Consider the following 922,746-nt stretch of genomic DNA (forward strand, 5'->3'; position numbering starts at 1 on the left):
AAAATACTTAATTTTCTTTCTAGATACTGTTTCTATTTTAATTATTGTTTGGGGTGTTTTACTGGCATTTTATGACTTTTTAAAATCTGAAATTAGTACTAAAAACCGAACTGACACCATTCAGCGAAATAATATTATTAAAAATCACTTAGGCTCTTATATTTTATTTGGACTTGAAGTCTTAATTGCGGCGGATATTATTGAATCTATTTTGAATCCTTCTATTCAAGACTTACTGATTTTGGCATCCATCGTCATTATTCGTACAGTGATTTCTTACTTCTTAACAAAAGAAATTGAGGTGATGAAAGAATAAAAACTGTGCTAAACCAAGAATAAACTTGAGTTTAGCACAGTTTTTCTATTTATTATCTGCACTGACTACTTTTATCTCTTCAACCGTTTTTGCTTATCTCTGCAGGTATCAAGAGAAACTTCTATCTAATCCCCACCATTATCTGCAACAACTTTATTCCAGATCGGCTGACGGTCGACCAATCCGGCTAAATCACCCACTTTTACACCTTTAGAATAGTAGCCATCCAGTAAATCTAATTTCTGGAATAACGTTTGTTTATAAGCAATCTCGGCATTCCATTCTACCGTATCCAAAATCGATAACGCTTTATGAATCGCCATCATTCCCGTATCACCCGTTGTATTAATCAACACTCCATGGCTATTCAATAACAATTCATGAGGGACTTTTAAGTTATTATCCTTAATATGGTTACTGACCAGCTCTGCTAATTCTTCCGAGCAATTTGGCTCAAAGGGCAAAACTTCAATGTATTCAACTTTTTGCGTTGCTTCAGTTAAATTCGGCATATCCAAGCCACTAGTCGCCCAGAACATACTATTAGGTGCATGAGCATGTAAAACTGCTTTGATTTCAGGGTTAGCATCATACACCGCTTCATGCAAATTAATTTCCCGCGTCAACTTCCCTTCGCCAGCAATCACTTTACGCGTATGCGGCTCCACTACTAAAACTTGCGAAGGTGTCACTCTACCTAGATAAGCCTCCGACATCATCGTTGGCGTCATAATAATGTATTCCTTACCCACATCATCGACTACTTTAAATGAGAAATTCCCCCCAGCAACATTGGTGTTCTTCCGATCAAAAATTAATTGAATAATCTTGGCCATATCTTCTCTTTCTCGCTCAAATATAATTCTGCCATCTGACATTATTAAACATCCCCATTCTCTCTATTTTTTAAAGATAGATCCTTGACGTAGGCTCTCCTGTGCTGCTTTTTGAACAGTTTGATACTGTTGATACTGCACTTTACGTTTAGCATCGTACTCTTTAAATAAAACTGGATTCCCATATTTATAGATGTACACCGCCAAAACAATCACAATCAAATTCAATACATATAATTGAGTCAGTAATGCGACAATAAATAACAAGATTGCAATCATTAAAAGACTAAACCATTTTGTTTTTTCCCGATTCTCCATTAAACCGCACCATCTTCACTGTAACGTTTGCTAGGAACCTCAGCTTTAGTCATATAACGATACAAACCAACAAATAAACCAATAAAGACTACTACCCCAGCTAGCGCAAAGAAATTCCCCTTAAACATCTCTGCAAATAAAATCCGAAACTCTGGCCCCTCAATCGAAGACCATGTAATTTGTTGACCTTTAGCAATCTCAACAGCTTTCGTTTTTTCGGCTAACCCTGTTAAAACTGGCGCTAAATAAGTAGCACTATACAAGTAAAGCGGCATTGAAATAACACCTAACGTCAGCATTCGATAAAGATTTCCACCCGTCAATAACAAGCCACCAACTGCAATCGAGTAGTTAATAATTCCCGCCAGTGGCAAAACTGCATTTCCTGGAAGAATCATGGCATAGCCAATAAAAACAGGAACTAATAGAATCGCTGTTACCCAAATTTCTGAACGGCCAGCTAAAATCGGCCAATCTAAACCAATATAAACTTCACGATCTTTAAAGCGCCTCTTCATCATTTCTGACATGGCATCTGCCAAAGGTGATAACGACTGCATAAACATCTTAGAAATCATTGGGAATAACGCCATCGCTGTCGCAATTTGAATCGCCAAATTTAGCGAACCTGAAATGCCATATGCCGCCGCTAACCCTAGCAACAATCCGATGATAAAGCCCATTACTGAATTCTCAGAAAAAACACCAATTTTCTTTTTCAATGCATTTGTATCTGCCCGTTTATTAAAGAAAGGAATGCGATCCATCACTAAATTAAACGGCAATAACAAGACTGCGGAAATATTCATTAAATGAGTTACCGTTACCAAAGGAATCCCAGTCAAATCTTGAATATGTCGTTGGAACATATCCCCCATTTTCAATTCCAAAATAATCTGGACAATCGCTGTAGCAAATCCTGCAATTAAGCTTCCGCTAACAAAATAAACAAGGTAGGCAGTTAGCGCCTTGCCCCAAACATTCCACATGTCCACATTTAACGTTTTCGTCAAATTAAACACTAACATTAAAAAATTAACCCCAATAACTACAATAAAAAATACAAAAGCATAGGACCATGACCACGTAATACTTGCTGCACCCGTCCAACCTAAATCCAATGCTGGCAAACGAATTCCAGTATTTTTTGCTAAAGCCTCCGAAGCTGGACCAACAGCATCCGACATAAAACCAATAACCATGCTCATTCCTGTGAACGCAATCCCTAATGTAATAGCGGACATAAAAGCTTTCTTAAATTTCATTCCAGCAACCAAACCTAATAGTAAAATAATTAAAGGTACAAAAATCGCCGAACCTAGATTTAGAATATAATTAATAATCGACTGAAAAATCGCCATCTTTTCCACCTAACTTTTCATTTATTTGACCAAGCTTTCACTTCTCTGTTTCCTTCACAATCTCCTCATAAATAGCATCCATTCCCATACCTGTTAAAAATGGAATTCCCGCAAAAACCGGAATTGTCAGCTCTGCTGCTCGCTCAAGAACTTCAACATCTGGTTGCGCAATATATACATAGATACTAGCACTTGGCAATTCATTCATAATGGATTTATAATCAACCGCTTCCACCGGATAATCAATTCCATCATTCTCAAATTTCGTTTTAATCTTTTCAGCAATAGTTGTACTGGTTGCAACTCCACTTCCGCAAGCTACGATTAATTTTTTTGACATAATTCTTCCTCCTCTAGTTCAGCTACTTTTTCTACAAATAACGTATAGACTTCTTCACATCTCTCTTCATTTTTTAAAGCCCTTACAAATTCTTCTGATTGAAATAATGTCATTAATAATTGCAATAGACCAACTTGTTTAGTAGGTTCTTTAATGCCCAAAAAGAATATATCCTTAACCAGCATTTCCTGATTGTCACCCATCTGTCTTACTAAAACCGGTTCCTGCAAACGTACAATGTAAATAAATGGCTTTTTGACATATTGTGTATCTGAATGTGGCAAAGCGATAGTCAAATACTGCGTGATCAACCCCGTTGGAAATTCTTGCTCTCGCGTTGTGATTCCAGCGACGTAATCGGGATACACATAATCTAGCTCCAACAGTCTTGCTGCAACGATTTTAAATAATTCTTCCTCAGAGTTTGCCTGTACTTGCAAATCAATTAACTCTTGCTGAAACATTTCTTTTATGGTCATTAACCTACCTCCCAAATCTAAAATATAGTTTTATTTTGCAAATCAAAATTGTTCAACATTTATAATATATTGTTCAACTTTGTTCTACATCACTATAATAAACGCTACATTTATTTTTGTCAACGCTTTCTTTTAAAGAGTAATTTAAACTTTTTGGTTGTTTTTTCATTTAAAGCACTATATACTAGATATAGAATGAACAAAGTTGAACATAATTTCACAACAATGATAGAACTAGGAGAGAACGCTATGTTAAAAGCTGAAAGACGCGCAGAAATACTACGATTACTTGATGAACGTAACTTTATGACGGTTGCCGATGTTGCAGAAGCAATGAATGTTTCTAGCATGACCATCCGCAGAGATGTGAATGAATTAGGAGAAGAAAATCAATTAATTCGGTTGTATGGTGGGATTCAAAAAATCGATATTAAAGATAAAGAATTAACAACTAGTGAAAAAATCAATTTACACAAAGATCGCAAGGAATTTATTGGAAAAGTCATGAATACACTGATTAAAGATGGCGATGTTGTCTATGTAGGAGCTGGAACTACAATTCTTTATGCCCTACCTTTTATCGATAAAAAAGATTTGTTTGTAGTCACTAATAGCTTGATCGCCTTTAACTATTTAGTTCAAAATACAGACTATAAATTACTGTTAACTGGTGGTGATTATGCTCCTGCTACTGAAGAATTTATCGGGGAGCATGCAGAACGTGCATTTGATACATTGAATCTAGATATTGCATTTGCTGCAACAAACGGAATCTATAATAATAACTTGACTACTTCCAATCATCTACAAGGAAGTGTTCAAAAAGCAGCCTTTGCCCACGCAAAAGTCAAAATTGCAGTATCCGATAGCACAAAATTCAATGTTTCCGATGTTTATACACTCTATCATCTAAGTGATCTGGATTACGTGATTACGGATGACCAGATTGATTCTGAAACATTTAATTACTACAATCAATATGTACCGTTACTGAACAAAAAATAATTTCCCAATAGAAATGGAGCTTATCACATGATTTTAACGATCACTTTGAACCCGTCCATGGATTATATTTATACAACATCCCACTTTGAATTAGGTCACTTAAATCGGTTTGAAAATCCTAAGCGGGTTGTTGGTGGAAAAGGGATTAATTCAGGACGAACCTCCGCTATCTTAGGATCAGAGGTAATTGTAACTGGTGTTTTAGCTGGCATGAATGGAGAAAATGTCGCAAAATTACTGGAATCTGAAAAATTTACAACTCAATTCAAAAAGATTCCAGGTGAAACACGAAATGCTGTCACGATTATGCATGATGACAACTGTCACACAGAAATGGTGGAAGAAGGACCACCAATCTCACCTTTAATAGAAAACGAAATTATCCAGGATATTTTAGATATTTGTACAGCGAATCCAACTATTCAAACTATTTGCTTGTCTGGTTCTGCTAATACTGAAAACGAATTTTTTTACAAAGAAATCATTGACGTTTTACGTGTTCAGTTAAGTCCAACTATTAAAATCTTAGCGGACATCTCACGTCAACAATTGGCAAATGTTTTACATTCTACTGAAAAACCCTACTTTATTAAACCCAACATTCACGAATTAGCAGAATTAATCTCTAAAGATATCAAAAACAAAACTGACGTTATCAAAAATTTAGATTACCCTGGATTAAACGATATTCCTTTATTGATGGTGTCTTGTGGCGGAGAAGGCGGAATTGTTCGTCATCAAAATACTCTTTATGATTTGAAAATCCCCAAGATTCAGCTGATCAATCCAACAGGTTCTGGTGATGCCACGGTTGGTGGGATTTCATATGGATTAGATCAAGGCTTGCCAATCGAAGAAACTTTAAAATACGGCATGGCTTGTGGAATTGCTAATGCAATGGAAACTGCGGTTGGCTTCATTCAGATAGAAAATGTTCGAGCGTTACTGCCACAAATCAAAATCACAAAAATAAACTAAAAAAATTCAATAATCAAGTGACCTCATTCATAATACCAAATGAGAAACAATTGATTATTGAATTTCTTTACGTGCTTACTTATTATTGTGCAGAATCATCCTGAATCACATTTGCACCCCAACCGTCATAACGACCTTGGTAGAAGGAAACAACATCATATAACATATAGTCGATATCACTCATGACATCATACGTAGGCATATCTACTCGTTGAATGCTCACTAAATAGTTGTCCTTACCTTCAGGTTCTCCTACTTTATCCTCTGAAATAATCGTGAAACCATCCGCCTCTACAACTAGAGCAAAACTTGCTGCATCCTCTTTTGTTTCAAAATAGGCAAAATAATCGATTGGTCTAGGTATTTCTAATACATCTCCTGATTTTTCACGATGAGCTACTAAATTTCGTCCTTTAATATACGTTAAAATACGTTCAGTCGGATATACAAAATCGTACCATGCCCACGCATCATCTGAGTTGCTAGGTGAGCCTAGTTGATACATCTCAGCCGTCATCTCTAATTTTTCAAGTCGATTGCTAATTCTAGTCGATAAAAATGAAGGCTGATTGGTAAACATAATCAAATCTCTAGTTCCATCTTGGCTAGTTAGACTGACTGGCAAAATTCCTTCCTCACCTATCACATCACTCACTGCTTGCTCTACTTCTTGTAATCTTGTTAGTTCTTGTGGACTTGGAAAACCATTTTCCACTTGCTCTAAGACAGTTAACGTTAAAATCATACATTCTGGGAATCGCTCTGGAAACCCTGTCTTTTTCGCATCCATATTAATCCGAATGACAGTTGGAATATCATCGATTTTTGAAATATAAACTTCCCAATTATCAGATAACATAATCTTCACTCCTCTTACTTAATTTATAGTATTTATCTATCATAGCATATCTTTTGTTGCTTCTAATGAACTATTTTGTATTTTATTCTAGTACTTTTTGATTAACAACTATACCAATTTTAATAAAATAACGTTTATATGTTGATTATTTAAAGAAAGTACTCTATAATTCTCCTTAACTATTTTGATCCTTTAAATCAATAATAGTTAGTACTTTATTTAAAGGAGAGAGATGGGATGATTTTCCACACCATTCACGATTTAATCGGTAACACACCCTTACTTAATATCCAAGGGTTTGATTTGCCAACGGGAACGAAGATTTTCGCTAAGCTGGAATTTTATAATCCTGGCGGGAGCGTTAAGGATCGGTTAGGAATGAAATTGTTAGATACTGCTTTTGCTGATGGACTCATAAATAATGAGTCTACTATCATTGAACCTACTGCTGGCAATACAGGTATTGGCCTAGCTTTAGCTGCACAGAAATACAATCTGAAGACTATCTTCGTAGTACCTGAAAAATTCAGCGTGGAAAAACAAGTATTAATGCAAGCTCTAGGTGCAACACTTGTTCATACTCCTACAGCAGATGGAATTCAAGGAGCGATTTCAAAGGCACAAGAATTGGCGAAATCTATTCCAAACAGTTTTGTACCGATGCAATTTGAGAATCCAAACAATCCACTAACCTATTATGAAACATTGGGACCTGAATTACTTCAGGATCATCCAGAACCTTTCACTTCTTTTGTAGCTGGTTCTGGTAGTGGCGGAACATTCGCTGGTACAGCTAGCTATTTAAAAGAAAAAATGCCAGAAATTCGCACATGTATTGTTGAACCTGAAGGCTCGATCTTAAATGGTGGACCCCTTCATGGACATGATACAGAAGGCATTGGAATGGAATTTATCCCAGAATTTTTAAATCCACAATTATTTGATGAAATTTACACCATCTCTGATGAAGATGCGTTTTATTATGTAAAAGAACTTGCTAAACAAACAGGTCTTTTTATCGGTAGCTCTAGCGGAGCTGCGTTTGCAGCCTGTCTGAAAGAGGCGGCTTTATTGCCTGCCGGAAGTCACATTGTGACGGTCTTTCCAGATAGTAGCGAACGTTATATGAGTCAAAAAATATACCGATAGGAGGGTTTTCTCATGAAAATGAAAACCAAATTAATTCACGGCGGCATTAGTCGCGATAACTATACAGGAGCGTTAAGTGTACCCATTTATCAAGTATCCACGTATGCACAGGAAAAAGTAGGCAAACATAAAGGCTATGAATATTCACGTTCTGGCAATCCTACTCGATTTTCACTAGAAGAATTGATTGCTGATTTAGAAGAAGGCATACAAGGTTTTGCCTTTGGATCAGGATTGGCTGCGATTCATGCGGTATTTTCTTTATTTGAACAAGGAGATCATGTTGTTCTGGGTGATGATGTTTATGGTGGAACATACCGGCTTTTAAATTCAGTATTAAAGAAACAAGGTTTAGCCTTTACCATTGTTGATACCAGCAAACCAGAGGAAATTTTAGCAGCGATTCAACCTGCTACTAAAGCTGTTTATTTGGAATCTCCAAGTAATCCACTTTTAAAAATTTCTGATATTGGTTTAATTGCGAAATTAGCCAAGGAAAATGACTTATTAACAATTGTTGATAACACTTTTGCAACACCTTACTTCCAACAACCTTTAACGTTAGGCGCTGATATTGTTGTTCATAGTGGAACGAAGTATTTAGGTGGACACAGTGATGTTGTTGCTGGATTAGCGACAACTAATAAACCTGAATTAGCAGAACAAATCGGCTTTTTACAAAATGCAATTGGCGGTGTTTTGGGACCACAAGATAGTTGGTTATTACAAAGAGGCATTAAAACGTTAGGCATTCGTATGGAAGAATTGTCTACTAATGCGATGGCCGTTGCCAACTTATTAAGTACACATCCAAGTGTAGCAACGGTGTACTATCACGGTTTGCCAACTCACCAAGGACACGAAATTGCAAAAAAACAAATGACTGGCTATAGCGGAATTGTTTCATTTGAATTGAATGAAGGACTATCACCAGCAACATTTGTTGAGAGCTTAAAGATATTTACTTTAGCCGAAAGCCTTGGCGCTGTTGAAAGTCTAGCTGAAATTCCTTCTGTAATGACACATGCCTCTATTCCTAAAGAATTACGTCTTAAAGCTGGAATTAAAGATGAATTAATTCGCCTATCTGTTGGCTTAGAAGATATTGAAGATTTGACGGAAGATTTACTGCAAGCCTTGACGCTTGCAAGTATGTAGGGTTGACGTTATGGGTAGAGAATTTTTAGAAGTTTTTTCTGATTGGGCTGAAGAATACGATACTTTTGTGCAAGGACAAGATCCCGCTTATCAACCAGTTTTTAAAGATTATTCCGTTATTTTAAAAACAATTGTTGAAAAAAGCGGTAATTCTGTGATTGAATTTGGGATTGGTACTGGGAATTTAACCTTATTATTACTTGAATCAGGTAGAAAAGTTTTCCCAATTGAGCCATCCCCTGAGATGCGCCAGTTAGCTAGCTTGAAGCTCCCACATTCTGTTACAATTTATGATGGTGATTTGCAACATTACCCGTTACCAACTGAACCTGTTGATACCATTGTCAGTTCTTATGTATTTCATCATCTGACTGATGCGGAAAAATTAGTTGCTTTAAAAGATTATGCCACTCTCTTACCAAAAAGTGGTAAACTTATATTTGCTGATACAATGTTTCAGACACAAGAAAGTTATGATGAAAAAATCCAACAAGCTTACACAGCAAACTTTATTGACTTGGCAGAGGATCTTGAACGGGAGTATTATCCTTTAATTACTACAATGGAGAATTCCTTTAAAGAAGCTGGATTTTCAGCTATTTTCACACCGATGAATGACTACGTCTGGCTTGTTGAAGCAACCAAACTCTAATTACAGGAGGCTGTATTCAAATGGAAAAAATGAACGTTGAAAGTTTTAATTTAGATCACACAAAGGTGAAGGCTCCCTATGTTCGTTTAGCTGGTCGCAAAGATGGTGAAAAAGGCGACGTTATTTTCAAATATGATGTCCGTTTTAAACAACCAAACAAAGAACATATGGAAATGAAAAGCTTACACTCACTAGAACATTTGACGGCAGAATTGATTCGTAATCACGCAGACTACATTGTAGACTGGAGTCCGATGGGATGCCAAACTGGTTTTTATCTGACTGTATTAAATAACGATAACTATGAAGATATCTTAACAGTTTTAGAATCAACTATGAAAGATGTTTTGGTAGCAACTGAAGTTCCTGCTAGCAACGAAGTCCAATGCGGTTGGGCTGCTAGTCATACATTAGAAGGCGCGCAAGAGTTAGCACAAGAATTCTTAGATAAACGTGATGAATGGTCGACTGTTTTTGCATAGATAGACTCATAATAGCTAGAAACATAACTGTTTTTCAGTTATGTTTCTAGCTATTTTTTATCTATTTAAATAACGTATTTCCCCTAATAGTATAGACTGCTCTGAAGTTTCATTAATTGAATTAAAAAAATCGTTATTTAAATTTATTGGATTTTTATCGACTTTTATCAAATCAATTGAACATTCTATTTATTTTTCATACATTTCTGGTTTTAAAACGGCTACATAAGGCAAGTTACGATAACGTTCCGCAAAGTCAATTCCATAACCAACAACAAATTCATTAGGAACTAAAAATCCGACATAATCTGCTTTAATATCAACTAGGCGACCTTCTGGCTTATCTAATAATGTCACCAATTTCACTGATTTTGCCCCACGACGCATTAACAAATTCACTAAATAATCTAATGTTCGTCCACTATCAATGATATCCTCAACAATTAGAATGTCACGATCTACAGCACTCGTACTTAAATCTTTGATAATCTTGACTTTTCCTGAAGAAATCGTTGAATTTCCATAACTTGAAACATCCATAAAATCCAGTTCCAATTGAATATCCATCGCTTTTGCTAAATCTGTTGTGAAAAATAAACTCCCTTTTAAGACACCTACCAACAAAGGTTTAGAATCTTTATATTCCTTCGCCAAGTCTTGTCCTAATTCGCTTACACGCTGAGCTATTTCCTCTTCAGAAAATAAAGTTTTCAGAATATCATTTTGCATTAATTCGCCCGCTCCTTTAAATTAAACTGAGTACTTACAGTCTAACAGCTTCTTGCTTAATACACAATTTGAATTTATTTATTCTCGTAAATCCAGTTGATAATAGTCTAAATCTAACAATTCACCAAATTTATAACCAACTGCTTTTAGACTGCCACAGAATACAAACCCCAATTTCTGATGCAAATGAATACTTCCAGGATTCACATGGTCAATTCCACCTATCATCATCCAATATCCTTGATTTTTAGCCTGTTGAATCAGCTCACGCATTAATTGCTCACCGATTCCTTGTCCTTGAAAATCAGGTCCAATATAAATTGAATGTTCAACGGTATAACGAAAAGCACTTTTTTCACGAAAGAGTCCATATGTCCCATAACCTGCTACTTCACCATTTTTTTCCATCACTAATAAAGGCAAATCCTGCGCTTGTTTTTCCTGATACCACATGAGTTGTTCAGCCAACGTATGCGGTTCTTCATCATACGTTGCCGTCGTCGTTAAAATTGCTTGATTGTAAATTGCTAATATCGCCGGAATATCCGCCTCTGTCCCCACTCGAATCATCAAAATCCCCCTGACTAGAAATTAAAAATTATGCTAATCATACTAAAAAATATAGGAAGATTCAATGATTTTAGAGGGGATTTTTCCTTCCAATCTAAAAACAGCCATACACTCTATGCCTAAACTAGAATGCACCGCTATTTTTATTTATTCATTTACTCTTTTGCCAATGCCTCTAAAACAGTTGAATTATTTTTAATCACTAATGGCTCCTTCTCACTAGAAACTCCTCGAGCCTGCATCTCTTCAACCACAATCTCTTCCGTTTTCGGACTAATAAATTCAGTCTGATCTTCATTCAAAATAAATCGTCCTTGACTACCAGCAATAGTTGAATAATAAAGTTCATTTAGATTTAGTTGATAAAAATCATCGATAATCGGTACTGCAAAAAAGACCACTTCAGCACCCGTTTGAGTATTAGCAACACCATCAAATAAAACCCGTACCTGTGTACTAGGATCTACAAGATTTCCCGTTTTTTCAAAAGTTTTTTTGGGTATATCCAGCTCTCCGGCAGATACTACACCACCTGGTTCGATAAAATAAACCTCTTGTCCAACAGCAAAATCACCCTTTAAATTTTCTACTATTTCGACCTTTAACAATGTAATCGCTTGTGGTTCACCATCATTTAAATCAATTGTCTGACTCGTCTCACTAATAACTTTGCCTTTGATCATCACATCCGTAGCTTCTGAAATTTCATGAACCGTCTCAAAATCATAAATTGAATCTGTTTCAACGAATACATTTAAATCAAAATCATCAACCATAGAATGATTTAACTTTTTATCATTAACTTTACTTTGCTGCCTATTTTCAACTTGAGCTACTTCAGTTGGGCGAAATGACTGATAAATAACCAAACTCAATAGACTTACCAAAAATAATAGCGAAAAAATAGTGTATTTCTTCATGATAACCCTCATTTCTTATTATTTATATTTTTGATTAATATCACTAAAATCAATACTTTGCGGTCCATTTGTTTTTCGTCCTTGCCCTATCTGTAACATAACTGAATAAGGATAAGGATGACCAGTTGGATGTGCCAAACCAAAAATATGGCCTATCTCATGTGCGATAGTTCCATGTTTATTAAACTCTGTTAATCTATCAAAAGTGGGCGTATTTAACTTTACGATTCCCCAATACCAATTTTGATTTGTGGAAACTAAACTTCCACCAATGTAATGTTCTGCGTATCCAGCAATCCCTTGTGATGCAGACCACCAACTCCCTTTATGAAAATCTACTACACTTGCAGATTGTGTTCCAGTTTCTCTAAACGAAATTGGTGTGTAAGCTCCTGTTCCATTACTGTTTGTCCACGCACTCATTCGGCTATTAATCTGCCCTTTCATAGAGTTCGCGGATGGAGTAACGTAATAATATTGAGTATTTCGTCCATAATTTCCAATACCATTACTCAGTCTGCCAGGAAAACGAACTGCCTCTACCGAAGAAAATGTAAAAAAAATACTACTGATAAATAGAACAAATATTGCTGCCTTAGATAAAATCCTAATTTTTTTCATATCATTTCTCCTTTAAAATTAATTATGAAATCATTTTTTATAATTATATCATTATTATATTTTTATTTTTTTATTTTTTTACAAAAAAAAAAGAAAAACAAAAAAAGCAGCTAAAATCCACACTAATAAAACGGTGAACTCTAACTACTTCTAATAATCAATCAATTACGCTTCTTTCACACGATTTGAAATCAATACAAATGGTGTATAAATAACTACTCCGATAATGATAATCACAATTTGCAATAACGAAGCTCTAAAGTCACCAGCTGTTGCTAGATAGCCCGATAAAATTGGTGGAGTTACCCACGGAACAAGAATATACGTTGGCGGTACCCATTGTAATGAAGTTGCCACATAGGCAATAATCGTTGAAACCATTGGCACAATTACAAATGGAACGGCATAAATCGGATTGAAAACAATTGGCAAACCAAACATAATCGGCTCACTAATATTGAACAAACTTGGTACCGTTCCCAATTTAGCAATTAAACGTTGTTCATCTTTTTTAGAAAAGATCAGCAAGGCAATTACTAAACAGATCATTGTTCCGCCGCCACCCATGTAAACATACGCATCTAAAAACGGTTGTGTCACAATATTTGGAGCTGTCACTCCAGCTTTAATAGCGTCAATATTCTGTTGCAAAGAAGCTAGTAAAATGGGACCTGAAATTGCACCAAAAACAAAGGCTCCATGAATCCCGAAGATAAATACAAATGTCGCTAAGAAAACATACAATAAAATTCCTGGTAACGTTTGGAAACCACCAACTAATGGCGTTTGTAGAACTTTAACAACTAAATCTGGTACGGTCATTCCCGAAAGTCCCTTAATTGCTTCTTCTGCAATCGCAAAGATTGAAATTGTTAAAAATGATGGAATTAATAAGTTAAATGATTTTGCAATTGCTGGTGGAACACTGTCTGGCATGTTGATTCTTAATTTTTTGCTCTTTGATAATTTGCCTAATAAACTTACACTTAACAATGATGCAATAATTCCTAAAAACATACCTGATGCGCTTGTATAATTTTGTGTTAAAGCGCCCATTGTCGTCACATCACCATCTGCCGTCCAAACAGAAACTGCATTTGGAACTAAACTAACATAACAAGCGACAGCAATAATCGCCTCTAACGAACCTTCCATATCGTAGGATTTTGCTAAACGATATCCAATGAGAAAGGTTACCAACAAACCTAAAATTCCCAACGTTCCATTATATGCTTGAACCCCAACTGCCGAGATAAAATCAACGCCCGGCATCGATCGTAACAAACCAGTATCTTGATTTAACAAGACATTATTCACTAACAAGAAGAATGCAGCCACAATAGTAATTGGAATCGTTGTAGCAAAAGCATCCCGAATGGCCATAATGTGTTTCTGAGAGGCAATTTTTGTTGAATAAATCGATAATTTTTCAATTAATTTTGAGTTCATTTCGTCGTTCTCCCCTTTTCTAATTCATAAAATTCAGCTAAAATTGCTAACCATTTACCTGCTGTTCCAACCCAAACTTCTTTATATGTCGCGTTATTTAACTGTGGCCAATACGGAGCATCTTCATTGCCAAACGTCTGCACTCCAACAGGCATCTCTCCAACCATTTCTCCAGTTAAAACAGAGTATTGTTGCGCATAACGGTAACCTTCACCGTACATCAGCGATTGATTAAACGGATTCTTTCCAACAACCCACTGCAATTGATTTTCAGCAATCGTCAATAAGTCTTCGTCTGACAAATATGCTCCTAACGTCGCCGCAACCTTACCCATAGATAACAAGATTGCGTTGTTTCCTCTAAACGAGAACCATACAGGGAATCGTTTTACATAAAGATTCACTCCGACTTCTTCGCCTTGCTCTAACTGTTTTAAATAATCTTCCTGCGCTTCATCCCCCACTAAAAGATGCTGTTTATGGAAACTTTCTAACTCCAAAGCTTCATCTTTCAAATAAACCCCACTGGCAATCATAGGATACGGTGCCGTAAAATCCATTAAATAAATGAGATAGTCACCATACTCGCGAATACTTTGTTGCCATTTTTGATAATCTGGATGCTCGGATTGTGTTTTTGCTAATGTAACCAATGCATCACTGTATAAATGCTCTCTTGCTTGATGATTAAAATGTTGTACAACTTGATGACCTTCATCACGATAGAAGAAACCTTTTAATAACTCACCATTATGCAACTGTAGTCCCTTGTTTTCCTGACATTCTAACATTTCATCCATATAATTACGGGCTTTTTCAGCATAGTACTCTTCACCAGTTAATTTGAATAATAACGAACTCGACCATGACATCGTCGCTAAGAAGAGACTTTTTGAAGTACTATACGTATGCTCCCAGAAAACAGGTTCATGAACAAAACCAACCGTTGCAAACTCTTCTTCAGCAAATCGATAATCTGCAACAGCAACAGCAATCGCTTGACTTTTCAGACGATTTTCATTTGGCAATAATAGCGCAATTTTTGCTTCAATTCCTGAACACAAGTAATTTTCATACGCATTATTGTGCACCCGAGCAATCATATCGTCCATGTTGCCAATTAATCCATCTGACCAAATCGTAATTCCAACACTCGTAGCACGATACCCGTCACCAAAACGCGTTTTCAAAATAAAATCAAAGCCCCATTCAGCTTCTTCCATTAAACGTAGATACAACTGTTGATCTAGATGTTCTACGACCGCAGCCATTTCAAATAAACTCTGAGTCACCTCTGCCGTTTGGATCATTTGTTGCGAAACATCGCCGGCATCATGCCATCCACCATTGAATACAAGGCTTTCGCCGTTATGCGTTGCTAAAATATCTCCATGACAACTTCCGTGTTTATCAGGAACTGGACAGCCACAACGTTCACAGAAGATAAAATTCAGACTCTTCCAAATAGAATCCTGCCAAACTTGGCTGACATTCCCAATAGTAAAGGTTTCTGTTTTAACCTTACCCACTCGTAAATAGTACTCGCCATCTGTAGCAAATTGGCTAAAATCTAAAATCAAGAATGAGCCAATCGATGTTGTTTTTTCTTGAATTTTTCCAATAAACACAACTTCTTGATCCTTCGCCGAAACTAATTCAAAGTTGGTTACTGGAACATTTTTGGTTTGCATTAAAGCGGTTTTTACAAGATTTTTCTGATAGCCTGTATGAGAATAAATAATGCTTTCAGACTTTGGCATCCAGCCTTTAGAAACATTGCTACTAGCCGTTTTTTCTAAGGTAATTTTTCGGATTAAATAACTTTGTTCAAGTCCCGTTCCACGATCACGACCATTCATCAAATACGTAAAACTTAATTCACTAATAGCATCCCTTGGCAAATCTGTGATTTCTAATGAACACGAATTCCATGAATTATTTTCGAGATTTGCTACATGATAGCCTTCACGGTCATAAATATCAGGAACTTTAATGACACCATCATTTTTTAATCCAACAATAATATGCGGATTCACAGCTCCTGGACAATTTGGATAAATTTCAAATGAAACCTGATTGTAATCTTGCCAATCCTCTAATTGAACCTCACGATAAACTGAAACTTGACCAAAATTACTATAATCTCCATCTTCTGGTGCATCTGGTGGCCATTGGGGCAACCGAGTTGGAGAAGATAATTGAATCTCACCTGAAACAAGAAGTTCACTAGCCCCTTGATGACGATGTTGCCAGCTCACATTCTTAGTCACTTCTTCTTCCGAATTTATTGGAAATAACTGTTTTTGCTTTAAGATTTCTACTTGTTCATTGCTTGTTTCAAAAGAATCTTTAGTATTAATTTGCAACGGACGGTGAATATACCCTGATTGTTGAATTTGAGTAAGAAGTTCTGATTTCATTAACGCATCTGCACCTTTCCTGATTTAAGTTGATTGAATGCCAAAATACTACACCCTTTTATTCCGATTGTTTTTGCTTCAAGACTTGTTAAAACGACCCCATATGTCACAAAACGAAGCGTTTTTTCATTTAAATAAGGAGTTAACTGTTTTAAGAACCAGCCATCCTGAACAACTCCGCCACCCAACACGACTACCTCAGGATCAGAGACACGTACCAAATTCATAATCAAATTAGCCACGCCTACTAAGGCTTCACCGACAACTGCTCGGGCTAATGCATCGCCTTGATCGTATGCTTGAAATAAAGTTTCTCCAGAAATTCGAGTGTTGATTTCCACAGGCTTCTTAACAATGGATTCTGGATAGTCTTTCATAACAGCCATTGCCCGGTTGTGCAACCCTAATCCAGATGCTAGCACTTCTACGCAGCCTTTTCGACCACAAGGACATAACACCTCACTATGCATATCAACTACCATATGACCAATTTCTCCAGCATTAAAATGTCCGCCTTCAATAATTTGGTTTTCAACTACCACACAAGCTGCAATTCCTGTACCAATATTTAAATAAACCGAATTTTTGGTAAGGTTACCATTTCCGAGTGTTATTTCTGCTAAAGTTGCACAATAAACATCATTTGCAATAAAACATGGTAGTTTAAATTCATCTTCTATCTCCTTAACTAAGTAAACAGGCTGGCTAACTGATGGATTAATCTCAATCCAAAGGCCATGTTCACGATCAACTCGTCCAACTACTCCAATCCCAATGCCGATTGGATTTCCAATAAAACCAATACTCTCTTGATAATCATTTAGTGCTGCTTTTATTTTTAACACTGCATTTATTTGTGAAGAAACATCTGATGGATAGCGTTTACTAGCTAAAACTTCACCCAGCTCATTTACTTCGCCTATTAATATTTTTGTTCCGCCTAAATCAATTGATAGAATTGTTTGTTCCTTCGTTTCCAAAAAATCAAACCTCCTTTTTATTTTTGGTAAGGTTACCTAAAATGCTTGAATTTTTATTTTTATTAGCATACACTAGGTTCATAGCTATTATTCAAACCAAAGGAGCTTCCTTATGAAAAAACCAGTAACAATCATTGAAATCGCTGAAAAAAGTGGCGTTTCAGTCTCAACTGTTTCACGCGTACTCAATAATAGTCCCTCTGTTTCAGATAAAAAAAGAAAAAAAATTCAAGCAGTTATTGATGAACTTGGCTATCAACCTAGTGTTTTTGCCAGAGGAATGATTTCTAAAAAAACGAATACCTTAGCCGTCGTCGTTCCAGATATTACCAATCCTTACTTCACCTCATTAATTGTTAAAATTGAACAATACAGCAAAGAAATCGGCTACTCACTATTACTTTTCAATACAATGACAGCGGGTTCAAATAAATTTGCTGATACAGGTTTTAAAGAGGCGACGGCCTTCAAGTCAATTATCGAAAAACAAGTAGATGGCGTTTTAATCTTAGGCGGCGAGATTGATAAAGAGCAGCCTAATGAAGAGTATTTAATTGCATTAAATCAGCTAAATCAACAAATTCCGGTTGTCATTATCGGACAAAAACAAGAAAATTGTGAGTGTATTTTTGTTGAACGAGATCTGGATAAAGGCGTCACAACCTTAACGCAACATTTGTTAGCTTTAGGACATCGCAAAATTGGTTTTATTGGTGGCGAAGCAGGTGTTAAAGTGACAACTCAAAGAGTGGATGCCTTTAAAAACACGCTAACTATTTACTCAGAAGTAGATGAATCTTTGATTATTCTTAACGATTATTATGTTGAAGATGGGTATCATGGGATGCAAAAATTACTGGCAAATACAGAAAATCTGCCTACTGCTGTTGTCGCAATCAACGACACCGTAGCGATTGGCGTTTTACGAGCATTAGCTGACGCTCAATACAATTGTCCGAAAGATATTGCTGTTGCTAGCTGTGACTGTTTCCCAAATAGCGAATTTCAAATCCCTAGAATTACTACAATCGATCAACACAATGAATATCTTGGCAAGGCTTCCGTTATGAAATTAATTAGTGCTATTCAATCGGAAGATGAAAATAGCATGATTCAACATTCACCCGAATTAATTATTCGTGAATCTTGCGGAGCTAGACTAAAAGGAGCGTTACGATAACCATGAAACAACATTTAATTTGTATGGATATTGATGGTACATTGTTTGACTCTAATCAACAAATATCTGCAAATACGATCAAGCTTATTCAAAAATTACAACAAGAAGGACATCTTTTTTATGTAGCTACAGGAAGAATGTATCAGTCTGCCTATGAAACAGCACAACGGGTTAGCCCTGAAACAGCTGTTTTAGCTTCAAATGGTGGAATTTTTAATCTAGAGCAAAACGTAACAGAACATTTATTTGCCCCTGAAACTGCTCTAGCTATTTTTAAAGTTGCGAAATCGCAACGACTGCCACTATTTTTCTTTTCTAAGGATGCCGTTTATTATAGTGAATTCTTACCTGATTATTTTATTGACAAAGGCGATCAAGGACGTGTAAATAGCGGGGCTAAACAGAATTTTCATGAAATTTCAACAGAAGTCGAATTGATGAAACACATTGGTCAATTTATTAATGGAATCATTATTTCTGAAGATAATCGTGATGGCTTAGCCACAGCCAACCTAGAATTTGCCACTATTCCTAATTTGCATGTTTCATCTTCCTTCAGCAACAATATCGAACTGATGCCTGACCATGTTAATAAAGCCACGGCTATTAAAGAAATCCAAGACTATTACGGTATTTCAACTAGCGAAGTAATTGCTTTTGGTGATGGTGAAAACGATCGAGAAATGTTAGTAGCTGCAGGAACCGGAGTGGCGATGGACAATGCAACTCTAGCAATTAAAGAAATCGCAACAACCATTACAGCCTCTAACAATGAAGAAGGAATCTATCAATTTTTAAAACATTATTTTAGAAACGGAGCCTAATTATGACAAAACCAACTATGTTAAGTTATATTTATTCAGAAGAAGCACAAATGAAAGCCATTCTAGCGACATATCCAGCTAACTTTGAAGCAGCTACTGCCCTTTCCGAAACACAAGAATGGCTAGTTTTAGGAACTGGATCAAGTATTAACGCAGCTTATAGCGCCAAATATTATATTGAAAAAATGGCGGATGTACGGATGGATATTCAAGAACCCTTTAACTTCACTCATTATGAAAAAGTCTCGCCTCATATTCAGTCCGTACTAGGTATTTCCCAAAGTGGACAAAGTAGCTCAACTATTGAAGCTTTACAAAAAATAAATGCAGAACATTCACTACCAACATTAGCTGTGACTAGCCGTCCAGAAAGTGAAATCACTAAATTTACGACGAATGTATTAGATATTGGAAGTGGTCAAGAACGGGTTGGCTATGTGACTGTCGGCTTTACTGCAACTGTCTTATCTCTAATGCTATTAGGCTTACGAATTGGCGTGAAAAAAGGACTTATTTCTGCCGAACAAGAAGCTGCGGAGCTGACTACGTTTGCTCAAATGACCGAACAAATCCAATCAATAATCGATAAAACCGAAGCTTTCTTTGAATTAAATAAAGCTGATTTTAAAGCAGCGCCACGCTTTTCTGCTGTTGGGTACGGTCCTGCTGTTGGAACCGTCAAAGAAATGGAAACTAAATTCTCAGAAACGGTTCGTGTTCCCTCACAAGGTATTGAGTTAGAAGCTTTTATGCACGGTCCTTATCTAGAAGTTAATCCTGAACACCGTATCTTCTTTGTTGAGACACCAAGCCCAGTATTAACGAAAGCAACTTTACTTAAACAGTATGAGGCCAAACAAACAAGCCATGTCTTTACCCTTACAACCGAAGCTAGCACTGACTCTAAAACGTTAGGTCTAGACTATAAAATGGATGAATTGAAAGCACCTTATCTTCTCATCATCCCTTTCCAAATCTTAGCTTGGCGTATTGCAACTGAAAAAGGTATCGATTTAACCAAAAGAATCTATACTGATTTTTCACAAGCTGTTCACAGTAAAACTCAAGTACAAGATTACGTTTAAGTTAAACAAAAAAAGCCTTCTAAAATAAAATAGAAGGCTTTACATTTAAATTAAAAGCAGAGCATGTATTATTTCTTTTTATTACTATATTTTGGATGCCATGTGAAAAAACCCCATAGTAATACTAAAAATATTCCAATTCCAACTAATAGCCAATTATCACTACGCACTAATATTTTCACTAAAAAATAAAAGCCCAAACATAAAATTACAGCTGGAAGATATTCTTTCATAAACATTCATCCTTTACTAAAAAATTACAAAAAGAGCATTAATGATTTCGTTACCCACCATGCAACAGAATCGCTCATACCAACTTTTTTACACCCTGAATAAACAGCATCTTCAACAGCTCCAGTAAAATTATCAATAACACCCAAAATAGTTTCAAAACCAGCGGCACCATACATTGCTGCCTTAATATTTGCTGGAATTTTATTCCAAACAGCTCTCAATGCTTTTACTGCCCAACTTAATTTTCCTTTTTCCATTGAATCTGTTGTCAAAACATTGCCATCTTTATCAACTGCAAATCCATTTGTTAAAACAATACCACTATCTTCTATTTTTTTTAATTCTGCAATTTCTTCTACAGTTACTCCATATTGTTCTAATTCCTTAATATCAGGATTTACTTTAGAGTAATCACTTACATTTTTTTGTTCAATATTTCGAAATGAATTATCCTTAGCGTTTGCTTCAACTGATCCGTATGCCGATAAAACTAGTGGACTTAATAATACAACCAATGATCCTTTTAAAATGATATTTTTCACTTATATTCCTCCATATAATATGTAGTTATCGTTATAATTGTCAGTTTTCCGTACATTTAAATAAGAAATTATAGTTAGAAACAGTATATTTTTATTTAAAATAAAAAACACCAAAAAATTAAAATATTTTTACATTCTGATAATACCATTAATTTAAATATATGTAAATGGTTTTTTTATAAAATTAACACACTACTGATCACGGCGCATTTTATAATAAAGACAAACACCTTTCCTTCCAAGAACGAAACACGATTCAAGATAAGCACCGTGAAGGCTGGAGTAACCGCCAAATCGCTGCCTCGCAAACAATCAATAATGAAATCAAGCGTGGCTCAACGATGCAGCGCCAAAAACAAACGCAAAATGGCAAAACCTATCTTTACGACGATGATTTCATAAGAAATATCTAAAACAATTAAATCAGACTCTATAATTCTAAGTATTTTTTTGATATGATTGTTCATGAGCATATTGCCTCCCGTTTGTTTTTTTTGTCGTAAATTAATCATATAGGGGAACGATATGTTTGATAATACCTAAATAAAAAAAGGACTGATTGAATCATTTTATGATTCATCAGTCCTTTAAATTACAGAGTCGAATATTCATGACCAATCATCTTATTGAAATAAAAGTGCAAAAAACTATGGATGAAACCAGATGGTTTCATCCATAGTTCCTCTTTTTTATTTAACTTATTTTAAGCTTCTCTTTTTTGAAAAAAGAATACTTATTGCACCGAATAAAGCTAATAGCCCTATAATTAATGTTAGATAATTTGGCATTTCACCTGTTTGTGGAAATTCAGTTACATGACTTTCTGGTTTAGGTGTTGGTGTAGGAATTTGAGTTCCATTACTAGTTCCTTGATCACTATGATTTTCATTAGTATTTCCATCAACTACCAGATTTTTCGTATAAATATAAATCACGTCTTGTGCTTTATCTGTAAAAGTTCCAGTTGAATTACCTTGAATTTCTTTAAACATATAGCCTTTAATATCAAGCTGTTTGGTGGTATAATTCTCCCCAACATTCCCTGATAAAATGACATCCTTTGAAAGTGTATTCCCCTGTTCATCCTGATAACGAACCGTCACATCGGCTCCTTTTACTGCATCTTTCGTATAAACATAAATCACTTCTTGGACTTTATCCGTAAATTGACCCGTTGAATTCCCCTTTACTTCTTTGAAGGTATACCCTTTAATCCCTAATTCTTTCGACGTATAATTTTCGCCAACATTCCCTGATAAAACTTCATCTTTTGAAAGTGTATTCCCTTGTTCATCCTGATAACGAACCGTCACGTCCGCTCCTTTTACTGAATCTTTCGTATAAATATAAATCACTTCTTGAACTTGATTCGTAAACTGACCCGTTGAATTCCCTTTTACTTCTTTGAAGGTATACCCTTTAATCGTCAATTCTTTCGACGTATAATTTTCCCCAATATTTCCTGATAAAACTTCATCTTTTGAAAGTGTATTCCCCTGTTCATCCTGATAACGAACCGTCACATCCGCTCCTTTTACTGCATCCTTCGTATAAACATAAATCACTTCTTGTGCTTTATCCGTAAACTGACCTGTCACATTTCCCTTTACTTCTTTAAACGTATACCCTTTAATCACTAATTCTTTCGACGTATAATTTTCCCCAATATTCCCTGATAAAACTTCATCTTTTGAAAGTGTATTCCCCTGTTCATCCTGATAACGAACCGTCACATCAGCTCCTTTTACTGGATCTTTCGTATAAATATAAATCACTTCTTGAACTTTATCCGTAAATTGACCCGTTGAATTCCCTTTTACTTCTTTGAAGGTATACCCTTTAATCGTCAATTCTTTCGATATATAATTCTCCCCAACATTCCCTGATAAAATGACATCCTTTGAAAGTGAATTCCCTTGTTCATCCTGATAACGAACCGTTACATCGGCTCCTTTTACTGGATCTTTCGTATAAATATAAATCACTTCTTGGACTTTATCCGTAAATTGACCCGTTGAATTCCCCTTTACTTCTTTGAAGGTATACCCTTTAATCGCTAATTCTTTCGACGTATAATTTTCCCCAATATTCCCTGATAAAACTTCATCTTTTAAAAGTGTATTCCCTTGTTCATCCTGATAACGAACCGTCACATCGGCTCCTTTTATTGCATCTTTCGTATAAACATAAATCACTTCTTGTGCTTTATCCGTAAACTGACCTGTCACATTTCCCTTTACTTCTTTAAACGTATACCCTTTAATCCCTAATTCTTTCGACTTATAATTTTCCCCAATATTTCCTGATAAAATGACATCCTTTGAAAGTGTATTCCCCTGTTCATCTTGATAACGAACCGTCACGTCCGCTCCTTTTACTGGATCTTTCGTATAAATATAAATCACTTCTTGAACTTGATTCGTAAACTGACCCGTTGAATTCCCTTTTACTTCTTTGAAGGTATACCCTTTAATCGTCAATTCTTTCGACGTATAATTTTCGCCAACATTCCCTGATAAAACTTCATCTTTTGAAAGTGTATTCCCCTGTTCATCTTGATAACGAACCGTCACGTCGGCTCCTTTTACTGGATCTTTCGTGTAAACATAGATAGTTTCTTGTTGTTGATCGGTAAACCACCCAACTTTATTCCCTTTCACTTCTTTAAACGTATATCCTAGGATAGTAAGTTGTTTGGTGATATACCCTTTTCCAATATCACCACTTAAGATAGCATCTACTGCAATCTTAATGCCCTGCTCATCTTGATAGCGAACCGTTACATCGGCTCCTTTTATAGGATTTTTCGTATAAATATAGATTACTTCTTGCGCTTTGTCCGTATATTGACCATTCACATTTCCTTTTACTTCCTTGAACGTATATCCAGGAATATCCAACTTGTTCGTTGCGTAATTATCACCAACATTGCCACTAAACGTTTCATCTGTTGCAATTTGATTTCCTTGTTCATCCTGATATCGAGCTGTCACATCAGCGCCCAATACAACTTGTTTGCTATAAATAAATTTAAATTGATACTTAGGTGTTTTAGAAATAACCGTACTAGTACCTTGTTCAATTAAAATTGAATTGGGTTTACCACTAATTGGTTGACCTTTTATTGTTAACGCATACGGAGCTTCTGCGTATGTGTCCATAATATTGGATTGAGTAATATCCGTTTCAGTACCTGTTTCATTAATTAAAATAACTTTTTCTAAAGTCTGTCCTGGAATAATAACTATATCTTTATATTTTTCTACAATTAATGCATTATAAGCAAGGGGCAAACTTGCTGGTTCATCTGCTTTTATTTGATTCCCAGTTGCATCATAAAATAAAAAATTGGAGCGATACATTCTAGATTTTAATTGAATAAAAGCTTTATTTCCTACAAGTGGTTTACTTTTAAATCTAAAATTATATTTTATATAGTCTGTATCTTCAATTAATGTAGCATCCGCACTTGTTGATTCTACTTGATAAATATCTGCAAAATCTAACCTCTTCATCAAAACAGATAAGGGTATACTAGAGTCAGTCAATGAAAATGGACCTGTATATATATTAAGATTTTCAGCATAAGGAGCACGATAATACGGATCTGTCGGCATTGCTGTAATTGTAAATGTTCCTGTTATATCCGTATCAGCAAGCGGACTGGGGCTTGTTGTTAATGGCTGCTCAGTTGGAGCTACAGCATATGATGGAGTTGGAAAAATCGTCATAATTGTTAGTAATGTGACAAACAGTATTCTATACTTTTTCAAAAAAAATTCCTCTTTTCAGTTTATTAGCAAAAACTAATAAACTTATAATATTATTTTTGTACAAACTTATGTAAGATAATATACTATGGAGAATTATTTGAGTCAATTTCTATAATTTAGTAAATAGTAAACATTTTTGGGAATATACAAATTATTTTTTTATTATAAAAACTTCAAATGAATTTTATATTTTTGCTGAATGGGTTTACAAATCCACTCTTTTAAACAAACTAATCAAAAGAATTTCTATAATAAATAACAGATAATTAATGAAAACAAGAGCTATTTCTATGAGGCTTCCGACTTAAAAAAGTTGATTTTTAATTAAAAACAAAAAAACAATCTTTCATTTCCCCAATAAATAAGAATAAATTTAATTATAAAAAAATGATTTTTTTTTAACTTTTCTAAACACTTCCCTCATTTGATACACCAAATAAAACAGCTTCTCAAAAAATGGTAATCCGATTAATAAAATATAGATCCAAACTATAGCTCCTTTAAATCACTTTGCTAAACTGCAAAAAAAAGCTGTAGCAAGTTCTATAAAACACAGCAATCATAATGGAAAACTTGAAAAAATGAGTTCCTAGTGTTAATTGATTGTCCATCAGAAATTCAGTCAATGTTCTCTAACTATACTGTTTCTGAGTACTAGACGGAAACAGATTATTATTTCCGTCATTTTTTGTAACAAAAAAAGTAGGTGAGAAATTAACATTTCTCACCTACTTTTTAAAATGGGCTGTGGGGGGATCGAACCCACGACAGTCCGATTAAGAGTCGGATACTCTACCAACTGAGTTAACAGCCCAATATTCACTTGAAATACCTTATCATTCTACCACTTAGCCTTATTAAATGCAACTTCTCCAAAAGTTAGATACTTATTATGACAAACTAATATTAAAACTTTAACAAAGCTACTACATAAAACTACAGTCTATAAATAATTTAAATTCAGTGTAATCTATTTTATAAATACTGACTACACTGAATTATTAATCAAAAAATTTAAATGTTAATAGATATTAAAGTACAGTAACCATCTATTAAAGTTCCAATCATTTGGTCCAACGATGGTACGAACAGTCGATCGCACAAATTGATTATCCGGAAAATCTTTATTCATATAATAATAACCAGAACGAACTCCTGTATATATATTTTGATTATAGAATTCCTTATAGGGCAATATTTTTGCATCAGCTTCATTTGGAACAATAAACGTTGCTAATAATAATGCTGAAAAAACCAAAAAGACTATCTTTTTTTTCATATAAATAACATCTTCTTTAAATAATAATTATACAATATCAAAATGGTATACCTATAAAAAACAACATTACATCAAATATCAGTTATTAAAACCCTATTAAATTAACCGAAAAAATAAAAAAACCTCCTATCTAATTTATTTATTATACAATGGAAAATGGTATACTTAGACAATGTAATTACAAAAAGATTAAAAAAACATTAAAAAGAGATGTGTAAAAAATGATTGAATTAACTAATTTAACCATTGCTACAAACGAAGCACTGATTATTGATGCAACTATTAATTTAAAGATTCACAACATATATGGTTTAAGCGCTCCAAATGGAAGTGGAAAATCAACCTTGATGAGAGTCCTTTCTGGGCTATTAAATCAGCATTCTGGCACAGTAACCTTTTACAACGAACAAGAAAAAAAACTAAGTAACGTTCAAATAAAAAAAGATTTATTTTATTTTGAAACTAGCAATTGGCTCGATGGAAATTTAACAGGCTTAGATTATTTAAAGCTAATCAATGCTCTCTGGGAGGGAGAAAAAGACTCCATCAATCAAGTGATTCATTTCTGGGGAATGGAACATTATATAACGAAACCGATAAAAAAATACTCCTTAGGAATGAAACAAAAAGTCTTACTAAGCCTCTATACAGTCAGTAATACTCGTTATTGGATTTTAGATGAACCCACCTTAGCTTTAGATAAAGCTAGCGTCACATTGTTAACACGTTACATTGATGATGCACGAAATAGCGGTAAGATGGTGCTATTTTCATCTCATGCAGGAGATGAACTATTTAGTAGTTGTGATACTTTATTAGCTATTGAAGATAGAAAATTAATCTTAACTGGAGGGAACTAAATTTGACTAATTATTGGTTGTTTTTATTGAAACTCACTACACGAAAAAAATTAAATTTTATTCCAGTTGCTATTCTTATTCTTTCAACCTTATTTTTAGTAACGATGAATACAAGGGCTTCCACTAATGCTGGATTTAAAAATGACATAACTTCCTATAATAAGCTCCTTGAAGAACTTATTGATAAATATGAAAGTTATGATAAAATTTCAACAGATAAAATCTATCTGGAACAGATTGCTATAGAGAAAAAACGATTAGCAACCATTATTACGCTAAATAAAAAATCGATTGAATTGGCAGAAAAAAATGATTGGAAAGCTGCTTTAACACTACAATTAAAAGTAATTGATGAGATGGATATTAAAAAAATAGAAGATAAAGATCAATATGTACCAGTTGGATATCCAAAATTTGTGTTTGGGAAAAAAGCAACCTATCAGTATCTAATCAAAAACAATCTAAAACCAAATATATTAACTATCGAAAATCAAGGTTTTCCCTATCTTTTTCGAGCAATAGATGTTTTATTTCCTGTCCTCGTGGTATTATGCATCATCACTCTTTTAACCAATTTATTTACCGAGAATTTTAAACAAGGAATGAACCTTGATAATCTATTTCCTCTAAAAAAGCAACGCCTATTAGCAAGTAAACTAACTTTCGGTGTTCTAGTAGCAAGTATAGTTTATGCCATAACTTTACTCATTTCCTTTGCTTCTGCCACCCTAATAAGTGGCTCCAATTCACCAAGTTATCCTGCTGTTTTAAATACACCCAGCTATACAGATATCCGACCAATTGGTGCTTTAATGCTTGAAGGCTTATTTCTGCAATTTTTATGTATCATCTTTTTAGTGCTATTTGTCTACATTATTGCCCAATTGACTAAAAATAAAGTCGCAACCTTATTTATAAGCATCTTTATCTTGTGTGGCTTAACATTGACTCTCGCTAAAATACAACCTCTAGCTTCTATATTGCATGGAATTCCCATCACTTATTTTAATACAATCGCTGTATTATTACGGGATATTTCCTTTGAAACTGGAAATGCAAATGTGACCTTAATCTCTGGAACTATCACATTAACGGTCTCTATCTTAATTGAGTTAGCTATTGTGACTTTGTTAAATTATAAACGTAGTAACTATAAAGAGAATAAACTAGCCTATTAAAATAACATTCATTGGGGGACTACAATTTGACTAAATATTGGTTATTTTTATATAAAACTACTATCCGCAATAAATTTAATTTTATCCCTATTGCCATTCTTATCCTTTTAACAATCGCTTTACTATGGCTGAATGCAACGCTAACTGCTAGCAATGGCTTTATCCCTATGATACGTATGCAAAATGCCGACAATAAAAATTCATTTAGTGACAATAAAGAAGTAAATCTGATGATACAAGAACAAATCGCTAGTAACGAGCGAGTGATTGAATTAGCCGAAAAAAATGATTGGAAAGCCGCTTTAACCTTACAACTAAAAGTACTTGAGGAGACAGATATCAAACTAGTTGAAAATGAAAGCCAACCTGTGCCAATTGAGTTAAAAAAAAGTATTCTAGGAAAAAAAGCAATCTATCAATATTTAGTAAAAAACAATCTAAAACTAGATACGTTAGAAAGGGAAACTCAAGGATTTCCCTTTGTCTTCAGAGTTATCGCTAGTCTCTTTCCGTCCGTTGTCATCCTATGTATCATTGCACTTCTAACTAATTTATTTACAGAAAATTTTAAACAAGGGATTAACTTAGATGATCTATTTCCTCTAAAAAAGCAATATCTACTGACAAGTAAACTAGGTTTTGGGATTTTAGCAGCCAGCACAGTTTATGCAATAATCTTACTGATTTCCTTTGTTTCTGCCACAATTATAAATGGATCCAATTCACTGAATTATCCCGCTCTCTTAAACACTCCTAGCTTCATTGATATCCGACCAATCGGTTCTTTAATAGCTGAAGCTCTATTCCTACAATTTTTATGTATCATCTTTTTAGTTTTATTTGTTTATATCCTTGCACAATTAACGAAAAATAAAGTCGCAACCTTATTTATCAGCGTATTTATTATCTGCGGCTTAGTATTAACCGTAACGAAAGTGCAACCTTTAGCCTTTATAGCTCATAGAATCCCATTTGTTTATTTTAATACAATTGATATCTTGCTACAGAATTCTTCCTATATAACAAATAATCCAAAGGTCACATGGATTACTGGAATTACTACATTATTGATTTCTATTTTAGCTGAATTAATTATTGTTATTTTATTAAATTATAAACCCAGAAACAAGAAGATTCCTTTATTTGAAAGATAACTCAATAAAAAAATAATTGCTTTTTTCAACCTTTATACAAACTCAGAGCGTGAAACAAAATTGATTTTTTGTCTCACGCTCTCCTTACATGCTTTGTTATTTCACAGCTTTTCTAACGCTATCTGCTACAATATCTGATACGCCTGGTGTAAACACATCTGGCATAATATAATCAACATTTAATTGTTCATCTGTTACGACACTAGCAATTCCTTGTGCTGCGGCAATCTGCATTTCCACTGTAATATCATTCGCACGTGCATCTAACGCACCACGGAAAATCCCTGGGAAAGCCAAAACATTATTGATTTGGTTAGGGAAATCACTACGCCCTGTTCCAACAATATAAGCACCACCGGCTTTGGCTTCATCTGGGAAGATTTCTGGTGTTGGATTTGCCATTGCGAAGATCATTGGTTTGTCGTTCATATGCTGAATCCACTCTTTTTTCAAGACTCCTGGAGCTGAAACGCCTACAAAGACATCCGCTCCTTTTAGCGCATCTTCCAGTGTTCCAGTTCGGTGTTCTAGATTCGTTACTTTAGCAATCGCTGCATGATGCGCAGGAAGATTAGGATCTGTTTCTGAGATAATCCCCGTTTTATCAACAATCGTTACATGTTTCACGCCTGCTGCTAGGAACATTTTGCTAATCGCTGTTCCTGCCGCACCGCCACCGTTTACTACTGCTTGAATTTCATCTATTTTTTTGCCTGTCAAACGCAAGCCATTGTACAATGCTGCTAATACAATAATCGCTGTTCCATGTTGATCGTCATGAAATACAGGAATATCTAACATTTTCTTTAATCGTTCCTCAATTTCAAAACAGCGTGGAGCACTGATATCTTCCAGATTAATCCCACCAAATGAAGGGGCAATCGCAGCAATATGAGAAATAATTTCTTCTACATCTTGAGTAGCCAACGAAATCGGCACCGCATTAACATTAGCAAATCGTTTGAATAACGCTGCTTTTCCTTCCATTACTGGGATTGCTGCTTCTGGTCCAATATTCCCTAAGCCTAAAACTGCCGAACCATCCGTCACTACCGCTACCATATTGCGTTTAGTTGTATAATCATACACTTTTTCTGGATTCTCAGCGATTGCTGTACAAACTGCTGCTACTCCTGGTGTATAAGCAATACTCAAATCTTCCATCGTTTCAATTGGAACCGTTGGGATTATCTCTAATTTTCCGCCTTTTTCCTTGCTGATTGCTAGCGCTTTTGCTTTTACATCTGTCATCTGATCCATTCTCCCTCTCTACGTATCTTTATTTATAAAATCTTACCTTAATCCTACTAAATTATCTACTATTTAGAATAAAAAACGCATTAATGCTGTCATAGAAATTACTGTAATTGCACCACCTAAACGCGTTGCTACTTGGGCAAATGGCATTAAGTTCATTCGATTTGATGCAGATAGAATTGCTACGTCGCCAGTTCCACCCATCCCACTTTGACATGCTGTAATAATCGCGGCTTCAATTGGATACATATTCATTTTTCCACCAACAAAATAACCAGTTAAAACGACTGTTAATACAACAGAGATTACTACTACAAAATATTGCCAAGATAGCATTCCAACAACATCTTTCAACGGGATATATAACATTCCTAAACCAACCATTAATGGGAAGGTAAAGTTTGCAGAAATAAATTTGTACAATTGTTTTGACCCTTTTTCGATATCACCTGGTAATACACTCAAGTATTTCAATAAAGCAGCTACTAGAATCATTAAGACTGGGCCAGGAAAACCGGTAAATTTTTGTAAAAGTCCGCCAGTAATAAATAACGTACAAGCAACCAATACACCTGCGCCCATTAATTTGACATCTAAAGGACTTGTGTCTTCCTTCATAGCATCTGCCATATCATCGCCGTCTTTGAATTTTACAAGTTGTCCCTGCCCACATTTGTCTGGGCGTTTTTCACCTAAGCGATTCAAGATTCCTGAACTAATAATAGCAAAGAAATTCCCAATAATAGTGGCTGGAATTAATTGTCCGACTAATTGCTCACTTGGAATTCCTGTAATGGCGCTATATCCTAACGATAGTGGTAAGATTCCCTCACCAATTCCTCCAGAAATAATTGGCGTCACAATATAAAACAATGTATGCTCAAAACCTAAGCCTAACAACGTTCCAATCGTAGTTCCAACAACTAAAGCTAGAATCATTCCACATGCCATTGGAATAATCATCCGCATCAAACCTTGAACTAATATTTTGCGATGCATTCCTAAAATACTACCACACACTAGACAAGCAATATAAAAATATAAAAAATTTGCTTGCTTCATTAACATATCCGTTGCTGCTAATGTATTGGCATTAAAAAAATTAAAGAATACCAAGATTGACGGAATCATTAAAGAAAAAATTGCTGATCCACCAAAGTTTTTTAATCCTGGAATACTTCCGCCAATTCCACCTAAAAACCAACCTAAACTTAAAATAATAGCAAATCCACCTAACATATTGACTGGTAATTCTTCAAAATAAGCTGATAACATAATCACGATGGCCATTGCCAGATAAGCTGGTAATGGAATAGCACCAACTTTTACTTTTTTAAACTTCTCAAAAAAGTTTAACGATTTCACGTCTTCCATTTCGTTTGTAACACGCATGCTTCTTCCTCCTTTTATATAAAGCGCTTTCTTTCACGCTTTTAGTATAACTAGGAATCGAAACTTAAAATAGATTATTTAACTAATTTAAGTGTTGTTTAATTACTTTAAGCTCATTTCTAGTAACCTTCCATGCTATACTATATTAGAAGAAATTTCTTCATTTTTTACATAAAGGAGCTAAATTAGCGATGAAAAGAATGAAAAAAGGACAACGTTTGTGGATGAAACTAACCTTAATGGTACTTCTAACCGTATTCGTGACTTTATTTGCCCTCTATTTCCTATTAAATCAGCAAATTGCCAAATCGGTTCGTAAAGATGAAGAAGTCCATTTGCTAAAAATCGCCCGCACGATTGCTAAATATCCATTGGTCCATGAAGCGCTAATAGAGAATAAAACATCTGCAGAACTTCAAAATTACGCCAATGAAATGCAGGAGAATTATGATTTAGATTTTGTTGTTGTAATGACAATGGACCATCTTCGTTTAACGCATCCAGATGCTAAAAAAATTAATCAACATTTTCAAGGTGGTGACGAAGAGCTGGCCATTCATGGTAAGGAATCAACTTCCACTGCCAAAGGAACATTAGGTGAGTCCCTACGTGGCTTTGTCCCTGTTTTTGATGATAATGGTCGAGAAATTGGAGTTATCGCTCTAGGGATTAAAACAACTACAATCAAATTGCTTTCAAAAGAAACAATGAAACCGTTCACTTTAAGTTTAATGCTAGCCTTTTCCTTTGGCTTAGCTGCTGCGATGTTTACAGCTTACACGCTGAAAAAGCAAATGTATGATTTAGAACCTCAAGAAATCGCTCGTTTATTGGAAGAACGTAACGCTATGCTAGACTATACAAAAGACGCCATTATTGTAACCGACAAGGAAAATAAAATTATTCTCTCTAACTTTGAGGCGAAACGAATCTTTAATTTGATTTCAGAAGAAAAAGATTTGCCCATTGAAGGTGGTTCAATTAAAGATTTTCTGCCTGACGTCAAAGATATTCCCGAAATCAGTGCAGATTACCAAACAATTGACAAATTATATCATCAAAATGGAGTGGATTATTTACTTTCAGCTGCTCCAATTCTTGTTCGTAAAAAAGTCATCGGGCAAATTATTACCTTACGTGATGCTACGGAACTTTATTTATTAACTGATCAATTGTTTAACACAACAGCCTATGCCACTTCTCTACAGGCACAATCCCATGATTTTCTCAATAAACTTCATGTGATTTACGGTTTAACTGATTTAGAAGATTACGATCAGCTAATGAGCTACCTTGAAAAAATCTTAGAACCTGAACAGGAATTTTCACAACGAATGGTTTATTTAGTTCATAATCCTGTTATTGCGGGATTTCTGATTGGCGAACGAAGTAAATTCTCTGAAAAAGGTGATCCATTTATGATTGAGGTGTACCCAGATATCCCTACAACCAATCAAAATGAAAACGTTCAGTATTGGATTAGCTTAATTCGTTTTCTAAATCATTTTATTTTGGAAAATCAACTAGCAGAGCAGCTACAAGTTCGCTTAGGATTTTGGAATCAACAGTTGCAAACAACTTATGAATTACGAATTGAGACCACTCTTCAAACAGAGCTTTTAACGAAAATCAAAGGCCGTTATTTTAGTAGTCTTTTGACATTTTTAGCTGGTGAATTAGAAATTGAATATACTGAAGAATGGCTAAAATTATCATTTCATACGATTTATTTAAAGGAGGACGAAATCTGATGTACCGTGTTTTAATTGTGGAAGATGACCCAATGGTGTTATCGATTAATCAACGTTATTTAGAAAAAATTCCTGGTTTTGTTGTTGCCGATACTGCAACTGGTTACTCAGAAGCGATTCAATTAACTAGTAAACACCGTTATGAATTGATTTTAGTAGATATCCATCTAAAGGAAGGCAATGGCTTAACATTGATTAAAACGTTGCGGAATCGGAATTATCCTGCTGAACTTATCATGATTACAGCTGCTAGCGAACAAGAGGCTATTCGGCTGAGTTTGCAATATGGAGTAACTGATTATATTCTAAAGCCATTTCAATTTACACGCTTTAAAAAAAGCATCGCTCTCTTTCAACAACGACAAGAATTATTAAAGGATTCTACTACGATTACTCAGGAACAATTAGATGCCTTACATTTTTCCAACCCAATCCATCCAAAATTGACAGAAACCGCCGTTACTTTGGATAAAGGTCTAACTCAACCGACATTAGATTTAATAGTGAAGCTCATCCGACAACAAGCAGCCGGTTTTACTGTTTCTGATTTGACCAATGCAACCAATCTATCGCATGTTTCTGTCCGCAAATATTTGCATTATTTGGAAGGTAATGGCGTGATAAAAATGAAATTAGAATATGGAACAGTCGGACGACCAACTAGCTTGTATTATTTAATTGAAACATAAAAAAAGCGATTGCTTTAGGAATTCATTATCCTTAGCAACCGCTTCTTCATTTGGTTTATTAAATTTGTGCCCAAACACTTTCTAGGACATTTGTTTGATTACGGTCTGGACCAACTGAGAATGTTGAAATACGGACGCCAACTAATTCAGAAACACGGTGCACATAGTTACGTGCATTTTGTGGTAACTCTTCTAGAGTACGGCAACCTGTAATATCTTCACTCCAACCAGGTAATTCTTCATAAATCGGAGTACATTCAGCTAACTCTTTCAAGCTCGCTGGATAATGGAAGATTGTCTCACCATTACGTTCATATGATGTACAAATCTTAACCGTTTCTAAACCACTTAACACATCGATTGAATTCAATGATAAATTAGTAATTCCAGAAACGCGTTTTGCATGACGCATCACAACTGTATCAAACCAACCAACTCGACGTGGACGACCAGTTGTTGTACCATATTCTTTTCCAACTTCACGAATTTGTTGACCCGTTTCATCAAATAATTCAGTTGGGAAAGGACCATCACCAACACGACTAGTATACGCTTTACAAACACCAACGACTTTATCGATTTTAGAAGGACCAACGCCACTCCCAATCGTTACGCCACCAGCAACAGGATTAGATGACGTTACAAATGGATAAGTTCCTTGATCGATATCCAACATAACCCCTTGTGCGCCTTCAAATAAAACACGTTTGCCATCATCTAAAGCATCATTTAAGATTACTGAAGTATCGCATACATATTTTTTAATTTGTTGGCCATATTCATAATATTCTTCAAAAATATCATCAAATTCAAGTGGAGTTGAATCAAACATTTTAACAAATTGACGATTTTTTTCTTCAAGATTAATTTTTAAACGTTCTTCAAAAATTTCTTTATCTAATAAATCAGCAACACGAATCCCTACACGAGCAGCCTTATCCATATAAGCTGGTCCGATTCCTTTAATTGTTGTTCCAATTTTTTGATCGCCTTTTGAATCCTCTTGCAATTGATCTAATTTAATATGATAAGGAAGAATAACATGCGCCCGATCAGAAATACGTAAATTATCAGTATCAATATTTTTTTCTTTCAAGTAAGCTAATTCTGTAACTAACGATTTTGGATTCACTACAACGCCGTTTCCAATTACGCTAATCTTCTCCTTATAGAAAATACCAGAAGGAATTAAATGTAACTTATAAGTAACACCATCAAATTTAATTGTGTGACCAGCATTATCGCCACCTTGATAACGTGCAATAACTTCCGCATTCTCACTTAGAAAATCTGTAATTTTACCTTTTCCTTCATCGCCCCATTGCGTACCAACAACTACTACTGAAGACATATGAACACCTCATTAATTTTTTTAGTATCAATAACAAATACCATCTAATTCTAGCAGTTTCTTTTACCAGATTCAAGCTAAAAACGAATATTTAATTTTTTTATTATGATTTTTTTCTAAATTTACGAACATTTATTTTTGTTTTTTTTAAAATCAAGCAAATTTACGAACATTTATTTTTTATAGTGAATACAACTAAATTAGTTGACCATATTTATACACCTTAAATAAATCACTTAAGTTGTTTTTAATGTTCATTCTATTTAAATAATTTAATAACAAAAAAACGATTATCTATAGAATACTAATCTACAAATAATCGCTATTTATTCAGTTCATTACGGTTCTGGGCGATAAGAAATCGACGTAAATTTATTGTATTCCTTAACAAACAATAATTTAACCGTTCCTCGTGCACCACTCCGGTTTTTTTCTATAATGACTTCTATAATATTGTCTTCGCCAGCTTCATCATGATCTTGATCACCGTCATCTTCTCCACCTTCACGATCATAATAATCTTCGCGATATAGAAAAGCTACGATATCTGCATCTTGCTCAATTGATCCCGATTCACGAATATCACTCATTACCGGACGCTTATCTTGACGTTGCTCTACTCCACGAGACAATTGCGATAGTGCGATAACAGGAACTTTTAATTCCTTCGCCAACTTCTTCAACTGACGTGAAATCTCCGATACCTCTTGTTGACGACTTTCTTTACCACTGCCCTCAATCAATTGCAAATAATCAATTAAAATCAAGCCAATACCGCCTTTTTCTTGAGCCAATCTTCGACATTTTGCTCGAATTTCAGCAATCCGAATCCCTGCTGTATCATCAATATAAATACTAGCCTTAGACAAGCTTCCCATTGCAACAATCAAATTCTGCCATTCTTCTTCGTTCAAATTACCTGTACGTAAGTGGCTAGCATCAATGTTCCCCTCTGCACAAAGCATCCGGTTTACTAAAGATTCCGCACCCATTTCCAGACTAAAAATAGCTACTGTTTCATCAGTTTTTGTTCCAATATTTTGCGCAATATTTAATGCGAAGGCCGTTTTCCCTACCGCTGGACGCGCTGCTAAAATAATCAGTTCTTCTTTTTGCAAGCCTGCAGTCATTTGATCTAATGCCTGATATCCAGTAGGCAAACCTGTAATTTCTTCATCATTTTGATAGAGTTGATCAATTTTAGCAATTGATGAGTTTAAGACATCTGAAATCGCCAAAAAACCTGTGCTATTCCGTCTCTCCGAAACTTCTAGAATACTTCGCTCAGCTTGATCTAAAATCGCGCTCAGCTCTTCTCCCTCTTCAAATCCTTGAGTTACAATATCCGTAGCCGTATGAATTAATTTTCTAAGAATTGATTTTCCTTCAATGATTTTAGCATAATGTTCCATATTGGCTGCCGTTGGAACGGCCACTGCTAATTCAGCCAGATAAGTCATTCCACCAACATCTTCTAGTTGATTTTGACTTTCTAAATTATTCATAACCGTGACGATATCAATCGCTTCATTACGATTATTTAAGTCAATCATCGTTTGAAAAATTAATTGATGCCCACGACGATAAAAATCTTGTGGCTCTAGAAATTCTAAAGCACCTACGACTGTATCAGGATCAAGAAAAATAGCACCTAAAACAGCTTGCTCAGCCTCAATACTTTGAGGTGGCAATCGATCTTGAAAAGCTTCATTTACCAATTCTTATCTTCCTTTCGTCAGTCAATTTCGTTCTACTAAAAAGTTTCCAGTCTTCCTATTTTACCTCAAATTCTGGATTTATACAATTAACAATCCCATGAGTCTCACGCTAAAAAAATCCAAGAACCTAATAACGATTCTTGAATTTCCATTAATCTATTCTAATAGATATCTACTATGCTTCTTGTGTAACATTCACAGTTAAGGTTGCAACCACTTCTGGATGAATCTTCACATCAATTTTAGCAACACCTAAGTTACGAATTGGTGTTGTTAAATCAATTTTTCGTTTATCTAATTTTACATCATATTGTTTTTGTACAGCATCTGCAATTTGTTTCGATGTAATTGAACCGAATAAACGGCTATCTTCTCCAGCTTTAGCTGGCATTACAATAACTGTTTTTTCATTTTCAAGAAAAGATTTTAAGTCATTGGCTTCTTTCAAAATTTCAGCTTCATGTTTTTCTTGAGCTTTTTGTTGCCCTTTTAATTCGCTCAAACTTGAAGAAGTTGCTTCTTTAGCCAATCCATTTTTAATTAAATAATTTTGTGCATAACCATCTGCCACATTTTTGCTTTCCCCTTTTTTACCTTTACCTTTTACGTCTGCTAAAAAAATTACTTTCATCTATTCTTCCTCCTTTAGTTTTTCATCAATACTAGCTTTTAATTGTTCTTTTGCTTCAAGTATGGTTACACCAGAAAGCTGTGTCGCAGCATTGGATAAGTGTCCTCCTCCACCCAGTCTTTCCATAATTACTTGAACATTCATTTCACCTAAGCTTCGTGCACTAATTCCCACACGTCCATCTGCACGTCTTGTAATGACAAATGAAGCATCTACATCTGCCATCGAAAGCATGGTATCTGCTGCTTGAGCTGCTACTACTGTATCATAGACGGTATCCTCTTCACCAATGGCTACAGCAATATTTTTACCAATAAAATCAATTGATTCAATCAAATGACTACGCAATAAATAAGTGTCTACATTTTCTTTAAGAAGGCGTTGAATCAAGACTGCATCTGCTCCACATGATCTCAAATAGCTAGCGGCATCAAATGTTCTTGAACCTGTTCGTAATGAAAAACTACGTGTATCTACAATAATTCCCGCCAACATTGCTGTCGCCTCGATTTTATTGATAGGGTTTGCTTCATTAGATTGATACTCAAAAAGCTCTGTTATCAATTCTGCAGTAGAAGATGCATATGGTTCAATATAAACAAGAACCGGATTTGCTGGAAAATCTTCTCCTCTTCGATGATGATCAATTACAACGACTTGATTCGTTGCTTTCAACAAATCTGGAGCAATCGAAATTGTTGGACGGTGATGATCAACCATTACCAATAACGAAGTAGGGGTAATCATCTCCTGTGCAATTTCTGGCGTGATAATATAGCGACTAATATTTTTATCCTTTTCAACTTCTTGCATTAATCTTGAAATATCATTGCTAAATTCATCAGGATTGACAACGATATAAGCTTCTTTATTATTCATTTCAGCAATTCTTCTGATTCCTAAACAGGCACCAATTGCATCCATATCAGGATATTTATGACCCATTACAAAAATTTTATCTGTATGTTTCATAATTTCCTGTAGAGCTTGACTAATCATTCTAGAACGAACACGCGTTCGTTTTTCCATTGGATTTGTTTTGCCTCCGTAAAAACGAGCTTCTTCATCCACCGGTTTAACTACTACCTGATCTCCACCACGACCTAAGGCTAAATCTAAATTACTTTGAGCTAAATTAGCCAAATCACTTAAATTCTTATCACCATACGCAACCCCCATACTAAGAGTTAAAGGGAAATTTTGTTTTGATGTTCGTTCACGAATACGATCAATAATACTAAATTTTTCAGATTCAATTTTAACCAATGATTCCAAATACAACATCATAATAAAACGATCATCTGAAACTTTTTTCAAATAAATTTGATGCGCCTTAGCCCAATTTGTTAATTGAGTTGCAACAAAACTATTCAAGTTAGAAATACTACGATCATTCATTGATTGAACAATTTCATCATAGTTATCAATAAAGATATTTCCAATAACTATTTTCTCATCAATATATTGTTCTTCGATTTTAGCATATTGTGTAATATCCATTAAATAGACAACTTTAATATCATCCTGAACAATCATTTGAAAATCTTTATCGCCCCATTTAATATTCGTTAAACCTGAAGATTTATTGTCTTTAATAATCGTTGCTAGCTCTTCATCAATTTCTTTAATCTTTTTCCCTAATACTTCTTGATTACCAAAGTACAATTGCAAATAAGGATTTGTCCATTGTAACTCATATTCTTCATTATATAAAAGAATACCTATTGGCATTTTTATTAAAGCTTCTTGCTCGCCTCTTTTAATTCGATAAGACAGGTCCGCAATATATTTATTTGTTTCTACCGTAATTGTTTTTATAGAATAAATTAATAGCACAGCTACTATAGAAAATAATACAAATAGAATTAAACCAATCCAAAAATTTGCAAAAAAGCTCAATACAATTACTGCTGTCAGCGTAAAACCTAATCCTATTGCTCCTATTTTTAATTTTTCATTCTTTAAAAAACTTGGGAGCTTTTCATGAGTTAAAATTTTTTTCATATAAGACTCCTTCTTTTAACGTCTTTTAACGAGGATACATACCTATATATTACCATACTATAGATGTTAATTCTAGTTAGCCTACCATAGCACTTGTTTCACGTGAAACATTACTATCTATTAAAATATCCTTTAAATTCAATGTTTCAATTATAATTCAGATTTTTTAATACTTATATTTCAAGAAAATTTAAGTACTAAATGAACAATGAAATCAAAATATATATACGTATTTGTTATTCACTACATATACAGTGATAAAATATATTCAGGTTATTTATTAATCAGTTCAAAACAAATTATCACTCTTAATCATCTGAAAAAAAGATATTTATGATTCATTTAGCTAAATACATTAATGTTATAAGAGGATATTTCAAAAAAAATACTCCTTTAACACAAATTAATTATCAATGAAAAACATTAACATTTCCATTAGTACTATTAAATCATCAGAAGAACTTTTCTATACATAATTCACTAAAAAAATTGAATTAAAAGTAGATAAAAATATCACTCTAATCCTAATTTCAGTTCAATTATTTCTAAATAAAAAAAGCCGTGATTTTCATCACGACTCCCAATTTCTATTATTCAGCTGATACGAATGGTAATAATCCCATAATACGAGCACGTTTAATTGCAATTGTTAATTTACGTTGGTGTTTAGCACATGTTCCTGTAACACGACGAGGTAAAATTTTACCTCTTTCAGAAACAAAGCGTTTCAACAATTCAACATCTTTGTAATCAATATTATCAATGTGGTTTGCTGTAAAATAACAAACTTTACGGCGCTTACGTCCGCCTCTGCGTTGTTGAGCCATTATAATTAATCCTCCTTTTTCATTCCATTCTTATTTTTAGAATGGTAAGTCATCATCTGAGATATCAATAGGTTGTCCACTTGTAGCAAATGGATCCTCATTCCTAGTGGAATTTTGATATTGTTGTTGAGGAGCTGAAGATTGATTATTTGTGTTGCTGTTGTTATAAGAATTTTGCTGTTGATATCCGCCGCCGCCATTATTAGTTTGTGGAGGTCTAGAACTAGAAGTTCCTTGATTACCACTACCTTCATGACCTTGACGTTGTTCACTAACTGATTTTGATTCCAGCATTGAGAACGTATCAACAACCACCTCAGTAACATATACACGTTGACCTTGTTGGTTGTCGTAAGAACGTGTTTGAATACGACCTTCAACACCAACTAAAGAACCTTTGCGTGTAAAATTAGCAAGTGTTTCCGCAGTTTTTCTCCAAGCTACACAGTTAATAAAATCAGCTTCTCTTTCACCGCTCTGGTTAGTAAACTGTCTGTTTACAGCCACGGTAAAAGAAGCAACTGCTGCGCCACTAGAAGTATAGCGTAAATCTGCATCTTTAGTTAATCTTCCAACTAAAACAACTCTGTTAATCATCTTTTTTAGCTCCTTCCATAAAATGTTTCATGTGAAACATTTTTAACATTACGCTTCTTCTCTAATTACGATATGACGAATAATATCATCACTAATCTTAGCTAGACGATCAAATTCATTGATTGCCAATGCATCTGTTGCTGTAAACTTAACGATATGATAAATTCCCTCGCGGAAATCTTTAATTTCGTAAGCTAAACGGCGTTTCGCCCAGTCTTTAGATTCAATTACTTCAGCGCCATTATCTTTTAAGATAGTATCGAAACGTTCAACAAGTGCTGCTTTCGCTGCCTCTTCAATGTTTGGACGGATAATGTAGTTAATTTCATACTTTGCTGTTTGTAGACTCATCTGACTGTCACCTCCTTGTGGACTTTGGCTCCTTTGATTACAAAAGAGCAAGGAGAGCATTCTATATTTATAGATTACTCACGTCATATTAGTGTAACACTTTAGCAAGTGAAAATCAAGTGATTTATTAACTAACTCAACAAAAAAACAGATGAATTATAAAACAAAAATTTTCATTGTTAATTCAAAATAAATAAAAGCTAAATGAACTTCTCAACTATTTCACTGCTTCTTTTTTGCATAAACTAACCCTTACTTTTATCATAAAAACAGATTGACTGATAATAGCATTTAAAACCATGAAAAAAACAATTGAGTCTGTTTTGAATACTAGGCCATTTTGTAAAAGAAAAAGATCTCCTGTTAACTAAACCGCTCTTGCTATATCTTTATTCATTTACAAAACACTTTTTTTTATTTTAAAATCATCTTTTTTTTCAAATCTTACACTTAAACATTATATAGATTCTGAAAAATTAACAAAATATTTTTAAATTAATAGACCTAACAGCAAATTTTAGTTTTAATTTTTAAATCCACATTATTTAGTTACACCACTCTTATAGACTTTATTGATTTAAGTTTCCTTTTAATCTAGTAGTTACTAGTATACTATATACAAAATTTCAAGTGTATTCCAAAACAAACAACTTGTTCTCTCATTACTTTAAATTTTATAACTAGATTAAAATATAATTATATAGTTATACTAAAACCAAAAAAATAATTATTAGAGGTTGATAATATGAAATATATAAATATTAAAATCAATAAATATCATTTTTATGTAAAATACTAAACAAATTACATCTAGTATAAAAAATCTTCTAAATAAATTTCATACTATCCCATACTCTACTATAATTTTTATAAAATAAAACCCAAAACAGCAACTAGATGCTATTTTGGGTTTTAAAAATGCCTAAAATTTTACGATTTAAGGAATCTTTCTCTAATCTAATATATTTACTCATCAATTCCATTAAACGAGCTAAGAAACGCTAAAATCGATGTCTATTACACTTTTTTTACTCTTCGTCAGCTGAACCTTCTTCTTCTGAATCGGAGTTAGTTAGTTCTGTATCCGCTAGGTTTTGAACATCAGCTTGAATTTGTGCATCTGTTGTTACATCAGCGTCATCAAGAATTACCCCTTCACCTAGAACAACTGGAGTTTCTTCGCTTTCATCAACAACAGGTTCTGCATCAACTTTAGCCATTGTCGAAACAATTGCATCTTCACCTACACGGATTAGACGAACACCTAACGTTGCACGACCTGTTTGAGAAACTGAATCAACTTCAAAACGAATAATGACACCAGTATTGGTAATTAACATGATATCTTCTTGTCCATTTACTGTTGTTAAACCAGCTAAGTTCCCATTTTTAGGTGTAATGTTAGCAGTTTTAATCCCTTTACCACCACGACCTTTAATTGGGTACTCTGTTGCTTTTGTACGTTTTCCATAACCATTCTCAGTAATAACCAGTACTTCTGAATCAGGTTTTAGAACGTCCATTCCAACAACATAATCATCTTCACGTAAACGAATTCCACGAACTCCACTTGCGCTACGTCCCATATCACGAACTGTATTTTCATTGAACGTTACAGCATAGCCTAAATGTGTTCCGATAATCACATTTTGATCGCCATCCGTTACACAAACGTTCATTAATTCATCGTCTTCACGTAAAACAATTGATTTCAAACCATTGCTACGAATATTAGCAAATGCGCTAACTGACGTACGTTTTACAACGCCTTTAAGAGTTGTAAAGAATAGGAAATGCTCGTCATCGGCTTTTCCTTTCACGTTGATAATCGCTTGGATTTTTTCACCCGAATCAATTCCTAATAAATTAATTGCTGGAATTCCTTTGGCCGTACGACCATATTCAGGAATTTCATATCCTTTAGCACGATAAACTTTACCATTATTTGTAAAGAATAATAACGTATCATGAGTTGAACAAGAAACTAAGTTCTCGATAAAGTCATCATCATGAACGCCCATTCCTTGAACACCACGACCACCACGGCGTTGCGCTCTAAATTCATTATTTGGTAGACGTTTGATATAGCCATTATGCGTTAACGTAATCACGATATCTTCCTCTTCGATTAAATCTTCATCTTCAAGGCTTAACACTTCACCAACTAATAATTCAGTACGACGAGGATCACCAAAACGATCTTGGATTTCCAATAATTCAGTTTCAATAATGGTATGAATTCTTGTGCTGCTTGCTAAAATATCCGTTAAATCTTTAATTAATTCAACTAAATCATTGTATTCAGCTTCAATCTTATCACGCTCTAAACCTGTTAAACGTACCATTCGCATATCTAAAATTGCTTGGGCCTGTTTTTCAGATAAAGTAAAGCGTTCCATTAATTCATTTTTTGCAATCTCACCAGTATTTGAGCCACGAATCACTTTAATAATCTCATCAATATGATCTAAAGCAATACGTAAACCTTCTAAGATATGTGCGCGAGCTTCAGCTTTACGTTTATCAAATTCAGTTCTACGACGGATGACAATTTCTTGATGCTCTAAATAGTTTTCCAAGATAGATTTTAAACTTAAAACTTTAGGAACACCTTTAACAATCGCAAGCATATTGAAACCAAATGATGTTTGCAATGGTGTTAATTTGTATAAATTATTCAAGACCACGCTGGCACTGACGTCACGACGAACATCGATTACCACACGCATCCCATCACGATCGGATTCATCTGCTAAATCAGTAATACCTTCAAGACGTTTCTCACGAGCTAAATCAGCAATTCGTTCGACTAACTTCGCTTTATTAACCATATAAGGTAATTCATGAACGATAATCCGTTCCTTACCATTTTTTAGAATTTCAATTTCAACTTTGGCACGAATCGTAATGGATCCACGACCTGTTTCATAGGCACGGCGAATTCCAGATTTACCCATTACTAACCCACCAGTTGGGAAATCAGGACCCGGTAAAGCTTCCATCAAGTCAGCTGTTGTTGCATCTGGATTATTCATTAAAATATGCAAAGCAGAAATCACTTCCGCTAAGTTATGTGGTGGAATATTTGTTGCCATCCCGACCGCAATCCCTGTCGCTCCATTAACTAGTAAGTTAGGGAAACGAGCTGGTAAGACTTCTGGTTCACGCTCTGAACCATCATAGTTATCTTGATAATCAATCGTATCTTTATTAATATCACGTAACATTTCCATCGCAATTTTAGACATTCTTGCTTCTGTATAACGCATTGCGGCAGCTCCATCACCATCGACAGAACCAAAGTTTCCGTGACCATCAACTAATGGATTACGGTAACTAAACGGTTGCGCCATCCGAACCATTGATTCATAAATCGCACTATCTCCATGAGGGTGATACTTACCCATAACATCCCCAACAATACGTGCAGATTTTTTATACGGTTTATCTGGTGTCACTCCAAGTTCATTCATTCCATATAAAATACGGCGATGAACAGGTTTCATACCATCACGAACATCCGGTAACGCACGAGCAACAATAACACTCATGGCATAATCCAAGAATGAAGTGCGCATTTCTTTCGTCAAATTGATTTCCGAAATATTCTCTTTAAATTCTTCGGTCATTCTATAAAATCCTCCTTATTGGAAAAAAAACAATGACAAATTGAACTCTATCAACTTATCAAAGCTAATCCAAAATCCGAATGATCGAATTTTGGCTGTTAGCTTTTAACAAAATCATTCTTTAAATATCCAAGTTTTTCACATAAACGGCATTTTCTTCGATAAATTGGCGACGTGGTTCAACACGATCTCCCATTAACATTTCAAAAACTTGATCGGCTTCAATCGCGTCATCTACAGTTACTTGTAACATTCTACGACGCTCTGGGTCCATTGTTGTTGCCCATAATTGCTCTGCATCCATTTCCCCTAACCCTTTATAACGTTGAATAACTGGTTTTGGTTGTGCTGGAATTTCTTTCAAGTAATCTTCTAATTCTTTATCAGAATCTAGATAAACCATTTTCTTTCCTTGGCGCACTTGATACAAAGGTGGTTGAGCAATATAAACATAGCCTGCTTCAACTACTGGACGCATATAACGATAGAATAAAGTTAATAGCAATGTCCGAATATGAGCACCATCGACATCGGCATCGGTCATAATAACTAATTTATGATAACGAGCTTTGGATACATCAAAATCTCCACCAAATCCAGTTCCCATTGCTGTAAATAACGAACGAATTTCTTCATTAGCTAAAATTTTATCCAAAGAAGCTTTTTCTACGTTTAAAATTTTTCCACGAATCGGTAAAATCGCTTGGAATAAACGTGAACGACCTTGTTTTGCAGAACCGCCGGCAGAATCTCCTTCGACGATGAAAATTTCACTAATACTTGGATCTTTACTAGAGCAATCCGCTAATTTACCAGGTAAATTACTAATTTCTAACCCACTCTTCTTACGAGTTACTTCACGAGCACGTTTTGCAGCTAGTCGAGCTTTGGAAGCTAAAATTCCTTTTTCAATAACACGACGAGCAACTTGTGGATTTTCCATTAAGAATTTATCAAAATGAGCTGAGAATAGACGATCAGTAATCGTTCTAGCTTCTGAATTCCCTAATTTAGTTTTCGTTTGCCCTTCAAATTGTGGATCCGGATGTTTAATTGAGATAACCGCAGTTAACCCTTCACGTACATCTTCCCCAGTTAAATTCTCTTCATTTTCTTTCATTAATTTGCTTTTACGAGCATAGTCATTAATTACACGAGTCAAGGCTGTTTTAAAACCAGATTCATGAGTCCCACCTTCATAGGTATGAATATTATTCGCAAAACTCAATAGATTCGTATGGTACCCATCGGTATATTGCATTGCGGCTTCTACAACGATTCCTTGTTGTTCACCTTCGATGTAAATTGGTTCATCAAACAAAACCGTTTTATTATTGTTTAAATGTTCAACGTAACTCTTAATTCCGCCTTCATAATGGAATTCACTATACGTTTCTTGTCCAGTACGTTTATCTTCAATTGAGATTTTTAAGCCTTTGTTTAAGAAAGCTAGCTCACGAATACGTGTCGACAATTTTTCAAATTCAAAAACAATTGTTTCCGTGAAAATTTCTGGATCTGGTAAGAAATGAACCGTTGTCCCATGACGATCTGTATCGCCAATAATTTTTAAATCCTCATCTACTTTTCCTTGTAGGAATTTTTGATAATGAATTTTGCCATCTTTGTGGACACTTACTTCAAGATAAGTTGATAACGCATTTACAACTGATGAACCAACACCATGTAAACCACCGGAAACTTTATAGCCGCCACCGCCAAATTTACCTCCAGCATGTAAAACCGTAAAGACTGTTTCAACAGCTGGACGTCCTGTTTTAGCTTGCAAACCAACCGGAATTCCACGACCATCATCAATAACCGTAACACTATTATCTTCTTCAATAATCACATTAATTTGACTAGCAAATCCTGCTAAAGCTTCATCAATTGAGTTATCAACGATTTCCCACACTAAATGGTGTAATCCTTGCCCACTTGTTGAGCCAATATACATCCCAGGACGTTTACGTACGGCTTCTAATCCTTCTAAAACTTGAATTTGACTGGCATCATATTCCTTTGCCAATGCCTCCATATCTTTTTCTTCCGACATGCTTTATTCACTCTCCATTTCTACATGACCACTAGCAACTTGAAACACACGAGGTGCTTGTAAAATATGCTTTTTAATTCCGTCCAAACTTGTTGTGGTTAAAAATGTTTGAACTTTATTTTCAATTGCTTTAAGTAGGTGTGTTTGTCTCTCGTCATCTAACTCAGATAAAACATCATCCAACAGCAATATTGGGTATTCTCCGGTAATGTCCTTCATCAAATCAATCTCAGCTAATTTCACACTTAAAGCCGTTGTTCGTTGCTGTCCTTGAGATCCATAAGTTTGCACATTCTGTTCATTGACCATAAAACGCAGATCATCTCGGTGAGGCCCAACAATAGTACTCCCCTGATCCAATTCACGTTTTCGTCCCTTTTCAAAAGCCGCCAATAAATCCAAATAAATCTGTTCTTTATCTAATTCATCGGTTATTTGCAAACTACATTGATACTCAATCACTAAATTTTCCCGTTCTCTAGAAATCTCATGATGAATTGGTTGGGCCCATTTTTCCAATTTTTTTACAAAAGAAAAGCGCTCCTTTAAAATCTCAGCACCATGAATTGCCAACTGTTCAGTTAAAACCTCTAGAAAGGTTAAATCCTTTGCTCTTTTCATCATCAACTGCTTTAAATACTGATTTCGCTGTTTTAGAATATGCTGATAACTCACTAAATGATGCAAATAAATAGGATTCATCTGACCCATTTCCATATCTAAAAATTTCCGTCGGATAGAGGGAGAACCTTTAACTAGCGATAAGTCTTCTGGAGCAAACAAAATGACATTTAGCTTTCCCAGATAATCGCTTAATTTTTTTTGCTCCAAATGATTAAATTTAGCTTTTTTCCCTTTATTAGAAATCGTAATCTCCAAAGGAAAAGAAGTATTTTTTTTCTGAACACGTCCACTAATTTTAGCAAATTCTTGATTCCAGAAAATTAATTCCTTATCGTTAGAAGTTCGATGACTTCTGGTCATTGCCAAAACGTAGATAGCTTCCATCAAATTTGTTTTTCCTTGAGCATTCTCACCTAAAAAAACATTAATTCCTTCAGAAAATCCTACCTCAGCAGCTTCATAGTTACGATACTGAGTCAGCTTAATCTCCTCTAAAAACATTACTCTTCTTCTCCGTTAGATGCTTGAACAAAATAAGTTCCTTCTCCTGGAATCTCAACACTAGATCCTGGAAAAATCTTTTTACCACGACGATTTTCAATTTCATTATCTAATAGTACAGTGTGTTCTGCTAGATACCATTTTGCCATTCCACCACTGCTGATAATATCAACGTGTTTTAATAATTGACCTAATGTAATAAATTCACTGTCAATATAAACGGTCTCTTTCACAAGTTCACCTGCTTTCAAATTTCAATAAAATAAGCGTGGATCATCTTTGTTGCTAAATCCCACGCAAATTACTATTTTAGCTATCCTTAATTATACCATTTCACTACCAGTATTACAAACTAATTCTAATTTTTTGCTAGCTATTTTGCATTTTGTTTCAATTTTAAAAAAAGACCTTAAAACTATGTAAAGTCCTTAAATCGAAAAATAAGGGCTATTTTTAAATACTGATTCTCTAAATTACCTATGAGATTAAAATGAAAAGTGTAATTTTGACTTATTTGGAACAAAAAAGGTGGAATAAAATCATTAAATGACCTCATACCACCTATAATTTTTAATTAAAATGTACGCACTGGAGTAATTAATTGGATAAAGGTCTTATCATCTTCACTTGGCACAAGAATAAATGGACGAACAGGTGAAGTGAATTTGATACGAATATCCGTTTGACCGAATGTTCTTAAGGCATCCTTCATATAGTCCGGATTGAATGAAAGATCAATCGGCTCACCTTCAACCGAAATATAAGCTAATTCTTCCTTAACATTCCCAACATCTGGTGAATTACCAGAAATCTCAACAAGATCTGAAGAAATTGACACTTTAACAACATTGTTTTTACCTTCGTGAGAAAGCAATGATGCACGTTCAATTGATCCTAATAAAGAACTTGCGTTAAAAACAATTTCAGTTGATGCTGTTTCAGGAATTAAACGAGCTGTATCTGGATAATAGCCTTCTAGTAAACGAGAATAGAATAACATATTTTCCATTTTGAATAAAACTTGATTTTCCGTAATCATCATTTCTACATTTTCAGTCGAGTCATCTAATGTTCTTGATAATTCAACTAAGCTTTTTCCAGGGATAATGACATTGTATTTTTGATCTGCTAATGAACTATTTAACTCTAAAGGAATAATTCGTTGACTTAAACGGTGACTATCAGTAGCTACTGCTAATAATTGTCCGTTCTCAATCACCATATTAACTCCAGTTAAAATTGGACGGCTTTCATGAGTTGAAATCGCGATCACAGTTTGACCAATTACTTGCTTAAATAAGTTAGCAGGTAAAACAAAGGTTTCTTGTGTATCAATAACTGGTAAATGTGGATAATTATTTGCATCCAATCCATTTACAGTAAAAGAAGCGTTAGCAGAAGTAATCAATGTTTGGAAATGATCTAAAACTTCCACTTCCATCATTTCATCTGGTAATTTTTTAACAATTTCACTAAAGAAACGAGCTTGCAAAACAATGCTACCAGCTTGATCGATGGTTAGATTATTCTTTTCATCTTCTTGAGGAATAAATGCTTCAATAGAAATATCCGAATCACTACCGGTTAAAGTTAATCCTTCTTCAGAAGCCATAATTTTTAAACCAGTCAAAATTGGAATTGTCGTTCTTGATGAAATAGCTCGTTGAACATCAGCTAAACTTTTTAAAAATGCACTTCTTTTAATTGAAAATTTCATTAATAAATACCTCCAGAAATTGTTTTAATTTATTTAATAAATACTTAGTAATAGTAGTAGGGCCTGTTAATACTGTGGAAAAGAAAGGTAACACTTAGAGCCTAATAGTTTTCCACATGTGTATAAGTTGTGGGAAACTCTAACCTAAAATAGAAAGTTATCCACATTGGATTTTTTTAGGTTGGTTCGATTTTTTATAAAAAATGTACACTTAATTAGATAATTTGTTTTTTATTTCTTCGATATCTCGTCGTAATTCTTCATCCTTTGTTAAGGCATGATCAATTTTTTCATAAGCATGAATGACGGTCGTATGATCCTTGCCACCAAATTCAGCACCTATTTTGGGTAAGGAATTAGATGTCAGCTCTCTTGATAAATACATTGCAATCTGACGAGGAACAACAATTGATTTTACTCGTTTTTTCCCTTTTAGATCACTGAGTGCGATTTGATAGTATTTACTTACAACACTTTGAATTTCTAAAATCGACAAGGTTGTTGGTTTATTAGATGGTAGAATACTTTTTAACGCATCTGCGGCTAAACTTGTTGTAATATCACGACTTTCAATAGCAGCGTAGGCTTGAACTCGTACCAAAGCTCCTTCTAATTCGCGAATATTTGAATCAATTTGACCAGCAATATAACTTAACGTATCACCTGGAATCTCCAAGCGTTCAGCGTTAGCTTTTTTACGCAAGATAGCAATTCTAGTTTCCAAATCAGGTGGTGTAATATCAACTGATAATCCCCATGCAAAGCGTGAAACTAAGCGTTCTTGTAATTTAGGAATTTCATTAGGTAAACGATCACTAGTTAAGACGATTTGTTTACGTTCATCATATAAGGCGTTAAAAGTATGGAAAAATTCTTCCTGAGTCCCCTCTTTATCAGCAAAAAATTGGATATCATCAACTAATAATAAATCAACGCTCCGATATTCATTACGGAATTTTTCTTGGGATTTTGTTTGGATTGAATTAATAAAGTCATTCGCAAATGTTTCACTGCTGACATATTTAACTTTTGCATCAGGATTGATTAACAGCATTTGATGACCAATAGCGTGCATTAGATGGGTTTTTCCTAGTCCAACTCCTCCATAGAAGAAAAGTGGATTGTAGATTGTTCCAGGTTCCTCAGCAACCACTAAAGCTGCAGCATGAGCCATTTGATTCCCTTTACCAATAACGAATGTCTCAAATGTATATTTATCATTCAATAAAGCATCTTTTCTAGGTCCATCTTTTTTAGAAATAGCAGCATTATTTTCAAATGTATCTTCATTTACTGATTCTTGTTCATTCTTGATAATAAATAATGGTGAAATCTCGCGACCTGAATATTCATAGATATTCTCAACAATTCGTGTGGTTAAATTCTTCTCCCAATAGTCTTTATGAAGTGAGGAAGGAACTTCTATAATAATGTTTTGTTCGGTTATCCGAATGGGATGAGCACTTTTAACCCAAGTGTTATAACTAACTTCGGCAAGTGATTCTTTAAATCGTTCTTTTAAATAGTTCCATAGGCTCTGTAAGTCATCCACAAAAACGAACCTCCTTTTAAAGTCTGTCTTAGCCATTTTAGCATTTTTATAGAAAGTTTTCCACAAGTAGTTACATTCTGTGTAAAAATAATTCAGAGTATCTGTAAAAGTTTTCCACAGGATGAAAAAAATAAGTGGATAACTTTTTATTATTTGAGTTATTATTTTTAAATGTTGAAAACTTATCGCTTGAAAACGTTGTAACAAAAGGTGTTTCACGAGTTGTTAACAGAAAGGGGGAGTTTAGGGATAAAATCAATTAACAGCTTGTTAACTTGTGGATAATTAGAATCTAACTTCTGAATAAATAAATCACGTGAAAAAGTTGTTCTGAGGGGTTGTGGATAATAATTGAGATTTGTGGATGAATTTAGTTAAATTTATTTTGGTTGCTCATTTTATAATCGTATTCAAAAATAGTCCTACAATTTTTAGTTATTTATTTATAAAATAGAAAAGAGTCAATTTAAGAAATAATATTTATATGAGTGGAAATTTTTATTTTTGGAAGCCCTATTTTAAGAAAAAAATCGCTTTTTAACTAAAATTGCAAACTTTTTATCATAAATATCATGAAAATAGGTTTCTTATTGATAACATTTATGCTATTATATTTGAGTGAGTGAATAAGAATAGAAGTGTTGCACTTGACAACTCTATTTTTGCTTCGTTATAATAATCAAGACTGTCTTTGAGAGAAACAGAACTGAATATAAGAGATAGTTTTTACAGGAGGTGTATTACGAATGAAAAGAACTTACCAACCTAAAAAACGTAAACGTCAAAAAGTACATGGTTTCCGTAAACGTATGAGTACTAAAAATGGACGTCGAGTATTACAAAGTAGACGCCGTAAAGGCAGAAAAGAATTGTCTGCATAGGTCACTGAACGTCTCAGTGGTCTTTTTTTCTATACGGGATTGGTGTTAATTTTATTAACCAAAATCCTATATGAGAATTAGACCTTGGGACGTTTTTATATGTGTTATAATGAAAGAAAAGATAGAGATGAGAGAATAATTATGAGAAAAGCTTATCGTGTCAAAAGAGAAGCTGAATTCCAAAAAGTTTTTCATAACGGTAAATCGACGGCAAATCGTCAGTTTATTGTCTATGTCCTGACTAAAGAAAAGCAAGAACATTTTCGTGTTGGAATTTCTGTTGGCAAAAAAATTGGAAATGCGGTTGTGCGAAATTCTGTTAAACGCAAAATTCGTCAAAGTTTAACAGAATTGAAAAACGAATTAAAATCAGATAAAGATTTTATCGTGATTGCTCGTGTTCCAGCAGCTAAAATGACAACTAAAGAAGTCAAAAAAAGTTTGAGCCATGTGCTAAAATTAGCAAAAATGCTCAATTAATAGTGAATTTAAGTATGAAGTGAGGGGAAAAAATAGTGCGTAAACGTAAGCGATTACTTATAGTATTAGCATCTATTGTGCTAATGGTAGTTTTAACGGGATGTGGAACAGCACCAATCACATCAAATAGTACCGGTTTCTGGGACCAATATATTGTTTGGAATTTCTCAAGAGCCATCACAGGTTTATCAGATATTTTCTTTGGAAGTTACGGATTAGGGATTATTGTATTTACAATAATTATCCGAATTGTTTTACTACCATTAATGCATCATCAAACAAAAAGTACACGAAAAATGAGCGATATGCAGCCACAGATTAAAGCGTTGCAACAAAAATATGCATCTAAAGATACTGAAACGCAAAATAAATTAAAAGAAGAAACACAAAAACTTTACTCTGAAGCAGGCGTAAATCCAGTAATGGGTTGTTTGCCAATGCTAGTTCAAATGCCAGTATTAATGGCGTTGTATCAAGCAATTAGTCGGACAGATGTATTAAAATCAGGTCATTTCTTATGGATGGACTTAGGTTCAAGAGATCCTTACTTTATTTTACCGATTTTAGCAGCATTGTTAACCTTTGCTACAACAAAATTGTCAACAATGAGCCAAACTGAATCGAATCCAGCCACAGGTGCTATGCTTTATGCAATGCCTGCAATGATTTTATTCATGGGGATTAGCTTACCAAGTGCCTTATCTTTATACTGGGTAGTGGGAAATGCCTTCTCTGTAGGACAAACAATGATGTTAAATAATCCATTTAAGATTAGACGTGAACGTGCTGAAAAAGAAAAAGCCGAAAAAGATTATCAACGTGCTTTAGAAAAAGCTAAAAATCCTAAGAAAAAACGTAATAAAAAACGTTAATTTATAAAACTAATTCATAAACTAGATAGAAATAGAAATGGAGGGAAAACGGATGGGAAAGTACACGTCTAACGGACCGACAGTTGAAGATGCCATTCAAAATGGATTAAAAAAATTAGGCCTAACTAAAAATGAAGCTGAAATTAAGATTGTTTTTGAAGGAAAAAAAGGAATTTTAGGTTTTGGTAAAAAAGATGCAGTGGTTGAAATTAGCCAACTTGAAAAAGAAGAACCTACAGTAGAAGAAACTAAGCAACACGAATTAGAATCAACTATTGAGGAAGCTAAACCAGAAAACAAAGTTGATTTAGTAGACGAAGGTGAAGAGCGTAATGATGAAGCAGCTTTTAAATTTATATCAGACTATTTAGCTAATATTTCAAAAGAAATTGGGGCGCCAGCAAAAGTAAATGTTGAAGTCGTGCAGGATAGAGCAATATTCCACATGGAGACGCAAAAGCCTGGATTAGTTATTGGTAAACATGGTAAAGTTTTAAACGCTCTACAATCGTTAGCACAAGTCTTAATGCATCGCCAGGCTAAAAGCAAACTAACCGCTATCGTTAATGTTGGAGACTATCGTGAACGACGTGAGGCAGTTTTACAGCAATTAGCAGATCGAACTGCTACTAAAGTGCTACGTACGAACCAACCTGTTTTCCTAGAGCCAATGCCTGCTTTTGAAAGAAAGCAAATTCATTTCTATCTAAGTAAAAATGACCAAGTGATTACTCATTCTGAAGGGAATGAACCTCATCGTTATTTAGTAGTTGAACCACTGAAAAAAAGATTCTAATAAAATAGCAAAGACTAACTTTTGATGATTTTTATCAAAAGTTAGTCTTTTTTGTTAATGATATAAATAAACCACGGCCAACCAATACGACGCGTAACTAAATCCCAACACTTGTAAAGCCTGCGCCAATTCAGCCTCCGTTGACCATGTATGCATGTCCTCTACGACTTGCGAGCTACTGACAAGTCCACCTAGAAATCCAGAATAGCTATCCCCAGTTTCAAGATTCACCCCATCCCGAAAAGCAGCTTTCATTTTTTTATCCCATTCGTCCAACGAGATAAATTCAAACATCATCGGATCTAAATGGTGTCCTGCTTGTTTTCAGTACTGAAATGAATTTTATAAATACAGCTAGCTTTTGGCAACTTGATTAGTAAGTTCTGGCTTAATAAGTCAAGTCTCTAACTTTTTTGATTCTTGACAAGAGTCAGAGTGCTTTTTTATTTTTCATTTAAATAAGAATTTAACAACTTACGTGTAAAAGTACCTTCTTTTGGCTTAAATCCAAAACTATTATATGCCCAAATAATTTCTCTTTTTGCTTGCCCACTATCATTTTCTGAAATTTTATCGTATAAAAAATTGACATTAAATTTTCCATTGGAAGTTAAGGAAAAATCCAACTGATCCCATACTGGTTGGTCATTTTCCTCAAAACACCTATATATTTTTAGCAATAATGAATTTAATTCAACTAGTAATTCATCATATATTTGTTGTGAAACACTATATTTTTCTGGAATATTATGTGATTTCACAAATATTTTTGAATCCGTTTCTTCAAAGTAAAATACTGATGACCAACTTAATTGTTCCTTTTCTACCTCACCTAAATAATATATTCTATCCCAATTAATTGGAATCATAGAAATAATTTTCTGTGCTAATTCACTGTAAAGTTCTCCTAATTTGTTCTCCATAATTATCATCTTCTTTCATCAAGGATTTTTAATAAATTTAATAAATTTCTCTCCGTCTATCCAATATTCAACGTTAAAACTATCGGGTCTGAGCGAATCCAAAGTAAATGTTGGCTTGATATTTACCACAACTTTACTTCCACCTTTTAATGCATCAGCCCAAGTTTTTTCCATATTATACCATTCCCCACCAACTCTATTAATTTTGCTGTTTTGTGGTAAGAGATTATCAAATTGTCCTGAACCATTAAATTGAGAGCCTATTAAATGACCACCATCATCATATGCCAACCTATCCGAACCTCCAACAGTTCGTTGAGCATATGCATTTCTTTCACCCTGTCCTAAAACTAAATCTCCAGATGCATTTTCTATTCGTCCAACATTATCAGTTGAATACTTATAGCCATTACTATCAACATATTCTACATCAGATTTTAAAAATTGTTTATTTCCGTTTTTGCCAATATGTTCACCGTATTCAATTTTTAACTTTTCAGCCCCACTGACCTTCTTAGTACTACCAACTTCTTACTCCCACTCCCCACAGCCAACCGATACGACGCATAACTAAACCCCAACACTTGTAAAGCCTGCGCCAATTCAGCCTCCGTTGCCCACGTATGCATGTCCTCTACGACTTGTGAGCTACTGACAAGTCCACCTAGAAATCCAGAATAGCTATCCCCAGTTTCAAGATTCACCCCATCCCGAAAACCAGCTTTCACCTTTTTATCCCATTCGTCCAACGAGATAAATTCAAACATATCCGGATCTAAATGATGCCCTGCTTGTTTTAAATATTGAATTATAAGAACAACTCTTCTAATCTGTAAAATACTATAAATAAAGTCAATAGACTGCTAGACTCTCCTAACATTGCTATTGACTTTATTTATTAGACATGTGTCAGTACATCAAAAACTCACGAAATAGCTAGCCTTGGGTTGTTCCTCAAGCCTTTTCAGCATAACATACCCTCGTTTTTTAGTATTTGAATTTGTTCTTTCAAAACTTCTCTATTTCACCCTTGGAATCTAACAAAATAAACTATCAAAAGCTCTGAAGCTTTTACTATCCGATGCTGATCAGATAGTAAAGTGCCTTTTTAATTTTTAAAATGGTTTTTCATTTACAATTTCGCATTTAAGATTTTTACTTGCAATGATTATCGGAGCCGTTCCAAAATCTTCAGCATTAATTTTAAAAATATAATTTCCTTGTTCAACTTGATACTTATCTTCGATTTTCTGTTTTTCATCTTCAGCTGCAAGTTCTATAAATGGTTTAGAATCATCTAGATGCCATGACAATAGACTAGAAATATAAAAAGGTGTACCGAATTCTATATTGATAGCAAATTCATCATAAGAAGTATCTATTCTACCCGCTACAATTATATCACCACCATCCATTCTTACAAACTCAAAATCCATCCATAAGCAATTCTTTAAATAATTATTAATTTTCAAGATTTCCGCATTGATTTCTTCTATATTCATATTTTTCCCTCTTTCTCTATTAACCAACGAGTGTATGGTTAGGTTACTAATCGAAGTATCTTCATCAAATTTCAAACACTTTTTTTATTATACATATTTTTCAATTTCCTTTTGATTTATGGGAAAAACTTTTCCATAAGGTCCCCTGTACTCATTTCCACTAGTATCTTCTGTCCATCCACATCCTGCACATTCTAAAAGAATCTGATCAGAATTATCCTCACAGACTAATTTTATATACCTCAATTCATCATTTGGTGTAACTGGACAATCTTTCCCAGAATATACTGTGATCATATCCCATAGAGTATCTCGAATTGACATTGCTAATGTATCAATACTTTCATAGTCTCTTACCAAACGCTTCGCTTCCATATCTAAACAAATATCTGGATTAGTGACTATATATTCATTTGTATTGATATCTAGAAGTTCATTTAAACCCCATTCATCTTTTACTTCGTCATTAAATTCTGTAGGGTATTTTATTACAAATTGTACTAACGCCTCATAATAGCTAAAAAAATCTTTTAACTTTTGAGGGTCACTAAAAATTTGATAGTAATCTTTTAATAAATCTTCACTAATGATATCTTCTCTCATAATTGCCTCCATATATAGTAATTTTAAGGTTTTGGAACTGGATAAGTAGTTATTAAATTTCCAGATCGGTCAGTGATTATTTCAATCCAACTAGTAGGCTTCCCACCAAATTTTAAAGCTGTATTTCCAATTACTTCACCTGTATCAACAATTCTTTTATATTGTCCTCCAGACATATCTATCACGGTCACTTCAACAGTATTAGGAGACTGTAAAACCTGTTTTAATTTATCAGTAGTTATTGAAAAAATAGAACGACTATTTGCAAGAGGTCTATTAAAGTGACCATCATATACATGTTCAAATCCCGCTGATACTGGTTTTCCTGTCGAAGGTCTTTTTGGAGTAAATCTAGTCCTCCCATTTGCAACATTAATTCTAGACTGCACAACTCCAACATTATGTTTTGGAACATCAGCCCCACCAACTTCTTTACTCCCACTCCCCACAGCCAACCGATACGACGCATAACTAAATCCCAACACTTGTAAAGCCTGCGCCAATTCCGCTTCCGTTGCCCATGTATGCATGTCCTCTACAACTTGCGAGCTACTGACAAGTCCACCCAGAAACCCAGAATAACGATCCCCAGTTTCAAGATTCACTCCATCCCGAAAACCAGCCTTCATTTTTTTATCCCATTCGTTCAACGAGATAAATTCAAACATATCCGGATCTAAATGATGCCCTGCTCGCTTTAAGTATTGATACAGCGCTGGATTCTTAACGCCTTTGCCATCCTTCACCAACTGCCAAAATACTTGTGGATTGCCTTCGCCATCATAAACTAGTTTAGCATAAACCTCATACTCTTCTAACTCTTTTATTTTCTCTTCGTCAATCCCGTTGATCTCATTTTCTCGACTAGTCCATTGCTCGTTGACGGTTAGCGCCCAATCCATCTTGGAACGATCCACTGTAAAGGTTTTACTCTCTCCATTCCAAGCCGTTTGGGTCTGTTTCAAGCCTTGCTCAATCAATTGTTGTAACGCGTCCACTTCTGAAAAAATCGTCTCAGAATAGGCGTTAAACCGTAGTAATTGATCCAGCTTTTCTTCCAAACTTCGCTTCACATCACTGTACAAATTCAACAGTTGCATATTGGCTTGGAGCTGGCTATTTTTTAGTATATCTGGCGTATGTACTGATTGTATCAGTTCTCGAATGTCTTCGGCTTGACCTAATAATTGGTTCACTTGCCTGATTTTCTCTTCCAATTCCGATTGCTTCAAATCCCCACTATCTACTTGATCTTGGTAGTCTTCCGGCAATCGCTTTACTGCTCGCTCCACAGCCTCGGATAATAAAATTCCCGCTTGACCTAACGGATATAAGACTAATGAAAAATACTGTTTCGCTGAATCATAGGCTTTTCCTGTCAGAAAAGGGCTATTCAAGGTAAACTCACGAATGGCTTTCTGGACATCTTCATAATCCTGTACTTGTTTTTTGCTCATGGCACTCACGCTAACCGCTTGTTTTTTTGAAGCTGAAACGTACATATCACTGCTCATGACGTTCCTCCTTTTCAGCTAGGATGACTTTTCTTTCATATGTCCCGTCAGCTAATTTGTGTTGAAGTTCCAGTTTTTCACGGGTTAATTCCTTGTTACTTTCCTTTAAATATATTTGTACATCTCTTGATTCAAGGCGGTCGCTTTTTAGATGTGCCTATTCAATCACTTTTTATTTTTGGCATAGATTTCTATTTTTATAATTGTGGTTATTTAAAATTCTAGCATATATTTTCTATAATGAAAACTGAAAAATCATAATGTTATTTTAATTTATATAATTTATTTATTTTTAATGAACTAGCCAAATCTCTGATAAGTTTAATCAGAATTCTGCCTAGCTGTCTTTAGTTTTATTACTTATAAATATTGATTTTTGAAATATCAACTTTTACATAATCATTATTCACATGTAGATGCTGAAAACCACTTATGATACTTTGATTAGTTAGATTGCTTTTTCTGTTGGCCATCAATTAAAGTATTTTTTCATAAGTATGAATTGTAAAATCGATACATTGCTCTTTTTTCTTTCAAAAATTTTTTTAAATAAATAGTGAAAAGTCTAATGTTTATTCGTATGTTTTTTTATTAAAAATAACGTAATAGTTTATAAGAAAATCAGTTTATTAAAAAAATGTCAATAAATACACTGAAAATATCTAGTTATTAGAGTTTGAAAATTAAATAAAAAAACGCTTGCAAAAAAGTTTTTTTATTGCTAATATCATATTTGAATCGATTCAAAAACATGATATTATGAAGAAAGAAGGAAAAAAATGTCAGTCACAGATAAGATATCAAACCTAATAATGCCAGTTGCGACTAAGATGGCCAACCAACGTCATCTAGTTGCTATGCGAGACAGCTTTATTGATATTATGCCAATTATTATGGCAAATTCATTGTTTACTTTGTTCAATGCTCTTATATTTTCTAATGCAACGATTAATCAGTATGTTGATTTATCGTCGTTATCAGATCTTGCTTTAATGGTCAATAATGGAACAATGGGGATTATGACTATCTTTATTACATTTTTAATTGGTTACCGGTTAGCAAAACACTATATTAGTAATGGGATTATCGAGAAGAAGAATTTAAGTGAGCTGCATGCAGGTATTTTAAGTCTAGCACTTGCATTAATTATGTTTCCATTGTTTAATCAAGTTACACCTGTAGGAACAACTGAAGCAGTTGATGTTTCTGGAGTGTATTTACAGTCTTTAACCTCATCTGGTGGACTGTTTGTTGGGATTTTAGCAGCACTGTTAGGGACAGAATTGTTAGTAAAATTATCAAAAAGTAAAAAATTACGTATTAAGATGCCAGATGGTGTGCCTCCTGCAGTTGCCGGATCATTTAATTCTTTGATTCCAGAGTGTTTAGTGATTATTATTTTCGCAGTGGGGACATTTGCAATTGTTAAAGGAACAGGTTTGACAGTTCCAGATATTATTCAAACAATTATTTCAACGCCGCTACAATATGCAATGGAAAGTCCGTTTGGGCTGTTTGTTGTTCAATTATTTACACAAGTTTTTTGGTTCTTTGGATTACATGGTCAAAATATTGTATCATCCGTTACATCGCCACCAATGTTAACGGCTATTCAACAAAATATTGATGCATTTAATGCAGGGCAGGCCATTCCGAATATTGTAACAAATCCTTGGATTGGAATGTATACCTTATTTGGAGGAACCGGAGCGATTCTACCTTTACTAATTGCTATTTTTGTAGCATCAAAACGTAAGGATTATCAAGATGTTGCCAAAATAAGTTTAGTTCCAAGTCTTTTTAATATTTCAGAACCAGTTATGTTTGGGATTCCAGTTGTGATGAATCCATTCTTAATGGTTCCTTTTATATGCGTACCACTGATAAATTTAGCGATTGCCTATCCTTTGACAGCATTAGGATTAGTTGCTAAAAGTGTCGTTATTCCTCCGTGGATATTGCCGCCTATTTTAACGGCTTGGGTAACTACTGCTGGCGATATTCCTGCAACATTATTATCTCTTGCATTATTTATTTTAGATATTTTCTTATATTTGCCATTTGTTATTTTAAGTAATAAAGCGATGAAAAACAATACTACAGACTAAGGTTAAAAATAAATCAAGATAAAAAGAAAGAAGGGAATTTATGGCTACAATTCAAGAAGTTGCGAACCACGCAGGAGTTTCAGTAGGAAGTGTGTCTAGATATTTAAATGGTTATCAGTTAAAACCGGCAAATATGAAAAAAATTGAAGAATCTATTGAAGCGTTGGAATATAAGGGAAACCCATTGGCAAAAGCACTTAAAAGTAATCAAACGTTGTCTATTGGTTTATTGATGAATAATATGCAGAGTAATTTTTCAGCCTCAATGGTTGCTCAAATTGAAGATGAGTTAGAACGTTTTGGTTATAGTATTTTATTAAGTGGTTTCCGTAATGATTATAGTCAAGTTGAACGAAAGCTTGATTTCCTTCTTTCAAGAAAAATTGATGGTTTAATTATTTTTGAAGCGGAGCAGGATTGGGAAGCTGTACAACAACTAAAAAATGTTGATATTCCCGTAATCTCAGTGAATACACCCATGGAATTTGATATGGTTGATTCAATTGTTGTAAATAACAAACAAAGTACAAAAGAAGTAATCGAAAAAATGTTACAGTTTGGACATGAAAAAATCGGCATAATCGCGGCACCACAGACAGATTATGTTGCACGAGAACGTTTAGATGGGGTATTAGAAGCTTTTGCTGAAAATAATTATCCTATCGAAGATGCTGTAATTTACTATGGTGATTACTCAAAACAAAGTGGTTATACAGGAATGAAGCATCTTTTGAAAAATGAAGAGATAACAGCGGTATTCGTCTGTAATTACAATATGTCTTTAGGAGCATTACAAGAAATTTATGAGCAACAACTTAAAATTGGTGAGGATATTTCTTTTGCTAGCTATGATTATTTTGATGCTAGTGATATTTTCAATCCAAAATTAACAGTTATTCGTCAGCCAGTAAAGGAAATTGGAACATTAGCAGCTAATCGTATGATGGAAAAAATTCGCAATCATGGGCAGTTACAAGGCGATATTTTTGTTGTTCCTAATGATATTTTATGGCGTGATTCAGTTAAGGAAAGGAATAATAAAAATGGTGAAGATTAGAGAAGATATTGAAGAGAATCTGGATTCTCAACAAGAAGCGTATGGAGAACTTTCAGAAGGTATCCAGCAAAAATTAGAATGGTTCAAAGATCAAAAAATTGGTGTGATTTTTCATTGGGGACTTTATTCTGAAGCAGGAATTGTCGAGTCATGGCAGCTATCAGAAGAAGATGAATGGGCAAGGAAGAAAGGTGCTTGGCGTGGAGATATTGATCAATTGCGAAATGACTATTGGGGGTTAAACCAAACGTTTAATCCTATAAATTTTGATCCACAACACTGGGCGGAAAAAGCCAAAGAAGCAGGATTTAAATACATGCTCTTTACAACAAAGCATCATGATGGATTTAATATGTATGACACTAAGTTTAGTGAGTATAAAATTACCGCTCCTACTAGTAAATTCCATACAAATCAGCAAGCAGATATTTTACATTATGTAAATGAAGCATTTAGGTCTGTTGGAATTAATACAGGTGCCTATTATTCTAAGGCAGATTGGCATTCACCTGATTATTGGGTACCTGATCAACGACCAAAAGGTAGATTTGCCAGCTATGATCCCAAAAAAAATCCAGAAATCTGGAGTCGTTTTGATCGATTTGTTGAAAATCAACTAGTTGAAATTTGTGAAAACTATGGACCACTAGATATCTTATGGTTAGATGGTGGTTGGGTGAACAGTAGCAATCATGAATTTCTTGATATGGATCGGATTGTTGAAAAGTTGAGAACCATTCAACCTGATTTATTAATGGTAGATCGTACAATTGGTGGAAAATACGAGGATTATGTTACTCCTGAACGTAAAATCCCTGAAATACCTCCTGTGAAGGCGTGGGAAAGCAATATTCCACTAGCCAAAAATTGGGGCTACGTACCAAATGACCTATATAAATCATTTGAGGAGATTCTTGAATCTATGATTAAAATTGTTTCTTTAGGTGGAAATGTTATTTTAGGTGTTGGGCCAAAACCAGATGGTACTTTACCAGAGGAATCGTTAAAACTAATGAAACAACTAGGGGATTGGTTAGCTATTTTTGGTGATGGAATTTATGGAACTCGTCCAATTTCAACAGTTAGTTCAGAGGAATGGTATGCTACTCAAAAAGGAAATAAGATCTATGTTTTTTACAAAACTAAGGATAGTGAGATAAAGATTAATTTGACTCAAATCTCTAAATTCATTCAACGAGTTGTTGATCTTGAGACTGGTGAAGACTGTGTTTATTTAAATGAATCGATTCAAGTTCCAGTTGGAAAACATATTTTTGGTGGTTTAGTAATTGAATTGGAGGAAACAGTATGACTAAGAAGTTTCCAAAAGGCTTTTTATGGGGAGCTGCATTATCTGCACCACAAACAGAGGGGCATAGTTTAGAACATGGAAAATCACCTTCAACATGGGATTATTGGTTTTCGATTGCACCAGAAAAATTTAATCAGAACCAAGGTCCGGAAAACACTTCAAATGTATATGATCTGTATCTTGATGATTGCGCTAAAATGAAAGAGATTGGTTTAAATTCTATTCGTACGTCGATTGCATGGACTCGCTTGCTACCAGATGGCAAAACAGTCAATCAAGAAGCTGTGAATTTTTATCGTACGTATTTTCAAGAGATGCTGAAGCAAGGTGTGGAGCCTGTCATCAATCTTTTTCATTTTGATATGCCGATGTGGTTAATGGAAAAAGGTGGTTGGGAAACGCGAGAATCAGTCGATGCATTCGCTTATTATGCAAAAATTGCTTTTGAATTGTTTGGCGATATAGTGAAAAAATGGACGACCTTTAATGAACCTTTAGTGCATATTGAATGTGGGTATCTTTATGGTTTTCATTATCCAGCAATCGTTGATTTCAAAAAAGCTGTCCAAGTAGGTTATCATACATTAATGGCCCACACATTGGCAATTAAAGCCTTTCGTGATGTAAACATGAAGGATGGAACTATTGGGATTATCTTAAATGTCTCTCCTGCTTATGCTAAAAGTGAAGCAGCAGAAGATTTACTAGCAAAAGAAAATTCTGATTTATTAACGACTAAAAGTTTTCTTGATCCAGCTGTTCATGGGATTATTCCAGAGAAGTTGATTCAATTGTTAGCTGATAATCATTTGCTACCAGAAACAGAAGTAGAAGATAAAGAGTTAATAATGGAAAATACAGTTGATTTTATTGGTTTAAATTATTATCAACCACGTAGAGTTCAAGCTGCACCGGCACCTCAATTTCCAGCAAAAATGCCAGAAGATTTCTATGTTCTTTATGATTGGCCAGATAAAAAAATTAATCCCTATCGTGGTTGGGAAATTTATCCAAATGCTTTGTATGATGTGGCAATGATGATGAAAAATGAGTATAAAAATCTACCTTGGTATGTTAGTGAAAATGGGATGGGCGTTGCCAACGAAGAGCGTTTTATGGATGACCATGGTATGATTCAGGATGATTATCGAATTGAGTTTATGCAAGAGCATCTTGAATTTTTGCACAAAGGAATTGAAGAAGGTAGTAACTGTTTTGGTTACCATACGTGGACCTTTGTTGATTGTTGGTCTTGGTTGAACGGGTATCGTAATCGATATGGTTTTTATCGTGTTGATTTAGAGGATCGTTTTAAGCGAACCATGAAAAAAAGTGGTTTGTGGTATAAAAATGTTTCTGAAAAAAATGAAATTTCTTAATTTAATTGAAAAGTTTGGATTAGTTAATTTAGCTAATTCAAACTTTTTTCTATATTTATTGAGAAAATAAATTGATTTATTTCGCTATGAAGTCCTCATATTTGACGGAAGCTGTTTTTATACTTAGAATGTAAGCGTGGACATTTATCGGTTTTTGTCTGTTAACATAGTTTTCAAGAAAAGCACTATAAAGAAAGGTGGAATCGTAGATGAAAAAAATTATGAATCACCCAGAGGCTGTCGTTGATGAGATGTTAGAAGGTTTGGTCTATGCTCACGATGATTTAGTGGAACGTTTACCTGAAACTGGAGTTATTGTAAGGAAACAAAAATCGAAAAATAAAGTGGGACTAGTAAGTGGTGGTGGTAGCGGACATGAACCGACTCATGCTGGCTTTGTTGGCGAAGGAATGCTTTCAGCAGCAGTCTGTGGTCCTGTATTTACGTCACCAACTCCAGATCAAATCTTAGCAGCTATTCAAGCAGTAGATGAAGGTGCTGGTGTTTTTTTAATTATTAAAAATTATTCAGGAGATGTTATGAATTTTGATATGGCCAAAGAATTGGCTGAGTTAGATGATATTGAGGTTGATTTTATTGTAGTAGATGATGATATTGCAGTGGAAGACAGTACTTATACTGCAGGAAAACGTGGTGTAGCAGGAACGATTTTAGTGCATAAAATATTAGGTGCTGCCGCAGACAAAGGAGCAAATCTTGAAGAAATTAAGGCTTTAGCAGATAAAATTGTACCTAATATTAAAACATTGGGTGTGGCTTTATCTGGCGCAACGGCTCCCGAGGTAGGAAAACCAGGATTTACTTTGGCAGATGATGAGATTGAATTTGGTGTGGGAATTCATGGCGAACCGGGTTATCGTCGTGAAAAGATAGCTCCTTCTAAGGATTTGGCGAAAGAGATTGTATCTAAGTTAAAAGCTGCGTTTAATTGGCAATCTGGGGAACATTATGGGTTATTGGTAAATGGCTTAGGTAGCACACCTTTGATGGAGCAATATATTTTTACGAATGACGTGAAAGAGTTACTAGCAGCAGACGGTTTAGTCATTGATTTCAAAAAAGTTGGGGATTACATGACAGCGATTGATATGGCAGGACTTTCGTTAACGTTAATCAAATTAGAAGAACCGATTTGGTTAGATAATTTGCATTATGCAACAAATACAATATCTTGGTAGGAGGAAACGCAGATGAATCCAGAAGCAACGAAAAAATGGTTAATCCTTTTTACAGATAAAATTAACGCAAACAAAGATTATTTAAGTGAGTTAGATAGTGCTATTGGGGACGGGGACCATGGAATGAATATGGCTCGTGGCACAACAGCAGTTAAGGAAGCCTTGGAAGAGAAAAATCCTGAAACTCTAGTGGATATCTTTAAACTAGTGGGAATGACTTTAGTAAGTAAAGTTGGTGGTGCGTCAGGTCCGCTTTATGGATCAGCCTTTATTAGTATGGCGAAGGCAGCAGGAACCTCCGATGATCTAGGGATTATTTTACAAGCTGGATTAGATGGAATTGAAAAACGTGGGAAAGCGACAGCTGGTGAAAAAACGATGATTGATACGTGGGTACCAGTAATTGAAGCAGTAAAAGAGAAACAATTAACCAAGGAAGCCGTTGAAGTTGCTGTAAATCATACAAAAGAAATGAAGGCAACAAAGGGGCGTGCATCCTATCTTGGCGATCGTTCAATTGGACATCTAGATCCAGGTGCGGTTTCTAGTGGGTATTTATTTGAAACTATGATTGAGGCAGGTGTTGAAAATGAGTAAATTAGGTGTAGTGGTGGTTTCTCATGTTCCAGCTATTGCGGAAGGTGTGGTTACGCTGATTAAAGAAGTTGCCAAAGATGTGCCGATTACTTTTGCTGGCGGAACGGATGATAATCAAGTTGGAACAAGTTTTGAAAAAATTCAAGCAGCCTTTGAAGCAAATGAAGGCGAAGAGTTGTTGGCTTTTTATGATCTAGGTAGTGCCAAGATGAATCTAGAAATGGTGATGGAATTAGCAGATAGAACCGTCCATTTATATGATACGGCTTTTATTGAAAGTAGCTATACGGCAGCAGCTTTGATTCAAGCAGGTGCAGAGTTAAGTATGATTGAAGAGCAATTGAATCCGATGAAGATTAAATGATTTAGAAAAAAGTGTTTAGTTCCTAGCAATAAAAGAAAATTACTAGTCGCTGGTTAAATAATGGCAGATTCTTGTAGAAGAGATAGATTTTTTTAACCTTTACAATAAATTTAGAATACAAAACAAAACGCATATTTAGTTTTGTTTTGTATTCTTTTTTAGTAAATAGTATAGAATTTGACGGATAATTAACTCTTTATTTCTTTAGTTGAGTCCACACATCAAAAGCTTGTTTCAAGCTTTTGACATTATGGGTGCGTATCAGTTCAACACCCTGATTTGCAACAAATAATGAAGCTGCAACGGATCCAAAGTCGCGTTCAATTGGATTTTCTTCACCTGTCATCAGTCCAATTATTCGTTTACGTGAAAGACCAATAAGTAATGGAAACTCTTGGTAACGAAAAGCAGACGGATTTTTTAGAATAGCACTATTTTCTTCTAAAGTTTTATGAAATCCAATTCCTGGATCAAAACAAATATTTTCTAGTGGAATTTTCCATTTTTGACATTGTCGTATTTTCTCTTCATAAAATTGCTGAAGTTCTTCTACTAAAATAGTATCTTTTCGTTTACGAGAATGCATAATAATTAGCTGTATCCCAGGATAACTTGCTACTGTTTCTGCCATTCTAGGAGAATCTAATCCCTTAATATCATTTATTATTGAAGCACCATTTTGAATAGCAACCTCAGCAACAGTTGGATAATAAGTATCAACAGAGAGTGGAATTGAGCTAATTTTACGAATTTCTTTAATCAAATTAATAACACGCGCCATCTCGATTTTTGAGGAGACTTCATGGTAGCCGGGACGAGTTGATTGACCACCGATATCTAATATATCAGCGCCTTCTTCAATTAATTGTTGTGCATGTTGAAGAGCTTTTTCAAGTGTTTGATATTTTCCACCATCGGAAAAAGAGTCTGGTGTTGTATTTACAATTCCCATAATTTGATAATTTTTTTTAAAATTAATCATGCAACTCCTCCTGTATCTTCTCTATCATGCATCGTAAGGCTTGGATACGTGGGCTTAAATCAAAACGTTCTTTTTCAGTGAGTTCTGCGAGTGTTTTGTGCAATTTCGGAACATAAATAATGGAGTCGAATCCATAACCACCTATGCCTCTAGATTTTACTAATTCACCTGTAAGTGAAGCTTGAGTTACAAGCTTCTTTTCTTTATTTATGGCATAAACTAAAGTTGTGTGTAATGTTATGGTTCTAGGTTGATTTAGTTCAGTAAATAAATTTAGTAGCTCCTGATTTTGTTTTTCAGAATTTTTTGATTGAAAAAATGTATGTGTTTTAATTCCTAATAAGTCTGGAAAAGCTTCTATTTCAAGCCCACCATCATCTCCTAAGACCGGTAAATTAAGTTTTTTTTGATAGAAGAAAGCTTTTATAGATGCGTTTTCTTCATAAGTTGTCCCAATCTCTATGGGACGTTCTTGAATAGTTAGATAGTCTTGATAAGAAATGAACGTCATTTCAGAATTTCCTAGAGCTAACTGCATTTCTTGCAATTTTTTTGGATTATTAGTTCCTACAATTAATTTCATGTCTATAAAATCTCCATTAAAAATTGATTTTTCCATTCAATTTCTTTAAAAGCTCCCAAAGCATAAAAAGTTTTAGTTTGGCTATGAGAAGATTTTACACCGCGCATCATCATACAAAGATGTTCGGCCTCAATTGCAACTGCAATTCCCTTAACTGGAATATTTTTTTCTAATTTTTTAGCAATAGAACTAGTTAAATTTTCTTGAACATTTAGTTGCTTGGCACAGTAGTCAACTAAACGTGGGAGCTTGCTTAATCCGATAACTTTTCTGCCATCTGGAATATAAGCAATATGAACTTTTCCGTAAAAGGGCAATAAGTGATGTTCACACATTGAATAAAAGGGAATATCCTTTACTAAAATCATTTCTCCCTCGTTATCACTATCAAATAATTTATAATCATGAAACTCTGGTTCAGTTAAACTACTAAAAATTTCTTCAAACATATTAGCTACCCGTCTAGGTGTCTCAGCTAACCCAGGACGATTAATATCTTCACCAACAGCATCTAAAATCAGTCGAACAGCCTGTTCTATTTTCTCTTTTTTTTCTAGTGACATGTCCATTCCTCCATATTTGTTAGTTGAACTTCATTTTGGTTACCACTATCTTGGATCCATTTAGTAAGGCTTTTACCAAATAGTAGTTTTTCACCATAAACATCTTTTAATGGAACTAAGACAAAAGAGCGCTTTGTTAATTCGATATGTGGAATGGTTAATTGTTCAGAGATTATTGTTCCTTTCCCCAATAGTAAAATATCAATGTCAATTAAACGTGGACCCCAGTGAATTAGTTTTTCTCGCCCCATTTTCTTTTCAATTCCTTGAGTAACTGTTAAAAGTTCTTCCCCTGAATAGCTTGTTTCAATTTTTAGTACAGCATTCAAAAATTCTGGTTGATTGGTGTATCCATAAGGAGCTGTTTTATATAGCCTAGAGTAAGAAAGTACACAAATTTCCTCGTCAATATTTAAGCAGTCTCGAGCAGTTATCAAATTAGTAACTCTATTTCCTATATTACTCCCCAATGCGACATATCCAATCATTTAAAATTCTCTCTCCATTTCAATTTCAATATTGTCAAAAATACTAGGCATTGGTACACTATATTTCCGAACTCGTATGATGATTTTTTTCAGTTGTTTACTATAGGTTGATTCAAGATCATCTAGGATTCCGCTTGCTAAACCTTCAATTAGATCATAAGAATAATGACTAGTATGTTGTGCAATTTTTTCGTTGACTTCAGCATAATTCACAGTTTGACTTACATCGTCTGTTTCCCCAGCTTTTCTCAGGGAGAGTTGCAGTTCAATATCTATCTCTAATTGTTGACCTAATCGTTTTTCTTCCTTAAGAACACCGTTATGAGTATAAAATTTTAAATTATTAATTCTGATTTTATCCATTATTTTGCTCCTTTTCTTGAACTTTTTTTAATAAAATAACTTTATTTTGATGATTCATTTTATTCTATATGGATTCTATCATGGAATAAAAATTGTTGTCGAATTATCCACTAAAATGCTGCTAGAGTATTCTATTCAGATAAGGCTGTTTTAGTATAAATTACGCATAAGTTCTTAACAAAATAGGTTTTCTTAAGCAATTTTTTTTTACTTTATTTTTTCTTTTATGAACAAAATTGTGTTTTATATCTAGGATGTTTAGAAACTAAAAAAGTTTGTTATTTCTGATGGACTTCGTAATAAAATAACGTTTGAATATTTATAAATATAGACATAGGAACAAAGGATTCTTTTTACTAATGAAGAGGATAGTATTAAATAATTGAAAAAAGATAAAGTTGAAGTTTTTTTTAATAGTGGGCGAAAGAAAATGAACGAATTAATTTTAGTAGTCTTGCAAAAGAATCCATCAATCTAGTGAAGAACTTAAAATTATTAATGTGATGGCCGAAGTAGGGTATATATCTTGTAAAAAATAGGATAAAATTTAAAAAATAAAAATTGCACTAAATTGACTGTTAATTTGTTTGAAAAGTCTGACAATACAAGGGCTAGATGAGATTTAGATGATGATATCTATTTTTTTCTTTGTTTTTTTTAATAAAATAGGTTGACATCACCATGGAAAAGCGTTAAATTATTAATAACATAAAGATTAGAATAAGATTAAAAATGAATGAACTGATGATAAGCGTTCAACCTAATAAAAAAAACGAGGAGGTAATGACTATGAAAACGATGAATACAAAAGCAATGAATACTCAATCAACATTTAACGCAGTCATTACATTCTTATTACTTTAGAGGGCTTTGAACACTGAAAATATTCAGTAGTTTGAGTCCTGTTTTCGATTTACAAAACGGGATTCTAGCTACTAAACAGTTAGACATCCCATTGTTTCGGGATGTCTTTTTTTATCAAAAAAATCAAATGCTAATCAAAAGAAATGGGGAAATACCAATGCGTAGTGACAAAATCAAAAAAGGGGTTGAACAAGCTCCAGCAAGAAGTTTATTACATGCAACAGGACAGATTAAGGCATCAGGTGACATGGATAAGCCATTTATTGCAATCTGTAATTCTTATATCGATATTGTTCCAGGACATGTTCATTTAAGAGAACTAGCAGATATTGCCAAGGAAGCGATTCGTGAAGCTGGTGGTATTCCATTTGAATTTAACACTATTGGAGTTGATGATGGGATTGCAATGGGACATATCGGGATGCGCTATTCCTTGCCCAGTCGAGAAATCATTGCAGATGCTGCTGAAACGGTAATTAATGCTCATTGGTTTGATGGAGTTTTTTATATTCCCAACTGTGACAAGATTACACCAGGAATGCTACTGGCAGCGGTTCGGACAAATGTACCAGGAATTTTTTGTTCAGGCGGTCCTATGAAAGCAGGACTTTCAGCAGATGGCAAAGCTTTGACATTGTCTTCAATGTTTGAAGCCGTTGGAACGTTTAAAGAGGGAAAAATGACTAAAGAAGAATTTCTTGATATGGAAGCCAATGCGTGTCCAACTTGTGGTTCTTGTGCAGGAATGTTTACAGCCAATTCAATGAACTGTCTGATGGAAGTTCTAGGAATGGCTGTTCCTTATAATGGTACAGCATTAGCTGTTTCAGATGAGCGTCGTGAGTTGATTCGTCAATCTGCTTTTCATTTGATGGACTTAGTTAAAAATGATATTAAACCTAGAGATATCATCACCAAAGATGCGATTGATGATGCATTTGCCCTTGATATGGCGATGGGTGGTTCAACGAATACAGTCTTGCATACGTTGGCTTTGGCTAATGAAGCTGGAATTGACTATGAATTAGAACGAGTTAACGATATTGCCGCTCGAGTGCCTTATTTATCTAAAATTGCTCCTTCATCTGCTTATTCAATGCATGATGTTCATGAAGCTGGTGGTGTTCCAGCAATTATCAACGAGCTGATTAAAGTTGGTGATGCGATTCATCCAGATCGAATAACGGTTACTGGGAAAACGTTAAGAGAAAATAATCAAGACAAAGAGATTTTAAATGAAGCCGTTATTCATCCGAAAGAAAATCCATATAGCCCAGTTGGTGGTTTATCAATGTTATTTGGGAATATTGCTCCTAAAGGCGCAACCATTAAAGTTGGTGGGGTTGATCCTTCTGTCACTGTATTTGAAGGAGAAGCGATTTGTTTTAGCAGTCATGATGAGGCTGTTGAGGCGATTGATAATCATACGGTTACTCGTGGTCATGTTGTAGTTATTCGTTATGAAGGACCAAAAGGCGGTCCAGGTATGCCAGAAATGCTAGCTCCGACTTCTTCTATTGTAGGAAGAGGTTTAGGTAAAGAGGTTGCATTAATAACTGATGGGCGCTTCTCAGGAGCTACTCGCGGTATTGCTGTTGGTCATATTTCACCAGAAGCTGCGGCAGGTGGTCCGATTGCGTTAATTCATGACGGAGATCGCATCACGATTGATTTACCAAATCGTACAATTAATGTCAATGTTAGTGATGAAGTTTTAGCAGAGCGTAGAACGGAATTGCCACGTTTTAAAGCTAAGGTAAAAACAGGTTATCTAGCACGTTATACAGCATTAGTAACTTCTGCTCATACAGGTGGCGTATTGAAAATTCCTGATGAACTATTAGGCGATTAAATAAAAATAGTCTGCTTTTAATTTTGTTCTTACAGGATTAAAAGCAGAGAAATTTATTGGAGAGGAGTGATGATATGTCAAATAAACAAAGAATAAGAACGGGAGCACAGTTACTAGTCGATTCTTTAGAAAAACAAAAGGTCGATGTAATTTTTGGATATCCTGGTGGTGCCGTTTTACCCTTATATGATGCTTTCTATGATGCGAATATTCCTCATATTTTGACGCGACATGAACAAGGGGCCGTTCACGCTGCCGAAGGATATGCCCGAGTAACAGGAAAAGCTGGTGTAGTTGTAGTAACAAGTGGTCCCGGAGCAACAAATGCTTTAACAGGAATAGCAGATGCTATGAGTGACTCCATTCCTTTAGTAGTTTTTACAGGTCAAGTACATAGACCGGGAATTGGAAAAGATGCATTTCAAGAAGCAGACATGTTAGGACTCACGACACCAATTACCAAATACAACTATCAAATTAGAGATGTTAAAGAAATTCCTCGAATTATTAATGAAGCTTTCTACATTGCTACAACAGGTCGAAAAGGTCCCGTTGTGATTGATATTCCTAAAGATATTGGGTTTTTAGAGACGGATGAAACCAGTCCAGAACAGATTGATTTACCAGGCTATCAAACAAGCTACCCAATTGCAGAAGAACAAATTCAACAAGTTATGGAGCAATTAAAAAAAGCGAAAAAACCATTGATTTTAGCAGGAGCGGGAGTAAATCACGCAGGAGCAGGAAGTGAATTGTTAGAATTTTCCGAACGTTATCAAATTCCAGTTGTTAATACATTGTTAGGGTTAGGGAGTTTTCCTTATGAACATTCATTATTTACAGGAATGGGTGGTATGCATGGTTCTTATACTGCCAATATGGGATTAACGGAATGTGATTTTTTAATTAATTTTGGTTCCCGTTTTGATGACCGTTTAGCAAGTGCGCCAAAAGAATTTGCACCAGAAGCAACAATTGCCCATGTTGATATTGATCCTTCAGAATTAGGCAAGGTTATTCCAACCGATATCCCGATTGCAGGAGACGTAAAGGAAGTTTTAACTCATTTGTTGCAACAGAACTTAACTGAAAAAGTAGATACAAGCGAATGGCAAGCTTTAACCCAAAGTCGCAAGAAACGTTATCCGTATGGTTACAAAGATTCAACAGAAGTGATAAAGCCACAAAAGGTCATTGAGATTATTGGCAAAATTACTCATGGTGATGCTTTAGTTGCTACAGATGTTGGACAACATCAGATGTGGACAGCGCAATATTATCCATTTAAACATCGCTATCAGATAGTTACTAGTGGTGGTCTTGGTACAATGGGATTCGGAATTCCGGCAGCAATTGGGGCACAGTTAGCTTTCCCAGATAAAACGGTAGTCTGTATTGTGGGTGATGGTGGTTTTCAAATGACGAACCAAGAACTAGCGATTTTACAAGAATATCAACTAAATGTAAAAATAGTTATCTTGAATAACGGAGTTTTAGGTATGGTTCACCAATGGCAAGAAAAATTCCATGGAGCCCGTTTTTCTCATTCTGAGTTTAATAGTCAACCGGATTTTATTAAGTTGGCTGAAGCGTATCATATTAATGGTGTTTTGTTGAAAAATCCAGCTACTCTGGAAGCAGATTTAACTGCAGCTTTTAATCAATCTGGTCCAGTTTTAATTGATATCCAGATTCCAGCAGATGAAGTTGTGTTGCCAATGGTTCCATCTGGTCAACCAAATCATGCAATGGAAGGGGTGGGGTAGATGCGTAGAGTCATTACAGCAACAGTCAAAGATGCAACAGGTGTCATGAATCGTTTTACAGGAGTGATTTCTCGCAGACAGTACAATGTTTCTAGTATTTCAGTTGGACGTACGATTGAGCCAGAAGTTTCAAGAATTACGATCGTGGTTGATATCGATACAGAAGATGAAGCGCAGCAAGTGATTAAACAATTAAATAAACAGATTGATGTTTTAAAAGTTAAAGATATTACAGATTGTCCACATTTAGAGCGTGAATTAGCGTTAATTAAAGTAACAGCTCCACTTGCTATTCGACCAGAAATCAATGCGATTTTAGAGCCTTTTAGAGGACAGATTATTGATGTTGGGACAGATAATGTTGTGGTTCAAGTAACTGGAACAAGCGAAAAAGTAGAAGGCTTTATTGACTTAATCGCCCCATATGGCATTTTACAAATTGCCCGAACAGGCGTAACCGGCTTCACTAGAAGTCCTAAAAAATAAGGAATAATGATTCAACCTATAAAAAAATAAAAACTTGGAGGAACAAACATATGACAAAAGTATACTATGATAACACGGTAACAGAGGACGCATTAAAAGGTAAAAAAATCGCTGTAGTTGGCTACGGTTCGCAAGGACATGCTCATTCACAAAACTTACGTGATAACGGGTATGATGTTGTGATTGGAATTCGTGAAGGAAAATCAGCTGAAGCCGCTCGTGAAGATGGTTTTACAGTTTTATCAGTAGCAGATGCAGCGAAGCAAAGCGATGTTATTATGGTACTTTTACCAGATGAGACACAAGGAGATATTTATGAAGCGGAGATTGCTCCCTATCTGGAAGCAGGCAATGCTTTAGTGTTTGCACATGGATTTAATATTCATTTTGGCGTAATTACTCCACCAAAAGACGTAGATGTTTTCTTAGTGGCACCAAAAGGACCAGGACATCTAGTTCGTCGTACATTTGTTGAAGGAGCAGCGGTACCAGCATTGTTTGCTGTTTATCAAGATGCAACAGGTCAAGCTCGTGAATTAGCTTTGTCCTATGCGAAAGGTATTGGCTCAACTCGTGCTGGTGTGTTAGAAACAACCTTTAAAGAAGAAACTGAAACAGATTTATTCGGCGAGCAAGCTGTTTTATGTGGTGGTGTAACTAGTTTGATCCAAGCAGGATTTGAAACATTAACAGAAGCAGGTTATCAACCAGAAGTTGCTTACTTTGAAGTATTGCATGAAATGAAACTAATCGTTGATTTAATGTATGAGGGCGGTATGGGCAAAATGCGTCATTCAATCTCAAATACAGCAGAATATGGGGACTATGTTTCTGGACCACGTGTAATTACTCCTGCAACAAAAGCAGCGATGAAAGAAGTGTTAACAGATATTCAAACAGGTGCATTTGCTAAAGCTTTTGTTGATGATAATAAAAATGGCTTTAAAGAATTTAAACAAATGCGTGCAGCAGGACAAGGTCACCAAATTGAAGAAGTTGGTGCGAAGTTACGTGAGATGATGCCATTTGTAAAACCGAATAACTAAGAAAAATTTTACTGAATTTTGTTTAGTCAGCAGCCTTTTCCTAGTAAAAAACAGGAGAAGGCTGTTCGCTACACAATCAACTAAACTATAAATAGAAAAGATGGTGGAATACATGAGTTATATTCAATTTTTTGATACAACATTGCGAGATGGAGAACAGACACCGGGAGTTAATTTTAACCAAAAAGAAAAAGTCCAAATTGCGCTGCAATTAGAAAAATGGGGTGTTGATGTGATCGAGGCTGGATTTCCAATCTCTTCAACAGGAGATTTTGAATCGGTTAGAGAAATTGCGAATACCTTACAAAAAGCAACTGTTTGTGGCTTAGCTCGCTGCGTTGAAGCAGATATTGATTGTGCTTATGAAGCTCTTAAGGGAGCCGTTTCACCACAAGTACATATCTTTTTAGCAACAAGTCCAGTTCATTTGGAATATAAATTAAAAATGAGCCAAGAAGAAGTTTTACAATCGATTGCTCATCATGTTACCTATGCAAGAAGTAAGTTCGAGAAAGTTCAATTCTCACCAGAAGATGCAACACGAACTGAATTAGACTTTTTAACAAAAGCGGTTCAAACGGCGATTGATGCGGGGGCAACGATTATTAATATTCCAGATACTGTTGGCTATACAAATCCAACTGAATTCGGGGCGTTATTCCGTCATTTAAGAGAGACAATTCCAGAATTTGATGAGGTTATTTTCTCTACTCATTGTCATGATGATTTAGGAATGTCAGTGGCCAATGCTTTGGCAGCAATTGAAAATGGAGCACGTCGAGTTGAGGGAACAATTAATGGGATTGGTGAGCGTGCTGGCAATACCTCATTAGAAGAAGTTGCCGTCGCATTGCATATTCGTCACGATTATTATCAGTCCGAAACGGGAATTACTCTTAATGAAACAAAACGAACCAGTGATTTGGTAAGTCGTCTTTCAGGAATGGCAGTGCCGAAAAATAAAGCAGTGATAGGTGCAAATGCATATGCCCATGAATCGGGTATCCATCAAGATGGCGTCTTAAAAAATCCAGACACCTATGAAATTATTACGCCAGCTTTAGTTGGTGTAGCAACAAATTCTTTGCCACTAGGGAAACTTTCTGGCAAGCATGCTTTTATTACTCGAATTGAGACAATGGGGTATCAACTATCTGAAGAGGATGCGAAAGCGGCCTTCAAACGATTTAAACAATTGGCTGATTTGAAGAAGCAAGTAACCGAAGAAGATTTACATGCGATTATTTTAGGACAAGTTGCAGAAGAGGGAACGAAGTATGAATTGACTCATTTGCAATTGCAATATATTTCTGGCGGCATTCAAGGAGCTATTGTGAGTATAGCTGGTGAACAAGAAGATACTATTCTTGAAGATGCTGCAACAGGTTCAGGAAGTATCGAAGCAATCTATAATACGATTGATCGAATTCTGAAAACAGATGTCGAATTAACTGATTATCGCATTCAAGCAATTACCAAAGGACAAGATGCTCAAGCTGAGGTTCATGCAACAGTTAAGGTCGAAAATGGTGAGTTTTTCCATGGAATTGGAATTGATTTTGATGTCTTAAATGCCTCGGCTAAGGCTTATTTACAAGCAAGTGGGAAAGCTAAAGATCAAAGTAGAGAAGAGGTGACCAAATAAATGGACTATCAAATTGTAGTATTATCAGGTGATGGGATTGGACCAGAGATTATGGCAGGTGGACTAGTTGCTTTACAAGCAATTGAAGAGGTTTTCCAACATCGTTTTCAAACAACAGACTACCCTTTTGGCGGAGCTGGGATCGATGCGGAAAATGATCCGTTGTCTTCAAGAACCTTGGCGGCTTGTCAAAAAGCGGATGCGATTTTGTTAGGTGCAATTGGCGGTCCAAAGTGGTCAAAAGCAGTGAAAACTCCTGAAATGGGGCTATTACAATTACGAAAAGCGCTAGGTTTATTTGCTAATATTCGCCCGATTCAAGTGCCGGATAGTATTGCACATCTATCGCCTTTAAAAGCTGAGATTGTTAGTGGTAGTGATTTTGTTGTGGTACGTGAATTGACTGGAGGTATCTACTTTGGTGAACCTAGGCATTGGAATGATAAAGAAGCCTTAGATTCGCTCGTTTATACTCGTGAAGAGATTCGCCGTATTTGTGTGCAGGCCTTTGAATTGGCTAACAAGCGTAAGAAAAAGATTACTTCTATTGATAAAGCGAATGTTTTATCTTCTAGTAAATTGTGGCGTAAAGTCGTTGAAGAGGTAGCATTAGATTATCCAGAAGTAACGTTGGAACATCTCTATGTAGATGCAGCAGCGATGTTATTAATTCAAAAGCCAACTAGTTTTGATGTGATGGTAACAGAGAATTTATTCGGTGATATATTAAGTGATGAAGCTTCGGTTATTACGGGTTCTTTAGGGATGTTGCCATCGGCTAGTCACGGTGTAAATGGCCCTTCTGTATATGAGCCAATTCATGGATCAGCTCCTGATATTGCTGGAAAAAATTGTGCCAATCCCATGTCGATGATTTTATCAGTGGCGATGATGTTACGCGAAAGCTTTTCTTTAGAACAGGAAGCCGCAGCAATTGAGGCTGCAAGTAACCGTGTGATGGAAGCAGGCATTTTAACTACTGATTTAGGCGGGACGGCAACAACAACGGAATTCACAGAAGCGGTGAGACAAGAAATTATTAAAGGAGGTCGAGGATAATGGGAAAAACGATGTTTGATAAGTTGTGGGATCGTCATGTTATTTATGGAGAAGTTGGTGAACCGCAATTATTATATGTTGATTTGCATTTGATTCATGAAGTGACCTCACCTCAAGGCTTTGAGGGGCTTAGAGTAGAAGGCAGAACGGTTCGTCGTCCTGATAAAACTTATGGGACGCTAGATCATAATGTTCCAACAGAGGATATTTTTAATATTCAAGATTTAGTTGCAAAAAAGCAAATTGAAGCTTTGCAAAAAAATTGTGCTGAATTTGGAATTACTTTAGCAGATAATGGTAGTGAAAATCAAGGGATTGTGCATATGGTAGGACCAGAAACAGGCTTGACTCAACCAGGGAAATTGATTGTGTGTGGAGATTCTCATACGGCTACTCATGGTGCTTTTGGAGCGATTGGTTTTGGAATTGGTAGTAGCGAAGTAGAGCATGTGCTAGCGACTCAATCGATTTGGCAACAAAAACCAAAAACGATGGGAATCGAGATTACTGGAAAGTTGCCTCGTGGCGTTTATGCAAAAGATATTATTTTGCATTTGATTGCGACGTATGGCGTTGCTTTTGGAACGGGATATGCAGTTGAATATTATGGTGAAACTATTGAGAATATGACAATGGAAGAACGAATGACCATTTGTAATATGGCAATTGAAGGTGGCGCAAAAATGGGCATGATGGCACCTGATGAAACTACGTATGAGTATATTCGAGGACGGGAATACGCACCAGGAAACTTTGAGAAAGCTGTTGCTGATTGGAAGACTTTACCAAGTGATTCAGATGCTCTCTATGATTTAGATATTAAAATGGATGCTTCTAAGCTAGCACCGTATGTAACTTGGGGAACGAATCCAGAGATGGGAGTACCTTTTACAGAGGAGTTTCCAGTAATTGAAAATATGAATCATGAACGTGCTTATCGTTATATGGGGTTAGAACCAGGACAAAAAGCTGAGGAAATAGAACTAGGTTATGTTTTTATTGGATCGTGTACAAATGGTCGCTTGTCTGATTTGCAAGAGGCAGCTCGTTTCGTTGTTGGTCAGCAAGTTAAAGAAGGCATTCGGGCGATGGTTGTTCCAGGTTCTAGGCAAGTAAAATTTGCTGCTGAAAAAATTGGATTGGATCAGATTTTTAAAGATGCAGGGTTTGAGTGGCGCGAACCTGGATGTTCTATGTGTTTGGGAATGAATCCTGATCAAGTTCCCGATGGTGTCCACTGTGCATCTACATCAAATCGTAATTTTGAAGGACGACAAGGAAAAGGCGCTCGTACTCATCTTGTAAGTCCCGCGATGGCCGCTGCTGCTGCGATTCATGGTCATTTTATTGATGTGAGACAGGAGGTTGAAATTTATGGAAGCCATTAAAGTTCATGAAGGTCAGATTGTTGCATTGATGAATGACAACATTGACACCGATCAAATTATTCCAAAAGCATTTTTAAAACGAATTGAAAAAACCGGATTTGGTGAATTTTTATTTGATGAATGGCGCTATTTACCAGACCGTTCGTTAAATCCGGATTTTGCATTAAACGATCCTGAACGTCAAGATGCGACTATTCTAATTACTGGTGAGAATTTTGGCTGTGGTTCTTCTCGAGAACATGCAGCTTGGGCCTTGTTAGATTACCGTTTTCGTGTAATTATTGCAGGCGGATATAGCGATATTTTTTATATGAATTGTACGAAGAATGGTGTTTTACCGATTCAATTGCCACAGAAAGTTCGGCTGGAGTTGGCGAATTTAACACCATCCGAGACCGTGACCATTGATTTGCCGAATCAGTTAGTGAAGAGTCCTGTGGGTGATTTTCCATTTGAAATTGATGCCGTCTGGAAACACAAATTTATTCATGGCTTAGATGATATTGGAATTACATTGGGAAGTCATCAGGAAGCACTCCAAAAATATGAAGATAAATACGATTATCAATATAGTTGAAAAGTAAAAAGGGGATGTCTATGTGAGTGAAAGTCAATTAGTTACAAAGAAAGAGGTGCTAAAAGCTAGAGAAGTTTTACGTTCTGTTGTGAAAGAAACACCTTTGGAAAAAGATTTATATTTATCTGAGAAATATGATTGTACGGTTTATTTGAAACGGGAAGATTTACAATGGGTACGTTCTTTTAAGTTGAGAGGAGCATATTATGCGATTTCACAATTGAATGAAATTCAGTTAGTTAATGGGGTAGTTTGTGCAAGCGCTGGAAATCATGCTCAGGGAGTGGCCTTTACTTGTGCCAAACTAAATATTCCAGCAACGATTTTCATGCCGACGACGACACCGCAGCAAAAACAAAATCAGGTGAAATTTTTCGGTAAGGATAAGGTGACGATTATCTTAACTGGAGATACATTTGATGAATGTTCTAAAGAAGCGATTGCCTATTCTGAAAAGATGAATTGTGCTTTTATTCATCCATTTGAAGATCGCCATACAATAGCTGGGCAGGGAACCATTGCTGTTGAAGTATTTGATGAATTGGCTAAGGAAGATGTTAAACTGGATTATTTATTTGCAGCAATCGGTGGAGGCGGCTTAATCTCAGGTCTATTAAGTTATACCGATGAGGTAAGCCCAACGACTAAGATTGTTGGCGTTGAGCCTAGTGGAGCAGCATCTATGGCGAAGTCTTTAGAAGCTGGTGAAGTCGTTTCTTTAGATAATATAGATAAATTTGTTGATGGTGCTTCGGTAGGAAGGGTTGGTGGTTTGAATTACCAACATTGTGTGGAGCTTGTTCATGATGTGATTGATGTTGAAGAGGGCTTAGTTTGCTCGACTATTCTTGATATGTATACAAAGCAAGCAATTGTAGCAGAACCAGCAGGAGCATTGTCAGTAGCCGCGTTAGAACCGTATCGTGAAGAAATTAAAGGGAAAACAGTTGTTTGTATTATTAGTGGCGGTAATAATGATATCAACCGGATGCAAGAAATCGAGGAACGTTCTTTGTTATTTGAAGGATTGAAATTGTACTTCTTAGTGAATTTTCCACAGCGTCCGGGAGCATTAAAAGAATTTGTTAGTGATGTTTTAGGTCCCAATGATGATATTACAAAGTTTGAATATACAAAAAAAGTCAATCGTGGAAGTGGACCAGTTGTTATTGGAGTTTTACTGAAATATAAGGAAGACTCAGCTGGGTTAATTGAACGTTTAACAGTGTTTGATCCAACGTATATTTCAATTAATGACAATCAAATGCTCTACACATTGCTTGTATAGGCTTATTTGTCTGAATAAAGGCTAGAGACAATTTTATTATTGTTTCTAGTTTTATTTTTTGCCGATTTAGTGTAAAGTAACTATATGGAAATCAAGGATGAGTAAGGAGAGGTTTGTGCAAAATGAAGGATCAAAATGAATTAGAAAAATATAAAAAATCAGCTAAGAAATTAACATTATTTGGAGCGGTTTTATTATCGATTACTACGTTATTATCTGTATTGCAAGTTGTATATTTGATTGCATTAAGAAATACCGATTTATCTAAGATTAAAGAATTGACGGATGAACAGGCAGCAAATATCAAATCTTCAGTTACAAATTCAACAATTTTATTTTTTGGAGCAGTTGCTTTAGTATACTTACTCTTTACAGTATGCATGTATGTATTTAGCTCTAGAATCAAAAAAGATCTTAAGATTTCTGTGATTCCCTATTATGGAGCGATTGTTTTAGTAATGTATTCATTTTTACAAAGCGCTTTGGCTGTTAACTTATTTAATGCGGTCTTATATCTGATTACAGGTGTTGTAACAGGAATTGCCTTAGTGTTTGTTTATCAAGTTCGAAAAATGTAATGAAATTGTTTCACGGGAAACAGTTAAATAAAAACGTCTGAAGTCCATTTTACTAGTGGACCTTCAGACGCTAATTTTTTATGTTTATTTGTGTGTAAATGTAATTTCTGGTGAAGCAAAATCTTTATTTTTAAGCATTAAATCTTTACCTTGAAGAGTAAAATTGAAATTTGTTAAGCGATAATTAAAGTAAGAGTCTACATCGATCTCAGCAAATGCAGCTTTGTAAGCCTCTTTTGTATAAGTTAGAACAAGTTCTTTTTTAGTTTCACTTTTCACTTTTACTTGGTCAGTTAAGCTTTTGAATTCTTTGATCTGTTCATCTTTAATTATTGTTTTATCTAAAACAATAGACACAGTTGTATCTTTAACATCGTATTGATTGATTCCTTTGCGATTCAATGTACTAGTGAAGACTAAATCCATACCTTTGATCCCATTCATATCAACAAAACTAAATTTTGATTCAGAACCTTTATTGACAATTTGGAAAGTACCCGCAGTGTTTGTACCATTCCATGTTCCGCCAATCTTACTGTAAAATGGAAATACATAATAGCCAAAAATTAAGACAGCGACAATCATAATACCAAGTAAACTATATAGGATTTTGCCCATATGTTTGGCAATTTTTCCTTTAGGTTCTTCGTCTTCAAAGTCTTCAGGCTCAAAATCGCCATCATCAAGAATTGCTAACTCTTCATCAGTTAATTCTTCATCTAAATCAAGATCGGTATCAGTAGCTTCGACAGTATCTGCCGAGTTAGCGTCTTCAGCAATAATAACGACATCTTCAAGGCTCTCTTTTGTTTCTGATGTAGGAGCTGTTTCAGAAGTTGGATTCTCAGTGTCATTTTGTGTCGCTTTTTCTTCAGTTATCTCTAATTCTTCAGGTGTGTTTTTTTCAGTCATTGTGTGTGTGATTCCTTCCCTATTTTTAATTTTATACAAACAACAAGTCTCGCTATCCATGTTTAAACTCCAATAAAATGGATTAATTTTTTAGAGTTTTACTAAATTTCTGATCAATATGTAAATCGTATTGTACAGACTCTAAGCTCTATTATATAACATTTTTCTTAGTTTTGGCGTATTTAATTTTTACTTCAAAGAGCGAAATTTAGAAAAAATAAGAATTTTTAAAAGTAAAAGGAAGTTTAATCATTTAATGAAATAAATGATGTTGTTTTTTTATTAATGATAACATGAAGTTTATAAAGGTTTGGATTGATACGTTTGATAAAAACGTTGTTTTTTTATCAAGGGAATCCCAGTCTGAATACTTCTTAATTAAATTGTGACAATTAAGAAAAAAACTTAAAAAAAAGCATCATTGTACTAATTAAATAGACAAAGGGGATATTGAAAAATAAAAATTAAAGGATTTTAAGGATGATTGACAAAGAGCATTTTGAAGAGTATCCTTGAAAAGAAAGCTATATTTTAAAAGGTTTTAGCAAAATAAATAGATTCATATAAATGATTCGGTGCTTAGCTCAATTCTAGTTTTTCTAGGAGTTGAATTAAGTACTTTTTACTTAGTTTATTGTAGTTGGAGGAAGTTGGAACATGTTAGATTTAACAAAATTTAAAATTGGGTTACGTACGTTAAAAACAGGAATTAGTGTTTTTTTATGTATGCTTATTTTTACTGTATTTGATCGAGGAACACCAATTGTCGCTACGTTAACAGCGGTATTTGCGTTGCGTGAAGATATGAATAATACTCTGAAATTTGGTCGACATCGAATTGTTGGAAATACCTTTGGTGCCATTTTTGCTGTGATTGTTATTTTATTGTATGAATGGATCGGCAATGTGGTGGTGGTACAGTTAGTTGCAATTCCAATCTTAATGATGGTAATGATTACGTTTTGCGTAGCCACTGGACATCAAGAAGGCGTTGTTGGAGCATGTGGAACCTTTTTAACGATTATCTTTATGATTCCTGAGAATGAATCTTTTGGGTATGCTCTACAACGGGTAGTCGATACATTTATTGGCACAGGGATTGCATTAAGTGTGAACCATTTGATTCGACCAAAAAAAGAAATAGTTTCATTAGAAGAATGAAAAGTCCTTTAAAAGGGCTTTTTTTCTTTCAAAAATTGACAATTTATTTATATAATGTTATGACATTAATATCAAAGATAAAAGGAGTGTAACGATTAAATGAAAATAAATAACCAAAATACATCCCCATTGTATGCCCAGATTGCGCAGGAGTTACGCTTGAATATTCAAACAGAAAAATGGCAGGAAGGCGATCGAATTCCAACTGAAATGGAATTATGTGAGATTTATCATGTGAGTCGAATTACGATTCGCAAAGCAATTGATGAGTTAGTAAAAGAGAATTTATTGTATCGTGAGCGGGCAAAAGGTACTTTTGTGAGGAAAATGACTCAAGAAGAGGATGAACATTTCACGATTGTTAAAGGTTTTACACAAGAACTACAGGAGCGAGGGAAATTAGCGAAAACAATCTATGTAGAAGTTGAGCGTTCTCATGCAGATAAAAGGTTAGCTAAATTTTTGAACATCCGAATTGGCGAAGAAATTCTAATTTTGAAACGGATTCGTGGTGATGAGAAATCAGTGTTTGCTTATTTTGTTACCTATGTGGCATACAATCAAGTATACTCATTAAATGCAAAAGATTATTATAGTTCTTTTTACGCCTATTTAAAAAAATTAGGAATTGTTGTGAATCAAGAACGTGAATACATTGAAGCCGTTTCTCCAAATCGTGCTATTCAAAAGCGATTAAAGATTAAAGAATCTCAACCTGTTTTAAAAAGAGTCCGTTTTACTTCTCAAGTAAGTCAGAATTTTTATGAATATACAGAATGTTTTTATATTGGCAGTAAATATCGCTATTATTTAGATTTTTCCTAAAATTAAAAACAAGACAAAGTGAGATAAGTCCTTATTTGATAGCGCTTTAAAAAGAACAATTCAGCCAGTTTTCTTGTGCTATAATACATCATAAGGTCATAACAAATAGATATTATGATGATTGTATAGGGAGGTTTTGTTTTGTATAATTCGTTTCCAGAAATTAATATAAAAAACTATCAAGAGGTTTTACAGGGCTATGAATCAATTATTCAAAAAATAAAACTAGAGTTTAAAAAAGCAAGTATGAATGTTATAACAATAGAATGTTATCCTACAACGAATGAAAAAGAACTTTTGGAAAATTTGATTCAGCCGTTGAAGGCAGATTATGTGATTCATGCGGATGATTTTTTCTTTTCTGCAACAGAAATTACAAACCAGATTCAAGAAAATCTAACGGAGGATCGTATTTTTGGGGTAATGAGTCATCAGAATATGGCTGATTTTATTGATTATGAGAAATATACTGAATTCTTTGAAAAAGTGATGCTCAATAAAGAACAAGATAAGAAAGTTGTTATTTATGGTGTTGGAGCATCGTTATTATATGATTTAGATGTCGTGATTTATGCCGATTTAGCTCGATGGGAAGTACAAAACCGTTATCGTTCTGGTGTATTTAGTAATTGGAAAGCTGATAATTATGGTGAAGATTCGTTGCGTATGGTAAAACGAGGTTATTTTTTTGAATGGCCAGTTGCAGATCGTTTAAAGAGAGCTTTATTTGATAAAGTTGATTACTTTTTAGATATGCACCAAGAAGGGCAGCCAATCATGGTTGATGCCAGTAGTTATCAAAAAGCTTTAGAACAAGTAGTTCAGCAACCATTTCGCTTAGTTCCTTATTTTGATCCAGGTGTTTGGGGAGGAACATGGATGCAGAAAAATTTAGGGATTGATCAAGATAAACCCAATTTAGCTTGGGGATTTGATGGAGTTCCAGAAGAAAATAGTTTGTATTTGAAATTCGGTTCGGCACGAATGGAGATACCAGCGAATAATGTTGTCTTTAGTCATCCAATTCCATTATTAGGTCAACGTGTTTATGGGCGTTTTGGAGCAGAATTTCCCATTCGTTTTGATTTCCTAGATACGGTGGGTGGCGGTAATTTAAGTTTACAAGTGCATCCACTAACAGGGTATGCACAGGAAGTTTTTGATAGTCATTATACACAAGATGAAAGCTATTATATTCTAGAAGCTGAAGAAGATGCGACAATTTATTTAGGTTTAAAGAATGGAACAGATAAGGACGAATTAATGACAGCTTTGAGCCAAGCTGAATTGGGAGAAACTTCTTTTCCAGATGAAAAATACATTTATCAGCGGAAGGTAGAAAAACATGATCATTATTCTATTCCAGCAGGGACGATTCATTGTGGTGGAAGCAATGCTGTCGTGTTAGAAATTAGTGCAACGCCTAATCGTTTTACATTTAAGTTATGGGATTGGGGACGTTTAGGATTAGATGGCTTGCCACGTCCAGTTCATTTAGATCATGGAAGCGCTAATATTATTGCTGATCGAGATGCGAATTGGGTAGAACGCGAACTTGTAAATCCGTTTGAAATCATTGCTGAGGGGAAAAAGTGGGTAGAAGAACGAACAGGTTTACATGAAACGGAATTTATTGAGACAAGACGACATACTTTTTCTGGAGATGTTATTCATGAGACTCATGGAAGTGTCAACGTATTGAATTTGGTTGAAGGTGAGGAAGCCGTTGTTGAAAGCTTGGCTGGTGAATTTGAACCATTCGTTATTCACTTTGGTGAGACCTTTATTATTCCGGAAATGATTAAAGAATATCGGATTAAGCCTTATGGTAAAAGTATTGGGAAAGAATTAAAAACTATAAAAGCTTTTGTTCGTTAATGAAATATAGTCAATACAGGAGGTCCAGTTGTGAAAAAACAATACGCTTTGTGTTTGGATGTTGGGGGTACAGAGATTAAAGTAAACCTTCTTGAATCAACAGGAGAGACATATTGGTCACAGGCAAAGACGTACCCTGCCCATGCAACAGAAAATAAAGAAGCAATTTTAGCTAATTTCAAGAACATTATCGTAACCCATTTAAAACAAATCAAGGAACTTGAAGTAGAGCTAAGTGGGATTGGCTTGGCTTTTCCAGGACCTTTTAATTATGAGATGGGTTGGAGTGAGATGCTGGGGTTACGAAAATACGATGCAATCTATCGTGTGAATTTATCAGAATTGATTAAAAGCTGGTTGTTGGAGCTAAATTTTCCAGTGGATATACCACTTGTTTTTGAAAATGACGCCTTAACATTTGCTATGGGAGAAGCTATTTTTGGACAAGCAAATGAAGCTAAAAAAGCCATTTTTCTCACATTAGGAACAGGTTGTGGGTCCGCTTTTATTGAGGATGGTCAGTTTGTCAAAAATAACTATGGATTGGGTGAAACTGGAATGATTTATCAAGATCCATTACTGGATAAAACAGTAGATGATTATGTCTCTAAGGCAGGATTAAATCAACTGACAATTCAAGCTGGTTTTGGTGATTTAGATGGTTATGAATTGTCTTTGGCAGCAGCAGAAGGAAGCCTAGAAGCACAGATAGTCTTTCAAGAATTTGGTCTGTTAATTGGTCAGGCACTCAAAAAATATGTAGCAGTATTTCAACCAGATTGTTTAGTTTTTGGAGGGCAGATTAGTAAAAGTTTAAAATGGATCAAGCCAGGAATTACAGCAAGTTTATCTCAAGAAATAGCTATTTTCCAAAGCCAAGATACAACGTTAAGTACGCTTAAAGGTCTCACTTATTTATTAAAAAATAACGATTCTCGGAGGAATTCAGATGCAGAAAAAGTGGAAGTTGTATTTAATTAATCATTCTCATACGGACATTGGGTATACAGATCGCCAAGAAAAAATTGAACGTTATCATGTTGATTTTATTAAACAAGCAATAGATATTTTAGATGATATTGAATCAGGAGTCAAAAAAGAATGGCAGGGGTACAAATGGACCTGTGAAAATTATTGGCAAGTAGAGAATTTTTATGCAAATGCAAATGAGGAATATCGTCAAAAGTTTGAAAAATATACCAAATTAGGTCTAATTGATATTTCTTTAAATTATTTAAATATGACAGAGTTAGTTGATGAAACAATCTTAAACAAGATGTTAAAAAGAGGACGAGATTATGCAGATCATCATCAAGTGTCTTTAGATTCAGGTATGACGGCTGATATTAATGGATTTGCTTGGGGTTATAGTGAAGCGTTGTATCAAAACGGCATCCAAAATCTATTTTCTTGTTTGCATGCACACCATGGTATTCAACCGCTATATACGAAGCAACGCCCATTCTGGTGGCAGTCTCCTCAAGGGAATAAGATCTTGGTCTGGAACGGTGAGCATTACCAGCTTGGGAATGAATTTTTATTGATTCCAAATACAAGAATGTCTTACCATATTCAGGATGAATTTGTAAATGATCCTTATACAGATCAATTTGAAATTACTGAAAATCGTATTTATCGTTATTTAGATAATCTTGAAAAAGAAGGCTATGAATATGACTTTGTGCCAGCAATGATCTCTGGTTTAATGTCAGATAATGCAGCACCTAATGGACATTTGATGGAAACTATTATGCGCTGGAATCAAAAACATGGAGATAACGTTGAAATTGAATTAACAACACTAACACACTTTTTTGATGTGCTACGTCAACAAAATGATAGCGCTATCCCGACCTATTCGGGCGATTGGGCAGATTGGTGGGCAGATGGAGTCGGATCAACACCAGCACCAACTAAAATTTATCGTGAAGCTCAACGAAAATATCAATTATCACAAAAATTAGATCCAGATATGCAATTAGGTAAATCAGAATTAGTGAAACAAGCAGAGGAACAATTAATGATGTATGCCGAACATACGTGGGGTTTTTCATCGTCTGTTTCAGAACCTTGGAATACTTTAGTAAATGATTTAGATTTTCGTAAGGCAGCTTATGCGGTTAATGGCAACCAAGCTATTTCTCGCAATTTAGATGAAGTTTTAAGTAAGTTAGGCGAGGTATCGATTCGACCTAATCGTGAAAAATTATTTAAAATAATAAATCCTCATGGGAATAAAATTACGGATCAGGCAAAGATTTATATTGAATATTGGGAAGATGTTGAAGGAGATTTCTTTGGAACGAAGTTAGATGGATTTATTGAAGTAGTAGAAGTGAAAAGTGGTCGGATTTTGGCTTCACAGGTGGCTAGAACAGCTCGAGCAATGGAAATTGAATTTATCATTGAGCTAGCAGCTCATGAGGAAAGAATTGTGAAAGTTCGCCGAGTGCAGGCTATTCCAGCAAGAACGGCGGAAAGTTATGCTCATGTTGGTTCTGAAGGTGTTGAAGATTTAGCGAGCTATGCTGGATATCAAGCTCCAAATAACACATATTTAGTGGAAACAGATGCCTATCGAATTGAGCTGGATCATCAAGTGGGTATTAAAAGCTTAGTAGACAAGCAGAATAATCAAGAATTAATTCATGCCGATGTAGAATATGCGCCGTTTGTAGGAGTTTACGAGAAGACCCCTGTTAAAACAGATCCCTGTGACGAGCGTCGTCGAATGGGACGTAATCGTAAAGGTCGAATAACAGAACGTAGCAGTGCTAAATTAACCAATGTTGAAAAAATTGCAGATGGTTCAGTTTATACAACGATTAAGCTAGATTATCAATTAACTGGAACGAATTTGTATAGTGTTCTTTTAAAAGTATATAAAACTATTCCTAAAATTGCAGCAACAGTACGGATTCAAAAGCAAAATGAATGGGCACCTGAAAATCTTTATATCCCACTACCATTTAGTTTAGGTGATGAAAGTGAATTATTTATTGAAAAAACTGGAGCAGTCTTACGACCCGGAATTGATCAATTACCAGGAACAAACACTGATTTTTATTCACTACAAAGTGGTTTAGCCTTTAAAAAAGACAATCAAGCTTTGTTGGTAGCAATTCAAGATACACCGCTGATTACATTAGGTAATTTAGAGCATCATTTAATTGAATTGAGTGGAGCACAAACGCATCAGAAAAATCATGAATTGGTTTATTCTTGGGTGATGAATAATTTTTGGGAAACGAATTTTAAAGTTGATTTATCAGGATTCTATGAATTTGACTATCAATTATATGCTACCAATCAGTTAAAAACAGAACAACAAATGCTGGAAAAATGTCAGGAATTAAATGAAGGGCTGCTGGCTTTTCCGATTTAAGAACCTAATGATGCTAAAAATAAAAAAGGAGTGCAAATAATGACAAAGAAGATGCACATTATTTTTAAAACCCACTTGGATATTGGGTTTACTGATTTGGCAGAAAATGTTATTGAAGGTTATTTTACTGATTTTATTCCCAGAGCATTAGAGTTAGGCGAACAATTATCGGGAAAATTCATTTGGACAACTGGATCTTGGCTGATTGATGCTTATTTAAGTAGTCCTGAGGTAGCTGATCATGATAAGAAAAGAATGGAAGCCGCTATTGAAGCAGGAACAATTGTCTGGCATGGTCTGCCAGTTACAACTCATACTGAATTAATGGATTCAGAGTTATTTAATTATGGATTGTCTCTTTCTAAAAAGTTAGATAAGCGCTATGGAAAGACAACAACTGCAGCTAAAATGACTGACGTTCCAGGACATACAATTGGAATGGTACCATTGTTAGCGAAAGCGGGTATAAACTATCTGCATATTGGCGTCAATGCTAGCTCGGCAATTCCTAATGTGCCAGAATTATTTTTATGGAGAGCTAAGGATGGTTCGGAGATTGTTGTTCAGTATGCACCCGATTATGGCGCGACTTTTCAACGAGAAGGCTGGGATGATTTATTGTATTTTGCTCATAGCCATGATAATTTTGGACCTCCTAAAAATGAAGCAGAGATTATAGCGTTGTATCAACGATTAGAGAAGGAGTATCCTGACGTGGAATTGGTAGCGTTAAGCTTAGAGGCTTTTGCTGAAGTGGCTTGGAATAAACGTAGCGAATTGCCAGTGATTGAAGAGGAAATTGGCGATTCATGGATTCATGGAGTGGGATCGGATCCGAAGAAAATTGCTGAATATGAAATTTTATTAGACTTGCGTAGACAGTGGTTGGCAGAGGGTAGTATGGAACGAGAAAGCCAAGAATATACAGACTTCTCCAAACATTTATTGCTTGTACCAGAGCATACATGGGGTGGGAATGGCAATGTCTTTCTACCCGATTATCGGAATTATTTAATCGATGATTTTGCTGATGCACGAGAGAGGGATCAGATTACGTTTAACCAAAAACGTGAAACGATGGATTTTGCTGATTTGATGGCGGGTATTAGTACAAATATCAATCAAGAAGATTTGAAAAATAAACGTTCATATCAATTATATGAAGCATCGTGGGAGGAGCAAAGAGCGTATATTCAGCAGGCAATATCTGTGCTTTCGCCAAAACACCAAACTCAGGTTAAGGAGTGTTTGGTAAAATTTAATGAGCCAATTCATCCAATTGGTGAGAGTCCTTCAATCCTGATTGGCAAAACGTATCAATTTGGCTTAGTTCAGTTATCTTTTAGTGAAACTGGTGGGATTCAGAAGTTGCAGATAAATCAAAAGGACTTATTAGAATCGGGAAAAGAGTTTGGAAAATTTTCATATGAACGATTTGATTTTGTAGATTATACTCGTTTTCTAAGTCAATATAGCCGATTAAATCAACAGACAAGTAGCTGGGCTTTAGTTGATTTTGCTAAACGAGGAATTGAGGCCTATCCATCGATTCGCCATGAATTGCTTCAGCCTTATATTTTAAAATCAAGAATTGTTGAGAACGAGAATGCAGCCTTAATTGAGTTTGATTTGAAATTTGAGGAATCAGCGGAACAGAATTATGGATTGCCAAAGGAAATTCGCTTAAGTTATGAGGTTGATTACGCAGGGAATCGAATTAGTGGGCAGTTAAAATGGCAAGATAAAAAAGCCAATCGTATGCCAGAAGCCTATTGGTTGGAGACAAGTTTAACTGTAGCGAATCCTTTTCGCTGGCAGATGCATAAGCTAGATGAGCCGATTTCACCATATAATGTAGTAGAAAATGGCAATCGCAATATGCACGCGCTGTCTCATCAGGGTTTGACATATCAAGGAATAGAAGGGAATTTGGCGATTACTAGCTTAGAAGCGCCGTTGTTTTCATTTGGTCGCCGTTCACTACTTCATTTTGATAACAAACAACCTTCTTTGAATCAAAATATATATTTGAATTTATATAATAATATATGGGGAACTAATTTTACTGCTTGGTTTGAAGGAGATATGCTTTATCATTTTGATGTCTACCTTGAGTGCAATGAGTAAGTTTGAATTTGAAAAAGCCAATTCAATTATATGAATTGGTTTTTTATTTATTAAAAATATAATTAAAAATAAGTTGTGTTTTTCAACCAAACTAGTTTATAGAATTCTTAAAATAGTGATTTTTATTCGTTACTTAATTAGATGAAAGATGGATTTTTTTAATTTTTAAAGAATCATTTTTATAACTTACATTTGATGATTTCCAATGTTTTTCCGTAGTGAATTGTATCGAAAATCAATTTGATACATCATTTTTTTATTCATTAAAATTAAAATAACGTGTTTTTAAAAACGTAAAACAAATTAATTATAATAATGGTGATGATTTTTATTATAATAGTAGGTTGGAAAATTGTGAAGAGTATTCAGAAAAAAGAACTGTTAAAAGTCCACGTATTGAAAAATACTTAAAATTCAATTATGAAAATATTAAAACAGTAACCTCAACAGAAAAGTAAGTCATCAACTAAATAGTAAACGAACACTTAGCAAACTCTATTATGTTTATTTCTAGACTAAAACAAAAAGTCACTACAAACTCAGATTGAGAGTTGTAGTGACTTTTTATCTAGTTAATTAAAAAGTCCTGTTATCCAGCTGACAAAATTATTCCAGCCATTTTGAACAGTTTGCATAAAGCCTTTCGCTTCTTCTGAGCTAAGGGTATCACGAGCATTTCCTAACCAGTTTTTTGCATTATTCATAACATCGGTGCCTAATTTATCTAGCTGACTAATTAATTCTTTATTGTCAATCGCTGGTGAGTTCTGGAAGCGAATCATAAAATCAACGATTTGTGTTTTTTGTTCAGGTGTCACAACTTGTTCTAAACTGTTATTTTTAAGTGCTTCATCAACAATTTTTTGAACATCTTCCTTAGTGGCAAGTTGATCTTGTTTTTCACGAATTTTGGCTAATTCTGATTTTATTTCAGCAAAAGCCACATTCAAATTAGCATCACTAAACTTAGAATCACCTTTATTTTCTTCCGAAATAGTTGAAATAACGCCCAGCTCTTCTTGACCAACAGCAATTGCTTCTTTATTTAGACCTTCACCATTTTGATCAAATGCCATAAAAACACCAGCTAATGCACCTTCTCCTGTAACTGGAACCGCAGAAGCAACTTTGATGTTCGCATCAGTAACGCCAGCTGTAATACTGGCATTGCGATACTGTTCTGTTGTAATTAAGGTAATATTTTTAGGCGTCACAACCTCAACTTTAACTCCGTCACCAGCAGAAGTCCGCTGAATCAGTGAGCTAGAAAATACTTGTGAATTAGGATCATTACTTCCTTGTAAGTATTTACCAATTACGGTACCGTCCACCACAAACTCATCTACTTGATCCTCTTTTTGAATTCCTAACAAATTACGAGTTTCTTGGATTTGGGCATCACTTAAACTAATCCCTCTAGTAAAAGCAGGCTTTCCCCATTTTTCATTAATTGGTGTTTGTGCAAATGCTGATGCAGCTCCTAATAAACTTCCAGCAGTAAGAATTCCCACTGCGCTAGCCAGCAGTATTTTTTTTATCGTCATGATAGGTTATGCTCCTTTAATTGAAAGTTAGTGCTTTACTCTATCTATATTGTAACAAGATTCAGTAAGTTGCTACAACTAAATAAGCCATTTCTTATCTTTTTTAAGGGAAACTTAGGAATTGAAATCCCCGATTTAAAGCAGTTCTTTAGCCAATAAACGATACGCATCTAAGCGTTTTTCCTGACTATGAGTGATACTAACAATCATCGCTTCTTGAAATCCATAATAAGTCGCTTCCTGTTCTAGCTGACGAGCGACCATTTTTTTTGTACCAACTAAATGAATTTTGCGATTTTCTTGAATCTTCATTTTATCTATTTCCGTAAGGCTGACATTTTGTGCTTCCTCAGGCGTTAAGAATTCAGGTCGTTGCCCTTTCATCATCCATAAACGTTGCAAATCTGCTGGACCCGCTTCAAATTCAGCTTCCTCTAAACTATCTGCAACAGTAACTAGATAAGCTACATTGATTTCGGGTTTTTCCATAAAATACGAAGGAACAAAGCGATCTTTATACAAATCTAAAACGTCCTTCGTCATCGAACCACTGAAGAACTGTGCAAATGAATAACCTAATCCCATCCGCGCTGCTTCCAAAGCGCTATCGCCACTAGAGCCTAATAACCAAGCCTCTGGTAATGCAACTTGAGCAGGAGCTGCAATCGTTGGTTGAAAAATTTCGTCAGCTGGAATCTTATCGTTAATTAAAGCTAACGTTGTCTCTAATTTTTCATAAAGTTTGCGAATATTTGGGCGCTTTGATTCAGCTAATGCATAAATCGCATTCATATCACCACCAGGAGCTCGACCTGCTCCAAAGTCAATACGACCAGGATTTAAAGCACTTAACGTTTTAAAAGTCTCTGCTAATTTTAAAGGCGAATAATGCATAATCATAGTTCCGCCAGTCCCTAAACGGATATTTTTCGTTAAAGAAGAAAGATAGGCAATCAGAATTTCTGGAGCAGAGCTGGCAAATGAATTAGCACCGTGGTGTTCTGCAAACCAGATTCGATAATAACCTAATTCATCAGCTAATAAAGCGAGTTCCTTTGCTTTTAATAAAGCGTCAACCGGGGTATTTCCTTTCGTAACAGGTGCTTGATCTAATACACTTAATCTCATAAGTAGCCTCCTAAGTAATCTTTGCTTATTTTAAATAAGTACAATCTTCATTATAAACTTTAATTTTAATTGATGCTACTTTACCGCTTGTTTCGGCATTTATTATTAGACAAATAGAATGATAAATAGTAGGATAAAATCAGTTATTGATAGTAAAGCTAGTCACTTTTAAAATTAGAAGGGAGTTTTTTAGATGTTCAGTCAAGATCAATCAATTTATACGTTTTTAACTTTTCCAGGAACTGCGGAAGCAGCACTTCATTTTTATACGTCATTATTTGAAGATTCAGAGATTTTAACGATAGGTTATTTTAAAGAAGGTCAGCCTGGTGAAGTTGGCAAAGTGATGAATGCTCAGTTTAATATAAAAGGTCAAGCCTTTATGGCAATGGATATGGAGAAAAAATTCTTAACTGATTTTAGTTGGGCTACTTCGATTTTTGTTCGTTGTGAAGATGAAGCTGAATTTGATCGATTGTTTGCTGCTTTTTCAAAAGGCGGATCAGTTATGATGGGTCCAGAACCAGTAAATGGTTTACGTAAAGTAGCATGGGTTACTGATTCATATGGAGTTACATGGCAATTAGTCTGGGAATAAAAAATAACGCTAAAATCATAACTTGTCAAAAAGTTATGGCTTCAGCGTTTTTTTATTACTGGATCAGTTTTATTTCGTAGCCATCTTTTTCTAACAAAGAGATCAGTCCTTCTTCCCTAATTAAATATAAAGCTCTTATTATAGATGTAAACGCTTAAATTCATCAACTAAATTTTAAAATACCATTGACAAATGCTACAAATAACTGTATATTTCTAACGTATAGTTAAAAAAATAATAAACTCAAATTAAATATAAACAGCAGTCAAAGTGCTTTTTCATTTCTAGCTAATTGTAGCCAAGGGGTGGAGTGGGCACTTTTTTGGTGCAAAAAAATAAGAAGGAGTGAGTGAATTGTCATTAGAATTTGATACAATTGCCGCCGTATCAACGCCACCAGGTGAAGGGGCAATCGGAATCGTGCGATTATCTGGCGATGATGCATTGAAGGTAGCCGATCAAGTTTATCAATCAGGCTCAAAATCACTAGCAACCGTACCTAGTCATACGATCCATTACGGACATATTTATGATCCAAAATCAACAGAAGTCATTGATGAAGTCATGGTTTCAGTGATGCGTAGTCCAAAAACATTTACCCGAGAAGATGTTGTGGAAATCAACTGTCATGGTGGGATTACATCGGTTAACCAAGTTCTACAAATCGTGCTACAGAATGGTGCTCGTCTAGCTGAGCCGGGTGAATTTACCAAACGTGCTTTTTTAAATGGTCGGATTGACTTATCTCAAGCCGAAGCAGTCATGGATTTGATTCGTGCGAAAACGGATAAAGCGATGTATCTAGCGCTACAGCAATTAGACGGGAATCTTTCAAGTTTGATTCGGAATTTGCGTTCAGAGATTCTAGACACGTTGGCGCAAGTTGAAGTCAATATTGATTATCCTGAATATGATGATGTTGAAACACTGACTGCCCAATTATTGGTAGAAAAAGCGTATCAAGTGAAGGCGAGTATCAATCAGCTTTTACAAACAGCTAGCCAAGGAAAGATTTTGCGAGAAGGTTTGGCAACAGCGATTATTGGTCGTCCAAATGTTGGTAAATCGAGCTTGTTGAACTTTTTATTACAAGAAGATAAAGCAATTGTGACGGAAATTGCCGGAACGACTCGGGATATTATTGAAGAGTATGTGAATGTTCGTGGTGTTCCATTGAAACTAGTTGATACAGCTGGAATCCGAGAAACAGAAGATATTGTTGAGAAGATTGGTGTCGAACGTAGCCGTCAAGCTTTAAGTGAAGCAGATTTAGTTTTGTTAGTCTTTAATCAAAACGAACCTCTAACAGATGAGGATAAATTATTGATTGAAGCGACTGATGAAAATCATCGGATTGTGATTTTGAATAAAGTAGATTTGCCAAATCAATTAGATTTAGTAGCGTTAGAATCTTTAGTTGATCCGGAAAGTATTGTGAAAACATCTATCTTAACGAAATCAGGCATTGATGTATTAGAAGAGAAGATTGCTGCATTATTCTTTACTGGTGGAGCAACAGGCGACCGCGATGCAACTTATGTATCAAATGTACGCCATATTGCGTTGCTTCATGATGCCGAAGCAGCTTTAGATGAGGTCATTAGCGGGATTGAAGCAGATATGCCCGTTGATTTAGTGCAAATTGACATGACCCGTTGTTGGGATTTATTAGGTGAAATTACTGGCGATAGCGTACAAGATGAGTTGCTAACTCAATTGTTTAGCCAATTCTGTTTAGGAAAATAGAGAACGTGATGAAAGGGATGGAAAGAATGGAACGATTTGAAGCAGGGACATTTGATGTTATCGTTGTTGGGGCAGGCCATGCAGGTTCAGAAGCAGCGCTAGCGAGCGCTCGAATGGGACAAAAAACGTTACTTTTAACAATTAACTTAGATATGGTTGCCTTTATGCCGTGTAATCCATCAGTTGGAGGACCAGCGAAAGGTGTCGTTGTCCGTGAGATTGATGCATTAGGCGGAGAAATGGGACGCAATATTGATAAGACTTATATTCAAATGCGGATGTTAAATACAGGTAAAGGCCCAGCAGTGCGCGCGTTACGTGCCCAAGCAGATAAATTTTTATATGCCAACGAAATGAAATTTACCATTGAAAAAGAAGACAATATCGTGTTACGTCAAGGAATTGCAGAAGATTTAATTATTGAAGATGGAATTTGCAAAGGGATTGTTACGAATACCGGTGCTGTTTATCGCAGTCAATCTGTTATTTTAACAGCAGGAACTTCCTCTCGCGGACAAATTATCATTGGAGAATTGAAGTATTCATCTGGTCCGAATAATTCACAACCTTCAATTAAACTATCTGAAAGTTTATTGCGGAATGGATTTGAACTAGCTCGTTTTAAAACAGGAACACCACCACGAGTGAAAGCTTCAACCATCGATTACAGCGTGACTGAGGAACAACCAGGAGATGAAGCGCCGAATCACTTTAGCTATGAAACGCCTGATAGCGCCTATGTGTTAAATCAACTTCCTTGCTGGTTAACGTATACAAATCAAAAAACCCACGACATTATCCAAGCGAATTTGCATCGTGCGCCGATGTTTACTGGGATTGTTGAAGGGGTAGGCGCTCGTTATTGCCCGTCAATTGAAGACAAAATTGTCCGTTTTAGCGACAAGCCACGTCATCAAATGTTCTTAGAGCCAGAAGGTCGTAATACGGAAGAAGTCTACGTTCAAGGACTTTCAACATCAATGCCAGAAGACGTTCAATTAGAAATGATTCGTTCAGTTGTTGGTTTAGAAAAAGCTGAAATGATGCGGACAGGTTATGCGATTGAATACGATGTAGTCGTACCTTATCAATTGCGTCCATCATTAGAAACCAAGCTTGTTGAGAATCTATTTACAGCTGGTCAAATGAATGGTACTTCTGGTTATGAAGAAGCGGCTGGTCAAGGACTAATGGCTGGAATTAATGCAGCTTTGAAAAATCAAGGCAGAGAACCGTTTATCATGAAGCGTAGTGAAGGATATATTGGGGTGATGATTGATGATTTAGTAACGAAGGGAACAATGGAACCTTACCGTTTGTTAACTTCTCGTGCTGAATATCGGTTATTGTTACGCCATGATAATGCTGATTTCCGCTTAACTGAAATTGGTCGTGAGATCGGCTTAGTGAGTGAAGAACGTTATGAAACATTCTTAGCGAAAAAAGCTGAAGTAGAGACAGAGATCAATCGTTTAATGAAAACACGCTTAAAACCAACTGCAGAATTACAAGCTTTCTTAGTTGATGTGAAAGGTGCCTCTCCATTGAAAGATGGGATTTTATCAGCTGATTTCTTACGTCGCCCAGAAATGAGCTATGCAGAAGTCGTGCAATTTGCTCCAGCAGAAAAGGAATTAGCGAAAGATGTGAAAGAGCAAGTTGAGATTCAAATTAAGTACGAAGGTTATATTCAAAAGGCGATTGAGAAAGTGGATAAAATGAAACGCATGGAGTCAAAACGGATTCCGGAGCGTATCGATTATCACGCAATTCACGGCTTAGCAACCGAAGCACGCCAAAAACTAACTAAAATCCAACCAGAAACAATTGCCCAAGCAAGTCGGATTAGCGGCGTAAATCCCGCCGATATTTCGATTTTGATGGTCTATATTGAACAAGGGAAGATTGCAAAAGTAGCTTTAGAAAGCGAGTAATAGCAAGGGCTATAATTGATTTAAATCAGCAGTAATAGATTTGAATGTCCTATTGAATGCCATTTTTTAAAGCCATATATCTTGCAAAAGCTTCAATCGTTTCGTTTACACTATCTCAAGGCACTTTCCAAATTTTGGAAAGTGCCTTTTTTTATTTAGCCGCGACTTTTTCGCACCTCGCAACCAATTAATCGTTAAAACGATTTCAATAGTGTGGCATTATTTATAGAGTGATAAATAATTAAACAAAAAATATGTTCTGCAATAATTATTTTATGTTAAAATTAATGATAATGGAAGTTATTCAATTTTGGCTTTGTCAGGATAATCAATTCACGAATAATAAAATACAGTTCAGAAGGGGGGCATATGATGAGTACTATTGAGGTTAATCCAGTTGCTGCACATAATCAGGCAACAAAAATCTGTCAAGCCAGTGATAAGTTAGCTATTTCAAACATAGTAACTTTTTCAAGGGGAACCACTATTTCAGGAAATGAATGTGCTAAAAGTACGTTTCAAAAGTTGAAACAAAATACATATCTAGCACAACAATTATTAAATCGGGATGTAGAGTCGATTCAAAGTGTGATGACAGCTTTTACTCGTACGGATGAACACATTAAAAAATTGCTAGATGAATCACTTTTGGGGTCATCGTTTAAAGGGGGAGCAGTTAATGGATTTAAATGAGATTCGGGCAAAGAGAAGACGTAATGAAGAAGCTCAGGATGATTTGTTCGTAAGTCGAAAAAAATTTGACTATCACACTGACGAAACGAGACAAGCGTATGTTCAAAATAAACTGTTAAAAGAAGACGTGTTAGAGTATTTTTACGGAGAACCAGAGCAATACTTATTTGAAGATGGATTAGAAGAGAATCGTCGAAACGAGTCCTTTTTTTTAGAAAGTAGTGAAGAAATTACAGAATATCTTTCAAAAGAAAAAATACGATTAACAGAAGAAAATGAAGCACTCCATGAACAAGAATTAAACGAGTTCAGAGAGGAGGATGCACATGGTAAAAATGGAGTTAAGTGAAATTCGTACACAAACAGCGGATATTAACTCTTACTGTCAATCTTTAAAAGAAGGCGCAAACCATTTACATTTTGCGACAGAAGGTTTAATTTTAGAATTAGGGATTGGTGGAACAGCGGGAAATTCAATTAAATCGTATTTGTCATCAATGTACCCAGCTTTAGCTAAAGCGATGCTGTTACATGCGCAGAGCATAGAAGAGGCTAATCAAGCCTATGTAGATGGCTATATCTCTTTATGTGGAGAAAAATCATTAGACTCAGAAGTTTTGGAGAAACAAATTGGAGACTATAATGCATCTATTCAAAGCTTAGCGACATCAAAAGAAAATCAGGAAAGTTGGTATCGTAGTCAAGATGTTGTGATGCAACAAGCGATTCAGGTTGATTATCGAGAAGTAATGAGCGGGCTAACTTCTTCTATTGCGACGAACGAAGTAGAGCGAGCTAAAATACAAGAAAAATTGGATAATCTGTTAGCATTTAATGGAAATTCTGCTTCGTATTTTAATTCTGTTTCTGAAAGTGCGAGTTTGATGGATGAGGGGCTGAAAATCCTTGGTGGAGACCCTTCCACAGGTGAAATCGGAGCGGGTTCATGGAATGGAGCAGGTTTTTCTTTGCCAGCAGGAGATTGGCGGACTCGAGTGAATGAGAAATGGAAGACACGGGATACACCTGAAAAAAGAAAAAAAGCGGTATTAGAAAATAGTATATCCGAGTTGGAATTACCAGAAGCGGCAAAAGACTATTACAAAGAAATTATGGAAGAAGCCTTAAAAAATGTACCGGTAGATCAATGGGAAGCAGCAGTTAAAGAATTAAATCAATTACTAATATTTGATGATGAAGGGAATATTTTGCGTGTCGTACCTGTTTATTTTGCCGGAGATGGTGTGATTATTCTTAAAAATGGTGTAAATGACCAAGAGCTAACAGTTCAAGCGAATCACGAATTTGATGCACAACGGTTTGCCCTACTAAAAGAAAACTTTCCACAATTGGTAGCAGGTGTTGTGGAGACCCTTTTAGGAGTTGGTATCACAGGTCTTGATTTAACAGGTACTTATTTTTCAGGAGGAACACTTGCATTAGTAGGAGTTAGTCAAGCGGGGGCAGTAGCCGGTACGACAATCACTGGTGTGGGTGCCGCAACTGTTGTAGATGCAATTAGTAAAATAGGCGTTTCGGCAGGATCTGTGAATTATAGTTTTGCGAAGAATTATGGTGATAGACAGAATACTTCTTATACTAACCAAATAAACAAGCAAATCAATTCTGGAAAAGCACCAAAAGGAGTAAAAAGAGCTGATAAAGGATTTAGCGATGTAGAAGATGCACAAGACCACATTCATTTTGATGATTCTAGATGGACTTTAAATAGAGATGGGACTTGGGGGCATAATTCTAGCGGACAGCCGCCTAAATTGACAAAAAAATTATTGAAATGGCTACAAGATATAGGTTGGAAATTACCATAAAGAAAAGGAGAAAAAATGGAAAATATAAATAAATTTATTAATGAATGGGAAAAAAGCTCCAAACAAATACATTCTGAACATATAGATTTTTTCATAGGTAAAGAGACATTCAATTATGAAGATTGTCTAGAAATTATGAAAATTATGAAAAAAGAATTGAGAAAAAGAGGGCTAGATACACTTAAAGTTATGATAAGAATCCAATGTGGGCAATCAAAAAAAGTACAAAATTGGGGGGAACTATTTTGGCAGTTAGTAGATGCTAACTTAACACCTCCAGAAATTTTTATTAGTAAGGAAGAATTTTTCGATTCTAGTGAGTTTAGACAATCAATCACGCGTCTAAATCAGGTAGACAATATTGAAAATTATAGTGTATTTTATCCTGTTGAAGATGGATTTATTAGATGTCTTGATGTAGTAGAAAAAGAGGTGAGGCATGGATAAAGTAGATGTTTTTTTAGAAGAAGCAGTAAAGAATAAGAGTAATTGGGTATACGTAGAAAATTTACTTTTTAAAGATAAATATACGTATGAGGAACTTGTTACATTGCTAGTTACATTTTCAAAAAAAGTTAAAGAAAATGTGTTAGTGAAATGTCAAATATTTTCTGAGAATGAGATCGCGTTTTCTAATTTGGATACGTTGTTAAGTTCTTTTGTAGATACGGAGTGGGATGAGCCTCGAATTGAATTTGCTGAAAATTTAGTTTGGTATCCACAAAATGACGAAAAAATCATAAAAATCACTAATTTGTCAGAATCATTGATTGCCGTTTATTGTGCTAAGCCTGACTATTGTTTAACTATCATGTCAAGAGAATTATATGAGAGTAGAGTCGTTTCGGAGGAGATACAATTATTATTGAGTACTATCTCTTATGGAGATATAAAATTAAAAGACGTAGAAAAAAGAATTGAAAATACGGGATTTAGGGAGAGTGTGGACTATTTAATTCAGTCAAAGTATATTTTTGCAGTTCATAAAAATTTGGTTGACGAAGTAGAATTTATTACAAATAGATCATTTATTGACTGGGAACAAGTAGAAAAATATAGTGTTGAATTTACAAAAAAAGGTAGAGAACATTATGCAAAGAATGAGCTAGGGATTGATGTAATGAAATTTATCCATAATAATTTTTGATATAGTGAAGAGTATTTTTTAATCAGATGGATTAATGTCAATAAAGTAGGCAGAAAATAAGAATACCTTTTTCATTCTTAGTTCCGTTTCTGAAAGTGCGAGTTCATGGAATGAAGCAGGGTTTAATATGCCAGCAGGAGATTGGCGGACTCGAGTGAATGAAAAATGGAAGACATGGGATACACCTGAAAAAAGAAAAAAAGCGGTGTTAGAAAATGGTATATCCGAGTTAGAATTACCAGAAGCGGCAAAAGACTATTATAAAGAAATTATGGAAGCAGCAGTTAAAGAATTAAATCAATTACCAATTTGAAGATAGTTTAACTACAATAGTTGATTCGACATCAGCACCTTATCCTGTTCCTCTTTATGGAAGAAATATGCCTGAAAAGGAAGCTTATAAAAATAGTGTAGATTACATTTTTCATGATGAAAATGAAGAACCAGCTGTATTGGAAAACTATGCTGACTGGGGTATTCAATCATGTATAGCTTAATGCTCGGAATAGTGGCTTTTTACCTAATATAATTTTTTATAGTCATTGATAATGAGTGGTTAGAAATTTCTTGGGATAATCTAAAATGTATCTATCAGAATATTGCTAAACTTACGTATAAAACTCAATATATCAAATAAAGTAAGACTTCAAAAGTATCGAATTAAATCAGAACAGCTTTTAGGTTGTCTTTTTACCGGTAAGTATCGGGTCAAAGACACCCTTTTTGTGCGCCAATTTATTTGACTATCCATGATATAATTAAGCTGAATAAAATCAAAGGATGAGGTGCTTTAATGAAATCGAATGAAAATGAAGATTCTTTAATTATTAAAAAAAAGAACCCTTTTTTGCCATTAGAAATAAAACCTACATTACCGTCAGAACTTGCTAGCCGTTTAGAACTTTATCCAGAAAATAAACGCCGGCCTATCAATAAAACCTTATTTAAAAATGATTATTTTCAATTGACCTATAATGTGAAAGAAGGTTCTATGACGATATCATCCCAGGGTGATATCGTGTATTCAGCGATTCCTTATGATACAGCTAGAAATTATATTCAACGTGCTGCGATTCAGTACTTGCTTCATCCAGAAGAGGTGCGACAATATATCGAATTGCATAAATCTAATTTAGAACAGTATCTTGTATTAAGTATTTTCCAAGTGACGAATAAACAGGTTGCTAAGGACTCATTTGAAGTCAGTCAAGCATATAATGCCATTTTTCAAAATCCGTTATTTGAGATTCAAATTTTAGGACGATTGATGCAACATGACGAAACGGGACCGCTTTCGGCTAATTTAGCAGGTAAGTTTTTGTTTAGCGAAAATACGAAAACAGGCATATCTGGATATCTTTCAGAATACCTCAACTTTGTCGTTCAGCTTACTAAATCTTTGCCAATAATAACTGATGGGAAAACGATCCAATTGTTAGAATCAGAACTACAAGGGGACTTGCGTAGCGATGCACAGTTAACTTTTGAATCAGATATTAATCTAGCTTTGACTTTATTCCCTAAAGAAGTCAAACAAAGTATCGAAAGTTCAATCGTCCTTGCGAACCAATCTCTAGCAACAACGAATAAGCCGCTTTTGCGCTCAGAATTCGGAAAAGAATTGTCAGACGTTCGGAAAAATTATGTTGCACATAGCGTGAATCCTGAAAAATTAGAACCTTATTTTGAAAATATTCTTCTAACAGAGAATCTGAATTTAGTAAATGTTGTTTCGGATATCCATGGAACTGGTGGAACCTTTCCCTTCATTAATAAAAACTTCAATGTGTTAGCTGGCGATATTTCCGATTCTCGTATAACAAATGAAGACATTAGTGGCATTTATGTGATTGGAAATCATGAATTAGTAGATGTGTTGCCAGATAGTCCTGACATAGAAGATGAACAGTGGGAAAAGTGGCGTCCATTTTTCACAAATAAATGGTTTAAAGAACTCGTACAAAATCCAGATGATTCTTGGTATTTGCTGCCTATTGGTGACCATAAGTATTATAAAATCGTAAAAATTGAAATTGAAAAACGATTTCCTAGAGTAAAAGTATTAAATAATAGCAGTGTGATTCATAATGGAATTCGCTATATAGGACTCACGATCCCTGTCGTACTAGTGAATAGGAAGAAAGAACAACAAAAATTTATTCTCAAGTCGTTAAAAAAACTGTTAAATGAAGAGTATGAGCTACCAACAGTGATTGTGACCCACGCGCCGCTATTTAATGAACTTAGTATGCTTTCACCAAAAAGTAAAGCGTACAATAAGGATTATGATTGTTCAGAATCCAAAATCGAAAAATTAGTTGCAGACTATAATATAATTGGAGCAATTCATGGTCACCATCATATACCGGCATCTTCAGGGCGATCCAAAGTTGTAAAATTTGCAGGAAAAGAATTATTTGTGGTTTGTTCAATTTATTCTAAGATGAATACAGGCTTTGAGCTGATGAGTCTACTAAATTCAAGTTTGTTAAATAATGAAAATAAAGGAATACGATAATCGTTATTTTCAAGCAATTGGTAAATATAATTTTATATTTTAATGAGCGAAGAGAAACGTTAACTTTTAGATGGTCACATTCAAAGGATAACTTTTATTATGAAGGATCTGTAGAAATTCCGATTCGGTGGAAATAAAAAAATAAGCACTCTATTGATTCCTATTTAATGGAATCAATAGAGTGCTTTAGATATTAGTTATAAATTAAATCATTTAAGTTCCAAGCAGATGCCCAGAAATAAAGAACTTTGTTGTTTGTAATTGTTGAGAATTTTCTCCAGTACCATCCTTGATCGTATGCTCCGATTCCGGTATCAGCAACGTTCCCATTGAATTGGAACCAATTTCCACTTCCTTTAGTTACAGCAGATGTTGGAATTCCATTGTCATACCAAGTGAATCCAGCAGGTGCTAGGTAGTTACTACGGTATTCCACACGATTGGTGTTTTTATCAATTAAGATAGCATCAATATTGTATGATCTTTTGGTAGCACGTATTAAACTGCTGTTTGCGCCTATAGTTGATTCAATCGGTTGTTCAATCGTTAAACTTTCTACGGGTACAGGTAGATTTTGTAAATCATCGCCACTTTCCTTTAAAAGACGAATTGCTTCTTCATTCGCTTTTTGACTTGGAGCGAAGTTTTCATAGCTTGGATTATAAGCTTCGGCATTTGCCTGTGTTGCTCCGCCAATTGCCAATCCAACAAGTAATAATAAAGAGAGACTCACTAGTTTTGTTAGTGTTTTCATTTTTTTATTCCTTCTTTCTTCTGTATCGATTTTTTGTTTATATATAAATTATAATACAATCATTATTTATTATCCAATCGAATAAATAATATTATCGAAGTTTTATTTTAAATGTATATATAATGTGAAAACTATGTATTTTATATCTTTTCAACTATATTTATAATAGTCATGTAAATAGAATGTGTGTAAATATAAGAATGATTACTAATTAAATTCTTAATTTATTTTAAACTATCCATCCTTTTATCGCCCTGATTAGCATAAATAAATCCATAACGGTTAGAGATTTCAGTAGTACTTGAAAATGTATTATCGGCATTGTGCTATATGTGAAAAGTAAAAGGTTCAATCTATGTGATATCTTTAAATAGCTAAAAAAATTTGTGATTGTATCTGGAATGTAGCATAATTTAAGTACAAGACTATTCTTACTAGGGGAGGAAAAGACGATGTATAAACAAGAAGATGATTTTATTATGAGACAAGTAAATCAGATGACTAGAGGACTTAGGGCAATATTGGGCAAAGATCGTAGCAAATTGGATATTGAAATTCATAAAAATGCTGAGGGAGCATTGCTACCAATTCACGATTTTCTACAACAATTACTAGATAAAGGTGAGATTCAACAAGCCGAAACCTTTTTGAAATCAATTCAAGAACAATTAACCAATGCTGAAAATGAAAAATTAGCAAAATGGCTTGAAAATGAGCTGTTTTTACGCAAATATAATTTATAAAAGTAATAGTTTATCCAAAACAATTAAGAATGGATACGTAAGCATCACTGAGAAATTAAAAAAAGCGATTGAACGTTATACAGAGTATGCTAATCATTCTCGAATAAAAAAAATTAGGCTGGCAAAGCCCCGTTCAATTTAGAAAGAAAATGAGTTTAACTGCGTAAAAAAAAACAGAGTAGAAAATCTACTCTGTAAAAAATCTAACTTTTGGGGGTCACTACAAAGTGATTGCCCCTTTTTATTTGTTTCTATCTATTTACTTTCTGTTGCCCCTTTTTCTAAATAGCTTAAATCATTTACTTCTCCAAGAGTAAATTCACCATCTTTATACGTGATAATCGACACACTAGCATTTTTCAACCCACCAGTTGGTAAAGTGAAGCCATCGAATAAAGTGTCAATTAAAGCACTAATACTTAAGCCGTGGGAAACTAATAAAACATTATGATCGCCACTTTTACTTTCTTTTTCAGCAATTTCAGTTAAACCTGCTTTAAGACGAGCCTCGATTGTTACATAATCTTCTGCTGGCCAGTTAACGCCATCTTCCACACGATCTTTATCTAAAGCGGCAACACTATTGGCAAAGTTCTTTGGTGAAACGCCTTCATTCGTCCATTCTTCTAATGTTTTTCCTTGGCTCTTAGCGATATCTGTCCACATTGTTTCATTTAAGTCACCTTCATAGCTACCAAAGTTAAATTCACGGAAACGTGGATCTGTTTTGATTTGTAATTTAGAAGAGTCTTTGTTCTCATCCAAAATCATTTGCGCAGTTTGAATTGCGCGCCCACTATCACTGCTATATGCTGAAGTGAAATTAATATCTTGCATTCCTTTTCCAGCATCAGTTACAACTTCTTCTCCTGCTGGTGTTAAGACGGCATCCGACCAACCTTGAACACGATCAGTTGTATTTAACATTGTTTTTCCGTGACGAACGATGTAAAAAGTCACCTGACCATTTTCTTTTTTCGCTGTTTCAGAACTTGTGTTTTTACTATCAGAACTATCTCCAGCTGAACTTGAGTTTCCACAACCAACCATTACCAACATTCCGCAAGCTACTACAGCTAGCTTTAACCATTTGTTTTTCATTTTTTAGTTATCTCCCTTTTTTTTATTTATCTTCACAGCTTTTTTGTCACTAACCAGAGCGTCCTCCACGAAAATCAGCTGTTGAAGGTTGTTCACCAATTAAATATAAGTAAAAAAATAACCTAGACCGATTTTAGACATAGAGATACCAAAAATAATACTCTCTATTATTCAAAATCCGTCTAGGTTTTGCCCAAAAATGGTAACAATCCTAAAATATATGACTTATTAATTTACTAAATAAAATTATAGCATGTATAGTAAGCGTTTGCAACGAACGTTTTTTATTTTTTTTAATTTTCTTATAAAAAGGATATAGTTAAAAAAAACTCCTGATTTTATATTAAAAAAATTATAAATCATCCGTTTTTGAATATATAATATACAAAACTGTATGTTTATTCAATATATACAGAAAATACACTATAAGCCCAAATTAGCGTGATTTTAAATTTCCTTGTGGAGCGAATTATTATGTGAGAAAATTGGGTTGATTCTAGATAATATTTAAGTTGTAAATTATATTTTGCTGCTGAAGCAGCAAGGTAAACATACATTTAGTTAATTTAAAAACGCATGATAAACTTATAGTTAGAGAGTTATATGCTTCTAGGTTCTTAAATGAAAGGATAAAGAGGAGTGATAGTTATTGAACAATATTTTAGGTAAGATTTCTTTAAGGAAATTACGGATTTTACAGCTGTTAATGTCAAATGAAAATTATTTTTCATTAATAGAAATAGGTTTTGTTGCAGGAGTTACTAAAAAAACAGTAAAAAAGACAATGGATATTTTAAAAGAAGATCTAGTTGTTTGGAAAGAGCAAGTTGATTTAATTTACAATGAAAGTCAAGGTTATCGTTTGGACATCAATCAAGACTTTTCACTGAATGAAATTAAATTAATGTATTTAAAAAATTCATTAGTTTACAATATATTAAAAGAAATTTTGGATGAGAAATTTATTGATATTACAACATTTTCAATAGAGAATTTTATGAGTTATACAGCTGTTCACAATAAGTTTAGTGATATTAAAACAATTTTAAAGGGCTTTGATTTAGAATTGGCTTCAAATCCTAGCACAAAATTAATTGGTGAAGAGAAACAGATTCGTTATTTTAGTTATTTATTTTTTCTACATTCTAATTACAGTGTGGATTGGCCTTTTCAACAAGTAGCGAAGGAAGATATGAACGAAGTAATCAAGGAACTAGAGAAAAAGCGCGATTTAGATTTATCTGAAAAAGAGTCTCTAAGATTTTGGCTAGCTACATCTGTGATTAGAATTCAAAAAGGCTATCATATTTCAGCTAAAGCAACGACACGACCAGTATTTATTGATGAAGATAGTGTAGGTTTATTTGAAAAAAAATTAGCTGATTTTTTCTTAAAGTATGTAGACTTACTGCCAACAGAATTACAAAATGAAATTTATTTCATATACGAAGTCTTTTTTAGCTTTGACTATCACGATCAAAACGATGTTACGGTAAACAGTATTTTTATTAAGATGCCTCGTTATCAAGCGTTGGATTATGTTGAAATTACTTCCTTTTGGTTAGATACATATTTAGGCTATTTTAAGCAAGAATTAAATATTAGTAACTATTCAATCTTATACGCTAACCTACTTCATATCCATTACCGTATGACATTTCTAAAAAGTGGATATCCAGCACTATTATCTTTAGCTAATGAAGAAGTGGTGAGTATGAAAATGAGCAGTTTTATTGGGGATATGGAAGATTTTTATCAAGAGCTAGAAAAAAATACGAAATTTGGCTATTTTTTTGAAAATCAAAATAAAGAGATCCTTTTTCCTGAATATTGCTTGATTTTACGAAACTTAAATGAAACCCTCCATAAGAAAACGTTGAATATTTTTATGTATTCGGTTTCTGGTAAGAAGAATAGTAACTATTTAAAAGATAAAGTGAATCGTTACTATAGAGGACCTATTCATTTTGTGAAGAAACTAACTAAAGAAGTTGATTTAATAATAACGGACTGTTTTTTTGAAGAGATGACATGGTATTCTTGTGAAAAATTCATTTGGAATGTTTACCCAACAGCAAGAGATTTGAGTAAATTAGAACTTGTTTTAGAAAACTTATAAATTTTCTGAAATGTGACAAGATAAGGGGATATTTCACAAAAAAAGATTCTTTATTGGGAAATTCTATGTGTTGCAATGAAAAAAGAAAAATGTGAAGATAGACACGTAGAAGTTGAAGGGTGTAAAAAAGGTTGTTTTTTAGATGACTAAGTTTGAATATATATCTTATGATGCTAGAAATATTACAATTGTTATTTTTTGTTCTGAATCCATTTTCCCTTATTGTTCTTACATTACTTAGTAGTTATTTAGAAAAATTCAAATAATTTTAGGGGGATTTAAATTGGATAAGAATCAATCAGAGCCAATAAAAAAGACTAGAAAAAAACGAACGAGACCTTCACAAGCACAAAAAGACGAAACAATAGTAAGACCGAAAAAGAAGAGGCCTCAAAGTAGAGCGAATTCCTCTGAAAAAAGGAAATCGTCTACTAAAAAAAGCTCAACAACAGATAAAACTTCAACAACAGTTAAAAAAAACCAGAAAACTTCTAAAAATACTTCTTCTACTAATACTAAAAAGCGAAAAGTTGTGAGGGACGGAGAAATACAAAGAAAAAATCCGAATAGACCCAAACCCAAGCAATCAACTCGTAAAAAAGATTCAACAGTACGTAGCAACAAAAAGAAAGTACAGACTAAGTCGATACCAATTGAAGCACCTAGTAAAAAAAGTCAGATTATTGGAACGATTTGGAATGTTATTTTCTTTACATTCATCTTTTTCATGTTGGGCGGCGCAACGTTATTCGCTGTCAGTAATCAACAAAATAAATCCTTTTTTGGTTATCGAATTTACAATGTTTTAACGAATTCAATGAAAAAAACTCAAGAAAATCAAAAAGGCAATTTTGTTGCGGGAGATATGATTGTTGTCAAAGTAACACCAGCCAGCGGAATCAAAGTGAATGATATTATTACATTTGTTCCTGGAAAAAATGCAGATGCTTACTTAACTCATAGAGTTGTTGAGAAAAAAGAAGTTGCAAAACAGGGGACGACAGATGGAGAAAAGGTCATCCAATTGATTACCCGAGGAGATGCGAACAACAGCAATGATCCACCTATTACGGGAGATTTAGTTATTGGTAAAGTTCAATTTGCTTTGCCATTTATGGGAAGCTTAATGTCTTATATCCGTGAAAATGTAGTACCCGTTTTAATTTTTGTTGTAGCCTTTTTCTTACTGATTTTAGTACTACAGCAATATTTCACAAGTACAAAAGAAACACCTTAATTCAGGTAATTTCATTTGTTTAGGAAATCCTATTCAAATGTTGTTATAAATATAAAATTTTTTTAGGAGGAAAATGTATGAATATCAAAAAAAATAAAAAATTTGTTATGGGAGCATCATTAGCTTTAACAGCTATCATGCTAATGGTTGCTACTTATGCTTGGTTTACAGCTCACGATGAGGCAGTCAATCACTTTGAAACGGGAGCAATGCCAGATGGCTCTGTAAAAGTATGGGAGGTCTTTGAAGAACCTAAAGATTGGAAACCAGGACAAGAAGTAGAGAAAAAAGTTGGGGTTATTAACAACAATGAAAATGAAGTATTTGTACGTTTAACATTTGGTGAAAAATTACAAAAAATGCTAGCTAACACAACAGGTGATAACTTAGAACAAGCTAAAACACCTACAAAATTATCAGGAGCAACAGACGTGGCTGTGCCATCAACTGATTTTTCAAAATTAGCAGCATATAAAACTTTAGCAACTTCTGATATCAATTTGGATGCAGCTACTCCACTACCAGCAGACGTAGAAATGTATGTTAAAAAAGACGTTGTGAGCAGCACACCTGCTAAAACAGTTTATACTTTTGCATTTATGGGTAAAGACGGAGCTTCATTAAACAAAGTAACAGCAGAAGTAGCATTAAATGAAGCAACATTAACAGCATCAATTAGTGATGTTAACTATTACTACTTTACACAATCTACAGCAACTGAATTAGTGTGGTCTGATGTGAAACCAGCAAGTAACTTAACTGGACAATCTCAATTAGATTCTCTAATCAAATTAAGCTATGATTCAATTGACAACACTACAATTACAAACAACACATGGTTCTATAATGAAAACGATGGCTATTTCTACTACATCGGAACAATTTCTTCTGGAGAAATTACTCCTTTCTTACTAAGCAGTGTCACATTAGATCCAAGTGCAGGAAACACATATCAATTAATGAAATTTGATTTAACAGTTAAAGCTGATGCAATTCAAGCAACTAAAGCAGCAGTTGGTACTGGTGGAGCTTGGCCAACACTAACTCCAGCATTACAAACAGCTTTATCTAATCTTGCTTCAGAATAAGACTCCATAATCCTATTCCCAGTAAAGTCAGTAAGGAGGGAAGAATTTGAGTCAAATCAAAACTTTAACGCTAAGTTTAATAATGATAGTGTTGCTGTCGATAGGGTATACAACAATAGATGCTTCAGCAGCAACTTCATTTCCTGATGGATTTTTAATAGGTGACGATAACGGTCTTAAAGTGACAAAAGATGGAGATTATTTTTTCAACCTGACAGGATTACAACCAGGGGATACGATTACACGGAATTTAGTTATTCAAAATAATCGAAAAAATGATGCTTTTAATTTAAAAATGATTATTGAGCCTAGATCACGTTCAGGAAAAATAGATCTTGTAAAAGAGATGAAGATGATAATTACAATAGATGGAAACGAGCTTTATAATGGGACGTTGGCTAGTGATACAAACGGAAATCAAGTTTCATCAAGAGAGCTTGATTTAGGAAGTTTTGCTGCAAATTCTAAAACGAATATGCAGATTCAATTAAATTTATCTAGTAACATTTCGTATAAAGATTTTTACTCAGGTAAAAGTACAGCAGATGTTGTTTGGACATTTGCTGCAAATGCTGAAAAGTCAGCTATAAAGCCTCCTGGAAAAGAAGATCCTGACGGTGAATTACCTCCTACATCAAAACCAGGAAACGGGATTACTTCGTTATTGCCACAAACTGGTGATAGTCTTCCGATTTTTTTATATAAATTAAGCGGAATCCTGTTAGTGATTACAGCCTTACTTTATCTTTACTTAAAAAGAAAAGAACAAAAAATTAAAAATTAAAAAAGACTATTGTTGCTAGAATTCGTTCTAGCAACAATAGTTCGTTAATATTAGACAGAAACTAAGAAAGATGAGGTGTGATTATGTATGCAAAGCTTGTTAAAACTGTGCAAAAATAAATGGATAATTACTATGGTTGCCTTTATTTGTACAATCACAGCACTCCTTTCTGTCACCTTTTCATGGTTTTCATCATCTGATTTGGAAGTAAATAAATTTGCAACTAATTTTGACTTTCAAGTTGATTTAGTAGATAAATTTACTCCGCCCAATGAATTGAAGAATGAAACGACATTTGCAAAAGAAGTTACTGCGAATAATACAGGAACAATGGATGCCTTTGTACGAGTAATGATTTTCCCATCAATCGTTAAGAATGGAAAACCACTTCAAGCAACAATCGGGAAAGAAGTAATTATTGAAGATTTAGATACAACCAAATGGAAGTATGGTGATGATGGCTATTATTACTATCTAGGCCTGTTGGCTCCTGGAGAAATAGCGCCGAATTTATTTAGCAAAGTTAAGTTATCGGTGGTTGGAGTAGAATATGAGAATGCAAGTTTTGATATTGTTGCTAAAACAGAAGCTATTGATACAAATGGATTTCATTACAGAGAATCTTGGTGGAAAGACGCTAATAAACCAGTTATTGGTTCACCGTTAGAAGAAATCGATAATCAATTAGAGCCATTGAGAAAACTATAGAAGGGAGGTAAACAATGAGAATAAAACATATAAAACGCTGGGTTGGATTATTTGCTATTATAGCATTTATGACAACACTAGCTTTTTCTGCAGAGGATCAAGTGAGAAATACAACTGATACAGTTTCAGCAGGTAGTGATTTAGAACCACCAAGTTATGGTTTGTTGTCTGCTGTTGGCTTTAAACAACTAGCCCAAGGACATTTAGGCTCAATCGCCTTATCAAAGGCAGGAGATGTCTGGGTTTGGGGATTCAATAATAATGGTTTTCTAGGTATAGGTGGGTCTAAAACCTATGCTGGTGGAATGGTACGTATTCCATCTGAAAGTTTCGGAAACAAAGAAATTGTTAAAGTTGGAGCTGGGATGTATAATGCTTCAGCTTTAGATTCAGACGGTCATGTTTGGGTTTGGGGAAGAAATTTATCTAATATTGCAAATATTGGTGGACCAACGAATACAAGTGGCAATTTACAATCCCCCGCCAAGGTTGGTGGATTGCTAGATTCGGTTAACATTGTCGATATGGTTATGAGCTTTGGTGATGAAAGTACTACATTTATGGCAGCTCTGTCTGACGAGGGGAAAGTTTATACGTGGGGACAAAACGCATATGGTCAATTAGGAAATGGTTCAATGAGTACAACAAATACAGTTGTTAAAGCAGATATTCCTGATGATGTTGTGATTACTCAAATTACAGTTGGCGGCTCTCATACAGCTGCTCTAGATTCAGATGGGAATGTTTGGACATGGGGACGACGAGAGCATGGAGAAATTGGGGCAGGTACAACTGGCGGATATCAAACAACACCCGCTAAGGTTCCAACACTGTCTAATGTTAAACAAATTAGTTCAACGTTCTTTCGATCAACTGTTTTGAAAGAAGATGGTACTGTTTGGCAATGGGGAGCTGTAGCAAACTCTGCTGCTGGAGTTAGGTATGTTTCGACACCTGAGAAAGTTAATATTAAAGATTCTGAAATTACCCGTGTTGGGTATACTCCAATCGTACAATCTGTTACTACAACAGAGCGTGTTGCTTATTTTATTGATCAGCATGGTCGCGTTTGGGCATGGGGTGGTAACAATTACTATGGTTTAGGAATTGTAAAAAGCCCGATGAAAGGTGACACTACTGGGGTTCCACCGATTTCAGGAGCAGAGGCCTACTCTGCAGAAGCGATTCAAAGCTTAAACACAATCGGCGATGGAGACACTGGTAGAACCATTGATTTGAACCAACCTAATGTGGGACTGAACAATGTTTATGGTCAACAGAAAAAATGGGGCTTAGTTGATGGGCTTCATCCGACAGTTTACGATGAAAAGTACAAGGATGAACATTGGGCAAAATTAGGTCTAAAAGAATTCCCTAAAGTAGCAGTTATCTCAGGTGCAAGGTCAGGTGCGACCGCAATTGATGTTGATGGGAATATTTGGAAATGGGCAGTAGATGGATCTGGTACAATTGCATGGGGTTGGGATTATTTGAATCCATCTAGTGATGCGACCGCTTCAGGAAATGTTGCTGGTGGATTATATAACATGTACTCTTATGAACCACAGTTTCTAAGAGGTTCGCCAAATATCGATGCGGTTCAAATGAGCCTCAAAGATCCCGAGAATAAAATGTATCACTCATCTGGTTCAAAAGATGACGTTTCTTTAGATGTCACGATTCCCAAAACAGTTGAAAATTCAAATATGAATTTTACTTTAAAAGCTTATTTGAAAGATTTACGTTATGTTGTAATGCCATATGATCCAAGTGATGCCAACTTTAGTATCGACTTGCCAACGGAAGAGCAGTTTGAAGCAGCCTATCTTAATTCTCTATATGATAAAGGCGATTTATTAAATGGCGTAGAGTTGTCCTCAATTGATGTTGACAAGATTTATAATTATACAATTGAAATCGCAGATAATTCAGTTGTTTGGGTATATAGCAAGGATCAGGCTGGAGATCGTATTGAAACTTCAGTTATTGCTAAAAAGTATACGAATTTTTATACAGATATTACTATTCAGCATAAAGGTGAAAAATTCGGTACTCCAACCGAGGAAATTTATGAAAAAACGACAGATAATGTTAATAAAAACTCCAATTTAATTGCGAATGAAAATCCAGATATTTATGGATTGCCTTTGGATAAAAATAAAAACGTAATTGTAGCCCCAATTTTTGGTTATGATAAGGTGAAAGTTTCTTGGTATGATCCAAATAACCCGCAACCAAGTGATGCTGCAACTAAAGAAAAAATTGCTGATATTTATAAATATTGGCAATGGCATGAGCCTCAGGATAAAGAAATTCAACTGATTTTAGATACCGATACGTATCTGGAAGAAGCCAAAAAAATATATACGTTCTATTATGATATCAACCCTTCTGGTTGGGTTACTGTTGATTATGAAGGAATCGAAAAGTCAACGGGTGCATCAATCCCAGGATTTTCGATGGCTTCAGAAACAGTCAAAATTGATAAGCCGTTAACTAAGGTTCCACCAGAAATTGCTAGCTATACAGTTGTGGGCTATCAAGTGGACGGTTCGCCATTGTCTAATTTAGTAAATGGACAAGCGACATTTACACCAGTTGGTCCGACTAAAGTTATCTTTGTTTACCAATTGCCGGTAGTTCATGTCCGACAGGTAATTTTAAATCCGAATTCTTCAGTAGTATTACCGACCAATGGCTATCTTCGTCTATTGAATGTAAAACAATCAGATTGGACAACAATTGATTCAGAAAACAATGTGATTACAAATTCTGGATTAGATACTAATACAGTTGATTTCATGAAATATGAGGTGACAGTTAAAGCTGATGCAACAGGATATTTTGTGAAATGGGTAACGCCACAATATTATGAATATGCGGGACACATTGTGAGTAAGATTGATGGAAATCATGATGCTACAAAACGTTCTACTACAGGTGAAATAAGATTAGATTTTGATACTGGAAGTGAGTATTGGGTAACATTATATTTGCATCCAAGTAAAGATAACACAGCTTCACACGGCTGGGGAGACAGAATTAACAATTTTGGAAATATCAAAATGAACTAAGTAAACAGAAAGACTAAGGGATTAAGTTTCCTCAGTCTTTCTGTTTATTTTTTATATGTTAGTGTGGACAGCTAGTTGTAATTGATCTTTTACTCTTTTACACATCAATTCAATAAATCTTTTAGGTTCAGTAACTTGAATCATGGGTCCAAAAGAAAGCAGTTCAATTAACAGCTCTGTTTCATTTTGTTGAGGATAGTATAACGTCATTTTATAATAATTATCTTGCTCAGTTTTTACAGTTTCTTTACGGTAATCAGAAAAATGGAGCATCGCCCGCTCCAGAGCATTTCGCTGATTATGGATTAAACAACAAATCATTTTTTCTTTAGATTGTGGGAAAGTTTGATTAGGAATAGAATCTTCCGTTAGTTTGACTGATTGAATTTTGCTGATATTCAGTGTCATGTTTATCCATTTTTTAGGACTAATTTGTTTCAGTGCTTGTAGACGAAACTTGTTATTCTTTTTTGAATATTCAAGCTGTAAGGGAATGTATATTCCTTCAGAATTCACCTCATTCGTTCGACGTTGGTAGTTTATTTCCACTGTTTTTTTGTCAGTTAAAGCTTTAGTAAGCACTTTGAAAGCTTGTTGATAGGTGGGATCAGCAAATGGATCACTGAATTTAAACTGATCGTAATAAAGAATATCCTTTTGACGAAATAAAGGTGGAATCTCTTTTAGTTCAGCAAGTAATTCCTTTTTATAGTCAATAGAAACGAATAAGTTTATTTTTTCATCTAATAAAATGGCTTTTAGCCAAGATTTTTCCAAGGTTGTATGAACTTTTTTGACTGAGCCTTCTAATAAAAGAGAATGCCATTCATTAGGCTCTTTTTCATAAAATAAATGCCAACCATCAGGTGTTGTAAGCTGTGGTAGCAAGCTTACAACTGTTTCTTCAAACCCCATCTCCTGAATAGTTGTTGCTAACTCTTGAACGCTTAAACTTCGATCTTCGGCCAACAAATGTCCAACAATTTGATAATAAAGTCCATAAACCTCACTAAATAATTCTTTATTCATCGCTAGTATCCACTTCCTTTGGTAAATAAATACGATAGAGAGCATCTAAATCCTCTAAAAATTGTTTTTTCCACTGTTGATTGCTCGTCTCAATATCGACAATTCGCCCGATTAAGGTTCTTAAAAAAGGATTAATGCTGTGTAAATCGTGAAGCGTAACATGATAAAGAAATAAATTATGATCAATACGTTTCAAAGTTCCCATTCGACCTTCACTTTCAATACGTTCAATTAAATAAAATTCAGTTGCTTCATTAATGGATAAGGTTACTCGTAATTGTTGAGGAGGATTATTAGCAAATCCAGCATTCCAAGTGTATGCCTGGAATGCGAGATATTGCTGTTTTATTTCTGCAAATAAAGGATCAACTTGGTTGCCAGTGACGGTTTCAATTTGATCTAAGCGATAGGTTTTTAAAAATTTTCTTTGTGGGCTTCTTCCGACTACATATTGTCGCCCTGTTTCAACACTTACCATGATTCTAACAGGTGTAAATGGAACTTCATGTCCTTTAGGAAAAGTTAGCAATACTCGTGTTTTAGACTGAATGGCATCTAGTAAGTTTAACAAAATTTGTTCTTCTAAAGTATGAACAACGAAATAATGTTTATAGCTAAAAAAATGTGAAATTTGTTCAGTTGTTTTTTGTTGTGCTAAAAAATGACCAAGAATCCCAATTGGAGCAGAGTCTTTATAGAAATCTAAAGCTAGTTGTAACTCGGATTTGATTGTGATGGGTGGAACCAAGCAAAATACGAGTTCTTTCTCGAGTTTAGCTTCAGTTAAAATTCCAAGTTGTACATATTCTTTTAGCTTTTTTCGTAAGGTCAAAGGTTCAATTAAGTAATCATCTTCAAAATGGATTAAGTAGTTTTGGTCGATTCGGTCAAGAATCTGATTTAAAGAAAAGGGATTATCTATTTGAAGAATATCTAGTAAAATAAAATGTAAAAAGATATCATTACGGGTAAAAGTCTTAGCTTTCCAGACTGCAAATAAAGGATTTTCAGTTAATTTTTTAGTATCTATTGTTAAACGCATTACTTTTTTTTTACCAATATAATCCCAAGTAACATACTCGGCAAGGTAACTTTCAATTCGTCGTCGCTCATTGTCATAACTTCGTGAGCTTTTATGAGTAAAATCTTCTCGTTGCTTAAAGCCATAAATATAAAAATCTCGCACATATTGTCGAATTACAGAAAAATTTTTGATTAGTTCATTAAAAGTTTTTGCCATTGTTATAAACCTCCATGAGTAACGAGTGTTCTCTATTTAGTTTAACGTAAAGAGTACATAATTGAAACTAGGTTTTTCGAGAATCTTTAACAATTTAAATTAGTTTAGAAAGAATCGGACTTTTTTACGTATAGTTTAAGTGAGAATTAAAAAAGGAGTGAGTGCGCACCTTTTTAGAGAGGAGCTTTTCGTTCAATTCTTGTAGGATAAAGATATCAAGAAGAATGAAGGGAAGCAAGATTATGTATACGTATTATAAAAAAACAGAAAAAATGAAACCAATTAAAATTTGGTTATCTGATGAATCGAAAATTGAACAAGGGTGTTTGGATCAAGCGAAGGCAGTTGCTCAATTACCTTTTGTACATAAGTGGTTAGCGTTAATGCCAGATACCCATCTTGGGGCGGGGATGCCAATTGGTGGAGTTTTAGCGACCAAAGGGGTGATTGTTCCATTTGCAGTTGGGATGGATATTGGTTGTGGTATGTGTTATATCCAAACTAATATTAGCTTGGAGTCAATTAAATCCGTTCAAGTTGAGAAAAACAGTTTATTGGAATTAATGATTCAAACGTTGTTGAAAGAGATTCCAGTTGGGAAACAATGTTATCAAGTCAAGCAAGAATCGGTTGTTATTGATGAAGCTTTCCGTCAATATAAGCAATACAAAAGCTTTCCAGATGCTGAAAAAATATTGGAAGGTGCTTATTATCAAACAGGAACATTAGGCGGAGGCAATCATTTTATTGAGCTTCAAGTTGATGAACAGGGAATGATAGGCATCATGTTGCATTCCGGAAGTCGTCATTTAGGAGCGGTTGTTTGTCAGCATTTTCAAAAGCTGGCGTTGGAACTAAATCAAAAATGGTATAGTTCCTTACCTGAAAATAGTCGATTGGCATTCTTGCCAACAAGTTCTTGGGAAGGACAAGAGTATCTGAAATGGATGAATTTGGCTTTAGATTACGCTTTTGAAAATCGTGAAGCGATGCTAGCTAAAACGATGAATATTTTTGCTGATTTAGTTTACCAGCATGTTGGGACTGAGACTGAGTTTTCAAGCAAAATTAACTGTCACCACAACTATGCGTCACTTGAACATCATTACGGGGAGAATGTTTGGGTACATCGCAAAGGGGCTACAAGAGCTAGAAAAAATGAGTTAGGAATTATTCCAGGAGCAATGGGTTCATATAGCTATCTAGTTCGTGGTTTAGGTAATGAGGAAAGTTTCCATTCTTCAAGTCATGGGGCAGGTCGAGTTTATTCACGAACAAAAGCCAAAGAAAACTTTCCAAGCCAAGAAGTCTTAACAGATTTAAAAGAGCAAGAAGTGATTATTGGCAAACGAAATTTAGCAGATGTGGCAGAAGAAAGCCGGTTTGCCTATAAGAATATCGATGAAGTGATGGAGAATCAAAAAGATTTGGTACACCCAATTAAAAAATTAAAAACAATCGGTGTTGTTAAAGGATAGGAGGAATCAACTATGAGAGAAATAATCAAACAAGCATTATTAAAAATTGAAAAAGAGCATCAAGTCAGAGTTTTATACGCTGTCGAGTCAGGCAGTCGTGCATGGGGATTTCCATCTAAAGATAGTGATTATGATGTTCGATTTATCTATGTTCATACAGAAGATTGGTACTTATCCTTAGCGCCAAAACGAGATGTAATTGAATGTCCGATTGATGATGAGTTAGATGTCTGTGGTTGGGACTTGCAAAAGACGTTAACCTTACTAAGAAAAAGTAACCCTTCTTTAATTGAATGGTTAAAATCACCAATTGTGTACCAAGAAGTTGGTGGATTAGCAGAAGAGTTACGCCAATTAGCAGAGAAGCACCTATCTAAAAAGCATTTAATGTATCACTATTATCATATGGCGAATGGTAACTTTAGAGATTATTTACAAGGAAAACAAGTTAAAATCAAAAAATACTTTTATGTCTTGCGACCGATATTAGCTTGTCTCTGGATAGAGGTTTATCAGACTGCACCACCAGTTCGTTTTGAAGACTTATTAGTATTGCCACAATTACAATCAGATTTTTTAGCGGAAGTTGCTGACTTATTAGTTCGGAAAAAACGCGGCGATGAATTGGATTTAGAAGCTCGTAGCCCAGTATTACATGAATTTATCAAATCACAACTAGCAAGATTGGAGGAACAATTAAAAGTTGAAGCAGAAAAACAATCGCCACTAAGTTATGGGCAGCTGGATCAAGTGTTTAGAAAATATTTATAGAAGTCGTCAAGAGATCTCAATAGTATTTTGGGGTCTTTTTTTTATAAGTTTTTTTGTAATTTATATAATAATATGTGTCGGCTGTAAAAACAGGATATCAAAATAGTCACATATAAAAAAATAATTCTAGGAGTTTTTTTACTATCGTTGTTGTCATTAGTCTAGTTCCAAATGTAGCTAATGCATATGCGATATACAACAGACATAGGTTATCAAATGGAATTGGTAACTATGGAAGAAATACACAATACTATTTTATAGACTGGTCAGCTGGATCAGAGACAAGTCGCATAAGAAGTGTGATGAATAAGCGGGTTCATAGTAACGGAACTGGTATATATACACCAATAACATTTAGAGAAACGACTACTCAGAAATCTAGTATTATTGATATTGAAAGAACACCAGGAATGAATGGCTCGGTTGCAGGAACTACTTATTTTATGACTGGATCAAGTTCGATTAATGCAAATGCTTCAAATTGGTATTGGGCTAAAATTCGTATTTGGGGATATTATGGATGCCTAAGTTCTTGGCATAAAGATGCTCATGAAATTGGTCATGCATTTGGACTGCAGCATTCTGATGTAAGTAATTCTTTAATGCACAGCAACGGATTTAAGACCTTTGTAAATAGTCCGGGTCGAGATGAACGGAACGGAATAAATTATATATATAAATAAATTAAAGAAGAGGTATTTATAAATGAGGACAAAAATTCGTGTTTTTGTGACTTTAATAGTCACTTTGATAGTAGTTGTAACTATAGTGAATAAAAAGTACGTGTTTCTTAAAGGTGATGAATTTGGGATAAAAGAAGATAATAGAGATGAGTTCAATAAAAAAAATCACAAAGCTACTATTTTTGATCGTGAAGTGGTAATGGCAACTAACTAGAGATAGACTGTCTTGAAATATTTAAGTAGTTAGCAACGGTTTCTTGAGAGCAGCCAAGCGTTTCCCATTTTCTTTTTAAATTTTTAGATATATGTTTCAAGTTTTCCCTCCAATCTCCCTTTAGTTTAAGAATAAAATACTATTGTAATAAAATAAACATTTCCAAGTTTATTAAATTTCATTAGTGATGCATTGTTAAACAATATAGGGGAACAAATTTTAAAGATTTATCCAATTTCTTCATTATATGTTCAAAATCATTAATTAATTAAAAAAAAATTTAAAATAACCATTGCACTTCAAGAGCATTTGTATTAAAGTTAAAAAGATAGATTTGTGAAACAAAATTGTGTTTCACGTTATCAAAAAGGAGCGTGAATTCGTGAATCCAGAAGAATTTAAGGAAGCCCTTCTTGAAAAGGGAATTCCATTGACTGATAAACAAATGCACCAATTTGAGCAATATTTACTATTGCTACAAGAGTGGAATGAAAAAATTAATTTAACTGCCATAACAGAAGAGGAAGAAGTGTATTTGAAACACTTTTATGACTCCATTCTAGCTGGCTTATATGTGGATTTTAACAAAGGGGTCCAAAGCTTATGTGATGTAGGTGCTGGTGCTGGTTTTCCAAGCATCCCCCTAAAGATTGTGTTTCCAAAATTAGAGGTAACAATTGTCGATTCATTAAATAAACGCATTCAATTTTTAAACTTACTAGCTGAGACGTTAGAGTTGGAAAATGTGCATTTTTATCATGATCGTGCGGAAACATTCGGTCAAAACAAGCAGTTTCGTGCCAGTTTTGATTTTGTAACAGCTCGTGCTGTTGCTAAGATGAGCGTTTTAACTGAATTATGCTTACCGTTAGTAAAAAAAGGCGGACTTTTTATTGCTTTGAAGGCTAGCAATAGTCATGAAGAAATGAAAGAGGGCGAGCGCGCTATTAGCTTGTTAGGTGGAAAAGTTCGTGAGGATATTGTCTGTCATTTGCCACATGAAGCTGGGGAACGACATATTATTTTAATCGATAAGAAAAAAGAAACGCCTAAAACGTATCCTAGAAAACCAGGGACACCAAATCGTAAACCATTATAAACTTAATTCGCTATGGAGTGAAGTTGTGTAAAGACTATTACAAATAGAGAATTTTTGTTACAATAGGAACATAAGAAGTTCCTTTTATAAATGACATTCTTGTTAAGAATGAGTAGCAAATCTGAGCTTATAATAGGAAAAGATGACTGAAGGAGAGAAAAAGATGGCTTTGTCTGATTTATTTGGTTCAGGAAAATCAAAAAAGAAAACTGAAAAACTTGATGAAGTTGTGCCGGAAGTAGTCAATGACACTATTGAAGCAGAAGAGGCGCACCAAAAGGTTCAATCGATTGAGGCGAAACAAATTGTACCCAACCGATTTCAACCACGTAAGATTTTCAATGAAGAACGACTAAACGAGCTAGCTCGCACGATTCACATTCATGGGTTAATCCAACCTATTGTAATTCGCGAATATGCTCCGAATGAATATGAAATAATTGCAGGAGAACGTCGTTTCAGAGCGATGATGCTTTTAGAATGGGAAACTGTTCCAGCAATTGTCCAAGAAATGTCAGATACTGAAACAGCATCTGTTGCTTTGATTGAGAATTTGCAACGTGAAGAATTAACTTCAATTGAAGAAGCAAAAGCGTACCAAGGATTGATTGAGCTGAATAGTATTACACAGGAAGCATTGGCACAAAGAATTGGGAAAAGCCAATCATTTGTTGCGAATAAATTACGCCTACTGAAACTTTCTACACCAGTTCAACAGGCTTTGTTGACGCAAGAAATTTCAGAGCGACATGGTCGAAGTTTATTGGCGTTAGAAGAAAACGCCCAAGCTGAGGTTTTGACAACGATTATTACCGAAAACCTGACAGTTAAAGAAACCGAAGAAATTGTTAAAAAATTAGTTGCTGAAAAAAACGGATCCGTACCTGTTAAGAAAAAGAAACGCAAAAAAGGGATTTCTAAGGATGTTCGTTTAGCGCTAAATACAATTAAGAAATCAATCACAATGGTAACAGACACAGGCATTGATATGAAAACCGAAGAAGAGGATTTAGAAGATGTTTATCGGATTACAATTGAAATCCCTAAAAATAAAAATCAAGATAAATAATGAGCGATAAATGAATTTCTTCATTTTGAAAGATGCGTAAGAGAATAAGTTATGCATCGAAGCTTATTCTCTTATTTTATTTTGATTGTTGCTAATTGCTCAATATAAAATGAAAATAAAGGCAGTACCAAATAATGTTTAGCCGATAGGAATAAAGCCTATACAGCGCTTTGCGAAAAACGGAGGAAATACAATGGCACGAATTATATCAGTTGCAAATCAAAAGGGTGGCGTTGGAAAAACAACGACTACAGTCAATTTAGGTGCGTGTTTAGCCTATTATGGGAAAAAAATCTTGTTGGTTGACATTGATGCACAAGGAAATGCCACCAGTGGATTAGGCGTACGTAAAGCCGACGTTGAAAAAGATATTTATGATATTTTAGTGAATGAAACTCCAGTTGAAGAAGTTGTTATTCAGACTTCAAGAGAGAATCTTTGGATTATTCCAGCTACGATTCAATTAGCCGGGGCAGAGATTGAGCTGACTACCCAAATGGCAAGAGAATCACGTTTAAAACAAGCATTAGCGCAAGTAACCGACCAATATGACTATATATTAATTGATTGCCCTCCTTCGTTGGGACATTTAACAATTAATTCATTTACAGCTAGCGATTCAATTTTAATTCCTGTTCAGTGTGAATATTACGCATTGGAAGGGCTTAGTCAATTGCTCAATACCGTTCGTTTAGTTCAAAAGCATTTTAATCCTGATTTGAAGATTGAGGGAGTGTTGTTAACGATGTTAGATGCTCGTACGAATTTAGGCTATGAAGTTGTCGATGAAGTAAAAAAATATTTCCGTGAACGAGTATACAAAACCATTATTCCACGCAACATTCGTTTGTCAGAAGCACCAAGTCATGGCTTATCGATTATTGATTACGATCCACGTTCAAGAGGCGCAGAAGTATATCTAGAGTTAGCAAAGGAAGTGTTAGCAAATGGTCAATAAAAATAGCAAAGGCTTAGGTAGAGGAATTGATGCCCTTTTTGGGGACTATTCAGAGCTTGATGAGATTGATGTAACCAATGAACTAGTTAAAGAACTCCCTTTAGATGAAATTCGTCCAAATCCTTACCAACCACGTAAAACATTTGATGAAGAAGCCTTGAATGAACTGGCTGATTCGATTCGTAACTCTGGTGTTTTTCAACCGATTATTGTCCGTGAATCAACAATTAAAGGTTATGAGATTATTGCTGGTGAACGTCGCTTTCGCGCGTCAAAACTAGCAGGTAAAACAACAATTCCAGCAATTGTTCGTGTATTTAATGAAGAACGAATGATGGAAGTAGCCGTTTTAGAAAATCTGCAACGTGAAGATTTGACATCTCTTGAAGAGGCAGAAGCATATGATATGCTGATGAAAAAATTAAAATTAACGCAAGAAGAAGTAGCCAAACGTTTAGGGAAAAGTCGTCCGTATATTGCGAACTATCTAAGATTATTAGGCTTACCAGAGACAGTGAAAAAAATGTTGCAAAACGATGAAATCTCAATGGGACAAGCTCGTACTTTACTTGGCTTAAAAGACAAACGCTCAATTATCAAAATTGCGAATAAAGTGGTTCGTGATAATTTAACAGTTAGACAATTGGAGCAATTAGTGACTCAATTAAATCAACCAAAAGAACAAGATGTGAAACCTGAAAGAGCTGAAAAGAAACCTTATTATATTCGTGAAAGCGAAGATCGTTTAATGGATAAATTTGGCACAGCCGTTCAAATTAGTGACAAGGGCAACAAAGGGAAAATTGAGATTGAATATTTATCAACAGATGATTTGACTCGGATTTTAGATATTTTAGAGATTCAATTTGATGATGAAGAGTAAGAATTTTAAATGAGTGGGTGTGAGACAGATGTATCAATTGAACGATATTGTTGAGATGAAGAAGCCGCATCCTTGTGGTACGAATCGTTGGCAAATCATTCGCATGGGGATGGATATCCGTATTAAATGTGAAAAGTGTGGTCACATGGTGATGATGCCCAGAAGAGAATTTGAAAAAAAGATGAAAAAAGTACTGGAAACTACAGAAACAAACTAAAATGACAGAAAAGGATAGTGTGAATAAAAAATGGCATTAACAGCAGGAATTGTAGGATTACCAAACGTTGGGAAATCAACATTATTTAACGCGATTACAAAAGCTGGAGTAGAGGCAGCGAATTATCCATTTGCAACAATCGATCCAAATGTTGGAATGGTAGAGGTACCAGATTATCGTTTAGCACGCTTGACGGAACTAGTAACACCAAAGAAAACAGTACCCACAACTTTTGAATTTACTGATATTGCTGGGATTGTAAAAGGCGCTAGTAAAGGTGAAGGATTAGGAAATAAATTCTTAAGCCATATCCGCCAAGTAGATGCGATTTGTCACGTAGTACGTTGTTTCGATGATGAAAATATCACTCACGTTGATGGTCGAATTAATCCGATTGCAGATATTGAAACTATTAATCTAGAGTTAGTTTTAGCAGATTTGGAATCAGTTGAGAAACGCCATACACGTGTTGGTAAAATTGCACGTACAAAAGATAAAGATGCATTGGCTGAATTTGCAATTTTAGAAAAAATCAAACCGGTTTTAGAAGAAGGTAAATCAGCGCGTACGATTGAATTTACTGAAGAAGAAGAAAAATACGTTAAAGGCTTATTCTTATTAACAACTAAGCCAGTTTTATATGTAGCCAATGTTTCTGAAGATGAAGTTGGCGATGCAGAAGAAAATGATTATGTAAAACAAGTCCGTGAATTTGCAGCTAGTGAGAACGCAGAAGTAAATGTAATTTGTGCTCGTATTGAAGAAGAAATTGCTGAATTAGATGATGATGAAAAATCTGAATTTTTAACAGAACTTGGAATTAAAGAATCAGGTTTAGATCAATTAATTCGTTCTGCTTATGATTTATTAGGTTTAGCAACATACTTTACTGCAGGTGTTCAAGAAGTTAGAGCTTGGACTTTCAAAAAAGGAATTAAAGCACCTCAAGCTGCAGGGATCATTCACTCAGATTTTGAACATGGTTTTATTCGTGCTGAAACTGTTTCGTTTGAAGATTTAGATAAGTATGAAAGTATGCCAGCTGCTAAAGAAGCTGGACGTGTACGTTTGGAAGGTAAAGAATATATCGTTCAAGATGGCGATGTAATGTTATTCCGCTTTAATGTATAATAGTTGATAGAATCAGTTATGTTGGAGGAACAATTCACGTTTGCGTAGCAAGGATTTGCCGCGTTTTGAAAGGGGCATTAATACGTTGGGACAAGAAGAACTTGATAAATTAATCAAACAAAATGAAGATTTACAAACAAAATTAACTAAACGTAATGAGCAGTACATGATGAGTCTAGATAAGGCTTTAAGTGCAGCCAATTTATCAGATGAGCGTAAGATTGAGATCTATGGTGAGATGCTACCAGCATTAGTTGAAGGGCAAAAAACAGGTCAAACTGCTCGTCAATTGTATGGTACAGTAACAGAACAAACAACTACGCTTTTAGATGGACCAAGAAAAGCGGCTGCAAATGCACCGTCTAAAGATTGGGAAATCTTTGTTGATGGTGGTTTAATGATGGTTGCCTTGATGTCCTTAGTTATGGGAGCGACAGGTTTGATTGGCAAAGGACAAAGCAGTGGCAGTGAGAGGGGGCTACTTACTTTAATTTTAAACTTCTTTGGAGGCGGTCTAGTCGTTCTGTTAATTGCTAAGAATACTCCAGGACGCGATGGCTCCGGTAAGAAAAAAGGCGGAATTTTCCGTTATATCTTAGTAGTCGGAGCGGCGATGTTGGCTTGGCTATTAGTAATGACTCTATCGATGAGTTATTTACCGGCTTCACTTAATATTGTATTGCCACCAATTGGTTATTTAATTGTAGCGGCAGCGGCATTTGCTGGGAAATGGTACTTTAAAAAGACTTACAATGTTCGTGGTGGAATTTTTTAATTAGAATAGAAAAGAATCTTCTCATTTAACAATGAGGGGATTTTTTTTATTAAATAGCCAATTTAAAAAAAGATAAGAATGAAGGATGAGTATGGTCAATATCGTATTAATTTTTTAAGACAGGTAAGTCAAATTAGTTAGAAAAAACAATATAAAAAAAATTATATAATTCGTGTTTTTCTCATTATATTTTCATAAAACTGTCAAAAAACTGACTACTTTCTTCTTTTTTTTAATTGAAAGAGAATTCATTGATTTATAGGCTTGACGAATGGTTAATTCTCTGTTAATTTTGTAATTAAAATCTTATCCAAATTAACTAAAAAAATCGAAGGAGTGGTTGTTAAAAATGTCTAACTGGGAAACGAAATTTGCTAAAGAGGGCTACACATTTGATGACGTTTTACTAATCCCTGCAGAAAGCCATGTTTTACCTAATGATGTAAATATGAGTGTACAATTGGCTAAAAATCTTAAGCTAAATATTCCGCTAATGAGTGCGAGTATGGATACAGTAACAGATTCTAAGATGGCAATTGCAATGGCACGTCAAGGTGGATTAGGTGTTATTCATAAAAATATGAGCATCCAACAGCAAGCAGACGAAGTTAGAAAAGTAAAACGTTCTGAAAGTGGCGTTATTATCGATCCATTCTTTTTGACTCCTGATCACTTAGTTTCAGATGCAGAAGAATTGATGGGACGTTATCGTATTAGTGGTGTTCCAATTGTGAATAATATGGAAGACCGTGTCCTGGTTGGAATCTTAACAAACCGTGATTTACGTTTTGTAACAGATTATACAATTAAGATTGATGAAGTTATGACTAAGGATGAGCTAGTAACAGCTCCAATTGGGACTTCATTAAAAGAAGCAGAGCAAATTTTACAAAAACACAAAATTGAAAAATTACCAATAGTTGATGCAGAAGGTCGATTAAGTGGTTTAATTACAATTAAAGATATCGAAAAAGTTATTGAATTTCCTAATGCAGCTAAAGATGAGCATGGTCGTTTGTTAGTTGCAGCAGCAGTTGGAGTGACTACAGATACTTTTGATCGTGCTGGTGCGTTACTAGATGCTGGTGCAGATGCAATTATTATCGATACAGCTCATGGTCACAGTGCAGGTGTTATCCGTAAGATTAAAGAAATTCGTGAACATTTCCCAGAAGCAACATTGATTGCTGGTAATGTAGCAACTGGTGAAGCAACTCGTGCATTATATGACGTTGGTGTTGATGTTGTTAAAGTTGGGATTGGACCGGGTTCAATTTGTACAACTCGTGTAGTTGCGGGTGTTGGTGTTCCTCAATTAACGGCGATTTATGATGCAGCAGAAGTTGCTCGTGAATATGGTCGCACGATTATTGCTGATGGCGGGATCAAGTATTCTGGAGATATTGTTAAAGCTATTGCAGCGGGTGGACATGCAGTAATGTTAGGAAGTATGTTAGCTGGAACAGATGAATCTCCAGGTGAATTTGAAATTTTCCAAGGTCGTCGTTTCAAAACATATCGTGGTATGGGAAGTTTAGGCGCAATGGAAAAGGGCTCTAGTGACCGTTATTTCCAAGGTGGTACCAATGAAGCAAACAAATTAGTTCCAGAAGGAATTGAAGGACGAGTTGCCTACAAAGGTAGCGTTAGTGACATTATTTTCCAAATGATTGGTGGTTTAAAAGCTGGTATGGGTTACGTGGGAGCAGCAGACTTGAAATATTTACGTGATGATGCGCAATTTATCCGTATGAGTGGCGCTGGTTTACGTGAATCACATCCACATGATGTTCAAATTACTAAAGAAGCACCAAACTATTCTGTACAATAAAATTCAAACAACCTTGTAATCGAATCTGATTGCAAGGTTGTTTTTTTGTTTTGTAAAGTTAAAGAAATTCATAAATTATTTAACTAGCAGATTTTTTTGCGAGATAAGATTGAAATTCTAATAAGATATGGTTATTATTAAGGGAAGCTTATGAAAATGATAACGAAAAACAAAGCAATATGTAATTTATTTATTACTTTAGTTGTTTTAAAATCATATATAAGTAGTGGTAATTTCCTTTTTGTGACAGAAATTTGCAAGAGTCACAAAATGTACAAGGCTTAAAATTTTTTTTGCGTAGAGCATTGAAATCAAAATAGAATGTCGTTATTATTGAAAAGAAGTATGTATGTAAAATAAGAATAATCACAGATTATTGGAAAGAAGTGAACTAAGATTATGGACATAACCCTTTCTTTTAAAGAAATTATTCAGTTGCTAAAAGATCATAAACAATTCATTGATCTTTCTAATGAGAAACAGATAGATGAAGATAATAAAAATAGTTTAATTAAAAACCTTAGTTTTGACTCCCGAGAGTATCAGAAAAATGGTTTGTTTTTTTGTAAGGGTGCTAATTTTAAAGAAGAATATCTAGCTGATGCTATCTCTAACGGTGCAACAAGCTATTTAATAGAAGAAAAGTTATTGAATAAATTAAATATAAATGTAGCAATTCCGGGAATTATTGTGAAAAATAGTCAGAAATCCATGGCTCTAGTTGCGATGCATTTTTATGGGTATCCACAAAAGAAGTTACGCTTGATTGGAATTACTGGAACAAAAGGAAAAACAACTACAGCTTTTTTTATTAAAAGTATTTTAGATCAACAAAATGGACATAAAACTGCATTGTTTTCGACAGTTTCGACGGATGTTGGAAATGGTTCTTTTCCATCAACGTTAACAACACCTGAATCGTTAGATTTATATTGTTTAATGAATCAAGCGGTGGAACAAGGTTACACAGATTTAGTAATGGAGGTTTCTTCCCAGGCTTATTTGATGAATCGTGTTTTTCAACTTCATTATGATTTAGGTATTTTTTTAAACATCTTCCCAGATCATATTGGTGAAAATGAACATCCTGACTTTGAGGACTATCTAGCCCACAAATTAAAACTATTTAAACATAGTGAGGCAATCGTTGTTCATTCAAATACACTAGCCTTACCAGAAATTAAACAAGCTGTTACTGAAAATAGTGCAAAGGTTATCTGGACTGGAATTGATCAAGAAAATCAAGGAGATATTCATTATACTTTGGGAGAAACTGAGAATCATGAGGAGCATGTGACTTTTGAGGTATTAGAAAATTCTTTATTGGTTACAGGGGAACCTTTAACGAAAACCAATTTTCAATTAAATTTATTTGGTTCAGTTAATCTAGAGAATGCATTAGTTGCAATTGCGGCTACTCGTTATTTAGGTTGTAGTGAGGAAGAAATTCAAAAAGGATTGGCTCAGGTCAAAGTTCCTGGAAGAATGGAAATGATTGTCGATTCAAAACGATTAATTGTCGTTGATTATGCTCATAACGGCATTAGCTTGAAAAAATTACTGATTTGGGCAAATTCTTACTATCCTAAAGGTAAAAAAATTGTAGTATTCGGCTGTCCTGGGGATAAAGGTATTTCAAGACGCAAAGATTTAGGGGAGATTGCTGCACAATTAGCAGATTATGTAATCCTAACGGAGGATGATCCTGGATTTGAAGATTCATTAGCCATTTGTCAAGAAGTTGGAACGCATTTGGAAGGGTTTGTTCCTTTTGAAATTGAAATAGATCGACCAAAAGCAATTAAAAAAGGTCTAGATTTAACTGAATCTGGAGATATCCTCTTGGTAATTGGTAAGGGTAGTGATAATTTTCAAAAACGAAAAGGTATAAATGAACCCTACTTGACAGATCGCCAAGTAGTAGAAGACACTTTAAATATAGTAAGTGAGTAATCAAAAGGGGAGGCTCTCTTTTTATAAGAAAAGTTTAAGAAACCTTTATAGCTCAGCAGTGTTAGTTGAGTTTAAGGAAATCTTTAGTAATATCTGTTATGATGAAGCTATAATTAAAAAATATTAGCGAATCATAAGGAGAGCATTTATGAAAATTTTAGTTGTCGATGATGATAAAGAAATTGTTGAATTATTAAGTATTTATATAAAAAATGAAGGCTATGAAGTTGAAAAAGCTTATAATGGTAAAGAGGCAATCACAAAATTAGTGACGAATCCAGATATTGATTTAATGGTGCTAGATGTAATGATGCCTAAGATGGACGGTATTGAAGTTGTCAAAGAAATTCGCAAGGAATCTCAAATGCCTATTTTAATGTTGAGCGCAAAAACAACAGATATGGATAAAATTCAAGGATTGATTACTGGTGCAGATGATTATGTAGCTAAACCATTCAACCCTTTAGAAGTAATGGCTCGCATCAAGTCGTTATTGCGTCGTAGTAATTACCAAGTTACGAACGATGAACCAGATATTTTGGAAATTGGACCTTTAGTGATTCAAAAAGACTCACATGAAGTGACAACGATTTCTGGCAAATCCATTCAATTAACGGCCTTAGAATTTGGTATTTTGTACTTGCTAGCAAGTCATCCTAATCGGGTCTTTAGTGCAGATGAGATTTTTGAACGAGTTTGGCAACAAGAGAGCTTAGTATCAGCAAAAACAGTTATGGTACACGTAAGTCATTTGCGAGATAAGATTGAAGAAGCAACTGGTGGTGAAAAAGTGGTTCAAACTGTTTGGGGCGTTGGCTACAAGATCGAAGCACGCTAAAAGAGAGCTAGATTGAGAATGGATGAATACCCCTAAGGAGATGAATCAAAGAGTTGAAGTTAACAGGAAAAGAAAAAAGCGAATTGATATTTGAAGGATTTATTACAGCAGGCTTGATTTACTTGCTTTATTTAGCTGTACTAATTATTTCAGATCAGTTAGTTGAAATTTCACCTAATTTAAAAGATTCTATTTGGATTTTTAAAACTTCAGTAACAATAGGAAATGTTAAAATTTTATCCTATAAAATGATTTTCATTGTTATTCTTATTATTACAGGCGGTATTGCTGTTTTTTGGCGCTTAAAAAGACGATACAAACAAATGCAACTACGCCATGTAATTAGTGAACTTCATTATATTGCGGAAGGTCACTATGATCATCGAATTCCATTTGAACTGTCTGGAGATATGAGTAAGGTTGTTAATAGTATCCATGTTTTGGTAGATAGTACAGTAGCTGCGATGGATGAGGAACGTAAGATTGAGCAATCAAAGGATGAACTGATTACGAATGTTAGTCATGATATTCGTACACCATTGACATCTATTATTGGCTATCTTGGTTTAATTGAAGACAAACAGTATCAAAATGAAGAAGAACTTTTAAAATATACTCATACTGCTTATATTAAGGCGAAACAAATGAAGATATTAGTAGAAGATTTATTTGAATACACAAAGGTTCGCCAACATACAACGCCGTTAAATTTAAGTGAATTTGATATGGTGAAATTACTAGATCAACTTGCTGCTGATTTTGAATTAGATGCAGAGAAAAAAGGTATGACGATAGAAGTCTTGCAAGGAACACCTTCTATTCCAATGGAAGCAGATGCTGAAAAAATTGTGCGAGTTTTTAATAATTTGATTTCCAATGCTTTAAAATATGGTGTTGGCGGTAAAAAGATTACAATTGAGGCACAAAAAATTGGTAAAGAAGTGATTATTTCTGTTAATAATGATGGACCTGAAATTCCTGAAGAATCGTTAAATCAATTATTTGATCGTTTTTATCGTGTGGAGGAATCACGTTCACAAGAAACCGGTGGTACAGGCTTAGGCTTGGCAATTGCCCAAAGTATCGTGACACTTCATGGCGGATACATTTACGCACGTTCAGATACGCATTTAACTAGCTTTGTTTTGCATCTGCCATTGAAACAGCAATCCAATGAAGATCGAGCTAGAAATTAAATTTAAGTGAAACATCGTGATGATTCACGTGAAACAATTTAGCGTGAAACACTTGGTATATATAAAGAAATTAAGATTATTTAAACCGTATTTAGAAAAATAAAATAAATAGTAAGTAAAGTAGATAGAAGTTTACATTAAGAAAAAAGATTTGATTTTTCCTTGTTTTTTGCTAGTAATTTCGCTACCATAGAATAAGTGAAAAAAAACGTTGAGGAGAATTTACTAGATGAAAAAAATAAATAAATTTACAATTATTTTTGCTGTTACTTTAATGATAGGGACGTTATTTCCTAGCTTGATTTTAGGAAGTCAAGCAGTGTATGCTGCAGAAGCACCAACAATTAATGCCGCAGCAGCATTTGCAATTGAGCCAAAAACTGGAAAAGTTCTCTTAAACCAAAATGGGGATCAAAAACTAGGAATTGCCTCAATGACTAAAATGATTACAGAATATTTAGTATTAGAAGCCATTAAAGAGGGTAAACTGACATGGGATCAAAAACTAACAATTGATGACTATTCTTATAACATTAGTCAAAACAATGAACTATCGAATGTGCCGTTACGTAAAGATACGCAATATACAGTCAAAGAGCTATTTGAAGCAATGGCAATATACTCGGCAAACGCCGCAGCAATTACTTTAGCTACAGCTGTTTCAGGAAGCGAACCAGCTTTTGTAGATGCGATGCGCGCGAAGGTTACATCATGGGGAGTAAAAGACTTCGGTTTATTTAACTCAACAGGATTACCAAATGCTGACTTACAAGGGAATATTTATCCAGGTAGTACTGAACAAGACGAAAATACAATGACTGCTCGCGACATGGCGATTGTAGCTCAAAAGCTATTAACAGATTATCCTGAAGTTTTAGAAACAGCTAAAATTCCAGAATTGGATTTTAGAAAAGGAACTGCAGATGAAATCCATATGGATAATTGGAACTGGATGTTACCTGGATTAATTTATGGACGTGCTAATGTTGATGGATTAAAAACAGGAACAACTGATTTTGCAGGTGCTTCATTTACAGGAACTGCAGAAGAAAATGGTATGCGTATTATTACCGTTGTATTAAATGCCGCAGATGGTGAAACGAATAAGGGTGCACGTTTTGAAGAAACAGCTAAAATTATGGATTTTGCATTTGCCAATTGGGAAATGAAGGATATCGTGAAAAAAGGCGATTCTAATAAAGCTTTAAAACCTTTAACTGTTACAAAAGGTAAAGAAGATAGTGTGAAACTAGTGATCGCGGAAGATTTAAAAATGTTAGTACCAAAAGATACGGATGTTAAAAATTTAACCGTTACATTTACCACTAAAAAAGATCTTTTAACTAGCAATAATGAAATTGAAGCTCCGGTTAAAAAAGATTTAGAAGTTGGAACAGCAGAGATCACACCGGCAAATGATCCATTAGGTTATGTCGATGGATCGCAAGGAAAATCTGTTAAAGTAGTAACGGAAAGTGACATCGAAAAAGCGAATGTCTTTGTATTAATGGGACGTAGTATCAAAGAATTTTTTAGCAATTTATTTTAATTAAAGTTATCGGAGCAAACCAAGAGTCATGAGTTTGCTCCGATTTTTGCTTTACATATTGATTTTCTATCTATTTTTAGGTATGATAAGGTTAAATAAATAATTTAAAACGCTAGTAACACGGCATAGTAAATCAAATAAATACTAAAAGAGAGTCAGTGGTTGGTGAAAACTGATGGTTTATTTTTTTGAATCCCCCGTGTGAAGTAAATGACGAACCTTATTTAATTAAGCAAAATCATTTCGGATTCAGACCGTTATCTGTTATTGAGTGTAGATATAGTGAGTGAGCTGTATCTAAATTTGGGTGGTACCGCGAATTTTTCGAGTCCTTTCGTCCCTTTATTTTGGGATGGGAGGGCTCTTTGTTTTATCAAATAATCAATGGAGAGGAAGAGTAAAAATGTTAGATATTAAAAAATTAAGAACAGATTATGCTACAGTTGAAGCAAAATTAGCAACACGTGGTGTCAAAAAAGAATTACTGGAGAACTTTGTTTTACTTGATGAAAAACGCCGTGAATTAATCGTAAAAACAGAGGAATTGAAAAAATACCGGAATGTAGTATCTGGTGATATCGCAACGTTAAAACGTAATAAAGAAAATGCAGATGATAAAATCAAAGAAATGCGTGAAGTTGGGGATCAAATTAAAGAATTAGATGAAGAGTTAAATGCTCTTGATGCAAGTCTTGATGAAATTGCGGCAGGTTTACCTAATTTGCCCCATGATTCTGTCCCAGTTGGAGCAGACGAAGATGAAAATATCGAACTTAGACGTTGGAGTGAGCCGAAAACTTTTGATTTTGAACCAAAAGCTCATTGGGATATCGCTGAAGAATTAGACATTTTAGATTTTGAACGTGGTGCTAAGGTAGCTGGAAGTCGTTTTGTATACTATAAAGGCATGGGCGCTCGTTTGGAACGTGCGATTTATAATTTTATGTTAGACTTACACACAGGGGAACACGGCTATCAAGAAATGCTTACTCCGTATATGGCTAATGCAAAATCTATGTTTGGAACAGGACAATTCCCTAAATTTAAAGAAGATGTCTTCCAAATCGAGAATGAAGATTTAACGATGATTTCTACAGCTGAAATCACGCTAACAAACTATTATCGTGATGAGATTTTAGCTGATGAACAATTGCCAATCTACTTTACGGCTTTAAGTCCAGCATTTAGATCAGAAGCAGGAAGTGCAGGTCGTGATACTCGTGGGTTGATTCGCCTGCATCAATTTAATAAAGTTGAAATGGTAAAATTCAGCAAGCCTGAGAATTCTTATGATGAATTAGAAAAAATGACCAAAGATGCTGAAACAGTTTTACAAAAACTAGACTTGCCATACCGTGTGTTAGCCTTATGTACGGGTGATATGGGATTCTCTGCTGCCAAAACTTATGATTTAGAAGTTTGGATTCCAGCGCAAGAAACTTATCGTGAAATCAGCTCTTGTTCAAATTGTGAGGATTTCCAAGCTCGTCGTGCAATGATTCGCTATCGTAATGAAGAAACGGGTAAACCTGAATACGTTCATACGCTGAATGGCTCAGGGTTAGCTGTAGGGCGGACATTTGCAGCTATCTTAGAGAATTATCAACAAGCAGATGGTTCTGTCAAGATTCCAGAACTTTTAGTACCATATATGGGTGGCGTTACAGAAATTCGTAAAGCAAAATAATTTATTCAAAAGTGAGATTAGTTGCTGAAGTGACTAATCTCACTTTTTATTCATTTAATAGACAAGCATTCTATTTTTTGATTGTATTTATGAATGCTATACTAAGAAGAAAATAGATAGGAGTGACAGATATGAGCAAAACCAACTTAGAAAAAGCTGTATTTGCAGGAGGTTGTTTCTGGTGTATGGTGAAACCTTTTGATACTCAACCAGGTATTATCTCAGTAGTCGCTGGTTATACAGGTGGACATACTGTGAATCCAACTTATGAAGAAGTATGTAGTGAAACAACAGGACATACTGAAGCTGTAGAGATTACATTTGATCCAACAATCTTTAGCTATCAAGATTTAGTGGAAATCTATTGGCAACAAACAGATCCGACAGATGCGAGTGGTCAATTTGCTGATCGTGGTTCGTCATACCGCCCTGTAATTTTTTATGCTAATGAAGAACAACGAGTTATTGCAGAAAAGTCAAAAGAGACATTGGCAGAGAGTAGACGTTTTAAGCAACCTATCGTAACAGAGATACTACCAGCTATGCCTTTTTACCCAGCAGAAAAGTACCATCAAGAATATTATAAAAAAAATCCATTGCACTATAGTCGCTATCGTAACGGTTCGGGACGAGCAGCGTTCATTGAACAAACATGGAAGTAAACAAGCTATAGGATTTGTTAAGGACTAGATAATTTTAGTGCTTGGCAAATCCCTTTTTAATAGAAAAGATAATTCAGTTTGTTAGATAATATATGCTACAATAAAAGAAATAACCACAAAAAGGGGCGAAGATTAGAATGACGAGATTATATTTTGTAAGACATGGTAAAACAGTTTGGAATCTAGAAGGACGTTTTCAAGGCGGATATGGTGATTCAGCATTGTTAGAGGAATCTATTGCAGATGCTAAAAAAACTGGTAAGGCTTTAAAAGAGGTAGCTTTTACTCAGGCATTCAGTAGCCCACAAAAGCGAGCAAAAGATACAGCAACTTATATTATAGAAGAAAGCGATCAAGTTATCCCTTTAACAGAGCAAGATGGTTTACGTGAAATCGGCTTTGGTGAGTGGGAAGGTCAGTTATTTTCATATGCAGAAGAGTTACATCCAGAAGAATATCATAACTTAAGGTCACATCCTGAAAAATATGACCCCAGTGCATTTGGTGGAGAGGATTACTTAACTTTAATTGAGCGTAGCCAACAAGTAATCAAAGAAGCTGTGAAAAAATATCCAAATGATAATTTATTGTTTGTTGCTCATGGCGTAACCTTGATTACGGTAATACATTCCTTACTTGGAGAAAATACAAGAGAAATTCGCTCAAAAGGTTTGTTGAGCAATACAAGTGTAAGCATTTTGGATGTAGATACTAATGATAATTATTCTGTAGTAGCGTGGAATGATACAAGTCATTTAGAAAAGTAAATAAAGTTTTTTCTATAATATAGAAGATAATTCTAATTTATGATGGTAATTTTCTTAGTCTTTTAGTCAAAATATAGGGAATAATGGATATTTTGACTAAAAATGAATAATTAAAAGTCTATTTTTATAATTATTCATTTTTATTTGAAAAGCATCTTTCGGATAAAAGTCGAATTATGTGTATACCACTATGGTTTTTGTTCGCTTATTGAGCGATATCGGAATGGTTTGAATAGTAAAGAGAAAATAAAGTTCATGTTTATAAATTAAATTAATTTATTTGCCAAAAAGTGTTGACGAATCTTGCTATAGCTGTTATATTTATACATGTCCTCAAGACGTCACAACGTTTTGAAGAAAAAGAAATTTAAAAAAGTTGTTGACAACGAATTGACCATGTGTTAATATTTAGAAGTTGTCAAAACAACAAACGAAACAAATTAGACCTTTGAAAACTGAACAAAGTAAGACGAACCAAATGTGTAGGGAGCTTCAACAAGGTTGAAGCGAACAAACAAAAAAGTGAATAAATATTCGCTAGCAAGTCAAAAAATGAGCATAAGACTTCGGTCTTAATCATACTTTTATATGAGAGTTTGATCCTGGCTCAGGACGAACGCTGGCGGCGTGCCTAATACATGCAAGTCGAACGCACGAAGTTGGAAAGCTTGCTTTCTAACCAAGTGAGTGGCGGACGGGTGAGTAACACGTGGGTAACCTGCCCATAAGAGGGGGATAACATTCGGAAACGGATGCTAATACCGCATAGTTTCAGGAATCGCATGATTCTTGAAGGAAAGGTGGCTTCGGCTACCACTTATGGATGGACCCGCGGCGTATTAGCTAGTTGGTGAGGTAATGGCTCACCAAGGCAATGATACGTAGCCGACCTGAGAGGGTGATCGGCCACACTGGGACTGAGACACGGCCCAGACTCCTACGGGAGGCAGCAGTAGGGAATCTTCCGCAATGGACGAAAGTCTGACGGAGCAACGCCGCGTGAGTGAAGAAGGTTTTCGGATCGTAAAACTCTGTTGTTAAAGAAGAATAAGGATGAGAGTAACTGCTCATCCCCTGACGGTATTTAACCAGAAAGCCACGGCTAACTACGTGCCAGCAGCCGCGGTAATACGTAGGTGGCAAGCGTTGTCCGGATTTATTGGGCGTAAAGCGAGCGCAGGCGGTTCTTTAAGTCTGATGTGAAAGCCCCCGGCTCAACCGGGGAGGGTCATTGGAAACTGGAGAACTTGAGTGCAGAAGAGGAGAGTGGAATTCCACGTGTAGCGGTGAAATGCGTAGATATGTGGAGGAACACCAGTGGCGAAGGCGACTCTCTGGTCTGTAACTGACGCTGAGGCTCGAAAGCGTGGGGAGCAAACAGGATTAGATACCCTGGTAGTCCACGCCGTAAACGATGAGTGCTAAGTGTTGGAGGGTTTCCGCCCTTCAGTGCTGCAGCTAACGCATTAAGCACTCCGCCTGGGGAGTACGACCGCAAGGTTGAAACTCAAAGGAATTGACGGGGACCCGCACAAGCGGTGGAGCATGTGGTTTAATTCGAAGCAACGCGAAGAACCTTACCAGGTCTTGACATCCTTTGACCATTCTGGAGACAGAACTTTCCCTTCGGGGACAAAGTGACAGGTGGTGCATGGTTGTCGTCAGCTCGTGTCGTGAGATGTTGGGTTAAGTCCCGCAACGAGCGCAACCCTTATTGTTAGTTGCCAGCATTCAGTTGGGCACTCTAGCAAGACTGCCGGTGACAAACCGGAGGAAGGTGGGGATGACGTCAAATCATCATGCCCCTTATGACCTGGGCTACACACGTGCTACAATGGATGGTACAACGAGTCGCAAGGTCGCGAGGCCAAGCTAATCTCTTAAAGCCATTCTCAGTTCGGATTGTAGGCTGCAACTCGCCTACATGAAGCCGGAATCGCTAGTAATCGCGGATCAGAACGCCGCGGTGAATACGTTCCCGGGTCTTGTACACACCGCCCGTCACACCACGAGAGTTTGTAACACCCGAAGCCGGTGAGGTAACCTTTTAGGAGCCAGCCGTCTAAGGTGGGATAGATAATTGGGGTGAAGTCGTAACAAGGTAGCCGTATCGGAAGGTGCGGCTGGATCACCTCCTTTCTAAGGAATTAACGGAACCCAACACATTCGTCTTTATTTTGTTCAGTTTTGAGAGGTCTAACTTCTCAAGATAGAAACTTGTTCTTTGAAAACTGGATACTGTATTAAAAAAGTAAGTTAAGTAAGAAACCGAGAAACACCGCGTTTTAAATGAGTTTTTTAATTAGTTCTTATCGTAAGATAATGAATAAACATTAACTAACAGGATTGTTTTAGCAATAAAACCTTCCACACAAACTATTTGTGCAGGAATGCAACAGAATTTTAGGATTGAACTCAATGAGCCTCGAAGCGTACTAACGTACGTAAGAAGTGAATGAAGGAACAAGACGATGAAGACTGAAGCAGTACCAACAAATAAGGTTAAGTTAATAAGGGCGCACGGTGGATGCCTTGGCACTAAGAGCCGATGAAGGACGGGACTAACTCCGATATGCTTTGGGGAGCTGTAAGTAAGCTTTGATCCAAAGATTTCCGAATGGGGGAACCCAGCATTTTTTATAGAATGTTACTGCTAGCTGAATACATAGGCTAGTAGAGGTAGACGCAGAGAACTGAAACATCTAAGTACCTGCAGGAAGAGAAAGAAAATTCGATTCCCTGAGTAGCGGCGAGCGAAACGGGAAGAGCCCAAACCAACAAGCTTGCTTGTTGGGGTTGTAGGACACGACATTAAGAGTCATAAATGAGTTTTGTAGAAGAAACGACCTGGAAAGGTCTGCCGAAGAGGGTAAAAGCCCCGTATTTGAAACAAAGTTCACTCTGTTGTGTATCCTGAGTACGGCGGAACACGAGAAATTCCGTCGGAATCCGCGGGGACCATCCCGCAAGGCTAAATACTCCTTAGTGACCGATAGTGAACCAGTACCGTGAGGGAAAGGTGAAAAGAACCCCGGAAGGGGAGTGAAAGAGTACCTGAAACCGTGTGCTTACAAATAGTTAGAGCCCGTTAATGGGTGATAGCGTGCCTTTTGTAGAATGAACCGGCGAGTTACGATTACATGCGAGGTTAAGTTGAGAAGACGGAGCCGTAGCGAAAGCGAGTCTGAATAGGGCGAATGAGTATGTGGTCGTAGACCCGAAACCAAGTGACCTACCCATGTCCAGGTTGAAGGTGCGGTAATACGCACTGGAGGACCGAACCCACGTATGTTGAAAAATGCGGGGATGAGGTGTGGGTAGCGGAGAAATTCCAATCGAACTTGGAGATAGCTGGTTCTCTCCGAAATAGCTTTAGGGCTAGCCTCGGAATTAAGAATCATGGAGGTAGAGCCACTGTTTGGACTAGGGGCCCTTCTAGGGTTACCGAATTCAGATAAACTCCGAATGCCATTGATTTATATCCGGGAGTCAGACTGCGAGTGATAAGATCCGTAGTCGAAAGGGAAACAGCCCAGACCACCAGCTAAGGTCCCAAAGTTACTATTAAGTGGAAAAGGATGTGGGGTTGCTTAGACAACTAGGATGTTGGCTCAGAAGCAGCCATCATTTAAAGAGTGCGTAATAGCTCACTAGTCGAGTGACCCTGCGCCGAAAATTTACCGGGGCTAAATAGTACACCGAAGCTGTGGATAGAACCATTGGTTCTATGGTAGGAGAGCGTTCTAAGGGCGTCGAAGCTAGACCGTGAGGACTGGTGGAGCGCTTAGAAGTGAGAATGCCGGTATGAGTAGCGAAAGACGGGTGAGAATCCCGTCCACCGTATGACTAAGGTTTCCTGGGGAAGGCTCGTCCTCCCAGGGTTAGTCGGGACCTAAGCCGAGGCCGATAGGCGTAGGCGATGGACAACAGGTTGATATTCCTGTACCAGTTTCTTTTGTTTGAACAATGGAGGGACGCAGTAGGCTAAGAAAAGCGCGCTGATGGATATGCGCGTCTAAGCAACAAGTCTTGACGTGAGTTAAATGCTTGCGACTATAAGGACAAGTTGTGATGGGGAGGGAAATTTAAGTACCGAAGTTTCTGATGTCACACTGCCAAGAAAAGCTTCTAGTTAGAAAGAAATTGCCCGTACCGCAAACCGACACAGGTAGTCGAGGAGAGTATCCTAAGGTGTGCGAGAGAACTCTCGTTAAGGAACTCGGCAAAATGACCCCGTAACTTCGGGAGAAGGGGTGCTGACCAATTGGTCAGCCGCAGTGAATAGGCCCAGGCGACTGTTTATCAAAAACACAGGTCTCTGCAAAATCGTAAGATGACGTATAGGGGCTGACGCCTGCCCGGTGCTGGAAGGTTAAGAGGATGGGTTAGCTTCGGCGAAGCTCAGAATTGAAGCCCCAGTAAACGGCGGCCGTAACTATAACGGTCCTAAGGTAGCGAAATTCCTTGTCGGGTAAGTTCCGACCCGCACGAAAGGCGTAACGATCTGGGCACTGTCTCAACGAGAGACTCGGTGAAATTATAGTACCTGTGAAGATGCAGGTTACCCGCGACAGGACGGAAAGACCCCATGGAGCTTTACTGCAGTTTGATATTGAGTGTTTGTACAGCTTGTACAGGATAGGTAGGAGCCATAGAAATCAGGACGCCAGTTTTGATGGAGGCATTGGTGGGATACTACCCTTGCTGTATGACCACTCTAACCCTCGCCACTGATCGTGGCGGGAGACAGTGTCAGACGGGCAGTTTGACTGGGGCGGTCGCCTCCTAAAGAGTAACGGAGGCGCCCAAAGGTTCCCTCAGAATGGTTGGAAATCATTCGTAGAGTGTAAAGGCAGAAGGGAGCTTGACTGCGAGACCTACAAGTCGAGCAGGGACGAAAGTCGGGCTTAGTGATCCGGTGGTTCCGCATGGAAGGGCCATCGCTCAACGGATAAAAGCTACCCTGGGGATAACAGGCTTATCTCCCCCAAGAGTCCACATCGACGGGGAGGTTTGGCACCTCGATGTCGGCTCATCGCATCCTGGGGCTGTAGTCGGTCCCAAGGGTTGGGCTGTTCGCCCATTAAAGCGGTACGCGAGCTGGGTTCAGAACGTCGTGAGACAGTTCGGTCCCTATCCGTCGCGGGCGCAGGAAATTTGAGAGGAGCTGTCCTTAGTACGAGAGGACCGGGATGGACACACCGCTGGTGTACCAGTTGTTCCGCCAGGAGCATCGCTGGGTAGCTATGTGTGGAAGGGATAAACGCTGAAAGCATCTAAGCGTGAAGCCCCCCTCGAGATGAGATTTCCCATTGCTTCGGCAAGTAAGACCCCTGAGAGATGATCAGGTAGATAGGTTGGAAGTGGAAGTACAGCGATGTATGGAGCGGACCAATACTAATCGGTCGAGGACTTAACCAAGAAAGAAACGGTGAAGAAGGCAACAGAACAACTTACTTTAATACAGTACCAGTTTTGAGAGAACAATTTCTTTCAATTAAATAATGAATCAGCAAAGCATTTTTTCAACAAATTGCAAGTGAATCGAGGATGTAACTGAGCGAGCATCAGAATGTACTAATGTACATGAGGAGAAAAGTGAAGGAAACAGCCGAAGAGTCGCAACGTAAGTTGGCGAAAAAAAAGTGTGGTGGCGATAGCGAGAAGGATACACCTGTTCCCATGCCGAACACAGCAGTTAAGCTTTTCAGCGCCGAGAGTAGTTGGGGGTTTCCCCCTGTGAGGGTAGGACGTTGCCACGCGAGATTGATTCAAGTAAAAGAAGAACTATTGAAAAATAGTTCTTCTTTTTTTTGAATTCTAATCTTGCATAATAAAATAACTATCGGTATAATAAAGAGGGTGATAGTTATTAGGAATTTTAATAGATGGAGAAATCACAAGTGAATATAAAAATGAAATTTAGAAAAAAAATAGTTTTAATTAGTTGGATAGTGTTAATTTTTAATACAATGGCTGCTTGTCAGAAAAAAGAAGATCCATTAGTTAATCAAAAATTTAATTCTGTTAATGTTTCCTCAACCTTGAGGACTGAAGATGAGTTAGATACAACTGTATCTCCTGAGGCAGACCATATTGATGTTGCTTTTCCTTTTTATGAATTAAAAGTCGAGGGAAATATAAAAGGGTACTTATTGGGAACTATTCATGCTGGAAAATCAGAGATGTACCCCTTCCCGCTTGAAATTATTCAGGCAATTAATCAAAGTAGTGTTGTAGTTCAAGAAATTAATACTAAAGGATTTGATAATACTAAAGAACTTTTTTATCAGAAAAATTCATTTCCTACAGGTAGGGAATTATTAGCTAAGATGTCTGATGAAACAAGATCTATTTTTGAGAAACGACTAGGGGAAGTTGGACTTACAGAGAAATTCATTTCAGATTTAAATATGGGAGAGATTACTTATGAAATTGAACGCAAGCAAGAGAAAATTGGTTTGTCTGAAGCTAAGATGTCATATAGTTTTGGAGTAGAGAATATAGCACAAAATAAATTAACACATAGTGTAGAAGATATGGCTCTAGAAACATTAGAGGAACGATATCAAGTACTATATTTACCAATGAAGGAAATGCCTTTAGAAGAATGGGTTGCCGAATTTTCTAGTCTGGAAGACTCAAATAAAGAGTTAGTTGAAACTCTAAAAAGCTATATAAGTGGGAATATGGAAGCCAATACTTTTGTGTATCGTGATAAATATCCCCAAAAATTTACTCGTTTAGTTGATAGTCGGAATCAAGTTTGGCTACCAAAAATGACTAAATTAATGGAAGAAAACCGTCTTCCTTTTTTCATGGTAGGAGTTGGCCATTTTTATGGTGAAGGTGGTTTATTGACAATTTTGGAAGGCGCTGGTTATTCAGTTGAAGGGGTTTCTTTTATTACTAATTAATAGATTCTGTGGATTATTACAGAAAATTGTATATATTATAAAGAAATCTTTAAAAAATTAAAAAAATAACAAGTAATGTGCTCAATTTGTTTCTTATTTAGTGTGAAGATGATAAACTATAAATAGTACTAACTAAAAATTAGTATTAGCAAAATAAAGCAATTTATTGCTAAAAAGGACTGAATTTTATGAACCAAAAGAAAACGATTATTGGAGTGTTGGTTGCTGTTATAATTGTTCTACTAGGATTCTATATTTTTAAGAGTATAGGATATCAAAGTAAATTCCTACCTAGTACAGTAGTTGATGGTATTGCAATTGAGAATAAAACTATTTCTGAGGCGAATGGTGAGTTAAGAACTCATTATCGTGATAAAAAATTTGATGTTACTGAAAGTGGTAAAGAGTTATTTTCTTTTAAAGGAGAAGATATCGGAATTACCGATGATTTTACAAAAGATTTAACACAGTTAAAAAATGGACAAAATGCTTGGAGTTGGCCGTTACGAATGTTAAAAAACTCTGGAAATAAGAGTGAAATGAAAAATGTTTCGTATGATGAAGCAACGTTTGATAAATACTTTGCAACATTGCCATTAACAAACAGCGACAGAATTAAACCAGAAAATGCAAAAGTTGAAAAAACGGATGCAGGATTCCAAATTACTAAAGAAGTTCTGGGGGATACATTTGATTTAGAGAGTGTCAAGAAAGCTTTAACTTCAGGAGTAAATTCTGGAAAAGAAAAAATTGAATTGGATCAAAGCTATCAAAAACCGGCTGTTTATTCAGATGATTCTGCTTTAAAAGCTCGTTTGACTAAATTAGAGTCATTAAGTAAGCAAACAATTAACTATAATATAAGTGGTCAAAATGAAGCGGTTCCGGCTGCTACTTTAGTTAGTTGGTTAAGTGAAAGTCCTGAAGGTGAGATTACGGTTGATCAAGCAGCTGTCAGAACTTATGTACAAGGATTAAGTGATAAGTATAGTACGTATGAAAAAACGCGAGCGTTCAAGAGTACTCGACGTGGAGATGTTCAAGTCCCCCCTGGAACATATGGATGGACATTGCAAGTGGATAAAGAAGCTCCAGCGTTAGCGGCTGATATTTTAACAGGTACAGATTTAAAAGATCGTAAGCCAGTAGTTGCTGGATCAGGTTATGGTGTGGATATTGGTAACACTTACATTGAAGTCGATTTGGCTAATCAACATATGTGGTATTATCGTGATGGTGCAGTTGTATTGGAGACCGATGTTGTTACAGGTAAACCAGCAACTTCAACTCCAGCAGGTGTTTTCACAGTATGGAATAAGGAACGTAATGCAACTCTAAAAGGAGAAGATTATGCGACTCCAGTTGATTATTGGATGCCGATTGATTGGACAGGTGTTGGTTTACATGACTCACCTTGGCAACCGGCTTATGGTGGAACTTTGTATCAAACAGTTGGTTCCCATGGATGCGTGAATACACCGCCAGGAATCATGACTCAGCTTTATAATACAGCTGATTTAGGAACACCGGTATTAGTCTTTTAAATTTTATAAGTAAGACTTGTCTAGTTTTTTTGCTAGAGGGGTCTTGCTTTTTTTATTGACATGTAATGCATTACATATGATAAGATGAAGTTAGTAAAACGTTATCAAAAATGATAGATAAGTAAACAAAGGGGGAAGTTAACGAATGACAACTGAATCAAATTTTCCAAAGAACTTTTTATGGGGTGGCGCGGTTGCTGCCAATCAATGTGAGGGAGCTTATCTAGCAGATGGCAAAGGTTTATCGCCAGTTGATATCTTACCTGATGCGGCCCATGGTCGTTGGGATGCTTTAACAAATCCTAAAAAAGCAATGGAAACTAACTATGATTTTTATCCAAGTCATGAATCAATTGACTTTTATAATCGCTATAAAGAAGATTTAAAAATGTTACATGAAATGGGCTTTAAAACCTTTAGAACATCAATCTGTTGGGCACGTATTTTTCCTAATGGTGATGATAAAGAACCGAATGAAGCTGGTTTGAAATTTTATGATGACTTATTTGATGAGTGTCATAAATATGGTATTGAACCATTAGTAACAATTAATCATTTTGATACACCGGTTGCTTTATTTAAAAATTATGGTGGTTGGAAAAATCGTAAATTAATCGAGTTTTATTTAAATTACTGTGAAGTTATTTTCAAACGTTATAAAGGAAAAGTTAAATATTGGATGACATTCAATGAAATTAACATGATTCTACACATTCCTTTCTTTGGTGGTGGAATGGATGTTAGTGATGAAGCAAATCCTAAACAAGTAAAATATCAAGCAGCTCACCATCAATTAGTGGCATCGGCTATGGCAACTAAGCTCGGTCATGAAATTGATGCGGATAACCAAATTGGTTGCATGTTGGCTGCAGGTTCAACTTATGCAAATACTTGTGATCCTAAAGATGTTTGGGCAGCACTTGAAGCTGATCGTGAAGGCTACTTCTTTATTGATGTTCAAGCTCGTGGTTATTATCCAAGCTACAGCAAACGTTTCTTTAAAGAAAATAATATCGAACTTGAGATTCTTGCAGGTGATTTAGAAGTGATTAAAGAAAATACAGTAGATTATGTTTCATTTAGTTACTACTCTTCTCGTTTAGCAAGCGCTGATCCAGAAGTAAACAGCACAACTGAGGGAAATGTATTTGCTTCACTTAAAAATCCATACTTGGAAGCAAGTGAATGGGGCTGGCAAATTGATCCACTTGGTTTACGTGTTACGATGAATGAAATCTACGATCGTTATCAAAAACCATTATTTGTAGTTGAAAATGGTTTAGGTGCTGTTGATACTGTTGAAGCAGATGGTTCAATTAACGATGATTATCGTATTGAATATTTGCGTGAACATGTCCGTGAAATGGGCGAAGCAATTGCTGATGGTGTTGAATGTTGGGGCTATACTCCTTGGGGCTGTATTGATTTAGTCAGTGCTGGAACTGGGGAAATGAAAAAACGTTATGGCTTTATCTATGTGGATAAAGACAATGATGGCAATGGAACATTAGATCGCAAGAAGAAAAAATCTTTCGACTGGTATAAAAAAGTTATTGATACTAATGGCGTAGACTTGTATTAAATGGATTTGAAAAGTTCGTAATTCTTTTTTATTAAAGAATTGCGAATTTTTTTATTTTATAAAAATAAATATTGGAATTTATTATAATATATGTTATTGTTAATTTGTAGATAATTATAATTATCTTAGGGGGAGACTGGTAGCAGTTAACCAGTAAAATAGCTGTAATAAAAAAGTGGAGGTTTTTAATATGCAAAAAGTATTAGAAAAAGAACAACGTCAAGTAAATGGTGGAACTTGCTGGCATTGGAATTGTAGCGTCAATGGCTTTTCGTCTACCCATTACTCAGCTTACTCAAGTGCAACTTATCAAGGAGGTATCCATGCTGGAAAGTATGGTCACCAAAAAAATATGAGTTTCAGTGGTATTAGTGCTCCTGGACATCCATATTAAGACATACTTAGCTTCCTCTACTGCGGGGAAGCTATTTTTTAAAAAAGGAGTACTTTTATGCGTATAAAAGGAATTAGGCAACATGATAGGCAAGATTGTGGTATCGCGTGTTTGGCTACAATATTTAGTTATTACGGATTGGCTACACCATTTGGCAAAATTCGAGAAGTTGCTAAAGTAGATCAGAATGGATCAACTATCTATGGCTTAGTTGAAACAGCAAAAAAATATGGATTTGAAGCAGAGTCGCTTAAAGGTGATTTTTCACAACTTAATGATAGTATTAAAAGTAAAGAACTGTCAGTCCCATTTATAGCACATATTATTAAAGATCATGTATTAGAACATTATGTTGTTGTTCAAAAAATTGATAAAAATAGATTAACTATTTTTGATCCTTCAGATACACAAAAAAAAATTGAATATGAAGATTTTAAAAAATTATGGACGGGTTATATCGTTACAATTCAAAAAACAGAAAATGTTCAAAAAAATAACACTCAATTAAATAAATATAGTAATTATTTTAAACTAGTTTTTTCAAACAAGAAATATTTGTCTATTGTTTTAATGTGCTCTTTAGTTATTACAGTTTTATCAATCATCAGTTCTTTTATTTATAAAAGAGTGATTGATAATTATATTTTGGGAAATGGAATAAATAATATTAACCAAAGTTCTGTTTTTGATAAAAAAGGAAATCAAATAGAGAATATATTTAGTAATATGAACAGTCTATTTATTGCTTTTTTTATTCTGATAATCTTTCAAGTTACTTTTGTAATATTAAGGAGTGTTTTTGTTTTAGTTATATCAAAGAAAATAGATGGTGAGCTTATAGAATCGTATTTCCAAAAAATTCTATTACTACCTTTATCTTTTTTTAATAATCGAGATACTGGGGATATTATTTCACGTTTTCAAGATATTTCAGATATAAGATTTTTAGTTTCGGGTGTAGGAATTAAATTAATTATGGACTTTATGACATCAATTATTGGCGGAGTTATTTTATATAGAATCAGTTCTACTCTTTTTTACTTAGTTGCATCAATTTTGGTTGTTTATTTGATAGTTGTTTTAAGCTATAAGCAACCTATTCAAAAATTTAACAGAAAAGTGAAGAAAGAGTATACTAAAGTTATTTCATTGTTGAAGGAAACGGTTGACGGTATGGAAACTATAAAATCACTTTCTGCCGAAGAAAGACTGACACAGAAATTTTTTTCAAGAGTGGCTGATTTTTTGAAGGATAATTATAAATTAGGAATATTGGATGCTTTTCTTAGTTCAAAAGTACTAGGAATCGAAACAGTAGGGATATTGTTGATTCTGTGGTTGGGAAGTAACTTTGTTCTTCAAGGAAAGATTACACTTGGAGAATTAATATCTTTTGAAACATTAGTTTATTTTTTTATGAATCCAATAAAAAGTTTAATTGAAACATTTCCGACTATTCAAAAAACGGTTATTACTGTTGAAAGAATGAATGACATTATGGAATCAACTACAGAACAAGAACAGCTTGAGCGAAATTTTACTGATCAAATTGATTGGGAAAGTTTAAAATTTTGTAATGTTTCTTTTGCATACGGTTACCGTCAAACAATTTTTAATTCGCTTTCTTTCTCTTTAATACAAGGAAAACGATATGCAATTATAGGGGAAAGTGGTAATGGAAAAACAACTTTAGTGAAGTTGTTATTAGGATTTGAATTAGTTAGTAGTGGTGAGATTATGGTAGATAATGTTTCTCTTGATACAATTCCTCTCAATGAAATTCGGAAAAATATTTTATATGTTTCCCAAACAGTTTTTTTGTTCAATGGAACGATTAAAGAAAACTTATTATTAGGTAATAATGATATAGATACAGTTTTTTTTGAGAATATATGTTTTGGTTGTGAAATTGTTGATATTTTAGAGAATATGCAAATCAGCCTCGATTATATTATTAGTGAAAACGGTAAAAATTTATCGGGTGGACAGCGTCAAAGAATTGCTCTTGCTAGAGCATTGTTGAAAAAACCGAAGATACTAATTCTTGATGAAGCAGTGAATCAACTAGACAAAGCGATGGCAAAAAGAATCTTGCAATTTATTGCGCACCAGTTTCCAGCTATTATTTTTATTCAGATTGTTCATGATCTAGAGTTTTTGAGTGATTGTGATTATGTTCTATCGTTAATGAGAGAAGACACAGGGGAAGTTAATCAAGTAAAAATAGAACAGGGAGATAACTATGTATAAAAAAAATATTTTTAAAATAGGATTTATTAGTGCATTGGCTTTACTAATTATTAGTGGTTGCAGCAGTAGTGAAAAAAAGGCAGATACGGAAGAAAATGAGATAGAAATAGCCAAAGTAGCCTACAAAGAAAATGTGTTAACATTACCAGATAATATTGGTGAAGTAATGGATGTAGTTGTGAACGAAGAGAAGCAACTGATGTTTGTAGGAAAAGATAAAAAAAGTCAAAAAGTAACTTTATGGAAGTCTTTAACGAATGGTGATAGTTGGGAATTAGTTGAAGACCTTACACTGAAATTAGAAGGAATTAATATTGAACATATGGATATTCGTTTGACAGACACTAATCGAGGTGTTATTCGGACATTTATTGAGGGCGATAGTGAAGAATCGGAGAATCAGGATCATGAAGAGAGTGAACATACTCACGAGGAAGAGCAAAAAGTATACTTCTTAGCAACTGATTTTTCGATAACACCAGCCTCAAAAGAAGTAAATGAGACCGTTAGTCATGAACAAATTCAGTCTCTTACTTGGGCAGATGATAATCAATTAATTGCAACAGGAATTGATGGAACATTTTTAATTGATAGTCAAAATGGGCAAGCTAAATCTATTTTTTCGAAGAATGAATTAGTTTTATCTTACGAGATGACGAAGGAGTCGGGTTACTTCTTAACAACTGAAGGAATGAAAAGTGTTGACTTGAAAACGGGTGGAGAGAATAAATTGAAATCTCTATTTGCCAAAACAGCAACAGTACTTAAATCATTAGAATCTCCAAGTAATAGCATATTCTCATTTGTAGGAGATAATCCAGATACAATTTATTTGGCAAATCAAAATGATATTATGGAAGTGACGCAGGATAAAGCAAAGGTCTTATTTAGTAAAAATAAAACAGTGCTAGGTGATGCACGAAATTTATTACGTGAGGTGCTATCTTTGGAGAATAAACAGTTATTGGCAGTTGCTATTACTGACGAAGGCTCAACCTTGATCCGCTATGAACCTACAGAAAACAACGTTAAAGAAACTAAAAATATATTGAAAATTTATGCATTGACAGAAGATGAGTTTATGAAAAAAGAGTCTGTTCGTCAGGCTATAAGTTTATATCAAAAACTTCATGAGGATAGTGAAGTTATCTTAGAAATTGGTGTTTCAGATAATGAAATGTCTACGGACGAAGCTTTGAAAGTTTTGAATACAAAAATAGCTAGTGGCGATGGTCCAGATATATTACTTTTAGATGGACTAAACGTCGATAAGTATGTAGAGCAAGGATCTTTATTAGATATTTTTGATGTGGTAAAAGACAATAGTACATCAGAAAACTTTACGAATGTGTTTTCTGCATATCGAGATAAAGATGCTTATTACGGTGTACCCATGACGTTCTCATCTATGAGTTTATATGGTCCGCAGGAAATAGTAGATAATACGGATTCAATTGAAGCTTTTACTGCTAGTCTGATTCAACTTTCAAAAGAAAGTAAAACGCCTATTTTTGAAAACTGGAATTTTGATTATGTTGCAACTATCTTATATCGTACCTATCTGGCTCAAAAGGAAGAAGATTTAAAAGAAGGGGATATTCAATTATTCTATTCATCCTTGAAAAAGTTGTACCAAGAAGTAGACATGAAACCGACAACTAGCAAAAAGTTAAGTGAAACGTCCATTTTACCTGTGGGTAGAGGTAATGTAGATATTGTTATTGCTGGAGAAGCTCAAATGGCTGTTGATTATATTGACAATCCTTATGTCATTCGAGGTTATGAACTTGCTGAAATCAGCCAGAAGCAATCTGTTACATTTTTAAAAAATAAAGAAAAAAGTTATTATATTCCTCAAAATATTTTAGGAGTGCTGAAAACAAGTACTCGTCAGGATGAAGCGAAACAGTTTATTTCTTATGCTCTATCACAAGACGTACAGTCTACTATTAACTATTCTGGTATTCCAATTAACAAAGAGGCTTTTAAAACGAGTCTTCGTGAATTGAAGTCAACAGGGATAGAGGAAATTCGTACGGAAGCTGGCGGCAAAGTAAAAGTACCATTTACGGGATTTGATGACGAAGCAATTACAAAATGGGTAACTAATTTTGAAACATTAAATACGGCAGTAACAGCTGATGAGGTTGTTTTCAGAATTTTAATTCAGGATATGGATAAAATCATGAAAGGGGATCTATCTGTTAAGGATGGTGTCAAAAATGCAATACGTAAAATAAAACTTTATCAAGCAGAATAAAGTGGTAATCAATAAAAGTGAGGAGGAAATAGATGAAGAAAGTAAAAATGATTCATTTTTTTATCGTTCCTAGTTTGTTAGGTGTTTTCTTTTTGTATTTACTTCCTCTTTTTCAAATTATTTTTAGCGTGATGACTCAACAAGCAAGTAAAAGGTTTGTTGGGTTAGATAACGTTTATTTAATTTTAAAAAATGAAGCTTTTCTATTAGCATCAAAAAATACACTTCTTTTTATGGGTATTTCCATTCCGCTTTTAATGGGAAGTTCATTACTTTTTTCCATGGTTTTGCATAAAATGGTAGGCATATTTCAACAGTTTAAAGTTTGGTATATTCTTCCATTGGCTATCCCGGCGGTATCCTTATCTTTTTTCTGGAACTTTTTTTTTAGTTCCTCTGGTATGTTGAATTCACTTTTTAATAGTCGGATTGATTGGTTAAATACTAGATTTAGTTTTTTAGTTATTGTGTTTATCTTTATTTGGAAAAATTTTGGTTATATGGTTATTTTATGGTTGGGTGGCATGGCCAGTATATCCAAATCAATGATTGAGGCAGCACGAATAGATGGAGCAAATGAGCGAGCTATTTTTTTACGAATTATTTTGCCTAATTTAAAGCTAACGGCTTTTGTTGTTTATCTATTATCAATTATTAATTCATTTAAGATTTTTCGTGATGTTTATGCACTAGCGGGGGATTATCCAAATGAACAGATTTATTTGTTGCAGCATTTATTTAACAACTGGTTTAGAGATTTTGAATTAGATAAGATGTCAGCAGGAACCGTTTTATATGTACTTGCGTTGGTAGTAATCTTATTGCCAGTACAAAAGAGTATAGAAAAAATGTAGGAGCTTACCAAGATGAAAAAAAAGATACTTTGTTTTACCGTGCTAATTGTGACGTTATATCCAATTTGTTTTGTATTTTTAGGTTCGTTGATGGGTGATGATGAGGTGAAAACTTATTTAGAATTGCTAGATAGTTCGTATTCAAATTCATTTGTTTCTTTATGGTTTTTCCCAAACTTTCCCACGCTAAAATCATATGTTGAATTATTAGTTGATACGCCAGCATTTTTTGTTGTATTTTGGAATTCAGTAAAGTCGACTACGTTCATCCTAGTTGGTCAAGTTCTTATTAACGTACCTGCTTCTTGGTGGTTTGCACAAAGCACGTTTAAAGGGAAGCAATGGTTGTATCGTCTGTATATTGTTTTGATGGTACTCCCTTTTGTGGTCATGATGTTGCCGCAATACATTATGTTGAAGCAGCTTGGGTTATTGGATACATTGTGGGCAATTATATTACCAGCAATTTTTTCGACGTTATCTATTTTTATTATTTATCCTTATTTTAAAGCGATTCCTAGAGCAATTATAGAATCAGCAAAAATAGATGGAGCCAATGAATGGCAAATTTTTTCAAGAATTGGAGTTCCGATTTGTTTGCCAGCAATTATTATTTCGATTATGCTTAATCTTTTTGAATATTGGGGCAGTGTAGAACAAATCATTGCTTTTATCAAAAATCAATCTCTTTGGACGCTCCCTTTATTTATTTCAAGTATTCAAGTAAATAAAGCTAATTTAGCATTAGTGTCGGCAGTGATTGTAATGGTGATCCCGTTGCTGTTTACATTTTTAAGTCAACGTTATTTAACAAATGGGCTATTAAGCAATGCAGAGGAGAAATAGATGAAAGAAAAAACGATGCAAAAGAAGTTAATTTATTTTTTATCTTTGTTTATGATAGTAATGTTTGGTTTTACTTTTTTGTCAAAATCAATGAATAGTTTAACAATTCCTAAAGTATCTGTGGTTAATTTGGAGAGCAAGATCTTGACAGATGAATGGATTGCAACGGGAATAGTGAAAAAATCTAAGAATGTTCCTATATTTACGGAGGAAGATCAACGAATAAAGGATATTTATGTTAATTTGGGACAAAATGTTACAAGTGAAACGCCTTTATTCCAAGTAGATTTGGATTATTTGAATCAAAAAATTGCTGAAAAGCAAAAAGAATTAGATAAACAACAACAGATTGTAAATTCTCAAAATACTAGAACTCAAAATGATGTAGATATGAAAAATTTGAAAATTACTCAAGCGAAAGAAGCGTATAGCCAGGTAGTTGAAATAGAAGACCAAAAAATAAGGAGTGCAACAAAAGAAGTGGAAGAGACTTCTGTAGAGTTAAAGAAACAAGAGAATCAATCAAATATTGAATTAAAAGCGGTATATGAAGAGAAGCAACGGAGTTTGGAATCTGCAAAAACAGAAAAAAATAGTGCTGTTTTACAAGCACAGCATTTAATAGAATTGGCTGAACAAGAACCGAATAACGTAGAAATAGATACGGCTTCAATTGATTTGGAACAAGCTAACGAAGCGCTGCAACGTTTAGTGAATTTGAAAGAAGCGAATGGAATTGTAAAAGCGCAAATGGCTGGAATTGTTTCAAAGGTAGCTGTGTTAATTGGTGGCGTAACCTCTCAAGAAGCAGTCGTTTTAATTGAAGATGGAGGCTCAACTAGCATCTTATCAATGGAAGTTGACAAGATGAATAAGGAATATGTTAAGGTTGGGCAAACAGGTAAGGTTACTGGAATTACTAAAAATGGAGTTGAAAGATTGCAAGATGTTGCAACTGTTCTTGAAGTAAAGCCAAATGCAGAAAATCAAGGAATATTGGATGTTAAGGTAGAATTAAATGATGAAGAATTTGAGTATGATTCTGTTGGTACATTTTATATAGAAAAATCTTCTCAAAAATATCCTTACACGATTCCAACAGATGCAGTTCATGAAGGAAAGAATGGATTTTATGTTCTAGTGGTAGATGAAAAACAAAGTATTCTGGGTAATGAAAAGGTAGCTAAAGAAGTAGCTGTTAAAATTTTAGCGCGAACGCCAACGACGGTGGCTATTCAGGAAAATAAGTTATTAGCTGATGAAGAAATAGTCATGATTATTAATAAAACCATTGTAGATGGAGACAAAATACGGGTTATTGAAGGATCTACTAATGATGAATAAACAAAATCCGCAACGACGTTTATTTTTTTCTATGATGGTATTACTGTTAAGTTTGTGGATGTATTATAAAGCATCTATAAACTTAGTTGATTTAAAAGAGTACTCTGAAACAATCTCTATTTACTCCAGCACAGCTACGATTGATGAAACTAAAATACAAAAAATACTACAGAATAACAAAACGTTTTCTGATTCGGTTGATTTAGTTATTTGGAATGAATTTGAAGGCGAGTCTGTTACAAATCCACGCTTGTTCAGAAATGAAACGACTGGAATATTAATTGCTTCGGGACAGATAAATCTGTTATTTGGAGAAGATGTAAAACTAATGGAGATGGACAAAGAGGGCGGTGTGATTTCAAAAGGTTTGGCAGAAAAGTTGTTTGGTGATACTCGTGTAGTTGGTAAGGAATTTATGTATCAACAAAAGACTTATAGTGTTCGACAAGTTTTGACAAATGTTAAAGAGAATTTAGTTGTAATCCGACCACAGATAAATTCAGATAAAAGACTAAATACAATAACTGCGATGAAGCCTAATTCTGTGATTTCTCCTAATACATTAAAAAGTAAATTAAGTAATCGTTATGAACTTAATGGGGAACTAACGGAATTTAACTTATTGACGGGGTTGTTGACATTGTATTTATATATTCCGTTGATTTATGTAACATTTGATATGCTTAGGTTGGGTAATGTAATTATTGAAGATTTTGATTATACAAAACAAGAATATCTGCCGATGCAAGGTCTTCTCAAAGTTTTCTTATGGGCTTTAGTAATAGGCGTTTGGTCTTATTTTCTTAATCGAAATAATAGTATTTCAAGTGATTATATTCCTTCACAGTGGTCTGATTTTGATTTTTTTATGCGATTAGGATCAGAAAAAATTGAGGCTTTGAAAGATTTTGTCCGAATGCCGAAACGCTATTTTGAAATGTGCTATTTAAACTATACGCGTCAAGTGCTTATTTATAATTTTTTAGCTATTCAATTTTTAAAATGGAGTTTTAAATTACAGAGATCTGTACAAAAAAAGACTGCGATTAAGTTAATTAAATAAAAATCAGCAAAAATGCATGGCATCATTGATCAATGAATGCCATGCATTTTTAATTAAAAGATTAAGCGACTAATTCCCATGGTCCCCATTGTTCAGCACCAGGAATATTGTTTTGTGTCCAATATTTAGCTTTATACGTTTTGCCATTGTATGAAACTTGATCGCCAGCGGCATAAGCTTTTGTGGCATCCCAAGCTGGAGCTGTTGGTGTTGTCGTTGTTCCAGTTGTGACAGCTAGTGCTTCGCTTTTGGCAGAAGTATTCCCACTTGCATCAAAAGCAGTGATTTGGTAGCTGTAATTTGTAGCAGATTTTAGACCAGTATCAATGAATTTAGTTGTTGCACTTGTGCTAATTTCTACTCCATCACGATAAATTTTGTAACCTGTAACTTTTGTGTTATCTGTTGAAGCAGTCCAATTCAGCTCTAATTGATTACCAGCAATATTGCTAGCTTTTAGTGTAGTTGGTACAGTTGGAGCCTCTTTGTCACTTGGATCTGGAGTAGGTGCATCATTTTTATAGACAACTTGTTGGCTTAATTCAGAACTATTCTTCGCCATTTTTTGTGCTAGTGTAATTTTATTAATACGGCTAATGTCCGCAGTTGCTGCACTTGATTTCAGGCGGAAAGTATATGAAGCCCCTTGTGGAATAGTTTGTGCATCGTAAACTCCTGATAAATCAACAATAGTATTCCCATCTGCAACTGTAACGGTTCCTGCTTTGTAGTCGCCAGCGGTTAGAGTCTCAGCACTGTTTGTTGGAATATAGAATTTAGGCAATTTAATTGTTTCAAAGGCAAGTTCTGTTGTTTTTAGGACTTCGTTAGTTTCATCAGCCTTTTCGTTATTTTTGACTGTAACTTCATAGCCAACGCCATTTTCACTGTAAGGCGTAACTGTTACTGCAACGTTTAAATCAGCATAAACAGTTGTGTTTTTTGGTAAGGCAGTGTCGCCAAATAGTCCGGTTTTGATGCCTTTCGTCAATTCATCTCGTTGGGTTGACGTTGTCGCTTTATCTTGTGATTGCATCCAAGAAATAACTCCGCCTAATTGCTGATCTTTTACATATTTCGTTTTAAATCCAATCGATTTTAAGTTATCGTAGGTGAAAAATTCACCTGTTTTTTTGCTGTATAGATACGGTGCTTTTGCTACATCATCCCAATACTCAGTTAAGCCATCAGTTTTAGCAAATAAACTATCTAAACTGCGATAAGCCCAAACTCCGCCAGCACGTCCACCATCTCCAGTAGTTAATGCTTTTTCATTTTTAGCTCCATAAGTTGGAGATAAATCTGCATCTTTATTGTTTTGTTCCGCTTTTTGGAAAAGTCCAGGTTGTGCTTCGTTCGTTCCAGCTGCAACTTTATTCCAGCCACGAGTATAGAATGCTGAACCAATGACGATTTTTTCTGAAGGAATTCCTTGTTTGGTTAAATAGCCTACAGTTTGATCAACTGAAAGTCCTTGAGCATAATCAGGATCAGCTGGATTACCGTAAAGAGAAGTATGGTGTCCACTTGTTGGGCTCCAAGCACCTTTCATATCGTAGGTCATCATATTTGCAAAATCAATGACTTTGAATAGTGCCGGTAAATCAATTCCTTGTGCTAGCGTTGCCTGTGAAGCTGGAAGAGCAACAGTTAGTTCGTATTTTTTATTTAATTGAACACCTTGTTTATCTAGAGCGGTTCTTAAATCCTGCATTAACGTAATATAGTTGGCTTTATCTGCAGGTGATGCATTAGGTGTACCTTCGTCATTTTTGTTATCCACTTTATCAGGCTGTCTAACAGATGTCGGATACTCCCAATCCACATCAACAAAGTCCATATTGGTATATTTTACAAATTTCATGACGTTTGCAACAAAATTAGCTCGAGCTGTGGCATTTGCTCCAATGGCTGCAAAGTTTGCTGACTTAGACCAACCGCCTAAGGAAACGCCAAGCTTTAAGTTAGGATTTGTTACTCTCAAATCTTGTAAAGCATTTAATACACCGGCATTAGGCGCGCCCCACTGTACGCCTTCTTGTCCAACGGGAGCTCCAACAGCTGCATCTTTATCGGTGAATTTCAAATTTCCACTGCCATCAAAATCAAGAAAAGCAAAGTTCAAATGTGTTAACTGACTAGCTGGAATGTCTTTAGGATAGAAGTTGCCTTCACCACCCCAAATTGACCAATCGCCATAATACATCACGTTTCGGTAAGGCGCTGTTGCGTCAGTTGTTGCTGCATTTGCTGGAAGCGGCGCGACTAAAACGCTTGTGGTTGTTGCTACGCCTAAACTTAAACCTAATGCTAAAACAGATACTGAACCAAATATTTTTTTCATATTCATTTCTATTTCTCCACCTTTTTAGTTAGTCACTTTATTTGGATAAAGCGCTTTTATTAATTTGATTAAATTTAGTTAACTAATTTCCAAACAGCAGCCACACCAGGGGTTTCACCTTTAGTCCACCACTGTGCTTGATAGGTTTTTCCTTGATAGATGACTTTATCACCACCAACATACGTTGCAGTTGCACTCCATGTTGTTTGTGGTTCGGCAAGGGTTGTGGCTGTAATAGGATTACTGATTGCTGATTTATTACCAGCAGCATCAACTGCCTGAACAGTGAAATTATATGCTGTACTTGCAGTTAAACCAGTTGCATTATAAGCATTTGAACGAGATTCTCCGATTAATTTTCCATTTGCTGTAATTAAATATTTTGCCACTCGGATATTGTCTGTGGAAGCTGTCCAGCTTAATCCAACTTGATTAAAGTCTATAGAGGTTGTTTTTAATGCAGTTGGTTGTGTGGGTGCAGTTGTGTCTGGAACAGTCGAGCCAGTGCCAATTAAATCGGCGTAAGAATTAGCGAATCCACCATTGTAGTTAATGCCAGCACTGTTTTTTCCTTGATCCCAGTTAACCGACCAAGTCATCAATCCTTTTACAAGGTTTCCATCGGCTTTTAATTGGTCAAATACTTGATAAACTACTTGTGGATCTTTAACAAAACCACTTGCTGCGGCATCGTTATTAGCAGGAATTCCAAGAACTAATTTATTAGCAGGGATTTGAAGATAACCACGAGTCCCGTGAATCAAAGAGTCTGCCATGTAATATAAGAATTCAAACTTTTTACTATCATTATTTTGAGCATACCAACCGGTGTCTACTGCCACTCCATCACCACCTTGATTGTATAATTGAGGTGCAATGAAATCGTAATAACCGTCTAGGGAAGAGATGTATTTAGAATAAGGTGCATTTGGTTTTAAATATGGAAATTCAGGAGCCATTGAAATAATAAAGTTTTTTCCTTCAGCACGATAATGATCTTTTACTAGCTTTAAGGCTGCAGGAATTACAGTTTGATTGTCGCCAGCGGTAATGGCTGATTGTTCTAAGTCAATATCTAGTCCATCAAAGCCATACGTTTCAACTTGACGAATCAATTCATTTGCAAAGGCTTGTTCCATACCAGCATGTAGTTCAATGTGAGCATCCGCGCCACCTAATGAAATTAAGACAGGTCGTCCTTCTTTATTGAGCTCGCCAACTTGTGCTCTGAATTCAGCGTCTGTGCCGGTTTCTGGTTTAAAAGTTGGTACTCCAGCACCTTTCATAAAGGCAACGGCGACAACGTTATAGGCTTTTGGAACTTCACGTAAAGCTAAATCAGCCGAAGTTCCTTGTTGATAGCCATCCTTACCTTTAGATAACCAGCTATGATAGAAACCCATTAATACTTGTTTATTTGAAATATCTGGCATAATAGATGCATCATCATTTGTTGCAGCCTTACTAGTTAGTCCACCTAATGATAAACTTGTTAATATTATTGTTCCGACTAAAACTCCTTTTAGATAACTTTTCCTTTGCATTTTGAATGTTCCTCCTTTGTTATTTTTAGAAAAATGAAATTAACTATATTATGCAATTTCTTTTTCTATATTGATTAACAAATAAACAAAATGCAAATATCGTGCCAATTAAAATGTTATATAAAACGCTTTCGATAGTATGCTTTTTCTAACACACTAATTTATACACACTAAAAAAAGCTTTACAATGATTACACAAATATGATTTTCAAGATTCTTTTTTGATTACAAAAATAATTTGATGAATTAAAGCAGTTTTATGAAAAAGATTAAAGAATGATTAGAGGTAATGTGTTTAGTAAATCTTAATAATTGAAATATTTCAATTATGAATGCCCTAAAATAGGCGTTAAAGGTGCTTAGTCAAGAGATTGCAACCTGTTTGTTACCAAAAAGAAAATTATTAAGAAGTGATTATATGCTATACTACGAAAAGTAAGTAAATAAGCAAACATAAATGATAGATGTAAAATAAATAGTACTAAGTTAATGGAGGATATTAATTTGAACAAAAAAATAATTCAAACAGTTGTTTTAATCGCTTTGCTAGCAGCACCTTTTGCAGCAAGCACAACAGTTTTCGCGGACTCTTTTGACACGAAAATTCAAGAGCAGGATCAAAAAATTAATGATTTGAAAAATAAAACGAACAATACAAAAACAGACTTAGAAAAAATCAATGATTCAGTTGTTGCTAATGAAGAGAAATCAAAACAAATTTTAGTTGATATGCAAGCAACTCAAATTAAGGTCGATACTTTGCGCCAAGAGAATCAGGATTTAACAGATAAAATTGAGCAACGCACAGAAAAGTTAGAGAAGCAAGCTCGTGTCGTCCAAGTTAATGGAGATACTCAAAACTATGTTGATTTTATTTTAGAATCAAAATCAATGTCAGATATTATTGGCCGAATTGACGTTGTAGCGCAGATGGTTTCTGCTAACCGGACTATGGTTAAGCAACAGTCAGATGATAAAGCTAAAGTTGTTGCTCAAGAAAAACAAATGGAGAAAAAAGGTCAAGAACAAAAAGTTTTAGCTAATGATCTAGCTAAGACACAAGAAAAATTGGCTTCTCAAAAATTAGAAAAAGAGGCAATTGTCGCTCAATTAGCAGCGGATACAGCTACAGCTGAAGGGGATAAAGAAAAATATTTAGCTCAAAAAGCTGCTGCTGAAAAAGAAGCAGAAGAGTTACGTATTGCTAAAGTTGCTGCAGATAAAAAAGCTGCAGACAATGCTGAGGCTGCTCGAGTACAACAATTAGCAGTGGCTGCAGCAGCCAAAGCTTCAACTCCAACTCAAGTTGCATCAGCGCCAGCAGCCAATCCAACACCTGCTCCATCTAATACAGGTGGCGGCGGTAGTAGCACGGCTCCCGTTACTGGCGGAGCTTATGGAATGCCGGTGAATAGTCCGGTTTCATCTGCTTATGGTTCACGTGAAGGGTATGATGCAAATGGTTTCCATAAAGGGATTGATTTTGGTAGCCCTGTAGGAACTCCAGTGTATGCATCAATGTCAGGACGAGTAGTTATTGCACAATATGATGGAATGCCAGTTTCTGGTTATGGAATTGCAACAGTGATTCAACATGATAATGGGACATGGACATTATATGCACATCAATCTTCACAATCTGTAAAAGTTGGCGATACTGTTACTAAAGGTCAACAAATTGGTTTGACAGGTGCAACTGGACAAATTTCGGGTCCACATTTGCATTTTGAAATCAGAACTTCACAAAATGGTGGAATGGGTAATGTTGTTGATCCAGCACCGTTGTTAGGTTTGTAAGATTTGAATAGAAAAAATAGTTCTATACAATACTGAAATTTTCAATATTGTGTAGAGCTGTTTGTTTTTTTAGTAGATGAGATTTAGAAGTAAGTTAGTGGCACGAAATTTTTTATGTTTATTGAAAAAATTTGTCATTTTAATTTAAAATGAATTGTAAAATTAGCGTATTTCAAAAAAAAAAAATTAAAAATGAATTAGAGCGAGCGTGCTTTGTGCCATGGTAATTTAACCTTTCTGGCGGGTTTTCAGATGAACGTACTATAAAGTGTAAAAAAAAATAAGAAAAAACAATTGACAGATGACGAAATCTTTTCTATACTAGGGTCAATTCAAAAATTTAGTTATGGAGTGAACGAATATGAATCTTTCTACTACTATTAAACGACAATTGAATAATCGTTACTTTAGCTATTTTAGATAGGTTTGTAGTCATGACACTCATGGATGCAAACACAGACACTGTTTGTATCTATGATGGCTAGGGAATTTTAAGTTGACCAAATTCGCCACATAGATTTGTAAGAAATCTAATGTGGCTTTAATATTTTTACAGGGGTGTTTCTCCTGTAGGGGAAGCATCCACTTTAGATTTTTGATAAATCTGAAGTGGATGCTTTTTTGTTAGCCGAGATCAAATTACTGTTCAATCTAAGTTTTATGAATCCATTACAAGAAAAGTCAGGAGGAAGTTAATTATGTCAGAACGAATTACGGGTCATACTCAGTTGGTTGGATTATTTGCAACACCGATTCGTCACAGTATTTCACCGCAAATGCAAAATGAAGCCTTTGCTAGGTTAGGGTTAGATTATGCGTATCTAGCATTTGAAGTTGGAAAAGCTGAACTTCCAGCGGCAATTCAATCAATTAAAACATTGGAAATGCGAGGGGCGAACCTTTCGATGCCCAATAAGCAATTGGCTTGTGATTACATGGATCATTTATCACCAGCAGCAAAATTAGCTGGTGCGATTAATACAATTGTCAATGATGACGGTGTTTTAACGGGTCATATTACAGATGGAACAGGATTTATGAGTAGCTTGCAGATGAATCGGATTGATATTATAGGGGAACAGATGACGATTCTAGGTGCAGGTGGTGCAGCTACAGCGATTATTATCCAAGCGGCTTTGGATGGTGTGAAAAAGATTTCAGTATTTAATGCGAAGGATGGTTTCTTTGCTAGTGCTACTGAAAAGATGGCTGAGATTCAAGCAGAGACAAATTGTGATATTCAGTTACACGATTTAGCGGAAGTGGAAAAGTTAGCTAAAGAAATTGCTACCAGTGCTATTTTAGTAAATGCAACTGGGGTTGGAATGAAACCGTTAGAAGGTCAATCATTAATCACTGATCCTGAATTATTAAGATCAGATTTAGTAGTGGCAGATGTTATTTATACACCAAGCGAAACAGCGTTACTAAAATTAGCTAAGGAACAAGGCTGCCAAACCTTAAATGGTTTAGGAATGTTATTAGGTCAAGGTGCAGCTGCTTTCAAATTATGGACAGATCAAGAAATGCCGATTGAAGAAATTAAAGAACTACTTTTCTAAATAAACTAAAACAAACAATAGGAGGAAATATAAATGATTATTATTATGCAAGCTAACGCAACTTTAGACGAAATTAATGCAGTGGTGAAACGTGTTGAAAAAGAAGGTTTGAATGTACAAATGAACGATGGTGAAGAACGGATGGTTATCAGTGTAGTTGGTGATACGCGTAAAGCACAAGATGTTCAATTTGCCGCATATGATGGTGTAGAACGTGCGGTTCCAATTACGTCAACTTACAAATTAACAAGTCGTGAGTTTCACCCAAGTTCAACAGTTATTGATGTTGGTGGTGTAAAAATTGGCGATGGCAACCTAGTTGTAATGGCGGGTCCATGTTCTGTTGAATCTCGTGAACAAATTATTGAAACAGCGAAAATTATTAAAGCTGGTGGTGCTCAGTTCTTACGTGGTGGTGCATTTAAACCAAGAACTTCTCCTTACGCATTCCAAGGATTAAAAGAAGAAGGACTAAAATACATGCGTGAAGCTGCTGATTTAACGGGATTGAAAGTGATTACTGAAGTAATGGACGTTGAAAATCTACCGTTAGTTGCAAAATACGCAGATATGTTACAAATAGGTGCGCGTAATATGCAAAACTTCCAATTGTTGCAAGCTGTTGGGAAAACAGGAATGCCTGTTGCTTTAAAACGTGGAATTTCAGGTACAATTGATGAGTGGATTCATGCGGCAGAGTACATTGCCAATGAAGGAAACTTCAATATTTTATTCGTAGAACGTGGAATTCGTTCATACGAGCCATACACACGGAATACATTTGATCTAAGTGCAGTTCCGGCGATTAAAAAATTAAGTCACTTCCCGATTATGGTAGATCCAAGTCACGGTACAGGTAGATGGGATATGGTTACACCGATGGCGATGGCTGGTGTTGCTGCTGGGGCGGATGCTTTAATGGTAGAGGTTCATCCTGAGCCAGAAAAAGCATTATCTGATGGTCCTCAATCGTTAACTCCTGAAAATTACTTGGATATGATGAAAAAAGTGACAAAATTATCTGAAATGATGAAAGAATTGAACTAAGAATTGAACTAAATGGCGGATAACTTAATTGGACTAAAATTGAGTTATCCCGTTAATTAGATTTAAAATAAGGAGTGGAAACTCAATGGAAATCAAAGTAACATTGCCACATCATAGCTATCTTCTACAAATTCAAGCAGGCTTATTGGACCGCTGTGGCGAGTGGGTCAAAAGTTTATGGCAACCGCAACGAATTGTGATTGTCACAGATGAAAATGTCAACAGCTTATATGGTCAAAAAGTGTTAGAAAGCGTTCAACAAGCTGGTTTTGAAGCGAGTTTAGCAGTAGTTCCAGCTGGTGAGACAAGTAAAAGTTTGACTGTAGCAGAAGATTTATATGGAACATTCTTAGAAGCTGGATTGACAAGAAGTGATGGTGTGATTGCCTTAGGTGGTGGTGTAATTGGTGACCTAGCAGGATTTGTAGCTTCGACTTATTTACGTGGTGTACATTTTCTACAGATTCCAACTACTTTATTAGCACAAGTTGATAGTAGTATTGGTGGGAAAACGGCAGTGAATTTGAAACAGGGGAAAAATATGGTCGGCACATTTTCTCAACCTGATGGTGTTTTGATTGATCCGTTGACACTAAATACATTAGAACCAAGACGTGTTCGTGAAGGAATTGCGGAAGTGGTGAAATCAGCTGCAATTGCGGATTTAGAATTATGGGAGTTATTAGTAAGTTTAGAAGATGAAGCAGATTTACTTAAACATGCGGAAGCTGTGATTAGTGCTTGTTGCGAGGTTAAACGTAAAGTTGTGGAAGAAGATGAACTGGATACAGGAAATCGATTGAAATTAAACTTTGGTCATACAATCGGTCATGCGATTGAGCAAGTAGCAGGTTACGGCGTTTGCGCTCATGGTGAGGCTGTTTCAATTGGAATGGTTCAAATGAACCAAGTGGCGGAAGCCAAAGGTTTGACGGCAGCGGGTACAACAGTGGAATTAGTTAAGATGTTAACGAAATTTCATTTGCCAATCGAATGGACGCCTTGGGAGCCTGATCAATTACTAAAAGCGATGGTTCATGATAAAAAAGCTAGTGGTGATTCAGTCCGCATTATTCAATTGAAGGAAATTGGAGAAGCAACGATTTTACGGATTCCAATCAGTGAATTAAGTCAATATTTAGTTAGACCAAATTAAATAATTAGGGGAGGATTTTTATGAGATATTTAACTGCGGGGGAATCACATGGCCCTGAATTAACAGCAATTATTGAAGGAATTCCTGCGGGGATGCCATTATTAACAGGAGATATTAATTATGAATTAGCTCGTCGCCAAGCTGGATACGGTCGTGGCGGACGAATGAAGATAGAAAAAGATCAAGCCAATATTACAGCAGGAGTTCGTCATGGTGAGGCCTTAGGATCACCGATTGCCTTAACTGTTGAAAATCGTGACTGGAAAAATTGGAAAACGGTTATGAGTATTGATCCAATTGAAGAAGAAAAAGTTGGTCAGCGTCGAGTGTCCAAACCTCGTCCGGGGCATGCAGACTTAGTTGGTGGCATTAAGTATGGTCACCGTGATTTGCGGAATATTCTAGAGCGTTCAAGTGCCAGAGAAACAACAGTACGTGTGGCAGTTGGAGCAATTGCTAAAAAATTATTGCATGAATTAGGAATTGAAGTTGTAGGGCATGTTGTTGAAATTGGTGGAATTCAAGCGAATTTGAAAAATGAATACACAACGGATGAGATTCGTGAAGGTTCAGAGAAATCACCGGTTCGTTGTCTGGATCCAAAGGTAGAACAACAAATGATGGATAAGATTGATGAAGCGAAAAAAAATGGCGATACTATTGGCGGCGTAGTCGAAGTTGTTGTTGGCGGTGTGCCAGCGGGGCTAGGTAGCTATGTTCAGTGGGATAAGAAACTAGATGCAAAAATTGCTCGTGCAATTACAAGTATTAATGCGTTTAAAGGTGCTGAATTCGGTGTTGGATTTGATATGGCTCGTAAGCCTGGTAGTGAAGTGATGGATGAGATTCTATGGGATGCGACGTCTGGTTATACTCGTGGTAGTAATAATCTAGGTGGTTTTGAAGGCGGCATGACCAATGGAATGCCGATTGTGGTTCGTGGTGTCATGAAGCCGATTCCGACATTATACAAACCGTTAATGAGTGTTGATATTGATAGTAAGGAAGAATACAAGGCGAGTATTGAGCGTTCTGATAGTTGTGCTGTACCAGCAGCTAGTGTTGTTGCAGAAGCGGTTGTCGCTTGGGAAATTGCAGAAGCGGTGCTAGAAAAATTCGATGGCGATTCATTTGCTCGTTTGAAAGCAGAAGTTGAGGAATACCGTCAATATACAAAAGAATTTTAAAAAATAGATGGGATTTTTCAATTAGGGGGAGCTATTATTTTGGAAAAGAAACACGTATTGATTGTGGGATTAGGTCTAATTGGTGGCTCTATTGCATTGGGAATTAAAAAACAGCATCCAACAACGGAGATTATTGGTTTAGATGTGCAAAAAGAATCATTAATACTGGGTAAAAATCTTGGAATCATTGATACGATTGGGAAAACCTTGCAAATCGAAGCGCCAAAGGCTGATTTAATTATTTTTTGTTGTCCAGTCAAGCAAACAGAAGTTTTGATTCAAGAGCTGGCTAATTTGCCATTAAAAGAAGATGTACTTGTAACGGATACTGGCAGTACAAAAAGTAGTATTGTTGAAACAGCAAATCTTCTAACAAGAGTGGGTATTCGTTTTGTTGGGGGACACCCAATGGCGGGCTCGCATAAGTCGGGTGTAATTGCTGCTAAGGTAGATCTTTTTGAAAATGCCTACTATTTAATGACGCCAGTTGAGGATTCTACGGAAAGCCAAGCAAATGTTGTTGAGTTACAATCTTGGCTAAAGGGGACAAATGCAAAATTCATGGTACTTTCACCGCAAGAGCATGACGAGATTACAGGAATGCTAAGCCATTTGCCACATATTATTGCGGCGGCTTTGGTGAATGAAACAACGGGATTTACAGTTGAGCATCCACAAGCAAAACGATTAGCTGCAGGCGGATTTCGCGATATGACTCGGATTGCTTCATCTGATCCAGTGATGTGGACAGATATCTTATTGACCAATAAAGCTGTGTTATTGGATTTGTTAGCTTCTTGGAAACAATCAGTGACGGATATGATGGGTTATTTGGAAGAGCAAGATAGTTCGGCCATTTATCACTTTTTCGATGAAGCAAAGGAAACGCGTGATGCGATGCCGGTTCATAAAGATGGTGCATTGCCAGCTTTCTTTGATCTGTTTGTAGATATTCCTGATTATCCTGGGATTATATCTGAGGTAACGGGTTATCTAGCAGAGGATCTCATTAGTGTTATTAACATCAAAATTCTAGAAACACGTGAAGATATTAATGGAATACTTCAGTTAACGTTCCAGAATCAAGGCGATTTGGATCGTGCGAAGGAATGCTTAAAAAATAAAAGTAGCTATCGATGCTATGAGAAATAGGTAGGGATAAAATGGAATTACTAACAAATAAACGCGAGTTAACTGGAACGGTTGAAGTTCCAGGAGATAAATCAATGTCCCATCGTAGTATTATGTTTGGCGCAATTGCAGAGGGAACTACTAGGATTAAGCATTTCTTACGTGCCGATGATTGTATGAGTACAATTGCTGCTTTTCGTGTATTAGGTGTGGAAATTGAAGAAACGGATGAAGAAATTATTGTTCATGGACAAGGTTGGGATGCATTAAAACAGCCAAAAGACGCCATTAATATTGGAAATTCAGGTACAACGATTCGGCTTCTAATGGGGATTTTAGCAGGGACGGATTTTACTACGACGTTATATGGGGATGATTCGATTGCGAAGCGTCCTATGAATCGAGTAATGTTGCCATTGAAGGAAATGGGCGCTAATTGTGAAGGTCATGCGGAGACAGAATTTCCGCCTGTAACGGTAATTGGAACGAAGAATTTGCAACCAATTACTTATCATATGCCTGTTTCTAGCGCACAAGTGAAAAGTGCCATTTTATTTGCAGCGTTGCAAGCAGATGGGGAAACAACGATTATTGAGAAGAAAAAGACACGGGATCATTCAGAACATATGATTCGTCAATTCGGTGGTGAGATTGATGTGGATGGATTGACGATTCGTGTCAAAGGCAAGCAGAAATTTGTCGGTCAAACAATGACGGTACCAGGGGATATTTCATCAGCCGCTTTTTTTATGGTGGCAGGTTTAGTTGTGCCAAATAGTCAGGTTCATTTAACCAATGTTGGACTAAATCCTACTCGAACAGGAATTGTGGATGTTATTGAGCAAATGGGTGGTCAGGTGACAATTAGTGATGCTAGTCGTAATACAGGAAAATTAGCTGGTACGATTACGGTTGAAACTAGTGAGTTACAAGGAATTGAGATTGGTGGCGATTTGATTCCGCGTTTGATTGATGAACTTCCTGTGATTGCCTTACTAGCGACGCAGGCGAATGGAACGACGATTATTAAAGATGCAGCTGAATTAAAAGTCAAAGAAACTAATCGGATTGATGCAGTTGTTCGTGAGTTGACGACTTTGGGAGCGAATATTGAAGCGACAGAAGATGGAATGATTATTCACGGAAAAACGAAGCTCCATGGTGGACGCGTAACAAGTTATGGTGATCATCGGATTGGTATGATGCTACAAGTGGCGGCTTTATTAGTAGAAGAAGGCGCAGTCGTATTAGAAAAAGCTGACGCAGTGTCTGTTTCGTATCCAGATTTCTTTGAAGATTTAGCTTCATTGTGCAAATAAAAGCACTAAACTAAAAAAATGAAGGGAGTTGAAGGCAAATGGATCAAATTATTTTGACAGGCTTTATGGGAGCTGGTAAAACGACAGTCGGACAAGTTTTGTCGGAGCTAACCAATATTGCTCACACGGACATTGATAGTGAAATTATTGAGGAACAAGGTTGTCCAGTAACAGAGATTTTTGAAAAACATGGTGAGCAAGGATTTCGTGATTTAGAGCATCAAAAATTAAAGGAAGTCATCCAACGTAAAGCGATTATCTCTACAGGCGGAGGAATTGTCTTACGACCTGAGAATCGTGAAGTCTTAAAGGCATTTTCGCCAGTTGTTTATTTGAAAACTGATCCGGCTGTTTTTTTAGCTCGACTAGAAGGAGATACAACGAGACCTCTAGTTCAAGAGAAGACACCCGATGAGATACGGGCTATTTTTGAACCACGGATTAAATTATATGAAGAAACGGCCGACTTAATTATTGAAACGGACGAGCTTAATCAAGAAGAAGTAGCTGAAGCAATCTTAAAAGCTTTAGGATTAAATTAAACGTGGAGGGAGTGAGAATTTTGAAAGTAGCTTATTTAGGACCGGCGGCTTCATTTACACATTTGGCATCAGAGAAGGCTTTTCCAGATGCTGAATTAGTTCCAAGTGTGACGATTCCAGACGGCATTAAGGCGCTAGAAGATGGGCTGGTAGACGTTGCGATTGTGCCGATTGAAAATACAATTGAAGGAACCGTAAACGTGACCTTAGATTATCTCTTTCACCAAGCAGATATTCCAATCCAGGCGGAGCTGGTTTTGCCGATTGCGCAGCATCTGATGGTGCATCCTGCGAATGTAATGAACTGGCGAAATGCTGAAAAAATTCTCTCGCATCCTCAAGCGTTGGCTCAATGTGAAGCTTATTTAGCTACGGAACTACACGATGCGATTAAAGAAGCAACGCCTTCAACTGCATATGCGGCTAGAAAAGTTAGCGAAGAAGCAACGCCGATTTTAGCGGCGATTGCACCACGTATTTCAGCGAAAGAGTATGGTTTAGCAATCGTTGCTGAAAATATTCAAGAATTAGAGCTGAATCAAACTCGTTTTGTTGTTCTAAGTCACCAGCCAATTCAAGTAAACTTGCCTCATGTTCGGAAAAAATGTTCTATTAGTGTGACATTGCCGAACAATATGCCAGGTGCATTACATAAAGTATTGGCAACGTTTAGTTGGCGTGAGATTGATTTGTGTAAAATCGAGTCAAGACCATTAAAGACTATGCTAGGTGAGTATTTCTTTTTAATTGATTTGTATGTGGATGGGCAAGAACAATTGATAGCCAATGCCATTGAGGAGATTCAGTTAATTGGTGGTGTCACTAAAATATTAGGACGATATCCGGTGCATAAAATCGAGATTGTCTAATGACGATAGAAAGTTAGCGTAGACCAATACGCTAGCTTTTTATTTTGTTTAAAATGAAGAATTGATAATGTGAACATCTATTTTTTTAAAAATGAAAATGCTGAATTAACGGTCTTTTTTTAGTATTATGTGAATATTCTAATGTTTAATTTTCTGAAAATTTAGAATATTGTTGCTTTTATCTCATAAATAATGTATCTTAGTAATAAGTATTTTTTGTAAGTAAGTGATAAAAAATACTCATCACTAATTGAATTAAAGGGGTCGGAGAAGTATGAAGATACAAAAGAAATGGTTAGGGCTAGGATTAGCATTAAGTTTTGGGATTCTTGCAGTAGGGTGCTCGAATAACAATAATAGTAAATCAACAAGCAGTGAATCAACAGATTCATCACAAAAAAAATTAGCTGCAAAACAAGAATTAAATTTAACAGAGATTGCTGAATTACCAACAGGGGATACGGCATTAGCTACAGATACAGTTAGTTTTACTGTATTTAATCAAGTTTTAGAGGGACTTTATCGTTTAGATAAAGAGAGTCAACCAATTCCAGCACTAGCGAAGGAAGAAGTTAAGGTTAGTGAAGATGGTTTAACGTACAACTTTAAATTACGTGAAGGCGCTAAATGGTCTAATGGGGACAACGTGACAGCGAAGGATTTTGTTTACGCTTGGCAACGTGTAGTAAATCCAGCAACAGGTTCACAATATGCATATTTATTTGATGGAATCGAAAATGCTGATGCAATTATCAAAGGTGAGAAAACTTTTGATACGCTAGGTGTTAAAGCGATTAGTGATTATGAATTTGAAGTGAAGATGGAAAAACCAGTGCCATATTTTGTTTCATTAATGGCATTTCCAACTTTCTTCCCACAAAATGAGAAATTTGTAACAGAGAAAAAGGAAAAATACGGAACATCTGCAGAGAATATGATATTCAATGGACCATTCGTCTTCAAAGGTTGGACAGGAACGAATCTATCATGGCAATATGAAAAAAATCCTAATTATTGGGATAACAAAAATGTTTATTTAGATAAGATTAATGTTGATGTTATAAAAGAAACAGCGACGGCACTGAATTTGTATGACGCGGATAAGTTAGATCGTGTATTATTAACTGGTGAGTATGCGAAACAATATCAAGATGATCCCGCATATAAAGTTGTTACAGAAGCACGTTCAGCGTATATGCAATATAACCAAGTTCGCGATGGTAAGAAAACAATTTTTGCAAATGAGAATATGCGTAAAGCCGTTGCTTATTCATATGATCAAAAACTATTAGCCAATGAAATTCTGGCAAATGGTTCTAAAGTCTTAACTGGTTTTGTTCCAGCTGATTTAGCTAAAAATCCAACATCAGGTGAAGATTTCCGTAAAGAATCTGGAAGTTATTTACAATATGATAAAAAGAAAGCTCAAGACTATTGGGAAGCTGCTAAGAAAGAGCTTGGTGGCGATAAATTTAGTATTGATTTAACAGCAGATGATGATGAAACCAATAAAAAAATTAGTGCATTCTTAAAAGATCAAATTGAAGGTACACTGCCAGGACTAACGGTAAATGTTCGTTCATTACCATTTAAAGTTCGTTTAGAAGCAGGAAAGACACAGAATTATGATTTAATGCAAGGTGGTTGGGGCGCTGATTTTGCTGATCCAGTTAACTTTATTGACTTGTTGCAAACAGATAGTCCGTACAATCGCTCAAGCTATAGCAATGCTGAATTTGACAAGTTATTAGCTGATTCAAAAGGTGTTAATGCAGTTAAACCAGAAGCTCGTTGGAAAAATCTATTAGATGCTGAAAAAATTCTTTTAGATCAAGCTGGTGTATCTCCATTGTATCAACGTGCAGCTGCAGAATTACAAAAACCATATGTAAAAGATATTTATGCACATCAAGTTGGTGCTAAATTCACGTATAAGAATGCATATATTGAAGAACAAAATTAATCGATTTTAAAAGAATAAACTAATTAACAGGTATGGATTTTTCTGTCAGAGACAGAAGAACCCATACCTGTTTTTTTGAATGAATAATAAAGCAGTATAGTTTATAAGAGTATCATGTTGTCAAAATTTGATTTTTCTTTAAAATAGTATTGAAAATCTGAATTTAGTTTTTTATTTCACATAGTTAGTATTTTTAATGTCAAAATCTAATGGAAATAAGTAAAATCTAATGGTTTAGAACTTTATTAAACTATGTGAATTATGTAGTAATGAATTTTCATTTTTCATTTTTAGTTTAAATAACGCCGGTTAATAATTAAAAAACGTTAAGTTTTATTAAAAAATAACTAAAATAAATTAAAAAATTTGTTTTTTTACTTTTTTTTAGTAAGTGAAAAAAAGCTAAACTACAACGTTTATTCGTTAAAAGTCAATTTTTGATAATAATAACTACAATTGTTGAAGTGATAGTTAGAAATAGAGATGCTACAATTTTCCTGTAGTTGAAGAATAAAAAAACACGTGGTGGTGGTAAATTGAAAATATTGAAGTGGTTAACGTATGGTTTAATATTGGTTGTTTTAAGTATGGCACATGTTGCTAACGCAATGGACATAGATAATAGTCAAGTTGGGATTACTTTTGAAGAAGGCACTGATAGTAGTGGAAAAGATTCAACTGAGGATAATAAAATAACTGACAAACCAAACCTTAATCAGAATGGTAACTTTCCACAAACCAGTGAAAAAAATTATTCACAACAAATTACTTATATAGGAATCGGAGTCAGCATCCTTGGAGGAATCCTACTATATAAAAAAGAAAGAGGGATAATATAATGGAAATGAAGAAAATCGTAATTGTCGGTTTAGTAAGTTTTTCAACAGTTTTAGGAGCAGCAATGCCAGCTATGGCAGCAACAACTGGAACTACTAATGGTATGGGTGCAAAATCAGATGCGCATCTTAAAATGGTTGGTGGGGATGATACAACAGGCCCAACAGATCCAATCGATCCTAACGTTCCAGGTGGAGAAACAGGAAACAAAGGTCCTTTAACAATTGATAACGTGACTCCTCTAGAATTTGGCGAACAAAAATTAGTAGGTGGCACGGCTACTTATTCAACTACCTCAACATTACCTAATGTTCAAGTAACAGATAGTCGTGGTGAAGGACAAGGATGGACACTAAAAGTAAATTCTAGTCAATTTAAAGATGCTACAGATGCTAGCAAAATCTTAAAAGGTGCAACTGTTACATTACCAACTGGGACAATTAAATCTATTGCAGGAAATGTTTCTGCAGCACCAACGGCTTCAGAAGTTGCATTAGATACAGTAAACTCAAATGACCATATTATTATGGAAGCAAAAGCAAATACTGGTTTAGGTACTTGGGAAGATTTATTTGATGCTAGTAAAGTAACGATTGATGTTCCAGCTGGTAACTTGGTGGGAGACTACTCAGCTATCTTAACTTGGACACTTGAAGATACACCACAACCTTAATTAGATAAACTAATAAATTATTTGGAGGAAATTAATAATGAAATTCACAAAAGCAGCAACAATTAGCATGGTAACTTTAGTAGGAATGACAATTGCATTACCACTTTCTGCAATGGCAGCAGATCCAACACCAGCAAATACAACAGCAGATTTAGTATTAGAACCAGGTGACGATACAATCGTTAATCCTCCAATCGATCCAATTGAACCACCAACTGGAGCTACAGGCGATTTAACAATTGATGCCGTTAGCAATTTTCAATTTGATACACATAAAATTGATACAGCAACTGCAACTTATACTGCAACTGCTAAAGAAGGATCAGTTCTTGGTTTACAAGTAACCGATAAACGTGGTACAGGTGAAGGTTGGAATCTATCAGCTAAAATTTCAACAGCATTTAGTGACGGAACTCATGATTTGAAAGGCGCAGCATTAAGCTTACCAGTTGGTACGTTAAAAACAAATAATGCAGATCAAAGCAACCCACCCGTTTCAAGTGCTTTGGCTTTAAATGATCAAGAAGGAACAGTTTTAAATGCACCAGTTGATCAAGGTATGGGTTCATGGGCAGAAGATTTTGCTGATGGTGTGAAATTAGTTGTTCCAGCAGGTAACTATGCAGGAACTTATCAAGCTGGTATTACTTGGACGTTAACAAACGCACCTAAATAAACTTATTTCATACCGCCTAGAGGAGAAATTGAGTTATGAAACAAGTGAAAATTTTAATTACGAGCGTTGTATTAGTATCTTCTCTTACATTAGGAATGACTTCTGGAATAGCTAAAGCAGCAGACACAGCGGATTCAAAAAGTCATATCCTATTTAAGTCAGATAAATCCCCGACTCACCCTGTTGATCCAACAGATCCAAATGATCCAAATCCAACACATCCCGTTGATCCAACGGACCCCAGTAATCCGGGTACAAATCATAGTGGTCCCCTATCACTAGATTTTACCTCAAGTATTGAGTTTGGCAAACAGATTATTAGTGCAAGTGTAGCGACTTATAACGCTAAAAATGAACATCCTTTTGTTCAAGTAACCGATAAACGCGGTACTGGAACGGGCTGGAATTTAACAGCAGCGGCAAGTGAATTCAAATCTCTTGATGGAAAAAAATTTCTAAAGGGTGCAGAATTAATCTTGGCTAATGGTGATGCGATTTCGACAACAACAAATGTTTCAAAAGAGCCAGAAGTAGTGAAGGTAGATTTTAATAATACAGACAGTCATCAAGTAATGAAGGCTGATGAAGATGAAGGCAGAGGAACATGGGAAGATGCTTGGATGGGCGTAGAAAATAATAACTCTAATGTCCAGTTAAAAGTTTTGCCGGGTTCTGCTGACGCAGGAATCACCTATTATTCTACTATTGTTTGGCAATTGGCAGACGCGCCAAAATAAACACAGCAAGAAACTACCATAAGAGTTTTAGCTCAAAGTTTACTGCGTACTAGTAAACTTTGAGGTACTTAGTTTTGATAATAAGTTTTAGGAAAAACGGGAGGCATAAAGCAGATGAAAAAATTACTAACATTAGTCGTAGCTGGTTTATTAGGAGTGGGTGCATTGCCACAATTAGTACATGCAGAAACGATGAATTATACAATAAAAGCTGAAATTCCAGAAAATCAAATTGATAAAGCAAAGACATATTTTGATTTAAGAATGACGCCAGCGCAAGAAGAAGTAATTAACTTGACTGTATCAAATACATCAAATGAAGAGTTAAAATTAAAAGTTGAGCCTAATACAGCTGTTACCAATCAAAATGGTGTTGTTGATTATAGCCAAAAGGGAGCTAAAAAAGATTCTACTTTAAAATATGCTTTTTCTGATTTGATTAAAGGTGAAACAGATATTACATTAGCGCCAAATGAAACAAAAGAACTTCCTTACACCATTAAAATGCCTGCTGAAAAGTTTGATGGAATTATTTTAGGTGGTTTTTATGTTTCAAAAGTAAATTCTGAAAAAGAAGAAGCTGCATCAAAAAATGTTCAAATTAAGAATCATTATTCTTACGTAGTCGGTGCAAAACTAAGTGAAACGGATACTGTAGTTAAACCAAATTTAAAATTAAACGATGTAAAACCTGCCTTGCAAAATTATCGTACAGGGATAACTGCTAATCTACAAAATACAGAAGCAACAATGATGTCAGAGCTTAAAGTAACTACAAGTGTGACAAAAAAAGGTAGTCAAGAAGTGTTGCACAAAACTGAAAAAGAAAGTATGTCCATGGCACCTAATTCAAACTTTGATTTTCCGATTAGTTGGGATAATCAACCTTTGAAGGCGGGTAAATACGAGTTAACCGTTGTTGCCAATGATAAAGATCAATCATGGAAGTTTACTAAAGAATTTGAAATTAAAGGTGAAGAATCTGCGAAACTGAATAAGGAAGCTGTTGAAGTAGAAAAAGATTCTACTTGGATTTATTACTTGATTGCTGGTTTAGTTGCAGCGTTGATTGCTTTATTATTAATTATCATCGTAGCAAAACGTAAAAAAGGGGGAAATAAAGATGAGGAAGAAAAAGATTAGTCAAAAAATCATTATCGTATTGGCAACAATCTTCTTGTTCTTTGATGTAAGCCTCTTTTCTGTCTTTGCTGTTGGAGAACAAATGGGTCAAGAGTTGAATTTATCAGTAGTTAAAACTGATTATCATTTGAATGAAGCGATTCAAGTGGGAATGAGTATTGCAAATACAACTGCTAGTGAAACAACTTTAGCAATTCCAACAGGTCTTGAATTTAATCAGGAAGAAACTCAAAAATTAGTAGCGAATGGGTCTAACACAGTCATTAAAACAGCTGAAGATTTAACTACCGATCAAGCTCAAGTTGTTAGTGAAACAACTAAAACTGTTCCGGCGCCTACATCGGATACATCTTCAGAGGCGGCGGTTACAAATTCTGGAGAAGCAGTAGTCGATGCAAACAGTGACAGTGCAATAGCTGGAAGTACATTACCTCCTGTACAAAAATCAGAAGATGAACAAAATAAAAAATTAGTTGTTACCTATTATCAAAAACAAAGAGAAATAGTCATTAAAAATTACACGGAACAATCAATTGAAATGCAACAAATTGTTTTAACAGCAACTCAACTTGGCGATTATTCATTACAGTCAAAACAAGGAAATAGTGCATCCAATAACATTTCATTAGTTGTTAAAGATGAGACTGCTATTCCTGAACCATCTGACAGTAGTGCTACTGTTGATTCGGAATCTATAGATTCTAGTAGTCAAGTCACTGCTGATTCATCAGCAACAGCAGATACTTCAGCTGTAACTGAATCAGAAGCACCTGATTTAAGTGGAGCAGCGCCTTCAGCTAAACCTGTTTTAGGGACTAAAGGGACTGTAACTGTAGATCCTGGTTGGACAAAAGTTGCGAATAATTATTATGGTTCAATCCCCTTAACTGGTGGACAAACAGCTTATTATGGATTTACTAAAGGATATGGGGATGCACTCTCAGCCGATTTAATTCAAACAGATTCATATATTAAAGATAAATCTGGAAAACGTGTTGATTATATGTTTCATAACTTTTTTAACAATACACAACAACGATTTTTCATCTCAGAATTAGTCAATGTTGCAACTCCAACACCTCACCAAGAGTTAAAATATACAAAAGTTAATAATGCGATCATTAGCTTAGTTGAAACAAAACCAGTTCCAGGTGGAGATGCTACAAAAGGTCCATTTATTGTACAAGCGGTTGGCTTTTTACGAGATATTTCAGGAACAGGATCAGCTGCTACGGTAAAAGATGAATTTAAAGTATATTCAATTATTACACCAAACATTACTGATGGAACATTGGAATATACTACTAGAGTAGAGCGTTTAAGAAGTCCATCTGAAACTTCTGCTTATGGAGATTCTGTTGGTTTTGCGAAGTTAGTAGACACAAAATTAAACGGAAATGATGCTGTTGATGTAAAATACAGTTCAATGAATAAAGGAATGTATATTGAAGATTCTCCTTACAAAGTAAACTTTGATTTTCTAGATGTATCAATGGGTCCAGCTGTAGCGACAAACTGGAATTCAGCTAGTTTTTATAATTCTGGCAAACTAACATCTCCCTCAGATTTTTTCCCAGGCTGGAATGAAGCAACTGGGGCAGAAAAAAATAATGGCAAACCAGGGGAAGTCATTAATCATGCAGCAGATTCTGGAATCGGAATGAAATGGGATGTTGAAGCATTGGCGAAAGGCTCTGCTAGAAATATGAGCTACCGTGTATACTTAGGCGATACCAAAGCACCGACGATGAAAGTAACAACAAAAGATATCAATGTAAACGTTGAAGATACTATCTCAATTAACGGAACGTGGAATGATGTAGATAGTCCGTGGGCAAACTTAAGCTATTCAATTGATGGCGGCGCTCAAAAAGTTTTCCGTTCAAAAATGCCTAACGCAACAGTAGGTAAAGATAATGCTTGGACACAAACCTTCAGAGCAAGTGAACTAGGTAGCGGAAGTCATAAAATTGCTTTTTTTGCTACTGATAATACAGGGATAACATCAACTGTTGTCGAAGCTACTGTGACTATTAATAGCAGTGACGGTTATCTATTTAGTAAGACTTATACAAAATCAGGAAGTCCAGATAAAACAGCCGTTGGCGATGTTATTCACTACAAAGTCGTCTTAGCAAATGTAAGTGGCCATGATTGGGAAACCGGGATTTCGGATGATTTACCAACAAAGTCTTCAGGATTAACGGTTGATAATAAAACAATTGCGGTGACCGTTGCTGATGGAACGAAGTATTTTTATGCAGATAAGGATACTCCTGGAAATCAAGGTCTATGGATGGTTTATGATGGAGCTGTTTATTTTGCCGGTTCACCAATTAAAGATGGAAAAACAATTCAATTGGAATTCAATGCAGTAGTCAATGAAAATGCGGCTGGAAAAGATACTTTAACAAATCATGCATCTACATCGATTATTAATAAAGCAGGTAAAGGTGAGGATATTGAAACTGAAGTTAGTTTAGCCGGATCAGTCATTGAATCCTTGCCAGTAGCCGACATCTCTCAAACGTATAAAGACATGAATTTATCAGAAGATGGTTTTAGCCAAGAAGGAAATGCTATTGACTATTCCGTTCATATTGGAAATAAAATCCAAGATGTAAAAATCCAAGATTTAGCAGATACAACCTGGTATTCTATGACAGGAACAGAGACATTACCTGAAGGGTTAAGTTATGTTGATGGTAGTATTCAAATTTTAGATAGCACAGGCAAAGATATTACAAGCACAGCAAATGTTGAAAATGGTAATATAAGCTATGAAACAAGCGCAAATAATCTAACGATAAAACTAGAAAAATTAGCATATAAAGATTTTATTACGGTGAATTTTAAAGGTAAAATTGCCTCTGGAACAGCAGGTAAAAAATTAACAAATACAATCGATGTCAATGGAGTAAGCATAAATGGGACAAAAGTAACAGGTTCAGCAAGCACCACAATTGAAACGATTGTTAGAAATAAAAATATTCCTACCATTACGTTGGACAATAAAGAAGAAACGAGCGTTCTTCATGATTATCAACTAAAAGGTACTTGGACAGATGAAAATAGTAAATCCGATACTTTATACTATCAAATCGATGGTCAAACTCCAGTAGCATTTTCTAAAAATATTGCCAATGCCACTCCTGGGCAAGCGACAGGTTGGGATTACACGATTCCTGCTAGTGATTTAACAACAGGTGATCATACAATCGCAGTGTATGCAACGGGAGATTCAGGACTTTCATCTTCAACAGCTAGCGTAATCGTTCATTTCAGCGGAGCTTTATCATTTAAGGTGGCTCCACCAGAGACTACTACGTTTAATGCAACTAAGATTTCTAACGAGGTTGAATATGTGGGTCGTTCAGGCAACTGGGATATGATTGTAGAGGATACATTAGGCAAAGGCAGTAGCTGGCGTTTGAATGCACAATTAGATGAAGAGTTTACCGATAGCCAAACGAAAAAAACATTACCGAATGCTTTAGTTTATATTGATGCTGCAGGTACTGAAACAGCGATGGATGTTGGTCAGTTAATTGATATTTCTTCTGGAATTGTAGATAGCGATATTGATTTTCCAATTAGTTGGCAAGAGGACCAAGGTATGTTATTGAAAGTTGATCCAGGTAGTTATACGGGTCATTATCAAGGCACGATTGATTGGATTTTAACAAATGCTCCATAATTAAACGGAAAAATTGGACCGATTTAAGGTCCGATTTTTTTTATGAAAACAATGAAATGGCAAAGGAAGTGATAAAGTGTTTACCTTTTTTTTACAACCTCAAATTGATACCCTGCAACAACAAGTAGTGGGTTATGAATTATTATTAAGAAAATTTGAAGCTGGAAGTTGGCATTTTCCTTTAATCAGTCCAGAAGAATGGGATGATAGTTTACCACAAGAATTAGTAGATGAAGTTCTTAGAATTGCAAATCAGTTACAAGAAGCGCATCTATCCATTAATTTTTCACGTAAGCAGTTACTCTATTTTGATAGTTTGCCATTTCTAACTTACTTAATGCAACATAAACCTGAATCAGTGGAGATTACCGTAGAATTAATAGAAGCGGAAAATTTCTTAGCAGAAGTTGAAGAGGCGACTGACGATAATGATCAAGAAGTGGTGCAGAAAATAATTGAACAGTTTAAAAAGATAAAAGCATTAGGCATTGAAATTAGTATTGATGATGTCGGCACAGGGATGAATTCTATTGAACAGGTTTTGCAGTTGATTCCGTATGTAGATGAGCTTAAAGTTCCTATTCAAAATTATCGAGAAAATGGAATGTCTTACGAACAAATCGTTCAAGAAATCACATGCTGGCAAGAAATTTCACAAAAGTATCAAAAACGTCTTATTTTAGAAGGTGTTGAAAATCAAAAGGAATCTGAAAGGTTGAGTCAATCAAATATGCACATTCAACAAGGTTTTTATTTTTCAGAACCATTTCCAATTGAATTATTAGAAAAATTAAATGACTAAAATGAAAAAGAAGGCGAATTTTATGAAGATTAATGCATATTGGGATGACATTGTGATCTACGAGATTACTTTTTGTCGAAAAGGTGAAGTGTCAAAAGCTTCGTACGAAAGAATAATCGTTTTTCCAATGGACTATACAATGGAGCGCATTGAATCTGAAGTGAAGCGAAGATTTGAAAATGAGATTGAAGTGATCCATATTTCAGAAATATTTGAAGGCTTGAAAGAGAAACAGTGAGCAAGTAGCATATCCTGTTATTGCAAACAAGGGATAATGTTGATTTAACTTTAACAGAGAGTGGGAAATCATGAATTTTGAACGTATTTTTCTAGAAAAATTAGCCTATAAAGAATACCAACTTTATGAACTTTTAATTAATTCAAATATTGATCAAATTTACACAACAAGTGATTTAGCTAAAAAACTAGGTTATTCTATGAATGTTATGGCAAAGGTCATTCAAAATTTGAATTCACGATTAACTAACTTGGGATATGATCCACTAATTGCAGTGCATCGTAAGTCAGGTTTAACAGTAGGTGAAATTACTTTATCTTTGGATGAATTGCGGGCATCTTTGATGAAAGAGTCCATGATTTTTTCTTTTGTAGAGTATGTTGCATTTAATCCAGATAGTGATGTAATGGGATTCTATGATTCTCACTATATTAGTCAATCGACTCTTTACCGTCGAGTAAAACCGTTACTTGATTATCTTGAAACGTACCAAGTGGGCATTTCATTGAGCCAAGGAGAGTTTGTTGGTGATGAAAGAAATATTCGTTTGTTTTTGTTTTGTATGTATTGGGTAGGAATTAAAGGTGTAGAGTGGCCATTTTCAATGGTTGACCATTCTTTTGTTCAAAAGCAAGCTGTGAAAATTGAGATTAGCACGGAATATAAAATGAATTTAGTAACGAAGCATGAAACAGAATACTTTTTTGCCATAAGTATGCAACGAGTAGCCATTGGTGAAACAGTGAAGCATTATGAACAGTTTGATAAAATTTGTCAGAATAATCTTCAGTTTAATCCATATCTATATCAAGAGCTTTTTCCTAATTTATCCGAAGCACATTTTATGGATGAAGCAAGATTTCATTTCTTTATTATTAATTTTAAACCTCTTTATTTTGAAGAAAGTCTTTATTTAATGAAGACGCTTAATTATTATCAAACAGAAAATAATATAATTTGGCAAGTATCGAATAAGTTAATCAATTCATTAAAGCAAAAATTTCCTCAGGATGCTCATGAATTATCAAGTCCGATATTATTGGGTAATCTATTAAGTATTAATTTGGCTCATTATTCATTCAGAAGTAAATTCATAAATTTGTTCATACTCACCGATCCGTCAGAAGAACCGATTGTGAAGGATCAGCTTACGGAATTTCTGGAAATTTGTTTAGACGAATTTAAAGGTAGCAAATATGATGTTTTCTATGAAATGAAGTCGGAACTAGTTTCGTTTTATTATCATCTCTTTTCAGTAGTGTTAAAGGATGCTGTCGATGATCGAAAAAGTGTCAAAGTTGGGTTAATGTTAGATTTAAATAAACTTTTGTATGACCGCTTGCTTTCTTTTCTGGAGCATTCTCCATTTCAAATTAAGGTTTTTAACCTATTGGATTACCAAACATCCGTTGACGTGATTATAAGTAGTGTTTATTTGAAAGTTGATAAACAGTTACAACCGAGACCAAAAATTTATTATTGGAATTCCCAAAAAGAATCTGTTAACTATATTAATATTCTGAAAATAATCAGCGGAGAAAAATAACAGATAGTTAGATGTTGAGTTATTAATCTTGTGTTATAAAATGTAGTGCATTACAATAGTAATAATGCACTTACAATAACCCGCATACTATTGGAGGAATTCCTTATGATGGTGGAAAAAATACTCATGGACAAGGCAACTTATCGAAAGTATTTAATTTATCTAGAGCTGTTAACGTTGGAGGGGAATATCTGTACAGTCTTGGATTTGGCGACACGTTTAAACTATTCTAGCCGAATGGTTAGCAATTCTTTAGAACAGATATCGAATGATTTAGCTGAACTGGGTGAATCAAAACCATATTCTATTAGTCGAAACCAGAGAATTACGATTGAATCTTTAACGGTTGAAATAGCTATTTATCGTGCTTTTTTAATTAGTAAATCCGTTAATTTTCGATTTATTCAGGCAATAGCTTTTAAGGAAGATAGCAGTTTAAGCCAATTTATTTCTAGAGAGTATCTTAGTGAATCGACTTTAGCAAGGCGACTAAAACCAATTATAGATTTTTTGCATGATCACGGAATTAAGATTAATTTGAAGCAAATGAGCTTTGTTGGTGATGAAAAAGGTATTCGGATTTTTTTACTATCTATTTACTGTTTAGCTTTTAAAGGTACTAGATGGCCTTTTATTACGGTTAGCGAGGATAGAATCTATGGGATAGTAGATAAACTTGAAGAAGATGCAAAGGTTCAATTGGGATTAATTGATCGATATGAGATGAGTTATTTTGTTGCAATTTCGATTTTACGAATTAGTCACCATTGTTATGTAGAAGATGCAAGTGAGTTGGATCAGATTTGTGAGGGGAATCCCGATTATCATCCTGCGATTTATCATGATTTTTCTCAATGGATACCTCAGCAAAAAGTATCAGCTGAATTACGGTTTATGTTTGCAGCTTCTTTTTTTAAACCTAATTTTATTGAAGTAACACCGCGCTTAGAGCGAATGATTCGTTATTTTAAGGAACAAGATAATCAAGTCTGGGGTTATGGAAATGAGATTCTTAACTTTTTAAAGCAACAGTTTCCAGACAAAGAAGATGAGCTAAACAATCCAATCTTAATCGGTAATTTACTAGCAATTCTACTTTCAAATGGAATTGTTGGTAAAGGATATATTAATCTGTTTTTACTTACTGACCCAGTTATTAAATATGAAGATAATTTTTTAAATAGCGCGACTGAGGAATTCTATAAACGAATTGATTGGAAGAAGTACCCTATGTTCAAAGGGATTCGGAACCAATTAAAATCTTATTTTATTTATTTGTTTAGTGATATTTTTGAACCAGAGGCATTAGGAACAACGATTAAAGTTGGAATTCTGTATGATCCTAACATACTCATGTACCATCGAATTCATCAATTTTTGAAAAATTCCCCTTATTTGGTGGAGTGTTGTTCGATTCAAAAATTTGAACCAGAAGTTGATTTAATTATTACAGCAACCTATCTGGTTAATGATAGGAAGAATAATGAAGGTCCGATTATTTATTATTGGAATTTTGAAAAACACAAAAGTAACTTTACCAAATTGCTTTTACTCTTAGAAAAAATAGAAAAAGCTAAAAATGAAGTAGATTTTTAAAAAATAGTGTTTTATATAACTAAACTAAATAGATTTCTAGTAGAGGATAATCCTTTACTAGAGGTCTTTTTTGTTTTTTTTTAGAAAAATTCCATAAAAACATTACGAATGTTCTTTATTTGTATATGTATAACTGTTAAAATAATATTAGGTATTTAAAAAAATTGGAGGAATGACATGAAAATGAATAAGAAATTTGGTTTAGTAGCAACAACTGCTTTATGTGCCATTGTGTTGGTAGCTTGTGGTGGGAATGAAAAGAAAACGGCTGAAAGTAGCAGTGTTTCTTCTTCAAGCTCTTCAGTAGAGAGTTCATCTAAAAAGAAAGAAGCAAAGAAAGAGTCATCTTCTAGTGAATCGAAAGAAAGCAGTTCTTCTAAGGACAAGTCAGATTCTGCAGAATTTGATGCTGTTGTAGCAGGAATTAAGAAAAATATAGACGCAAAAGAAATCAACGTATTACATGCTAGTATGGAACCACAAATTTTTAATCAAGACTATGTAACAGTTAGTTTAGATGGGTATGAGATGCTAGAATTAAATGATTTCAAGCAAGATTATGCATCAAGTTTTAGAAATAATTCAGACTATGCCGGAATTCTTTTGGCTAAATATACAGTTACTAATACTGGTACAGAAGATGCTTATTATTTTGCCATTCAGAATTTATCTTATTCAGGAGCTAAACGTTCATATACTAATTCACTGCATATTATGACAGATGATGTAGATAACTTTGTTAGTCTTTTACTTAAGAAAGACGGGAAATTAGCACCAGGTGAAAGTGTTACTGGATTTGTCCCATTTACAATCGATGGAGATTCACTAGACAAAATGAAGGATTTAACAATGGTAACGATGGAAATTCCATCAGCCTATAAGACAGAAGAGATAAAGAATGAAAATAAGTTAGGTGAGGTTGTCAAAGTAGATTTGCCTGTGACTAGTGATGGTGAAGGTACATTAGCTGAAAAAGGCACTTTTTATGGGGATAAAGCAACTGTCGATAATATGGGAACAAAAACATTACTGAAAGAGAAGAAAGACATTAATGAAACTTTAGCATTTGGTGAAGCAGATGTAACGCTGAATGGTTATCAATTTACTGAATTTGTACCAAATGAAACTGAAGCACCACGTTTCAGAGATTTTGAAAATGGTATTGTCTTAATGACTGCAAGTTTAACTATTAAAAACAATGGTGATGAAGTGGTTGCACCATCTCGATCATCAAGTGTATTGAATGTAAATAATAACGCACAACGTATTTTAAGCTCAAGCATGTTATTAGCTACAGTGAGTGATGATGAAGTTAAAAAAGGCGAAGCTGACGAATGGATTCAAGTTTTTGCTTTTGATAAAGAACAATACGACAAGATTTGGAAAGAAAAAGATTTTAGTTTGAAAGTGAATCTAAGACAAGAGTCAGGATCATTAAGAAAAGGTGAAGACATTACCTTTGATTTACCAAAATAATTTAAATTAAAAATGACATCCGCCTTGATGAATAAGGTGGATGTCATTTTTTGATTTTACGCAATTCTGCCATTTATTGCTTGAAGGAAGATAATTAGTCTAAGAAATAGAGAAGGTGAGATAGAAACTAAGAACTAGTTTTGTCTCACGGTCTTCTAAACATAAGTCATTAAAACTTACTAGCTTCAGGATCTTTAATACCATCTTCATTGTTTTTTTGAATAATCCTAATTTCACCAGAATCAGTTGTAATTGAAACTTTTTCAGTGGATGGATCGATGGGTCTGTCAAATTCATTAATAACTCTGCCAGAGGTGCTTTTTAATTGGAAATCTAAAGGTACAGTATCTAGTTGCACCCATTTCACAATGCCATCATGGCTATTGATTGTACCTGATATGTTTTTATCTTGAGAAATAATCAAGGCACCACTGTCATTGTTAATTTCTACAAAGCCAGAATTATTGTTTAAAATCAGTTTACCAGATTCATTTTTCAGAGTTGAATTCCCACTTTGGTTTTCTAATACTACCGTTCCATCTTGGTTAGTAATGTTTAGCTTTTGTAACAAAGTATCATTTAAAACACTTTTACCAGAAATATTTGCAATTGAAAAATCAGTAGAACTAGTATTTTGGATATTAATCAACCCAGATTCTGTTTGAAGTTTAGCAATACCTTGTCCATTTTTTAAAATAGATTTCCCACTGTAATTATCGATAGTTAGGGTAGTTGCATAATTTGACATGAAAATATCAGTTGAAATACTTTTGATATCCATATCTGTAGCTTGTAAATTACTAATCTGGATATCACCCTGATCAATGTTTAGATTAATTGTTTTAGCTGTTAAGTTCGTTAATTGTAAGTTGGCATCTTTTAAGTTTAGTTCAAGTTTATCAAGCTGTTCATTTTGAGGTACGTAGAGAATTACTTCATTTTTTTTAGGACATGAGAAAAAATTAAAGAATGTTCTTTGACCTAAATTAACATTTATATTTTTTGAATTTGGCTTTAAGTTCGTTATTTTTTTTATGACAGAAGAGTGCATATATCCTTGAATCTCAATCCGAGCTTGATCATCATTAGCAATCGGAACGGTCATAACATCAGCATGATAATCTGTATTGATGGTTAAGTTTAGAATTTGATTGGCATCAATAGTCAGCTCATTTCTATAAAAGGTTCCATTATGAAACCACGAATTTGTAATAGAAAGATAGGCAATGCTGCTAATGCTTAGGATTAAAGTAGTTCCTATTAGGTAAAGCATTTTTTTATGTTTAAGTTTTTTGATGATTCTTAAGATAAGTAAGAAAATAGCACTGAAAAAAATAGCTAGTGTAAGTGGGGGTAATGCAAAATAGTGTTCAATTAAAGCTTCATGAATGAAGGCAATACTGAAAAGAATAATAATAATGAATAAAAATAGCAAGCTGATAGAGCCTATCAGTTGCTTAATGCGAGCAAAAAAAGTTTTTCTTTTCCCTTTTTTTTCATCTTTATAAGCTTTCTTTACTTTTTCAATTGGAACCACGTCTTTTTCAGCTGTCAGAGCAGTGTGCAATCGCTGATCTTCGTAAAAATCATCTACAATTTCCTTAGGTGTTCCTAAAGAATGAATCACTTCTTGTTCATTTTTCCCTTCACTTAGTTGAATATCAATATGTTCCATTAAATCTTCCCTGAGTTCATAAAAAGAAGATTTATCTGATTCTAAAAATAAATCTTCCATTTCTTTAAAGAATTTATCGGTTAAATTCATCGTATTCCTCCTGCCTTATATTTGCTACATCTTTAACGAAAATGTCCCACTCCTCTTCAATATCATTTAAATAGTCAATACCACTTGGAGTAATTTTATAATATTTTCTAGCTGGACCACTAGAAGATTCTTTTAGATAGGTTTCACAATAGCCTTCTTTTACTAATCTTCTAAGAATTGGATATAGTGCTCCCTCTGTGAGAGATATATGTTTATCTATTTTTTGTGTTAATTCATATCCGTATCGATCTTCGTACTGCAATAAAAATAATACGCACAATTCTAACACACCTTTTTTAAATTGGTTTGTTTTTTTCATTGTAGTTCCACCTTCCAATAGTTAAACACACTCAAACAAGCATTACACTTAAGTTTACTCTATTTTTAAAAGAATATAAAGAATTTTAAAATAGAGAGTTCAAAAAAATGGATTAAGTTTAGTCTAAATCACATTATTGAATTTTATTAGTTAAAAATAAGAGAAGTATTATGTAAGCAACTTTGGTTAAGTTTAATTATTTCCTAGGAAATAATTCTAATGAAATAACGTTAACACAAGGTTTTATCCTTATGTTAACGCCGCAATTTATTTTAAGGGTATGTTTGTTTTTAATTATTTAAGTTTGAATTCAACTTTAGATTTGTCTGCATATTTAACTTCAAATTGGAATTTTTTGTAGTCAGATCCAGCATTTAATTTAGCTAGAACATGTTTAGCAATATCAGATTTGCTGCTGTTTTTAACATCTAATCCAGCAAGTACGCCTTCGATTTTTGCTTGTGCAACTTTACCTTCGATTTTTTCGCCAGTAAATTCATTTACATATTTAGCTTTAACAGTTCCGTTAGATTTAACTTCGTAATCTAATTCGATGTCTTTTTTCTTGTATTCGATATCGATTTCGATATCTTTAACTGGTGCTTTGTTTGCTTCTGGAGTAGTAACTTCAGGTTCAGTAGGATCAGTAACTTCAGGAGCTTCAGGTTCAGTAACCTCAGGCTCAGTAACTTCAGGTTCAGTTACTTCTGGAGCAGTAGCACTATTAGAAGTTCCGATGTTAGCACCTTGGTAATATGCGCTATTAATTACAACAATTTTTAAGTCAACTGAAGTTCCGTAAGCGATATCTGTTAAGATACCAATTGCTTGAGAACTACTATTTGCAAAACGAGCTGCTACTAAAGATGCATCAGCGCTAGAGTATCCAGCAGCTTCCCATGTTGCTGCACTTTTTAATGAGTTGTAGATAGCACGAACGTTAGCAACAGTAAAGTCTGTTCCTACTAATTCAGCAATTTCTGCTTTTGTAAAAGTAATTACTGTTTCGTTTTTAGTAGCTGAAACTACAGTAGCAGCTTCTGCTGATTTAGGTGCTAAAACGGGACCAACACCTACTGTTAAGACCATACCTGCAACTAGGACTGTTTTAGTTAATTTGTTTAATTTCATAATAAATTCCTCTTTTCTTTTTTTTAGTTATTTACCTTACACCAGTACTATACAATGAACAGTACTGGTTTGTCAACAGAATATTTGAATTAAAATAAAAAAACTTGTAAAAGCCTTATTAGAATAGGGTTTTTTAGAAATTTAAAATAAAAAAGAAATAGGAACACAAAAAAGAGACTGAGACAAAACTATCTTTTACACTAAAAAAACAACGTGGAACATTCAGAATCACTGAATGTTTCCACGTTGTTTCTTTTTTTAGAGACTTTTCTCTCCCTCTTACCGTTAATTTTCCTAAATTTATCGCCATTAAGGTCAAACCTATTTCATTCGTCACTTGCTCGTGACCTTGCACATAAAATCGAGTGAACCCTAAATGAGCCTTCAAGAAGCCAAAAACAGGTTCGACATCTACTTTACGCTTCTTGTAAATGGCGGTTGTTTTTTCGTCTAAAAGCTTTTCTTTTTTGCGACCTGAAAATTGATTTTGAGTATACGCATATAAAAGAACTTTAACCCTGAGTTTAGGGTGATAAGCAGGTCGTCCTGTTTTTGTTTCTACTTGATAGAGAACTGCCTCTGGAATGGATTCAACTAACCCATTCACAGCACGAACAAGATCGGTTTCTGGGATAGTCACCTCTAAATTCAATGGTGAAATGGACTGGGTCCATGGTATAATTCACTCCCTTTTGGTTTGGTTTTGTCACTTTAATCATAACAGGAAGCGCTGTTTATGTGTAATCAAAAATGGTGGACCACTAGTTTTTTTCTAGTGGTCCACCATTTTTAGTATAGAGAGGACTTTTGTCCCAGTCTCCTTATTTGTTTATTTAAGACGTTTTTATAATCATTTTATTTACTTTGAAGTTCTTCGTCCTTTTCAATGTCAGAAACATTTTTAGCACCATTTTTAAAATTTTCATCCGTTTCGGTAAGATTACTAGTAATGATGTCACCCTCAAAGTGTTGATCATAAATATCTGCACTAAAGGTTTTTTCTTTATCATCATTCACATAGCCATTAATAGATGGAATTCCCATTGGTGAAACAATTACCTTTTCAAATGTTATGGTTTCAATTCCCTCGTAATTGTATTTTAAGTACTTTTCAATTCGTGGGCTTTCTGTTGACATCATTTCATTTTTTTTAATTTCTTTCACAATTAACCAACCCCCTGTTATAATAAATATAGTAATCAATATAATAATAACTATCTATTTCATTTTTTCACACCTTAAAATTTTATAATTTTTATAAAACAACTATACAGGAGGAAATGCAATGACACAACTGACAGATGAACAATATTGGAAATTAGCCAATACAGTTTATAAAGATTCAGCCTTAAACATCAATGAAATTAAGAATCTTACAGAAAAAGAATTAAAAAATATTGATAGTATAAAAACTAGTGATAATACTAAATGGGTAACGATTAATTCAATCAACACAGACAGTGGCTTACAAGCGATGGCTGTCATTCCGATGAGTGAGTATAAAGATTTATGTTCTGGGAAGATTACGGAGCCTCAGACGTTAGTTTTTGCAACTCGTGGTAGTGAACTAGGTGAAGATGGATGGATGCTAAAGCGACAACATTTGCAGCTGCTCGTGCGTACCGATTGTTACCACCAGATTTACAGAAAGCTGTACGTGATGGAAAATACGATGATATGATTCGTGATTTTCGACATAAAAATGATCCAGTAGGCTATTTGCCAGCTGGAGAAATAATTGGTTCAAGAATCATGACCAAAAGTGCTAGTGGCAATTTACCATTTGCTCCTCATATGCAAAATAGTTTTGTACAACGTTCATCTTAAATTCTGTACTATATTTTTCCATATAAAAAGACCTCCAAAAGTTAGATTTTTTAGGTCTAACTTTTTGGGGTCGGTACACTAGTCGTGCCTTTGTTGGTTATTTAGAAAGATTCTTTTGTGACTTTACTTACTTTGTACCTTTTCTTCTTTTTCAATTTCAGATACAGGTGTAAATCCAGACTCAACAACTTTGTCTGTTGTTGTCAAAGGAATAGTACCAGTAGAGTTTAACGCAGTTTCAAAATGTTCTTTATAAATATCAGCACTAAATGACATATCTTTATTACCATTTACATATCCTTCAATATATGGGACTCCCATTGGCGATACTTTGGTATCAATAAAAGTGACGGTTTCAATTCCTGCATAGTTATACTTTAAAAATTTTTCGATTCTAGATCCTTCAAATTTTATAAATTCTTTTTCCTTAATTTCTTTCACAATTAACCAACCCCCTGTTATAATAAATATAGTAATCAATATAATAATAACTATCTTTTTCATTTTTTCACACCTTAAACATTTTAATATATTAATAAATTAACTATACAGGAGGCAATTGAATGGTGCAAGTAACAGATGAACAATATTGGGGGCTAGCTAACAATAGTTATAAAGATAAAAATTTAGAAATTCAAAAAATAAAAGAAATGTCAAAATCAGAATTAAATAATTTACAAACAATTGTTTTAGAAGATGGATCTCGTTGGGTAACGATTAATTCAATCAACACAGACAGTGGCTTACAAGCGATGGCTGTCATTCCGATGAATGAGTATAAAGATTTATGTTCTGGGAAGATTACGGAGCCTCAGACGTTAGTTTTTGCAACTCGTGGTAGTGAACTAGGTGAAGATGGATACAATGATTGGATCAAAACCAATGCAATCATATTAGCTGGAGGAAAAAGTCCGGAAGAATTAAAAAAATACGATATTGAACAAGTTAATGCTCAAAATCAATTTATTCAATATGACGCCTTTGTGCAACAGACTATTAAGGATTTTAAACCAGAGAACTATAGTTTTACAGGACATAGTTTAGGAGGGGCGTTAGCTCAATATATGGCGGTTATGATGGATGCTAAAGCGACAACATTTGCAGCTGCTCGTGCGTACCGATTGTTACCACCAGATTTACAGAAAGCTGTACGTGATGGAAAATACGATGATATGATTCGTGATTTTCGACATAAAAATGATCCAGTAGGCTATTTGCCAGCTGGAGAAATAATTGGTTCAAGAATCATGACCAAAAGTGCTAGTGGCAATTTACCATTTGCTCCTCATATGCAAAATAGTTTCCATGGAATGTTTAATGGCGATGGATCTATTATGGTCCAAGTTGATCCTGAAGATATATTGAATCAGTTGGATCATTTTGATTCTGCTATACAAAAATTGTATTTTACACAAGAAATGATTTCAACAGTAACGGATAATTTGGATAAAGAAGTCAAGACAATTTATTCTACTTATGTGGATAAAATGGGGGTTGGAAGTTTTAGTCATTTAACAAGTAACGATGTAGAAGAAATTTTTGAAGAACTGGCACAATCATACAAAGGGAGCTCGTACTATTTTTATGATCGTAAAATGAAAGAAAGTCTGATTGATGATTTGGAAAAAACAAAGAAAAATCTTTCCTACTTAAGAGATAAAATTGGAGTAGCAGCCACTCAATTTGATACTGCAGATAAAAACATGGCCAAAAATTTAAGTACTATTCTTGGAGGATATTAACATGAGTATTGATTTTTTTTATGAATTAACTAAAGTACAAAAGGAACTAGAAAATTTAGGAGAAGAAGTTTCGGATGCCGTTCGTCATTCGTTAGAAGACGTTCTTGATTGGGCCAAAGCAGGATATCAGAAGCAAGCCTTGAGAGAACAATTAAAAGCTGAACTGCAGCGTGCGGTACCAGAACAACAAAGCTTACTAACTCATGAATGGTGCCAGGACAGTGGGCTTTCAGTTTCACAAGCTAAAACAAATTTAAAAGATGCTTTTACGAGTAGTGCTGGCAAGAAATTACAGACAGATGTGGGCACATTAGTAACTAATGTAGCGGATTCGGTAGAAGATATGAAAACATTTAAACAATCATTTAAAGCTTCAAATTGGATATGAAAATCAATAAAATAAACCCGTCACTTTTAAAATAAGAGACGAGTTTGTATACAATAATCAAAGAATGCGTTTTCTTTACAATTAGGTTAATGGTGTTCAATTCTCCATAAGGAATATTTCCGTATGGAGAAAAACCTGTTAAATCTGAGGATAGGTTCATAATATCTTCAATCTCAGTGTACAAAAGCAAAAAGTAAGCGAAACCGCCAGATTCATCTAAATCCTACATGGGAGTATTTCAAATCTTATACAAAAAAAGCTTTTAGACGAAAAAACAACCGCCATTTACAAGAAACGTAAAGTAGATGTTGTTTTTTGCTTCTTGAAGGCTCGTATAGGGTTCACACGATTTTATGTGCGAGGCCACGAGCAAGTGACGAATGAAATAGGTTTGGCCTTAATGACGATAAATTTAGGAAAATTAGCGATAAGATGGAGAGAAAAGTCGCTAAAAAAGAAACAACGTGGGAACATTCAGTGATTCTGAATGTTCCCACGTTGTTTTTTTAGTGTAAAAGATAGTTTTGTCTTAGTCTCTTCTAATTCATTTAGTTAATCTTCTTTTAATTTTTTCTCAATTTGTAGACGTTGGACTTTCATAGTTGCTGTACGAGGAATATCATCGTAAGCCATGATGATTGGTTCGTTTAAATGTGGTAAGTCAGCGACTTGTTCCCACCAAGCATCCCAGTTCATCTCTTGTTTTGGATCGACAGCTAGGATAGGTTGAGGTGAATTCTCTTTGCCGCGGACAATAATGACTTCTTGTAAAAAGTCTAAAGCATCTAATAAATGATCTTCAATGGCTAGGCTGCTATCGATATTTTCAATTAAGTCCACTTGGCGATCTTTTAGGAATAGGTGTCCGTTTTCATCCATAAAGCCATAGTCGCCACTGTCCCACCAAGGTCCGTAAACGGTTGATTGGAAACGATCATCCTCTTTATAGTAAGTTAACGCACGACCTTTTGATAAGAAATGAATATTTCCGTCAGTCATTCTTGGTAAAACGTTCCCCTTTTCATCTGCAATTCGAGCTTCCGTTAACCCTTCTAAGCCAACACCCATATCACGGGCATCAGAAGTTTTTAATGACTCTAACGTATGAGCTTTTAGAATCATTGGACCACATTCGCTTTGTCCGTAGACTTGAAGGAAGATTGGTTCATTTTTTTCTGATGCTTTTAAAAAGCTAGCCATGGTTGCATTGTTGATGGCATCAAATGTTGAGTGATAGTAACGAACACTAGCAAAAACTTCAGGTTGTTCTTTTGCTAAGCTAGTCCATTGAACAAAGTTGTTGGGATGTGTTTCGATAGCGATTGGTTGATGTTTTGTCACCATTTCGGCTACTGTTTCACGATTAGCTTTAGATAATGGCATCATTGGGAAGCCCATCGCCATTAAAGAAGAAATTCCAATGTTAAAGCGAGAATGAACCGGTGAAATATGGAAACCGACTAATTTTTTCTCAGCAATTTTTGTGAAGATGGTTTTTTGCCATTTTGTGCGCCAACCCATTGAATTAGCAGAGTGACAAATTAGTTTTGGAATACCGGTTGTGCCAGATGTGTGTGTCATATAGGCAATCTCATCTTGTGGTAGTTCAACTTGGGGAACTTTGTCAGCTGGGGTGTTTAGTAGTTTGCTAACAGAAATTTGTTTTTCAGGAGAACTGTTTTTTACTAAAGCCACTTTGTCGGCAGTTTCATCATCGAATAAAATAAATGGATTTTCAAGACGATTCACAAAAACTTCGATTGTTTCTGCTGGGAAATGGTACGAAATCATTGCTGGAACGGCAGCTAAATAAGAAGCGGCAACAGCTAATAGATAAGTATCAAATTTTGAACTTTTAAAAATAATGATTTTGTCGCCAGCTTTTACACCTAAATTTGCTAGTTGATACGCACGGTTCAAAATCGCTTCATGACTTAGTTTGTAGGTATAGTTAAGTCCTAATTCTGGAAATGCAGGCAATACCTCGTCTTGAAGAATTGTAACATCGGGTGTCTTAATTGAAGCATCACGATAATTACTGTATAAATTTAATGGTTGATAGTCTAAAAAATCGGTCAATTGGATTCCATCCTTTCAAAAATAAGCACCTTGCTCAGTTATTTATAAACTCACTGTAAATAATAGCATAAGTCAGAGTTTTCAGCCAATATTTTAAGAGATATTCGTTTAAATCGCTGAATGATTGCGTTATTATTTTGAGTTAGAATATTCATTCACAAGAGTTAGATTCAAGTAGTTCTTTCTGATAATACTGTAATAAATATTATTGGAAATTACAGTGCAATTTCCAATAATGAGCGAACCTTAAAAAAATTGGGTCATCTTTCTCCGATAAATTACCGAAAAAAGATGCTCCAATGTGAGGATTTTTTTAATTGTATCAAAAAGTAGTTACACGTTCTATTGACTCTGTTTTGATTAAATTTCTGGTTTTTTATCAGAATAGTATAAGTTAACCTTGATATTTTGTTTGAAGTTACCAAAGTCTTCGCCGAATAAAGTCATTCCGCCAACATTTTTAGCATTATCTTCAACAGCTAAACGAAGGGTCATAATCGGGTTATCAAGTATATTCAAATCTTTTAACGAAACGGTTGAAGCGAATTCACCGTTAATGCCGGTATCTAGTTGATCTGTGCGAATGGTTTTAAGTAAACCATATTGACTAAAATCATCGTTCCACCATGAAGGTGTGTATTTGCCACGAATATCAGAAAAATTCCCTGGAACGTTGCAAACACCCACTTTAACATCATTAATATAGATGCTAATATCACTAGGCCAAACATTATTAGAACGTGGGAATTCAGAAGATAGTTCTAAGCTAATTTCTAATAATTCTGGGATTTCATCTTTTTGGATTAAGTTCGGAATTTTATACTCAACGAATCCTTTAGAAAACCAAAGCAATGAGGCATTGACTCGGTTGCTATCGAAGAAATATTTTGAATCATCTAGTTTGCCTACAATTTCATCTTTTGTTGCTAATCCACAAGTTGGTGCGACTTCAAAATCAGTAAAGTGTCCAATTTTTAAATCAGTTGAGTGGAGATGATAGGCACGGAATATTTTTTCTGGGAAGGTGATGTGGATATCATCGACGGCTAAATAAACCATCTTTTGTACACCTGAACGACCAGGTTTCTTTTCTGATTTTACTAAGCGAGCCTCTTCCATTTTTTGAATATGTCGTGTAATAATTGCTGAACTTAGCTGTAGATGCTCAGCGATTTCTGAAATATTTAATTTATTGTTTCCTAAAAGCTCTAAAATTTTTAAGCGGGTTTCACTGGCTAGCGCTTCATAAACAATTAACGAATCTTTGCTTAAATCAAGTTCCATAAAAAAATCCTCCTTAGGTTCATCGGTTTTTGATTATCTACAGTGTACCATGATTAACTTATAAGTAAATAGTTTAATAGATGTTTATCTTTAATGATTAACCAAACAGTGAATATAAAAAGTGTTGACTTATAAAACTTTGTATAATATTATTATTCGTGTAAGCGGTATCTATTTTATTTAATTAACTTTTAGGTTAATTTTTAAAGAAGCAGTATTTAGCTTTTTTTGTTCTTGATTAACTTTTCTAACAAGTTTGAATAGATAGTGATTTCAGCTAATTGAAGTAGTTGTTGTTCAGGGAAAATAAAATGAATTGGAGGAATAAAAATGAGAAAATTGATGACGTTCGGAGTGGCACTATTCATGTTGGTAACACTAGTTGCTTGTGGGAAAGGTACAAGTAGCGCTGATGGAAAGGTAGAATTGAGGATTTCTTGGTGGGGTGGCGACAGTCGTAACGAGGCCGTTCAAGCAGCAATCAAAGAATTTGAAAAAGAAAATCCTGAGATTAAGGTGAAGGCTGAATTTGGTGGTTATGGCGGTTACCAAGAAAAAATGACGACTCAACTTTCTGGCGGAACAGCACCTGACGTAATTCGTTTAGACTCAATGTGGATGAATCAATATCAAAACAATTTACTAGATTTAAATGATGTTGCCAAAGAAATAGGATTAGATAATTTTGATAAAAAAACGCTAACACCAGTTTCTGAAAAAGGGAAAGTATTAGGGATTCCTTTATCTACCAACTATCGAGGTTTGTATTATAACAAGACGGTTCTTGATCAATATGGTATTGAGAAACCAGCTAGTTGGGAAGATTTATACGCAATGCGAGAAAAATTACCGGAAGATATGTACCCGTTATGGGCTGGATTTAGTCAAAAAGGCGTGACACCCGTTTTCTTCTTTGCTTTAATGGCACAACAAACTGGGAAGCCAATTGCTGACGAGAATAATAAATTGATCTATACAGAAAAAGATTTTCAAAATGTAATCGCTTTTTATGAAGACTTAGTTGCTAAAAAAATTATTCCCTCAAAAAAGGTTATTGATAATGCAGGAATGGTTGATGGTGCTCCAATTCCAGATCTGGTAAATGGAAAATGGGTGTCAGTGTTTGAATTTGTGGCGAATACGAATGTTTTAAATAGTCAATTAAAAGAAAAAGGCTTTGAATTAGCGTTAGCTGGTTTTCCAACATTAGAAAATCAAAAATCGACAGGTGTTTGGACAAAGCCTTCAATGGTATATTCAATCCCAACTGCGTCAAAAAATCAAAAAGAAGCTGCTAAATTAATTGATTTTCTAGTAAATAGTGAAGCGGCGAATAAGGCACAAAAGCTTGAGAATGGTGTTCCAGATAGTAAGACAGGTAAAGCGACGTTAGAATCAGAGGGCTTAATTACGCCGTTAGTTTCAGAGACGATTGATTTAGGAAGTTCGTTAGTTGATCCAACATTATCGAATGTGTTTAAGTGGGACCGAGCAAAATTAAATGATGTTTCGCTAGATGTTATTACGGAATTAGACTATGGCAAGATTACTGGAAAAGAAGCTGCTAAGAAGTTGTATACAGCATTTAAAGAAGAAAAATTTACGGAATAATCATCAATAAATGTATTGAAATGACTAGCTATAGAAAGAATTTGTTGCGATCTATAGCTAGTAAATAAAAAAGGAGAAAAATATGAATAAGAAAAAATATTTAGGCTTATTGTATCTTGCACCATGGTTAATTGGAATTAGTATTTTTGTTATTTATCCATTTGCGATGTCACTTTTTTATAGTTTTACAGATTATTCGATGTTAAATGAATTGAATTTTGTTGGTTTGGCTAATTATCAGAAGATGTTTTTTGATGATCCGGTTTTTATCACATCTTTAGTAGCTACTTTGAAATTTGTCGTATTTAATGTTCCTTTGAAATTAGTTTTTGCGTTGTTTGTGGCGTACATTATGAATGCAAAATTAAAAGGAATTGGTATTTTCCGAACGGCTTATTATATTCCTTCGATACTAGGCGCCAATATTGCAATTGCCGTCTTGTGGCAGTTTTTATTTAAAAATGATGGATTTATTAATATGGTATTGGAGCGAATTGGGCTGGATGGTGTTGGGTGGTTTTCAAGTCCAACCGGTGCGATGGCAACGATTGTGATTCTACGTGTTTGGCAGTTTGGTTCTGCGATGGTGATTTTTTTGAATGCGTTAGCTGAGATTCCAGAAGATCTTTACGAAGCTTCGGCGATTGATGGTGCTTCAAAGGTGCGGATGTTCTTTTCAGTCACGTTGCCACAGTTAACCCCGATTATTTTCTTTAATTTGATTTTGCAGTTAGTTCAGGCATTTCAAGAATTTGACGGACCGTTTTTAATAACAGGCGGAGGTCCAATGAAATCGACTTATTTATTGCCGATGTATATTTATGACAGTGCCTTTAAGAATTTTAATATGGGCTATTCCAGTGCGTTATCTTGGGTTTTATTTGTTTTTATTATGTTATTTACGGCAATTTTATTTAAGACATCCAAGAGCTGGGTATTTTATGCAGACGGTGGTAAATGAAATGGAGGTAAGTGAAAATGAGTGAACAAGTGCAGAAAACCAATCTAACATCCCAACCTTATCTAAAGAAACCGGCGAAGGGTCACTATCGCTTTAAGAAAAAAATGAATGTTTTCTTGAAATATATGGTGTTGGTAATAGGTGCAATTATTATGCTGTATCCAATCCTTTGGCTGTTTGGTGCATCCTTCAAATCCAATACAGAGATTTTTCAATCCTTATGGTTTATGCCTAAAACCTTTGATTTTTCACCGTATATTGAAGGGTGGAAGACATCTAGTCAGTATACGTTTGCTACCTACTTCTTAAATTCCTTCTTAATAGTTATTCCTAAAGTAGTGCTGACATTGATTTCTTGTACGTTAGCCGCTTATGGATTTGCACGTTTTGACTTTCCTGCAAAAAAAATTCTATTTCCAATTATGATTGCAACGTTATTTTTACCAGGAATTGTGACACGGATCCCCTTGTATATTTTTTGGAAAAATATTGGCTTGCTAGATACGTATATTCCTTTAGTTGCCAATTCGGCTTTTGCTTGTGATACATTTTTTGTTTTTATGCTGGTTCAATTTTTCAGAACCGTTCCAAAAGAACTAGATGAAGCTGCGACAATTGATGGTTGCAATTCTTTTTCAGTATTGACGAGGATTTTAGTCCCTATTTTAAAGCCTTCGCTGATTACAGCCGCTCTTTTTCAATTTATCTGGACGTTTACGGATTTTCAAGGACCATTAATTTATATTTCGTCAGTTGAGAAATATCCCGTTTCATTGGCGTTAAAGATGTCGATGGATACAACTTCTAGTGATTTTAATTGGAATCGAACAATTGCTATGTCGATTATCGGCTTGATTCCATCGCTTATTTTATATTTTTCAGCTCAAAAGCATTTTATCGGCGGCTCGACGGCTGGCGGTATTAAAGGATAAATCTATTTCAAGGAGGAGTAAAAATGTTAACGAATTATACAGTATCTGCATTTGCAGATGAGATTAGTGAAAGCTTAGATGTGCAAATGAAGGTTTTAAAACAACATGGAATTCAACATATTGAAGTTCGTGGAATTGCAGGGCGTTCGATTGTTGAGTATTCATTAGCGGAGATTCAGCAGTTTAAACAGATTTTAGATGAAAATCAATTCAGGGTTTCCAGTATTGGTTCACCGATTGGGAAAATCATGATTACGGATGCTTTCGAGGAACATTTAACTTTATTTAAGCATACGTTAGAAATCGCTCGTATTTTTCAGAGTCCGTTTATTCGGATGTTTAGTTTTTATATTCCGGAAAATGTAGATGCAAATCAATTTGAAACAGAAGTAATCCGAAGATGGCAGTCCTTTCTTAAGGAAGCAGAAGCCTATGAAGTGACGCTGTTGCATGAAAATGAAAAGGGAATTTATGGAGATACGGCAGAACGCTGTTATACATTAGTGAGTCGGCTAAATTCGGATAAGGTAAAGCTAGCCTTTGATCCAGCTAATTTTGTGCAATGTCAGGAAGAAGTATTCCCGAAGGCTTATGAGTTATTAAAGAGTGAGATTGCGTATTTGCATATTAAGGATGCTTTAGCTGAAACTGGGGAGGTGACGCCGGCAGGTCTTGGAGATGGACAGGTTAAAGAAGTGTTAGCGGCATTGGCTCGTGAGGACTTTCAAGGGTTTGCTTCGTTAGAACCACATTTGACCATTTTTGAAGGTTTCGCCAATCTAGAAAAAAATCAAGTCGACTTAAGGGAACAGCCTGATGGCATCCGAACGTTTACGGTTGCTGCAGAGGCTTTAAAAGGACTTTTTAAAACAATTGATCAGGAGTGGAAATAAAATGGCAGACATTGGTTTAGCGGTGGTTGGAGCAGGAAATATTGGAACGATGCATATTGATTATTTAAGTCGCAATCAGATTAAAGGCTGTCGGTTAGTTGCAATTTGCGATACGGATGCAACTAAGTTAGAGCAAATAGAGGCGAATTATCCAAAACGTTATCAATTGTATTCTTCATTAACAGATTTACTAAAAGATTCAAAGGTAGAGGCTCTTTTAATTGCTACGCCGCACTACGATCATCCAACATTAGCAATTGAAGGGATGAAGGCCGGAAAACATGTATTAATTGAAAAACCAGCGGGTGTTTATACAAAAAAAGTCATGGAAATGAATCAAGTCGCTGAAGAAACAAAGCTAGTTTTTGGGATAATGTACAATCAACGAACGAATCCTCTTTACCGCAAAGTTCGTGAATTGATCCAGACTGGAGAATTAGGTGAAATTAGACGAACGAATTGGATTATTACGACCTGGTATCGTTCGCAAAGCTACTATAATTCTGGCGGTTGGCGTGCGACTTGGGCAGGAGAAGGTGGCGGCGTGTTACTCAATCAAGATCCTCATCAATTAGATTTGTGGCAGTGGATTTGTGGGATGCCGGAACGAATCCAAGCTTTTGCTTATTTTGGTAAGCATCGTGATATTGAAGTTGAGGATGAAGTGACGGCTTTTGTCGAATATCCCAATGGAGCAACGGGGGTCTTTATTACGTCTGTATCGGAAACACCTGGCAGCAATCGTTTAGAAATTGTCGGCTCTAAAGGCAAAATTGTTGTGGAAGATCAGCAGTTGCGATTCTGGCAGGCAAAAGTTGATGAAGCTGAATTTAATCGGACGTATCAAGGTGGCTTTGGCGAACCTGAAATCTGGCAGATACAAGTCCCGATTCAACAAGAAGAACGACCTGAGCATCAGATAATCACTCAAAATTTTATTAATGCTATCCTGAATGATGAAGAGCTAATCGCTCCAGGAGTAGAAGGGATCAATGGTCTAATGATTTCAAATGCTTTTCATTTATCAACTTGGAAGGACAGCTGGGTAGAACTGCCGTTAGATGAAGAAGATTATTATCTGAGGCTACAAGAAAAAATTCAACAGTCTCAAAGGAAAAAAGTAGTAGAAAATGTAGTATTAGATACAAAAGCGACCTATTCATAATGTAGGAGTGAAGGCGATGAAGAAGATAAATGTTGCACTAATTGGATGTGGGGCGATTTCGATAATACATGCTCAAGGGATTGCGAACAATCCTGCTACTGAATTAGTTTACGTAGTCGATAAAGTCACTGCTAAAGCAGAAAAGATGGCACAAGTCTATCACTGCAAAATGGAGACAAATTACCAGAACTTATTGGATAATCCAGCAATCGATATGGTGATTATTTGTACACCTCATTATTTGCACAAGGAAATGAGTATTGCTTTCTTACAGCATGGCAAGCATGTTTTATGTGAAAAACCAATGGCGTTAACCGTTAAAGATGGCGAAGAGATTTTAGCGATTGCAGCTTCCGTAGAGGTAGAATATGCTGTCTGCTTCCAGAATCGGTTTAATGACGCCTCCGTTAAATTAAAAGAATTGCTAGAAGTGAACGCGCAAGAATTCGGTCAATTGAAAGGGGCTAAGTTAACTCTTAGTTGGCATCGAACAAAAGCTTACTATGCTGATTCTGATTGGCGAGGGGATTTGGCAAAAGAAGGCGGCGGTGTGTTAATGAATCAAGCGATTCATACGATTGATTTGATAACTTGGCTCGTTGGAGTACCGGAATCGGTGAAAGGTCAGATCAGTAGGAATTTATTTGACAGTCAGATTACGGTTGAAGATACGGCGATGGCTTTAGCGTTGTATGAACACGGGCAGCCACTTACTATATACGCCACCAATACATTTTCAAGAGACTTACCACCAGAAATCTATCTTGAATTTGAGCATGGGGAAGTCAGTTTAGTCGGGAGTGATTGGCTTAAAGTAAATAAAGAACTCTTAGTTGCTCCATCGAAAGCAGAAGCTGAGAAAACGGCGCCCTCATTAGGAAAAACTTACTGGGGAAATAGTCACCAGCGTTTGATTGCGGAATTTGTTTATCGGATTTTACAAAAACCAACAATAAAAACCAATTATTTGCCTAAAGAAAATGGGTTAGATGCACTAAAAATAATTGAAGGCATCTATTTATCCAGTAAGGCAAATCAACGGATTACACTAAAAAATAATAATTTAGGAGACTTCAATGAATTTAAGAAATGATTATCCAAGACCTCAATTTGAGCGAGAAAAGTGGCAGAATTTAAATGGTCAGTGGCAGTTTGAATTTGCTGACAGGGAACAAGGAAAGCCATTGGAAAAATACTTTACGACTGAAAAATTAACGCAAGAAATTACCGTTCCGTATGTTTATCAAGCTAAATTAAGTGGCATTAACTGCCAAGAACGACATGAGCATATTTGGTATAAGCGGACGTTTTCGGTAAGCAAGAAGGCCGGAAAGACCGTCATTCTGCATTTTGGGGCAGTAGACTATTATGGGAAAGTTTTTGTGAACGGTCAATTTGTCGGTGAACATGAGGGAGGGCATACTTCTTTTAGCTTTGAAATCCAAGATTATTTAGTAGCAGGTGCGGAACAGTTATTAACGGTCTATGCTTTTGATCCAGTGGAGGATGAATCGATTTTACGCGGCAAGCAATTCTGGGAAGAGCAGTCGAGAGGGATCTGGTACACGAATTCTAGTGGGATTTGGCAAACTGTTTGGCTGGAAGAAGTGAACCAGCAGTATTTAAATGGAATCAAATTTGACTCGCGTTATGATGAGGGCATGGTAGATGTTGAATGTGAGTTTAGCGAAGTAACAGAAGGAACGCATTTGACCTATCAAGTTTCTTTCAAGGAACAAAAAGTTGCAGAAGGGACATTTGAAGTTCTGGCAATGAAAGAAAAATACTCGATTGATGTGGTAAGAGGGAAAATATTTAACACAAGTTTTCATGAGGATGGAATTTCTTGGACGCCTGAAAGTCCGAATTTATTTGATATTCAGCTAGTTTTACAAGATAAGAATGGACAAATAATCGATCAAGTTCAGTCATATTTTGGTTATCGTAAAATTCATACGGAAAAAGGGATGGTCTTTTTAAACAATCGTCCTTACTATCAGAAGTTAGTGTTAGATCAAGGCTACTGGCCAGAAGGTTTGTTGACTGCTCCAACTGATGGTGATTTTAAGAAGGATATTTTATTAGCGAAGGAAATGGGATTCAATGGCTGTCGCAAACATCAAAAAACGGAAGATCCGCGTTTTCTCTATCATGCAGATCAGCTAGGTTTTTTAGTCTGGGGTGAATGTGCGTCGGCGCCGATGTTTACAGAAACGGCAGCGCAACGTTTAATAAAAGAATGGATGGAAATTATTCAGCGAGACTATAACCACCCGTCGATTGTGACATGGGTTCCGCTAAATGAAAGTTGGGGAGTTCCGGGTATTCATCTAGACGAACAACAGCAGCATTTATCTGAGACAATGTATCATTTGCTGCATACGCTAGACAGAACTCGTTTGGTGATTTCAAATGATGGTTGGGAGGCGACCGTAACTGATATTTGTGCCATTCATGATTACTCACATGGGAAAGCCAATGAACAACAGAAGTATGCTGATTTTCAAGCGGCGTTGGCGACTACTGAGAACTTGCTTAGCCATGCCCATCATCGTTGGAGTGTCTACGCACAAGGCTATCAACATCAAGGGGCGCCGATTTTATTAACTGAATTTGGTGGGATTGGTTTTCAAGTGGATGGACAAAAAGGCTGGGGGTATACGTCAGTAGAAACGGAAACGGACTATCTGGCGGATTATCGTCGGATTATGGAGGCGGTATTTGCCTCAAAAGGACTCTGGGGATACTGTTATACTCAATTAACTGATGTGGAGCAAGAAATCAATGGGATTTTATCTTATGATCGTCAGCCTAAATGCGATTTAGCTGCTATTCGTGAGTTAAATGAGATGTATCATCCAGAACGATTAGTTAGAGATTAAAGATAGTAAAATGCAAAAAAGCTGATTCAACATAAACGTGAATCAGCTTTTTTGGCTGCTTATAATTTTGTATTTGCAATCGCGTTGCGAATATCTTCCAAGGATTTTGCAGAAGCTGCGCTATTTTTAAACATACTATTGACAAATAAAGCATCAATCAAACTTAGTTGGGTAATTCTTGAGGCGAGCGCTTCAGAGCGATAGTCTGTTTCTTCAGCAGTTGAGAGTAATAAGGCATCAGCTAATTTTGCTAAAGGGGCAATTGCATAACTAGTAATCACAATGAGTTTGGCACCTTTTTCTTTGGCAGTTTTAGCAATGCTGAGAATATCTTTGTTGATTCCAGAGTGAGAAATGACTACGGCACAGTCGTCTTTTGTTAATTTTGCAGCTTGCATCAATTGGAAATGGCTGTCGATATTAAATAGACAATTCAAAGGCGAGCGCATAAATTTATGATAGGCATCCATGGCAATCACGCTAGATCCACCAATTCCAAAGAAGGCGATGGTTTCTGCTGAATTGAGAATTTGATTGGCACGGTTCATCTGGGATTCATCTAAAATGGCGCTGGTATCCTTCAAGGCTTGAATATTGGAAGAAAAAACTTTTTGAGCAATGACAAATTCACTATCTTCTTTGGAGATATGTTCATGAATCGAATCTGATTCATCTATTTGTTCAGATGCTAAGGCAATTTTAAATGCTTGAAATCCTTTAAAACCTAGACGTTTACAAAAACGAAAGACGGTAGCATCTGCCACATCCAAAGCATCTGAAATGGTGCTGATGGTTCCATGCACGATATCGGCTTGGTGAGCTAAAATGTAATCGGCAACTCTTTTTTCTTTATCACTTAAATCACGATAGATGGCTTTTATTTTTAGGCTAATTTGTTGTTCATGCATGAGAAATCCCTCGCTTTTTTAAGTATTTTATTGAGTATAGCATAAAAAAACAAAGAAAAAATATTTTTTTATTTAACTTGTAAAAAGAAAAATATTTTCGTATAATAGATTTATCAAATGAGATAAGGAAGTGTTGATTATGGAAATCGGCTTAGTTGGATTAGGAAAGATGGGCTTTAATTTAGCATTAAATTTACAAAAAAATGGACATCAGGTCTATGGTTTTGATGTGATGGATGCCTCTAAACAACATGCAAAAGAAGCTGGAATCGCTGTAGTCGATAGTTTAGAAGAGTTAACACAACAATTTTCTAAAATAAAAGTAATCTGGGTGATGGTACCAGCAGGTGAAGCAACTGAATTAGTTTTATTAGAGTTAAATCAATTATTAGGTAAGAAGGATATTGTTATTGATGGTGGGAATTCTAATTATCGGGATTCAATTCGTCATGCTGAAAATGCAGCTGTATTTGGCATTGATTTTCTGGATGTTGGAACAAGTGGTGGAACAAGTGGTGCTAACGCAGGTGCGTGCTTAATGATCGGTGGAGCAGAGCCGGCTTTTCAACAATTAGAATCCGTATTTGCGGAGATTTCAGTTGTAGATGGGTATTTATATACAGGCAAATCCGGCAGTGGACATTTCTTGAAAATGGTGCATAATGGAGTAGAATACGGTATGATGCAAGCGATCGCAGAAGGCTTTGAAGTTGTTGAAAAAAGCCCATTTGATTATGATCTAGAAGCTGTAGCGAAGGTTTGGAATAATGGCTCGGTTATTCGTAGCTGGTTAATGGAATTAGCTGAGAGTGCCTTTAGTAAAGATGAGCATTTGGATAAGATTAAAGGTGTGATGAATGCTTCTGGTGAAGGTCAGTGGACAGTTGAAACAGCGCTAGATATGAAAGTTCCAACTCCAGTAATTGCCTTATCTTTAATGATGCGTTATCGTTCGTTAGAAGATGATACGTTTACTGGTAAAGTTGTTGCAGCTTTACGGAACGAATTCGGTGGTCATGCTGTGGAGAGTAAGTAAACTAAATAAGTAAACTTGAAGGGGCGAGGCACAATTATGAAATCTGGATATGTGATTGGTGTGGATATTGGAACAACGAGTACAAAGGCGGTCGTTTTTAATCAAAAAGGAGAGGCACTAAACGCAAGTTATGTGTTGTACCCTTTAATTAAAGATACTCCTGAAATGGCTGAGCAAGATTTGACGGATTTGTTTGAAGCAACCATTGAAAGTATTCGGAAAGTTATCACCAAATCCAACCTAATGGCAAATGAGATTTTAGGTGTCTCCTTTTCAAGTGCGATGCATAGTTTAATTTTAATGGATGAAGGAAATCGTCCGCTAACACGCTGTATTACGTGGGCGGATAATCGGGCAAGTCAATGGGCAGAGGAGCTAAGACAATCAGAGGAAGGGTTGGCTATTTATCGTCGGACAGGTACGCCGATTCATCCGATGTCGCCTTTGGCTAAGATTCTATGGTTGAAGAATGCTGAAAAAGCCCTTTATCAAAAAGCTACTAAGTTTATTGGGATTAAGGAATATATTTTCTTTCAACTCTTTGGCAGCTATCAAGTTGATTATTCAAGTGCATCAGGTTCAGGTATGTTTGATATTTTTGATTTTCGCTGGGATCAGCAAGCTTTAAGTCTTGCTGGAATTACAGAAGATCAGCTTTCAATACCTGTTTCGCCAACAGCTAAAATTAGTGGTATGCCAAGTGAACTTGCAGAAAGAATGGGATTACTTCCAGATACTCCATTTGTTTTTGGTGGAAATGATGGCTGTTTGTCTAATTTAGGCGTAGGTGCTGTGGAACCAGGTGTTGCCGCCCTAACTATTGGAACAAGCGGAGCTATTCGTTTGGTCGTTGACCATCCAGTAACTGATCCAACCGGTAAGACTTTTTGTTATATTTTAGATGAAGAGCATTGGGTGATTGGTGGAGCGGTGAATAATGGTGGTGTTGTTTTAAACTGGGCCAGAAAGCAATTTTTTGTGGAAGAGCAGAAGGAAGCTATCAAACGTGGTGAAGATGCGTACGAAATCCTAATGGAACGCATTGGAACAGTTCCTGCTGGTGCAAATGGTCTTATCTTTCATCCCTATTTAAATGGAGAACGGGCACCATTATGGACGGCGGATGCTCGAGGTTCTTTTTCTGGATTAACGATGAATCATCAAGCAGAAGATATGCTGCGAGCAGTATTAGAAGGCATTTGTCTGAACTTGTATGATGTGTTTAATGATTTAATTGCTCTAGCAGGGAAACCGACTAAAATTATGGCAACAGGTGGGTTTTCTCGTTCAGAGTTGTGGCGCCAAATGATTGCAGATGTGTTTAATCAGGAGATTTCATTACCAGAAAGCTTTGAAAGCTCATGCTTAGGTGCAGCTGTTTTAGGAATGAAGGGTTTGGGCTTAGTGGATAGTTTACATGTAGTAAAATCAATGATTGGAGCGGAGCATCAACACGTTCCTAATCAAGAAGCTCAAGCAACCTATCAACTAGTCTATCCAGTGTTCCATCAATTAAGTCGCAAGATGCAAGAGAGTTATAGTATAGTAGCAGAACTACAACGAAAATTAATGTAAAAATTCCCGCTTTAAATCCATGTGAACTCTCTGGATTTAAAGTGGGTTTTCAATTCATTGGTTAAACAGAATCAATCTTTTAAAAAAATTTCAATAACAGGTACTAGCACATCAGGTTTTTTAGTTGGTAAAATCAACAAACTATCTGCTGGATTAATGGCTGTTTCAGTACTTGTGATAACTTCATCTGGATCAAAACTACGAAAGAAAATTTCAGAACCATCGTTTAACAACTGAGCATAGGCAATTTTATCAGCTAAGCCTTTTAAGTGAATATGTTGATAGGGCCACGAGAAAAGGTGAAGATAGAGCCGATTTCCATTTTGCGTATAGCGACAATCTGTCGGTGCTTCAAAAGCGCTAGCGCCACAATGAGAAATTCCCCGTTGATGGAGTTTGAACCATGCCCCAATCTCTGCTAAACGTGTTAATGCAATCGGGTCAATCAGTCCGCGTCCATTAGGTCCAATATTCATTAAAAAGTTTCCATCTAACGAAATAGTCTCAATCAACATTTTTACAAGCATTTCCGAACTTTTCCAAGCAAGATTATCTCGATCATAGCCCCAAGTTCCATTCATCGTTTGACACGCTTCCCATAGGACTGGCAAATTCTCTTTTATTAAAGGTTGGTTTGGCTGGTATTGTTCAGGCGTACTAATCCCTCGATTCAAATCTAAACGATCATTAATGAGTATCTCTGGTTGCAAAGTAAAACAGAGCTCCTCTAAACGTTGACTATCCCAATCTTTGGCTCCCTTGCCTTTTGACCATTCCCAATCTCGATGTGAGTAAGAAAAATCAAACCAAATATAATCTATTTTTCCATAGTTGGTTAATAATTCGGTTACTTGTCCAGCTAAATAATCTTGATATTTTTTTATTTCTCGAGTGTCATTAGAAGCAATGTATTGAGGGACCTCTCTTTGTGGATGCAAGCCATCAATAGGAAATTCTGGATGATGCCAGTCAATGACTGAATGATAAAAGCCAACTTTAATTCCAGCTTCTCGTAGTTTTGGTACAAGCTCTGCGATTAGATCACGCTGAAAGGGGGTATTGGTAATCTTGTAAGTGCTAAGCTGCGTATCCCATAAGGCAAAGCCTTCGTGGTGTTTAGTAGTGATGACAACATATTTTACTCCAGTAGCTTTTGCGACGGCAACCCACTCAGCGGCATCGAATAAATCAGGATTAAAATGATCAAAATATTTTTGATAATCTTCAGGTGAAACTTTCTCAGTCGTCATAAACCATTCATGACGTGCCCCCATAGTGTATAAACCAAAGTGAATAAATAAGCCAAAGGGATCTTCGCGAAACCAAGCTGGATCAGGATATGTTTCTGGCCAATTTGCATAAGTTTTCATTGTTCTATCTCCTCCTCTAATCAATAAATTTAGTATCTGTCATGATGGTCTCCTGAATCTTCCAAACACCATCTTCTTTCACTAATGTATAATTGGCTTCAGCAATATGGGAACGATAATCAGATTTGTCTTTATTCAGCGTTTTTTGTTGAGTTTGAATCCGCATTCTTTGTTCTTGTTGATTCATAATTTCAAATGAAAGCAGCTGATGAAAAAGCTGATAATTTTTAAAAAATGGAGCGATTTCTTTTTTTGTTTCGAGATAACCGCTAGCTACAATAGTTGTTAAATAACCTTCTAGATTGTTTTCAGTTGCATAACTCAAATTTTTTTCAATCAAGTTAAGAGCTGCTTCAGCATCTGCCTGATTGGTTATTTTCCCAGTGATTCCGATCATCGTTTTTTCATTTGAATCGGCTTTTTGACTATAATTGGTGATGATTAAAAACAAACTTAGTATGCTGATTAAAATAGCAAAGATTATCCTTTTTCGATACATTAGATTCCTCCTTTAGATAGCGTTTTCATTTCCAGTATAACGAATTAGTTGTTTGATTCAAGAACAATCTAAGGAAATACGTCTGAAACAATAAAATACATAGTTTGTAAAAATTACATATTGATAGCGTTTTCCAGACGTGCTAAATTTGATTGTATTCATAAATGATAAGCTAGTAAAGGAGGAAAATGAATGACACAGATTCGAGGAGATATTGAAGAAGCTAAGTTAGAGAAAAAGAATACTAGTGAACGCTACCCTGAAACAGAAATGTTAGAAAAGCGTCTCGAATGGTTTCAAGATTTGAAGTTAGGGGTCATTATGCATTGGGGACTTTATGCGGAAGCGGGTATTGTGGAGTCTTGGCAATTATCTGAACAAGATGAATGGGCAAGAGAGCCGAAAGCGTGGCGGGAAGACATAAAAGAATTGCAGAGAGATTATTGGAACTTGATTGATGATTTTTCTCCGACTTTGTTTGATGCGAAAGTATGGGCTCAAAAATGTCAGGCGGCTGGTTTCAACTATTTTATTTTCACTACAAAGCATCATGATGGTTTTAACTTATACGATACACAAGAAACAGAATACAAGATTACTGGAAATCGCTCCTCCTTCAAAGAAGATCCTCGATCTGATTTACTCAAAGAAGCTTTTACGGCGTTTAGAGAGGCTGGTTTAGCGGTAGGAGCGTATTATTCTAAAGCGGATTGGCATAGTCCTTATTATTGGCTGCCAGATGAAACACCGAAGGGACGCAGAGCCAGCTACGATCCCCAGCAAAATCCAGAATTATGGGAGAAATATGTTGGCTTTGTCCAACGTCAATTACATGAGCTTACTCACAATTATGGAGCGGTGGATTTATTATGGCTAGATGCTGGTTGGTGTGGCACAGGCAGAGAAGATTTACGCATGGATGAAATTGTTGCAGATGCACGTCAGGCACAACCTGAATTGATTGTGGTTGATCGAATGATGGGTGGACGGCATGAAAATTACGTGACCCCCGAAAGAAAGATTCCAACTATTTCGGAGATTCCAGAACAAGTGTGGGAAAGTAATATTCCTTTAGGAAACGACTGGGGCTATACTCCTTTTGATCAATTTAAATCTTCACAGGAAATCATTGGAACGTTGATTGATGTGGTAGCAAAAGGAGGTAACTTGATTTTAGGCCTTGGACCTAAGCCAGACGGAACATTTACAGCCGAGGAGGATCAAATTTTAATAGATTTAGGCACATGGTTAGACTGTTATGGTGAAGGTATTTATAGCACGCGTCCCTTAGCTGATTTATCAGTGTTAGAAGATTGGAAAATTACTCAAACCAAAGATGCCTACTATTTCTTTTTTGTAGGAGCAGCTGCGGATCAAAAAACTGAAATCCAAGTATCTAATTTTAATTTGCCAATGGCTATTCAAGAGGGATATACCTTAAATAATGGGGAAAAACTTCAACTAGTTCACGGAATTCTTAAAATTCCAGCGAATTTCTATGTACCATTATTTCCAGGAATAAAATTAGTTAAAATGAAAAATCAATAAAAAATACTGATTTAACAGCGTTTATGAAGGGTACAAAAACCACACATTGTTTACAATTTTAAAAACCACTATTATGAAAGTGCTTACAAATAGTGGAGGTTAGAAATGGAGGGAGTAAACTAAATGGAAGTAAATAAAATGTCAGTCACTGGACTTAAAAAAGGTTCAGCGAACAAAAGTACAAAATGGAAACAAATTAAATCAGGTAGACAATTGTATCTATTTATTTTACCAGCATTTCTTATTATTGCGATTTTTTCTTATGGTCCTATGTATGGAATTATTATTGCGTTTAAAGATTACATGCCTTCTTTAGGTGTCTTAGGAAGCCCTTGGGTCGGTTTAAAGCATTTTCAACGATTTTTTGACTCTTATTATTTTTGGGATTTAATAAAAAATACATTAGGAATTAGTTTTTATTCATTGATAATTGGATTTCCACTGCCAATTATTTTAGCTTTAGCATTGAATGAGATTAAAGATGGTTCATTTAAAAAAATAACACAGACTGTAACGTATGCTCCAAACTTTATCTCAACAGTAGTTATGGTAGGAATGTTAATTGCTTTTTTATCACCATCTACTGGTGTAATCAACCATTTCCTTGATTTTTTTGGATTTGAACGAATTAATTTTATGACGGATCCAAAATGGTTTAAGACGATTTATGTTCTTTCAGGTGTCTGGCAAGGAACGGGTTGGGGTTCAGTTATTTATTTAGCTGCTTTAGCAGGTGTGGATACGCAGTTGCATGAAGCAGCCGTTGTTGATGGGGCTTCACGGTTGCAACGTATCTGGCATATTAATTTGCCAACAATTCGACCAACAATGGTGATTCTCTTGATTATGAATGTAGGCTCGATTATGTCAATTGGATATGAAAAAATTCTGTTGATGCAAAATCCATTAAACATGGAATCATCAAATGTTATCTCTACTTTTGTTTATCAACAAGGTTTATTAGATGCGCAATACAGTTATGCAGCCGCCGTTGGTTTATTCAATTCAGTAATCAATGCTATTCTACTAATTGTTGTGAATAAAATAGCCTCTAAAATTAGTGATTCTAGTTTGTTCTAGAAGGAAAGGATGGAAGAATATGCAAAATCGTTTAGTGAAAGATACCTTAACGGATCGAATTTTTATGCGCTTTAATTATGTCTTTTTACTCATGGCTTTGGCTATCGTTGTATATCCGTTAATTTATATTGTTAGTGCCTCGATTAGTGATCCTCAAGCCGTTAACTCAGGTGGTATGTTATTGTTTCCAAAATCAATAACTTGGGATGGGTATAAAACAATTCTTCAAAATAACAGCATTTGGCGTGGTTATTTAAATACGATTTATTATACAGCCCTTGGTACAGGAATTAATTTACTTGTGACTTTGCCTTGCGCCTATGCATTATCAAGACCAGATTTTTATGGGCATAAATTATTTACAACTTTTATGTTGATTACCATGTTTGTTAGTGGTGGTTTGATTCCTAGTTATTTATTAGTGAAGAACTTAGGGATGTTAAATACAGTTTGGTCATTAGTCTTACCTAGTGCCGTCTCAGTTTATAATGTAGTTATTACACGAGCCTTCTTTCAAACAACAATTCCTAGGGAGATGGAGGAAGCTGCAAGAATTGATGGCTGTTCGGATTTTAAGTTGTTTATTAAGATTATCTTGCCTTTATCAACACCGATTATCGCAGTTATGGCGTTATTTTATGGTGTAGGTCATTGGAACAGTTTCTTTAGTGCTTTAATCTATTTATCAGATAAAACTATGTATCCTTTACAAATGGTTTTAAGAGAGATTTTAGTGTTACAAGATATGTCTTCCAATTCAGTCAATACACAAATGACTGGAGATATGGCTTCAATGTTATTTAGTAAACAGCAATTAGCGCAAGTTATCAAATATGGTGTGATGATTGTTTCAACATTACCTATTATCATCGTGTATCCATTTTTACAAAAATATTTTGTAAAAGGCATGCTAGTTGGATCCGTCAAAGGTTAGTAAATTAGGTTTATACAGAGAATGAATCTCTGATAATAAATTAAAAAGGAGAGAATAAAATGAAACGAAAAAGAGGTATCAAGATTACGATTGGACTTTTAGTTTGCACGGTGATATTAACGGCTTGTAGTGGAGGAGCTGGAGGAACAACAAAATCTGATGGCAAAAAAGACATTGCATTAAATACAAAATCTGAATTTCCGGTTGTAACGGAAGAATTGAAAATGACGATGATGGGGCAGAACACAGGCTTAGCCGAGTGGAAAGATATGCCAACTTTAATTGAGTATGCGAAAAAGACTGGAATTGATTTTGATTACATCACACCGCCAATGAGTGATTTTGGGACAAAACTGAATCTTGCATTTGCTAGTGGTGATTTACCGGATGTTATTTTTGGTTCAAGCTCAAATGAATTAACACCGGCGATGGAAATGGATTATGGTGCTCAAGGAATTCTGCTGCCGCTAGAAGGATATATTGATGAGTATATGCCAAACTTTAAAAAGCTGTTGGATGCGGATCCATCTATTCTTAAATCAATAACAACACCAGATGGACATATTTATACACTGCCAATGATTTCTACAGGTGCAACAGCGATTTGGCCAAGAGGACCAATGTGGTATCGAGGAGATTGGTTAGAAAAATTAAATGTCAAAGAACTGCCAAAAACTACCGATGAATTTTATACTTTATTAAAACGTTTCCGTGATGAAGACCCCAATGGCAATGGAAAAGCGGATGAAATTCCATTGACTGATGTGAAAATGGATAGCACAAGACCGTGGTTGATGGCAGCATTTGGAATGAAAACTCGTGGAATTGAAGAGCATGATGGAAAAGTAAGTTACTCACCAATTTCAGAGAATTATAAAGCTTATTTGGAATTCATGAATAAGCTATATTCAGAAAAATTATTAGATCAAGAAGTTTATGGTCAAGCCGATGAACAGAAGAAATCTAAAGGACAAAATAATGAAATTGGTCTGTTTCCAGATTGGTCATCTTTCTTTACAACTGGGAAAACAGAAGAAGAAGCTTTAGGTGACCCAATGTTCCAACCGTTAAGCTCAAAATGGTCGCCAGAAACAATTGTGCCAGGAAGTCCTAAGATGACTCGTGCTACATTTGCCATTACTAACAAAAATCCAAGTCCAGAAGCATCGTTACGTTGGGTTGATTATTTCTATTCAGAGGAAGGGTCGGAGTATCTAAATAATGGACCAGAAAATGCTTTTTGGAAATGGGCAACAAATGATGCAGGTGAGAAGGTTCGTGTGTATGCAGACAATGTTGATAAAAAGAAATTAGAAGATGAACGTGGCAAAGTTACACCAAACTATGGACTTACTGTTCCAACGGTTGGGATTGATTTGAAACCAGAACAAACCATTCGTATGAATGCTAATGATAAGCCTAACGTTCTCTTTACTGAGTGGGTAAACAAGGAAACTAGTGAAAAAATAACCCCGTACGCAGAAGTAGCCTTTCCATTGGTTTATCTGACAAAAGAAGAATCGGATAAGGTAAGAGATACAACTACAGATTTAACGGCCTATGTCGAGCAAATGGAAGCTAAGTTTATTACTGGTGTTGAACCGCTAAGTAAATGGGATGATTATGTGAAAACAATTAATTCAATGGGAATTAAAGAATATGTAGCGACTTATCAAGAAGCATATGATCGTTGGGCGGATACGAAATAGAAAAAGTATTAAACCGACTATGTTTTCAGTAGTCGGTTTAAACCTTATAATAATTAGAGTGGGTTGCATAGAAAGGAAGTGAACAGTCCCGCAGTCAATAGCACTTTTATAGGAGGGGAAAAATGGGGAAGAAAGATTTGAATCAAATCAATTATAGTTTAGGTGAATGGTTAGTCAAAGGAGTAACGCTACAATTTTTATTTATCTTTTACACAGTTCGTGGTGGGATTTTTCTTGGTTTTTTTCCGGCATTAACAAGTACATTTGCAGTGATTTATCAGTTCATGCTTGGAGAAAACAATGATTTAGACTACAGATCATTGTTTAAACGATATTATCACAAACAGTTTAAAGAAAGTAATCTCTTAGGTCTCTTTATTATAGGAGTTGGTGCTTTCTTATGGTTGGATTTGCAGATTTCTGCCACATATCTTAAAATCTCAATGTTACATGTTCTTTTACTTTTTTTCTTTGTGACGTATATAGCTACGGTACTTTATTTATTTCCAATCTATATTAGGTATCAGCTGTCACCGATTTTGACCATCAGACAAGCTTTTATTGTCTCTTTTTCTAGTATTATTGAAACATGTGCCTTGTTCTTGGGAATTGGTTTAGTGTCACTTCTGGGTGTAGCGCTTCCGATTGTTTTCATTGGGGCAAGCATTCCACTTTTAGTCTGGCCGATTAATTGGTTTGCAATTCAAGCTTGTACGAAATTAGAGAAAAAGATTCAGTCACAATGAAAAAAGAAATGAGCATCATTCATAAAAGTAATAAAATGAAGAAAAAAAATCGGGTACTCTATCAATATTTTTTCTCCTATTTTTTAATTTTTATCATCCCATTTTCAATTATTAGTATTATTTGGTATCAAACCTCTATTCAAAGTATTGAAAAACAAATTCAATTATCCACGCAAAACTATTTATTACAAGCTCAAACAACTATGTCGGATCACCTCAAACAGTTAGAATTTATCTCAAAACAGCTTTCCTTAGACAGTAAAGTTTCTATCAATATGGCGACGCATCCTTACTATTCTATTGAAGCTAGAAGTGAGTTAGCTCGTTATAAAATCAGTAGTAACTTAATTGATGAACTTTTTGTTTATTATTATGATGAACCAAACAAGGTATCTTCTGCTTTTGGACAGCTAGATTTAGCACTCTTAACTCAAGAAAAATATACAAAGTATGATTTTGATTTAGACCAATTGAAAAAGGATTTGAAAGTAAAAACACCAATTTTTAGAAGTGTTCCATCAGTTATTGGTAAAAATGGGGAAGAGATTCAAGGTTTATTAGAGTATATTATTCCTCTTTGGGGAAGTGATGGTATCCCTTATGGAGCGGCAATGTACACCATTAAAATGTCAAATGTGCAGAAAATTATGAATCCGATTCTAGAAGACAAAATTGGAAATGTATTTATGGTGGGAGACGATCAGCAACTGTTGGCTAGCGCCAATAGCAATTATTTAGTTTCTCTGGCAAATTCTAAGAAAACTATTGAAAAAATAAAGGAAACGAAACAAGTTAAATTAGACCAAGAAAAATTTGAAGTAATGGTTTTAAAAGATGATAATTTTGGTCTTTCCTATATGGCATTAACTAATTCTGATAGAGCCTATACAGCAATTAAACAAGTGCATAATGTTATTTTAACATCGGTGATTGTTCTATTTGCCATGGGGATTGGATTCATTATTTTCATTAGTAAGTTGCAGTATAAGCCAATTAAAAATTTAGAAAAAATGCTAAAAAATCAAGTTGAGAGTCTAGGTGAATCAGAAAGCTATGATGATTTTGCTCGAATTCAACAGCATGTAAGTTATTTTTTAAAGCAAAATAAGCAACTAACTCAGGATATCTATCGACAAGTTCCACATGCCCGAGAACAAGTATTGCGAAAATTACTAACAGGACGATTAAAGCATCAAGAAGAAATTAATGTACTTTTAAAATCTGTAGATGTGCATTTAGATGCACCTAATTATTTTACAATTTTAGTATCAACCAAAATGTTGGATCGTGAAGCGAGTATTCAAAATCAAACATTTTTAATGACTTTTTTAGATTCATTTGAAGGATTAGGTGGCAGTTATCGAGCGTATGGATCAGAATTATTAGCCTCTCAATCAATTGCTCTTTTAGTTAGTGTGAAACTAGACGATAAACAAAATCCACAAGATAAGATTCAGCAAGTAGTGAATGATATTTTGCTGTTAATCCAGACGGAAAATGTGATTTCACCGCCTGTGGGTGTAGGTTCTTTGGTAACAGATTTAAGTTATATTAACCGATCCTATATTGAAGGGTTAGCAGCACTAGATTATCAAACCTTGTATCCAGAAATGAAGAAGGTTTACTATTATTCTGAAATCAAACAGAATTTAGCGCAAAATAGCCAGTTTTTTTATCCAACGGATGAGGAATTGAAACTTACTCAAAGTTTGAACCAAGGGGATGAAGAAGTTGCCTTAAAAACATTGGCTGAAATGATCAAAAAAGGTAATTTAGAACATAAAACAGTAGCAAGTCGGCGTTTATTTGGAAATTATTTAGTGAACATTATTCTGAAGTCAGGCGTTGATAGTTGTAAGGATGATTTTATGATAGATGCCAATGAATTATTAGATTTTTCGTCGTTAGATGAGTTATTTAACTGTTTGCAAAAGAATATTCACGTTATTTGTGAGTATGTTCAGAATAAATTAAAAAATCAAGAATCTCAATTAAAAGTGGCAATATTTGATTTTATTGAAACTGAATATGCTTCACACGAGCTTTCTTTAGAAGGATTAGCAGAAGAGTTTGGTGTTTCTATTTCTTATTTAAGTCGTTTTATCAAAAAAGAAAGTGGCGTAACTTTTTCAAAATACGTTCAACAATTACGGTTAGAGCAAATAAAAAACAACCTAATAGATACCGATCAAACGATTAAAGAAATTATTCAAGCAGCAGGCTATTACGATGTTCCAAATTATACTCGAAAATTTAAAGAGATTGTTGGTGTAACACCAGGACAATATCGACGTTTAAAACGATAAATTAAAAAAAGAAGGAGTTTTTATGATGATTTCATTTCCAGAGAACTTTTTATGGGGAGCAGCAGCTTCGGCGCCACAAACTGAAGGAGCGGCGTTAATAGATGGAAAGAGTCCCTCAACTTGGGATAAATGGTTTGAACTAGAACCAGAGCTTTTTTATGACGGTGTTGGACCAGAGCATACGTCTAATACCTATTTTAACTACCAAGAAGATGTTCGATTAATGAAAGAAATGGGATTGAATTCCTATCGTACCTCAATTTCGTGGACGCGTTTATTGCCAGATGGAAAAACAGTAAATCCACAGGCGGTGACTTTTTATCGTCATTATTTTTCAGAGATGGTAGCTAATGGCGTTGAACCAATTATGAATCTCTTTCATTTCGATATGCCATGGTGGTTGATGGAACAAGGTGGCTGGGAGAATCGGGCATCAGTGGATCATTTTGCTTATTATGCGAAAGTTGCCTTTGAACAATTTGGTGATTTAGTGAAACAATGGAGTACCTTCAATGAACCACTAGTTCATATTGAGTGTGGTTATCTAGGCGATGCTCATTATCCAAAAGTGTATGACTTTAAGCGTGCGTTGCAAGTCGGCTATCATACGTTGTTAGCACATGCCAAAGCTGTTGCAGAGTACCGCAAACTAAATCATCAAGATGGGAAAATTGGCATTATTTTAAATTTATCGCCTGTCTATAGTAAAAGCCAAAGTGAAGCAGATGAAAAAGCGCGAGTATCGGCGGATTTGATTTATTGTCGAAGTTTTTTAGACACAGTAGTGAAAGGCGAATTTCCTCAAGAATTGATTGGCTTATTGGCTGAGAATCACTTGCTTCCCGTAACTGAATCGGATGATAAAGGGATTTTTACAGCAAATACAGTTGATTTTGTCGGTGTTAATTATTATCAACCACTACGAGTCCAAGCACCTGGAAATCCACGAGTACCAGCGCAATCACCAGGAGATTTTGCTCGCTATTACGATTGGCCGGAAAAGGTAATCAACCCATATCGTGGTTGGGAAATTTTTCCAGAGGGATTGTATGCAATTGCGATGCGCTTAAAAAACGACTATGGAAACATTCCTTGGTATGTATCTGAAAACGGAATGGGGGTTTCTCAAGAAGAGCGATTTATGAATGAGGAAGGTGTTATTCAAGATGAGTACCGGATTGACTTTGTACGAAATCATTTAGTAGAACTAGAGCGGGCAATTGCAGCAGGAAGTTCGTGCTATGGTTATCATATGTGGACATTTCTTGATTGTTGGTCATGGTTAAATGCGTATAAGAATCGATATGGGTATTATCGCGTTGGCTTAGAAAAGAACTATCAACGTTCACCGAAGCTAAGCAGTTTTTGGATGGCAGGAGTGATTCAACAGAATGGATTTGAAAATTAGAAATTAATAAAAAGTTCATTTATTTTTTTGTTTCATTGAAATCTGGAAAAGAAGTAAATAACCTCTAATTATTCATTTTTATAATGAAATAGTTAGAGGTTATTTTTTTTAAAAGAGTGAATTTAATACTTTTTTATAGAAATTTGTACAAGATTGTACTCAATGATCTAAAAGACAAACATTATTTTGACTGTATATCTTTAAACAGTCAGTAATTAAATAGTTTTGAAAAAACGATAGTATTAATAGTGTTTAGCAAGGCTGACCATTGTTTTTTGTCTTGTAATTTATCAAAATAAAAAATTTGTGAATGGTTATTAACGGTGCCTAACATGTCTGTAATAATTAACTCACAATTTGAGACATCTGTTGTAAATACTAATGTTTGGCTGTTGTAGATTTTTAACAACTTATTTTTAATGAAGGCGTGAGCTGAAAAATCTTTAGATATTCTAATGTGGATATTTATTTTTGTAGAGAATTCAAATTCAGTTATAGTGTATATTAAGTCACAATAGTGTTTTTTTAGAGACTCATTTGCAGAGAATTTTTTAGGCAGATGGTTCTTTTTTCTTTCAGCGATAAATTTTTCAAAGCTGCGCTCTATTTGATTTCTTCTGTTATTCTTAGTGACTGCTTTTACCTTAGATTGATAAAAGATACTTGTTACGTTAATGGGATAGCTTTCATCTAATAAATCATAATAGGTATTAAGTAGTGTGAAATAAAAAACAACGAGTGTTTGCTGTTTTTTGTTATAATCTAGGCTGAAATTTGACCAGATGTATTTCGTTAATTCTAAAGAAAATTTCGTTATTTCATTTTTATTCTCATCTTTCATAAAAATTTCACCTAATTTTATTTTCGTATTTTCAGGTATCAAGTGAGCTGAAAAAATGTGAATAAAAAAATTTATATAGAGAGCTTCTTGTGGATTTTTCAAAATATCTGTATCAAATTGTTCATAATTTGAAAGAGCTGGTATCACATCTGCATTTCGTTGAATTAATTTTAATACAGATAGTGCTTGCGTAGACGGTATAGGCAAATTAGAAGAACTATCTTTTCGTTTACTTAGTATTTCAAAAAGAGGGCAGACTGAAGATTGCTCAGTATTTGACTTTGATGAAGTGTCAAAATCAATGATACTGAAATGATAATCACTGGTCTGATAGGAATCAAACAAAACAACATAAAGAAATAATCGAATTGCTAACTCATTACCTTGGAAGTTAAGATGCGCCTTCTCCTCGATGAGTCCGAATTCAAATTCATTTAGATGAGTGTTTAATTTCTTTATAATCCTCCTAATGTAAGAAGGTGAAATAAAGAGTGAATTGGATAGGTGATTCAGGGATATATTTGGATTTGAAAAAACAGTCGTAATAATTTTGAATTCATTAGAGGCTTCTAAATACAGAGACTTTAACTTATTTAATAGAACAAGCCCATCTTTTTGATAGTTAGTATTCAGTGTAGCTAAGCCGTTTGTATCCATGACTATAAAGGAATGTCGTTCAAAATTACTCAGAATTTCTTCATTTATTTCTTGAATATTAGATTTAATGACTCTTGTAGATAGATTTAAATGCTTGGCTAAATCAGTCGTTAAAACATTAGATTTAATGACTTCTTTTAATAGCAATAATTTTTCATGTTGTTTTTTTCTAAGCACTAATCTCATACCTTTCTTTTAAAAAATAGTTATTTTAAAAAGGAGTAGCTATGCTAAATTGAATAAATTTACAGAAATATTACCTATAGTACGAATTGTTTTTGTGACTTTATAATCAACTTGCATCCAAGGTAAATATTATTTATGTGATGTTTATTATACATTGCTTTATTTTAAAACGTGTGACAATTCTTAGTCATTATACTGACGATGAATCGACTCGTTTTTTTGAAGAAATGTATATACAGATATCAAATTTGAATGTACCGTAGGCTTTGTATTAGTATTAACTCTTAGGAAAGTTTTTGTAGAGATGAATCAAATGCTTTTACAATAATAAAAACATGTACTGTTAGGAGGTAAAAACGAAAAAATGCTGATGATGTGAATAGAAAACAAACCGTTAACCCAATAGTCAAAGTTGGGGATGAGATTGAACACCGTGTTACAACGAAAAAATAAAGAATAATTACAATCGGTTGGGAATAACGTAACTATCAGTGATGCAACAATCAAGATAGAAAAATAAAGTAGTACAGAATATTAATTTACAGAGTAGATTTTTATAAGGTTACTTTGATGTTAGATTTAAAAAGTTTAAGGTTGGAGTACGATTATAGTTTTCTGCTCTGTTTTTTGATTTCCTATATTAAAAAGCACCTCTTATTGAATTTCAATAAGAGGTGCTTTTCTAATGCATAATGGGAAACATACCTAAATTCTGTAGAGCTTATTCAGGAGCTACTTCTTTAATCAAGTTTTTCATGTCCGTATTTGAATAAACATTAAATACAGTGTTACCTTTAGAATCTTTTTTGAAATGTGATGATTTAATGAAAATAGATTTTTCGCTAGTTTTGATTTCAAAAAAATCATACTCTACTTTTTTTGCGGGATTTACTCTAAATTCATTAGATCTAGAGTTAGGAATCAAAGCAAACTTGAAGCCATTCAAATTATCAGAATCAATTTTTATTCCATCATTTATAAAACTAATTTTTAATTGATTTGAATTAGAAAGTTTAATATCCAAAATAAAAGTTTCTAACTTAATAGCTAAATCCGTTTGCCCTAAGTCAATATTTATTTCGGAAGACATATCTTTCCCTGCTAGTTCAAATGTTCTAGAGTTTAAAAAATTGATCGATTTAACTCCGTTCGCTTCTACAACTTTTAATACAATATTTTCTTTATCTATGGGGAACCAAGTATTATTTTTTACATGTTCATATTTTTTTGGAAATTCACGAACACTATAATTAATTTGAGGTTCAGTTTTGAAGTAGTTAAAAAAATAGATCCCTATCATAATTGTTAAAATTATCGCAGATAAAGTTAATATTTTTTTTTTCAAAAAAATCCCTCCTACTCATTTGCAATCTAGTTTTATCTTGCCCAGGTTAAACTTTGAGTAAATGAATCATTTCCCAACTTCCAATTGGCAGATAACCCGTAATCAGTTCTCAAAACTGTATGATTTGCTACTCCGCCAGAGCCAGTAGCATAATAACCCAAATTAATTGCTCCTAAAATTGGTGAATTTTGACTAATTATAATTAATCCACATTTAGTACATCTGAAACAGTAAGCCCTATTTAATAAGGTTGCTCCGGTTTTATTATTTATTACTCTACCAGTAGCATTTCCAACCATGTTGTGTCTTCCACCGCCAGGACAAGCAAGATAACGAGGCTGTCTACCTTTTGTTTTGGTTATATATGCGATACCCTCCCCATTTAAATCAAATGAATCTGCTTCACCAAAAACTACGCCCTCATCTAGATTGCTGGCATCAACAGAGTAACCTCCAAGAATTAAAGTTGAAATGAAAATAAAAAAACCAAAGAGCCCCACGGATAGTATTTTTTTTAACACATGCATTTCCTCCTAAAATAGATTTTTTTACTATGATCATAGCAAAAATAATATAACATTAAAATTTGATTAGAACAACTCCGTTTTAAAAAAAATTAATTTAATTTTTTTTATCGTTTAAAATTCGCTGCGTTAAGCTAGATTAGTCACTCAAGAAATGCTGTTCTTACTGTATTTATTATACAATAAGATAAAAAAGGTATTTTTAAAACTAGGATAGGAATTAGTAAATTAATAAATAAAAAAACAACTTTGTTTGTTGTCTCTCCTATTTTATTCTACTTTACCCCTTCTTTTGAATTTGTCCGCTTAAGTAGGACAAATTCACAACTTCCTTTTGTTGCGTATTCTTTTGTCGATAGCATAAAATGAAGTTAGTAAGAGGCATAATTAAAAATTAAAGCGCTTTATTTTTTAATTATAGTTTAACTCAATCATCTATTTAAAAATTTAACAATCATCGATAGTTTATTAATAAAAAAGGAGGAAGAGCACATGACAAAAGAAAAAAGTAAGTTCAAAGTGCAGATTCAACAATTTGGTAGCTATTTAAGTGGCATGATTATGCCGAATATTGGAGCATTTATTGCATGGGGATTAATTACAGCTTTATTTATTCCAACCGGTTGGTGGCCTAATGAGACGATTGCAGCAATTGTCGATCCAACGATTACGTATTTATTGCCTATTTTAATTGGGTATACAGGAGGAAAGTTGGTTTACGATACTCGTGGTGGTGTTGTAGCGGCGATGGTTACAATGGGATTAATTGTTGGATCAGATATTCCAATGTTCTTAGGGGCAATGATTATGGGGCCTTTAGCGGCATGGTTAATTAAGCGGTTTGATAAATTGACTGCTGGTAAGATTCCAGCAGGTTTTGAAATGCTCGTTAATAATTTTTCAGCGGGGATATTAGCAGGCATATTAGCCATTATTTCTTTGTTAAGTATTGGACCAGCTGTGGAAGCTTTAAATAATTGGATGGCTGCCGGTGTGGGTTTCTTAGTAAACAATCATTTATTGCCTCTGGTTAGTCTGTTTGTGGAACCAGGTAAAGTTCTATTTTTAAACAATGCAATTAATCATGGAGTTTTGAGTCCGGTGGGGATTGAACAAGCCACTGAAACTGGAAAATCAATTCTGTTTCTAGTGGAATCTAATCCTGGACCGGGCTTGGGGATTTTATTGGCCTACACAATTTTTGGTAGAGGTAGCGCCAAACAAACAGCTCCTGGAGCGATTATTATTCAATTTTTAGGTGGAATTCATGAAATCTATTTCCCTTATATCTTAATGAAACCAGCTTTACTATTAAGTGCAATTGCTGGTGGAATGACGGGTGTGTTAACTTTTTCATTGTTTAATGTAGGATTAGTAGCACCCGCTTCACCGGGTAGTATTTTTGCCATTTTGGCGTTAACACCTCGTGGAGATTATGTAGGTATTCTAGCAGGTGTGATTGCAGCAACCGCGGCTTCATTTGTTGTTTCTGTTTTAATTATGAAGCTTTCAAAAGAAGTAGATGAAGATGCATTGCAAGAGGCCGAAAGCAAAATGAGCGATTTAAAAGGGAAGAAAGCAATGACTCCGAGTAGTAGTAGTGGAGTTGTATTTGCGAGTGCTAGTCAACAAACAGCAGCTTCTTTAGGATTTCCAACGAGTGTAAACAAAATTATTTTTGCTTGTGATGCTGGAATGGGTTCTAGCGCAATGGGGGCTTCGGTTTTACGAAATAAAGTCAAAAAAGCTGGTTTAACGATTGAAGTGGTCAATGCAGCAATTGCTCAGTTGCCAACAGACGGCGATATTATTGTGACCCATCGAGATTTAACTGATCGAGCGACTGAAAAATTACCAAATGCCTATCATATATCAGTAGATAACTTTTTAAATAGTAAAAAATACGATGAATTAGTCAGTCAACTACAAGGCGTTTAATTTAGCAACAAAGGTTTGATGAAGGAGGGGGAAATATGTATTTATCAGCGCGGGCCCGCCTGATTTTAGAATATGTATTAATGAATAAAAAAAAGGTTACAAGTAAAGTGCTAGCAACAGAGATGGATGTTAGCGAACGCACGATTCGTCGTGATTTAAGTGAGGTGGAGGCTGTTCTTGGGTCCTATCACTTGGAATTGGTTCGGACTGGTAACGAGTTGACAATTGAAGGAACAGAAACGGATCGTCAGAACTTCAAATGGCAATTATTGGACTTATCTTACAATGAATTCACCCCTCTAGAACGTCAAAATTTTATCTTAAAAACATTATTGCGAGAAGACCAGCCAGTGAAGCTAATTGCATTGGCAAATGATTTGAGCGTGACAATCTCAACTGTCAGCAATGATTTAATGAAGTTAGAGGATGAACTTGGAGTAGAAGTATTGATCGAACGAAAGCGTGGCTCAGGAATTCTATTACAAGCCTCAGAAAATAAAAAACGAGAAATGATGAGCGATTTACTCAATCAAACCTTGCCTAAAAATACATTATATCAATATTTCAATCAGCAAATGGCGGAATCAGAAGTAAAAACATTGGTTGAAGATCGATTATTAAACCTCTTAAATACAACTTTACTAAATCGTGTGGAAGAAGTGTTGCGCAGATGGCGTCAGGAATTAAGCTATGACATTACAGATGATGCTTATTTAACTTTAATTGTGCATATTGCGATTTCAGTGGAGCGCTTAGTGAATGGCAAACATTCAGTAGAAATTCCTGTAAATCTAGCGGCGGTTGCTGAGTACCAAGAATATCAGCAGGCAAAAGAATTATTAGCAGATTGCTTAGAAATGGAAGCACATGTTGTACCAGATGGGGAAGCGGCTTATGTCACGATGCATTTACGTGGTGTCAAAACGCAAGAAGAGGAATCGAGTTTATCTGGAAATGAGGCTATTCAGGCGATAACTTTGGCGACACGTTTAATTGCGAAGGTTAGTAGTCAAATCGATACACCCTTAGAAGAACCTGCTTTGTTAACTGGATTGGTAGCTCATTTGCGCTCGGCTTTAAGGCGTTTAGATGAAGGAATGCGCATTCAAAATCCGTTAGTCGAATCAATTAAGCAAGACTACCCAGATTTATTTAAGGTGATTCGTAGGGCATTTGATGAAGTCTATCCACGAAAAAAAGCACCTGATGAAGAGATTGGTTATCTTGTTTTGCATTTTGGGGCAACGATTCTTCAATTAAAAAAACAAGCATCCTTTAGAGGCTTAGTAGTTTGTTCTAGCGGAATTGGGACGTCAAAAATGTTGGTTACTCGTTTGCAACAAGCTTTGCCACAGTTAAAAAGTTTAAAAAGCACTTCATTATTTGAAATGCTTCATCAAGAACAAGCAGGCTTTTATGATGTGATTGTTTCTACGATTGATTTAGGGAAAGTTGATTTTGACTATTTTCTAGTAAGTCCGATTCTGACCCAACGAGAAATTGCACAGATTGAAGTCTATTTACAACAAAAGCAAGGAGTTTATCCAAAAAAAGCGATTAAGCAAGTTGAAAAATTCAATTTAATTGAGTCAGTACATCATTTGGAAAAAATGAAAGCTCAAATTGACACAGTTCTAGCTGTTTTAAAAACTTTTCAAGTCTTTCCGATTGATCAAGTTGAAGGCTCTTTGGAAGATGTGATTCGGGCGATTTGTATGGTAATTTTTCAGGATGAACAGGATTTACATGTAGAAGTATTGGTGCGTTTCTTGATGGAACGAGAAACATGGGGTGGATTTGGCATTCCGGAGACTAGGTTAGCCTTGTTCCATGTGCGTAATGAATATGTTCACCACCCATTATTTCAAGTCTTCCCATTAAAACGCCCAATGTTCGTACCTTCAATGGATGGCGGTGAGGTAGAAGTTTCGACTTTGCTCGTTTTGTTAGCACCAGAAAAATTATCAGCCTATAACTTAGAAGTTTTAAGTTATATTAGCGCTATGATTATTGACAGTGATGAAACTATTGCAACTTTTGAGTCAGGAGATAGCAGTAAAATTACCCCGTTAGTCATTCAAAAATTGTACCAATTAATGAATCAATAAAAGTTAAAAGTAATGGAGGAAATAATATTATGTTAGAACTAAACCAGCAAGATATACGATTAAATCAAACCTTTGCATCTAAAGAAGCAGCTATTCAAACAGCGGGGGAGTTATTAGTTGAAAGAGAGTATGTGTTTCCTGAGTATATTCAAAAGATGGTGGAGCGTGACGCTTTAACCTCAACCTATATTGGCAATATGGTAGCGATTCCTCATGGTACGGAAGGGTCGGGTGATTTAATCAAGCAATCTGGTGTTGTCGTTATTCAAGTTCCAGAGGGTGTTTTATTTGATGGCAATGAGGTTCAACTAATCATTGGAATCGCTGGTGCAGAAGGGGAACATTTGGATTTACTTTCAACGATTGCAATTGTTTGCTCAGAGGAAGAGAATGTTGCTGAACTAGTTAAGGCAGAAACGAAAGAGCAGATTCAAGATATTTTTAGTCAGGGGGAATTTGTATGAAAGCAGTTCATTTTGGAGCGGGAAATATCGGACGTGGCTTTATTGGCGTACTGTTATCGGAGGCAGGTTATGAGATTTGTTTTGTAGATGTTGTCAGTGAAGTCGTGGATGCGCTTAATGAAAAACGTGAATATGAAGTGATTTTGGCAAATGATACTCAAGACAGAATTCTTGTAAGGAATGTATGTGGAGTCAATAGTGGAACAGATATGCCACAAGTCTTAGCGGAAATTAGCCGTACCAATCTAATTACAATGGCAGTGGGACCAACCATTTTACCGTTGATTGCGAAGACGTTGGCTGCGGGTATTACAAAACGGATGGCAGTTAATCAAGAGCCACTACTAATTATGGCCTGTGAGAATATGATTGATGGCACGACTTATTTAAAACAGGAAGTGTATGAGTTGTTAACGGAGGAAGAGCGGATTTATGCAGATGCGACCTTGTCTTTTGCTGATACAGCTGTTGATCGCATTGTACCTAATCAATCTCACCCAGATCCTTTAACAGTCTTAGTGGAACCTTTCTATGAATGGATTGTGTCAACAAAAGGTGTAACAGCACCATTACCTGAGATTCCAGGAATCACCTATGTAACAGATTTAAAACCATATATTGAGCGTAAATTATTTACCGTCAATACAGGACATGCGATTACTGCTTATCTTGGTCATTTGCGTCAAATCGACTCTATTGATGAGGCAATTCAAGATGAGAAAATTTTATTTGCGGTACGCAGTGCTTTGGAAGAAACTGGTGCGCTATTAGAAAAGAAATTTGGTTTTTCGCATAAGGAACATCAAGCGTATATTGATAAAATTATTGAACGTTTTAAAAATCCACATATTTCTGACTATGTTTCCCGAGTTGGACGTTCGCCATTACGGAAATTAGGTCCAAATGATCGCTTTGTTCAGCCTGCAAGACAGTTTGTCGAGGCCTTTAATGAAACACCTAAAGCTTTAGCAGAAGCCATAGCAGCGGCCTTGTTGTTTAATCAGCCCGAGGATGCGGAGGCTTTAGCTTTGCAACGAGATATTGAGCTTAATGGTGTTGAAGAAGCAATCGTTGGTGTAACTGGAATTCAGAACTTTTCTAAATTATTTGATCGAGTGAAGGCATCTTATCTGGAGCTGGCCCATTAAAAAGCATGATCTCATGTAAAATAGAGTCTAAAACAAAGCTATTATCTAGTTTTGTTTTGGACTCATTTTTTTAAATAATTGCCAACAATACATCTAAAACTAAAATAAGATTGGAATTGAAGGAATTTTCTAAGCTAATCGGGGTCTCGGTAGCAATCATAAATCCAATTGTATAGGGTGACTCTTTAGCGATAGCTGAAGAAAATCCGACTATCGGAATTTTTTTAGTCTGAGCATGGTGTAATTTTTCAGTTAGCTCGGTATCAGCAGGATGTTCTGCTAGAACGAGAAGCAAGCCCATTTCTTCGATTTTGTTGTTAAAACTTAACGATGTTTCCTGAGCCGGAAGAACCGTTGCGTGAAAACCTTTTTCTTGTAACTTTAACTGCAAATAATGAGCTAAAATCGTTGAACTGGCATTTTCAGCTGTAATCAAGATGCCCAAACTGGTTGTAAGAAGTTGTTGGAAAGCTAACATGTCCATCGCATCCATGTCGAGTAAAGTTTTCTGATAATTGACGAGATAGTCTTGATAGCGTGTTGTAAAATCAAGATCCACTTGTTCCATCGCAATTGTTGGATGTTGCTTTAAATGTTCAAGGCGCAAATGAGTAGCAAATTCAGTATAGCCACTAAAACCAAGTTTTTTACAAAGTCGAATGATAGTTGCTGTTGAAGTAGCCAGCTCTTTTGCTGTGTATCGAATGCTGCTCATCGTTTCATTTTGGCTATCTTTGATTAAAAATGCTAGAATGTCATGTTCAATGTCGCTTAAATTTTTCCCTTTTGAGTAATCAAAATAATGGGGTTGAGTCAAGATGATTGACCTCCTAAATGTGCTTATTAGAATTTTACTATAGCATAAAACTTGGAGATAATCTTATTATAAATACAACAAAGATAGGTGTTGCGCACATTATATAAGTGAATTAGTGAAAAAAGGAGAGAGCAATCAAGGCTTTAGCGGTGATATCTAGATTTGAGTACTACATATATACAGCCAATCAAAAGATGAAGAAGTTCAGTGAAGGATTGCTGAATTATTATTTGGCGATTCATTCACTATTAGCACGAATGTATTCATAAAAATGACCGATGATGCTCATTAGATTGTCCAATGTGAGGCTCTAGACAGCCTATCAAGTAGAAAAAATCTCATTTATTTAATTTTGTTGAAGCCTTCAGTGATTTAGATGGATTTGTGCATACGTATACGGTTAGTCCTCTTATAATGCGTACCTAGCTTTATTTCTGCAGGAATCCATAGAGCCATTAACGATTATCCTGATAAATAAGTGTCACAACTTCATGCCAAAATTACTTCGGCAAACTTACTTTATTGGCGGGTGATCACACTATCAAAAAACAGAAACAGCTAGGAACGGATGGCTGTTTAATGTATGCGGAAGAAACTTTATTTCGCTTAGAAGAATAGTTGGAATGTTAGGTGATTTATTTTTGTTGTTGTTTTAAATAACATCGATATAATAAAGCTTACATTCTATACTTGTAGGCTTTTGTTTGTTTATTTAGAATCTATTTTGTTAAAAAGACGTATTACACGGAAAAATAAAAATTGATATATGATAAAAATCTAATTAGTATAATAATGTAACGTAAATTATATTAAGGAGTGAATGGAATGAAAAAAATGAAGTCTAAGTTAATTTTTATGTTGATTTTATGTTTGTCAGTACTGATTGGATTTGCTAAACCAGTAGATGCAGCTATCAGTGACCCAGCAATCTATAGTATTGTTGGGACAGTATTTACAGATACAAATGAAAATGGTGTTTATGAATTGCCGTTGTTGGAAGTGCCACAAACCAATAAGCAAGTGGCTTTGTATCGAAGTTTGGCTGATGCAGAAGCGAATGTAAATCCTGTTAAATCAGTAAAAACCAATGGAATTGGTGCCTATAATTTTTCTCGATTGACAGTAGGTACTTATTTTATCAAGTATGGTATTGAAGATAAGACTAGACCAATTGTTCAAAAGAAAACAGCCTTAAATCCTAATGGTGAACCTGTGAACGGAGTAGTTCAGGTAGAGATTACAGCCGGAAATTTAGTTAATATTACTGATTTAGCAACTAAGAAAATTATTAATTTAACTATGACCGTTTTTGAAGATTTGAACATGAACGGTGTGATGGATTCAAGTGAAACAATCTTGGATGGTAAAACGCTGATTTTTATTGATTTAATTAAGACTAAAGCAATGCTAGATTCAGGTGATTTGGGAAAAATCGACTTAGTAATGGCAGTTCTGAATGCAGTAGGAGGAAGCATTGACGTTGGAAATGGTGCAATGGCATTTAGAACAACAGCTAATGGGAAAGTTCTTGATATGCCAGATATTGATGCAGGAATGTATGTCATGATTCGTTCGCCATTTAATCTAACGCTTAATGATTTGATGGGAAATGTTTCTAAAATCCAAGTTATTCTTGATATTGTTGAAGGCAAAGATATGACTGAAATTATAAATCATCCAGAATTAATCAGTACAGGCGATATTACAACTACCTATGACAATGATTATTTGAAAAAAGTAGTAAGTTTTCTACCAAAAGCAATTAATACGATAGATAGCTTAGATACTGGTAAATATTTAGGAACCGATGTTGGCACGAATGTCGATAAAATTTTAGGAGACGCCAGAGGGATTGTGAAGATTTTAAACAATATTCCAGCAATGCGGTTTGCTAAAGTCGATATATTCGGAAATAGTTATGATTTAACAGGCTTCAAAGTAGTGAAAACGACTGATTTTCGCTTTGGTGTTCGGAGTTTAGCTTCAATTTCAGGAACAGTTTTTAATGATATTAATGGAAATGGTACACAAAATTCACTTGAATTATCCAAATCAATTTCGTTAACAGCTTACAATGAACAAGGTGAGGTTTTAAGAACAATTACAACACCAGAAGCTTTAGGCGGGTATAAAATTGATCAACTACCTTATGATACAACGATTTATTTAGTGGCAGGTGGTGAAAATCCAATTAGTCCAAGATACGAAGGAGAAGTTCCATCAATTTTTGACCCAAATCGAGTAGTTGGTGTTTATAATTTTGCTAGTGCAGATCCTAATTCAACTGTAAAACAAACTATTGGATTATCAATCTTTAGCCAACCGGGGATGGTTGTAAAATCGCAAAATGCAGCCAATCAAACAGCGGTAGTTACATTTAGTAATAAAAACTCTGGAAAATTAAATGTAAACTATAGCCTTAATGGTGGAGAAATCCAAACCACAACGGTGAATGCTAAAAATATATTTGGTGGAGATGCTAAAAAGGATGTCACTTTAACAAATCTACAATCGGGTACAAATAGTTTGAAAGTTTACTGGACAGCGGGACCTTACAAAGGGAAAGTTATTGAATTTTTTATTGAAGGGCCTTAATTAAACAGTGTAATAACGAGAAATCCTTATCTTGTCTAAAGTTGTTCTAACTTTAGCAAGAATAAGGGTTTTTTACGATGAAGTAGCTAGTTAAAAATAAAATATTTAAGTAGCATAAACAGATTAAGTATTAGATAATAGAGGTAGGTTTAAAATAAACTATGTTTTGGAGGTAGGAATGTGAAAACTGAAAAAGAGAAAATGATTGCTGGTGAATTCTATCGACCGGAAGATGCTGAATTAAGAGCAGGTCGTGAGGCGTCACGCAAAGTGATTAATCAATTCAATCAATCCGAAGATAAAAAGGAACGCTCAGAATTATTACAGCAATTTTTTGGAAAATTTAGTGGGGATAGTTTTATTGAACCAAATCTTAGAGCAGATTATGGTTATAATATTTACACAGGTAAGAATTTCTATGCGAATTTTGATTGTACGTTTTTAGATACATGTCCGATTACAATTGGTGATAACGTTATGTTTGCACCAGGTGTTCAACTTTATACAGCTACACATCCCCTTGATCCAGATGAACGAAACAGCGGTTTAGAATTCGGAAAGCCAATTACGATTGGCAATAATGTTTGGATTGGTGGCTCAGCAATTGTTATTCCAGGCGTAACTTTAGGAGATAATGTTGTGGTTGGGGCAGGATCAGTTGTAACAAAATCATTTCCAGCTAATTCAGTAATTGCTGGGAATCCCGCAAAATTAATTAAAACAATTGAAAGCTAAAATAGACTAAATAATAGGAGTGAGTATACAATGAGAATTGAACATGTAGCGATTTGGGTAAAAGATATTGAAAAAATGCGTCAATTTTATCAAACATATTTTAATGCATCCGTAAATGATTTGTACCATAATCCAATAAAGAAATTTAACTCTTATTTTTTAACATTTACGGATGGGGCACGGCTGGAAATTATGGAAAGAGCAGATATTCAAACGGGACATCCAGGAGACTCTTTAGGTTGGGCACATATCGCTTTTTCAGTGGGATCAAAAGAAAAGGTTGAAGAATTGACGACTAGATTAGTACAGGATGGCTATGCTTGTACTAATGGTCCACGAATAACTGGGGATGGATACTATGAAAGTGTAGTTGAAGATCCAGAAAAGAATTTAATTGAAATTACTGAGTAAGTATTGAGCAGTATAGGGGGAATGATTATGTTAGAAAAGCAAAGACAAGAGATAGATCAATTAGATCGAGAATTAGTAGCGCTATTTGAAAAAAGAATGGCAGTTGTAACTGAAATCGGGGAAATAAAAAAATCACAGAATTTACCAATATTTGATGAAGCGCGTGAAGATGCTGTTATTCAACGAGCAAAAAAACGCCTAATTAATTCCGAATATGCTCCATATATTGATGAATTTTTTACAGATTTGATGAAGACAACTAAGAAATTCCAACAAAATTTAATGAAATAAAAAAACGAGGCGTTTACTATACGTCTCGTTTTTTTCGTTTTTTAACTTCCACAGAGGTTTTAGTTGGTAAACTATTGCCACTAGTTCTTTTTTGCTTTTTTCTTTTAGCTCGTTTTTGTTGTAAAATTAATTTTTGCTTTAGTTGTTCATTTTCTTCTTTTGTCTCAATATAAGAAAAATAGACTAAAGAAATTAAATAAATGACACATAAATAGAGATAAGTAATAATCAAAGTATTTTTGCTAAAACTTGTAAAATAAGAAAAAATCGCAATGATGGTAATGATTAAGACTTGGTATTTGCTAGGCAAATACATTTGATCTCTTTTCCCCCAAAGTTCTTTAAGAAGTTTTAAAAGCTGTTCCCAAAATGTTGGAGGTTTCACTTTGTTTGGTCTTTTTTTTGTTTTATTTTTATTTGTAAGGGGCTCTTTCCTATGTTTCTTTTTTACTGAAGTTTTTTGACTAGGAGTAGAGGGACGGTTTCTTTTCTTGTTATTTGCAAAGAGAAAAATAACAGAATCAGGACTAAGTACAAAACTATTGATAATTAGTACCCCAAATGCGACTATAATGGTATAATAGAATACAATAGTATAAATAGTGAAAAAGTAGTTAGGTTGTATAATAGTTAATTCTCCCTTCAGTAAAGATTTTAAGCACCCATTTGATGTGTTTTAGAATAAAATTACTAGTTCCATTTTACCATAATATACTAAACTTATGGTGAATTTAAGGGAAATATAAAGATTATAGACAGATTTATTGTGAATGATTTGGCAGATGAAGTATTGAATTAAAAAATATTGGAGGAATGAAGATGTTACCATTCGCCTGGTTCAAGAAAAAAGATAAGTATGAAGAGTACGATGATGAATATGAGGAGTATGAAGACGAAGAATACGAAGATGAAGAATATGATGAAGAGTATGATGATGATGAATACGAAGATGAAGAATTAGAGCCAGAAGAGGATACTAGTAAATATGATTACGAAGCAATTGCTGGTAATTTTGAAAAAGAAAATGCTCGTCTATTTAAAGATAATGAACGTGTTAAACGTAAATTAGCCATGGCTGAAGAAGAATTGAAAATGATTGGTCTTGAAAAAAATCAATTACAAGAGAAGTTTGAAAATGTAGAAAAAGGCAATGATTTAACAAATCAAAGCACGAAAAAACAATTAAAAGATACCATCGCGCTATATACAAAAGTCAATGAAGAAAATAAATCATTGAAGGAACAATTGGATAAACTCAATACTTATGGATTTGATATTATCGAAACCGAGAAAAAATTAGCAAAATATCATGTAGTCGAGCGTGAAAATGAAGAGCTTAAAACGCAGTTAATGAATGTAAAAGTTGATTTAGCTGATGCCGTTCTGAACGCTAAGCAAATGGCCAAGGATATTGTGAATAAAGCTAGTGAAGAAGCAAACAAATATCAAACGAGTGTAGAAACAAAGCGTAATTCTGTTACAGAAGAAATTAATGAAATCTACCATGAACTGGATCATTCAAGATTGAAATTAAACAATTTGTTTAATGAAGTTCGTATTCAAGTAGATCAATTAAAGAATGTTGTTGAAGAAAAGAATGATTAAAAAAAGCTTTCCTCCGATTTTTTTGGAGGAAGCTTTTTTTGTGCAATAGCTTCTGCTAGTTAGATTAAATATTATTGACACTATTCATCATATTGTCTAGTACTTTTTTAGAAATTTAAGCATTACAATAGGTATATATCAGAAAAGGAGAGATAGTATGTTATTATATATTCGCTTAACGCGTGCACTAAAAAATTCTGGAGCAGTTACTATACTAGGACTGATACTTTTGTTTTTGGGATGGACAAAAGATACTTATATTAAATGGAATGTAGAATACACACAATATGCTATATTTGGCGGCGGATTCTTAGTTTTAATAGGTATTTACATTTTTATTCGCAATTTTAGTGGTTTATTATCCACTTTTGAAAATCAACAAGCAGATTTTTTATTTCAACATATTGCGCCAGAAGATAAGCGGAAATATTTAGCTGTAGGAGCATTGTATTCAACCCATCTTTATCGAACTATCGAATGTTTGGATAATTTCTTTTTACAAAAAAAAGAAAACATAGATCAAGGAAAAAAGAATATTGAAGAGTATTGGGACATTGTTGATGAGCAGTCAGCGAAAAAACAACTTGATTGGTTGCTATACAGAGGACACCGAAATAATTATGAGGTAATTGATGAAGTAAAATTTATTTTTGCTCAGCTACAGGGACAGACTGCAATGACCAAAGAATTGTCGATACTAGTAAAAAATATAAAAAAAATTACTTACACTTGTCAAAAAAATAACAATGAGTATATTGATGAAACGAACATTTATAAGTGTAGTACTATTAGTGGTTGGGATTACATTCGTGGTGTTAGTGTTGCTAAAAATTGTTATAATTTAGGTTATTTAAATGAAGAAGAAGCGTGGCAGTATATAATCTCGTTTGGTAAAAATGTCAAAAATGAATTTTCTTCTTGGGAAGAACTTGCGATATCATTTTTAATTGGTCGTTATATTTGGTCAGAAGATTGTGAACAGGAAGAGTATGTTAAAAAAATATCAGATTTATTTTCTTTTTATGATGAAAATGAAGAAGATGGGTTTAAAGAAAATATTTGGAAAAAATATTCGATAAGTGAATTATAGAAATAAAATACACTAAGGATACTAGCAACTAAATAAAAAGGATGAAGCACAATCATGAAAGATTGTGCTTCATCCTTTTTTTATCTTTTTTTCTTTTTCTTAGTAAAAATTCTTTTTTTAACAGGTTTAACATCGATTTCGTCATCATCGTCATCGAAGTCGTCGTCGTCAAACTCATCGTCATCGTCATCATCGAAATCGAAATCGTCGTCGTCAAACTCATCGTCATCATTATCATCGAAATCGTCGTCGTCAAACTCATCGTCATCATCATCGAAATCGTCGTCGTCAAACTCATCGTCATCATCATCATCGAAGTCGTCGTCGTCAAACTCGTCATCATCATCATCATCGAAGTCGTCGTCGTCAAACTCATCGTCATCATCATCATCGAAATCGTCGTCGTCAAACTCGTCGTCATCATCATCATCGAAGTCGTCGTCGTCAAACTCATCGTCATCATCATCATCGAAGTCGTCGTCGTCAAACTCATCGTCATCATCATCATCGAAGTCATCGTCGTCAAACTCGTCATTATCATTAGAATCATAAGATAACGCATCTTCATTCGCACTACGTTGATTTAAAAATGAAGCTAGGCAAAGGTATAGACTAGCAACTACAGAAACGAAGGCTAATCCAATCGTAATATAAGAATTTTTCATTAAGATTGATAAAATAAAGAAAGCAACGGTTACAATACTTAACGCAATAGAAGTCCACTTTACTAAAGTATATTGTTTTTCAACAAGTGCATTTTTAATTTCTAGTTTATTGTCTAGTTCAATGGCTTTATTTTCAAGATAAGCAATATCTTCTTGTGTTTTTGTTGCTAAAATATGTTCTTTGCGAGCTAAATTTTCTTCAATACCAGTTTTGAAATTTTTGAATTCTTCTTTATAAACTAAGAAAGCTTCACGTTCAGTTTTTAGTTGGTAACGTTCATCAGCCATTGTATTTTCATGTTTCGCTTTTTCTAAGACAATTTCTTTTTCAGCATTATCTTTAGCAGAAAAGGCATTTGTTTTAGCAATTTTTAACATGTTTTCAGCTTCATTTTTTGTGTTCTCAATTAGTAATTGAGCATCACTACGAGCACTTTCAATCGCTGTTTTCGCTTGTAATTCAGCTTTTTCCTGTTTTTTCTTTGCTTCACCATTCGCACTATTGATAATATTGCTTGCCATTTTCTTAGCATCTTCAATAGATTTAGTATTCGTAGTTTCAGCAATCTCTTTGTTTTTTTCCTGCTCTTGAGCTTGTAGTTCAACCTTTGCTTTAATCTCAGCCAAAAGTTGCTCAGCTTCACGGGAAGCACGATCCATTTTTCCTTCAGCAACTTCTTCAGCTTTTGAAAGAATACCTTTTTCTTTATCAGCAATTTCTTTTTCTAAAATGTTTTGACGTTCTTTATAGAATAAATCTAATTTTTCGATTTTTTCTAAATATTTACGTTCATATTCATCTTCTTGGTGTTGATGTTGTTTTTCGAGTTTTGCTAATTTTTGTTCTTCTTCAAGCGAGAATTGTTTTGCTTCATTAGTACGTTGTTCTTGGAGTGAAGCCATTTTTGTTTGATAAGTATTTTCTAATTCCAGCTCTTTTTCTTTGAAATTTGCTGTTAAATTCGCTTCTTTATCGGCAAAACGTTTCTCTGAATTTTCTTGTTGATCGGTATAAATCCCTTCCAACAATTTTAATTTTTCTTGATAATTATTTTCAATTTCAAGACGTTTTTCTAATGAAAGGTGTTCAATCTCAGCGATTTGATCGTTGAATTGTTTTTGTAATTCTTGGCGATCTGTTTCTTTTTGAGTTTTTAGTTCAGCAACTTGCTCATTATATTTTTCAGTTAATGCTGCGGTTACTTCTTGCTCTAAGTTTTGTTGTTTTTCTAATGTTTCTTGTAGTTTTTTAGTTAGTTCATTTTCTAAAATGGCTTGTTTTTCTGCAGAGTGTTGTGCTTTTTCAGCCATTTCGTTTTCAAAAGCTAGTTGTTTGTTACTAAAAGATGCTTCGAGTTTTTCTAAGCGATCCTGATGTTCTACTTCTAATTCTTTCTTTTTCATTTCCACTTCTTGGCTGCTTACTAAATTAGTTCTTTGTGCAGGTGGTGTTTGTGGAGTGATTTGGAAAGGGGTGATAGCTCTTCTAGCAATCGGCTCACGTTGTTGTTTAACGGGTGAGTCACTAGTTTTTATAGAAGACCCAACTACGGGGCTTTCAGATTTTATTTGATTAAATACTAAGTCACTTTTAAATGGATCATCATTTTTAGAAGTATCGTTTGAGGATGCTGGAATCACTAATTCATCTGATTGCAAAGCATCGATCAACGCATTTTTTTTGTCTAAAAAATTATGAAGTTTCATCTGTGTACTCCTCTTCTTGTTTTAATAGTGGATTTATTTGTTTTAAGTACTAATATCGCTCATAACTAATTTTCAAAATAATGACTGAAGCTACTACCTCCAGAAAATGGCTGTAGCTTCAGTCACTGGTTTTTTAGTCTATAGAATACGATTGAAATCCATTGTTCCATCGTTTTCTGTAGACTCTTCTTGTTTTACATCTTTGTAAAAGTCAGAAAAATTATTTTTCATTAATTCTCCATAAATTGGTTTAATGAAACTTGTAAATTGTTCATTCGATGTAAATTGATCTTGGAAAGCTTTAATTGTATAAGATAAGCAATTATCCCATTTAGCAGATTTAGAGAAGATAAGGTTTGTTTTATTTCCTTTTAATAAATCTTCAATATAAGGTTGCAACAATAAGCTACCGCCACCAGTGAAAATAATATGTTGACCACGAGCATTGATGTTGTATCCGCGAACAGCTAATTCATCCATAATCTCTTTTTTAACAAAAGATTGAACAACGTTCGTGATAAAACTTGTTGAATCTGCAAATCCTTCAATAGCACCAATATCTGTGATTTTTCCTTCTAAAATTGCTTTGTTGTAATCAATTCCACGGAAGTTAACATTTGGATTTTCAATAGCACGGCGAAGCTCAGCTTCAAGAGCGCGTTCTAAGAAATTCACACCTGCAACATCAATAGAGAAAGCTGTTTTTGCATTGCCTTTATTATCAAATTCACGGAAGTTAACATTTTGTCCGCCGATATCTAATACATAAAGTGAATAATAATCATCAACTTCAGTCATTCTAGGTAACATAGCTTGTCCTTCAGGTAACACAATCACATTCATTAATTGGAATGAAACTGGTTCGCCGTTTTGAGCAAACTCAATGTGGCCATTTTTGTCTCCAAAAATTAAGTTCTGATAATCTTCTCTGCGGAAATTGTTTTGGAAGTCAGTCGATGGGTAACCTAAAACTAATAGAATTTCCTCGTCTGGTTCTGTTACATAATCAGCGATAGTTGCATAGATACATAATTTATGATGAAGTGTATTTTTAGTTAGTTCAGTGTTGTAAGTTGTGTCAACACCTTCACCGATCATATAATAATCACCATCTAATTCCATGCGATATTGACGTAATGAGCTATCTTCTTCTAAAAAGCGCTCCTCGATAACTTCTCTTGTTTTTGATGGAAATGAATTAACTAATTCTAAATTTCCATTATCTGAAAAACAAAAGCTTTTTACTTCATTTTTACCTGGATCAATTACAACTATTTTCATATTATTCTCCTTTTTTCTCTATCTAGATTTTTCGAGATAGTTAACACTCGTTCTATAATTTGGTTAAATTAGCGCAATTATACACTTAGGTTTATGGTCGCATTTTAATGTCTTGAAGTCAATGGGTTTCCTTAAAAAAAACGGATTATTGGTGTTCATTTTTACTGAGATTGAGGAAAAAAAAAAAGACGGATTAAATTGAATATTTTTAACTTAAAAATGCTGGTTTCAACCTGAATTTATGAAAATATATTGGAGAAATAGTCAGAAAAGAGAGAAGGATTGAGTTTAAATAAAATAAAAAAATGCTGAATAATTGAAAAAAATAAGAAAATTCTAAAAAAAGAGGAGATTTTATTGAGAAATTAGTCGATATAATGGATTGTATTTTCAGTTAAGACAAAATATTATGAAATTATAAAAAATGTAAAGTATTGATAATGAGTGTTATTGAAGATAAAATGAAGAAAATAAATAAAGACATAGAATGATATCATTTATTTTAATACACGAGAAAAATACAAGGAGGGTAGAGATTATGTCGAGAATAGAAGATTATTGGGATGATCGGATAATATATAATGTTGTTTATGTAGCAGCTAATGCAGAAAAACCATGTAAAGAAGAGATAATAGAATTTCAAAAATCATTAATTTTTCCAGCAGAAGTTCCAGAGGAAGTTGTTAGAAAGCTGATTTTGAATTATTTTGATAACATTATTCGTATTACGATTTTGGACGAAGTATCAGAAGGGTTAGGACTAAAAATTAACTAGCCAATAAAAACGCATGAATTCATGGTGAATAGCATACGTTTCTATATAGGATAGGCTTTATTTAATTAGACGGTTGAGCTCTCTGACTTTTTTTTGATTGACTTTTTTTGCATATACATAAAACACCATCGTGTGAAGGACCAGCTCTAAAAGAAACATTGGAAAGATAAAAGGGACGATCAGCTCAAACATATAGTCTGAAAACAGTTTGACTACTACGAATCCTCCGATTAAATTAAAGCTAGAGCTGAGTAAAATATTCCAATAAAAAGCTAAAGTGAAGTGGTTCCACAATAGGTTGTAAAGAACACCAAATAATAAGCCTGTAATTCCTGCAATTCCAATAAAATGCCAGAATGTCATTTGTGTAGTCTTTTGATTGCTGAAGAAAAGAGTGGAGAGCAAAGTCACCCAAATTAAGGTAATTGTGAATGTTTGAAAAAATCCTAGTTTTAAATTATGAATCATCGTAAATGCCTCCTAAAGTTTTTAAGATAATGTCGACTAACAAAATAACGTGTTTGATTGTTCAAAATAAGTTCAATTTTTGCATTGCCACATGAGTGGAATTCTTTAATAAAATTTTTATTGATAATAGTGTGATTATTAATTTTTAGAAAAGCATCAGAGGTATTTGTTTCTTCAATTTGTTTTAAACGGCTAGCTAATAGGAACGTTTCACCAGTTTCAGTACTAACATTACACATTCGACCCTCTGATTCAATGGCGATGATTTGTGATTGATTCACTTGTACTTTTCGATTATTTTTCACATTGATTAGAACCATTTTCGTTTCGCTCTGTTTTAAGATATCTTCGATGTTTGGCCAATTTTTTTGTTCGGCAGGATGCGTGTTGATTTCAATGGTGTGTTGTGGCAGCTTAGAATTGACTTTAAATAGTAGCTTCAATGGGTTAATTCCTCCTCTCAAAATCAATAATACGTAATCGGCTTTACAGATACAATGATTCTTTCGTAAGTTGCACTTTTTTGTCGTTTTGTTGCAAAAAAAGTCATTTAATTAGGAAATGACCTAATTAAATGACTTTTTTTAAATTATTTGTGATAATTTTGATTAGGTCTGGTAAAAATAACAAAAGACCTGTAAGGAATGGTAGAACATAGGCAAAAAAACGATAGAATATCAACCAAACGATAACGACTTCTTTTCCTGTACCAAGACTTGTTAATCCGTAAAGAACAAATAAATCAAACGTACCTAATCCCCCAGGAACTAAGGAAAACATTCCGATAGCAGAACCAACTACAAAAATGATAAATAATTTCAATAGGCTAACATTCGTATTCAGTAAGTGACCAATTAAAGCAAAGGCTCCAAAAGAGAACCACCATCCAAAGCTTGAAGCGCCGAATAAAATCCATTGTTGTTTTGCTGAAAAATTAGTGAACAAGTTTTTAGCGCGCCACCTAGTAGTTATATATAAGCTAGGAAAAAGTAACGAACCAAGTAAAACAAGTGGCCAATACTTAGTTAAAGATGGGAATTCATTTGGAATGAATAAAAATAAACAGGTTAAAAAACATTGTAGACAAAAGCCTGAAATTAAAAATAATTCTATTTTTGAGACAGCCAGAGCAGTCTCTTTTTTATTTGTGCTTTTTCCATAAAAATACATGCGCAAAGGTGCACTAACTAACCCCCCAATCCCTGCAATATTAGCAAAGGTATTCGTAATCCAACCAGATATCAAAATATAACGTTTAGAGAAAAAGCCTGGTACGAGCTGAACAATAACAAAGTCTGATCCAATCATAGGTAGGAGTGAGAGTATTCCGGTGATCGTCATGAGCAGAATAGATTGCCAACTTTGAGAATTTAAACTTTTTTTCAAAAGAGATATTTTTAAATCAGCAAGAATGGACCGTGTTTCATAGCAAACAAAAGTAAGGATGAGTACAATAAAAATAACTTTAAACCAAGTCTCATATTTTTTAAACCAACTGAATAAAGCATGTAGTTTTAATTTCATAACTATCCTCCATGTGTATCTTGCTATTAGTTTAATAGTAAGGTTAGAGAATGTAAAAGAATAGCCTTTATTCAGCTTTGTTTTTTTGATAATGAGAAATGTCGCTGTAGAGTGTCACGTTGTTAGTGTGATCGGAGCTTATTTCAACACAACTCAGGCTAGTTGGAAGAATGTCTCCATTCTTCCAGAGATCCATCAGAGGTTGCTCTAGAAAATGAGCTAATAAAACTTTAATGGTGATGCGATGAGAAACAATTAAAATCGTTTTGCCATTATTTTCATGACAGATTTTCTTAATTTTAGCAACGGATCGTTGTTGGAGTTGTTGGAAGTTCTCGCCATTTCCATTTGGCTGATAGTCATGTGGGGCATGCCAGAACTGTTCCCAACTATGTGGATAGTTTTGCTGAATTTCTAGCTTACTTTGACCTTCCCAAGGTCCCATTTTAATTTCTTGTAGTTGAGAGGATTCGTTAATTGGGATTGCGAGTTTGGTAGTAATTAATTGTGCTGTTTGAATAGCTCGTAGACTGGTACTAACATAACAACAGTCGATTTTTTTTTCAGGTAAGAAATTAGATAAAGCCTGTGCTTGCTGAATCCCTAAATTGGTTAAAGCAGAGTTTAACTGTCCTTGCATGCGCTCTTCAAGATTCCAAAGGGTTTGCCCGTGTCGTACAAAATATAAGGTTGTTGTCATTTTTTAGCCTCGTTTCTAGTTAATATGCTACTCTTTTAATATACAAGGTTGGGTTCTCCCTGTATAATACAAGATACATTTAATTCATAACTTTTATCTATGAGAGGGGTTTCTGATGAATTTACATGGATTGCGACTTTTTTACGAAGTAGCCAAGCAGAAAAGTGTGACAAAAGCAGCAAAAAATTTAATGATTAGCCAACCGTCAGTTACGGCGCAAATTAAAAAATTTGAAAAAGAAGAGGGAATCACCTTGTTTATTCCTGATGGACGTGGCATTCAATTAACTGAAATTGCAACTGAATTGTACTGTGAAGCGGAGAAATTATTTGCGATTGAACAGCGAATTCAACAACTAATTGTGCAGTCCCGTAACCAAGAGGCAGGTCAACTGAAGATTGCTGGAAATTATTTGAGTATGAATTATATCTTACCTAAATGGTTAACTCTTTTTAAAGAAGCTTTTCCTAACGCAGAAGTTCAATTATCAACGTTAAATACTCAAGATGCAATTGAGTGTTTATCGCATTTTCAAGCAGATTTAGTGATTGTTGGTGGCGGTATTTTAGATTATCAACAGCAGTTTGTCGTAAAAAAAATTCAAAATGATGAGCTGTGGTTTGTTGTGGCTCCTAATCATCCAGCAGCCAATCGAACAATTGAATTAGAGCAGCTTTGTGCAGAAAAATTTGTTGGTCGTGAGTCAGGTAGCTATGTTCAAAACCAATTGGAGCTTCTTTTTCAACAAAGTCAATTACAGATGCCGGCTATAACGATTCGTTATAATGGTCTAAATGAAATGATTCATGGCATCAAAGAGGGTTATGGAATTGGGTATTGCTCAGCTTTAGTGAGTAGTGAATTAGTAGAAAAAGGTGAACTGGCTCGGATTTATGTATCGGATAGAATGAACGAAACAGGAAATTATTTGGGTTTTCGTAAAAATGAAGGAATGTCCTTGCTTATGAAGGGATTTATGGAGTTAGTGGTAACTTAAAAAACAAAATACGACTGAATTAGAATTAAACTTTGTATTTTAATAACACCTTTGATATACTTTTTTATAGGGGAGGTGAAAAATTTGAATATCATCGATGCATATAAAGCGTTTTGGTTGAATTATGTTAACTTTAACGGACGCGCAAGCCGTTCAGAATATTGGTGGCCGACAGCAATTAATATGATTATTTCTTCAATTTTTAATGCAATGTATTTTACGTCACTAATGGTTTATCTTAATGAAGCTACGGTAACAGGTAATACGTTATCTGCTACATTACCAACAATGCCGATTTTGGGTGTGATATTTGGTTTAGCAGTAGTTCTTCCATCATTGTCATTATTAATTAGACGTTTACACGATACGAATAAAAGTGGCTGGTTAGTGTTATTAGCATTTATTCCTTTTATTGGAGCAATTATTATTTTTGTCTTCACAGTATTAGCTGGAGATCAAGGGGACAATCCTTATGGAAGCAACCCACTTAAAGGTTAGGCAATATAAAAATGAGATAACTGCAGAAATATCTGCAATTGCCTCATTTTTTTTGTTTATTTTTTTAAGTTTAAAATATTTTTTACAGTGGCTTCCATTTCAGCAGCATCAATGACAGTATCATGTAGTACAGCTGCTGTGAATAGTTCTGTCACAGAGGGCGGAATTGGCAAGTTAGAAAATTCATGAAGTTGTTGAACTAACTTCGCTTCTTCACTTTCTAAGATGAACGTGTCAGTTGCGAAAGCATCCATAACATGTTGTGGGAACTTGTAAGGACTAGCGGTTGAAACAATCACAGTTGGTGTTGAATCCTGTGTCGCTTTTTGATATTTTTGATAAGCAGCAGCAGCAACTCCGGTGTGAGTATCCATTAAATAGTGATTCTCATTGAATACCGTCGCGATAATTTCTTTTACTTCTTCCTCAGTCGCTTGTTCACCATAGAATTTTTCTAAATTTTGATTCATCTCTGCTGTAATCGAATATTCACCATCAGCAAGTAGTTGTTCCATTCGATGTTTGGTTTCGCTGACTTCGTTATTGGCAATATGATAAATTAAACGCTCTAAATTACTAGAAATTAAGATATCCATTGAAGGCGACGTTGTGATATGGAATGGACGTTTGCGATCATAAGTGCCGGTTGTGAAAAAGTCAGTTAAGACATTATTTTCATTGGAAGCACAAACTAATTGGTTGATTGGAACCCCAATTTGTTTTGCATAGTAACCAGCTAAAATATTTCCAAAGTTCCCAGTTGGCACTACAAAATTAATGAGATCGCCATCTTTTATTTCACCAGATTTAATGAGTTGTGCATAAGAATAAACATAATACACGATTTGTGGCACTAAACGGCCGATATTAATCGAATTAGCAGAGGAGAATTGATAACCTTCTTGGCGTAATTCTTCTTTTAAATCAGTATTATTGAAAATATTCTTCACATTTGTTTGAGCATCATCAAAGTTCCCGTTGATTCCTACAACAAACGTATTCTCTCCTTTTTGCGTTACCATTTGTTTTTCTTGAATGGGGCTAACGCCATCTTTTGGATAGAATACAATGATTTTTGTACCTGGTACATCAGAGAATCCAGCCATTGCGGCTTTTCCAGTATCTCCAGAAGTTGCTGTCAAAATGACGATTTCAGCATCAACTTTGTTTTTCTTAGCAGCTACTGTCATAAAATAAGGCAAGATAGATAGAGCGATATCCTTAAAGGCTAAAGTTGAACCATGGAATAATTCTAAATAATTAACGTTTCCGACCTTGTTTAATGGCGCAATTGCCGGGTCAACAAATTTTTGATCATAAGCTCCATTGATACAGTACATTAATTCTTCTTCAGTAAAATCGGTTAAAAAAGCACTTAGAACTAAGTACGCCACCTCTTGATAAGTTTTGTTGGCTAATTCTTTAAAATTTAAGTCTAATTTAGGCATCTCAGTTGGTACATATAAGCCACCGTCAACAGCTAAACCTTGTAAAATTGCTTGCGAAGCAGTGACGACATTGTTTGCGTCTCGTGTACTTTGATAATTCAATCCCATATTTTTTCCCCCTTAATTCGTTTTTATTCATAGTAATCACAGCTAGTAAAATGTTTCTGTAAATTAATTTGAGAATCCCCTAAAATGATTTCATATACAGTAGTCTATTTTTGTGTTTCTTTATAGTTTACCAGATTTTGTGAGATTTTAGTATGACAAATTTAAGTATTTTTAACTTATTTACCGAACAAAATAAGGAGCATCTAGGAATAATCGATGACTCCGTTTATTTTTTTGAGATCAGAAGTTATTGATAGGGCGGCTATGTTTATCACGATAAAATAATGGATCAAAAAAAGGAAACCGACTTGTTTTGAAGTGGGTTTCCTCTTTTTTTATTTATTTTTCAGTTTGTTTGCTTTTAATAAGGAACGTTAAACCAAATCCAATAACTGCTAATGTTAATAGTAGAATCAAACTATTGTGTACACCTTGAGTTGTTAGCTCAGCAGGTGATAGTGCGTTTGCGGGATTCTTACTTTTGACTTGGCTAATGGTGATAATTCCAGCAACCAATGAAGTTCCTGTAGCTCCAGCTACTTGTTGCAATGTACTTATAATCGCTGTTCCGTCAGAGGTGATCTGTTCAGGCAAATGATTTAATCCGTTTGTTTGAGATGGAATAAAGGTCATTGATGCGCCTAACATTAATAGCATATGCAATAAAATAACCATATAAGGTTGTAATGTACTTGTGAAAATGAAGAAGCCTAGAACTGCAACGAGTGTAATAAAAGTTCCAGCTGTAATCAGTTTTTTAGGACCTTTTGCGTCTAAAATTCGACCAGCAATTGGTGCCATTAATGCACTTAAAACTGAGGCAGGTAACATCATCATTCCAGCAGTTGTGGCGTTTACACCAAAGACACTTTCGTTAAAGATAGGTAATAAAAATGAGAAAGATAGAATCATCATCATGACTAAAAAGACATTGGATAAGCCCACGATGAACATCGGATATTTAAAAACAGTTAAGTTAACTAGTGGTTTGTCTAATTTGATTTGTCTAAAAACAAATAATCCTAAAGCGACTAATCCAACAATCAAAGAAATAGCAACATTTGGATATTGCCAGCCCATCTCACCAGCGATACTAAATCCGTAGATAATTCCTGAAAAGGCTAGTGCAGATAAGCCAATTGAGAGAAAATCAAAAGGGATTTTTTCTAGTTTACGAATGGTGATAATTGACCATGAACCTAATGAAATTGAAACGATAGCGATTGGTAATAATAAAATGAAGATCCATTGCCAACCTAATGAAGTAACAATAATTCCGCCATATGTGGGTCCTAAAGCAGGAGCAAAGCTAGTAACTAAACCAGCCATTCCCATGACAACACCACGTTTGTTAATGGGGACTAGAGCTAAGATAATATTGAACATTAGAGGCAGTGAGATTCCTGTTCCAGTTGCTTGAATCAAACGACCTGTTAATAATAACGGGAAGTTAGTGGCTAATCCACAAAAAATGGTTCCTGTTGTAAAAATAATAGCGGCTGTTTGGAAAAGTCGCTTTGTTGGGAAACGTTTAACTAACATTGGTGAGATTGGGACAAGAATAGCCACAATTAATAGATAACCGGTTGTTAACCATTGTATCGTAGCTCCAACTACGTTAAATTCTCTCATTAAGATTGGAAATGCGACGTTTAATGCTGTTTCAGAGACGATTCCCATGAAGGTTAGCATGGCAATTGAAATAATTGCAAATAACACTTTTTTTTCTAATTTAGTTGCTGGGTTTTCCATTATTTACCTCCAGATAATTTTTATACATTTTTCCAAATTCATCTTTCTTTAGTTGAGTGATCTCTTTAGTGGGATCTAAGTTTTGAATCATAGAATCCATTAAATGATTTAAGAGTATTACTTCCTCTTGACTAAAGCCGTGAACCATTGTTTGATTGATGCCATCGATTTTTGTAATGATTTTTTGAGCAATTTCATGTCCGGTAGCAGTTAGGGTAATGGAATTGTAACGCAAATCGTTATTGGCTTGCTTCTTTTCAATCAGTTTCTTTTCTTCTAACCGCTTAATTGGATTCGTAATAGAAGAAGTTGAGATATCTAAGTAATCGGCAATTTCCTTCTGAGTACATTGTTCTTTAGTCAAGATAACTTCTAAAATTAAAGACTGTCCAATATGGAGATCTAAGCTATTTAGCTCTTGGTCAGCGAGTTTTTTATGCAAACGATTGAGACGTTTCATTTTCATGTTCAATGAGCCATTCGTTGAATCCATTTCACTGTTCATTTTTTTCCTACTTTCTCGATAGATAATACGCACCTATATAATACGCTAGTTTATTATAGGGGTATGAGCAGGATAAAGCAAGTAAATATTTAGTTTATAAAAAAGAAAATAAAAAACGCCTCCCTGGTTTAGGTGGGAGGCGAAAAAAGGGGTTAGAATTTATCAAAACATTATTTCAAATAATGGAATGATTGAGTTTACGTACCTTAGCGTAAAGTTAAGGATTTACAAATAATTAAGGTTTAATAACTAATTCAGACTCAGGATCGAAGAAATGTCCTTTATTTAAATCAAAGGCTAAGTCAATAAATTCACCTGGACGATGGAAATCGCGTGCATCTACTTTAGAAATAAATTCAGTATCATCAACACGAGTATAAAGCATTGTTTCAGCACCTAATAATTCAGATACAACAACTTCAGAATGAACAACACTGTTAGGATTTGAATCTAACGCGATTTGTTCACTGTGAATATCTTCTGGACGAACACCAAAGATTAATTTCTTCCCATCATAACCTTGTTCAGCTAACATTTTACGTTTGCCTTCAGGAATGGTTAATTTTAAACCTAATCCATTAGAAATAACGTCGCCATTCAATGTTACGTTAAAGAAGTTCATTGCTGGTGAACCAATAAATCCAGCTACGAATACATTTACTGGTGTATCGTAAACTTCTTTTGGTGAACCAATCTGTTGTACAAAACCATCTTTCATAATAACGATACGATCCGCCATAGTCATGGCTTCTGTTTGGTCATGGGTTACGTAGATAGTTGTTGTTTCTAGACGTTGGTGTAATTTAGCAATCTCAGCACGCATCGCTACACGTAATTTAGCATCTAAGTTAGATAAAGGTTCATCCATTAAGAAGACTTTAGCATCACGAACTATTGCACGACCTAAGGCCACACGTTGACGTTGTCCACCAGATAATGCTGCTGGTTTACGTTTCAAGTATTCAGTCAAACCTAGGATTTCCCCAGCTTCTTCTACACGTTTTTTGATTTCAGCTTTATCATATTTTCTTAGTTTTAAACCAAATGCCATATTATCATAAACAGTCATATGAGGGTACAGGGCATAGTTTTGGAAAACCATAGCAATATCACGATCTTTAGGAGCTACATCATTCATCAATGTTTCACCAATATATAATTCACCGTCTGAGATGTCTTCTAAACCAGCGATCATCCGCAAAGTTGTTGATTTCCCACAACCAGAAGGACCAACGAAAACGATAAATTCACGATCTTTAATTTGTAAATTAAAATCAGTTACTGAAAAATTCTCAGCATTGTCGTATTTTTTATAAATGTGATTTAATGCTATTTCTACCATAATGATCTCACCTAACCAATCTATTTATTTAATAAGTTAAGTATAGTGAAAGCGATTGCTTATTTCCACGGATAGTTGCACAATATTTTAGTTCAGATTTTGTGCACTATGCATAGAAGCGTTTTCAATAACTAAATATGACAAAAAATGTTTGATTTTAGTCGAATTTTTTTATATTTGTTCAAAATAATTCATAAAATTGATGAATAATGCAGATAATAATTGTATAGTTATCTCATAGTACATTTTATCAAAACAGAGGAGGGAGTTGTTAAACGTATTTTGAGTTAATTTCTTAACATAGTTCATGTTTTTTAGTAAGTGATTTGAAAAATGGAGGTTTAAAATGAAATATGATGAAAATAAAAAAGGGGGAGAGCTATGCGCAGCTTAGTTGAACAAAAGGAAAACACTAATTATGCCATTCTTACCTTACTGTATAACAATAGTCAGGGAACAACTTTAGTGGAAATTTCTGAAAAACTAGGATTAGGTGTAAAAACAGCTAGAGTTTACATAGGTGAGTTGGTGGATTATTTAGATAGATGGTTTCCTAATATTCGTGTTCGTTATGAAAATAAACGCTATTCCATAGAATGTAAGAAAAATTTTAACATTGAGATTGTTTATAGTTCAATGAAAAAAGAGACTTCATTTTTCGATTTGTATCATTACCATTTTATGGGGAAATTTACGGGTGTCCGAAATTTTGCTACAGAATATTATTGTAGTTCAAGTAGAGTGTATACGCAGTTGAAAAAAATGCGTGAGCTTTTGAAACCGTATGAGATTGATTTTGGGAGTAGTATTGAAAATTATGATTTTATTGGTGATGAACAGATGATTCGTTTTCATACTTTCCATTACTATTGGGAAATATATAAAGGTATTGAATGGCCTTTTGATGCAGAATTAGAGTCTAAATGCTATGTAATGATTTATGGATTAGCTAAATGTATGGGAATAGAACTTTCAATAGTAGAAAAACAACAATTAGCTTTATGGCTAGGAATTATTAATACACGGATAGGTCTGGAGAAATTTGTTGAATTAGATGAAGATACTATGAATTCAGTGATGCAGTCAGATTTTGGGAAAAGACATTTTGCCATTATCTATTACTCTTTTGAAGAAAAATTACACAAAAAGTCTTCTGAAAGTGCGTTTTTCTTACTGGTTTTTATGTTAACCTGTAAACGTTTATTAAATAAGAAAGATATGGAACCGTTAGAAAACTCTGATTTAATTGATTTTTGTTCAAAAGTACAAGGGGAAATTTTTGCAAATATGTTATCTGTATCGGAGATTAATCAATACAATAGTTTACTTTTAGAAGGAATCTATTATAGTAACTATTTAAATGTAGATCTGTTAATGAGGGAAAAGACACAAAGTGCGTTGCTACCTGTAGTTATTCAAAAATTTACGGAAGCGATGGCGGGCTATGAAATGAGTATTAGACCCAGTTCAGATATTGCAGTTTATTTTGGAAACTTGTTTTTTGACGTTATTGATATTAAGAAACTATTGGTTCCTGTTAAGATAAAATTTTTATTAAGCAATGGATTAATTGATGAGTATCCAATTCGGAAGAAATTATTGTACCTTTTTCCAAATCTAATTTTTGCCACTCCGATAGACCAAGATTGTACGATTATCATCACTGATTCGGTTAATTCAAAAGAAACAGAAGATGATTATCTTTATTTTAATGGTCGAAATCAATTAGAATGGGAAGAACTGAAGAGAACGATATTAGCTTATAGTATTCCAAAAGAAAATGCACAAAAGTTAGAATTATTATGAAAATAGTTTATTATCTTGTTGTTCTAGTTATTCAGGATAAGGCAGTAAAAACGAATAGATAAAATACTTATTTTTAAAAAAACATGCCTTTTAATTCAAATATTATGTTATATGATACACTACATTTTCAGTTTGAAAATGTAGTTATTTAAAGGGAGTATAGGAAAGTTATATAGTACAATTATCACGAGTATGCTTGGATTTTGGGTGCTTTATTTTTTTAATAGAACAAGCACTGATTCAATTTGGAGATAGTATATATAGAGGAATCACTCGGATTGGCTGTATGTTAGGCAGCCTAGTGAGTATTCTTGTAGATTTTATCCGGAAAACAGTGATTATCCAGCTGAATTCAAGTGAGGTACGAATCAAAGAATTAGGTAAAAGTGAGCAGAAATATGTTTTTAAAGATACTCTTTTTTCCCAGAATCGTATCGGTTTAGTTTGTCAGGTGTCCCAGTTTATATAAAAATTAAGTTACATATTGGAGACCCAGCAGAAAATAAGATTGCACCACATAATTTAACCGGTTTATCTGTTGAGAAAGCTGATAGTGTGTTTAATCAAGTGATTCGTCAGACAGAAGATGCTCTAATTAGTAATGAAAAAAATATCGCTATGATGATTTAGAGCGCATTTGTTTTACTCCAATTTTGGTAGAGGATGTTTATCGAACGAGTACGCTTTTAACGTATCAGAGAAAATAAAATTTGAATAATATCCTGAATTTGTGGAACTATTAGTAGAATGTTTGGCTAGACAGCCAGCCGAATAAAGTAAGGGATGATTTCATTTTGGAGCATGTAGATAACCTTATTTTTATAGAATAATAAGGTTATTGTTTGTCAGATTAGGAATAGATAAAGTATAATGAGTTTGTTATTAAATGTAATAGGAGGAATGTAAAATGAATCAAACAAAAACACGTGCCGAACTAAAAAGTGAAGCAAAAAGTTTGTTACGTGGTCGTTGGGGAGATGCAATTCTACTAAATTTAGTACCTACAATTTTACAAGTAGGCGCATTTATCATTGGGATGGTATTTTTGATAGCGGCTGTAGTTCTTTTTGGTACAGTTATGTCAAATTTTGATGGGAATAGTGGATCGATAGGGAATTCTTATTCTGGCTCTAGTTATGGAAGTGGCAGTGGTGGAGGAATTATTGGATTCTTTATTTCTCTAATTTCAGTTGGGATTTCGTTTACTTTTCTAGATTGGTTACGTGACCCAGCTATGAAAATTGTTCCTTTTCGTGATGCTTTCCAAGTCTATTCAGGCAAGCATTTTGTTAAAGTTGTAGTCATTACAATTTTAAATACGATTTTTACCTTTTTATGGAGTTTGTTATTTATTATTCCAGGTATTATTAAAGCAATGGCTTATTCACAATCGTACTTTATCTACAAAGACATCTCTTCTTCTAACAAAGAGGAAGGCATGCGCTATACAGACTATATCACAGCTAGTCGTAAATTAATGGATGGACATAAATGGGACTATTTTGTACTACAACTAAGTTTTATTGGTTGGCAGATCCTTTGTATTTTCACTTTTGGAATTGGTTACTTATGGCTAAACCCATATATGAGTGCGACTTATGCAGCTTTTTATAAAGATTTAGCTCAAGATCGTTATCTAGATGGAGTAGCGAGCTACAAGGACAGTGAAATAGATGAGTGGACTGAGGATACAATTTAATTAAAATTAAAAAGGTTGTATGTAATCCTGATTTGATTACATACAACCTTTTTCTATTCATTTACTGAAATAAGTTGAGTTTGAGGAACTTCTTTTTCTTGAGCGTTAAATAAAAAATCATAAACCCAGTCGATAACTTGTTGATTATTCACTAGATTTGCATGTGAGGCATCGCCTTGAGTTGTTTGTTTTTCAATATAGGTGTGAACATAGTCTGGAAAGATTAGACGAGAAGCTAAGGCACTACGCAGAGGGACGACGCCATCTGTATTTTTATCATTCGCATCTTCACCAGCAATGGACAACACGGCTAACTGGCTATCTAAGTTCTGTTGTAACGCTAGATATTTTTCTAATTCAGCTGTTTCAATAGGAACATCAGTAAAATCAGCATTGCCAAGATTAGAAGCTGTGTCGATATCATTAAAGGGTGCACCTAGTAAGGCGATTCGTCTCAGTTTTGGTACATTTTTATCTTCTTTGATGGTTTCGGCATAATAGGCTATAGCTAGTCCACCGTTGGAATAGCCAACTACATCGGCTTGTTGAAAGTTATAGTTCTTTTTTAAATCAATCATTAATTGTTTTAATCCGTTGCTCCATTCTTCGATAGGGGCATTATTCTCTGTATATCCAATTGAAATAAGGGGACGCTTAGCATTGGAATCTAATTTCCCTTGATAGTGTAATTTTCCTTTAGCATCGATGACAACATTCAGTAATTGAGTAGAACTATTGGGCTGCGCCATTATATTTTCAGCAAAATGAGCAAATGAATCTTCATCCCCACCGCTGCCATGAATCAGAATAATTGGAATTTGTTCTTGTAAATTATAAATAGATTGGGAAATATTTTTTTTCGGTTTTGTGTTAAAGCTACAGGATCCTAGGATGAAAAGGAGAATTCCACCTAAAAGTATCACTTTTTTCATGTTGTCCACTCCGTTCATATGAATTTATTATAGCAAAAAAAGAATATTTTCGGGTAAATAGTGCTATATAAAAGTAAAAAAATGAATAATAAGAAATTTTTATCTCAGATAAATGCAAGTATAGGTTTTAGTTTAGCAAATTGCAGAATAAAAACCGAAAGGATATAGTAGGTGTCATTCAATCAGCTACACTGCATAATAAATTTTAGAAAGGAATGTTATGAATAAAAATATAGCAAAAGAGCTGAATCAGTTTTCATTGCCATTAGTTGCTAATAATTTATTTGCCATTTTAATCGGCTCTTTGTTGGCTGCGATTATTGGGCGGATTTCGGTTAATGCGATTGCAGCAACAGAAGTAGTCAATACGTTTATTTACTCTATGATTGGTGTATTAGGTGTAGGAACGTTATCTTTTAATATATATTCTTCCAGAGTTAGACTATCAGATCCATTAGCTTTTAAAGATTATTTTAAATCTATTATTCAGTTGAATATGATAATTGGGCTGATTTTCACTAGTTTAATTATGTTATTTAGTTCTTACTTTCTAAAAGTTTTATATGGCTTTCAAAATGATGTGCTGACCATCGGTGTTTTTTATGCTCAAATTTCTTCTGTGCAAATTCTGTTAAATATGTTGATATTTTCTTTATCGAATCAAATGAAAGTCAAAAAACAGACAAGGAATATCTTGTTAATTGGAATGATTGGTTCGATTTTTCAAGTCGTTAGTTCGTTATTTCTAGTATATGTTGTCTTTAAAAATAATGACTACAGTATTCTAGGTATCAGTTTTGCGAATACGGGAACTTTACTTTTAGAAGTGTGCTGTTACTTTTTTGTACTACGTAAAGACATTGTAGCATTAGTTCCGATAAAAGGTTCTAAGAAGCTTTTTTTATTAAGAAAAAGTATTCCGTTATTTGCTCAGGAATTATTAGAAGGTTCGATTTTTAGTGTTGGGGTAACGGCGTTATTGTCTCGACTAGGTGTTGTCTCTTTTGCAGCCTACAGTGTTTGTCGTAGGCTAGTTGATCTGTGTTTGGCTCCGATGTTTATGTATTGCAATGGAATTGTAGTACTGACAGGGGAATATATCGCTGAAAAGGATAAAAAGAAATTGTTAAGTCTACCTATCGTTGGGCTAACACTTATTTTAAGTATATATATCGGAATGGCTTTAGTATTGTATCTTTTTCGTCCAGTTTCAATTGCTTTTTTTACCAATAAACCAGCGATTATTGAAAAAGCTAGCTCAATTTTGTCTATTGTTTTATTCACTAGCTTGACACAGCCCTTTTTTGAAGTCGCTAAGATGAATTTACAGGCGATTGGAAAAGAAAAGTTAACCCTTATGATTACAGGAGTGGTTAATCTGTTGATTTTAGGTGTGTTACTTTCTCTAAATCAGTCAGTTGGATTGGATTTGACTGTTATTTTATTTTTATTAGCGAGTAATTATTTGATATTGTATGTGTTATTTACTGTTTTTTATCGAGTTGAAATTAAGAAAAATATAAAAATGAAATGATAAAAGGAGTAATTTGTTGAAATCTGTCTGTGTTTGCTTAATCATGTCGCTAGCTATTCTTATTAGAAATAGTATAAAATAAGAGATAGTTTGAATTAAAGGAGTTGTTCATAATGAGTCGAGAAATCATTTTATATATTGCGGTTAGTTTGGATGGTTATATTGCTGCATCAGATGGAAATATTGATTTTCTAAATAACATTGAGGTGACAGAAGAGGATACATCTTATCAAGATTTATTGGACAAAATCGACACAGTAATTATGGGAAGAACGACCTATGATCAAGTGACGATTGAACTTTCACCAGACAAGTATTTTTATGAAGAACAGATGTCTTATATTATTACAAATCGTCTTGATGAAAACAGTGATAAGTTAGTATTTACTAATGAAAATCCAGTCGATTTAGTGAACAAGTTAAAAAAAGAAGAAGGCAGGGCAATCTGGATTATTGGTGGTGGTAGTATTATTTCACCGTTAGTTGAAGCGAATTTAATTGATACGTACATCATTACAACGATTCCAACGATATTAGGCAAAGGGATTCCATTGTTTCCAGAATTTTCTGGTCCTGTAGAGTTAAAAGTAAATGAAGTTTATCAAAAAAATGGGATAATTTATTCGATTTATTCAAAAAAATAAGCTGAATAAGAGCTGGCAAGATGAAACCTATCTTGTCTAGCTCTTATTTTTATTAGGGAATAAATCGTGTAAATTAGCTTCACCATTCATAAGAATGACGAATTAAATTTAAGGGAGTTGGTTGGTGTTTGTATGTTCTGTGTTAATGTGAACAGGAGGATCATAAGTGCAATGGAGAGTCGCTTGTTTTCCATAAGGTAGATCTATTTGCATTAGGATACTGAATGAAATGCTAGGACATATAGGAGATGTATAAATACCCAAAGTGGCGTTAATACAACGATACTAGACAATAGTATGAATAACCAAAGTAAGTAATTTTTACTGCTTTTTTCAGTAGGTTTTAATGCTTCTTTGAGACTACAACTAGGACAATTACCGTTACTATCTAAAATATGTCGATTACATTGTGAATAAAATTCCAAAATGACACCCTCCTTTGAAAATATAAATCAGTCATTTTTTAGAATATCAAATTAAATTAACTTATTCAATTTTATTTGAAGTAATGAGATAAATAAATCGATTTAGAAGAGTTTTGCTTAGATTCTAAAATGCTTTTTTATCATCAAATTCTAACTATTATCTTTTCATTCTTTAAGAGATGGCGTATAATTGCATGTAATATTGATGATTTAGACAATGAAACTAACCGAAAGTAGGCGGGAGAATGAAAGAGACCTTAATTGTGCGAGGGGCACCGCAGGAATATATTTGTGAGATTGATTGCTGGAACGGGCTGGAAGAACGACTGATTCAGCGAGGATTACAGCACGTTTTAGTCGTTCATGGGAAAGCTTCATGGGAAGTGGCGAAGGCTAAGTTTCCAAGATTTAACATCATTCAAGCTAGTTTTGAAGAGTATCATGGGGAGAGTAGCTATGAGGAACGTGATCGTTTAATTGCTATTATTAAAGCCCAGGGATTAGATGGAATTGTTGCAGTTGGTGGTGGAAAGATTAGTGATGTGGTGAAGGCTGCTGCTGCTAAACTACATATACCAAGTATTATTTTGCCAACAATGGCGTCAACTTGTGCAGCCTATACGCCTTTAAGCGTGATGTATAATGAAAAAGGTGAAATGACGGCACTGGATATTTTTCCAACAAGCAACAGTTTGGTTTTAGTTGATCCTGAGATTATTTTAAATTCACCAATTAAATTTATGGTAGCAGGAATTGGCGATACGTTGGCCAAATGGTATGAAGCGAGAGTTGTGATTGAGCAGATTGAGAATCCACCGGTTGAAGTGGAGGTTGCTTATTTTGCAGCAAAGCTATGTCATAGTAATTTGTTAGCTTACAGTGAATCAGCGTTAGAAGCAATGGAACGCCAAGAAATTAATTCAGCTTTTATCAAGATTGTTGAAACGAATATCTTAGTTGCTGGAATGGTTGGTGGCTTTGGTGATGAGTATGGACGGACAGCAGGTGCTCATTCGATTCATGATGCATTAACCATCGTTCCGGCATCGCATCGCCAATTACATGGCAATAAAGTTGCTTATAGTATTTTTCTGCAATTAATTTTGGAAGGGAAAGTCAGTGAGATTGCTGAACTGATTCCTTTTTATCAACAGTTGGGTTTGCCGATTTCTTTAGCAGATATGGGATTAGCGGGAACTTCTCCAGATTTGTTAAGAAAAGTAGCGGAATTGGCTACAGCAGAAGGGGAAAATATCCATTTATTGCCGGATGAGATTACGGCTGAAAAGCTTTTTCAAGCATTTGCTACGTTAGAGGAGTATCAAGCAGAATTTATTTAAATGAAAAAGCACTGCAAAGTGATAGTCTGGGTGTGTAGTGACCCCAAAAAGTTAGACTTTTTGGGGTCACTACAATGACTAGCTAACTTTTGCAGTGCTTTTTTTAGATTGTTTTTAATTTTCCGCGGAATTCGTCTAGTGTTTGATAGCCTTTTTCAGCCATTACTTCTGCTAGTTCGCGAGAAATTCGTTCAAATGCAGCAGTTCCTTCTTTTTGTAGCTGTGTGCCGATTTGTAACATGGATGCTCCACATAGTATATGTTCAAAAGCATCTTGCCCCGATTTGATACCGCCTGTTCCAACAATTGCGATTTCAGGCTTAAGCAAGGTTCTAAAGGCGCGTACATTTGCTAAAGCGGTAGGTTTGACATAATCTCCTCCAAGTCCACCAAAGCCGTTTTTAGGCTTAATGACAACCGATTCTGCATCGATATCAATGTAAAGACCATTTCCGATGCTATTGATTGAATTTACATAAGTTAACGGGAATTTGTTTAAAATATCCGCCATTTGTTCAAAATGAACAATATCAAAATATGGTGGCAGCTTTACACCTAGTGGCTTTGTGAAGAAGGAAAAAACTTCAGTTAGAATCAGTTCAGTTTGCTCAAAATCATAGCCAACTTGTGGTTTGCCAGGTAGATTGGGACAAGATAGATTTAATTCAGTTAAGCCTGTATAGGTTGATTCTTGAATTTTTGTAAGCATGTCAATATTTTCGTTGAAGCTCATGCCAGCAACAGAGAAGAAAAGTGGCTTTTCTGGCGTTTTGTCTTGTTGTCCTAAAACGAACTCTAAATAATAGTCAAAACCATTATTGGGAAGTCCCATAGAATTAATACTACCTAGAGGAACATCAAAATAACGAGGAGAAGGATTCCCAGCACGTTCTTGTGGGGTAGCACTCTTCGTAATAACTGCTCCTGCATCTGAGTTTAAAACGTCTAACATATCTGTTGAAGTCAAACAATGAACACCTGAAGCATTCATTAAGCAGTTTTCAAAAGTAAATTGATTGATTGTAGTTTTTAAAGACATTTAATTTTCTCCTTTTCGTATGTTCTGTTATTTTTTGTGAATGAACTTATTGTGCTTTTCAAATAAAACACCCATTTGTAATAGCCAATCTTCTTTTCCTTTTGGGGCTGTAAATTGAATTCCTAAAGGCAAACCATTTTTAGCAAGATGAGTGGGTAAGCTAATTGAGGGCTGTCCTGTTAAGTTGGCTTGTTGTGTAAATGGTGTAATTGCTAAGCTTTTCTCAAACATATCATAAATCGTTTGCTGCTGTTCGTTAGTTGTTAGCTCGTCAATTCTTTCGAGTTGGCTTAGCTGTTCAGTTGTTTGTAATTGTGCGTCAATGCGTGGCGCAGTATCCGCTGTCGTTGGTGTTAAATACAAATCATAGGTTTCATTAAACTGAGCCATTTCTTCAGCAGCGTGATCCCAAAGTGCCAAACTATTAGAATATTCTGCAGCAGAAATTGATTTTCCAGTAGTAAACAATGCCCAAGTCATGAGTTCCATGTCTTGTTTAGTTAGCGAACGCTGTAGATTCTTCTCGGTATTGGCAAACATAGCTGCAGTTTCACCAGCGTTCATAACATAATAGCTTTTCATCAAATCAAGCCCGTTAATGGGGTTCTGCTGTTCTATGACGTTGAAATGTTGTTCTTCTAAAAAGTGAACAGCGGCTAACACCGCATCTTTTGCTTCTTGGCTGACGGGAGTTCCTACTGGAGACTCAAGGCTATAAGCAATTCTGAAAGGTTTCTCGATTTTTTGATTCAACGTATTTAGATAACCTGTTTTAAATAGTGGCACTTGAAAGGCTGCTGCAGGTTCGATTACTTGTAAGACGTCCAGCATTGCAGCCGTATCCCGCATAGAAGTTGTTAAAGCGAAGTCAATCGCTGCTCCTTGCCAATTGCGGCCGCTTCCTGGTCCAACAGGAGTTCTACCACGTGTTGGTTTTAAGCCGATTAGCCCGGAAAAGGCTGCGGGAATCCGAATCGATCCGCCACCATCACTAGCACCAGCAATTGGAACCATTCCACTACTGACACTGCTAGCTGCTCCACCACTTGAACCACCAGGTGAATAATCGGGATTCCAAGAATTGCGACTAGGTCCGTGAAGTTGAGGATCGGTAATATTTTTAAAACCAAATTCAGGCGCGTTCGTTTGCCCGATTATAATAAAGCCCGCTTTTTCCAAAGCTTGGACATAGTGACTTGTTTTGTTTGCTAGTTGTCCATCGAATAAGCGACTAGCGCCATTACTTGGTTCGTTGACCAGTTCTTGTCCTAATCCCTTTGTAAGGAAAGGCAAGCCTTTAAATGGTGTGTCTTGAAGATTTCTAGTGGAAGCTTCCTTTAAGGCGGCTTCTTTTCGAGTATGAACAACAGCGTTTAATAGTGGATTGTGCTTTTCAATTTTTGCAAAAGCGTCTTCGATTAGTTCAACTGCTGATAATTCATTGGTTGCTAATTTAGTTACAAAATCTAACCCATCCATCATTAATTTTGATTCCTCCTTTCCGTTTAGTTTATCATAATTTAAGGCTAAATTTGTTAATATAAATTTAATAGTTCGTGTTTTTTTATTTGGATTAACTTTCTTTTAAAAACTGATCCCTATTTTTGTATATGCGTTATTTAATGAGTTTTCGAGTTTACAATAGTAGATGAATCTGATACGATTGCTCTTAATAAAAAACGTTGATAAGGGAAAGTAGTTTGTTGTTCGTCATTATTAGAGAGCCTATAGATGCTGCAAGTAGGCAATGATGTTACAGATGAAACAAGTCCTTGGAGTTGCTATTCGGATTGAAGGTTGTTTATTTGATGGATGGTCGGATGCTCCCGTTATAGAGCTACAGTATGGGATTGTGTGGATGTTTTGGCACATAGATGTACTTAATGAGAAAATAATGGTGACATTATTTTGAATAGGGATGGCACCGCGAAGTTAATCGCTCCTAAGAATAAAATTCTTGGGGGTGTTTTTTTATTTTATGAAAACTTTTTAGCAATGAAAAGTACAAATAAAAAAGAAAAGTGGTGCTAATTATGTTAAAAAAAAATAAAGCGATTATCTTAGTTTTAACTAGTGTTGGAATTGCCAATATTGGTGAATGGATTTACTTTATTGCTCTTAATTTGATGATTTTAAATCGAGGCGGCACAGCTTTTTCAGTGGGGATTTTGTATCTTTTACGACCAGCTGCAACGATTCTAACCAATGTTTGTTTTCATGGGGTTGTGGACAAATTAAATAAAAAGCGTTGGCTGATTTATTTAGATATATTTCGAGGCGGCTTAATCAGTTTACTGTTAGTAAACGAAAATCTGACTTGGGTTTATGTTCTAGTTTTTGTGATTCAAGGTGCAGGGGCTTTGTACGAACCCATTGCTCTTAGCTATACTACCTTGGCTATTCCAGAAAGAAAACGCAAGAAATTCAATGCATGGACTAGCTTAGTTAGTTCGGGTGGCTTTTTAGTCGGTCCTGCAATTGCTGGGATTTTGCTCACATTAGGTACACCAAAATTGGCAGTTTTAGTCAATATCATTGCTTTGTTTTTCTCAGCGAGTTTAACTGGATGCCTACCTAATTATAAATTAGCACATAGTGAGGATGCAAAAACAACTTCATTCGTTAGTGAGTATCAAACTGGATTAAAGGATATTGGCTATTTTGCTAAAGAGAATCGATTGGAAGTGATGTTATATGGACTAGTTTCTAGTTTATTTATTTTTGCGGCTAGTTTAGACTCTGTAGAAGCAGTATTTGCCAAAGAGATTTTACTTTTAAGTGATGGTAAATATGGATGGTTAGTCAGTATTGCGGGAGCTGGTTTTGTCATTGGTTCGATTTTGAATAGTCTAATTATTGATAAACTGGAGGTTAAGCATTTACTTGTTCTGGGTTCAATATTGTATACGATAGGCTATCTTTTGTTTAGTTTAGCTACGACTTTTCTTATTGCTGGTGCGGGGTGTTTTTTATTATCCTTTGCTTTAGCGTATATTCATACAGGTTTTAAGACCTTCATTCAATTGAAGTTTCCAATAGCAAAATTAGGACAAATTACAGCAACTTTTGGAATCGTCGAATCATTGGCAGAGGTTATTTTAGTTGCAATAATTAGTAGTATGGCAACAGTTATTCCCTTAAGAATGGTTTTAGTCGGAACCGAATTAGTAATGTGTCTCGTTGTTTTTTTGTTGATGAGAGTTTTAAAAAGAATTTCTGTATAAAAATGGAGATTAGAAATGAAAATGTATAAAAAGGTGTATATTATGTATAAAATATGATTTTATCCGTTTTAAGAAAAAAATATTGAATAATTACTCATTTAAGTGTATGATGGTTAGAATTAGAAAAGAATTTAATGAGAAGTTTGGAAGGATGGTTTGATGGTTAAAAAAAGTAATTTTAAAAAGATAGCCTCACTTATTGGAGTGTTCGTCATTATATTTTCATTTGTATTTCCTGCTATGATAGTCTCTGCTGAAGGGGAAATAACGGATACAAAATTGAAAGCTGTACAAGAAAAAGGTTTTTTAGTTGTTGGACTATCGGCAGATTATCCACCGTATGAATTCCATCAAACGATTGATGGCGAGGATAAAATTGTTGGTTTTGATATTGATATAGCCAATAAGGTTGCAGACGATATGGGTGTTAAACTAGTGATTACCGAAATGAATTTTGATAGTTTATTAGGTGCTTTACAAACAGGAAAGCTTGATATGATTATTTCTGGTATTGCGCCAAGTCCGGAACGATTGAAGCAAGTTGCATTTTCTGAGCCTTATATGGAAGTTACACAAAAAGTGATTGTGCGTAAAGGCGATGGAAAGAAATATACGAAGGTGACTGATTTTGACGGTGTCAAGGTGGGCGTGCAAAAACAAACTACTCAAGAAGCATTGGCTAAAAATGAATTGTATGGTTCAAAGCCTGTTTCGTTACAGAAGGTCCCGGATTTAATTTTGAATTTGCAAGAAAAAAAGGTTGATGCATTGGTTTTAGAAGGTCCTGTCGCTGACGCGTACTTAAGTCAGAATGATGATATGGAATATGCTGATGTGAAATTTACTGATGGGGACAAACAAACGGCAGTGGCGATTGAGAAGGATAATCCAGCCTTTAAGGCGCAGATTGATAAGTCTATTAAAGAAATTAAAGATAAAGATTTATTAAAGGGTTATCAGGAGAAAGCTAGAGAGTTGATGTTCCAAAAAAGTAGCTTTATTCAGCAATATGGTAGTTATTTTGTTAAAGGAACGATGTATACAATTTTGTTAGCGATTATTGGTGTTATTTTTGGGGCTATTCTGGGTTCAGTACTAGCCTTAATGAAATTATCTAAAACAAAATTATTGCGTTGGCCAGCAGCCATCTATGTAGAGTACGTTCGTGGAACGCCGCTTTTAGTTCAGACGTTCATAGTCTTCTTTGGTGGAACGGCATTGTTCGGGCTTGATCTTTCGGCCTTTACTTCGAGTTGTATTGCGCTATCTTTAAACAGTGCCGCTTATGTCGCTGAAATTATTCGTGCAGGAATCAAAGCTGTGAATAAAGGGCAAACAGAATCTGCTCGTTCGCTTGGAATGAGTCAAGGGCAAAGTATGCGTTATATTATTTTGCCACAAGCCGTTAAAAATATTTTACCCGCTTTGGGGAATGAATTTGTTACAGTTATCAAGGAGTCTTCAGTTGTTTCCGTAATTGGAGTGACAGAGCTAATGTTTCAAACGGGTGTTGTTCAAGGAGCTAGCTTTAAACCGTTCTTACCGTTAGTTATTACCTCATTGATTTACTTTGTCTTAACGTTTACGTTATCGAGATTATTAGGAGTGGCAGAACGTCGTATGCAGGCAAGTGATTGATAAATAAAGTAGCCTCTATTGCAGAAAAGCTAAGCCTTTCTGTAGTCAGAGCTTCCATTGGCTAGATAAAGGGAAAGTAGGGGAAGAAATGGATTATAAAAAATTAGCAAAACATCATCAAGTGGCTTCGTTGAATATTCTAGCAGATATTGGAACATTAGCTAAAAATACACCAAATTTAATTGATTTGTCGATAGGCGATCCGGATTTAATTACAGATGATCGGATTATTCAACAAGCTTTTTTAGATGTGAAAAATGGACATACGAAATACACTGAATCTGGCGGAAGTGCTGATTTGATTGAGTCGATTTTGAGCTTTTATCAGCGCTTTTATCAGTTGTCCTTTGAAAAGGATCAAGTTAGAGCAACTGTTGGCGCGTTACACGGGATGTATTTAACATTGCAAACGATTTTAGATGCGGGAGATGAGGTAATTATTCATGAGCCGTATTTTTCACCCTATAAAGATCAAGTGGTGAATTCTGGAGGTGTCCCTGTCTTCATTCCAACCTATGAAAAGGATGGTTTTGCAATTGATATTGCCGTTTTAGAAGCAGCGATTACCAATAAAACGAAGGCTTTGATTTTAAATTCACCAAATAATCCAACGGGAGCTGTTTTTTCTCAGGAGACATTTAAACAAATTGCTGAGTTAGCTAAGAAGTACGACTTTTTTATTTTATCTGATGAAGTCTATGATGGGTTTAGTTTTTATGATGAGTTTGTCCCGATGGCAACGTATGCGCCCGATCATACAGTTACTTTTGGGAGTTTGTCGAAGAATTTTTCGATGACTGGTTGGCGGATTGGTTACATGGTGGCACCGAGCTATTTAAATGCAGCAGCGAAGTTATTGAATGAGGGAATTACCTATTCAGCACCAACGCCTTCACAGCGAGCAGCTATCTATGCTTTGGATCATGCGGAGGAGCTGATACCTAAGGTTAGCGAGGTGTTTAAGGAGCGTTTAGAGTACGTTGCACAGCGAGTTGCAGAAATTCCTTATTTGTCCTTACATCCGCTAAAAGGGAGCATTTACGCGTTTATCAATATTAGTAAAACTGGGATGGATTCAATGGCATTCAGCCAATATGTTTTACAAGAAACTCAAGTTTTAGTTATTCCAGGTTTAGCTTTTGGAGAATCTGGAGATCGCTATGTTCGTTTAGCGGCTACGCAAAATCGAGAAATTTTAACAGAAGCGTTTAATCGCTTGGCGCAGTTAACGTTTGATTAGCAAAATTTCAGTCTTTGTTATCTAATGAAGTGAATTCTGCTATAAATATTTTCCAATTCGTGGACGTTTAAAAAAAGCAGTAAGAATAACAAAAAAAATAAAAAAATTCTGTGATTTTAGAGTGGATTTGATTAGTGAATAAAGGTACATTATCAAGGGTAAATCTAGAAATAGAGAGAATTAGTATTTTTTATATTAATGGAATTTCTCCTTTCTTACAAATTTGTAAGGAAGGATGATTTGTGATTAAATGACGGTTTTAAATAGTTTTTGTCATTTATCAAGACCTTTTTAAAAGCTTTTGGATAGTTTTTTTATATATTAAGATAACTAGTGATCATTTTGTTTTTTTAATTTATCATAAATCTGAAATTTTAAAAAAATAATTGACTCAATTATGTATTCAAGTATTGTGATAGATGTGCTATATTTTAACTGCACTAATAATAAAATAGTATAAGTAGTCAATAAAAATCGACGGGAGACTGAAGCATATTTTAATTAAGGAGGTAAATGTTTAGATGTCATCAATTGATAAGTATTGGAATGATAGATTAATCTATCATATTGGGTTTGTTGCTAAAATCATGAAAATGGATGGCGCAATCGAGAATAAAGAATTTCATCGTACATTTATTTTTCCAGATAATCTAAGTACAAACGAAATTAGTGACTTAATTTTTTTGAGACTAGATAATATCATAGAAATCACATATATTGAAGAATTCGTAGAAGCACTAGAATTGAGAAATGACGATATTATAAAGAGTTTAATGTTATCTAAATGAATGATAAAAAAATGTTTGGCTCATAGTAATAGGTCTATGAATCGAACATTTTTTTATTGAATAAAGGTAACGTTATGGATATAATATATAAAGCTAAGACGTGAAGTATTGAACATAATAATTTATAGAATTTTGAGGAATGCATATGAATAATAAGATTATCTACTTTCTTATTAAAGAACAGGATTGCTATATTGATTTTTGGTACCGCTATTATTATCAACATAGTTTTGAAGGAATGAGTGTAAAAAAGAGTGCAGAAGCTGAGTTTGCATTTAAAAGTGAGACGAAATGGTTGATTCAGCAATTTATTCAAAATGTATATGGTACGAGGCCGGATGGACTATTGGAAGAGTTTTATAAACGACGTTTTTCAAAACAAGCCCAAAGTAAATTGAGTTTTTCAGAGATTGAAACAAATACGTTAATGTATGAGCGTGCAATAAGAACCTTTTTACAAAAATCACTTGAAGCTAAAGAATTAGATGTAACTTATGATGAGATTGAATCATTTAATGAATTTCTTCATCAATATCATGAAGAGCTTTTTTTAGGGGAACTTAGGAATCAAAAAACAAATGAATAAAATTTTGCGTGTTATGTAAAAGTCAGAGAATGCTGAATAAGCATCTCTGGCTTTTTTTGTGCCTAAATGTCAATGGGAATAAAAAACATAATTCTTGAAATGTTTAGTTATTTTAAAAAACATTACCATGTTAATAAATAAAAAAGTTGTTTTTATAAAAAATGAAAAAAACAAGTGAAAAAATGAGCAAAAAAAGAAAAAACAATGAGAAAACCATTAGTGACAAGCTTTTGTAAGTTGTTTGTGAGTGACGTTAAATACTTGTATATATAAGTATTTAACGCCGTTTTTTAATGGATTCAAAAAAATAAGAGTTTATATTAGATTTAATTTTTGTAATGGAGTATTATAACCATGATGATAAGGGTGTATTTGTGAAGTAGATATGAAACGCTTTTTATTTTTAATTTTTTTGTTATTTTTATTACAAAAATAATTTTGACGGGGAGGGGATTAAGATGGAGAGTAAAAAAAAGATTGCTACTATGCTGATAGTTTTTTTATTCTGTATTTCTCCAGTAGTTAGTGGCGAGGCATCTGTATTTGCCACTGATGAAACTGAACCATCAACCGTTGGATGTGGGATAACAGCGGATAGTTCTCCCGTTGAAGATTCGGCAAAGATGAGCCCAAATCAACTGCCACCGTCACTTCAAGCGAATTCGGCTGTTACGGAAGACCCTGCAATGGATACTTCCCAAATGAATCAAGAAGTTGAAGTTCCGAATAGTGAAATGAAGGAAATGCAAGAAACAGATGTGATGCCATCAAATACGCACCCTGATCCGAAATTGATTGCATTAGGAACTAGTAAATTGACTGCCGAGTATTTAATTGGTAGTTGTGGTCAAGGAGTGGGACACATTGCTTATGAATATGTGCCGTTGGCTAGTTTAGCGTTTAATGATACGCCGATGATTGTCATCCAACTTCCTAGTGAAATAGCGAATCAACTAAATGGGAGCACGGCAAATCAAGCGATTTTTTTATCTAAATTAACAGGAACCATCACCATTCCAAATGGACTTTTGTTTAATCAAGACATTGATTTACATGCAGCAACAACAGCTTTTAGTTTAAGTTATAACGCAAAATACGGTGCGATTGTGGTTACATTTGCAACAACAGCGGCTTCTGTAGGTATTTTGAATAAGTGGAAGGCGGATATTAAATTCGATGTGGTGACGCTGTATAAAAATGGAATTACTATTCCTGCTGCCATAAATGGTTCTAATTATCCAGTGGTTGCTGATTTTAATAGTAGTGCTGATGGGATTAGCTTGGTCACAGGAAATAGTAAGGCAGGAGTGATTGCAGCATCGACAATGTCTTTGGGAACTTGCCCAATAGTAAAAGTAGATGCGCCGAGTTTAACTAGTCCGATTTTGAATAATCAAACAAGGGTTACTGGTCGGTTTGCTCAAACGCAAGATAGCGCTTATACCTATACTGTTAATTTATCGATTCAACGGGTGGATGGAACAGCTTCGCCACCGATTTTAACAAATATCTTAATTGGTAGTGATGGAAATTTTTCAGTAGATATTCCAGCAGCAGTTGAGTATTTAGATTCAGTAATGGCGACTGTGACAGCCAAATCCAAGACAACTACCGAGATTTATCAAAGCTTACCTAGCAGTTCGATTCAAGTTAGTTGGCCATTAGTTTCTCCGGTGCTAAATCAAGTCACCGTTGGAACAACCGCGATTACGGGTTCAGCTCTACAAACAACAGGAGGTACTTATAAATCACGATTGCAGATTAATAATAATGTGAGTCGTGAGCAAATCATTAATTTACCAGTCAATGGAGCCTACTCTTTTACAGCCAATCCAGCTATTCAAGGGGGAGATTTAGTAGCTGTTTCCATTCAAGGATATAGCGCACGAACAGGAAAATTGCTTATTGAAACACCGGTTGTTGCCCAAACGGTGTCCTTTATTAACCCCTCATTGACGATTACTCAAGTCTTAGAACGGCAAAATAGTCAAGGTTTGTGGGAAGTAGCTCCTTCGGTAGTAACCGGTCAAGTTATTCGTTATACCTCAACCGTTACTCTAACAAATGCCAATGCAATATGGAATCAGCAACGTTTACAAGACTGGATTCCTGCTGGATTAACCAACTATGCCAATGCACAAGTAGTGAAAAAGAATGCTGATGGAAGTCTTGTGAATCTAGGAGCGCCTTTATTAGTTGCGAATCCAGCAAGTCCATCATTGCAAGGCTGGAACTATCAAAATAGTTTATCAGCAAATAATTTAACGCAAGCCAATCAGGCTTTGATTTTGCAATATACGGCTACGGTAAGTGATGGTGCGTTAAATAAAAACCTAGTTCATTCAATTTTTTTAGATGGAATGAATGGTGGGGGACAGAGTATTACTCAGCAAAGTAGTAGTCAGACTATGTTGGTTGGTAATGGAACATTGCGATTTATTCAAGTTCCAACGACAATTGAATTTAAAAATTTGGCAGTTCCGATAAAGCCAACCGTTTATAATCGCACGAATTTATCCAATATATTAACTGTGGCAGATGGACGAATTAACAAAAGTCAGTGGCATCTATATGTTAGAGAGGCTCAGCCATTAACGTCTTTGACGAACCAGATTATACCAGGGGCTTTTGTTTACAGTCAAAATGGTGTGGATAAGCCAATCAATCAAACTAGTTTAGAAGTAATGGCGTATACCTCGCCAGATGCCAGTAATGTCAATCTGAATTGGCAAACGAACGAGGGAATTCGCCTGAATTTAACACCAGGTCCCAATCTTAATGTCAATCAAAAGTATCAAGGCAGTTTAGAGTGGATACTTAGTGATGCGCCTATTTAGCTAGTAGTTTAGTCAAAAAGGACAAGTAAGAAAACAAGATACAATCTGATTTTGGTTTGGCTTCCTTAAAAAAGGAGAGAGATAAATAAAAAAGGGAAAGAGGCGTTTGTTATGAAAAAAAGAAATATGGTTACGTTTACAATGGTTAGTTTACTGGCTCCGCTATTTTTAATAGGGAGTGGAGATTCAGTATTAGCAGCGACGGCAGGAACAATGAATTCAATCTCTGATGTTACATTTACTCAAGATACCGCAATCACTCCCCCAGTCAATCCGTTAGATCCAACTGATCCAGTTACTCCAGTCGATCCAGCCAATCCCAATGACCCTCATAGTCCTGGAACAGCAGGTCCGCTAAGTATTGATTATGTATCTAATTTTCATTTTGGCAGTCAAACCGTGCAAACCAAAGACAGTCTTTTTTATGCCAAATTAGATGCCGTGAAGGAAGTCTCTAGTGGCAACACAATTTCCGTTCCTAACTATGTCCAAGTAACAGATAAACGTGGATTAAATACTGGTTGGAAATTAACAGTCAAACAAAATGGTCAATTTAAAACAGCAGACACGACTCCGGCAACGTTGACAAATGCAGTCTTAACCTTAAATAAGGCAACGACTAAATCACAATTGAGTTTGACATTGGCTCCTGTTACTTCGATTGCAATTCTTGATCCAACTGGGACGGCTTCTTCAACTGTAGCTGTAGCAGCACCAGCAACGGGGATGGGAACATGGATATCTTCATTTGGTAGTGATACAACAACTGGAGCGCAAGCGATTAGTTTAGCTGTACCGTTAACAACAGCTAAAGTTCAAAATAGCCAATACAAAACTTCCTTAACTTGGAATTTAGAGGATAGCCCTCTTTAATCTAAATTGTTGAAGAAAATATTAGAAGTAAGCGAGGGAGAAGCAATGAAACACATTATAAAAGGGGTATTTTTACTAGGAATAAGTAGTTGTTTTTTTGGAATAGCGCCGCAAGTTAGTTTGGCTCATGAAATGAATTTTGCTGTTAAAGCTATTTTGCCAGAGAATCAACGCAATAAGGAACAAAGTTATTTTGATTTACGAATGACGGCGGGACAGGAACAAGTTCTACAAGTCGAATTACAAAATGAAACAGATCAAGATATTATCGTTGAAACAACGGCTAATACGGCAACGACTAATGATAATGGCATTGCTGATTATACCAATTCAACTAGTAAAAAAGATTCTAGCTTAGCCTTCTCCTTCGCTGAAATAGCAACTGTTCCAAAAGAAACAGTTGTCCCTAAAAAATCAACACAAACGTTGGAAGTGACTTTGAAAATGCCAACGAAAGAATTTGATGGTTATCTTTTAGGTGGGCTTTATTTTAAAGAAAAAGATACGACTGAAAAGAATGCTGAAAGTAAGGATAGTGTGGCGATTGAGAATAAATTTGCCTATACGATTGGTGTTTTATTAAGCGAAACGGATCAAGATATTAAACCGAAACTGGCGTTGAATGATGTGAAGCCAAGTCAGAAGGTTGGTCACAATGTTGTGTTGCTGAACATTCAAAACCAAAATCCGGCGATGGTTCAAAAAATGCGAGTTGAAGCAAAGGTCTATGCTGCGGATAAGAAGGAAGTTCTATATGCAAAACAACAAGATAATCTGAAAATGGCACCTAATTCTAATTTTAATTATAGCATTCCTTTAGATGATCAAGCATTTAAACCAGGTAATTATCAAGTGGAGTTAACTGCAAATGATGGCTACCGAGATTGGAAAATGAGTAAAGATTTTGTTGTGAAATCTGATGTTGCAGATAAATACAATAAAACATCATTGGATGTTCAGGCAAAACCACGGGATTATAGCTGGTTCTTCTTAGGTGGCGGAGTGGTTTTGATTATTGCAGTAGGTAGTTTCGCCTATTGGAGTGGTCGTCGTAGTCAAAAAATACGATAAAGCTAAATGAGGTCACTAAGAAAACGATAAGGAGGGGGATCAATTAACTAAAATGAGCAAAATTTTTAAGAGTGAAATGGATGTTGGGAGGAGATTGATCAACAAGTAGTGAGTGAGATTGATAGATGATTGAATTTTAGATTATTCGATTTAAATAGAGGTTTGTTGTTTTATCATTGTTTGATTGAAATGGAGTAGTTAAAGATTGTTTTAAAATAAGGAGGAATAGAGCTATGGTTAGTCGGAGTAAAAACGAGGGAAATCAGAAACATCATTTAGGCAAAAAAGTGTTGCATAAAGCCGTAATTATTACAGCAACTTCGGCTTTGTTATTTTCACCAGCGGCCCCGATTTTTCAAAATGGCCAGTTCTTAGGTATTCAAAATCAAACAGCACAAGCAGCAGGGTTAGCCGATGTAAGTATTTTAGGAAATAATACATTAGTTTCAAATAATGGAACAAATCTAAGCCCAAATGCACAAGGGAATTATGATATCGACTTAACTTTTTCTGGGCAAGCCTTAGCTAGTGTTGGTTTAGCGGATCCTAAAGTAGTGGTCTTTAGTTTACCACCTGAACTACAAGGAAAAGTAGTTGGCGGCGCAACTATTAATATAGATGCCAATTTATTGCCAATTACACCTGGAAATGTTCCTGGTGTTCATGAAGTTATTGGAACAATCGGCGCAGCAATTAATGCGTTAGATGTAGCAGCGAAACCATTAGGTGTGAATCTTGACGCATTGAAAACAGCATTTCAATCTATTCAAAATGCTCAAACTTTAGGTGCATACCAAGAATCATTACCAGGAGTCGTCTCAGCAGATGGTAAATCAATTAGTGTTGATTTTACTGATGGTTTTGGGAACTATGTTCGTAAAGCATTTGCTGGAACATTTCTTCCGTTAGAACAAGCTGTCAATCAGTTATCTTTTTCAGGTTTAATAGGGCTTACTTTAAATCCTTTACTAAATACGTTAAAGGCAGCGCTTAATCCTGTATTTGCCTTAGTTAATAATATTGCGAATGGTAGTAGTAATGTTTTAAATGAATTCTTAAGTGTGAATTTATTGGCAGGCACAAGCTATGAAGCTACATTTACCGTTTCTAAACCCGATGCAGCTCAAGCAACCATTCACGCAGCTGCAGTGAAAAGTACAGTCATTGATTTAGCTCTTTTGGGAGATATCAATAGTGAGGGAGCAAATGTAACATTAAACTTTGCGAACCCAGCATGGGATAACTATCTGATTAATCAACCAACAGTGAACCCAGTTCATGTAGGGGATACAAGTATTAGTGGGAATGTTGTATTGACCCAACCAATTCCAGCAGGATCAACTTTTGACGCAATCATCACGTTAGCAGATGGTAGCCAAGTAACTGCACCAGTTAATCCAGATGGTAGTTTTTCAGTTCCTTTAGGTGGCAAACAACTTGCAGCAGGGAATGTTTTATCAACTATTATTGAAGGAACAAATGGCGGTGTAGTTAAAGATAGTACTGCTACTGCAACAACTGTTTTAGCGGTTAGTAATCCTGAGTGGGATGCTTATGTTGTAGCTCCGCCAGTAGTTACTCCGGTTCATGTTGGAGATACCTCTTTAACTGGATCAGTAGTGTTAACTCAACCAATTCCAGCTGGTACAACATTTAACGCAATTGCAACATTACCAGATGGCTCAACAATCAACGGAACAGTAGGGGCAGATGGAGCGATTTCAATTCCATTTGGCAGTTATGTTCCTAAAGTGGGCGATGTCATTTCGACAATTGTTGAAGGAACAAATGCAGGTGTGATTAAAAATAGTGTACCGATTACAACAACTGTTACAAATCCAGCATGGGATAACTATGTTGTGGCTCCGCCAGTGATTGCACCAGTTTATTCAGGGGATACAAATGTAACTGGAACAGTAGCATTAACCCAACCAATTCCAGCTGGTACAACATTTACTGCGATTGTTACTTTACCAGATGGTACTAAAGTAACTGCACCGGTCAATGGCGATGGCAGTATTTCGGTTCCTTTAAATGGTTACGATTTGAAAAAAGGGGACACTCTTTCGACGATTGTTGAAGCAACAAATGATGGAGTGACGAAGGATAGTGTCGCAGTGTCTTCAACTGTTACAAATAATCCAGCAGATTGGTTGAATTATGTCATTACTACACCAATCATTGAGCCGCTTTATACAGATGCAACAAGTATCAATGGTTCTATTGTTTTGACTACGCCGATTCCAGATGGTGCTAGCTTTACAGCAATTGCAACATTACCAGATGGCAGTCAAATTACAGCGCCGGTCAATGGCGATGGCAGTATTTCACTTCCTTTGAATGGGAAAACGCTAGCCGTTGGTGAGGACGTGTCGATCGTAGTTCAAGGTTCATTAGATGGAGTAACGAAAACAAGTGCGACTGTCCATGTAATAGTTCAAGCTGTTAGCAATCCAGAATGGACAAATTATATTGTAGCAGCACCAGTTATGGATCCGATTCGTGAAGGCGATACAAGCTTAACGGGTAAGGTTACACTCAATCAACCGATTCCAGTGGGAACCGTCTTTACAGCACAAGTGGCGTTGCCAGATGGAAGTAAAGTAACTGGTTTAGTGGGTCCAGATGGATCGATTACGATTAATTTAGCTGGGAAAATGTTAACAGCTGGTCAAACTCTTTCGACAACGGTTCAAGCAAAATATGGACTAGAGGGTAAAGAAAGTTCAGCATATGTTTCAACTGTATTACCTGTACTAGTTGATCCAGAATGGACGAATTATGTAGTAGCGACACCAACAATTAATCCAGTTCGTGTTGGAGATACGACAGTGACCGGAATGGTAACGCTAAATACACCAATTCCAGTTGGTACAACATTTACAGCAAATATTACTTTACCTGACGGTTCAATTGTATCTGCACCAGTGAATGCAGATGGTATGATTTCAGTTGATTTAGGTGGAGCGGTATTAGCAGCTAATGACACATTGACAACGGTTATTCAAGCGAAATATGGTACCGATGGCAAAAATAGTCCAAGTGTTAGCACAACGGTGTTAGCTAAAGAAACTGATCCAGAATGGACGAATTATGTAGTGGCAACGCCAGTCATTGATCCTATTTATAATGATGCGACAAAAGTAACAGGAATGGTAACGTTAGCACAACCAATTCCAGTAGGCACAACATTTACAGCCGTAGTTACTTTGCCAGACGGTAGTCAAGTGAATGCAGTTGTCAATCCAGATGGCGCGATTTCAGTTGATTTGGGCGGCTACGTCTTGAAACCAGGTGATTCAGTTTCAACGGTTATTCAAGCAAAAAATGGAACAGATGGGAAAAATAGCCCAACAGTTACCTCAACAGTTATGGCAAAAGATACAAATCCAGAATGGACGAACTATGTTGTAGCGAATCCAGTGATCAATCCAGCATTTGATGGAGATACTGCTATTGCAGGAAAAGTAACCTTAAATCAACCAATTCCAGCTGGAAGTAGTTTTGTGGCGAGTGTCACATTACCAAATGGATCAGTGATTACAGTGGATGTTCAAAATGACGGTACAATTTCTCTAGCTGATTTAGGTGGATATGTGCTGAAAACAGGTGATACCTTCTCAACAATTGTTAAGGGAACCAATAATGGGATTACTAAGGAAAGTCAAACTGTTACTACAACAGTTCAAGCACAACCAGGCAATACTGAATGGGAAAAATATATTGTGGCAACGCCAATTATTGCTCCGGTTCATGCAGATGATACAAGTGTAACTGGAACGGTGACGCTAAATACACCAATTCCAGCTGGTACAACATTTAAAGCGATTGTTACTTTACCAGATGGAACAAAAGTGAATGCAGTCGTGAATCCTGATGGCGCGATTGATGTTCCGCTTAACGGGTATGTATTAAAAGCAGGGGATACAATCCAAACTCTAATTGAAGCTACGAATAATGGCGACATGAAGAACAGTGATACGATCTCTACGACTATTTTAGCTCCAACAGTTGATCCAGAATGGACGAATTATATCGTAGCAAGCCCAGTGATTGATGCCGTTTATGACGATGCAACCACTGTAACTGGAAATGTGACATTAACTCAACCAATTCCAGCTGGTACAACATTTACAGCGACAGTTACTTTACCTGATGGAAGTACAGTCAATGCAACAGTGAATCCAGATGGTGCGATTTCAGTAGATTTAGGTGGCTATGTTCTAAAAGCTGGGGACACATTATCAACAGTGATCCAAGCAAAAAATGGCATTGAAACGAAAACAAGTGCAAAAGTAGATACAACTGTAATGGCAAAAGATGGAAATCCTGATTGGACAAATTATGTCGTGGCAGCACCAACTGTTGACCCCGCTCATGCAGGCGATACTAAAATCACTGGTTCTGTGACATTAACTCAACCAATTCCAGCCGGTACAACATTTACAGCGATTGTCACTTTACCTGATGGAAGTCAATTGAGTGCGCCAGTGAATCCAGATGGCAGCATTTCAGTAGATTTAGGCGGCAAAACAATTAAAGCAGGCGACACATTAATCACTTATGTGGAAGCGATGAATGCAGGAAAAACAAAAGATAGTGGAAAAATTACCACAACCGTATTAGCTCCTGATGGAAATCCTGATTGGGATAATTATGTAGTGACGGCACCAGTTGTGAATCCAATTCGCGAAGGCGATACAAGTATCACAGCTTCAGTAATATTAACCCAACCAATTCCAGCCGATACAACATTTACAGCGATTGTTACTCTACCAGATGGTAGTATCTTGACAGCGCCAGTGAATCCAGATGGAAGCATTACAATTGAGTTGAACGGGAAAACATTAGTTGCAGGTACAATGGTAACCACTTATGTGGAAGGTATGAATGGTGGAACAACAAAAGATAGTGCTAAAATCACGTCAACGATCTTACCAAAAGTAACAACAGATTGGGATAATTATGTAGTAGCAGCACCAACAGTTACTCCAATTCGTGCAGGTGATGCAACTATTACAGGTTCCGTTACGCTAGCACAACCAATTCCAGTCGGTACAACATTTACCGCAATTGCAACTTTACCAGATGGTAGCCAAGTTAGTGGGTTAGTCAATCCAGATGGAACAATTAGTATTGATTTAGGTGGAAAAGCATTAGTAGCCAACGATATTGTCAAAGTATATGTGGAAGGTATGAATGCTGGTTCAACAAAAGACAGTGCTAAAATTGCAGTTACTGTTCTACCTTCAGTATGGGATGACTATGTGGTAACTAAACCAACAATTAATCCAGTAAAAGCTGGCGATAAAGAAGTAACCGGTTCAGTAACAATAACTCAACCAGTTCCAGCTGGCACAACGTTTGAAGCAGTTGTGACGTTACCAGATGGCACAAAAGTAACAGGCACAGTAGCAGCAGACGGCACAATCAAAGTTGATTTAGGTGACGCTGTTCTTAAAGAAGGCGATACAATTTCAACAATTGTTCAAGCAACAAATGATGGAAAAACAAAAGATAGTGATCCAGTTGTCACAACAATTGACCCAGCAGCGACAACAGATTGGGACAATTATGTGGTGAACAAACCAACAATTAACCCAGTTAAAGTTGGGGATAAAGAAGTAACCGGTTCAGTAACAATAGCTCAACCAGTTCCAGCTGGCACAACGTTTGAAGCAGTTGTGACGTTACCAGATGGCACAAAAGTAACAGGCACAGTAGCAGCAGACGGCACAATCAAAGTTGATTTAGGTGACGCCGTTCTTAAAGAAGGCGATACAATTTCAACAATTGTCCAAGCAACAAATGATGGGAAAACAAAAGATAGTGATCCAGTTGTCACAACAATTGACCCAGCAGCGACAACAGATTGGGACAATTATGTGGTAACTAAACCAACAATTAACCCAGTTAAAGCTGGGGATAAAGAAGTAACCGGTAAAGTTGAATTAACAAAACCAGTTCCATCTGGCACAACGTTTGAAGCAGTTGTGACGTTACCAGATGGCACAAAAGTAACAGGCACAGTAGCAGCAGACGGCACAATCAAAGTTGATTTAGGTGACGCTGTTCTTAAAGAAGGCGATACAATTTCAACAATTGTTCAAGCAACAAATGATGGAAAAACAAAAGATAGTGATCCAGTTGTCACAACAATTGACCCAGCAGCGACAACAGATTGGGACAATTATGTGGTGAACAAACCAACAATTAACCCAGTTAAAGTTGGGGATAAAGAAGTAACCGGTTCAGTAACAATAGCTCAACCAGTTCCAGCTGGCACAACGTTTGAAGCAGTTGTGACGTTACCAGATGGCACAAAAGTAACAGGCACAGTAGCAGCAGACGGCACAATCAAAGTTGATTTAGGTGATGCCGTTCTTAAAGAAGGCGATACAATTTCAACAATTGTTCAAGGGATGAATAATGGGAAAACGAAAGATAGTGATCCAGTTGTCACAACAATTGACCCAGCAGCGACAACAGATTGGGATAATTATGTGGTGAACAAACCAACAATTAATCCAGTTAAAGCTGGCGATAAAGAAGTAACCGGTAAAGTTGAATTAACAAAACCAGTTCCAGCTGGCACAACGTTTGAAGCAGTTGTGACGTTACCAGATGGCACAAAAGTAACAGGCACAGTAGCAGCAGACGGCACAATCAAAGTTGATTTAGGTGACGCCGTTCTTAAAGAAGGCGATACAATTTCAACAATTGTTCAAGCAACAAATGATGGAAAAACAAAAGATAGTGATCCAGTTGTCACAACAATTGACCCTGCAACGGATAGTTCAGATTGGGATAATTATGTAATCAATAAACCATCTGTTAATCCAGTTCATGTTGGGGATACTGAAGTCACAGGTGAGGTTGAATTAACAAAACCAATTCCAGATGGTTCAGGTTTTGAAGTCATTGTGACATTACCCGGTGGAACAACAGTAACTGGAACATTAAATGATGATGGAACATTTACTGTAGATTTAGGTGATACAGTTCTAAAAGATGGTGATACCATTTCAACAATCGTTCAAGGAACAAATAACGGAAAAACGAAAGATAGCGATCCAATTGTGACAACGATTGAACCAAAAGTAAATACTGAATGGGATAACTATATTATCAATCGCCCAAGTTTTAATCCAGTTTATGTTGGGGATACAGAAATCACAGGGGAAGCCAATCTAAATATGCCAATTCCGACAGGTACAACATTTATGGCAAATGTAACCTTACCAAACGGAACTGTCCTAGAAGGTGATGTTGCAGTAGACGGTAGCTTTACTGTAAGTTTAGAATCACCAGCTACAGCTTCTTTAGCACAAGTGTTTGCAGCAGGAATGGCGGCAGATGTTTATAGCTTGAAAGCTGGAGATGAAATTACTGCAACGATCACTGGAATGAATGCTGGAGCATCTAAAGTTGGACCAATCGGAAGTGTGATTGTTCAAAATGATTCAGATGGAGAACCAGGAACGGGTGGTAATAATGGCAACAACGGTGGCAATACTGGTGGAACGAATACTGGTAACACTGGAAATAATAGTAATGGTACTAACAATGGCAATATGCAAGTAAACTATGGCAATGGAAGCTACTCGCGTGGAGATAATAAAAATTACCCTCAAACAGGTGAAAAAGATTATTCTGCATTAGAATTGTTTAGTGGATTACTTGTTGGAGCAGCTGCATTGTTCTTATTAAGAAAAAGAAATAAAAAAACAACAAAATAAGAACAGTATAGATGTTTAGATCATTAGAAAACAAAGAAGTGTTTGCTAGATTTTTATCTGGCGAACACTTCTTTGTTTTATAGATTATAAAGTTAGAAATTTTCTTTTTTTTCACGGAAGCTCCGAATATTGTGATTAAAGACCTCTGAAATTACAAGTCCAGAAGCAATAGCACCAGCAATCATTAAAACACGAACAGAGAAACCGATCGCAGTTATATAATCTCCTAATACTAAATTACGAATGGCTTGGTAGGCCAGACCTCCTGGAACTAAAGGAACAATCCCAGGAACATTAAAAATAGTAACGGGTAGTTTTTTGCGTTTAGAGAAAAAGTAGCTAGCTAGTGCAACGATAAAGGCGCCAAGAAATGTTGCAAAAACATCGCCGCCCCCTAAAGCATCTGTAGTCCAAAAGATAATCCAGCCTAACATCCCTGTTAAACCGCAAGTCATTAAAGAACGTTTTGGAACATTTGTAATAATGGCAAATGCAGCAGTCGTTAGAAAGCTAAAGGCTAATTGAATAAAAATTGTAAAAAGCAATCTGATTCCTCCTTAGTAAAATAATTGGAAAACAACGGCAATTCCAATCCCAATCATACAGGCGGTAATGAGTGCTTCCATTCCACGAGCCATACCTGATAGTAGGTGACCGGCTAATAAATCTCGAACAGCATTTGTGATAGCAACTCCAGGAACTAAAGGCATGACGCAACCAATAATCATAGTATCAATACTGACACCTAGACGAAAGTGAACGGCAGCTACTGCGAGAACACCAATAACCAATGAAGCAACTAGCTCTGACAAAAATTTTACTTTAAAAAAATCAGTACTATAGAAAGAAACTGAAAATCCGACTGCACCAATCATACACGTTGCAATAAAATCGTACCATCGACCATCAAATAAAATCATCATAGTACCGCTGACAATTGCGGCAGCTAAGATTTGTAACCAAGCAGGAAAACTCTCGGTATCTTTTTCTAGCTTTTTAAGTCGACTAGATAAATCAGCTAGACTTATTTTATTAGCAGTAAAGTCTCGTGAAAGATCATTGACCTTAGAAACTTTTTCTAAATTAATGGTTCGGCTAGGAATCTGTTGCATTTTTAAACCAGTTTCCCCTTCCAGTCCCATGAAAATTCCAGTAGGTGTTACAAAACTAATGCCGGTATGCCCATTTAAATTAGCAGCAATTCGGTTCATTGTATCTTCTACGCGATACATTTCAGCACCACTTTCTAACATAATCTTCCCAGCCAATAGGCAAGTATCTAATAGCAAATCAATTGATTTATTGGACATTAGTCGGTGCCTCCTAAAATTATTTTACTAGTCTAAAGGATTACAAAATAAAGACTATGACATTACCTTAATAGTACCGTAAAAAAAGATTTCGAGCTAGTATTTTTCACGGTGTTTTAGTCTAAAAGCTAAGTTTTTATGAAACTGTTTTATGTCACGGGTATCGTTTTTTTAGTAAAGAAATTATCCAATAAAATCTAATTAGTATTGAGCTAGTTATGTAAAGAAGGATTAATTCTAATTGAAATAATAGCATTCTTTTGGTGTCAGAGTGAAAATTAATGAATTTGAATTTTGGGGTTTTTGTTATTAAATAACGAGGTAGTGTTTATTTAATTGTACTTGTGCATTTTATAAGTAGATTAAACAATGCTACTAGTTCTAAAATAACTTTTATTTAATCAAACGAACGTTTTGTTTTATTAAATTGGAAATATGCTGTAATATAACCAGTATGATAGTTATAGATAATATAATCTAAAATTTATGATTAGTTTGAATAGAAAACAGAATATTTATACAGATATTTTTTCAAAAATACAAAACACTGTGGCAAACTCTGAAATGAACAAATGAGAGAATAGTTATCTAGAATTTATTTTAAGAATGAAAGTTTCTTGAAATGACAAAAAGAAAGCGATTTCTTTTGTGGGTTAAAGTTCAGTTTTTCACAATAATAATAATCTGTATTTAAAAAATAAATTGATTTTAGTTCGTGCAAGAATAGAAGACGTAAATAAGTTGGTGATTGACTGAAATGCTTAGATAATTGAGGTGTCTGTTTTAATTTTAGAATGATTCATAGTAAGGGTTACTTATCAAAAATGTCTACCATAAGAATTTTTTTAGTGTAAAAAAATAGGGATATGCACCATAGTCAGAAAAACTAAATTTTATAATAAAGTAGCTAAATTATTTCTTGTTGAATGAGTGGGAAAACAAAGATTATAAGGAGTTTGTGAATTAAAATGTTAATATGTTTATTTTTCTGGAAATTTCAAAAAAAAAAAGAAAGTGCCTAATACGACTTCTAATATACTGTGACAGAATTGTATGCATATAATGAGATATTCATTTTTTTTATAGATTATGTTTTTATTGAAACTATTTAAAATAACAGAGGGATAATTTAAGCGGATTTTAGATTATCAAAGGAGATAATTATGATGGAACAATTTTGGGATAAGATTTCATTAAGAAAAATGAAAATTTTGAATTATTTAAATTTAAAAAAAAAATCAGTATATGTACGTGAATTAACGGAATACATTGGCTGTACGGATAAAACCTTATTTAAAGCAATGGATTTATTAGAACAAGATTTAAAAAGATGGAATGCAGAAATAAAATTGATTCGTATTGGAAAATTTGAATTTAAATTAGAAAAAGAAAATTATTTTTCTTTAGATATTATCAAACTTGAGTATTTAAAAGAAAGCTATATATTCAAAGCTTTTGATGAAATATTTCAACATAAATTTGGCGATATCACAACTTTTTCAAATAATAATTACATTAGCTATTCAGTAGTTTACAGCCGATTTAATGAATTAAAACCATTTTTAGAAAAGTTTGACTTGGACTTTAAAGCTAATAGTCGTTATCAGTTGGAAGGCTCTGAAAAGCAGATTAGGTATTTTTATATCTTATTTTACTGGTCTTCGTACTTAGGTATGGAGGAGTGGCCCTTTACAGAAGTAAAAAAAGAAGAGTTGGTTATGTTTGTAGAAGAAATCGAAAAAATGCGCAGAAGGCCTTTAGGGATTGCTGAAAAAGAGGTTGTTTATTTCTGGTTGGCCGTTATTTTTACTCGAATTAAATTAGGATGCTTTATTGAAGAATTCGTTTCAGAAAAAGCAATCATCGAAGAGATTGCTGGGATAGGCGATTTGAAAAAACAGGCACTAGATATGTTGAAATTTAGTACAGATATGCCACCTGATTTTTCCCAACAAATTATTGAAAATGAATTAACTTTTTTAATTTTAGTACTATATAGCTGTGAGTATTACCAAGAAGATAGTTTGCTAGTAGAGGAATTAGTTTCTCTTGGAAAGAAAAATACGAGCTTAATTTATCAATCAGCTGATTATTGGATTCAGACACTAACCAAAGTCTTTAGTATTAAACTAACGGTCAGTGAATATGAAGTAGCCTATGCGAATTTAGTCCATTTGCATACTCGAGTTTCAGTTTTCAAAGGTGGTAATTACTTGTTTTTTGATGAAAATCAATTTCAAAAGGATTGGTATCTTGAAGAAGAATTCTCTGATATGGTTGAGCGGTTTTATAACGAGTTGCTGAAAGAACCAAAATTTATCGAAATTTTTTCTCATAAGGAGGAATTATTGTCAAATTACGTTTCTTTAATCCACCAATTTTTTGATGAGACGAAGTTATTTAAACCTGTAAAAGTTCATATTATTTCAATTTATGGTGGAATTGCAACGAAGCATTATGGCGATCTAATTCAACAATCTTCTTATGAACAATTAATTATTGAAAATCAATTAAAACCGGATTTAGACTTGGTTATTTCTGATAGGATGTACCCAGGATTAAAGGAGCTTACAATCCCCATTTTGATTTGGGACACAGTGCCCAAAAAAGAAGACATCCACGCAGCAAAACTTCAAGTTAGAAAAATCAGACTGGAAAAATTAGAAATCAGCCGAAACAAGAAGAAAAAAAGCAATCAGATACGTGAATAAAAAATTTTTCTTATTTTTTAAAAAAATTTAGAATTTCTAAACAAAAAAATTAAAATCAAATAGTTTAAACTAAATTAAGTGAGATGAGTTAGGGCTTAATTACGTTTCTTCTATTTTTTAAATAACGAAAAAATCTAAGTACGTTAAGAAAAAAAGGTTCTATCTTAAATTTTAAGTTGTACTTCATTGTTTTGATTTGACGGATTGTATAGAATCTTTTGAAAATAAAAAAAGTGATGAGGGGAAAGGAGAATAGTTATTAATAAGGAGGAAAAATTATGTTTAAATGGAATAAAAGAAAGAAAGTTGTTCTCTTATTAGTACTATCGTTAACACTATTTTGGAGTGGAAGGGATGCATTTATGCAGTTCTACAATGATCCAAGTAGTAAGGTAAATGCTGATACAGGGATGAATTTAACATCCAATAAAAACGCTCTTCCGATTCATAATCAATTTATTCTAGAGGTTACAAACGAAAAAAGTTCTGATACAGATGATAACTTGATAATGCAGTTGCCAGAGGGCATTCAGTATGTAGAAGATGAGACAATTAGAATGAACGATGGATTAGTTCAACCTGAATCGATTGTTTTTAATCCAGAGCAAGCTGAATTAGTGATACAAACAAATTCAACTGAGAAGCAAACACTGAAAATTGTGCTACAAGGTGAAGTTGTTGGAGATTATCAATTTAAAGCAATAAAAGTATTTGCAGGAAATGAATTAAGCTCACCAACTGTAGCTGTAAAAATTACAGAAGCTACGCAAACAAAAGAAGTTCCACAAGAACAAGAGTCAATTGCACCTCGTGATACTGTTGGAAAAGCAATTTCTTCTGAGACAGATTTAATTGCAGCGCTAACAAGTACAACTGAAACCGAGATGCATTTAACGCAAAGTATCAACTTAACAAAACAAGCAATTGTTACAACGAACAATAAGGTTTTGGACTTAAATGGTTTTACAATCACTGCTTCAGTAGGTTCCTCTGTTACGACTGGTGGGCAAATCGCTATTTATGATGCAACGGGTTCAACTATTACTGCATTTACAATAAAAAACGGTACGATTAATGGCGGTTTACGATCAACTAGTGAAACAAACGCAGGATTTATTAATGCTGTAGGGACGACTCAATCTAATAGTTATAACACCAACGGTTCTGGATATACGAGAAGAGCAAATCGCCCAGAAAATTTGGTCTTTAGTATCGATAATATTACCTACACAGGTGCTGAATTTTTTAACGGAAGTAACAATAATGTTGAAATTCAAAATAATGTCAATCTTACAACTGAATTTTTTAATATTAAAGCTCGAAATGTAACGGCTAAAAATCTATCTAAGTATGTCGGGATTTCTACAGGTTCAACGGTTGGTGATGAAAGTGTAACTAGACGTTATAGTCAACCGGTTTGGATGGGATATGGTCAGGAAAATGGACATGTAAAAAAATTCCAAGTTGATAGAGGTGGTTCAGTTGAATTAAGAAATGAAGGATATCGATCTTCAAATATCTTTACGAATGCCCTTACAGGTTGGACGGATATTCAGATAGATGGAACTTTTGTTGCGAATTCTTATAATCCTGTATTGCGTACGACAGCGAACTACTTTAATTCATCTGCTCCACGGACATCAATCAAGGTCAATCAAGGATCTATATTTAAATTAACCACGACAGGTACAAATACAAGCAACGGTGTGATCTATACGTATCCATTTGCAATGGAAATTGATGATCCACAAGTGTTTGATTTGCGCTTTTTTGGAACTGGGCAATTTATCTATGCCTATACACGATTTAGTCTGTATAGTGATATGAGTTTTACAAATACAAATGTTGCTGTTTGGGATAAATCATCAAGAGGTATCGGAAATCCGTTATCAATGTGGCAAGATTTAAATTATTTGAAAATGTCAAACTTTTCTAATGGTTCAAGAGGAACGATTACCTCAGATAACGCACATGCAGCGACTAATTTTAATATTAATAATTACAGCAGGATTTCTAATGATTTGCTGATGCCTGTATTACTACCTAATTTAACCTTAGATGGCTCAACCTATTTAATTGGAAATAATGTTGTTTCGGTTATTGGTAAAACAGATTATAAAAATCCAGATGCTACTTTAGTTGGCAAAGGTGTGGCTTTTGGAGAAGTTGTCTTAAAAGTTGGTACAAATACACAAACCACTCAAACAGACGCTGCTGGGAATTGGACAATGACCTTCCCTAAATATACAACAGGAGCAACAGGGACTTTGAGAGTTACTGATTCTGATCAACGTTATGCTGAAGTACCTATCAAAATCATCGATACAACACCACCTATTGCAACAGGCAAGCTTTTGAAAACGGAGTTAAATTCAGCAGCGGGTATTCCAACTAATCCAAGAGCGACGCTAACTTCTTTCAGCGATGAAACCACAGCATCGGCAGCTCTTAAAGTCGAATACGTGACTACAGATGCTGAGAGAGCAGACATGATTAAAACAACGGGTGTTAAAACAATTAATTTAGCGGTAACGGATGCTGCTGGAAATAAAACGCCAGTTCAATCAACATTATTAGTTAACTTAACATCTACAACTAATAAAGGTGTCATCATGGGAAATAACTTCCGGATGTCATTATCAGATTGGTCAGCAGATGCGGCAACAAATCGTCAAATTGTTATTGATAAAGGAAATGTAGCTGCATGGTTAATCGATAGCTTCCCAGCAGAAGATGTAACTGCAGATCCTGCTAGATTTACCATTGATACAAGTAGTGTTGGGGCGATAGGGGAAGTTCCATATTCAATTATCTTAGAGGTAGCTGGTGAGAGAAAAGTTATCACTGTTACATTTGAAGATACAACAGTTCCAACGGCAACAGGAATCTTACAAAATGTGAAACAGTTTGATTCAGCGGCGTTAACAAATGCAAATGTGAGATCATTATTGAAAGATTTAAATGATAATGTATCCATTCCGGCAAATATTCATGCGGAATATGTAGCGGGTCAAGACTTTACAGCATTAGTTGCTACAACTGGATTAAAGCAAGTACACGTTAAGATTACAGACGAAGCTAAAAATTCTGCCATTGTTACTGTTCCAGTAATGGTTAGTGATGGGGATATGGCAGCAGGAGACCTTGTGAACATAAGAGCATATAGTTTCACAACAATTGTCGAAAATTATCCGACTACTGAGGTAGAACTTCGGAATATGATTATAACAAAAGCACGTGTTCAAGCGCTTTCTATGCCAGATGGTACAGATATCACGAATACTCCTGAACTAGTAATTGACACTAGTGCAGTTGATGTAACTGCAGGGAAATCTTCACAGATTACCTTAACAGCACGCGATGCACAAAAAGTGATTACGATAACTTTCAAAGATAATGTGAAGCCAACTGCAACAGGAATCTTACAAAAAATTCAGCAATTTGATTCTGAATCATTAACAGAAACACCGCCTAAATCCTTATTGAAGGACTTACAAGATAATAGTTCTACAGCAGATAAAATTACGGCTATTTATGAACCAGGTCAAGATTTTACTAACTTAGTTTCCACATTGGGAGTTAAGAAAGTCACTATTATTATTGAAGATGAAGCAGGAAACAAAAGCTTAATTGAAATACCGATTGTTGTCTATGATGATTCTATGTTGGTAGGAGATCAAGCGACCATTCAAGGATATGATTTTAGAATGTCTGCAGATGATTATCCAAGTACGTCATCTGAGATTAAACAATTGGTGATTGCGAGTGGACGTGTGCAAGCTCTATCTATACCAAGTGGTAGCGATATAACGAACACAGATGAGCTTGTAATTGATACGAGTCAAGTTGTTGTAGGTTCAGGAAAAGTTTCGCCAATCATTTTAACGGTTAGAGATACTCCACCAAAAACAATTTATATAACTTTTAATGATGTTGATGCTCCGACAGGGTCAGGAATCTTACAAAAGATTAGATTGAATGATAAAACAGTTTTACCTGCTAAAGATCCAAAAGCATTAATTCATGATTTAGCAGATAATGCAACATCAACAGCAGATATCGTTGTAGCATACGAACCAAATCAAGACTTTGATGCTTTAGTTGCTTCAGTTGGTTATAAGACAATTCAAGTGAGTGCCACAGACAAAGAAAATAATAAAAGTATTTTCGATGTCCCAGTCTTTGTTTATGACGATAGTATGAATGTGACTGACAATGGCGCTGTTCAAGGGAATGATATTGAAATAAAGTTATCTGATTTTCCAAGTACAAAAAATGATTTGCGGGCAATGATTGTTACAAAAGGTAATCTTAAAGCTTGGCTATTGCCTAGTGGAGTAATGGTTGATCCTAATGATATCGATGCAGTAGAAATTGATACGAGTCAAATTCTACGAGCAGTAGGAACATATCCAGTAACCTTGAAGGTAGCCGATGCAGAAAAAGTTATTCAATTTACTGTTTCACAAGGAACGTTAAATTTTGATGTTCCACCGACAGATATTGAATTTGGGAATCAAGAGATTAAATCAAAATTAGCGATTTATCCACCTACAACAGATGTCTCGATGACTCTGTCTGATACACGTGGAACCGGTACAGATTGGTATCTTTATTTGCAAGTAAGTAAAGATTTAACGTCACTTGTAAGTCCAAATAAAACGATACCTGGTGGCATGTTCTTTGTGAATGAGACGAATCAAGAAATTGATATAAATAGTCAAAATAGTTTAGTTAGAAGTGGACGAGGCTCGTTAACACCAACTAAAACAGATATTTCATGGAATCGAACAGTCAAACAAGGTGTGCTTTTGAAAGTTTTACCAGGACAGGTAAATGCAGGAACGTATACTGGGGAATTGGTTTGGACATTAGCGGATACTCCTGAATAATTTTATTTTATGAAGCGTAAGTGGAAAGGAGAAATAAATGAAGAGAATAGCTATTGTGTTATGTACAATCTTATTATTTTCTTTTAGCTTTCTTTCTATAAAATCAGTGAATGCAGCTAGTGGAACAGAATCAGAGGTTGGAATTTACTTTGACGAAGTAACGATACCAAACCCACCAGAAAATCCAGAACCGCCAGCTACCATTCCACCTACAAAATTACCAAATACAGGTGGAAAATTGCCGCAAACAGGTGTGCAAAAGAGCCAGTCAATGAATATCGCTGTTGTGTTATTCATGGGTGTCGCATTGATTTTATGGAGGAAGTCTAAAAAAGAACAAACAGGGGAGAAATGTAAATGAAGCGGACAAAATTAGTTGTATGGAGTTTAGTAACAGTAGCTGCAAGTAGTCTAATTGCACCACAGGCATTTGCCGGAGAAAATGGAGATACTGTACGTTCGGTAGTTGATATTGAATACATTACAAATACAAATGTAACAAAACCAACAGATCCAACTGCTCCAGGTAATGAAATCAAACCAAATCCAGAAAATCCAGGAACAGGAAATTCAGGACCATTAAGTTTGGATTATGTATCAAAAATAACCTTTGGACAACAAAAATCTAATGGGAATGCTGCAATTTACTATGCAATTAATGACGTTGTTATCAATAAAGATGATTCAAAAAAGGTAGTTCCTAATTATCTACAAGTAACAGATAACCGTGGAAACAACGCTGGTTGGATATTGTCAGTGAAACAAGACGGTCAATTAAAAAATACAACAAGCAATGCAAGATTAGGCAGTGCAGAACTGTCACTTTTAAACTCGACAGTAAATTCAGCAAATACAACTGTAACTGCACCAACACCAATGAAATCAGTTGTTCTAAAATTAGATGCAACTGGTGCAGGTGTAAATTCTACTGTAGTGACTGCAGTAGAAGGAACTGGATCTGGAACGTGGACAAGTATGTTTGGAACCACTGTTGAAGAAGGCATGAAGAGTATTCAGCTATCTGTTCCAGCTGGAACTAAAGTTGAAAAAGGCGCGTATACTACGAGTTTAGTTTGGACGTTAAGTACAGATGCAGGTCAATAAAAATTTACATGATTAAAAGGAGAATGATGTTATGGGTTTAGCAAAAGTAACCTTAATTGGTTTAGTAGCTTTTTCAGCATTAGCGTTGGAAAATATTAGCCAAGCAGTTACTTTGAAATCAAGTGGAGATATCACTTATTTAGAAAATACTACAGAACCAGAATTAGTGGATCCAGAAAAACCGGGAATAGGTGAAAACATTAAACCTGTTGAGCCAAATCCAGGAACGCCTGGTCCACTAAGTATTGATTATGTATCGAATTTCCACTTCAATCAACAAATGATTTCTGGTAATGATGCAACTTACTATTCAACATTAACAGATATTACAGATGCAGATGGTAGTTCAAATCCACGTAAAGTACCAAATTACATTCAAGTAACGGATAATCGTGGTTCAAATGCAGGCTGGTCGTTAGCTGTCAAACAAGAAGGACAATTAACATCAAGTTCAACGAAATCTGTTCTAGAAGGAGCAAAAATTCAAATCAGTAATTTAGCTTCAGATTCTAAGAATAAAGAGAGTGATGGATCTAATGTTCCTAGTCTGGCAACTTCAGTAACAGGGAATAACTATACATTAGTGCCGGGTACATCAGTTGGATTGGTGAATGCAGCCACGGGACAAGGTGTAGGTAGTTGGACAACTTTATTTGGTTCTAATATGGACCATTCAGCAGATACATCCGTTTCATTATTTGTACCAGGTAAAACAGCTAAAGTAAAAGAAGCTTATAAAGCTACTATTTCATGGATCATCTCAGCAGACCCAAGTAACTAAAAATAAATCCATTCTAGGAGGAACAACAATGAAATTAACAAAACTATCAATTATTGGGTTAGTTGCCTTTTCAAGTATATTTGCTGCTTCAACACCAGCATCTGCAGCATTAGAAACAGGTCAAGCAGCTAAAATCACTTCAACTGGATCCATCACAATGCGTTCAGATGGAGATGAAACAGGCGAAAATACTGGAGCATTACGTATTGGAAATGTATCGAATATTACATTTGCGGATCAATTAATCTCTGGGGACAACCAAGTTTATCGTGCAAACTTTAAAGCTGCTGATACAGAAGGAAACTTAAATCCAGATAGCATTCAAGTTATTGACAACCGTGGTTCTAATAAAGGTTGGACTCTACAAGTAAGTAATGATGGTTTTGCTTCAGTAGATGGAACAATTCCTTTAGCAGCAACAAAATTAAAAATCAATGCAACAGGTGCATCAAACTTATCAGGCAACTTGATTCCAACAATTGCAGGTGGCGGGTTGAGAAGCGTTGAATTAGGAGCAGATGGTTTTAAAACTCTTGTGAATTCAAAAGTTAATGAGGGGATCGGGACAACAACAACAACATTTGGAACAGCAACAACAGATGCTGCTACAAAAAATGCGGATATTACTTTGAGCATCCCCGGTTCTTCAGCAAAAGTAAAAGATACAACTTATCAAACAACATTGACTTGGTTATTATTGGACGACCCATCTAACTAATCAATTGAAAAGTTAAACCAAATTTAGGAGGAATAAATAATGAAAATGACAAAATTAGCTGCAGTAGCTTTGGTAACTGGAGCAGGATTTACTTTATTAGCACCACTTGCATGTGCAGATGAAGCTGGGCAAGCATCAAAAGTGACATCAAGCGGAGTCGTAACTTTTGAAAGCACTCCGACAGATCCAAACGGAAACACTGGTCCGCTAAGAATTCAATCTGTTTCAAGTATTGACTTTGGTAGTGTAGGAATTAAAGGGGATACTATGACTTATCCTGCACGCTACTCTGCAACTGAAAAAGAAGATCATTTAGGATCAGATGGTGCTGTAATAAGTACAGATTACTTACCACTAAACATTACAACTGTTGATGATCGTGGTTCAAATGCTGGTTGGCAGTTGCAAGTTACGCAATCTAGACAATTTACTGAATTAGATGCTAGTGGAGCTCTTAAACCAGGCGGCTTAGAATTAAATGGCGCATCAATTAAACTATCAGCTGACAACGCCGTTCGCCCAGAAGACAAAAAAACTGAGCCAGCTGTAACAGTTCCAACTTCTTTTTCAACTAACGTTGTTGTGAACAATAAAATGCAACCATTAGTAAAAGCAAATGTCGGTGAAGGAATGGGAACTTGGAATTCACGTATGGGTTCAGTAGTTGCCGATGCTACCGATGCTAAAAATCCAAATGTCGAACTAACAATTCCGGGTGGAATTCAAATCGTTGAAGCAAGTTATCAAGCAGAATTAACTTGGTTACTGATTGATTCACCAGATCTTACACCAGCATCATAAAAAAATGATAGAAATAAGAGGAGTTTTAAAAATTATGAAATTAACTAAAGTTGTTTTGACTACATTACTTGCTTCAACAGCCCTAATTGGTGCTGCATTACCAGTACAAGCGGCTACATTCCCGGCATCAACAGATGGAATTGTAAATTTTAAAGATGCAGATGGAACAGCTGCGCCTGTTGATCCAACTGAAGAGGGAAAAGAGCCAGTTAAACCAGTACCACCAACAAGTACATCTGGTTTACTACGTTTTGATCAAGTTCCAACTTTGAATTTTGGAACAGTTGAAATCAAAGGTGAAGAAGTTACTCAAGCAGCACAATATGTCCGCTTGAATGATGAAATGGATGCCTTTAAAAAATATACACCCGCTTATTTACAAATTACGGATGAACGTGGTTCAAATGCTGGTTGGTCTGTAAATCTTAAAGCATCGTCATTTTCAGCATATGCTGACGTGGCAGCAACAACTCCAGTAGCGGGAGTGGAAGATTTAATTGGAGCGGAAATCAGTATGAAATCAGCTAAAGTTAAATCACATTCTAACGTAGGTGATGCATTGAAACCGACAGTTGTAACTAGCACGTTAGCATTAAATGAGAATGCTCAAACAGTACTTTCTGCAGGAGTAGGAAAGGGTATGGGGATTTGGAGTAGTTCATTCTACAAAGATGAAACTGGAACATTAACTGCACCCCCATTTACAACGGATGAAGCAGTGATTCCAACTGACGATACAATTGAATTGAAAATTCCTGGAACAGCTAAAAAATCAAAAGATTATACGTATAAATCAACATTAGAGTGGGTTCTTTCTGACACACCTGATACAACAGTAACACCTTAATAAAGAATAGTAAAAAGTATTCAATGCATTTAGTTACTGCACAGTAGCTGAATAAATAAACCCAAATACTAGGAGGAAACACAGATGAAAGTAACAAAAAAAAGCTTAATTAGCTTAGTATCATTAGCAACATTCACAATCGGAGGAACTCCAACATTAGCAGCAACAGTAGGAACTGCAACGCCAGAAGGAAGTGTAACATTTGGCGAACGTACAGATGGTGGTGACGGTAATGTTACTTTGCCAGGAACAGGTGAGCCAGGAGAAGTAGTTCGTCCAGTTGACCCCACGCCATCTCCAGCAGGCCCATTAATGATTACAAATGCACCAAAATTTGATTTTGGAACTGTAGAAATTAAAAGTACAGATGCAACTTATCCGGTGAAAGCATCAGAATATTTTACAACAGTCAATAATGTTCCAACAACAGCTAAAGTTTATAAATCTCCAATGGTTCAAATTGAAGATGTGCGTAGCGAAGTTGATTCTCAAACATGGTCATTAGCAGTTTCTGCAACACCGTTTACTGCAGGTGGAGCTGAATTAGCTGGTGCTGAAATCCGTATTGGTCAAAAAAGTGTCGTGTTTAACAATACTTTAGCAGCGGCAGATCAAAAAAATCCAGCTGGAATTACAACAACAGCAGGTGGCTATACAATTAAACCAACGGCTCAAACAGTCCTATCTTCTGCAGCAGGAAAAGGGAACGGTAAAACAACATTAGTCTTAGATAACAATTATCGAGAAGGTGGATATGATGATGGTTCAGGTACAACATCACAATACACGGCTGATTCAAAAATTGATGATGTTCAATTATATGTACCAATAACAGCAAGCAAATCAAAAGGTCAAATTTACACATCAACCATTTCTTGGATAGTATCAGATACTCCAGAAGCAATAAATGCAACTAACTAAATAACAACTTGTAAAGGATGGGCTGAAGGAAGTCCATTCTTTACGTGTCTATTAAAAATTTATTTATAAGGGGATATATATGTGAAAAAGAAAATAGCTTTTGCCATTACGACAGTCATGGTACTTACTGCAGGGGTTTTTATCCAACCACAAAAAAGTTTAGCAGCAGATGATAATAATGGTTCTAGCAATGTTTCAGTATCTACTAATCAACCAGAAAATCAAATTGATAAAAACCAATCGTTTTTTGATGTACGTATGAATCCCGGTCAAAAACAAGATTTAGAAGTAGTGTTAACCAATACTACCAATGAAGAACTGACGATGCTGGCTAGTGCAAATTCAGCGATTACAAATGATAATGGTGTCGTAGATTATAGTTGGAAATTAAAAGATGCTTTGGCAGCAGCTAAAGAAAATAACAAGGATAAGACTAAATTACCAATTGATTTAAAAACAGTTACCTATGATTCGACTTTAAAATACCCATTGTCAGAAATAGCAACGATGCCTGAAGAAATTAACATTCCAGCTAAATCACAAGTTATCGCTAAGATACAGGTGAAGATGCCTACAGAAACGATTTCGGGAGTAATTGCCGGTGGAGTTTATTTAACTCAAAAAGAAGAATCAACCAAGGATGAAGATGCCTCAAAAGGGGTTCAAATTAAAAATAAATTTGTTTACGTAGTAGGTATTCAATTACGTCAAAACGAAGATATTTCAGCTCTTAAACCAGATATGAAATTAGATAAAAAGAAAATTTTACCTACCCAAGTTAATTATCGTAACTATCTAGGCATTAATTTGCAAAATACAGAAGCCATTTATATCCGCAACCTCACAGTAGATGCAAAAGTGTATCAAAAAGGGAACAATCAAGTTTTACATGAAGCGAAGCAAGAAGGTATGAAAATGGCACCAAATTCAAATTTTAATTTTGGTGTGAATTGGGAAAACCAAGAATTCAAAGCCGGAACATATCGTGTAAAGGTAACAGCTAAAGCTGAGGACTACGACAAGACATGGTCATGGGATGAAGAATTTACAATTGAGAGAAAGACTGCTGATAAATTAAATAAGCAAGCCGTTGAATTAGAAAAACCAGATTATACAATCTATTATATTATAGCTGGAGTGACTTTAATCGTATTCCTTCTGATTATTCTTTACCTAATCAAGCGTCATTTAGATAAGAAAAAAGAAGTAGAACGTCGTAGAATCGCACGAGCAAAAGCAAGAAAAAAACGTAGAAATGGTAAAACAAGATCTGAATCAAGCAAAAAAACAGAAGGCTCAAGTACATCAAAGCATACAAGTAAAAGCAGTTCAAGCAAGCCAAGACCTGATTCGACTAGTAAAAAGCTTAAATAGTAACTTAGATAGGAGGGGTAGCATGCCTGCAGTAAACGAATTATGGAATAACAAAAAAATCTACAACATTTATTTTAGTGTCTATACTAGTTTGGATGGAATTGAAAAAAAAGAAAAGAGATTTAGACGGATTTTTATCTTTAATAGAAATATGACTCATGCAGAGATTGCGCAAGTGATCTATAGAAAAATGGATAATATTCGTGAAATTTTGTATATTCGTGAAATTGCAGAGGCGATCTCCCTTAGTGACTAGTTAAACTTTTAAGTAGACAAAAATAGCGTTTTGATAAGTTAATTGGAAAAAAATTCTAATTAATTTTGTCAAAGCTCTATCTTTTTTGTTGAAAATCTTGTATTATCAGTTCAATATAAAATTTTCTCAAAGTAGAAAATAAGATAAATTTATAAGCAGGAAGGGAATGGATTCGTTGAAGCAAGAAATCGTCGAAAAATTACCAAAAGTGGAATTACATTGTCACCTAGATGGTTCTGTTAGCCGGAAAACAATTCGGAAAATTGCAGAGGCACAAGACTATCCATTACCATCAAGCGAGTCAGAGTTGCGCAACTTAGTGCAGGCTGGGGAAGATTGTCAAAGCTTATTAGAATATATTGGAAAGTTTGATACAGTGTTGGACTGCTTGCAAGTAGAGGAAGCTATTACCGAAGCGGCTTATGATCTAATTGGTGATGTGAAAGCCGAAAATGTAGCTTATATTGAAGTTCGTTTTGCGCCGATGTTGTCTACACATAAAGGTTTGTCAGCAGATCAAGTTGTACAAGCGGCATTAACTGGATTTAAAAAAGGTGAGGCCGATTTTGGTGTGAAGAGCCGTGGTATTTTGTGTATGATGCGTCATCATGACGATCAGCGCAATCGTGAAGTTGTTGAGCTGACAAAAGAATATTTAGGACAAGGTATTGTAGGGATTGATTTGGCAGGAGATGAAGCAAGTTATCCGGCTGGAAATTACAAAGAATTGGTTAAGTTGGCAAACGATTATGATTTACCAATTACCTTACATGCTGGAGAATGTGGCTGTGCAGGTAATGTTCGAGAATCCGTTGATATGGGAGCGACTCGAATTGGGCATGGGATTGCATTAAAGGATGATCCAGAAATTTTAGCCTATTGTGTAGAGCAAGGAATTACAGTTGAGATTTGCCCCAATAGTAATTTACAAACAAAAACCGTAACGGAATGGTCAGATTATCCTTATTTGAAATTAAAAGAGGCTGGGTTGAACATCTCATTAAATACAGACAATCGTACAATTACAGATACGAATTTAACCAAGGAATTCATGACGTTAGATAACTTGTATCAGATTGGCTATGAAGGGATGCAAGAGCTGACAGAGAATGGTATAAAAGCTAGCTTTACAGAGGAATCCATGAAAAAAGAGTTGTTGGCATTCGTTAGAAAAGAATACCAAGAAGTAAGCAGGAATGCTTAATTAACTAGTACAAAAAACAAGAGTAAATGCTACTCTTGTTTTTTTGGATAAAGCTAACAAATTGTGACAACTTAGTTAAAATAATGATAATATTCTAAAATAAAATCATTTTGTTTATGTATAAATCGCTTTATTAATGGTAAAGTAAATGAGCTAATCATTTTTATATTAGTAAGGAGATGAAGAAATGGAGAATAATTATACAAGTTTGGGGAAAGTAAAAACAGGTTTAACTGTAGTTCAGGGGATTTTTGTATTTGGAGTTATCTATTCAGCAATGAATTTAATTAGTCAAGTAGTTATGATGAGTCAAACGAGTACGATGATGAGTGCAGATGGGGTATACACTCCAGGGATTTGGGATCAATTTTTTGGTATATTTATGCAAATAACAGGTTATTTAGGCATACCGGGAAGTGTCGTATTCTCAATTTTGGCCTTTTTAATTGCTACATTTTCAAAAGAAATTGTAGGACGTGTGGATCAACATGAATCATTGTATACTATTGAAAATGCTAGGACAGTCAAAAAAATGTCTCTTGCTACAATAAGTATGGGTGCTGTTGCAACCATTCTAGTAATTGTTGGTTTAGTTGCAAAGATTATGCAACAACAACAAATGATGAATATGGAGGTTAGTGATTCAACAGTCTATCAACCAAAATGGTATGACAATTATGATTGGATTTTTAGATCTGAAATTTCTGGTGGACTTGTTTTAATTATTGGGTATATCGGAGTTTACCTAGCATTACAAGGAATTGCTGCCTTTTTTGAAGACAAAGCATCTTCTGAAAAAACTGCTTAAGCTGATTAAAAACTGAACTTTCGGAGTTCAGTTTTTTTATTGAGAAAAAGAGAGCTTTTTTACTCAATTTAAGATAGAATTGATAAAGGATTGAGGAATTGTCCAATTCAGACTAGCAATGAATAGGAGTACACAACATGACCAAAAAACGTGGATTTGAAGTAATAGAGAAGTATCAAGAAGCAGGCATTCAAGTGCCAACCAGAGCAACAAAGCAAGCAGCTGGTTATGATTTTGAAGCAGCAGAAGACATTGTGATTCCAACATTTTGGAAGACATTAATCAAAACAATTATCTGGGAAGTTACAGGTGCATTTAAAGAGGTAGAGATTTCAGATAGAGATCAAAAATTTTTAAAACCAATCCTAGTTCCGACGGGTATTAAAGCATATATGGCCGAAGATGAGTATCTACAATTGGCAAATCGCTCTGGTAATCCATTAAAAAGCTTTCTAATATTAGCTAATGGTGTCGGTGTTATTGATGCTGATTATTATAACAACCTTGATAATGAAGGACACATTATGTTCCAATTTCTGAACTTTGGTTTAAGTGATAAAGTTATAAAAAAAGGTGATCGAATCGGACAAGGTATTTTCTTACCGTTTCTAAAAGCGGACAATGAAGCAGAAATTGCTAGCGAACGTACTGGCGGATTCGGTTCATCAGGTAAATAAATTAAATGAAACACAAAAAACATCCATTTTCATGGATGTTTCAGACTGTAGACAAAAAGAGTTGGATTCAAGTTCCAACTCTTTTTGTCTACAGTCTGAAGCCCTACATTTATAGGGCTTTTTTACTTGGATAGCTTTATATTCCATGATATCTTACTCAGTTTATCCAATTTTTAGCCAACCAACGTTTATTATAATTGTTACTCGAATACGGCTTTAAATAAAAGCAATAAATAACATAAAAAATAGAGCAGAGAAATCTGCTCCAATAACTACTACAATAGATACTTTATTTAACAGCTTAAATTGCCTAATTTAAAGAATTGAAAACTAAGTTACAAAGATTTTATTTCTTCAATTTCTGAATCTTCCAAGTCACAAATAGCAAAGCCAATGATTTGATTATCCCTTAAATATATTTCCATTCGATTATTTTTATATACCTTATTTGGAGAAAAATCAGATTCAAACTCACAAATAAGAGTATTATTCTCAACAAAAACACTATATGACTCATTGACATCCACGTAATCATTACTCTTTTTGAAGATAGATGTATCAACCTCAACAATACCGTTACTTATTTCTTGTTTCTTTATATTATCTTTAAATGAGTCTTTGAAACATGTTGAATCTACGTAAAATACAATGCTTTGTATCGTGCCATCTGTAGAATCTATCCCAATCTCTAACGGAGGAATTCCACTAGTTTTTGTTAACCTCCAATAATCATAAAAATCTTTTGTGTTGCTTATATCCATTTTTATGGATACCAACAATAAATCATCTACCACTTTTTCTAATTTTATTTCATTTTGTGTTTCAATATTTTTGTCTGATAGTTTAATTAAATACATAACTTCCTCCTATAAATATAATTAAGGCTTATATAGAGCATGATATATTACGCCTGTATCGCCATTAATACCTATTTCCCATCCATTAACAATAATAAAATTTTTACCAGGGTTTACTTGTGGCAAAATCTTAGCAACTGATTCTTGAAAACTTAACATTAACTCATTTTCAGTTATTATTGAGCCTTTAGCAGAGTTTATAACTTCGCCCATATGTTTAGTAGCATTTCCGTGTACCCATACTTCCTTCCCATTAACCATTTGACCTTTTATGGTGAAAGATTTCGGTATATTTGTGTTTGAAATTACTTCTTGAGTGGGATTTATATTTTTCTTCCAAGTAATCTTATACTCATTATTCTTTACAGTGGCACTGCCTTTTACTGTAGTTACCTTATACAAGGCATAACTAAACCCTAAAACTTGAATAGCTTGTCCCAATTCAGATTCATTTAACCAATTGACACCATCTTCTACACTCTGTGCACTGGAAACAATTTTTCCCAGTATTTTATTGTAAACTTCACCAGTTACATAATTGTACCCATTTCTCCAACCATCTTTTACTTTAGCATCCCAAGCACCTTGAGTAATAAATTCAAATGAATCCGCATCTAAATATTTACCTGCCTTGGCTAAATATTGATACAACTCTGGATTCATAACACCTTTTCCATTTTTTTCTAATTGCCAAGATACTTTAGGATTTCCATCTGCATCTATGTAAATCATAGCATAAACTTTATATTCTTTTAACTCTTTTTCTTTTTCTTCATCTATCCCTTTTTTCTTATCATCGTATGCTTTCCAAGAACTATTAATATCTCCAGCCCAATCCAAGTTTAATCCCATCGTTGAAAAGATTCCTGCCGTTTGATTCCATGCTTTCCCTTCTGCTAAAACAGTGACCCCAGCTTCTAATGTTGCCAATTGGGCTTCTAATTCATCAAAAATTTGGATAGAGAAATAATCATATTCTCTTAAAGCATCTAATTTTCGGACTGTTTGTTGACGCATTTCTTGTAATCCGTCAATCATTCTTGCATTAAAACCAACTGGATCAACTATAGAATCGAGCATTTCACTCAATCGATTATATTGTCGAATCCGTTCTTCTAAAACAGATTCTTGTAAACTATTTACATCCACTTGATCTAAATACCGATTTAGGAACTGTTGATTCGCTTCTATCATTCGTTCGCATACCAAGATAAATCCTTTTGTAACAGGCATATAAACGGTATTGAAATAATTCTTCATTGAATCGTAGGTTGCCCCTTTTAAGCTAGGTTCAATAATAATGGCACTTAACGCTTGTTGGATTTGTTCCATTGTCGCTACGGTTGACTGACAATTAGAATTAATGGACTGAACTTGTTGACGAACTTCGCCTACATACATATTACTACTCATTTAGTCGTCTCCTTTTTTAGGAGCTCTTTTTTTTCAGCTATTAAATCCGTTTCTTTTTGATAAAGATAACTATTTTCACGTTCTAGTTCATCTAAATCTTCCTCATATTGATTCCAAAATTTACTTTGACAACTAGAAACCTCATCAAAAATAGATTCAGATGTATACCTCATTTCTCCCTCTTTCCAAATCTCTTTGTCCTCGTGAAAAGAATTAGTCACTTCTTGGAAAATAGTGGCAACATCCTCTTTCTTGCGATAATGTTCTGTAAAAGCACGTCTATTATCATCTAATTGCTCCCTAATCTTCCTTAGTTCATACGTTGCTTCTTCTACAGTTTGATTGTTCATTTAGACTTCCCGCCCAATGCTGCAGGAGTCATTAAATTTTCTAATTCTTTATTCATCACCTCAAAATCGCTTGCGACACTGTGAATATTTGCAATATCTCGTATTAATGCTGCCGCAAAAGAACTCTTTAATCCCTGCTGTTTTTCTGTTAAAGAGACGGATTTGCCGTTCCCTTGTAAAGTAGTTAGTGTCGCTGTTTGAATTTTCTTTCCTTGGTTTAATGGTACTACTGAATTAGATAAACTGGTTGCTAATGCACTTGCTTTGTTTAGATCACTTTGAAACGTAGCCATAAAATTTACCTCGCTTTAATTATGATAAATTTAATTTTACCATAATTAAATTTCGCTTACAAATCGATAGTTATTTATTTTATTTTTTTATCAATCTGCTATTCATATGTATTTTTTTAAGTTTTTTTATTGAATCTATTTAGTAATAATTGTATGCTTCAATATCATACTTTTCTACATCATTTTTAATTGTATTCATAAGGCTATTATTCCCATTTGAATCCGCCATTACCATAGCGTGCAAATAAAATTTTTCATATTTTTTGTCTTTCCCTAATTTCATCAAATTAAATGCTTTTTCATAAAGTAATAAATCTAGATAATAACCTAAGCTTTCATTTTTCAACAATTTAATTCCTAAATTGGCAAGATTGAGAGCTTTACTATATTTTCCAATTTCAGAATAAAATTTAGCTGTATTATAATAAATCTTTGCAATTTCTTGGCTGTCTTTTATTGTATCAATCAAAGTAAATAGCTCATCTAATTGTTTAAGAGATTTTTCAAAATATGTCAATTTTTATTTCAAACACAAGTAAATGAGTTGAATTACCACTAGATAATTACTACTTTACTAATTACTCACACCAAAACAAATCTAATTATATAAAACTTCAAAAAGGTTATTTAAAAAATCATATTAATCCTTTTTTTAGAGATACTAATATAAAAGAATTACAATTAAAAGACATTCAACTGTTTCAACAAAAAATGTTGCAGAAGGAAAATAAACAAACTAAAAAGAAACTAGATAGCAAAACAATTAACAAAGTATTTATTTTTCTCTCTCAAATCTTCGATGTTGCAGTTAAAGAAAATGTAATCCCTTATTCACCAACCGAACATATTCAAAAATTAAGAGAAGAAAAAAAGAAATGAACTTCTGAACGCTTCAAGAATATAAAGATTTCATATCTCGAATACACGAAGATGAACCACATATAAAAATTTTCTTTCAAACTGATTATTTACATGAGCACGAGGCGGAGAAATGATTTCATTAAAATGGAATCAACAGACTGTAAACAAAGTCCCAAAAAGGATGACGTTTACAGTTTTTTCTTATATAATATAACTGAAAACGGATCCAAGGAGTGATAGCTATGATGAGTAAACAATCTGTTAACGGAAGCAATCAATTTGCCATGCTCAAAATTGATGAACTTGTGCCAACCAAGTGTTGATCCAGTTGTATTAATTAAATTAGTTTTTATTCAATATCTCAGACTGTAGACAAAAAGAGTTGGAATTTGAATCCAACTCTTTTTGTCTACAGTCTGACATCCATTTTCATGGATGTTTTTTTGATTAAACTTATTTGGATTTCTTGAATATAATTCTGCCGCTGACAAGAACTATAAGAATCAAACCAATGACAAGTGGCTCAATCACCTTTTTTTCTCCAGTTTGTGGAAGCACTTGTCCTTTTTTTCCGTTAGAAGTAGTCACAGGTGGCAAAGGTTTTTGTTTTAATGAAGGATCATTAGAATTGTTGCTATTAGCAACAGTCACTTGTTTTTCTTCCAGTTTAGTAGAAGACTTGTCGTCGATAACGGATTTATCTGAATTTGGCTTATCAGGAGTAGTCGTATCAACAACAGCTTCTTCTTTTATTGGTGGTTCTTCTTTACTGACAACAGGTGGTTGTTTAATGTCAGACACTAGTACTGCTGTTTTAACAATCTCGCTTTCATTTCCTGCATCATCATAACTTTGTGCCCAAATTTCTCCTGAGGTAGTTAATTCAAAAGGTTTAAGATAGTTTTGATAGGTTTTTCCACTATCTAAGCTATAACGTAAATGAGTGAAATCAGACTGTTCTTTAGTTAGCTCAGTGTCGTAAGCGATGGTTATTTGAACAGGCGGAACTAGTGTAGCTGTTCGGACTTTTGACGTCATGCTAATTACGGGCTTAGCAGCAATATCAGCTTGAATATTCGTTACGTCAAAAGTCACAATTTCAGATTCATTTCCATAAACGTCTTGTGATTTGAAGTAAACTTTTTGATTGATAGCAACAGCTAGCTCATCCAGATAAGTTTCATAATTAATGCCATCAAAGCTATAGGAAATTGTTGATTTTTCCTCACTATCTGCTTTAAGTTTCACTGCTTGATTCGTTAATTTAGTCGTACTTGGCGTGATAATCGGAGCGTTAGCCGGTTCGTTTTTGTAGTAAGCAGTAATTGCTTTGCTCGTCGTATTTCCCAAGCTATCTGTTAATCCAACCTGCAAATAATTCGCGCCATCAGTCACAGGAACGTCATATTCAAATGGTGCAGCTTCTTTTCCTTCAAAGAACTTTTCATTAAAAATAGTGTAATTAATTGCTGTCTGAACGTTGTCATTGTTGACGAATAACTTATAGCCAGAAAAATTATCCGAAATTAGTCCGCTTAAACGAACTGGATTTTTATTCGTATAAATACTGTAATTACCCGCATCATCAACGGTTAAATTGTCCATTTGTAAAGTTGGCAAAATCGTATCAACAATAACATAGTAGCCTTCGTTAACTAAAGGTTCGCCATTATTTAATTCATTAGATTGAACTAGAAAGGCAACGCTATTTTTTCCCTGTTTTAGCTTGACAGGATAACTAAAAGTTAACGTTTCTGAATCATAAGGCACATCTTGTTGATTAATTGTAAAGCGGTCGACTTTTTCACGTAAGCGTCCTTTGACTTTATAAGTCTCGGTTGCCGGATCATAATTAGGATTGCCAACGCCGACTAAGGTGAGGCTATTTACATTGATTGTATCTAGTACTAAACTGGGCGTTTGTTGATAGCCGCTAGTTGTGATTAGAACTTTCTCCGTTTTTTGGTTGCCGTACTCATCAGTAGCTGTGATCGAAATCATATTTTGACCATGAAGGAGTGGGATATCTGTTTTAAACTGTCCATCCGCTTCAATTAAAGCAGTCAAATCAACCTTTTTCGCATCACTTGTTTGACTAACCTCTAATTTTTTAGTTGTGACGCCAGTTTTTCCGATTAATGGATAGCTAGTTTTTTCAGTTGTGCTTACCGCTTGATCAGGATTACTGATCGTCAACTCAGGTTTTGTAATATACACACGAACGGGTACTTTTTTCAGAATAGTTTGTTGCTGAGCATCAGTTGAAAAGAGAATTTCCTGTGTGTCTGAGGTAATCGGTAGTTCAAAATTAAAGAATCCATCTGGACTTTGAACTTCTAATCCATTAATATAAATGATTTTTGGACCAAATCCACGAATGGTCATAGTTTGATTGGTAGCTGAAAAATCACTTGTATTTGTCGTAATGATTTGATTATCACTTAAATTAAAAAGAGCAATAGGGGCATCAGATCCTGCTTGAACATACTGATTGGACGAGCCATAATTGCCAGCGTAGTCAGAAATCAGAACTTCTACTTGGTTTTTGCCAGACGTCGGTTTTTGCGAGTCTTTTAATGGAATACTAACGGACTCAGCCTCTTGCTGGCTAACATCATAGGTTTCAATTTTTCCATTGATAGAAACAGCTATTGAACGTAAATCAACCCCACTTAAGAGATCAGTTAATTTTAATTTTAGCTTCGTTCCTGACTCATCAAAGGCAATATCTGAGATAGTTGGCTTTGTCGTATCTACTTTAATTGGCAAATACATCTCTTGTGGCGTTGCTTTCTCGAGATCGGCTTGGGCAGTTACTTTTAACTGATATTGTCCATCAGCTACTACTTCGTTTTTACCGGTTTTTGTATTATAAACAGTACCATCCCAATTAGCATCCGCAACAGTATGAGAGGAATACTGTCCAATTTTTGAATTAAAAGTATCTTTTCTTAGTCTTTTGTCTTCATTTAAACGACGAATTACCTTGTTAGAAGCATCAACAACTTCATAAGTGACGGATTTTGCATTACGTAAGAAGTTTAACGTTGGCTTTGCTTGATCTTTTCGTCCGTCCTGATTAGGGGAGATCGCCACTAAATCAGGATTGATTGTTTTATTTTGTAAACCTAAGAACGTGTTATTTTTATCAGTAAAATAGCCAAAGTTAAGGAGGGAAGCTTTGTCATAAACAGGTGCATCGATAACCGGAGCTAAGCTATAATCTCCGTAAAATCCAACAAAGGGCATCGTCAGATTTGGTTGAGAATCGCTTGTAAAGCCAATATAGCCTTCAACAAATTGTTGCTTGGCAAATGAATCAGGCAACGATAAACTGATTTCAACGGTTTTTGTTTCCCCTGGTTGAAGTATAATTTCCTTTTGAGTGGGAGTTAGATTGGCTCCTGCAATTTTTGTTGCATATACTTCGGCAGTGGCTGTTTTCGCTTCTGTATAGACACCATTAAAATCAGTAAATTGATAGGTGGCAGGTTTCGTTCCGTTATTTTTTAAATTAACCGACATAGTTGTTTGTTGACCTATTTGTTTTAAAGCTAAAGCTCCATCATTATCAGTGCTATCAGTTAAGCTAGTAGTATTATCCAAAGCTTTGTCTAATTTTATTTGTCCAGCACCTTGTCTACGTGGAGAAATAAGGACATCATTGTTATTTTTATCTAACATTGGCAAGGCTGTATTCATAACAGATAATTTAGCAAAGCGGGTTAATTCAATCCCAGATAATGTTGGATGACTTTTTTTCAAGGATTGATAGACTAATGCTTGTGCCCCAGCAACAAAAGGAGAAGACATAGATGTTCCACTCTTCGTTTGGTAACTATTGTTGTTTACAGTTGAATAAATATTGCCACCAGGAGCCGATATTTCAGGTTTAAATTCTAAATCTGGAGTTAACCCCCACGAAGAAAAATCAGACATCTTACCAGATTTGGGATTGGCGAATTGATAGCTGCTAACATCAAAGCTAAATTGTTGCTGGGTGGTTTCTTGAGCTAGCTTTACTAAGGCATCACCATCTTCTTTTGTGAGGCTTAAGGTCAGATAAGTTGGGTCATTTAATTGCATATTATTTGGTGGACTATCTGGAACATTATTGTAAATAAAAGCAGCACGGGCCCCATTTTCTTTGGCAAAACGTTGTTTATCGGAAAAGGAAATGAGACCTCGCTGAATCAAAACGATTTTGTCTTTGACATCTTTGTTTTGATAATCACTTTGTTGTCCAGGACCAACAGCGACTAAATCAGTTGGTTGAGATAAAAGGGCAGTATCTGCCGTTGTCCCATTTGAGACAACAATCGCTCCTGATGGGGAAGTGGAAGTTGTCATTTTATAGGGTGTTTTTGTGCCGTCAGCATTAATTAGTTGAACGAGTAGGCCTTGACTTGTAATATACGTGTTTTCCGAAGAGGCGACGGTTAATGCTTCCGTTGTAACCCCAGGAGAACCAAGTGTTCCAGTATCAATCGTTCCAAGTTTATTTTGTGGGTTGACGTTTGGATTGTCTGTCGTACTTAAGCTACTATTTCCAGCTGAGATAACAGATAAAACTCCTGCTTCAGCGGCTTGTTTGATGACTAATTGTTCAGGTGAATTTGGATCAACGGTACCAGAAACAGAGCCCAGACTCATATTTAAAATATCAGCACCTAGCTTAACGGAGTCTTCAATTGCGGCAATTATATCATCATCTAAAGCAGTAGCTAAGCGAGTATTATTTGAGAAAACTTTCATAGCTAACAATTGTGCTTCTGGTGCCACGCCTAGTACAGCTTTGGTTGGATCTTCCCCAATACCATTAGCAGCAACGATTCCAGCAACATGCATGCCATGCATAGCGGTTGCTGGATTTTTATCAACAATCTCTTCATTATTATCCGCATAGTTATAGCCAAAAGGAACCTTTCGATTAAAGGCTTGTCCGTAACCTAATTTTTTTGCATTTGTCTGACCAACTGACAGTGGGATTTTCTCTTTAGTATTATCTGATAAACGCAGATCTTTATGAGTTGGATCAATTCCAGAGTCGATGATGGAAACCACCATACCTTCACCCTTTAATTTCCGCTTCTGCCACACTTGTTGAATATTTGCTAATTGATTGGCATCGATTGACGTTGGATAATAGACTTTTGCGGCAGTAACAGATTGAACACCTTTCATTGCCCTAATTTTATCGACATCCTTATACTTTGCATCAATAGAGAAGCCGTTTATTAGATAACCAAAGGCACGTGGGCTTTTATTTCCTGTTAACTTCTCGATGTCGTTTTTAATAGTTTCTTGAGTATCAATAACACTATCGGTAGCAGTATCAATGGCTGCAATGGAGCTCTTTGAACCAGTTGGTGCAGCGACTTGCTTAACTGCCGCTTCTTTGTCTAATTGAACGATGAGGCGGATTTCCTGATTCTCGTCAAAGCTATTTTCATTTAATTGGCTGACATCGAATCCACGACTTGCTAGCTGAGCTTTGACATTTTCATCAAATGCTTTTTTATTTAGGTCATTAATGGCTGTTTCTTGATTTTGTTGAGCAGCTAATAATTGGTTATAATTCGTTGGTAATATAGTCTCTATCTTGTCTTCGGCAAATGCGAACGATGAAAAAGTACTAAAATTCGTAGAAAGTAATAAAATGATTAGTAAGCCCCAAGTTCTCCTTTTTTGTCTTTTTTTATTGTTAAAAATCCCCATAGTAACTCCCCCTTTTTCACTTTTATGATAATTAGATAAAAGCATAGTGTTTATTTTAATCTAATTTTAATTATATTTCAATGACTTAATGAAACCTAATTTTTACTGGAATTTAATGAAAACGTTTAAGGTATAAGCATATAAAAAACGAAATATATGAATTTATTAATCAAATAATTGAAAAGATTTTACGTCAAGTGCTTAGAATGACGGTTAATTATTCAAGTTATTAAAAAAGAGAACTATCAAATGTAACTAATTGAGCTAGTGAGTTGCTATGTCTAGTATGAGTATCAAAAAACTTGCTTATATCTTAATTTTAATACAAGATAGTTTTTTTTATCTAATGATTCGTTAGATATAAAGAGCAAACAAAATTTAATATTCACTAGTTATTTATAGAAAGTTTTCTCCTTTTATAAAATAGTTTAGACATTCTTGAATTATGAATAAAAGATAACAAAAAATTAAATTTTTGATGAAAAAAGCTAGAGATGAAAGCGTAATGATTACCTTATATTCGAGTTAGTGCTACACTTGAGATATAAAATAACCACGAGGTGAATAAAATGACTGCAACAATCAAAGGGTATATTAATGATTTAGACAAAAAAGGTAATGATTTTTTAAGCGCAGAAATTAAAACACGATTTTTAGAATTCGCAACTGAGCATGAGGTTCCCGTCATTATTGAAAATGTTCATTTAGAAACTTTAAGCAATCCTGTCACTTTCCGATATAATTTAAATGTAGAGATTGAAGCTGGAAATGAATCAAGCTTCATTAAAAACTTTACAGATACTTTCCAACAAGAGGAAGCTAGAAGAATTAGTTGTAGCCAATAAAAAATCCATGTTCACTAAAAAAAGCTAGATAATGCGCTCTCCTGACAATAAGGATAGCTGCAGAATCTAGCTTTTTTTACGAAAAAGTTTACAACTGAGTATGATCTATAGAACGTATTTGTATCATTATAGATGTCTACTATTATTTTTTGATGCTTAAAAAAGAGTGTAGGAAAGAATTGCTCCACTAGTCAAGTAAGGGCAGTTTAAGAACGGGCATGAATATACTGCATCTGTTCTTGTAGGTAGAAGCTTCTGCTACGGCGGGATATTCTGTTTCGGATAGCAAGCTTATTTAAAGGAAAAGAATCGTCCATTTGCTTCGAGAATTCAATTCAATATTTTAATAATTAAATATAATGGCGTAATTTTTGTAATGTTTTTGTAATAATACGGATTTTAAATAAAAAAAATTCACAAATTAGCCAATTTTTCACAAAAAAGCGTGATTTTTAATGTCAAATATTACAACAAAAAAAACATAAAAATAAGAAACGCGTGTTTTTAATATCCGGTTTGATGAGGCGAACAAGTGTTTCCTAAGTCTGTGTTTAAGCCGTTTATTTAGTTATAAGTTTGTGAAAAATAATTATCAGAATATTCAGTAAAATTAGTTTTATGTAGAGTAACGTGCGTTTTTTTAAGTGTATGTGTTTAAGCTGTAACTTATTTTTAACCTTCTATAGTTTTGAATACTGTAATCTTATTAGAGTTGAGAGACAGCGTTTCTCAAATAAAAATACACTTTAATATTATGGAGGAATCTTGTTCATGTATTTTAATAAAAATATTTTTAAGATGTTTACATTGTCAATGCTAGTTATATTTAACATCGCCGGTGTGCATGTAAGCAAAACGTATGCAGATGAATTACAAAATGGAAATTGGTCAGTAGAAAAAGGGGATACATTATCAGATGTTAGCCTGGCAACTGGAATCTCAATTGAAACAATATATTCATTGAATCCTAAAATTGACCCACTTACTTTGCCAATTGGATATGAACTTATACTAAAACAAAGCGCAGAAGAATTAGCTAAAGAAAAGGCTACTAAAGAAAAACAAGTGATGATTCAAGAACCAGCAGCCCAAGCAGAGGCAGTTGTTGCAGTCAAAAGTGCTGAAGCAGAAGTAGTAGAAGCTCCTGTAGAAGTTCCTGTAGAGGCACCTGTGGCACCTGAGCCAGTGACTAATGTCATTGGTACATTTGAAGCTACGTATTATACAGCCTTTGACGGTACCCAAATTGGGATTACGGCAAATGGAACGGATGTACGTAATGGTGAAACACTTACCCCAGAAGGCTATCGAATTATTGCAGCTGATCCAGCAGTTCTACCGTTAAATACAATAGTACAGATAACAACTGGTAACGGTGAAAGTTTTACTGCAAAGGTTTGTGATACTGGTGGAGCAATTAAAGGTCAACGAATTGATATTCTAGTTGGTTCATTATCAGAAGCGATGCAATTAGGTCGTACACAAGCAGTAATCACGCAAGTTAATTAAATAAAAAAGAAGTCCGTATCTAAAAGCTGATGTCAGAGCTGTTAGATACGGATTTTTTTAGTAGTTTATTAAAAAACAATTAGTTTATTTTTGCCAGTACGCTTCGCTTCATATAATGCTCGATCTGCTCGAGAATAGATTGCTGTACTTCCTTCGTAGTTGTGGCTGTCCACGGTGTGATTGAATGCAGTCAATCCAATAGAGGTGGTAATTCCAATCTGCTGTTCATCCGTAGTATGAAATGTACTTTGGCTTAAACGATGCCGGAAACTCTCTAGTTGCTTCGTTGTTTCTTCCACGGAAAGAAAACTAATATAGGCAAATTCTTCCCCACCAATTCGATAGATTTCACCCTTTTCAGATAATAACTCTTGCCGCAATATTCTTGAAAAATAGTTTAAAACGAGATCACCAGTATGATGTCCATAACGATCATTAATTATCTTAAAATTATCAATATCCATGATAGCTAGACAAAACGTACTTGTTTTATTTTGAAAAGCAATATTTAGATCATTGATAAACATACGACGGTTATATAATGTTGTTAAGTGGTCAGTAACAGATCCGGTTCGATACAGCGTCATGGTTGATTCCAGAGAAACAGCCATATTAACAATCAGAACAGTTACTAAAAAAATAAGATTGAAAATAATAAAATAAATAGCAAGATTGATTAATTTTTGCTTTTGTAAAATAGGGAAAAAATAAATTGAAAAAATGCTAATTCGAGTAATAAAAAAAACAACGATAAAATAAAAAATAGAGCTTTTTAGAGAAAGGCTATTCTTCTTAATTAGAATACAGACAAGTAAAAGAAAAACAGTCAAAAGAGCGTTGTTGAGATATTTAATGAGATCGTTACCATCAGCTAGAATATATTCCAATGTTTTTCCAACGATTAAAACACCTGTTACAATTTCACCTAAGTAAATACTGCCATAAATGACTGAAAAAAAGATTGCAACATAGCGCATATCAATATTAATGGCGGAAGAAACTATAATTTGATTACTGGATAAAACAAGTGCTGAACTACCAATAAAAATTCCAAATAATCCAGTTTTAATATAGGTAAGAGATTGTGAATCTGTTGATTTGGTTGTGAAATTTTTTCTATTTGTGTTTTTAATGCCTAAAAAATAACAGCTCAAAGCTGTACTTACAATTAAAGAAAAATTAATAATGATTTGATTTAAGATAGATAACATACTAGAATTCACTCCTAAAAATGATAGTTTGTACAAAACTAAACGCTATGTATAATAAGAGTTTTCATCTTAGTATAGCACAATAAAAAATGAAAAAAAGATTAAAATAACAAAAACAACATTTTATATTAATTAGAAATGTAAAATAGAGACAATATAGTGTATATATTTGTGATTTATTTTTCAAAATAGCAAGCAATTGTAACGATTTTAAGTATAGATAATAAGAAGAAATTTTTTGAAATGTTAGAATGAATGAAACTAAAAGTTGAATTGGATACGGATATGCTATAATAGAACTAAGAAAAATTTGGAGGTGTGGGTTTCTACCCAGTATGATAATTGTTATTAGTTTTTTTATCATTTTTTTATTAATTGCAGCAACGGCTTTATTTGTAGCTGCTGAATTTGCCCTAGTAAAAATAAGAGCAAGTCGTTTAGAACAGATGGTTACGGAAGAAGTAAAAAATGCGCATTTAGCAAAACGGGTTCATGAACATCTGGATGCCTACCTATCGGCCTGTCAATTAGGGATTACGTTGACTTCATTAGCTTTAGGTTGGATTGGAGAATCAACTGTTGAGGCAGCGATTCACCCGGTTTTTGTTTGGCTGAATGTACCAGAAGCACCCACTAAAATCATAGCTTTTGCGATTGCTTTTTCAATTATTACATTCTTTCATGTAGTAGTGGGTGAATTAGTACCAAAATCTTTTGCTATCGCTAAAACAGAAGGGGTTGTCTTGGCGATTGTTAAGCCATTGCATTTATTTTATAAAATTATGTACCCATTTATTTGGGCATTAAATAGTTCAGCTGCAGGTGTTTCAAGAATGTTAGGCTTTGAATTTGCTGGTGAGGGTGATGAAGCCCATAGTGAAGAAGAGCTTCGTTTAATTGCTTCTGAAAGTTACAAACATGGGGATATTAATCAATCGGAGTTACTATATCTAAATCGAATTTTTGATTTTGACAATCGCTTAGCCAATGAGGTCATGATTCCTCGTCAAGAAATGGTTGTCATGCGCGCAGATATGACGGTTGCTGAGGCAGCTGAGTTATCGTTAGATGAGCAATTTACTCGTTATCCTGTCATGAAAGATTCTAAAGATGATATTATTGGCGTGATTAATTCACGTGATTTATTCAATGTTTTTGTTAGAAAAACATTAGCACCAACAGATTCAATTGAGTCTTTGATTCAGCCTATTTTACAAGTGATTGAAACGGTTCCGATTAGCGATCTATTAGAGAAGATGCAAAGCGAGCAACGTCATTTAGCAATCTTGCTAGATGAGTACGGTGGAACAGAAGGCTTAGTTACTGCAGAAGATATTTTAGAAGAAATCGTTGGTGAGATTAGAGATGAATTTGATGATGATGAAGTTCCCGACGTTCAAAAAACTAGTGCTACAAGCTATCTTGTTTCAGGTAAGGTCTTATTAGAAACAGTTGAAAAGCTAACAGGAGTAAAATTTGAAGAAGATACAAGTATTAATACAATTGGTGGATGGGTTTTGAATCAGAAATACGATGTGGTTCAAGGAGATCAATTTGACTATGAGAATGTGCAAATAAAAGTCATTAAATTGGATCAACATACAGTACAAACACTAGAAATTAAGCTAAATACTATAACAAATGAATAATATAATATTTAAAGTATGAGATAAAATTGTTTTTTAATTTTATCTCATACTTTTTTTGAATAACAAATATCAACATTTGTAAAATTATATATAACAAAAAATTTACTTTAAAATTCAAAATGATGAGAAATAATAAAAAAAATGGAAAAGTATATCTGTGGTAGTATGTTAGTGAATAAAGAAACGCTAATTATTATAGCGTTTTTACAAAAAAAGGGAGAGATGATTATGTTTGAAAGAATTAAAGTATTAATACTGTCATTTGTTTTTATGTTGTTTTTAGTTGGAGGAGGACACCTAGTTCAGGCTGGAGATACAGTTAATCCATCAGAATATGTACCAGCAGTGAATCTGATAACAACAGAGGGAGAAGCTGTTGATTTACCAAAAAAGGTGAATGTCTCAGATGCCAATTATAATCTAAGTTTAGAAAATGTTACTTGGGAATCAATGGATTCTGTTATTTTTAATCAAGCAGGAACATATGAGGTTAACGGGATAACTGCGAGCCAAAAGAAAGCAACTACTTATATAACGGTCTATTCTAAAGAACAAACAATTAATATATCCGCAATTGGTGATAGTATTACGTATGGCATGAACGTTGAAAATGTTGGGATTAATTCTTATCCAAAACAGTTGAATTACCGTTTAGGCAATCAATACAATGTAGTTAATTTTGGGAATTCTGGCAAAACTTTATTGGAGACCGGAGATGATCCATATATTCGTACAGGAGAATATACTCGTAGTTTAGTTTCTAATCCTAATGTTGTTGTGATTCAATTAGGTACAAACGATAGTAAATATTTCAATTTTGCCAAAATTGATAACTATATAGAAGATTACCTGAAGTTAGTGAAGAACTATCAAAATTTACCAACTAAGCCAATTATTTATATTTCTTTACCACCGAAAGCATTTAGTAGTGCATATAGTATTAGTCAGCAAAATATAGAACAAATTTTACCTAAAATTGTTGAAGTTTCACAAAAAGCGGATCTACCTGTATCGATTATTGACAATCAAAGCGCAACATTAGAAGCATCTAGCTTAATTCCTGATGGCGTACATCCGAATGCTAAAGGTGCAGCATTAATTGCAAATAATGTTTACCATACACTTAAAGGTGAACCGAGAGAATTGACTGGAAAAACGGCTGTAACAGAATACGGAAGAACGTATGGTGCTATTAATAGTCAAGAAATAACTGGTGGGAAAAATCTTTATCTTTCTGGAATGGCGCATAACAGTTGGGTATCATATGAAAATGTGAATTTAGATGCTAATCTTGGAGCAATCCAACTTTTTGCAGCAGTCCCATATGCTGAAACAAAAGTTACAGTTCGTTTAGATAGTGCAACTGGTCCGATTATCGGTGAACAGATGCTAACTCAAACAGCCAATAATTCAACTTGGAATTTCCATACAATTCCTGTTGAAAAAGCAACAGGAAATCATACCGTTTACTTTACATTTACGAATGAAAAAGTAACAGATATGAATTATGAATTAGTTCGTTTAAGTGGAATTGATTTTAATTATGATCCGGAAAAACCAGTTGAAGCTGCATCAGCTGCAGAATTGGAAGCATTATTGGCATCAGGTTTGACGAATATTAAATTAATTGGGAATATTACATTAACTAAAAATTTGTTTCTTAATGCAGATACACGTATTGATTTAAATGGCTTTCTATTAAATGCAGATAATTACTACCTAACTAAAAATGAAAGTATCAATATGCGCACGAATTTGACTATTTTCAATGGCTCAGTCACTGGTAGAAATAGCTATGGGGCAATTTTTATTAATGATTCAGAAAACCTGAATTATGGGATGACTATTGAGATTAGCGATGTGAATTTTAATGGTGTTTTATTTATTCGGAATAATGTAAAAGATGCAGATGTAACATTTGATGGTCATAATGAAGTCAGAACAACGACTGGAAGCAATGTTTATGCTAGAAATATCACAATTAAAGCGGGTGCATATTACTATGGATCAACGGAGGGCGGCGGTTCATCTAATGAAAGTGGTTCAACCGTTTTCACTCTAGGAACTTCACAAACAGATAAACTTTTAACAATTGAACATGATGCAAAAGTTGAGCTTTATCCTGGCAATAGTGGGACTGGTTATGGTCAAAATGCAGTTTATGGTTTCTCTAAAATTAGTGTTGGTGAGAATGCAACATTCATTGCTAAAGGCGAGCGTCCAATGCTACGTACGGAATATACTGTGACAAATGCTCAAGTAATAGGGCAAGCAGGTTCAACAGTAGACTTACAAACAAACGATGCTGTGGAAGGAATTTCTTTCTCTTATGGAATTGACTACACTTTTAATCAGATGAAATACTTGAATTTAGAAAGCAAACAGATAAATAAATATTCATTTATGTATGCCTATAGAACGAGTTCAATCCAAATAATTGGGAATGACAGTGTCATGTCTGTTTGGAATAAAAATCAAAATAGTAGTGTAACAGAGCCTAACGCAAGCTGGATATTTAATAATTTTACGTTATCGAACTTTACCAATAGTAACAATATGGGAACCGTCTCATCGGATTCAGACGTATTAAAGAATCAATTTGCTACAATTAATAATTATAACCGTATTTTAGTAGAATCTGCTAATCCTTCAAAATAATTAAATTTAAATAACACTGACCTCCAAAACTAGCTTTTGGAGGTCTCTTTATATTGCGATAAATTAAGTTGGTTTAATAAAGCAAACGCCAGAGATAAAATGTTGCGTAGGCTTCCCAATTTGTCCAAGCTTTAGCGTAATGAAGAATAGTTGTTTTAGTAGGCTTATCAGGCAAATTTAGACTAAATTTAATCGCATTTATAAGGCCGATATCATCAACTGGAAAGGCATTTGGGAAACGCAGACACCGCATTAAAACATAATTAGCAGTCCAAGGTCCAATGCCACGAATCTTAATCAAATTTCTTTCACAGGATTGGAAATCAGCAAGACTTAAAAGTTTTTCTTTTGATAATTCTCCTGAAGCAATCAGATTTGCAACACCAATTAGATAGTCACTTTTTCGACTAGATAGCTGTAATGAAGCCAAGTCAGAAGGGAGCAATTTTGCAATTTTTTCAGCAGTTGGAAAGGCCCAATAGAGTTGCCCACCAAAGTTTAACGAAGTCCCATATTGTTGAATAAATCGTTGTTTTAATGTGTACGCAAAGGTTAAATTAATTTGCTGTCCAATTATACCCCAAGCCAAGGCTTCAAATAAATCAGGAATACCAATCAATCGTAACCCATAAAATCTCTCAGTAGGTTCTTGAAGCAAAGTGTCCTGTTTTGCCAGAGTGTAAAAGGGAGCTAAATTAGTTTTTAAATCAAACCACTGTTGCAGATAGTCAATAATTTCTGTAGGATTTTTTAGTGTCTTCTCTGGATTCAATGAAGTGACTTGTAATAAATGGGCTTCATGATAAGCGATAGCTACTAAGACAGGTCCTGTACTTGTAGGAATTATTCTACGAATAGTTTGATTCTCAATACGATATAAGCATTCATTTGTTTCACTCATTAAGTAGGATAAATTGATCTGATAATCAAACTCTTGAGGCAAATGAATCTGAATTAATGTGGTTTCTTCCATACACTAAATCTCCTTTGAAAATTTTCTGAGGGTGTATCTGAAAACAGTCGCTCGTGTAGTTTTCAGGTATACCTTAGTCTTAGTATACAAAATTCATCTATGTCGTTTCTTTTCAAATCTTGCTTTTATAGCCGTGCATTCTTTTTTTTAATAGAATTTACAAGTATACTGTTGGTATACAAGTCGTCGTTAAAAGGAGTGATTAAGTGGGAAATAATTTGACGGATGAACAATGGCAAGGTGTCATTACTAATAATGCAACATACGATGGTCAATTTTTTTATGGCGTCCGAACTACTAAAATATTTTGTCGTCCTTCCTGTAAATCTAGAGCTCCAAAACGTGAAAATGTTGAGTTGTTTCACTCAAAAGAGGAAGCACTTGCGGCAGGATTTAGAGCATGTAAAAGATGCAAATCTGGCGGAGAAAAAGTTCCAGATGATGAATGGACCTTTCAGATTAAGGCGTATTTAGAAAACAATTATAACCAGTCAATCACCTTAGAAAAAATTGCGGAAGAATGTCATGGAAGTCAGTATCATCTACATCGAGTATTTAAGCGACAAACAGGAACCACACCGTTGGAGTATTTGCATCACATTAGAATTCAACAAGCACAATATTTATTGAAGGAAAGTACGGTTTCCATTTCAAAAATTGCAGAACAGGTAGGAATTCCCAATAGTGGACAATTTGCTACATTATTTAAAAAAGTCGTTGGCGAAACACCGAACCACTATCGCCAACGCGTAATTAGAGAGGAGTCAGGTCTATGAAGCAAGAGAATCAGATTTATTGGGAGCAGCTAACTTTGCCAAAATGGCAATTGATTGTGGCGGCAACAGACACAGGTATTTGTTTTATTGGTAGCAACTATGGCGAAATTACAGAACTGGAAAATTGGATAGCACGAAAACGACCCGCTAGCGATTTGATTAGAGAGGCTAGCAAATTAACGCTTTATTTTGAAATGTTAGCCAACTATTTACAGGGAGAACAACAATCCGTTGATTTACCGTTAGATGTTCAAGGAACAGTTTTTCAAGAAGAGGTTTGGCGTGCGTTGACTGAAATTCCATATGGGCAAACGGTAACCTATTCAGAAATTGCTATAAAGATTGAGCGACCAGACGCTGTTCGAGCTGTTGGTACGGCTATCGGAGCCAATCCCGTTTTGATCTTAATTCCCTGTCATCGTGTATTAGGAAAAAATCGAAAGCTCACAGGCTATCGGGGTGGATTAGCGATGAAAAAAGACTTGTTAGGCTTAGAGAAAGGCAGTTAATTAAGCGAAAAGGATAAGAATACTGTATCGATCCTCAAAAGTTAGACTTAAAAAATCTAATTTTTGGAGGTCTTTTTGTATGGAAAAATATAGTACAGAATTTAAGATGAAAGTTATACAAAACGATTTAAATGGAAAATGTTGAAGGAAGAATTTAGCTGAAAAACAAATATTCATAGTGTCGCAAGCGATTTTGAGGTGATGAATAAAGAATTAGAAAATTTAATGACTCCTACAGAATTGGGAGATAAAGTCAAATGAAAAATAGAACTGTAGAAGAAGCAACGTATGAACTAAGAAAGATTACGGAGCAATTAGATGATAATAGACGTGCTTTTACAGAACATTATCGCAAGAAAGAGGATGTTGCCACTATTTTCCAAGAAGTGACTGATTCTTTTCACGAGGACAAAGAGATTTGGAAAGAGGGAGAAAATCAAGATAGTGAACAGATGGTACCATCGTTGTCTGGAGATTCTGAGGAAGCATAGTCAAAACTTCAATATGAATTTTCAATGTTAGTTTATGAAGTATTGAAAAAGTTAGACTATGCTATATTATCTTACGGAAAAGGAAATGAAAAAATAGAAGGATTGAGATTTTCTGACGATGTAGTTTTATTTGGTCCTGATGCTACAGTATACGATTTACTTTATAAAGATGTTTTAGATGTTACTCCATAAGGTTTGGGCTATTTATTCTGTTCCAAAATTTTTTTGGTCACTACATACTCAGTTTTGTTTTTTTATTTTGCATAATAATAGAAGAAGGAGTAAACTAGCTGTATTTGATAAAATGTATAAATTGTCACAAAATTAACTGAAATCTCACTTTTTCATAAAAATAGTTGGCAGTTAAGCAATACTGTGGTAGGATTTTAAGGGATACTTATCTTTGTGAAATTTAAATTATTATCATGAATATTTGTCGTTTTTAAAGTGAAAAATACTTACGAGGTTAACGCATTTTTTCGTTAATTAAGTTTGTGAAAAAAACAGTCCGTTAAGAAGGATTTGTAAACAGAGAGGAAGGTTTAAATGATTGAACTGATTGCAACAGCTGAATCAATGAACCAAGCAAAGGCTTTAATTGAAGCAGGAGTGAATACGATTTATCTAGGTGAGGATTTTTATGGATTGCGTTTGCCGGGATCCTTTACGCTAGAAGATATTAAGGAAATAACCGAGTATGCCCATCAAGAAGGCGCAGCGATTTGTGTAGCGGTCAATGCGATTTTACACAATGACCGGATTGATTTTGTTGGTCCTTATTTACAAGAATTGGCGCAGATTGGTGTGGATCGAGTGGCTATTGGGGATCCCGGAGCGATTCATGTATTGAAGTCGTTAGAATTGGATTTACCGTATGTCTATGATGCTCAAATCATGGTAACTAGTGCCAAGCAAGTGAATTTTTGGGTGAAGCGTGGTGCAGCAGGAGCTGTTTTAGCGCGTGAATTGCCTTATGATGAATTAAAAATTATGGCACCAAAAGTCGAAGTACCGATGGAGATTTTAGTTTATGGAGCCACTTGTATCCATCAATCAAAACGTCTACTTGTTGAAAATTATTTTAACTTTATTGAAAAACCAGAAGACACATCTAAAGAGCGAGGTCTGTTTATTTCTGAACCGAAAAAAACAGAGACACATTATTCGATTTATGAAGATTTAAATGGCACACATATCTTTGCTACGAATGACTTAAACTTATTGCCAGAGTTAGAAAAGTTGCAAGAACTTGGCTTAACTCAATGGAAATTAGATGGGATTTTTACAGCAGGTGAGAATTTTGTAGAGATTGCCAAGATTTTTATAGCAGCAAAAGAAGCGTTGTTAGCAGGAACATGGTCGCCAGAGTTGATGGAGCAATTCACTCAACAAGTAATTGACTTACACCCGGCTAATCGTGAATTAGATGAAGGATTTTTTGTCATGGATCCAGATGATGTTAAATAATTGAAGGAGCAAACTAAAATCATGAGAACAATACTAAAAAAACCAGAAGTTTTAGCACCCGCTGGAACGTTAGAAAAATTAAAAACGGCTATCCATTATGGAGCCGATGCAGTTTATATTGGTGGAGATGCCTATGGCTTAAGAAGTCGCGCTGGTAATTTCAGCTTTGATGAGATGCGTGAAGGTGTCGCCTTTGCTAAAAAATACGATGCTAAAGTGTACGTTGCGGCAAATATGGTGACCCATGAAGGAAATGAAATTGGAGCTGGTGAATTCTTTAGAACCTTACGTGATCTAGGAATTAGTGCGGTAATCGTATCAGATCCAGCTTTGATTGAAACTTGTGCGATGGAAGCACCAGGTTTACCCATTCATTTATCAACCCAAGCTTCAGCAACAAACTATCAAACGTTGGAATTTTGGCGTAATGAAGGTTTAGAACGAGTTGTGTTAGCTCGTGAAGTTGGCATGGATGAAGTGAAAGAAATTCGTGAAAAGACTGAAGTTGAGATTGAAGCCTTTATTCATGGAGCGATGTGTATTTCTTATTCAGGACGTTGTGTGTTATCCAATCATATGTCTCAAAGAGATGCCAATCGTGGTGGTTGTTCGCAATCTTGTCGTTGGAAGTATGATTTATTCGATATGCCAATTTCAGGTGAGCGTGAATCCTTGGTTGGCGGACAACCGTTGGAAGAATTTTCAATGAGCGCAGTAGATATGTCCATGATTCACCACATCCCTGAATTAGTTGAGAACGGTGTTGATAGCTTGAAGATTGAAGGACGAATGAAATCAATTCATTACGTTTCTACAGTGTCAAATGTATATCGTCAAGCAATTGATACGTATTGCGCGGATCCTGATAATTATGTCTTTAGACAAGAGTGGGAAGATGAGCTATGGAAAGTGGCGCAACGTGAGCTTTCTACTGGGTTTTATTATGGTGTCCCAACGGAAGATGAACAATTATTCGGCAAACGTCGCAAGATTCCGGCATATGGTTTTATTGGTCAGGTTTTAGAGTACGATCCAGAAACTCAGATTGCTACTATCCAACAACGCAATAACTTTGGTGTTGGCGACGATGTTGAGTTCTACGGTCCCGGGTTTACTCATTCTCACCAAGTCATTGATGTCTTATGGAATGAAGACGATGAACCTATCGATCGCGCGCCTAATGCCATGATGACAGTCAAAACAAAAGTAACTACACCGGTTAAACGTTACGATATGATTCGTAAATTACGTTAATAAAAATGACTGAGTTTCTGTGAACAGGGCAGAAATTCAGTCATTTTTTAGTTTTTATTTGTTAAATAATATGTAACTTTATTCTACAATCAATTTTTTTGTCTTTAAGTTTCTTTTAAGTTAGCCAGTGTATAGTTCTAGGTAAGTTAAGAAATCTACTAAACTTTAGGAGCTGACAGCAAATGGACGAAGAACATCAAGAAACAATACAAGCCGAGGAAACACCGATATATTCTGTACCAAACCAACCTAAAAAGCAATCATGGTGGACGAAACTAAACCAAAAAATAGTTGGATTTAGTCTGACTTTTCTACTGATTGGCTTTCTTGGAGGTTATCAAGTATCAGGTATGAATACAGGAAAATACAATACTCCAAATACCAACGAAGCCCAACAAACAAACGGAAATATGCACCAAGGTGGAAGTCCAAATAATGGAGAGACACCGCCTGAACGACCAGATGTTACTAGTGGAGCTAGTGAAAATCAAGAGGATGGAACCTTAACCGATGACGATTCTTCTACAAGTAAGAATAAAAATACAACAGGCACTTCCACGAATAAAAGTACAAATCAAACTGAGGATGGTATTTTATAAATAGGTAGGCTAAAATCAAGAAGGGAATTTAACCCAATTGGTTTTAGCTTTTTTTAAATAAATATTTCCTCATTTACTAAAAAAAAAGCATTGATTTTATTTTAATTATGTTATACTTGTAGCATTGTTTGCTAATGCTAAATGGAGGATTGTCACATGTTAAAGAAGAATCATGCAATCTGGCAGGAAACGCTAAAAGTAGCGTTGCCCCTTTGCTTAAGCTATATCCCAGTTGGACTGGCTTGCGGTGTACTGCTACAAAAAGTCGGATTTAATGGCTTTTATACTGCACTTATCTCGTTTTTTGTCTTTTCTGGCGGAGCCCAGTTTTTAGCGGCCGCTATGTTAGTTGATGCAACGCCGATTGCCTCGATTATCTTAATGACCTTGTTTTTAGAATTACGCTATATCTTATTGAGTTCGAGTTTATCGACCTTTATAAAAAAAGAGAAAAAGGGCTTTATTTCCATTTTTACTCGAACGATTAATGATGAAAATTATGCTGTCAATTACTTAAAATTTTCAACTGATAAAAATTGGACTAGTCGTAAAGCATTAATGGTGAATCGTTATTCTTTAGCCTCATGGTTGCTGAGTAATGTTGCTGGAACGATGCTAGGTTCAGTGATTCCTTTAGAAACACATATAGTTGATTTTGCTTTAACGGCAATGTTTATTTATATGTTTACCATGCAGTTACAAAATAAACTGATTATCTTTGTTGGACTATTTTCAGGTGTACTATCAGTCGTAACGATGTTGCTTTTTCAAAGCACAATTGGTTTAATCTTAGCTACAGTGATTGCTTCCCTAACTGGTTATTTTATTGAGAAAAAAATAAAGTTAACCAAACTTCCTGAAAAGCCGATGTTACGGGATAGTAAGCCTTTTGAAACGGAGGTTCCCACTACTCATGAATAATCAATTTTTACTTTTAATTCTAGGCATGTCAGCTGTGTCCTATTTACCACGAGTGGTGCCAATGATGTATTTTTCTAAACGTGAGATTCCTCAATGGTTTCAAGATTGGATGAAATATGTACCAGCAGCTTTATTTGCAGCTTTATTTTTTAAAGATGTTTTTATTGTCGAACATCAGCTGAGCTTGTTAGCGAATATGAAAATTATTGCTGCGGTTATTGTTATGGGCGTAGCGTATAAAACTAAATCAATGGGCCTTTCTGTAATTGCGGGATTGGGTTCGATTATCTTATTGTCATTTGTTTTTTAATTGAATAGCAAAAGAGCTGATTATCGGAATAGTGATAATCAGCTCTTTTGTTTATATAGATGGGTATTTGATAGTAACTTTCAATTGATATCTTTTTTTACGAGAGGTGCGATAATTGCAGGGAGGTATAAAAAATAATTTTTAACTGTCTATTTTATTAGATATTGGATATAATTATAGTGAAAGATAAAAAGAGTATCAAAGTAAAAAAATAAAGAGACAGTATCGGTTATCTCTAATAACGATGAAGCAATGGTGATTATCTTTTCAAGAGATCATCAAGAGTTAGTCAGTTTAACTACTTATTATTCAAGGAGGATTAATTTGTGTCTTATCAAGAAATCTTATTTCCATTTTTAGGCGGTTTAGGAATTTTTTTATTTGGAATGAAATATATGGGGGATGGCCTACAGAAGTCAGCAGGAGATTCTTTAAAAGAAATTCTAAATACCTTCACATCCACGCCACTAAGAGCCGTTTTAGCTGGTTTGATTGTAACCGCTATTATTCAAAGCAGTTCGGGGACAACCGTCTTAACCGTTGGATTAGTTAGTGTTGGGTTTATGTCGTTGCGCCAGGCAATCGGCGTTATTATGGGAGCAAATGTTGGAACAACGGTGACCGCGTTTATTATTGGATTTAATCTAGGTAATTATGCTTTGCCTATTATTGGAATCGGTTCGATTTTACTTTTCTTTTCAAAAAGAGAGAAGGTAAACAATATTGGTCAGATTCTATTTGGTTTTGGTTGCTTATTCTATGGATTGAAGCTAATGGGAGCTGGAATGGCACCACTAAGTCAGTTGCCACAATTCTCAAAATTAATGATTGAGGTTTCTCATTTTCCAATTTTAGGTGTAGGAATTGGGACACTATTGACTATGGTTTTGCAGAGTTCCAGTGCGACTATTGGGATTTTACAGCAATTATATAGCCAAGGAAGTTTAGCGATGGGTGCGGTGTTGCCGATTTTATTTGGAGATAATATTGGAACGACGATTACAGCGGTTATTGCATCGCTAGGGGCTAGTGTTGCGGCTAAACGTACGGCTGCCTCACATGTTGTTTTCAATCTAGTTGGTGCAATTATTTTCACATTATTATTAACACCTTTTACTGCGGTTGTGGTAAGTATTGCCAATTTATTTCAGTTAAATCCAGCAATGCAAATCGCGGTAGCCCACGGTTTATTTAACGTTTCAAACTTACTCATTCAATTCTGGTTCATTGATAAAATCGAATTATTGGTGAGAAAAATTGTACCAGGAAAAGATAAAAGTATTGAATTTAAAGCGTCTAATTTAAATGAAGCAATTATTCAAAGTTCACCTGTTTTAGCCTTAAGCCAAGCTAAGATTGAGTTGTTGCAAATGGGTGAGTATGTCATGGGGGCATTTGAATCAACGAAGGCCTATTATGAAAAACAAGATGACATGGATATGGAAAATGCCAATCAATACGAGAATGCTATTAATGATATGGATAATCGTTTAACAGAATATCTTGTTAAACTATCCGCGACGGAATTAACGATTTCAGAAAGTCATGAACAGACCATGATGCTAGAGTTAACAAAAGATTTAGAACGGATTGGCGATCATTGTCGAAATATTACACAAAATATTAACGAAGCCATCAAGCTTGAGAAGAAACAAAAGGCAAAAGATAAAAAAGAAGGAAAAATTTCTCATCGTGATACTGTAATTCTATATGATGAAGATTTGGTCGATTTATTTGAAAAAGTTTTAAAAAATATTCGAGATTCCTTAATTGCTTTTGAAAATGATGATCAAGAAATGGCTGCATATATGTTGGAGCGCGAAGAACAGATTGATCAGATGGTAAAACTGCTTAGGAAGAAATATATTTCAATTATGAATAGTGGGAAAGGTCGAGCAGCTGACGGTGTTTTATTTATCGATACGGCTTCCAATCTAGAAAGAATGAGTGACCGCACAATTCATATTGCTAAGTATGTTCTAGGTGAACGCTATGGAACAGAGACTATCTCAATAGAACAGTCGGTAAATCCGATTATTCAGCAATAAAAAAACGGTCATTAAAAATATAAACTTCTATTCTGGCTTTTAAAATCCTGATAGAAGTTTTTTTGCGTTTATGCAAGAGAGCGCTTTGATAGTTAGAATACAGTATACTAAATTAGATTTTAAGTAGAAAGCATCTTCAATTTGATTCAATAGTATTTCTATCATGAAATTAAAAAAATTGTCGCAATAGATTTCTGAATCTATTGTAGTGCATCTTTTATTTAGATTTAAAAATCTTTTTTAAATTAGATAGTTTAAAGCAAATAAAAAAACCACTAAAGCTACTCAAAGCTAAAATGGAGGTAGTCTATTACCAATTACAGACGATGCTGTAATTTTGTTTTTTACTTTTTATATTGTATTTATGAGGTATAAACTTAGTATAACGAAGATTTATGAAGAAAGTGTGATGTCTGGTATAAAAAATTGTGAAGTTCCAGCTTTAAAAAAGAGACTATATGTATTAGGTCGATATTTATAAATACTCAATAGAAATGGTAGGCTGAATAAGTACAAATCGGAAAAGTGTGTGTGAACTAAACGAATACTAAAAATCAAAAAACCATTGTCTTATTTTTATTCAGAATAACGTATTTAGTCACATTGCTGTATGTGATCAAAATTAGTTTTTCTAATTCTGATTCAACTTTATTTTCAATCTTATACACAAAAGACGTTGCCACCCAATATAGGATTGTCAACAAAAGGATAGACAATCAGTTTTAGTAATAATCATCGGAATACTATTAGTTTTGTTTATTCTATAAAAAGAGGGGGACGTAAAATCAAAAATTTACGTTCCCTCTTTTTTAGTTATTTAAAGTTTAAATTCCATAACATAATCGTCCATAATATAGCCGCCACCAATATCCGCAACTTGTTCTTTGATGGTTTTAAAGCCCATTCGCTCATAGGCTGCAATTGATTTGGCATTATATTTATTAACCGTTAGCTGAATAGTAGCTACTTGATTTTCTCTTGCTGCTTTTTGGACTTTAGCGAAAACAGCTTTCCCTAATCCGTGTTGTCTGAAGCTAGAACGAATATAGAGCTTGCTTAAAAATAAATAATCAGGGAATAGTTGAAAACCTGTATAACCCGCCCATTTTCCATTAAGATCAATCAAGAAATAATCCAGTCCGTTTTGTAAATCTTGATAGATTTTTTCAGACGATTGTAAATTAGTCAGCATATATTCCACTTGTTCAGCACCAATAATTGACGTGTAGTGTTCTTCCCAGATTTCTCTAGCTAATGTATGAAGCAGCTCAGCATCTTCTTGAGTCCGTGCTTTTTTTAGTTGCATCAGTCAAAATCCCCCTTATTCTATAGAAAGAAAATGTGGCAGAAGAAGTTCTACCACATTTTCAGATTGTTTCTTCAATTAAACTAATTTAACTAATGAGTAATTTTTCTTACCTTTACGAATTAAGATAAAGCGTTCATCAAATGAATTTTTTGGAGAAGCAACAGCTTCTACATCTTCAACTTTTTCACCATTCATAGAAATGGCACCATTCGTGATATCTTCACGAGCTTGACGTTTTGAAGGTTCAATTCCTAAATCAACTAACCAATCAACAATATTTTTTTCTTCTTTAGGTGCTTCAAAAGTTGGCATATTTCTAAAGCCTTCTTCGATTTCATCAGCAGTTAAGTTCTTAACATCCCCGGTAAATAAAGCAGCAGTAATTTTTTCAGATTCTTCTAACGCTTCTTTACCATGAACAAAGTTCGTCATTTCGCTAGCAAGTGTTTTTTGAGCTTCACGTTTGTGAGGTTCAGTTTCAACTTTTTCAGCTAATGCTGTAATTTCTTCTTGTGTTAAGAAAGTGAAGAATTTCAAGTATCTCACAACATCACGATCATCTTGGTTTAACCAGAATTGGTAGAATTCAAATGGTGTTGTTTTTTCAGGATCTAACCAGATTGCGCCACCAGCAGTTTTACCAAATTTAGTACCATCAGCTTTTAGCATCAATGGAATTGTTAAACCAAAGGCTTTTGCTTCAGAGCCTTCTTTTTTACGAATTAAATCTAATCCAGCAGTGATATTGCCCCATTGATCGGCACCACCAATTTGTAATTGCACATCATGATTTTTGAAAAGGTGCAAGTAGTCCATTGATTGTAGGATTTGGTAAGTAAACTCAGTAAATGAAATCCCAGTATCTAAACGACTTGAGACGATATCTTTCGCTAACATTGTATTAATATTGAAGTTTTTACCAAAATCACGTAAGAAATCAAGTAATGTTAAATCATGTGTCCAATCGTAGTTGTTTACCATTGTGACATCATCATTACCACCAAAATCAAATAAATTTTGCATTTGAGCCGTTAAGGCATCTACGTTTTGTTGAACTTGTTCCATTGTTTGTAATTGACGTTCTGATGTACGACCACTTGGATCGCCGATTGTTCCAGTTGCGCCACCGATTAAGATGTAAGGATGGTGACCAGCTAATTGAAATCTTTTCATCATCATAAAGGGAATCAAGTGACCGATATGCATACTATCGCCAGTCGGATCTACTCCACAATATAGAGAAATACTCTTTGTATTTACAAGCTCTCTTAAGCCTTCAGCGTCTGTTTGTTGGTTAATGGCATCGCGCCATTGTAATTCATCAATAATGTTCATTTTTCCTCACTCCTTCTATATATTAGAAAACAAAAAGCCCTATAAAACCAACTAATGTTGATTTCATAGGGACGAATTCACCGTGTTACCACCCAAATTGTATTCCGCTCAACTATAAATGCTTGAAACGTAGAATACCACTCATAACTAGATATCGATAGTTAAACGCTTGAGGTTAGTCAAGGGACTCCAGAGTGTACTTCGCGAATAGTTGTATGTGCTAGATCTCACCAAACTCTAGCTCTCTAAAAACAGGGACAACCTGCTACTGCGCTCGTTCATAGTCAATTTATTTATGAGATTGACCAAAGTATAAGCCAATAAAAAATCTTTGTCAACTACCAAATTTATTTATGAGAAGGACTGAGCATGAAAAAACTTTATGAAAACAAGTCATATTCAGCACTTTAAAGGACAAAAGAAAAATTATTTTTTTAAAATTTAATTTAAAATGAGAAGGAAGTAACAATTCGCGAATATAGCGCTATTTTTTTGTTATAATAGTGGCAATAAGCACGGGAGTAGGAGGAAGCTACATGGAAGAAAATAAATATGACAATTCCGCTTTTTTTGAACAATACAGTCAGATGGATCGATCTATTAAAGGATTAGCTGGTGCGGGAGAATGGCATGCTTTTGAAAAATTAATGCCTGATTTTAAAGACAAACGAGTATTAGACTTAGGTTGTGGATTTGGCTGGCACTGTATTTATGCAGAAGAACATGGTGCCAGTTCCGTTATTGGAATAGATTTGTCAGAAAAAATGATTGCCGAAGCTAAAAAGAAAACCACTTCTAGTAGAATTCAATATAGTCAACAAGGGATTGGTGAGTTTGATTATTCAAAAAATCAATTCGATGTAGTCTTAAGTTCATTGGCTTTTCATTACTTAGAATCCTTTGAAGAAATTTGTCGACATGTTGCAAATTGCCTAGTTACTGGTGGAGATTTTGTCTTCTCAGTAGAGCATCCGATTTTTACTGCGGAAGGGCGACAAGATTGGACGTATGATGAAGCTGGAAATAGTTTGAATTGGCCGGTGGATCGTTATTTTATGGAATCTCAAAGAACAAGCATCTTCTTAGGTGAAGAAGTAGTGAAATATCATAAAACAATGACTACTTACTTAAATACTTTGCTTTTAAATGGATTTGAGATTACACAAATTGTTGAACCCTTGCCAGATGAAAGAATGTTAGATACAGTTCCGGGAATGAGAGACGAACTACGTAGACCAATGATGTTATTAATTGCAGCTAAGAAAAAATAGTAAGCGTCTTATCCTTTATGGTTTTATTAATAGAATATCATGACTTTTAAGAGATAATTTGATATAATCACCAAGAGTATTGCGGAACAAAGAGGGGTAAGAAGATAAGTTTCTGGAAGGGGTTTTGATTTTGCAGATAGATAAAATACGCGATCAAATGTTAGACCAATTTTTTGATGGTATTTTGGCATTAGAATCAAAAGAAGATTGCTTAGCGTTTTTCGATGATTTACTAACACTTAATGAAATAAAAACGATGGTGCAACGTTATCAAGTAGCAAAAATGTTATATGAAAAGAAGACATACAGTGTGATTGAAAAGGAAACTCATGCAAGTACAGCGACAATTGCTCGAGTAAAACGTTCTTTATTCGATGGAAACGATTCGTATGATATGTTATTCAAACGAATTGCAGCTACTAAAATGGACGTTACGGAAGAAGAAGAAACAGACTAAACTATTCTAAAATAGAAACTACTTTTAAAGACCAAGTTGGAAAACTGTCTTTTAAGAGTAGTTTTTTACTTTGTAAAATGAAAAAAATATTTTTTTTACACATCATTTTTTAATCACGTATGAAACTATTAAAAAAAAATGAATGTTAAATATGTGAATAATCAGGTGTTTTCAAGCAAAAAAGTATGAAACGAAAAATGTAATAGTTCTAATAAATAAAAAGATAGAATTCGTAGATAACGTTTATTTGTTTTCCTGATAACTGTGAGTATATTTTTTACGTGAAAATGGATAGATAGCCTTGTTATTTAATTTAATCAGAATTAGGGACTTTTTTTGTCGTCATTTAATTTAGCAAAAATTAAAAAGGAAAATTTAAATTAAATAATGAGCATGAATGAATAATATAACAAGTATTTTAAATTTTACTAATGATGTTTTATTCTATCAAGCGAAACTTTTTTTAAGAAATAAATAGTCTATCACTTAGATTGTTGAATTGTTTGTAAAATGAGAATAATTAAAAAGAGTATATAATAGGTTGTTTTTCAACCGTTTACAATAACATGTATGCTATAATTAGGAAATAAGAATAGGAGGTTGATACTACTGAAAGAAATTTATCTTTTTTTATTAGGAATAATACCTATCTCTAAATTAAAGTTGGCTAAAATCGTTTATATGATGAGTTTTGCAAACAATGATGGAGAATTGATAGAAACATTAAGCAAAGAATATAAAGAAGAATTAGTCCTTTTTTACACGATGAATACTTATGAATACGCAAAAAAACTTGAAAAAAAAGGTGTCCGAATTTATCCATACCGCAAGTCCTTTTTATTATTATTCAATGGCATTTCCTTTTTTAAGAATGCAAAAATTATACTAGTAGACAATTATTTCCCTGAATTGGTGTTATCAAAGAAAGCAACACAATATGTAATCCAACTTTGGCATGCAAATGGTGCAATCAAAAAATTTGGTTGGGAAGCTAGTGACACTCAGCAACGAAGTCTCAGTGATCAAAGAAGATTTCAAAAAGTCTATGATAGTTTTACCAATGTAGTTGTTGGTTCAGATGAAATGGCAAAAATAGTTCTACGCAGTTATCGATTAAACCCGCAAGTTATTCTCCCCTTAGGAATCCCCAGAACAGACACACTTATTAATAACACAAACAAAAATAGTGGCACGACGATTCTTTATATGCCGACATTTCGGTCAGATTGGAAGAGTTTAAAGGAAATTATTGATCAAGCCATCAGCGTTTTTGGAAAATTCCCTGAAAAAAATTTTTTAATTAGGTTACATCCAACGTTAAAACTAAAAAGCTCAGATGTCCGTTTACCTAATAACGTTAAGATAACATTTGATTTTTTATCGAATGTATTTAGTCAAAGTTGTCTGTTGATAACTGATTATTCAGGAGTAGTTTTTGACTATGTCTTACACAATAAACAAGCGAGTGTCATTTTTTATTGTCCTGATTTTGTACGCTATCAAGAAAATCCTGGTATTCAGTCTCAGTTTTTTTTAGAAAAAATTGGTCCAAAAACAGAGACTATAGAGGAGTTAGAGCAGGTTTTGAAATCGTTTGATGCTACAGTCTATCAAGATCGCTATACTCTTTTTGCCGCTAAATGGAATAAATACAATGATGGGAAAGCGCAAGAAAGATTGTTGAGCTATATTAAAGTGTTAGATCAAAAGAGGTGAGTGATTCAAATGGACACAGAGATAATCGGCGGCATTCCCGTTGATAATGTAACCTATGCCGAGATTTTATCAGATATGAAGCAATATATTGAACTGAATCAAAAAATGTTAATTACTAGTGTGAATCCACAAATTTATTTAGAAGCCAAAAAAAATGACTTGGTCAAAGCTTATATTGAAAGAGCAACTCATCGTATTCCTGATGGTGTTGGAATAGTGAAGGTTTCCAAATGGCATAAAGGAAAGATTCAAAAGAGAATTATTGGCTTGGAAGTGATGAATGACTGTTTAGAATTTGCCAATCAGCATGGACTGAAAATTTTTTTATACGGTGCCAAAAAAAACATCGTTGAAAATGCTAGTAAATCTATTCAAATAAGGTACCAGAATATCCAAGTTGTAGAGACGATTCACGGATATACGGTGATGAATGAGCAACAAATCGTCGATCAAATCAATAAAGTAAAACCTCATTTTTTGTTTGTAGCTTTAGGTTCCCCTCGACAAGAACTATTTCTTCATAGAAATGTCGATCAGATAGAAGCCAATGTCTTTTTAGATGTAGGTGGTACATTTGATATTTTAGGCGGGGCGACGAAAAGAGCTCCTGATTTTTTTATTCAACATAATTTAGAATGGTTATACCGATCGATTAAGTTGAAAAGATACTACCGAATTCTTCAAGTGTTTATTTTTTTATGGAAAGTATTTAAATTTACTTTTTTGGGGAAAATAACGAGAGTAAAAAAACATTTTAATGAAGCTGAGAGGAGAAAAAATGCTGAAGAAAAGCTGTGAATGGATATATCGGAGAATAGCGACTGTACTATTTAGGCTATTTGGTCGAAGAAATAAAACGGGTCTATTCTTTTTTGAAAGCTTTCATGGAAAACAATATAGCGGGAATCCTAAAGCAATCTATGAATATCTGAAGGAACACTATCCTGAATTTGAGTGTATCTGGGCAGTTAAAAAAGGGTATGAAGCTCCATTTAAACAAAATCAAGTTCCTTATGTCAGACGAATGAGCTTAAAATGGATGTATACAATGGCACGAGCACAATATTGGGTAGTGAATACAAGATTGCCTTTGTGGATGGAAAAAAGCAAGCATACGATTTATGTCCAGACATGGCATGGTACTCCTCTTAAAAAATTAGGGTTAGACATTCAGTCTGTTACGATGCATGGAACGAACACACGCAAATACCATAAAGATATTAAACAAGAATCGCTTCGTTGGGATTACTTAGTTTCTCCAAATCAGTACAGTACACCGATTTTTAGACGAGCTTTTAATTATGATGGCCCTGTTTTAGAGGAGGGGTACCCTAGCAACGATGTATTCATTCGTGAAGCAAAGAAACCTGTCTTAGGCGTGGAAATTAGACAGAAGCTAGGATTATCAACTGAAACACCGATTGTTTTATATGCTCCAACTTGGAGAGATAATCAGCATAATGGACATGGTGGCTATTCTTTTGAGAACCAGTTTCCCTTTGATGAGCTATTAGCTTTAGATCCAAGTCTTGTTATTTTGACAAGAATGCATTATTTAGTTGAGGATTCAGCTGATGAAGCAAGCGAGAATAGCCGAGTGTGGAATATGTCTAAGTATCCAGAAATTGCCGATTTATTTTTAATCGCAGATTATTTAATCACGGATTACTCAACAGTTATGTTTGATTTTCTTTTAATGGAAAAGCCTATTTTTCTATATATGTATGATTATGAAGTCTATAAACAAGAAATTAGAGGGCTTTATTTAACGAAAGAGGATCCATTACCTGGAAAAGTAGTTTTAACTAAAAGTGATTTAATCAGTGAATTTAGCCAAGCTCTAAAAACAGCTGATGGAACAAAATTCAGTCATAAACTTGATACATCTGCTTATGTGAAAAAAGAAGAAGCAACGTTTAACGTTATTAAAGCAATTATAGGAGGATGAAAATGAAACGAGTAATTACTTACGGAACATTTGATTTGTTACATTATGGTCATATTAACTTATTAAAAAGCGCAAAGGAGCAAGGCGACTATCTGATAGTAGCGTTATCTACGGATGAGTTCAACTGGAATGAAAAAAATAAGAAAAACTATTTTTCTTATGAAAAAAGAAAGCAGTTGCTAGAATCAGTTCGATATGTGGATTTAGTCATCCCAGAAAAAAATTGGAATCAAAAAGTAACAGATATGGAACGTTATTACATTGATACTTTTGTTATGGGAGATGATTGGCTAGGTAAATTTGATGAAACGCTAGCTGCTACAGGAGTGAATGTTGTTTATTTGTCAAGAACTCCAGAGGTTTCAACCACACAAATAAAAAATGATTTGTATGCACAAGAAGGAATCAAATAATGAATTTATTCTATAGTCGTTCGTATCAACAGTTTGAGAGAGATGGATTATTGTGGAAATATTTGCAGCAGTGCAGCGACAGAAAAGAAGAAAGTATTATTTTTGTCCCTTCTTTTAATCCTATAGATCAAAAGTTCTTGACACGCCAACTAGATAAGCAGCAGCTAGATTACTCGAGTGTTCGCTTATTCGATATGGTTGCTATGCTACAGTCAAAAAATGGTGAAACGAACATTGATGAGCTTATTTCATTAGAAACAATTCAAGCAATCGAATTAACGATAGCGAATCTGTGCTTGAATCAAAAAATAGATAGTGATTGCTTAGCGGATAATGGAATGATTTTAGAGCAGGATTCTAAAAAACAGGAAGCTTTTATGACGCAAAAGAGCTTAACTTTTGATCAAAGAATGATCGAACGTCATTTTATTAAGGGAAATTTGGTTTTGGAAAAAGTTTTTTCTAAAAATGATGACTTTTTCAGCAAGCGGGTTCTTTTTTCTAATCGAGAAGTGACATTAAGCTATAAGTTAGATTATTTATATTTAGTGACGATAATTTCTGAGGAGCAAAGGATCGATTATTATTTAAATGAACGTCAACAGATTATTATGACAAGGGATTTCAACAATAAGGATGAGAGAATTACGGATTTTACTACAATGAAAAGCTACGAGAAGCTAGAGTCTATAGTGCAGGAAATAATTGAAGAGCTATTTGTTACGTATGATATAAAAAATTTCTTTTTTCAAAAGGACAAAAATCAACCCCAAGTAAGATGTCCGGATGTAACCTACATTGAATGTTAAGGAGCGCATATGAGTACTATAAGATTAAAGGATATCCAAATTAAAAAGGGACTATATGATTGCCAACTGGAAGTTCCAGCTGAATATAGTTTAGCGGAAGATGTTCAAGTGGTTTTGAGCTTACGTGATAGTGCAATCTATATAATAAAACAAACTCAGTGGTTGACGGATGGAACGCTTTCTTTTTATGTGGATTCAAAAGAGTTAATTTCGGCTAGTTCTATTCCATTAAATAGGATAGAAGAGGAGTTTGTTTGGAATGTTAGTGTTATATTTGATGGAAATATGACAGAAAAAATCAGAGTTGGAAAAGGGATATTTCAAGAATTAACGGATAGAATTTTACTTATGGAGCATCAAAAGATTAGTCCATATTTTACTGTGAAAGACAATTTTTCGTTGCAAATGTCTAATGAATACGATTCTTGTTTAGTTTATTTAGAATCAACTTATTGGTTAGATAACGATCTTATATTAGAGGGTACCTTGATTCAGGAGTTGGGTAAAAAGGGACGTTGTGAGTTATTAATTAAAAAAAATGATCAACTGATGTACACAAAGGAATTTAGTATCCTTCAGAACAGACAACGATTTTCTATTCTCGTTGCAAAGGATGAGTTGATTAAACTTCCTAAGGGGCAGTATCATTTTTATATTCAAGTGACTGACGAGGAAATTAGTTATGAAAGTCAGTATTTGTATCTGGAAAAAGAGAAAAATCAAATTATGGCAAGGGATTCAGAAAAGTTGGGCCTTCAATTTAACAATGTTGGTAAGGTTATTCTTGCGGTAGATGAAATTAGTTCATTGGTTAAGGTGAAGCCTAGCCCAGTCTCTGATTTTTTTGAGAAGGCAGATAGATACATTCAAAGGAATAAACGAGAAAAGTTCAAAGCTATTTTCAATCAATATAAAAATCAACCTTTTAAAGAAACGACGTATATTTTTGAAAGCTTTGGCGGACGACAATATAGTGATAGTCCTAAAGTGATTTATGATGAGTTAATTAAAAGAAAACCGAATGCTACTATTGTTTGGAGCATCGATTCGGATTTTGAAAGAGAGTTTAAGAAATTTAAGATTCCTTATGTAATAAAAGGAACAAAAAAATGGGCAACTGCTTATGCCAGAGCGCAATTTTGGATTACGAATGCTCGCTTACCCTTATGGTTTTCCAAAAATCCTCATACTCATTATATTCAGACTTGGCACGGAAGTCCTTTGAAAAAATTAGGAGTAGATATTGATAAAGTTGTGATGCCTGGTACAAGTACAAAGGCGTACAAAAAGAATTTTGTGAAAGAAGCGGCCAAATGGGATTTATTGCTAAGTCCTAATTATTACTCAACTAAGATTTTTCGTCGAGCTTTTGGTTATGAAGGGAATGTTATGGAAATTGGTTACCCTCGTAATGATAAATTAGTGACAGAAAATAATAGTCGCTATATTGATAAAAAGAAAGCAGAATTAGGGATTCCTAAGGATAAAAAAGTGGTTTTATATGCCCCCACGTGGCGAGATAATGATTTTATTGAAAAAGGGAAGTATTCGTTTGAGTTACCGTTAGATATAAAACAAATGAAGCAGCAATTAGGTGAAGATTTTGTTGTGATTATTCGGATGCATTATTTGATTGCTAATAGTATGAATACAACTGATTTTGGTGATTTTGTCTATAATTTATCTAGTTATTCAGATATTAGTGATCTCTATCTTGTTTCAGATATCTTGATTACCGACTATTCATCTGTATTTTTTGATTACGGTATTTTGAAAAGACCAATGATTTTTTATGCCAACGATTTAAGCTCATATAAAGATGATTTACGAGGCTTCTATCTGAATTATTATCAAGATTTGCCTGGAGCTATTATTCAAAATACCTCTGATTTAATTGCGGAACTCCAAAGGATAGCTATTGAGGACTATGACGATATAAGGTTAGAGGAATTCTATCAGAAGTATTGCAATGTAGACGATGGTGAGGCCGGTAAAAAAGTCGTGGATTATTTACTACATTAGTTAAGGAAAGAAGGGAATAGATGAAACAAGAGATGTCTAGTGATGCTGATCAAACTAGCAGAGTAATGATTGTAACATCGACGCTTCCATTAATACATGGCGGAAGAACAAAGTCGCTACTTTCTCGTGCTAGAATGTTCAGGGATCACGGAGTTAATGTGAGTATATATACAACGAATTATAATCCCAACTATCAAGAGGTATACGATTCCTTCATTAGAAGGGGGCTTGTTTATCCAGAGACAAAGTTAAATAATATTTACGATTATTATAGGAATGACAAGTGTGAAAAAACAGAAAATAATTATCAAGACTATCTGAATCAACAATTTCCTGGTTGGGAGCAGTTGCCTCATTTTAAGAAATATGAGCATAGTGGTGTGACTTACTATTATAAGGCAGGTTCTCCATTACTGCATATCTCTAGAACGGTTGATGGAAAAATTAAAAATATTGATTTATACAGCCCCTATTTCTATTCTTCCTATTGCCGAATTTATTTAGATAGTCAGCAAAATATTCATAAAATTCGTTATTTTGAGAGTGGCAATCAAGCAATTGTCTTACGAGATGTTTTTCTGAATAATTCTCTAGAAGAGTATTTGATAAAGGAGTTTATTGATTTTGCTCAAAAACCTGCAGAGAGTAGATTTATTCTGTTGCAAAGTGAACCAAGAGTATTCAATACAGAGAAAACTTTTTTTGCAAATTGGTTTAATGACTTATTTTGTGACGGGGATATTGTGATTAACGATGCCAGATTATTGGATGCACCGTTATTAGATACTCAGAAAAAAATGAAGAAAATTTTTCAATTACACAGTTCCCATTTAGCCAATCCAGCTGATCCAGCTAGTGGTATCAAAGGAAGTTATAAACTTATTCTTGCAACTAAAGACCCAAGTAGTAGAATTATAACTTTATCAGAAAAACAAAAAATCAACATTCAAGAAAAGGTTCCGGCTATGGTAGATAGACTTTCAGTGATTCCGCATTTTAAGCAAGAATACAAACTCGAATTTACCGTGAATCCCCATAAAATTTGTATGATTAGTCGACTTTCAATTGAGAAAAATCTTGATGAATGTATTCGCGGAATGTCCTTATTTCATCAGCTTTATCCAGAATATAGTTTAGATATTTATGGAGAAGGAGAGCAATGGGCTCATCTTAATGAGTTGATTCAAGAACTTCATTTAGAGCAAGTTGTTCATTTGCGAGGATATACGGAGAAACCTTGGGAGATCTATCAAAAATGTGCCTTTTCATTAATTACAAGCAATTATGAGGGTTTTGCGTTAAGTGTACTAGAGAGCATTTCAAATGGTTGCCCAGTTATTAGTTATCAAATTAATTGGGGACCAGATGAAATCTTAGATGAAGATTCCGGAAGGATTACTCAACAAAATACACCAGAAGCTCTATGTGAAGCGATGGTTGAGGAAGTCAGAAAACCGTTGGATCGGACGAAAACACGAGAGCGATCAAAGATATTTTCTAAAGAAGTTATTTGGGATAAATGGTGCAAATTGATTTTTTAAAGAAGGATGAATAATGTGAATGAGAATATAAAGGTACAATGTAATTTAATTACAAAAGAATATTGTATGGAAAAAACTAAATCTGCTCGACTAAAAGCAATGCTGATGAATAGTAAGAATGGGATTGCTAGTTTTTGGTCATTAAAAGGAGTTTCATTTACAGCCTATTCTGGAGATACGATTGGAATTATTGGAATCAATGGTTCTGGGAAATCGACTTTAGCACGGATCATTGGCGGATTGACAATTCCGTCTTCGGGGGAACTTAAGGTTAACGGAGAGGCAACTACTATTTCTATTGGAGCAGGATTGCGGGGGGAATTAACTGGTCGCGAAAATATCTTCTTAAAGGGATTAATGTCTGGTATGACCAAGAAAGAAATTCAGAGTAAAGTTTCAACGATTATTGAATTTTCTGAGCTTGGTGAATTCATTGATCAACCTGTAAAAAGTTATTCAAGCGGAATGAAATCGAGATTGGGTTTTGCGATTGCGGTTCATCGAGATGCAGATATTTTAATTATTGATGAAGCGTTGGCTGTTGGCGACGAGACTTTTTATAAAAAATGTGTGGATAAAATGATGGAATTTAAAAAAAGAGGCAACACTATTTTTTTTATTAGCCATTCTATGGGGCAAGTTGAAAAACTTTGTGACCAAGTCATTTGGATTCATTATGGTGAATTAATGGATTTTGGTGATAGTCGGACAGTTATTAAGAAATATCAGACATTTACAGCGAATTTTAAAAAATTAAGTAAGCCAGAAAAAGAAAACTACCAAAAGAATATGAAATTACGACAGAAGAATTTCACTTTGAAAAAGCTCTTTGATAAAGAAAGTGCAACTCTTGAAACAGTTGGAGAGTTATCTAGACAATCGAAAAATAAGCTTTCAACATTAATTACTTTAAATCCAGTAGGCTCTAATATGACCCTAGCAACCAAGTTTTTAGTGATAGCTTTGCTGCTGACGATTTTATTCTTATCCGTTATTAGCATAAAAGAAGTCAGCTTAGTAGGAATGGTTAAGAATTTCCTATTTCATCACTAAATCTATTGAAATAGGAAGAGGATAATCCGTCACAAATAAATTTAATTGGAGAAAAGTATGTCAAATGTTAGTATAATCATCAAGGAACAGCTGAAAAATGCCCGCTTTATTTTTAGTATGGCACGATACGAAGAGAAAGCTACGTATCAGAATCATTATTTAGGCCTATTGTGGCAGATTTTAAATCCATTGATGCAGATTGGAATCTATTACTTGATTTTTGGTCTGGGAATTCGTGGTGGAAGATCAATAAATGGAGTTCCTTATATTTTATGGATGTTAATTGGGTTAATTCCTTGGCTTTATATAAATAGTTCACTATTAGGAGCATCAAAAAGTATCTATCGGCAAGTAGATTTAGCGTCAAAAATGAAATTTCCTGTCAGTATTTTGCCAACAATTAACTTAGTCAGTAATTTAACGATTTTTCTACCTATGGGAGCAGTGGTGTTGTTCTTTCTCATTCAGTCGCATTTTTACCCGACAATTTATTGGCTACAGCTTATTTATTATTTTTTTTGCATGGTTGTATTTTTGTACAGTGTATCGTTATTAAATGCAACCATCACAACATTAGTAAGAGATTATCAATTAATTTTGCAGTCAGCAGTTAGAATTTTATTTTATGTTTCTGGAACAATTTGGGATTTTGAAACAAAAGGTATTCCTGAAATCATTATCAAAGTATTACGACTAAATCCTTTTTACTATATTATTAATGGTTTTAGAGATTCTTTGATTTTTCAGCGAGGCTTTTGGGAAAATGGAACAATTACATTGATTTTTTGGTTGACAACTTTTGTGTTTTTGATTCTGGGTTCACAAATCCATTTGAAATTTAGAGCTAAATTTATGGATATCAATTAGAAAGAATTTTTTTCAATAAAAGAATATGAAAGGATTCTGATAGATTATAAATAGACCGTAGAACATTTAATAGGTAGATAATCTTGTTTTTTATGTTATTTTTTCAAAAAAAATAATAAAAAAACAATGAGAAAAAAATGGATTTTAAGATGGGGAATACACAGAAACTAAGTGTCAAATTTTAATGTATAACCTTAGTTTTATAAATAGTAATATTTGTTTGTGAATTTTGTTCATTTGAAGTTTATGAATAAATGAAAGCTTATGTGTATAGAATAAAATGAAAAAGAGTTTATTGTGGACTTTCAAAGTCTATAATAAGCTCTTTTTTTGTTGTTGTTAAAAAAACGGTGACAATTCAATTGTTTTTTTTATGCATAAATAATTAATTTATACATATAATCATCAATGGATTTCACTTTTACGCACGTTTGCTTTAATGCATTAACGAGTTAACGCTTTAACAAAAAGCACTGTTGAAGTAAAAGAATACTCTCTAATTTTCTTTTAATATCCCAGTGTTTACAGCTGTTGACAAAGTCTTTTAGAGGGACTAAACTAACGCATGTATTAACTGGTTAGTCTTATTTTTATTCATTTTATCTGTGAAGAGAAACAAAATTGATAATGCATAATTTTCTCTATTAAATTATCTTATCATAATTAATTTCTTTTTATAGGTAGAGTTAATAAAAAATAGTATCTAGAAGTTTTTTGACTTAAGCCACTAATTTCATGATTTCAATAAATCTTTAGCGCTAGAAATTAGTCGATTACCTCAGAAAACTCCTAAACAATAAAATAAGGAGTGAATAAGCTATCATGGGAAAATCTAAAAAGTTATCATTATTTGGTTTAATCGGAATTACAATGGCATTCTTCGGAACGGTTCGTAGTGTTCCAACTCTAGCTTCAACAGGCTGGACACAAATCTTCTATATGTTGCTTGCAGCATGTGTGTTTGCTTTACCAATCGCTTTAATGTCAGCTGAACTATCAACAGGTTGGCCAGAAGAAGGTGGCCCACAAGTTTGGGTTAAAAATGCCTTAGGAGAAAAATGGGGTTTCGTTACTTCATGGTTACTATGGGTGCAAATGTTCTTCGGAATGGTAATGGTTGCATCAACTGTAGGAGTTCTTATAGGATATGTCATCAATCGTCCTGACTTAGGACATAACAACATCTTCATTTTTATCATGATTCTAATTTCTTATTGGGGAATTACATTGTTGAATCTAAAATTTGACATGGTAAAAATCGCAGGTGACTGGGGTGCTGTTATCGGGGTTTATATCCCATTCCTTGCTCTTGTTATTCTAGGTGTTTTATATATGTTCAAACACGGAATTAATCCAGGTAGCTATCTTGGACATTTTGAAGCAAGTAAATTATTACCAGATTTCAGTGATCTAGGTAGTTTACCAACATTAACAGGGATTATCTTTATCTTTGCTGGGGTGGAAATTTCATCAGTTCATGCAAACAACATTGACAATCCAAAACGTAACTATCCAATCGCTGTTATCTCATCAGTACTATTATTAGTAGTCTTTAACTTGATTGCAGGTCTAAGCGTTGCTGATGCTGTCCCAAGTGGCAAAATGGAATTAGCAAATATTACTCAACCATTTGTTATCTTCTGTAAAGATTTAGGTATTCCACCAATCTTTAATAACATTATTTCATTAATGATTTTAATCGGTGTTTTAGTTCAATTAAGCGCATGGGTTTTAGGACCTAGTAAATCAATGATTAAAGTGGCAGACGAAGGTTCATTACCTCCATTCTTCCAAAAACGTACTGAAAAAGGAATTCCAATTACATTTGTATTGATTCAAGCTATCGTTATTTCACTTGTTTCTTTCTTATATGTAGTCATTCCAGATATTAGTGCAGCATTCTTAATCATTACTATTACAACAACTATTCTTTATTGTATTGTTTATCTATTAATTGCCATTTCAGCAATTAAATTACGTTATAAAATGCCAGAAGTCGAACGTCCATTTAGACTGGGTAGCAAAGGGAACGGCTTAATGTGGTTTATCTCTTGTCTATCTATCTTAAGTGTTATCGTTACAATCTTAGTAAGTTTGATTCCACCATCTTCAATCGCTGCAAGTGCTCATACTGGATATATTATTTATCAAGTATCCGCAACAGTTATTATGGTAGCTATTGCCTTGATTATTAACAAATTCAAGAAACCAGAGTGGAAAAAGAAAGACTAATCATTAGCTAATAAAGCATCTGACATCCTATACAAATGCCAGGCTTTGTAAATAAAAATCCCCACTAGCTTCTCAATTAAGAGAAGTTAGCCCGCGGGAGATAAGTTTGAAAAATAATAAAATTAAATAGAAACGGGGAAATTATCATGAAAAACACATTTAATCCAGATGATACTAACTTAAAAGCTTTATTCCTTGGCGACAAAGGGGAAAACGTTGATTTATTCAAAGAAATTTTAAACAAAATGATTGACGAACATGTTGGTTGGAGACAAAACTACATGCCACAAGATATGCCAGTTATCACTCCACAAGATAAAAGTTCTCAAAGCTTCCAAGCAACGGCTGACAACATGCGCGGAGTGTTTAACTTATTATCTTCACGTCTACGTACTGAATCACTTCCATGGCATTCAGCTGGACGTTTCTGGGGTCATATGAACTCTGAAACATTAATGCCAGCAATCATTGCTTATACAACTGCAATGCTTTGGAACGGTAACAACGTAGCATACGAATCATCTCCAGGAACTTCTCAAATGGAAGAAGAAGTTGGAATGGAATTTGCTAAACTAATGAGTTATAAAAACGGTTGGGGACACATCGCTGCTGATGGTTCAATCGCTAACTTAGAAGGTTTATGGTATGCACGTAACATGAAATCATTGCCATTAGCAATCAAAGAAGTTGTGCCAGCATTAGTTGAAGGCAAAACTGAATGGGAATTATTAAATATGTCTACAACAGACGTTTTAGACTTATTAGATCAAGCCCAAGATCACATGGACGAAATCAAAGCTCAATCAGCTCGTAGTGGTAAAAACTTACAAAAATTAGGTAAATGGATTGTTCCACAAACTAAACATTATTCTTGGTTAAAAGCTGCTGACATCATCGGAATTGGTTTAGACCAAGTTATCGCTGGTGAAGTAACAAACGAATACCGTATGGATATTGAAAAATTAGAAGCACAAATCCGTGGCTTAGCTGCTGAAAATATTCCAGTTCTTGGGGTAGTTGGAGTTGTTGGTTCAACTGAAGAAGGTCAAATCGACCGTATTGATCAAATCATTGCCTTACGTGAAAAATTAGCTAAAGAAGGCATTTACTTCTATGTACACGTTGATGCTGCATATGGCGGATATGGACGTTCAATCTTCTTAGATGAAAACGACGAATTTATCCCTTACAAAGACATCAACGCTGTTTACGAAAGAAATGGAATCTTCATGGGTGAAAACACTTGGTTAACAGAAGATGTTTACAATTCATTCAAAGCAATCGAAGATGCAGAATCCGTAACAATTGATCCTCATAAAATGGGTTACATCCCTTACTCAGCTGGTGGAGTTGTTATCAGAGACGTACGTATGCGTGACGTAATTTCTTACTTTGCAACATATGTATTTGAAAAAGGTGCTGATATTCCTGCATTACTAGGAGCCTATATTCTTGAAGGTTCAAAAGCCGGCGCAACTGCTGCTGCTGTTTGGACTGCACACAAAGTATTGCCATTAAACGTAACAGGTTACGGTAAATTAATGGGAGCAAGTATCGAAGGAGCATTCCACTTCTACAACTTTATCGATGGACGCAAATTTAAAGTCGGCGACAAAACAATTACCTTACACGCTTTAACAAAACCTGACTTTAATATGGTAGATTATGTATTTAACGAAGACGGTAACACAGACTTAGTTAAAATGAACAAATTAAACCATGACTTCTACGAATATGCTTCATACGTTAAAGGTGGTTTATACGACAACGAATTCATTACATCTCATACTGACTTTGCAATCGAAGAATATGGCAATAGCCCATTCGACTTTGTAAACAGCTTAGGATTTGATCGTAAAGAATGGGATCGCGCTGGTAAAGTAACAATCTTACGTGCATCAGCAATGTCACCATATATGAACGACAAAGAAGTATTCGACACATACGCTGCCGATATCGAAAAAGCAATCCAACAAAAATTAGAAGCAATCTACAACGAAGAAGCATAAAAATTAGTTAAATACATTCTTTTCCTAGCCGTGACAGTAGTTTATTAATTAAATAAATTAGAAGTTGCCCTAGGAAAAGAATGTTTTCTTATAGATTAAAATTGTAGTTTTATAAAAAATCGAATCCATTTATAAAAAGCTGCACACTTAATTAAAATTCCCCTTAGTAAATGTATAGCAGACTCCTTTGCTATGCATTTTTGCCATTGAGCTTAGGTCTTTAGACCTTAGCGAAATGGTACACATGGGAAGAAGAATGAATCCCACTGTGATCCCCAAAGTGAAGCCGAGCTTAGGTCTTTAGACCTTAGCGAAATGGTACACATGGGAAGAAGGATGAATCCCACTGTGATCCCCAAAGTGAAGCCGAGCTTAGGTCTTTAGACCTTAGCGAAATGGTACACATGGGAAGAAGAATGAATCCCACTGTGATCCCCAAAGTGAAGCCGAGCTTAGGTCTTTAGACCTTAGCGAAATGGTACACATGGGAGGAAGGATGAATCCCACTGTGATCCCCAAAGTGAAGCCGAGCTTAGGTCTTTAGACCTTAGCGAAATGGTACACATGGGAAGAAGAATGAATCCCACTGTGATCCCCAAAGTGAAGCCGAGCTTAGGTCTTTAGACCTTAGCGAAATGGTACACATGGGAGGAAGGATGAATCCCACTGTGATCCCCAAAGTGAAGCCGAGCTTAGGTCTTTAGACCTTAGCGAAATGGTACACATGGGAAGAAGGATGAATTAAACTAAACAGAGATACAAATCTCTAAACAAATAAAGAAAATCTCTAAACAACCCAACTATACCATAGCTAAAACCCAAAAAACACCAACTAAACATAAATCAACCCAAGCTATACCACCAAATCAAAACCACTAGATACAACACAAAGGAGCAGGAACATCATGAAAAAAAGTATTACAATCAAACAAGCTTTATTTCTATTAGTCGTCCTATTAGCAATGATTGGACTATGTATTATCGGCTTTAAACTACCAGCACATGTAGCGATTCTATTGGCGATTGCAATTGTTATTTTATTTGCAGTCGTCAAAGGCTTTAGCTGGGATGATATTCATGGAGGAATTCAAGACGGTATCGCCCCAGGGCTAGTTCCGATTATCATTTTTATTTTAATTGGAGCCTTAATTAGTGTTTGGATTGCAGCGGGAACGATTCCGACGATTATGGTTTATGGATTTAATTTGCTCTCAGCAGATTATTTTTTGCCAGCAGTCTTTGTTATTTGTGGCGTCGTTGGTGCTGCTGTTGGTAGTTCATTTACAACAATCTCAACAGTCGGAATTGCATTTCTAGGAATGGGTTCTATGATGGGCTTTAATCCAGCAATAACTACTGGTGCAATTGTATCAGGTGCGTTTTTCGGAAATAGTATTTCGCCATTATCTGATACAGCAAATCTTGCATCGGCCATTGCGGAAGTTGAGCTATTCGATCATATTCGCAATGAACTTTGGACCGTACTGCCAACTTTTTTGATCTCTTTAGTAACTTTTGGCTTTCTAGGTTTGCAACATACAAGTGGTTCAGGAGAAGGCGATATTCAGTTAATCACTCAAACATTAACGGATCATTATACAATTTCAGTTATCGCGTTGTTACCTGTGATTCTGTTATTTTTAGCAGCGTGGCGCAAAATTCCTGCCATTCCAACGTTACTCATGAGTATTGCTTTGTCCTTAGTTATCCGTTATATCTACTACCCTACAACAGCGATTAGCCAAGTGGGCAAATGGATCCAAGACGGTTATGTAGCCACAACAGGTGTTGCTGATGTAGATACGTTGTTAACTCGTGGTGGAATGCAAAGCATGATGTGGTCTGTTTCTTTAATTTTATTAGCTCTATCATTAGGTGGTTTATTGGTGAAATTAAATATTATTGGCACAATTCTTTCAGAATTAGATGGATTTATGAACAATAAAGGTCGTTTGATTTTAATGACAGCCTTAAGTGCAATTGGTGTGAATTTATTGATAGGTGAACAATATTTATCAATTATTTTGCCTGGGAAAGCTTTTAAATCGAGCTATGACAAAGTTGGTATCGACGATACAATTTTAGCGCGGACTTTACAGGATGCTGGTGCAACGGTAAATCCTTTGATTCCGTGGGGAGTTAGTGGCGTCTTTATTACAGGGACATTGGGAATTAGTACTTTAAGCTATATGCCATTTGCATTTTTCTGTTATTTAACACCAATTCTTACTATTTTATTAGGGTTTAAAAAAGCGAAAACAAAGACAGCACATAAAGAGGCAACTGAATAAAAAAGAAATAGTTGGTGAAGTAATTTTCACTAGCTATTTTTTTTATTCAGTTAGATTAATTTTTTGGTAGAAAGAATATATTATAGTTTGAATATATTAAGAAAATCATTTTATATTCGGGAGGGGTCCAAAATGCATTTGGTTATTTAGAATATTTACATAATGAGCATATAAAAAAATATATATAACAGCTATACTTAGCAGTAGATAAAATAAATTCTTCTTTTTTGAATAGATTAATAATGATATATTAATATTGTGGGAGAGTTGAATGGAAGGTTGATAGGTACTATATAAATTTCTTTAGAAGTCACACCGTTGCAGTTCGGATTAAATCTTTAAAAAAATTTAGAATGATTGGGAGAATGAAAAAATAATGAAGACTATATATTTTGATGAATTAAAGAGAGAGTTATTATCAATAAAAGCATTGATTATTACTGTAATCCTTATTGGGACAGCTTTTATTGCAGGGAAATATTCTACGACACTTGATTTAATATCCTCAGATGGGGGAAGTTCCCCCTTAATTGATATTCTTTTTGGAATATACGGCTTTTTTGGTCTCATGTTCTCTTTCTTGATATTTTCGGGTATTGTTGCTAGAGATGTAGATAGTCAATCTATGCGATATATTACGCCTTATCTAAGTAGAACAAAGATTTTTTTTGCTAAATATTTTTCAATGCTTACCTACTTTGTTTTAATCCTATTTCTGTCACTTGTTATCCTATTTCTAACAAGAGGGGAAATTATATTTCCAGTTCAATCATTAGTAAATATAACCCTATTTTTTTCATATTCGGAAGCACTTGTGTTGTTTTTCTCTGTCCTTTTTAATAAAGAAAGAATGGTTTCGTTAACGGGTATGATTATCAGTATTGCTTTTCCAATATTAGGCGCATGGTCTACAATATCTTCTAATTATATTTTAAAAATAATCAGCTGGGTGCTACCATATCGTTATGTTGATGCAAAGTTGGATATTATCATATTGGTATTTTTAACAGTGCTAATTTTGCTATTTGGATTATTCATTTTTTTAAGAAAGGAAATATAATATGATTGAAATTCATAATTTATACAAATCATTTGGTGAAAAGGAAGTTCTAACTAATATTAATATGAATGTAGCGAATGGAAAAATAACTTCTCTTGTTGGAAAAAACGGAGCTGGAAAATCAACGATTATTGGTATAATTGCTAATTATATGACAAGCGATAAAGGAAGTATAAAAAAGGAATCTGTTTCTATAATGCCTGATGCCGACAACTTGTTTAGTGATATGACAGGAAGATACTTTTTAACGTTTATGGAGAAACTAAAAAATAAAAAAGAAACGTATAAAGAGTGGGAAATACTTTGCAAGGAACTTGGTTTAGAACATTCATTAGACAAAAAAATAAAAGAATATTCATTTGGAATGAAGAAAAAAATTAGTTTTATACAAACATGTATCGGACAATATGATACGTATGTATTTGATGAACCAACGTCTGGTGTCGATGTTCACTCTAGTGTAATAATGATGGGTATCATTGAAGAACTCAAGGGGAAATCTGCAGTTTTGTTAACATCTCATAACATGGATGAAATTGAACGAGTTAGCGATTATATTTATTTCTTAGAGGGAGGAACGATACTTAAACATGGGACAACTAAACAAATAATCGATAAAGAGAGTCGCACATGTGAGCGTTATTACGTTATCGAAACATCGAATGCAGATGAAGTCATAGAATATCTGACAAAAATAGAAAACGTACATGTTGAAAAAAATAATACAGGTGTTTTACTCTTGCTAGACGAAACGATAAGTATTCAATCAATTATTTTCACTATTTTGTCTAATAAAATTAAGATAGACGGGTTTTGGGAAGAGAAAAAATCATTGCAAACTATTTTTTTCAAACAAGAATAAGAACCACGTAAAAAAGGGACTGAGACAAAACTCTCTTTGGCACAAAAATAAACCATATGAAAATTCAGTATCACTGAATTTTCATATGGTTTTCTCCTCAAGGGCAAAAGAGGTGCTGTTTTTGCATAGAGAAAAATGATGGAAAATTAGATTTTTTCTAGTTTTTAATTTTTTAGAGATGAGCTTTTGTCTCACTCTCTTTATTTTGTAATAGCGATAGCTTCAACTTCAACTAGAACGCCCAACGGCAATTCTTTGACAGCTACACAAGAGCGTGCAGGCTTATGATCACCAAAGTAAGTCCCGTAAACTTCATTAAATGCTGCGAAATTCGTCATATCCGTTAGGAAGCAAGTTGTTTTAATGACAGATTGCAGACTTGCACCGCCTTCTTCTAAAACAGCTTTAAGATTTTTCATTACTTGTTCCGTTTGTCCTTGGATTTCTGTAGCAGTTACTTTGCCTACAGTTGGATCAACTGGAATTTGACCGGAAGTATATAGAGTTTCTTGCACTTTAATTGCTTGTGAGTAAGGACCAATTGCAGCAGGAGCCTTCTCTGTAAAAATATTCTCTAGCATAATTATTTCCCCCTAAGTTTAAACGATTTCATTCTGTATAAGTAATTGTATAATGCTTGTCTTTAAAAAGCAAAAGATTTTTCGCTGTTTTAGTTAGATAAAAGAAGGAACATCAATTTTTTAAGTAACGATAGTTAAATCTATGTAGTTGTGTTTATAGTAGCATCGGCATTTTTATTTCATTTGTTTTAAAATTTAATGATTAGTATGAGTAATATGCAAGAGCTCGATATACACTACTACCAACAACTCTTGCTTTAGACCAATGACCAGCATTTGCGTAACTAGAGTGACTATTGTTTCCAACAGTGGCAGTGGTTCTGTGATATTTTTTAGTATGAAGTAGATTTGAGTTAGACGCTTTTTGTGTATGTTTCATTTGAGACCAACTCCAATTTAAATCCTCGGAATAATAGACAAACGTAGCATCTTGGAAATATTGAGTAGCACGACTTAATGGCATTTCTTCCTTTAAAGCTGAATGAGAAGTTTCTACTACACTGCCATCCTCACCTAAGATAACATAACCTTCATTCAAGTTTTCTGGAACAGCTATTGTTTTTGCCTGAGTTTCTAAAGTAAATAAAGCGGATAAAATTAGTTTTTTCATAAATGGACACCTTCTTTTTTTAGTTTACAAATGAAATAAAAACACCTATAATTATTATGTTGTTTAATTATTAATAATTAAACATTTAATTTAATGAAGGGGTTTAAAAAATAATGAAAAATAACACGATTAAAGTGTTTATGCTTTTTTTTACAGGGTTAATTATTACTTCTCTAGCGATTGTGGATAGTATCCGAAATTCTAATGAATTAGCAGAACAGCAGTATGCCGTTCAGAATATTGGACAGATGTTTATTTTACCTAAAAACGAAAATATTTCTATTAAGCAATATGAAATAGATAAGTTGATATTAGAAGAAGCGAATAAATTAGATTTAAATTTTTTTAAGAGAACGACTAACCGTACATATGCAAAAAATAAAAAAGGAGAACCTGATATTTTTAATTATCAAACAGATGTGTATTATTTTTTATCTAATTCAAGTAAATCCAACGTGTATCAGTTATTTAATAGAACACCTATCCGTTTAAAAAATGATGAATTCTTATCAACGAGTAAGTCTGATTCAAAGCAACAAAAAGGTTTATTGGAAAAAGGGAAAAATGGAGAAGTTGATTATACAATTAATACAATTCATTCCAAGGAGTCGCAAAAGGGACATGAAGCTATCTATGGAGTAGAGACTTTAAATGAAAAAAATTCTACTATATTTTTAAAAAATGTAATGAATGCTTATAATATACAATTTAATACTGAATTTAGTATTAGTGATTTAAAAGTCAGTAAGTCAGAAGAATTTTTATCGCTTAAGCAGGTAGCTAATAAGTATTCAGATATCACTATATTTTCTATCTTTTTATGTATATTCACTGTTATCTATATAATGATTAGTATGTCTGTAATCGGAATACATAAACTAAACGGCTATTCTTCAATCAGTGTTCTTTATAAGTTACTTATCCGAAGTAATCTGTTTCTTAGTGTAGCTTTGGTTCTGTTCTTATATATGTCAAGAATATTTACATTAGGTTCAAGATTTTTAATGGATTGCATTGTCTATCTAAGTATTTACTATTTTGTTCTTTTTATTGTGCTAAGAATTCTGTTCTATTTCTCAATAACAGAGCAATTAAATAAAAAAGATTTTTCCAGATATATATTTGGTAGTTTATATGTGGTTAAGATGATTGTGCTTTTAATGACGGTTAGTTCTATTCAAAGTTTAGTACAAACAATTTTATATGACTACCAAGAATCGCATGTGAAAGACACAAGTGAATATGGGAGTCTGTACCCATCTTATATTGGGTATAATTTTCAAGATATAATAAATGGAACAGAAACTACATACGACGATATTAATAGGGCTATCTATAAGTATGTAGAAGAAAATAATGGGATTTTGATGGATAGTTCAGATTATTTTTCTGAAGAAGATTATTTAAATCGGGTCATACGAGTTAATCCAGAATACGTAAAGCAAAATTCTATATATGATCAAAATAATAAAATCATTTTAACCCAAAAACTGAGTAAACATTTGATTGTTTTAGTATCTACAAAGTATCAAGACAAAGAAAATGAAATTAAAAATAAGTATCAAAAGATATCCGATAACTATTCGATTCATTGGATTCAGTTAAATCAAAAATTACCTATCTATGATGGTAGGTCTACACTTATCACTGAACCGATAATTATTGAAATTCAAACACCTTTTACTGAATTAATTGCTAGTTATCCTGTGCGCTCCATTGCACAAGGGAATGGAACTTTAATACCATTAAAAATCCCGATAGAACATGGAAGTGCTGAAACCTATCAAAAACTTTATCCCATGTTAAAAAAATATAAAGTCGAAGATAATTTTCCAATGTTGAAAACATTAGAAGAAATCAATCGAATTGAGGAACGATTTGCGATTGGTGAGGATTCTATACAACAAGTAAGTTGGGCTAGTTTAATGACACTTTTCTCATGTTTACTAATTATTTATAGTAGTAGTCTTTATTTCTTTAAAAATAAAAGAAAAATCAGTATTTTAAAATTGCATGGTTATGGTCATTTTATTGTATATCGGAAGCTGATAGTAGCTACAATTGTTCAGTTTATTGTTGTTAGCTTATTGTTATTTAGTTATCCAAACTATGGAATAATCGCCGTTCTGTATTTTGTTTTTGAGACGTTAGTATTGTGTATATGTATGAATCGATTAGAAAAGAAGAATAAATATTTACTTTTGGAGGGGGATTAAATGATTTTAAAAGTTGCTAATATTACAAAAGCATATCATAAAAATGAAGTTTTAAAAAATATTTCATTTGAAATTGAAGCTAATAAAATAACTGCTATACATGGGAAAAGTGGTGCTGGAAAAACTACCTTAATGAATATAATTGGTTTAAATGAATGCTTTGATTCTGGGAGTATCGAGTTATTTGGAAAACCAGCTCCAAAGATAAATAGCCGAGAAGCCATGTATCTAAGAAGGAATGACCTATCTTATCTTTTTCAAAATTTTGGTTTGGTAGATTCTGAGTCAATCGATTATAATTTAACTATCGCTTTGCAATATCAGAAACTATCTAAAAAAGAAAAAAGCGAAATGAAAAAACAGGCATTGGAAGAAGTGGGGTTACATTATTTCTTAACTAAAAAGGTCTATCAACTTTCGGGTGGTGAAAAGCAACGTGTTGCTTTAGCGCGAGTACTTTTAAAGAACAGTCGATTGATACTTGCTGATGAGCCAACAGGTTCCTTGGATGAAGATACAAAATATGAGATATGTGAATTATTATTTAAACAAAAACAGTCAAAAACAATTGTATTAGTTAGCCATGACCCCTATTTAATTGGAAAAAGTGATTATGAGATAAAGATTGATTAAAAAGTAGACTAAACTTAAAGAGAGAGAGCCAGAAAAAATCAAAATGATTTTTTCTGGCTCTCTCTCTTTATTTATATACTACACGAATCATCCTGACATACATTAGTCGCCGCTGTTTCAGGTTTTGTTTGGTCATCAATTTGACTTAAAACATTTTGAAATACTTCGACAGGCTGTGCGCCACTAACGGCATATTGGTCGTTGATTAAAAAGAAGGGAACACCTTGAATTCCAAGTTCCATTGCTTTTGTTTCATCTACTCGAACTGAAGCTAAGTAAGCATCTGTTTGGATAATTTCACGGGTTCTAGCTTCGTCTAAGCCGACAGAGCGAGCGATTTTGACCAATGTTTCTTCATCATTTAAAAAGGCGCCATCAGTGAAATAGGCATGCATGCCAGCTTCAACAAATTCATTGCCTTTTCCGACTTCTTTTGCATATTGAGCTAATCGATGAATGGTAAAACTATTGGTATTTTGCATTGCATCAAAGTCATAAGCTAAGCCAGCGGCTGCAGCAGTTTGACGAATATTTTCATTATTGGCCTTCGATTGTTCGTAACTAATACCGTATTTAGTAGCGATTAGTTGATGAATATCTTCATCATGGTGATGTGCAGCATTAGGATCAAGCTCGAAACTGTGGAACACAACTTCTACATCCGTACGCCCAGCCATTGCAGTTTCTAAATGACGTTTGCCGATGTAACAAAATGGACAGACAAAATCTGACCAGATATCAATTTTCATTCTATATCCTCTTTTCTTAAACTTACTAATTGTAAGGTAATCTTAACGAGATTTTGAGAAATTGTCAATTTATTGGCTTTTCAGCTAGATATAAGGATGTTATTCACAAGCAAATAAATGCATTATTATTATCTTTTGTTATATAATTCTGTTTATTAAGCGATAAATGAATTTGTGGAGGAGATTGAATGGGTTATTATAGTAAGTTATTCATTACAACGGGAATTCTTTTTTTACTGATTGATTTAGTCTGGTTGTTAGTCATTTCAAAACAGATTTATCAAAACTATTTAGGTGATTTATTAGGAACTGTCAAGATTGTTCCGGCTGCAATTTTTTATCTTATTTATATAGTTGGAATAGTTTTCTTTGTTATTCATCCAGCTTTAGATAAGGGAAGTCTTGCTTATGGAATTTTTGCAGGTGGTTTATTGGGGTTACTGTGTTATAGCACCTATGATTTAACAAATTTAGCGACATTAAAAGGTTGGCCGGTTTTTGTGACAGTCATTGATCTGATTTGGGGAACTTTTATTACAGCTACCACATCAGGCTTAGTTTTTATTTTAGCAAAATATTTAAAATGGTGAATGTGGAAAATAAGGAGCGAGTGAATCATGGAAAATGAACCAACTATCATTACTGGAAATGCCTTATTAATAGCTTTTAAAGGTGGAGCGGAACGTGTTATTCAGCAAAAGCAGCATTTGAATTCAATCAATGTCTTTCCTGTGGCTGATGGTGATACTGGGAATAATCTAGCTTCATTAATGAGTTCTTTATTGGAAGAAACGAGTCAGCAAGTAGACTCTGGGAAAAATGTTTTTGTGAAGATGGCGGATGCCGCTTTGATGGGAGCTCGTGGAAATTCTGGTATTATTTTTGCTCAATATTTAAATGGACTGGCAAGGCATTTGAACTCTTCAGATACAGAACTGTCGGCAGACAATTTTGCGAATAGCGCAACGGCTGCTGTGGAGGACGCCTATCAAGCGATTGAAAAACCTGTTGAAGGTACGATGATTACAGTTATTCGTGAATGGGCAAGTGGCTTGATGGAAGGGCGCAAACATTTGCTTGAGTTTGAAGGTATGTTGACACAGAGTTTAGGTGCTGCTAAAAAAGCTTTAGAAGATACCCCGAAGCAATTAAAGATTTTACAGAAGAAATCAGTTGTAGATGCAGGAGCAAAAGGATTTGTCTTGTTTGTTGAAGGTTTTACTGAAGCTTTTTGTAACTCGGGTGTTACTCAAGAGAATCAAGAAAAGAGCGAGGCGCAATATGTTGTTGAGGTTGAACAGCAGGTGGTTCATCTAACAGAAGAAATCACGATTGCACCAGTTTTTCGTTATTGTACAGAAGTTTTACTTACAGAAACAGAACGTTCTAGTCAGGAATTAAAGGTGTTACTTAGTGAGTTAGGAGATTCATTAGTTGTTGCCAGCGGGCTAACTAAAACAAGAGTGCATATGCATACAAATCAACCAGCTGAAATGATTAAGCGTTTGAACTTAGTGGGGAATGTACAGCAACAAAAAGCAGATGATATGTTGCTGCAATATCAGCTTAAACAAGGGCCTAAGCATTCGATAGTGTTGGTTACAGATTCGATTGCGGATTTACCAGCTGAATTTATCTTAGAGCATCAAATTCAAGTTTTTCCAATGAATTTATTGTTGGATTCCATCAGTTATCTGGATAAATTAACGCTGACAGCAGCAGATTTTTATCAATTAAATCAGCAAGCGAAGGAAAGACCGACTTCTGCTCAGCCTAATATAAAACAAGTGGAAACACTTTTCGCATTTTTAGAAAATTATTATCAGAAAATAATTGTTGTTACTGTAGCCAGCAAGTTAAGTGGAACATACAATACAATCAAAACAGTCGCTGATAAAGTTCAACAACGAGGGATCCAGATTGCTGTCATCGATTCAAAGAAAAACTCCGCCGCTGAAGGATTAATGGTGATGGAGGCTGCAGAATGGATTGCTGAAGGATTAGACTTTTCAACGATTGTTACAAAAATTAAAGCTGCTACGAAAACGACTGAAATATTAGTGAGTGTTGGAAATCTCAAAGCAATGATTCGTTCAGGGCGGCTGCCTGGAGGAGTTGGACGATTTGCGGATTCTCTTAATTTGAAACCAATTGTTGGTTTAGATAGAGAAGGCGGTGGGACCATCACCGGAATTGCGTTTAATACACAAGCAAACGAACGGAAATTAATGAAACAAGTCCGAAAATTAACTAAAAAGGGTCGACGAATTAAGCGGTATGCGTTAATTCATGCAAATGATTTGCAGCGTAGTCAAACATTAGCTGAAAAATTTACGAAAGAAATTGGATTTCCTCCAGCGTATATGATGGAAATTTCAACAGTTGTTGCCATGAGTGCTGGTGAAGGCTGTGTGGCCATTGCAGTGAGCTTATCAGAGGAAGAGGAGTGATTGAGATGGATTCGACGTATGTTATTGTGGCTGGATTGTTATTTCTTTATTTTACAATTTTATTTGGAGTAGCCCAGCTGTTAGAAAATAATTCGATTGTTGATTTAGCATGGGGACCAGGATTTATTATTGTTGCGGTTAGTAGTTATTGGTTGATGCCAGTTAAGACAATGGCAGCCACTTGGGTAACGGTTCTAGTGACTATCTGGGGTGTAAGGTTGTTCTTACATTTAGCTAAGCGGAATATTGGCAAGCCTGAAGACTATCGTTATGTGAATATGCGTAAACGGTGGGGTACGCATTTTGCAAGATTAAAAGCGTACTTGAATGTTTTTGTGTTACAAGGAGTGCTGCTATATTTAGTATCCTTACCGATTTTTTTGGTCAATACGTCTAGCGTTACCGCTTTTTATTGGTGGAACTATCTCGGCATTATCGTATGGGGAGTTGGGATTTTCTTTGAAGTCGGTGGAGATTATCAATTAACTGTATTTAAAAAACATTCGCTAAATCATGGTAAATTATTAACAACAGGTTTATGGTCACTTACACGTCATCCCAATTATTTTGGTGAAGCGACTAGCTGGTGGGGGATTTATTTGATTACATTAACCTATACTGGTGCAATTTGGGGCTTTTTTGGACCATTAATCATTACCTTACTACTATTATATGTATCAGGTGTTCCGTTGTTAGAAAAGAAATACAAAGATCGACCCGATTTTATCGCCTATGCACAGCAAACATCCAAATTTATTCCTTGGATAGGAAAGAAAAGTTTATGACAAAATGATTTCAAATTAATACAAACATGATTAAAATGCTCAAGAAAAATTCACAAGCACATCACTTTTTTGAGATAAATCTTCTTTATTTTTATGAAAATGAAAAATAGATAAAATAACGAAAAAATATAAATTCAGAATTGTGTTATTTAGTTACTAAGTATGATAAAATTACTCTCGGATCAATGAAAAATTAAGTGTTTCATTGACAAATAGGTTAGGAGGAAGAATATGTTAAAAAAAGGAATTGCTGAATTTATTGGGACATTCGTCTTAGTATTGTTTGGTACAGGAACAGCAGTGTTAGGTGGAGGAATTGAAGGAATTGGTACACTAGGAATTGCAATGGCTTTTGGTTTATCAATTGTTGCAATGGCATATAGTATTGGAACAGTTTCAGGTTGTCATGTAAATCCAGCAGTATCAGTTGCAATGTATGTCAACAAACGTTTATCATTAACAGAATTAGCTTACTATATTGGTGGTCAAATTCTTGGAGCACTTGCTGGAACAGCGGTATTAAAGGCTATTTTAGTAAGCTCAGATTTAGACGTTGCCAATTTAGGGCAAAATGGTTTTGGTAAATTAGGTAGCATGGGTGCCTTTTTAGTAGAAGCAATTTTAACATTCGTATTTGTTTTAGTTATTATAGTAGTAACAGGTAAACACGGAAACCCTGCATTTGCAGGATTAGTAATTGGATTAACTTTAGTTTTAATTCATTTATTAGGGATTCCATTAACTGGAACTTCAGTAAACCCAGCAAGAAGTATCTCACCAGCGATTTTTGCCGGTGGCGAAGCATTGTCTCAACTATGGGTCTTCATTCTAGCTCCAATTGTTGGCGGAATTTTAGCAGCAATCGTTGGAAAATCATTATTAGGTAGTGAAGAAGCGTAATTAAAGCTTAAACAAAAGAGTCAGCTCTAGGCTAATAACTAGAATTGACTCTTTTTTTTATTCCGTTAAATTAAAGAAAAAGAGAAAATACTAGAACTAGATTACATAACGATGAAAAGAATGAATAAATTAAAAAAATAGGTGTTGTTTCAGATTTAGAAAGTCATAAAAGTTAGTGAAATAAAAAAATCAGACTTTAGTCCGATATGTTTAATATTACATTTGTGAGACATCTTCGTGTAGCGGTAGTCTTTATTTAAAATCTTATGTTACAATGTTGTAAGTGTTAAAGAAGCACATTAAAAATTAAAATAAAACCTAAACATATAAAAATAAAAACCAACTTACATGGAGGAATTTAGAGTGAAAAAACGTTTACTTACTTTAGTGATTGCAGGAACTTTATCAGTAACAGCTTTAGCATCACCTTTAACAGTATTAGCAGATGAGTACTCAGATAAAATTGATGCTCAAAACCAAAAAATTAAAGAGATTGAAACACAAGAACAAGATGTTAAAACAAAATTATCAGGTGTGACAAAAGAAATCGTAGTTGCTGAAGAAAAAGCACGTACATTGATAGAACAAAGCGAAGCAACACAAAAAGAAATGGACAAATTAACTACACAAATTACTGATTTAAATGAAAAGATTGAAAGTAGAACGGCTCAATTAGAAAAACAAGCTCGTGCTGTTCAAGTAAGTGCAGGTAGCGAAGGATATGTAGATTTCATTTTATCAGCAGAATCATTATCTGACGTTGTTGGACGTGTAGATGTTGTTGCTCAAATGGTTTCAGCTAATCGTGAACTCGTTAAAGCTCAAGCAGACGATAAAGCATCTGTTGAAGCTAGCAAAACAAAAACAGAAGAAAAATTAGCAGATCAACGTAAAGTTACAGGCGAATTAGAAAAATTAAAAGGTGAACTTGAAGGCAAAAAACTTGAGCAAGAATCAGCTGTAGCAACATTAGCTGCTTCAAAAACAACTGCTGAAGGTGAACGTGATACATTTATTGCTAAAAAAGATGAAGCTGATAAAAAAGCTGCGGCATTAGCAGCAGCAACACTTGCAGCAAAAACTCCACCACCAGCACCAGTTCAAACGGATGCTCCAAAAAATGTACCTAACAATGCTGGAACAGATACACCTGCGATTCAAATGCCATCTACAAGTGGAACTGTAACAGCTGCAGAAGGACAAGCAATTGTTGCTGAAGCTGCTAACTATTTAGGAACACCTTATGTATGGGCTGGGAAATCTCCAGGAGGTTTTGATTGCTCGGGCTTTACAGGATATGTTTATAGCCGTGTATTAGGTAAATCAATTGGTGGATTTACAGTTCCTCAAGAATCATCTGGTGTTGAAGTACCAATGAGTGCTTTACAAGCAGGAGATTTATTATTCTGGGGCGCTCGTGGTTCAACTCATCACGTAGCAATCTATGTTGGTGGCGGAACCTATATTCATGCTCCACAAACTGGCGACGTTGTAAAATACCAAAGCTTGAGTGGATATGCTCCATCATTTGCAATCCGTGTTGTAAAATAATTCAGTTAAATCATGCTTAAACAGATAAGGGAATCTTCCTTTGTCTGTTTTTTTTGCTAAAAAAGAAGATAGTTTATATGAGAGTTTTTTAATAGAAAGTTATTACAATCATTAGTTTATGCTATAATTAAATTTACATTAAAAAATTAAGAAAGAGTGGTTTATTTTACATGAAAAAATATATAGTCTTGTTATTTTTATTTATGGGTATTATGATTAGTATCCAAAAAGGGAGACTTGTTGTGGCGGTTGGAGAAGTTGTGGATGCTACAGACAAGACCGTATTTGGAAGCAATGCTTTGGAAGCAAATTCGACAAAAAATCAAAGTGCGCAATTGCAGGATATTTTAGATGAAGCAACAAAACAATCCAAAAGAGTATATATTCCAAAAGGAAGTTATATAATCAATGAATCAATTAACCTTTCAGCGAACTATCAACTAGTTGGAGATACTCAAGGTGCTACAGTTTTAATAAATAACTCTGGTGGAGAAGTTCTTTTAACGGATGCTAGTTATTCCAGAACAAAGAATGTTTTGATTCAAAATTTATTTTTAGATGGTGTAAGTATCTTTTCTCGTTTATCTGATACTATTTCAGTGGAGAATAATGTATTTTACAATTTAGCCTCTAAATTTCCAGTAGATTTAAATGCTTCCAATGATGCAACAATCAATCATAATATTTTTATGCGTGATGCAACTCATTCTCAGCCTAATGATACTTATAACCGAGCCGTTTATATTGGGGGTTACTCAACACAAAATCGTTTTGAACATATGGAAAATACTGTAGCAAATGGAAATTTATTTGGCTTGAAACTTGATGAATTAGATGCAATTAAGAGTTTTAGTCCAGCAGAAACAGATAAAATTATTGTAAATTTGCAAAAGGCAATTACTGAGAAAAAAATTGAGATTACTGGTGGAAATGAACAAAATTATTTTTCAACGGGAATTAACTCATATAGCATGTTAAAGCAAGCAGAGATAAAAGATAATCTATTCTACCAAAACTATGATAATGCAGATATGCATGGTGTATCTGGAGATCATGCGATTTACTTAAGAGGTTCACAAGATATTCAAGTTGTTGGAAATCATTTACGAGGATTACATAATGGTCCAGCAGGCGGCTTCAAATTCAAATCAGGTAGAAATATTACAATTATGAACAATTATTTAAGAAATACAGGAATCATTATGTATGGTACTCCTGAATTTGGTTATGGCGATTCTTACGACCAAGGAACAATTTCTGAACTATCAGGTTGGCTAGTTGCTAATAATACATTTGATTGGAAATACTGGCAAGAAAAATATGCTATTGGGATTGAGTATAATAAGCATACCGGAGATACGAATGTTACAAATGGTGTTTTTATGGACAACCAGTTTGTGAATTATCATAATATACCAGCTAATCGAAGACGTGGCTTGTTAATTGCGGATGGTGGTGGGTTTAGACCAGACAATACGTATGTTGCTAACAATACACGAGATGATACAACTGATAAAAAACTAGACGTTGAATATTGGAGTACAGAAGACTATTTAAAAATGCCGACTGATTGGAAAGCGTTAGTAGATGCAAGTTTGTATGATCGTTACAAGGACGCTTATGTTCCTGTTCGTAATACCTTGCCAATTCCAATAAATAATCAAGTTATTTTGCAAGGAACAACAATTGATCCACTAACATTAGTAGCCGCTACACATGATCAAGATGAAGCAGCTCCAACAGCAAAAATTTTAAATCCAGAAGCTTTAAAGCTTGTAGGAAAACAATCGGTTCATATCCAGTTAGACTATAAGGACGGTTCTATTGTAGAAATTCAAACTGAAGTTCAAGTTGATCCATTACCAATAGGGCAAGTAACGATTCACTATCAAGATGAAGCTGGCAAAAAACTAGCACCAACTAAAGTAGTAACTGGTGCAGTTGGTAGTAGTTTCCAAGCAACACCAGAAATCATTGAAGGCTATACTCTTAAAACCATTCCAACAAATGAAACAGGAACCTATACAGACACGCCTCAAACGGTAACGTATATTTACGAACGAACAATGGGTGCTTCAGTTCATAGTTATTATAAAAATGCGACAGATGGTACAGAGTTAGCAAATTCAGAAATAGTGACAGGTTATCTTGGTGATGCATATACTACAACCGTTAAGGAGATCGAAGGCTATGATTTGACAACAACGCCACCAAATCAGACTGGTTTATTTACAACCCAAGAACAATCAGTGATCTATCTTTATACAAAAAAAGCACCAATTATTATTGATAAACAAGAACTTTTAACAGAAATTGCCAAAGTCAAACTAATCGATTCTGCTCTTTATACAGATGAAAGTTACAATCGATTAATGACTGTTTTAACGCAAGCTGATGCAGTCGCAAATGATCCATTAGCAACACAAGATGCCGTGAATCAAGCTGTTGAAGACTTATTAAAAGCTGTTGAAAGCTTAGTTGAAAAACCAGCAGGACAATTGGATAAGGTCGCATTAGTTCAAGCGATTGATGATGGAAAGATGCTGAATCCTAAAGAATATACGGTAGAAAGTTTCAAGCAAATGACGGATGCATTAGCTATTGCAGAAGAAATTAATAAAAATGCTACTGCAAGTCAGATGGAAATTGATTCGGCAACAGCACAGTTAGTAACAGCTATTCAGAATTTAGTTAAAATTCCAGCATTAGAATTACAAAAACTAGTAGATGTGATTCAACAAGCAAAAGGAATTGATGGGCTGCTTTATACAGATGAAAGCTATGCTAATTTGAAGAGTATTTTGCAATTAGCAGAGAATTTAATTCAAGATATAGCAAATGATCCAACATCATTCATTCAAGCAGATATTGATTTTATGGTGAATCAACTAACATTAGCTATTCAAGATTTAATTGAAAAGCCTATTATTCTTCCAGTAAATAAAGATGCTTTAACGAGCCATATTCAACAAGCTGAATTACTTGTAGCCAAAGATTACACAGTAGACAGTTTTAATATGCTCTTAGCAGAATTAGCTTTAGCCCAGCAAGTAAGGGATGATGAGAATGCAACGCAAGAAGCAGTTGATGAAGCAGAACAAAAGCTACGGTTAGCGATACAACAATTAGTAGTAGTTGAAGAAGTGCAATTAAACTTTGATGCTTTGCAACAAGCAATTCAACAAGCAGAGGCATTGGATGAGAGTTTATATACTCCAGAAAGTTTTGCTCGACTACAAAAAGAATTACAAATTGCCAAACAGTTTATGTTGCAATTTAGCAGAAATATCATTACACAAGCTGATATCGACCAAAGAACAACTAGTTTAATCGCGGCTATAAATCAACTTGATAAGATTAAAGAGACAGTTGAAGATCCAGCTGAAGAGAAACCGGATGAAGAGCTTCCAATTAAGGAACAACCGCCAAAAGGTGATTCAGCTGAGGAAGAAATAGACGATAAAGGGACAACACCTCTTGCAAAAGAAAATGAGTTACTCAATAAACCAACAGGAGTAGCTAAAAAAGATCCAGCAGGGAATGAAACGTATTTACCAAAAACAGGTGAATCGGATTCCATGATGTTTGGTGCCATATTAGGGAGTTTATTACTCATTCTAAATGGAAGTTATTATTACATTCGTAGGATTAAAAATTAACTAAATTAAAAACGTGACTAGGTAGAATATATCTCCTAGTCACGTTTATTTTTATGCATTTAAGCAGTCACAGCGTGTTTATCCTTTTTAATAATACGACTTAATACCAAGGTTAAAATAACGCAACCGATCGCCATACCAATTGCATAAATAAACATCATGTTATAACCTGTTTTGCCAGAATACTTATCTAACCAGCCACCAATCATAGTATACATAAAGACATCTGGAAAATATCCTAAGCAAGAAACAACACCTGAAACTCGTCCAGTCATTTCTACAGGGAAACCAGCATCATCAATAATCGCAAAATATTGACTACGAACAACGTAGATAAAGAATAAACCAAAAATGAAATTCGTAATAACAACATTCGCTAATCCAGCGCTAACAGGAAGGACGATAAATCCAGCAAATGAAGCTCCTAATAAAACTGCACCAATTAAAATAATCTTCACTCTAGAGCCAATTTTATCTGCTAAAAAGCCACCAATAATCCCACCAAAGGCTTGCACAATATAACGAATTCCACCTAAAGTTGTACCAGTAGAAACAGAAATCCCATAGACATTAATAGCATACGTATTAATATAACCTAAAATACCATAGATGCTATAAGCAGTGAAGACAATCCCAACTAATACCCAAACTCTAGGCGATTTCAATGAACTGAAAACACCTTTCGTCACGTCTAAAAAGCTTTGAGTTTGTTCTTCTGCTTGAGTATCTTCAATGATAAACCAATTTAAAATACCGATAATAATAACAGTAATCGCACAAATCCGAATCGCCCAAGCAGTTCCAACAACCGTATCGCTGAATTGATTATAGGCAAAAGTCATACCAAAAACTAGAAAGGCATTTAAAATTCCCCGAAGGCCTTCTTGTAAACCGAATAAACGACCTTGTTCAGAACTATCTCCTAACATTCGTGTCGCCTTAATACAAGCTGACCAATAGGTAATAATCGTGGAAACCCCCATCAAGACAAAAATAATCCGACTAATAGTAAACCCTGGGAAAGTTGAGAACCATAAGCCTAAAAGCCCTGTTGCCAAGAAAGAAAAAGTTAATAACTTCCTAGCTGAAAATTTATCCGCTACAATTCCACCAATAAAATAAGAAAATGTCGCCATTGTTGCGTACCCAGAAGATAATATCCCCATCTGTGTATTCGTTAAGTTCATGGCTTGTTGGATAGGAACATAAAAAGTCTCTCGAATATAAGGCAATTGAAAAATAATTCCTGCTCCAGCAGACAATAACAGCAAAGTCCCATATTTTTTAATAAATGCTTTGTCCATAAATAAATAACCTCCAATTTATTTTTAATAAATATACAAAAAAAGAGAGAGAAACGTCCAATGACGTTACTCTCTCTCAGCTCTCGTAACTGGTATCAGTATAAAACGCATAGAAAGCGCTGTCAACATCTTTTTTTTAAAGATAGATAAATGAAGAAATGAGCAAAGAAATTAATTGTGCTATCTATAGTAACAATTTTTTTGTAGTAAAAAGTCACTAGAAAAAATAAAAAAACGATTGACATTTGAAACGCTTTCAAATATACTTTTGGTAGTTGCTAGAGACGAAAGAGAAGCGACTCCTAATAATAGGAGTGCGCTTTTTTTTGTTTTTCTAAATGAAATTGGCCAAATTTTCATGCAAACTGTATCACGATCAAGTATTGTAAAAAATGAAATATTGGAGGAAAACAATGACTTTAACAAGAGAAGCTATCGTAAACAAAATGGAAGAATTCGTAGGAAAGGAAAATATCCTAACGAACGAAACAGTATTAAAAGAAAGCAGTGTCGATCGTTACCGTAAATACGAAGAATACAATGGTGTATTTACTCGTCCGATACCAGCAGCTATCGTGAAAGTTCATTCAGCAGAAGAAGTATCAAAAGTATTGAGTTTCTGTAATGAACATAAAATTAATGTTATTCCAAGAACTGGTAACTCAGCATTAGAAAGAATGTTAGAGTCAACTAAAGAAAACCATATTATCTTAGATGGTTCTGAAATGAAAGAAATTATTAAAATTGATGAATATAATATGCAAGTAACGACTGGAGCAGGTGTTGAACTAGAAGCTCTAGAAGAACTATTACGTAAAAAAGGCTTAACAACAGGACATTCTCCACAATCTAAACCTTTAGCACAAATGGGTGGGTTAGTAGCAGTTAGAAGTATCGGACAATTCTCAACGCTTTATGGTGGAATTGAAGATATGATTGTTGGATTAGAAGCAGTTTTCCCAAATGGTGAAATTACTCGTATTAAGAATGTTCCTAGAAGAGCAGCAGGTCCAGATATTCGCCACGTTGTTGTTGGAAATGAAGGTGCATTATGCTTTATTACTGAAGTGACCGTTAAAATTTTCCCTTATATGCCAGAAAACAACAAATTCCTAGGGTACACATTAGATAATCTAAGTACTGGTTTTGAGATTTTACGTAAAGTCATGGTTTCAGGTTACAAACCATCCGTTGCACGTTTATATGATGAAGCAGATGCAGTGGGACATTTCTCTCATTTTGCTGATGGAAAATGTGTCTTACTCTTCATGGCAGAAGGCGCTAAAACAGTTGCTGAAGCAAATCACAAAGGGATTGCTGAATTAGTTGCAGAATATAGCGATGTAAAACAAGTAGACAGCCAATTAATTGAAGACTGGTTCAACCAATTAAACTGGGGTCCAGCACAAGTCGAAGAAGAAAGAGAAGAAATTCTACAAACTGAGAATGTTGGTTTTACAACTGAGATTGCCAGTGATTGGGAAAATATTCATAAAATCTATGAAGCTGTAGTGAAACGTGTTCCAGCTGAAGTTCCAGATGTTACATGGATTGGTGGACACTCATCTCATAGTTATATTAACGGAACAAACTTATACTTTGTTTACTACTACAACATCGTAGACATTAAACCAGAAGAAGAGATCACAAAATACCACAATCCAATCAACCAAATTATTGTAGAAGAGTCATTAAAACATGGCGGAACAATGGTTCATCATCATGGTGTTGGGAAAGCAAGAGCTCCATGGATTAAAGAAGAATATGGTTCATCGTACTATATCTTAGAGACATTGATGAAAGCTTTTGATCCAAATAACATCATGAACGCTGGGAATATTATCCCAACTGAATTTTTAGAGAACTAAGTTATGAAGGTTGTAGTGTGCTTTTCCTTAGTGGAAGATATTGATAATCTATCCAAACGAGAGTGGGCACTTATTCAAGAACAGTCTAGTGACCAATCAATGATCCGAAAAAAAGTCGGATTATCTGAGGAAAGTGCGCTAGAACAAGTTTTACGAATCCCACAAATGCTACCGAATCATGAAGAAATAGCCTTAGAAGCAGTTAGTTTTTATTACCAAGAATCAACGGAACAAGTGAATCTTTCAACTAAGCTAACCGCTCTGGGTTATCACGTAACCAATTTTTATGGAGCAGAATTTATTCGCTATCAAGCACAGAAAAAAGGCGATATTCTTAGAACCTATTTGGACCAATCAAAGCAGACCGATTTATTCGTTTTTGCTCATGAGAATGAAGTTCTTGGATTTGACGAATTGCCTTACTATTTAGCTGAAAAGTTAGAAGTACCATTAATTTCCAATGTTGCAAAGATAGAAGAAATAACTACTAAAAAGTTGCTTCTTTCAGTGAACCAACCTAATGGAACAGCGCTGGTGGAAGTCGACTTACCAGCAATTATTACGATCGGTCTTTCTACGATTACTCATTTGAGGATGCCAACGTTAAAAGATCGTATTCAAACAAAGAATAATCCCATCAATAAGATTCAAATTCAACAAAATTATCCAGAAATTGAACAGCCAAATTATTCAAAATCACTACCTGAACAATGGAAACCCATTGAGTTAAAGCCACGTATTGGAAAAATAACAACTTTGGCAGATGAAGAATCCATTGAGGAAGTCTATCAATTGTTAATGGAAGGGAGTAAAGATAAATGAAGACTACTTTTGTCCTTCATGTAAATCATTTAGACTTCCAGAAACAAGTGCAGCAACTTGAAGAATTAGCAGATTCACTAACCAATACAGCACTAATAATGCCAGAACTATGGCTCCTTTGCCAAAATAAAGCGCAATATAGAGAAGTGGAAATTCTTTTTACTAGATTTTCAACGGTTCAAGTCCTTATTTGCGAGACTGTATGGACTGATTTTGTTTCTCACAAGGCTAATTTTCTTTCGTTAGTTGCTACAGAACAACCAGAAATGATTTTGTTTACTGGAGATCAGTTTGGTAAAGAGTTAGCAGCTAGAGTCAATGCTACGATGAAGAAAGATATTTATTTTAATGTAAAACAAATTCAACGGATAACCGAGAACGCTATCCAAATTCAACAAGAGTTATTTGGTAGTCAATTACTGGGGATTTCAGATTTACAAAAAATGCCGATAGTGTTAGTGCTAGCAGCAACCTACAATCAAAATAAATCTATACAAACAAAACAAGTAAAACCTAAGGTTGTAGAGATACGTGAGTTTGAACCTAAATCTTCAATTAAAAAAATTCGCGTTCTCAAAAAATACACTCAGCAATCCATAGATCTAGTAGCCAGTCCATTTATTGTGGCAATTGGTCGAGGTGTTCAATCTGAAATTGGGGCCCAAGAAGCAAAAGAATTTGCTAGTAGGTATCATGGTGAAGTAGGTGGTACTCGTGCCGCAACAACTAATGGTTGGTTAAGTCACGATCGTTTAATTGGCGTTTCAGGGAAAAGCAGTCATGCAGATATTTGCTTAACATTAGGCGTATCCGGGCTACCGGCATTTACCAAAGGAATTGAGAACTGCAAAAAAATTATTGCTGTTAATAAAGATTCAGAGGCTTTGATTTTTAATAACTGTGATATTGGATTTGTATGCGAAAGCCAAGAATTTATCGAAAAATTGTTAGAAAGAAGGGAGAAAGGTGATGGCTGAATTAATAGAAGACATGACGATCAAATACGAAGATTATTTATCAGATGAATCTAAGCTACATGGTTTTGCCAAAACAATCTCCTTCCCTAAAACAGAACATGAAGTGCAACAGATTTTAGCGAAATGTCAACAAAAGGAGCTAACCTTTACGATTCAAGGTGGTAAAACTGGGATTTGTGGTGGCGCCGTTCCTAATTCGGAGCATGTTATCAATTTAGCCCAATTAAAAGAACGTTTATGGGCAGAAAAAGATGCTGCAACGGGGAACGTAATCGTAGAGATTAGTAGTGGTTTTACATTATTAGAGCTACATGAAATGCTACGAAAAAAGGAATTTGGACAACAAGAGATGCGCCGAATAGTTGATAAAAAGCTCACTTATTGCTGGTTGCCTGATCCAACAGAAGAGTCGGCAACAATCGGTGGAATCTTAGCAACTAATGCAAATGGACCATGTAGCAAAAAATATGGTGGATTAACCAATCATATTCAAGAAATCCGTGTATTATTGCCAAATGGGGAGATACTTGAAATTCCAAAAGATCGTTATTTACTCGAAGCAGGTCAGATTAATCTGCCAAATGGTCAAAGATTACCATTAGAAAATCAACAATTTGCGACAGCCTTTTCAGGTGATTTGCTTGATTTATTTATTGGTAGTGAGGGTTTGTATGGTGTGATTTTAAGTGCCAAATTAATCGTAGTTCCACAAGCCAATCAGCGCTGGATTGTAACTTTTTTCTTTGAAAATGAACTAGACGCAGGAACTTTTGCTCAGGAAATACTGATAGCAAAAGAATATGAACCGAGCATTGCTGCGATTGAATTTATGGATGATCAAACAATTAGTCTGTTAGATCGTGAAAAGTATACATTGGATAAGATTAAGGAGCTGCCTGATGTAGCAGAACAATTTAACTGCTTAGTTTACGTGGAAATTCATGAAGATTCTGAGGAAGCCATGCTACAAACAGGTGAATGGTTAATTGAAAAAGCAATGGAGAATCATAGTGATGTGGATGCTTCTTGGGTAGCATCTGAATTAGCTGAGATTGATCGCCTGCATGCTTATCGACATGGAGCGCCAGAATTAATTAATCGAGCGATGGAAGGTAATCAGCAAAAATGTCAAATGGTTACTAAGTTAGCTACAGATTATTCGATTATGAATGCAGAATTTTCACTAGTTTTAGCGAGTTATCGTGAGATTCTAAAAATGTGTCAAATGCCGTATTTTATTTTTGGACATATGTTAAATGGACATCTACATGTGAATTTTCTACCAGAAAATGAAGCAGAGATTGAAGAAAGCAAGGTCTATCTCAATCAATTAGCTGAATTTGTCCTGAGTCAAAACGGGCAATTAGCTTCAGAGCATGGCTTAGGTAAATTAAAAGCAAGTCTATTAAATCGTGAACTCTTTGTTGCGAAACAAGTAGCTGCTTTAGCAGAGGTCAAAGATTATTTTGATCCAACTCAATTAATGAATCCAGGGAATCAGCGATGGTTATAAAAATAGGTGTTTTTATCAAACAAGTTCCAGCTAATTCAGATGGGAAAATGGATCCTAAAAAAGGTCTTCTAATCAGAAAAGGTGAACCTAAAAAATTCAATGTTTTTGATTATTCAGCTTTAGAACTAGCTTTTCATATTAAAACCATTCTATCAGATGTTGAAATTAGTTGTTTTACAATGGGACCGGACGAGTCAGAGGCTATATTGTATGAAGGGTTGGCGTTAGGAGCAGATAAGGCATATCATATTTGTGATCGCGCATTTTCAGGAGCAGATGCACTGGTCACGTCCTATACATTAAGCCAATGTGTCGATCACGTTGCTGATTTTGATTTGTTGCTTTGTGGGAAACAAACAACTGATGGCGATACGGGGCAAGTTGGAAGTGGAATTGCTGCTTTTAAAGAAATTCCTTATATTGGAACAGTCAGTTTTTTAGACGCAGTAACAGATAAGACAATTACCGTTTCTCAAAAGTTAACGGATGGTTACCAAACAATTAAAGTTCCTTTTCCAGCATTACTTTCAACAGAAAAAGAATTGTATCCGATTCGGATTCCTTCTTTAAAAGGGAAAATTCAAGCTAAAAAACAAGTGATTCAACGAATAACACTACTGGATTTGCCAAATCAAAATGTAGCTGACTATGGTGCGAAAGGCTCACCAACTAGAGTTAGAAAAATTTACTCTGCTGCAATTCCACAAGAAATACGTGTGAATACCGAACCTATCCAGCAACAGACGGCACAAATCAAGCAAATTATGCAAGATTTAGGAGTATTGGGATGAAAAATGAGACGAATATAAAAGATATTGTTGTCTATGTGGAGCTTGAAAATCAAGAGCTAAGCCAGTTATCCTTGCAGTTAATCTCGAAAGCGAATGAGTTAACGAAAGTAACAGGAGGAGAAGTGTCTGCCTGCCTAGTTAGTCATCAAAAGGTAGCATTGCCAAGCTTGCCAGAGTGTTTAGCTGAATTAAAGATTTTTCAATTGATTCAACCGCGTTTTTTTATTGCCAATCACTATGCCCAACTGATTATTGCTTACCTTCAAGAAACGCAACCACTGTTAGTTTTAGTTGGATCAACTCCGATTGGAAAAGCGATGGCTCCAATTATTGCCGTAGCCTTTAAAACCGGATTAACTGCCGATTGTACGGACTTATTGATAGAGAATCAGACAATTGTCCAAGTTCGCCCAGCATATGGTGGGAATGTCCTTGCTGAAATAGTAACAAAAACAACACCAAAAGTTTGTACCATTCGAGAACATGCATTTTCAGAAAATCTCGTATTTACTAAATCAGTAACTAAAAAAATTAGTTATGAAGTGTTAAATTTAGAAACAAATGTTGAACTGCTTTATCAGAAGCCCATAAAAAAAGCAGAGAAGCAACAAAGTAGAATTAAAATTATTGTGGGAAAAGGGGTTAAAAAGAAAGCTGATTTAGAGTTAATTGAAAAATTATCTAAAAAAATAAACGGTGAAATACTCTGTTCTAGAGGATTAGTTGAAAGAGGTTGGTTTACACCAGAATCACAAGTTGGTTTATCTGGGAAAAGTCTGCAAGGGGACATTGTTATTACATTAGGTGTTTCAGGGTCTGTTCAATTCTGTTCGGGAATCAAAAATTGTAGTTGTGTGATTGCTGTAAACAATGATCCAAATGCTCGTATTTTTTCAGTAGCGACGTACTCCTTCTGCTCAGACCTATATGAAGTAGTTGAATCATTCATGAAAAATTAAGCAAATCTTCTATTCAAGTAACGGATGTGTTATAATTTTTATACAAAGTTATTGTTAGGGGTGTGCTTAATAGTGAAGGCAAATATTATCGAAGTACTAGAAGAGAATCCAATCGTAGCAGCAATAAAAGACAATAAAGGATTAGAAAAAGTGTTAACTTCTAGTTGTGAAGTTATTTTTGTACTATACGGCGATATTTGTTCAATTGGTGGCATTGTACAGAAATTAAAAGATGCTGGAAAATATGTATTTGTCGACATTGACCTAGTTGAAGGGACCTCAACCAAAGAAATTGTTGTAGATTTTATGAAAAATGTAACGAAAACCGATGGAATTATTAGTTCAAAAGCCTCAATTGTAAGAGCTGCAAAAGAAAAAGGTTTTTTTACGATTCATCGTTTCTTTTTAATCGATTCAAAATCATTTAAAAATTTACCAAAACAATATTCAAATTCAAAAGCAGATATTGTTGAAATACTACCAGGTGCGATGCCAAAAGTCTTAGGCTGGGTGCAAGAAGCTGTTAAAGTTCCAATTATTGCAAGCGGTTTAGTCTGTGATAAAGAAGACGTATTAATCGCTTTACGAGCTGGAGCAATAGCTGTTTCAAGTACAAATGAAGATGTTTGGGATAATATCTAACTTTATAATTAAATAGTTACAATAAAACGCATTGCTAGAGAGAAGAGAAAAGCAGACGCCTTATTTAGGTGTTTGCTTTTTTTGAATTAAAAAATTTAAATTTGTGTTCTTAATCATTTTGAAAGCGATTGCTTGTTGATGGATAAAATAAACCAGACAAATTAGGAGGAATTAATAATGAATATTACAGATTTTGAAATGGATTTCTTTTCACTAAAAGGTAAAGCTGCAATTGTAACTGGTGGAAACACAGGTTTAGGTCGTGCATTTGCACTAGCCTTGGCTAAAGCAGGAGCGAAGCTATTTATTCCAAGTATTGCTGAAGATGATGGAACGACGCAACAGTTAATTGAAGAAGCTGGCTCACAAATGACCTTTATGAAAGCTGATATTACAGCAGAAGGAATGCCTAAAAAGATTATTGCAGCTTGTAAAGAAGCTTATGGCAGTGTAGATATTGTTGTAAATTCAGCCGGTATTTGTAAAATTGCTGATGTTGAGAACTTTGGCAGAAATGAATGGGATCCAATGATTAGCCTGAATTTGACAGCAGCTTTTGAATTAAGCTATGAAGCATCAAAAGAAATGATTCCTCAAAAGAGTGGGAAAATTATCAATATTTGTTCATTATTCTCATTTTTAGGTGGACAATGGTCGCCTGCATATGCTGCAACGAAACATGGTTTAGCTGGTTTTACAAAAGCTTACTGTGATGAATTAGCACAATATAATATTCAAGTAAATGGCATTGCACCAGGCTATTATGCAACAGATATTACGTTGGAAACAAGAAGCAATCCTGAAACAAATCAACGAGTATTAGATCATATTCCAGCTAACAGATGGGGCGAAACTCTTGATTTAATGGGAACAACAGTCTTTTTAGCGAGTCGCGCTTCTGATTATGTCAATGGACATATATTAACAGTAGATGGTGGCTATTTAGTACGATAAAAAGAAGGAGAATTAAATTGATGGAAAAAAAATACATTATTGGTGTGGACGGCGGTTCACAAAGTTCTAAAATTGTGATAGTTGATTTAGAAGGAACGGTTATTTGTAGCAGTACTCAAACACTGCAGCCGACTTATTTAGCGGAACCAGGAATTGTTGAGCATCCAGACGATGATTTATGGGATTCAATTGTTGTGGCTTGTAAAGAAACAATGGCTAAATTTACTGGCGATAAAAAGGATATTATTGGCGTAGGATTAGGGAGTATTCGTTTCTGCCGAGCATTATTGAAAAAAGATGGATCACTTGCGCAGCCAGTTATGAGTTGGATGGATGCTCGTGTATCACGTCCCCACGATGAAACGAATCCAGAAGTTGCCTATGTTACAACTGCAACTGGGTACATTACACACCGTTTTACAGGTGAATTTAATGATACAGTTGCCAATTATCAAGGCATTTGGCCAATCGATACAGATACATGGGATTGGTTAGCAGATAAAGCTGAATTTGATGCATTTAATATTCCTAGAGAAATGTTATTTAAATTAAAAATGCCAGGGGATGTTTTGGGATCAGTTACGAATAGAACAGCTGAGTTAACTGGGATTCCAGCTGGGATTCCAGTAATTGCAACAGCCAATGATAAAGCGGTTGAAGCATTAGGTGCCGGTCTAAAAGGCGATGAAGCAATTTTGATTTCATTGGGAACCTATATTGCTTCGATGGTTGAAGGGAAAGAAAATCCTAAAGGCACCCAGAATTTTTGGACTAATTTTGCTTGTGAGCCTCATAAATATCTCTATGAAAGCACAGGGATTCGACGTGGAATGTGGACAGTTAGTTGGTTTAAAGAAGTGCTAGGAGATAGTTATATTGAAAAGGCTGCTAGTAAAGGTTTAACAGCAGAAGAATTGCTAAATACTGAACTAAAAGATGTACCTGCTGGTAGCGATGGATTAATGACAATTTTAGATTGGTTAGCTCCAACAGATGCACTTTATAAAAAAGGCGCTATGCTTGGTTTTGACGGTCGTCATGGTCGCGCGCATATTTATCGTTCGATTTTAGAAGCAATTGCCTTAACAATGAAAAATCATGGAGAAGCAATGTGTGATGAATTAGGTAAAAAGCGGAAAAAAGTAATTATTTCAGGTGGTGGTTCCAATAGTGATGTCTTTATGCAGATATTTGCAGATGTTTTTGGTATTCCAGCACAACGGAATGTTGTGAATGGCTCAGCGAGTTTGGGTGCAGCAATTAGTGTAGCAGTAGCTCTAAATTACTATAAGAGCTACGAAGAGGCGACGGCGAAGATGGTTCAAATTCAAGAAATGTTTGAACCTATTCCAGAAAATGTAATGCTGTATGACAAAATGAATCAAGAAGTATATCGCAATATTACAGACTATACAGATGGACTATTCAAAAAAACATATCCACTATTTAATTGAAATCGACTGAACATTAGATGGGAGTCCAAGTGGAATTTAGCTTGGACTTCTTCAAAATCAAAATATATATACATAGAAGATGTACTAAAATAAAGGCATATTGCTTTTTATAGTTGATACTTAAACCAAAAATAACTATAGTTTACGCTAGGTATGTTAAAATTGAGATAGAATTCATCCCATTTTAATTGTGAATTTAACAAAGCTAGCATACTAGCGTGTTCATATGGTGGCATGTTTAAGAAAGTAAGAAATCCACTAATTAAGCGAGGGGAATATGGATGGTAAAGAAAAATATTTTTAGAATAGTGATTGTGCTAATTGTATTAGTAGTCGGCTTTTTTTCGTATGATACATTTTCAGGTAAAGAAGAAGCTATCAAAGTAGCGGGTGGCGTGACATCAGAATCGCAAATACTAGCATCATTAGTTAGCGAAATGATTGAACATGAAACCTCAAATAAAGTCACCTTGTTAAATAATCTTGGTTCGGCTAATATTATGCACAAAGCCATGCTAAAAGGAGATGTTGATATTACGTCAACAAGGTACACAGGTACAGACTTAATTGGAACGCTCAATTTACCGCTAGAAAAAGATCCAGATAAGGCACTAGAAATTGTTCAGCAAGAATTTAAAAAGCGCTACGAACAAGTGTGGTTTCCTAGTTATGGATTTGAAAATCAATTTACTTTTATGGTGACAAAAGAAACTGCTGAAAAATATCAATTAAAAAAAGTGAGCGATTTAAAAAATGTAGCTCCAGAATTAACTTTAGGTGTGGATCCAACGTGGTATAAGCGAGAAGGTGATGGATATCCAGCATTTGTAGAGACCTATGGAACAAAATTTAAACGTGTTTTTCCAATGCAGATTGGGTTAGTTTATGATGCTGTTTCTGCAGGGGAATTAGATGTTGTACTTGGTTATTCAACAGATGGACGAGTGGGAAGTTATAATTTAACGATGCTAGAAGATGATTTGCAATTCTTTCCACCATACTCTGCTAGCTTAGTTGTTTCAGAAAAAACATTGAAGGCTCATCCAGAGTTGAAAAAAATTCTAGGACGATTAGAAGAAACGATTGACACAAAAACCATGCAAAAATTAAATTTTGAAGCAGATAATGATTTAACGGAACCAAGTGTAGTTGCAAAGAAATTTTTAGAAGAGCATGATTATTTTAGAGAATAAGGACATATAACAGCAAAAAAGTTAAAGTAGAATCTCAAGAAATTAGGATAACTCATCCTGTTTTTTGAGGTTTTTTTGTTAGTTATTAAACTATTTTTTTAGATTATAGTATAAATTTGGTCATGGAAAAAATAGAATTTTTGAAAACAAAAAAATTTTGGGGGGCAATACTATTTATTTTGAATATCTTGCTTGTAATTGACATTAGGTCATCTGTTAAGATAAAAATAAAGGAAGTGAAGAAAGGGGATGATTTATTGAAGATTAGAAAACAGCTGTAAAATATAGAATCGAAAGTTACCAAAATATATTGGTTTAAAATAATTTTTTATCAAAGGAACAAAAATAATCAATAGGAGTTGTTGATATGAAAAACAAAAAAATAAATAAGATTTTAATTATTAGTGCTTTATCTACTTCGTTGTTAGTCAATCCGATAATAGGCTCTCAAATACCCACCAATGCATATGCTGCTGAGGTAGAAACTGGCGCACAAAAAATAGTTGTTGGAAATGTAACACTAACTTCATCAAAATTATCCATTGATTCAACGAGTAAAGATGGCTCAGGACTAATTTTCAGCTTGGAATGGTTGAAGGAATCAAAGGTAGATGTATTACAAATCGATTTAGTGGTAACCAATGGAACGATTGTTTCAACTTCATTAGACCCATCTTCTTATAGCATTAAAGAAGATGGTAAAAGAGTCCGACTTTTAATTGATAAGCGTTTAGATGCTGTTGAATTATTTGTTAAAGCAGATAATCCAAAAGAGAATAATGCTAATGTAACTGCAAAAATGGACTTGGGCTACTCTGGTGAAGCAAATAATTATGAGGAAGATAGGGGAGCATTTTCATTTGATATTCCGATTGTTGAAAAAGTTGTAGCAGTAACGAAAGAGGAAGATAAAGGCATTCCTACTCAATCTACAACGGACAAACAAAAAACAGAAAAGACACCAACAAATGAAGAAAAAAATAGTATAGACACTAGCTCAAAAAATCCAACTAATAAAAAATCTCAAAAGACTAGCAACGCAATCGTTAGCAAGATAGAAAAAAAGAATCAAGGTATGTTACCCCAAGCAGGAGAAAAGCGTGTGTTTATTTATGGTATTGCAGGAATTATTATTATCGGATTGACCATACTCGTTTATTCTAGAATCAAAAATAAAGAGAAGAGATAAGCATGAAAACCGTTTTAGTGTGCATTCATGAGCTTTTTTTGACAAAAATAAAAAATACAAAGGGGAATTACTATGAAAAATAATAAATTAAAAAAGGCTGTTACAATTGGATTATTATCGACAACTCTATTTTCAAATATGCTATTTGTTCCTGCAATCAATAAGGTAGCATACGCTGAAGGGAATGTATCAACAACTAAAGTAGCTGAAAGTGTTACAGTTGGAAATGTTGTAATAACACCAGATAGCAAGGTAATTGATTTAAAAAATACAAATGGCACAATGATAAATCTAGATCTAAATTGGTTGAAAGAATCTAAAGTAGATGTATTGCAATTAGATTTAACTTTTACAAATGGAACAATCGTAGCGACATCATTAGATAGATCTTCTGTAAATATCAAAGAGGGTGGCAAAAAGGCTAGAATTCTTCTAGATCAACGCCTAGGTAGTATACAATTGTATATCAAAGGAGATAGTCAAACAGTAAATAATTCAAATGTAACGATGTCTATGATTCTCGGATATTCGGGAGAAGCAAATGGATATACAGAATCAAAAAATAACTATAGTACGGATTTGCAGATTGTGGATGTAATGCTTGAAAAAGCTAAGGAAGAGAATAAAGTTACGGTGAATAATTTGCCTAATTTAACTAATGAAGATAAAACTGGATTCGATCAACAAATAGATGAAGCAAAAACGATCGAGGTAATTCAACAAATTGTTGAGAATGCTAAAGTAAAAGATAGAGAAAATGTATTAGAACAGGCTAAAGAAACAGGAAAAGCAACGATTAATAGCTTACCCAATTTATCTGATATCGAAAAAAATGGATTCAACCAACAAATAGATGGTGCAAAAACAGTTGAAGAAGTGCAACAAATTGTTGAAACGGCTAAAGTGAAATCTGCAACAAATGTATTAGACCAAGTGAAAGAAGCAGGAAAAGCAACGATTAACAGTCTGCCAACATTAACGGATGCAGAAAAAGCAGGATTCAACCAACAAATAGATGGTGCAAAAACAGTTGGAGAAGTGCAACAAATTATTGAAACGGCTAAAACAAAATCTACAACAAATGTATTAGACCAAGTGAAAGAAGCAGGAAAAGTAACGATTAACAGTTTGCCAACATTAACGGATGCAGAAAAAGCAGGATTCAACCAACAAATAGATGGTGTAAAAACAGTTGAAGAAGTGCAACAAATTATTGAAACAGCTAAAACAAAATCTACAACAAATGCATTAGAACAAGCAAAAGAAGCAGGAAAAGCAACGATTAATAAATTACCAACATTAACGGATGCAGAAAAAGCAGGAGTAAATCAGCAGATAGATGAAGCTAAAACCGCAGAAGAAATTCAGCAAATTGTTGAAACGGCTAAAATAAAATCTGCCACAAATGCATTAGAACAAGCAAAAGAAGCAGGAAAAGCAACGATTAATAAACTGTCAGCATTATCAGATGCAGAAAAAACCGAGTTTAATAAACAAATTGACGGAGCTCAAACAGTTGAAGAAGTTCAACAAATTGTCGAAGAGGCTAAATCAAAGGATACAGAAAAAGCATTAGAACAAGCAAAAATAGATGGAAAGAATACAATTAACGCTTTTGAAAACTTAACAGATAGAGAAAAAAATAATTTTAATCAACAGATAGATGAAGCAAAAAATCTAGAAAAAATTCAACAAATTGTCGATGAAGCGAAACAAAAAAATGCAGAATTTCTGTTAGGAGATGTCAATAATGATGGCTATGTTAACTTTGTTGATGCTGCGCTATTAAAAGCATATATTGTAATGGAACAGTTTCCAAATAATATTGAAGATAAAGAACGGTTCATGAAAGCAATCGATTTAAATAAAGATACGACTATTAATATCCGCGATTATGCCCAATTAAAAGCGTTGTTAGTATAAAGTAGTAATGTAAAAATAAGAAGAGCATCTCCTTTCAAATTCATAATGAATGGAATTGGAGATGTTTTTTTAGTATTACACTAAGAAAATTTAAATCAAAATCAATGTAATTGAAGGAAAAAGTAGTAGGAATAACAATAACTTATTTTTAGGAGTGATGATGATGAATAATAAAAGAAAATGGATAAAAAAGAGCTATCAATTTGGAATAATTGCGTTGGTGCTTATTGTGGGACTTAAACTATCGTTTGTTGATAAACTGGTTTATGCTGAGGAACCAACTAGTGTGAGAGAAAGTAACCAGCAGTTAGAAAATGGAACTAGTGAATTGAACAGTCTTGAATCACCAATAATTACAAAAGATGAAGAGCCAAACAAGGATGTAGAAAATCAAGAATCGGTTATAGAATCAGAAGAACCTTCTGATTCACCAAAAGAACCTTCTGATTCATCAAAAGAAGAGCTGCAAGAATCTAATGCAAATAATCCCGTAAGTTCACCTGAAATACAACAAGTAGAGAAGGAAGAAAATGAAGAGCTTAGCACAAGAGTGTTAAAAAATCCCGTAAGTCTTAATACTGAGTTAAATGTTAGTGTTAATGAAGTGGTAAAAAACAAAGATCGATACAATATAAGTGGATATTTTGAATTGAAAAATTCACTGTTCAATAGTATTGGTATTTTACCAAATCATTATTTTGAAGTTGGGCTACCTCCAAATTTAAATAATGCAGTAGCGTATATCAAGCTAAATGGGCAAACTTTCAAGCAAAATCACGATGGTGTTTATGGATATTATGTTCAAAATATCATTTTTAAGAATTCATCTATACCCTTTGAAATTGAACTTACTATAAATGCTATTTCTCAAGATGAAGGAAGTATACAATTTTCTGATACCGTAAGTGAATTATTGAGGATCAAAACGTATACTGGAACTATTGAGTTAAAAAAAATGTATCTCAAAATTAATGCATTGATCATTCCAAAAGCTACTAAAGAAATTGATGCTTTAACGAACCTAACAGATGTACAAAAAAAAGATTTTAAAAATCAAATGAATCAAGCAAAAACGCCAAAAGGAATCAAAGAGATTGTTGATGCTGCTAAAAAACAGAATTTATTGATGCCAAAGTTAATAGAAGCTAAAAAAATAGGGAACCAGACAGTGAATAACCTGATGAACATAACAGGTAAAGAAAAATCAGGATTTAATCAACAAATCAATCAGGCAACAACAGTCGAAGAAGTCCAACAAATTATTAAAAATGCTAAGGCAAGAGATCAAGCATTTATTATTGGGGATTTGAATAGTGATCGGATAGTGAATAGTGTTGATGCAGCTTTATTTAAAGCGTATGTATTAAGTGGAGAAATTCCAAGCAACATTCTGAATAAAGAAAAATTTATAAAAGCAGCAGATTTTAATAAAGATAACCGGATTACTATTGTAGACTATGCAAGTTTAAAATTACTATTAACAGGAAACTAAGGGGAGCTATTTCCTAAAATAAAACAACAGTTTTTTCTGTTGTTTTATTACATAATATAAAAATGAAAATAGAGTGGCTATTTTTAGTATGTAGGGATCTAGTATTCATATAAGTACAATGTTGTATTTATATGAAGTGGGAATTTTACTTATATAATTTATTTAGAGAGAAATAATATAGAATATTTGTGTTTGGAAAATACTATGAATACTCGTTTTTAAGTAAATATATTAATTTTAAAATGTTATTTAATGACGAATGTGAAATTGGTATATGTATTAAAAGTATTTGAAAATAAGTGTTAGATTTAATTTTTGTATGATTATGATTGAAAGTTCCGTAAGGGAATCTGTTATTCTAAGATTACATAATAAGAACTTTAAAAAAGGAGGAAGAATGTATTCTATATCTGAAGTTGCAAGAAAATTCGGTATCACAGTAAGGACAATTCGGTATTATGAGGATGTTGGTTTAATCAACAAAGGAACTAGGAAAAATGGTATCAGACACTATGAAAAAGATGAAATTGTTTATAGTATCAGTTGTATCATTTTTATGAAGTCATTGAACTTTAAAATAGCTGAAATAAAAGATATTTTGAAGCATCCTATTTATATAAAAGAGATTCTTATGAATATTAGAATTTTTCTAATTGAAAAAGAAATCTTTACTCTTAGTAAAGAAAAAGAATATTTGGTAGAAAGTTTAGTAAACAAAGATTGGAAGCAAATTCCAATTAATGATGAGAATATTGTAGTAAAATTAACAGCTGGATCAACTAGTATTGCAAAAAAATTAAATAAGATTGAAAAAATGGGGGAATATTCACGTGGAGAAATAAATGAATTTGTTTCAGAATACAAGGCATGGCATAAAGATAGCGGGATTCTAATTGACGATGATCAACTCTACCTATTTTTAACTAGTAATGATTATACTAAAAATAAATGTTTGAAAAGCATTCTAAGAAAGTATTTTGAATGCAATAATTTAAAGAGTTTCTACCAATAATATTCTTTAAAAAAATGGAAAAATACGGAGATAGTTAGAAAACATTGCTCACCTTGTAACAAAATTTGTGTAGAGTATGTAACAATGAAAATACTTTACACAAATTTATCGTTGAAAAAACTCAGCAAGATAGTGGGAATTGTTTAAAGTTTACTCAAAATGATACGAATAAACTGGATTTTAGGTTAGTTAATAGATGACGGATAACCTATATATAGTTTCGACTAAATCAGGACTATAAAAGTAGCATGGAAAAGAAATTTTTCTGCTGCTTTTTTAACTGGTTTTATATTGGAAAATTAGTTACGATAGTTATATAAACTAACGATCAATTTTTGTTTAAAAGTAGATAATAAAAAGTTCCTTTTTTAGTTGTAAAAAAAAGAATGGTTAAGTATATTTAGAGCAAGCAGAATGAAGAGTGTTGATAATCATACAACGTATGGCAAAGCCTATGGCAGATGGAGTCCAGATAGATAACCTTTAAAAATTAAAAATAGTTCGTAAACTTAGCGATTATAAGTAATTGATTAGGAGTGATAAGGTGAAGTATTGGTATACTCGACTATTAAGTGTTAAATATCTACTTGGTTTTTTTCTTGGAGTAGCAATAGTTAGCAGCCACATTGTTTTTGAAATGGTTCCTAGAATCCGATATTTAGATGGTGTTGATGTAATCAATCTGCCAAGTACTACTTGGCTAGGTGGCGATATCAATGGAGGAATTCCTAGTATCTATTATTTATTATTACCGCTTTTTTCAGTATTAGGAGCCAACTTAATTGTTTTTGAGGATAAAAAAAATAGTTACTTTTTAAGGTTTATTCAAAAACAAAGTATATTTCGTTATTCAATGAGAACATTTGGTTTAAGTTTTATTTCAGGATTCCTTATTTCATTTATTTCTTTGGCTATTGACTTTATAGTAGCATTTAGCTTATTTCCTAATATAAATCCAGATATTATTTTGAATTCAAATTTAAGTGTTACTTCAAAATCAACCTATTTTAGTGACTTATTTTTTACAAATCCCTACTTGCTAATTTTTATGTATATGATTATGGCAGGCTGTATGTCGGGACTGTACTCCTGTACATCTGCAACAATTAGTCTATATGTCAAAAATATTTATATAGCTCTTAGCACTGTATTTTTAATCACAGTAATCTTAACGACCCTATCCTATGTAGTTCCAAAAATTATTTACTCTCCAGCGTCAATTTTACAAGAATTGGGTGGGGGATATTTACCACCTTTTAGTAGTATTGTTAGTGTATATTTCATTGTATTAGTCACCAGCTTCTATTATTTTATTAGAGGAGTTAATAAAAATGCAGTTATTTAATTACTATTTTAAAATGAAGTCTACAAAGAATTATTTAATAGATGGGGTCTATTTTTCAACTTTAATTGTCTTTTTTAGTGCCCTATTCTATTTATATATGGGGAAAGAGGCAACAAAAACATTTTCTCTATTAGAAATGTCAAAAGGCGGATTAACAAATGGTGTTAATATTGAATTAATTATGATACCGATACTTCCAACCCTAATTATTTATCCAATGATCTCTATTTTATTTCCGCAAATTTTTTTTGTGAAAAAGCCAATAATGTTAATTAATTTGCAGTTATTTTTCTACTATCTATTATATCTTTTGGCATTTATAGTTGCCATAATTTTAATGGGAACGATTGTCTTAAATAAAATGACATACGAATTAAATGTTATTTATCTTTTGTCCCTACTTCTTGCATTATTGGCTAATTTTATCTTTTTTAAACTTATTTATTTAATTTATAGTATTACGACAAACAAAGTTGTGACTTTGATACTGGTATATTTGTTTTGCTATATTGATTTGGCATTAAATAAAGTAAACATTTTTTTCTTTTTTTCACATGGCATTCTCGGAACTAAAGAGAATCAAAATATAGCACAATTCACTGAGAATGTATTATTTCTTATATTGTTATTTATTATTTTGGAGGTTAGCCAACGATGGATACTATCAGAGAAAAATTATATCAAAAAAGCCAAATAATAAATAAAGTGCTTATTCGGAATGGCTATTTGCTGTTTAGTTATATAAAGATTAGAGCGTTAGTGTTATTTTTGTTATCAGTATTGTTAATTATAGTTGCTAAAAATTCACAATTGGATGGTCTTAGCAGTGTGCTGTATGGAGTTGAATCTGAACTAGAGAGAAAGAGTTTTCCAATGATGTGGTTATTTATTCTGATTGTTCCGATTTTAATTATCGGGAATGCTCAAGAAATATTACTAAAAAAAGATTATCCAATTATTAGTCGGTCATCATTAACAACCTACTTTTTTACAACAATTTATTTAAGTTTTTTATTGGATTTGGTCTTTTTTATCGTTTTAATTGTAGCAAATCAATTTAACATAAAGCAGCCTATTTTTTTTAGTTATGTTTTTTTATTCACCTTAGTAGTACTAATCACATTTCAGATTATTTCCTCAATTATTGGAGATAGTTTTCTTATGATGTTGTTATTTATCATTCTGATTACAGTAAATATTTATTTTCCCTATTCCTCAATTATTGATGGCACAATGTTAATAAGATTTGATAGTCGCATGGTTTTTATAAATAGTTTAGGATTGATAATTATTTTAATCATCGTGAGTTCATGGGGATTGAATCATATGAAAAAAATTGATTTTATTAACAGAGGAGGATTAAAATGAAAATGATTGAACTAAAGGATGTTTCTAAAAAGATTAAACGCAAAGTCATTTTAGATGAAGTTAATTTTACTATTGATAAAGGTAGTATCTGTGGATTTAGTGGACCTAATGGATCAGGTAAATCAATGATCTTTAAAGCCATTATTGGCTTTTTAAATCCAGATAAAGGCACCGTGATTGTTAATGGCAAACAAATTAGAAAAGATGAATTATTTTCTAGTGATATTGCCTTTTCAATGGATAATGAAGGGGTTTTAGAAGATTTTTCAGCTAGAAAAAATTTGGAATTAATTAATTTATTAAACAATAACCAACAAACAAAGGATGAAATAAAGCAATTATTAGAGTATGTTGGGCTTAAATCTGATGAAACAAAAGTGAAAGATTTTTCACTTGGAATGAAAAAAAGATTATCTTTAGCGTGTGCTTTGATTTCTAATTCTCCAATTATCATTTTAGATGAACCAACAAATGCATTAGATGAAAAAGGCAAAGAATTCTTAAAAAGACTAATTTTTGAACAAAATGCTGAAGGAAAAACAGTGTTGGTTTCTAGTCACGATCGTTTATTTTTAGAAGAGATTAGTGATAAAATCATTTATGTATCGGATGGAAAAATTGTTGAGTAGCGTTGGTTTTACTTGGAGGTGGGAAATTTGAAAAAATATCGAAAACAAATTATTCTTTTAGCATTTCTTCTCAGTGTTGCCCTTACTATATTTTTAGGAAATAGGTATGTATCAGTAAACAAGCAGTATCAAAATGTAAAAATAAACAATGTACTTGTTTTAAATGGAGAAGATACAGAAATTAACTCAATGTTTAAAGTAACTAAATGGAAGCATTCGATCACTGAGGATCCTGAAGATAAAGAATATTCTTATGATGTAATCAAAGTTGCGATAAACTCCAAGAAAGTTGGTAAGTTTCCAATAGGTACAACCTACTTTATTAATAATAAAAATGAGGTCACTCAAGCAGCAATACAGGATGATAATCAGAATGAAGCCAGCAAGGAAGAAAATGATACTTTAGATATAGGTGAGAATAAGCGTACAATTAAATTGATTATGAAGACTATTTCTAAAGAAAATCCCCCAAAGATGGTTATTCTAACAAGCGATAAAAAGGGAAGCTATACAAAATATATCTATCAATAAAAAAAGCCACCTGATGGAGAGTCAGGTGGCTAAAAGGAGTTGCCATGATTCCAAATTATGTTATTGATTAGTTTGGAGAAGCTAATCGATAAACCTTTGAAAACACAGCGATCATTGCACTTTGGAGGAGTTGCAATGAAAAAATGAAAAATTGTCATAACTCTAATGTCTAAAACATTATGAGAGCTACGTCTACAATAGACTCTGAATAGTCAGTTGTAAAAAAGTTTGTTTTTGGTTGTTTTGGTATGACTAAAGTATACTCAGAAAATGTGAAGAAAGTATGTCGTATTCGTAAAAAAAAATTGAAGAAATCATGACTGAATTATAGTACTTCTTCATAAATTACATAAAAAGTATGTTTATTTGCTGGAAAGTGTTGGCAATCTCTTGGAATAGTTTATAATAGATAAAGATGAAAAAAACGTGTTTATTAAATTTTTTTAGGATAAACAAGTAGAATAACTGAAAAGTGGAGGGATATACATGAATAAAATTGGGTTTGATCCACAGAAGTATATTGAAGAACAATCAAAGTATATTCTTGAGAGAGTGAATCATTATGACAAATTGTATTTAGAATTTGGCGGAAAATTAATTGGTGATAAGCATGCCAAAAGAGTATTACCGGGTTTTGATGAAGACTCAAAAATAAAATTATTGCAGAAATTAAAGGATCAAGCTGAAATTTTAATTTGTGTGTATGCTGGAGATATTGAGCGAAATAAAATTCGTGGAGATTATGGTATTACCTATGATATGGATATCTTACGTTTAATCGACGAGCTAAGAGGCTATGGTTTAGAAACAAATAGTGTTGTAATTACCCGTTACAGTGGTCAGCCTGCTACAAAACTATTTATTAACAAGCTTGAAAGACGCGATATTAAAGTGTACAAACATACAGCTATTGAAGACTATCCCTCAAATATCGAAAAAATTGTGAGCGAAGATGGATTTGGTCAAAATAGTTATATTCCGACAACAAAACCGATTGTTGTTGTGACAGCGCCAGGTCCTGGTAGTGGAAAATTGGCAACGTGTTTAAACCAACTTTATCATGAAAGCCGTCTTGGCAAAGCTGCAGGTTATTCTAAATTTGAAACCTTCCCTGTTTGGAATGTTCCATTAAAACATCCCTTAAATATTGCGTATGAAGCAGCTACAGTTGATTTGAAGGACGTAAATATGATAGATTCCTTCCATTATGATCGTTATCAAAAAGTGGCAGTAAACTACAATCGTGATGTTGAAACGTTTCCAGTTATTAAACGAATTATTGAAAAAATTACAGGAAAAGAATCTGTTTATCAATCTCCAACGGATATGGGAGTAAACCGTGTTGGCTTTGGGATTACAGATGATGAAGCTGTTAAAGAAGCATCGAAACAAGAGATTATTCGCCGCTGTTTCACTACAGAATGTGATTTCAAAAAAGGCTTAATTGATGAAGAAACAGTTAGCCGAATTAAAATGATTTTAGAAGAAGTTGAGTTAAAAAAAGAAGACCGTGGACCCGTTTTACCAGCCCGTAACTATTCGGATCATCTGAAGGGACTAAACGAAGGAAACGAAATACAAGCTGTAATTGCCTTTGAATTAAATGATGGTCGCTTTGTTACTGGGAAAACTACGCCATTAATGGATTCTTCTTCAGCAGCAATTTTAAATTCATTAAAAATCTTGGCGAATATTTCAGATGATTTGTTCCTATTATCTCCAGTTGTTTTAGAAACAATTCAGAATATGAAAACCAATGAGCTTCACAGCAAATTAACTTCTTTAAACGCCAATGAGGTTTTAATTGCTTTGGCAATTAGTGCTGTGACCAACCCAATGGCTCAATTAGCCTATGAAAAACTAGCTGAACTAGACGGTGTACAAGCCCATTCAACAGTGATGCTAAGTAAAAATGATGAACAAATCCTACGACAATTAGGTCTAGATATAACTTGCGATCCAGTCTATTCTTCTGAAAATCTATATTATATTTAATAAATAAATATTGAAGTTTAGAATTATTTTATGATAATTCTAAACTTTTTTTGTTTTTATTTATAATTTTTTGGATAATATTAAAAATAGTAATAACTATTCTTGTTGAAACAAGTTGTTCAAAAGAGTACAATTAAAGACGTAAATAAACTAAAAAATATATTAAAAAGGAGTATGGAGATGAAAAAAATAAGTTATTTGTTTTTTGGATGTATGTTGTTAGGAGTAATATCTCTGAGTGGAAATGCGAAGGCGGTTGACATTAATTCAAATCAAAGTGTTCTCAAAGAATCAGTAAATGATACAAAAGTAAATCAATATTTTTTTAAATCTAGATTGCTCACAAATGAACTAAGCGGTTCGTTTGCTGCAACCAAGGCAGCTTCGGCAGATCAACAGAAAATTGTTAATTATGCATTACAGTTTTTAGGTGTTCCCTATGTATGGGGAGGAGCAACACCAGCTGGTTTTGATTGTTCTGGATTAGTTCAATATAGTTATAGGAATTCAGTAGGGATTAGCCTACCTAGAGTTACTTGGGAACAAGAAAAGATGGGAAAAGAAGTGAGTTTAAATGATTTGCAGTTGGGAGACTTAGTCTTTTATGGAAGCCGTGGTTCAACGTATCATGTAGGTATTTATATTGGAAATAATGAGATGGTTCATGCTCCAACAACGGGTGATGTAGTGAAAAAAACTAACTTAGCGTACTTTTATCCTGATTTTGCAAGACGGATATTACCAGATGCACCAATTGGCTCACCTTCAGAAACGATTATTAGTCGAACAGATATTGATCGAAATGGTAAGGTAGCGAAAAGCGTTGAACGCTATGGTAATCCTGATAATTCAAACCAACTAACGCCTGTACAGGGTTCTAATACTGCAGATCTTGTGAATCAAGATGTAGAGATTAAGACAAAGGTCAAAACCACATCTGGTAAAACGTTTGTTTTAATTAGACAGAACAATAAAGGAATTTGTTGGATTGAAGAATCAGCAGTAAACTACTATCCTAAAGTAGCTAATAATTCAGTTATCAGCAGATGGGGGAAAGTTACAAAATCCTCTGAGAAATATTCAATGCCTGGAAATTATTTGAAACCAGCAGGTGCAACAACATCAAATATTATCGATCAAGATGTTCAAGTTAAGAATAGGGTTACTACAACAGATGGTCAGAAATTTGTATTATTGCTGAATTCAAATGGTGTAGGAATCGGGTGGGTAGATGAGTCAACAGTGGAGATCTATGCCCAAATCAAAACACAAGTGGCAACTGATTCAAAAGTAAAAGTTAAAAAGGTGACACCACGTTATTCTGCAACTGACAGTTATCTAAAAGCTGTTAAAGGCTATGACACTTCAGCCTTTTTAAATCAAGTATTGGATATAAAATCAAAAATAGTCACAACTGATGGAAAAGTTTTTGTTTTATTAGCAAAAGATGGAAGTGGTATTTGTTGGGTGGAAGAGTCAAGCATTCAGTATTATCCAAAAGTTGCAAGTCAAACAGATATTAATCGTTGGGGTAGAGTGATAAAAGGAGCCCAAAAATATTCATTTGCAGCAGGAGCAGATTACCTTACGCCAGTGGACGGGGCAACGAGTGATTCTATTATTGGTCAAGATGTACAAGTGAAAACAAGAATCGTAACTAAAGATGATCAAAAATTTGTTCTACTTTTAAATGAAGCTGGGACAGGAATTGCTTGGGTGGAAGAAAGTTCAATTGAAATTTATGATCAAATTAAAAGTCAAACAGATGAAAGTTCAAAAGCAATAGTCATTAAAAATGTTCCACGTTATAGCGCCACAAAAACGTATTTGAAAAAAGTAATAGGCTATGACACATCTAATTTTCTTAATCAAGGATTTGATATAAAATCAAAAATAGTGACAACTGATGGAAAAGTTTTTGTTTTATTAGCAAAAGATGGAAGTGGCATTTGTTGGGTAGAAGAATCAGCTATTAGCTACTATCCAAAAGTAAAAACAAGAACTGATATTAATCGTTGGGGAACTGTCAAAGTTGGGGCGCAAAAACATTCTTTAGCCAATGATTCAGAATTTTTAACACCAATCAATGCAACAACTGAGAGTATTGTCAACCAAGAAGTTCAAATCAAAACCAAAGTAGAAACAACAGATGGACGTATCTTTGTTTTATTATTAAACCCAAATGGTACAGGAATTGCGTGGGTAGAAGAAGCCTCAATTGAGTACTATACTCAAATTAAGGAACAGACAGTGGTAAATGCAAAAGCGACAGTCATTAAAAATGTTCCACGCTACAGCGCAACAGCAACCTATATAAAAGAAGCAGTAGGATATAATACAGCAGGATTTATCAACCAAGAATTTGAGATTAAATCAAAAATAATCACAACCGATGATAAAGTGTATGTTCTAATTGCGAAAAATGGAAGTGGCATTTGTTGGGTAGAAGAATCAGCAATTAGTTACTATCCAAAAGTAAAAACAAGAACTGATATTAATCGTTGGGGAACTGTCAAAGTTGCAGCACAAAAACATTCTCTAGCGGCGGATTCAGAATTCTTAACGCCAGTTAATGCAACAACAGAGAGTATCATCAATCAAGAAGTCCAAATCAAAACTCGAGTAGAGACGACAGATGGACGAATCTTTGTTTTATTATTAAACCCAAATGGTACAGGAATTGCGTGGGTAGAAGAAGCCTCAATTGAGTACTATACTCAAATTAAGGAACAGACAGTGGTAAATGCAAAAGCGACAGTCATTAAAAATGTTCCCCGTTATAGCGCAACTGCAACCTATATAAAAGAAGCAGTAGGATATAATACAGCAGGATTTATCAACCAAGAATTTGAGATTAAATCAAAAATAATCACAACCGATGATAAAGTGTATGTTCTAATTGCAAAAAATGGAAGTGGCATTTGCTGGGTAGAAGAATCAGCAGTAAGATATTAATTCAATACCAGTGATCTTATTTTTAGATTAAAGAATCCCTTATTTATAAAGGTTAAGTCATAAGTCTTAAACTAATAAAAATCGTAAGAAACTCATTTCAATGAATGAAGATTTCTTACGGTTTCTTATTTAGTTAATTGCGTTCGTTAGTAACTCAGGCAGTTTTTCTGCATTGAAAAAAATCATTTTATTTTCGGAATCTAACACAACATCTCCTTTATTGGGTTTTTAGTATCAATCCATCTTCTAAAAAATACCAAATTAAAATGGATAAGACTGCTTATAGTGAAGTCAGCCCTTCATTTAGATAGTGACTATAAATATGTATATAGTAAGATTAAATTAAATCTTATAAAATAAATTTGGAGGAATAAAAATGAATGAAAAAAGTGAACAATTGATCCAAAGTACGAAAAAGCTAACATTACCGTTAGCGATTATTTATACGATTTCATCACTATTTTTAATCATTAGCTCTATGGGTCTGATGCTGATTCAAAGCATTGACTACAGTAAAGTAGATGGATTCACCCAAACACAAGCCGATTTATTAAAATCAACTTCTAGTGGTCTGGCGGCCTATACGATGTATGGAATAACCCTAGCGTCTATAGTGTTAACTGTTTTTCTATATATTTATAATGTAAGGCTAAAAAAAGGGATAGTTGTTGGAAAAGTTCCTTATCTAGGAGTTGGGGCATTACAACTTTATAGCATAGTTAAAGGCATCATGATGATTATTGGTGGATTGAGAATCGGTGAAATAGCAATAACTTCCAATATAGTGAGTCTAGGTATCAACTTAGCTATCTTGATTTTAGCCATATTAGCCCTAAAAAATTTATTCAAATTAGATACTGAAAAATCCGAAATTAAAGCTTAAAAAACCAATCATCCGAATTTGGATGATTGGTTTTTTATTGATCTAATACAATATCCTTCACTAATCCACTAGCTTTCATAAACATATACGTCACAATGGGACCAACGAATTTAAAGCCTCTTTTTTTCATATCTTTTGCTAAAGTTGCTGCTAATGGAGAAGAATTCGGTACCTCAGAAGCATCAATGTATTCCAACTCAATCGGTTCATTATCAACAAAGTTCCATAAGTAAGTTGCGAAACTGCCAAACTCTTTTTGAATGCCAATAATTGCTCGAGCGTTCGTAATGGTTGCATCAATTTTTCGTGGGTTACGGATCATATTAGGATCTTCCATGATTCGCTCAATATCATCTGGCATCATAGCAGCTACTTTAGCAATTTCCATATTGTCAAAATTCTTAAAAAAGACCTCACGTTTCCCTGCAGCAACCTTCCAACTTAAGCCTACCTGAAAGGTTCCAACAGTTAAAAGTTCAAACAATAGTTGATCATCATGTGTTGGCTTCCCCCATTGATTATGATAAAAATTCATACCAGCCTTTGTATCAACTTGTTGGATTTCTTCTTTTTTTTTCATTGAGGAACCAGCACCTTTTCTTAAATAGTCAAGCCTATTATACCATACTCTTAGTTAGTGAAATTTTATGGAAATGAATAACTAATCCCACTTTTTTTCTGAATTTTCCTTTTTTGAGAATGTCTATTTTATCATGCTATACTAAACTGTATTTAAAACATATTTAAAAGGAGAGAAAGAAACTTGATTTATATTGCTATTTTTATTTTATTGATTATTGTTATACCGAAACATAATAAAGCAGAAAAGGAAGCTGGACATTTATTTATTGATACTTATAATGTACCGGTTAAAAAAATTAGAAATCCAGTTCGACAAATGTTTAAATTAGAAAAACAGTTTAACATTAAGGGAATTCGTTCGTATCAATTGAAAACATTAGCTATTATTGGCGGTGCATTTTTTGGTGGTTTGGCTTTAATCTTGATTGGAGCTTATATGATTGTAGAATTAGGAAAGACTGCAAACATTGTGGTAATGGGATTACTGATAGGTATAGGTACATTGATTCTATTTGTTGGAACGATTTATACGTACATCCGTTTGTTCAAAATACATGCTAAAATTCGCCCACAAACTTGGGGGAAATTGCTTCAGCAAGTTGATCCTAAACTAGACACAACTTTTTTACAAAATAAGAACTGGCAAAAAGCTTTGTTAGTAGTTTTAGTTGAGAATAAAGACTAATCTATTCATTATAAAAGACCACATCATTTTTTCGATGTGGCCTTTTTGTTATAAATTTTGAACATATAGATAGATACAACCAATCCCCAAAGCAAGCAATAAGCCTAAAGTTAACAACTCATAAATTGGGAGCTTTCTGCTGATAATAGTAGGTGGTCGATAATCTGGGTTTATTCGCCTAGTTTCCAAATCAGCATTTGTAGTTAGGATATCGCCTGCTGGCATTTGAATGAATAAGAGGAATAGATAGCTAATTCCAGCAACTAATAATGGGGGAGCTTGCCAAAAATAAAATACAAGCCACGAAACTAAAATTGGGAGAGTAAGTAATAGTGAAAGTACTAAAAGTTGTTTTTTTATGTTAATCACTCCTTCATTAAATTATAATCTAATACTCATTATACAGGATATTAGAGTACCTGACATTAATTTTTTGGATAAACTAAATAAATTTACTTAATTTATTCTGTCTTGCATTTGCAACTAGAGCATGTTATTATGTTTGTGTAATCGGTTACACAATAATGAAAAGTGGTGAGTACTAATGACGACAATTAAAGATGTAGCAAGATTAGCAGGTGTATCTGTAGCAACTGTTTCTCGGGCCATGAATAATAGTGGCTATGTTGGAGCAGAATCGCGTCGTAAGATTGAGGTTGCAATTGCCGAGTTGAATTTCTATCCTAACGAAGTCGCTAGATCACTGTATCAAAAAAAATCTAAATTTGTTGGTTTATTATTACCAGATATATCCAATCCATTTTTCCCGTTGTTAGCTAAGGGTGTCGAAGATAAGATGAATCAAATGGGATACCAATTAATCTTAGGAAATGTTCAAGAGAACATGGAGAAGGAAAAAGAGTATTTAAAAACCTTTGCTCAAAATAATGTTGCAGGTGTTCTATCAGCGATTAATGGCGGTATCAATAAGTTAGGTGGCATTCCGTTTGTAATGCTTGATCGTGTTGCTGATGAGGAAGAGTATGGCGTTCATTCTAATGATTTTCAAGGTGGACAGTTAGCCGCAACAGCAATTGCAGAACGAAATCCACATGAGATTGTCGTCTTAGTTGGTCCGCGTAATGTTCCTGGTTCTTTAGAAAGACTTCGTGGGATTGAAGAAGTTTTACACGCGCGAAAACGGACGTATCAGTTATTAGAAACAAGTTCCTTTCAGTTCGATGCAACGAAAGAGACCACCAGCGAGTTATTTGCTAGATTCCCTAAAGTGGACAGTGTGATTGCTTCCAATGATGTTCATGCGTTGGCGATTTTACAAGAAGCCTTAAGAAGAGGAATTAAGATTCCCGAGGAACTGCAGATTATTGGCTATGATGATATTCCTTTTAGCAAAATGCTGTTTCCAAGCCTAGCGACAATTTCCCAACCGGCATATGAAATTGGCTATCAAGGTGCAGAGTTGTTATGTGATCGAATTGAAGACAACTATATTAAAGAGAAAATGATTCAGCTACCTGTTAAATTGGAAGTGCGTGAATCCCTTAGAAAGAAGGAGATAGAATGAATATAATTACGGTAATTGGAAGTTTATCAACGGATTTTGTTGTGATAGCAGACAAACGTCCGATGGTTGGTGAAACCGTTATGGGACAAGATTTTAAAACAACTTTTGGTGGAAAAGGAGCAAATCAAGCTGTAGCGGCTGCTCGCTTAGGTGGAAAAGTTGAGATGGTAGGTAAAGTCGGTTCTGATTTATTCGGTGCTGAAATCCGAGATAATCTTATTGCAAATCATGTCTCTGTAACACATGTGGAACCCGTTACACATTTAGCGAGTGGCTCGGCTCATATTACGTTAGCAGAAGGTGATAACAGTATTATCGTTGTTCCAGGAGCAAATAATGCAGTAGATCAGCAAGAAATTCTGAAAATTCATGATCTTCTAAGACGAAGTGCAATGGTTGTCTTACAACAAGAAATTCCTAGTGAAACGGTTCGTGAAGTAATTGAATTTTGTTATCAGGAAGGGATTCCAACGATTTTAAATCCAGCGCCGGCTCGTGAGTTGAGTCTAGGTTTAATTGAAAAGGTTACTTATCTGACACCAAATGAACATGAGTTTCAAGCTTTATTTCCTGATTTAAGTATCTCAGAAGGCTTGAAGCAGTATCCAAATAAGTTAATGATAACCGTTGGAAGCAAAGGTGTTCTGATTCATAATGGTTCCGAGGAAGTCTTGATTCCAGCATATAAAGTCACACCGATTGATACAACTGGTGCAGGGGATACATTTAATGGAGCTTTTTCAGTAGGAATTACCGAGGGTTTAGATATTGAAACTAGCATTCGTTTTGGCAATCTAGCGGCAGCGTTGTCGATTCAAAAATTCGGAGCCCAAGGTGGTATGCCGACACTTAAAGAAATGAAGGAGCATCCAGCATATGAAAAAACATGGAATTTTAAATAGCGAGATAGCTAAAGTTTTAGCAGACTTAGGACACATGGATCAAATAACTATCGGGGACGCTGGCTTACCAGTCCCTGATGGAATTCCTAAAATTGATTTAGCCTTGGCTCTATCGGACCCACCTTTTCAAAAGGTTTTAGCTTTAGTTTTAGGTGACATGATAGTGGAAAAAATGTTTCTGGCGACCGAAATTCAGCAAAAAAATCCGACTCAGTTAGTAGCAATTCAACAAGTAGCACCAGAAATTCCAATTGACTATGTGTCGCATGAGGAGTTTAAAAAACAAATGGCTCACTCTAAAGTAGTGATACGAACCGGAGAAGCAACACCGTTTTCAAATGTTATTCTGCAAGCTGGAGTTATTTTTTAACTAAGGAGGGCTAGACGATGGAAGTCAGAATGAAGGATATTTATAAAGCTTTTGGTAGTAATGCTGTTTTAGAAGGAGTGAATTTTGCGATTCAAGGTGGCGAAATTCATGCTTTAATGGGCGAAAATGGTGCAGGTAAGTCAACGATGATGAATATTTTGACAGGGCTGCATAAAAAAGATCAAGGAAAGATTTTTATTAATGAAGAAGAGCGTTACTATGAAAATCCTAAAGAAGCTGAGGAAAATGGTGTCAGTTTTATTCATCAAGAAATGAATACGTGGCCACAAATGACGGTGCTAGAAAATCTTTTTATTGGGAAAGAATTAAAATCAGCATTTGGACTTATTCGTACAAAAGAAATGAAAGCGCTGGCAAATAAAACCTTTACAGAACTAGGGATAGATTTGGATTTGGATGCTGAAGTTCAGACCTTATCTGTTGGGCAACAGCAAATGATTGAAATCGCCAAATCCTTAATGACCGATTGCCAAGTGTTAATTATGGACGAACCGACTGCGGCCTTGACCGATCGTGAAATTCAAATGCTCTTTAAAATTATTCGCCATTTAAAATCAAAAGGTGTGGCTATTATTTATATTTCTCATCGGATGGAAGAGATTTTTGCCTTAAGTGATCGGATTACTGTAATGCGTGATGGAATGACGGTAGATACGGTGGCGACTAAGGATACGAATGTGGATGAAGTTGTGAGGAAAATGGTAGGGCGTGAGATTAGTGACTATTATCCACAAAAGAAAGCTGAAATTGGTGGAACGGTTTTTGAAGTGAAGAACCTTTCTGGGAAAACAGGCTTTCAAGGGATTTCCTTTGCAGTTAAGGCAGGAGAAATTGTTGGTTTTTCAGGTTTGATGGGTGCTGGACGAACAGAGATTATGCGTGGAATTTTTGGCATTGATCCATTGGAAAGTGGTGAGATTTTTATTGAAGGTCAAAAGGTAGTACTAAAAAATCCAAGTACGGCAATAGCTGCGGGAGTTGGGTTTTTAACAGAGAATCGTAAAGATGAAGGGTTAGTTTTAGATTTTTCGATTAAGGATAATATTAGTTTGCCGAGTATTGATAATTTTCGCGTAAGGGGACTGGTTGATCAGAAAACCGAAGCTGAATTTGTCCAATTGTTAATGGAACGTTTAACGGTTAAAGCGCAAAATGCTGAAATAGCAGCCGGTAGTTTATCTGGCGGAAATCAACAAAAGGTGGTCCTAGCTAAATGGATTGGGATTGGACCAAAAATCTTGATTCTAGATGAACCGACTCGCGGTGTGGACGTCGGAGCGAAGCGTGAATTGTATCAGTTAATGAATGAACTGGCTGAACGTGGCGTAGCAATTGTAATGGTTTCCAGTGATTTACCAGAAGTTTTAGGCGTTAGCGATCGAATTTTAGTCGTTCATGAAGGGCGAATTGCTGGGGAATTAAGTCGAAATGAAGCGACTCAAGAAAAAATAATGAATCTTGCAACAGGAGGAAACAAATCATGAAAAATGAAGTGAACTTAACTGCACCCAAAAAACGTTATGACACAAAAGAATTACTTGGAAAACTAGGTCCATTGCTGGCTTTGATTGTATTAATAGCCATCGTTACGATTATGAATCCCAACTTTGTCGCTCCAATTAACTTATTAAATCTATTAAGACAAGTTTCAGTAAATGCGCTGATTGCTTTTGGGATGACTTTTGTCATTTTGACTGGTGGGATTGATCTATCAGTTGGATCAACGATGGCTTTAAGTGGCGCACTGGTAGCCGGAATGATTACATCTGGCGTAGATCCATTACTGGCAATGATTGGCGGTGTTTTAATCGGTGGAGTTTTAGGATCAGTAAATGGTTTATTGATTACAAAAGGCAAGATGGCTCCATTTATTGCAACATTGGCTACTATGACGATTTACCGTGGCGCAACGCTAGTTTATACAAATGGGAATCCAATTACAGGGATTGGCGATAGTTTTATTTTTAAATTTATTGGGCGTGGCTATTTATTTGGAATTCCCTTTCCTGTTATTTTAATGTTAATTGCTTTTGGTATTTTGTTCTTATGTTTACACAAAATGACCTTTGGACGTAAAACTTATGCGATTGGAGGCAATGAGAAAGCGGCCTTTGTTGCTGGGATTAAGATTGATCGTGTCAAAGTCATGATTTATGCATTATCAGGAATGATGGCTTCAATCAGTGGAATTATTATTACCTCTCGTTTAAATTCAGCTCAGCCAAATGCAGGACAAGCGTACGAAATGGATGCCATTGCGGCAGTCGTATTAGGCGGAACAAGCCTATCTGGTGGTCGTGGTCGGATTTTTGGAACGTTAATTGGTGCGTTAATTATTGGCACGCTGAATAATGGCTTGAATTTGCTAGGAGTATCTAGTTTTTATCAACAAATTGTTAAAGGAATCGTGATTATTATCGCTGTTTTGTTAGATCGCAAGAAAAAATAAAAACTACTAGGAGGAAGAATCATGAAAAAGTTAGTAACGTTAGGAATTGCATCGATGTTATTGTTAGCAGGTTGTGGAGCGGCAACATTAGAAGGGGAAAATACTGGGAGCGACAAAGTAGAGCAGAAGGCGACTAAAGATTTAGTTATTGGTGTTTCATTATCAACATTAAATAATCCATTTTTTGTTTCTGTTGAAGATGGGATTCAAAAATTAGCAGATAAAGAAGGAACCAAAGTCAAGATTGTTGATGCACAAGATGATACGGCTAAACAAAGCAATGATGTGGATGATTTGATCCAACAAGGTGTGGATGTACTTTTAATTAATCCTGTAGATTCCTCAGCAATTACGCCGGCTGTTGAATCAGCCAATGCAGCGAATATTCCAGTAATCGCTATTGACCGTGATAGTGAAGGTGGGAAATTATTGAGTTTAGTAGCTTCAAATAACGTTGCCGGCGGTGAAATGGCAGCTAAATATATTGAAGAATTAGTTGGCAGTTCAGCAAAAGTAGCAGAATTACAAGGAATACCAGGTGCTTCCGCAACTCGTGAACGTGGCAAAGGATTTGATGATTATGCAAAAGATAAACTGGATATTGTAGTTCAACAATCCGCTAGCTTTGATCGTGCCAAAGGTCTGACCGTAATGGAAAATATGCTACAATCAACCCCCGATATTCAAGCAGTTTTCGCACAAAATGATGAAATGGCGTTAGGCGCTGTTGAAGCCATCGGCGCAGCTAATAAAACGGATAAGATTGTGATTGTTGGATTTGATGGAACCGAAGATGGGCTAAAAGCCATTAAAGCTGGGAAAATGAATGCAACAGTCGCGCAAAAACCAGAAAAAATGGGTGAGATTGCCTTACAAACCGCATTTGATCACTTTGCAGGAAAGAAAGTTGAAAAGAAAATTGATTCACCATTGGAGTTAGTTAAAGAATAGACGATTTAATCTAGCTTAAACAGTTGAAATGGACAATGTTTAAGCTGGTTTTTTTTGTGGAGAAGAAATTTGAGTCTAAGATGATGTTAGTACTAAGCTTTTCACTACTAGTTTTGCTAAATTAAGTTTATAATAGGAATAAGCAACTTCTTAAAAGGAAGTAAGTGGATTATATAGGAGGACAAGCAAAAATGAAAATTAGTGTTCGTCATCGATTTATTAAAAAAATTCCTGTTTTAGAAGTAGTAGGAGAAGAGTTAAAAGGAGATGTTTTGCCTTTAATTGTGTATTATCATGGGTGGCAATCGTCTAAAGAATTAGTACTGACCCAAGCTAGAAAGTTAGCACAAAAAGGGATACGCGTGATTTTGCCAGATGCCATGCATCATGGAGAACGGAAAACAGGTTCAATTTCTATGATTCCTTCGATTACATTTTGGTCAAGTATTCATTATAATTTAGCAGAATTTTCACTATTGGTTACTTATTTTCAAAAAGCTAATTTGATTGAAGGTAATCGAATTGGTGTTGGTGGCGTTTCAATGGGAGGAATTACAACATGTGCATTATTAACGCAGCATCCAGAGATTCAAGCAGCCGCCTGTATGATGGGAACTCCAGCACCCTTAAATTATATTCAACGAGTGATCGCATCGGCTAAAGCAAGAGAAATCGATGTTCCTAAAGATTTAGTTCAATTATTGAGCTGGGTGGAGCATTATGATTTATCCGCAGAACCACAAAAAATCAATCAACGTCCGCTCCTTTTCTGGCATGGTACAGAAGATGAGAAGATTCCGTATGAAGATGCCCATGATTTTTATAAAAAGGTTGAAAATGAAGTATATGCTAAGAATATCCGCTTCTTAACAGAAGAAGGCGAAGGTCACTTAGTCCGTGGTGAAGTTATGGATCAAGTGGTTGATTTCTTTGCAATAGAGTTGTAGCCGTTCTTGTCTTTTCATTCTACAATATGGTATACTTAACACGAAAAGGAACCATGCGTCAACATGATTCCCTTTAGACAAGCCGTTCAAAAGACGGTAGCTAGATTTGGATAATTAAAAAGATAATCATCTGCACTGGCTAAAGTGTTTAATCAGATGGTTATTTTTGTTTTTATGATCGTAAATTTTTAAAGCTAAGGTTGTGAATGCCAAGGCAAACATCAACGCTTCAAAAATAGACATGTTTATTCCTTTCTAGGAGTAAAGCTATCAATTAAAAACATAGGCAATCACCCCTTTTTCCAGAGATTTAGCCACCATCTTTCGCACTTTTTATAAATGTATTTTATCACAAAAAAACGTTGGTAATTTTAAAAAAAGTGAATTTTATGTCATTTTTTTGATATCGTTAAATGGCGTATACATTTGTGATTGGATATGAGAAAATAAGTAAAGACTTTAGAGAATTGGAGCGAAAAAAATGACATTTGAAGCAATCTTACCTCATTTAAAAAACGGTGAAAAAATCATTCGTAGCGGTTGGGGCGGCACTGAATTATATGTAATTATGGAACCAACAAGCACACACAAAGGTGAAGAGTTAACTCCTTATTTTCTAATCAAAACAGCAGATGAAGGTTATAGTATGTTTTCACCAACAGTTTGTGATATTTTAGCAGAAGATTGGGAATTAGTTAAATAATACAATAAAGCCAGATTTGACGGAGATAGTAGCTTTCAAATACTGGCTTTTTCTGTGAAAAAAATAAAGCAAAGAGGGATTAAAATGATTATTCAAGAGTTTAAAGAAAAAACAATTTTTATTACAGGAATTTCTTCTGGAATCGGTCAAGCGCAAGCGGAGGCCTTTTTAAAACAAGGTGCTACGGTTTTTGGACTAGATTATTCAGAAAAGGGAATAAGTGACAATTCAGCCTTTTATCAAAAATACAAAGAACAATTTGCTTATCGAATTGGGGATGTTGCTCGTTCAGAAGATGTAACTCAAGCTGTCAAGGCAGCGCTTCAAAAATTTGGAAAGATTGATATCTTGCTGAATACAGCTGGTATTTTAGATAATTATACGCCGACTCTTGAGACGACAGAAGAGCTGTGGGATCGAGTGATGAATACAAACTTAAAAGGGATGTATTTAGTAACCAATGCGATTTTGCCACGGATGATTGCACAAAAACAAGGTGTCGTTGTGAATATGGCCTCGATTGCAGGAATGGTAGCAGGTGGCGGCGGTGCGGCATATACGGCTTCTAAACATGGCATTATCGGATATACAAAGCAATTAGACTACGATTATGCCAAGGTTGGAATTCGTGCAAACGCCATTGCTCCCGGTGCGATTGAAACACCAATGAATCAGGCAGATTTTGCTGGAACAGGTGAAATGGCGAAGTGGGTAGCCAAAGAAACACCTGCTGGACGTTGGGCTCAACCGAGTGAAGTTGCCGATTTAACGTTATTTTTAGCAAGTAGTCATGCTGATTATATTCATGGCACAGTGATGCCGATTGATGGCGGCTGGATTGAAAAATAAAAGCTTTAAAACCAAGCTTGATAGTGTATAATAAATAATGAAAATGAGAAGATGATTTCTAATCATTCAATCGGGTTCAATCGGGGAAAATTAATAAATCCCCACTACGGCACTTCAGTTGGCTTATGTCAGTTCCTTTGGCCGTAGTTATGACTAAATCAAGCAGCAAAATAGTTTGCCTTGGTTTATAAAGGAGAAAACAAATGAATAAGATTAAATCAAGGCAGGACTCTAGAGTCCAATGGTCTGCCACTACTCTTGTGAAAATGAGTTTAGTCACGGCTTTGTATGTTGCAATCACGTTATTTTTAGCTGTGATTAGTTTTGGCGTTGTGCAAATTCGCTTATCAGAGATGTTCAATTACTTGGCAATTTATAATAAGCGCTATATTTTAGCCGTAACTTTGGGAGTTATGTTAGCAAACCTATTTTCCCCATTAGGATTAATTGATGTTGTCGTAGGCGGGTTATCGACGTTTATCGTCTTAGTTATTGTTCACTATGTCACGAAAAAAATTCAACATCCTATTTGGAAGTTTATTGTTACAGGGTTGATTTGTAGTTTCTCAATGTTTACGATTGCAGGGCAATTGGCGCTTCTTTTTGATGCTCCATTTTGGGCTACATGGTTAGCAATTGCCATCGGAGAATTAGTCTCTATGTCAGTAGGTGGAGTGATTATGTACTTGGTTAGTCAGAAAATTGACTTGAAAAAATAAATAGTAAATAAAAAATAATCATTTGCCAGCCCGAAAAAAAGGGAAAGGCAGATGATTATTTTTGTTTGGTGAAGTTTTATTATTCATAACGTAAAGCATGTGCAGGATCTAATTTCATCGCTTTTCTTGCTGGAATTAATGCCGCAACCATGGCTAATAAGCAACTAATCAAGAAAACACCAATAACGGAAAGCAAGTGAAATTGATAGACGGAAATCATTTTTGGATAGTATTCTTTGATACCTAGATTAATTAAGGAACCAATTCCTAATGAACTAAGTAGAGCAAAAATATTTGCCGTAATCGTGATTAAAAGTGCTTCGCTTAAAAAAATTTGTGAGACGTAGCTATTTCTAAAGCCAACGGCCTTCATGACCCCAATTTCTTTAATTCGTTCCATAACACTAATGTAAAGCACGATACCAATCATAACAACTGCAACAATTACAGCTTGTGAAGACATGAAAATTAAAAGTCCTTGAACGATTTTAACAAAATTCATGACGACTTCTACTACACTTGTTTGAGAAACTGCAGTATAGCGTTTGGTTTTATTTAATTTAGCGACGACCTTCTCATTATTATCGACATCTTTAAGCTCAACGATAGCTGAAGAAATTACTTTTTCAAAACCTGCATCTGTTAAGACTGTTGTTAATTGTGGAATCGACATATAGGCTGGCTGAGGGTTATTTGTATCGTCAGAATCAATTATTCGCTTGATTTTTGTGGTGTAAACAGTATGCTTCGTCTCGCTGTTGCCATTTTCAACTAAGGTTAAATGAACTTCTTTTCCGATTAAGGTATCGGCGGTATAGGTTGTATCATGTTCTTTATTGAAATCATCAAGAAAGTTTTTTGTTAAAGTTAATCCGTCTTCTGTAGTATCAGAATAAAGAGAACCAGCAAGTACTTCTTTGGAGTCTGTGGCAGCCATCTTGATTTTCGTTGTTGAAAAGAGACTTTTTAGTTGTGAATAGGCTGGTAAAGTAGTAGCGATATCTAATTTTTTACTATCCAATTCAATCGCTTCGATTTGTGTAGCAAAAGGTGTTTCAAAATGTTTAATGTTAGTGTTGCCAATCGTTTTTTTGATTGCTGCTTGATTATCTTGGTTGAGGTAACCTGGCGTATCCGCTCCAGTCTTTAACATCACTTGAATCTGAGTTGGAATATTACCTGAACCAACTTCTTGATCGATTTGACTGGCGACACCTTGACCGAGACCCAGAGATAAAAGAATTCCTGTTAAGCCAATCGACGTTCCCAAAGCAACTAACAAATTGCGGTATTTTCGTTGTTTAAAGTTTTTAAAGGCAATTTTAAAAGCTTTAAATGGAGAAAAAACAATTTTTTGCTCAGTGAATTTTTGTTTCTTGGCTCCCTTATCCGACAAGGTGAGTTCTTCACGAATAATCTGTCCATCTTTCATTTCAATAATATGAGTGGCAAAATCAGCTACTTCAGGATTATGGGTAACCACCACCACGAGCTTTCCTTTATTGGCTAGCTTTTTTAAAATTTTTAAAATAGCTTGTTGGGATTTAGAGTCTAAAGCACCTGTTGGTTCATCCGCAATAATTACTTTAGGATTATTGGATAAAGCTCGAGCGATGGCGACTCGTTGTTTTTGTCCACCAGAGAGCTGTGTAATGTTTTTATTCCAAAGCTTTTCTAGGCCAACGTTCTTCAGTAATTTCATGGCTTTTTTTTCTTTTTCTTCTTTGGTCCAATTATCTAATTCCATTGGGAGCATAACGTTTTCGATAACATTTAAATAAGGAATTAAATTGAAATTTTGAAAAACAAATCCAATCTCTCCTTTGCGATATTCGGCAATTTCTGCCTCAGAAAATTTGTGAATAGCCTTTTTTTGATAAAGAATTTTTCCTTCATAATCTTGGTCTAACCCACTAATAATATTTAGCAAAGTTGATTTTCCACAGCCGGAAGGACCATATATGGCTACAAATTCTCCACTATGTAGCTCTAAATCGATTTTTTTAAGTACTTTTTCCGAATGATCTTTTCCAAGTTGATAGCTTTTTTTTAATTTTTTAATTTTAAGCATTGTTACACTATTCTCCTTTTTAATTGTTCAGATAAATTTGAAAAGCAATCTTAATTTTACAGTAGTTTTCGTTACTATAAAAGACATGCATTATCTTTTATTTCCCGTGTATTACGAATAAATAAAAAACATCACAAGACCTTTAAACAATAGTAAAAATAGCTGCATATTGTTGATTTTCAAGTTGTAGATTGAATAAATAAATGAGTATTGAGGCAAAAGCATAGATTATTGTAGAAAACTCGAGTAATTAGTATATAATGATAAAGAGAATATTAATTATTGGAGGAATATATGGCAAATAATTATAGCGATTCATCATTAAAGATTTTTAGTTTAAATGGAAACCAACCTTTGGCAGAAAAAATTGCAAATGTTGTGGGAATTGAATTAGGAAAAAGTAGTGTTCGCCATTTTAGCGATGGTGAAATTCAGATTAACATTGAAGAAAGCATCCGTGGCGATCACGTTTATATTATTCAATCAACAAGTAATCCAGTTAACGATCATTTATTAGAACTTTTAATTATGATTGATGCTTTGAAACGTGCAAGTGCAGCAACAATTAATGTCGTTATGCCATACTTTGGTTATGCAAGACAGGATCGAACTGCAAAACCAAGAGAACCGATTACAGCTAAGTTAGTTGCGAATCTGATTCAAAAAGCAGGGGCAACTCGAGTGTTGACCTTAGATTTACACACAGTTCAACTCCAAGGTTTTTTTGATATTCCAGTAGATAATTTATTTACACTACCTTTATTGGCTGAGCATTATCGCCATTTAGGGTTATGTGAAGAAGAAGTTGTCATAGTTTCTCCTAAGAATAGTGGTGTTGGTCGTGCGTGGGTTCTTTCAGAATATTTAAATGCAACCTTAGCGATTATAGATCATCATATTGATGAATCGGGCAATGAAAAAGGCTATGTAATTGGGAATATTATTGGGAAAACATGTATTATGATTGATGATATGATTAATACTGGTGAAACCTTAGCAAAAGGTGCCAATGTTTTAATGACAGAAGGCGCAAAAGATGTTTACGCTTGTGCATCTCATGGACTATTTTCAGCTAATGCAACGGAGTTATTAAACGCTGCTCCAATCAAAAAAATCTGTGTGACAGATTCAATTGATTTATCTAATAAAGCAACACCAGAAGTAGTAGACATTATTACATGTGCTGATTTGATGGGCGATGGAATTAAACGAATCCATGAAAATATCCCAATGAGCCCACTTTTTAAATTTTAATCATGTAACATTAAATAGAGAGTGTATTTTTATCAACCTTACGACAGATAAAGAGTTTGAGATAAAACTATTTTTTAGTTTTATCTCAAACTCTTTTTTTGTAAACATATGACTTTTGTTGAAAAGGAAACAATAAATCATTATAATAGAAGGAGCAACGTACAAGTGGAGGGACAGTTCATGAATAAAAAAGAACAGGTTTTAGTTGATTTTAGAAGCTTATTTGATAAATTAGCTTGGTTGAATAAGAACAAAATGGAAGTTAGCCTCCAAGGATACCAGTCTTCGGAAGTACATTGTATTGAATATATTGGAAAACATGTAGATGCAAATGTAACGAAATTAGCTGAAGCTTTTTATATGACAAGAGGAGCCATGAGCAAAGTAACGAGAAAGCTTATAAATAAAGATCTAATTGAAAGCTATCAAAAACCAGAGAATAAGAAGGAAATCTACTTTAGATTAACCGAACAAGGACAGAAGGTTTTTACTCTCCATGAAGAGTTGCATGAAGAATTTCGTCAGCGAGATCAAGTGGTTTTTGAAGAAATAACGGATGAGCAGTATGATACAATGCTTCGTTTTATTGAAAATTATAAACAGCATTTAGATACAGAAATCAACAAATTGAATCATGCAAATAATGAAACATAACACGAAATGAAATCAAGAAAGAGCAGTCAAAAAGACTGTTTTTTTTATTTTTCGTTATTTTTGTTGACAAGGAAACAAAAATAGATTATGCTGTATTTGTTTCTTAGGAAACTAAACGCACACAATTGATAGGAGAAATTAAATGTTCAAATCTAAATTACACAATCAAAATCATCAGGACTCAGAGCCAAATATCGATAAGCATGCTTTATTATTCGGACTAATCTCTGTTTTTCTGATTGGAATTAGCTTTAGTATTATCACCCCAGTCATTCCATTTATCGTACAGCCTTATATTCACAATCCAGCAAATCAAGCAATCATTGTAAGTTTACTAATGTCTGTTTACGCAGTTTGTATGTTTTTTTCAGCTCCGGTGCTAGGTGCTTTAAGTGATCGATATGGTCGCCGTCCATTGCTATTAGTAAGTTTACTGGGAGCGGCAATTGGTTTCTTAGTTTTCGGTCTTGGTGGAGCTTTATGGGTTTTGTTCGCTGGACGGATTATTGAAGGCATTACAGGTGGTAGTATTAGTACGATATTTGCTTATTTTGCAGATATCACTCCGCGTCAGCAACGGACTAAATATTTTGGCTGGATAAGTGCTATTGCCGGTTTTGGATCAATTATGGGACCAAGTCTTGGTGGAGTGATTGCCGCCAATTTTGGAAATACCGCACCACTTTATTTTGGTGCAATCATCACGTTATTAAATGTTATTTATGGCTTCTTCTTTATGCCTGAAAGCCTTGAAGAAGAAAATAGATTAAAAGAGATTACACGTGCAAGATTGAATCCCTTTATCCAACTTTTTAATGTCCTTTCTATTAAAAATTTGAATAGATTGCTTCTAGCAGCCTTTTTATTATGGATTCCTAGTGGATCAATTCAGGCTATTTTGTCTCAATTCACAATTGACAGTTTTAATTGGAAACCTGCTTTAATTGGACTTGTCTTTTCAATTATGGGTGTTCAAGATATTGTTTCACAAGGGTTAATTATGCCGAAACTGTTATTGAAATTTAGTGATAAGCAGATTGCTATAATTGGAATGACTGCTGAAATTATCGGTTATGGATTCATTGCAATATCTGCAATTTTTTCAGCATATATTTTCTTTATCGCAGGTATGTTTATCTATGGGTTTGGCGACTCAATCTTTGGTCCGTCTTTCAATGGTATGGTTTCTAAAGCAGCTGATGCCAGTGAACAAGGTCGTATTCAAGGAGGTAGTCAATCAATTCAATCATTAGCTAGAATCATTGGTCCAATCCTTGGTGGTCAGCTCTATGTCTTACTAGGTCATGCAGCTCCAGCGGTAATGGGCGTTGTTCTGCTTACGGTAGCGGTAGGTATTTTATCTAAGAGAACTCATATAAGTAGCTAAGTAAATTATGACTTTCTTTTATTTTTAACTAAATAACAAAAATAAATTGACATTCTCTTTTCCGTCATGCTATTATGAGTTATGTTAAAAAAAGATTAGAAAACAATGAGTAAAAACAGTGAAGAGAAGAGTAAACTTGAAATGAAGTCCAAAGAGAGCCTGTATTGGTGAGAACAGGTGGCGAATAGTAAGGTTGAACATGGTCTTGGAGTTGAGTGGTTAAACTAGAGGGAACTCTTTTAAACCATTACGGGTGCGACCGTTATATCGTTACAGTCTGACAAGCATTTTTTTGCTTAAGTACTGGATAAGGCAGTTTGTAGAGATGCAGCTGTAAAAAAAGGTGGTAACGCGACAATTTCGCCCTTTTATTAAATCATTCATGTGGATGGTTTAATAAAAGGGTTTTTTGTTGGAAAAAAAGAAGGGAGAACAAGTTTCAAGGAATTTATTAGGTAAGTTATGCTAATTAGAATGATCGACAACTATAATAACAAAAAAGGGGCAATTATTTATGAAGAAAAAACTTATTTTAACGATATTTGCAGGATTAATCATTGTATTTTTAGGAGCTTGTGGAGCAAAATCAGCTTCCACAGATAAAGCTAAGGTTGAAAAAGTAAAAATTGGTGTAGTTAGTGAAGCAGCTATTGAGATTTGGAAAGACGTTGCCAAACGTTTGAAAAGTCAAAATATTGATTTAGAGATTGTTCAATTTACCGATTATAATCAACCAAATATTGCGTTGAAAAATGGCGATATCAATTTAAATGCTTTTCAACATGTAGCCTTTTTAGAAGATTTTAATTCTAAAAATAATGCTGATTTAACACCAATTGGCTTTACCTTTGTTTCACCATTAGGAATTTATTCAAAGAAAATCAAAGATGCTAAAGAAATCAAAGATGGTGATACTATTGCAATTCCAAATGATACAACGAATGGCGGCAGAGCGCTATTATTACTACAGGCTTTGGATCTAATCAAACTTAATGCAAAAGGTGCATCGCCAGCAGTTACTGATATTACCGAGAATCCAAAAAATATTAAAATTAAAGAATTAGATGCTGCACAAACGGCTCGTTCTTTAGAAGATGTGACAGCTGCCGTTATCAATACGAACTATGCAGTTGATTCAGGTCTAAGTCCTAAGAAAGATGCACTTTATCTAGATACAGATAATATTTCAAATGTAAAAGATATTTATAAAAATGTCATTGCTGCATCAAGTAGCAAAGATAAAGATAACGCTGTCTATAAAAAAATTGTAGCTGAGTACCAAACGGAAGCTACGAAAAAACTAATTGACTCTACCACAGGTGGAACAGATATTCCGATTTGGGATGCTAAATAAGTGAATTACGAAAAAGTCTAAAAACGATAAAAAGTTTTTAGGCTTTTTATTTTTATTTACTTTCCGTATGATAACATGCATAAAAAACCACAAAAAGTATAAACATACATTTTGTGGTTTTTTTATTTTTTTAATAATAAATAAAAAACCTTTTAAAATGAAAAAATATAAAAAAATAAGTGTATAAAGAGACGGTTTATACGATTTTTATAACTTTTTAAAAGTGATAAAATAACAGATAATGAATATTTATAAGTCATTTTGATGAAATGATAAATCCTTGGTATTCTTTTCCTCGTAGATTTGGAGAAATCGCTTTCTCTACAAGCTATTCTTTTAGTGTAGTCCAAACAAAGTTCTAGGAGGTAAAAAAATGGAGAATCCGATTCATGTAATGTCCGAAATAGGTAAGCTTAAAACGGTACTTTTAAAAAGACCTGGTGAAGAGGTAGAGAATTTGACCCCTGATTTTATGGATAGGCTTTTATTTGATGATATCCCGTATTTACCCATTATTCAAGAGGAGCATGATTATTTTGCAAAAACCTTGATAGATAATGGTGCGGAGGTTTTGTATTTAGAAAAATTAGCGGCAGAAGCCATTGATGCAGGTAGTATTCGAGAGTTATTTGTAGAGCGTATGCTAACAGAATCAGCTATTTCTTCATCTAAAGTAGTTGAGGCATTAAAAGAGTATTTGTTAAGTATGACCACCGAAGGATTAGTTAGTAAAGTGATGTCAGGTGTGCGAACAAATGAAATTAATATTCATTCCAATGATTTAGAAAATATTTCTAATACAGAGCGTTATCCATTTTTTATGGATCCAATGCCTAATCTGTATTTTACTCGTGACCCAGCAGCATCAATGGGAAATGGATTAACAATTAACTCCATGCATTATCCAGCTAGACGTAGAGAATCAATGTTTATGGAAATAATTATTCAGCATCATCCACGCTTTGCTAATAAAGGTATTGAAGTTTGGTTGGATCGAAATCATCCTGAAAGCATCGAAGGTGGCGATGAGCTGATTTTAAATGAACGTGTGGTGGCTATTGGAATCTCGCAAAGAACTTCGGCGAAGGCCATTGAAGCTTTGGCAAAATCATTATTTAGTCGAAATAGTCATTTTGAAAAAGTGATTGCAATTAAAATTCCAAATATTCGAGCGATGATGCACTTAGATACAGTTTTTACAATGGTTGATTTTGATAAATTTACTATCCATCCAGGGATTCAAGCAGAAGGCGGTAAAGTGGACACGTATATTATTGAACCTAGCACCGTATTAGGTGAAGTACGAATGACCCAGCGTGAAGATCTGCAAGAAGTTTTACGAGAAGCCTTAAATGTTCCGGAACTGGTTTTAATTCCTTGTGGCAATGGGGATGAAATCGTAGCTCCTCGTGAGCAATGGAATGATGGGTCGAATACTTTAGCTATCGCACCAGGAGTAGTAGTAACTTATAATCGCAATTATGTATCAAATGAATTGTTAAGAAGTTACGGTGTAAAAGTGATTGAGGTCACGTCTAGTGAATTATCTCGTGGTCGTGGAGGTCCTCGCTGTATGAGTATGCCGTTAATCCGTGAAGATTTAAAAAAATAGTTTTACTAAACCGATCTTATCACTAAAAAAATTAATGGAAACGAAAGGATGAATCAACATGAATGAATCAGTATTTCAAGGACGTAGCTTATTAGCAATTAAGGATTTTACGCAAGATGAGGTTAACTATCTAATTGATTTTTCGGCTCATTTAAAAGATTTGAAAAAAAGAGGAGTTCCTCACCATTATTTAGAAGGAAAAAATATTGCACTATTATTTGAAAAAACATCAACTCGGACTCGTGCAGCCTTCACAACAGCAGCGATTGACTTAGGCGCACATCCAGAATATTTAGGGAAAAATGATATTCAATTAGGCAAAAAAGAATCAGTTGAAGATACAGCAAAAGTCTTGGGAAGTATGTTTGATGGGATTGAATTTCGTGGATTTAGCCAAAAAGTAGTGGAGGAGTTAGCTGAATTTTCGGGCGTTCCAGTTTGGAATGGTCTAACAGATGAATGGCATCCAACGCAAATGATTGCCGACTTTTTAACCGTGAAAGAAAATTTTGGACATTTGGAAGGTATTACATTAGTTTATGTCGGAGATGGTCGGAATAACATGGCCAACAGCCTATTAGTAGCAGGAGCAATTTTAGGGGTGAATATTCGGATTTGTACGCCAAAATCATTGTATACAGACCCTGAGATTGTGGCATTAGCAGAAAGTTTTGCTAAAGAATCAGGCAGTAAGTTAGTGATCTCAGATGATGTAGCGGCAACAGTTGTTGGTGCAGACGTACTTTATACCGATGTTTGGGTTTCAATGGGAGAAGAAGATAAATTTGCTGAACGGGTAGAATTACTACAACCTTATCAAATAAACATGGATATGGTGAAGCAGACAGGAAATGAAAATATGATTGTTTTACACTGCTTACCTGCTTTTCATGATGCAACAACTGAGTATGGTGCAGCAATTTCTGAAAAATTTGGCATTTCTGAAATGGAAATTACCGATGAAGTTTTCCGTAGTTCGTATGCGCGTCAATTCCAACAAGCAGAAAATCGGATGCATTCAATCAAGGCTATTATGGCAGCAACATTGGGGAATCTTTTTATTCCAAAGGCATAGTGTATTGAGCGTATTTAACTGAAGGATGAAGTGGAGCAAGAGATTGCTCCATTTTTCCGAGTTTTTCTGACTATTCACTTAACGAATTGGAGGGATGAACGATGGGAAAAGAAAAGCAAGCAAAGAAATTAGGCATTATTCCATTGAGTGCGTTAGTTGTAGGAGCAATTGTTGGCGGTGGCGTTTTTAATTTAATGTCAGATATGGCAAGAGAAGCTTCCCTTGGAGCAATTATTATTGGCTGGCTAATTGCCGGATTTGGAATGGCGATGTTAGCTTTTAGCTTTCAAAATTTAATTGAGAAACGACCTGATTTAGATGCGGGGATTTATAGCTATGCTAAAGAAGGTTTTGGAAATTATATGGGGTTTAATGCGGCTTGGGGATATTGGATTTCAGCTTTACTGGGAAATGTCGCCTATGCAACATTAGTCTTTAGTTCAATGGGTTATTTTTTTAAGGTATTTGGAAATGGACAGAATCTAGCTTCGGTAATAGCAGCATCTATTCTGCTTTGGCTCGTTCATTATTTAATTTTGCAAGGGGTGGAATCAGCATCCTTTATTAACACGATTATCACTGCTGCTAAATTAATTCCGTTAGCGATTTTCTTTGTTGCTATGATTGTTGCCTTTAAAATTGGGATTTTTACTACTGATTTTTGGGGGACACTTTCAGGTAACTTTGAATTTGGCGAAGTGATGAATCAAGTTAAAGGAACAATGCTGGTAACCGTGTGGGTTTTTATTGGGATAGAAGGAGCTGTAGTCTTTTCTGGTCGAGCAGCAAAAAAATCTGATGTAGGAAAAGCGACGATATTAGGTTTAGTAACGGTAATTGCTATTTATTTATTAACAACGGTGTTGTCCTTAGGAGTCATGACTCGTCCTGAGTTAGCAGAGTTAAAACAACCGGCAATGGCTTATTTATTAGAAAGTGTTGTAGGCAAGTGGGGAGCAATCTTAATCAATATTGGTGTTGTGATTTCTGTTTTAGGAGCATGGCTATCTTGGACAATGTTTGCTGCAGAGCTACCGTATCAAGCAGCCAAAACAGGAGCTTTTCCGAAACGTTTTGCTAAAGAAAATCGCAATGGAGCGCCAATTAATTCATTGATTTTTACAAATACATTGATTCAACTGTTTATCTTTACTTTTTTAATTAGCGATCGTGCCTATAACTTTGCTTTTTCATTAGCATCTTCGGCTATTTTAATTCCTTATGCTTTTACAGCATTTTACCAATTTAAAGTTTCAATCAAAGAAAAAAAGGATCAGCCTCATCGTCTGCGTAATTTAATTATTGGGATTTTAGCTAGTATTTATGCTATTTGGTTAGTGTATGCAGGTGGAAAGAACTTTTTCTTATTAACAATGTTACTTTATGCTCCAGGAATTATTATTTACGCATGGGTACAAAAGGAAAATGGTAAAAAGTTATTTACAAAAGGTGAATGGATTTGTGCAGGAATAATTGTAGTGTTATTTATTGTCTGTATTGTTCAAATTATGAATGGAAGTATTCAGGTTGGATAATGAAATAAATCTATGAAATGGGGTTTTTAGATGAGTAAACGAAAAATTGTGGTAGCGCTTGGTGGAAATGCGATTTTATCAGAAAATGCCAGTGCTGAAGCTCAACAAGCTGCATTACAAGAGACTGCAAAGCATTTAGTAGAGATTATTAAACAAGGTGATGAATTAATTATTTCTCATGGAAATGGTCCACAAGTTGGTAATTTATTGTTGCAACAACAGGCTGCCGACTCCACTAGTAATCCTGCAATGCCTCTTGATACATGTGTGGCAATGACACAAGGCAGCATTGGGTATTGGTTACAAAATGCTTTAGAAAATGCATGTATGTCTAGCAACATTGAAAAATCTATTATTTCCGTTATCACGCAAGTTGTAGTGGATTCAGATGATGAAGCATTTATTCATCCAACAAAGCCGATTGGTCCCTTTTTATCACAAATGGAGGCTCATAAACAAATGCTTTTAACAGATGCTACCTATAAAGAGGATGCTGGAAGAGGATGGCGAAAAGTTGTTCCTTCACCAAAACCTGTTAGTATTCAAGAGTATCCTATTATTGATCGATTAGTAGAACAAGGTGTGGTTACGATTTCCGTTGGTGGCGGCGGTATTCCAGTGATTCAAAAAGATAATGAATTAATTGGTATTGAAGCGGTTATAGATAAAGATTTTGCTTCACAAAAATTAGCTGAGTTGGTCAAAGCAGATCTATTGATTATTTTAACAGGTGTAGACAATGTTTATGTAAATTATAATCAGCCAAACCAGAAAGCTTTAAAAGAAGTAACGACGACAGAGTTGTATCAATATATTCAAGAGCACCAATTTGCTCAAGGAAGTATGTTACCTAAAATAGAAGCAGCAATTGCTTTTGTAGAAAATAGCTTATCAGGAAAAGCCGTAATTACTTCTCTGGAAAATCTTAGTAAATTAGCGACAGAACAAGTGGGGACGCTAATTACAAAAGGTTAATGTTGCATGATAAAACAGAGTGAATTCGTGTGTTTGATAAGGGAAATAATTGGATACATGTTATACTATAATAGAAAATAATAACTAATTAATGAAGTTTTATTTTTAGAAATATGTATGGGAGCAGAATTCTTACATTTTTCACTAGAGACATTCTAGCTATAAATATTATTTTTCAAAAAAGAAATATCTATAGGAGTTGAAGTATAGTGCAAAACGCTACAATCCGCTCAAAAGAAATAGAATTAATTCGTAATAAAGAAGCTTTTATAGGATTTACAGATAAAGAATTTGAAAGAATTCAAGATAGTTTATATATCCGACAATATAAAAAGGGGCAAGTGCTATTTGATAATGGAGACTCTCGGAGTCGAATTTACTTCTTACTAGAAGGACTCGTTAGAATTGAACGTTATGATATAAGTGGTACATTTTGTTATTTAAACTATGTGAAACCGGAAAATCTATTTCCTTATGGTGGGATGTTTGTTGATAAGTTCTATCACTTTTCAGCGTATGCGGTGACAGATATTGAAGTGTACTATATTCCGACAGATATTTTTGAAAGAATAACTAAAGAAAATTCAAATCAACTTCTGTTCTGCTATCAAAAATTATCGAATCAGTTAGAATTCCATGAGAAAAAAATTCAACACTGTGTATCTTCAAGCGCCGTAGTAAGGGTTCTAGAAACCTTGACTCTTTTAATGAAACAGCTTGGGGAGAATTACTTTTCTGGAACGATTCGCATTCCTTATCCGATTACTCTAAAAGAGATTGCTGTTAGTAGTGGGACTACTCGAGAAACAGCAAGTAATGTCATCAAGACATTAAAAAAAGACAAAAAATTAGAATATCGGCAAAAGCATTTGATTTTCAAAGAGGTTGCCTTTTTTCTATCAAGTAGAGATCAATTGTAACTCAGCTGAAACAAGGAGTTGTTCTTAGTTTAACTAAGAACAACTTCTTGTTTTTGTTATTAAATTATTATGTTATAAGTCAAATTAATTGCAAAAAATAGTGATAAAGATTATTATTTAGATAAGACGGAAGACACATTTTAGACACAGTTGATAATGTTTATGTATAGAAACATTATTTAATTTCTAATGTGGCAGACTTGTTTTATGAGAGTAATAAATAAAAAGATTGGAGATGTTGAATTATGTTAGGATTTATTTGGTCATTAATTGTCGGTGGTGTATTAGGTGCAGTTGCTGGAGCTATTTTAGGTAAAGATGTACCGGGTGGAATTATTGGAAATATCATTGTTGGTTTCCTTGGAAGTTGGATTGGTTCGTCATTCCTAAAAGATATAGGTCCTTCAATTGGCGGATTTGCTATTATCCCTTCTCTAATTGGCGCGCTTGTTTTAATCTTTATCTTCTCGTTAATTGTTAAAGGACGTGCTAGATAATTAAAAAGTAGTTAACTCCTAGCAATAAGAGAGCATTCATAAAAGTTATCAAGAATTGCTAATTACATGGTGAATAGATGTAGGATAGTACTTCCTTAGGGGTTCTTTCAATTTTTTTGAAGGTTAGCTTATTATCGATGGGGTTACTTTTTTATTACATTTTATACAGAATTAAAGCGTAAAGCACAACTATTTTTAGTTATGCTTTACGCTTTTTTTATTCGATTTTTACAACACGAATATCTCCAGAATTAGAATTTATTTTAATAGTAGTATCAACCTCTGTGGACTCATTTTTAACTAAATTAATGAGTTTGCCTTTTTTTGTTGATGCTTCAATAGCCAGCTTTTTATTTTCACCCTGCACCCATTTGATAAAGCCGGTATCGCTTTTAATTGTTGAAGCAAGTACGTTTGTCTGCACGGAAATAGTGTTTCCACTAGTATTTGCGACATTTAAGGCACCTAGATTATTTTGTAAAATCACTTTGCCGCTATTGCTTTGGATCGCAATGTCACCAATGGTTTGCTTAAGAATAGTTTGACCACTATCAGTAATCGAGTTGATTTTTTTAATAGTTGAATCTTCAACAATCACTTTACCTGATTGACTAGCTAAATCGAGCTGATCAGCAGTGGAATGTTTGATGATGGTTAAACCAGATTGAACATTTGCAGTAATTGGTCCGTTAAAATAGTCAATAATATTTTTGCCATTGAAGCTGTTAAGCTCTAACTTAGAGCTGGCATTATCCATCACAATATCCCCATATTTATTGTTAATGATCCCACTTTTAGCAACTAAATTTTTCCCGTAAAAATCTCCATTAGTCATATTTAATTTAAAGTGATCTGTATTTACATCAATCAATCGTAGCTTTCCATCAATTAAATCAAAATTAATTTTATCAAGAACTAATCCCTTTGGAATGAAGATAATAATATCTGAATCGCCAGTACGAGTAAATAAATTCCAGCAATCAAACTGATCAATAGTTAAGTTAACTTTATTTTTATCCGTAGATTTTTCAATTTTATTACGGTCACTTTTACTGAAATAACCATCTACCATGATTCTAAAAGGTTCATTTTCTGGAACCTCGACGGCAGCAATCTCAACATCTGCATCAGAATTAACAGTTAGCTGAATATCTTTATTGTCTGTAAGAACTAAATCAATATTAAGGTCTTCTCCATGATAAAAAAGTGTATCAGTTAAACTAGCAACCACTAGGATCAAAATTCCAGTACCAAAAAGAAATAAGGAGGCTAGTCTAATCTTATTTCTAGGGTGTATGTTATTTCTAATACTTAATAAAAATAACAATGTCGAAGTGATTAATAATATTGATGAGAGAGGTATAATAGCTAAGTTTCCTTCTTTTATTAATTCCTTGCTTAAATAAATAGTGAAATATAATAACGCGCATAATAAAAATATCGAAAAAAAAGCGCGAACTACTAGAAAAATAGATTTACTGATAACTTTTATTTTTCTTTTTAAATTTTGCATAAAAAAGGCCTGTACTTCTTCACTGGCTACAACATCTTTTTTAGCATTAATAGCTGTTTCTAGTCGACGATCTTCAAAGAAATCTGATGCAATTTCTTCAGGGGGAGCCATAGATGCGATAACCTCTTCAATAGTTCGACCTTCTTCTAGAGAAACATCAATATGCTCCTTCAAGACTTCTTTGATTTCATTGTAGTCTTCTAAATCGGTTTCTGTGAAATAGGTTTTCAATTCTTTAAAATAGTTTTCGATTAAATCCATAATTCATATCTCTACTCCTTTTTGTAAGTTATGTGGAAAATAATTAAATTAGACCATTGATTAAGTAAGTAGTTCCTTCTTTTTATAAAAAAAGACAAAGCGTCTTAATATTAAGTATTTAAACGATATAAAATACTTTATTTCATTATAACAATGAATACCAGTTTGGGCAATGGAATCTGTTTTGGATAAAGTCTATGTAGGAAGAAAAAATGAAAAATAAAAAAGGAGTACTTTATCATAAAGTGGCTCCCTTTAAACAAATTATTAAGCAGATAAATTAAATTGCCAACCAATCCCGAATTTATCTGTGACTTGACCATATTTTTCAGACCAAAAAGTTTTTTCTAAAGGCATAACAATCGTGCCACCTTCAGAAATTGCATTAAATTGAGCTGTCAGTTCTTCTTCATTAGTTGTATCAATTACAAGGGTAATATTGCTGCCTTGAGTAAACTCCATAAAATCAGGTACATCAGAGAACATCACTTTATTACCAGAAATTTCAAGACTTGCGTTCATAACTAGCTGTTTTGTTTCTGCATCCATTTCTGGAACTTCTGGACTAGGTGGCATATCGCCATAAGCCATTAAATCCGTACATGTTGTTTGGAAAACTTGCTCATAAAACTTGATTGCATCTCGTGCTTGCTTTTTATAGCTTAAATAAACTCCTAATGTCATAAGAAACCCCTCTTTTTTTATTTTTTTGTGAATAGTATCTTCCTAAATTATACCATCTATAAGAAAAAAACAGAAAAAATTCAGCTTATAAAATACAATGAATTGTCGCGTTATAAAAATTAAAAAATAAAATGAACGGGTCATTTAAAGTCCCAATCGGCTAAAAATGAACTGAAAAAATGTATTTTTTCACTTTTTTAGTTCATAATCGGGACAAAATGATGAGAAATGCAAAATTATTTGTCATCTTTATGGAAATTTTTGCATTATATTGTTACAATATGGAGGTAGATTCCTGAATTCTTTGTAAGCTGGAAATTAATTGTAAAATTAATGACTTTTTACTGGAATTTAAGTGATACGGATTAAACTATTTCATTAGGAGGAATAATTTTATGGCATTAGTATCAGCAACAGAAATGTTAAACAAAGCACGTGAAGGACAATACGCAGTTGGTGCATTCAATACAAACAATCTTGAGTGGACAAAAGCAATTTTAGTAGGAGCAGAAGCTGCTAAATCACCAGTACTGATCCAAACTTCAATGGGTGCAGCTAAATATATGGGTGGATACAAAGTTTGTTACGAATTAGTTAAAAATCTAATTGATTCAATGGGAATTACTGTTCCTGTTGCATTACATTTAGACCACGGTGACTATGAAGCTGCTTTAGAATGTATCGAAATTGGATACACTTCAGTTATGTTTGATGGTTCTCACTTACCATTTGAAGAAAACATGGAAAAAGCTAAAGATGTTATTGCTAAAGCTCACGCTAAAGGCGTTTCAGTTGAATGTGAAGTTGGTTCAATCGGCGGAGAAGAAGACGGAATTATCGGTTCTGGTGAATTAGCTGATCCTAAAGAATGTAAATTAATCGCTGATTTAGGCGTTGATTTCCTTGCTGCAGGTATTGGTAACATCCACGGTTCATACCCAGCTAACTGGACTGGACTAAGCTTTGAAACTTTATCAGCAATTGCTGATATCACTGGCGGACACCTACCATTAGTATTACACGGTGGATCAGGAATCCCAGTTGAACAAGTTAAAAAAGCTATTTCTCTTGGAGTATCAAAAATCAATGTAAATACTGAGTGTCAAGAAGTATTTGCTGCTGCAACTCGTAAATATATCGAAGAAGGAAAAGACCTACAAGGTAAAGGTTTTGACCCTCGTAAATTATTAGAACCAGGTACTACTGCTGTCACTGAATTAGTGAAACAACGTATCGAATGGTTTGGTTCAACTGGTAAAGCTTAATTTAAGCTTATCATGAGAATAGAAAAAGTGTCTAAGAATTTATTCTTAGGCACTTTTTTGTTATTACATGATTTTTCAAATTAAGCTAGACAATTGTTTCTCATTTACGTGACTCAAAAATAGTTCTAATGACGTTCTTTTTCTATCAAATTCAACCCTTTAAGTGCTTTGTTTCCAGCTTTTAATTCCTTCGCTGCCATCACCATTTTTGCTTGTGGCAATAATAAGATTGCTGTCCAAAGTCCCGCTTCTAAACGCCCTGTTTTGTCACCCGTTAGTGGATCTTTTCCAGTGAATAGACGGTAAACATCATACGCACCTGTTAATTCGCCTGTCATTGTGACAGCGGTCCTACCCATTTCCTTCAAATAAGCTTGCGATTGGGCATACATCAAATTATCCAATTATATCTAATGGGTGTAATCACTAAAGTGTCTTTTTTATTTAGTTTTCAATGTAACTTTCAGCATCATCAATAAAAAATGTTAATTTCAAGTCGGGATATTTTTTATCAAATTCTCTTAAACAAGAAATAAATTTCCTACTTTGTAATTTTTCAGAAACATCATCAAAAACTGAACTAATTAATAATACATCTTCCTTAGAACAATTCTTCAAATAATTGATAGTTTCATCTTCACTCATAGATAAAACATCGGTTAATTCTGTCCAACTTTTTTCAAGTCCGAAGTCGTCTTCTTCATTTATATTTCTTCGTTCCTCTAAATTTTTTTTAATTTTATTAGATATATTCATAATTTTTTCTCCTATTTAAAATAATTACTTACGGTTGTTTCATACCATCTGGAAAAATAGTTCCAATTTTTCCATCAGTTTTTATTAGGCCAACTCGTACACCTTTATACTCTCCAAAAATAACTTCCCCATCTTTAACACCTGTAAAATTTGGTTGGCTAGCAATATGTTGTCCTGCGCTCTCTATATCTTTAGTTGTCCAATTTTCTGGAAACCATGATTGCCCTGTACCAGTACGTTTAGATGGTGTTTTATGGTGTGGTACATTTCCGATTCTAACAACATTAGGATATGTTTTTTCAATATTTACTTCAAATCCATTTTCTTTTAGAAAATCAATGTTAGATTGACCATGTCCACCACCTTTCATTTTGGATACTTTTCCTGTAGAAGGATTGACAGTAAAATCTCCGACATCAGCATGTTTCAAACTTTGTTCTGGAATTTCAACCTTAGGAAATTTAGCCCCACTAACTTTCTCAAGCTTCCCAACATCCTCAAAATACCCAGCTTGATTCAACAGTTTCAATTCTTTTTCTGTCAAATTCAACCCTTTAAGAGCCTTATTTCCAGCTTTTAGTTCTTTCGCTGCCATCACCATTTTTGCTTGAGGTAATAACAAGATGGCTGTCCAAAGTCCAGCTTCTAAACGACTCGTTTTGTCACCCGTTAGCGGATCTTTTCCAGTGAATAGACGGTAAACATCATACGCACCACTTAATTCTCCAGTCATTGTGACAGCGGTCCTACCCATTTCTTTCAAATAGTCTTGCGATTGGGCATACATCAAATTATCCGAAGCTTGTTTGCTATAATGTCCATCAATATAAACCTTCAATCCATAGCCATAGTCATCCGTTTGAACAATCTCAATCCGCTGAGTAGGGGAGGCGTCGTTATAGTTAGAAATCTTTTTATACCAGTCTTTTTCAGAACAATCGACATACGTGTATGTTCCAGTTTTTTTATCAAAACTCTTACTATTCCCTAAATCATCCATGCTAGAATGTTTTTCCATGGAAGTTATGAAGATAATTGCCATAAAACAATTTCTAAAAGAAGCAGAATAAAAAGAGAAAGATAAGAATGACTCTTCTAATCCGTAAAATACTATAAAGAAAGTCAATAGACCGCTAAGCTCTCCTAACGTCGCTATTGACTTTCTTTATTGGGGCATGTGCTTTTTTGTTAGTGCCCGAGGAACTCATGAAATAGCTAATACCTTGACCTGTCCCTCGAGCCTTTTCAGCCTAACATACCCACCATTTGCTTTAGCATTTGAATTTTTTGCTAAATTCTTCTTTCTTTACCCTCAGAATTTAACAAAATAGTGTATTAAAAATTTAATTCCCTTGTTTAGGGTATTACTCCAGTAACATATTTACTCTTAATCTGTATTCTTCATCTTTATCAATCTCAAAATTTTGATTACTTAGTAACCGATTCAAAGTATTGATATCTAACTCGTAAGCTAATTGTTCTTCTTCATTTAAGTCTTCAAGTTTTGATAGACTTTCTTGTCTCTCTAATAGATAGTCTGGTATGAAATTTTTATTTAAACTCAAAATTGAAAGATTTATCATAACTGATACGTAAACTTTATGACTTTTTTTCATCATTAATACAGAGTCTTCAAAAGTTGCGGCTATTGCTTGACTCGGACTAAATCCTTCATCTTCAATAAAGTCTTCATAGTCTTCTAAGGTTAACTTTTTTGCTTCTAAATAACTCATTTCACTCATTTTCCCACCTACTTCGTAAATATATTAAGTTCTATATTCGGATACTTTTTCCTAAACTCTAATATGACATTTGTACAACTTTGACAAGCGGGTAGTTCTGTATACAAATCTATCTTACCAGAAAGATTTGTATCTTTAATTTTAGATGCTATATCTTCCAAAATTTTAACCTCAGTATCATTATATCTTTGAAACTTATCTATGGTGTATGACTCAAAAATTCTATTTTCTGATGCAGGAGAAAAATTACCTAAATCAGCACCTTTACTATCTGGACCATGAATTTTACTATGCGCCATAAACTCATCTGGTAAATCCTTTATTTTAACATCAGCAACAGCCATATTCCCTTGATTTTTCAACTTAGAATTTGGCATTTGGTTCCTAATATTATCAACCCTATTTTGGAAATTCTCAACTTTTTGTGCTTTAGTAAGTCCACTAGCTTTCTCAAGTTTCCCAACATCCTCAAAATACCCAACTTTATTCAACAATTTCAATTCTTTTTCTGTCAAATTTAACCCTTTAAGTGCCTTATTTCCAGCTTTTAATTCTTTTGCGGCCAGCACCATCTGAAGAAATGGAATGTATGAAGGTACTTGTCATAAAATAATTTCTAAAGGCAGCAGAAGAAAGAGAGAAAACCGACTCTTCTAATCCGTAAAACACTATAAATAAAGTCAATAAGACTGTTGGGCTCTCCTAACGTCGCTATTGACTTTATTTATTGGGCACGCCTGTGTCAGTGCCTGACGAACTTACAAAATGGCTAGCATCTTGACTTGTTCCTTAAGAATTTTCAGCATAAACATGCCCATCATTTGCCTTGGTAACTAAGTTTGTTCTTCTAAGCTAATCTAGCAAAATAGCAGGTAAAAACCTATGACAACTTGATCGGTGAGCTCTTATCCCTTACTAATCAATACTTTATCCCTTGATTACTAGTCTTTTGATAAAGTGCCTTTTTATTTTACTTATTTTGATTAAGAATATAATCAATTCTTGACTTAGTATTAACACTAGTTTCTATCATATCAAAATTTTGTTCTTTTAATTTCTCTTGATATATTATGAAATCTTGTTTTAACAGATTTGATTCATTACCCTCTATTTTTAAAATGTTATTGCCATAAAATTCAAGTTTTTCATTTAAAAAATCAGAAAGTTGGTTTTGTTCAATTCCATCTAATGCTAAATTAAGAAGATATGAATACTTTATAAAATCATCTTTGTTTATATCTTGCCATTCCTCTTCAAGAATTTTCGCACTTGCTTGTGTAATAGTGAATCCATCTTCATTTATATACTCATTTAAATCTAATTTAATCCCCTCAACTATATCACTATAAGTTGGTAAATTCTCTTCCAATATCAAAACTCCCTCCGTTATTTTAAAGTATTATTCGTTATTACATTCACCTTGATGTTAGGATACTTTTGTCTAAACTCCAATATCAAATTTGTACAACTTTGACAACAGTCTAATTCAGAAAATAGATTAATTTCTCCTTTTATTTTAGGGTCTTTTATTTTAGATGCTATATCTTCCAAAATTTTTGCTTCTGTATCATTATATCTTGGATAATCATCTTTTACGTAATTTTTTAAAAGCCTATCTTTTTCTGGTGGTGTAACTGAAAAATCACCCCTATAACCTAGTGAATCATTAGAGTGTATTTGACTATGAGCTTTAAAATCTTTTTTCAATCCAAGAATGTCAACTTCTGCTGTAGCAACATTCCCATTTCTTAATCTATCTAATTTACGGTTAACTATTTTTTTCTGTGAATTAGACAAATTTAGGTATTCATCAGAATTTTTGTAGTTTTTTACAAAATCATCTAGATTATTTCTAAGATTTTTTGATTGATTTTGTAAATTCTTACCAACAGTAAGTCCACTAGCTTTCTCAAGCTTCCCAACATCATCAAAATACCCAGCTTTATTCAACAGTTTCAATTCTTTTTCTGTCAAATTCAACCCTTTAAGAGCCTTATTTCCAGCTTTTAGTTCTTTCGCTGCCATCACCATTTTTGCTTGAGGTAATAACAAGATGGCTGTCCAAAGTCCAGCTTCTAAACGACTCGTTTTATCACCCGTTAGTGGATCTTTTCCAGTGAATAGACGGTAAACATCATACGCACCTGTTAATTCGCCAGTCATTGTGACAGCGGTCATTCAAAAAGACTAGAAAAGTCCTTTGAATTTCTGTACAATAAACACAGTTAGATTTTGTTAGCTATTGGCAACTTGATTAGTGAGCTGATTTCTTACTAGTTAAGACTTTATCACTTGATTACTAGTCTCATGATAAAGCGTTGTTTTTATTTTTTTATTCGATAATCCAGTTCTGATAATGCTTCTTCAACATCTTCTTCTAACTTAGAGTTATCTTTGTACGATTCAATAATTTGTCTATATTTCACATTTCCTGAATTTCCAAGCATACTTAATATATAACTCAAACATTCATCATTAAATTCATTTAAGTGGTTAATGATTGGGGTTAAATTAATTGATTTTTCAATATCTGGAGCTTTGGAACCTTCTAACATTGCATCTAGTATCGATTCTTTAATATCATTATCATTTTGTAGTGTAGCTTGAACAGCTAAATTATCAATGATTTTTATAGCTTTATCATCTGGTTTGTCACCATAATCTAACATATCTCTTATATAGCCTACCGCTTCTAATTTATCATCCTTGTTTTTTTCTAGATCTTTTAGGATACTTAACCAATCCATTTAGATTCCTCCTTCTATTTTTTTGGTGTCTGAATCGGAATATGGGTACTATTTATAAGTTCTTCATTATAAAACTCACTATTAGGTCTCGAAATTCCGGGTGGTTGAAATGTTCCAGATACAGGATCAAAATATTTTTTACCTTGTTGTACTCTCACAATCCAACCATTTGCAGCATTACTTCCTGTTGGTGCTGATGCATCTGGTCCATGGACTCTAACAGTCATTTTTGTTCCATCAGAAGCTTTCCATGTATATTCAAATCCTTCGGTTACTTTTCCTGGCTGAGGTGTTAATACTCGTTTATTAGCATCCGCAGGAATTCTAGATAAAAGATCGTCTACATTACTACCTTGTAAATTACTAAAATCGCCAATATTTCCCGAACCTAAACCACCAGCTCCACTGATTTTCTCAAGCTTTCCAACATCATCAAAATACCCAGCTTTATTCAACAGGTTCAATTCTTTTTCTGTCAAATTCAACCCTTTAAGTGCTTTGTTTCCAGCTTTTAATTCTTTCGCTGCCATGACCATTTTGGCTTGTGGTAATAACAAGATGGCTGTCCAAAGTCCCGCTTCTAAGCGCCCTGTTTTATCACCCGTTAGTGGATCTTTTCCAGTGAATAGACGGTAAACATCATACGCACCTGTTAATTCGCCAGTCATTGTGACAGCGGTCCTACCCATTTCCTTCAAATAAGCTTGCGATTGAGCATACATGAGATTGTCCGAAGCTTGTTTGTTATAATGTCCATCAATATAAACTTTCAACCCATAGCCATAGTCATCCGTTTGAACAATCTCAATCCGCTGGGTAGGGGAGGAGTCATTATAGTCAGAAAGCTTTTTATACCAGTCTTTTCCAGAACAATTGACATAGGTGTAAGTCCCAGTTTTTTTATCAAAACTCTTACTATTCCCTAAATCATCCATCGCCTGTTCTAATTCATTTCCAAGTGCCACAAGTTCCGAAAAATCATTGGCATGGTTGGTTTCAAAGGCTTCATATTTTTCCAATAAATCGACTTTTTTCTGTGTTTGTCCAATCTGAAAATCTTTATAAAAAACACCAATTCCAGCAGTATCCATGAGACCATTCAAAATATTAGTGGCCATCGTCTCCATTAAATCAGCTTTTTCTTGTTGGATCCGATTCAGTCTATCTTGTAAATCTCTTAATTGCTCGGTGTCTACCACCTTGGTTGTTTCGCCAACTTCACTTTCAAAACTAGCGAGAAGGGCGGCTGAGGTTTCGCCGAAGTCACAGTGATAATTATACAACGCTTTGGACACGACTGTATAGGGGGAAATCGCTTCTTTGGCGGCACTCCAACCAACACCCGTTAAATCAGGCGAAACAGCGAATGCATCAACAGTTTTTTCGATTTTTGAAAAAGTCGGTAAATAGTTGACTCGTGCTGCTTGAACCGCCGCGTATGCCGCCTTGACTTCGGAGTAGCTAAATCTAGTCATTGGCAGCCTCCTCCTTTTTGGCTTCGTAATAATCTTCATTTAAATCATCTTCTAATGTAATAAGCTTCTTTTTCTTTTGGTCAAATTCATCCTCAATCTCCATGACAAATCGTCTGTGTTCGCCACGTTCTTCTTCAAAGATGTCTAATTGTTGTGAGGCATCTCTCGCAGAGGTTGTCTGTTGGCTAAGATAGTCAATTTCACTTAGCACATCTTGTTCTTGTTGCTGTATGTAATCCCAATGATCCTGATACTCTTCCCATAGAGTCTCCTTTTTTGATAATTCAACTTTTTCATCATCAACTTGTTGGAGCTGTTTTGAAATTGTGTGTGAGTCTAATTTGTCCTTCATTTAGAGAACACCTGCTTTATTTCTGCATCGGTTTTCTCATAAGAATCACTCATTGCTAGAATATTTTTTCCATCAGTTTGCGTACTAGTTTCAAATTTTTCCGTGAGGTTCGCTAATTGTTTGATTATGCTTTGGCTGTCCTTCACTGCACTTCCATCAGAAGCGGAAATGGATGTATTCCCAACTGAATAGGGTGCCATTGAAGGAAGAACCAATCCGTTAGCGAAAGCAAGAGCTTTTTGTGAATCATTTTTAATTTCGGCCAAATTGTATGTCCTCCTAAGTAAACTCAAAAGTATAAGAACTCTCTGTGGTATAAGTTTAGCATAGTCTTATACGATTATTAATTAATCTGTATTTAAATATTTATTCAATTAATGGAATTTAAAAACATGGAAATTTGGATAAATGGCTTTTTATGAATTGGGAATGAAATTTTCTGTAGCTTTGATTAAAAATTATAGGCAATGATTATCATTATAAATTAAAAATGCAACCTATCCCGAGGAAGGATAAGATTGCGATTGCAGTCTATGAATTCGTTAAATAACGCATAATAGATTAGTTTAACTGATAAAGTGAGTGGGCCAAAACTATTTTTTTAGTTTTGACCCACTCACTTTTTTTGTTTAATTAAAATTTTCAGCTTGCTGGATAAATGTTTTTAAATCAGGCGCAATTTTTCTAGGAAGATCTTGTTCATGGTCTTTATGATAAATTTGTGGCTGACCACTTAGCATACATAAATAATTTCCAGTCCCATTTTCAGCAATAACGATATATTCTTTGGGTAGTCCTTCTCCATGTGCTATTTGGCTGTTGCGAACAACATCATCGAAGGTTTTACGCAGATTTAGCCTATCTTTTATTGGATAAAAAAGCCATTCACCAAATTCAGGAGCATTAACTAGCTGGAAAAGTTCTTGATAGCAAGGATCTAATATTACATCTAATAGATGTTCTGTTTTTTGTAAGTCTTGTAAAGTAACGCCTTTTTTTCTAGTTGTGCTCATTTTCGCATATTTTTCCAATTGTCACTGTCCTTTTTTCTAAATTATGGAAAATATTTCGCCAAAGTAACTGCAATTCCATCTTCATTATTTGTCAAAGTAATCTCATCAGCAATCTCTTTTAAGGCATCGCAAGCATTTCCCATTGCGACAGCATGTCCAGCAAATTCAAGCATCGATAAATCATTTTCAGCATCACCAAAGGCAATAACCTCACTTGGTTTGATATTTAGTTTTTCGCAAATTTTTGTTAAAGAATGACGTTTGCTGATCCCAGGCATTGTCACTTCTAGATAAAAGGGTGCAGACAAGACAGCTGCTAGATCCTCAGTAAAAGGCTCTGTCAAAGCCGCAATCTGTGGTTTTAAAACGTCTTCTGGCGAGGCAATCAATAATTTTATTGGATCAAAATCAAGAGCATCAGCAATATTTTCGACTTCATGAATCTCTAGTAAATTATTCTGACTTTCATAGCGAGTTTGGAAACCATCAGGTGTATTTGTATAAATATGGGTACCATTGTCAACGATTGGTGTTACATCGAAATCTTCAGCGACTTTTAAGAATTTTTTCGCCAAGTCTAATGGAATCGCTTTTTTGTAAAGGGTTTCATCTGTTTCAACATCAATAACCGTTCCACCGTTATACGATAGAATTAATCCGTGATGCTTCTTTAATTCTAATGCATCAATCTCTCTTTTGAAACCAGCAGTTGGTCGACCAGAAGCCAAGACAACAATTGCACCAGCTTTTTGGGCATGAATGATAGCTTCTCTAGTTTTTGGTGTGATTTTTTTTTCATCATTGTTCAACGTACCGTCAATATCTAAGGCGATTAATTTGTAGGGAATCATTTGATCTTCTCCTTTTTTTTAAAATCTTAATTAAGTATAGTGTATGTAATGCATTTCAGGTCAAGCTATTTTTAATTGCCATCTGAAAAATTTATCAGTATGATAGAACTACTAAATAAAAAAGTAGGGTATGATATGCGGTTAGATAAATTATTATCAGAGTTAGGATTTGGCTCTAGAAATCAAGTTAAACAACTAATTAAACGCAAACAAGTTCAAGTGAATGGAGAAATTATTTTATCGGATGGCTACAATGTAGACCCGCAAATTCAGACTCTGATAGTTAAAGGTAAGCAAATAACTTATCATTCACATAGATATTATCTATTAAATAAACCAGCAGGTGTAGTGAGTGCCGTGAGTGATGCTGAAAATCAAACTGTGATTGATTTGATTGCTAAAGAGGATCAGGTAGAAGGTCTTTTTCCAGTAGGACGCTTAGATCGTGATACGGAGGGACTTTTACTAATAACGAATAACGGACAATTGGCTCATCAATTGCTAGTTCCTAAAAAACATGTGGTTAAGGTTTATGAAGCAAGTGTGAATGAAGAAGTGACGGAAGAAGACGTTGGGACATTTGCGTCTGGCATTATTTTTCATGGGGATATTCGGTGTAAGCCAGCAGAATTAACCTTATTAGAGCATCGAGATGGGACAAGTTATGTGCGTCTGGCCATCAGTGAGGGAAAGTTTCATCAAGTGAAAAAAATGTTTTTGGCTGTTGGGAAAAAAGTGACTTACTTAAAACGGATTGAAATGGGGCCTTTGAAACTTGATTCAGAATTGGCTGTGGGTAGTTATCGTTCGTTGAATGCGGAAGAGTTGATGAGATTAGCGCCATATTTTAAATAATTAGAATTCCTCTTTACAAGTAAGTTTTTTAATGGTAAAATAATGAAAATATAATTAGAATACAATGAAGAGAAGAGTAGGGTCATAAACTATTTGTAGAGAGTCCTGATTGGTGAAAAGGGACAATGGCTTATTATCTGAAGATGGTCTTGGAGTATTAATGGTTGAACTAGAAAATTTCTTTTAAATCATTACGGGCGCACCTGTTATAGTGCAATGATATGCGAATCAAGCTAGATTCAAGTATCCTAAGTGATAGTGCTTTTTGCGCTATAAAAAAGGTGGTACCGCGGAAACTTCCGTCCTTTGTATGTAAATACATTGGATGGGAGTTTTTTATTTTATCGAAAAAAAACTAGTGATAATCATGGGAAACCAATAAAACTAATTAATAGGAGGAAGCACTTATGACAACAAGTTACCAAAAAACACTTAATGATTTTATTGCATCTAGGAAGGATACTTATCAAGCTTTAGCTTTAGACATTCACGATCATCCAGAGGTTAGCAATTATGAATTTCATGCATGTGAAGTATTATCTGAACAATTAAAAAAAGAAGGTTTCACAGTGAAAATTGATGTGGCAGGACATCGAACTGGATTTGATGCTCGTTATAAAGCGGAAAAAGCAGGTCCAGTTGTGGTATTTTTGGCGGAATATGATGCGTTACCAGGGATTGGACATGCATGTGGACACAATTTATTTGGAACAACGTCTTTGTTGGCAGCAAGTGGTTTGAAGCAAGTAATAGATGAAGTAGGTGGAGAAATTCGTGTTTATGGAACGCCAGGAGAAGAAGGTGGCGAGAATGGTTCTGCTAAAGCGAGTTTTGTTCGAGAAGGATTTTTTAAAGATGTTGATGTTGCCTTGTGTGTCCATCCAGGGTATCAACATGCATTAACTGCTTATTCTTTAGCCAATGACCCTGTTGATGTTGAATTTTTTGGTCGCGCATCCCATGCAGCAGCTGCACCAGAAAAAGGCATTAATGCGCTTGATGCAGTCATTCAAGTCTATAACTCAATTAATGCATTGCGTCAACATTTTCCAGACGATGTACGCATTCATGGAATCATTACCCATGGCGGTGATGTCGCGAATGTTGTGCCAGAATACGCCTCTGCGCGCTTTTATTTACGGGCTGAAGCAAGAAGTACGCTGAATGATGTCTATCAAAAATTTGAGAATATTGTGAAAGGTGCTGCTTTAGCAACAGGAACGACTTATAAATTTGGACTATTTCAAAATTCAGTAGATAATAATGTGCCAACGTATCGTTTTGATGAAATTTATTTAAACCATCTAAATCGTTTAGGATTTGATGTAGAGGAGAAGAGTTCACCGGTAGCTGGTGGGTCGACAGATGTAGGAAATGTTAGCCAGGTTGTTCCTACAATTCAGCCAAATATTTCAATTTCTGATGGGTATATTGCTGGACACAGTATTGAGTTTAAAGCAGCGGCTAGAAGTCAAAAAGGGCTAGAGTCGATTTTATTAGGTGCGGATCTTTTAGCTAGTACAGCATTAGATTTAATTTTAGATGTTGAGCTATTGGCTGAGGTCAAAGAAAAACATCAAGAGAGTTTGGCAAATCAAGCGAAATAATAAAACAGTTAGCTCCCTAGCTAGTCCTTTTATGATAGGATTATATTAATGAATAGGATAGAGACAATAGCGAATCTAGAGTAATCCTCTAGTCGGGTGGCGAGTCGTCATCGGATCTTGGTATGTTGGGAATACGTCTGTAACTAGACTTAGACCGTAATTTACTTCAAGGTACTTCCCCACACTATATGTGCATGACGCCTTTGGCTGCGTATATTTCCGCAACTTACGGTATCACATTTTAGTATTGTCTCTATCTGTTTAATTTAATAGTACATAAAAGGCTATTTTTGATAGGTAGGGGGGAATCTAGATTTATGGAAATATTGTACAAAGGAACACTGTCATGAATTTTTACTTTCATTGCAGTTATTTGGCGATGAGACGAATTTAAGTGCCAAAGAGATTGCTTGTTTATATAGTCTAAGCAATCATGTTGAGGAACAGTATGAATCAATTATTATTGCGAAACGTGATGGAAGTCCAAGACAGTTATTAGCGCCATCACCATTGTTGAAAAAAATTCAGAAAAATATATTGCTCCATATTTTAGAGGGAATGCCTTGTTCAATCTATGCAACAGCCTATCAAAAGGGAACAACCACGCCCTCATATTGCTCAAAAACAAATTCTTAAGTTAGACATTGAAGACTTCTTTGGAAGTGTTTTATTTTCGATGGTTTGCCAAAGTGCATTTCCTAGTCGTTATTTTCCGCCAGCAGTAAGTACATTGTTGACTCATTTATGTTGTTATCAAGATGCTCTACCACAAGGAGCGTCAACATCAGCGGCAATTTCCAATTTAGTTTTACAGCCATTCGATGACTATATTGGAAAATGGTGTCTGGAACAGCAAATTACCTATACAAGATATTGTGACGATATGACTTTTTTAGGTGAATTTGATAGGAAATTTGTGGAAAATAAAGTGCGCAATTTTTTACAAGAAATGGGATTTACGTTAAATCAAAAGAAAACTAAATTGATTACGAAAGCTCACCAGCAATCTGTTACCGGAATCGTTGTACATGAAAAACCGCAAGTTGCCAAAGTTTATCGAAAAAAGTTGTGACAAGAAATTTATTATTGCCAAAATTTCGGTGTTCGCTCTCATTTGGAGCAACAAAAAGATCAGATGTATCTGCCGTTTGGTAAAGGTGGGATAGATCGTTATCTGTCAGTACTTATTGGGAAAACGAATTTTATTGTGCAAATAAATCTTCAAGATCAAGAATTTCAGCAAGCTAAGGGAGTGTTAAAAGAATTACTTTTAGCGAATCAGGAACAATAAAGAGATAAATCAGAGGGAATTGCATTATTAGGAAATATGTTACAAGTTCAAGTTTTGTATGATAAGGTAGAAGAATATCGTTACTTTACTGAAAATTTCAAAAGCATTAATTTATAGTTAGATAATTATGGAATTTTTATTATGGAATTGATAAAAAATATATCCGGATGTATCAGTAGGATAAATTAAGTGATAGTTATAAAATCAGAAAAACACTGTTCAATAGTTGGAAATGAATTAAAAAAAGAAATAGATGTATTAAATTAAAAAAATAGTATGAAATAAAAAAGTCAACAGATTTTAGAATTTTCTAAAATGATTGTTGGCTTCTTTTTGGTTTTAAAGGATTTGTTGTTATAAAATTAAATCATGGTTGAATAGATACTAGATAAAACCAATGCTTGTATATGTGGAGATTAAAACAATTAGATTTTCATCAATAGTTAAATTTTGCATGACAACCCCTCCTTTTTTTAAAATAAGTATATATTAATTATATTATATAGTGTAGAATAAAGCAATGGGCGAATAGAAAGGAGAAGGTTATGAAAAAATCAGCTGTAGGAAAATTAATAGAAACGGAAAGAAGAAAAAATGGATTTACACAAGAAATGTTAGGTGATGGAATATGTACACAGGGTACAATTAGTAACTTAGAAAATCTTGGTCGCTTACCGACACTAGAAACGTTACTGGCTATAGTTGAAAGGTTAAATATTTCACTTGAACAATTTTATGAAACGATTAAATCAGATAGTTCAATGTACCATGATGAGTTTAAACAAGTACAGTTATTATGCAATAAACTTAAACATAAAGAAGCAAAAGAATTAATCGTACAATTGATAGAATTTGATAGGTTGACAACGAATTTACAAAGGATGAAATACTATTATTATTTTGGAATTACATCACTAATTGGTGAAAATGATTATAGAGAAGCATTTTATAATTTTAATCAAGTGCTTACTATTGATTCGGAGAATGCTAACATATTTCATATATTGGCAACCAATGGAATAGGGGTTACGTACTATTTTGAAAATGATAGTGATAAAGCGAAAACATATTTTGAAAAAGCTTTAATTCTTTTAGAAAATATTTCAGAATTGGATAGTTTTGATGTTAGAAATTCAGAAATTATCAAAGTTTATTTCAATACAGCAGAATATTATTCAGAAATGCATGAGCATAAAAAAGCAGTAGATATAGCTGAAAAAGGATTAGAGCATTGTAGAAATAATGATATCGATTTTGGTCAAGAATTTTTAATATATGCAAAAGCCTATAATTTATACAAATTGAATCAAAAAGCTAGAGCGGAACAGCATTTTATAATGGCGAGTTCCCTAGCAATCTTAAATGATAATCAAAATATGATTATAGCAATAAAAAAAGATTCTAAAGAATTTAATTTAGAATTATTAGAAAAATTTTTAGAAATGTAATAAGTAAAATTAAATTAAATTTTACTGATAATATACAGAAATTATATAATTAATTGACAGACTTTAGAGGAATAAGTTAAACTAGAAATTATTAAAGTGTAAAAAATTTTGAGAAAAGACAGTCATTTTTTTTGAATACTGTTTTTATACTTTAATACTAGTATAAGATTGAACGAAAAAAAAGGCAAACCAAAAACCAGCAACCACTAGCTTTTAGATTCAATAGTATAATCAGTAAACTATACTATTGTTGCCTTTGCCAATAGAGTCATTGACATGTTCATTGTACCTAAAAATTAATATAAATACTAGCTTTTTTTATTAATTATGTAATGAATAGTTAATTAACTGGCAATGCCATTAAAAATATCTAGCCGTATTTTTCGTTCATTTTATAAAAAATAGTACGTATAATAGTTTAGAATACAAAAATAAACGTGCCGAATTTACACACTTGTATTTTAAACTTGCGCGTACTAGGTGAGCTAACTTAGTATCTAATTCTTGTAAATACCGTCCATGAATTACAAGAATGTGCTAAGCTAGTTTATTTTAACGATTGAATAACGAATGTTTTTGTATATGGAAGTAAGGCTTATTATGTAAAATGTTTTACTATTAATATGGTTAAAAAGGAGGTTTAATAAATGGTTCAATTTCAAAGTGATTTAGGAAAAGCCCGGACATTAGCTACTAATTTAGTGAATGCTACTAGTTCTCTTAATCAAATGAAAGCAATACAGGCAACAGCACAAACCACCTTACAAGGAAATCAGACATCTGATTCTATCATTCAAAGGAAACAATGTGTAACGACTTCTTTTGGAAACGCATTAATTCGAGATGTTGGGAAAATTCAGAGTGTAGCAGCTAGTTTTGAAGCTTTAGATACGCAATTAAAACAAGGGTTTAATTCGTTTGAGGGGAGTTTTAAATGACCAAACAAACGTTTGAGGAAGTCAATTATCGACTAAGAAATGCGTTAGAACAACAGGAAGAGTCAGAGCGTATGTATCAAAAATACGAACAAAAGAGTGAAGAAGCTCATTCCATTTTTAGTGAAGTAGTTCAAGGATTCCATGAAGATCAAGCGATTTGGCAACATGGTGAAATGTATCAACGTACGGAATCTTTATTAGAGGAAGCCGTGACTACTCAACAACGATTTTGGCAAAAAAGTGAGGATAGTCAAGAAGAATTAGCACAAGAAAAACAAAGCTTAGTACAAAAAGTAGTTCAATTAGAATGGGAGAGACAACAACTAGTAGTTAAGGAGAAACTACATGGAGATTAAAGTGTATGTTGGAGAATTACGTGCACAATTAGATGAAATTAAACAAGATAGTTGTGACACGATTCAATCAATGGAAGCGATTCAAAAGGCTTTAATGGACATTATCATAGAACCATCATTAACAGGAATTACTTATGATTCAGCGAAAAATTATTTTGAAATGGTTTATATCCCTGTCACAAAAGGGTTTATTTTAGTTAGTGAAACTATGATAAAAACCAATCAAACCTTGATTGACCGTTATTTAAATGAAGTGGATGTCAATGATCTACAAGAATATGTTTTAGAAGCTCGAATTGATCAATACAATCGGTTAACCCAGATGTTGGATTCCTTGGAAGACCAAACTGGATTAATTGATAATATGATAGACAATCTACAAGAAATGAAATTTCATACGACTAAAAAATTAGATCAATTACGAGAATTTGATTATTTTTCAATACAAATCTTTGATGAATTAGAAGCCCAATTAGCAGAGTTAGAAATTGGGGTGCAAATTATTGTAGAAGGAAAAACGTGGAATCAGTCAACTGGTACATTTTCGACACTTGGGTTAAACTTAGAGTGGGCAACTTCTATTAATCAAAAATGGGCGATTTCTGAAGGGAAGAAAAAGGGACTTGATGAAGAAACCAATCAAAAACTATCGAATTATGATATAATTAAATGTTATGATCCAATGACTGGCAAAACAACATGGGCATTGGAAAAGGATGGATTAAGTGTGATTGATCCAGAATTAACAGCTTATTTAAGAAAAGTTGGAGAGTACTTAAATCAAGAACAGTATTCGATTATCGCATTGAGTCCTAAAGAGTGGGAACAGCGTGTAAATAATGTGTGGAAAATCAATGGAACGGAGTATTTTTCAGGAAAGCAATATGGTTGGTGGATGTCGATTTTAGCACATGGTCAAGATGCAAGAGGTAAGCTGGATGAAAGTGGCGTGTGGGATTCGTTGTGGTCACTTGGGTTTATGTATGGAGCTGTAAAGTCGATTAATCGGATGAATCAAAAGCTTAATGAACCAAAAGTAGTGAAAAAAGCTGCTAAGTATGGAAATTCGGATAGAATAAATCAAAACTTAACTAGAGAAGATATAGTGACTCAACTAGATGGTGTAACTAAGAAATCTACTGAAATAGCACAAGAACTTAGAAATAAACAAATTAAGATTAATATTTTAGGAGATGAATTGTTTGAGAGTTATACTGGACAACCAGATGCTATGGCGATACAAGTAAAAGATCAGATTTATGTTAAAAAAAGCTCTTCAACTATAATGAATGATATTGTTCATGAGGGAATACATGTTATAGATTATTTAGATGGTTATGGAGTAGAGGGCGTATCAAATTGGTCGTGGGAAAAGAGAGCTTATTTTTACGAAAGACAATTTCAAATACAAAATGGAGAAGTTCCAAATTTTGAAAATTTAAATGATTTGCAAGTACACATTTGGAGAAATTATGAAAACAGTATTTATGATCCTTATTCAGGTTGGTAAATTTAAGGAGGAAGATATGGATAATTTAGTGAAAGATATGACTCAATTTTTAAGAAACAGAAAAAGTGAGACTCTACTTTCTTATAAAAGTAATAGTCAAGATAAGCGTTCTTTAGTTGTAGCCATAATAGACATATTAAGTTGGTTGAAGCTAGGCTACAAAAGAGAATTATGGATGAAAGAAGGAAAATCAGTTAAACAAAAGCCATTAAAAATAAACATGGACTATCCTTGGTGTCAAGAATTAAAGCAATTAGTAGAAGAGGATCACCGATTTTCAGAATATTTTACAATGACTGAAAAAGAATTTGATTTTAATCAAAAAATATCAGATGGCAAGCGTTCGGAAATGCGTAAAACAGCATTTGATTTATATAATCCGCAAATGCGAACTTGATTTTAGTATTAATAGGAATAAGCCTCTTTTTTGTGAAGTTCTTTAGGAACAAATTAATAATTTACAAATGGTGGAGAATTGTATGTATAAATTAGTAACAGATAATGAAGAAATGCAAAAACTAATTAATGGGTACTTTATTTTAATCAGAAATAATCTAGAGATGGCTATGGAGAAATTTGCAAATAGAGAATGTTTTGGAATAGAATCCATGTCTATTTTATTTAAAGAAGATTTAGATGAATATGAGGACCAGAAAGAACTTCAAGAAATAAAAAAGAATCAAGTTGTACTTTTAGCAGAATCTCCAGCTGTTCAAGAAGATGAAAAAATTTATTTATCTTTTAAAGAATTATACTCCTGCTTAGAAAGAGTAGTATATGAGAAATATCTAGCTGATGAAAATAGTCGGAAATTATTTTTAGTGGTGAGAAGACAGCTATGTAATTAAGTTTCATACTAGTAAGAATTAGAAAATGTTATAGAGTATTTTTAAGGAAACCAATCTGGAATTTTAGCAAGTAAATAGGATTTACTTGTGTAAATACCGAGTGATAGAAATAAGAGTTATGAATAAAAAGAAGTTAACAGCTTTTAGAATCTTCTAAAATAACTGTTGATTTCTTTTTTGAAAGTATTTAGTGCTATGAAAATAAAAAATGAATAAATTCTAGTATTTAAATAAAGCCAATACTTCCGTATATGGACGGGACATGATTGCAGGAAGAGGGGAACTTGATGAGTTCTCTAAATTAGCAATTGAATTAAGGGAAGGAAAAAATTATGATACTGGAGAACCTTTAACTGATCTTGAAAAGCTTCAGCATTGGTCAACACTAGCAAGTAGGATTGCGGTAGTGGGAATTGCGGGTTATTATGGAACACGTCCATTATGAAGAATTGAGAAATCAAGGATTTACTATTGAGGACTGTATCATAAATAAAAAACCTCATCCAACAATTGATGGGATTTATGAAATAGACTATCAGGTACCAAAAGAAGTAAAAGGACAGTTGATTCCAAATGAATATAAAAAGATTCCAGAGCCAAAAACTGTCTATGATCCTAAAATATTTTCTAATGAAGACATGTATAATTTAGGAGTAGAAGCTATGCAAAATGGAAAGGTTAATGGAAGAGTAATCAAAGGTATATCATCTAATGGTATAGAATTTACAGGATACTTAGATGACGTAACGGGAGAATTGAAAAATTTTCATCCATCAATGAAGTAATAGGAGGAAAAAATGTACAATTTAATTACAGATAAACTAGAAAAAGAAAAAATAGTTAATCAGTTTTATTTTTTACTTGGAGGCTATATTGAAGATTTTATGATGAAGTTTCTGAATAAAGAATCTTTTAGACTAGATCTAATGGCTGTTTTTTTTAAGAGTGATCTTGATGAAGAGGATGACGAAGAAGAATTGCAAGAAATTAAAGATAATCAAATTTTGCTTGTTTCAGAGTATCCAGCTTCTCCAACTGATGCAAAAGCTTACTATTATTACGATGAATTCTATACTTATCTAAAGAGATACATCGAGGAAAATTATAATGAGGATACTAAACTTCAAGGACTACTAAATGAAATAAAAAAAGAAAATTTAATTAATCAATACTTTTTTTTAATCGGTGGAAATATTGAGGTAATGCTAGAAAAATTTCTAAAAATGGAAGCATTTGGAGTTGATTCCATGGGGATACTTTTTAAGAATGATCTTGATGAAGAGGATGACGAAGAAGAATTGCAAGAAATTAAAAATGATCAAGTTTTGCTTGTTTCAGAGTATCCAGCTTCTCCAAATGATGAAAAAGCTTATTATTATTACGATGAATTCTATACTTATTTAAAGCGATACATCGAGGAAAATTATAATGAGGATACTAAACTTCAAGGACTACTAAAAGAAATAAAAGCGGTTTTTAATCTATAGTACGAATAACAATAGATAAGAAGAAGCTTAAAATGAGAATACTAGATATTTTTGAGGCTGTTAGTTATGGAACGTTTCAAGATTTTCAAAATTATTATAAAGGAGATATCAACGAGGTTGATGAAAACTTAGATTTAAACTTGTTGGTTATGGTAGTAGCCAATGATAAAAATCCAGAAGAAAAACTTAAAATTATAAAATTTTTACTAGAAGAAGGCATCGATATTAACTATGTCACAAAAAAAGAAAAACGAAATGCACTACATTGGCTCTATTTTTGTAACTTCCGCCCACCTGTTGCATACGCACTGGAAGTAACTAAACTTTTGATAAGTTATGGAATTGATCTAAATGCAACAGATAAGTATAATGCAATACCATTAAAATATGCACTGACAATAAATAAATTGCCAACTGCAGATAATAAAGAAATGTATAAGTTATTGCTTACTGAGGGATCTGATTACAATTTAAAAGATATGTTTGGAAAATCTTGTTTGGATTATGCCAAAGAATATTCATGGAGAAACGACTTTTTAGAAATTATTGAGGAGGTTGAACATGACAATAGATAATTCTGATTATGGTGGGTTTGTTGTGTCAAAAAATGTTCTAGCAGGGAAACAAATACACTACACATTTAGGGAAAAATCATCTATTGCCGCATTAAACGGATGGACTGTTTATTCTGTTGCAGATGATGATAAATATGTGAATGAAGCAGATAACTTTCAAGTTGTCAGCGCAAGTACATTATTTAAACTAGCGCCAGTTATGCTGGAATTATTTAATGCTCCATACGGAACGGATTTGTGCTGGTTATATGAGCAAAGGGGTCCATATAGGTTTTTATGATTTGAAAAGTGGACGTGAAAAGAGTATTGAAGAGATTTGATTGAAATTCTTTTAAAGGCATTGGAAAAATCTAAAGGTACAAATACAAACTTAGTTATTAAATCATTAAGTTCTGAATCACTGATTTATACATGAGAACTTTAGTGAATGTATAAGATTCAATTTTTAGATACGAAGGCATTCAAATAAAGTTAAATTGATTGAAACTGTACCTAATGAAATAGTAAAGAATGCATTATGCTTAAAAGCGCTTGCGACCATATGGAAATGCTGTTCTTAAGTTATGTTTATTGGCTAGGAAGACAAAGAAAATCAAAAAGCAATTTGAAAAAGCAAGTGAATCGTATATAATGAATAAGGATAGTTATAAAGTGCTGGTTAAGTTAGCTCTATATAATTTAACAAAATGAGATTGGAGGGATGGATAAATGGATAAATTACCAAACTGCCCAGAATGTGGTTCTGAGTATACTTATGAAGATGGAAGTCTTTTAGTGTGTCCAGAATGTGCGCACGAATGGTCACCAGAAGCTGCTGCGGAAGCGGAGGCTGCTAAGGTTGTAAAAGATTCTAATGGCAATGTTTTAAATGACGGTGATTCAGTTAGTGTCATCAAAGACTTAAAAGTTAAAGGATATCTGAATGCAATTAAATTAGGTACAAAAGTGAAGAGTATTCGTTTGATTGATGGAGATTTAAATGCTGGACATGATATTGATTGTAAAATTGATGGATTTGGTGCAATTAAATTAAAATCAGAATTTGTTAAAAAGATTTAACTAGATAGCAAAAATAGCCCTAACTAAAATCAATTAGATTTTTAGTTAGGGCTATTTTTTGTCTAATTATCCAATTTTAAGAATATTTAAAATAACTTGAGCGAGTACACCACTTACAATATTTTGAAAAAGTTCAGAACAAAATTCATTTCTATACTTTTTTATAATAGTTTCAAATAAAGTTATATTTTCTTCTCTAGCAGCAATCAAGGCTTCTTCACTAGCTTTTTTTACTGGAGAATCAATTTTTAAGGCTGAAATAACTTGAGATAACTCTGCCTCAATAGCTTTCCAATCATAGTTTGTAGTAGTAGTTTGAATAGCGGCATTATTATTACCTAGTTGCACATTGCTATTTGTTAAGTTTCCTAACGTAGTTGAATGATCATCATTAAAACTATCTGTATTATGAGAGTTAATAGAGTGGTCTTCTTGAATCTCGTAGTTCAAGTCCCCTTTAACGGTATGATGGTCTCCATGAATAATTTTTTGTTCAGCGATATTTATTTTATAATCGCCTTTTTGCTTATTAAAGGAAGCTTCAACTATTGCTCTAACTTCATTTAAAAATTGCTGATTATTAAATGAAATTAAGTAATGTTTACCAGAATTTAAGCTGAAAGATAGATAAACTTTTGTATCATTATGTTTTTGATAAAGTGAGTAAATATATAATCCGGATAGAGCACATCCGATTAAGCCTATAATAAATTGTACTCTAAGTAACATCAATGAAATCAAGAATACGATGATAGCTATATAAGGTATTTGAAACTTTCTTTTCCCAGCATAAATTTGTGAAATATTACTTAACTGAATAGTAATGTTAGTAAATTTCAATACATTTCCTGTTATCACAAAAGAATCTGTAATAATTTCACTATCCTTTGTTTCTAAAAATTTTGTTAATTGATTGTACATAACTTTAACGAACTCCTTTAAATTTATTTAACAATAATAATGATAACATATTTATCATTATTATTAAACGTATAAATAAAGTGTGTATTTTATATAATGCTATAAATTATTTTTAAGCTTCCTTTAAGCTTCACCGAGTATAACTTAGTACAGAGCAAATGTACGAATTGCCAATTTAAAGTTAGCGGATTTTTGTTAACTATATTTAGGGGGAAACAGAAATGAATTTTATCAAACGGGCATTATTAAGTACGAAGGCGAAGAAGGGACGTTCCTTTATGTTATTGTTAGTTTTTTCAGCAATTTTGATCTTCGTTTTAGCTGGAATTACGATTCAAAGCGCCTCTAAGGTAGCTACTACCGAAGCCCGAAAATCAATGGGAAGCTCAGTTACACTAGGTGTCAATCGAGAAAATACATTGAAAAAAACTGAAACTACCACGGATAGTTCGACTTCAACGACTGAAGAAAAACGTCCAACACCAGGTTCCTATCAATCGACACCTGTTGACTTGGATACAGCTACAAAAATAGCCGCTCTAGAAAATGTTAAAAGCTATAATTTTATTTCAACAACTTCAGCAGGGGCGGATTCATTTGATCCGATTTCTAGTAGCGATTCAACTGATTCAAGTACAGCGGAGAGTTCAACTACTGAAACCCAGCAAAAAGGTGGGCCTGATGGGAATGGGATGTCTGACGAAGCTGGTGGTGCCAAGTTCGGTCCAGGTGCTGCCCAAGGAGATTTGAATGTTCAAGGTGTCTTATCTACTGCTGATTTGGCTGCCTTTACTGATGGAACAAGCAAACTAACTTCTGGCGAGGCCTTAACGAAAGAAGATGTGGATAAGAATGTTGTCTTAGTTGAACAAAGTCTTGCCGAAGCGAATGAGTTAAAAGTTGGTGATACGATTACAATTTCTAATCCAACTGATGAAACGGCAACTTATGAATTGACGATTAAAGGGATTTACGAAACAACAACTAGCGACAATGCAATGGCAGCGAATTTTAACTTCTTAAATCCATCTAATCAAATCTATGTACCCTATACTTTTGCGAATACATTAAAAGGAGATACCTATGCAAATGGTGTTGACTCAGTTATTTATAATTTAGATGATCCAGAGAATGTTGCAAGCTTTGTTACATCTGCTGAATCGACAGGCTTAGATACAACTACATTCAGCTTGCAAACTGATACAGCTGTATATGAACAAATGATTCAACCGATTGAGAATGTTTCTAGTTTTGCGAATAAGATTGTTATTTTAGTAACAGTGGCTGGTGTGATTATTTTGGCATTAATTATTATGATGACGATTCGTGAGCGTAAGTATGAAATGGGAGTTTTACTTTCTTTAGGTGAAAAACGTTGGAAGTTAATTGCGCAATTTTTTACAGAAATTTTTGTGATCTTCTTAGTGGCTATGTGTGTAGCTGGTGTGAGTGGAAAGTTTGTGGGAAATGTAGTTGGTCAACAATTATTGGATCAACAAACAACAGAAACTACGACGAGTTCAACCGATACGAATTCACAAAATGGTGGACAACCAGGTCAAGGTGGACCTGGAGGCAATCAACGTGGCGGTGGAATGGGTGGCTTTGGCAATTTAGGGGCAACCAATGCAGCTACTGCTAAAAAAATTGATGAATTAAATATTACCGTTTCAACAGCAGACTTAGTCAAATTAGGCGGAATTGGTCTAGGAATTTGTTTCTTATCGATTTTGATTTCTTCTGTGGGAATTGTTCGATTGCAACCTAAAAAAATCTTAACTATGTAAACTAGAAACGGGGGAATTAGAATGATTACAGCAAAAAATGTCGGCTATTGGTATGATAAAGGCAGTACACCACTTTATCAAAATGTGAATTTAACCTTTGAAAAAGGGGTCCTATATAGCATTTTAGGGAGTAGTGGTTCTGGGAAAACAACTTTTTTATCTTTAATAGCAGGTTTAGATAAACCAAAAGAAGGCGAAATTTTTTATGAAGGGACATCGATTAACAAAATGGGCTTAACGAACTTTCGCAATCAAAAGGTATCAATTGTCTTTCAAGCCTATAATTTATTGCCTTATATGACTGCGCTACAAAATATTGTTACAGCAATGGAAATTACGCATTCAAAAGAAAGCAATAAAAAAGAATACGCCTTAAAAATGTTGTCAAAAGTGGGAATTGACGCGGAATTAGCTAATAAAAATGTGATGAAATTATCTGGTGGGCAACAACAAAGAATTGCAATTGTGCGCGCTATGTGTACAGATACGCAATTGATTGTGGCTGATGAACCCACTGGAAATTTAGACGAAGAAACATCACGGGATATTATTCAATTATTCCAAGAATTGGCTCATAAAGAGAATAAATGCATTATCTTAGTAACCCATGAAAAAGAAGTTGCCAATGAAAGTGATGTCTGCATTCAATTGAAAAACAAAGAATTTAGAATAATGACGGTATAGCTTAATTGAAAAGTTAGTATTGAAGTGGTTTTGACCATTTTGATACTAACTTTTTACTCTATTAAGAAACAAACGAGCATGAAGTGAAAATTTTTATGATAGCGGTGTTATTAATTCAATCTTTAGAAAACTTAACGTATAATAGAATAATAGTACAAATTATAATATGGGTTAGCATTATTTCACAAGGAAGAAATGAGTTACTGAATGGGGGGAATAGGTTGTTTAATTATGAACAGATTAAAAATTTAAGCGGATTAGAGTTAACGGTATACCATTACATTATTGAGAATATTCAAGCTGTCCAACGTATGACGATTCGTGAATTGTCTGAGAAAAGTCATGTATCCACCTCAACAATTTTACGTTTTTGTTCTAAGATGGGGTGCGAAGGTTTTTCTGAGTTAAAGTACAAATTAAGAGAAGAAACGGTAGAATCTATTGAAGAACAGTTATATGATCCAAGCTTTCAAGTAGCTTCTTTTTTTAAGAAAATAACAGAAACAAGTTTTGATGAAATATTAGTCAAGGCGACACAGTTAATTTGTGATGCTGATCGAGTTGTTTTTTTAGGAATTGGAACTAGTGGGATTTTAGGAGAATACGGTCAACGTTATTTTTCCAATGTTGGAATTAACTCTTACTCAATCAATGATCCGTTTTTACCAACGCCGAATCGTGGGGTGGAACGAAGCTTGATTATGGTACTTTCTGTTTCTGGAGAAACAACAGAGGTGGTGAAGCAAGCAGTAGAATTACAAAAACTAGGAGCAAAATTAATTAGTATTACAAATGCAGAAACATCAACTTTAGCTAAAATTTCAGATTTGAATATTTCTTATTATATGCCAGATGAACGTGCAAAGCGTTATGATAAAGCTGTAAACTTAACAACACAAGTACCTATTGTCAGTTTAATTGAAATTTTAGCTCATCGTGTGGAACAAGCATTTTTACAAAAAGAAGAATAGCTATATAACAGTCTTTTCAGACGGGATTTGTTCCGTATGAGAAGATTTGTTTTTTTTAACGACACAAATTCCTTTTGAGTGTGAAAAGGTTTTCATAATAATTTAATTAAGGTATACTTCAAAATGTAAACGGAATCATTTTTAGCGAATGTTATTTGTAAGAATGTTAGGAGGAAATTTTACAACAGGATTTATTTTTATAAATAGGATTAATCTAGAACTAGGTATGCACTTATTTTTATTAAATTTGGAGATAGAGAAGGGAAGTTTTAGTCATGGGAGATTGGATGAATAACAAAGTAATACCACAAATTTTAAAGTTCGTTAACCTTAAACCGATTATTGCATTGAAAAATGGGATGCTTTATACAATGCCATTTACAATTGTTGGTTCCGTATTTTTATTACTTGCAAATTTACCAGTAGAGTCTTGGGCAAAATGGGTAACTGATTCAGGTTTAGGCGCTTATTTTAATCAAGCATATGGGGCTTCATTTGCAATTATGGCTATCTTTGCAGTTATTGGAATTGCATACTCTTATGTGAAAAATGAAGGCTATGAAGGTATGGCAGCTGGGATGATTGCGCTGGTTATTTTCATTCTAACCATGTCTTCTAGTATCATGGATCCAGAATCAAAAGTAACAATTGGCAATATTATTAATAAAGACTGGACAGGTGGAAAAGGTATGATTAGTGCCATTATTATTGGGCTAATCGTTGGTGCGGTATACTCATGGTTTATCAAAAATGATATTCGTATTAAGCTTCCAGAAAGTGTTCCAGAAAATGTTGCAAACTCATTTACAGCATTGATTCCAGCGGCTGTTTTAATTACAGGTTCGCTACTTGTCTATATATTCTTTGATAAAGTCTTCAACTCAACAATGATTGAATGGATTTACAATGTGATTCAAACACCATTACAAGGAATAACCGATTCATTTGGTGGAGCATTGCTGATTGGTTTCTTAGTTCCATTCTTATGGTTCTTCGGGGTTCATGGTTCAACAATTGTTAGCGGAATCATGGGTTCATTGTTACAAACAAATTCACTTGAAAACCAAGACATTATTAATGCTGGGAAAGAACTAACACTAGCAAATGGTGGACATATTGTGACACAACAATTCATGGATCAATTCTTAACAACAACAGGTGCAGGTATGACTATTGGTTTAGTTGTTTATATGGTCTTTTTTGCTAAATCAGCTCAATACAAAGAGTTAGGTAAATTATCAATTGGACCAGCAATCTTTAATATTAATGAACCGATTATTTTTGCAACTCCGATTGTAATGAATCCGTTGATGATTGTGCCGTTTATTTTAACACCAGTAGTTTCTTCGGTTATCACATATGTAGCGCTTTATACGGGACTCGTTCCTTTATTTACAGCTGTTCAAGTACCATGGACAACCCCACCAATTATTTCAGGATTATTAATCGGCGGTTGGCGTGCAGCCTTGCTTCAATTCGTTGTCTTAACAATTGGTTTCTTCATCTATTTACCATTTATCAAGAAAATGGATGCAATGAATGTAAAAGTTGAAGAAGGAACTGACTAAAATTAAAAAAAGGATTTGATGAGATGAGTCGTTTAAGAAAAGATTTTTTATGGGGTGGCGCAGTTGCTGCCCATCAATTAGAAGGCGGCTGGGATCAGGGTGGTAAAGGTGTCAGTGTGGCAGATGTGATGACTGTTGGAGCAAATGGAGTTCCGCGGGAAATTACAGATGGCGTTCTACAAGGGAAAAATTATCCAAATCATGAGGGAATTGATTTTTACCATCATTACAAAGAAGACATTAAATTATTTGCGGAAATGGGTTTTAAATGTTTTCGGACATCCATTGCCTGGACACGAATTTTTCCAAATGGTGATGAAGTAGAACCTAACGAAGCCGGTTTACAGTTTTATGATGATTTATTTGATGAATGCTTAAAATACAACATTGAACCAGTGATAACGCTGTCCCACTTTGAGATGCCCTATCATCTTGTGACGGAGTATGGCGGTTGGCGCAATCGTAAAATGATTGATTTCTTTGTGAATTTTGCTAAAGTTTGTTTTACCCGTTATAAAGATAAAGTCAAGTATTGGATGACGTTCAACGAAATTAATAATCAAGCCAACTACAATGAAGATTTTGCTCCGTTTACGAATTCAGGAGTGAAATATAAAGCGGGTGAGAATCGCGAAAAAATTATGTATCAAGCAGCTCACTATGAATTGGTTGCTAGTGCGCTAGCGGTGAAGATTGGTCACGAGATTAATCTTGATTTTCAAATTGGTTGTATGATTGCTATGTGTCCGATTTACCCATTTTCATGCAAGCCTGAGGATATGATGATGGCAGTTAGCGGAATGCACAAGAGTTATTGGTTTACGGATGTTCATGTTCGAGGCTATTATCCGGCTTATTTAGAAAAATATTTTGAGCGAAAAGCCTTTGATTTGGATATTACTGTGGAAGATAAGCTTACATTGCTAGAAGGTTGCGTTGATTATATTGGCTTTAGTTATTATATGTCTTTTGCGACAGAGGCTAAAGCAGATAATCCCGAATACGATTATGATGAATCCGAAGACTTAGTCACCAATCCGTATGTGAAAGCTTCAGATTGGGGCTGGCAAATTGATCCCGTTGGCTTACGCTATGCAATGAATTGGTTCTATGATCGCTATCAGTTGCCATTATTTATTGTGGAAAATGGTTTTGGTGCAATCGATCAGATTGAAGCAGATGGAACAATTAACGATGACTATCGGATTGATTATTTAAAGGCACATATTGACTCAATGATTACGGCTGTTGATCAAGATGGCATTGATTTGCTAGGATATACGCCTTGGGGGTGTATCGATTTGGTTAGTGCTGGGACTGGAGAAATGAAGAAACGTTACGGATTTATCTATGTGGATAAGGACAATAACGGAGAAGGTACGTTAGAGCGTAAGAAGAAAAAATCCTTCGATTGGTACAAAGAAGTCATTGCTACTAACGGAGAAGTTTTATAAATTAAAGTAGATGGAGTGAAGAATAATGGCAGATAAAACAATTATGTTAGCCTGTGCAGCAGGTATGAGTACAAGTTTATTAGTAACAAAAATGGTGAAAGCCGCAGAAGCACAAGGTTTAGACGCAGATATCTTTGCAGTATCGGCAACTGAAATTGATGACAATGTTGCTAAAAAACCAATCGATGTTGTCATGTTAGGCCCGCAAGTTCGATTTATGAAAGATGAAGTGACGAAAAAACTTGAACCAAAAGGTATTCCTGTAGCTGTAATTGATATGGCTGATTATGGCATGATGAAAGGCGATAAAGTTTTAGCAGCAGCATTAGCATTACTATAAAAATAAAAAGGAAGAAAAATCATAAAATGATTTTTCTTCCTTTTGTGTTTATTTCAAAATAAATTTACCGGGATGTGCTTCGGTAACGCCATCCGCAAGTGTATAGATAGTTTCCCCACGTAAAATTGTGTGAACCACTTGTGCGCCAATTTTGCGACCAATGTATGGGCTGATTTTATTTTTATATTCCAAATCTTCCGCTTTTAACGTATATGGCGCATTTGGTTTAATGAAGACAAAGTCAGCATCTTTTCCAATTGAGATACTTCCTTTATGATCTAAGTCATAACGCTTTGAAGGAGTTGTTGCAATGATTTCAGCAAAACGAGTTAAGGACATGCCGCGTTTTTGAACACCTTCATCAAATAAAACATCGACATTATTTTGTACGCCAGAAATACCACCCCATGCTTCAAATGCATTATCAGTTTCTTTTAAATCAGGAGTACAAGGTGAGTGATCAGATGTTACAAAGTGGATTTCACCTGATAAAACTTTTTTCCACATACCATCTTGATTTTCTTTGTCGCGAATGGGTGGTGAACATTTTACTACAGGACCAATTGCATCTAGCTCAGAAGTATCAAAATATAAATAATGTGTACACGTTTCGCAAGTTACGTCCACACCTTCATTGCGAGCTTTAGTCACTTCATCTACCCCTTCAGGACAAGCTACATGGCAAATATGAATCCGACAACCCGTTTCTTTAGCAAATAAAATGGCACGTCTAATAGGTTCAACTTCCGTAAATTTAGGACGACTTGCAACATAAGCAGCTAAAGTAGTTTCCCCATTTTTATACGCTAATTCACCTAATCTATCTGTAATTGCTGCATTTTCAGCATGAATCGCTAGTACTTTCCCAGTTGTCGCAATTTGTTTCATTCCTTCATATAAAGAATAATCATCGACATTCATAAAATCACCATCAATGCTACGATCCCCACAAGTTGCCATAAAACATTTGTAAGCAGCAACGCCACCATCATTCAATTCTTGAATACCAGACTCTAAGTTAAAGGGCACAAGTCCACCAAATGAACCAACATCGGATGTTAATTTATTTTTACCAGCATCGTATTTAATCTGTAAAGATTCGCCATCAACAGTAGCAGGTACTTGATTTAAAGGCATTTCCATAAATGAAGTTACGCCACCTTTAGCGCAGGCTTTTGTTCCAGTTAAATAGCCTTCCCATTGGTCGCGGTAACCGCCACCAGGATCTGTAATATGAACATGGGCATCCACCATTCCAGGGCTTACAATTAATCCAGTTGCATCAATAGTTTCTTTTGCTTCCCCAAGTTGAGTGCCAATTGCTACAATCTTCCCAGCTGTGACAGCAACATCTGTTTGGATTTCTCCATTTTCTAAAATTACCAATCCATTCTTAATCATTAAATCATATGCCATTTGTTTTTCCTCCTAAAATTTAGTGTATGTGACAGTTTACGTTCTGCAAACTGGTTAAACTCATTGAGTTTTTTCTGATTTGAAATGGGTTAATAGCCAGTAAATCAAGACGGCTAAACCAAATCCCACCAACCAAGACAGATTAGAAATCATTTGTAAGGCTGGGATAAATTGCCCACTGATTGAAACAAGTAAAGCAATAATAGTTGCTAGATAAGCTTCTTTATTGATTCCTTTATAAGGGTTTTTACTATTATCAGCTTTCATATCCATATAAAGTGCATCTAAATCAATCTTTTGTTTCTTCACTAGATAAAAGTGAGCCAGCATAACACCAGCAACAGGTCCTAGGACGGCTCCAATAATGTTTAAGAAAGCGAAAATGCTATTGGCATTTTCCATTAATTTCCAAGGCATGATTAGATAGCTAATTACAGAAGCGATGATAACGCCTTTTTTGTAATTAATGGTTTTTGGGAAGAGCGCTGATAATTGATAAGCAGCAGGAATGATATTTCCAGTTGCATTTGTTGAAATAGTTGTTAATAAAAAGACGAGCATCGCTACACAAATTGCTGGCAAACTATCCCATTTTTCAACAATTTCGAGAACGTTCCATTCTTGAACACCGTAGTGAATCGAACCGCCAATTAAAATAGCTACACTTGAGAAGGCGAAGATAATATAACCAACTAAAAAGCTAGCTGTTTGTCCAATAGCTTGTGCACGAGTAGATGTAGCATTTTGTGTGAAATCAGAAACACTAGCACCGGGAGCAGCCCAAACGGCTAAAACTGACGTAATAATCATGAGATAAACAAACAAGGGTGCATTATGTTGTACGTTGTCACCACTTGGAATAAAAGCTAGAATATTACTGATTCCGCCTCCAACCTTAATTGCCCAAATGGCCATACCGCCAAAAACGACATAAATCAATGGATTTAGAATCGCAGTAAATTTATTTAAAGCTCCACCGCCACCAATTCCGATTAGCAGATTGACACCCCAGAATAAAGTAAAGGCGATTAAGCCAGGCAAACTTAAGCCAAAAAAGCTAAAGTCGCCACCAAGAGTTAAAAATCCCGGCCAAATTTTCCCGATTAAAATCAGTAGCGCCAAAGAACCTGTATAATTCTGTAATCCAAACCAGGCAATTGCTGCCACACAACCACGAAGAAAGCCCGGTAATTTGGCACCTAAGTCTCCATAAGTCGAGCGCAAATGCATCGCAAAAGGAATACCGTATTTTGAACCAGCAACACCGTTAAAGACCATAAATGCAGATACAACGATGGCACTTAGAATAAGAGCAAAAATCACATTGATCGGAGAGAGACCTAAAAAGAGGAACCCTCCAACTGCTGTGTAATTAGGGATATTATGAACGGAACCCATCCATAATGTAAAATAGTTCTTGGCCTTCATATTCCGTCGTTCTTTGGTTTTCGGTAGCATATCTGCATTATAACCACGTTGTTGATATTTTTCTACCTCTTCATTGCTTACAAAGTAATCTGTTTCTTTCATTCTTTTACAAGACCTCCTTTTTTTGATTCAGTTAAGTGTAAATTGAAATTCACTAAGAAAAGCGCTTACATAAAATAGAAGTGAACAAAATTTTTATATAATTTATTGATAATGCTACTATAAATTTACTTTATAGTAGTTAGATAATTTAACATAACTTATCATCTTTCACTAAGTTTATCGGGTCTAGGAGTGAAATTCTTTATACATTATAACTAAATAGGTGAACCTGATTTGGTTATAATGTATAAAATTAGCGAGCTGTCACAGGTTTTTTTGTTACATACCAAAGAGTAATTCCACCAAAAATCATTAATAGAGCTGCAAAATAAAAACCGAAAACTTTGGATCCGGTTAAATCAGAGCTTACTGCAGTAAAGTAAGGGGACAAAACAGAGCCTAACATTCCAAAAAAATTGAATAATCCAAAAGTTAATCCATAATTTTCAGGAGTAGTAATCTCAGCTACATAAGATACAATAATTGGATCAATCGCTAATTTTCCAAAAAATCCATAGCCAATCAGGGCAATAAATAACCAAATCTGTGAAGTTGCTTCAGCGCTTAGATAAAGAAAGAGTGCAGCTAAGAAGATTAACACGACAATGATAGTTGTTTTATTTTGGTTAAATCGATCCGAAATCCGAGCAAAAATAATGGCTCCCGGTAATGCTGCAAAAGCACTAATTGCTGCGATATAGCCAATCATCATACCAGTAATGCCACGCTCTGTTTGCAGAAAATTCGGTAACCAAGTTGCCAACATATAATAACCATAGCAAATAGTAAAGTAAGCAAAGGCAGCAACAATTAATTGTTTATTGAAGAGTTTAAGGAACGGAATTTTTTTCGTTGTAACGTTAAGTGTTGATTTGTCACGTTTCAAAGTTGAGGGTAGAAATTTTATGAAGACAATTAGCGTAGAAGCAATTAAAGCGGCAGTAATAAAAAGTAAAGTACGCCAATCCAAACCTAAAAGACTTAAAAAAGTTGAGCCAATCATCCCAGCACCCATTCCAATCGCAGTTCCACTATTAATAACAGCATTAGAAAAAGTTCGACGATTTAAAGGGATCATTTTAATAGAGAGAGAATAGGAGCAAGCAAAGAAAACGCCACTGGTTAAGCCAGAAAAGAAATTTGCAATATAGAGTGTTTGAACCGAATGGGCGAAACCCATTATTAAGGTAGAAAGAGCAAAGATGAGAAAACTAGGAACTAGTATTAATTTTTCACCAAAACGGTCAGAAAGGGCGCCAGCAGGAAATTGAATAATGGTATAGGCTAGAAAGTAGGAACTAAACACTAGTGATAATTGTGTATCGGTTGCAATCGATAGGCTTGCTTTAATTGAGGGTAAAACAGGGTTTAAGACGGTGCGACTAATCCAAATAACAGTCCAGCCTAAAAATAGAATGAAAATCATTAATTTCCAATTTGTTTGAGGTGATTCGTTTTTATTTTCCATAGTTTTCTCCTTAGGATAGTTGATACATATGAATCATTTATGTAAGCAGGAGGGAGTAGCGTTCTATATTTTATATTATGTTACCATAATATTTAAGTGAAGTTCATGTTGTAAGTGGATAAAATGTAAGCGCGATCTTTATCTATCAACGTTATTGACAGAAAAAAACTAATTCTCTAGTCAGCTAAGAACAGGAGAATTAGTTTTTGAGGTTAATCTAAGATAATTGGTTCTTGTGTAAGTACCGTTTCAAATTCAGCAATTTCATTTGAAATAATCCCGTTTCGTTGTGCATGTTGTTCTCGAGTATCAGGCGTTCGTCCGTGAGCTTTTTTAAAGCCTTCTGTTTTTAGCCAAGCTTTTTGTTGTTTTTCGCTATCCCAGCGACTTGTAACAACAATCTCAGAAAAATCAGGGCTAGTCCCTTTTTTTTGCCAGATTTCAAATCCTAGGAATCCATCTATTCCAGTAATGCTAGCTTTAGCGTGGCCCCCATTAAATCTAGCTACAACTTGTTCTACTTGATCTTTTTCTATTTTAATTGTATTCGTTACAATGAACATATTATTTCCCCCTAATTCTAATGTAAATGTTCTCTTTTATTTAGTGAGTTAGCCATAAGTATAGAAAATTTTGATAACGTTGTCAATTAATCTTAACTAAAGTGTTTTAGCTGAAAAAAGTTGAAATAATAAATGTAATTGAGAATCGAACTCAATTAAAAACATTGTGAAATCTTAATTTATCTATTTAGTCTGATTTCTAGATTGTAATAATTCGTTTGACGAAACAATTTTAATTTGGTATTATTATTAAATAAGATAAATAATTTTATCTAATCTAATTTTCAAAAAAGAGAGGACGAGTAAAAATGAATTTAATCAACACTAAATTGTTTGACTTTGAAGCAGATGCTTATCAAAACGGGGAATTTTTAAAAGTAAATACTGAAGATATTTTAGGTAAATGGAGTGTTTTCTTCTTCTACCCAGCTGATTTTTCATTTGTTTGTCCAACTGAATTAGGTGACGTTCAAGATCACTATGAAGAATTTAAAAATAGTAATTGTGAAATTTATTCTGTATCAATGGATAGCCATTTCGTACATAAAGCGTGGGCTGATGCAACAGATACGATTGCGAAAATTCAATACCCAATGTTAGCAGATCCAACTGGGAAAATTGCTCGTTTCTTTGGCGTACTAGATGAAGAAGCTGGACAAGCTTTCCGCGGTTCATTTGTTGTGAATCCTCGTGGTGAGATTAAAGCATACGAAATTCATGATATGGGAATTGGTCGTAATGCAGATGAATTATTAAGAAAAGTTGAGGCTGCTCAATTTGTTGAAGAACATGGCGATCAAGTTTGCCCGGCAAACTGGAAACCAGGTGCGGATACAATTGCTCCAAGTTTAGACTTAGTTGGTAAAATCTAATAGAGTTCGTTAATGGATCAGCTTAATTCCAGTATTTTTGGAGTTAAGCTTTTTTTAAGAGATGACAGTAGTTAAGAATTGGAGGCGTAGTAAGTTATGAGTGAAGAAATTTATGATTTAGTAATTATTGGTGGTGGGTCGGCAGGTTTATCAGCTGGTATTTACGCTGGACGTGCGATGATGGATACGTTAATTATTGAAAAAGAAAAAATCGGTGGACAAGTAACAACGACTTCTGAAATTGTAAATTATCCGGGGGTTCGTCGTACAACAGGCCCAAGTTTAATGGATGAAATGTATGCACAAGCACAAGATTTTGGCGTTGAATTTACAACGGATGAGATTGTTGATGTCGATTTCGATAATGATGTAAAAGTGATTAAAGCGAAGAACGGCACGTATCAAGCACGAGCTGTTGTGATTGCAACAGGTGCATTTGCTCGTAAAATTGGTTTCCCTGGAGAAGTTGAATTTACAGGTCGTGGAATTGCTTATTGTTCAACTTGTGATGGTGAATTCTTTAGTGGATTAGATATTTTTGTATTAGGTGGCGGTTATGCAGCAGCGGAGGAAGCTGTTTTCCTAACTCGTTATGGGAAAAGTGTGACGATGATTATTCGTGAGCCTGATTTTACTTGTGCAAAAATGACAGCCGATCAAGCGAAGAATCATCCTGATATCAAAATTATTTACAATACCGAAGTAAAAGAAGTCACTGGTGATGATTTTATGAAGAAAGCTGTTTTCATTAATAATGAAACAGGTGAGACGTTTACTTATGAAGCTTCTGAAGAAGATGGCGCGTTTGGTATGTTCGTTTTTGCTGGAAATCAACCAAGTACAGAGATTTTCAAAGATAAGATTGAATTGAATCCACAAGGCTATATTCCAACAGATGACTTTATGGAAACCAATGTTGCAGGTGTTTATGCAGCAGGTGATTTACGTATTAAAGAATTGCGCCAAATTGTGACAGCAGTCTCTGATGGAGCAATCGCAGCGACAGCCGCTCAAAAATATGTGACAGTTGAAAAAGAACGCTTAGGCTTGCCAACAATTTCGCAACGTGTATTAGATAAAGCGAAAACAGCTGTCGCAAAAGCAGTTGAAAAACCAGCAGCAACTAAAAAAGCGGATAACGTGAAAACAGACGGTTGGTTCCCAGATAGTATGAAGGAACAGTTAAAAGGGATCTTTGCCAAATTAACTAAGACGGTTACTTTAGTGAACTTACTAGATCAAGCTGATCCAAAATCAGTTGAATTAGAAGGCTTTTTGCAACAAATTGCAAGCTTAAGCAATCAGATTGTATTAGAATCTAAAACAGTTGGACAGGATGCTGAATTTGAAGCAAAAATTCACTTAACGCGTACACCTGCAGCAGTATTGTTAGACGAAAATGCCAATTATACTGGAATTAAATTCAGTGGGATTCCAAGTGGTCATGAGCTAAATTCATTAGTATTAGCAATCTATAACGTTGGGAGTGACGGTCAGCCGATTGAAGCACCGATTGTAGATCGCATTAAAGAATTGCCAAAAGCTAAGATTGAGATTTGTGTTTCTTTAACGTGTCACTATTGCCCAGATGTAGTAGCCGCTTGCCAACGAATTGCTTCATTAAATCATAACGTAGAAGCAGAAATGATTGATACAGGTCTATTTCCAGAATTGAAAAAAGAGAAGAAGATTATGAGTGTGCCAGCAATGATTATTAATGGTGAGCAAGTCATCTTCGGTGCAAAAAATATGGATGAAATCTTAACAGCGCTAGAAGCAACAAAATAGTTTAAATTAAATCCCTTATAAAATAAAGTCAGAATGCAAGTGCTAACTTTTATTTTATAAAGGGATTTTTTTGCATTGTATCATTAAGTTATCCACTTCACTAAATTATAAAACGTACTGTATGCGGATAGTTTGCAAAACGATCTATTATTTGATAGTGATGAACCAATTACTACCTTAGACATTCAAGATCAGGTTACTGTATCTGATGCTATTTCAACTAAATTTGGTTTGAATGTGTCTAACTTAAAAGAGATAGATCCGTTGATTCCAAAAACATACAAAATCAGGGGAAGTACTGCAGAAAAATTAGAAAATTTAGTTTATAAAGACAAAAGGAAAAATAAAAAATAACTGGAACAAAAGGGGTTATTTCCGATTTTGTAGATAATGCTATTTTGATACATCTACATCAATAGTGATAATATATATTACTATTAAGAATACTTTATCTTACTTTAAGTCGAATGTTTAACTTTTCATTGTCCTATTCGTTTTATTTTTTAAAAGTCATTTAATAACAATACTATATATTACTATTAAAAATATTCTATATTATTTCTATTTATTCATGTGCATTTTCTGCTGACTTTATCAAAATGTTTTATAATTGGATCCTCATAGGCAAGAATATCTGTTAAATCATTGTTTGTAACTACGAGATAATGAGTAACATCTTCCTTCTTTATCAAAGTAAATGATTCTGACTCAATCCATTTACTAAAATCCGAATCGGAAACTTTAAATATTACTCTACCAGTAAAAATCTCCTTATTGTAATTACTCAATATTTCAGAAACGGTTTTCCATCGATTTCCTTCATCAGTTGTTCTAAAACCTTCAATGACTCCTGGGAAATGAATAGTTACGACTGTTTGATTGCTTTCTAATCGTATTAAAAGACCTTTATTATCATAGTTAATTGCTTCTAATTCATAAGATTCTTTTGGTACTTGAACTGGATTCCATTCTTCTAATATTTTTGAGTCCATTTTTTCCTCCTATTTATCATATCTAATTTTAATTTTTGTTTTGTCAAAATTAATTATTTCCAAAGTTGGATAATTTAGCATTGCTGAACTTCCAGGTCTAACCATAATTTTTCTTCCATCGGATAATAGCCCAACATATCCAATACCATACGTTGTCTGTATTTCAACAATGTTGGTAATGCCTAAGTTTTTGAAGTCTTTTAAAGCAGTTGTAAAATCTCCACCTTTAATCCACTGTGTCGTTTTACCTCTCGTCTGCTCACCTGGAGAAGCTACCGACAAAATTTCATCAATCGGGCTTTTTAAATTTACACCTTTATATTTTTTAGATACATTATAATTTTCAGGACGTGGCCATGTTTTCCCACTCATTGAGTTATAGCTATATGAATTTGTTGAATTAACCTCATTCATCATAGCATCGCCCATTTGATTCAGGTTCATCTGAGCATTGTGGATTTGAGCTGTCTGTTCCGCAACTGCTGCAGCTGCCATTGCATCTGATTCTTTAATGAACTCAACCTTATCTTTATTTCGTTCATTGAACTTAGACAGATTTGAAGCCCAGGAATCTTTATTAAAATCAATAGCCCCAAATCCTTTGGTATCTCCTTGAAAATTCTTCTTGTTTCCAACAGCTTCTAGTCCAATTCTCAAAAAATGCAATGCTTCAGCTATCTCGTCAAATTCATTTCGATGACTGTATTCAAACTCTTGAAACTTTCGTAAAAGAATGACCTCTTTCTTGGCTGAATTTAAACTGAATTCATCAAAAAACTTTCCAATCCCTGGAATACCCGCTAATTGGTCGGCCATGTCTAACAGCCATTGTGCTTTATAAGAAGCCAGCTGTTGCATACGTATCTCCAAATCTTCTAACTGATCTGTATCTAGTTTAACAGATCCGCCTGTTACTTGTTGACGAAATTCAGTTGTGTAATCACTAAATTTATCTACAAGTAAAACAATCGTTGATTCAAATGTTTCAGTCAAAGGGCGATAGCCTATATCAAAGTGATTCTTTGCTGAACTCCAAGCTCCACCAGTTAATTTCTTTTCTTCTGAGAAGCCTTTAATAGCAAGATTAGATTGTTTAAAATTAAGTTCTATTTCTTGTCTACTTTCGTTAAGAAGTTGGTTGAATTTATAAAGTTCTTCAGTATCAATTTTCGTCATAAACGCGCCTCTTTTTCTAGCGCAGTCAGTTCTTTCTCAATCTGTTTGGCTTTCTTAGACTGTTCATCGAAGCTCGTTTCAAACGTTTCTTGATGAGATAACAATGTCCGATATCGCTTATAGTAGTCGTCCTCTGCTTCATCAAATTGAGAACTAAGGAAAGAACTGACATCGGAATTCCCACAAATTTCTTGTTCTTCTCTCATTAAATCACGTTCTCTTTCAAACAGACTTTTAAATTGTGAGATAAACGTCTCTAGTGTTTCTTTTTGTTGGCGCATTTTATAAACTGTATCATCGGCTCGCTCCAACTGTAGTTTTTTCTCGGTCAACAATATACGCCATTCTTTAGAGTTAGGCAATCGTCATCACCGCTTTCCCAATGGCATTTTTAAGAGCATCATCCTTTTCAATAAACGTTTGATTGATTTGTTTAATATGATCTGCATCCGTGTTTACAGACGTTTTTAAGTTACTCAACAATGTTGAAAATGTCTCAATGCATTCTTGACCTTGAACCATAGCTGCTCCATCTGAATAGTTTATTGTGGGTGCTGCTTTAGATGGGAATTTAGCCCCTTTAAGTGCTTTTTTTAATGCTGCTGCGTGTGCATCCGCTTGAACCGTATGTGTTTGAATAGCGTCCATTTAATTCCTCCTGACTGTATAGTTAAACCACAATCGTTAAATAAAGTGCAACCTAAATTACTAGTCAAAAAGGGCTGCATTGTTAATTTAAAATACCAGGTAAGCTAAAGTTAACTTTTCTATTTTTAAATCAATTTAGAAAGCATTTTATTTAGAAGTAGAACAATGAAATGAATTTAAAAAGGAGTGGATGTAAAGTGAATGTTAAAGAGGCGAACAAGTTATCTTCGGTGCGAGAAGTATGGATGAGATCTTAACAGCGTTAGAAGCAACTAAATAAATCAAATCTCTTATAAAATAAAGTCAGAATGCAAGTGCTAACTTTTATTTTATAAAGGGATTTTTTTGCATTGTATCATTAAGTTATCCACCTCGCTAAATTATAAAATGCAATGTAAGCGGAACCGTAATTATATACTAAAAAACTAGCATCTAGCACCTTTACAGCTACTCATACTACAATTAGGTGATGCTTCTGTTCCTGCCCAGCTACCCGCCGCCGAGCCTATAGTCAAAATAATAATTGTGCTCCAACTACGGCTAGCTACATTAGAATTACTATCAGTCGCAAATTTTTCATTCAAATCAAAATCTTTATTTTCCATCTTCTTCCCTTCCTGGTATTTCTTTTTAATTAAAGTTAATAATAATTTAAAATTTTATTTTTCTGTGGCGACGTTTACACTTTATATGATACTATTATATATATAATAAATCAACAGTTTTTTATAAGGAATAAATAGCGTGATTTATAATCAGGTTAGCCACTTGAATTGAAAAGGTAATGCTATAGCTAAATTTTATGTATTATTGAAGTTCTGACACAAATAAGAAAGGAGAAGGATAGCTATATTATTGTTCGTAATCAGTTTACAGTAGACTTACGAAAAAAACACTTTTCGCTTCAAGAACGAGTAATGATTTAAGTGACTCATCAAAAAGGTTGAACTAATCATTGAATAGTAGCAAACTTATGGCGAGTTTTACAAACCGTCAATAATGAACTTAAACGTAATACAACAACTCAGCAACGGAAAAAACAAAATCAGAAGATCTACCTTTATGAAACTACTCATTATTTTGCTGATATTGGTTAGGCTATCCATCAGTGAAATCAACAAAAGTGTTGACAACGAATCAAGTTTAATCAATGTGTTGTCTTTACTGATCAAAAGATACAAGAAAAGTGAGCATAGTCGCCAGAAACCACGATTATATATGTAGTCTGCCATGACTTATTTCTTGAGGTCAATAGTCCCTGTATTCGAATGACTTCAATTAGATTGATTAAAGAGTACTCACCAGCATCAGCTTGGATTTATGAACAAAAAATGCCGTGAAAAAAACCCAAAACAGTTCGCAAGCATTGGACGATGTCAAGAATATCCAAGGAAAATAGTTGTAGTAGATTAACTTCCAACAGTAGAACAATAGATAACATTAACACTTCAACGAGTAGCTAACTTGTCTTGTTATTTGGAAGGAGGAATAAAATGAAAACATTATATTTAGTAAAAAAAGCCATTAAATTAGTTTTAGAATAAGACAAAAACATGTACTTATTATTTTTATTTGTTCGTTTCTTAGCCTATTTTTACCTATTGCAAGTATGTTAAATACACAAAATATTATTAATTCTATTCAAAAAAGTATCACTTTCTTTAATCCTAAGTTACTTATTCCAATAATTATTTTTCCGATTCTGACGATACTTTCTCAGATTTTTCAAAGTCTATTGACTTATAATTCAGCTAGATTAAACGATACTTTAGACTATAAAATTAGTTTCCGAACTTTAAAAGTCATTACAAATGAAAAGCTAACTTCATTTGAAGATCCCAATTTCTATGATTTAATACAACGTGCAGAACAAAGTGGGGGAACTTATCCATTCTCTATCGCTACGGGAATAGTCGCATTACTTACTCAATCATTAGCATTAGTAAGTTACATTTTCATACTTATAAATTGGAAATGGTGGACTATTTTTGTTATTGTACTTTTCCCGTTATTAAGTAGTTTACAAATTATGAAAATAAGTAAAAATGAATTTGAATTATTTCAAAAACGAACAAATGTGGAGAGGCTTAGTTGGTACTATGCAAATTTATTGAATAAAGATGGAAATATTAAAGAGACGAAACTTTTTGGATTAGAGAAATATTTTTTAAATAAATTTAATGAGATTAGAGAGGCTTTTTTTATTGAAAATCAAAAACTAAATCTAAGGAGAGAGTCCTATACATTATCTATTAATTTTATTTCTATTATATGTACAGCTCTAGTTCTAACTATAATTTTTTATGAAGCTAGCATTGGATTAATTTTATTAGGATCTTTGATGACCTATATTAACTCTGTAACTAATGTAAAAACAACATTTAATTCTATAGTTTCTCTTATTTTTAAAATACATCAAGATAGCCTGTATATAGAAAACGTTACAATCTTGTTAGGTAGAGAGGGGGCTCAAGAAAAAAACACTGTGAAAAATAAAGTTAAAATTGACACAATTGACACAATTGAATTAATTAACTTATCCTTTAAATACCCTAGAACCAAGGAATATGCTTTAAAAAATATATATCTTAAAATTAATAAAGGGAATTCTTATTCTTTTGTCGGTGCGAATGGCTCTGGCAAAACAACATTAGTAAAAATTATAATGGGATTTTATATGGATGAATACGAAGGGACTATAAAAATTAATGATATTGATTTAAATAATATTGATCTTAATTCATTCCGAAAATGTATTTCGGCTGTGTTTCAAGATTTTACTAATTATCAGTTTTCTGTCTCGGATATAATTTCTATAACAGATAAATCAGAAATAGATATACCTAAAGTTATTAGGTCTTCAAAAAAAGCTGATGCTCATCAATTTATAAAAAAAATGCCAAAGCTTTATCAACAGCAAATTGGAAACTGGTTTCCCGGAGGTCTACAACTTTCAGGTGGAGAATGGCAAAAATTATCAATTGCCAAAGCTTTCTATAAAGAAGATGCATCACTACTTATTTTTGATGAACCAAGTAGTGCTTTAGATCCTATAACTGAATCAAATCTCTATATGAAATTTAATGAATTAACAAAAAAAATATTGGTATTTTTATCACTCATAGAATTCAAAATGTTACTTTTAATGGAATTATTGTTTCCTTGGAAGGTGGGAAAGTAGTTGAAGTTGGAAAACAATCTGAATTATTAAATAAAAAAGGTTTATTCTATAAACTTAAAACTGCTACAAATATTATTGAATAACTTATAAAGAATAGAGGAGAAATAGTATGAAAAAAATTATATATATAGTTAGCTTTTTAATTATATTCGCCACTGGCTGTGCCAGTGGCAATAATGAAAAAAAATCTATCAAAGTCGATTGGCCCTTATACGAGATTTCTTATGAAGATAGTACCGTTGGATATTTGCTTGGTACTTCTCATATTGGAAAACCATCAATGTATCCCTTCCCTGATAAACTAAAAGAAGCTATTGATCTCAGTGATATATTTTTTAGTGAAGTTAACTATAATCAAGCATATTCTGAATCTACATCTAATATACTAGAAACTTTTTCAACAAATGGACCTAGGTTAGATTCACAACTAACAGATGTACAGCAACAAGCATTAGAAAAAAAATTAAAAAATTATGACATAAATTCTTCTCTAATAGAAAATACAACAATTTTTGGATTGTATATTCAGATGCAAAATAAATATTTAGATTCTATTGACGTTTTAAACGGCGTAGATTATCAACTTAATAACTATTTAAATTCTAAAAAACAAAAAATTGAGAACGTCGGCTTTGAGACAGTTACAGAGCAATATGAATTGATTAAAACGGAGTTGTATACATTTCAATCAGCCAATACTGACTGGCCAGATAAATTTCCTGATTTAAGTCAAGCAAAACAGACAAATCAAAAAATGTTAACTGCTTATATTTCTGGTCAATTAGAAACAGCTATGATTGAGATTAACGATGATCCTATTTTTTCTTCTGAAAATTTCATTGTGGAAAGAACTCAAAAATGGATGCCTAAAATAGATGATGCATTAAAAAATAAGGAGAATATATTTATTGCTGTTGGCTCTGCACATCTGTATAAAACGCAAGGTATAATTGAGCTGTTAAAACAAAAAGGATATACTATTACTAAAATTAATTTTGATTAAATTTGAGTAATCAAGGAAACTAATCAAAGAAAAGTGCTGATTTGTTGAGAATAGGCGATGAAATCATCGAAATGACTGATTTCTGAGATGTAAGCCTCTAGAAATGAAGTTTTGTCTTATAAATGGGCAAACTGCCTCTTTTGGCTAGTTTATCCAGTAGTCACTTGAGGTACGCACACAAAATAAAGGCCCTCAAAATCTCAATTTGCGTGAGGGTTGGTCGCCTAGTATGGGAGTAACGTGTGCGAAGAAAATCATGAGCCGTATCAAAATTAAGGTGTCTGAACATTTGTATGGTTTCGTTGTACTTAGCTTGTGCCTCAAGGGGCACAGACTCTAAATGAATGGGATACTTTTCGAGATAGTCTTGGTGAAATTGCAACTGTTTTAACATAAAAAGACCTACAGAATCAGTAAGATGCAGATTGAGTACCTGTTCTTGCTGATTCTGTAGGCACGAATAAAAAGTCAAGTAAAAGTCCTTGGAAAAAAGAAAAGGCATAAATAAAAAATAGGTGGAGGGGCATTTGGAGTTTCCTAGATGTCTCAATTTATATAAGGAGGATTTAAAATGATTTCTACTAAAAAAATAGAACAAAAAGCAAAAATCGTAACGCTTTTAATTTTACTTGTATCAATCTTTACAATCACTAGCACAATTCTATTTAAATTTTCTGCTAGTGCATCACTCATAATTTATGGTCTTGTTTGCTTACTTATTTTAGGAATCTACTTATTGAATATTTATAAAAATAAAGGGAAATCCGAAAGATTAATTTACCTTTTTGCTTTCTTAATTATCTTCATATTTGCTTTAAATTCAATAAAAAATTTTACTAACTAAGAAAACACGTATATTGATTGTTATATATAGGTTAGGAGTATAAGTTTTCAACATACTAAAGGAGGTATTCACATGGAAGGATATATTTTAAAATCGATGGAACGAATTGATTTTCAATTAAGCTCACAGGTGTCGATGCTAGATGAAGCGATAGAAGCTGAAAAAATGATAGCACACGCTGAAAAATGGAATTCACAAATTCAATGGAAAATCGTTTCTTTGGAGGAGTTAAACAATTTATTATCCCAAAATTCAGCAAATGTGGCTGTTTTTCTCACAATTTATTCTTTGCCTTATAAAAATCATTTAAAAAAGACTTATCCAAATGTAATGATACTTGAAGATACGATTCTTAACACCTCAAAAGTTGAAAAATCAATCATAAAATATGAATATTTTACGATTGGAATGATTATTTCTACTCTCATTATTTTGATGTTTCTCTCCCTAATTTACTAAATTACTAGTCAAAAAGGGCTGCATTGTTAATTTAAAATACCAGATAAGTTAAAGTTAACTTTTCTATTTTTAAATCAATTTAGAAAGCATTTTATTTAGAAGTAGAACAATGAAATGAATTTAAAAAGGAGCGGATTTAAGGTGAATGTTAAAGAATTAGTTAATTCAGGAAATCCATATAATGATTTTGCACCTGAAGTAGCAAAAGCCCGAGATGAGGCAAGAGAGTTAACTCGAAATTACAATAATAAAGTGAATTTAGAAGGGCTTTATGATAAAGAAATTATTTCTAATTTAGTTGGAAGTCATGGTGAGAACTTCACAATTGAGTCGAATTTTCGTTGTGAATTTGGTTTCAATATTTCCTTTGGAGAGAATTTTTATGGAAATCATGATTTAATTATTTTAGATTGCAATCAAGTGACCATCGGGGATGATGTTTTATTTGGTCCGAGGGTAGGGTTGTATGCTGCTAATCACGCACAGGATCCAGTTGCTCGAGCTGCTGGGGACGTTTATTCAAAGCCGATTACAATTGGCGATAAAGTCTGGCTATGTGGCGATGTATCAGTGGCACCAGGAGTGACCATCGGCGAGAATAGTATTATTGGAACAGGTAGTGTCGTAGTCAAAGATATTCCGGCCAATGTTGTTGCAGCGGGAAATCCATGCAAAGTGATTAAGAGCATTTATGACTAAACAGAAAAAGAAGCAACGCGCAGAATTTTGCACATTGCTTCTTTTTTGAATTATGCTAAATCTTCACCATTTGTAGCAATAACTTTTTTATACCAATCAAATGAATCTTTCCGAGAACGATCCAATGTACCGTTGCCGTAGTCATCTTGATCCACATAGATAAAGCCGTAACGTTTTGACATTTCATTGGTACTCGCACTGATTAAATCAATACAGCCCCAAGGTGTGTAGCCCATTAAATCAACGCCGTCACGGATTGCTTCCGCCATTTGTGCAATATGTTGACGCAAGTAATCAATACGGTAAGAATCATGAATGCTACCATCTGCTTCAACAGTATCATAAGCACCTAAGCCATTTTCAACGATAAACAAAGGCACTTGATAACGATCATACATTTTATTTAGCGTGATCCGTAAGCCCTTAGGATCGATTTGCCAGCCCCAATCACTTGACTCTAGATAAGGGTTTTTTAAGCCACTCATAAAGTTGCCAACGATTTCTTGCTTAGCAGGATCGCCACTTTGAACCATTGACATATAGTAGCTAAATGATAGGAAATCGACTGTGTGAAGCAGTAATAATTCTTCATCCCCTGGTTCCATCTCAATCGTGATATTATTTTCTTCAAAGAAGCGGTCCATATAGCTTGGATAATATCCACGAACTTGAACATCTGTATAGAATAAGTTTGCATGATCTTCTTCAATTGCACGTTGAACATCATCGGGGTTACAAGTTTCAGCGTAAGATTCCATCCGAGCTAACATACAGCCAATCATTGAATCAGGAATAATCTCATGTCCAGCCTTAACTGCACGAGCGCTGGCAACAAATTGATGATGCGTTCCTTGATATGCGGCTTGTTTATGATTTTCATATGTCCCAGCTAAAATTCCTCCACCGATGTAAGGACTCATTCCCATTACATTGATTTCGTTGAACGTTAACCAATAGTTCACTTTATTCTTATAACGTTTAAAGACAGTCTCAGCATAATGAACAAAGAAATCGATAACTTTACGATTTGCCCAACCGCCATATTCCATTGCTAAATGTAACGGCATTTCATAGTGAGAAAGAGTCACTAACGGCTCAATTCCATATTTCAAACATTCATCAAAGACTTTATCATAAAAAGCTAAACCCGCTTCATTTGGCTCTGTCTCATCACCATTCGGGAAAATTCTAGGCCAAGAAATTGATAAACGGAAAGTCTTAAAGCCCATTTCAGCAAATAAAGCGATATCCTCTTCATAACGATGATAGAAATCAATTCCACGGCGTTTCGGGAAATTATCTCCTGATTTGCCAGCTAACGCAGCTTCGATTTGCTCTTTCGTGTATTCAGAAAGTAACTCTCCTGTCCGCTCTTCTTTTGGTGTAAATGTTACCATATCGAATGTTGATAATCCCTTTCCATCAACATCAAATGCCCCCTCAACTTGATTAGCAGCAGTCGCGCCACCCCATAAAAAATTTTCTGGAAATGCTTTTCTTTGATTCATGAATAAAATCTCCTCTCATCTACTAAAATCTATTTTTATCAATAAGAACTGCTGTCAAATACATGGCAACAGTTCAAAGCTATGTCTTATTTAAACCAAATCTTCATCCTTAAAGCCAGCGACATAAGTGAATACGAAGCCTAAAACAATCCCAACAATAGAAGCGACAACAGCGCCAATAAATCCAGAATTAATGCCATCTGGGCTAATATAACTTGGGAAAGCGAAAATTCCTAAACCACCCATAATATATCCAGTAGTATTGAAGAATCCTAGAATCCCACCACCAACAGCCGCCGCCGCACAACTTGCGTAGAATGGACGTTTTAGGGGCAACGTAACTCCATAAATTGCAGGTTCTGTTACTCCAAAAATCCCTGAGATAAAGGCTGGAATTGCTAAACTCTTAAGTTTCATGTTTTTAGTTTTGATCCAAACAGCTAAGACAGCTCCAATTTGTGCAAATGAAGCTGCTAATGTTAACGCTAAAATAGTATCTCCGCCATTGGCAATATTATTCATTGCGATTGGCACTAAACCCCAATGTAAGCCGAAGATAACAAATACTTGCCAGAAACCACCAAGTAAAATACCAGCAATAATTGGACTTAAATTATAGACGAATTGTGTTGCTGCTCCTAAAAGCATACCTGCCCAAGTAGCAAGAGGTCCAATTACTAAGAAAGTTAAAGGAACCATCACAAGTAACGTACAGAAAGGAACTAAGAAATTACGCACAACACTTGGAATAACTTTAGCAAAGAATCTTTCTACTTTCGCTGAAACAAAAATTGAACAGATAATTGGAATAACAGATGAAGCGTAGCTCATCATGATAACGGGAATTCCAAGGAAAGTAACTTTAACAGGTGAAGCTAGAACGGTACCTTCAAACAATGTATAAAGTGTTGGTACATCTGGTCCCATCAATGCACTAATAGATGGATAAATGAGTGCAAAACCAATGGTCATACCAATAAATGGATTTCCTTTGAACTTCTTGCTAGCCGTATATCCAAGGAAAACTGGAAGTGAATAGAATAACGCATCCCCAGTGGCTTGTAGAATGGTATAAGTTCCAGAAGTCATGTCTAACCAACCTAGTGCTACAAATAATGCCACAAAACCTTTAATCATCCCTGTTGCAGATAATACTCCTAATGTTGGAGTGAAAATTGCTGAAATCATATCAATAAATCGATCAAATAAACTCCCTTTTGGTGCGTTATCTGCATCAGAGGTGTCCATATTGCTATCTGTTGCAAATCCACCAACTTTAACTACCTCTGAAAAAACTTCTGGAACATGGGTGCCAATAACGACTTGATACTGTCCGCCGCTTTTCATGACCGTTACAACGCCGTCCATTTTTTTAATTTCTTCAGTTTTTGCAATGCTCTCGTCTTTTAATTTAAATCGCAAACGAGTGACACAATGGAAAATGCTAGAAACGTTCTCTTTTCCCCCAACTTTTTCAACGATATTTGTTGCCAAATCTGTATATTTAGCCATCTTTTATTCCTCCAATGTTATAAGGTGCCTCTATTTTGAACAAAAAAAACCTAAACTGATTTGAAGTATGTAGGAAGTCCTACAGTTCAAATCAGCTTAGGTTTTGCCCAGAATTGGTAACAATCCTATCTGATGTCCTTATAATACCAACTAAGCATTAATAGTGCAAGCGTTTTCTTTTAGGCGTTTTAAAAATAATGAATAAGTTAAAATAATATTTCATCATTTGAAATATTAAATCCCTTGAGGAATAAGGATTTCAATAGTTAATTTTGATGAAGATACTTTATTTTAAGTTTGGTTAAATCTTCAGAAAAGCACTAAAAAACTGAACAGGAATTTACTTCCTAATTCAGTCGTTTAAAGTTATTCAGCAAGCGGAACTAACGGTGTCGCCCAATTGTGGATTGGTTGGCGTTGCGCTGTTTTGATAGGCTGCTCCAAATCACGATAACCAAGACGATAATTAGTCATTAATTCATAGTTTAGTGGAAAACCAAGTTCATTGGTTAAAATTGGATCCAAAATAAAGGGACTTGTTGCCCAAAATCCGACTAAATCTTCTTCCCATGCTACTAATGAAAAGTTCTGTATTAAAGCAGCAGTAGCCTCAATGGCATCATAGTTTTTTCGTTGATCATCAGGAAAAACTTCATGAGCAAATAAAATTGTTGCCGGTGAATTTAAAATTAACCGGGTCATCTTCGTCGTCATTCGTTCACGGGATTGTGCATCCTTGATAATCTGATTTCGTTCATAGCTAGCAATAATTCGTTGATAGAGCCATTGTTTTTCAGTATCAGTTGTGACAATCTTAGCCAACCAAGGTTCAGTTTTTCCGTGGAAAGGGGCATAGCTAGCTTTTTCTAATAAATTATAAATAAGTTCAACTGGAATTTCCGTAGTTAAACTGGTTTTTGAGGTTCTTCTAGTTACAATTGTTTCAGAAATGGATGCTTTCACTTGGAACAACTCCTTTTATTTAGAACTTTAACAAATGAGAATCATTCTCATTTGTTAAAAACTATCTTAACTGAAATAAGTAAAAAGTGCAACTAAAAGGAAATACGTATGCCTATAGTATAAAAAACTCTAAGCATTTCTACTTAGAGTTTTCTTTTTCAATTGTTTTCATCTTTTAAAGAGTCGATAATCGGTGTTTTTCTGATAGAGCGTGTTGCCAGAAAACTGATGATTAAGAGTAGTAAAAGAAAGACGATTCCACAGAAGAACATTGCTGTAAGTGGCAAGTAGAAGGTAAATGTAAAGATTGAGCCTATACCTCTAAAGAATAAGAAAATGAACCCAATACCTAATAAATTGCCTAGAAGCAAAGATTTAATGCCTAAAGAAAGATTTTCATAAATTAACATTTTGGTAAAGGCTTTTGGTGTCATTCCAACTGATTTTAGAATGGCAAATTCTCTTTTTCGTAGCGCAATACTTGTAGATGTAGTATTGATAATGTTCGTGAAACCAACGAGACTAATCAATGTAATAAAACCATAACCAAAAATCATAAAGACCATATTTGTATCTTTTGTATCTTGGGCAGTTTTAATATTATTGCTAATAGTAAATGAAGGTTCTGCTTTAAAAGCATTGTTTAATTGCTTAGCAACCACTTCATCTTTAGTAGGCAATACATTTAATTGAGCATCCAAAGAAAAATCACTTGTTTTTTCCAGTTTTAGGTCAGATATAATTTTTTTGAAATTTGTTTTATTTGTTATGAAGATTGGTTCATTTCTACTGAATAAAAAATTATCTTTTGGTAATTTATTGAGTTCAGCAATAACTTCAATTGAACTTTTAGGCTTACTTTCTTCAGTATTATTCGAGTCAGACTCAGTATCGGAACTATTCGTTACAGCGAACTTTTGCTGAACCAAACTACCTGCTTTAAAAATAGTTCCTTCTTTTATTTGTCCTTGACTTTCATTTATTGTTTTACTAGGAAGATTGAGAAGTAGTACTGGAACTGCACCATTTATAGGTGTATCTATCTGTGAAACTGCAACAGAATCTAATAAGCTTTGGTAACTTTTGTCATCAATATAAGATAGCTTCAAGTAAAAATCTTGACTTTCATGAAACAATTCTGTTCCAAAAGGGGATAAATGATCTTTTGGTAAAGGCATTTTAAGGGTCGTACTTGCCTGAAGACTATAATCCACTACAGAAGAATTGTTTTTTAATTCTGTATCCAACGTACTGAAAAATCTATCAATTGTTGCCGGAATATTGACTCTGGCAGAAACCGTTAAATCACGAGAGGGGGTATCTCCATTATATAAACTTTCAGACTTAAATAGATAATCGACAAATCCAGAAAAAGCGACAAATAATGTAATGCTAATGGTTAAAGATAGCAAGCTAGCTAAATAGCGTTTACGATTCCGTTTTTGATTTTTAGTAGCTAAAACTCCCTCAAATTTAAATAGTTCTGTAATCAGTGGAGAAACTTTTAACTTTTTGGGATTTAAACGAATCGTTTGGACTTGTAAAATATTTTGCAAAGGACTAACTTTTCCGGCTTGTTTTGCTGGAATTAAAGCTGAAATAAATAAAATAATGCATAAAATAGCTACGGCAATGAGTAAAGTAGCAAAATTAATAACAAAGCTTAATTTAATGCCTCCGCTAGCTAAAAGCTTTCCCGTAAATTGAAAGGTAATAAATATTCCTGCAAGACCAGATAAAATCCCTAAAGGAATGGAAAGTATTCCGATAATAAAACTTTCAAAATAAACACTGTCTTTTAGCTGTTTGGGTGTTGCTCCAACACTTGCTAAAATACCAAACTGTCGTTGGCGTTCACTAACCGAAATACTAAAACTTGTATAGATAACACTAATTGAACCAATCGCAATTAAGCCAATAATTAAACTGACAACAGAAACCATAAAGGTATAGAAGCTTTCTTTTTTAGATAAACCTAAGAAAGAGAGAACTGACTTATTATAAGATAGTACAGTGCCTTCAGAATCGAGTCCTTTTTGAAGTTTTTCGGTGAATTGGTAGAAATCTTTGGTATCTTTGACTTTAATATAAAAGGATAAAGGTTTACTGGGAGACAATTTTTTCTCCGGAATAACAGTTAAATATTGATCATATTCTTGATTATCATAGTTTGTTGGATAAAGAGTTCCAACAACTTTAAACGTTCTTTTTTTAGGGCTTTTCAGAGCTTTATCCCAGTTAGACAAGTCTTCTCTGGCAACTGAACCGATGGCTAAAGTAATCTCTGAACCAACAGGATATGTTTGATAATTGACGTTGGAAGCTGTTGAAATAACTAGCTCATTTTCATTTTTAGGCAACCGTCCCTGTTGAATAGTTCCAAGTGTATTTGGTTTTTTTTGAATGGCTTCAGGGGTGAATTGTTGAATTTGAATAAAAGGTTTAGCGTAATCATCTTTTACTTCGTTTTTAGCAAAATCTCCGGCTTGAGTAACAAAGTAACTTTCGACATTGTTATTTTGGGTAATCCGCTCCATTTTATCCTGAGGTACATTTTCAATTAATAGATGCCAATCTCCATCACTTCTTAATGTTGAGCGATACATCGTATCTTGGAAGCTAGACATCATAGTTAAAACGCCGGTTACCATAGCTGTTGAAAGAATAACCGCAATAATTGTAATCAAGGTTCTTCTTTTATTCTTAGTAAGTTGTTTAATAGTTAATTTTTGAATGATACTCATTGGCGCAACACCTCATCTTTAGTGATCTTGCCATCCTCGATTGTAATAATTCGATCGGCTTTTAAGGCGATTTCTGGGTCATGAGTAATCATAATTAATGTTTGCTTGTATTTTTCATTAGAAATTTTTAGCAAGTCTAATATTTCTTTGGAATTGTGACTATCTAAGTTCCCAGTAGGTTCATCAGCTAAGACAATTGCGGGTTGATTAATTAAAGCCCGTCCAATGGAAACACGTTGTTGCTGCCCACCAGATAGTTGATTTGGTAAATTTAATTGACGGTTCTCGAGACCAAGCGTTTGTAAGAGACTCTCTAATTTTAGTGAATCAATCTTAGCGTTATCTAGAGAAAGGGGTAAGGTAATATTCTCAACTACATTTAAAATTGGCAATAAGTTATAGAACTGATAAATCAATCCAACTTGGCGTCGTCTAAAAATAGCTAACTTTGTTTCATTTAGTTGATAAATAGAACTATTGTTAATTGTAACTTCTCCTTCAGTTGGTCGATCAACTCCCCCTAAAATATGTAGGAGAGTTGATTTTCCTGAACCAGAAGGACCAATAATCGCAACAAATTCCCCTTTTTTCACTGAAAAACTAACATCGTCTAATGCTTTTACTTGATTTTCTCCAACACCATATATTTTGGAAACATTTTTTACAGTTAAGATATCCATATATGTCACTCCTTTTATTTGCTTGATTATTTACAGTATAACGAGCCAGAGTGACAACTTAGTGACAAAGGACAAATTAAATAATTCCTTTGTAGAGTTTTACTTCAAATTTAGCTCCTTGGATCTTATTATTCTGGACTTCAATCGTTCCATGATGTTTTTCAATAATTGTATGAGCCATTGCTAAACCAATTCCAACACTATCAGACAAAGCATTACTTCCCTTGTAGAAGCGTTTAAATAAATAAGGCAAATCTGTTGGCGCAATACCTGTTCCTTCATCTTGAATAATCAAAGAAGTAAAAAGTGGATTTGTCGTTGTTTGAATCTGAATGGTTCCTGCAATGGGTGAGTATTGGACTGCATTTTTAATTAAATTCAAACTCGCCTCTTTTAAATATTTATAATCGCCAACAATGACTAAATCCTCTGCCAAATCCAAATGAATAATCAAACGTTTATGCTGAATTAAAACATCTAAATGTGTGAGGCAGTCTTGAATTAACTCAGTCAGCTGAATTGGTTTAGACTGTAGTTTAAGAGTCCCCGCATCAAATTTAGTTAATGTTAATAAACTAGTGATTAGAGATTGAATTCGATCTAACTGAGGAATGAATTGTTTAGAAATTTCCTCTTGTTGTTGTAATGTTAAAGGACCATCAAGTAAATCCGTTAAAATATACAAGGAAGTCAATGGTGTTTTTAATTGGTGGGAAATATCCGCAATGCCGTTTGCTAATTCTTTTTTTGCATCGGTGGCTAGTTCTTTTTCAGCAGATAAATCTTCTGTAAAGGAATAAAGCTGGTCCTTAATTTCACTAAGAGCCCCTTCGCTAATCGCCAACATATCGTAGGTTTGTGTTCCCTTGGCGCTTTGTTGAATATAGAGCTGTAAATCATTTAGTTGCTGATAGAATTTTGTTAAAGCCAATGTAAAGAAAATAAGTCCGCCTAGCCATAAAAGACTGATTAGACTCCATCCAGTTAGTAAGTCGACGTGATAATTTTTAGTAATTAATGGATAGTTTGCAGTAAGCCCTAAGTCGATTAATTTTGTTCGGCCTGCTTTAGCAGTGGCTTCATCAATTTTGCCAGAAGTATAATAATGAAAAAGGGCATTATCTTTTGTACTATCTGGATCTAAATCCAATAAACCAAGTTGGTCAGCAATAAACTGCTCCGCTCCATTGCGTTCACGGATATAACTATAGTGTTGAAAGAGAGTAAAGCCAATTAAGCAAATAAATCCAAAAAGTAAATAGCTCCAAAACCACCTTTTCACAAATGGATTTTGAAAAATCGAACGAAGTCTTTTTATCATATCGTGTGTTCTCCCTTGCTATCAAAAAAATAACCTAAACCACGAATTGTTTTTAAACGTTGCGGTTGTTGGGGCTTATTTTCAATTTTCTGACGTAATCGTTTCATCGTAACAGTAAGTGTGTTGTCATTAACAAAATTACCAGAATGATCCCAAATACTAGCCAAAATTTGTTCTCTAGTTAAGGTGCGATTTGGATGTTCCATTAAGTATTGAAGCAAACGATATTCCAGTGGTGATAGGTTAATCTCTTGAGTATAGCGCTTCACAATTGGTTGAGTTAGTGAAAGCTCTAGCTCTCCAATAATAATTGAAGGTTGAATGAGAGGCTGAGTTTCTGTAGCAAGGACATTCTTAATCCGGACTAAAAGCTCTCTTAAACGAAAAGGTTTAGTAATGTAATCTTCTCCTAGTTCCAATCCAGCAACTAGTCGTTCTTCTTCATCTACCGCAGTTAGAAAAATTAACTTACTAACAGGATAATTCTTCTTAATAGTTGTACCTAAGTCAAAACCGTCACCATCAGGCAAACCTAAATCTAATAAAATTAAAGAAAAATTATGCTGGTTTAATAGTAAATTAGCTTGTTGAATAGAGCTAGCAATTGTAACAACATAGCCAGCTTGTGTTAGAGCTAAAGCCAAACTATCGGCAATTAATTTTTCATCTTCAACAATTAATAAATTCATCTCTTCACTTCCTTTAAGCAAGTATGTAACCGTATCATATCATGTTTTTTAATCAAATGTCGTAAGTATTTAGCTAGAAGATTTGCGTTTGTTATTGGCGAATATGTTAGCTACTTTTGTCATAGTAGTGATGGAAACTAATAGTCAAGAAGTTCAGATTAGTGTGGAAAATTTCAATGAACTGTTGAAAATTCAGTCTTTATCAGGCAGAAAAAAACAGTTAGTTTTATTGTATCAACAAATTTGTATAGAATTTAATCAAAAAAGAAAAGCAATAATCATGAGTTGAAAAATAAATTAGGTGATTATTTGCAGCGACATTTTTGAGATAATCAACTAATTTTAAATAGAGTTGAGGAGAAAGTTAATTTAAATCCTAGTTATTTATCTGCTTTTTTTAAGAACAATTAGGAGTTAATTTTGTTAGTTATATGACGTATTTATGTATTAATGAAGCAAAAAAGCTGTTGAAAAAAACAGAGTTAATGGTTTCAGATATTTCGGAACTAGGTATACTTTTTAACTAACTAGCCACTACTCTGTATAGTCAGAGTAGTGGCTAGTTAGATTTTTTATATTATTTTTTGAAATTTAAAATCCAAACAGGTAGCCAAATTATTGAAAAGGAAATAATACACATCAATAATCCGAATTTTAAGTCGGAAGGCAGTATTATTAAGATAATTAAACCGAGGAGACTAAAAAATAAGCGCTTAATCCATTTAGATTTATTTCCAACATGTAACCACGGCACCAATAATTCCACCACCTCCTACTACTATAATACCAGCTAAACATCCCGCGCAAATTGGAGCGGCTAGTACACAAGGAGCTCCGCATAATTTTAGGATCACTGCAATAACTCCGCCAGATGCTCCAACAATTGCTCCAAAGCAAGCAACATCCAAACCGCGTTGTTGACTTAATTGTTGAAGTTCTTTAATAGAGTTTTTTGTTTCCTCATTTGAAATGTATTTGATAGTTAAGTCTTCATTTCGAGCCTGTTGTCCATCTACAAATTGATTAATCCAAAATGTATGATTTTTAGATTCTGTAAGTTGTTGTTCAGAATAATTAACAATTTCCTCGTTTTCAAATGCAATTGTTATATTGCTTAAAATATTAAAATCAGAGCTATTTTTGAAAGGGATAGTTAATAGCATAAAGCCATCATATTCTGTCAACTTACTGGCATCAAAATCTAAATTATCTTTTGATGTTTTTAAATCAATATTTTGAGTGGAGATTTCTTTTTTAGTTAAATCAAGATACTTAGAGAAAAGACTTTGATTTGTATCAAAATTAATTTCTTTAATCATTTTTGCCATATTTATTGGGTTATTAGAATTGATAGTAGCAGCGTTGCTCAGTATAGGCATAGAAATAAAACTTAAAATGATACCAAAAATTAAAGATAGATTGATTATTTTTTTCATTAGATTGTCTCCTTAAAATAATTAATAATTTTTTTATAGTCATTGATTTCTTCACTAGAAAATTGTTTTTTTATTTTGCCATTTTCAAGCTCAATAATTGTAGGAACAAATGTGATTCCGACTTCATCAGTAAATTTTTCAAAATTTGAATCTTTTCTAGCCAAGTCAGTGTCATAATAATAAATAGCTCCATATTTTTTTGCATTTTTCAAAACTTCATTAGTTTTTGATATAAGGTTAAGACATTCAGGACATGTTTTTCTACCAATATAAATAAAACTTTTTTCATTCTTTTTTGTTAATGAATTAAATTCTTCGGTATTAATTTTTGTTAAGTTCATGGTTTTTAAAGCATAATTAACGTTTGGCTTATTGGTTGTTATAAAAACACCTAAAACAATAACTAATAAAATAAATGAAAATAACAAAATACGGACCATTTTACTTTTCATAAATCCAGCATAAAATAATTGGTTCAATATGAATCATATATACCTTCTCCTCCTTTCTTTTTATGAAGTACACTGAAATATTACTACACTTTTATTTATATATTAGTTATGATACCATATATGATATCTAATGGTCATATGTTTCATATTAGCAAAAGGAGATGTTATTATAAATGGATATTGGAAATACTTTAAAAAGAATAAGAGAAGCAAAAAATTTTACACAAAAAGAAATATCGGAAGGAATATTGTCACTAAGTTTCTATAATAAGATAGAAAACGGGAAAAATTCTTTAACTGTGCAATTATTTTTTGAAATTTTGAATAGATTAAATGTAGATTTCGATGAATTTTTTTTCATTCATAATAATTATACAAAAAATATCTATGATAACTATTGGTATAAAATATATGATTTTTATTACTTATCAGATTCAATCGGTTTAGAAAAATTAATCGAGTCTCTTGCTTTAGACTATCAAAATACAAAAAATATAACATTGAATCATTTATTGCATCTTGCTCATATAGTAAATTGTAGAATTAAAAATATTTTACCAGATGAAAAAGTCATTGAAGAAATTTGCACATATTTACTATCTATAGAGAGTTGGACTAAATATGAAATAAGATTATTTATCTCAATTATGGATGTATTTGACTTTGAGCTACTTCTTATTTTATCTAGAAAAATATTAAGTAGATTACGAAATTATTCAAAGAACCAAGAGTATGCTCATTTTATGAATGATGCTTTAATTAACTTAATAATTATTTGTTTAGAATCAGGGAAAATAAATGATAGTTTGTATTTTTTAAATTTACTAAAATCTCAAAGATTAGATGGGAAACATTTATATGAAAAAAATATAGTGAATTTTCTAGAAGGAATTTATTTATTAAGTTTAGGAGATAAAAAAGGTGAAGAAAAAGCAAATAAAACGATTGAAATATTTGAATATCTAGAAATGAAAGACCATGCAAAAAAATATAAAATCTTTTTAGATAAAATGAAGAATGAAAGAGTACAAAATTAGTTGTTCATAAAATTCGGATTATGTTATATTTTGAGGAAGAAAAGTTGAGAGCGTTTGCGTTACAAAAAATAAATGAACGAGGTGAATTTAAATGAAAGTTATTTTAGGTGCAGGAGCAACTTATTATGAAGGGTGGCACGCAACTCAAGAGGCGGAGCTGAATTTAGTTAATCCAGATGATTGGGAGAAGCAATTCTCATTCGCTTCGCTAGATGCATTATTGGCAGAACATGTTTGGGAACATTTAACTTTGACTGAAGGAGAGCAGGCAGCTAAACTTTGTTACAATTATTTGAAGCCAGGGGGATATCTTCGTGTGGCAGTACCAGATACTAATTTTCGGAATCAAGCTTATCAGGACTTAGTTCAAGTTGGTGGTCCGGGACCAATTGATCATCAGGCATACAGTCATAAGGTAGTTTATGATTATCAGACACTGCGAGAAGTATTTGAAAAAGCTGGATTTGAAGTAGAATTGCTTGAATATTGCAATAAAATTGGTGATTTTCACTATCATTATTGGAATCCTGCAGATGGTAAGATTGTCCGTTTACTACGCTATGATACACGAAATAGCCAAACAGGGTTGGGAATGATTTCGATTATAATTGACGTACATAAACCATTTATTTTAAAAGAAAAAGGTACAGACAAGGCTTTTTAAATGTAGTATAGTACAGATAGATGCTACGGCGAATAAAGTAGAAGGTGAACAGGTGTGAAGAAACGAACACGAAAAGAAGAAATGCAGCTAACTAGAGAAACTATTTTAAAAGAAGCGCGTATTTTATTTATGCAAAAGGGCTATAAGTCAACTTCAACGAGAGAAATTGCGCAAAAAAGTAACATTACCCAGCCAGCCTTATATCATCATTTTAAAGATAAGGAAAGTCTTTATATCGAAGTGGTCCGGGAACTAACAACTAATGTAAACAAAGCCTTAGAAACTGTTTTTAAGCAAAAAATGGCACCAAATGAAAAATTAACAGCAATGATTGTAACTTTAATGAACTATCATCCAACGAATATTATGTTGATGATTCACGATATCTTAAATGAAATGCAACCAGAAAATCAGTATTTACTGTTTCAATTGAGCCAAAATACGTATTCACGCCCATTTAGTGAATTTTTTGATGAAATGAAAGAGCAGAATTTATTGAGAGAAGATGTCTCTTCTAAAGCAGCAGCTAAATTTGTAGTATCTAGTATTAGTCCGTTATTTAATGGTAATCAAAAATTTGGTCCATCAGTTCCAATTGAAGAACAGGTGAGTGAATTAACTGATTTTATGTTATATGGTATTTTTAAAAAATAGGTGTAAAAATAATCATTTCTTCCCAATTGTTAAATAGTTGGGGAAATGGTTATTTTTTTTTTAATAATTAGAAATATAAATTAAATTTAAATAAAAAATCCTTATATATAGGGTTTTAAAAAACGTAACAATAGTGTTTTATTTTTATTAACATTTGTTGTTTTTTGTTTTCACTCTTCTGAAAGTAAAATAAAAAACAATATGCAAATCCGTTTATTATTTATTTGTTCAAATAAAAAAATTTTTATTTTAAAAGTATGTGATTATGTTAGAGTATAGTGTATAATAAAATAGTTAATTATGAACATTTTATTACAAGTGTTTGTAATTAGAAATAAATAAAAGAGAGAAGGAATTTAAATGGTACAAATTAAATTAACGCCAGATGAGTTAGAACAATCCGCAACAAAATACACAGAAGGTGCGGGTAATGTTCGTGAAATCTTACAACGTTTAAACCAAGAACAAGAGACTATCTCATCAAACTGGGAAGGTACAGCCTTTACACGTTTTGAAGAGCAATTTATTGAACTATCAGGAAAAGTAAATGAGTTTGCTGATTTATTAGATCAAATTAATAGACAACTGGTTGAAGTTGCTGGAGCAGTTAGAGATACAGATGCTGAGATTGCTAGCAAGCTTGGTTTCCAAGGCTAAGTATTAAATTAGAATTTTAAAGAGACGGAGGAGTTGAGGCTCCTTCGTCTGTTTTTGATGAATGAAGTGACTTTAAGAAGCAAATCCAATGATAAATGGATAGAGAAGTTACAAGATTCACTGTATGGCATCTATTTATGATTAGAGATTGCTTAGATATAAGTCAAAATTAGTTTATATTATTAGGCTAAACATTCAGTTTTTGAAGGATTAGGAGATAAAAAAATGAAGAAAAAATTAGTAATTGGCGTTATTTTTTTAGGTTTAGTAGGAATTCTTGGTTTTTCATTAACTTATATGGGGTTATTCACCAGTTCAAAAGCAGACGTGGAACAAGAAGAACAGGTTGCTAAAATGCGAATTGCCCTAGTAAATGAAGATTTGGGAACAGAATATGGAGGCATTCCTTTTTCATTAGGAGAAAATTATGTAAAAAAAATCGAGAAGGATATGAATCAGAATTGGTATGTGGTTAGCCGTAGTATTGCTGAAAGTGGGCTGGCAAATGATACGTATAATTTGATGATTGTTGTACCTAGCGATTTTTCAGCAAATACATTTAGTTTAGATGAAGTGATTCCTGAAAAAGCTGAAGTTAGCTATAAAATTAATGCAAATGGCAATAAAGATGTTGAAAATGAAGCAGTAAAAGTTGCTAAAAATACGATTGCAGAACTGAATAAAGATTTAATTGATGTGTATATTTCATCCATTTTAGAAAATCTGTATACGGCACAAAAAAATGTCGGCACGGTAATTGGCAACCAAGTTGAAAAAATTAATATTTATGGTGATCAAGTTTATGAGCCATTAGAAGGCTATACGAATCAATTCTCTTCTATTAAAGCAATTGGCGAGCAATCTAAAACAGGAATTGAACAACATAAATCAGTTTTAAAAAATTACCTAGAGTCGGTTGTTTCTTATGGCACGAATCAAAGTGAGTTTGATAAAAGTTTACAAGTACTTATTAGTGAGCAAGAAAAAAATAAATTGGATTATACTAATTTTACTACTGGATTAACAGACTACGGTCTAATGCTAGGCAATGAAGAAACGCAAGCTTTATACGAACGCCTTGTAGAGCAGAATAAATTAATTGGTAACGAATTTACTTCAGCAGATATGACCTTGCTTAATCAGATTAGAGGAACAGAAGAGTACATTGCAGATGTCAAAGCAACTATCTTGCAACAAAAAGAAGCGATTGAAAATCAATTTGAAGATGATAAAAAAGTATTAACGCAAAGTGTCACTGAAAAATTAAGTAATGAATACAATTTGAATCGTGGGAAGCTAAGTATTGCCCAATTGTTAGCTCCAGAGGGCAAAGATTTAAATGCTAACTTAGCAGTTAGTCAAGCTCATGAATTAGAGCGGATCAATAATTTAGCCAATAAAATTTCACAATTGGTTTATTGGAATGAGCGCAGTTTAGCGGATAGCCCCTACCCAGATGGTGCTAGTAAAGGTGAGATGACAGCTTTGTTAAGTCAGATTAAAAACTATCTTTCTGTCACAAGTACGAATGACAATCTTTCAAGATTGGTGACAGCAGATGAAGCAGCTGCAGGGAATTTACAAAATCCTCCCCATGCTACGCCTGCTGAAAATCCAGATAAAATTGCCAACTATAAAGATTTGAATTCGATAAAAGTTGATCTAGTAGAAACAGAAGATCGAGCGAACTATAGCCAACTAATTTATGACACTACAGGTGGAGTTAAGGATTATTCGGTTTTGACGAATTTAAACCTGAATGTTGTAGTTCCTTCAGAAGTTAAAGTGACCTCAGCGGCAATAAAAGTAGCGGATGGCGAACGACAGTTATCCTCTAGAGAGCTTAGAGATTTATTGACGCCTACACGAACATTGGAGTTAAGCGGTTTAACACTAGGTTCTAATTTTTATCTACATTTAGAGTATCAATTTAATCGAGCAGGGGCGAGTGATCCTGATTTTGATTTAATTGATTTAGTCGATAAAGCGATTCAGTTAACGATTACACCCGTGTATGGACTTTCAATTACTCCGCCGATTATTGATCCGCCTCCAAGTGTAGATAATCCGGTAATTACACCGCCACCGCCAATCTGGATACCAGATACACCCTTAAATAATAGCCAAACAATCGGATTTCCAACGAATAACTTTGATAAAACAGACTATTTAGTGAAACTTAGGGCTTATGATGATTTGCGTTATGCTAATGGCGTTTGGACTGGAAAGTACATTCAAGACTATCAAACAGTTCTTGATGAATTGGCGTTATTGTTTGGTCCGTTGAATAGTGAAACAGGGAATTTAGATAATTTAGATAAGCCTCGTCAAGCATCAAAATTTTATAATGAATTAATTAATGATACTGAGAATTTTAATGTTTTTGATTTGCTCGTTAAATTAATGCTGATTGAACCAACGGCAATTTACAATGACTATTTAGCTAGTTTTACCAACTATGAGGTTCAAGCGGACGAGATGGAGTTAAAGGTAGCGGGATTAAATGACAAAATTGTTGAGACAACGGAAACAGCGAAACAGCTAAATCAAGAGGTGGACAATCAGCTTGATAATTTACGGGATTGGCAGAAAAAGATTAGCGAGCTAGAACGAGAAGGGACGATGACGGATGCTTTAACCGAGGGTGAGCATCAGGGGACAAAACAAATTGATGCCGGATTAAAGGGGTTATTAGTTTATAGCGAAGGTCTTAAAACTAATTCAGAATCAAATATTGAAGATTTAAAAACAGTTAATTCAGTTTTTGATACCTTTAATCAAGATGCCTTAGCTATTCAAAATAGTGGGCTAGCAGTGACTGAAAATACGAAAAGCTTAATGAATCAATTCCAAGGTCAGGTAAAAGAAACCGAAGATTTTTCTAAGACTTTTAATGAAGTATTGAAGAATGGACAACAAAATGGAGTGATTAATAATCAGCTCGTTGATTTTTTAGCTTCACCAGTTAAGGAAAAAGACAATGGTCGGATTTCTAGTGGGGATGCATATTATCCTTATTTAATTATTATTGCGTTATTTATTACAGCGGTCTTTACAGCCTATGTGTTAGATTTGAAAGTTTGGCAAGTGCGTCAACTGAATAGTTTCCAAGTTGAAGAGAACTTGCTTATTCGCAATTTACCTTTAGTGCTTTTTGGCTTAATTGCAGCGATTGCTGAAGGTGGGATGATTGCCTTTATCAGCTTTAGGATGCAGCAGCTGAACACAGATATCCAGTTAAATTGGATACTGATAGTAGTCTTGATTCAGATTGTCTTTGTCTTCATGGCGACATATTTACAGCGACAATTTAAAATGTTGGGGATGTTTATTAATCTGTTCTTATTTGCTTCGTATTTATTATTAACAGAAGCTGTAGGAAAAGCACTGGATAGTGAAACGATTTTTTATCGCATTCGGGATTTTTCACCATTGAATACGGCAGAAACGATCTTAAGCAATAGTGCCAATCAGATTCCTAATCCGACTTCTGTTTTAGTGAATTTTCTTATCTTAATTCCGATTGTGATTGTCTTAAATCTTGTTGTCTGGTTTCCCAAAGAGAAAGAAAAAAGCCAGCCACAACCACAGGAAGTAGAGGTGGAAGTATGAGAAAAAGACTCATCCGTTTCAGTTTGATGGTAGTGATGGGAAGTTGTTTTTTTGGAGTAAGTGTTTTAGCAGATACCAAGCTTGCTCCAAATGAGCTTCAAATTAAAGCAGATCGAATTGAGCAAAACAATAGTGTCAAACAAAACACAGAAACAACTGCGACAGATAGTTTATTTAATGAAGAACAGATGGAATTGTATCAAGGTATTAAAGCAAGAGCGGAGCAGCAATTTAAAGTTGAAGGAACGACCTTATTTTTAAATCCAGCTGAAAAGGTAAATCTCTATTCGGCGTCAGACTTATTTAGTGAAAAAGAAGCAGCCACTTTGCCCATAACGCAAGGTGGTATCGCTTCTCAAGTTAAGATACAAGCAACCGGGGCAAATACACAAGCTCTGATGTTTTTAACGATAGCTGGCTTAATGATCTTAATTATAGGGGCAGTGGTTTCAATATCAAATTACCGTAAAGGAGTTTAACTATGGAGCAAAAGTATCATATCAATGTAACTGTAAATTATCAGCAACAACCAGATAAACAAATGGATTTAAGAGTTTCAACGCATCAAACCGTAAAAAATTTTATTATTGAATTGGATCAGACGTTACACATCCAACGAGAAGACATGCAATTATATCAGTTGAAAGTTGTAAATAAAGGAATATTATTATCGGACAATCAAAAAATTCATCGCTATCCAGTAACAACAGGCGACCATATTATTATTTATTAGGAGACGGGGAATGAACGTGAAAGAGATTAAAGTAATGAAGTTTGAAGACCATAACTATTCTATGAATAAGCAAGAAGATGAATGGATTTTACATTTAAAAAAATCAGATGCGCACTTACGCAATGAACAAGAAATTAATTTACTCTTAGAAGAAAAGAAAGAATTTCTACCGGTAACGATTCAAAATAAAGAAGATGCTTTTATTTTCCACTTCCAGCCTATGGCACATGGAATCTCTTTTGAGGAAATTTTGACAAAATCTCGCGCTGAAAAAATTCGGACTGCGTTGAATTTAGCTGTTTTTGAAAAATACGTTGATGGTTATTATACCTTCTTTTTAGATCCAGATAATTTGCAATTTGATTTGAATCTAGTGCCTTATTTGGCTTATCGCGGGTTGAAAAGTGGGGTTCCACCAACTGAAGTGACAGCTGAAAAATTCCTGCGTCAATACAAATCCATTGTGATTGCTTTATTCTCTAAAAAACAAACATTCAGTAGTTTATATGGTGGCAACCTAGAACGTGCCAAAGAAACAGGCTTTATCAAAACGGTTGCAAAGGCCCAAACGGTTCAAGAAATTACAGACTACTTAGTCAAAGAGCATCATAGTACAGTTGCTAGTGATGAGAAGAATTTACGTGTTGTTTCACGTCGCAAATTCATCACCTACAAACAATTAACGATTTGGTTTAGTGTCGCTATTTTGATTCTCATGATCCCTTTAGTGTATCTTGTTGGTTTTAGTAATCCTCATCAAGACAAGCTATTAAAATCAGATACCGCCTTTTTAAAAAATGATTATGAAGGTGTCATTACTACGTTGAGACCCATCGCTACTGACAAAATCGAAACAACACAAAAATACGAATTAGCCTATGCATATGTGCAAGGAAAAGATTTATCGGATAAACAAAAAGCAACCATTATGAAGAGTATTAGTTTAAAATCAGCTCCTGCTTATTTGGATTATTGGATTGAAAATGGTCGTGGAAATCTAGACGAAGCCTTAGCTCTTGGGAAAAAACTAGAAGATAGTACGTTAATCTTGTATGCACTTCAACAAAAAATTGAACAGATTAAAAATGATCCTGACTTAAAAGGTGCAGATTACGAGAAAAAACTAGAAGAAGCCGAAGCAGAATATAAAAAATACAATGAAATTTATCAAAAAGCGATTGAGGAAATGCAAGGCAGTGAAGCCAAAGAAAATGTTCTACTAGATCCTACTGCGACAGATAGTTCAAGCTTAGAAAAAAATCCAGCACAAACAGATAGCAGCAAGTAGGGGAGGAAAACAAATGAAATCAGTAAAATTAAGTATCAATAATGACCACTACTTGCATCAATTAGTTTTAAATCCTAAGGAAAGTTATAGGATTGGCAGTCAACCGCACCATGATGTTTACTTTCCAACAGCAGAACTAGCTGAAGGTGAAGTGGGAGAGGAATTGCAGTTGGATTTCCATGAAGCAAGTCAACAATGGGGCTTTCAGAATGCAGATGTAGCAAGAGTTCTAGAATTAAATCACGAGAATGAAATTAAGCTAAATCAAACTACGCTAACCTATAATTTACTTGAAGTGACCGATCCCGTGGCGTATCAATTAGACATTGAAAAAAATTGGCATATTGGTTCGGATAATGCGGCAACTATTCAATTGCCGAATCAGATGCTAGAAAAATATACGGTGACACGAACAACCGACGGCTGGGAAATTCAACCGTTGGGCTGTGGGTTATTTATCAACTATTATTATCAAACAACAAAAACGCAACTAAAAGCTGGCGATGTTTTATTTTTAGCCGGTCATTTCCTCACCATTTTTCAAGATGAACTGCACGTAACAGGGAATGGCAATCTCACTGTTCATTTGCCTAAATTAGCCGAATCGAGTCATGGTTTTTATGATGAATATCCTGATTATCATCGGTCGCCACGGATTATTTACCGTGAACCAGAAGAAAAAATTACAATCAATACGCCAGACAACGAACCAGCAAAACCAAGCGAGCAATTGCTAAAAATGATTCTACCGCCTCTAATGATGATGGGGGCAACGATTGCCATGAGCTTTTTACAATCTCGTGGACCGTTTGTCCTAATTACGGCTGGAACCACGGTTGTTACTACGATTTTTTCGATTTCATCTTATCTTAAAAATCGAAAAAAATACAAGATTGATTCCGCCGATCGGATTCGGATTTACACTCACTATTTAATGAACAAAAGCGAAGAGCTATACAAATTAAATCAAGAACAACGAAACGGGAGATTGTATCATTATCCTGATGTTCAGACGTTAACGAAGGAAGTTGCGAAGTACAATCATCGGATCTATGAGAAGACGCCGTTACACTTTGACTTTTTAACGTATCGTCTAGGATTAGGTCGTGTTGAAACTAGCAGCGACATTAGTTATAAAGGCAGTGATGGTCAAAAGAAATTAGATGACTTGTCCCAAGAAGGAATGGATGTATGGACTGGGAGTCGGTATGTAGAAGGTGTTCCCGTAACGACGGAGCTAACTTTGGGACCTATCGGGTATATTGGACCACGCCCGTTAGTGTTAGAACAACTCCAACTTTTAGTGAATCAGTTAGCTTTTTTCCATAGTTACCATGATTTACAATTTATCACGATTTTTCCAGAGGATGAATTAGCTGAATGGAATTGGATGCGTTGGTTGCCTCATGCGACGTTACAAGATATGAATGTTCGTGGCTTTGTTTATCACCAAAGAAGCCGTGATCAAGTGTTAAATAGTTTGACGCAGATTCTAAAAAATCGTAAAAATGCACAAGATGAAAACAAACGAGATGCCGATAGCACGATTTTTACGCCACATTATGTGGTTTTAATTACAGACGTGAAGCTGATTCTCGATCATACGATTATGGAATTCTTTAACGAAGACCCAACAAGCCTAGGCTGTAGTATTATTTTTGTACAAGACGTCATGAGTAGTTTATCGGAAAATGTGAAGACGGTGATTGATATTCGGGATCGCAATACAGGAGTGATGGTTTTGGAAAATGGCGAGCTAAAAAATACGCCTTTTGCCTTGGATCATTTCCCCGCAGAATTCGATAAAGAACAGTTGCCTCGAACGTTAGCGCCAATGAATCACTTGCAGAACTTGAAAAATAGTATTCCAGAAAGTGTGACCTTTATGGAAATGTATCAAGTTGAGCGCTTTGAGGAATTAGATGTTCAAACACGCTGGGCGGCTCACTCGCCTCACAAGAGTCTAGCGGTGCCATTGGGTTTACGAGGCAAAGAAGATGTGGTGATGCTGAATCTTCATGAAAAAGCTCATGGACCTCATGGGTTAGTCGCTGGAACGACAGGATCAGGGAAATCAGAGATTGTCCAAAGTTATATCTTAAGTTTGGCTGTGAATTTCCATCCATACGATGTAGCGTTCTTATTAATCGATTATAAAGGCGGAGGAATGGCGAATTTATTCCGAAACTTGCCGCATTTATTGGGAAGCATCACCAACTTAGATGGCGCTCAAAGTATGCGTGCCTTGATTTCGATTAATGCCGAATTAAAACGTCGTCAACGCTTATTTTCAGAGAACAATGTCAATCATATTAATCAATACCAAAAGCTCTACAAAGATGGCGATGTGTCGGAGCCGATGCCGCATTTATTCTTAATCAGCGATGAGTTCGCGGAATTGAAATCAGAACAGCCTGAGTTTATGAAGGAACTGGTTTCCACCGCTCGAATTGGGCGTTCTCTAGGGATTCATTTAATCTTAGCGACGCAAAAACCAAGTGGTGTCGTCAACGATCAGATTTGGAGTAACTCAAAATTCAAATTAGCCTTAAAAGTAGCGGATCGTGCCGATTCTATGGAAATGTTGAAAACCCCGGATGCCGCAGAAATCACGCAAGCGGGACGTGCCTACTTACAAGTAGGGAATAATGAGATTTATGAATTGTTCCAAAGTGCATGGAGTGGTGCGGATTATCAACCAGATAAAGACGAATCTACAGCCGAAGATTTAACCGTTTATGCGATTAATGATTTAGGTCAGTATGATATTTTAAGTGAAGATTTAAGTGGCTTGGAAAATGCGGACGAAGTGAAGACTGTGCCGACGGAATTAGATGCGATTATTGATGGGATTCACGCCATAACGGAAGCGGCGGGGATTGCGAGCTTGCCAAGACCGTGGTTGCCACCGTTGGAAACACGGAATTACTTGCCGATTTTAGATCCAGTGGAATATGTAAAAGAATGGGCGAATTCAGAAAAAGGTGAGTTAGAACCCGTCATCGGGATTGCGGATATTCCAAGCATGCAGGCGCAAGAAACCTTGAGCTTGAATCTAACAAAAGAAGGACATTTAGTCGTCTTTTCAAGTCCCGCATTTGGGAAATCGACGTTCTTACAAACGTTAGTCATGGGCTTAGCGAGAAAGCACAATCCGGCTCGTCTCCACGTGTATTTACTTGATTTTGGAACCAATGGACTCTTGCCGTTACGCAGTTTGCCTCATGTGGCGGACACCATGAACTCGGATGAAGAGGAAAAAATCGGTAAGTTCATTCGCCGAATGAGTACAGAAATCAAACGTCGCAAGAAGATGTTAAGCCACTACGCAGTCGCGAATCTAGCGATGTATGAAAAAGCCAGTGGGAAAGAAGAGCCTAATATTCTTATCGTTTTAGATGGATTTGAAGGGTATAAAGGCATGAAATACGAAGATGCCTTAGACAAATGCTTAACGCAAATCTCACGAGAAGGTGCGGGGATTGGGCTGCATTTAGTTATTTCTGCTGGACGTACGGCGAGTATGCGAGCGAACTTACAAAGCAATATCAAGCTGCAATTAGTCTTGAAAATGATTGATGAAAGTGATGCGAAGTCAGTGGTAGGACGTACGGACTTAACAATCGAAGACTTGCCAGGGCGTGGGTTGATTAAACTAGAAGAACCCGCCTTGTTCCAAGCGGCATTGCCAACAGAAGGGGAAGATACCTTGGAAATTATCGATGCAATCCAACAAGAAGCGAAGGAAATGAATGGGTATTGGACAGGGGAGAGAGCGGAAGAGATTCCGATGATACCGGAGATATTGGAAGAAACAGATTATCTACGTATGCTTGGTGTGAAAGAAACTCTTTCTACGCCAAATCTGTTTCCAATGGGGCTGGATTTTGAAGAAATTCAAAGTGTTGTATGGGATGCGAATAAATCAAACTTCTTATTTGCATATGGAAAAGTACAGGATGGTGAAAAAGTTGCGAAACGATTTATCGAACGGATTCTTTTAAAAGAACAAAAATTATTATTGTTTGATTTACCAACGAGTGAATTATATGCCTTTCATACTCAAGTAAATGCAGTAGCAACAACGAAAGAACAATATACAGAGTTAATAGGAGCTATTCAAGAAAAGGTAGCGGAACGAGTGACACAATTTGAGGAATTTAAAAAGGAAAACAAAGAAAGTTCACCAACAGAATACTATCAAAAAGTGGAACCAATTTATGTCGTACTAAATAACAGTATTAAATGTGTTGCGAATATGGATAGTAAGGACAGTGCAATCTTAGCGAAACTAATTGAAGAAAGTCGAATTCAAGGGTTCCGTTATATCGTACTAAATGATTTATTTGAGCTAGGAAAAGCATATGATGAAGTGAGCAAAGTGCTAAAACGTTTTGAAGATGTCATCATAACTACCCGATTAAATGATCAAAATGTCTTTACCGTAAATAATAAAGACTACAAAGAGGAAAGTTTAAAAGAAGATGAAGCGTATTATATTACGGATAGTTATGCACTTAAGATTAAACAAGAACATTAAAAGGAGTTTGACTTTATGAAAAAAAGAAGAAAAGTCATTATTGGTCTAGCGTTATTAATATGTATAAGTGTAGTAGTAAGTGGATGCAAGTCGAAAAAAAATATAGTGAAAGAAATGACTCCGTTAATGTATGAATATCAAAAACGTCCTTTGATGGAGTATTTTAGCTCGGGGGAAAGTAGTATTCTTATACAAAATTCAGCTAGTAATGTATTGGAAAATGGAGATTCATTAACTAAAGGTATGGTTTTAAAATACTACCCGACAGAAAAAAAAGCTTATGGAGAATATTTTGAATGGTTATTTCCTAAAGAAGATGGTAAAGAAGATGAAGAAAAAAATTTTCCTGTAATGTATGAAAATGGAAATTATTATATGAAAGAAGGCATCGAGCTAACAGAAGAAATAAAAAATTTCAAGTTTATGGTCGAAGAATTTGATTTTACTCAAGAGTATACAAAAAATCTTAAAATTGAAAAAAGTGGTTATAACTTTGAAGTACCAGATTATTCACTTTTATATGAATTGCCTAAAAATGATGACATGATTAAGAATTATATAAAGAATAAACAGTTGTTGAAGTATGATTATGCGACTGATATAGGATTTAGTAGGAATGGAAATGGGTATTCGGGTGGAAGAATAAAATTAAATATTCATCGAAATCCAAATATTTACATTAGTGAATCGATTAGTAGAGATACAAGTGAAACAAGTGGAAATGATTATCGAGCATTATTTTTAGGAGAGGAGACAGAAAATGAGCAAGAAACATCCGATTTACAATAAAAATGGGGAAAGTACCAGTTCGGTTTCAAAAGTTAGTTATGGTATAGAAACGTTGTTAGTAGATGGAGCCAGTGCAGACGATATACAAATTTATATAACTAGTTTATACAAAGACGAAAATTTCCCACCTAACCTTCAATACATCGACAGTTATTACGATGAAGGTGGAACCTGTGGTGTTGCTTTTCTAGATACAACTACTGGTAAAGTGGTATTAGGATACGCAGGTACACATATGGACGCAGATGGAATGAAGGATGTATTAATAGATGCGGGTATTATACTAGGAAATACAGGACATTCGGCACCAGCAGTCGATTTTTATAACGAGATTGCAAAAGTAGGCTACCCTATTACACTTACAGGACACTCTTTAGGTGGAAATATTGCCGTATTAGTTGCTTTAATTACCAATAATCCAACAACTGTAACCTATAATGGTGCGCCGTTATCTGTATCGAATGGAATTGAAATTTTTCTGAATTTTCTTAATGCAGGTTTTCCCGAACAACTTACAGCAGAAATTATGATGCAGATATTGTCTTCAGAAAATAAAGAATTCTTAGAAGAATTAATGAAAAATTTTGATGGAGATATTACTCGATTTGTATCAGAAAAAGATGAGTTAAATGGTATATCTGATGTATTTGAGGGGGTTTATATTGGAAATGAATATAGGATTTACAATAAAAATACTCATTCAATTGATTTCTTTTTAGAGGAGGATATGCAAACGTATCTTACAAAAATTCTAGACTTGGAACAACAGAAAACAATTTATGAAGACGTTGGAGTAGATGTAGATGGTGATGGAAAATTAGATGTGATTCGTTCGGGGCGTCAGTTAGTAGTAAAGAATTTATTAGGAACCCCAGGAGCTAATGCTGGTGGTAGTGGTGGAAAAATTCAGATTAATCCAGAATCACTGCTGAACCTAAGTGTGAATATTCAAGGAATGGCACGAGATGATATGGTTTGGGTGAATCAAAACATTACACAATGTGAGTCTAAAAATGAGTCCATTACAGGTTCATTTGAAACAAGAAAAGAGCAGTTAAATCAAGCTGTGGTTGACGGTTTAAATGGTAGTGGTTTAGGAACCTTGTTAGCGGGGATTAATGATTCATTTGGGAAGATAAAAGATAAAAAAAGTACTTTAAAGACCGTCGCAGACTTCGATGCTTATTCCATTACAAGAAAGTTTGATTATTTAGGAGAAAGTGGAAAACGAAAATGGTTTAAAGGTGGGGATGAATGGACGTTTCCTGATGTAAGTGATTTTGGAAAACAGTTGAAACAATTGATGTCTGCTAGTAGTATTTTAATTCATAATATTGAAACAAATGGGGAATTTAACTATACCACAAATGATGGCAGTACAAAAATTTATCAGTATGATACAATTTCTGATATTTCTAAAGCGATTGTAGGAATTACCAATGGACTAGAGCCGAAGATCAAAAAAGTATTTAAAGGACTTGGTTTAAGAAAGGGAAATAATGATGGAATTTCCCAATCCTTAACAGAAGTATTTGAAATTGAGCATCAAAATGCGTCTGAATTGGCTAAAGCATTGTCAACCATTAGCGCCCTTAGTACGTCTATTGCGATTAATTATCAAGAAAAGGATAAGTGGATTGCAGAATCAATAAAAAATGGAGAATCTAGTTCAGCTCCTAATGTACTAAACGTCCCAAAAACGTATGAAGCTTTCTTAAAAGAAACACAAATTTTTGATGATGTGAAAGATGTTTTACAAGCTTTTGATAAACAAGTTGAGAAGCAAAGTCAGGACTTAAGTAAAATAATTGGGACGTCCTATACGGATATTTTAGATAGATTGGAAGCCAAGACAAAAGTAGTTAGTGAAGGAATGAATGAATTAAAAAACATGATTAATGCTCTTTCAAAAGAAATGGATAAAGAGATTACTTATGAGGATGAAACAATGAAATTAGTAACTCTACCAGTTGATACAAGTAAAACAGCATCTCCAGGTCCAATCGCACCTATAAATAAGTGGGAGAAAGAAACTAAACGAGGGAGTGCAGGAGTGTTGAGTAGTCATTTTCCAGGAGATGTACAAGTTGCTATTAAAGATCTCAAAGATAATGTTTTACCTTTATTAGATGTATTTAATGCAGTCCTCACTGCATCTCAAATGTTTAATAATGAAGTGAATACTATGGAAAATTACTTAAAATCAGTAGTAGAAAAAGCGGTATATACAGCTTTAGATTTAGATGAAATAGTTAAAGTTCAGATGCTTTCAGGTGAGGTCATTCAGCGGATGATGTCTGAATTAACCAATTTAGATGATAGGTTAAAATTTGGTAACATAGGATTAGCGATTAAAAGCTTATCCTCTCAAGTTGGAGCTGTAAAAAAATTATTAGGTTATTTCAATGAATTGATACAAAATTGTTTTGGTCAACAAATTGGGGGCTCTAAAAGTAGCAGTTCCAAAGGACAAAAAGAGAATAGTTATACTGGAAGTTTTTAGATGGAAAAACTAAACTATATTGTTTATAAAGATATATATAAATAGGACATATTCTTCTTGAAATGCAAGGATTTTTAACAAATGGTCTCTTTAATTTTTGAAATAAATTAAGGAAATGAAAAAAATTAAAGAGGTTATGATTTGTGTAAAATAAGTATAGTACAGTGTTTCTATACTTATTTTATTTATACATAAAATTGCCAAGACCGTGGTTGCCACCGTTGGAAACCCGGAATTATTTGCCGATTTTAGATCCAACGGAGTATAGCGAAGAATGGGCACGTCCAGAAAAAGGCGAATTAGAACCCGTCATCGGGATTGCGGATATTCCAAGTATGCAGGCGCAAGAAATCTCTAAAAGCTTCAGATCAAGTAACAGTTGCAACAAATGTGAAGTCTTATGGTGAGGTAGCCTTACCCGTAGAGGAATGTTATTACGTAATTGAAGGAATTGCACAAAAGATGAAAGTACCAAGACTAAGTGAGGTGTAGGGATGAAGTATAAGGCAATAGTAGTAGGATTGTGTTTGGGATTATTGGTAATAGGAGGATGCAAAATGACAAAATCATATAGTTATAAAGAAATTATCGAGAGTGGAAAAATTGATGTAGAAAAAGCAAAAGCATCAGGTTATGTAACAATGGAAGAAAAAGAAAAATTAGGCTATTACACAATAGATGCTTCTTCTAATCGAGGAACAATCAAGAGAGCGTACGAACAAAAAGATGAAATTTATGCCCATATTCGAGAAGAAGTTGAAACAAGTTTAGGAAGAGACATTAAGATATTGGGAATGGAGGCACCGTTTCCTTATGATGCTGTAGACATTACATTTGTATCGGTTGACGAACCAATTGTAAAAGACATGATGACAATAAGTTTATCTGATAATGGTTATTTCAGTGAAGGGGCAACAAAAAGTGAGGCTGGAAATGGGTTTCAAGAGGATGTTATTATAGGCTTATATTTTATGGCCTATAAAGAAGAGATTAAAGAAATGTCGAAATATATTGAAGAAACTTATCCACAGTATCAAGGATTTCCAGCTAATTTAATGGATTATACAGATAAATTGGATCCTTTTATTATGATTCATTTTACAATTCCAGATAGAAATATTGAACGAATGGATAATGCGGAAAAAGAGAAGGCAGAACTTTTTGCCTTATACAAGGACAATCCAATTCGGAGTGATGAAGAGTGGAAACAGCTATTTGAAGAAAAAACTAATCTAGATTTTTTAGTGAATGTAAATCTGGTTATTAGGGATGAATCTAAAATACCAACAGAAAAAATGGCAAATGAAATTCTAGATGATATAAAAATAAATCCATTATTTAAAAATTATTTTTCATATGGAACGATGATTTTATCAAATTTATGGGATACAAAAAGGAATCATAGTTTAATTCGAGAGAATTATGCTTGGACTCGTGATCAAGAAAAAGTAGGTGATTCATCTAATGGGAACTAATATTAGAGGGATTAGTCATGAAGCAATGATAGAATTGAATGGATTTTGGGCATATGAAATTCAGAAAAATCCAGATGATTATGATGTGGATACCGGTTATCCAAATGTGCCAAGTGGTTCAGTTTCACCAGACACGGCAAAAAATTCAGGTTATCAACATAAATAATAGGACAACGAGGTAAACGTAAGCTATGAAAAAATATAAAATAGCCGCTCTATTAGTAAGTAGTGTACTGATTTTAACAAGTTGTAAGTCTCTTCAAGATGAAGCAAATAAATCTGTGGAGAGCTATCGTTCCTCATTAAAAGAAGAGGAATCTAGAACTAGTACGAGTGATTCTAGTAATGTAAGAACAATAGATAGCAATGAAGGAAAGGCAATGGTTACTGAAAAAGTCGAGGTGTTGTTGCCACCATTTTTAGAAGATGAGACTGTCAAGAAAGAGTCTGAAAATGATATAAAAATGTTCTCAAAAATTCAAGAATTTTATAATGATAAAGAAATAGAATTCTATAGTAAATCAATTACTTTTTTGAATGCATATAGTTATTATGATTCTAGTAATGGAGAGGTTATTTTTAGTGGTATTCTTGTCAATGGTACGTCTAATGAAATAACGGAAATAAGTGGATTTATCGGAGATATAAAAATTGACAAATATCCTGAAATGATAAGTGCAGTTGGAAGTTTTAATCTATCAGAAAAATATTTTGGAACTTTAAAACCTAAACAAGCAATAACTATTTTAATCACAGCACCAATAATGCCATCAGAAAAGCAGATGCCAGATAAAGATATTATTTTTGAAGAAAAAGAAGTTACAGCGATTCCGTATGGGTTTGAGTATACAATAGTAGAGAAATGAAGTAGAAAGGAATTAATTTGGATGACAAAATTAAAATTGAATCTTCAAGATGCCCAAGAACGAATAACGGGTTTGAGCACAGCAATTGACAACTATTTAGTTGAAATTGATATTCTTTTAGAAAATGTAAATTCACAAAAAAATAATATGAGTGAACAGGATCAAAAGGATATTTTAAAAAGCATGAGTAAAGGAGTAGCAGATGCTTTTGATTATAAAACATATTGGAAGGGACTAAAATCGTTAAAAGCCGCTCCAATTATTTGAGTTGCATTAACAGCAGTCACAGCGGGAATGGCTGGATATGAAAATTTTAATGATGCAAAGACCTAAGGGTTATCGGATAGTGAAGCATCTGTGGCAACAACAATAAATACAGTAGCAGTAGATATAGCACTTCCTAGTGCTATAACCGCGGAGATATAGTTGGTGGTTGGTTAGGATTCGGGTGATGTTAAAACTATTCATAATAGATGTATGAGGAGAAAATAGTATGAATTTGAATAAATATGAAGAAGAAGATTTTTATGCATATAAATATAGTTTAAAGATAAAAAAGAATCAAACACCAGAAACAATTGCTAGCTTTTTAAAAATTTGGTTAGTGTTTTGTTTAGGAGTGATAGTATATTTGTACCTTGAATTAAGTAATGGGTATGGAGAACCTATATCTTGGATTATTTTTGCATGGTTAATAGTATCAGTTCCGCTAAGTTTACTATTTACTATCAAAAAAATTTATCAAAGATTTCAAGCAACTCAAGCAATTTTGTTCTCTCAGTCACTTTTTTTATTTGGAAGTTCATTTGTGATTCTTTTCAAAAATTTGCTAATTAGTAGTCCTGAAAATATTCCACTATCTGAAACTGGTTTTAGACCATACTTTATATTTTATAATATATATATATATCTATGTATACTGTTAGTTCTTTTAGGAAGTTATTTATATTTTAAAAACTCATTAAAAAGTGGAGCATTTAGAAAAGAAAATGTAGAGGCTAACGAAAAAAAATCCAAAGTTAAGTATATGGCTCCTAGTCTCATTACCATTATTTCAGGTGGATTTGTTATTAGTATGAGTAAAATCGATTTAATTTGGGGTAATCATGTACTAATTTCTGCTATTGCAATCCCAACGTTTATGTTATTTATTTTTGCAGCACCTGGTCCCCTTATTATCAGCTACTGTAAAAAAAGGTTTCCTGATTTTATAATTAATTATAGTCATGAATAAGTCGGGAAAATGGTATTAATATTTAGGAATTAAAATTGCGGTTTTATCTTGGTTAGGATTTTAAAATATGAGCTATTTTTAGAATTCTATAAATATAATAAGATAAGGAGTTAACAAATATGCAATTAAATCAATTTAAAGAAGAAGATTTTTATACAATTAAAGAAGGATTTAAAAAGAATAGATTTTCGCCAGAAAATTTTAATATTCTTTTGAAAGTATGGATTTTTTTTGGTATTTGGGTAAGTATTTTTTATGTGAATTACTTGTTCTTAGGTTATGAAGATTTGCTATATTTTATAATTACGATAGTTTCGATTATATCAATTCCTATTAGTTTATTATTTAGTTTTTTTAGTTGATGTTTTTTTATTTGCTTCTTTCCCAATACTAATTTCTAAAAATTTATTAATTTCGGGTTATTCAAGCCAAAGTTTGTCTCAAAGCGGTTTTTCAAATTATTTTTTTGTATACAATATATTTATTTATTCTATGTATTTTTTTAGCATGTTTAGTGGGTATGTTTATTATATTCGGAAAATAAAAAATGGTGACTTAAGAAAAGATTCAGAACAAAGAAATAGTGGCAATGAAAGGAATAGAATGATATATATACCACCTAATTTAATGGTATTTTTAGTAGGTATAGTAATCTTTATTAGTAACACGAATATTATTAAAGGAAGTCATGTTCTGATATCTATATTTTCAATGATTATATCAATGCTTCTGTTATTTTTTGTGTTACCGTTATTTGTGCCGTTTTATTGTTTGATTAAATTTCCTTCTTTTACACAAGAATTTAATAGTGAAGAAAATAAAAAAGAAAAGAGATGAGTAAGTATGATAGTATCAGAATCTGCTTTTGTAATGAATAATTTAATTACGTATGAAGTTGAGATGGAGAAAAAAAATTGGGAAAAAGGTTTTGCAGTATTGAATAGAATTATCTTAGATAAAGTAGCTATAAGTAATATTGCAATTGATATGGCGTTAGACTATCAAAATAGTACTTTAAAGGGTGGTTTTTTGTTAATGAAAGACAAGTATGGAACGATTGCACCAAATACAGGAATTGTTGAGTTATTTAGATTTCCGAATGTAGAAGAATTTTATTTGGAACCAGCAGTAGTTGAAAGTGATGATTATCTGATAAATGCAGCTATTTCTTATGGGAAATATAAAGAATTACTAGTAGAAAAATAAGTGTAGGATTACTTAGAAAAGTGGTCAATTTCAGTAGGAGGATTTTAATGAGTAATGGTCGTCGTATGTATCAAAAAATTAATTCATTAGCAGGTTACATGATTGTGGTACAAATTTTTGCAACAATGGCTATTTTAGTGGGTGGATTTTATCTTAATAGTCAGACGTATCAAACTGTGAATATGACAGAGTTTGTTGTTAAAAACTTAGTGCAGTGCGGTTTATCTGTCTTTATTTTAACAAGAGAAATGGCGGAACCGTCAGTTGGAAAAGCTTTTTTCATTTTAATAATAGCTTGTTCAATTGGTTGGATGAGGTACAATGTAATGTTTGCGACTGGATTTTTTGTAAGCTATGGATTTTCAGGAATAGCATTAGTGATCATGGCAGTTGTTCTGTTGTTTTTTCAGTTTAATTATGAACAATATCGAGATAAATAATCGTTTATTTACTAGAAAGTACGGAAAAGCTATTTTAAATTCTAAATTTACTCAAGCTTTAACGAAATAGAGTAGTAACGTGGGATAGGCAGTGTTTTTGGAGCTGTTAATGAAGCTAAAAAGACAGTTTTAAATACATCAGAAAATGTAAAAGAAGGTCTAGATAATTTTGTAGATAGTGTTTCTTCAGTGGAAGGAGTTGCGAGTTGGTTTGGATAATGTAAAAGAAAAAACTATTTATCAAGCAACATTTGAAGAAAGTGAACAGTTAGTACAAGAAAAAAATATTAAACGCGCTATCAAAGAATCAGATCCGCATACAGTAACCAAACGTTTTTTTGGTGTTCATATAGCATTCTTATTACTTTATATAATGTATATATTTCTTAAATTTATTGAAAATGGCGCTCCAGTAGCTATCAATATACTTTCTTTAAGAATTCCGTATTTTTGGTTAGTGATAACTTTAATAATAATGCTTATACATGAGTATATTATTTTAAAAAATAAAAATAAAAAAAATATATCATTATCGTATTATTATAATTTGACAATGCTAATATATTCGTTTGTTTTTATATTGTTTATATTTCTTTTTCTATTGAGTTTGGTAAATTTAGCTCTAAATAGTTTTTGGATTATTATGCTTTATGCTATTCTTTTTGTAATATTTATTACAACACAGAATAATTTGATGAATAACTCAATTAAAGAAAATTTGTATGGTACAGGAAAAAAGATAACTAGTATACTAGGCATATTTGAAAAATATCAAAAAAGTTTTGGATTAATTGGAGGAATCATCATTATTGGTAAAACTATTCAAAGTTTTTTTGTAAAAAACCAAATATCTGGTCAAAATGATTTTATAACTAAACTATTAGAAGTTTTTTCTCCAATGTTGGCATTTGTAATGGTTTTAATCCCAATCTATATGAAATCAGAAATTTTGATAGGGTATTATTTATCTAAATATTCAGAAGAATATCGATTGAAATATGGCTATTCAAATTTAGAGTGGTATGGTAAAAAGTCAAAACAATATAAAAATGAATTGAAGACTCAAGTTCAAAAAAATATATGATTGAAAGTATTTAAGAAAAGTAAAAAAATTAAATAAAGTAAACATTGTGTAAAATAAGTAGAGTGGGAAGTTTCTATACTTATTTTACATGTACATACATTTAAGATTAAACAAGAACATTAAAAGGAGTTTAACTTTATGAAAAAAAGAAGAAAAGTCATTATTGGTCTAGCGTTATTACTATGTGTAAGTGTGATTGTCAGTGGATGTAAGTCGAAAAAAAATATAGTGAAGGAAATGACTCCGTTAATGTATGAATATCAAAAACGGCCTTTGATGGAGTATTTTAGTTCGAGAGAAAGTAGTGTTCTTATTTCTAATTCAGCTGATGAAACATTAGAAAATAGTGATTTAATAGTGAAAGGTATGGTGTTAAAGTACTATCCGACGGAAAAAAAAGCATATGGAAAATATTTTGAATGGCTCTATCCAGAAGATGAAAAAAAGAATAATGAAAAAAAAGAAATTCCAGTTATGTTTGATAGTGAAAATTATCATGTGAAAGAAGGCATTGAGTTAACAGAAGAAATAAAAAACTTTAAGTTTATGGTCGAAGAATTTGATTTTACTAAGGAATCTACAAAAAAATTGAAGGTTGAAAAAAGCGGCTATAACTTTGAAGTACCCAGTTATTCGCTTTCATACGAATTATCTAAAAATGATGAAACAATTAAAGATTATATACAAGATAAACAGTTGGTAAAGTATGATCACGCGACTAAGATTGAATTTAGCAGGGATGGCAATGGGTATTCTGGAGGGAAAATAAAATTAAACATTCATAGAAGTCCTAATGTATCAATTAACGAGTTTATTAATACAGATTCAAGTGAAACAGAAGGAACTGATTATCGAGCATTATTTTTAGGAGAGGAGACAGAAAATGAGCAAGAAACATCCGATTTACAATAAAGACGGGGAAAGTACAAGTACTGTTTCAAAAGTTAGTTATGATATAGAAACGCTGTTAGTAGATGGAGCTGGTGCAGACGATATACAAATTTATACAACTAGTTTATATAAAGACGAAAATTTCCCATCTATTATTCTTGATTTTCATATATCAAAATTTAAAGTTATAGGAGTTTAACTATATGAAAAAAAGAAGAAAAGTCATTATTGGTCTAGCTTTATTACTATGTGTAAGTGTAGTTGTAAGTGGATGCAAGTCGAAAAAAAATATAGTGAAGGAAATGACCCCTTTAATGTATGAATATCAAAAACGTCCTTTGATGGAGTATTTTAGCTCGAGAGAAAGTAGTGTAAATATATTGAATTCTGCTAAGAATAGAACGGAGAATGGAGATTTAGTATCAAAAGGAATGGTATTAAAATATTATCCAACAGAAAAAAAAGCTTATGGAAAATATTTTGAAAGGTTGTATTTAAAAGAGGCAAAAGTGGGCGAAGGAGATGAAGTGAAGGAAACGTTCATAATGTTTGATGGAGAAAAATATCATGTAAAAGAGAATGCGGAATTAACTGAAGAAATAAAAAATTTCAAATTTATGATAGAAGAATTTGATTTTACAAAAGACTATACAAAAAATTTTAAGATTGAAAAGAGTGGCTATAATTTTGAAGTGCCTAGTTATTCATTAACCTACAAATTGCCACAAATAGATAGAGAAATCGAAGCTTATATAAAAACAAAAGGCTTACCTCAATACGGAGAAGAAAGTTTTTTAGAATTTAACAAAGATGGAGAAGGTTATTCGGGTGGAAAAGTAAATTTAGTCATTCAACAACAACCAAATATCTCTATTTATGAACTCATCAATACAAGTGTGAGTGAAACCGGTGGAAATGATTATCGAGCATTATTTTTAGGAGAGGAGACAGAAAATGAGCAAGAAACATCCGATTTACAATAAAAACGGGGAAAGTACAAGTTTGGTTTCAAAAGTTAGTTATAGTATATAGTAGGTTAGTTTGTGGGAAGGATAAAGAAGATATAGAACGATATATCAAAGAACTATAGATAAGCGAAAATTCCCCATCTAGTATTCTTGATTTTCGTATGTCGAAATTTAAAGTTAAAAGGAGTTTAAATTTATGAAAAAAAGAAGGAAAGTTAGTGTTGGCCTAGCATTATTACTAGGTGCTGATTGCTACATATCACATTACAAGATATGAATTGGTAGTGCAAAAATAACAATTGATAAAGTCAAATTAAATATTGGAACGGACTTAATGATGGTGGTTTTACAATTGGACATATGAAGTTTTTGATAACGTTGTTAATTTTTAACGAGATGGGGAAAGTGTCTGGAAATAAGGTTATTTGTAGTAATAATGTCCATATAGTAAAAAAATAAAACTAGAAGCAATTCAGTTAGATGTCAAAATTAAATACATCAAGAATGAACGAGTTGAGTACCGTAGACTTGTTTTACTTTTAATTAATTTTCAGAAAATTTATAGCTGAATAAGTTTTGTTTTGTGGATAATAAGAATGATAACTTAGATACTTAGAGAAAAAGTGGATTGATACAATTAAAAAGGAGAACTTATGAAAAGATTACATTCATGGAAAGTAAATGTGGTACTTGGGATAGGAATAGTTGCTATATTTTCTAGCTATTATTATGAATTGGAAAGTGAAAAAGCAGAGAAAATTGAGCAAAAAAAGTTAATGGAAATTCGGTCAGAGGTTGGTCAGTTAATGGTGGATCAGGCATTATACGTAACTGAAGCTGAAAAGTATGCAAAATCGGAGAAAATTCAAAAGGTAGTCAAAGAATTTCCGTTTTTACCTGTTAAGTACTTTATAACGAATTTTTTGAATTCTTCAGATACGCGCCTTGAATTTATAGAGAATTACAGTGCAGATGAATTCCAAGAGAGAATAGAATCACATTTAAATGATGAGATTGGTAGGACTGATTTTTCTCTTGGAACGATTATGTATGCCAAAACAAGTTATGGTAGTAGTTATTTAGTCACAGCAGTTGATAATGTAACTCGATTTATTGTTATTTTAAAAGATAATAAATTGATAGCGATTTATGGACTGAACTGGGAACAGTTACCTGATTCAGAGTTTGAAGGGTTGGCGAAACAGATTGCAACGGAGAAGGATTTAGAAATGACGTTAGTAGACTGTAATGATAGTTAAAAAAAGCAGCAAAAAAACTAGAGCGTAGGTTCTAATTTTTTGTTGTTTTTTATTGGTGAGCAGTTAATTTCATTTATCAATTGATAAATGTTAGAATTACCTATCGAATGATAAATGAGTGGAGATGAATAAAATGTTCTTAGCATGGAATGAAATTAAATTTTCTAAAACAAGATTTATATTGATTGTAGGTGTGATGTTTTTAGTGTCTTATTTAGTTTTTTTTCTAACGGGACTGGCCTATGGTTTGGCACAAGATAATCGTTTGGTGGTAGATAAGTGGGATGCAGCGGGGATTGTTTTAAATAGTGAGGCCAATGACAATTTGTCGGCGTCAACGATTCTTCTAGGGGATGTTTCAAAAATCAAGGGAAAGCCTGAGAATAATGCAAAACTAGGCCAATTGGCAGGGGTTATTACTAAAAAAGGGACTTCAGATAAAATAAATATCAATGTTTTTGGAATCAATCAAGATGAATTTATTAATCCGACGGTCACAGAAGGTCGAACCTTTAAAAGTAAAAATGAAGTGGTTGTAGATGATAGTTTAAAGGAAAAAGACATTCAACTAAATGATGAGATTAAACTCTCAACAACGGGTGATATACTGAAAGTAGTTGGTTTTACAACGAATAGTAAATTCAATACAGCTCCGATTATTTATATGAGTTTAGAGCAATGGCAAGTGGCTAAATTTGGGCAAGCAGATAACTCTGATCAGGGAAAGATTAGTGGGGTTGTGATTAAATCCGGTAATCTTGATAACTTAGGGTTGGATAAAGAGAAGTTAAGCGCAATTACAAGTCAGACTTTTATTGCCAATATCCCTGGATATACGGCGCAAACATTAACCTTTGGGATTATGATTGGCTTTCTATTTGTGATTGCTGCATTTGTAATTGGTATTTTTATTTACGTATTGACGCTACAAAAAAGTAGTATGTTTGGCGTAATGAAAGCGCAAGGAATAGCAACAAGTTATATTGCCAAGTCAATTGTCGCTCAAACCTTTATTTTAGCTGTTTTAGGTGTGGGCATTGGATTAGTTTTAACCTTAGTAACAGCGGCACTTTTGCCAAATGCAGTTCCATATATGACAAACTATTTATTTTTGGCTAGTTTTACTGGCGTTTTAGTAGGTGTAGCGATTTTAGGAGCCCTGTTCTCAGTTAGAACAATTGTTAAAATTGATCCATTAGAAGCGATAGGAGGTTAGTGAGATGAACTTACTAGAATTAAAAAATGTTACGAAAAAATTTGGTCAAGGTCATACTGAAATACTAGCCCTAAAATCAACTGATTTTTCTATTAAAGCGGGTGAATTTGTCGCAATTATTGGACCTAGTGGTTCGGGGAAAAGTACGCTATTAACTTTGGCAGGAGGCTTGCAATCACCCACAACAGGCGAAGTTTTGATTAATACTAAACAATTAAGTGGAGCAAATGAAAAACAACGTTCAGCACTACGTTTTAAAGAAATTGGTTTTATTTTGCAAGCATCAAACTTGATTCCCTTTTTAACGGTTAATGATCAATTAAGATTAGTGAATAAAGTGGAGAAAAAGAAGTTTGAGCAAAAAAAAGTGGATCAATTGTTAGAAGAATTAGGTATTTTAAAATTAAAAGATAACTATCCTAAAGACTTATCTGGTGGAGAACGACAACGTGCCGCCATTGCTAGGGCGCTATATCATCAACCAAGTGTGATTTTAGCTGATGAACCGACGGCTAGTTTAGATTCCGAAAAAGCTTTTGAAGTAGTGAATATTCTGGCTAGGGAAACGAAAGAAAAAAATAAAGCAACTATTATGGTCACCCATGATCAACGTTTAATTGAGTCTTGTGACAAGGTTTATGAGATGCGTGATGGCAAATTGTCTTTGCTTTCTTAAAAAAATTAAAAGAATTAAAACTTTTCACCTCCTTTTTGCATATAGTTTAAATGAGTAATCCATATAACTCAATTATCTATTGCTAGGAGGAAACGATATGATAGCCAACTATGATTCACAAGTGCATTCTTTCTTATTAACTAACGAGTTAGTCTTCACTAAGTTATTTACAACGCCAGAGAATGAGGAATTATTAAAGCATTTTATTAATGATATTTTAGGAATTCAAGTAACAAAAGCTATTCCCGAACATCCTTATAATTTTCAATCCTTTAAACGTCAATTTCAACAATTACGAGATGATGGAATCTGGTTACCAATTATTGAAGCAAGCATTGAGGTAGATCATGGTCGGTGGCTAATTCTAGATTTACAAAAATTTCCAAGGCATCGATTTATTCAACAAATCATTTATGGAGCTGCTGGAAAATTTCAAGAAAAATACCAACAAGTTGTTTATGCTGGGAAGAATCAAACCCAAGATATGAAGAAAAAGTTTAAATCCATTACGTATCTCAGTATTTTAGATTTTAATTTTTTTAAACAAGACAATCGTTTAATTTATAGTTTTAACTTTTTAGACAATGAAACGAAAGAACCTTTAAAGGAAACCATGATAGAGTTGAACTTTTTTGAGCTGAAAAAAGATACCAAAGCTCGATTTTCCAGAGAACTACGAGTGAAGTATTGGCAAGAGTTGTTTTTGACGGGAAAAGTATCGTCTGAAGCACCGATTTATTTACAAGAAGTTGCGGAAATGCTAAAAGAATCAAGTTTAACAATTGAAGAATCTGAACTAGCAAAAAAAATCACTCAATCTCAAGAGGAATTTACTGAAATATTGAACTTAATTCGGGCAAATACAGATTCATTATTTAAAAAACGTTCTAATTAATCACTTATACAAGCAAGGCAAATTTTGATTGTGATAAAATTTGCCTTGCTTTGTTGTATCGTATACTAAAAATTATTCCTTTAAATTACAATAAAGTGTAATTTGAATCATTTCAAAGAAATAAATAGTTTTTTTTATGCAATGTAAGATTTTCTTAAGGAATTTCGATGGAATTATACGTAAGATTCTTAGAAACTATGGTAGAATATAATAGATATGTTTTTTAATAAAAGGGAGGCACAGTTGAATGGCAAAGAAGAAATCTACCAAATTTGTCTGTCAGGCATGTGGTTATGAATCTCCCAAGTGGATGGGGCGTTGCCCGAATTGTGGCGCCTGGAACCAAATGATGGAAGAATTAGAAGTAGATAAAAATGATCGACAAAATCGCGTGAGTATGACTGGACAAGTTGCTAAGGCTGAGGCGATTCAAGATATTAGTGTTTCAAAAGTACCTAGAGTTAAGACACAAATAAATGAACTTAATCGAGTATTAGGTGGGGGAGTTGTTCCGGGATCCTTAGTTTTAATTGGTGGTGATCCAGGAATTGGTAAATCAACCTTACTATTACAAGTTTCTGCCCAATTAAATTTGGCAGGAGGTAAAGTTTTATATGTTTCTGGTGAGGAAAGTGCCAGCCAGATTAAAATGCGGGCGGATCGTCTTGGTGTAAAAGGGGCTAATTTTTATATTTACCCTGAAACAGATATGGGTGCCATTCGTCAGACAATTGAAGATTTAAAACCAGAGTATGTGATTATTGACTCTATTCAAACAATGAGTCAACCAGATGTTTCAGGCGTTGTAGGTAGTGTTTCGCAAGTGCGTGAAAGTACCGCGGATCTCATGAAGATTGCTAAAAGTAACAATATTGCGATCTTTATTGTAGGTCACGTGACAAAAGAAGGTGCAATTGCCGGTCCTAGAATGTTGGAACATATGGTAGACACGGTACTGTATTTTGAAGGAGATCGACATCATACGTTTAGAATTTTACGAGCAGTTAAGAATCGGTTTGGTTCAACGAATGAGATTGGGATTTTTGAGATGCGTGAAGGTGGGCTGATCGAAGTATTAAATCCATCTGAGCTATTTTTAGAAGAACGTTTATCAGGAGCTACAGGTTCGGCAGTGGTTGCAGCAATGGAAGGAACACGTCCTATCTTAGTTGAGATTCAATCATTAATTACACCAACTGTTTTTGGAAATGCGAAGCGAACAGCGAGTGGTTTGGATCATAATCGAGCGTCTTTGATTATGGCGGTTTTAGAAAAACGAGCGGGGCTAATGTTACAAAATCAGGATGCGTATTTAAAGGCAGCGGGTGGAGTGAAACTAAATGAACCTGCGATTGATTTAGCGATTGCAGTCAGTGTGGCTTCAAGTTATCGCGAACGTGAAACAAAAGCAACCGATTGTTTTATTGGAGAGATTGGTTTAACAGGAGAAGTACGTCGTGTTAGTCGAATTGATCAACGTGTTCAAGAAGCTGCAAAATTAGGCTTTACTCGTATGTTTATTCCAAAAAATAATATTGGTGGCTGGACGTTTCCCAAAAATGTTGAGGTCATTGGTGTCTCAACGATTGCTGACACATTACGTAAAGCCTTAGGTGATGTATAATACCAGTAAGAAATCTACAAATGAAAATAAAAAGAGTATGACAAAATTAAGCTGTTGAATCTTGGCACTGAATAGTTGCTAAGAGGAATTGGCTCATTAAACGATTCTTGTCATACTTCTCTATAAAACCAGAATTTAGAAGGAGGAATTTCTTTGACAAAAAGAATAATTACCGCAGTTTTTGCAGTCATTGGTGGGAGTATAGGTGTCAGTCTATTACCCGATGTCTGGAAAGCGTTCAATGTTACAAATAAACTATTTAACAATACATTCACGAATATCTTGATTGGTGCCATTATATTTTTACTTGTTTCTTTAATTCTCGTGAAGTATGTGGAACGTGGTGTGAAAAAAGCTGAAGCGTATCTAAATCAACAAAGTGCTGCTTATTTATTATTTGGTAGTATGGGAACAATTATTGGATTATTGCTGGCATTTTTAGTAACAATGCCTTTAATGGGATTAAAATGGCCCGTTTTAAGTACGACTTTGCCAATATTAATCTATATGATTTTTGCTTATTTAGGCTTCCGAATTGGAACAACTAGACGTGAAGAGTGGCGTAAATTAATTCAACCTCGTCCTAAAAAGCTAAACGAAACTGAAGAAGATGGCAAAATTCTAGAACGCAAATATGATGATGACTTCCGTAAATACAAGATCTTAGATACGAGTGTCATTATCGATGGTCGAATTTATGACATTGCTAAGACTGGTTTTATTGAAGGAACACTTATGATTCCTAATTTTGTTTTAATGGAATTACAGTATATTGCTGACTCGGCCGATAGTTTAAAACGTGTTCGTGGTCGTCGTGGATTAGATATTTTGAATGCCTTACAAAAAGAAGATGACATTCAAGTTGAGATGTACGATGGGGATTTTGAAGATATTACTGAAGTAGATAGTAAGTTAATTAAATTAGCTAAATTATTAGATGGTGTTGTTGTAACCAATGATTACAACTTAAATAAAGTGAGCGAATTTCAAAATGTTCCGGTATTAAATATTAATGAATTAGCGAATGCAGTGAAACCAGTAGTTATCCCAGGTGAAAATATGACAGTTATGGTAGTGAAAGCTGGAACTGAACGTAATCAAGGTGTGGCTTACTTAGACGATGGAACAATGATTGTTGTCGAAGATGGTCAATTTTATATGAATAAGAGTATTGAAGTTGTGGTCACAAGTGCGTTGCAAACAGCGGCTGGACGAATGATTTTTGCCAAACCTGTTCATGCTCAAAGAGGAATCAAAGAAAAAGAATAGGAGCGATTGTGATGAACTATGAACTAGTTTTATTAGCGGCTGGTCAAGGTAGACGCATGGAAGCTTCCCAGAATAAAGTTTTAATTCAATTATTAGGAAAACCAGTAATTGAGTATGTGTTGACTACTTTTGTTCAAGATAAGGCGTGTCAACATATTATTTTAGTAGTAGAAAAAAATGAGCAATTGCTAATTGAAACGATTGTTCAGCAAAATCAATTTGATAAACAAAAGCCCATTACTATCGTTGTTGGTGGGACAGAGCGACAAGATAGTGTTTATAATGGTTTACAAAAATTAAAAAATGAGACTGGCATCGTTATGATTCATGATGGTGCCCGTCCTTTTCTTGAGCCTAATTTTTTAAAAGAACTATATCAGACTGCGGAAAGAACGGATGCTGCAATTCTAGGTATGCCTGTCAAAGACACAATCAAAAAAGTGAATAAAAACACAGTGATAGAAACAATCCCAAGAGAACTGCTTTGGCAAATCCAAACACCACAAGCTTTTAAAATTCCTTTGATTCAAAAAGTTCATGCTAATGCTAAAATAGAAGGTTTTTTTGGAACAGATGATGCATCATTGGTAGAACATTATGGTCAACCTGTTTCAATTGTTGAGGGCAGCTATGAGAATATCAAATTAACGACACCAATTGATTTAGTGATTGGTGAAGCGATTTTAAAAGCCCGTATGAGACAAGATTCAATCAAGGAGGAGAAATCATGATTCGAGTGGGGCAAGGCTATGATGTTCATCAATTAGTTTTGAATCGAGAATGTATTATTGGTGGTGTTAAACTTCCCTATGAAAAAGGTTTGCTTGGTCATTCCGATGCGGATGTTCTCTTACATGCGATTACAGATGCATTATTAGGTGCCGCTGGAAAAGGCGATATTGGGCACTTTTTCCCAGATACTAATCCTCAATTCAAAGATGCTAATTCAAGAGAGCTGTTAAGAAAAGTATGGTTTATTTTAAAAAATGAAGGATATTTCCTGGGAAATATTGATGCGACTATTTTGGCTGAAGCTCCTAAAATGTACCCTTATTTGGAGGAAATGAAGCTTAACATTGCTAAAGATTGTGAAGCAACTATAGATCAGATTAATTTAAAAGCAACAACCTCAGAAGAAATGGGATTTATTGGACGTAAAGAAGGGATAGCTGCAATGGCTGTTTGTCTATTAGAAAAGCCTTAATTCATGAAGTGGTTCTAGAAATTATTAGAATAAATTAAAAGCCTTATCTTCTGCCTTCTCTCACGGTTAAATAAGTGGTAGAATAAGAGGGAGAGAATGATATTAAAACTAGAAAAGAGGAATTTACTATGGCTAAAAAAGTTCGTGTACGCTACGCTCCAAGTCCAACAGGACATCTGCATATTGGGAATGCTCGTACGGCTCTATTTAACTACTTATTTGCCCGTCATAATGGTGGCGATTTTATTTTAAGAATCGAGGATACTGACGCAAAAAGAAATATTGCAGATGGAGAATCTAGTCAGTTAGAAAATTTAAAATGGTTAGGTATGGATTGGGATGAAGGTCCAGACAAACCAGGTGAATATGGACCATATCGTCAATCAGAACGTGGCGACACATACAATCCTCTTATTGAACAACTTTTATTAAGCAATCGTGCCTATAAATGCTATTGTACGGAAGATGAATTAGAAGCAGAACGTGATGCACAACGCGCTCGCAGTGAAATGCCTCATTATAGTGGGAAATGTGCTGATTTAACTCCAGCTGAGCAAGCTGAAAAAGAAGCTGCTGGAATGGTTCCAGTTGTGCGTTTCCGTGTTCCTCGTGACACAACGTATAGTTTTGACGATTTAGTTAAAGGTCCTATTAGTTTTGAATCAAGTAGCGTTGGTGGCGATTTTGTTATTGCAAAACGTGATGGTGTTCCAACCTATAACTTTGCTGTAGCAGTAGATGATCACTATATGGATATTACTCATGTTTTACGTGGGGATGACCATATTGCTAATACTCCAAAACAATTAATGATTTATGAAGCATTTGGTTGGGCTCCTCCAACATTTGGTCATATGACATTGATTATTAACAGCGAAACAGGTAAAAAGTTAAGCAAACGTGATGAAAGTATTCTGCAATTTATTGAACAATATCGTGATTTAGGCTATATTCCAGAAGCGATGTTTAACTTTATTGGTTTACTTGGCTGGTCACCAGTTGGAGAAGATGAAATCTTTAATCAAGAAGAATTTATTAAAATGTTCGATCCAGAGCGTTTAAGTAAATCTCCTGCTGCATTTGACTCGAAAAAACTAGAATGGATTAACAACCAATATGTAAAAGCAATGGACTTAGATACATTAACAGATGCTTGTTTAGTTCATTTAATTAAAGCAGATTTAGTTGAAGCAAATCCAACTCCTGAAAAAATTGAGTGGGTTCGTCAACTAGTAAGCTTGTACCATGAACAAATGAGCTATGGTGCTGAGATTGTTGAATTATCTGAATTATTCTTCTCAGATAAACCAAACTTAGACGAAGTTGCTAAAGAAGTTTTAGCAGGGGAAACAGTTCCTGTTGTTCTAGAAGCATTCCATAAAGTTTTAGGTGAGATTGAAACTTTTGATGTAGCTAGTATTAAAGCAGGAATCAAAACAGTTCAAAAAGAAACTGGTGTTAAAGGGAAAAACTTATTTATGCCAATTCGTGTAGCTGTTACAGGACAGTCTCATGGTCCTGAACTAGGTGAAACAATTGAACTACTTGGTCGCGATAAAGCGAAGTCCCATTTAGAAGCAGCTATTGCAAATTTAAGCTAAACGTAGTACGATAAGGATTAATTCAATGAATAAACTAAAGCAGTGATGAGAAAAGTAGTTAAATGAATGGCCTATAGAGAGTCTGTCACGGTGAAAGCAGATGCCAATAATTTAATGAAGTGCCTCTCGGAGTTGTCCTAATGAAGTTAGTAGTAGTTAGGAACGGTTCACATCCGTTACCATGTACAAGATAGGATTAGTAATGATATGGTTAACATTGACTAAGCTATGAAGAAAAGTGGAACCACGCATTTTAGAGCGTCTTTTATATACAAACGTATATATAAGGCGCTTTTTTATTTTTTTTGTAAGAGATAAGAGAAAATTACAAGCTATAATGCTAAAAAATTTGTTTAAATTCATTTTTATTAAATAAACTAGGTAAATCGTTAAAATAGGAAAGGGGATCTAGAAAATGTCTATTCGTGAAAATATAGCTGTTGTTAGGGAAAATGATCCATCTGTTAAAAGTACGATGGAAATTCTTTTAACTTATCCTGGCTTCCATGCAATTATAGCTCATCGAATGGCTCATTTTCTCTATCGCCATAAATGGTATTTAGTCGCTAAGTTGCTCGCTACAGTTTCCCGTTTTTTTACTGGGATTGAGATTCATCCAGGCGCGACAATTGGCAAACGGTTGTTTATTGATCATGGAATGGGCGTTGTAATTGGCGAAACCGCTATTGTTGGAGATGATGTTATTATTTTCCATGGAGTTACGTTAGGTGGGACAGGTAAAGATACTGGTAAACGTCACCCAACAATTGGCAATCGTGTTTTACTATCAGCGCATGTTCAAGTGTTGGGTCCTATTACTATTGGAGATAATGCTAAAATTGGAGCTTCAGCAGTCGTTTTAAAATCAATTCCAGCAAATGTAACTGCAGTTGGAATTCCAGCTAAAATTGTAAAAAAGCATCTATCTGAATAAAAATGATGTTTAACTAGTAAATTTGTTAAAATAGATATTTTGACTTTAAGTACACAATTTTCTAAACTAAGGTTAGTGAAATTAAAAGGAAATAAAGGAGATGATCTTATGTTAAAGATTTACAATACTCTTACGCGGGAAAAAGAAGAATTTGTTCCATTAGAAGCTGGACAGGTTAAGATGTATGTTTGTGGTCCGACGGTTTATAATTATATTCATATTGGAAATGCTCGTAGTACTGTAGCATTTGATACGGTTCGTCGTTATTTTGAATACCGTGACTACAAAGTTCAATACGTTTCCAATTTTACCGATGTAGATGATAAAATTATTCAAGCAGCGAATGATTTAGGTATTACGGCACCAGAAGTAGCTGAGCGTTTTATTGAAGCTTTTTATGCTGATACAGAAGCTTTGAATGTTGGAAAAGCAACTGCGAATCCTCGTGTTATGGAGAATATGGATGATATTATCGAGTTTATTCAAGCCTTGTTAGATAAAGGGTATGCGTATGAATCAGAGGGAGATGTCTATTACCGCACCCGCAAATTCAAAGATTATGGCAAATTAAGTGACCAGTCTATTGATGAATTAGAGATTGGTGCGAGCAATCGTTTAGAAGTTAAAGAAAATTTACGCAAAGAAGATCCAGTAGATTTTGCTCTATGGAAATCAGCGAAATCAGATGAGATTAGTTGGGATACTCCTTGGGGCAAAGGTCGTCCAGGCTGGCATATTGAATGCTCAGTGATGGCAACTAAATACTTGGGTGATACAATTGACATTCATGGTGGTGGACAAGATCTAGCCTTCCCTCATCATGAAAATGAAATTGCTCAAAGTGAAGCGAAGACGGGACATACATTTGCTAACTATTGGATGCATAATGGTTTTGTGACAATGGATGAGGAAAAAATGAGCAAATCGCTAGGGAATTTTGTTTTAGTCCATGACTTAATTAAGCAAGTTGATCCACAAATTTTACGTTTCTTTATGGCGACAACTCACTATCGTCGACCAATTAGTTACAACGAAGAAACGATTAATGAAGCGAAAAATAACTTAACTAAGTTAAAAACAGCTGCAGATAACTTACATTACCGACTAAGTGATGCGGAAGTGAAATTAGCTGATGACAATGACTATTTCCAACAATTAGAAGCTTTTAAAGAAGCCTTTATTACTGGAATGGATGATGATTTCAACTCGGCTAAGGGGATTACGGTTGTCTATGAGTTAGCCAAAGCAATGAACATTTATAGCGAGCAAACAACAGTGTCTAAAGCTGTAGTGGAAGCGATGCTAGGAACATTAAAAGACCTATTGTCCGTTTTTGGTGTTGAATTATCAGCGGAAAAAGAATTGCTAGATGAAAATGTCGAAGCATTGTTAGAAGAACGAGTTGCAGCTAGAGCAGCTAAAGACTTTGCGCGCAGCGATGAAATTCGTGATTTACTAAAATCTGAGGGCATTATCATTGATGATACCCCTCAAGGAACAAGATGGAGAAGAGGATAATATGGTAGAAAAAGATTGGTCATTATTAAATGGGTTAGCGTTGGCTTATATTGGAGATGCGATTTATGAAGTTTATATTCGTGATTATCTACTTCAAACAGGAAAAACACGCCCAAATCAATTGCATAAATCAGCAACAAATTATGTTTCTGCAAAAGCACAAAGTTTTCTAATGCATAAAATGTTAGAGGAAGATGGATTGCTAACAGAGATGGAAGTGACGATGTATAAACGCGGACGTAATTCTAAAAGTCATACGTCAGCAAAAAATGCTGATATCACTACGTATCGTGTGGCAACTGGCTTTGAGTCATTAATGGGTTATTTACATTTGACGAAACAAATAGAGCGTATGGAAGAATTAATTAACTGGTGTATTCAACAAATAGAGGAGGTTCAAAATGGCTCATCAAAAAAATAATTTTGGCAAAAAGGTCACACAGCAAAATCGCAGACCGAACCAAAATAAAACAACAAAACCAAAACGTGAACATGATCGAGGTCGTCAAAATCATGAACAAAGTGAAGAGCATTCTGAAATCGAAGAGGATCGTGATTTAGTTGCAGGACGCTTACCAGCCATTGAAGTCTTGAAATCAGAACGTGATATTAATAAAATCTTCTTACAAGAAGGATTAACAGGTTCAAAGATTAATGAGATTTTATCATTAGCTAAAAAACGTTCAGCACAAGTTCAGATGGTACCAAAGTCTAAGTTAGATAATTTAGTTGACGGCATGAATCATCAAGGTGTTGTTGTTGCTGCGGCAGCTTTTCAGTATGCAGAACTAGATGATTTATTTGCAGCAGCGGCTTTAAAAGAAGAAGATCCATTTTTTATTATTTTGGATGGTTTAGAAGATCCTCATAATCTTGGATCAATTATGCGAACAGCAGATGCAAGTGGAGCTCATGGAATTATTATTCCGAAACGTCGTGCAGTTGGTCTAACAGCGACAGTTGCTAAAGCTTCAACAGGAGCGATTGAACATGTTCCGGTGGTGCGGGTAACTAACTTAGTGCAAACAATTAATGAGCTAAAAGAGCGCGGTGTCTGGTTATATGGAACAGATATGAAAGGGCAAGATTACCGTAAATGGGATGCTAAATTGCCAATCGCTGTTGTAATGGGGAATGAAGGTAAAGGAATTTCTCGTTTGGTGAAAGAACAGATGGATGGTATGCTGACAATTCCAATGGTTGGACATGTGCAAAGTTTAAATGCTAGTGTTGCTGCTAGTTTACTAATGTACGAGGTTTATCGTGGACGTAATCAGGTTTAAGCAGTAAACTATGATTAGATAGAAGGACTAGAACGGAGGTGGATCAACTACTATGAAAAAAGATTTATTAATTATTGATGGTTATAATATGATTGGCGCTTGGCCGGATTTAGTAAAGCTTAAAAATCAAGATCGCATGGAAGATGCCAGAGATTTACTTTTGCATCAATTATCTAACTATCAACGTTATGAAGGCATCGAGATTTGGGTAGTATTTGATGCACAGTTCGTTCCAGGAATTCAAAAATCCTATACGCGTCACAGTGTAACAGTGATTTTTACCAAAGAAGGTGAAACGGCAGACAGTTATATTGAAGGGATTGTTTCAGAAAAGAATAATCGTTTGACACAAGTAACGGTTGCAACTAGCGACTTAGCAGAGCAGTGGGTGGTCTTTTCAAAGGGTGCATTACGGAAATCTGCAAATGAGTTGTTTAAAGATTTGAATCAATCAAAAAAGAACCTAACACTTGAAACGGAAAAATTTCATTCACAACGTTTAAGACGAAATTCGCCTTGGGATATGGAGCAATTAGTTGATTTAGAAGTATTGTTACATGATCTTTCTAAGAAGAAGAAGTCTTAGTCAGTTATAGCAAAAACTAAAAGCAAGTTGAATTTATTAACTTGCTGTAGCATATAGTGAATTGATTGAAAATTCTGACTTTTATGAGTAGTGTATTCAAAAAAGGCGAGTTTACTTTTACTAATTTTCTGGTTAAAATTTACGTATTTTTGGTCTAATGAGATCAGGATAGTGTATAGATCTAGCAATAGGGATATTTATTTACAGCTAGCTAGGGAAAGTTAATGAACTATTTTGGCGTATTGTATACTTGTATTATAGGGCTCGGTTACTACTTTTTTGTATAAGTAAACAGTACTTAGCATACGAAAAAAGTAGAAAATAAAGTTAATAAAATAAATAACTTTTGAAATTTAATTATTAGGGGGCATTTAATGAGTGAGATGGAAAAAGATCGGCCTACGGATTTAGACTTAATTGAGGGAATTAAGTCAGGTGATACAGAAAAATTTGAAGAATTGTTTAAGCGGTATCAATTTTTAGCACTTAAAGTTACACGCAGTTATGTTGTAATTGACTATGATGTAGATGATCTTTTGCAAGAAGCGCGTATTTTATTTTTTCAAGGAATTCATGAATATAAATCAGAACGAGGTATGAGCTTTGGTAACTTTTATAAGTTAAAGCTAAACCACTTTTTTTATAATTTAATTAGAAGACAAAATGCAGCTAAACGACAAGGAGCAAAATATTGTGATTCCTTAGATGAGGTGCAAGAGAATAGTTCTGACGAGGATTATCGCTATAGCCCGCAAAAAGAAGTCACACCAGAAGACATAGTTTTGGTTCAAGAAGATATGTCTAATTATTATAAATTACTTAGTAGATATGAAAAACAAGTGCTTTGGGCCTATACAAAAGGGGATGAGATTATAGATATCGCTAAGCTCTATGGAAAAAGTATGGAATCAGTCAAAAACGCGTTAAGCCGTTGTCGGACAAAATTTAATTAAAAAAAGAGGTTCATCTACTCTAATTAAAGTAGATGAACCTTTAGTTTAAAATGTGCGTTCTAACATAGTCGTTGTTAATTCCATAATAATCTCTTTTTCAGGAATATTAGGTAATTTTTTAATATCTTTTAAAGCTTTAGCTGTGTATTTTGTAGCCAAATCCTGAGCCTCAGCTAAGCCACCAAGTTCAATAACTAATTGGTGAACGGCTTGAATATCTTCTTCCGTCATCTTGTCCTTTTTGTCTAGATAAGGAGCGAAGCTTTTTGGTTGTTTACGAAGTGCAAAAATTAATGGAATACTATAAACACCTTGTCGAACATCTTCAAGAACGGGTTTTCCAAAGCTAACATCGTCTTGAGAATAATCTAGAATATCATCCATAATTTGGAAGGCCATCCCAATATGATTTCCAATATAATAACAATTTCGAGAAAACTTTTTAGATGTTCCACTTTCCAAAGCACCAGAATAGCAACTAAGAGCAAATAATTGAGCCGTTTTACCAGAAATCTGAGTTAAATATTGGCGAACAGTAATTTTTTGATTATATCTTAAATGCATCTGATCTAATTCACCCATCAAAATTCGTTCCATACCACGAGTATCGATTTCAATACTTTCTAATGAGCTAGAATAACGAGCTAATAATTTAAAGCAGACTGTGAACAAATAATCTCCCGCATAAACGGCAACATCTTTACTATATTTTGCCTGAATGGTTTGAGTTCCACGGCGTGTAGGGGAATCGTCAACAATATCATCATGAATCAAGGTGGCCATATGCAAAATTTCTAAAGCAGCAGCAATCGCACGAGCTTTTTCAGGATTTTGTTCGGTTCCAAACTTTGAAAATAATAAGGAATAAGCTGGACGTAGTAGTTTTCCACCAGAATTAATTAATTCAATAATGGTTGCTTCAATATCTTTATTCCGAACGTTGATATTTTTTTTAATTAAAGCAAGGGTTTTTTCTAACTCAACTTGTAATTCAGGATATTCTTGCCACATTGGATGAACCTTCATTTGGAAACTCCTTTCATTTGTTTAGTTGGACGATCATAAAGAGCTCGGAAATTTTTCAAAGTTTGGACATGCTCTAATAAATAATTAGCAGCAATTCCAATGGCAATTCCAGATAAAATTCCCATAAAGGAAAGCACCGGTAGATAGAGCATGACGGTCCAAGTCTGGGCAATCCAGCTGGCAACCGCAAGCTGACCGATATTATGCAAAATCCCACCAGTTGCACTAATTCCGATAATGCTTACGCGTTTAGGTCCCAATTGTTTAACTATTAGCATCCCTATATAACTAAGAAGTGCGCCAGCACAGCTATATAAAAAGGTTGATAGAGTTCCACCAAGTAAGGTCGTTAATAATAAACGCATCCAAACAACTGAAAAACTATCCTTAACTGGCAGAGTAAAAATAGCTAAAATAGTAATTAGATTTGCTAGTCCGAGTTTAGCCCCAGGAGCAAATGCAAATGGAAAAGGAATGCCACGTTCAATTAAACCAATTACAACTCCTTGAGCTGCAAGTAAAGCAATATAAACTAATTTTTGATTTTTGGTCATAAAGTTATTTCATCCTCTGTCATTGGTATTGGTGATTCTTGAAGGTTTTAAGAAATAGTATAGTGAATTAAATGAACTAAGAAAATAGATAACTCATTTTTCTCGTTAGTTACGTGCCAGAAGCTGAGTAGATTCACCCAAAGTGACCATGCCACCATCAGTTTTTCCATCAGTTGAACGAACTTCAACGATTAATTTATGTGGCAAGCACAGAATAGTTTCACCAGATTTTGAAATTGGACCAAAGCTTCGTACACAGACTAGATCACCACAATTAGCATCAATCATTTGAATATGTTCATCTTCGATTTCAAGTAAGTTATAGTCGCCATCCTTGTCTTCATAACGATAGGTATCTGTTCCTTTATGCCCAGTAAGAGTGATTTGCTTTATTGGTTTTCCATCTACAGAAATATAAGCAATCAATTGTGGAGCAGCTTGATTTGGTGCTACTTCAGTTTTTTCTTGATTTAGATAAAAGATACCAAGAGGTAAAAAAGAACCAATGGTAAGTATTGTGATAATTAAAATATCCCAAGGGCGAATCATATTAAAATACTTTTTCATGCATTCTCTCTCCTGTTATTTTTAGTCTCAATAAGCCTAAGTATAAAAAAGATAATGCTATTTAGCAATAGATTTAAGTTGAAATTAAGAAATAAATCTTTTGATTGTTATCTCAGTCAAAGTAGGATCAAATTCATTCGATAAAAAAAGGTTTAAGGCAGTCAAAAAACTGCCTTAAACCATTGATTAATGACTTATTTATCGCCGTATAATGAGCGAGGTGTACCGTACCACCATTTGCCTGCAACTTTTTGAACCCATGGAATAACATAATAATCTAAACCAAAGGCACGTCCAGAACCATTCATTAATGCTAATGCAGCAAAGATAAACCAAATGTTTACCCAATAGAACATACCTGACAAGGCGAAGCTAGCTACTAATGCGATTGTTGCAGCATTTGCTAACCATGTAAATAAACCAGCAATAATTGCCAAAGCAATCAACAATTCAAGAATTGTCATGATTTTTTGGAAGGCAAGAGCAACTTCAGCATTTGGAATCATTACTTTCATGATTGCTTCAAACCATTTAGGAGCGTGATCGAAAACCATCATTGGATCTTCACCATAAGCATAGCTGAAACCGAAGATTGGTTTTGCAACTTCTTCAACAACTTCAGTAGCTGCTTGAGAAGCGCCAGATGTTGTATCAGTATTTTGCAACCATTCAAATGGAAGTTTAACTGAATCACCAAACCATGATTCGCCGCCAAACCAGCCAAACGTTTTCTTACCAGCTTCTAGAAGCCACATACTACCATAGAATACGCGAAGCGGAACACTCCATAATACATTACCATAACGAGCAAGGTGACCACGGAAAATATTACGTTCATCTTTAATATGGAAGAACTCGTGCATAATATATTGGAAAGCATAGTATCCAGAACGAATATCTAAGAAATATTTCAAGTTCACCATGTGTTTCATTAAAATAGCTAAGAAACCACTTAAGTGAATTTTATTGAATAAACAAGCAACGCCGTAACGTCCACCAATTGAAACCATAAAGCCTTGATAGTTTCCTTTATAAGCATGTTTTTCAGAACCGTCAATCTCAGCGATGATATTTGCAGCAGCAGTGTGAGCAGTACCTTCAGCAGCCTGAACGATTTGTGGAGTTGGTGTATTTTCAAATTCTTCAAAATAAACTAAATCTCCAATAACATAAACATCTTTTAAATCTTTTGCTTCCATGTATTCATTTGCAACTAGACGTCCAGCTCGAGCAGCTTCCATACCGAATTCAGCAGTATCAGAGTTTGCTTTAACACCAGCAGTCCAAATTAACGTATGTGTTGGAATAGTTTCGCCGGATTTTAAGATAATATGATCTTCTTTAACTTCAACGATAGGAGCTTCAGTTAAAATTTTGATTCCTTTTTTCGTCATGTAACGTTCTGCTTTACCAGCATCATTACGATCTAACATATTTAAGATTGTTGGAGCAGCTTCGATTACGTATAATGTAATTTCATCAACTGAGATTTTATTATCTTTTGCTAAACGAGCTTTCCATTCTAATAACTCCCCAACCATTTCAATCCCAGTAAAACCAGAACCACAAACAGTGAAGGTTAACATTGCTTTACGTTTTGCTTCATCACGAACTTTAGCAGCTTTTGCAACAGTTTCTTCAATATGAGCGCGTAATTTTACAGCATCTTCCCATGACCATAAAGTATAACCATGTTCTTTAACACCTGGAGTACCAAAATCATTAGGTTCGCCACCCATACCTAAAACTAGGTAATCGTAGCTGTAGCTACCATGTTCAGTAGTGACAACTTTTGTATCGTGGTCAACATTTGTTACGTTATCCGTTACTAAGTTAACATTTTTCAAACGACAAAACAGACGTTGTAAGTCATATTGGACAGCCTGTGGTTCAGTACGAGCCCCAGCAATCTCATGTAATTCAGTCATCATAGTGTGGTATGAATGACGGTCAATTAAAGTAATGGTTACATCTTTATTCTTCTTATACTTTTTAGCTAGTTTTTTTGTTGCAGCGACTCCAGCATAACCTGCACCGATAACAACAATATTCTTTCCGGCCATTTGTATCTCTCCCTTATATTCATAATGGGAACTTTGTTTGCTGTTTATTATTTTAGAGACTTTAATTTAGGAAATACTATTTTGTTTTTTGCAGCCATGTTAATTTTTGATATGACTACAACAGCAATTAATAATTTTATGGATTTTCAAAAGGCGAAGGACGAGGGATATAAAGATCAAGTGAATGTAATTGGACAAGAAAAAATCCCAGAAAAGCTAGTTGCGTTCTTAATTATTTTTATGCTAGTAGTTGCTTCGTTATTAGGATTGTTATTAGTTTATAGAACAGATATTTTACTCTTTTTTATTGGAGGGATTTGTTTTTTTATTGGAATTTTTTATACTTTTGGTCCAGTTCCAATTTCACGAATGCCAGTTGGAGAGTTATTTTCAGGAGTTACAATGGGGTTTGGTATTTTCTTCATAGCGATTTATGTAAATGTAATGTCAGGCACATTAATGAATTTAACCTTTGCACAACATGGATATCAGTTTGCTTTAGTAGGTAATTATTTAGATTTATTGATTATTTTACTAGTATCCATTCCAGCGATATTTACTATTGCGAATATAATGCTAGCCAATAATTTATGCGATTTAGATGAAGACATTGTCAACCATCGCTATACGTTAGTCTTTTATATTGGACGTAAGATGGGCGTTCTTTTATTTAATACATTAATTTATGCATCCTATTTTGCTATTATTTTGGCAGTTGTGTTAAGAATTTATCACCCGATTATGTTACTTACGTTATTAACAGTAATTCCAGTTCGGAAAAATTTAGCAACGTTTAATCAAAAACAAGTCAAATCAGAAACATTTGTCTTATCTATTAAGAATTTAGTATTAATTAATGGGGCTTCGGTTATTTTGTTAGCCATTAGCTTAGTATTTTAAAATAACAATAACAGTTTGTTATGTTTGAAATTTGACTTTAATGCAAAAAAATAGAATTTGACAGCACAACTAAGTGATGGTAAATTAAATAAGATAAGAGTCGTCTGCACAAAAGAAAGTACGGTGAAAAGATGAGTAGCAAAAAAACAGCATTAGCATGTTCAGTTTGTGGATCAAGAAATTATGCCAAAAAAGTAAATGAAGGCAACCGCACTGAACGTTTAGAGATAAAAAAGTTTTGTAAATATTGTAATCAACATACACTACATCGTGAAACAAAATAATTAGAAAGTAGGGACATAGAAATGGGGAAATTTCTTAAGGGCGTAAAAAGTGAAATGAAACAAGTTACTTGGCCAACTGGAAAAGAATTAAGAAAATACACAATGACCGTTTTCGGAACAGTATTTTTCTTTGTTATTTTCTTTATGGTTGTCGATTTTGGTATTAAGTCTATTTTAGATTTATTTATCAAATAAATTCATTGGCGAATTGGCACCAAAAATGGTATACTAATCTATACATTAAACGCAATTGACCTTCTTTTCAGAAAATAGAAGGTTTTTTTGTATGTTGTGATAAAAATAAATATTAGGAGTGTTAAACGTGGAACAGATTGAAAGCGAAAAACAATGGTATGTGTTACACACGTATTCTGGCTATGAAAATAAAGTGAAGCAAAATATTGAGTCACGTTCAAATAGTATGGGAATGGAAGATTACATTTTCCGTGTAGTTGTTCCTGAAGAAGAAGAAACTGAAACTAAAAATGGGAAAGAAAAAATAAACATGAAAAAAACCTTCCCTGGTTATGTTTTAGTCGAAATGATCATGGCAGATGATTCTTGGTATGTAGTTCGTAATACTCCAGGAGTAACTGGATTCGTTGGATCACATGGTGCTGGTAGTAAGCCTGCGCCACTATTAAATGAAGAGATTGAAGTGATTTTACGTCGCTTAGGTATCAGCAATCGTCATCAAGAGCTTGATTTTGAAGTGAATGATACAGTAACTATTATCGAAGGTGCATTTAGTGGCTTAACTGGTAAGATTACTGAGATTGACAATGAACGTGCAAAACTAAAAGTAAATGTTGAGATGTTTGGACGCGAAACAAGTACTGAACTTGATTTTGAACAAATTGATTCACTATAAAAATAGCATGAGAAAGTGGCTGACAATTGAAAAATTGTTAAAAGCCACTTTTTTTTATTTCCTAGTAATTCCTTAATAAATTTTGTGAGTTTCCTGTGCTATACTAGGAACAAATAAAAATAGAAAATTTGATTTTAAAAAGAAGCGGAGGGGGAAATAAATGAAAAAGATTTTACTTGGAGTCAGTGTGTTACTCCTTGTTGGGATTGGATATGGTGCTTTTTTCTTTTTTAGTGAACCGCAAAATCAACCAATCTTGCCAGAAAAGAAAACGACTGCCAAAGGGACATCCACAGAAAGGGACTCTAGCCGTCAAGCCTCAGAGTCTGACAGTGACAGTAAAGGGAGTCAAAATAAACCAACTATTTTTATTCATGGTTACAGTGGCGGCAGGAATTCATTCGGGGGTATGATTAATCGATTTGCTAAAACTGGTGAAGGAACGACATCTTTGATTGCTACTATTGAAGGCGACGGAACAATTAGCTATCAAGGGGACTATAAAAAAGATCAGTCGAATCCTATGATTCAAGTGTTGTTTGTTGAAAATAGAAGCACGGAAGAAAATCAAAGTGGGTGGATTAAGAAGTTGCTACTCTCATTAAAAGAGAAGTATGATATTCAAGAATTCAATGCCGTTGGTCATTCAATGGGCGGCGTTAGCTTAGTAAACTACATTACAATGGTTGGTTCTGATCCGCAATATCCAACAATGGACAAATTAGTTTCGATTGCTGCACCTCTAAATGGCTTGGAAATCGGGAATGATGGTGTAACGGATTATGATTTAACTTCGACTGGTCCAAAAACGTTAACCGAGCGTTATCAGAATTTCATGGACTCTCGCACGAATATTCCAGTAGATTTAGCAGTCTTGTCAATTGCTGGTGATAAAGAAGATGGAACAAAGAGTGACGGTTCAGTTTCAGTAGCAAGTGCGTTGTCAAGTAAATTTATTTTTGAAGGACAAGTTGAGGATTATCGAGAAATGACCTTTACGGGAGCCAAAGCAGCCCATAGCCTTCTTCACGAAAATACAGCAGTAGATAAAGCTGTTGCAACTTTTTTATGGAAAGAGAAAAAGTAATTGTGCTGAATAAAGGCTTTTTTCTGAGAACTACTTGCTTTAATAAATAAAATCTGCTATATTGTTTAGGTACGTTTTAACGTATGTAAGAAAGTGGGAGGGGAAATATTAACCCCATTAACCACATCACGGACTCAATCAAGGAGGTATGTCTCGTGGCTAAAAAAGTTGTTAAATTAGTTAAATTGCAAATTCCTGCAGGTAAAGCAAATCCAGCTCCACCGGTAGGTCCTGCGTTAGGTCAAGCACAAGTGAATATCATGGGATTCTGTAAAGAATTTAATGCACGTACTGCTGATCAAGCTGGATTAATTATTCCAGTAGTAATCTCTGTATATGAAGATCGTTCATTTACATTTATTACAAAAACACCACCTGCTGCTGTTTTACTTAAAAAAGCTGCTGGTATTGAATCTGGTTCAGGTGAACCAAATACTAAAAAAGTTGCGACAGTTAAACGCGATAAAGTTAGAGAAATCGCTGAAACAAAAATGCCCGACTTAAACGCTGCATCTGTTGAAGCTGCAATGCTTATGGTCGAAGGTACTGCACGAAGCATGGGTATCACAATCGAGGACTAATCTTCAACCAGGCTTCTCAGTATCGCTCATAGACTAATAAATTAGATATGAGGATTAAGTGGGAGGTAAAACCGTTATAACCACAATCAAGGAGGAAAAAGAACATGGCTAAAAAGAGCAAACAGTATTTAACTGCTGCAAAGCAAGTTGATATTTTAAAAGCTTATTCAGTAGAAGAAGCAGTTGCTTTAGTAAAATCAATCGATTTCGCTAAATTTGATGCAACAGTAGAAGTCGCTTATAGACTTGGAGTTGATCCTAAGAAAGCTGACCAACAAATTCGTGGGGCAGTTGTTCTTCCAAATGGAACAGGTAAAACTCAACGCGTCTTAGTATTCGCTAAAGGCGAAAAAGCTAAAGAAGCAGAAGCAGCAGGAGCAGATTACGTAGGTGATTCTGATCTTGTTCAAAAAATTAGTGGTGGATGGTTCGACTTCGATGTTATCGTTGCAACACCTGACATGATGGCTGAAGTTGGTCGTCTTGGACGTGTGTTAGGACCTAAAGGCTTAATGCCTAACCCTAAAACTGGTACTGTAACAATGGATGTAACTAAAGCTATCAATGAAATCAAAGCTGGTAAAGTAACTTACCGCGTTGATAAAGCTGGTAACGTACAAGCTCCAATTGGTAAAGTATCATTTGATGATGCAAAATTAGTAGAGAACTTTAAAACTATCAACGATACAATGATGAAAGTTAAACCTTCTTCTGCTAAAGGTCAATACATCAAAAACATTACAGTTACAACAACTTTCGGTCCTGGCGTAAAAGTTGACCAAGGTTCATTTTAATTAAAAAAACCTTGACCTGGATGATTGTACTTGGTACAATCATTTAGGTTAATAAATAATACCGAAGACAGTAGGTAGCGAAAGCTATAAAATCCTACCGAGGATGAATATATGCGTAAGCATAAAACTATCCCTCTATGTCTAAGGTGACATGGGGCTTTTTATTTTGTGCCACTATGACTAACGCTTTGCGTCAGAATAGATATAGCAAAATACAAGACGAATGAAATGAGGGTTGTCCCCTTACAGTTTTCTGTATCGAGACTAATTTTTATCGATATCGTTCCAATCCCAGACAATCTACTAGGAGGTGAAATTCTAATATGAGTCAAGCAGCTATCGCTACAAAACAAGCAATCGTTGAAACTGTAACAGTAAAATTTACTGATGCAGCATCAGTAGTTATCGTGGATTACCGTGGTTTAACAGTTGATCAAGTGACAGAATTACGTAAACAATTACGTGAAGCAGGCGTTGAAATGAAAGTTATCAAAAATTCTATTTTAAGCCGTGCCGCTGAAGCAGCTAATTTACCTGGTTTAGGTGATGTTTTCAAAGGACCTACAGCAGTAGCGTTCAGTAATGAAGATGTTATCGCACCTGCGAAAATTATCAGCGAATTTGCTGATAAAGTTGAAGCTTTAGAAATTAAAGGTGGTATTATTGAAGGAAAAGTTTCTTCAACAGAAGAAATCCAATCTCTTGCGAAACTACCGAATCGCGAAGGTTTACTTTCAATGCTATTATCAGTCCTACAAGCTCCAGTCAGAAATACTGCTCTTGCTATCAAAGCAGTTGCAGATCAAAAAGAAGAAGTTGCTTAATTCTAAGCCCTTATTCTTATGTGCAAGTTAATAAAAAAAACTACCCAATAATGGAGGAACTTAAAAATGGCATTAAATGTTGAACAAATTATTGCTGATTTGAAAGAATCAACAGTATTACAATTAAATGATTTAGTAAAAGCAATCGAAGAAGAATTTGGCGTAACTGCTGCTGCTCCTGTAGCTGCTGCTGGCGCTGCTGGTCCTGCTGCTGAAGAGCAAACAGAATTCACAGTTGAATTAACAGCTGCTGGAGACCAAAAAATTAAAGTTATCAAAGTGGTTCGTGAAGCTACTGGCCTTGGCTTAAAAGAAGCTAAAGGTTTAGTTGATGGCGCTCCTGCTGCAATCAAAGAAGGCGTATCTAAAGATGACGCTGAAGCTCTTAAAGCTCAACTTGAAGAAGTTGGCGCAACAGTAGAAGTTAAATAATTCTTAATTGAATAGTTTAAAACACGTAGGGATTTTCCCTGCGTGTTTTTTTGTAGTGAATTATTTTCATTGTTCGTTCTTGACCTGGGAAGCATTTCATAAAGTATAGTTACCTCATACTATCTTACGAAAAGGTGTGAAGAAAATGCAAGGAATGATTGAAATTATGGATGAAGTAGGATTTGAAAAATATGATGTTGAACTATTCTTCGTTAAAAACTATCTGATTATTCAACAAAAAACATTTTTGAATAAACCGATTTATATTAAAGTTTCTCTAGAAGACATCCAAGAAGTGAATGTAAGTAAAGTCGATGATTTACCGAAAATAACTTTAACTACCAAAAAACATTTAGTTCATATTACTGAAAATGGTAGCCTTTGTATCATGAAAATTGCTCAGTTTGTTTTACAAGCCTATATGAACGTAGAAAAACAATCTGCATAAGGGAAAATAATAAATTCTGATTGCTTTTTATTATGCTAGAATAAAAGTAAAAGGATGGTGAAGGTTGTTTGAATATAAAAGATATTGCACTGTTATCAGAATGTTCAATTTCTACGGTTTCCCGAGTGTTGAACAATCATCCTTACGTTTCTGAGGAAAAGAAGCAACGGGTGCTAAAGGTAATCGCTGAAACGGACTACGCACCTAACAGTAAAGCTAGAGAATTACAAGCGGGGAAGTCGCGGAACATTGGCGTAGTCGTACCTGGTATTGATTTTGCTTACTTTAATCAACTAATCAGCGGGATTTTGCAAGCAGCTGTAGAACAAAACTATATGGTTACTTTGTTGCCGACTAATCATGATAAAGATACGGAAGCTCATTATTTTAAACAATTGAAAAATAAACGTTTCGATGGAATTATTGTTGCCTCTCGGGTTCATGAACTTGCTGAGATTGAACAATTTACTCAATATGGACCGATTGTTTGTTGTGAGGATACGGGATCTTATCAGGTTGCCAGTGTTTTTGTAGATCGTTTAAGTGCGTATAGCCAAGTGTTTCAAGAGTTAAAAGTAGAAGGTGTTGAAAAAATTGGCATTACATTAAGCCGTAAAACACGAAACAGCAACAGTGCCAAATTTACTTATATGGCCTATGAACGTTTTTTTGATCCGATTCAGCCTGAATATATTGTAAACTATTGTTATGACAGTCAAAGTGGGATGGAAGCTGGAGAATATTTTAGCAACTTAGAGGAGAGTCAACGACCGGAAGTTATTTTTACAAATAATGATGAAGTTGCAGCAGGAATTTATCAAATCTACCAAAATAAAAACCTACCCGTTCAGATTATTGGTCAATTAAATATGTATCTAAGTGAAATTTTGCAAATTTCTACAATTGATTTGCATCTACAAAAAATTGGCTATCATGCATTTAATTTATTGAAAAATCACTCGATTGAAAAAGTAAGTTTCGCACCAACTTATATTAGGCGTTAAAAATAAACTACCTGTCTTGAATAAAGAATCTAGTATGAAGAAGATTCTCTGTTCAGAACAGGTAGTTTGTTTAGCTAAGTTCTTTATTCTCCAAAAGGATGTCCTCATGATAAATATCAACACGTTGCTGAACATGGATTTCGCCCCATAAGCAAAGTAGCTCTAATACGGGAGCTAACGATTCTCCATAAGTACTTAAGGAATATTCAACTTTAGGAGGAACTTGTTCGTAAACGGTACGATTGACAACACCATCTAATTCTAGCTCTCGAAGTTGCTGAGTCAGCATTTTTTGTGTGATTTTAGGCATTAATCGTTTTAATTCAGAAGTACGCTTAGTATCATGTTTCAAATGGCAGAGAATAATAGGCTTCCATTTGCCACCGATGACGTCAATTGTTGCTTCAACTCCAATGTTATAAACAGTTGTTTTCAGTTTATCAGCTCGCTTTAATTGATTTATGAGTACTTTTTAGTACCTATAGTACAAAAAAGTACCTACTTCCTATTTAGAAGTGTTAGGTATATAGTATACTCATATCACAAAAAAGTAAATCAATTTATGGAGGAAATGAAATGAATTTAACATTTGCAAGTACAACGCTATTAAACAACAAAGTGGAAATGCCTCGTTTAGGATTAGGTGTTTTTCGTGTGGAAGATTATGATGAACTGGTTAATGCTGTTAAAACAGCGATTGCTGAAGGATATCGTAGTATTGATACCGCAAGTATCTATGGTAATGAAGAAGCTGTTGGAGAAGGAATTCGTCAAGGCCTAGCTGTAACAGGGCTAAAACGTGAAGATTTGTTTATCACCTCTAAAATTTGGACAGCAGATATGGGCTATGATAAGGTAGAATTAGCTTATCAAACAAGTTTAACGAAAATGGGCTTAGATTATTTAGATTTATACTTAATTCACTGGCCAGTAGCAGACAAATTTATTTCGACATGGAAAAAAATGGAAGAACTTTATTCAGCAGGTAAAATTCGTAGTATTGGTGTAAGTAATTTCCAAATTCATCATTTAGAAGAGTTATTTGCAGCAACTGAGATTAAACCAGTGATCAATCAAGTAGAATATCATCCTAAATTAAATCAAAAAGCATTACAAACTTTCTTAAATCAACATGATATTCAAATGGAAGCTTGGTCACCTTTAATGAATGGTGAGATTTTAACTAATCCAATGATTTTAGAGTTGGCTGAAAAATATGCTAAATCTGCAGCACAAATTGTGTTACGTTGGGATTTGCAAAACAATGTAGTGACGATTCCAAAATCAACAAATGCAGAACGTTTAGCACAAAATAAAGATGTTTTTGATTTTGAATTAACCGAAGCGGATATGCTAGCCATTGAAGCGTTGAATGAAGACCGTCGTATCGGTCCAGATCCAGATAACTTTGACTTTTAATGAACTAAGGAGGAAGCAACTATGGAAATGTATTTAACCGGGAAGACAGCTTTAGTTACAGGTTCAACTAAAGGAATTGGGAAAGCAATTGCTTTTGAGCTTGCTAAAGAAGGTGTTGATGTCCTTATTAATGGTCGGAATGAGGCAGTTGTATTAGATGTTGTTAGAGAGCTAAAAGAGCAGTATCCTATGACAAATCCATTACCAGCAGCTTTTGATATTGCAACAATAGATGGAACGAACCAATTAACAAAAGCTTTTCCAGAAGTCGATATTTTAGTGAATAATTTAGGGATTTTTACGAATTCAGATTATTTTAAATTAACAGATGAGGATTGGAAGCATTATTTTGAAGTCAATGTATTAAGTGGCAATCGTTTAGCACAATTTTATTTGCCTAAGATGTTAGTGAAAGATTCAGGGCGAATTGTCTTTATTGCCAGTGAAGTAGCAGTGATGCCTGATGAAGAAATGCCTCAATACAGTATGTCGAAAACAATGCAGCTAAGTTTATCCAAGACATTAGCAAAATTAACAAAAGGAAGTAAAGTGACTGTAAACACGGTAATGCCGGGTTCGACAATGACTGAAGGTGTTGTAGAGATGCTAGAAAATTGGTTTCCGGATTCTACGGAAGATCTTGTTGAAAAAGGCCGCCGCTTCATGTCAGAAAATCGCCCCCACTCATTAATTCAAAAGTTTATTGAACCAGAAGAAATTGGGCGCATGGTTGCATTTGTAAGTAGCCCGATGGCGAGTGCTTTCAATGGCGCTGCTATTCGAGTAGATGGTGGATTGGTACCAACGCTTTATTAAATAAAAGTAAGCTAGTAAATCTCGTATTCTTTTAGAAACGAGATTTTTTGCTGTTATTAAGGGAATGTATGTTCTATAATAGGTGGAGACGAATTAGAAAAGGGGTGGATGAGATGGTGAGGAAAAGAATTGCGGTGCGTCAATTAGTCAGTTTTATTTTACGAAAAGGCAGTATTGACCAACGGTTTGCCAGCTCCGCTCATACAGCTCTAGAAGGAACACGATTGCATAAGAAAATCCAAAAAGCAGCAGGAGAAAGCTATCAAGCCGAAGTTTTCTTAAAAAAAACGCTGCTCATGAATGGATTGGATTATACGATTGAAGGTCGTGCCGATGGTGTGATTCGAGAAGAAGAGACAATGGTTATGATTGATGAGATTAAAACCTCTGAAACACCATTTGATTTATTAGATGATGCTGAAAAAGAATTGCATTGGGGACAGTTAAAATGTTACGGCTATTTATTGTGCCAAGCAGAAAATCTATCAGAAGTTAGACTGCAGTTAAGTTACTTTCAAACAACAACGGAAGAGTTAACAAAAGTACAAGAAGTTTGGAGTCAAGAAGAATTAACGCAATTTTTTTATGATTTAATTCAAAAGTATGAAAAATGGTTGATTTTTAGTTCCAATTGGACAAAATTGCGGAATCAATCGATTCAAGAATTGGAATTCCCATATGGAAGCTATCGGAATGGGCAAAGAGAATTAGCGGTAGCGGTATATAAGACGATTTTAACGGAGCAAGAGCTTTTTTGTGAGGCACCCACTGGAATTGGAAAAACAATGTCGACTTTATTTCCAGCAGTGAAGGCTATTGGAGAAGAAAAGGCTGAAAAACTCTTTTATCTAACGGCTAAGACTATCACTAGGCAAGTCGCTGAAGATGCAGTTGCAGAGATGGAGCGTAAAGGATTGCGTCTCAAGAGTGTCACGATTACTGCGAAGGATAAAATTTGTTTTTTAGATGAACGGATTTGTAATCCAGATCATTGTATTTATGCTCGAGGGTACTATGATCGTTTGAATGAAGCGATGTTTGATTTGCTGACAGCAGAGGACCAGATTACTCGTAGTGTTGTAGAAAAATATGCGGTTAAATATACTATTTGCCCTTTTGAACTGTCATTAGATGTGAGTTTGTGGTGTGATACGATTATATGCGACTATAATTATTTATTTGATCCGAATGTGTATTTGCGCCGTTTTTTTACAGAAGAAAAAAATGAATATGTATTTCTAATTGATGAAGTGCATAACTTAGTGGAACGCTCTAAATCAATGTTTTCTGCCAGTCTATCAAGAAGTCAAATTAGTCGGTTGAAAAAAACGGTTCATGGAGAAGATCCGAAATTAGTTCGTGCTGTCAATCGATTAGATAAGGATTTTGTAGCGTTTAAAAAGAACTGTGAAGGTCGAGATTTTCTAGTTCAAACTGAACCTGCAGATACATTTGTGAAACATATTGCCAAATTTACAGAAGCGGCAAAGGCATGGCTGCCTTTGAATTTGCAATCTGAGCATCAAGCAGAATTGTTGGCTGTTTATTTTGATGCATTAATGTATTTAAAAATTGCTGAGCTTTATGATGAACGTTATGTGACTTATATTCAAGTGAAAGGTCATGAAGTGACAATCAAACAACTTTGTTTGAATCCGTCCTATTTATTGAATCAGGCATTAAAGTTAGGCAAAGCAGCGATTTTATTTTCAGCAACCTTATCGCCAATTAGCTACTTCTCACAAGTATTGGGTGGCACAGAAAATCCATTATGCTATCAGTTGCCATCGCCATTTTCAATGGAAAATCAATTGTTATTAGTCTCAAATTATATTGATACTCGCTATCAAAATCGCGAAGATAGCCTTGAACCGATTGCAGATAGTTTGTCAGCGCTAATTAGTGGAAAAAAAGGCAACTATTTATTTTTCTTTCCATCTTATCATTATTTAGATGCGGTATATGCTGTTTTTTCTAGTAAATATCCTCACTATCAAACGATTATTCAAGCTTCAGATATGGATGAAGCAGAACGAGAAGCTTTTTTAGCTGAATTTGTAGCAAATCCTCAGGAAGGTCTGGCTGGTTTTTGTGTGTTAGGTGGGATTTTCTCAGAGGGAATTGATTTAAAGGGAGATCGTTTGATTGGTGTAGCAGTTATTAGTGTTGGTTTAGGGCAATTGAATTTAGAGCAAGATTTAGTTAAGAAATATTACGATCATGAGAATGGACAAGGCTATCAATATGCTTACCAGATTCCAGGAATGAATAAAGTTTTACAGGCAGCTGGTCGAGTGATTCGTGGCAGTCAGGATCTAGGTGTGGTGCTATTGTTGGATCAACGTTTTGATTCTGGTCGCTATCGAATGCTTTTTCCAGAACACTGGTCGAATGCTAGATTAGTAACAAGTAAAGAGCATGTTGTAAATGAAATTCAACAATTTTGGAATAAAAAAAATTTAATCTAATCTGAGAGTAGGAACTTTTCAGAAAACAGTGTAGAATATAGAGAGAAAATGAAAAGTGAAACGAGGAATGAATAAGATGGCAGATCATTATTACACAAATAAACCTTCCGCTATTTCAAAAGAAGCGGCTTGGTCTTATAAATTAAAAGGGTATGAATTTAAATTTGTGACAGATCAAGGAGTGTTTTCAAAAAAGACAGTTGATTTTGGTTCACGTTTATTAATAGAAACCCTTGATTTAACTGAATTAGTTGCTGGGGATATTTTAGATGTTGGCTGTGGGTATGGTCCGATGGGGTTATCACTAGCGAAAGCGGCGCCAGAGCGTCAAGTTGAGATGGTGGATGTAAATGAACGTGCGTTAGGCTTAGCTAAGCAAAATGCTTCTAATAATCGTGTGGGAAATGTGGATATTCATATTTCAGATATGTATGATGAAGTTAAAGGGAAAGAGTTTGCAGCGATTGTTAGTAATCCGCCGATTCGCGCTGGAAAAGAAGTGGTTCATGGCATTTTAACTGGAGCCTATCATTACTTAAAAGATGGTGGTAGCTTAACTGTTGTCATCCAGAAAAAACAAGGAGCGCCTTCAGCTAAAGCGAAAATGGAAGAAACTTTTGGCAATGCAGAAATCATTGAAAAAGATAAAGGTTATTGGATTATTCAGAGTGTTAAAGAAGTTTAAGGATATGGATTCAATTAGCTAGATTGTAGAATTGTAGAACTATTTCAAAGGATAACAAGAATAATGTTATTTTGAGAAATAAATGAAGCAGTTTACTTTCTAGCTTTTTTTATGGTTTGTATTACTAAAATAATTAACAATAAGTTTTGTTTGATGTATACTAGATAAAATAAAAAAAATGGAGGAAAGCAAAATGGAGTATATTAAACTAATTGGTATTTTAATTATTTTGGTAGGTTTTATTTTTAAATTTGACACAATTGCAGTTGTGTTAGTTGCGGCATTAGCTACAGCACTTGTATCAGGTATATCATTTATAGATTTTTTATCGTTATTAGGAGAGGCATTTGTTTCAAATCGAATGGTGACGTTGTTCTTACTGACTTTACCGATGATTGGATTATCTGAGCGTTTCGGTTTACGTCAACAGGCAGTTATTTTAATTGAAAAAATTAAAGGGTTAACACCTGGACGTTTCTTAACAATATATATGTTTATTCGAGAGATTGCTGGAGCGTTATCGATTCGTGTGCAAGGACAAACGCAATTTATTCGTCCGATTGTTAATCCGATGGCACAAGCTGCTGCAGAAAATAAATATGGGGAAGTTAGCGAAGAGGATCAAGAGAAAATTAAAGCAAGATCGGCAGCTACTGAAAATTTTGGTAATTTCTTTGCACAAAATACCTTTGTTGCTGCTTCAGGAGTGTTATTAATTGCAAGTACGATGGATTCTTTAGGATACAAAGTATCTACTATCTCCATCTCGATTGCTTCAATTCCCATTGCTCTAATAATGTTAGTATTAGTTGGGATTTATAATGTACTATTTGATAAGAAAATGGCAAAAAAATATAATGCTAAAAATAGCACAGGTGCTAAAAAAGAAAAAGGAGAAGGATAAAATATGGAAAATATTGCAGGAAGTATTTTAGAAATCTTCTATATATTAGTCGGGTTATTATTAGTCATGACTTCGGTTCGTGTCTTTCAGGATCAGACAAATCCAGTTCGTATAGGAACTGCAGCTTTTTGGTTCTTGCTTGGGATTGTTTTTGCAGCAGGGAATTATATTCCCTTTATAATAGATGGTATTTTGATTTTAGCCATGGGTGTTTTAACGTTATTTAAACAAGTGAAGTTAGGTAAAGTTGCAGATTTAAGTGAAGAAGAATCAGAAAAATCAGCAGCTAGAATTGGCAACAAGGTCTTTCTTCCATGTATTTCATTAGCTGTTATTGCAGTAATAATTGCGCAATGGGCGCCATTTGGTCCATTGTCAGGTCAAATTGGAATCGGGATTGCAGCTGTTTTATCACTGCTTATTGCTGTTTTTGTTACAGAAGCAAAACCAAAAACTGTTTTTGATGATGCAGATCGTATGCTGCAACAAGTTGGGACAACTGGGATTTTGCCACAGTTATTAGCGGCTTTAGGAGTTGTCTTTAATGCAGCAGGTGTTGGGGCAGTTATTTCTGGTGGGATTTCAGGGTTTGTACCTGAAGGAAATCGCTTAGTTGGAGTTATTGCGTATTGTTTAGGAATGGTTATCTTTACAATGATTATGGGAAATGGTTTTGCGGCTTTTACAGTAATTACAGCGGGAATTGGGATTCCTTTTGTGATTGCCCAAGGTGGAGATCCTATTATTGCGGGGGCATTAGCAATGACAGCAGGATTTTGTGGAACTTTATTAACACCAATGGCAGCTAATTTTAATGCATTGCCAGCAGCGTTATTAGAAATGAAAGATACGAATGGTGTAATTAAAGCACAAGCTCCGCTAGCGATTATTCTAATTATCATCCATATCGTATTAATGTATTTCTGGGCATTTTAGTGGTAAAATTTAACTAATAAAATTGAGCTGTAGAGAAGGGAAGAATAGACAATGAAAATTCTTGTTACAGGTTTTGATCCGTTTGGTGGCGAACTTATTAATCCAGCATTAGAAGCAGTTAAAGGTTTAGCACCAGTTATTAATGGAGCTGAAGTAATTCAATTAGAAATTCCAACTGTATTTGGCAAATCCGCAGAGGTAGTCAAAAAAGCGATAGAAGAACATCAACCAGATGTTGTTTTAAATATTGGTCAAGCTGGTGGGCGTTTCGCTGTTTCGCCAGAACGTGTAGCCATTAACGTTGATGACGCACGAATTGCAGACAATGAAGGCAATCAGCCAGTAGATGAAGACATTCAAGCAGATGGTGAGACTGCCTATTTTACGCAATTGCCAGTTAAAGCAATGGTGACTGCAATCAAAGCGGCAGGAGTTCCAGGAAGTGTATCAAATACAGCTGGAACATTTGTCTGTAACCATATTATGTACCAAGTTCAATATTTAATTGCAAAAGAATACCCTAACATTAAAGGTGGATTTATCCATGTTCCGTATAGTCCAGAACAAGTATTAGATAAGGCGAATCAGCCATGTATGAGTTTAGCAGATATGACTAAGGCATTGACTGCGGCGATTGAAGCGATTGTTGAATTTGATGGTAAAGCTGATTTGAAAGCAGTTGGAGGTGCCATTCATTAATGCAAGACGTACACCCACATCCGCTATTTGCCTATGGAAGTTTAATGAAAGACTTGTTTAATTATCAAATTTATTTGAAAGGCAAGGTCGTAGGAACTCCGATAAAAGCTAGAATTAAAGGAGAACTTTATCATTTAACAGAAAAAGGGTATCCAGCGTTGCTATCAGGTAATGACTGGGTATATGGGGAAGTGTTTGAACTAAAAGATTTTCAGACTACATTGAAAAAACTTGATAAGTTAGAAGGATATTCTGGTAATCAAGCCAGTGGAAACGAGTATGAGCGTGAATTAGTCAAAGTAAATATCTATAATTCAGTAACGGAATTATATGATGGCGAGCTGGATGTTTATTGCTACTTATATCGCCTAGATAACGATTCAGAGTTTACTCAAAAAAGTATATATTTGCCAAGTGGGGATTGGCATCAATTAGCCAAAAAATAATAAACAAGTAAAAGTCACCAGGATTCTAATTAGGTGGCTTTTTTCATTGACAAAGCCAAAAATAAAGGTTATACTATTTTAATGCAAATACTGTGTTCAGTAGCATGAAATTCGTCCTGAAATATTGTCCAGAACGAGTTTTTAAAGGAAGAAACAAAAGAAAATGTGAATTTTAGTTTAAAATGTCACGGATCTTTTGGTTTTTTTTTGCCAAAAAATAGCAAAAAAAGAGTTTTGTTAACAGTTTTTAATAATTGTAACTCGTTTGTAATATTACTGCTTTTGGCGATTGTTATTGTGCATTGTAAATATGTTTTGAGGGGTGAATAGGTTGGCAGGCCACTTAGTAAATTACGGTAAACACCGTACACGAAGAAGTTTTGCACGAATCAGCGAGGTTCTAGAACTTCCAAACTTAATTGAAATTCAAACAGATTCCTACCAATGGTTCTTAGATGAAGGATTACGTGAAATGTTTAAAGATATCTCACCAATCGCCGATTTCGCAGGAAATCTATCATTAGAATTTGTTGACTATCAGTTGTACAGCCCAAAATACACTGTTGAAGAAGCAAGAAGTCATGACGCAAATTACTCAGCACCGCTACATGTAAAATTGCGTTTGCAAAATAAAGAAACTGGTGAAGTTAAAGACCAAGAAGTATTCTTTGGAGACTTCCCATTAATGACTGACATGGGAACATTTATCATCAACGGAGCGGAACGTGTTATTGTATCTCAACTTGTTCGATCACCAGGTGTTTATTTCCATGGAAAAGTTGATAAAAACGGTAAACAAGGTTTTGGTTCAACAGTTATCCCTAACCGTGGCGCATGGTTAGAATTTGAAACAGATGCAAAAGATCTTTCTTACGTACGTATTGACCGTACGCGTAAAATTCCATTATCTGTTTTAGTTCGTGCGTTAGGTTTTGGATCAGACGATCAAATTCTTGAAATCTTTGGTGATAACGAAAGTCTTCGTTTAACAATGGAAAAAGATTTACACAAAAATGCTAGCGATTCACGTGTTGAAGAAGCCCTTAAAGATGTTTACGAACGTCTACGTCCAGGTGAGCCTAAAACTGCAGATAGTTCAAGAAGCTTGCTTAATGCACGTTTCTTCGATCCAAAACGCTATGATTTAGCAAATGTTGGTCGTTACAAAGTTAATAAAAAATTAAACTTAAAAACACGTCTATTTAATCAAACATTAGCAGAAACTTTAGTTGATCCTGAAACTGGAGAAATTATTGCTGAAAATGGAACATTATTAGACCGCGATATGATTAACAAAATCAGCCCGTTCATCGATGCTGGTATTAATAGTGTGACTCTTTACCCATCTGATGAAGGGGTTGTTCCAGAGCCATTTACTGTTCAAGTTATTCAAGTTGTGTCACCAAAAGATCCAGACCGTGTTGTAAACATGATTGGTAATGGTGAAGTGGATACGGCAATCAAGAACGTAACATCTGCTGATATTATTGCTTCTATGAGTTATTTCTTTAACTTACAAGAAGGAATCGGCAATGTCGATGATATCGATCACTTAGGAAATCGTCGTATTCGTTCAGTTGGTGAGTTACTACAAAATCAATTCCGTATTGGTTTATCACGTATGGAACGTGTTGTTCGTGAACGTATGTCAATCCAAGATGTTGCAACAGTTACACCGCAACAATTAATTAACATTCGTCCAGTTGTAGCTGCAATCAAAGAATTCTTTGGTTCATCTCAATTGTCACAGTTCATGGATCAAACCAATCCACTTGGTGAGTTAACTCATAAACGTCGTCTTTCTGCCTTAGGACCTGGTGGACTTACTCGTGACCGTGCCGGTTATGAAGTACGTGATGTACATTATTCCCATTATGGTCGTATGTGTCCAATTGAAACGCCTGAGGGTCCGAATATCGGACTGATTAACAGCCTATCAAGTTATGCAAAAATTAATAAATTTGGATTTATTGAAACGCCTTATCGCCGTGTTGATCGTGCCACTGGTAAAGTTACTAAACACATCGATTATTTAACAGCTGACGAGGAAGATCACTATGTTGTAGCTCAAGCAAACTCAGTCTTATTAGAAGATGGTAGTTTTGAAAGTGACATCGTAATGGCTCGTTTTATCTCTGAAAACTTAGAAGTTCCAATTAGCCGTGTTGATTACATGGATGTATCTCCTAAACAAGTAGTAGCTGTTGCGACATCATGTATTCCTTTCTTGGAAAACGATGATAGTAACCGTGCCTTAATGGGAGCTAACATGCAACGTCAAGCTGTACCTTTGATTCACCCACAAGCTCCACTTGTAGGAACTGGTATGGAATATATCTCAGCTCATGACTCAGGTGCTGCATTAATTTGTCGTAATCCTGGTGTAGTTGAATACGTTGATGCGAAAGAAGTTCGTGTTCGTCAAGAGAATGGCGCATTAGATAAATATTCAATTACTAAATTCCGTCGTTCAAACGCTGGAACATGTTACAACCAACGCCCAATCGTTTCTTTAGGAGACCGTGTTGATGCTAGTGAAATTCTAGCAGATGGTTCTTCAATGGAGAACGGTGAAATGGCTTTAGGACAAAATGTCTTAGTTGCCTTCATGACTTGGGAAGGTTACAACTATGAAGATGCGATTATTATGAGCGAACGTTTAGTGAAAGATGATGTTTATACATCTGTCCATATTGAAGAATATGAATCAGAAGCTCGTGATACAAAATTAGGACCTGAAGAGATTACTCGTGAAATTCCTAATGTCGGGGATGACACATTAAAAGATTTAGACGAATTCGGGATTATCCGTATTGGTGCAGAAGTTAAAGACGGTGATTTATTAGTTGGTAAAGTAACTCCTAAAGGGGTAACTGAATTATCTGCTGAAGAACGTCTATTACATGCAATCTTTGGTGAAAAAGCTCGTGAAGTTCGTGATACTTCTCTTCGTGTACCACACGGTGGCGGCGGAATTGTTCATGATGTTAAAATCTTTACGCGTGAAGCTGGGGATGAATTATCACCAGGTGTTAACATGCTTGTTCGTGTCTATATCGTTCAAAAACGTAAGATTAACGAAGGAGATAAAATGGCGGGACGTCATGGTAATAAAGGGGTAGTTTCACGCATTATGCCTGAAGAAGATATGCCTTATATGCCAGATGGCACACCTGTTGATATCATGTTAAACCCACTTGGAGTACCTTCTCGTATGAATATTGGACAAGTTCTTGAGTTACACATCGGAATGGCTGCTCGTCAGTTAGGCATTCATATTGCAACACCAGTATTTGATGGTGCAAGTGAAGAAGATGTTTGGGAAACTGTTCAAGAAGCTGGTATGGCAAACGATGCTAAAACCATTTTATATGATGGACGTACAGGTGAACCGTTTGATAACCGTATTTCAGTTGGAATTATGTATATGATTAAATTAGCCCACATGGTTGATGATAAATTACATGCTCGTTCAACTGGACCTTACTCTCTTGTTACACAACAACCATTGGGTGGTAAAGCTCAATTTGGTGGACAACGTTTTGGTGAAATGGAAGTTTGGGCACTTGAAGCGTATGGGGCAGCTTATACACTACAAGAAATCTTAACTTACAAATCAGATGATGTTGTTGGTCGTGTGAAAACTTATGAAGCAATCGTTAAAGGTGAGCAGATTCCTCGTCCAGGGGTTCCTGAATCATTCCGCGTATTGGTGAAAGAGTTACAAGCCTTAGGGTTAGATATGAAAGTATTAGACGCTAACGATGATGAAATCGAGTTACGTGATTTAGATGATGACGACGATGTTGTGAACATCGATGCTTTAAGCAAATATGCTGAAGAGCAAGAAAAAATCCGTGCAGAAGCAGCTGAAAAAGAAAGACTAACAAACGAAGAGAACTAAGCTTTCACTAATATAGATAAAGTAGGAATACATTTGTAGAAAAGTAAAAATGCGGGAATTCTCGTTGACCTTACTTCTTCTACAAAGGTTATTCTTGAATGATACTCGAGCAGATAGGGCAGCTCAACTAATAATTAAAGGGAGGTAGGCCCCTTGATAGACGTTAATAATTTTGAAAATATGCAAATTGGTTTAGCATCGCCAGATAAGATCCGTAGTTGGTCTTATGGAGAAGTCAAAAAACCAGAAACCATTAACTACCGTACACTTAAACCAGAACGAGATGGCTTGTTCTGCGAACGCATTTTTGGACCTTCAAAAGACTGGGAATGTGCATGTGGAAAGTATAAACGAATCCGTTATAAAGGAATCGTCTGTGATCGTTGTGGCGTTGAAGTTACACGTTCAAAAGTTCGTCGTGAACGTATGGGTCATATCGAATTAGCAGCACCAGTTTCTCACATCTGGTATTTCAAAGGAATTCCAAGCCGTATGGGACTTGTTTTAGACATGAGTCCGCGTGCGTTAGAAGAAATCATTTATTTCGCTTCTTATGTAGTCATCGAACCAGGTGAAACTCCATTAGAAAAGAAACAATTGTTGACTGAAAGAGAATACCGCGAAAAACGTATGCAATATGGACAAAACTTCCAAGCAGCAATGGGAGCAGAAGCGATTAAACAATTATTGCAAGATGTACAATTAGAAAAAGAAGTTGGCGAATTAAAAGAAGAATTGAAATCGGCTCAAGGTCAAAAACGTACACGTGCAATCCGTCGTTTAGATATCTTAGAGGCTTTCCGTAATTCTGGAAATCAACCAAGCTGGATGGTAATGGACGTTGTTCCAATTATTCCTCCAGATCTACGTCCAATGGTTCAATTAGAAGGTGGACGTTTTGCAACAAGTGATTTGAATGATCTATATCGTCGTGTAATTAACCGTAATAACCGTTTGAAACGTTTATTAGATTTAAATGCACCAAATATCATCGTTCAAAATGAAAAACGTATGCTTCAAGAAGCTGTTGATGCATTGATTGACAATGGTCGTCGTGGTCGTCCAGTAACTGGACCAGGTAACCGTCCACTTAAATCACTGTCACACATGCTTAAAGGGAAACAAGGTCGTTTCCGTCAAAACTTACTAGGAAAACGTGTCGATTATTCTGGTCGTTCCGTTATCGTAGTTGGACCAAATTTAAAAATGTATCAATGTGGTTTACCAAAAGAAATGGCGATCGAACTATTCAAACCTTTCGTAATGAAAGAATTAGTAGAACGTGAACTAGCAAACAACATCAAAAATGCAAAACGCAAAATTGACCGTCAAGACGAAGCAATTTGGGATGTATTAGAAGATGTTATCCGTGAACATCCAGTTCTATTGAACCGAGCGCCTACATTGCACAGACTTGGTATCCAAGCATTTGAACCAATCTTAGTTGATGGTCGTGCCATTCGTCTTCACCCATTAGTATGTGAAGCCTATAATGCCGATTTCGATGGAGATCAAATGGCTGTCCATGTACCTTTAAGTGATGAAGCTCAAGCTGAAGCACGTATGTTAATGCTTGCAGCACAAAACATCTTGAACCCTAAAGATGGGAAACCCGTTGTAACTCCTTCTCAAGATATGGTACTAGGTAACTATTACCTAACTATGGAAGAAGACGGTCGTGAAGGTGAAGGAATGGTCTTCAAAGACTTGACTGAAGCAGTCACAGCCTACCAAAGTGGTTACGTGCATATGCATTCAAGAATTGGTGTTCAAACAAATAATATTTACAAAGAGTCAAATCATCCAATTGAAAAACCATTCTCAGATTGGCAAAGAGAACGAATTTTAATTACCACTGTTGGTAAATTATTATTCAATGAAATCATGCCTCCAGAGTTCCCTTATTTAAATGAACCAACAAACTACAATCTAGAAACAGCTACACCTGATAAATATTTTGTAGAAGCTGGTACAGATATTCCTGCTTATATTAAGAAGCAAGACTTAATCTTACCATTTAAAAAGAAAAACTTAGGAAATATCATTGCCGAAGTCTTCAAGAAATTCCATATTACTGAAACTTCTAAAATGTTAGATAGAATGAAAGATTTAGGTTACAAACATTCAACTCGTGCTGGTATTACAGTAGGAATTGCGGATATCGTTGTTTTACATGAGAAACAAGAAATCCTAGATGATGCTCATGGTCAAGTTGATAATGTAACAAAACAATTCCGTCGTGGTTTAATTACAGATGAAGAACGTTATGAACGCGTTATTGCTATCTGGAATAAAGCAAAAGATACAATCCAGATCAAACTGATGGAAAGTTTAGATGCGAAAAATCCAATCTTCATGATGTCCGATTCAGGAGCCCGTGGTAATATTTCCAACTTTACTCAGCTTGCTGGTATGCGTGGACTTATGGCCGCACCGAATGGTCAAATCATGGAATTGCCAATTACTTCTAACTTCCGTGAAGGTCTGTCTGTCTTAGAAATGTTTATCTCTACCCATGGAGCTCGTAAAGGTATGACCGATACAGCCCTTAAGACTGCCGATTCAGGTTACTTGACTCGTCGTCTTGTTGACGTTGCTCAAGATGTTATCATTCGTGAAACAGATTGTGGAACTGACCGTGGTTTAGATATTGCTGCAATTAAAGAAGGTAATGAAGTTATTGAGCCGTTGGAAGAACGTCTACTTGGACGTTATATCCGTAAATCTGTCTACAATCCAGAAACAGGTAAATTAATCATTGCTGAAAACAATATCATTACTGAAGATATCGCTAAACAAATTATTGATGCTGGTATCGAACAAGTTACAATCCGTTCAGTATTTACATGTAACACGAAACATGGTGTATGTAAACATTGTTATGGTCGTAACCTTGCAACAGGTTCTGAAGTTGAAGTTGGGGAAGCAGTTGGAACAATTGCCGCTCAATCAATCGGTGAGCCAGGTACTCAGTTAACAATGCGTACCTTCCATACAGGTGGGGTTGCCGGAGATGATATTACTCAAGGTCTTCCTCGTATTCAAGAAATTTTTGAAGCACGTAATCCTAAAGGACAAGCAGTTATCACTGAAGTTACTGGTGAAGTCATTGTCATTGAAGAGAACGCTGCTGAACGTACGAAAGAAGTTACAATCAAAGGAGCAACGGATACTCGTAGTTATCCAGTTCCTTACACTGCTAGATTAAAAGTTGCAGAAGGCGATTTTATTCACCGTGGAGCAGCTCTAACAGAAGGTTCAATCGATCCAAAACAATTATTACGTGTTCGTGATGTATTGTCAGTTGAAAACTACTTGCTACGTGAAGTACAAAAAGTTTACCGTATGCAAGGGGTAGAAATCGGCGATAAACATATCGAGGTAATGGTTCGTCAAATGTTACGCAAAATCCGCGTAATGGATCCAGGAACGACCGATATCTTACCAGGAACATTAATGGATATTAGCGAATTTACTGATAAAAACTTGAAGACGTTAGTTTCTGGTGATGTACCAGCAACAGGTCGTCCAGTCTTATTAGGAATTACTAAAGCTTCTCTTGAAACAAATAGTTTCTTATCAGCGGCTTCATTCCAAGAAACAACTCGTGTCTTAACAGATGCAGCGATTCGTGGAAAACGTGATCCATTATTAGGACTGAAAGAAAATGTTATCATCGGGAAAATTATCCCAGCAGGTACCGGAATGGCGAAATACCGTTCAATGGAACCAAAAAGTATTGGTGTAGTAAGCGAAAATGTTTATAGCATTAACGATACTATTGACACAACAGCTGAATAATTAACTCACAAATTAAAAGAGGTGCCACTCAGAATAAGTTCTGAAGGGTATCTCTTTTTTTGTTCATAAAAAAAGAGTATTCCTTTGAACCTCTTTACTTTATTGGAAAATGTACATTTGCACTAAGGGTAGGTACGCTAATTAAGCCGAAATGTCGACCAATTCCTAATGAACTTAAGAATGCAATTAAGTCAATCATTAAACTACTTAGAGAAAGTAGAACGACTAAAGCTGCTAGTAACAGAGTTCCTCCAGATAAAATTCCCAGGATTCTCATGTCAATTTTATCGCGTATTCTTTCAATAATTTGACTATGATGCTGTATATGATTCGTTGATCATTGCGAGTGTTTGTGAGAATTAGTAAAATCATAAGTTATCAAGTATAGAAGTTAGCTGAAGAGAAATAATCAGTGATTGTGATTGCAGACAGAATCAATTATAGTAGAAGAGGGGTTACATAAAACAGGATAATTAGGAGGGGCAACTGTGAAGAACGAACTATTATTTCCTTTTCAAATGAATTTATTAAAAGTCAAACGAATTTTACCGCAAAAAAACGATCGATTAACGATTCTATTTGTTATCCAAGGAAGTGTTCAACTAACAGTAAATGGTGTGGGAATCCATTTATTACCAGATGATATCTACTTGGTAAATCCAAGTGAAGAATATCAATTGACTAGTGATGAAAGTAATTTAATTCTTAATTTACAAATTTCCAGAGAAAAAATTGAAACGTATTTAAAAAAGAATTGGTATCCTCGATTTGATTGTTATTCAGATATTGGGAATGCGACAGTCGAAAAAAATCAACAATTTCAAAAAATGCGAGAGATTTTAGTTCATTTGATGGTTTCTTATTTTAAAGAAAATCCAGAATATGAATTTGAGGTTAATCAGCATCTGTTTTCATTGTTAAGTTATTTAGTTAAAGAATTTCAAGAAGTCTCAGGTATTTCAGATTTAGTCGTGGAAAATATTACAGATGAAAAAGTCTTACGAATTGTTGAATTAATCAATAAAAATTACAGTCGATCCATTTCATTAGAACGTTTGGCACAAGATGAGTTTATTTCCTATAGCCATCTATCTCGTTCATTTAAAAAGAATCTTGGAATTACCTTTACAGAATATGTTAATCAGGTTCGGTTAATGCATGCTGCGGAAGAATTGAAAGTTACCAAAGAATCCGTGCTTAAAATTGCGCTAAATAATGGATTTGCTAATGCTAAAATATTTCATAAAGTGTTTAGAAAAAAGTTTGGTGAAACACCAATGAATTATCGAAAAATGCATGAAATTCAAGATTATCCAATTGCGATAAGCACAGAAACGTCTATTTATACAGAACAAAATGGTGAACAGGCTTTGCAGGAGTTGGCGAAATATTTAGTTGAAAAGGATATTGATGATGACAATACAATTATTAAAGAAACAGATGAATTTCTAATTCCAGATGAGTATCGCACCGATTATAGAAAAACGAAAAAGATTATTAATATTGGACCAATCTTTGAAGGGAATACTGATCGAGCTCAAGCAGAGTTAAAACAACTTCAAAAGGAATTGAAATTTGATTTAATTCAATTTACTGGATTTTTCCAAGAAACAGAAGTTGAAGCACCAAATCGAATTTTATCAGATCATGTTATGAATAATTATTGGTTTGATTTTCTAAAGGAATTAGATTTAACACCAATGATTCAATTACTACTACCAAAAGAAATGAAAACTATTCAAGAAGTGCATCAGTGGTGTCAAGGAAAGTTAGATTTAATTAAACATTTTGTAAATCGTTACAATCGCCAATTTGTAGCCAACTGGTATTTTGAGTGGATTTTTGAATACAAAGGACGAGGAGAGCTGGAGCAAGAAGCCTATTTATTTTTTCAAATAAACTTAAAAAAGTTATTACCCAATAGTCATATTGGTTTTCAAACGATTACTTCGTTGTCTAAAGTGGATTTTGAAAACTTGCATAGTTATTTTAATTTATTGCAACAAAAACAATGTTTTCCAGAATTTGTTACTTTTCAAGCGGACCCAAGTGTGTTGTCCAATACATTGGAAAATTCAGTGAAAAATAAAATAGATTTCCAAAACTATCATCGAGATAGTTTGAATGTCATTCAAGAAGCTGTAAAAAAATATCATTTCCCAGAATTAGAAATCTTTATGACAGATTGGAATACATTAGTTGGGAAGGGCGATATATTAGCAGGAACTTTTTTTAGATCAGCTTTGATTTTAGAAGTAATGCTAGAATTATCAACTGAGATTTCAGGGATAGGCTTTTGGCTCAACATAAAAATCAAAGAACGTTTAACAGGAAAAAGACAAGATCATTGTTTATCAGTCTTTTTGTATGGCGGATTAAGACGCCCGCTTTATTTTGCAATCCTCTTTTTGTCTAAGTTGGGGCAAGAGAAAATAGAGTCAGGACATGGCTACTTGATTACGCGAAATGCAGAAGAAATTCAATTGTTGGTTTACAATCCATGCTATTTAAAGCCTTTGTATTCCGTTAATAATTTTCTTGTACAAAATCAAACTAAACATTGGACGATTCATCTAAAAGGATTAATCACTGGAGAATATCTAGTGCGCCACTATACCTTAGATAAAGACAATGGCGGAATTTATAACGATTGGTTAAAAATTGGTGGATATAAAGAATTAGACCAAGAATTATTGGACTATTTAGAAAAAAAGATTATGCCTAAATTTGAACTATTAAAAGAACCAGTGACTGAAGAAAGTTATCAATTTACTACAAATCTAACCATTAATGCATGTCAGCTCTATTTCTTTAAACCATTACTTTGAACAAAAAAGTAATGGCTTTTTTTGCTATCCAGATAAATTCGTGAAAATAATGGCAGAATCAGTGATAAAAATAATCAAAATAAGAAATGTGAAGTTTTTCATTAAGTTTTATACTTAAGTTGTAAAGAAAACGTTTACTTTTTCTAGGAGAAGGATAGTGAAACAAGCTATTCAAAAAAATTAATTATTATAGGAGGAAAAAAATGGAAGTACAAATGGAAAAAAAACAGGTGAAAAAGAGTAGTTTTGGATTGATATTCGCCTTAATGGCAGGCTATTCGATGATTTACATGGATAAGAGTATGATTTCAACAGCGATTATACCGATTGCTAAAAGTTTCAATCTTGATACAGGTCAAACGGGTTTAATTATGTCGTTCTTTTTCTTAGGATATTCTCTAATGCAGATCCCAGGTGGTTGGTTAGCAGATAAGATAGGACCTAAAAAAGTTTTAATGCTATCGTTATTTTTAATTTCAGTATTCTCATTTGCTTTTGGAGTGGTCAGTAGTTTGATGTTATTTGTTCTTATTCGTTTTTTTGCAGGAGTTGGGCATGCAGGATACCCATCAAGTTGTTCAAAATCAATTGCTGATAATTTTCCACAAGAAAGAAGAACCTTCATTCAATCATTAATTTTATCAACATCAGGTATTGGTGGTATTTTAGCATTTACTTTAGGAACAAACCTAGTAGCGATGAATTGGCGTTATGCATATCTAGCATTAGGAAGTATGTTCTTCATTGCATTTGTCTTAGTAGCAATTTTTGTACCAAATACAGTTAAAGAGACAAATCCACAAGCTGAAAAAGCTCCTAAAATTAGCTTTGCAGCTATTATTACAAATCGTAATGTTTTAATTTTATGTTTAGCTATGCTGCTTTTAAATTTCTTATTATATGGAAATATGTCATGGTTACCAAGTTATTTATCAAGTAAATTTGGGTTAGAGATTGCAAAAGTAGGATTATTATTAGCAGTTAATGCTATTTTTCAAACACTTGCAACTTTATTTGTTGGTGTTTTACTCTCTAAAGTATTTTTAGGCAAAGAAAAAATGTTTATTGTTAGTGCAACTATTCTTTCAGCAGGCTTAATTTTAGCTTTTGTTGCCTCTAATAATCTGGTTTTATCAACAGTATTACTAATTCTAATCAGTATGGTTTCTGTTTCAGCGTTTACAGCAATCTTTACTTGGCCACACAAAATTTTTGATCAAAGTGTTATTGGCTCATCAATTGGTATCATTAATACTGGTGGAACATTAGGTGGTTTCTTAGCTCCAATGATTTTAGGTTATTTAATTAAAAGCGCATCAGGTTCATTCGTTGTTGCGTTTAGCTTTATGGCAGGTGCTTCACTATTATGTGGATTAACAATTTTATTAGTAAATGTAAATAAAGAGGCTAAAAATTAATGCAACGGGAATTAAAATATAAAAGTGCGTTTGATATTATCGGTCCTATTATGGTGGGACCATCTAGTTCCCATACAGCAGGTGCGGTTCGTATTGGAAAAATCGCCCATGAATTATTTAAAAAGGAGCCAACCAAATTAACCGTTACTTTTTATGGTTCATTTGCGGAAACTTATAAAGGTCATGGTACTGCACTAGCGATTGTTGCAGGAGTATTAGGTTTTGATACTCATGATGAAAGAATTCCTAATTCAATTGGGCTAGCTGAACAAAATGGGATTAAGATTGAATTTATCACAAGTAAAAGTGAGGTTTCTCACTCTAATACAGCGAATCTGAATTTGATGACGTCGGATGCGGAATTAAATCTAACGGCAATATCAATTGGCGGAGGAAGTATTCAGTTAACCGAAGTTAGTCATCACTCGCTTGCTAGTGAACAAGATCGTGTCAGTATTTTATTAACAACTCAAGATGAGTTGAAGACAGTGGCTGAGTTGAAAAGAGTTTTAGAAACCCCAGTCTTAACTAATTTGCAGACTATTGGTCAAGAAACTTTATTTTTAGTCCATACAGAAAGCACAATTAGTCCTATTTTATTAACAAAATTAAAACAAGTAACAGGAGTTACTGCAGTCGTTACAACTGCTGGATAAACGTAGGAGGGAAAAGTTTGTTTCTATCTGTAGAAGAATTAATACAACAAGCAAATCAACAAAATAAAAAAATATCAGAAGTAATGATTGATCAAGAACTAGAAATTTCTGGTAGAAGTTATGCAGACATAATGGAGCAGATGGAATTAAACCTTCAGACAATGGAAGCAGCAGTAGCTAAGGGAATTCTTGGTGTAAAATCACATTCTGGTTTAACAGGATTTGATGCAGTTAAATTAAATGATTATCTTAAAAATCAATCACCATTAACGGACCAAACATTTGTCAAAGCTTTATGTTATGCAGTTGCAACAAATGAAGTCAATGCAGCTATGGGATTGATTTGTGCAACACCAACGGCAGGGTCAGCAGGAGTTGTGCCAGGTGTTTTGCTAGCAATGAGTGAAAAGTTAAATCCAAGTCGTGAAGAAATGCTTGAATTTCTATTTACTTCAGCAGCCTTTGGATTCGTGGTAGCAAATAATGCCTTTATTTCAGGAGCAGAAGGTGGTTGCCAAGCTGAGATTGGTTCAGCAAGTGGTATGGCAGCTGCTGCATTAGTTGAGCTGGCTGGTGGAACACCAGAACAATCAGGTCATGCATTTTCATTGGCCTTAAAAAATATGATTGGTTTAGCTTGTGATCCAGTAGCAGGTTTGGTAGAAATTCCATGTATTACTCGTAATGCATCAGGAACAGCCAATGCGATTGCTTCCGCTGAGATGGCTTTAGCTAGTATTGAAAGTATTATTCCAGCTGATGAAGTAATTGAAGCGATGTATCAAGTTGGACGAAATATGCCTTCAGATATTCGAGAAACAGGAATTGGTGGATTGGCAGGAACGGCAACTGGAAAAGAAATTGCTTTCAAATTATTTGGTCAAAAAAGATAAATAGAACAATTAAATTTGTGTTATAGGATTGAACAAATAAATTTTAGGAGGAAATGTTAACAATGGATGCTAAAAAACAACTTAATTCAATTATCGAAGGAAAAAGAGAAATCTTTATTGAGGCAGCAGATAGAATCTGGGGAACTCCCGAAACTCGTTTTGCTACAAAGGAATCCGTTAAAGAGTATCACCGTATACTAGAAGCAGAAGGTTTTGAACTTGAAAAAGGTGTAGCAAATATGGAACATTCATTTGTTGCGACATATGGTTCTGGAAAACCAGTCATTGGGATTTTAGCTGAGTATGATGCACTGGGCAATTTAAGTCAAGTAGCTGATTTAGCTGAACAGCAACCAATTGAAGCTGGCGGAAATGGTCATGGTTGTGGTCATAATTTGTTAGGAACAGGTGCGCTAACTGGAGCTGTAGGAATTAAAGAATTAATCAAACAAAATGATATTCAAGGAACGATTAAATTATTTGGTTGTCCAGCAGAAGAAAGTGGCTATGGAAAAGCTTTCATGGCAAGAGACGGTATTTTTGATGGAATTGATGTAGCTTTAGCATGGCACCCAATGGATCAAACCGCAGCATGGGGAGATAGTAGCTTAGCTGTTTATCAAATTTATTACAACTTTAAAGGGATTGCAGCTCATGCAGCTGCAGCTCCAGAACATGGGCGCAGCGCTCTAGATGCAGCAGAATTAATGAACGTAGGTGTTCAATTCTTAAGAGAACATATTATTGATGAAGCTCGTGTTCACTACGCGTTTATGGATGTTGGTGGTGAATCTGCTAACGTTGTTCAACCAACGTCTAGTCTATACTACTTTATCCGTGCACCAAAACTGGAACAAGCTGAAGCAGTTTATAAGCGTGTAAATAAAATTGCTGAAGGTGCTGCTTTAATGACAGAAACAGAGTTAGAAATTGTTTTTGATTCTGCATGTGCCAACTACATTCCAAATCAAGCTTTAACGACAGCAATGTACGAAAATTTAAAAGAAATTACACCAATGGAATTAACAGAAGAAGAAGTTGCCTACGAACAAAAATATTTTGATACAGTTCCAGATGCAACTAAAGCAGCGTTATATCAACGTGCTAAATCTGCATTTCCTGAATTGACAGAAGAAGAAGTTAAAGAAGTGGCAACAATGCCACTTAATACTAAGTTGTTCCCACTAACATTTTCGGATCGCACAATAGGATCAACGGATGTTGGAGATGTTAGCTGGATAGTACCGACTGCGCAAGTAGTCATTGGTTGTGAGCCACAAGGAACACCGCCACATTCTTGGCAATGGGTTGCGAACGGTAAATCATCAGTTGCTCATAAAGGATTATTATCAGCTGGTAAAGCAATTGCTATGACCGCATATGATATTTTAACTAATCCTGAATTATTAGCACAAGCACAAGCAGAGCATGCTAGTGTCCTTAATGGTCAAAAATTTAAGTCAGCAATTCCAGCTGATGTAAAACCAAGATAAAGAAAGGCTCTTACCTGCTTACGATTGTGAAGCTTAGGTAAGAGTATTTTTTTATGGTCATTGCCTAAATCAACCAAAAATTAAAAAAATAAACACAAATTGTACCAAAGAAAATAAAAGGAGCAAATGGGATTGAAGTAGTTTTTGTATCTTTTTTCCAGATAAATAAAAGAAAAAAATAAGAAAATGCCAATAAACAAGCTGCCATTAAAGCTAGTAATCCAAGTTGAAATCCTAAGAGCCATCCAATAATACCGGCTAATTTAATATCGCCACCTCCCATTCCTTCTGGAACTAATAGTGCAATAAAAAATAATAAAAAGGCCAAAGTAGTACCACCCATAAAAGCAGTTTGAAACTCACCAAGGCGCATAAAAAAACTGACCAAGAAAAATAAAAGCATTAAAGAATTAGGCAAAATATAATAAAAGCAATCACTTACAATAAAAATAGTTGCAAATGTAATTAAAAGTAAGGCGATACTAAATGAAAGATTCTGATGTCGAAAACAAAGGTAGCTAATTAAATAGCCAAAACCGGTAAAAATTTCCATTAATGGATACAAAGGAGAGAATTTAGTAGAGCAGAAAATACAGCGTCCTTGAGAAAGGAAGTAAGAAAAAACAGGTAGTAGTTGCCACAGATAAAGTTGTTTTTTACAGCTAGAACAATGTGATCTCGGCGTTATGATAGACTCTTTCAAAGGAATACGTGTCCCAATAATCATTAAAAATGAGCCAGTGCAACAACCAAAATACCAAATAATAGTATGATTAATAAATGTATGCATAAATCTTCACTCCTTTTTACTCGTTACTAGACTATATGCAAAAAAGAGCTAATTTATTTTTTTAGTAAAAATTTTATTTATATTTTTAAAAAGAATTCAAAGTATAAGTTGATTTTAAATAAAGTTTCTGTAAAACTGTTGACAAAACCAGAAAAAGCATGGTATGATTCTGAAGGTGCTTTTGTACACAGATTCCTGTCTATCAGTCGTTCTGACTGGTACAAGGGTCATCATTAAAAATACACTCAAATCAGGGTTGCTTAGGCAGCATATATTTTTTTGCTAATTATGAACCGCCTGGATGTGTGGACTTAGAATGATATCAAGGAAGGAGGAAATAAATCAATGCCTACTATTAATCAATTAGTTCGTAAACCTCGTAAAGCTAAAATGGATAAGTCTGGTTCTCCAGCTTTAAACAAAGGTTACAATAGCTTCAAGAAATCTTCAACAAATAACAGCTCACCTCAAAAACGTGGTGTGTGTACTCGTGTGGGAACAATGACTCCTAAAAAACCTAACTCAGCGTTACGTAAATATGCTCGTGTACGTTTGTCTAACTTACTTGAAGTTACAGCTTATATCCCAGGTATCGGACACAACTTACAAGAACATAGTGTTGTTCTTATTCGTGGTGGACGTGTTAAAGATTTACCAGGGGTTCGTTATCACGTAGTTCGTGGTGCTTTAGATACTGCTGGTGTTACAGATCGTAAACAAAGCCGTTCTAAATACGGAGCTAAAAAACCTAAAGCTTAAGCTTTACTTTAAAAAATATGTAATTTAAAAAATATACTATTTGAAAGGAGGAATTTGGATGCCTCGTAAAGGTCCTATTACTAAACGTGATGTGTTACCTGATCCAATGTATAATTCAAAATTAGTAACTCGTTTAATTAACCGTTTGATGGTTGATGGTAAACGTGGGAAAGCTGCTACTATTTTATATAGCGCTTTTGATGTTATTAAAGAACAATCTGGCAATGATCCTATGGAAGTATTTGAACAAGCTATGAAAAATATCATGCCTGTTCTTGAAGTTAAAGCTCGTCGTGTTGGGGGTTCTAACTACCAAGTCCCAGTTGAAGTTCGTGCTGAGCGTCGTACTACTTTAGGTTTACGTTGGTTAGTAAACTACTCTCGTTTACGCGGAGAAGATACTATGGAACAACGTCTTGCTAAAGAAATTATGGATGCTGCTAACAATACTGGTTCAGCAGTTAAAAAACGTGAAGATACTCATAAAATGGCAGAAGCGAACAAAGCGTTTGCTCACTACCGTTGGTAAAAATTTCTCTGCTAAAAGGTCTCTGCTAGTAAGTAGTAGACCTTTAACAGAACTTTTTATAAAATTATCGAGTCTTCCTTCTTATTAAATATAGAGAGGAGTTAATAATAATTATGGCAAATAGAGAATTTTCTCTAGAAAAAACTCGTAATATTGGTATTATGGCTCACGTTGATGCAGGTAAAACTACAACAACAGAGCGTATCTTATACTATACTGGTAAAATCCATAAAATTGGTGAAACGCATGAAGGTGCATCACAAATGGACTGGATGGAACAAGAACAAGAACGCGGTATTACAATTACATCTGCTGCAACAACTGCAGAATGGAAAAATTATCGTGTAAATATCATTGATACCCCAGGACACGTGGATTTCACAATTGAAGTTCAACGTTCTTTGCGTGTATTAGATGGTGCTGTAACCGTTCTTGACTCACAATCAGGAGTAGAGCCTCAAACTGAAACAGTTTGGCGTCAAGCAACTGACTATAGAGTTCCACGTATTGTTTTCTGTAACAAGATGGACAAACTTGGTGCTGATTTCTTATATTCAGTAAATTCATTACACGATCGTTTACAAGCGAATGCACATCCAATTCAATTACCAATTGGAGCGGAAGATGATTTCACTGGTATTATCGATTTAGTTAAAATGAAAGCTGAAATCTATACAAATGATTTAGGAACTGATATCCAAGAAACTGATATCCCTGAAGATTATTTAGAAGAAGCTACTAAATGGCGTAAAAACCTAATCGAAGCAGTTGTTGAAACTGATGAAGATTTAATGATGAAATATCTTGATGGCGAAGAAATTACTGAGGCAGAATTAAAAGCGGGTATCCGCCAAGCAACAATTAGTGTTGATTTCTTCCCAGTATTGGCAGGTTCAGCCTTTAAAAATAAAGGTGTTCAATTAATGCTTGATGCAGTTCTTGATTACCTACCATCACCACTTGATGTTGAAGCAATTAAAGGAACTGACGTTAAAACAGAAGAAGAAACTACTCGTCCTGCAGATGATGCAGCACCTTTTGCTTCTTTAGCGTTTAAAGTAATGACAGATCCTTTTGTTGGTCGTTTAACTTTCTTCCGTGTATATTCTGGTGTTCTTGAAAGTGGTTCATACGTATTGAATGCTTCTAAGAATAAAAAAGAGCGTGTAGGTCGTATTCTACAAATGCATGCAAATACTCGTAAAGAAATTGATAAAGTATTTTCAGGAGATATTGCTGCTGCTGTTGGTCTTAAAGATACAACAACGGGTGATACTTTATGTGCATTAGATTCACCAGTAATTCTTGAATCTATTGAATTCCCTGAACCAGTTATCCAAGTCGCTGTTGAGCCTAAATCAAAAGCTGACCAAGATAAAATGGGTGTTGCTTTACAAAAACTTGCAGAAGAAGATCCATCATTCCGCGTTGAAACAAATGCAGAAACTGGTGAAACGGTTATCTCAGGTATGGGTGAATTGCATTTAGATGTATTAGTAGACCGTATGCGTCGTGAATTCAACGTTGAAGCTAGCGTAGGTGCTCCTCAAGTATCTTATCGTGAAACTTTCCGTGGATCTACACAAGCAGAAGGTAAGTTCGTTCGTCAATCGGGTGGTAAAGGTCAATACGGTCACGTATGGATTGAATTTACACCGAATGAAGAAGGAGCAGGATTTGAATTTGAAAATGCGATTGTCGGAGGGGTTGTTCCTCGTGAATACATTCCTGCTGTTAAAGCTGGTTTGGAAGGCGCATTAGACAATGGGGTTCTTGCTGGATATCCTTTAGTTGATATTAAAGCGAAACTTTATGATGGTTCTTACCATGATGTCGATTCAAATGAAACTGCCTTTAAAGTTGCCGCTTCAATGGCCTTAAAAGCAGCTGCTAAAAAAGCTAACCCTGTAATCCTTGAACCAATGATGAAAGTGATTATTACAGTTCCAGAAGATTACCTAGGTGATATTATGGGACATGTTACTTCTCGTCGTGGACGTGTTGAAGGTATGGAAGCTCACGGGAACTCACAAATCGTTAATGCGATTGTTCCACTTGCTAACATGTTTGGTTATGCTACAACATTACGTTCATCAACACAAGGACGTGGTACCTTCATGATGGTATTTGACCACTATGAAGATTTACCAAAATCAATTCAAGAAGAAATCATCAAGAAAAACGGTGGAAATTAAGGTTAACTTAACTTCTATTGGTAACAGTTGATTTTCTGAAGAACAAGCATTATAATTTTTTATGAATAGTGATTTCGATCCTATTTTATAAATAAAATAAAAATCTATAACTCAAATATGAGGAGGAAATATTAAAATGGCAAAAGAAACTTATGATCGCTCAAAACCCCATGTTAACGTTGGTACTATTGGACACGTTGACCATGGTAAAACTACTTTAACAGCTGCAATTACGACTGTATTATCTAAAAAAGGATTTGCTAAAGCTTCTGCTTATGATCAAATCGATGGTGCTCCAGAAGAACGCGAACGTGGAATTACAATTTCTACAGCTCACGTTGAGTACGAAACTGAAACTCGTCACTACGCTCACGTAGATTGCCCAGGACACGCGGATTATGTTAAAAACATGATCACTGGTGCTGCACAAATGGATGGAGCTATCTTAGTAGTATCTGCTGCTGATGGTCCAATGCCACAAACTCGTGAACACATTCTATTATCTCGCCAAGTTGGTGTTCCATATATCGTTGTTTTCTTAAACAAAATTGATATGGTTGATGATGAAGAATTACTAGAATTAGTTGAAATGGAAGTTCGTGACTTATTAACAGAATACGATTTCCCAGGCGATGACACTCCAGTAGTTATGGGTTCTGCTCTTAAAGCTCTTGAAGGCGTTCCTGAATACGAAGAAAAAATTAACGAATTAATGGCTGCAGTTGACGAATATATCCCAACTCCAGTTCGTGAAACTGACAAACCTTTCATGATGCCAATTGAGGATGTATTCTCAATCACTGGTCGTGGAACTGTTGCAACTGGTCGTGTTGAACGTGGACAAGTTCGCGTTGGAGACGAAGTTGAAGTTGTTGGTATTCATGAAGCAACAACTAAAACAACTGTAACTGGTGTTGAAATGTTCCGTAAACTTTTAGATTACGCTGAAGCAGGAGACAACATTGGTGCTTTATTACGTGGGGTAGCTCGTGAAGATATCGAACGTGGTCAAGTATTATCTAAACCAGGTACAATTACACCACATACTAAATTTACAGCTGAAATTTATGTATTATCAAAAGAAGAGGGTGGACGTCACACTCCATTCTTCACTAACTACCGTCCACAGTTCTACTTCCGTACAACTGATGTAACTGGTGTTTGTGACCTTCCTGAAGGAATCGAAATGGTAATGCCTGGCGATAACGTAACTATCGAAGTTACTCTTATCAACCCAATCGCTATCGAAGACGGTACTAACTTCTCTATCCGTGAGGGTGGACGTACAGTTGGAGCCGGTGTTGTAGCTAAAATCCAAGCTTAATTTTAAATTAAACTTAATGAATCAAAAATAGAACGACCCTAGACATTATTGAAGGCAAATAATGCGTGTTCATACGAAAAAAACCACATTCTTTTGAATGTGGTTTTTTATTTGGAAAAATATTAAATAAATAAAATATACATATTTTTCATTAAAATCTAATCTTTTTTTCATTAATATGCTAAACTAGGTAATAACATTTAGAGAAAGTGGGGATTTTATGGGAAAAGTTGATATTAAGTGGAGTGAATTAGGTTTTAGTTATATTAAAACGGATTATCGTTATCTTTCATATTGGAAAGATGGCAAGTGGGATGACGGTGAATTAACAAAGGATAATCAAGTTCATATCAGTGAAGGATCAACTGCACTGCATTATGGTCAAACAGCGTTTGAGGGATTGAAAGCATATCGATGCAAAGATGGAAGTATTAATTTGTTCCGTCCAGACGAGAATGCAAAACGTCTGCAAAATAGTTGTCGCCGTCTGTTGATGCCAGAGATACCAACTGATGTATTTATTCAAGCATGTTTAGATGTTGTGAAAGCCAATGAACATTTTATTCCACCATATGGAACAGGTGCTACGTTGTATATTCGCCCTTATATTGTTGGAGTGGGAGATAATATTGGTGTAAATCCAGCGCCGGAATATTTGTTTTCTGTTTTTTGTATGCCAGTTGGGAACTATTTCAAAGGTGGATTAGCACCAACTAATTTTATTGTTTCTGAATATGATCGTGCAGCCGGAAATGGTACGGGAGCTGCGAAAGTTGGCGGAAACTATGCGGCTAGTTTATTGCCAGGGGAAGAAGCGCATCAGCGCAAATTTAGTGACTGTATTTATTTAGACCCACAAACGCATACTAAGATTGAGGAAGTAGGAGCAGCAAACTTTTTTGGGATTACAAAAGACAATCAATTTGTTACGCCATTATCTCCATCGATTTTACCTAGCATCACTAAGTACTCATTGCTTTATTTAGCTGAGCATCGATTAGGTTTGAAAGCTGTTGAAGGTGATGTGGCTATTAATAAGCTAGGTGAGTTTGTTGAAGCTGGAGCGTGTGGTACTGCAGCAGTGATTTCACCAATTGCAGGGATTCAATATAAAGATGATTTTCATGTGTTTTATAGTGAGACGGAAGTTGGTCCTGTAACTCGCAGGTTATATGATGAATTGTGTGGGATTCAATTTGGAGATGTAGAAGCGCCTGAAGGGTGGATAATTAAAATTTAGGTCAGTTAAAAAGTGTGTTGTCGAAGTGCGACGGCATACTTTTTTTGCATAAAGGAATTGTTTCTTCTATATAATATAAAATCAAGTGAAAAAATACTTGAGAAAGAGTCGACAGATTCATTAAATAAAATTATTTTGATTATGAAATCCTTTTCAAAAAGAAATGTTGATAAATCAATAAAAAAAGCTTGTAATTGCCTTGTAGTACTTGTATAATAAAAAAGGTGCTGAATTTGGAGACGAATTTGCACTGGGGTTTTTGAAAGAAAACTCCCGGCGAAGAAATGAGAGGTTGTGACACACCCGGACGCTTTGTCACGGACGGTTGTGACAGAAATTTTCATGGAGCTATGTCTAATTTCTCAAAAATAGGCGAGGAGGGAACATAAAAATGGCAAAACAAAAGATTCGTATTCGTTTGAAAGCTTATGAACACCGTATTTTAGATCAATCAGCGGATAAAATTGTAGAAACAGCAAAAAGAACTGGAGCTAGCGTGTCTGGTCCAATTCCATTGCCAACTGAAAGAACACTCTACACTGTTATTCGTGCGACGCACAAATACAAAGATTCACGTGAGCAATTCGAAATGCGTACTCACAAACGTTTAATTGATATCGTTAATCCAACACCAAAAACTGTTGATGCATTAATGAAACTTGATTTACCAAGTGGCGTAGACATCGAAATCAAACTGTAATACCCAGCATTACCTAAACTAAAAAATAAAATTAAATGGAGGTGTACTCATGACCAAAGGAATCTTAGGAAAAAAAGTAGGAATGACACAAGTCTTTACTGAAAATGGTGAATTAATCCCAGTAACTGTAATCGAAGCTACTCCAAACGTTGTTTTACAACTTAAAACAATGGAAAATGATGGCTACGAAGCAGTACAACTAGGTTACCAAGATAAACGTGAAGTTTTGTCTAACAAACCTGCGAAAGGTCATGTAGCAAAAGCAAATGCTACTCCTAAGCGCTTCATTCGTGAATTTAACGATGTAACGCTAGGAGAATACGAAGTAGGACAAGAAATTAAAGTTGATGTATTTGAAGCGGGAGACATCGTTGATGTCACAGGGACTTCTAAAGGTAAAGGTTTCCAAGGCGTTATCAAACGTCACGGACAAAGCCGCGGCCCAATGGCCCACGGTTCTCGTTACCATCGTCGTCCTGGTTCAATGGGTCCAGTTGCTCCTAATAGAGTATTTAAACGTAAATTATTACCAGGCCGTATGGGTGGAGATCGTATTACGATTCAAAACCTTGAAATCGTCCGTGTTGACGTAGAGAAAAACGTAATCTTAATTAAAGGTAACGTTCCTGGAGCTAAAAAATCATTAATCCAAATCAGAACTGCTCTTAAATCAGCAGCAAAATAATAGAAAAGAGAGGAGGAATTAAGGAATGGCAAATGTAGCATTATTTAAACAAGATGGTACTCAAAACGGCGAAGTTACTTTAAACGACGCAATTTTCGGTATCGAACCAAACGAAAACGTTGTGTTTGATGCAATCGTTATGCAACGTGCTTCATTAAGACAAGGAAATCATTCGGTTAAAAACCGTAGTGCTGTTCGCGGTGGTGGACGTAAACCATGGCGTCAAAAAGGAACTGGTCGTGCTCGTCAAGGGTCAATCAGATCTCCACAATGGCGTGGCGGTGGCGTAGTCTTCGGACCAACTCCACGTTCTTACAGCTACAAACTTCCTAAAAAAGTTCGCCGTTTAGCAATTAAATCAGTTCTTTCTACTAAAGTAGCAGAAAACAACTTATTAGTTGTTGAAACATTGAACTTCGACGCACCAAAAACAAAAGAATTTGCACAAGTGTTAAAAAATCTTAACGTTGATCAAAAAGTATTAGTAGTTGTTGAATCTGATAACGACTTTGCAACATTATCAGCACGTAATCTTCCAGGCGTTACAGTTGTAACAAATGACGGTATTAACGTTCTTGATGTTGTTTCTAACGTAAAAATGATTTTAACACAAACTGCTCTTACTAAGGTAGAGGAGGCTCTTCAATAATGGATGCACGCGATGTCATTAAGCGCCCAATTATCACTGAAGCAACTATGTTGATTACAGATGATAAAAAGTACACTTTCGAAGTGGACGTACGCGCAAATAAAACACAAGTAAAACAAGCCGTTGAAGAAATTTTCGGCGTTAAAGTGAAAAACGTAAATATCATGAACGTACGTGGAAAATTAAAACGTATGGGTAAATACGCTGGATACACTAAAAAACGTCGTAAAGCGATTGTAACTTTAACAGCAGAATCTAAAGAAATTCAATTATTTGAAGCTTAATTAAAAGCTTAGAAATAAATATCGGGAGGGAAAACACTTGGGAATTAGAAAGTATAAACCTACCACAAATGGTCGCCGTAATATGACTGGTTCAGATTTCGCTGAAATCACTTCAACAACGCCTGAAAAGACTTTGTTAGAATCAACTAAAAAAACAGCTGGCCGTAACAACAATGGTAGAATTACTGTTCGTCACCATGGTGGTGGTCATAAACGCCAATACCGTGTGATTGACTTCAAACGTAACAAAGACGATATCGCAGGTATCGTAAAAACTGTTGAATATGATCCAAACCGTTCAGCAAATATTGCCCTAATTCACTACACTGATGGTATTAAAACTTATATCATTGCACCAAAAGGAATTGAAGTAGGACAACGTATCTTCTCTGGTAAAGAGGCAGATATCAAAATCGGAAACGCATTACCATTGGAAAACATTCCAGTAGGTACTGTTATCCACAATATTGAAATGAAACCTGGTAAAGGTGGACAATTAGTTCGTTCAGCTGGAACAAGTGCTCAAGTACTTGGTAAAGAAGGCAAATACGTATTAGTTCGCTTAAACTCTGGTGAAGTTCGTATGATCTTAGCAACTTGCCGTGCAACAATCGGTTCTGTTGGTAACGAACAACACGAATTAATCAATATTGGTAAAGCAGGTCGTTCACGTTGGATGGGCAAACGTCCTACAGTTCGTGGATCTGTAATGAACCCGAACGATCACCCACACGGTGGTGGTGAAGGTAAAGCTCCAATCGGACGTAAAGCTCCAGTAAGTCCATGGGGTCAACCAGCTCTTGGTTACAAAACTCGTAACAAGAAAGCTAAATCAGATAAATTTATCGTACGTCGTCGTAAGACTAAATAAAAATCAAGTTAGCTGGCTAGAAGCCGGCTAACCCAAAAGGATAGAAGGAGGTTCAACCATGGGACGTAGTTTGAAAAAAGGACCTTTCGTCGATGAGCATTTAATGAAAAAAATGAATGCTTTGGCTGAAGGAGACAAAAAACACGTTGTTAAAACTTGGTCACGCCGTTCAACAATTTTTCCAAGCTTTGTTGGATACACTATTGCAGTATATGATGGACGTAAACACGTACCAGTATACGTGCAAGAAGATATGGTCGGACACAAATTAGGTGAATTTGCACCAACAAGAACGTACCGCGGTCACGCTGCGGATGACAAAAAAACTAAACGCTAATTTCGAGAGGAGGATTTAACACATGTCAGAACAAATTACAGCAGCTAAAGCAACTGCAAATACTGTTCGCATTTCAGCTCGAAAGGTTCGTTTAGTAATCGATCTTATCAGAGGAAAAAGCATTGGTGAAGCAATTTCAATTTTGAAATTCACTCCAAACGGTGCTTCTGTTCCTGTTGAGAAAGTACTAATGTCAGCAGTAGCTAATGCAGAACACAACTACGATTTAGACGTAGAAAACTTGGTAATAAGCGAAGCTTATGTTAACGAAGGACCAACTATGAAACGCTTCCGTCCTCGTGCGAAAGGTTCAGCTTCACCAATTATGAAACGCACAAGCCACATTACAGTAGTGGTATCAGAAAAAAAGGAGGGGTAATCTGTGGGTCAAAAAATTAATCCAATAGGTTTGCGCGTAGGCATCATTCGTGATTGGGATGCTAAATGGTATGCAGAGAAAGAATATGCTAACTATTTACACGAAGATCTACGTATCCGCAAATACATTGCAAAAAATCTTAGCGACGCTGCAGTTTCAACTATTGAAATTGAACGTGCTGCTAATCGCGTAAATGTATCAGTTCACACTGCTAAACCAGGAATGGTTATTGGTAAAGGTGGATCTGAAGTAGAATCATTACGTAAAAATTTAAACCAATTAACAGGTAAACGAGTTCACATCAACATCGTTGAAATCAAAAAACCTGATTTAGATGCAAAATTAGTTGGCGAAGGAATCGCTCGTCAATTAGAAAATCGTGTGGCTTTCCGCCGCGCACAAAAACAAGCAATTCAACGTACGATGCGTTCTGGTGCTAAAGGGATCAAAACTCAAGTTTCTGGTCGTTTAAATGGTGCAGATATCGCTCGTAGCGAAGGCTATTCTGAAGGAACTGTTCCACTTCACACATTGCGTGCCGATATCGACTACGCATGGGAAGAAGCAGATACAACTTACGGTAAACTAGGCGTTAAAGTTTGGATTTATCGTGGAGAAGTACTTCCTACAAAAAAGAACGCTGAGAAAGGAGGGAAATAATCATGTTAGTACCTAAACGTGTGAAATACCGTCGCGAATTTAGAGGAAAAATGCGTGGTGAAGCAAAAGGTGGGAAAGAAGTATCTTTTGGTGAATGGGGTTTACAAGCTGTTGATTCACATTGGATTACTAACCGTCAGATCGAAGCTGCCCGTATTGCAATGACACGTTATATGAAACGTGGTGGGAAAGTATGGATTAAAATCTTCCCTCATAAATCATATACATCAAAACCTATCGGAGTTCGTATGGGTTCTGGTAAAGGGGCACCTGAAGGATGGGTAGCACCAGTTAAACGTGGTAAAATTATGTTTGAAATCGCTGGAGTACCTGAAGAAGTAGCTCGTGAAGCATTACGCTTAGCTTCTCACAAATTACCAGTTAAAACTAAGATTGTAAAACGTACAGAAAATGGTGGTGAATCGAATGAAGGCTAATGAACTTAACGCGCTATCCACTGCTGAAATGGTTGAAAAAGAAAAAGAATTCAAAGAAGAATTATTTAATTTAAGATTCCAATTGGCAACTGGCCAATTAGAAAATACTTCTCGCTTAAGTGAAGTTCGCAAATCGATTGCACGTATTAAAACTGCGTTACGTCAAAGTGAATTACAAAAATAGTTGACTAGTAAGTAAAGGAGGCCAATAAAGCATGAGTGAAGAGCGTAATCAACGTAAAACCTATCAAGGCCGCGTTGTTTCTGACAAAATGGATAAAACCATTGTAGTTGAAATTGCAACTTATAAGAAACACGGTATGTATGGCAAACGTGTAAAATACTCTAAAAAGTTTAAAGCACATGATGAAAATAATGTTGCAAAAACTGGAGATATCGTAAAAATTATGGAAACTCGTCCATTATCAGCTACAAAACGTTTCCGTTTAATAGCAGTTATTGAAGAAGCAATTACTGTTTAATCAATAATTTCATGATAAATTATGAAGTTCTAAATCCGAAAGGAGGATACTGAAGTGATCCAACAAGAGAGTCGTTTAAAAGTTGCTGATAATTCAGGCGCTCGTGAAGTTCTAACTATTAAAGTGTTAGGCGGATCTGGCCGTAAAACTGCTAACATTGGTGATGTAATTGTATGTACTGTTAAACATGCAACACCAGGTGGCGTTGTTAAAAAAGGTGAAGTAGTAAGAGCTGTAATCGTTCGTACTAAAACAGGAGCTCGTCGTGCAGACGGTTCATATATCAAATTTGATGAAAATGCTTGTGTTATTATTCGTGATGACAAGAGCCCACGTGGAACACGTATCTTTGGACCTGTTGCCCGCGAATTGCGTGACAACAATTTCATGAAAATCGTTTCCCTAGCTCCAGAAGTTCTTTAATATACAACCATCCATGAAGGAGGTGCGAGAAAAACATGATCGTAAAAACTGGTGACAAAGTTAAAGTTATTACTGGTAAAGATAAAGGTAAAGAAGGCGTAATTTTAAAAGCTTTCCCTAAAAAAGATCGCGTGATCGTTGAAGGAATCAACATGATGAAAAAACATCAAAAACCTAGTTCAATGAATCCACAAGGTGGTATTCTTGAAACAGAAGCTTCTGTTCACGTATCAAACGTAATGCTAATTGACCCTAAAACTGGCGAACCAACTCGTGTTGGCTTTAAAGTTGAAGACGGCAAAAAAGTACGTGTTTCTAAAAAAACCGGTGAAGTTTTAGATAAATAATAATATAAGGAAGGAGGTACTAACTTCATGAACCGCCTTAAAGAAAAATATGTAAAAGAAATTACTCCATCTATGATGGAAAAATTTGGATATAAATCAGTAATGCAAGCACCACAAGTTGATAAAATTGTTATCAACATGGGTGTCGGTGATGCTGTTTCAAATGCAAAAAATCTAGACAAAGCTGTTGACGAATTAACTGTAATCTCTGGTCAAAAACCAATGATTACTAAAGCTAAGAACTCAATCGCTGGATTCCGTTTACGTGAAGGCATGCCTATCGGTACGAAAGTTACTTTACGTGGCGAAAGAATGTATGAATTCTTAGACAAATTGGTTACAGTTTCACTACCTCGTGTACGTGATTTCCACGGAGTTTCTAAAAAAGCTTTCGATGGTCGCGGTAATTATACATTAGGAATTAAAGAACAATTAATCTTCCCAGAAGTTGACTACGATAAAGTAGACAAAGTCCGCGGAATGGATATTGTTATTGTTACAACTGCTAATACCGATGAAGAATCACGCGAACTCTTAACACAACTTGGAATGCCATTCCAAAAATAATAAAAGGAGGCGAACTACGTGGCTAAAAAATCAATGATTGCTAAAAACAAACGCCCTGCAAAATTCTCAACTCAAGAATATACACGTTGTGAACGTTGTGGTCGTCCACATTCAGTTTATCGTAAATTTAAACTTTGCCGTATTTGCTTCCGCGAACTTGCCTATAAAGGACAAATTCCCGGCGTGAAGAAAGCAAGCTGGTAAAACGATACTTGCATAAAGGAGGTAATAAGTACAATGGTCATGACAGATCCGATTGCAGATTTTCTAACACGTATTCGTAACGCCAACATGGTGCGTCACGAATCACTAGAATTACCTGCTTCAAGAATTAAAAAAGATATCGCTGATATCCTTAAACGTGAAGGTTTCATTAAAGATGTTGAATATATTGAAGACGACAAACAAAACGTTATCCGTGTATTCTTAAAATATGGTAAAGACAACGAACGTGTTATTACAGGTTTGAAACGTATTTCTAAACCAGGTCTACGTGTTTATGCTAAAACTGGCGAAGTACCTAAAGTTCTTAACGGACTAGGTATCGCTATCGTTTCAACTTCTGAAGGTGTTATCACTGATAAAGAAGCAAGAGCTAAAAACATCGGCGGCGAAATCGTAGCTTACGTTTGGTAATAATTAAGAATAAACAAGGAGGTGCAACACTGTGAGCCGTATTGGTAAAAAAATTATCACTATTCCTGCAGGAGTAACTGTTACTGAAAATGGTAACGACATTACTGTTAAAGGACCAAAAGGTGAACTAACTCGCTCTTTCAGCCCTGTTATTACAATGCATACAGAAGGTAACGAGATTACTTTTACACGTCCTAATGACGATAAAGAGAATCGTGCGTTACATGGTACTATGCGCGCCAACCTAAATAATATGGTTGTCGGAGTAACTGAAGGATTTGAAAAAGCATTAGAATTAATCGGGGTTGGGTACCGTGCGCAATTACAAGGTAAAAAACTTGTATTAAACGTTGGTTACTCACATCCAGTTGAGTTTACACCAGAAGAAGGTATTATTGTAGAAGTTCCTTCTAACACTAGTATCATCATCAAAGGATCAAACAAAGAACGTGTTGGCGAATTAGCTGCTAACATCCGTTCAGTACGTCCTCCAGAGCCTTATAAAGGTAAAGGAATTCGTTACGTTGGCGAACATGTTCGTCGTAAAGAAGGTAAAACTGGTAAATAATCTTAACCGATTAATATCAGTATTTATTCTTGCAAATTATAGCTGCGCTTTTGCGTAGTTATTACCCTGCTTAATATAGTTTGTGATTTTGACTGAGTTTAAGTTCTATAGTATTACGCTTACTGGCGTGTACTTAGCACTGTTCAATCTCAGCTCAAAATGCTCACTGTACTTTGCAGCAAAAATATAAAGAGGTGACAATTGTGATTACGAAACCAGATAAAAATAAAAATCGTCAAAAAAGACACGCACGTGTGCGTTCTAAAATCTCTGGTACTGCAGAGTGCCCACGCTTGAACGTATTCCGTTCTAATAAAAACATCTACGCACAAGTAATTGATGACGTAGCGGGTGTAACGCTAGCAAGTGCATCTACATTAGATAAAGAAGTTTCTGGAGAGTCAAAAGTTGATCAAGCATCAGCTGTTGGTACTTTAGTAGCTAAACGCGCTGTAGAAAAAGGCGTTAAAGAAGTAGTCTTTGACCGTGGTGGTTACCTTTACCATGGCCGTGTACAAGCTTTAGCTGAAGCTGCACGCGAAAATGGACTAGAATTTTAAGAAAAGGAGGAACACCATTCATGGTTTATATTGATCCATCACATTTGGAATTAGAAGATCGTGTTGTTGCTATTAACCGCGTAACTAAAGTAGTTAAAGGTGGACGTCGTTTACGTTTTGCTGCATTAGTTGTTGTAGGTGATAGAAATGGACATGTAGGTTTCGGTACTGGTAAAGCTCAAGAAGTACCTGAAGCTATCCGTAAAGCAATTGAAGATGCTAAGAAGAATCTGATTGAAGTACCAATGGTAGATTCAACAATTCCTCACGAAGTTATCGGACGCTTTGGCGGCGGAAACATCTTAATGAAACCAGCCGTAGCCGGTTCTGGGGTCAGCGCTGGAGGACCTGTTCGTGCAGTCCTTGAGTTAGCAGGTGTTGCTGATATTACAAGTAAATCTCTTGGCTCAAGCACTCCAATTAACATGGTTCGTGCAACAGTTCAAGGTTTAACTCAATTAAAACGTGTCGAAGAAGTTGCTAAACTTCGCGGCAAATCTGTAGAAGAAATTCTAGGATAAAGGAGGACATAAGAAAATGGCTAATTTAGAAATTACTTTAAAACGTAGCGTGATCGGACGTCCTCAAAACCAACGTGATACTGTTAAACATTTAGGCTTAACTAAAATTAACAGTACAGTTGTGAAACCTGCTAATGATGCAATCAAAGGTATGGTTAACACTGTTTCACATTTAGTGGACGTAAAAGAAGTTTAATAGAAGAATGAGACTTATTATTGAAGGAGGTGCCCAATCTATATGAAACTTCATGAATTAAAACCTGCAGAGGGTTCTCGTAAAGTACGTAACCGTGTTGGTCGAGGAACTTCATCAGGTAATGGTAAAACATCAGGTCGTGGTCAAAAAGGACAAAACTCACGTTCAGGTGGTGGCGTACGTTTAGGATTTGAAGGTGGACAAACACCTTTATTCCGTCGTTTACCAAAACGTGGATTTACAAATATTAACCGTAAAGAGTTTGCTATCGTAAACTTGGATACACTAAACCGCTTCGAAAATGGTACAGAAGTAACACCAGCATTGTTGGTTGAATCTGGAATCATTAAAAATGAAAAATCAGGGATTAAAGTTTTGGGTAACGGTGTAGTTGAAAGAAAACTTACTGTTAAAGCAAGCAAATTCTCCGAAGCAGCAGAAAAAGCTATTGTTGCTGCTGGTGGTTCAATCGAGGTGATCTAATGTTTAAAGTACTGTCAAGTGCCTTAAAAGAAAAAGACATTAGAAATAAAATATTATTTACCTTAGGTGTATTAATCGTCTTTCGTCTAGGAACACATATAACTGTTCCTGGCGTTGATGCTAAAGCTATTTCCTCAATTTCAGGTTCGGGACTCTTTAGTATGTTAGATACCTTTGGTGGAGGTGCTTTAAGCCAATACTCTATTTTCGCAATGGGTGTATCGCCTTATATCACATCTTCAATCGTTGTTCAATTGTTACAAATGGATATTGTTCCTAAGTTGGTTGAATGGTCAAAACAAGGAGAAGTTGGTCGTAAAAAATTAAATCAAGTAACTAGATATTTAACAATTGTAATGGCATTTGTCCAATCAATTGGTATCTCTTTTGGATTTAATAGTTTGTCAGGAATGAATTTAATTAGAAATCCTGGGACATCAACTTACCTAAGTATTGCATTAATTTTAACTGCTGGAACAATGTTAGTTATGTGGATGGGTGAACAGATCACTGTTAAGGGATTTGGGAACGGCGTCTCTATGATTATCTTTTCTGGTATTATTGCCCGCGTGCCGTCTGGTATTATTGAATTTTATAATACTGAGATTAGAAATGCTGGATCAGACCTTTGGAAAACAATCTTATTCACTCTTGCATTAGTTATTGCAATTATTGCAGTTGTTGTATTGGTTGTATACTTTGAAACAGCAAAACGTAAAATAAAAATTTCCTACTCGAAACGTGCAGCGGCCTCAGACCAAAGTACTTTCTTACCGTTGAAAATCAACTCTGCTGGGGTTATTCCAGTTATCTTTGCAAGTTCATTTATTGTAACTCCGCAAACGATTATGGGATTCTTCCGTACAACGCAAGCTGATCAACAATGGTTTAAGATTATGGAAAATGTTTTTAATTACGAAAAACCAATTGGTGCGGTTTTGTATACAGTACTAATTGTTGTCTTTACTTTCTTCTATGCATTCATTCAGGTGAATCCAGAGAAAGTTGCTGAAAACTTACAAAAACAAGGTGGCTATATTCCAAGTGTACGTCCTGGTAAAGGAACTGAAGATTATATTTCAAGCGTCTTAATGCGTTTGAGTACAGTCGGAGCGGTATACTTAGGTCTAATTGCTTTACTTCCAATTTTGGCTAAAATTCTTTGGAGTTTGCCATCATCTATTGGTCTTGGTGGAACAAGTCTACTTATCGTAGTCGGAGTTGCATTAGAATCAACTAGACAATTAGAAGGACAAATGATTAAACGTAGTTATCTAGGCTTTATACAATAAGAAATTAGTGTTGAAGGTTTTCCTTCAGCACTCATTCTTACATTTAAGGAGGAAAAATGATGAATCTCATTTTAATGGGTCTTCCTGGTGCTGGTAAAGGAACACAAGCTGAACAAATTGTGGATACTTATAAAATTCCGCATATTTCGACTGGCGATATGTTTCGTGCTGCAATGAAAAATGAAACAGCCTTAGGTCTTAAAGCGAAAGCGTATATGGATAAAGGCGATTTAGTACCAGACGAAGTAACAAACGGGATTGTAAAAGAACGTTTGGCAGAATCTGATACTAACAATGGTTTCTTATTAGACGGTTTTCCAAGAACTTTGAACCAAGCAGAAGCTTTGGAACAAATCTTGAATGATCTAGGTAAGAAAATCGATGCCGTTATTAACATTCACGTTGATAAAGACATTTTGATGGAACGCTTAACAGGACGTATCATCTGTCGTACATGTGGAGCTACTTATCATAAAGTATTTAATCCACCAACTGTTGAAGGAACTTGTGACCGCTGTGGTGGCCATGATTTCTACCAACGAGACGATGACAAACCTGAAACAGTGGAAAACAGAATTAATGTTAACCTTGAGTTAACAGAACCTTTGTTAGACTTTTATGAAACACGCCATGTATTGAACACTGTTAAAGGTGATCAAGATATTCAAGACGTTTTCAAAGAAGTACAAGCAATTATTGAAAAATAGGCAGTAAGTAACTCTTTCATTACGAAATGATGCCTCGTTTCCAAAAATGTTAGCGAGGAAAAGCGGTTGTCTAACGAGGGACACTTGTCACTAATCTAATTTTATGTTACAATATTTGAGGTCTTGCCTTTTCAATATCTTAAATTTGTGGTAGAATTAATAGGTTAAGATAAAAAATTAGTGAGGGCTAAGGTTCTCGCTAGGTTTAACGCATTTAATTGCGAAACAATTTTAAGGAGGTACTAGGCGTGGCTAAAGACGATGTCATTGAAATTGAAGGAACAGTCGTTGAAACTTTGCCGAATGCAATGTTTAAAGTAGAACTTGAAAATGGCCATGTTGTATTGGCACATGTTTCAGGAAAAATACGTATGCACTACATTCGTATTTTACCTGGAGACAAGGTAACTGTAGAGTTGTCACCGTATGATTTAACTCGCGGTCGCATTACCTACCGCTTTAAATAATTGTACTCCGTCAATAAAATGGGAGGTATAATTCATGAAAGTAAGACCATCAGTAAAACCAATTTGTGAAAAATGCAAAGTTATCCGTCGTAATGGACGTGTTATGGTGATTTGTGAAAATCCTAAACACAAACAACGTCAAGGATAATAATTAACTATAACAGGAGGTGTAATTGTAATGGCTCGTATATCAGGAGTTGATATTCCGCGTGACAAACGTGTAGTAATATCTTTAACTTATATTTATGGAATCGGTAAAAACACAGCAATCAAAATTTTGAAAGCTGCAGACGTATCAGAAGAAATTCGCGTACGTGAATTAACAAATGATCAATTAGATCGCATCCGTGCTGAGATTGATTCGTATAAAGTTGAAGGAGATCTTCGTCGTGAAGTAAACCTAAACATTAAACGTTTAATCGAAATCGGATCATACCGAGGCATGCGTCATCGTCGTGGTTTACCAGTTCGTGGACAAAACACGAAAAACAACGCTCGTACTCGCAAAGGCCCAGCTAGAACAGTTGCAGGCAAGAAAAAATAATTAATTAAGTAAGGAGGTAACTCTTCATGGCAGGAAAGAAAGTTGTACGTAAACGTCGTGTGAAAAAGAATGTAGAAGTTGGGATTGCACATATCCGCTCTACTTTCAATAATACAATTGTAATGATTACCGATGCTCATGGAAATGCAATTTCATGGTCTTCAGCAGGAGCATTAGGCTTCCGCGGATCTAAGAAATCTACTCCATTCGCTGCTCAATTAGCTGCAGAAACTGCTGCTAAAGCATGTATGGAACACGGTATGAAAACAGTTGAAGTTGCTGTTAAAGGTCCTGGTTCAGGACGTGAAGCTGCAATTCGTTCATTACAAGCTACTGGTTTAGAAGTTACTGCAATTCGTGACGTAACTCCAGTTCCTCATAATGGATGCCGCCCTCCAAAACGCCGTCGTGTTTAATTGAGAGTAGCTTCATTAGGCTTGTTTGCACTCAGTAACATGAACTTAACGTTTTGAAAGGGGTATAGAGAGAATGATCGAAATTGAAAAACCAAGAATTAATACGATTGAGATCAGCGATGATGCCAAATTTGGTAAATTCGTTGTAGAGCCACTTGAACGCGGTTATGGTACTACGCTAGGGAATTCTCTACGTCGTATTTTGTTGTCTTCTCTTCCAGGAGCAGCAGTCACTACTATTCAGATAGATGGTGTGTTACACGAATTTTCTACAATCGATGGGGTTGTTGAAGATGTAACTTCAATCATTTTGAATATTAAAAAACTTGCACTCAAGTTATATTCTGGTGAAGATAAAACGATTGAAATCGATGTGAAAGGTCCAGCCGTAGTTACAGCAGCCGATATCACTTATGATAGCGATGTTGAAATCTTAAACCCTGACTTGTACATTTGTACCGTAGCTGAAGGCGCACGTTTTCACGTTCGTTTAACTGCGAAACAAGGTAGAGGTTATGCAAGAGCTGAACATAATAAACATGATGATATGCCAATTGGTGTATTACCAGTCGACTCGATTTACACCCCAGTTAGTCGTGTGAACTATCAAGTAGAAAATACTCGAGTGGGTCAAAAAGATAACTTTGATAAATTAACGCTTGATGTATGGGCAGATGGTTCAATTAGCCCAGAAGATGCTGTAAGTTTAGCAGCAAAAATCTTAACCGAGCATTTAGATATCTTCGTAAATCTATCTGACGAAGCTCGTAAAGTTGAAATCATGGTAGAAAAAGAAGAAACTCATAAAGAAAAAATGCTTGAGATGACAATTGAAGAATTGGATCTATCTGTACGTTCATATAACTGTTTGAAACGTGCTGGTATTAATTCCGTTCAAGAATTGACAGATAAATCTGAAGCTGAAATGATTAAAGTACGCAATCTAGGACGTAAATCACTTGAAGAAGTGAAATTTAAATTAGCTGAGCTAAGTTTAGGTCTACGTCAAGACGATTAGTACCGTACCAAAGGAGGAAAAATCAGATGGGTTACCGTAAATTAGGACGTACAAGTTCTCAACGTAAAGCAATGTTACGTGATTTAACGACTGACTTAATCATTAACGAACGTATTGTTACAACTGAAGCTCGTGCTAAAGAGATTCGTTCGACTACTGAGAAAATGATTACTTTAGGTAAACGTGGCGATTTACACGCACGTCGTCAAGCAGCTAGCTTTGTTCGTAATGAAACAGCTTCTGTTAAAGAAGATGGCGATAAAATCGTTGTTGAATCTGCTTTACAAAAATTATTTAGTGATATTGCACCTCGTTACGCTGAGCGTCAAGGTGGATATACACGTATTATGAAAACTGAACCTCGCCGCGGAGACGCTGCACCAATGGTTATCATTGAATTGGTTTAATTTTCAATAAAATTGATTCACTTTTGGATGTATGTAAAGAGTGTTACGATGATGGAAATTTATTTCCAAGTCTAGCTCGAAACTTCTTCTGGGGAGATTTCTTTCCAGAAGAGGTAAATTCATCAAATGTGATTTTTTTTTGTCAAAAAGGAATAGTTTCTATCGACTTAATTGTTGCTAGAAATCATTCCTTTTTTTCTTTTTTATTTGACAAACGATCTGTGCCAAACTTGTATTTAAAATTCATTGAAAGCGGAATCAATTAGCTTTAAGATAGACTTAGATAAAGAAAGAACTTATTTAGTTCAATTTATAAAACAGATTACAAGGAGGTCACAAAATGGAAGCGTTAAATGAAAAAAGAGGGAACAAAAGTAAAGAATCGACAAAAGTTTCAACTAAGGTTCGGGCCCAGAAAGTTGGAACATTTTTAAGTAATATGGTTATTCCAAATATTGGAGCATTTATCTCATGGGGGTTATTAACAGCCTTATTTATTCCAAAGGGCTACTTTCCAAATGAATCATTAGCACAAATGGTTTCACCTATGATTACCTATTTATTGCCATTATTGATTGGATATACAGGTGGAAAAATGATTGCAGGACATCGCGGTGGCGTTATTGGAGCAGTTGCTTCGATGGGGGTTATTGTTGGTACCGATGTACCTATGTTTATTGGTGCGATGATTATGGGACCTATTGCGGGTTGGTCAATTAAGAAATTCGATGATACTTTCCAATCAAAAATTAGAGTTGGATTTGAGATGTTAGTTAATAATTTCTCAAGTGGAATTATCGGTTTTACTTTAGCAATTCTGGGTTATTTAGCAATTGGACCGTTGGTTACGTCAGTGATGAAAGTACTAAGTAGTGGTATTGAATTTATGATTAATGCAAATCTATTGCCTTTGGTAAATGTTTTTACAGAACCGGGGAAAGTTATTTTCTTGAATAATGCAATTAATCATGGTATTTTAGGACCTTTAGGAGTGGAACAAGCAGCTGAAACAGGTAAGTCAGTATTATTCATCTTATCTGCTAACCCTGGACCTGGTTTTGGTGTATTATTAGCTTATATGCTATTTGGCAAAGGAACAGCTAAAGCTTCTGCACCAGGAGCAGCGATTATTCAATTCATTGGTGGAATACATGAACTTTATTTCCCATATGTCTTAATGAAACCTTTGATGATTTTAGCAGTAATAGCTGGTGGTGTGGCAGGTACATTTACGTTTACAATTCTAGATACAGGATTAGTAGCAACGGCTTCTCCAGGTTCGATTATTTCCGTTATAGCGATGACACCTAAAGGAGAGTATTTGCAGATTTTGGCTGGTGTATCAGCTTCGATTGCAGCTTCATTCGTTGTCGCAATGTTAATCTTAAAGGCTGATCGTAGTACAACAGAAGAGGATTTTGAAAGCAATGTTGAAAAAATGCAAGCGATGAAAGCTGAATCAAAAGGAAAAGAAGTGAAAACTACATTAGTTTCTGCTAATGATGAATTATCTGCTGACACTGTCAAACGAATTATTTTTGCTTGTGACGCAGGAATGGGATCCAGTGCAATGGGCGCATCTATCTTGCGAAATAAAGTTAAAAAAGCTGGTTTAGATATAGCTGTTACCAATTCAGCCATTAGTAATCTGACGGATGAAGTTGGAACTTTAATTGTTACGCAAATCGAGCTAGCGCCAAGAGCATTAGAAAAAACACCAAGTGGGCTTCATGAAACTGTAGATAATTTCTTAAGTAGTCCTAAATATGATGAAATTGTTAGCAAATTAAGTGAATCGTAACTAGAAAATGAGGTGAAATCAGTGTATTTCTCAGTTAGAGAAAAGCAATTACTAGAATTATTACTTTTAAATCAACATGGGGTGACTTTAGAAACCTTGATGCGAGAACTAGGAGTGAGTAAGCGAACTATCTATCGTGAAATTGCAACAATTGAAGATACACTTGTTCGCTATCATTTGAGACTAAATAAAAAATTAAGTAGTGGATTTTATTTGGAAGGTGAAATAGCCGATATCGCTCATTTGAAAAAAGAGTTGTATCAAACAGTCCAAATAATGAACAGTCGTGAACGACAAAGTTATTTAACTTGCTTACTGTTGCTGACTCAGAATCAAGAAAAGTTATCTGGGTTAGCAATGGATTTGAATGTAAGTGTAGGAACAATAACGTCAGATTTAACTAGAATTGCTCAAATTATTAGCGAATTTCAAATGACTCTTCATCGCGGTAAAGGTAAGTCTGTTATGATTACTGGAGACGAAGAATCGTTAAGGCTATTGGTAAGTGGACTGATTACTAGTGAACTTAATGACTATGAATTTTTAGAAATGTTGGGACATGTAGACGAAGAAAATTATAACCAGCAAAGTAAGACGATGCCATTTTTAAATTTGCTGGATGAGGGCATGTTAGTTTTTGCTACGAAAGTTACGCTTGATAGTCAACAAACTTTTGTTGGGGAAATTACGGATACAGGACTAAAGCAGTTTATTATTATTTTGACATTAAGTTTAATGCGTATAAAGGCAGGTTATTCACTTCAATCAATGAAGACAGCTGCTAAAGAATTAGTTCCATTTTCTAAAGCGATTGGTGAATTTATAGCAGAGCAAGTAAATGAACAAACGAACCTTGAATTAAATCAAATTGAAAAAGAGTTTTTATGTAGAAGTATCAATGGTGCGCGTTTTTTTTCTAAGAAGTCATTATTTTCAGATGAGTATGATTTTGAATTAGTTTATCAAGTAAAGCAGTTAATTCGTTTGGTCTCTGACGGGGTTGAATGGGATTTTACAAAAGATTATACATTATTTAATGGTTTATTGACCCATATTGGATCTTCGTTAATTCGTACGTTAACGCCAGTACATCAAAGCACAGATAATTTATTAGCTAGTATCAGAGAACGTTATCCTCGAATTTATGATAGTGTGATGTCAAGCTTGTGGTCGGTATTTCCCAAAAATTATTTTTCAGAGAATGATCGAATTTATCTAGTGATTCATTTTGCTTCTTCATTGGAAAATAACCAAGTTCTTCATGAGCTAAAAACGTTGGTAATCTGTTCAAGTGGAATTGGGACATCTAAAATGTTAGAAAATCGTTTGTATAAAAACTTTCCAGAAATGAAAGAAATCGATGTTATCCCATTATCACAAATTCAAAATCAAGATTTAACCAAATTTGATTTTATTTTTTCGACGATTGTTTTACCGGGATTTACTAGTCAGTATCAGTTGATCACACCTCTACTTTTAAAAGAAGAAGTTCAAGTGATTCGGACTTTAATTGAGGAGAACAACATCCGAATGAAGCAGCATAAAAAGAATGTGCCGCTAGAAACAGCTGTTGGAGAGAGAAAACCAGTTAAAGCATTACAGGATATGTACGATTTAACGAGCAAAGCTTTACATCTTGTAGAGATGATGTCGATTATTCCAGCCTTGGAGGATACTGTGGAAGAGGTTTTGGTGACTATTTGTCAACGACTTGAAGAAGCAGGGATTTTAACAAATGGAACTGAAATTCAGCAGCAATTATTAAAGCGAATGACGTTAGCCCCAATCGGATTGCCAAATACAAAAATGGCTTTATTTCATACAAGTAGTCCTTTTGTGATGAAAAGTTATTTTGGTATCTACCAATTACAACAGCCGATAGAAATTATGGGAATTGATCATGTGCCTATCAAAATGGAACGAATATTATTAATGTTAGCACCAAAGCCGCTGCCATTAATCGACCAAGAATTATTGGGCTTGATTAGTAGCACGCTGATTGAAGATGAAAAGAATATGAAATTGTTTGATGAAGGAATAGAAAGTGCAATTCGTGAAAAATTAGAACGAATATTCAGTCGCTATATTCAAGAAAAATTAAGATAAGGAGTGGAAAAAGATGACTATGATTCATACAAATACAATTCGTTTAGGTGCTGAGTTTAAGACAAAGGAAGAAGCTATACGTGCTACTGGAGAACTTTTGGTAGCAGCTGGAGCAGTTGAGGAAAGTTATATCCAAAGTATGTTAGAAAGAGAGGAAACCGTTTCTACGTATATGGGAAACTTTATTGCGATTCCTCATGGCACAGATGCATCAAAAGGCACAATTAAAAAAACGATGATTTCAATTGTAGTGGTTCCTGAAGGGATTGATTTTTCAGATATTCCCGATGAGAAGAAAGTTTTTGTATTATTTGGAATAGCTGGAATTGGGGATGAACATTTGGACTTGCTTTCTAAAATTGCGATTTTCTGTTCAGAAATGAGTAATGTCGAGCAATTAATTTTGGCAGAAACACCCGAAGCAGTTATTGCGTTATTAGAAAATATCGAAGATTAGTTATCTGTCGTGTTAAAAAATTGTTTAAACAAGCATGAAATCCACTTTATAATTGATTTCATGCTTGTTTTAATTTAAATAGTATCTTATCGAAACATATTATTAGTAAAATAATTATGTTATAATTTATAAAAGCTAATATCAGGACGATACATTTAAATTGGAGATGATAATAATGAAGCGATATTCTTTTAGTGCACTTATACTTATTTTATTTTTTGCTCTGTTTTTAGGGGCATGCAGTAAAAAAAAAGAGAACAACATAGAAAAACATGACGCGCCTGTTGGAGATTTATATATTGAGGACCCTAATCAAGAAATTATCGAACCAGAAGAACCTGGAAGCTAAAAGTTTATATATCGTTAGCTTAAGTAAGTTAAATACACTTGGATAGCCTCTATTTTTCTATTTTCTTTAGTCGTACCAGCTACTGCACCATTTCCAACAAGAGGTAACCAGCCTTTACCAGCAACATGAACTCTATATCTTACACCATATCTTGTTGCGTAGGCCCCGGTTAGTTGGATCGTAATGGCTTCTAATTGCTTTGAAAAGCCAACTGTTCCAGCTGTTGCGCCATTTTTTGCATCAGGATACATCCAACCAATATCTTGTACATGAACTTGATATTTAATACCTGATAATCTTGATGAACCTTGTTTAAGCCATACCTTGATTGCTTCCATGCGTAGTGATTGTCCTGTTGTTCCGATTGCAGATGTAGCAGAAGCGTCTAATTCACCAGTCCAACCATAATTTTGTATATGAGCTTGATAGCTTATACTAACCTTAGCAGCTCTAGTTGAGGTAGGAGGATACAGTGATTCTCCTTCAGGCAAACTATTTTCTAATTCTTGTATATCAATAATTGCATTAGTAGATAATAGAATATTTGAATCAACGGGTATCGTTATTACAGTAATAGTATCGATATCTTCTGCATATACTTGATTTTTTAAAATTAGCACTCCAAATAAAACCGTTACTATTAAAAGTAAACTCTTTTTCATTTTATCAGCTCCATTTTCATCATTATTAAAAATGTTTTAATTAAGTATAAACAAAATTAAATTTAATTACAAGTGTGTTTTTTTATCTCGGATAGCATTTTCCAAAAAGCAAGCGCTACAATAAAATCAATAACCATTTTCTTCTATAATATAGTTAAATATTGATGGATTAAGAGCAAAGGATATTGCATCCGAGGCTCTTTTTTGATAATCTTAAGGGGATTGAATTGAGAAGGAACACGGAGGTTTGTTCAGTGGAAAAAATTATAACATTAAGTGATATATCATATAAATATCACCCGGATGCTGAAAAATTAGCGATTGATAAAGTCAATCTTGAGATTGAAGCAGGTGAATGGGTGGCGATTATTGGACATAACGGCTCTGGAAAATCGACCTTGGCAAAAACAATCAATGGATTATTAGCACCAACTAATGGAACAGTCACAGTTGGCGGTCATATTTTAACAGAAGAATCAGTTTGGGATATTCGTCGAATGGTTGGAATGGTTTTTCAAAATCCAGACAATCAATTTGTAGGATCAACAGTGCAAGATGACGTTGCTTTTGGTCTGGAAAATATTGGAATTCCTCGTGATGAGATGATTGAACGTGTGACGAATGCCATTGAAAAAGTAAAAATGTCAGAATTCCTTGAAAAAGAACCAGCTAGACTTTCTGGCGGTCAAAAGCAGCGTGTTGCCATTGCAGGTGTAGTCGCATTGAAACCAAATATTATTATTTTAGATGAAGCGACAAGTATGTTGGATCCCCAAGGGCGTGCCGAAGTATTGGCGACAGTCCATGAAATCAAAGAGGAAGCGAATTTGATGGTGATCTCAATTACTCATGATATTAATGAAGCAGCCAGTGCTAGTCGGATTTTAGTGATGGAACAAGGCAAATTAATTCGTGAAGGAACTCCGGAAGAAATCTTTTCATATGGCGATGAATTAATTGAAATGGGTTTAGATCTACCATTTCCAGAAAAATTGAAATCAGCCTTGAAAGCCCGTAATATCGACGTTCCAAAAGAATATTTAACTGAAGAAGGGATGGTGGATTGGTTATGGACATTACTTTCAAAGAAGTAGGATTCACCTACCAAAAAGGCACACCTTTTCAAAATAGAGCATTGTATGATATTGATTTAGCCATTAAATCTGGTAGTTTTACAGCATTGGTTGGTCATACTGGAAGTGGAAAATCCACCATATTACAGCACTTGAATGCATTGATGAAGCCAACAGAAGGAACAGTAACGATTGGTGATCGTATAATTACCCCTGAAACAAACAATAAAAATTTAAAAGATATTCGTAAAAAAGTTGGGATTGTTTTCCAATTTCCAGAAGCACAGCTTTTTGAAGAAACGATTGCAAAAGATATTGCTTTTGGACCACAGAATTTTGGTGTAGCTGAGAAAGATGCCTTGGAATTAGCAAAGGAAATGTTAGATTTAGTTGGATTAGATGAAACGTATATGGAGCGTTCACCTTTTGATTTATCAGGTGGGCAAATGCGTCGTGTAGCGATTGCTGGCGTATTAGCAATGGAACCTGAAGTTTTAGTTTTAGATGAACCGACAGCAGGGTTAGATCCTAAAGGCCGTCGTGATATGATGGAAATGTTCTATCAGTTGTATAAAACGAAAGGTCTAACGATTGTTTTAGTTACGCACCAAATGGATGACGTGGCAGATTTTGCGGATCAGATGATTGTTTTAGAAGGCGGTACAATTGTGAAACAAGGCTTGCCAAAGGATATCTTTAAAGAGGCTGCTTGGTTAGAGGAAAAACAACTTGGTGTACCAACTGCGGTTTCTTTTAGCAATAAATTTAGTGAAAAAACCGGAATTGATTTAGGTGAGTTGCCTTTAACAACCGATGATTTGGCAGACTTACTTGTTGCTAAAATCAATGAAACTAAAGCAGGTGATGTCAAATGATGGATAAATTGATTTTTGGGCGCTATATTCCGGGAGATTCGATTATTCATCGTTTAGATCCACGGGTTAAATTATTAGCCAGTTTTTATTTTATTGGCATTATCTTCATGGCGAACAATTGGCAGACGTATTTATTTTTATTCGCATTTACGTTAGGCACGATTGCGTTATCAAAAATTAAGTATAAATTCTTTATTAATGGAGTTAAGCCGTTAATTTGGCTAATACTCTTTACTGTTATTTTACAGATACTCTTTAGTCGTGGTGGCGAAGTTTATTTTGAGTGGGGAATATTGGTTATCTCTCAATATGGTGTCCTCAATGGCGTCTTCATATTCTGTCGTTTTGTACTGATTATTTTTATGTCAACGTTATTAACTTTAACCACAGCACCGTTATCTTTGACGGATGCAATTGAGTATTTATTACGACCGTTAAATGTAATTAAATTCCCAGTTCATGAGATTGCATTGATGTTATCGATTGCGTTGCGATTTGTACCGACGTTAATGGATGAAACAGAAAAAATTATGAATGCCCAACGAGCTCGTGGAGTTGATTTTGGTGAAGGAAATGTCTTTCAGCAAATGAAATCGATTGTTCCGCTATTAGTCCCGTTATTTGTGAGTTCGTTTAACCGTGCGGAAGAATTAGCAACGGCAATGGAAGCTCGAGGTTATCAAGGTGGCGAAGGCCGGACGAAATACCGATTATTGAAATGGGAACGCAATGATACGCTTGTGATTGTAGCATATGCGCTAGTGACCGTTGTGTTGGTTTATTTAAGAAGTTAATGAAGCAGAGAAGCTATTTCGTAATGGAATAGCTTTTTCTGATAGAAGATAAAGGGGAAAATAAATGGCAATAACACGTTATAAATTAATCTTACAATACGATGGAACGAACTTTGCAGGATCACAAATTCAACCGAATGAACGAACGGTGCAAGGTGAGATTGAGAAGGCTTTAAAAGTCATGACTAAGGGAACGGCAATTAAGTTACAAGCTTCTGGCAGAACAGATGCCGGCGTTCATGCACTAGGACAAGTGATTCATTTTGATTATCCAACTAGAATTCCTGCTGAGAATATGTTGCGGGCTTTAAATAGTTTAACGAGTGATGAGATTGCTTTTATTCATTCAGAAATAGTTAATGAACATTTTCATGCACGTTATTTTACAGCAGGCAAAAAGTATCAATATGTAGTAAATATTAATCCTGTTATTGATCCCTTTATGCGGAATTTTGCACTGCATCATCCTTACCCAATTCATATGGATTACTTAGAGAGTGCTTTAAAGGATATTCTTGGAACCCATGATTTTTCAAGTTTTTGTGCGATTAAAAGTGGTCGTGAAAATAAAGTTCGTACGATTTATGAAGCAAGTGTCGTAAAGGATGAGGCAAAAGGTAGCTTGACCTTTACATTTCGTGGTGATGGATTTTTATATAATATGGTTCGGATTCTGATTGGGACGCTGCTACAAATAGCCAATGGCCGCCGTCCTGTGAATGATCTAAAACGTTTGATAGAAGTTAAAGATCGCAATCAAGCAGGTCCAACGGCTTCACCAAGTGGCTTGTATTTGATGGAAGTCTATTATTTATCGGATGCTGAAATTGCTGAAAAGTTAGCAGAGAATGCTGAATGGAATCGTAGAAAGGCGTTGAGCGAGGATGGAGATTAGATTAAGTGAGTTAAAGGATTATGAAGGAATTGTTGCTATTGAAAATGTTATTTGGAATGATTTGAATACTCCTGCTGTTACGGAATATAACAGCGTGGCTGAATATATTTTGCGTTTTCCAACGGGGTCTCATCTGGTGGCAGTGGAAGGAGAAGATGTTCTGGGGATACTGGGATTTCACCATCCAACCTCGTTACCAGCTCACAAAGGAACTTGGCTGTTAGATATCGGCGTATCACCAGCAGCTCAAGGTAAAGGTGTGGGGCAAGAATTGGTTGCAGGCATCAAGGAACTAGCACGATTTAATGGAATTCATAAGTTGTCGTTGCGTGTTTTGGGAACCAATGTTGGAGCCATTCGATTTTATCTGAAGAATGGGTTTGTAGAAGAAGGATTACTGAAAGAAGAGTTTTGGATTAACGGGCAGTATGTTGATGATGTATTTATGGGGTTTGTTGTGGAATAGATGAGTTAGTTGATATAAAGTAGTTATTTCTAATAGAATAAAAAGCAGAATAAAACCATTTAGGAATTTATTCTGCTTTTTATGATTTAATTAGATTGTTCATTATTTTAGATTAAAAAAAATGAGAAGGAAATTATATATAGCTTTACACTCTAAATTACTTAGATTAACAAAGTAACACAATAATAACAAAAAAAAAAAAAAATTCAATACTTACTAATAATAAAACAGAAAAATAGATAAATATAACTACTCATAAAGCACTTGTGTTATCTATGTAATTAATGTATATTATATATAGTGGGTATTTAATAGGAGGGGATAAATATAGAGAGTATTTTAAGTGTTTTAAGATTGATATCAATATGCTACTCAATCTACAAAAAAGTAAAAAAGATGAGTAATAATTCTTCGAGGAAAGATACTCATCTTTATAATGTACAAATACTAGTGATACATATATCTAAATAGTATATGTATCACTAGTATAGCATAGTTGAAAACTAAGGTAAATTGTCCTTGGTTTTTAATTAAAATTTGAGGAGGGAATGTATGCGCTTAAAAGTTGTATGTGAATTAGATAGTGAAGAGTTGCCTAAAGATTATCGACGGAAAATATTAAGCTTAATGAAAATTGGGTTGAATAAAGTCAATCCAACAGCGTATCAAGAATTATTTGAAAGCAATAAACGTAAAAATTATACATGGGCTGTTTTTTTTAAAAATGCTGTATTTAACAAAGAGACAATTACTATTCCAGATAAACAATTTATTTTAAATTTTTCAACTGGGGATGCTGAAAAATCGGTTTTATTTTATAACGCATTTACAGAGCTTTTAAATGAAGAAGTAAAAATTTCTGGAAAAACATTTCAGATTACGGATGTAGAGGCAGTTCCTCAACCTAAAATTCGTACTAATCATGTTATTTTTAAAACTCTTAGTCCAATCGTTGTTCGTGAGCATTCTCAATCTACTAAAAAAGACTGGTTTTGGTCGGTTACACAAAATGAGACGAAATTTTTAGATGTATTAAAGCAGAATTTACTCTATAAATTGGAATCTAATTCTGAGGAGTCACTAAAAACAGATATTGAACAGCTTTCTTTTAAACCAATAAAAATGAAGAAAACGGTGGTCAGTCACTATGATAAACAAATTGAAGGTAGCATTGGAACCTTTGAATTAACAGGGGCATCTTACTTGTTAAATGAATTCCAGCAATCAGGCGTGGGCTCGGTTACTGGTGGCGGATTTGGATTCGTGGAAAGAATAGACTAGAGAAAGGAGAAATTCTATGGACACTTTTAAGTTATATAGTAGCGGAGATATTGTACGGGATACAGGGTTGCTTTATTTTTATCGTCTATTGCGTGAGATTAATGAACAAAATCAATCGATCTTACAACCTAAGCTGGCCTTAAATTATTTAGAATTTCAACTGCCAACAGAGGAAGAATTTGATCTAGAAGCAGCATTATTTAATCAAATTATAAATGTAGAGTTATACCAAACATTTATTCAAGATTTAAGTGCTGAAAAAATTGATCCAGTACTCATTAATGAATGGAAACAATCAAGTTTAGGTGAGTTGAGAACCAATCTTTTAAAAGCAAAAATTCCAACTAAACAAATTGATAAAATTATGAAAAAAAGTGAAACAATTTACTTTCCTTATTTAAGAAATAGTGGGAAATTTGGGGCAAATGCACAAAGCGTTCAAAATTTTCATCGTAATCTAAAAACGTTCATTCAACTATTTTTTTCAAGGTTACAAGGAGAAAGTAAAGAAAGAGAATTCTATGGAGAAGGGCGAGTATGTGGGATTTGCCATCTTGAACATGCGGGAGTCTATGACATTACCCATAAATATGCGGCTGACATTGTAGAAAGCTTGCCTGAAAAGCAACGCATTTATCGAACGGATTCTAAGTATTTATATACATTTCAAGGAAGCCAGAATAATACTTTTTCTAACTATGCTGATTATCAGCAAGATTCAGCGATTTGTTTTTCCTGCGAATTTTTTAATTTATTTTTCCTGCTGTATATTAAAAAGGAAAAAGCTAAGTATTTAGTGAGTTGCCAGAACTTGGTGCATATGGAATTTTTACAACGAAAAATTAGAATGAAACAGGATATCTATTATCAACAAAGTTTTTATTATCAAGTTGCGAAAAGTACAAAATCTGCTCGAATACGTTTATATCAAGTTGCAACAGATCCAAATAAGGGACTGTTATTAAAATTAGAAGATGCAATTGAATTTGATGATTTATTAAAACAAATAAAATTAATGGATTTTGTCGATTCTTTTTCATTTCCAGAAGAACAAAAAAATGTATCAGACTTAAAACAGTTAATTAAGCGCTTTATTTTGAATAAAAACAATGAAATGGCTTATCAGTATTTATTAGGTAACTTAATCAATCGAGAAGCTAATATAATGGCATACAATTGGTCAATAGTTGTGAAGTTTATTGAAGAAGTGATGAAAGAAGGCGAGAATTATGTCGGAAAAGTATAATGTGAAAGCTAAAAAAAGTACTTATCGAGCATTTGGTAAGTTCTTTAATACACTAAAATCAAAAGAAGCACTAGCCTTTCAATTAACTCAAATGGTTAAAATGGAGGATCGTAAAGGAGTACTAGACTTGTTGGAACAAGTTTATTTAGCTAATAAAAGAGCAGAACAGAAAAAAGAAAATGGAAAGCAATTTTCGTTACCAGCAGATTTACCAGCAGATATATTATACAGCTCGACTAAAGAATTTGCTTATGTTATGGGTTATTTTATTATTGGGTTACTATCCTATTCAACAGAAAATAAAGAGGGGAATGAAGCAGAATGAAGAAAGTTTCTGGTGTGACATTAACGATTTTAACAGAAAGTCCAATTGCTTTATCAAATGATCAAGGATTTGGAAATTATACGCCGATTAAGAAATATTTTTTTAAGGATGGTATACATGCAATGACTTCGGTAGCCACCTTCACTTATGAGTTAAGAAAATGTTTATTTGAAAATTTTGGTTGGTCATTAAGTGATTTGACTGTTAAAAAAAGTAATTCATATTTTAATGATGTTGATTTAATGACCGAAAAGGGGTTTGAAGCAGATATTTTTGGTTTTTTATTACCCGATCAGCAAGTTTCTAAAACATCGCCATTAAGAGTTATTCCTTTTACTTCAGTTTCTACTTTTAAAAATGATACACAATTAATTACGAATCGTGGTTTTTTAAATATTGATTTAAAACGAAATCGCTTTGATGAAAAAGGCAAGGAATTAGAAATTGAAGATGTTCCTAGAACACAAGCGTTAGCTAATGAAGAAGTGTTTGGTGATTATTATACCTATACTCTTACAATTGAATTAGATCGAATCGGTGTAGCGGAAGTGAAAAAAGATGAAAAAGGAAAGTATCAATATCTTGAACCAAATGAACGTAGCTATATGTCGCCAGAGTTAAGAATGCAAGCTGTAGATGATATTTTAAATGCCGTGACGATTTTGACTCGAGATATTAAGCATCAACGAGTACTATTAAAACCATTGGCAGTATTCGGAGGAGCTTTTGAACAAGTAATTCCTTATTTTTGGAACGATATGATTTTAGAATCTGTAACAGACAAAATGAAGATAGATACAAGTTTTGTTGATAAGACAATTGCAGATTATAAATTAGAAAATGTCATTAAAGCAATGGATAAAAACTTGATGCTTTCTGGAGAGCAAGAAACAGTATCACCTGTTCAAGCTATTCAACAACTGGCAAAGTGTTTAACTGTTGGGGAAGACAATCAGTGGTATTTGGAAGAGTAGGAGTTGAGAGGAAATGACTAAGGTATTACGATTTAATTTATTTCAACCAGTTGCCCATTTTCGTGATCCTAAAGTACTTCAAGATGATTTTATTGCTACGTTGAATCTACCCGCACCTACAACTATTGTCGGGATGCTTTCGTATCTATGTGATTGTAAGTTTAATGAGAATTTAGAAGTAGCTGTGATCGGGACTCATGAGAAAAAGGAAGTTCATTTTTCAAGAGGAGAAAGAGAAGATTTTTGGAGGAAATATCAAACGTATGTTAAGAAAAAAGAGGAATCCCTACAAAAAAGTGGAACAACTTACCTCCATTACAAACACAATATTGCTGAAAATCGAATGATGTACTCGGAAGTTTTACGAAATTTGGAACTAACAATTTTTATTAAGGCGAGTGATGCAGTCTTGGAGCTATTACTTGAGAATTTAACCAATCCAAAACGTTATCTTTCCTTAGGTAGAAAAGAGGATACTGCACTACTTGTAGGGGCTAGACAAGTTGGATATGTCAAAAGTACACCAGCAATAGTTGACATTGAGGAGTTGGAAATGGGGCATGTATCAGAAGCGTTAAGCAAACAGGTGAAATTGATGCATAGTTATGTTGCAATTGACGAAATGGCATCAGCAAAATTGTTGGCATCAGGGACACTTTTTACTTTGCCTTACACGTATCAAGATTTAGCGGCTAGTAAGATAAACACCCAAAAACTATATCGAAACTATATCTATATTGAAGAAGGGGTTTATCCTGAAAATTGTACCGTTTATTGTTATAAAAAAAATCAAGAAGAATCAGAATATTTTCTATGGATGTGAGAAAATGAAACATAAACTACTAGCAAAATCTCAAAGTAAAGATTCTCAGAAAAATAATCGAACTATAGCGGAGCACACACAGGATTTATTAGCAGCATATCATACGATTATTGATCGCTTAGATAGTTCTGAAAAGGAAAAGCAGATGATTTATTGGCTTTGTGTGACTCATGATTTAGGTAAGGCCAATAGTAAATTTCAAAATAGAATTCGACAAAATATCGCTAAAAATGAAAAGAAAACAGACTTTTTCCAAATTGAATCCATCACAAAAGAACGTAAAGAAATTCGACACAATTTATTAAGTCCTGCATTTGCAATGAAGTTACTTCAAGATCAAAATGACTTTTCAAAAATAGATAAAAAGATTATGGTGAAAGCTATTATGTTGCATCATGGAAATTTTGATAACTATCTTGAAATTAGTTATGCCAGTATTGAAGAAGCTATTTATGGAGATATTGGAGTAGACTTATTAAGCATAAAGGAGAAATTTGATTTTGCTGAATTGGAAAATTTAATTTTTGATTCATTGGGAATGAAGTATTCATTTAGTCGTGAAAATTTATCTTATGATTATATTAGTGATTTTCATGAAAATATCGGCTTAGATTTAGCAGATGTTGAGATAGATAATTTTGAGGATGTAGAAAATAAATACAAGCAACAGTATATTGAAATCAAAGGTTTTCTAAATTTAATTGATCATATTGCTTCTAGCCAAGAAGATAGGAAATTTGATTATTATTTAACAGAGAAAGAGCAAGCTGGAAATGATCAAAATTTATTAGATTTTATAAAAAAACAAACAGGACTCAAAGATCCTCGATTCAATCCGTTGCAAGAAGATATTATGCAGTATCAAGGGAATAAATTAGTTGTTACACAGGCATTTACAAGTGCGGGTAAAACGATTAGTGATGACCGATTAGTGGCGAATAAAAAAATCTATTTAACTCCGAATCGCATTAGTGCAATGAGTTTTTATCAAGATGCCTGTGAAAAATATAATCGCAAAAATGTTGGGGTGCTGCATGGAACATTGCATCTTTATCAAGATGAAAAGGAAGAAAAATTCAATGAAATTAGTCTATCAAAAAATGATATTGAGTTAGCTAGAAATTTTGCACAACCATATATTTTAGCGACAGTGGATCAAATTGCGATGGCTGTCTTTAAGCATCCTAATTACGAGAAAACTTTAGCTGTATTGAAAGGAACACGTGTATGTGTGGATGAAATTCATTTGCTCTCACCAAGAATGTTTTTAGCTTTTTGGTTATTAATGGACTATGCTATGGAACACTTAGATACAAAGTTTCATTTGATGACGGCTACGTTACCGATAATTTATCAAGAAAAATTAAAACAACTAACAGAGTTTACTAATCAAAAAATTGAATTAGTAGATGATGCAACGAAGAAGATTAATTTGAGGATGGATGTAAAAAAAGAAAAAATTAGTTCTTTATGTGAAGAAGCGTTAGATCAGAATCAACAAATACTGATTATTCTAAACTCCATCGATGATGTAATTACTTTATATGATAAGTTGAGAAAAGTATTGCCGAAGGAAACTCAGATTCAGTGTTTACACAGCCGATTTAAAGAAAAAGAGTTAAAAGATCTGTATAAGAGAATTAACCAGCAAGAGGGAACTATCTGGATTACAACACAAGTTGTTGAGATTGCTTTGGATATTGACTTTCCGGTTGTAATTTCAGACTTGTCACCTATGGATTCGTTAGTACAACGAATGGGTCGGAACAATCGTAAAGGGAAACTTGCAGCAGGTGGCGATTTTTATTTATTGGAAAAAGCAAAAAGCAGTGTTTACCCAGAAGTTTTACTTACAGAAACAGAAGGACTCTTAAAGAAAGAGCTTAAAAAGAAAAATAGCTTGCCTTTAACTTTGAAAGAGCGCCAAACGATTTTGGAGATGTATTATGAACAAAAGAAAGTCGTTGATTACTATGAGTCAGAGTTTAAGCAAGCAGAGCAGGACATTCGGAAAATTTTTGGCTTAACATCAAGAGCCTTGTTAACTGGCGAGATAGTCTTTTTTGAAGGTGATCCATACCGCAATATTTCAGATTCAAAAAAAGAAGCAGCTAAGTATTTTCGTGATGCAGATATGCAAGTGAAGGTATATTTGGAGGAAGATAAAGCTGACTTAAAGGGCAATGGGATTACGATTTCCGGAAGAAGGCTTTATTATCTTCGGAAAAATTCTGGAATTGAAGAAAAAGGCAATCGAGTGTATCTTTTAAAAGAGTCTGTTTATGAGTATAGTCAAGAAAAAGGATTACTGTTTAAAAAATAAGAATGGAGCAGAGTCGAGTTGTTGACTCTGTTTTTGTATGTAACTCAACTGAATCCAACAATCAGTTATTTACATAGTCCAGGTGAAAGACGATTTTCATTGTGCTTAGATACATCTGAAATTTTTAAACCACTGATTGTTGATCGTTTGATATTTTCATTGCTTAATAAAAATATCATTACTGAAAAAGATTTTGCAACGGATTCTAACTATTATCATTTGAAACCACAGGGGCAACAAAAAATTTTAAAAGCATTTCAAGAAAAATTGGATGATACGATTAAGCATCGTGATTTAGGTCGAAATGTTAGTTATCGAAGGTTGATACGCTTGGAAGGTTATAAACTAATCAAGCATTTGATGGGCGAAAAAGAATATGAGGGCTTTAAGATTTGGTGGTGAGAAATGTATATTATATTGATTTATGATATTCCTTTAGAAGAAAAAGGAGCTAGGGCTTCTCGTAATATATTTAAAATTTGTAAAAAATATTTAACACATGTACAAAAATCTGTTTTTGAAGGAGAGCTAACCCCAGCATTATTAAAACAGCTAGAACTAGAGTTAGAGCCATTTATTAGAAAAGATTTAGATTCAATTATGATTTTTAAAAGTCGTAACAAAAAGTGGTTGGAGAAAGAGTTTTGGGGAGTCGAAGAAGATTTAACGTCTAATTTTTTTTGATATTTTGAAAATCTGTCGACCATCAATAGTGCAAAAAAGTGGGGAGATCGACAGATTTGCTTAATCCCTTGGTATATCTGGATTTTTAGTGAAATGGCTCGTTCGATATGTTAAGATTAGAGAGTAGAAATCTTCAAAATGAGTAGGTCGACAGATTGCCCCTTAGAAACCCTTGGTACTAAAGGGGTGAATTGGGTACCTGTTCTTAATCTAAAATAGTGAAATGTAAATCTAACAGTATAGAGATCATAGTCTTCATCTGTAATTGTTCTTAATCTAAAATAGTGAAATGTAAATATTACAGATCTTTCGTTACAGCGGTATTCCAGAGGTTCTTAATCTAAAATAGTGAAATGTAAATCAGCATCTTTATCAATCAACAAACTGTCGCCCTCGGTTCTTAATCTAAAATAGTGAAATGTAAATACGACTAAACTGTATAAACCTAGCAAAGTCACGCTACGTTCTTAATCTAAAATAGTGAAATGTAAATTGCCTTCTTGGATGTCGTCCTCGGTAAATATCAGTGTTCTTAATCTAAAATAGTGAAATGTAAATCTTAAAAATAACGTCGACTACTCCATTGTCGTCTCGTTCTTAATCTAAAATAGTGAAATGTAAATTTCTAATAAGGCTCCAAAAGTCTCTCCCAATGTTATGTTCTTAATCTAAAATAGTGAAATGTAAATTTTGCTGTTGAAGTAGATGGAGTGCCGCAATCTGACGTTCTTAATCTAAAATAGTGAAATGTAAATCCTTCTACCTGTTTTGTTGCTTTTTTACCTTTAAACTGTTCTTAATCTAAAATAGTGAAATGTAAATTATTTACGAAACCATCGGTGACCCACGTTACACCAGTTCTTAATCTAAAATAGTGAAATGTAAATTCTGAAATATATGTTATAATAAGTTATAAGTTAATGTTCTTAATCTAAAATAGTGAAATGTAAATTTTGAATTTGGTCATTGATAATAAAAATACCTAACTGTTCTTAATCTAAAATAGTGAAATGTAAATAGGCTTGATGCTCGATATTAGAGTATGTCGCTCTGTTCTTAATCTAAAATAGTGAAATGTAAATATTATATTGTGTAGCAAGCGCTAAATCGATTTTCTGTTCTTAATCTAAAATAGTGAAATGTAAATTTGTACGCACGCGATGTGATGATTACGTCAGGATTTGGTTCTTAATCTAAAATAGTGAAATGTAAATACCTATCTGGTGAAGAAGGAGCTTCGATGTTGGCCGTTCTTAATCTAAAATAGTGAATTCATAATAAAATAGTAAGGGAATCTGTTGAAATATATTTTGAGATTAAATGATGTTATGTGAAGGAAAATGAACTTTTTTTAATTTAGGATTATTTCAAAATTTAATTTTTAACAAGCTCATTTTTTTATGAAAAACTGTCAGAAAACTATTGACAAAAGGGCTAATTAACAGTATTATGGTAGATGGTATTGTTTGCCCCACGATGAGCCCCGGAAACTTATTGTGCATTCAAACAAACAGATAAGAATATGGAGGAAAAAAACGTGCGTACAACTTATATGGCTAAACCAAACGAAGTAGAACGTAAATGGTACGTAGTAGATGCAACAGATATTCCATTGGGACGTCTTTCAACTACTGTAGCAACCATCTTACGAGGCAAAAATAAACCAACTTTCACACCTAATGTAGATACAGGTGATTTCGTGATTGTAATTAATGCTGACAAAATTAAATTAACAGGTAAAAAAGCAACTGATAAAATTTATTATCACCATAGTGGATTCCAAGGTGGTTTGAAACAAGTATCAGCTGGTGAATTACGTGCAAACAATTCTCGTAAATTAATCGAATTGTCTGTAAAAGGTATGCTTCCAAAGAATACTTTAGGACGTAAACAATTTATGAAATTAAATGTTTATGGTGGTTCTGAACATGAACACCAAGCACAAAAACCAGAAGTATTGGATATTACAAACCTAATTTAAGGAGGGAATTTCATTGGCACAAGTACAATATACCGGCACAGGCCGTCGTAAAAACTCAACTGCTCGCGTACGTTTAGTACCCGGAACAGGTAAAATTATCATGAATAAAAAAGACATCGTTGAATACATTCCGTTTCCATATTTACACGAGGTAGTTAAACAACCTCTTGCAACTACAGAAACTTTAGGTAGCTACGATATCTATGTTAACGTTAATGGTGGAGGATTCACTGGACAAGCAGGAGCTGCTCGTCACGGAATCGCTCGTGCATTATTACAAGTTGACCCAGACTTCCGTGCTCCTCTTAAAGCAGCTGGATTATTAACACGTGACCCTCGTATGAAGGAACGTAAAAAACCAGGTCTTAAGAAAGCCCGTAAAGCTTCACAATTCTCTAAGCGTTAAAATCGTTGTTATATCAACGTTATGGACACTTTCTCATTTCGAGAGAGTGTCTTTTTTTGTGATTTTGGGTACGAGAATGGGTACGCGTTTTGAAATGGAGCGTACCTTACCTTGTACAAGGCTTCTTAAAACTAGTAGTTAATTTGCTTTTTTTGCTTCTTGTAATCGTTGTTCAAATTTTTCATAAGTGGACAAATCAACAATATTTGGTGTATTTACATAAATTTCTGTTGTCTTGGTATCAGAATGGGTCAAGGCTCTGGAAATTTGTTCCATTGTGGCACCACCTTCATATGCTAAGGTGCTGAATGTATGTCGTAGCTTATGAGGTGTTGCGTGAACCAAATAGTTATGTCGACGTTCAACTGAGTTAATACGATAGTTGAGATAGTCCATATGCACAGGAACGTTGATATCTCCTTTTCGGTTAGTACAGGTAAAGAGAAACTGTTCAGAATTCTGCTTTATTCCAATTTTTAACAGGTCTTGAGCTTGTTCATTTTTCCATTTAGTTAGTAGCTCAATTAGTGAAGCAGGTAGATGGAACTTAGTGTTTTTTCTACCTTTAGTAGGAGTTAAATTCCCCATCTTATCTTTACTCTGAACTAAAAGAATGGTCTCTTTTTCTAAATCAATATGTTTCCACTGCAAAGCATAACTTTCACTTTTTCGGTCACCTAAATTTAGCGTTAAAGTAAATAGAACAAAATCTTGGAATGTAAGAAGCTTGTCATTAAAATCTTGTTGGATAGCTTGAATCCAATCGAGAAGCTGTTCTGCTGTTAAAGATTCTCCTTTTAAAATTCTTTCCATTTTTCTACGCTGTTTTAATGGGTCTCCTACATAACGAATAATTTTAGCGATACGGTTATATTCAATGTAATCAAGAAGTTCTGCAATATCAAATAGCTGGTTTACATAACTTTTAACTGTTTTGATATTTGCATACTTTTGAGCTTTAGCATTTAATTTACGTAGAACTAAATCTTTGTTTGTATTTAACTCTAGGAGAGAGTAACTGCCGAACATTGGGAGAATATGCAAGCGGAATAGGTCTTTTGTATTGAGAATCGTTTGTTCTGCTGGAATGGTTCGATTTCTACCACTAGAACCGTTACAATACATATCTAACCAAACTAGCTCGTAAAAGTCCTTAAAAGACATATTTGCTTTTAATTCAAAAGCTCGTTCATGTTTTTCAATCTGAACCTTTTCAATCTTTTTAAGAATGTCTTTTTCAGCTTGCAGAGCTTCTTTTTTAGAGTCATATGTTTTTCTGAATCTCTGTGAAGTAACACCAAGGATTTCTCTTACTTCTTTAGGATAAAACACCTCAACTTTGTAATTTCCACTATTCATTTTTGTGATTGCCATTAATTTTTTCCTACTTTCTTACGTGAATCAGAACGTAGAAAGACTACAGTTTGATTATAGAACAAAATTTTCATTTGTAAATCTTTTTTATTAACTTGATTGAACATGTTTTTTTAACCACTTGTCAATTTCTTGCTTGTCATAAAGTATGACCCCATTAATGTTAATACGGGGAAGTCCTTCTGTAATTAGTTTATCAATCGTATTGTTGGAAAGGTTCAGATATTGGCACAATTGATTCTTTTTAAGATAGCGTTTATTTAGTCCTAAATCGATTTGAAATTGCGTGACTTCATTCTCTAATAACTGATGAATACTTTCCTGTAACCTTTGTTTTTGAGTGTCAGACAGTAAAATAGTGAGTTCGTTCATGTATGTGTTCCTCCATGTTTTTTGATTTTTGTATAGCGAACGTTTCGTTCTTCAAAGCCTATTTCTTTGTGTGGAATACCTTGTTCATCCCAAGTTTGAAAGAAGATAGGACTTTTTCGTACATAGTTGTTTGTAAATAGTATTTCTTGCTTGTCTATCTCATAAGGTTGATTTGTTAGTCTTTTGATTTCAATAGGTTGCGTTAGATTTTGAGATTTGAAGAACGCTTTTTTCTTATGTTCCTTTAGCTCTAAATCTTTATCGAAATACTTGCTTACATATCGCCCTCTATTTTCAGCGCTGTCCACATCAATTCGGTTAATCCCTATGATTCCATGTCCCCAGATATTTACAAGTTGAGAGTGAGGAAGGTAAGGGAATCCGAATAAAATAATATGATAATGGATAGCACCACGTTTTTGTTTTTCCCACGTAGCTAGATATTTAATTTGGGATTTCTTAGTTTTGTATAGTTGGTAGTTTAACCGTTTCATAAATTTTTTGAACTCACTATTTGTATAGGCTATGTCTGTTATGTTTTCTTTAAAGGTTAGGGTTAAGAATTTCGTTTGGTTATCAAAGTTAGTATCAATTAGTCTGGCAACGGCAAAGCGTTGGTTTTTATAGTGTTTTTGCTTTCTCTTTAGGCTATCATATTGTCCTTGTGCAGTTAATTCATCAAATGTGTATTTGGTATTTTTCAGCCAATCAGGCGTTTCTTTCTTTTCAACGTTGTCTTTTTTTCTTTTTGATAGTATAGGTTGTTCATATTCCCAAATTTCAATATACGTAGGTGTTTCAATGATTTTTTGATTGTATCCATGTAGCAATCTTAATCACTCCTACTAAAGAAATTGAGTTTTGTTATTGATGATGCAGTTGTCAAAGAACGAGTTTAAACAATCTTTTATTTTTCGCCAGATAGTGTTCTATAAATCAAGTTAAGTAGGAAGAAACGCTTCGCTTTTTCTTCCAGACAACCCATCCATCGTGTGGCTATTTTCGGACAGAATGCGGTCTGGACTTATGTCCTACCGCTTCCGCCGAAACCACCCGCTGGAAGTATTGTCTTGCTCATATATTTCATCTTTTTTTTGATGTATATCCTTATATTGATGAGTTAATTCTTGGCAATGAATAGCCAACTTGTCTATATCATTTTTGATTTCCTTTAAGTTAGTTTCTACCTTTTCCCAAATAACAGCCATCAATTCATGATGATTCATATTGTTGTATTTATCATCCGTATCAAAGAGTTGACGTAGTGTTTTGTCACGTCCAAGAGTAGGCATTAAATGGACACCTTTTTGAAGTAGTTGAATTTCAGATGTCGAAAAAGTTCTTATTTTTCGGCGATTGCTAGATTCGATACCTTTATTAAAGTTTGTAAAAGTGGCGTAATCATAGCGGAATGTATAATGACATTCTTTTTGAATGAAATTTGCCCAGCTATTTAAGGTGGATAAAGAGTGAAGCCCTTGTATTTTTTCAAGGGCTTCGTAAGCAGTAAAGTAATTAGTAGTGCTCATTTTTTATTAACCAGTGTGGCAGATTTAGCAGAAGCGGTTAGACCATAGCTGATAAAATGTCCATTTGCACGTCCCCATGGAGTAATGGTTAATTGTTCAAATGTAATGATTGCCATTCCTTCTTTTCCTAAATCTTCATTCGAGATAACAGGAAATTCTGAGGCTACTTTTACGCTTACTTTCTCAAAACGTAATTTTGGAAGAATGCATTCATAGTTCCAGCCTAAGACTTCTCCATCTTTTTGCCACTTGGTTACTTGTACAACTTGGTAGTCACTTTCAAGTTTTGTTATTGGTAAAACTAAGTCATTGATTTTAATTGCCAAATTAGATTCCTTCTTTCTTTTTGTGTAAACGATTTTGTATACGATGAGTTTAAAAAAATGTAGGGTACCTCTACAAATTGAATTATATACGATTGCATACACGAAGTCAACAAGTAAATTGAAAAAAATATACGATTTTTTATACGGTTGTGATATACTCATATGGAAGACGTATTTAGGAGGGATTAAACATGTTTGAATTGCTGAAACCAAATAAGGAAAAAGTTGGAAATCGCTTAAGAATGGTAAAAGATGAATTAGGTTTGTCTTTTACAGAGTATGGAAATAGATTAGGCTTGATTAAACCAACCATTAATTCATATGTACGAGGATATTCTCTAGCGCCATTGGAAGTAGTTAAGAAGGTTTCTAAACTTAGCAATAAACCAGTAGGATGGTTTTATTTTGGTGAACTTGAAGAGTATATCCAAGATTATTTAGTATTAAAAGGACATCAAGTATTACTTAATGACCATCCAGATGTACCAGCGGAAATCAAAAAGGAATTTTTAACGGGTAGCTTCAAAAATCCTGGTTGGGAAAATGAAGTAGGTTATCCAGTTGAGGAATTTATGGATGATTGTTTTGCGGAGATTCACCAGAAGCTATTAAGAGAACATATTCAAGAATTATCCTTAATGTATCTTAAAAAGAATGCTGAACTAGATGAAGTAAAGAGATTGGATGCCAGTATTTTTATTACATCAGAAATGATGGGTTATTATGAAGCAACAAGAGATTTTGACTATGGCGATACAGATAAAATGATGGCTTCTATACAGAATTTCTATGAGAGTAATCTAAAGGGGGAGGATCTCTCTTTTGATGATGGTTATCTCGTTGGAAAATTAATCAATATCCTTGCAGATAGTAATAAGACAGAACAACTGATTTCAAGTTTGTCTGGCGAATTAACAGGGAAAAAATTCTCGAATGCTTTTGGAGGAGACGAGTTAATAAGTACTTTTCAATCTTTACGACCAGAGTTGTTAAAGATATATGCAGAGAAAACCTACGAAGATTATTATGACTGGTTTGAAAAATAAATGAAGATAGATAATGAACAATTGAATAAGCCAACAGCAACTATATTTACTAGTGTTGCTGTTGGCTTATTTTTTTTAATGTAGTGATTGTTACGTTAAGGAATCTTCTGATTCTAAGTGACTATAATTTACTCCTTCAGAAAATCCTTTTCTATATATATTTATGTGTACATATTCAGCAAGTTGAAATTTAATTTTTTTAAGAATCTTTTTATTAGTTTCAGTTGGATGTTCTAGTACTTTAGTTTCAGCAAAGTTAATTTTTTGTCTCATAAGCAGATATTCTTCATCTTCTTGTATAAAGTGAGATAAATAGTCAAGATAACTTTCTTTAAAAATTTGTTGTAATTCTTTTTCTAATGTCATTGTCGTTCCTCCTATATATTTATTTGAACAATCCATGTCTATGCGAACAACACTCTGGGAATATTATACTATATCATGTTCATATAGACAACAAAAATAGGGTCAATGGAGGAAACTTAATGTTGGAAGATACTCATGATAGAAAAGTGGAAATACTGATTAATAATTTATTGGCAGAACGTAAGATGTCTTTGAGAGAACTTGCACGTTTGTCAGGAATTGAGCCATCTAATTTAAGTAATCTTGCAAATGGTAAAAGAGAACGAATTTATTTGGAGCATATTGAAAGAATTGCGGATGCGCTGGAGATTGATGATATATCAAAGATTCTAAGACTTAAGTAGTTAGTATCGATAATTCGTACTATTTTTATTGATTAAATTATAATTAAATAGGTTTGATTAGGAGGAATATATGGTAGATTTAAAATTTGAAAAACTAACACCCGATAAAGATGTAGATATTTCTTCATACGAAGAAGCTTTAAATTTTTCTTTTTCTAATGAAGATGTAACAAATGTTGCTTTGACGGGTTCATATGGTGTAGGTAAAAGTTCAATAATTGAAACGTATGAAAATAAGCATCCTGAAAATAATTATTTGCATATTTCTCTTTCACATTTTATTGACGTCATTTTTTGCTTAAAAAGCGTAATTCTTTACGATTTATTTGACATGTCAAAAGATTAAAGCACATTAAATAGCTATTTTTATAAATAGGCTCGGAATATCACACCATTTAAAAAGGTAGTTGACAATACTATATTGCAAGCGTTGTGTATTGTCAGCGCAAAGTATAGCCTATGTTTACTTTTCTCAATTTTCCTATTTCGTTTCTCTACTGTTCTTCCATATTGACAATCTCCATATATTAATTTTATATGCTGAGAAATAAAATATTTATCAATTTTTTACAATATGTAGATATTTTTTGATATACTGGTTTTATAATGAATTAAAAAGATCTATATTAGAGATGATTGAAGGAGGAATCTATGGTGAAAATTGCTTCGAATATTGACGTAGCTAATAAAGCAGTTGCAGGAGTAAAGTCAGTAATACTTAATAAAGGGCAACAAGTAACTTTGAGAAAAAGCACGGTTTTGAGTATGAAAACAGGGACAGAAGTTAATAACCAACTGTTATCAGATTTATCTCAACTGGTGGAATGTGTCTCAACTCAAAGTGAGAAATTTCCTAAGATTGCAGAGCTTATTGCCCTTCAAGATAGCCAGATTAAATTTTAAGGGGTGAAAACATTGGAAAACAAAAAGAACGAGCAAGATAGAGCTAGTTACAATCAATTGATAATACAAAAAGAAGATCAAATGGATGAACTTACAATTGAAAAAAGAAAAATAGGCGAAGCTATTCAAACTCTAGAGGAAGATCTTCACAGAGGCTTTCAAAATGTGGCTATGTTAAATGATGAAGCAGCACGATTTGGAAATGTTGAAAATAATCGGCTACAGCGCCATGATGAGGAACAATCGAGAATATTTCGGCAGCTATTACAAGAGTCAAACGAGCAGATTGAAATAGGCTATCATGTGGGAAAGAAGAAAATAGGTGAAGAGCGAGAGGCACTTTATAAGAAACGGGGTGAGGTTCCTTGGGATTAGTTTATTCAAGTAGTGAGTCCGCCGAATTAATTCAAGTATTAACAAGTAATTTGGCAAGTGGAAAAGAAGCGACCAATCAATTAAAGGCAGGAAGCCAACAAGTGGTCGCTGCAGTAGATAGCCATACATTAGCCGGAGCTGCCTATACTGCTGGAAAAGGACTGTTTAGTGATTTGATTATTCCAACGATTACACGGGCAACTACTGCTTGTGAATCAATAGAACAAGAACTCCAACAATATAATTCAGCTGATCAAAGCATTTCGAGCGAAGGTTATTTGGATGAAGATATTTTAACGCAACAAATTGCTACAAAAAAAGCTATGAAGGCGTCAGTTAATTTTGCTTCAAATGTGGCAAAAACAGCAGTCAGAAGTAATCCTGTGGCAGCCATACTAGATGCGTTGCTTGACTTTCAACGTAATTTAACTCATATGTCTGAAAATATTCAAGATGATATTGACCAATTGAACAAGAAATTAGAAAAGTTGTATAACTTTTCTTCGCAAACAAATGGATTGTTTAGTAACAGTCTAAATGATATGAAGATAGTGATGCAAGGTATTCTAGTATTAGATGGAACAATCGTAAATAATGATGGAACATATACATTGCCTATTGGGGCAGATAAAAGCTGGTTTACGACGCTACAAGACGGAACAAAAGTGAAAAATATGACACAAAAGCAAACTTATATTCAATCATTACAAGAACAATTTGGGTTTGACGAAACGACCGCTAAGCAAATTTATAAAATAAAGGAAGGGTTAGATAAAAAGTTTCCTGAATTATCTCAGAAAGAAAGAGATTATTTGTTTACAAGAATTCTTGGAGAATTTAGTTATAGCGACGGCATTAAAAATGTGCTGATGTGGAATAATACAGCAGGTGGATTAGGTGTATATTTCTACGATGAAATTAAACACTATACAGGAGAAATACTAAAATCACCTAAAGATTTAAAAGCCATATTATCTGATTTAGGCCTTTCTGAAAGGGAATACAATGAATTGTATTATAACTTGGGACTACAGCATATATTATCAGCTGGTAATGTAACAGCCGATAAATTAAATCCGGAAGCATATGCAAATGCTAAAAAAAATTATGAAATAGCATATGGTAAAATTAGTGTTGAAAAGTTTACTCAATTTTGGAATCAAAAATTAAGTGATTTTAACAATAAGGGAGATTTTACTCACCAATCCATTACGACTGCAACAATACTTGATGAGAATTTACGCTTAGCTAATATGAGCGGCGTTGTGACGGGACGATTCGACTCAAAAGCTGTAGATGAACTCGCTGGTTGGAGAGGAGACACAACTAAAGTTCCAGCAGAAAAGCCAAGTATTGGTAACGATGACTATAAAGCAGACTTAGATGCAATAAATATTACACAAAGAATGACTAAAAAAAATGTAAGTTATGCCCAAGCATCGAATGACTATTACAATGAGCTGGCTAATGGTCAGACGAATCGTGCGAAGGAATTCAAAGACAACTCTGGTTATGATTATGTAAAGAATGAAATTCTGGATGACTTAGCGCCTAAATACGAATATACTGTTGGAGATACAAAGTACCAAACGAAATATGAAGAGCGACCAGATGCGTATCATGCAAATACTAAACGAAATCTTACTGAACAAGAGAAATTGAATTACATGAAAGAGCATTATCCTGCTTCGTATAACTTCATTGAAAGCTTGAAGAATAATGAGAATGAGTATACAAATTATGCTGACAAAGGAAGTTAATCAGATGAGAAAGCCTATAAAAATAGTATTCATTCTACTAACTAGTTTAATTGTTATACTTATTTCAATAAGTATCTACAATAGAGTTAAAATACAAAATATTTTTGATGAAATTTATTATGATAGTAGAAATGCTTCTGGAGATGGGTTTGATAAAAGATCTAGATTAGGTAACATTAAGGGAATGTCTTCCAATGCAACAAACTTGACAGGAATAGCTGCTCCAGAAGGAGAACGAGCAATCATGGAAGCCTACACAGATGAAAGTTTAAAAGCGCCGATGAAGTCTTTAAGGATAACAAATAATAGTACAAAAAAAGAATTACGAATTGGTTATTCATATGCTGTGACAAAGAACCTAATGATTTTTTTTGACAATGTTTATAATGTAAAAACTAGAAAGTTAACAAAAGTCATATCTTTTGTAGAAGTAGATTCTGGCAAAAGGATAACAGACCAGAAAGAAGTTAGGGATACATTAAAGACTTACAAGGTAACAGATGAACAATTGACAGCGTGGGATCATCAAGGAATGGACAAAGTGTTTCTTAAAGATTGGGTATCTGTTTATCCAAGCAGATATTCACCTGAAAAACTTGGGAATGTAAGTGTGAAAACAGAATGGTAATAATTATCTTATTATAAAACAAAGCTTGCGTTGATATACGTAAGCTTTGTTTTATATAAGGCGCATTTTTAAAATTAGATTAGTATTTATTACCGTAGGAGGAATTAAATGGGATTTTCATTGGATGTATTTGTTATCGGACAGGAAGAAGAAGAAGAGTATCAAAAAACAAATTCATTTTGTGCAGAGAAGCAATACGAATGGACAGAAGAAGATATGTTAGAAGAACAAAAGAATGTTGAAAAATCAGATAAAGCAGATAAAGCAGTTAATGAGATATCTTTTCCTTTTTATGAGAAAATTATTGGAAAATGGTACACTCTTGGAAAAGAGGAAGACGGGGAAGTATGGTGGGCTTCGGGACTCATTGATACAAATTACCTGTATCGGCATCATGGTTAACTGATGGGGAAGACGTTGAAGCTTTTTCTCCAGTGATTGTACAGGCTGAATATCAAGAAGATTTAGAAAAACTTTTGGAAGAAATGATTGCGTCCTCTCCCGTCAAATCACTTATAATCCGACCCAGATATCAGAGTGGAGAAAATGAAGTAGTTCAAGGAGTGGATAGATGTCAATAAAGTAGACACAAAAACAGATACAATTCAGGTAGAGCCAAAATAGATTTTTTCTTTTTCATTTGGTGTCATCATATTGTTTGCTGAATGTGGGCGTTTTGAATTGTAAAAACCCTCTATATATTCAAAAGAAGATTGTTCCACTTCTTGGATTTTTTTAAATGTTCTACGATTAAGTTCTTCTTTTTTCATATATTTGAAAAAGGATTCGTTTACTGCATTATCCCAAGGATAGGCTGCTTTAGAATAAGAGGGAACGAGGTTATGATTATCTAAAAATTGACGGACATTAGTTGCACAGTATTGGCTTCCACGATCTGTATGGAATAGAACAGGATCTTTGGGGTTTCTTTGATTCACAGCTGTTTCAAGTGTCTCAAGGACTAAAGAAGCTTCCATAGTTGGACGAACGCGCCATCCTATAATTTTTCTAGAAAATAAATCTAAAATGACACAGAGTTAAACAAACCCTTTATTAACAGGAATGTAAGAAATATCGCTCGTCCAAACTCGATTCGGTTCAGTCGAATTGAGTTGTTGGTTTAAGTGGTTTGAGTAAGCTAAAGAAGCCTTTGGTTTCGCATATAAAAATTTTGGCTTAGTTGTAGACATTTTTGGCAAATCCATTGATTTCATTAATCGGTACACTCGTCCAACACTAATGAAAATTCCAAAATCACGCTCAAGAACAACTTTTATTTTCGCAGCACCTAATCGTTTTTTAGAATCCATATAGATAGAAAAAAAATGGTTTGTCGAAGCTGTTGATTTTCAACAGTTCTAGGAGCAGGAGTTGGGTCAAAGTGTTTATAGTAGGTACTTCTATTTACGTTTAAGACTCTACAAAGGCGCACAATAGAATGATCAAAACGTAATAAATAAACCGCATCTAATCGTTGTTTGAGTGTGGCGTGAAGATGGCAATCGCTTTTTTAAGATGAGGTTTTCCTCTTCTAATAAAGCGTTTTTCTTCTGTAAATCTTTAATCTGTTTAGCGGTAAGGATGGAACCATCTTCAATTTGAACTTCAGAATATTGTTTTATCCAGCGGGATAAAGCGGTAAAGGAAACGCCATAGTCTTTACACAACGAAGTTTGTGTTTTACCTCCATGGTAAAGAGTAACAAGGCTTTTCTTAAATTCTTCATCATATTTTTTGTAATTGGACATTTGAATCATTCTTTTCGTTTTAGTGTCTACTTGTAAACAGTATACCATTAAAAATGCTGTCTACTTTATTAGTATATATCCAAGCGTTGAGTTATGAAGAAGCGAATGTGATTAGTTTGGAAGAGGTTAAGACTATGGAAGTGATTAAAGAACCTTGGGAGTGGGACGAAGAATAGGTGATAGGGTTCAAATAGATGAAATAAATTGAACTTATTGAAAAATATAGTCTTGTTCTGATTCACGTGTATTTTTGGGTACGTTGTTAGGTACGAGAGTATAAAAACGTGTTAAAATTCGTTGAAATCGTACTTATTGAAATATTGCTTAATCTATTGCTGTTAAAGGATTTTTAAACTATTTGAAAAATTTTGACACAGAACTGGTTTTTAAGCAATGCACAATCTCTAGTATTACTAGCAATTGTAGTCATTGGACTTTTCTTAGGATTCAAACGAGAATTCTCAAAACTGATTGGATTCTTGGTTATTGCACTAATCGCTGTTGGATTAGTATTTAATGCAGGAGGTGTAAAAGACGTACTGCTCAATATCTGTAATCAGATTATTGGAGCTTAGAATAAGAATACTTCACCAATAGGTATGAATCATGTTATAATACCTCATAGATAAATCGTAAAAATTTAAATTGATGAAAAAATTATGCTAATATAACGAATATACAGCAAGAAAGAAAAGTGTGAAAAATGAAATATAAATTATCGTTAAATGAAATTGAAGTAATGAATTGGGATGAATCAGTACTCATCGCATCTATAAAGGAACTAAAGAACGAAGATTTTATAGTTATAGAAACGGAACCCCCTTTAAACAACAGTACATTTCTTCAAACAATGTATGATGAAGGAGAATATACTGTTGAAATACGTTATGAACTTGAGGAAGATTTTAAGCAGTATAGTATAGTGGTAAAGGATATAGATATGGTAATAGAATTATTTAAAGAATATTATAATCAAGAGCTACCTAATATATCATCATGGGAAGATATCAGTGCATATATGAAAACATATATTGAAAGAGAATGTATGGGTGTCACAAAAGAAATGTCCCATCCAACTTTTTTAGAATGTTTTCAAGATGATATATATTATAGTCAGGAATGCGAAGAAGGTCCATTTGGTTCTGATACTGGATTTGATGTATTTAACTATATTCAAAATGAAATAAGAAAAGATGAGGATTGTGAAAATGAAGAGGAATATGATTGGGATGACTATCCAAAATCGTTAATGGAATCTTTATTCAAAGAAGAATATATAGAACCGAGTACAGAAGTGAGTGACGAAGATTTAAAAATAAAAAAAGAGATATATTATTCGAGTCAGGTTTGTATCTCTGTTGCTTTCACTCTAATTAAAGTATACGGGGAACTATCGGAAGAACTTATGAAGCAATGTATTTTAGCAGTTGAGCGTTTAAATTATTACTACCGTTTATCTAATGGAACATCTAATGTGAAATTTGTAAAAATGTTAGATGATTTGCACACTTTTACTGAATAACACAACTTAGTGAAGAACATATGCAGCTACATTAAATGATTTTTCTATAGAAATAGTTATATCGATTTGTTGTGTAACTGCATGGTTGATTGGTGAAAAGATAAATTCCAATTTGTAGAGGAGTACAACAACTGAATATCTAAATTTGTATGTAGTAAGTCTATTATGATTTGCTACTTTTTTTGTACCAGAAAAGAGGTGATTACGTTGGAAATGCAAGTATACATTGCTAACTTAGGCAAATAGAACGAGGGAGAACTAGTTGGTGAATGGTTCACCCCTCCTATCGATTTTGATAACGTAAAGGAGCGAATTGGTTTAAATGATGAGTATGAAGAATACGCTATTCATGATTATGAGCTACCCTTTGAAATTGAAGCGTATACACCAATCAGCGAAATAAATCGGCTTTGCGAGATGGTGATGGAAGTAGAGGGTACAACTCTCTACAATGTACTATCAGAAGTGCAAAGTGAGTGGTTTAACAGTTTGGAAGAATTACTAGAACACTTTGATGACATCATCAGTTATTCAGACTGTAATTCTATGGAAGATGTTGCGAGGCATTATGTAGAAGAATCAAATGCATTTGGCGATATTTCTATGAAGATACAAAACTATATTGATTATCAATTACTTGGGCGTGACATGGAACTTGAGGGTGACTTTTTAGTAACCTCTCATGGAGTATTTGAATATTGCAGATAACATCTAGTTGTTTTTTGAAGAGGTTGGGTGCAGGGAAAAGCCTTGCAAAACTATAAGCAGCCGCTGTCTAATGAAGATGGTTTTTGCCATATCATAAATGTGCGAAAAATAGAAAAAGTAAATCTACTTGTTTTCAGTTTTCGGCACGAAAAAGCTCATGGCAAAAAAAGAAACAGTCAAGGATACAAGGTGGAGATTTTTAGTATAAAAATACGACAGCTTCTTAAGTCCAGAAGAAAAGTATCAAGTGCATGATAACTTCCGACAACTGATTGCTCAAAATCGTAATGGGAAGATTCATGCTTTACAGCTTAGTACAGAATCCAGTATCAGAGTCACACAAGAACGCTCAAAAAAGGAGGTCACTGGAAAGTTAAAAGAAGTAGCATACAAAAAAATAGAGGAACAAAGCGAAGCGTTAATTTCGATGATTGGTGACAATCAAGTAGATTATCTCTTTTTTATTGGCTTTAAACTACTGCTAAACGAGCAAGAAGTATCGCTTAAGAATATAGCTCAAGAAATAGCTAATACATTACAAGATTTTGTTCATGGAGTAAATCATAAGCTCATGGGTGATTTTGTATCTATGAGTAATGATGAAATCTCTCGTTTCTCTAAGATGGAACAATTATTAGAGAATAAAATATCCAGACGATTTAAAATAAGAAAGCTAGATAAGAATGATTTTGGTTATATCATTGAACATTTATATGGGCAGACTGGTACACCATATGAAGAATACGAATACCATCTACCGGTGAAACATCAAGAGACAGAAACTTTGGTGAAGAGATACGATATCTTAAAACCTACTCGCTGTCTTGTGGAAGAAAATCAGCGATATTTAAAAATCAGTCATGAAGATAGTACAATCTATGTCGCTTACTTCACCATCAATTCTATTGTGGGTGAACTAGACTTTCTTAGTAGTGAAGTCTTCTATTATCAGCAACAACAATATACATTCCCAATCGATACGAGTATGAACGTAGAAATCGTCACAAATAAAAAAGCACTCTCTACTGTACGTAACAAAAAGAAAGAATTAAAAGACCTAGATAGTCATGCGTGGGAAAGTGATAATGAAACAAGTACGAATGTTGTTGATGCTCTGGATTCAGTAAGTGAGTTAGAATCTAACTTAGACCAATCTAAGGAATCTATGTATAAGTTAAACTATGTCATTCGAGTATCAGCAAAGGATCTTGACGAGTTAAAAAGACTTCTAAGACGATTTGTCGATTAAGCTCGTGCGTCCTTTTGGTGATATGTTAGGTCTACATGGTGAATTTCTTCCTGCCAGTAAACGCTATAGGAATGATTATATTCAATACGTCACAAGTGACTTCTTGGCAGGATTAGGGTTTGGAGCAACTCAAATGCTTGGTGAGAAGGAGGGTATTTACGTTGGCTACAATTTAGATACAGGACGCAATGTCTACTTAAAACTTAGTCTAGCCAGTCAAGGATTGAAAGGTTCTGTAACCAATGCTCTAGCTTCTGCGTTCATTGGTTCTCTTGGTGGAGGGAAATCATTCGCTAATAATATGTTAGTTTACTACGCTGTATTAAACGGTGCACAAGCCGTTATCTTAGACCCAAAAGCTGAACGTGGAAAATGGAAAGAAGCTCTACCAGATATCGCTCATGAAATCAATATCGTGAATCTTACAAGCGAGGAGGAAAACAAAGGTCTACTAGACCCATATGTTATCTTAAAGCGACCAAAGGACTCTGAAAGTTTAGCCATTGATATCTTAACGTTCTTAACTGGTATCTCCAGTCGTGATAGTGATAAGTTCCCATTGTCTTTCCTCTTATTATGGCTAACATCCACACAAGGCTTGTGTTAAAAAAGCCGAAAACTAAGTCAAGTATTCGTAAGATTTGGTTACCCAAAACGTTAGCCTATATCTTAATTGAATGGAAAAAGTCACAAGAAGAGATAAAAGGATTCTTGGGCGATGAATATCAAGATTACAATTTAGTTGTTGCATTAGCTAATGGTAGACCTTGTGAAAATAGAGTGTTGGAAAAATCATTTTTAAAATTAAAACAAGATGCAGAGCTTCCAAACGTTGTATTTCACTCTTTAAGGCATTCTAGTACAACCTACAAGCTTGAAACTTAATCATGGTGACTTAAAGGAAACACAAGGTGATACAGGGCATGCAGAAATCGATATGATTACTAAAGTCTATGCTCATATTTTAGATGAAGATAGAAAGGTAAATGCTCAAAAATTCGAGAATGCTTTCTATGCCACTAACGTAGATTTAAGAAATGTGCGTCCACCAGAAGAAAAGCAAGAAGCCAACCTTGATATAGAATCACTCATTGAGCAACTGAAAAAATCACCAGAATTAGCTAAGACACTACAACAGTTGATTAATAGCTAAATGTTGCTAATGTTCCAATTAGCAAGAATGCAAAATTGATTAGCAAATTATTGTAAGGAGTTCGTTTCCCAATTAGCAAATTATGATTTCATCAATCAGCATATTACAGATAAAATGATATAAAAAAATTCGCAAGAAATTTTTATATTCCTTGCGAAATTGCTTTTTCTGGCGTGCCTAAGAGGATTTGAACCTCCGACACCCGCCTTAGGAGGGCGGTGCTCTATTCAGCTGAGCTATAGGAACAGATTAAATTTTGTAAACCTCTTTTAGGGAACGACCATCGTACCCTTAGGAGGAGTTGAGGAAGGAGGTAAATAGTGAAGATTAGATATGAGGAATTAAGTGATGTAAAAATGAGCATTGGTTCTGAACGTCAGAATGCTGTTCGCGGTTTTAATGCAGTAACAAATGCTATTCAAACACTAGATGATAATGATAAAATAAAAGGAACGGGTTGGGATTCAACAATCACTCATCTTGAGGCCTATAAAGAAATAGATAAAACGATGTTTCACGTCTATTATGAAATGGAAAACAGTTTAGGCAGTTACTTAACTGATTTTGTCACAGAAGTGGAACAAACAGACGAAATGTTAGATACAAGTAAATTAGGCGATTTATATCGGGAATTACAAGTTGTACAAACGGACTATTTCAATTTGATGAGTCGTTTAGCAGAATCCATGAAAGATGTGCCGGTATTAGGTGACTGGTTTAAGCAAGAAAGTACACAACCGATTCAAGATGAGATTGAAATTTTGCAAAAATATGAATCCTTCGAGTCAAGCCATGCTTCACACTATTCAGAGTTATCTAGCCTCATTGTCGATGTGAATACAGGTTTGGCTCAATTAGGAGATCCCGCTAACTTTATTAGTCCTCAAAAAGGGTATAATGCAGTAGATTATAGTAAAGAAAAGTGGTATAAAAATTTAAAAGGATTTAATGATAGTCAGCCGGAACAGCGTATTGAAACGTTCTCAAGGGTGGATGAGAATGGAAATATATCGTATGTGGTCTTAAAAAATGGCGTAGAGGATAAAGAATTAAGCCTAAAAATGACAGAAGCTATGGAAGATAGCTGGTTTGATAAAAGTATAGATGCAATTTCTAAATTTTTGGATGTAGTTGGAAATGTTGTTAAGACAACACTTGGAGTTGTGACGACAATTACTGGAATTATAGGAACAATTGGTGGGTGTGCAGTAGTGACATTGTCGACAGGAGGTATGGGAATACTTGTAGATGGTGTTATTGTAACAGAGGGAGTTGTCGTAACAACGACAGGAATTGCTATCGCCATTGATGGTATTAACGGTTTAACTACAAGTGATTTTGCTTCAAATGGTGGGGCAGGAGAAGAGCGTAGTTTAAAAACTATAAAAGGGAATAAGGCTGCAAATGAGCAATCTCAAAAACAAGGGTATGATGATGCTCACGACTTCAAGCAAACGTTTGTTCAGAAAAGTGATATCTCTAAATTTGACATATTATGGGATAGCAAAACAGGAGAAATCTTTTTAAAATCTAAACAAGGAAATATTCTTGTTGAAACAGGACATTTCTTTATAAAATAGTGGAGGAAATTATGAGAAAATTACCTAAAATTAGAATAATATTTGCTGTATCAGGCAAGAATTTCGACTTAAATGAAATGACAGATAAAGTGAAAGTTACTCCTACAGAAACACGAACAAAAGAAGAGTGGCCAGATGTAATTAAAAATAACCCTAACTTACCAGAGGAATTAAGACCTAAGAATGAGTGGTCGTATGAGAAAGTTTTTTATGGTATGAAAGATTTAACACTAGCTTATCAAGAAATATTGAGTAATTTTAAGCCGAAAGTTGACATTTTAAATCAATTAGCAAATGAAGAGCAAAGAGAATATGCGGTGGTGCTGTGCATAGATTGCTATAATGGAGACTTTCCTGCGCTTGTAGTGCCAACTCCGATGATTCATTTTTTAGATTCTATTAATGCGGAAATTAGTTTTGATATTGTCACTTATGAAAATGAAGAGGATGAAGATTAATATTCTATAAAGAGTATTAAAACCGCCCGTAATGGGAATTGGAATTCAACTTTGTTTCAAATAATAATAGTTTAGACCTATTTAAACAAGTACTGAAATTATTAGAATTAACAAATGAAGAGGTTTCAGGCTGGCTTGAAAATTCATTGTACAATAATACAAATGAATGTTTTTATTCCAAAACTTCTTTAGAAGGATGGAATGGATCTAGTAATGGTATTTATTATTGGAATCCAGATGAAGATGTATTGAGAAAAGAAAAGGAAAATGTTTTATTAAAATTGAATGTAAAGGATTTTGATCTAAATAATCCTATGAAAAATTTGCAAATTGCTTCTTACTTGAAAATGATATATGAATTAAGGCAACATACAGTTCAGTATGATCATATTGCACCTTTACTCCATAGGATTGAATCTCGTGTAAATGATTTTTCAAAAGTCTTTAAAACAGTGCCTGGCGATGAAGAAATTTTTAACAGTACGGTTAATGTAGTATCCTTCAAAAACGTTAATCAAGATATGAAAATGATGATTCCGATGATTATTGCAAAAATGACATATGAAATTAATAGAAAAAAAAATAATGATTGAAATAGAATTTTTAATTTAATTGTTGATGAAGCACATAATATTTTATCGGACTCATCAAGTAGGGAGTCGGAGAAGTGGAAAGACTATAGATTGGAGGTTTTTGAGGAGATAATCAAAGAAGGAAGAAAGTTTGGATATTATTTGACAATATCTAGTCAAAGACCAGCAGATATCTCCCCTACAATAGTCTCTCAAATTCATAATTATTTTATTCATCGATTAGTTAACGATAATGATTTACGTTTATTGGATAAAAAGATGTCTTCATTAGATAGCGTTTCAAAAGAAAGTATTCCTAACCTAGCACCGGGACAAGTAATATTGACAGGTGTATTATTTGAGCTTCCAATAATCATACAAGTTGAGTAGCTAGATAGTGCGTTAGCACCAAATAGTGAAAATATCCCATTATTAGATATTTGGAAATTGAAGTAAGATAATAAGTTTATAGAATTTAATAATTAATATATAGTGAAATTTTTGAAAGTATGTAGTAAACTCTGTTAAGAAAAATCTTGGAAGGGAACCATTAAAATTTTAAAATGTAACTATTTTTTGCTATAAGAATTATAGTATTCTCTGATGTGCAATTAATTAATTTTGGTAATGAATATCTAAAATTCAATAAAAATTAGTGAAACAATTCCCTTTAAAAATATGTTGTAAATATCGATATTATAGTATTTTTCAACTCTATAAAATTCAAGAACTGCCAACCAATTCTTAAGAAAGTCCGTAAAGCTTCACAATTTACTGGAATCGTTGCGAATTTATGGCTTACGGACACAGTATGGGATGGAGGTTTTGCAAGAAATCGAGTACTATTCAATTTCAATTATAAATGTTTCAAGGTACTTTTCAACTATTGAGAATTTAGTCTTTGGAATAGATAAAGCCTAACTAAGGACAGTTCTATCAAAATTACTCATTATTTTCACTTATTTCGCACTATTAGGTTGCGAAGCGTCTTTTTTATTGCGATAATAGTCAAGCAGCCTCCTCTCGAAAGAATTTGGATGAGGAAAGTGTTAATTAGTGAAGGTGGTATGATGTATGGATACAAAAGCGAAAGAAAAAATGTTAGAGATCATTAAAAATAAAAAATCTATTGGTGGTGGCAGACCAAAAGGAATGCCTACACCAAAAAATGATCAAAAGAATATGCGCAAAGGACCAAAGATTTATAATAAATAAATTCTTTTAGGAAGAATATGAAGCACTTTCTCAATTGTGAGAAGGTGTTCTTTTTTGATAGGTGCTTTATTTGGGTCATAAAAGAAGGAGAATCATTTTTTAAACGAAAATGATTCTCCTTTTTAGTTTTTTTCTTTCATTTAGTCAAATTTTTAGATGTTGGATGTATGTTCTGGAAATTCAGCTAATAGTTGTCGCACTTCATCGGTGGATTTTGTATTCATTAATTGAACACGTAAATCGCTCGCACCGGCAAAGCCTTTTACATAGATTTTAAAGAAACGATGCAAGCCGACAATTGAGCGAGGGGCTAGTTCAGCATAGTGATCTTGTAAGTCCAGTTGCAAGTGCAATAATCCAAGTAATTCTTGCGGTGTATGTTCTTTTGGCTCTTTTTCAAAGGCATAAGGATTTTTAAAAATCCCTCGGCCAATCATAATGCCGTCAACACCGTATTGTTCAGCAAGTTTTACTCCAGTTTGACGATCAAGTATATCCCCATTAATCGTAATCAGAGTGTGAGGTGCGATACGATCTCGGATTTCCATAATTTGTGGGATGATTTCCCAATGGGCATCAACTTTACTCATTTCTTCTCGTGTCCGCAGATGAACCGATAAGTTTGCGATGTCTTGTTTCAATAGATGGGTAATCCAAGCTTCCATTTCAGATAGTTCAGCGTAGCCAATCCGCGTTTTGACACTGACGGGTAAGCCGCCCGCTTTGGCTGCTTCAATTAATTCTGCTGCGACTTCTGGTCGTAGGATTAAGCCACTACCTTTGCCACGACGAGCAACATTAGGAACTGGACACCCCATATTGATATCGACGCCTTTGAATCCCATTTCTGCTAATCCTAGACTCATTTCACGAAAGAACTTAGGATTATCTCCCCAAATATGGGCCACCATTGGCTGTTCATCTTCGGTAAAAACTAAACGACCACGGACGCTCTCGATTCCATCAGGGTGACAATAACTATCTGAATTCGTAAACTCAGTAAAAAAAACATCAGGCGAACCGGCTTCTTTGATTACATGGCGAAAGACGACATCAGTGACGTCTTCCATTGGTGCTAAAATAAAAAAGGGCTTTGGTAAATCGGCCCAAAAATTAGTTGTCATTCTATATACTCTCCATTCTATTACGCGCAATTACTTTCCAAAAAGGCACCATAATTATACTAAGAATAGTGAAAAGAATCAATGGACCATACTTGAAAACGCATACTAAAAAGTATTGACACATAGAAAAATTAATGATACGATACTTTACGTAAACGTTTACTATGTTAAGGTATCTACTATGAAAAGAGGAGAAACGATGGCAGCAACAATTAAAGATATTGCTAAAATTGCTGGGGTTTCTACTGCCACAGTATCTCGAGTGATAAATAATTTAGATGGCTACAGCAAAGAAGTCGAAACAAAAGTTTTAGCAATTGCTAAAGAATTAGGTTATCGAAAAAATGAAAATGCTATTAGTTTAGTGAAGAAATCTACTAAGCTGATTGGGGTTGTAATGCCAGATGTAGCTACTTCCTTCTATGGAAAGATTATCAATGGAATTGAAGATATGGCTTCGGAAGAAGGATATGGTGTTATTCTCACCCATGCTGGTGTTGAGGGAAAGAAAATCGGTGGAAGTCTGAATTTAATGGCTGAACGAAGAGTTGACGGCATCATTATTGTCTCGATATTACTATCAGAAGCTGAGATTGAGCAATTGAATAAGCTAGCAATTCCAACGATACTCTTATCTACAAAATCGACTGATGAAAAAATTCCATATATTAAGGTAGATGATTATGCAGCTTCTAAAGCGGCTGTTAATTATTTGATTTCATGTGGTCACGAAAGAATTGGCTTAGCTGGGGTTAATCCTGAAGATCCAATTTCAGGGAAACCAAGAATTAGCGGGTATGTAGATGCCATTAGCGAAGCAGAGTTACGGGTTGATTATAACTTAATCAAATATGGTGATTTCAGCTTTGAATCTGGAAAGGAAGCCATGGACTATTATCTAAAAATGGATCAATTACCAGATGCAGTCTTTTGTGTCAGTGATGAAACGGCTTTAGGCATAATTTCTGCTTGTTATGAAAATAAAATCGTTATTCCTGATGATATTTCTGTAATTGGTTATGATAATTCGAGAATTTCATCGATGTCGACACCACCAATTTCAACTATTGCTCAACCTTTCTATACAATGGGAAGCTTAGGATGTCAAAAATTAATCCATTCGCTCCATGAAGAAGAAAAAGTAGCCTCTCAAATTGTTGAATTTGAATTAATTGAAAGAAAATCAGTTCAGTTTAAAAAATGAAATTATCCTTGTGATAATTTTTATTTTTAATTTTTACGTAAACGTTTAACTAAAAGGAGGAAATCAACTATGTTTAAGAAAAAGTTTGGATGGGCAGTGCTTTTAGGGTTAATGGTGAGTTTGTTAAGTGCTTGTGGCGGAAGTAAGAGTGAAGCGAATCAAGAGGGGAGTTTTGATCAGAATCAAGAAGTAACAATTAGTATGTGGCATACGTTTAGTGATGTTGAAACGGAAATAGTTGAAAATAAAATTATTGCAAAGTTTAATGAAGACTATCCAAAGATTAAAGTCGAGGCAACAAGAATGCCAAGTGGAAATGAATACAATCAACAAATTGTGCAAGCGGTGTCAGGAGGAAGCGCGCCAGATATTGCGCGAATGAATATTACCGATGTACCAAGATATGCCAAGTTAGGTGCATTAGAACCATTAAAAAAATATGAAGGATTTGATGCTATTCAAAAGGAAGTATATGAAGGCCCGATGAACACCAATGCTTTTGCGAATGATTTTTATGGCATTCCGTTGAACACTAGTACTAAAATTGCAATTTATAATAAAAAATTGCTAAAGAAAGCTGGGCTTACAGAACCACCTAAAACATTTGATGAGCTAATTGATGCTTCACGAAAGATTTCCAATGATGAAACGTATGGATTTGCACCACAAAATATTGAGATTTGGGGAACGATGCCTTATTTCTATTCATTAGGTGGTAAATATACTGATGAAGATACAAAAAAGGCAACGGGGTATTTAAACTCTAAAGAGAGCATTAATGCGTTGAAACAGTTAGTTAAGTTAAACAAAGAAGGTTTAGTCGGGAAATCCCTTGAAGGCGGACTTGGTTCTTGGGAAGGATTTAAAGGCGACAATTATATGATGATTGACGATGGAACTTGGTTTGCAACTGCGAATGAAGATGTCAAAGACAACATGGTATTCGGGTTATTCCCAGAAGGCAAAGGCGCTAGCATTGAGCCGATTGGAGGAGAAAATACAGTTGTATTTAAATCAAGTCAGCATAAAGAAGCAGCATTTATTTTTGCACGTTTTTTAGCCTCAGATGAAGCTCAGACAATCTTTGGGGAAGAACTGGGAATGATGCCGGTTAATACAAAAACAGCAGAAAAAGAGTTTATCAAAGAGAACGAGATGCTTAGTTTATATATGAAACAGTTGGAAACAGCTAAGCCGTTAGTGCAATCACCTGAATGGAATGAAATCAATAGCGTCATTTCAAAGACCTTTGAATCGGCTATCAAAACCGATACTTCTGTTGAAGAATTATTAAATGATGCTGCAACTCAAGTAGATGCGTTGTTAAACCAATAAGACAGCAAGGAGATAAGCGATGATGAAGAAAAATGAGAAACGAAAAAATTATGCTGCACTAGAAACTAGAGATGCTTGGTTATTTATTGGTTTAGGAGTCATTCTTTTTAGTGTGTTTGTTTTGTATCCTCAACTGAAAAATATTTATATGGGGTTTACGGAATATAGTATTATTCCAGGGCAGCCTAGTAAATTTATTGGCTTAGATAATTTTAAAAGGATGTTTTTTTCTGAAGGAGCTCTTGGTGAAAGTCAGTATTTTTATATCGCCTTGAGAAATAGTATTTTGGCAGTTCTCGTTACAGTACCAGGACAATTGATAATTGGTATGGGTGTGGCAACAATTATTCATAACTTATCTAGAGGGAAATTAATATATAAAATAGTGTTATATATTCCAGTAATTTCTAGTTGGGTAGTTGTATCGGTATTATTTAAATATATTTTTCAAGATACGAAGGGGTCGTTGGTTAATTATGCTCTGATTCAAAGTCGGTTGATTGATTCTCCGATAGCGTGGCTAAATAATGCAACGACTGCCAATATTGTCATTTGGGTATTGTGCATCTGGAAGGGCGTTGGTTGGGTGATGATTATCTTTACAGCGGCACTTCAAAGTTTGCCTAGGGATGTTTATGAAGCAGCTAAAATTGATGGATCCAATGCGTTACGAACATTTACAAACATTACTATGCCACTTCTAAAGCCTACGATGATTTATTCAATTGTTCAACTGACGATTGGAGCTTTTGGTATCATGATCCAAGTTATCATGATTACTGGCGGTGGACCGATGGGAATGACGGAGACGCTAAACAGCTACATGTACAACAAAGCCTTTTCACAATTTCAATTCGGCTATGCGTCAGCTGTCGCACTTATTATGGGGTTAGTTGTTATTTTTATCACGATGCTTCAAAGAAGAGCATTTAAGGAAAATCAATAGGAGGGGATAGTCTATGAAGAAGAAAAGAACAGCGATACAAGTCTTTTTACATGTTTTTTTAATTGGAGCATCACTTTTGTCAATCTTTCCTTTTCTATATATGTTAGCGACGGCTTTGACAAAAGACACGTATATTATGCCTTTTCCGCCTGTTTTATTTCCAAAAGAATTCTATCTAGGCAATTTTATTAGCGCTTGGACATCCAATAATTTTGGTAGGTATTTTTTGAATAGCCTTTTTATTTCAGTTGTTACGACGGTTTTAGCGATTGTTATTTCAACAGCATCTGCGTATGGATTTGCAAAGATAAAGTTTCGAGGCAAGTCTATTATTTTTAACTTGTATATTTTTTCAATGATGATTCCCGCTGTGTTAGCGCTAGTCTCTCAGTATACGGTTTTAAATAGTTTGAATTTAATCGACACTTACAAGGGATTGATTATGCTATATGTCAGCGGCGGTATTGCTGGAAATACGTATTTTTTGAAAGGCTTTATTGAAGATTTGCCAGATGAATACGCAGAATCTGTCTACATTGATGGAGGAAGTCGATTTACTGTTTTTAGACATATTATTTTGCCGTTGTGCCGACCTTCAATTGCAACCTTGGCCATCTTATCATTTATGGGAACTTGGGATGAATTCTTTTCCGCGTTGACTATTATTAAAACAGATGCCAAAAGAACACTGCCTATTGCGATACGACTTTTTCAAGGGCAAAATGCAACTCAATGGGGATTAGTATTTGCAGCGGCATTAATTGCCCTGATTCCGATTCTAATTATTTATATAACGTTCCAAAAATACTTTATTAAAGAAAATGAAAGCGGAGGAGTTAAAGGCTAATGATTCGTAAAAAATGGTGGCAAGAAGCAGTCGTTTATCAGATTTATCCAAGGAGTTTTCGAGATGGAGACGGAGATGGCATCGGCGATTTAAGAGGGATTATTAATAAGTTGGGCTATTTACAGGATCTGGGGATTTTGGCTATCTGGCTTTCTCCGGTGTATGAATCGCCTAATGACGATAATGGCTATGATATTAGTGATTATCAAGCAATTATGCAAGAATTTGGAACGATGAAAGACATGGAAGAGTTAATTGATAAGGCCAATGATGCTGGTATAAAAATGATTATGGATTTGGTAGTTAATCATACTTCGGATGAACATAAATGGTTTATTGAAGCGAGAAAAGGCAAAGAAAATCCGTATCGAAATTATTATATTTGGAGAAATCCTACTCATTCTAGTGAACCGAATGAGTTGAAATCGACTTTTAGCGGAAGTGCTTGGCAATTTGATGAGACTTCTGGTCAATATTATCTACATTTATTTAGTAAAAAGCAACCGGACCTGAATTGGGAAAATAACGAAGTCCGGAATGAAATCTACGCTATGATGAACTTCTGGCTCGAAAAAGGAATTGGCGGCTTCCGAATGGATGTTATTGATTTGATTGGGAAACAGCCAGATCAAAAAATTACTGGAAATGGTCCCAAAGTACATGACTATCTACAGGAAATGAATCAGGCGACTTTTGGCAAATACGATATGATGACCGTTGGCGAGACGTGGGGAGCAACTCCAGAAATTGCTAAGCTATACTCTAATCCGAATAGAAATGAGTTATCAATGGTTTTTCAGTTTGAACATGTTTCGCTGGATGAACAGACTGGTAAGGCCAAATGGGATTTAAAAAAGCTGGAAGTTTCTGAGTTGAAAAAAGTTTTCTCTAAATGGCAGACAGCGATGGGGGATGAAGGCTGGAACAGCTTGTTTTGGAACAATCATGATTTGCCACGAATCATTTCTAGGTGGGGAAATGATGGTGAATATAGAGAAAAAAGTGGTAAACTCTTCGCTATTCTTTTGCATGTAATGAAAGGGACGCCGTATATTTATCAAGGCGAAGAAATAGGGATGATTAACTATCCGATTACGTCGATTGAGGAAGTTTCTGATATTGAAAGCATCAATATGTATCACGAGCGCCTTTCACAAGGATATGAAAAGACCGCCATTATTGAGTCCATTAATACGAAAGGCAGAGACAATGCGCGAACACCGATGCAGTGGGACGATTCTGAAAATGCAGGATTCACTGAGGGAGTTCCTTGGCTACACGTTCACCCAAACTACAAAGAAATAAATGCTAAAAAAGCTTTGGCAAGTAAGACGTCAATTTTTTACACATATAAAAAATTGATTGAATTACGCAAAAATAATCCACTAGTCGTTTGGGGAGGTTATCAGTTAGTTGAGGAAACGGCTGCTGAAATATTTGCTTATTATCGCACCTATAATGAGGAATCTTGGTTGGTGATTACGAATCTTTCTGGTAGGCAGAATCAGTTTATGTTAGAACATGAGCCAAAAGAAGTCGTTATTTCTAATCGAGAGGATTTTGTGATTGAGAAAGGGCTTAACGTGTTGGAACCTTATGATGCAATTGTTGTCAAAGTTTAGTGGGATAGTTTGAAAGGAGAATGGCGATGAATTACGAGATTATCGAGGCCCCAGAGGATTTAGAAAAGTTGATTATTTATGAAATTGCGACAAAGGGATTTACCTCACCAAATGGAGCCGAATCAGGAACGTTTATGTCTTTAGAGGGAAAAATGCCTTATTTAAATGAGCTAGGAATCAATGGAATCTGGCTTTCAGGACATCAATATTGTGACGGAAATCATTTTTATAACATCTGGACAGAGTATGCCTGTATTCGACCGGATCAGTTAGATCCAACTTTGGGAACAGAAGCTGAATTTAAAAGCATGATTCAAACGGCTCATGCATACGGAATTAAGGTTTTTCTTGATGTTATTACTCACGGCGTTATGAAAGATAGCTCGTTAGTAAAAGAACATCCAGATTGGTTTAACGGCGAATCTTGGGGGATGAAAGATTTTGATTGGTACGGTGGGAAAAAAGAGCTGGACGAGTGGTGGATTGAAACATGGTTGAGATACATTACTGAATTTGATATTGATGGATATCGGTTGGACGTAGCACATTATCGCAATGATTTATGGGCGGAAATTCGTAAAAGATCTTTAGCTGCAGGAAAACGAATGATCCTTATTGCCGAAAATGGTCCTTCTACTAGAGGTGTAATTGACTTGCTTCAACATGGAGAAAGTGTTTCTCATAACTTTGGCGTAAATCAGTCTTCAAGAATTTTGTCAGATGTAGGCGGATACTTCAAGGATCGGCAAAGTCGTGTAAATGACAATTATGAAGTAGAGATTTTCTATACAGATGGAACTGTTCAAAACAGTCGCCAAAATAATTGGTACGAAAAGGGAAAAGTTCCTGAATTAATTTGGGAAGGGACGGAGTCGCGAATTGTTAATTCTAAAACGTATGAAGTTGCGTTTCAAGAGCAAGTTGGAAAACTGAGAATTGAGAATAGTTATGGAGAAAAGGAAATTAAGAATATTCAAATGCAGGATCGACAAGGGCAATTATGGAATAGCACTATTTTATTAGATGGGATTATTGAGGTCGATTATCGGATTAGTTACCAGAAAAAGGCTAATCAGTTGTTGCTGGAATTTCCACTTCGTATTCAGGATGGTCAGTATATGTCTGTTCAACTGAGTGGTCATGACAATGGTTGGGAAGGATATCCGTTAGATAAGACACCTTATGCAGCACAAGGAAGTCGTTATTTATTAGGCTATACAGCACTTCTAGCTCCAGGGATTCCGATTTTTATGGCGGGAGAAGAGTTTGATGCGGGCTATCGACCATTACCTAATCTAGCTCCAAATCTTTTTGGAAAAGAACGCATAGGAGAGGGCAGATGGCTCTATGGTAGTTGGTTAGACTGGGATCAACTTGAAATAGCTGGAAAACGGGATACGTTGAATGATACTAAGAGAATAATCGCAATTCGGAAGCAATATGCTGATGTAATGAAGCCACTGAAAATGGGAGAAGCACATCCGAATTTTGGTAAGCTTAATTATAAAAGCTCAAGTGAACTTCCGGTTCCTTATTATTATCAGTCCGCAGAGATCGTTTTAGTTATTTGTGCAAATCCAAGTGAAAAGCTAGATGTTTCCTTAAAACTAGAGATGGAACCTGTTCTTTCCGAAACTATAAAATGGGAAGTAACGGCATTATTTGGACAATTACCGAATCAGCAAGTTTCATTTGTTGGAACGCCTCAGGAGATAGCCAATAAAAATTGGGAGATTTCTAGGGATAAAAGTTTACATGGTGGTTTGCTAGTATTAAAAATGGAAAAATTGACTGAATAAGATAGGTTGAAAGATAGAGAAAAGCGAGGTAAAAAAATGATTGGAAGTTTGGCTGGCATTCTCACAACAGTAGCTTTTGTTCCACAAGTAGTTAAAATTCTCAAAACGAAAGAGACTAGCTCAATTTCTATACAGACGTGCTTGATGCAAGTAGTTGGCGTTTTTTTATGGTTGATTCATGGTCTTTTTAAAGGGGATGTGCCACTTATTGCTGCAAATTCCATTACACTAGGTCTAACACTGATAATTACCATATGTAAGCTAAGGTATAGTAGTGAGTCCGTTCTAAAAAATAGAAAAGCATAAACTAAAACGTATGAAATCAGTATTTTGTGATTTCATACGTTTTTATAGTTTAGGTTAAGAACAGGTGAATTGAAGAGGTTGTGGCAATAGGAACAGCTTAGTCTACCTTGTACTTTTTTAGATTAAGAACAGTTAAATAAAATATATAACGAAGATTGTCTCGTATTTACATTCCATTGTTTTAGATTAATAACACCGTGTAATGTGACGTAAGGAGTTGTGCTTCCGGCATTTACATTACATTATTTTAGATTAAGAACCAATTTATATGAGTTTGCGCCTGAATACGTTAATCAATTTACATTACACTATTTTAGATTAAGAACAACTCATAAGTCTGTTCAAAGATATCAGGATTACAATTTACATTACACTATTTTAGATTAAGAACTAATGGTAGTGGTGAAACTAAGTTCCGTTCTATGGGATTTACATTACACTATTTTAGATTAAGAACAGGTACCCTATTCAGCCCTTTAATACCAAGGGTTTCAAAGACCTAATCTGTCGACCTACTCATTTTGAGGATTTCTATTCTTTAATAGTAACATAATGAAGGAACAATTTCATTAAAAATCCAGATGTATCAAGGGATTGGACAAATCTGTCGATCTCCCCACTTTTTTACATTATTGGAGGTCGACAGATGGCATAGCCTCAAAAAATCCCCTCCTAGTTGTTGGTATACTAGAGAGGGGATGTCTATTTTATTTTTTCATAATCATTTGAACGGCTTGTTCGATTTTTTTTGCTTGATTCTCTGTATCTAATTCAGGATTTTCAAGACAATTTTTTAAATTCTCAGCAACAATAATCCCCATAATACGATCGACACTTGAGCGGACGGCGCTTAGTTGGGTAATCACATCTACACATTCTTTTTCGTCTTCAACCATTTTTTGGATTCCACGAAGTTGTCCTTCAGCTCTTTTTAAACGGTTTAGAATATTTTTATCACAGTTTTGCATTAAGCTAATGCTCCTTTCCAAGACGACATGCCACCCATTACGTTGATAACGTTGAATCCTTTCTGGCTAAGAAAATTGCAAGCATTTGCAGAACGACCACCAGAATGACAAATGATATAGTAAAGCGTATCTTTTTTCAACTGTGTGAAAGTGCTACCTAGTAAACTAAGGGGCATATTTTGTGCGGAAGGGATATGACCACTTTGAAATTCATCCACTTCTCTAACATCTAAAATAATCAAGTCTTCATTTTTTTCTTTTTGATAAAATTCATCAATAAATATTGAGTTATACATGGATAATCTCCTCTGGTTTAACAGTATTGTACAGGGCAAATGCTCCGTCTAAATTTTGCACATGAAAGCCTGCTTGTTTCAAGATACGTTCGCCAATATAGCTGCGTAATCCGCTGTGACAAGTAATAATATAGGCTTTTTTTATATCTAATTCAGCGATACGACAACGCAAATCATCTAATGGAATATGCAACGCATTTTTGAAGTGTCCATTACTTTTTAATTCACCAGAATTTCGGACATCTAGTATGATTTTACCATTTTCCACCTCTTTTTCAAGGTCAGACCACTGAATAGTGTGGCTCAATACTTCAGCGAGATTCATAGCTGCATAGCCAATCATATTGACAGGATCTTTTGCGGAACCAAATGGAGGGGCGTAGGTGAACTCTAGCTCGGGCAAATCAAAGATTGTTAACCCACCTTTAATAGCAGTTGCTAAACTGTCAATTCGTTTATCGACACCTTTCATTCCAACTCCCTGTGCACCATAAATTTCACCAGTTTTCTCATTAAAAATAAGTTTCAACGTTAATTCTGTGGCACCTGGATAGTAGCTAGCATGGTCTTTTCCAGACGTGTGGACAACACTTACAGCTAAGCCAGCTTGTTTTGCACTGCGTTCACTTAGACCTGTTGAAGCTGCACTTAAATCAAAGACACGTACAATAGCTGTACCGATACTGCCTTTGTTCTTTCGTGGAAAGCCAGCAATCACATCAGCTACTTGTCTACCTTGACGATTAGCTGGAGAGGCTAGTGAAATCAGTGCATCTTCACCTGTAATTTGTTGTTTCACCACAATGGCATCACCAACAGCATATATATCAGACAAACTTGTTTGATAGTGTTCATCAACTAAAATACCACCTCGTAAGCCTAAGGCAATACCGGCATCTTTTGCCAATGTATTTTCAGGTTGTACTCCCACAGATAGAATCGTTAAATCTGATAGAATAGTAGTTCCATCTTCTAAAATAATCTCTTTTCCAGCCTGTTTGAAAGCGATAGCCGATTGAGAGGTGATGACCTTGACACCATTTTTAATCAGTTCATTTTTAACGTAGGCCGCCATCTCTTCATCTAGAGTGGGTAAGACATGTGGGGCTTTTTCAATAATCGTGACATCTAGTCCACTTTTACGTAAATTTTCTGCCATTTCTAAGCCAATAAAGCCAGCACCAATTACTGTAGCATGTTTAGGATTTTTTTCTTCAAAATGTTGCATAATTTGATCTAAATCAGGAACATTTCTTAAACTAAAAACATTGGTAGCTTCAGTTAAACCTTCAATAGAGGGAATAAAAGGTTTTGCACCAGGGGATAAAATCAGATAATCATAGTTTTCAGTAAAAATTCTATCTCTATGCTGAATCGTGACGGTTTTATTTTCTGGTTGAATGGCTTTTACTTCATGGTAGGGACGCACATCTAATCCGAATCTAGCCTTTAAGTTTTCTGGTGTTTGCACTAATAAAGCTTCTCTTTGGTTAATCTCACCAGAAACGTAGTAAGGTAAGCCACAGTTAGCAAAGGATACAAAAGGTCCCTTTTCTAATACGATAATTTCTGCATCTTCCATCAAACGGCGTAAGCGTGTTGCAGCAGACATTCCTCCGGCAACGCCACCAACGATGATAATTTTAGGCATTAGTTTCTCCCTCCTTTAACAGGTCCAGTCCAACGATTCATGCCTCCACGAACATTGATTGCTTGGTAGCCTTTCTTTTTTAGAATATTCGTCGCCTGTTTGCTCCGCATTCCTGATTGGCAAATTACATAAATTTCTGAAGAGTGTTTATATTTATAGTTACTTATTTTATTTAAGGGAACGTTTTTTGCTGTGCTAATATGCCCCCTCTGGTATTCCTCGGTAGTTCTAACATCTAGTAAAATACTGCTTTTTTCTAATTTTTCCATTAATTCATTCGTTGAAATGGTTGCTGTTCTTTGAAATAATCCAAACATAAAAAAGCTCCTCTCATATAAAGTTTAATATACCCGCATAGGTATATTAAACTTTATATGAGAGGAGATGTCAATGGTATTTTGTGTTTTATAAAATAGTTAAGCACTACATAATGAGTTTTTTTTATTTATACCTATGGTAGGTATAGTGTGTTCTCGTTAGAAAAGTATCTAAAATTAGCAATAAGCAAAATTATGAAACTGTAAAAAAGCATAGGAAAATAAGTTGGAGGTATAAAAAAAGGTGACCACTACAAATCGTTTATGGATACGAAATATTAAAAAAAATGAAAAGGATTTTGCTGCTCTATGGAGGATAGTTAGGATTATTGCTAAGGGGTGTATGAAGAGTTCAGGAGGCACGGAATTGTCGCAGAAGCTGGTAAGCAATTCTTGATTTTTTAATGACTATAGACAGAAAGTATATTACAGCTACACATAATATAGAAATAGTCATAGTAGGGAAGTTATGAAAAAAATTTGAAATGACCTACTATATTCCTATAAAGAGTTATGACATCCGAAAAATAAATTAGTTCCTTTTCGCAGGTATCAACTTAATTTTGATGATTGTCTGGATCGTGTTTATCAAGCATTTTGGGAAACGTATCGAACGCATTTTATTGAATCGATTACGTGAAGGCCGATAATAATAAATTTTAGGTTAAATAGATTAAAAATTAAGACTTATCAGTAATGTAAGACACTTTTTTTAGGGGGAAAGTGTCTTTTTTTGTTAAATTAAAGAAAATAACAAGCAAGGATTATGGTTTTTTTAGTCCAAATATTAGTGTTCCTGATAAGCTAGAGAAAATTTTACCTGTAATTGTTTGTGGAGCATTATCAGGAGGAGAACCGTCAGATGAAGGCTGTGGTTTGGGAGAATTTGCTGAAGTGATAGGCTGGTTTGATAAATCAAAATCTATGAGAGTAGACACTTTTTTTCTCTGCAAATAAGATACAGGGCGTGAACTAATAATAATATTTGGAATAACGGGAAGTGTCGAAGAGGAAGAAGATTTTGGTGGTGTGTGTACAGTATTCTTTTCTTCCTGTTCTAATTCCGGATTTTTAGGTAAATCTCTTGGTCGTAAGGGAGTGAAAGGTTCAGTTGGATCTAATGGATTTACAGGGTGTCGTGTTTGCTTCAAGCTAACATCAGTAGATGCTTCTACTGATGTTGCTTTGTTAATTTGTAAAAAAATTAATGAGACAGAAATTAACAAGCTGGTAAAGAGATACATCACTTTTCTATTAAGACGATACTCTTTTCTTTTCATACAAGGCTCCTTTTTTTTGCAGATTGTCTTATTTTTATAATTAAATTACCAAAAGCTTCCCAATCAGAGGCAGTTGGAGGACTATTCCAAATTAGGTAATCACAATCCACTTTAGAGGGCAAAATATCCGATAAATAGATATCTGTATGGGAGGATAATGAATTTTCAATTTTAATGTAGAGAAAAGGTAGATTTTTTAATGTTAGTTGAATGAAATGATTATAATTTTCTCCATAAGAGAAATCGATGGTAACGTAGATAGGATCCAAAATTTTATCAGTTGGGAAATATTTTAATAAAACAAAAATGTAATCATATAACAATACATTTTCAAAGGATTCGATGTTAACACTTTCCTCAGCGATATCAATTTGATGGATAAATATCTGACAAAAATTATAAAAATCAATATAATTTTCTTTTAAAAATTCTTGATTAATAAAAGAATGCCAAACATTTATTAATTGTTTATAATAAAAAATTCGATAATGAATTTTATCTAGTTCGTTAATTAAAAGCAGTGTGAGCTGTGGATCCAGTTTTAAGTTAAAATAAGACTCAATTTGCGAAATAAATTGAGCAGTCAAAAAAGACGTCTGTGGCGCTTTTTTTTTATCAAGATAAGTTGAGCTAATGTAGTCTTCTGATATGAGAAAATCAATAATAAATGTAATTTCATTATGAATATTCGTTGCAGGAAGCGATGTAAATTCGTTGGCTAACAAATTTAGTTGATTTTCTATTAAATGAATTTCATTTTTGATAACAAGCTTATAGTTTAACTCGACTGGCTCAATAACATGACCTAAATCAAGGCGTTGAAATATAATGGCTAAAAAATAACTTAGTTTTAAACGTTGGCTTTCTGAAGGTCTTTTGATAAGGATATTGGTAAGCTCGTGCTCAAAAATTTCAACAAGTTTTGTGATATCACTATCAAATGGAAACTCATAATTCTTAAATCCAGTAAAATAAAGTTGAAATAAAAATAAGCGGATATGTTTTTCATTTCCAATTAAATGATAATCAGCGGATAAGGAAATCTCATGTTTTTGTAAATAATCAGAAATTTTTGTTTTTAAAGTAAAAGCCTTAGTTTTACTCATATAGAGCTTTTCATAGAACGTTTGCAATGAAAAGTAATTGGTTTTAAAAACATAATCTAAAAGTTTGAATCGTCGTGAATCTTTTAAATAATGCCAAATTAATCGGTTGATAGAATCTTTGCCGATTTTGGTTAAGGTAATCATTTTATCTTGCTGAACAATTGAATAATATTCTTCTAAGTCATATATTTCAATATCTGCAATTAATTCAGAAACAGTTTTAGCAGCTAAAAATTCAGATAAATCTAGTGCATCTTTTATTTCATATAAAGAAACGGAATGTGCTTGGTTTAATTCTAGAAAAGAAAAAAGTTCAAGCTTTCTTTGGTCTGCTTTTTCTAATAAAAATTCCATAGGCTCCTCCAATTCTTCTAAAATTTAAACTACTAAAATTTATGTTCTGAAGATTTTATCTTTGTAGTTATTTAATTAGATAATTATTTGTACACTTAGTAATTATTATTATATAACAAATTTAACAGCTTGTGATTCATTTAACCAGTCTTTTTTTTTTGTTAATTATAAAAATAAAAAGACTGGTTAAATTAATTTTTGAATGATAGATTAGTGTGGACAGTAATTATTGTACACCAAAATGTTTTTAGGTAAGTGCAAAATCAATTAATTATTAAGAGAAGAGAGATTAGGCTAATGTGGAAAAAACAACGTAAAAACATTGTAATAATCATTATTTTAATTCAAGTTATTTCAATTGCTAATGTATCTACGCGTGTTATTGCAACTACACTATCAGATACTGGATCTACTCAAACACAACAACAAAGCACTTTGATTTCAGAGGGTAGCGATACAGCAACAAGTAATAGTAATAAAAATAATGAAGTTGAAAAAGAAGAAGATTTAAACAATCAAGTCGTAGAGTCAAGCGAAGTTCCTCAACCTCAAGAAGAGTCAAGCGAAGTTCCGCAGACAGAAGAGAAAGTTCAAGATTCAAGCAACCAGGAACAAGGAAATACAGATGCCACAACAGATACAGGAGAATTAAAGCAAGACGTAGATAAACAAGGGCAAGTGGAAAATCCAAGCAATCAAGTAGTTAAATCAACTACGCCAGATGAAAGTCCACAACCTAAAATTGAAGTAAGTATTGAGTCATCTTTTAAAGATAACAATTTAATGAAGTTGATTCAACAAACTTTAGGTGTCACCACAATTACATCAGTCAATATCCTCAAATTAACTACGTTAAGCAACCAGAAAACAGGAAGTAACTATCCTCTTATTAGTGATTTATCTGGTTTAGAAAATGCAACTAATTTAAAGCAGTTAGAATTGAGTCAACCTAAATGGAATGATCAAGTGGGGAAACGGATTAACGATTTAACCCCACTAGCCAAGCTACCTAATTTAACTGATATAGGCATGACTAATAATGACTTAACAACGTTAGCGCCATTAGCTACGGTAACTAGTTTGAAAAAGTTAGATGTACAGGCCAACTCAATTTCAGATGTAGGGGCATTAGCAAATCTGACAAATATGGTTGAGTTAAATGTATCCAATAATCAGAGTCCGCCAATTGGTGTCGTTGCCAATTTAACTAATTTAGAATTATTAGGTTGGGGAGGGAATAATGTTACGGATATATCAAGCTTAGCTAACTTAACAAAATTGTCAACATTAAATATATACACGAATAAGATATCTGATATTTCTAGTCTAAGTGGGATGAATCAATTATCTATGTTGAGTATTAGTTCAAATCAAATAAGTGATTTATCATCCTTAAAAGGCAAAGGGATTACACAGGTGTTAGCGAGCGATAATATGATTTCGGATATTAGTCCCCTTGATCAAACCTTGTTTTTTGAAGTTAAAAAGCAAGTAGTTAATGCAAAGCCAATAGAAATAATCGGCAATGATTTAAACTTACCTAATCCGCTTATCGGTCAAGATGGTAAAGGTCTAGTGCCAGGGCAGATTTCTAATAAAGGGAAATACATTAGTGGGACAAATCAAATTAGTTGGACAGGATTACCAGATTCGGGCTCTCTTACTTTTGATTGGGCTAATGCTAGTAAAGATTTTACTGGACAGTATAAGGTGAGCTATCAAGTCGGTCAAGGACAACCAGTGACAGTAAAATATGTTGATAAAAATGGTGTTTCTTTGCTTCCTGATCAGGTGCTTACTGGGAAAGTAAATGAAGCTTATACATCTAAGGCTGAAACAATTGAAGGTTATCTGCTATCTGCACCACCAACAAATGCAACGGGTGTGTTTACCAGTCAGCCGCAAACAGTTACGTATAAATATGACGGGCAACTTGTTTTTGTATCTGCCCCATCAGCAATTAGTAGTGTTGGTGATTTAGAAATCCCAACAAAAGAAACCAATTATTCCTTAATCACAAGAGATAATGAACTTAGAATCCGTGATTATCGAGGTACATCATCAAAATGGTCATTAAAAGCCATACTAGTAACGGAAATGACTTCGGCTTCTGGGCATGTTTTAAAGGATAGTTTGTTCTACCGGCTTAATGGGAAAGAGGAACCATTTTCAGTAGGAAACTCAATTCCAATTGCTTCAGAAACATCTACCTCAACCAATGAAATTAATATTTCAAGTTCTTGGTCGGAAAACGGGGATGGTCCGCTGCTAAAAGTTAAAGGTGGTCAACCACGTAATGAATCTTATTCAGCGGAAATTGAATGGGTCTTGCAAGATGTACCGAATCCATAGACTGGGAGATAGTAAATAATGAATAAGTACATGAAATTCGTTTTATTGATTTTTGGATGTTTATTGTTACAAGCTCCGGTTATAAATGCTCAGAAACCGGGAATCTATGAAACAAAAGCTAGAGTTGGCTTTGTTGAAGGTAAAACCACAAATGAAGACGAGAACGAGCAAGAAAAAGAAGTAGTTGAAACAGACAAGACTTTTCCTAAAACGGGAGAAAAAGTTGAGCTGAATTTAGGTTATCTAGGAATAGGTTTTATAATTACGGTGTTTATCTTATTTGATAATAAGGTTTATATAATAAATGGATTAAGAAGAAAAGAGGAAAACAAATGAAAAAAATTAAATTAGCGACAATCGGAACAATTATTGCACTTACAACAATTGTTGGCGGAAATACAGTATCAGCAGCAACAGTAGGCGATCGCCAAACAGATGCTGTTGTAACGTTTAAACCAAAAGGTGGAGGATCAGTTACACCACCGGTTGATCCAACAGACCCATCAAACCCACTTACTCCAGTTGATCCGATTGATCCAAGCAAACCAATTGATCCAGGTACAACAGGTCCTTTAACTTTGGATTTCGCGTCAGTTTTTAACTTTGGTGAACAAGAAATTAATACGGTAGATAAAGTATATACAGCAAAAGCTCAACCTGGTAAAGATCATACAGGGGCAGACGTTGAAGTTCCTAACTACGCACAGATCAGTGATACGCGAGGAACTGAAGCGGGTTGGACATTAACTGTTAAACAAGACACTCCATTTACATCTAAAAAAGAAAGCAAAGAATTAACTGGTGCAGAAATTCATTTTAAAAATGCGATTGCGAAATCAGTTTCTTCTTCAGCAACTCCATCAACAGTCTCTTCTTCAGTGTCAATAATTGGCGATGGTAACTCACAATTACTGATGTCTGCAAAAGTTCAAGAAGGTGCAGGAACATGGATCTATAGTATCGGTGACGATGCAACTAAAGCTAGCAGTGTTGAATTAAAAGTACCAGCTGGTGCAAATCCAGTAGAAGATACGTATGAAACAAAATTAACTTGGGTACTAGAAGATGTGCCAAACCCATAACAGAATAAATTAAGTAGTTTGTTAGGGAATCGCATTTTATGTAGATTCCCTATTTTTAAGGAGGATACTTTGTATTATGAAAGCAAAAATTGCATTTTTTTTAACGTTTCTGACAGTATTAATTGGGTGTAGTGCAAATTCATTAGTCAGTGATGCATCAGAATTGAAATTTAGTGTAGAAACAGAAATTCCGGAAAATCAAGTGGACACGAAGCGCTCTTATTTTGATTTACAAACTACGCCAAATATGGAGCAAACGTTAATTGCTCATTTACGAAATGATACCGAGGAAGATATCACTGTTGTTCCTACAATTAAAACAGCAACAACAAATGCAAATGGTGTGATTGAATATGGAGAGTCTAATACTGATTCAGATGTTTCATTGGCATTTAAATTAGAATCACTTTTAACTAGCTCTGAATCAGAGATTGTGATTCCCAAAAATGGGAAAATCGATTACAAGTTAACCTTAAAAATGCCTGCTACTGAAATTAAAGGCTTAATTGTAGGTGGGCTAACTTTTAAAGAAAAGTCAGACTCAGAAGAGGAAAGTGGAACAGCGCCTAAAAATGAAAATGGTACACAAATCAAAAATGATTATGCCTATCTTGTAGGAGTTGTATTACATGGAACTTTACCAGCAGATAAGGCCGATCTAAAGCTAACTAAGGCTGAACCAGGTCAGCAGAATCACCATAATGTTATTAATGCTCGATTGGTGAATCCTATCTCAGATTATTTGGCAAAATTATCACTAAAAGCAACAGTGACCAAACAAAATTCCAATAAAGTACTATATTCAAGTCAACAAGCTAATATACAAATGGCACCTAATTCTTATTTTGATTATCCAATCTCATTAGAGGGCGAAAAATTAAAACCAGGAAAATACACAGTAAAAATAGAGGCAGAATCTAAAGGCAACAAATGGAGTCTGGAAAAGAATTTTGAGATTAAAGCGGATGTTGCAGATAAGTTAAATCACTCGGATATAGCATTGAAAAAGAATTACACACGTGTTTACATTATTCTTGGAATTAGCTTGATTTTAGTGGCGCTTCTGTTGCTTATTGTGACGCTTGTAAGACGCAAGCTAGCGGTAAATAATCGAAACTATCGTATCAGAGCACGTAAACAAGAAATTGAACTAAACGAATTAAGAGAAAAAATGAGTGAAGAAAGACAAAAAAATCGTCATCGAACAAATAGTAAATTAAAAAAATAACTAGTTAGAAATGGGGTAAATCATGATTTACGAAAATAAACTCCATGAAAAAGGATTACTTAGAATGATAGGCGCAATTGAATTATATGAGGGCTATTGTGATTATTTAATTGAAGAAAGCCTATCATTAGATTTAATCCCCGCTGATATTGTAGAAATGGCTGCAGATGAAAGTATTTTTCTATTGCAAGAGTATAAGAAATTGCAACTAAAATATACAGAAATCGTAAATTGGAAAATGAAAATTAATAGTTGAAGAAAATGTATTTAAATAATTATTAGTAATGGAAGTGTTGAATAATGGTACTAATAAGTTTAATGGATTCAAGAGAACGAATTGAAATCGAGATATTAAATTTGCTAGATAGTGAAGTCCGATGGTGGTCAGCCAATGAACTAAGCTGTTATACCGGCTATTCTAGTGGAACAATTAATAAATATTTAAAATTTTTACAAACCAAAATTGCTCGCTGCTGTAGTTCACAAGCAATTCTAGAAGTGAGCAATAAGGGTAGCTATTTATATAAATCAGATAATTTTAGCATTCGAGGCATCACTCAAGAAATTATAGGTGAGTCGATCACCGTAAGTATTATGGAGAAAATTTTATTGAATCAAGTGAATTCGATGGCCAGTATTCAAGAAATTTGTCATATTAGTGAGGCTTCCGCAAGAAGAAAATTAAAAGTAATCAAAAAGTTTTTAGTAAAAAGTGATTTAAAATTAGTTGACTTAACAGTTGGAATTCAAGGTGACGAAATGAAAATTCGTATTTTTTATTTCAACTTTTTTTGGCAACTATATCATGGAGAAAGTTGGCCATTTCAACATATTGACCATGAAAAAATCCGGAGTACGGTGACACAGATTGAACAAAAAGTTAGTGGAGGAAGCGGTTTTTATTTTACTTTAGAAATGGAATATTGGCTTGCAATTAATAGTTACCGTAATAGAAAAAATAGTCATTTAGAAATTACAGAAAAATATGAAATTTTAATTTCAGATAAGAAGCAAATACCTATCTTTAGTTATTACCTAAAGAAAAATAAAGTATTTTTAACGGATGCAAATAATGAAGCGATTTGGCTCTCAATTGTTTGGGATAACTTAAAAGAAGATTATAATTACTGGGAATTTTTACTAAATAATTGTGAATATGATAACAAAGATTCTTTTTTACAAACCCAGTTAATCATTGAAGAATTTGAGAAGTTTTTCTCTCATAAAATTCCTCAAGGGTTGAAAAAAGATTTGAATGTAAAACTAAATTATGTTCATTTGATTCAAGAGATTTTTAATAGTGATTTTATGTTAGGGGAGAATTATCAATATTTCCGCGAAATAAAATTATTACATCCAGGGTTTCATGAAAAATGTAAACGTTTCGTTTCTCATGCTCGAAAAGAAAATATTTTGGACGTGAAAAATGAGGAATTAATTATTATTAACTATTTATTAGTGTGTGAAGGAGTATTTTTCTTAAGTCGCTTTGATCAAAAAATAAAAATAAAATTAGTAACAGATACAGGTATATTAGCAACACAATTGCTGGGCAATACGTTATTACATGCTTTTCAAAATTCATATGCACTTGAGATTATAAACGATGATTCTTTCTATGACTTATGTTTAACTACTTATTCTAATTTGGAAAATAAAAACAAAAATAAGATTGTAACCATTAATTCAGTTTTAAGAGAACGTGATATAAAGAATATTGATGTCGCTATCGATGAGATTTTAGTTGAGCAAAGAGGGAAAAAACATTATTTAGATTTAATAAATCAATAAGAAGCAAGTTCAAAATTTAGTTAGATAGTAATACAAAAAATGAGCAAATTAATTTAATTTATTGGAGTATAGTTATATTACAGGAACAAAGGGATTTGCCCTAACAAAGGGATTTGCCCTTTGATATAAATATAATGAATTCTGGGAGGATAATTGATTTGAGAATTGAGAAAATTAGTTCTAGAGTTTTGATTTGTGGTTTGGTATTAGGGTGTGGTTTGATTTTTGATTCATCTATTGGATCAGCAAGTCAGGTAACATCAGGAAAGCTTTTAGAAAATCGTTTAGAGACTGTATTGTCAGCGAAAAGTTTGAATAAAGCGCAATTGGAGTCGTTTTATCACACTGGATACGCAGACGCAAACCCTATGGCAGATTATGTCGTTGCAGGGTATCCAACGAATCAAACAACAACGATTCAAATGCAAAGAGTTCAAAATTATAATAGGTATGTCTTAATTGATGGAGAATTTGGTGGTGTTGGAGAAGTTGCTGTTGGAGAAGTCGTTGGAGAGACGGTTACCTTCAAGAATTTCCAGTTAAAAGCAAATAATCATTATTCAGTATTTGCTGACAATCAAGAGCATGTTTTATTTTTTGAAACTGGAGGATACAATAACACAAATCCAGTGATTTCAGTTATTCCAGTTATACGTATTCCTTTAGGCGGGGACTTTAATCCCTTAGATAATGTAACTGCTTGGGATAAAGAAGATGGATTTCTGACATCAAAGATTAACGTTACGAAAAATACAGTTGATGTAAATACAGTTGGTACTTATGAAGTTGATTATGAAGTTTACGATTCTGATGGTGGAAGAGGAACGGCAAGTGCACGTGTCATTGTATTTGATGATGGGTCGTCGAACCAGGCTCCAGTGATTGAAGCTTCGGATCAAACAATAAATGTAGGAGACATTTTTAAACCCTTGGAAAAAGTGAAAGCTACAGATCCAGAGGATGGAGATATTACCTCAAAAGTTGAAGTGAAAACTAACGAAGTTGATAATTCAAAAGCTGGAAAGTGTCGTGTTTCTTACTATGTAGAAGATTCTAAAGGAAAAAGCGCAACAAAAGATATTACTGTAACAGTAATTGAAAATACAAGTATTCCTGCACCTGTATTAAATCCTGTTTTTACAACAGATACAACAGTGCAAGGCATTGGGGCGAAGAATTCGACTCTATATCTAACTATGGGAGCAGATAAGTATCAAGAAGACATCGGAGCAACAGGTGTGTTTAAGGTTACTTTAGATGCTAACTATGCTAGCGGTACTCAGATTACGGCTTATACACAAGATGCTGCAGGAAATAAAAGTTTAGTTTATACAGGAGTTGTTGTAAAAAATGAATTAACAGCACCCGTACTAAACAAAGTAACAGAAAAAGATACATCGATTACAGGAAAAGCGCCTGCAAATACAACATTATATCTCCAAATTGGTTCAGACAAATATGAAGAAGATGTTAATAGTAATGGTGTCTTTTCAATGGCATTAGATAATTCATATCCGATTGGTACTAAAATTACAGCGTATGTTAAAGATAGTAATGGACAACAAAGTGATGTCGCTACTTATGAAGTTGAAGCTGCAGAAGATATTTATTTAGAGAAATTTACTTCTGGAGATATTTGGTTAAAAGGAAAGACCTTTGCGAATGCTGTAATTTCAGCAAAAGTCGATAATTATCGTGCACGTGTTTATGAAGGCGAAGCTGATTCAAATGGAAATTTTGCAATTGAATTTTCTAGAAACTATCCTGCTGGAGCGACGATTGAAGTAACAGCAACTGACCCACTAACGGGAGTGAGTTCTGTTAAAACCGTTCAAATTTATCCAAAAGCCCCAACGATTTATACAATTCAATCGGGAGATACGAAAATTTCAGGAATTGCAGATCCAAATGCGCAGGTATTTGTTCAAGTAAACAATGAGATTTTTGAAGGTACCGCAGATGAAGCTGGTTCTTATACAGTTAAAGTAGCAACAGTACCTTTATACGCAGCAATTGCTGTATATCAAGTAGTAAATAATATTCATAGTGAGAAAACAGAAATAACAGTTGAACAATAGAAAAACTAGGAGGAAAGAGAAGATGAATAAATTAAAATTAGTTGGTTTAGGAGCGATCCTATGTTGTGGGTTAGCATTAAGCCAAACAGATGCCGGTGCGGCGACAATCAGTAAAAATGAATTACAAGGAAATCAAATGAGTACCAAAGTAGTCAATTTTAAGAATAGGAGTCTATCAGCGAATATTCTTGAGGCAATCCAAAAAAATCGTGCAGGAGCAGACTTTACTAGTTTTCATTACTATGGTATTGCAGGCTTATCTCCTACAGCCAATTATGTAAACAAGGATGGTTATGTAACTACAAAAACAACCTCAATCCATATCAATCAAACAAATGATACGTACTATGAATTAATAGATGTAAACTCTGGGACAATTCTTTCAACTGGAAGAGTTGTTGGGCAACAGATCTATTTTGATACTATTACCTTATATACAAATGGAGATTACCGTATATTAGGCAATTACAATGAAATTGCCCAATTCGATGTATATGAAGCCGCTGAAAATAAAATTCCAGTCATTAAAGCAGAGGATAAAACGATTCGTCTTGGTGATAGTTTTAAACCATTAGAGGGTGTAACTGCCACGGATGAAGAAGACGGAAACTTAACAAGTAGCGTTGAGGTGGAATCAAACAACGTGAATACTGATAAAGCAGGAGTTTATTCCGTTACTTATACAGTTACAGATAGTGATGGTGGTATTGGAACGAAGACCATCAAAGTAACAGTTCTATCTAAAAATACACCACCAACTATTCATGCAGAAGACCGTACGATTTATGTTGGCGATACATTTGATCCACGAGAGGGCGTAACAATTTGGGATGCCGAGGATGGCATTATCCCTATTGAAAAACTTTTTATCAGCCTTAATGAAGTCGATACGACAAAAATTGGAACCTATAAAGTTATTTATATGGTTCTGGACTCTGGTGGTACATTAGGCATGAAACAAATTAGTGTAACGGTTATTGAGCGTGAAGTAGAATTACCAGCCCCAGAATTGAATACAGTATTAAATACAGATACAACCGTTGAGGGAAAAGCTACTAAAAATACAACTCTTTATTTAACCATTGCTGGTGATAAATATCAAGAGACTGTTGGTGATAATGGTACATTTTCGTTAACTTTAGATCAAACGTATGCAGCTGGATCCGCTATTGAAGCTTATGTTAAAGATGATGCAGGTCATACAAGTGCTGTTTATACTGGAACTGTTCAAAAAAATACATTTGAAAAGCCTGTTTTAGATAAATTAACAGACAAAGATACACTTTTCACAGGTAGTGGACGTGCAAATACAACGTTAGTATTCAAAATTGGTAATGACAAGTATGAATCAGCTATTAATGAGAATGGTTTATTTAAAGCTACTTTAGACCAAACTTACCCAGTTGATACAGCAATTGAAGCGTATATCTTAGATCCTGCAACAAATGAAAAGAGTGAAATTAGTTACGCAAAAGTTGTTGCAGCAGAAGAAATCTCAATAAATAGAGTGACGTCAATTGATAAATTAATTACTGGAACAACTTTTGCTAATGCAACGATTGAAGTAAAGGTCTTCGGTTACCGTGACCGCATTTATGAGGGTGCCTCAGATGAGAATGGGAAATTTAACATTAATTTTACTAGATTTTATCCAGCTGGGACTAGTATGACAGTGAAGGTAATAAATCCTGTTACTGGACATGAATTTTCTAAAACAGTCCAAGTTTATCCAAGAAAACCATCAATCACTGCTATTTTAAGTGGCGATACAAAAGTAGAAGGTTTAGCAGATCCACTTGGAGAAATCTTTGTTACTGTAAACAACAAAGTAACTCAAGGTATTGCAGATAGTGCTGGAAACTATTTAGTGAGAGTGAATGAAGCGATTCCTCAAGCTGCTTCAGTTTCAGTTTATCAAGTCGTTAAAGGAATTAAAAGTGAACCAACAGAAGTAATTGTTGAACAATAAGTATAAAGTGGAGGATTTAATAGTGAATAAATTAAAATTAGTGGGATTAGGTGCAATTTTATGTTGCGGCTTAATGCTGAGTCAAGTGAATGCGGAAGCAGCTAAAAATAGCGAAAAAAATGTAAAAGAAAATATTCTTGAATCAATGATTGTGAACCAAATGAAGATGAAATCAGCTATTTTAAACAGCTTGAATGTACAAGGAAATTTACTTGAAACAATGCAAATAAATCGTGAGGGTGCAGAGCTTACTAGTTTTAACTATACTGGTCAAACAGGACTATTTCCTCAAGGCAATTTTGTGAATAAAAAAGGCTATTTAACAACAGATACAACGATGATTCGTATACAGGGATCAGATCAACTATCTTATCGATTAATGAATTTTGCATCGAATCAATTAATTGCAATTGGAGAAGGAACGGGCTCAGAAATTTCGTTTAATTTATTGAGCTTATCAACTACATCTGATTATGGGATTGTTAGTGTCGATAGAAACGGTGTTCAAAAAGAATTAATTCGATTTGATGTACACCCAGCTAACGATACCCCTCCAATTATTCATGCAGAAGACAAAGAAATTCCATTTGGTAGTGATTTTAAAGCTCTAGAAGGTGTCACCGCTGAAGATATTGAAGATGGTGATTTAACTGATTCAGTCCAAGTTGTTTATGATGGGGTTGATACTCAATTAGCAGGTATCTATGATGTGAGATACGAAGTAATAGATAGTGAAGGAAATATTGGAACGAAATCAATTAAAGTTACAGTTCTAGAGAAGAATGCAGCACCAGTAATCCAAGCAGAAGATCGCACAATTTATGTTGGCGATACATTTGTAGCGTTAGAAGGCGTAACCGCTGAAGATGCCGAAGACGGAAACCTAACAAGTAAAATCGAAGTGGTTTCAAATGATGTAAACACTCAAAAAGCAGGCATTTATGAAGTGACGTACCAAGTAAAAGATAGTGCTGATGAAATTGGAACAAAAACGATTAAAGTAACAGTTTTAGAAAGAAACAAAGTACCAGTGATTAAAGCTGAGGATCGTACAATTTATGTTGGCGATACATTTGTAGCGTTAGAAGGCGTAACCGCTGAGGATGCCGAAGATGGAAACTTAACAAGTAAAATCGAAGTAGTTTCAAATGATGTAAACACTCAAAAAGCAGGCATTTATACGGTGAGTTATCGAGTAAAAGATAGTGCGGGTGAATATGGAACGAAAACGATTAAAGTTACGGTTTTAGCAAGAAATACAGCCCCAGTCATTAAAGCCGAAGATCGCATGATTCGTGTTGGTGATACGTTTGATGCCTTAGAAGGCGTAACTGCTGAAGATGCTGAAGACGGAAACTTAACAAGTAAAATTGAAGTAGTTTCAAATAATGTAGATACTCAAAAAATGGGTATTTATGAAGTGACGTATGAAGTAAAAGATAGTGCTGGTGAAGTTGGAACGAAAACAATTAAAGTTACGGTTTTAGCAAAAAATACACCACCAGTAATTAAAGCTAAAGACAGTACAATTTATGTTGGTGACACATTTGATGCGTTAGAGGGTGTCACAGCTGAGGATGCTGAGGATGGTGACCTAACTTCTGAGATTGTTGTAGTACTTGACCAAGTGGATACATCAAAAGTTGGTGAATACCAAGTCTTGTATTCTGTTACAGATACAGCTGGATCAATTGTTAGAAAAAGTGTGACAGTTAACGTTATTGAACGTGCAACTGAATTACCAGCACCGCAATTAAATCCAGTTTTCAATACAGATACAGCAGTTGAAGGAAAAGCAACTAAAAATACAACTCTTTATCTAACGATTGCTGGCGATAAATACGAAGAATCAGTTAATGAAAATGGTAATTTTTCAGTTGTATTAGATCAAACATATGCAGCTGGATCAACTATTGAAGCTCATATTAAAGATGCTTCAGGTCACACCAGTGCTTCTTATATTGGAACAGTGCAAAAACATGATATCCAAAAACCGGTTTTAGATAAATTAACAGATAAAGATCTTAGTTTATCAGGTAGTGGGCGTATGAATACAACCTTAATGGTAACCATTGGGAATGATCATTATGCAACAGGTATTAATGAAAATGGCTTGTTTAAATTAGTCTTAGATCAAACGTATCCAGTTGGAACAGCAATTGAAGCTTATATCTTAGACTCTACAACTGGTGAAAAAAGTGAAGTCACTTATGCAAAAGTTGTCGCTTCAGAGGATATTTTCTTAAATAGAGTAACGTCAATTGATAAAGGAATCTCTGGAAAAACATTTGCTAATGCAGATATCAAAGTTAGAGTTTTCAATTATCGTGACAGAATATATGAAGGAAAATCAGATGAAAATGGAAACTTAACTTTTGTATTTACAAGAGCTTATCCAGCCGGTACAAGTATCACTGTAACAGTTACAAATCCAATTACAGGGAATACTTTTGAGAAAACAATTCAAATTTATCCTAGAAAGCCAACAATTAATACGATTGTAAGTGGCGATAAAAAAGTGGAAGGCTCTGCAGATCCGCTTGGACAGGTAGTTGTTACTATAAATAATCAAGTTACTGAAGGCATTGCTGATAGTGCTGGAAATTATTTAGTGAGAGTGAGTGAAGAAATTCCTCAAAATGCCTCAGTTTTAGTCTATCAAGTTGTTGATGGAATCAGAAGCGAAGCAACAGAACTAATAGTTACACAATAAAAAAAGGAGGAGATACAGTGAAAAGAATAAAGTTCGTTGGTTTAGGAGCAATCTTATTTTGTGGCTTTGTTTTAGCCCAATCAAATGCAGAGGCAACTAAAGTAAATTCACTAGTTAATTTTAGTCCGACTAGTTTACTTGATTCTATGCCAAGAGTTATCGAAGAAGGTCCTGAATTTACTGCATTTAATTTTTTAGGTCTAGGTGGTCGTCAGGCTACAGCCAATTATGTTAATTATGCAGCCTATGCTACAACAAAAACGACAGAAATTCGGATGGGCGTATCTGAGTCTAGCGCAACAGAGTACGAAATAAGAGATATGTTAACAGGAGCGACTATTTCAAAGGGAAGAATTGATGAGTCAAAAATTTATTTTGAACAACTTTCGTTACAAGCTGATCGATATTATGAAGTTCTAGAGTTTAACTCTTATTGGGAAGAAATTGGTGGATTTTCAGTCCAAAAAGCAACTGAAAATAAAATTCCAGTTATTACGGCACAGGATAAAACTATCTATGTAGGTGATTCTTTTAAACCCTTTGATGATGTAACAGCTGAAGATGAAGAAGATGGAGATTTAACTGGATTAATCCGCATTGTGTATGACACAGTGGACATTAGTAAAGCTGGTATTTATAAGGTTGGTTATGAAGTAATCGACAATGACGGTGGTGTTGGAACAAAAGAAATTAAAGTCACGGTTCTAGAGCGTGAAGTGGAATTGCCAGCTCCGGAATTAAACCCTGTGTTAAATACAGATACTATTGTTGAAGGTAGAGCAACTAAAAATACAACGCTTCATTTAACGATTGCTGGTGATAAATATGAAACAACCGTTGGCGAAAATGGTATGTTCTCAGTTACTTTAGATCAAACCTACCGTGCTGAATCAGTTATTGAAGCATATGTGGAAGATGAAGCAGGCCACATCAGTGCTTTATATACTGGAACCGTTAAAAAAAGTATTCTTCAAAAACCTGTCTTAGATAAGTTAACTGATAAAGATTTGAGTTTATCTGGAAGTGGAAAAGCCAATACAACCGTAGTGATTAAAATTGGCAATGACCTTTATGAAACAGATATTAAAGAAAACGGAATGTTTAAAATGACGTTAGATCAAACGTATCCAGTGGGAACCGAACTTGAAGCCTATATTTTAGATCCAGCAAATGGTGAAAAAAGTGAAGTCACTTATGCAAAAGTTGTAGCTGCAGAAGAAATCTCATTAAATAGAGTGACCTCAATTGATGAAGTAATTACTGGATCAACATTTGCTGATGCGGATATAAAAGTAAAAATATCTGGTTATCGTGACAGAGTTTATGAGGGAACATCAGATGAGAATGGACACTTTAGTATTGTGTTTACAAGATCTTACCCAGCAGGTTCTGCAGATCCACTTGGTGAAATATTTGTTACTGTAAACAATCAAGTGACTCAAGGTGTTGCAGATAGCTCTGGAAACTATTCAGTGAAATTGAGTGAAGCAATTCCTAAAAATGCCTCAGTTTCAGTGTATCAAGTTGTGAAAGGTATTAAAAGTGAACCAACGGAATTAACGGTTGAACAAAGGGAACAATGAAATAAAAATATAAACTAAACTAAAGAATGTGAGTGTGAAGGAAAAAATGGCAAATAAGAAGATGATTAAAGTTGTTGCAGCCTCAATGATGGCTGTCAGCGTATTGAGTGTAAGTGTATTACCACAAAGTAGTTCAGCAAATGTTTTATCACAACTGTCGCCGACTGTAAAAAGTGAAAAAGCAGGTACTAGTATGATGGCTGAACCAAAATTATGGTCATCAATGTTGCCAACGGTTGGAGAAAAAGTAGAAGAGAACTTTGATGTATCTAAAGGTTGGGAAGTTGAAGACTATAATTCAGATTTAGGTATCGACATTGATAAGGTCTTTAGACAAGGAATGTCGAATCCAGATGGTACGATGAACTATGCAACCATCAACTTTGGGAACATTGGGAATGCAAACTTTATTGCTAAGAAAACAATTAAAATGAAAAAAAATCATGAATATAAACTTAACTTAAACTATGGGATTAGACTTAGTGCAGGTGTTGTTGGATCAATTGATTTTAATGGTACTAAGAAAGATGTTTCAGTATCAGGAAATCCTGCCTATGAAGAAACGATTGTCGCAAAAGAAGATATGGATTATGTGATTACTATGGAATTTACGACACCAATGGAAACAACAGCTTATCTGATGGTTGGGTATAATCCACAACTTGGTGATGGTATTACTGAATCAGCAGATGTTAAACCACCGACAGTAATCGCTCCTGAAGCCAATCAAAATATCGTAAAAGGTGCTGGCGAACCAGGCTCTCGAATTATTGTTAAAGACAGTAGTGGCATTGAATTAGGTAGTGGAGCTGTACAAGCAAATAAGAGCTTTTCAATCGAAACATCACGTGATCTGATTTTTGGTGAGTTTTTATCGGTTACACAAGTAGATGCAACAGGTTTTGAAAGTCAACCAACAGTAGTAAAAGTTGTAGATACAATTGGACCAGAAATTGACAGTGTAGATTCAGTTGAAGCCGGTCAAAATCTAGTTGAAGGACAAACAGAAGCAAGAGCAGTAGTTCGTGTTTATGAAGAAGATGGTACCACTCTTTTAGGAACATCAGATGCAGCAGATACAACTGGTCACTTTACCGTAAAATTAGTTAGAGATGCAGTTTACCAAGAAAAACTTGTTCTATCTGTTACGGATAGTGCTGGAAATTTAGGTTCAAGTATGACTACTGAAGTAGTGGATACAACAGCACCGAATAAACCAACAATTGCTCCAATTACAGATAATGATACAATCTTGACTGGAACAGCAGAAGCAGATTCTACAATTACAGTTAAAGTTGGTCATCAATTATTTACAGGAACCGCAGATAGTCTGGGAGACTACACGATTGATTTAGCACAAACCTTCCCTGGTGGAACAATCATTGATGTAACAGCAACAGATATTGCTGGAAATATTAGTGAATCTGAATCAGTTGTTGTAAAATTAACAAAACCAACAGCTGTACCAGTGGTTAATCCATTGACAGATCAAGAATCAATTTTAACAGGAACGACAGAACCAGGTGCTACTGTTGAAGCTCATATCAACAAAGATATTTATAAAACAACAGCAACGGCAAGTGGTACATTTGAAATTCAATTAAATCACAAATATATTGGTGGTACAGATATCGTTGTTACTGCAACTGGTATTTCAGGTGTTATAAGTGCTGAATATCAAGGGAAAGTTCTAGACCAAACTGCTCCAGATAAACCAGAAGTAAATGAAATTACAGATAATGATGCAGTAATTACTGGAACTGCAGAACCAGATTCAGTCATTGATATATATACTGAAGTATCACCGCAAGTTAATGCTCATTATCAAGGGGTTGCAAATGATAAAGGAGACTTTAGCGTTGCAATTGACAAATTACCAGTGAATACCAAAGTAGGTGTATTTGCGACAGATTCATATGGTAATATTAGTGAAAGAACAAATGTAGTAGTTGTTAGTTCAACTTCTGTAAGTGTGACAATTAATAAAATTACAAGCCAACAAACCGTATTAACGGGTTCAACTCTTAGAGGAAATGCTCAAGTAGAAGTATTGATTGGCAGTCGTCTTTATCAAGATATGTCTGATGATAAAGGTAATTACTCAATTAAATTAGACCATGCGTATGTTGCTGGAACTGAAATAACTGTAACGGCAACTGAAGGAACAAATACAGATACTAAATCAATTAAAGTTTCTCCAAGAAAAGTATCAATTACGAGTGCATTTGCTGGTTCAGCAACTATCTCAGGTGTAGCAGATCCACTTGCTGAAGTTCATATTGCGATTAACGACCAACCTATGTCAGCACCTGTAACTAGTGATGCAAATGGGAACTATAGTGTTACATTAGCAAAACCATTAGCATTAGGAGATAAGATTACTTCATACCAAGTGTTAAATGGTGAAACAAGTGAGTCACAAGATATCTTTATTAATGTAAAATAATAGGAAATTTGTTAAATAAGTAAAAACAGGCATGAAAATCAGAAAGTTGATTTTCATGCTTTTTTTTGTTCGTTGAGTTTTATTGAAGTCTAGTCACTTTTTGTTTTACAAAAAGAAAGTTAACTAAAATAAGTAGTCCAAAGATAATTAGAAAAATTGTAATCATGATTAAGTTTGCTAAACGGTATTCTTGTTCAACGTTTAGGTCAAGTGGAAATCTAGTTGAGAACAAATAACTGGATTTTGTACGAATAAATTGGATAAAAAAATGACTAAGTGCAAAAAGAAGAGGGATTTCCAAAAAATGTTCAAGTATAAATTCACAGGAAATATAGTGTGGTGTAGCCCCTAATAAAAGTTTTATTTTAAGTTCCTCTTTATAAAGAAGAAATTGCTGATTTAAAAAAATGAAAAAGCGAAAAAGACCAAAGATAGAAAAAATGATTAAGAAGGTTAATAAACTAATCTTGATAATGGTTACTAGAAACTCCAGTTTGTATGTACTAGACTCAGATAGAAAATTATCCGTTGCAGAACTAGACGCAAAACTATTGGAAATAGATAGCAATAAATTATAAGCATAAATAAGTAAAAATTCAAAAAAGAAGAATAAAAAAATTGAGAAATTTGTAGTTATCGCAGTTCTGAGATTTCTCATTTTTAATTGTACACATCGATAAAAAATAGTTCTCATAGTAAGGATTATTCCTTTCTGAATAAGGATATTATTAAGTGTATCATACTATTTTTTCTGATTGAAAACGTTTTTTTACTAGCGACTGCAATCGTAAATGTAAAATAGAAAGGAACGAAATTACTTTTGGAGAGAATTCTATTTGTGGATTTATAAGATAATCATTAAAAATATACATATAAAATAACATTAAAACGAAATTAGAATTAAATCTAATTTGTTATATCTGAACCCGTATCAATTGATGTAACTGAATTGTTTCGTTTATACTGATTAATGAAATGGAGGAGGAAAAAAATAATGAAAATGTTAAAGTATTTTAATTTTTTGGTTGTAACAACGCTATTACTATCTGTTTTTATACCGTCAATTGTTGTAGTAGCAGTAACGAACACAGATAATAAAGAAAACTACTTTGAAGGTGACAACTTAAAAGTACTAGCTGAACAAGTAACGGATATTCCTCTAGAAAAGGATGAGATCGGTATTCGTTATCAAGTAAGTAACCAAAGTGAGGATGTATTAAGTACAATTAGCATTCAACAATTAAATAACGATGAGATTGTATTTGAGAAAGAATCACTTGAAATTGATAGCAAGAAGATAACAAATCAGGATGAATTAGACAAACTGTTTAACTTAGTGTATTCTACGGAGCAAAAAATTCAATCAACAGATTTGGCTACTTATGAACTAAAGCCGAATGAAACAAGGACGATTTTTATAAAAGCTCAGGTGGCTCCTTCATTTGTAGGGGATGTTAAACAAGAAGTGACTATTTTAAAGGATGCTGCTGAAGTTGGAGAATTGGCAGTTTCGTTGAAAAGTCCGATTGAACCAGTTAGTCATGAACCAATGGAATCAACGGAACCAATTGTCGAGAATCCAAAGGGTGACTTAGCTGAAAAGAGTGCTGAAGAGGCTGCTGTAGTAACGGAGGAAGCAGTGACTACGGATTCTGCAATAGAAAGTCCACTACCTATGCCTAATTTGGCTAAAAATACAGATTTAGCAAAGTTAGCACCAATTCCAGGTCGTGGGTTTGATAAACCAATCTATCAAGCTATTCACAAAGGAGAACTTTATTCAACGGGAAATACCAACTTGAAGATTGCCAATGAAAGTACAGCTGCCGCGCAAACTTTTTTAAATACAAAGACAGCAAGTAGTGGCTATGCGATTAATAATTTTCAATTAACTTTTGCTGATGTCGATAGTGATCCGAATACTTATAACTCTAGCAAATCATATATTGATTTAGATGGAGGAAAAGAGGTTGCATGGGCGGGGCTTTTTTGGAGTGCTTCCCGTTATAAAGGTCCAGCTACATCAATTAATATGACAGATGATGAGATTACAGCACCAGTTGTTTTTAAAACACCGAATGGAACAAGTACCTCTGTTACGCCAGATCGTTATTTTAGAATCGATCAGCAAGATGGGAAAGATCCAGGTCAAGGTTTTGGTTATAACAATACAGGTTTTTCTAATTTTGCTGATGTAACGTCTATTATTACGGGAGACGGTAGTGCTACAGGGAGTTATACATTAGGAAACATTCCGATGACCAATGCACTAAATGGACAATATCAATCATATAATTTTAGCGGTTGGAGTTTATTTATTGTAACGAAAGATCAAGCGAAAAAATCACGAGCATTTAGTATTTATCAAGGTGCTAGAGGAAATAAAGCTGGAACCAATAATGAATTTACTATTAGTGATTTTGTAACAGCGAAGTCAGGAGCGTTGGACCCAATTGTTAGTTGGTTTAGTGTTCAAGGAGATAAATATTTTACAGGTGATAATGCTCAGATTAAAAATAGCAGTGGTGTTTGGACGAATATTACCAATGGACTGAATCCAGTGAACAATGTTATGAATGGGACGGTATCTGATGGTGGAGAGCATATGGTTGATAAATATCCAGGTGGCTTTAACCCTGGTTATCCTAATTTCTTAGACATTGATGTTGATCGAATGCATCTACCAGAAGGCTTAATCCAAAATGGACAACAGCAAATTGCTCTTAGAACGACTAGTTCAGGAGATGATTTTTCAACAAATGCGATTGGTTTTTCTGTCAATGCTGAGATTCCAGAATTAGAGATTACAAAAGAAGTTATGAATCCTAAATCTATTTATAGGATTGGTGATGAAGTGACCTATCAAATTAAAACGAAGAATACTAGATTGAATTCGGAATCAAAAGCAACAATTGCAGAAGACATACTAGACAGTCGACTTGATTTTGTACCTAATTCACTTGCGATTACTTCTGGACCAAATACTGGTACAAAAACGGATCAAGCTGGTGATGATCAAGGAGAATATGACCCAACAACTAGAAAATTAACCCTTAGAGTGGGAGTTAATGCTGATGCAGTAACTGGCGGAAGTTATTTAGGTTCCACCGAAGAAACTGTTTATGAATTTAAAGCTAAGATTAATGAGACTGCTTTGCCAAGCCAAGAGATTCCTAATAGTGCGAGTGTTAAAGGTGTTGATGTAGCAACCAGTGCGCCATTAAGTGCCAACTCAGAAATTGTGAATGTACGGATTCAAGATGAAGTCTTAGGTAAATTAGAAACAACTAAAACGGTTAATCAGCAATCACCTAAAATTGGAGATGAATTGGAGTACCAAATTACATTTAAAAATACGATTCCAAATAGTGTTTTAAAGCAAGTGATAGTGACGGATGCCCTACCAAAAGGGTTAACCTATGTTGAAAATAGTCTCAGCAGTGAAGGGGATGATCCAAAACCAACATCATTAACTGTTGTCAATGGAGAATTAACTGGGATTTATCCTACGATTCGTGATACAAAAACACGAACTATCAAATTTAAAGTAACTGTTAATCAAGAGGCTGCAGTAGGTACACCGATTATTAACAAAGCCAAGATTGATGATGGCACGAATCCACCAGATGAACCAGAAGTTCCGGTGACACCAATCGAGACTTTAGGAGCTTTAGAGTCAACCAAATCAGTCAATCAACAAGCACCAAAAATTGGTGATGAAATTGAGTATCGTATTACCTTTAAAAATAAAGTTCCTAATAGTATGTTACAAAAAGTGACGATAACAGATAATTTACCAAAAGGTTTAACGTATATTGAAAATAGTGTGACAAGTGAAGGAGATGATCCAAAACCAACTTCGTTAACTGTGATAAATGGTCAATTAATCGCTGAATATCCTACAATTCGGGATAATGAGATACGAACAATTAGCTTTAAGGTAAAAGTAAATAATGAAGCTGTTGCCGGAACACCAATTGTCAATAAAGCTACAATTGACGATGGTACGAATCCACCAGATGAGCCAGAAGTGCCAATTACTCCAGTAGAAAAATTAGGTGAGTTAGAATCAACCAAATCAGTGAATCATCAATCACCAAAAGTTGGAGATGAGTTAGAATATAGTCTCACTTTTAAAAATAAAGTTGAAAATAGTATCTTAAAAAAAGTGGTGATTACTGATAATTTACCAAAAGGGCTAACGTATGTTGAAAATAGTGTGACAAGTGAAGGGGATGCGCCAAAACCAACCTCAATAAAAGTGGAAAATGGTCAATTGATAGCAGAGTATCCGCAAATTAGTGATACCAAAACGAGGCAGATTAAATTTAAAGTCATCGTCAATCAAGATGCCGTTGTTGGTACGCCAATTATCAATAAAGCTACAATTGACGATGGGACGAATCCACCAGATGAGCCAGAAGTTCCTGTGACACCGGTGGAAACACCAGGTGAATTAGAAGCGACAAAATCAGTAAATCATCAATCACCAAAAGTCGGAGATGAGCTAGAATACAGCATTACCTTTAGAAATAAGATTGTAAATGGAACATTGAAAAAGGTTAGCATTACTGATAAATTACCTCAAGGGTTAACGTACGTTGAAAATAGTGTCAGTAGTGAAGGGGATGCTCCTCAACCAACTTCATTGAAAGTTGAAAAAGGTCAGCTGACAGCAGAATATCCAACAATTAATGACACAAAAACTCGAACGATTCGCTTTAAAGTCATCGTCAATCAAGATGCAGTAGCTGGGACACCAATTATCAATAAAGCCAAGATTGATGATGGGACAAATCCACCAGATGAACCAGAAGTTCCTGTGACACCAACCGATACTCCGGGAGCATTGGAATCCAGTAAGTCAGTTAACGATCAATCACCAAAAATCGGAGATGAGTTAGACTATCGAATTACTTTTAGAAACAAAGTGGTTGGTGGAAAGTTAAAGCAAGTAACTATTACTGATACATTGCCAAAAGGACTGACGTATGTGGCAGGCAGTGTAGTAAGTCAAGGAGATGATCCCAAACCTACTTCATTATCTGTAACGAATGGTGTCTTAGTCGCAGAATATCCAGCAATTAGTGATAATAAAGTGAGAACAATTATCTTCAAAGTAAAAGTAAATCAAGAGGCAATCGTTGGTACGCCAATCGTCAATCAGGCAACTATCGATGATCATGAGAATCCACCAGATGAGCCTGTTGTTCCAGTAATTCCAGTTATTACACCAGGATCTTTGGAATCAAATAAATCAGTTAACAATCAAGCACCAAAACTAGGCGAAGAAATAGACTATCGAATTACCTTTAGAAATAAGATAGTTGGGGGAACCTTAAACAAAGTCACGATTACCGATAAATTACCAAAAGGGTTAACTTATGTTGAGCAAAGTGTGACCACTGAAGGGGATGATCCTAAACCAGACTCAATCGCGATTGCAGATGGGCAAATCATTGTTGACTATCCAACTATTAATGACACTAAAACGAGAAGTATCGTGCTTAGAGTCAAGGTCAATCAAGATGCAGTTGTAGGAACACCAATTGTCAATAAAGTGACAGTTGACGATGGCATCAATCCGCCAGATGAGCCAGAAATTCCTGTGATTCCAGAAGAAACATTGGGGGAATTAGAATCGACGAAATCCGTCAATAATCAATCACCAAAAGTTGGGGATGAATTAGAGTATCAGATTACCTTTAAAAATAAAATTGAAAATGGCATCTTGAAAAAAGTCACCATTACCGATAATTTACCAAAGGGGTTAACGTATGTTGAAAATAGTGTAATGAGTGAAGGCGATGCACCAAGCCCCATTTCATTAACAGTCAATAACGGAAAATTAGTTGCAGAATACCCGCAAATTAGTGATACAAAAATAAGAGCAATTAAATTTAAAGTAACTGTCGATAAAGAGGCTGTAGTAGGCACACCAATCGTCAATAAAGCGACGATTGATGATGATACGAATCCGCCAGATGAACCAGAAATACCAGTGATTCCAGTTGTGACGCCAGGCGAACTGGAGTCGACGAAATCCGTTAATAACCAATCACCCAAAGTTGGAGATGAATTAGAGTATCGGATTACCTTTAGGAACAAAATTCAAAATGGTGTGTTGAAAAAAGTTACGATTACTGATAATTTGCCAAAGGGCTTAAGTTATATAGATGGTAGTGTCCTAAGTGAAGGAGACGATCCAAAACCAACCTCGTTAACTTTAGAGAATGGTGTTTTAGTTGCAGAATATCCGCAAATTAGTGATACAAAAATAAGAGCAATTAAATTTAAAGTAACTGTCAATAAAGAGGCTGTAGTAGGCACGCCAATCGTCAATAAAGCGACACTCGATGATGACACAAATCCACCAGATGAACCAGAGGTACCAGTGACTCCAGTAGAAACTTTAGGTGAATTAGAGTCAACAAAATCAGTGAATCATCAATCACCCAAAGTTGGAGATGAATTAGAATACAGCATTAGTTTTAGAAATAAAATTGAAAATAGCAATTTAAAAAAAGTTACAATTACTGATAATTTGCCAAAAGGTTTAACGTATGTTGAAAATAGTGTGATAAGTGAGGGGGATGAACCCAAACCAACCTCAGTAACTGTTGAAAATAATCAGTTAGTAGCAGAATATCCAACAATTGACGATACAAAAACGAGAACTATTCGCTTTAAAGTAATCGTGAATAAAGATGCGGTAGCAGCCACGCCAATTATCAATAAAGCAACAATTGATGATCATGTAAATCCACCAGATGAGCCAGAAGTACCTGTTACACCGACAGATACCCCAGGAGCGTTGGAATCAAGTAAGTCGGTTAATAACCAAACTCCAAAAGTTGGAGAAGAGCTTGAATATCGTATTAATTTTAGAAATAAAGTAGTCGGTGGAACAGTAACTAAAGTGACGATTACCGATATTTTGCCAAAAGGGTTAACATACGTTGAAGGAAGCGCTAAAAGTGAAGGTGTTGATCCAAAACCAACGTCACTAACTGTTGTAAATGGAAAATTAGTTGCCGACTATCCACCAATTTCAGATAATGAAACGCGAATCATTGTCTTTAAAGTGAAAGTAAATAAAGACGCAACAGTAGGCACACGAATTATTAATAAAGCAACAATTGATGATGGCACTAATCCACCAGATGAGCCTGAAATTCCAGTAATTCCAGCAGAGATTCCCGGTGAATTGGAAGCTACAAAATCAGTTAACCACCAAGCACCAAAAATTGGTGATGAGTTGGAATATAGCATTAGCTTTAGAAATAAAATTACGAGTAGTGTTCTGGAAAAAGTCACCATCACAGACAAGTTACCAAAAGGTTTAACGTATGTAGAACGTAGCGTGACAAGTGAAGGGGCGGATCCAAAACCAACGTCACTAACTGTTAAAGATGGCACGTTGGTAGCAGAATATTCAGCAATTCGTGATACAAAAGCCAGAAGCATTAAATTCAAAGTAACAGTAAATCAAGACGCTATTGCAGGGACACCAATTGTCAATAAAGCAACCATTGATGACCATATAAATCCGCCAGAAGAACCAGAAATACCAGTTACGCCAAAAGAAATTGTTGGTGTTTTGGAATCGGCTAAAACAGTTAATAATCAGTCACCAAAAATTGGTGATGAAATTGATTATACAATTAGCTTTAAAAATAAAATTGTTGGTGGAACGTTGAAGAAAGTCACGGTAACAGACAAATTGCCAAAAGGTTTAACGTATGTAGAAGGTAGCGTAAGTAGCGAAGGTGCTGATCCAAAACCAACGTCATTAACTGTTAAGGATGGCGTATTGATAGCGGAATATTCAACAATTCGTGATACAAAAACCAGAAGCATTAAATTCAGAGTAACAGTAAATCAAGATGCTGTTGCCAAAACTCCAATTATCAATCAAGCCACAATCGACGATCATATAAATCCACCAGATGAGCCAGAAGTTCCAGTTATACCTGTTGATCCACTTATTGTGCCGACAATTGGAAATCTGGAAACTGAAAAATTAGTCGATAAAAAGACAGCGAAAATTGGCGATGTGGTGACATATCGAATTACTGTGAAAAATACTATTGTAAATAGTACATTGAAACAAGTGTCAATTTCAGATACGTTACCAGCAGAAGTCACCTATGTAGAAGGGAGTTTAATAAGTAAAGATGCTGGAAATCTAAGCTACCAGAACGGGACAATATCAGCAGATTTTCCTGAACTTTCTGATACGAAAACTCATCAAATTGAGTTTAAGGCAGTAATAAATGAAAAGGCAAAAGATAAAAAGGCGATTAAAAATATTGCTCTTGTTGAAGCTGAGTCTAAAATCCCTAAAAATCCAGAAGCCATCGTTATTCCTGAGCATAAATGGTACGATACTATTTTCCCGAAAACGGGTGAAAAAAATAATGTAATCATACTTGCCTTAGGAATTATCCTTTGTGTGAATGCAATTGGGATAGCGAATTATTATTCCAAACGTTCATAAGTACTGAATAGAGAATAAAATTAAAAAAATCCCCTTTCCAAACTCTGGAAAGGGGATTTTTAAGCTTAATGAGTCTATTATCCTAAAATAAGAATGGATAATAGCGCCAAAAATGCTGGTAATCCTTGTTTTAAGAGAATCGATTTTGAACTTGTCAAACCACCATAAATTGCTGCAATAAGGACAAAAATGATAAAGAGAGTAACCGTTTCAATGGGGTTGCTTGCTAAGAACAATCCATAAAGGATCCCGGCTGCCAAAAATCCATTGTACAGTCCTTGGTTTTTAAATAAAGTCTGAACACGAACATCTTTCAAAAATTCGCGTTCTACACCAAAAGCTTTAGATGCTTTATCAGAGTTACTTTGAAACATCTCTAAGTAAAGGATATAAAAGTGTTCGATAGCGACAATTAAAGCTAAAATAATCGATAATAAGGTCATTTGTTTCGCTCCTTTGAAATAAAAATAATCATACCTTATTTTAAGAAGTACTACAAAGAATAAGACCTAGAGACTTTGACTAAAATGCACGCTGAAATTTAGTCAGAATAAAATGAATCGTAGCAGATACATTTATTTCACGAATTTGTGGTAAATGATCTTGATGAATAACCTCAGGTAAAATCATTTGATAATAGTCTTTTAAGACATCTTCAGGGAATAAACGAAACTCCATTAAAAGTTGAGAATCCATTAATTTTGGCAAAATAGTTTCCAATTGAAATAGAAAAAGTTGTGGATTTAAATGATCTGCAAAGTAGCCTTGTTTTTTTCCATAATTAAAATAGTCAAGAATCTCATTGTTCCAGAGTGAATAATTTTCTAACATGACACGATACAATTCTGGATAGTTTTTCTTTAAATCGGTTCTAAAAATATCTGTACTAGCTCCAATTAGTAAAATCATATTAAAGAAGTTATCTGGAAAAGTCAGTAAAGTTGCTTCATTTTTCTGGTGATAGCGTGGGAGTTGGTGTTGCATAAAATCTATATAACGAAAAGTAACGCCTTTAATGACATCTTCTTTTGAAGGGAAATACTGATAAAGTTTTGCACGACTTACGCCCATAATTGTAGAAATTTTATCCATAGTTAGCTTGTCAAAGCCTTCTTTGACTACAAAGTCATTAATAGTAGCTAGCATTTCATTTTTCTTTTTTTCATCTATAGTCATTTATTTCACCCCTTCTTAATAGAATAACTTAAATCAATCAAATAGTCAAAATAGACAAAATAAACCATTTTTGTTTACTTTGTTTTTAAATGAGAGTATGATAGTAAAAAAAGAGAAGAGGAAAATAAATGACTAAAGTATTAGTAACTGGTGGAACAGGATTTGTCGCTAGTTGGACGATTAAAAAATTATTGGAAAAAAGTTATGAGGTTAGAGCAACCATACGGTCAGAAAATAAAGCCGACAATATAAAATCAATGTTAACAAGGAGTGGAGCCCCAATCGCAGGGCTTTCATTTGCTATTGCTGATTTAAATAATAGTCAAGGTTGGGAAGAAGCTATGGAAGGTATAGACTATGTACTGCATATTGCTTCACCATTAGGCTCAACAGATCCAAATGAATCTAGTATTATTGAGACTGCCAAGAATGGCACTATCCATGTAGTTACTGCAGCTCTTCAAGCAAAAGTAAAAAAAATTGTCATGACCTCTTCCTTAGCAGCAGCGACCCCTTTGAAAAAAGTTACAGATAAGGCAGTTGATGAAACCTTTTGGACAGATCCAATGAATCCTGAGTTAAATGCATATCGCCGTTCAAAGGTAATTGCAGAGCAAGCGGCATGGGCGTTGGTCAAAACGCAAGAACAAACTAGCTTAACAACGATTCTTCCAGGAGCTATTTTTGGTCCATTATTAGATAAAAGTCATACAGGTTCTGTTCAATTTGTCCAAACGTTACTAAAGGGTGGAACACCAAGTGCTAAGATTGATTTTGAAATAGTAGATGTACGAGATTTAGCTGATTTGCATATTTTGGCGATGGAAAATGATAAAGCAAATGGACAACGATATATTGCTGAGAGTGAAAATTTATCTATGAAAGAAATTGCTGGGATTTTACATGATAACATGGGAGAGGATGGAAAAAAGGTTTCACTGTTGACGATTCCTAATATTGTGTTGAAAGTTGCTGCAAAAGTAAATCCTGCATTAGGTGCCTTAACACCCATGCTAAATCGAAAATTTCAACACACGAATCATAAAGCTAAATCAGAACTAAGCTGGCAACCAAAATTAGGGAAAGAAACCATCATTGCCACAGGAGAAAGCTTGATCGAATTCAAATTAATTTAGTGGGAATAAATCCTCTATTCTGAAAGTTATTTGCAGAATAGAGGATTTATTTTTATGAGAAGTTAGTCCATAGACTATCTGTATTGACTGAAAAAATTTAGTTCATTGTTAGTTTAGCACTAGTTATAAATTGTTTCATAATTGTTTCCAGTTCAATTAAAGTATGGTTATTTTTTTTATAACAGAAATAAATAGTTGAAACTAAAAAATCTGAGATAGGAGTCGATTCAATTATTTTCAATAAACCTAATTCTAATTCTTCATGGATAGAACTATGTGGCAGAAAGGCAAAGCCAATTCCTTGTAAAAGAAAGCTTTTAATGACTTCACTGTGAGCTAACTTCATTGTTGAAAGTTGTGGATAATGATCTTGAATACAAGGAATGATTTCTTCCGTGTAGTAAGGAAGTTCATTAGTTAGCATCCGATGATTATTGACTAATGATTGAAAAGATATATTAGAGAATTTAGACGTATTTGAAACGACTAGTACAATTCGATCTTCTAAAATTTTTTTGTACGTCATATTTTTACTTTTAGGTTTAATTCGAGATAAACCAAAATCTATTTTATTTACTAAAATTTCACGTTCAATTTCAATTGATTTTATAACATCAATGGTTAAATCAATTTTAGGATGGTATTGAAATAAGTACTGACAAAATTTAGGCATCATATTAATAGCGATAGAAGGTGCTGTTGCACAAGAATATGTAGTATTAAAAATCTGATCAAAATGACTGATATTCTCCAATCCTTGATTAAATTCTTCCATCATTTTTTCAGCAGTAAGCAAGAATATTTTCCCACCAGAGGTTAATTCAATATTCCGTCCGTTTTTTTCAAATAGTTTTGTATTTAAAGCTTTTTCTAAATTTTTTATATGTAAACTAACAGTTGGTTGAGCCATATATAGTTTTTCTGCAGTGATGCTGTAGTTACTGTACTTAGCAGCAGTGATAAAAGTTTGAAGCCATTTTAATGCCAAATAAATTCTTCCCCTCTGAGCAATTTATTACGAAACATGATAGATAAAATGTTAATTACTTATTAGAATTGTTAGTGTGCTTATTATATACTAAAATTACTAAGTAAATCTATCTAAATATTTAGTAAATTATAAATCAAGGAGGAATATAGTTAAGATTAAGATCGTAGCAGAGTCTTAAAATGAAATAATCAGTATATATTGGAGGAGTGATTTGATGAAAAAAATGACAAAAGTATTAAGTTTGGTAATTGTCGCAACAGGGATGTTGTTTGTTAATGGAGGGAATGCATCAGCAGAATATTGGAGTGGATATCCAAACCGGGATGAAACACCGTATGCCTATATTCCAAATGCTGATGTAAGAGATGTATTATCACATATAGCAAAAGTAAATAAAAGTGAATTATATGAAAATTATGGATTAATTGAAAAAGAAAAATTAGCTGAAATAACTGGTGACGTTAGTCTGGAAATGGAAACGTATAGTTTAGATGGATTTCAATATGCAGTAAATAGTACATCTTTTGATTCTGAAGCAACTTTTGCAGTGGATTATCGTCCTTTAGAAAATTTGACCAAAGTAGAAAAATTCAGAGAATATAGTGGACCGATGTATTCAATTGATTTCTTGAAAAATATGACAAATTTAAAAGATGTTTATATAAGAATATCAGCTCGTACTGATTATGAAAGTGAATATGGCAGTATAGATAAAGCGCTAAGACCAATTGTTGATCTTTCTACTGTAGATAACTTAGAAAATTTGACATATTTTAATATTATTGAAGAACCTAGAGAAGCTCAAGCAATTTCTATGAAAAAGAGCATGACTCAGTATCAATTAGTTGATCCGATTATTTTATCAAAACAATTTGAAGATGCAGCAGTAGAATATAGTTCAAGTGATACGAACTTTACAATTGAAGATGGTGTAATGACCTGGAATAATCTAGATCCAAGTGTTACAGAATTGCATTATAGCTGGGATGCAAGCCATGATAATGAGAAAATTGATGGAACGTTTAAATTTTCAGGTGAAACGATTATTCCTCTTAACTGGAAATAAAACGATAAAAAATCCGATTGGTTGATTTATAAACCAATTGGATTTTTTTATTTGAGTTAAACGATTTAGTGCATCACCAAAGCAGTCAAAATAGCAACAATAAAAACAGTCCAGTCGTATAAAACGTGAGATAGCCAAGAAATATAAATATTCTTGGTTTTCATATAAACTAGTGTAAAGGGAATTCTTGCTAGGGAAATAATAAGTAAGCATTGGAGTAAATTCCAGTTATACGTTGGCAAATGCAGTAAACCAAAGCCGATACTAGTGACGATCAATGCAAGAATACCAGCCTTTTTCTCAGAGATAGAGTAGCTTGTTAGTAAACGTAGGAGCATTAGAAACGGTAAAATAGTTAATAATTCTTCACCAAGAAGCTGAGGCAACGTTGTCAGTAAACGCAGAATTATTGTGAGAAAATCACCTGTGAATTCATCCGTAATTGGGTTTCCACTAGTAGGAACCTTAAGAGCGGTGAGTAGAAAGGCACTAGCCGCAGCTAAGATAAAGCTAGCAAAATAGGCAAGAAATCCCCATTTTATCTGTTTTTTTTCAACGTTTAAGAAAATATCTCGGTAATGTAAACCTAATACTTTAACGCCAATCATCCCAGCAATAAAAATGGCAAACATAGTAAGAGGAGGAAAAGGGTCAAAAGAAAGCAATAAGAAACCAATGCTTAAAAGAATTAGCGTGCTAATTGAATTTTTTAAATGAATAGATGGGAAAATCATAATGAATCAACCTTTCTGAGTGGAAGTGATGAAACGCTAAAAAAAATTTGTTTGATGAAATTAAGTAAATTAATCCTTGAATTGGCTCAATGATACCATAGTTGATTTGGATTTTAAAATAAAAGGATTAACTTTTAAAGATAAGCGAATAGTGACTATCTGTATTTTTTTTATTATAGAGTCAAAAAATTCAAGTTACGGTTATCAATCAAAGCTAAATACAAAATTACATAAAAGATACAAACTTTACTTTTTATTTTCAGCAAATTAATAGTCTTTCTTTATACTCAAAGAGACCTGTCTATAAAACAAGTCAATGATGTTTAACAAAAAAAACATGGAGGTTAGGGATGAAAAAGAAAAAATGGCTTTTTGGATTGATCGCAACATTGGGTGTCGTTGGATTATCTGCTTGTGGAGCAACAAGCTCTAGTACAACAAGCTCCAGTACAACGAATTCCAACAGTTCAAGTGGTTCAACAGAGAAGAATAAGCCAGTTACAATTGAATACTGGCATGTGAACGCCGATACGCAAGGAGGTAAAACGGTTAACGAGCTAGTTGAGGGATACAATAACTCTCAAAATAAAGTCAAAGTTGTTGCAAAATTCAATCCAGATATGTACAAAGGGTTAATGCAAAACTTACAAGCTTCAGTTGCCTCTAATACAATTCCTGATGTTGTGCAAGTCGGATGGGCATTTAAAGATTATTTCTCTGGAAATTTCAAATACACTGATCCGGCAGATTTAGTGAAGGAAGTCGATCCTAAAAATGCGAATTATTTTAAAGAGAATTTTTTAGATAATATTATGAATTTAGCTAAAAAAGATAACAAATATGTCGGTATCCCTTATTCAATTAGTAATCCCGTGTTATATATAAATAAAGATTTGTTAAAAGCAGCAGGACTTGATGAAAATGGACCTAAGACCTGGGAAGAAGTGAAAGAATTTTCTAAAATCCTAAAAGAAAAAACCAATAAATATGGAATATATATCCAAGAACCCGCTGACAGCTGGGCAACACAAGCACTATTAGAAAGCAATGGAGCCCAATTCATTAAAGATGGTAAGGCGGCTTTTGCCTCTAAAGAAGGGATTGCGGCGTATCAAAACTATCAAGAGATGGTTGTTAAAGATCAGTCGGCATTGCATACGACTTGGGAACAAGGAATTCAAAGTTTTATTGATGGAAATGTAGCAATGCTGTATACAACAATTGCACAACGAAATAATGTTCAAAGTAATGTTAAGTTTAACGTGACAGCTATTAAATCACCGACTTGGAAAGGCAAAGAAGCCAAGTTGCCTGCTGGTGGAGCGATGTTAGCTGTGACGTCGACAGATAAAGAGAAAAGAGCAGCCACTTGGGATTTTCTAAAATATCTGTATAGCGTTGAATCTTTAGCAAAATGGACAAAAGGAACGGGATATGTCCCACCAAGAAAAGATGTAGCAGAATCAGAGAAGGGATTGAAACAATTCTTAGAAGAGAATAAAATGATGACCCCTGCGATTGAACAAATGAATGGCATGGTGAACTGGGCAGCATTCCCTGGAAGTGCTGGCTTAGAAGCTGAACAAAAATTATTAGATATGCGGGACAAAATTCTTTCTGGCGAAGATGCAAGTAAAATTATGGAACAAACACAAAAGGAAATCAATGATTTACTGAAATAATGAGTAAAACTTAGTCAAGTAAAAGCACAAAAGGGACTATTCCTATGTGCTTTTACTTTATAAAGGAGATTGTTAGATGAAAAAAATGTTTCAACGACATTTAGGTTACATTTACTTGCTTCCCTCCTTAACAATTCTAACATTATTTGTACTATATCCATTACTCTATACCGTTTATCTGAGTTTTTTTGATTGGAATATGGTAGCGCCTGTTAAGAAATTCGTAGGAATTGGGAATTATCAAAAAGTTTTGACAGATCCTGTATTTCATAAAGTTCTTGGCAACACATTAATCTACACCATCTTTTTTATCCTATTTAGCTGTTTATTTCCCTATATAGTGGCATTTTTAATGGATGTTGTGATTGTCAAAATGAAGGAAGTTTACAAACCAATTTTCTTTGTCCCAGCGGTAATTTCTTTAGTGATTGTCTCAATGGTTTTTACTTGGATCTTAAATCCTGTTTCAGGTCCAATTGCGATTATTGCAAAAAGTATCGGTTTAACAATGCCAATGTGGATGAATTTAAATGGTTGGGTTATTGCAGTAATTTCTTGGATTACTACCTGGAAAGTTTTTGGGTATAACTTTATCGTTCTTTATTCAGCGATTGTAGGAATTGATCGAGAAATTATCGATTCAGCAAAGTTGGATAAGGTTCCAACATGGAAAATATTTTTGAAAATCGTGTTGCCGATGAGTAGCTCGACAGGGATTTATGTCTTGATTTTAACCGTTGTTCAAGGACTGCAATATGTGTTTACGCCAATTAAAATTATTACAAAAGGTGGACCAAATAATGGCAGTTCAAATATTATTTATTACACATACCAAAAAGCCTTTGAAATGTATAAAGTTGGTGAATCTTCTGCAATTTCCGTCCTAACCTTAATTCTCTTTATTCTCATGTTAGTTTTGATCTTTAAGTTTATTGAAAAAGGAGTCTATTATGAAAACTAGCAAGCAACGACTGGTTCATCTTCTATTCTTCATAATTACTTTAGGCATACTTTATCCGATTTTATTTATTATTTCTAATTCCTTTAAACCATTGAAGGAAGCCTATAATACGATTTTAAACTTAATTCCACAAAATTTTACGCTAGACAATTTCACGTATTTATTTAAAAATTTGCCACTTTTAGAGATTACTTGGAATACTTTTTTTGTTGCTACGGTTATAACTGTAGTCAAGCTTATTATTGCGTTTTTTGCAGCATATAGTTTTACGTATTATCGAATCAAAGGTAAAAAAACAATCTACTTTTTAATTATTAGTACGTTATTTATTCCCTTTACGGCATCGATGATTCCTAATTATTTGCTGATTGCTCAATTGAATCTGATTGATACTTCATGGGGTGTGATTTTGCCACAGCTTGCAGATGCGATGGGGATTTTTCTACTAACTCAAACCATGCGAGGAATTCCAGTTAGTTTATTGGAAGTAGCGGAGATTGACAATATTAGCCAATGGACCATTATGCGAAAAATTGTGTTTCCACTTTCCCGTCATGCGATTACATCAACAGGCATCTGGTTTTTTATTACATCATGGAATGAATTTGTCTGGCCAGTGCTTATTTTAAAATCGACTGAAAGATATACGTTGCCTTTAGCGATGCAAACGTATATTAGCTCAGAAGGTGGAACGAATTTTACTGTAGCGATGTCGATCAGCTTAATTACTATGATTGTTCCGTTACTATTGTATACACTATTCCAGAAATATATTATCGGAACGTTTATCTCCACGGGAATTAAATAGAAGCAAGTAGGAGGCAGTTATGGGGAAAACAATTGCATTAAAAAATCTTTCTAAACAATATGGAGAAAATCCAATTTTACATGAAATTAATTTAACTATTGAAGCGGGAGAACGAATTGTTTTACTAGGTCCTTCTGGTTCAGGAAAATCAACTTTATTAAGAATGATTGCAGGCTTGGAGGACATTACTTCTGGTGATTTACAATTAGATGGTAAAAAAGCCAATCATCTTGAAAGTGGTGCAAGAGATATTGCGATGGTGTTTCAAAATTATGCTTTGTATCCTCATATGACGGTTGCTGAAAATATTGTCTTTGCTTTGAAAGCCAATAAAGTTCCCAAAAAAGAGATTCAGCATCGTTTAGAGGAATCTTTAGAGATGCTAGGATTAGTACCTTTTAAGAATCGCCTTCCGAAAGATTTGTCTGGTGGACAACGACAAAGAACGGCATTAGCACGAGCAGTAGTGAAACGTACGGATTACTTTCTGTTAGATGAGCCACTTTCAAATCTAGATGTTCGCTTAAGATTAGATGCTCGTAAGGAGTTAGTTAAGATTCATGAAAAATACCAGCAGACCTTTGTTTATGTTACCCACGATCAAATCGAAGCTATGACTTTAGCTCATCGAATTGTGTTATTAAATGAAGGGCATATCCAAATGGTTGATACACCGGAGAATGTCTATAATCGCCCCAATAATGCTTTTACAGCTGCCTTTATTGGCTCACCTGGAATGAATTTATTAAGAGGAGCTTATGAAAATGGTGGCATAAAAGTAGCCAATCAACGAGTAATCTTGAGTGAGAAGTGGCAATTATTTCTTCAGCAACAATCTTCAACTAATGAAGTGTTGCTAGGGATTCGACCAGAACATTTGCAGGTATCGGTTTCTCAGGGAGATTTAAAAGGGGAGATTAAATACTCTGAATTGCTGGGACAAAATTATGCTCTTACGGTTTTAGTGGATTCGCTAGAGGTGACAGTTTTAAGTGAGACCTCTAAATGGAAAATAGGCGACAACGTTTATTTGCAAATCAAACAAGAAAAATTGCATTTTTTTTCAACAGAAACACAGTTAAATATAGGCTATCCAGCTCAATTAGAGGAAGGAGAAACAATAAATGAGATTTCTACACCTTTCGGACACCCATATTATGAATGATTATCAACAGAATAAGTTAATGAACCAATTATTCAGTGAGGATCGTAATCCTGTTATTTATTTAAAAAATGTTTTGCAGAAAGTAGCTGCAGAAAAAATCGACTTTGTTTTAATTACGGGAGATTTGGTTCATGAAGGAGCAAAAGAAGATTATGACTTGTTCAAAAGTATCTGGCAAGACTATTTGCCTGACACGCCTTATTTTTTCTGTCGTGGTAACCATGATCGAAGAGACGTATTTGCAGATGGGATGGGAGTGGCAACGAATGAACAAAATGATTATATTGCCCTTAATGAATTCAAAGGCTTACGAATTATTAGCTTAGATACGGCGCAAGATTTGCACCATGAAGGGAAAATCTCTATTCAACAGATGGAACAATTAAAAGACTGGTTAAGTGTTCCAGCGGAAAAAGGGACACTGCTTTTGTTGCATCATCCTTTGGCTTGGGAAGAAGCAGGTATCGCAACAGAAACACCAGCTGGATTTACCGAAATAATTGCTAATAGTGATATTCTTGGGATTTTTGTAGGGCATATTCATCAAGGGACAACTGCAAGCTATGGAGGGAAAAATCAATATATGACAGAGGCGATTTCTTTTGGTGTTGATGAATTTTCAGATGAGTCGGTATTTACCGACCGAACAGGGTACAATAGCTGTTCGTTAACCGAGAATGGATTAGTTGTTTATCAGCATGGTTTAACTCCAAAGCAATCGATTTTAGGGCGAATTCCTAAACCTATTGAAGGGAATTTTTAACTAAAATAAAAGAAAACCTAAATCAGTCAGGGATCAGCGTCCTGATTGATTTAGGTCTATTAGTAGTTAGGCATATTCATAAATAAGCGGTTTTTTAACCTTTTGAATCTGAAGTAAGTAATTTGAAATAGTGCCTGTGTATATATGTGTAAAGATTTTTAGATTTTGTAAATCCTGCGGTGTAACCATATGGGGTTTTTTACTAAATTGATAAACACCACTATCAGTGAGAATCGTTGCGATAAATTCTGAACAAAAGAAGGCATGATTCCGTTGGTAGTCAATCTTTACAGCTAATGCGATAAGTCCTAGTAAGTTATAGCGTAATTGTTCTTTATTTTGATGGAAATAATCCAATTGTTCTTTAATTTGATGATATTCTTCAAAGCTAAGCTCACAAGAATAAATCGTACAGCGAGCATTTAAGAAAAACTCATGCGAAATATCTTCAGTTACAAAACCTCCAATAAAAGGGTTATGCATCTCTTTACGTCCAAAACTAGATAAGTCATCAAGGTTTGGTGTTAAGGCGATGGAGGCATGGTTATAACTGGCTTTAGTATATAATTTAATGGTTTTGGATAAAAGGCTACTAGTAGCGGTGAGTACTAAGTAAAGCTGCATATATAAATCCCCGTTTCTAATGACAATCGGTTAGTAAGTTAACTGTTTATCTTATTATTATACATGAAAATCATCAAGATTTATATGGACCTTTAGTCTTATAAGATAAAGCTTTCTTATTTTTTTTAATTTTAATGCAAATTTTTGATAAAATATACAGAATATATCATTCGTTATTGTTTTTAATTTTGTTATTTTTATGTTATCGTAATTAATGTAAAAGTTTTTCAAAGCTTATTATATAAGAATTACTTAGATATTAAAAAAGGGATAGTTTAAATAAATTAGTTAGTATAGTTATTTTATTTTTCGTTGATATTAAAAGATTGGGGAAATGAATTATGAGCCAGATGCAATTAAAATGTTTTATTGAAATCATGCTGAATTTAATTGAAGATAATGAATGGGAAGATACTTGTCATTTATTAGGTATTGAAGAAGATCATGAGACTCATATTATTAGTGAAATGCGTCATAACAAAGAAAATATTTTTACTGAAACTGCATCTGCCTATATGGAAGTTTGTATGAAGGAACATGCATCGATTGATTATGAAGATGAGCATTATAAAGAAATGTCATTAAGAGAATGGCTGATTCATAACCGTCCAGAAGTTCCGTTCTTGTATATTTAAATATTAAAAATAGCAAAGCTTAAAAAGTTAGATAAACAGACTAACTTTTTAAGCTTTTTTTGGAAAAGCTAAGTTTTAATCAAAAATAAAGCATCCTTTTATAAAGATAAGCAAAATTAACTTGATTCAAATCTAGTTAAATAAGATGGAATGTATAGATTTTTAATTGTGAAAGAAAAGGATGTAGCAATTGTATACAATGCCAAAAAACCGCCATAATTCAAAGGATAAATAGCAAAAATACCAGTTAAGGTTTCTGTAATAAAGAAACCTTAACTGGTATTTTAGTAATTAATCATTCATTCATTTCAAATAATGTGGCCTTTTTGATATGAATCAATTGTGATTCATAGATGCCAGAATTTCCAGAAAATAGATAGCTGATAACACAGATTAGAAATAAATAAGGCAAAGCATCTGTCCCGAATAGTTCTAATCCCATAATAAAACAAGCGATTGGTGTATTTGTAGCTCCAGCAAAAACACCGATAAAACCTAGACCTGCTAAAAAAGGAATGGATATTCCTAGAATCGGTGCTAAAGTACTCCCTAATGTAGCTCCCATCACAAATAATGGAGTGACTTCGCCACCTTGAAAGCCGGTACTTAAGGTCACAGAGGTAAAGAGTAACTTTAAAATAAAGGCATAGGGCGCAGAATCTCCTGAAAAAGCCTGTTGCAGTAAAGGTAAACTTAATCCTAAATAATCTCTAGTTCCAAGGAGCAAAACCAATACAATAATAAAAGAACCACCTAAAAAACTTTTTAAAACAGGATTTGGAAACCATTCTTTCCATTTGTTTTTAAGATAATCTGTTAATCGACTGAATAAACGTCCAGTTAATCCGAATAAAATAGCTGCAAACATTAATTTAATTACAAGAGTAACCGTTGTAGTAGGTATGTTTCCCATTGAATAATGAGTATGGGTAGCACCAAGATAAATCGCCATCCAGTTTGCAACAAGTGCAGCCCATAGGCTAGGAAAGAGTGCTTCTTCACGAAAAATTCCTAAGGCTAAAACTTCTAAAGCGAATAATGTACCAGCAATTGGTGTGCCAAATACTGAACTAAAACCAGCACTCATACCACAAATAATTAAGATGCGCCGTTCTTTTTGATTGATTTTAAACAGTCGTCCTACAAAGTCAGCGGTAGCTCCTCCCATCTGCACAGCAGTTCCTTCACGACCAGCGGAGCCACCGAATAAATGAGTGGCAAGTGTTCCAATTAATGTCAAAGGAATCAAGCGAAAGGGAACCCGTTCTGTCCCTCCATTTGCCTGCTCAATCACTAAGTTGTTGCCACGAACTGCATTTTTCCCAAATTTTAAATAAGAATAACTAATCAATGCGCCAGCGACAGGTAGAAAATAAAGCAAGAACGTATAATTTATGCGTAATTCGGTAACTGTGGCTAAGCTGTTTAAAAAAAGAGTAGATAAAGCCCCAGTTAAGGCACCTACGACACTTCCATAAAGTAGCCATTTGATCAAATACGTGCTAACTTTTAGGAAATCCGCCTCTTTTATTTTTTGAATCCACAAGGTAATCTTCCTTTCTAGATGAGTCTTTTAAGGGACTAGTATTAGTTTTTTGACATGTAAAAATTTTTGAATACTGAGGGCCGCGCCACCTAACAAGGATGCATAAGCACCTAGTTCTGAGTTAAGGATGGGAACATGTTGATTAAAGACGTTCTTACTATTTTGTTGAATTTCAGGAATCAATGTCGGAATCTTCCGAATCAAGGAACTATTGAGATAGACTAAATCAGGACTATACAATGCAATCACATTATTGATTCCGATTGCTAAATAGCTAGCGGTTTCGTTAAGTAATTTTTTAGCAAAGGGATTCCCTTCTTTAAGAGCTTGAATAAAGTCTTCCGTAGTTGCAGTGGGTTGTTTAGTTTCTTGTCTAAATTCAGCCAAAATAGCTTTTTCAGAACAGTATTGCTCTAGACAGCCATGATTGCCACAAGGACAAGGTCGACCATTTGGAATTAAAATTGTATGTCCAATCTCGCCGCTACGACCATCATGCCCATGATAAAGCTGTTCATTCAAAATAACGCCAGCCCCAATCCCACTATGAATGCTAATACTCACCATATTTGGCTGAAGGGTAGAAAAAATATGTTCAGCATAAGCAGTTAAATTCGCTTCATTTTCTAGATAGATAGGCAAGTTTAATCTTTCATATAATAATTGATGTAATGGAAGTTGATCCAAGTCGTAATAAGGTGTAAATAAAATCATATTTTCATGGACAATCCCATGAATAGCTAAGGTCACACCAATAATTCCATAAGGTGTTTCAGGGCTGATCTGTTGATAACTAGCGACTAGTTGTTCAATGGAATGGACAATTGTTTCTTTCGTCATCAAGCGGCTAGTTTCTATTTTTTCTTCTAAAATATGTCCATCTAGATAGGTAAGTACTGAAGACAGTGAGTCATAGCCAACATCAATACTTAGTGCTAAACCAGCCTGATGATTGAATTGCAATAGAATCGGTTTGCGTCCTCCAGAAGTTGTACTCATACCAATTCCTGTTTCATTGACTAATTGATTTTCCATTAATTTTTTGACAATCTCAGAAACTGTAGCTTTGTTCAAGCCTGTTATTTGAGCAAGAGCAGCTCTTGAAATGGTTTTGGCAGCAATAATTTCTGCTAGGACAACATTTTCATTTTGCTCCCGAATTACGTATTTATTAATAAACACAAACATCTCTCCTTAATTAGCTGCATGTACATGAATACTTTTATTTTACAGGAAGTTGACTAGTATTGAAATGAAGAACTGCTTTTTATCTAAAATGAAAGCGATTGACAAATGGAGAACGATACTATAAGATAAATTTAATTAAGTTTGTTTGATGTACAAACTAACTGAAAATAGGAGGAACAAAAAAATGACTTATTTCCCAAATGTAGACAAAGTTCTTTATGAAGGTCCTGATTCAACAAACATGCTTGCTTTTCATCATTACAATCCTGAGGAAATAATTAACGGGAAAACAATGAAAGAGCATTTGCGTTTTGCCGTTGCCTATTGGCATACTATGACTCAAGATGGTTCAGATCCTTTTGGTGCGGCAGTAAATGTTCGGACGTGGTTAACAGATGATCCAATGGAAACTGCTAAAAATCGAGTAACCGCTATTTTTGAATTTTTAACTAAAATTGATGCACCCTATTTTTGCTTCCATGATGTTGATATAGCACCAGAAGGCAATTCATTAAAAGAATTTAATCGTAATTTAGATGACATTACAGATTTAATTAAAGCTAAGATGGATGAAACTGGAATTAAACTTTTATGGAATACAGCAAATATGTTTACGAATCCACGGTTTATTCATGGTGCTGCTTCTAGTCCAAATGCTGAAGTTTTCGCATATGCAGCAGCGCAAGTAAAAAAGGGATTAGAGCTAAGTAAAAAGTTAGGCGGAGAAAACTATGTCTTTTGGGGTGGACGTGAAGGCTATGAAACTTTATTAAATACAGATATGAAATTTGAACAAGAAAATAGTGCACGTTTATTCCATATGGCTATTGATTACGCCAAAGAAATTGGTCATCAGGTTCAATTCTTAATTGAGCCAAAACCAATGGAACCAACGAAGCACCAGTATGATTTTGATGCAGCAACAACGATGGCATTTTTATTAAAATACAATTTAGACCAAGATTTTAAATTAAATTTAGAAGCCAATCATGCAACATTAGCAGGTCATACTTTTGAACATGAATTAAATGTAGCTAGAAACTATAATGCCTTAGGTTCGATTGATGCGAATCAAGGAGACGTTCTCTTAGGTTGGGATACAGATGAGTTTCCGACAGATCTACAAGCGGCAACCTTAGCTATGTATGAAGTTGTTGAAAATGGCGGAATTGCTCCAGGTGGGATTAACTTTGATTCTAAAGTGCGCCGTTCTTCATTTGAGATGGATGATTTATTTATTGCCCATATTGCCGGGATGGATACATTTGCTCGTGGCTTTAAAGCGGCATTGAGATTGAAAGCCGATGGATTTTTTGATACCCTTAAAGCAGAACGATACGCTAGCTATCAAACGGGAATTGGTGCGGATATTTTAGCAAATAAAATGGATTTAAAGAGCTTAGAACAATATGCATTAGCACACGACCAAATTACCAATCAATCTTCGCATATTGAATATGTAAAATCAAAATTAAACGACTATTTAGTGTAATTCAATGAAAGCATCCTTTTTAGAGAAATGTCTTAAAGAGGGTGCTTTTTGCAAAATAAAGAAAAGAAGGAGTTCGTGGGATGGAGTATGTAGTAGGAATTGATTTAGGAACGAGTTCTTTAAAGGGGATTTTAGTGAACCCAGAAGGAAGCATTCTTGCCACAGCCTCTGCAAGTTATGCTGTTGAAACTACGCAAGTTGGCTATAGTGAGCAACACCCCGAAATTTGGATTGAAGCAACTAAAAAGGTCATAACTCAGTTGATTCAAGAAGTTCCGACTATTTTAGATTATTTAGTAGGGATTAGTTTTTCAGGGCAAATGCATAGCTTAGTTTTATTAAATCAAGAAAATCAACCATTACGTAAGGCAATTTTATGGAATGATGTCCGAACAACGTCACAATGTGAAAGAGTGATGTCAGAGTTTGGCGAAGAGTTATTGGCAATTACGAAAAATCGTGCATTAGAAGGTTTTACATTGCCTAAACTTTTATGGGTGAAGGAGAATGAACCAGAAATCTGGCAACAAGCTGCGCATTTCCTTTTGCCTAAAGATTATTTGGGATTTTGGCTAACTGGAAAGCAACACATGGATTATTCAGATGCAGCTGGGACATTGCTTTTAGATGTAGTTCAACAACAATGGTCAATGGAGATTGCGGATCAATTTGCAATTCCAGCAAAACTATTCCCTAAATTAGTAGCATCGAATGAAAAAATTGGGGAGTTACGCACAGAATTAGCAACGGAATTTGGTTTTAAACAAAGGATTTCGGTTTTTGCAGGAGGTGCAGACAATGCTTGTGGTGCGCTAGGTGCGGGCATTATTGCAGAAGGAGTGGGAATGTGTAGCATTGGAACATCGGGTGTTTTCTTAAGCTATGAAGCTTCTGGAGAAAAAGAGTACCAAGGGCAGTTGCACATATTTAACCATACCGTAACCGATAGTTTTTATTCAATGGGTGTAACCTTATCTGCTGGGCATAGCTTGACGTGGTTTAAAGAAACCTTTGCTGAAAATCAAAGTTATGAAGAGTTGTTGACAGGTATTGAGGATTTACCAATTGGTTCGGCGGGGTTGTTATTTACTCCTTATATTGTTGGTGAGCGGACGCCTTATGTTGATAGTCAGATTCGTGGAAGTTTTATTGGGATTGATACGAATCATACAAAAAAACATTTTGCCAAAGCGGTTCTAGAAGGAATTACATTTTCACTAAAAGATTCACAACAACTGATGGAAATGTACGCTAATCGACAATTTAAACGGATTGTTTCAGTCGGCGGTGGTGCTAAAAATGCTGCGTGGTTGCAAATGCAAGCCGATATTTTTAATGCAACGATTATGACTCTCACAGCTGAAGAAGGTCCAGCGATGGGAGCGGCAATGTTGGCTGCGATGGGAAGTGGCTGGTTTTCTAGCTTTGAAGCATGTGCCGCGGCTTTTGTAAGCTATCAAAAAGAATACCAACCGATTGCCGCAAATGTAGCAGCTTATCAAAAGGTTTATTCTTCCTATCAAAAAGTCTATCCTGCTACAAAAATAGTAGTCGACAATTGAAAGAATAACACCAAAAAAGTCCAAAATCACAGGGAAAACCTGATTTTTGGACTTTTTTACATAGTTAATTTTGCACAAACACTGTTTCAAACACAAAATCTTCATAACGATGACGAGTAAAGGAATATTCAAAAATTCGACCATCTTCTAAATGCGCAATTTTTTCAATTTCCATAATAAATGAAGACGAAGGTAATTCTAATAATTCATTGTCTTCCTCTGAAGGGTGGTCGCCACGAATCCAAACATGAGCGCGTTGCATTTTTAGACCTAACTCATCACGAATATAATTATAAATAGAATCTTCTAAATGCTTTGGTTCCAAACCGACGATAATCGAAAGAGGCATATATGTATGCTCAATGGAGTAAGGTTTGTGGTTAACGGAACGCAAACGCACAATTTTATAAATATAGCCATTGTCTTCAATTTCTAACTTTTTTGCTACATCATCCGTTGGTTTTTCAATTGAAAATTGCAGGATTTTGGAAGAAATATGCTGTTTACCAACAGTATTGACTAAGCCGGCAGTTGGTCCTAAGGCAATCGTTCCACCATTTGTAGAAGTGCCTTTAATAAAAGTACCAGAACCACGGCGGCGAACCATCATCCCCTCTTTCACTAATAAATCTAAGGCTTTTTTGACGGTTAATTTACTGCAATCATAGTCTAAGGCCAAGGTATCGCCATCTGGAATTTTCTCATCTAGTTGATAGAAACCAGTATTAATTTTCTCTTTGATATCTATATATATTTGCCGATATTTGGGAACAGCACTCACTACTTCTCAACTCCTTATGTTTCTTTATTACCCCAACTATACCATGAAATGCTCTTTTTCTCTATAAAAATAGCTTTTAAATTAAAAGTATATAACTTTAAATAAAAGTGTTTACTTTTGTTTTTGTTTGCGTTATGATGTTTTTGTAAAGAAAGGGGATACAAAAATGAATCAACAATTAAATTTTCCAAAGGACTTTTGGTGGGGATCGGCTTGGTCAGCAGAACAAGCGGAAGGTCGAGGCGACACTGGTAAGGCAGAAACGGTATGGGAGCATTGGTTTAAAGAGGAACCGAATCGCTTTTACAATCGGATTAGTTCAGAGGTAACAACTGATCATTTTAATCGTTATCAAGAAGATGTCCAATTGATGAAACAGACAGGGCATAATTCATTTAGACTTTCTATCTCTTGGGCTAGAATGTTTCCAGATGGTGGCGTTGGGACTGTGAATCCAAAAGCGATTACTTTTTATCGTAAGTTAATGACTGAAATGAATGAAAACGGAATCAAACCATTTGTAAATCTCTATCATTTTGATATGCCATTTTTATTACAAGAAAAAGGCGGCTGGGAATCACGTGAAGTTGTGGATGCTTATGTTCGTTTTGCAACGACTTGTTTTGAAGAATTTGGCGATTTGGTTTATCATTGGTTTACCTTCAATGAACCGTTAGGACCAATTCTAGGCAGTTATTTAGAAGGATTTCATTATCCAGGGATTGTTGATTTTAAACGTGGTGCGCAAGCTGCATTTCATACTATTCTAGCTCATGCATTGGCGATTGAAGCGTTCAAGAAACAAGGATATTCATCTAAGATTGGTGTTATTTTAAATCTAAGTCCAACATATCCACGGAGTCAAAATCCAGCAGATATCGAGGCAGCCGAAATCGTTGATGCGCTTTATACAAGAAGTTTCCTTGATCCAATGGTGAAAGGAACATTCCCAACGAAGTTAGTAGAGTTATTAAAAGAATATCATCAAATGCCTGAATTTGAAGAACAAGACTTAGTTATTATTAAGGAAAATACAGCGCAAATTCTTGGCTTAAATTATTACGAACCACGTCGTGTGAAGGCCCGTTTAACTGGAATTAATCCTAATGGTCCCTTTTTACCAGAATGGTTCTATGAAAACTACGATATGCCAGGGAAAAGAATGAATGTCTATCGTGGTTGGGAGATTTATGAAAAAGGTATCTATGATTTATGTCTGGATATTCGTGATAATTATGGCAACATTGAAGCCTTTATTTCTGAAAATGGAATGGGCGTGGCTGATGAAGAACGATTTATGGATGAAACGGGTCAAGTAATTGATGAGTATCGAATTGACTATATTAAAGATCATTTAGCCTATGTGCATAAGGCGATTCAGGAAGGTTGTCAGATCAAAGGGTATCATTTATGGACATTTATTGATTGTTGGTCTTGGATTAACACCTATAAAAATCGTTACGGTTTAGTTTCGTTAGATTTAGCAACACAAAAAAGAACGATTAAAAAAAGTGGTGAATTTTATCAAAAAATGAGTCAGGACAATGGTTTTGACTATGATGTAAGTAAATTAGTATAGGAGGAAGAACAATGACAGAATCAGCGAATAAGAAGACTATTGCTGACCGATTCGCCTACGTTGCACAGAAAATGGGAGGACAAATCCATCTAAGAACTCTTAGAGATGCGTTTGCTTCTATAATGCCCTTTATGATTTTAGCTGGTTTCATGACCTTGATAAATTATGTTGTCTTAGAACCAACAGGTTTTATGGGGAAATTTATTAAGCCTGAAACTTTAACAACATGGCAATCGATAGGAACGTCTATTTCTAATGGGACGTTGAATATTATGACCCTTCTTGTAGCGGTAGCCATCTCATATCACCTTTGTATGAATCGCGGGTATAAGAATGTAATTGCTCCGATTTTAGTAGCACTATCAACCATGATTGTGATTACACCATTATCAACACTTTTCACTCCTGAGGGATCAAAAACAGAATTTGTCGTTTCAGGTGTCATTCCAATAAGCTACACAAGCGCTTCGGGGATGTTTGTCGGAATTATCGTCGGTTTGTTAGCTACAGATATGTTCATCAAGCTTTCTTCAAATGAAAAGCTACAAATCAATATTGCTGGTAATATTCCACCAGCAGTAATTAAATCATTTAATGTATTAATTCCAATTATGTTAAATGTCTTGATTTTTGCAGTAGCATCATTTGCCTTGAATCAATTATTTTCAATGGATTTTAATACCTTAATTACAACGATTGTGACGAAGCCGTTGAGCTATGTCACTACTAGCTTACCTGGTTTCCTATTAATCACTACGATTGCGAACTTATTCTTTGGTTTTGGGATTCATCAAGCTGTTATTTCAGGTGCATTGCTTGATCCGTTCCTATTGCAAAATATGCAAGACAATATGTTAGCCTATGCCAACCATGAAGAGATTCCTCATATTATTAATATGGCTTTCAAAGATACATTTGCAGTAATGGGTGGTTCTGGAAATACGATTGCGTTATTAATTGCGATTTTTATCTTTAGTAAACGAAATGATTATCGTGATGTCTCTAAAATGTCTTTAATGCCATCGATTTTCAATATTAGTGAACCGATTATCTTTGGATTGCCGATTGTCTTTAATCCAACGCTGATTATTCCTTTTGTGCTTGCCCCAATCTTTTCACTAACTGTAGCATATTACGCTACGGCAGCCGGATTAATTAGCCATGTCGTTGTGCAAACACCTTGGACAACGCCACCAATTATTTCAGGATTTTTAGCAACTGGTGGAGATTGGCGCGCCGCAGCATTACAGTTCGTCATCATCGTTATTACAGTGTTCATTTACTTGCCTTTCTTAAAAATCGATGAACGCGTAAATCAAATGCAATTAGCAGATTCAGAAAACTAAAGGAGCGAAAACAATCATGAAAAATATTTTATTAGTGTGTAATCAAGGAATGTCGACTAGTTTTTTAGTAGAAAAAATGAAAGTAGCTGCAACAGAATCAGCTATAGAAGCTAAGATTTGGGCAGTTTCAGATGCTGAGTTACATGAGAATTGGGAACAGGCTGATGTTATTTTGTTAGGCCCACAAGTTGGTTATTTAAAAGCCAATACAGAAAATGTAACCAACCACTCTAAACCAGTTGAAGTAATTGATTTTGTTGATTATGGTCGAGTAAATGGCAAAGCTGTATTAGACAAAGCGATGAGTTTATAAATTTAAAGACGAGGGAGTTGCTAGAAAATGGATGGAATTGAATTGATTGCTTTTCAGATTATTAGTAATGTTGGAACTGCAAAATCCAACTTTATAGAAGCGTTAGAATTGGCGAAGCAGAAAGATTTTGAGGGTTCAGATGCTTTAATTAAAGAAGGTGAAAAGTATTTAATTGAAGGTCATAAGATTCATAGCAAAATTGTTCAAAATGAAGCCCAAGGCAATAAAACGGAATTCTCTATTTTATTGATGCATGCAGAAGATCAATTTATGAGTTCAGAGACGTTAAAATTAGTCATTGTGGAACTAATTCAAATGCGTAAGGAATATCAAGCAGGTTAATTAAATAGAAAAAGCTAAAGCAATTAGAAGATTCATTCTAATTGCTTTTTTTATGATTAAACTAATAATATGCGATCATAAAATAAAAATTATCAATTAATGATCTAAGTAGTGTTCAAAAGTAGATAATTTTAATGTGACGTTATTTAATTTTTGATTGTAATCATTTAGTATAATGGTTATGAGTAACATGATTGTTTAGAAAACGTTATATAAGTTTTTGATTTAATTACTAGAGGGAGTAAGGTTAAAGAGGGGGCGAGGATTAGCGTGTAGCATTAATAAAATAATAGAGGGGATGGATTGACTATGGGGAATCCAATTTATGAAAATGAATTAGAAATGGCAGCATCAATTGGTGTGATTCGTGAGTATCTTCGAGATCCAAAGAAAATTCCAGAGTGGAATAGTGGCGTTACCCATGTAATCAAAGTTTCTGGTACAACGATGGAATACACCTTGATTCGAGTTTATCAGTCTAAAAGAGTAAAAGAACATCTAACCATTAGCTATCTAAATAAGGATGTGATTAATTTCAAAGTAGGTGGTGGCAAGATTGACTATCAAATGAAATTTTCTTTAACGAAACTAGCAGAGAATCGCACACTGATTCGGGAGAGTATCTATATCTTGGAAACCAATGATCGAATTGTAAATGATTTTTCGGAAGTCATTAAACCATTTATGAGAGCAGCGTTTAAAGATAATTTATCTGATTTAAAGGCTTATTTTGCCAAAGAAAAAATTGAGTGAGATGCATTTCTAAAATAGAAAAAACCCCAAGAAACCCATTTTACAAATGGTGATTTTTTGGGGTTTTTTGACTTTTATGCAAATCTTCAGTTCTAATCTAAGCACTTTTTTCTTATTTAAACTAACTACTGCGTCTTAAAAAAGCCGATGGTGGCTTTCCATAATATTTTTTAAAGAGTTTGCTAAAATAATAGGCATCATTGTAGCCTACTAAGTTTGCGGCTTCTTTAACCGTGATATCGGTTTCATTTTCCATTAACTCTTTGGCACGAGTTAAACGTAATTTAATTAGATAATTGATTGGAGATTCACCGGTTTCTTCTTTAAATACACGAGAAATATATGTTGGGCTAATGTAGAGGGTTTGAGATAAGGTTGAAAGACTGACTTCCTCAGTATGATGTTTTTCTAAATAATGAATAATATCGTTTACAATAGTTTGTTTTTCTTGTTCTTCATAAGATAATTTTAATGCGTTGCTTTCTAGTTGGTTGGAGCGAGCATCTCGTAAAATATAAATAATTAATTTCATCACTAAAGTTTTTAACATCAAGTCATAGCCAGCTTTTCCTTTAGCTTTCTCTACCAAAATTTCTCGACAAACTGCAAAAAATTCAGCATGAAAATCTTGTAAATCCAATATTGACGTGTTAAAAGGAAAATGATCTCTTGGGAATCCTTGTAACATAAAATTCCGGAATCCAATATGAATTTGTGTGCTATCCATATCTGCGGTGTATCGTTCATGATGGTAGACACCAGGATTAAATAATAGAACCGTTTCCTTTTCTAAATAGATGGTTTCGTCTTCAATCATGTATTCTACCGAACCATCCATAATAATCGACATTTCTAAAAAGTCATGATGGTGATGTTGACCTTCTGATGGTCCCGTGTTGTGGCAATCAAAAATATACAAAATCTCAGGGTTAAATGTTTTTGAATTTAGTTGTAGCACAATATTCACCTCTTTCAAGCGCTTTCTTACTATCATTTCTCTATTTTAACGTTATTTTTACAGATGGTAAAGGTTATAGTGAAAAAAAGAGTCTTTATTTTAATTAAAAAAGTAGAATCTTGCTTTCATTTGCTAAAAGAATTTTGTGAATAAAAATAGTAGCCGTTTTTTGGTATGAATTCAGGGAATTCTTCTCGTAAGTTGTCCTGTTTTTGATTGAGCTAGAATAAAGAATTTACTCCATCTTAATTAAGAGAAATGACCATTCTTTTTTGACTCACTATCCATTAATCTATAACAATAACAAGATTAAAAGCGCTTTAGGAGGGATTTTAATGGAAAGTATCAAATGGGTATGGCGATATGCTAAAGTTTATCAAGGACCTGCAATTTTAGCTACATTTTTAGTTTTGGTCGCATCGATTTTAAGTATTGTCTATCCACTACTAGGTGGTCGATTAGTGGACGAGGTCATCGATCAAGGTAAGGTGAATTTATTAGTGCCATTATTAGGCGGCATGATTGGTGTCGCATTTATTCGGACGATTCTGCGTTATTCGTATCAGATTTTATTTGAACGTATTGGACAGAATACATTATTTAAAATTCGTGAGGATTTGTATATGAAGTTACAGGAATTAGATTTTAATTTCTTTAACCATACGCGAGTAGGAGATATTATGGCTCGGATGACTGGAGATACAGATGCAATTCGTCATTTTGTATCATGGGTATTTTACAATCTTCTTGAGAATTTATTGTTATTTATTTGTGCGGTAGTTGTCATGGCAACGATTGATTGGCGTTTAATGTTAGCGTTAGTAGCTGTTACCCCGCTGATTGGTTTTTTAACAATGAGAATGTCAGCGAAGGCTCAACCTATTTTTTATGAGATCCGAGAAAGTTTTTCACGACTTAACTCAATGGTAGAAGAGAATATTAGTGGAAATCGAGTTGTGAAAGCTTTTACCAGAGAAGACTATGAGATTGAGAAATTTAACCGTCATAATGAAGAGTTTAAGCAACGAAATATTGAATCAGCCAATGTTTCTATGCGCTACTTACCTGTTTTAGATTCATTAGCTAGTAGTTTAACGATTATTACCTTAGTACTAGGTGGTTATTTTGTGATTATTGGACAAATGACTTTAGGCGATTTAGTCGCATTTAACGGCTTTTTATGGATGCTGAATATGCCGATGCGTATGAGTGGTTGGCTGATTAACGATGTGCAACGTTTTATTGCTTCTTCTTTTAAAATTCGGGAAATGCTAAATGAAAAATCACGAATTCCGATTGTTTCTGAAAAGCCAGCGGAAGATTTAAAAGGCTATGTTGAATTTAATGATGTCTCTTTTCATTTTGAAGATGATCCTGAAACTGAAGTTTTAAGTCATATTTCATTAAAAGCTGAACCAGGTCAAACCATTGGGATATTGGGAGAAACAGGTTCTGGGAAGTCAACCTTGGTAAATTTAATTGCGCGTTTTTATGATCCTAGCTCTGGAACAGTTTATATTGATGGTGTTGATGCTAGAAAATGGCATGTTCGGGAATTAAGAGATCATATCGCTATTGTCATGCAAGATATTTTCCTGTTTTCAGATACGATTGAAGAAAATATTTCCTTTGGTGTTCCGGGATCAGATAGTCAAGAAGTAGAACGGATGGCACGAATTGCCGATGCAAATCATTTTATTGAAAAGATGCCAGAAGGATATGCCACAATTGTAGGTGAGCGCGGTGTTGGATTATCGGGTGGACAAAAGCAACGGATTTCACTGGCACGAGCGTTAATGAAAAATCCAGCTATTCTAATTTTAGACGACACAACATCTGCGGTGGACATGGAAACTGAAACAAAGATTCAAGGCGAGTTAGACCAGATTACGGTCAACAAGACAACGTTTATTATTGCCCATCGAATCTCTTCAGTGAAAGATGCGGATGAAATTCTGATTATGGATCATGGGAAAATTATTGAACGTGGTACACATGAAGATTTATTAGCGTACAAGGGCTATTATTATGAAGTTTACAATAAACAATTAGGAAATTTTGATGAAGCGGAGGTGAATCAAAATGGCTAGAAATAAATTTGATGTAGATGAGGAGTTAGAACAGGAATTTAATACAGAACATTATAAACGTCTACTCGGATATGTAAAACCTTATAAAAAACCAATTTCATTGACACTACTAGTTATTTTACTAGCAAATATAGCTGCTATGCTAGGTCCTTATTTTACTAAATTGGTCATTGATGATGTCATTCCTAATAAGAATATGACCATGTTATGGTGGCTGGCAGTAGCCTTCATTTTATCAGTAATTGTAACGGGTTGGTGTATGCGGTACCGAATTCAATCGATTACATTAATCGGACAAGATATGCTGAAGGATATGCGTTCAGACATCTTTGAGCATTTGCAAAAATTACCTTTTTCCTATTTTGATAGTCGACCACATGGAAAGATCTTAATTCGAGTAGTAAATTATATTAACACGTTAAGCGACTTGCTATCAAATGGATTGATTAATTTGATTTCGGATATTTTAAGTGTTGTGATTACGCTGATATTTATGATGGCAATTGATTTTAAGCTAACTTTATATAGTTTATCCTTGCTACCAGTCTTGTTTGTTTTTGTGATGGTTATTAAAAATAAACAGCGGAAGGCTTATCAGGTGTTAAGCAACAAGCAGTCGAATATGAATGCTTATATTCATGAAAGTATTGCTGGGATTAAAGTCACTCAATCATTTTCACGAGAGAATGAAAATTATAGTATTTTTTCAGAAGTCAGCAATGACTATCGTTCTTCGTGGATGCATGCAGTTAAAGTGCAATTCTTATTATGGCCTGGTGTGCAAAATATTGCTGTAATCACGACAAGCTTGATTTACTTTGTTGGGATTCGTGGTCTAGGTGTAGAGGTTTCAACAGGAACATTGATTGCTTTTGTTGGTTATGTAAACAACTTTTGGAATCCTGTGATTAATATTGGGAATTTCTATAATTCATTGATTACAGCAACAGCTTATTTAGAACGAATTTTTGAAACATTGGATGTGGAACCAGAGATTAAAGATGCGCCAGATGCTTTTGAATTGCCACCAATTAAGGGGGATGTCAGCTTTCGCAATGTGACATTTCGTTATGAGGCAGGAAAAGATATTCTAAAAGATATCTCATTTCATGTAAAGCCTGGTGAATCGATAGCTTTGGTTGGTCCAACAGGAGCTGGAAAAACAACAGTCATTAACTTGTTAAGCCGTTTTTATGACATCAATGAAGGAGAAATCTTAATTGATGGTGTTGATATTCGGAAAGTAACCTTACATTCATTGCGAAAACAAATGGGTGTCATGTTACAAGATACTTTTATTTTCTCAGGAACAATTCTAGAGAATATTCGTTATGGAAAGTTGGATGCAACAGAGGAAGAGATTATTGCAGCTGCCAAAGTTGTACGGGCCCATGATTTTATTGTGGAATTAAAAGAAGGCTATCAGACTGCGGTGAAGGAACGCGGAAGTACATTATCAGCTGGGCAGCGTCAATTGATTTCATTTGCTCGAGCGTTATTGGCGAATCCAAAAATCTTGATTCTAGATGAAGCAACATCCAGTATTGATACAAAAACCGAAACCTTACTACAAGATGGTCTGGATAAATTATTAGAAGGGCGAACTTCCTTTATTATTGCTCATCGACTATCAACAATTAAAAATAGTACTCGGATTTTTTATATTGATCAAGGAACTATTCAAGAAGCAGGAAGTCACGATGAATTAATGGCTGAAAAAGGACATTATTATCAACTTTACCAGTCGCAATTCGACTTGCTACAAGAAATGTAAATCAACAAAATAAGCTAACTAGTAGTGTTTTATGTGCTAGTTAGTCTTTTTATTGGCATAGAAAGGAAGTTGTTGGGTATAATAGACGAAAGTGGAGGGAGTGGGGAAGCAATGAAATTAATTACAGGGGAAAATGGTCTTGAGTTGGTTCATCCGAATGGAAATTGGCAAGTAAAGAAAGAGAGTGGCTTCTCACCTGTAGAGATGCTTGTTAGCTCTGTAGCGGCGTGTAGTACATATGTATATGAAGATGTCTTACACAATTCTAAGATACCTTACGAGTTACATGAGGTAGAGATTAGCTATCAACGGGATTCAGTTGGAACGGTTCATCCAGTTACGAAGATTATCATTACTTTTCATGTAACCATTCCAGTAGAGTTGCAAGAACGTGCAAATCGTGGATTAAAACTCATTCCAAAGCATTGTCCAGTAGTACAAGCTTTAGCAGATACGATTGTTGTAGAAGAAAAACTTATCTGTCGTTAATTGAGCTGAGTGTGGGAGCAGAAAATAGAGCATTACTTGATAAAAAATAAAAAATTATATTATTTTATAAGAATTGTTTGCTTATTCTAAAAAACCGTGATACAATGAGTATATTAATTTTTGTACGGATATTTTGGTTTTTCGTTGTGTATATAACTTCTTCCAAGTGCCATTCAAGAACTATAAAAAATTAGAAACACAAGGAGGAAATATATTATGACTAAAGGTAACGTAAAATGGTTTAACGCAGAAAAAGGATTCGGTTTTATTGAAAGTGAAGACGGCGGAGACGTATTCGTACACTTTTCAGCAATCCAAGGAGACGGATTTAAATCTTTAGACGAAGGTCAAGCTGTTGAGTTTGATACTGAAGAAGGCAACCGTGGACCACAAGCAGTTAACGTAACTAAAGCTTAATTGCAAGTTCAAAACACTTAGACATTTATGTCTAGGTGTTTTTTTTTTACATAAAATAAATTTTTGAAAAAGCACCTTTTTTACAGTCCATTATCTGTAAGAAAGGTGCTATAGGGAATGCAATGCAGTCCTCATTTTAGTTTTTTATCTTCATAAAGTTGTTGATCGGCGATCCGATAAAGTTCATCAATTGTATATTGATTTTTAGAAGAACTTGCACCAACAGAAGTGCTAAGTTGAATAGATTTTTCCGAAGTTGCCTGAATGGTTAGTTGTTGAATGCTGTTTTTAATTTTTAACTTTGTACGAAGAGTGTCACTAGGAGCTAAGTCTGTAGGAACAATAATTACAAATTCATCGCCACCAATTCGATAGACATGATTTTTAAAAAGATGAGGCTGATTTAAACAGCTAGCAAATTCTTGTAAAACACAATCTCCAACATCGTGTCCATAGGTATCATTAATTTGCTTAAAATTATTGATGTCCAATAAAAAAATAGTAAAGGCTGTTTTTGCTTGCCAAAGCTGTAGTAAATCTTGATCAAATGAATAACGATTATACAATTTAGTCAAATAGTCGTATTTAGAGGTTTCTTCATAATGGAGAAAAGCTTTTTTATTACTTTCTAAATCCTTAAAGAATTGATAATTGATTGCTACACCAAAAATGCTATAGAAGGTAAAACTAAGTGCTACAAATAATTTATTCGGATAAGTCGCAATAAGTACAAAATTAATAATAATTGGGGTAAAGACAGTTAGAAAGGTTAACCACAAACGCGTTCTTTCTGGGAAACGTAACAACCATTTGCTAATGAAAAATTGACTCATCCCAACAAAAATATAAGTGAGACAGATGCTAATTGTAATCGGGCTAAGTCCGTAAGCTAATCGAGCTAGACCGATTAAAATACTAGCAATTAAAGGAGCAATTCCACCAAAAGAAAAACTAACCATAATGATTGGAACTAAGCGAATATCAATCAAAAAGTCACCATAGTAGGAAATCGAAAAATTCATTAAAATAATGCCAATAAGACCGCTAAGACTACCTACTAAGATTTTGTGTAGGAAAGGAGACTGATGATTTAAGATTGATTTAGATATTTTAGAGAGCAGATACGCACTGCTAATTAAAATGGAAAGGTTTGATATAACACCTTTAAGTATTTGAAACATAGACGATCTCCTTTTTGATAGAATTTCCACACATATATGGTAACACAATAGCAGATAGCATAGAAAGGAATAGCTCTTTTAAAAAGCGGATTGAATAACGATTCAAATAAATTAATATTATGTTTCATCAAAAAGATAAAATTTTTAGTTATGAAACTAACTATTTTTCCAAAATTATGCTACTCTTAATAAGAAGGAATAGAGAAGGTGAGGGAGTTTCATGAGTGGGTTAGTTTATGAAAAAGAGCATACTGTAAAATATTATGAATGTGATGCAACAAAGAAAATCAGCATGCCGATGCTTTTAAATATTATGTTATATGTTTCTGGGGAACAAGGTCGCATGTTAGGTGTTAGTGACGATGTTGTTGCAGAACACGGCTTGTCTTGGATTATTTTGCAAACAGAGATTAAGGTTAATCGTTTGCCAGAAGCGCATGAAAAGATTCGAGTGATGACGCAAGCTCAATCCTATAATAAATTTTTTACCTATCGTGATTTTAAAGTTTATGATGAAGCAGGAGAGTTATGTGTAACGACGAATTGTACGTTTGCTATGATGGACTTTACGCAGCGTAAAATGGTTCGGATTGTGGATGAACTAATTGAACCCTATAAAGTTGAAGGAACGAAAAAATTAATTCGGACCCCAAAACCAGTACCAGTCAATCAAGAAACAGCTCAAAGTATTGATTACCGTGTGCGTTATTTAGACATTGATGGCAATCAACATGTAAATAATGCGAAATATTTGGATTGGTTCTTAGATTCGTTAGGACTTGATTTTATTCGTCAGCATCAATTAAAAAGTATTAATGTAAAGTATGAAAAAGAAGTTGGCTATGGAAATATGGTTCAAAGTTTAGTTAGTCAAGAAGTTTTAGAAGATGGGCAGATTGCAACAGCTCACCAGATTGTGAATAATGGGACTCTTTCTTGTGAAGCAAGTATGGTTTGGGAACCGTTGAATTAGAAAATAAAAAACTTCTTTCGCAATGAATGCGGAAGAAGTTTTTTTATAAGCTTAAAAATATTTTTCAAGTTCATCATGATTAGTCGTTGCGTTTAAAGCAACTAAGAGTTTGATACGAGCTTTAGGACCTGTTAGACCATTGGTAAAAATAATCCCCATCTCTTTCAGACGTTTTCCACCACCAGCATAATCATAAACATCTTGGGCAACTCCATTGAAACAGCGTGAAACTAATACAATCGGAATATTGTTGTCCAAGAGCTGTCTTAAAGCGGGCAGGGTTGCAGGAGGCAGATTCCCAGCTCCAAGTGCTTCAATTACTAAACCATCAGTAGCAGGAGTATTTAACGCTTCTAGCAGGGTACTATCCATTCCAGCAAATGCTTTAAGCAAATAAACATTCTTATCCACAGTTGCGATATCAAATTTTTCAATTTCAATTAATTCTTGGAAAAAGAGGACTTTATTTTTAGCAATTAAACCAATTGGTCCAAAAGTTGGCGTTCTAAATGTCGCTACATTAGTAGTGTGGGTTTTAGTTACATAACGAGAAGTATGGATTTCATCATTCATAACAACTAAAACACCCTTATTTTTAGCTTCCTCCGAAGTAGCTACCCAGACAGCACTTTGAAAATTATAAAGACCGTCGGAACCAATCTCATTACTCGAACGCATAGCGCCAGTCATAATAATTGGAACTTGGTGATCCAAGGTAATATCTAAAAAATAAGCCGTTTCTTCTAAGGTGTCCGTTCCATGAGTGACAATAACACCATCAACGCCTTCGTTTAGAATAGCTTCTTCAATTCGTTGCTTTAAAAGTAACATTTCTCTTGGTGTCATATGTGGTGAAGGCAACTGAAATATGTCTTCTACAACCAAATTCGCATCTTTTTCAAATAAATGCCCTTGATGTAATAAAGGATTTTCTGAATTAGGAGCAACTTTACCAGTTGTTTGATCCTCGCTCATGGCGATCGTTCCGCCAGTGTGTAGTACTAAAATAGTTTTCAAAAGAATTCCTCCTTATTCACAAAGCAGGTGCTTTGCGTTTCTATTTTAGCACAATTTCCAGAATCTTACTTAGAATGCGTTCAAAAACTACGCTAGCCACTATTTCTATGATGATGTTGGAATTCTTCGTTATTAAACCTCACTTATATACTACATAAGCCATGTTTTATTACTGGATTTCTACAAACAACACTGGAAAATTCAGATGCTATTGTCGTTTTCAAACGCATCCAAACTGAAGCTTAATAAATCCCTTAGAATGCCTCATCTTCTAATAAAGCGGCTTTAGAGAATCGTTGCAAGCAGATCCCTAACAATAAACCTTCTTTTTTTAGAGTCATTTATTTTGGTGAAATACCACTAGAAAGTGAGAATACCTGTGTACTATGAGCTTGCTACTAATCTAGTGTACTAGGAACATCGATAATCAATTAGCTGATTTTTAATTAAATTTTCGCTATGACTTTGCCAAGTATTTTATAGGAATGATTTAGATTATTTCCTGGGAAATAGTTTTTAGGAAATGATTGATTTGTGGAGGATGGTCAACTTTCTCATACTCGATTCAAGTTGTTCAACAAAAGCTCCCGTAACAATAAAACCATCAAAAGAACGATAATAACTATCTTCAAAATAAATGATTCAACTTTCAATGTAAGTATGTTGTTGAAAAAATCATTCTTCTATCATTTAAAATTACATTTTAAGAAGGTGATTTTGATAGAACAATTTATAGATTTATACGAACAATTTTGTTATATTAACAAGCTGTATTGTAAGGATAAAAGCAGAGGGTAGGGGGAGTTCGCATGTTATTATTGTACTAGATTGAAGCGACAATGAGCTTCAAAATTAAGCAAAATTAAGGGGAAATATAATGACAGGAACAGCACTTAAATTTTTAATGGCCTTTTTAATGGTTTTTGACCATATCGGCTACTTTGTTTCACCAGAGGTACAATCTATTTTTCATGTTTTAACAAGATGTGTAGGAGTTTTCTTTGCCTATATGGCGGTTGAAGGATTCCATTATACACACGATCGGAAAGCTTACTTAAAGCGTTTATTTGGAATGGCAGCCGTGATGTTTGTTGGAAACTCACTTCTTAGTATGCTGATCAACGATCCGCTAAAAAATCCACATAATAATATTTTCTTAACGTTAGCACTAGGAACATTGATGCTTTATTTTATGAGTCTAGTGAAGCAACAAAATGGATTAGCGAAAAAAGTTTTATTGATTATTGGAAGTATTGTTATTCTATTAGGTTCACCATTCCTAGCAGAAGGTGGGCAGATTATTGTGCCATTTATGTTATTGTCATATATGTTCTATGAGAAACCGGCAATGCGAAATCTGAGTTATTTACTGTTTGCGGGGATTTTATTCTTTATGTCTTATAGCCCTTATCCAACAATCCAAGAAACCATCGAAATGTTGGCTTTTAACTCGGACTTTATGTTTATTACCGTGATTCCATTCTTATATTTGTACAATGGCAAACGTGGAAATAATAGCACATTTAGCAAATATTTCTTTTATGGATTTTATCCAGCCCACCTGTGGATAATTGCGTTAGCTGCAGCTTATTTATAGAAAATAATGAAAATCTCATGTCATTTGATCCGCTTACTTGTGGATATTCAATATTTTAGTTGGAAATCAACCAATCTTTGTGGGTATCATGCTATAATGAAGGAATCAAAGAAGTGGAAGAGGTTATTATGGGAAAAAAAGAATTCAGCGATTATGGTATTCGTGAAGAAGTATTAAAAGCAATAAATGGTTTAGGCTATTTTCAACCAACAGAAGTACAAAAGGAAGTGATTCCTTTAGCATTAGCTGATATGGATGTAATTGTAACATCGCAAACAGGAAGCGGAAAAACAGCTAGTTTTGGGATTCCTTTATGTGAAAAAGTCAATTGGGAAGAAAACAAACCTCAAGCATTAGTTTTAGTACCAACACGTGAATTGGCTTTACAGGTCAAGGAAGATATTGCCAATATTGGTCGTTTTCGTCGAATTAAAGTGACTGCAGTTTTTGGAAAATCATCCTTTGATCGTCAAAAATCAGAATTAAAACAAAAAAGTCATATTGTTGTTGGAACGCCGGGACGTGTTTTGGATCATTTGAAAAAAGGCACCTTCTCTGTGGATAAGTTAGAGTATTTAGTGTTAGATGAAGCAGATGAAATGTTAAATATGGGCTTTATTGATCAAGTAGAAGAGATTATTGACTTTTTACCAACACAACGTCAAACATTACTATTTTCAGCTACTATGCCAAATGAAGTTGAGCGTTTAGCTACTCATTATATGCAAAAAGAAGCGACTTCTGTCAAAATTGAAACAACAGAAGCATCGAAACCTAAAATTATGCAATCTTATTTAATGGTTTCTGGGGATAAAAAACAGGAAACGTTACTGGACTTATTAACTGTGGAAAACCCAGATAGTTGTATTGTGTTCTGTAATCGCCAAGAAACTGTGAATAACATCTATGATGTCTTAAATAAAGCGGGTTTACCTGTGGATAAGCTTCATGGCGGTATGATTCAGGAAGATCGTTTTGATGTAATGGATGATTTTCGTAAAGGAAAATTCCGTTATTTAGTTGCAACAGATGTCGCAGCTCGTGGAATTGATGTGGATAACATTACTCATGTAGTCAATTATGATGTACCTGTGGAAAAAGAAAGCTTTGTACATCGTACTGGTAGAACTGGTCGAGCAGGGAAGATGGGAATTGCCTTAACCCTAGTTGAATCTTTTGAGAAAGAGCGTTGGGCTGAGATTAAAAAATATGTTGAAGCTGAAATTATTGAGATTACAGCTCCTAGCGCTCGTTTTGTGCAACGTCATAAGCCAGCATTTGAAAAGAAATTAGCCGAACGTCCTCGTCTGAAAAAAGATAAAGGAACGGCTTTAAATCAAGATATTATGAAGGTTTACTTTAATGGCGGCAAAAAGAAAAAAATTCGGGCAGTTGATTTTGTTGGAACATTAGCAAAAATTCCCGGAGTAAATATGGAAGATATTGGGATTATTACGATTCAAGAAAATGTCAGCTATGTGGATATCTTAAATGGCAAAGGTCCAATGGTGATTGATGCGATGAAGACACGGACAATCAAGGGCAAACAATTAAAAGTTCATAAAGCAAATAAATAATTTGAGAAAGCTTGTAGTGATTCATTTGCTACAAGCTTTTAATTACATGGAGGAGGATAGTTATGACGCTAAAAATTAGAACAATTCAACAAGCCGATCATCGACGTGTGGAGGAAATTACGCGTGAAGCTTTTTGGAATCTATATGTACCTGGTAGCAATGAACATTTCATTGTGTATAACATGTGGACAACATCTGATTATATTTCTCAATTGTCGTTGGTTATTGAATTAGATCAAGAAATTATCGGCAGTATTCTTTATACACAGTCTAAAATAGTTACTGAGAATGGAAAAAAATCATATGAGATGATAACATTTGGACCAGTGAGTATTTTACCGGAGTTTCAAGGAATGGGTTATGGGAAAAAATTGATTGCGTATTCTATTGATCGTGCTAGAGAATTAGGCTATCGTGGTATCCTAATTGGCGGTTATCCACACTATTATGCACAGTTTGGATTCAGTAGTTCTAAGAAATATCAGCTTTCTTTGCCAGATAAAAATTACTATACAGGGATTCTGGCATTGCCGTTAATTGAAGGCGGCTTGGATAATATGACAGGTAGTATTTTTTTCAGCGAAGTACTTGAGCCAGATGACTCTCAATTAGAACAATTTGACCAAACTTTTCCAACAAAATTAAAACAAGTACAAGCCAGCCAGAAAGAATTTGAAAAAGCTGTAAGCCAACTTGAGACAAAAAATTATTAAAGAGTTGAACGTAGCTCTTTTTAGGTTATTTATAAAAATGTCGAGTGTGGCACAAAACTAATTTTTAGTTTTGGTCATACTCTTTTTATCGGATTCTTATGATTGTCTAAAGGGTTTGTTGTTGTTATTTGTGGTAAACTAATGATGGACTAAATTAATTTTAAGTATGGGAAGTGAATAGAAAGATGAAGTCGAGTTGGAAGACAATCAAGCATTTTTTTAACAGCGCTTGGGGAAGCTCTAAAAATGTTATTATTGTTCACAGTTTTATTCTAACGGTAGCTGTTCCGTTATTTACATTTTTAACTAAAGCTGTTTTAGCTAGTGGGAATATCAGTTATCTTTCTTTTGATAATTTATTGCCAATTATCCAAAAACATCCTTTTGTGTTAATTGGTTTATTGTTGATTCTTTGTTTGTTTAGTGTTGTTATTTTTATTGAATTCACTTTTTTGCTATTGAGTATTTATTTTATTCGCAAAAAAGAGAAGGTTAGTTTATATAACTTGCTTAGTTTAACGTTCAAGCAATTAAAAAATGTTATCGGTAGTGAAATCTTATTTTTTATTTTTTACTTTTTCCTGATTTTGCCTTTTGGTGGAATTGGATTTAAAACCGAATTATTGGCCAAAATAAAAGTACCTGTCTTTATTTTAGATTATATTTTTTTAAATCGTCTAATTTTTGTACCATTATTAATTATTGGCTATATATTCTGTTTATATATCGGGATTCGGTTGCTACTAGTGTTGCCGTTAATGATTATTTATAATCTCCCTTTTAAGGAAGCTATCAAGGAAGGTTTGCGTTTAACAAAGCGCAAATTTTGGTATTTGGTACGTAGATTACTATTATTGAGTCTGAGTCTAACTTTTGTAGTCTGGCTTATTGGAAGTGTGCTATTTTTTGTTCAGGAGCAGGTTGAAACGATGTATCCTCAACAGGGGCTAATTAGTGGAGTCATCGTACTGACTGGTTTGCAAATTTTAACAAGCATCCGCAATATTGTGGCAATGATTATTATCTTTTATTTGATGGTATCGTTATTGATGAAGGAAAAGAAATCGGATGGCATCTTGCTTGAGAATTTGAAATCGATTCAAGTGAAACGCAGATATATTGTTATTGGAAATTTAATTATTGGTATGATAGTAGGAATTTCAGTTATTGGGATGGGGATTTATAATTTTCTGTATCTGGAAGGCGAGCTTTTATTTCGACCGATTGTGATTTCACATCGCGGTGTCACGGAAGCAAATGGTGTGCAAAATACTATTGAGGCATTGAAAAAAACAGCAAAACAAAAGCCTGATTACGTTGAAATTGATATTCAGCAAACCAAGGATAAACAATTTGTTGTGATGCATGATTTGAATTTGAAAGATTTGGCAAGTAAAAATGTAACAGTAGCTGATTTAACTTTAGCAGAGTTACAGAAGATTACCTTATCTGAAAACGATACTACTGCAAAAATTTCTAGCTTTGATGATTATTTAGTTGAGGCTAAAAAGTTGAATCAAAAATTATTAGTTGAGATTAAAATAACACCAAAAGATTCAAAAGATATGCTTGATTTGTTCATTAAAAAGTATCAGAAGACAATTATTGAAAATGACTATCAGCTTCAAAGTTTAAGTTATACTGTTGTAACGAAGTTAAAAGAAAAAGTTCCAAAATTTTATGTCGGTTACATTATGCCATTTAATTTAATTGGACCACCGAATACGAAAGCTGATTTTTATTCGATTGAATATTCAACTGTTAGTGGTGATTTTGTTGATGAGGTAGCCAATCAGAATAAGAAGGTTTATGTTTGGTCAACGAATGATGAAGATACCGTAAAAAAAATGATGACCTATGGTGTTGATGGAGTAATTACTGATGATATTAAAACGGTGAATGCTGCAATTAAAAGTGCCTTAGACAATAGTGGGACCTATTCAGATCGACTGTTTAATTATTATTCAATTACAAATTAAAAACGTAAATGTCAGTGATAAATTGAAAAGTAGCTCTTGTTGAATTCATAGAAAAATGAATTCGATAAGAGTTTTTTTATTATAAATGACAAAAGTGTTATGTCTGCCTTACTAAAATCGATGTTTTAATAACGTTTTTTCTTTTATAATTAGGGCTAAGATGCTAACTAAGTAAAGGAAAAAAGGTGAAAAAAGATATGGAGAAAAGAATGACGGCATTTCAGTTAAAAGTAATCGGAATTAGTTTAATGGTTTTTGACCATATTCATCAACTGTTTTATTTAAAAGGAATTCCAATGTGGTTTACGATGCTGGGGCGAATCGTGGCACCCATTTTTTTGTTCTTAAGTGCAGAGGGCTATCATTATACTAAAAATAAAATAAAGTATTTACGCAATTTATTGCTTGGGTTTTGGTTAATGGGACTAGTGGATTGGATAGTGCCAACCCTTTTACCTAATGAAAACATTGTTCTAGCAAATAATATTTTTGGAACGTTATTCTTAGGTGTATTAGCAATGTATTGTTATGATAGTATTAAAAATAGTAAGCAAGATAAAAAACAAGGATTTATTGGAATTGGAATTATTTTATTTGTTTTAGCCTATTCAGCTTATTTTTTTAATTTGTTATCAGATCCAGATAATTTTAATGTCACACTATTTAGAATTTTATCGATCATTTTTCCAACTTTAGTTACAACAGAAGGTGGATTTGTCTTGGTACTATTGGCGTTATTTTTCTATATTTTCCGAGAAAAACGAACAGTTCAGATTGTGGTTTTATTGCTAGTATCAGTAGTGGCGACAGGATTTAATTTTACTGGTTTATTTACAACAAATATTCAATGGATGATGGCTTTCTCAGCTATTTTCATTTGGCTATACAATGGTAAAGAAGGTAAAAAGATGAAATGGTTCTTCTATTATTTTTATCCAGTTCATATCGCCATTTTATATATATTCGCTACATTAATGGGGTAAGATAGTAAAAAAGCAGTCAGCAAATTAAGCTGACTGTTTTTTATTTAGTCGGAATAATTTCAATCCAAGCTTTGTAATAATCCATTTGAAAACCAGCTTCGTTGATTGCTGTGGCTAAATAACGTCCTAATACTTGACCTGTTCTTAGACCTTGTTTCAGCAGGGCTTGTTCTTTCTCAACTAAATTTGTATGAGCGGCATTATCAGATTGAATCATTAAAAGAAACTTCAGATAGGTTCCAGTTCCATGATTCTCCCATAACGTTTCTTTGTTGGAAAAATGTTCTTCTTCCACACATAATCCATAGTACACTTCTGGATTTTTTTCTGGATGATAATACATAGCAGAAGCACCAGGATTTTCCAGATATACCTGAAGTTCATCCGAATCCGATAAATCAAAGGAAATTATTTTTTCAACAGTTGGAACCTCTTCAGTGAAATCTTGTTCTTTAAGAAAAAGTAATTCATTTAATTGTTCTTTTCTTTTTCGGATGCCGATGGTTTTGCGTTTTAATTCTTCTAATTGTTGCAGCGTATTTAGTTCAGTTTCCGTTAACATATCTAATAGTTTTTCAGGTGGATTTTGATGGAAATGAACCATCTGTTTGACGGGAACATTTAAATCACGATAGAAGATAATATCACTTAAGTCTAAGATCGTTTGAAAATCAAAAATACGATAATCATTTTCTTGATTTCGCTTGGAAGTAATCAGTTTTTTTTCTTCCCAATAGCGAATGGTTGAGCTAGGAACTTTAAAAATTTCTGCAATCTCTCCAATAGTAAACGTTTCATCAATCAGCAAAAGAACACCTCCTATATTTATTATAGCGATTTTCTGCTTGACCTTCAAGCTACTTTAAGGTGTAAGATTCTCTGGTATTCAAAAATAAAAGGAGGAATTAGGATGAAACTAATTGGGAAGTTTTTAACAGTCAATAAGCGTTTGGTTTTATTCACATTTCTTAGTTTATGTATTCAAGTTATCGGGACGTTAGGAGTTCCGTTGCTTGTGGCTAAATTAATTGATGAAGGCATTGTTAGTGGGAATTCTGCTAGCGTAACTTGGATTGGAATTGAAATGTTAGGAATGGCTATTATCGGCAGTATTGGGGCGATTATTGGTAGTTGGTTATCCGCAGAATTAGCCGCCAAATTTGGCTTTGAGATACGCAATTCATTTTTTGATAAAGTTCAATTATTGTCGATTAAAGATACAGAAGAATTTGGAACAGCAACGTTATTAACACGTATGACCAATGATGTGGATAACATTCAACGAATGCTTGTTTTATTTCTACAAATGATTTTACCGGCACCAATTATTAGTATTTTTGCAATTATTATGACCTACTTGCATTCGCCAAAATTAGCAATGATTCCATTGTTATCGATTATTATTTATGGCGGTATTGCTACGTATCTATTAAAGAAAGGCGTTCCATTTTCAAATCAAATTCAGAAAAATATTGATCGTGTAATGGTGACTTTGCGTGAATTCTTTAATGGAATCACAATGATACGTGCTTTTGATAATCAAGATTATGAAGAAAAACGAACCAATCAGACATTTGAGGAATATGGGAATAGTATGATTCGGGTGAATCAAATTTTTGCTTGGTTAACGCCAGTGGCTTTTCTAATTATGGGAGTAGTGTTTGCTTTGATAATTTGGTTTGGCGGCGTTTTAATTGGTTTTGGTGAAATTGAGATTGGAATTGTCACAGCAGTAATTGAATATTCGATGCTGACATTAGCTTATTTAATGATGGCAGCAATGGTATTAGTGACACTTCCGCAATCATTGGCTTCATTGAAACGTCTGGAAGAGGTGCTTGGGACAAATGAAGAAATTAAAGATTATGTACTTCAGTCGGAAGGGAATTTAGTTGCAAAATCAACAGATCAAGTGATGGTGAATTATCATAAAGTAACGTTTAGTTATGATCGAGCAACAGATCCAGTTTTAGAAAATATTGATTTTACGATTTTAAAAGGAAAGACAACAGCTATTGTTGGCGGGACGGGTTCTGGAAAAAGTACGGTAGCCAAACTTTTATTGCGTTTAAGTGATGTCAATGCAGGCAGTGTTGTTTTTGATGGAATCGATATCCGGAATCTTTCTCAGGCTGACTTAAGAAGTCGAACGAGTTATGTACCACAAAAAGCGTTCTTGTTTAGTGGCACGATCGAAAGTAATTTGCGCATGGGAAAACCAGATGCGACAACAGAAGAATTGGCAAAAGCTCTTGATACAGCGCAAGCAACTGAATTTATTGCTTCGTTAAAGGATGGCATGGATAGCTTTGTAGCTCAAGGTGGGGATAACTTTTCAGGCGGGCAAAAGCAGCGATTGTGTATTGCACGTGCCTTAATTAAACCGGCAGATATTTACATTTTTGATGATAGTTTTTCAGCATTGGACTATAAAACGGATGTCTTATTGAGACAGGCGTTAAAGCGTGAAATGGGAGAAAAGACGTTATTAATTGTGGCCCAGCGTTTAAGTACAATCCAAGAGGCAGATCAGATTATTGTTTTAGATGATGGTCGAATTGTTGGCAAAGGCACCCATCAAGAATTAGTCAATAACAACCAAACGTATCAAGAATTTGCAGCCTCACAAGGGATGATTGGAAAGGGGGAGCAGTAAGATGCAGCAATTAAAAAAACAAGAAACTAAACAATCCTTAACTAAGTTTTTCCAATTGATTCAACCAGAAAGAAAGATTTTTATTGGCTTATTATTTTGTAGTTTAATTGGAAATGCGTTAGTCACAGCGATGCCATTTATTATGGGGATTGCAATCGATGATTTATTGGAATTAATTAAGTTAACTGGCTTTCAACAAGTAACGTTGGCTGATTTGAATCAAGTCTTAATGGTCCCGGTTTTAATTTTGATTGTATTTGCTGGAATCAGCAGTATGACGTCTTATATTCAAGAGGCAACTATGGCAAAATTAAGTGAAAAAATCACGTTGCGTTTGCGAAAAGAAATCACAAAGAAATTCAAGAAGTTGCCGATATCCTTTTTCGATCAGCATCAAGTGGGTGACATTTTAAGTCGAACAACAACGGACTTAAATCGTGTTTCTCAAGTATTGTTAACAGGAGTAAATCAATTTTTTTCTTCAGTAGCGAATATTTTATTTGCAGGTTTTATGTTATTTTATATCGATTATAAAATGACTTTAATTGTGTTAGCCTTGATGTTAGTTAGTTCGTTTGTTACGAAAAAAATTGCTTTGAAGAATAAAGAACTAGCAGATAAAAGTCAGTCAGAGCTTGGTATTTTAAATAATCAAGCGGAAGAATTTTTTGCAGGTTCTTTAGTGACGAAGACGTTTAATCAACAAGATGCTGCTAAGAAAGTGATTTTAGCGACGAATAAAAAACAGTATCAGGCTTTTAAAAATGCACAATTTATGAATTATGCGATTTACCCAGCTATTCGTTTTATCAATCAACTGGCGTTTATTATCAGTGGTGTTCTGGGTGCTATATTAGTGATTCAAGGAGCGATGTCTATTGGGGTGATTCAAGCATATCTTCAATATGTGAATCAAATTTCAGAGCCAATTACAACATCGTCTTATGTAATTAATGATATTCAAGGAGCAATGGCTTCAATTGATCGGATTTTTGCTATTTTGGAAGAGTTAGAGGAAGTTCCAGAAAAAGTGGAATTAACGACGATTACAAAACCAAAAGGTGAAATTCGTTTTAAAGAAGTCCAGTTTGGCTATTCGCCAGATCAGTTATTGATGAAAAAAGTTGATTTTACAGCGAAGGCCAGAAAGACAATTGCGATTGTTGGACCAACTGGGGCGGGTAAAACAACATTGGTTAATCTATTGCTACGTTTTTATGAAATCAATGGTGGAATGATTACTTTTGATGGTCATGATATTACTAATCTTTCAAGGAAAAATCTACGTTCAATGTTTGGTATGGTGCTACAAAACACCTGGTTGTTTGAAGGGACGGTAGCCGATAATATTGCGTATGGTAAGAGAGACGCAACTCGAGAGGAAATTATTCAGGCAGCGAAGGTTGCGCAATGTGATCATTTTATCCGAACCTTGCCGAATGGATATGAGTCAATTATTTCAAGTGAAGGTGGATTGCTTTCGCAAGGGCAACAACAGTTACTAACGATTGCTCGGATTATATTAGCGAATCCTCCTGTTGTCATTTTAGATGAGGCAACGTCTAGTGTTGATACTCGAACGGAAGCACATATTCAACAAGCGATGAATGAAGTAACTAAAGATCGAACAAGTTTTGTGATTGCTCATCGTCTATCGACAATTGAAAATGCTGATTTAATATTAGTAATGAAGGCTGGAACGATTATTGAACAAGGAAATCATCAAGAGTTATTAGCGAAGCCCTCTCTTTATGCGGAGCTTTACCGTAGTCAGTTTCAAGTAACGTAATGAAAAAATGCTAGCTGAAGGAAATCTCCTTTAGCTAGCATTTTTATTTTTTTAAATTAAGCGTACAATTTAGCGACTTGCTCTTGCACGTTTTTATCTTCTAAGAAATCATCATAAGTTGTATCGCTACGGTCAACAACTCCGTTTGGTGATAGTTCAATAATGCGATTTGCAATTGTTTGAATAAATTGGTGATCGTGTGAACCAAATAGTAAAGCACCTTTGAAGGCAATCATTCCATCATTTAAAGCCGTAATTGACTCTAAATCTAAATGGTTTGTTGGATCATCTAGGACTAAAACATTTGATTTACTTAACATCATCTTAGATAACATACAACGAACTTTTTCGCCACCGGAAAGGACAGAAACTTTTTTCATTACATCTTCACCAGAAAATAACATACGACCTAAGAAACTACGTAGGAATGTATTGTCACTTTCTTCTTTTGATGCAAATTGACGTAACCAGTCAACTACTGTTAAATCACCTTTAGCAAATTCAGCAGTGTTATCTTTTGGTAGGTAAGATTGAGAAGTAGTGACCCCCCATTTAACGCTACCAGAATCAGGTTCCATTTCACCCATCAAGATTTTGAAAAGAGTTGTAATCGCAATATCATTTTGACTGATAAAGGCGGTTTTATTTTCACGATTTAACGAGAAAGTAATATTGTCTAAGATTTTAACGCCATCAATTGTTTTAGAAACATTCTCAACACGGATTAAATCATTTCCGATTTCACGATCAGGAGTAAAACCAACAAATGGATAACGACGTGAAGAGGGTTGAATGTCGTCCAATGTGATTTTTTCTAACATTTTTTTACGTGAAGTTGCTTGTTTAGATTTAGAGGCATTTGCACTAAAACGAGCGATAAAGTCTTGTAATTCTTTAATTTGTTCTTCTTTTTTAGAGTTTGAGTCAGAAGCTAAACGGCTTGCTAGTTGACTAGATTCTAACCAGAAGTCATAGTTCCCAACGTAAAGTTTGATTTTACCAAAGTCAACATCAGCCATATGCGTACACACTTTGTTTAGGAAGTGACGGTCATGGGAAACGACGATAACAGTGTTAGGGAAATTGATTAAGAATTCTTCTAACCATTCGATTGATTGTTTGTCTAAACCATTGGTAGGCTCATCTAGTAGTAAGACATCAGGTTTGCCAAATAGTGCTTGAGCAAGTAATACTTTAACCTTTTGTCCACCAGTTAATTCGCTCATTGTTTTTTGTTGTAAGCTTTCGTCGATTCCTAAGCCTTGTAATAAAACAGCAGCTTCAGGTTCAGCTTCCCAACCATCTAATTCAGCGAATTCACCTTCAAGTTCAGCGGCACGAATACCATCTTCATCGGTAAATTCTTCCTTCATATAAATAGCGTCTTTTTCTTTCATGATATCGTAAAGACGTTTATGTCCCATGATAACTGTTTCAAGAACACCATATTGTTCATAGTCATAGTGATTTTGTTTTAGGAAAGTTAAGCGTTCGCCAGATGACATCGATACATCACCAGTAGTTGGTTGAATATCGCCAGATAAAATTTTAAGGAATGTTGATTTACCAGCACCATTTGCGCCGATAAGTCCATAACAGTTGCCGGGGATGAATTTGATATTTACATCTTCAAATAAATTTCTATCTGAAAATAAAAGACTGACATTATTAACTGTAATCATTTTTGTTTTCTACCTCTATTCTATAGTATATCTAAACTATTCTAACACATTATACGGTTAAATGCGATGGTATGAGAGGATTTCTGAAAAATTGTTCATAAATGAATGTGGAATTTAATGGAATAAGAATCAAAAAAAACTAGTACAAGGACTAGTTTGTCTCTGGATTAGCTCAAAAAAACTTAATTAAAATTGGGCTAATTATACTTTTCTCCTGACTTAGTGGGTGAATATTTTGATTCATGGGCAAGGTTCTTATCAAGGACTTTTTTGAACGAACTAAAATAAGAGTAGTCCAGTAATCAGACCTTGTTCTGATTTATTGGACTACTCTTATTTTGTGTTATTTTAAAAGTTCATCAAATAATAAATGGATAAATAAGTCGGCTATTGTATTTTAACGAATCAATTCTGTAAATAAATATAAAAGAGCTTTATCCTTCATCAAAAGATGCAGTTGATTTCTATAATAAAGAGTCCGATCGTAAACCCGCCATTTGATGAAAGGTGAAGTAACGCTTAAAATAAGTTCTTCATTTAAAGTAACCAGTAATTCCCCTTTATTCTCATGAACATATAGGGTATTTAAGTTATGTGGCGGTTGTTGATTTAGCGAGGAAAGCGCCGCCTTGACTGTAATTGACTTAGAGCGATATTGCTTTTCTTTTTCTAATTTTCGTTTCAGTGGTTCAAATGAAAAAAGTTCGCCTTCATCAATCAATGGCTTTGTCATAGCTAATGGTAAGGGCAATTCTTCGATAGAGTGTTGCTCTTGATTCAATAGTTCGCTCGCTGTCACACTACGATCTAAAAGGATTTTCTGCTGATGTAAATGAAAATAAAAAACAAAATCTTCACGATGTGGATGAAATCCAAACTGAATTAGATCCTGCTGACTCCATTCCGAACGACTAGAAAATTGATCGGTTAATTGATAAATATTTTCGGCGATTCTGGGTGCGGAATGTTGCGTAAAGCGTTTAGAAACTAGATACTCATAAAGTCCAGCCGCGCCACAAGCTAACGCAAAGCGACCATTCTTAGAAATGGCTATATTTAAAACAGGAACATCCCATAACTTAATAATTGGATCGTCTAAATGTTGTTGCGACAGAACATAAAATCCAGTAGAATCAGAAAAATAAAGTTGATGATTAAACAAAGCTGTTGCCAAAGGAGGTTCATTGAAAGGCAGAGTACGTTCGAGATAAGGTTCTAAATCTGCTAATGTAATGTGCAAATCTTCAAAAGGAAAGGGTTCAAAATAAACAGGACGCTCCACTTGATTAAGAGCTTTCATCCATTTATTCCAATCATAAATCATTAATTGATTAGCTTCAGTCCATAAATAAAGTCGACCACTATATAATTGACACTCAAAAAAGCTGCCTTTCAGACTAATTTTTGTTGTAAGTATTTGTTCCTTTTCCATGAAAAAAGCACCCTTTCTTAACCAACAGTATTACCTCTATTCTAGCATTGATTCTCACAAAAAAGGAAGTTTTAACAAAATAATCCAATAAAAAAGCCTTCCTATCAAATTAGATAAGAAGACTTGTTGATTAAACTTTTGGTTTATTAGCGAATTCTCTTTTAGCAATTGCAGGTAAAATCATTCCTAATGCTACAAAGATAATCGGAGTAATGACATTTAAAGCAAATTGGAACACCCAAGCTTGTGGATCAGCTGCATATTCGATTTTTGGAACCATTCCTAAAATACAGGCAAATGCAGTGAAGATAAAGCACCAAGCGCCAATAACATAACCAACTTTATGGTTTTTAACAAATTTATATTCAGAAGTGAAATTTTTATGAAGACGATTTAACATCATATAAGCAAAGAACACCCATAGATAACGCAATGGCATAACAACAGCGTTTAAGTTCAGTAACCATTTGTATAAATCATTCATATTGCCAATTCCGATAGCGGGTACAATGATTAAAATACTTACCAGAATTCCAGTCATAGCATAACCGTTTACTGGAGTTCCTTTGCTATTTAATTTAGCCAATTTACGTGGAATATATTCTTCATCTGCATCTCCAAGTAAAATCTTAAGTGGAGCATCAATAGAGAAGGCCAAGGCTGAAACTTGTGCTAGTGTATTCGCAATAGCATAAAGAATCATAAAAAAGTTCCCGACGCCATAATACGTACCTAATTTTTGGAAGGCAACGTAAGCACCGTTCGCCATTAAATCATCTGGAATATTATTACTATCAAACAACATCCCCATTGCAAATGAACCAAGCAATGCACAGACCGCTACCATTGCAGCTAATGCTAACATTCCTTTAGGAAATTCTTTAGCAGGATTTTTTGTATTATTCACATAAGGCGAGATTTTTTCAGCTCCACCAACAGCAAAAACTAACATTGAGATTGTTGTAAAATAGGCAAAGTTAAAATTCGGTAGATACGTTTTAATATCGCCCATATTCGGTGTTGCAAATGAAGCACCACGAATCGATGGCGCAGCGACTGCCAATAGAATAAACAGTAATGACATGACAAACATAGACATACCCGCAATGCTTCCAATACGTTTTAATGTTGCCAAGCCTTTTGAAGAAACCCATAAAAAGGCTAAGAAAATTACTAAACTAATTAGTGACACTTGCATAGCAGGCATCGTGTTAACTAGATCACCATTTTGTTTAACGGCCCAACCAAGAGCAATTAAAATACCTTGAGGTTTTTGAGCTAAGTAGGGAATATGAACAACCCAATACGTCCATGCTGCATAATAAGCAAGGCGTTTTGTTGTAGTCTCTTTAATCCAAGTACTTACGCCACCATTTCCATCTTTAAAGGTAGACCCCAATTGACCAACAATTAATGCATAAGGAACAAAATATAATAGCATAATTAAAATCCATGAGGTAATAACTGAAATTCCTTGACTTGCATAATTGTTGACAACATTTCCTAGACCCCAAACTGAAACAAAAGCAATTAGGGCCACGTTATACCAACGTAACTTTTTTTCTTCTTGCATGTAGATAATTCTCCTCCTTATTAGGATAGAAATGTATATATATCAATCATTTCTACCATTAAAAGTAAATATAAATCAAGAGTAATTAAGCTAATTTGTTCTCATGATTTAAACTCTATTTACTGTTTTTATCATAAACGTAAACTTATATAGACACAATCTTTTTTATATAAATCTAACAATTACATGAAACTTTGATTAAGACTTTATAAGCAAATCTAAGAGAGCGCTTTTCTTGAAAGGCAAATGGCTTTTTCTTTCATAAATAAGTTAGAAATGGGATAATAAAAGAAGTCATTATAGAGGAGGAATCGTCATGAAAAATAAAGGTATTTGGTTGCTACAAACAACAACGCCCCAGCAACTAGCTAATTTAGCTGAAATTGCACCAACATATGAACTGATTCAAGGAGCAATAGGGGATTTTCCGGCTGAAAAGATTGAGATTGTTTATGGTTGGAACCAAGAAAAAGCCGGTTTTTTACTAGATTTACCAGATAGTCAGTTAAAGTGGATTCAAGCAAAATCAGCTGGTGTTGATACAATGGATTTAACAACCTTAGCTAAGTTGGGGATTACTTTAACGAATGGTAGTGGGATTCATGGGATTCCAATTGCTGAATCCGTTTTTGGAATGCTATTGGCCTATACTCGTGGAATTAAAACAGCGATTCAGCAGCAATCAGAAAGAAATTGGCAACAAGCAGATCGTTTAATTGAGTTACGTGGAAAGACTATGATGATACTGGGAACGGGTCAAGTGGGAGAAGCTGTAGGAAACTTGGCAAAGGGATTTGGTTTGAAAACGATTGGTGTGAATCGTAGTGGAGGTTTAGTTGCTTCAATGGATTATGTGATTAAACAATCGGATGTACCAGAGTATTTGCAACAAGCAGATATTGTAGTAAATATTTTGCCGCTGACTTCAGAAACAACACACTATTACAATGATGCTTTTTTTCAAAGAATGAAAAAGGAAGCAAGTTTTATTAATGTAGGTCGTGGACCATCAGTCGACACAGAAGCACTAATTAGAAGTATTCAAAATGGTCAAGTAGCTTTTGCTGGTTTAGATGTATTTGAAGAAGAGCCTCTTCCGTTGGACAGTCCCTTATGGACTATGCCAGAAGTTTTAGTTACGCCCCATACTAGTGGAATTGCAGAACATTTTAAACAGCGTTTGTTTGCTATCTTTGCTGAAAATTTAAGAGCTTATGTGGAAGGTGACGCATTGCCACGAAATGTAATTGATTATCAACGAAGCTATTAAGAGGACAATATAAAAATGTAAGAATAGAGAACTCTTGAGATAAAAAGGTGAGTTCTCTATTTTATTTTAATAAATACAATATTGTACATATGCTGTTTAACTGAATTACTTATATGTAAAGCCTTTGAATGAATTTGAGCCTATAGCATAAAAATAATGGTATCAAATTTAATCTATAAAATTGACACAGTTTTTAGAAGCTGTTATATTTCAGGAAGCGTTAAAAAACGCAAGGGGAATTTTATTATAAAAAAAAAGATTAATTAAGTAGTACAGTTAATCAGATAAATAAGGGGTGTATAATAGGATGTTTAAAGGGAAAAAAAGTTTGCTAGTGATTGCCTTAATAGCAGTTTTATTGGTAGTTGTAGCAGGATGTGCAAGTGGTGGGGGAAATAAAGCAACAAGTGAATCTAAAAAAACGCAAAATGGTTGGGAAAAGATTAAAGAAAAAGGGGTTTTAACTGTTGCAACATCAGGAACATTGTATCCAACGTCTTTTTACGCTAAAGGCAATCCTGAAATTACAGGATATGAAGTGGAAGTTCTTAAAGAAGCAACTAAACGCCTAGGAATTAAAGTAAAGTTTGAAGAGATGGGCTTTGATGGAATGTTATCTGCAGTAAACAGTGGACAAGTTGATGCAGCTGCGAATAATATTGATACTAGTGATGATCGTAAAGAAAAATTTGCTTTTTCTGATCCCTATAAATATTCATTTGCTAGTATGGTTGTACGTAAATCAGATCAATCAGGTATTCGTTCTTTAGAAGATTTAAAGGGGAAGAAATCAGCAGGTGCGGCAACGACCACCTATATGAAAATTGCTGAAAAGTTTGGTGCGGAAAGTGTTGTATATGATAATGTTACAAATGATCAATATTTAATGGATGTTGCTAATGGGCGTACGGATGTAATTCTGAATGACTATTATCTACAAAAAATGGCAATAGCAGCATTTCCAGAAATTCCTGTAGAAATTAATCCGGGTCTGTACTATAATCCTAGTGAATCAGGGCTAATCATGAAAAAAGACAATACGGAATTAAAAGCTAAAATTGACCAAGAAATCAAAGGAATGAAGAAAGATGGAACATTAAAAAAACTTTCTGAACAATTCTTTGGCGGAGCAGATATTTCTAAAAAAGCAGATATAAAAATTACCCAAGTTGTAAAGGTTGATTAATGAACGCATAGGAGGCTAGTCAGATGAGTGAGATACAATGGCAGTATATTTTTAAACCAGCTTTAGCAGTTGAAAGTCTGCCATTTATCTTACAAGGGCTAGGCTATACAGTCCTAATTTCAGTAGTCAGTATGTTGATTGGAACCTTATTAGGATTCTTTTTAGCGTTGATGCGAATGTCGAAGCTAAGACTGCCACGATGGTTAGCGCAATTGTATATTTCCTTTATGCGAGGAACACCAATGCTCGTCTTTTTATTTATTTTATATTTTGGCTTTCCATTTATTGGGATTCAATTTACGGCAACAACTGCGGCAATTATTGGTTTTAGTCTAAATAGTAGTGCGTATATTGCGGAAGTTTTACGAGGAAGTATCTTGGGGATTGATAAAGGTCAGTGGGAGGCTTCTTATGCATTAGGTATGCCTTATTTTTTCATTATGCGGCGTATTATTTTGCCTCAATCTTTGCGAACGGCAGTTGGTCCGCTAAGTAATGTGATGTTAGATTTAATCAAAGGAACATCATTGGCAGCAATGATTACTGTACCTGAAATCTTTCAACAAGCCAAGATTATCGGCGGTCGTGAATTTGATTATATGACGATGTATATTTTAGTTGCACTCGTTTATTGGGGGATTTGTAGCATCTTTACGATTTTGCAACGAATCATTGAAAAGCGCTTTTCACTGTATACAAATGAATAAATAAAAACTGAGTAACACATTTAGCCCAGTTGACTGAAAAAGTTTAACAGTGGCACTCATGGTTACTCAGTTTTCTTTTTTGTAGATTTACGTTCGATTAAGTTAAATTCTAAAGGCAATAGAGGAATATCTTTATACATAAGCTGATTAAAGATTAATGTAAATGCGTTGACAGCTTGTTTGGCAATTGGATAATCAATCGTGGTAATGTCTAATAAATGAGAGATTTCAATATTATCAAAGCCCATAATTGAGAATTCTTCTGGAATTTGATAACCTTGTCGTCTAGCTTCAGCCATTAAACCAGCTGCAAGTGGATCAGAGCTAGTAGCAAAACCATCTGGTTTAACGGTTTGTTGACGGTACCATTCAATCATTGCTTCGCCGTCTTTACTAGAATTTAATCCATTGAATTGTTGTTGTGGCCGTGGATCTAATTGATATTTTTGACAAAAATCAGCATAGGCTTTCATACGGCTTTTGGTATTTAATCCTCGAGTACTACCATATAAGTTAACAATATTGCGACATCCTGTTGCGTAAAGATGCTCTAAGCCTAACCTATAACCTTCATATTGATTCATGAAGACAGAAGGAATTGTATGTCCTGGATTCACTCTTTGCCACGCAATGACAGGTCCGTATTTCGCAAAAGGCTCAAGCACTTCCCAATCATTTAAACGAATGAGAATCACAAGTCCGTCTAATTGTTTGTGGCGTAGCATCTCAAAAGCATCTAATTCTTTTTGTGTGTCTTCACCAGTAATAAATAACGTAACATTGTAGCCTTCTTTTTGGGCAGCAATGGTAAAACTACGTAAAAAAACAGTCAAAGAATCTGAAAAGTTAGGTGCGATAATTCCAAGCATTTTGGTTGCGCCTGTTTTTAAAAAGACTGCATTGCGATTCGGCACATAATCTAATTTTTTAATAATTGTTTCGACTTTTTTACGCGTTTCTTCACTGACATAGCCATTCCGGTTAATGACTCGAGAAACGGTTGCTGAGGAAACACCGGCTAATTTTGCAATTTCGTTAATGTTTGCCATTCTTTTATCCTTCCTTTTTAATTCTCCCCTTAGTATAGCAAAAAGACTGTTTAAAAAGTAGTCTATCTAGAATTTGATTGAAAAAGAAAAGTCGATAAGAACAGAAAAAAACTTTTAACTAAAGGATTTTGTTATAATTGAGACAAAATATTTCTTGCAACCAGAAAATAAAACCGCTATTATCAAGTATATAACTATTATTGGGAGTGTATTTTATGGATCGTCGTTTGTCATTGTCATCATATATCTTTATTGGATCAATGTTATTTGGATTGTTTTTTGGTGCGGGAAATTTAATCTTCCCAGTACATGTAGGACAAGAAGCAGGTAGTAATATGTTACCTGCTACGTTAGGCTTTTTAGTCACAGGAATAGGATTACCTTTTTTAGGAGTTGTGGCAATTGGTATTTCTAGAAGTGATGGGCTTTACGATTTAGCGAGTCGAGTACATCCGATTTATGGAGTCTGTATGACCGTCTTATTGTATTTAACTATTGGCCCATTTTTTGCTTTACCGAGAACTGGAACAGTTTCTTATGAAATTGGAATTGCGCCTTACTTAGATAGTAACTATCAAAAAATTGGTTTGTTGATTTTTACATTAATCTTCTTTTTAGCTGCACTATTCTTTTCTATGAAGCCAACAAAGATTTTAATTTGGGTTGGAAAAATTTTAAATCCAATGTTTTTAGTATTTTTAGCTATTTTAATTGTAACAGCCTTTTTAAAACCAATGGGAGCTATTTCGGATATTGCGGTTGAAAGCAGTTATCAAGCAGCGCCTTTTATTAAAGGTTTTACACAAGGATATAATACAATGGATGCTTTAGCTTCTTTGGCATTTGGGATTATCGTTGTCCAAACAATTAAAGGTTTAGGTGTTAATAATCCGCGAAACATTGCCATCGATACAATTAAATCGGGTGTCGTTAGTTTAATTTTAATGGCGATTATTTACGGAAGTTTAGTTTATATTGGAGCAACAAGTGTCGGTCAATTCCCGGTTTCTGAAAATGGTGGGATTGCATTAGCACAAGTAGCTCAATATTATTTTGGTTCATTTGGTAGTATTTTATTAGCGATTATTGTTACAGTAGCTTGTTTAAAAACAGCAATTGGCTTGATTACAGCCTGTTCAGAGACATTTAGTGAAATGTTCCCGAACTCAGTTGGTTATAAAACGTATGTAGTGATCTTTACAGCACTTGCTTGTGGTGTGGCTAATCTAGGATTAACAACGATTATTTCGTTATCAATACCAGTTTTGATGTTCCTTTATCCACTAGCAATTACGTTGATTTTCTTAGGATTGCTGTCACCATTATTTAAGAATCGCCAAATTGTCTATATTATGACAACAGTCTTTACGATTTTTGTTAGTTTTGCAGATGGTTTAAATGCATTACCAGAAAATATTCGTACAGCACCTGTTTCACAAACTATTTTAAATTTCTATTCGCACTATCTGCCATTGTTTGATATTGGGATGGGATGGGTTTTTCCTGCAATTATCGGTTTAGCATTGGGTTGGTTGATTAGTTTATTTCAAAAACAAGAGTTACGATTTTAGTGGATAAATAAAAGTTTTTCTTCAATTGTTTTGATAAACAGTTGGAGGAGGCTTTTTTTCTGTCAAAAGATAGTTGCATAAAGTAGGTGAGAGATGTTCCAATCTCACCTACTTTTTTATTTAAGCTTAGCTGATAGATTCAATTTGATGTTTATGAACAAAATTAAACAGTTTGCTCCAACTAGCTTTGTTGTCTACGGCATCAAAATAAAAATAGTTTTCTTCTTTGTAACGGTATTCATAAAAATCAGAAATAATAATATCAGCGTCAGTGATATGATCGACAACCATAATATTCTCCTTGCCAAAGAGTTTGTAAAGCTGATTGTGAATATAAGATTCACCAAACATATCTTTAGAAAATTGAATATAGGCGGTTAAATGTGTTTTTTCAACTTGTGAAATGAAAGAGTAAATTAGGTTATAAATTAACGACATATGAAAATCCGTAATCACTTTGTCTTTAGTCAAAGGATGTTCAACTATAAATCGGTCAAAAAAATCTTTTCCTTTGATAAATAAGGGCGACTGTAAACTTTGAATTTCTGAGCTAATGGGCATAAATTCACTCATGTTAGAAGAATCGAAATGGATGTAGAAAATATTAGCAAAATACAAAGAGAAAAAGTATAGCAATTTGTACCTTGTTTCGTTATAATCTGAGTTTTGTTTTAATTTGGGGAATTCTATCAATAATGAGCTAATCAATTGTTTGCAGTAGTCAATTAATTCATTGTTTAGCAGAAATAATTCTTTTCCAATATCCAATTGAATTTCTTCAGAATCTCTATAAGAACTAAAAACGCGTCCCATAAGATTGAAAAAGAGACTTTCCATGTTCATTTTTTCAGGATCGTTAATTAAAGGATAACTAGTATTGAGTAACTGGACTAAGGGACGAGAGAGGTCTGTATTTGAGCGAAAGACGGAGAGTGTTTCTAGAAAAGGTTCTTCTAATTTCAGTGCTGCTTGTTTAGAAGGGAAAAAACGATGAATAACCGCTAAAGAGTATAGGTATTTAGATTGCTTGGAGACAGAGAGGTTAAAAATAAATTTTAATTCATCCTCAGTAAAACACTGGTAAACTTCATCAAGGGTTATATTTTCAAAGGGCCATTCAATTCCTTGATTTACATTCCAGAAAAAATATGTTTCAAACAAACGGATATTTGTTGCGCTACCAGAGATAAAAATGTTATCTAATTTTTTTGAGTATTCAATTTTAATGTGGAATGGAGCTAGAAATTGATTCGCTTCTAATAATAATTTATATACATAAGGTAAACTAATGCATAACATTTCCGGTAAGTCTGAAAGGTGTTTAATGGAACTTGAGAAGACTTTTTGAAGGAGCTGAAAGTTAAGTGAATTTGAGTAATAGGATAAATTCATTTTTTTTATTACATAGTAACCATTAAATGGGGTAGCGTTATCAAATCGATACTCACCACGCTTATCAATAATTTTCATTTGATTAAATTCTTTAATGGCTTGAAGATCTTCGTTTAAAGAAAGTGCATACCGCTTTAATGTAGACAAAGAAATATCCAATTTTTGGAAGATGCTATCTTTGGAGACAAAATCATCTTGTTCCACTAGATATTTAAGTAGAGCTAACTTCCCAACTTCTCTGTTATTTAGAATCATTAATTAACTTCCTTTCAATAAAATATGATTAAACATACCATGATTGTTATAAAAAAGAAAGGCAACTTAGAATCAGAGACCTGAATAAAATGCATGTTAAAATATGGATTATTAGAAAATTATGAGAATTCATTTATTCTGAAAACACCTTTAAATGCTGATATACTATCATTTTTAGACTAGTTTGTCGAATGGATTTGATTGAATTTATTGCATTTTTATATAGAGAAAAGAATCAAATTTTAGTCAAAAGAGTATATCTAATGTTGTTATTAAATGGAAAAAAATCTAAGGAAACAAAGAAGACTGCTATATCGGTATTGTGAATGTATGAACAATTAATCGGTATTGTTTTTTGAAAGAGAATTCGATCAGAATAAGAAAAAGGGTTTCATATAAATTATTAAAATTTATTGATACAATTACATCAGAAAGTAATTTATGAATATTTTGTATTTTAATTTAAATCTATAGATATTATTTTTTTTAAGAATTAATTAAATGTTAATTATTTCTATAGTCAGTTAAAAATTGGCGTTAAAGTGAAGGAATTAACAGTTTCCTCATTACTAACTGAACGTTTGGAGGGGTATAAGTAGGATGAAAAAAGTAAAGTTGCTTTATTTTATTGTCTTTCTGGTTTCAATTTTATTACTAATGGTAAGTTCCATTTTTTTTACTGCACAAGTCGTAAAAGCTAGCAGTGCTGAAACTGAGGTAGGAATTATTTTTGAACTAGATGCTAATGGAGGAAGTACTGTTGATTCAACAATTCCAAAGCCAAATCCTGGAGAGGGAAATCAAGGCAATACAGGATCAAACTTTCCTCAAACAGGAGAGAAAAAATCATTGTTTTATAGTTTTATCGGATCTTGGATTTTAATGATTCTATTTGTAATCATTTTAATTAATAAAAAAAGAAAAAGGGGAAATTAAATTATGAAAAAAGGGAACTTGGTTACTGCTACATTACTTTTGTCAATCGGATTACTTTCACTATCGACTACAGCGGATGCAGTACCATCAGATGCCGAACTTATTTTGCAAACAGGGACAGCACCGGGAACGGGCGTCGTAACATTAGATCAAGCACCAAATTTTAAATTTGGTCCAGAAGATATTGTTGGTGGCGAAGTAGTTTATACAACTAATGCATTAAATCCAATGGCTGTTTCAGATTCTCGTGGTACAGGTGGTGGTTGGGAAATCAAAGCCAATATTACTTCATTTACAGATACTTCAGGGACAAATCCAATTACATTGATAGGAGCTGAATTTATTCTTCCGGCAGTAACTCCAACATCTCCAGGTGGCAGTGTAAAACCAGATGATGGTGTAGAAAAAGTTTTAAATACTCAAGATCAAATCGTTCTTACGGCAAAAAGTGGCGAAGGACTAGGGATATGGGAAGCACAATACGATTTAGCAGGTATAAAAGTTCCAAGTGGAAATTACGTGGGTACGTACAAGGCTACAATGGAATGGACTGCAATCGCAACAGTTTCTCCATAATCGATAAAAGGTTCAAATACTAGTATAAATGAGGAGATTATGATGAAAATATTAGCGTTGACAACAGCTGGATTGTTGGCAATAGGATTTGCAGCAATTCTGGGAGGGAACTTAGTTCAGGCAACACCAACTTTTAATGATGCAATAATTGAATTGAAAAGTGGTGGTGAAGCACCAAATCCTCCAGTTGACCCAAATAATCCAGATAATCCGGTTACTCCAATTGATCCAGATAATCCTGGTACCGGAAACTCAGGCCCGCTATCAATTGATTTTGTTCCAGCTATTAAGTTTGGTACTCGTAAAATCTCATCTAAAACTCAAGTATATTCTGCTTTAAATGAACACCCATATGTGCAAATTACAGATAAAACGGGGAGTAGGAAAGGCTGGACATTAACAGCTACTGCAACGGACTTTATTAGTGGGGAAAATAATAAGTCCAAAATATTAAAAGGTGCTCAGTTGTCTTTCTTAAAAGGGGAAACGAACACAACCAGTTCTAATGTTTCAAATGCACCAGCAATTTCACAAGAGATTGTTTTTTCTAACAAAGATTCACAAGTAGTTATGAATGCTGAAGCTAACGCAGGTCGGGGGACCTGGGTTAGTGTTTGGTCGGGAGAGGCAACTGATAATCGAAAGATGCGTTTATCCGTATTGCCTGGCTCTGCTGAAGCAGGTGCATATAGTTCAACGATTACTTGGACCCTAGTTTCTGGATCAGTAGTTCCATAAGTGTTCATAATTACGGTATTCATAAGGAGTGGCTTAGCATGAAAAAAATCTTATTTGTTCTTGTTCCTATTTTCTTTTTCTTTGTTTTAACGACGGAGATTAAAGCTGAGGAAGTAAATTATAGTGTACGTGCAATTATTCCTGAAAATCAACAGGATAAAAGCAAATCTTATTTTGACTTACGAATGAAACCTGGAGAAAAACAAGAAATTACTCTAGCATTGGATAATTCTTCGGATAAAGAAACGGTATTAGAGATTAAAGCTAATTCTGCTATCACCAATCAGAATGGAGTAATTGATTATAAAGGCACCAAAAAGAAATCCGATTCGACTTTGCCTTTTAATTTTTCAGAAATCATCAGTGGTGAAACAAAGGTTACATTACAGCCAAAGGAAACTAGGAATGTGACTTATGAGATTACAATGCCAGAGAAATCTTTTGATGGAATGGCATTGGGGGGATTATATGTAAAGAAGTTAGATAATGGTCCAGAAGATGAAGAGGCTCAAAAAAATGTTCAGATTAAGAATGTTTTTTCGTATGTCATCCCTGTAGCAGTAAAAGAAACAAATAAAAAAATTGAACCAGAGCTAAAATTAAATGAAATTAATCCAAATTTAGAAAATTATCGAACAGTGGTCACTGCTAATCTTCAAAATAGTAAGCCGAAACTAGAGAGTAATTTATCAGTGAAGGCTGAAGTTACGAAGAAAGGCAGTTCAACTGTTTTGCATAAGGCTGAAAAAAATTCAATGAGCATGGCGCCTAACTCCAATTTCGATTTTCCAATTAGCTGGGATAATCAAAAATTAGAAGCAGGAAAATATACGTTAAAATTAGATGTATCAACTTCTGATGGAAACTGGAATTTTATCAAAGATTTTGAAATAAAATTAGCAGAATCCAATAAGCTAAACAAAGCAGCTGTGGAATTGGAAGAAGATAATTCGCTAGCGTTTATAATACTGGGTGCTTTAGGTGTGATGATCATTGTATTATTGATTATTCTTATTTTAAAAAAAAGAAAAGAACAACGTGTAGATACTATAAATGACTAGGTATCTGGATTAATAAAGAGGTAAAAGCTTGAAAAAAGTATAAACGCATCGTTCATTTTTATTGGGGGACCGTTTTACCGTTAAATAAAAATGAAGATGTTTCTCTTACGAAGAGTGAAGTTCAAACTACTTAATTTGTTTCGTTCCATTCTATGAACAAGACAGATAGTGGCTATTATTAAATTGAGAGCGACAGTTAAAAGGAAACATTCATACGACAATCAATTATGGGATGTAGAGAAATTTAAAAAAAGGGAAATTGATAGCACAAATAATCATCTGATTTTCTTAGTAGTTCCTACGAGAAATTGGAATGGAAAGTAGTCAAACATTTATCTTAATTTGAGACTGAAGCTAGATCTAGATGCAAGGAAGCTACCTTATATTTAGCTGTCATTTTTCGATAATAAAAGGATAAGGAATAAATTTTATTAATAGCCGAGGTAGTTTTCAGCTAACTGAATCTAACGAATAATCGCCTTATTGTGAAAACAAAAAAACTAAATCCAGGTGGATTGAAATGTAGATGTAAGGACATTTTTATCTGGTTTTTTAGGGGGAAATAAAGTGGGAAAAAAAAGTTGGTTAATTGGAGTAGCGAGCATGGTTTTTATGTTGGGCATAGGAACGACTACAGTCGAAGCTACAAATGAAATTTCACCACCTGACAATATTGATTTAAGGACAGTTTTTATAACACCAAATAATTCTACAAGTGTAGTCACTAATGCAAATCGTGGCAGTATTCTTGAACTAACTAGACCAAATAGAAGTGGCGGAGTTTGGTCAAAAGAAGCAGATAAACTAGATTTATATAGCGATTTTGAAGCATCGATGTATATTTATTTTGGAAATGATGGGAAGGATACTGGTGATGGGCTAGCTTTTGTCCTACAAAATGATCCAGGAGGTAACAGTGCATTAAAGACTAGTTTTCCGTCACAATTAGGTATTTGGGAATCTCCTTTTATTGGTGGAGGCTTTGCTATGATGAACAGTTTTGCCATTGAAATTGACACATTTTACGATGAATACTTTGATAGAGGTCAATATGATCCAGGAGGAGGAGGGAACCCAGCTAGAAAAGAGAATCATATCGCTTGGAATTTTCCAAATGTGGCGTCATCCTATGTGGTTAACGGCCCAAATAGAACGTTAATACACCAAAACCGCGCTTATCCAGGCGGACTATCTACTGATAAGTGGTATCCATTCACCGTAAAATGGTCAGCTAGTAGAAGGCAAATTACTTATCAGTTTGGTGATTTAGCTCCTGTGGTTGCGCCTATTTCTAATCCAACTGCCATATTTGGAACCAATCGGGTTTTTTGGGGAATTACAGGTAGTTCTATGAAAGGAAATCAAATCTATCGGATTGCTTTTGATAAATTGCCGGGTGCGGTAAAAGCAGGAGCTAGGACAACGATTACGCGAAAAAGTACTAATGAGAATATTGCTGGAAAGGTTGTAGATTCTGGTGAAACGCTAACCTATCGTTTAGATGCAAATTTTATTTCTGGAATAAAAAACTGGGAAGGTATCGTTGCAGAAATGAAATTATCTAAGGCTGTTGAATTTGTGCCAGGAAGTCTAAGAGGGAAATTAGCCGTTGGAGGAGAAGTTCCTCTTAGTAATGATTTAGTGAAAGATGGTTTCTTAAAAGCACCAATTGGTACCTTATCAGGGAATAGTAGGATTGCGTATGTTTATTTTGATGTCGTTGTAAAATCGAATCCTGAAACTAATGATGTAACTGAAAGTAGTAAATTTTTAGGAACGAATCATATAGAAGCAAGCAATGAGGTGTCGTATAAAATTAGTCAAAATCAACCTCCAAGCTTAACTTTAGTCAATGAAAATACGGTTCAAGAAATTTCTTCAAATACGAATTATGACGTAACAGGAACATGGAAAGATCCTGACGGTATCAATGGAACTATTTATTATCTAGTGAATGGCAAGGAAGTTGGAAAAAGTGATGAGACCAGCTCTGGAATCAATCAAGATACCCCTTATAGTTTTACAATTCCAGCGGCGGAACTTAAACTAGATAGTGAAAATGAACTAGAAGTTTATGTTGTCGATAAAAATACTATGAAGTCCCAAAGTAAATCGCTTAAAATTAAAGTTTTAGCATCTATACCTGTTATAACGCTTGATTTAGCAAGTACAACTATTCCAATAACTGATGATTTTGATTATGAAATAACAGGGACATGGAAAGAAAGTGATAGTCCATGGGTTGATTTATATTATAGTGTAGGTCAGAATCCTCCAGTACAATTTGCGACAAACGTTCCTAATTCTGATCCTAAAGGTCAATTCATTAAGTACAAAACAAGTATCCCTAATACTCAATTCACATTGGGGGCTAATCTAGTTTCTGTTTATGCAAAAAATTCCGATGGACGGCTATCAAAAAGTGAAACTCTGACCTTAGATGTATCCGGTAGTTTAAAATTCACGAACGTTTCTCCTAAGATTAGTTATGAACTAACCGAAATTCCGAAAAATAAAGTGACAGTCAAACGGAATAATGATTGGGACATTCGAGTGAAAGATACCCGTAATTCAGGAAGTCAATGGCATGTAACCGTGGGATTAAGCAAAGAATTTACCAATCAAAATAAGCAAACTTTGACAAATGGCTTGTTTTACAAAACAGCGACATCTACAGAAACATTTTTAAAAGAGGGTGAGTCTATTGTAGCATTTTCAAAGACAACAACAGATGTTCAAGAGGTTTCAATTAATTGGCCTGATAAGGAAGGGTTACTGATGCAAGTGAATCCTGAAGACTATATTGGGAACTATCAAGGCATTTTAGAGTGGACGTTAACTAGCGGTTCCCCTTGATTTACTTGGTAGGAGAAAAATAAAATTATGTAGCTAGATTGTGGAGGAAATAACGTAATGAAAACGAATCAAATAATGGGTGTAATAGGAGCATGTTTAATCTTTCTTACAGGAGCTGTTTCAGTTGAAGCGGCAAATGAAGGATCTCCTCCTCCTAATATTGAACTTGAAAATATTTTTCAAATTCCAACCAATTCTGCCAGTTCCGTTCTGGAGATAAATGGTGGCAATGTTGTTCAGTTAACGCCAGCAGAGCAAAGAAAAAATGGTGCAATTTGGTCAACAGATAAAAATAAAATGAATTTATTAAAAGATTTTGAAGCTTCCATGTATCTTTACTTTGGCAATCAAGGAACGAGTGCTGCGGATGGTATGGCATTTGTGATGCAAAATGATGCCCGTGGTCCAGGGACTATTATTTCTGGAGATGGCTCACAATTAGGCGTTTGGGATGCACCAAAACCAAATACTTGGGGTTATGGCATTGAAAAAAGTTTTGCGATTGAATTTGATACTCATTATAACGGTGGAAATGGTTTTGATTCTCCCGTTGAAGATCGAGATCATATTGCTTGGAATTTTCCAGGAGTACGAGATAAGAATGCAACCTACGAAGATCATTATTTATGGCCTGGCACAGTCAGCAAAAGAAAATTAATTCATAATGGGATAGCGTACCCCTCAGGTGAACTATCTTCAGATAAGTGGTATCCATTTAATATAAAATGGTCAGCTAGTGCTAAAACAATCACGTATCAATTTGATAATCTAGCTCCAGTAACGGCCCCTATCCCTAATCCACAAGCTATTTTTGGTAGCGATGAAGTATATTGGGGATTTACAGGTTCGACAGGTGATAATGTTGAAATGAATCGTGTTGCCTTTGAAAAAGTTCCGGGACTAGTTAATGCGACTGCCAAAACAACTATTACCAATCAAAAAGATGAAAGCGTCGCAGGAAAAGTGGTGAGTAGAGGTGAAAAGTTAACTTACCGGATAGATGCATCTTACATCTCGGGAAAGCAGGACTGGAAAGAAGTTATTGCGAATATGGAACTATCAGAGGCTGTTGATTACGTCGAGGGAACTTTATATGGAAAATCAACTGGTGGTATCGAAGTTATTCTGGATGATTCCTTATTTAATGAAGGTTCATTAGAGGTTGAGCTAGGCACATTAACAACTACGGAACCTCTAGCTTATCTTTACTTTGACGCAGTAGTAAAATCAAATACTGAAATTACTGAAGTTGCAGAGAGTAGTGTCTTTTCTGGGAAGAATCACATTGAAAATAGTAACAAAGTAACGTATCAGATTAGCCAAAATCAAGCACCAAACCTAACTTTGGACAATGAAAATACACTTCAAACAGTTGGGACAAATACAAATTATGAAGTAACGGGAACATGGAAAGATCCTGATGAAACAGTGACTAGCTTACGTTACGTAGTTAATGGAAATGAAATTGGAACAAGTCAAGAAACAAGTGCTTCAGCCAATCAAGAGACTGCATATACCTACTGGATTCCTGCTGAATTCTTGAAGCCGGGGATTGAAAATACACTTGAAGTTTATGCGGTAGATCAAGAGGGGTTGGAATCGCAACATCAATCTCTTAAAGTCAGGGTTTTAAGTACTCCAAAGTTAACCCTTAATTCAGCAGGTACAACAGTGAATCTAGAAAATGGTTTAGGATATGAATTAACTGGAACATGGCAGGATAGCGATAGTCCATGGGTTCATTTATATTACGTACTAGATGGCGCTCCACCTGTGCAGTTTGCTAAAGAAGTTCCAAACTCGACTCCTAAAGATCAAGTTATCAGCTATCAAAAAATGATAGAAAGCACTGAATTAACCCTTGGTTTGCATACGATTAGTGTGTATGCAGAAGATTCTGAAGGGCAACAGTCTAATAGTGAAACTCTCTCGATAGATGTGACGGGGAACTTACAATTTACCAACATCCCTACTGCAGTTAGCTATGAGACAACTAAAATACCTAGTGAACCTACAGTGGTGTCTCGTAATAACGATTGGGATATTCGAGTGAAGGATACTCGAGCTGTAGGTAGTGAATGGCATGTATTGGTTACAATGAAACAAGCTTTTGTAGATCAAAGCCAACATCAATTGGCAGATAGCTTGTTTTATAAAACTGGAACATCGAAGGTATTGTTAAAAGAAGGCGTAGCGGTAGAGGCTTTTTCTAAAAAAACAACGAATACTCAAGAAGTACCAGTTGAATGGTCTGAAGATAATGGGCTTTTAATGGATATTCAGCCATCTGCTTATACTGGGGATTATCAAGGGATATTAGAATGGACTTTAATGGATACTCCTTAAGCGTCAACTTGATTATGTAATAGGAAGAAGACTATTTTAGTATGTTATTCGTTTTAAAAATCCAGATAAACAGAAAGTAAATACACCTTCGTTCATCTGGATTTTTAACTATCTGCTACTAAAAAATTTGTTTATTAATAGAAGGAACTCAACTGATGTTTGTGAACAAAACTGAATAATTTGTTCCAGCTATCTTTGTTTTCAACATCATCAAAGTGGAAGTAATTTTCATCTTTATAGCGTTGTTCGTAGAAATCTGAAATCACGATGTCCGCATTTTTAATATTATCGACAACAACAATGCTTTCTTTGCCAAATAGTTTATAAAGTTGACTATGAATATAAGATTCTCCAAACATATTTTTTGAAAACTGGATATAAACTGTTAAATGAGTTTTCTCTAGTTGAGAAAGGAAAGAGTGAATCAATTTATAAGCTAAGTTTAAATGAGAATCTGAAATTTTATCACTGTCTGTAAAAGGATGTTGTGCAATAAAATTATCGAAAAAGTTTTTTCCTTTGATGAAAATAGGTGAATCAATGGTTTGTGATTCTTGATTGCCTGGGATAAAATCACGCATGCTAGAAGAATCGAAGTGAATATACAGAATGTTGGCGAAATACAATGAAAAGAAATACATTAATTTAAACTTTATTTCATTATAATCTAAATTCTTTTTTAACTCGGGAAATTCGATAAATAAAGCAGCAATCAATTCTTTACAATAATAGATTAATTCATTATTTAAGCGAAATAGCTTTTTACCAATCTTTTCTTGAACTTCTTCTGTATCTCGATAAGAGCTAAAGACACGGCAAGTAAGATTGAAGAAAAGTGTTTCATTTTTCATTTTTTTAGGATCATCAATGGTGGGGTAGCTAGTATTTAATAATCGTACTAACGGAAGAGATAAATCTTGAACTGATTTAAAAACAGCTAATGTATTGAGGAAAGGCTCCTCTAAAACTAGTTCCTTTCGTGTAGAAGGATAAATGTGGTGAATAACAGCTAGGGAGTACAAAAACTTTGATTGCTTTGAAGCAGAAACTGAAAATATAGTTTTTATTTCATCTTCATTAAAGCATTGATAGACTTCATCAAGGGTTATATTTTCAAATGGCCACTCAATTCCCTGATTCACATTCCAGAAAAAATATGTTTCAAACAAGCGAATATTTTTAGAACTGCCTGAGATAAAAATTTTATCAATATTCTTGGAGTACTCAATTTTAATGTAAAATGGTGCCAAAAATTGGTTAGCTTCTAATAATAATTTGTAGACATAAGGCATGCTAATCGATAAGGTTTCAGCTAGATCAGAGATATGTCGTATTGAAGAGGAAAATATCTTTTGAAATAACTGAAAATTTAATGAGTTTAAATGATAACCTAAATTCATTTTTTTTATTACATAATATCCATTAAAGGGGGTCGTGTTATCAAAACAATAACTCCCACGTTTATCAATAATTTTCATTTGATTAAATTCTTTAATATCTTGGAGATCTTCATTTAAAGAGGAAACATATCGTTTCAATGTTGATAAAGAAATATCAAATTTAGCGAAAATTACTTCTTTGCAGACAAATCCATCTTGCTGGATTAAAAACTTTAACAAAGCCAATTTCCCGACTTCTCTGCTATTTAAAATCATCAATAGTCTTCTCCTTCCAGTGGAATATAAATAAAGATAACACGATTATTTATAAAAATAAAGCGAATGACAGTATTGTAAGGTGAGCTAGAAAGTGTTCAAAGTTCAAATTCATTCTCATTTTTTTCTAATTGTTATTCTTAAAATAAGTGGAAAAATAACTATTATTTTCTTTTTAGTTTAAATTAAGCTGTTTTTTAATAGTTTGATTAGAAAAGGGAGAAACTGCGTATAGAAAAATGAACGGTTTTTAATCAAAAAAAAATACAATATGTTCCGTTTTCTAAAGAAAACGGTTCTTTTTGTAATTATTTTAGAATAAAGCGTTTTTTTGTGAATAAAAAATGAGATTATCTAAGATTTTGATTAGAATTCAATCAACATTGGAAAACTAAGAACGTATAAATTACATTAACTTGTTGATATAATTACATTGTAATATCAAATTGTGTTTCATCAACTCATTAAAAAAGATTTAAAAAACTAAGTAATTTACTGTTTTTTTAAGTAGTTTTTACTGTTATTTTATTTTGATTAAATAACTTAATTTGACTATTTAGAATAACGGTTAATTTGAACATATTAGCTGGAAATCGAGAGTTGATATTCATTTGAGGAGGGATTAAATTTTTCATAACTAACTGAATGCTTGGAGGTATGTTATAGAATGAAAAAAGTAAAATCAATGAGTTTTGTTGTATGTCTAGTCTTTATTCTATTGTTAGCAGGAGCAGTTACTTCTTCTGTGTCAGCAATAGCTGCCGGGCCTAGCGTTGCGGAACAAAATATTGGTATCACTTTCGAAGACGATTCTAGCCAAGACGATTCTTCTGATCCAAACGTATTACAACCCGATTTGGGAGGGAATAATGAAAATAGGCCCAATGGGAATGGTAATTCACAATTTCCACAAACCGGAGAACAAAAAACGTTTCTTTACAGTTTAATTGGATTTTGGATTTTAGTGATTCTATTCGGAATCATTTTAATTAATAAACAAAGAAGGGAGCAACTAAAACAATGAAAACAAGAAAGTTAATTACTTCTAGTGTAGTTTTATCTGCCATATTAGTATCAGTATCAATTCCAACAGGTTTAGCTTTTGCAGCTACTACAGCTTCGACTAAAGCAGATGTTGAATTAACAGCAGGCACAGGAAGTGGTGGTGCAGGACCGTTGAATTTGGATAAGGCACCTGCATTTAATTTTGGGAGTCAAGAAATTGCAACGACTTTAAAAACGTATAATGCAGATGGTGATGTTCCCTTAACTGTTTCAGATATTCGTGGAACAGGTGAAGGCTGGACAGTTAACGCTAAAATTACTACTTTTGCAAGTACAGATCGCACATTAACTGGTGCTGAATTTATTCTTCCAGCAGTAGTGCCTACCTCACCAGAGGGAAATAGCCCGAAACCAGATGATACAAAAGCAACAACATTGAATGCAACAGATCAACAAGTTTTTGGTGCTAAAAAAGATACAGGTTTAGGGCAATGGAAAGCAAAATATGATAAAGCCGAGTTGAAAATCCCAAGTGGAAACTATGCTGGAAAATATTCGGCTACGATTGAATGGACTTTATTAGCACAACCAGCTGTATAAAATAGGGAAAAAAGAGTATACAAATAAAAAAAATAACTAAAAAATAGAGTTAAAAAGGGAGAGTAATAATTATGTCAAAATTCAAAGCAATCAGTTTAATCACTTTAGGTTCGGTATTAGTATTAGGAACAGCAACAACAGCATTAGCAGCTCCAGATCCAGCAACATCTACAAACAAGATTGAATTTGAAAGTGGTGCAGCAACACCAACAGATCCATTAGATCCTACTAATCCAGATAACACTGGTACTAAACCAGTAGATCCATCAGATCCAAACAACAACGGAACTGGAAATAACGGTCCACTATCAATTGACTTTGTGTCAAACATTGACTTTGGTACGAAAAAAGTTTCACCAAAAACAGAAGTTTACAATGCACTAAATGAAAATCCTTACGTCCAAGTAACGGATACAACAGGTGAAGGTAAAGGGTGGACATTAACTGCAGCAGCAAGTACTTTTGCTGATTCAACTGGTAACAAAGTATTAAAAGGTGCTGAATTATCTTTCTTAAACGGACAAGTTAAAACAGTTTCTACAAACGTTTCAGATGCACCAGTTGCAAACCAATCATTAGTATTCTCAAATACAGATTCTAAAGAAGTTTTAAAAGCAGATGTTAATGCTGGTAAAGGTAGTTGGGTTAATGTTTGGTCTGGAACAAAAGACAATAATTCTAATGTAACATTAAAAGTATTAGCAGGTTCTGCAGAGAAAGCAGCGTACACTTCTAAAGTAACATGGACATTAGTTGCAGGTCCAACTGCACCATAAATTTTTAAAATAACGTTTAAATGATGATAGTAGATATTAACAAGGAGTGGCTGACATGAAAAAAAGATTCTTATTTGTTCTGATCCCTCTATTTTTTCTATTTGTTTTAGCTACAGAGGCTAGTGCGAATTCGGTAGATTTCGGTGTGAAACCTGTAATTCCAGAAAATCAACAGGATAAAAACAAATCCTATTTTGATTTACGAATGAGTCCTGGAGAAAAGCGTAGTGTTTCTCTTACACTTTCAAATTTATCAGATAAAGAAACAGTAGTGGCGATTCAACCAAATACTGCAATGACCAACAGAAATGGGGTTATTGATTATAAAAGTTCTGATAAAGCGAAAGATTCTACTTTACCGCTGAACATTTCGGACATCATTACTGGTGAAAAGGAAGTTACACTGAAACCCAAGGAATCTAGAAATATAACTTATGAGATTACAATGCCTGAGAAGCCTTTTGACGGGATGATATTGGGTGGTTTTTATATGAAAAAAATATCGAAAGAACCAGCTCCAGCAACAGATAAAAATGTTCAGATAAAAAATGAATATTCTTATGTGGTTGCAGTCGCTATAACTCAAAATGATGCAAAAATAGATTCAGAGTTAAAATTAAATGACATCAAGCCTGGTTTAGAGAATTATCGGACGGTTGTCACAGCCAATATTCAAAATATTAAACCTAAGCTAGAAGGTAAGATGTCAGTGAAGGCCAATGTTACGAAGAAAGGCAGCTCAGAAATTTTGCATACAACTGAAAAAGAGTCGATGAGCATGGCACCCAATTCCAATTTTGATTTTCCAATTAGTTGGAATAACCAAGAATTGAAAGCTGGGGTTTATACATTGAATTTAAATGTAACGACTTCTGGTGGACAATGGAAATTTTCAAAAGATTTTGAAATCAAGGCTGCAGAATCAAATAAGTTAAATAATAGTGCAGTAGAATTAGATAAAGACTATACAACCATCTTTATTATTATTGGCAGTTTATTAGTTGTCACAATTCTATTACTCCTTGTTCTTATCTTTATCTTTAGAAAAAAACGGACAGACAAAGAAAATCAAGCAACAGAGCAAAAACGCCCTAACAAAAAGGTGGTGTAAAATAATATGAAGAAAAAAGGTTGGCTAATTGGAATTGCAAGTGCTATTTTCATGCTTACAGCGGGAGGTATTTCAGCTGAAGCAGCAAATGAAAATTTACCACCTGTTAATATTTCGCTAGACAATATTTTTCAAGTACCAAGTGGCTCTACAAGTAAGGTTATCAAAGTTGGTACAGGAGATATTGTTGAGATTACAGCAGCCAGAGTTAACCAAAGTGGTGCAATCTGGTCAACAGCTTCTAATAAAATGGATCTAAGCAAAGATTTTGAAGCTTCAATGTATATTTATTTTGGTAATCAAGGTAGTGCCGCAGCGGATGGGATGTCTTTTGTTATGCAAAATGCTGATGCAGGTCCGAATACAGCCAATGTTGGTGGGGGTGCCAGAATTGGTGTTTGGGATTGGGCTTCTCCAGGTACTTTTGGATACGGAATAAAAAACAGTTTAGCGATTGAATTTGATACGTATTCAAATGGAGATGGCTTTGATGCGGGATTAAATGGTCAAAATCATATTGCATGGGGATTTCCAAGTATTAAATCTACCTATTTAGATAGTAATGGACTGAGAAGATTAGATCATAAAGGTCTTCAATATCCCGGAAATTTATCAGTAGATAAATGGTTTCCTTTTAATGTGAAATGGTCTGCTAGTGCTAAAACATTAACGTATAAGTTTAATAATTTAGCACCGGTTGTGATTCCTGTTCCAGATCCAGCTGCCGTTTTTGGTAACACAAGTACTGTTTACTGGGGCTTTACTGGTTCAACTGGCGCACAGTTTGAGTTAAATCGTGTTGCATTTGAAAAAGTACCAGGTTTAGTCAACGCAACAGTACCAATGACAGTAAAAAATCAAGAAGGTATGGATGTAGCTGGAAAAGTTGTGAGTTCTGGGGAAACTTTAACGTATCGTTTAGAAGGAAATTATCTTTCTGGAAAACAAAATTGGCGGACTGTAACTGGAAAACTTACATTGCCTGATACGGTAAATTATGTTCCAAATACATTGAAGGCATATTCAGCAGGTGGTCCAGAAATAAGCTTGCCAGATAGCAAATGGAATGGTAAGACCTTAACTACGGATTTAGGAACGTTAGATACAACGAAAAATATTGCTTATGTTACATTCAATGTTAAAACTACTGATGTTGCAGCTGTAACTTCTGTAGCAGCAAAAGGAACACTTAGTGGCTTAAATTATATTGACAACAGTAACGAAGTTCAATATCAAATTAAACCGCGTGAAGCTCCGAAAGTAACCTTAACAAACGGAAATACTACGCAAACCATTTTTTCTAATACAAACTATGAGTTGACGGGAACATGGATTGATCCAGATGGCAAACAATCTACGCTACACTATTTAGTGAATGGTGTGGAAATTGGTACAAGTCAGATATCTAGTCCAGCAAATAATCAACAACAAAATTACACGTATACGATTCCTGCAAATCAATTAAAAGAAGGTGCAGTAACGCCAGTTGTTGTTTATGCAGTAGATGAAACAGGTCTTGAATCACAACGTGTCCCAATCAACATAAAAGTTTTATCTCCTCCTAAAGTAACTCTAAATGGTACAGGAACAACTGTTGAAATAGACAACGGTTCTGATTTTGCCTTTAAAGGAACTTGGAAAGACCTAGATAGTCAATTTGTTAATTTGTACTATATTTTAGGGAATAATCCACCGGTTCAATTTGGTAAACAAGTAGCAAATCCTGATCCTAAAGGACAAACAATTAATTTTTCACAGTCTGTTCCTAGTAAGGATTTGGCACCTGGAACCTATTCATTAAAAGTTTATGCAGAAGATAGTGAGGGGCAACAAACAGTCAGTGATGTTGTGACAATCCAAGTTATTGGAACGCTGCAATTTACGAATATATCTAGTGCTGTAAGTTATGAAGGAACATCTATTCCTAAGACCTTAAAAACAGTTAAACGGAATACAGATTGGGATATCCGAGTTAAAGATACACGAAGAATTGGCGGCGACTGGCGCGTAGATGTAACGTTGGAACAACCATTTGCCAATCAGGCACAAAAGAAATTGTCTGACGGTTTGTTCTTTAAAAACGGTACAAATATAACTCCATTAAAAGTTGGAGATACAACAACCGTCTTTTCTAAAAAAACCACAGATTTTCAAGAAGTACCTGTCACTTGGTCAGAAGATCAAGGTTTACTAATGAATATCAGTCCTTCAGATTATACAGGCAAATATCAAGGAGTTTTAAATTGGACTTTAGTTGATGGTCCAAGCTAAAAATAAAAATCAAATAGTACAATAAACAAAATTATGCAGTCAAGTCTTCATTTAAATAAAGACGATTCAACTATTTTATTCAGATAGTTACCTGGGTGACACCATAATTTTATCGTGGCCTATTCTTATTTGTTTTTTAGAAAAAGTAAAGCGACTACTAAAATGGTGGTGAAATAGTTTGGGTAAAATAGGCTGGTTCATTGTACTTTCAAGTGTATTTTTAATTTTTACAATTGGAACAATCTCAGCTAAAGCAGTAAATGAGAACAATCCGCCTGCCCAGATTGAATTAGATAATATCTTTCAAACACCAGCAGGATCGGTTAGTAATATCGTTACAACGACTAAAGGAAATTTAGTCGAAATAACACCAGCAAAAACCAATCAAAATGGAGCGATTTGGTCAACAGACGCAAATAAAATGAATTTAGCAGAAGACTTTGAATCCTCGATGTATCTTTATTTTGGAAATCAAGGAAAAAAGGCTGCTGATGGAATGACATTTGTGATGCAGAACGATCCCAACGGACCCAATGCAATCATTACTGGCTATGGCTCACAAATAGGTACTTGGGCTAGTCCCACACCTGAAAGTTGGTATCCAGGTATTAGAAAAAGCTTTGCAGTGGAATTTGATACCTATGATAACACAGATGGATTTGATGCAGATATGGTCCAAGGGGAGGATCATATTGCATGGAATTTTCCAGACGTGCGTTCGTCCTATGTTGATTATATGAGTTCAAATCAAGTCAAACGTAAATTAACGCATAAAAATAGGCAATATCCAGGAGAATTATCGGTGGATAAATGGTTTCCATTTAAGATAAAATGGTCTGCAAGTAGGAAAACATTAACGTATCAATTTAATGATTTAGCACCTGTAGACGTACCGATTATGAATCCTGAAGCTGTTTTTGGGAGTACTCAGGTCTATTGGGGGTTTGCCGGTTCAACAGGGAATCAAACCGAAATGAATCGGGTTTCATTTGAAAAAGTACCAGATTTGGTTCAATCAAAGGTCAATCTGACTGTAAAAAATCAAGAGGGCATTAGTGTCGATGGGGGAATTGTCAGCAGTATGGAACGGCTAACCTATCGTTTGGAAGGAAATTATATTTCCGGTAAGCAAGAATGGAAAGCCGTTTTTGCACAACTTCAATTGCCAGAAAATGTAACCTACATTCCAAATACGTTAAAACTTTTTTCTACCGATGGCTCTGAAATCGCATTACCAGATGATCAATGGAATGAAAAAACACTAAATGTAAATATAGGAGCGTTAAATACGCAGAAAAATCTAGCCTATGTCACTTTTGAAGTTGAAACAGCGAATGTATCTAGTTTAACTGAGGTAACAGCAGAAGGACTATTTACTGGGAAAAATCAGATTGATACGAGTAATCGTGTTGACTATCAGATTGATACGAAAAAACCACCAACTCTGACTTTAACAAATGAAAATACAATTCAAACGACTGTTACTGGGGGGAACTATGAAGTAACAGGAATTTGGAAAGATTTAGATGGAATGAAGGGAACGTTACATTATTTAGTTAACGGAAAAGAAGTAGGTACAAGCAATGAAATCAGTTCAACAGTGAATCAAGAAATCAATTATGCGTATACAATTCCTGGTAGTAGCTTAACTCAAGGAGCTGAAAATACGCTTGAAGTCTATGCTGTTGATGAAGACAATCTTGTATCAGAATATGTTTCACTTAAAATAAAGAGTTTAAGTGTACCAAAAATTACTCTTAACCATTCAGACACAACCGTTAATCTAGACAATACGTTAGATTATACGACAATGGGGACATGGCAAGATTTAGATAGTTCATGGGTCAGTCTATCTTATGTATTAGATGATTCTAAGGCTGTTGAATTTGCCAAAGAAGTTTCAAATTCCGATCCTAAAGATCAGGAAATCAAGTATGAATTAACTGTTGGAGGCAACGGATTAACTCCTGGTTTGCACCGACTAAAAGTATACGCTGTAGACGCAGAGGGACAAGCGTCCGTTAGTAAAACAGTTCTAATTAACGTGACAGGAACATTGCAGTTTACAAATGTATCTGATAAAGTTAGTTATCCAAAAAATGAAATTCCACGAACAATCAAAACCATTCAACGCAACAAGGATTGGGATATCCGTGTCAAAGATACACGTGGTATCGGAAGTAGCTGGTATGTCAATGTAACAGTAGAACAGCCATTTACTAATGAAAATAAAAAAAAATTAACAGAAGGAATCATCTACAAAACTGGAGATTTTTCAACTCCCTTACAAGTAGGTGTTGCAACCACTGTTTTTTCAAAAACAACAACAGACTACCACGAAGTACCTGTTAACTGGTCAGAGAATCAAGGGCTTTTATTATTGATTACTCCTTCTGATTATTCAGGAAGCTATCAGGCAGTCTTGAATTGGACTTTAATTGATGGCCCTTCTTAGTAGTTTGATCATTATAAATGAAAAATCCAGATGAGCATGAGGTGAACCCCTTTATGCTCATCTGGATTTTTAACGTTGCTTGATAAAAATATACAGTTTAAAACTAATTTTGAGTAACAAATAGGGAATCAATAGAAAAAGTACGGATGTATTTGATTATCAATAAGAAAAAAGTGTTTTTTGACTGTAGACTGATAAAAAAGCCTAATAAAAAATTCACAATAAGTTGTAACGTACTTAGTAGGAATGCAATGATAAAAGTATACTTGAATGCTTGAATTAATTTGCTTAGAATTGTAAAACCAACTAAATCTGTTCCAAATGGAGGAACGACTGCTGGCGGATAAGGAGGGAGTTTTAGTTGATTATTGAGCTTTAAACTAGGAATTCGTAAAGTTAAATGACCTTTGGCAAGCCATGGTTCATACAAGAAACTAATCGCTAGACAAGCAATAAAAAAATCACTATTATCATGAAGCGGCGTTTTGCATGTTACCAATACCACCGGCTTGGTCCAGAGGGAAATCTAAGAGAATATTTTGGGGAATAATTTGATGTAGCAAAAGTTGGAATTTTTTTCCACCTAAAACGACATATTGTGACTCAGATAAAGTCAAATCTAGCCATTGTTTTTTTAATTCAGCAAGTTGGATGGTTTCTTGATTAACTCCTTTTAAGGTAAACCGGACATCGTATGTATGGGGGACAAGGTCTGTTGGTTTTAAGAATCCGTAATAAGGGGAAAGAATTAGATAGTCTGAATCAAACTTTTGTGCGTAGGCCTGACAAAGGCGGTGAAAAGTTCCTATATAAGCCTGATTGGCTGAAACAGTACCAATAGTTGGTTCCTTGTCCCAAATTTTAGGCTTACCACTAGCGATAATCATCATTATTTTAACCTCCTTTTTATTTATTATAATTAGTATACCATTCTAAATACTTAACTAGAAAAAAATTTTAATCGTTGTTGGTTTTTAACTTTAATAGAATCGGATTAATATAGGGTTTATCTTTTATTTAGTATTTAATTAGAAAAAAATGGTAAAACGAATTGGCTTTTTGGATAGGCTTGAATTTTTTAGGAAGAGAAAAGGTAGTTCTGTAATTCCGGTATGAAATTTAGTTGGAGGGAAAAATGTCTGCTACCTACTAGTTGTTAGGAACTTATTCCTTAAAAAAAGAAGATTCTAGCGCTATTGTTGGACCAAATTCGTCAATAAACCTACGATTTTTAGAAATAAGCTACACCTCGTTTCTATGTATTTAACATAGTCTGCTTCTTTTTTATTCTGTAAAAAAATTCATTTGATTAACTACTTTACCTGTCGGGGTAATTCTGTTATAATTTTACTATATCAGATGGAGTAATGTGGAGTGAAATGAAAAAAATTTAGTAGGAGGGGAGCAAGTGATTAGTAGTGATGTCATTCGTGGTCATAACGATACAATTATTTTAGCAATTTTAATGAAAAATGATTCTTATGGATATCAAATATCAAAAGAAATAACCCAGATGTCGCAAAATTTGTATCAAATCAAAGAAACAACGCTCTATTCCAGCTTTACTCGGCTAGAAAAAAAAGGGTATATTATTTCGTATTATGGTAGCGAAACAAATGGAAAAAGGCGTACTTATTATAAAATTACAAGTCAAGGAATCGATTACTATCAAGAGAAATGTGAAGAATGGCAGATGATTAAACAAATCGTTGATCAATTTGTAAAGGGGAGTACTGATAATGGAGCAGATTAGAGAATATATTGAAGCTATTTTTAGCAGTTTGCCAAAAACGAAAGAAATCGTTGAACTACGACAAAATATGCTAGAGAATATGGAAGACAAATACAATGAATTAATTGAGAGTGGCATGAATCAAGATGAAGCAGTAGGTTCGGTAATTCGTTCAATTGGAACTGCAAAAGAACTTAAATCAGAACTAGGTATGATGGATGATTTAAAAAACGAAGCAGAAAAAGTCAACTATGATGCTGAGGAATCTATTCAAACAATGTCAGAAATTCAATCTAAAGTTGGAATGGGAATCGCTTTTTCAGCAGTATTATATATTTGTTCACCTGCAATCTATAAAATATGGAATGAGTATTTGAACGAGGATGTAATGGCGTTTTTCTGTCTATGGGCGGTGTTGATTATTGCGACAGTTAATTTAGGGTATTGGCTTATCAAAAATTTCCAAGCAAAAAAACAATTAAAACAACTAAAAAATGGCAAGATAATCCAAGAAAGACAACCAATATCTACTGTACAAAAAATTGTTTGGAGCGTAGCGATAGGACTTTATTTGCTAGGTGTAATCACAGGTGGGGCAGAATCTGTATGGATTGTGTTTCCTATTGCAGTAGTAACGAGTGTATGTGTGAGCTATTATGCCAAAAGAAAAGCTTTTTGGAAAGTGGGAGGATAACATGCAAATTAACCCTTATTATCGTAAAGCTTTTTTTCATGAAACTGATCAAATGGGCATTATCCATCATTCAAATTATCTTAAATGGTTTGAAGAATCACGTTTTGATTTATTAGAGCAACTTGGTTTTGGAATGGATTTTTTAGAGCGAGAAGGGCTGAGCAGTCCAGTTTTAGATATTGCGTGCTCCTATAAAGCAATGGTGCATTTTAATGATGAAGTAGCGATTAAAATTAGTGTGAAAAAAATATCTAGTGCCCGTCTAATTTTTAGTTATAACGTATGGCATGATGGTGAGATTAAGGCAAGTGGCGAAAGCGGACATTGTTTCATTAATCAAGCAGGGAAAATTATTTCATTAAAACGTGAGTACCCTGAATTACATGAGATTCTTAGCCAATTAGTAGTAAAATAAATGTATAAAAATGAATGACTTTTGGAAGCGAAGGTCATTCTTTTTTTGCTTTGCTGATTGGAATAAGTAGAATGTAAAAAAGATCCTAAAAAAGAGGTGAAATTATTCACAAAATAAAGTAAAATAGGAAAAGTATAATACTAGTAGTAGAAAATAGTTAATTAACTTATGAGGAGTGGAATTGAAAAATGTATACCCCAGATGAGATTTTAGAAATCACGATTGAGATGGGAACGAAAAAGATTGCCAAACCATTTGTATCAAAACTGTTATTAGGCTTTGTTGGTGGAGCGATGATTTCACTAGGCTATCTAGCTTATATTCGAGTAGCGTCTTCTATGGTTGAAGAGTGGGGCAGCGTCGCTAGCTTCTTAGGTGCCAGCGTATTTCCAATCGGTTTAATCGTTATTTTACTTGGCGGTGGTGAATTAATTACGGGAAATATGATGGCCGTTGCAGCAGCATGGTTTGATAAAAAGGTAAATACAAAGGACTTATTAATAAATTGGATTACAATTACCTTAGCTAATGCAGCTGGAGCAATATTTGTTGCTTATTTCTTTGGTCATATCGTTGGACTAACTAGTTCAGGTGCTTTCCTTCATGAAACGATTACATTAGCCGAAGGTAAAATTGCAGCAACGCCCTTACAAGGTTTTATCTCTGGGATTGGGTGTAACTGGTTTGTTGGGATAGCTTTATGGTTATGTTACGGCGCTAAAGATAGTGCTGGTAAGATTTTAGGTATTTGGTTCCCTGTAATGATCTTTGTAGCTATTGGATTTCAGCATAGTGTAGCTAATATGTTTGTAATTCCTGCAGCAATTTTTGAAGGTGGCGCTACTTGGACACAGATGCTTCAAAATTTTGTTCCCGTATATTTGGGTAATATCATCGGTGGGGCATTATTTGTTTCAGGGATATATTATAAAGCCTTTAAACATTAAGTATATAAAAAGAATATAAGAACTTGCCAAAGCATATTTTTGGCAAGTTTTTTTGTGCTTAAAGTAAGGTAGTATTATGAGATATTGGTTAAAATTATGACAAAATGGTGAGGTGTTGAATCACGCTAGAATACGGTTTTTTTAAAATATAAAAAAACGATAGAAAATATTTTTTTGTTATAAATTCATTATACATATAGTGATATTGTAGCTTTTTTATTATATAAAATAACATCATGTTTACTTTTTTTGTTTTTTAAAATGTTTATTTAAAATTTACTATTATAATATTTGAAATTTTTTATATTTTTTCCTTAAAATAAGAAATAATATATATATTGAATAACAAGGTTATTAAAACCAATGTTGTAGAGGTTTTTAGATAATGATGATCATTTACTATAATTTAGCTTCTATCTTTTTTTTAAAATTGTGCTAAAATAATGAAAGTGTTTGATGATAAAAAGGTTATTAAGATCATTATTTTTTGATGAGAATTTATAATGTTTCTATATATTTTGAATATATTGAGGATATTTGTAGAAAAGGTGGGTGAGTATGATTTTTATGAAGCAAAAAAGAAATAAATACAAGTTGTTGTTTTCTTTATTAGTTGTCATTCTCTTAATAGGAGTTGGATGTGGGAAAACAGCTACAAAAAAAGTGGATACTAAAAAAGAAAGTATAACTAGCGAATTAGTAGAAGAGAAAGTAAAGGTCGAAACTAATGCAGCTACAATAAAAGTACAAAAAAATAGTGAAAGTTCTTCTGGAGAAGAATCAAGTATTGAAAAATAAATCAAAGATAAAAGGAGTGCATATGAAGTGAAAAAGGCAAAAATATTTAACTGGATTTTAGCATTTACATTGATATCGCAACTTTTTGTTTCAAGTACAGCAAGTGTAGTTACATTCGCTGACGGAACAGATTCAGTTGTAAATGACTTAATAATTACAGATGCAAATGGCAATAATTTGACAACTACTACATTAAATAAAGGTGATTCATTAACTGTTGGTGTTGAATCAACAAATGCAATGGATCAATCTGTATCAATTGATATAGCAGGGATGGAATTAGATCAAGAGGCTACAAATCAAGCGAATACAGTAAATCAAGTAACGGTTATGTATAGTGCTGAGGCAGCCAATGTTCTTGTAAACTGGCAGACGGCTGCTGTAGCAGAAGAAGTTACAGATGAAGCAACTGCAACTAGTGGTGAGGTAGTTAAACCACTAATTCCAGCAGTGCCAGTTCATAAAAAAGTGGTACTTGTAATGAAGGCGAATGAAGCAGGTTCACATACACTGAGTGCAAAATCAACTCGTGATGGTGTTAGTGTTTTTGCAACACCATTAAAAATTAACGTTGAAGAAGTAACTACAGAAGCTGTAGATTCATCTAACACAGAAGAGCAACCAGAATCAGAGGACCCAGCCCCTGTTCCGGAAGCAAAAGAAGAAGCAAAAACAGATTCACCTGGAAGCAGCGTTCAAGCTAAAAACGGATTAACAAAAGCTGTTAGTGGTTCCGTTGAGGTTTATGATGAAGGAACGCAGACTTGGGGAAGTACAAGTAGACTAGCATTTTATACAGATTATGCTAATCCAATTAAATATCGAATGATTTTTACAACAGATAAAAAACTACCAGGAGTTCAATTTTCAAATAATTGGGATGGTGGTGAAAATATTGTCTGGGGTATGTTAGATAAAAATTCAGAAAAAATTATTAATAGCGGAACTGGTAGTGAAGTTTTATCAATTGATACAGGAAATGGAAAAGCAATTACAGAAGTTGAACCAGGAACGTATATTTATGAATTTGAAGTTTCAATAAAAGCGTCGGTTCCTTTTGATAATTTTTATAATGCAAAAAATGGAGAAAATAGTTTTATTCCAAAATTATCAATAGCTTTGGAAGATGAAAATGGAGTAATAAATGATGTTCCAAGTAATAAAGTAGTCACAGCAGCTGTTTTTCCTAATCCAGCTCAAATGCGCGTGTTAGATATTGAAACTACCTTGCCAATAGCAGGTGTAAAAGGACTCCTTAAAGGTGGACCTTATGATATTCCTTTTGTATCAGATGCGAATGGAATGATTTATTTGCCAGCAATTAGAGATGCTGCTGATCTTACGTACTCTATCTATATTACAGAAGCACCAACCTATATGACTTCTGATAATCCTAATTCAGGATATAGTTTTATTGTTAGTAATTCGTGGAATATGTATCAACCAAGTGCTGGAGTTGATGTTCAAAACATTAGACTTAAGAAAGCTAGACCAGAAATAGCAACAAATATTAAATTTAATCCTGTAAAAACATATTACGAAGAAAAAGTAACTTCCACACAAATTATTGAATACTCTGCTGGAACTGACGCTGAAACGATTCATATTACCACAGGTGTTAATACAGGTTTAGGGTTAGATTATATACAAGGTTCAACCAAGGTTATACGTTATCATGGAAATGTACCAACAGTCATTGAAAGCAATCTTTTAAATAGCTGGCAAGGTGATGGTATTTCAGGTTATAACTTAGATTATTTATTAGCATTTCCAGGAGATCCGCTTATAGCGGGAGACCGAATTGAGCTTATTAGTGAATGGGTGCTACTTCCTCCATCTCCACTTTTGTCAGATCAAGCTTACCTACTACAAAATAGAGTAGTTGGAACAGATAATCAGAATGTAGATTCAGTTTCAGTTCCTGCTAATACGAATGTTTTTGGTGTAGTAAATAATGCCATTAAATTAGACGTGAAGAAAAATGTAACAGTTAAAGATACTACTGAAGATGCAAATCAGAAAAATATTGCTGTTGGAGATACACTTATCTATGAAATTATTGTAAATGCCGTTGGAGACATGAACAGTCAAATTAATGTGCCTTTAATCACAGATAAACTTCCAGAGGGGTTAATTGCAAATAAACGAAATGATTTAGTTGTTAAGCTTAATGGTGTAACCTTATCAAGTAGTTCATTTGGTCCATATAATGTAGTGAATAATGTCTTTACACTAAATGTTCCATTAACCAATCGCCTTTTATCTGTTTCACAAAATTTAGCTGAGAGGCAAATGATTGTTACAATTGAAGTGAAAGTTGGAGCAACAGCTAGTGGTATACTAACCAATACTGCAGTAGCGAGTAGCCAAACTAGAAAAGATCCATTGAATGATCTTAATGTATGGAATGATCCAATCCCTAATAATTCCAACGAAGTAGTCAACTATGTTCCAACAGCAATCAATTTAACTAAAAAAGCTTATGGCTTAGATGATGTTGAACGTACAGTTGCTTATGTTGGAGAAGAATTTAAATATGAATTAATAGCTTCAGTACCCGCTAATTCAGGTGCGTATCATCAAGGGATTATCACAGATACTCTACCAAAAGGAATTAATTATGTTCCAGGTACAACGAGAATAAGCATTAATGGTGTTGAGCAAACCGTTGATACGGTAGATTGGTCAAAAACAAGTGATGGTCGAGATCATTTACAAGTTAATTTAGCTAATCCAATCGTTACGGGTTCAGATGTACGAATCATTTTTAATGTGACAACAGACAGTACAATAATGGATAAACTACAGCCAGTTATAAATACGGCTACTATTACTGGGCATGATAAAGACAATCATTTCCCACCAGTTGAAGGAAAGGATAATACAGAAGTAAGTTTTGGTTATCGTCCTGGGAAATTAGATGCAACTAAAACAGTATGGCAAGGTACGAATTCGGCTGAGCAACAAGCTGTAAAAGTTGGAGATACCTTAACCTACAAGATTGTTGTTGAAAATACTGAAGCAGCAGACACAATGGTGCGTAATGTGCATGTTGGAGATCAATTACCAACAGGCTTAACTTATACACCAGGAACACTTAAAGTTGCTGGAGTTTCGGTGGCTGATGAAGCTGAATTTTTAAAAGGAAATATTAATGTAAATGTTGGTGATATTAAAGGTGGTACATCGGTTGAAATTACTTTTGATGTAACCATTAATGCTGAAGCAACAGGTTCAATTGCAAATACAGCAAAAGCAACAGGTACAGTAGATAAGATTCCAAATCTACCCAATACCCCTGTAGAATCACCAGATAAACCAGCCAATATAAACTCTACAAAACCAGAACCAACAATTAAAAAATCAATTGATAAGCCAATAGCGTATGCTGGAGATACCTTAACATACACATTAATTATTGCTAATGATAAAACGCAACCTGAAATGATTAATGGAAAAGTAACGGATAATTTACCAGCGGAAGTTCAATATGTGCCTAACTCAACGGTAGTAAATGGCACTGCTGAAGCAGATATTGTGCATAATTATTGGAATGGTAATGCCTTTACAATGTCAGGTCTTACGTTAAAAACTGGCGAAACAATCACCGTTACCTTCCAAGTAACTGTGGTAACAACAGAAATTAAAACGGGTATCACCAATACGGTTTCTCTAACAGAGGGAACATCTATAGATGGAACTCAAAAGATTACAGACAAACAAGCGACTGCTGAATTTGAAACAGTTCGTGGACCGGGTGAATTAAAAGTAGTAAAACAAATTACGAAGTTAGATGAAACAACAGATTTAGATGGAAAAATAGTGGCTGATAATGATGAATTCTTTTACACGTTAGTTGTCAGTAATAAAACAACTACTCCATCAGAAATTAAAGAAATTCAAGTAACAGACATGATTCCAGAAGGTCTAATTTATCAAGCAGGATCGCTGACTATCGATGCAGTAGCATATCCAGATTCAGGTGTAACAGGTCAAAAACTAGCTGTTACGATTCCGGGAGTATTGCAAGAAGGGCAGAGTACAACGATTCGTTTTAAAGTGAAAGTAACAGCACCAACTAAAGAAATAAGTGAGAATACAGCTCATGCAACTGGGAAAACACCAGATCCAAAAGATCCAACGAAAGACAAAGATGTGCCACCAGTTGATTCAAATACAGTTGTAAGCAAACGTGGACCGGAGCCTAAGATTGATAAAACAATTGATAAAGCTAAGGCTGTTAAAGGTGATGAATTAACGTATAAATTAGTTATTACTAATGGTAAAGCAGGATTTACTGGAGAATTACTGAACGGTGTTGTGAAAGATAGTTTACCAGCTGAGGTTGCTTACAAAGCCGGTACCACTAAAGTTGATGGTACTTCAATTACAGATATTACTGGAATGTGGACAGGTCAAAACTTTAATTATGTATTGCCAACACCATTTACCGGTGGTTCAACTGTAACCATCGAATTTACAGTAACAGTTGTAACAAATGAGATTAAAACAGATATTTTAAACAATGCAACTGTAAATGGAACAGATAGTGATGGAACAATATATGATGATGATGATAATGTACCTTTTGAAACAGTTCGTAAACCGGGTGAACTAGATATCAAGAAACAAATTGTTTCAGATAAAGGTGTGGATTTAAATAACAAAATTGTTGAGGTAGGAGATACATTCCTTTATACCTTAGTTGTAATGAATACAATAGCTGATCCATCAGAAATCAGAGATATTCTAGTAACAGACACAATTCCAACAGGCTTAATTTATCAAGCAGGTTCTCTATCTGTTGACGGAACCCCGATAACTAATGGAGACAGTAATGTAACTGGACAAGATTTATCAGTGAATATTGGTACTTTACAAGAAGGACAAAGTAAAACCCTTAGCTTTATGGTAAAAGTGACCGAAACTACTAAAAATGGAAGTAAAAACACGGCTACAACAACTGGAACTGTAACACCAGATCCAAATAAACCAACTGAAGAAACGAAATTACCACCAGTTAATTCAAATACAGTTGTCAGTAATCGTGCGCCAGATCCTGAATTTAAGAAAACAATTAGTAAATCAAAAGCAGTTAAAGGCGATGAATTAACCTATAAATTAGTATTAACAAATGGCACAGCAGAGTACACTGGTGATTTGTTAGACGGCGTTGTGAAAGATAGTTTACCAGCTGAGGTTGTTTACAAAGCTGGTACCACTAAAGTTGATGGTACTTCAATTACAGATATTACTGGAATGTGGACAGGTCAAAACTTTAATTATGTATTGCCAACACCATTTACCGGTGGTTCTACCATAACGATTGAATTTACTGTAACGGTAGTAACGGATGAAATTAAAACAGGTATTCTAAATACGGCAACTGTAAATGGAAAAGATAGTAATGGCAAGGAATATCCATTAGATAGTCTAGCCGAATTTGAAACTTTACGTGGTCCGGGTGAATTAGCTATCAATAAAAAAATTACCTCATTAGACGGTACAACAGATATTAACAACAAGACTATTTTAGTTGGAGATGAGTTTGTTTATACCTTAGTTGTAACGAACACGACAACGACTCCATCAGAAATTAGAAATACCCTAGTAACCGACGCGATTCCTGAAGGTTTGCTTTATAAATTAGGTACACTTTCTGTTGATGGTCTAGTCGATCCAAGCGGCGACAATGCCGTAACTGGACAAAATCTATCTCTAAATGTTGGAACATTGCTAGAAGGACAAAGTAAAACAATTAGTTTTATTGTACGAGTAACAGAAGCGACTAAGAGTGTAAGTCATAACTCAGCTAAAGTTGCTGGAACTGTAACACCAGATCCAAATAAACCAACTGAAGAAAAGAAATTACCACCAGTTGAATCGAATACAGTTACAAGTCATCGTGTGCCAGAGCCAACAATTGTCAAAACTCTTGATAAAAAGCAGGCTAGTAAAAATGATGAATTAACCTACAAATTAGTTATTGCAAATGGTAAAGCTGACTTTACAGGCGATCTATTAAATGGTGTAGTAACCGACAGTTTACCAGCGGAAGTTACTTATAAAGCTGGTACGACTAAGGTAGATGGTGTTGGAATTCCAGACACTGCTACAATGTGGAATGGTCAAAACTTTACGTATACGTTGCCAACACCATTCAAAGGTGGTTCAACAGTAACGATTGAATTTACAGTAGTAGTTGTGACGGATGCTATTAAAGCTGGAATTATCAATAATGCAAATGTATTAGGTAATGATAACGACGGGAACAGCTATAATCCAATGGATAATACTGAATTTGAAACGATTCGTGGACCGGGTCAGTTAAAGGCAGAAAAATTAGTAATGAATCTCGGAAATCAAGATATTAACGGTGAAACAGTTAATGAGAATGAAATTATCCGTTATGGAATTACAGTTAGTAATACTGAGATGAATCCTTCAGAATTGAGTCAAGTAAAAGTGACAGATAACTTACCAATGGGCGTGATCTATCAACCAGGAACCCTAAAAGTAGATGGTGTTGTATTAGCTGATAGTAACTTTACTTTCCAAGATGGTAGATGGCTACTTGCGGTGACTTTAGATGGAACTCTTCAAGAAGGACAGAAAAAAGTCGTGACCTTTGATGTTAAAATTACGAAAGATGCTGATGTTAAAGTTATTAATGTAGCGATGGCAGAGGCTTTCCATCCAAACCTTGGAAATCTTCCACCAGCAACTTCAAATACAGAGAATGTCGAAGTAAATTTACCACCAAAACCAGCGATAGTGAAGAGTGTTGATAAAGCCTCTGCTCATGATGGTGATGAATTAACCTATAAACTAGTTGTTTCTAATGGTGCTCACGGTGGTGTACTGACAGGGGCAATCGCAAGTGATACTTTACCGCCAAATGTAGAATATGTAGTAAATAGTACAACACTTGATGGAGTGGCAGTTTCAGACGCAACAACTTGGATTGGTGGAACCTTATCTATTTTAGTACCAGACTTAAATGAAGGTGAATCTGCAACAGTAGCCTTCAAGGTTAAGGTTTTAGTTCCAGCAGTTGGAACAACAATCCTAAATACCGCTGAGCTAAGTAACACGCCTGATCATCCAGATTTCCCAAAAAGTAATGAAGTAGCAACACCAGTTTATCCATTACCAGGTAAACTGACGGCAACGAAAGAGGTAACAGATTTAGTTGGCAACTCTCTAGAAGGACAAATCGTTGCTATTGGAGAACAGATTCGCTATACAATAGTAGTAAAAAATAGTAGTGAAGCGCATCGTTTAGTTGAGGATGTATTAATTAGTGATGCGATTCCAGCAGAAGTAAGCTATGTAGTTGGAACGTTAACTTTAAATGGTATCACGATACCCGATACTCATATTGTAGATAACAAATTAAGTGTTCCAGTTGGAACGTTAAAAGGTGGAGAATTAGCGACAGTTAGTTTTGATGTAACTGTATCAGCAGCAAATCTAACTACACCACTTGTTAAAAATATCGCAACAATTACAGGATCAGGAGCAAATGGTGTTGGTGGTAAGGCAGAACTTCCGCCGTTATATCCAGAAGCAACCTTTGATCGTGAAGGAGCGAGTGCAACAATTATAAAATCAGTAAATAAAGCTAAAGTCAAAGCTGGCGAAGCAATTGACTATCAATTAGTTGTAACAAACACAGCGACCTTAACGAATTGGACTGGTTCAGTACAAGATACGTTACCAAAGGATGTAGAGTATGTAGCTGGTAGCACAACGGTTGATAACCAAGTAATGGCCGATGCAGCAATTTGGAGTAACAATCAGTTACATGTATCAATTACTGATTTAGTACCACAGGCTTCTAGCGTAGTGAAATTTACAGTTAAGGTGAAGGCTGGTATTACTGTTGCAACGATTTTAAATACAGCCACAGTACTATCTGAAGATGGAAGTAGTAGCCAAGCAAGTAATACAGTTGAAACAGTTGTTTATGCTGATCCAAAAGATCCAGCAAGTATAATGCCAAATGACCCACCAAACGTATTACCAAAAACTGGTGAACAAGGTCAAAATCTTGCTATGCTAGGAAGTTTAATCTTATTAAGTAGCTTATCACTATACTTTGTATTTAAAAGAAAAGAAGAACAAGAGGTAGTATAAAATAAAAACAAAAAAGATTCAGGAAGTCTGTTCAATCAGACTTTCTGAATCTTTTTTGTTTAAATCGTTATTTTTTAGGAGCGATAAAAAGATAGCGGAGGATGCTTACTATAATAAAGAAAAGACCGCCGATAAAAATAAAGTCCATAAGTACATGAACATAGACAATCAAACCGCCAGCTGCCACAGCTTCTGATAAAAATGGACTGATTAAATAGAAAGCAAAATAAAGTAGACTTACAAACCAGCTACCATATACTATTTTTTTTAACATGCAAAATAGCCTACCTTTCATTTTAACTAATTGGAAGAATTAATTAGACTTATCTTCAATAGTATAAACTAAATTTTAGGGAAAAGCGATGGCTTTTAGCGTGCATTTTTTAAGATAAAGTGTACAATAAAGATATACAAAGTAGGGAAGTAGGGATAGAGATGAAATTAGTATTTGTACGTCACGGTTTAAGTGATTGGAATGCATTAAATCAATTTACAGGTTGGGTAGATGTTGATCTAAGTGAAGCGGGTTTAGCGGAAGCAACAGAAGCTGGCCGTAAAATAAAAGAAGCAGGTCTAGAATTTGATATTGCCTTTACTTCAGTTTTAAAAAGAGCGATCAAAACGTGTCATATTGTTTTAGAAGGATCAGATCAATTATGGGTGCCAGAAGTAAAATCTTGGCGTTTGAATGAGCGTCACTATGGTGCGTTACAAGGTTTGAATAAAAAAGAAACTGCTGATAAATATGGTGCGGATCAAGTTCAATTATGGCGTCGTTCGTATGATACATTACCTCCACTATTAAGCCCAGAAGATCCAGGTTCAGCTTCGCATGATCGTCGTTATGCAAATCTTCAAAAGAGCCGTATTCCAATGGGAGAGAATTTAAAAGTTACTTTAGAACGTGTGATTCCTTTCTGGGAAGATGAAATTGCACCCGCTATTTTAGATCATAAAACCGTCTTAGTAGCAGCTCACGGAAATTCATTGCGCGCGTTAGCTAAATACATCGAAGGCATTTCAGATGATGATATTATGGAATTAGAAATTCCAACAGGTCAACCATTAGTTTATGAATTGAATGAGGACTTAACAGTTAGTAAAAAATATTATCTATAAGAAGAAAAGAAGTGTGTGGGACAAAGCGTTTAGCACTTGAAAAAGAAGAACGAGCGCTTTTGTACGAACCTCTATGCAGATAAAGAGTTTGAGATAAAAACTATTTTTTTAGTTTTGTCTCAAGCTCTTCTTTTTTAGTGATTTTGATTAAAAAATAAGGTGAGTATGCTATAATAACAATTAAAAACAATGAGTTGGAAAGGAAGCAGAGGTTTGCAGAAAAAAGTCTGGTTAGAAAGTTTAAAAGTTATTTATCCTGTAACTTTAGGATTTATTCCAATTGGTTTTGCTTGTGGGATGGTGTTGTATGATGCGGGATTTAGTCCACTAGCTATTAGTGTTATGAGTTTTTTAGTGTATGCTGGCGCCTCGCAATTTATGGTTGCTTCAATGATTGTGATGGGAGCGACAGTTCCAGCTATGATTGTAATGACCTTTTTTTTGAATTTGCGTCATGCTTTAATGAGTTCTAGTCTTTCTACGTACTTAAAAAAGAGTTCAAAACCCTTTTTATTTTTATTCGGTCATTCATTGGCAGATGAAAGTTATGCGGTGAATTACAATCAATTTTTAAATCATAAATGGGATGCTGAACACGCAATGGCGACAACCTTAATTCCATATTTTGTTTGGGGAATTAGTGCAACAATTGGCGGTCTTGTTGGAACACAGATTTCCATTAATACGACGATTATGAATTATGTGTTGATTGCGATGTTTATTTGTTTGCTTGTGATGCAATTTGTTTCGCCATTATTTATTTTTGTGGGACTGTTATCGGGAGTTTTATCTGTAGGGTTAATGATTCTATTGCATCATAATATCGCTCTAGTAATTGCTGCGATTGTTGCATCAATTGTTGGGTTCTTACTGGATGAATACGTCTTACCGAGACGAGTGAAAAAAGAGCAAGTAGGTGAAGTGAAATGAATATGACAAGTCAACAGCTGTATTTGATTTTAGGGATGGCTGTAGTCACTTATTTGCCACGTTTATTGCCAATTTTATTATTGAGTAATCGAGAATTGCCAGAGAAATTTGTTAAATGGATGTCATTTATTCCCGTATCAATTTTTGCTGCATTAATTTTTTCTGATATTTTCTTTTGGGAACGTGAATTTAACTTAAATCCATTGAATAATTTAAAATTAGTTCCAGCTATGCTTGTTTTTTTTGTCGCCTATAAGACTAAGAACATTATGTGGTCGATTGTTTTTGGAGTAGCGGGAATTGCGTTAATGATTTGGTTTTTTCAATAAAAAAGAACGGATATTGTACCGATCCCAAAAGTTAGACCTAAAAACTCTAGCTTTTTGGGGTCTTTTGTATGGCAAAATATAGTACAGAATTTAAGCGGACTATTATTCAAGATTATTTTAAATGGAGCAGGGGGAATGAACTATCTCGCTAAAAAATATAGAATTAAGAGTCCTTTTTAAGTCCAAAACTGGATAAATATCTATAAAGAATTTAGGGAGAAAGGTCTACTTTGTAGTCGCCAAAATAAAACGTATTCTGCTCAATTCAAATTAAATGCGATAGAGTCATTTATAAAAGTTATCAAGAATTAAAACACGCAATTGAAAATTATATTGAGTACTATAATCATTCGCGAATCTAAGCAAAATTAGACTGGCAAAGTCCAGTTTACTTTAGAAAGAAAATGAGTAAAGCTGCATAAAAAAACAGAGTAGAAGATCTACTCTGTAAAAAAATTCGACTTTATTGGTCACTACACAGCCGTTTTTTTTTATTTTAGCTTAGCAATAATGAGATTTGCCAGTAAATCATAGCCAAATTCATTAAAATGAAAGCCGTCTGCTTGAAGAAAATCCGTATAGTTAGGTGCATCTAGCATAGCCGATTGTAAGTCAATCAGCTGAGTTTGATAGTGATGTGCCAATTGCCGAATCGTGTTCCCATAGGCTAAAATACGATGATTCGGACGTTCTTCATGCTGCACAAGTTGGTTGCTAAAAGAAGGCGTAATTAATAGAACTTTTTGTGAACCAATCATTTGAATCATAGTTTCGATATTTTTTTGATACCTTTCAAGAGAAATATTCTCAGTTAAAAGTACATCATTGGAACCAAATAAAATCGTAACAAAATCGGGTTCTCCTTTTAAAACATGTTTTTCTAGGCGCTCCAAAGCACCAACAGTTGTATCTCCAGGAATACCAACATTTTGAACGCGAATATCTTTAGAAAGTTGTTGGCGTATACGCGAGGTTAAAGCTTGGGAAACATGATCTTCCATATAACCAGCGGTAATGCTATCCCCAAGTAAAATAATTTTGTTCAACGGTTTCACTCCTTTATTTAAATGAATCATGTAACTAAAGTATATAATAACTTCGTTAAAAAAGCTTAAAGAATCGCTAGAATTTGCTTGTTTTAGACTAGGCTTTGTTTATCTGAATTTTTCTTGGCTGTGCTATAATAAAGGGGAGAACGTTAGTAATGGAGGTTATTTATGAGTAAAGAACAAGAACGAAAAATAAAAACATGTCGAGAATCACGCGTGGTACAAACCCATCGAGTGTTTCCATATGATTTGAATCAGCATAAAACATTGTTTGGCGGGAAGTTAATGAGTTTGATTGATGATACCGCTTCAATTTCGGCAACTCGTCATAGTCGAGGCGTATGTGTTACAGCCTCAACGGATTCTTTAGACTTTTTGCATCCGATTCATGAAGATCATTCGGTTTGTGTTGAAACATATGTAACGGGTGTTGGGAAATCTTCAATTGAAGTTTTTGCGAAGGTGATAGGCGAAGTGCTTTTAACGGGTGAACGTTATTTAGCCGCGACTAGTTTTATGACGTTTGTTGCGTTGCCAACAGAAGAAAGCCCGACTATTATAGTTCCTTTAATTGAACCTCAGACAATTGAAGAGCGGATGGTTTGTGACGGATATGACCAACGTCGAAAAAAACGAGTAAGCATTCGTCAATTTAATGAAGAATTTGCTGAAACGGTAACGTTAGCAGTTCCTTGGATGACAAAAGGTTGGAGCGAGTTTACTGATTAATGAATCTGCAACAGTAAAAAAATGACTTTAGTAGAGTGGGAGGAAGCGAGCATGTTAATCAAGTGTACAGAAGAACACAATGACATATTATTGAATTATTTAAATCAACAACCAGCATTGAATTTATTTATTATTGGAGATATTGAAACGTATGGATTTAATTCTCCAGATCAGGATATTTGGGCATATTTAGATACGGATAAGGAAATCAGTGGAGTATTATTGCGCTATAAAAATAATATCATTCCAGTTCATGATGTTGACTTTAATGGTTTTTCTGAATTTGTAACCTGTATTAAAGAGCAAGGAAATGTTCGTTATTTATCAGGCCGTAAAGCGATCTTGGATTTGTATGCAGCTGAATTTCCAGAGTTTCATAAAGAAACAACTTTCTTTGCTGAATGTCAGGAATTACGAGTAAAACCGTTGCAAATGGAGTTAGTAACTGACTTGAAAATAAAGGATATTCCAAGTTATTTAGCCTTACAAAATGCCGCCTTTAATAAAACAATCCAGACAATGGAAGATATCGTGGAAGCATTGGAAAACGGGACAACAACTATAAAAATTATTAAAAATGAACAAGGTGAAGTAGTTTCTGGTGGTCAAATTGCTGTAGAAAGTCAAACGTCTGGGATGATTGTGGGGATTGCAACGCTAGAAAGTGAACGTAGTAGCGGATACGGTTCTGCAATTGTTGCAAGTTTAGTTGAGCATTGCAGACAGCAAAAAAAATCAGCTTGTCTTTTCTTTAATAATCCAGCAGCGGGTAAGATTTATCACCGCTTAGGCTTTGTTGATTTGGATCGCTGGATCTTATTGGATAAAAAGGGGAAAGAATAGTTAAAAGAAAGTAGGCGGCAGAATATGCTTGGGAAAAAGAAAGTTAAAAAAATTATTTTAGGTGGAGGGTCGCCACCGCCTAGCTTGGAAATTGTGCGTTATGCTACGGAAGGCTTAAAACCAAAAAGTCGAATATTATTTTTAACGATTCGTCATGGTGGAGCTTTAAAATACGATCAAAAATTCCGTGAAGCTTTTTATGATAGTGGCTTTTTTGATGTGAAGATTGTTGTGGGAGATCGAGTGACGACGGTTGAATTAGTAGCAGAGATTCAAAAAGCTGACGTAATTGCGATTGGTTCTGGGGTTACTTTAAAATATTATCGGATTTTTGCTAAAGGAAAAGTGAAAAAAGCATTGGTTAAAGCTTACCAAGATGGAACTCCATTAATGGGTTTTTCAGCGGGAAGTTTAATTATGCCAGAAACTATGTTGATTTCTCATAAGGATAACTTTTTTGGAATCCGTGTGAAACGTGGGCTAGGTTTAGTAAAGGATGCTGTGATTAGTGCGCATTACTCTAAGTGGCGGGAACATCGAATGTTACGATTGGGTATTAAAAGAACAGGTGTTTCATTAGGCTATGGGATTGATGATGATAGCTATCTCGTTTTTGAAAATGGGAAACCGCGCTTTTTTGGAACGATTTATATTGAGCATAATCCTAAAGAAACCAGCTGAACTAGTAGCTGGTTTCTTTATTAATTTAGTCTTCTATAAGTTCATTAACTTCTTCATTCAATTGTTTTGTTTCTGTAAAATAATCAGCATTTTCTGGAGTTTCTTCTGTAATTTCTGGATTCACTTGTTGGTATTCACCAGTCGCTTCATTTTTATCAAACATCGTTAAATTAATTGAATAAAAGCCATACATCACTTCATCACCTTCTAAATCTTTAGCTAAATAAGCAATGAGTTCTGTACCTGTTGCAAGCGGAGCAACACCATTAACTTCAGAGAGCATGGGGCTATTTAATTCTTCATCACTCATTTCAGGGAATTTATTTTGCAGACCTAGTTGCCTTTTCGTGATAAAGCCAGTTGGCTGATAAATGATGATGGTTTGCCCAACTAAGCTTTGATCGCCGTATAAAACCTGATTGACCAGAAATGTTAAGCGCGTTCGACCGATTCCATCTTGGAAATTTTCTTCAATATCGATGTAAGGATTGCTATCAATTACAACGCCTTGAACACCTAAATCAGTCTTTGATTGCATATCTTCTAAGTTTAAAACACTATCTGTAAACGCAGATTTACTCATTTTTTCAGCTTGTAAGTAATCTTCTTTTAATTCATTGCTTTTTTCTTGTGCTTTTTTTACAGCAGAGTCATAAGCTTTTGCATCCATTTTTGTCTGTTTGGTTTCAATTGCAGGTTTTAAATTTGACTCTTTTGACAAAATATTTTCTTTTGTTTGATCAGTATTATTTTTACAACCGACAAGAGAAAATAATAATAATGTTGTTAGTATTATTTTTTTCATATAAATTACCTCCTTCTATTTATACAACCAATTAATACCTTGAAGTTCACTAGTAACTGGTCCTGTTGGCATTGATGAAATATTAGATGGATACATTAATTTTGATGTTGAATCGGGATTATGATCTAATCCAAAAGCATGACCTATTTCATGCGCCATGGCTCTCATTTGAATAGTACTATTTGATGAGAAATATCTATTGTGCAATTCTATCTGTGCCCAATTCCAATGTTTATGTGCTGCTGGAATTTGTTGTGTAGAACCATTCCAAAAACTTGTCCAAGCAACAGTTCCTTTTGAGCTGTTATCAGCTCTAGAAGGTACTTTTTGGAAATCTATAAGGCTACTAGATTGAGTGCCGGTTCTCCTATAAGATATGGGAGTATATACTCCTGTTCCGTTACTGTTAACCCACTTACTCATAGCCCCATCGATTGTTTCTGTTGCGCTACCAATACCAGTTGATACCCAATAGTACTGTGTATTTCGTCCGTAATTTCCTATACCGTTCGTGAACCTGTTTCTGCCATCATAAAAGGTTACCCATGGTCGAACGGCAACTCCGATACTTTCGTATACAGATAGTGATATAAACAATAATAAAAATAATAAACTAAAAAATTTTTTCATTTTAACACCTCCTTTATACTATAATAATATAAAGTGATATTTTTGTAAATTAAATAATTTAATAAAAATTTAATTATTTAATTATTTTATATAGAACTGTTATTTAATTTATTTGTATTCACTTGAGAATAAACTATTACTATGAAAAAAATATGAAGAAATAGTTATTTATAAACAGACATAAAGTTGACATATATCAAACAGATAAATGCTATTCCTAAAGCGTTTACCTGTTTGATTAAAAATTATTGATTATTTTTAGATTGATAGGCATCAGGAAATTGATTGTCAGATAATTGGAATGTAAAGGTTTCTCGATCGATACTTCCAATAATAGCATGGCTATCATATAAGCTTAATAAAAAATCAGCCATTTCTGTGCTTGTATGATATCTAGAAAACGCAGTATCATACTGATAGTCTTCAACTTGGTTAGCTCTCATACCAAATTCTGTTTTGGTAGCAGCCGGAGCTAATACTTTTGCTCGTAGTTTTGAATGATTGAAGATTAACTCTTTCGCTAGATTTTCAGTAAATGCGTTTACGAAAAATTTAGTAGCACAATAAATAACGGCATCAGGAACCATTACATAGCCTCCAGCTGATGAAATATTAATTAATTGAGATCCTTCTACATCGTGATAATCATGGGCATATAAAGTCGATAAGATTGTTAAAGCATGGGTATTTAAATTCAAAACATCTTGAATTCGCTGGATATCTTGGGTAGCAACCTCACCATACATCCCTAATCCTGCATTGTTAATGAAACATTCAATAGAGTATGATTTTAATGAGTGATAGAATGGGACTAATGCGGCTGGATCACCTAAATCCATTGGTATTAAAATGATAGCTACATGTGGATAACGTTCTTGGATTTCTATTTTTGCCTCTTTTAATAACTGTTCTCTACGGGCAACTAGAATTAAATGTTTTCCGCGTTTGGCAAATGCTTCGGCAGCTGATTTGCCAATTCCAGAACTAGCTCCAGTAATCAATACATATTTTTTCATCCTATTTCCTCCTCAATAATTAGTTGTAGCAAATAAATTAAATGGTATACTACTTTTAAAGAGTAGCATCTGGAGTGAACCCGAAGTCAAGAGTTAAGAAGGAGAATGAAGCATATGTCGCTAACAATTGGTGCATTTTCAAAAAAAACCGGACTAACACCTGATACCATTCGTTATTATGAACAAGAAGAGATTATTCAAGTTGAACGAAACTCTCAAGGTCATCGAATTTTTAATGATGAGGATTTGGTTTGGGTGGCATTTGTAAAAAAATTAAAGGACACTGGTATGCCAATAAAGAAAATGAAATTATATGCAAAACTGCGTTATGAAGGGGAGTCAACGATGCCAGAACGTTTAGCTTTATTGGAGGAACATCGTATACAAGTAGTAATGGATTTGCAGCAATTAAGTGAGAATTTAAGCAATTTGGATCGTAAAATTGAGTTTTATCAGAAATCTATTTAGCGAGGGGTGGTAAAACTGGTACGAAAAAAGAGTTGGTTAACAGTTGGGTTGCTAGTATTTATAGCCCTATTATTTTTAGATGCGTTACTACCGGCACATATTTTTATTCAGTTGTTTATTTTAATGACGTTCATAAGTGTTCTGATTGTAGCTTATAAAAATAATTAATTGATAGCAAATGAAGCAATAAAAAGCTAGTCCAATTCCGGATGTAGAATTGGACTAGCTTTTTTGGTTTAAATGTCGATTTCAGTAATTCCTTGTTTAGCAAAATTACTTTTTAACTCTTCAATAATCAGAATACCGGAACTAGTACCAATTCTTTCTGCACCAGATGCAATCATTTTTAAGAATGTATCAACATCACGAATTCCCCCAGCAGCTTTAACTTTAATCTCATCACCAGCAGTTTGTTTCATTAATTGAACATCTTCAAATGTAGCGCCACCTGTGCCAAATCCAGTTGATGTTTTAATAAAATCTGGTTTGACTTTTTTTGCGATTTCACTCATTTTAATAATTTCTTCTTTAGTTAAATAGCAATTTTCAAAAATAACTTTAGAACAAATATTGTGCTTGCGACAAACTGCGACAATTTGAGCCATTTCCTCTTCCATAAAAGCATAATTTTTTGCTTTTAGTTCAGTAATGTTGATCATATAATCAATTTCAGTTGCCCCACTTTGAATGGCTTCTTCTGTTTCAAATACTTTTGACGCAATGGAAGTTTGTCCTAATGGAAAGCCGATTGCAGCGCCAATATCAACACCTGTTCCAGATAAAAGTTGGCTGCATCGATTGGATTGCCCTGAATTAATTGCGACCATTTTAAATTGATAACGATTGGCTTCATCGCAAAGTTTCACCATATCTTCATGTGTGGCATCAGCTTTCAAATTTGTATGGTCAATAAATTTAGCTAATTGTTCTAATGTGTAAGTTGCCATTTTGCTTCACTCCTTAATATGTCATTACTTATACAATAGTTTATCATCTATCAATTTGTCAATATAAATCGTTACTTTCATTTAAAAAAGATTTTTTAGTGAATAAACATCTAAAAAACAGTTGACACCGCTTTCTTAATTTTGTATGATTTAAATATAAAGTAATTACATATTATTTGTTTTCGCACGTTATGTAATTTCATTAATTAGAAAGGAGAATGATAAATGATTGGAATTGTTGTAACATCACATGGTTTAATGAGTGCTGGAATGGTAGATAGTCTAGAAATGATTGCTGGCAAAAATCAGCATGTTTACTCAATTGCTTTAGACAATGAAGGAATTGAAAATTATCAACAGCGCTTAGTTCAGTTATTGGATCAGCTAAATCAGCAATACAAGCAGATTTTAATTTGTTGTGATCTAAAAGGTGGCACTCCATTTAATGAGTGTTATCGTTATTTATTAGAACACGAAGTAAGTATGCACTTAGTAACTGGGGTTAATTTGCCAATGTTGATTGAAGTTAGCTTGGCAGCGCAGTTTGAAGAGAACTTAATTCGTTTAGCAGCGGTTGCTGTTGAAGCTGGGAGAGAATCTGTTATTTTATTAGATATGGCAGAAGAAACAGATAATGAACTGGATTTATAAATAAAAGGAGTGAATCATATGCCAATTACATTAGTAAGAGTAGACGATCGAGTAATTCATGGACAAATTGCAACGAGATGGGCAAAATATCGAAATTGTGATGGGATTTTAGTAGCGGATGATCAGATTGCTGCTGATCCATTTCGTTCAAAAGTTTTAAAAGCAGCAGCTCCAACCGGAGTAAAAGTGGGAATTTATACATTAGAAGAAGCTTTGGAGAAGATTGAAAAGGCCAAAGTTGCGAAAAATAGTTATTTTTTAATTAGCAATTCACCACTTAATTTCCAGAAATTATTGGAACTGGGGGCGGATTTTGGAACCGAGTTAAATATTGGACCCATGAATACAAGACCCAATACGAAAATTCTTGGGAAAACAGTTGCTATTGATGAAGCGGATTATCAAGCCTTTGATTCTATTGAAAGTAATGGCGTAAAGGTGAGTTTCCAATTATTACCAGATGATAGCGCAACGCCGTGGAGCAAATTAAAAGCTAAATATGATCAAATGTAATCAACGAATTGGGCTAGTTTCGAGGGTTAGTCTTTTGAAAAGAAGATAAATTCAAAGCAAAATAAAAAGCATTTTGCATGAATTTCCTATCTTTTTTTCAAGACTATCAAACCCTCTCAACTTTTAATTGGGCCAGTTTCGGGTTCTAGCTTCTCGGAAAAAAGATAAAATAGAAGGAAAGTAAAGAGATACTTTCACTCTATTTTCCTATTTTTCAGTCGAAGCTAACACAGAACCCTCAACTTTTAATTGGGCTAGTTTCGGGTTCTAGCTTCTCGGAAAAAAGATAAAATAGAAGGAAAGTAAAGAGATACGTTCACTCTATTTTCCTATTTTTCAGTCGAAGCTAACACAGAACCCTCAACTTTTAATTGGGCTAGTTTCGAGGGTTAGTCTTTTGAAAAGAAGATAAATTCAAAGCAAAATAAAAAGCATTTTGCATGAATTTCCTATCTTTTTTTCAAGACTATCAAACCCTCTCAACTTTTAATTGGGCTAGTTTCGGGTTCTAGCTTCTCAGAAAAAAGATAAAATAGAAGGAAAGTAAAGAGACACTTTCAGTCTATTTTCCTATTTTTCAGTCGAAGCTAACATAGAACCCTCAACTTTTTATACGAGGAGGAATGAAGATGAATGGAGCATTATTTTTACCTGCACTATTGTGTGGCATATTCTGTTATTTAGGTGCGATTGAAACGCCTTGGTTGTTTGGAATGACCGGTGGTTTTTATATTGTTGGACGACCATTGGTTGCAGGGCTTTTAGTAGGTTTGGCCTTTGGTGATGTTCAAGCTGGAGTATTATGTGGCTTGGCTGTTCAAGCAGTATTTATTGCCAATTTATCAACGGGTGGTGCAACGAATAGTGAGATTACGTATGCAGCTTATGGGGGGATCGGGATTGCTCTTGCTACTACAAAAGATCCGGCGATTGCAGTGACATTAGCTATTTTAATTGGGCAAACTTTTGGACTTATTTTCTATAATACACGGATGGCGGTTTATTCTTATTGGAACAAACGTGCTGATGACGCCGCAAGCCGGATTGATACAAGAGGTATTTATTTAAATCATGTGCTTTATCCACAAATTTCAACGTTCTTTATTCGAGCAGTGCCAATTTTTATCTTAATTTTCTTTGGAAAAGGGTTTGTTGATATGCTGATTAATAGCGTACCAGCAGTTGTCACAGATACAATTTCAGTCTTAGGTGGCGTCTTACCAGCTTTAGGAATTGCGATGCTGATGAGTATTGTGATTAAGGAAAAAGTAAATTTGCTATTTTTCTTTGGTGGATTTGTTTTGATGGCATTTGCAGGATTGAATATGATTGCTTTAGTATTTATCGCAGCATTAATTGCGTATATTGTGTACCTAAGTACAGGTTCGACTGGTGGAGCTGTAATCGAAGAAGAGGATGAGGTGATTTAGATGGAAATGGAGCAAAAAGGCGGGAAATTAACGAAAAAAGAATTAAATCAAATGTGGCGACGTTGGGGATTCTTTCATTTATCGTCAATGAGTTATGAAAAATTACAAGGTCACAACTGGGCCTATCTAATGTCTCCTTTAGGTGAAAAATATTATAAAGATAATCCAGAAGCTTATCGAAGTTTGCTTGAAAGACATTCTTTGTTCTATAATACTGAACCACAAACCGGTTCCTTAATTGTAGGGATTGCAGCTTCTTTAGAAGAGCAGATTGGAATGGGTGAAGATGTTCCAGAAGAGATGGTGACTTCTGTTAAGGCAACTTTAATGGGACCTTTAGCAGGAATTGGTGACGCGATTATGCAAGGCATTGTGGTGCCAATTCTCTTATCAATTGGGATGGGATTAGCAAGTGGTGGGAGCGCCATTGGACCAGTATTTTATATGATTACTTATGGAATTGCCGGAGTTTTGATTTCATTATTTGCCTTTAAAAATGGCTATAAACTAGGTTTAACGGCAGTTGATTCCTTAGTTGGTGAGAATTCAAAACGTTTGCGAGATGCATTTAATCTATTGGGCGTTATGGTTGTCGGTGGGCTGGCAGCGTCCTACGTTACTTTGGAAACGAAGATTAACATTCCTTACGGCGATACAACGCAAAAATTACAAGAAATTTTAGATAGCAATTTTCCAAAATTATTGCCACTATTGATGGTACTTCTTGCTTGGTGGCTACTTTCTTCTAAGAAAATGACTGCAACCAAAGTCATTCTGATTCTAACTGGGATTTCAGCAGTTGGTGTAGTAATTGGGATTTTTTAAGGACGCTTAACTAGAGATGCTACGGCTCTCTAGTTTTTTTGTGTAAGCTTTGTTTGAAATGTAAGAGATTCCATCATATAATAGAAGAGACGATAAAGGAGCTGTTTGTTGTGAATAAGCCAGTAAAGAAAAGTAGCCAACCCTTGCATAAGATGATTAAGGATGATTTACTAAATAAACTAGAATCGGGTTTTTATCCCGAAAATACAATTATTCCCACTGAACTAGAGTTGGCAGATATTTACCAAGTTAGTCGTCCAACAGTCAGACAAGCGATTTCGGTTCTGGTTGCTGATGGGTATTTGGAACGCAAAAAACGCAAAGGCACAATGGTAAAACGTAAAAAAATTGATCAAGCTTTTACTCAAGTGATTCAAAGTTTTGAATCGGAGATGTTACAAAAAGGCTTGATTCCTAAGACAACTGTACTTTCTTTGAAAAAGGATTCTGCTAATTTTGAAGTGGCAGAGAGTTTAGCTTTAGTTGAAGGAGCTCCAATATTTAAGTTAATGCGTTTGCGTTATGCGCTTGAAGAACCTGTTGTGTTAGTAACAACGTATGTGCCAGCTCATTTATTTAAAGGCTTTTTAACGGTTGATTTTGAAAAAAATTCTCTGTATCAGATCATGAGCGATATGGGCTATCCTGTTTCTTCAATTAAGCGCAAGTTAGACGTGTTAAAAGCGGATGAAACAACTAGTGATTTACTATCGATTGAGGAAAATGATCCGATTTTTTATTTTCATTCTACTGGTTTTACCAAGGAAAAGATTCCTGTAGAATATTCAATTTCAAAATACCGCGGAGATTTAAATTCTTTTGAATTTGAGATTACCACAGAATAGTCATGAAAAACCGATTTGGTGTAGCTGGAATCGTTTAAATCAAGTATAATGAACATAAATAAAACAGCTGTTAAAATGTAGAATCATGAAATGGAGTATAGTAAAATTGGCTACTATCTATCAAATTATTAATCAACATTATGAAAAGCTTTCTGAAGCTGAACAAGGAGTTATTGATTATATCTTAGCATTTTCAGATATTCAAAAGTTAAAACTAAAGGATATTAGTGATGAGCTATACGTGTCTAATACAACCGTGATTCGGGCATGTAAAAAATTAGGTTACACTACCTTTAATGATTTGAAATATGCCTTTTTGAAGGAAATTGAGACAGCAAATCCAACAGAAAAAAAGCAGTCTGACTTCCAAGAGATTGTTGGAAATGTCAAAAGTGAAATGCTACGAACACTAGATATGGCAGATGAAAAGAAAATCAATCAAGTGTGTGAGTTATTAATTGGCACCAGAAGGATTTTCTGTGTAGGCGTTGGTTCTAGTTCAGAAGTTGCTTCTGAGTTTAACCGCAAATTAAAACTAATTGATTTTTGGTCAAATGAATACTCCGATAAATTTTCAATTGAACGGATTGCTCGAATTGTGAGTAAAGGGGATATTCTTTTAGTCTTTTCACTAAATGGAAATGATGAAGAGGTCAATGAAGTGGTGATTAAAGCAAAAAATAGTCAAGCTCATATTATTTCAGTAACTACGATGAATCCCAATGCTTTAAGCCGACTTAGCACGATTTCTTTACAAGTATACAACAACCCTGTACATCGTAAAAAACTACGTTCAAGACTAATGCTCTATACTGTAAGTAATCTTATTTTTGAACAATTATTAACGAAAATACCTAGTGTTGAGTAAAATTTTACTCAAAGAGGTATTTTTTTTGTTGTGAGGTATAATTTTCTGAAAACGCTTTTTATTCGGAGGGTTTAGCTATACTAAAGATGTAAGTTAGATTGAGAGGAGAATGAACATGAAGGAAAAAAACAAACTGGTTTTAGCTTTTGAACAATTTGGACGTGTGCTGTTATTGCCAGTGTCGATTTTGCCTGGAGCAGGAATTATTTTAGGGATTGGAGCAGCTTTTACTAATCCGAATACGTTAAATTTGTATCCATTTTTAAACAATTCCGTATTTCAATTTATTATGAACTTATTTGTAACTTTAGGAAATGTTGTTTTTGGAAATTTACCAGTCATTTTTGCAATTGGAGTAGCAGTCGGCTTAGCTAAATCTGAAAAAGGTTCAGCTGCCTTATCAGGATTTGTTGGATTTATTGTGCTGCATAAGGTGCTGAACTTTTTGCTGATTCAAGCGGGAACGTTAGTAGTGACTGACGGTATGGACGGCGGTGACGCTAAATTTGCTTTAGCGAAAAGCATGCAAACGTCAGTATTAGGAATTCAAACGATTGATTTAAATGTATTTGGTGGAATTATTACAGGTTTAGTTATTTTCTGGGTACATAAAAAGACTCTGAAAATTCGCGTGCCAGAAGTATTGGGCTTTTTCAGTGGTCCGCGTTTAGTGCCGATTATGAGTATTTTAGTAATGACGGTTGTTGCAGGGATTTTATTTATTGTTTGGCCATTTGTGCAAATGGGAATCTCAACATTATCTATGATGATTATTAAATCAGGTTATGGTGGAACGTTCTTATATGGTATTTTGGAACGTGCATTATTGCCATTCGGTTTGCATCATGGCTTGAATTTGCCAGTAATGACAACGGATTTAGGTGGTGTCTGGACAATTGATGGTCAACAAGTTGGAGGTACAATTAATGCCTATATGGCTTCATTAACAAGTCCTGATATTACAACGATTGATCCAAGTATCACACGTTTCAATGCAGGGAAATTCGTTTACTTTATGTTTGGGCTTCCAGCAGCAGCTTATGCGATGTATAAAACAGCGAAGCCAGAAAAACGTAAAGCGGTGGCTTCGTTATTATTTGCAGCCGCATTAACTTCATTTGTAACAGGAATTACTGAACCAATTGAATTTACCTTTTTATTCGCAGCACCAATGTTGTATGCAGCACATGCGGTAATGGCAGGGTTGATTTTGATGATTACGCAAATGGTTGGAGCAGCAGTGATGGCACCGATGGGGCATGGTTTAATTAATTTTACAATTTACGGCGTGATTCAAGGGTTTAAAACTCATTGGTATATGATTCCAATAGTTGGAATTTTCTGTGGGATTATGTACTACTCTGTCTTTAAATTTATGATTTTGAAGTTTAATTTAAAAACACCTGGTCGTGAAGATGGGGATGAAGAAGTGAAGTTAGCTACTAAAGACGAAGTGAGAAACAAATACAACATCAATCAAGAGGATAAAAAAGCAAAGAAATCGGAAACAGATGCTGCACTGGATGCACAAGCATTGGCTTTAATTGAGTGTCACGGTGGGCAAGAAAATATTGTGGATGTTGACGCATGTATTACGCGTTTGCGAATTACAGTGAAGGATAAAGATTTAGTTCAAGGAGAACGTATCAAATCAGAACTTGGCGCAAAAGGTTTTGTGGAATCTAATATGCAAATGCAATCAATTTATGGTGGACATGCAAATGTGTTAAAAAATCGTATTATTGAGTTAGTTGAAGAAGGTATTTAAATTTAAAGGGAGTGAGAACACTGAGTAATCATATGATGTTTATAGATATGGATGGGACCTTTGTGTTTGATTCCAGTGAAGTTACAAAAGAAGATTTACATGCATTTAAGGAAGCTGAAAAAATCTGTAGTATGGGAATTGCTACCGGTCGATCGATTCGTGAGATTGAGTATATTGAAGAGCATTATAATATTAAGGTCGATTATAAAATTGCTTTCAATGGTGCGTTAGTTATGAATGAAAAGAATGAAACCATTGTAGATGAACCAATTGATTCAGTGAGCTTTAAGGCTTTAATGAATTACCTTAAAAAAAATCAACTCGTTTTTGATGCTCTAGATGGGAAAAAGAGAATTGGAAATTTTGCCCATGAAGCAGAAGGTACTTTGATGGGATTGACCTTTGTTCAAGTCGACGATCCTTATCCTTTAATTAAAGATCAAAAAATCTATAAGCTAAATATCCGCCCTAAAAGTATAGAAGATGCTGAAAAAATTACAGTAGAATTAAAGATGCTATTTACGAATTTGTCTATTTTTCAAGTTGGAAGTCGACGAATTGAAGTCACAGGTACAGATACATCAAAGGGCAATGCATTGATGAAAATTAGAAAACCTCAAACAACAATTATTGCTATTGGGGATTCTGAAAATGATATCTCTATGTTTGAAATTTCAAATAAATCTTATTGCATGGATCATGCACCTGAAAATGTCCGTAAGAGTGCAGAGTATAGTGTGCCACGATTTAATGACGCAATTAACCATTTTTTAAATCATACTGATTTGGAGGGATAACCATTGATTGGAAAAAAAGAATATTCGGCTGTAAATCACTTATTAAATCAACAATTAGCTGAGAAGAAAGTGTTAATTGCCGTTCACAGAGGGAGCGCAGCTGGGAACATTTTAGAAAATACGATTCCTTCATATCTGGCAGCTCTTCAAATGGGGGGCGATATTATTGAAATGGATGTTATTCGTTCTACAGATGGTACCTTGTTTAACTTTCACAATGGGATGGAGCAAAAACATTTTAAAGAGGCATTTGATATTCGAGAAAAATCGGCAGCAGAAATTTTAGACTTACGTTTTGTAAATAGTAATTTAGAAACTGTGGATTATCCAGTAGAAACATTTGAAGCGACTTTAAAAGCATTTAAGGGAGAGACCTTGTTTAATATTGACCGAACGTGGGGCTTTTATGAGGATGTCTGTGATTTAATTGATCAATATGATTTTGCCAATCAAGCTATTTTAAAGGGTCCATTAGATCAGGAATGTATCGAGTTCTTTAAGAATCGTCCAGTTAACTATATGTTTATGCCAAAAATTGAAACGCTGGAAGAACTAGCAATCATTCAACAAATTGAAGGCATGAATATTGTAGGTGTAGAGCTTAAAGTTACTTCAACAGAAAGTGATTTTTACCAAAAAGAAAACATTCAAAAAATTCATGAAATGGGTCTATTCGTGTGGGGGAATGCAATTACCTATAACGACACAAAAAAACTATTTGTTGCGATTGGAGACAACCTGTCAATTATTGACACACCTGAAAAAGGGTGGGGTTTTATGATGGATTTAGGTATAAATGTGTTACAGACAGATTGGCCTGCAATTTTAAGCAACTATAGGCAACAATGGGTAACAGAGCAAAACGATGAGGTTGGTCCTTAATGCCAATTTCAGCTATTATTTTTAGAATTACATTGGCAACTGTGATTTCAGGTGTGATTGGTTTTGAGCGAGAGTATAAAAATCGACCAGCTGGAATCAGAACTCATATACTTCTGTGTTTAGGGGCAACCATTATTGCACTTGTTCAACAATCTTTAAGTCTTGATGCAATCGTGCGAGTTACGGAAAACCCAGAACTATTAGGAGTGATTAGTGTCGATCAGTCCAGGTTAATTGCTCAAGTAGTAAGTGGAATTGGATTTTTAGGTGCAGGGACAATTATTGTGACGAGAACCAATATTTTGGGGCTAACAACAGCTGCAACCTTATGGACCGTCGCTTGCTTGGGCATTACTATTGGAATGGGTTACTATGAGATTGTGCTAGTGGGGACGGGTGCAATTGTTTTAGCTTTGACGTTATTAAAAAAAGTAATCCGAATTTCGACAATTAAAAAGTTGCAAGTAAAATTTATTCATCGGGTGGAGACGAAAGAATTTATTACAGGTTATTTTTTAGAAAAAAAAGTCGCCATTAAAGATATCGATTTTAGTGTTGATTTTCAAAAAGATTACCGAGTTTATACAAATACGTACACAATTGAGTTGCCGGCAGACTTAACTTATTTAGACATTATTGAAGATATCTCAGTTCATCAAAATGTAACCAATATTAAGCTGCTGAATGTGTAAATACAAACAGTTGCCTTCCTACGACTTATGTAGGAAGGCAACTGTTTTTTTAGTTAAATGGATGGTTAAATTCTGTGACATCTCAACTTATTCAGGATTCTATTTTTTTTAATGAAAGCTAAAATGTGTTATTTTTCAAGCTTATTTTTTATTAGTACCTATGGTTTTACATGGAGTATCCTTAGTGGTATACTTTATACGGATTAAAGTTATTTGTTATATATTTATAATTAAATCAAGGAGGCGATGTTATCGTAAGGTGTTAAATTTCTTCTAGACCAATCTTAGCCTAGAATGGAAAAAGCAATTCAACTAGTTATTTTTAATCGTTTCAACAGGTGAACAGTTCCTATTACATTAACTTTAAGGAGAGAATAATAATATGACAGTAAAAGTTGGAATCAATGGTTTTGGAAGAATTGGCCGTTTAGTGTATAGAAGATTACTTGAAACTTCTTCGGATATCGAAGTTGTCGCAGTAAATGATTTAACAAGTCCAAAAGTATTAGCACATTTGTTGATGTTTGATACTGTTTATCATCAATTGAATGGAACCGTTCGTGCTGAGGACGATGCGATTGTCGTGAATGATCACAAGATTAAAGTGTACGCTGAACGAAATGCAGAAGACATTCCGTGGAAACAACATGATGTAGATATTGTAATTGAATGTACCGGTTTCTACACATCGGCAGAGAAATCAGAAGCACATTTGAAAGCAGGAGCGAAGAAAGTTTTAATTTCAGCACCAGCTGGCGATATGAAAACTATTGTTTATAATGTAAATGATGATATTCTTGATGCGAATGACAAAATTATTTCTGTTGCATCTTGTACAACAAACTGTTTAGCACCGATGGCTAAAGCTGTGAATGATGCATTTGGGATTAAAGTTGGTACGATGACAACGATTCATGCTTATACTGCAACTCAATCATTAGTTGATGGTCCTCGTGGTGATAATTTGAGAGCTGCTAGAGCGGCTGCACAAAATACAATTCCTCACACAACAGGCGCAGCAAAAGCAATTGGCTTAGTTATTCCAGAATTAAAAGGCAAATTAAAAGGTCATGCACAACGTGTGCCGACAATTACAGGATCAGTCACTGAATTAGTGACGGTTTTAGATAAAAAAGTAACTGAAGAAGAAGTGAATGCAGCTTTAAAAGCAGCTACAGATAATAATGAGTCATTTGGTTATACAGATTTAGAAATTGTCTCATCAGATATTGTCGGTAGTCATTTTGGTTCAATCTTTGATAGTACTCAAACTGAAATTAGTGAATTTGATGGCTTACAATTAGTTAAAACCGTTGCTTGGTATGACAATGAATATGGGTTTGTTACTCAATTAGTTCGTACGTTAGAAAAATATGCAACATTATAAAGAATAGTTTAAAAAGACAGCCTGAGATCGTTTCAGGTTGTTTTTTTTTATTACTACCAATCAGAATAGTGATATATTTACATATTATTAATAATTGAAATAACAGAATTGAATATAAAATGAAATCATGTTTTTTTAGATGATATATGTTCCAAAAGTTTAGAAAACGCATACAAATCCAATTCTTTTCATTATAATGTGTTGAGTAACATATTAATAAAAAATAATTAGAAAGGAGAAAGAGAATAATTTTTATGCATATTCTGAAGCTTAAACCGCAAAAAACTAAATCGACTACTTACTAAAGTGTCCATTCTTTAATTTCACAGACTATGCGTTATGTTAAGTCAGAGCAAAAGTTAATAATTCTAGCATTCTGTACCATCTAAAAAAAGTTGGAAAGGAAGAATAAAATGATTAAAAAGTTATTTATTGGATTATTGGTTATTGGAGGAATAATGACGGCACCTACTACAGCTTTAGCTGAAGATGCTGTCGATAAAGGAAATTATCAACAGAACGATGCTTTTTCATATATTGTATCAGCAACTTCAGGTAAAGTGATTACAGTCAATGATGACCAATCGCTACAAGAGAGTGTGACAGAAACAACTGGGAATAATCTACAAGCAAAAGCGCTTTTTAACGTAACAAGTTATCCAGAAGTAAATCGAGTACAAATTAGCCTTTCTGGTACTCCAACGAATGTTTGGGTCAGCAACGGTGAAACGCTAAATGCTAGTGGAACGAGACAAGCAACGATTCAATCTGGAAGCTGGGAAGGATTTGAGATCGAAGTAGTGAACCCAGATTCTGGTCTGTCAAAAATCAAGAATTTTGCAGGTGATTATCTTGTTCGTGGTGGAGATGGAAAATTAGCCATTGGCGATAGCAGCAAAGCTGAATTGTTTTATATTATTTCGCCAAAATACGATGATACTAGTGTGTATATCCAACACGTAGCTTCGGGGAAATTCATTAAGGCAGACGGTATAAACGGCAATCCATTGACGGTTGATGGCGAAAAAGTGGCTGACAAAGTTAATGATGATTTACGTTTTTCAACATTATTTGGTGATTTTAATGGTGTGAATGTAATGAACTTCGTTTCTAAAAAATTCACGACACTTGCTTGGAAATCTGGTGGAGCAGAAACAGTCTTCCAAAATAGTGATATTAAAGCAGGTGGATGGGAATCGATTATTGTTGAAGGAAATGGCGATGGAACAATTTCTTTTAAAGACTCACAAAATAATTCTTATATTACAGTGAAGGACAATCATTTAGTTCGAGGTTATGCAACACCTTTAACGGATAATGAAAAATTTGTGATTCATACAGTTACAAAACCAAAAGCAGTGGAAAATGTAGTTGCCAAAGAAGTCAAAGATACTTCTGTAACGATTTCTTGGACAGGAATTAAGGACAGTATTTATACAGGGTATCAAGTGACTGCTGTTAATCCAGCAACTTTAGCTCCAATTACTAGTAAAGAAACAAAAGAAAATGAACAAACTATAACAGGGCTTACCGCAGGAACCACTTACGAAATTACAGTTCAAACAAAGAATGGTGTAAGCCCTTACTCAGAAAGCGAAAAACTAACGATTCAAACTAAAAATGGAGATGTTCCTGTACAATCAGAAGGACTAACTGCTAAAGAAGTTGGCTCAACAATTGAATTAAATTGGAAAGCTGTAGCAAATTCAACAGGCTACAATATTTATCGTGCAAAAAGTGCTTACGACAAAGAGGGGTATCAAAAAATTGCTGAAAATGTGACAGCAACTACATTTGTTGATAGCCAACTAAATGAGTCAAAATACAATAATTACTACAAAGTAACCGCAATAAATGAAAATGGTGAAGCACCATTATCAGATGAATATACGTCGTTAGAAACAGTTTTATTTGGGAAGAACATGTACATCTTCTCGCCATACGATGATACAAAGAAAATTGATGAACTGATGGTGGCTATTTTTACAAAACAAAACGATCAAGCTAATGATGCACAATTTAATGAAAATCGTTTTGGAATTTATTTTAAACCTGGTGATTATACTAAGACAAAAACAATGCCAATTGGATTCTATACTCAAGTCGCTGGTTTAGGCCGGACTCCATATGAAGTTAAGTTAAATAATATGGAAGTGCCTGCCTATACGGATAATAACAATGCAACATTGAATTTTTGGCGTTCTGCAGAAAATCTATCAGTGATGGCAACAGGAGATGACACATCTTACTTTGGCGGCTGGCGTCCAGCTCAATTTAACTGGGGCGTGGCACAAGCTGCACCACTTAGAAGAATTTATTCTCAAAGAGCCGTTAGTTACGATTGGAATTATGGTTGGGCAAGTGGCGGTTACATGGCGGATTCTCTAGTTGAAGGCAAAGATACGGCTGGAAATAGTGCAGGAACCTTCTCTGGTCAACAATTCTATACACGTAATTCCAAAGTTATTGGAAATGTATTTGGAACGACTTTAAATGGTTTTTATCAAGGTGTAGAAGCGCCTAATCTACCAACTGGAAATAATGGCGATGCACTAGTAAAAGGCAATGGTTTCAGTAATTGGGGAATTCCAACGGCAGATAACAATCAACAAGTAGTGACGAATGTAAGTACAACACCAATTATTCGTGAGAAACCATTTTTATATCTTGATAATGATGGTGAATACAAAGTTTTTGTACCAGCTTTAACTAAGAACACAAAAGGAATTTCATGGTCAAAAGAGAATATGGGGAATGGAACGAGTCACTCACTTAGCGAGTTCTATATTGCTAAAGAAGGCGATTCTGCTGGGAAAATTAATCAGCAATTAGCAGCTGGGAAACATCTATTCTTCACACCGGGAATTTATCATGCAGAAGAGGTTATTCAAGTGACAAAGGCAGATACAATTGTCCTAGGGACTGGAATGGCATCGATCATTCCTGACAACACTGAAACCGCAATGAAAGTTGCAGATGTTGACAAGGTTACTATTGCAGGATTAATTTTTGATGCTGGCGCTCACTCTAAGAGTTTATTAGAAGTTGGAGCAAAAGGCGATTCCAAAGATCATGCTAAAAATCCAACTTTATTGTCTGATTTATTCTTCCGTGTTGGGGGGACGACTGCCAGTTTAACAAAATCTGATGATGCCTTAATTATTAATAGTAATGATGTCATTGGCGATCATTTTTGGATTTGGCGTGCAGATCATGGCGCAGGTGTAGCGTGGGATGGCAATGTTTCATATCATGGATTAATCGTAAACGGCAATAACGTTACTTCCTATGCGTTATTTAATGAACATTTCCAAGAATACAATACTCTGTGGAATGGTGAAAATGGTGCAACATACTTTTACCAAAATGAAACGCCTTATGATCCAATTAGCCAAGCCGCTTGGATGTCTCATGATAATACAGTAAAAGGTTATTCAGCTTATAAAGTTGCCAATCAAGTCAATAAGCATTATGCTGTGGGACTGGGAATCTACAATGTTTTCATTTATACTGGACCAACTTATGATGCTTCAAAAGTACAAATTCAACAAGAAAATGCAATTGAAGTACCAAATAAACCAGGAGTTCTGATTGAGAATGCAACCACACAAACATTTGCTAAAAGTGATGGAGCTTTGCAAAAAATCAATCACATTATCAATGGAACTGGTGAAAGTGTCAGCAGTGGAATCGATCAAGTAACAGGTGAGGTCGGAACTGGATGGGATCGTAAATATATCTTGAATTATCTAGATGGTGTCACCACCCGTGGTTTCCACGGTAGTATTATTGAACAAGGACAGCAACCGACAGATGAATAGAAACTAATAAAAGAAGACTTCATTGATGTAGGCTAGTCAATGAAGTCTTCTTTAGTCTGAGATAGTGCATAGACAACAGTGGAATAGTTGTTAAGTGTACGATTGAAAATCGACAGTAGTATTATTGTTACAATTTGAAATGAAAGACGGGATATTTAACGTTTCTACATACATAAATCCATCGTTTGAACAATTTATTGAAGAGGAATTCCAAAGTTATTTATTGTTTTTTATGGGGAGTATTTTTAATTTTTTGTAAGATTGGTTAGAAGGAAAAGAAAGAAAAATACCCCAAGAATAGGGACAGCAAATGACAAATTATGTTAGCTATACATATCGGTTACATTCAGAAAATATAGAGATAATAAAAAGAAGGTTAGAAAAAAAGAGTCTTTCAAAATAAGCTGAAATTCACGGGAATTTAAATAGCACCGAGTAGGTATTATCCACTCGGTGCTGGAAGTTAAATGCTTTTTTCTAGGTTACCCGCTCTTGCTCTGAATAAATAGACAAACCGTAATCGATTTTTTATTTATCTAAAAGCATAGACAATTTGATTGATACCAAAGACCATAAAGTAAAAACCAACTAAAAAACTAAGTGTTAGGGCTGAAGAAATTGGATTAAATAAAAGCATCAAGCCTAAAATAATTCCTAAGATAGTTACAATGACAGTAAACCAAAGATGTCCAGTACTTACATTTTTAGCTAAGTCTAAAGTAAATAATCCTAAGATAGAATCAATTAAGAACCAAGTAGCAAATACATAAGGTAAAATAGTTATGCCGATATCTAGATTGAATAAAAGGTAAGCACCAATCACAATATTAGCAACTGCGGTAACTATCGGTACATAGGCTTTAATTCCAGTCAGTTCTTTTAATTTATTTCGGAAAAATAGTTCAAATAGCCCTTTTAAGATAGCCATTAGTGCAAAAATAATGACAATTGTTGCTAAGTTTCCAATTGGATCTTGGAAAGAAAATAACGCGGTAATAATAAATAAAACTCCTAAAATTAATGAACCCCAATCTGTTTTACGTTGTGTCATAATTTATCACTCTCTCTTATCGTATTTTTAATTTGCTTGATGTGCTAATAATTGATGATTAACCTCATAAGAGTGAATCACATTAGTAGTCTCTTTTTTTAATGAAGCCATGGTAAATGTAGTTGTATCATGAGGTTGAATGGATAAAGTCAGATTTTTAATATCATAACCAATCCAGTAACCAGTAAAATCGCTAATTTTTGAACCAGGAGAAACTTTTTCTACACCTTTTGCAATGATAAATGGATTAAAAATTTTATATAACGTATTGATTCCAGCTTCTGATTTAAATGGGTAAATAAATTTAGATAAAAAAGTAGCTCGAATAAAACGAGAAGGTGCAGTATAATCACCAGGTAATCCTAGTAGACCAGAACCACTTTCAATTTGATTTAGTAAGATATCATTTGTAAGTGTTACTTTTCCACGATTAGAATCCGTTAATTCAATATAATTTCTTAAATTAGTTAAGTGCCAATCATAAGTAGGACTATTTGTCATTATTCCAATCGTATTTTTAAAAATAACAAATCCGCCATTATCCGTCGGTTCTAAAACAATTGATTCACCACTCTTATCAGTAAAAGTATAGTGTAGCGGAACAATTGGGCTAGCCCCTTTAGGAGCGATATCGATAAAGGGTTGATAGCTGCCAATCATTAAGCCGAAATTCGTCATAGCTTCAGCAATTTCAGCGACAGTCGCATAATTACTTAAAATCCAAGTCACTACTTCTTCACCGTATAAAGGCGTTAAACCACGTTTGTTTAGATTTTCAGAAGTATCCCAACTACATTCTTCTAGATATTGTAAATCACCTACAAGTCCTGCTTCGTTCACTCCATCAAAAAATAAGTAAGAATCATTCATATTAATTCCCATAAAGCGGTATTTGGATACCCAAGTTAAACTTTCTCCTTTAATTTCATAATTTTCTGGAATAATCGTTATTTTGCTATTTACTGAAAAGGGATCGAAGGTAAAATCCATTGTTCTACCCCAAAAAATATCATTTTCAATTGATTTTAACATAATATTTGTACACATATCGTAACATCCTCCCTTTAACTATTTTTATTATAGCTAAAGGAAAGTGAAAAAAGAATCTACAAAAATTTAGAAATGTCAGATAATGAACAGATTTAGAAATATGTCTAGTTAGTGAAGAAGTGTTGGATTTGTTTATATTGAACGTAATGGGTAAAGTGAGGAGTTAAAATAGAACAACATAATTTAAAATTATCCTATTCACCAGCGAGTTGATACGGTTTCTTTGATAACTCTCATTCCTTTAGTTAGTATTATAATGCATGGTAGGTTTCAGTAAAATTAAAAGTTGCCTTTTTTAGTGTATTTTTCTATAATAAGTATAGTTAATAAAGTTTGTTTATTAAGGGAGGGCTATTTTATGAGGGCCAGTAAGCCACAAACTATTAAAGCACATAATTTGACTTTTTTAACACAAATTATCAAAAATCAAGGCCCATTATCTAAAGGTGAATTGGCTAAATTAAGTGGTCTAAGTGTTGTAACGATGAATAAATTGATTCCTGAACTAGTTGCATCTGAAGTAGTACAAGAATTTTCAGATTCAGTAGTGACAGGCGGTCGCCATGCAGTTTCCTACGAATACAATGCTCAGTATCAATTATTGTTAGTGATTCAGTTAATTGAAAAAAATCAACAAATTGTTTTTAATTTTTATATTAGTGATTTATACGGCACTATTTTAAGACAAGAAGAAAGCTCTGATTTAGCATTTTCATGGGTGGAGCTAAAAGAAAAAATCCAGAAATTCTTAATAGAAGAGCCGAAAATCAAAGGGATTAGCATTGGTATTCCTGGTGTAGAAGTTGAGGGAATCTTGAAAATGAGCGATCATCCGCAGTTAATCGGGGTTCATTTGCGTAAGGAGATTGCGTTAGAGTTTCAGTTACCTGTAACGATTGAGAATGATATTAACGCCGCTGTTTTAGGCTACGCAGCTAAGCAAGATGGAAAGAATGAAAGCATTGTCGGAATCTACTATCCAAGAGATTTTCCACCAGGATCTGGGATTTGGTTAAATGGTCAGATTGTGAGAGGTCGTAATGGCTTTGCTGGAGAAATTAAGTATTTGCCATTAACGGCTAAATGGCATGAAGTCCCAGTGTCAGAGATTGACTTAGCCAAAAATATGTCAGAAGTGATCCAAACAATTATTAGTATGTATGATCCTAATGAGATTGTGATTTATACTGAATCAAAGCGCTTATTGAAGGAAGATAGGGTATTTATTGAAGCGAGTTTATTTGCTAAATTTTCAACAATTAAGCTACCAAAATTAGTTTCATCGGCTAGCTTTGACCAAGATTATCTACATGGCTTACTTGTGCAGGGAATTGAGTTAATTGAAAAAATGCAGGAATAAAATTCAGAATGGGGAGTGTTAAAATGAAAAGTGAGAAAGAGAAGATGTTAGCAGAAGAATTATATCTTGCTAGTGATGAAGAATTAGTGGCAGATGTAAAACGTTCGAGACGATTAACGCGTTTGTTTAACAGTACAACAGAAGAACAGTTAAGCTATCGACAAGATTTGTTAAAGGAATTATTTGCAAAAACAGGTGAGAAAATTTATATTGAACCACCATTTTATTGTGATTATGGCTCAAATATTGAAATTGGAGAGAACTTTTATGCCAACTTTGATTGTGTGATTTTAGATGTGGCTGCTGTGGAAATTGGGCGAAATGTTATGTTTGGACCAAAAGTTAATCTATTTACAGCAGGACATCCAGTTGATCCTGCTGTTCGGATTTCAGGCTTAGAGTTTGGACGTAAAATCACAATTGGAGACAATGTTTGGATTGGTGGAAATACATCGGTGAATCCTGGGGTTAAGATTGGAGCAAATACAGTTATTGGATCAGGTTCAGTGGTAACGAAGGACATTCCAGAGAATGTAATTGCAGCTGGAAACCCATGTCGCGTTTTACGTCAGATTACAGCAAAAGATACTGAATTCTGGGAAAAGCAACAAAAGTCTTATTGGGCTGATGCAACTAAAAAAGACTAAATAGAATGGAGCAAATACGATGATTAAAATGGTGACAGTGGATATGGATGGAACATTTTTAAAGCCGACAAATGAGTATAATCGTTCGCGATTTGAAGCAATCTATCAAACAATGGTAAAGCAAGATGTTAAATTTGTAGTGGCTAGTGGCAATCAATATTATCAACTAAAATCTTTTTTTCCCGAAATAGCGGAACAGATTTCTTTTGTAGCTGAGAATGGTGCTTTAGTAATCAGTGAAGGAGAAGAACTTTTTTGTGGTGAAATGGATCTTGAATTAGTTGGTGAAATTTTAATCTTTTTAGCAGATTTACCAGAAGTTCGGACGATTCTTTGTGGGCGCCAAAGTGCCTATGTTAGCCAAGAGACAGATCCAGTATTTGTCGATTATGGACGGATTTATTACCATCGTTTAAACGTTGTTCCGAATCTATCAGAATTAACGGAGGATACTTTTTTCAAATTCGCTTTGAATGTTCCAGAAGAAATGACGGAAGAAATCGTAACTTTATTTAATCAAAGATTTGATGGAGAGATTACGGCAGTTACTAGCGGTCATGGCGATATTGACTTAATTATTAAAGGATTGCATAAAGCGAATGGAATTCAATTATTACAAAAAAAATGGGGAATTCATGAAGATCATATTGCTAGTTTTGGTGATGGAGGCAATGATGTGGAGATGTTGCGCCATGCAGGACACAGTTATGCGATGAGTAATGGCAGTCAAGTTGCTAAAGATGCAGCCAAATTCGTAGCACCAAGCAATCATGATGAGGGGGTACTCGTGATTATTGAACAATTATTGGATAAAAATCAAAGTGAGAAAGCTTAATGAAATCAACGCTTTATACACATAGATTTAATTAAAAAAACCCCTGATTGGCTAGAGATATTCTAACGAATCAGGGGTTTTTTGTGTTTTGATAAGCTGATTTAATCTATGCTAAGTTGATCTTTATGATAATGAGTGGACATTTCCTTTTTCAAGAACCAGCTGGAAATTGCAAAAGATAAAACATCTGAAATAGGAACGGATAAAAAGATTCCAGTTAATCCAAAGAAACGAGATAAAATTAAAATCAATGGAATCAGCAATAAAATTTGTCTACTCAAGGTTAAAAAGCTAGCAATCTTAGCTTTTCCAACAGCTTGAAAATAACTAGAAAAAATAATCTGCATGCCAACAATAGGCAAAGCAGCAAACCAAATCCGAATTGAGGGAACACCTAAACGAATAACATCAGGTTCTTTGTTAAACATTGTAATAATAGGAACGGTCATAAATTGAACCACTAGAAATCCTGCAACAACAATAATAGTCGCTGCAATTGCCGCATCTCTTAAAGTATCCTTTACACGTTGCATCTTATCAGCACCGAAGTTATATCCAATAATAGCTTGCTGACCTTGAATGATACCAGAAACAGGCATTAATAATAAAGTTTGAAAACTAGTGATAATTCCAACCGTCGAGACAGCCAAATCGCCACCATTTATAGCTAAGCTACCATTCAGAATAATGTTTAAAATACTATTAGAGAGCTGCATTAAAAAGATGGGCATACCTGTTTTAATAATTTCTAGCATATAGGTTACTTTTGGCTTTAATAATTTTAAGGTAATTGGAATATAACTTCTTTTGCTACATAAGAAGGCTAACTGCCAAACCGCACTAAGGAACATTCCGCCAATCGTTGCATACGCGGCACCTTTCATTCCCCAACCAAACTGAACAATAAAAATATAATCAAATAAAATATTAAATCCGGCACCAAGTAATTGAGAAATCATAGCATTCTTAGGGTTTCCTTGAGCCCTCGAAAAATTATTTCCATACATTGAGATAGCTTGAAAGACACTCCCAAATAAAATAATACTTAAGTAATCCACCGCATACGGTTCCACTGCTTCACTAGCACCTAAAAAATATAGAATTGGTTCAATAAATAAATTGCCAAAAATCATAAACAACAGTGCAAAAAAGAGAATCAAAAGAAAAGCATTTCCCATATAAGTTGCTGCATCATTTTTGTTTTTTAAGCCTAGTGAGATTGAAAAACGAGTTGCCCCACCAACACCAACTAGTAAACATAAGGCCAGTGAAATCAAAGTAACAGGATAAGTCACCGTAATAGCCGCTAAGCCTAGCGAACCAATATCTGGTGTATTTCCAATAAAAATGCGGTCAACAATATTATAAATTGCACTCACAACCATTCCAATAATTGCAGGAATAGAAAATTCAATTAAAAGCTTTCGAGTACTTTCCGTACCCATTCGGTTAGCATCCATATAAAACCCCTTTCATAAATCCATATTCTTTAATTATAGACTACTGATTTGAAGATACAAGGAGTGAAGATGAATTTTTTATTGAAACGGTCATTATTGATGTTAAACTAAATAGATACACTATAAAGACAGGTGGTGCAAAATGGCAATCATAAAAATTTATATTCATCCTAAAAAAGAGGTGGATAGTTATTTAGTTGATCTGGATTTAGAAAAAGAGTTTAGCTTGATAAATGAAGAATTTGAAGAGTGGCTAGTTAAAAACACGTCTAATCTTGAATTTGATTGTATTGACTATTTATCAGATCTAGAGCAGCACTATCTTTGTTATTTTGTTACGAATAATGAAAAGCAGGCATGTCAAGAATTAGAACATCTACTAGCTCAAGAATTGCCAATTAAAAGCGAATTTATAATTGAAATTGGTTATTTTTCAGATTGGTTACATGAGGAAGAGTATCAATTCTGGAAGAGGATTATCAGAAAGTAGGAGGTAATTAACAAATCTCTTTAGTCATAAGTTTCTCTTTCCTTTAATTTAGTTTATATTGATCAGCTGTTTCCTTTGAATTAAATAATTTCAAATAATAGACTAAATTAATTGTAGCCTAGAGAAGTTAAGAAAAAGAACCAGTATCTAATTCTTAAAACCAGTTGCATTACACTACGTTTAGTGGTAATATAATTCCTTGTCGGAGGGCGTTTGCTGGATAAGATTATTCTTATCCAGTTTTTTTGCGTTAAATTACCGAAATACAATCGATGAGGTGTTAGAACATGGAAATAAATCCAATAAATTATCAAAAAAATAGTCAACAATTACTTGAACATCTAGATGAGTATACAAAAGAAAAAGTTCGTGACTTAAAAGGCTATGAAAGCAAAAAAATCAGTTATGAACTAACTGAAAACGAAGTTGTTTTAGGTGGAATTGTTGGCGAGATTCATTGGGGAGCATTGCGGATTGAGTTATTTTATGTAGATGAGAAAGCTCGAGGTAAAGGCGTTGGACAAAAATTATTAACACACGTGGAAGCTATCGCTCAAGAAGCAAACTGTTTATTAGTGTTATTAGAAACTTATAGTTTTAATGCGCCTAATTTTTATTTAAAAAATGGCTATCAACAAATTGGACTGATTCAAGATTTCCCATTAGTTGGTGAAAGCCATCATTTTATGATAAAGCATCTTGCTTAAAACTAGAAAAATTTATTTTTTATGATAAGTTAAAGCTATTTGAATGCAAATAGAAAGCTCATTGATTGGGATCAAGGACAATTGCACGATTTTTAGAAAACTCAAGAGTATCCACAAATAATCCTCTAAATGTTTCAACTAAGTTTGCTTGAGAATGGAAGAAAAGAGCCAGTTTATCTGTACCAAAACGATCAATTCGGATGGGTGAACCATAGCTGGGTTGGTTCCATTTTAAACTTTCAGTCATTTCTTCATCAGGAACAATTTCTTTGGCATTATCTAAACTAAGTTGTCTGATTTTTACTAGCGGCTCACTAAATTCAACTGGATAATGAGTGAAAGTAGTAGAATTAAACGAAATCAAAAAAGTTTTAGTTTGTATCTCGGTGTTGAGTCATCGCCAATGATTGCTCTCGTAATAGAAAATATAAGAGGTATACATGATAATTCCAGCAGCCAGTATGGAAAAAGTCATTAGAATAAATAGAACCGTCAAGCCTTTACCAAAAGCCAGTAGGGTCATGGATAAAAAGAACCCAACAGATAGTACGAAACAAAAATTCCGAAGAGCTTTTAATTCAAATAGCCCATGTTTAGGTTTTTTTTGAGGTAGTTTGTTTCTACCTAAAATACGATAGATCTCATCAAAAATGAGATATGCAAAAATAGTAATCATTCCAATAGCTACAAAAAGCAACAGAAAAAATTGTCCCCAGCCCTGAATTAGGGTTAAATGTGGCAAATCAAATCTCCAGAAAAGTAGCACAAAAGTAACAACAAATGAAACTAAAGATAAAATTGCTTTTTTTGATTGATAAGTCATAAAAAAATCCTCCATATACTATGTATAAAACCCGTTATATAAATACTATACTATATCAAATCCCAATTATCAAAAAAATTCCAAATAAAGTTTTCTAGAAAAATAGTAAAAAAAATAATTGACTCATTTAAAGAATATAGTTGTATTTCCTTTTATATTAAGTTGGTACAGAGGCGAATACTGATGGAGTTAAAGTTATAAAACGAAGACAAATACGAAATTTGTGCGCCAATTATTTAGTTAGCCACAACTATTTTAGTTACTAAATACAAAAGAACATAGTTCAATAGATGCCTATAGATAAAGCTTAAAGTGCAATTAAAGTAAGTAGGATAGACAGTTTTTTGGGGTACATCAGTATCTTTTTCTAGATAGATTTTCTTTTCTTCCGTATGGAATTAATAGATCCTAACTATCCATCAGCTACACTTGTAAGCACTAAAAAATCGATAGGTTTCTTTCGTAAAATAGTTCAGATTTTGTTATACTGATGGCAACAAATTAAAGAGCAGGAGGAAACGAATATGCTTACGTGTCAGAGTTGTGGAATGGATGTTGAAAAAGATGAAAATAAAGGAACAAATTCAGATGGCAGCCTATCAACAGAATATTGTGTACATTGTTATAAAGATGGTGCTTTCACAAATGACTTCACTTTAGAACAATACGTGGATAAAGGCTTAGAGTATTCGCCTGATTATCGTGCTGCCAAAACTGACTCAGAAAAAGAAACGATAAAAAAACAAATGATCGGTTATCTATCAAATTTAAAACGCTGGAAGGCTTAATTTTTATTGCAAGTTGTTTATTGTAAAAGAGAAAAAGACTAACTAAAAATAGAAACCATTGAAATTCAGATAAATGAATTTCAATGGTTTTTTAATTTTATTTGGTGGAAATATCTATAGCTTTGCTTTTGAGAATAAAAAATATCGATTAAATTTGTAATAAGCGTGTTCATTTTAGGCCTCTTTGTTTATTCTGTGATAGTATAAAACTAGAGCTACTTCTTTAACGATAAACTAACGAAAAGAGGCTATTCAATGAAAAAACTATTTGATGAAACATTTACTCATGAAGATGGTGCATCTCGGACAATTTGGTATGGTTATCTTCAGGATGAACTGAATGAAATTGTGCTTGATGAATTAACTGAAATTGTTAAATCTGACTTAAAAGAAGAAACAGCAGATAACACTATAACGAGCTGGATTTTTTATTTTGAAGCTAAAAATGAGGATGCTATCGGAGATTCTGTTCGTCAATCGATTATGATTCGAGAAAAAGAACAGGCTTACTCTGTTAACGTGAATATGAGTGACTTTGGCTTTGTGACGAAATTCGATGAGCTTAGTAAGGTTAAAGAGCTGCTAGAATTTAAATTAAATTAGAACAAATAAAAAATACCAAGAATTTTTTCTTGGTATTTTTTATATAGTGTAAGTTCAGCTAAAAATTAATTGGAGCTAATTTTATCATGAGTCCGCCAAATACGATTTTAAGAATTTCATCAATGCAGAAAAACAGCGTGAGACTATAAATTGGTAACAATAAGGCGCAAATTGCATTTAGTGAAACGAGAATACCTAGTAAACCAATTAGCTTTCCATATAAAATCAAACACTTTATTAGTTGTTCTGCTTGACTTTATATTCATGTTCATCTATATTTTATATAGATAGATGTCTATGTGTTTTAGGAGGAATACAAATGAATTATGAAAGAACTTCTGTGGTACTTAAAGCGATGGCAGATCCTAAAAGAATGAAGATTATTGATCTTCTTTCAGGAGGCAGTCTGTGTGCATGTGAGGTGTTAAAGCATTTTGATTTTACGCAACCAACGCTTTCACATCATATGAAAGTACTAGAAACTGCTGGGATTGTTTCGGTGAGTAAGAAAGGGCAATGGCACCATTATATGCTAAGAGAAGATTTTGTCAGAGAATTTATGGCATCTATGGGGAACTTACTTTCTGAGGGTGAAGCAACTCGCATTTGCTCAAATAATGATGTAGCAGTAAAGGTAAAAAGTTAGAATGAGATAAATGCATCCTATCGATATGCAGAGAAGTATAGGGAGAATAAATTATTTTTTCTTATTTAGACTAAGAAATCATACAATAAGGAGCTAGTAATTAAATGACATATGCACTTGAAATAAAGGACTTGAAGAAAGTCTATGCAACAGGCGTTGAAGCCTTACGTGGAATTGATTTAGTTGTCGAAGAAGGGGATTTTTATGCACTCTTAGGTCCAAATGGTGCAGGGAAATCAACAACAATTGGAATTATCACCTCACTTGTGAATAAAACATCAGGTAAAGTAAAAGTTTTTGACTATGATATTGATACAGATCTAGTTCGTGCAAAGCAACAAATTGGTCTTGTCCCTCAAGAATTCAACTTTAATCCATTTGAAACAGTTGAACAGATTGTTGTCAATCAGGCTGGTTATTACGGTGTTTCTCATAAAGAAGCCTTGAAGCGTAGTGAAAAATATTTAAAACAATCAGATTTATGGGAAAAACGCAATGTCCGGGCGCGAATGCTTTCTGGCGGAATGAAACGTCGTTTAATGATTGCTCGAGCATTGATGCATGAACCGCGTTTACTCATTCTGGATGAGCCAACAGCAGGTGTAGATATCGAATTAAGACGTGAAATGTGGACGTTTTTAAGAGAGTTAAATGAAAATGGAACAACAATTATCTTGACCACTCATTACTTAGAAGAAGCAGAAATGCTTTGCCGCAACATCGGAATTATTCAATCAGGTGAGGTAATTGAAAATACAAGTATGAAAACCTTGCTTTCAAAATTACAGTTTGAAACATTTATCTTTGATTTAGCACCGTATGCTAACAAACCTGAAATTACAGGATACGCTAGCACTTTTGAAGATGAACTGACACTTGCAGTAGAAGTTGAGCGAAACCAAGGAGTCAACGATTTATTCCAGCAGTTAAGTGAACAAAAAATAAAAGTTCTTTCGATGCGTAATAAGTCCAACCGATTAGAAGAACTATTCCTGAAAATTACAGAAGAGAAAGTTCGAGTGGAGGAAAAAAATGTTTAGTCTTTATTTTACAGCGTTAAAAAGTTTAGCCGTTAAAGAAACCAACCGTTACTTACGAATTTGGGTACAAACGTTAGTCCCACCAGTAATTACAACGTCATTATATTTTGTTATCTTTGGGAAGATGATTGGTGGTCGAATTGGTGAAATGGGTGGCTTCTCTTATATGGAATTCATCGTGCCAGGTTTGATCATGATGTCTACTATCACAAGCTCTTATTCAAATGTATCTTCGTCATTCTTTTCTCAGAAATTCCAGAAAAATATTGAAGAATTATTGGTGGCACCAGTTCCGACTCACGTTATTATTTGGGGATTTGTAATTGGTGGACTTGGAAGAAGTATTTTAGTAGGAACCTTAGTTACAATCATTTCCTTATTCTTTGTCCCATTGCATGTCTATTCATGGTTTATCGTAATTGTCACACTACTAATGACGGCTATTTTGTTCTCATTAGCAGGGTTAATCAATGGTATCTTTGCTCAATCATTTGATGACGTATCCATTGTTCCAACCTTTGTTTTGCAGCCTTTAACTTATCTAGGTGGTGTATTTTATTCAATCTCAATGTTGCCACCAGTTTGGCAAGCCATTTCTAAGGTTAATCCGATTGTCTATATGATTTCAGGATTCCGTTATGGATTTTTAGGAACAGTAGATGTCCCAGTTGCTATTTCAATGATTATTTTGATTCTTTTTATCGTTGTACTTTATTCAATTTGCTGGTATTTGATTAGCAAAGGTAGAGGATTAAGAAGTTAAGCAAAAATAAGCTATAGAAACTTTCTTTAGAGAGTTTCTGTAGCTATTTTTCTTTTTAAATGAAGAATAGGATAGGGTTTATTAAAGCCATCATGAAAACCATATCTAAGATAGAATTCTTTAGCATTTAAATTTTGCTGATTAACCTTAACTTGATTGATTTATCTATGTTCGATCAATCAAGTCAGTATTTGACTACAAAAACCTTTGCCAATGAAATCTGAATCAATAAACAACCGATCTAATTCTTGTTTATTTGATCCACTAAAGCCAATAAATTGCTTACCTTCAAGCCATAGAAGCAAGTCAACATGAGTTGAAAAATTAGGAATCTGCTCTTTATAAAATAATCGGTCCGTTGCTGATAAAAAATGATGAGTGGCGATGACAGAGCGTTACCAGATAGCTAAAATCACTTCATACGCTTCTTTTGTTGCATCTTTGTTGGTTAACATGACGTTCTCACTTTCTCTTTTTTCAAAGGAACCATTGTCTAGATTTTGGACTATCTGTAATCTAGTGGTAGTATCAACATATGGTAAAATGGAATTACGTTTTGATGGAACAAAAAGAAATGTAGGGGTAGAGACAGAACTAGATGAAAATAAAATTTAATTCGGTGGTGGAAAAGACTTTATTAAAGATGATAAAATCTTAGTAGGATTCATCTAGCAGCTTAAAATAAGTTGAGCCAAGTTAAAACAGAAACTTAGTAAAGGTCATAGGGAGAATCTATATAGAAGTTAAAAAACAGTTATAAATTTAAGATATCGAGGTTTGGCAGAGAAAATGTGGTTCAGTCGTTATATTCACAAAAAAATAGAGATATCTCATGGAGGGAATACTGAAACTTTACAAAATAATTTCTCCCTTTCTTTGAAATGGGATACAGGCCTAAATGATGAAAGATGGAAAGAACAGAGAACTTTTTTTCTGCAGAATATATTATGCTTGATCCAATTAGAAATAGGACAATGCTCTATATTGAAACGACGCACATTGATATTTTAACAGTAGATAAGCGCGCCTTATACATTATGGTATGTGAGCTTGCAAAAGAGGTTCAAGGTCCTATCAGTGATGATAATGAAGAAAATTGGTTAACACTTAAAGAATTTAAAGAAAAACATCAAGAAATTTTAAACTTAACATTTGAAGAAGCAGATGAAATTAGCCTAAAAGAAGTGGAGACAATGACTCCACTAGACGAGCCTGAAGAAAATGAAGTGGATTATTCATGAAGTATCAATTAAAAAGAAGTTAGCAAGGAAAAGTTCGATATTTGGCTTCGTCTGCTGGTAGAAAAATAATTTAATTAAATGATAGTGATACCAGTTTATTAAAACCATACTGATTTAAGAATTTTTCAAACGACTTAAAGTATACAAAAGACGAGTTAAGGAGCGAACTTATAACAACCATTTATCCTTCAATGAAGCTTCATTTTCAGCCTTTTTATAGAAAAAAAGTATCATCAATTACACCAATTTCAATTTAAAAATAGCAAAATGATTTAACAGATAAGGTTAGTAATGCCTTATATCCGAGATATCTATGGCTTGTTTTCGATAAGATAAGGCGAGCGTATAATTTAAGTATCAGTTCTAATAACCTTGCTAAAACAGTTGGAAATGTAAAAAAGGTTAGAAAGAGTGTGAATTTTGGACAAAGGAAGAATTTGAAAAAATCTTCTCTATCCTTGATCTTGCCCCCGCAGAATAGTATGAGTATTTATCATTCTGCACTTGGTTATAAAGAAAACAAAAGAGTTTACCAAACAATAGTGCGATAGATTTAAAAATTATAGTTTATTTAAATAAATTCTTTCTCAACATAGTTAATGATATCTTGAACGAGTCCTTGTTTTATGATTTATAAAATTTATAGTTTGCGCTTTTACATTGATATTAGTAGTGATAAGTTTCTATTTGGGAATAGCCATCTTTAAATCATTTAGAGTATTTTCAACACGTTGTTGTTCTGTCGTTCCTTTATCTATTTCCTCATTTTTCAAGACTTGATAAAAAGTACCATATTGGGTTTTACCTTCTTTCAGTTCGAAACGATCTTTTTTATTGGCTTGATTGTAAGAGTTCAGTTTTTGCTACCAATCTAACGAATTCAAGTTCAAGGTGTGATACCCGTTCGCTCCACTTTCAAAATTATTACTATTTCCTAAGTACGCTAACCCTTGTAAGATTGCCACGATGGTTTCATGAATGGTATCAAAATTTCCTTTACTAGATAAAATTATAAAAGACTTAATTTTATCAGTCTTTTTTTTAAAATATAGTGAATTTTTTGCGCTTTATATGTATAGTTGTTGTACAACATATAAGGGGAGGCGGCGCAATGGGGGATTTAAAAGTTTTAGAATGGAATGTCAATCAGTATTCATCAAGTAAAGATGTTCCAGAGTACGTTATTAATGAAATTGTTAGAAAAAATCCTGATATTATTGTTTTAGTTGAATTTAAAGGTATAAACAATGCTAAATTGATGGAAGAAAATCTTTTAGATTATTATGTTACTTACTATTAGTAGTGGAGGAGAGTAGTTAGTGAGTACTAGAGAACAAGCAATTTTATATTGGCTTTTAATTTTATTATTTCTTATTATTGTATTTGGAAGGAAAAACAATCTGCTGGATTCTTTAAAAGATGTTGTTAAATATACGGTAGAATTTTTATTAAATCCTATTGCTGTAGTAATGATTGCATTTAATTTAATTTACATTGTTACAATTTATTATTTTGTATATAAAGATAACTTGCAAGTTTCTTTATGGTATATAAAAGACTACTTAATTGTTTTATTTTTTTCAGTATTTCCAATTGTTGAGTATTTGAAGATATTGAAATTTAGTGAACTAATTCATGAGAAAAAAACTGAATTGTTCAGTTTAGCTACAATTCCTCTTTTCATAAATTCAACGTATACTTTATCTGTTGTTTGGGAAATGGTGTTAGTGTTTATTGTAACGATTCTTTCTGTTTTTATAGCAATTGCAAATCAAAAAGAAGATACGAAAATTGTTTCTAAGTTTTTTAATTTTTTCTTGGTAAGTATAGGTTTGTTTATGATATATACGTCACTAGTTCAATTTTTTGAAAATATGAATGATGTTTTTTCGTTAGATTTTTGGCTTTCCTTTGGAATAGAACCTTTGGTTTGGATGTTAAATATTCCTGTAATTTATTTAGCAAGAGAAATGATTTACATCGAAAAAAAAGTTATCTTCAGCGACCATAAAAATAGAGTATGTGCTTATTTTAAATATTGGTTTCAAACGCTAATGAAAAAAATAAAACTTAGAAAATATAAGAATATTTGTCCTAGTCCATCTAGTTGTATAGAAGAAGCAAGGGAACTATCCGCTATCGGAGGGAACCGTATTTATATTAAGTTAAATATAGAAGATATATCAAATAAGATTTTAATAGCTATTGTTAGTGATGCTATATTAGGACGAAATAAATATACTGGTATAATTAACCAAAGAGAGAAGTATCCTAACGTAGTAGAAATAAGAAATGAGAATAACGAATTGTATGCATTTTGGCAAGATTCATTTATAACTCCCGCATACCGAGATAATAGAATAGATGAAATGAAAATTATTGAGTTGATAGAAGGAATCAAGTTAGTTCAGAAATAAAAGTTTATTGGTTGTAAAATGGTTGCAAAACATAGGGAAAAGAGCCTAGAACCCTTATAAATAAAGGTTTCTAGGCTCTTTTCTGTCATTCCCACTCAACTGTAGAATGGAAATGAAAAACTCTATATATCAATGTTTAAAGTACATTCCCTACCGTTTTGGCGGGGAATTGGCGGAACTTATTTTTTATTGCTTGATTACCTGAAAAATTAATTGCTGTTTGTGAAGCTGTCTTTATTTCGATATTACCAGTCATTTCTTGTGCAATAACCTCGTCAATACCAGACCACATATGTGAATAATGTTTTAATGTAATTTCTGGACTAGAATGTCCCATACGTTTTGATAAAATTAGTACAGATACATTAAACTCATTAATTAGATATGATGCATGAGAGTGACGTAATCCTTTAGCTTGAATAGATTGTACATTAGCCAATTTAGCGTAACGTTTGATAATATTTGCAATAGTAGATTTAATCATTGGACAACCATCATAACTAAAAATGAAATCATGTATTCCCATGTTCTCTTGTCTTTTTTTCCAAATCGCTAATACTTCTAATGTGTCATCATCTAATGTAATCATTCTTTTCCCATCAAGTGTTTTTGTATAATTTTTTCGTTCCCATACTTCTTTTCGTTCTATAATCAACATATGGTGAACTTGTAGACGTTTGTTTTTAAAATCAATATTTTCCCACCATAGTGCAGTACCTTCGTTAACACGAACACCCGTCATAAAGTAAACCCACAACATAACGAAACATAAATGTTCATAAAAGTCATCCAAACAAATTGTTGCAATAACTTTTTCAAAATCCGTCTTTGTCCAAAAAGAAACATTGGATTTTCCTTTTGCTATTGCTTTGACTTTCTTTGATATGTTCAGTTCTAAATATTGCATATCAACAGCCATCTCTAAGCTTTTACGAAACATTCCAAAAACTAGTGATGCATAAGATTGTGAATAGCCTGCTCCATCTTCTGAAAGTAACCAAGTTCGATAGTTCTGTACATCCTCAATTGTAATAGAACGAAGAGGTAACAGGGAAAAACGATCTCGAATATTTTCGAGTGTTTTTTCTCGAACACTGAAAGTGCTTTTTTCTACATCTGTTTTATAAGCAGGTATATATACCTTGTCCATAAATTGTCCATAAGTCATATTATAGTTAGCATAACCATTTGTAGAGAGGCAATCATTTTTTATTCTAATTAATTCTTTGTAGGTTTGTATAGCGGTTGTGAATTTCTTGCCTTGTTGATTTTTACGCCCTTTTTTTCTAAGACGTTTCCCTGTGATACGATCAATTCCTAGTTCTGCTTCATAATAAAATTGTCCATTATTATCTACATACACTCCAGCATATTTTGTTTTAGCCATTAGAAACTTCCTCCATTACTAGTTCACAACCTAGAATAGATTCAACAGTTTCTTTGGGTACACGACCTAATCGTTTATTATTATAAAAAGGATACCCTTGTTGTACCATAATTTGCTTAGCTTGTCTAATGATTTTTATAGAAGTATATTTAGGATAGCCAAGTCCCATTAAATCATTTTTTGTCAACGTATCTTGAATAAAGAATCTCCTCCATTATTACGAGTCACCTTTTAACTAGGTTAGCTTCTATCAAACTGCTTAGTCAAAGCACATAGGGATTTCACCTCTCACCAGTTTACAGTGAGCTTTACAGAAGTATCATTATATCTTTAATTTGTCTTCGCTGAAAAAATTGACTAAATAATTTCTCACAGAAAATGTTTTTTCGCTCCTTCAAAAAGAAATTATGGCGACATTTTTTGATATGCTCAAAATTAAAGATTTTGTGTTTGATAGTGTAGTATTCAATTTTCAAAGAACGCTGTGCAGAGTTTTTAAGACTCTTATTAAGTAAACATCCAAAATTTCATTTTTATGAAACCAATAATGACAAAAAAATAGAATCTATAAGATTTTTATCTCATAGATTCTAAATAGCACTATTCTAAAAGCGATTAATATCAAATTTTCTAACAGCTTGTATGAATCTCTCTGATAAGCATTGATAACAATCTTCATCGATAATTCCACGATTTCGTGATAGTTTTTTTAAAAGCTTATCGAATTGAAGTACCAACTTCGACATTGCTTCCTCATCCCCATTTTTAGCTTGTTCAATTAGCCTATATAAATCATTCATTCCTTACCCCCGAGTGAATACAGTCTAAGTATCTTTGTTCTCATAACTATGTTTTACTTTGTCGAATATTTTTCTTTTCTGTTTTGAAACAGCTTGACTAGATATTCTTAATTTTTCACCAATTTTTTTATCAGATATTACTGCGACAAATTTATGATAAAGGATATATTTTTCCTTCAAATTTAATTTTGATATGGCGTTTGAAAGCGATTCGTTATCAATATATTCTTCCATATTTGTATACTCTGAAATGCTATCGAGTAGATGAACTTTTTCATACTCAATATTTTCTAGCAACTGTTCATCATACACATATTGTAGGTTTCTATGCGCATTTCGCAGATACTTCATTTTTTCATTAATTAATGTTTTATTGATGTAAGCGATAAATGAATAAGCAATTTCCGTTTCTCTAGTCATTAAGTACAACTTTACTTTTATATTGCCAATAACCTCGATAAACTTTTTCAACCTGCATAGAATGTTTATTTAGCTTTGGAAGAATATTATTAGTGAGATTTGTGTAACTCGTGACAATCTGATACTCATTCTCTAAAATTCCAAAAATCTTTTTAGAATGAAGGGGTATACCTTCTTTTTTTAAGATTTCAATGATATACATAGAAATACGTTCATAAATTTGATGATTTGCTTGTTCCTTTTGTTTAGGGTAAGAAATAATTTTACTTTTGCATTGCGATAAAATTACTTCGTTATTTACAACTACTTCTTCTCCCTTTATTTTTTCTAATCTTATTTTCAAATCAAAATATTGTTCATTTAAGATTCTTCTTTCTCTTACAATTTCTTTCATAAGGTCATAAATTATTCTTTTTTCTTCTGTATAGTTCATTTTTATCATCCCCTTTAACTATAAATATCCATAAATGAATTGTATATGAAACCATATTCCAAAAAAATATGTTTTCTATGTTTTTAATTAACAATTGTTTATGTTAATTAAAAATGATAAAATTAATTTAATGTTATATAAATTAATAAACAAATTTTTGTGTTTTAAGTATAGAATTCACCTTCAATCGTTACTTTAACATTAATGTTAATTCATACTAATTTAAACTTGAAAAAGGAGAGATAAAGATGACAGAGATTAGTTCTAATAAAGCTACTGTTTTAAACCATACAAATAGTTTAGTTGAAAAAAAAGATATACTTAGGGAAACAACCAGTATCGTTTCATTTTCTTCTCAAACTAATTTAACAGCACAAAAAGATATGATAGATGCCTTTGGTGATGCCTTACAGTATATAGATAACTACTGTTCGTACTTAGAAAAAGATATTGAAAATATACTAAAAACAGCAAATTTATTTGAAGAAACAGATGAATTTATTGAGCATAGGTTTGAGGAGTTGCAGTAATGGATACATTAAAACATTTAAGTAACAAAATTCAAGATTTAGAAGATAAGCAAAGTAAATTAAGAAGAAAAAAAGAGCATTTAGACGAAGTTGAATATGAAGGACGCATGATTGATCAAAAATGTGACTCTTTTTTTGACGAATTAGCACATTTTTGGCAAGGTGACACATCGAAAAACTTTTTACAACATTCAAGTGATAGGACTTTTGATAGGGTTAGAAAATTACAAGCAGATACTCTCCAACAGATAGAAGAGAATGTATTTGAAGAGAAAAAGATTAGAGAAGACATTAATAGGGCAGAAAAGCTCTATCACCAAGAAAAAAATAAAGAAGGTGACTCAAGTTGGGATTAAAAATTGATATGTCAGAAATGCTTCTCCAAATACAAATAATGAACGATATTTTGAAAAGCAAACGTGGACGAATGCAGGTGATGTTGTATCCTATTGAAACCTTTGTGAATGATACAGAACTCCAAGGGCGTTCTTATCGAACAGCAAAAGAATACTTTCAAATGATACATATCCCCTTGTTAAGAGGATTGATAAGAGCTATGGAAGAGATTACAGAATCTAATCAACAATTTATTAGCCGATTTTATGGGCAGGTAGATGGCTCTCCATTTACTAAAATAGATACGGATAAATTAGAAGAATTAACTACTCGAGCATTGGAAATTAATAAAATATTTATGGATGCATTTACGAGTGTACTTCCTGCTCAAAACGGTACACCAGAACTTGCTAGTGAGCTGATTGATATCAATCATATGACTAATTGTATTCAACGCTTGTATGGTTTTGAGTCAGGTAACATGAATTTATATCAAACAGCAAGAATATTATTGGAAAATGTAAAAAAAGGATTAGACCACATGAATAAGGGACATTGGGATGTCGAAATGAATGCTTTTATTTCTCCAAAAGCGAGTAATAGAGAATGGGCAAATGCTTTAAATAAAGATTGGGAAGTTGAAAAAGAAACATCTAAAGTGGAGTTGTATGTAAATCAATTTGGAATGACCAAAGAACAAGCTCAGCAATTAATTGAATTTGAAAAGAGATTTGAGAAATATTTTGACAAGGTGGGATGGTCACAAGAACGTAAAAATTTAGAATTTGTTAAGATACTTGCTTCTGCCCAATACGGATCACGTGGTGGGATTAATCAAACATTATGGGAAATTTCAGCTGGAGTATATAACACTGATGAATTAATGGAACAACTTCAATTAATTGGGTACACAAAAGAAGATGCTGCATATTTTATTTCAGACATAATACAGAAAATTTATGATAGTAACCAGCTAAATAATGATTACGTCCATTTAGTAGGTAGTTTAGCAGTCATATTAAATAAATCAACGTTACAACAACTTGGTTCAACAGGTAGCGCCCCAGATTCAATGTTACAAGGATATTATAAAGAATTGGCCACTCAATCAGGCGATATTGCGTCTGGCAGTCTTTCAAGAGAGGATATACGTGCAGATATTGATGCTTTAGTTATCTCAGAATACTTACGAGTTAATCCATCCCAAAATATAATCGACGTCACTCATGAATATTATTTGAATATTGAAAGCAATAAAATAAATCGTGCTGAAGAATTGCTAAAAATTTATGGGAATGGTGATATTGAATTAGGTTATCAAATAATGTGGCAGTCAGCAATATATGGTAGTCTCACTCCTGGTGGTTATCTCCTAGCATGGAAGGATAAGAATAAGGATATAAGCGATGATGTTCATCAATTTTTAGAACACTTTAATAATGAATTGAATGGAATTAAACAATAAAGGAGAACTAGTTATGAAAAAAAAGATATTCTTAGTCCTATTAAGTACAATCATATTAACTTCAAGTTATTGGTATATTCAAGCTAAAAACAAAGAACAATTTTTTTTTGAAAGTCATAAAAATAATGAAAATATCATCACGCAATCAGTGTATTTTTTTATGAATTATGGAGATACAAGTACAGATATACTAGATGAAATGAACATAACATATAAAAAAAATGTTTGGGATGGAGATATTGAGGTTCTTCATTTAACCAATGAAGAATATAACTATACTTTCTATATCAGTTCATTGAGAAACAAGCCTAGATTATCCTTGGAAATTCAAGTCGCAAGTTCTCAAAAATCAGTTACTGTATGGATTGAAAATAATGGTCAAATAGAACATGTTTATTCAGATAAAAATCCCACAGATGAAGAAATTGAAAAATATCAAGAAATACTCATGCAAGAATATACAAAGCTGCTAGACTCAGTATATGATAGACGCTAATTAGATAATCATTGGATAACTTGCTTACAAATGAGTAATGAATAGTTTTGATTTCTTATTGACTATTCACCCCTTTTTTATTAAACTTAGAGAGTAGGATAGAATTTAAAAAACTTCATATATTTATTGGCACTTTATATTTGGCTGCAACCAAATTATAAGGCTTGTAGAATACCAAGATTGCTCATACAAGTTGCCAACAATACCAACTAATTTCTTTGGTTTTATTTGATTGTGCCTGATTTTGTGGAGCATGTTATATATAAATTAAGGGTGTTTGGGTATTTGTTGACGATATTGGGTAAGCTTCCAATATCGTTTTTTTGTTTTCTGTCCTATAAACTTAATTAGAAATGAATACAAAATAAAAAAGGCACTTCACAATTTGGCTGCAACCAAAATTGTGAAGCCCTGAATAGACAGCCAAGACTGACTAGACAAGTTGCCCATAGGTAATACCGAAGCACTACCTTATAATATTGTACATAATTTCTGTAGAAATTTCTAGTCTTACAGAGAAATTTCTCATAAATAAGACAATAAAGGTCTTATTTCGTTGAATCTATTGAAGCACTAATAGTGAAGTTTTGACTATTACTGCTTTTTTATTTGTATTCTTTCTAATAATTAGATAAGGAGGTAAACTTAGATGAGCATTTCAGAATTAGAAATGGATGCAATGTTTAGATTTGAATTTCAATCAAAACTTGGAAATCTTTTAAAGAATGATAAGGACTTTATGTATTTAAAAGGTATTTGTCAATTAGCTAACGTGGAACTAGAAAAAAATTCTGATGAAGTAACAGCTGATGATGTCGATTTTGTTAACACAAGTCTTTTGGAAAGAGCATTTTATTTGGCTTTTAAAGAAGGTTTCGAAGCGTCAGAAAAATACTTCCCTAAGAATTCCAGTGTTTAATAAACTATCAGCTAAGAGGTGTTGATATGACATTCTTAGAAGTAGATTTAACTTTATTTTCAAAAAAGGTCCAATGGTTTTATATCCTCGAAAACAACTCCTATTGTATTTGATTTTAACTATTAAATAAATAGACTACAAATAGAGATAGCTGTATGTATCTTTATTTGTAGTCTGTATATTATTCTACAATCATCCAGTTTTCAAATTTTTGCAATTCTAAATCGAATTGTGAGATTTGATAGGCTTTTGTTTGTTGATTAAGATATTTTACTGATAGTTGAACGGATATATTTTCGTTCTTTTCTTTTGTATAAACAGGGTTGAGTATTTCTATAAAAAGATACTCTTTCTCAATTGGTTTTAACACACTATTACTTACATAATAGGAAAGTTCCTCTTTGCTAGCTACAGTATAAATCTTAAAAAAAGTTTCTAAAAATGAGTCAATTTCTTTTATGGTAGTTGCTTCAATTGTATTATCAGTAGTTTGATTAGCTAATTGATAGGAAGATTTAGTAGGGTGGCTACTAACAGTTGGATTCTTTGTAATGACCATATTCTGTTCATTATCTACATATACAGTAAGTGTGTAGACAGATTCTATAGTTTGTTTGTTATTTTGTTCAGTAATTACCTGAGAAACTGAGAATAGAACATCAAAGTTATGATTGTCTAATTGTTTAATCTCCCAGAACTGAATAGATCCAACGATAGAACTTGTTGGAATATCCGTTCTTATTGTATCAGCATTTAATAATTGTAATTCATCTGTTAAATAGCCTTCTAAACTTTCAGTTCTATTTTTTAAAGCATCTGGTTGATGCTCCCATGAATAAAACAGTTGAATAAAATTTTTAGAAAAGCTTTGTATTTTACTTGTATCAACAATTCTTTGCTCAATCACTTCTTTTTCATGAACTGTATGCATATCTATAGCTGTAAAATTCTTATAGATTGCAAATAATAAGCTACTAGCAAGTAACACCCACAGTAATGTAGTAGTCTTTTTATGTGTTCCTACTTTAATAGTTGGAACTTTTTTTTGTTTTATAACTTTTTCTTTTCGTTCAATTTTAATTTTCATAGATAAATTCCCTTCTTAATCTTAGTCGTTCATAATACGTCCTGCACCAATTAAATGCTCTTGCCAATAGCTATTTGTAAGGTCAGCATAGCCGATGGGGTCGCCTGCATGATACATTTTATTGTTTCCTACATAAATTCCTACATGAGTCACATAATCTATCGTGTTGTATGTGGAATGGAAGAAAACTAAATCACCTGCTTTAGCTTGTTCCAAAGAAATGTGTTGTGTAGCTTCATACTGTGCTTGCGCAATCCGTGGAAGATTTATTCCTGCTTTTCCATATGTCCACTGTGTTAATCCGCTACAATCGAATGATGTTTCCGGACTTGCGCCACCAAAAACATATCGCCAACCTTGATACTTCAATGCTTCATTCATAATAATCTGCATGGTTTCATCATCAAATTGAGTAACTGTTAAATATTGAGAAACCAACTTCACATAAAATTGGTTTCCATAGTTATATCTCCAACCACCATTTATTGGAATTGCAATTGGATTCGGATAGTCTACTTTTTGTCCCTTGGCTATCTCCTTGGAAAAGCTTTCTGCTAGCTCATAAGAGTATTGCTTTCCATGGGTAGCGATATAGTTTAAAAAGCCACCACCGAAGTTATAAGACTGAATAACTGAATCAATATCACAATCATTGGCAAGAGAGGTGGTTAAAAGTTCTGAAAAATATTTACAACCTTGCTCAATAGATTGCTCTGTAGAAATACTGTTTGGTGCCAATCCTAACGACTCACTACTTTGCATGACATCTTGTCCTTGTCCTTTAGATTCAACTTGCATGATGGCTAATATATAGTTGACATAGTCTTCAATTCCATATTTTTTACAGTATTTTTCTACTGTAGCTTGATGTGCAATAACTTCTTCGGAAAGATTCATTTCACTTAAGTTTGTATCTGGATTAGAAGAACTTTTTTCGTCATTATCATCTGCAAAGAGAATCGTTGAAAAAATCAACAAATTAAATAGAATAAGAAAGATACTACTAACAGCAATAATGATTTTTATTTTTAGCAACTTCATTTTCTTTGACCTCTAGTATTTTTCCTAACTGTATTCCGTCGATTGAACTTCTTATTATTAGGTGATTTAGTTATTTGCTTACGTGATTGCTGTTTATTTCTATTTTTTTCAGGAGTGACTCGTTTTTGTCCAACTGAATTTCGATTCTGTTTTTTATTGATACGCTCAGTACTCTTATTCTTAGCATGAGTACGATATTTAGGAGTTGAATTTGTAATTTTCTTATGACTAATTTTTTTAGAATCTTGTTTTTTAGGATAAATTGACCGTTTATTTTGACTGTTAGATGAGTTTGTTGTATTCAACCTTTTTTGTGTTTCTCTTGATTTTTTTGGTTTTTGTCCTATTTTCTTAGATATAATCGGTGCTTTTGGTTTGGCTGACTGTGTTTTATTCTTCTGTTTTGGATTCTTGGATGTCGGAGTGGCACCCTTCTTTTTAGGTTTCTTGGCTCCATTAGTCTTTTTAGATGACCGACGACCTAGTTTCCTTTGTATTTTTCTCGTTTGGCGTTGCATCAACATACGTGGTTTACGCATCATTCGTTTTCCAATTGTTTGAGAATCGCTACTTTGCAAGGCAAACATACTCATTAAATCACCTAATTTAAAATAGATGCCTACAAATGTTACTATCTGTAAAAAAGCAGTCATGAAAAAAGGCGAACTGGAAGACAACGAATAAAGCATCGTTGAAATGCTGAATGCAATTGTAATAATCAACGTGATTCCTGCACGGGTCATAATAACATTGAAAAGCTTTATGACAGCTCGTTTACTGGTACTATTGAATGTTGGAATCATGCTAAGCAAAAAGCTAACAGGCAAGAACATGGCATAGATAATAAAGAGAACTTGAGAAAATATCATAATACCTGTTAGTAAGAAAATAAAGACTGATATCCCAATGTTGAATAGAAATAAAAAGAAAACAATCCCTAAACGATTAATGGTTTTAGTAATCGTTAAGTTACTATTTTCCTTATTTTCAATTTCATCTTTTATGATGTTTTCCCTATCTGTACCGTTGTTAGTGTAGGGGCTAGTTGCAACCAGTCCTTCAACTCGTTCTGCTCCAATATTTTCTACATTAGAATCACCAAATTGAAGCAAAAGCCATGGTTGCTTAATTTGAATAGAAAATAAACTATCTCTTATTAAATCTACACTATCTCTTCCCTTTGATTCTGAATCAGGTAAAATAATTTTTGTACCAACATCTAAGCTTGCTTGACTAATATCAGAAGAAAATTCATTAATCTTTATAATATAGTCTGGAGCATAGGCAATAAAAGAAGCAGAAAGAATAAAAACTACGAAAAAATTTGTTATTGCTTGAATCGCTTTAGTTGTCTCTCTTTTTAGTAAGCCTACATAAGTTACATAAATTCCTAGAACGAGTATCAAAATGAGTAAAAATCCAACATAAAATCCCGAGGTAGAAAATCCTGTTGAGTTTACACCTGCAATCGTTTGTATATTTTTGCCAACCGCATCCGCTGTTTGAGAAATAAAATCTAGCTTGTAAGCTTCTTGAATTAAATAGCCTGTAGCATTAGAAAGATAAAGCGAGATAATCCAAATGAAGTTAGTAATGGCGTATAAACCATACATAACAGATTTGCCAATGCCATCCCCCCAGTTCCAAGGCAACCATCCCCAAGAATTGTCTACATAGAAATCTAATTGATAATTTTCAAGTGCATATTTTGAATAGTCATTATTAGCATTTATTGTATCGTCAACTAGTCCCATAGCATGAGTAACACTACCTAATAGGATTAAGCTAATCAATACAAAAACAACGATAAATAGAATAGTGAACGCTATTTTTTTAATTGTCCATTTTGGAGGTGAATTCATTTAATCCTCCTCTTTTCTTAGTGGTGGTCTAGTATCAAACGCATGCAAGAGTTCTTCAAAAATAGGATGAAATTGTACAACGCCAACTCTTCCATAAATATCCGACATTAAGCATTGTCCATTTTCTAAATTTCGTAATCGCTTTTGATTTTCTTCGTCTTCTTTATCAATACCAAAAAAATTAAGAGTTTTCTTAATTTCGTTAATATCGGTAGAACGAAATGCAAATTTCAAACCTAGATTATTTTTTAGCTTTTCATCTAGTAAATCATCAGTGTTTTGGGTAACAAAATAGACTCCCGCATTCATTGCTCGCCCTGCACGAACTAATTTCATTGAAAGAGTCTTACCTTGAGCAACTTGTAGAAAGCTCCATGCTTCATCTAAATCTACAATTTTAAAGATAGAACGGTCTGAATGAATAAAATCAAGTGCAAAAGTACTAATCACAATCAACATAGAAACACTGAGCAATTCCATTGTTGTGTACTCTTCAAAGCTAGTTTCTGCATCAGGTAGTACCAAATCTGCTACTTGAATAATATTCAATTGTTTTTCTAGGTTAATAGACTGTTTAACGGAGCCATCACTAAATAAAAGATGTGCAAAATCATAATCAGTAAATGATTCGATATGGTCTGCAATGTGGTGACTAATCGTTGTATTTTCTTTTCGCAATTCATCAATAACCAAGAATAATCCACGAGTTGCTCGTTGTGTTACTTGCCTAATCGCTTTACGTAAAACTGGGAATTTATCCCCATCTCGTGAGGAAATACCTGTCAAAAAAGTTAAAATGTCAATAGCCAAACTTTCTGAATCTTTAGGGTCTTTTAGTATGACATAAGGGTCAAGTAACCCTTTGTTTTTAACGTCACTAGTTAAGTTCACAATGTTAATTTCGTGAGCAATATCAGGCAAAGTTTCTTTCCAATTTCCACGTTCTGCCTTTGGGTCAACAATAACTGCTTGCCCACCAAAAAGTACCGCATAATAAACAAGCATATTATTAGAAAAAGATTTACCGCCCCCCAAGGAACCAATAAAGGCAGATGCTAAAGCATTCGTTACAGAGCCTTTCACACCTTGACTGGCTAAACTAGGTTTTAGATAAACATTTTGACCAGTGTCAACATTATAGCCAATATAGATACCTTCTTTTTCCCCAATTGCTTGAGTTGCACCAAATCCAAGACTAGCTAGAAAATCAGAAGTTACATACTGAATGTAGTCATTAATATAACGTTTAGACGCAGGGATAAATTCACCATGCAACCCAAGCATATCCCCAAATGGACGAACAAGCTTAATAGATAAATCATCGTAAAAATCTTTGACTTCATTACAACGTTGACTCAATTCTTCAAAACTAGAGGCAGATATACGAATGACATAACTTAATTTATACATGGCTTCTTTGTTACTGTCCAAATTACTTTCTAATTCATTGACAGAATCTAAAGCGTCTACTACATTAGAGCTTGTTTCATTGTCACTATTCCACGCGTGATTGTCTAAATCTTTAAGTTCTTTTTTCTTATTACGAATTGTGGATAAAGCTTTTTTATTGGCAACTATTTCCACGTTCATTGAAGTAGATATAGGAAAATCAAATTGTTGTTGTTGGTAATAAAAAATCTCACTAGATGGAAAATCTAGTTCGCCCACAATAGAGTTAATCGTGAAGTAGGCGACATATGTCACCTGATCTTCATGCTTGATTTTGAGATATCTTTGTTTCTCTTCAATTAAGCATCGTGTTGGTTTTAAAATATCGTACCGCTTTACCAATGTTTCCTTCGTTAGTTTTTTTGTTTCTAAATGATATTCATAGTCTTCATATGCGGTGCCTGTTTGACCATAAATATGTTCAATGATATAGCCAAAATCATTCTTATTTAATTTACGGATTTTAAAGCGTCTGGAAATTTTATTTTCTAAAAGTTTTTCCATTTTTGAAAACCGTTCAATTTCTGTATTGCTCATAGAAACAAAATCACCCATTAATTTATGATTAACTCCATTAAGAAAATCTTGTAAAGCATTCATAATCTCTTGACTAATATGTTTAACAGTAACTTCCTGTTCATTTAATAAAAGTTTAAAGCCAATAAAAAAGCGATAGTCTATTTGATTGTCACCAATCATATCAACTAACGCTTCTGTTTGTTCATCTATTTTTTTATAGGCAATGTTTTTTAAATCACCAGTTACTTCTTTCTTAGAACGTTCATGGATAGCTTTAATACTTGTTTCAGTACTAATTTGTAAAGCGTGAATTTTTCCGTTAAGATTTTGAGCAACTAATTGACGAAAATTATCATGAACTTGAAGTTTTTCATCATCACTTAAAAAATTATAATTGTATGGAATCAATTCATAATAAGCAAAACATTCATTGTCTTGATTAAACACTAAATTATTTTCAATATATTTAATCGGGTAGGACATAGATTTCACTCCTAACAATTGTGATAGATTCATGGAGATTTTGAGTTCTTAATTTCACAGTTTTGTAAGCATAGGTTGTTTTCGGTCTAAAAAAATAAGTGAGAACTGATTTTAAAAAACCTAATGGCTTTTTCCCATCAAATGTTTTTTGTGACATAAACCATGTAAAAGCGATTGGGATTCCAAAATATTTTAAAAATGCACCATTAATAAAAGACAATGGAGGGATATTGCCAAAGGTGATAATCACTAAAATAGATACAACAAACCATGTCATTTGTGTAAATGTGATAGGGAAGGGGAGTTGAACATCATTGATAGCATAAATGACTTTTTCAACTGACCAAATACTTGTGTAACTTCTAATTTTTTTCATTTCAACCTCACATTCTAAAAAAAGAAGCTGATATTATTCAGCTTCTCCTCCATATTGTTTGTTAAATTCTTTTTCACTCATGTATTCAAAAACCTTTTCTTTATACAGCAAACTGTAAGGTCTACAAATGTTCATTTGTTTACCCTCGCTAAAGTAATGTGCAACAATTATTTCTTTCCGAATATTTGTAATACAGCATAGCTCATTGTCTATCTTAACAATCAAACATTCTTTATTCGTGATATGCTTCTTTAAACCTACAATAAATACACTTATAACAGATATGAAAGAAATTACCAACATTACACCAAATATAATTTGTGAAACAATGTCTTTAGATTGTAGAAGTTGATAGCCTAGCGTACATACAGCAAATATACCAATAAAAAGAATACCTAAAAAATTTTTGAAATAGATATCATCTCCGAAAAAAAGAGATTTTCTGATGCTTATAGTCAATGTTATTGAAACACATGAAAGCATAAAGAATAGTGTTGCTCCAGAAAATATCATTTGAAAAAGTTGTGTACTCATTTTTTATCCTCCATAAATTACAGTTTTTTTAATAATACATGTAATTATAAAGGATGTAAATACAATAGTTGCTTAATTAATCAACAATATTCAAAAATACCATTAGACGTTTCTAAAAAATTACCACTAATAGAAAGGTCACGTCCAAAAGCATCATAATCAATATAGTTTTGGAGTTGACTAGGGATTTCTCCTAAGCTACCAACTTCTTCAACATAATACCTAGCTACATCTGCCATGGAGTCACAATCTGAATAACAGATAATATCATCCGCATGCTCAATTAAATCTTCCAGACTACTAAACCAATAATTTTGAATTTCATTTAAATTATTATAAATTGATGTTCCTTCTATTTCTTGAATTAACGCACACAGATGGTTAATTTCATCTATAGAAGTAAATTCTTTAATATCAAAAGGTAATTCATAATCATGAATTGCATACTCCTCATAGATATCATTTATGCCAATACGCTCTTTCACATCATCAAAATCAATAGGTGGAGTAAACCATGCACCCACTAACTCACCCTCATTATATTTACCAAGATTAGCAATGTAAACCTTCATATCCATATTTTCACCTCTTAAGCGCCAATAATCTTATTAAAAATACTTAACAATACATCTTTTACGCCACTTGCATTAAAAACAAGTCCAACTGCGATTAAAGCAACAATTAAAAAGCCGATAAGCTTTGAAAATTCACGCTTAAAGCCTAAAAAAATTCCAATAATAACAATTGCCATCAAAACCAATGATTGGGCATTAGATAGAAACCAGTTATATAAGTTTTGTCCAAAGTTCATAGAATTATTCCCTTTCTTTTAACATCCAATATGCATTTCTATTTTTCATATAAAGTGATACTCTTTTTATTAATTGCGAAGCATCTAACATTTCTCCATAAACAGTTACTTTGTTAGGAAAACGAGGATAAAATGTTTGTTTATAAAAGTCGTACTTGTAAAATCCATCACTAGCTTGAAGGTTTATCTCTACAATCAACATAGTATATTTTCCCGTATCTTGTATATAAAGTTGACCTTCAATACCACAGAAAAAGCCTAATTTATCTAAAATCTGTGTGAACTTACTCATAGAATAATATCCTTTATGGGTACCGATAATTGTTCTATTAACTTTTCATGTCGTTCTGTGAGTTCAGCTCCATGAATCATGTTATCAACAATCTTAGTTTGATTTAATGAATCTAACAATTGGGCAACTTTTAAAGTAGGTGCTACCTGCCTGCGTAACCAATTTAAAGTTTTCTCAAAAGTATAAGGCTCTGGTTGGGTAGTTAGACGCAATGCACCACGATTAGAACCAATAAACCATAACCATTTTTCATTTGTTTTCCAATCTGAACGACGCTTGGTTTTATCTTTATCTACAAAACGCAAGTAACGATTAATAATATCGAAGGTAGTTTGTTCAACATTATTATGAGTAAGCAGGTCATCAATAGCATGACTAGCTCGCTCATTTTTCAATCGAATTTCAAATCGATTTTTAACTACAGCTTCTTCTATAGGAATGTTGTTCTTAACATATTGCTCATAGTCTTTTTCATAAATGCAAAAATAAATTTCACTTTTAAGCGAACCTAAGTAAAGAGTATTCCCTCTATTAGGTTTTTCATTACTATGAACAAGCTCTCCTGAACGATAATTTTTGAAACTACGAAAGACAGATATACACTCTTCTTGTTTGCATTTACGAGCTAGTTCAGGAATATCTAAGATACCAACTTTATCATTAATAGCTAAGTCTACACGTTTAAATACAGCCTTTTCTTCTCGGCAGATACGAAAGAAGTCATACCAACTACGATGTTGCGCAAGTAGAAAATTTTCAAATTGACGACAACCTTTACCTTTTAGTTCTAATAAAATTCCCTTCATATCATCATAAGAAGTCATAACAACGATATCTCCAAAACGATAATGTTCTTGATATCCATAAAAAGCAAAGTCTTCATGAAGCATATAGTCTATGTCTACCCGTAAAATAGATTCAATGACACGCTGAACATCACTCGTAGGAAACCGAATACGAACATAATCAAATAGCATTTCTAAAGGATTATCAGGATTAAATAAGGTTAAAGCACTTAGCAATCTTTCTTTAACTTGTTGCGTAGGACTTACTTTTCCATTTTCAATATCACTTAAATAAGGTCTAGTGATATTAGCAGAGAGAGCAAGCTTATTTTGAGAAAGACCATAAGCCATTCTTTTTGTTTTAAGCTCTTTCATCCAAGAACTTTCATCATTCAAATATATCCCTCCAATAAAAAAAGCAGATGTAAACTTTTAGTAGCTAGTTTACATCTGCTTAAATTTATTTAAATACTGACAACGCCTGTGTTTGTAATGTGATAATAACTGTTTCCAGTCGCATTTGTGCCCCCCTGTTAGATAATGGGGGGCTGTGATTAAGTGGCGTGGCTAACGCCACACCACAAGCTAGTCTGAACCTGTGGCTTTCACTTCGTACGCCTCAGGATCAGCCTGCTGTATGATTTTTATGCGTTCTAAAAAATCATATTTTTTAGGGACAAGTGGCGTATAAAACTCACTAATCACACTTGTTCCAACATCAATATAGCCACGCCCTTTAATTGGTTTCAAGAAGAAATCTTTATCATTTTCACCAAACATCATGTTATAACCTACCTCGGACATCCTTCCAAGAGCAACACGAAAGTTAAAATTATCACGAATACCATCACCTAGATGTTTAGCATCGGGTCTTTGACAAGCAAGAATCAAGAAGAAACCTGACTGACGTCCAAGCATGACAACTTGCTTTAATTTACTCATAACCTCAATACTTTCACGTCCAATCATTTCCATAAATGAGGTATATTCATCAAAAACTAAAAAGTTGGCAGGTAAGTTAAGGTACGCATAGTTTTCCCCTGTTTTGTAACCTTCCATTAGCTTCATGGCTTCATTTCGTGCCATCATATCTTCATAAAATTGATTCAAGCAGGCAATCATATCTTCTTTTTTGTAATAGACATTGGGCATGACTGCTTCGAGGTCTGCTAAATCAGCATTTTTTGGGTCAAGTATATAAATGTTTGCATTGTTTTTTAAGAGCGCCTCAATAATGGTTAAGATAAAATAGGTTTTTCCACTACCAGTTCCACCTGCTACTAACATATGCGGTAAAGTGTCATAAGACCAATAAAGATTATCCATCAATCTTAATGTTCTATTTGTAGCTTGGACATCAGTAATATGAATACGACTAGCAATAGTATCATATAAGAGGACATATTCTACATAGGATTCTTTTAAAATCTTATCTGTTAATTCACAATACAGTCCCGTTTCTAATTTCTTTTCTAACCTTAAAAGTTGGTCTTGGTGCTTGCCCATATTTATCTCTACATGAATATGAATCAATCCATTTTTCATATAATAATAGATTTTAGGGAAATGAGTTATTTTATCTTTCGTCTTCTTGCTTCCAACATCTTTGAAAAAGCTTTCTGACTGAGCCTGTTCAGATTCATACCATCCATTTTCTAACACCATCCGTGCTAGTTTTTGACGATGAAATAATTTTTTCACATGGTCAATACGATAATAAGAATAGCACCAAACAACAATTAGACAAACAAAAAAAGCAGTGATAAGACTGCTTATTAAATAGGGGATATTCAACTGTATAGTGTGATTGAGTAAATGAGCATTTTTCCAATCAATAGCCATTAATTTCTTACTGTAAAACAACAAAACAATGAATAAATAAATAGGCGATAGACAGGTTAGGATAAATTGACGTACAAGATTAGTATCTCTTATTTTGATACGTTTTCCTCGGTAAATAAATAGTGACTTCATGTATCACCTCTTAAAATTTATTTTGGTTTTGAATTATTTGAATGGCTAGCAGTTGGAGCTTCTACTTTTTTATCTTTCAACACAATATCATCAGCTTTAATATACCAATCAACATCAGCACCTTGATAAGTTGCAGAAGCTACTGTATTTGCTACAGGATTAACTAATTCCACTTCTGTATTATAATCCAATTCTTTTAAAGCAACAGATGCAGGGATACTTACTTGAATCATTCGACCTTGGCCTTTTGATTTTAGGTCATAGGTACGTTCTTTAATATTATTTGATGCTGTTCCATCTTCATTTTGAATGCGAATCTCACGGCGTAAAGCAGAGAACTTTAATACGCCAAATGTTGCCTCTTTTTCAATAACAATACCTTCTGCTAATCTCATTATTTTTTACCCTCCACTTTGATAATATCGTCTGCATGCATCACATAATTTGTGAATCCTCGTGTTCCAATTTTATATCCTTCTGCGGTAATCTTAGGATTAACTAGCTGTACGTTATCTTCAACTTCAAATATCTTTTCCCCTGATTCAGCAGGTAAAATAACTACAATATCATCTGCACGCTGGATAGTAGAATACAGATTGTAACTGCGGGAAATGACTACCATCTTCCCATTAAGTCTTCGTTGTTCTACTTTCCCTTCGCCTGCGAATTCTAGTTGTCCAAATGTTTTTTCCATATTTGGAATAATATGTTTTAGCTCCATAGTTGATACCTCATACTTTCTTTTTAGTAGAATAAATTTTAAAACAAGGACTAGAAAACTTCATTTTCTGATCTTTGTCTATTTCATTTTTTTGTAACGTTTGATTCCTAACATGGCTACTGCACTCACACACAATAATGCACCAATCGCATATAAAACAAAATTATTTGTTTCACCAGTGTGAGGCAATTTGTCTTCTTTTATTTTCTCATTTGTCATTTCGCATTTAACAACCTTTCCGTCTTCTTTAATTTCAAATTGCATTGGTGTTTCATCTAATTCGTAACCTTGTGGTGCTTCATATTCTTGAAAGAAATAAATACCTTTAGGTAGATTTTCAAAAGTAAAGATACCATTCTCATCAGTTATTCCTTCAATGATTGTTTTCTTTTCATTATCAAGAATTTTCACTTTTGTATTAGGTAACAACTTCCCAGTTGAAACGTCTTTTTTTGTAAGTTCTACATTACCTGTAATAAGCGAGTTATTCAAATTTAATAAGATAGAATCATTATTTTGCGTTTCTCCAAGAAGGATGTCTTTAGTATCAAAGATTTGAATACCTTCTTTAGTTGACTCAATGCGGAAGAGAGAATCTAAAAGTACATGGGCATTTGATGAAGTAGATTTTTCCTTCAAGAAAAAAGTACCCACTGGAATATTTGAGAAATTTCCAATTCCATCAGCATCAATTGTTACTTCTTGTAAGATTTTACTTTCTTTATCTTCAAGTGTGAAAATAGCACCTGTACCTAATGCACTGAAATCAAAGCTATAACCTTGTAACTCTTTTAAAGTAGCCGTTTCATTTAACTTTTTAATATGAAACTCATTAAAATGGAGCTTATTTAGAATAGGAGTTTCTGTTTCAATTTCGTCATAAATATTGATTTCTTTGATAGCATTGTTATCTTCTGCTGTAAAATCAAACTCATATTTAGTAAGGTCAAGTTTATGATTAACCCCAGAATCAAGCTCCATGAAATAGTAGTTACCTTCGGGGTATTGTAGATTATCAATAGTCAAGATACCATCAGCAACTGTTTCAATAGCTAAAAGAGAATCTTGAGGTATTTTAGTATCAGTAAAAGTCTGTTCTTCGCTACTAAATAGACCAAACACCTTGTCCTTAGATTTTATAGTTACAACAAGTGGTTCATTGTCCTTCCAACCAGTCACTATTTCTTCATCTTTATACAAATTCAATGTTAGTGTTTGAAATTCGTTAGTAGCAGAAAGTGACTCTGAAACTAGTTCAACGGTCTGTCCTTGATAGGTGAATTCAAAGGGAATAGGAGTGTTATCTACAATAAATCCAGCAGGTGCAGATTTTTCTATAGCTTCATACTTTCCAAGGTAGAGTAGTGGCATATCAACAATATTACCAACATCATCCGTTACTACGGTAGCAACGATGTCGCCTTTTGTAGCATGTAGTATACTCCCAAGATAGATATCTTCAGCAACTTGAATATCATACGTTACACCCCCAAGAGCTAGATAATCAAATTTAAATTGATAAAGGTCACCATACTCAGAAAGAGATTTTTCAATACCTACTACTTTTTTACCAGTCTTAGCAAGTGAGAGTTGACCCCTTTGTGGTTTATTATTTAAAATAACTTGAACCGTTTGATTTGGTTCAACAGTAATTTCTTGAGTCAAATTACTATTCACATAGCCATCAGAAGCTTGTATCTCGCTAATTTTCACTTTTGTACCAGCTTTTAAATCACTGACTGTAGCTAGTCCATTCGTATCTGTCTTAAGCTCCTTTTCTACACCGTTATACTCAAACTTTAAAAGAGTGTCTGCAATAGGAGCATTGGTATCACTATCTAATTTTTGAACTTGAACATTTCCGTTCAGATTTACATTTACATTCACATTGAACGTACTATCTGCAGATACTTTAAATGTAGCTACCTTTTGTTCGCTAGGCTTTGTATAAACAAAACTTTGTCCAATATCATCAGCATGAAGTAAACTGAATTGAACCGTTCCGCTTTCTTTAGAATCCTTTGTTGCTGTTAGTTTCAATTGATTGCCATTTTTTTCCACTATCAAGTTTGCAGTATTGCTTAATTGATTTACATATTTTGAAAGTACGCCATTAGTATCATTTAATGTGATAGAATCACCTACATTTAAAGTGACAGTTTGATTGTTAAAAGTTGGTTTGATACTATGGTTATTGACTTGTGTTACTATCTCATCTTTTCTCTTATCGAAATCAGGCAGAGTTGTTGACACTAAGGTATCACCCAATTCTTGCCAGATAATAGCTTGTGTAATACCGTAATTTTCAATTGTGGGGTTTACTTGGTATCCATAATAAGAAATCAATGAAAGTCGTTCTTTTTCTGCAATGGACAATTCAGATGGGGTAAACCCAGTACCACCGTTTAAGCCAACTCCATGTTCAATACAAAAAGCAGGTTGATTATCAGCAGTAATAGCAAGGATTCCATAATCTGTCCAATGAACACCATTTACATACCATATAGAAATATGATTAGTTACTCTATCATAATTCACGGTTGCTGCTAATGTAGTGATGGGGGTAATAAAAAAAGCAACTAGAACTGTTAATAAACCTAACAGTGTAGTTGCTTTGTATCTTAATTTATTCATTTATTTTTCTCCTTCTCGAATTAATAGTTTTTAGTTCCTATTGATTGTGTAGGGCTTCGATTTTTTATTTCCATAAATCAACTCCAAAAAGCTCCTTGTTTTAAAATAAGGAGCATAATCATTAAACTATTCGTCTTACTAAACAAAAAAGAGATTCTACTATAGTTAGTAGAATCTCTATAAACAATATATCCAATTACTCTTGGCGGAATTTTGGCGGAGAATGTAATCATTTTTTATTGTTTTATCCATTTTATATACCACTAGAATACTGTTAAACCAACCTTTTGACCTCAAATCATGTTAGTAGGTCATTCCCACTCTACTGTAGAAGGTGGCTTACTCGTAATATCATACACTATGCGATTCACATGTGCGACTTCATTCACAATTCGGACGCTAATCTTCTGCAAGACATCCCAAGGAATGCGGGCAAAGTCAGCAGTCATACCATCGATTGACGTTACAGCACGAATTCCAACTGTGTAATCATACGTACGACCATCACCCATAACACCAACGCTACGGATACCAGGAAGAACAGTAAAATATTGCCAGATGTCACGGTCAAGACCGGCATTTGCAATTTCTTCACGTAAGATTACGTCACTTTCGCGAACGATTTCTAGTTTTTCTTCAGTTAATTCACCAATAATACGAATTCCTAAACCAGGACCTGGGAAAGGTTGACGCCATACTAATGCTTCAGGCATGCCAAGTTCAATTCCTAATTCACGTACTTCATCTTTAAATAAAGTATTTAAAGGTTCGATTAGTTTGAATTGCATATCTTCAGGAAGTCCACCAACGTTATGATGAGATTTGATTGTTTGAGCCGTATCAGTTCCACTTTCAACAACATCTGTGTAAAGTGTTCCTTGCGCTAGGAAATCAATTCCTTTAAGCTTCGTTGCTTCATCATCAAATACATATACAAATTCATTTCCGATAATTTTACGTTTTTGTTCGGGATCACTAACACCAGCTAGTTTGTCCATGAAACGTTTTTTAGCATCAACACGGATTACATTTAGACCGAATTTTCCTTCTAAACTACCCATAACTTGATCGCCTTCGTTTTTACGTAGCAAACCGTGATCAACGAAGATACACGTTAATTGATCGCCGATCGCTTTTTGTAAAAGCACACCAACAACACTTGAATCAACTCCGCCTGATAAACCAAGCAAGACTTTTTTGTCGCCAACAGTTTCACGAATTTTTGCGATTTCAAGGTCGATAAAGTTAGAAATACTCCAATCGCCTTTACACTCACAAACATCAAATGTAAAGTTTTTTAGCATATCGTTTCCATGTACAGAATGTTGTACTTCTGGATGGAATTGAACAGCGTGGAAATTTAAGTCATTGTTATACATTGAAGCAATTGGACAATGTGCACTAGTTGCACTAATTGTAAAGCCTTCTGGTACTTGAGTAACTAAATCACCATGGCTCATCCAAACTGTTTCGTCTTTTGCTAAGCCTTTGAATAGAGGTGCAGCTGCGTCTTCGATAACGATATCGGCCTTGCCATACTCACGATTATTGGCAGGTTCAACTTTTCCGCCTAATACGTCCGTCATTAATTGCATTCCGTAACAGATTCCTAAAATAGGAACACCTAAGTCAAAAATAGCTGGGTCCACTCTAAATGCGCCATCATCATAAACACTATTTGGTCCACCTGAGAAAATAATTCCTTTTACGTTCATTGCTTTGATCTCATCGGCAGTAATTTTATGAGAAAGTAATTCAGAATAAACGCCAAACTCACGGATGCGTCTAGTAATTAATTGGTTGTATTGACTTCCAAAATCAAGCACAATAATTTTTTCAATCGTTGTCATATCAGTAGCTTTTGCCACTCGGCTCACCCCATCTTATTTATTTATAATACGTATTTCGTACTATACTTATTGCTATATTGTAGCGATTCTTTGCTAGTAGGTCAATATCTCAACCCAGTTTTACACGTAATTTCTAATATTTCCTTAAAAATAAACGATCAATTCGATGATTTTCGGCTTTATGAATGATTAAATCAGCCCGATTTCGCGTTGGTAAAATAAACTCTTCTAAGTTTTGCAAGTTGACTCGTCGCCAAACATCTTTCGCCATATCAAATGCTTTTTGTCGATTACCAACGGCATAAGAATAATAGTAATTTGTTGGATCAGTAAAGGCTGTATTTAGCAACACACCAAAACGATCTAGGTACCATTGTTGAATTAAATCAGAGTCTGCATCTACATAAATGGAGAAATCAAAAAAATCACTGACATAAATTTGTTCATTCTGTGGCAATTGTAAAACATTGATTCCCTCAACAATTAAAATATCAGGTTGAGTTAAAATATCGTATTCACCTTCCACAATATCGTAGACTTCATGAGAGTAAACAGGCGCCTTGACTTCGGGAGCTCCATTTTTTACATCTCCTAGAAAGGTGATTAATCGAGCCATATCATAGCTTTCAGGAAATCCTTTTTTATCCATAATCTGACGTTCTTCTAAGATTTTATTAGGATATAAAAAACCGTCGGTAGTAATCAATTCCACTTTTTTTGTTTTGTAAACTCGAGAAAGCATCATTTGTAGCAAACGAGCCGTAGTACTTTTACCAACAGCAACACTTCCAGCGATACCGATAATGAAAGGCTTCATTTGAACATCTTTCTTTAAGAAATGCAACTTTTGTTCTTGTAAGGCTTCATATTGTTTCATATAAATATCACATAAGTGAGCAATTGGAATGTAAACTTCTTCAACGTCCGTTAAGGAAATTTGATCATTTAACCCTTTTAGTTGGTCCAATTCTTCTTTAGTTAAAGGGGCGACACTATTCTGATAGAATTCCATCCATTCTTCCCGCTCAATAATATGGTATGTAGCCGATTCTTTCATAACAAGGAAATCCTCCTAGACTTTTAAACTTCTTGACTATTGTACCAAAAAATGTGGCGTTTATATAGTTTTCTTCAAATATTATTAGGGATTTATGTGGAAAATTTAGTTTAATTTGATTGATGCATTTACAATAGGAAACTTTTTTAGCGTTATTTTTTGATGAAATTCCAATTTTTTCTTAAAAACAAAGGAATAATATGAAAATCCTATGACAAATTCTCAAGAAAGTGTTAAATTTAAGTAGATTTGATTTACTATTGTAGTTGAATTCGCTAAAATGAACACTTGGGAACTTATAGAGTTCGTTTTTTTATCTAATGGACAATTAATTGGAAAATAATAAAATAAAAATAAAATAGAAACGAAGTGAAAACATGATAGAGCCAATATCCGTTGGTCGAGGTCAAGCAACAGGAAAGATTATTTTAATGGGGGAACACGCTGTAGTTTATGGAGAACCAGCTATTGCCATTCCTTTTCCCGCAGTCACAATCGATGCATTAATTGAATCTACCACTCAACCAGAAATTGAGTTAAATTGCTACTTTTACCAAGGGTTACTATCAGAAGCGCCATCAAGTCTAGGCAATCTAAAGGTAGCCATTGAAAAAACGTTAGTAACCTTAAAACAACCTATGAGTCATTTGAAATTAACGATTCATAGTACTGTTCCTGCTGAACGAGGAATGGGATCTAGCGCAGCAGTGGCTGTTTCGACAATTCGTGGATTGTACGATTATTTTAAGGTACCGTTATCAACTGAAAAGTTATTAAACTTAACTAATTTAGCTGAATCAGTGGCTCATGGCAATCCAAGTGGACTTGACGCGGCTATGACAAGTGGAACCGTGCCCCTTTATTATGTCAAAAATCAACCGTTTCAGCCTTTTGATTTACAATTGAAAGCTTATTTAATTGTGGCTGATACTGGTATTACAGGGCAAACTAGAGCTGCTGTAGCTGATGTAGCGGCTTTATATCAAGCTAATCCATTAGCCGTTCAACCAAAAATTACAGCATTAGGGGATTTAGTTAAGAAAAGCAAAGAAGCGATTGAGCGTAATTTGCCAGTAGAATTAGGCGCGTATATGAATCAAGCACAACAATTACTTAGTGAGTTAACAGTTAGTAGCCCTGAGTTGGATCGGTTAATTGCGGCGGCGAATACAGCAGGTGCCTTAGGTGCTAAGCTAACTGGTGGTGGGCGTGGAGGCTGTTTATTGGCACTTACGACAGACATAGAAATGGCTAAATCAATTGAGTCTGCTTTAAAAAATAATGGAGCAACGATGACTTGGATTTATCAAATGGGAGGAAATTAAATTGAACCAACAAGGAAAGGCTTGTGCCTATACCAATATTGCTTTAATTAAATACTGGGGGAAAAAGGATGATGGGTTGATTTTGCCAATGAACAGCAGTCTTTCTTTAACGTTAGATGCCTTTTATACGGAAACTACCGTCACGTTTAACGATCAGCTGACATCCGATGAATTTTATCTAAATCAAAAACGACAAACTGTCGATGAAACGAAAAAAACGAGTAAATTTCTAGATTTAGTTCGAGAGTTGTCAGGAATCAACGCTCCAGCTTTAATTGAAAGTATCAACCATGTGCCAACGGCAGCTGGTTTGGCTTCGTCAGCATCAGGATTTGCAGCGTTGGCGGGAGCAGCCAGTGTAGCTAGTGGTTTGGATTTATCATCAGTGGACTTATCTCGCTTAGCCCGTCGCGGTTCAGGTTCAGCAACTAGAAGTATCTATGGCGGATTTGTAGAATGGCAAATGGGAACCAATGACTTAGATTCTCATGGTGTTCCGGTTGAAACAGCGGAAAACTTAGATTTGGCGATGCTTTTTGTCGTTGTAAATCAAAAGGAGAAAGTTGTTTCAAGTCGTGAAGGAATGAAACGTACCGTTGAAACTTCGCCATTTTATCAAGGCTGGCTAGAAAGTACGGCTGAGGATTTACTTGTAGCAAAAGAAGCCATCAAAAAAGGCGATTTTCAACGCTTAGGTGAAGTAACTGAGAGCAATGGATTAAAAATGCATGCCACAATGTTAGGCGCAGTTCCACCATTCTCCTATTGGGAGCCTGCTACAGTGAGAGCAATGCAGATTGTTCAAGAATTACGTCAATCAGGTATTTTATGCTACTTTACAATGGATGCTGGTCCGAATGTGAAAGTGCTTTGTCAGAAAAAAGACTTACCAGCAATTAAAACAAAATTTGAAACAATTTTTGAAGAAAGTCAGTTGATTGTTGCCTATCCGGGACCTGCGATTCAACTAACAAAAGGAGCGTTTACAGTATGATAGAAGCATCGGCACCTGGTAAATTATTTATTGCTGGCGAATATGCAGTTGTTGAACCAGGTTTTCCAGCGATTATTGTCGCAGTAGATCAGTTTATCACTGTTCGTTTAGAGCAACGAAATGATATTGGAAGTATTCGTTCATTTCAATATGGTGAACTACCGGTTTTATGGACACGTCAAGATGGACAGTTGGTTTTAGATAAACGTGAAAATCCATTCCATTATATTTTGGCAGCAATGGAATTGACAGAGCGTTATGCGGCAGAACAAGGTCGTGAACTGTCATTTTATGAACTTTCAGTAACGAGTGAATTAGATAATTCAACTGGGAAAAAATATGGTCTAGGTTCAAGTGGAGCTGTAACAGTTGCTACAGTTAAGGCATTATGTGAGTACTATCAATTAGAAGCAACACCAAAACAAATTTTCAAATTAGCTGCGTTAGCTCATTTGTCAGTACAAGGAAATGGGTCATGTGGGGATATCGCTGCCAGTGTTTATGGCGGTTGGATTGCTTTTACAACTTTTGAACGTCAATGGGTAATGGACAAATGTAAGAGTGAAAGCTTAACGACTTTATTGGCCTTAGTTTGGCCGTCACTTTCTATCGAGCCTTTAGTACCGCCAGCAGATTTGCGTTTAGTTATTGGCTGGACGGGATCTCCTGCATCAACTTCAAGCTTAGTAGATAAAGTAACGCAACAACGTAAAATGGATCAATACTCATATGAACAATTTTTAGAAGAAAGTAAAGAATGTGTTGAAATGATGATTGAAGCATTTGGTAAGAATGACATTCCTATGATTCAAAAGCAGATCCGCCATAATCGTAAATTATTGCAACAAATGAGCAAGAAAACGAATGTGACAATTGAAACACCCGCCTTGAATAAACTGTGTGAACTAGCGGAAACCTATCATGGTGCAGCGAAGTCATCTGGTGCAGGTGGTGGAGATTGCGGAATTGTTATTTTTCAACAAAAAGAAGGGATTTTGCCTTTAATTACAGCGTGGGAAAATGAAGAAATTACCAATTTGCCTTTACACGTCTATCATTACAACAAGAAATAAGGAGGGGTTTGCTATGACAATTGAAGATCGAAAAAATCAACATGTGGATTTAGCTGAAGCGATGTTTCATCGGCGTAATTCCTCTGACTATGATGATTTACGCTTTGTTCATCACTCTTTTCCCGAAATAAAAGTTAATGATGTTGCCTTAGATACTCAGTTCCTAGGACTTAATTTTACTAGTCCTTTTTATATAAATGGAATGACTGGCGGCAGCGAAAAAACGAAAAAAATTAATGGGGATTTAGCGATTATCGCTAGAGAAACTGGGTTGGCAATGGCGACAGGTTCTCAAAGTGCAGCAATTAAGAAGCCTGAATTAACAGATACATTTCAAATTATTCGCAAACATAACCCTGATGGACTTATTTTTGCGAATTTAGGCGCAGGTAATACAGTCGAAGCAGGGAAAAAAGCTGTAGATATGCTGCAAGCGAATGTCTTGCAAATACATATCAATGCTCCTCAAGAGTTGATTATGCCTGAAGGTGATCGTGATTTCAGTAATTGGTTAAGTGAAATTGAAAAAATGGTCAACGAAATTCAAGTGCCGATTCTTGTGAAAGAAGTTGGCTTTGGCATGAGTCGTGAAACCATTCAACAGCTAGTAAACATCGGCGTTCAAGGTGTGGATGTTAGTGGTCGTGGTGGAACGAATTTTGCAGCAATTGAGAATGCCCGTCGTCAAACACAGGAATTAGCATATCTTGAAAGTTGGGGACAATCGAGTATTATTTCTTTATTGGAAGCTCAAGAGTTTCAAGCTTCGATTCAATTGCTAGCCTCTGGTGGTATCCGAAATCCTTTAGATATGGTTAAGGCATTAGCTTTAGGTGCAAATGGAATCGGTATTTCTGGCTTGTTCCTACATCTATTATTAGAAAATGGAGTTGAAGCAACGATTGCGGAAGTTATTCGTTGGCAAGAACAGATTAAAACAATTCTGACTTTATTAGGTAAAACAACTATTTCTGATTTACAGAAAACGGATTTAATTATTGGTGGCGAAGTTCGAGATTGGTGTATGGCTCGAGGAGTTGCTTATCAAGATTTTGCAAAACGTTCATAAAAACAGGAAATCAGTCGCTGATTTCTTGTTTTTTTTTAATAAGTTGTTTTGATTTACTAGTTTTCTAAAATCAATGTTTCAATTACTTGAGTTGTTATATTTAGTATAAAGTTCAAGCTTGTTTAAAAATACTTTTTTCGCTAAGAACACTTTATCGGCCACGTGGTTTAATTTTATTAAGAAAGAATGTTTAGGACACATGAATGAAATGATGCTAGATTTTTTTAGTTATAAATCGTATAGTTAGATTAGAAAATAGAATTAAAGGAGCATATAAAAAATGACGACTACATTTAAAGCATTAGTTGCGAGATTAGAAGATGAAGAAGTTCATGCTACATTTGAGGAGTTAGCAATAAATGATTTGCCTCAAGGTGATGTATTAATTGAGGTTTATTATTCAAGTGTGAATTACAAAGATGCCTTGGCTGTCAAGGCAGGTAGTGGTGTTGTACGGAATTATCCAATGATTCCAGGGATTGATTTAAGTGGGATTGTTCAAGAATCTAGCAATTCTGATTTTAAAGTGGGGGATGAAGTTCTAGTAACTGGCTACAAATTAGGTACAGGGCATTTTGGTGGTTTTAGTGAGTTTGCTCGTGTGCCAGCTGAATGGGTAGTGCATTTACCAGCGGGATTAAGTTTAAAGGAAGCCATGATTATAGGAACAGCAGGTTTCACAGCGGCATTATCTGTTCATCAATTAGAAGTCAATGGATTGAATCCTGAAAATCCTGGAGAGGTGTTAGTTTTAGGCGCAACAGGTGGTGTTGGCAGCATGGCGATTGCTCAGTTACAAGCATTAGGTTATCAACAAATTGCAGCTGTTTCACGAAAAGCCCAAAAAGAAGCGAGTTTTTTAACAAAATTAGGCGCAACGTCTATTTTAACGCTGGAAGAAGTTCAATTAGAGAAAAAGAGACCTTTAGCTAAACAGCGTTGGCAAGCAGTAATAGATCCTATCGGTGGAGCGTTAGTTCCGGAGTTATTGGCACAAGTTGATTACAACGGTGGATTGGCTTTAAGTGGAAATGCGAATGGTGTGAAATTCGATGCAACAGTTTTCCCATTTATTTTACGTGGGATTAAATTATTAGGAATTGATTCGGTAGATTGTCCGATGGAACTTCGTCAAAACTTATGGAATCATTTAGCCACAACAATGAAACCACATTATTTATCTGAAATGGTTGATAATGAGATTAGTTTAACGGATTTGCCAACGGCGTTTAGTAAGATTTTAAATGGAGAAATGCGTGGACGAACTGTAGTTAAGGTTAAGTAAGGAAAACAGTTAAATAAAATTCATAAGAATTATCTAGATAAAGAAAGACGCCATTCGTGGAGTCTTTCTTTTTTTGTTCTACTTGAAATATAACTAAATTGTGATATAGTATGTATAGAACAAGATGTTCTATCTAAGCTATAACAAAAAGGAGATCTATTAATGAATCTACACATGAATATTCAAGAAAATTTTGATTTTAAAGCAATTTTACCAATTATTATTTTATATTTTATTTTAATTTTAATCGCTTTAGTTGATTTAATTCGCTATCGCAAAGAACGTAAAAATGTTGGGATTTGGTTTGCAGTCGTTATTTTAGTCAGCATGTTTGGCCCGATAGTGTATTTTATTTTTGGAAGAAAGGAAAAAAATAAATGAAAATAGAAGTGAAACATGTTAGCAAAGGATTTAAAAATAAGAAAGTTGTAAAGGATATCTCTTTTGAATTAGATTCTAATGAATGTATGGCGCTGATAGGTCCCAATGGTGCTGGAAAAACAACCTTGATTAAGATGATTGTGGGTGTACTAGAAACCGATACTGGTGCTGTTTACATGGATGGCAAAAAAATGGATAAACAGAAAAAATGGATTGGTTATTTACCACAGACACCGCAATTTTTTCAATGGATGACAGCAAATGAAACGCTATATTTTATGGGCGAATTATCTGGGATTTTTAAAGAAATATTAGCAAAGGAAATTCCATTGGTACTTGAAAAAGTTGGATTATCTGATAGTAAACATCAAAAAATTGGTGGGTTTTCTGGAGGAATGAAGCAACGGTTAGGAATTGCGCAAGCGATTTTACATAAGCCAGCCTTTCTGGTGATGGATGAACCGGTTTCTGCATTAGATCCAATTGGAAGAAGAGAAGTCTTGACGATTTTGGAAGAGCTTAAAAAGGAGACAGCCATTATTTTCTCGACTCATATTTTAAGTGATGCAAGTGAGATTTGTGAGCGTTTCTTCATGATGAAAGCTGGTGAAATGATCTTAGATTCATCAGCAGAAGATTTGTTAAATCAACAAGTTAGTAATCAATTGTTGATTCGTTTTGTTGGATATTACCCAGAATTACTAGAGAAATTAAAAGCTCAATCATGGATAACTAAGGTGAATGAAACACCACAACAATGGATAATAGAAGTAGAAGAATTACTTGAACATAAAGAGGAAGTCTTAAGAATGTTAATAGAGGAACACGTGAATTTAGTGACATTTGATGTGAAAAAAGAAAGTTTGGAAGAGCTATTTTTGAAAGAGGTGGTTGGTTCATGAGTAATTTAATTGTACTAGTTAGAAAGGAATGGAAGCAATCTTTAAGAGATTATAAGCTACTATGGTTACCAATCGTTTTTATCATATTAGGAATTACTCAACCATTAATGATACAATTTTTACCAGAGATTTTAAAATCAATGGGGAATGCAGAGGGCTTACAGATTGACGTAGTGAAACAAAGTGGTGCTAGTATCTTAAGTTCAACTTATGGGCAATTTGATCAAATAGGAATGATTATCTTAGTTGTTAGTATGATGGGGGTAGTGTACGTTGAAAAAGCCAATGGAATGTTGGATTTTATTTTGACACGACCTGTTTCAGCAACGACTTATATTTGGAGCAAGTATCTAGGTCAGTTTAGTATTGTTATTTTGGCACTAGGTCTAGGCTATCTAGGTTCAATTTATTACACGTTGTTATATTATTCTACAATTCCTGTGAAAACGATGGTAGTTAGTTTTTCTCTATATTTACTATGGATAGTTTTGGTGTTTAGCATTATTGTTTGTTTTAGTACGTTATTAAATGGACAAGGTGGCATTGCCGTTTGTTCGCTAGTTGTGAGTCAAGGTCTTAAAATTATTTCTAGTTTTGATAGTATGATCAATAAATTTAATCCAGCAATGTTAAGCAATCAAGCTGTAAACGTTCTTTTATCAGGAAAAGTAGCTGACGATTTATTTTGGCAAGTTGGGGTTTTATGTATTTTCCTTTTGGGGGTTTTAGTTGGAACTACGTGGTTTATTGGAAATAAAAAATATAGTATTGAGTCATAAAAAGAAGAGCGCCAACTAAAACTAGTTGTTAGTTTTAGTTGGCGCTCTAAATCTGTAGTAAGCATTTGATGGTTTTAAACTACGATTTTTATTTAAATAAATTTATATTATGAAATTAGTGTTGCGTTTTGTATTTTTTGAAAGGTTAAAATTATTTCTATCGTATTAAAAAGCAATTAACCCAAGCTATTAAATTTTAGTGTATCTATTTATTCCTTTAAATAATGACTTTTCTAGATTGTATGAGTAGAATTAGATAGACATTTATTCCTCTCTTATGAAAAATATTGATTAAATTTAATGATTATTTAAATAAATCAGGAAAAATATTGGAATTTCTTAACTAGTTTAGTGTAAGCTTAATCCAAGTATCAATGTATTTGCAGAAATAAGTTAACAAGATAGAAAATAGTTGCTAGTCCTTAAGACGGAGTCCGTTGTACTTCTTAGGCACAATTTTTTTCTATTGAAGAATACGGTAAACTTTATATAGTGAGCATTTATAATGTTATTTAAAATCACAAATCAAGGAGGAGTTTGGATGAGTGAGGAAGTTTTAGTCGCTAAAGGGTTGACTAAAAAAATTGGAGGAAAAGCAATTGTAGATTCTATTGGTTTCACAATTAATAAAGGAGAGATTATTGGTTTATTGGGACCTAATGGTGCTGGGAAAACAACGCTTATTCGGATGTTAACCGGTTTAATTTCTCGTAGTGAAGGGACAGTTACGATTAATAATAATGATTTAGATAAGGAATTTAGGGAATGTATGGAAGAAGTTGGAGCAATTATTGAAAATCCTGAATTTTATAATTATTTAAGTGGTTGGGAGAATTTAAAACAATTTGCACGAATGAGTCGCAAAACGATTACGGATGAAACGATTCGACGAATTGTAGAGCAAGTAAAATTAACCGAGAGTATTCAAGATAAAGTAAAAACCTATTCATTAGGTATGCGTCAACGTTTAGGGATTGCGCAAGCTATCTTACATCATCCAGCTTTACTGATTCTAGATGAACCTTTAAATGGTGTGGATCCTAAGGGGATGCATGATTTTCGAGAATTAATGCGGGATATTGTCGAAAGTGGAACAAGTATTTTAATTTCCAGTCATTTGCTAGCTGAAATGGAGCAGTTAGCTGATAAAATTTTAATTATTGAAAATGGCAAATTAACCCATATCGAGGAATTAAAAAAATCAGCAATTGCTACACAGGAGGGAATGGTTCAACTTATAATTGAAACAGCTGAGATTCCTTTGTTACACAAAGAAATTGTTGAGATGGGGTTAACTGTTCTATTTTGCGAAGAAAATCGAGTAATGATTGAGATTGAAAAAGATCAAATTCCATCCTTTATTAATCATGGAGTGCAAGCGGGAATTCCTTTTTATGGGGTAATACCGTATACTCCGACACTTGAAGAACGTTTCTTGGAGTTGACTAAAGGAGGAAGCCTAAAATGATGAATTTAGTAGTGAATGAAATTCGGAAGTTAGTTTTTAGACGTTCTTTTATTGTCTATTTGGTAATGCTTTTTGCATTGGTAGGATTAGTAGGAGTGCTTATGAAGTACTCTTATAACTTTAATTCTGATGAATATTATGTAGAAGAAAATGGAGTTAGTGTTCAAAAATTTGTTGAAAAAGGTACACCAATTTTCGGTTTTAGGGATGATAACACACCAATTACTAGTCTTGAAGAGAGAACTACAATCAGTCGTGATAACTATTTAGCTGTTCAGGCGAACCGTGATGAAAGCTATCCCAATGAACTGATTTCTGCCAAAAAAGAGCTAGATTATTATGAAGTCTATCTAAGACAAGGAATTGTACCTATTACTACAAATAATGGTGGCGAATCAGCAGGTGCGTTCTTTGCTGGAATGGGTGGGATGTTAAGTGTTGTAAATATGGTAGTTGTAATTGTAGCCAGCATGATCGTGGCTTCTGAATTCAATGGTGGAACGATTAAACTATTGCTCATTCGACCATATAAACGTAGTCAAATCTTATTTTCTAAGTTAATTGTTTGTTTATTATTTGCAGCATTTGTGACAGTATTTACGATGATATCCGCGGCTATTATTGGAATGCTTTTATTTCCCATTCAATCTTTTATGCTGCCTGCATCTATCTCTACAGGTGGGACATCGGCTTTGAAAGCAGGATTTATTTTAGGCTTAACAAATTATTTGTTATTAATTGTTTACACTAGCATAGCTTTAATGATTTCAGCTGTCTTCCGTTCTCAAGCATTAGCAGTAGGTATCGGCATGTTAGTTGTCTTCAGTAGCTCGTTAATTAATGTTTTTCTATCAATGCTGATTCCAAAATTGGAACCTTTAAAATGGTTGATATTCAATCTGCTAAATGTAAATGATTTAGGTAAAGGCTTTGCAATTCCTGGTGAGCTTAGTCTGTTGCAAACATCCATTGGTCTCTTAGTTTATAGCGGATTGTTTTATTTAATTGCTGATTATATATTTAAAAAACGTGATGTGGCATTAAGTTAATCTAGTTTATAAAGTGACTAAAGAAAAATGCTCATTTATATAAAAACAAGTCACATGAAAATTCAGTATTTGTAATCCCCCCAAAAGGCTAACTTTTGGGAGGATTCTATTTTGCATCTATGATATAGTTTTCTTATTTGAAATAATATAGTGTTTTAAAAGTATTTTTTTTTAGTTATGAAAAAGTAAAGATTTTTTAGGATGAATCTAGCCCTTGTTTCGTGGATGTATCATAATCCCTAACGTTTTTTCCCTTAAACGAAGGTAGTTTAAATGAAAATAAAAACAGTCCATTACGAGATGAATTTATTCAATTATTAGAACACCTCAAAATTAGGAATCAGTATGAATTTAAGTGACTAGGTAAAGCTATAATAGCCAAAAAAGTGTGAGTGGGACAAAATTCACTTTTTGGGCTATTAGGTTTATACTGTTCTGTAGGGATGAAAATACATAAGAAATTAGGAGCAAACAGATGGAAATAGGAATTATTTATTTTGTTGTAATTATTTTAGCGAATACAGTAGGCGCTTTATCAGGAATGGGAGGTGGCGTGATAATAAAACCTGTTCTGGATGCCATTGGTGCGCACTCATTAATAGCGATTTCATTTTATTCAAGTGTTGCAGTGTTTACAATGGCAATTGTTTCAACCTTACGTCAGTTTAAGAATGGAATTGTAATCAAATGGCAAGTGGCGTTTGCGATTTCTATTGGTTCTGTCATTGGTGGGGTGATAGGAAATCGAACATTTGAACAATTATTAAGTTATTTTCCAGAAGAATCTGCAGTTCAATGGATTCAGATTATCTTGACGATCCTATCTCTGTTATTTGCTTTGCTTTATACAAAGAAAAATTGGTCGGCATGGAATTTATCGAACTTAATTTGGTATGTAGCAGTAGGGTTATTTTTAGGTTTTTTATCAACTTTATTAGGAATCGGTGGTGGTCCAATCAATGTAGCTTTGTTGATGCTTTGCTTTGGTATGCCAATTAAAGAAGCAACGGTCTATTCAATTATCACAATTTTCTTTTCTCAATTATCAAAATTAATCTCAATTGGTTTTTCTAGTGGATATCAAATCTTTGATTTAACTATGCTAATTGCAGTTATTCCAGCAGCCATTCTAGGTGGTTTTGTAGGTGCAAAATTAAGTGGACGTTTATCAGATGAGATTGTTTTAAAAGTCTATCAGCTTGTGGTAGTCGTCGTTATTGGATTGAATATTGTGAATGGAATCCGACTTAGTTAGCGAAAAGATTTAAATTGAAAAAACACGATAACTTTTTAATTATCGTGTTTTTTTACTATATATTTTTCAATTGGATAGTCTGTAACAGGCAAGTCAGTTGCTTGACCCATAACCAATTGCACTAACATTTTTCCAAGCAGTGGACCTGAAGTTAAGCCGGAAGATCCTAAACCACTAGCAGCATAAAGACCAGGATTATTAGGAACTTCACCAAAAAATGGAGCAAAATCCGACGTATATGCACGAGTTCCAACTTTAGTTTCCACAAGCGTTGCAGTGTTTAAGGCTGGGGCAATGTCACTAGCTTCTTGGATCATGGCTTGAATTTGTACTTGACTAGGAGTCAAATCATAACCTTGATCATTCTCATGCGTAGCCCCAACTAAAATATGCCCATCTGCAAATGGAATAATATCTTTTTCTCCATGAGGAATAACGACTGGCCAATTTTCTGAATCTTTCATATTAGACAGGTGAACATGAGCTAGTTGTCCTTTTTGGGGACGAATATCTACTTGATAACCAAGGGGCACCAATAGATTTGGCAGCCAAGCGCCAACAGCTAGGATAACTTGCTGAACTTCTTTTTCAATAGTATCAGTTTTAATTAAATAGTTACGTTCAGGAGTAGATTCAATTGAAACTTTAGTTGAATGAACCGTAGCGCCGAGGGCAATGGCTTCTTGAATTAACTTTTTAGTCAGTAATTGTCCATCAATTCGTGCGCCACCACTAGCAAATAAAGCTGAGTCTTTCGTTACTAACAAGGGGATTTTTTTAGTGATTTCTTCTGCAGATAAAATCTGTAAATCACCTATTTCAGGTGCCGTTTCACGCCTTTTTAAGGCTAATTTTTCTAATTTCAATAAAGTTGCTGGATTTTTTTTGAAGACTAATGCTCCAACTTGCTGATAAATAGCAGAATGATGAATATCTTCAGCTAGATCAGTCATTAAGGTTGGATAAAAAGCAGCGCCGTTTGAAGCCAAACGGTACCATTCTTGATTCCGACGTTGAGAAAGCCATGGGCAAATAATGCCAGCAGCAGCTGAAGTCGCTTGTCCAGTACCTTCATCATAGACAGTAACGGAATATCCCGCTTTACTTAAATAAAAAGCGGCTGTAGCGCCAACAATACCCGCACCAATAACTGCAATTTCTTGATTTTTCATAGTTTTATCCCTTTCTGTTTAAAAACTTCTTTGTTATTGTACCATATATCTAGGCTTGAATGAGCTCTTTCCAAATCAAACAGATAGTTAGACTAATCAAAATAGATGCAATAAAAATTAGCTGGTATGGAGTATTTTCTTGAGTCTATTTTTGCAAATGGATTATATGTATTCTTTCGTTATTTTATTTTTTATTTTCTTGCTAGATGGATTCTTTTAGAATCCATCTTTTTAGTCTAATAAAATAAAAATTAAAACAGATTTCAGCTGTTTTTTGAAGATTTTAAATAAGCTACTGACAAAAAAATCAGCTTATTTTAATAGAATTTTCTAAAATCAAAAGTGTTTATAACTTAAAAAAAGCAGGTGGAAAATTACAATTAGAAACAAATAAAAATGAGTAAAGTTCAAATTTTATTGTATTTTGAATAACGTTTAATAATAATTTTTTTTGTTTTAAATGTATATTATTCAATATTTTTTAAAATTTTATATAACGATATATTGTTTATAATTAACTGGAAATAAAACAATTAAAATTAAGTTAGCTTAAGATTGGAAAAGACACATCTTTAGTGGTATAGTTTACTTATAAAAACATAGTTAAGTATTTTCAGTAATTAAAATTTGTCAATTGTGGAAAGAAGGGGAACAGTGAAGAATTAAGAGTGGATAGGTAGATTATATCTATTGAGAGAATTTTAAACTGGTTAAAACGAAAGCGGTAATAAGTTTTGTGTTTTGTGTTTTTTTGGTTATTTTATTGGAAGTTTTTTAGTTGTACTTTCTTTGGTTTATATTGTTTTTAATGGATCACTATTGGATGATCACTAACAAGTACAGTTTGGATAAGATGGTTTACAAAGAATCGTTTAAATAATGCAAGACTGAAATTTAAATATAAATAAAAGGGGAATTGACATGAGAGGGAATCTGTTAAAAAAAATATTGATTTTAGTTGCTATGTTTCTTTTTTTTATTAGTTTTTCAATAATAAAAGTAAGTGCAGCTGAAGAAAATTCAACTGTAACTACACATTATGTTTTATTTGATGATTTATCAAAATCAGAGCAACAAACTATTGTAAAAGAACAACCAAAAGTTTCGATTTTATATGATAAAGAAAATTTTAAGTTAGTATACCAAAAAATCTCAACGATAAGTGGTGTAAGTAGTCCAACTAGTCCAATAAAATCAAGTTATACTTCTAATTCAGTAACGAATTCTGGGGGGGAATTACCAAAAGCTGGAGAAACTGTAACAAAACCATTATTTCTTACAGTAGGTATTGTCCTTGTTCTGATAACTTTTGGATTGTTGATCTGGAAGAGAAAACAAATGAAAACGATGTTAGTACTATTTATTCTTGCAGGTGGCGTTGGGGTTGCTTCTACTGTTAGTGCAGCGGAATCTTCTTTACCTAACCCTACAACACAAACATTGACAAAAGGAAATAGCATTTTTTCAGTAGATACAACTGTTTCAGGTTATAAATACATTGGCTATATCCACAATTCTTCAAATGATGGACAAAATAGTAATACTGGAACGGTTACAGTGAAGTATCAAGATGACGCAACAGGGAAAGCAATTGCTGAAGACGCAACACTAGCTGGAGCTATTGGAGCAGGTTATAAATCAGAACAAAAAACGATTGCGGGTTATACGTTTAAAGAAGTCGTTGGAACTCCTTCAGGAATGTATACAGCAGCACCACAAACTGTCACCTACGCTTATACAAAAAATGTCGAAATAGGAACGGTTACAGTGAAATATCAAGATGAAGATGGGAAAACAATTGCTGAAGATATGACCTTGACAGGTAATGTTGGAGAAACTTATAAAGCAGAACAAAAAACGATTGCGGGTTACACGTTTAAAGAAGTCGTTGGAACTCCTTCAGGAATGTATACAGCAGCACCACAAACTGTCACCTACACCTATACAAAAAATGTCGAAGTAGGAACGGTTACAGTGAAATATCAAGATGAAGATGGGAAAACAATTGCCGAAGATATGACCTTGACAGGTAATGTTGGAGAAACTTATAAAGCAGAACAAAAAACGATTGCGGGTTACACGGATAAAGAAGTCGTTGGAAATGCTTCTGGTACATTTACAACAACGGCGCAAACTGTAACATTTGTCTATGCGGAAGACTCAGAAGACATACAATCAGGAACGGTTACAGTGAAGTATCAAGATGATGCAGGGAAAACAATTGCCGCAGATACAATTTTGACAGGTAATGTTGGCGATGCTTATACAACAGAACAAAAAACAATTGCGGGCTACACGTATAAAGAAGTCGTAGGAAATGCTTCTGGAACATTTGCTTCAACAGCGCAAACGGTATCGTATGTCTATGTAAAAGACGTACAAAAGGGAATCGTCACAGCAAACTATCAAGATACTGCTGGAAATACAATTGCTGAGAATGTTCAACTAACTGGTAACATTGGTGAGGCTTATACAACAGAACAAAAAACAATTGCGGGCTATACGTTTAAAGAAGTCGTAGGAAATGCTTCTGGAACATTTGCCTCAACAGCACAAACAGTATCGTATGTCTATGTCAAAGATATCCAAAAAGGAACGGTTATCGTGAAGTATCAAGATGCAGCTGGAAATACAATTGCCGGAGATACAACCTTGACAGATAAGGTTGGAACACTTTACACGACAGAACAAAAAACAATTACAGGCTATACGTTTAAAGAAGTCATAGGGAATGTTTCTGGTACATTTACCCCAGAAGTACAAACGGTAACGTATGTTTATATTAAAGATATTCAAACAGGAATTGTGACTGTCAGCTATCAAGATACAGCTGGGAATACACTTGAGGCAGATGCTCAATTAACAGGGAATGTTGGATCAACTTATATTGCTGAACAAAAAACAATTCCAGGTTATACGTTTAAAGAAGCGATAGGAAATATAGCTGGAACCTTTACTCCAGAAATGCAAAATGTGAAGTTTGTGTATGTAAAAGATACACAAAAAGGAACAGTTATAGCTAGCTATCAAGATGAAGCAGGAAATTCAATTGCCGAAGATGTTCAACTAATTGGTAATAGTGGTGATGCATATACTACGCAACAAAAAATAATTGCGGGTTATACGTTTAAAGAAGTGATTGGGAATGCTTCTGGAACCTTTACCCCTGCTGTGCAAACTGTAACGTATGTGTATGTAAAAGATGCGCAAAAAGGAACGGTTACAGTAAATTACCAAGATGAAGCAGGAAATACACTTGAAGCCAACGTTCTGTTAACCGGAAATGTTGGAGATGCTTATACGACAGAACAAAAAACGATTGCGGGCTATACGTTTAAAGAAGTCGTAGGAAATACTTCTGGAACCTTTGCTCCAACAGCACAAACAGTCACTTATATCTATGTCAAAGATGTGCAAAAAGGAACGGTTACAGTGAGCTATCAAGATACAGCAGGGAATGCACTTGAAGCAGATGTTCTGTTAACTGGAAATGTTGGAGATGCCTATACGACGGAACAAAAAACAATTGCAGGTTATACGTTTAAAGAAGTCGTAGGAAATGCTACAGGAACCTTTGCCACAACAGCACAAACAGTGACCTATGTCTATACAAAAGATGTGCAAAAAGGAACGGTTACCGTAAAATATCAAGATGCAGCAGGGAATGAACTGACAGCAGATGTCCTGTTAACTGGAAATGTTGGAGATGCCTACACTGCAGAGCAAAAAACAATTGATGGCTATACGTTTAAAGAAGTTCAAGGGGATGCTGTTGGTGAATTTGCCAATGGAAATAAAGTTGTTATTTTCACTTATGACAAACAAATTCAAGCAGCAACGATCACCTTACAGCAATCGGGCTTTATTGATGCCACAAATAGAGGATATATCAAACCTAATTTTTATAAAGTGACCTATTATGACTTAAATGGCAATATAATGAAGACTGAGGAAATAAACAAAGATACAACGCTTGTAAATGAAACCATAACGAGTACGGTTGGTGATTCTTATAAAGTTTATTCAAAAGTCACTTATGAATGTTACTCAGTAGTGACAGGAGAACGTTTAATCTGGGGTGACTATCAATTAGTAGCGAATAATCCAGCACTAACTGAAGGTGTTTTAACAGGAACAACTTTAACGATTGAATACACGTTTAAAGATCTTTCTTGGCAATAATGAGTGTTAAAACGTGTAATCAATAAAATCCAGTGAATGGCATTTTTTAATGTTGATTTCAAATGAATTGCAGTAGATGAATGCATCTGGAGCAGAAGTAAAAATGATCAGTTGAATTGTGATGTATAAAGATGTTCACTACTAGTAAATAAAGTTTTAAATAGAATAAGTAAGAGAGTGAATTTAAACATAGAGGGCCTAACGAAATACGTTAGGCCCTCTATGCTTGTTTTTTGGCTGAATAAAGATCCACAGCCTACTCCTTTTAATTTAATTAAAAGGCTTAACCATAAGGAATATCTCCAAATGGTTTAATTTGGTTGAAAAATGTTAAATTAATAATATCTCCAATAATCATAAAAATACCTCCTTTCGTTAGAATAAAAACATATTACTATATTAATGATACATGTTAGTGTACAATTAATCAATAGTATTTAATAAAATATGAGGGGAAGTTATACAGTGAAATCATTAGGGGAAGTTATAAAAGAAAATCGTTTAGCAAAAAGGATTAATCAAAGTGATTTAGCAGCTGGGATTTGTACACAAGCGACGGTTAGTAATTTAGAGAATAATTGTTGTATTCCCAACTTAACAATATTGATAGCGATTTCTAACAGACTGGAAATTGATCAGAATTTATTGTTTGATTATGCATTAATGAATATCAACTACACAACTGCAGTCTTTAATCAGGTAAAGCAACTATGTGCAACTTATAAGCATATAGAAGCCAAAGAATTATTATTAAACGAAATTGATTTTAAAAAAATTGAATCAGCGTATGAAATTAAAAAATATTATTATTACTTAGGATTAACAGAATTAATAGGGAGTGAAAATTTTGTAGATGCACATTACTATTTTAATCTTGTTTTGTCAGATAAAACAGAAAAAAAATTAGATTTGATAGATGTTTTAGCTACAAATGGTGTTGGGATAGCTTATGTACTTACTTCCGAATATGATAAAGCACATACGTACTATGAAAAATCTCTTAAGCAACTAGAAGAATTAGTTGGAAATCTTAAAGAAATTGGGGATAGTAATGATGTGATGAGTATTTATTTTAATAGTGCTAAGTTTTACTCTCAAATTGAAAACTATGAGAAGGCTATTGAGCTGTGTAGCCAAGGGATTCTATTGCAACAAATGAATCATACAAGTTTTGAGTTAGATCGATTATTTTATGAGAAGGCTTTTAATTTAGTTAAACTAGGGAAAAAATCGGAAGCCGAAGAGTTTTATTTTCATGCAGCGACTTTTGCGATTTTAAATAAAAATACGATAGTTATAGAATCTATCAAAAAGAATGTTGAAGCTTTTAATTTGCAGACATATAACTATTTTTAATCGGGAGATTATTTATTTTGAAAAAATAGATGAATGTATCTGGATTAAAAGTAAAAAATCAGTAGTAAACTGCTTACTTAAATAAATACAAATAAAAAAACTGCTTTGGATGAATTCTTTCATTTAAAGCAGTTTTTTGTTTAGATTATGAACCTAGTTAACGTATCTCGTTTGTTGTTAACGCTTGTTTTTTTGTGACTGAAGGAAGACAGCCGATATATTTCTGATAACATTTAGAGAAGTAAGAAATGTTTTGAAAGCCAATTTTTTCAGCGCACTGGCTGATAGTATAATTGCCAGTTAAAATTAGTTGTCGAGCTTGATGGCAGCGGAGGATATTGATATATTCCAACACCGTTTTATTCGTAATCTCTTTAAAAATACGACAAAAATGAAATTTACTAATACCAATTGCTTGGCAAATTAAATCAATGGGTAGTGGCTGAGTATAATGTTGTTTGATATAGGAAATGCCATCTTTTACAATTTGGATTTTATGGGCATTATCCGTGGGAAGACTATTTGAAAAACGATAATTCCGGTAAAGGTGAATTAACACTTCCATCAGTAAGGTTTTCACTTGTTTTTTATAGAGTTCTTGTTGGTCAGCTAATTCAAGAATAATCGTATCAAATAACGTGTTAAGAACAGAATCTTTAAGGTGATGTTGAAAATTGAAGCTAGAAATATCGAAACCGCAAGAATCCGTTAATTTCGTATCTAAGATAAAACAATAATACGTACACGTATCTGAAAGAGCTTGAATATCGTGGAGCTGATTGGAATTAATAATAGCAACTTCGCTAGGTGCTAATTGGAAAGTAGTCGTATTTGTAGTGATTTGCGCAGTACCTTCAAGACAATACAAAAATTCTAAACTCTCATGCCAGTGGATATAAAAATCGTTGATATGCTGATGACAGGTGTCAAGGTGGAAGATTAGTGGGAGTTCATTGTCATGGAAATCTAACATCTCATAGAGAATGGTTTCGTTTGGTGACAATAGGTTTGTAGTCATAGTTTATTCCTTTCTGAATCCGCTTTATTCTTAGTTAAAAGAATACCTTATTTTGTCTGAAAAAAGAATAGATAAAATTAATGGATGCCATGTAGTATTTTGTTTAATCTAAAAAAGAATAAAAATTAGATTTGTAAAAAAGCAAGAATGAGTTGTTTTTTAGCAATAATTGAGCTTATATCTAACTTTGAAAAGCTTTACACTGATAGAGAAATAACTAGAATAAAGGAGGAAAAAACATGAAACAGTATCCAATAGGTGTGATGTTAGAATCTTTTAAAGTTGATTATGATACCGCTTTATCGTTAGCGGTGGACGTTGGAGCTCAAGGAATTCAGGTATATGCAACTGACGGTGAGCTAGCTCCTAAAAATTTAGTAGGGGGAAAACGTAAAGCATTTTTAGAAAGAGTAGAAAATCATGGATTAGAAATTAGTGCGTTATGTGGCGATTTAATGATGGGTTTTGGTGATGCTAAACGTAATCCAGTGTTAATTGAAGAATCAAAGCGGATTTTAGATTTAGCTAAGGAATTGGGAACGAATATTGTGACGACTCATATAGGGGTTATTCCTGCTGATCCAACGCACGATCGCTATAAAATTATGCAAGAAGCTTGTTATGAATTAGGAACTTATGCGAATCAAATGGGCGCACATTTTGCCATTGAAACAGGTCCAGAAACAGCAAAAACTTTAGCCGGATTTTTACATGATTTGCCAGAAAAAGGAGTAGCAGTGAATTTTGATCCAGCTAATTTTGTAATGGTAACAGGAGATGATCCGGTCATAGCTGTGGATACTTTAAAAGAATATATCGTGCATACTCATGCAAAAGACGGGCGGAAATTATTGGATCGTGACCCTGAGATTATTTATGGAATTCATGGAGCAGTTGAAAAAGAAATAAAATTAGCAAAGGCTTTTATTGAACTACCATTGGGTCAAGGAGACGTAGATTTCCCTAATTATTTAGCAGCTTTAGATAAGATTGGCTACGAAGGCTATTTAACCATTGAACGTGAAGTAGGAAATCAACCAAAAACGGACATTCAAGAAGCCGTTATTTTTTTACAAAATCAATTTAAAAATAAAGAATGAAATGAGGAGAGCAAATGGTACAGAAGATTCGCGTGGGGATTATCGGAACAGGCGGTATTGCTCATGAACATATCAAAGCATATCAACAAATGGAACAGGTAGAGTTGGTTGCTTTTTGTGATATAAATAGTGAACAGTTAGCCAAAATGGCAGCACTTTATGGGATTCAAGAAACATATGCAACGAAAGAAGAACTGTTGCTACAGGCGGATATTGATGCAGTTAGTGTGTGTACTTGGAATGCAGCGCATGCGGAATGTGCGATTGCTGCGTTAGATGCAGGAAAGCATGTTTTATGTGAAAAGCCAATGGCCACTACTTTAGCTGACGCTATAAAAATGCAGGAAGCTGCTGAACGGAATCACCGACTGTTGATGATTGGATTTGTTCGTCGCTTTGGAAATGATGCTGAACTAATCAAGGAATTCATTGAGGATGATTTTTTTGGAGAGCTATATTACGGCAAGGCCACTTATTTACGCCGCAATGGAAATCCTGGTGGCTGGTTTGGTGATAAATCTCGTTCTGGCGGAGGTCCTTTAATTGATTTAGGCGTCCACGTTATTGACTTAATGCATTATTTAATGGGACAACCAAAGGCGGTTTCTGTTTATGGAGCGACCTTTCAAAAATTGCTGAATCGCCCGACTATTAAAGATTCAGTTGAGTATCAATCGGTTTCTAAAGGAGAGCAAGATATTTGTGATGTTGAGGATTTAGCAACAGGCATGATTCGATTTGATAATGGAGCCGTTATTTCAATTGAAGCAAGTTTTAGTCTGAACTTAAAAGAGGATGAAGGTAAGATACAATTATTCGGAACAGAAGCTGGAGCAAAATTAGATCCGGAGTTAGAATTATATACGAATATCAATGGCTATATGGCAGACGTAGAGTTGAAGAAACCAGTTGCTTTGCAAATGGATGGATTGTTTTATAAGGAGATTGCGCATTACATTGACTGTATTGCCAATGAAAAAGACTGTTTGGCTCCAGCAGCAGACGGAGTGCAGATCATGGCAATTTTAGAAGCCATTTATCAATCGGCAGCAACAGGACATGAAGTCATTATTGAGGAGTTGGCTAGCAAATGAAAATCGCGGTAAGCACGTATAGTTTTAATCGCCTATTAATTGAAAAAAAGGTCAATCAGCTTGAATTAATTAGTTTAGCAAAAGAAATGGGATTTGATGGGATTGAAATTGTTGAAATCCAACCACATGATGGTAGTAATCAAGTAGATTATGCAAAACAATTAAAAGCGGAACTAGATCGTTTAGAGATGCCCATAACTAATTTCACTTTTGGAGCAGATTTTTTAACTGGAAGTGATGGCGATTTAGCACAAGAGATTCAACGAGTGAAAGAACAGATTGATATTGCTAATTTATTAGGCGCCAAAAGTGTGCGACATGATGCAACTGCGGGTGTAGTGGGACTTAGCTTTGAACAAGCATTGCCAATAATTGTTGAAGGTTGTTTAGCAGTAACTGAATATGCAGCAACCAAAGGGATTCGAACAATGATTGAAAATCATGGTTTCTTTTCGCAAGATAGCATTCGAGTAGAACAATTGTATAGTGCAGTCAATCATCCAAACTTTAGTTTATTAGTGGATATGGGTAATTTTCTCTGTGTAGATGAAGACCCGATTTTAGCGGTTGGTCGGCTAGCACCATTAGCTGGTTATGCTCATGTAAAAGATTTTCATGTGAAATCAGGGAGTCAAGCGAATCCAGGAGCGGGTTTCTTTAGAACTCGTGGAGGTAATTATTTACGTGGGGCAATCGTGGGACATGGAAATGTTCCTGTTGAGCAATGTTTAACTAGTTTAAAATCAGCTGGCTATCAAGGGGATATTGCGATTGAATTCGAAGGAATGGAAGATAACATTCCTGCATTGAAGATTTGTTTAGAAAATCTAAAAAATTATTTAAAGGCTTAAGCTAAATAAAAAATCTCACTTATGGCAATAAATTATTGTGACCTCCGAAAGTTAGACTTTTGGTCTAACTTTTGGAGTCACAACATTTAGTTCCGCATATGAAGCTTTTTTTTATAATAAAGGGCTGTGCAGTTGGGGATCCAACTGCAAGATAAGGTCAATAAGTGAAGCGACTCTACGAAGAGAGTGAGTCGAAGGCTCCACGAAACGAAAGAGTAGAGTATTGAGGTTAGTGAAAGCCCAGCATTTGTATGGATATACAAATGGTATCCGATAGTCGGCCCAATAGTGAGTGAAGGTTTTGACTTAGTAGTCAGAACTACAGATTTTGGAAAAGAATTCATCTTATTTATCTCAGCACCAATTTAGTAGTTAACTATTTATTGTAAACTTTTAATGACATATTATAAAAAAATAAATACGAACTATAAAAATTAATATGCAAAAAAAAGAAATTCAGTAGAAAAATTAAACTATACCCAAAATTCTACTAATTATTTATTAGAATTTTGTTTTTTTACGTTTACATCGATGAGGGCGTATGATTTAATTAAATTGATACCTGTTATTAAATATTAAATCATAAAGGAGTGAATCAATGCTGACTGTTGAAACCAATACCACACAAGCTGATAAGCATGCTGCGGCCATTCAAAAGAGTGTAAAAGATGCTAAATTCCCTAAAAAAGAATCACCTACCATTACGTATTCTGACGGCAGATCTGTTCTACAAGCACAAGAATGCATGGCGACCTTTTCAGCGCTACTTAGTACATTAAAAAGTTCAGTAAATACTGATTGTGATCACATTAAAGAAATTAATCAGACGTTTGTAGATAAGAATGAAACTCTTGAAAAGGGGTTGATCAAGATTGGCTAAAGAATGGAGTATCCTTTTAAAGAATAAACGATACGAACTTGAAAAAGCCGATGATGAAGCCTATAAACTACGGAACCAAAAAGAGCATCTGGCAGATTTCATTACACAATTTAAAGCCTTTCACTATAACGAGTGTGCTTTACTAGAAGAGGAAATGGAACTTTGTGCGCACTCTGACGTTCTTCCGTTTATAAACACTCAGTTAACGGAAGTCGAAGACCAGCATTCAAAGCAGTACAGGACTCTTTTAAGGTATCAAGAAGAGTTTGAAATGAAGATACAAGAACAATCAAAAGAGACTAGTAAAATTGAAAAAGAACTCACAGCCTTAGAAAAAGAGGCTCGCTTATGACAAAAATTGATATTCAAGAGCTAGATATGTTTCTTAAGCTACTTGTAGAAAGCAAACAAGCATTGGAACTAAAGTTTATTCAAGCAGAGAATGCCGCCACAAGCTTCTCAAAGGAAAAGAAATTAACTGGAGTAGCTTGGGGTTCAGCCAAAACACATTTTACTGATGGCTATGGCCCACTATTTGAAACTTTTGACACCACTGCGCAGCTGTTAACGGATCAATTCAGCACGTACCAGTTTAATTTCTTTCAGGAAGTGACAGGAGGGTATGTTAAACTGGATACAGCAGAGCTGGAAGATTTGGAAATACGGATGCAGCAATTAGCTTCCTATAAAGCAAAGTGGCTGCAAGATATGGCAGATCAGCTGGCTGGTATTCCAGGTATTGGCAAATTCTTTGATGACTTTAGTTTGAAATCTACAACCAAACAAGTTCTCTTGTTACGTAAGTTTCAAGAATTTGAATTTAAACACCAGAATGACTTTGATGAAATTGCCCAAACCCTCTATTATTTAGGTATAGGACTTGAAGCAGTAGGCAACAAGAAGAACTTTCAAGGAGACACGAAAGGCTTTTCTAGTCCGAATTATGCCAATGAAGAATGGTTTAAACACGTGACAAAATTCAACAAAGACAATGAAGACAAGGTAAAACAGATTAAAAAAGACGATGCGTACATTGCTGCAGCGAATGCCGAAATGACGGCACAAATAATCAATGCCCAGATTAATTTGAACCAAATGAATGATACAATGATGAATGAGATGAATCGCTCTTATTCTCCTGTATATAACTCTTTAAGTGCTAAAATGTGGTTTATTTCTGAAAGTGGATGGACTGTAGAGTATGGGGAACACTATGGAAAAATTGGTAATAAAAAAGTATTGTTGCCATATGTGATTTATATAGATCCAAATGGTTATAGATATACTACAGATGGGTATGGAAGAATTACGAGTGTTAATGGCGAGCTGTTGCCTGGTAAAGGTGTTCGTAATACTTACGCACAGAAAATAGTTGGTGGAGTTGACAGACTTCCTATGGATGATGGTGGACACTTGATTGGTTCTCAATTCAACGGATCTGGACAAATAGACAATTTAGTCGCACAACATAGTGGGATCAATAGATCAGGTGGAAACTGGTATAAGCTCGAGCAAGAATGGGCAGCAGCTTTAAAAAGTGGGAGTGCAGTTAAGGTAAAAATTATTTCAAATTACTCTGGTGATAATCTCAGACCAACAGATTTTTTTGTTACTTATTTTATAGATGACATGAAGTTTACTGTAGAGATGCCAAATTCAAAATAAGAAAGCAGATGAAAATATGGAAAATGAACTTGATCAATTATATGCTGCATTAGCAGAAAAAATAATTTCTATGGTGCCTGTAAATTGGAATAAAATATACTATTTGGGAGAAGTTGCTAAAGAACGAGAAAGTTGGTCTTCAGTATTTTATTTTGAAGAATCGGATACTCTTAAAATGATAAAGTCAAACCATATTACTGATGAATATGGTGTATCAGAAACTACTTATTATGAGCTATTAAGAGAATTGAGCTCAACTATGCTGGATATTTATGCTTGCTTTGAGAAGAATGAACAACCATTGTGGGAACAATTACACTTGAATTTAACTCGTGATGGAGCAATAAACATCGAATTTAAGTATGATGTACAATCAGAAGAAAGTGGTAGTCATCTACGTAGAGAAATTGTTTGGGCCTATGAAGTAGTTGGCATCGTACCTAAAGAAGGCACGTATTTAAAAAAAGTCCTAGATGATTATCTAGAAAAGAAATAGTCTTAAAATTAAGGAATGTTGAAGTCCGGAGAACATAATGGGCTCGTTCCAATTTCCCGTTTATAACCTGTTGAAGCATCAGTATTACTCAATGATGCCTTTCATACCATAATAAATAGGAGCGTCAAAAGGAAGCCCAACAGAAGCCCTATAAAGTTGAATCACTGCCACTGTATTTCCAATAGTTAATTTAAAAGGTTATTAGATGTTCCAGAAACTTATAAAATGAACAATATTGGCCAAAAAATACTAACTCCAATAACAAGAGAACTCACACCATTATTTAACTATTTTGAAATCAAAAAAATTAAGAAAAAGGACGTGACAGAGGTGTTGTTGTTTTTCTTAATTGGACTGAAGACTAAAAAATATAATTAACCTTTACTTTTATAATATATTAAAAAAGGAGGATTTATGAAAAATAAAAAAATTTTATTTTATTCAGGTTTATTTAGTATCGTTTTGTTAATTGGAACAAGTTATTTCCTAGATAATTTTGATAAAACTGAAACAGCAATTGCAAATGAAGTCCCTGCTCCTGTATCAAAAGAATTTATTGATACTAAAAAACAAATGGATCAACAATTACAGGCTCAAAAAAAGCAAGCAGAAATGACTAATACTGTGGTTTTACCTTCAGTAATTCCTGCTCCTACCGTTGCTGAGAATCTAGAAGCTACTACAAAAGATGAAATAACAACTAAAATGTTGAATTCTGTCGACTATTTTAAAAGTGCCAAAGGTAATTTAACCTACTATAGTGAAAGTCACGAAGAGTTACGCTATTCACTTGATTTTGCTATGACAAATGATGACTATACTTTGTCCTATGAAAAATCAATTGCTAATAGCAATGTTGGTGTAGGTGTTTTTGACGGAACTAAATTAGTTCGCTATGACTTTGTGAACGGTAACTTAAATAAAAAAGATAGCTATTTAACAAATGACACAAATATTGATTCTTCAACTTATAAAGGAACGACCATTTCCGATCGTATTACTTATGGAAGTGACGGGATTCCGATGGCTAATTATCGATTTGATTCAACCTATTTAGGTAGTGCTAAACAAGCGTTGTTACCAGAAAATTTGACTATTGGCCTATTAGAGAATTTTTCAAATTGGGACATTATTAGTACCGAAAACTTTTTAGGACTTTCAGTACTAAAGATTACCGGCATTTTACCTCCTCATTATGCTGAAAAATATTCTGCTGAAAACTTCACAATGAAAGTGGATTCTAAAACAGGAGTATTAGTACAATTTCAAGCTTTAAAAAATGAAAAAATTATGGAAAATATGGAAGTCCATGAGTTGTTATATAATTCTGAGCTAGATAGTCATGTATTCACAGACACCGAGGAGGATATTCTGAATGAGCTTAAAAATTAAAAAGAAGCTATTTGTTTTATTTTTCATTAGTTTTCTGCTTATATCTTCAACCATAGAAACTTCCCATGCTTTTGCTGGTGAGCTGCAAGTGGACAACCCGGAACCTCTGGTGTGATAGATGGTTCTTGGGCATATAGAAGTGGTGGGATTTTCGGAGATCATCGCTTTTTGACTTCCACTTACGGTATATACGGTTATCAAACGAATGGATTTAGTGGTAATGCTAATTACTATGTTTATTTAAATAATTCAACTTTCACCGGAACTGCAGTTTATTCATATGGACTTGTAGAAGTACCTTTACAAACAAGATTATTAGACCAAAACACTGCGTTTGGAGGTTATAATTTAATTGGAAGTTTATAGCAGTCAAGGGCGCAATGGTATTGTTTCAGTCGCTAGAGATGCATCTCGTATAGGTTCTATCGGTACCGACTCAATTAAATTAGTATGGTAGTTATTTAAAGTAGAATATCTATATGCTTTTTCACAAGGAAAATCCTGTGAAACCCTCGTTCTCGACTAGACCAATTAAAATTCACAAACTTTCGCGTTGTGCCTCTTACGGGACGTGGTACTTGATAAAATAGGGATTATGTAAACTTTATAAATATCTCCTATTTTTTTGTTATTTAATAAAAATATAATCTAAATTTAGAATGAAATTTTGAGCCATAAGCATTAATTCGTATAAAAAAGAACAACGAGCTTCTTTATAAAAAATTTCCGTGTTAAAATACTTATATATTAAGTACTTGGCTCCATCCTCAATAACAAAAAAGAGGAGAGATAATCCATGTTAAAATATATAATTGCTAGCGGGATTGCCCTAAGCTTTTTCTATTTACTATCCGAACTATTTCTCAATGTCTTATCAAATATGCTACAGACTAAGAAAGAACTAGGAATTTCACTAACAACTCAAATAGTAAATAAAATAAAAAAAACAGACAAGGATTAACTACTCCTTGTCTATTTTTTTATTGAATACGACCAGATATAACTCTCCATGGACTCGTTCCAATTTCCCATTTATAACCTTTTGAAGCATCAGCATTACTCAATGATGATTTCATACCATAATAAATAGGAGCGTCAAAAGGGAGGCCAACAGAAGCCTCATAAAGTTGAATCGCCGACATTGCGGCACTGCCACCGTATTTCCAAGCTTTTACAATTCCAAAATCTACTCTATAAAAAGTCTAACTTTTTTGGGTCACAACATAGTCGATTGCATAAAGGAGATTTTTTATTTATTTTTTTTGAACCGATTCTCGTTTGATTAAGCTAACAGGAACAGTCTTTGAAAAATTCTTGCCGGTATTAGTCTGCTGGTTGATTTGAGTAACAAGTGATTCCGCTGCTAAATAACCAATTTGGTAGAAATTTTGTTCGATAGTTGTTAGTTGTGGGGAAACAAGGTCAGTCATTTGAATATTATCAAATCCAATTAGAGAAAGTTCTTCAGGAATAGCTAGCTTTATTTTTTTTGCTTCAGCCAGTAAACTCAAAGCAATGACATCATTTTCAGCGATAATACATGTAATACCAGCACGTTTCACCTCTAATAGGTACTCTTGAATATCTTCGCTATTATGTGAATGTAAAAATTGGTTTTTGTTTAGACTGCTAGAATAATCTTGAACTTGATGGTCATGCAAGGCTTTTAAATAACCTAGATAACGATCACGAACGGAACTATTTTCCAATAAATCGACAGTTGAAAGATAAGCAATCTTTTTATGTCCCATCTCCATTACATAATTTGTTCCTAAGACGCCACCTGTAAAATTATCGGATGTAACACTTGGGATTTTCGTTCCTTCCAATTTTTTATCTAACATTACAAGAGGAAAGCCATCTAGATGCAAATGATACAGCAAATCAATGGAATTTCCCGGTGATTCGGGATAAATAATCAACCCATCCCATTTATCTTTTGTTAGATTGGTTAATAACTCACGCTGACGTTGACGATTGCCCTCTGTTGAGTGAATCGTTAATTGATAAGGAGTTGTTTCTAGATAATCACTGGCTCCTTGAACATAATATTCTAAACCAGCAGCTTGAGAAAAAGGCAACATAAAGGCAATCTCATAGGTTTGCTTAGTTGAATGATTTTGATAAGTGACAAAACTTCCTTTACCAGGTGTTCGTTCAATTAAACCGTCATTTTCTAATTCAGTTAAGGCACGTTTGGCAGTAATTCGACTAACTTGATAGCTAGCAGTTAATTCTTTTTCAGTCGGAACTTGGGCGCCATATGGATAACGTTGGTTAATAATATCATTTTTTAAATGATCGTAAATGATTTGATAAAGAGGTTCTTTTTTCATGAGTTTGCTCCTTTAAAGAGTTTTCTATACAAATGGTATATTTTATTGTTTAACTATATCATTTATTTTTAAAAATGAAAAGAAGTATAACTTAAATAAGTAAAATAAATTCAGTCTAACTAAGAATCCATGTTCTCTTTAATACAAAGCGAGTATGAATTAACCTGAATAAAGAATTCATTTTCTTGAAAAGAAAAGCTAGACTTTTTAAATGATATATCATATAATGGTTTTGTTGATAAAAATGATATATAAAATGCAACTATAAGGAGCGAATAAAATGGTTTATACAGAAATTCCAACATCAGTTAAGAATTTAATGAATACGATTACAGAAAAGTGTGAAAGCCATCCTAGATGGGCAGAAAATTTCAATGCCTGTTTTGCAAATACATTATTAACAACGGTGAAACGTCATGAAGATGGGACAACTTTTGTGTTGACTGGCGATATTCCAGCGATGTGGTTACGCGATTCGACGGCGCAAGTTCGTCCTTATTTAACCGTTGCTAAAGAAGATCAAGATATTGCCGATATGATTGCTGGTTTAGTTGAAAAACAATTAGGTTATATCAATTTAGATCCATACGCTAATGCATTTAATGAAGCAGCAGATGGTGCAGGACATCAAGACGACCACACAAAAATGAACCCATGGATTTGGGAGCGTAAATATGAGATCGATTCATTGTGCTACCCACTACAATTAAGCTATTTATTATGGAAAGCAACAGGAAGAACTGATCAATTCAATCAAACCTTCCACGAAGCAGTGAAAAATGTCTTAGAAGTTTGGGAAACAGAGCAAAATCATACAAACTCTCCCTATAATTTTGTTCGAGACACGACTCGCGAAGAAGACACGTTAGTAAATGACGGTCTTGGTTCGCCGATTGCAGAAACTGGAATGACTTGGTCAGGATTTAGACCTAGTGATGATCGCTGTATTTATCATTATTTAGTTCCAGCGAATATGTTTGCTGTTGTTGTGTTGGACTATTTAACAGAAATTTATACGGATATTTTAAAAGATACAGCTCCAGTAGAACGAATTGAAACAGTGCGTCAAGCCATTCAAACAGGGATCAATCAACATGGTGTTGTAAAAAATCAAGCAAATGAAGCGATTTATGCCTATGAAGTTGATGGGTTAGGCAATTACAGTATTATGGATGATTCCAATGTACCCAATCTAATGGCGGCGCCTTATCTAGGCTATTGTTCAGAAACGGACCCAACTTATCTAGCTACTCGCAAAACGTTATTAAGTAAAGAAAATCCTTTCTATTATGAAGGGGAATTTGCTAAAGGAATTGGGAGTTCTCACACTCCAGAAAATTATGTGTGGCCGATTGCGATGGCAATGGAAGGGCTAACAACTAGTGATAAAGCTGTGAAGGAGCGTATTTTAAATACACTAGTTGCAACGGATGCAGGAACGAATTTGATGCATGAAGGCTTTGATGTAAATAATCCGGAAAACTATACAAGAGAATGGTTCTCTTGGGCGAATATGATGTTCTGTGAATTAGTAATGGATTACTTTGACATTCGGATTGAAAAATAAAAAGAATTTAAAGGAGCAAAAAAACATGAAAAAAGTTTATATTTTAGCTCATAGTCACTGGGATCGTGAATGGTACATGGCTTATGAACAGCATCATATGCGTTTAGTCGAGTTGATGGATGATTTATTGGAATTATTTGAAACAGATCCTGATTTTAATAGCTTTCATTTAGATGGTCAAACGATTATATTAGATGATTATTTACAAGTTCGTCCAGAAAAACGTGATTTAGTCCAAAAATATATTACCGAAGGCAAATTAAAAATTGGACCTTTCTATATTTTACAAGATTCATTTTTAACAAGTAGTGAATCAAATACCCGTAATATGTTAGTTGGGATGGAAGAAAGTAAAAAATGGGGCGCTCCGGTCAAATTAGGCTATTTCCCAGATACATTTGGAAATATGGGGCAAACACCGCAAATGATGCGTCAAGCTGGTTTAGATGTAGCGGCTTTTGGACGTGGTGTCAAACCAACAGGCTTCAACAATGTTGTAATCAATGATGAAAAATATGCATCACAATATTCTGAAATGTGGTGGGAAGGTCCGGACGGTTCAGAAATTTTAGGTTTGTTATTCGCTAACTGGTACAGCAACGGCAATGAAATTCCAGTTGATAAGGATGAAGCGAAAGCTTTTTGGGAAGTGAAATTAAAAGATGCTGAAGCGTATGCATCGACAGGACATTTATTAATGATGAACGGTTGCGATCATCAACCAGTTCAAAAAGATTTGTCAGCAGCAATCCGCACAGCGAATGAATTGTATCCAGATATTGAATTTGTTCATACTGATTTTGATACGTATATTACGGCTTTGAAGGATGCTTTACCAGAAGATTTAAGCACGATTACTGGGGAGATTACTTCTCAAGAAACAGAAGGCTGGTACACATTAGCGAATACTGCTTCTGCTCGTATTTATCTAAAACAGTGGAATACAAAGGTATCTCGTCAGCTGGAAAATATTGCAGAACCGTTGGCAACGATGGCTTTTGATGTTACTGGAGAGTACCCACACGATACGTTAAGTTACGCTTGGAAAACCTTGATGCAAAATCACCCACATGACAGTATTTGTGGTTGTAGTATTGATGAAGTCCATCGTGAAATGATGACTCGTTTTGAGAAAGCGAATGAAGTTGGGAAATACGTAGCTGATGAAGCCGCTGCTAAATTAGTTGCTGAAATTCAAACAGATCGTCTAGCTGAAAATGATAAGAAAATTATTCCTTTTGTTGTCTTTAATACAAGTGGCTCTAAGAAGACAGGGATTATGGAAACACGGATTGAACTGAATCGTCTACCATTTGGCAAAGACAGAAAACAACCACACGAACTTTACAACCAAGTTAAAAATGAAAAATTACCAAACTTTATCGTTAAAAATAGCCAAGGCACAATAGTGACAGCAGAGATTAGTGATGCAGGAGCTGAGTTTGGTTATGACTTACCAAAAGATAAATTTAGACAACCCTTTATGGCACGTTATGTAACGGTTAAGATTCCAATGGAACAAATGGCACCACTTTCTTGGGAAACATTTGCCTTAGTAGAAAGTACGGAGACACCAGTAGGACAAGCACGTACAATCGTTTCAGAGAATGGCAAGCAAATGGAAAATGCATTTATTCAATTAACGGTAGCCGACAATGGTTTAGTAACAATCGTTGATAAAGTAACAGAAGAAAGTTACACAGATTTATTGAACTTTGAAAATGTTGGGGATTTAGGCAATGAATATATCTTTAAACAACCGAATCATGACCAAGCAATCTTATCAGGAAACACAAAAGCCAAAATTACAGTGTTACATGATTCAGCAAGTTATGGTGAGATTGAAATTTGCCATCAATTGGAAATTCCAGTTGCCATGGAAGAACTGTTACTTGAAGAACAAAAAGCTGTAATTGAATTCAGAAATCGTCAATCCCAACGGTCTAAGCAGATGGCGACTTTTGAAATCCGTACGAAAGTTTTGTTAGAAAAAGGAAGTCAGCAAGTAAAATTTGCAACAAGCTTTAATAATCAAATGAAGGATCATCGTCTACGTGTACTTTTCCCAACAAATATTGCAACGAATGTGCATTATGCAGATAGCATTTATGAAGTTGCTGAACGTTCTAATACAGTTGATGCAGCTTGGAAGAATCCTACAAATCCACAACATCAACATGCATTTGTTAATGTGCATGATGGAACTCATGGTGTAACCGTAGCGAACTTTGGTTTAAATGAATATGAGATTTTAGCAGATCAAACAACCATTGCAGTTACATTATTACGAGCAGTTGGTGAGCTTGGTGACTGGGGCTATTTCCCAACTCCAGAAGCACAGTGTCTTGGGGAATCAGAAGTTCATTATGGAATTTCTTTCCATGGTACAGCAGACGTTACTAGAACGTATCATGAAGCGATGGTGGCACAAGTTCCTTTTAGTAGCTATCAAACGGAGATTCATACAGGTGAGCTGCCTGTTCAGCATCAGTATGCAGTAGTAGCAGGCGAAGATGTTGCCTTAACAGCATTTAAACGCAAAGAAAATGAAACCAATATTATTACTCGTTTATATAATTTGACCAATGAGCTTGCTGAATTTACGCTAGAAATTCCAGAAAAAACGCCAGAACTATGTAATTTATTAGAAGAGCCAATGGCGGGATCTATTGTGAATACAGCAACACCACATGAGATTATTAGTTATAAATGGAAGTAAGTAAGTAGGATCTAAGTATGTTTTCCTTGGTAAAGTCTAACAAGGTGAGCATACTTATTTTCATTTAGGTACTTTTTGATTTGGAATGCCTGTGATTTTACAACATTCAGTAAATCTCTGATGTGTTATTTTTCCAGCTAATTCATTAAAATTTTTTAGATAATCACGGAAAAATTATAATTAAAATATAACTATATATATTATAAAGGGAATATAGAATGGTTTCAATAAAAACAATGGATTTTTATTGAAAAATAGTGTGTAATTTGTTGAGTGGATAAGCATGATTCAGGTGCCTTTATTTTTATACAACCTTAGTGACTTCTTTTAATTGTTTTTAATAAAAGATAGCGCATTCACGGTAAAAAGTTTATACTATTGAAGAGACGTATAAAGGAGGATTTTTGCATGGCAATACTAGCATTTGATATGGGTGGAACAGCAGTAAAATATGGGGTTTGGTTAGATAACCAATTAACTGCACAAGGGAATTTTCCAACTCCAACGACATGGGAAGAATTAAAAACAACTTTTTTTAAAGTGAAAAATCAATTAGCTGAAAATTACACGATTACAGGAGTAGCGGTAAGTGCGCCTGGTTCAGTGGCTACAGAAGAAGGAGTAATTTATGGAATTAGTGCAATTCCTTATATTCACTTTTTCCCAATCCAAAAAGAAATGGAAGACCTTTTAGGAGTACCCGTTACGCTGGAGAACGATGCCAACTGTGCGGCTTTAGCAGAAGTTTGGCAAGGTGCTGCTAAAGGCAAACAGAATGTTCTTTTTGTAGTTATCGGAACCGGAATTGGTGGAGCTGTGATCGTGGATGGAAAGCTGCGTAAAGGAGAGCATCTTTACGGTGGTGAATTTGGGATAATGATTCTAGATAATGGGAGAAGTTTCAGTGATTTAGGAACCGCAGCAAATATGGCTCGCCGTTATTCTGAAGATAAAGGAACGCTTTTCACTGGAAAAGAAGTTTTTGAGTTAGCTGAAAAAGGAGAAGTCGATGCTTTAGCAGCCGTTCATGAACTATATCATTATCTAAGCCTAGGTTTATATAACTTACAGTTTACCCTTGATCCAGAAATGATAGTTATTGGTGGCGGAATTTCAGAAAAATCAGAGTTATTTACTGAAATCAATCAACGAATAGAAGCACGCTTTGTAGAAAAAGAAATCAACGATTTTCTACCAACAATTGTTCCATGTAAATACAAAAATGATGCGAATTTAATTGGTGCTGTTGCTGTCTTTAAACAGATTCATCCAGCGCTTGCGTAGTAGTACACGATATCTAAAAGACTCCTTTCTATGACCGTTATAGAAAGGAGTCTTTTTTATTTTCATTTTTAGGAAAAAATAAAAAGTGAAAATGAAATAGGACAATAGCTATCGTAGAATGAATTTGATATAATAAAAATAATAATAGAAGGAGTGTTATAAAATGGATGACTTAAATAAAAAAAGTGAATTTGAAAGTTTTTTAAAAACGCATGTAACAGATATGCAAGAGAAAAAAACTGCTACATATCAATGTTATGTTTCTAATTATCCAGAGTTACAAGAGTATTTCCCACACGTGCATAAGATTAGTATTATTGAAGAAATTCAATTATGTAAAGAAATTGAGAATGTTTATTTAACCTTTTTTAGTATTGCTGTACCAGAAGGTGACGTTTATGGAGAATATAAATTACGATCTATTGAAGTGAATGAGAAGTTATTTACTCTGAAAAAGATTAAAGGTCTGATTGAGAAAAGTCAGGAAGACAATGTAGCCAATATTTATTTAATGGAGGATATTTTAAAAAATAAACTCTTGGAATTAAACGAAGAAGCGATTTTATTTTAAACAAGAAGAAACTGAGAGCTACGTCTAAAAATAATAGAAACCACAAGAACTCGAATTTACAACGAATGAGTTCTTATGGTTTATGTTTTTATTTAAAGGATGTTCATTTATTATTTTTGAATCGAGAAGGGTAGCTCCTCAGCTGCATAATCTTGATGAACAGGAGCTAAACCCAACTGAACAGACATTTCAGCACCTGCAAGTAAATCTTTATGAGTGATAAATAATTTTTTGTAAGGGTGTTGATTTAATTTGAAATCAGCGACAAAGTTAGATTGTGGATTGTTATTTTCAGTTGTAACTTTGACGGTTTTGCCATTCGCTAAATCAATCTCAACTGTATCAAATAGTGGAATGCCACGGACGTATTCACCACTACCAGGAGTTACAGGATAGAAGCCCATTGAGCTAAAGACGTACCAACCTGCCATACTTCCATTATCTTCATCCCCAGGATAGCCATCAAATCCACTATTGAATAGACGAGTCATCATTTGTTTTAACACAACTTGAGAAGAAGCCGGTTCCCCAACATAGTTGAATAGATAAGGAATGTGGAAGCTTGGCTGATTAGAAATTGCCACTTGCCCAAAATCAACCCCAGCCATTTCGCTCATTTCATGAATCTCAAAGCCATAACCTAAAACATCAAAGTGAGGCGGCGTGTTACATAAATCTGTAATTTTTTTGAAAAAGGCTTCTGCAGAACCGTATTCATTAATTAAACCTTGGAAATCTTGGTAGACAGCAAAACTATTTTGCCATGCACTTCCTTCAGTATAGTCTAAGCCCCAGTCAAATTGATTGAATGGCGAACGGAATTTGCCAGCAGCATCTTTGCCACGCATAAAGCCAGATTCAGAGTCAAAGATAGTGCGATAATTTAAGGCGCTTTGACGATAATTCGCAGCAATATCGGTTTTTCCTAATAAGTTTGCTACTTGGCTAATACAAAAATCGCTATAAGCGTAATCTTGTGTATGGTTGACACTCTCATGATGCTTCGTCGTAACATAACCATATTTCAGATAATCTAAGGTTCCTTGGCGTCCATAGTGGGGATTGTCGCTTTGTTGCGTTGCGGCTTTTAGCATCGCTGTTAGGAATTGTTCCATTTTTTCTTGTGTTAGGATTCCTTTGACAGCAGCATCAGCAATGACAGCATCGATCAAAGTTCCTGGCATTAATCCACGTTCGTCGGGAGATAACCATTTTGGCAAATATCCTGCTTCTTTATAAGAATTTAAATAGCCTTCTAGCATTTCTTGATATTCAACAGGAGCAATCAAGGAATAAAGAGGATAGACCGTTTTATAGGTATCCCAAAAACCATTATTGGTGTATAAAACGCCGTTTGCTACAGCTTTAGCAGTTGTATTATAATGAATTGGCTGGTTTCTAGCATCTAATTCATAGAATTTTTGTGGAAATAAAAACATTCGATAAAGACAAGTATAGAAGGTTTTGACATATTCAGGATTTGTATGAGTGACACGGATTTTACCTAAATAATGATTCCAACGTTCAGCCGCGGCATCCTTCATTTCAGCAAAGTTTAATTGATTCTCACGTTTAAAATTCAATTCTGCTTGCTCAATACTAATATAAGAAGTTGAAAAATTAGCATGAACTTGACTTTGTTCAGCATCCAAGAAACGTAAAATAAAATGTTGACCAAGTCCGTTAGCATCGGTAGCTTGAACAAATTCGTCCTTCTCAAAATATCCAGTATTCGCTAAGTCAATCTTGTAATCAAATGTCATTGTAAAATATAGTCCAAAGTTCTCATCGGAGCAACCAGAAAAATTATTAATAAATCCTGTTACGGTTGACCCTTCAAGATGATACCAACTAGTCCCAGCAGTCGCGTTTAAGATAAAGCCAGCCTGTTCATTTGTTTGATAGTTAATCTGTAACTGACCACCGCGTTCTGCTGCAGTTAATTCAGTTGTAATGTTGTAACGTTGCTGCTTCACTTTTAAATAATGGGGTTGGAAGATAGCTTCTTCAGGGCGATAAGAGCTTTGATAGCTAAAAATATCACCTTTGATACGTGATCCTGCAACCGGTGTCATTAGGAAGTTAGCAAAATCTCCCATCCAAGGGCTTGGTTGATGACTAACTCGAATTCCTTGGAAAATGCGGTGATGAGGATTAAAAAACCAACTATTTTCGTTTGAGGTTTGAACAACATAGTGATTCATACCAAATGGAACGGTTGTATATGGAAGAGCATTTCCGTGAGAATAAGAATGGCTATTATTTGTTCCTTGTCGTGTGTCTACATAATGTAACATGAAAGTTCCTCATTTCATTAAATTTTTTCTTTTTTTAAATGATATATCAATAATTGGATTATAACATAAAAAAGAAAAGAGTATAGTGTTTTTTTTGATATTTATCTATTTTTAAAGTGTTTCATGATATATCATTTGTTTTTCGGTTATTCATTAAAGGTAATTTGAAAATGATTCATATGGACTTGAAAAAAACACTGAAAAATGGCAAGAAAAGGGCTTCTATTTTATCGAATCAAAGGCGTTGTTATTATTTTTAAATTTGGTATAATCAAGCTTAGTATTAACCATACAATATAACAGAAAAGTGTGAGCTATGAAAGAAGCGGAAAAACGATTTTAATAAAATAAGAATAAAGAAATGTACAACAAAAATGACGACAAAAAGTTGGGGGAATGAAAATGGAAGCAAATGGAGCAAGACATAGCAATATCAACAAGGTGACGCTTGGTGGTATTTTGGTAGCATTGGGAGTTGTATACGGGGATATTGGAACCTCTCCTTTGTATGTAATGAAGGCTATCGTAAAAGGGAACGGCGGTTTAGCTGGTGTTTCAGAAGACTTTATTTTGGGATCTGTTTCCTTAGTTTTTTGGACAATTACAATTTTAACTACGATTAAGTATGTCATGATTACGCTAAGAGCAGATAATCATGGTGAAGGTGGAATTTTTTCTTTATACACATTGGTTAGAAAGCAATCGAAATGGCTGATTGTTCCGGCGATGATTGGTGGGGCAACCTTATTAGCCGATGGAATGTTAACACCTGCAGTAACGGTGACTTCAGCAGTTGAAGGATTGAAGGAAATACCTGTTTTTCGAGATTTTTTTGGTGAAAATCAACATATTATTGTTATTATTGTTATTACGATTATTAGTGCATTATTTTTAATTCAACGATTTGGGACTGAAACAGTTGGGCGAATATTTGGCCCAGTAATGATGATTTGGTTTGCTACATTAGGAATATTTGGTCTAGTAAATATTGTACGAGATGTGAGTCTAATCCGAGCATTATCACCACACTATGCTATTTCTGTGTTATTTAGTAATGAGAACAAAATGGGTTTCTTTATTTTAGGTGGTGTCTTCCTAGCGACAACAGGAGCCGAGGCACTTTATTCTGATCTAGGTCATGCTGGTCGAAAAAATATCTATGCGACTTGGGGCTTTGTAAAATTCAGTTTGATTTTGAACTATTTTGGGCAAGCTGCTTGGATTTTAGATGCCAAAAATGACCCTGCGATGCTAGCTTTAACGGATATGAATCCTTTCTTCCAAATGATGCCAAAGCCATTCTTAATTTATGGTGTTGTCATTGCGACATTGGCAGCGATTATTGCGTCACAATCGTTGATTTCAGGATCATATACGCTTGTATCAGAAGCCATCAAATTAAATTTATTGCCACGATTACACAGCTTGTATCCATCCAGTTCAAAAGGGCAAGTCTATGTTCCCGCAGTAAATACGATTCTATGGGCCGTCTGTATTGGAGTTGTTTTGCATTTCCAAAGCTCAGATCGAATGGAAGCGGCATACGGTTTAGCAATTACGGTAACAATGTTAATGACGACTATTTTACTATTTAATTATTTAATCGAACGGAAAACACCGATGTGGATTGCTGTTACAATGTTAATCTTCTTTGGAGCTTTCGAGATGTCCTTCTTTATCTCAAGTGCGGTTAAATTCATGCATGGTGGGTATATTACAGTGCTAATTGCAGCAGTTATTCTCTTTGTGATGTATGTTTGTAATAAGAGTCATTCAATTAAATTGCGCTTGCTGGAATATGTACCGTTAGCTGATTACCGTGATCAATTAGGTCAATTATGCGAAGATGCGGATCGTCAAAAATATGCTACAAACCTAGTTTATTTAACTAATAGTCGTGATAAAGGTGAAGTTGAATCGAAGATTATGTATTCAATCTTGGATAAGCGTCCAAAACGAGCAGATGTTTATTGGTTTGTTAACGTTGTAGTAACCGACGAACCTTATACAGCAGAATATACTGTTGATAATATTGGTGGAACCGATTATATGATTAAAGTTCAGCTAAAATTAGGCTTCCGCGTTAGTCAAAAATTGAATGTCTTCTTGCGTCAGATTGTGACGGAATTAGTTGAAAATGGTGAAGTAGATATTCAATCACGAAACTATTCAACAATGCCTGATCGTAAAGTTGGCGATTTCCGCTTTATTATTATCCAAGAACAATTGTCGATGGAAATGGAATTAAGTGGGTATGAAACCTTTATTATGCAAGCAAAATTATTCTTAAAACGTCATACCGTTTCACCTGCTAAATGGTTTGGGTTAAATGTCAGTGACGTAGAAATTGAGAATGTTCCTTTATTCTTAGGGAAGAAAAAGACCTTGATTTTGAAACGTGTAGAGAAATAAAAATAAATAAATTAAGTAGCTTGAGATGAAATTCTCAAGCTACTTTTTTGTGTTGCTGGAAAAAGTAAGGTGAGCTAAGGGAGTCAACTGTTCAAATTAGTGAAATTGAGTTTAATTATTGCTACCAAATCCTTTCGACGGAACTATTTCGAGTGTAGCACAAATGCCTTTTTTGGTTGTCTAGCTTAATTTTATTATGGGCGAAAGAAAAAAATATGTGAAAATATTTTTAGAAATGTTGTTTTCACATATTTTTAATTTGACTAGCTTTAAACAAAACAATTAATTTGATAGAGATAAATTTAGTCTATTCTCCAGTCTGATTATAAACTGTAACTCGATTAGCAAAACGAATCTGTAAGATTGTTCCCCAGATTAAAGTTGTTAAAAGCACTAAAATAAATAGGTTTCCTAGTAGAACTGATAAAATAATACTTAATAAGATGGACAAAATCCCAATAATTAATAGCTTTAAAATTGAGCTAGTCAAAACCCATGAATTATCTTTTAGTCTTGTCTGTGTAAGAAAAATCGTTAATCCAACTAGAAAAAGTCCCGTAACTTGTAACATCATAAATCAATCCTTTCTATAATTAAGCTTCAGTAGCAGAAGACATTGCTTCAGCTTCAGTCTTTAATTGATTTTTCTCAAATAATTTGAAAAATGGATAGTAAATAGCTAGTGAAACTAAGAAACAGACAAAGACCATTAAACATGCGACAATATTCCAATTTGAGGTAACTAAGGCGCCAAATGGAGCGGGTAGTGTAAAGGGTGGTTTCACCATCATTCGTGGCATCCAACCTAGAACAGTCACAATATAGATTAAGATTGTATTTGCAATTGGGACTAAAATAAACGGTGCAGCCAGTAAGGGATTCATCACAATAGGAGCCCCAAAAATCAACGGTTCATTGATATTAAAAATACCAGGCAAAATCGACAGTTTCCCTAATTGTTTTAAGTAGCTAGATTTAGAAAACAAGAACAAGAAACATAAAGCTAGAGTTGCTCCCGTTCCACCCATTTGCGCGTACCATTGATAGAATTGTTCTGTAAAAATATTCGGCAATTGGAAGGCACTCACGCCACTTTGAAATAAATCAGCATTCTCAATAATGGCTTGATCCCAAAATGGGCGTATAATTGGTCCTAGAACGGCATGACCGTGAATTCCCAATGCCCAGAATAAACAAATTATAAATTGAGTTAAGATGCCGCCTAATAAATTATTCCCAGTTAAAAAGTTTTTTAATGGCATGATCAGGATTGTCAGTAAGCCATTTAGGTCAAAGTTAAAGAAATGACGAGGAATCCAAAAAACTAAGATAATAAATAATGTTGGAAGTAAAGCTGCAAAGGAACTAGAGACAACCGGTGGAACGCCATCAGGCATTTTAATCTCTAATTTGCGCTCTTTAGTAAAACGATAAATCTCGACAGCAACTAAGGAAGCTACAATTGCACCAAATAAACCTTGAGAACTTAGCGGTGCGATTGGAATATAGCGACCAGCATTCACAGCGTTGCCTGCAACATCCGTCCCTTCTTTTAAATTAATCGGTACGACCATTAGAATAGTTGCGAGCATGGCTAAGAACCCACTAGTAATGCCGTCTAACTTATATGATTTTCCTAAGAACGAGCCGATTGTAAAGGCTGAATATAAAGCCATAATGCCTACTGTATAACGAAAAGGAATATCTAAGGCAGCGCTATATGGAGCAATAAATTCTGCATAGCCATTGATAGGTATATTTAGTAAAATAACAAAAAATGATCCGATAATTGTCAAAGGTAAAATTGAAATAAGTCCATTACGAATAGCTTGTAAATGTCGCTGTTGTCCGATTGCATTTGCAAAAGGTAAGATTTTTTGTGCAAATTTTTCTAATAATTTCTCCATGTGAATCCCCTTTTCTTGTTTTATTTTAATCAGTAAATGAAGAGAATACTCTCTCCATTCACCTCTACTAATGATTAATCAAAGCCATTATTTTGACTGACTGATTTAAACCAAAGTCCTGATTTTTTAACGGTTTTTTTGCCGGTTTCTAAATCTAAACGATAGAAACCATAGCGATTTTTGTACGCATTAATCCATGACCAACAGTCTACAAATGTCCACATATGATAACCTAGACAATTACTTCCATCTGCGATTGCTTGATGCAACCAGACTAGATGTTCTTTTAGAAAATCAATCCGATAATCATCTTCCACACGATCATTTTCAATAAAAGCTTCTTCTCCTTGAATTCCAATTCCATTTTCAGAAACAAACCAATCAATGTTGCCATATTTTTCCTTGATAGTCATTGCAATATCGTAAATTCCTTGAGGATAAATCTCAATTCCTCTAGATGTATTCATTCGTCGACCAGGCATTTCATAGTTGTCAAAGAACCATTCGGGACTGAAAATACCCGCTTTATTTGGCTCATAATCTAACGCCTTCACTCGTCTTGGTTTGTAATAATTAATGCCTAATAAATCAATTTCAGTGGAAGCAATCAAATCCAAATCATTCTCCAATATTGCAGGCATTTGATGATAGGCAGTTAGAATTGGTTTTAATTCCGCTGGATAGTGCCCTAATAAAATCGGTTCATTAATGCTACGAGTATAAAATAAATCTGCCATTTCAGCAGCCTTTAAATCAGCTGGATTTTGACTTCGAGGATAGACTGGAATAACATCCATAATAATGCCAATCTTACTATCTAACTCTAGCTGACGGAAAGATTTCACGGCTTCACAATGAGCCAAAATAATATGGTGCAAGACAGTTGCTGCTCGTTTAAAATCAACGACATAAGGGTAATGACGATCATGAAGATAGCCAGCTTCAGCCGGAATCATAGGTTCATTGAATGTGAACCAATACTTCACACGATCTCCAAATAACGCAAAACATGTTTCAGCATATTTTTTATAGGCAGCAATTACGTCACGGTTTTCAAAACCACCAATTTCTTGTAACTTCATTGGCATATCAAAATGATACAAATTAATAAAAGGCTCGATTTTTTTTGCAATTAATTCATCAATTACCTGATTATAGAAAATAACTGCTTCTTGATTAACCTCACCAACGCCATCTGGAATCAAACGTGACCAGGAGATGGAAGTCCGAAAAGAGTTAAAATCAATATCGGCCATTAATTGAATATCTTGTTGATAGTCTTTGTAAAAATGAGAAGTATGTTCGGTTGTCACTCCATCATAGAAGCGATGATTGTAATGCTGAGAAGCATAATCCCAAATGTTCTGTCCTTTACCATCCCCTTTTTCAGTTCCCTCCGATTGTGTAGCACTTGTAGAGGCACCCCAGAAAAATTGTGTTGGAAATTCATATTTTTTTGTCATGAATTAAATCAATCCTTTCATTTCTAATTCGTTTCATTAGCTAAAAGCTAATGGATATAAGTTAACGTCACTTGCATAAAAACGTTTTCTTTTATATCATGATTATAACGTTATGCTGAAATAAGAAAAGGGTTTCAACAGAACTAGAAAATTGTTTGAAGATTAGACATTTATGACAAATTAGTTACACCATGTAACTAATTTGTAGAAGCAATTAAATGAATAAAAAGTGAGGTGATTCGATGTTATTTCTTGAAAAAGTACCAGATTTAAGCTCTTTTGATTTGCAAATCTATAAATACGTTTCCGAAAACATCGATAAGATTATTTACATGCGCATTCGTGATTTAGCAGAAGCCACTCATACAAGCACTGCGAGTATTTTGCGTTTTACTAAAAAATTTGACTGTAGTGGATTTTCAGAATTTAAAGTGAAATTGCAACTTTATGCAGCAGAAAAAGCTTTAGAAGTAGTAGATGATGTTGATGAAATGAGTTACATTGATTTTTTAACACGAGCGATGCAGCCTAGCTACAAACAAAAAATCCAACGGGCAGTGGAACTCCTTGCCAATAAAGAATTAGTTGTCTTTTTAGGTTCAGGATCATCAGAAATCATGGCACAATATGGTTCCCTTTATTTCTCAAATCTCTTCACATTAGCTTTGCGAATTGAGGATCCGTCTAACTATCCAATTGAATTTTTATCACAGAAGTTTTCAGAACAAATCTGTATCATCGCTCTGTCAGTTTCAGGTGAAACGCAGGAGGTGACAAACTACTTAAAGCATCTAAATACAAGCCACTGTAAAGTCATTTCCATTACCAATAGCGAAAATTCTACAATTGCAAAATTATCAGATTTAAATATTCCCTACTATATTAATCGGGAAACTATAAAAAAAGATCGTGAGCATCCAGATAAAACCATTGAATTAACCTCACAATTACCAGCTGTTTATACAATTGAAGCAATTGCGAAGGCGGTTCGGAATTCATTAGTAGCAGAAAAAAACTAAAGATTTATATTGACTATTTTTCGATAGTTTCATATGCTTAATAAAAGCGACTGAGAGGGAGTTAGTATGAAATCAAAGGGATTACTTTACGTTGAGATTGCGAATACAATCAAAAATAATATCTTGGAGGGCATCTATCCTGTAGGTAGCCAAATTCCAACTGAGAATGAGTTAGAAAAACAGTTTGAAGTTAGCAAAATTACTGTTAGAAAAGCGATTGAAATTCTTTCAGGTGAAGGTTATTTAGAGAAGAAAAGTGGTAAGGGGACTACTGTTTTAAGCAATCGTCTATTTAATAAATTATCAAAGGCGGCTTCCTTTTCAAGTATGATTGAGGAAAAGGGACATCATTTAAGCAAAGAGATTTTAGCTGTTGAAAAAATAAAAGTGGATCCTAAAGAGTCAGAAATTATTGCTGCATTTGGTGAAGAAGCCTATAAGTTAACACGTTTTTATCGTTTAGATCATGAGCCTTATATTTACTTTGAACATTATTTGCCGATGCTAGGTGAAGAAGCTGTGTTAGCTGAGATTGGTGAGATTTCTTTATATAAATGGTTAGCAAATTATCAAAAATTAGTCAGTAAATTTCAAGATAGCTTTGCTGTTGCCCCAGCGGAGTCCAAAATACAAGAACTACTGCAAACTGAAAGCCCCTATTTATTAAAACGTATTCGACGCTCGTACGGTCAGTCAGGTGAAATTATTGAGATTTCTCATGCGATGTATGATACAGATAAGTATCCTTACATGATTGAATATGAGATTTAGTTTTTAAATAGCATAGCCTTTGTTGAAACTACTCTAAAACTAGATGAGTAGGCTAAACAAGGCTAAGCTGTTTTTTTATTCCACACATATATAGGAAATAATTTATTTACATAAGTACGTCCTAGGAATTATCTTTTTTATGAGGAAGTCTTAAAAAAGATAATCAAAACAAGTGCAATTGATTCTAAGGGGAAATTGGCTGAATTTGCCCTTTCTATCAAAAAAAATCCCTTAAATTGCCAAATTCATGCAAATAAAACTCCTTTAAAATGAGCTTTTGCACTTATCAAAGTGCAACTATATAGTATTGTAATCAGTGTTAAATCTAGATATATTATGCATGTAAGGGGTTTCGATAATACATGCTAGCAGACAAGGAAAGGATGGATGTAGGATGCAGGTGCAATTGTCCAAAAGAGAAATTAAATTAATTCTAGCGTTATTAGATACGGAAGCCTCTGTTACAACAACTACAATCAAATTAGCTACACAATTCCAAGTCAGTGTCCGCACCATTAAGTATGATTTGGAGAATGTGAAAATATGGTTTGAACAAAAAGGAACACCCTTATCCACACAAAGAAATAAAGGCACTTGGTTAGAAATGACAACGTCAAAGCGTATCGAATTAAAAAATGAGATTCTGCAAGTAGAGCGTTACGATTTATTTCCAGATCAAGAAATTCGAGCAAATCAGATTATTACCTTGCTGTGCCTACAAAATGAATTCATTACAACGTTAGAGTTAGCGGATCGATTAGAAGTAAGTAAGAATACGATTGTCGCTGATTTAGAACGTGTGGAACAGATTGTTGGTGCATACGAATTAGTTTTAGTTCGCAAAAATTATTTTGGGTATACTCTTGATGGTCCAGAACATCAAATTCGGTTATTGTTAGAAGCTGTCATCCAAAAAGAAATAACGGATTACGACATTTATACAATTATGAATTATATAACGGAACAAAGAAATGCTCCAAATACCAATGCGTTAAAGCTAGCAATGCAAACAGATATGTTAAAAATTTATCAAGCAACTGTTTATGAAATCTCACAAATCATGAGTCAAGAAATGATGGAGCAATTCAATTATAGTGAAATTCTATCAATTATTTTGCGTGTGACTTTAGCGACAGCACGGATGACCATTAATCGAACGATTCATAGCTATAAGATTCTTGGAAATCATCAATTGTTAGCAGAAAATCAAGAGTTGCCTTACTTATTAATGAAGCAAGTTTTTGATTTGTATCATTTTCCCATTCTTGAAGATGAATATATTTACATTTGTAGTGATGTGTTGATGGTCTATGAGGAAAAAAATATTGCTGAGTTAACCCGTAATATGATTGAGCTGGTAAGCGAGAAAGAACAATTGCCTTTCAATGAAGATAAGCAATTGTTTACGAATTTATTTGCTCACCTTTCATTAAAGTTGCATAAAAAGTATCTTTTTGTTAATGAATACAATCCTTTTATTGATGATATTAAAGCAAGGTATCCTACGTTGTTTAAGAGCATTATGGAGGCCTCAGCACAAGAAATCTCTAAATCCGTTTCAATCACAAATGATTCTTTTATTGCCTACATCGCACTACATTTTTTAGTTTCATATGAGAAATTATCCATTAATCGCAGTGTAGCACGAATTGTTTATGTTTGTTCAACAGGTTTAGGTGTGACGAGTCTGATTCAACAGCGCATTATGGAAGAAGTTGCTAATGTTGAAATTGCTAGCTTTGCATCAGTTTTAAAGGTAAAAGAAGTCATCCAAGCGGAAAATCCAGATTTAGTTGTCAGCATTTTTCCAATTGAAAACTTGCAAGTCCCATTTATTAAAGTGAACCCGATTCCAACCAAATCGGATATTCAGGCGATAAAAAAGACGGTTGAAGAAATCTTAACTACATCAGGCAATGCTATGAGTAGTTTGCCACGATTGGTAGCAAGACGACAAGTTCCTAATAAAACAGGTAACGAAGACCAAAGTCGTGATTTGATTCTAAAAGGGTTTGTCGTATATGAAGAGTTAAAAAAGCATTTTAGCCAGCGAATCCAGATTGGATATGAAGAAGCCTTTCTATTACACGTATTTATGATGGTGCATCGAATTTATTTTGATTCCCAATATGATAACGAAGGCAATGTTGCCCCAGATAGTTTGATTCAATTTGAAGAAGAGGTTACAGCCATTGAAAGCATATTTGCTAAAAATGATTTGACCATTAATAAAGCTGAAATTACGGCCTTATTACAATATATTAGCAATTGAGGAGGAAGTAAGTTGGAACATAAGTTGATAACAGAGGCGGTTAAGGGGATTCTTACAGAGGCCCAATATCCAGTTGAAACAGAAGCAATTTTGCATTTTGCTTTAAACAAGATGGAAGAACAGGGAATTTACCCAACGGAAGTACAATTAGTTGTACTGACTAATCATTTAGGTGAGATGGTTCGTCGTTCAAATGAAAATGAAGCAATTATGAAAGTCGATCCTGCTATGTTTAGTGAAGTCTCTACAGAAGCATTAGCTATTTCAGAAGATATTATGAATGAAATTGGCAATCTAGCAATTGATGAAAAGTATGTTTTATCGATTCATTTTGAAACAGCAAAACAAAATACAGCAAACTAAAAAATTAATATAAATGGAGGAATTTAGTATGGTAACAGTAGTAATCGCAGATCGTTTAGGTAAAGGACAAAATGTTGCAAAAGGTGTTGAAGCAGCTGGTGGAAAAGCCGTTGTTGTTCCAGGTATGGGTGCAGATATGCGTTTAGGCGATGTTATGCAACAAGAGAATGCTGATTTAGGAATTTCATTTTGTGGTAGTGGTGGTGCAGGAGCATTAACAGCTGCAACGAAATATGGCTACCCTGAACGCCATGGTATGCGTTCTGTTGAAGAAGGTATTACAGCAATTAATGATGGAAAAACAGTTTTAGGTTTTGGTTTTATGGATCAAGAAGAATTAGGCAAACGAATTGTAGAGGCCTATGTAAAGAAAAATGCTTAATCAAATAAAGTAAATGAAAGAGGAGTGATTCCGTTGTCAGATGTAACGAAAAAAAGTAGACAAATTGTACGAGTAGAAGGAAAAGCTGAGAAAAAAAATCAAGCCTTTTCTAATGCTTTAAATCAAATTCATGGGAAAGTCTTAAAAGAATCTGATGATGTAACATTACGGATTGAACCAATTGATACTAAAATTGTATTAGCCGAAGAAGAACGTTACACTGAAAAATTCTTGTTTTTCTTTTTACCACGAACGCGAGTGAACTATCGGGTAGTGTTAGATGTAGAAATTGAGATTACGTTAATTTCTGTGAATGAGGTTCAATTTGCTACTACTAATGTTACTAGCCCAACTGCACTTCCTCTTCCTAGCTTTAAGAAAAACAAACTTCCAAAGGAGGAAATATAGATGGCAATCGTAGTAATTTTACTTAAATCCTTGCTGATTGGTGGACTTGTAGGTTTTGCAGCAGGAGCAGGAGCAGCTCGAATGTTTCATGCACCAAAAACACAAGGATTAGGAGCTTTCCGTACGTTAGGGGAAATGAATGCTTGTGAAGGAGATGCGGCTTCACATTTTTCATTCGGTTTAGGCTTCTTCTTTAATGCATGGGCATCAACAGTTGGAGCAGGAGCATTCACGCAAGATGTGACACATCGGGTGATTCCAAACTGGGCAACAGCAGCATTATTATTCAAAAATAAAAATATCGAAGAAACAATGCACAACCCGAAAAAAATGGGGATTTATAGCGGAATTATCGGTATGGTGTTAGTTGCATTCTTAAATACAACAGCATCAGCAATTCCAGAAGCTTTACAAGTAACTGCAGTAGCTGTTTTAGTACCAGCAGCAAACCTTTTAATCAATACAGTTATGCCAGTATTGTTCTGGTTAGCAGCAATTGATGCAGGAAAACGTTCTGGCTTATGGGGAACGATTTTTGGTGGTTTATCTGCAATGGTTATGGGCAACGCAACACCAGGTGTCGTACTAGGGATTTTAATCGGAAAAGGCGTCGATGAGATTGGCTGGAACCGTGTAACAAAGAGTATGATGGTAGCTGTAGTCATTCTATTTATCTGTAGTGGTTTCTTCCGTGGATTTGATATGGAAATGCTTGAAAGCTTTAGATTACAAATTCCACAATGGTTAGAAAATGCACATAATATCTTTAGTGTTGGGTAATTAAATAAAATTGAAAGTAGGAAACATAAATGAGTGAAAAGTTAGAAAAACCAAATTTTTGGTATGCTGATTGGTCTTTTCCGATTTTTGTAGGGTTGTTATCAGCAGGCGTTTTTGCTGGAACACATATGTATTATGTCTACGGAGTTGGAGCATTTAATGAAGTGGCAATTGTTGCTATGTTAAAAGCAGGAATGGATGGCGGTTCTTATGGAGCAGCTGCAGCTTTTGGAGCAAGTTTCTTATTTGCTCGTATTTTAGAAGGTTCATTAGTTGGGATTTTAGATTTAGGTGGATCGATTTTAACTGGAATTGGGATTGGAATTCCAGCAATTTTCTTAAGTATGGGAATTGTTGCGCCAGTTGAGAACTTTGCTTTAGCGTTAACAACAGGTTTAATCTGTGGTTTAGCAACGGGTGGAATTATCGTATTAATTCGTAAATTTACAATTAATCAATCGAATTCAACATTTGGTGCAGACGTTATGATGGGAGCTGGAAATGCTTCAGGTCGTTTCTTAGGTCCACTAATTATTTTAAGTGCGTGTGCAGCTTCAATTCCAATCGGGATTGGTGCAACAATTGGCGCAGTTGTCTTTTATGTATGGAAAAAACCGATTGCTGGTGGTGCAATCTTAGGAGCAATGATCTTAGGAGCTATTTTCCCGATAAGCTTAGGCTAAAAATTACTATTGTTCTAATTTGTGCAAAAAATATCTTTGATTCGTGCAAGAATTATCTGGAATCCGTTTACATTTAAAGATTATAATGTTATATTGAATTAAGTAATTATTATAATTTTTTATTAGGAGGAAAGTTTGTGGATAAATTTGTTAACTTTTTAGAATTAAAAATATTACCAGTCGCAACAAAAATAGGGTCGCAACGTCATATGACAGCAATTAGAAAAGGGATTATTGCAACCATGCCTTTAACAATTGTCGGATCATTTTTCACGCTTTTATTAAATATTCCAATTGAATCAATTGCAGCAATGATTGATCCTTTTAAACCTATTTTAGATGTACCGTTTCGTTTTACAATCGGAATTTTATCTTTATATGCAACGTTTGGAATTGCCTCTTCATTGGCTAAAAGCTATAAGCTTGATAGTCTAACGAGTGGGATTCTAGCTGTACTAGCATTTTTAGTTGCAACAGTTGTCCCTGTTCAAGTGGTTGAACCTGTTGAGGGTGTTATTGCAGCTGGACGTTATATCAATATTGCTCAACTAAGTTCAGCTTCATTATTTGGAGCGATTTTAACAGCAATTCTATCAGTAGAAATTTATCGTTGGATGAAAGAAAAGAACATCACAGTAAAAATGCCAGAAGGTGTTCCACCTGAAGTTGCTAATTCTTTTATCGCTTTATTACCAGCAGCGGTTATCTTAATTCTTTTCTGGGTCATTCGTCATGTTTTAGGTTTTGATATTAGTGCAACATTAAGTACCATTTTAATGCCATTGAAAAATATACTTGCAGGAAATAGTCTATTTGGTGGATTATTAACGGTTTTCTTAATTACCTTCTTCTGGGTATTGGGAATTCATGGTCCAGCTATTATGGGGCCAGTAATCCGTCCTTTCTGGGATATTTCAATTGCTGAAAATACAGATGCTTTTGCAACAGGTGCTAGTGCGAATAACTTACCAAATATCTTTACAGAACAATTTTTACAATGGTTTGTTTGGATTGGTGGAGCAGGGGCAACGTTAGCGTTAGTCGTATTATTCTTATTTTCAAAATCAGAATATCTAAAAAGCTTAGGTCGTTTATCTTTCTTACCAGGTTTGTTCAATATTAATGAGCCAGTTATTTTTGGAGCACCAATTGTAATGAATCCAATCTTAGGAATTCCATTTATTTTAGCACCTTTAATTACAACAACATTGTCTTATTTCTTAACCATCTCAGGAGTGGTTCCAATGATGGCAAGTCGCTTACCATTTACCGTAATTTCACCAATTGCAGCCTGGATGAGTACGAACTGGAGCATTATGGCAGGAGTCTTAGTCTTAATTAACTTCGCTATATCTATAGCTATCTACTATCCATTCTTCAAAGTCTTTGAAAAACAACAATTGGACCGTGAAGCAGCAGCGAAAGCGGAAGAAATTGCCGCTTAATTCAAATTAAATGAGAAGGGAAACGAGAGGTTAGGAGTTCATCTAACCTCTTTGGTGCCAGAAAATGATGAATACTATTTATTTTATTGGTTTTATAGTTTATTTTCTCTTTTGTCAGTATTTAGTTGAGAAAGAAAAACTACCTGCTAAATTACTTGAATTAGGTGCCTTTAAACTAGTTTTATTAGGTGTTTTGGCAATTATTCTTAGCGGAATTATTGGTGTTTTAGTGAAAATTCCAGTACTATTGGTGACGATAGTGACTTTATTTGTAGCCAGTGTGATTGCTGGAAAATATCGTAAAGTATTTACGAAAATGGAAGAGGGAAATAAGATATGATGAGAAGATTAGGTGTTTCAATTTATCCAGACCATAGTGATGTAAAAACAGATGAAGATTATTTAAAACGAGCGGCTAATTATGGCTTTTCAAGAATTTTTATGAGTATGTTAGAAGTAACTGAAGGCAAAGAAGTAGTTGCTGAGAAGTTTACTCATATTATTCATTTTGCAAAGGACCTTGGTTATGAAGTGATTTTAGATATTGCGCCAAATATTTTTGATGAACTGGGAATTTCTTATGATGATCTAGCTTTCTTCCACCAACTAGGAGCTGACGGAATCCGTTTAGATGCTGGTTTTGATGGCAATAAGGAAGCGACAATTTCCTTTAATCCTTACAATATGATTATTGAATTAAATATGAGTAATGATGTTGCTTATTTAGATAATATTTTAAGTTATGAAGCCAATCGTCCATTTTTATATGGATGTCATAATTTCTATCCACAAAATGGCACAGCATTGCCATTTGATTTCTTTATGAAATGTAATGAACGATATAAAAAACAAGGAATGCGTACCGCTGCTTTTGTGAACTCTCAATTTGGTGATATTGGGCCATGGGATATTAATGATGGCTTGCCGACGCTGGAGATGCACCGTAATCTACCAATCGAAGTTCAAGCGAAGCATTTATTTGCAACGAATATGATTGATGATGTGATTATTGGAAATGCATATGCAACGGATGAAGAATTAGCTGCCTTATCAAAGGTCAATCGTTACCAAATTCAGTTAGCTATTGAGTTTGTAGCAGATGCTAATCCAGTTGAAAAAGAAATTGTGACAACGGTTCAGCATTTTAGACGTGGAGATATTACAGCACAAGTTGTACGTTCGACAGAAGTACGTAAACGATTTAAAGCCGAAGCAAATCCACTACATGATCACACACAAGAATTCCAACGTGGTGATATTGTAATTGGTAATGATAACTTTGGCAAATATAAAAATGAATTACAAGTGGTTCTAGAGTCTCATTCAGATGAACGCAAAAACTTAGTTGGACGTGTAACGCCTGATGAAAAAATCTTATTAGACTTTATCAAACCATGGAGTAAATTCAAATTCGAAGAAAAGTGAGGCAACTCCTATGGTCGATCTATATATAAAAAATGGAAAAACAGTAAGCGGAGATAAAATTGAGTTAACGATTCAAGCTGGTAAAATCCTTGAAGTAGCTGAAGAGTTACAAGATATTGAAGCAACTGAAGTGATTGATTTGGCAGGGGAATCTTATCTATCCGCTGGTTGGATTGATGACCATGTTCATTGTTTTGAAAAGATGACTTTGTACTATGATTATCCAGATGAAATTGGTGTCCCTAAAGGTGTTACAACAGTTATTGATGCAGGAACAACAGGAGCAGAAAATATTGGTGAATTCTATGAATTAGCTAAAAATGCTGAAACCAATGTTTTTGCATTAGTGAATATTTCTAAATGGGGCATTGTTGAGCAAGATGAATTAGCAGATTTGAAAAAAATCAAGGAAGACTTAATTACCGAAGCCTTAGCCAAATATCCGGATTTCATTGTGGGCATTAAAGCACGTATGAGTCGGACTGTTGTCGGGGACAATGATATTATTCCTTTAGATTTAGCTAAAAAGATTCAAGCGGATAATCATCATTTGCCATTAATGGTTCACATTGGTTCAGCACCACCAACATTAGATAAAGTATTGGCTGATATGGAAAAGGGCGATGTTTTAACTCATTGTTATAATGGAAAACCTAATGGAATTCTTGATGAACAAGGTGAGATTAAAGACTTTGTTTGGGATGCTTATCGTCGTGGCATTATTTTTGATATTGGTCATGGAACAGATAGTTTTAATTTTAAAGTTGCTGAAAAAGCAAAAGCAGAAGGTTTAGTCTGTGAAACGATTAGCACTGATATCTATCATCATAATCGTGAAGCTGGGCCTGTTTATGATATGGCAACAACTTTAGAAAAAATGCTAGTTTTAGGTTATTCATTAGAAGAAATTCTACCAATGATTACTGAAAATCCAGCAGCAGCATTCCATTTAACGAATAAAGGACAACTGAAAGCTGGTTTTGATGGTGATGTAACAATCTTTAAGGTTGCAAAAGCTGACAAGACATTAACTGATTCAAATGGCTTTACTCGTGAAACACATGAAGAAATTTTACCTACTTACGCAATTGTTGGTGGTAAAGTTCATCCGATAAAGGGGGAGTAATTTTGGATATCTATCAAAAATATGACTTAAAAGAAGTAATCAATGCCAGTGGTAAGATGACTATTTTAGGTGTCTCTAAAGTATCAGAAGAAGTCTTAGCTGCACAAAAATTTGGTGGCGAACATTTCTTTGAAATGGCGGATTTAACTATAAAAACAGGTCAAGCGATTGCTAAACTAATTGGTGCAGAAGATGGTATTGTTTTATCCTCAGCATCAGCGGGGATTGCTCAATCGGTTGCAGGATTAATTGGTCAAGGAAGCTTGTACCATGTTTATCATCCATTTACAGATAAAATTACAAAACGTGAGATTATTTTGCCTAAGGGACATAACGTTGATTATGGAACACCTGTAGAAGTTATGGTAGAATCAGGTGGCGGAAAAGTAATCGAAGCGGGTTATGCAAATATGTGTACGCCAGAGCATATTGCTATGATGATTACAGAAGAGACAGCTGCGGTACTTTATATTAAGAGTCATCATACCGTTCAAAAAAGTATGTTAACGGTTAGTGAAGCAGCTGAAATAGCTCATCAACATCATCTACCTTTAATTGTGGATGCAGCAGCAGAAGAAGATTTAGTAAAATATTTGGAACAAGGTGCGGATTTAGTTATCTATAGTGGTGCTAAAGCATTAGAAGGACCGAGTTCAGGTTTAGTTGTTGGAAAAGGGCAATTAGTGGAATGGGTTCGTCTACAAGGAAAAGGTCTTGGTCGCTCAATGAAGGTTGGGAAAGAGAATATCCTTGGTTTGACAGCGGCTATTGAACAATATGTTCGTGATGGTAGTGAATCTGGTTCAGCAATGCAAGAGCGTTTAGCTCCATTTATTGTTGCGTTGAATGAAGTGCCACACATCACAGCGAGTGTTGAACAAGATCCAGCTGGACGCGAAATCTACCGTGCTAAAATTCAAGTTGAAGATAGCACTAAATTAACTGCTAAAGAAGTGATTAGCCAACTAAAAGAAGGCAATTTAGCAATCTATACCCGAGAGTATCGAGCAAATAATGGCATTATTGAATTTGACATTCGTGCAGTGAATACCACTGAAATGGCTCAAATTGTTGCTCGTCTAAAAGCGATTTTAGCTTAATTTCAATCTAATCCTATAAAAATTATGTAAAAGAAAGAGGCAATCAATTATGAAAAAAACACCAAATTATGTAGAAGACCGTATCTCTTTAAATGTATTAGCGAACTCTGTAGAAAATGCAGTTGATTGTTATAAAGCAGCAGAAGGATATGCTATTTTAGGCGTATTATCAAAAAATTATCCAACAGATGAAGCTGCAATTGCCGATATGAAATTGTATCAAGCTGCAACAGATAATGCATTATCTGTTGGCTTAGGTGCTGGTGATCCAAACCAAAGTCAAATGGTAAGCCGTATTTCAGCTACTTTGCAACCACAACATGTGAACCAAGTCTTTACTGGCGTTGGAGCAAGCCGTGCGTTATTAGGTCAATCTGAGACAATCGTGAATGGTTTAGTTTCTCCAACTGGTAAAGTTGGTATTGTGAATATTGCAACGGGTCCCTTAAGTAGTGGACAACCAGCTGGTGAAGTTTCAATTGAAACAGCCATTGCCTTATTAAAAGATATGGGTGGTAGCTCAATTAAATTCTTTAATATGAAAGGTTTAACACATATTGAAGAGTATAAAGCTGTAGCAAAAGCTTGTGCTGAAAATGATTTCTATCTAGAGCCAACTGGCGGAATTGATTTGGAAAACTTTGAAGAAATCGTACAAATTGCTGTTGATGCAGGCGTGAAGAAAATTATTCCTCACGTATATAGCTCAATTATTGACTCTGCTACTGGCGATACACGTCCAGAAGATGTGAAAACATTATTAGCATTAGTTAAAAAGACTCTAGCTTAATAATTAATTAAATTGTATGATAAAACTGAGAGTAGCTTATGGACTCTCAGTTTTTTCCTTTCAACTAATTTACTGAATTTCAATGATAGAAGGAGTTAAAAACGATGAAAATTTTAGCATTTGGTGAAGTCATGATGCGCTTAACACCACCACATTACAAATTAATCGAACAAACGGATACCTTAGACTTAGCTTTTAATGGTAGCGGAGTCAATATGCTAAGTAGTCTAGCACATTTTGGATACGATACAACGATATTGACAACCTTACCAGCTAATCAAGTGGGACGAGCAGCAGCGGGAACAGTCCGTAAGCTAGGAATCAAAGATGAGTTAATTGGTTATCGTGGCGATCATATTGGATTGTATTTCTTAGAAATGGGTTTTGGCAATCGTCCAGCGGAAGTGACGTATTTGAATCGTTTGGCAAGTTCATTTGGTGAAAGCACGCTTAGCGATTATGATTTGGACCAAGCCGTTGCAAGTGCTGATATTATTCATATTTGTGGGATTGCTTTGATGCTTGCAGAAGGAACTAGAGAAGTGGCTTTTGCGTTGGCTGAAAAGGCTCATAAAGCAGGAAAATTTGTCTGCTTTGATTTTAATTATCGTCCAAGTTTAAATAAAGAAAATGGTCATGAGTGGGTGAAAGATCAATTCCACCGTATGTTGCCTAATTGCGATTTAGTAATTGGTGGGATTCGTGATTTAACGGAACTGATTGATTTACCAGTACCAGCTAACTTAACCGATGAAGTTGAGATTTTACGTGCAGTTAGTCAAGTATTTAGTGAGAAATTTGATGTGGCTTATTTTGCCGGCACGATTCGTGGACAAGTTGGTGAACAACGAGGAATTCGTGGTTTCTTACGTCACCAAGCAGAATTTTTTGTTAGTCGTCCTTTTGCTGTGGAAATTTATGATCGCATTGGAACAGGAGATGCGTATGCAGCAGGAATTTTAGCAGGGATTATTGAAAAATGGACAGTTGAAAAGACGGTTGATTTTGCAACAAGTAATGGAGTTTTGACGCATACCACTTTTGGGGATAGCCCGCTAATTCGCAAGGAGATCGTTGAAGCGTTTAGTCGTGGAGAACTTGGTGATGTGATTCGTTAGTGAAAATTAGAAAAGCACTGTAGGTAGCTCAGTGCTTTTTATGCTTGAATGACGTCAATCCAAAAGAGTGAGAGACAAAACTAAAACTAGTTTTGTCTCTCATTCTAAATTTATATAAATAACGATAAAAGGTAGCTTCTTAATTTAGTTCAGCAAGTTTTTCGGCTGCTTTTTGAGGGATATCACTTAGTTCGACTTTTTCAATATCTTCTACATACGCGCCTTTATTTTTTATTTTGACATAAATACCCAATGTCATTTTTTGGATAGCATTAAAATCAATTTCTCTTGTATTTCCATCTTTATCTACAGCAGTTTGAATATAATTAGACGTGCCATATGTGTTAACAGAATTCGGTTCTTTCGCGATAACGTACAATTCGCTTTTAGGTACGAAGGGATTAAATCGATCGACAATACCTGCTATTTCCCCAGAGTTCTTTTTTGTTGCTAGAGTCAATCCTCCAAGAACGACTACTCCTAGTAGAGCTATAATACTGATTTTTATTAGTAATTTCATGATATGTTCTCCTATACATTAATTATTTTGAAATAGTTAAAATTTCTATCCCATAAGATTAGTATATAGAGAATATAGAGCAGGAGCCATTCATTAAGCTAACAATAAACTAACAAAACTGTCATTTTAAAATAACGGGATTTAAATTTAGAAAGGCAAATAACTGAAGAATAATAGTAAGAAAACAAAAATAACTACAAGGCTTATTAAGATTTTATGATGTACTAATAAGGCGATATACTCACGGATTAAGGCAGTTGGTAAAAAATAAAGAGCTGTTGGAGCACCAACGCCTTCAGCTTTCAGATGAACCTTATGAGCATAAAGTGAGCCACGTAATACATGATAATTATTTGTTGAAAAAATAATAGAAGGACTTGTTTTTTCTTGCCAATCTTGTTCTATAATTTTTTTTGAATATAGCATGTTTTCGTAAGTAGTGGTCGAACGATCTTCAACAAGAATATGTTGTTCAGGAATGTTCTGAGAAAGTAAATATTTTTTCATCGCAAAAGCTTCAGAAACAGGCTCATCTGGACCTTGTCCACCACTGACGATTAGTTTAGCTTTTGGATTTTTTAAATAGTACTCGATTCCTTTATCTAACCGACTTTTTAATAGGGGAGGAACGTCTTCACTGCGAATTCCAGAGCCTAAAACAATAATGAAGTCAACGGCTTTTTTTAAAGGAATCATTTGATACATCCAAGAATACAGAACATATGCAGCAAAGAGAAACGTTAAAATTAAGTCGACGAGTAAAAAGAAGATAATTATGGAAAAAATAAGTGGTGGTAATTTTAAGACAGCAATCGTTAATACATAGAAGAATAAGGGCAGAACAATCAGTAAATTGAGTCCGAGGGCAGCCGATAATTTAGCAGTTACGCTTTTTCCTTCTCGAGTACTCATTGTTTTTGAATTGAGAATAAAGTAAATACAGATACCGATAAATAACATTGGAACGACTACATAAGCTAACCCTAAAGCAATTAAATCACCATATTGTACTCGATTATGGATTTCATTAATCCCAATAAAAAAGAGACTAATAATTGAAGAAATAAGACCAGCTGCTAGAATAATTCCTCCAACAATACTACGGTTCTGGACTTTTAATACTAAAAATCCAATTAAAGATAGAAATAAAAAGAATAATAAGACAATCATTGGGAACCTCCTAATTTGAAATCTTAGTAAGTATATCATTCTCAATAGAAGCCTGTCACTTCAGAGGATTAGCTTAGATTGCATTTTTAAATAACTAAGCTACTAGATTAATAAATGAGAGCCTTTACTTTTACAGATTGCTGACTTATGCTAAAGAGGAAATGCAAATAGGTGATTGGAGTGAAGGAACAATGAAGTATTATGTAGGAATTGATATTGGAGGAACGAATATTAAGTATGGTTTGTTAACAGAAACAGGTGAAATTTTGCATCATGATAAAGTGAAAACGGTTTTATCTGGTAAAGACATTTTGCAACATATTGAAGAAATTATTAAAAACTATCAAAAAGAATACTTAATTAAAGGTGTTGGTGTCAGTGCACCTGGAACTGTTCAAGCGGATGGTTTTATGACTACGGGTGGTGCAATTATGGACTTTTATGGTGTGAATCTAAAGGAACTGATTATGGAACGAGTGGATTTGCCAGTAAAGGTGGAAAATGATGTGAATACAATTGCATTAGCAGAGAAATGGCTTGGTGGCGGTCGTGAATTTTCAAGTTTTGCATGTCTGGCAGTAGGGACTGGAATAGGTGGAGCATTGATTATCAATAATGAATTGTATCGCGGACGTTGGGGAAGCGCTGGGGAGTTTGGCTATATGATTACCGAACCAGTTGTGAATGACAATACACGTAGTTCGACATTGAGCTTAACTGGATCGGTTCGTAGTGGGTTAATTAAACGATATTCAACAATTAGTGGCAATGCCGAAAAGATTGATGGAGCAGAAATCTATCAACGGGCAGAAAAGGGTGAAGCGGCAGCGATTGAAACGTTAGATTTGTTTCATAAAAACCTTTCAGAAGGAATTTTTAATTTGTTAGTTAGTCTGGACCCTGAGATTATTTTAATAGGTGGAGCAATTAGTGAAAATACAACTTTTATCGCAGAATTAAATCGCCGTGTCAAAAAATTACAGGCTGATTATTCACAGATGTCTAATTTAACATTTGCAGAGGTTGCACCTTGCCGATTCTTCAATAATGCTGGGATTATCGGTGGTGTTTATGGAATTTTGAAGGAACAGATTTAAGTTAATATGGTATACTAAACTCAACTAAATTATGTTGCTAGGAGGCTTTTATGAAAGAGTGGAACGAGTTTTTTGAAGTAGAACAAAAAGAACCCTATTTTATTGAATTAATGAAAAAAGTGGATGAAGCATCAACTTTAGGTCCTGTTTATCCACCTCGTGAAGAGATGTTTTCTTGTTTTGATTGGTGTTCCTATGAGGATATTAAAGTTGTGATTCTTGGTCAAGATCCTTATCATGGGAAGAATCAAGCTCATGGATTGAGTTTTTCGGTTAAGCCGGGAGAAAAGATTCCTCCGAGTTTGCGAAATATTTATAAAGAGTTAGATTCTGATTTAGGAATTCCACCAGCTAACCATGGTTATTTAGTTGCATGGGCGAAGCAAGGTATTTTAATGATGAATACTGGTTGGAGCGTGGCAGAAGGACAGGCTGCAAGTCACAAAAAATTTGGTTGGAAGCAATTTACGAATCATGTATTAGAGGAATTGAACAATCATGAAGAACCGTTAGTTTTTATTTTATGGGGCAATCATGCCATGGATGCAGCTAAGGGGATTGTGACAGATCCAAAACATTTAATTATCAAGGGTGTTCATCCGTCACCATTGGCAGCGAGAGGCGGTTTCTTTGGAAGCAAGCCATTTTCAGAGGCAAATGCATTTCTTGAGAAAACTGGTCGTGGCGCGATTAATTGGCAGTTGGAAGATATCTAAAGGGAATCAGAAAGTTAGAACAGGTGTACATAATCTGTTCTAACTTTTTTTATTTTAACTCTAGATTAATTTTGCCAATTTTTACTAATAAGCAAATGTGTCTGTATCTTCTTAAAATCTTCATCTTTCTGATTTTAATTATTCAAATTTGTAAGGTATGATAGGGTTAGAATGAATAGGATGAGGAGGAGAATGTGTGCTGCGTTTATTAGTAGTGGAGGATGATCAACGTTTATCGGCGAATATCATTGAAATAACGGCTGACTTTTTGCAAGGAGATCAAGCCTTTGATGGAGCGGAAGGACTTTATCATGCGGAGCAAAATATTTATGATGTGATTGTGTTAGATTTAATGATGCCGGAAATGAATGGTTATGAAGTGTTGAAGGAATTAAGAAAGTTAAAAGTTGAGACACCGGTTTTAATCTTGACGGCGAAGGATGGGATTGATGATAAAATCCAAGGTTTTGAAGTTGGAGCAGATGATTATTTAGTCAAACCTTTTCATCGTGAAGAGTTAGTGATGCGCCTAAAAGCTTTGCTAAAACGTAATCATAGTGGCTTTATGGAAAATCAAATTAGCTACCGAGATCTAGTGTTAAATGTGCAAAATAAAACAGCGAAAATCAATGAAGAAGCTCTTGTTTTAAACGGTAAAGAATTTGATTTATTAGAATACTTTATTCAAAACCCTGAAATGATTGTGACTAAAGAGCAAATTTTCGATCGCATCTGGGGCTTTGATTCCGAAACGTCCTTAAGTGTTGTAGAAGTCTATATGAGTAATTTACGTAAAAAGCTAAAGCCTTATGATTACGATGGAGGCATTAAAACCTTGAGAAATGTTGGATATATGCTGACGTTAGGTGGGAATTAATGAAGAAGACAATTGAGAAGAAGCAGCAGCGTCGCTTTTTTATTTATAATATGATTTCCTTTGCCTTAATTTTCTTGGCTTTTGGTTTTATTATTTATTTCCAAGTTCAAAATTCACTTTATTCTGGTGTGGATAGAGATTTATTAAGACAAGCTGAAATCCGAGGTGCGATTGCGGGGGCGGGAAGCAGTGATGAGACAAATAGGCTGAAAGAACCGCCAGTTGGTGAGTTGGATAAGCTACCGAATCCAGTAAGTATGCCAAAAGGACAAGGACGATTTGTACCGATTGAATGGGATGCTCAAGGAGATATTTTGAATAAGGATGAGATTGGAACGCAACTTGCAGACGAACTAAGTAGTGATTTCAAGTTAACTACCTCTAAGTTAGAAACGGTTCAAAGTGTGACCTTAAGTAGTGGCAGCTCGTTTCGCTATGTTGTCTATAAAGCGCCAAGCATAGCTAGTACTCAAGTCCGTTATATTCAATTTATTAGTCGAGTAGATGCCGAGAAACAGTTGGCTGAAAATTTTGGTAGGATATTGATTATTTGTTCGATTAGTTTTTGGATTCTGTCGATTTTTGCTAGTTATTACTTATCACAAAAAGCTATGAGTCCGATTCTGGCATCTTGGAAGAAACAGACTGAATTTGTAGCAAATGCTTCTCATGAACTGCGAACCCCGTTAACGATTATTCAAAATAAACTGGAACTGCTGTTAACGAAACCAAATGAACGCATTATTGATCAAATGGAGCCAATTGCTTTATCCTTAAGTGAAATTCGCCATCTAACTAAAATGACCAGTGATTTATTATTATTATCAAGAGCCGATTCAAATGCAACGATGCTCACAAAAGAAAAGGTTCAATTGAATCACTTTATTGCTGAAATTATTGAACCATATCAAGAAATTGCAGCTAGTTTAGATATGAAAATTTGGACGAATTTAGAAAGTGATGCATTTGCTGAGATTGATCCAGTTCGGATTCAACAGTTGTTGGTTATTTTGTTAGATAACAGTTTAAAATATAGCTCAGCAGGGGACAGTATTGGAATTATCACTTCTGTAAGCGAGCATCATTGGCAGCTTGAAGTGCGAGATACTGGGCAAGGCATTGATAAAGAGAATCGTGAAAAAATCTTTGAAAGATTTTATCGAGAAGAGAAATCACGTAATCGTGAAACAGGTGGAACGGGTTTAGGTTTATCAATTGCTAAATGGATTGTTGAGTTGCATCATGGGAAAATGAACGTATTAGAAAATGAACCTAAAGGAAGTATTTTTCAGATTCGTTTGCCTTTAAAATAAAGGTTGTGTAAAACTGAAAAAGTTATCCACTTTTTATTGTTGATAACTTTTTGGTAACGGTGTATATCTAGTAAAATCAAGGAAAGATACGCACAAAATAAGAAAGTTATGCACATTTCCAGTGGATAACTATGACTATATTTAAATTCTTATCCACATTTTTGTGGATAAGACATAAATAATGCATCTATTTTATTAAATAAGAGATAAGCTTAGTGGAAATTTCTTTATGAAATTAATAAAGGAGTATACTAAAGCTAGTCTTTGCTCGTTCTATTCAATTGCAAAGAAAGAAGAAAGGGATGACAAATTTTGAGTCAAATAAAAACATCGATTGTCGATACTGGACTTTATGTACTCAAAGAAAAACTACGGAAGGATCAACACTTAAAGCCAACTAATCAATTGCCATCTGAAACAATTGATGTAAAACGTCTGGATTTAAGTCAGGATCAAGTATTTTGGTTAGGACATTCAGCATCATTGATTATTTTTAATCAAAAAGTAATTTTAGTTGATCCGATGTTAGGCGAGTATGCTTCGCCAATACCTTTTATGTATAAACGATTTGCTACGCAACGACCATTGGACTTGGCGGAATTTGAATGGATTGACGTGGTATTATTTACGCACAATCATTACGATCATTTAGATAAAACTAGTGTCTTGAAAATAAAAAATAAAGTCGGGCTCTTTTTAGTTTCAGTGGGTATGAAAAAAATTTTAACTCGCTGGGGTGTTTCGGATAAACATATTCAAGAAATGGACTGGCATCAAGACCTTCAACTTGGAAATATGAAAATTATTGCAACACCAGCAAAACATGGTAGTGGACGCGGGTTATTTGATAGAAATAAAAGTCAATGCAACTCTTGGATTTTAAAAGATTCAAATACTGCTTTGTTTTTATCTGGTGATAGTGGGTATGACCAACACTTTAAAGAAATAGGCGAAAAATATGGTCCCTTTGATTTAGCTTTGATGGAATGTGGACAATACAACCCTCACTGGAAAGAAGCTCATATGTTTCCTGAAGAGACCGTTGAAGCTGTGCTAGATGTGAAAGCCCAGCGTTTTATTCCAATTCATTGGGCTGGTTTTGCTTTGTCTTTCCATCCGTGGCAAGAGCCTGTGGAAAAAGCGAGTAAAAAAGCACAAGAATTAAATCTGGCAATGGATACACCGATGATTGGGGAACAATACCGAATCAATCAACCCAATGCAACTAGAAAATGGTGGCGAACGATTGATAAATAACAATGGAATCGAGGGATAGATGCGGAATGAATGCCAATGAAGCACTTCACTATTTAATGGAACGAACGAAGCAATGGCCGGAAATGATTGTTTTCGTGAATTGGGGTATGGAGGAAAGTACTAGAGAAACTACTCTGGTTGCTGCTTATAGCGGGAAAATTACCAAGAAGTCAGACTTTTCAACAAGTCCAGTTTACACAGGTATTCCAGGAACCTTTTTCGCTTTAACAGAAAAAGTATTTACTAAAAAAGGGTTAAATCACTGGTTAGAGCAAATCCGTTTAGAAGAAACAGACGATGAAGGGACCTACTAATGAATAAGCTTCTGTCAGCATAGATGGAAGCTTATTTTTTGTTTAAGCTAGTTTTAAGATACTTTCTTTATAGTTAGGTTATTAACTTAATGGGAAGAGGACGAATCATTATGATACCGATATTCTTAGAGACAGGATTCACTTCATTAGTTGAAAGTGGGCTAAATCTCCTAATTTCATTGCTGGCGGGTTGGTTTATTTATTTTATCTATCGAAAAGTTATTCAAGGAGTAGCGTATTCTCAAAAATTTGCTAGCTTATTAATGTGTTTTACGTTAATGACAACTATGGTGACCAGAGTAAGTAGCAATGAGATTTTTATTATGATGGTGCTGATTTGTTTAGTGTTGGCTAGTCTTAGAGGAATTAAAAGGAACGTGCTGAATACTTTTTATATAGGTTGGTCTCTTGGAACAGGCATGTTGATTGGCAAAAATGAGTGGTACACGGTACTGATTGGTGGCGTATGTATTAGTCTCGTGATGATTTTATTTGTATTGCAAAAAGGAATGGAAAAGTCTTATCTTTTACTGATTCAGACTAAAAATGATCCAATAGAAACACATATTGAACAAATTTTAAAAGGTAGTACAAGTGCTTATGTTCTTAAATCTAAATCCTTGCAACAGGTGAATCATGAATTAATTTTTGCTATTCGTCTAAAAGGAACGAATACAACCTTTTTGAATCAATTAAATGCATTAAAAGAAATAGACTCAGTAGTGATGAAAGAAGCTACTTGAGTTGTTAAATAATGAGATTGATATAAGATTTCTAAATAGTAAAAATCCAATGAACCCCATTTTTTTAATGGTGATTTCATTGGATTTTTTATTTTAACTAAAATAGTCATTACTCACGAATTTGTCCTTCGCCAAAAATAATATATTTGCTAGATGTCAGTTCAGCTAGACCCATAGGACCACGGGCATGCACTTTTTGCGTACTAATTCCAATTTCAGCACCATAGCCAAACTCAAAGCCATCAGTAAAGCGAGTAGAAGCATTAATATAAACAGCTGCTGCATCTACTTCACGATGGAATTTTTGTCCATTAGAATAATTATCTGTCACGATAGCTTCTGAGTGTCCCGTACTATAGCGATCAATATGGGCAATTGCGTCATCTAAAGAATCAACGACCTTAACAGCTAAGATAAAGTCTAAAAATTCAGTTTCCCAGTCACTTTCGGTAGCAGGAATCCCTTTTTTCAAACTAGCTAATGCGCGAGAATCAGCGCGAAGCTCTACGTTGTAGGCATCTAGAGCTTTCTCAATAACTGGTAAAAACTCTTTTGCAACGGATTCATGAATGAGTAGCGTTTCGAGTGCATTACACACAGAGGGACGAGAGCATTTTGCATTGACAATAATATCGACAGCCATCTGTAATTGAGCAGAAGAATCGACATATACATGACAGTTGCCAACCCCAGTTTCGATGACTGGAACTGTGGCCGTTTCCATGACAGTCTGAATCAGACGAGCGCCACCACGAGGAATTAGGACATCTAAATAACGATTTAGACGCATTAAATTACGAGCAGTTTCACGAGAAGTATCTTCTACTAATTGAATCGCAGTTGGTGGGAAATTAGTAGAAGATAGAGCTTTTTGTAAGAGCTGAACTAAAATTTTATTTGAATGGATGGCTTCTTTACCACCACGTAAAATAACTGCATTACCCGATTTAAAACATAAAGCGCCAGCATCAGTTGTGACATTAGGACGTGATTCATAAATAATCCCAATTACCCCAAGAGGCACACTTTGTTTAGCAATCGTTAAATTCGCTTCATTTTTCCACATATCATGAGCAACCCCGATAGGATCAGGCAAATTGGCAATATCTAAGAGACCATCAGCCATTGCTTGAATTCGTTCTGGGGTTAGTAATAGGCGATCAAACATTGTTTCAGGAACACCATTTTCCTTAGCTTGATCTAAGTCCAACTGATTGGCGGCTAAAATATCAGCAGAATGTTCTAATAAAACCGTACTCATTATTTTTAAAGCTTCATTTTTTTCTTTCCCACTAGCCTGAGCTTGATAACGTGAGGCTTTTTTAGCTTGCTCACCAAGTTGAATTAACATTTCCATAAAACAATCACTCCTTAATTAAAAGTTGAGGGCTTTTGTTCAGCTCCGAAAGGAAAATAGGAAAACAAGTAGAAAGTATCTGTTTACTTTCCGCTTGTTTTATCTTTTTACGCAGGAGCTAAAGCGTGAAACTAGCCAAAATTAAAAGTTGAGGGCTTTTGTTCAGCTCCGAAAGGAAAATAGGGAATTTTAGCAAAATCTATTTTATTTTGCATTGATCATATTTTTCCTTAGAGCAAAACATTTATTCTGTAACTTATTTTCGATAAAAATGTGTCCCAACTTTTTCACCAGTCATAATTTTAAAAATAATCATTGGATCGACACCATTTGCTAGCACCATCTGACTTTGCTGATTTAAAACATGATCGGCCGCTTTTAGCTTGGTTATCATACCGCCAGTTCCAAAACGTGAGCCATTTCCACCAGCCAATAAAAGCAGTTCATCCGTAATTGCATGAATAGTAGAAAATAAACGCGCATCATCATGGATAGTTGGATTTTTATCATAAAAACCATCAATATCAGAGAGCATAATCAGCAAATCAGCTTGCGTAATTTCAGCAACTAGAGCAGAAAGACTATCGTTATCTCCAAATTTTGTTTGATGATCTAATTCATCGATGGCAACTGTGTCATTTTCATTTACAATAGGAATAATACCCATTGCCAGTAATTGTTGAAAAGTGTTGGTTACATTTTCGCGACTTTCAGGATAATCAAGAACATCTCGAGTGAGTAAAACTTGTCCAACAACTTGAGTATATTCGCTAAAAAATTTGCTATAAAGAGTCATTAATTCACTTTGTCCAACAGCAGCAACTGCTTGTTGTTGGGGAATTGAGGTGGGGCGCTCATTTAATTTTAAGCAATGACAGCCAACACCAATTGCACCAGAGGAAACTAAGATAACTTCCTTGCCTTGATTGCGTAAATCAGTTAAGACAAAAGCTAATTTTTCAATTCGTTGTAAGTTAATGCCACCGGTTGGATACATTAACGTGCTAGTACCTACTTTAATTACAATACGTTTTAAATCGTTTAAAGCGGCACGGGGTGTATTTGCCATAAGTGTTCCTCCATTAAGTCCGTTCTCTCAAAAATAATCTGAAAAGTAAGGTTCTCCTTGTGAAATCAGTTGTTCTAAGCTACGTAAGGTTCGACTGTCTGTTTCTAGTCGTTCAATCCGAGCAAGGTAAGAAGGGCGACGATAGCCCATTAACATAGTAGTTAAAGTTTGAATATCAATTTTTACTGGTGAGCCGATTGGTTGATCACTAACTGTTACAACGCCATCTTCATCAAAACTTAATCCAAAAATCCCACGATTCCATTCCAACATGGGGTCTTCAACAATTAAATGAAAGTCTGGCACAGTAACTGTTTCAAAGGGATATTCTTTTAAAAATTCAGCTACATCAACAATCCGTGCCATAAAGTAAGGCTGGATGGTTTCAATGATTTCGCTATCTTCCAAAATAAAAGCAATGGGTTCATTTTTAAACGTACTTCCTTCGATTTTATCTACCATTGAAAAGTGAGCAGTAATAAAATTCCACAAACCTTTTCGAGCTTCCTGATTTAAATAAAACATTTCTTTTAAATGGAAAATATCTTCTGCAATCCAGTAAAAGAGGCAGCCTGTTGGTCGGTTTTGTTCATCATAATAAACCGCTGCAATGCGTTCTTCGTCATTTTCCCAGCGCCAATACTCCTCCCAAGCTAATTCATCACGAATCAAGGCACCATGATTCATTCGCGCAAAAGTATCGTAAACTTGGATAACATCTTGATGATCGATATCTAAGCGTTCTACATATCCAGAAACAGGAACCGTTTTAGGCAACTGAGTGTCTTTAAAACTAAAGGTCATTTTATCGGAAATAATCTCCCAACCTTTACGCCGATAGTAAGGGATTGAATAAGGAAATAGATAGGAAATCCATTGTCCATGCTCCCGCATATTTTCTAAACCAGCTTTCATTAATTGGTGCATTAACCCTAGATTTGCATACTCAGGATACGTACCAACACCAGTTAAACCACCCATTTTGAAAAGTTTTCCGTGAATGTTTACTTCACAGGGATAAATCGCTAATTGAGAAATTAATTTATCGTCATCAAACCAACCAATGACATCCGCTTTCCGGAGTACAGGACGTTTGGCTTTAACTAAATCATCTTCTTCATAACCAACTTCTTGCAAATCTTGATTGGTAACTTGAAAAACATAACGCAATAATTCATTAAATTGTTCTAAGTGCTCTAAAGTAACAGGACGCATTTTAAAACGTTTTGCCTGATCTTCCAGTGACATATGAATCCCTCGCTTTTTGATAAATTAGCTAACTAAATTGAAAAAGTCAGGACTTGCTGTCAAATTTAATTTGAACTAACTTATAGATAATATGTCTATTTTAGCAGTAAATTCATTAAAAAACTAGTTTACTAGCTGAATTTTAGAAAAGAAACTCCCACTTAGCTTATTCCTGCTAAATGGGAGTTTTTAGACGATTTACTTCTTACTAATTTTTGTCCATTTTACGTAAAATCGCTTTTTGTAACTCAATCACGATTAATGGAATAATCGATAGACCAATTGCCAATAACCAGTGAGTTCCACTTAATGCTACTAATGAGAAAATACTTGCCAATGGCGGCACAAGTGCAACAGCTAAGACAATAACAATTGAACATATTGCTGACCAGAATAACAATGGATTTGACATAAAACCGATTTTAAAGATAGACTCTTTGCTACGAACATTGAAAATATGAATAACAGACGACCACCCAAGAATGATAAAGGCCAATGTTTGTCCAACTTCGTGATTCGCTGTAATCGTTGAGTTAATATCGATAAATGAACCAACATAAAATCCAATTAACGTAATAATGGTGAACACAACCGATTGAACACCAATTTTTTTCAGAAGTCCACCGCTAAAAATACTCGCATTTTTCGGTGTGGGTGCTTGTTCCATAATGTCAGCATCGGCTTTCTCTTTACTCAGTGAGAATCCTGGAATCCCATCAGCAACAACGTTAATTAATAACAATTGAACAGAAATAACAGGAACTCCCCAACCCATACTTACGGCAATTAGCATAATGAAAATCTCAGATACATTACAACTTAATAAGAAATAGACAGCTTTACGAATATTTTCATAAACACGACGACCTTCTTCAACTGCATGAACAATTGTCGCAAAGTTATCATCTGTTAAAACCATATCCGCTGCATTTTTAGAGACGTCTGTTCCGGCAATTCCCATGGCCGTTCCAACATCCGCTGCTTTTAAGGCAGGTGCATCATTTACTCCGTCCCCAGTCATAGCCACAACTTCTCCATTTGCTTGCCAGGCTTTTACGATTTTAATCTTATCTTCTGGAGAGACACGAGCATAAACCGCATAGTCTCGAACAGAAGCCTGTAGTTCATCGTCAGAAAGCTTCGCTAATTCAGCACCAGTAATTGATTTATCTCCATCTTCTAGAATTCCGATTTCTTTTGCAATCGCACTAGCCGTCACAATATGGTCCCCAGTAATCATAACGGTTTTAATTCCAGCTGCTTTAGCTGCTCGAACGGCTTCTTGACTCTCTTTGCGTGGTGGATCAATCATACCAACAATCCCAGCAAATTCAAGATTATCCTCTAATTCAGCAGGAGAAAGGTCCTCAGGTAATTCAGTATATTTTTTATAACCAACGGCAATAACACGTAAAGCTTTTTCGGCAAATTGATCATGAATCTTAATGGCATCCTCCCCAGCTTTACAATTAAAGTCTACTGGGATTCGATCAAATGCCCCTTTTGTAATTGAAATAAACCCATCATCCAATTCGTGAACTGTAGTCATTAATTTTCTTTCTGAATCGAAAGGAATTTCATGAACCCGAGGATATTTTTCTTCCAACTCTGATTTTTCTTGACCACGTTCTTGTAATAAGCGAATAATTGCCGTTTCTGTAGGATCCCCTGCTTGTTTTTCTTCCCCATTACGGTCTTCAATGGTTGCATTATTTGCTAAACTAGCTAATTGCAATAGATATTCTTCATCCGCATTATAGTCGCTATCTGCTTTAATTGGATCATGATTGACAGCCCATAGTTCTTTAATCGTCATTTTATTTTGTGTTAAGGTTCCTGTTTTATCAGAACAAATTACGGAAGCACTACCTAATGTTTCAACAGAAGGGATGTTGCGAATAATCGCATTGCGTTTGACCATATTTTGTACGCCGTAAGCCAGTGTAATCGTAACGATAACTGGTAATGTTTCAGGAACAGCAGCAACAGCTAAAGAAACAGCAGTCATTAAGATCTCTGCCATTGTTTCGCCTTGTAAATACCCAATCACAAAGATTAAAGCACCAGCAAGTAAGGCAATAATACTTAATTTTTTACCTAAATCATGTAAACGTAATTGTAGTGGAGTGATTGCTTTTTTTGTTGTATTTAAAAGATTAGCAATTTTCCCCATTTCTGTATCCATTCCAGTAGCCACAACTAATGCAGTAGCACGTCCATTAGTAATTAAACAGCCAGAAAAAACCATATTGAACTGATCGCCTAAAGGAGCATCGGCATCAATGATTGCTTCACTATCTTTATCGACTGGAACACTCTCTCCTGTTAATGCAGATTCTTCTACTTTTAAACCACTACTTGTTAAAATGCGGGCATCAGCAGGAATCATTTCTCCTGTTTCTAAAATAATAAGATCCCCAGGAACAAGTTCTGTAGCATCGATTTCTTCGGTTTGACCATCACGAATCACATTCGCCCGTGGAGCATTCAAACTTTTTAAAGAATCGAGAGCTTTTTCGGCATTGCTTTCTTGTTTGATACTCAAGAAAATATTTAAAATAACGATAGAAATGATAACCAAAGGTTCTGCAAAGTCATCTGGATGTAAAGTAATGGTTAGGTAAAGGGAAATTGCGGCTGCAAATAGCAGAATAATTGTTGTAATTTCCTTTAATTGATGAAGAATTTTAGAGAAAAGTGACTCTTTTTCCTCTTCGTCAAATTGATTATAGCCATACTTTTCTTGTGCCTCACTAATTTGTTTGCTTGATAGACCTTGATTTTCATCTATATTAAACTGTTGAAATAATTCTGTTCTCTTTTTTGTTTTGAAATCCATGCATCCCTCTCCTTATTTAGTGAATTTTAGCTAGCAAGTGATTACTTGCTTTCTTAATGATAACAAATAAAAAATAAACTTACAAGTTTTTTTATCTGAGAGATTCTTTTTAATAGGAATAGATACGTTTTAAATTTGTGAACAAAATAAAAAATGTTGATTAGAATATGTGAGTATTGATTGCTCTATAGCTGTTTTTGGTATATATTATTAAAGACTATCATTGTGAGAGAACTCACGATGGAAACAATAAAAAAAGTGAGGCTAAAAATAATGAAACCATCTATTTATGGTTTAAAAAATGATGAATTAACGGAATGGTTCCTAACCAATGGTCAAAAAAAATTCCGTGCAACTCAAGTATGGGATTGGTTATATGTGAAGCGTGTGAGCCAATTTTCAGAAATGACGAATGTGTCTAAAGAGTTGATTCAATTATTAGAAGAGAATTTTGTATTGCAACCATTAACACAAAAAATTGTTCAAGAATCAAATGATGGAACAATTAAATATTTATTTGAATTACATGATGGTTTATTGATTGAGACGGTTTTAATGCGTCATGAATATGGTTTATCTGTTTGTGTAACTACTCAAGTCGGCTGTAATATTGGCTGTACATTCTGTGCTAGTGGCTTGTTGAAGAAACAACGTGATTTAACAGCTGGTGAAATTGTTGCTCAAATTATGCAAGTTCAACATTATTTGGATGAAAAAGGTGACGGCGATCGTGTCAGTCATATTGTGGTAATGGGAATTGGTGAGCCATTTGATAACTACGATAATGTTATGAGTTTCCTACGTATTGTTAATAATGAACATGGTTTAGCAATTGGTGCTCGTCATATGACGGTATCAACAAGTGGTCTAGCTCCAAAAATTAAAGAATTTGCTGAAAATGGTTTACAAGTAAACTTAGCAATTTCGTTACATGCACCAAATAATGATATTCGTACAAGTATTATGCGAATCAATCGTAATTTCCCAGTTGAAAAAGTAATGGAAGCTGTGGATTATTATCTTGAAAAAACAAATCGCCGAATTACATTTGAATATATTATGTTACGTGGGGTAAATGATCAAAAAGAGCAAGCTTTAGAATTAGCAAAATTACTTGAAGATAAACGCCATTTAGCCTATGTGAATTTAATTCCTTATAACTCTGTTTCAGAACACGATCAATATAGTCGTAGTAAAAAAGCAGATGTATTGGCTTTCCATGATGTATTGAAGAAAAAAGGTATTAATTCAGTTGTCCGTAAAGAACAAGGAAGCGATATTGATGCCGCTTGTGGTCAATTACGTAGTAAACAATTGAAAAAAACAGAAGCTTAAGAATAGGGCTGGCTACTGAGTTTAAGAAGAGTTTTTCTTAACTTAGTAGCTTTTATTTAAAAATTAAAAAGGTTGCAATTTTTGACTAAAGCGGGTATGATACGTGTGTAAGACCATTCTAAGAGAGGTAAAGGTACGAGGGACATGAAGTAATCATTCACAAGTAATTATTAGTTAACTGAATTCTAGTAAACAGACTTACCGAAAATAGGTGGGGTTTATTTTGAATTGGATGAAACTAATCTGAATGTGGATGTTCGCTGTAGATGTCGTCAATGCCTTTAATCCGTTTCGGGATAGGTCTATTTTTGTACATCAAAAGCACTCTTCTTCAGATTTTAGAGGAGGTTTTTTTATGTTAGTGGAAGTAAAAAATAGTAGAAAAGCAATTGGGGAAAAATTGTTATTTGATATCCCGAATTGGAGTATATATGCAGGTGAACGAATTGGCATTGTTGGTCGTAATGGTGAAGGAAAAACCACATTGTTAAATGTAATTGCTAAAAGAAGCGAAGCAGATAGTGGGGAAATTCAGTTAAACGGTTCGATAGGATTTATTGAACAATTGCCAGATCAACTAGATACGCAAACCTTAAGTGGTGGCGAAGCAACAAAACAACGAATTCAAGATGTTTTTCAAATGAATCCAGGGATCATATTTGCTGATGAACCTACTAGTCATTTGGATCGGGATGGGCGACGTTACTTAGAAAAAGCCTTTCGACAATTTCAAGGTGGGGCTTTGATTGTTTCCCATGATCGTGATTTTTTAAATCAAGTGTGTACTAAAATTGTCGAGCTTGAAGCAGGAAAGGTTGGTTTTTATCAAGGGAATTACGATGCTTACCAACAGCAAAAAAAGAATGAAATCCAAACTGCAGAAGCCGATTATCAGGCTTATGAAAAAGAAAAGAAACGGTTAGCTAAAGTAGCTGATGCAACTCATCGCCGCGCTGAAAAAGTGCGAAATGCTCCAAGAAGGATGGGAAACTCTGAGGCCCGTTTGCATAAAATGGGGAATCAACGAGCTAAAAAGAAATTAGGAGAAGCTGTTGAGAACATTGAAAGTCGTATGGAACATTTGGAAGTGAAAAAGAAACCTGTTCATTTGGCTCCGATTAAGATTAAAATGACAAAAGGTCAAGCAATTCATCAAGATATTGTTTTATCAGGAAGCAAAGTTTCTAAAAAATTCGATAAACGTATTTTGTTAAATGAAGCAGATTTTACGTTATACAATCATTCAAGAACGGCCTTAATTGGTGGCAATGGTGTTGGGAAAACAACCTTAATTCAATTGATTTTAGCTGATGAAGCTGGAATTCAATTAGCTAAGAATGTTCATTTTGGCTACTTTAGTCAGAAGTTGGATTCGTTAGATGATGAGGAAACATTAGTAGCAAACGTGATGAAAGAAAGTGTTCATAATGAAGATTTTGTTCGGATGTTATTGGCCCGTTTGTTATTTAAAGGACAAGATGTTTTCAAAAAGGTCAAACAGATTAGTGGTGGGGAACGAAATAAAATCTCGATGGCTAAGCTCTTAGTCAGTGGAGCGAATGTTCTAATTTTTGATGAACCGACTAATTATTTGGATATTGCATCAATTGAAGCCATTGAAGAGGCGATGCTTTCTTATGAAGGAACGATTTTATTTGTTTCTCATGATCAGACTTTTGTGGAAACTGTTGCGACTCATCGTTGGGAGCTTAAAGAGCAGAAGGTAAAAATGAGTTTAGTAGAACCAGAACCATTAGAAATGGATGTGCAACTTCAGCAAGCTACTTCAACAGAAAAACAGCTATTACCAGAAGAAAGAATGTTAATCGAAAATAAAATTTCAGGACTATTAGGGCGAATTTCAATGCCTCATAAAAAAGACAATGTAGAAAAACTGGAAGCCGAATATCAAGAGTTACTAAAACAATTAAAGTAAAATAGAGTTATTTAAAAAAGTCCTTCACATTTATTTTTGTGGAAGACTTTTTTTATAACGAGCTTATAGTAAAATTCGAGAGTTGTGCTATTCACTATTATTTACTATGAAGAATACGGTTTAAACCAGTTTTTTTTAGTTTAGAAACAAGGTAGTTTTACTGTGGAAATAAACTAGTTATCTAAATAAACTAGTTAGTTTTTAAATAATTATGATTTATTTAGTACCCTCAATAAGGAACTGTAACAATCTATTCAATTTTAATGAAAGCGCAAATAAAATTATTAAGAGACCGGTTGCAAAATAATATTTTCCATGATATAGTGAATTAGTAATTGACGAGGATTGTTACTGTATCAGCAGGCAAAACCTAAATTGATTCGAAATCACGATAACGTTTTTTTTATTACGTGGGTTTGGAATGAGTTTGGGTTTTCTTTTTTTCAGATGAAATCAGAGGTGAAAAAATGATAATTGAAAAAATACTGAATAACAATGTCGTTTTAACCTTGACTGAAAATCAAGAAGAAATGGTTGTTATGGGCCGAGGCTTAGCTTTTAGTAAAAAGGTTGGAGACGAGATTGATCCTGTTTATATTGAGAAAACTTTTGTCATGGAAGGAAAAGAAGTAACAGCTCAGTTAGCTGAATTATTTGTTGAAATTCCTCCAGAAGAAATTGAAGTAGCCAACGAAGTTATCAAGTTAGCACAAGATGAGATTGATACTAAGTTAAGTAACAATATTTATTTAACGTTAACGGATCATATTCATTTTGCAATTACGAGAACACGGGAAGGATTGGAAATCAAAAATCCTTTAATCTGGGAAATTCGTAAGTTTTATCAAAAAGAATATCAAATTGGGTTACAGGCAGTTGATATTATTCATAAAAAGTTAGGCGTCCAGTTAAGTAATGATGAGGCTGCGATTATTGCCTTGCATATTGTAAACGCTATTCAAGGTGATTACGATATGAGCAATACCTATCAAATAACTAAAATTGTTCAAGATATTTTAAATATTGTTCGGTTACACTTCGGACTAGTTTACAATGAAAGTTCATTAAACTACACTCGATTTGTTACGCATCTACAATATTTTGCTCAACGAATGTTGAATGAAGAAATTCCTAATACTGGAGACGATTTTCTTTACGAGCAAGTCCAATTAAAGTACAAAAAAGCCTTTGAATGTTCGATTAAAATTAATGATTATTTAAAAAAAGCTCACTACAAAGAGCTATCAATTGATGAACAAGTATACTTAACAATACACATTCATCGCGTTGCTGAAAATTAAATAGAACTTATAAATGATGGATTGTTACTGATGATGCAGGCAAAACCTAAATTAATAATAAAAGTAGGTCTTTTAGATGCTATTTTTATTATCAATTTAGGTTTTTTATTTTAAATGAGTGTCAAGCAAGCTACTTGATTTGGCTGCAGCATTAAAAAAATTAGCTTACTATTAATTTAATTGAAGGAGAGAGAAACATGGAAAATAAAAAAATTGCTGAAGACGTCTTAGTCTTAGTTGGTGGAGAAAAAAATATAAATTCAGTCGTTCACTGTGCGACTCGTTTACGTTTCAAATTAAAAGATACAAATGAGGCAAATCGTGCAGCATTAGAGGCACATGATGGTGTTATTACTGTCGTTGAAAGTGGCGGACAATATCAAGTTGTTATTGGTAGTAATGTAAATGAAGTCTATAAAGATTTAATGGCTATCTCAAATCTAGATAATGCGTCTTCTGAAGCAAATGAATCTAATGAAAAAGGCACTATTATGGGAACTCTAATCGATGTTATTTCTGGGATTTTTACACCGTTCTTAGGAGCGATGGCAGGTGCTGGGGTTTTAAAAGGATTCCTATCATTATTAACCGTTACGAAAGTATTATCAGTTGAAACCGGAACCTATAAAGTTCTTTTTGCCGCAGCAGATGGGATTTTTAATTTCCTACCATTCTTCTTAGCCTTTACTGCAGCTAAGAAATTTAAAACAAATCAATATGTAGCTGTCGGTTTAGCTGCTGCATTAATGCATCCAGTAATGGAAGCTGCAAATGCGGCTGCGGTTCCAATTACATTTTTTGGAATTCCAGTAACGTTGATGTCGTATGCATCAACCGTTATTCCAATTATTTTAGCAGTCTTTATTCAAAGCTATGTAGAACGTTTCTTTGCTAAAGTAATTCCTGAATTTATCAAAATTATCGCGGTACCGTTGTTAGTATTATTAGTAATGGTTCCATTAACATTTATCGCAGTTGGTCCTTTAGGTGGATTTATTGGCGATGGTTTAGGATATGTGTATGGCTTAATTTACGGACTAAGCCCAATGATTGCTGGTGCTTTTATGGGTGCTTTCTGGCAAGTATTAGTTATCTTCGGTATGCATTGGGGCTTTGTTCCAATTATGATGACCAATTTAACACAAGCTGGTTTCGATACAATGGTACCAATGTTATTGCCAGCTGTTTTAGCACAAGGTGGAGCAGCATTAGGGGTTTTCTTCAAAACAAGAGATACAAAAATGAAAACTTTAGCAGGTTCTTCAACATTAACTGCTTTATTCGGAATTACTGAACCAACGGTTTATGGTGTTACTTTAAAACTAAAAAAACCATTTATCTACGGATGTATTGGTGGCGCAATTGGTGGCGGAATCATTGGTTTTGCTGGTGTTAAAAACTTTGCTTTTGGATTAGTTAGTTTGCTAAGCTTGCCATCATTTATTAGTACAGATCCAACCATTTCTTCAAATGTAATGGTTGCGATAATCGCAACAGCGATCTCATTTGTCATCGGATTAGTTTTAACATTAGTATTAGGTTTCCAAGATGTTGAACCAGCTGTTGTTGCAGGAACGCAAACAGCAACAACTGAAGAGTTAAACAATGACACAGATGCTGGAACTTATATTGAAAAAGAAGTAATTGAAAGTCCACTAGCAGGAAAAATCTTCCCATTATCAGAAGTGAAAGATGAAGCTTTTTCGTCAGGAGCATTAGGAAAAGGCCTTGCAATTGAACCAACAGTCGGAGAATTGGTTTCCCCGGTAAATGGTGAAGTGACAATTGTTTTCCCAACAGGTCATGCAATCGGTATTATTTCTGATGAAGGTACAGAAGTTTTGATGCATATTGGAATGGATACTGTTCAATTAGATGGTGTTGGTTTTACAACTCATGTCAAACAAGGCCAAAAAGTAAAAGTGGGCGAGTCGTTAGTTAGCTTTGATATTGAGAAAATTAAAGCAGCGGGCTATCCAGTAATTACGCCAATTGTCATTACAAATTCAAAAGACTTTTTAGATGTATTAACAACAGAAGAGTCAGATGTTGCAACACAAGATTACTTGATGACGGTTGTCATTTAACCTTTAAACAAGTAAGATAAATGTAACAAGGAAAATCACTTGCCTTTGGGTAAGTGATTTTTCTTAATTGAGGGAGGAATCAATTAAAATGAGTAAAGTAGAGACACTACCAACAACGATTTATTTAGCAAGACATGGACAAACTTGGTTTAATAAGATGGAGCGGGTTCAAGGTTGGAGCGATACGCCGTTAACTCCAGAAGGTGTAGCTGGTGTTGAAAAATTAGGACGCGGCTTAAAAGAGTATGAATTTGTTATCGCTTATTCTAGTGATGCAGGTCGTGCAAGGGAAACTGCTCAAATTGTCTTAGCTCATAATCAACATAGCACAGACTTAGTGCTACAAGAATCTAAAGAAATTCGAGAAGCTTGTTTTGGCATTTTTGAAGGAGATACGAATGAACGGATGTGGCAACATATGGCTGAATCATTAGGTCATGACACCATTGAGGCAATGATGACAGCAACAACACCAGAAAGTATCCAAGCGGGAATGAAAGCTATTGTGAATGCGGATACGTTAGGGATTGCTGAAGATTTTCTAACTGTTCAAAAACGTGTAACGAAAGCTTTAATCCAAATAGCCAAAGAAGTGCAACTTTTGGGTGGAGGCAATATTTTGATTGTTAGCCATGGGATGACTATTGCGGCGTTGCTATCTGGTTTAGTTGAAGGACTGATAAAAACGGATATTCAAAATGCTACAATTACGAAATTAACCTATCAAGCTGGAGCATTATCCGTTGAAAAAGTCGGATCAACAGATTATTGGGTCTAATAAAAGGGAGGCAAAGGTGGCTAGTGTAACTTTTGTCTTTTTTATTTGCAAATGACTTGAGCTTGACGTAACGTATAGGTGTAAACTAGTTTTTGTCAGGAGGTGTTGAAGTTGGAATATACGGTAAAAAAATTAAGTGAGCTTGCAGGAATAAGTGGGAGGACGCTCCGATTTTATGATCAAATCAACTTATTAAAACCTAAACGTATTAATTCATCAGGTTATCGAATTTATGGAGGCAATGAGGTTGATCGTTTGCAGCAGATCTTGTTTTATCGCAGTTTAGGGCTACCATTAGAAGAAATTAAACAAATTTTAGATGCTCCTGATTTTGATAATGAAGTAGCTTTAATGGAACATTACCAACAACTTTTAAAGGAACAACAGCAACTGAATCAATTAATTGCAACCGTTGAAAAAACCTTGCAAGCGAAAAGAGGACTGAGTAAGATGAAGGATCAAGAAAAATTTGAAGGCTTTAAGAAAGAATTAATAGAAAAAAACGAAGTCCAATATGGTGCAGAAATTCGTGAAAAATATGGGATGCAAGCGGTGAAAGCGTCAAATCAAAAAATGGCTGGAATGAGTCAAGAACGCTACCAAGCTTTTGAGCAATTAGGTGATGACTTAATTGATGAATTACGTGAAGCAATGAAAACAGGTGATCCAGGAAGTGAAGTAGGTCAAAAAGTAGCAGAGATGCATCGTGACTGGTTAGGTTATACTTGGGGAAGTTATTCCAAAGAAGCACATCGTGGTTTGGCAGAAATGTATGTAGCTGATCCGCGTTTTACTGCGTATTATGATGAACGTGCAGGCTTAAAGGCGGCTGAATTTTTACGAGATGCGATTATAGAATATACAAACTAGTCAAAATGTAAAGCCCCCTCAAAATGTTTGCTTGGGGGGATTTTCTTCATTGCAATTATTATAGGTCAATTAAGACAAAATAAAGCATAAAAATACCACTAAATCTAAAACCATGATTTAGTGGTATTTTTGAATTATTCAAATTGTGCAGCATATAAACGATGGTAGTAACCATCAATTTTTAAGAGCTCTTCATGTGTACCTGTTTCAACAATATTACCTTTATCCATAACCAGAATAATATCGGCTTCTCGAATAGTTGAAAGACGATGGGCAATCACAAAACTAGTCCGACCTTGCATCATTCGCAGGAAGGCCGTTTGAATTTGCATTTCTGTTAAGGTATCTACAGAACTAGTCGCTTCGTCTAAGATTAACATCGGTGGATTTGCGAGCATTGCGCGAGCGATAGTTAATAATTGTCGTTGTCCTGACGAAACAGAAACACCACCATTTCCGATGATTGTATCATATCCATGAGGCATCTTGACAATAAAAGAATGAGCTAAAGCAGCTTTAGCCGCAATAATAATATCTTCTTCCGTAGCGGCTGGATTTCCATAAGCGATATTCTCTTTAATAGTGCCTGAGAACAGCCATGTATCCTGCAAAACCATGCCAAATGAACGGCGCAAACTATCTCTGGTGTATTCTTTAATGTCTACACCATCGACTTCAATTGATCCACTGTCTAACTCATAAAATCGCATTAATAGATTGACTAAAGTTGATTTTCCAGCACCAGTTTGTCCAACAATGGCAACTGTTTCACCTGCATCAACACTTAAGTTTAAGTCTTGAATGAGAGGACGGTCTTTTTGATAGCTAAAGTGAACATGTTTGAAATCAATTCGACCTGCTGCATGTTCTAAAGACAAGGCAGTTGCTGGATCTGGAATTTCAGGTGTAGCATCTAAAATTTCAAAAACACGACGTAATCCAGCCGCGGCTGTTTGAATTTGCGTGGTAATACCTGAAAGTTCAATAAAGGGTTTTGAAAATTGAGCCGAATAAATGACAAAACTTGAAACAATCCCAACAGTAATCGTCCCATTACCTGTTACAACTAAAATTCCTCCAATTGTCCCAATCAGTAAATAAGAAAGATGATCGACAAAACGAGCTGAAGGATTGGTAATCGATGAGGTAAATTGAGCCTTTTGTCCCCAAAAATAAAGTCGACTATTAATTTCTTTAAAACTATCTTCTACTTGTTCTTCATGAGTAAAGGCTTTAACAACTTTCTGATTGGTTACCATTTCTGATACATAACCAGAGATTTCACCAACGATTTGCTGTTGTTTGGTAAAGTTTTTTTGTGATAAACGAGCAACAATCCAAGCGATAATAAAAACCAAAGGTGTTGTAAATAATACAATCAGCGTTAAAAGTGGACTAAGATAGAGCATAAATCCTAACGAAACAAAGACAATAATCACACCAGAAAATAAGTTGTTTAAGGTAATACTAACAGCATCAGAAATACTATCTAGATCATTAGTGAAACGACTAATAATATTGCCGTGAGGAGTGTTATCAAAAAAACTTAAAGGCAACTGATTAATTCGATCAAATGTTGCAATTCGTAAATCTTTAACAGCATTAAAGGATACTTTATTTGAAAAATAACTAATTAACCACTGAGTCACGATTGCTAATAGATAAGTAAGAGCTAGGAGTTGAATAATATGGAAAAGCTGTGAAAATTCCACTTGACCTTTTCCAATAATCGCATCAATTCCTTTACCAGTATAAAAAGTAGCCGCAATAGTAGCTGTACCGCCAATGACTCCACAGAGTAAAGCAGCAAAAATCGAACTCCGATAATGAGTCATATATGGCAAAAGACGTTTAAGGTCGGTTAGTTGAAACTTCTTTTTATTCATTTTTAGCACCTCCATCGTGTTCAGAATCTGTATCGCTTTGAGATTCATAAATCTGGCGATACATATCGCAAGAGACTAATAGGTCTGAATGAGTTCCTTTTCCTGCTAATTTTCCATCATTTAAAACAAGAATTTCGTCAGCAGCTTGAATTGAACTAATTCTTTGAGAGACGATCACAACGGTAGTGTTCTTTAAACGACTTGCTAAAGCACGACGTAAATTGAGATCCGTTTGGTAATCCAATGCACTTAAGGAATCATCCATAATTAAAATAGCTGGCTGTGCTACCAAGGCGCGAGCGATAGTTAAACGTTGACGTTGACCTCCAGAAAAGTTTTTTCCACCTTCATGAACTTGAGAGTGAATACCGTCTTTTAGGCCGTTAACAAATTCAGCACTTTGAGCAATTTCTAAAGCCATTTGCAAATCTGCATCTGTTGCATCTGGCTTGCCCCAACGAAGATTTTCAGCAATAGACCCAGTAAATAAACTGCTACTTTGGGGAACATAACCGATTTGTTGACGTAAACTCGCTAAATCAAATTCTTTTACATCCGTTCCATAAATCGAAACAGTGCCAACGGTAGCATCATAAAAACGGGGAATCAAGTTAATTAAGCTACTTTTTCCACTACCAGTTGGTCCCGTAATTCCTATTATTTTTCCTGGATTTAAAGTGAAATTAATTTTTTCTAAAGAATTTGCACCAGCTTCGGCGTATTTAAAATCAACATTGGTAAATTGAATAGCTGGTTGAGAGCTTGTTAATGCAAATGAACGTGAATTTTCTAGATTGACAATGGCTACTTCAGTATCAAAAATTTCATTAATACGAGCTGCCGAAGCAGTTGCTTTAGTAAAAATTACTACTAAGTTGGCGACAATAATTAGGGCTAGTAACATCTGCATAACATAATTAATTAATGCTAGGACTTCTCCTTGTTGCATGCTACCCGTGTTTACTTGAAATCCACCAACATATAGAATAATCATAATGCCTCCATTCATAATGAATGAAGTTGCGGGAGTCATTAAAGCCGATAAATTCGCAACACGAATGTAAGATTTTGCTAAGTCATCGCTAACTTCTTCCGCGCGTTCTTTCTCCTTATTTCCACGAGCAAAGGCCCGAATAACTCGCACACCGCTTAGATTTTCTCCCACAACTTGGGTCAAACGATCTACTTTCTTTTGAACGGTTTTATAAAGAGGAATGGTTTTAGTCATAATAAAGTAAAGAATCACACAAAATAAAGGCAAAAGTATCGCAAAAACTAAAGCAAGTTTTGGACTTACATAGATTGCCATAATGACAGAACCAATACTTAAGAAGGGCGCTCGAATGACTAGGCGAATCAGCATTGCTAAGGCAAGCTGCATTTGATTAATATCGTTAGTTGCTCGAGTAATCAAGGTGGATGTCCCAAATTGGTCAATTTCTTTATGTGAAAATGAATTAATTTTCTTCATTAACTCATTCCGAAGCTCTGTTCCAAATCCCTGAGAGGCAATCGAAGCTGAATATTGGCAAATAAAAACAGACATCAGCCCGATAATGGACATGACCAACATTAAACCTCCCATTTTATAAATATATGCAGTATCTCCTTTGTTGATTCCTTGATCAATTAATTTGGCCATTAATAATGGTAGAAACAATTCAAAAACAGCTTCGATAAATTTGAAAAAGGGACCAATAATCATCTGCAATCGGTATTTTTTGGCATAACGTAATAAAGCAATCAATTGAAAACTCCTTTCTATTGGTAAAAAGATAATTGTAGCGAATATAAGTATCGTTCTGTTTAGAACTTTTCTAAGTTATTATAGCATAACCCTAAATAATTTTTCTTTTTCCAAACTAAAATTGAAACGGTTATAGCTTGCTAAAAAATGCACAAGTCAGTATGATAAATATAATAAAACATAAAGGTGGTTAACTGAATGGATCAATCATTTGAACGGATTTTGCTCTTATTTTTTACTTATGCAGTTATCGGATGGCTATGGGAAACGGTTTATTGTTCCATAAAAGCTAAGAAATTTGTCTATCGAGGCTTTCTAGTGGGACCTTATTGTCCAATCTATGGTTTTGGGGTTCTAGCAGTTCTTTATTTTATCGAACCTTATCAAAATAATCTTTTATTTCTTTATGTATTTTCAGCGGTAACGGTAACGATTTTAGAATATATAACTAGCTATGTATTGGAAAAATTATTCCATACAACTTGGTGGGACTATAAAGATGTGCCGCTAAATCTAAATGGGCGTATCGCATTGCCAGTCTCTTTATTTTGGGGCATTGGCTGTGTCTTTATTGTCAAGGTGATTCAACCGCTAGTTAGTCAAATGGTAGATGATTTAATCAGTCATTTTGGCTTAGTGTTGCCTCTTTTAATTATAGTGATTATGTTAGCTGATCTTTGTTATTCAGTTGTATCAATGGCAGGTTTCCGACAAAAGCTTACTAGTTTAGCTGAGGAAGTTGAGGAACGACGAACAGAAGCACTTGATAAAATGACAGAAACACGAGAATTAGTCGGACATGAGCTAGAGCAATTTAAAGCAAATAGAGAGAACTGGCTAAATCAAGTGAAACAAAGTACAGAATTAAAAGCTCATTTTGATAAGTTGAATTTTAATCAAAAACGGATGTTGCGTTCTTTTTCTAATTTGAATGTCCCAAGTATAAAAAACTTTAAAGATCTAAAAGAAGTACAAAAAAAGGTGAAACGTTAATGAAATGAACTGTTTTTCGCTATCTTATTAAGAAAATAGCCGCATTTTGTTAATAAAAGGTTAAATTTTATAAAAAAACAGCGTATTGTTTCTTGTTTGTAACAGAATGATTTCTAAATCGTTACAAAAGGCTTGGGAAAAAGACAAATTGAAATATAAATAAGAGTTCTTTTATGGAAATCCATAAAAAACTCTTATTTTTTTAGTAAAGTTTTTAATTTCGTTAGTACTTCCCGATAGCATCAATTAAAGCTGAACTTGTGGAATAAATTGCTCCATTTAATTTTACTAAACCTGCTGTATAAAGATTTATATAGGCAAACTGTGATTCAGCAACTTCTTGCAACGCATCTAGTTTTTTATGATTGGTAGCGCCTTGTTGACGAGAGTCTGTATAAAGACCTAAAACAGGAATTCCAGCTTGGTAAGCCACTCCAATTTCAGTAGCCACACCAACATCAATACTTGCTCCATCTAAAACAGCGACCATTAAGTTACTAGATAAAAGAGCATCTGTATCATATTTAGCAATTGTTTTCGCATCTGCATAGGCATTTTTATCATTGATTTCCATCTGTTCTTGAGGAACATATACGTCGATTTTTGGATAAGCTATACGTATCTTTTCTACCAATTGTTGATTATAGAGCAATTCCATTTCAGAAAATAGCGGACTAGCAAAATAAATTTTTGACATAATTTTTCTTCCTCCTAATATCTTTTATTACACATCTAGTATACCTTTAAAACCTGATTGTAACAAAAAGTAATCTTTGTGAAATATAAAAGCGAATATTATTCGATATAATATGGGAAGTATCAAAGTAGGAGTATGGTTCAACCATTAACGAAAGGTGTTGTCAAACTAAGTGAAATTACGAAAACTAGTTGTATATACAGTTCTTGCGTTTTTTAGTGTAAATTTAATAGCAAATGTTGGACACGCGGCGTCTCTTGATGAGATTAGCAAAGCGCAACAAGAAAAAAAAGCAAGTATAGTTGCAGTTGATAGCGAAATTAGTCAAACATTGGTTTCATTAAATGATAAAAACCAAGAAATAGAAAATCTAAATCAAAAAATTACTGAAAAACAAGCAAGTTTAACAGATACCGCTGAGAAAATAAAAGCGAAGCAAGCAAATATTGACGAACGTATTACTCAAGCGAAGAAAAGACTGCAAACACTTCAAACATCTGAAGCGAATAAAAGTATGATTTTAATGATTCTTCAATCAGAAAACGTAACGGACTTTTTAAGTCGTGCATATATGATTGCTACTTTACAGTCAGCTGATACTGAAAATTTACAATCAGCTAAAAAAGAGCAAGACGAGTTATCTAATTTAGAAGAAAAATTACGTGAAGATGCAACGACATTAGCTAGTCAAAAAGAACAAGTTTCAAAAGATACAACTGACTTAAATTCAAAAATGGCTAGTTTACAAAAAACAATGGACGAAAACAAAGGTGCGTTAGATGCATTAGATGCACAAAAAGCAACGGAACAAACTCGTTTGAATGAAGAAGCTGCAAAGAAAAAACAAGCAGAAGAACTAGCAAAACAAGCAGAAGCCGCTAAAGTTTCGACAGTTGCAACTGCAGCACCTGCTGCAAGTCCAACGGAAACTCCTAAGAACGATGTAGTAGCGCCTACACCTGCTCCAGCCAATCCAACAGATCAATCAGGTGCCGGTGGTGCTGGCAGATCAATGATTGTTTCATCAACTGGGTATTCATATACTCAAGCTGGATTAGGTTTCTTTACTTCTAATGGAACTGATTTACGAGTAAACTCAATGGTTATCGCTGTTGATCCTCGAGTAATCCCAATCGGTACACGTGTAGAAATTCCTGGTTATGGTGTTGCAATTGCTGCTGATACTGGTGGGGCCATTAAAGGAAATAAAATTGATATTCATTTCCCTACAGTTGCTGAATGTTTAGCTTGGGGACGTCGAACGATTACAATTAAAATTTTAGACTAAAAATAAGTTAGAAATAGAAACGGGTGAAAGACAGTGACAGTTGATATTGATTTTTATCATGAAAAAGACGAGAATGCTTTTCTTGATAAATGGGAAGCAGAAAAAGGTGAAATTACAGATATTGATCAATTTTACCAAGAGATTGCTTTAGCAGCAAAAACTGCATATGAAGCTGGAACTGTAAATCTAGGTAAGAAATTTGTTTATCAAGATGTTGTAGTTGGTTATGTTGATTACAATACATTTAACGAATTGTTTCTATTTAGCACAAAAAAACAATAAACTAAAAAAAGTGTTCATGAGTAAAATCATGAACACTTTTTTTGATAGTAAAGAATTGAAAACGCCTATTGTTTAAAGAGAATACGACAACAATCTTACATTATGTAGAATGAAGCACAAATTGATTTTCGTTCAAATTATGTGAGTAAAGCAAGAATTATTAAAAGAAAGGCAAATAAAAAGCTACCTGTAGAGAGCAGGTAGCAAAAAGGAGTTATTCACTACAGTTTGGAGGAGTGTAATGAAAATGAAAAAAATTAAAAAAGTTAGTTTAGCGTTTCGGATTACATTGGTTAGTAGTAAATGTAATCCTTACTACTCTTGTAGTATAACGAGAATGTATGAAGAAAGTATGTTAAAAAAAGCAAAGAAGGTTGATTTTCTGATGAAAAAAATGCATCTTCTAGTAGATGAAGAACGAAATTGGTTTGCATTGAACCTATAAAATCAGATTTTAGTGCCTTCAAAAGATCGGTAGTTTTTAACATAGTCACTAATTTGATTTTTTTAAATTATATACAAAGGAGCTTTTTGTGAAATTTTTGAACTTGATCCATTTAATCAGTAATCTGACATTCAACTCTTCAAGTAGTTTCATTTTACTTTGCCTTCGTTAGTAGAATTATTTTGTAGTTCTCGCTATTTATTCTAGTAATAACGTTAATTTATTTTAAATAGAATATAAGCTCATTTGCATGAGAATAAGAAAATGATGCAGAAGTTACTTCTAGTAATTTAATGTGTCTTTGAAATGAAAAAATTTAAAAATGGCTTATGTTGTAAGAGTTTTAAGGAGAAAATGGAAATCTAAATCCCACATCCCATCCAATAAGTAACTAAATAAATACAGATAAGATTTACAAGATATGATAAAATGAAAGCAGTAACAATTCTGGATTGAGAAAGGATATCAAAAATGACGACTATTTTTATACATGGGCTTGGACAGGATGCATCCAGTTGGGATGAAACTATTTCTTTCATGAACATAAGTAAACGTGAGAATATCATTGCCCTGGATTTACTATCATTATTAATGGGAAAGCCTGCAGTTTATGAAAATTTGTATCAGTCTTTGGAGGAGTATTGTGAAGCAATTTCAGAACCAATTAACTTCTGTGGGCTTTCTTTAGGAGCTATTTTAGCATTGAACTACACAATCGACAATCCCCAAAAAGTGAATTCATTAGTTTTAATAGGTGGACAAGCCAAGATGCCCAAAGGATTATTGAAGGCACAAAATGTTATTTTTCAATTTATACCAAAGTCTTTTTTTAAAAAAATGGGTTTTGAAAAGAAAGCTTTTCTAGGGTTAACTAGCTCAATGGTAGATTTGGATTTTAGTCAGCAATTAGAAGAAATTAGTTGTAAGACAGTCATTATTTGTGGGGAAAAAGATCAAGCGAATAAAAATGCTGCAAATTTACTCGCCGCAAAAATTTGCAATGCGGAATGTCAATTTGTTCCGCAAGCGGGGCATGAGTTAAATAAAGAAGCGCCTAAAGAGTTAGCTGAGATGCTTGATTCATTCTACATATAACCAAATGAAAGAGGCATCACATTGATTTGTGATGCCTCTTTCGCAGAATTAAGCTAAATCCGTTCCGTTTGTTTCAATAACTTTTTTATACCAGTTAAATGATTTTTTCTCATAACGATCGCCAGTACCATTTCCATTATCATCTAAATCAACATAGATAAAGCCATAACGTTTTGACATTTCACCAGTTGAAGCGCTAACTAAATCGATACATCCCCAAGGAGTATACCCCATTAAATCAACGCCATCTGCAATTGCTTCACCCATTGCGACAATATGACTACGTAAATAATCAATGCGGTAATCATCAGCTACATAGTTATTTTCATCCAATGTATCGTATGCACCTAACCCATTTTCTACAATAAATAAGGGTTTGTTGTAACGGCTGTATAATTCATTCAAAGCAAGACGCAATCCAACTGGGTCAATTTGCCATCCCCAATCAGAAGCATCCAAGAATGGATTGCTAACACCAGATAATAAGTTTCCTTCTGATTTTGCTAAGGTTGCTTCATCAGTAGTTACAACAGTTGACATATAGTAGCTAAAACCAATGTAATCAACAGGATGTGCTTTTAATAATTCTAAATCACCTGGTTGAATATCTAGCGTTACATTGTTTTCAGACCATAAACGTTTTGCGTAATGCGGGTATTCACCACGAGCTTGAACGTCAGCACAATAGAAATTAAAACTTTGTGTATAGTCCATAGCTTTCAAATGATTGATTGGATTTGAATCATATGCATATGTTGTTGCGTAGATAATCATACACCCAACTTGCAAATCCGGGTTTAGTTCATGGGCGATTTTTGTTGCTTTACTGCTGGCAACAAATTGATTATGCAGACCTTGGTAGACAGTTTGTTTATCATTAGCACCAGATTTTACAGTTAAACCTTGGCTCATTACGGGGAAATGTAAGGCACTATTAATTTCATTAAAAGTCATCCAATACTTTACTTTTTCATGGTAACGTTCTAAAACAACGCGAGCATATGTTTCATAAAAATCGATTAATTTACGATTGCCCCAACCACCATATTCAGTTGCTAAATGTAACGGCATTTCATAATGAGAGATCGTTACAACAGGTTCAATTCCATAGTTTAAACACTCGTCAAAAATTTTATCATAGAAAGCTAAACCAGCTTCATTAGGCGTTGATTCATCACCTTTAGGGAAAATACGTGACCATGCGATAGACAAACGATAGACTTTAAAGCCCATTTTTGCGAATAAAGCGATATCTTCTTGGTAACGATGGTAATGATCGATTCCATTATGGTTTGGATAAACGTATTTAGTTTCATCAATTTCAAAGTTAAAATCTGGTTGTGCAACAATTTTAAAGCGCTCTTTACCGCCTGGTAAGGCATCTGCAACCGAAAGTCCTCGGCCATCTTCTAAGTATCCACCCTCTAATTGGTTCGCTGCTGTAGCGCCACCCCATAGGAAATTTTTAGGAAAAACTGATTGATTATTTGTCATAAAAAAAGCACCTCAATTCATTTATTTCCTTTAGTTTAAACTATGTGATGCATTACATGTCAAGCGAAAGTTCAAAATAAATGGCAATCGTTTGAAAAGAAGTTGATGAAGTCTTTGATTATAAAGGGTTACAAGTAGTGGTGATGTCTTCTTTTTTTGAAAAAAATTAATGCAATGTAGAAATTAAGCGGTAGTTATGAATCAAGTAAGAAACAGTTAATTTTTGTTTGCTATACTTTGGCAGTAGTATAAATTACTGAAATTTTTATGTTTTTACTAAACAAACAACTAGCAGATGCAGTGAAGTTTTATTCGCATGTAAAAGGAATTTGTTGACTGTTGAAAACACAAAATTTAACAAAGGGGAGAACAAGAATGAAAGCAACAAAAATAATCGTAACACTGTCATTAGCAACAATCTTACTAGCAGCATGTGGCAAAGGAAACTCTACACCTGCGAGTAAAAGCCAAGAAAGTAGCACAGCAAAAGTTGTAACAGAATCGCCAAAAGCAGAAAATAGTTCACTTAGTATTAGTAGTGTGTTCAAAGGTGAAAATGGTCATTCTGTAAAAGGCAAAGCCACAATTGAAAAGGGAAAGTTAATGTTGAGTGATTTTACAACAGATGATGGGCCTGATTTACGTGTCTATCTAAGTAAAGGAACAGATAGTAAAAAGGCTAAAGAAATTGCAAAAATTGATCTTAATAAAAAGGAGCAAACCTTTGATTTATCAGATATCAATCCTGAAGAGTATGATACTATTTTGATTTATTGTAATAAAGCACATGAACTATTTGGAAGTGCAACGTATGAAAAATTAGGAACAACGAATACCAGTACTTCATTAACAGGAAAATTTGCCGGATTAAATGAAAAAAATGTTCAAGGGCAAGTAACAATAGAAGGAAATAAAGTGATGCTTTCTAATTTCACAACAGATGATGGACCTGATTTGCATGTTTATTTAATAAAAGACGATCAGATTGACGGTGGGATAGAAGTAGGAAAACTTGAGTTAAATAAAGAAGACCAAACATTTACACTTCCTGATGGTATTGATTTAAAGGAATATAAAAAAGTAGCGATTTATTGTGAACAGGCTCATATTTTCTTTGGCGAAGCCGTACTATAATGGGAATAAATAAATTTACACTATATGTTATCACAATTGTCCGTATTATAGTGGGGCTTTCTTGGTTGCAACAGGGGATGTTTAAATTCCAAGCACATTTCAATATTCAAGGTCTAGTGAATACAATTGCAAATGGAAGTGATTCACCAATGTGGTATCAAGAGTTCTTTGAGCATGTTGTTAGCAATAACATTGCTTTATTTAACTTATTGATTCCAGCAGGAGAAATTGCGGTTGGCTTAGGATTGATTTTTGGCGTCTTAATTAGGGGCGCAATCTTAGGGGCATGCCTGATGTTAATTAATTTTTGGTTATCGAATATGATTTATATTTATCCCTTCTTATTAGTTGGCAGTATCATTTTATTAAATTGGTATCCTCAAACATTAAGCTATACATTATGGACGGCTTTAGACAAGTTAAACATACGTGAAAGAATGACTTAAAACAAGTAGGATAAATCTGGATAAATAGTGTGAGCTGAGGAAGTTTCTTTAGTTTGCACTATTTATTAAAAAGGTAGTGAGGAAATGAAACAAACGATCTTATTGGTTGACGATGAAAAAACAATTATTGATATTTCTAAAAAGTATCTAGAAAAAGAAGGCTATAAAGTGTATCAAGCAATTAGCGCAAAAGAAGCCTTTGCAATTTTCAATACTGAAAATATTGATTTAATCATAACGGATATTATGATGCCAGAAATTGATGGATATGAATTTATGATTGATATATTGGAAAAGAATGAACAAATTCCATTTATTTTTATCACAGCTAAGAATGCCAATCAGGATAGGTTGTACTCATTAACGTTAGGTGCGGATGACTATATTACAAAGCCCTTTAATCCATTGGAGCTTGTTTTGAGAGTCAAAAATATTCTACGAAGAGTGTATGGTGAAGTAGATAATACGATTAAGATAAATAATCTTGAAATGGATTTAGACCGTCGAATTGCAAAAATTGGTAATGACTCCTTAGATTTAACGACGAAAGAATTCATGTTGTTGTGGGTTTTAGCAAAAGATCCAGAGAGAGTTTTTTCAAAGTCAGAAATCTTGAATCTTGTTTGGAACAGTCACTATGAGAATGATCGAAATACAGTAAACGTTCATATTCATCGTTTGCGTGAGAAATTAAATCAAGTTGCTGATGCTGAAAATGCACCGATGATTAAGACGGTGTGGGGAACAGGGTATAAAATTGAGGGAATAAAATGACGTTAAGAAAAACACTTTACTTTACTTATATTGGGATATTGTTGCTAGTACTAATGATTACGATGTACTTTGTAGAAGCGATGATAGTCGATCAAAAGACAGCTAATATCGTTATATTAGCAGTATTAACAATCACACTGATTTTATCTTGTGTGAATTATCTTGTGATGAGTCCTATGTTGAAAGTCCTTTTAGTATTGCAACGTACGAGTCAAAAGAACGCAGCGGGTGAATTTATAACCATTCCTAATAAAACGTTGATTAAGGAAATTGCTATGTTATTAAAGGATTATAATCAAATGGTGAACCAGCTGGAAAAACAAGTTACTCAAATAAAACAAGTAGAGAAAGAAAAAAGTGAAATGATTTGCAACCTTTCTCATGATATTAAAACGCCCGTATCTTCCCTTATTGCACTAGGACAAGCCTTATCTGATGATATATTGGAAGAGTCTGAAAAAATATATTATCTTCAAGCAGTTTTAGATAATTGTTACCGAATTTCTGATTTATCAGATGAGCTATTTCAAGTTGTAGAAAGCGATAAAATTGCATTAGAAAGTAGAAAAGATGAGATTTGGTTAGATACGATTTTAATTAAAGTTTTAAATGCCTTCAAAGGAAAGATTGATTATTCTAAAAGAGAAATCAGTGTTGATGGAATGGATATGACAAAACCTATTTATTCAGATGAATCCTCTATTTACCGAATATTATATAACGTGATTGACAATAGTTTAAAATACTCTCAGTCAGGCACATCTATCAAAATTAAAATAATTGAACAACTGAACTATGTAGAAATTCGTATAAAAGATTATGGGCAAGGAATCTCCTTAAGGGAACAGGAAAATATTTTTAAGCGAACCTACCGTGTGGAGAAATCTAGAAACCTAGAAACTGGCGGACATGGATTAGGATTGTCGATTAATAAACAGTTACTTCAAAATATCGGTGGTTCTATTTCTGTATTTTCAGAGATTGAAATGGGCAGTACGTTTTATATTAAAATTCCTTATAGTTACTGATGTATCGGCATAATCAAAATGAATGAGTTCGTTGAAAATATCAAGAGGAAGAACATAAGTGAGGACGAGGTGAAGGATAAGATGGAATATGATGTTGCGATAATTGGAAGTGGACAGGCGGCTTGGAATGCGGGAATAACCTTATCAAAAAGTGGTAAAAAAGTTTGTATGATTGAAAATGATTTATGGGGCGGAACTTGTCCGAATAGAGGATGTGATCCTAAGAAAATTTTTAGCAATGCAGCTTTTCAACACTATAAAACGAAAAAAATGGAAGGAGTAGGCGTCGGAAAAGTTGAAGAGATGTCTTGGCAGAAATTAATGGCGTTTAAAAATAAACTGATATCTCCCTTGTCTCATGAATTAAAATCAAGTTTTGAACGTACAGGAATTGATACGAAAAATGGATTTGGTCATTTTAAAGAAGGAAGATTGTATGTAGATGAAACCGAGGTGCAGGCAGAAAAAATAATTTTAGCTTTAGGCCAAAAGCCTGTAATTCCCGAGATACATGGAAATGAATGGATTCACGATAGTTATCATTTTTTCGAGATAGAGGAGCTTCCTAAAAAAATGCTAATCATTGGTGGTGGATATATAGCCTTTGAGCTGGCCTCCATCGCGAATCAAGCTGGAAGTGATGTAACTATTATTCATCGGAACAATCGACCATTAAGACAATTTCCACAAAAAATAGTGTCAAAATTAGTGGATGAAATGCAAAAGCAAGGAATTAAATTTGTATTTGATGCTAGTGTTGAAGAGGTTGAAATAAATGGGGAGACTCTAATTGCTCATACGACTAAAGGCATCATTAAATCAGATTATATCCTTTCTGCGATTGGGAGATCGGGTGATTTTGAAAAGATGCACTTAGATTTAGTCGGTGTGAAAACCGATTCTAATGGGGTCATCGTAAACGAATATTTGCAAACAGAAAATGAAAACATTTATGCTATCGGAGATTGTGTCAGTAAAAGTGTACCTAAACTAACGACTACGGCTATTTTGGAAGGGCATTATGTGGGGCAATTATTTTTAGGGAAAACAGAGCAACCGATTAACTATCCCGTACTATCAACAGCAGTTTTTTCTTTCCCGAGAATGGCAAAGGTGACTACAAATTCAATCGTTCATTCTAAAAAATATGTTGATTTAGCTGAAAGCTCATTCACATTCAACTTACATTATGAAAAAGAAGTTCCTTCATTATTGGAATTTGATAACAATAATCAACTGGTGAATGCAACGATTCTAAGTAATGAGGCAGATGTTCTTGTTAATGATTTAACTATTTTATTAACAAATCAAATAACAGGGGACAAGCTAAGCGAGAGTATCTTAATTTTTCCAACGGTTCAAGATAGCTTAAAAGAAATTTTAGCTTGAAATAGTTGTAAAATGGGTTTCTATTTCTTGAGTAGGAGCCTTTTTTATTTATAAAAAAGAACGTTTGTGCGTATACTTCTTTACAAATTGCCAGAAAAGCTATACAATAAAGCCAATTTGAGAGGTATAGGAGGAAACAGCTTTGAAGACAAACTATTTAGATCATAAATTAGCCCTTTTGTCAGAATTACCAGGCTGTTATCTGATGAAAAATACTCAAAATGAGATTATTTATGTAGGGAAAGCTAAGAATTTGAAAAAGCGTGTTCGTTCTTATTTTCGTGGCACACAAGAAGGAAAGACTTTTTTATTAGTTGAAGAAATTGTTGATTTTGAGACAATCGTGACCTCAACCGATAAAGAAGCCTTGCTGTTGGAGATTACGTTGATTCAAAAACATCAGCCTAAATACAATATTAAACTAAAAGCAGGGTCTAGCTATCCTTATATTAAGATTACAGGTGATCGAGATCCTCGGATTATAATTACTTCTGATGTGGAAAAAGATGGTGGTTCGTATTTTGGACCTTATCCAAATGTTTATGCAGCCACTGAAACGATGCATTTTATTGAAAAGGTTTATCCGTTGAAGCGATGTGTTGGAAAACAAAGACGAGCTTGTTTGTACTATCATATGGGGCAATGCTTAGGACCTTGCGATCATGAAGTTCCAGTAGAAATTTATGAAGCCCAAATTAAACGAATCAAAGCTTTTTTAAATGGTGATACGTCTAAGGTAAAAGCCGAATTAAGAGTAAAAATGTTAGCGGCAGCTACGGAAGAAGCTTATGAGCGAGCAGCTGAATACCGGGATCAGATTCGTTATATTGAAGCAACAGTTGAAAAACAAAAAATGATTTCAACAGATCATACACCACGTGATATTTTTAGTTTTTATTTAGATAAAGGATGGATTTCCATTCAAGTTTTCTTAATTCGTCAAGCAACTTTGATTAAGCGTGAAGCCGCATTATTTCCAAGTACAGAACGTGGTGAAGAGGAGTTAGCAACCTTTATTTTACAATTCTATCAGGAAAAAAATCATTTAACTCCACGCGATATTTTGGTACCAGAAAAAGTTGAAACAGCGTTATTAAGTGAAATATTAGGCGTTCCCGTTCGAGTTCCTGTTCGTGGTCCTAAAAAGAATTTATTAGATTTGGCAACACAAAATAGTAAAATCGCACTTAATGAACATTTTAGTTTATTGGAATTAGATGAAGAAAAGACTATTGGGGCGGTGGAGGAATTATCGCAAGCATTAGGTTTGCCTTTAGTGAAACGAATTGAGTCTTTTGACCATTCTAATATTCAAGGAACATCACCGGTTTCAGCGATGGTGGTTTATGAAAATGGGCGCCCAGCTAAAAAGGATTACCGTAAGTTTAAAGTAAAAACAGTTGAAGGCAGTAATGAAGCTGCGACGACTGAAGAAGTTATTCGTCGGAGGTATTCACGTTTATTGAAGGAAAAACAGCCAATGCCAGATCTAATCTTGATGGATGGTGGAGCAACTCAAGTTCGAGCTGCTTTAAATGTATTGGAAAATGAACTAGGATTAACGATTCCAGTTGCAGGTATGGTGAAGAATGAAAAGCATCGTACGTCTAGCTTAATTTTAGGTGAGGCATTGACACCAATCTCATTAAAATCCACTAGCCAAGCTTTTTATTTACTTCAACGAATCCAAGACGAGGTCCATCGATTTGCAATTACTTTTCATCGACAAGTCCGAAGTAAAAACAGTCTGTCTTCTTTATTGGATCAAATCCCAGGAGTAGGTCCAAAAACACGAGTAAAATTATTAAAGCATTTTGGTTCACTGAAAAAGTTAAAAGAAGCTGAATTAAGTGATATTCAAGCTTTGGGGATTTCTAAAAATGTGGCTTTGTTGATTAAGATTCGGTTGTAGAGTAAGCCTTGTTCAGTAATCTTGCTTAAAAAATACTATTCTTAAAATAAGTTCAAAGACAATTAAAAATGTTCGTCTATGTTTGCATTTATTACTTCATTCAATGAATAAATACAATCGGAACCATTTCTAATTCCGTTGGATATAAAGATTCTTTGACTTTTTCCAAAGCTTTTAAAAAATTCTATCAAATTTCACCTACAGAGTTTAGGATGATTAATGGGACGGAGAAATATCAGTGGCTTATCGGATGACAAGTACGTTATAATTTGAGTAGAAGAAGACACATGTAAGTAAAAATAGAGGATAAAATCATCCATTGATGATTTTATCTTCTATTTTTAATGAGTTAAATTAAAACTTTATCTAAGAAATTTTTTGTCCGTTCATTTTTAGGATTTGAGAAGACTTCCTCAGGTTTGCCTTCTTCAACAATATAGCCACCATCCATAAAGATTACACGGTCAGCAACTTCTTTAGCAAAGCCCATTTCATGAGTCACAACAATCATGGTCATGCCTTCTCGAGCTAATTTTTGCATAACTTCTAGAACATCTCCAACCATTTCTGGATCTAGCGCACTAGTTGGTTCATCGAAAAGCATAATATCTGGAGACATTGCTAAAGCTCTAGCAATAGCCACACGTTGCTTCTGTCCACCTGATAATGAACTAGGATAAGCATCAGCTTTCTCTTGTAATCCAACTGTTTCTAATAGTTCCAAAGCTTTTTTATTGGCTTCTTCTTTAGTTGCTTTTTTTAATTGGATTGGAGCTAACGTAATGTTTTCCATAATGGTTAAATGTGGAAATAAGTTAAAATGCTGAAATACCATTCCGATATTTTCACGAACTTTATTGATATCTAGAGTTTTATCTGTTAAATCGTAATTATCAACAATTACCGTTCCACCGTTGATTTCTTCTAGACGATTCATGCAACGTAAAAACGTACTTTTCCCGGAACCAGAAGGACCAATCATACAAACAACTTCACCTTCTTGAATTTCTAAATCTAACCCTTTTAAAACTTCATTTGAACCATAGCTTTTCTTTAGGTTTTTGACTTTTAATTTACCCATTAGTAGCTCTCCTTTCCAATAAATTAGATACTTTTGTCAAGGCTGTAATGACAACGATATAGATAATCGCAATCACAAACCACATATTTGAATCATAGGTTCTAGCAACAACAATTTTCCCAGATTGTGTTAATTCGACTAAACCGATAACAGAAAGAATCGTTGTATCTTTTAGAGTAATAACGAATTGGTTAATAAATGAAGGAATCATGATTTTAATTGCTTGGGGTAAAATTATTTTTCCCATAGCTTTACTGTAAGGCAATCCTAAGCTACGAGCAGCTTCTAATTGCCCTTTATCAACGGCATTAATCCCGCCACGTACTAGCTCAGCAATATAAGCACCTGCGTTTAAACTCAGAACGATAATGGCTGCAACTGTAGCAATCATTTTAATTCCTAATAATTGTGGAATTGTGAAGAAAACGAAGAAGGCTAAAACCATCATTGGAATGCCACGCATAATATCCACATAAATCATTGAGATAATTCGTAACGTTTTGCTTGGTGTCACACTCATTAAACCAAATACAATTCCTAAAACAGATGCAATGGCTATAGAAATCAAGGTAACAAATAAAGTTGTACCTAAACCACTTAATAATTGTTTATAGTTTTCTTTTACTAAAGCAAAGATACTTTGTTTCTCAGTTTTTTCTTCACCTAAATATTTTTCAGTAATTTTTTGATACGTACCATCATTTTTTAAATTTGTTAGACCATTGTTGAATTTAGTTAATAATTCTTGATTTTTCCCTTTATTCACAGCAAAACCATATTGACCGCCTTTTTCTTTTTCACCAACTAATTTTAGGGGTGCATTTTGAGTAATCGCATAAGCCATTACTGGATAATCTTCAAATGCAGCGTCAGCACTACCAGCTTTAACTGCTTCATACATATTAGCTGAATCATCAAAAGTTGCAATGTTAAAACCATATTTATCTTTAATTGAATTAGCAAAGGTTGCTCCTTCAGTTCCAGTCTTAATCGCAACAGTTTTGCCTTTTAAGTCTTTATAAGATTTAATGTCATTGTTAGACTCTGAAACGGCCATAACAACACCACTTTCAAAGTAAGGGGTAGAAAAGTCAAAGGACTGCTTACGCTCGTTAGTAATACTCATACCAGCAATAACACCATCAACTTGATTTGCTTGCAGAGCTTGAACAGCAGCGTTAAAACCTAATGGTTTGATTTCTACTTCAAAGCCTTGATCTTTTGCAATTGCTTTAAGTAAATCCATATCAATTCCCACAAAATTATTATTTGCATCTTGGAATTCAAAGGGAGCAAATGTCACATCAGTTCCAATAATATATTTTTCTTTCGTTTCTGCATGAGCTTCAGTAGTTGAAAAGCCTGTTAGTAAAATTCCTAATGTTACGAGTAATGAAAATAGGAATAAGTAATGTTTCTTTTTATTCAATGATATCTCCTCCTGTTCAAAGATTTATTTTATTAGAAAAATAAAAAAGTTGCAACTATTATGTATGTGGTTCATGTTATAAAATGTAACATGCAATGTAAGGAGTGAACCGCTTTATAAAATGAAACCTTGGTATTAAAAAAATGAAAACGGCATGCAAAATAGATTATGAGAGCAAAATTTGATAAAAAAAGTAAGTATTTTATGAGAAAGCTTGACAAAATAGGTTATTTATCAATAAAATGAATGAAAGTCAGTCATTTTTTAAAGGAGGAAAGAGATGAAAACAGATAAAAAGGCCAAACTAGTTTCTGCAGCAATTGAAGTTTTTACCGAAAAAGGGTTAGAGCAAACTAAAATTGCTGATATTGTCAAAATTGCAGAAGTTGCTCAAGGAACCTATTATTTATATTTTCCATCAAAACTTGCGATTATGCCAGCAATAGCCGAAGTTGTTGTTCAGCAGATTTTGACTAACTTAAAGAATACACTGAATAGCAGCTTATCGTATCCACAACAATTACAACAAGTTATTGATGTTAGCTTTGCTATCACCAAAGAGTATTCAGAAGTTATTGCACTGACTTATGCAGGTTTAGCATCAAGTGAGTATTTAACGGAATGGGAAACTATTTATGAACCTTATTATCTTTATATGGCTGAATTTTTACAAGCTGGCATTACAGCGGGGGAGATGAGTCGAGGGATGAATTCAAAAGTAGCCGCTAAAATTTTAATTGGTTTAATTGAAGCAGGAGCTGAACAATTATATCTTTATACAAAGGCTGATGAGGACATGATTAAGGAACAAAAAGCTGAAGTTTTGACTTTTTCCCTACGAGCATTAGGAATGAAAACAATAGACTAACTAAATGAAATGAGTGAATAAAATTGATTAGAAAAGCAACAAAATCAGATGCTAAAGTATTAGCTCCAATGATTATGATTATTTTAGAAGATATGGAATTAGAAGTCTTTCAACAGTTGTCTAAAGAGCAGATTGAAGATGTCTTGATTGCTGGAATTCAAACAGAGAATTATCGTTATAGCTACCGTCATGCCCATGTTTGTGTACGTGAGAATGAGGTAGCAGGGGTTTTAGTTGGCTATTCAGGTAGTAAAGAAGACGAAATTGACACACCTCTAACAGCTATTTTAGCAGAAAAAGGATTAGATCCTAGTATTAAAATTTTCAATGAAAAAGAGACTTTTGCTGGGGAATGGTATTTAGATTCTATAGTTACAGCTGAAAAATATCGTGGCTGTGGTGTTGGTACGGAACTATTGGAAGCGTTAGATGACTTTGCTAAAGAAGATCAGGAAACAATGATTGGTTTAAATTGTGATCAAGAAAATCCTGGAGCTCAAAGACTTTATGAGCGAATGGGCTTTGAGAAATCAGGGGAAATGATCATTGGTGGGCATTGTTACAATCATATGCAGAAGAAAGTGTAAGCTGAAAAACCAGCGAACTGTTAAATACAGTTCACTGGTTTTATTTAAATTTTATGAATAGGTTTGTAATCGAAGTCTTTCTTTTTTTATTTTTTTTGGAGTCCGTCGAATGGCCCAGTGGTCTAAAATTAAGGCGATACAAATACATAGAGGTAAGTCTTGTTCTCGTTGGATCGCTAGGGCGTAAAGGTCTCCTGAAGCAAGATAAGCCTTCTCCATAGTCATCACGGTTTTAGTTAAGTGAGTAATCTTATAATGACCTTTCACAAAATCACCAGTGACAAGCCAATGAATTCGAGTAACATGAAAATAAGGATTTTTTAGTCCTTGATATTTTGAAATTGAGCAAACTTTTTCACCAGATAAATAAAGATCAAACTTTGGGAAAAGAGCCAACTTGGTTTGTTTAACTTCTGCGATCAAGGTTCCATCCAATTTATACAAATATAGACCATCTCCGATATTTCCCCATTTTCCTGTAACGAGGTAAATATCTTTTCCAAATTCGTCTTTAACGATAATTCGTTCTTTCCTGGCGACATATTGTTCCTTCATATAAACATGAATCATGTCCTTCACCTCTAATGTTAGAATAGCACAGATTTGTTAGAAATTCATTAGTTTAAATTGAAAAAATATCCCAAAATCCATGACTTTTTTACTAGAAATTAGTCAGGAACATGTCTTTGATGAGTGCATCAAGAAAAAAAGAGCTAAGGCTGAGTTTAGAAGATTATAACGAAGTTGGACTCAATTGTCTGAAAGCAATTGTTTTACTAGTAATAGAGGTTTATTTTGAAAGCTCATGAAAAGAAGAACGTTGCAATAAATAAGTGAAATCATAAATACAAATGGGTTTTGGTGTCAAACGAATGATATTTTGCGTCATAAGTTCAACTAAGATTTTTCTCGTAGCGCTGATAGAGGTATTGGTTAAGGATGCAAGTAGTTTTTGACTAATAAATTTAGGTAAAAATATTTCGCCATTTTTTTCAGTAGCATATTGAAGTGAAATCTCAATTAAGATAAAGATAATCCTTTCATAAACGGACAATAAATTTATTTTTCGATAATTAAAAGAGATATAAGTTGTATATTGCATATTTTGATATAAAAATTCTGGGTATTTTTTTAAAAAAGGCTCAATTTCTTTACGTGAAATGTCATAATAATAAATATCCGTTAAGGCTTTTAATTCTCCTTCAAAAAGGATGGAGTTATATAAGTTTTCTAAATCAACAAAATGGTAAGCATCAATTACATCTAAATCTATTGTTAGCTGCTTTGTATTATAGAGCCGTCTAAGCGCCACGCCACTAATAATTAGTCTTGTATAGTTGCTTTGCTTGTCACAAATCAATACATCATTTCTTTTTAAATGTTTCAAGTCTACGAAAGTAGCATTTTCTGTTAATTCTGTGAACACTTCCTTGTTAGTGGCTTTTAAATCTTTTTTCAGATGTTGAGTTTTTTTCATGTTATTTGAATTCCTTCCTATTATGAGCTGGATGAAAATTGAATAACTACATAAATAAAAATGCATTTTCAACTTGTATATACTATAATAAAGTAAGTGAACAGAGCATTTTCGACTATAAACACTAGGAGGTTATCATGACGATAGAACAGTTGAAACCTGCATTAAAGAAATTAGAAGCAATTAATTTAAGCGTACTTCACCACATGAAAAAGGAAAAGTTACCCTATGAAATTGTTGTTTTAAAAAGAAAAGAAACGTTATTTAATTACAAAAAAAAGACGGGCGTTTACTTCATAGTTGAGGGCTGTATTGTCCGAAATTTACTATTAACAAATGGTCAGATTAATTCCGTTGATTTTGTAACGAAGAATGTAATTGTGAACTGTGCTAATTTTAAAAGTTCGATTCCTTTTGAAGACGATTATCTTGCCATCACTGAAACTAAGTTAGCATTTATCCCAAATGAAACCATCTTACTTTTGTTAGAAAAATCTCCTTTGTTTCTATACACAAATCTACAATTTGAATTATATTTATCTTATTTAAGAAGAATGAATGAACACTTATCTACTAAGGAAAGAATTATATTTTTTTTGGTGGAATTATTTAGACATATTGGCAGTAAGAAAAAGGAGGGATACGTACTTCCTTCGTATATTAATCAATCTGTCCTAGCTGGTTTGGCGGCGGTTACAAGAGAGACGGTTTCGAGAGTGCTTAATCAACTTGTTCGAGAAAATTTACTAGAAATAAAACCAAAACCTTACTTTACAAAAGATCTTGATTTGCTAGCTGACCAAGTATCGCTATATAAACAATTACAACTTAGTCGTGAATTTTGATAGAAGAATAAAGCTGATAACCTAAGGTTTATCAGCTTTATTTTTTGCTTTAAAATCTAAAATGAAACGATATTGTGGTTTTTTAACTCCTTGATAATCCCCATAGTACCTTCCTCCAAAAGAAAGTGAGAGAGACTCATTTGCTTGCAGATTTCCAATCAAAGAAGGGCTAATAGCGGGAGTTAAATAATCTAAAGTTGTTTCTTGACCATCCGGTTTCAAAATTTTTAAATCTAGTTGTGCTTGATTTTTGCCTCCAACAATAGCGGTATCTGGTGCGAGTAATTCAAAATCGATCGCTTGATTTTCAATAATTTTATTTAATGAAACATCTAGTCCATAAGAGCTATTATTTTTAATTTTATAGCTAGGTGAAGAGATCGAACCGTTGTTACTGACATCAGCGCTTCCAAATAACATCTTAACTGGAATCGTCACATCTACTAAATCCTTTTGATCTTTGACACGAATATCAATTTCTTTTTGTGTTCCTTGTATATCTAAAATAGCCTTATAGTTGCCTGTATTAGGTTTGAAATCCGTTGACTTTACAACGATTTGTGCAGTTTCGTCAGTACCAGTTTGACTATTCCAAGCTTGAGCCTTTGCATTGGTTAAAATAAAGGTATCCGTATTATCAATGGTAGGCAATTCATTCTCCCAATATTCAAAGGATTCAGCTCGTAAGGCATAATTATTTTGAATGATAGTTTCTTTATCCTTCGTAAAAACAGGAACTGAAATATCTGTATAGTTAGCACTTTGATCCGTTAGACGTACGATTGCTGTCGAAAAACCAATTTTGGAAACATCTGGTTTTTGAATAAAACGATAGCTTAGTTTATCGGCTCCCGCATTATCTTGTGCTTGTTGAATAAACGTTTTAGGATCATCCGATAATAGGCCACCTAAAGTAACGATTTGTTGAACAGCTGCCCCAGTTGGTGGCGTTGTATCACTAATTTTAATTGGAACTTGGATTTGACTAGCATTTCCAGATTGATCTTCCACTTGAATCCTAACTAAGTTATCCCCAACAGTTGTAAAGTCTGGTAATGGATCTAGATGTTTATAGGCAAATGTGGCATATGCATAATTATCGGATACATTTACAAGAGGAGCTAAAGGATAGGTTGGATAATTCCCAGCTTCTACAATTTGTGGATTTGCTGTTAATTGTGGTGGTGTTGTGTCAACTAATGTTGCCGATCCATAAAAAACATTTTGATTGTTAGACGTGTCTGTCAAAGAAGCGTTAAAGACAAAAGTTCCTAGTCGTTGTGTAGTAAAATCAATAGAACTCGTTGCCGTTATAGGCAAATTACTGTTGTCTCCATAATTAGCAAATAAGCTTTTAATCTCTGGATCATCACCAGCTTCAAGTGTAATTGGGGAACGCAAAGTACCATAAGGTTTTATTGTATCTACGACAGTAAAAGGAATTAAAACTCGTTGACTTTGAACCAAATCTTTAAAAATCCCGGTGACATTAACTGGTCCTAATTGATTGAAATTAGGCATCGTAAGAAAATCATAAGTTCCAGTAACAGAACCATGAGCGGAATTAATCATGATTAGATTGTATATATTCGGTAAGACAGTGCTATTTATCTCAATGGTGTTATTTCCTCTGGGTCTTACATCCAAGGGTTGATAATCGAGTCTGACCTTTATTTGTTTTCTAAATGTATTAGAGGGACCAAACTGGTCGTTGACCCGAACCCAGCCAAATACGGTCAATTCTCGAACCATGAAAGTCCAATTTAAACGATAGTCAATTGTGAGAGTTACTTCTTTAGCTCCGCCATTTCCCCTTTTTAATGAAATGTTATTACTGGTTTTACTAGGCAGAAGCGTGTTGTTATCAGAAGAAGTAATGGAATCAATGAGTAGAGTAGTTGCTCCAGTAAAAGCATATTCATATTTGCGAAAACCAGAAATATTAAATGTATTTGTATAAGGAAAATCGTGTATGGCTCCAGGGATGGATACTAAAAGATTCTGAGACATTTTTTGATCAATAGTAATTAATTCTGCATTCAATACATCGTAAGCTACTTCATGGGCAGTTGTTCCAACGTCAGCAGCCTGAGTTGTAGTTACTGGAAATACAAATGAACTGATAATAAGAAAAGAGAACATCATTATTTTTATGATTTTCATCCTATTAACCGCCCCTTTTTGTTATAAATAATGATAGATGCTAGTAATAAAATCCAGCCTACACCCAGAGAGTGGGTGTAGAAAGACCTTTTTTCGCCAGTACGTGGCAAATGTATACTTGGTTTAGTTGTTTTTTGTTTTGGTAAGGATACTTGCGTTTTTGATTGAAAAATATGAGCCTCAACTTCAATAGATTGTGTAGTTGTTTCAGCCAATACTGGGATACTTAAAAAAAAACATCCTGTAAAAAGTAGGGTAATGAAAATAGTTTTCTTCATCCACTACTCCTTTATTGTACTTCAAATTTTAAGACTAATGTGTACTTGGGTTTAATTGTTAACCCATAATTGTGTGTAGAGCCAATCGTTCCTTTGAAAGTAAAATCAACAGATGTATTTAGAATCGCATCATTGATGCCGGACAAGGTTCCAATTTCCTTTTTCTCTGGAGCAGAAGATGTAGAAACAAGAGAAATTTCTTGATTATTTGCCGCTAATTTTAAGTCTAAATCTGGTAATTTATCGGCATCATTGCCTTTAATAAAATCTTCGACACTTACTTTAACAGGTTTAATTGAGTTATTGGTAATTTTATAAACAGGTGCTTTAATTTTTCCGTTATCTGAATCGATAGCGCCAAACAAGACTTTTGTAGGAATATCAATATCTACCCAACCTTTATCATTTGGATCAGGATCAGGACCTTCAGGATCAGGATTTGTTGGATCAAATTCACCAACCCAACCCTCAACATCAATGTTCCCTTTGTCATCTTTGGAGATAGTTTGTGATTGATCATTTGGATCAGGTTGTCCATTTTCAAAAGCTGATGCTTCCTTTGCAGTGAATAATGCTCCCCCTAATGTTAAACCGATAAGACTGATAAATACGAACCCCTTTTTCATTATTACATACTCCCTTTCAAAATTAATAAATGTTCACTATCGACGAACAACAACCTTTCCAGAAACTTGTGTTTCTCCAATTTTAGTCATTTTCTTATTATCATAGATTGAAATATTGAAGGTAATTGGATAAGTGCCTTCTTTAGATTTCTTCAGAAGTTTTCCAGTTTGGATATACTCAGTTGGACGAATGGCTCCTGATTCATAAATGACTTCATCAGTATCATCCAGCGTGACTATAACCGAAATAGGATAGACATTTTTTTGTGTGTTTACAATTTCTATTTGTGCTTCCTCAGAATCAGCCTTAACATCGATTTTTGAATTAACACGAATATTCAAATAATTACTGTCTGCTTGGTCTTGTAAATATTTTTGTAAATCTTCACTAGACATTTGTTGAACATCTGATCCAGTATCTGGTAATTGATCATCTACAATAACAGTGTTGTTAGTTTCTTCCTTCTGCATAAAGAACTTATAACCACCTAATGCTGCCAAAAATAAAAATAAAAGTATCATAGAAAGAAGTAGCTTTCTTTTTTTAGTGTTACGTTTATTTTTTTGTGACATTTTGATTTGCCCCCTCTCTCTATCATGGATACATCTTTAGTGACAAATGAAATTATAACGAAAAAGTTTATAGAAAAATGTGATTCAATCTACTTTTTTTTGCTATTTTAATCCGTGTGATTTCTTCTTTTAAAAATTATATAAGTTATTACAAATAACTTATTGAACTTTGAGATTAAGAAAAAAATATTGTGTAAAGTCAATTAAAGTTGTGCAAGTAACAGTTTTCTTCAAAGATGATAGCGCAAACAAAAATTAGCGAAGATAATTGAAATAATTTGTTCTTATTGAGTTAAATATGCATAAAAATCAGAATGTCTAATTTGTCTTTTTACAATTTAAAATAACGAAAGAAAATCAAAGAAATAAATAAAAAATTAATGTTTTTATAGAATGACGATAAAAAGAGAAAAAAATAAGCAATTTAGTTGCGACATTTAAAAATGGGTGCTATTATAAGGATAAGATATCTGATGTGTACGATATATCCTTTACAGTGGTGACCGAACAAGTAACACTTTTTAGGGATCCAAACTGAATTCAAACTGATAACAAGCCTTTTCACTTGGTAGTTAGAGATGTTTGACAGCGGAGCCCACCTTGCTATAAGCGGGGCAACACAACGGGATGCTGAACCGGCATAATCGGATTTCTGTAAAAAATATAATTTATTTTTAGAGCCACCTATTTTAGAATAGGTGGTTCTTTTTGCCATGATTCTTGCGGCTTTAGCCGCTTAGAAGCATGGTACGCTTCGATTTTTGTAAAAAAAGCGACGGTGATCTATGAATGTATTAAAAGATTCTTGCGGCTTTAGCCGCTTAGAAGCATGGTACGCCTCGATTTTTGTAAAAAAAGCGACGGTGATCTATGAATGTATTAAAAGATTCTTGCGGCTTTAGCCGCTTAGAAGCATGGTACACCTCGATTTTTTTGTAAAAAAGCGCCGGTGATCTATGAATGTATTAAAAGATTCTTGCGAGTTTAGCCGCTTAGAAGCATGGTACGCCTCGATTTTTTGTAAAAAAGCGCCGGTGATCTATGAATGTATTAAAAGATTCTTGCGGCTTTAGCCGCTTAGAAGCATGGTACGCCTCAATTTTTGTAAAAAAAGCGCCGGTGCTTCCCAGCTGCCTAAAAAATTATTCATTCAATCCTAAAATAGAGTCGATCCACGAATAAGCTATTATCATAAAATAACGAAAATTCTGAATATTTTAATTCAAATTAAATTATGGTAAAATACGAAAGTAGCTTTAGAATGATGAGATGAGGAATGAATAAAATGAAGTTTTTAGCCTATAATGTTCGTGAAGATGAGAGAATATATATTCAAAATTGGTCAAATAAAAATAACGTAATAGTTGATATGACAGAAGAAGCTATCACACCTGAAACGGCAGATTTGGCTAAAGGATATAATGGGATTTGTGCCTTACAAACGAGTGAATACAAATCCGATATGTTTAAAAAAATTGCTAATTCTGGAATTCAAAGTTTTGCTGTTCGTTCAGTTGGTTTTGATAGTGTTGATATTGAAGGTGCAAAGAAAAATAAAGTTAAAGTTACCAATGTTCCAGGTTATTCTCCTAGTGCTATTGCTGAATTTTCTGTTGGAAAAGCCTTGGAATTGATTCGTCGGGTTCCTTATTTTGAACAACGAATGGAGGAGCAAGATTTCCGTTGGAACGGGTATATTTCTAAAGAATTAAAACATATGACGATTGGAGTTATTGGTACTGGTCGAATTGGACATAGCGCAGCGACTATTTATCAAGGGTTTGGGAGTAAGATTTTAGCTTATGATGTTTATCGAAATCCAGAACTAGAAAAAATAGTAACTTATGTTGACTCGATAGAAGATATTTTTAAGGAAGCCGATCTAATTACGTTACATGCACCGGCGTTAGAAAGCAATTATCATATGATTGACAAAAAAGCAGTTGATTTAATGAAACAGGGAGTCTATCTGGTGAATACTGCTCGTGGTAGTTTGATTGAGACAGAGGCCTTACTTGCTGGATTAAATTCTGGGAAAATTGCAGGAGCTGCTTTGGATACGTATGAAGGCGAAGCGGAGTATTTTTCACATAGTTGGGTTAATAAACAAATTAAAGATCCAATTTTAACGGAACTTTTATCACGGAAAGATATCATTGTGACCCCTCATATTGCTTTCTATACAGAACAGGCAGTGGAGAATATGGTAGATATTTCCTTAGACAGTTTGAAAGAATTAGTAGAAACGGGTTCAAGCAAAAATGAAATTTATTCATGAAAGTAGTATGAACTAAAAAAGCAGGACAAAAATCTTTTTAGGTTTTTGTCCTGCTTTTTTTGTGAATCAATAAACTATTTTTCAGTTGGGGCAATCCAATCAATAAACTCTTCTCCAACTTCATTGGCATACAGGGTCATGACCTTTGTCCAGTTTTCCCCGGTAGGATCGCCACTTTCGATGAAAATCTGTTGCATTTTTTCTTTTTGAGCGGAACTAATCTGTTGATCAATTTCTTGTCCTGTATTCGTTAAATAAATTCGTTTGCTTCTTTTATCTTCGTTATTTATTCTTGTTTCTAACCACTTTTTTTGAATGAGTTCTTGCATTGGCCGATTTAAAGCTTGCTTGGAAATATCCAATACTTGCAATAGTTCATTAACAGTTAAACCTGGTAATCGTGCCACAAAGAAAAGAATGCGACGATGAACTTTAGTCATATGATAATCAGCAAGTAATTCGTCAGAAGTCTTGCTAAATGTACGATAAGCAAAGTAAAAAAGGGCCAACTTTTTATCAAAGTTATGAGATTCAGAAGTCATTAGATTACCTCCTACTTTTTTCTGTATTATACCACAATTAAAAAGTTATAGGTCAATTTAGTTGTCTTATATTTCCAGGAGGTATATACTTTGAATGTAAATTATTTTGTTATTTTATAAGGAGGAATAAATAGTGTATACAGTAGCTGATTATTTGCTTGATCGTTTAAAAGAATTGGGAATTAATGACATATTCGGAGTTCCAGGTGACTATAACTTAAAATTTTTAGATCACATTACCGCACGAGATGATTTAAAATGGATTGGCAATGCTAATGAACTAAATGCAGCCTACATGGCAGATGGCTATGCTAGAACTAAAGGAATGGCAGCCTTAGTGACAACGTTTGGTGTGGGTGAATTAAGTGCGATGAATGGAATTGGCGGAAGTTTCGCAGAAAAAGTACCTGTAATTGAAATTGTGGGTTCTCCAACAACAGCAGTTCAAAATGCACAAAAACTAGTTCATCATACATTAGGTGATGGTCGATTTAATCATTTTGAAAAAATGCACGAAGCGATTACAGTCGGAATTGGTAGCTTAACGAAAGAAAATGCTATAACCGAAATTGATCGTATTTTGGGTTTGGCTAGTGAAAAACGTCAACCAGGATATTTAAATCTTCCAATTGACGTTGCAGAGATGGAAGTTGAAAAGCCTAATAAACCGTTATTTGATACAAAAGTAATGGAAATCAAAATGGAACAAGAATTAATAAAATCAATTGAAAAAGTCTTAAATAGTGTCAAGCATCCAGTTATTATTGCTGGGAATGAAATTGCTAGTTTTCATTTAGAAGCTAAACTTGCAGAATTTATAGAAAAATTCAATTTGCCAGTTACTACGTTACCTTTTGGCAAAGGTGTATTTAATGAAGAGGACAAACATTACCTAGGTGTTTATACTGGAACACCAACAACTGAACCATTGAAATCTTATGTAGATCAAGCTGATTTAGTGTTATTATTGGGAGCAAAATTAACTGATTCGGCAACAAGTGGATTTTCACAAGGTTTTACTGAAAAACAAATGATTTCCTTAGCTAGTGACGAAGTTATTTTCCAAGGCGAGCATCTAGCTGGAATTCAATTGCCAACAGTATTGGATGAATTGCTAATGATTAATTATCCAGGTTATCATGGTGAAATTCAGCCAATGTCTCGTTTAGCAGAGGTTAAATCATCTTCTAGCTTAGTGACTCAAGCTTATTTTTGGGAAGCGGTTGAAAGTTATTTAGAAGAAGGGGACACACTGGTAGCTGAACAAGGAACGTCCTTTTTTGGGGCATCAACAGTTCCAATGAAAAAAGGGATGAGCTTTATTGGACAACCCTTATGGGGCTCCATCGGCTATACTTTCCCAGCTATGCTAGGCAGTCAAATTGCGAAAAAAGGAAGTCGACATTTGTTATTTATTGGGGATGGTTCTTTACAGTTAACAGTTCAAGAATTGGGAATGACCTTGAGAGAGAAATTAGCACCAATTGTGTTTATTATTAACAATAATGGCTATACAGTAGAAAGAGAAATTCATGGTCCAGAGGAAATCTATAATGACATTCCAATGTGGGATTATCAAAAATTACCTTCTGTTTTTGGTGGAACAGCTGAAAATGTTGTCACTTACAAAGTTCAGACAGAAGCCGAACTAGCAACGGCGATGAGAAAAGCTCGCTTGGATAGTAAGAGATTGCAATGGATTGAAGTTGTCATGAATCAAAAAGACGCACCAGATTTATTAGTTCAGATGGGAAAAATTTTTGCTAAGCAAAATTCATGATAGATAGCTGGAATTCTTATTTAGATGACTAGTGCCAAAAACCAGCTAAGAGGAATGCTTTCCTTTTAGCTGGTTTTTAAGTTGTTCTGGGAATCAGTCTAAAGTAATACTAGAAACTCTGTTTTGTTGATTGAACTTTATACTAAGTAGACCATCATTTGGCAATTCAGCTAAGATAGATTCGGCTGTTTCTGTTAGCATTCCACCATTTTCAAGTAAGAAACTAGTAACTGCTATTCGGTGGTGAGCGGGTTGTTCAGCAATTACTTCAAGAATAATCTTTTGTAAATTGATTCTAGAGAGTGGAGGAAAGAGGGCAGTAGGTAAATCTTTCACTAAAACATAAGCTGCACCGCCGTCATATGGGCAGCGATAATAACAAACATGTGCTGGGTGAAATCCAGCGACAATACTAGATAGATTATGCCCATTCACAAGTTCATTTAAGTCTATTTCTTCAGTGGTGAAGTGTAGGAAGTCCTTTAGTTCTTCTTTAATTGGCAACATATCTTGCCAACTTGTTTCGGGGAGCTGACTTAAATTCACCCAGCTCCAAACCCAAGTATTAGAAATTGTGGATTCAGTTCCAATTAGTTGAATTGGATAAGAAGCTGCGCCAAAAGTAATCCTGCTAGTTTGTAAATCGACAGACCAATCTTGCCCCTTAACAACTTGTTCATTAAAATGAATTTGATTTGCTCTAGCTGTACCAATACTAGCAGCTAATAATTTTTGAAAATCATGACTTTCATTTAAATCAAAAAGTAATTGGAATGGTGTTAATTTGGGTTTAACATCAATCTTCTTTTTCTTAAAATTAAAAAATGACATACGTTTTCCTCCAGTTAAATAAATAGCTTTCTTAGCAAATAAAGTTGATAAGAAAGCTATTTTTAATTGTGATTAGATTTTTTCTTGTTTAGTTAAACGATAGCCACCATGAAAAACAGGGCCAACATATTCATTAAAAGCAAAGCCACTACGAATTGCTTCAGTGACAAAATCTTTTGCTTTTAAGACAGATTCTTTAACGGTCAAACCATTTGCTAATCCAGCTGTAATTGCTGCTGCAAAGGTACACCCAGCACCATGATTATGAGCAGGTTCAATTTTTTCTGTTTCAAGTATAGTGAAATCAGCACCATCATAGAATAAGTCGATAGCTTTCTCACCAGCTAGAGCTTTTCCGCCTTTAATGACAACGTTTTTTGCTCCTAGCTCATGGATTTTTTTCGCAGCTTCTTTCATATCTTCAATCGATTCTAGTTTACCTAGACCAGATAAAACACCTGCTTCAAATAAATTAGGTGTTGTGACAGTTGCTAATGGAACTAATTTATCACGCAAAGCATCTGCGCTTTCAGGATTTAAAACTTCATCTTCGCCTTTACAGATCATGACAGGATCGATGACAATATTTTTTAATTCTTTATCTTTAATCGTTTGTTCAACTAATTCAATAATTGGTACGCTGCCTAACATACCTGTTTTTGTTGCACTTATTTCGCCACCAGCTAAAATAGTTTTTAATTGCTCGTCAACTAAAGTAACGTCGATTGGATGAACATTATGGTGCCATCCGTTATCTGGATCCATTGTTACTAATAAAGTAATAGCTGCCATACCATACGTGCTGTATTCATCAAAGGTCTTCAAATCAGCTTGCAAACCTGCACCACCGCTAGAATCACTACCTGCAATTGTTAAAGTTTTTGGAAATGTTGTCATCATACGTCCTCCTTGAATTCACTTGCAAATTATTTACGTAACTTGTTCTTTAATTTCTAACATGTGTCACAAAGAAATGCAAGGTAAATTTTATAAATCTTCGTTAATTGAACGCATAATGGCTTCAGCAACACCATTTTGATTATTGCTAGAAGTTAAATATTTTGCATGACCTTTTACTTCTTCTTCGGCATTTTCCATAGCGAAGCTAACGCCTGCAACTTGAAGCATTGAAACATCATTAAAGTTGTCTCCAATTGACATAACATTATCCATAGATATGCCTAAGCGCTTGGCAACGCGTTTTAAGGCAATTCCTTTTTGGGCATCTTTATGATTGATTTCAATATTATTAATAAATGAAGATGTAATGGCTAGAGAACCCAATTTTTCAAGTTCCACTTTGATGGGTCCTAAAGTATTTTGACCATCATCACTAAAAGCAATTAGTTTTAAAACTTCAATTGAATGATCGTCAACTAATTCTTGGTAATCATCGATATAGTTAATATTCATTAACTCTAAACGAGCGGCTGCTAATACAACGCCCATTTTATACGTGGTTTCAGGATTCAAATTAACTAATAATGAAGCCACTGACTCAATTCGTTTTACTTTATTGTCTGAATAAATGCCTTTAGAAGTAACAACTTCGGCATAGATATTATGCTCTTTTAAAGTTTTCAAAATAATGCGAATTGTATCTTTTTCAATACCGATATTTTCAACGATCTTCCCGTTTTCATCATAGACTTGGGCACCGTTTAAAGTAATCATTGGGCAACTAATGCCAACAGCTGTTAATAAAGGATGCGCTTCGGTATAGCCACGCCCTGTTGATACCATAAACTTGATACCACGGCGTTCTGCTTCAGCAATTGCCTGAGCATTTGTTTCGGAAATAACCATTTTTTCATTTAACAACGTTCCATCCATATCTGACGCAATAAGCTCTATCATTATTTTTCCTCCAATATTTTATAGTCTCCTTTAGTTTACCATTAAATGGAAGAAATGGTAAATCAAAGATTTTAATAAAAAAAGACAATATTGTTCTTTTATTAATAAGTTGTTTAGATGGAATTTTAAAAGTAATCGTTGTAGAAAAAGGAATTTTTTAGTAAAATTTAAGAAGGAATTAAACGTAGTTGAACTATGGGAGGAAAATGCAATGAAAGTACTGATTCATAATGATTGGCAAGGCATTTTAGAAGAAGAATTCACTGCACCTTATTATCAAAATTTACGAAATTATTTAAAAAAAGAATATCAAGAACAACGAGTTTATCCAGATATGTATCATATTTGGCAAGCTTTTGAATGGACTCCTTATGAGAAGGTTAAGGTTGTTATCTTGGGACAAGATCCGTATCACGGACCAAACCAAGCGCATGGATTAAGTTTTTCCGTGCAACCTAATGTCAAAGTTCCCCCATCTTTAGTGAATATTTATCAAGAGCTAGAGTCGGATTTAGGAATTCCCCCTGTTCAACATGGGTATTTAAAATCTTGGGCAGAGCAAGGTGTTTTATTGATGAATACGGTTTTAACTGTACGAGCTGGTCAAGCGAATTCTCATCGAGGTCAAGGTTGGGAACAATTAACGGATGCTGTTATTCGTAAATTAAATCAACATAAAACACCTTTAGTTTTTATTTTATGGGGCAGTCAATCCATAGCTAAAAAAGAACTGATTGATACAGGTAAGCATGTTGTGATTGCCTCGCCACATCCTAGTCCATTATCTGCCTATCGAGGATTTTTTGGTTCAAAACCCTTTTCTAAAGCCAATGCGGCTTTAATTCAGTTTGATGCAACACCGATTAATTGGCAACTGCCACAAAATGTAAATTAAATGAATTTAGTGATTTTATTAAAACTGTACTAGTCAAAATTTAATAAATTGTTCACAATTACTACTTTTTAAGGGGTTTTTCAAAAAAACAGCCGAAAAAACTGTTATTTTTTATAGAAAGATAGTATGATGGTTATAGAAGAAAATAAAAGTATATCCTGGAGGGAATATTGTGGAATTATTTGATAGCCTAAAATTTAAAATTGTTAGAAAAAAAATTAGAATTGTTTTTCCAGAAGGAACTGAACCTCGTATTATTGGTGCTGCAGTTCGTTTAGCATCTGAAGAATTAGTAACGCCTGTTTTAATCGGTAGCGAAGTAGCGGTTAGAGAAGCAGCGCAACACCGTGGATTTATTGTTGATAATTTAGAAATTATTGACCCTAACAACTATCCTGCAATCGATGAAATGGTAGCTGCTTTTGTGGAACGTCGCAAAGGTAAAGTAACAGAAGAGCAAGCTAGAGAATTGCTAAAAGACGAAAACTATTTTGGTACAATGTTAACTTATATGGGCTTAACAGATGGTTTAGTAAGTGGTGCAGTTCACTCAACTGGCGATACTGTTCGTCCAGCCTTACAAATCATTAAAACAAAACCAGGAGTATCTCGTACAAGTGGTGCTTTCATTATGCTACGTGGACGCGATAACGAAAAATATTTATTCTCAGATTGCGCAATCAATGTAAATCCAAATGCACAAGAATTAGCTGAAATCGCTGTTGAAAGTGCAAAAACAGCAGCATTATTCGATATTGAGCCTAAAGTAGCAATGTTAAGTTTCTCTACAAAAGGATCAGCAAATGCTCCAGAAGCTAAAAAAGTTGAAGAAGCGACTAAAATCGCTCAAGAAATGGCTCCAGAGCTTTCAATTGATGGAGAGTTACAATTTGATGCAGCGTATGTTGCTTCAGTTGGACAACAAAAAGCACCAGGTTCTGAAGTTGCTGGACATGCAACTGTCTTTGTTTTCCCAGAATTACAATCAGGTAACATTGGCTACAAAATTGCTCAACGTTTTGGTAACTTTGAAGCAATTGGTCCAATCCTACAAGGTTTAAATAAACCTGTTTCTGATTTATCTCGTGGATGTAATGAAGAAGATGTATACAAATTATCAATCATTACAGCAGCACAAAGCCTAATGAACTAAATGTAAAAATTAAGACCTTCTCGTTAATGGAGTTTTCATTAACGAGAAGGTTTTTTTTTGAGTAATCCTATAATAAAGTCGGTAAGATTTTTCTTACTGGCTTTATTTTTTTATTTAATCATCTATAAATTTATAAAACAAAACACGTTTAAACTGTTTTATACAAATCAAATATAACGAATAAAGTCATTTTTAGGGATTATAAATCTATAAGGCTTATTGTTTGAATTTAATTTAAAATAACGGTATTATGTATATAATGATATTGATAAAATAATTGAGGGGGGATAAAATGAATCTGTTTAATCGCATCTTGCTTAGTTTGATTTCATTAATTGGTTTATTTTTAATGGTAGTTGTTGCAGCAATTCTCTATCCGATACCGTATGTATCTCAATGGGTTACATTTGGTTGGATTCATGGCAGTGGGTTTGACTATACTATCGTGATTCTATGCGGAATTTTAGGAATCTTTTTCTTGATTTTACTGCTAACAGCTATTTTTACATCAAGTCCAGATCAATTTTTAACGCTTAAAACGGCAATGGGAATGATTGAAATTTCTAAAAAAACGATTGAATCAACAGCTAAGCGTTCGTTTCATGATTTGCCTGATGTGAAGAATCCAAAAGTTAAAGCGAAGCTAAGACGTAAAGTTAGTGACACAAGTATTGATGTAAGTGTTGAAGTATTTGATGCTAAAGCTTTGCCAACCTTAGGAGAAGAAATTCAAGCTCTAGTAAAAAATAGTATTGAGAGCGCTTTAGAAGTGAAAGTTTCAAAAATAAAAGTGCAGATTAAGGAAACAAAGATGCAGCCAGTTACAAAATCAACAAAAAATCATCAGTCACCACGAGTAATTTAGTCTATAGGAGGTTCTAATATGCAGAAAGATCCACAAAGAAATCCTTGGTATCCTTATAGAGGGCGTATTCTTGGTCTTTTATTAGGCTTACTAGTAGCGATTTTATTTATTACACTTGGGTTTGGTTATACGTTACTCATTATTTTATTTGCTGCCGTTGGTTATGCGGTCGGTGCTTGGCGAGATGGCAAACTTGATATTTCTCAATGGTTAACCTTCTTTATGAAGTAATTGTTAATCTGATAAATATAATGTAAAAAAAATAAAAATATAGAAAAGGATGGGATTCACTATGGTAGAAACAATTAATGGAACAACAGGAGCAGTTCAAACGCAAGAAACTCACACAAATTCATTAACTTATGAAGATCAGGTAGTTAAAAAAATTGCTGGGATTGCTACAAGTGAGATTTCAGGTATTCTTTCAATGAGTGGTGGCTTCATTAGTGATTTGACTGATAAATTTAGAAGCAATGGGGACATTACAAAAGGAATCGATGCAGAAGTTGGGGAAAAACAAGTAGCCTTAGATTTAAAAGTTATTTGTGAATATGGTAAAAATATTCCTGAAATTTTCCAACAAACAATTAGCAAAGTTAAAAAACAAATTAAAGATATGACAGGTTTAGATGTTGTTGAAATCAATATGCATGTTGATGATGTAATGACTCGTAAAGAATTTGATGCAAATAATAATTCTAAAGCGGAAGAGAAAACTCCAGCGAAACCAGTAAATAATGATAGAGTTCAATAAAACGAATTAGCTAGTTAAAAATGAGAGTCGTGTTAAAGTGAGATAGTTAGTTCGCTTTAACAGGCTCTTTTTGTTATTTATTTTAATAAAAGGAATAAATTTATTTATTAAAAATTGTTTTGCTATTTACGCTTAGACAGATAAACGGTATAATCCTTAATAGAGGCTTTTGACGAATAGATTAGAAAACAGCCAAATACAATCAGATAGATTAGGAGAAAATCATGAAAGCAAATATTAACTATTATGCTCAAGCAGTAAATACAGCAATTACAGATACAGAAGAGATTGGTGAATCATTAAATCCCCATTTTGAAGTTTTAAAAGAAGCGTTAGACCAAAATAAGGTGACTGAGTTGTCAGTTGAACAATTAACAACAATTAAAGAAAAATTTGCCGAAGGAACTGAAAAGTACCGTGGTATCAACACTATTCTAGTTGGATTAAAAGCACCAGTCAAAGTTTTGGGTGTCCATAAGCAATTATTAAAATCCTACAGTGAATTTATTCGTGGGTGTCAAGAAATGACTGACAGTATCGATGCTGAAAAGCAAGCTGTGGATACAGAGGTATTTACTAGTTCTGAGGCCGTGCAAGATGTTTCTTCAGACAGTATGATGAAAACTATTCAACGTATTACGAAGATTTTATTCTAAAATAAAAAAACGGAATCTAGAGGATAAGTTAGTTATCCCTTAGATTCCGTTTTTCCATTCACTAGATTTCTCTGATAGCAAAATAATTGCCTTCAATATCTGCAAAGTTAAAGACTTTCATGCCTTCCATTTCTACCAAATCACCAACTGTGATATTTTTTTTCTTAAAATCATTGTACGTAGTTTCTAAGTCAAAGCTACTGAATAAAATAGAGGGCGTTCCCAAATTTAATTCTGGTTGTAATTTTTCAATTAAGGCTCGATTGTGTAAGACAAAACTTGTATCTGTTCCTTCACGAGGAGCAATCTCAATTGAAAATCCACCATGCCCGTTGCTTGTTTCTCCAACTTTAACAAATCCAACTTGATTTACCCAAAAATCTGCAATGCTTCTTTGATCTTGCACGTATAACATCACTTGTCCGATTGACTCAATCATTTGATAACCTCCGAATCTTCATAGGAAGAAGTTTTTATTTGAACTAGCTTTAATTTGACTTAAGTATACTGAGTTTCTTCAAATTAGCCAAAAGATTTGACTTGTAAGTAGAGGTATTTTTTTAATGAGGATGATTTTAAGAAGTATTTCACTTAAAAACTAGCAAAATATGATACAATAAATAATGTCTTAAATAAAATTTAATCTTTCAACGGAATGGATTTATTTTTATAAAAGTTGAATAAGCGATAAGGTGTGGAAGACTAATGGAGAATGAATCAGCTAATAAGTTGTGGGAAAATTTTAGAATGCAGAACCCAAGTGCTCCTTTAACTTGTGAAGCGT

General features: G+C 34.5%; 846 protein-coding genes, 2 tRNA genes, 3 rRNA genes, 1 other RNA gene, 10 pseudogenes, 1 CRISPR repeat array and 7 other annotated features (2 of these 870 running past the window's edge). Of the genes and pseudogenes, 617 read left to right on the forward strand and 245 right to left on the reverse strand.

All coding sequences use genetic code 11. The annotated features are described in order from the left end of the window. A protein-coding gene (locus BR43_RS09930; RefSeq protein WP_034561621.1) for a DUF1622 domain-containing protein crosses the window boundary here: on the forward strand, positions 1-316 show its 3' portion. It extends 20 nt beyond the left edge of the window; the window shows 316 of its 336 coding nt (coding positions 21-336); its start codon lies off the left edge, out of view; its stop codon occupies positions 314-316. Between the two features lie 125 nt (positions 317-441). Here BR43_RS09930 and BR43_RS09935 read toward each other — a convergent pair whose 3' ends face one another. The 5 genes from BR43_RS09935 to BR43_RS09955 are packed head-to-tail and all read right to left on the reverse strand — an operon-like array spanning position 442 to position 3,650. Further along, on the reverse strand, positions 442-1,194 hold the full coding sequence (locus tag BR43_RS09935; protein ID WP_034561624.1) for a class II aldolase/adducin family protein: 753 nt from the start codon (positions 1,192-1,194) through the stop codon (positions 442-444). Positions 1,195-1,215: 21 nt separating this feature from the next. Then, complete coding sequence (locus BR43_RS09940; protein WP_034561626.1) at positions 1,216-1,470, reverse strand: hypothetical protein; 255 nt, start codon at positions 1,468-1,470, stop codon at positions 1,216-1,218. Continuing rightward, positions 1,470-2,831 (reverse strand): PTS galactitol transporter subunit IIC, encoded by a 1,362-nt coding sequence (locus BR43_RS09945; RefSeq protein ID WP_034561628.1) that lies wholly within the window; start codon positions 2,829-2,831, stop codon positions 1,470-1,472. The genes BR43_RS09940 and BR43_RS09945 overlap by 1 nt, the downstream gene beginning before the upstream one ends. A 37-nt stretch (positions 2,832-2,868) precedes the next feature. Continuing rightward, positions 2,869-3,171: a PTS sugar transporter subunit IIB gene (locus BR43_RS09950; protein ID WP_034561630.1), complete on the reverse strand. Its 303-nt coding sequence runs from the start codon at positions 3,169-3,171 to the stop codon at positions 2,869-2,871. Continuing rightward, positions 3,156-3,650, reverse strand: coding sequence for a PTS sugar transporter subunit IIA (locus BR43_RS09955; RefSeq protein ID WP_034561631.1), 495 nt, complete (start codon positions 3,648-3,650; stop codon positions 3,156-3,158). Before BR43_RS09955 ends, BR43_RS09950 begins: the two co-directional genes overlap by 16 nt. Positions 3,651-3,899: 249 nt before the next feature. On the opposite strand from BR43_RS09955, the gene BR43_RS09960 reads away from it, so the two are divergent. Then, complete coding sequence (locus BR43_RS09960) at positions 3,900-4,655, forward strand: DeoR/GlpR family DNA-binding transcription regulator (protein WP_034561634.1); 756 nt, start codon at positions 3,900-3,902, stop codon at positions 4,653-4,655. Between the two features lie 27 nt (positions 4,656-4,682). After that, positions 4,683-5,633, forward strand: coding sequence for a 1-phosphofructokinase family hexose kinase (locus BR43_RS09965; protein WP_034561636.1), 951 nt, complete (start codon positions 4,683-4,685; stop codon positions 5,631-5,633). An 82-nt stretch (positions 5,634-5,715) separates the two neighbouring features. Here the strand turns inward: BR43_RS09965 and BR43_RS19585 are convergent, their stop codons facing one another. Next, complete coding sequence (locus BR43_RS19585) at positions 5,716-6,492, reverse strand: DUF695 domain-containing protein (protein ID WP_084679892.1); 777 nt, start codon at positions 6,490-6,492, stop codon at positions 5,716-5,718. A 237-nt stretch (positions 6,493-6,729) separates the two neighbouring features. Between BR43_RS19585 and BR43_RS09975 the strand changes: the two genes are divergently transcribed. Genes BR43_RS09975 through BR43_RS09990 form a run of 4 tightly spaced genes read left to right on the forward strand, consistent with a single transcriptional unit; the run spans position 6,730 to position 9,933 of the window. Continuing rightward, positions 6,730-7,641, forward strand: coding sequence for a PLP-dependent cysteine synthase family protein (locus tag BR43_RS09975; RefSeq protein WP_034561638.1), 912 nt, complete (start codon positions 6,730-6,732; stop codon positions 7,639-7,641). A gap of 12 nt (positions 7,642-7,653) precedes the next feature. Next, on the forward strand, positions 7,654-8,799 hold the full coding sequence (locus tag BR43_RS09980) for a cystathionine gamma-synthase (protein ID WP_034561640.1): 1,146 nt from the start codon (positions 7,654-7,656) through the stop codon (positions 8,797-8,799). Positions 8,800-8,809: 10 nt separating this feature from the next. Next, positions 8,810-9,451 carry a class I SAM-dependent methyltransferase gene (locus BR43_RS09985; protein WP_034561642.1) on the forward strand — a complete coding sequence of 214 codons (642 nt, stop codon included), beginning with the start codon at positions 8,810-8,812 and terminating at the stop codon, positions 9,449-9,451. A gap of 20 nt (positions 9,452-9,471) precedes the next feature. Beyond that, positions 9,472-9,933 (forward strand): S-ribosylhomocysteine lyase, encoded by a 462-nt coding sequence (locus tag BR43_RS09990; protein WP_034561644.1) that lies wholly within the window; start codon positions 9,472-9,474, stop codon positions 9,931-9,933. A gap of 189 nt (positions 9,934-10,122) precedes the next feature. On the opposite strand, the gene hpt is transcribed toward BR43_RS09990, so the two are convergent. The 7 genes from hpt to BR43_RS10025 all read right to left on the reverse strand — a co-directional run bounded on the left by hpt (position 10,123) and on the right by BR43_RS10025 (position 17,622). Next, positions 10,123-10,662, reverse strand: a complete 540-nt coding sequence (hpt, locus tag BR43_RS09995; RefSeq protein ID WP_034561646.1) for a hypoxanthine phosphoribosyltransferase — start codon at positions 10,660-10,662, stop codon at positions 10,123-10,125. Positions 10,663-10,740: 78 nt separating this feature from the next. After that, a complete protein-coding gene (locus tag BR43_RS10000; protein WP_034561649.1) occupies positions 10,741-11,232 on the reverse strand; it encodes a GNAT family N-acetyltransferase in 492 nt (163 codons plus the stop codon). A gap of 155 nt (positions 11,233-11,387) precedes the next feature. Next, positions 11,388-12,152 carry a hypothetical protein gene (locus BR43_RS10005; protein ID WP_034561651.1) on the reverse strand — a complete coding sequence of 255 codons (765 nt, stop codon included), beginning with the start codon at positions 12,150-12,152 and terminating at the stop codon, positions 11,388-11,390. A gap of 18 nt (positions 12,153-12,170) precedes the next feature. Next, a complete protein-coding gene (locus tag BR43_RS10010; RefSeq protein ID WP_051933905.1) occupies positions 12,171-12,773 on the reverse strand; it encodes a zinc metalloprotease in 603 nt (200 codons plus the stop codon). A gap of 165 nt (positions 12,774-12,938) precedes the next feature. Beyond that, positions 12,939-14,222 (reverse strand): PTS sugar transporter subunit IIC, encoded by a 1,284-nt coding sequence (locus BR43_RS10015; RefSeq protein ID WP_034561653.1) that lies wholly within the window; start codon positions 14,220-14,222, stop codon positions 12,939-12,941. Next, positions 14,219-16,642: a glycoside hydrolase family 9 protein gene (locus BR43_RS10020; protein WP_034561654.1), complete on the reverse strand. Its 2,424-nt coding sequence runs from the start codon at positions 16,640-16,642 to the stop codon at positions 14,219-14,221. The genes BR43_RS10015 and BR43_RS10020 overlap by 4 nt, the downstream gene beginning before the upstream one ends. Continuing rightward, positions 16,642-17,622, reverse strand: coding sequence for an ROK family protein (locus BR43_RS10025; RefSeq protein WP_034561656.1), 981 nt, complete (start codon positions 17,620-17,622; stop codon positions 16,642-16,644). Before BR43_RS10025 ends, BR43_RS10020 begins: the two co-directional genes overlap by 1 nt. A gap of 112 nt (positions 17,623-17,734) precedes the next feature. Between BR43_RS10025 and BR43_RS10030 the strand changes: the two genes are divergently transcribed. Genes BR43_RS10030 through BR43_RS10040 form a run of 3 tightly spaced genes read left to right on the forward strand, consistent with a single transcriptional unit; the run spans position 17,735 to position 20,711 of the window. Next, positions 17,735-18,802, forward strand: a complete 1,068-nt coding sequence (locus BR43_RS10030; RefSeq protein WP_034561659.1) for a LacI family DNA-binding transcriptional regulator — start codon at positions 17,735-17,737, stop codon at positions 18,800-18,802. Positions 18,803-18,804: 2 nt separating this feature from the next. Beyond that, positions 18,805-19,626 (forward strand): Cof-type HAD-IIB family hydrolase, encoded by an 822-nt coding sequence (locus tag BR43_RS10035; protein WP_034561661.1) that lies wholly within the window; start codon positions 18,805-18,807, stop codon positions 19,624-19,626. Positions 19,627-19,628: 2 nt separating this feature from the next. Then, positions 19,629-20,711 (forward strand): SIS domain-containing protein, encoded by a 1,083-nt coding sequence (locus BR43_RS10040; RefSeq protein ID WP_034561663.1) that lies wholly within the window; start codon positions 19,629-19,631, stop codon positions 20,709-20,711. Between the two features lie 68 nt (positions 20,712-20,779). Here BR43_RS10040 and BR43_RS19915 read toward each other — a convergent pair whose 3' ends face one another. Further along, on the reverse strand, positions 20,780-20,944 hold the full coding sequence (locus tag BR43_RS19915) for a hypothetical protein (RefSeq protein WP_157463996.1): 165 nt from the start codon (positions 20,942-20,944) through the stop codon (positions 20,780-20,782). 24 nt (positions 20,945-20,968) lie between these two features. Next, complete coding sequence (locus BR43_RS19140; protein ID WP_051933906.1) at positions 20,969-21,487, reverse strand: hypothetical protein; 519 nt, start codon at positions 21,485-21,487, stop codon at positions 20,969-20,971. 233 nt (positions 21,488-21,720) lie between these two features. On the opposite strand from BR43_RS19140, the pseudogene BR43_RS20730 reads away from it, so the two are divergent. Then, positions 21,721-21,810, forward strand: a pseudogene (locus BR43_RS20730) (helix-turn-helix domain-containing protein); the annotation flags it as partial. A gap of 12 nt (positions 21,811-21,822) precedes the next feature. Here the strand turns inward: BR43_RS20730 and BR43_RS20615 are convergent. The 4 genes from BR43_RS20615 to BR43_RS10060 form a co-directional block, all read right to left on the reverse strand. Further along, positions 21,823-21,954, reverse strand: a complete 132-nt coding sequence (locus BR43_RS20615; RefSeq protein WP_281173965.1) for a hypothetical protein — start codon at positions 21,952-21,954, stop codon at positions 21,823-21,825. A gap of 231 nt (positions 21,955-22,185) precedes the next feature. Next, on the reverse strand, positions 22,186-25,260 hold the full coding sequence (locus BR43_RS10050; protein ID WP_051933907.1) for a MucBP domain-containing protein: 3,075 nt from the start codon (positions 25,258-25,260) through the stop codon (positions 22,186-22,188). A gap of 741 nt (positions 25,261-26,001) precedes the next feature. After that, positions 26,002-26,074, reverse strand: a tRNA-Lys gene (locus tag BR43_RS10055). A 207-nt stretch (positions 26,075-26,281) separates the two neighbouring features. Further along, a complete protein-coding gene (locus tag BR43_RS10060; RefSeq protein WP_051933908.1) occupies positions 26,282-26,539 on the reverse strand; it encodes a hypothetical protein in 258 nt (85 codons plus the stop codon). Positions 26,540-26,760: 221 nt separating this feature from the next. Here BR43_RS10060 and BR43_RS10065 point away from each other — a divergent pair, with 221 nt between their 5' ends. Genes BR43_RS10065 through BR43_RS10075 form a run of 3 tightly spaced genes read left to right on the forward strand, consistent with a single transcriptional unit; the run spans position 26,761 to position 29,731 of the window. Then, positions 26,761-27,399: an ABC transporter ATP-binding protein gene (locus BR43_RS10065; protein WP_034561665.1), complete on the forward strand. Its 639-nt coding sequence runs from the start codon at positions 26,761-26,763 to the stop codon at positions 27,397-27,399. A gap of 2 nt (positions 27,400-27,401) precedes the next feature. Next, on the forward strand, positions 27,402-28,577 hold the full coding sequence (locus tag BR43_RS10070) for an ABC transporter permease (RefSeq protein ID WP_034561667.1): 1,176 nt from the start codon (positions 27,402-27,404) through the stop codon (positions 28,575-28,577). A gap of 26 nt (positions 28,578-28,603) precedes the next feature. After that, entirely contained in the window at positions 28,604-29,731 is a 1,128-nt protein-coding gene (locus BR43_RS10075; RefSeq protein WP_034561669.1) for a hypothetical protein, read from the forward strand. Positions 29,732-29,827: 96 nt separating this feature from the next. Here BR43_RS10075 and BR43_RS10080 read toward each other — a convergent pair whose 3' ends face one another. Further along, a complete protein-coding gene (locus tag BR43_RS10080; protein WP_034561672.1) occupies positions 29,828-30,982 on the reverse strand; it encodes an NAD(P)-dependent malic enzyme in 1,155 nt (384 codons plus the stop codon). 72 nt (positions 30,983-31,054) lie between these two features. Continuing rightward, positions 31,055-32,362, reverse strand: a complete 1,308-nt coding sequence (locus BR43_RS10085) for a 2-hydroxycarboxylate transporter family protein (RefSeq protein WP_034565031.1) — start codon at positions 32,360-32,362, stop codon at positions 31,055-31,057. Between the two features lie 209 nt (positions 32,363-32,571). On the opposite strand from BR43_RS10085, the gene BR43_RS10090 reads away from it, so the two are divergent. After that, positions 32,572-34,131, forward strand: a complete 1,560-nt coding sequence (locus BR43_RS10090; protein WP_034561674.1) for a Spo0B domain-containing protein — start codon at positions 32,572-32,574, stop codon at positions 34,129-34,131. Continuing rightward, entirely contained in the window at positions 34,131-34,820 is a 690-nt protein-coding gene (locus tag BR43_RS10095) for a response regulator (protein WP_034561675.1), read from the forward strand. Before BR43_RS10090 ends, BR43_RS10095 begins: the two co-directional genes overlap by 1 nt. Before the next feature lie 58 nt (positions 34,821-34,878). Here the strand turns inward: BR43_RS10095 and BR43_RS10100 are convergent, their stop codons facing one another. From BR43_RS10100 to dnaA, 13 genes and pseudogenes are all read right to left on the reverse strand, one after another. Continuing rightward, on the reverse strand, positions 34,879-36,171 hold the full coding sequence (locus BR43_RS10100) for an adenylosuccinate synthase (RefSeq protein ID WP_034561677.1): 1,293 nt from the start codon (positions 36,169-36,171) through the stop codon (positions 34,879-34,881). Positions 36,172-36,509: 338 nt separating this feature from the next. Continuing rightward, positions 36,510-37,889, reverse strand: a complete 1,380-nt coding sequence (gene dnaB / locus BR43_RS10105) for a replicative DNA helicase (protein ID WP_034561679.1) — start codon at positions 37,887-37,889, stop codon at positions 36,510-36,512. A gap of 175 nt (positions 37,890-38,064) precedes the next feature. Next, positions 38,065-38,520: a 50S ribosomal protein L9 gene (gene rplI / locus BR43_RS10110; RefSeq protein ID WP_034561681.1), complete on the reverse strand. Its 456-nt coding sequence runs from the start codon at positions 38,518-38,520 to the stop codon at positions 38,065-38,067. Continuing rightward, positions 38,521-40,524: a DHH family phosphoesterase gene (locus BR43_RS10115; RefSeq protein ID WP_034561683.1), complete on the reverse strand. Its 2,004-nt coding sequence runs from the start codon at positions 40,522-40,524 to the stop codon at positions 38,521-38,523. A gap of 590 nt (positions 40,525-41,114) precedes the next feature. Beyond that, positions 41,115-41,351, reverse strand: coding sequence for a 30S ribosomal protein S18 (gene rpsR, locus BR43_RS10120; RefSeq protein WP_010052333.1), 237 nt, complete (start codon positions 41,349-41,351; stop codon positions 41,115-41,117). Positions 41,352-41,387: 36 nt separating this feature from the next. After that, the gene (ssb, locus tag BR43_RS10125; RefSeq protein WP_034561686.1) at positions 41,388-41,948 is read right to left on the reverse strand and encodes a single-stranded DNA-binding protein; all 561 of its coding nucleotides are present in this window, start codon (positions 41,946-41,948) and stop codon (positions 41,388-41,390) included. Between the two features lie 48 nt (positions 41,949-41,996). Further along, positions 41,997-42,299, reverse strand: coding sequence for a 30S ribosomal protein S6 (gene rpsF, locus BR43_RS10130; RefSeq protein WP_034561689.1), 303 nt, complete (start codon positions 42,297-42,299; stop codon positions 41,997-41,999). A gap of 1,199 nt (positions 42,300-43,498) precedes the next feature. Then, positions 43,499-45,928: pseudogene (gene gyrA / locus BR43_RS10135) on the reverse strand (DNA gyrase subunit A); the annotation flags it as partial. A gap of 121 nt (positions 45,929-46,049) precedes the next feature. Then, positions 46,050-47,984, reverse strand: a complete 1,935-nt coding sequence (gyrB, locus tag BR43_RS10140; protein WP_034561692.1) for a DNA topoisomerase (ATP-hydrolyzing) subunit B — start codon at positions 47,982-47,984, stop codon at positions 46,050-46,052. 3 nt (positions 47,985-47,987) lie between these two features. Continuing rightward, positions 47,988-49,109 (reverse strand): DNA replication/repair protein RecF, encoded by a 1,122-nt coding sequence (gene recF / locus BR43_RS10145; RefSeq protein WP_034561694.1) that lies wholly within the window; start codon positions 49,107-49,109, stop codon positions 47,988-47,990. Next, the gene (yaaA, locus tag BR43_RS10150) at positions 49,109-49,342 is read right to left on the reverse strand and encodes a S4 domain-containing protein YaaA (protein WP_034561696.1); all 234 of its coding nucleotides are present in this window, start codon (positions 49,340-49,342) and stop codon (positions 49,109-49,111) included. Before yaaA ends, recF begins: the two co-directional genes overlap by 1 nt. A 341-nt stretch (positions 49,343-49,683) precedes the next feature. Continuing rightward, positions 49,684-50,826 carry a DNA polymerase III subunit beta gene (dnaN, locus tag BR43_RS10155; RefSeq protein ID WP_034561698.1) on the reverse strand — a complete coding sequence of 381 codons (1,143 nt, stop codon included), beginning with the start codon at positions 50,824-50,826 and terminating at the stop codon, positions 49,684-49,686. 211 nt (positions 50,827-51,037) lie between these two features. Then, positions 51,038-52,378 carry a chromosomal replication initiator protein DnaA gene (gene dnaA, locus BR43_RS10160; RefSeq protein WP_034561699.1) on the reverse strand — a complete coding sequence of 447 codons (1,341 nt, stop codon included), beginning with the start codon at positions 52,376-52,378 and terminating at the stop codon, positions 51,038-51,040. A gap of 746 nt (positions 52,379-53,124) precedes the next feature. Between dnaA and rpmH the strand changes: the two genes are divergently transcribed. The 4 genes from rpmH (at position 53,125) to jag (ending at position 55,407) form a co-directional block, all read left to right on the forward strand. Continuing rightward, a complete protein-coding gene (gene rpmH, locus BR43_RS10165; RefSeq protein ID WP_010052317.1) occupies positions 53,125-53,259 on the forward strand; it encodes a 50S ribosomal protein L34 in 135 nt (44 codons plus the stop codon). Between the two features lie 141 nt (positions 53,260-53,400). Then, positions 53,401-53,739: a ribonuclease P protein component gene (gene rnpA, locus BR43_RS10170; RefSeq protein WP_034561701.1), complete on the forward strand. Its 339-nt coding sequence runs from the start codon at positions 53,401-53,403 to the stop codon at positions 53,737-53,739. Between the two features lie 35 nt (positions 53,740-53,774). After that, positions 53,775-54,611: a membrane protein insertase YidC gene (gene yidC / locus BR43_RS10175; RefSeq protein ID WP_034561704.1), complete on the forward strand. Its 837-nt coding sequence runs from the start codon at positions 53,775-53,777 to the stop codon at positions 54,609-54,611. 52 nt (positions 54,612-54,663) lie between these two features. Beyond that, the gene (gene jag / locus BR43_RS10180) at positions 54,664-55,407 is read left to right on the forward strand and encodes an RNA-binding cell elongation regulator Jag/EloR (protein ID WP_034561706.1); all 744 of its coding nucleotides are present in this window, start codon (positions 54,664-54,666) and stop codon (positions 55,405-55,407) included. A gap of 54 nt (positions 55,408-55,461) precedes the next feature. On the opposite strand, the gene BR43_RS10185 is transcribed toward jag, so the two are convergent. From BR43_RS10185 to BR43_RS19145, 7 genes are all read right to left on the reverse strand, one after another. Beyond that, the gene (locus tag BR43_RS10185; protein WP_034561708.1) at positions 55,462-55,704 is read right to left on the reverse strand and encodes a hypothetical protein; all 243 of its coding nucleotides are present in this window, start codon (positions 55,702-55,704) and stop codon (positions 55,462-55,464) included. A 146-nt stretch (positions 55,705-55,850) separates the two neighbouring features. Next, entirely contained in the window at positions 55,851-56,330 is a 480-nt protein-coding gene (locus tag BR43_RS10190) for an immunity protein YezG family protein (protein WP_034561710.1), read from the reverse strand. An 18-nt stretch (positions 56,331-56,348) separates the two neighbouring features. Next, positions 56,349-56,816, reverse strand: coding sequence for a DNA/RNA non-specific endonuclease (locus BR43_RS19595; protein WP_084679894.1), 468 nt, complete (start codon positions 56,814-56,816; stop codon positions 56,349-56,351). 2 nt (positions 56,817-56,818) lie between these two features. Next, positions 56,819-57,097: a hypothetical protein gene (locus tag BR43_RS10200; RefSeq protein WP_034561714.1), complete on the reverse strand. Its 279-nt coding sequence runs from the start codon at positions 57,095-57,097 to the stop codon at positions 56,819-56,821. 348 nt (positions 57,098-57,445) lie between these two features. Continuing rightward, positions 57,446-57,832: a hypothetical protein gene (locus BR43_RS10205; RefSeq protein ID WP_034561716.1), complete on the reverse strand. Its 387-nt coding sequence runs from the start codon at positions 57,830-57,832 to the stop codon at positions 57,446-57,448. Between the two features lie 87 nt (positions 57,833-57,919). After that, complete coding sequence (locus tag BR43_RS10210) at positions 57,920-58,435, reverse strand: hypothetical protein (protein WP_034561718.1); 516 nt, start codon at positions 58,433-58,435, stop codon at positions 57,920-57,922. Between the two features lie 23 nt (positions 58,436-58,458). Continuing rightward, a complete protein-coding gene (locus BR43_RS19145) occupies positions 58,459-59,949 on the reverse strand; it encodes an LXG domain-containing protein (protein ID WP_051933910.1) in 1,491 nt (496 codons plus the stop codon). A 779-nt stretch (positions 59,950-60,728) separates the two neighbouring features. Between BR43_RS19145 and BR43_RS10225 the strand changes: the two genes are divergently transcribed. The 7 genes from BR43_RS10225 to dhaM all read left to right on the forward strand — a co-directional run bounded on the left by BR43_RS10225 (position 60,729) and on the right by dhaM (position 67,965). After that, positions 60,729-62,057: a PTS sugar transporter subunit IIC gene (locus BR43_RS10225; RefSeq protein WP_034561720.1), complete on the forward strand. Its 1,329-nt coding sequence runs from the start codon at positions 60,729-60,731 to the stop codon at positions 62,055-62,057. A 40-nt stretch (positions 62,058-62,097) separates the two neighbouring features. Next, the gene (locus BR43_RS10230) at positions 62,098-63,114 is read left to right on the forward strand and encodes a LacI family DNA-binding transcriptional regulator (protein WP_034561722.1); all 1,017 of its coding nucleotides are present in this window, start codon (positions 62,098-62,100) and stop codon (positions 63,112-63,114) included. Next, entirely contained in the window at positions 63,101-64,426 is a 1,326-nt protein-coding gene (locus tag BR43_RS10235) for an alpha-L-fucosidase (RefSeq protein ID WP_034561724.1), read from the forward strand. The genes BR43_RS10230 and BR43_RS10235 overlap by 14 nt, the downstream gene beginning before the upstream one ends. Continuing rightward, positions 64,423-65,805: a glycoside hydrolase family 1 protein gene (locus BR43_RS10240; RefSeq protein WP_034561727.1), complete on the forward strand. Its 1,383-nt coding sequence runs from the start codon at positions 64,423-64,425 to the stop codon at positions 65,803-65,805. The genes BR43_RS10235 and BR43_RS10240 overlap by 4 nt, the downstream gene beginning before the upstream one ends. A gap of 209 nt (positions 65,806-66,014) precedes the next feature. Beyond that, entirely contained in the window at positions 66,015-67,004 is a 990-nt protein-coding gene (gene dhaK, locus BR43_RS10245) for a dihydroxyacetone kinase subunit DhaK (protein ID WP_034561729.1), read from the forward strand. A gap of 12 nt (positions 67,005-67,016) precedes the next feature. After that, positions 67,017-67,601, forward strand: a complete 585-nt coding sequence (dhaL, locus tag BR43_RS10250; protein WP_034561732.1) for a dihydroxyacetone kinase subunit DhaL — start codon at positions 67,017-67,019, stop codon at positions 67,599-67,601. After that, complete coding sequence (gene dhaM / locus BR43_RS10255) at positions 67,594-67,965, forward strand: dihydroxyacetone kinase phosphoryl donor subunit DhaM (protein ID WP_034561735.1); 372 nt, start codon at positions 67,594-67,596, stop codon at positions 67,963-67,965. The genes dhaL and dhaM overlap by 8 nt, the downstream gene beginning before the upstream one ends. Before the next feature lie 196 nt (positions 67,966-68,161). Here the strand turns inward: dhaM and folP are convergent, their stop codons facing one another. The 5 genes from folP to folB are packed head-to-tail and all read right to left on the reverse strand — an operon-like array spanning position 68,162 to position 70,944. Further along, positions 68,162-68,947 (reverse strand): dihydropteroate synthase, encoded by a 786-nt coding sequence (gene folP, locus BR43_RS10260; RefSeq protein WP_034561738.1) that lies wholly within the window; start codon positions 68,945-68,947, stop codon positions 68,162-68,164. Continuing rightward, positions 68,940-69,530, reverse strand: a complete 591-nt coding sequence (locus BR43_RS10265) for a non-canonical purine NTP pyrophosphatase (RefSeq protein WP_034565037.1) — start codon at positions 69,528-69,530, stop codon at positions 68,940-68,942. The genes folP and BR43_RS10265 overlap by 8 nt, the downstream gene beginning before the upstream one ends. A 2-nt stretch (positions 69,531-69,532) precedes the next feature. Then, positions 69,533-70,093, reverse strand: coding sequence for a GTP cyclohydrolase I FolE (gene folE / locus BR43_RS10270; protein ID WP_034561740.1), 561 nt, complete (start codon positions 70,091-70,093; stop codon positions 69,533-69,535). After that, positions 70,084-70,581 carry a 2-amino-4-hydroxy-6-hydroxymethyldihydropteridine diphosphokinase gene (gene folK / locus BR43_RS10275; protein WP_034561742.1) on the reverse strand — a complete coding sequence of 166 codons (498 nt, stop codon included), beginning with the start codon at positions 70,579-70,581 and terminating at the stop codon, positions 70,084-70,086. Before folK ends, folE begins: the two co-directional genes overlap by 10 nt. Beyond that, entirely contained in the window at positions 70,582-70,944 is a 363-nt protein-coding gene (gene folB / locus BR43_RS10280; protein WP_034561744.1) for a dihydroneopterin aldolase, read from the reverse strand. Positions 70,945-71,965: 1,021 nt separating this feature from the next. Here folB and ilvD point away from each other — a divergent pair. The 10 genes from ilvD (at position 71,966) to BR43_RS10330 (ending at position 83,493) form a co-directional block, all read left to right on the forward strand. Further along, the gene (gene ilvD, locus BR43_RS10285; protein WP_034565039.1) at positions 71,966-73,660 is read left to right on the forward strand and encodes a dihydroxy-acid dehydratase; all 1,695 of its coding nucleotides are present in this window, start codon (positions 71,966-71,968) and stop codon (positions 73,658-73,660) included. A gap of 74 nt (positions 73,661-73,734) precedes the next feature. Further along, positions 73,735-75,426, forward strand: coding sequence for a biosynthetic-type acetolactate synthase large subunit (gene ilvB / locus BR43_RS10290; protein ID WP_034561747.1), 1,692 nt, complete (start codon positions 73,735-73,737; stop codon positions 75,424-75,426). Next, a complete protein-coding gene (ilvN, locus tag BR43_RS10295) occupies positions 75,427-75,912 on the forward strand; it encodes an acetolactate synthase small subunit (RefSeq protein WP_034561749.1) in 486 nt (161 codons plus the stop codon). Positions 75,913-75,938: 26 nt separating this feature from the next. After that, positions 75,939-76,958 (forward strand): ketol-acid reductoisomerase, encoded by a 1,020-nt coding sequence (ilvC, locus tag BR43_RS10300; RefSeq protein WP_281173984.1) that lies wholly within the window; start codon positions 75,939-75,941, stop codon positions 76,956-76,958. Between the two features lie 112 nt (positions 76,959-77,070). Then, a complete protein-coding gene (locus tag BR43_RS10305; RefSeq protein WP_034561753.1) occupies positions 77,071-78,603 on the forward strand; it encodes a 2-isopropylmalate synthase in 1,533 nt (510 codons plus the stop codon). Further along, the gene (gene leuB / locus BR43_RS10310; protein ID WP_034561755.1) at positions 78,604-79,662 is read left to right on the forward strand and encodes a 3-isopropylmalate dehydrogenase; all 1,059 of its coding nucleotides are present in this window, start codon (positions 78,604-78,606) and stop codon (positions 79,660-79,662) included. Continuing rightward, positions 79,662-81,050 (forward strand): 3-isopropylmalate dehydratase large subunit, encoded by a 1,389-nt coding sequence (gene leuC / locus BR43_RS10315; protein WP_034561759.1) that lies wholly within the window; start codon positions 79,662-79,664, stop codon positions 81,048-81,050. The genes leuB and leuC overlap by 1 nt, the downstream gene beginning before the upstream one ends. Beyond that, positions 81,037-81,627, forward strand: coding sequence for a 3-isopropylmalate dehydratase small subunit (leuD, locus tag BR43_RS10320; RefSeq protein ID WP_034561762.1), 591 nt, complete (start codon positions 81,037-81,039; stop codon positions 81,625-81,627). Before leuC ends, leuD begins: the two co-directional genes overlap by 14 nt. Before the next feature lie 22 nt (positions 81,628-81,649). Then, positions 81,650-82,915 (forward strand): threonine ammonia-lyase IlvA, encoded by a 1,266-nt coding sequence (gene ilvA / locus BR43_RS10325; protein ID WP_034561764.1) that lies wholly within the window; start codon positions 81,650-81,652, stop codon positions 82,913-82,915. A gap of 122 nt (positions 82,916-83,037) precedes the next feature. After that, positions 83,038-83,493 (forward strand): hypothetical protein, encoded by a 456-nt coding sequence (locus BR43_RS10330; RefSeq protein ID WP_034561767.1) that lies wholly within the window; start codon positions 83,038-83,040, stop codon positions 83,491-83,493. Between the two features lie 84 nt (positions 83,494-83,577). Here the strand turns inward: BR43_RS10330 and BR43_RS10335 are convergent, their stop codons facing one another. Then, complete coding sequence (locus BR43_RS10335) at positions 83,578-84,465, reverse strand: hypothetical protein (RefSeq protein ID WP_245617855.1); 888 nt, start codon at positions 84,463-84,465, stop codon at positions 83,578-83,580. A gap of 597 nt (positions 84,466-85,062) precedes the next feature. Between BR43_RS10335 and BR43_RS10340 the strand changes: the two genes are divergently transcribed. From BR43_RS10340 to BR43_RS10365, 6 genes are all read left to right on the forward strand, one after another. Next, positions 85,063-85,566: an FUSC family protein gene (locus tag BR43_RS10340; protein WP_034561769.1), complete on the forward strand. Its 504-nt coding sequence runs from the start codon at positions 85,063-85,065 to the stop codon at positions 85,564-85,566. A gap of 99 nt (positions 85,567-85,665) precedes the next feature. Next, the gene (locus tag BR43_RS10345; RefSeq protein ID WP_034561771.1) at positions 85,666-86,391 is read left to right on the forward strand and encodes a GntR family transcriptional regulator; all 726 of its coding nucleotides are present in this window, start codon (positions 85,666-85,668) and stop codon (positions 86,389-86,391) included. 141 nt (positions 86,392-86,532) lie between these two features. Continuing rightward, complete coding sequence (locus BR43_RS10350; protein ID WP_034561780.1) at positions 86,533-88,269, forward strand: class I mannose-6-phosphate isomerase; 1,737 nt, start codon at positions 86,533-86,535, stop codon at positions 88,267-88,269. A gap of 30 nt (positions 88,270-88,299) precedes the next feature. Beyond that, a complete protein-coding gene (locus BR43_RS10355; protein WP_034561783.1) occupies positions 88,300-89,250 on the forward strand; it encodes an ROK family protein in 951 nt (316 codons plus the stop codon). Continuing rightward, entirely contained in the window at positions 89,219-91,654 is a 2,436-nt protein-coding gene (locus tag BR43_RS10360) for a glycoside hydrolase family 38 N-terminal domain-containing protein (RefSeq protein ID WP_211252922.1), read from the forward strand. The genes BR43_RS10355 and BR43_RS10360 overlap by 32 nt, the downstream gene beginning before the upstream one ends. A gap of 39 nt (positions 91,655-91,693) precedes the next feature. Further along, on the forward strand, positions 91,694-93,781 hold the full coding sequence (locus BR43_RS10365; RefSeq protein WP_034561787.1) for a DUF5054 domain-containing protein: 2,088 nt from the start codon (positions 91,694-91,696) through the stop codon (positions 93,779-93,781). Between the two features lie 572 nt (positions 93,782-94,353). On the opposite strand, the gene BR43_RS10370 is transcribed toward BR43_RS10365, so the two are convergent. Next, positions 94,354-95,325, reverse strand: a complete 972-nt coding sequence (locus BR43_RS10370) for a DUF1002 domain-containing protein (RefSeq protein ID WP_034561789.1) — start codon at positions 95,323-95,325, stop codon at positions 94,354-94,356. Positions 95,326-95,460: 135 nt separating this feature from the next. After that, a complete protein-coding gene (locus BR43_RS10375) occupies positions 95,461-96,453 on the reverse strand; it encodes an MsnO8 family LLM class oxidoreductase (RefSeq protein ID WP_034561791.1) in 993 nt (330 codons plus the stop codon). A 193-nt stretch (positions 96,454-96,646) separates the two neighbouring features. Between BR43_RS10375 and BR43_RS10380 the strand changes: the two genes are divergently transcribed. From BR43_RS10380 to BR43_RS10425, 10 genes are all read left to right on the forward strand, one after another. Beyond that, entirely contained in the window at positions 96,647-97,051 is a 405-nt protein-coding gene (locus tag BR43_RS10380; protein ID WP_034561794.1) for a VOC family protein, read from the forward strand. A gap of 345 nt (positions 97,052-97,396) precedes the next feature. Beyond that, positions 97,397-98,797, forward strand: coding sequence for a tRNA uridine-5-carboxymethylaminomethyl(34) synthesis GTPase MnmE (gene mnmE / locus BR43_RS10385; RefSeq protein ID WP_034561796.1), 1,401 nt, complete (start codon positions 97,397-97,399; stop codon positions 98,795-98,797). A gap of 26 nt (positions 98,798-98,823) precedes the next feature. After that, positions 98,824-100,731: a tRNA uridine-5-carboxymethylaminomethyl(34) synthesis enzyme MnmG gene (gene mnmG, locus BR43_RS10390; RefSeq protein ID WP_034561798.1), complete on the forward strand. Its 1,908-nt coding sequence runs from the start codon at positions 98,824-98,826 to the stop codon at positions 100,729-100,731. 372 nt (positions 100,732-101,103) lie between these two features. After that, a complete protein-coding gene (locus tag BR43_RS10395; RefSeq protein WP_034561800.1) occupies positions 101,104-101,424 on the forward strand; it encodes a TIGR04197 family type VII secretion effector in 321 nt (106 codons plus the stop codon). Beyond that, entirely contained in the window at positions 101,411-101,773 is a 363-nt protein-coding gene (locus tag BR43_RS10400) for a hypothetical protein (protein ID WP_034561802.1), read from the forward strand. Before BR43_RS10395 ends, BR43_RS10400 begins: the two co-directional genes overlap by 14 nt. Then, positions 101,751-103,253, forward strand: a complete 1,503-nt coding sequence (locus BR43_RS10405) for a hypothetical protein (protein ID WP_034561804.1) — start codon at positions 101,751-101,753, stop codon at positions 103,251-103,253. Before BR43_RS10400 ends, BR43_RS10405 begins: the two co-directional genes overlap by 23 nt. Before the next feature lie 15 nt (positions 103,254-103,268). After that, positions 103,269-103,700 (forward strand): hypothetical protein, encoded by a 432-nt coding sequence (locus tag BR43_RS10410; RefSeq protein WP_034561806.1) that lies wholly within the window; start codon positions 103,269-103,271, stop codon positions 103,698-103,700. Next, entirely contained in the window at positions 103,693-104,400 is a 708-nt protein-coding gene (locus BR43_RS10415) for a hypothetical protein (protein ID WP_034561807.1), read from the forward strand. The genes BR43_RS10410 and BR43_RS10415 overlap by 8 nt, the downstream gene beginning before the upstream one ends. A 127-nt stretch (positions 104,401-104,527) precedes the next feature. Continuing rightward, on the forward strand, positions 104,528-104,713 hold the full coding sequence (locus BR43_RS10420) for a hypothetical protein (RefSeq protein ID WP_034561809.1): 186 nt from the start codon (positions 104,528-104,530) through the stop codon (positions 104,711-104,713). Between the two features lie 480 nt (positions 104,714-105,193). Beyond that, the gene (locus tag BR43_RS10425) at positions 105,194-106,918 is read left to right on the forward strand and encodes a metallophosphoesterase (protein ID WP_034561811.1); all 1,725 of its coding nucleotides are present in this window, start codon (positions 105,194-105,196) and stop codon (positions 106,916-106,918) included. A gap of 193 nt (positions 106,919-107,111) precedes the next feature. Here the strand turns inward: BR43_RS10425 and BR43_RS10430 are convergent, their stop codons facing one another. Beyond that, a complete protein-coding gene (locus BR43_RS10430) occupies positions 107,112-107,672 on the reverse strand; it encodes a hypothetical protein (protein WP_034561813.1) in 561 nt (186 codons plus the stop codon). A gap of 452 nt (positions 107,673-108,124) precedes the next feature. Between BR43_RS10430 and BR43_RS10435 the strand changes: the two genes are divergently transcribed. Beyond that, positions 108,125-108,415: a DUF6483 family protein gene (locus tag BR43_RS10435; RefSeq protein WP_034561815.1), complete on the forward strand. Its 291-nt coding sequence runs from the start codon at positions 108,125-108,127 to the stop codon at positions 108,413-108,415. 255 nt (positions 108,416-108,670) lie between these two features. Here the strand turns inward: BR43_RS10435 and BR43_RS10440 are convergent, their stop codons facing one another. Continuing rightward, entirely contained in the window at positions 108,671-109,516 is an 846-nt protein-coding gene (locus tag BR43_RS10440) for a histidine phosphatase family protein (RefSeq protein WP_034561818.1), read from the reverse strand. Between the two features lie 649 nt (positions 109,517-110,165). Here BR43_RS10440 and BR43_RS10445 point away from each other — a divergent pair. The 6 genes from BR43_RS10445 (at position 110,166) to BR43_RS10470 (ending at position 118,526) form a co-directional block, all read left to right on the forward strand. Further along, complete coding sequence (locus tag BR43_RS10445; protein WP_034561820.1) at positions 110,166-111,635, forward strand: AcpB/EbpR/MafR family transcriptional regulator; 1,470 nt, start codon at positions 110,166-110,168, stop codon at positions 111,633-111,635. Between the two features lie 283 nt (positions 111,636-111,918). Further along, complete coding sequence (locus tag BR43_RS19150) at positions 111,919-112,872, forward strand: signal peptidase I (protein WP_051933911.1); 954 nt, start codon at positions 111,919-111,921, stop codon at positions 112,870-112,872. Between the two features lie 77 nt (positions 112,873-112,949). After that, a complete protein-coding gene (locus tag BR43_RS10455) occupies positions 112,950-113,960 on the forward strand; it encodes a hypothetical protein (protein WP_034561822.1) in 1,011 nt (336 codons plus the stop codon). Between the two features lie 46 nt (positions 113,961-114,006). After that, on the forward strand, positions 114,007-114,744 hold the full coding sequence (locus BR43_RS10460; RefSeq protein ID WP_034561825.1) for an LPXTG cell wall anchor domain-containing protein: 738 nt from the start codon (positions 114,007-114,009) through the stop codon (positions 114,742-114,744). 132 nt (positions 114,745-114,876) lie between these two features. Continuing rightward, positions 114,877-115,452 (forward strand): hypothetical protein, encoded by a 576-nt coding sequence (locus tag BR43_RS10465; RefSeq protein ID WP_169741041.1) that lies wholly within the window; start codon positions 114,877-114,879, stop codon positions 115,450-115,452. A gap of 14 nt (positions 115,453-115,466) precedes the next feature. Beyond that, positions 115,467-118,526: an RCC1 domain-containing protein gene (locus BR43_RS10470; protein WP_034561829.1), complete on the forward strand. Its 3,060-nt coding sequence runs from the start codon at positions 115,467-115,469 to the stop codon at positions 118,524-118,526. Positions 118,527-118,577: 51 nt separating this feature from the next. On the opposite strand, the gene BR43_RS10475 is transcribed toward BR43_RS10470, so the two are convergent. Both BR43_RS10475 and BR43_RS10480 read right to left on the reverse strand, forming a co-directional pair. Further along, a complete protein-coding gene (locus BR43_RS10475) occupies positions 118,578-119,555 on the reverse strand; it encodes a WYL domain-containing protein (protein ID WP_034561831.1) in 978 nt (325 codons plus the stop codon). Further along, positions 119,548-120,795, reverse strand: coding sequence for a WYL domain-containing protein (locus tag BR43_RS10480; protein WP_051933912.1), 1,248 nt, complete (start codon positions 120,793-120,795; stop codon positions 119,548-119,550). Before BR43_RS10480 ends, BR43_RS10475 begins: the two co-directional genes overlap by 8 nt. Before the next feature lie 242 nt (positions 120,796-121,037). Here BR43_RS10480 and BR43_RS10485 point away from each other — a divergent pair, with 242 nt between their 5' ends. The 32 genes from BR43_RS10485 to BR43_RS10640 all read left to right on the forward strand — a co-directional run bounded on the left by BR43_RS10485 (position 121,038) and on the right by BR43_RS10640 (position 159,610). Continuing rightward, the gene (locus tag BR43_RS10485) at positions 121,038-122,273 is read left to right on the forward strand and encodes an RtcB family protein (protein WP_034561833.1); all 1,236 of its coding nucleotides are present in this window, start codon (positions 121,038-121,040) and stop codon (positions 122,271-122,273) included. A 12-nt stretch (positions 122,274-122,285) separates the two neighbouring features. Continuing rightward, entirely contained in the window at positions 122,286-123,044 is a 759-nt protein-coding gene (locus BR43_RS10490) for a nucleotidyltransferase domain-containing protein (RefSeq protein WP_034561835.1), read from the forward strand. Positions 123,045-123,346: 302 nt separating this feature from the next. Beyond that, positions 123,347-123,727, forward strand: a complete 381-nt coding sequence (locus tag BR43_RS10495; RefSeq protein ID WP_034561838.1) for a matrixin family metalloprotease — start codon at positions 123,347-123,349, stop codon at positions 123,725-123,727. A 22-nt stretch (positions 123,728-123,749) separates the two neighbouring features. Continuing rightward, complete coding sequence (locus tag BR43_RS10500; RefSeq protein WP_034561841.1) at positions 123,750-123,941, forward strand: hypothetical protein; 192 nt, start codon at positions 123,750-123,752, stop codon at positions 123,939-123,941. A gap of 382 nt (positions 123,942-124,323) precedes the next feature. Next, positions 124,324-125,040, forward strand: a complete 717-nt coding sequence (rsmG, locus tag BR43_RS10505; RefSeq protein WP_034561844.1) for a 16S rRNA (guanine(527)-N(7))-methyltransferase RsmG — start codon at positions 124,324-124,326, stop codon at positions 125,038-125,040. A 163-nt stretch (positions 125,041-125,203) separates the two neighbouring features. Next, complete coding sequence (gene noc / locus BR43_RS10510; protein ID WP_034561846.1) at positions 125,204-126,109, forward strand: nucleoid occlusion protein; 906 nt, start codon at positions 125,204-125,206, stop codon at positions 126,107-126,109. A gap of 193 nt (positions 126,110-126,302) precedes the next feature. Continuing rightward, entirely contained in the window at positions 126,303-127,067 is a 765-nt protein-coding gene (locus tag BR43_RS10515; RefSeq protein ID WP_034561848.1) for a ParA family protein, read from the forward strand. Then, positions 127,057-127,950, forward strand: a complete 894-nt coding sequence (locus BR43_RS10520; RefSeq protein WP_034561850.1) for a ParB/RepB/Spo0J family partition protein — start codon at positions 127,057-127,059, stop codon at positions 127,948-127,950. Before BR43_RS10515 ends, BR43_RS10520 begins: the two co-directional genes overlap by 11 nt. Before the next feature lie 28 nt (positions 127,951-127,978). Then, positions 127,979-128,167 carry a DUF951 domain-containing protein gene (locus BR43_RS10525; protein ID WP_034561852.1) on the forward strand — a complete coding sequence of 63 codons (189 nt, stop codon included), beginning with the start codon at positions 127,979-127,981 and terminating at the stop codon, positions 128,165-128,167. A gap of 30 nt (positions 128,168-128,197) precedes the next feature. Beyond that, positions 128,198-129,298 (forward strand): redox-regulated ATPase YchF, encoded by a 1,101-nt coding sequence (ychF, locus tag BR43_RS10530; RefSeq protein WP_034561854.1) that lies wholly within the window; start codon positions 128,198-128,200, stop codon positions 129,296-129,298. A 40-nt stretch (positions 129,299-129,338) separates the two neighbouring features. Then, on the forward strand, positions 129,339-130,073 hold the full coding sequence (locus BR43_RS10535) for a DUF1129 domain-containing protein (protein WP_245617856.1): 735 nt from the start codon (positions 129,339-129,341) through the stop codon (positions 130,071-130,073). 349 nt (positions 130,074-130,422) lie between these two features. Next, on the forward strand, positions 130,423-131,904 hold the full coding sequence (gene guaB, locus BR43_RS10540; RefSeq protein ID WP_034561859.1) for an IMP dehydrogenase: 1,482 nt from the start codon (positions 130,423-130,425) through the stop codon (positions 131,902-131,904). A 399-nt stretch (positions 131,905-132,303) separates the two neighbouring features. Then, positions 132,304-133,857: a Mur ligase family protein gene (locus BR43_RS10545; protein ID WP_034561861.1), complete on the forward strand. Its 1,554-nt coding sequence runs from the start codon at positions 132,304-132,306 to the stop codon at positions 133,855-133,857. A 148-nt stretch (positions 133,858-134,005) separates the two neighbouring features. Next, a complete protein-coding gene (gene croR / locus BR43_RS10550) occupies positions 134,006-134,695 on the forward strand; it encodes a response regulator transcription factor CroR (RefSeq protein WP_034561863.1) in 690 nt (229 codons plus the stop codon). 53 nt (positions 134,696-134,748) lie between these two features. Beyond that, positions 134,749-135,891: a sensor histidine kinase gene (locus BR43_RS10555; protein ID WP_084679904.1), complete on the forward strand. Its 1,143-nt coding sequence runs from the start codon at positions 134,749-134,751 to the stop codon at positions 135,889-135,891. Between the two features lie 229 nt (positions 135,892-136,120). Continuing rightward, positions 136,121-137,440, forward strand: a complete 1,320-nt coding sequence (locus tag BR43_RS10560; RefSeq protein WP_034561870.1) for a serine hydrolase — start codon at positions 136,121-136,123, stop codon at positions 137,438-137,440. Positions 137,441-137,546: 106 nt separating this feature from the next. Continuing rightward, positions 137,547-137,785, forward strand: a binding site (T-box leader). A 58-nt stretch (positions 137,786-137,843) separates the two neighbouring features. Then, positions 137,844-139,127 carry a serine--tRNA ligase gene (serS, locus tag BR43_RS10565; RefSeq protein ID WP_034561872.1) on the forward strand — a complete coding sequence of 428 codons (1,284 nt, stop codon included), beginning with the start codon at positions 137,844-137,846 and terminating at the stop codon, positions 139,125-139,127. 131 nt (positions 139,128-139,258) lie between these two features. Next, entirely contained in the window at positions 139,259-139,789 is a 531-nt protein-coding gene (gene msrA / locus BR43_RS10570; RefSeq protein ID WP_034561874.1) for a peptide-methionine (S)-S-oxide reductase MsrA, read from the forward strand. 137 nt (positions 139,790-139,926) lie between these two features. After that, the gene (locus BR43_RS10575) at positions 139,927-140,556 is read left to right on the forward strand and encodes a histidine phosphatase family protein (protein ID WP_034561876.1); all 630 of its coding nucleotides are present in this window, start codon (positions 139,927-139,929) and stop codon (positions 140,554-140,556) included. A gap of 584 nt (positions 140,557-141,140) precedes the next feature. Next, positions 141,141-142,695 (forward strand): 16S ribosomal RNA (locus BR43_RS10580). Positions 142,696-143,056: 361 nt separating this feature from the next. Next, a 23S ribosomal RNA gene (locus tag BR43_RS10585) occupies positions 143,057-145,977 on the forward strand. A gap of 225 nt (positions 145,978-146,202) precedes the next feature. Then, positions 146,203-146,318 (forward strand): 5S ribosomal RNA (gene rrf / locus BR43_RS10590). The 16S, 23S and 5S rRNA genes sit together here, the layout of an rRNA operon. Before the next feature lie 141 nt (positions 146,319-146,459). Beyond that, on the forward strand, positions 146,460-147,473 hold the full coding sequence (locus tag BR43_RS10595) for a TraB/GumN family protein (protein ID WP_169741043.1): 1,014 nt from the start codon (positions 146,460-146,462) through the stop codon (positions 147,471-147,473). Between the two features lie 188 nt (positions 147,474-147,661). Next, entirely contained in the window at positions 147,662-149,017 is a 1,356-nt protein-coding gene (locus BR43_RS10600; RefSeq protein WP_034561880.1) for a L,D-transpeptidase family protein, read from the forward strand. Positions 149,018-149,162: 145 nt separating this feature from the next. After that, on the forward strand, positions 149,163-150,599 hold the full coding sequence (locus BR43_RS10605) for a 6-phospho-beta-glucosidase (RefSeq protein ID WP_034561882.1): 1,437 nt from the start codon (positions 149,163-149,165) through the stop codon (positions 150,597-150,599). 190 nt (positions 150,600-150,789) lie between these two features. After that, the gene (locus tag BR43_RS10610; protein ID WP_034561886.1) at positions 150,790-150,993 is read left to right on the forward strand and encodes a hypothetical protein; all 204 of its coding nucleotides are present in this window, start codon (positions 150,790-150,792) and stop codon (positions 150,991-150,993) included. 57 nt (positions 150,994-151,050) lie between these two features. Then, the gene (locus tag BR43_RS10615; protein ID WP_034561887.1) at positions 151,051-153,243 is read left to right on the forward strand and encodes a peptidase domain-containing ABC transporter; all 2,193 of its coding nucleotides are present in this window, start codon (positions 151,051-151,053) and stop codon (positions 153,241-153,243) included. Next, entirely contained in the window at positions 153,236-155,503 is a 2,268-nt protein-coding gene (locus BR43_RS10620; protein WP_034561888.1) for an ABC transporter substrate-binding protein, read from the forward strand. The genes BR43_RS10615 and BR43_RS10620 overlap by 8 nt, the downstream gene beginning before the upstream one ends. Before the next feature lie 32 nt (positions 155,504-155,535). Then, positions 155,536-156,357, forward strand: a complete 822-nt coding sequence (locus BR43_RS10625) for a carbohydrate ABC transporter permease (protein WP_034561889.1) — start codon at positions 155,536-155,538, stop codon at positions 156,355-156,357. Between the two features lie 12 nt (positions 156,358-156,369). Then, positions 156,370-157,203, forward strand: coding sequence for a carbohydrate ABC transporter permease (locus BR43_RS10630; RefSeq protein WP_034561890.1), 834 nt, complete (start codon positions 156,370-156,372; stop codon positions 157,201-157,203). Further along, positions 157,204-158,547 carry an HlyD family secretion protein gene (locus BR43_RS10635; RefSeq protein ID WP_034561891.1) on the forward strand — a complete coding sequence of 448 codons (1,344 nt, stop codon included), beginning with the start codon at positions 157,204-157,206 and terminating at the stop codon, positions 158,545-158,547. Further along, complete coding sequence (locus BR43_RS10640; RefSeq protein ID WP_034561892.1) at positions 158,537-159,610, forward strand: ABC transporter permease; 1,074 nt, start codon at positions 158,537-158,539, stop codon at positions 159,608-159,610. The genes BR43_RS10635 and BR43_RS10640 overlap by 11 nt, the downstream gene beginning before the upstream one ends. Positions 159,611-159,671: 61 nt before the next feature. Here BR43_RS10640 and BR43_RS10645 read toward each other — a convergent pair whose 3' ends face one another. Together BR43_RS10645 and BR43_RS10650 are read right to left on the reverse strand one after the other, a co-directional pair. After that, the gene (locus BR43_RS10645; RefSeq protein WP_034565047.1) at positions 159,672-161,954 is read right to left on the reverse strand and encodes a glycosyl hydrolase family 18 protein; all 2,283 of its coding nucleotides are present in this window, start codon (positions 161,952-161,954) and stop codon (positions 159,672-159,674) included. Between the two features lie 74 nt (positions 161,955-162,028). After that, positions 162,029-163,498: a glycosyl hydrolase family 18 protein gene (locus tag BR43_RS10650; protein WP_034561893.1), complete on the reverse strand. Its 1,470-nt coding sequence runs from the start codon at positions 163,496-163,498 to the stop codon at positions 162,029-162,031. A 504-nt stretch (positions 163,499-164,002) separates the two neighbouring features. Between BR43_RS10650 and BR43_RS10655 the strand changes: the two genes are divergently transcribed. The 21 genes from BR43_RS10655 (at position 164,003) to BR43_RS10755 (ending at position 189,492) form a co-directional block, all read left to right on the forward strand. Continuing rightward, entirely contained in the window at positions 164,003-165,295 is a 1,293-nt protein-coding gene (locus tag BR43_RS10655) for a murein hydrolase activator EnvC family protein (protein ID WP_034561894.1), read from the forward strand. A gap of 698 nt (positions 165,296-165,993) precedes the next feature. After that, positions 165,994-166,857 (forward strand): shikimate dehydrogenase, encoded by an 864-nt coding sequence (locus BR43_RS10660; RefSeq protein WP_034561895.1) that lies wholly within the window; start codon positions 165,994-165,996, stop codon positions 166,855-166,857. A 33-nt stretch (positions 166,858-166,890) separates the two neighbouring features. Beyond that, positions 166,891-167,904, forward strand: a complete 1,014-nt coding sequence (gene aroF, locus BR43_RS10665; protein ID WP_034561897.1) for a 3-deoxy-7-phosphoheptulonate synthase — start codon at positions 166,891-166,893, stop codon at positions 167,902-167,904. 85 nt (positions 167,905-167,989) lie between these two features. Then, on the forward strand, positions 167,990-169,060 hold the full coding sequence (aroB, locus tag BR43_RS10670; RefSeq protein ID WP_034561899.1) for a 3-dehydroquinate synthase: 1,071 nt from the start codon (positions 167,990-167,992) through the stop codon (positions 169,058-169,060). Positions 169,061-169,080: 20 nt separating this feature from the next. Further along, positions 169,081-170,247 (forward strand): chorismate synthase, encoded by a 1,167-nt coding sequence (gene aroC / locus BR43_RS10675; RefSeq protein ID WP_034561900.1) that lies wholly within the window; start codon positions 169,081-169,083, stop codon positions 170,245-170,247. A gap of 39 nt (positions 170,248-170,286) precedes the next feature. Next, positions 170,287-171,399, forward strand: coding sequence for a prephenate dehydrogenase (locus tag BR43_RS10680; protein WP_034561902.1), 1,113 nt, complete (start codon positions 170,287-170,289; stop codon positions 171,397-171,399). Between the two features lie 11 nt (positions 171,400-171,410). Then, entirely contained in the window at positions 171,411-172,697 is a 1,287-nt protein-coding gene (gene aroA / locus BR43_RS10685) for a 3-phosphoshikimate 1-carboxyvinyltransferase (RefSeq protein ID WP_034561903.1), read from the forward strand. 38 nt (positions 172,698-172,735) lie between these two features. After that, positions 172,736-173,239, forward strand: coding sequence for a shikimate kinase (locus BR43_RS10690; protein ID WP_084679908.1), 504 nt, complete (start codon positions 172,736-172,738; stop codon positions 173,237-173,239). Between the two features lie 20 nt (positions 173,240-173,259). Then, positions 173,260-174,108: a prephenate dehydratase gene (gene pheA, locus BR43_RS10695; protein ID WP_034561905.1), complete on the forward strand. Its 849-nt coding sequence runs from the start codon at positions 173,260-173,262 to the stop codon at positions 174,106-174,108. Between the two features lie 274 nt (positions 174,109-174,382). Next, entirely contained in the window at positions 174,383-176,071 is a 1,689-nt protein-coding gene (locus BR43_RS10700; protein WP_034561906.1) for a peptide ABC transporter substrate-binding protein, read from the forward strand. A gap of 503 nt (positions 176,072-176,574) precedes the next feature. Next, entirely contained in the window at positions 176,575-176,910 is a 336-nt protein-coding gene (locus BR43_RS10705) for a hypothetical protein (protein WP_169741044.1), read from the forward strand. Next, positions 176,910-177,581, forward strand: a complete 672-nt coding sequence (locus tag BR43_RS10710) for a WxL domain-containing protein (protein ID WP_157464000.1) — start codon at positions 176,910-176,912, stop codon at positions 177,579-177,581. The genes BR43_RS10705 and BR43_RS10710 overlap by 1 nt, the downstream gene beginning before the upstream one ends. 37 nt (positions 177,582-177,618) lie before the next feature. Then, complete coding sequence (locus BR43_RS10715) at positions 177,619-178,257, forward strand: WxL domain-containing protein (RefSeq protein ID WP_034561908.1); 639 nt, start codon at positions 177,619-177,621, stop codon at positions 178,255-178,257. Between the two features lie 35 nt (positions 178,258-178,292). Then, positions 178,293-178,994 (forward strand): WxL domain-containing protein, encoded by a 702-nt coding sequence (locus BR43_RS10720; RefSeq protein WP_034561910.1) that lies wholly within the window; start codon positions 178,293-178,295, stop codon positions 178,992-178,994. 114 nt (positions 178,995-179,108) lie between these two features. Then, complete coding sequence (locus BR43_RS10725) at positions 179,109-180,137, forward strand: WxLIP family cell surface protein (RefSeq protein WP_157464002.1); 1,029 nt, start codon at positions 179,109-179,111, stop codon at positions 180,135-180,137. Continuing rightward, positions 180,118-183,834, forward strand: coding sequence for a hypothetical protein (locus BR43_RS10730; RefSeq protein WP_034561912.1), 3,717 nt, complete (start codon positions 180,118-180,120; stop codon positions 183,832-183,834). Before BR43_RS10725 ends, BR43_RS10730 begins: the two co-directional genes overlap by 20 nt. A 76-nt stretch (positions 183,835-183,910) precedes the next feature. Beyond that, entirely contained in the window at positions 183,911-184,636 is a 726-nt protein-coding gene (locus BR43_RS10735; RefSeq protein ID WP_034561914.1) for an EAL domain-containing protein, read from the forward strand. Continuing rightward, the gene (locus tag BR43_RS10740; protein WP_169741045.1) at positions 184,629-184,874 is read left to right on the forward strand and encodes a hypothetical protein; all 246 of its coding nucleotides are present in this window, start codon (positions 184,629-184,631) and stop codon (positions 184,872-184,874) included. The genes BR43_RS10735 and BR43_RS10740 overlap by 8 nt, the downstream gene beginning before the upstream one ends. Positions 184,875-184,944: 70 nt before the next feature. Further along, positions 184,945-186,420, forward strand: a complete 1,476-nt coding sequence (locus BR43_RS10745) for a helix-turn-helix domain-containing protein (RefSeq protein WP_034561918.1) — start codon at positions 184,945-184,947, stop codon at positions 186,418-186,420. Positions 186,421-186,525: 105 nt separating this feature from the next. Beyond that, positions 186,526-188,016, forward strand: coding sequence for a helix-turn-helix domain-containing protein (locus BR43_RS10750; RefSeq protein WP_034561919.1), 1,491 nt, complete (start codon positions 186,526-186,528; stop codon positions 188,014-188,016). 177 nt (positions 188,017-188,193) lie between these two features. Further along, positions 188,194-189,492 (forward strand): DUF5068 domain-containing protein, encoded by a 1,299-nt coding sequence (locus BR43_RS10755; protein ID WP_034561921.1) that lies wholly within the window; start codon positions 188,194-188,196, stop codon positions 189,490-189,492. A 169-nt stretch (positions 189,493-189,661) separates the two neighbouring features. Here BR43_RS10755 and BR43_RS10760 read toward each other — a convergent pair whose 3' ends face one another. The 5 genes and pseudogenes from BR43_RS10760 to BR43_RS10780 all read right to left on the reverse strand — a co-directional run bounded on the left by BR43_RS10760 (position 189,662) and on the right by BR43_RS10780 (position 193,871). After that, on the reverse strand, positions 189,662-191,257 hold the full coding sequence (locus BR43_RS10760) for a DUF4097 family beta strand repeat-containing protein (RefSeq protein ID WP_034561923.1): 1,596 nt from the start codon (positions 191,255-191,257) through the stop codon (positions 189,662-189,664). Beyond that, positions 191,241-191,576: a PadR family transcriptional regulator gene (locus BR43_RS10765; protein WP_034561924.1), complete on the reverse strand. Its 336-nt coding sequence runs from the start codon at positions 191,574-191,576 to the stop codon at positions 191,241-191,243. The genes BR43_RS10760 and BR43_RS10765 overlap by 17 nt, the downstream gene beginning before the upstream one ends. Before the next feature lie 294 nt (positions 191,577-191,870). Continuing rightward, positions 191,871-192,707: a YusW family protein gene (locus BR43_RS10770; RefSeq protein WP_034561925.1), complete on the reverse strand. Its 837-nt coding sequence runs from the start codon at positions 192,705-192,707 to the stop codon at positions 191,871-191,873. A gap of 283 nt (positions 192,708-192,990) precedes the next feature. Continuing rightward, positions 192,991-193,347 (reverse strand): annotated as a pseudogene (locus BR43_RS19155) (transposase); the annotation flags it as partial. Positions 193,348-193,562: 215 nt separating this feature from the next. Next, on the reverse strand, positions 193,563-193,871 hold the full coding sequence (locus tag BR43_RS10780) for a DUF1433 domain-containing protein (protein WP_051933915.1): 309 nt from the start codon (positions 193,869-193,871) through the stop codon (positions 193,563-193,565). A 121-nt stretch (positions 193,872-193,992) separates the two neighbouring features. Here BR43_RS10780 and BR43_RS10785 point away from each other — a divergent pair, with 121 nt between their 5' ends. Further along, the gene (locus tag BR43_RS10785; RefSeq protein WP_034561926.1) at positions 193,993-194,388 is read left to right on the forward strand and encodes a hypothetical protein; all 396 of its coding nucleotides are present in this window, start codon (positions 193,993-193,995) and stop codon (positions 194,386-194,388) included. Beyond that, complete coding sequence (locus BR43_RS19920) at positions 194,385-194,534, forward strand: hypothetical protein (RefSeq protein ID WP_157464004.1); 150 nt, start codon at positions 194,385-194,387, stop codon at positions 194,532-194,534. Before BR43_RS10785 ends, BR43_RS19920 begins: the two co-directional genes overlap by 4 nt. Before the next feature lie 123 nt (positions 194,535-194,657). On the opposite strand, the gene BR43_RS10790 is transcribed toward BR43_RS19920, so the two are convergent. After that, positions 194,658-195,038, reverse strand: coding sequence for a DUF1433 domain-containing protein (locus BR43_RS10790; protein WP_034561928.1), 381 nt, complete (start codon positions 195,036-195,038; stop codon positions 194,658-194,660). Positions 195,039-195,097: 59 nt separating this feature from the next. On the opposite strand from BR43_RS10790, the gene BR43_RS10795 reads away from it, so the two are divergent. The 3 genes from BR43_RS10795 (at position 195,098) to BR43_RS19600 (ending at position 197,145) form a co-directional block, all read left to right on the forward strand. Beyond that, entirely contained in the window at positions 195,098-196,276 is a 1,179-nt protein-coding gene (locus BR43_RS10795; RefSeq protein WP_034561930.1) for a Tle-like phospholipase domain-containing protein, read from the forward strand. 1 nt (position 196,277) lies between these two features. After that, positions 196,278-196,664 carry a hypothetical protein gene (locus tag BR43_RS10800; RefSeq protein WP_034561932.1) on the forward strand — a complete coding sequence of 129 codons (387 nt, stop codon included), beginning with the start codon at positions 196,278-196,280 and terminating at the stop codon, positions 196,662-196,664. Between the two features lie 247 nt (positions 196,665-196,911). Then, positions 196,912-197,145 (forward strand): transposase, encoded by a 234-nt coding sequence (locus tag BR43_RS19600; RefSeq protein ID WP_425393652.1) that lies wholly within the window; start codon positions 196,912-196,914, stop codon positions 197,143-197,145. 71 nt (positions 197,146-197,216) lie between these two features. Here the strand turns inward: BR43_RS19600 and BR43_RS10805 are convergent, their stop codons facing one another. Next, complete coding sequence (locus tag BR43_RS10805; protein WP_034561934.1) at positions 197,217-198,743, reverse strand: AMP-binding protein; 1,527 nt, start codon at positions 198,741-198,743, stop codon at positions 197,217-197,219. Between the two features lie 360 nt (positions 198,744-199,103). Continuing rightward, positions 199,104-200,027: an ArsR/SmtB family transcription factor gene (locus tag BR43_RS10810; RefSeq protein WP_034561936.1), complete on the reverse strand. Its 924-nt coding sequence runs from the start codon at positions 200,025-200,027 to the stop codon at positions 199,104-199,106. A gap of 330 nt (positions 200,028-200,357) precedes the next feature. Here BR43_RS10810 and BR43_RS10815 point away from each other — a divergent pair, with 330 nt between their 5' ends. The 7 genes from BR43_RS10815 to BR43_RS10845 all read left to right on the forward strand — a co-directional run bounded on the left by BR43_RS10815 (position 200,358) and on the right by BR43_RS10845 (position 208,471). Beyond that, positions 200,358-201,638 (forward strand): ABC transporter substrate-binding protein, encoded by a 1,281-nt coding sequence (locus BR43_RS10815; protein ID WP_034561938.1) that lies wholly within the window; start codon positions 200,358-200,360, stop codon positions 201,636-201,638. Positions 201,639-201,720: 82 nt separating this feature from the next. Continuing rightward, on the forward strand, positions 201,721-202,599 hold the full coding sequence (locus BR43_RS10820) for a carbohydrate ABC transporter permease (protein ID WP_034561940.1): 879 nt from the start codon (positions 201,721-201,723) through the stop codon (positions 202,597-202,599). Positions 202,600-202,703: 104 nt separating this feature from the next. After that, the gene (locus BR43_RS10825) at positions 202,704-203,531 is read left to right on the forward strand and encodes a carbohydrate ABC transporter permease (protein WP_342668059.1); all 828 of its coding nucleotides are present in this window, start codon (positions 202,704-202,706) and stop codon (positions 203,529-203,531) included. Between the two features lie 23 nt (positions 203,532-203,554). Next, the gene (locus BR43_RS10830) at positions 203,555-204,424 is read left to right on the forward strand and encodes a sugar phosphate isomerase/epimerase family protein (RefSeq protein ID WP_034561942.1); all 870 of its coding nucleotides are present in this window, start codon (positions 203,555-203,557) and stop codon (positions 204,422-204,424) included. Position 204,425: 1 nt separating this feature from the next. Next, positions 204,426-205,589, forward strand: a complete 1,164-nt coding sequence (locus tag BR43_RS10835) for a Gfo/Idh/MocA family protein (RefSeq protein WP_034561944.1) — start codon at positions 204,426-204,428, stop codon at positions 205,587-205,589. A gap of 16 nt (positions 205,590-205,605) precedes the next feature. Next, entirely contained in the window at positions 205,606-206,682 is a 1,077-nt protein-coding gene (locus BR43_RS10840; protein WP_051933918.1) for a Gfo/Idh/MocA family protein, read from the forward strand. Next, the gene (locus BR43_RS10845) at positions 206,666-208,471 is read left to right on the forward strand and encodes a glycoside hydrolase family 2 protein (RefSeq protein WP_034561946.1); all 1,806 of its coding nucleotides are present in this window, start codon (positions 206,666-206,668) and stop codon (positions 208,469-208,471) included. Before BR43_RS10840 ends, BR43_RS10845 begins: the two co-directional genes overlap by 17 nt. A gap of 59 nt (positions 208,472-208,530) precedes the next feature. Here the strand turns inward: BR43_RS10845 and BR43_RS10850 are convergent, their stop codons facing one another. Further along, positions 208,531-209,379 (reverse strand): MurR/RpiR family transcriptional regulator, encoded by an 849-nt coding sequence (locus BR43_RS10850; protein WP_034561953.1) that lies wholly within the window; start codon positions 209,377-209,379, stop codon positions 208,531-208,533. A gap of 139 nt (positions 209,380-209,518) precedes the next feature. On the opposite strand from BR43_RS10850, the gene gnd reads away from it, so the two are divergent. Both gnd and gntK read left to right on the forward strand, forming a co-directional pair. Further along, the gene (gene gnd, locus BR43_RS10855; protein WP_034561956.1) at positions 209,519-210,415 is read left to right on the forward strand and encodes a phosphogluconate dehydrogenase (NAD(+)-dependent, decarboxylating); all 897 of its coding nucleotides are present in this window, start codon (positions 209,519-209,521) and stop codon (positions 210,413-210,415) included. Positions 210,416-210,451: 36 nt separating this feature from the next. Further along, on the forward strand, positions 210,452-211,990 hold the full coding sequence (gene gntK, locus BR43_RS10860) for a gluconokinase (protein WP_034561957.1): 1,539 nt from the start codon (positions 210,452-210,454) through the stop codon (positions 211,988-211,990). A gap of 71 nt (positions 211,991-212,061) precedes the next feature. Here the strand turns inward: gntK and BR43_RS10865 are convergent, their stop codons facing one another. Then, positions 212,062-213,360 (reverse strand): alpha-L-fucosidase, encoded by a 1,299-nt coding sequence (locus tag BR43_RS10865; RefSeq protein WP_034561959.1) that lies wholly within the window; start codon positions 213,358-213,360, stop codon positions 212,062-212,064. 16 nt (positions 213,361-213,376) lie between these two features. Further along, positions 213,377-213,859: a hypothetical protein gene (locus BR43_RS10870; RefSeq protein WP_034561961.1), complete on the reverse strand. Its 483-nt coding sequence runs from the start codon at positions 213,857-213,859 to the stop codon at positions 213,377-213,379. A gap of 192 nt (positions 213,860-214,051) precedes the next feature. Here BR43_RS10870 and BR43_RS10875 point away from each other — a divergent pair, with 192 nt between their 5' ends. From BR43_RS10875 to BR43_RS10905, 7 genes are all read left to right on the forward strand, one after another. Beyond that, complete coding sequence (locus BR43_RS10875) at positions 214,052-215,407, forward strand: alpha-L-fucosidase (RefSeq protein ID WP_051933919.1); 1,356 nt, start codon at positions 214,052-214,054, stop codon at positions 215,405-215,407. A gap of 138 nt (positions 215,408-215,545) precedes the next feature. Then, on the forward strand, positions 215,546-216,487 hold the full coding sequence (locus tag BR43_RS10880) for an ABC transporter permease (protein WP_034565077.1): 942 nt from the start codon (positions 215,546-215,548) through the stop codon (positions 216,485-216,487). A gap of 19 nt (positions 216,488-216,506) precedes the next feature. After that, complete coding sequence (locus tag BR43_RS10885) at positions 216,507-217,421, forward strand: carbohydrate ABC transporter permease (RefSeq protein WP_034561963.1); 915 nt, start codon at positions 216,507-216,509, stop codon at positions 217,419-217,421. Between the two features lie 59 nt (positions 217,422-217,480). Further along, on the forward strand, positions 217,481-219,130 hold the full coding sequence (locus BR43_RS10890) for an extracellular solute-binding protein (protein WP_034561967.1): 1,650 nt from the start codon (positions 217,481-217,483) through the stop codon (positions 219,128-219,130). A gap of 122 nt (positions 219,131-219,252) precedes the next feature. Beyond that, positions 219,253-219,876, forward strand: coding sequence for a YesL family protein (locus BR43_RS10895; protein ID WP_034561969.1), 624 nt, complete (start codon positions 219,253-219,255; stop codon positions 219,874-219,876). After that, complete coding sequence (locus BR43_RS10900) at positions 219,873-222,182, forward strand: helix-turn-helix domain-containing protein (RefSeq protein ID WP_034561971.1); 2,310 nt, start codon at positions 219,873-219,875, stop codon at positions 222,180-222,182. Before BR43_RS10895 ends, BR43_RS10900 begins: the two co-directional genes overlap by 4 nt. 25 nt (positions 222,183-222,207) lie before the next feature. Continuing rightward, a complete protein-coding gene (locus BR43_RS10905; protein ID WP_034561973.1) occupies positions 222,208-223,590 on the forward strand; it encodes a glycoside hydrolase family 1 protein in 1,383 nt (460 codons plus the stop codon). Between the two features lie 208 nt (positions 223,591-223,798). On the opposite strand, the gene BR43_RS10910 is transcribed toward BR43_RS10905, so the two are convergent. The 3 genes from BR43_RS10910 to BR43_RS10920 all read right to left on the reverse strand — a co-directional run bounded on the left by BR43_RS10910 (position 223,799) and on the right by BR43_RS10920 (position 227,140). Continuing rightward, positions 223,799-225,274, reverse strand: coding sequence for a helix-turn-helix domain-containing protein (locus BR43_RS10910; protein ID WP_034561975.1), 1,476 nt, complete (start codon positions 225,272-225,274; stop codon positions 223,799-223,801). A 721-nt stretch (positions 225,275-225,995) separates the two neighbouring features. After that, positions 225,996-226,619, reverse strand: coding sequence for a hypothetical protein (locus BR43_RS10915; protein ID WP_034561977.1), 624 nt, complete (start codon positions 226,617-226,619; stop codon positions 225,996-225,998). A 32-nt stretch (positions 226,620-226,651) separates the two neighbouring features. Continuing rightward, positions 226,652-227,140, reverse strand: coding sequence for a hypothetical protein (locus tag BR43_RS10920; RefSeq protein WP_034561979.1), 489 nt, complete (start codon positions 227,138-227,140; stop codon positions 226,652-226,654). A 495-nt stretch (positions 227,141-227,635) separates the two neighbouring features. Here BR43_RS10920 and BR43_RS10925 point away from each other — a divergent pair, with 495 nt between their 5' ends. The 4 genes from BR43_RS10925 to BR43_RS10940 are packed head-to-tail and all read left to right on the forward strand — an operon-like array spanning position 227,636 to position 232,801. Beyond that, positions 227,636-229,081, forward strand: coding sequence for a PTS mannitol transporter subunit IIBC (locus BR43_RS10925; protein ID WP_034561981.1), 1,446 nt, complete (start codon positions 227,636-227,638; stop codon positions 229,079-229,081). Positions 229,082-229,116: 35 nt separating this feature from the next. Continuing rightward, entirely contained in the window at positions 229,117-231,189 is a 2,073-nt protein-coding gene (locus BR43_RS10930) for a BglG family transcription antiterminator (RefSeq protein ID WP_034561984.1), read from the forward strand. A 29-nt stretch (positions 231,190-231,218) separates the two neighbouring features. Further along, entirely contained in the window at positions 231,219-231,653 is a 435-nt protein-coding gene (locus tag BR43_RS10935) for a PTS mannitol transporter subunit IIA (protein WP_034561986.1), read from the forward strand. Continuing rightward, on the forward strand, positions 231,650-232,801 hold the full coding sequence (locus BR43_RS10940) for a mannitol-1-phosphate 5-dehydrogenase (RefSeq protein ID WP_034561988.1): 1,152 nt from the start codon (positions 231,650-231,652) through the stop codon (positions 232,799-232,801). Before BR43_RS10935 ends, BR43_RS10940 begins: the two co-directional genes overlap by 4 nt. 70 nt (positions 232,802-232,871) lie before the next feature. Here the strand turns inward: BR43_RS10940 and BR43_RS10945 are convergent, their stop codons facing one another. Then, positions 232,872-233,618, reverse strand: coding sequence for a MurR/RpiR family transcriptional regulator (locus tag BR43_RS10945; protein WP_169741047.1), 747 nt, complete (start codon positions 233,616-233,618; stop codon positions 232,872-232,874). An 825-nt stretch (positions 233,619-234,443) separates the two neighbouring features. Here BR43_RS10945 and BR43_RS10950 point away from each other — a divergent pair. The 4 genes and pseudogenes from BR43_RS10950 (at position 234,444) to BR43_RS10965 (ending at position 237,650) form a co-directional block, all read left to right on the forward strand. Further along, positions 234,444-236,213, forward strand: coding sequence for a hypothetical protein (locus tag BR43_RS10950; RefSeq protein WP_034561992.1), 1,770 nt, complete (start codon positions 234,444-234,446; stop codon positions 236,211-236,213). Positions 236,214-236,414: 201 nt separating this feature from the next. Beyond that, positions 236,415-236,942 (forward strand): annotated as a pseudogene (locus tag BR43_RS10955) (sugar O-acetyltransferase); the annotation flags it as partial. 36 nt (positions 236,943-236,978) lie between these two features. Further along, complete coding sequence (locus tag BR43_RS10960) at positions 236,979-237,359, forward strand: VOC family protein (protein WP_034561995.1); 381 nt, start codon at positions 236,979-236,981, stop codon at positions 237,357-237,359. A 27-nt stretch (positions 237,360-237,386) separates the two neighbouring features. After that, a complete protein-coding gene (locus BR43_RS10965) occupies positions 237,387-237,650 on the forward strand; it encodes a chorismate mutase (RefSeq protein ID WP_034561996.1) in 264 nt (87 codons plus the stop codon). Positions 237,651-237,666: 16 nt separating this feature from the next. Here the strand turns inward: BR43_RS10965 and BR43_RS10970 are convergent, their stop codons facing one another. Then, positions 237,667-237,966: a hypothetical protein gene (locus tag BR43_RS10970; protein ID WP_034561998.1), complete on the reverse strand. Its 300-nt coding sequence runs from the start codon at positions 237,964-237,966 to the stop codon at positions 237,667-237,669. A 503-nt stretch (positions 237,967-238,469) separates the two neighbouring features. Between BR43_RS10970 and BR43_RS10975 the strand changes: the two genes are divergently transcribed. Next, entirely contained in the window at positions 238,470-239,255 is a 786-nt protein-coding gene (locus BR43_RS10975; protein WP_034561999.1) for a hypothetical protein, read from the forward strand. A 157-nt stretch (positions 239,256-239,412) separates the two neighbouring features. Then, entirely contained in the window at positions 239,413-240,345 is a 933-nt protein-coding gene (locus BR43_RS10980; protein WP_034562000.1) for a DUF1266 domain-containing protein, read from the forward strand. Positions 240,346-240,425: 80 nt separating this feature from the next. Here BR43_RS10980 and BR43_RS19925 read toward each other — a convergent pair whose 3' ends face one another. After that, positions 240,426-242,717, reverse strand: coding sequence for a hypothetical protein (locus BR43_RS19925; RefSeq protein WP_157464009.1), 2,292 nt, complete (start codon positions 242,715-242,717; stop codon positions 240,426-240,428). Between the two features lie 138 nt (positions 242,718-242,855). Continuing rightward, entirely contained in the window at positions 242,856-243,998 is a 1,143-nt protein-coding gene (locus BR43_RS10990) for a ParM/StbA family protein (RefSeq protein ID WP_051933920.1), read from the reverse strand. Between the two features lie 538 nt (positions 243,999-244,536). On the opposite strand from BR43_RS10990, the gene BR43_RS10995 reads away from it, so the two are divergent. Then, entirely contained in the window at positions 244,537-244,773 is a 237-nt protein-coding gene (locus BR43_RS10995; protein ID WP_034562001.1) for a hypothetical protein, read from the forward strand. A 57-nt stretch (positions 244,774-244,830) separates the two neighbouring features. Here the strand turns inward: BR43_RS10995 and BR43_RS11000 are convergent, their stop codons facing one another. The 4 genes from BR43_RS11000 to BR43_RS11015 all read right to left on the reverse strand — a co-directional run bounded on the left by BR43_RS11000 (position 244,831) and on the right by BR43_RS11015 (position 247,465). Then, positions 244,831-245,241 (reverse strand): hypothetical protein, encoded by a 411-nt coding sequence (locus tag BR43_RS11000; RefSeq protein ID WP_034562003.1) that lies wholly within the window; start codon positions 245,239-245,241, stop codon positions 244,831-244,833. Then, entirely contained in the window at positions 245,238-245,684 is a 447-nt protein-coding gene (locus BR43_RS11005) for a LytTR family DNA-binding domain-containing protein (protein WP_034562004.1), read from the reverse strand. Before BR43_RS11005 ends, BR43_RS11000 begins: the two co-directional genes overlap by 4 nt. 127 nt (positions 245,685-245,811) lie before the next feature. Further along, on the reverse strand, positions 245,812-246,765 hold the full coding sequence (locus tag BR43_RS11010) for a lysylphosphatidylglycerol synthase domain-containing protein (RefSeq protein WP_051933921.1): 954 nt from the start codon (positions 246,763-246,765) through the stop codon (positions 245,812-245,814). 67 nt (positions 246,766-246,832) lie between these two features. Further along, positions 246,833-247,465 (reverse strand): histidine phosphatase family protein, encoded by a 633-nt coding sequence (locus BR43_RS11015; RefSeq protein WP_034562006.1) that lies wholly within the window; start codon positions 247,463-247,465, stop codon positions 246,833-246,835. 115 nt (positions 247,466-247,580) lie between these two features. Between BR43_RS11015 and BR43_RS11020 the strand changes: the two genes are divergently transcribed. Both BR43_RS11020 and BR43_RS11025 read left to right on the forward strand, forming a co-directional pair. Continuing rightward, positions 247,581-248,462, forward strand: a complete 882-nt coding sequence (locus BR43_RS11020; protein WP_034562008.1) for a LysR family transcriptional regulator — start codon at positions 247,581-247,583, stop codon at positions 248,460-248,462. Positions 248,463-248,546: 84 nt separating this feature from the next. Next, positions 248,547-248,960, forward strand: coding sequence for a DUF805 domain-containing protein (locus BR43_RS11025; RefSeq protein ID WP_051933922.1), 414 nt, complete (start codon positions 248,547-248,549; stop codon positions 248,958-248,960). Between the two features lie 56 nt (positions 248,961-249,016). Here the strand turns inward: BR43_RS11025 and thrC are convergent, their stop codons facing one another. The 4 genes from thrC to BR43_RS11045 all read right to left on the reverse strand — a co-directional run bounded on the left by thrC (position 249,017) and on the right by BR43_RS11045 (position 254,115). Then, complete coding sequence (gene thrC, locus BR43_RS11030; protein ID WP_034562009.1) at positions 249,017-250,516, reverse strand: threonine synthase; 1,500 nt, start codon at positions 250,514-250,516, stop codon at positions 249,017-249,019. A 339-nt stretch (positions 250,517-250,855) separates the two neighbouring features. Continuing rightward, on the reverse strand, positions 250,856-252,268 hold the full coding sequence (locus BR43_RS11035) for an MDR family MFS transporter (RefSeq protein ID WP_034562010.1): 1,413 nt from the start codon (positions 252,266-252,268) through the stop codon (positions 250,856-250,858). Continuing rightward, positions 252,249-252,773, reverse strand: a complete 525-nt coding sequence (locus tag BR43_RS11040) for a MarR family winged helix-turn-helix transcriptional regulator (protein ID WP_245617858.1) — start codon at positions 252,771-252,773, stop codon at positions 252,249-252,251. Before BR43_RS11040 ends, BR43_RS11035 begins: the two co-directional genes overlap by 20 nt. 235 nt (positions 252,774-253,008) lie before the next feature. Then, positions 253,009-254,115: an ABC transporter ATP-binding protein gene (locus tag BR43_RS11045; RefSeq protein ID WP_034562011.1), complete on the reverse strand. Its 1,107-nt coding sequence runs from the start codon at positions 254,113-254,115 to the stop codon at positions 253,009-253,011. Positions 254,116-254,496: 381 nt separating this feature from the next. Between BR43_RS11045 and BR43_RS11050 the strand changes: the two genes are divergently transcribed. From BR43_RS11050 to BR43_RS11060, 3 genes are all read left to right on the forward strand, one after another. Further along, positions 254,497-255,921: a helix-turn-helix domain-containing protein gene (locus BR43_RS11050; protein ID WP_034562012.1), complete on the forward strand. Its 1,425-nt coding sequence runs from the start codon at positions 254,497-254,499 to the stop codon at positions 255,919-255,921. Between the two features lie 444 nt (positions 255,922-256,365). Beyond that, positions 256,366-256,551: a hypothetical protein gene (locus tag BR43_RS11055; protein ID WP_034562013.1), complete on the forward strand. Its 186-nt coding sequence runs from the start codon at positions 256,366-256,368 to the stop codon at positions 256,549-256,551. A gap of 277 nt (positions 256,552-256,828) precedes the next feature. Further along, on the forward strand, positions 256,829-257,620 hold the full coding sequence (locus BR43_RS11060; protein ID WP_034562014.1) for a DUF975 family protein: 792 nt from the start codon (positions 256,829-256,831) through the stop codon (positions 257,618-257,620). Positions 257,621-257,673: 53 nt separating this feature from the next. Here the strand turns inward: BR43_RS11060 and BR43_RS11065 are convergent, their stop codons facing one another. Next, positions 257,674-258,552 carry an alpha/beta hydrolase gene (locus BR43_RS11065; RefSeq protein WP_034562015.1) on the reverse strand — a complete coding sequence of 293 codons (879 nt, stop codon included), beginning with the start codon at positions 258,550-258,552 and terminating at the stop codon, positions 257,674-257,676. Positions 258,553-258,772: 220 nt separating this feature from the next. Between BR43_RS11065 and BR43_RS11070 the strand changes: the two genes are divergently transcribed. The 3 genes from BR43_RS11070 to BR43_RS11085 all read left to right on the forward strand — a co-directional run bounded on the left by BR43_RS11070 (position 258,773) and on the right by BR43_RS11085 (position 262,495). Continuing rightward, a complete protein-coding gene (locus tag BR43_RS11070) occupies positions 258,773-260,086 on the forward strand; it encodes an MATE family efflux transporter (protein ID WP_034562016.1) in 1,314 nt (437 codons plus the stop codon). Between the two features lie 113 nt (positions 260,087-260,199). Beyond that, complete coding sequence (locus tag BR43_RS11075; protein WP_034562017.1) at positions 260,200-260,730, forward strand: dihydrofolate reductase family protein; 531 nt, start codon at positions 260,200-260,202, stop codon at positions 260,728-260,730. Positions 260,731-261,400: 670 nt separating this feature from the next. Beyond that, positions 261,401-262,495, forward strand: coding sequence for an iron-containing alcohol dehydrogenase family protein (locus tag BR43_RS11085; protein ID WP_034562020.1), 1,095 nt, complete (start codon positions 261,401-261,403; stop codon positions 262,493-262,495). A gap of 103 nt (positions 262,496-262,598) precedes the next feature. Here the strand turns inward: BR43_RS11085 and BR43_RS11090 are convergent, their stop codons facing one another. Together BR43_RS11090 and BR43_RS11095 are read right to left on the reverse strand one after the other, a co-directional pair. Beyond that, on the reverse strand, positions 262,599-263,534 hold the full coding sequence (locus tag BR43_RS11090; RefSeq protein ID WP_034562021.1) for a dihydroorotate oxidase: 936 nt from the start codon (positions 263,532-263,534) through the stop codon (positions 262,599-262,601). A gap of 27 nt (positions 263,535-263,561) precedes the next feature. Continuing rightward, the gene (locus BR43_RS11095) at positions 263,562-265,016 is read right to left on the reverse strand and encodes an amidase (RefSeq protein ID WP_034562022.1); all 1,455 of its coding nucleotides are present in this window, start codon (positions 265,014-265,016) and stop codon (positions 263,562-263,564) included. A 191-nt stretch (positions 265,017-265,207) separates the two neighbouring features. Then, positions 265,208-265,481, forward strand: a binding site (T-box leader). A gap of 86 nt (positions 265,482-265,567) precedes the next feature. Here BR43_RS11095 and BR43_RS11100 point away from each other — a divergent pair. The 9 genes from BR43_RS11100 to BR43_RS11140 all read left to right on the forward strand — a co-directional run bounded on the left by BR43_RS11100 (position 265,568) and on the right by BR43_RS11140 (position 283,530). Continuing rightward, positions 265,568-266,758: an MFS transporter gene (locus BR43_RS11100; protein ID WP_034562023.1), complete on the forward strand. Its 1,191-nt coding sequence runs from the start codon at positions 265,568-265,570 to the stop codon at positions 266,756-266,758. 159 nt (positions 266,759-266,917) lie between these two features. Continuing rightward, positions 266,918-268,396 carry an ABC transporter substrate-binding protein/permease gene (locus BR43_RS11105; protein WP_034562024.1) on the forward strand — a complete coding sequence of 493 codons (1,479 nt, stop codon included), beginning with the start codon at positions 266,918-266,920 and terminating at the stop codon, positions 268,394-268,396. Positions 268,397-268,484: 88 nt separating this feature from the next. Then, positions 268,485-269,636: a pyridoxal phosphate-dependent aminotransferase gene (locus BR43_RS11110; RefSeq protein ID WP_034562025.1), complete on the forward strand. Its 1,152-nt coding sequence runs from the start codon at positions 268,485-268,487 to the stop codon at positions 269,634-269,636. Positions 269,637-270,157: 521 nt separating this feature from the next. After that, entirely contained in the window at positions 270,158-270,424 is a 267-nt protein-coding gene (locus BR43_RS11115) for a hypothetical protein (RefSeq protein WP_034562026.1), read from the forward strand. A gap of 145 nt (positions 270,425-270,569) precedes the next feature. Beyond that, on the forward strand, positions 270,570-271,010 hold the full coding sequence (locus tag BR43_RS11120) for a hypothetical protein (protein ID WP_034562028.1): 441 nt from the start codon (positions 270,570-270,572) through the stop codon (positions 271,008-271,010). 458 nt (positions 271,011-271,468) lie between these two features. Beyond that, positions 271,469-273,847 (forward strand): hypothetical protein, encoded by a 2,379-nt coding sequence (locus tag BR43_RS11125; protein WP_051933923.1) that lies wholly within the window; start codon positions 271,469-271,471, stop codon positions 273,845-273,847. A 111-nt stretch (positions 273,848-273,958) separates the two neighbouring features. Next, a complete protein-coding gene (locus BR43_RS11130; protein ID WP_034562029.1) occupies positions 273,959-274,720 on the forward strand; it encodes a WxL domain-containing protein in 762 nt (253 codons plus the stop codon). 45 nt (positions 274,721-274,765) lie between these two features. Continuing rightward, positions 274,766-275,791 (forward strand): WxLIP family cell surface protein, encoded by a 1,026-nt coding sequence (locus tag BR43_RS11135; RefSeq protein WP_034562030.1) that lies wholly within the window; start codon positions 274,766-274,768, stop codon positions 275,789-275,791. A 233-nt stretch (positions 275,792-276,024) separates the two neighbouring features. After that, entirely contained in the window at positions 276,025-283,530 is a 7,506-nt protein-coding gene (locus BR43_RS11140) for an adhesive domain-containing protein (RefSeq protein WP_051933924.1), read from the forward strand. 92 nt (positions 283,531-283,622) lie between these two features. Here the strand turns inward: BR43_RS11140 and BR43_RS11145 are convergent, their stop codons facing one another. After that, positions 283,623-284,075 carry a threonine/serine exporter family protein gene (locus BR43_RS11145; RefSeq protein ID WP_034562032.1) on the reverse strand — a complete coding sequence of 151 codons (453 nt, stop codon included), beginning with the start codon at positions 284,073-284,075 and terminating at the stop codon, positions 283,623-283,625. 12 nt (positions 284,076-284,087) lie between these two features. Further along, complete coding sequence (locus BR43_RS11150; RefSeq protein ID WP_034562033.1) at positions 284,088-284,840, reverse strand: threonine/serine exporter family protein; 753 nt, start codon at positions 284,838-284,840, stop codon at positions 284,088-284,090. 1,166 nt (positions 284,841-286,006) lie between these two features. On the opposite strand from BR43_RS11150, the gene BR43_RS11155 reads away from it, so the two are divergent. The 14 genes from BR43_RS11155 (at position 286,007) to BR43_RS11220 (ending at position 301,934) form a co-directional block, all read left to right on the forward strand. After that, positions 286,007-287,551 (forward strand): AcpB/EbpR/MafR family transcriptional regulator, encoded by a 1,545-nt coding sequence (locus BR43_RS11155; RefSeq protein WP_034562035.1) that lies wholly within the window; start codon positions 286,007-286,009, stop codon positions 287,549-287,551. A gap of 278 nt (positions 287,552-287,829) precedes the next feature. Further along, complete coding sequence (locus BR43_RS11160; protein ID WP_034562036.1) at positions 287,830-292,443, forward strand: hypothetical protein; 4,614 nt, start codon at positions 287,830-287,832, stop codon at positions 292,441-292,443. Positions 292,444-292,480: 37 nt separating this feature from the next. After that, positions 292,481-292,804, forward strand: a complete 324-nt coding sequence (locus BR43_RS11165) for an LPXTG cell wall anchor domain-containing protein (protein WP_034562037.1) — start codon at positions 292,481-292,483, stop codon at positions 292,802-292,804. Then, positions 292,801-293,547 (forward strand): WxL domain-containing protein, encoded by a 747-nt coding sequence (locus tag BR43_RS11170; RefSeq protein ID WP_034562039.1) that lies wholly within the window; start codon positions 292,801-292,803, stop codon positions 293,545-293,547. The genes BR43_RS11165 and BR43_RS11170 overlap by 4 nt, the downstream gene beginning before the upstream one ends. A 31-nt stretch (positions 293,548-293,578) precedes the next feature. Then, the gene (locus tag BR43_RS11175) at positions 293,579-294,328 is read left to right on the forward strand and encodes a WxL domain-containing protein (RefSeq protein WP_034562041.1); all 750 of its coding nucleotides are present in this window, start codon (positions 293,579-293,581) and stop codon (positions 294,326-294,328) included. 28 nt (positions 294,329-294,356) lie between these two features. Beyond that, positions 294,357-295,046, forward strand: a complete 690-nt coding sequence (locus BR43_RS11180) for a WxL domain-containing protein (RefSeq protein ID WP_034562042.1) — start codon at positions 294,357-294,359, stop codon at positions 295,044-295,046. Positions 295,047-295,085: 39 nt separating this feature from the next. Further along, positions 295,086-295,847 (forward strand): WxL domain-containing protein, encoded by a 762-nt coding sequence (locus BR43_RS11185; protein ID WP_034562043.1) that lies wholly within the window; start codon positions 295,086-295,088, stop codon positions 295,845-295,847. Positions 295,848-295,881: 34 nt separating this feature from the next. Continuing rightward, positions 295,882-296,694: a WxL domain-containing protein gene (locus tag BR43_RS11190; RefSeq protein ID WP_034562044.1), complete on the forward strand. Its 813-nt coding sequence runs from the start codon at positions 295,882-295,884 to the stop codon at positions 296,692-296,694. 84 nt (positions 296,695-296,778) lie between these two features. Continuing rightward, positions 296,779-297,615 (forward strand): WxL domain-containing protein, encoded by an 837-nt coding sequence (locus BR43_RS11195; RefSeq protein WP_034562045.1) that lies wholly within the window; start codon positions 296,779-296,781, stop codon positions 297,613-297,615. Between the two features lie 81 nt (positions 297,616-297,696). After that, positions 297,697-298,989, forward strand: a complete 1,293-nt coding sequence (locus BR43_RS11200) for a WxLIP family cell surface protein (protein WP_245617859.1) — start codon at positions 297,697-297,699, stop codon at positions 298,987-298,989. A gap of 22 nt (positions 298,990-299,011) precedes the next feature. Further along, entirely contained in the window at positions 299,012-299,245 is a 234-nt protein-coding gene (locus tag BR43_RS11205; RefSeq protein ID WP_034562046.1) for a hypothetical protein, read from the forward strand. A gap of 166 nt (positions 299,246-299,411) precedes the next feature. Further along, positions 299,412-300,449 (forward strand): adenosine deaminase, encoded by a 1,038-nt coding sequence (gene add, locus BR43_RS11210; protein ID WP_034562047.1) that lies wholly within the window; start codon positions 299,412-299,414, stop codon positions 300,447-300,449. 187 nt (positions 300,450-300,636) lie between these two features. Then, positions 300,637-301,257, forward strand: a complete 621-nt coding sequence (locus BR43_RS11215) for a hypothetical protein (RefSeq protein ID WP_034562048.1) — start codon at positions 300,637-300,639, stop codon at positions 301,255-301,257. A 137-nt stretch (positions 301,258-301,394) separates the two neighbouring features. Beyond that, positions 301,395-301,934: a dCTP deaminase/dUTPase family protein gene (locus BR43_RS11220; protein ID WP_034562049.1), complete on the forward strand. Its 540-nt coding sequence runs from the start codon at positions 301,395-301,397 to the stop codon at positions 301,932-301,934. A 335-nt stretch (positions 301,935-302,269) separates the two neighbouring features. Here BR43_RS11220 and BR43_RS11225 read toward each other — a convergent pair whose 3' ends face one another. The 5 genes from BR43_RS11225 to BR43_RS11245 all read right to left on the reverse strand — a co-directional run bounded on the left by BR43_RS11225 (position 302,270) and on the right by BR43_RS11245 (position 305,364). Beyond that, on the reverse strand, positions 302,270-302,791 hold the full coding sequence (locus BR43_RS11225) for a hypothetical protein (RefSeq protein WP_034562050.1): 522 nt from the start codon (positions 302,789-302,791) through the stop codon (positions 302,270-302,272). Between the two features lie 21 nt (positions 302,792-302,812). Next, positions 302,813-304,204: a T7SS effector LXG polymorphic toxin gene (locus BR43_RS11230; RefSeq protein WP_034562052.1), complete on the reverse strand. Its 1,392-nt coding sequence runs from the start codon at positions 304,202-304,204 to the stop codon at positions 302,813-302,815. Beyond that, positions 304,201-304,554, reverse strand: coding sequence for a DUF3958 family protein (locus tag BR43_RS11235; RefSeq protein WP_034562053.1), 354 nt, complete (start codon positions 304,552-304,554; stop codon positions 304,201-304,203). Before BR43_RS11235 ends, BR43_RS11230 begins: the two co-directional genes overlap by 4 nt. After that, positions 304,551-304,847, reverse strand: coding sequence for a TIGR04197 family type VII secretion effector (locus BR43_RS11240; RefSeq protein ID WP_051933807.1), 297 nt, complete (start codon positions 304,845-304,847; stop codon positions 304,551-304,553). The genes BR43_RS11235 and BR43_RS11240 overlap by 4 nt, the downstream gene beginning before the upstream one ends. Before the next feature lie 139 nt (positions 304,848-304,986). Continuing rightward, positions 304,987-305,364: a hypothetical protein gene (locus BR43_RS11245; protein WP_169741048.1), complete on the reverse strand. Its 378-nt coding sequence runs from the start codon at positions 305,362-305,364 to the stop codon at positions 304,987-304,989. A gap of 56 nt (positions 305,365-305,420) precedes the next feature. Between BR43_RS11245 and BR43_RS20735 the strand changes: the two are divergent. Both BR43_RS20735 and BR43_RS20460 read left to right on the forward strand, forming a co-directional pair. Next, positions 305,421-305,552, forward strand: a pseudogene (locus tag BR43_RS20735) (tyrosine-type recombinase/integrase); the annotation flags it as partial. A 6-nt stretch (positions 305,553-305,558) separates the two neighbouring features. Continuing rightward, positions 305,559-305,726, forward strand: coding sequence for a hypothetical protein (locus tag BR43_RS20460; RefSeq protein WP_245617860.1), 168 nt, complete (start codon positions 305,559-305,561; stop codon positions 305,724-305,726). Between the two features lie 435 nt (positions 305,727-306,161). Here the strand turns inward: BR43_RS20460 and BR43_RS20620 are convergent, their stop codons facing one another. Continuing rightward, positions 306,162-311,426 carry a S8 family serine peptidase gene (locus BR43_RS20620; RefSeq protein WP_051933926.1) on the reverse strand — a complete coding sequence of 1,755 codons (5,265 nt, stop codon included), beginning with the start codon at positions 311,424-311,426 and terminating at the stop codon, positions 306,162-306,164. A gap of 569 nt (positions 311,427-311,995) precedes the next feature. Between BR43_RS20620 and BR43_RS11255 the strand changes: the two genes are divergently transcribed. Both BR43_RS11255 and BR43_RS11260 read left to right on the forward strand, forming a co-directional pair. Then, positions 311,996-312,271 (forward strand): hypothetical protein, encoded by a 276-nt coding sequence (locus BR43_RS11255; protein WP_034562054.1) that lies wholly within the window; start codon positions 311,996-311,998, stop codon positions 312,269-312,271. Positions 312,272-313,042: 771 nt separating this feature from the next. After that, positions 313,043-313,780, forward strand: a complete 738-nt coding sequence (locus BR43_RS11260) for a 3D domain-containing protein (RefSeq protein WP_034562056.1) — start codon at positions 313,043-313,045, stop codon at positions 313,778-313,780. Positions 313,781-313,848: 68 nt separating this feature from the next. Here BR43_RS11260 and BR43_RS11265 read toward each other — a convergent pair whose 3' ends face one another. Continuing rightward, positions 313,849-314,991, reverse strand: a complete 1,143-nt coding sequence (locus BR43_RS11265) for a GGDEF domain-containing protein (protein WP_034562057.1) — start codon at positions 314,989-314,991, stop codon at positions 313,849-313,851. A 335-nt stretch (positions 314,992-315,326) separates the two neighbouring features. On the opposite strand from BR43_RS11265, the gene BR43_RS11270 reads away from it, so the two are divergent. Then, positions 315,327-316,640, forward strand: coding sequence for a hemolysin family protein (locus BR43_RS11270; protein WP_034562059.1), 1,314 nt, complete (start codon positions 315,327-315,329; stop codon positions 316,638-316,640). 228 nt (positions 316,641-316,868) lie between these two features. Next, the gene (locus tag BR43_RS19165; RefSeq protein WP_169741049.1) at positions 316,869-319,298 is read left to right on the forward strand and encodes a GDSL-type esterase/lipase family protein; all 2,430 of its coding nucleotides are present in this window, start codon (positions 316,869-316,871) and stop codon (positions 319,296-319,298) included. Between the two features lie 73 nt (positions 319,299-319,371). Here BR43_RS19165 and BR43_RS11280 read toward each other — a convergent pair whose 3' ends face one another. Continuing rightward, positions 319,372-320,271: a DNA-3-methyladenine glycosylase family protein gene (locus BR43_RS11280; RefSeq protein WP_034562060.1), complete on the reverse strand. Its 900-nt coding sequence runs from the start codon at positions 320,269-320,271 to the stop codon at positions 319,372-319,374. Positions 320,272-320,477: 206 nt separating this feature from the next. On the opposite strand from BR43_RS11280, the gene BR43_RS11285 reads away from it, so the two are divergent. The 10 genes from BR43_RS11285 (at position 320,478) to BR43_RS11325 (ending at position 328,646) form a co-directional block, all read left to right on the forward strand. Further along, positions 320,478-321,047, forward strand: coding sequence for a bifunctional transcriptional activator/DNA repair enzyme AdaA (locus tag BR43_RS11285; RefSeq protein WP_034562061.1), 570 nt, complete (start codon positions 320,478-320,480; stop codon positions 321,045-321,047). After that, positions 321,044-321,556 carry a methylated-DNA--[protein]-cysteine S-methyltransferase gene (locus tag BR43_RS11290; RefSeq protein ID WP_034562062.1) on the forward strand — a complete coding sequence of 171 codons (513 nt, stop codon included), beginning with the start codon at positions 321,044-321,046 and terminating at the stop codon, positions 321,554-321,556. Before BR43_RS11285 ends, BR43_RS11290 begins: the two co-directional genes overlap by 4 nt. Positions 321,557-321,813: 257 nt before the next feature. Further along, positions 321,814-322,047 carry a hypothetical protein gene (locus BR43_RS19170; protein WP_051933928.1) on the forward strand — a complete coding sequence of 78 codons (234 nt, stop codon included), beginning with the start codon at positions 321,814-321,816 and terminating at the stop codon, positions 322,045-322,047. A 24-nt stretch (positions 322,048-322,071) separates the two neighbouring features. Then, complete coding sequence (locus tag BR43_RS20200) at positions 322,072-322,239, forward strand: hypothetical protein (RefSeq protein ID WP_169741050.1); 168 nt, start codon at positions 322,072-322,074, stop codon at positions 322,237-322,239. 354 nt (positions 322,240-322,593) lie between these two features. Next, the gene (locus BR43_RS11300; RefSeq protein WP_034562063.1) at positions 322,594-323,514 is read left to right on the forward strand and encodes a peptidase U32 family protein; all 921 of its coding nucleotides are present in this window, start codon (positions 322,594-322,596) and stop codon (positions 323,512-323,514) included. A 21-nt stretch (positions 323,515-323,535) separates the two neighbouring features. Beyond that, a complete protein-coding gene (locus BR43_RS11305; RefSeq protein ID WP_034562064.1) occupies positions 323,536-324,768 on the forward strand; it encodes a peptidase U32 family protein in 1,233 nt (410 codons plus the stop codon). A 182-nt stretch (positions 324,769-324,950) separates the two neighbouring features. Further along, positions 324,951-325,367: a hypothetical protein gene (locus BR43_RS11310; RefSeq protein WP_034562065.1), complete on the forward strand. Its 417-nt coding sequence runs from the start codon at positions 324,951-324,953 to the stop codon at positions 325,365-325,367. 156 nt (positions 325,368-325,523) lie between these two features. Continuing rightward, entirely contained in the window at positions 325,524-326,288 is a 765-nt protein-coding gene (locus tag BR43_RS11315; protein WP_034562066.1) for an AzlC family ABC transporter permease, read from the forward strand. Beyond that, positions 326,281-326,598, forward strand: a complete 318-nt coding sequence (locus BR43_RS11320) for an AzlD domain-containing protein (protein ID WP_034562067.1) — start codon at positions 326,281-326,283, stop codon at positions 326,596-326,598. Before BR43_RS11315 ends, BR43_RS11320 begins: the two co-directional genes overlap by 8 nt. Positions 326,599-326,924: 326 nt before the next feature. Next, positions 326,925-328,646: a Na/Pi cotransporter family protein gene (locus BR43_RS11325; RefSeq protein ID WP_034562068.1), complete on the forward strand. Its 1,722-nt coding sequence runs from the start codon at positions 326,925-326,927 to the stop codon at positions 328,644-328,646. An 817-nt stretch (positions 328,647-329,463) separates the two neighbouring features. Here BR43_RS11325 and BR43_RS11330 read toward each other — a convergent pair. Further along, positions 329,464-329,952, reverse strand: coding sequence for a GNAT family N-acetyltransferase (locus BR43_RS11330; RefSeq protein WP_034562069.1), 489 nt, complete (start codon positions 329,950-329,952; stop codon positions 329,464-329,466). Positions 329,953-330,030: 78 nt separating this feature from the next. Beyond that, positions 330,031-331,290, reverse strand: coding sequence for a tyrosine--tRNA ligase (tyrS, locus tag BR43_RS11335; RefSeq protein WP_034562070.1), 1,260 nt, complete (start codon positions 331,288-331,290; stop codon positions 330,031-330,033). 64 nt (positions 331,291-331,354) lie between these two features. Continuing rightward, positions 331,355-331,581, reverse strand: a binding site (T-box leader). Between the two features lie 245 nt (positions 331,582-331,826). Between tyrS and BR43_RS11340 the strand changes: the two genes are divergently transcribed. The 16 genes from BR43_RS11340 to BR43_RS11415 all read left to right on the forward strand — a co-directional run bounded on the left by BR43_RS11340 (position 331,827) and on the right by BR43_RS11415 (position 351,841). Then, positions 331,827-332,561 (forward strand): class I SAM-dependent methyltransferase, encoded by a 735-nt coding sequence (locus BR43_RS11340; protein ID WP_034562071.1) that lies wholly within the window; start codon positions 331,827-331,829, stop codon positions 332,559-332,561. Positions 332,562-332,691: 130 nt separating this feature from the next. After that, positions 332,692-333,018, forward strand: a complete 327-nt coding sequence (locus tag BR43_RS11345; RefSeq protein ID WP_034562072.1) for a YerC/YecD family TrpR-related protein — start codon at positions 332,692-332,694, stop codon at positions 333,016-333,018. Between the two features lie 663 nt (positions 333,019-333,681). Further along, a complete protein-coding gene (locus BR43_RS11350) occupies positions 333,682-334,734 on the forward strand; it encodes a CDP-glycerol glycerophosphotransferase family protein (RefSeq protein ID WP_169741051.1) in 1,053 nt (350 codons plus the stop codon). Positions 334,735-334,743: 9 nt separating this feature from the next. After that, positions 334,744-335,532: a WecB/TagA/CpsF family glycosyltransferase gene (locus BR43_RS11355; RefSeq protein WP_084679919.1), complete on the forward strand. Its 789-nt coding sequence runs from the start codon at positions 334,744-334,746 to the stop codon at positions 335,530-335,532. Beyond that, positions 335,513-336,682 (forward strand): CDP-glycerol glycerophosphotransferase family protein, encoded by a 1,170-nt coding sequence (locus BR43_RS11360; protein WP_034562073.1) that lies wholly within the window; start codon positions 335,513-335,515, stop codon positions 336,680-336,682. The genes BR43_RS11355 and BR43_RS11360 overlap by 20 nt, the downstream gene beginning before the upstream one ends. A 2-nt stretch (positions 336,683-336,684) precedes the next feature. Next, complete coding sequence (tagD, locus tag BR43_RS11365) at positions 336,685-337,095, forward strand: glycerol-3-phosphate cytidylyltransferase (RefSeq protein WP_034562074.1); 411 nt, start codon at positions 336,685-336,687, stop codon at positions 337,093-337,095. Then, positions 337,095-337,904: a hypothetical protein gene (locus tag BR43_RS11370; RefSeq protein WP_034562075.1), complete on the forward strand. Its 810-nt coding sequence runs from the start codon at positions 337,095-337,097 to the stop codon at positions 337,902-337,904. The genes tagD and BR43_RS11370 overlap by 1 nt, the downstream gene beginning before the upstream one ends. Positions 337,905-337,913: 9 nt before the next feature. Beyond that, on the forward strand, positions 337,914-339,926 hold the full coding sequence (locus BR43_RS20475) for a CDP-glycerol glycerophosphotransferase family protein (RefSeq protein WP_245617861.1): 2,013 nt from the start codon (positions 337,914-337,916) through the stop codon (positions 339,924-339,926). Positions 339,927-339,946: 20 nt separating this feature from the next. Then, positions 339,947-341,467 carry a glycosyltransferase gene (locus BR43_RS11380; RefSeq protein ID WP_034562076.1) on the forward strand — a complete coding sequence of 507 codons (1,521 nt, stop codon included), beginning with the start codon at positions 339,947-339,949 and terminating at the stop codon, positions 341,465-341,467. A 6-nt stretch (positions 341,468-341,473) separates the two neighbouring features. Next, positions 341,474-342,520, forward strand: a complete 1,047-nt coding sequence (locus BR43_RS11385) for an ABC transporter ATP-binding protein (RefSeq protein WP_034562077.1) — start codon at positions 341,474-341,476, stop codon at positions 342,518-342,520. A gap of 57 nt (positions 342,521-342,577) precedes the next feature. Continuing rightward, on the forward strand, positions 342,578-343,387 hold the full coding sequence (locus tag BR43_RS11390) for an ABC transporter permease (protein WP_034562078.1): 810 nt from the start codon (positions 342,578-342,580) through the stop codon (positions 343,385-343,387). A gap of 822 nt (positions 343,388-344,209) precedes the next feature. Continuing rightward, on the forward strand, positions 344,210-345,619 hold the full coding sequence (gene tyrP / locus BR43_RS11395) for a tyrosine-tyramine antiporter (protein WP_034562079.1): 1,410 nt from the start codon (positions 344,210-344,212) through the stop codon (positions 345,617-345,619). A 146-nt stretch (positions 345,620-345,765) separates the two neighbouring features. Next, positions 345,766-347,628 carry a tyrosine decarboxylase gene (tdc, locus tag BR43_RS11400; protein ID WP_034562080.1) on the forward strand — a complete coding sequence of 621 codons (1,863 nt, stop codon included), beginning with the start codon at positions 345,766-345,768 and terminating at the stop codon, positions 347,626-347,628. A 905-nt stretch (positions 347,629-348,533) separates the two neighbouring features. Further along, positions 348,534-349,919: a Na+/H+ antiporter NhaC gene (nhaC, locus tag BR43_RS11405; RefSeq protein ID WP_034562082.1), complete on the forward strand. Its 1,386-nt coding sequence runs from the start codon at positions 348,534-348,536 to the stop codon at positions 349,917-349,919. A gap of 376 nt (positions 349,920-350,295) precedes the next feature. Further along, on the forward strand, positions 350,296-350,979 hold the full coding sequence (locus tag BR43_RS11410) for an ABC transporter permease (protein WP_034562083.1): 684 nt from the start codon (positions 350,296-350,298) through the stop codon (positions 350,977-350,979). A 1-nt stretch (position 350,980) separates the two neighbouring features. Then, on the forward strand, positions 350,981-351,841 hold the full coding sequence (locus BR43_RS11415) for an ABC transporter ATP-binding protein (protein ID WP_051933931.1): 861 nt from the start codon (positions 350,981-350,983) through the stop codon (positions 351,839-351,841). Positions 351,842-352,041: 200 nt separating this feature from the next. On the opposite strand, the gene BR43_RS11420 is transcribed toward BR43_RS11415, so the two are convergent. Together BR43_RS11420 and BR43_RS11425 are read right to left on the reverse strand one after the other, a co-directional pair. After that, a complete protein-coding gene (locus tag BR43_RS11420; protein ID WP_034562085.1) occupies positions 352,042-352,422 on the reverse strand; it encodes a RidA family protein in 381 nt (126 codons plus the stop codon). Between the two features lie 202 nt (positions 352,423-352,624). Continuing rightward, a complete protein-coding gene (locus BR43_RS11425) occupies positions 352,625-353,032 on the reverse strand; it encodes a lactococcin 972 family bacteriocin (RefSeq protein ID WP_034562086.1) in 408 nt (135 codons plus the stop codon). 113 nt (positions 353,033-353,145) lie between these two features. On the opposite strand from BR43_RS11425, the gene BR43_RS11430 reads away from it, so the two are divergent. Next, positions 353,146-355,248 carry a DUF1430 domain-containing protein gene (locus BR43_RS11430; RefSeq protein ID WP_034562087.1) on the forward strand — a complete coding sequence of 701 codons (2,103 nt, stop codon included), beginning with the start codon at positions 353,146-353,148 and terminating at the stop codon, positions 355,246-355,248. Continuing rightward, on the forward strand, positions 355,249-355,881 hold the full coding sequence (locus BR43_RS11435) for an ATP-binding cassette domain-containing protein (protein ID WP_051933932.1): 633 nt from the start codon (positions 355,249-355,251) through the stop codon (positions 355,879-355,881). It begins immediately after the preceding gene. 71 nt (positions 355,882-355,952) lie between these two features. On the opposite strand, the gene BR43_RS11440 is transcribed toward BR43_RS11435, so the two are convergent. Further along, entirely contained in the window at positions 355,953-356,630 is a 678-nt protein-coding gene (locus tag BR43_RS11440) for a DsbA family oxidoreductase (protein ID WP_034562088.1), read from the reverse strand. 188 nt (positions 356,631-356,818) lie between these two features. On the opposite strand from BR43_RS11440, the gene BR43_RS11445 reads away from it, so the two are divergent. The 6 genes from BR43_RS11445 (at position 356,819) to BR43_RS19175 (ending at position 365,975) form a co-directional block, all read left to right on the forward strand. Next, positions 356,819-357,220 carry a DUF2177 family protein gene (locus tag BR43_RS11445; protein ID WP_034562089.1) on the forward strand — a complete coding sequence of 134 codons (402 nt, stop codon included), beginning with the start codon at positions 356,819-356,821 and terminating at the stop codon, positions 357,218-357,220. Between the two features lie 27 nt (positions 357,221-357,247). Next, complete coding sequence (locus BR43_RS11450) at positions 357,248-359,080, forward strand: DegV family protein (protein WP_051933933.1); 1,833 nt, start codon at positions 357,248-357,250, stop codon at positions 359,078-359,080. Positions 359,081-359,085: 5 nt separating this feature from the next. Then, positions 359,086-359,865: a DUF1295 domain-containing protein gene (locus BR43_RS11455; RefSeq protein WP_034562090.1), complete on the forward strand. Its 780-nt coding sequence runs from the start codon at positions 359,086-359,088 to the stop codon at positions 359,863-359,865. A 231-nt stretch (positions 359,866-360,096) separates the two neighbouring features. Next, complete coding sequence (locus BR43_RS11460) at positions 360,097-360,765, forward strand: aquaporin (RefSeq protein WP_034562091.1); 669 nt, start codon at positions 360,097-360,099, stop codon at positions 360,763-360,765. Positions 360,766-361,128: 363 nt separating this feature from the next. After that, on the forward strand, positions 361,129-362,316 hold the full coding sequence (locus tag BR43_RS11465; RefSeq protein WP_034562092.1) for a coiled-coil domain-containing protein: 1,188 nt from the start codon (positions 361,129-361,131) through the stop codon (positions 362,314-362,316). A gap of 170 nt (positions 362,317-362,486) precedes the next feature. Further along, entirely contained in the window at positions 362,487-365,975 is a 3,489-nt protein-coding gene (locus BR43_RS19175; RefSeq protein ID WP_051933934.1) for a MucBP domain-containing protein, read from the forward strand. A gap of 59 nt (positions 365,976-366,034) precedes the next feature. Here BR43_RS19175 and BR43_RS11475 read toward each other — a convergent pair whose 3' ends face one another. After that, positions 366,035-367,279, reverse strand: coding sequence for an MFS transporter (locus tag BR43_RS11475; protein WP_034562093.1), 1,245 nt, complete (start codon positions 367,277-367,279; stop codon positions 366,035-366,037). 413 nt (positions 367,280-367,692) lie between these two features. Here BR43_RS11475 and BR43_RS11480 point away from each other — a divergent pair, with 413 nt between their 5' ends. From BR43_RS11480 to BR43_RS11585, 22 genes are all read left to right on the forward strand, one after another. After that, entirely contained in the window at positions 367,693-369,147 is a 1,455-nt protein-coding gene (locus BR43_RS11480) for an FAD-binding oxidoreductase (protein ID WP_034562094.1), read from the forward strand. 3 nt (positions 369,148-369,150) lie between these two features. After that, a complete protein-coding gene (locus BR43_RS11485) occupies positions 369,151-369,969 on the forward strand; it encodes a hypothetical protein (protein WP_034562095.1) in 819 nt (272 codons plus the stop codon). Beyond that, positions 369,966-370,946, forward strand: a complete 981-nt coding sequence (locus tag BR43_RS19180) for an FAD-binding protein (protein ID WP_051933935.1) — start codon at positions 369,966-369,968, stop codon at positions 370,944-370,946. The genes BR43_RS11485 and BR43_RS19180 overlap by 4 nt, the downstream gene beginning before the upstream one ends. Then, the gene (locus BR43_RS11495; RefSeq protein WP_034562096.1) at positions 370,939-372,459 is read left to right on the forward strand and encodes an FAD-binding oxidoreductase; all 1,521 of its coding nucleotides are present in this window, start codon (positions 370,939-370,941) and stop codon (positions 372,457-372,459) included. Before BR43_RS19180 ends, BR43_RS11495 begins: the two co-directional genes overlap by 8 nt. Then, complete coding sequence (locus BR43_RS11500; protein ID WP_051933936.1) at positions 372,450-373,250, forward strand: electron transfer flavoprotein subunit beta/FixA family protein; 801 nt, start codon at positions 372,450-372,452, stop codon at positions 373,248-373,250. Before BR43_RS11495 ends, BR43_RS11500 begins: the two co-directional genes overlap by 10 nt. Continuing rightward, positions 373,247-374,209 carry an electron transfer flavoprotein subunit alpha/FixB family protein gene (locus BR43_RS11505; protein ID WP_034562097.1) on the forward strand — a complete coding sequence of 321 codons (963 nt, stop codon included), beginning with the start codon at positions 373,247-373,249 and terminating at the stop codon, positions 374,207-374,209. Before BR43_RS11500 ends, BR43_RS11505 begins: the two co-directional genes overlap by 4 nt. A gap of 72 nt (positions 374,210-374,281) precedes the next feature. Next, entirely contained in the window at positions 374,282-374,851 is a 570-nt protein-coding gene (locus tag BR43_RS11510; protein ID WP_034562098.1) for a glycerol-3-phosphate responsive antiterminator, read from the forward strand. A 177-nt stretch (positions 374,852-375,028) separates the two neighbouring features. Further along, the gene (locus tag BR43_RS11515; RefSeq protein WP_211252924.1) at positions 375,029-375,805 is read left to right on the forward strand and encodes an SDR family oxidoreductase; all 777 of its coding nucleotides are present in this window, start codon (positions 375,029-375,031) and stop codon (positions 375,803-375,805) included. A 20-nt stretch (positions 375,806-375,825) separates the two neighbouring features. Further along, complete coding sequence (locus BR43_RS11520; RefSeq protein ID WP_034562099.1) at positions 375,826-377,259, forward strand: FGGY-family carbohydrate kinase; 1,434 nt, start codon at positions 375,826-375,828, stop codon at positions 377,257-377,259. A 281-nt stretch (positions 377,260-377,540) separates the two neighbouring features. Continuing rightward, entirely contained in the window at positions 377,541-378,452 is a 912-nt protein-coding gene (locus BR43_RS11525) for an osmoprotectant ABC transporter substrate-binding protein (RefSeq protein WP_034562100.1), read from the forward strand. Between the two features lie 367 nt (positions 378,453-378,819). Beyond that, positions 378,820-379,641, forward strand: a complete 822-nt coding sequence (locus BR43_RS11530) for an LPXTG cell wall anchor domain-containing protein (RefSeq protein WP_034562102.1) — start codon at positions 378,820-378,822, stop codon at positions 379,639-379,641. Between the two features lie 72 nt (positions 379,642-379,713). Further along, on the forward strand, positions 379,714-381,564 hold the full coding sequence (locus tag BR43_RS11535) for a dockerin type I domain-containing protein (protein WP_034562103.1): 1,851 nt from the start codon (positions 379,714-379,716) through the stop codon (positions 381,562-381,564). Positions 381,565-381,727: 163 nt separating this feature from the next. Further along, a complete protein-coding gene (locus tag BR43_RS11540; protein ID WP_034562104.1) occupies positions 381,728-383,056 on the forward strand; it encodes a dockerin type I domain-containing protein in 1,329 nt (442 codons plus the stop codon). A 319-nt stretch (positions 383,057-383,375) separates the two neighbouring features. Further along, positions 383,376-384,068, forward strand: a complete 693-nt coding sequence (locus tag BR43_RS11545) for a MerR family transcriptional regulator (protein ID WP_084679922.1) — start codon at positions 383,376-383,378, stop codon at positions 384,066-384,068. 544 nt (positions 384,069-384,612) lie between these two features. Continuing rightward, positions 384,613-385,413, forward strand: coding sequence for a hypothetical protein (locus BR43_RS11550; protein WP_034562106.1), 801 nt, complete (start codon positions 384,613-384,615; stop codon positions 385,411-385,413). Further along, positions 385,400-386,110, forward strand: a complete 711-nt coding sequence (locus tag BR43_RS11555; RefSeq protein ID WP_034562107.1) for a hypothetical protein — start codon at positions 385,400-385,402, stop codon at positions 386,108-386,110. Before BR43_RS11550 ends, BR43_RS11555 begins: the two co-directional genes overlap by 14 nt. Further along, the gene (locus BR43_RS11560) at positions 386,068-386,781 is read left to right on the forward strand and encodes a hypothetical protein (RefSeq protein WP_034562108.1); all 714 of its coding nucleotides are present in this window, start codon (positions 386,068-386,070) and stop codon (positions 386,779-386,781) included. The genes BR43_RS11555 and BR43_RS11560 overlap by 43 nt, the downstream gene beginning before the upstream one ends. Then, positions 386,778-387,410 (forward strand): ABC transporter ATP-binding protein, encoded by a 633-nt coding sequence (locus tag BR43_RS11565; protein ID WP_034562110.1) that lies wholly within the window; start codon positions 386,778-386,780, stop codon positions 387,408-387,410. Before BR43_RS11560 ends, BR43_RS11565 begins: the two co-directional genes overlap by 4 nt. Positions 387,411-387,437: 27 nt before the next feature. After that, complete coding sequence (locus tag BR43_RS11570; protein ID WP_034562112.1) at positions 387,438-387,941, forward strand: hypothetical protein; 504 nt, start codon at positions 387,438-387,440, stop codon at positions 387,939-387,941. A 486-nt stretch (positions 387,942-388,427) separates the two neighbouring features. Continuing rightward, positions 388,428-389,936 (forward strand): DUF1846 domain-containing protein, encoded by a 1,509-nt coding sequence (locus BR43_RS11575; RefSeq protein WP_034562113.1) that lies wholly within the window; start codon positions 388,428-388,430, stop codon positions 389,934-389,936. A 180-nt stretch (positions 389,937-390,116) separates the two neighbouring features. Beyond that, positions 390,117-392,891: a C40 family peptidase gene (locus BR43_RS19930; protein ID WP_051933937.1), complete on the forward strand. Its 2,775-nt coding sequence runs from the start codon at positions 390,117-390,119 to the stop codon at positions 392,889-392,891. A 376-nt stretch (positions 392,892-393,267) separates the two neighbouring features. Further along, positions 393,268-393,774 (forward strand): hypothetical protein, encoded by a 507-nt coding sequence (locus BR43_RS11585; RefSeq protein ID WP_034562114.1) that lies wholly within the window; start codon positions 393,268-393,270, stop codon positions 393,772-393,774. Positions 393,775-393,808: 34 nt separating this feature from the next. Here the strand turns inward: BR43_RS11585 and BR43_RS11590 are convergent, their stop codons facing one another. Then, entirely contained in the window at positions 393,809-394,354 is a 546-nt protein-coding gene (locus tag BR43_RS11590; protein WP_051933938.1) for a DNA-3-methyladenine glycosylase I, read from the reverse strand. Between the two features lie 183 nt (positions 394,355-394,537). Between BR43_RS11590 and BR43_RS11595 the strand changes: the two genes are divergently transcribed. Continuing rightward, entirely contained in the window at positions 394,538-395,041 is a 504-nt protein-coding gene (locus BR43_RS11595) for a hypothetical protein (protein WP_034562115.1), read from the forward strand. Between the two features lie 48 nt (positions 395,042-395,089). On the opposite strand, the gene BR43_RS11600 is transcribed toward BR43_RS11595, so the two are convergent. Then, entirely contained in the window at positions 395,090-395,410 is a 321-nt protein-coding gene (locus BR43_RS11600) for a hypothetical protein (RefSeq protein ID WP_034562117.1), read from the reverse strand. Between the two features lie 175 nt (positions 395,411-395,585). On the opposite strand from BR43_RS11600, the gene BR43_RS11605 reads away from it, so the two are divergent. The 10 genes from BR43_RS11605 (at position 395,586) to BR43_RS11650 (ending at position 404,477) form a co-directional block, all read left to right on the forward strand. Then, positions 395,586-396,566 carry a LacI family DNA-binding transcriptional regulator gene (locus tag BR43_RS11605; protein ID WP_034562119.1) on the forward strand — a complete coding sequence of 327 codons (981 nt, stop codon included), beginning with the start codon at positions 395,586-395,588 and terminating at the stop codon, positions 396,564-396,566. Further along, positions 396,563-397,468 carry a ribokinase gene (rbsK, locus tag BR43_RS11610; protein WP_034562121.1) on the forward strand — a complete coding sequence of 302 codons (906 nt, stop codon included), beginning with the start codon at positions 396,563-396,565 and terminating at the stop codon, positions 397,466-397,468. Before BR43_RS11605 ends, rbsK begins: the two co-directional genes overlap by 4 nt. Then, on the forward strand, positions 397,443-397,838 hold the full coding sequence (gene rbsD / locus BR43_RS11615; RefSeq protein WP_034562122.1) for a D-ribose pyranase: 396 nt from the start codon (positions 397,443-397,445) through the stop codon (positions 397,836-397,838). The genes rbsK and rbsD overlap by 26 nt, the downstream gene beginning before the upstream one ends. Positions 397,839-397,855: 17 nt before the next feature. Next, complete coding sequence (locus BR43_RS11620) at positions 397,856-399,343, forward strand: sugar ABC transporter ATP-binding protein (protein ID WP_034562123.1); 1,488 nt, start codon at positions 397,856-397,858, stop codon at positions 399,341-399,343. Continuing rightward, positions 399,340-400,308: an ABC transporter permease subunit gene (locus BR43_RS11625; protein ID WP_034562124.1), complete on the forward strand. Its 969-nt coding sequence runs from the start codon at positions 399,340-399,342 to the stop codon at positions 400,306-400,308. Before BR43_RS11620 ends, BR43_RS11625 begins: the two co-directional genes overlap by 4 nt. Before the next feature lie 54 nt (positions 400,309-400,362). Next, positions 400,363-401,259 (forward strand): D-ribose ABC transporter substrate-binding protein, encoded by an 897-nt coding sequence (locus BR43_RS11630; RefSeq protein WP_245617904.1) that lies wholly within the window; start codon positions 400,363-400,365, stop codon positions 401,257-401,259. Between the two features lie 191 nt (positions 401,260-401,450). After that, the gene (locus BR43_RS11635; RefSeq protein ID WP_034562126.1) at positions 401,451-402,206 is read left to right on the forward strand and encodes an alpha/beta fold hydrolase; all 756 of its coding nucleotides are present in this window, start codon (positions 401,451-401,453) and stop codon (positions 402,204-402,206) included. Between the two features lie 481 nt (positions 402,207-402,687). After that, the gene (locus BR43_RS11640; protein WP_034562127.1) at positions 402,688-402,909 is read left to right on the forward strand and encodes a DUF2829 domain-containing protein; all 222 of its coding nucleotides are present in this window, start codon (positions 402,688-402,690) and stop codon (positions 402,907-402,909) included. A gap of 84 nt (positions 402,910-402,993) precedes the next feature. Next, on the forward strand, positions 402,994-403,758 hold the full coding sequence (locus BR43_RS11645) for a 3-oxoacyl-ACP reductase (RefSeq protein WP_034562128.1): 765 nt from the start codon (positions 402,994-402,996) through the stop codon (positions 403,756-403,758). A gap of 203 nt (positions 403,759-403,961) precedes the next feature. Next, the gene (locus tag BR43_RS11650) at positions 403,962-404,477 is read left to right on the forward strand and encodes a QueT transporter family protein (RefSeq protein WP_034562130.1); all 516 of its coding nucleotides are present in this window, start codon (positions 403,962-403,964) and stop codon (positions 404,475-404,477) included. Positions 404,478-404,556: 79 nt separating this feature from the next. On the opposite strand, the gene BR43_RS11655 is transcribed toward BR43_RS11650, so the two are convergent. Further along, on the reverse strand, positions 404,557-406,548 hold the full coding sequence (locus tag BR43_RS11655) for an ABC transporter ATP-binding protein/permease (RefSeq protein WP_034562132.1): 1,992 nt from the start codon (positions 406,546-406,548) through the stop codon (positions 404,557-404,559). 294 nt (positions 406,549-406,842) lie between these two features. Between BR43_RS11655 and BR43_RS11660 the strand changes: the two genes are divergently transcribed. The 10 genes from BR43_RS11660 to BR43_RS11705 all read left to right on the forward strand — a co-directional run bounded on the left by BR43_RS11660 (position 406,843) and on the right by BR43_RS11705 (position 417,811). Continuing rightward, a complete protein-coding gene (locus tag BR43_RS11660; protein WP_034562133.1) occupies positions 406,843-407,802 on the forward strand; it encodes a ribose-phosphate diphosphokinase in 960 nt (319 codons plus the stop codon). 180 nt (positions 407,803-407,982) lie between these two features. After that, on the forward strand, positions 407,983-408,456 hold the full coding sequence (locus tag BR43_RS11665; protein WP_034562134.1) for a MarR family transcriptional regulator: 474 nt from the start codon (positions 407,983-407,985) through the stop codon (positions 408,454-408,456). Positions 408,457-408,598: 142 nt separating this feature from the next. Then, entirely contained in the window at positions 408,599-409,843 is a 1,245-nt protein-coding gene (locus BR43_RS11670) for an MFS transporter (protein ID WP_034562135.1), read from the forward strand. 109 nt (positions 409,844-409,952) lie between these two features. Then, positions 409,953-410,214: a binding site (T-box leader), on the forward strand. A gap of 143 nt (positions 410,215-410,357) precedes the next feature. After that, positions 410,358-411,197, forward strand: coding sequence for a MetQ/NlpA family ABC transporter substrate-binding protein (locus tag BR43_RS11675; RefSeq protein ID WP_034562136.1), 840 nt, complete (start codon positions 410,358-410,360; stop codon positions 411,195-411,197). Between the two features lie 373 nt (positions 411,198-411,570). Beyond that, the gene (gene arcA, locus BR43_RS11680; protein WP_034562140.1) at positions 411,571-412,809 is read left to right on the forward strand and encodes an arginine deiminase; all 1,239 of its coding nucleotides are present in this window, start codon (positions 411,571-411,573) and stop codon (positions 412,807-412,809) included. Positions 412,810-412,867: 58 nt separating this feature from the next. Then, complete coding sequence (argF, locus tag BR43_RS11685) at positions 412,868-413,884, forward strand: ornithine carbamoyltransferase (RefSeq protein ID WP_034562141.1); 1,017 nt, start codon at positions 412,868-412,870, stop codon at positions 413,882-413,884. A gap of 101 nt (positions 413,885-413,985) precedes the next feature. Continuing rightward, positions 413,986-415,419: an arginine-ornithine antiporter gene (gene arcD, locus BR43_RS11690; protein ID WP_034562142.1), complete on the forward strand. Its 1,434-nt coding sequence runs from the start codon at positions 413,986-413,988 to the stop codon at positions 415,417-415,419. Positions 415,420-415,449: 30 nt separating this feature from the next. After that, positions 415,450-416,394, forward strand: a complete 945-nt coding sequence (gene arcC / locus BR43_RS11695) for a carbamate kinase (RefSeq protein WP_034562143.1) — start codon at positions 415,450-415,452, stop codon at positions 416,392-416,394. Between the two features lie 209 nt (positions 416,395-416,603). Beyond that, a complete protein-coding gene (locus BR43_RS11700) occupies positions 416,604-417,314 on the forward strand; it encodes a Crp/Fnr family transcriptional regulator (RefSeq protein WP_051933939.1) in 711 nt (236 codons plus the stop codon). 245 nt (positions 417,315-417,559) lie between these two features. Further along, positions 417,560-417,811 carry a GlsB/YeaQ/YmgE family stress response membrane protein gene (locus BR43_RS11705; RefSeq protein ID WP_034562144.1) on the forward strand — a complete coding sequence of 84 codons (252 nt, stop codon included), beginning with the start codon at positions 417,560-417,562 and terminating at the stop codon, positions 417,809-417,811. Between the two features lie 217 nt (positions 417,812-418,028). On the opposite strand, the gene BR43_RS11710 is transcribed toward BR43_RS11705, so the two are convergent. Both BR43_RS11710 and BR43_RS11715 read right to left on the reverse strand, forming a co-directional pair. Further along, positions 418,029-419,585 carry a DUF4097 family beta strand repeat-containing protein gene (locus BR43_RS11710; RefSeq protein ID WP_034562145.1) on the reverse strand — a complete coding sequence of 519 codons (1,557 nt, stop codon included), beginning with the start codon at positions 419,583-419,585 and terminating at the stop codon, positions 418,029-418,031. Between the two features lie 267 nt (positions 419,586-419,852). Next, positions 419,853-420,269 carry a VOC family protein gene (locus tag BR43_RS11715; RefSeq protein ID WP_034562148.1) on the reverse strand — a complete coding sequence of 139 codons (417 nt, stop codon included), beginning with the start codon at positions 420,267-420,269 and terminating at the stop codon, positions 419,853-419,855. A gap of 395 nt (positions 420,270-420,664) precedes the next feature. Between BR43_RS11715 and BR43_RS11720 the strand changes: the two genes are divergently transcribed. Then, a complete protein-coding gene (locus BR43_RS11720) occupies positions 420,665-421,534 on the forward strand; it encodes a class II fructose-bisphosphate aldolase (protein ID WP_034562149.1) in 870 nt (289 codons plus the stop codon). 125 nt (positions 421,535-421,659) lie between these two features. Here the strand turns inward: BR43_RS11720 and BR43_RS11725 are convergent, their stop codons facing one another. The 13 genes from BR43_RS11725 to BR43_RS11785 all read right to left on the reverse strand — a co-directional run bounded on the left by BR43_RS11725 (position 421,660) and on the right by BR43_RS11785 (position 430,470). Continuing rightward, on the reverse strand, positions 421,660-421,938 hold the full coding sequence (locus BR43_RS11725; protein WP_169741052.1) for a pre-toxin TG domain-containing protein: 279 nt from the start codon (positions 421,936-421,938) through the stop codon (positions 421,660-421,662). 40 nt (positions 421,939-421,978) lie between these two features. Beyond that, positions 421,979-422,290, reverse strand: coding sequence for a hypothetical protein (locus BR43_RS11730; RefSeq protein WP_034562154.1), 312 nt, complete (start codon positions 422,288-422,290; stop codon positions 421,979-421,981). Positions 422,291-422,318: 28 nt separating this feature from the next. Further along, a complete protein-coding gene (locus BR43_RS20480) occupies positions 422,319-423,332 on the reverse strand; it encodes an EndoU domain-containing protein (protein WP_157464015.1) in 1,014 nt (337 codons plus the stop codon). 322 nt (positions 423,333-423,654) lie between these two features. Beyond that, a complete protein-coding gene (locus BR43_RS11740) occupies positions 423,655-424,032 on the reverse strand; it encodes a hypothetical protein (protein WP_034562157.1) in 378 nt (125 codons plus the stop codon). Between the two features lie 8 nt (positions 424,033-424,040). Beyond that, positions 424,041-424,604 (reverse strand): deaminase domain-containing protein, encoded by a 564-nt coding sequence (locus tag BR43_RS19620; protein WP_084679924.1) that lies wholly within the window; start codon positions 424,602-424,604, stop codon positions 424,041-424,043. 398 nt (positions 424,605-425,002) lie between these two features. Continuing rightward, positions 425,003-425,401, reverse strand: a complete 399-nt coding sequence (locus tag BR43_RS11750) for a hypothetical protein (protein WP_034562160.1) — start codon at positions 425,399-425,401, stop codon at positions 425,003-425,005. Positions 425,402-425,418: 17 nt separating this feature from the next. Continuing rightward, positions 425,419-426,210 (reverse strand): deaminase domain-containing protein, encoded by a 792-nt coding sequence (locus tag BR43_RS19625; protein WP_084679925.1) that lies wholly within the window; start codon positions 426,208-426,210, stop codon positions 425,419-425,421. A 146-nt stretch (positions 426,211-426,356) separates the two neighbouring features. Then, entirely contained in the window at positions 426,357-426,779 is a 423-nt protein-coding gene (locus BR43_RS11760) for a hypothetical protein (RefSeq protein WP_034562162.1), read from the reverse strand. 14 nt (positions 426,780-426,793) lie between these two features. Next, on the reverse strand, positions 426,794-428,254 hold the full coding sequence (locus BR43_RS11765; RefSeq protein ID WP_034562163.1) for a polymorphic toxin type 30 domain-containing protein: 1,461 nt from the start codon (positions 428,252-428,254) through the stop codon (positions 426,794-426,796). After that, positions 428,247-428,606, reverse strand: coding sequence for a hypothetical protein (locus tag BR43_RS11770; RefSeq protein WP_034562165.1), 360 nt, complete (start codon positions 428,604-428,606; stop codon positions 428,247-428,249). Before BR43_RS11770 ends, BR43_RS11765 begins: the two co-directional genes overlap by 8 nt. Further along, positions 428,603-428,872 carry a DUF3130 family protein gene (locus BR43_RS11775; RefSeq protein ID WP_034562166.1) on the reverse strand — a complete coding sequence of 90 codons (270 nt, stop codon included), beginning with the start codon at positions 428,870-428,872 and terminating at the stop codon, positions 428,603-428,605. Before BR43_RS11775 ends, BR43_RS11770 begins: the two co-directional genes overlap by 4 nt. Before the next feature lie 363 nt (positions 428,873-429,235). Continuing rightward, positions 429,236-429,619, reverse strand: coding sequence for an SMI1/KNR4 family protein (locus BR43_RS11780; RefSeq protein WP_034565129.1), 384 nt, complete (start codon positions 429,617-429,619; stop codon positions 429,236-429,238). Positions 429,620-429,660: 41 nt separating this feature from the next. After that, positions 429,661-430,470 carry a Cof-type HAD-IIB family hydrolase gene (locus tag BR43_RS11785; protein WP_034562168.1) on the reverse strand — a complete coding sequence of 270 codons (810 nt, stop codon included), beginning with the start codon at positions 430,468-430,470 and terminating at the stop codon, positions 429,661-429,663. Between the two features lie 135 nt (positions 430,471-430,605). Here BR43_RS11785 and BR43_RS11790 point away from each other — a divergent pair, with 135 nt between their 5' ends. From BR43_RS11790 to BR43_RS11860, 17 genes are all read left to right on the forward strand, one after another. Next, positions 430,606-431,325 (forward strand): pseudouridine synthase, encoded by a 720-nt coding sequence (locus BR43_RS11790; protein ID WP_034562177.1) that lies wholly within the window; start codon positions 430,606-430,608, stop codon positions 431,323-431,325. A 55-nt stretch (positions 431,326-431,380) separates the two neighbouring features. Beyond that, positions 431,381-431,635, forward strand: a binding site (T-box leader). A 97-nt stretch (positions 431,636-431,732) separates the two neighbouring features. Beyond that, positions 431,733-432,932: a M20 family metallopeptidase gene (locus tag BR43_RS11795; protein ID WP_034562180.1), complete on the forward strand. Its 1,200-nt coding sequence runs from the start codon at positions 431,733-431,735 to the stop codon at positions 432,930-432,932. A gap of 363 nt (positions 432,933-433,295) precedes the next feature. After that, positions 433,296-433,568: an RNA-dependent RNA polymerase family protein gene (locus BR43_RS20325; protein ID WP_211252925.1), complete on the forward strand. Its 273-nt coding sequence runs from the start codon at positions 433,296-433,298 to the stop codon at positions 433,566-433,568. Further along, positions 433,507-434,004: a reverse transcriptase family protein gene (locus BR43_RS20330; RefSeq protein WP_211252926.1), complete on the forward strand. Its 498-nt coding sequence runs from the start codon at positions 433,507-433,509 to the stop codon at positions 434,002-434,004. The genes BR43_RS20325 and BR43_RS20330 overlap by 62 nt, the downstream gene beginning before the upstream one ends. Positions 434,005-434,046: 42 nt before the next feature. Then, entirely contained in the window at positions 434,047-434,223 is a 177-nt protein-coding gene (locus BR43_RS20335; RefSeq protein ID WP_211252927.1) for a hypothetical protein, read from the forward strand. Between the two features lie 545 nt (positions 434,224-434,768). Continuing rightward, complete coding sequence (locus tag BR43_RS11805; RefSeq protein ID WP_034562182.1) at positions 434,769-435,671, forward strand: helix-turn-helix domain-containing protein; 903 nt, start codon at positions 434,769-434,771, stop codon at positions 435,669-435,671. Between the two features lie 647 nt (positions 435,672-436,318). Then, a complete protein-coding gene (locus tag BR43_RS11810) occupies positions 436,319-436,609 on the forward strand; it encodes a TIGR04197 family type VII secretion effector (RefSeq protein ID WP_034562184.1) in 291 nt (96 codons plus the stop codon). Further along, the gene (locus BR43_RS11815; protein WP_034562186.1) at positions 436,606-436,965 is read left to right on the forward strand and encodes a DUF3958 family protein; all 360 of its coding nucleotides are present in this window, start codon (positions 436,606-436,608) and stop codon (positions 436,963-436,965) included. Before BR43_RS11810 ends, BR43_RS11815 begins: the two co-directional genes overlap by 4 nt. After that, positions 436,955-438,475: a T7SS effector LXG polymorphic toxin gene (locus BR43_RS11820; protein WP_034562188.1), complete on the forward strand. Its 1,521-nt coding sequence runs from the start codon at positions 436,955-436,957 to the stop codon at positions 438,473-438,475. Before BR43_RS11815 ends, BR43_RS11820 begins: the two co-directional genes overlap by 11 nt. A 16-nt stretch (positions 438,476-438,491) precedes the next feature. Next, positions 438,492-438,872, forward strand: a complete 381-nt coding sequence (locus BR43_RS11825; protein WP_157464017.1) for a hypothetical protein — start codon at positions 438,492-438,494, stop codon at positions 438,870-438,872. A gap of 82 nt (positions 438,873-438,954) precedes the next feature. Further along, positions 438,955-439,323 (forward strand): hypothetical protein, encoded by a 369-nt coding sequence (locus BR43_RS11830; RefSeq protein ID WP_034562192.1) that lies wholly within the window; start codon positions 438,955-438,957, stop codon positions 439,321-439,323. A gap of 262 nt (positions 439,324-439,585) precedes the next feature. Beyond that, positions 439,586-439,768 carry a hypothetical protein gene (locus tag BR43_RS11835; protein ID WP_034562194.1) on the forward strand — a complete coding sequence of 61 codons (183 nt, stop codon included), beginning with the start codon at positions 439,586-439,588 and terminating at the stop codon, positions 439,766-439,768. Positions 439,769-439,772: 4 nt separating this feature from the next. Further along, positions 439,773-440,108 (forward strand): CdiA family toxin C-terminal domain-containing protein, encoded by a 336-nt coding sequence (locus BR43_RS11840; RefSeq protein ID WP_169741053.1) that lies wholly within the window; start codon positions 439,773-439,775, stop codon positions 440,106-440,108. 12 nt (positions 440,109-440,120) lie between these two features. Further along, complete coding sequence (locus BR43_RS11845) at positions 440,121-440,810, forward strand: hypothetical protein (protein WP_034562197.1); 690 nt, start codon at positions 440,121-440,123, stop codon at positions 440,808-440,810. A gap of 32 nt (positions 440,811-440,842) precedes the next feature. Further along, entirely contained in the window at positions 440,843-441,385 is a 543-nt protein-coding gene (locus tag BR43_RS11850) for an ankyrin repeat domain-containing protein (RefSeq protein ID WP_034562199.1), read from the forward strand. Then, positions 441,372-441,665, forward strand: coding sequence for an immunity protein Imm33 domain-containing protein (locus BR43_RS11855; protein WP_342668048.1), 294 nt, complete (start codon positions 441,372-441,374; stop codon positions 441,663-441,665). Before BR43_RS11850 ends, BR43_RS11855 begins: the two co-directional genes overlap by 14 nt. Before the next feature lie 428 nt (positions 441,666-442,093). Continuing rightward, entirely contained in the window at positions 442,094-442,444 is a 351-nt protein-coding gene (locus BR43_RS11860; RefSeq protein ID WP_034562201.1) for a zinc ribbon domain-containing protein YjdM, read from the forward strand. A gap of 66 nt (positions 442,445-442,510) precedes the next feature. On the opposite strand, the gene BR43_RS11865 is transcribed toward BR43_RS11860, so the two are convergent. Then, positions 442,511-443,365, reverse strand: coding sequence for a hypothetical protein (locus BR43_RS11865; RefSeq protein ID WP_034562203.1), 855 nt, complete (start codon positions 443,363-443,365; stop codon positions 442,511-442,513). 221 nt (positions 443,366-443,586) lie between these two features. Between BR43_RS11865 and BR43_RS11870 the strand changes: the two genes are divergently transcribed. The 6 genes from BR43_RS11870 (at position 443,587) to BR43_RS11895 (ending at position 450,169) form a co-directional block, all read left to right on the forward strand. Next, positions 443,587-445,152, forward strand: a complete 1,566-nt coding sequence (locus tag BR43_RS11870; protein WP_034562204.1) for an ABC transporter permease — start codon at positions 443,587-443,589, stop codon at positions 445,150-445,152. A gap of 21 nt (positions 445,153-445,173) precedes the next feature. After that, complete coding sequence (locus BR43_RS11875) at positions 445,174-445,836, forward strand: ABC transporter ATP-binding protein (protein ID WP_034562205.1); 663 nt, start codon at positions 445,174-445,176, stop codon at positions 445,834-445,836. Between the two features lie 221 nt (positions 445,837-446,057). After that, positions 446,058-446,807, forward strand: coding sequence for a MurR/RpiR family transcriptional regulator (locus BR43_RS11880; RefSeq protein WP_034562207.1), 750 nt, complete (start codon positions 446,058-446,060; stop codon positions 446,805-446,807). A gap of 275 nt (positions 446,808-447,082) precedes the next feature. Next, a complete protein-coding gene (locus BR43_RS11885; RefSeq protein WP_034562209.1) occupies positions 447,083-448,375 on the forward strand; it encodes a PTS sugar transporter subunit IIC in 1,293 nt (430 codons plus the stop codon). Positions 448,376-448,398: 23 nt separating this feature from the next. Beyond that, positions 448,399-449,829 carry a 6-phospho-beta-glucosidase gene (locus BR43_RS11890; protein ID WP_034562210.1) on the forward strand — a complete coding sequence of 477 codons (1,431 nt, stop codon included), beginning with the start codon at positions 448,399-448,401 and terminating at the stop codon, positions 449,827-449,829. A gap of 25 nt (positions 449,830-449,854) precedes the next feature. Next, positions 449,855-450,169, forward strand: a complete 315-nt coding sequence (locus BR43_RS11895) for a PTS sugar transporter subunit IIB (RefSeq protein ID WP_034562213.1) — start codon at positions 449,855-449,857, stop codon at positions 450,167-450,169. Between the two features lie 48 nt (positions 450,170-450,217). Here BR43_RS11895 and allB read toward each other — a convergent pair whose 3' ends face one another. The 4 genes from allB to BR43_RS11915 all read right to left on the reverse strand — a co-directional run bounded on the left by allB (position 450,218) and on the right by BR43_RS11915 (position 455,146). Next, positions 450,218-451,585, reverse strand: coding sequence for an allantoinase AllB (gene allB / locus BR43_RS11900; RefSeq protein WP_034562215.1), 1,368 nt, complete (start codon positions 451,583-451,585; stop codon positions 450,218-450,220). 60 nt (positions 451,586-451,645) lie between these two features. Further along, a complete protein-coding gene (allW, locus tag BR43_RS11905; protein WP_034562217.1) occupies positions 451,646-453,115 on the reverse strand; it encodes an allantoin permease in 1,470 nt (489 codons plus the stop codon). A gap of 253 nt (positions 453,116-453,368) precedes the next feature. Further along, the gene (locus BR43_RS11910) at positions 453,369-454,583 is read right to left on the reverse strand and encodes an MFS transporter (RefSeq protein ID WP_034562220.1); all 1,215 of its coding nucleotides are present in this window, start codon (positions 454,581-454,583) and stop codon (positions 453,369-453,371) included. Positions 454,584-454,795: 212 nt separating this feature from the next. After that, positions 454,796-455,146 carry an antibiotic biosynthesis monooxygenase gene (locus BR43_RS11915; protein WP_034562222.1) on the reverse strand — a complete coding sequence of 117 codons (351 nt, stop codon included), beginning with the start codon at positions 455,144-455,146 and terminating at the stop codon, positions 454,796-454,798. A gap of 308 nt (positions 455,147-455,454) precedes the next feature. Between BR43_RS11915 and ahpC the strand changes: the two genes are divergently transcribed. From ahpC to BR43_RS11930, 3 genes are all read left to right on the forward strand, one after another. Continuing rightward, positions 455,455-456,018: an alkyl hydroperoxide reductase subunit C gene (ahpC, locus tag BR43_RS11920; protein ID WP_034562224.1), complete on the forward strand. Its 564-nt coding sequence runs from the start codon at positions 455,455-455,457 to the stop codon at positions 456,016-456,018. Positions 456,019-456,114: 96 nt separating this feature from the next. Beyond that, positions 456,115-457,806: an FAD-dependent oxidoreductase gene (locus BR43_RS11925; RefSeq protein WP_034562227.1), complete on the forward strand. Its 1,692-nt coding sequence runs from the start codon at positions 456,115-456,117 to the stop codon at positions 457,804-457,806. Between the two features lie 132 nt (positions 457,807-457,938). Continuing rightward, positions 457,939-458,160 carry a hypothetical protein gene (locus BR43_RS11930; protein WP_034562229.1) on the forward strand — a complete coding sequence of 74 codons (222 nt, stop codon included), beginning with the start codon at positions 457,939-457,941 and terminating at the stop codon, positions 458,158-458,160. Positions 458,161-458,375: 215 nt separating this feature from the next. On the opposite strand, the gene BR43_RS19195 is transcribed toward BR43_RS11930, so the two are convergent. The 5 genes from BR43_RS19195 to BR43_RS11955 form a co-directional block, all read right to left on the reverse strand. Next, positions 458,376-458,798 carry a hypothetical protein gene (locus tag BR43_RS19195; protein ID WP_051933943.1) on the reverse strand — a complete coding sequence of 141 codons (423 nt, stop codon included), beginning with the start codon at positions 458,796-458,798 and terminating at the stop codon, positions 458,376-458,378. Between the two features lie 9 nt (positions 458,799-458,807). Continuing rightward, a complete protein-coding gene (locus BR43_RS19200; RefSeq protein WP_051933944.1) occupies positions 458,808-459,974 on the reverse strand; it encodes a T7SS effector LXG polymorphic toxin in 1,167 nt (388 codons plus the stop codon). Continuing rightward, positions 459,971-460,306: a hypothetical protein gene (locus tag BR43_RS11945; protein WP_157463957.1), complete on the reverse strand. Its 336-nt coding sequence runs from the start codon at positions 460,304-460,306 to the stop codon at positions 459,971-459,973. The genes BR43_RS19200 and BR43_RS11945 overlap by 4 nt, the downstream gene beginning before the upstream one ends. A gap of 22 nt (positions 460,307-460,328) precedes the next feature. After that, a complete protein-coding gene (locus tag BR43_RS11950) occupies positions 460,329-460,622 on the reverse strand; it encodes a DUF3130 family protein (RefSeq protein ID WP_034560341.1) in 294 nt (97 codons plus the stop codon). A 425-nt stretch (positions 460,623-461,047) separates the two neighbouring features. Then, positions 461,048-461,227 (reverse strand): hypothetical protein, encoded by a 180-nt coding sequence (locus tag BR43_RS11955; RefSeq protein WP_034562231.1) that lies wholly within the window; start codon positions 461,225-461,227, stop codon positions 461,048-461,050. A 1,004-nt stretch (positions 461,228-462,231) separates the two neighbouring features. Here BR43_RS11955 and BR43_RS11960 point away from each other — a divergent pair. The 5 genes from BR43_RS11960 (at position 462,232) to BR43_RS11980 (ending at position 466,808) form a co-directional block, all read left to right on the forward strand. Beyond that, the gene (locus BR43_RS11960) at positions 462,232-463,803 is read left to right on the forward strand and encodes an ATP-binding cassette domain-containing protein (RefSeq protein ID WP_034562233.1); all 1,572 of its coding nucleotides are present in this window, start codon (positions 462,232-462,234) and stop codon (positions 463,801-463,803) included. A 109-nt stretch (positions 463,804-463,912) separates the two neighbouring features. Next, on the forward strand, positions 463,913-464,806 hold the full coding sequence (locus BR43_RS11965) for a TraB/GumN family protein (protein WP_034562235.1): 894 nt from the start codon (positions 463,913-463,915) through the stop codon (positions 464,804-464,806). 571 nt (positions 464,807-465,377) lie between these two features. Continuing rightward, entirely contained in the window at positions 465,378-465,650 is a 273-nt protein-coding gene (locus BR43_RS11970) for a hypothetical protein (protein ID WP_034562238.1), read from the forward strand. A gap of 72 nt (positions 465,651-465,722) precedes the next feature. Next, positions 465,723-466,109, forward strand: coding sequence for a hypothetical protein (locus BR43_RS11975; RefSeq protein ID WP_034562241.1), 387 nt, complete (start codon positions 465,723-465,725; stop codon positions 466,107-466,109). A 114-nt stretch (positions 466,110-466,223) separates the two neighbouring features. Next, positions 466,224-466,808 carry a sugar O-acetyltransferase gene (locus tag BR43_RS11980; protein WP_169741054.1) on the forward strand — a complete coding sequence of 195 codons (585 nt, stop codon included), beginning with the start codon at positions 466,224-466,226 and terminating at the stop codon, positions 466,806-466,808. A 50-nt stretch (positions 466,809-466,858) separates the two neighbouring features. On the opposite strand, the gene BR43_RS11985 is transcribed toward BR43_RS11980, so the two are convergent. From BR43_RS11985 to BR43_RS12030, 9 genes are all read right to left on the reverse strand, one after another. After that, entirely contained in the window at positions 466,859-468,316 is a 1,458-nt protein-coding gene (locus tag BR43_RS11985; protein WP_034562246.1) for a glycoside hydrolase family 1 protein, read from the reverse strand. 90 nt (positions 468,317-468,406) lie between these two features. Continuing rightward, positions 468,407-469,828 carry a PTS transporter subunit EIIC gene (locus BR43_RS11990; protein WP_051933945.1) on the reverse strand — a complete coding sequence of 474 codons (1,422 nt, stop codon included), beginning with the start codon at positions 469,826-469,828 and terminating at the stop codon, positions 468,407-468,409. A gap of 366 nt (positions 469,829-470,194) precedes the next feature. Next, positions 470,195-470,791 (reverse strand): nitroreductase family protein, encoded by a 597-nt coding sequence (locus BR43_RS11995; protein WP_034562248.1) that lies wholly within the window; start codon positions 470,789-470,791, stop codon positions 470,195-470,197. Positions 470,792-470,949: 158 nt separating this feature from the next. After that, positions 470,950-473,535 (reverse strand): ABC transporter permease, encoded by a 2,586-nt coding sequence (locus BR43_RS12000; protein WP_034562250.1) that lies wholly within the window; start codon positions 473,533-473,535, stop codon positions 470,950-470,952. Further along, positions 473,532-474,215, reverse strand: a complete 684-nt coding sequence (locus BR43_RS12005) for an ABC transporter ATP-binding protein (protein WP_034562252.1) — start codon at positions 474,213-474,215, stop codon at positions 473,532-473,534. Before BR43_RS12005 ends, BR43_RS12000 begins: the two co-directional genes overlap by 4 nt. A gap of 76 nt (positions 474,216-474,291) precedes the next feature. After that, entirely contained in the window at positions 474,292-475,536 is a 1,245-nt protein-coding gene (locus BR43_RS12010) for a sensor histidine kinase (protein WP_051933946.1), read from the reverse strand. Next, positions 475,533-476,225, reverse strand: a complete 693-nt coding sequence (locus tag BR43_RS12015) for a response regulator transcription factor (RefSeq protein WP_034562254.1) — start codon at positions 476,223-476,225, stop codon at positions 475,533-475,535. The genes BR43_RS12010 and BR43_RS12015 overlap by 4 nt, the downstream gene beginning before the upstream one ends. 728 nt (positions 476,226-476,953) lie before the next feature. Continuing rightward, positions 476,954-477,661 (reverse strand): hypothetical protein, encoded by a 708-nt coding sequence (locus BR43_RS12025; protein WP_034562258.1) that lies wholly within the window; start codon positions 477,659-477,661, stop codon positions 476,954-476,956. After that, positions 477,661-478,113 (reverse strand): thioredoxin family protein, encoded by a 453-nt coding sequence (locus BR43_RS12030; RefSeq protein WP_157464019.1) that lies wholly within the window; start codon positions 478,111-478,113, stop codon positions 477,661-477,663. The genes BR43_RS12025 and BR43_RS12030 overlap by 1 nt, the downstream gene beginning before the upstream one ends. Before the next feature lie 173 nt (positions 478,114-478,286). Between BR43_RS12030 and BR43_RS12035 the strand changes: the two genes are divergently transcribed. From BR43_RS12035 to BR43_RS12220, 39 genes are all read left to right on the forward strand, one after another. Continuing rightward, a complete protein-coding gene (locus tag BR43_RS12035) occupies positions 478,287-479,150 on the forward strand; it encodes a helix-turn-helix domain-containing protein (RefSeq protein ID WP_034562264.1) in 864 nt (287 codons plus the stop codon). Between the two features lie 91 nt (positions 479,151-479,241). Then, positions 479,242-479,814, forward strand: a complete 573-nt coding sequence (locus tag BR43_RS12040) for a class I SAM-dependent methyltransferase (RefSeq protein ID WP_034562266.1) — start codon at positions 479,242-479,244, stop codon at positions 479,812-479,814. Between the two features lie 54 nt (positions 479,815-479,868). Then, a complete protein-coding gene (locus tag BR43_RS12045) occupies positions 479,869-480,468 on the forward strand; it encodes a TetR/AcrR family transcriptional regulator (RefSeq protein WP_034562268.1) in 600 nt (199 codons plus the stop codon). Between the two features lie 360 nt (positions 480,469-480,828). Then, positions 480,829-481,125 carry a WXG100 family type VII secretion target gene (locus BR43_RS12050; protein WP_034562271.1) on the forward strand — a complete coding sequence of 99 codons (297 nt, stop codon included), beginning with the start codon at positions 480,829-480,831 and terminating at the stop codon, positions 481,123-481,125. Positions 481,126-481,350: 225 nt separating this feature from the next. Next, entirely contained in the window at positions 481,351-484,737 is a 3,387-nt protein-coding gene (esaA, locus tag BR43_RS12055) for a type VII secretion protein EsaA (RefSeq protein WP_034562272.1), read from the forward strand. Further along, a complete protein-coding gene (locus BR43_RS12060; RefSeq protein WP_034562274.1) occupies positions 484,734-485,216 on the forward strand; it encodes a hypothetical protein in 483 nt (160 codons plus the stop codon). Before esaA ends, BR43_RS12060 begins: the two co-directional genes overlap by 4 nt. A gap of 2 nt (positions 485,217-485,218) precedes the next feature. Further along, the gene (locus tag BR43_RS12065; RefSeq protein ID WP_034562276.1) at positions 485,219-485,470 is read left to right on the forward strand and encodes an EsaB/YukD family protein; all 252 of its coding nucleotides are present in this window, start codon (positions 485,219-485,221) and stop codon (positions 485,468-485,470) included. Between the two features lie 10 nt (positions 485,471-485,480). Then, positions 485,481-486,758, forward strand: coding sequence for a type VII secretion protein EssB (gene essB, locus BR43_RS12070; protein WP_245617862.1), 1,278 nt, complete (start codon positions 485,481-485,483; stop codon positions 486,756-486,758). Positions 486,759-486,771: 13 nt separating this feature from the next. Further along, positions 486,772-491,298, forward strand: coding sequence for a type VII secretion protein EssC (essC, locus tag BR43_RS12075; protein WP_034562278.1), 4,527 nt, complete (start codon positions 486,772-486,774; stop codon positions 491,296-491,298). Between the two features lie 15 nt (positions 491,299-491,313). Beyond that, positions 491,314-492,087 (forward strand): tandem-type lipoprotein, encoded by a 774-nt coding sequence (locus BR43_RS12080; protein ID WP_034562280.1) that lies wholly within the window; start codon positions 491,314-491,316, stop codon positions 492,085-492,087. Continuing rightward, positions 492,059-494,590, forward strand: coding sequence for an SA1320 family protein (locus BR43_RS12085; protein WP_034562282.1), 2,532 nt, complete (start codon positions 492,059-492,061; stop codon positions 494,588-494,590). The genes BR43_RS12080 and BR43_RS12085 overlap by 29 nt, the downstream gene beginning before the upstream one ends. Positions 494,591-494,787: 197 nt before the next feature. Then, positions 494,788-494,997, forward strand: coding sequence for a hypothetical protein (locus tag BR43_RS19935; protein ID WP_169741055.1), 210 nt, complete (start codon positions 494,788-494,790; stop codon positions 494,995-494,997). Between the two features lie 150 nt (positions 494,998-495,147). Further along, positions 495,148-496,065, forward strand: a complete 918-nt coding sequence (locus BR43_RS12090; RefSeq protein ID WP_034562289.1) for a hypothetical protein — start codon at positions 495,148-495,150, stop codon at positions 496,063-496,065. Continuing rightward, on the forward strand, positions 496,055-496,231 hold the full coding sequence (locus BR43_RS19940; RefSeq protein ID WP_157464023.1) for a hypothetical protein: 177 nt from the start codon (positions 496,055-496,057) through the stop codon (positions 496,229-496,231). The genes BR43_RS12090 and BR43_RS19940 overlap by 11 nt, the downstream gene beginning before the upstream one ends. Before the next feature lie 25 nt (positions 496,232-496,256). Then, positions 496,257-496,931 carry a hypothetical protein gene (locus BR43_RS12095; RefSeq protein ID WP_034562296.1) on the forward strand — a complete coding sequence of 225 codons (675 nt, stop codon included), beginning with the start codon at positions 496,257-496,259 and terminating at the stop codon, positions 496,929-496,931. 21 nt (positions 496,932-496,952) lie between these two features. After that, positions 496,953-497,198, forward strand: coding sequence for a hypothetical protein (locus BR43_RS12100; protein ID WP_034562297.1), 246 nt, complete (start codon positions 496,953-496,955; stop codon positions 497,196-497,198). 226 nt (positions 497,199-497,424) lie between these two features. Continuing rightward, a complete protein-coding gene (locus BR43_RS12105; RefSeq protein WP_034562299.1) occupies positions 497,425-498,165 on the forward strand; it encodes a hypothetical protein in 741 nt (246 codons plus the stop codon). Positions 498,166-498,284: 119 nt separating this feature from the next. Continuing rightward, positions 498,285-498,527, forward strand: a complete 243-nt coding sequence (locus BR43_RS12110; protein ID WP_034562301.1) for a hypothetical protein — start codon at positions 498,285-498,287, stop codon at positions 498,525-498,527. A 481-nt stretch (positions 498,528-499,008) separates the two neighbouring features. Beyond that, positions 499,009-499,371, forward strand: a complete 363-nt coding sequence (locus BR43_RS12120; protein ID WP_034562304.1) for a hypothetical protein — start codon at positions 499,009-499,011, stop codon at positions 499,369-499,371. 47 nt (positions 499,372-499,418) lie between these two features. Then, complete coding sequence (locus BR43_RS12125) at positions 499,419-499,811, forward strand: hypothetical protein (RefSeq protein WP_034562307.1); 393 nt, start codon at positions 499,419-499,421, stop codon at positions 499,809-499,811. A 211-nt stretch (positions 499,812-500,022) separates the two neighbouring features. Beyond that, positions 500,023-500,895: a hypothetical protein gene (locus tag BR43_RS12130; protein WP_034562309.1), complete on the forward strand. Its 873-nt coding sequence runs from the start codon at positions 500,023-500,025 to the stop codon at positions 500,893-500,895. 138 nt (positions 500,896-501,033) lie between these two features. Next, positions 501,034-501,807 carry a Csa1 family protein gene (locus BR43_RS12135; RefSeq protein ID WP_034562311.1) on the forward strand — a complete coding sequence of 258 codons (774 nt, stop codon included), beginning with the start codon at positions 501,034-501,036 and terminating at the stop codon, positions 501,805-501,807. Beyond that, positions 501,779-501,985: a hypothetical protein gene (locus BR43_RS12140; RefSeq protein ID WP_034562313.1), complete on the forward strand. Its 207-nt coding sequence runs from the start codon at positions 501,779-501,781 to the stop codon at positions 501,983-501,985. Before BR43_RS12135 ends, BR43_RS12140 begins: the two co-directional genes overlap by 29 nt. Positions 501,986-501,989: 4 nt before the next feature. Next, positions 501,990-502,769, forward strand: a complete 780-nt coding sequence (locus BR43_RS12145; RefSeq protein WP_034562314.1) for a Csa1 family protein — start codon at positions 501,990-501,992, stop codon at positions 502,767-502,769. Between the two features lie 638 nt (positions 502,770-503,407). Then, on the forward strand, positions 503,408-504,013 hold the full coding sequence (locus BR43_RS12150; protein WP_034562316.1) for a hypothetical protein: 606 nt from the start codon (positions 503,408-503,410) through the stop codon (positions 504,011-504,013). A 133-nt stretch (positions 504,014-504,146) separates the two neighbouring features. Then, complete coding sequence (locus tag BR43_RS12155; RefSeq protein WP_034562319.1) at positions 504,147-505,229, forward strand: ABC transporter permease; 1,083 nt, start codon at positions 504,147-504,149, stop codon at positions 505,227-505,229. A gap of 4 nt (positions 505,230-505,233) precedes the next feature. After that, positions 505,234-505,905, forward strand: a complete 672-nt coding sequence (locus BR43_RS12160) for an ABC transporter ATP-binding protein (protein ID WP_034562321.1) — start codon at positions 505,234-505,236, stop codon at positions 505,903-505,905. 97 nt (positions 505,906-506,002) lie between these two features. Further along, positions 506,003-506,800: a PD-(D/E)XK nuclease family transposase gene (locus BR43_RS12165; RefSeq protein WP_034562322.1), complete on the forward strand. Its 798-nt coding sequence runs from the start codon at positions 506,003-506,005 to the stop codon at positions 506,798-506,800. 247 nt (positions 506,801-507,047) lie between these two features. Next, a complete protein-coding gene (gene radA, locus BR43_RS12170) occupies positions 507,048-508,424 on the forward strand; it encodes a DNA repair protein RadA (RefSeq protein ID WP_034562325.1) in 1,377 nt (458 codons plus the stop codon). 153 nt (positions 508,425-508,577) lie between these two features. Further along, positions 508,578-509,693: a PIN/TRAM domain-containing protein gene (locus BR43_RS12175; protein WP_034562327.1), complete on the forward strand. Its 1,116-nt coding sequence runs from the start codon at positions 508,578-508,580 to the stop codon at positions 509,691-509,693. Between the two features lie 11 nt (positions 509,694-509,704). Then, positions 509,705-510,424, forward strand: coding sequence for a 2-C-methyl-D-erythritol 4-phosphate cytidylyltransferase (ispD, locus tag BR43_RS12180; protein ID WP_034562329.1), 720 nt, complete (start codon positions 509,705-509,707; stop codon positions 510,422-510,424). Next, positions 510,421-510,897, forward strand: a complete 477-nt coding sequence (gene ispF / locus BR43_RS12185) for a 2-C-methyl-D-erythritol 2,4-cyclodiphosphate synthase (RefSeq protein WP_034562330.1) — start codon at positions 510,421-510,423, stop codon at positions 510,895-510,897. Before ispD ends, ispF begins: the two co-directional genes overlap by 4 nt. Positions 510,898-511,025: 128 nt before the next feature. Next, positions 511,026-512,498 carry a glutamate--tRNA ligase gene (gene gltX, locus BR43_RS12190; RefSeq protein WP_034562331.1) on the forward strand — a complete coding sequence of 491 codons (1,473 nt, stop codon included), beginning with the start codon at positions 511,026-511,028 and terminating at the stop codon, positions 512,496-512,498. Between the two features lie 33 nt (positions 512,499-512,531). Further along, positions 512,532-512,767 (forward strand) — a binding site (T-box leader). Positions 512,768-512,913: 146 nt separating this feature from the next. Continuing rightward, a complete protein-coding gene (gene epsC, locus BR43_RS12195; protein ID WP_034562334.1) occupies positions 512,914-513,432 on the forward strand; it encodes a serine O-acetyltransferase EpsC in 519 nt (172 codons plus the stop codon). A gap of 108 nt (positions 513,433-513,540) precedes the next feature. After that, positions 513,541-514,950, forward strand: a complete 1,410-nt coding sequence (cysS, locus tag BR43_RS12200; protein WP_034562337.1) for a cysteine--tRNA ligase — start codon at positions 513,541-513,543, stop codon at positions 514,948-514,950. 1 nt (position 514,951) lies between these two features. After that, positions 514,952-515,371, forward strand: coding sequence for a Mini-ribonuclease 3 (locus BR43_RS12205; RefSeq protein ID WP_034562340.1), 420 nt, complete (start codon positions 514,952-514,954; stop codon positions 515,369-515,371). Further along, positions 515,352-516,233, forward strand: a complete 882-nt coding sequence (gene rlmB / locus BR43_RS12210; protein WP_245617863.1) for a 23S rRNA (guanosine(2251)-2'-O)-methyltransferase RlmB — start codon at positions 515,352-515,354, stop codon at positions 516,231-516,233. The genes BR43_RS12205 and rlmB overlap by 20 nt, the downstream gene beginning before the upstream one ends. A gap of 52 nt (positions 516,234-516,285) precedes the next feature. Beyond that, positions 516,286-516,819 carry an NYN domain-containing protein gene (locus tag BR43_RS12215; protein WP_034562343.1) on the forward strand — a complete coding sequence of 178 codons (534 nt, stop codon included), beginning with the start codon at positions 516,286-516,288 and terminating at the stop codon, positions 516,817-516,819. A 374-nt stretch (positions 516,820-517,193) separates the two neighbouring features. Further along, positions 517,194-517,772 carry an RNA polymerase sigma factor gene (locus tag BR43_RS12220; RefSeq protein ID WP_034562345.1) on the forward strand — a complete coding sequence of 193 codons (579 nt, stop codon included), beginning with the start codon at positions 517,194-517,196 and terminating at the stop codon, positions 517,770-517,772. A gap of 45 nt (positions 517,773-517,817) precedes the next feature. On the opposite strand, the gene BR43_RS12225 is transcribed toward BR43_RS12220, so the two are convergent. The 4 genes from BR43_RS12225 to BR43_RS12240 all read right to left on the reverse strand — a co-directional run bounded on the left by BR43_RS12225 (position 517,818) and on the right by BR43_RS12240 (position 521,982). Continuing rightward, the gene (locus tag BR43_RS12225) at positions 517,818-518,798 is read right to left on the reverse strand and encodes a polyprenyl synthetase family protein (RefSeq protein ID WP_034562347.1); all 981 of its coding nucleotides are present in this window, start codon (positions 518,796-518,798) and stop codon (positions 517,818-517,820) included. Beyond that, the gene (locus tag BR43_RS12230; RefSeq protein WP_034562349.1) at positions 518,795-519,352 is read right to left on the reverse strand and encodes a Gx transporter family protein; all 558 of its coding nucleotides are present in this window, start codon (positions 519,350-519,352) and stop codon (positions 518,795-518,797) included. Before BR43_RS12230 ends, BR43_RS12225 begins: the two co-directional genes overlap by 4 nt. A 105-nt stretch (positions 519,353-519,457) precedes the next feature. Beyond that, positions 519,458-519,919, reverse strand: a complete 462-nt coding sequence (locus tag BR43_RS12235) for a NusG domain II-containing protein (protein ID WP_034562351.1) — start codon at positions 519,917-519,919, stop codon at positions 519,458-519,460. A gap of 194 nt (positions 519,920-520,113) precedes the next feature. Next, a complete protein-coding gene (locus BR43_RS12240; protein WP_034562353.1) occupies positions 520,114-521,982 on the reverse strand; it encodes an NAD(P)/FAD-dependent oxidoreductase in 1,869 nt (622 codons plus the stop codon). 24 nt (positions 521,983-522,006) lie between these two features. Here BR43_RS12240 and menA point away from each other — a divergent pair, with 24 nt between their 5' ends. The 11 genes from menA to BR43_RS12290 all read left to right on the forward strand — a co-directional run bounded on the left by menA (position 522,007) and on the right by BR43_RS12290 (position 529,207). Next, positions 522,007-522,882 (forward strand): 1,4-dihydroxy-2-naphthoate polyprenyltransferase, encoded by an 876-nt coding sequence (gene menA / locus BR43_RS12245; protein WP_084679928.1) that lies wholly within the window; start codon positions 522,007-522,009, stop codon positions 522,880-522,882. A 131-nt stretch (positions 522,883-523,013) separates the two neighbouring features. Continuing rightward, positions 523,014-523,166 carry a 50S ribosomal protein L33 gene (gene rpmG / locus BR43_RS19630; RefSeq protein WP_010052011.1) on the forward strand — a complete coding sequence of 51 codons (153 nt, stop codon included), beginning with the start codon at positions 523,014-523,016 and terminating at the stop codon, positions 523,164-523,166. A gap of 21 nt (positions 523,167-523,187) precedes the next feature. Next, positions 523,188-523,361 carry a preprotein translocase subunit SecE gene (secE, locus tag BR43_RS12250; protein WP_034562356.1) on the forward strand — a complete coding sequence of 58 codons (174 nt, stop codon included), beginning with the start codon at positions 523,188-523,190 and terminating at the stop codon, positions 523,359-523,361. Between the two features lie 127 nt (positions 523,362-523,488). Continuing rightward, positions 523,489-524,037 carry a transcription termination/antitermination protein NusG gene (nusG, locus tag BR43_RS12255; RefSeq protein WP_034562358.1) on the forward strand — a complete coding sequence of 183 codons (549 nt, stop codon included), beginning with the start codon at positions 523,489-523,491 and terminating at the stop codon, positions 524,035-524,037. Positions 524,038-524,197: 160 nt separating this feature from the next. Beyond that, positions 524,198-525,124 carry an alpha/beta hydrolase gene (locus tag BR43_RS12260; protein ID WP_034562360.1) on the forward strand — a complete coding sequence of 309 codons (927 nt, stop codon included), beginning with the start codon at positions 524,198-524,200 and terminating at the stop codon, positions 525,122-525,124. Positions 525,125-525,279: 155 nt separating this feature from the next. After that, the gene (gene rplK, locus BR43_RS12265; RefSeq protein WP_034562362.1) at positions 525,280-525,705 is read left to right on the forward strand and encodes a 50S ribosomal protein L11; all 426 of its coding nucleotides are present in this window, start codon (positions 525,280-525,282) and stop codon (positions 525,703-525,705) included. Positions 525,706-525,809: 104 nt separating this feature from the next. Further along, positions 525,810-526,499: a 50S ribosomal protein L1 gene (gene rplA, locus BR43_RS12270; RefSeq protein WP_034562363.1), complete on the forward strand. Its 690-nt coding sequence runs from the start codon at positions 525,810-525,812 to the stop codon at positions 526,497-526,499. A gap of 43 nt (positions 526,500-526,542) precedes the next feature. Next, positions 526,543-526,672 (forward strand) — a sequence feature (ribosomal protein L10 leader region). Between the two features lie 150 nt (positions 526,673-526,822). Next, positions 526,823-527,323: a 50S ribosomal protein L10 gene (gene rplJ, locus BR43_RS12275; RefSeq protein ID WP_034562365.1), complete on the forward strand. Its 501-nt coding sequence runs from the start codon at positions 526,823-526,825 to the stop codon at positions 527,321-527,323. Positions 527,324-527,389: 66 nt separating this feature from the next. Next, positions 527,390-527,755, forward strand: coding sequence for a 50S ribosomal protein L7/L12 (rplL, locus tag BR43_RS12280; RefSeq protein WP_034562367.1), 366 nt, complete (start codon positions 527,390-527,392; stop codon positions 527,753-527,755). A gap of 145 nt (positions 527,756-527,900) precedes the next feature. Continuing rightward, positions 527,901-528,203 (forward strand): hypothetical protein, encoded by a 303-nt coding sequence (locus tag BR43_RS12285; protein ID WP_034562369.1) that lies wholly within the window; start codon positions 527,901-527,903, stop codon positions 528,201-528,203. Positions 528,204-528,271: 68 nt separating this feature from the next. After that, complete coding sequence (locus tag BR43_RS12290) at positions 528,272-529,207, forward strand: LacI family DNA-binding transcriptional regulator (protein ID WP_034562371.1); 936 nt, start codon at positions 528,272-528,274, stop codon at positions 529,205-529,207. 70 nt (positions 529,208-529,277) lie between these two features. Here the strand turns inward: BR43_RS12290 and BR43_RS12295 are convergent, their stop codons facing one another. Further along, positions 529,278-529,643, reverse strand: a complete 366-nt coding sequence (locus tag BR43_RS12295; protein ID WP_034562374.1) for a winged helix-turn-helix transcriptional regulator — start codon at positions 529,641-529,643, stop codon at positions 529,278-529,280. A 140-nt stretch (positions 529,644-529,783) separates the two neighbouring features. Between BR43_RS12295 and BR43_RS12300 the strand changes: the two genes are divergently transcribed. The 10 genes from BR43_RS12300 to rpoC all read left to right on the forward strand — a co-directional run bounded on the left by BR43_RS12300 (position 529,784) and on the right by rpoC (position 545,285). Continuing rightward, positions 529,784-530,626: an aldo/keto reductase gene (locus BR43_RS12300; RefSeq protein WP_034562377.1), complete on the forward strand. Its 843-nt coding sequence runs from the start codon at positions 529,784-529,786 to the stop codon at positions 530,624-530,626. Between the two features lie 21 nt (positions 530,627-530,647). Then, positions 530,648-531,442: an SDR family NAD(P)-dependent oxidoreductase gene (locus BR43_RS12305; RefSeq protein ID WP_034562384.1), complete on the forward strand. Its 795-nt coding sequence runs from the start codon at positions 530,648-530,650 to the stop codon at positions 531,440-531,442. A 113-nt stretch (positions 531,443-531,555) separates the two neighbouring features. Then, a complete protein-coding gene (locus BR43_RS12310) occupies positions 531,556-533,910 on the forward strand; it encodes an ATP-dependent DNA helicase (RefSeq protein ID WP_034562395.1) in 2,355 nt (784 codons plus the stop codon). 76 nt (positions 533,911-533,986) lie between these two features. Continuing rightward, complete coding sequence (locus tag BR43_RS12315; RefSeq protein WP_034562396.1) at positions 533,987-534,595, forward strand: class I SAM-dependent methyltransferase; 609 nt, start codon at positions 533,987-533,989, stop codon at positions 534,593-534,595. Between the two features lie 193 nt (positions 534,596-534,788). After that, the gene (locus BR43_RS12320; protein ID WP_034562398.1) at positions 534,789-535,499 is read left to right on the forward strand and encodes a DUF969 domain-containing protein; all 711 of its coding nucleotides are present in this window, start codon (positions 534,789-534,791) and stop codon (positions 535,497-535,499) included. A 3-nt stretch (positions 535,500-535,502) separates the two neighbouring features. Then, the gene (locus tag BR43_RS12325; RefSeq protein WP_034562400.1) at positions 535,503-536,435 is read left to right on the forward strand and encodes a DUF979 domain-containing protein; all 933 of its coding nucleotides are present in this window, start codon (positions 535,503-535,505) and stop codon (positions 536,433-536,435) included. Positions 536,436-536,486: 51 nt separating this feature from the next. Next, positions 536,487-537,134, forward strand: coding sequence for a pyroglutamyl-peptidase I (pcp, locus tag BR43_RS12330; RefSeq protein WP_034562402.1), 648 nt, complete (start codon positions 536,487-536,489; stop codon positions 537,132-537,134). After that, entirely contained in the window at positions 537,134-537,580 is a 447-nt protein-coding gene (locus BR43_RS12335) for a gamma-glutamylcyclotransferase family protein (protein ID WP_034562404.1), read from the forward strand. The genes pcp and BR43_RS12335 overlap by 1 nt, the downstream gene beginning before the upstream one ends. A gap of 322 nt (positions 537,581-537,902) precedes the next feature. Further along, a complete protein-coding gene (gene rpoB, locus BR43_RS12340; protein WP_157464025.1) occupies positions 537,903-541,484 on the forward strand; it encodes a DNA-directed RNA polymerase subunit beta in 3,582 nt (1,193 codons plus the stop codon). A 153-nt stretch (positions 541,485-541,637) separates the two neighbouring features. Then, entirely contained in the window at positions 541,638-545,285 is a 3,648-nt protein-coding gene (rpoC, locus tag BR43_RS12345; protein ID WP_034562409.1) for a DNA-directed RNA polymerase subunit beta', read from the forward strand. Positions 545,286-545,379: 94 nt separating this feature from the next. Here rpoC and BR43_RS19945 read toward each other — a convergent pair whose 3' ends face one another. After that, positions 545,380-545,562 (reverse strand): hypothetical protein, encoded by a 183-nt coding sequence (locus BR43_RS19945; RefSeq protein ID WP_157464027.1) that lies wholly within the window; start codon positions 545,560-545,562, stop codon positions 545,380-545,382. A 211-nt stretch (positions 545,563-545,773) separates the two neighbouring features. Between BR43_RS19945 and BR43_RS12355 the strand changes: the two genes are divergently transcribed. From BR43_RS12355 to BR43_RS12375, 5 genes are all read left to right on the forward strand, one after another. Next, positions 545,774-548,113 carry a helix-turn-helix domain-containing protein gene (locus tag BR43_RS12355; protein ID WP_051933948.1) on the forward strand — a complete coding sequence of 780 codons (2,340 nt, stop codon included), beginning with the start codon at positions 545,774-545,776 and terminating at the stop codon, positions 548,111-548,113. Between the two features lie 203 nt (positions 548,114-548,316). Continuing rightward, complete coding sequence (locus BR43_RS12360; protein WP_051933949.1) at positions 548,317-549,531, forward strand: MFS transporter; 1,215 nt, start codon at positions 548,317-548,319, stop codon at positions 549,529-549,531. Further along, positions 549,531-550,187 carry an L-serine ammonia-lyase, iron-sulfur-dependent subunit beta gene (gene sdaAB / locus BR43_RS12365; protein ID WP_034562413.1) on the forward strand — a complete coding sequence of 219 codons (657 nt, stop codon included), beginning with the start codon at positions 549,531-549,533 and terminating at the stop codon, positions 550,185-550,187. The genes BR43_RS12360 and sdaAB overlap by 1 nt, the downstream gene beginning before the upstream one ends. 17 nt (positions 550,188-550,204) lie before the next feature. Continuing rightward, on the forward strand, positions 550,205-551,080 hold the full coding sequence (gene sdaAA / locus BR43_RS12370; protein WP_034562415.1) for an L-serine ammonia-lyase, iron-sulfur-dependent, subunit alpha: 876 nt from the start codon (positions 550,205-550,207) through the stop codon (positions 551,078-551,080). 62 nt (positions 551,081-551,142) lie between these two features. Further along, on the forward strand, positions 551,143-552,573 hold the full coding sequence (locus tag BR43_RS12375) for an amidohydrolase (protein WP_034562418.1): 1,431 nt from the start codon (positions 551,143-551,145) through the stop codon (positions 552,571-552,573). Positions 552,574-552,637: 64 nt separating this feature from the next. Here the strand turns inward: BR43_RS12375 and BR43_RS12380 are convergent, their stop codons facing one another. Further along, the gene (locus BR43_RS12380) at positions 552,638-553,363 is read right to left on the reverse strand and encodes a prepilin peptidase (RefSeq protein ID WP_034562420.1); all 726 of its coding nucleotides are present in this window, start codon (positions 553,361-553,363) and stop codon (positions 552,638-552,640) included. A gap of 345 nt (positions 553,364-553,708) precedes the next feature. Here BR43_RS12380 and rpsL point away from each other — a divergent pair, with 345 nt between their 5' ends. From rpsL to BR43_RS19950, 38 genes are all read left to right on the forward strand, one after another. Continuing rightward, positions 553,709-554,122 carry a 30S ribosomal protein S12 gene (gene rpsL / locus BR43_RS12385; RefSeq protein WP_034562422.1) on the forward strand — a complete coding sequence of 138 codons (414 nt, stop codon included), beginning with the start codon at positions 553,709-553,711 and terminating at the stop codon, positions 554,120-554,122. Positions 554,123-554,180: 58 nt separating this feature from the next. After that, the gene (gene rpsG / locus BR43_RS12390) at positions 554,181-554,651 is read left to right on the forward strand and encodes a 30S ribosomal protein S7 (RefSeq protein WP_034562424.1); all 471 of its coding nucleotides are present in this window, start codon (positions 554,181-554,183) and stop codon (positions 554,649-554,651) included. 113 nt (positions 554,652-554,764) lie between these two features. Then, positions 554,765-556,846: an elongation factor G gene (gene fusA, locus BR43_RS12395; RefSeq protein ID WP_034562425.1), complete on the forward strand. Its 2,082-nt coding sequence runs from the start codon at positions 554,765-554,767 to the stop codon at positions 556,844-556,846. A 136-nt stretch (positions 556,847-556,982) separates the two neighbouring features. Beyond that, positions 556,983-558,170 (forward strand): elongation factor Tu, encoded by a 1,188-nt coding sequence (tuf, locus tag BR43_RS12400; RefSeq protein ID WP_034562427.1) that lies wholly within the window; start codon positions 556,983-556,985, stop codon positions 558,168-558,170. Positions 558,171-558,390: 220 nt separating this feature from the next. Next, the gene (locus BR43_RS12405; protein ID WP_034562429.1) at positions 558,391-559,410 is read left to right on the forward strand and encodes a branched-chain amino acid aminotransferase; all 1,020 of its coding nucleotides are present in this window, start codon (positions 558,391-558,393) and stop codon (positions 559,408-559,410) included. 391 nt (positions 559,411-559,801) lie between these two features. Then, positions 559,802-560,110, forward strand: coding sequence for a 30S ribosomal protein S10 (gene rpsJ / locus BR43_RS12410; protein WP_010052046.1), 309 nt, complete (start codon positions 559,802-559,804; stop codon positions 560,108-560,110). A gap of 49 nt (positions 560,111-560,159) precedes the next feature. Continuing rightward, on the forward strand, positions 560,160-560,795 hold the full coding sequence (gene rplC, locus BR43_RS12415; protein ID WP_034562431.1) for a 50S ribosomal protein L3: 636 nt from the start codon (positions 560,160-560,162) through the stop codon (positions 560,793-560,795). Between the two features lie 25 nt (positions 560,796-560,820). Then, positions 560,821-561,444 (forward strand): 50S ribosomal protein L4, encoded by a 624-nt coding sequence (rplD, locus tag BR43_RS12420; RefSeq protein ID WP_034562433.1) that lies wholly within the window; start codon positions 560,821-560,823, stop codon positions 561,442-561,444. Continuing rightward, on the forward strand, positions 561,444-561,728 hold the full coding sequence (gene rplW / locus BR43_RS12425) for a 50S ribosomal protein L23 (RefSeq protein WP_034562435.1): 285 nt from the start codon (positions 561,444-561,446) through the stop codon (positions 561,726-561,728). Before rplD ends, rplW begins: the two co-directional genes overlap by 1 nt. A gap of 37 nt (positions 561,729-561,765) precedes the next feature. Continuing rightward, positions 561,766-562,599, forward strand: coding sequence for a 50S ribosomal protein L2 (gene rplB, locus BR43_RS12430; protein ID WP_034562437.1), 834 nt, complete (start codon positions 561,766-561,768; stop codon positions 562,597-562,599). A 58-nt stretch (positions 562,600-562,657) separates the two neighbouring features. After that, positions 562,658-562,936 carry a 30S ribosomal protein S19 gene (gene rpsS, locus BR43_RS12435; protein ID WP_034562439.1) on the forward strand — a complete coding sequence of 93 codons (279 nt, stop codon included), beginning with the start codon at positions 562,658-562,660 and terminating at the stop codon, positions 562,934-562,936. A gap of 22 nt (positions 562,937-562,958) precedes the next feature. After that, the gene (rplV, locus tag BR43_RS12440; protein ID WP_034562440.1) at positions 562,959-563,315 is read left to right on the forward strand and encodes a 50S ribosomal protein L22; all 357 of its coding nucleotides are present in this window, start codon (positions 562,959-562,961) and stop codon (positions 563,313-563,315) included. Positions 563,316-563,318: 3 nt separating this feature from the next. After that, a complete protein-coding gene (gene rpsC / locus BR43_RS12445) occupies positions 563,319-563,975 on the forward strand; it encodes a 30S ribosomal protein S3 (protein WP_034562442.1) in 657 nt (218 codons plus the stop codon). A gap of 2 nt (positions 563,976-563,977) precedes the next feature. Then, positions 563,978-564,412: a 50S ribosomal protein L16 gene (gene rplP / locus BR43_RS12450; RefSeq protein WP_034562445.1), complete on the forward strand. Its 435-nt coding sequence runs from the start codon at positions 563,978-563,980 to the stop codon at positions 564,410-564,412. Then, positions 564,402-564,596: a 50S ribosomal protein L29 gene (gene rpmC, locus BR43_RS12455; protein WP_034562447.1), complete on the forward strand. Its 195-nt coding sequence runs from the start codon at positions 564,402-564,404 to the stop codon at positions 564,594-564,596. The genes rplP and rpmC overlap by 11 nt, the downstream gene beginning before the upstream one ends. A 31-nt stretch (positions 564,597-564,627) precedes the next feature. After that, positions 564,628-564,894, forward strand: coding sequence for a 30S ribosomal protein S17 (gene rpsQ / locus BR43_RS12460; RefSeq protein ID WP_034562450.1), 267 nt, complete (start codon positions 564,628-564,630; stop codon positions 564,892-564,894). Positions 564,895-564,948: 54 nt separating this feature from the next. Next, positions 564,949-565,317 (forward strand): 50S ribosomal protein L14, encoded by a 369-nt coding sequence (gene rplN, locus BR43_RS12465; RefSeq protein ID WP_034562452.1) that lies wholly within the window; start codon positions 564,949-564,951, stop codon positions 565,315-565,317. A 35-nt stretch (positions 565,318-565,352) separates the two neighbouring features. Continuing rightward, positions 565,353-565,664, forward strand: coding sequence for a 50S ribosomal protein L24 (gene rplX, locus BR43_RS12470; protein WP_034562453.1), 312 nt, complete (start codon positions 565,353-565,355; stop codon positions 565,662-565,664). Positions 565,665-565,691: 27 nt separating this feature from the next. Beyond that, positions 565,692-566,231 (forward strand): 50S ribosomal protein L5, encoded by a 540-nt coding sequence (rplE, locus tag BR43_RS12475; protein WP_034562456.1) that lies wholly within the window; start codon positions 565,692-565,694, stop codon positions 566,229-566,231. Between the two features lie 18 nt (positions 566,232-566,249). Next, positions 566,250-566,435 (forward strand): type Z 30S ribosomal protein S14, encoded by a 186-nt coding sequence (locus BR43_RS12480; RefSeq protein ID WP_016184192.1) that lies wholly within the window; start codon positions 566,250-566,252, stop codon positions 566,433-566,435. Positions 566,436-566,468: 33 nt separating this feature from the next. Continuing rightward, positions 566,469-566,867: a 30S ribosomal protein S8 gene (gene rpsH / locus BR43_RS12485; RefSeq protein WP_034562459.1), complete on the forward strand. Its 399-nt coding sequence runs from the start codon at positions 566,469-566,471 to the stop codon at positions 566,865-566,867. 31 nt (positions 566,868-566,898) lie between these two features. After that, positions 566,899-567,435 (forward strand): 50S ribosomal protein L6, encoded by a 537-nt coding sequence (rplF, locus tag BR43_RS12490; protein WP_034562462.1) that lies wholly within the window; start codon positions 566,899-566,901, stop codon positions 567,433-567,435. A gap of 203 nt (positions 567,436-567,638) precedes the next feature. Then, the gene (rplR, locus tag BR43_RS12495; RefSeq protein WP_084679930.1) at positions 567,639-567,995 is read left to right on the forward strand and encodes a 50S ribosomal protein L18; all 357 of its coding nucleotides are present in this window, start codon (positions 567,639-567,641) and stop codon (positions 567,993-567,995) included. Positions 567,996-568,015: 20 nt separating this feature from the next. Beyond that, positions 568,016-568,516 (forward strand): 30S ribosomal protein S5, encoded by a 501-nt coding sequence (gene rpsE, locus BR43_RS12500; protein WP_034562464.1) that lies wholly within the window; start codon positions 568,016-568,018, stop codon positions 568,514-568,516. Between the two features lie 16 nt (positions 568,517-568,532). Then, complete coding sequence (gene rpmD, locus BR43_RS12505) at positions 568,533-568,712, forward strand: 50S ribosomal protein L30 (protein WP_010052081.1); 180 nt, start codon at positions 568,533-568,535, stop codon at positions 568,710-568,712. A 42-nt stretch (positions 568,713-568,754) separates the two neighbouring features. Beyond that, a complete protein-coding gene (gene rplO / locus BR43_RS12510) occupies positions 568,755-569,195 on the forward strand; it encodes a 50S ribosomal protein L15 (protein WP_034562467.1) in 441 nt (146 codons plus the stop codon). Next, the gene (gene secY / locus BR43_RS12515) at positions 569,195-570,487 is read left to right on the forward strand and encodes a preprotein translocase subunit SecY (RefSeq protein WP_034562469.1); all 1,293 of its coding nucleotides are present in this window, start codon (positions 569,195-569,197) and stop codon (positions 570,485-570,487) included. Before rplO ends, secY begins: the two co-directional genes overlap by 1 nt. 59 nt (positions 570,488-570,546) lie before the next feature. After that, positions 570,547-571,194, forward strand: coding sequence for an adenylate kinase (locus tag BR43_RS12520; protein WP_034562471.1), 648 nt, complete (start codon positions 570,547-570,549; stop codon positions 571,192-571,194). Between the two features lie 248 nt (positions 571,195-571,442). Next, a complete protein-coding gene (infA, locus tag BR43_RS12525; protein ID WP_010052088.1) occupies positions 571,443-571,661 on the forward strand; it encodes a translation initiation factor IF-1 in 219 nt (72 codons plus the stop codon). Between the two features lie 34 nt (positions 571,662-571,695). Next, positions 571,696-571,809 (forward strand): 50S ribosomal protein L36, encoded by a 114-nt coding sequence (gene rpmJ / locus BR43_RS12530; RefSeq protein ID WP_010052089.1) that lies wholly within the window; start codon positions 571,696-571,698, stop codon positions 571,807-571,809. 30 nt (positions 571,810-571,839) lie between these two features. Then, positions 571,840-572,205, forward strand: coding sequence for a 30S ribosomal protein S13 (gene rpsM, locus BR43_RS12535; RefSeq protein ID WP_034562474.1), 366 nt, complete (start codon positions 571,840-571,842; stop codon positions 572,203-572,205). Between the two features lie 26 nt (positions 572,206-572,231). After that, positions 572,232-572,621, forward strand: coding sequence for a 30S ribosomal protein S11 (rpsK, locus tag BR43_RS12540; RefSeq protein ID WP_010052091.1), 390 nt, complete (start codon positions 572,232-572,234; stop codon positions 572,619-572,621). 73 nt (positions 572,622-572,694) lie between these two features. Next, entirely contained in the window at positions 572,695-573,639 is a 945-nt protein-coding gene (locus tag BR43_RS12545) for a DNA-directed RNA polymerase subunit alpha (RefSeq protein ID WP_010052092.1), read from the forward strand. A gap of 26 nt (positions 573,640-573,665) precedes the next feature. Further along, positions 573,666-574,046, forward strand: a complete 381-nt coding sequence (gene rplQ / locus BR43_RS12550; protein WP_034562476.1) for a 50S ribosomal protein L17 — start codon at positions 573,666-573,668, stop codon at positions 574,044-574,046. A gap of 340 nt (positions 574,047-574,386) precedes the next feature. Continuing rightward, positions 574,387-575,847 (forward strand): PTS mannitol transporter subunit IIBC, encoded by a 1,461-nt coding sequence (locus tag BR43_RS12555; protein WP_034562478.1) that lies wholly within the window; start codon positions 574,387-574,389, stop codon positions 575,845-575,847. Between the two features lie 21 nt (positions 575,848-575,868). Further along, positions 575,869-577,953, forward strand: coding sequence for a BglG family transcription antiterminator (locus BR43_RS12560; RefSeq protein ID WP_034562480.1), 2,085 nt, complete (start codon positions 575,869-575,871; stop codon positions 577,951-577,953). 13 nt (positions 577,954-577,966) lie between these two features. Further along, positions 577,967-578,410, forward strand: coding sequence for a PTS mannitol transporter subunit IIA (locus BR43_RS12565; RefSeq protein ID WP_034562482.1), 444 nt, complete (start codon positions 577,967-577,969; stop codon positions 578,408-578,410). 175 nt (positions 578,411-578,585) lie between these two features. Then, positions 578,586-578,759, forward strand: a complete 174-nt coding sequence (locus BR43_RS19950; RefSeq protein ID WP_157464029.1) for a hypothetical protein — start codon at positions 578,586-578,588, stop codon at positions 578,757-578,759. 14 nt (positions 578,760-578,773) lie between these two features. Here BR43_RS19950 and BR43_RS19205 read toward each other — a convergent pair whose 3' ends face one another. Further along, complete coding sequence (locus tag BR43_RS19205) at positions 578,774-579,421, reverse strand: hypothetical protein (RefSeq protein WP_051933950.1); 648 nt, start codon at positions 579,419-579,421, stop codon at positions 578,774-578,776. Positions 579,422-579,702: 281 nt separating this feature from the next. Here BR43_RS19205 and BR43_RS12575 point away from each other — a divergent pair, with 281 nt between their 5' ends. From BR43_RS12575 to rpsI, 15 genes are all read left to right on the forward strand, one after another. After that, positions 579,703-580,515 (forward strand): energy-coupling factor ABC transporter ATP-binding protein, encoded by an 813-nt coding sequence (locus BR43_RS12575; RefSeq protein ID WP_425393653.1) that lies wholly within the window; start codon positions 579,703-579,705, stop codon positions 580,513-580,515. After that, on the forward strand, positions 580,491-581,369 hold the full coding sequence (locus BR43_RS12580) for an energy-coupling factor ABC transporter ATP-binding protein (protein ID WP_034562486.1): 879 nt from the start codon (positions 580,491-580,493) through the stop codon (positions 581,367-581,369). The genes BR43_RS12575 and BR43_RS12580 overlap by 25 nt, the downstream gene beginning before the upstream one ends. Next, a complete protein-coding gene (locus tag BR43_RS12585) occupies positions 581,366-582,163 on the forward strand; it encodes an energy-coupling factor transporter transmembrane component T family protein (RefSeq protein ID WP_034562488.1) in 798 nt (265 codons plus the stop codon). Before BR43_RS12580 ends, BR43_RS12585 begins: the two co-directional genes overlap by 4 nt. A gap of 70 nt (positions 582,164-582,233) precedes the next feature. Continuing rightward, on the forward strand, positions 582,234-583,058 hold the full coding sequence (truA, locus tag BR43_RS12590) for a tRNA pseudouridine(38-40) synthase TruA (RefSeq protein ID WP_211252955.1): 825 nt from the start codon (positions 582,234-582,236) through the stop codon (positions 583,056-583,058). Next, a complete protein-coding gene (locus BR43_RS12595; RefSeq protein WP_034562491.1) occupies positions 583,048-583,524 on the forward strand; it encodes a GNAT family N-acetyltransferase in 477 nt (158 codons plus the stop codon). The genes truA and BR43_RS12595 overlap by 11 nt, the downstream gene beginning before the upstream one ends. 552 nt (positions 583,525-584,076) lie before the next feature. Further along, the gene (gene cas6, locus BR43_RS12600) at positions 584,077-584,805 is read left to right on the forward strand and encodes a CRISPR-associated endoribonuclease Cas6 (protein ID WP_034562492.1); all 729 of its coding nucleotides are present in this window, start codon (positions 584,077-584,079) and stop codon (positions 584,803-584,805) included. Positions 584,806-584,821: 16 nt separating this feature from the next. Then, positions 584,822-586,051: a hypothetical protein gene (locus tag BR43_RS12605; RefSeq protein ID WP_034562494.1), complete on the forward strand. Its 1,230-nt coding sequence runs from the start codon at positions 584,822-584,824 to the stop codon at positions 586,049-586,051. Beyond that, a complete protein-coding gene (locus tag BR43_RS12610; protein ID WP_034562496.1) occupies positions 586,035-586,376 on the forward strand; it encodes a hypothetical protein in 342 nt (113 codons plus the stop codon). The genes BR43_RS12605 and BR43_RS12610 overlap by 17 nt, the downstream gene beginning before the upstream one ends. After that, on the forward strand, positions 586,373-587,350 hold the full coding sequence (cas7i, locus tag BR43_RS12615; RefSeq protein ID WP_034562500.1) for a type I-B CRISPR-associated protein Cas7/Cst2/DevR: 978 nt from the start codon (positions 586,373-586,375) through the stop codon (positions 587,348-587,350). Before BR43_RS12610 ends, cas7i begins: the two co-directional genes overlap by 4 nt. 13 nt (positions 587,351-587,363) lie before the next feature. After that, a complete protein-coding gene (cas5, locus tag BR43_RS12620; protein WP_034562508.1) occupies positions 587,364-588,173 on the forward strand; it encodes a CRISPR-associated protein Cas5 in 810 nt (269 codons plus the stop codon). A gap of 4 nt (positions 588,174-588,177) precedes the next feature. After that, a complete protein-coding gene (locus BR43_RS12625; protein ID WP_034562511.1) occupies positions 588,178-590,496 on the forward strand; it encodes a CRISPR-associated helicase/endonuclease Cas3 in 2,319 nt (772 codons plus the stop codon). Between the two features lie 18 nt (positions 590,497-590,514). Then, positions 590,515-590,898, forward strand: coding sequence for a CRISPR-associated endonuclease Cas1 (gene cas1, locus BR43_RS12630; RefSeq protein ID WP_084679931.1), 384 nt, complete (start codon positions 590,515-590,517; stop codon positions 590,896-590,898). Positions 590,899-590,901: 3 nt separating this feature from the next. Then, complete coding sequence (gene cas2, locus BR43_RS12635) at positions 590,902-591,180, forward strand: CRISPR-associated endonuclease Cas2 (protein ID WP_034562513.1); 279 nt, start codon at positions 590,902-590,904, stop codon at positions 591,178-591,180. A 201-nt stretch (positions 591,181-591,381) separates the two neighbouring features. After that, positions 591,382-592,459: direct repeats of the CRISPR family, unit length 30 nt; unit sequence GTTCTTAATCTAAAATAGTGAAATGTAAAT. Positions 592,460-592,717: 258 nt separating this feature from the next. Beyond that, positions 592,718-593,161, forward strand: a complete 444-nt coding sequence (rplM, locus tag BR43_RS12640; RefSeq protein WP_084679932.1) for a 50S ribosomal protein L13 — start codon at positions 592,718-592,720, stop codon at positions 593,159-593,161. 13 nt (positions 593,162-593,174) lie between these two features. Next, entirely contained in the window at positions 593,175-593,567 is a 393-nt protein-coding gene (rpsI, locus tag BR43_RS12645; RefSeq protein ID WP_034562517.1) for a 30S ribosomal protein S9, read from the forward strand. A gap of 138 nt (positions 593,568-593,705) precedes the next feature. On the opposite strand, the gene BR43_RS12650 is transcribed toward rpsI, so the two are convergent. The 5 genes from BR43_RS12650 to BR43_RS12670 form a co-directional block, all read right to left on the reverse strand. After that, a complete protein-coding gene (locus BR43_RS12650) occupies positions 593,706-594,941 on the reverse strand; it encodes a tyrosine-type recombinase/integrase (RefSeq protein WP_034562519.1) in 1,236 nt (411 codons plus the stop codon). A 90-nt stretch (positions 594,942-595,031) separates the two neighbouring features. Then, positions 595,032-595,313, reverse strand: a complete 282-nt coding sequence (locus BR43_RS12655) for a helix-turn-helix transcriptional regulator (RefSeq protein WP_034562521.1) — start codon at positions 595,311-595,313, stop codon at positions 595,032-595,034. Further along, entirely contained in the window at positions 595,310-596,143 is an 834-nt protein-coding gene (locus tag BR43_RS12660) for a rolling circle replication-associated protein (protein ID WP_034562524.1), read from the reverse strand. Before BR43_RS12660 ends, BR43_RS12655 begins: the two co-directional genes overlap by 4 nt. 201 nt (positions 596,144-596,344) lie before the next feature. After that, entirely contained in the window at positions 596,345-596,842 is a 498-nt protein-coding gene (locus tag BR43_RS12665; protein WP_034562525.1) for a hypothetical protein, read from the reverse strand. Beyond that, positions 596,839-597,168, reverse strand: coding sequence for a hypothetical protein (locus tag BR43_RS12670; protein ID WP_034559996.1), 330 nt, complete (start codon positions 597,166-597,168; stop codon positions 596,839-596,841). The genes BR43_RS12665 and BR43_RS12670 overlap by 4 nt, the downstream gene beginning before the upstream one ends. A gap of 191 nt (positions 597,169-597,359) precedes the next feature. Here BR43_RS12670 and BR43_RS12675 point away from each other — a divergent pair, with 191 nt between their 5' ends. Continuing rightward, a complete protein-coding gene (locus tag BR43_RS12675; protein WP_034559995.1) occupies positions 597,360-598,214 on the forward strand; it encodes a helix-turn-helix domain-containing protein in 855 nt (284 codons plus the stop codon). Positions 598,215-598,304: 90 nt separating this feature from the next. Here BR43_RS12675 and BR43_RS12680 read toward each other — a convergent pair whose 3' ends face one another. After that, the gene (locus BR43_RS12680; protein WP_034559994.1) at positions 598,305-598,580 is read right to left on the reverse strand and encodes a hypothetical protein; all 276 of its coding nucleotides are present in this window, start codon (positions 598,578-598,580) and stop codon (positions 598,305-598,307) included. Between the two features lie 119 nt (positions 598,581-598,699). Here BR43_RS12680 and BR43_RS12685 point away from each other — a divergent pair, with 119 nt between their 5' ends. The 7 genes from BR43_RS12685 (at position 598,700) to BR43_RS12715 (ending at position 602,992) form a co-directional block, all read left to right on the forward strand. Further along, positions 598,700-598,924, forward strand: coding sequence for a helix-turn-helix domain-containing protein (locus BR43_RS12685; protein WP_034559993.1), 225 nt, complete (start codon positions 598,700-598,702; stop codon positions 598,922-598,924). A 70-nt stretch (positions 598,925-598,994) separates the two neighbouring features. Then, complete coding sequence (locus tag BR43_RS12690; RefSeq protein WP_034559992.1) at positions 598,995-599,270, forward strand: YobI family P-loop NTPase; 276 nt, start codon at positions 598,995-598,997, stop codon at positions 599,268-599,270. 305 nt (positions 599,271-599,575) lie between these two features. Then, positions 599,576-599,827 carry a hypothetical protein gene (locus tag BR43_RS12695; protein ID WP_034559991.1) on the forward strand — a complete coding sequence of 84 codons (252 nt, stop codon included), beginning with the start codon at positions 599,576-599,578 and terminating at the stop codon, positions 599,825-599,827. A gap of 12 nt (positions 599,828-599,839) precedes the next feature. Further along, on the forward strand, positions 599,840-600,202 hold the full coding sequence (locus BR43_RS12700; RefSeq protein ID WP_034559990.1) for a hypothetical protein: 363 nt from the start codon (positions 599,840-599,842) through the stop codon (positions 600,200-600,202). Beyond that, complete coding sequence (locus tag BR43_RS19210) at positions 600,193-601,962, forward strand: T7SS effector LXG polymorphic toxin (protein WP_051933811.1); 1,770 nt, start codon at positions 600,193-600,195, stop codon at positions 601,960-601,962. Before BR43_RS12700 ends, BR43_RS19210 begins: the two co-directional genes overlap by 10 nt. 4 nt (positions 601,963-601,966) lie before the next feature. Next, entirely contained in the window at positions 601,967-602,590 is a 624-nt protein-coding gene (locus BR43_RS12710; RefSeq protein ID WP_169741056.1) for a TipC family immunity protein, read from the forward strand. Between the two features lie 108 nt (positions 602,591-602,698). Next, entirely contained in the window at positions 602,699-602,992 is a 294-nt protein-coding gene (locus BR43_RS12715; RefSeq protein WP_034562529.1) for a hypothetical protein, read from the forward strand. 203 nt (positions 602,993-603,195) lie between these two features. On the opposite strand, the pseudogene BR43_RS19635 reads toward BR43_RS12715, so the two are convergent. Next, positions 603,196-604,338, reverse strand: a pseudogene (locus BR43_RS19635) (IS3 family transposase). 53 nt (positions 604,339-604,391) lie between these two features. On the opposite strand from BR43_RS19635, the gene BR43_RS20625 reads away from it, so the two are divergent. The 7 genes and pseudogenes from BR43_RS20625 to BR43_RS20345 all read left to right on the forward strand — a co-directional run bounded on the left by BR43_RS20625 (position 604,392) and on the right by BR43_RS20345 (position 608,970). Continuing rightward, complete coding sequence (locus BR43_RS20625) at positions 604,392-604,514, forward strand: hypothetical protein (RefSeq protein WP_281173950.1); 123 nt, start codon at positions 604,392-604,394, stop codon at positions 604,512-604,514. A gap of 192 nt (positions 604,515-604,706) precedes the next feature. After that, on the forward strand, positions 604,707-604,913 hold the full coding sequence (locus BR43_RS12730) for a hypothetical protein (protein ID WP_342668049.1): 207 nt from the start codon (positions 604,707-604,709) through the stop codon (positions 604,911-604,913). Positions 604,914-605,041: 128 nt separating this feature from the next. Further along, positions 605,042-605,860, forward strand: a complete 819-nt coding sequence (locus BR43_RS12735; RefSeq protein WP_034562533.1) for a hypothetical protein — start codon at positions 605,042-605,044, stop codon at positions 605,858-605,860. A 165-nt stretch (positions 605,861-606,025) separates the two neighbouring features. After that, positions 606,026-606,568 (forward strand): annotated as a pseudogene (locus BR43_RS12740) (antirestriction protein ArdA). Between the two features lie 217 nt (positions 606,569-606,785). After that, a pseudogene (locus tag BR43_RS12750) lies at positions 606,786-608,379 on the forward strand (ATP-binding protein); the annotation flags it as partial. A gap of 14 nt (positions 608,380-608,393) precedes the next feature. Then, positions 608,394-608,702, forward strand: a complete 309-nt coding sequence (locus BR43_RS20340; protein ID WP_211252928.1) for a site-specific integrase — start codon at positions 608,394-608,396, stop codon at positions 608,700-608,702. Beyond that, complete coding sequence (locus BR43_RS20345) at positions 608,692-608,970, forward strand: hypothetical protein (RefSeq protein WP_211252929.1); 279 nt, start codon at positions 608,692-608,694, stop codon at positions 608,968-608,970. Before BR43_RS20340 ends, BR43_RS20345 begins: the two co-directional genes overlap by 11 nt. 169 nt (positions 608,971-609,139) lie before the next feature. Here the strand turns inward: BR43_RS20345 and BR43_RS12760 are convergent. Continuing rightward, positions 609,140-609,216, reverse strand: a tRNA-Arg gene (locus BR43_RS12760). A gap of 74 nt (positions 609,217-609,290) precedes the next feature. Here BR43_RS12760 and BR43_RS12765 point away from each other — a divergent pair. The 5 genes from BR43_RS12765 to BR43_RS20205 all read left to right on the forward strand — a co-directional run bounded on the left by BR43_RS12765 (position 609,291) and on the right by BR43_RS20205 (position 612,795). Then, complete coding sequence (locus tag BR43_RS12765; protein WP_034562536.1) at positions 609,291-610,550, forward strand: T7SS effector LXG polymorphic toxin; 1,260 nt, start codon at positions 609,291-609,293, stop codon at positions 610,548-610,550. An 11-nt stretch (positions 610,551-610,561) separates the two neighbouring features. Then, entirely contained in the window at positions 610,562-611,008 is a 447-nt protein-coding gene (locus BR43_RS12770) for a DUF4279 domain-containing protein (RefSeq protein ID WP_034562537.1), read from the forward strand. A gap of 38 nt (positions 611,009-611,046) precedes the next feature. Continuing rightward, positions 611,047-611,601, forward strand: coding sequence for a hypothetical protein (locus BR43_RS19215; RefSeq protein ID WP_051933951.1), 555 nt, complete (start codon positions 611,047-611,049; stop codon positions 611,599-611,601). Positions 611,602-611,691: 90 nt separating this feature from the next. Continuing rightward, positions 611,692-611,970 (forward strand): ATP-binding protein, encoded by a 279-nt coding sequence (locus tag BR43_RS19220; protein WP_051933952.1) that lies wholly within the window; start codon positions 611,692-611,694, stop codon positions 611,968-611,970. A 684-nt stretch (positions 611,971-612,654) separates the two neighbouring features. Beyond that, positions 612,655-612,795: a hypothetical protein gene (locus tag BR43_RS20205; RefSeq protein WP_034562538.1), complete on the forward strand. Its 141-nt coding sequence runs from the start codon at positions 612,655-612,657 to the stop codon at positions 612,793-612,795. Positions 612,796-612,947: 152 nt separating this feature from the next. Here BR43_RS20205 and BR43_RS12785 read toward each other — a convergent pair whose 3' ends face one another. Further along, a complete protein-coding gene (locus BR43_RS12785; protein ID WP_034562540.1) occupies positions 612,948-613,919 on the reverse strand; it encodes a tRNA dihydrouridine synthase in 972 nt (323 codons plus the stop codon). Positions 613,920-614,118: 199 nt separating this feature from the next. Between BR43_RS12785 and BR43_RS12790 the strand changes: the two genes are divergently transcribed. The 7 genes from BR43_RS12790 (at position 614,119) to BR43_RS12820 (ending at position 621,978) form a co-directional block, all read left to right on the forward strand. Beyond that, on the forward strand, positions 614,119-615,123 hold the full coding sequence (locus BR43_RS12790; protein WP_034562542.1) for a LacI family DNA-binding transcriptional regulator: 1,005 nt from the start codon (positions 614,119-614,121) through the stop codon (positions 615,121-615,123). A 69-nt stretch (positions 615,124-615,192) separates the two neighbouring features. Next, positions 615,193-616,458, forward strand: coding sequence for an extracellular solute-binding protein (locus tag BR43_RS12795; RefSeq protein ID WP_034562543.1), 1,266 nt, complete (start codon positions 615,193-615,195; stop codon positions 616,456-616,458). A gap of 19 nt (positions 616,459-616,477) precedes the next feature. Further along, on the forward strand, positions 616,478-617,404 hold the full coding sequence (locus tag BR43_RS12800) for a carbohydrate ABC transporter permease (RefSeq protein ID WP_034562546.1): 927 nt from the start codon (positions 616,478-616,480) through the stop codon (positions 617,402-617,404). Between the two features lie 13 nt (positions 617,405-617,417). Then, entirely contained in the window at positions 617,418-618,251 is an 834-nt protein-coding gene (locus BR43_RS12805; protein ID WP_034562548.1) for a carbohydrate ABC transporter permease, read from the forward strand. Between the two features lie 2 nt (positions 618,252-618,253). After that, a complete protein-coding gene (locus BR43_RS12810; RefSeq protein WP_157464128.1) occupies positions 618,254-619,873 on the forward strand; it encodes an alpha-glucosidase in 1,620 nt (539 codons plus the stop codon). A 26-nt stretch (positions 619,874-619,899) separates the two neighbouring features. After that, positions 619,900-621,672 carry an alpha-amylase family glycosyl hydrolase gene (locus BR43_RS12815; RefSeq protein WP_034562552.1) on the forward strand — a complete coding sequence of 591 codons (1,773 nt, stop codon included), beginning with the start codon at positions 619,900-619,902 and terminating at the stop codon, positions 621,670-621,672. Between the two features lie 36 nt (positions 621,673-621,708). Next, the gene (locus BR43_RS12820; protein WP_034562554.1) at positions 621,709-621,978 is read left to right on the forward strand and encodes a SemiSWEET transporter; all 270 of its coding nucleotides are present in this window, start codon (positions 621,709-621,711) and stop codon (positions 621,976-621,978) included. Between the two features lie 707 nt (positions 621,979-622,685). Here the strand turns inward: BR43_RS12820 and BR43_RS12825 are convergent. The 6 genes from BR43_RS12825 to BR43_RS12850 form a co-directional block, all read right to left on the reverse strand. Then, on the reverse strand, positions 622,686-622,946 hold the full coding sequence (locus BR43_RS12825) for a metal-sensitive transcriptional regulator (protein ID WP_034562556.1): 261 nt from the start codon (positions 622,944-622,946) through the stop codon (positions 622,686-622,688). After that, positions 622,946-623,242, reverse strand: a complete 297-nt coding sequence (locus BR43_RS12830) for a rhodanese-like domain-containing protein (RefSeq protein ID WP_034562558.1) — start codon at positions 623,240-623,242, stop codon at positions 622,946-622,948. The genes BR43_RS12825 and BR43_RS12830 overlap by 1 nt, the downstream gene beginning before the upstream one ends. Beyond that, complete coding sequence (locus BR43_RS12835) at positions 623,235-624,893, reverse strand: FAD-dependent oxidoreductase (RefSeq protein ID WP_034562560.1); 1,659 nt, start codon at positions 624,891-624,893, stop codon at positions 623,235-623,237. The genes BR43_RS12830 and BR43_RS12835 overlap by 8 nt, the downstream gene beginning before the upstream one ends. After that, entirely contained in the window at positions 624,893-625,210 is a 318-nt protein-coding gene (locus tag BR43_RS12840) for a rhodanese-like domain-containing protein (RefSeq protein ID WP_034562562.1), read from the reverse strand. The genes BR43_RS12835 and BR43_RS12840 overlap by 1 nt, the downstream gene beginning before the upstream one ends. Positions 625,211-625,974: 764 nt before the next feature. Further along, a complete protein-coding gene (locus BR43_RS12845) occupies positions 625,975-626,490 on the reverse strand; it encodes a hypothetical protein (RefSeq protein ID WP_034562564.1) in 516 nt (171 codons plus the stop codon). Further along, positions 626,487-627,950 (reverse strand): helix-turn-helix domain-containing protein, encoded by a 1,464-nt coding sequence (locus BR43_RS12850; RefSeq protein ID WP_034562568.1) that lies wholly within the window; start codon positions 627,948-627,950, stop codon positions 626,487-626,489. The genes BR43_RS12845 and BR43_RS12850 overlap by 4 nt, the downstream gene beginning before the upstream one ends. A gap of 297 nt (positions 627,951-628,247) precedes the next feature. On the opposite strand from BR43_RS12850, the gene BR43_RS12855 reads away from it, so the two are divergent. The 11 genes from BR43_RS12855 (at position 628,248) to BR43_RS12905 (ending at position 645,192) form a co-directional block, all read left to right on the forward strand. Continuing rightward, positions 628,248-630,302, forward strand: a complete 2,055-nt coding sequence (locus BR43_RS12855; RefSeq protein WP_034562570.1) for a MucBP domain-containing protein — start codon at positions 628,248-628,250, stop codon at positions 630,300-630,302. An 18-nt stretch (positions 630,303-630,320) separates the two neighbouring features. Next, positions 630,321-630,638 carry an EF2685/EF0750 family sortase-dependent surface protein gene (locus tag BR43_RS12860; RefSeq protein ID WP_034562577.1) on the forward strand — a complete coding sequence of 106 codons (318 nt, stop codon included), beginning with the start codon at positions 630,321-630,323 and terminating at the stop codon, positions 630,636-630,638. Then, a complete protein-coding gene (locus BR43_RS12865; protein WP_034562579.1) occupies positions 630,635-631,384 on the forward strand; it encodes a WxL domain-containing protein in 750 nt (249 codons plus the stop codon). The genes BR43_RS12860 and BR43_RS12865 overlap by 4 nt, the downstream gene beginning before the upstream one ends. Before the next feature lie 76 nt (positions 631,385-631,460). After that, on the forward strand, positions 631,461-632,612 hold the full coding sequence (locus tag BR43_RS12870) for a WxLIP family cell surface protein (protein ID WP_034562582.1): 1,152 nt from the start codon (positions 631,461-631,463) through the stop codon (positions 632,610-632,612). Positions 632,613-632,634: 22 nt separating this feature from the next. Further along, the gene (locus tag BR43_RS12875; protein WP_034562584.1) at positions 632,635-632,868 is read left to right on the forward strand and encodes a hypothetical protein; all 234 of its coding nucleotides are present in this window, start codon (positions 632,635-632,637) and stop codon (positions 632,866-632,868) included. A 44-nt stretch (positions 632,869-632,912) separates the two neighbouring features. Further along, on the forward strand, positions 632,913-634,403 hold the full coding sequence (locus BR43_RS12880) for an AcpB/EbpR/MafR family transcriptional regulator (protein ID WP_034562586.1): 1,491 nt from the start codon (positions 632,913-632,915) through the stop codon (positions 634,401-634,403). A gap of 158 nt (positions 634,404-634,561) precedes the next feature. Further along, complete coding sequence (locus BR43_RS19225) at positions 634,562-636,481, forward strand: Ig-like domain-containing protein (RefSeq protein ID WP_051933954.1); 1,920 nt, start codon at positions 634,562-634,564, stop codon at positions 636,479-636,481. A 22-nt stretch (positions 636,482-636,503) separates the two neighbouring features. Next, positions 636,504-638,450, forward strand: a complete 1,947-nt coding sequence (locus BR43_RS19230; protein WP_051933955.1) for an Ig-like domain-containing protein — start codon at positions 636,504-636,506, stop codon at positions 638,448-638,450. A 22-nt stretch (positions 638,451-638,472) separates the two neighbouring features. After that, positions 638,473-641,163 carry an immunoglobulin-like domain-containing protein gene (locus BR43_RS19235; protein ID WP_051933956.1) on the forward strand — a complete coding sequence of 897 codons (2,691 nt, stop codon included), beginning with the start codon at positions 638,473-638,475 and terminating at the stop codon, positions 641,161-641,163. A gap of 17 nt (positions 641,164-641,180) precedes the next feature. Next, positions 641,181-642,746 (forward strand): Ig-like domain-containing protein, encoded by a 1,566-nt coding sequence (locus tag BR43_RS12900; RefSeq protein WP_034562588.1) that lies wholly within the window; start codon positions 641,181-641,183, stop codon positions 642,744-642,746. Positions 642,747-642,792: 46 nt separating this feature from the next. Beyond that, entirely contained in the window at positions 642,793-645,192 is a 2,400-nt protein-coding gene (locus BR43_RS12905; RefSeq protein WP_034562590.1) for an Ig-like domain-containing protein, read from the forward strand. Between the two features lie 79 nt (positions 645,193-645,271). Here BR43_RS12905 and BR43_RS20210 read toward each other — a convergent pair whose 3' ends face one another. Next, complete coding sequence (locus tag BR43_RS20210) at positions 645,272-645,850, reverse strand: hypothetical protein (RefSeq protein ID WP_169741057.1); 579 nt, start codon at positions 645,848-645,850, stop codon at positions 645,272-645,274. Positions 645,851-646,186: 336 nt separating this feature from the next. On the opposite strand from BR43_RS20210, the gene BR43_RS12915 reads away from it, so the two are divergent. Then, positions 646,187-653,692: an isopeptide-forming domain-containing fimbrial protein gene (locus BR43_RS12915; protein ID WP_169741058.1), complete on the forward strand. Its 7,506-nt coding sequence runs from the start codon at positions 646,187-646,189 to the stop codon at positions 653,690-653,692. A 77-nt stretch (positions 653,693-653,769) separates the two neighbouring features. Here BR43_RS12915 and BR43_RS12920 read toward each other — a convergent pair whose 3' ends face one another. Both BR43_RS12920 and BR43_RS12925 read right to left on the reverse strand, forming a co-directional pair. Beyond that, the gene (locus BR43_RS12920) at positions 653,770-654,135 is read right to left on the reverse strand and encodes a DUF1304 domain-containing protein (protein ID WP_034562594.1); all 366 of its coding nucleotides are present in this window, start codon (positions 654,133-654,135) and stop codon (positions 653,770-653,772) included. A gap of 79 nt (positions 654,136-654,214) precedes the next feature. Next, positions 654,215-654,868 carry a TetR/AcrR family transcriptional regulator gene (locus BR43_RS12925; RefSeq protein ID WP_034562597.1) on the reverse strand — a complete coding sequence of 218 codons (654 nt, stop codon included), beginning with the start codon at positions 654,866-654,868 and terminating at the stop codon, positions 654,215-654,217. A 128-nt stretch (positions 654,869-654,996) separates the two neighbouring features. Here BR43_RS12925 and BR43_RS12930 point away from each other — a divergent pair, with 128 nt between their 5' ends. Next, positions 654,997-656,004: an NAD-dependent epimerase/dehydratase family protein gene (locus tag BR43_RS12930; protein WP_034562598.1), complete on the forward strand. Its 1,008-nt coding sequence runs from the start codon at positions 654,997-654,999 to the stop codon at positions 656,002-656,004. Between the two features lie 97 nt (positions 656,005-656,101). Here the strand turns inward: BR43_RS12930 and BR43_RS12935 are convergent, their stop codons facing one another. Beyond that, entirely contained in the window at positions 656,102-656,992 is an 891-nt protein-coding gene (locus BR43_RS12935; protein ID WP_034562600.1) for a LysR family transcriptional regulator, read from the reverse strand. Between the two features lie 217 nt (positions 656,993-657,209). Between BR43_RS12935 and BR43_RS12940 the strand changes: the two genes are divergently transcribed. Further along, positions 657,210-658,061: a hypothetical protein gene (locus tag BR43_RS12940; RefSeq protein ID WP_034562602.1), complete on the forward strand. Its 852-nt coding sequence runs from the start codon at positions 657,210-657,212 to the stop codon at positions 658,059-658,061. Positions 658,062-658,126: 65 nt separating this feature from the next. On the opposite strand, the gene BR43_RS19240 is transcribed toward BR43_RS12940, so the two are convergent. Next, a complete protein-coding gene (locus BR43_RS19240; RefSeq protein ID WP_169741059.1) occupies positions 658,127-658,693 on the reverse strand; it encodes a CPBP family intramembrane glutamic endopeptidase in 567 nt (188 codons plus the stop codon). Between the two features lie 452 nt (positions 658,694-659,145). On the opposite strand from BR43_RS19240, the gene BR43_RS12950 reads away from it, so the two are divergent. The 5 genes from BR43_RS12950 to BR43_RS12970 all read left to right on the forward strand — a co-directional run bounded on the left by BR43_RS12950 (position 659,146) and on the right by BR43_RS12970 (position 664,174). Then, complete coding sequence (locus tag BR43_RS12950) at positions 659,146-660,477, forward strand: ABC transporter substrate-binding protein (RefSeq protein WP_034562604.1); 1,332 nt, start codon at positions 659,146-659,148, stop codon at positions 660,475-660,477. Between the two features lie 76 nt (positions 660,478-660,553). Further along, on the forward strand, positions 660,554-661,438 hold the full coding sequence (locus tag BR43_RS12955; RefSeq protein WP_342668050.1) for a carbohydrate ABC transporter permease: 885 nt from the start codon (positions 660,554-660,556) through the stop codon (positions 661,436-661,438). Beyond that, complete coding sequence (locus BR43_RS12960; RefSeq protein WP_034562606.1) at positions 661,428-662,246, forward strand: carbohydrate ABC transporter permease; 819 nt, start codon at positions 661,428-661,430, stop codon at positions 662,244-662,246. Before BR43_RS12955 ends, BR43_RS12960 begins: the two co-directional genes overlap by 11 nt. A 19-nt stretch (positions 662,247-662,265) precedes the next feature. After that, positions 662,266-663,411 (forward strand): ABC transporter ATP-binding protein, encoded by a 1,146-nt coding sequence (locus BR43_RS12965; RefSeq protein ID WP_034562609.1) that lies wholly within the window; start codon positions 662,266-662,268, stop codon positions 663,409-663,411. Then, complete coding sequence (locus BR43_RS12970; protein WP_034562611.1) at positions 663,371-664,174, forward strand: metallophosphoesterase family protein; 804 nt, start codon at positions 663,371-663,373, stop codon at positions 664,172-664,174. The genes BR43_RS12965 and BR43_RS12970 overlap by 41 nt, the downstream gene beginning before the upstream one ends. Before the next feature lie 66 nt (positions 664,175-664,240). On the opposite strand, the gene BR43_RS12975 is transcribed toward BR43_RS12970, so the two are convergent. Then, positions 664,241-664,798, reverse strand: a complete 558-nt coding sequence (locus BR43_RS12975) for a hypothetical protein (RefSeq protein WP_034562614.1) — start codon at positions 664,796-664,798, stop codon at positions 664,241-664,243. A gap of 341 nt (positions 664,799-665,139) precedes the next feature. On the opposite strand from BR43_RS12975, the gene BR43_RS12980 reads away from it, so the two are divergent. After that, a complete protein-coding gene (locus BR43_RS12980; protein WP_034562617.1) occupies positions 665,140-665,433 on the forward strand; it encodes a hypothetical protein in 294 nt (97 codons plus the stop codon). A gap of 295 nt (positions 665,434-665,728) precedes the next feature. Here BR43_RS12980 and BR43_RS12985 read toward each other — a convergent pair whose 3' ends face one another. Together BR43_RS12985 and BR43_RS12990 are read right to left on the reverse strand one after the other, a co-directional pair. After that, positions 665,729-666,979, reverse strand: coding sequence for a voltage-gated chloride channel family protein (locus tag BR43_RS12985; RefSeq protein ID WP_245617864.1), 1,251 nt, complete (start codon positions 666,977-666,979; stop codon positions 665,729-665,731). Positions 666,980-667,006: 27 nt separating this feature from the next. Then, complete coding sequence (locus BR43_RS12990) at positions 667,007-668,161, reverse strand: ROK family transcriptional regulator (protein WP_157464033.1); 1,155 nt, start codon at positions 668,159-668,161, stop codon at positions 667,007-667,009. Between the two features lie 190 nt (positions 668,162-668,351). Between BR43_RS12990 and xylA the strand changes: the two genes are divergently transcribed. Beyond that, the gene (gene xylA, locus BR43_RS12995; RefSeq protein WP_034562621.1) at positions 668,352-669,659 is read left to right on the forward strand and encodes a xylose isomerase; all 1,308 of its coding nucleotides are present in this window, start codon (positions 668,352-668,354) and stop codon (positions 669,657-669,659) included. 80 nt (positions 669,660-669,739) lie between these two features. Next, complete coding sequence (xylB, locus tag BR43_RS13000; RefSeq protein ID WP_034562623.1) at positions 669,740-671,221, forward strand: xylulokinase; 1,482 nt, start codon at positions 669,740-669,742, stop codon at positions 671,219-671,221. 64 nt (positions 671,222-671,285) lie between these two features. On the opposite strand, the gene BR43_RS13005 is transcribed toward xylB, so the two are convergent. After that, positions 671,286-672,002 carry a GntR family transcriptional regulator gene (locus BR43_RS13005; RefSeq protein ID WP_034562625.1) on the reverse strand — a complete coding sequence of 239 codons (717 nt, stop codon included), beginning with the start codon at positions 672,000-672,002 and terminating at the stop codon, positions 671,286-671,288. A 166-nt stretch (positions 672,003-672,168) separates the two neighbouring features. Here BR43_RS13005 and BR43_RS13010 point away from each other — a divergent pair, with 166 nt between their 5' ends. From BR43_RS13010 to BR43_RS13030, 5 genes are all read left to right on the forward strand, one after another. After that, positions 672,169-673,581: a glycoside hydrolase family 1 protein gene (locus tag BR43_RS13010; protein ID WP_034562627.1), complete on the forward strand. Its 1,413-nt coding sequence runs from the start codon at positions 672,169-672,171 to the stop codon at positions 673,579-673,581. Between the two features lie 11 nt (positions 673,582-673,592). Further along, the gene (locus tag BR43_RS13015) at positions 673,593-674,927 is read left to right on the forward strand and encodes a PTS sugar transporter subunit IIC (protein WP_034562628.1); all 1,335 of its coding nucleotides are present in this window, start codon (positions 673,593-673,595) and stop codon (positions 674,925-674,927) included. 16 nt (positions 674,928-674,943) lie between these two features. Then, a complete protein-coding gene (locus BR43_RS13020; RefSeq protein WP_034562630.1) occupies positions 674,944-675,240 on the forward strand; it encodes a PTS sugar transporter subunit IIB in 297 nt (98 codons plus the stop codon). Between the two features lie 27 nt (positions 675,241-675,267). Next, complete coding sequence (locus tag BR43_RS13025; RefSeq protein WP_034562632.1) at positions 675,268-675,582, forward strand: PTS sugar transporter subunit IIA; 315 nt, start codon at positions 675,268-675,270, stop codon at positions 675,580-675,582. A gap of 309 nt (positions 675,583-675,891) precedes the next feature. Further along, complete coding sequence (locus tag BR43_RS13030) at positions 675,892-676,335, forward strand: SRPBCC family protein (protein ID WP_034562633.1); 444 nt, start codon at positions 675,892-675,894, stop codon at positions 676,333-676,335. Positions 676,336-676,456: 121 nt separating this feature from the next. Here BR43_RS13030 and BR43_RS13035 read toward each other — a convergent pair whose 3' ends face one another. Continuing rightward, entirely contained in the window at positions 676,457-677,329 is an 873-nt protein-coding gene (locus BR43_RS13035) for a helix-turn-helix domain-containing protein (RefSeq protein WP_245617865.1), read from the reverse strand. A 299-nt stretch (positions 677,330-677,628) separates the two neighbouring features. On the opposite strand from BR43_RS13035, the gene BR43_RS13040 reads away from it, so the two are divergent. The 4 genes from BR43_RS13040 to BR43_RS13055 all read left to right on the forward strand — a co-directional run bounded on the left by BR43_RS13040 (position 677,629) and on the right by BR43_RS13055 (position 682,063). Continuing rightward, positions 677,629-679,383, forward strand: a complete 1,755-nt coding sequence (locus BR43_RS13040) for an ABC transporter ATP-binding protein (protein WP_034562637.1) — start codon at positions 677,629-677,631, stop codon at positions 679,381-679,383. Further along, positions 679,376-681,157 (forward strand): ABC transporter ATP-binding protein, encoded by a 1,782-nt coding sequence (locus BR43_RS13045; protein WP_034562639.1) that lies wholly within the window; start codon positions 679,376-679,378, stop codon positions 681,155-681,157. The genes BR43_RS13040 and BR43_RS13045 overlap by 8 nt, the downstream gene beginning before the upstream one ends. A gap of 111 nt (positions 681,158-681,268) precedes the next feature. Continuing rightward, complete coding sequence (locus BR43_RS13050; protein ID WP_034562642.1) at positions 681,269-681,646, forward strand: OsmC family protein; 378 nt, start codon at positions 681,269-681,271, stop codon at positions 681,644-681,646. Between the two features lie 216 nt (positions 681,647-681,862). Beyond that, complete coding sequence (locus BR43_RS13055; protein WP_010050206.1) at positions 681,863-682,063, forward strand: cold-shock protein; 201 nt, start codon at positions 681,863-681,865, stop codon at positions 682,061-682,063. A 131-nt stretch (positions 682,064-682,194) separates the two neighbouring features. Here the strand turns inward: BR43_RS13055 and BR43_RS13060 are convergent, their stop codons facing one another. Next, complete coding sequence (locus BR43_RS13060; RefSeq protein ID WP_034562644.1) at positions 682,195-683,244, reverse strand: GGDEF domain-containing protein; 1,050 nt, start codon at positions 683,242-683,244, stop codon at positions 682,195-682,197. 220 nt (positions 683,245-683,464) lie between these two features. Between BR43_RS13060 and BR43_RS13065 the strand changes: the two genes are divergently transcribed. After that, positions 683,465-684,217 (forward strand): acyl-[acyl-carrier-protein] thioesterase, encoded by a 753-nt coding sequence (locus tag BR43_RS13065; RefSeq protein WP_034562646.1) that lies wholly within the window; start codon positions 683,465-683,467, stop codon positions 684,215-684,217. 51 nt (positions 684,218-684,268) lie between these two features. On the opposite strand, the gene BR43_RS13070 is transcribed toward BR43_RS13065, so the two are convergent. Then, on the reverse strand, positions 684,269-685,234 hold the full coding sequence (locus tag BR43_RS13070) for an asparaginase (protein WP_034562647.1): 966 nt from the start codon (positions 685,232-685,234) through the stop codon (positions 684,269-684,271). A gap of 877 nt (positions 685,235-686,111) precedes the next feature. On the opposite strand from BR43_RS13070, the gene BR43_RS13075 reads away from it, so the two are divergent. The 5 genes from BR43_RS13075 (at position 686,112) to BR43_RS13095 (ending at position 692,083) form a co-directional block, all read left to right on the forward strand. Further along, on the forward strand, positions 686,112-686,831 hold the full coding sequence (locus BR43_RS13075) for a TraX family protein (protein WP_034562649.1): 720 nt from the start codon (positions 686,112-686,114) through the stop codon (positions 686,829-686,831). A gap of 128 nt (positions 686,832-686,959) precedes the next feature. Next, positions 686,960-688,408 carry a DEAD/DEAH box helicase gene (locus BR43_RS13080; protein WP_034562651.1) on the forward strand — a complete coding sequence of 483 codons (1,449 nt, stop codon included), beginning with the start codon at positions 686,960-686,962 and terminating at the stop codon, positions 688,406-688,408. A 62-nt stretch (positions 688,409-688,470) separates the two neighbouring features. Then, positions 688,471-689,121, forward strand: coding sequence for a GNAT family N-acetyltransferase (locus BR43_RS13085; protein ID WP_034562653.1), 651 nt, complete (start codon positions 688,471-688,473; stop codon positions 689,119-689,121). A gap of 185 nt (positions 689,122-689,306) precedes the next feature. After that, the gene (locus BR43_RS13090; RefSeq protein ID WP_034562655.1) at positions 689,307-691,100 is read left to right on the forward strand and encodes a glycerophosphoryl diester phosphodiesterase membrane domain-containing protein; all 1,794 of its coding nucleotides are present in this window, start codon (positions 689,307-689,309) and stop codon (positions 691,098-691,100) included. Between the two features lie 197 nt (positions 691,101-691,297). Continuing rightward, positions 691,298-692,083 (forward strand): TraX family protein, encoded by a 786-nt coding sequence (locus tag BR43_RS13095; protein ID WP_034562657.1) that lies wholly within the window; start codon positions 691,298-691,300, stop codon positions 692,081-692,083. A gap of 40 nt (positions 692,084-692,123) precedes the next feature. On the opposite strand, the gene BR43_RS13100 is transcribed toward BR43_RS13095, so the two are convergent. Continuing rightward, positions 692,124-692,891, reverse strand: a complete 768-nt coding sequence (locus BR43_RS13100; RefSeq protein ID WP_034562659.1) for a MerR family transcriptional regulator — start codon at positions 692,889-692,891, stop codon at positions 692,124-692,126. A gap of 102 nt (positions 692,892-692,993) precedes the next feature. Here BR43_RS13100 and BR43_RS13105 point away from each other — a divergent pair, with 102 nt between their 5' ends. Together BR43_RS13105 and BR43_RS13110 are read left to right on the forward strand one after the other, a co-directional pair. Beyond that, positions 692,994-694,739, forward strand: coding sequence for an ABC transporter ATP-binding protein (locus tag BR43_RS13105; RefSeq protein WP_034562661.1), 1,746 nt, complete (start codon positions 692,994-692,996; stop codon positions 694,737-694,739). Between the two features lies 1 nt (position 694,740). After that, on the forward strand, positions 694,741-696,528 hold the full coding sequence (locus BR43_RS13110; RefSeq protein WP_034562663.1) for an ABC transporter ATP-binding protein: 1,788 nt from the start codon (positions 694,741-694,743) through the stop codon (positions 696,526-696,528). Between the two features lie 56 nt (positions 696,529-696,584). Here BR43_RS13110 and BR43_RS13115 read toward each other — a convergent pair whose 3' ends face one another. The 3 genes from BR43_RS13115 to BR43_RS13125 all read right to left on the reverse strand — a co-directional run bounded on the left by BR43_RS13115 (position 696,585) and on the right by BR43_RS13125 (position 701,215). Further along, positions 696,585-698,210 (reverse strand): ABC-F family ATP-binding cassette domain-containing protein, encoded by a 1,626-nt coding sequence (locus BR43_RS13115; protein ID WP_034562666.1) that lies wholly within the window; start codon positions 698,208-698,210, stop codon positions 696,585-696,587. 397 nt (positions 698,211-698,607) lie between these two features. Further along, entirely contained in the window at positions 698,608-699,642 is a 1,035-nt protein-coding gene (locus BR43_RS13120) for a hypothetical protein (protein ID WP_051933959.1), read from the reverse strand. Between the two features lie 130 nt (positions 699,643-699,772). Beyond that, the gene (locus BR43_RS13125; RefSeq protein WP_034562669.1) at positions 699,773-701,215 is read right to left on the reverse strand and encodes an amino acid permease; all 1,443 of its coding nucleotides are present in this window, start codon (positions 701,213-701,215) and stop codon (positions 699,773-699,775) included. Between the two features lie 316 nt (positions 701,216-701,531). Between BR43_RS13125 and BR43_RS13130 the strand changes: the two genes are divergently transcribed. The 3 genes from BR43_RS13130 to BR43_RS13140 all read left to right on the forward strand — a co-directional run bounded on the left by BR43_RS13130 (position 701,532) and on the right by BR43_RS13140 (position 704,378). Beyond that, on the forward strand, positions 701,532-702,485 hold the full coding sequence (locus BR43_RS13130; RefSeq protein ID WP_034562671.1) for a phosphoglycerate dehydrogenase: 954 nt from the start codon (positions 701,532-701,534) through the stop codon (positions 702,483-702,485). Between the two features lie 307 nt (positions 702,486-702,792). Continuing rightward, on the forward strand, positions 702,793-703,671 hold the full coding sequence (locus tag BR43_RS13135) for a transporter substrate-binding domain-containing protein (RefSeq protein WP_034562673.1): 879 nt from the start codon (positions 702,793-702,795) through the stop codon (positions 703,669-703,671). Positions 703,672-703,694: 23 nt separating this feature from the next. Next, the gene (locus BR43_RS13140) at positions 703,695-704,378 is read left to right on the forward strand and encodes an amino acid ABC transporter permease (RefSeq protein ID WP_034562675.1); all 684 of its coding nucleotides are present in this window, start codon (positions 703,695-703,697) and stop codon (positions 704,376-704,378) included. Between the two features lie 62 nt (positions 704,379-704,440). On the opposite strand, the gene BR43_RS13145 is transcribed toward BR43_RS13140, so the two are convergent. Continuing rightward, a complete protein-coding gene (locus BR43_RS13145; RefSeq protein ID WP_034562677.1) occupies positions 704,441-705,427 on the reverse strand; it encodes a LacI family DNA-binding transcriptional regulator in 987 nt (328 codons plus the stop codon). 215 nt (positions 705,428-705,642) lie between these two features. Here BR43_RS13145 and brnQ point away from each other — a divergent pair, with 215 nt between their 5' ends. Next, positions 705,643-706,998 carry a branched-chain amino acid transport system II carrier protein gene (brnQ, locus tag BR43_RS13150; protein ID WP_034562679.1) on the forward strand — a complete coding sequence of 452 codons (1,356 nt, stop codon included), beginning with the start codon at positions 705,643-705,645 and terminating at the stop codon, positions 706,996-706,998. Between the two features lie 126 nt (positions 706,999-707,124). Here the strand turns inward: brnQ and BR43_RS13155 are convergent, their stop codons facing one another. Continuing rightward, the gene (locus BR43_RS13155; protein ID WP_169741060.1) at positions 707,125-708,594 is read right to left on the reverse strand and encodes a helix-turn-helix domain-containing protein; all 1,470 of its coding nucleotides are present in this window, start codon (positions 708,592-708,594) and stop codon (positions 707,125-707,127) included. A gap of 651 nt (positions 708,595-709,245) precedes the next feature. Here BR43_RS13155 and BR43_RS13160 point away from each other — a divergent pair. The 6 genes from BR43_RS13160 (at position 709,246) to BR43_RS13185 (ending at position 717,158) form a co-directional block, all read left to right on the forward strand. Then, entirely contained in the window at positions 709,246-709,581 is a 336-nt protein-coding gene (locus BR43_RS13160; RefSeq protein ID WP_034562683.1) for an LPXTG cell wall anchor domain-containing protein, read from the forward strand. A 3-nt stretch (positions 709,582-709,584) separates the two neighbouring features. Further along, the gene (locus BR43_RS13165) at positions 709,585-710,157 is read left to right on the forward strand and encodes a WxL domain-containing protein (RefSeq protein WP_034562685.1); all 573 of its coding nucleotides are present in this window, start codon (positions 709,585-709,587) and stop codon (positions 710,155-710,157) included. Positions 710,158-710,196: 39 nt separating this feature from the next. After that, positions 710,197-710,895, forward strand: coding sequence for a WxL domain-containing protein (locus BR43_RS13170; protein WP_084679937.1), 699 nt, complete (start codon positions 710,197-710,199; stop codon positions 710,893-710,895). A gap of 38 nt (positions 710,896-710,933) precedes the next feature. Next, the gene (locus BR43_RS13175) at positions 710,934-711,956 is read left to right on the forward strand and encodes a WxLIP family cell surface protein (RefSeq protein ID WP_051933960.1); all 1,023 of its coding nucleotides are present in this window, start codon (positions 710,934-710,936) and stop codon (positions 711,954-711,956) included. Positions 711,957-712,523: 567 nt separating this feature from the next. Then, positions 712,524-714,812 carry an L-type lectin-domain containing protein gene (locus BR43_RS13180; protein ID WP_034562689.1) on the forward strand — a complete coding sequence of 763 codons (2,289 nt, stop codon included), beginning with the start codon at positions 712,524-712,526 and terminating at the stop codon, positions 714,810-714,812. 57 nt (positions 714,813-714,869) lie between these two features. Continuing rightward, positions 714,870-717,158: an L-type lectin-domain containing protein gene (locus tag BR43_RS13185; RefSeq protein ID WP_034562692.1), complete on the forward strand. Its 2,289-nt coding sequence runs from the start codon at positions 714,870-714,872 to the stop codon at positions 717,156-717,158. 134 nt (positions 717,159-717,292) lie between these two features. Here BR43_RS13185 and BR43_RS13190 read toward each other — a convergent pair whose 3' ends face one another. Further along, the gene (locus tag BR43_RS13190) at positions 717,293-718,813 is read right to left on the reverse strand and encodes a helix-turn-helix domain-containing protein (RefSeq protein ID WP_034562695.1); all 1,521 of its coding nucleotides are present in this window, start codon (positions 718,811-718,813) and stop codon (positions 717,293-717,295) included. Between the two features lie 667 nt (positions 718,814-719,480). On the opposite strand from BR43_RS13190, the gene BR43_RS13195 reads away from it, so the two are divergent. The 6 genes from BR43_RS13195 to BR43_RS13220 all read left to right on the forward strand — a co-directional run bounded on the left by BR43_RS13195 (position 719,481) and on the right by BR43_RS13220 (position 727,031). Continuing rightward, positions 719,481-719,837, forward strand: a complete 357-nt coding sequence (locus BR43_RS13195; RefSeq protein ID WP_034562696.1) for an EF2685/EF0750 family sortase-dependent surface protein — start codon at positions 719,481-719,483, stop codon at positions 719,835-719,837. Then, complete coding sequence (locus tag BR43_RS13200) at positions 719,834-720,418, forward strand: WxL domain-containing protein (protein WP_051933961.1); 585 nt, start codon at positions 719,834-719,836, stop codon at positions 720,416-720,418. Before BR43_RS13195 ends, BR43_RS13200 begins: the two co-directional genes overlap by 4 nt. Before the next feature lie 71 nt (positions 720,419-720,489). Then, positions 720,490-721,194, forward strand: a complete 705-nt coding sequence (locus BR43_RS13205) for a WxL domain-containing protein (protein WP_034562698.1) — start codon at positions 720,490-720,492, stop codon at positions 721,192-721,194. Positions 721,195-721,249: 55 nt separating this feature from the next. Beyond that, on the forward strand, positions 721,250-722,305 hold the full coding sequence (locus BR43_RS13210; RefSeq protein ID WP_034562700.1) for a WxLIP family cell surface protein: 1,056 nt from the start codon (positions 721,250-721,252) through the stop codon (positions 722,303-722,305). Between the two features lie 6 nt (positions 722,306-722,311). Beyond that, a complete protein-coding gene (locus BR43_RS19245; RefSeq protein WP_051933962.1) occupies positions 722,312-724,576 on the forward strand; it encodes an L-type lectin-domain containing protein in 2,265 nt (754 codons plus the stop codon). 178 nt (positions 724,577-724,754) lie between these two features. Beyond that, complete coding sequence (locus tag BR43_RS13220; protein WP_034562701.1) at positions 724,755-727,031, forward strand: L-type lectin-domain containing protein; 2,277 nt, start codon at positions 724,755-724,757, stop codon at positions 727,029-727,031. Positions 727,032-727,134: 103 nt separating this feature from the next. Here BR43_RS13220 and BR43_RS13225 read toward each other — a convergent pair whose 3' ends face one another. Together BR43_RS13225 and BR43_RS13230 are read right to left on the reverse strand one after the other, a co-directional pair. After that, positions 727,135-727,530, reverse strand: coding sequence for a hypothetical protein (locus BR43_RS13225; protein WP_169741061.1), 396 nt, complete (start codon positions 727,528-727,530; stop codon positions 727,135-727,137). After that, positions 727,502-727,921 (reverse strand): DUF6884 domain-containing protein, encoded by a 420-nt coding sequence (locus tag BR43_RS13230; protein WP_034562703.1) that lies wholly within the window; start codon positions 727,919-727,921, stop codon positions 727,502-727,504. The genes BR43_RS13225 and BR43_RS13230 overlap by 29 nt, the downstream gene beginning before the upstream one ends. Positions 727,922-728,439: 518 nt before the next feature. Here BR43_RS13230 and BR43_RS13235 point away from each other — a divergent pair. From BR43_RS13235 to BR43_RS13260, 6 genes are all read left to right on the forward strand, one after another. Next, positions 728,440-728,784: a PadR family transcriptional regulator gene (locus BR43_RS13235; RefSeq protein ID WP_034562704.1), complete on the forward strand. Its 345-nt coding sequence runs from the start codon at positions 728,440-728,442 to the stop codon at positions 728,782-728,784. Next, on the forward strand, positions 728,771-729,457 hold the full coding sequence (locus BR43_RS19250; RefSeq protein ID WP_051933963.1) for a permease prefix domain 1-containing protein: 687 nt from the start codon (positions 728,771-728,773) through the stop codon (positions 729,455-729,457). Before BR43_RS13235 ends, BR43_RS19250 begins: the two co-directional genes overlap by 14 nt. 1 nt (position 729,458) lies before the next feature. Next, positions 729,459-729,872, forward strand: a complete 414-nt coding sequence (locus BR43_RS13245) for an acyl-CoA thioesterase (protein WP_034562705.1) — start codon at positions 729,459-729,461, stop codon at positions 729,870-729,872. A gap of 188 nt (positions 729,873-730,060) precedes the next feature. Next, positions 730,061-730,819: a formate/nitrite transporter family protein gene (locus BR43_RS13250; protein WP_034562706.1), complete on the forward strand. Its 759-nt coding sequence runs from the start codon at positions 730,061-730,063 to the stop codon at positions 730,817-730,819. Positions 730,820-731,377: 558 nt separating this feature from the next. Continuing rightward, positions 731,378-731,617, forward strand: coding sequence for a hypothetical protein (locus tag BR43_RS13255; RefSeq protein ID WP_034562708.1), 240 nt, complete (start codon positions 731,378-731,380; stop codon positions 731,615-731,617). A gap of 27 nt (positions 731,618-731,644) precedes the next feature. Continuing rightward, entirely contained in the window at positions 731,645-739,756 is an 8,112-nt protein-coding gene (locus BR43_RS13260) for an isopeptide-forming domain-containing fimbrial protein (protein ID WP_034562710.1), read from the forward strand. Positions 739,757-739,823: 67 nt separating this feature from the next. Here the strand turns inward: BR43_RS13260 and BR43_RS13265 are convergent, their stop codons facing one another. Then, positions 739,824-740,030, reverse strand: a complete 207-nt coding sequence (locus BR43_RS13265; RefSeq protein WP_034562712.1) for a hypothetical protein — start codon at positions 740,028-740,030, stop codon at positions 739,824-739,826. 161 nt (positions 740,031-740,191) lie between these two features. Here BR43_RS13265 and gpmA point away from each other — a divergent pair, with 161 nt between their 5' ends. The 4 genes from gpmA to BR43_RS20740 all read left to right on the forward strand — a co-directional run bounded on the left by gpmA (position 740,192) and on the right by BR43_RS20740 (position 742,496). Then, on the forward strand, positions 740,192-740,875 hold the full coding sequence (gpmA, locus tag BR43_RS13270) for a 2,3-diphosphoglycerate-dependent phosphoglycerate mutase (protein ID WP_034562714.1): 684 nt from the start codon (positions 740,192-740,194) through the stop codon (positions 740,873-740,875). A gap of 213 nt (positions 740,876-741,088) precedes the next feature. Beyond that, entirely contained in the window at positions 741,089-741,805 is a 717-nt protein-coding gene (locus BR43_RS13275) for an AzlC family ABC transporter permease (protein WP_034562716.1), read from the forward strand. After that, positions 741,802-742,134, forward strand: coding sequence for an AzlD domain-containing protein (locus BR43_RS13280; protein ID WP_034562717.1), 333 nt, complete (start codon positions 741,802-741,804; stop codon positions 742,132-742,134). Before BR43_RS13275 ends, BR43_RS13280 begins: the two co-directional genes overlap by 4 nt. Positions 742,135-742,421: 287 nt before the next feature. Beyond that, positions 742,422-742,496 (forward strand): IS3 family transposase, encoded by a 75-nt coding sequence (locus BR43_RS20740; protein ID WP_483772835.1) that lies wholly within the window; start codon positions 742,422-742,424, stop codon positions 742,494-742,496. Positions 742,497-742,625: 129 nt separating this feature from the next. Here the strand turns inward: BR43_RS20740 and BR43_RS13285 are convergent, their stop codons facing one another. After that, the gene (locus BR43_RS13285) at positions 742,626-743,189 is read right to left on the reverse strand and encodes an SGNH/GDSL hydrolase family protein (protein ID WP_425393655.1); all 564 of its coding nucleotides are present in this window, start codon (positions 743,187-743,189) and stop codon (positions 742,626-742,628) included. Positions 743,190-743,351: 162 nt separating this feature from the next. Here BR43_RS13285 and BR43_RS13290 point away from each other — a divergent pair, with 162 nt between their 5' ends. Genes BR43_RS13290 through BR43_RS19255 form a run of 3 tightly spaced genes read left to right on the forward strand, consistent with a single transcriptional unit; the run spans position 743,352 to position 745,436 of the window. After that, positions 743,352-743,912: an acyl-CoA thioesterase gene (locus tag BR43_RS13290; protein ID WP_034562721.1), complete on the forward strand. Its 561-nt coding sequence runs from the start codon at positions 743,352-743,354 to the stop codon at positions 743,910-743,912. A gap of 51 nt (positions 743,913-743,963) precedes the next feature. Then, positions 743,964-744,755, forward strand: a complete 792-nt coding sequence (locus BR43_RS13295; RefSeq protein ID WP_034562723.1) for a GNAT family N-acetyltransferase — start codon at positions 743,964-743,966, stop codon at positions 744,753-744,755. Between the two features lie 24 nt (positions 744,756-744,779). Next, positions 744,780-745,436: a Type 1 glutamine amidotransferase-like domain-containing protein gene (locus tag BR43_RS19255; RefSeq protein WP_051933964.1), complete on the forward strand. Its 657-nt coding sequence runs from the start codon at positions 744,780-744,782 to the stop codon at positions 745,434-745,436. Positions 745,437-745,461: 25 nt separating this feature from the next. Here the strand turns inward: BR43_RS19255 and BR43_RS13305 are convergent, their stop codons facing one another. From BR43_RS13305 to BR43_RS13315, 3 genes are all read right to left on the reverse strand, one after another. Further along, positions 745,462-746,241, reverse strand: a complete 780-nt coding sequence (locus BR43_RS13305; RefSeq protein ID WP_034562724.1) for a hypothetical protein — start codon at positions 746,239-746,241, stop codon at positions 745,462-745,464. A 15-nt stretch (positions 746,242-746,256) separates the two neighbouring features. Further along, entirely contained in the window at positions 746,257-746,871 is a 615-nt protein-coding gene (locus BR43_RS13310; protein WP_034562726.1) for a M12 family metallo-peptidase, read from the reverse strand. Between the two features lie 245 nt (positions 746,872-747,116). After that, positions 747,117-747,887: an SDR family NAD(P)-dependent oxidoreductase gene (locus BR43_RS13315; protein ID WP_034562729.1), complete on the reverse strand. Its 771-nt coding sequence runs from the start codon at positions 747,885-747,887 to the stop codon at positions 747,117-747,119. 114 nt (positions 747,888-748,001) lie between these two features. Here BR43_RS13315 and BR43_RS13320 point away from each other — a divergent pair, with 114 nt between their 5' ends. Beyond that, positions 748,002-748,355 carry a MerR family transcriptional regulator gene (locus tag BR43_RS13320; RefSeq protein ID WP_034562733.1) on the forward strand — a complete coding sequence of 118 codons (354 nt, stop codon included), beginning with the start codon at positions 748,002-748,004 and terminating at the stop codon, positions 748,353-748,355. Between the two features lie 236 nt (positions 748,356-748,591). Here BR43_RS13320 and deoC read toward each other — a convergent pair whose 3' ends face one another. Then, positions 748,592-749,302, reverse strand: a complete 711-nt coding sequence (gene deoC / locus BR43_RS13325) for a deoxyribose-phosphate aldolase (protein ID WP_034562736.1) — start codon at positions 749,300-749,302, stop codon at positions 748,592-748,594. 225 nt (positions 749,303-749,527) lie between these two features. On the opposite strand from deoC, the gene BR43_RS13330 reads away from it, so the two are divergent. From BR43_RS13330 to BR43_RS13385, 12 genes are all read left to right on the forward strand, one after another. Beyond that, positions 749,528-749,953, forward strand: a complete 426-nt coding sequence (locus BR43_RS13330) for a PTS sugar transporter subunit IIA (protein ID WP_034562740.1) — start codon at positions 749,528-749,530, stop codon at positions 749,951-749,953. Positions 749,954-749,971: 18 nt separating this feature from the next. Then, a complete protein-coding gene (locus BR43_RS13335) occupies positions 749,972-750,466 on the forward strand; it encodes a PTS sugar transporter subunit IIB (protein WP_034562742.1) in 495 nt (164 codons plus the stop codon). 629 nt (positions 750,467-751,095) lie between these two features. After that, positions 751,096-751,896, forward strand: a complete 801-nt coding sequence (locus tag BR43_RS13340; RefSeq protein WP_051933965.1) for a PTS mannose/fructose/sorbose/N-acetylgalactosamine transporter subunit IIC — start codon at positions 751,096-751,098, stop codon at positions 751,894-751,896. Beyond that, the gene (locus tag BR43_RS13345) at positions 751,897-752,721 is read left to right on the forward strand and encodes a PTS system mannose/fructose/sorbose family transporter subunit IID (protein ID WP_034562746.1); all 825 of its coding nucleotides are present in this window, start codon (positions 751,897-751,899) and stop codon (positions 752,719-752,721) included. 110 nt (positions 752,722-752,831) lie between these two features. Further along, positions 752,832-753,566 (forward strand): GntR family transcriptional regulator, encoded by a 735-nt coding sequence (locus BR43_RS13350; RefSeq protein WP_342668051.1) that lies wholly within the window; start codon positions 752,832-752,834, stop codon positions 753,564-753,566. Positions 753,567-753,651: 85 nt separating this feature from the next. Continuing rightward, positions 753,652-754,434: a MurR/RpiR family transcriptional regulator gene (locus tag BR43_RS13355; protein ID WP_245617866.1), complete on the forward strand. Its 783-nt coding sequence runs from the start codon at positions 753,652-753,654 to the stop codon at positions 754,432-754,434. A 115-nt stretch (positions 754,435-754,549) separates the two neighbouring features. Beyond that, the gene (locus BR43_RS13360; protein WP_034562760.1) at positions 754,550-756,202 is read left to right on the forward strand and encodes a PTS transporter subunit EIIC; all 1,653 of its coding nucleotides are present in this window, start codon (positions 754,550-754,552) and stop codon (positions 756,200-756,202) included. 32 nt (positions 756,203-756,234) lie between these two features. Continuing rightward, complete coding sequence (locus tag BR43_RS13365; protein WP_084679939.1) at positions 756,235-756,999, forward strand: HAD-IIB family hydrolase; 765 nt, start codon at positions 756,235-756,237, stop codon at positions 756,997-756,999. 3 nt (positions 757,000-757,002) lie between these two features. Then, entirely contained in the window at positions 757,003-757,881 is an 879-nt protein-coding gene (locus BR43_RS13370; protein ID WP_034562762.1) for a glycerophosphodiester phosphodiesterase family protein, read from the forward strand. Further along, positions 757,881-758,573: an MgtC/SapB family protein gene (locus BR43_RS13375; protein ID WP_034562764.1), complete on the forward strand. Its 693-nt coding sequence runs from the start codon at positions 757,881-757,883 to the stop codon at positions 758,571-758,573. Before BR43_RS13370 ends, BR43_RS13375 begins: the two co-directional genes overlap by 1 nt. Before the next feature lie 382 nt (positions 758,574-758,955). Further along, positions 758,956-759,960 (forward strand): type I glyceraldehyde-3-phosphate dehydrogenase, encoded by a 1,005-nt coding sequence (gap, locus tag BR43_RS13380; RefSeq protein ID WP_034562766.1) that lies wholly within the window; start codon positions 758,956-758,958, stop codon positions 759,958-759,960. Positions 759,961-760,373: 413 nt separating this feature from the next. Further along, positions 760,374-763,781, forward strand: a complete 3,408-nt coding sequence (locus BR43_RS13385) for a fibronectin type III domain-containing protein (RefSeq protein ID WP_157464037.1) — start codon at positions 760,374-760,376, stop codon at positions 763,779-763,781. A gap of 532 nt (positions 763,782-764,313) precedes the next feature. On the opposite strand, the gene BR43_RS13390 is transcribed toward BR43_RS13385, so the two are convergent. Both BR43_RS13390 and BR43_RS13395 read right to left on the reverse strand, forming a co-directional pair. Then, a complete protein-coding gene (locus tag BR43_RS13390; RefSeq protein WP_034562770.1) occupies positions 764,314-764,832 on the reverse strand; it encodes an HdeD family acid-resistance protein in 519 nt (172 codons plus the stop codon). A 27-nt stretch (positions 764,833-764,859) separates the two neighbouring features. Further along, entirely contained in the window at positions 764,860-765,879 is a 1,020-nt protein-coding gene (locus BR43_RS13395) for a linear amide C-N hydrolase (RefSeq protein ID WP_034562773.1), read from the reverse strand. Between the two features lie 361 nt (positions 765,880-766,240). Between BR43_RS13395 and BR43_RS13400 the strand changes: the two genes are divergently transcribed. The 3 genes from BR43_RS13400 to BR43_RS13410 are packed head-to-tail and all read left to right on the forward strand — an operon-like array spanning position 766,241 to position 768,724. Then, the gene (locus BR43_RS13400) at positions 766,241-767,242 is read left to right on the forward strand and encodes an ROK family protein (protein WP_051933967.1); all 1,002 of its coding nucleotides are present in this window, start codon (positions 766,241-766,243) and stop codon (positions 767,240-767,242) included. Between the two features lie 23 nt (positions 767,243-767,265). Further along, the gene (locus tag BR43_RS13405) at positions 767,266-767,889 is read left to right on the forward strand and encodes a sugar O-acetyltransferase (RefSeq protein ID WP_034562775.1); all 624 of its coding nucleotides are present in this window, start codon (positions 767,266-767,268) and stop codon (positions 767,887-767,889) included. Positions 767,890-767,908: 19 nt separating this feature from the next. Next, positions 767,909-768,724 (forward strand): Cof-type HAD-IIB family hydrolase, encoded by an 816-nt coding sequence (locus BR43_RS13410; protein WP_034562777.1) that lies wholly within the window; start codon positions 767,909-767,911, stop codon positions 768,722-768,724. Positions 768,725-768,825: 101 nt separating this feature from the next. On the opposite strand, the gene BR43_RS13415 is transcribed toward BR43_RS13410, so the two are convergent. Then, the gene (locus tag BR43_RS13415) at positions 768,826-770,184 is read right to left on the reverse strand and encodes an MATE family efflux transporter (protein WP_034562779.1); all 1,359 of its coding nucleotides are present in this window, start codon (positions 770,182-770,184) and stop codon (positions 768,826-768,828) included. A 142-nt stretch (positions 770,185-770,326) separates the two neighbouring features. On the opposite strand from BR43_RS13415, the gene BR43_RS13420 reads away from it, so the two are divergent. Continuing rightward, positions 770,327-770,674 (forward strand): hypothetical protein, encoded by a 348-nt coding sequence (locus BR43_RS13420; RefSeq protein WP_034562781.1) that lies wholly within the window; start codon positions 770,327-770,329, stop codon positions 770,672-770,674. A gap of 287 nt (positions 770,675-770,961) precedes the next feature. Then, positions 770,962-771,381 carry a GNAT family N-acetyltransferase gene (locus tag BR43_RS13425; RefSeq protein ID WP_034562783.1) on the forward strand — a complete coding sequence of 140 codons (420 nt, stop codon included), beginning with the start codon at positions 770,962-770,964 and terminating at the stop codon, positions 771,379-771,381. A 58-nt stretch (positions 771,382-771,439) separates the two neighbouring features. On the opposite strand, the gene BR43_RS13430 is transcribed toward BR43_RS13425, so the two are convergent. Both BR43_RS13430 and BR43_RS13435 read right to left on the reverse strand, forming a co-directional pair. Continuing rightward, positions 771,440-771,745 carry a DUF1801 domain-containing protein gene (locus BR43_RS13430; RefSeq protein ID WP_245617867.1) on the reverse strand — a complete coding sequence of 102 codons (306 nt, stop codon included), beginning with the start codon at positions 771,743-771,745 and terminating at the stop codon, positions 771,440-771,442. A 30-nt stretch (positions 771,746-771,775) separates the two neighbouring features. Next, on the reverse strand, positions 771,776-772,204 hold the full coding sequence (locus BR43_RS13435) for a hypothetical protein (protein WP_034562785.1): 429 nt from the start codon (positions 772,202-772,204) through the stop codon (positions 771,776-771,778). A gap of 524 nt (positions 772,205-772,728) precedes the next feature. Between BR43_RS13435 and BR43_RS13440 the strand changes: the two genes are divergently transcribed. Continuing rightward, positions 772,729-772,992: a zinc ribbon domain-containing protein gene (locus BR43_RS13440; protein ID WP_034562789.1), complete on the forward strand. Its 264-nt coding sequence runs from the start codon at positions 772,729-772,731 to the stop codon at positions 772,990-772,992. Positions 772,993-773,247: 255 nt separating this feature from the next. Continuing rightward, positions 773,248-773,595 carry a hypothetical protein gene (locus tag BR43_RS13445; RefSeq protein ID WP_034562793.1) on the forward strand — a complete coding sequence of 116 codons (348 nt, stop codon included), beginning with the start codon at positions 773,248-773,250 and terminating at the stop codon, positions 773,593-773,595. A 58-nt stretch (positions 773,596-773,653) separates the two neighbouring features. Here the strand turns inward: BR43_RS13445 and BR43_RS20745 are convergent, their stop codons facing one another. Next, positions 773,654-773,824 (reverse strand): DUF6609 family protein, encoded by a 171-nt coding sequence (locus BR43_RS20745; protein WP_425393636.1) that lies wholly within the window; start codon positions 773,822-773,824, stop codon positions 773,654-773,656. 90 nt (positions 773,825-773,914) lie between these two features. Between BR43_RS20745 and BR43_RS13450 the strand changes: the two genes are divergently transcribed. The 6 genes from BR43_RS13450 (at position 773,915) to BR43_RS13480 (ending at position 779,702) form a co-directional block, all read left to right on the forward strand. Then, positions 773,915-774,241, forward strand: coding sequence for an ArsR/SmtB family transcription factor (locus tag BR43_RS13450; protein ID WP_034562795.1), 327 nt, complete (start codon positions 773,915-773,917; stop codon positions 774,239-774,241). 104 nt (positions 774,242-774,345) lie between these two features. Beyond that, positions 774,346-775,281: an ABC transporter ATP-binding protein gene (locus tag BR43_RS13455; protein ID WP_034562797.1), complete on the forward strand. Its 936-nt coding sequence runs from the start codon at positions 774,346-774,348 to the stop codon at positions 775,279-775,281. Continuing rightward, positions 775,274-776,044 (forward strand): ABC transporter permease, encoded by a 771-nt coding sequence (locus tag BR43_RS13460; protein ID WP_034562799.1) that lies wholly within the window; start codon positions 775,274-775,276, stop codon positions 776,042-776,044. Before BR43_RS13455 ends, BR43_RS13460 begins: the two co-directional genes overlap by 8 nt. A gap of 908 nt (positions 776,045-776,952) precedes the next feature. Beyond that, positions 776,953-777,285 carry a hypothetical protein gene (locus tag BR43_RS13470; protein ID WP_051933968.1) on the forward strand — a complete coding sequence of 111 codons (333 nt, stop codon included), beginning with the start codon at positions 776,953-776,955 and terminating at the stop codon, positions 777,283-777,285. Between the two features lie 1,111 nt (positions 777,286-778,396). Then, the gene (locus BR43_RS13475) at positions 778,397-778,585 is read left to right on the forward strand and encodes an endonuclease/exonuclease/phosphatase family protein (protein WP_034562803.1); all 189 of its coding nucleotides are present in this window, start codon (positions 778,397-778,399) and stop codon (positions 778,583-778,585) included. Positions 778,586-778,604: 19 nt separating this feature from the next. Continuing rightward, positions 778,605-779,702 carry a hypothetical protein gene (locus BR43_RS13480; protein WP_034562805.1) on the forward strand — a complete coding sequence of 366 codons (1,098 nt, stop codon included), beginning with the start codon at positions 778,605-778,607 and terminating at the stop codon, positions 779,700-779,702. A gap of 136 nt (positions 779,703-779,838) precedes the next feature. Here BR43_RS13480 and BR43_RS13485 read toward each other — a convergent pair whose 3' ends face one another. The 5 genes from BR43_RS13485 to BR43_RS13505 all read right to left on the reverse strand — a co-directional run bounded on the left by BR43_RS13485 (position 779,839) and on the right by BR43_RS13505 (position 782,742). Continuing rightward, entirely contained in the window at positions 779,839-781,089 is a 1,251-nt protein-coding gene (locus BR43_RS13485; protein WP_034562807.1) for a tyrosine-type recombinase/integrase, read from the reverse strand. Next, on the reverse strand, positions 781,082-781,276 hold the full coding sequence (locus BR43_RS13490; protein WP_034562809.1) for a DUF3173 domain-containing protein: 195 nt from the start codon (positions 781,274-781,276) through the stop codon (positions 781,082-781,084). Before BR43_RS13490 ends, BR43_RS13485 begins: the two co-directional genes overlap by 8 nt. 418 nt (positions 781,277-781,694) lie before the next feature. Next, the gene (locus tag BR43_RS13495) at positions 781,695-781,889 is read right to left on the reverse strand and encodes a helix-turn-helix domain-containing protein (RefSeq protein WP_034562811.1); all 195 of its coding nucleotides are present in this window, start codon (positions 781,887-781,889) and stop codon (positions 781,695-781,697) included. Between the two features lie 24 nt (positions 781,890-781,913). Continuing rightward, positions 781,914-782,309 carry a sigma-70 RNA polymerase sigma factor region 4 domain-containing protein gene (locus BR43_RS13500; protein ID WP_034562812.1) on the reverse strand — a complete coding sequence of 132 codons (396 nt, stop codon included), beginning with the start codon at positions 782,307-782,309 and terminating at the stop codon, positions 781,914-781,916. Then, on the reverse strand, positions 782,302-782,742 hold the full coding sequence (locus tag BR43_RS13505; RefSeq protein ID WP_034562813.1) for a hypothetical protein: 441 nt from the start codon (positions 782,740-782,742) through the stop codon (positions 782,302-782,304). The genes BR43_RS13500 and BR43_RS13505 overlap by 8 nt, the downstream gene beginning before the upstream one ends. Before the next feature lie 248 nt (positions 782,743-782,990). Here BR43_RS13505 and BR43_RS13510 point away from each other — a divergent pair, with 248 nt between their 5' ends. The 5 genes from BR43_RS13510 to BR43_RS13530 all read left to right on the forward strand — a co-directional run bounded on the left by BR43_RS13510 (position 782,991) and on the right by BR43_RS13530 (position 786,488). Then, positions 782,991-783,272, forward strand: coding sequence for a TIGR04197 family type VII secretion effector (locus tag BR43_RS13510; protein ID WP_034562816.1), 282 nt, complete (start codon positions 782,991-782,993; stop codon positions 783,270-783,272). Further along, positions 783,272-783,628, forward strand: a complete 357-nt coding sequence (locus BR43_RS13515) for a hypothetical protein (RefSeq protein WP_034562818.1) — start codon at positions 783,272-783,274, stop codon at positions 783,626-783,628. Before BR43_RS13510 ends, BR43_RS13515 begins: the two co-directional genes overlap by 1 nt. 8 nt (positions 783,629-783,636) lie before the next feature. Then, positions 783,637-785,073 carry a T7SS effector LXG polymorphic toxin gene (locus tag BR43_RS13520; RefSeq protein ID WP_157464041.1) on the forward strand — a complete coding sequence of 479 codons (1,437 nt, stop codon included), beginning with the start codon at positions 783,637-783,639 and terminating at the stop codon, positions 785,071-785,073. Positions 785,074-785,086: 13 nt separating this feature from the next. Further along, positions 785,087-785,569 carry a hypothetical protein gene (locus tag BR43_RS13525; RefSeq protein ID WP_034562822.1) on the forward strand — a complete coding sequence of 161 codons (483 nt, stop codon included), beginning with the start codon at positions 785,087-785,089 and terminating at the stop codon, positions 785,567-785,569. Positions 785,570-786,218: 649 nt separating this feature from the next. Further along, a complete protein-coding gene (locus BR43_RS13530) occupies positions 786,219-786,488 on the forward strand; it encodes a hypothetical protein (RefSeq protein WP_034562824.1) in 270 nt (89 codons plus the stop codon). Positions 786,489-786,669: 181 nt separating this feature from the next. On the opposite strand, the gene BR43_RS13535 is transcribed toward BR43_RS13530, so the two are convergent. The 16 genes and pseudogenes from BR43_RS13535 to coaA form a co-directional block, all read right to left on the reverse strand. Beyond that, complete coding sequence (locus BR43_RS13535) at positions 786,670-787,575, reverse strand: conjugal transfer protein (RefSeq protein WP_034562826.1); 906 nt, start codon at positions 787,573-787,575, stop codon at positions 786,670-786,672. Positions 787,576-787,596: 21 nt separating this feature from the next. After that, entirely contained in the window at positions 787,597-788,616 is a 1,020-nt protein-coding gene (locus tag BR43_RS13540) for a bifunctional lytic transglycosylase/C40 family peptidase (protein ID WP_034562828.1), read from the reverse strand. Between the two features lie 260 nt (positions 788,617-788,876). Beyond that, positions 788,877-790,478, reverse strand: a pseudogene (locus tag BR43_RS13545) (CD3337/EF1877 family mobilome membrane protein); the annotation flags it as partial. Continuing rightward, positions 790,479-792,929, reverse strand: a complete 2,451-nt coding sequence (gene tcpF, locus BR43_RS13550) for a conjugal transfer ATPase TcpF (protein ID WP_034562830.1) — start codon at positions 792,927-792,929, stop codon at positions 790,479-790,481. It abuts the pseudogene before it with no gap. Further along, a complete protein-coding gene (locus tag BR43_RS13555; protein WP_034562832.1) occupies positions 792,913-793,305 on the reverse strand; it encodes a conjugal transfer protein in 393 nt (130 codons plus the stop codon). The genes tcpF and BR43_RS13555 overlap by 17 nt, the downstream gene beginning before the upstream one ends. 33 nt (positions 793,306-793,338) lie before the next feature. Continuing rightward, complete coding sequence (locus BR43_RS13560) at positions 793,339-793,839, reverse strand: hypothetical protein (RefSeq protein WP_034562834.1); 501 nt, start codon at positions 793,837-793,839, stop codon at positions 793,339-793,341. 80 nt (positions 793,840-793,919) lie between these two features. Continuing rightward, entirely contained in the window at positions 793,920-794,417 is a 498-nt protein-coding gene (locus BR43_RS13565) for an antirestriction protein ArdA (protein ID WP_034562836.1), read from the reverse strand. An 11-nt stretch (positions 794,418-794,428) separates the two neighbouring features. Then, positions 794,429-794,650: a hypothetical protein gene (locus tag BR43_RS13570; protein WP_034562838.1), complete on the reverse strand. Its 222-nt coding sequence runs from the start codon at positions 794,648-794,650 to the stop codon at positions 794,429-794,431. 4 nt (positions 794,651-794,654) lie between these two features. After that, complete coding sequence (locus BR43_RS13575; protein WP_034562840.1) at positions 794,655-794,942, reverse strand: hypothetical protein; 288 nt, start codon at positions 794,940-794,942, stop codon at positions 794,655-794,657. After that, positions 794,939-796,138 (reverse strand): MobT family relaxase, encoded by a 1,200-nt coding sequence (gene mobT / locus BR43_RS13580; RefSeq protein WP_211252956.1) that lies wholly within the window; start codon positions 796,136-796,138, stop codon positions 794,939-794,941. Before mobT ends, BR43_RS13575 begins: the two co-directional genes overlap by 4 nt. Before the next feature lie 174 nt (positions 796,139-796,312). Next, a complete protein-coding gene (locus BR43_RS13585) occupies positions 796,313-797,701 on the reverse strand; it encodes an FtsK/SpoIIIE domain-containing protein (protein WP_034562845.1) in 1,389 nt (462 codons plus the stop codon). Positions 797,702-797,718: 17 nt separating this feature from the next. Further along, on the reverse strand, positions 797,719-798,099 hold the full coding sequence (locus BR43_RS13590) for a YdcP family protein (RefSeq protein ID WP_342668060.1): 381 nt from the start codon (positions 798,097-798,099) through the stop codon (positions 797,719-797,721). After that, positions 798,096-798,422, reverse strand: a complete 327-nt coding sequence (locus BR43_RS13595; protein ID WP_034562849.1) for a YdcP family protein — start codon at positions 798,420-798,422, stop codon at positions 798,096-798,098. Before BR43_RS13595 ends, BR43_RS13590 begins: the two co-directional genes overlap by 4 nt. Before the next feature lie 78 nt (positions 798,423-798,500). After that, a complete protein-coding gene (locus BR43_RS13600; protein ID WP_034562851.1) occupies positions 798,501-801,056 on the reverse strand; it encodes a SpaA isopeptide-forming pilin-related protein in 2,556 nt (851 codons plus the stop codon). 311 nt (positions 801,057-801,367) lie between these two features. Next, on the reverse strand, positions 801,368-802,906 hold the full coding sequence (gene guaA, locus BR43_RS13605; protein WP_034565202.1) for a glutamine-hydrolyzing GMP synthase: 1,539 nt from the start codon (positions 802,904-802,906) through the stop codon (positions 801,368-801,370). A gap of 133 nt (positions 802,907-803,039) precedes the next feature. Beyond that, complete coding sequence (coaA, locus tag BR43_RS13610; protein ID WP_034562853.1) at positions 803,040-803,963, reverse strand: type I pantothenate kinase; 924 nt, start codon at positions 803,961-803,963, stop codon at positions 803,040-803,042. Between the two features lie 377 nt (positions 803,964-804,340). On the opposite strand from coaA, the gene mvk reads away from it, so the two are divergent. From mvk to BR43_RS13665, 11 genes are all read left to right on the forward strand, one after another. Then, a complete protein-coding gene (mvk, locus tag BR43_RS13615; RefSeq protein ID WP_034562855.1) occupies positions 804,341-805,288 on the forward strand; it encodes a mevalonate kinase in 948 nt (315 codons plus the stop codon). 1 nt (position 805,289) lies between these two features. Then, entirely contained in the window at positions 805,290-806,282 is a 993-nt protein-coding gene (mvaD, locus tag BR43_RS13620) for a diphosphomevalonate decarboxylase (RefSeq protein WP_034562857.1), read from the forward strand. Beyond that, positions 806,279-807,355 (forward strand): phosphomevalonate kinase, encoded by a 1,077-nt coding sequence (locus tag BR43_RS13625; protein ID WP_034562859.1) that lies wholly within the window; start codon positions 806,279-806,281, stop codon positions 807,353-807,355. Before mvaD ends, BR43_RS13625 begins: the two co-directional genes overlap by 4 nt. Positions 807,356-807,368: 13 nt before the next feature. After that, a complete protein-coding gene (gene fni / locus BR43_RS13630) occupies positions 807,369-808,424 on the forward strand; it encodes a type 2 isopentenyl-diphosphate Delta-isomerase (RefSeq protein ID WP_034562861.1) in 1,056 nt (351 codons plus the stop codon). Positions 808,425-808,704: 280 nt separating this feature from the next. Then, entirely contained in the window at positions 808,705-809,709 is a 1,005-nt protein-coding gene (locus BR43_RS13635) for an acrylyl-CoA reductase family protein (protein ID WP_034562862.1), read from the forward strand. Positions 809,710-809,871: 162 nt separating this feature from the next. Continuing rightward, a complete protein-coding gene (locus BR43_RS13640; protein WP_051933970.1) occupies positions 809,872-810,090 on the forward strand; it encodes a PLD nuclease N-terminal domain-containing protein in 219 nt (72 codons plus the stop codon). Then, positions 810,087-810,992 carry an ABC transporter ATP-binding protein gene (locus BR43_RS13645; protein WP_034562864.1) on the forward strand — a complete coding sequence of 302 codons (906 nt, stop codon included), beginning with the start codon at positions 810,087-810,089 and terminating at the stop codon, positions 810,990-810,992. The genes BR43_RS13640 and BR43_RS13645 overlap by 4 nt, the downstream gene beginning before the upstream one ends. Then, positions 810,989-811,771 (forward strand): ABC transporter permease, encoded by a 783-nt coding sequence (locus BR43_RS13650; protein ID WP_034562866.1) that lies wholly within the window; start codon positions 810,989-810,991, stop codon positions 811,769-811,771. The genes BR43_RS13645 and BR43_RS13650 overlap by 4 nt, the downstream gene beginning before the upstream one ends. Before the next feature lie 541 nt (positions 811,772-812,312). Beyond that, positions 812,313-813,239, forward strand: a complete 927-nt coding sequence (locus BR43_RS13655; RefSeq protein ID WP_034562868.1) for an ABC transporter ATP-binding protein — start codon at positions 812,313-812,315, stop codon at positions 813,237-813,239. Further along, positions 813,236-814,288 carry an ABC transporter permease gene (locus tag BR43_RS13660; RefSeq protein ID WP_034562869.1) on the forward strand — a complete coding sequence of 351 codons (1,053 nt, stop codon included), beginning with the start codon at positions 813,236-813,238 and terminating at the stop codon, positions 814,286-814,288. Before BR43_RS13655 ends, BR43_RS13660 begins: the two co-directional genes overlap by 4 nt. Before the next feature lie 475 nt (positions 814,289-814,763). Further along, complete coding sequence (locus BR43_RS13665) at positions 814,764-815,543, forward strand: sulfite exporter TauE/SafE family protein (protein ID WP_034562872.1); 780 nt, start codon at positions 814,764-814,766, stop codon at positions 815,541-815,543. A 35-nt stretch (positions 815,544-815,578) separates the two neighbouring features. On the opposite strand, the gene BR43_RS13670 is transcribed toward BR43_RS13665, so the two are convergent. Then, complete coding sequence (locus BR43_RS13670; protein WP_034562874.1) at positions 815,579-816,715, reverse strand: NAD(P)/FAD-dependent oxidoreductase; 1,137 nt, start codon at positions 816,713-816,715, stop codon at positions 815,579-815,581. Positions 816,716-817,636: 921 nt separating this feature from the next. On the opposite strand from BR43_RS13670, the gene BR43_RS19260 reads away from it, so the two are divergent. Both BR43_RS19260 and BR43_RS13680 read left to right on the forward strand, forming a co-directional pair. Next, the gene (locus tag BR43_RS19260) at positions 817,637-820,897 is read left to right on the forward strand and encodes a MucBP domain-containing protein (protein ID WP_051933971.1); all 3,261 of its coding nucleotides are present in this window, start codon (positions 817,637-817,639) and stop codon (positions 820,895-820,897) included. A gap of 465 nt (positions 820,898-821,362) precedes the next feature. Further along, on the forward strand, positions 821,363-822,253 hold the full coding sequence (locus tag BR43_RS13680) for a helix-turn-helix transcriptional regulator (RefSeq protein WP_051933972.1): 891 nt from the start codon (positions 821,363-821,365) through the stop codon (positions 822,251-822,253). Between the two features lie 157 nt (positions 822,254-822,410). Here BR43_RS13680 and BR43_RS13685 read toward each other — a convergent pair whose 3' ends face one another. Next, a complete protein-coding gene (locus BR43_RS13685) occupies positions 822,411-823,271 on the reverse strand; it encodes a helix-turn-helix transcriptional regulator (RefSeq protein WP_084679940.1) in 861 nt (286 codons plus the stop codon). A 239-nt stretch (positions 823,272-823,510) separates the two neighbouring features. Here BR43_RS13685 and BR43_RS13690 point away from each other — a divergent pair, with 239 nt between their 5' ends. The 11 genes and pseudogenes from BR43_RS13690 (at position 823,511) to BR43_RS20215 (ending at position 831,115) form a co-directional block, all read left to right on the forward strand. Then, positions 823,511-824,371, forward strand: coding sequence for a sugar phosphate isomerase/epimerase family protein (locus BR43_RS13690; RefSeq protein ID WP_034562878.1), 861 nt, complete (start codon positions 823,511-823,513; stop codon positions 824,369-824,371). Positions 824,372-824,385: 14 nt separating this feature from the next. Then, the gene (locus BR43_RS13695; protein WP_034562879.1) at positions 824,386-825,465 is read left to right on the forward strand and encodes a Gfo/Idh/MocA family protein; all 1,080 of its coding nucleotides are present in this window, start codon (positions 824,386-824,388) and stop codon (positions 825,463-825,465) included. Next, positions 825,462-826,316 (forward strand): sugar phosphate isomerase/epimerase family protein, encoded by an 855-nt coding sequence (locus tag BR43_RS13700; RefSeq protein ID WP_034562880.1) that lies wholly within the window; start codon positions 825,462-825,464, stop codon positions 826,314-826,316. Before BR43_RS13695 ends, BR43_RS13700 begins: the two co-directional genes overlap by 4 nt. Before the next feature lie 598 nt (positions 826,317-826,914). Further along, entirely contained in the window at positions 826,915-827,196 is a 282-nt protein-coding gene (locus tag BR43_RS13705; RefSeq protein ID WP_034562882.1) for a DUF3130 family protein, read from the forward strand. After that, the gene (locus tag BR43_RS13710; RefSeq protein ID WP_034562884.1) at positions 827,189-827,548 is read left to right on the forward strand and encodes a hypothetical protein; all 360 of its coding nucleotides are present in this window, start codon (positions 827,189-827,191) and stop codon (positions 827,546-827,548) included. Before BR43_RS13705 ends, BR43_RS13710 begins: the two co-directional genes overlap by 8 nt. Beyond that, positions 827,545-828,861, forward strand: a complete 1,317-nt coding sequence (locus BR43_RS19265) for a DNA/RNA non-specific endonuclease (protein WP_051933974.1) — start codon at positions 827,545-827,547, stop codon at positions 828,859-828,861. The genes BR43_RS13710 and BR43_RS19265 overlap by 4 nt, the downstream gene beginning before the upstream one ends. A gap of 16 nt (positions 828,862-828,877) precedes the next feature. Then, positions 828,878-829,357: an immunity protein YezG family protein gene (locus BR43_RS13720; RefSeq protein ID WP_034562886.1), complete on the forward strand. Its 480-nt coding sequence runs from the start codon at positions 828,878-828,880 to the stop codon at positions 829,355-829,357. A gap of 201 nt (positions 829,358-829,558) precedes the next feature. Further along, a pseudogene (locus tag BR43_RS20750) lies at positions 829,559-829,735 on the forward strand (hypothetical protein); the annotation flags it as partial. A gap of 36 nt (positions 829,736-829,771) precedes the next feature. Then, on the forward strand, positions 829,772-830,749 hold the full coding sequence (locus BR43_RS13725; RefSeq protein WP_034562888.1) for a hypothetical protein: 978 nt from the start codon (positions 829,772-829,774) through the stop codon (positions 830,747-830,749). Further along, positions 830,733-830,864, forward strand: a complete 132-nt coding sequence (locus tag BR43_RS20630; protein WP_281173971.1) for a hypothetical protein — start codon at positions 830,733-830,735, stop codon at positions 830,862-830,864. Before BR43_RS13725 ends, BR43_RS20630 begins: the two co-directional genes overlap by 17 nt. 53 nt (positions 830,865-830,917) lie before the next feature. Then, positions 830,918-831,115, forward strand: coding sequence for a hypothetical protein (locus tag BR43_RS20215; RefSeq protein WP_169741064.1), 198 nt, complete (start codon positions 830,918-830,920; stop codon positions 831,113-831,115). 614 nt (positions 831,116-831,729) lie between these two features. Here BR43_RS20215 and BR43_RS19960 read toward each other — a convergent pair. Further along, on the reverse strand, positions 831,730-831,891 hold the full coding sequence (locus tag BR43_RS19960; protein ID WP_157464043.1) for a hypothetical protein: 162 nt from the start codon (positions 831,889-831,891) through the stop codon (positions 831,730-831,732). 111 nt (positions 831,892-832,002) lie between these two features. Beyond that, a complete protein-coding gene (locus tag BR43_RS13735; RefSeq protein ID WP_034562892.1) occupies positions 832,003-833,085 on the reverse strand; it encodes a GntR family transcriptional regulator in 1,083 nt (360 codons plus the stop codon). Positions 833,086-833,365: 280 nt separating this feature from the next. Between BR43_RS13735 and BR43_RS13740 the strand changes: the two genes are divergently transcribed. The 4 genes from BR43_RS13740 (at position 833,366) to BR43_RS13755 (ending at position 839,226) form a co-directional block, all read left to right on the forward strand. Beyond that, positions 833,366-834,652 carry a glycoside hydrolase family 125 protein gene (locus BR43_RS13740; protein ID WP_034562895.1) on the forward strand — a complete coding sequence of 429 codons (1,287 nt, stop codon included), beginning with the start codon at positions 833,366-833,368 and terminating at the stop codon, positions 834,650-834,652. Positions 834,653-834,677: 25 nt separating this feature from the next. Then, positions 834,678-837,371, forward strand: a complete 2,694-nt coding sequence (locus tag BR43_RS13745) for an alpha-mannosidase (protein WP_034562897.1) — start codon at positions 834,678-834,680, stop codon at positions 837,369-837,371. A 408-nt stretch (positions 837,372-837,779) separates the two neighbouring features. Next, positions 837,780-838,655: an ROK family protein gene (locus BR43_RS13750; RefSeq protein WP_034562900.1), complete on the forward strand. Its 876-nt coding sequence runs from the start codon at positions 837,780-837,782 to the stop codon at positions 838,653-838,655. A gap of 163 nt (positions 838,656-838,818) precedes the next feature. Beyond that, positions 838,819-839,226 (forward strand): hypothetical protein, encoded by a 408-nt coding sequence (locus tag BR43_RS13755; protein ID WP_034562902.1) that lies wholly within the window; start codon positions 838,819-838,821, stop codon positions 839,224-839,226. Positions 839,227-839,336: 110 nt separating this feature from the next. Here BR43_RS13755 and BR43_RS13760 read toward each other — a convergent pair whose 3' ends face one another. After that, positions 839,337-841,523, reverse strand: a complete 2,187-nt coding sequence (locus BR43_RS13760; RefSeq protein ID WP_034562904.1) for a GH92 family glycosyl hydrolase — start codon at positions 841,521-841,523, stop codon at positions 839,337-839,339. Between the two features lie 402 nt (positions 841,524-841,925). On the opposite strand from BR43_RS13760, the gene BR43_RS13765 reads away from it, so the two are divergent. Next, positions 841,926-843,935, forward strand: coding sequence for a KUP/HAK/KT family potassium transporter (locus tag BR43_RS13765; RefSeq protein ID WP_034562906.1), 2,010 nt, complete (start codon positions 841,926-841,928; stop codon positions 843,933-843,935). Positions 843,936-844,242: 307 nt separating this feature from the next. Here BR43_RS13765 and BR43_RS13770 read toward each other — a convergent pair whose 3' ends face one another. The 3 genes from BR43_RS13770 to BR43_RS13780 form a co-directional block, all read right to left on the reverse strand. Further along, positions 844,243-844,509: a hypothetical protein gene (locus BR43_RS13770; RefSeq protein ID WP_245617868.1), complete on the reverse strand. Its 267-nt coding sequence runs from the start codon at positions 844,507-844,509 to the stop codon at positions 844,243-844,245. 19 nt (positions 844,510-844,528) lie between these two features. After that, positions 844,529-845,842 (reverse strand): PTS sugar transporter subunit IIC, encoded by a 1,314-nt coding sequence (locus BR43_RS13775; protein ID WP_034562911.1) that lies wholly within the window; start codon positions 845,840-845,842, stop codon positions 844,529-844,531. Between the two features lie 74 nt (positions 845,843-845,916). Further along, complete coding sequence (locus tag BR43_RS13780) at positions 845,917-847,305, reverse strand: glycoside hydrolase family 1 protein (protein WP_034562913.1); 1,389 nt, start codon at positions 847,303-847,305, stop codon at positions 845,917-845,919. Between the two features lie 242 nt (positions 847,306-847,547). Here BR43_RS13780 and BR43_RS13785 point away from each other — a divergent pair, with 242 nt between their 5' ends. The 15 genes from BR43_RS13785 to BR43_RS13855 all read left to right on the forward strand — a co-directional run bounded on the left by BR43_RS13785 (position 847,548) and on the right by BR43_RS13855 (position 860,987). After that, entirely contained in the window at positions 847,548-848,324 is a 777-nt protein-coding gene (locus BR43_RS13785; RefSeq protein WP_034562916.1) for a MurR/RpiR family transcriptional regulator, read from the forward strand. Between the two features lie 66 nt (positions 848,325-848,390). Continuing rightward, positions 848,391-849,095 (forward strand): GntR family transcriptional regulator, encoded by a 705-nt coding sequence (locus tag BR43_RS13790; RefSeq protein ID WP_034562918.1) that lies wholly within the window; start codon positions 848,391-848,393, stop codon positions 849,093-849,095. Positions 849,096-849,489: 394 nt separating this feature from the next. Next, the gene (locus tag BR43_RS13795; RefSeq protein WP_034562919.1) at positions 849,490-851,367 is read left to right on the forward strand and encodes a BglG family transcription antiterminator; all 1,878 of its coding nucleotides are present in this window, start codon (positions 849,490-849,492) and stop codon (positions 851,365-851,367) included. A gap of 12 nt (positions 851,368-851,379) precedes the next feature. Further along, on the forward strand, positions 851,380-851,730 hold the full coding sequence (locus tag BR43_RS13800; RefSeq protein ID WP_034562921.1) for a transcriptional regulator: 351 nt from the start codon (positions 851,380-851,382) through the stop codon (positions 851,728-851,730). A 28-nt stretch (positions 851,731-851,758) separates the two neighbouring features. Next, positions 851,759-852,112 (forward strand): glycine-rich SFCGS family protein, encoded by a 354-nt coding sequence (locus BR43_RS13805; protein ID WP_034562923.1) that lies wholly within the window; start codon positions 851,759-851,761, stop codon positions 852,110-852,112. A gap of 33 nt (positions 852,113-852,145) precedes the next feature. After that, positions 852,146-852,520, forward strand: a complete 375-nt coding sequence (locus BR43_RS13810; protein WP_034562925.1) for a DUF4312 family protein — start codon at positions 852,146-852,148, stop codon at positions 852,518-852,520. Next, positions 852,521-853,300, forward strand: coding sequence for a DUF4311 domain-containing protein (locus tag BR43_RS13815; RefSeq protein WP_034562927.1), 780 nt, complete (start codon positions 852,521-852,523; stop codon positions 853,298-853,300). A 29-nt stretch (positions 853,301-853,329) separates the two neighbouring features. After that, positions 853,330-853,983, forward strand: coding sequence for a DUF4310 family protein (locus BR43_RS13820; protein ID WP_034562929.1), 654 nt, complete (start codon positions 853,330-853,332; stop codon positions 853,981-853,983). A 137-nt stretch (positions 853,984-854,120) separates the two neighbouring features. Then, positions 854,121-855,428, forward strand: coding sequence for a PTS sugar transporter subunit IIC (locus tag BR43_RS13825; RefSeq protein ID WP_034562931.1), 1,308 nt, complete (start codon positions 854,121-854,123; stop codon positions 855,426-855,428). A 64-nt stretch (positions 855,429-855,492) separates the two neighbouring features. Next, positions 855,493-855,768, forward strand: a complete 276-nt coding sequence (locus tag BR43_RS13830; protein ID WP_034562933.1) for a hypothetical protein — start codon at positions 855,493-855,495, stop codon at positions 855,766-855,768. Next, positions 855,765-856,853: a DUF871 domain-containing protein gene (locus BR43_RS13835; protein WP_034562935.1), complete on the forward strand. Its 1,089-nt coding sequence runs from the start codon at positions 855,765-855,767 to the stop codon at positions 856,851-856,853. Before BR43_RS13830 ends, BR43_RS13835 begins: the two co-directional genes overlap by 4 nt. Positions 856,854-856,863: 10 nt before the next feature. After that, entirely contained in the window at positions 856,864-857,979 is a 1,116-nt protein-coding gene (locus BR43_RS13840) for an amidohydrolase/deacetylase family metallohydrolase (protein ID WP_034562937.1), read from the forward strand. A gap of 2 nt (positions 857,980-857,981) precedes the next feature. Continuing rightward, positions 857,982-859,079, forward strand: a complete 1,098-nt coding sequence (locus tag BR43_RS13845) for a DgaE family pyridoxal phosphate-dependent ammonia lyase (protein WP_034562938.1) — start codon at positions 857,982-857,984, stop codon at positions 859,077-859,079. Positions 859,080-859,128: 49 nt separating this feature from the next. Beyond that, positions 859,129-859,869: a 2-dehydro-3-deoxy-phosphogluconate aldolase gene (gene dagF / locus BR43_RS13850; protein ID WP_034562940.1), complete on the forward strand. Its 741-nt coding sequence runs from the start codon at positions 859,129-859,131 to the stop codon at positions 859,867-859,869. 104 nt (positions 859,870-859,973) lie between these two features. Continuing rightward, entirely contained in the window at positions 859,974-860,987 is a 1,014-nt protein-coding gene (locus BR43_RS13855) for a sugar kinase (protein WP_034562943.1), read from the forward strand. A gap of 139 nt (positions 860,988-861,126) precedes the next feature. Here the strand turns inward: BR43_RS13855 and BR43_RS13860 are convergent, their stop codons facing one another. Both BR43_RS13860 and BR43_RS13865 read right to left on the reverse strand, forming a co-directional pair. Continuing rightward, positions 861,127-861,507, reverse strand: a complete 381-nt coding sequence (locus tag BR43_RS13860) for a YxeA family protein (protein ID WP_034562945.1) — start codon at positions 861,505-861,507, stop codon at positions 861,127-861,129. A 147-nt stretch (positions 861,508-861,654) separates the two neighbouring features. Continuing rightward, positions 861,655-862,677, reverse strand: coding sequence for a YdcF family protein (locus BR43_RS13865; RefSeq protein WP_034562947.1), 1,023 nt, complete (start codon positions 862,675-862,677; stop codon positions 861,655-861,657). Positions 862,678-862,868: 191 nt separating this feature from the next. On the opposite strand from BR43_RS13865, the gene BR43_RS13870 reads away from it, so the two are divergent. The 7 genes from BR43_RS13870 to BR43_RS13900 all read left to right on the forward strand — a co-directional run bounded on the left by BR43_RS13870 (position 862,869) and on the right by BR43_RS13900 (position 868,994). Further along, a complete protein-coding gene (locus BR43_RS13870) occupies positions 862,869-863,774 on the forward strand; it encodes an ROK family protein (RefSeq protein ID WP_034565215.1) in 906 nt (301 codons plus the stop codon). A gap of 50 nt (positions 863,775-863,824) precedes the next feature. Then, the gene (locus BR43_RS13875) at positions 863,825-864,490 is read left to right on the forward strand and encodes a uracil-DNA glycosylase (RefSeq protein ID WP_034562948.1); all 666 of its coding nucleotides are present in this window, start codon (positions 863,825-863,827) and stop codon (positions 864,488-864,490) included. A gap of 196 nt (positions 864,491-864,686) precedes the next feature. Continuing rightward, positions 864,687-865,367, forward strand: a complete 681-nt coding sequence (locus tag BR43_RS13880) for a response regulator transcription factor (RefSeq protein WP_034562950.1) — start codon at positions 864,687-864,689, stop codon at positions 865,365-865,367. Further along, on the forward strand, positions 865,367-866,680 hold the full coding sequence (locus BR43_RS13885) for a sensor histidine kinase (RefSeq protein WP_034562952.1): 1,314 nt from the start codon (positions 865,367-865,369) through the stop codon (positions 866,678-866,680). The genes BR43_RS13880 and BR43_RS13885 overlap by 1 nt, the downstream gene beginning before the upstream one ends. Positions 866,681-866,992: 312 nt before the next feature. Then, the gene (locus tag BR43_RS13890) at positions 866,993-867,937 is read left to right on the forward strand and encodes an MBL fold metallo-hydrolase (RefSeq protein WP_034562954.1); all 945 of its coding nucleotides are present in this window, start codon (positions 866,993-866,995) and stop codon (positions 867,935-867,937) included. Positions 867,938-867,963: 26 nt separating this feature from the next. Then, positions 867,964-868,251 (forward strand): hypothetical protein, encoded by a 288-nt coding sequence (locus tag BR43_RS13895; protein ID WP_034562956.1) that lies wholly within the window; start codon positions 867,964-867,966, stop codon positions 868,249-868,251. 110 nt (positions 868,252-868,361) lie between these two features. Continuing rightward, positions 868,362-868,994, forward strand: coding sequence for a hypothetical protein (locus tag BR43_RS13900; RefSeq protein WP_034562959.1), 633 nt, complete (start codon positions 868,362-868,364; stop codon positions 868,992-868,994). Positions 868,995-869,103: 109 nt separating this feature from the next. Here BR43_RS13900 and BR43_RS13905 read toward each other — a convergent pair whose 3' ends face one another. From BR43_RS13905 to BR43_RS13920, 4 genes are all read right to left on the reverse strand, one after another. Then, the gene (locus BR43_RS13905) at positions 869,104-870,351 is read right to left on the reverse strand and encodes a glutamate-5-semialdehyde dehydrogenase (protein WP_034562961.1); all 1,248 of its coding nucleotides are present in this window, start codon (positions 870,349-870,351) and stop codon (positions 869,104-869,106) included. A 256-nt stretch (positions 870,352-870,607) separates the two neighbouring features. Continuing rightward, entirely contained in the window at positions 870,608-871,420 is an 813-nt protein-coding gene (proB, locus tag BR43_RS13910; protein WP_034562963.1) for a glutamate 5-kinase, read from the reverse strand. A gap of 27 nt (positions 871,421-871,447) precedes the next feature. Continuing rightward, the gene (locus BR43_RS13915; RefSeq protein ID WP_034562965.1) at positions 871,448-872,668 is read right to left on the reverse strand and encodes a GNAT family N-acetyltransferase; all 1,221 of its coding nucleotides are present in this window, start codon (positions 872,666-872,668) and stop codon (positions 871,448-871,450) included. Between the two features lie 208 nt (positions 872,669-872,876). Next, positions 872,877-875,507, reverse strand: a complete 2,631-nt coding sequence (locus tag BR43_RS13920; protein ID WP_034562967.1) for a cation-translocating P-type ATPase — start codon at positions 875,505-875,507, stop codon at positions 872,877-872,879. A 270-nt stretch (positions 875,508-875,777) separates the two neighbouring features. Here BR43_RS13920 and rlmN point away from each other — a divergent pair, with 270 nt between their 5' ends. The 6 genes from rlmN to BR43_RS13950 all read left to right on the forward strand — a co-directional run bounded on the left by rlmN (position 875,778) and on the right by BR43_RS13950 (position 883,814). After that, a complete protein-coding gene (gene rlmN / locus BR43_RS13925) occupies positions 875,778-876,842 on the forward strand; it encodes a dual-specificity RNA methyltransferase RlmN (protein ID WP_211252957.1) in 1,065 nt (354 codons plus the stop codon). A gap of 355 nt (positions 876,843-877,197) precedes the next feature. Continuing rightward, on the forward strand, positions 877,198-878,778 hold the full coding sequence (abc-f, locus tag BR43_RS13930; RefSeq protein ID WP_034562971.1) for a ribosomal protection-like ABC-F family protein: 1,581 nt from the start codon (positions 877,198-877,200) through the stop codon (positions 878,776-878,778). A 467-nt stretch (positions 878,779-879,245) separates the two neighbouring features. Beyond that, entirely contained in the window at positions 879,246-880,079 is an 834-nt protein-coding gene (gene licT, locus BR43_RS13935; protein ID WP_034562973.1) for a BglG family transcription antiterminator LicT, read from the forward strand. A gap of 197 nt (positions 880,080-880,276) precedes the next feature. Next, a complete protein-coding gene (locus BR43_RS13940) occupies positions 880,277-882,166 on the forward strand; it encodes a beta-glucoside-specific PTS transporter subunit IIABC (protein ID WP_034562975.1) in 1,890 nt (629 codons plus the stop codon). 88 nt (positions 882,167-882,254) lie between these two features. Then, positions 882,255-882,944, forward strand: a complete 690-nt coding sequence (locus tag BR43_RS13945) for a histidine phosphatase family protein (RefSeq protein WP_034562977.1) — start codon at positions 882,255-882,257, stop codon at positions 882,942-882,944. 111 nt (positions 882,945-883,055) lie between these two features. Further along, on the forward strand, positions 883,056-883,814 hold the full coding sequence (locus BR43_RS13950; RefSeq protein ID WP_034562979.1) for a MerR family transcriptional regulator: 759 nt from the start codon (positions 883,056-883,058) through the stop codon (positions 883,812-883,814). A 134-nt stretch (positions 883,815-883,948) separates the two neighbouring features. On the opposite strand, the gene BR43_RS13955 is transcribed toward BR43_RS13950, so the two are convergent. Both BR43_RS13955 and BR43_RS13960 read right to left on the reverse strand, forming a co-directional pair. Continuing rightward, a complete protein-coding gene (locus tag BR43_RS13955) occupies positions 883,949-885,700 on the reverse strand; it encodes an ABC transporter ATP-binding protein (protein ID WP_034562980.1) in 1,752 nt (583 codons plus the stop codon). Further along, positions 885,693-887,447 (reverse strand): ABC transporter ATP-binding protein, encoded by a 1,755-nt coding sequence (locus tag BR43_RS13960; RefSeq protein WP_034562982.1) that lies wholly within the window; start codon positions 887,445-887,447, stop codon positions 885,693-885,695. Before BR43_RS13960 ends, BR43_RS13955 begins: the two co-directional genes overlap by 8 nt. A gap of 198 nt (positions 887,448-887,645) precedes the next feature. Here BR43_RS13960 and BR43_RS13965 point away from each other — a divergent pair, with 198 nt between their 5' ends. Further along, positions 887,646-888,440: a putative ABC transporter permease gene (locus BR43_RS13965; protein WP_034562984.1), complete on the forward strand. Its 795-nt coding sequence runs from the start codon at positions 887,646-887,648 to the stop codon at positions 888,438-888,440. 223 nt (positions 888,441-888,663) lie between these two features. Here BR43_RS13965 and BR43_RS13970 read toward each other — a convergent pair whose 3' ends face one another. Continuing rightward, entirely contained in the window at positions 888,664-889,137 is a 474-nt protein-coding gene (locus BR43_RS13970; RefSeq protein ID WP_034562986.1) for a nucleoside 2-deoxyribosyltransferase, read from the reverse strand. A gap of 172 nt (positions 889,138-889,309) precedes the next feature. On the opposite strand from BR43_RS13970, the gene BR43_RS13975 reads away from it, so the two are divergent. The 4 genes from BR43_RS13975 (at position 889,310) to BR43_RS13990 (ending at position 892,247) form a co-directional block, all read left to right on the forward strand. Further along, positions 889,310-890,425 (forward strand): 3D domain-containing protein, encoded by a 1,116-nt coding sequence (locus BR43_RS13975; protein WP_034562988.1) that lies wholly within the window; start codon positions 889,310-889,312, stop codon positions 890,423-890,425. A 33-nt stretch (positions 890,426-890,458) separates the two neighbouring features. Continuing rightward, entirely contained in the window at positions 890,459-890,707 is a 249-nt protein-coding gene (locus BR43_RS13980) for a hypothetical protein (protein WP_034562990.1), read from the forward strand. A gap of 241 nt (positions 890,708-890,948) precedes the next feature. Further along, the gene (locus tag BR43_RS13985; RefSeq protein WP_034562992.1) at positions 890,949-891,152 is read left to right on the forward strand and encodes a hypothetical protein; all 204 of its coding nucleotides are present in this window, start codon (positions 890,949-890,951) and stop codon (positions 891,150-891,152) included. A gap of 471 nt (positions 891,153-891,623) precedes the next feature. Then, complete coding sequence (locus BR43_RS13990; protein WP_034562994.1) at positions 891,624-892,247, forward strand: alpha/beta fold hydrolase; 624 nt, start codon at positions 891,624-891,626, stop codon at positions 892,245-892,247. A gap of 48 nt (positions 892,248-892,295) precedes the next feature. On the opposite strand, the gene BR43_RS13995 is transcribed toward BR43_RS13990, so the two are convergent. Next, positions 892,296-893,741, reverse strand: a complete 1,446-nt coding sequence (locus BR43_RS13995) for a glycoside hydrolase family 1 protein (protein WP_034562997.1) — start codon at positions 893,739-893,741, stop codon at positions 892,296-892,298. Between the two features lie 375 nt (positions 893,742-894,116). Between BR43_RS13995 and BR43_RS14000 the strand changes: the two genes are divergently transcribed. The 7 genes from BR43_RS14000 to BR43_RS19650 all read left to right on the forward strand — a co-directional run bounded on the left by BR43_RS14000 (position 894,117) and on the right by BR43_RS19650 (position 900,678). Beyond that, entirely contained in the window at positions 894,117-894,875 is a 759-nt protein-coding gene (locus tag BR43_RS14000) for a DM13 domain-containing protein (RefSeq protein WP_034562999.1), read from the forward strand. Then, entirely contained in the window at positions 894,875-895,321 is a 447-nt protein-coding gene (locus BR43_RS14005; RefSeq protein ID WP_084679943.1) for a DoxX family membrane protein, read from the forward strand. The genes BR43_RS14000 and BR43_RS14005 overlap by 1 nt, the downstream gene beginning before the upstream one ends. A gap of 84 nt (positions 895,322-895,405) precedes the next feature. Next, on the forward strand, positions 895,406-896,095 hold the full coding sequence (locus BR43_RS14010) for a response regulator transcription factor (protein WP_034563001.1): 690 nt from the start codon (positions 895,406-895,408) through the stop codon (positions 896,093-896,095). Beyond that, positions 896,092-897,123, forward strand: coding sequence for a sensor histidine kinase (locus BR43_RS14015; RefSeq protein WP_034563005.1), 1,032 nt, complete (start codon positions 896,092-896,094; stop codon positions 897,121-897,123). Before BR43_RS14010 ends, BR43_RS14015 begins: the two co-directional genes overlap by 4 nt. Before the next feature lie 69 nt (positions 897,124-897,192). Then, positions 897,193-898,512: a dihydrolipoyl dehydrogenase family protein gene (locus BR43_RS14020; RefSeq protein ID WP_169741065.1), complete on the forward strand. Its 1,320-nt coding sequence runs from the start codon at positions 897,193-897,195 to the stop codon at positions 898,510-898,512. A 142-nt stretch (positions 898,513-898,654) separates the two neighbouring features. Beyond that, entirely contained in the window at positions 898,655-900,424 is a 1,770-nt protein-coding gene (uvrC, locus tag BR43_RS14025; protein ID WP_034563009.1) for an excinuclease ABC subunit UvrC, read from the forward strand. Between the two features lie 125 nt (positions 900,425-900,549). Continuing rightward, the gene (locus tag BR43_RS19650) at positions 900,550-900,678 is read left to right on the forward strand and encodes an AraC family transcriptional regulator (RefSeq protein WP_425393656.1); all 129 of its coding nucleotides are present in this window, start codon (positions 900,550-900,552) and stop codon (positions 900,676-900,678) included. Positions 900,679-900,773: 95 nt separating this feature from the next. On the opposite strand, the gene BR43_RS14030 is transcribed toward BR43_RS19650, so the two are convergent. Then, positions 900,774-901,505 carry an amino acid ABC transporter ATP-binding protein gene (locus BR43_RS14030; RefSeq protein WP_034563011.1) on the reverse strand — a complete coding sequence of 244 codons (732 nt, stop codon included), beginning with the start codon at positions 901,503-901,505 and terminating at the stop codon, positions 900,774-900,776. Further along, the gene (locus BR43_RS14035) at positions 901,498-902,934 is read right to left on the reverse strand and encodes an amino acid ABC transporter substrate-binding protein/permease (RefSeq protein WP_034563013.1); all 1,437 of its coding nucleotides are present in this window, start codon (positions 902,932-902,934) and stop codon (positions 901,498-901,500) included. Before BR43_RS14035 ends, BR43_RS14030 begins: the two co-directional genes overlap by 8 nt. Before the next feature lie 280 nt (positions 902,935-903,214). Between BR43_RS14035 and BR43_RS14040 the strand changes: the two genes are divergently transcribed. Beyond that, positions 903,215-903,802 carry a TetR/AcrR family transcriptional regulator gene (locus BR43_RS14040; protein WP_034563015.1) on the forward strand — a complete coding sequence of 196 codons (588 nt, stop codon included), beginning with the start codon at positions 903,215-903,217 and terminating at the stop codon, positions 903,800-903,802. A 23-nt stretch (positions 903,803-903,825) separates the two neighbouring features. Then, positions 903,826-904,389, forward strand: a complete 564-nt coding sequence (locus BR43_RS14045) for a GNAT family N-acetyltransferase (RefSeq protein WP_034563017.1) — start codon at positions 903,826-903,828, stop codon at positions 904,387-904,389. Between the two features lie 51 nt (positions 904,390-904,440). Here BR43_RS14045 and BR43_RS14050 read toward each other — a convergent pair whose 3' ends face one another. Continuing rightward, the gene (locus BR43_RS14050; protein ID WP_034563020.1) at positions 904,441-904,959 is read right to left on the reverse strand and encodes an LURP-one-related/scramblase family protein; all 519 of its coding nucleotides are present in this window, start codon (positions 904,957-904,959) and stop codon (positions 904,441-904,443) included. A gap of 220 nt (positions 904,960-905,179) precedes the next feature. Beyond that, on the reverse strand, positions 905,180-905,866 hold the full coding sequence (locus BR43_RS14055) for a cyclic nucleotide-binding domain-containing protein (RefSeq protein ID WP_034563022.1): 687 nt from the start codon (positions 905,864-905,866) through the stop codon (positions 905,180-905,182). A 137-nt stretch (positions 905,867-906,003) separates the two neighbouring features. On the opposite strand from BR43_RS14055, the gene BR43_RS14060 reads away from it, so the two are divergent. After that, positions 906,004-906,711 carry a Crp/Fnr family transcriptional regulator gene (locus BR43_RS14060; RefSeq protein WP_034563024.1) on the forward strand — a complete coding sequence of 236 codons (708 nt, stop codon included), beginning with the start codon at positions 906,004-906,006 and terminating at the stop codon, positions 906,709-906,711. Positions 906,712-906,732: 21 nt separating this feature from the next. On the opposite strand, the gene BR43_RS14065 is transcribed toward BR43_RS14060, so the two are convergent. From BR43_RS14065 to BR43_RS14080, 4 genes are read right to left on the reverse strand one after another with little or no spacing between them, the layout of a single operon-like run. Further along, entirely contained in the window at positions 906,733-908,874 is a 2,142-nt protein-coding gene (locus BR43_RS14065) for a hypothetical protein (RefSeq protein ID WP_034563026.1), read from the reverse strand. After that, positions 908,871-909,152, reverse strand: coding sequence for a hypothetical protein (locus tag BR43_RS14070; RefSeq protein WP_034563028.1), 282 nt, complete (start codon positions 909,150-909,152; stop codon positions 908,871-908,873). Before BR43_RS14070 ends, BR43_RS14065 begins: the two co-directional genes overlap by 4 nt. An 11-nt stretch (positions 909,153-909,163) precedes the next feature. Continuing rightward, positions 909,164-909,778, reverse strand: coding sequence for a hypothetical protein (locus tag BR43_RS14075; protein ID WP_034563030.1), 615 nt, complete (start codon positions 909,776-909,778; stop codon positions 909,164-909,166). A 36-nt stretch (positions 909,779-909,814) separates the two neighbouring features. Then, entirely contained in the window at positions 909,815-910,351 is a 537-nt protein-coding gene (locus BR43_RS14080; protein WP_034563032.1) for a hypothetical protein, read from the reverse strand. 464 nt (positions 910,352-910,815) lie between these two features. Here BR43_RS14080 and ssrS point away from each other — a divergent pair. Beyond that, a non-coding RNA gene (gene ssrS, locus BR43_RS19655) (6S RNA) lies at positions 910,816-911,006 on the forward strand. A 621-nt stretch (positions 911,007-911,627) separates the two neighbouring features. Next, the gene (locus tag BR43_RS14085; RefSeq protein WP_245617869.1) at positions 911,628-912,629 is read left to right on the forward strand and encodes a D-2-hydroxyacid dehydrogenase; all 1,002 of its coding nucleotides are present in this window, start codon (positions 911,628-911,630) and stop codon (positions 912,627-912,629) included. A 74-nt stretch (positions 912,630-912,703) separates the two neighbouring features. On the opposite strand, the gene BR43_RS14090 is transcribed toward BR43_RS14085, so the two are convergent. Next, positions 912,704-913,171, reverse strand: a complete 468-nt coding sequence (locus BR43_RS14090; RefSeq protein WP_034563037.1) for a MarR family winged helix-turn-helix transcriptional regulator — start codon at positions 913,169-913,171, stop codon at positions 912,704-912,706. Positions 913,172-913,304: 133 nt separating this feature from the next. Between BR43_RS14090 and BR43_RS14095 the strand changes: the two genes are divergently transcribed. Next, positions 913,305-914,951, forward strand: coding sequence for an alpha-keto acid decarboxylase family protein (locus tag BR43_RS14095; protein ID WP_034563038.1), 1,647 nt, complete (start codon positions 913,305-913,307; stop codon positions 914,949-914,951). Between the two features lie 93 nt (positions 914,952-915,044). On the opposite strand, the gene BR43_RS19270 is transcribed toward BR43_RS14095, so the two are convergent. The 3 genes from BR43_RS19270 to BR43_RS14110 all read right to left on the reverse strand — a co-directional run bounded on the left by BR43_RS19270 (position 915,045) and on the right by BR43_RS14110 (position 917,639). Next, positions 915,045-915,782: a DUF6882 domain-containing protein gene (locus BR43_RS19270; protein WP_051933977.1), complete on the reverse strand. Its 738-nt coding sequence runs from the start codon at positions 915,780-915,782 to the stop codon at positions 915,045-915,047. A 72-nt stretch (positions 915,783-915,854) separates the two neighbouring features. Next, positions 915,855-916,679, reverse strand: coding sequence for a pyridoxine/pyridoxal/pyridoxamine kinase (gene pdxK, locus BR43_RS14105; RefSeq protein WP_034563040.1), 825 nt, complete (start codon positions 916,677-916,679; stop codon positions 915,855-915,857). Between the two features lie 90 nt (positions 916,680-916,769). Next, complete coding sequence (locus BR43_RS14110) at positions 916,770-917,639, reverse strand: Cof-type HAD-IIB family hydrolase (protein ID WP_034563042.1); 870 nt, start codon at positions 917,637-917,639, stop codon at positions 916,770-916,772. A gap of 211 nt (positions 917,640-917,850) precedes the next feature. Here BR43_RS14110 and BR43_RS14115 point away from each other — a divergent pair, with 211 nt between their 5' ends. The 6 genes from BR43_RS14115 (at position 917,851) to BR43_RS14140 (ending at position 921,962) form a co-directional block, all read left to right on the forward strand. Continuing rightward, positions 917,851-918,534, forward strand: a complete 684-nt coding sequence (locus BR43_RS14115) for a uracil-DNA glycosylase (RefSeq protein WP_034563045.1) — start codon at positions 917,851-917,853, stop codon at positions 918,532-918,534. A gap of 172 nt (positions 918,535-918,706) precedes the next feature. Beyond that, positions 918,707-919,687, forward strand: a complete 981-nt coding sequence (pta, locus tag BR43_RS14120; RefSeq protein ID WP_034563047.1) for a phosphate acetyltransferase — start codon at positions 918,707-918,709, stop codon at positions 919,685-919,687. Positions 919,688-919,979: 292 nt separating this feature from the next. Continuing rightward, positions 919,980-920,552: an alkaline shock response membrane anchor protein AmaP gene (gene amaP, locus BR43_RS14125; RefSeq protein WP_034563049.1), complete on the forward strand. Its 573-nt coding sequence runs from the start codon at positions 919,980-919,982 to the stop codon at positions 920,550-920,552. An 18-nt stretch (positions 920,553-920,570) separates the two neighbouring features. Next, complete coding sequence (locus BR43_RS14130) at positions 920,571-920,783, forward strand: DUF2273 domain-containing protein (RefSeq protein ID WP_034563051.1); 213 nt, start codon at positions 920,571-920,573, stop codon at positions 920,781-920,783. Positions 920,784-920,844: 61 nt separating this feature from the next. After that, positions 920,845-921,306 (forward strand): Asp23/Gls24 family envelope stress response protein, encoded by a 462-nt coding sequence (locus tag BR43_RS14135; RefSeq protein WP_034563053.1) that lies wholly within the window; start codon positions 920,845-920,847, stop codon positions 921,304-921,306. A 224-nt stretch (positions 921,307-921,530) separates the two neighbouring features. Then, the gene (locus BR43_RS14140) at positions 921,531-921,962 is read left to right on the forward strand and encodes a hypothetical protein (protein WP_034563055.1); all 432 of its coding nucleotides are present in this window, start codon (positions 921,531-921,533) and stop codon (positions 921,960-921,962) included. Positions 921,963-922,023: 61 nt separating this feature from the next. Here BR43_RS14140 and BR43_RS14145 read toward each other — a convergent pair whose 3' ends face one another. Further along, entirely contained in the window at positions 922,024-922,401 is a 378-nt protein-coding gene (locus tag BR43_RS14145) for a VOC family protein (protein WP_034563058.1), read from the reverse strand. Positions 922,402-922,667: 266 nt separating this feature from the next. Between BR43_RS14145 and BR43_RS14150 the strand changes: the two genes are divergently transcribed. Beyond that, on the forward strand, positions 922,668-922,746 hold the 5' portion of the coding sequence (locus BR43_RS14150; RefSeq protein WP_034563060.1) for an ASCH domain-containing protein. The gene runs 380 nt beyond the window's last position; the window shows 79 of its 459 coding nt (coding positions 1-79); its start codon is at positions 922,668-922,670; its stop codon lies beyond the right edge, outside the window.

It is taken from the genome of Carnobacterium gallinarum DSM 4847, assembly GCF_000744375.1.
Lineage (GTDB): Bacteria > Bacillota > Bacilli > Lactobacillales > Carnobacteriaceae > Carnobacterium > Carnobacterium gallinarum.

Coding starts and splice junctions, on each gene's coding strand:
- BR43_RS13405 (WP_034562775.1), top strand. CDS start 767,266: ATGAAAAGTGAGAAAGAGAAGATGTTAGCAGAAGAATTATATCTTGCT.
- essB (WP_245617862.1), top strand. CDS start 485,481: ATGAACGTGAAAGAGATTAAAGTAATGAAGTTTGAAGACCATAACTAT.
- BR43_RS11150 (WP_034562033.1), bottom strand. CDS start 284,840: ATGTCCAATAAATCAATTGATTTGCTATTAGATACTTGCCTATTGGCT.
- BR43_RS13830 (WP_034562933.1), top strand. CDS start 855,493: ATGATGAATACTATTTATTTTATTGGTTTTATAGTTTATTTTCTCTTT.
- BR43_RS10645 (WP_034565047.1), bottom strand. CDS start 161,954: ATGAAAAAAATATTTGGTTCAGTATCTGTTTTAGCATTAGGTTTAAGT.
- BR43_RS09990 (WP_034561644.1), top strand. CDS start 9,472: ATGGAAAAAATGAACGTTGAAAGTTTTAATTTAGATCACACAAAGGTG.
- BR43_RS11060 (WP_034562014.1), top strand. CDS start 256,829: ATGAATCAAACAAAAACACGTGCCGAACTAAAAAGTGAAGCAAAAAGT.
- BR43_RS11320 (WP_034562067.1), top strand. CDS start 326,281: ATGAATAATCAATTTTTACTTTTAATTCTAGGCATGTCAGCTGTGTCC.
- BR43_RS11855 (WP_342668048.1), top strand. CDS start 441,372: ATGACAATAGATAATTCTGATTATGGTGGGTTTGTTGTGTCAAAAAAT.
- guaA (WP_034565202.1), bottom strand. CDS start 802,906: ATGACAACGATTGAAAAAATTATTGTGCTTGATTTTGGAAGTCAATAC.
- BR43_RS10185 (WP_034561708.1), bottom strand. CDS start 55,704: ATGATGTTTGAATTTATCTCGTTGGACGAATGGGATAAAAAAATGAAA.
- BR43_RS13725 (WP_034562888.1), top strand. CDS start 829,772: ATGAAAAATAAAAAAATTTTATTTTATTCAGGTTTATTTAGTATCGTT.
- rplL (WP_034562367.1), top strand. CDS start 527,390: ATGGCATTAAATGTTGAACAAATTATTGCTGATTTGAAAGAATCAACA.
- rnpA (WP_034561701.1), top strand. CDS start 53,401: ATGAGAAAAGCTTATCGTGTCAAAAGAGAAGCTGAATTCCAAAAAGTT.
- BR43_RS14065 (WP_034563026.1), bottom strand. CDS start 908,874: ATGAAAATCATAAAAATAATGATGTTCTCTTTTCTTATTATCAGTTCA.
- BR43_RS10845 (WP_034561946.1), top strand. CDS start 206,666: ATGAATTTAAGAAATGATTATCCAAGACCTCAATTTGAGCGAGAAAAG.
- BR43_RS09950 (WP_034561630.1), bottom strand. CDS start 3,171: ATGTCAAAAAAATTAATCGTAGCTTGCGGAAGTGGAGTTGCAACCAGT.
- BR43_RS12585 (WP_034562488.1), top strand. CDS start 581,366: ATGATGGATAAATTGATTTTTGGGCGCTATATTCCGGGAGATTCGATT.
- BR43_RS13015 (WP_034562628.1), top strand. CDS start 673,593: ATGACAGAATCAGCGAATAAGAAGACTATTGCTGACCGATTCGCCTAC.
- recF (WP_034561694.1), bottom strand. CDS start 49,109: ATGTTTTTAGAGGAGATTAAGCTGACTCAGTATCGTAACTATGAAGCT.
- allW (WP_034562217.1), bottom strand. CDS start 453,115: ATGAAAGAAACAGATTACTTTGTAAGCAATGAAGAGGTAGAAAAATAT.
- ilvB (WP_034561747.1), top strand. CDS start 73,735: ATGTCAAATAAACAAAGAATAAGAACGGGAGCACAGTTACTAGTCGAT.
- BR43_RS13650 (WP_034562866.1), top strand. CDS start 810,989: ATGAGTAATTTAATTGTACTAGTTAGAAAGGAATGGAAGCAATCTTTA.
- BR43_RS10305 (WP_034561753.1), top strand. CDS start 77,071: ATGAGTTATATTCAATTTTTTGATACAACATTGCGAGATGGAGAACAG.
- BR43_RS10830 (WP_034561942.1), top strand. CDS start 203,555: ATGTTAACGAATTATACAGTATCTGCATTTGCAGATGAGATTAGTGAA.
- BR43_RS14135 (WP_034563053.1), top strand. CDS start 920,845: ATGGTAGAAACAATTAATGGAACAACAGGAGCAGTTCAAACGCAAGAA.
- BR43_RS10970 (WP_034561998.1), bottom strand. CDS start 237,966: ATGTATTTGCCTAGCAAATACCAAGTCTTAATCATTACCATCATTGCG.
- BR43_RS11230 (WP_034562052.1), bottom strand. CDS start 304,204: ATGAGTAGTAATATGTATGTAGGCGAAGTTCGTCAACAAGTTCAGTCC.
- BR43_RS13140 (WP_034562675.1), top strand. CDS start 703,695: ATGAGTGAGATACAATGGCAGTATATTTTTAAACCAGCTTTAGCAGTT.
- BR43_RS19265 (WP_051933974.1), top strand. CDS start 827,545: ATGACAAAAATTGATATTCAAGAGCTAGATATGTTTCTTAAGCTACTT.
- BR43_RS11650 (WP_034562130.1), top strand. CDS start 403,962: ATGAATAAGATTAAATCAAGGCAGGACTCTAGAGTCCAATGGTCTGCC.
- BR43_RS12335 (WP_034562404.1), top strand. CDS start 537,134: ATGCAAGACGTACACCCACATCCGCTATTTGCCTATGGAAGTTTAATG.
- BR43_RS13445 (WP_034562793.1), top strand. CDS start 773,248: ATGAAAAAACTATTTGATGAAACATTTACTCATGAAGATGGTGCATCT.
- BR43_RS13085 (WP_034562653.1), top strand. CDS start 688,471: ATGACGCTAAAAATTAGAACAATTCAACAAGCCGATCATCGACGTGTG.
- BR43_RS11820 (WP_034562188.1), top strand. CDS start 436,955: ATGGAGATTAAAGTGTATGTTGGAGAATTACGTGCACAATTAGATGAA.
- BR43_RS09940 (WP_034561626.1), bottom strand. CDS start 1,470: ATGGAGAATCGGGAAAAAACAAAATGGTTTAGTCTTTTAATGATTGCA.
- BR43_RS11435 (WP_051933932.1), top strand. CDS start 355,249: ATGATTTTAAAAGTTGCTAATATTACAAAAGCATATCATAAAAATGAA.
- BR43_RS10265 (WP_034565037.1), bottom strand. CDS start 69,530: ATGAAATTAATTGTAGGAACTAATAATCCAAAAAAATTGCAAGAAATG.
- BR43_RS13020 (WP_034562630.1), top strand. CDS start 674,944: ATGAAAAATATTTTATTAGTGTGTAATCAAGGAATGTCGACTAGTTTT.
- BR43_RS12960 (WP_034562606.1), top strand. CDS start 661,428: ATGAAAACTAGCAAGCAACGACTGGTTCATCTTCTATTCTTCATAATT.
- pdxK (WP_034563040.1), bottom strand. CDS start 916,679: ATGACAACATTTCCAAAAACTTTAACAATTGCAGGTAGTGATTCTAGC.
- BR43_RS13265 (WP_034562712.1), bottom strand. CDS start 740,030: ATGTTAAAAAAAATAGTATATGGTAGCTGGTTTGTAAGTCTACTTTAT.
- BR43_RS11740 (WP_034562157.1), bottom strand. CDS start 424,032: ATGAGTGAAATGAGTTATTTAGAAGCAAAAAAGTTAACCTTAGAAGAC.
- dhaK (WP_034561729.1), top strand. CDS start 66,015: ATGAAAAAAATTATGAATCACCCAGAGGCTGTCGTTGATGAGATGTTA.
- BR43_RS13165 (WP_034562685.1), top strand. CDS start 709,585: ATGAAAAAAGGGAACTTGGTTACTGCTACATTACTTTTGTCAATCGGA.
- BR43_RS10790 (WP_034561928.1), bottom strand. CDS start 195,038: ATGAAAAAGATAGTTATTATTATATTGATTACTATATTTATTATAACA.
- BR43_RS12625 (WP_034562511.1), top strand. CDS start 588,178: ATGAAACATAAACTACTAGCAAAATCTCAAAGTAAAGATTCTCAGAAA.
- BR43_RS14030 (WP_034563011.1), bottom strand. CDS start 901,505: ATGGGTAAATTAAAAGTCAAAAACCTAAAGAAAAGCTATGGTTCAAAT.
- BR43_RS13175 (WP_051933960.1), top strand. CDS start 710,934: ATGAAAAAAATCTTATTTGTTCTTGTTCCTATTTTCTTTTTCTTTGTT.
- BR43_RS13840 (WP_034562937.1), top strand. CDS start 856,864: ATGGTCGATCTATATATAAAAAATGGAAAAACAGTAAGCGGAGATAAA.
- radA (WP_034562325.1), top strand. CDS start 507,048: ATGGCAAAGAAGAAATCTACCAAATTTGTCTGTCAGGCATGTGGTTAT.
- rplQ (WP_034562476.1), top strand. CDS start 573,666: ATGGGTTACCGTAAATTAGGACGTACAAGTTCTCAACGTAAAGCAATG.
- nhaC (WP_034562082.1), top strand. CDS start 348,534: ATGAAAAAAAGTATTACAATCAAACAAGCTTTATTTCTATTAGTCGTC.
- gpmA (WP_034562714.1), top strand. CDS start 740,192: ATGAAATTAGTATTTGTACGTCACGGTTTAAGTGATTGGAATGCATTA.
- BR43_RS11965 (WP_034562235.1), top strand. CDS start 463,913: ATGAAAAAAATTATATATATAGTTAGCTTTTTAATTATATTCGCCACT.
- BR43_RS11485 (WP_034562095.1), top strand. CDS start 369,151: ATGAAGGTTGTAGTGTGCTTTTCCTTAGTGGAAGATATTGATAATCTA.
- BR43_RS13790 (WP_034562918.1), top strand. CDS start 848,391: ATGAAATCAAAGGGATTACTTTACGTTGAGATTGCGAATACAATCAAA.
- BR43_RS11655 (WP_034562132.1), bottom strand. CDS start 406,548: ATGCTTAAAATTAAAAAATTAAAAAAAAGCTATCAACTTGGAAAAGAT.
- BR43_RS13940 (WP_034562975.1), top strand. CDS start 880,277: ATGGAAAATAAAAAAATTGCTGAAGACGTCTTAGTCTTAGTTGGTGGA.
- BR43_RS09945 (WP_034561628.1), bottom strand. CDS start 2,831: ATGGCGATTTTTCAGTCGATTATTAATTATATTCTAAATCTAGGTTCG.
- BR43_RS11000 (WP_034562003.1), bottom strand. CDS start 245,241: ATGATTCATAATTTAAAACTAGGATTTTTTCAAACATTCACAATTACC.
- BR43_RS12880 (WP_034562586.1), top strand. CDS start 632,913: ATGGTACTAATAAGTTTAATGGATTCAAGAGAACGAATTGAAATCGAG.
- rplV (WP_034562440.1), top strand. CDS start 562,959: ATGTCAGAACAAATTACAGCAGCTAAAGCAACTGCAAATACTGTTCGC.
- rplC (WP_034562431.1), top strand. CDS start 560,160: ATGACCAAAGGAATCTTAGGAAAAAAAGTAGGAATGACACAAGTCTTT.
- BR43_RS11915 (WP_034562222.1), bottom strand. CDS start 455,146: ATGTTCATTGTAACGAATACAATTAAAATAGAAAAAGATCAAGTAGAA.
- aroC (WP_034561900.1), top strand. CDS start 169,081: ATGAGATATTTAACTGCGGGGGAATCACATGGCCCTGAATTAACAGCA.
- BR43_RS19945 (WP_157464027.1), bottom strand. CDS start 545,562: ATGAGAATCCTGGGAATTTTATCTGGAGGAACTCTGTTACTAGCAGCT.
- BR43_RS19270 (WP_051933977.1), bottom strand. CDS start 915,782: ATGTCATTTTTTAATTTTAAGAAAAAGAAGATTGATGTTAAACCCAAA.
- BR43_RS20200 (WP_169741050.1), top strand. CDS start 322,072: ATGTTAGTTTATGAAGTATTGAAAAAGTTAGACTATGCTATATTATCT.
- gltX (WP_034562331.1), top strand. CDS start 511,026: ATGGCTAAAAAAGTTCGTGTACGCTACGCTCCAAGTCCAACAGGACAT.
- BR43_RS12655 (WP_034562521.1), bottom strand. CDS start 595,313: ATGAACGAACTCACTATTTTACTGTCTGACACTCAAAAACAAAGGTTA.
- BR43_RS11530 (WP_034562102.1), top strand. CDS start 378,820: ATGAAAAACAAAAAAATAAATAAGATTTTAATTATTAGTGCTTTATCT.
- BR43_RS10880 (WP_034565077.1), top strand. CDS start 215,546: ATGTCAGTCACTGGACTTAAAAAAGGTTCAGCGAACAAAAGTACAAAA.
- BR43_RS12085 (WP_034562282.1), top strand. CDS start 492,059: ATGAGCAAGAAACATCCGATTTACAATAAAAATGGGGAAAGTACCAGT.
- argF (WP_034562141.1), top strand. CDS start 412,868: ATGAATGAATCAGTATTTCAAGGACGTAGCTTATTAGCAATTAAGGAT.
- gyrB (WP_034561692.1), bottom strand. CDS start 47,984: ATGTCGGAAGAAAAAGATATGGAGGCATTGGCAAAGGAATATGATGCC.
- BR43_RS13595 (WP_034562849.1), bottom strand. CDS start 798,422: ATGGAGCTAAAACATATTATTCCAAATATGGAAAAAACATTTGGACAA.
- fusA (WP_034562425.1), top strand. CDS start 554,765: ATGGCAAATAGAGAATTTTCTCTAGAAAAAACTCGTAATATTGGTATT.
- BR43_RS11050 (WP_034562012.1), top strand. CDS start 254,497: ATGCGCAGCTTAGTTGAACAAAAGGAAAACACTAATTATGCCATTCTT.
- BR43_RS11505 (WP_034562097.1), top strand. CDS start 373,247: ATGAAAAATGAGACGAATATAAAAGATATTGTTGTCTATGTGGAGCTT.
- BR43_RS10730 (WP_034561912.1), top strand. CDS start 180,118: ATGAGGAAGAAAAAGATTAGTCAAAAAATCATTATCGTATTGGCAACA.
- BR43_RS14060 (WP_034563024.1), top strand. CDS start 906,004: ATGACGATAGAACAGTTGAAACCTGCATTAAAGAAATTAGAAGCAATT.
- BR43_RS10625 (WP_034561889.1), top strand. CDS start 155,536: ATGAAGAAAGTAAAAATGATTCATTTTTTTATCGTTCCTAGTTTGTTA.
- BR43_RS10335 (WP_245617855.1), bottom strand. CDS start 84,465: ATGGATAGCGAGACTTGTTGTTTGTATAAAATTAAAAATAGGGAAGGA.
- BR43_RS19180 (WP_051933935.1), top strand. CDS start 369,966: ATGAAGACTACTTTTGTCCTTCATGTAAATCATTTAGACTTCCAGAAA.
- BR43_RS11765 (WP_034562163.1), bottom strand. CDS start 428,254: ATGACTAGATTTAGCTACTCCGAAGTCAAGGCGGCATACGCGGCGGTT.
- BR43_RS10475 (WP_034561831.1), bottom strand. CDS start 119,555: ATGAATAAAGAATTATTTAGTGAGGTTTATGGACTTTATTATCAAATT.
- BR43_RS12165 (WP_034562322.1), top strand. CDS start 506,003: ATGATAGCCAACTATGATTCACAAGTGCATTCTTTCTTATTAACTAAC.
- tuf (WP_034562427.1), top strand. CDS start 556,983: ATGGCAAAAGAAACTTATGATCGCTCAAAACCCCATGTTAACGTTGGT.
- BR43_RS11885 (WP_034562209.1), top strand. CDS start 447,083: ATGGGAGATTGGATGAATAACAAAGTAATACCACAAATTTTAAAGTTC.
- BR43_RS10115 (WP_034561683.1), bottom strand. CDS start 40,524: ATGAAAAAAATTTTAACTCATGAAAAGCTCCCAAGTTTTTTAAAGAAT.
- BR43_RS11185 (WP_034562043.1), top strand. CDS start 295,086: ATGAAAATGACAAAATTAGCTGCAGTAGCTTTGGTAACTGGAGCAGGA.
- tcpF (WP_034562830.1), bottom strand. CDS start 792,929: ATGTCCTACCCGATTAAATATATTGAAAATAATTTAGTGTTTAATCAA.
- BR43_RS12790 (WP_034562542.1), top strand. CDS start 614,119: ATGGCAGCAACAATTAAAGATATTGCTAAAATTGCTGGGGTTTCTACT.
- BR43_RS10405 (WP_034561804.1), top strand. CDS start 101,751: ATGGTAAAAATGGAGTTAAGTGAAATTCGTACACAAACAGCGGATATT.
- BR43_RS10425 (WP_034561811.1), top strand. CDS start 105,194: ATGAAATCGAATGAAAATGAAGATTCTTTAATTATTAAAAAAAAGAAC.
- rplX (WP_034562453.1), top strand. CDS start 565,353: ATGATCGTAAAAACTGGTGACAAAGTTAAAGTTATTACTGGTAAAGAT.
- BR43_RS11845 (WP_034562197.1), top strand. CDS start 440,121: ATGTACAATTTAATTACAGATAAACTAGAAAAAGAAAAAATAGTTAAT.
- BR43_RS13500 (WP_034562812.1), bottom strand. CDS start 782,309: ATGACTAGAGAAACGGAAATTGCTTATTCATTTATCGCTTACATCAAT.
- BR43_RS10600 (WP_034561880.1), top strand. CDS start 147,662: ATGAACCAAAAGAAAACGATTATTGGAGTGTTGGTTGCTGTTATAATT.
- BR43_RS14090 (WP_034563037.1), bottom strand. CDS start 913,171: ATGACTTCTGAATCTCATAACTTTGATAAAAAGTTGGCCCTTTTTTAC.
- BR43_RS12320 (WP_034562398.1), top strand. CDS start 534,789: ATGGAGTATATTAAACTAATTGGTATTTTAATTATTTTGGTAGGTTTT.
- xylB (WP_034562623.1), top strand. CDS start 669,740: ATGGAGTATGTAGTAGGAATTGATTTAGGAACGAGTTCTTTAAAGGGG.
- rbsK (WP_034562121.1), top strand. CDS start 396,563: ATGAATATAATTACGGTAATTGGAAGTTTATCAACGGATTTTGTTGTG.
- BR43_RS12805 (WP_034562548.1), top strand. CDS start 617,418: ATGAAGAAGAAAAGAACAGCGATACAAGTCTTTTTACATGTTTTTTTA.
- BR43_RS13900 (WP_034562959.1), top strand. CDS start 868,362: ATGATACCGATATTCTTAGAGACAGGATTCACTTCATTAGTTGAAAGT.
- BR43_RS13340 (WP_051933965.1), top strand. CDS start 751,096: ATGAATGGAGCATTATTTTTACCTGCACTATTGTGTGGCATATTCTGT.
- BR43_RS10495 (WP_034561838.1), top strand. CDS start 123,347: ATGAATAAGCGGGTTCATAGTAACGGAACTGGTATATATACACCAATA.
- rpsK (WP_010052091.1), top strand. CDS start 572,232: ATGGCAGGAAAGAAAGTTGTACGTAAACGTCGTGTGAAAAAGAATGTA.
- BR43_RS10870 (WP_034561961.1), bottom strand. CDS start 213,859: ATGTATCGAAAAAGGATAATCTTTGCTATTTTAATCAGCATACTAAGT.
- BR43_RS19250 (WP_051933963.1), top strand. CDS start 728,771: ATGGAGCAGATTAGAGAATATATTGAAGCTATTTTTAGCAGTTTGCCA.
- BR43_RS10875 (WP_051933919.1), top strand. CDS start 214,052: ATGACACAGATTCGAGGAGATATTGAAGAAGCTAAGTTAGAGAAAAAG.
- brnQ (WP_034562679.1), top strand. CDS start 705,643: ATGGATCGTCGTTTGTCATTGTCATCATATATCTTTATTGGATCAATG.
- BR43_RS10040 (WP_034561663.1), top strand. CDS start 19,629: ATGACAAAACCAACTATGTTAAGTTATATTTATTCAGAAGAAGCACAA.
- BR43_RS11195 (WP_034562045.1), top strand. CDS start 296,779: ATGAAAGTAACAAAAAAAAGCTTAATTAGCTTAGTATCATTAGCAACA.
- BR43_RS10235 (WP_034561724.1), top strand. CDS start 63,101: ATGGTGAAGATTAGAGAAGATATTGAAGAGAATCTGGATTCTCAACAA.
- BR43_RS13705 (WP_034562882.1), top strand. CDS start 826,915: ATGCTGACTGTTGAAACCAATACCACACAAGCTGATAAGCATGCTGCG.
- BR43_RS11660 (WP_034562133.1), top strand. CDS start 406,843: ATGGCAAATAATTATAGCGATTCATCATTAAAGATTTTTAGTTTAAAT.
- BR43_RS13525 (WP_034562822.1), top strand. CDS start 785,087: ATGAAAAAAAAGATATTCTTAGTCCTATTAAGTACAATCATATTAACT.
- tdc (WP_034562080.1), top strand. CDS start 345,766: ATGAAAAACACATTTAATCCAGATGATACTAACTTAAAAGCTTTATTC.
- arcA (WP_034562140.1), top strand. CDS start 411,571: ATGGAGAATCCGATTCATGTAATGTCCGAAATAGGTAAGCTTAAAACG.
- jag (WP_034561706.1), top strand. CDS start 54,664: ATGGGAAAGTACACGTCTAACGGACCGACAGTTGAAGATGCCATTCAA.
- BR43_RS10820 (WP_034561940.1), top strand. CDS start 201,721: ATGAATAAGAAAAAATATTTAGGCTTATTGTATCTTGCACCATGGTTA.
- BR43_RS13365 (WP_084679939.1), top strand. CDS start 756,235: ATGATGTTTATAGATATGGATGGGACCTTTGTGTTTGATTCCAGTGAA.
- BR43_RS10720 (WP_034561910.1), top strand. CDS start 178,293: ATGAAACAAGTGAAAATTTTAATTACGAGCGTTGTATTAGTATCTTCT.
- BR43_RS10650 (WP_034561893.1), bottom strand. CDS start 163,498: ATGCAAAGGAAAAGTTATCTAAAAGGAGTTTTAGTCGGAACAATAATA.
- rpsG (WP_034562424.1), top strand. CDS start 554,181: ATGCCTCGTAAAGGTCCTATTACTAAACGTGATGTGTTACCTGATCCA.
- BR43_RS11265 (WP_034562057.1), bottom strand. CDS start 314,991: ATGTTATCTATCTTAAATCAAATCATTATTAATTTTTCTTTAATTGTA.
- BR43_RS10940 (WP_034561988.1), top strand. CDS start 231,650: ATGAAAGCAGTTCATTTTGGAGCGGGAAATATCGGACGTGGCTTTATT.
- BR43_RS11960 (WP_034562233.1), top strand. CDS start 462,232: ATGTTAAATACACAAAATATTATTAATTCTATTCAAAAAAGTATCACT.
- BR43_RS11305 (WP_034562064.1), top strand. CDS start 323,536: ATGAGAACAATACTAAAAAAACCAGAAGTTTTAGCACCCGCTGGAACG.
- BR43_RS10085 (WP_034565031.1), bottom strand. CDS start 32,362: ATGGAAGACGTGAAATCGTTAAACTTTTTTGAGAAGTTTAAAAAAGTA.
- BR43_RS09975 (WP_034561638.1), top strand. CDS start 6,730: ATGATTTTCCACACCATTCACGATTTAATCGGTAACACACCCTTACTT.
- BR43_RS10480 (WP_051933912.1), bottom strand. CDS start 120,795: ATGGCAAAAACTTTTAATGAACTAATCAAAAATTTTTCTGTAATTCGA.
- BR43_RS11160 (WP_034562036.1), top strand. CDS start 287,830: ATGTTTAAATGGAATAAAAGAAAGAAAGTTGTTCTCTTATTAGTACTA.
- BR43_RS10370 (WP_034561789.1), bottom strand. CDS start 95,325: ATGACGATAAAAAAAATACTGCTGGCTAGCGCAGTGGGAATTCTTACT.
- BR43_RS10725 (WP_157464002.1), top strand. CDS start 179,109: ATGAAAAAATTACTAACATTAGTCGTAGCTGGTTTATTAGGAGTGGGT.
- BR43_RS10200 (WP_034561714.1), bottom strand. CDS start 57,097: ATGTTTGAATTTATCTCGTTGGACGAATGGGATAAAAAGGTGAAAGCT.
- BR43_RS13700 (WP_034562880.1), top strand. CDS start 825,462: ATGAAAATCGCGGTAAGCACGTATAGTTTTAATCGCCTATTAATTGAA.
- BR43_RS20210 (WP_169741057.1), bottom strand. CDS start 645,850: ATGAGAAATCTCAGAACTGCGATAACTACAAATTTCTCAATTTTTTTA.
- BR43_RS11065 (WP_034562015.1), bottom strand. CDS start 258,552: ATGAAAAAAGTGATACTTTTAGGTGGAATTCTCCTTTTCATCCTAGGA.
- BR43_RS10080 (WP_034561672.1), bottom strand. CDS start 30,982: ATGACAGATGTAAAAGCAAAAGCGCTAGCAATCAGCAAGGAAAAAGGC.
- BR43_RS12685 (WP_034559993.1), top strand. CDS start 598,700: ATGTTGGAAGATACTCATGATAGAAAAGTGGAAATACTGATTAATAAT.
- BR43_RS10765 (WP_034561924.1), bottom strand. CDS start 191,576: ATGAAAAAAACAAACCAATTTAAAAAAGGTGTGTTAGAATTGTGCGTA.
- BR43_RS10925 (WP_034561981.1), top strand. CDS start 227,636: ATGACAAAAGAAAAAAGTAAGTTCAAAGTGCAGATTCAACAATTTGGT.
- BR43_RS10545 (WP_034561861.1), top strand. CDS start 132,304: ATGGACATAACCCTTTCTTTTAAAGAAATTATTCAGTTGCTAAAAGAT.
- BR43_RS12010 (WP_051933946.1), bottom strand. CDS start 475,536: ATGATAAAAAGACTTCGTTCGATTTTTCAAAATCCATTTGTGAAAAGG.
- BR43_RS12300 (WP_034562377.1), top strand. CDS start 529,784: ATGAATTTAACATTTGCAAGTACAACGCTATTAAACAACAAAGTGGAA.
- BR43_RS12800 (WP_034562546.1), top strand. CDS start 616,478: ATGATGAAGAAAAATGAGAAACGAAAAAATTATGCTGCACTAGAAACT.
- BR43_RS09965 (WP_034561636.1), top strand. CDS start 4,683: ATGATTTTAACGATCACTTTGAACCCGTCCATGGATTATATTTATACA.
- BR43_RS10950 (WP_034561992.1), top strand. CDS start 234,444: ATGAAAAAAATGAAGTCTAAGTTAATTTTTATGTTGATTTTATGTTTG.
- croR (WP_034561863.1), top strand. CDS start 134,006: ATGAAAATTTTAGTTGTCGATGATGATAAAGAAATTGTTGAATTATTA.
- BR43_RS14010 (WP_034563001.1), top strand. CDS start 895,406: ATGAAACAAACGATCTTATTGGTTGACGATGAAAAAACAATTATTGAT.
- BR43_RS13230 (WP_034562703.1), bottom strand. CDS start 727,921: ATGATGATTATCGCTAGTGGTAAGCCTAAAATTTGGGACAAGGAACCA.
- BR43_RS10930 (WP_034561984.1), top strand. CDS start 229,117: ATGTATTTATCAGCGCGGGCCCGCCTGATTTTAGAATATGTATTAATG.
- BR43_RS10715 (WP_034561908.1), top strand. CDS start 177,619: ATGAAATTCACAAAAGCAGCAACAATTAGCATGGTAACTTTAGTAGGA.
- BR43_RS11575 (WP_034562113.1), top strand. CDS start 388,428: ATGAATAAAATTGGGTTTGATCCACAGAAGTATATTGAAGAACAATCA.
- BR43_RS12520 (WP_034562471.1), top strand. CDS start 570,547: ATGAATCTCATTTTAATGGGTCTTCCTGGTGCTGGTAAAGGAACACAA.
- BR43_RS10690 (WP_084679908.1), top strand. CDS start 172,736: ATGGATCAAATTATTTTGACAGGCTTTATGGGAGCTGGTAAAACGACA.
- BR43_RS14040 (WP_034563015.1), top strand. CDS start 903,215: ATGAAAACAGATAAAAAGGCCAAACTAGTTTCTGCAGCAATTGAAGTT.
- BR43_RS19940 (WP_157464023.1), top strand. CDS start 496,055: ATGGGAACTAATATTAGAGGGATTAGTCATGAAGCAATGATAGAATTG.
- BR43_RS13915 (WP_034562965.1), bottom strand. CDS start 872,668: ATGTCACTGGAAGATCAGGCAAAACGTTTTAAAATGCGTCCTGTTACT.
- BR43_RS19200 (WP_051933944.1), bottom strand. CDS start 459,974: ATGACGAAAATTGATACTGAAGAACTTTATAAATTCAACCAACTTCTT.
- BR43_RS12360 (WP_051933949.1), top strand. CDS start 548,317: ATGGAAGTACAAATGGAAAAAAAACAGGTGAAAAAGAGTAGTTTTGGA.
- BR43_RS13765 (WP_034562906.1), top strand. CDS start 841,926: ATGGAAGCAAATGGAGCAAGACATAGCAATATCAACAAGGTGACGCTT.
- BR43_RS10840 (WP_051933918.1), top strand. CDS start 205,606: ATGAAGAAGATAAATGTTGCACTAATTGGATGTGGGGCGATTTCGATA.
- BR43_RS19255 (WP_051933964.1), top strand. CDS start 744,780: ATGCTTGGGAAAAAGAAAGTTAAAAAAATTATTTTAGGTGGAGGGTCG.
- aroF (WP_034561897.1), top strand. CDS start 166,891: ATGATTATTATTATGCAAGCTAACGCAACTTTAGACGAAATTAATGCA.
- BR43_RS10620 (WP_034561888.1), top strand. CDS start 153,236: ATGTATAAAAAAAATATTTTTAAAATAGGATTTATTAGTGCATTGGCT.
- BR43_RS19195 (WP_051933943.1), bottom strand. CDS start 458,798: ATGGACTCAAAAATATTAGAAGAATGGAATCCAGTTCAAGTACCAAAA.
- BR43_RS20205 (WP_034562538.1), top strand. CDS start 612,655: ATGGATACAAAAGCGAAAGAAAAAATGTTAGAGATCATTAAAAATAAA.
- BR43_RS10800 (WP_034561932.1), top strand. CDS start 196,278: ATGAGTATTGATTTTTTTTATGAATTAACTAAAGTACAAAAGGAACTA.
- BR43_RS12975 (WP_034562614.1), bottom strand. CDS start 664,798: ATGCAGCTTTACTTAGTACTCACCGCTACTAGTAGCCTTTTATCCAAA.
- tyrP (WP_034562079.1), top strand. CDS start 344,210: ATGGGAAAATCTAAAAAGTTATCATTATTTGGTTTAATCGGAATTACA.
- BR43_RS12675 (WP_034559995.1), top strand. CDS start 597,360: ATGTTTGAATTGCTGAAACCAAATAAGGAAAAAGTTGGAAATCGCTTA.
- BR43_RS10960 (WP_034561995.1), top strand. CDS start 236,979: ATGAGAATTGAACATGTAGCGATTTGGGTAAAAGATATTGAAAAAATG.
- BR43_RS13035 (WP_245617865.1), bottom strand. CDS start 677,329: ATGATAGTAAGAAAGCGCTTGAAAGAGGTGAATATTGTGCTACAACTA.
- BR43_RS20340 (WP_211252928.1), top strand. CDS start 608,394: ATGGCTAACATCCACACAAGGCTTGTGTTAAAAAAGCCGAAAACTAAG.
- BR43_RS12025 (WP_034562258.1), bottom strand. CDS start 477,661: ATGAAAAAAATAATCAATCTATCTTTAATTTTTGGTATCATTTTAAGT.
- BR43_RS11455 (WP_034562090.1), top strand. CDS start 359,086: ATGGATTCGACGTATGTTATTGTGGCTGGATTGTTATTTCTTTATTTT.
- BR43_RS10240 (WP_034561727.1), top strand. CDS start 64,423: ATGACTAAGAAGTTTCCAAAAGGCTTTTTATGGGGAGCTGCATTATCT.
- BR43_RS12840 (WP_034562562.1), bottom strand. CDS start 625,210: ATGTTTGGATTATTTCAAAGAACAGCAACCATTTCAACGAATGAATTA.
- BR43_RS13410 (WP_034562777.1), top strand. CDS start 767,909: ATGATTAAAATGGTGACAGTGGATATGGATGGAACATTTTTAAAGCCG.
- BR43_RS10895 (WP_034561969.1), top strand. CDS start 219,253: ATGGGGAAGAAAGATTTGAATCAAATCAATTATAGTTTAGGTGAATGG.
- BR43_RS11255 (WP_034562054.1), top strand. CDS start 311,996: ATGACTGCAACAATCAAAGGGTATATTAATGATTTAGACAAAAAAGGT.
- BR43_RS12795 (WP_034562543.1), top strand. CDS start 615,193: ATGTTTAAGAAAAAGTTTGGATGGGCAGTGCTTTTAGGGTTAATGGTG.
- BR43_RS11645 (WP_034562128.1), top strand. CDS start 402,994: ATGATTATTCAAGAGTTTAAAGAAAAAACAATTTTTATTACAGGAATT.
- BR43_RS11980 (WP_169741054.1), top strand. CDS start 466,224: ATGAATTTAAAAAGGAGCGGATTTAAGGTGAATGTTAAAGAATTAGTT.
- BR43_RS11475 (WP_034562093.1), bottom strand. CDS start 367,279: ATGGACAAAGCATTTATTAAAAAATATGGGACTTTGCTGTTATTGTCT.
- BR43_RS12160 (WP_034562321.1), top strand. CDS start 505,234: ATGAACTTACTAGAATTAAAAAATGTTACGAAAAAATTTGGTCAAGGT.
- folE (WP_034561740.1), bottom strand. CDS start 70,093: ATGTCACTAGAAAAAAAAGAGAAAATAGAACAGGCTGTTCGACTGATT.
- BR43_RS14000 (WP_034562999.1), top strand. CDS start 894,117: ATGAAAGCAACAAAAATAATCGTAACACTGTCATTAGCAACAATCTTA.
- cas7i (WP_034562500.1), top strand. CDS start 586,373: ATGAAGAAAGTTTCTGGTGTGACATTAACGATTTTAACAGAAAGTCCA.
- rpmJ (WP_010052089.1), top strand. CDS start 571,696: ATGAAAGTAAGACCATCAGTAAAACCAATTTGTGAAAAATGCAAAGTT.
- BR43_RS12770 (WP_034562537.1), top strand. CDS start 610,562: ATGAGAAAATTACCTAAAATTAGAATAATATTTGCTGTATCAGGCAAG.
- BR43_RS13045 (WP_034562639.1), top strand. CDS start 679,376: ATGGCTAGAAATAAATTTGATGTAGATGAGGAGTTAGAACAGGAATTT.
- BR43_RS13440 (WP_034562789.1), top strand. CDS start 772,729: ATGCTTACGTGTCAGAGTTGTGGAATGGATGTTGAAAAAGATGAAAAT.
- BR43_RS14015 (WP_034563005.1), top strand. CDS start 896,092: ATGACGTTAAGAAAAACACTTTACTTTACTTATATTGGGATATTGTTG.
- BR43_RS11235 (WP_034562053.1), bottom strand. CDS start 304,554: ATGAACAATCAAACTGTAGAAGAAGCAACGTATGAACTAAGGAAGATT.
- BR43_RS10575 (WP_034561876.1), top strand. CDS start 139,927: ATGACGAGATTATATTTTGTAAGACATGGTAAAACAGTTTGGAATCTA.
- BR43_RS11340 (WP_034562071.1), top strand. CDS start 331,827: ATGGAAGAAAATAAATATGACAATTCCGCTTTTTTTGAACAATACAGT.
- BR43_RS13310 (WP_034562726.1), bottom strand. CDS start 746,871: ATGAAAAAATTTTTTAGTTTATTATTTTTATTATTGTTTATATCACTA.
- BR43_RS11910 (WP_034562220.1), bottom strand. CDS start 454,583: ATGGAAAATAAAAACGAATCACCTCAAACAAATTGGAAATTAATGATT.
- BR43_RS12695 (WP_034559991.1), top strand. CDS start 599,576: ATGGTGAAAATTGCTTCGAATATTGACGTAGCTAATAAAGCAGTTGCA.
- BR43_RS13690 (WP_034562878.1), top strand. CDS start 823,511: ATGAAACAGTATCCAATAGGTGTGATGTTAGAATCTTTTAAAGTTGAT.
- rplI (WP_034561681.1), bottom strand. CDS start 38,520: ATGAAAGTAATTTTTTTAGCAGACGTAAAAGGTAAAGGTAAAAAAGGG.
- BR43_RS13400 (WP_051933967.1), top strand. CDS start 766,241: ATGAGGGCCAGTAAGCCACAAACTATTAAAGCACATAATTTGACTTTT.
- BR43_RS11370 (WP_034562075.1), top strand. CDS start 337,095: ATGAATTTATTCTATAGTCGTTCGTATCAACAGTTTGAGAGAGATGGA.
- BR43_RS19585 (WP_084679892.1), bottom strand. CDS start 6,492: ATGTTATCTGATAATTGGGAAGTTTATATTTCAAAAATCGATGATATT.
- BR43_RS10745 (WP_034561918.1), top strand. CDS start 184,945: ATGAATTTTGAACGTATTTTTCTAGAAAAATTAGCCTATAAAGAATAC.
- BR43_RS11675 (WP_034562136.1), top strand. CDS start 410,358: ATGAAGAAAAAACTTATTTTAACGATATTTGCAGGATTAATCATTGTA.
- BR43_RS11140 (WP_051933924.1), top strand. CDS start 276,025: ATGGTTAGTCGGAGTAAAAACGAGGGAAATCAGAAACATCATTTAGGC.
- BR43_RS12930 (WP_034562598.1), top strand. CDS start 654,997: ATGACTAAAGTATTAGTAACTGGTGGAACAGGATTTGTCGCTAGTTGG.
- BR43_RS19960 (WP_157464043.1), bottom strand. CDS start 831,891: ATGTCGGCGATTCAACTTTATGAGGCTTCTGTTGGCCTCCCTTTTGAC.
- BR43_RS11165 (WP_034562037.1), top strand. CDS start 292,481: ATGAAGAGAATAGCTATTGTGTTATGTACAATCTTATTATTTTCTTTT.
- BR43_RS14145 (WP_034563058.1), bottom strand. CDS start 922,401: ATGATTGAGTCAATCGGACAAGTGATGTTATACGTGCAAGATCAAAGA.
- BR43_RS11970 (WP_034562238.1), top strand. CDS start 465,378: ATGATTTCTACTAAAAAAATAGAACAAAAAGCAAAAATCGTAACGCTT.
- BR43_RS12650 (WP_034562519.1), bottom strand. CDS start 594,941: ATGGCAATCACAAAAATGAATAGTGGAAATTACAAAGTTGAGGTGTTT.
- BR43_RS09955 (WP_034561631.1), bottom strand. CDS start 3,650: ATGACCATAAAAGAAATGTTTCAGCAAGAGTTAATTGATTTGCAAGTA.
- BR43_RS11315 (WP_034562066.1), top strand. CDS start 325,524: ATGTTAAAGAAGAATCATGCAATCTGGCAGGAAACGCTAAAAGTAGCG.
- BR43_RS13075 (WP_034562649.1), top strand. CDS start 686,112: ATGACAGGAACAGCACTTAAATTTTTAATGGCCTTTTTAATGGTTTTT.
- BR43_RS11835 (WP_034562194.1), top strand. CDS start 439,586: ATGATTGCAGGAAGAGGGGAACTTGATGAGTTCTCTAAATTAGCAATT.
- BR43_RS11640 (WP_034562127.1), top strand. CDS start 402,688: ATGACATTTGAAGCAATCTTACCTCATTTAAAAAACGGTGAAAAAATC.
- BR43_RS10100 (WP_034561677.1), bottom strand. CDS start 36,171: ATGTCTTCAGTAGTAGTTGTTGGTACGCAATGGGGCGATGAAGGAAAA.
- hpt (WP_034561646.1), bottom strand. CDS start 10,662: ATGCAAAATGATATTCTGAAAACTTTATTTTCTGAAGAGGAAATAGCT.
- BR43_RS11190 (WP_034562044.1), top strand. CDS start 295,882: ATGAAATTAACTAAAGTTGTTTTGACTACATTACTTGCTTCAACAGCC.
- BR43_RS13905 (WP_034562961.1), bottom strand. CDS start 870,351: ATGGAAATGTTAATTCAACTTGGTGAGCAAGCTAAAAAAGCCTCACGT.
- BR43_RS20460 (WP_245617860.1), top strand. CDS start 305,559: ATGTTGCAGAAGGAAAATAAACAAACTAAAAAGAAACTAGATAGCAAA.
- rplA (WP_034562363.1), top strand. CDS start 525,810: ATGGCTAAAAAGAGCAAACAGTATTTAACTGCTGCAAAGCAAGTTGAT.
- BR43_RS12925 (WP_034562597.1), bottom strand. CDS start 654,868: ATGACTATAGATGAAAAAAAGAAAAATGAAATGCTAGCTACTATTAAT.
- BR43_RS13860 (WP_034562945.1), bottom strand. CDS start 861,507: ATGAAATTACTAATAAAAATCAGTATTATAGCTCTACTAGGAGTAGTC.
- BR43_RS13415 (WP_034562779.1), bottom strand. CDS start 770,184: ATGGATGCTAACCGAATGGGTACGGAAAGTACTCGAAAGCTTTTAATT.
- BR43_RS11670 (WP_034562135.1), top strand. CDS start 408,599: ATGTTCAAATCTAAATTACACAATCAAAATCATCAGGACTCAGAGCCA.
- BR43_RS12120 (WP_034562304.1), top strand. CDS start 499,009: ATGATAGTATCAGAATCTGCTTTTGTAATGAATAATTTAATTACGTAT.
- BR43_RS13065 (WP_034562646.1), top strand. CDS start 683,465: ATGAGTGGGTTAGTTTATGAAAAAGAGCATACTGTAAAATATTATGAA.
- BR43_RS10020 (WP_034561654.1), bottom strand. CDS start 16,642: ATGAAATCAGAACTTCTTACTCAAATTCAACAATCAGGGTATATTCAC.
- BR43_RS10500 (WP_034561841.1), top strand. CDS start 123,750: ATGAGGACAAAAATTCGTGTTTTTGTGACTTTAATAGTCACTTTGATA.
- BR43_RS11085 (WP_034562020.1), top strand. CDS start 261,401: ATGAAAGAGACCTTAATTGTGCGAGGGGCACCGCAGGAATATATTTGT.
- ispD (WP_034562329.1), top strand. CDS start 509,705: ATGAACTATGAACTAGTTTTATTAGCGGCTGGTCAAGGTAGACGCATG.
- BR43_RS14110 (WP_034563042.1), bottom strand. CDS start 917,639: ATGATAGAGCTTATTGCGTCAGATATGGATGGAACGTTGTTAAATGAA.
- BR43_RS10710 (WP_157464000.1), top strand. CDS start 176,910: ATGGAAATGAAGAAAATCGTAATTGTCGGTTTAGTAAGTTTTTCAACA.
- BR43_RS13290 (WP_034562721.1), top strand. CDS start 743,352: ATGAGTAAAGAACAAGAACGAAAAATAAAAACATGTCGAGAATCACGC.
- BR43_RS13720 (WP_034562886.1), top strand. CDS start 828,878: ATGGAAAATGAACTTGATCAATTATATGCTGCATTAGCAGAAAAAATA.
- dhaM (WP_034561735.1), top strand. CDS start 67,594: ATGAGTAAATTAGGTGTAGTGGTGGTTTCTCATGTTCCAGCTATTGCG.
- BR43_RS12940 (WP_034562602.1), top strand. CDS start 657,210: ATGAAAAAAATGACAAAAGTATTAAGTTTGGTAATTGTCGCAACAGGG.
- BR43_RS13585 (WP_034562845.1), bottom strand. CDS start 797,701: ATGAAGTCACTATTTATTTACCGAGGAAAACGTATCAAAATAAGAGAT.
- BR43_RS13535 (WP_034562826.1), bottom strand. CDS start 787,575: ATGAAAATTAAAATTGAACGAAAAGAAAAAGTTATAAAACAAAAAAAA.
- BR43_RS10420 (WP_034561809.1), top strand. CDS start 104,528: ATGCCAGCAGGAGATTGGCGGACTCGAGTGAATGAAAAATGGAAGACA.
- BR43_RS19175 (WP_051933934.1), top strand. CDS start 362,487: ATGAAAAAATATATAGTCTTGTTATTTTTATTTATGGGTATTATGATT.
- BR43_RS11830 (WP_034562192.1), top strand. CDS start 438,955: ATGTATAAATTAGTAACAGATAATGAAGAAATGCAAAAACTAATTAAT.
- BR43_RS10905 (WP_034561973.1), top strand. CDS start 222,208: ATGATTTCATTTCCAGAGAACTTTTTATGGGGAGCAGCAGCTTCGGCG.
- BR43_RS11010 (WP_051933921.1), bottom strand. CDS start 246,765: ATGAAATTAAAACTACATGCTTTATTCAGTTGGTTTAAAAAATATGAG.
- BR43_RS10605 (WP_034561882.1), top strand. CDS start 149,163: ATGACAACTGAATCAAATTTTCCAAAGAACTTTTTATGGGGTGGCGCG.
- BR43_RS13555 (WP_034562832.1), bottom strand. CDS start 793,305: ATGAAAAAAATTAGAAGTTACACAAGTATTTGGTCAGTTGAAAAAGTC.
- ilvN (WP_034561749.1), top strand. CDS start 75,427: ATGCGTAGAGTCATTACAGCAACAGTCAAAGATGCAACAGGTGTCATG.
- mvk (WP_034562855.1), top strand. CDS start 804,341: ATGATAGAGCCAATATCCGTTGGTCGAGGTCAAGCAACAGGAAAGATT.
- BR43_RS10030 (WP_034561659.1), top strand. CDS start 17,735: ATGAAAAAACCAGTAACAATCATTGAAATCGCTGAAAAAAGTGGCGTT.
- BR43_RS10365 (WP_034561787.1), top strand. CDS start 91,694: ATGACAAAGAAGATGCACATTATTTTTAAAACCCACTTGGATATTGGG.
- BR43_RS12580 (WP_034562486.1), top strand. CDS start 580,491: ATGGACATTACTTTCAAAGAAGTAGGATTCACCTACCAAAAAGGCACA.
- BR43_RS13345 (WP_034562746.1), top strand. CDS start 751,897: ATGGAAATGGAGCAAAAAGGCGGGAAATTAACGAAAAAAGAATTAAAT.
- guaB (WP_034561859.1), top strand. CDS start 130,423: ATGTCTAACTGGGAAACGAAATTTGCTAAAGAGGGCTACACATTTGAT.
- BR43_RS12050 (WP_034562271.1), top strand. CDS start 480,829: ATGGTACAAATTAAATTAACGCCAGATGAGTTAGAACAATCCGCAACA.
- BR43_RS13870 (WP_034565215.1), top strand. CDS start 862,869: ATGAAGTATTATGTAGGAATTGATATTGGAGGAACGAATATTAAGTAT.
- noc (WP_034561846.1), top strand. CDS start 125,204: ATGGCTTTGTCTGATTTATTTGGTTCAGGAAAATCAAAAAAGAAAACT.
- BR43_RS11780 (WP_034565129.1), bottom strand. CDS start 429,619: ATGAGCACAACTAGAAAAAAAGGCGTTACTTTACAAGACTTACAAAAA.
- BR43_RS12815 (WP_034562552.1), top strand. CDS start 619,900: ATGAATTACGAGATTATCGAGGCCCCAGAGGATTTAGAAAAGTTGATT.
- BR43_RS10975 (WP_034561999.1), top strand. CDS start 238,470: ATGTTACCATTCGCCTGGTTCAAGAAAAAAGATAAGTATGAAGAGTAC.
- BR43_RS11220 (WP_034562049.1), top strand. CDS start 301,395: ATGACCAAAAAACGTGGATTTGAAGTAATAGAGAAGTATCAAGAAGCA.
- BR43_RS10660 (WP_034561895.1), top strand. CDS start 165,994: ATGTCAGAACGAATTACGGGTCATACTCAGTTGGTTGGATTATTTGCA.
- BR43_RS11990 (WP_051933945.1), bottom strand. CDS start 469,828: ATGGCTAAATATACAGATTTGGCAACAAATATCGTTGAAAAAGTTGGG.
- BR43_RS12605 (WP_034562494.1), top strand. CDS start 584,822: ATGGACACTTTTAAGTTATATAGTAGCGGAGATATTGTACGGGATACA.
- BR43_RS12610 (WP_034562496.1), top strand. CDS start 586,035: ATGTCGGAAAAGTATAATGTGAAAGCTAAAAAAAGTACTTATCGAGCA.
- BR43_RS13640 (WP_051933970.1), top strand. CDS start 809,872: ATGAATCTACACATGAATATTCAAGAAAATTTTGATTTTAAAGCAATT.
- BR43_RS12965 (WP_034562609.1), top strand. CDS start 662,266: ATGGGGAAAACAATTGCATTAAAAAATCTTTCTAAACAATATGGAGAA.
- BR43_RS12680 (WP_034559994.1), bottom strand. CDS start 598,580: ATGACATTAGAAAAAGAATTACAACAAATTTTTAAAGAAAGTTATCTT.
- rpsE (WP_034562464.1), top strand. CDS start 568,016: ATGGTTTATATTGATCCATCACATTTGGAATTAGAAGATCGTGTTGTT.
- BR43_RS13145 (WP_034562677.1), bottom strand. CDS start 705,427: ATGGCAAACATTAACGAAATTGCAAAATTAGCCGGTGTTTCCTCAGCA.
- BR43_RS12030 (WP_157464019.1), bottom strand. CDS start 478,113: ATGAAAAGTAAAATGGTCCGTATTTTGTTATTTTCATTTATTTTATTA.
- BR43_RS13785 (WP_034562916.1), top strand. CDS start 847,548: ATGTTATTTCTTGAAAAAGTACCAGATTTAAGCTCTTTTGATTTGCAA.
- cas2 (WP_034562513.1), top strand. CDS start 590,902: ATGTATATTATATTGATTTATGATATTCCTTTAGAAGAAAAAGGAGCT.
- BR43_RS13775 (WP_034562911.1), bottom strand. CDS start 845,842: ATGGAGAAATTATTAGAAAAATTTGCACAAAAAATCTTACCTTTTGCA.
- cysS (WP_034562337.1), top strand. CDS start 513,541: ATGTTAAAGATTTACAATACTCTTACGCGGGAAAAAGAAGAATTTGTT.
- BR43_RS10360 (WP_211252922.1), top strand. CDS start 89,219: ATGCAGAAAAAGTGGAAGTTGTATTTAATTAATCATTCTCATACGGAC.
- BR43_RS11545 (WP_084679922.1), top strand. CDS start 383,376: ATGATTATGATTGAAAGTTCCGTAAGGGAATCTGTTATTCTAAGATTA.
- BR43_RS13425 (WP_034562783.1), top strand. CDS start 770,962: ATGGAAATAAATCCAATAAATTATCAAAAAAATAGTCAACAATTACTT.
- BR43_RS11890 (WP_034562210.1), top strand. CDS start 448,399: ATGAGTCGTTTAAGAAAAGATTTTTTATGGGGTGGCGCAGTTGCTGCC.
- BR43_RS13575 (WP_034562840.1), bottom strand. CDS start 794,942: ATGAGTAAGTTCACACAGATTTTAGATAAATTAGGCTTTTTCTGTGGT.
- BR43_RS19170 (WP_051933928.1), top strand. CDS start 321,814: ATGAAAAATAGAACTGTAGAAGAAGCAACGTATGAACTAAGAAAGATT.
- BR43_RS13625 (WP_034562859.1), top strand. CDS start 806,279: ATGATAGAAGCATCGGCACCTGGTAAATTATTTATTGCTGGCGAATAT.
- BR43_RS11560 (WP_034562108.1), top strand. CDS start 386,068: ATGGATACTATCAGAGAAAAATTATATCAAAAAAGCCAAATAATAAAT.
- BR43_RS11280 (WP_034562060.1), bottom strand. CDS start 320,271: ATGGAAGAAACCACATTAATTCAGATTCATTTGCCTCAAGAGTTTGAT.
- BR43_RS11805 (WP_034562182.1), top strand. CDS start 434,769: ATGAAAAAATCAGCTGTAGGAAAATTAATAGAAACGGAAAGAAGAAAA.
- rpmG (WP_010052011.1), top strand. CDS start 523,014: ATGAGTAGCAAAAAAACAGCATTAGCATGTTCAGTTTGTGGATCAAGA.
- BR43_RS19930 (WP_051933937.1), top strand. CDS start 390,117: ATGAAAAAAATAAGTTATTTGTTTTTTGGATGTATGTTGTTAGGAGTA.
- BR43_RS10865 (WP_034561959.1), bottom strand. CDS start 213,360: ATGAAAACTTATGCAAATTGGCCAGAAACATATCCTGATCCAGCTTGG.
- rlmB (WP_245617863.1), top strand. CDS start 515,352: ATGGCTCATCAAAAAAATAATTTTGGCAAAAAGGTCACACAGCAAAAT.
- BR43_RS10560 (WP_034561870.1), top strand. CDS start 136,121: ATGAAAAAAATAAATAAATTTACAATTATTTTTGCTGTTACTTTAATG.
- arcC (WP_034562143.1), top strand. CDS start 415,450: ATGAGTAAACGAAAAATTGTGGTAGCGCTTGGTGGAAATGCGATTTTA.
- rplD (WP_034562433.1), top strand. CDS start 560,821: ATGGCAAATGTAGCATTATTTAAACAAGATGGTACTCAAAACGGCGAA.
- rpmD (WP_010052081.1), top strand. CDS start 568,533: ATGGCTAATTTAGAAATTACTTTAAAACGTAGCGTGATCGGACGTCCT.
- licT (WP_034562973.1), top strand. CDS start 879,246: ATGATAATTGAAAAAATACTGAATAACAATGTCGTTTTAACCTTGACT.
- BR43_RS11825 (WP_157464017.1), top strand. CDS start 438,492: ATGGATAATTTAGTGAAAGATATGACTCAATTTTTAAGAAACAGAAAA.
- xylA (WP_034562621.1), top strand. CDS start 668,352: ATGACTTATTTCCCAAATGTAGACAAAGTTCTTTATGAAGGTCCTGAT.
- BR43_RS11710 (WP_034562145.1), bottom strand. CDS start 419,585: ATGGATTTAATCGAAAACTATTTTAAAGAATTGAAAACCTATTTCACA.
- BR43_RS11605 (WP_034562119.1), top strand. CDS start 395,586: ATGACGACAATTAAAGATGTAGCAAGATTAGCAGGTGTATCTGTAGCA.
- BR43_RS10910 (WP_034561975.1), bottom strand. CDS start 225,274: ATGAGATTAGTGCTTAGAAAAAAACAACATGAAAAATTATTGCTATTA.
- leuC (WP_034561759.1), top strand. CDS start 79,662: ATGGGAAAAACGATGTTTGATAAGTTGTGGGATCGTCATGTTATTTAT.
- BR43_RS10965 (WP_034561996.1), top strand. CDS start 237,387: ATGTTAGAAAAGCAAAGACAAGAGATAGATCAATTAGATCGAGAATTA.
- BR43_RS13255 (WP_034562708.1), top strand. CDS start 731,378: ATGATTTTTATGAAGCAAAAAAGAAATAAATACAAGTTGTTGTTTTCT.
- BR43_RS09935 (WP_034561624.1), bottom strand. CDS start 1,194: ATGTCAGATGGCAGAATTATATTTGAGCGAGAAAGAGAAGATATGGCC.
- BR43_RS13815 (WP_034562927.1), top strand. CDS start 852,521: ATGGCAATCGTAGTAATTTTACTTAAATCCTTGCTGATTGGTGGACTT.
- BR43_RS13600 (WP_034562851.1), bottom strand. CDS start 801,056: ATGAATAAATTAAGATACAAAGCAACTACACTGTTAGGTTTATTAACA.
- BR43_RS10990 (WP_051933920.1), bottom strand. CDS start 243,998: ATGAAAATAGTTGTAATTGATCCAGGTAAAAATGAAGTAAAAAGCTTT.
- BR43_RS12830 (WP_034562558.1), bottom strand. CDS start 623,242: ATGTATAACTCAATATTTATTGATGAATTTTATCAAAAAGAAAAAAAT.
- BR43_RS13685 (WP_084679940.1), bottom strand. CDS start 823,271: ATGACTACAAACCTATTGTCACCAAACGAAACCATTCTCTATGAGATG.
- BR43_RS11870 (WP_034562204.1), top strand. CDS start 443,587: ATGAATTTTATCAAACGGGCATTATTAAGTACGAAGGCGAAGAAGGGA.
- BR43_RS13050 (WP_034562642.1), top strand. CDS start 681,269: ATGAAATTAATTACAGGGGAAAATGGTCTTGAGTTGGTTCATCCGAAT.
- BR43_RS11330 (WP_034562069.1), bottom strand. CDS start 329,952: ATGCAACTAAAAAAAGCACGGACTCAAGAAGATGCTGAGCTGCTTCAT.
- BR43_RS12920 (WP_034562594.1), bottom strand. CDS start 654,135: ATGACCTTATTATCGATTATTTTAGCTTTAATTGTCGCTATCGAACAC.
- BR43_RS12690 (WP_034559992.1), top strand. CDS start 598,995: ATGGTAGATTTAAAATTTGAAAAACTAACACCCGATAAAGATGTAGAT.
- BR43_RS11180 (WP_034562042.1), top strand. CDS start 294,357: ATGAAATTAACAAAACTATCAATTATTGGGTTAGTTGCCTTTTCAAGT.
- BR43_RS10035 (WP_034561661.1), top strand. CDS start 18,805: ATGAAACAACATTTAATTTGTATGGATATTGATGGTACATTGTTTGAC.
- BR43_RS10825 (WP_342668059.1), top strand. CDS start 202,704: ATGAATGTTTTCTTGAAATATATGGTGTTGGTAATAGGTGCAATTATT.
- rplO (WP_034562467.1), top strand. CDS start 568,755: ATGAAACTTCATGAATTAAAACCTGCAGAGGGTTCTCGTAAAGTACGT.
- BR43_RS14070 (WP_034563028.1), bottom strand. CDS start 909,152: ATGAAGAAAACTATTTTCATTACCCTACTTTTTACAGGATGTTTTTTT.
- BR43_RS12240 (WP_034562353.1), bottom strand. CDS start 521,982: ATGGCCGGAAAGAATATTGTTGTTATCGGTGCAGGTTATGCTGGAGTC.
- BR43_RS13820 (WP_034562929.1), top strand. CDS start 853,330: ATGAGTGAAAAGTTAGAAAAACCAAATTTTTGGTATGCTGATTGGTCT.
- BR43_RS14115 (WP_034563045.1), top strand. CDS start 917,851: ATGAAAGTACTGATTCATAATGATTGGCAAGGCATTTTAGAAGAAGAA.
- BR43_RS10760 (WP_034561923.1), bottom strand. CDS start 191,257: ATGAATTTAACCGATAAATTCTTTAAAGAAATGGAAGATTTATTTTTA.
- BR43_RS10465 (WP_169741041.1), top strand. CDS start 114,877: ATGGTTGCCTTTATTTGTACAATCACAGCACTCCTTTCTGTCACCTTT.
- BR43_RS19230 (WP_051933955.1), top strand. CDS start 636,504: ATGAATAAATTAAAATTAGTTGGTTTAGGAGCGATCCTATGTTGTGGG.
- BR43_RS13990 (WP_034562994.1), top strand. CDS start 891,624: ATGACGACTATTTTTATACATGGGCTTGGACAGGATGCATCCAGTTGG.
- cas6 (WP_034562492.1), top strand. CDS start 584,077: ATGCGCTTAAAAGTTGTATGTGAATTAGATAGTGAAGAGTTGCCTAAA.
- BR43_RS13190 (WP_034562695.1), bottom strand. CDS start 718,813: ATGATTTTAAATAGCAGAGAAGTCGGGAAATTGGCTTTGTTAAAGTTT.
- BR43_RS11125 (WP_051933923.1), top strand. CDS start 271,469: ATGGAGAGTAAAAAAAAGATTGCTACTATGCTGATAGTTTTTTTATTC.
- menA (WP_084679928.1), top strand. CDS start 522,007: ATGGGAACTTTGTTTGCTGTTTATTATTTTAGAGACTTTAATTTAGGA.
- BR43_RS13210 (WP_034562700.1), top strand. CDS start 721,250: ATGAAAAAAAGATTCTTATTTGTTCTGATCCCTCTATTTTTTCTATTT.
- BR43_RS11310 (WP_034562065.1), top strand. CDS start 324,951: ATGGACGAAGAACATCAAGAAACAATACAAGCCGAGGAAACACCGATA.
- BR43_RS12000 (WP_034562250.1), bottom strand. CDS start 473,535: ATGAGTATCATTCAAAAATTAACTATTAAACAACTTACTAAGAATAAA.
- BR43_RS19240 (WP_169741059.1), bottom strand. CDS start 658,693: ATGTTTGCCATTTTTATTGCTGGGATGATTGGCGTTAAAGTATTAGGT.
- BR43_RS13655 (WP_034562868.1), top strand. CDS start 812,313: ATGAGTGAGGAAGTTTTAGTCGCTAAAGGGTTGACTAAAAAAATTGGA.
- BR43_RS11380 (WP_034562076.1), top strand. CDS start 339,947: ATGAAACAAGAGATGTCTAGTGATGCTGATCAAACTAGCAGAGTAATG.
- ahpC (WP_034562224.1), top strand. CDS start 455,455: ATGAATTTAATCAACACTAAATTGTTTGACTTTGAAGCAGATGCTTAT.
- BR43_RS14085 (WP_245617869.1), top strand. CDS start 911,628: ATGAATAAAATGAAGTTTTTAGCCTATAATGTTCGTGAAGATGAGAGA.
- rpsM (WP_034562474.1), top strand. CDS start 571,840: ATGGCTCGTATATCAGGAGTTGATATTCCGCGTGACAAACGTGTAGTA.
- BR43_RS10485 (WP_034561833.1), top strand. CDS start 121,038: ATGTATACGTATTATAAAAAAACAGAAAAAATGAAACCAATTAAAATT.
- BR43_RS13360 (WP_034562760.1), top strand. CDS start 754,550: ATGAAGGAAAAAAACAAACTGGTTTTAGCTTTTGAACAATTTGGACGT.
- BR43_RS13115 (WP_034562666.1), bottom strand. CDS start 698,210: ATGATTACAGTTAATAATGTCAGTCTTTTATTTTCAGATAGAAATTTA.
- BR43_RS13740 (WP_034562895.1), top strand. CDS start 833,366: ATGGTTTATACAGAAATTCCAACATCAGTTAAGAATTTAATGAATACG.
- BR43_RS11850 (WP_034562199.1), top strand. CDS start 440,843: ATGAGAATACTAGATATTTTTGAGGCTGTTAGTTATGGAACGTTTCAA.
- BR43_RS13105 (WP_034562661.1), top strand. CDS start 692,994: ATGAAACTAATTGGGAAGTTTTTAACAGTCAATAAGCGTTTGGTTTTA.
- BR43_RS13570 (WP_034562838.1), bottom strand. CDS start 794,650: ATGAACTTTGGACAAAACTTATATAACTGGTTTCTATCTAATGCCCAA.
- BR43_RS13245 (WP_034562705.1), top strand. CDS start 729,459: ATGCAAATTAACCCTTATTATCGTAAAGCTTTTTTTCATGAAACTGAT.
- BR43_RS11815 (WP_034562186.1), top strand. CDS start 436,606: ATGACCAAACAAACGTTTGAGGAAGTCAATTATCGACTAAGAAATGCG.
- BR43_RS14050 (WP_034563020.1), bottom strand. CDS start 904,959: ATGATTCATGTTTATATGAAGGAACAATATGTCGCCAGGAAAGAACGA.
- BR43_RS13395 (WP_034562773.1), bottom strand. CDS start 765,879: ATGTGTACAAATATTATGTTAAAATCAATTGAAAATGATATTTTTTGG.
- BR43_RS13095 (WP_034562657.1), top strand. CDS start 691,298: ATGGAGAAAAGAATGACGGCATTTCAGTTAAAAGTAATCGGAATTAGT.
- BR43_RS13375 (WP_034562764.1), top strand. CDS start 757,881: ATGCCAATTTCAGCTATTATTTTTAGAATTACATTGGCAACTGTGATT.
- BR43_RS11810 (WP_034562184.1), top strand. CDS start 436,319: ATGGTTCAATTTCAAAGTGATTTAGGAAAAGCCCGGACATTAGCTACT.
- BR43_RS20330 (WP_211252926.1), top strand. CDS start 433,507: ATGCAACAGCCTATCAAAAGGGAACAACCACGCCCTCATATTGCTCAA.
- rpsH (WP_034562459.1), top strand. CDS start 566,469: ATGGTCATGACAGATCCGATTGCAGATTTTCTAACACGTATTCGTAAC.
- BR43_RS19915 (WP_157463996.1), bottom strand. CDS start 20,944: ATGAAAGAATATCTTCCAGCTGTAATTTTATGTTTGGGCTTTTATTTT.
- rplP (WP_034562445.1), top strand. CDS start 563,978: ATGTTAGTACCTAAACGTGTGAAATACCGTCGCGAATTTAGAGGAAAA.
- dagF (WP_034562940.1), top strand. CDS start 859,129: ATGAAAAAAACACCAAATTATGTAGAAGACCGTATCTCTTTAAATGTA.
- BR43_RS10415 (WP_034561807.1), top strand. CDS start 103,693: ATGGATAAAGTAGATGTTTTTTTAGAAGAAGCAGTAAAGAATAAGAGT.
- BR43_RS11070 (WP_034562016.1), top strand. CDS start 258,773: ATGAATAAAAATATAGCAAAAGAGCTGAATCAGTTTTCATTGCCATTA.
- BR43_RS13450 (WP_034562795.1), top strand. CDS start 773,915: ATGAATTATGAAAGAACTTCTGTGGTACTTAAAGCGATGGCAGATCCT.
- BR43_RS12225 (WP_034562347.1), bottom strand. CDS start 518,798: ATGAAGGTTCATCCAATGTGGCAAGAATATCCTGAATTACAAGTTGAG.
- BR43_RS10375 (WP_034561791.1), bottom strand. CDS start 96,453: ATGAGATTAAGTGTATTAGATCAAGCACCTGTTACGAAAGGAAATACC.
- BR43_RS10190 (WP_034561710.1), bottom strand. CDS start 56,330: ATGGAGAACAAATTAGGAGAACTTTACAGTGAATTAGCACAGAAAATT.
- BR43_RS10340 (WP_034561769.1), top strand. CDS start 85,063: ATGTTAGATTTAACAAAATTTAAAATTGGGTTACGTACGTTAAAAACA.
- BR43_RS13955 (WP_034562980.1), bottom strand. CDS start 885,700: ATGAATAAAAAGAAGTTTCAACTAACCGACCTTAAACGTCTTTTGCCA.
- BR43_RS13755 (WP_034562902.1), top strand. CDS start 838,819: ATGGATGACTTAAATAAAAAAAGTGAATTTGAAAGTTTTTTAAAAACG.
- BR43_RS13110 (WP_034562663.1), top strand. CDS start 694,741: ATGCAGCAATTAAAAAAACAAGAAACTAAACAATCCTTAACTAAGTTT.
- BR43_RS11045 (WP_034562011.1), bottom strand. CDS start 254,115: ATGGTAGAAATAGCATTAAATCACATTTATAAAAAATACGACAATGCT.
- BR43_RS13130 (WP_034562671.1), top strand. CDS start 701,532: ATGAAAAATAAAGGTATTTGGTTGCTACAAACAACAACGCCCCAGCAA.
- BR43_RS11105 (WP_034562024.1), top strand. CDS start 266,918: ATGGTTAAAAAAAGTAATTTTAAAAAGATAGCCTCACTTATTGGAGTG.
- rpmC (WP_034562447.1), top strand. CDS start 564,402: ATGAAGGCTAATGAACTTAACGCGCTATCCACTGCTGAAATGGTTGAA.
- BR43_RS11925 (WP_034562227.1), top strand. CDS start 456,115: ATGAGTGAAGAAATTTATGATTTAGTAATTATTGGTGGTGGGTCGGCA.
- BR43_RS12405 (WP_034562429.1), top strand. CDS start 558,391: ATGGGAAAAGTTGATATTAAGTGGAGTGAATTAGGTTTTAGTTATATT.
- BR43_RS12105 (WP_034562299.1), top strand. CDS start 497,425: ATGAATTTGAATAAATATGAAGAAGAAGATTTTTATGCATATAAATAT.
- BR43_RS11565 (WP_034562110.1), top strand. CDS start 386,778: ATGAAAATGATTGAACTAAAGGATGTTTCTAAAAAGATTAAACGCAAA.
- BR43_RS11590 (WP_051933938.1), bottom strand. CDS start 394,354: ATGAAAAAAAAAGAAGAAATCCAACAAGTTGATACAAAGGCTGGTATG.
- BR43_RS11440 (WP_034562088.1), bottom strand. CDS start 356,630: ATGAAAATTGATATCTGGTCAGATTTTGTCTGTCCATTTTGTTACATC.
- BR43_RS10000 (WP_034561649.1), bottom strand. CDS start 11,232: ATGATTCGAGTGGGGACAGAGGCGGATATTCCGGCGATATTAGCAATT.
- BR43_RS11875 (WP_034562205.1), top strand. CDS start 445,174: ATGATTACAGCAAAAAATGTCGGCTATTGGTATGATAAAGGCAGTACA.
- BR43_RS11715 (WP_034562148.1), bottom strand. CDS start 420,269: ATGACATTAGGAGTTTATTTAAGCTATAAAAAGCAAGCACGAGATGCA.
- BR43_RS13520 (WP_157464041.1), top strand. CDS start 783,637: ATGTCAGAAATGCTTCTCCAAATACAAATAATGAACGATATTTTGAAA.
- BR43_RS13355 (WP_245617866.1), top strand. CDS start 753,652: ATGAAATGGAGTATAGTAAAATTGGCTACTATCTATCAAATTATTAAT.
- BR43_RS13695 (WP_034562879.1), top strand. CDS start 824,386: ATGGTACAGAAGATTCGCGTGGGGATTATCGGAACAGGCGGTATTGCT.
- BR43_RS10750 (WP_034561919.1), top strand. CDS start 186,526: ATGATGGTGGAAAAAATACTCATGGACAAGGCAACTTATCGAAAGTAT.
- BR43_RS12915 (WP_169741058.1), top strand. CDS start 646,187: ATGAAAATGTTAAAGTATTTTAATTTTTTGGTTGTAACAACGCTATTA.
- BR43_RS10230 (WP_034561722.1), top strand. CDS start 62,098: ATGGCTACAATTCAAGAAGTTGCGAACCACGCAGGAGTTTCAGTAGGA.
- BR43_RS11355 (WP_084679919.1), top strand. CDS start 334,744: ATGGACACAGAGATAATCGGCGGCATTCCCGTTGATAATGTAACCTAT.
- BR43_RS12870 (WP_034562582.1), top strand. CDS start 631,461: ATGAAAGCAAAAATTGCATTTTTTTTAACGTTTCTGACAGTATTAATT.
- BR43_RS11705 (WP_034562144.1), top strand. CDS start 417,560: ATGTTAGGATTTATTTGGTCATTAATTGTCGGTGGTGTATTAGGTGCA.
- BR43_RS13080 (WP_034562651.1), top strand. CDS start 686,960: ATGGGAAAAAAAGAATTCAGCGATTATGGTATTCGTGAAGAAGTATTA.
- BR43_RS11360 (WP_034562073.1), top strand. CDS start 335,513: ATGCTGAAGAAAAGCTGTGAATGGATATATCGGAGAATAGCGACTGTA.
- BR43_RS13750 (WP_034562900.1), top strand. CDS start 837,780: ATGGCAATACTAGCATTTGATATGGGTGGAACAGCAGTAAAATATGGG.
- BR43_RS13485 (WP_034562807.1), bottom strand. CDS start 781,089: ATGGCTAAAACAAAATATGCTGGAGTGTATGTAGATAATAATGGACAA.
- BR43_RS12850 (WP_034562568.1), bottom strand. CDS start 627,950: ATGGAATTTTTATTAGAAAAAGCAGACCAAAGAAAGCTTGAACTTTTT.
- BR43_RS13305 (WP_034562724.1), bottom strand. CDS start 746,241: ATGAAAAAAATAATACTAACAACATTATTATTATTTTCTCTTGTCGGT.
- BR43_RS12065 (WP_034562276.1), top strand. CDS start 485,219: ATGGAGCAAAAGTATCATATCAATGTAACTGTAAATTATCAGCAACAA.
- BR43_RS11410 (WP_034562083.1), top strand. CDS start 350,296: ATGAAGACTATATATTTTGATGAATTAAAGAGAGAGTTATTATCAATA.
- abc-f (WP_034562971.1), top strand. CDS start 877,198: ATGTTAGTGGAAGTAAAAAATAGTAGAAAAGCAATTGGGGAAAAATTG.
- thrC (WP_034562009.1), bottom strand. CDS start 250,516: ATGGGATTGAATTATCAAAGTACACGAGACGCAAACAATGTCGTCACT.
- BR43_RS13645 (WP_034562864.1), top strand. CDS start 810,087: ATGAAAATAGAAGTGAAACATGTTAGCAAAGGATTTAAAAATAAGAAA.
- BR43_RS12665 (WP_034562525.1), bottom strand. CDS start 596,842: ATGAGCACTACTAATTACTTTACTGCTTACGAAGCCCTTGAAAAAATA.
- BR43_RS10065 (WP_034561665.1), top strand. CDS start 26,761: ATGATTGAATTAACTAATTTAACCATTGCTACAAACGAAGCACTGATT.
- BR43_RS10995 (WP_034562001.1), top strand. CDS start 244,537: ATGTCGAGAATAGAAGATTATTGGGATGATCGGATAATATATAATGTT.
- BR43_RS13855 (WP_034562943.1), top strand. CDS start 859,974: ATGAAAATTTTAGCATTTGGTGAAGTCATGATGCGCTTAACACCACCA.
- folK (WP_034561742.1), bottom strand. CDS start 70,581: ATGATTGGATATGTCGCATTGGGGAGTAATATAGGAAATAGAGTTACT.
- BR43_RS11985 (WP_034562246.1), bottom strand. CDS start 468,316: ATGAATCAAAGAAAAGCATTTCCAGAAAATTTTTTATGGGGTGGCGCG.
- BR43_RS11205 (WP_034562046.1), top strand. CDS start 299,012: ATGCCTGCAGTAAACGAATTATGGAATAACAAAAAAATCTACAACATT.
- msrA (WP_034561874.1), top strand. CDS start 139,259: ATGAGCAAAACCAACTTAGAAAAAGCTGTATTTGCAGGAGGTTGTTTC.
- BR43_RS10430 (WP_034561813.1), bottom strand. CDS start 107,672: ATGAAAACACTAACAAAACTAGTGAGTCTCTCTTTATTATTACTTGTT.
- BR43_RS11790 (WP_034562177.1), top strand. CDS start 430,606: ATGCGGTTAGATAAATTATTATCAGAGTTAGGATTTGGCTCTAGAAAT.
- BR43_RS11450 (WP_051933933.1), top strand. CDS start 357,248: ATGGAAAATGAACCAACTATCATTACTGGAAATGCCTTATTAATAGCT.
- BR43_RS12845 (WP_034562564.1), bottom strand. CDS start 626,490: ATGAAAAGAAAAGAGTATCGTCTTAATAGAAAAGTGATGTATCTCTTT.
- dhaL (WP_034561732.1), top strand. CDS start 67,017: ATGAATCCAGAAGCAACGAAAAAATGGTTAATCCTTTTTACAGATAAA.
- proB (WP_034562963.1), bottom strand. CDS start 871,420: ATGGCAAATACACCCCGTGCCGCTTTAAACGATTTAAAACGTATTGTA.
- BR43_RS10610 (WP_034561886.1), top strand. CDS start 150,790: ATGCAAAAAGTATTAGAAAAAGAACAACGTCAAGTAAATGGTGGAACT.
- BR43_RS12140 (WP_034562313.1), top strand. CDS start 501,779: ATGAGCAAGAAACATCCGATTTACAATAAAGACGGGGAAAGTACAAGT.
- BR43_RS10225 (WP_034561720.1), top strand. CDS start 60,729: ATGTCAGTCACAGATAAGATATCAAACCTAATAATGCCAGTTGCGACT.
- BR43_RS10815 (WP_034561938.1), top strand. CDS start 200,358: ATGAGAAAATTGATGACGTTCGGAGTGGCACTATTCATGTTGGTAACA.
- BR43_RS20620 (WP_051933926.1), bottom strand. CDS start 311,426: ATGGGGATTTTTAACAATAAAAAAAGACAAAAAAGGAGAACTTGGGGC.
- BR43_RS13205 (WP_034562698.1), top strand. CDS start 720,490: ATGTCAAAATTCAAAGCAATCAGTTTAATCACTTTAGGTTCGGTATTA.
- BR43_RS13665 (WP_034562872.1), top strand. CDS start 814,764: ATGGAAATAGGAATTATTTATTTTGTTGTAATTATTTTAGCGAATACA.
- BR43_RS12285 (WP_034562369.1), top strand. CDS start 527,901: ATGCAAGGAATGATTGAAATTATGGATGAAGTAGGATTTGAAAAATAT.
- BR43_RS12005 (WP_034562252.1), bottom strand. CDS start 474,215: ATGGATATCTTAACTGTAAAAAATGTTTCCAAAATATATGGTGTTGGA.
- add (WP_034562047.1), top strand. CDS start 299,412: ATGGATTCGTTGAAGCAAGAAATCGTCGAAAAATTACCAAAAGTGGAA.
- BR43_RS10630 (WP_034561890.1), top strand. CDS start 156,370: ATGAAAAAAAAGATACTTTGTTTTACCGTGCTAATTGTGACGTTATAT.
- BR43_RS11420 (WP_034562085.1), bottom strand. CDS start 352,422: ATGCTAGAGAATATTTTTACAGAGAAGGCTCCTGCTGCAATTGGTCCT.
- dnaN (WP_034561698.1), bottom strand. CDS start 50,826: ATGAAATTTTCAATTAAAAGAAGTGCATTTTTAAAAAGTTTAGCTGAT.
- BR43_RS12375 (WP_034562418.1), top strand. CDS start 551,143: ATGGATGCTAAAAAACAACTTAATTCAATTATCGAAGGAAAAAGAGAA.
- secE (WP_034562356.1), top strand. CDS start 523,188: ATGGGGAAATTTCTTAAGGGCGTAAAAAGTGAAATGAAACAAGTTACT.
- BR43_RS12325 (WP_034562400.1), top strand. CDS start 535,503: ATGGAAAATATTGCAGGAAGTATTTTAGAAATCTTCTATATATTAGTC.
- rpsF (WP_034561689.1), bottom strand. CDS start 42,299: ATGAGTCTACAAACAGCAAAGTATGAAATTAACTACATTATCCGTCCA.
- BR43_RS11535 (WP_034562103.1), top strand. CDS start 379,714: ATGAAAAATAATAAATTAAAAAAGGCTGTTACAATTGGATTATTATCG.
- BR43_RS10010 (WP_051933905.1), bottom strand. CDS start 12,773: ATGAAAAAAATTAGGATTTTATCTAAGGCAGCAATATTTGTTCTATTT.
- BR43_RS14140 (WP_034563055.1), top strand. CDS start 921,531: ATGAAAGCAAATATTAACTATTATGCTCAAGCAGTAAATACAGCAATT.
- BR43_RS11895 (WP_034562213.1), top strand. CDS start 449,855: ATGGCAGATAAAACAATTATGTTAGCCTGTGCAGCAGGTATGAGTACA.
- pcp (WP_034562402.1), top strand. CDS start 536,487: ATGAAAATTCTTGTTACAGGTTTTGATCCGTTTGGTGGCGAACTTATT.
- BR43_RS11020 (WP_034562008.1), top strand. CDS start 247,581: ATGAATTTACATGGATTGCGACTTTTTTACGAAGTAGCCAAGCAGAAA.
- BR43_RS11445 (WP_034562089.1), top strand. CDS start 356,819: ATGGGTTATTATAGTAAGTTATTCATTACAACGGGAATTCTTTTTTTA.
- BR43_RS11955 (WP_034562231.1), bottom strand. CDS start 461,227: ATGGAAAATAAAGATTTTGATTTGAATGAAAAATTTGCGACTGATAGT.
- BR43_RS19205 (WP_051933950.1), bottom strand. CDS start 579,421: ATGAAAAAGAGTTTACTTTTAATAGTAACGGTTTTATTTGGAGTGCTA.
- arcD (WP_034562142.1), top strand. CDS start 413,986: ATGGGAAAAGAAAAGCAAGCAAAGAAATTAGGCATTATTCCATTGAGT.
- BR43_RS13670 (WP_034562874.1), bottom strand. CDS start 816,715: ATGAAAAATCAAGAAATTGCAGTTATTGGTGCGGGTATTGTTGGCGCT.
- BR43_RS13795 (WP_034562919.1), top strand. CDS start 849,490: ATGCAGGTGCAATTGTCCAAAAGAGAAATTAAATTAATTCTAGCGTTA.
- BR43_RS13865 (WP_034562947.1), bottom strand. CDS start 862,677: ATGATTGTCTTATTATTCTTTTTATTTCTATCTTTAATTGGATTTTTA.
- BR43_RS13390 (WP_034562770.1), bottom strand. CDS start 764,832: ATGACACAACGTAAAACAGATTGGGGTTCATTAATTTTAGGAGTTTTA.
- BR43_RS09960 (WP_034561634.1), top strand. CDS start 3,900: ATGTTAAAAGCTGAAAGACGCGCAGAAATACTACGATTACTTGATGAA.
- BR43_RS13295 (WP_034562723.1), top strand. CDS start 743,964: ATGTTAATCAAGTGTACAGAAGAACACAATGACATATTATTGAATTAT.
- rplW (WP_034562435.1), top strand. CDS start 561,444: ATGGATGCACGCGATGTCATTAAGCGCCCAATTATCACTGAAGCAACT.
- BR43_RS12230 (WP_034562349.1), bottom strand. CDS start 519,352: ATGACCAAAAATCAAAAATTAGTTTATATTGCTTTACTTGCAGCTCAA.
- essC (WP_034562278.1), top strand. CDS start 486,772: ATGAAATCAGTAAAATTAAGTATCAATAATGACCACTACTTGCATCAA.
- BR43_RS13455 (WP_034562797.1), top strand. CDS start 774,346: ATGACATATGCACTTGAAATAAAGGACTTGAAGAAAGTCTATGCAACA.
- BR43_RS10795 (WP_034561930.1), top strand. CDS start 195,098: ATGGTGCAAGTAACAGATGAACAATATTGGGGGCTAGCTAACAATAGT.
- BR43_RS20630 (WP_281173971.1), top strand. CDS start 830,733: ATGAGCTTAAAAATTAAAAAGAAGCTATTTGTTTTATTTTTCATTAGT.
- BR43_RS11865 (WP_034562203.1), bottom strand. CDS start 443,365: ATGTACAATCAATTAACAAAATTTTTAGAAACAAAGGATAGTGAAATT.
- BR43_RS12905 (WP_034562590.1), top strand. CDS start 642,793: ATGGCAAATAAGAAGATGATTAAAGTTGTTGCAGCCTCAATGATGGCT.
- BR43_RS11175 (WP_034562041.1), top strand. CDS start 293,579: ATGGGTTTAGCAAAAGTAACCTTAATTGGTTTAGTAGCTTTTTCAGCA.
- BR43_RS12040 (WP_034562266.1), top strand. CDS start 479,242: ATGAAAGTTATTTTAGGTGCAGGAGCAACTTATTATGAAGGGTGGCAC.
- BR43_RS13330 (WP_034562740.1), top strand. CDS start 749,528: ATGATTGGAATTGTTGTAACATCACATGGTTTAATGAGTGCTGGAATG.
- sdaAB (WP_034562413.1), top strand. CDS start 549,531: ATGCAACGGGAATTAAAATATAAAAGTGCGTTTGATATTATCGGTCCT.
- BR43_RS10520 (WP_034561850.1), top strand. CDS start 127,057: ATGGTCAATAAAAATAGCAAAGGCTTAGGTAGAGGAATTGATGCCCTT.
- BR43_RS10935 (WP_034561986.1), top strand. CDS start 231,219: ATGTTAGAACTAAACCAGCAAGATATACGATTAAATCAAACCTTTGCA.
- BR43_RS19925 (WP_157464009.1), bottom strand. CDS start 242,717: ATGAAACTTCATAATTTTTTAGACAAAAAAAATGCGTTGATCGATGCT.
- BR43_RS11115 (WP_034562026.1), top strand. CDS start 270,158: ATGTCATCAATTGATAAGTATTGGAATGATAGATTAATCTATCATATT.
- BR43_RS10410 (WP_034561806.1), top strand. CDS start 103,269: ATGGAAAATATAAATAAATTTATTAATGAATGGGAAAAAAGCTCCAAA.
- esaA (WP_034562272.1), top strand. CDS start 481,351: ATGAAGAAAAAATTAGTAATTGGCGTTATTTTTTTAGGTTTAGTAGGA.
- BR43_RS13030 (WP_034562633.1), top strand. CDS start 675,892: ATGGGGAATCCAATTTATGAAAATGAATTAGAAATGGCAGCATCAATT.
- BR43_RS11425 (WP_034562086.1), bottom strand. CDS start 353,032: ATGAAAAAACTAATTTTATCCGCTTTATTTACTTTAGAAACTCAGGCA.
- BR43_RS11665 (WP_034562134.1), top strand. CDS start 407,983: ATGAATAAAAAAGAACAGGTTTTAGTTGATTTTAGAAGCTTATTTGAT.
- BR43_RS12220 (WP_034562345.1), top strand. CDS start 517,194: ATGAGTGAGATGGAAAAAGATCGGCCTACGGATTTAGACTTAATTGAG.
- BR43_RS13010 (WP_034562627.1), top strand. CDS start 672,169: ATGAATCAACAATTAAATTTTCCAAAGGACTTTTGGTGGGGATCGGCT.
- BR43_RS11495 (WP_034562096.1), top strand. CDS start 370,939: ATGGCTGAATTAATAGAAGACATGACGATCAAATACGAAGATTATTTA.
- BR43_RS12080 (WP_034562280.1), top strand. CDS start 491,314: ATGAAAAAAAGAAGAAAAGTCATTATTGGTCTAGCGTTATTAATATGT.
- BR43_RS10615 (WP_034561887.1), top strand. CDS start 151,051: ATGCGTATAAAAGGAATTAGGCAACATGATAGGCAAGATTGTGGTATC.
- BR43_RS13385 (WP_157464037.1), top strand. CDS start 760,374: ATGATTAAAAAGTTATTTATTGGATTATTGGTTATTGGAGGAATAATG.
- BR43_RS13945 (WP_034562977.1), top strand. CDS start 882,255: ATGAGTAAAGTAGAGACACTACCAACAACGATTTATTTAGCAAGACAT.
- BR43_RS10095 (WP_034561675.1), top strand. CDS start 34,131: ATGTACCGTGTTTTAATTGTGGAAGATGACCCAATGGTGTTATCGATT.
- BR43_RS13540 (WP_034562828.1), bottom strand. CDS start 788,616: ATGAAGTTGCTAAAAATAAAAATCATTATTGCTGTTAGTAGTATCTTT.
- cas5 (WP_034562508.1), top strand. CDS start 587,364: ATGACTAAGGTATTACGATTTAATTTATTTCAACCAGTTGCCCATTTT.
- BR43_RS09985 (WP_034561642.1), top strand. CDS start 8,810: ATGGGTAGAGAATTTTTAGAAGTTTTTTCTGATTGGGCTGAAGAATAC.
- BR43_RS11795 (WP_034562180.1), top strand. CDS start 431,733: ATGACAACAAGTTACCAAAAAACACTTAATGATTTTATTGCATCTAGG.
- BR43_RS13025 (WP_034562632.1), top strand. CDS start 675,268: ATGGATGGAATTGAATTGATTGCTTTTCAGATTATTAGTAATGTTGGA.
- BR43_RS13560 (WP_034562834.1), bottom strand. CDS start 793,839: ATGAGTACACAACTTTTTCAAATGATATTTTCTGGAGCAACACTATTC.
- BR43_RS12125 (WP_034562307.1), top strand. CDS start 499,419: ATGAGTAATGGTCGTCGTATGTATCAAAAAATTAATTCATTAGCAGGT.
- BR43_RS11120 (WP_034562028.1), top strand. CDS start 270,570: ATGAATAATAAGATTATCTACTTTCTTATTAAAGAACAGGATTGCTAT.
- BR43_RS10380 (WP_034561794.1), top strand. CDS start 96,647: ATGTTCAGTCAAGATCAATCAATTTATACGTTTTTAACTTTTCCAGGA.
- BR43_RS13760 (WP_034562904.1), bottom strand. CDS start 841,523: ATGTTACATTATGTAGACACACGACAAGGAACAAATAATAGCCATTCT.
- BR43_RS11040 (WP_245617858.1), bottom strand. CDS start 252,773: ATGAACAGTGAAATGGATTCAACGAATGGCTCATTGAACATGAAAATG.
- BR43_RS11300 (WP_034562063.1), top strand. CDS start 322,594: ATGATTGAACTGATTGCAACAGCTGAATCAATGAACCAAGCAAAGGCT.
- BR43_RS10490 (WP_034561835.1), top strand. CDS start 122,286: ATGAGAGAAATAATCAAACAAGCATTATTAAAAATTGAAAAAGAGCAT.
- BR43_RS11585 (WP_034562114.1), top strand. CDS start 393,268: ATGAATGAAAAAAGTGAACAATTGATCCAAAGTACGAAAAAGCTAACA.
- gntK (WP_034561957.1), top strand. CDS start 210,452: ATGAAATCTGGATATGTGATTGGTGTGGATATTGGAACAACGAGTACA.
- BR43_RS20480 (WP_157464015.1), bottom strand. CDS start 423,332: ATGGCAATTATCTTCATAACTTCCATGGAAAAACATTCTAGCATGGAT.
- folP (WP_034561738.1), bottom strand. CDS start 68,947: ATGATTAATTTTAAAAAAAATTATCAAATTATGGGAATTGTAAATACA.
- tyrS (WP_034562070.1), bottom strand. CDS start 331,290: ATGAACATTATTGATGAATTACAATGGCGCGATGCCATTAACCAACAA.
- BR43_RS13280 (WP_034562717.1), top strand. CDS start 741,802: ATGAATATGACAAGTCAACAGCTGTATTTGATTTTAGGGATGGCTGTA.
- BR43_RS13135 (WP_034562673.1), top strand. CDS start 702,793: ATGTTTAAAGGGAAAAAAAGTTTGCTAGTGATTGCCTTAATAGCAGTT.
- BR43_RS13515 (WP_034562818.1), top strand. CDS start 783,272: ATGGATACATTAAAACATTTAAGTAACAAAATTCAAGATTTAGAAGAT.
- BR43_RS12735 (WP_034562533.1), top strand. CDS start 605,042: ATGAAATATAAATTATCGTTAAATGAAATTGAAGTAATGAATTGGGAT.
- BR43_RS11950 (WP_034560341.1), bottom strand. CDS start 460,622: ATGGACGCTATTCAAACACATACGGTTCAAGCGGATGCACACGCAGCA.
- BR43_RS12215 (WP_034562343.1), top strand. CDS start 516,286: ATGAAAAAAGATTTATTAATTATTGATGGTTATAATATGATTGGCGCT.
- BR43_RS12150 (WP_034562316.1), top strand. CDS start 503,408: ATGAAAAGATTACATTCATGGAAAGTAAATGTGGTACTTGGGATAGGA.
- gnd (WP_034561956.1), top strand. CDS start 209,519: ATGGAAATCGGCTTAGTTGGATTAGGAAAGATGGGCTTTAATTTAGCA.
- BR43_RS10810 (WP_034561936.1), bottom strand. CDS start 200,027: ATGGAACTTGATTTAAGCAAAGATTCGTTAATTGTTTATGAAGCGCTA.
- BR43_RS12875 (WP_034562584.1), top strand. CDS start 632,635: ATGATTTACGAAAATAAACTCCATGAAAAAGGATTACTTAGAATGATA.
- BR43_RS13510 (WP_034562816.1), top strand. CDS start 782,991: ATGACAGAGATTAGTTCTAATAAAGCTACTGTTTTAAACCATACAAAT.
- BR43_RS10470 (WP_034561829.1), top strand. CDS start 115,467: ATGAGAATAAAACATATAAAACGCTGGGTTGGATTATTTGCTATTATA.
- BR43_RS10395 (WP_034561800.1), top strand. CDS start 101,104: ATGAGTACTATTGAGGTTAATCCAGTTGCTGCACATAATCAGGCAACA.
- BR43_RS12955 (WP_342668050.1), top strand. CDS start 660,554: ATGAAAAAAATGTTTCAACGACATTTAGGTTACATTTACTTGCTTCCC.
- BR43_RS13985 (WP_034562992.1), top strand. CDS start 890,949: ATGAAAATGAAAAAAATTAAAAAAGTTAGTTTAGCGTTTCGGATTACA.
- BR43_RS20625 (WP_281173950.1), top strand. CDS start 604,392: ATGCTGTCTACTTTATTAGTATATATCCAAGCGTTGAGTTATGAAGAA.
- BR43_RS10525 (WP_034561852.1), top strand. CDS start 127,979: ATGTATCAATTGAACGATATTGTTGAGATGAAGAAGCCGCATCCTTGT.
- BR43_RS11270 (WP_034562059.1), top strand. CDS start 315,327: ATGATAATTGTTATTAGTTTTTTTATCATTTTTTTATTAATTGCAGCA.
- BR43_RS11090 (WP_034562021.1), bottom strand. CDS start 263,534: ATGTCTTTAAAAACTACAATCAATCAATTTACTTTTGAAAACTGCTTA.
- BR43_RS12825 (WP_034562556.1), bottom strand. CDS start 622,946: ATGCAAAACTGTGATAAAAATATTCTAAACCGTTTAAAAAGAGCTGAA.
- rbsD (WP_034562122.1), top strand. CDS start 397,443: ATGAAAAAACATGGAATTTTAAATAGCGAGATAGCTAAAGTTTTAGCA.
- BR43_RS11480 (WP_034562094.1), top strand. CDS start 367,693: ATGACTTTAACAAGAGAAGCTATCGTAAACAAAATGGAAGAATTCGTA.
- BR43_RS13635 (WP_034562862.1), top strand. CDS start 808,705: ATGACGACTACATTTAAAGCATTAGTTGCGAGATTAGAAGATGAAGAA.
- BR43_RS13420 (WP_034562781.1), top strand. CDS start 770,327: ATGGCAATCATAAAAATTTATATTCATCCTAAAAAAGAGGTGGATAGT.
- BR43_RS11860 (WP_034562201.1), top strand. CDS start 442,094: ATGGATAAATTACCAAACTGCCCAGAATGTGGTTCTGAGTATACTTAT.
- BR43_RS12110 (WP_034562301.1), top strand. CDS start 498,285: ATGCAATTAAATCAATTTAAAGAAGAAGATTTTTATACAATTAAAGAA.
- BR43_RS11100 (WP_034562023.1), top strand. CDS start 265,568: ATGTTAAAAAAAAATAAAGCGATTATCTTAGTTTTAACTAGTGTTGGA.
- BR43_RS11625 (WP_034562124.1), top strand. CDS start 399,340: ATGAAAAATGAAGTGAACTTAACTGCACCCAAAAAACGTTATGACACA.
- folB (WP_034561744.1), bottom strand. CDS start 70,944: ATGGATAAAATCAGAATTAATAATTTAAAATTTTATACTCATAACGGT.
- BR43_RS12315 (WP_034562396.1), top strand. CDS start 533,987: ATGGCAGATCATTATTACACAAATAAACCTTCCGCTATTTCAAAAGAA.
- BR43_RS14075 (WP_034563030.1), bottom strand. CDS start 909,778: ATGAAAAAGGGGTTCGTATTTATCAGTCTTATCGGTTTAACATTAGGG.
- BR43_RS10700 (WP_034561906.1), top strand. CDS start 174,383: ATGAAGATACAAAAGAAATGGTTAGGGCTAGGATTAGCATTAAGTTTT.
- BR43_RS13470 (WP_051933968.1), top strand. CDS start 776,953: ATGGAAAGAACAGAGAACTTTTTTTCTGCAGAATATATTATGCTTGAT.
- mnmG (WP_034561798.1), top strand. CDS start 98,824: ATGGAACGATTTGAAGCAGGGACATTTGATGTTATCGTTGTTGGGGCA.
- BR43_RS11975 (WP_034562241.1), top strand. CDS start 465,723: ATGGAAGGATATATTTTAAAATCGATGGAACGAATTGATTTTCAATTA.
- BR43_RS10455 (WP_034561822.1), top strand. CDS start 112,950: ATGAATATCAAAAAAAATAAAAAATTTGTTATGGGAGCATCATTAGCT.
- BR43_RS13460 (WP_034562799.1), top strand. CDS start 775,274: ATGTTTAGTCTTTATTTTACAGCGTTAAAAAGTTTAGCCGTTAAAGAA.
- tagD (WP_034562074.1), top strand. CDS start 336,685: ATGAAACGAGTAATTACTTACGGAACATTTGATTTGTTACATTATGGT.
- BR43_RS12205 (WP_034562340.1), top strand. CDS start 514,952: ATGGTAGAAAAAGATTGGTCATTATTAAATGGGTTAGCGTTGGCTTAT.
- BR43_RS11170 (WP_034562039.1), top strand. CDS start 292,801: ATGAAGCGGACAAAATTAGTTGTATGGAGTTTAGTAACAGTAGCTGCA.
- BR43_RS12100 (WP_034562297.1), top strand. CDS start 496,953: ATGACAAAATTAAAATTGAATCTTCAAGATGCCCAAGAACGAATAACG.
- BR43_RS10345 (WP_034561771.1), top strand. CDS start 85,666: ATGAAAATAAATAACCAAAATACATCCCCATTGTATGCCCAGATTGCG.
- BR43_RS13805 (WP_034562923.1), top strand. CDS start 851,759: ATGGTAACAGTAGTAATCGCAGATCGTTTAGGTAAAGGACAAAATGTT.
- BR43_RS11130 (WP_034562029.1), top strand. CDS start 273,959: ATGAAAAAAAGAAATATGGTTACGTTTACAATGGTTAGTTTACTGGCT.
- BR43_RS11730 (WP_034562154.1), bottom strand. CDS start 422,290: ATGAATATATCTAATAAAATTAAAAAAAATTTAGAGGAACGAAGAAAT.
- BR43_RS09980 (WP_034561640.1), top strand. CDS start 7,654: ATGAAAATGAAAACCAAATTAATTCACGGCGGCATTAGTCGCGATAAC.
- BR43_RS13920 (WP_034562967.1), bottom strand. CDS start 875,507: ATGGATTTCAAAACAAAAAAGAGAACAGAATTATTTCAACAGTTTAAT.
- BR43_RS10090 (WP_034561674.1), top strand. CDS start 32,572: ATGAAAAGAATGAAAAAAGGACAACGTTTGTGGATGAAACTAACCTTA.
- BR43_RS13125 (WP_034562669.1), bottom strand. CDS start 701,215: ATGCAAGAAGAAAAAAAGTTACGTTGGTATAACGTGGCCCTAATTGCT.
- BR43_RS12155 (WP_034562319.1), top strand. CDS start 504,147: ATGTTCTTAGCATGGAATGAAATTAAATTTTCTAAAACAAGATTTATA.
- BR43_RS12095 (WP_034562296.1), top strand. CDS start 496,257: ATGAAAAAATATAAAATAGCCGCTCTATTAGTAAGTAGTGTACTGATT.
- BR43_RS20615 (WP_281173965.1), bottom strand. CDS start 21,954: ATGAACAATCATATCAAAAAAATACTTAGAATTATAGAGTCTGATTTA.
- BR43_RS12135 (WP_034562311.1), top strand. CDS start 501,034: ATGAAAAAAAGAAGAAAAGTCATTATTGGTCTAGCGTTATTACTATGT.
- BR43_RS13475 (WP_034562803.1), top strand. CDS start 778,397: ATGGGGGATTTAAAAGTTTTAGAATGGAATGTCAATCAGTATTCATCA.
- BR43_RS10890 (WP_034561967.1), top strand. CDS start 217,481: ATGAAACGAAAAAGAGGTATCAAGATTACGATTGGACTTTTAGTTTGC.
- BR43_RS19950 (WP_157464029.1), top strand. CDS start 578,586: ATGAAGCGATATTCTTTTAGTGCACTTATACTTATTTTATTTTTTGCT.
- BR43_RS12090 (WP_034562289.1), top strand. CDS start 495,148: ATGACAAAATCATATAGTTATAAAGAAATTATCGAGAGTGGAAAAATT.
- BR43_RS10770 (WP_034561925.1), bottom strand. CDS start 192,707: ATGAAATTAAACAAATTAACTAAAACAGTCCTAGTTGCAGGTATGGTC.
- rpsQ (WP_034562450.1), top strand. CDS start 564,628: ATGAGTGAAGAGCGTAATCAACGTAAAACCTATCAAGGCCGCGTTGTT.
- BR43_RS10205 (WP_034561716.1), bottom strand. CDS start 57,832: ATGAATATAGAAGAAATCAATGCGGAAATCTTGAAAATTAATAATTAT.
- BR43_RS10640 (WP_034561892.1), top strand. CDS start 158,537: ATGATGAATAAACAAAATCCGCAACGACGTTTATTTTTTTCTATGATG.
- BR43_RS11515 (WP_211252924.1), top strand. CDS start 375,029: ATGAATATTACAGATTTTGAAATGGATTTCTTTTCACTAAAAGGTAAA.
- ssb (WP_034561686.1), bottom strand. CDS start 41,948: ATGATTAACAGAGTTGTTTTAGTTGGAAGATTAACTAAAGATGCAGAT.
- BR43_RS12595 (WP_034562491.1), top strand. CDS start 583,048: ATGGAGATTAGATTAAGTGAGTTAAAGGATTATGAAGGAATTGTTGCT.
- BR43_RS10440 (WP_034561818.1), bottom strand. CDS start 109,516: ATGAAAAACAAATGGTTAAAGCTAGCTGTAGTAGCTTGCGGAATGTTG.
- leuB (WP_034561755.1), top strand. CDS start 78,604: ATGGACTATCAAATTGTAGTATTATCAGGTGATGGGATTGGACCAGAG.
- BR43_RS10740 (WP_169741045.1), top strand. CDS start 184,629: ATGACTAAAATGAAAAAGAAGGCGAATTTTATGAAGATTAATGCATAT.
- BR43_RS11110 (WP_034562025.1), top strand. CDS start 268,485: ATGGATTATAAAAAATTAGCAAAACATCATCAAGTGGCTTCGTTGAAT.
- BR43_RS11770 (WP_034562165.1), bottom strand. CDS start 428,606: ATGAAGGACAAATTAGACTCACACACAATTTCAAAACAGCTCCAACAA.
- BR43_RS13895 (WP_034562956.1), top strand. CDS start 867,964: ATGAATGCCAATGAAGCACTTCACTATTTAATGGAACGAACGAAGCAA.
- BR43_RS13970 (WP_034562986.1), bottom strand. CDS start 889,137: ATGTCAAAAATTTATTTTGCTAGTCCGCTATTTTCTGAAATGGAATTG.
- BR43_RS12235 (WP_034562351.1), bottom strand. CDS start 519,919: ATGAAAAAGTATTTTAATATGATTCGCCCTTGGGATATTTTAATTATC.
- BR43_RS11460 (WP_034562091.1), top strand. CDS start 360,097: ATGTTAAAAAAAGGAATTGCTGAATTTATTGGGACATTCGTCTTAGTA.
- BR43_RS13565 (WP_034562836.1), bottom strand. CDS start 794,417: ATGGATATGAAGGTTTACATTGCTAATCTTGGTAAATATAATGAGGGT.
- BR43_RS10755 (WP_034561921.1), top strand. CDS start 188,194: ATGAAAATGAATAAGAAATTTGGTTTAGTAGCAACAACTGCTTTATGT.
- BR43_RS12970 (WP_034562611.1), top strand. CDS start 663,371: ATGAGATTTCTACACCTTTCGGACACCCATATTATGAATGATTATCAA.
- BR43_RS11015 (WP_034562006.1), bottom strand. CDS start 247,465: ATGACAACAACCTTATATTTTGTACGACACGGGCAAACCCTTTGGAAT.
- ychF (WP_034561854.1), top strand. CDS start 128,198: ATGGCATTAACAGCAGGAATTGTAGGATTACCAAACGTTGGGAAATCA.
- BR43_RS11095 (WP_034562022.1), bottom strand. CDS start 265,016: ATGATGGATGGGTTAGATTTTGTAACTAAATTAGCAACCAATGAATTA.
- BR43_RS10060 (WP_051933908.1), bottom strand. CDS start 26,539: ATGAAAAAAAAGATAGTCTTTTTGGTTTTTTCAGCATTATTATTAGCA.
- BR43_RS12565 (WP_034562482.1), top strand. CDS start 577,967: ATGACTATGATTCATACAAATACAATTCGTTTAGGTGCTGAGTTTAAG.
- BR43_RS12145 (WP_034562314.1), top strand. CDS start 501,990: ATGAAAAAAAGAAGAAAAGTCATTATTGGTCTAGCTTTATTACTATGT.
- BR43_RS11720 (WP_034562149.1), top strand. CDS start 420,665: ATGGCATTAGTATCAGCAACAGAAATGTTAAACAAAGCACGTGAAGGA.
- BR43_RS13195 (WP_034562696.1), top strand. CDS start 719,481: ATGAAAAAAGTAAAATCAATGAGTTTTGTTGTATGTCTAGTCTTTATT.
- BR43_RS11785 (WP_034562168.1), bottom strand. CDS start 430,470: ATGATTCCCTACAAATTAATCGCCTTAGATATTGACGGTACGTTGAAC.
- serS (WP_034561872.1), top strand. CDS start 137,844: ATGTTAGATATTAAAAAATTAAGAACAGATTATGCTACAGTTGAAGCA.
- BR43_RS13315 (WP_034562729.1), bottom strand. CDS start 747,887: ATGAAAAAATATGTATTGATTACTGGAGCTAGTTCTGGAATTGGCAAA.
- BR43_RS13660 (WP_034562869.1), top strand. CDS start 813,236: ATGATGAATTTAGTAGTGAATGAAATTCGGAAGTTAGTTTTTAGACGT.
- BR43_RS12785 (WP_034562540.1), bottom strand. CDS start 613,919: ATGACAACTAATTTTTGGGCCGATTTACCAAAGCCCTTTTTTATTTTA.
- fni (WP_034562861.1), top strand. CDS start 807,369: ATGACAATTGAAGATCGAAAAAATCAACATGTGGATTTAGCTGAAGCG.
- BR43_RS12035 (WP_034562264.1), top strand. CDS start 478,287: ATGGATATTGGAAATACTTTAAAAAGAATAAGAGAAGCAAAAAATTTT.
- BR43_RS10835 (WP_034561944.1), top strand. CDS start 204,426: ATGGCAGACATTGGTTTAGCGGTGGTTGGAGCAGGAAATATTGGAACG.
- BR43_RS12820 (WP_034562554.1), top strand. CDS start 621,709: ATGATTGGAAGTTTGGCTGGCATTCTCACAACAGTAGCTTTTGTTCCA.
- BR43_RS19245 (WP_051933962.1), top strand. CDS start 722,312: ATGAAGAAAAAAGGTTGGCTAATTGGAATTGCAAGTGCTATTTTCATG.
- BR43_RS11135 (WP_034562030.1), top strand. CDS start 274,766: ATGAAACACATTATAAAAGGGGTATTTTTACTAGGAATAAGTAGTTGT.
- BR43_RS13185 (WP_034562692.1), top strand. CDS start 714,870: ATGAAAACGAATCAAATAATGGGTGTAATAGGAGCATGTTTAATCTTT.
- BR43_RS13055 (WP_010050206.1), top strand. CDS start 681,863: ATGACTAAAGGTAACGTAAAATGGTTTAACGCAGAAAAAGGATTCGGT.
- BR43_RS13170 (WP_084679937.1), top strand. CDS start 710,197: ATGATGAAAATATTAGCGTTGACAACAGCTGGATTGTTGGCAATAGGA.
- BR43_RS10210 (WP_034561718.1), bottom strand. CDS start 58,435: ATGAGAGAAGATATCATTAGTGAAGATTTATTAAAAGATTACTATCAA.
- BR43_RS11500 (WP_051933936.1), top strand. CDS start 372,450: ATGGTTATAAAAATAGGTGTTTTTATCAAACAAGTTCCAGCTAATTCA.
- epsC (WP_034562334.1), top strand. CDS start 512,914: ATGTCTATTCGTGAAAATATAGCTGTTGTTAGGGAAAATGATCCATCT.
- BR43_RS13780 (WP_034562913.1), bottom strand. CDS start 847,305: ATGACAAAAAAATATGAATTTCCAACACAATTTTTCTGGGGTGCCTCT.
- BR43_RS19165 (WP_169741049.1), top strand. CDS start 316,869: ATGTTTGAAAGAATTAAAGTATTAATACTGTCATTTGTTTTTATGTTG.
- amaP (WP_034563049.1), top strand. CDS start 919,980: ATGAATCTGTTTAATCGCATCTTGCTTAGTTTGATTTCATTAATTGGT.
- BR43_RS11520 (WP_034562099.1), top strand. CDS start 375,826: ATGGAAAAAAAATACATTATTGGTGTGGACGGCGGTTCACAAAGTTCT.
- BR43_RS13965 (WP_034562984.1), top strand. CDS start 887,646: ATGGATCAATCATTTGAACGGATTTTGCTCTTATTTTTTACTTATGCA.
- BR43_RS19620 (WP_084679924.1), bottom strand. CDS start 424,604: ATGGTGCTGGCCGCAAAAGAATTAAAAGCTGGAAATAAGGCACTTAAA.
- BR43_RS12710 (WP_169741056.1), top strand. CDS start 601,967: ATGAGAAAGCCTATAAAAATAGTATTCATTCTACTAACTAGTTTAATT.
- BR43_RS11430 (WP_034562087.1), top strand. CDS start 353,146: ATGAAAAATAACACGATTAAAGTGTTTATGCTTTTTTTTACAGGGTTA.
- rpsR (WP_010052333.1), bottom strand. CDS start 41,351: ATGGCTCAACAACGCAGAGGCGGACGTAAGCGCCGTAAAGTTTGTTAT.
- BR43_RS12060 (WP_034562274.1), top strand. CDS start 484,734: ATGAGAAAAAGACTCATCCGTTTCAGTTTGATGGTAGTGATGGGAAGT.
- BR43_RS11290 (WP_034562062.1), top strand. CDS start 321,044: ATGAAGCAAGAGAATCAGATTTATTGGGAGCAGCTAACTTTGCCAAAA.
- BR43_RS11620 (WP_034562123.1), top strand. CDS start 397,856: ATGGAAGTCAGAATGAAGGATATTTATAAAGCTTTTGGTAGTAATGCT.
- BR43_RS12715 (WP_034562529.1), top strand. CDS start 602,699: ATGGGATTTTCATTGGATGTATTTGTTATCGGACAGGAAGAAGAAGAA.
- coaA (WP_034562853.1), bottom strand. CDS start 803,963: ATGAAAGAATCGGCTACATACCATATTATTGAGCGGGAAGAATGGATG.
- allB (WP_034562215.1), bottom strand. CDS start 451,585: ATGGCATATGATTTAATGATTAAGAATGGATTGGTAATTTTAGAAAAT.
- BR43_RS12865 (WP_034562579.1), top strand. CDS start 630,635: ATGAAAAAAATTAAATTAGCGACAATCGGAACAATTATTGCACTTACA.
- BR43_RS19920 (WP_157464004.1), top strand. CDS start 194,385: ATGATTCGTGATTTTCGACATAAAAATGATCCAGTAGGCTATTTGCCA.
- BR43_RS13040 (WP_034562637.1), top strand. CDS start 677,629: ATGGAAAGTATCAAATGGGTATGGCGATATGCTAAAGTTTATCAAGGA.
- BR43_RS13745 (WP_034562897.1), top strand. CDS start 834,678: ATGAAAAAAGTTTATATTTTAGCTCATAGTCACTGGGATCGTGAATGG.
- BR43_RS11635 (WP_034562126.1), top strand. CDS start 401,451: ATGAAAATTAGTGTTCGTCATCGATTTATTAAAAAAATTCCTGTTTTA.
- gap (WP_034562766.1), top strand. CDS start 758,956: ATGACAGTAAAAGTTGGAATCAATGGTTTTGGAAGAATTGGCCGTTTA.
- BR43_RS12305 (WP_034562384.1), top strand. CDS start 530,648: ATGGAAATGTATTTAACCGGGAAGACAGCTTTAGTTACAGGTTCAACT.
- ispF (WP_034562330.1), top strand. CDS start 510,421: ATGATTCGAGTGGGGCAAGGCTATGATGTTCATCAATTAGTTTTGAAT.
- BR43_RS10980 (WP_034562000.1), top strand. CDS start 239,413: ATGTTATTATATATTCGCTTAACGCGTGCACTAAAAAATTCTGGAGCA.
- BR43_RS13335 (WP_034562742.1), top strand. CDS start 749,972: ATGCCAATTACATTAGTAAGAGTAGACGATCGAGTAATTCATGGACAA.
- secY (WP_034562469.1), top strand. CDS start 569,195: ATGTTTAAAGTACTGTCAAGTGCCTTAAAAGAAAAAGACATTAGAAAT.
- BR43_RS12380 (WP_034562420.1), bottom strand. CDS start 553,363: ATGCATACATTTATTAATCATACTATTATTTGGTATTTTGGTTGTTGC.
- BR43_RS13435 (WP_034562785.1), bottom strand. CDS start 772,204: ATGACTTATCAATCAAAAAAAGCAATTTTATCTTTAGTTTCATTTGTT.
- BR43_RS12860 (WP_034562577.1), top strand. CDS start 630,321: ATGAATAAGTACATGAAATTCGTTTTATTGATTTTTGGATGTTTATTG.
- BR43_RS11215 (WP_034562048.1), top strand. CDS start 300,637: ATGGAGAATAATTATACAAGTTTGGGGAAAGTAAAAACAGGTTTAACT.
- BR43_RS13530 (WP_034562824.1), top strand. CDS start 786,219: ATGAGCATTTCAGAATTAGAAATGGATGCAATGTTTAGATTTGAATTT.
- aroB (WP_034561899.1), top strand. CDS start 167,990: ATGGAAATCAAAGTAACATTGCCACATCATAGCTATCTTCTACAAATT.
- BR43_RS13250 (WP_034562706.1), top strand. CDS start 730,061: ATGTATACCCCAGATGAGATTTTAGAAATCACGATTGAGATGGGAACG.
- BR43_RS11760 (WP_034562162.1), bottom strand. CDS start 426,779: ATGGATTGGTTAAGTATCCTAAAAGATCTAGAAAAAAACAAGGATGAT.
- BR43_RS10850 (WP_034561953.1), bottom strand. CDS start 209,379: ATGCATGAACAACAAATTAGCCTAAAAATAAAAGCCATCTATCGTGAT.
- rplJ (WP_034562365.1), top strand. CDS start 526,823: ATGAGTCAAGCAGCTATCGCTACAAAACAAGCAATCGTTGAAACTGTA.
- BR43_RS19145 (WP_051933910.1), bottom strand. CDS start 59,949: ATGAGCAGTGATATGTACGTTTCAGCTTCAAAAAAACAAGCGGTTAGC.
- BR43_RS11075 (WP_034562017.1), top strand. CDS start 260,200: ATGAGTCGAGAAATCATTTTATATATTGCGGTTAGTTTGGATGGTTAT.
- BR43_RS12835 (WP_034562560.1), bottom strand. CDS start 624,893: ATGCCTAAAATTATCATCGTTGGTGGCGTTGCCGGAGGAATGTCTGCT.
- BR43_RS10885 (WP_034561963.1), top strand. CDS start 216,507: ATGCAAAATCGTTTAGTGAAAGATACCTTAACGGATCGAATTTTTATG.
- BR43_RS12950 (WP_034562604.1), top strand. CDS start 659,146: ATGAAAAAGAAAAAATGGCTTTTTGGATTGATCGCAACATTGGGTGTC.
- BR43_RS14005 (WP_084679943.1), top strand. CDS start 894,875: ATGGGAATAAATAAATTTACACTATATGTTATCACAATTGTCCGTATT.
- BR43_RS10785 (WP_034561926.1), top strand. CDS start 193,993: ATGACACAACTGACAGATGAACAATATTGGAAATTAGCCAATACAGTT.
- BR43_RS13505 (WP_034562813.1), bottom strand. CDS start 782,742: ATGAACTATACAGAAGAAAAAAGAATAATTTATGACCTTATGAAAGAA.
- BR43_RS10435 (WP_034561815.1), top strand. CDS start 108,125: ATGTATAAACAAGAAGATGATTTTATTATGAGACAAGTAAATCAGATG.
- BR43_RS11155 (WP_034562035.1), top strand. CDS start 286,007: ATGGAACAATTTTGGGATAAGATTTCATTAAGAAAAATGAAAATTTTG.
- BR43_RS10515 (WP_034561848.1), top strand. CDS start 126,303: ATGGCACGAATTATATCAGTTGCAAATCAAAAGGGTGGCGTTGGAAAA.
- BR43_RS13160 (WP_034562683.1), top strand. CDS start 709,246: ATGAAAAAAGTAAAGTTGCTTTATTTTATTGTCTTTCTGGTTTCAATT.
- ilvD (WP_034565039.1), top strand. CDS start 71,966: ATGCGTAGTGACAAAATCAAAAAAGGGGTTGAACAAGCTCCAGCAAGA.
- BR43_RS11390 (WP_034562078.1), top strand. CDS start 342,578: ATGTCAAATGTTAGTATAATCATCAAGGAACAGCTGAAAAATGCCCGC.
- BR43_RS13200 (WP_051933961.1), top strand. CDS start 719,834: ATGAAAACAAGAAAGTTAATTACTTCTAGTGTAGTTTTATCTGCCATA.
- rplE (WP_034562456.1), top strand. CDS start 565,692: ATGAACCGCCTTAAAGAAAAATATGTAAAAGAAATTACTCCATCTATG.
- BR43_RS13885 (WP_034562952.1), top strand. CDS start 865,367: ATGAAGAAGACAATTGAGAAGAAGCAGCAGCGTCGCTTTTTTATTTAT.
- BR43_RS13875 (WP_034562948.1), top strand. CDS start 863,825: ATGAAAGAGTGGAACGAGTTTTTTGAAGTAGAACAAAAAGAACCCTAT.
- BR43_RS10015 (WP_034561653.1), bottom strand. CDS start 14,222: ATGAACTCAAAATTAATTGAAAAATTATCGATTTATTCAACAAAAATT.
- BR43_RS14080 (WP_034563032.1), bottom strand. CDS start 910,351: ATGTCACAAAAAAATAAACGTAACACTAAAAAAAGAAAGCTACTTCTT.
- BR43_RS13120 (WP_051933959.1), bottom strand. CDS start 699,642: ATGGAAAAGGAACAAATACTTACAACAAAAATTAGTCTGAAAGGCAGC.
- deoC (WP_034562736.1), bottom strand. CDS start 749,302: ATGGCAACTTACACATTAGAACAATTAGCTAAATTTATTGACCATACA.
- BR43_RS13090 (WP_034562655.1), top strand. CDS start 689,307: ATGAAGTCGAGTTGGAAGACAATCAAGCATTTTTTTAACAGCGCTTGG.
- BR43_RS11525 (WP_034562100.1), top strand. CDS start 377,541: ATGGTAAAGAAAAATATTTTTAGAATAGTGATTGTGCTAATTGTATTA.
- BR43_RS10005 (WP_034561651.1), bottom strand. CDS start 12,152: ATGAAGAAATACACTATTTTTTCGCTATTATTTTTGGTAAGTCTATTG.
- BR43_RS10635 (WP_034561891.1), top strand. CDS start 157,204: ATGAAAGAAAAAACGATGCAAAAGAAGTTAATTTATTTTTTATCTTTG.
- BR43_RS12015 (WP_034562254.1), bottom strand. CDS start 476,225: ATGAATTTATTAATTGTTGAAGATGAAAAATTAATTGCCGATAGTTTG.
- BR43_RS12310 (WP_034562395.1), top strand. CDS start 531,556: ATGGTGAGGAAAAGAATTGCGGTGCGTCAATTAGTCAGTTTTATTTTA.
- rpsS (WP_034562439.1), top strand. CDS start 562,658: ATGGGACGTAGTTTGAAAAAAGGACCTTTCGTCGATGAGCATTTAATG.
- BR43_RS10900 (WP_034561971.1), top strand. CDS start 219,873: ATGAAAAAAGAAATGAGCATCATTCATAAAAGTAATAAAATGAAGAAA.
- BR43_RS13495 (WP_034562811.1), bottom strand. CDS start 781,889: ATGAATGATTTATATAGGCTAATTGAACAAGCTAAAAATGGGGATGAG.
- BR43_RS10400 (WP_034561802.1), top strand. CDS start 101,411: ATGGATTTAAATGAGATTCGGGCAAAGAGAAGACGTAATGAAGAAGCT.
- rpmH (WP_010052317.1), top strand. CDS start 53,125: ATGAAAAGAACTTACCAACCTAAAAAACGTAAACGTCAAAAAGTACAT.
- rpsJ (WP_010052046.1), top strand. CDS start 559,802: ATGGCAAAACAAAAGATTCGTATTCGTTTGAAAGCTTATGAACACCGT.
- BR43_RS11260 (WP_034562056.1), top strand. CDS start 313,043: ATGTATTTTAATAAAAATATTTTTAAGATGTTTACATTGTCAATGCTA.
- BR43_RS11240 (WP_051933807.1), bottom strand. CDS start 304,847: ATGGCTACGTTTCAAAGTGATCTAAACAAAGCAAGTGCATTAGCAACC.
- BR43_RS12855 (WP_034562570.1), top strand. CDS start 628,248: ATGTGGAAAAAACAACGTAAAAACATTGTAATAATCATTATTTTAATT.
- BR43_RS11225 (WP_034562050.1), bottom strand. CDS start 302,791: ATGTATTTAATTAAACTATCAGACAAAAATATTGAAACACAAAATGAA.
- BR43_RS11630 (WP_245617904.1), top strand. CDS start 400,363: ATGTTATTGTTAGCAGGTTGTGGAGCGGCAACATTAGAAGGGGAAAAT.
- BR43_RS13060 (WP_034562644.1), bottom strand. CDS start 683,244: ATGTTTCAAATACTTAAAGGTGTTATATCAAACCTTTCCATTTTAATT.
- BR43_RS13320 (WP_034562733.1), top strand. CDS start 748,002: ATGTCGCTAACAATTGGTGCATTTTCAAAAAAAACCGGACTAACACCT.
- BR43_RS12545 (WP_010052092.1), top strand. CDS start 572,695: ATGATCGAAATTGAAAAACCAAGAATTAATACGATTGAGATCAGCGAT.
- BR43_RS11540 (WP_034562104.1), top strand. CDS start 381,728: ATGAATAATAAAAGAAAATGGATAAAAAAGAGCTATCAATTTGGAATA.
- BR43_RS14055 (WP_034563022.1), bottom strand. CDS start 905,866: ATGAAAAAAACTCAACATCTGAAAAAAGATTTAAAAGCCACTAACAAG.
- BR43_RS12260 (WP_034562360.1), top strand. CDS start 524,198: ATGAAAAAGATTTTACTTGGAGTCAGTGTGTTACTCCTTGTTGGGATT.
- BR43_RS10330 (WP_034561767.1), top strand. CDS start 83,038: ATGAAGGATCAAAATGAATTAGAAAAATATAAAAAATCAGCTAAGAAA.
- BR43_RS19625 (WP_084679925.1), bottom strand. CDS start 426,210: ATGACCGCTGTCACAATGACTGGCGAATTAACAGGTGCGTATGATGTT.
- aroA (WP_034561903.1), top strand. CDS start 171,411: ATGGAATTACTAACAAATAAACGCGAGTTAACTGGAACGGTTGAAGTT.
- BR43_RS20475 (WP_245617861.1), top strand. CDS start 337,914: ATGAGTACTATAAGATTAAAGGATATCCAAATTAAAAAGGGACTATAT.
- BR43_RS13735 (WP_034562892.1), bottom strand. CDS start 833,085: ATGAAAAAAGAACCTCTTTATCAAATCATTTACGATCATTTAAAAAAT.
- BR43_RS11555 (WP_034562107.1), top strand. CDS start 385,400: ATGCAGTTATTTAATTACTATTTTAAAATGAAGTCTACAAAGAATTAT.
- BR43_RS13995 (WP_034562997.1), bottom strand. CDS start 893,741: ATGACAAATAATCAATCAGTTTTTCCTAAAAATTTCCTATGGGGTGGC.
- BR43_RS19260 (WP_051933971.1), top strand. CDS start 817,637: ATGAGAGGGAATCTGTTAAAAAAAATATTGATTTTAGTTGCTATGTTT.
- rpsL (WP_034562422.1), top strand. CDS start 553,709: ATGCCTACTATTAATCAATTAGTTCGTAAACCTCGTAAAGCTAAAATG.
- BR43_RS12980 (WP_034562617.1), top strand. CDS start 665,140: ATGAGCCAGATGCAATTAAAATGTTTTATTGAAATCATGCTGAATTTA.
- BR43_RS13835 (WP_034562935.1), top strand. CDS start 855,765: ATGATGAGAAGATTAGGTGTTTCAATTTATCCAGACCATAGTGATGTA.
- leuD (WP_034561762.1), top strand. CDS start 81,037: ATGGAAGCCATTAAAGTTCATGAAGGTCAGATTGTTGCATTGATGAAT.
- BR43_RS13770 (WP_245617868.1), bottom strand. CDS start 844,509: ATGATGTTACAAGTTACGGGACTTTTTCTAGTTGGATTAACGATTTTT.
- BR43_RS11415 (WP_051933931.1), top strand. CDS start 350,981: ATGATTGAAATTCATAATTTATACAAATCATTTGGTGAAAAGGAAGTT.
- BR43_RS12555 (WP_034562478.1), top strand. CDS start 574,387: ATGGAAGCGTTAAATGAAAAAAGAGGGAACAAAAGTAAAGAATCGACA.
- BR43_RS11385 (WP_034562077.1), top strand. CDS start 341,474: ATGAATAATGTGAATGAGAATATAAAGGTACAATGTAATTTAATTACA.
- BR43_RS14130 (WP_034563051.1), top strand. CDS start 920,571: ATGCAGAAAGATCCACAAAGAAATCCTTGGTATCCTTATAGAGGGCGT.
- BR43_RS11035 (WP_034562010.1), bottom strand. CDS start 252,268: ATGGAAAACCCAGCAACTAAATTAGAAAAAAAAGTGTTATTTGCAATT.